Origin of the sequence: Chryseobacterium gilvum, assembly GCF_025628965.1 — a bacterium.
GTDB lineage: Bacteria > Bacteroidota > Bacteroidia > Flavobacteriales > Weeksellaceae > Chryseobacterium > Chryseobacterium gilvum.
In genome coordinates this window covers 749,727-1,427,071 of sequence record NZ_JAOTEN010000001.1, presented here as the reverse complement: position 1 = coordinate 1,427,071, position 677,345 = coordinate 749,727, and the positions used below count along the sequence as shown (strand labels likewise).

The following is a 677,345-nucleotide window of genomic DNA, read 5'->3' as shown; positions in this document are numbered from 1 at the left end:
AAATGTAAGGCTCAGTTATTTTAAAAATGCAAACAGCAGCGCAGAAGTTCTTGAAGAAAATAATTATTATCCGTTTGGGTTGAAGCATGAAGGATACAACGCAAATGGTGGAAACCCTGCGTACAAGTATCAATATAACGGTAAGGAATTGCAGGAGGAAACAGGGATGTATGATTATGGCGCAAGATTCTATATGCCCGATATTGGAAGATGGGGTGTTGTTGATCCACTAGCGGAGAAATACCGAAGATGGTCGCCATATACTTATGTGATGAATAATCCAATTAGATATATTGATCCTGATGGAAGATTTATTATTGATCCAAACGCAACAAAGGAACAACGTGCAATACTTCAAAGAGCAATTTATTTAGCTCAATCTTTAGTACAGGATGAAAAAGTACTTAAAAGCATGATGAAATGGGGACAGATGAGCCGAGAAACAATTCTTAATGATTTAGCTGACGGGAAAGGTCCAATATTGTATATTAAAGATTTGAGTAAATTAAAAGTGAGAGCTTTTGCAACTTATAAAGGAAATGGAAGAGGCAAAGGAGAATTTAATATAAACTCTAATAATCTAGATGAAATACAAAATCTTTCAGAAGGGGAAGAACAATCGAATTTACTTTTTTTAATTGCCACCTCTATATTGCATGAAGATGTCCATAAAGGTGATGATGTTGATGGAATTGATAATCCTGAAGAAGAAGGAGATAAATTTGAAGAAGAAGCGTTTGGAAGAGATGTACAAAGACGAACAGTAAGTGATATTCGATCGGAATCTTATAGCCGTTTAAAAAAGAGATTATCGGATAGCTTCATTAAAAAAAGTTTGAAAATGTTCACCGAAATCCAAAAATATGAAGAGAAAAAGAAAGATAATATAAATACTAAAAAAGATCCTAATGAAAATATCATAAAATATAAAAAATGAAAATATATTTATTAATAATTTTTTTATTAACAATAAATTGTAGTAATAAAAAAAACGATCCTATTAATGAGGATATTTCTGATCTCATTGAATTATCTTTAAATATATGCAAAGATGTCGAACAGTATTATCATTTTGAACTTAAAGAGCGTAGAAATATAAAAATATCTTTTAAAGATATTAAAAATCCTCTAACAAGAAAAATAAAATGTTATGGCATTATAGTAGATAATAAAGGTGAAATGGATGAAGATACAAATCTGATAGAAGTACTAGAATATCAAAAAACTTCTGATAAATTTTATATCTTATATAAAATTCCTAATCAAGGTGTAGTGGTTGAGACAACTATTAAATATAAATTTGGTCAATGGGAGTTGTCAGATTGTAGCGTTTTAGAACAATAAAATAAAGATAGTTCTCCTGCTGCGCAAAGTCTCCCGACTTTGAGCGGATAAATAAATAAAACCCATCGCAATTGCGATGGGTTTTGTTTTATAAAGCAGCTACATTTTTATTAAAAAAGTCTTTAAATTTTTTTGTGGTGAGCATTATGTACCTTCAAATAAACGTATATCATCAGAGACACCAATGGAAGCACCGAAGAGCATAATGTACGAACCAACTACATCTACCGCGCAGACGGAACCAAGATCAGAAAGGGATATACTTCTTTCTTCAGCAAAAACGGAACGGAGCGAACCACGATGACCGATTACCTAGATGGCTTCCAATATACGGTCAATTACCTCAATACGGCAACCTTAGAATTTGTACCGACAGCAGAAGGGTATTTTAATTTTAAAAGATAATACGTATATTTACAATTATACCGACTATTTAGGAAATGTAAGGCTCAGTTATTTTAAAAATGCAAACAGCAGCGCAGAAGTTCTTGAAGAAAATAATTATTACCCTTTTGGGTTGAAGCACCAAGGATATAATGCAGGAGGTGGAAATCCTCAATATCAGTATAAGTACAACGGAAAGGAGCTTCAAGAGACGGGGATGGTTGCAATGGACTTTCGTCATTATATGCCCGATATTGGAAGGTTTATAATTCAGGATGGACTTGCTGAAGTAATGCCCGATTGGACTCCTTATCATTTCGCATTTAATAATCCTGTTTATTTTTCCGACCCAACTGGATTGTTTGAAGAAGGAGGAAATGCTCTTGCAACTTGTCCTACCTGTCCAAACACGGCAGAGTTTAAACCATACATTGATGATAAAAACAATGTGTATGTTTATGACCCTGAAACGAAAAAAGCTGAAAAAGAATTACAAATTGAAGAAGTTACCATAACAGGAAAGAAAAAAGATAACAATACGAATGGGTACAACTTCCCGCGCTATACGTATGTTGATAATATTCTTAATAATCAATATTATGATTTAACTTCTTTGGGCTTAGAGCAAGGTATTGCTAATACAACATCTTATGTAGATAAGGCTCTTAGGACCACATCTACAGTTAATTTTACAGCTTTGAATGAATATGCTCGTCCCGCATATAGAACAACACTTTTAGGATCAGCTCTCAAAACATCAAGAGTTGCATCCACGGCAAAAGTTCTTAAAATATCAGGAAATGCTCTTGCAGGAGTAGGTGCCGTTGTGTCAATTTATCAGTATGGTTCAGGTCAAATATCTGGTACAGAGTTTACAGTAGATATGATAATGACAGGGGTAGGATTTTTGGGTCCAGTTGGTGCTGGTGTTTCCTTGATTTATTTTGGAGGAAAGGCTGTATATGAATATTCGACAGGTGAAGATTTATTTGAAAAACACACTCAATAATGAATAAAGGATTAAACTATATTATATTCCATTTTATTAAATTTCAAAGAAAAGTAGGAAATGGGGATGTCTCGACATTTACGACATCGGTATTTTTCACAATAATGATATGGATGAATATTTTAACAGTAGTAAATTATATTCTTATTAAGAATCATTATCCTACTAAAAATTATTTTATTCCAGTCATATTGTTTTGTATAGGATTATTCTTAATTATAAACAACTATATTAGGAAAAAGAAGTATGAAGATTATAATTTTCAATCCTCTTTTTTTGGGTATTTATGTTTATTAATTTATATAGGAATAAGTTTTGCATTGTTTGTGCAGAGTGTTGAATTGCTAAAATAACAATTGCTAATCTCCCCCTCTGCGCAAAGTCTGTGACTTTGAGCGGATAAACACAAAAACCCATCGCAATTGCGATGGGTTTTTGTGTTTTATAACGCAGCTACATTTTATTAAAGAAGTCTTAAAATTTTTATCGATGATTTAAAAGCCGATAAAGAAAAGCGCAATTTAAAAACGAATTATATCCGCGCAGACGGCACAAGCTCGAGGGATACACCGCTTATTTTAAGAATTTTGCAGAATGTACGACCACGACGGATTATCTGGAAGGCTCCAATACACAATCAATTACCTCAATACGGCAACCTTAGAATTTGTACCGACTGCAGAAGGGCAATTTTAAAGAAAATAGACACTATAATGTAAATGCAAATTAATTACACCATCCCACTCACTTCATCAACAAGAATTTTTACCTGATGAGGCCTTTTTTTCTTGTCAACCTCCAATCTGTTGTATAATCCGGTTTTTACAATAACCAGATTTTTGTCAGGAATCATAATGATAAACTGGCCCAGAAAACCATAAAAGAAACGGTGTTTTGTTTCAGAGTCATCATTTGCCCAGATCGACATGCAGAATGCATCATTTACAGAAGTTGGAGTCGACAGTTTTTTACAGTATTCCTTACTGATCAGCTGTTGCCCTTTCCAGTTGCCTTCCTGCATAATGAGCTGCCCGATTTTTGCAAAATCCCTGGAAGTAGCATGAATGCAGCAAAAGGCTTTCTCCATTCCGTGTTGGTCCGTACTCCATTTGGCAGGAAACTCCATACCAAGCGGTTTCCATATTTTATCAGATAAATAGTCAGCAAGTTTTTTTCCGATTGCTTTTTTGAGGGCAAGACCCAGAATTTGTGCAGCAACACTTTGATATTCATAATGTTGTCCGGGCATTTCTTTTACTTCAATACCGAATGCCTGTTCGGCAAGATCTTCTATAAAATACTGTTTTGAATTGGGCGCAAAAGGATGGCGGTATTCTTCTGCCCATTCAAATCCGGCCTGCATGGTCATGAGATGGCGAAAAGTGAGAAACTGGCCATATTTGCTCGATTTATATTCGGGAAATACAGATGAAACCAGTTGATCTTCAGACTCCAGATAGCCGTCATCAATCGCACAGCCTGTTAAAATTGCAAGAATTCCTTTGGCCATTGAAAATGAATTCATCAGTGAAGAAGAGTCATGATCTTTCCAGTAAGATTCATGCAGTAATTTGTTATTTTGAATAATCACCAAGGATGAAGCCCGCGTTTTTTTTAAATCTTTTATAAGTGTTTCAGAGAGATTTTGGGAGTTATACGCCACATCTTTTTTCCAGTGCTCCGGGTGTAAAGTAGGAACAAGGTTTGACGGAAACTTTTCTTCATCATCCGTAGAAGGTGTCAAGGGGCCTTTTTTGAGATTCAGGGCGGCAGCTTTAAAAATATATCCGTATCCTGAAAGAAAAATCAGGGCCGCAACAGCTGAAGTTCCTGCTAAGAAAGCAGGCAAAAATTTTTTCATTAAGATAAATTTTTAACACGTAATGACTCCGCAATTCTTTCACTTGCCGTATCACAAAAATCCAGCCCGGAATAATCGGGGTTTAATCCTCCGATATAAGGTACCGCCATGATATAAAGATTTTCGGTAATTTGTCCGTAGCTGTTCTGGGCCTGAAAATGATCATTGATGCTCAAACCATGTACTTTAAGATAATAATTGTTGTTATATCCTTTTATCACCTGCTCATCTTTACTGATATACAGTTTCTCACCATACGCTTTATCCCGGAAAAGCAAATATCCCGAACTGATCAATTCACCGGATTTTAATCCTTCAAAAGGAACATTATTGATTTCCATGGGTTGTTGACCGATGGCATCTACGTATAACTGATAATGCTTTTCAATTTCAGTTTCACCATTTGGGCGGTAATAATATATTCCTCCAGATTCGGGATGCGGCTCCACGCGGCTTTCTTTATTGACCTGAATAAGATTGATGATTCCCGCATCGTACAATGCAATAATTTCCTGATAAGATGATTGCGGAAGCGAAGCAATAATAATAGAAATTAAAGGCATCAGTGTTTTTCTCAGACGCAGCATGTCTTCTGCAGAAAAGTGTTTTGCAGGATAATTCATTGCATAACTGAATGCGGAAAGGGTCTCTTTCCAGCTGATCGACTGCTTTCTCCTGATCGATTTTTCAGCCTCTGCAAATTCTGCCTTAAAAAGCTCGAAACTGTCTAATTCCTTTCGGATTTCCATCATTTTATCCACAAAATCTTCAATACTGAGTGTCTTAATCTGATCATGGAATCCAGGGTCTTTTTTTTGTAGAGGCAGCTTGAAGTTGATCTCAAAAACATGATCCAGGTCTACAAAACCGCCATGATTTTTTTTATATTCATAAATTTCATCAAAAGACATTGACCATTCAGGAGAATACGCATCGTCTTCCGAATGAAAACGTAGTGCCGGCAAAAAGCCACCTAAAGAAAACAGATCAATGCTGAAGTTCTTAGAATCTTCATTGAGAATATACTGCAGGCTTTTGTCTTTTTTCATCATATACGTACCGTTACGCCTGGAAATCGTTTTGATAGCATCTACAGCCGTGAGTGAAGTGCCCCTGATTGCAACCGGAAAATTGGTAGGAAAATTAAATTTTGACGGAGGATACGGAGAATCATACCATCCTTTTACCTTTTCTTCATGTTTCTTGGGCCAGAAATGACCGGTACATATAACAACCGCATCACTTTTATAGATATGTCCTTTATGATCAATAATATTGAATTTTTTTTCTTCTATCTGCTTAATATCTTCAATAGCTGTATTTTTTCTGATAATAACCTCTATTCCCGAATGTTTTGCAATACTGATGTACTTTTCAAACTGATTTTCAAGATAATTTCCCAAAAGCAGCCTTGGAATTACCTGATAAGGGTTTATTGATCCGTCTGTAATAAAATCGGGAAATTCATTTGTGGGATGTTTAAGGATGTATTCTTCGAAAGTATCTTCCAGTTCCGGCAATTCGTTGGCAGAAACATTGGCAACATGCTCGTGAGAAGAACCATGTTTTCCGTAAGGCATTCCGGCTCCTAACCGTTCGTTTTTTTCAAAAATGTAAATGATTGCCGGTCTGTATTCTGAGCGAATAATATTTTTCATCATAAATAATGCAGCCGGCCCACCTCCAACGAGAGCAACAGCACTTGGGTCGAATTTTACCATAGGTTTTATTTGGAAGTTCAATCTTCAAAAGATGTTCCGTTCTTGATTTTCCTACCGATAAATCAATGAAATAGTTATTAAGCCAAACTGACTTCTTACTATGAGAAATGTGGCATTTAATTTATATTGTTGATATTCAGTTTTTTGAAGAAAATGTATATAGGTAATTCAATATGTTTAATTTTATTTAATTAATAATTGCCTATGAGATTAATTATTAAGAAAAGTATCTGTTTTTTTAAAAATTTGTAAGTATTTTTGAAAGCTTAATATATGAAGTCTTTTTTTATATCACTTTACTATGATCTTAATCGTTGATGATAATCAGAACAATATCTATTCCCTGAAAAAATTATTAGAATCAAAAGATTTTCAGGTAGATACTGCAAATTCTGGTGAAGAAGCATTGGGAAAGGCCTTGAAAAACAGTTATGCACTTATCATTTTAGATGTTCAGATGCCCGGAATGGATGGGTTTGAAGTTGCGGAAACATTTTCGGGATACAGCAAGACTAAAGAAATACCTATTATTTTTTTATCAGCCGTCAATACCGATAAAAGATTTATTACTCGGGGATATGCTTCCGGTGGGATTGATTATGTTACGAAACCTATAGATCCTGAAATTCTGTTGCTCAAAGTAAAAACGTTTTACCATCTGCAGGAAAATAATCTTGCAATGAAAAAAACACAGCAAAGCTTAGAATTAGAAGTGAAGGGAAGACGAGAATCGCAGGTAACCATGAAATCTGAGATTGATCACTTTCATTTACTATTGGAAGCATTGCCGCAGATTGCATTTACCCTCACTAAAGATGGAGTCATCAATTTTGTAAATAACAAATGGTATCAATATTCCAATTCTGAGCATGAATTTCCTGAAACGCATCCCGATGATCACATCATTCAGGACGAGTTTGAAAGGTGCAGAAAAAAAGGGCAGGCTTTACAGCTGGAAACCAGGCTGAAAAATCTGGAATCAGGGGAGTACAGATATCATTTGCTGAGAATGTCGCCGGTGTACGAAGGTAATAATGTGAAAAACTGGGTGGGTACATTTACAGATATTGATGACCAGAAAAAAGTAGAAAAAGAAAAAGACGAATTTCTCAGCATTGCCAGTCATGAGCTGAAAACCCCTCTTACCAGCATCAAAGCATATATGCAGCTTCTGGACCGCAAGCTAAAGCTGGATAACAAAAATGCAGAATCGGTATATGTTGCAAAAGCACTTTCACAGGTAGAAAAGCTCAACAGCCTGATCTCTGATCTGCTGGATGTTTCCAAAATCGAAAACGGAAAACTGAAAATAAATAAAAAACCGGCCAACTTAGAAAATCTGATTCACAATACCATCGACATTATCCTTCAGACCAATGAAAACTCCAGTGTGAAAATAGAACGTCACATTGGGAAAATAGAACGGTTAATTCCATTTGATGAAATCAGGATTGAGCAGGTTCTGATTAATTTCCTGACCAATGCGATAAAATACTCACCGGAAAATAATCATGTGATCGTTACGACCTTTGTTGATGAAGATGAAGTAAAGGTGAGCGTTACCGATTTTGGAATCGGGATCCCGGATTTTAAACAGGACGCCGTTTTTCACAAATTTTACCGGGTCGAAGAATCTTCACTGCAGTTTCAGGGGATGGGTATCGGTTTATACATCTGTTCGGAAATCATCAAGCAGCATAACGGAACCATCGGTTTATCCAGTAAAGTAGAAGAAGGGTCTACATTTTATTTTACATTACCATTAAATTAATTTTATGCCGAAAAAAGTCATAAGAAATCTTCAGTTCGGAATCGGAATATCGGTACTTATCCTGATTGCAAGTTCAGTCGCTTCCTACTGGAGCATCCAAAACCAGATGGAACACAGAGAAAGTGTTTCTAAAAGCAGAAGATCGGTCACTGCTGTAAAAGATGTATTAATTGCACTTCTGGATGCGGAAACAGGAAACCGCGGGTTTCAGCTCACCGCAAAAGAAAACTTCCTGGAGCCTTACAATAGAAGCCTGCAAGAATATCCAAAGGCAATCCAGCGTGCAAAATCTTTGGATGTTACAGATAAAATTCAGCTGGCCCGAATAGATGCTCTGGAACAGAACGTCGGGAACAGTATAAGTAATCTTAAACAATTCGTTGAAAATAAACGGAACGGCATTCAGATGACTCAGGAGCAGATGCTTATGAGTAAAGTCTATATGGATAAATGCAGGATGATTGTGCGTGATTTTGTACAGTCAGAAGAACTTCAGCTGGATAAAAAAAGCCAGGATCTTAATAGCTCTTCCAATACTACAGTTTTGTTTATTATATTCTCATCATTGGCAGCCATTGCAGTTACAGCATTTTTTTACGTAAAACTGCGCAACGATTTGCTTCGCAGAGATAAGCTCGAAAAACAATTAAAAGCAAAAGAACTTGAGATATCCAAACGGGTAAGTGTGATTCAGCAGGTTGCGAGCAGAGTTTCAAATGGAGATTACAGCCAGAAAGTCGTTGATGAATCTAATGACGATCTCGGAGATCTGGTAGATTCTCTGAATCATATGACAGATTCGCTTAGAATTTCCTTTGAAAAAATCAATAAAAGCGATTGGCGCCAGAAAGGGCTCGCTTTGCTTAATGAAACCTTAGTGGGAAACAAATCTGTAAAACAGGTTACCCATGATTCTATAAACCAGCTTATTGAATATGGAAACTGTATCAATGGCGCTATTTATTTAAAAGACGACGAAAAATTAAGGCTCACGTATGCTTTCGGCTTAGAAAATAACATGAAGGCAAGCTTTGAGGAAGGTGAAGGGATGGTTGGCCAGATTTTCATTCAGAAAAAGCCTAAAGTATATAATGATCTTAACGAAAACGATTTTGCCGTTACTTTTGCAGGCAGCAAGGTTAAAATAAGAGCCATTTTATTGATTCCTATTATGAGCGGTCAACATGTAATAGGGGTGATCGAATTAGGTTCTGATAAAAATTTCGATCCTGAAAGATTAGATTATTTCACTGAAGGTGCCCGAAATATAGGAATTGCACTCCTTGCCGCAAAAGGCCGCGAAAAAGAGCAGCGATTGCTGGAAGAAACACAGGCTCAGGCTGAAGAACTGCAGGTGCAGCATTCCGAACTGGAAAACCTGAATACCGAGCTGGAAGGGCAGACTCAAAAGCTTCAGGCTTCGGAAGAAGAACTAAAAGTACAGCAGGAAGAACTGATGCAGACCAATACGGAGCTGGAAGAGCGTTCAAAATTACTGGAAGAAAAAAACCATCTGATTGCAGAACGGAATATGGAAATCCAGAGAAAAGCAGAAGAGTTAGCATTAAGCACCCAATACAAATCTGAATTTCTTGCCAATATGTCGCACGAATTGCGCACACCTCTCAACTCCATTTTACTTTTATCCAGATTAATGGCTGAAAATCCCGATGAAAATCTCAATGAAGACCAGATAGAATCTGCAAAAGTGATTCAAAGCTCCGGAAGCAGTTTATTGACGTTAATTGATGAGATTTTAGATCTTGCCAAAATAGAATCCGGGAAAATGACATTAGAATATCAGGATGTGGTGATTAACCATGTGGTTACGGATCTTAAAAATCTCCTGAATCCTGTCGTTAAAGAAAAAGGAATTGAATTTAATATTAATATAGACAATGATCTTGCAGAAACTATTGAGACAGACCGTCTCAGATTAGACCAGGTATTGCGGAATCTGCTTTCAAACGCGTTAAAATTCACAACAGAAGGCAGTGTAGAACTTAATATTAAAAAAGATCCTAAACATAAAAATTTTATCGTTTTCGCCGTTAAAGATACAGGAATCGGAATTCCGGAAGATAAGCAGAAAATTATCTTTGAAGCCTTTCAGCAGGCAGATGGCTCTACCCAGCGGAAGTTTGGGGGAACAGGATTGGGCTTATCGATCAGCCGTGAAATTGCCAAATTATTAGGAGGTTATCTGGAACTGAAAAGTAAAGTGAATGAAGGCAGCGAATTTAGCCTGAGTATTCCGATGCATACAGTATCGCAGACATCTCCTCAAACCGATCAAAGTCTGATTGAGGTGATAAGAGAAGATGTAAAAGAAATTAAAGAAATTATAAATTATGACGATCATGAAAGTACAGCTACAGCCGGTAATTTAGAAATTCCCGAAGATGTAGCCGATGACAGAGATCATATTACAAAAGATGACAAAGTCATTCTTATTGTTGAAGACGATACCAATTTTGCCAAAGCGCTCCTTAAATATGCACGGATGCAGAATTACAAAGGAGTGGTTGTGGTGCGCGGAGATTATGCGTTATCAGCGGCATTACAATATCATCCACTGGCAGTTCTGCTTGATGTGCAGCTTCCGGTAAAAGACGGCTGGAAGGTGATGGAAGAATTAAAATCAAACGCACAGACAAAGCTGATCCCGGTTCACATGATGTCATCTCTTCATGTGAAGAACGAAAGTATTATGAAAGGTGCTATCGATTTTATTAATAAGCCGGTTGCATTGGAGCAGATGACAGATGTATTTAAAAAAATTGAGGAAGCACTTAAAAAATCACCTCAGAAAGTTTTAATTGTGGAAGAAAACGCAAGACACGCCAGTGCATTGTCGTATTTCTTGGGCAATTTTGACATTTCTCTTTCGGTGGAAGATAACGTAGAAGACAGTGTCCGGGCTTTAAAATCAAATCTCGTCGACTGTGTTATCCTTGATATCGGTCAGGATAGACGGAACGGCTATAAAATCATAGAATCTATTAAAAGTTACGAAGGATTAGAAAATCTGCCGATCATTATTTTCACAGAACGAAACCTTTCAACTTCTGAAGAGCTGAAAATAAGGCAGTACGCAGATTCTATTGTTGTAAAAACAGCACATTCTTATCAGAGAATATTGGATGAGGTCGGTCTGTTCCTGCATTTGGTTGAAGAAAAAAATACCTCGGTTGAAAGCATCAGAAACAAGACTTTAGGGTCATTGACTGAAGTTCTGAGCGGCAAAAAAATCCTGATCACCGATGATGACGTCAGAAATATATTTTCGCTCACGAAAGCTTTAGAAAAATATAAGGTCGAAGTTGTTCTGGCCATGGATGGCAAACAGGCTTTGGAGCAGATGAATGAGCATCCGGATATTGATGTGGTCCTTATGGATATGATGATGCCGGAAATGGATGGCTACGAAAGCATTCAGGAGATCAGGAAAATCCCTAAATTCAAAAGGCTGCCGATTATTGCCGTTACGGCAAAGTCTATGATTGGCGATCGGGACAAATGTATTCAGGCAGGCGCGTCAGATTACATTACAAAACCTGTGGATATTGATCAGCTGCTGTCATTGCTGCGTGTTTGGTTATATGAAAGTTAAACAGATGAATTCTGATGAGTAAGAAAATTTTAATTGTGGATGATGATCCACGGAACATATTTGCATTAAAGCTGACATTGAAAGCCAGAGGGTACAGCATGGAGACTTCTGCCATGGCAAAAGATGCCATTCATCTTTTGGAGAATGACCCGGAAATCAATGTGGTGCTTATGGATATGATGATGCCCGAAATGGACGGATATGAAGCGATAAAAATCATACGGCAGAATCCTTCAATCAGCCATATTCCAATTATCGCAGTTACTGCGCAGGCTATGGAAGAAGACCGCCAGAAATGCCTGGACGCCGGTGCGCAGGATTATGTGAAAAAGCCGATTGATGTAGATGTATTGATAAAAGCCATAGAAAAACTGTCGTAGATGTTAGAACCCAGTATTGTAAGAGATGAAGATGTAGAAAACCTGATAAAAGATGTTTATGAGCTGTATGGGTATGATTTTTCGCTATACAGCAGAGCTTCTTTTAAACGTAGGGTCAACCGCATCTGCCTGATCGACCGTTTTACCAGTTTTGCAGAATTGCGGTATACCATCATCAGTGACCCGGAGTATCTGAAACGTTTTATCGAAGAGATTACGGTGAATGTAACCGAAATGTTCCGGGATCCTGAATTTTTTAAGACTTTAAGAGAGAAAGTATTGCCACAATTGGGAACCTATCCGCTGATCAGGATCTGGGTTGCAGGATGTTCTACAGGAGAAGAAGCGTATTCAATGGCAATCTTGCTGAAGGAGGCTAATTTATATCATAAAGCTTTAATTTATGGCACAGACATCAATCCGTCGGTTTTAGAAACTGCGAGAGCAGGTATTTTTTCGATGCAGCAGATGAAAGTGTATTCAGAAAATTATATGCTTTCCGGTGGTAAAAGAGACTTTTCAGATTACTACACTGCCAATTATGACAATGTGAAGTTTGATAAAAGCCTTAAAGAGAAACTGATTTTATCAACGCATAATCTGGTTTCAGACAGTTCTTTTAATAGTTTTCAGCTCATCATCTGCAGAAATGTGCTTATTTATTTCGATAAACCATTGCAGGAGAGAGTCTTTAAATTGTTTGATGCAAGTCTGGAGAATTTGGGATATCTCGCGTTGGGTTCTAAAGAAACCCTGCGTTTTTCAAATTTAGATAAAAGTTATTATCAGGTAGAAGATCAGAAAATCTGGAAAAAAATAGAACATCATTAACAGGCTTTAATGGAAACACATACAGATACAGAATTGGTCATCATCGGGGGGTCTGCAGGAAGTCTGCAGGTCATTATAGAAACGATTAAAAATCTGAATATTAATCTCAGTTTTCCAATCCTGATTGTCACCCATCGTAAAGCACAGTCTGCCAATATTCTTCCGTCCTTATTAAAGCAGATTTCGTCTCTTGACGTCATTGAGGTGGAAGATAAAACAGAACTGCTAAACAATACGATCTATATCGTTCCTGCAGATTACCATGTATTATTTGAAGATAAAAATATAATGTCTCTGGACAGTTCTGAAAAGATGAATTATTCCCGCCCGTCTATTGATGTAACCTTCAAATCTGCGGCAGAAATTTTCAGGGAACATCTTGTCGGGGTTTTGCTTTCAGGAGCCAATTCTGATGGGGTGGAAGGTTTAGAATATATTAAAAAAAATAACGGGCTGGTCTGGATTCAGGATCCGGAAACCGCTGAAGTAGATTATATGCCGAGACAGGCAATAGAAAAAGTCGCTTATGATTTTCTCATTACGCCGGAAAGTCTGGCCGGTAAGATCCTTCAATTAATAAAATATAAAGATTAAAAAAAGTAACCAAAATATGAACAAGAAAAGAATTTTAATTTTTGATGATGATGCAGTTATTTTAGAGGTAATAACAATCATTTTCGAAGAAGGCGGTTATGAGGTCGAAATTTCAGAAACATCACATGATATTATAGAAAAAGTAGCACAGTTCAATCCGGATATTATTCTTATGGACAACTGGATCCCGAATATAGGCGGGGTAGAAGCCACCAAACTTTTAAAAAATCATGAAGATTACAAACACATTCCTGTAATTTATATTACCGCCAATAATGACATCAATACTTTGGCAAAAAGTGCAAAAGCCGATGATTATATTGCAAAACCTTTCGATCTGGATGCTTTGGAAGAGAAAGTCGCCAAATTTTTAAAAGATTAAAATGTTATGATCCAATAAAAAACCGGGCGGTAACGTCCCGGTTTTTTTTATTATAAATGCAGCCTGCTATTTTGCCTTCATTTTTCCATTCTTAAATTGTTCACTGGCCGTCTGATAATAAGAGATGGTTTCAGAAATCAGATCATTATTTTTAAAATTCACCTCAGATAAAGACTGGTCTTTTCCAGAAACGGTAAACTGTTTCACTCTTTTCCGGTCATCAATCTGTGTAAAGAGATTGTTTCTCAATAATCCCAAAGTACGGTAGTTCCCGATAAAAGCACGCTCATCGCCGGCTTTTGTCCGGTTGATGTCTTTCCCGTAAAGACGAGTTGTATAATTCCAGCCGAGATAGCCAAATAAAGTGGGCATGAGATCAATCTGTGAAGTCAGACGGCTTATTTTCTCGGGTTTTTGCTGAGGCAGATTATAGATAATGGCCGGAATATGATGTTTAGCGATATTAATTTCCCATTTTCCTGCGCTGCTTGCACAATGATCGGCCACTATTACAAACACCGTATTTTTAAACCAAGGTTTTGTCTTCGCATTCTCAATAAATTTTCCTAAAGCATAATCGGTATATTTTACCGCACCGTTTCGTTCTCCTTGCGGAAGGTCAATTTTTCCTGAAGGGAAAGTGTACGGTTTATGATTGGAAGTGGTCATGACAAACTGAAAAAAAGGTTTGTGCTCTTTGGTGCTTCTATCAGCATATTTTATGGATTGCCTGTAAAGATCTTCATCACAGATTCCCCATGCATTTTCAAAGCTTACTTCACGGTCCGTAATCGGGAATCTCTCGGTTTTGATTTCATCAGATAAAGGATTTCCTCTGTCACGGTCAACGATATTAAATCCCTGTCCGCCAAAAAAAGTGTTCATATTATCAAAATAGCCATCTCCGCCGTAAATAAAGTATGGCTGATAATTTTTAGATTTTACAATGGTAGAAACGGAAAATAAATTTTGATTATTGGGCCTCCTTACAATACTGTTTCCCGGAGTGGGCGGTACAGAAAGCGTTAACGCTTCCATTCCGCGTACGGTTCTGGTTCCGGTTGCATACAGATTGGTAAAAAATATGCTTTGTTCAGAAAGCTGGTCATAATTGGGAGTAAGATGATCTTTGTTCCCGAAAGCCTGTAAAAAATCTGCACTGAAACTTTCAATTGCGATAAGAATAATATTGGGAGTCTGCTCATGAAGACCTGTAGTAAATCTTGAGATGTCATCGGTTTTTGCAGAAACATATTTTTGATTCTCCTGTAAAAGATCATTTTTTAAAACCGAATATGCTTCGTTCTCCGGAAGTTTGGGATAAAATGTTTCGTAATCCAGCTCGTTGGATTGAAATGCGGATATAAAAGAAAAAGCGCCGTTTTTACCCAATTCGTTATCCACCAGATTGTTGCTGAAATCGCCCTGTTTATTTTTCATCAGCAATCCCAAAACAATTGCGGTGGCCAGAACAGGGATTCCGTATGGTAAGCGGGAACGCAGGGTATTTTTATCCGAAAAGGTTTTTCTGAAGATATTGAATTTCTTAAAACCGAAAAATGTAAGAACAATTAATCCTATCAGTATAGCTGCAATAACCGGGATTGGGTACGACTGGTTGATGTTTTCAAATACTTCATACGTGTAAATAAGGTAATCTACAGCGATAAAATTAAAACGTACCCCAAATTCTTCCCAAAAAGGAATTTCCGCAAGAAGACTGAAATAAATAATAATGAAGATAAGGGTAATATAAAAATAGGTAAAGCATTTATCGAATAATGAGCCGATCCACTTTTTTGGAAAAATGATAAGATAAACCGCGTATAAAAACAAAAAAAAGCAGCCCATCGTAAGATCATACAGAAAACCTGTAATGAAAGCTCTGAAGAGATACAAAATACTGAAATCTGCGTCTTTCGAAGACCAGATTAGAAATAGAAGCCGGATTATAAATGATAAGATAAGATATAAACTTAAAATACTGAATAACGCGGAAAATCTGCCTGAAAATAATTTCTGAATAGATTTTGAATTTGTTTTTACGGTCATTGATTTATTTTACCCTGCAAATAAACCAATCAATTTAGAAGAAATTTTGAATTTTTTAAGATCAGAAGTCGATTGTAAACGTATGTTGGTTGTTCTCATAGCGATAATTTACCGCCCAGTTTTGAAATTTGCAGATTTCTTTAATAATAGCCAATCCCAGACCGCTGCCTTTATTTTCTGCAGAAAGTCTCGAAAACCGTTTAAACAAAAGATCAGAATTCAGTGCCTCAGTTCCGGAATTGGTGATTTCCATGGATATATCGGTGAGTTTTATACAAATCGAGCCATCTAAAGGAGTGTGGCGTATTGCATTGATCAGCAGATTATTGATTAAAACTTCCGTGAGGCTTTTGTTTCCGCTGATGCTGATTCCCGAATGGATATGGGAATATAATGTGATATTTTTCTGCTGAAAATGATCTTCCATCTGTTCTGTGCATTGTTTCAGCAAATGAGCAATCTGTATTTTTTCCTGATTGTTAAACTGGTTGTTATCAATCTTGGCGAGCAAAATCAGGTTTTTATTGATGCGCGAACTTCTGTTGAGCACTTTATTCATTTCTTCGACCATTTGATATTGCTCATCCGTAAGATTTTTATTCTGAAGAAGCAGGTCAAGTTTGTTTTTAAGAATCGCTAAAGGAGTCTGCAGCTCATGCGAAGCGTTTTCTGTAAATTCTTTCTGGGTGATGTATACAGAAATATTATGGTCGATAAGTTTTTCAAGAGATTGATGAAGCTCCTCAAATTCAATGATTTCCGTGTTTTCAAACTGAATGGCGTGATGAGCATTCAGGTTGAAATTTTTTAACTTTTCAAGGGTATTTCTAAAGGGTTTCCATACGGTTTCAGAGAGCCTTTTGTTTAAAAATAAAAGCCCGGAAACGATCATAAGAAAGAAAAAAAGCGTGATTGCAGAGATGGCAGCAATGGTTTCTTCAGATTCTTCGATATTGGTTTCAACGGTAAAAAGATACGGCTTCCCGTTTATGTACACTACGGTGGTAAGCGTCCTGTACCGCTCGATTTCATATTCCGGGGAAAAAAGTTTCGGCTTTTCTACAGTCGAGTAAATATCTTTTTTCAGTGGGTCTGCCGCAATTTCCCGGATACTGGTTTCAGGCTGTATTTTTTTCCACAGCAAAATGCTTTTTTTCAGTTCCCGGTCAGAAAGCTTCAGATGATTAAATTCGTAGGCTGTTTTTTGGGCAATGGTTTTGTTATGTTCGTCAAGCTCATTTTTCCAGATAGAATCGATCACGAGAAAATATACCGGAACACTGATGATCAAAATGATCAGAACATAGATGAGAAATGGCTTGGTGGTTTTATATAATAGAGGTTTCAATGAGATAATAATTTTTAAAGAAGTGGTACTAAGAAATCCATTTATAACCGGTTCCGTAAACGGTTTTTAAATAGTGGTCGCAACCTGCGTCGTACAGTTTCTTTTTCAGGTTTTTCACATGTGCATAGACAAAATCATAATTATCGAGCATATCTGCAAAATCTCCGGAAAGATGCTCTGCCAAAGTGTTTTTTGAGATCACTTTGTTTTTGTTGCCGATAAAATAAATCAGAAGGTCAAACTCTTTTTTGGTGAGGAAAATGGTGCGGCTGTTAACGGAAACAGTTTTAGCAAGAAGGTCAATTTCAAGTTCGTTTTGTGTAATAACATTAGAATTCCCGAATTGTTTCCGACGGATGATAGAATAAATTCTGGCCATCAGTTCTGAAAGATGAAAGGGCTTTGTTAAATAATCATCGGCGCCCATCTGCAATCCCATAATCTTATCATCCAGAGCATTTTTTGCTGAAACGATGATGACGCCATCCTGCTTATTTTGTTTTTTTATTTCTTCGAGAATTCTGAGGCCGTTCCCATCCGGAAGCATGAGATCCAGAACAATGCAATCATAATCAAACTGCTCAATTTTCCCGAAAGCTTCGGCAAACGTCGCGGCAAATTCACATAAGTAATGTTCCTCGGAAAGGTATGCTGCAATGCTTTCGGCAAGTTCTGTTTCGTCTTCTATGATCAGGATTTTCATCAGAATATATATTTTGAAACGTTACTTTTTTAATTCTGCTAATGTATACAATCATTCTGAAATATAAAGTTATTTTTAGTTCATAAAAAAAGACACATTTCTGTGTCTTCTACATTAAGCGATAGGTTTGATTTTTTACTTAATCCGGTTATAGATAAATTTAGTTACCAAAGCTCCAAACACGTAATATCCTACCGTCATCAGCTTTTTCTGAGTATTTTCGGCAACGGGCTCATCATTTAATCCCAATGGTTTTGGTAATGCTATGGCAGAAACACCGGCTAAAATTCCTGAGGCGATATCATGGTTGGTAGCAGTGGTGGCGTAATATAACCCGTTGCTCACAATATCTCCTACAAGAGTGGTTGCGTAAATATTATCTATTCCTGTAATATTGATAGGTGTATTATCAGTCATCTTTAATAGAGCTTCTTCGCCTACTTCATTGATATGGGGTACATTGTCGAAGTTTTTTCTGATGGTTTCGTGTAAAACATTGAGAGCGATGGCTCCGCCGAGACCGGCTAAAATTTTCTTGTACATATTATTTGATTTTGGTTAAATGTAAACGTAATGGTTTATTGATCAGTTGATTTTAAAGCCCATGCTATTAAAAGCGGCTGCATGAAAAGCCTTGCCAGTCTTTTTTGATCAGTGTCGAGGCCGAAAGCATCCTTCCGGTTTTTATATTGGGCTATATTTCCAGGGAAAACTGCGGCAAAAAAAGCTCCTACAAACTGTCCCAAAGCTTTTCTGTATTTTTTAGGTGTTGCGATAAGTGCAGTTCCTAAAGCAATCTCAGCCACTCCGGAGTAGACCACAGTATCATCTTTATCTAAAGGCACCCAATCCGGGACTTGCGCCTGAAACTCTTTTCTTGCAAAAGTAAGATGCCCTATTCCTGCAGTGATCAGCATGGTTCCTAACGCAATTCTTGATATATTTTTTGTTGTCATGCTTTATTTTATTTAATTAAGAATTGATTGATGAATCTTTTGTCTTCTGAGATTTCAGAAAATGTAGGGCTGCAAGACAAATTAATCCGACTGCTGCTGTACCTGCAATTTTTTTGGACGAAGGTAGAAGTGTTTTGCCGTCAATTTCCATATTTCCTTCTGATGGTCTCAGCACATTTCCGGACGTATCTTTTGAGTAATGGTCATCTTTTATCACCAATCCTGCCACTGATGACGATATTTTTTTGATAAGGGATGGAAATAAAGGATACAGATATTTAAAAGTAGAAGAAAACCAGTCAGGATATACAGATGCTTCTGGATTGACGGCAAGTTTTACGATAGAAGCTGCAAGCTCGCGGGGATCAAATGAAGGTGGAGGAGTTTTCAGTTCTACACCAGAGTAATTAGCAGCATGTTCTATTCCTGCAGATTTCTGAAAACCGGGATATACTGCGCAAATATGAATATCCGGAAAACCTGAAACCTCACCCTGCAAACTTTCCACCATGCCTTTTATTCCGAATTTTGAAGCAGTGTAAGCGGTTCCGAACGGAGCCGGCATGATACCACCAATAGAAATATTATTGATTAAAACCCCGTTACGCTGTCTTTTAAAAACCGGCAAAACAGCATGTACCGAATGAATATATCCCAAAAGATTAGTCTTTATCACCTGATCTATCACTTCAATAGGGGTTTCTTCAAATTTTCCAAAGGCCAAAACACCCGCGTTACTTACCCAATAATCAATACGGTTATTGAACAATAATGCTTTTTCAGCGAGTTGATATACCTGTTCTGCATCTGAAACATCAGTAGGAACCACCAAAGTTTTTACCCCATAATTTTCACAGATCTCTGAGACCTTCCGTAAGCCTTCTTCACCACGGGCAGCCAGAACAAGATGGGCGCCCTTCTCTGCAAAAGCTTCTGCGATTGCTTTTCCGACACCGCTTGAAGCTCCGGTGATAACAACGGTTTTACCTGTGAGCGGATGATGATTTTTAGACCTTTTCATGGAAAAATATGTCCAAAATTCAGACCATAATAATGATAATGTATATTTTTTGCGAAATTAAAAAATACACTTCTGTATTTGATCTATTTAAAAGCGGATTCAATTTGTAAAATTCCGGTTCGCTTTATTTCCTTAACTTTCATGAAAAATATATTATATGCAGATAGAAACCCGTACCCTGAGTATTGAGGATTATGACGAGCTGGTGGAAACGATGCGCCGTGCGTATCCCAAAATGTCAGAATATGTCTGGTCAAAAAAAAGCATTGCAAAACTGGTCAAAATTTTTCAGCCGGGACAGATCTGTATTACCGTAGACGGAAAAGTAGCAGCTGTAGCCTTATCTATCATCGTTAATTATGAAGAGTTTGATGATGAGCACACCTATAGCGATATTACCGGAAATTATACCTTTAATACGCATTCTTCCACAGGAAATGTTTTATATGGAATCGAAATTTTCGTTGATCCGCAATTTCGTGAGCTGAGACTTGGAAGAAGGCTGTACGATGCCAGAAAAGAACTGTGCGAACAGCTGAATCTGAAATCAATAGTTCTGGGTGGTAGAATACCAGATTATCACAAATATAGCAGCGATTTTTCTGCAAGAGAATACATCCGGAAAGTAAGGGATAAAGAGATTTATGATCCGGTGCTTTCTTTTCAGCTTTCCAATAATTTTTTACCGATCAGAGTGCTGAAAAAATATCTTCCAGAAGATGAGGCTTCCCGCGAAAATGCCGTCTTGATGCAGTGGAATAATATTTATTACAGCAAAAAGCCTAATACGATGCAGGATAATGTGATTCGTTTGGGATTGGTGCAATGGCAGATGCGGCATTTTAAAGATATTAATGCTTTTTATGAGCAGGTAGAGTTTTTTGTGAATGTGATGGGAGATTACAAATCGGATTTTGTATTATTTCCTGAGCTTTTTAATACGCCTTTACTTGCGCCTTTTAATAATCTTTCAGAGAGAGACAGCATGATTGAGCTGGCAAAAATCACTGAAAATATCAAGAATAAAATTTCACAGCTCGCTATCAGTTATAATGTAAATATAATTTCCGGCAGCATGCCGCTTTTTGAGAATAATGATCTGTACAATGTGAGTTACCTGCTTCACAGGGACGGGAGAATCGATGAATACCGAAAAATTCATATTACACCCAATGAAAGGAAGTATTATGGCATGAAGGGCGGCAACGAAATAAAGGTTTTTGACACCGATTGCGGAAAAATAGGGCTCGTCATCTGCTATGATGTGGAATTTCCGGAATTGCCGCGAATTTTAGCAGATCAGGGGATGAAAATTTTATTTGTTCCTTATCTTACCGATACCCAGAATGCTTATATCAGAGTTCGCCACTGTGCGGCGGCAAGAGCCATTGAAAATGAATGTTATGTCGCGATTGCAGGATGTGTGGGAAATCTTCCCGGGGTGAATAATATGGACATCCAGTTTGGGCAGGCTGCTGTTTTTACCCCTTCAGACTTTCCCTTTCCGTCTAATGCCGTAAAAGGAGAAGCAACGCCCAATACCGAAATGACGCTCATAGTAGATGTAGACCTCAATTTACTTAAAGATCTGCATTACCACGGTTCTGTACAGGTTTTAAACGACCGCCGCAAAGATCTTTACGAAACGTATTTGAAATAAATTGAGAAATAATATCATTATGTTAAATAATCATAAATAAACAAAAGCGTTTTCCGAAAGGCACAGATGTTGTAAATTTTGTAGTACACTAATCAAAAAAATGTATTATGAACAACGAAAAAACAGTATCGGTACTTAATGATCTACTGAACATTACCAATGACAGAATAGAAGGATTTTCAAAAGTTGAAGACAAAGTTTGGGATACATATTCAGGTTTAAAAAGTGATTACGACCAGATGGTTTCACAATCTCAGCAAATGAAAAGTGAACTTATAAGCCTGATCAATGAAAACGGAGGAGAAGCAGATAATACAACTTCTACCGCAGGAGCAATACACAGAGCTTGGATCGATGTTAAAAACTCTTTCACAGGAAATAAGGAAGAATCTACATTAGAAAATGTAGTTTTCGGTGAGAATGCTGCAATTGATGCTTATCAGAATGCATTAGACAGCGGAGATCTTTCTGCGGACTGCTCAAGAGTCGTTCAGGATCAGCTGCATCATCTGAAATCTTCATATGCAAAATTTGAAAATTTAGAAAACATCAAGAGTTAAATTTTTTTATTCATACTTTCAGGCCGCTTCATTAATCTGAAGCGGCTTTTTTATTGCATTTATTTCACTAAACAGGGTAATTTTTGCAGTACTGATTTTAGCAATACAATTTAATTTTATTAAAAATCTGATAATTAAGGCGATAACGCCTTAATTAATTGTACCTTAGTTGAATATTAAAACGTGAAACTGAATTTTGTTTTGCCATTCATTTCACTATTCCAACGTTGTATAAATGGCATGCAGCATTTAATTTTAGTGATTATGAATAAATCTGCATTCATTTTACCTGAAAATCAGAACGGGAAACTCGCGGAATGTTCCTCTATGCCTGTTTGCTATACAACCATACAGAATTTTTTAATTTTTCGAATAATATATGCTTTATTCAACGATCATAGTATTACGGGATGAAATTATATATCAAACATATGGTCGGTCAGAAGTGTAAAGATAAAGTGAATGAGACGCTTATCAATCTTGGTATGCCATACGTTTGTGTAGACTTGGGAATGATTGAAACTCCGGAAGACATTAATCTCGTACAAAAAAATATATTAAAAGGAAAATTACAGGATCTGGGTTTTGATTTACTGGATAGCAAAAAGCATATTCTGATCGAAAACATAAAAAGTGCTGTGATCCAGATGGTTCACCAGTACGGAGGCCAACATAAAGAAAAACATTCAGATTATCTGAGCAGAAATTTGGGATATGACTACACCTATATGTCAAACACCTTTTCACAGCAAAAAAAGATGACACTGCAGCAGTTTATTATTCTTCAGAAAGTTGAAAAAATTAAAGAGCTGCTTTTATATGATGAGTTAAACCTTGCCGAAATTGCTGTCAAATTAAACTACAGCAGCGTGGCGCATCTTTCAAACCAATTCAAAAAAAATACAGGATTTTCACCTTCTGATTATAAAAAAATGAATCTTAAAAGGAAAGAAAACTTAGAAAATCTGTAAGTAATTTAAAGTCAGTTGTAATGAAAACACTTCACCTTTTTAAATACAATGATGCCATTCATTGGGAAAAACCATCTTTCAGTGAAGAATCAAAGCTTGATTCTTTGAATGATTTTATGATGATGGATCTGCTGAATGTAGAAATTGTCTATGAACTCCTGATTGATGTGGAGGATGATTTTATCCTGGAAAACCATATGCAGAGTGAGCTTTCTGAACTTTGCGATAAGGCAAAAGAAACCGTTGAGCATTATTTTATTACAGCAGAAAACGGCTTTAATATTATTTAGACTCAAATTGAAACAAAAAATTAAATCATCACAAAACAAAAGTATTGCAATAATATAACCCAAACTAAGAAGAATGTATGTATATTGCCGGATCAATCATATAATTTCAGCTTCTTACGGTAACATTGATACAGCAACACGGGATTTCCCGATATTCAATAATGAACTTCAAAACCTTAAATTTAATCAATCCTATTGTTCGCGCCGCGACCGAAACAGGATATTCTAGACCAACTGATATGCAGAGTATGGCCATTCCGCAGATCCTTTTGGGAAAAGATATTATGGGATTTGCCGAAAAAGGAAAAGAAAAGCTGGCCGCTTTTACCATGCCCGTTCTTCAGCTGCTGAAAAAAAATAATCCGGATCATAATGAAGTCCGGGCTCTGATTTTAACTTCTTCCGGAGACTCAGCCATCCAGATTGAAGAAAATTTTAAAATCTATAGCAAATACCTTCCTTTGTCACAGCTTTCTGTCTTCGAAGGGATTTTAAACGGAACCCATTTAGCCGCCCTCAGAAAAAGGCTTGATGTACTGATAATTACACCGGGAAAGCTACTGGAACTCGATCAGGTACGATATATTGACCTTTCAAAGGTAGAAATTCTGGTTTTGGATGAAACAGAAATGATGATGGAAAAGATTTCTCAGGCTGATCTGAAAAAAATCATCGGTAAGCTTCCTCAGAAAAGACAAAATATAATGTTTGCCGGGAAAATGTCTGACGAAATTAAAAAAATGGCTTCTGCAATTTTAAATAATCCCTTAGAAGTGACTGCGGTAAGAAAGCCATCCGTAATTCAGGATACGTAAATCGGCTTAGAAAATAATAACGAAAGACTATACGTCTTAAAATAAATGTTCAATACAGTATTGAGCTCAGCAATAAACAATAATTTAATACCATTACAATGCAAGAAGGCACAGTAAAATTTTTTAACGAAACAAAAGGTTTCGGATTTATTTCTCCATCAAACGGTGGACCGGACATATTTGTACATTCCACAGGATTGGAATCAAGAACAATTCGTGAAAACGATAAAGTAACTTTTGAAGTACAAAAAGGTGAAAAAGGACTAAATGCAGTCAATGTAAAATTAGTATAACTTTCATCTATTTAACTATAAAGCCTCTTATGAGGCTTTTTTTATGCGGTAAATTTTGTGCACATAATTTATTATATTGGAATATCAGAACGCCACAACATCACATTCCCATCTTTTTAAATGAAGATCCTGTCAAAATCGGTTTTTATACTGTTAATATATCCTTTTTTCTAATAAATTTCTCACAAATATGATTAGAGTCATAAGATTTCTAGCCGTACTGTGACTATTTTTATAAAACCAAAATATTAAAATATGAAATTTATTGTTACATCGATCCTTGTACTAGGATTATTAACGGTTGGCTGCAAAAAAGATACGCAGAACCAAACAACTACCAATCAGGACTCTCTATCCGGTGCAGATTCCATGACCACACCTATGGAAAACAATTCTATGGACAGCACTTCAATGTCTTCACCATCTACCTCTGGAGATTCACTGTCAACAGGTACCAATTCCGGTACAACAGGAAACTCATCAAATGATGGAAACTCCGGATCAGCTACAGGATCTTCAGGAAACACATCCAATGGAAACACAGGAAATTCAGGTAGAAACTCCGGGTCGACTACAGGATCTTCGTCTGACAGAAATTCTGGCAGATCGTCATCTACAACACCTGAATCTTCGGGCAGAAATTCAAGTGCAACCACAGGATCTACTTCTACGGAATCTACCGGAAGATAATTGCTCTTGTTAAAGTAATAGAATCTATATAAAATTGTATTACGCTTAGATTTATCACTAATAATTATTAGTACTCGCTCCATTTTATTGTTGTCATTCTGCAGGTGATAACTTTAAAGTTATTTAGCGTATGAAATTCATTCACATTTGAATGGACAAGGAAATCATATGCCTAAAAAAATACCATATTAAACCAAAATTACAAAACCAGTTACCGCTGATACTAGTTAAGGTGGTTAACAATCAACCAAATATTAATATCAAAAATTTCAGGTCATGAATAATAGAAATTCAAACAGCAACAACAGAAGCTCAAGAGGAAATTCTTCTAATGATGCCAAATCAACACTTGAAGAAATTTACCAGTTAGGATACGACCACGGTTTTAGCGATGCAACGCAGGATGAAGATTATGATGATGATTTCTCAGATTATGAGGATGAATATGATGATTTTCTAGATTCTTATGATGACGACGATGATTACAATGACGACGATTATGATGATGATGAAGACTATGATGATGACGATGATAATGACAACAGAGGAAGAGGTTCTAGAGGAAATGGCAGCCAACAGAGAGATAATCAGGGAAGATTCACTTCAGACGGCAGAAGTTCCCGTGGTTCATCAGGTTCAGGATCAGGAAGATCAGGTTCCGGCGGCGGAAGAGGTTCAGTTCAGGGATCCTCATCTTCAGGACGTGGCGGTAACGCATCTTCAGGCAGAGGAAGATCCGGAGGAAATTCCGGTTCGGGATCAGGAAGATCAGGCGGCGGAAATTCCGGAAGATCCGGTAATTCAAACAGCGGCAGATCGTCTTCCGGTAACGGAGGAGGAGGTTCCAGAGGCTCAAATTCCGGTTCAGGATCAGGGTCAGGAAATTCAAGAAGAGGTTTTGCTTCAATGAGTAAAGCCGAGCGTACAAGAATTGCAAGAATGGGAGGTCAGGCTTCACATGGCGGCGGAAGATCTTCTGGTTCGGGAAGATCAGGATTCGGCGGCAGACGTAATAATTCATAATTTTTTACAGATTACCTCTTTATCATAAAGAGGTAATCTTTTAATACAATTGTTAAAATCATATTATGGCAACTAAAACAACAGAAACGAGTACCGCTGCCTCTACGGAAGCAGTGACAGATAAAAAACTAACGGTAGGCAACGCAAAAGTTGACGAGAACGAAATGAAACACTCTTCTCTGCATAAATTTTTTGTAGATGCGCTCAAAGATATTTATTATGCGGAAGATGCCATTATAACGGCATTAGAAAAAATGCAGGAAGCGGCAACTACCGAAGAACTAAAAGATGCTTTTGAAGATCATCAACTGCAGACAAAAAAACACATCAGCCGATTGGAAAAAGTTTTTAAATCGATCAATGAAGAGCCTGAAAGAAAAAAATGTGAAGCCATTGAAGGCATCATCAAAGAAGGCGAAGAAATTATCAAAACAACTAAAGAAGGTTCTATGACCAGAGATGCAGCACTTATCATTGCCGCGCAGAAAGTGGAGCATTATGAGATTGCAACCTATGGCGGTCTTGCACAGTTGGCCATCACCATGGGACACGATAAAGCTGCAGACCTGCTTGAAAGAACTCTGCAGGAGGAAGAAGAAACAGATCATAATCTTACCGATATTGCTGAAACATTCATCAATTTTGACGCAGAACAGGAAGATTAAAAACCATCAAATAAGCCATACAGCAATTTGTATGGCTTATTTTTCAAATAAATTTATAAGAAAGGAATAACGAGTAATACGATCACTAAAATTAAACCGTAATGGAACAAAAAGATAAATATGCACTAGTAACCGGGGCTACAAGTGGAATAGGGTATGAATTGGCTAAACTATTGGCAAAAGATGGTTACAATCTGGCAATCGTAGGAAGAAACCATGACACCCTGGAAAAAAAATCAGCTGAATTTAAATCCTACGGAATCAAAGTAATCTGTTTTGCTAAAAATCTTTTTCATCAGGATGATGTATACTCTTTATATGCGGATCTGAAATTGAACAATATCAGTCCGGAAATCTTAATAAATGATGCAGGACAAGGAGTATACGGAAAATTTCAGGATACCGACATCAATAAAGAAGTCGATATTATCAATCTGAATATCCTGTCTGTGATTATTCTAACAAAATTGTTTTTAAAAGACAGGCTCTCGAAAGGATCGGGGAAAATATTGAATCTCGCTTCCATCGCCAGCAAATCTCCGGGGCCGTGGCATTCTGTATATCACGGAACCAAAGCCTTTATTTTATCATGGTCCGAGGCAATTCGGGAAGAGCTGAAAGATTCAGGGATTTCAGTAACGGCGCTTTTACCGGGACCTACCGACACCGATTTTTTTAATAAAGCCAATATGAACCAGAGTAAAATTCTTGAAGATAAAAACAATCTTGCTTCTCCGGAAGAAGTAGCAAAAGATGGGTATGATGCCATGATGAGCGGAACCGATAAAGTAGTTTCAGGAATAAAAAATAAACTGATGGTTGCGTTTACCAATATTTCGAAAGACAGCAATACGGCTCATATGATGAGCGAAATGCAGAAGCCTGTTTCAGAAGAATAAACGAACGTACTTCTCACAGAATATAATCTTTTAAAAATAATTGATGAAAAAATATGCAATACAAGTCCTTCAATGGGTGCCGGAAAATAAACAGGGATCAGAAAATGATGCATTCGCAGTTAGAGATTTTGATTCTGTAGAATCTGCAAAACAGTCTTTTGAAAGATATGCGCAAAAGCTTCTGCAGATCAATGAATGGAATGTAATGGCAGGTAAAAACCCTACAGAATTTTATCTGGTTTCTGCGAAGAATACAGAAAGTTCATTATTTGCGAAAGAAAATGATTTTGTTAAAATTAAAATGCCTGCACCGAAAAATAAAATAGGACATGGATACGACTGGGTGATCATCAATAAACTAATAAAATCCACTGAATCTGAATTACAATATTTTCTGATACAGATGAAGCCTCACTCATGTCCGGAAAGTGCAAGTGGAAAAACAGCTCATTTTTATACCGATAAAGCGACCAATACATTCATTATCGCCCAGAAAGGCACAAAAATACAGATGAGCGTACATGGAAGAAATGAAATTCCAAATACAGAAAATATAGGTCTAATTAGCAGATTGAGAAACATGTTTGTAGGAATGGGAGGTATTTTCGGAGGCAGCAAGATACAATGGGAGGCTTTTGCGGAAGAATTCATAAAATAGAAATTACAAAACTAAATATAAACAACAATTTAATTACAAAATAATGGATATGAAAAATACTCCGTCGGAAAAAAACGAAAAACTGGATCAGCTTGATCAGTTTAAAACCGACAATCATAATGAAAAAATGACCACCAATCAGGGGTTAAAGGTAAATAACAATCAAGATTCCCTTAAAACGGATGAAAGAGGTGCAACCTTGTTGGAAGATTTTATTCTAAGGGAAAAAATCACACAGTTTGACCATGAAAGAATTCCTGAGCGCGTGGTTCATGCAAGAGGATCCGGTGCACATGGTGTTTTTAAGCTTACCAAAAGCATGGGCCAATTTACCAAAGCCGGCTTTCTAAATGAAGTAGGCAAAGAAACTCCAGTTTTCGTACGGTTTTCTACCGTTGCAGGAAGTAGAGGAAGTACAGATTTGGCGAGAGACGTAAGAGGTTTTTCGGTTAAATTTTATACAGAAGAGGGCAATTACGACTTGGTAGCGAATAATATTCCTGTATTTTTCATCCAGGATGCGATTAAATTTCCGGATCTTGTGCATGCCGTAAAACCGGAAGCAGATCACGAAATTCCTCAGGCTTCTTCGGCACACGATACATTCTGGGATTTTATTTCTTTAATGCCCGAAAGTATGCACATGATTATGTGGTTGATGAGTGACAGGGCAATCCCTAGAAGCTATAGAATGATGGAAGGATTCGGTGTGCATTCTTTTAAATTTATCAATGATGAAGGTAAGGTACATTTTGTAAAATTCCATTTTAAGCCAAAATTAGGAGTACATTCTGTAGCTTGGAACGAAGCGCAGAAAATCTCCGGAGTAGATCCGGATTTTCACAGAAGAGACCTTTGGGATGCCATTGATAATGGCGCGTTTCCGGAATGGGATTTCGGAGTACAGTTAGTTCCCGAAGAAAATGAGTTTGATTTTGATTTTGATCTTCTTGATGCAACAAAGATTATTCCTGAAGAAGTTGTACCGGTTGAGATCATCGGAACACTGACTTTAAACAGAAATCCGGACAACTTTTTTGCAGAAACAGAGCAGGTTGCTTTTCATCCCGGCCATATTGTTCCGGGTATCGATTTCAGCAATGATCCTCTTTTGCAGGGAAGATTGTTCTCGTATACAGACACGCAGCTTTCAAGACTGGGTTCACCCAATTTCCATGAAATCCCAATCAACAAATCTTTAAATACGGTTCATAATAACAATCGTGACGGTCATATGAGACAGCAAATCGCGAAAGGAAAAGTAAACTACGAGCCGAATTCCATAGGAGGAGGGTGCCCTTTTCAGGCTATGATGAAAGAAGGCGGATTTACTTCTCATAGCGAAAGGATAAGCGGGTCAAAAATACGCGCCAGAAGCCAGAGCTTTGTAGATCATTATTCTCAGGCTAAAATGTTTTTTAACAGCCAGGCTGCCCATGAAAAGACCCATCTGGAAAATGCCCTGGTTTTTGAATTGTCAAAAGTGAAAACCACATCGATCCGTGAAAGAATGGTAGGACAGTTAGCGTTTATCGACATGACCCTTGCTGAAAATGTTGCCGGGAAACTAGGGGTAAAAGTGACCCGTCTTGAGATGCCGAATCAAAGTATTCCTGCAGATGCAGATCCTTCGACGCTTCAAAGTGAAGAAAGAGAGCCTAAAACGCAGGTTTCTGAAGCTTTAAGCATGAAAAATACCGTTAAAGATACCATCGAAAGCCGAATTATCGGATTTATCATGGCAAACGGCGCAGCATCTGAAAATACGCTTTCATTAAAAAATATATTGGAAAGTGAAGGAGCAGTTGTACAAATTATCTCCAATGACGTTGCACCTTTTACATCAGATAACGGAAATGCCATAGTGCCTCATCATTCAATTACTAGTACTGCCAGTGTTTGTTTTGATGCGTTATATATCTGTCCGGGAGAAGAGTCAATACAAGAATTTGTAAAACCTGGTAACAAGCATATTGTGGTAGACTTTATTAACGAAGCATATAAACATTGTAAGGCAGTTTATTTTGGAGAAGGTACTGATGAGATTTACAATGCTACTTTAGTGAGCACCGGAAAACATGATGATCCTGCGATTATTACAGCAGAAAAACCAGATGCGGATGATTTATTTATAAAAGCAATTGCCGGTCACCGTGTTTGGGAATTTGAGAAAGAAAGAAATATGATGGCATAAAATTAGTTCATTTATAATTACACCATTTACACTAAAATATAATATTATGAAAGCAGCAGTTTTTCACGCGCCGGGCAACATTACGTGCGATACCGTAGACGACCCGAAAATTGAAGATTCAAACGACATTATCTTGAAAATCACCTCTACCGCTATTTGTGGGAGTGATCTTCACATCTATTCAGGAGGCATTCCTCAAGCCCGGCCTATGGTGATGGGGCATGAGTTTATGGGGATTGTAGAAGAAGTAGGAAAAAATATTGGGCATTTAAAAGTGGGAGACAGAGTCGTGGTTCCGTTTCCTGTTGCTTGCGGAAGCTGTTTTTTCTGTCAGCACGATCTTCCTACTGCATGTGAGCATTCCAATGAAGAAAACTATGGTCCGGAAGGCGGAATTTTAACGGAGAAAGGAGGCGGGTTATTCGGATATACCGATCTGTATGGAGGGTATAATGGCGGACAGGCACAATACGTGAGAGTTCCGTACGCAAATTTTGGACCCAGAAAAGTAGCAGATTCTTTAACCGATGAGCAGGTTTTATTCCTTACAGATATATTTCCTACAGGATATACAGGTGTAATGTGGGCAGATCTGAAAGGTGGCGAAACCGTTGCTATTTTCGGAGCAGGACCGGTAGGTTCGATGGCGGTAAAAAGCGCGATGCTTTACAATGCCAAAAAAATAATTGTGATTGATACCTTACAATATCGTTTAGACCAGATTAAAAGGCTCACAGGATGCGAAACCATTCTATGGAATGACGCTGATGAAACGGTACAGCAAATCAGAGAGATGACCGACGGAAGAGGAGCCGATGTCTGTATTGACGCAGTAGGTTTTGAACCTGAAAGAAATTTCTTAGACAGGGCAAAAGCAGTAGTCAATTTTGAAAAAGGTTCCATAAAAGTATTTGAAGCCTGTATGAGTGCGGTAAGACGGGGCGGTTTTGTTTCAATTCTGGGCGTATATCCTGTCAATTATGACAATTTTAAAGTAGGGCAGCTTTTTGATAAAGGAATTACCATAAAAGCGGGACAGGCGCCGGTACATCCCATTATCGACACCCTTATGAACTATGTGGAAACCGGCCAGGTAAAACTGGATGATATTATTACACACCGTCTTTCTTTGGATGAAGTATCAAAAGGATACGAAATCTTCGATAAAAAAGAAGATGGCTGTGTGAAAGTGGTCTTAGACCCTTGGAAATAAATCACATGATCGTTTTAACAACATTAATAATTTCATCATGGAATTTCAAAAAAACGTATTGAATTATATCAGCGAATCATTGATCAACTCAAATGAGACCATTGCTGTCGCTGAAAGTGTGACTTCAGGATTGCTGCAGCTTGCTTTTTCACAGATGCCGAATGCATCTATGTTTTATAAGGGGGGTGTTACTGCTTATTCTTTATCACAAAAAGTGAAACTGCTGAATATTAATCAGGAAGATGCTGAAGAATGTGACTGCGTTTCTCCGGATATTGCAGAAGCAATGGCGCTGAACGTCGCTCAGTTATTTGATACCGATTGGTCAATTGCTACCACTGGATACTGTACGCCTGTAAGACATTCTGTTTACAGCGTGTATGCCTATTTTTCGGTGGCCTACAAAGGTGAAATTATTTTGTCGAAAAAACTTGAAGTGCATCCAAAAACAAAGGCTTTTAATGCGCAGTTATATTACACGGAATTTATTCTCGGGTGTTTCAAAAGCGAACTGAACAGCCTTTTAATTTTGAATAATTAATATATTGCAAAGAAAATCCCGACACCAGTGCCGGGATTTTTTAATTCAATAAAACTGATAAAAATTATTTGGCCTTGCTGTTTAATGCAGTATCTGCAAGCTTGGTCAATAGTTTATCACAGTTTTTTTCTTCTTTTAGAGTCTCCAGAAAATTGCTCAGGCATCTTTTTTCGTTCAGAACTTTTGCGAATGCAGCAAGCGTCCCATAAGTAGCGATTTCATAATGCTCTACTTTCTGTGATGCGGCAATAATTCCTGCATCGCGTACAGGTCCTGCTTTGGTTTCTTCCATAATGCTTTTTCCTTCCTCTAAAATCCCCTGCATTGCATCACATTTTTTGGCTTCAGCCTTTAATCCCATAGATTTGAAACAGTCTTCAAGCCTTGTCACCTGTACTTTAGTTTCTTCTAGGTGTGTTGCAATTGCTTTTTTCAATTCCGGATGCGTTGCATTTTTTTCCATTTTAGGAAGTGCTTTTGTCAATGCTTTTTCAGCCCAGTAAATATCTTTAAGAGAATCTTCAAATAAATCTTTCAGATCTTTTGCCGCGTCTTTTTTAGCCGGGATTTTTGCAGTATCCTTTACTGTAGTCTTTGGAGCCGCTTTTTGAGCTGCTTTTGGAGCTACTTTAGCAGCCGTTTTTTTTGTTGTAGTGGTTTTAGTTGCCATAATATTTTTTTAGTGATTTATTTTTGTTAAACCTTGTACTTCAATTATAAGACCAAAATCATAATCAACATTATTTAAAATAATATTCCTTTTAAATTACCGTAAATCCGGTATTGGCAAAAAATTTGTTCTGTATGAGAAAAATCAAACAGTTATGAATAATAAGATAAAAATTGCCTTAGCGGTGATCGCAGGAGGAACGCTGGTTCTACTGAACCGTAAAAGAAGAAGCAGAAGCCCTAAAAAAGAAATTTTTACTGCGCCGGATGGAAATACCTACAAAGAAAATCAGGTGTACAGAGCATCAGATGGAACCATGTTTAGAAATGGGAAAGAAATTCATGCGGATAAATTTCATTTCGAAGGAGATGCCCATCAGGAAACACTTCATAAAAATGATCGTGTGAATACACCGAAAAATTATGACGCAAGACCAAAGAATGTCGAGTATCATCAACGTGGAATAAGACATAAATAAATCTATTTTTATGATTATACACATAAGCATTCAGGGAAATATTGAAGTACATTCACCATTATGAACGAAAATATATTGGGTATTGTAGCCGGAATTTTAACCTCTGTATCGATGATCCCTCAATTGGTAAAAGTAATTAAAGAAAAAAATGTGAAAGATCTGTCCTGGATTATGATTTTAATTCTGATTTCGGGTTTATCACTTTGGGTTTGGTACGGAATTTTAAAAAACGAGCTGCCCATTATTCTCTCTAACGCTTTTGCTGTTTTGGTAAATCTGTCTCTATTGATATGTTATATTGCATTCAGGAAAAAATCATAGAATTGAATTTTATTAAAGAAAAAAGCTTGAGAAATTTCTCAAGCTTTTTCTGATTTATTTCAAACTGAATTTTACTTTTGTCTTTATGGCATCAGAAGAATTTCCGATTAACGCTTCAAAATCTCCGGGTTCTGCGACCCATTGATGCTGCTCCGGATCGAAATAACTTAAAGCCGATCTGTCAATCGTGATCTGAACTGTTTTTTGCTCACCGGGATTAAGAAATACTTTCTCAAAGCCTTTCAGCTCTTTTGCAGGACGAGGCAGTGAAGATTTCAAGTCACTGATATACAATTGTACGACTTCAGCTCCGGCTCTTTTTCCGGTGTTTTTTACATTTACCGTAAAGGTAATTTTATCATCCTGTCCGATTACTGTTTTATCAGCATTTGCTTTTCCAAACTCAAAAGTTGTATAACTTAAACCGTGGCCAAAACTGAACAAAGGTTTTATCTTTTTGGTATCATGCCATCGGTACCCAACAAAAATTCCTTCGTTGTAGGAAATATTGATAGGATTTTTCTGGTCTTTTCCTTTTCCGGCAGCCAGCTCTTGTTTATTTCCCGGATATTCTCCTAATTGATGGGCAGAATTATCTTCCAGCTTTACGGGAAATGTGAAAGGCAGTTTTCCGGACGGATTGGTATCACCCGCTAAAATTGATGCAATAGAATTCCCGGCTTCCGAACCTAAATACCAAGCTTGCACAATGGTCGGAACTTCTTTGATCCACGGCATCGCAACGGCGTTTCCTGAAATCAGAACAACAGCAAAATTTTTATTGGCTTTTGCAAGAGCAGCAATCAACTGATCCTGATTGTAGGGGAGTCCGTAGCTTTTTCTGTCGTTTCCTTCACTGTCCTGAAAGTCAGATTTATTTAATCCTCCCACAAAAATAACATAATCAGATTTTTTTGCCAGTTCTACCGCTTCATTCAGTAATTCAGCTTCAGAACGCGGGTCTTTAAGATCCTGACCGGATTTTACTCCGTTATATTCGCCGCCAATATCTCCTACATAACCTCTTGCAAACTGTACATCGGCCTCCTTCCCGAATCTGCTTTTAATTCCGTCCAAAGGCAGGGTCTCATATTTTACTTTCAATGAAGAAGAGCCACCTCCCACAGTCATAATTTTAATGGCATTTTCTCCGATTACCGCAATTTTTTTTGCTTTATTGATGTCAACAGGTAGAATATTCCCTTGATTTTTTAATAATACAATTCCTTCTTCACCGATTTCTTTGGCGATCTTTCTATGCTCTTCTGAAGCAATATTACCAAACGGTTTTTTAGGATTCATCGTAGTTTTATAAGCCAAGTTCAAAAGTCTTGTTACTTTATCGTCCAGCTCCTGTGTTCCTTTTTTTCCTTCTTTTATTAAGTTTAAATACGGTTGGGCAAGATAATAATTGTCATAAGCATTTTTTGTTCCTGCAGACAATCCGTTTGTCCAGCTTCCGAATTCCAGATCCAGACCGTTTTTGATAGCCTGTTCCGTGTTATTTACCGCGCCCCAGTCAGAAACTACAACGCCTTTATAATTCCATTCCTTTTTAAGGATGTCATTTAAAAGATACTGGTTCTGGCTTGAGTACTGGTTCTTATACATGTCATAAGCTCCCATAATCGTCCACGAATCTCCTTCTGTTACTGCTGCTTTGAATGCGGGAAGGTAAATTTCGTAAAGCGCTCTGTCATCTACAATGACATTACTGGTGTTACGAAACATTTCCTGGTTATTTAGTGCATAATGTTTTACGCTTGTCGCTACACCATTAGACTGAACTCCTTTGATGTAGGGAACGACCATTTTTGAGGTTAAGAATGGGTCTTCACCCATGTATTCAAAATTTCTCCCGTTCAGTGGAGTTCTGTAAATATTGACTCCCGGTCCCAGAAGTATGTCTTTTTTTCTGTATCGTGCTTCTTCTCCCAAAGCTTTGCCGTAATTCCAGGACATTTGTTTATTCCATGTAGCAGATAAAGCGGTTAACGCAGGATAGGCGATGATGGAATCATTCGTCCATCCGGCTTGGTTCCATTCATCCCAAAGTACTTCCGGACGTACGCCATGAGGACCGTCTGTCGTCCAGAATTCGGGAATTCCCAATCTCGGAACACCGGGCGAACTGAACTTTGACTGTGCATGTAACATCGCTACCTTTTCCTCAAGTGTCATTCTCGAAAGTGCATCCTGAACTTTTTGCGCAACAGGTTTCGACTCATCCAGATATACAGGAACGCTGATATTTTGGGCCAGTGTATAAGCAGAGATACAGGTAAATACACTTATAATGGCAGTTTTCTTTAGCATAAAAACTCTTTTATTGATTAAAAACAAAAGTACAGAAAATTTTTATTATCTCATATTGAGATAATAGTTTGTTAAAGAACAATATTTTATATTTAAGCTTTCCTATTTTACTAAAAATCTGTTATCTGTTAAAATTGCCATTTTTTAATTTTATATTCTCTTTTAAAAAGTCAAAAAAAATCCTCAATTTTGCACCCCTTTCTATAACCCAAACATTCATGAAACTTTGTATAGCCGAAAAACCCAGTGTAGCCAGAGATATTGCCAAAGTCTTGGGCGCGAATACACCTAAACAGGGCTATATGGAAGGGAACGGCTATTGTGTAACCTGGACATTCGGACATCTTTGTACCTTGAAAGAACCCCATGATTACGGTCCGCAATACAAATCATGGAATTTGTTTCTGCTGCCGATTATTCCAAAAAATTTCGGCATCAAGTTAATTCCGAATAAAGGCGTTGAAAATCAGTTTAAAGTCATTGAAAAACTGGTCGCCGAATGTGATGAAGTCATCAATTGCGGCGATGCGGGACAGGAGGGAGAGCTTATTCAGCGGTGGGTTTTACAAAAAGCAAAATGCGATAAACCCGTGCAGCGGCTTTGGATTTCTTCCCTTACCGAAGAAGCGATTAGAGAAGGTTTTGAAAAATTAAAACCTGCAGAAGATTATAAAAATCTGTATCTCGCAGGAAATGCAAGAGCGATAGGTGACTGGCTGCTAGGAATTAATGCAACACGGCTTTTCACGAAAAAATTTGGCGGAAACAAAGCGGTTTTATCCATTGGAAGAGTACAGACTCCGACCTTGGCCATGCTGGTTCATCGGCAGAAAGAAATTGATGCGTTCAGTACCGAAGAATACTGGGAACTGAAAACCAAATACCGGGATGTCATTTTTAATGCTGCTATCGACCGCCTAAAAACACTGGACCGCGCAGAAAAAGGTCTGGAATATCTTAAAATCAATCTTTTCGAGATTGTTTCTTTCGAAATTAAAGAAGGGAAAGAAAAAAATCCGAGACTCTTTGATCTTACCGCACTTCAGGTGGAAGCCAATAAAAAATACGGCTATTCTGCAGAGAATACTTTAAAATACATTCAAAGTCTTTATGAGAAAAAACACGTGACGTACCCACGTGTTGATACGACGTATTTATCAGAAAGCTTATATCCGAAAATTGAAGGGATCCTCAGAAATATGACTTTTTATCAGGAATGGACTGCCTCGTTATTGCAGCAGGCAATTCCAAAATCCAAAGCGGTTTTTGATGATGCAAAAGTAACCGATCACCACGCAATTATTCCCACCGAAGTTCCGCCAACACAAAATTTGAGCCGGGAAGAAAAGCTGATTTATGATTTGGTGGCAAAACGATTTATTTCGGTTTTTTATCCCGAATGTAAAATTTCAAACACCTTGGTGGAAGCGAAAGTGGGAACCATCCCTTTTAAAACCAGCGGGAAACAGATTCTGGAACCGGGTTGGAGAGCAGTCTACGCAAAAGATGCAAAAGAGCCGACAGAAAAAGACAAAGAAGAAGAGCAGATGATTCCTGAATTTAAAGTGGGAGAATCCGGACCGCATGAGCCAAAAATTCACCAGGGAAAAACTTCACCGCCAAAACCTTATACCGAAGCTACATTGCTTCGCGCCATGGAAACTGCAGGTAAACAAGTGGATGACGAAGAGTTGCGTGAAATGTTGAAAAATAACGGTATTGGAAGACCTTCAACCCGTGCGAATATTATTGAAACGCTGTTCAAAAGAAAATATATTGAACGGAAAAAGAAAAATTTAGTAGCGACCTCAACCGGGATTCAGCTGATTGATACCATTGAAGATGAAGTTTTAAAAAGCCCGGAACTTACGGGAGAATGGGAGCTGAAGCTTCGTAAAATTGAAAGCGGCGAATATGAAGCCAATCAGTTTAAGGATGAATTGATTCAAATGATCCGGGAACTGACCAAAAAAGTGGTTGACGGAAAAGCAAAAGTTTTCACCCTACACGAGGGAAAAGAAGAAGCCAAAGAAAAGAAAAAGCGAGAACCGGCAGTAAAAAAAGAACTGCAAACCTGGGACGAAACGCAGTGCCCGAAATGCAGACAGCATCATTTGATTAAAGGAAAAACCGCAGTAGGATGCAGTGATTACAAAAACTGCGGCTTTAAGATTCCTTTTGAAATATTCGGCAAGAAACTGTCTGAAAAACAGCTTTTAGATGTAGTAGTAAAGGGAAAAACTTCAAAATTAAAAGGGTTCACCACACATCCTGAAAACGTAAGCGAAGGAATAGTCTCATTATCTTCAGAGTTTATGATAACATTAATTAGTAATTCGTAGTTCGTAATTGGTAATTCGTAATTTTTACTCTAAGTACTATTTCAAATACAATCTCATTCTCGCTTCGTATTCAGGTTTTGTTTTTAAGAGTTTCCATATTTTTTTGTCGTCCGGATTGCTCAGTCGGTAAAAAATAATTTTATCAGCAGAATATTTGAAATAAGGATGATTTTTCAACCATTCTTCAGGCGCATCTACCAAAGTGTATTTCTGAACTTTGGAATTATCCAGCGGAGCAATATCCAACAATTTCTGCATCAGTTCTTTATCAATATTATACGTGTCTAAAATTTGGTTTTTAGTCATAAAGCCGCCCAATTTTTTTCGGAACCCAATCATCGAACCTGCACTTTTCTCATCCAGACCAAATTCCAATAGCTGTTTAAAGGTAATAGAATTCAGATCTGTTTTAGAGAAATCGGTTTTTTCCTGTTTCATTTCCGGTTTTTTATCATCAGAACTTTTCGTCATTGTGGCCGCGGTTAGTCTGATGTAAGGTTTCAATTCTTCAAACTTTTCTGCTGAAATCACAAAGCAATTTTTTACATCTTCGAGAGTTTTAAAACTGCCTTTCAGGTTTCTGTCACGATAATTAATAATAACACTCGCTTGCTTCTCAGAAAATCCTAATGCTTTCCAGCCTTCCAGATCTAAAGTATTAGGATCGAAAGGCGAGATCTGGGTTTTCTTTTTGCTGTATTTGGCTGTATAGCTGTTAAAATCAGCCGGAGTTTTTGAAGGTAATTGTAGATATGGCTCCAGTTTTTGGTAATTTTCATCATTGATGATGAAACATTCTTTAAACTTCTCTTTGCTGACGAAAGTTCCGCCGAGAAAACTTTTATATTTTAAAATGGCTGCAGCCTGCTTTTCGCTGAAGCCCATTTGCTGCCAATCGTTTTGTGAAAGAAGATCCGGATTGAATTTATTTGAAACGTGTACTGTTTTTTTCTCAAAATTTTTAGAATTGAAATTGCCGGATTTTGCCTCTTTATTGGTTTCGGGTAAAAGAATAAACTGCTGAAGCTGCATAAATTTTTCAGGAGAAACAGCATAACATTTTTTAAACTGTTCTTTTGAGAGAAATTTCCCGCCTACTACTTTTTTATAGTTAAGAATAGTCGCAACCTGCTTTTCGGAGAAACCCAGTTTCTGCCATTGGTTCTGATCAAGTTCATTGGGATCAAATTCTGAAAGAATTTCTTTCGGAAGGCTTTCTGATATGAAGGTTACTTCCGGAAAAGCATCCTCTTTATGATCAGAATATTTTTTAAACCCGAAAAGAGAGAGCAGCAGCAAACCTAAAAAAGCCAGCTTTTGATAATAATTTTTTTTCATCATTTTGTAAAATTAAAAATAAAATTTAATTATAAAAATGATTTATGGTAAAAATTAAGCTGGATAATTTATGCTAATTTGGATGTGATAAAAAAGCCTCCGAAGAGGCTTTATATTATTGTTTGGTAAAAACAAGGTTTTCCGTATCCGGAAGATAAACCTTTGTATCGGGGTTACCGGGACAGGTATTTTCGGAGAGAAGCGAACCGTTAGGATAATACGACCAGGTAATCTGGGTGCTGTTGATTTTTACATTTAGTATTATTTTCTTCATTCTTTATATTTCGATTTGCGCTCATTCCAGAGTTTTACAAGATCTTCTGCATATCTTCCTTTTATGGGGTATGCTTTTCCGTTTTTTGTTTTATAATATTCTTTAGGAAATCTCCATTCTAACTGCTGTTCAGATAAGTCTGTAGGATAATCATAAGTCAATGATTTGTCAAAAGATATAGGAATTGGTTTTATTTCAGTATTCTTATAATGGTTTTCCATATAAGCATCAACAGGAGTCGCCCATCTTCCATCTGTAGTTTTATATACTGGAAAAAAATCATCTTTAATTAAATCACCACAAAATTCTCCTACAAAAACTAATATATCAACATAATTGTTAAAATCATACTCATACTTAGAGCTATGATCATAAGCATCAAAAATCATTATGGGTTTATTATAGTGCCCTATGAGTTGTTGGTCAATTTTATAAACAGCTCTATATTTAATATCCATAATCTCATCACAATACAAAGTAGTATCCACAGATACATCTATTTTTTTCCCAACAAATGCATATATTTTGGATGGTTTTTTTTGATTACATATTGTCCTAGATAGGCAGGGTATGGGTTGCGGTTCTAGAATAATCTCTTTACATTGTAGTAAATCTGAAACAGAGTATTTTTCAGAATAATAGAGTCTATCAAATCTAAAAAATATTGAATCACTTTTTCTTGCAGTTATTGTAAAATAACCATTATCATTACTAGTGGCTACTAATTTTTTTTCGTCATATATTTTATTCCTTCTTGCATAATTATTAGAATCTAATTTTGCAAGTTTATTAATTGTGTCATTGATAACGATTGAAGCGCTTAGACGCGCGTTGGGAGGCTGTTTAACAAATCCTTCGATTTTTATTTTTTGACCCTGTAATAAATAAAACGAGAAACAAAACAAAGTAAGTATAAATATTTTCTTCATCATTATGTTTTAGCTAAAAGTCTCCGAAGAGGCTTTAATGTTATTGTTTGGTAAAAACAAGGTTTTCCGTATCCGGAAGGTAAACTTTCGTATCGGGGTTACCGGGACAGGTGTCTTCGGAGAGAAGCGAACCGTTAGGATAATACGACCAGGTAATCTGGGTACTGTTGATCTTCTTCAAGGTGATTCTTCCCCAGCCAACTCCACAATGGGTGCCTTCATAATACAGGGAAATACTGTGATTGTCATTTTCATTGGTTACTACACTTGTAATTTTATTTAATACAGGATCATTAGGATCAGGAATCTGGTTATCCTGAAGAATGGCTCCTGTGGCTATCTTTTTTATGGTATACTTTACATGAAGTACATCCTGATAGTATTTTCTTATTCCAGAAGTATTTATTAGTAAATGATCTTCTTTAGTAATATATAGGGTAATTTTGTTTCCCTGATAAGTGGCTTTAAACGTACCGATATAAGGCGCTAAACGGTTATCCAGATCCTTCATATATGCATAATTTGGAGCACCTTTGAAAAAAGTATTCAACGGGTAAACCTGCTGTGCTTTGCATGCTGTTAAGCTCAGGGCAAAAGTTAATAATGATAGTATTTTTTTCATAACTGTTTTTTTAAATTAAGGGCAAGGGGTTTCTACAGGTTTTCCGTCAGCTCCGAGTGTTACATTATACACCGTTCCGTCTTTGTCGATTCTCTGGAGGGTCATTTTGCTTTTATCGATATTCATATCATCCAGAGCATTAAAAAAGACTTCTTCCAGCCCTTTAAAGCTCATAAAATTTCCGTTCTGGGAAGAATATCCGGGTTTCGGTCTTAGATTTAATTCAAACTTTTCATAATCATCTTTCAAAGCGTCTAGCTGTGCTTTGGTATAGTTTCTGTCGCTCACTGCTTTGGCTTCGTCTAAGGTACCATTAAATCTTATAAGATAGTTAATATACAGATATCCATCCGGGCATCCGCCGGCACAGACTTCCGTAGCCACCATCTGTCCAAAAGATACATCAACTGCGGTACCGGTAGGTTGGTTGGCAATTAGCCTGAAAAGCTGGTAAATATCTCCAGGAGAATGTATTTTAACACCTTTTGGAGGATGGTTATGGCTATAGGATGCGTATCCTGTCGTATTACCAAGTTTGACACTGTTCTCGTCACCCTGTATAATTGGCCCGGGTGTTCCATCGGGCGCAGTCATGAAAGCTTCCTCACCTTCTGATTTCGATTTGTTGTACAGACTTTCTATTTTAGTATTTGCATCCGGGTTTTCAAGCATTGTCTTTGTTTTCTCACAAGGCGTTTCCGGATCTGTAATAATCACTCCTGCTCCTTCTACATTACAATCCGGCGACAAGTTAGGGATCTTTCCTGTTGTCGTTGTTTTGTGAACATTGGGATTGGGATAATGCACATCGTTACAATGGTCATACCATTCTAATGTATTGCCGTGATTGTCCAGGATAATGTCGGTACAGTCTCCGGGAACATTACTGAAAGGAACGGTATTATTGTTACTTCCGCCTTCTTCCCAGTTATACCATCCTCCGTTTGGTGGAGGAAGATCAATAGGATTAATTCCGCCTCCTTCTGAAGTATTGTTCCCACCGGGAACTCCTGTTGCAGGAGAACAATTTCCTAAACCGTCATTATAATTCACCGTAGAAATTGCTTTTCCGTCTAAACCGTATGAACTGATGCTTCCCGTAAAATGCTGGAAATCTACGGTAGTTCCGTCCTGTGGATCGTATTCAATAATTTCCGCTGTTACCGGGATTCCGTCCGCTTGCTTTACTTCCAGATTGTACACCGCGTCTCCGGAATTCAGGTTCTCTATTTTGAAGACGTAATATGTTTCACCTTCATTCACTGTTTCTACAATAGTGGAAATCTCTATAACACCTACGGTAAGATCTTTCCCGGTAAGGGAAGCTTCACTCAGAGGCACCTGAAGATCTGCTCTTCCGGATTGCTGATGGATGAATTGTTCAACATTCGGGATGTCTTTCAGCTTGACCATCCTGAATCTGGAAGCGTTGGGATTTTGCAGGGTGTTGTTTTCAGGAAAAAGATCATTCCTGCAGGAATACAGCGACAGCAATACTGCCAACATCAGGCAAAGCCTGGGTATTAATTTTTTGATCATTTGTGTTGTTTAAAAAGTTAAAGATATAAATTTCCTGCAAATATAAAATAAAAAAATAAATAACGCATGTATGCGTTTATTATTTTATTGATCATCTCTCACTTTTGTAAAGTGAACAATGTTAGAAATGCTGATTTAATAAGAATTTTCGGTGATCAACTGAAAAAGTTGAGAATTGAGAAAAAAATGTCTCAAGAGGAATTAGCAAATTCCTCAGATATTCCGATTTCGCAGATTGGCAGAATTGAAAGAGGGGAAATTAATACGACTTTAAGTACTATCTACGCCATTTCCCAAGCATTGGAAGTAAACATCAAAGAGCTTTTCGATTTTACAATTGAGAAAAGTTAAAATAATAAAATAGAATTATACTATTCAATATCCTTTTCCACCAAAGAATCTTTCAGTTTCAGCAGTTCTGCTTTCACAAATTCTAAACGATCAATGAGAGAAATGGTTTCAGAAATTTTGGAATTGGTTGTCAACGCAATTCGGGCTCCGTCAAGTGTATAGCCTTTTTCTTTCACCAGATGATAGATGATTTTCAGGTTTTTGATGTCTTCAGGAGTGAAATAGCGGTTGCCTTTCTTGTTTTTTTTAGGTTTGATGATCGGGAATTCCTGCTCCCAATATCGTATCAGTGAAGCGTTTACATCGAATGCTCTGGCAACTTCTCCTATCGAATAATACAGTTTGTCGGGTAAATTTGTCTTCATTGTTACAGATCCTGAAAATTCAAAGATAAATATTTTTTAAACTACTTCGCAAATTGTAAATTGTACACCGTAAATCGTAGAGAATGAAAAATTGGCGCAATATAGGTCTTATTGGTTTGGTTTTGGCAGTAGTAAGCTGCAAACCAGCAAATGATTACCGTATGTTTTATGAAAATACAGAACCTAAATTAATTTCAGATCAGTTTAGTTTTACAGAAGGACCCGCAGCTGATCTTTCTGGCAATGTGTACTTTACAGACCAGCCGAATGATAAAATTTATTTTTGGGATTGGAAAGCCGATAAGATATCCATGTTTTTAGATAAAACGGGCCGCGCGAACGGAACGTATTTCGATCAAAACGATCATTTAATTACGTGTTCTGATAATGAAGGCGAAATCTGGAAAATTTCTAAAGATAAATCTGTAGAAGTGTTATCGAACGGGTTTGAAGGGAAAAGATTAAACGGACCGAATGATCTCTGGCTGGACGCCGATGGAGGTATTTATTTTACCGATCCGCTCTACAAAAGAGACTATTGGGAAAATTTTAAAGTTGAAATCCCAGAGAAAAATCTGTATTACAGAAATAAAAACGGCAAAATTTCAAAACTCGAAACTTTTACGCAACCCAACGGAATTATCGGAAGCACCCAGCTGAAAAAACTGTATGTTTCTGATATTGATGCCGGAAAAACGTATGTCTACGATATTTTAGGGGAAGGAAAACTTTCTGCAAAGAAACTCTTTTGCGAAATGGGTTCAGACGGGATGACGCTGGATAAACAAGGGAATCTGTATCTTACAGGCGATGGCGTAATCGTTTTTAACCGTAAAGGCGAAAAAATCCATCACATCAAAATTCCTGAAAAATGGACGGGAAATATCACTTTTGGCGGAGAAAAAAACAATATTTTATTTATTACCGCTTCAAAATCGGTGTATACTTTGCCAACAAAAACGAGAGGAATTAAATAGATTTTAACCATTAAGATGTTGTAAGTTATTAAGAATAGTAAGAAGCTTCCTATAAAATAGGATAATCTTAACGAAACTTAAAATCTAAAATATCTTAATGGTTAAATTTAATAAGCAACCTCCATTTTTACTTTCTTGCCTTTCAGCTTTTCCGTGCTCAGCTTTTTTAGCAGTTCTTTTACTTTACTTCGGGAAACCGCCACATAAGAAGTGGTATCTTTCACTTCGATGAGGCCTACATCTTCTTTCTGTAATTCCCCCTTTTTCAGCAAATAACCTACGATATCTACTTTATTGACTTTATCTTTTTTTCCGGCACTGATGTAAACCGTCTGGAAAGGTGAATTTGCAGGAACCTTACTGAATTCTTTTACAGATTCTTCAGCGGTATCTTTTTTAATGAAAGGAAATTTTTCATCTTCCGTCATCACCAAATAGGCAAAACCTTTCGCATTCATTCTCGCAGTTCGCCCGTTTCGGTGGATAAAGGCGTCTTCTGTTGTCGGTAACTGATAATGAACAATCGACTCCACTTCCGGAACATCCAAACCACGCGCCGCCAAATCTGTGGTGATCAAAACTCTCGCCGTATCATTTCTGAATTTCAGCAGAGCACGTTCTCTCTCATCCTGTTCCATTCCGCCGTGGAAGGTTTCCCTGTCGATGCCTTTATCAAGCAGCAAATCTGCGATACGGTCAACGGTTTCCCGGTGATTACAGAAAATCAAAGTCCTTTTATTGCCAATCTTGCAGATCAGATGAAATAAAGTATCCAGCTTTTCCTCGGATGTGGTCATTACTTTTCGTAGCTGAATATCGGGTTTGTTTTCGCCCAACTTTAGAAAGTCGATGATTTTCTCATTTTTCAATCCTGTAAACTTAGGGATTTCGTCCATGGCTGTAGCAGAAGTCAGGATTCTCTGATAGAGATTGTACATATTCTCAATAATGTATTCCATATCGTCATGGAAACCAAATTCCAGTGCTTTATCAAATTCATCCAGCACCAGGTTTCTGATGGTTTTCACGTCAAGATTATTGTTTCTCAGGTGATAGGCAATTCTGCCCGGAGTTCCGATTAAAACGGCAGGAGATTCTTTTAAATTATTGATTTCAATCTTTTTATCGTGGCCGCCGTAGCATACGGAAACCTTAAAATCAGTCCCCATCGATTTAAAAACCTGCTCAATCTGCAGAGCCAGTTCTCTGGCCGGAACCAAAATTAAAGCCTGAATTCCTGTAGCGTCTTTCTTTAAATTTCTGAGCACAGGAAATAAAAAAGCAAGCGTTTTCCCCGATCCCGTAGGCGAAAGAAGAACAACATCGGTATTATTTTCCGTGATGGTGTAAGTAGATTTCTGCATCTGATTCATATCCTGAATCTGCAGTTTTTGATAGATAGATTCCAATTCCATGGTGCAAAGGTAAGGGAAAAGTATTTTTATTGAAATTTTAAATTAATTTAAAGAACTTTGTCAGGAAATATCACCTAAAAATGTAAACCATGACGCCACAAAAAAGACAATTGATGCAGGATAGCTTCAGCCGTTCAGAAACATTGCAATTCTATAAAGCAGAACTTCTGGAGGTAGAAACTGATTTTGTTTCTATAAAAATCCCAAAAATGGAACTGATGACGAGAAAAGCAGGAATGTTCAACGGGGCGATGATCGCTTCTCTGGTAGATGTTTCTTCGGGCTATGCGGCAGTAAGCCATTATGAACAAGACTGCTATGTCGTTACGGTTGAGCTAAAGGTAAATTATCTGCGTCCTGCAATGGGAGATGCTTTGGTGTCAAAATCTTTCGTCGTAAAAGGCGGAAGCAAGATCAGCGTAATAAGAACTGAAATTTATACAATACATGACGGTAACGATTCCGAAAGCCATGTAGCGACCTCATTGGTGACCATGATGAAAATAAAGTAAAGATATGCATGTATTCATCAAAGTTGAAACAATGATCTGCAGCGTATTTGGAATGAGTTTTGTTCAGCATTCAGACAACATTAAAATTTAAATTATGAACTTAATTATCCGATTATTGATTACAGCGGTAGTTGCTTTTTTACTCACTAAAATTTTACCGGGTGTAGAATTTGCCAGTTTCGGGACCGCTATCGTGTTTGCGATTGTTTTAGCTGTATTGAATCTGATTGTAAAGCCTATTCTAAACCTTTTGGGATTACCGCTTACGATTATTACTTTAGGACTGTTCGCTTTGGTTATCAATGCTGCTATTATTCTCATTGCAGATTATTTTATCGATGGAATGACGGTAAACGGTTTTTGGTGGGCTTTTATTTTCAGTATTGCACTTACCGTGGTAACCTCACTGGCTAATTCTATGTTTGCAGACGCAGATTAATTCACACTATTTAAATAAACATCCATCGCCGGTTTCTTACCGGCGATTTTTTATTGGCTTACGAAAAATATACATCTTGATGCTTTCGTTCAATTTTAAATATTAACTTTGGAATCTTTGAAATTAATCATGAATCAAATACATCAAGTAATGATTTGTAAGTGTTTAATATACTATTAAAATCAATATCAACATATGAAACTTAAGTACAGTCTGCTGGCTTTGGCAGCTCCGCTTTTAATGAATGCACAACAACTTATGACGCCTGAGATTCTCTGGACTTTGAAAAAAGTAGGAGTACAGGCCGTTTCGCCAGATCAGTCCTCACTTATCTATAAAGTAGGGCAGGTTGATTTAAAAACTGAGAAAACAAAAAGTGAAAACTATTTTTTAAATGTTCTTAATAATCAGTCTTCAAAAATAGATTTTGGTAAAAAAGCCATCATTCAGTGGGATAAAAACGGCATCTATGCGCAGGAAGGCGATAAAATCTATCTTTCAAAAGATAACGGATCCACATGGGCAGAATTTTACACCATTGGCGAAGCAGACAATATTGTCATTTCTCCGGATGGTAAAAAAATAGCCTTCAGCAAGCAGGTTCTGGTGGAAAAAGTGATGGGGAAAGATAAATATTCCGACACTCCGAAAACCACAGCACAAGTCTATACAGATCTGAATCACAGGCATTGGGATTATTTTAATGAAGGAAAGTACAATCATGTTTTTATAGTTAATATTTCAGAAAAAGTAAATTCAGCCAAAGATTTACTGGAAGGAAAAATGTGGGATTCACCGCAGAGGCCTTTCGGTGGAGCTGAAGATTTCATCTGGAGCCCGGATTCTTTACAGCTTTTATATGTTACAAAACCGAAAAGCGGGAAAGAATATTCTACAAGCACCAACACAGATATCTTTGCCTACGATTTGGCTTCAGGCAACACAAAAAACATAACGGAAACCAATAAAGGGTACGATGTAAACCCAAAATTCAGCCCGGACGGAAAATCTCTGATCTGGCAAAGTATGGCAAGAGACGGCTATGAAGCAGATAAAAATGATATCAAAATTTTAGACTGGAAATCAGGAAAAATATCAAATCTTACCAGCAATTGGGATGAAAGCGTTTCGGGAGACGTTTTCTGGGGCGGAGATTCAAAAACAATCTATTTTACAGCAGCGTTTAAAGGAACGAAACAACTGTTTTCTTTAGATACTAAAAATGCAAAAGTGCAGCAGGTTACAAGAGGCGATTTTGATGTGAATGAAATTTTTGCAGATCAGAAAAGCTCACTTTTAGTAGGAAGAACAGACATCAACCACGCCACAGAACTATTTTCTGTAAACCTGAAGAACGGTGAGATGAAGCAGATTACCGATGCCAATAAAGATATGTATTCTAAATTGGCACAAGGGAAATCTGAATTAAAAATGGTTAAAACCACAGACGGAAAAGAAATGGGAGTGTGGTTTCACTATCCGCCAAACTTTGACCCGAATAAAAAATATCCGACTTTAGTATATTGTCAGGGAGGTCCGCAATCTGCTTTAACACAATTTTTCAGCACACGATGGAATTTTGCTTTGATGGCTGCAAACGGATATATTGTTGTAGCGCCAAACCGTCGCGGAATGCCGGGTTGGGGAACAAAATGGAACGAAGATATTTCTAAAGACTGGGGCGGTCAGCCGATGAAAGATTATCTTTCAGCAACCGATTTTGCGAAAACATTACCGTATGTAGACGGAGACCGAGTAGCGGCTGTCGGAGCAAGTTATGGCGGTTACAGTGTATTTATGTTAGCCGGGATTCACAACAACCGATTTAAAACATTTATCGCTCACGACGGATTATTTGATATGAAATCCTGGTATCTGACTACGGAAGAACTGTGGTTTGCCAACTGGGATTTAGGTTCACCTTGGGAAAAACCGCTTCCAAAAGCATATACAGATTTTAACCCGAGCAATTTTGTGGATAAATGGAACAAGCCAATCATGATTGTGCAAGGTGGAATAGATTTCCGGGTGCCTTACGAACAAGGCCAGGAAGCTTTTCAGGCTGCAAAATTAAGAGGTTTAAAATCAAAATTAGTCTATTTCCCGAATGAAAACCATTGGGTTCTTCATCCTCAGAACGGACTGGTTTGGCAAAGAGAATTTTTCGACTGGCTGAAAGAAACGTTATAATTAAGAATTAAAATAATTTGATATTTTCAAAAATATCAATAGGAGCGGGCTTTAGCCCGCTTTTTGCTTTTGTCACTTTGATGAGTAACGCCGTTGCGGACGAAAAATATAAACTTATTTTATTGAAAAATCTTTGCGAACTTTGTGTTAAAACAAATCTAGCACTAATCTAATTACAATTAAAATGCAAAACAGAATTTCATCCTTTCCGCCAATCATCGATGAAAATTCCAGGATTTTGATTTTAGGTTCTATTCCCGGCGTAAAATCTTTGGAAAAACAGCAATATTACGGCCACCCGCAAAATAAATTCTGGAAAATTATTTTTGAACTTGTTAATGAGAAGTTTACAGAAGATTATGCAGAAAAAATTAATATTTTAAAAAAGCATACCATTGCACTGTGGGACGTTATCGATTCGTGCGAGAGAAAAGGAAGTTTAGATTCTGAAATTAAAAATGAAGAAGCCAATCAGATAAAAGAATTGTTAGAAGAATATCCAAACATCAAAGCGATTTTTTGTAATGGCGGCAAATCGTATAAAAATCTGCTGAAAATTGTAGGCAAAAATTATAAAATTCCTATATTTTCGCTACCGTCAACAAGCCCGCTTCACACAATTTCTTTTGAAAAAAAATTGGAAGAGTGGAAGAAAATTTTAGAATATATTTAAATTTAGTATTTCATTTGAAAAAGATATATTTGTGATCACAAATGTTCAAAAAAATGAAAAAAAATCTTTTAGCTTTATTTTGTTATTTCTCTATATTCTGTTTCTCACAGGAATATCATTTTGATTATAAATGTTACGACAGTGAGACACAACTCGAAGGAGCCTATAAAGGTAACAAAAGGACCAATATCATTTATTTCAATTCAGAAAATAAAGATGTAATGGCTTATGATTACTTTTTTTCACAACAACCAACAAGAAGTTTTTGGCTTTATGATTTTAAAACTAATAATTTTTTGTCATATTTAATTAGTCATGATAGCAAATTTTCAAGTTTAAATTTTATTCAAAAGATTCCAATAAAAATCTACCCAGACGAAAAAAAAATAGAACGAATAGATGTTGAAAAATTAAAAGAAAATGTATACTTAATCAGCACGTACCCTTCTGAGAAAAGCAAAAAATCAAATCTTGAATTGAAGATTATAATCGAAAAAAGTAATTTTTCAATGCCGAGAATCAGATTTGTGGATTTAACTCCTAATATTCATTCTAAAATTTATGATGCGCTCTTATCAAGGTTAGACTCTCCAAAATATAGATTAGTTGATGTAATAATAGATAATAAAAAAGGTGTAATTATGCATGATGATCTTTCAAAATGCGAAAAAATAAATTTAAAATTTTTGGCAGAACAAATCCCTAATAAATAGAAATTAAACTTAATATTTGTTTGATTTTGATAAGAAAAAAGCGACTAAATAGTCGCTATAATTAATATTTGTATTTTAAAATCTATTTCTCTACCGCGTAAACCTCCTCATATGGTTGTATCAATACCCATCCGTTTCCGGAAAATTTCATTTGGAATTCTTCACCACTGCCTCTTCCCATTAAACTTTTAAAAGAAACATTGGTTTTCAGCTCAGGTTGCAGATTTCCCGACCATGCAACCGTAGCGTTCGGATCAGTAAAAACCGGGCTGTCCGGAGTAACCAATAAAGTTAACGGATCTCCATGCGTCGTTATTGCAATATGCCCTGTTCCGGAAAGTCTGATTTGGAATAATCCGCCGGACATCATTCCTGCAATACTTTTCAGCATCGTGATGTCACTTTTTATACTTTGCTCATGAGCCAGAACATCATTTCCGTTTACACATACTGCTTCATTATTCAAATACAGAATTCTGACTTTTTTCCCGGAATCTGCAACATAAAGTTTTCCTGTACCTTCAGCTTTCATCAGCTTGGTTCCTTCGCCACTGATTGCTTTTTTAAGAAGATTTCCAAGTCCGCCGGAAAGCATGCCCTGTCTTTCAAAATTAATATTTCCTACATATCCGACCATACTTCCGGCTTTGGTCCAGACCGCCTGATTGTTAAGGTTGATTTCTAAAAGCTGAGGTTTCTCCAGCTCAAAATAATCTCTTTCCTGCGGATTTTCTTTCGTTTCATTGACAAAAGATTCTAAAGAATATTTACTCATAAGTGTATTATCTAAGACTCCAAAATACTGCTTTTTGAGGAATATTTATACTAAATAAAAAAAATAATTGCTTTTAACAACCTGTAGGAAGCACTTCTGAAATTAAGACTTGACAAAGGGGGGTGTAATGTTGTATATTTGCACTCCTGAAAATTACATCCGTGATTTTTATATAATTTTTAAACCGTAATTTAAAAAATGAAGACATCCGATTTTAATTTTGATCTCCCAGAAGAATTATTGGCAGAACATCCGTCTGAGCACAGAGACGAAGCAAGATTAATGGTTCTTGACAGAAAAACACAGACCATTGAGCACAAATTGTTTAAAGATGTTGTGGATTATTTTGATGAGAAAGATCTTTTCATATTCAATAATACTAAAGTTTTCCCGGCCCGTCTTTACGGAAATAAGGAGAAAACCGGTGCCAAAATTGAGGTTTTCCTTCTTAGAGAGCTTGATAAAGAAACCCGTGTTTGGGATGTTTTGGTAGATCCTGCAAGAAAAATAAGAATCGGGAACAAATTATTTTTTACTGAAGACGAATCTTTGGTTGCAGAAGTAATTGATAACACTACCTCAAGAGGAAGAACTTTACGGTTCTTATTTGACGGTTCTTACGAAGAATTCAGAACCAAATTGAAAGAATTAGGAGAAACTCCGCTTCCAAAATATATCAAAAGAGACGTAGAGCCGGAAGATGCAGAAAGATATCAAACCATTTATGCTAAAGTGGAAGGAGCGGTTGCTGCACCTACTGCAGGTTTGCACTTTTCAAGACATTTGATGAAGAGACTGGAAATCAAAGGGATTGATTTTGCAGAAGTTACCCTTCACGTTGGTTTGGGAACTTTTAACCCGATTGAAGTGGAAGACCTTTCAAAGCACAAAATGGAATCTGAAGAGATCATTATCGACGAAAAAAATGCCGAGATCATCAACAGAGCGGTGCAGGAAAACAGAAGAGTCTGCGCAGTAGGAACAACGACCATGAGAGCAATTGAAACGTCAGTTTCTTCAAACAGAAAGATTTCTGCGTTCCAGGGATGGACGAATAAATTTATTTACCCGCCTCACGATTTTGGAGTTGCCAACACGATGATTACGAACTTCCACACGCCAAAATCTACACTATTAATGATGATTGCCGCGTTTGCAGGAAAAGAATTTATCATGCATGCCTACGAAGAAGCCGTGAAAGAAAAGTATAAATTCTATTCTTACGGTGACGCTATGCTGATCATTTAATAAGATATAAGGTAAAAGGATGCAGGTACAAGTTGCCTGCAACCTTCAACCTGACATCTACAAACTTACAAATGAAAGACATCCGTACTTTATCACTCGATCAGCTGAAAGACTATTTTGGGACTTTAGGAGAAAAACCGTTTCGTGCGAAACAGGTTTATGATTGGCTGTGGAGCAAAAACCTCCATTCGATTGAGGAAATGACCAATCTTTCGAAACAGCTTAGGGATAAAATTTCAGAAGAATATACCATCAATCCTGTTTCTGTAGATCAGCTTCAGAAAAGCAGCGACGGAACTATTAAGAACGGGGTAAAACTTCATGATGGCCTTTTGGTAGAATCTGTTTTGATTCCTACCGAAACCAGAACCACCGCCTGTGTTTCTTCGCAGGTAGGATGCTCTTTAAATTGCGAATTCTGCGCAACGGCAAGACTGAAAAGAATGCGGAATCTGGAAGTGGCCGAAATCGTAGATCAGGTTGCCTTGATTGACAGCCAAAGCAAAATGTATTTCAATAGACCGTTGACCAACATTGTTTTTATGGGAATGGGCGAGCCGATGATGAATTATAAAAATGTAGTGGAAGCGATTAGAAAAATTACACAACCGGAAGGTTTGGGGATGTCACCCAGAAGAATTACCGTTTCTACATCAGGAATTCCAAAGATGATCAAAATGTTGGCAGATGATGAGTTACGTGTAAAACTGGCTTTGTCTTTACATTCAGCCATTGAATCCAAACGCAATGAAATTATGCCTTTTTCGGATAAATTTCCGCTTACGGATATTATGGACGCTCTTCAGTACTGGTACAAAAAAACCGGTTCTGTGGTTACTTTTGAATATTGTGTCTGGAAGGGGATTAATGACGGGGATGAAGATATCAAAGCATTAATAAAATTCTGTAAGCAGATTCCTTCTAAAGTCAATCTTATTCAGTACAATCCCATTGGAGATGGAAAATATGATCAATGCAATAAGAAAGCGGAGGAAAACTACGTTCGTCAACTTGAAAATGCAGGAATTACCGTCATGATCAGAAAAAGCCGTGGCGGAGATATTGACGCAGCTTGCGGTCAGTTGGCCAACAAAACAACGGCCTGATTTTTAACAATCAATTTACAAAAGTAGTATTTTTGTAGGATGAATAAGATCATTCTGCTTTTTGTTATTTTCTTTTTTCAAACCGCTTTTTCTCAGCAGGCGGAAATCTTCAAGCTCAAAAAATATAAAAGTGCAGTTCTCAATGATTCTGTTCAGGAAACTTCCGGACTTAATTTTTTTGACGGAAAACTGTACACTTTCAATGACAGCGGAAATCCTGCGGAATTGTTTGAAATTGACAAAAATTCAGGAAAGATTCTCCATGTTTTAAAAATAAATGCCGAGAATAAAGACTGGGAGGCTTTAGCAAATGACGGAGAAAATTTCTATATCGGAGATTTTGGAAATAATGCGGGAACTCGAAAAGATTTAAAAATTTATAAAATTCCTTTTCAAAATCATCGTCTGCAGAACGATCTAATAAAAGTAATCACATTTCATTATCCCGATCAGAAAGATTTCGTTTCAAAAAATATTTCCACAGATTTTGATTTGGAATCAATGGTCTATCTTAATGGAAAAATCCATATTTTCACTAAAGAATGGGCTTCAAAAGCTACCACCCATTACACCATAAATCCTGATGATTTTGAAAATCAGGAGGCCGTAAAAATAGAATCCTATAAAACCGGCTTTGTCGTTACCGATGCTTACTATTACGGTAAGAAGCTCTATATAGTTGGATATACCAAAAAAACTGAAGTATTTTTAGATATTTTCAGCGAAACACAACCGGGAATTTTTTTCAGCAAAAATCCAAGACATTATTATTTAGGAAGTGCGATTTCTGTAGGGCAGATCGAGGGAATCGCGGTGGACGAAAACGGAGTGTATATTTCCGGGGAAAAATTTAATTCTCCAATAAAGAAAACGCAGCCGTATTTTTATTTTATTCCTAAAGATAAACTCAAATTTTAATTATTATTAAAAAAATTGACATAAAAAAATTATCTTTGTGAGAATTATTAATACTCATCCATCATTCTCAGATAGTGGCCAATATTGTAGAAGAAATCAAGCAACCAATCAATGAGGAAATGAAACTTTTCGAGCAGAAGTTTTATGAATCTATGCACAGCAAGGTTGCCTTACTTGATAAAGTTACCCGTTTTATTGTGACCACGAAAGGAAAACAGATGCGTCCGATGTTTGTTTTTCTTTGTGCAAAACTCATTGGAAATGTTAATGAAAAAACGTATCGCGGAGCATCCATGATCGAGCTGATTCATACGGCCACCTTAGTTCATGATGATGTGGTAGATGAAAGTTTTAAAAGACGTAATTTTTTCTCGATCAATGCTTTATGGAAAAATAAAATTGCGGTTTTAGTAGGAGACTTTTTACTTTCAAAAGCCGTATTGCTTTCCACAGACCATAAAGATTATGATTTACTTTCTGTAATTTCCAGAACCATCAGAGAAATGTCTGAAGGCGAGCTTCTACAGCTTGAAAAAGCCAGAAAACTGGATATCACCGAAGAAGTATATTACGAAATCATTCGCCAGAAAACCGCTACGCTCATTGCTGCCTGTTGTGAAATAGGCGCTTTATCAAACGGCGCAGATGAGATTTTAGCCAAGAAAATGCAGGATTTCGGTACCTACACAGGAATGGCTTTCCAGATTAAAGATGATTTATTCGATTACTTAAGTTCAAATGTTATCGGAAAGCCTGTCGGGATTGACATTAAAGAAAAGAAAATGACTCTGCCGCTGATTCACAGTTTAAAAATAGCCGATGAGAAAAAAAGGAGTTATTTCTTTAATACCATCAAGCGTTACAATAATGATCAAAAAAGGGTAAAAGAACTGATCGCTTTTGTCAAAACTTCCGGTGGATTAGAATATGCGATTACCAAGATGAAAGATTTCCAGCAGAAAGCAAAAAACATCCTTGATGAATTTCCGGATTCTGAGGTAAAAAGATCATTGCATATGATGCTTGACTATGTCATCGAAAGAAAATTTTAATTAAATAATTTTCACCGTCACGATGATCACCGCTAAAACAATACAAAATAAAGCGATTAAAAATAAATAATCCGCAATATTCTCAAACTTATTTCCCTGCTTTTCATTCTTCGACCGTATGGCTAAAAAAGAAAAAAAGCAGCTAAACGTAAAAAACAGGCAGGCAATTCCTGCAAACTCATCAAGATGAGTACTCTGACTGATCTTTGAGATTTTCAAAGACGTAATAATTACCAGTGAAAAGCCCAGAAGATTGCTCGACGCATTGAGAATATGGGATGATTTCTTGTTCATATTCCTACAAATTTATTCAAAATAAATCACAATTCTTTTATTATCAAATTTTTAAAAATTATTATCTAAAATTAAAATTAATTTAAAAATTGTATATTAGCAAAATACATCGAAAACTAAATTTTTTTATATTTGGCTATGCAGACAACCTATATCGAAACACAGCAGATTTCCTTTCAAGACTTTAAAAATCAGATACTTGAAGATTATCAATTAGGCAGGATTTCCCGCGAAATGTCTTACTTGGGCAGGAGAGAAGTTCTTACAGGAAAAGCAAAATTCGGGATTTTTGGGGATGGTAAAGAGCTTCCTCAGCTGGCAATGGCAAAAGTATTTAAAAATGGTGATTTCCGTTCCGGATACTACAGAGATCAGACTTTTGCACTGGCTGTAAATGCTTTGTCGGTTGAAAGTTTCTTCGCACAGCTCTATGCTGACACAAGTGTAGAAAGAGAGCCCGCTTCTGCAGGAAGACAGATGAATGGCCACTTTGCCACAAGAAGCTTAAATGAAGACGGAAGCTGGAAAGATCTGATGGCTCAGAAAAACATTTCTTCAGACATTTCTCCGACTGCCGGACAAATGCCGAGATTATTGGGTTTAGCACAGGCTTCAAAAATATATAAATCGGTAACATTCGAAGGCTCTGAAAAGTTTTCAAACCAAGGTAACGAAATCGCATTCGGTACCATTGGTGATGCTTCTACTGCAGAAGGCCATTTCTGGGAAACTTTGAATGCGGCTTGTGCATTACAGGTTCCGATGATTGTTTCGATCTGGGATGATGGTTACGGAATTTCCGTTCCTACCATGAAACAGAGAGCAAAAGCAGATATTTCCGAAATGTTAAGCGGTTTCCAAAGAAAAGAAGGGGAAAATCAGGGTTGTGAGATTATTCAGGTAAAAGCATGGGATTATCCGGCTTTATTGGATGCTTATGCAAGAGCAGAGCATTTTGCCAGAACAGAATCTGTTCCGGTTGTAGTACATGTGATTGAAGTTACGCAACCACAAGGTCACTCTACTTCAGGGTCTCACGAAAGATACAAAAATGAAGAGCGTTTATCGTGGGAAGCAGATTTTGACGGATTAATCAAGTTCCGAGAATGGATCTTAAATTATTCCATAGAAATTGAAGGCAATGAAGAAATTATTGGAACGGTTGAAGAATTAGACGCAATCGATGAAGAAGCGAAGAAAAAAGTAAAAACAGGACAGAAACTGGCGTGGGAAAATTACCAAAAAACGCTTACTGAATTAGCATTTTCCGTATTGCCTTTGGTTGAAAATCTTAAAGCCCAGAATGCTGAAATTGAAACCTATATCAACCAATATACTAAATTGGTCTCTAAAGCGAAGAAAGACGTTTTCCATTTGGTAAGAAAATCTTTATTGGCTACAAGAGGAACCCAGTCTGCAGAAAGAAATCAGTTGATGCAGAAATATAACGAGATTTTTGAGGTTGAAAAAGACCATTATTCTTCTCATTTATATTCTCAGTCTCAGTGGAAAGCTGAAAACGTAAAAGAAATCAAGCCCGTTTATTCCGACAGTTCAGAAGATGTTGACGGAAGAGTAGTGGTGAGAAATAATTTTGATAAAATATTCGAAAAATATCCTCAAACGCTTGTTTTTGGTGAAGATGCCGGAAATATCGGTGATGTTAACCAAGGATTGGAGGGAATGCAGGAGAAATATGGCGAAGTTCGCGTTGCTGATACAGGAATCCGTGAAGCGACCATTCTTGGTCAGGGAATCGGAATGGCAATGAGAGGTTTGCGTCCAATTGCTGAAATTCAGTATTTAGATTATATTTTGTATTGTTTACAGGGAATGAGCGATGATTTGGCGACGGTTCAGTACAGAACAAAAGGCGGTCAAAAAGCTCCGGTAATCATCAGAACAAGAGGTCACAGACTGGAAGGAGTTTGGCATTCAGGTTCGCCAATGGCAGGAATTCTGAACCTTTCAAAAGGGATTTTGGTATTGGTGCCGAGAAACTTAACAAAAGCGGCCGGATTCTACAACACCATGCTTCAAAGCGATGATCCTGCAGTGATTGTGGAATGTTTAAACGGATACCGATTAAAAGAAAAACAACCCGATAATATCGGAGAATTTACAGTTCCTGTAGGGAAAATTGAAGTAACGAAAGAAGGTAAAGATGTTACTCTGGTTACATACGGCTCAACCTGGAGAATTGTAATGGAAGCTGCGGAAGAGCTGGAAAAAGTAGGAATTTCTGCGGAAGTGATTGATGTTCAGTCATTAATTCCATTCGATTTAACCCATGAGATTGCTGAAAGCGTGAAAAAAACCAACCGACTGGTCGTAATTGACGAAGATGTACAAGGCGGAACTTCAGCGTTTATTCTTCAGCAGATTTTAGAAAAACAAAAAGCGTTCAGATACTTAGATTCCGATCCTTTAACGATTGCTGCAAACGATCACAGACCTGCATACGCAAGTGATGGAGATTATTTCAGCAAACCATCTGCAGATGATATGGTGGAAAGAATTTATGCACTATTCAATGAATCCAATCCTCAGAAATATCCTGCGATCTATTAATTGAGATTTTAAATAAATTTGAAACCGCTTTCTTATAGGGAGCGGTTTTATTTTAACTGAATCCTGATGTCATATTTAATTTTACAAAAATATTTATGTTTAAAATAATTTTCACCTTTATTCTTGTAGCTTTAACTTCTACAACGTATTATTCTCAAAATATTAATCTTGATGAATATGAAATATACGTTGGTGATTCCTTAATTGCTAAATCAGATTTTATGAAATTTAGTAAAGATTTGAGTGAGGAAAAACTAAAAAAACTTGAGTTTAAACCCATCACAAATGGAGTTAAAAAAGCCTTTTATTTAAATGGAAAGATATATTCCAACGGAAAAATTGAAAATCTAAAAGAAAATGGGTTTTGGGAATACTGGTATTCAAACGGAAATAAAGCAAGGGAAGGTAATTTTTTGAATGGAAAACCAGATGGAATCCATAAATATTGGTACGAAAATGGAAATCTTAGAGGAATAGGAAGTTGGAAAAACGGAGTTTATGATGGGAAATGGGAAATGTATAATGAAAATGGTTCAGAAAAAACACTTCAGACTTACAAAGATGGAAAACTGGTTCAATAAATACTAAAAGTTATCGTAAAAAAACAGCCTCAAATATTGAGGCTATTTTTATTTAATTACAAACCAATATTCTTACTCGGTTTCAGTTGTTTTCTAATGCTTTTAGGAATAGCATTTTTGTGAACTAAAATCGCTGTTGATTTATATTCTACATAAGGTTTGGTCACATACAGGTATCCATCAAAATCATTGGTTACACCCCAGGAATTTTTCACCATATAATATTCTTTTCCGGTTTGATCTTTTGCCAGTCCTACGATGTGCATTCCGTGATCGTCGGTGGTAGAAAGGTTATTTAATGCCTGTTGACGCATATCTTCCGTGATCGTTTTATCTTTTTTCGGCTGAGAAAATAAATCTTTTTTAACGTCATCATTCATTTGATTCAGATCTACATCCGGAACATAGGCAACACCGTTTTTATACGAAAAGTAAGGCTCCGAAACATCGGTTGCCCATCCTACAGAATATCCTTTATCAACAGCATAATCAATTATGCTTACTATATTCTTAACAGGTACATTCCAGTCAGAATCGTGGCTCCAGTTATCAGGAATGGGCACGACAAACTTTTGGTAATACGGGTAATCTTTATACGAAGACAGTTCTACATAATCTTGCGCATCAATACCTACCACTTCTTTGGCAAATGTTTTCGGGGTATAAGATTTTCCTTCATACGTAAAATTAGCAGGAACTTTTCCCAGATATTCATCCAAAATAGCATCGACAGAAGCCATCCAGTAATCGGTAAGTTTACTTTTTGCAGCCGCCTGAACCAGACTGTCCAAAACAGGTTTTAATTTCCCCTGCATTTCAGAAAAATTATTGAGTGTCTGACCCGTTTTTAAGCCAGTATATACTTCCTGAGGAACTGCACCGTACTTGGTGTACATATTGATTACATCATGCAATTCTCCGCCATCGCCCCAACTGATGGCGCCGTTATTCAAAACATATAGTTTTGCTTTGTCATGGTAAGAGTTTCTAGCAGTGAAAATTTCTGCCAGATCAACAGGTTTTTTTCCCATTCTCTGCATTTCAGATTCCAGGAAAGAATTCCCGGAATAACTCCAGCAAGTTCCTGAAGAGCCTTGGTTTTTCACCGAAGTTACACCTACATCCTTTATGGTCGTAAACTGAAAATTAGCATTTTGAGATTGGTTGTTTTTTAATTTATTGATGAGGTCATCCTGAGCAAACATCATACTTCCTGCACATAAAACAAAAAGTATCGATGCAAATTTTTTATTTTTCATTGTAATATAATTCTGATTAAGTAGTCGGAAATGATCGGCGTACGTTACAAAATGAATAATTAAAAAAAGATTAAAACTTTTAGCTGTCGTAATTTTTTAGGTTATTTTTAGAAAATTTTTAAATGCTTCCAACCATCTTGAAACTTCCCGCATCTATAAGAGTATAATCCTGACTATGGAAAAAGAATTATTATTGCAATGCCTACAAAAAGATCGAAATGCCCAGCGGAAGGTATATGAAAAAATGGCGAGAAAATTACATATAGTCTGCAAACGCTATGTGAATAATGATGAAGATATAGAAGAAGTTTTGGCCGATTCTTTTTACAGGATTTTCACAAAACTGGATCAGCTGAAAGATCACGAAATTTTCGAAGCGTGGGCGAGAAAAATAACCGTTAATGAATGTCTGCAGAAATTAAGAAGTATGAAAGCGCTGAATATTTCTATTGAAGAAGATTGGGTAGAGTCTAAAGGGATCCCTACAGACAGCATTTCATTTGAAAAAGATATTTTAAAGCTGCTTAATTTTCTTCCTGAAGGCTGCAGAACTATTTTCAATCTGTTTGCCATTGAAGGGTATCCTCACAAAGAAATTGCCGCGATGCTTTCGATAACTGAAGGGACTTCAAAATCTCAACTCAATTTCGCAAGAAAAAAACTGCAAGAACTTCTGGTAAATCACAACATTTAAACTTTTTACATAATGGAAAATAATCACGATATAGATAAAAAATTCAATGATGCTTCTCAATCTGCAGAAGAACCTGCGACTTTTCCGGCTTTTGATCAAGTTTGGGCAAGAGTAGAAGAGAAGTTAGACAAAAAAGTAGATAAAAACAGAACAATTCCTTTTTGGTTTCCGTACGGAATTGCTGCAAGTTTAATGATTGGTTTGGGAGCCTTTTATTTTGTTAATAAAAAAGAAGTTGTTGATATTTCAAAACCTAATCTGGTAAAGAATAATATTTCATCTGAAGTGAATCATGTGGGAAAAATAAACAACTCTGTAAAACCTAATATTGAAAAGGAAATTGCCGTTGTACATCCTAAAAAAGTAAACGAATCTTTAGTTTATTCAAATAGGGTACCTGAACCTTTAAAAGGAAAAATTATTTATATTCCGCTGCCAAGAAACTACGCAGTTGCAAGTGAACCAAACGATATGGAACCCGATTATGATGGAGTTTTAGACAAGGATGATACACCTCAAGATGTTAAAGAAGTTGTAGTATTGGGTTATAATAAATCTTATGAACGAGCTAGTAGCACATCTTCATCATCAACGGTAAGCGGACATCTTTTAGCAAATAATTCCAAATCTGACGCAATAAATTCTTTACGAGGAGTAGCTTCGGGATTAAAAGTGGATTCCGGTTTTGATGCTTTGGATACTTCCAAAATTGTTATAAGAGGAGTACGTTCATTGAGTACAGATTCAGCACCATTATTTGTTATTGATGGAACTGTAGCAGGAAAAAACAGTAAGGTATTAAATGCCATAGATCCTAAAAAAATTAAAGACGTAAAAATACTTAAAGATTTTGAGGCGACATCACTTTATGGCAGTCAAGCTGTAAACGGGGTTGTTTTGGTTACTACGAAAGGCTTATCAAAATTAGAAAAACACAAAATTAAAAAAGTAGCATCCGAAAAGGTTGAAGAATTAATAATTAAACCAAAAGAAGAAGGAGAAAAAGAACTTCCGAAAGCAGGATTACTGACAGCTGGGGAAGTGAATGATTTTTCAAAATGGGATTATTGGAAAGATATTGCAATTCCGACACTTGACCAATATAAAAATACATGGAAATTTTTTCCTGATAGAAGAGTTTCAGTACAGTTAGTCAATAAAAACAGAAAACCTGTGATTGGTGAAAAAGTAACGTTGTTAAACGACAAAAAAGAAGTGATTTGGGAATCTGTTTCTGATAATTTAGGAAATGCAGAATTATGGATCAATCCGCTGAATGAAAAAATGTCAACATCAGGAAAATTTCATCTAATTGATAATTCAGGACAAATCATAAGCACGAACACCAGAGAATTTAAGGATGGACAGAATATTATCATTTTAGATAAGCCATGTCTTACAAAAAGAGCTTTAGACATTGCTTTTGTGGTAGATGCGACCGGGTCTATGGACGACGAGATTTCTTATCTGCAGTCTGAGCTTCTAGATGTTCTGAAAAATGTGGAAAGTCAGTTAAAAAATACAGACATCCGTTATGGTTCGGTATTTTACAGAGATCAAGGTGATGAATATGTAACCCGAAAATTTGACTTTTCCGACAAAGCAGAAAGTTTAATCAACTTTATTAAAAAACAAGATGCCGGTGGAGGTGGAGACACACCGGAAGCGGTTGTTGAAGCATTGCAGGTTTCCATTGATGAACTAAAATGGAGCCGTGAAAATTCAACGAAAATCATGTTTGTGATTTTGGACGCACCGCCCCATCAATCAGAAGAAAATATCAAGAAATTATTTGAAAAAATAAAACAGGCAGCAAAAAAAGGAATTACCATTATTCCTGTGGCGGCAAGTGATACCGACAAGCAAACCGAATATCTGATGAGAACTTTTGCTCTGCTAACCAACGGAACCTATACGTTTCTTACCAATGACAGTGGAATCGGGAACGATCACATAAAACCGACGATTGATTCTTATGAAGTGGAAAAACTGAATAATCTTTTGTTAAGATTAATTCTTCAGAGAGCAACACTTTCGCTATGTAATGATGGAATTTCAAACGATCATCTCAATAAAAAACTAGAAACTGAAATTGATAATCAATTGGATTCTAAAATTACGGTTTTTCCGAATCCTACAAAAGGGCTGATCAATATTAAAACCATAAAAATGATCGATGAGCTTTTTATTTATGATCTTGCCGGAAAAATTATTATGAAAAAAGAAAAATTAACGAATCAAAAAATCATTGATATAACGGCTTATCCTCAAAGTATTTATCTCCTAAGAATAAGATGTGGCGATCAATGGGAAACATTTAAGGTGATTAAAAATTAAGAGATAAAAAGAAATTTCTCAGGAGATTTCTTTTTTTTCTCTATTTTTAGAAATATTATTACAAATGAAGAAAATTTATTGCTTGTTACTGTTTTTTGCAATTCAGTCTTTGTTTTCGCAGAATTCTCAGCTCTATTATTCAGGAAGATTTTTTAATGAAAAGAAAAAGCCTCAGAACTTCCTGAAGGTATATAACAAAAACTCCGGTGTTTATGAGCTTACAGATGAAAAAGGATTTGCCATTCTAGCTGCCAAAAACTATGATACGTTGGTTTGGAATAACGGAAAAAATATTTTAGTGGTTTCTGGGGTAAGAGAACTAAAATCTATTTTGAAAAGTGAGATTGAAGAAGACCATGTAAAAAATATTTACACTAATGATTATGACAGTATAATCGCAGATCCAACTACAGATCGTTTTAGTATTGAAAAATACGATACAGTCAAAAAAAATTCAGATCGTTATTTTTCTTCGGTCAGAAAACTCAAGCTCAAAAAAAATGCTTTATACAAAATAAAAGCTCAGCCTAAAAAATATCTCACTTTCAACGGGAGTTTCACCAGTTCGTTTGATATAAAAAGCAGAAACCGGCTTCCTGCTCTTCAAAACAGTTATGTACAGGGAAGGGCAGAAAGTGGATCTTTAGTATGGAGAGGCCCGGAAACCGATGAAATATTCAGTTTCGGACCGGATATCTCTACTTTAAAATTTGATAATCAGCCATATGAATACGATCAGAACGGCAGATTGGTGAATTTCTCAAACGGACGAAGTCCCGCAAATGCTTATGATAACCAACTATTTAAAACTACCGTTGGCTACAGCAATTATCTTACGATAAATGCGGCTATTAAAAAAAATAATGAAGATCAGTTTCGTCTTTCCTTAGACTTTGGCCAGCAGAAAGATCAGACCTATTTCATAGACCAATATGAAATTCTGAATACAGTCAAGGTAAAAATAAATGCTAAAATATTACAGTTTTCAGTAAATGGCGGTTTCAATAATGAACAAAATAAAGCTACAAATACCAACCGAACCGGGCTTTTCAATCGGGCTTATCAGAATTCGATGCTTACGCCGGTTTCGTTTTCAAATATACAGAATGCATATTTAGGAAATGGTTCTCAACGCAGGTACAGTCGGTTTGCAGATAATCCTGGGTTTTTGCTGGATCAGGATCAAAAATATAATTATTATGACAGCAGACGACAGTTCAATTTTGATTTGGGAAGAAAATGGGATGATTTTAAATTTAATGTAAGCCAGTCCTACGATCATGAAAATTTTTCAAATACAGATCAGTACAAATTTTCAACATATGGCTTTGAAAATGGTTTTATCAATAAAAGGACTCAAAAAAACCAGCTGTTTAACTTAAATATTTTGATGTTTTATGAGTTGGGAGATTATGATTTTAAAAATATTTTCAGCTTAAATCATATTTTAAATGACCGAATGGTAAATGTAAATCACAGCGCAGGCAGAAATTATGTTTATCAGAGAACAGCACAGGATTATATTTTTGATTATAAAATGGAAATCGAAGATTACCACGATTTTCGGATAGGAGTAAATCTTGGAAATTCATTTTATGTTTCGAATACCTCGCTTGAAAATATATACTGGCTCCCAAAAGCCAATGCTTATTTCACTTTTTTAGATCTGTTTGGCTGGTACGGCACAGAACTACAGTTATTAGGAGCATACACCCATCTCAGCGCAGAACCTGAAATTACAAAGTCATATTCTCCTTTTACCACAACACTATTTTCAGCACAGAATGCTTATCAGTATATTCCGCTGAAAGAAGTGGAAAGCTTTAAAAATCTTTCAAATATCAATATTAAAGAATGGAAAACAGGCTTTAAATTCAATTACAATTATAAAATAAGCCTTACTGCAGAGTACTTCAACAGAAGAATATTCGATGATGTATTTCCTGTTTTTGAAGGGAATAATCTGCTTCTGAAAAATCTTGCCGATCATACGTACAGCGGTTACGAACTTAATTTCAATTATGATAAGATCCGTTTGGGATATGACTTTAGAATCAGTAATAAAGCATCTTTTTTTAAATATAAAGATATTGTAGGCAGACTACATTCCGGGAATAACGATCTTAAAATATCAGGATTTAATGATATTTATAAAACTTTATCAGAGGGTCAGGTTATAGGTGCAGTGATGGGAAGTTATTATGAAAGAGATGCTTCCGGAAAGTTAATCATTGATGAAGCTGGATATCCTGAAAAAGCTGCAGGTTTAAAAATTATTGCAGACCCGACACCGGATTTTGTAATGAAGTTCACACACAGTCTTAACTATAAAATGTTTTCTTTAGATATCAGTTGGGAATGGAAAAAAGGCGGTCAGATTTGGAATGGGACTCAGGCTGCGCTAGATTATTACGGACGTTCTCAGACTTCCGGTGATCAGAGAAATATTAAAAACTATGTTTTTGAAGGCATGAATTCTAATGGAAATATCAATCAGACCCCAGTAGATTTCTATAATCCTAGCCAGACAGTCACAGAAAACCGATGGTCGAGGTACGGATATTTGGGAGTGGCGGAAGATTATGTGCAAAACTCTGATTATATAAAAATCAATGATATTTCTTTAACGGCAAAATTCAATCTCGGAGATTTTCAGAGAGCTTTGGGGGTAACTTTATATGTCAGTAACATTTTTCTTTGGCAGGCAAATAATGGTGCAGATTCTAATCAGAATTTCTATGATTTTGACAACAGCAGAGGCCTTGATTTTTTTAATCTGCCATCTTTCAAAACTTTTGGTTGTTCAGTTTCTTTTAAATTTTAAATGATGAAGTCTACAATTTTTGCTTACCTGTTCAGTTGTATTTTTATGTTTTCAAATATTGTTTTGAAAGCACAGAATCAGTTCAAAGATTATGAAAAAGAAAAAACCTATATACAGACCAACCATGTATTTTACAAACCTGGCGAGGAAATGTATTTTAAGATATATGTTATTCAGGGAAAAAATAATTTGCCTGCCAATCTTAGTAAAGTGGTGAATTTTGAATTGATTGACCCAAGTGGAAGTATAATAAATAAATCTAAATATGTTATAAAAAACGGTTGCGCTGAAGGTTATATATATTTTGATAATGATATGAAGGGAGGGATTTACAAAATAAAAGCGTATACCAACTGGATGCTGAACGAAGACGGTAAAAATGCTTTTGAAAAAGAAATTACGCTGCAAAAAAATGTTTCTCCGAGAATTTTAATGAAACTTGATTTTCCTAAAAAAGGATATGGAGGAGGAGATGAAGTGTTGGCAGACTTTTCTGTGCGAAGCCTGAATAATTTGCCAATTCCTTTTTACGAAGCAGATTTTACCGTAATGCACGACGGAGAAAAAATCTCGGAAGGTAAATTAATTACCGATAAAGAAGGGAAATATCTGTTGACATTTAAACTGCCTCAGGTTTTAAAATCTTCGGATGCTTTACTCAATATTAAACTCAATTTTGATGGATTTACAGAATCTATTTCGAGAAATATCCCGATTGTGCTTAATCGTGTTGATTTGAAATTCATGCCGGAAGGCGGAACTTTCATCACCGGGATCGAACAGAATGTTGCTTTTAAAGCTATAGATGAATTTGAAAAGCCTGTTGATATTACTTTAGCTGTTTTTAATCATAAAGATGAAAAAATTACTGAAATTTCAGCTTATAACTTTGGCATGGGAAGCTTTTACATCACTCCGAAAAATGATGAAACTTATTACGCTAAAATTTTAAAACCGGAAAATATCAATTCTGTTTATAACTTTCCCTCTGCCAAAAATAATGGAATTGTTTTAAATCTGAAAAAAGAAAAGCAGAACATTATTTTAAAAATACATTCAGCGAAAGATAAAACAGTTTTGATTACAGGCAGCTTCCGTGAAAAAGAAATTTACCGCAAATCAGTTGTGCTGAATCAGGGTTTAAATCAATTTGAAATTACTGAAACAGATCTTCCGATCGGCATCTGCAGATTTACGGTTTCAGAAAATGATATTCCAATTGCTGAGCGTGTTGTTTTTGCTAATGAAAATAAGCAGATGAATATCAAAATAACACCCTCTAAAAAACATTACCTACCTAGAGAAAAGGTGATGGTTAATATAGAAACAAATGATGAAAACGGGAAACCGATTCCCGCAAATCTCGCAGTAAGTGTTATAGATGATAAATTGTGGACGTATGCAGATGATAGGCAAAATCATATTATTTCCTGGCTTTTGATGGATTCTGAATTGAGAGGTAAAATCGAAAGGCCGCAGTTTTATTTTGATAAAAAAGAAGAAAAAGCGCAGAAAAGTTTAGACTTAGTTATGCTTACCAACGGGTACCGGTATTTTGAAATGATCCATGAAACTGTGAAAAATGGTAAATACAAATATCTTCCCGAAAAGAAAAACCCGATTTATGGAATTGTGGAAGATGAGAACAATAAGCCTGTAAAAGCTGAAGTTTACCTGGTAGAGGGAGATTCTAAAATCCTGAAGCAGGCAACAGCTGAAAATGGACTGTTTTACTTTTCAGATCTAAATCGCCAGTATTCTTATAGAATTGTGGCAAAATCTTTACAGCCGAAGCAGAAAATTACCTTGAGAATTTTGTCTTTTAAATTAAATATCAATCCTTTAGCAAAACAATCTTTAACTAATATCGATCTAGAAGAAATTGTAAAAGAAGCTGAAATTAAAGAAAAACCAAAACCTGTGACTCAGGGAATCCAGAATATAATTAAAAATCAACCATATGTCACTAGCAAAGCAGATACAATCAGTAAAGAAAAAAATATTGAAGAAGTTGTTGTTTTAGGGTATAGTTCAGTGACCAAAGCAAAATCTACCTCATCTGTGACAACTATTGAAGCCGGAATTTTAGAAAACAAATCCAATGTTTCAGTTTTAAATACACTACAGGGTCAGGCAGCAGGAATTGTTATTAATTCTTCTTCCGGCTCTCCCGGTGCAGCTAATAATCTGTTAGTCAGAGGTACATCTTCAATATCTTCTAATTCAGAGCCACTGTATGTAGTTGACGGTTACATCTCAAATTCTTCAGAATTCAGAAAGCTCAATTCAAATAATGTTGAAAGTGTAGTTATTCTAAAAGATGCCGCTGCGACTTCCATTTACGGAAACCGAGCCGCTAATGGAGCAGTAATTATCAATTCAAAGAAAGACCGATATTCTAGACTAAAAATTGATATAACTCCGAAATCATATTATGCAGTTTTATCTGTAAATCGCGACAGTTTGGTTACTTATTCCTACACAAAAAACTTTTCGTACCCAAAATATGAATCTACAAATACCGCTTACCGTCACGATTACAGAGAAACACTATATTGGAATCCTGTAGTAGAAACGGATAAGGAAGGAAAAGCTACAGTAGAATTTTATAATTCGGATGCCAATACAGCCTTCAGAATCATTACCGAAGGAATTTCTTCAACCGGATTGACAGGACACGACGAAACTGCTTATTCAGCACAAAGTTTAATTTCTGTTGATGCGAAAATTCCACAGTACTTGACAAGAACAGATCAAATGCTGATTCCTGTGGTGATTAAAAACAATTCTTCCGAAACCAGGAAAATGGTCCTGAATGTGATGGTTCCGAATCATGTAAGACTCATGGAATTTGACAGCCTAATAACTTTAAAGCCCCTGGAATCAGGAAAACTTTTTGTAAAAATACAAACCGATTATGTGACCGCTTCCAATATCCAGTTTACTGTAAAATCGAATGATTTCCGTGAAACGGTGATTTTACCCTTTAATGTTGAGGAAAAGGGATTTCCGTATCATTTTTCATTGATAAACAATAAATCAGAAAGCCTGAATATTTATATCCCGGAGTATATTAATGGCAGTTTCTTCGCTTCATATTATGTGTATGAAAATTCTGCATTACAGATGTTTGAAGATTTAGAAAGACTAAAAAGAGAGCCTTACGGATGTTTTGAACAGCTTTCATCAACAGTTTATCCAAATATTTTTATTATGGATTATTTGAAGTCTGTCAAAAAAATTGATGCGGGTACAGAAAATTCAGTGATCAGAAATATGAAAAAAGGATATCAAAGAATGCTTAGCTATAAAAACAAAGACGGTGGATTTGGGTATTTCAGCGATACTGAATCTGATGTTTCACTATCGGCTTTTGCCCTACTAGAGTTTAAAGATCTGAAAAAATATGTGAATGTAGAGCCGAAAATAATTCAAGATCTCACTTCTTTTATACTCTCAAAGAAAAATTCAAACGGGCAGTTTGAGGTAAGAAGAAACTTCGAAATTAAAAAACCATACACAGATTACGCGTGGGCAAGAAACATGTATGTTTTATATGCATTATCTAAAGCCGGTTTTAAACAGGAGATCGAAGATTCGTATAAAATTAATCTGAATAGAGCTTTAGCTAAAAAAGATTCTTATCACCTTACTTTAATGGCCAATGTATCTGCAGATCTGGGTAAAAAAGATGATTATAAATTATTAATAGACTTTTTAAATCAACAGTATGAAACAAAAAATATAAGAGCAGAAACAACTTTTACGGGTTCCGGAGGGAAATCTGCCAATGCAGAAACGCTTTCACTGTATATAATGGCCCTGCAAAAAGATGAAAAAGTTAATCAATTAAAAATAGCTCAAGTTGCAGATGAATTAATCAATTATAACGGTTATTACGGCTTCGGATCTACACAGGCAACTGCATTGGCTTTGGAAGCTTTGTCCGGTTTTTTTGGCAGAAATGGAATGCTTTACGGAACAGAAAAACCAAACATTAAAGTAAACGGATCAGAAATTATGCCCAATAACAGTTTTGCATCAGCTTTCAAGCCGGGAGAAAACGAAATCAAAGTTGATTATATAACTAAAAAAGGATTGCCCTACAAATTAGATTATCATTATTATACATTGCAGGTTCCTGAAAGCCAAAATATTCCTGTTATACTGGATACAAAGCTGAAATCGGAAATTTCAAAAGTAGGACAGACTAACAGATTGACTGTTACGGTCAAAAATACAATTAACGGGCAGTTGCCGATGGTAACGGCAAAAATCGGGATTCCTGCAGGGTTTACTTTACAGAATGCTTTGTTAAAAGATATTTTGGATAAGAAATTAATTTCTTATTATGAAATTTTTGACAATTATCTGGTTTTATATTGGGAACATTTTGATGCCAATGAAACAAAAATTATTAATCTCGATTTAAAAGTAGAATTTTCAGGAGAATATACAGGAAGGTCGAGCAATGTTTACTTGTACTATATGCCGGAATTGAAATTTTGGAATCAAGGAATCTCAGCTAAAATTGAACCTTAATTCAAAAGTGGAATATTAGCATAATTAATTTTCAATTATTATTGAAAGTTCAAAAAATATGATTATATTTGTAATAGAAATTCAAACAAATACATGAAACTTTCAGAAGCTAAAGAAAAATATATTCAGACTTGGGGCACTTTTGCAACCAGTTGGGGAATTAATCGTACCATGGCGCAGGTTCATGCTTTATTGCTGGCAAACGGGAAACCACTTTCTACGGATGAAGTAATGGAACTGCTGGAAATTTCCAGAGGGAACGCCAATATGAATCTTAGAGCTCTGATGGATTGGGGAATTGTGAAAAAAGAATTCGTAAAAGGAGACCGGAAAGAGTATTTCACCGCCGAAAAAGATGTCTGGTTTTTATTTAAGCAAATCACAAAAGAGCGCAGAAAAAGAGAAATCGAACCTGTCGTTGCATTTCTGGAAGAATTGAAAAATATTGAAGATAATAATTCTGAAGAAGCCAAAGAATTTATTAAATTAATGGATGACTTCAGCAATGTTACCAGCAAAATCAATAATATTATGGATCTCGCAATAAAGAGTGATGACCATTGGCTGGTCGGAAAGATTACCAATTTATTAAAATAGAAAGGATGCCAAATCCTTTTTTATTTCAAATAAACTTTCAAAAATTACTGAAAATATAATAATTATGAAAAACTTAATCATTCACCTGTTTTTAATTTTTTATTTCGGAAGAAAGAATAAAAAAATGAACTTTTAAAACATATTGCTATGAAACCGCTTAAAAATCACACCCTTATTTACGATAATGATTGCCCTATGTGCAATTTATATTCAAAAGGTTTTATAAAATCCGGTATGCTGGATGAAAACGGAAGAGAAGCATTCACAGAATTATCATGTAAAAATAAAAATCTGATTGACTTTAATCGTGCGAAAAACGAAATTGCGTTAGTTGATCATAATCAAAATACCGTAATTTACGGTTTAGACAGTTTGCTTGCTATTATCGGCAATTCATTTCCGTTGTTGGAAAAAATTGCGAGAATACAACCGTTGTATTGGTTTTCCAGAAAGTTATATTCTTTTGTCTCTTACAACAGAAAACAGATCATCCCCTCAGAAAACACAGATTATTCCTGCACTCCTGATTTTAACTTAAAATATAGGTTGGCTTATATCGCATTTGTGATACTATTTTCCTCTTTAATAGGATATGCAAGTAAAGAAAAATCAGAGTTGTTTAGCGGATTAGACGTTATATGGCTTCCTGTATTTTATATCGTTCTGATCTTTTGGCAGCTTTTATTTTTACAGTCGTCTTCAAAAGAAAATATTTGGGATTATCTGGGAAATATGATGACCGTTTCATTGATAGGGTCTTTGCTTTTCTTTCCTGTTTTAATAATTGATACGCATTCTTTTCCGGGCTCTATTTATTGTGGAATTGTAGCAACGATCATGCTTCTGGAACATGTCAGAAGATGTACAATATTAAATTTGTCTGTCTTTCATACGATCAGCTGGCTTGTGTTTATTGGAATATATGTAATAATATGTATGTACTATGTCTGAAATCCATCTCGAAACAATCATCAAAGCTGATAGTCACAAAGTTTTCGACTTAGCCAGAGACATCGATCTTCATCAGAAATCAACTTTTAAAACAGGAGAAACAGCAATTGCAGGGCGAACAGAAGGTTTGATTGAATTAAACGAAACCGTAACCTGGAGAGCCAAACATTTAGGAGTTTACCAAACCCATACTTCTAAAATCATCAGCATGAAAAAACCTTACGAATTCACAGATATCATGCTGAGAGGAACTTTTAAAGCATTGAAGCATCAACATGTTTTTAAACAGGATGGCGAAAATACAATCATGACCGATATATTTGAATTTGAATCTCCTTTCGGATTCATCGGAAAACTTTTTAACTATTTTTTCCTAAAGAATTATCTTACCAAATTTCTGTCAACCAGAAACGAATTGATTAAACAGACCGCCGAAAATGCAAATTCGGGTGTGGTACGATATATGCAATAGATGTCTTAAACCTGTATGATTTCAATGCATACACTAAAGTAAACATTATGAAAAAGTTTTTTATATCAGCAATGGTCTTAATCGGATTTTCAGTAAGTATGAATGCCCAGAAAAGACCTCCTGCGCCGCCGCACCCGTCAAAAAGTGAGTTGGTAAACAGCAAATCCCGTGAGTTGGCGAAAAGATATCAGGCTGAAAAAAAAATGATCATGAATCATCCTGTAGCCACTCAAAAAATGAAAAATGAGCAGCTGAAAGCTTTAAATATAAGGTACCAGAATGAAAAGCGTCTGTTAAGAGCCGGAAAATAAATAAAAGCTATAAAAAGAAATCAGAAATGATTATAAAGAGAATACTTTGGTGTTCTCTTTTTTTGTTTTTCCATATAAAGTCTATCTCCGTTCATGCACCAGATGAATGAAAGAAACATTAAACATCCAATATTTTTGCTTAAATTCGCATAAAAATTTTAAGCTAATGAATTACGATATTATTGTCATCGGAAGTGGTCCCGGTGGATATGTTACAGCAATCAGAGCAGCACAGTTGGGGTTTAAAACCGCAATTATCGAAAAAGAAAACTTAGGAGGGATTTGTCTTAATTGGGGATGTATCCCAACCAAAGCTTTATTGAAGTCGGCTCAGGTATTTCATTATATCAATCATGCTGAAGATTATGGTTTAAACAAAGTGGAAGCAGGCTTTGAATTTCCAAACGTAATTCAGAGAAGCCGCGGCGTTGCCAATAAAATGAGCAAAGGCATTGAATTCCTGATGAAGAAAAACAAAATCGATGTGATTCTGGGAACCGCTAAAATTTTAAAAGACAAAAAAGTATCTGTTACCGATAAAGAAGGTAAAGTTACCGAATATACAGGAAGCAATATCATTATTGCAACCGGAGCCCGTTCCAGAGAATTGCCGAATTTACCACAGGATGGTAAAAAAGTAATCGGATACAGACAGGCTTTATCACTTCCGGAGCAGCCAAAATCTATGATCGTAGTAGGTTCCGGTGCAATTGGGGTAGAATTTGCCGACTTCTATAATACGATGGGAACAAAAGTAACCGTTGTAGAGTTTTTACCGAATATCGTTCCTGTAGAAGATGAAGAAATTTCTAAACATCTTGAAAAATCACTTAAAAAATCAGGAATTGACATTATGACCAATGCTTCAGTAGAAAGCGTTGATACCAGTGGAAACGGAGTAAAAGCTACCGTAAAGACGACAAAAGGAAACATCACGCTTGAAACTGATATTTTATTGTCTGCGGTTGGTATTGCTGCCAATATCGAAAACATCGGCCTTGAAGAAGTGGGAATCCAGACTGATAAAGGAAGGGTGTTGGTAAATGAATGGTACGAAACTTCGGTTCCGGGCTATTTTGCAATCGGAGATATTATCCCGACGCAGGCTTTGGCGCATGTTGCTTCCGCAGAAGGAATCACTTGTGTCGAAAAAATCAAAGGAATGCATGTTGAGAAAATCGACTATGGTAATATTCCTGGTTGTACATATTGTCATCCGGAAGTAGCTTCTGTAGGCCTTACCGAAAAGCAGGCAAAAGAAAAAGGATACGAAATCAAAGTGGGGAAATTCCCTCTTTCTGCAAGCGGAAAAGCTACGGCAAACGGAAATACAGATGGTTTCATCAAAGTGATTTTCGATGCCAAATATGGGGAATGGTTGGGTTGTCACATGATTGGTGAAGGCGTTACCGATATGGTTGCTGAAGCAGTAGTTGCGAGAAAATTAGAGACTACAGGTCACGAAATTATCAAATCAATCCACCCGCATCCAACAGTTTCCGAAGCGATTATGGAAGCTGCAGCAGCTGCATATGGAGAAGTGATCCATATCTAAAAAGATAAATATAGGTTAAAAAAGCCACAGATTATTCTGTGGCTTTTTTATGGATTTAAGAAAAATTATAGAAGTATTAAAATAATTTTAAAATCTGATATTTCTAAAAATTAACCCCTTTTTTACAACCTCTTTTCTTAATTTTATTCCATGAATACTGAAAAAACTGGTCTGGTCTTATCGGGTGGCGGAACCAAAGGAATTGCGCATGCAGGAGTCCTGAAATTTCTGGACGAAAAAAACATCAATATCGACGTTTTATCCTGTTGCAGTGCAGGCTCAATCGTTGGATGTTTACATGCGGTCGGCAAAAAGCCCGAAGAGATTTTAGATTTTTTCCAGTCGGTGTATTTTTTCAACTGGAAGCATTTTGCTTTTAACCAGCCGGGTTTGGTTTCGTCCGTTATTTTTGCCAATTACCTGAAACCTGTTTTTCAGGATATGAAAATCGGAGATTTGGATAAAGAAGTAAAAATCGTCGCTACAGAGCTCGTTTCAGGAACCGAAAAAATATTTGACAAAGATTTTAAAGTTATTGATGCCATCATTGCGTCATGCTCAATCCCCGGAATTACAACGCCTTACATTGTAGGAGACGAAATGTATTGTGACGGTGGAGTGCTTAATAATTTTCCTGCAGATCTCATCATTAACGATTGTGATACTCTGATCGGAGTTTTTGTTTCACCGCCGAGCGATATTAAAATCAATGATTTAAAAACCATTAAAGCGATTGTTTCCCGATCATACGATTTGCTTTCTTACAGGGTAGAAAAGACAAAATTTGAGCATTGCGACTGGTTTATTCCGCTTCAGGATTTATCCGGTTTTGGTACTTTTGAAAGAAAAAAAGACCGTATGCAGCAAATCTATACTATAGGTTATGAGACTGCCAAAAATAGTTTTGAAAGCGTACAGAACATTTTTATAAAAGATCATATTGATTGTCTGTGACTTATATTATTTTTGAAAAATATTTTAGTTTTTTCATTTATTTAAATATTTTATAATGTACATTTGTATAGCAAAAGGAAATTATCCTTTGTGATTACAAATGAAACCAACAAATTTCAAAATTTTTCTCCTAAAAGTATCAGAAATTGTTTTCACGATTTTTAATACGTCTCCTCCTTCACTTTCTTAGTTTTCCGAAGATTCATCTGCATGACTCTACCTTATTTTAAAATAGGGCTGTAAGTCATTTCCTATATTTTAACTAAACTTTAAACAAACTATGGAACTTACATTTCAAGGCTGGATGATTCCGGCTGTCATTGCACTGTTGTGCTTACTTTTTTATAAACTTATATTACGCGTCTTCTTTGGGCTGGTTATTGTGCCGGAAGACAGAATTGGCCTCGTTACCAAAAAATTTGTATTGGTAGGAAAACAGGAACTTCCGGAAGGAAGAATTATCGCTACAAATGGTGAAGCGGGTTTTCAGGCGCAGACTTTAGCTCCGGGAATTTATTTTGGCAAATGGATTTGGCAATATACGATTCAGTTTCAGCCGTTTACCGTGATTCCTACGGGCAAATTGGGGCTTATTCTGGCAAAAGACGGTACAGAATTGGAAACAGGACGTATTTTAGCAAGAAAAATTGCCTGCGATTCTTTTCAGGATGCAGAAGCGTTTCTTAGAAACGGTGGACGAAAAGGACGGCAAACTGCCATTATTGCTCCGGGTTCTTACAGAATTAATACTTTATTGTTTGATGTTGAACTCACCGAAATGACTCAGATTCCGGATAATGCGGTAGGAGTGATTACCACAATGGAAGGAAACCCTTTGGAAGAAGGCCAGATTGCCGGTAAAATTATAGAATCGCATAATAAATTTCAGGATGTAGATACTTTTTTGAACAACGGAGGTTATAAAGGGCTTCAGGAGCAGGTAATTTTGGCGGGTTCTTATTTCTTAAACCCGTGGTTTACAAAAGTTGAAATGGTGCACATGACAGAAATCCCGATTGGCCACGTCGGAGTAATTATCAGTTATGTAGGCGCAGAAGGTAAAGATTTGAGCGGTATCGATTTTAAACACGGAAATATAGTTGAAAAAGGTCATAAAGGAGTTTGGTCTGAGCCGATCGGTCCCGGAAAATATCCTATTAATCCTTATATTATGAAAGTTGAATTGGTTCCCACAACGAATTTAGTATTAAACTGGGCTTATGAAAGAAGCGAATCCCATCAATTAGATAAAAATCTTTCTACGATAACCGTAAGAAGTAAAGACGGTTTCCCTTTCAATCTTGATGTTTCCCAGATTATTCATATTCCGACCTATGAAGCGCCGAAAGTGATTGCCCGTTTTGGAAATATGATCAACCTGGTAAGCCAGGTTTTAGAACCTACGATTGGAAACTATTTCAGAAATTCTGCTCAGGACAGCGATGTGATTGCCTTTTTGGGTACCCGTAAAGAAAGACAGCAATCTGCAAAAGAACATATCAGCAGCGTTTTAGATCAATATAATGTAAATGCGGTTGATACTTTGATTGGAGCTATTGTTCCTCCGGAAAGCCTTATGAAAACACTGACTGACCGAAAACTGGCAGAAGAGCAAAAAATTACCTACGAAACTGAAATGTTGGCGCAGGAAACCCGACAAAGCTTAGAGAAAGAAACGGCAGTTGCCGATATGCAGAAAGAAATTGTAAAAGCAGATCAGGGGGTTTGGATTGCCGAACGCGTTGCTGATGCCTCGGTTAAAAAGGCAACAGGTGATGCCAATTCTGTACGTCTGCAGGCCAATGCGGAAGGTGACAGACTAAAATTACTGGCAACCGGTGAAGCAGAAAAAACAAGACTTTTAGCGAAAGCAGAATCCGAAAAGATAGAATTACTGGCCAAAGCAAATGCGGAACAGATTTCTTTAACGGGTAATGCCGAAGCCGAAAAAATTCTGGCAATCGGTAAATCGAATGCAGAATCTTATAAATTATCTGTAGAAGCAATGGGCGGGAATAATTTCACCCAGTTAAAAATCATGGAAAATATAGCTTCTCAGAATGTGAAAATAATGCCGGATATTCTCATTGGCGGAAATGGAGATGCTGCGAATGGCGGCATCAGCGGATTATTAGGTTTACAGCTTCTTGAGCAGGTTCAAAAGAGAAATCAAGAAGGTAAAGGAATGCTAATTGATAGAACTGAAACTCCGAAACAGGAAAGTTAATATTAAAAAGCTCTCATTTTTATGGGAGCTTTTTTTATAATAATATAAATTAATTTTTAACAATTTGTGCATCTTGTTTTACAATGGTGTCACCTGCATCGTTAATGACTACTAAGGTATAAGGAGACTTGTTTTTGGAACTCGTAAGGTAATTTCTCCAGATCTGATAAAGATATCCATTGTTGTTGAATTCATAATAATAATTTCCACCGCTGCCATCCTGAACAATTTCTCCGTCACTGATGATCATGCTTGGTTTCGATGTTATTTTTGAATTGGCTGCCCAGGATTGATACAGATATTTACCGTTCGGCTGCACATCAATTTTTATTTTGAATTTCTTTGTTTTTACAATGATGGTTTTCGGTACTTTCTGAAAAATACTTTTCTCTACCGGATGTACATCTTTATTTTCAGACTCATAGGCTGAAACCGTTGAAAACTGCGCAATGCAGAATGCGCCTAACAAGATTTTTTTGATCATATTACTATTTTTGTTGTGTAAGATGATCAAAAATGAAGCCAATTAGAGATGAGATTCTGTCTGTGTATAGCTGGCAAAAGCTTCTTCCAGACTGTTGAATTTCCCTTTAAATTCATCAATAGGGCAGTCCTGCAAAATGTTTCCTTTATGAATAAGAATCACGCGTGTACACAGAGCTTCAACTTCCTGCATGATATGTGTAGAAAGCAATACCGTTTTTTCTTTCCCGATTTCTTTAATGACATTCCTGATTTCGATAATCTGATTCGGATCAAGGCCATTGGTCGGTTCATCAAGAATCAAAAAATCCGGCTGATGAATGATGGCTTGTGCAAGACCGACTCTCTGTTTGTATCCTTTTGATAACTGGCTTATTTTTTTAGATTTTTCCGGCGTGATTCCAACCAGTTCTATCACTTCATCCACTCTTTTTTCAGAAATTTGATGGATATTGGCTACAAACTGCAGGTATTCCTTCACGTACATTTCCAGATACAAAGGATTGTTTTCCGGCAAAAATCCGATGTTTTTCTTACTTTCAATTTCATTCTCGGTAATATCGTTCCCATTAAAAATAATTGTGCCATCATCAATTTTCAAAGCACCTACAATAGATTTCATCAGGGTAGATTTTCCTGCGCCATTTGGCCCGAGAAGGCCAATGATTTCATTCTTATCGATGGTGATATTTATATTCTGAAGTGCTGTTTGTTCAGCAAATTTCTTAGTGATATTTTTTATGTGAAGAGACATAGGGATGAGAATTTTTACAAAAATAAAAATAAAAAACTCATTCCTGAGGAATGAGCTGCGTTATATTTTAAAAACGAATTATTTTTTTGATTTTTTAGCCTTTGTTGGTGCAGGATTTGTAGCGGGCTGTGTATAATTGGATGTATTCGTGGTTGGTGTGGTCATATTTGCCTTAGCTGAAGGCTTATTATAAAATGCAGCTTTTGATGTACCCAATCCAAAAATCTTATCTACCTGTTTTTTATTCAGAAACTGAGATTTCCCAACATACTTTCTGTTTTTATTGATATATTGAATAAACTGCACGGTAGGCTGTCCGTAATTTTTTTCATAATGAAGCTCAATAATATCATTTGGAAGTTCCAGAGTCACATTTCCGGTAGGCTCATCAATAAATCCGTCGGTAATCAATTTATAAAGGCCCTGTACATCAGCATTTACATCCTGAAAAGAAAAAGACCTGAATGTGTTCAGATTACTGGTATTAATATCCTGATAATTGATCGTATATTTATTTTCTTTTTTATAAAGACCTACAGAGTTTTCTTTTCCGATTTCTACTAAAGTTTCATTTTTCAAAACCTTGATCTGCGAGAAAACTGACATCCCGAATAGGCAGGTAAAGAGTAGAATTATTTTTTTCATGTAATTTATATTTTAGATCTGATGATTGATATTGCTAAGTTAGAAGATTATGTGATACGCCACAATTTTTATGTCGCAAAAATAATGTTTTTTTTTAATATTAAATTTTTAACCGGGAAAACAGTATTCGATTCATAACATTTATAAATTCAATGAAATCGTACTTAAAAACTATATTTTAATATGAATGTTGAGATTATTTATTTTTTTTAATAAAAGAATTATAATTTTTAAATAAAATATTCCTGAAATTATCTAATATGATAAATAAAATTGTATCCGTATCCAAATTATGTTATCAAGTGATCCGTAAATAGTAAGGAGTAATATTGATCTGGATGCTGAGTAATTACAGTAAAACAGATATTCTTGAAATAAAAATAAAACCGACACAGAATGTATATTCAGATGTCGGTTGTGTGACCTCGACAGGATTCAAACCTGTAACCTTCTGAGCCGTAATCAGATGCGCTATTCAGTTGCGCCACGAGGCCTTTTTAAAGGTTTGCAAATATAATACTTTTTTGCGTTCTTTGAAAGATGAAAATGAAATTTTTATTTTTTATCACACTTTTAAGCATGATCGCCTGCAACCAGGAATCCAAAAAAAATGCTGCAGATTTTATTGCGCTTTCTGAAAGGCTTCAATATCAGGAAAGTAATGAAGGATTGAAACTAAAATCAGGAAAGTTCAGCTATGATTTCAGGGCAAATCAGCTGCCTTTTAAAAGAGCGGTATTTTTAAATGCGAGCTTATTAGGATACGTTTCAGAAATAAAAGCTGAAAATGCTGTTGCCGGAGTAGCCAGTCCGGAATATATTTATTCAGAAAAAATTCATAATCTCATTAAGCAAGGGAAAATTCAAAATGTAGGAAACGAACAGAAATATGATGTTGAAAAGATTATTTCCATGAAGCCGGATGTTATTTTTACCAATTATATAGCCAGTTTTGAAAACACGTATCAACTTCTAAAGACCAACGGGATTCAGGTTGTTTTCCTTGATGAATATATGGAGCAGAAACCGCTGGAAAAAACAGCTTATATAAAGATTTTCGGAAAACTTTTCGGAAAAGTTGAAACGGCAAAAAAACGATACCGGGACATTGAAAAAAATTATAATCAGCTTAAGAAACTGGCGCTAAAAGCGACTGCAAGACCCAAGGTTTTAGCCAACGAAATGTATGGTGATGTGTGGTATTTGCCGGGTGGTAAAACCTTTACTGCCCATTATATTTCCGACGCCAATGCAGAATATATCCTGAAAAATAATACTGCCGAAAATGCTGTTACCATGAGTTTTGAAGAGGTGTATGCACAATCCGGAACTGTACAATACTGGATCAACGCAGGAAACCATACCTCAAAAAAAGAATTGCTCGGTATTAACCCTTTTTATGCAAAACTTGAAGTTTTTAATAAAGGTAAAATTTATGCAGTAACGGCAAAAGAAAAAGGAAAGTCCAATGATTTTTTTGAAAGCGGAGTGGTGCGTGCAGATTTGGTTCTTAAAGATTATATCAGAATTTTCCATCCGGAAATTTTGCAGAACGATCCGCTTACCTATATGAAAGAAATACAATAGTCAGACTATTTTACTACTTTTGCACTAGTTTTTATCATATGTGGAAGAAAATAAAACAGCTTATTTTTATCGTTCTCGTGCTGAACGTTCTGTTTATCATTTGGGGAAGATTTTTTAATCCGCCCATTACCATTACCCAGATCGGTGGCCTTTTCGAATACGGAAAGCTGCAAAGAGATTACATTTCTTATGATGAGATGGGCAACAATGTAAAAAAAGCGGTGATTGCCTCGGAAGATCAGAAATTTTTTATTCATAACGGCTTCGATTACAAAGCGATTGAAAAAGCTATGAAGCATAACGAAAAAGGGAAAAAAGTGAGAGGCGGAAGCACCATTTCTCAGCAAACCGCAAAAAATATTTTCCTTTGGCAGGGAAGGAGCTGGCTGAGAAAAGGCTTGGAAGCGATGTATACCTTTATCATAGAAAAAGTCTGGAGCAAAGATATTATTCTTGAAAGATATCTTAATTCTATTGAAATGGGAAGGGGCGTTTTCGGGGTAGAAGCGGCTTCACAGTACTATTTCGGAAAACCTTCAAAAGATTTAAATACTTCAGAAGCAGCCTGGATTGCTACAGTTTTACCCAACCCAAAAAAATATGATCCTAAAAACCCTTCTTCCTATTTAAGAAAGAAACATAACTGGATTATGAGACAAATGAAAAATGTAAGTTTGAAATAGTATCTTTGTACGAATGAAACTTCTCAGTTCTAGTACAAAAAATTTTGAATCTGTTCTTAAAAAATATTTTTCTTTTAAGAATGAAACCCTTTCTCTGGAACCATTGGCGGAATTTCTGGAAAGCATCAAAAAGGCAGATTTTACTTCAGTTTTGAATTGTTTTAAAGCAAATCCTGATCTTAAAGACAATTTCAGATACTACATTCATAATATTTTTAAAGGAAGACCTTTCAATTTATCGCTCACTGAAGCCAATATTTTATCTGAAAATGCGTTTTTTCCGGAGCTGAAAAAAAGAATTCTTAATAAAATTTTACCTCCTGTAGAAAATGAAAATACCATTTGGTACCTGATTGACAACATCAGTTTCAGGCCAAAAAAAGATCTGGAATATCTTCATAATCTCCCGGAAAATGAAGTAGATGAGTTTCTTTATATGTTGGAGGTTGATAATTTCATCCAAAAAAAAGAGGTTAAAAAGGAGCTTATTTTTTCCATGAATATCCTTTCCTGGAGAGTTACGGGAATGGCACTGGAAGTGGAAGTTGTAAGAATGGCACCGGAATACAAGAATTTTGACAATCCTTTTATTGCGCTGCAGAATGAGCTGGAAGCCTTAGCGGAAGATTTTAAAACACATCCGGAAATTCAGCTGCATTCCAAAGACAGCCGGTATAAGCAGATTAAAATTTATATTGAGCAGTGTCAGGATTTTGTAAATATCGCATTCAAAAATTCTTCGAAATATGGTATTTCCGGCAAGATCAATCAGTCTCTCTTAAAAATCCGCCAGCAAAACCAGAGAATTTTTGAAATTGTGCAACTTTTGGTGATTGATCGTGACCAAGATATCATCATTAAATCCAAACAGCTTATTTTCAATGTTTTAAGCTATAAATCTCATAAAAACAACATTGCAGAACTTTTTAACGACAGTACAAGACTGCTCTCACATCTTATTACCAATCATACGGCAGAAACAGGTACCCATTACATTACTTCAAGTAAAAAAGAATATATAAAAATGTTCTATAAAGCCAGTGGCGGCGGTATTATTGTAGGGGCGCTGTGCGTTTTGAAAATGTTGTATGGCTTTATGCCCGGAAGTGATTTTTTTCATGCATTTTTATATGCTCTCAACTATGCGATGGGATTTATCATGATTTACCTGATGAGCTTCACTCTGGCCACAAAACAGCCTGCAATGACGGCTGCAACGATGACGAAAGTTTTATCTGAACAGGGGAATACAAAAAGAAATAATACCGAGTTTGCAGATCTGGTTTCCAAATTATTCCGGAGCCAGTTTATTGCTTTTGTGGGGAATGTTTTGCTTTCATTTCCGATCGCTTTAATTATCATGTATGGTCTGGATGTGTTTTTTACCCAAAATCTGGCCGTTGAAAAATCTGATAAGCTGCTCAAAGATTTAGATCCTTTTCAGTCTAAAGCCATATTACATGCATGTATCGCGGGGTTTTATCTATTTATTTCCGGGATTATTTCGGGAACCATCGGGAACAACTCCGTATTTTTTCAGATTCCGGACCGGATTGCTAAAAACATGGGTATAAAAAGGGTTTTCGGTGCAAAATTTGCGAAAAGCCTTTCAAAATACTATGCCAAAAACTGGGCGGGGATTATCTCCAATTTCTGGTTCGGGGTTTTCTTGGGAGCCACCGCACCTATTGGTTTATTTTTCGGGTTAGATCTGGATATTCGACACATCACTTTTGCAGCGGGTAATTTTGCCATCGGTCTGTACGGAAAAGATTTTTCGGTAGGTTCTTACACATTCTGGATCTCTTTTCTCACCGTATTTATGATCGGGTTTTTCAATTTCATCGTAAGTTTCGGGCTGTCAATGTTTTTGGCATTCCGGTCACGAAAGCTGAATTTCGGAGAGGTAAGCGAAATTTACCGGGAAATTTTCAGCTATTTTATGCGTCATCCTTTAAAGTTTTTTCTTCCGATCCGTTCACGATTTGATGAGAAAACAAATAATATGATGCAGAATACAATGCTTACAAAATCTGAAGATCAATAAAATTTTCGGCACCGAAATGATCCTGAAACTTCTTTAAATAAACGCTTCTGCGCAAATTGAAATCATTTTTCAGTAAGGGTGAATTGATCTTAATAAGCACTGTTTTATGGTCAATATTAACGCTTTCAATTTCGTTAAATAAGCTTTCATCAAGATATTCTTCGAGAAAATCTTTAATTTCAAAAGCCAATAGTTTATCTTCAAAACCATAAATTTTTGCGAAAGATTTTACAAGTTCTGATGATTGAAATTCACGTTTTTTCCCTTTTTTCATAGCTCAGATTTCAAAGATAATACTTTCTTCATTGATTTTTTTTACAACATTTTCTGTACGTTCCCTATGCGTATCCGTAATAAAAATCTGCCCGAAATTTTCCTGGTTTACCAGTTTGATCAGCTGGGCAACTCTGGTGTCATCCAACTTATCAAATATGTCATCTAATAAAAGAACAGGAGTTTTTCCCGTAAGCTCTTTGATGAGGCTCATCTGTGCCAGTTTCAGCGAGATCAGGAATGATTTTTGCTGGCCTTGTGAACCGATTTTTTTGATCAAAACCGCATTCATTTCAAAAAGCAGATCGTCTTTATGAATACCTTTTGAGGTATAGGTTAACATCCGGTCTCTTTCAAGATGATCTTCCAAAAGCTGATCAAATGTATTTTCAAGCAGATGCGATTCATAAATAACCGAAACAGTCTCTTTGCCGCCGGAAATCATCTGATAAAAATTCTGAACGATAGGATTCAGTTTTTCGACAAACTCTTTTCGTTTTTCATAAATTTTGGTTCCGGATTTTGTGATGGGTTCGTCATAGATTTCCAGGGAATCTCTATCCCAGATTCTGTTTTTAGCAAAATATTTCAACAGTGCATTTCTCTGTTGAATCGTTTTTTGATATTGAATAAGATCAAAAAGATATGCGGAATCGGTCTGGGAAATCATAGAGTCCAGGAATTTTCTCCTGCTCTCCCCGGAATCCGAAATCAGGTTAGAATCATAAGGCGAAATCATTACACTCGGCAAATATCCTATATGATCCGCTAAGCGGTCGTAGCTTTTATCATTTTTTTTAATGATTTTTTTAGCTTCTCTCGGCTGAAGAACTTTGATAATATCTTCACGGTCATCATTTTGAATTCCGGCTTCAATTGTAAAAAAATCTTCTTCACTTTTGATGTTATTAAGATCAGTATTTCCCAAAAAGCTTTTTCCTACCGACAGATAATGAAGAGCATCGAGAATATTGGTTTTTCCTGCACCGTTATTGCCCACAAAACAATTGATCTGCGGTGAAAAATCAAATTTTTTCTCAGAATGATTTTTAAAGTTTAGCAGAGAAAGGGTTTTAATAATCATTTTTCAAAAATACTCAATATTACTAAGAATAAAAAAGGAAGCGCAGAGCAGGTTTCCACTCCGAAGGAAAAATAAGCATCATTTCTGCTGTTTTCAGAAAAATAAATGAACAGGAAAGAAATTATACCGGCTAAAAAAAATGAAAAGGAATAATAAATACTCAGATATGCTGCAGATAAAAGAATGCTTAAAAAGATAAGCAGATAGGCAGTATATTTGGTATTCTGAACCCCAATAAGCTTTGGAAAAGTGTGAATGGTATCACTTTTCATATCACGAATATCGAAAGGCAGAACCAAGGCCGTAATAAAAAAAAAGCTGATCAGAAAAACAGGAACACTAAAAGTTGGTAGAGTGAGCCAACAATTGACCAATGCCCAAACTAAACCTACATAAAATACCTTTAGTAAAGGTATTTTTCTGATATAAGTTTCCAGAAAAAAACTATTGTACAGCAGGCCCAAAACGACAATAATAAACCATTTTATCAGTCGTATTTCATTATGATTTAAAATAATTAAAATAGCAGAAACAATTCCGGCAAATACATTCAAAATCAAGATTTTGTAAAAATGTTTCGTGTTTTGATATTTGGTGTACAAATAGCCACTGAAATAAGTAATAAATATCAGAACTACAGAGGGGAAACGGAATGTATTTTGCTCAAACATGAAAAATATTGCGAAAAATGTTCCCATCAGAGATACATACAACTGAGTGTCTATAAGATATTTTTTCAGTACATTTAAGAAATTCATTGATCAAAAATAACATATATGAAAAGATTTTCCAAGGTTTTATTCCTTTTCCTTCTAATGCTGAGCTTTTCGTTAGCTTTTTCACAAAACTATTATGACCAGCAATGGAAAAAAATAGAAGAAAACGGTAAAAAAGGAACATATAAATCAAATCTTCCGATTGTTTTGGATATTCAGAACCAGGCTATGAAAGAAAATAACGCCGTTCAGCTGATCAGAGCTCTGAAAGCGGAATTCAGTATTGTCAATCAAACCACTGACGATGATAAAAATGATGCAGCCTCTCAGTTTTTTACAAAGCTCCAGAATGCCGGAAAAAAATTGAAAGGAGATGATCAGTTGGCATACAAAGTAGTATTGTCAGGCTTTTTGTTTGATTATTACAACGAGCATTCCTGGGAAATCAATGGAAGAACCAATATCAATTCGCAGGATATTTCGCAGATTGAATCCTGGAGCAAGCTTGATTTTAAAAATTACCTGTCTAAAACCTTTAAAGATCTTGATGAGCAGAAGAATGAGTTAAAGAAAATCTCATTATCAAAATATAAAGACGTTTTTTCCAATATAAAAGATTTGTCTTATTTTCCGGCTTTATGGGATTGGTACTCTTTAAAAAAAATAAATTATTTGTCGGATAATGGCTTGTTTACGAAAAATGAACAAATAGAAAACAGGAAGGTAATAAATAGTGTTTTTGATGAACTGATCGCCCAAAATACAGGAAATCCCAAGCTTTATTTTATGCACCAGAAACTGACAGAGAATTGTAATTTCAATTCCTGTAAAGATAAACTAGTACAGCTTCAGAATGTAGTAAAAACAAATACGGAAGGAGATTATAAAGTGCTCATCATGGAAGATATCATGAATGAGCTGGTTTCAGATAAAAAAGAAAAGGAAGCTCTCGCTGTCGCAGCTGAAGCTAAAAATCAATATCCGACATCACCTTTTTTAGAAAATATTAAAAATAAAGAAAACCAGATCACTAATCCGTATCTGAATCTTAAATACGAAGCGCAGACGCAGAGCAATCTGCCTATTCATCTGGTAGCCGAATATAAAAATGTGACTGATTTTTCTGTGAATATTTATGAAGTGCAAGAAGATTACGCAGCTTTCATACAATACAAGCAGAACCCTTACGGGAAAATGTATTCTGCCATTAAGAAAAAGCTTGTCAGAAAAGAAACTTATTCTTTGCAAGATCCTAAAGATTATCAAAGCCATAAGACATCCCTGGAAATCAAACCTCTTTCTTCAGGGATCTATCTTGCAGAATATGTCGTAGCAGGATCTGATCAAAATGACGATTCTGAAAAGAATTTTTATTTTTTGGTGTCTGATAACAGAATTATTTACCAAAATAAAACAGACAGAAATCAGCTTCGTAACGAATTAAAACTCGTGAACAGTGAAAACGGGAAATCAATTGCTAATGAAAATATCACTTTTTACGAATTGGTACAGAATAAAACGTTAAACAAATTAACGGCAAAAACCAACGATAAAGGGTTTTTTAAATTACCTTCCACGCAAAATAATGACTATTACAGAACGTTCCTTATTCATCAGCCGAAAAACAATGATTTTCAGCTATTGCAGGTATATGGAAATAATAACTATTCTGAAGAATATAATCCTAACCAGCAAACAAAAACCAAAGCTCAGATTTTCACCGATCGTGCCATTTACCGACCGGGACAAACCGTTTATTTCAAAGTGATCAATACCAAAATTGATAAAGAGATTGAATCTGTAGTTTCCGCGCTAAAACAGAAAATAACGTTACAGGATGCAAACGGACAAGAAGTAAGTTTCCAGAATTTTTCAACCAATGAGTTCGGATCTTATCACGGCAGTTTTGTTCTCCCAAAGGGAAAATTAAACGGGGTATTCTATCTTAAAACCGATGGTGCTCAAGGGTATAAAAATATCAGGGTCGAAGAATATAAACGTCCAAAATTTGAAGTCACTTTTGAACCCGTAAAAGAAGAATATAAATACGGTCAAACCATTGAATTAAAAGGGAAAGCCATGATGTTTTCCGGAGTTGCTTTGAGCAATACAACGGTGAATTATGAGATTAAGATACAAAATATCCGCTGGAGGTATTTCAGCTGGTATCCGCAAAATGGCGACAATGAAAATTCTATTTTAGGAGAAGCAAAAACCAATGAAAAAGGAGAATTTGTTATTCGTCTGGACCTTAAAAAAGATGAAAAATTAGAAGGAATTCAGATTGATAATTATGCGGTTAACGCTTCAGTGACAGACATCAACGGCGAAACACAAACGGCCGATACCAATCTTAAAGTAGCTTCTGTTTCCCATTACATTAATGCAGCGGAAGTTAAAGACATGTTTTCAGATGAAAATGTAAAAATAAAGGTGGAGACCAAAAATTATAACGAGCAGAATCTTAAAAAATCGTATCAGGTTACTTTATCAAAACGGCAAGCGCCCGACAGGATTTTCAGAGATAATTTTAAAACTGAAATTCAGAACCAGCCGAAATTTTCTAAAGACGAATTTATCAAAAGGTTTCCGCATGATTTCTATGATAAAGATGAAGAGTTAAATAACCGAAAAATTTCATTAGTCATTCTTAACAATGTAAAAAGAAATGAAGAATCTCTTGATCTCGGAAAACTGGAAGCCGGTGATTATCAGTTGGAATTATTTAACATTGAAGGAAAAGACACCATAAAAACATCTCAGAATTTCAGCATCTGGGATAAAAAATATTTGAAACCGGAACAAAAAACTTTTCTTACCGTTTTAGAACCTGAAAATGAATTTGTAAGAGGTGAAAAGGCGAAAATTTATGCCTATTCAGCGATTCCCAATGCTTTTGCAAATGTTTTTGTGCAGGACGGTTCCGGAAAAACAGTTTCTGAAGTGCATCAGTTTAAAAACGGTGTTTTAGAATACACCGTTGATATTCCAAAAGATAAAAAAGTTTCAAATCTCAATGTTCAGTTTCAGGTTGTCGCCTTTAATGATGTGCAGACTCAGTCAGTTAATGTAAAAATTAAAGATACTGAACAGCCTTTAAAAATTGAAACGGTAACGTTCAGAGACAAACTTGAACCCAATGTAAAAGAAAAATGGACGATAAAAGTTTTAGGAAATGACAAAGAAAAAATCAATGCAGAGGTTTTGGCCAATATGTACGATATGTCTTTGGATCAGTTTGCTATAAATTCTTTTCACTGGCTATCGCTGTACAATACCTTTTCAATGGTTACTTCATACGACTTGAGAGAAAACCTTGAGCAGAAATATTACCAGAAAAGGATGAGATATTACAATGGGCAATATGTGGAAGTTCCGCAGTTCAATTGGTTTGATGGCGAGATGGTACGTATTACAACCATGTTACAAGGAAAAGCAGCTGGAGTTTTGGTTGATAATGCTGTTCCTGAGCCTGTTTCAGCACCAAAAGAAGAAAAAAGTGTTGATGAGATAGTAGTTAGAGGATACAGAACAAAATCAGTATCAAGAAAAACCAGTGCAAATGTGGTTGAAGAGTTAGAGGATAATGCTATAGATATTGTAGGCTCAAAAGAATCTCTTGACAAAATCCCGGTCCGCCAAAACCTCAACGAAACCGCGTTTTTCTATCCCGACCTGAAAACCGACGCCGAAGGAAATGTAAACTTCGAATTTACTTCTCCGGAAGCATTGACAAAATGGAAACTCATGTTTTTGGCTCATGCAAAAGACGCAAGAACAGCAACACTGGAAAAAGAAGTGATAACACAGAAAGAATTTTCAGTGACGCCTAATTATCCTAGGTTTTTAAGAGAAGGCGATGAATTAAACCTGCAGTCAAAACTCTCCAACCTCACAAGCAAAAAACTAAGCGGCTCTGCCAATCTTCAGATATTAGATGCGTTTACCAACGAAGATATTTCTTCAAAATTTGGTTTAAATGCAAGTACGCAAAATTTTGATTTAAATGAAAGCGGAAATTCCGCATTGACATGGAAAATAAAAGTTCCGGATAATGTTTCATCCATCATTTTAAAAGTGGTGGCAAAAGCCGGCCAGTATTCTGATGGCGAGCAAAAAGCAGTGGCAGTCTTACCCAACAGAATGTTAGTAACCGATGTGGTTCCTGTTTTTGTGAAAGAAGGCGAAACAAAGACTTTCGAAATTGAAAACCTTAAAAATGTAAATTCAACAACCATTTTTAATGTTTCAAATACTTTAGAACTGACGACCAACCCGATTTGGGAAATCATGTTTGCGCTTCCAAGCCTGAAAAATGATCAGAACAATTCTGCCGATGTCATCTTCAATAAATGGTTTGCTGATGTTCTGGCTTCTGAAATTTTTAGGGCAAATCCAAAATTAAAAACCGTTTTTGAAGAATATCAGAGCAAAGGATTATTACAATCAAATCTTGAAAAAAACCAGGAATTAAAACAGTTGTTACTAGAAGAAACGCCCTGGGTTTTAGAAAGCAAAAACGGAGAAGAGCAAATGCAGAAACTGGCCTTGCTTTTTGATGCCAATACGATGAAAAATTCGATCAGTCAGGATTGGGACGATTTCAAAAAACTGCAGAATCCGGATGGAGGTTTCTCCTGGTATCAAGGATATCCAAGCTCATACGGAACGTCTTTATATATTCTGAAAAACTTAGGCAAAATCAATGTTTGGCTGAAAGAGAATGTGAAAGAGTATCAAAATTCAGAGCAGGATGCACTGGTTGCCAATTTGGTAAAATACGTTGATAACGAGATCAATCAATATTGGGACGTTAAAAAAGAAAATGTCTGGACCAACTGGACCTTAGATTATCTTGATACCCGTAATTACTGGGAAAAACAATATCCGTTAAAGGGCAAAGGAGCCACGCTGAAATCTTTGGTAAAACAAAAAGTAAAAACAGTAAAAATAACCGATTTTACTTTCTTCGGATTACATCGTGCCGCTTTGTTAATGAATGATTACGGCTTAAAAGATACTTCAGATATACTGATGAATTACCTGAAAGAAACTTCCGTAGATTCTAAAACACAAGGCGTGTACTGGAAGCAAAACCTTGATGATTGGGGCTGGTTTGGTTCCAAAGTCGTGAATCAGGCGGGAGCGTTGGAAGCTTTCAACAGATTAAAACCGAACGATCAGAAATTCATAGAAGACATAAAAATCTGGCTGATTACCCAAAAAGAAGTCAATTCCTGGGGAAGCTCAAGAGGAACTGCGGAAGTCATTTTTACGATTTTAAATTCCGGTAAATCTTGGACCACTCCGGAATCTGAAGTAGTAAACATTGTTTGGGGTGAAAAAACACTAAAACCCGAAACACAGGCAACCGGATATGTAAAATCTTCCCTAAAATCTGATATGATAGATAAAAAACTGGGTACTGTTACGATCACAAAACCAGGTGCAGGAATTGTTCAGGGAGGATTATTCTGGCAATATTACGAAGATCTGGATAAAATAAAATCTTCTGAAAACTACATTTTCATATCAAAAGAACTGTATAAAAAAATTAAAACTGTAAATGGGGAAGAGTTACAGAAAATTTCTCCGGAAACCCCTTTAAAAATTGGTGATAAAGTAACGGTAAGAATGATTTTAAATACCGACCGCGCGATGGAATTTATTCATCTTAAAGATATGCGAGCGGCAGGATTTGAGCCGGTTGATGTACTTTCGGGATATCAGTGGAAAAACAGTTTAGGCTATTACCAATCGACAAAAGACGCGTCCACCAATTTTTATATCGAATATCTGCCGAAAGGGAAATATGTATTTGAATATGATTTTGTAGCCAATGCATCAGGAAAATTCTCAAACGGGATCACGACCATGCAGAATTATTATGCACCGCAAATGAATGCGCATACGAAAGGAACGAATGTAATAATAAGTGAGTAAATATTTGTGAATTTGTAAAGTTACAAACCTAACAGGTTTTTAAAACCTGTTAGGTTTTTTGTTAAGTAAAAATGAATACAAATTTTATCAGATTTTATAATAATTCACACTTGCAGTTAAAAGAACATTCAACTCAGCCGAAAAAATAATATATTTGTTTCTATACAAATTAATACCCTATGGAAAACGTATTTGAAGCAAAAGACGCTCAGAATTATATCAACAGAATTAATAATCTGGTGGAAGATACCCATGGTTTATGGGGCAGAATGACCGTAGATCAGATGTTGGCGCATTGCTGTATAACCTACGAAATGGTATACGAACCGGAAAAACATAAAAAACCGGGCACGATTGCAAAATTCATCCTCAAAAATTTTGTGAAACATAAAGTAGTGGGAGAAAAAGCGTATCCCAGAGATTCACCTACCGCTCCGCAATTTGTCGTTGAAGGAAGAAGGAATTTTAATGAAGAGAAAAAAAGGCTGATCGGTTTTATCCAGAAAACCCAGCAATTAGGATCTGCCGCATTTGATGGCAAAGAATCTTTTTCTTTTGGAAAACTTACTTCAAATGAATGGAACAATATGTTTGCAAAGCATCTTAACCACCATTTGTCTCAATTTGGGGTCTAAAATATTCAACACATAACACAACCACACTTATGACGAAAAAAATTGTATTACTCTTTATCTTTATTTCCGGCTTTGCATTTTCGCAGATGCCGAATATTGCTGATGTTTGGCTGAATAACAGCAAACCTTATACAGGAACGATCGGGAATGATCATCAGACGATTAAGCTTAAAATCAATATTTCTGAACAGAATAAAAAAAATGATCAGGAATATTTTGTTTCAGGATATTCACTGGTTGATAATACGTATTCCAAATACGAAGGAAAGCTAAAAATCACCCGATACAAAGACGGCAAGAAAAACGGAGCCGTATATGGAGAATACGAACTTGCGGAAGAAAACAAAGGAAAACATTCAGGAATATTCACCGGAAGATTCATCTACACGTTCAAATGGAATAAGAAATCTGAAAAAATTGAAAGTCAATACATAGATCTGATCGGTAACTGGAAAAGTTATGACGGAACTTTGGATTTTAAAACCCGGCTAAAAAACCTTTAAAATGCTAAGAAAAATACTTGCAGTAGTCTGTGGAATCATATCTGGTTCATTGTTGGTAGGACTCATCGAGCAGATCAATCATCGGCTGTATCCTTTTCCGAAAGGATTCCATCAGGATGACATGGTGGCTTTTAAAGAATATATTTCAGCTCTTCCCGTAACAGGATTGTTAATGGTGATTTTAGGATATGCTTTAGGCGCTGTAGCTGCAGGTTTTATTTCAACTAAAATTGCAAAAAGTGGTAAAAAAACATACGCATTAATCTGTGGAGGCATATTTTTATTATTTACCATCTATAATATGATTGTTTTACCTACACCTGTTTGGTTTTGGTTTTTAGGGATTGCAGTTTGGGGATTGGTTTTAGTAGGGTATCAATTGGCTTTACAAAAAAATAATATAAGATAGAAGAAATAATTAATCAGCTCGTTTAAAGAAAAATATATGAAACTAGGAGTATTCTCAGTCAGCCTGAGTGTAAAAGATTTACAGAAATCTAAAGAATTTTATGAAAAATTAGGCTTCAGCACAATGGGCGGAAATGCAGATAGCAATTATCTGATCATGAAAAACGAGACCACAATCATCGGGCTTTTTCAGGCCATGTTTGAAGGGAATATGCTTACCTTCAATCCGGGATGGGACGAAAACGCACAAAATTTGGAATCGTTTGATGATGTACGCGAAATCCAGAGAAGATTAATGGAAAATCATATCGAACTGGAGAAAAAGGCCGATGAAAACACTTCCGGACCTGAACACATTTTCCTGAAAGATCCCGACGGAAATATGATCCTGATTGATCAGCACAGGTAATTAATTAAAAATTAAAAATTAAAAATTAAAAATTAAAATATTATATCAATAATAAACACAAAACTTTAAATTAAAAAAATATGGCAACAGTAAATGTCTACTTAACTTTTAACGGAAACTGCAAAGAAGCTTTTGATTTTTACAAATCGGTTTTTGGAGGCGAATATCCTTACATCGGAACTTTCGGAGAAATGCCCCCGATGGACGGGAAAGAAATTTCTGAAGAAGATAAAAACAAAATCATGCATGTTTCACTTCCCATCTCAAAAGAAACCATGCTCATGGGAAGCGATACCGGCGGAGATTGGGCTTCAAAAATAACAATGGGAAATAATTTTTCAGTTTCGATCAATGCAGATTCGAGAGAAGAAGCAGATAAACTGTTTGACGGATTATCACAGGGCGGTCATATTACGATGGCTCTGGAAGATACATTCTGGGGAGCCTATTTCGGGATGTTTACAGATAAATTCGGGATCAACTGGATGGTAAATTATGATGACCCTTCAAAAATGCAGCATTCTTAATCCTTAAGATCTATCTAAGTACGAAACCGGCAAAATATTTTGTCGGTTTTCTTATTTTTATAAACTTATTGGATTAATGTTTAAAAACTAAATATCTTGTTATTATTGATAAAAATTATTAGTTTTGTTATTTACGATAGATAATCGTGATATATAATTATTTATGAAGCATATTTCAAAAAAAATATTTTATTCCTTTTTTATTTTGAGCATTACCTTCTGTTTTTCTCAGGAAAGTGATCTTGGAACTTGGTACATGTATTTCGGGAACAACAAAATCAATAAAAAATGGAATCTTCATAACGAAATTCAGTATCGCAACTTTAATGCGGCAGGAGATTTAGAACAGCTTCTGATCCGTACCGGGATTGGATATGACCTCACAGAAAATAATAATAACATTTTATTAGGTTACGGTTTTATTTTAAGCAAACCTTACAGAAACGGGATTAAAACTGAAAATACAGAGCATCGTATTTTTCAGCAGTATATCACAAAACAGAAATTCGGAAGGCTATATCTGCAGCACCGTTACAGACTGGAAGAGCGTTTTTTAGAGGATGATTTCAGGATGAGGTTTCGTTATTTTTTAGGATTCAATATTCCGGTCAATCATAAAGAAATGATCCCCAAAACATGGTACGGTTCGTTTTACAACGAGGTTTTTCTTCACTTCAATTCACCGGTTTTCGACAGAAACAGGATTTACGGGGCTTTAGGATATGTAATCAGTCCAAATCTTAAGATAGAATTAGGATATATGAATCAGATTCAGGAAAACAGAAACCGGGGTCAGATTCAGGTAGGGTTTTATAATACAATTCCGCTTAATAATAAAGATTGAAAAATGATCTGTACAATGTAAAATAAACCGAAAAAACAAAAATATGATTCATAATTATGTTATTATATCCATTGCAGTCTTGCTGTCTGTAATGATCCTTGTGATGATAGGGCAAAAACTGAAAGTAGCCTATCCTATATTTCTGGTTATTGCGGGATTATTGATAAGCCTGATTCCGGGAATGCCGCATATTGAGATAGAGCCAGACCTGGTTTTCCTGATCTTCTTACCGCCGATTTTATTTGAAGCCGCATGGTTTACTTCTTGGCAGGATTTTCATAAGTGGCGGAAACAGATTTTTTCAATGGCGTTCGGATTGGTATTTCTCACCTCTGTTGTGGTGGCATATCTTTCCTCATCCATTATTCCGGGACTTACAGTTGCGATGGGATTTTTGTTGGGAGGTGTCAATTCTCCGCCCGATGCGGTTGCGGCAACTTCTGTTTTAAAACACATGAAAATTCCGAAAAAAATAACCAGTATTCTGGAAGGGGAAAGTCTGATCAATGACGCGTCCAGTTTAATTGTATTTAAATTTGCTTTGGCGGCCGTCATTTCCGGGCAGTTTGTTTTCCGCGATGCCGTTCAGGATTTCTTCATGATGGCAGTCGGCGGAATTGCCATAGGAATCGGTGTAGGATTTTTGTTTGGAGCCTTATTAAGGAAAATTCCTTCCAATTCAAACATTGATACCATCATTACGATTATTGTACCATATATCATGTACGTGGGTGCAGAACATTTTCATTTTTCGGGTGTTTTGGCAGTAGTTTCGGGAGGATTATTGATGTCGTACAATTCACACTGTTATTTAAGCCATACCTCCAGAATACAGTCCGGAAACGTCTGGAGCGTTCTTATCTTTTTAATGAACACCATTATTTTTATCCTGATCGGTTTAGAATTGCCGATTGTCGTTGCTGCGATGAAAGAATATACGATCTCAGAAGGGATTTTTTACAGTGTTGTTATTGGCGGAGCGATTATTCTGACAAGAATTTTATACAGTTATGCTTTAGTATATTTCCCGAGACTGTGCTCAAAAGAAATCCGTTTAAAAATCCCTAAACCAGATTGGAGAGAACCTTTTATCATCAGTTTTGCGGCCATGAGAGGCGTGGTTTCTTTGGCTGCGGCACTTTCAATTCCTGCTTTTTTACCAAACGGAGACGCATTTCCGCATCGGAATATTATTTTATTTGTAACGTTTGTTATCATTTTAATTACTTTGGTAGGGCAGGGTTTGATGCTTTCTCCCATTTTAAGATTATTAAAGATTAATGATGCAGGAAGCGAACTTCCCGAAGAGAAACAGGAAGTCATTCTTATGAAAAAGCTGAAAGAAGCAGCATTGCAGAAATTAAACAGCGATTTTTCGGAGCTTGCAGAAACAAATAGCTTGGTACAGCATCAGAAGCATAGATTGGAAAATGAAATGATGATGATGGCAGATAAAGCGCAGTGTATGGCTTCTGCAGGAGATTATGTAACGGCAATGAATGAGAATAAAGAGGTGATGAGACAGATTATTCAGGCGCAGAGAAATGAACTTCATCATATGAAAAGGGAAAAAGTCTTTGACGATCATGTGATGAGAACCATAGAAATGCAGCTTGACTTTGATGAAGCTAAAATTACAGGCTTTTCGCACGGTTAATTTTATTTTAAATAAGAGTACTATGTGATCAACCTTTCAACGAAATTAGTAAAGAGCAATAAAATTTGCTATTTTTGAAAAATATTTTAGAAACAGAAAATGAAAAACAAAATATTAGTAGGTTTTACAGCGCTTGTATTATTAATGTCTTGTAAAAATGACGAAAAAATACTGAATTCTCTTGCAGATTACAACAATTCTATGGTTGCGGAAGGATATCATTTCGGAGATAAAATTGATCTTCCAAAAGAGGTCACCGATAATGCAGAGAGTATTGTAATCAGCTTTGGAGATAAAGAGACCTCAAGTCTTGTTGTTGATCCGAAATATTTTACATTGGGTGATAACGCGGTAACATTCACAATTAAAACCAAAAGCGGCGAAGCGCTCACTCAGGATGCGACAATTAATGTCTTTGCCAAAAACCCTGAAGCAAACTTATCTTATAATTTGGTTGCAGAATATCCTCACGACCCGAACAGTTTTACGGAAGGCTTTTATATGGAAGGTAATATGGTATATGAAAGCATAGGACAGGAAGGTGCTTCCAAATTCATGAAATATGAGCTGGGAAAAGAAGCGGTAACAAAAGAAGCAAAACAGCCGGATACGGTTTTTTCAGAAGGCATATCCAGTCTTGGGAATAAAATTTATCAGCTTACTTATAAAAATAAAAAAGGATTTATTTATGATAAAAATTCTTTTGAAATGATTGGCGAATTTCCTTACCCCAATGTCATCGGTGAAGGATGGGGAATGACCACTGATGGTAAAAACCTTATCGTTTCAGACGGTACGAAAAATCTCTACTTCCTCAATGCACAGGATCCTTCAAAAGTTGTGAAATATATTTCTGTAGCAGGAAACAAAGAAGTCTATGACCAGCTGAATGAACTGGAATTCCATCAGGGATTTATCTACTCCAATGTGTGGCACAAACCGGTTATTCTTAAAATAAACCCTGCAAACGGAGAAGTGGTGGGCAAATTTGATTTTACAAAAATCGCTGAACCTTTCACCAATGCTAACAGCGAAAATGTCTTAAACGGAATCGCCTTTAAAGGAGACAATATGATCATCACCGGAAAAAACTGGCCGAAAATCTATGAAGTTTCGATTAAATAGTTAAAATTCCGGACGATATCTGTCAGAACAAAAAAAGTATGTAAATTGGTAGCGTTCCGAGAAGAGCGCTATCATTCGTAAAAAACTGTATTTGAAATTATTACATCTCTTATTCATCTTCATTTTCTGTGCGACTTCCGCGCAGAAAATTCTGCCGTTTGATACGTTACAGCTCAAAGAAGTGAAAGATATGGCGGTAGATGATTATGGGAATTTCTATATCTACAAAAACAAAGATTTCACATTTACTAAATATGATTCTCTGGGAAAACAGCTCGGTCAGATGATGTTTACGGTTCCTTTTAAAGTTCAGAACGTACAGAATCCTTTAAGTATCGCTTTTTTTTCTGAGAATGCGCAGGAAATGAAATTTGTGGATCAAAATCTGAATGAAATTCAGAAAATTGATTTTAAACAGAAATTCAGCTTTATCAAATATGCATATGCTGAAGATCTGCAGCAGATCTGGCTTATGGATGAAAGTGCAAAACGCCTTCTTCAGTATAATTTCAGGAATGATACCACCATCAATGCGTATCCTTTTAATGAAAATTTTGACGATATCGTTGATCTTCTGGTATATGAGAATAAAGTATATATTTTAACAAAAACTCAATGCAGGGTCTTCAGCCTCAAATTTGAAAAGCTTTTTGAGGCTCCTGTAGAAAACGGAAAACGGTTCAGAAGAGAAAATGAGGAAATATTAATAATTACTGATAGTTCTATTTTCAAGTATATTCCCGAGAAGGAACTTACAAAAGTATTTGAAGATCCCGATGCGCAGATTGTGGATAAAAATTCACTCGCATATTTTGAAATCAAAGGCAACAAACTATATCTTTATACCCTCGAAAACAGAAAAGAATTAACAGAGCAGCCGAAAGAGAAGCCTGAAAATAAATTTGAGGAAAAATCTGCCGCGGAACAGCAGGACAGATCCAGCCAGCAGATTGAAAATCAGACAAAAACGGGTAGTCAGAATCGTGATCTACAGATCTCTGAACCGGAAAATCAATAAGTGTTTTGCGAAAGATTAAGAAGTTAAGATAATATTAAATACAATATATGCATATTGCAGTTACAGGAAATATCGGCGCGGGAAAAACTACTTTAACAACGATGCTCGCCAAACATTACGGTTGGGACGCTCATTTTGAAGATGTAGATCATAATCCTTATCTGGAAGATTTCTACGCAGATATGAGCAAATGGAGTTTTGCCCTGCAGATCTATTTTCTGGGAAGCCGTTTCCGACAGGTAAAAGAGATCCGTGAAAGTGGTAAAAGTGTAATTCAGGATCGTACGATATATGAAGATGCCCATATTTTTGCGGAAAACCTGAATGACATGAATCTTCTTTCTGACCGTGATTTTAAAAATTACTCTTCACTGTTTGATCTGATGAAAACTTTTGTTTCGGCACCGGATTTGCTTATTTATCTAAAATCTGACGTTCCGAATCTGGTTAAGAAGATTTATAAAAGAGGAAGAGAATATGAAGCGACCATCAGCATAGAATATCTCTCAAAGCTGAACCAGAAATACGAAAAATGGATTTCAAACTATACAGAAGGCAAACTTCTGATTATTGAAGTAGATGATCTTGATTTCGTGGAAAAGCCGGAGGATTTCGGGTTTATTCTTGAAAAAATAGAGACAGAGTTGAATGGTCTGTTTTAGACGTCTTTAAAATTAAATATTAAAATAATGTTGGTAAAGGTTTTACATCACGGAAGCTGTTCCAAATCCAATGCTGTATTAGAGTATCTGGATGAAAACGGAGTGCCTTTTGAAATTATCAATATTATTGAAGATCCTTTAAGTGAGCTGGAAATAAAGACGATTTTAAAAAAGCTGAATCAGGAAGTTTCCCATATCATCAGAAAATCTGAAAAGTTATATCTGGAAAAATATGCAGGTAAAGATTTTTCAGAAGAAGAATGGATTAAGATTCTGGCTGAAAACCCTTCGCTGATACAAAGACCCATTTTAATAAAAGGTTCCGTAGCGATGATTGGAAGACCGGTGGAAAATGTAAAATTCTTTATTGAAAAATAATCACCTTCAGTAATAAACGTTATTAATAAACTAAAAAAGTCAGCCGTAAAGCTGACTTTTTGATTTATAGTAAGATCACTTCTTCAATTTTCGCGACCTGCTGGTAAATGTTTATTACCTGATCTGCATCCAAAACAAACGCGTTGATATTGCACGCTGTATATTTGCCGTTTTTGCTTTCACGGTTTCCAAGGGTAAATTTTATTCCGTCAAAAACCCGGTAAATTTCCGTAAGTTTCGCCTGATCTGTAGGGATGATAAATTTAAAAAGATAATCTTCCGGAAAATCATGATTATTTTCCAGTTTTTCCTTTAGAGATTTGTAAAATTCTTCGGGACTCGCATGTTCATTTCCTTGTAATATATCCATTCTAACTTAATTATAGTTAAATATAACGAAAATTAATTTATTTTCCAAAAGCTCCCAACAGTGACGCTGAATTTTGTTTTTCATGATCTTCAATGATATTGAACAAGCCATTGACAATCTGTTCGGAAGCAAGCATGCTTAAACTTCCTGCATTTGCATTTGAGTTATTTCCTCCTAATAAATTCCCTAAAATATTGCTTCCTGACAATGCTGTGTTGATGGTTTTTACAATTCCGTATTTATTGAGTTCCTGCTCAACTCTGGGTGCGATTGCCGTAATTAGCTGCTGTGATGTTTTTTCTTTCAGAATAAGGGTGGCTGTACCTTTTTCTCCCTGAATAATACGGGTGACATCTTGTGCATTGAGACTGTTAACCGCATTTTCAAGAATGGGTTTTGCAATATTTACGGTATATACAGCTGCATCGGCAATATATTCTCTTTCTTTAGCTACCAGTGAAGGCGCTATTTTTTCCAGAGTGGAATTAATATCACGTAATTCTTTTGGCAAAGCCTGATCTACAAGATTATTCTGAAGAAAAGCCTGCTTATTTCCATAAATATTTACTCCCTTGTTGATCCCTCCCAGCAACACTCTTTTGATTACTGCCAAACCAAGATCTGAAGTTGCTAGAGTAGTACAGGAATGTAAAGAAGTGTTGATGATTGTACCGGTGCCGAAAATAATGGCGGCGGCAAGAATATATTTTTTCATTCTAATTTTTTTAATACTTGTCAAATTTTGAACCAAAGTTACAATTATTCTGTATTTGCATTATAAAGCGTACCTATGATTCAGTTCAGATATAAAATCTTAGTTTGAGATAATAATCAGGGTTACGATACGGAATGTTAAGTTTTGGTAATAAATTTCTTAAAATTGGGTTAATATAAAATACAGATTATTTAAAATAAATATAATTTATGCGGTGAGACATGGTTAAATTTATATTTTATGTAATAAATATCGTAAACAAATGCATTGATAATAAAATTTTTAAGATAATTTAACATGACTTGATTTTTTTCATATTTTTGAGTAATGTCTTTTTTTGAGAATTAGGATTAACAAAGATTAATTATAATCTAAATACAAGATAAAATAAACTATATGAAACAAAGTAATGTAAAGTATTCATGTCTTATTGCAGTTCTCTACTTTGGGATGAACGTCAGTGGACAGACTGCTCCTAATGACACGCTCCCGAAAGAGCAGAAAATTGAGGAGGTTGTATTGATAGGGTACGGATCCCAAAAAAAAGAGAATGTTACAGGAAGTATCGGAACCATTAGTGCTAAAGATCTTGCCGATAAGCCGAATGCAAATCCTATAAGCTCGATTCAAGGTAAATTATCAGGTGTGCAAATCTTAAATTCTGGCGCTCCTGGAGGGTCTCCTAGAGTAGATATTAGAGGAGTTAGTTCCTTAACTGGAAAAACGGTTTTTATCGTTGATGGGATGATCACTGATGACATTTCTTTTCTGAATCCTCAAGATATTGAATCTATGAGTGTTTTGAAAGATCCTTCGAGTTTAGCAATTTTTGGAGCCAGAGCTTCCAATGGAGCGGTAATTATTAAAACGAAAATGGGGAGAGGGAAAAAACCTGTTTTCAGTTTTAATTCTTATTTAGGTTTTAAAAAGGTTACCAATATTCCTGAAATGGCAAATTCTGATCAGTATATAGAACTATATAATGAGAAGTTAAGAAACGAAGGAAATACTGATCCCACAAAATTCTTGAGCAGAGCAAATTTTCCTGCTGATACCAATTGGTTTAAGGAAATTTTCAGAACAAGCATTATTAATGCCAATGATTTTTCGGCAGCGGGTAATGCAGGGAAGCTTAATTATTATTTAAGTGTTGGAAATTTACAGGATGAGGGCAATCTTGCAGCAGGAAGAGGAATTAACTCTGGAAGCGGATTCAACAGATTAAACACGAAAGTTAATTTAACGTATAAAATAAATGACAATATTACGGTAGGAGATAACTTTTCATTTTCCAAAATGAGAACAGATATAGCACAAAATCCTTTATTGGATGCCTATACCGCACCCCCAATATTCTCCGTAATGAACCCGGGTACTGGTGGTTATCAGTTTTTCAATGGTTATTCTATTCCTAATCCAAGGGCAAAACTGGATTTATTCCGTTCCCAAACAAGACAGGAAAGATTGCTCAATAATGTTTGGGGAGAATATAAATTCTTAAAAGATTTTGCTTTAAGAGTAAGCTATACATCAGATAATATCAATACCAATAAATACGAATTCACTCCAACTTTGGATTATCAGCCACAACCTGGTGTTTCAAAATTAGTCACAAGAGATTCTAGAGATAGAAATTATGTTTGGGATAATACTTTGACATGGAAAAGAAACTTTGGAAATCATAATTTTGAAGTATTGGCAGGTTTTTCGAGAACAAGAAATTCATACTCTGAAACATATGCACAATCTCAAAATGTTTTTTATAATGGAACCAATGAGTCTTTAAGCATATCAAATGGAACTGATATTCTTATTTATAATGATGATCGAGATGCTTTAGGCTTGAACCAAGATCAATATCGTATTGAGTCATTCTTTGGAAGAGTAAATTATGATTATAAAGGAAAATATCTTTTAAATGCTTCGATACGTAGAGATGGAAGTTCACAGATTTCCACAGACAGATATAAAACTTTTCCTGCAGTAAGCGCAGGTTGGGTGATATCTAAAGAAGATTTTATGAGTGAACAGAATCTGTTTAATTTGTTAAAATTAAGAGCAAGTTATGGTGAATTAGGAAATCCTAATGTATCAAGAAGATTTACACTTAACAGAACAATCATCGAAGGAGGTGCATATTATGGAAATACAGGAAGTCCTGCGGCAACAATTGACCAGATAATTGACCCCACAATTGGGTGGGAAACCACGTCAGGAGGTGATTTAGGTTTGGAAATGGCGCTATTAAATAACAAATTGAAAATTGATGCTGCCTATTTCAGTAAAGATTCTAAAGATGTTGTCTATGGTGTATTTCAGGGTGCAATTTCCGGTGCAAGTAACTGGCGTGATTATACAACAAATGCTTATTCATTTAACAATAAAGGTTTTGAAGTATCTATAAACTATAACACAAAAATAAATGACAATGTAGGAATTGGTGTATATGGTAATTATACAGGATTAAAAAATAAGATTACATCAGTGTACGGAGGATCTTATTTGGAGGCTGGTGCAAGTTTATTCGGTAATAATATTATTAGATTACAGGAAGGTCAAGCTGTAGGATCATACTATGGTTATCAAGTTGTCGGAGTGTTCCAAAACCAAGCAGACGTTACAGCTTCAGCAATTCAGAATCAAGCAAGACCGGGAGCATTCAAGTTTGCAGATTTAGATGGTAATGGAATTATTGATACAAGAGATAAAACGTTTTTAGGAAGCCCGATTCCTAAAGGGACTTACGGTTTCGGGGTTAATATGAATATCTATGACTTCGATTTTGCAATTGATTTTCAAGGAGTATTTGGCAATAAAATTTATAATTATAACCGTGAGCAGAGATTCGGAAACGAGAATTGGGATTTAGATTTCTATAATAATAGATGGACTGGTGCCGGTACATCAAATTCTTACTCAATGGTTACCAATGATCAAGCTATTATATTACCAAGCAGTTTCTATGTCGAAGATGGGAGTTATATCAGAATTAGAAATGTACAAATTGGATATAATTTACCTAAAGTATTTTCAGATGCATTATCTATAACAAAATTGAGATTGTACGTGAGTGCACAGAATCCCTGGACCAGCTTTAAATATAAAGGATTTTCTCCAGAAATTATGAATACAGATAGAGTACAGATGGGAGTCGATCAGAATATTTATCCTATATCTGCAATCTATACTTTCGGTATGAATTTAACATTTTAAATAAACAATTATGAAAAAAATATTTTTATCCATCGCATTGGTTTCTCTTTTAGCTAGTTGCAAAGATGAATATTTAGATATAAAAGAAGAAGGTGAAGTAGAAGCAACAGCATTTTTCCAAACGCAGGATGATGCATTACAAGCAACAAGTGCTATCTACAGTTTTCTAAGAAGTTGGGAAAATTCTGCATTTCCCTATCAGTTCGTGTTTGGAGTTCCTGCAGATGATGTTTTGAAAGGATCGAATCCTGGTGATGCTTCCTTTATCAATGTATATGATAATTTTACATATACAGTAAGTGATGATGGAATTCGTGGATATTGGATCGGACAATGGCAGGCTGTTAACAGAGCAAATCAAGTGATTACCAATGTTCCCAATATTAATATGGATGCAACTTTGAAAAATAGATTGGTTGCTGAAGCAAGAATGCTGAGAGCTTATTTTTACTTTAATTTGGTAAGAATTTACGGAGGTGTACCAATTTTTGATGGTGTTCAGCAAAATTATAATATTCCTAGAAACTCAGTTGATGAGGTGTATAACTTCATTATTTCTGATCTTACAAGTGCGGCGGCAGTCCTTCCTCAGACGTATTCAGCAGGAGATTTAGGAAGAGTAACTAAAGGTGCTGCTTTAGGATTATTATCAAAAGTATATCTTTATAAAAAAGACTGGCAAAAAGCGTATGATACTTCCAATCAGGTAATCTCTATGGGATATGCTTTAGATCCAAACTTTAATCACTTATTCAGACCGGCAGGAGAGTTTGGACCTGAATCGGTTTTTGAAGTAAACTGTCAGTGCTCGGCTCAGTTTGGTGGAAGTCAATATGCTGAAGTTCAAGGTGTTAGAAATCAATATGGATGGGGATTTTTTACACCTTCAAATTCACTTGAAGCGGCTTTCGAACCAGGAGATATCAGAAAAGAACTTACAATCCTTAGAAATGGGGAAACTACTCCGGAAGGAGATGTAATTGCAATGGGAGATCCACAATCTGTTACCACCTTTAATCAAAAAGTATATGTACCATCTGCATTGAATAATAATGCATGTGGATACGGGTCAATTCAAAATATCCGAATATTAAGATTTGCAGAAATATTATTGATTAATGCAGAAGCAGCCAATGAACTAGGAAATACAGGAACAGCAATTACAAATCTCAACAAAGTAAGAACGAGAGCTGGTTTAGCGGGAACTACTGCATCTGCTCAAGGAGCATTGCGTACTGCAATATGGCAGGAAAGAAGAGTTGAGCTTGCTTTGGAAGGAGATCGTTTTGTTGATTTGGTCAGAACAGGTCAGGCTGCAACGGTTTTAGCATCCTACGGTTTTAAAGCAGGAAAAAACGAATTGTTTCCAATTCCTTTAGATGCAATGAATCAAAGTAATGGTCTTTTTGTACAAAATCCTGGTTACTAATTATTATAAAGTGTAGAGGAGAATGAAAGTTCTCCTCTTCTTTTAATATTTATTTAAATTCATATAATGAAGAGGATATTACTATCAACCACTTTGGTCTCAATATTTACATTTTCCTGCACAAATACTCAGAATGCAAATCACAAAATCTTAAAATCTCAGTCATTACAAAGGAATATTACCGATGAGCAGCTTATGGACCAGGTCCAGAAGGATGCTTTAAAATATTTCTGGGATTACGCAGAACCCAATTCAATGTTGGGACGTGAACGTTATCACGAAGATAATATCTATCCCGATAATGATAAACACGTTGTTACAACTGGTGGTTCAGGCTTTGGGTTAGCAACGATTTTAGTAGGTGTGGAAAGAGGTTTTGTGCCAAAAAAAGAAGCAGTAAAAAGATTAAATACCATCATGGATTTTCTCAAAAAATCTGACCGCTTTCATGGAGCTTGGTCGCACTGGATCAACGGACAAACAGGAAAAACCGTTCCTTTTGGGAAAAAAGACAACGGCGGAGACCTGGTTGAAACCGCATTCTTAACTTCAGGGATTTTGATGGTCCGCGAATATTTCAAAAACGGAAATACTGAAGAGAAAATGCTGGCAAAAAAATGCGATGAACTTTGGAAAGGAATCCAATGGAATTGGTATACAAAAGGGGGTGAAAAAGTACTTTACTGGCATTGGTCACCCGAATATCAGTGGGAAATGAATTTTCCGCTGCAAGGCTATAATGAATGTTTAATCACCTACATTCTAGCCGCTTCATCACCCACGTATTCAATTGATGCAGAGACTTATTATAAAGGGTGGACAAGAAATGGCACTTACCTTTCAAATAAGGAAAAATACGGACTTCCCCTGTACGTAAAGCATAACGGCGCAGAAGAATATGGCGGCCCGCTGTTCTGGGCTCATTATTCATACATCGGTTTAGATCCTACGAATTTATCAGATAAATTTATCAAAAATTACTTTGATTTAAATAAAAATCAGGTTTTGATCGATTACAAATACTGCGTTGAAAATCCAAAACAATGGAAAGGGTACGGATCAAATTATTGGGGATTAACCGCCAGTTATTCAAGAAACCAAGACGGAAGTGTAGGATATGATGCTCATTTTCCACAAAATGATCGTGGTGTGATCACTCCGACTGCTGCATTGAGCAGTTTTCCATACACCCCAAAAGAATCTATGGATTTCCTGAGATTTATATACATGCAAAAGCCGGAATTCATAGGCTCTGCAGGGCCTTACGATGCAACTTCGATTAATTATAACAATTGGACGACCCCAAGATATTTAGCAATCGATCAGGGAACTATTGCTCCCATGATCGAAAATTACAGGACAGGATTTTTGTGGAAATTATTTATGAATGCCCCTGAAATCCGGCAAGGATTAAAGAAATTAAATTTTACGTCTGAAAAATATGATATTAAATAATTTTTAGGAGCTTAATCCCGCTTTCCGCACTCGCTATTTTGTTTTGTTTCGGGGTGGCGGCAAAGCCGCCGCCCCGAAACAAAACAAAATGAGCTCAAACAAATGCTGCAATCGGGGCTAAACAATCACAGCGTAAAACCTGTCAAAGATCTAAAATAGAAATAAAACCAATAAAAAAAAACGGTAGCCTTTTTAATAAAAATAAATTCAAAAGACTGTAGTCAAAATTAAAATATTACATGAAATTAAAACTAAAATACCTTCCCATACTACTTTTGCCACTTTCAATAAGTTTACATGCTCAGGAAATCAGGGCAGAATTCAATAAAGAAGTTAAAAGGCAGGAAAAAATATCTTATATTCTCGATTATCCGCAAAACGCGAAAGGAAATATTCCTTTGATTATATTTTTACATGGTTCAGGTGAGAGGGGCACGAATCTGGAAATTGTAAAAGCACACAGTCCGTTCACATACAAAAATCTCATCAAAGAATCTGTAGCGATTTTGGCTCCACAATGCCCCGAAAATAAGTGGTGGGACACAGAAACCGTGTACAATTTAATTAAAGAAATTCAGTCAAAATATAAAATTGATGCTTCCAGAATTTACCTTACCGGTTTATCAATGGGAGGTTGGGGAACTTTAAAGCTGGCAATGGAGCATCCTGAAATGTTTGCTGCCGTAGTTTCAGTATGCGCGCCGACAGATAGGGTCATGTACGCAAATATCGATCAGTACAAAAATCTCAACATGAAAATTTTTCATGGCGGAATGGATGATGTCGTGTTGCCGGAAAATGCCCTGAACTTCTATCAGGCTCTTCATCCCGTAAATCCTACTGCAGAACTGACTATTTTCCCGAATGACAATCACAATTCCTGGGATTCAGCCTATTCAAACCCAAAATTATATGAATGGATGCTGTCAAAAAGAAAAGAAAAATAATGCATTAAAAATATGATTACCTCGCAATTTTAATAAAAAATAAATTAAGAAGACAGATGTATAAATCGGAATTCTAAAACCATAAAAAATGAAGATATAATGAGTAAAAAGTTAATTGTAATTGCAACTTTAGCCATTGCGCCTTTCTTTTCGGCACAGGAAATGATAACAAAACCCGTTCAGTCATATCAGACGGTACAATATAAGGCAAAGAAAAAAGCTTTTGTAGATAATCTTTTGTCCAAAATGACTTTAGATGAAAAAATCGGACAGTTGAATTTACCGAGTTCAGGAGATTTTACCACAGGTTTGGCACAGAATTCTGATATCGGGAAAAAGATTGAGCAAGGCTTAGTCGGTGGATTATTCAATATAAAAGGCGCTGACAAAATCAGAGCCGTTCAAAAAGTAGCAGTTGAAAAAAGCCGACTGAAAATCCCGTTGATTTTCGGGATGGATGTCATTCACGGGTATGAAACCACATTCCCGATTCCATTAGGTTTGGCGGCTTCATGGGATATGAATCTGGTTCAGCAATCCGCAAGAGTAGCAGCAAAAGAAGCAGCTTCTGATGGGATCAACTGGACTTTTTCTCCAATGGTTGATATCTCTCGCGAACCAAGATGGGGAAGAGTCTCTGAAGGTTCCGGAGAAGACCCATATTTAGGCAGTGAAATCGCTAAAAATATGGTGTATGGTTATCAGGGAAAAGATTTATCGCAGGGAAATACAATACTTGCTTGTGTAAAACACTTTGCCTTATACGGAGCAGGAGAAGCGGGGAGAGATTACAACACGGTTGATATGAGCCATATCAGAATGTTCAATGAATATTTTCCGCCTTACAAAGCAGCTGTTGATGCAGGAGTAGCTTCAGTAATGGCTTCTTTTAATGAAGTAGACGGAGTTCCGGCAACCGGGAACAGATGGCTTCAGACAGAGGTTTTAAGAAATAAATGGAATTTTAAAGGTTTTGTTGTGACTGATTATACAGGAATCAACGAGATGGTCGACCACGGAATGGGAGATCTTCAGCAGGTTTCTGCTTTAGCGTTGAAAGCCGGAGTTGATATGGATATGGTGGGTGAAGGTTTTTTAACAACATTAAAAAAATCGTTATCAGAAGGAAAAATCTCACAGGCTGAGATTGATAGGGCAGCTGAAAGGATTTTGGAAGCCAAATACGATTTAGGTTTATTTGATGACCCTTACAAATATGGTGATGCAAAATTAGCGGCAAAAGAGGTTTACAATTTGGAAAACCGCACGATAGCAAGAAATGCTGCAGCCCAGTCAATGGTGTTGATGAAAAACGAAAACCAGGTGCTGCCTTTGAAAAAATCCGGAACGGTTGCCGTAATCGGGCCATTGGTAAACAATTCTTTAAATATGGCAGGAACTTGGAGCGTCGCTGCTCAGCATGATAAAGGAGTCAATTTAATGCAGGGTTTGCAGGCAAATTACGGGAAAGATGTAAAATTCATTTCTGCTAAAGGTGCCAATATTGATTATGATGCAAAACTAGAAGACATTTACGCGGCACACGGTAAAAAAACCGACAGGGATAACCGTTCAAAAGAAATGCTGTTAAAAGAAGCGGTTGAGACAGCAAATAAAGCAGATGTAATTGTTCTGGCCATCGGAGAATCTGCGGAAATGAGCGGAGAATCTTCCTCAAGAACACAAATTACCATTCCGCAGTCGCAAATTGATTTGTTAAATGAATTAAAAAAGACAGGAAAACCAATTGCAGTCGTTCTTTTCACAGGCCGCCCTTTAGCCTTGACGAATATGAAAGAGATTCCAGATGCTATTCTTAATGTTTGGTTTGCAGGTTCTGAAGCCGGAAATGCAATTTCCGATGTTCTTTTCGGAAAAGTAAATCCTTCCGGTAAACTGCCGATGACGTTCCCGAGAAGTTTAGGACAGGTGCCTATTTATTATAATGCTAAAAATACCGGTCGGCCATTAGATCAAAAATTGGTTGATAAGTGTGAATATCAGAGATTCCGTTCCAATTATATGGATGAATGCAATACGCCGTTATACCCGTTTGGCTACGGATTGAGCTATACAAAATTCAATTATTCGGATATTACGGTTTCTAATCCGAATCCAAAAGGCAATCAAACCATTCAGGCTTCTGTAACTGTGACAAATTCTGGAAATTATGACGGAGCAGAAGTTGTTCAGTTGTACATCAGAGATTGGGTAGGAAGTATTACAAGACCCGTTAAAGAATTGAAAGGGTTTCAGAAGGTAATGCTCAAAAAAGGAGAATCCAAAAAAATCACCTTCGATATTACCCCTGAAAATCTCAAATTTTACAACGGAGATTTAAAATATGATTGGGAATCCGGAGAATTTGACATTATGATCGGAACCAATTCTGAAGAGGTAAAACATTCAAAAATAAATTGGACAAAATAAATGTAAAAGCCATTCGAAAGAGTGGCTTTTGTATTGTTAATAAATCATGAACTGGAAATTTGCCTATTCTTAGGATTATCAATATTTTTGTATATCTAAAAAGTAAAAATGAATTCCTACAAAAATCCATTGGAAGAGCGTTACTCCAGTGAAGAAATGTTATTTAACTTCTCACATAATAACAAATTCCGTACTTGGAGACAGCTTTGGATCGCTTTGGCTGAGATCGAAAAAGATTTGGGCCTTGACATTACAGACGAGCAAATCGCTGAATTAAAAGCCAACGCTGAACACATCGATTACGATAAAGCCGCAGAATACGAGAAAAAATTCCGTCATGATGTAATGGCTCACGTTCATACTTATGGAGATGTAGCGCCTTCAGCAAAAGGAATTATTCACTTAGGAGCAACTTCAGCGTTTGTAGGAGATAATACCGATTTAATTCAGATCCGTGACGGGCTTTTAATTTTAAAGAAAAAGCTGGTCAACGTAATGAAAAATATTTCAGATTTTGCGATTCAGTACAAAGATTTACCAACATTAGGCTTTACCCATTTCCAGCCGGCTCAGTTAACGACCGTTGGAAAAAGAGCGACGCTTTGGTTGCAAAGTTTAGTTCTTGATATCGAAGAGCTTGATTTCTTCCTGGAAACCCTGCGTTTCAGAGGTGTAAAAGGAACAACAGGAACTGCTGCGAGTTTCCTTGAGCTTTTTAATGGTGATTATTCTAAAGTAAAGCATTTAGATAAAGAATTGTCAAAAAGATTCGGATTCGAAAAAGTATTCGGAGTTTCCGGACAAACGTACGACAGGAAAATTGATGCAAAAGTGGTCGCTTTATTAGGAAATATCGCTCAGTCTGCCCATAAATTCACCAATGATTTGCGTCTGCTTCAAAACCTTAAGGAAATTGAAGAGCCATTCGAAAAAAACCAGATCGGTTCATCGGCAATGGCCTACAAACGAAACCCAATGCGCAGCGAAAGAATCGGAGCATTGGCAAAATATGTAATGTCTTTGACGACGAGTTCTGCAATGGTCGCTTCAACGCAATGGTTTGAAAGAACGTTGGATGATTCTGCAAATAAAAGATTGACGATTCCTCAGGCTTTTTTAGCAGTTGATGCCATTCTTTTGATTTGGAACAATATCATGAACGGAATCGTGGTATATCCAAACAGAATCAATAAACATATTATGGAAGAACTTCCTTTTATGGCGACAGAATACATCATCATGGAAGAAGTAAAAGCAGGGGGTGACCGTCAGGAAATCCACGAGGTAATCAGGGTTCATTCAATGGAAGCCTCTAAAAAAGTAAAAGAAGAGGGGAAAGAAAATGATCTAATCGAAAGAATTTTAAATGATCATTCTTTAAAATTGGATAAATCAAAATTAAAAGAAGTCTTGGATCCTAAAAATTTTATCGGTTTTGCCCCGATCCAGACGGAAGAATTTATTGCCAATGAAGTTCAACCGATTTTGGATGAAAATAAAGATCTGATAGGTTTGGAGGCTGATCTTAAAGTATAATTGATATGCAGTCTTCTCCGGCTGCATATTTTATTTTTAACCAAGCCAGAACAATCTATGAAAAAAATGTTTTTAGCTATTTTATTAATGCCAATACTTTCTTTTTCTCAGGGAAAAGAGGTTTTAAAGTATTTCATATCAAAAGATTCGTTGATTGGGGTTGAAAATCAAGACGGTAAAATCATCATTCCTGCGCAGTTTAATGTATTCTCCGATTTGATGGATGGTGAAATCATAAAAGAGCAAACTATTTATTTTGATGGAACTAAGGAAAATGAGGCAGAAGAAAAAAATGTTTGGGGATATGTTTACGACAGAAATGGAAACTTTCTTTACAGACCTTTTGCATATGACAATGGTGCAGATTATTTTTCAGAAGGAGTAAGAAGATTTGTAAAACACGGAAAAGTCGGTTTTGTGGATAGAAACGGAACAATTGTAATTAAACCTGAACATGATTTTGTCTCCCTGTTTAATTATGGTTATGCCGCTTTTTGTGACGGTTGTGATTGGGAGAAAACAGAAGATGAGCACAAAGCAATCGTTGGCGGAACTTGGAGTGTAATGAATTTCAAAGGTGAGGTTGTTAAACCAATATCAAAATCCGAAAATACAGTAGAAATTAACGGTCAGTATTATCCGTATCCATTCAAATACAATGAAAAAGAGAAGAATATTCTTCTCTTTTTCGAAAAACAAAATAAAAAGCTTTCCGACATTTATTATGTGAATGTTTACAATAAGCTATCTGAAAATCAAAAGAAATTATTTTTTGAAATTGTAGAAAGACCAAAAGGGAATTTCTCATATTATCAGATTAACACATATGATTATAGGAAGGTGGAAGCAGGATTATTTCATCGTTTTAAGTTCTTAGTGTCAGAAGATGGTAAGACCGTGGAAGCTATGGACTATGATAATAAAAAAGTTTCTTTTGAAAAATGGCTGAGAAAAGAAATACATGAAGCTGAAAATTATCAGAAAGAATATCCGGATAATCCAAACAAATTAAGTAAATAAGTCTAATAATATTTAATATCTGACATCTAATGTCTCAAAACAAAAGAATTTTCGTAGAAAAAAGAGGAATTTTCGATGTAGAAAGTCCAAATATTTTTGATGAAGTAAAAGCGGTGGTTCCGTCGGTCAAAAATGTGAAAGTGTACAATGTGTACGATATTTTCAACTTGAACGATGGTGAGTTCGAAAACGTAGTCAACAGCACTTTCGTAGATCCGGTTACGGATATTTTGCATGAAGAAAATCCTGCGGAATCAATCCATTTTGCGATGGAATTTTTACCGGGACAATATGATCAGCGCGCCGATTCTGCACAGCAATGTATCGCATTACTCACTGGAAATGAGCAATCTAAAGTAAGAAGCGGAAAACTAATCGAATTTGAGGATGTTTCCGAACCTGATTTAATTAAAATCAAAGATCTTTTGATCAACAAGGTTGAATCTCAGGAAAAAAATCTGTCAATTTTAGATATTCCTGCAGAAGAAACGCCGTCAAGGGTTATTGTTCATGAAAATTTTATCAGTTTTAATGATGCTCAGCTTGAAGAATTTTTTAACAATTACGGTTTTGCATTAGGTTTGGATGATTTAAAATTCATTCAGGAATATTTTAAAACTGAACAGAGAAATCCTACAGAAACGGAACTTAAAGTTTTAGACACGTATTGGAGTGACCACTGCCGCCACACAACATTTGAAACAGAATTGTCAGATATTGAGTTTGAAGGGTCGTTTAAACATATATTGGAAACTATTTTCAATGATTATATCGAAAAAAGAAAATTCTTAGGCCGCGAATTAAAACCAATTTCCTTAATGGATTTGGCAACCGTTTGCGGAAGATACTTCCATAAAACAGGCAATCTGGAGAATCTGGTGGTTTCTGATGAAATCAATGCGTGTACCATCCAGATTGAAGCCGAATATGATGGTAAAAAAGAACCGTGGTATTTGTTATTTAAAAACGAAACACACAATCACCCGACAGAAATTGAGCCTTTTGGAGGCGCCTCAACTTGTCTAGGCGGAGCAATCAGAGATCCATTGTCCGGACGTTCTTACGTTTTCCAGGCCATGAGATTGACAGGAGCTGCAGATGTTTTGGAACCGGTTGATCAAACGTTGCCGGGAAAATTACCTCAAAAAACCATTACAAAACAGGCCGCGAACGGATATTCTTCTTACGGTAACCAAATCGGTTTGGCAACTACGATGGTTTCTGAAATCTACGATGAAGGTTATAAAGCAAAAAGAATGGAAGTCGGTTTCGTTACCGGTGCGGTTCCCGTGGATTGGGTAAGACGTGAAAAACCATCAAATGGCGATTCTATCATCATTCTGGGTGGTGCAACGGGTCGTGACGGAGTGGGAGGAGCAAGCGGAAGTTCAAAAGAACAGGATGAAACTTCGATCCACACCATGAGCTCGGAAGTGCAGAAAGGAAATGCCGTCGAAGAGCGCAAAATCCAGAGGCTGTTCAGAAATCCTGAAGTGACGAGACTGATCAAAAAATCAAATGACTTCGGAGCGGGAGGTGTTTCTGTAGCTATTGGTGAAATCGCCGATTCTCTGGAAGTTAATCTAGATGTTTTACCATTAAAATATGAAGGCTTAAACGGAACCGAGCTTGCTATTTCTGAATCTCAGGAAAGAATGGCCGTTGTGGTTGAGCCGAAAGATAAAGAGCAATTTATCAGCTTCTGTGAAGCTGAAAATATTGTCGCTGTTGAGGTGGCAAAAGTAACAGATTCGGGAAGAATGCAGATGTTTTGGAAAGGCGACAAGATTGTTGATCTTTCAAGGGAATTTTTGGATACGAACGGCTGTTCTAAAAGCCAGGAAGTTAAGATTACGCACCTTAACGAGTTAAAAGAAGAATCAAAATTGTTTAATGAAGAAAATTTCCTGAAAATTTTGAGCGATAAAAATGTCGCTTCTCAAAAAGGGCTGCTTGAAATGTTTGATTCTTCTATCGGTGCAACTACGGTTGCAATGCCTTTAGGCGGAAAGTATCAGCAGACTTTGATGGAAGGAAGCGCTCAGACTCTGCCCATTTTAGGTGCAACAAATATTGAAACGGTTTCACTGGCGAGCTGGGGTTTTGATGCGGAAATTTCTAAGCAAAATTCATTGCTGGGAGCTTCTTATGCAGTCGTTGAAAGTGTCGCAAAAATCGTTGCAATGGGAGGCGATTACAAAAATATCAGATTAAGTTTTCAGGAATATTTTGAAAAATTGGGTCAGAACCCTGAGAAATGGGGCAAACCTTTAGCGTCTTTATTGGGAGCGTACGATGCTCAGATCAATCTTGGTTTAGCCGCCATCGGAGGAAAAGATTCAATGAGTGGAACGTATCAGGATCTGAATGTTCCTCCAACATTGATTTCTTTTGCATGTGCAAACGGAGAAAAGAAGAATGTAATCTCACCGGAATTTAAAAACGAAGGAAATAAAATCTATTTCTTCAATCATCTTGCTCAGGAAAACGGACTTCCGGATTATGATACATTAAAGAAAATGTATGAATATATTTTTGAGCATATCAAAGCCGGAAAAATTGTTTCTGTCAAAACCATCAAGGAAGGCGGGATTGCGGTAGCCTTAGCTAAAATGAGTTTTGGAAACAGATTGGGTGCCGTAATTACAGTGGATGAAAAAGTCTTATTATCAAAAAATATTGGCAGTTTAATTATAGAATCAACAGATGAATTGAATTTTAATGGCATTCAATTAATTGGTGAAGTTAAAAATTCAAATACTTTGAAAATCAATAATTTAGATTTTAGTATCGAAAAATTGATTGAAGCCAATACAAAAACCTTTAATGCTCTTTTTCCTACTGTAGAAAAAGAAAAAATCACAGTTGATTTGGATGAAAAATTAAAGTCAATTAAACCAAGAAAAATTAGTATTAAAAAACATGGTATCGCTCAACCCAATGTTTTTGCCCCTGTTTTTCCGGGCACCAATTGTGAGTATGATATCATAAATGCGTTTAGGAAAGAAGGTGCAAATGTGAGCAGTTTACCTTTGATCAATATCAATCATCAGTTATTGGATGAAAGCATTGATGCGTGGGTTGAAAAAATTAATGAATCTCAAATTTTGGCTTTTTCCGGAGGTTTCTCTGCAGGTGATGAGCCGGATGGTTCTGCAAAATTTATCGTTAACGTACTGAAAAACGAAAAGATGAAAAACGCCGTTCATGAATTGCTTGAAAGAGACGGAATGATCATCGGGATTTGTAACGGTTTTCAGGCGTTAATAAAATCCGGATTACTGCCGTATGGAAGAATTAAAGATTTGGATGAAAATTCTCCGACTCTGGCCCACAATGCGATTAGAAGACATATTTCTCAAATGGTGAATGTAAAGGTTCTTAATGACGAATCTCCTTGGCTGAAAGGGATGAAAGATCAGGTCTTTACCATCCCTATTTCTCACGGAGAAGGTCGTTTCATGGCTTCGAAGGAAGAAATTCAGAAACTGTACGAAAACGGCCAGATTGCCACACAATATTTAGACGTAGAAGGAAACATTGCCCACGGAATGCCGTTCAATCCTAATAATTCATTATTCGGAATTGAAGGAATTACAAGCCCTTGTGGAAAAATCTACGGTAGAATGGGACATCCTGAACGTTTTGCAGAGGGTTTGATGAAAAATATTCCGACTGCGAATTATCACAATATCTTTAAAAATGGAGTGGAATATTTTAAATAAAATTTGGACATTGGCTTAAATCTCAAACTTAACGGGTTTTTAAAACCCGTTAGGTTTCAATAAAACGAATTGTAATAATTTTTGCATTAGCAAATATATTTCCAATACACAGAAATTCCCACCACTATAGAAGCAATTGCCATCAAAACTACCGCACCTGCCGAAATATCTTTAATAAAACCTATTCTTTTATCGAATTCAGGCTGTATGATATCGCATATTTTTTCGATTGCTGTGTTGAAAATCTCAGCCGCTAAAACGCCAAAAGAAACCATCAGAATCAAAAGTGCATCCACAGTGGTAACCTTCAAGTAAAAAATTAAGAAAATATTGACCGCAAATGCCAAAAGCTCAATCTGGAAGTTCCTTTCAGATTTCAACATCCAGAAAATACCCCGGAAAGCATGTAGGAAACTTTTATGAATGGCAGGTTTACGCATTTTTAAAAATAGATATATGCAAAGATAACTTATTAATAATTTCAGAAAAAACAAATTCTTTTGATGGTTGTTAATAACTCTGAGTATTATTCTTTTCTATCTGTTTTGTATTTGTTATATTTGTAAAAACTTATTTTAAATCTATGAAATTTATTATTTCAAGTGGTGAACTTCAGAAAGCATTGCAAACTGTAAGTGGCGTAATATCAAGTTCTCAATCTAGACCTATCTTAGAAAACTATCTTTTTGAGTTAAACGAAAACAATCTTACCATTACCGCATCTGACGGCGAAACTACATTGATGACTTCCCTGGATGTAAAATCTGATGATTCGGGAAGATTTGCAGTTCCTGCCAAAATTTTTCAGGATTTTATAAAAACATATGGCGAACAGCCTCTGACTTTGGCAGTAAAAGACAATGCGGAAGGTACAGGAAGCCAGCTTGAGATTTTAGATGAAAAAGATAATTTTGCAGTAGCACTGGATAATGCAGATGATTACCCGGAAATACCGGAATTTGACGCGGCACAAAGCGTAACAATGCCTGCAGGCGTTTTGTCTGAAGCACTCACAAATACTCTTTTTGCGACAAGCAACGATTCTCTGCGCCCTGTAATGACAGGAGTTCTTTTCCAGTTTGGAGAATTGGAAACAAACTTTGTCTCTACCGATTCTCACAGATTGGTGGTGTATAAAAGAACAGACCTGATAAATCCTGAACCTATGGAATTTATCATGCCTAAAAAACCTCTGAATATCTTTAAAAATATATTGGCAAGTTCAAATGAAGACATTACGATAGACTTCAATGAGAACATGGCCAAATTCACTTTTGGAAAACACATCTGGATCTGTAGGCTGATTGACGGAAAATACCCGAATTATACAGCCGTAATTCCTAAAGAAAATCCTAATGTTTTGACCATCAACAGAAACCTTTTGTTGGGTGCCATCAAAAGAGCCTCAATCATGTCAAATAAATCTACCAATCAGGTAAGATTTAAATTGTCTGCAAACATTCTTCACCTTCACGCAGAAGATACTGAATATGCAAACAAAGCAGATATGCAGATTCCTTGTGATTACAACGGAGAGGATATCAATATCGGCTTCAGTTCTAAATTTTTAACGGAAATGCTGAGCATTCTCGGAGCAGACGATATCACCATGAAAATGTCTCAACCCAACAGACCTGGAATCATCGAACCTTTAGACGGGCTTGAAGAAAACGAGAATATACTGATGTTATCTATGCCGGTGATCGGATTGTAATTTTCATCATATACATATTATAAAGGCTGATTTTTTCAGCCTTTTTGTTTTATAATCAATCACCGAAAACAAGAATGATTTTTAGTGAAACTGATAAATATAGGCCATAGATTAATCTATGGTCTTCTATTTGCAATTGTACGGTATCAGTTAACTTTAAAAATAAGGATATGATAGAAAAATTCATAGAAGCAATAATGCAGAGATTTCACAGATGTACCATTTTCAGGGGATTGGAAAGATTTAAGTTTTAATTTAAATTATAATCGGTTCTAATGTTATGGTGTGATACAATTTTATCACAACTTGCTTTGTGATCACGTAGATTGTTTAAGAAATGACAATAATAAATTTGAATTGTCATGAGATATAAATTTCTTTATTTATCAAAAAAACACGACATTTGTAAGCGAAAAATTCAGATTAAAATTTTTAAAGAAAGTGTACCCATTAGTGGGGCATCATCTTAAAATAACAGATAGAATACGAATGAAAATATCAAACAACTGGCTTCAAGATTATATAAAAACAGAACTGAAATCCGAAAAGATAGGAGAATTTCTTACAGATATCGGTCTTGAAGTTGAAGGAATTGAGAAATTTGAAAGCATACAGGGAAGTCTTGAAGGGATTGTAGTAAGCAAAGTGTTGACCTGTGAAAAACATCCCAATGCTGATAAACTGAAGAAAACAACAGTTGATGTAGGCAACGGTAAAATTTTACATATCGTTTGCGGAGCCCCGAATGTGGAAGCCGGACAAACGGTGCCCGTTGCAACCGTAGGAACCAGAATCTATGATAAAACCGGCAACTTTTTTCAGATCAAAGAAGCGAAAATCAGAGGAGAAGTTTCGCAAGGGATGATCTGCGCAGAAGATGAGCTTGGTCTCAGTGATGATCACGGTGGAATTATGGTTTTGGATGAAGCAAAATATGAAGTTGGAAGTAATTTCTCAGAATATTTTGAATTGGTAAATGATGATGTATTTGAAATCGGATTGACGCCCAACCGTACAGATGCAATGTCTCACTATGGCGTTGCAAGAGATCTTCATGCTTATTTATCAACCAATCAGCAAAAATCCCAGTTTGAAAAAATTTCTCCTGTTTCTATAGAATGTGAAGGTAAAAATAATTTTACATTAGAAATTGAAGATGCCGAACTTACCCCAAGATATATCGGAGCCGTAATTGAAAATGTAAACGTTGCAGAATCTCCGTCTTGGCTTAAAGACAGGTTAAAAGCAATCGGATTGGCTCCGATTAACAATGTAGTTGACTGTACCAATTACATTCTTCATGGTTTGGGACAGCCTTTACACGCTTTTGATGCGGACAAGATTGCAGATCAGAAAATAAAGGTAGGAACAGTAAAGGAAGGGACAAAATTTACCACTTTAGACGGTGTTGAAAGAACCCTGAAAGGTTCTGAAATTATCATTAAAGATGGAAAAGATAATCCGATGTGTATTGCCGGAGTTTTCGGTGGTGCTGAATCGGGAGTTTCCGGTGAAACCAAAACCATTTTCCTGGAAAGCGCATATTTTAACCCCGTTGCGATCCGTAAAGCCGCAAAATCCCACGGTTTAAATACCGATGCTTCCTTCAGATTTGAAAGAGGGGTAGATCCGCATATGACAAAAACAGCGATTACTCATGCCATCAAGTTAATCCTGGAACTGACCGGAGGAAATCTGGCAGGAGAATTACTGGAAGAATATCCTAAAAAAATTGAAGATCATTATGTGATCATCAGATTCTCAAAAATAGAGCAGATTTTAGGAACAAAAATCCATAGAGAAAAAGTAAAAGAGATTTTAAAAGCACTTGAAATTCAGGTTTTAAATGAGATTCAGAACGGTTATGAAATCTCCGTGCCTTCATATAGAGCAGATGTTACCCGCGAAATCGATGTGATTGAAGAAATCCTCAGGATCTATGGATATAATAAAATTGATGCTCCTCAAAAATTTTCTTTCACGCCGGTAAAACTTGATTCAAATGATCAGGATGAGTTGGAAAACAGTTGGGCAAGATCCTTACAGAGCTTAGGCTTCAACGAAGTCATGAATAATTCCCTTACTTCAGTAAAAGATGAAACGGATGCGGTAAAATTACTTAATCCTTTAAGCAATGATCTGGCTTTCATGAGAAAATCCCTTATGGAAGGGCTTCTGCAGAATGCGGTTTATAATATCAACAGAAAAAATCAGGATATTAAATTTTTCGAATTTGGAAAAATTTATCATAAAAGTCCGGCAGGCTCAGAAAAAAAATATGCGGAACGGAAACAGCTGGCGATTTTAGTAACCGGAAGAAATGTCTCTGAAAACTGGCTGCAGCCAAAATCAGCTACAAGTTTTTATGATTTAAAAGCTTACGTGAAAGTGCTTTTGCAAAAATTAGGAATAGATTACAAAGAAACGGCAATATCTGATGAACGATTTTCTGATGCTTTGGCGTTTGAAGCAGCAGGAAAAATCTTGGTGAAACTAGGAAAAGCAGCTCCTCAAATGTTAAAGGATTTCGATATCGATCAGGATTGCTTTTATGCAGAAATAGAACTGGAACTTGCGCAGTTGTTGCGTGTAAAGAACGAACTGAAGTTTAAAGACATTCCGAAATTTAATAAAATCAGAAGAGATCTAGCGCTTCTTATCGATAAAAATATTACCTATCAGGAATTATATCAGACGGCAAAAAAGAATAAATCTCCATTTATTAAAACCATCAACCTGTTTGATGTTTATGAAGGTAAAAACCTTCCGGAAGGTAAAAAATCTTATGCGATGAGCTTTGAATTGTTAAATGAGGAAAAAACACTCGAAGAGAAAGAAATTTCTGAAGTGATGGATTCTTTAATTAAATCATTCCAAAAAGAATTCAACGCAGAACTACGATCATAATGATTTGAAAAAATAAATAAGAAACGGGCTTTAGCCCGTTTTTTTATGCGATATATTGATATAAACAGCTTCATTAATTTTGGAAACCCTTCCAGCGTTTTAAAACGCTGGAAGGGTTGATCAATTCTCAATATATAAAACTGTCAAAAGTTATCAAGAGTTCAGTGAATTGCGTCTTTAGAATTTATAATATTATCATAAATTAATTATGAGTATCCTTTGGATAGGATAATTTCCGTAAATTTGAGTAAATCAAAAGAAATAATGAAAAATCTTTTTTTAAGTATATGTACTGTCGCTTTTTTGGCGTCATGCGGAACGATGGCAAATTCAACATCTAAAGTTGGAAAATCTCAACCTTCAATTGCGGCTACCAAATGGGTTTTGGCAGATAACGTAAAGGGAAAAACCCCGACTCTGAATATTGATGGAGCAAAAGTAAACGGAAATGCAGGTTGCAACAGCTATTTCGGAACATTATCGACAGATGCAGCTGCAGGTACATTTACCGCTTCTCAGATGGGATCTACCAAAATGGCCTGTGAAAATATGAGTGTTGAACAAAATTTTATGAGTATGATGCAGAAAGCCAACAAATATGTAGTTTCAGGCAATACTTTAGAATTATATCAGGATAATCTGTTATTATTGAAATTTAATAAAGCAGAATAAAAAAAGGAACTCAGATCTGAGTTCCTTTTTTTTATGAGTAATAAGTATTGATTATTCTTCCTCTTCTTCGTCATATTTTGCCAGCTCTTCATCACACCATTTGAATGCAGCTTCTACAACCTTTGTAGCCTCATCTGCCATGGTTTCTTCATCATCGCCTTCCAGATCATCCAGCCATTCAACTTCTTCTTCCTCAACATTCAGGATGAATCTTGGATATTCTGTATGTACTACAAATAAATCTTCAGGAAATTCCGAATTGTCTGCTAATAAAAACTTTGGTAATTTCATTTTTTTAATGTTTAAACTTTCTCAAAGATAAATAAAATTATTGATATTTATTCTTGTCGATTTTAATTTTTTGTAAAACTTTATGAGGGGTAAGTGTTGTTTTTTTTAGCGTATCTCCGGGTTTTTCGGTAAAATCAATATGAGGATTTACCGTACTGATAAGTTCCGCAATCTGCACATTTTCAAGATTTTCGATATCGTCTGTATAAAACAGGAGCGGTACTTTTTCCAGATTTTCTGAATGAAGGTAGCGTTCGATTTCTTTCCTGTTTTCAAGATAGAATCCTCTCGACATCCATGTAAAAGTCATTCCTGTCACGATGCTTAAAGCTCCCATAATGTAAGTCTTGATTCCGAATAGACGAAACAGTTTTTTAAAAAAAACCAGCCAGACCGGAAAACTGAAAGGAGCAAGCAATCTGTAATCTATTGCGTCTATCCAATAAAAATATTGCACAAAATAAGTGCATATAATGCCAGTAATTCCGATCGTGATCATGTATACTTCGGATTCTGAGAGCGTAAATCTGGTAAAAAGAAAAATGATCAGCAAAATATTCAGAACTCCAACGCTGTAAATTCCGTAGTTGATCATTCCGCCTCCGGGATTTGAAATGTGTACAAAAGGGTTAAAACTTGTCGCCAATCCTGAAAATAATTCCGGAAGGAGTGTTGATGTTGGTTTCAATCCTATTTCGAGAGACTGCTGAATATAGTTTTCATTAAAATAATCAATAAATAATAGCTTATAAGCAATTATATATACACAGGCTGCTGCAGCCGAATACATAAAAATCGGACCATATTTTTTCCTGAAAGAAAGCAATCCGAATAATCCTGTTCCGGCTACTAAAAACAAGGCGCTGTATCGGATATTATATAACAAAATTAAAATAATTGATATATAGAAAAGAGCTTTCCGGTAATTCAGCTGGCCTTCAATCGTTCGATGAGAAACATACAGAAGAATCAAAACAAAAGGCAGTGTGAATGCTTCGCTTAAGGTGGATGAAAAAATACTGACAAAACTAAATAATGAACATGCGATTACGGTTTCTTTTAGGTAAAAATCTTTTTTCCAGGCGTAAAAAATGATGAAAAGCAAAGAGGAAATTCCTACAATTTTGCTCCCCCAAAATTCATCAGATCCAAAAAAGGTAAAAAATTTTATGCTTAAAGGGTATCCTAAAGGCGTAATGGTATTATCAATCGTAGGGAAAACTTTCGCAAATCGTAAAAATCGTATAGAATCTGGCGTGACTCTTCCTTTTTCATTAAGTAAAAAACGCAAAATGGTCATCAATACAGTAATGATGACCAAACTAATCTGAATGTATTTTTCTTTAATTTTCATTGGTTGCAAATGAAGAGCAGCCAAATTTATAACTTATAATTCAAAATGGATAGCAAAGATTATTTTAAAAACATTTTTGACACTTTTTCAGCCTTTTTGCTTTCTGAATAATCATAGAAACCTTCTCCTGATTTCACTCCTAATTTTCCTGCCATAACCATATTTACCAGTAATGGGTTTGGAGCGTATTTCGGGTTTTTGAAACCGTCGTACATAACATTTAAAATGGCTAAACAAACATCAAGACCAATAAAATCTGCCAGTTGCAGCGGTCCCATCGGATGTGCCATCCCGAGTTTCATTACGGTATCAATTTCTTCTACACCTGCAACGCCGTTATATAATGTTTCGATTGATTCATTGATCATCGGCATTAAGATTCTGTTGGCCACAAAACCCGGATAATCATTTACTTCGACAGGTACTTTACCCAGGGTTTTACTCATTTCATAAATAGAATCAAAGGTTTCTTTAGAAGTAGAGTAGCCTTTGATGATCTCAACAAGTTTCATAATCGGAACCGGATTCATAAAATGCATCCCGATCACTTTATCTGCTCTTTTGGTGGCCGCCGCGATTTTTGTAATCGAAATTGAAGAAGTATTGGTAGATAAAATGCAGTTTTCGGGCGCAAATTCGTCCATCTGGGCAAATATTTTCAGCTTCAGGTCCTGATTTTCCGTAGCCGCTTCCACCACAAGATCAGCATCGGTCACGGCATCCTGCAATGCCGTAAACGTTTTAATATTTCCTAATGTTTCTGTTTTTTGTTCTTCTGAAAGGTTTCCCTTTGCAATTATTCTGTCAAGATTGGTGGTAATGGTTTTTAATCCTTTATCGAGTGCATCCTGCGATACATCTACCAGATTTACACGAAAACCGCTTTGTGCGAATGTATGTGCAATCCCGTTTCCCATGGTTCCTGCTCCGATAACTACAATGTTTTTGATCATTTTTTCTTTATTTTTTATAAATCGTTAAATTTTGTGACAGATCAGCTTTTTTAATGATTTCTCCCTCAAAACCTACAAACCCGTCTCTGTTTTTCTTTCTGTTGTTGTTTTGGGTATCTATAACTGACTGTAAGCCTTTCATAAAGCTGGCTTTTCTGGTTTTTGAAAGAGGATCAATTCCTATGTACAAACGAAATTCTCCTTCTCTTCCTAAACCGTTCTGTCTGAGTATTTCAAGTGTTTTCAGTTTGTTTTTTTTCTGGAACTGGCTTACATAATTCATTACCGGATCTGTAGAAGGCGTTCCGCAGCAAATACTTCCATAACTGACCTGTAAATAGTTTTCATTTTTCTGCGAAAAAAAGAATGTAAAGCTTAAAATGCTGACTATTATTAATAATTTTTTCATTTTTAATTTGTTTTAAATGATTACTATCAAAGGACAAATAATATGCCCCATTGAAATTCCATTTTATGAGGGTTAAAAATAAGCTTTAAAATTTACTTATTAAAATCATCCCAAACTGCTTTAGAAATATCAGAAATCATTTTACAGTTTACCGCGTCAGATTCCATAGAATTGCTTACAAATACAGCGATCGCGTAATGTTTTCCATTGGGTAAAGTAACGATTGCGATTTCATTTTCAGCACCTGTTAAACCGGCATCGTTTTTTCCTGAAGCTCCCGTTTTTCGTGCGACAGGAGTTCCTTTTGGAAGCTGTTCAATTAATTTATTCAGCCCGGTTGATGTAGACAGCATGACCTTCATCAGATAATCAGTAGATTTTTTCGATAAAAGTTTTCCTTCAAAGAATTTTTTCAGGACATCAACAGCCGAAAGCACCGTACAGTAGTTTTCATATTGTACACTCCAGTCATTATGCATGGCTGCTTCATTGTATTTTATCTGAAATCCTTTTACGCCTTTGGAATCCATAAATTTCTGAACCGTTTGTGGCCCTCCCAATAATTTTAGCATTATATCGCAGCCGTTATTGTCACTTCTTGCAACGGTCATTTCCAGGATTTCGTTCAGCGGAACTTCTACATTTCCGTTAGGATATTTTTCGCGGAGCGGCGACCATGTATTTTCTAATAAATTAGACTGGTCCAGTAAAATTTTCTGATCCAGAGACAATTTCCCCTGATCAACAAAATCTAAAACTGCCGCCGCAATATGAAATTTGAAGACACTTTGCATCGGAAGTTTTTTATCGGCGTTTTTATTATAAGTAAAACCATTTTCAAAGCCTAAAACAGAGATGCCCACAGTAGCTTTTTTGTCTTTGATTATGACATTGATCTTTTGTTCCAGAGCAGATTGTTGTGCAATCATCAATGTTGAGATCAAAAGAAAAAACAAGCTTATTTTTTTCATAATATTTAATTTAAAAAAGTCCCTTTTAGAAGCTAAAAGGGACTTGCAATTTAATATATTTTAAGTTTAATTTAAAAAAATATGTTTATCTCATATTGCTGAATCCTACCACCATTGCGCCTAAAATGGCGATAATGTAAATGGCAAACAGAACAATTGTAAGGATTCCTATAAACTTATAATGTGATTTCAGATATTCAAATGCTTTAGTAAGTGCTGCCTGATTATTGTTGCGCAAAGCAGATTTCATATTTGAAGAAAATTTGTATAAATAATTGATAGGGAAAAAATAAAAAGCCGCCAATGCAAGGTAAATCAGTGAAAATAAAATACCGCCACCCATCGGCATCATGCTGTTGTAGGAACTCATTGAGGCTCCTAAAGTCATCATAAGCAGAGCGGCAAGAATCATAAAGCCTATTCCGATATAGCCCAATATGGCTAAAAATGTAGTCCATTTTGCTGCTTCTATAAGAAAAGTTTTTGCAGCGCTGTCGATCCTTAATTCATCAAATTGCTCAAAAGGAGATTGTGTTTCCATAATAGTTATTATTTTTCTGAAAAATACTTAAAATTATCTGAACTGTACTTAAAATTTTTAATTAACTTCAAAATAATTAATGTTGAGGCCGTCATTTTCAAAATAGAGCCTTATTTTATTTTCAGCTTTTTTGAGGGTAAGTTCTTTTGTGGTAATGGTTTTCCAGTTTTCATTTCCTCCGGTGGAAGGCAGTGAAATAGTGGCTAACTGCTTTCCGGAAGCGTCCTCAATCCGTATTTTTGAATCATTGCTGCTTGCATATCGAATGCTCACGCTATATTGTTTTTCTGCTTTTGAAGAGATTGTATATTGTAGCCATTCTCCGGTTTCCGTTTTTCCGACATAATACTGATTACTGATTTTATCATTACACGGATAAATATCCACTCCGTCGTTTCTCATCTGGTTCCCGGAATTCCACTCAGATCTTTTAGCCTGGTCACTCACCCAAAGATTAACGAAATCTTTATCATAATAAGCAGAATTCATCCTTCCCAAATCATATTCCGAAGCAAAAATTCTTCCCGGAACCTGATGACTTTTAAATGGTTTGGTTGAATTTTCCATGGTCTGTCTGAACATCGCATCAATAATATCATTCTTAATTTCAACATTGCTGAATGCATAGTTATCTGCGATTTTCATTAAAGTCTTTGTCGCAAATTCTTTTGATGGTTTTTCACCGCCGTTTTTCCAATAATCTAACAGTTTTTGATATTCGGGAGTTATTTTTACATTGGTAATTCCGGCGATGTTATCAATCTTTTTCATAGGCCAGAACGCATATCCGATATTATGCTTATCTAATAGCTGAATGAGTTCTGTAAACCACACATTGGAATTTTCTCCGGTTTCTCCCAGCCAGATCGGAGTATTGTATTTCTGTCTTAAATCTAAAGCAAATTTTAGGGTTTCATCATTATTATAGTTCCAGTATTTATGGAAGCTGAACACCATATTGTTGTCCCAAAGTGATGTTAAACCGTTGTAGTTATTTCCCCAACCGTTCCCTTCAATGATGATGATATGCTTTTTATCAACCGCACGAATGGCTTCTGTAATGTCTTTCTGCAATTTCCAGAGCGGGGCATTTGACATTTCGTCGGTACCGTTTTTGTTTTGTCCGGTAAAGTTGATGTTGGGTTCATTAATGAGATCATAACCACCAATCCAGACTTCATTTTTGTACTTTTCGGCCAGTTTTTTCCAAAGTGCGATGGTCTTTTTCTGATTTTCTTCACTTTCCCAAAGTGACGGTTTTGATTTATCATTGTCAGAAATATTGACATCATTTCCTTGTCCGCCCGGAGCTGCATGAAGGTCTAAAATCAAATACATTTTATTGTCTGCACACCATTTCAGCAGATCATCAGTCATTCCAAAGCCTTCTTCAAGCCATGTGTTTTGCCCTTTTACTGGCTCTTTTTCGATGGGTAATGTATATAAATTGTAATGCATCGGAAGTCTTATTGAGTTGAATCCCGCTTTTTTCAAGAAATCTATATCCTGTTTTGTAATACCATTTTTTAAGTAGGCTTTATAAAATGCATTCATCCCCTCTTGGCCGACCAATTCTGCAATTTTTTCTTTAATTTTATATTGCGGGCCCGCAAAATCTGCAGTTTTCAGCATATATCCTTCCTGCAGCATCCATCCGCCTAATCCTAAACCTCTTAACTGAATATTTTCGCCTTTATCGTTTACAATTTTTTGACCTTGCGTTTTGAGTAATTGTGATGTCCCAAATTGAGACAATAAAAGTGCGGATATAATGATAGCTTTTTTCATAGTTGTTGGTTTACAAATGTTAGGAGATTATTTAGAAATTTATTTTAGATAATCACAAATATATTTAAAAATAATTGAATGGAAATTAAAATAATAATGAAAAGGATTAAATTTTGATGAGCAATTTTTTCAATCTAATTTAAAAGAAGATTAAGTTTTGGCTAAAGCCATTTGATTTGTGTTAAATAAAAAAACGGGCTAAAGCCCGTTTATATAGATGTTTAAAAAATATAAAAGTATATTGTTGTGTATTAAAAACTAAGAAATCAGTTTCATAATCTCCAATGCTACTTTTAATGCTTCCGTTCCGTCTTCCAGAGAAACTTCTACATTTTTATGTTCCATAATCGCATCGGCAAAAGAATTCAGCTCATCCAAGATTGCATTATTCGGCTGTATATTTGGATATTCAAATAAAATCTGGTTTTTTTCACCATCTGCATTTTCAATGATCATATCAAATGGAGTAGGGTTTTCAGGCGCATCTTGCATTCGGATAACCTCCGCTTTTTTCTCTAAAAAATCAACAGATATATAAGCGTCTTTCTGGAAAAAACGGCTTTTTCGCATGGCCTTCATAGAAATCCTTGAGGTCGTAAGATTGGCAACACATCCGTTTTCAAATTCAATTCTGGCATTGGTAATGTCCGGAGTTTTGCTGACTACACAAACGCCGCTTGCGTGAATTTTTTTCACTTTTGATTTTACTACACTCAACAAAATATCCAGATCATGAATCATTAAGTCTAAAACCACAGAAACATCTGTTCCACGGGGATTGAATTCAGCCAAACGGTGAATTTCTATAAACATCGGATTCTGAATATAATCTTTAGCCCCGATAAATGCAGGATTGTATCTCTCAACATGACCTACCTGAGCTTTGATCCCATATTCACGGCATTTGTACAGAATTTCTTCAGCCTGCTCCAGAGTCTGAGTAACCGGTTTTTCAATAAAAAAATGCAGCCCTTTATTGATTGCCTTCAAAGCATAATCGTAGTGATAAAGCGTAGGCGTTACAATATCCAGCATATCGATTTTGTCCATCAGATCATCCAGGTTTTCAAAAAAAGGATATCCGAATTCAGCTTCTAGTTTTTTCCCGTTTTCAATATCTTTATCGTGGAAACCGACTAAATCATATTTATCCGACTGATTAAGAAGCTTCAGATGTATTTTTCCTAAATGTCCGGCGCCTACCAAACCTGCTTTTAACATAGCTTTTAATTTTTGTAAAGATAGTAATTTTAGGGATTAGGATGCAGATGATCGGTTTAGGTTGATAGGTAATGATTGTTTTCCTATTTTTGTAAAAACTCAATACAACGCTATATAAATGCAGGATTCTTTCGCACATAAAGGAAAAAGAAAAATTTTGGTTGAATATCTCCGCCATAAAATCGGTATTTCTGATGAAAATGTACTTGCAGCCATCAATGAAGTTCCCAGACACGTTTTCATCGAAAGCATTTTTGAAGATTTTGCGTATGAAGACCGTGCTTTTCCGATCTTATCCCATCAAACCATTTCGCATCCATCTACTGTTGCTGAACAGTCAGAATTGCTCCAGCTGAAGCCGGGTGAAAAAGTATTGGAAATAGGAACAGGCTGCGGTTATCAGACGGCTGTTTTATTAGCAATGAAAGGTCTGGTGTACACGATAGAGAGACAAAAAGATCTGTTTGATTTTTCTAAAAAAAAGTTCAGAGAGCTTCACCTGCATCCGAAGTTTCAGAGTTTTGGAGATGGTTTTGCGGGGCTTCCTACCTTTGCGCCATTCGATAAGATCATTGTGACGTGCGGAGCGTCTGTATTGCCTACAGAATTATTAAAACAGCTGAAAGTGGGCGGTAAAATGGTGATTCCTCTCGGACTTACTGACGAACAGGTCTTATACAGATTCACGAAAATTTCACTTACGGAAATCGAAAAAGAAGAGTTTGGGGCCTATAAATTTGTTCCCATGCTGAATAATACGAGTAAATAATAATGATACATCCTGATATTGTAAACTATAATTCGGTTGTACCCGAATCACAACGTGAAATTTGCATGGTTCTTTCTTCGGTAATCGATCGTGAATTAAATAATGCTGAAAACAAAATCTGGCATTCGCATCCGGTCTGGTTTCTGGAAGGAAACCCCGTTGTAGGATACAGCATACAGAAAAAAGGAATCCGCCTGATGTTTTGGAGCGGAAAATCATTCGGCGAACCAAAACTCAATATTGAAGGAGCAAAGTTTAAAGATGCTTCTGTATTTTTCAATAACATAAAAGAATTTAATGAAGATGATCTCAAACGATGGCTCATAAAATCACATGAAATACAATGGGATTATAAAAATATCGTAAAACGTAAAGGCGAATTGATCAGGTTAAAGTAAAAGATCTCATGTCTTCTTGAATGTATTATATAAAAAAATCTATAAAATTTAAAAGTTACCTTCAGCTTGGAATCATTTTTGACATCGTTTAAAAACACTAAACAGAATTATTATGATACAGGAAGACAATAACTCTTATGAGCAGGAAAAAAACTTGGAAGAGATGGATTACAGCCCGAGTGAAGATATTTTTAACAGAGAAAAGCATATTCCGCTAGATGGTGATGGAAATCCTATTATCAATGCCAATCATGTGAATGATGGAATGCCTTACGGATTGGATATACCCGGAGCAGAAGATGATGATAATTTTGAGCAGATTACCAATCAGCTTCCGGATGAAGAAAATGATTTTTACAGCGAAAGTGATAATGAAGACGATCATGAGGAAGAAAATGATGACATCATCACCTAACAACAATTTAAAGTATAAAGCTGTCTCTTGCGAGATGGCTTTTTTTATGTGAATATAATATTAATTATTGATAAAAAAATATTTATGATTACTTTATTTGTAATAAAAAAATGGTAATTTTAACAAGGCTTTAACAAAAGTCAATTATGATCAGGATTATAATTTAATGCCAAATCTTTATGAAAAAAAATCTATCTGTTATCATATTATTCATTGCCACCTATCTATTTGGGCAGGCTCCGCTTCAGGTAAAGGTGAAAGATGCTTCGGGGAATGAAAATTTTCATGTTTCGTGTACCAATGATCTGGATGCAAATGGCTGTAAGCTGCTTCATGTAGAATACCCTACAATTAAAGAGACCAATACGTATGCCGTAACATCCGAAGTATACAATCCTGCGATTCCTTTAAATCAGGGGACTGCGCTGAATGCCAATTTTGATGATCTTTTTGCCGTAAAACTGGATCTTCCGTTTTCATTCTGCTTTTTCAGTCAGAATTTTAATTCATTGGTTGTAGGTTCAAACGGGATGGTAACTTTTGATGCCAGTCAACTAGGAAATATCAATTACCCTAATGTTTTTTGGCAAAACCCAAATGTAAATTTGCCCAAAAATTCAATTTTCGGGGTGTATCACGATTTGGTGTTTTCCACATCAGATGCTTCAGAAATTTATTATTCTACCATAGGAACGGCACCATACAGAAAATTTGTGGTCAATTTCTATGAAGGCAGGGTGGCCGGCTGTACAGACCGCTCTTCTTCACAGATTGTTTTGCATGAAACAACCAATATTGTAGAAGTCTTCGTAGAGAAAAAACTGACTCCCTGTGCAACCAGGAAGTTTGAGAATGCGCTCATCGGAATTATGAATAACGACGGAACTTTAGGATATTCTCCTGCTGCAAGAAATACAGGAAACTGGGAGGCGCTGCAGGAAGCCTACCGTTTCAGTCCCACCGGAAATACCATTTTGCCTGAAGTAACATGGTCAAATTCTGCAGCACAGGTTATAGCCACCGGAGTTCAGACCAATGTCTGTCCTACACAAAACGAAACCTATACGGCAACTGTAAAATTCAATGCGTGCGGAAACAGTTTTCTTACCTTCACCGATGATTTTATTATCGATTTTGATGCTTCCTATCCGGTCGCAAAAAATTACAGTCAGAATTTTTGTGGAAACACTCCTGTGAACATAGATCTTAACAGTTTTAAACCCAATCTGACTTCACAGAATCCCGCCAATTTTAATTTTACATTCCATTCTACACTTCAGGATGCACAGTCAGGCCAGAATGCATTGTCTACAACCTACATTCTTAATGCCAATGCGATATTGTATGTAAGAATTCAGAACCCTTCGGTTCCCGGATGTTTCAGAGTAGCCGTTCTTACCCTTAATTTTCTCAGTAAAAACCTGCTAAAAAATCTAGTTGAAGTTTGTGATACCAATAATAACGGGGTAGAAAACGGATATGATTTAACCCTGCTTAATTCTCAGATTCTTCCGGCAGGAACGACCGGGATTTCGTATCATCAGACTCAGAATAATGCGCAAAACAATACGAATCCTATTCTTACAACCAATATTACAGGTTCTGCACAAATATGGGTAAGAGTTCAGGATGCAGCATGCACCTATGTATTGGGGCCACTTACACTTCAGTTAAAGCCGGGTGTCAATGCCAATTCACCAATCAATTATCAATATACGGTCTGTGATATCAACGCAGATAATTCAGAACCGTTTGATTACAGTCTCACTTTGGGGCCTTTAATTTCTACTCAGCCGGGCGCTACTTTTGTTGCGTATAACACCTATGCAGAAGCTTTTAGTGGGGTAGGAGCTAATTTAAGTACCATAAAAAAAGGAATTTATCAGATATTTGTACGGGTAGAAATTCCGGGTGGATGTTTTACGGTGGTTCAGGTGAATATGGACGTAACCTTTACAGAAATTAAAGTCAATGAAAAAAATGAATACATTTGCTTTAACGGAACCGATGATATCAGCTTCAATCTACAGGCACTTTCTACTAATATGCTGGTTCAGCCAGCTTCCGTGCCTGTTGTAGAATTTTATGCATCTTATGCAGACGCGTCATTCGGGATAAATCCTATTTCGCCCAATCAGACTGTAACCACCAATGGTGATTTGGTTACCACAACCTATTACGTACGTTTCGAACAGTCTGATGATTGCTATACAATTAGAGCATTAAATGTTCACCTGGTTCATCCTGTAATTGTAGCTTCTAATTTCAGTATTTGTGATTTTAATAATGATAATACGGAAAATGTTGCTTTAACCCCATTTACGGGAGCGATCATTGGGACTCAGAATGCAACAGTATTGTTTTATCAGACCCTCGCTAATGCACAGTCAGGAACCAATCCTATTACAAATGCAACAATAACAGGAAATAATCAGATTTTCGCTAAAATAACCTCGTACAATTGTGTGCAGATTTATCCGGTCAGCTTTTCGTTGAGTTCAACTCCGGCAGTTAATGCGACGGTGAATGTAGCACTAAACAATATCTGTGACAATAATAATGACGGGATCGAAATCTACAATCTTACCTTATCCCAACCTCAGATCTACAGTGGATCTTCCGCTGTAACGTTTACTTATTATACTTCTTATGATGCGGCGGCTCATACTTTTTCAGGACAGATTACAGATCCTGCACAGTTTCCGGTACAGGGCAATGCGACGGTATATGTAAAAGTACAATCGAACAGCGGCGAGTGTTTTTCTGCGTCTCAATTGAATATTCAAATGACATTTTTGCCACCTGTTGTGTTACAAAATGCAGTTTTAAATACTTGTGACGAAGATTTTAATCTGAGTGAGACATTCCAGCTGAATGATGCGGTTTCGCAGATGTTTATACCGGCTCAGAATACCTATTCACTATCCGGGATCACTATTTCGTATTATCTTACAGCCGCAGAAGCCAATGCAGGTGTTCCGTCGACTCAAATAGGAAATACGATAACGACCAATGTCTCAACGGTACAGGTTTGGGCAAGATTCCAGGCCAATTCTACAGGATGTTTCTCTGTGGCACCTATTCAGCTGAACACTTATTTTCCTCCGAAAGCCATCAATTCTACCATTATGGTTTGCGATAATAATCTTGATGGAAGCTATGAAGTCAACCTGTTGAATTTTACCAATCTGTATGTAGATATTCCGAATCCGATGAATACATTCAGTTTTTATCTTACCCAACAGGATGCGCAGAATAATGTGAATGCCATTCCCAATCCGCAGAATTTTATGGCGCAGCCATTTCCGGCTCAGATTTGGGTTAAAATTCAGAATATTCCCGGGTGTGACGATATTGCGACGATCAGCTTTATTTTAGGGGATAAAGTAGTGCTTCAGAATGCAGGTCCTTTTAATTTGAATGATGTCTGCGACACGGGTAATAACGGGATTGAAAATGTCGATTTAACCCAGTTTCAGCAGCAAATCTATACCGGAAGCGGTACAACCTTTACATATTATCCGAGTTTGGCAGATCTGAATGCGGGAACCAATGCGATTTCCAATCCGGGCAGTTATCAGTTTAATCAGAACTTAGGATCCAATACGATTTATGTAAAAGTAAATGCTCAGGGATTCTGCCCTGAAATGGCAACGATAAAAATTACCCTGAAAAAAGTGCCGATGTTTGATATTCCTACGCAGTATTTCTGTCCGGACGGTAATTTCAAATATACATTACAGGTTCAGGGATTCAATATTACATCGTATATCTGGACCAATCCTTCCGGACAAGTAGTTTCCACCACCGATACTGTTACAGGTATTGCAGTAGGAACCTATTCAGTAACGGTAACGGCAGATAACGGATGTTCTTACACCACCACTTTTGAAGCAAAACATTACGATGTTCCGGTCATCAAGGAGCTCATAGCCAGCGGAAACAGCTATACCGTTATCGCTACAGGTTCGCAGCCTATCGTCTATTCTATAGACGGCGTAACTTGGCAGTCCGGAAATGTGTTCTACAATCTGCCTACAGGAATTACCACTTTCTATGTGCGATATCTTGAAGGAACGTGTATCATCAAACAGGATGGTGTTATCCTGGATATTAAAAACGCTATTACACCCAACGGAGATGGCAAAAATGACCGATGGATCATCAGAAACCTTCATGTATTCGGAAATAAAATGACTAATGTAAAAGTGTTTGACCGTTATCAGTATTTGATTTTTGAGCAAAACACCAATACGCAGATCGATTGGGACGGTACTATTGCAGGACGGCCAATCCCGACTTCCAGTTACTGGTACGTCATCACACTTCCGGATGGAAGAACATTTACCGGTTGGGTACTTGTCAAAAACAATAATTAACAGTGTAATAAAAAACTCTTCAGCCTCATTGATTTTTCAGTGAGGCTTTTTATCATCTGAAAACAACAATAATGATGGACTGTATTTCTGCGAGTAAAGCAGTCGGCGTATTTTTTACCATTTTGTTGCATTGTATTTTCTAATTTGAATATCTTTAAAACTTCGAAATATAGAATGTAAACACAACATTAAACGAAATATGACTTTCCAGGAACAGATACAACAGGGGATTCCCGCAGAATTACCAAAGCCGAAACCATACGAAACCCAGATCAACCACGCTCCGAAACGCAAAGAAATTTTAACGGATGAAGAGAAAAAATTAGCCTTAAAAAATGCGTTGCGCTATTTTGATCCGAAATTCCATGCAGAATTGCTGCCCGAATTTAAGGAAGAACTGGAAATGTACGGCAGAATTTACATGTATCGTTTCCGTCCGGATTACGAAATGAAAGCACGGCCGATCTCAGAATACCCCGGAAAATCTGAACAGGCAAAAGCCATTATGTTGATGATTCAGAATAACCTGGATTATGCAGTGGCGCAACATCCCCACGAACTGATCACCTACGGTGGAAATGGAGGCGTATTCTCCAACTGGGCGCAATATCTTCTCACCATGGAATACCTGTCGGAAATGACCGACGAACAGACTTTAACCATGTATTCCGGGCATCCGATGGGATTGTTCCCGTCTCATAAAGACGCGCCGAGAGTCGTGGTTACCAACGGAATGGTGATCCCCAATTATTCTAAACCCGATGATTGGGAAAAATTCAATGCGTTGGGCGTCTCGCAGTACGGGCAAATGACGGCGGGAAGCTACATGTATATTGGTCCGCAGGGAATTGTACACGGAACTACGATTACGGTTTTAAATGCGTTTAGAAAAATTAATAAAGAGCCAAAAGGCGGCTTGTTTGTGACTTCCGGATTGGGCGGAATGTCCGGAGCGCAGCCCAAAGCAGGAAATATAGCAGGTTGCGTTACCGTCTGCGCAGAAGTGAATCCGAAAATTACTAAAATCCGCCATGAGCAGAAATGGGTCAATGAAATTCATGAAAACCTGGACGAGTTAGTTGCAAGAGTCAGAAAAGCGCAGGAAAATCAGGAAACGGTTTCGCTGGCGTATCTCGGAAATATCGTTGAGGTTTGGGAAAAATTTGATCAGGAAAATGTAAGAATCGATATCGGTTCAGACCAGACTTCGCTTCACAATCCTTGGGCGGGAGGCTATTATCCTGCCGGACAAAGCTTTGAAGAATCCAACAGAATGATGGCAGAACAGCCTGAACTGTTCAGGGAAAAAGTACAGGAAACCTTAAGAAGGCATGCTGCAGCGATCAATACACATACTGAAAAAGGAACGTATTTCTTCGATTACGGAAACGCCTTTTTATTGGAAGCTTCCAGAGCCGGAGCCGATGTGATGTCTGATCATCCGACGTTGGGAAGAGAATTCAAATTCCCTTCGTATGTTCAGGATATTATGGGGCCGATGTGTTTTGATTACGGTTTCGGGCCGTTCCGTTGGGTATGCGCGAGCGGAAATCCGGAAGATCTGCAGAAAACCGATGAAATCGCGTGTCAGGTTTTGGAAGAAATGATTAAAACCTCTCCTGAAGAAATCCAGCAGCAGATGAAAGACAATATCCAGTGGATCAAAGGGGCACAGGAAAATCAACTGGTGGTGGGTTCACAGGCAAGAATCCTATACGCCGATGCAGAAGGAAGAATGAAAATCGCTGAATCATTCAACAAAGCTATTCAAAACGGGGAAATCGGGCCTGTTGTTTTAGGAAGGGATCATCATGATGTTTCGGGGACCGATTCTCCGTACCGGGAAACTTCCAATATTTATGACGGTTCAAGATTTACCGCAGATATGGCGATTCAGAATGTGATTGGGGATAGTTTCCGTGGGGCAACCTGGGTTTCTATTCACAACGGCGGCGGTGTCGGTTGGGGAGAAGTGATCAACGGTGGTTTCGGGATGTTATTGGACGGAAGCGACGATGCCGACAGAAGATTAAAATCAATGCTGTTCTGGGATGTCAACAACGGAATTTCCAGACGAAGTTGGGCCAGAAATGAGGGAGCTGTTTTCGCCATTAAAAGAGCCATGGAAGCCGAACCGAATTTGAAGGTGACATTGCCGAATTTTGTGGATGAGGGTTTGTTTTAAACTGCATGAAAGAATTCAAAATAAAATCTTCTCTATTTTCTTCAATGCAATTATTTGATGAGAATGGAGAACTTGTTGGCGAACTTTTTTTTAATTTGATTTCAGGTTTTAAAGAAAAAATAAAAATTAATCAAGACGTTTTTAAAATAAAAAATGTTCATTTTCTGGGAACCGATATAGAAATTGTTGATCAGAACGATAAGTTACTAATAGAATCAGATATTTTACAAAGCATATTGATTTATTATGGAAGTTCTAAAGAGATTTACACATATGAAAATGCAGGCTGGTTTAATAATAAAATGAGTGTATTCAGAAAGTCGGAATTAGTCATCACCATAAATAAAAAAGGAATTTTTAAAACTCAATATGAAATAAAAGTGGCAGACGGTTTCAAAAATTATTTAGTGATTTTAACCTTTTTAAATTTCTACATTAGGATTTTATCGAATGATTAATAAAATATTTGTCGCTGTTTTCGCCATTAAAGAGCCATGGAAGCTGAGCCGAATTTGAAAGTGACGTTGCCGAATTTTGTGGACGAAAGTTTGTTTTAAAACTTTTTAGATATGAGAAAAACCTGCTATGAGGCAGGTTTTTCTATATCAAAAAAAAATTGTAAATAACTTTATTTTAAACTCCATCTACTACTCCTACTTTTACCAACATTTTTAACATATTTTAGTTTGCTTAAAAAGTTAAAGGTTACACTTGCCCTTGAAAATGATAATAATGTTTTTACTTCTTCATTAGTTGCATTTCTATGTTTTTTAAGATATAAAAAAAGATTTACATGTTTTTCAGAATTTGCAGCTTGCCTAAAAGGCTTTGACACGTCTAACCATATATCTCCAACCGAAGTCGTTGTTATATAAATACCATTATTATTGCCCTTCAATTCTATGTATTTCTTCATTTCATTCCTATTTAATGATTTTGAAATTTCAATCCAGGGATCTTTATACTTTTTTTTCAAATCTTTTTCAGCTTCTAAAACATCTATATATCCAACATTACAAAGTTTATTAATTAAATATAAGTCTGTTATACTGCAATCATCTATATATTTCTGAGTTAAAATAAAAACCGGAATTTTAATATATTCTGCTGGCATTTTTACTTCAATATTGGAAAGATTTTCAGTCCAAATAGGAAAATCTCTTCCATATTTTAAAGAATTTAAGCTTATTCGTAATACTCCCATTCCGGCCCTGTCAACTAATTGAAAAGCCATTAACAACTTTGCTAAGGATTTGTTTCTATGTCGTGGTTCATGATAGGAAATATTTTCTTCTGTAACGCCACCATAAAATTTTCCAGGATTAGAAATAATTAATTCATCCCCTTTATGATTAATACTAATCATACCATCAATTGAATAGTCCCTGTGTACAATAGAATTAAGAAAAGCTTCGTGAAATGCTTGTGGGTCTAAAGGTGTTAATTCGTATTCTTGTTCATTATATGTGATTTTTCCTACTTTATTACATGTGTCAAAGTAATCTTTGGCTATTTTTATATTATTCCATATACAATCATTCCAGACATCATTAATTTTTAGTTGTCCACTATTTGTTCTCCAAGAAAAACGAAACTCATAATTGCCTAAGTATTTTTCGATTTCTAATACCTGACCAAGAAATAATAATCCTGAATAGTTCAAAATTCCATTTCTAGTAGCACCAATACTTTCTAAAAATGCTTCATTAGTGAGAGTATCTACTTGAATTTTTCTTCTAGTACAAAAATCTGCTTTAGCCTCTTGTACAGCTTTATCGTTTAGAATATGTAGTGGATTTTCTAAATTTATTTCTTGGCTACTCCAATCATAAGTTTGAAGATTTGTTACAAGCTCTTGAATTTGATAAGGTTCTGCCGGTACACTTGATTTGCCTTCTCTGATATATACTTTACCAGATGATGTGCTTACTATTGTATGAGTAATATTAGGGATGGTTATAATTAAATAGTTTTTTTCTTTAAATTTGAAATATTCTAAAGTAATATTTATTTTAGGTTTTAATCTTCCATTCAATCTTTCTTTGGCAATATCTAAATCAATTATTTCAAATCCATTTAGTTGCTCTATATATTTTAAATTTTTAATATCACTATCATCTTTAACTCCGATAATTATTCTTCCTCCTTTTTTATTTGCAAATGCACAAATTTCATCAGATAAATCCTTTGCATTAAATAATGCATTTGCATCTTTATAATTCTTAAATTCTAATGTTTCTGATTCAAAACTTTCAGAAGGTGTACTTTCTAAATAATGAAATAGTTCGAAAAGATTTATCATAGTATTTTATATATTGTATTTAAAAGTAGGTTTGAATTATGTGTTAATTTAAAATTGTAACTGGCAAATATATAAAACTGATATTATTTTAATTTAAGTATTTCTACTGACTATTGTAAAAAACGACAATTCACCCACTGTTGCAAGTATCTTGCTCGTACCCATAATTTAGCTTTAGACATGAGTTTGAAGCTCGTACTAGCGGATTATGATGCAGAAATATTCATTTAGAAATTCACAAACAACCTTTAAACAAACCACCGGAAACCTCCGTTTATTTAAAACAACCCTATGTGTGACTTCCAGAGTACTCCGGAAGTCTCCTGCAAGTTGTGGGAAACCTCCGGAGGTTTTCTTTGGTTTAAAACAACCCTGTTTGTAACTTCTAAACAACTATGGAAGTCTTCCGCAAGTCGCGGGAAATCTTCGGAGGACTTCTTTGGTTCCAAACAGATTGCGGGAAACCAAAGAAGTTTTTGATATATAATTATAACATTATATAAGAAATTCAGGAAATTTTGATTCTAAAGTTTCTCTTTCTTCTAATTTGATGTCTAAGTTGTTTTTAATTGCGATAGTTTCTTTATATTCCATCGCCTCAGGTTCTGAAGTAAACTCCGCCAAAAATCCCAGTTCTTTAATTTTATTTTCAATTTCTTCAAGAGTAACATTGAAAAATTCTTTTCTAAAATTAAAAAGATTTAGTGCTTTTTCTGCAAAAGCTTTATGAAGTTCATATTCTAACGTTCTTGCTTCATCACTATAAATTAAAGCATGAATATCAAACCTAAAAGGAACAGAAGCGTCTCCTAATTCTTTTATCCTATCCATTGGTTCCAGTCTTCTTGTCATACCAATTTTAAATACATTTTCTCCAAATGACCCAATATTTGAAATTATATAAACGTGACCCCTTTTAGTTTGTTGAGCCATAGATAAAGCCCTTTCCTTTTTTAACCTCGCTTCTTCAAGTTCTTTTTCTAATTCTATTATTTTATTTTGTAATTCTTCAGGATTGCCGTTTTTCTCATTAAAATCTTTTTTAACTTTTTCTAATATTTTAAGATAATAGGCTTCTTCTTTTTCAGCGTCTTTTTGGGCTTTTTCATATTCGCGCCTAGCTTTTTCATCTTCTCTTAATTCCTCTTGTAATGCTCTTAATTCTTCTTTTTCTTGTTGTTTTTTTGCTTGATATTCGTATTCTAAAACAAGTTCCTTCATCTTCAAGTCGAAATAACTTTTGGATATTTCGACTGTTTGACCTTCTCCAAGCTTATTTAATGTAATAAAACCTTTCTTTAATCTTTCTTTTATTTGGTTTACGTTATTCCATTTTACCTTTGCAATCAGCGAATCAGCTTCGCCATTAAAAGCACGTAATATTAATTTTATAAATTTAGTAGTTGATGCTTTACCCTTTGTTAGACTTCCATCAATAGTCCAATTTGTATTACATACTGCTGCAGTTCCTTCTTTAATCATTAATTTTTGAATTGCAATAATTTTGTTTTGCTCTTCTCTAAAATTGTCTGATTTTTCGAAATCATAAATAGGTTCATAAACACCAAATTCAGATAGCTCTAAATTATTTTCAAAAATTGAGATATCATTTTTTAACTTTTCATAAGTTTCACGAGCCTTTATATATTTTTCATTTAACTCTTGAAATTCTACTGTCTGTTTCTCTATTTGTGAAGAAATAATTGTTTTTTCATCTTCTAAATTTTGTATTGAAGAATATTTCTCTAATGCTTTTTCTTTCTCTATTTTAGATTTAGTACAGTTTTCTAAATCAGAGTTTAATTTTTCTATTGTATTTAATTCTTTCTTTTTTAAAAAATCAAAAATTCCCATAGTTTTAAGTTTAATTGGTTATATATATACTGTAATGTCCAAATATAAACAATCTAAACAAGATTATTTTACGGTTTCTCATAATAGAAAATCATAATCAAATAAGAATATTATCGCGAAAACCTTTTACTTTTTAGTTACACAAACTGATAGTAATATCATCGTTATTTTTGTTCCAACTAAAGAATTTTTGGGCGGTAGAACACTTTTGCACACATAAAAACAGTCAGGAGTAAAAATCTTTGCAAGCTTTTTGTTTAAAAAAAATAAGAATAACCTGCGAATTATAATTTTTTCTATATTTGAATTCAATTCATTAATCAAAAAACGCAAACAGATGAAAATTACACTCACTAAGCTGAGCACTAAAGATCTTGCGACTTTAGCTCAGAGAATTATTACCAACAATCAATCAGGAAAATATCCTGTAATTACCAATCATCCGCTTACGGTTACTTTGCAGAACGCTTACAACCAATATGACCAGGTCTACACCAAACAAATCTACAGCGGAAAAGGAGAGGATGTCGCCGCCGCAGATGCCGAAAGAGACCTCGCGTACCGAAACCTGAAATCTTTCCTGAACGGATATCGCAAACTGGTTTCGGTACCCAATTACCAGTTTGCGGAAGATTTATACAGCGTATTTAAAACGTTTGGGTTAGATCTGGATCGCATAAGTTATTCTTCACAAACGGCACAGATGAAAAAGTTAATTGAAGAATTACAAACTCCCGAAAACGCACAGAAGATAACGCTTCTTTCCTTAGATGCCGCTTTTGCAGATATGAAAACCAAGCACGAAGCGTTTGAAATACAGTTTGCAGATCAGGCAGAAGCCAATGCAGACCTCCGACAGATGACGAGTGCAAGTGCGATCCGCAAAGATCTTGAGAAAATATTAAAATCCTATTTCGGACTGATCACCGCCATGAAGGATGTTCCGGGTTGGGAACTGTTTTACAGCGACACCAACGAGCTGGTGAAAGCTGCCAAAAACTCGGAGATCAAAACGAAGAATATTGAAAAACCATCTTAGATGATGAGATGGCACAGCAGATTGCTGAGTTGTATACTTTATTATTTAATCAAAATATAGAAAAAAACCTTTGAAAAATCAAAGGTTTTTATTATTTAGAGTAAAATTAATTCTTCACTGCTTTAATCGCTGCTTCATAATTTGGTTCGTGACCGATATCATCTACCTGCTCTTCATAAATAATCTTTCCGGAAGGATCGATCACGACAACTGCTCTGCTTAACAGTCCTTTCATTACAGAATCTGTAAGCTCAACCCCATACGTTGTTCCAAAATCTGAACGGAAATCTGAAAGCATCACTACATTTTTTATTCCTTCTGCACCACAAAACCGCTTCTGTGCAAAAGGTAAATCTTTGGAAATACACAACACTACTGTATTGGGAATATTTCCTGCATCTTCATTGAAATGATGTACGGAAGCAGAACAGACTCCGGTATCAACACTCGGGAAAATATTAAGAATTACAAACTTTCCTTTGTAAGCCTCTAAAGTCTGGTCTTTCATTGAAACATCTGTAAGGGTAAATTGGGGGGCAGGCTGATTGACTGAAGGTAATTTAGCATAGGTGTGTACTGGTTTTCCTCCCATCAAAACCGTATTGGCTGTTTTGGAATTTTGAGAAAAAGCAAATACGGAAAAGCACAGGAATGCACTGAAAATTAATTTTGAAAACATAATTTTTATTTTTTAAGTTGGCTTTAAAAGCTGAAAAATATTTAGACAAAATTATCTTTTTTTTCACTACCAAAGATTAAATTTAATTCAAACACCCGCAAATAGAGCAAATCTATGGCCTTACTATTTTAAAAGTCAATCTTAAACTCTAACTTTATTCTTTCAAATCTAAAATTATTAAAAAACAACAGGTATGAGCGCAGCAGATACAAGATCATTTCAGGAAATATTTAAAAGCGAAAGCGAAATTCCGGAAGAGTTTAAAATTCCCGAAATTCACCAGAAGGTGTATCTTTTAAACGGCGAACTGGTAGAATGGCATGGAGACGTTACCGAAATCTATTCACCGGTATGCATCCGTACCGAAAACGGCCTGGAACGGAAACTGTTGGGAAGCATCCCGAATATCGGACAAGAAGAAGCCATGAACGTATTGGAAGCTTCTGTAAAAGCCTATGACAACGGGTTGGGAGAATGGCCCACAATGTCTGTAGAAGGCCGCATCCAGTGCATGCAGAAATTTGTGTATTTAATGATTAAAGAGCGTGATCTTATCATTAAGCTCCTCATGTGGGAAATCGGGAAAACCCTGCCGGATTCTACCAAAGAGTTTGACCGTACCGTAGATTATATCAACCAGACTATTGATGCCCTGAAAGACCTAGACCGTGAATCTTCCCGTTTTCAGGAAGCGGAAGGGACTATTGCACAAATCAGGAGAGCGCCGCTCGGCGTAGTGTTAAGCATGGGTCCGTTCAATTATCCTTTAAATGAAATCTTTACAACCCTCATTCCTGCTTTGATCATGGGAAATACCATTCTCTTTAAACTTCCCAAGCATGGCGTTTTAGCACACTATCCTTTACTAAATGCCTTCAAAGAAGCTTTCCCAAAAGGAACCGTAAACACACTGTATGGTAAAGGTGCAGAAATCATCACGCCCATCATGGAAAGCGGAAAAGTGAATGTTTTAGCCTTTATAGGGTCCAGTAAAGTCGCCAACGGACTGAAAAAGCTGCATCCTAAAGTGAACCGTTTACGGGCAATTTTAAGTTTAGATGCCAAAAACGCAGCCATCGTTACCAAAAATGCCAATCTGGATGTTGCCGTAAGCGAGTGTATTCTGGGCGCGCTTTCATTTAACGGACAACGCTGTACTGCCCTGAAGCTGATCTTTGTGCAGAAAGACGTGGCAGAAGAATTTACCCGAAAACTAACGGCAGCAGTTTCTGCAATGAAGCCCGGTCTTCCGTGGGAGAAAGACGTTAAAATCACCCCGCTTCCTGAAGTGAATAAACCGCCATATCTTCGGGAATGTATTGATGATGCTCTGACAAAAGGTGCAAAAGTGTTAAATGAAAATGGTGGTTACAATGAGAAATCATTTGTATTTCCGGCCGTAGTATATCCCGTAAACAGCGAGATGAAGCTGTATCATGAAGAGCAGTTCGGGCCGGTTATTCCGGTGGTTCCTTTTGATAGCATTGATGAGCCGATCGATTATCAGGTAAATGCTTCGCACGGAATGCAGGTCAGCATTTTCAGTGAAGACGCCCTGGAAGTTTCAAAACTAATCGATCCTTTTGTCAATCTGGTGAGCCGTGTCAACATCAACTGTCAGTCGCAGCGTGGCCCCGATGTTTTCCCCTTTACCGGAAGAAAAGACAGCGCGGAAGGTACACTGTCGGTTTTTGATGCACTTCGTTCGTTTTCGATCCGTTCGCTGGTTGCCGCAAAATTAACGGAATCTAATAAGATGCTTCTCAATACGATTGTAAGAGATCATGACTCTAATTTTCTGAGTACAGATTATTTATTTTAAGCTTAGAATTTTAACATACAACCTGCCCTGTAGCAGGTTTTTTTATGACTTTTCTTTTCATTTTAAAGATTGTAATCAGATAAATAAAAAAAATATATAACATTTTTTTCACAAACTCTTCAAAGCATATTACGATGACTTCAGAAGAAAAAGAATTTATCGGCCAGATTGAAAATTTTTTGGGTTTTTGGGGATTTCGGCGGGCTGAAAGCCCGCCGAAATCCCCAAAAAATTTACTCCCAGTAAAAAGCAGGAAATTCTCGTATGATAGAATACAGGTCTCTCCATTCAAAATAATCCGGACTGGTACTGCTCACATTTGTATAACCGCGTTCTCTGAACAGTTTTTTGGTGCGCGTCACATGAAAATACTGCGAAACTACGATGATGCTTTTATATTGCAGTTGCCGATGAAATTTTAACGTATTGATAACGGTTGCTTCCGTAATTGTCAACAACAATAACCGAGTCGGGAATCTGTTTGCGGATTAAAAATTCTTTCATTGTATCTCCTTCGTAAAACCCTTCTTTGCCGAGGCCTCCACTTACCAGAATCATTTTTACACGGCGTTTTGTATAAAGATCTATTCCCGCTTCCAGACGTTTTTCAAGTCTTCGGGATAAGGTTCCGTCTTCATTTACTTTACTTCCCAGAATAACTGCTATATCGGCTTTTCGGCCGTTATCATGCATCCCGTCAATAATAATGTAGAGTGAATGAATGATAAACCATATAAAAATAAATGCAGTGAGGGTCTTAAATACAGTAAAGCTGGTTTTCATGATAAATAGAATAAGACAAAATTAAAATATAATTATTTAAAAAAAGTAAATTCCGTTTTCAATCGTCTCCTTTAAAAAGTCCGTTAAAATATAACGGCGAATTGTATATTTGAAGCTTATACCTCACTTAAAATGATCTATCTAATTATTATTGCCGCAATTATCATTGTACTGACCTATTTTGTAACCTCACAGCCGGTTTTTGGCGCGGCACCTACCGGAAGACGTTTGGAAAGAATCCTGCAATCGAAAAATTATAAAAAAGGCCAATTTCAGAATTTAAGTGATACCCCGTCTCTCGCCGAAGGATATAGTATGCCGAAAGTAATGTACAATTTCTTATTCGGCAAAAAAGATCCGGATCTGAAACCGCATCACCGCGTTCCTGCTTTTCACACCGATTTAAAAAATATTGCTAAAGATCAGGATGTGTATATCTGGTTGGGCCATTCATCTTATTTTATGCAGATAGATGGTGTTTCGTTTCTGATAGATCCGGTGTTAAGCCAATACGGCTCACCGTTCCCGTTTTTTAATAAAGCTTTTGAAGGCTCAGATATTTTTAAACCTGAAGATATTCCTTCTATTGATTATCTGGTTATTACCCATGATCATTATGATCATTTGGATTATCCTACCGTGAAAGCTATTAAAGATAAGATCCAAAAAGTTATTGTACCATTGGGAGTGGGTGCACATTTTGAGAAATGGGGCTATCCGGAAGATCAGCTTTTAGAAGAAGAATGGGGAAGTACGCTCCATCTTAAAAATGATATCAAAATTACGTTTACGCCGGCAAGACATTTTTCGGGCAGAAAATTCAGCAGAAATACCACGCTTTGGACTTCCTATGTGCTGAAAACACCTTCCAAAACTATATTTTTAGGAGGAGACAGCGGTTATGACAATCATTTTAAAATGATTGGTGAAGAGTACGGTCCGTTTGATTATGCCATTCTGGAAAACGGACAATATAACGAAGCCTGGAAGTATATTCACACATTACCGGAAGATTTTATTAAAGTTAGTCATGATATTTGGGCAAAAAATATCATTCCGGTGCATTCAGGGAAATTTGCATTAGCACTTCATGCCTGGAATGAGCCATTGGAAAAGGTTACAGCCCTTGCCAAAGAAAATAATCTTAATCTCCTCACCCCGAGAATTGGTGAAGTTTTAGATTTAAATGCTTCTGATCAACATTTTACCAAATGGTGGAGCACATAATTACTCGTGCCATATTCCTCTGTATCTTTTGGGATGGTTTTCAAGCTGTTGTCTTACAAAATCACATTCCGGATCGATCATAAGATCTTTTTCTTCGGCATACCGCACAAGTTCATCTAGAAGCATTTTTGCATAACCGTGTCCTTCAAGGCCTTCATCAATTTTGGTGTAATATACATTTAGGAGCCTGCCGTCGATCTCAATAGACATGTAGCCTGCTTTTTTTCCGTCAATGATCATCTGCAATTCATCCTGATAAGGCGATATTTGAAAGTTTACATTTTCCATAATAGTGTGCTGTATTTAATTAAAAAGAATTGCTGTTCTTCACTTAAAATTACAAATTATTAAGGAATATCAGGAATTAAATTTATTTGAATATAAATACTTTAATAAATTATTTTAACTAAAATTGTGATTTGATTAGTATTATTCTGGCATTTTAATTGTTATATATTTTAAAGTTAATTTAAAAATGAAATAAAATGAAAAAAATATTCACAACCATAATGTTGGTAGGATCTTTCAGTTTGAGCTTTGCGCAGTCAGATTATTATAATGATTATAGAAAAAGCATAAACGATGTCAACTGGCAAACTGTAATTACAGATCTGGTTTTATCAAACACTCAGGCTAATGAGATCAACACACTGAACAACAGATATACCGATTACAATTCCTGGAATAGAGTATATGCCAATAATCCCGATGGATGGAGAACAGAACGTTATGCTGAAATGGAAAGAATCTTAGGACGGGATAAATATACCAAGTTTAAAAACAAATATTATAAAGGCCAAAATCCTGTCGCTGTGTACAACAGAAATAAAAACAACGACAAAAGATATAAGCACATGGAGAAAAAAGCGAAGATGCATTCTAATAAAGGAAAGAGCCACAAGCATTAATTTATCAATAAATTTTATTCAAAAAGAGATGATTGGTCGAAAGATCAGTCATTTTTGTTTTTTTATGTTAAGTTATGATGATACATTTGCGCCTTCAAACCTTCTTTAACAGAATTGAATGTATAGTAAATGAAAAGTCTTCATCCAAAAAATCAATTTATTGCTACTGTGTTGGCTTTCGCCGTAATCCCGATGTCGGGTTTGGCAACCGATACTTATCTTCCTTCCATGCCGAGTATGGCAAAAGACCTCCGGCTTCCGGAAAGCAGCATTCAGCTGACTTTGTCCATTTTTCTTATCAGTTACGGGCTGTCACAGTTTTTTGCGGGTAGTGTAGTAGACGCTTTCGGAAGGTACAAAGTTTCCATTATTTCGCTGGCTTTATTTGTGGTTTCGTTCATCATCACCGCAACTACAAAGGACATTATGCTTATTTACGCCATGCGTGTATTACAGGGTACTTTATCGGGTTTTGCCGTTGTTTCCAAGCGTGCTTTTTTTGTAGATGTGTATGAAGGGGAAAAAAGGAAGCATTATCTAAGTATCATGACCATAGTCTGGTCTGTAGGGCCTATTATTGCGCCATTCATAGGAGGATATTTACAGAAAATGTTTGGATGGCAGTCTAATTTTTATTTATTGGCAGCATACAGTTTCATTGTTTTAATCCTGGAATTAATTTTTTCAGGCGAAACTTTAAAGGTAAAAAGCAAATTTCAATTCAGTTTTTTAATTAATGAATATACTCTCATGTTCAAAACCAAAGATTTTTTCTACGGAATGATCATGTGCGGGATAAGCTATGCCGTTGTGATTTTCTTCAATCTTTGCGGTGCTTTTATTATTGAGCACAAAATGGGATATTCTGAAGTAACTGCAGGATACGTTTCTCTGATCTTGGGATTTGCCTGGATGACGGGTGGTTTTTTAGGTAAGGCTTTGATCAGAAAAGCTTTTTTGCCTAAAATAAGATATGCTAATTTTCTTCAGGTCATTTTAATTATACTGATGTTTTTAGGTTCTTATGTGGTGAGCAACATCTACAGTCTGGTGATTTTCGCCTTTGCCATTCATGTAACTGCAGGATTTATATTTAACAATTACTTTTCATACTGTATCGGCAGATTTCCCAATTCTGCAGGGATTGCAGGAGGCTTAACGGGAGGTGTCGCTTTTATGATTACTTCCGCTATCAGTTACAGTATCGTAGCTTTAATCAAACCTGAAATCCAGTTAGAAGTTGCGGAAGGATATTTTATTTTGGGAATTTTAGGACTGCTTGTTTTGAGCATTGTAAAATTTAGAAAAGCACATATTTAGATAATTAGAAATTAGAAATTAGTTTTTTGATAGACTTCAGATTGGCTTTAGCCAAAACTTAAAGTATAAACTTTTAATAATTCTTTGATTAGATTCTTCATTTCAGAATGATAAACATTTGTATGTTCTACTGTGTTTTGTGTGAAAATATTTGTGTCATTCATGTTTAATAAAATAAAAAAGCTCCTTACTAAAGGAGCTTTTCATTATATTAAATCAGAAATTAAATTCCGTCAATAATTTCGTTTAAAACCGTACTTGGTCTCATGGCTTCGTACGTTTTATAAGTGTCGGTTTTATAATAACCGTCAATATTCTGCGGTTTACCTTGAGCCCCAATTAATTCTGAATTGATAACCTCCTCATTTTCATGCATCGCTTCCGCAACCGGAGCAAACTGAGCCGCCAATTCGGAATCGGCAGTCTGATTAGCCAACGCTTCCGCCCAATACATCGCCAAGTAAAAATGAGAACCTCTGTTGTCAATTTGTCCCACTTTTCTTGCCGGAGATTTGTCCGTTGCTAAGAATTTAGCGTTTGCCTCATCCAATGCATCTGCTAAAACTTGCGCTTTTGTATTCCCCTGAGTTTGTGCCAAATGCTCTAAAGAAGCCTGTAAAGCCAAAAATTCACCTAAAGAATCCCATCTCAGATAACCTTCTTCCAAGAATTGCTCTACGTGTTTCGGGGCCGAACCTCCTGCTCCGGTTTCAAATAATCCGCCGCCATTCATTAGAGGAACGATAGATAGCATTTTTGCTGAAGTTCCCAGTTCAAGAATCGGGAAAAGATCAGTCAAATAATCTCTTAAAACATTTCCTGAAACAGAAATAGTATCTTTTCCTTCTCTTGCTCTTTTTAGCGTTTCCGTCATGGCATCTTTTACATCAAGAATTTTGATATCCAATCCGTTGGTATCATGATCAGCAAGATATTTTTCAACCTTTTTGATCATTTCCCTGTCGTGCGCTCTTCCTTTATCCAGCCAGAAAATAGCAGGTGTATCGGATAATCTCGCCCTGTTCACCGCTAATTTTACCCAGTCCTGAATCGGAGCATCTTTTGTCTGACACATTCTGAAAATATCATTCTTCTCCACTTTTTGGGAAAGAAGAACGTTTCCTGTTTCGTCCTGAACCTCAATTGTTCCTTCAGCCGTAGCCTGGAAAGTTTTATCATGAGACCCGTATTCCTCAGCTTTCTGCGCCATTAATCCCACGTTCGGAACAGAACCCATAGTGGTAGGATCCAGTTTTCCGTTTGCTTTCATATCATCAATGACAGACTGATAAAAACCTGCATACGAACGGTCCGGAATGATACAGATCGTATCTTCTTCTTTTCCGTCTTTGTTCCACATTTTACCTCCGCCTCGTACCAAAGCGGCCATAGAAGCATCAACGATAATGTCTGATGGTACATGGAAATTTGTAATTCCTTTATCAGAATTGACCATAGCTACTCTTGGCCCGTTTGCCAATGCTGCTTCAATATCCCCTTTGATATTGGCTTCCTGAACGTTCCCTTTTATTTTGTCAAATAAATCGGCAAGACCGTTATTTGGATTGACATCTAATTCATTAAAAGTCTCAGCATATTTAGTGAAAACTTCTTTAAAATACGTTTCAACAATTGCTCCGAAAACGATAGGATCAGAGATCTTCATCATGGTTGCCTTAAGGTGAGCGGAAAGAAGCACATTTTTACTTTTAGCCTCATCAATCGCCTGCTGAACGAAAGATTTCAGCGCATTCAGATTCATTACAGAAGAATCAATCACTTCACCGGCCTGAAGATTGGCAAAATCTTTTAATAAAGTTTCGGCTCCGTCATTTCCTTTGAAAACGATTTTATATTTTGTCGCATTTTCAAGAGTGACAGAAGTTTCAGTTCCGTAGAAATCTCCGGTATTCATATGGGCTACGTCAGTTTTGCTGTCAGAAGCCCAGTCACCCATTTTATGAGGATTTGTTTTTGCATAGTTTTTAACGGCTTTTGGAGCGCGTCTGTCAGAATTTCCTTCTCTTAATACGGGATTTACTGCACTTCCCAAAACCTTGGCATATTTAGCTTTGATGGCTTTTTCCTCATCATTTTTTGGTTCAGCAGGATAATTTGGAATTGCAAAACCTATCGCCTGTAATTCAGCGATTGCCGCATCCAATTGGGGTGCTGAAGCAGAAATGTTCGGTAATTTGATAATATTTGCGTCAGGTTGAGTTGCCAGTTCACCCAATTGCGCCAAAGCGTCATCAGTTTTCTGATCATCTTTCAAAAACTCAGGAAAATTGGATAAAATTCTTCCTGCCAAAGAAATATCCGGAACTGCGATCTCAATGTTTGCCGGTTTTGTAAACGCCTTCACAATAGGTAAAAACGAGTGCGTTGCCAACATAGGAGCTTCATCCGTAAGGGTGTAATAGATTTTTGATTTGTCTGACATTATACTGTAATTTATTATTTGAAATTTTAAGTTCCACAAATTTAGTTAAAATTTAATTTTTTTGGATTAAACCTAAATAAGAATTTTTACTTTAAGAATTATTTAACCTTTATATCATTGAAGAGCTTTCTATTTTGATTAAATTTGAACAACTTAAAAAATAAAGTATGTCAAATATCACATTAAAAGGCAATCCGGTAAATACCATTGGGACTTTACCATCAGTAGGAACTACGATAAAAGATTTTGCACTGGTAGATTCCGGATTAAGCATCAAAACACTGGATAGTTTTGAAGGCAAGAAAAAAGTTTTCAATATTTTTCCGAGTATCGATACACCTACTTGCGCATCTTCTGCCAGAAAATTTAATGAAGAGGCTTCAAATCTTAATAATATAGTAGTGATCAATGTTTCTAAAGATCTTCCTTTTGCTCTGACAAGATTTTGTGCTGCTGAAGGGTTGAATAATGTAGAAACACTTTCAGATTTCAGAAGCAGCTTTGGTGATGATTATGAAGTAACTATTACCGATTCACCGATGAAAGGCCTTTTGAGCCGCGCTGTAATTGTAACTGATGAGAACAATAAAGTAATATATACGGAGCAGGTTTCAGAAATTGCCGACGAGCCGAATTATGAAGCAGCGCTTTCTGCATTAAAATAATTCAGGAATAAAATTTTCATAAAGCCTTGTGAATTTTTTCGCAAGGTTTTTGTTTTGAATACATATAAAAATTAATGATTCAGATCATCAGAATTTAATTCTTTTAATATTAAATTTACCCATTCAATGAAACGTTCCGGAACAGCAGATTTACCTCTTCACAACGGCAAAGTACCGCCGTGGTTATACGAGCGTATGTCTATTTTGGGACTGTCGGTTATTGAAGCTATTTTGGCAGATTACAGCAAAGATGAGGTTTTACGAAGATTGGCAGACCCTTTCTGGTTTCAAAGCTTCGGTGCAGTGATGGGAATGGATTGGCATTCTTCAGGAATTACGACTTCTGTGATGGGTGCCTTAAAACGTTCCATTAATCCCAATTCATCATCTCTCGGGTTATATATTTGTGGAGGGAAAGGTAAATTTTCCAGAGACACGCCTTCAGAATTAATCCAGATAGCCGATAAAACAGGCCTGAACGGAACAGAATTAGTAAGAGCCAGCAAACTTTCCGCAAAAGTAGATAATACCGCGATTCAGGATGGTTACCAATTGTATCTGCACAATTTTATCGTATCAGATAAAGGGAATTGGAGCGTTGTTCAGCAGGGAATGCATGAATCAGACGGAACGGCAAGACGCTATCATTGGCATTCTGAAAATCTGAAATCTTTTATTGAAGAACCTCATACAGGAATTAACGGGGTCTCAAAAGGTCATATTTTGAATCTCACAGATTCTGCAGCATCAGAAAACAGAAAAGGAATTTTAGATATTTCTCACACCGATTCTGCGGAGATTATGAGCGATTTTTCAAGGTTAATTCTTCCCAATCATCATGACGTACAAGCTTCCGATGTAGATCTGAGACGTTTAGGAGCATTGCTGTATGTAACGCGCGAACAACAGCCGCAGAACTTTGAAGATTTATTGCTTCTAGAAGGAGTCGGTCCCAGAACAATGCAGTCATTGGCTTTGGTGAGCGAAGTAATTCACGGTGCACCATCCAGATTCAAAGACCCTGCAAGATTTTCTTTTGCACATGGTGGAAAAGACGGACATCCTTTTCCGGTTCCCACCAAAGTGTATGATGAAAGCATTCAGATTCTCAGAACGGGAATCGAAAAATCAAAACTTGGAAATTCAGATAAATTAAAAACCCTGAATAAGCTTCGTCAGATCGTAGAAGCTACGGAAAAAGATTTCACTCCCAATTTTGATATTCAGCAAGTCATTGAAGAAGAACGGCAAAATTCATGGCGTTTCGGCGGGAAAACTGTTTTCGGAGATGCGAAGAAGCCTGCAAATCCAAAACCGATTCAGCTTTCTTTATTTTAATTTAATTTTTGGTGAATCTTACACTACTGAATATTTTTTTTCATCAGTTCCAATAAAAATTTTAATTTTAGCAGTTCAAAAAAACATTGACTGATGACCAATCCATCTTTAGAAATCTGCTACGATTTTCCTTTTTTTCTTGATGAAGAGCTGGAAGAAATTTTTAAGGCACATGAAAAAGTTTTTTTTCAGAAAGGCGAGCTTATTCTGAAAGAAGGAAATACGGCAAATGAATATTATATCCTGGAAAACGGTCTGTCAAGATCATATGTAAATGATTTTAACGGAAACGAAGTCACCACGCATTTTTTTGCCAGGAATGAGATCATTATCGATGTTTCTTCATTGTTTCAGAGAATTCCCACCCAGGAAAATATTGTCTGCATCACAGACTGCGAATGCTGGAAGTTTGATTTTGAAGTTTTTCAGGAATTATTCCACAAAATCCCGAATTTACGAGAATGGGGAAGAGCATGGATGTCGCAGCAGCTTTTTATATACAAACAACGTTCTACGGAGATGTTTACGCTTTCTGCAACCAGACGTTACCTTAATCTGTTGGAACAAAAACCGCAGGTCATACAGTTTGCCCCCTTGAAGCAGATTGCTTCTTATCTGGGCGTTACAGATACTTCACTTAGCAGAATCCGCAAAGAATTGGTTTCGCATCCGAAAAAAAATTAAATCTTGCCTTATGGCAAGTTGGTTTTTTCAACAACGTTGTAATTTTGGTTAAAAGTTTAACATTAAAAATTACATCATGAAAATCAAGCAAATTTATGTCAATCTCCCGGTTAAAGATATTCAGAAAACAAAAGAATTCTGGACAAAAATCGGATTCTCTGTTAATGATCAGGTTTCTGACGAAAAAGCGGTGTGCATAGCGCTGAATGATGATATTCAAATCATGTTTTTAACCGAGGAATATTTCCAGACTTTTTCCGAAAGGCCGGTTCCGAAAGGGGATACCACACAGGTTTTGGTGGCAATCAGCTTAAACAGCCGTGAAGAAGTAGATCAGGTAGTGAACGCCGCTGTCGAAAACGGAGCGTATCAACATGAAGAAGCGCAGGATCATGGCTGGATGTATCAGAATTCTTTCTGGGATATCAACGGACATGGATGGAATGTAATCCATGCAGACATTTCTCAATTTCCTACGGAATAAATTTCTCAATTTCAGACTCTTCAGAAGCAATTTTTAAAAGTAAAATTGCTGTTCAACCCCGTTAAATCCAAATTTATGAAAAACGATATTGAAATTATAAGAATTCAGGCAACCAGCACCTACAAAGTAATACTCATGAATATTGATGGGATTACCAATGAAGAAGCAATGGTTTTTCCTAATAATGAAGCCAATTGCATGAACTGGGTTCTCGGCCACATCATCTATATCAGAAATGCCTTCTTACAAATTTTAGACGAACATTCAGTTTGGGACAGTGAAAAGTTTTCCGGCTATAACCGAGGAGAAATTCCTTTGCAAAGACAGCATGAGTTTGCGACATTCGAAGAACTTAAAACGTATTTAAAAGATTCTCAGGAAAAATTAGAATCAAAGCTCAGCAGTATAGAAAGCTTCAGTCCCGAACGTCTTAAAGATATTGCAACACTTTCTTTTCATGAAGCGTATCACAGCGGCCAGCTCGGATATCTCAGAAGGATTCTCGGTAAGTCCGGCGCGATAAAATAAAAATTTCTAAAAACTACTTCAAATATAACATCAAATGGATATACCGAAATCAAAAAAATTAGACATTATCATTCCGGCTTTCAGAGGGCATAGCCAAAGCTTTATCATGGCACTTGAAGGCATTTCTGAAGAAGATGCACTGAAAAGAATTGAAGGCAGAACCAATCATATTATCTGGATGGTCGGTAACTTTCTCGATATGCGCTATGCTTTAGGAAATATACTCGGACTGGATGAAGAATTTCAATATAAAGACTTTTTCTTTCAGGGAAAAGCTCTGGATGAAAATATGACTTATCCTTCTCTTAAACAGCTTAAAGATTCTTTTCATACAATTTCACCTTTGGTCTATCAAAAGTTACTGGAAATCTCAGATGAAGAATTGGATAAAGCTTTTCCAATGGGGATGAATATTGATTTTTTTCCTGAAAACGTGCTGAATTTTATAGGAATGTGCATCGGGCGTGAAGATTATTTATGCGGGCAAATAGGCTTAATGCGAAGAATTTTGGGATATGAAGGAATGAAGTATGATTTCGATGAAAACATAAAATACTGATCTATGAGCCTCACTGAAAAAGGATATCAATCGGCAAACGGAATTCAGTTCTATTACGAAATGTATGGTTCCGGAAAATCGTTAGTTTTAATTCATGGTGGCGGAAGCTCTTTTTCATTTGATTATAAAGAAATTATTCCAAGACTGGAAAGCAAGTTTCAGTTAATCGGAATTGATCTTCAAAACCATGGTTTAACCGCACATCGCGATATTCCCGAAACTTTCGAGCAGGATGCAGATGATGTTGCCGCGGTCCTGAAACAGTTAAAAATTAAAAAAGCTTCTTTCTGGGGTTTCAGCAACGGTGGAAATACGGTGATGCAGATCGCTCATCGCCATCCGGAAATAGTAAATCAGCTGATTGTGGCATCTGCATTTTACAAAAGAAGCGGAATAATAGACGGTTTCTTTGGAAATATGATGCAAGCTGATTTACAATCAATGCCGGAAATGCTTAAAAATAATTTTTTACAGCTGAATCCAGACATTTCAAAGCTTGAAAACATGTTTGAAAAAGACTGTACAAGAATGCAGACTTTCAAAGACTGGGATGAGAAAATTTTAACTTCCATCAAGGCTAAGACATTGTTCATTTCAGGTGATCAGGATGTGATGAAGCCAGAACATGCCGCAGAAATGTGGCGATGGGTCAAGGATGCCCGATTGATGATTTTACCGGCAACACATGGTTCGTATATGATGGCAGATTTTAATGGAAATGTAGACAAAAACCTGATTGATACGACTGTAAATACGGTAGAGAAGTTTTTAGACTAAGATGAAGCGCATATAGAGTTCTAATAATGCTGAGTTAAACGACCGTGCAAACTAAAACTATTCTCAATCATTTCAAAAAGTCTTTGCATTCTTGCGTTAAAAAGGTGAGATTATTATGCAAAAACCTCCTTATAATAAAAAACAAACTTAAAAATAAATATCATGGCAAAATTAAATTCATATTTAAATTTTGATGGTAAAGCGGAAGAAGCTTTTACCTTTTACAAATCTGTTTTCGGTGGAGAATTTCTGGGTGAAATCCACAAAATGGGAAATGCTCCCGGAACCGAAAATCTATCTGAAGAAGAGAAAAACAGAGTGATGCATATCGCATTGCCAATAGGAAACGACCTTTTAATGGCTTCAGACATTGTGCCGAGTTTCGGGCAAAACTTAACGGTTGGGAACAATAATTATGTTTCGATTTTCCCCGAATCCCGTGAAGAAGCAGATCAATTGTTTAAAGGCCTTTCAGAAGGAGGAAATATCGAAATGCCACTTGAAGACCAGTTCTGGGGAGATTACTTTGGCAGCTTTCAGGATAAATACGGGATTCACTGGATGATCAATTATAACGAGCAATACACTAAATAGTCTTATATTTAATGACACTGCAATTATAACTATACACACAAATATAATTAAGATGGAACCAATAACAATAAATAGTACGATTTCAGCACCGGTACAAAAAGTATGGGATTATTTCAATACTCCGGATCATATTACGAAGTGGAATTTCGCGCATGAATCATGGCAATGTCCGTCATCAGAAAATGATCTTCGGGCAGGCGGAAAATTCAAAACCAGAATGGAAGCCAAAGATGGGAGCTTCGGATTTGACTTTGAAGGAATATATGATGAAGTAATCCCGGGAGAAAAAATAAAATATCATCTTGAAGATGGAAGAAACGTAGAAATACAGTTTCAAAAAATAGATGGCGATACGACAAAAGTAATCCAGATTTTTGATCCTGAACAGCAGAATCCTATAGAAATGCAGCGCGACGGATGGTATGCTATTTTAAATAATTTTCAAAAGTACGTAGAGAACAACTGATAATTTTCTGAGCATGATCAATCTGATTATAATGGCAAAATGTTTACGTTCCGTTAACCCTGATCATCATGTTGAAAAAAATGACTTTTTGGAAGGAACTATTGCAATGCCCGCAAGAAGAGCGCTAAGAAAAGAAAAAATAGATTCTTTGGACAAGCTTTCAGCATATTCTGAAAAAGAAATTTCAAACCTCCACGGTTTCGGAAAAAACACCATGTTAAAATTGAAAAAATATATGGAAGAACATCATGTATTTTTTGACCACGACGGTATTTAATTTGAAAAAAACTCAATAATTTACAGAACAGAATTCCTTAATTTAGTGATTTTGCTCAAACTAATTTTCTAAAAAATTTTAAAATGAATAATGATATTTTCCCCTGTCTCTGGTATAATGATGACGGCAAACAGTCTGCAGAATTTTACTGCAAAATATTTGGAGGAGCCATTACGGCAGATACGCCCGTAGTTTTAAATATTGATCTTTTCGGCCAGAAATTTATGCTTCTCAATGGCGGTCCGTATTTTGAAAAAAATGCTTCGGTTTCATTCATGGTGATGTGCGAGACTGAAGAAGAAATACAGAATTACTGGGATCAGCTGGAAAGTGGAGGTGTTGCATTAATGCCGCTCGACTCTTATCCATGGAGCAAAAAATATGGTTGGATCCGAGATAAATTTGGCGTTACGTGGCAGTTGAATTTAAATGAAAATATAGGAAATCAGAAAATCATTCCTACTTTAATGTTTATTCACGATAATAACGGAAAAGCGATGGAAGCCATGGAACTGTATACAAAAATATTTCCCGGGTCAAAAATAGGAAACGTGTTAAAATATGGTGATGGTGTAGGAGAAGAAAACCACGAAATTCCGGAAAATATTCAGCATGCTCATTTTGAAATCAGCGGTTATTCTCTGTTTTGTATGGATAATTCTTATGATCATCAGTTTGATTTTAATGAAGCGATTTCTATGGTGGTCATGACCAATGATCAGGAAGAAACAGACCGGTTATGGAATTCTCTTACTTCTGACGGAGGTACTGAAAGCAGATGTGGCTGGCTGAAAGACAAATTCGGATTCAGTTGGCAGATTGTCCCTAAAAAACTGATTCAGCTGATGAGCGATCCTGATCAGGAAAAAGCTCAGAAAGTCGTTCAGGCTATGATGAAGATGCAGAAAATTGTCATTGCAGATTTAGAAGAAGCGTATTCTTCTTAATAGTTGCGGCGTACTGTTTGATGTGAATGATAAAAAATTGCTTATGAAAACACAGAACAGGTCAAAGTCTTTATCCAAGGTTCCTGCGGATGGGTTATATCCGGAAATTATCCGTAAAAATTATACGGGAAGCTACAAACTTCTCAATAAAAAAGCAGTCATTACAGGAGGAGACAGCGGCATCGGACAGGCGGTTGCAGTACATTTTGCCAGGGAAGGTGCAGATATTGCCATCATTTATAAAGAAAGTGACAAAGATGCCAGAGAAACTCAAAAACTGGTTCAAAAGGAAGGGCGGGAATGTATTCTTCTGAAAGGAGATATCTCTAAAAAGAATTTTCGTGCAAAATGTCTGGATCTAATACAGAAAAAATGGAAAAATCTTGATATTCTGGTAAACAATGCAGGAATTCAGTTTCCGGAAAGTGAGGTAGAAAAAATTTCAGACGAGCAGATCAGCAGAACGTTTAATGTCAATATCATATCTATGATTTCTCTCACGAGAGATTGTCTTGCATTCATGAAAAAGGGTTCCAGAATTATCTGTACCACATCAGTTACCGCATACCGTGGAAGTGAACACCTTATTGATTATTCTGCTACAAAAGGCGCAATTGCTACATTTGTACGTTCTATGGCTACCAATCTTGCTGAGAAAAAAATATTAGTGAACGGAATTGCTCCGGGACCGATCTGGACTCCTTTGGTAAAGGAAACATTCGACGATATTGCGAGTTTCGGGAAAGATACTCCGTTAAAAAGAGCCGGTCAACCTTCAGAAGTTGCACCTGCGTATGTTTTTCTGGCATCAGAAGATTCAAGCTATATTACGGGAGAAATTATTCATATCAACGGCGGAGATTTTGTCGGAGGATAAAAATAATACATTATTCATTTAAACTTAATTTAAAACTATGGAAACTTTAATATTCGAATTTCAAATCAATGCAACCCCTGAAAAAGTATGGTCGGTGCTTTGGGATGATACCACTTATCGGCAATGGACTTCCGCTTTCACCGATGGCTCATTTTATCAGGGAACGCTCGAAGAAAAAAGTATGGTAAAATTTCTTGATCCCAAAAACAACGGAATGTACAGCCGCATTCTGAAAAACATCCCTAATAAAGAAATCACCTTCCTTCATTTAGGCGAAATTTATGATGGCGTAGAAGTACCTCAGGAATGGGGAGATGCGACAGAGTCTTATTTCCTCCAAGAAACAGAAGACGGCACCTTATTGAGATCTGAGATTAAAACGTCAGAAGAATTCAAAGGGTTTTTCGAAGAACACTTCCCAAAAGCACTGCAGAATGTTAAAAATTTGGCTGAAAACCAACTTTAAAAAGAATATAAACCTGAATCCTATACTTTGGCGCAGATTGTGACATGCTTAAAGAACCACTAAAATCACTATTATGGAAACTTTATCGTACGAAATCGTAATCAATGCACCAAAACAGAAAATCTGGGATATTCTATGGGGAGAAAAAACATACCGGGAGTGGACTCAGTTTTTCGGCGGAGGTTCTGTAATGAAGTCTGACTGGAAAGTGAACGGAAAAACCTATTTTCTGGATGAAAACGGAGACGGTATGGTTTCTACGATTGATTCTCTAGAAGAACCAGATCATATAATTTTTAAACATCTTGGAATTATAAATGATGGAATTGAAGATACCCAAAGCAAAAAAATATCTGAATGGAACGGTGCTTATGAAAAATATATTCTGATTGATCTTAAAGGTAAAACTAAGCTTCATGCAGAAGTCCAGACTGAAAAAGAATTCAGGGATTTGATGAATGAAGGTTTTGAAAAAGGCCTTGAAATCATTAAAAATCTTGCAGAACAACCATGAAATTATTAGTAATTTTATTTACAGCATTCATTCTAGCATTATTAGGTATGTATATCTTTCAAAATGACTGGAATTTTCTTTTTTCGGGAAACTTCGGGATGGCCGTTTTTTTGTTCTTTGTGGGTTTTTCACACTTTAAATTTCAAAAAGGCATGACGATGATGATTCCGGATTTTATTCCGGGAAAGTTATTTTGGGTTTATTTTACGGGCATTGCAGAAATTGTAGCGGGAATCGGTTTACTGTTTCCTTCAATCCGTGAATTAACAGCCGTTTTGCTGATCATTTTTTATATTTTGGTTTTTATTGCCAATATTCATTCATCTCAGAAAAAGATCAATATTTTCAAGGCAGATTATACCGGTCCCGGAATGCGTTACTTATACAGAGAAAGAATTCCGATGCAGATTATATTAATCTTATGGACGTGGTTTTTTGGAATTTATTTACAGTAAAAGATTAAAGTTAAATATATAAAACGGTAAGTGTTCGCTTTCCGTTTTTTTTTAATATCATTGATTAAAATACGGTTGTTAAAAGGAAATTGCCGTGTCAAAAAAAATCTTTACATTTCATTAAAGTAAAACAAAACATACAATCGTCATAGCAATATGGAGATTGCCGAAAAAATAACAATGCCACAAAAAGAAAAAGAGAGCATCATTTCGCAAACCGTATCCAACTACGGTGGAAAACTGATGTCTTTTATTCGCCCGAAAGTAAAAAACACGGAAGATGCCGAAGATATCCTGCAGGAAGTATGGTATCAGTTCAGCAGCATTACCAATCTGTCGGAAATTGTGAACGTCGGTGGATGGCTTTACCGCGTTACCGCCAATAAAATCACCGATAAATACCGGAAAAAGAAAACAGAAAACCTGGAAGATTTTGTATATGAAGATGAAGACGGCGAGTTTTCCATTAAAGATATTCTGCTGATGGATGACAGCGCAGGTCCGGAAGTAAAAATGTTTCAGGACGAGATCTGGAAAAAACTTTTTGAAGCGCTGGAAGAACTTCCCGAAAAACAAAAGCTGGTGTATATGGAAAACGAACTGAACGATAAGACATTGCAGCAAATCGCAGATGAGCAGGGCGAAAATATAAAAACCATTATCAGTAGAAAAAACTATGCAGTAAAGCATCTGCGAAACAGATTAAGAAAATTATACGAAGACTTAAATAATTAGAAAAAAATATCATGAATAATAAATATAAAAAAAGTTGGGCTCTTTTATTTTTATGTCCGCCATTGATTCTTTTAGCGGTTGCTCTGATTGTCATGTGGCTTTGGAACTCTATTCTTCCCGATGTGTTGAGTGTAAAAGCAATTACGTATTGGCAAGCCATGGGAATACTGGTTTTAAGTAAAATTCTTTTTGGCGGCTTTCACGGAAAGTTTGGCCAGGGAATGCGTGATATGAAAGAAAAGCATCTGAAGCATAAAATGGAAGCCATGTCACCGGAAGAAAAAGAAAAATTTAAAGAAATCTGGAGACAGAAATGTTCAGGTGGTTTTTTTAACAGAAATAACGAATAATTTAAAATTTTTAAAGAAGTAGTAAAGTAAAAATTAAAATTCGTTCGTCTATCATAAAAAGAAGTAGTAAAATTTAAAATTTAAGAAATGAAAAATTCAGTATTAAAAGGAGCTTTAGGGGCATTAGTTGTTGCAGGAATTGCAATGATTGCTAAAAAAGCAATCGGAAGAAAAAGATTTGTAAAAGGTATTTTTAATGAATACGGGATCAAAGAGCGGTCGCCTTTCGGATTGGCAGATAAAATCAGGGAAATGGATGAAGAGCAATACCAGGAAATGAAAGGAAAGTTCAAGAAGGAATTCGCTTCAAGATGCCGTAAAAAAAATCATATGCACGAAGCATAATATCATCTTTAATTAAATTAACATTGTTTAAAACCGGCGCGGGAAGCTTTGCTTCCCGCGCCGGTTTTTTATATTTCAATCACAAAACATCTTCACTACAACTTATGACTAAAGTGGGCAACTTTTGATATTTATTTAATATTTTTGTTTTTCAAATTGTAGATCGGGTGAAAGATTACTATTATTTTCTTGGGATTGCGCATGATGCTTCAGAAGAAGACATCAAAAAAGCATACAGAAAACTTTCATTAAAATACCATCCCGACAAAAATGAAAATGATGACTTTTTTGCCGATCGTTTCCGGGAAATCCAGGAAGCGTATGAAACGTTAAGTGATAAAGGAAGAAGGATATCGTATGATCAGAATCTGGAAAGCCATCAGAAAAGCTTCCGGTATACAGTTCCGCCATCCATTAAAAATTTTACCGCCAATAAAATTCACGCGAAAAAAGGAGAGGAAATCATCATTAACTGGCAGACCCAGAATGCGGATATTGTAAAAGTTATGCCTTTCGGGCTTGAAAAAGCGTATGGAGAAAGGGTTTTTAAAATTACAGAATTTAAAAACGGAAAATTTCAGCTTTTGCTGCATGCCACCAATTCGCTTTTACATAAAACGGCGGTTCAGGGAATCACGATTACCGAAGTTTTTGAAACAGACTCCGAAAAACTAAGAGATCAGGCCGAAGAGCTTTTCAGGTCACAGCCGAGAACAGCAATAAACCGAAGAGGCCAGCCTAAGATAATCATGCTGATGTGGGGCATTGTTATTTTAGCGATTGCGCTTTATTTTTTAATAAAAACGTTGGGCGGTTAAGCCAGTTTTTTTCTTCCTGGGCATTTTTTGCACCTTTTTCCTTTCTTAAACTTCTTACAGCAGGATTTTTTTTCACAGAACATTTCTTCATTTTTAAAAGAAAATGCCGGAGCCAATGGCGGTACTTTAAATGGAATGATGATATTCATGCTGCAAATATATTAATTTAGAATAAATATAATTAATAAAATTCTGAAAATAAATAAGCCCGGTTTTTACCATTGCTACTTTGCGTAAAAAAGCGTAATTTTACCCATCCTTTTTTACAAACAAAATCTAATTACAAAAATGAATACAGAACAGTTTGTGAGCCGTCACATTTCCCTGAATGAAGCCGATAAAATGGCGATGTTGGAAAAAGTGGGCGTTTCAAGTATCGAAGAATTAATTTCTCAAACCATCCCCGCATCTATCCGTTTAGATAAAGACCTTGAAATTTCAGAACCGCTTTCAGAATATGAAATGCTGAATCATTCGAAAGAATTGGCTTCCAAAAATGCCGATTTTACGAATTACATCGGTTTTGGATATCATAACACCCTTTTGCCTTCGGCAATTCAGAGAAATATCTTTGAAAATCCAAGTTGGTACACCGCCTATACTCCTTACCAGGCTGAGATTGCTCAGGGAAGACTGGAGGCGCTGCTCAATTATCAGACTGTCGTGTGCGATTTGACAGGTTTTACCCTGGCCAATGCTTCATTGCTGGATGAATCTACGGCGGCTGCAGAAGCCATGCACATGTTCTTCAACAACAGAACGAAAGATCAGAAAAAATCGGGGGCGAATAAATTCTTTATCTCAGATTTGGTATTGCCACAAACCGTTTCAGTGCTGAAAACCAAAGCGGAAGGCCTTGAGATCGAAATCGTAATCGGCGATCACGCAACACATCAGCTGGATGAGTCATATTACGGGGTGTTATTGCAGTATCCGGGGAAAAACGGAATTGTTTTAGACTATACAGAGAATATTACAGAATATAAAAAATTAGATTTACAGGTGGTTCTTGCCTGTGATCCGATGGCTTTGGTAAAGCTGAAATCTCCTGCGGAAATGGGAGCTGACTGTGCGGTGGGAACTTCCCAGCGATTCGGTATTCCGATGGGATACGGAGGTCCTCACGCAGCGTTTTTCGCTTGTAAGGACGATTATAAAAGAGATATTCCGGGAAGAATCATCGGGGTTTCCCAGGATTTTTACGGAAAACGCGCCCTGAGAATGGCTTTACAGACCAGAGAGCAGCACATCAAAAGAGAAAGGGCGACTTCAAATATATGTACCGCTCAGGTTCTTTTAGCCGTAATGGCCGGAATGTACGCGGTATATCACGGTCCGAAAGGATTAAACTACATTGCCGATCAGATCCATTTTAAAGCCAATGCACTGAAAAACGGACTGAAAGCGTTAGGATACCAAACCGTGGAAGAACCGATTTTCGATACGGTGAAAATCACCATGAGTGAAGATGAGAAAGGTAGACTGATGCGAATGCTGCAGGATCATAAGATCAACCTTAACTATTTTACGGAAGGCGTGGTAAGTATCGCGATCAACGAAAGCACAACTTTGGAAAAACTGAACGAATTAATGGCTTCATTTGCCCAGTTCAGCGATAAGCAGAGCTTTAAATTAGAAATTAAAGAAGAATACAGCATCCCTCAGGAATTATTGAGAAAAGACGAAATCCTTACCGAGGAAGTATTCAACAAATACCACACGGAGACCGAACTGATGCGTTACATCAAGCGTCTCGAAAGAAAAGATTTATCACTGACGCATTCTATGATCTCCTTAGGATCTTGTACCATGAAGCTGAATGCGGCAACCCAAATGCTGCCACTTTCATGGGGCGAGTGGGGAAGTGTGCATCCGTTTGTACCGATTAATCAGGCGGCAGGATATCAGGAAATGATCGTGGAGCTGGAGAAAGACCTTTCGGAAATTACCGGTTTTGCAGGGACTTCTTTACAGCCGAATTCCGGAGCGCAGGGAGAATATGCAGGATTAATGGTGATCAGGGAATACCATATCTCAAGAGGTGAAGGCCACAGAAATGTAGTGCTGATTCCTCAGTCTGCCCACGGAACCAACCCGGCTTCCGCAGCGATGGCAGGAATGAAAATCGTTGTCGTGAAAAATCTGGAAAGCGGAGAAATCGATTTTGAAGATTTTAAAGCGAAAGCAGAGCAGCATTCTGAAAACCTTTCCTGTGTGATGATCACGTATCCGTCAACATATGGATTCTTCGATGCCAACATTAAAGAAATTACGCAGATGGTTCATGACCATGGCGGACAAGTATACATGGATGGCGCTAATATGAACGCGCAGGTAGGATATACAAGTCCAGGTAACATCGGGGCAGACGTTTGTCACCTGAATCTTCATAAAACATTCGCGATTCCTCACGGTGGCGGTGGTCCCGGAGTAGGGCCGATCTGTGTAGCGAAACATCTGGTTCCGTTCTTGCCGACCAATGCCAATATTAAAATCGGGTCTAAGGAAGCGATTGAAGGGATTTCTGCTGCACCGTATGGTTCAGGGTTAATCTTAAATATCTCTTACGCGTACATCAAAATGCTGGGAACTTCAGGATTGAAAAAAGCAACGGAGCATGCGATCTTAAATGCCAATTATTTAAAAGAAATTTTAGCCGAGCATTTCCCGATCTTATATTCCAACACAGAAGGGAGAGTGGCGCACGAATGTATCGTAGATTTCCGTCAGTTCAAATCATTAGGAATTGAAGTTGCGGATATCGCAAAAAGATTAATGGACTACGGTTTTCATGCACCGACGGTTTCTTTCCCGGTTGCAGGAACGCTGATGATCGAGCCAACAGAATCTGAAAGCAAAGCTGAAATCGACCGTTTTGCGGAAGCGTTGATCGCGATCAAGCAGGAAATTGACGAGATTGCCAACGGAGAAGCAGATGCTACAAACAATGTTTTGAAAAATGCTCCGCATACCGAGCAGGTGGTGATTTCTGATTCGTGGGACAAACCCTACAGCAGAGAAAAAGCGGCATATCCGTTACATTGGGTAAGAGACCACAAATTCTTCGCAACCGTTTCAAGAGTAGACGAAGCGTACGGAGACCGAAACCTGGTGTGTACATGTGAGCCGATTGAAGCGTATATGTAAATAACACTTAAAGATACTCAACAAAAAATCCCTCTCAGTATTGAGAGGGATTTTTTGTTGAGTATTAAAGATGTTTGTGCATTAATGAAACTTCGCTTTGAAGTACTATTTAATTCTATTTAATAATCTGTAATAAACTATGTTTCCATTCCCATCATCTAATGTCATGATTAAACGGCCTTTTTTAAAAAAATCATTGACGTCGGTTGCAAATAAATTTACTCCCCATAGTTCTTGATAGTTTTTAATACCTTTATTATCAATAGTTAGAAATTGTCCGTCTAATTGATAGCTTGGGGTTTTTTCTGCAGGTAAACTTGCAAATATCTCTTTTAAATCCTTTGATGAATAATCTGCATCTTCATCAGACATCATTGAATATACTTTACCATTATTGTAAAATGCAAACCACTGAAACTTTTGAGGCCATGGGTTAGATTTATTAAATTCTTCTTCATTTGGAAGTTCTACTTTTTTCCAGAATCCCAATAGTTCATCGAGTTTTGGAGGTCCACCTGCTTCAGATCCTTTTTCCTGCCCGAAAACCGTGAAGGAAAGGAAGGCCAATAGAAACACGATAGTATTTTTTAAGGTCATATTGAATTATCTTTTTTATTATTTATTTTAATTTTTTTTTAAGGAGATCTAAATGCATAAATCAAAATTATATTCCCTAAAAGTAAACAAATATCACCAACAAAACAATGAGTAATTCAAACTCAAATCTAGGGCAAATCTGAATTTTAAAATAAAATCTTATTGACATCAGATAAAGCAAATCCCTCTCAGTACTGAGAGGGATGTTTTTGATGTATAGGATTCAGACCGGATTGGCAGGCGGGAGTTCCGGTAGGCCGCTTGGCGTATCATAAATAAGGTAATCGTTGTATTTCGCTTCGTTGGTTTCATAGAAAATATCCTGGCCGATGCCTGCGTATTTGATGAGCAGCTGATACAGGGTATTGAGTGCTTCGATACGGCCTTCTGTGGCGACATCGCGGTCAGAAATACCCTGAGCCTGTGCATCGATGGCGGTATCAAAAGTATTGCGCTGCGAGATCAGGGTATTGATCTTGTCTGCGGTAAGGCCTTCATCTGCAAGTTGGGCAAGGTATTTAACAGCCGTAAGGCTCATGATTTTGGCGACGCGCACGATCTCGGCATCGCTTTGCTGACTGATCAGGGCATTGCCGAACTCCTTGTATTTGGCACTTTGCAGTCCGAAAACATTTTCGGCCATATTAAAAATACTGCGCATGGTTTTTTCAAGCGCGCTTCGGGCGGCATCTTTCTGTTCGGTAAGGTTTATTTTTATGGCTTCCAGCTGTTCATCGTTCGGGAAGCTGTCTACCGTGTTTCGTGCGTTGGTCAGTTCGTTTCTTTTATCCGTATTGTAGCCCCGGTCTGTAAATTCGGTGAGGTCTCTGTCGATCAGATTGATCAGTTCATCTGCTTTTTGTTTCAGAACGGCATCTGCCAGTTTGAAGTCGCGGGTCACCTGATTTTTTTTCATAATGCAATGGTTTTTTGTGTTTAAAATGAGTTTAAAAGTCTGTTGTATCTTATCTGTTCATAATAATGATCTTTCAGAAGCGGATGTAAAGCATTGAAATAGAGCAAATTGTACTTGATTGCCTTCACGGAGTGGTTGATTGCTTCAACGGAGTGGTTGATTGCTTCAACGGAATGGTTGATTGCCGTAACGGAATGCTTAAACGTCTTCACGGAGTGGTTGATGCGCTCAACGGAATGCCTGAATGCTGTTTCTAAGCGGTTAAGGCAGTTACCCAACTACTTTGAGGGTCATACGGAGTGCTTTACCGTCTTTGCGATCTGTTTTGTAACGTTGAATGGAATGCCTGATTGGGATTTGTAGGAAACGTATGCATGCACTGCGGGTGTGTTGTAGAGATCATCATTTTGTTTTTTCTTCAACAAATATAAAAATATTTTTGAATTTTAGGGGATTGGGGTGTTTTTTAATGGGGAAACCTCGCGGAGGGCGAAGTTTTGTTTATTAATTGATTTATTCTGCTACACGAAAGGATTCGTATATGAGCGGTATTAGCTATAATTTCTATAATCTACTTTATACCTTTCTTTTTTTGCAATATAATTTGTCTGATTTTTCCTTTCTATAAATCTTAAACCTTTATACTGAATAAGATTACAAATTATTGTATTAATTAAATTACATAAAGAATTAAAATTTTTGTATTCATCATTTGTAGTTGTAGTGATTTGCCCTTCGTGAATAGCTATATTTCTTAGAATAGGGAATAGTAGGTTCACATCATCACTTTTTTCTATTTCAGCATAGTCTAATAATAAATCAATTTTATTATCTGTTTTCCCTTTTGTATTTAAATTATTGATTTTACTTTTAAATATTTCAAACTCTTTATTTGAAATTTGATCTTCAAAAACCTCTTTAAATTTTTGGATTAATTTTAGTTTGGAAGATTTGAACAATTCATTGTCTATTACAAAATTATTAGTAAGCGAAATGAGTTTCGAATTAATTAAATTATATGACAACTTTTCAATTGCAATTAACAAGATAAAAAAACCACTTTCAATATTTACTTTCTTTGATTGGTTAATTAGATATACCACCTCGCTTAAATTAATCAATTTATCCAAATAAAGATATGTTGGAAATGTGTCTATGTAGTCTTGCAAAAGATTTTTATGTCTAAAATGAACATCATATATTGGCAAAAATTCATTTTGATATATTTCTGTCAAATTTTCTAAAGAATATTGTTTGGTAATATATTGATAATGATCCCTGGTTAATGATTCTGTTCTAATGATAATATTATTCCCAGCAATATAGGAGAGGAAAAATTTTATTGATAATCGCACAATTTTATAAACACTATAAGGTAAAAGATTTTCACCAAAGAATTTAAGCACTATAGAGTTGGAATCTTCTGTATTTTCAATTAATCCAATGTTAAAATTATAAAATCGTTTTCTTTTTAAATTAAAATATTGAAAATTAACTTCAGTATTATCAAGTTGGAAAGATAGGGTACTTGAATTATCAATTCCAAACATTATTCTTTCTCTCTTGATTGTAGAAGATTTATTGAATTTTAAATTTAGACCTTCTACTATTATTGAGTTTATATAAAGAGCACCAGGTTTAATATTAGTTTCACAAAAAATATATTCAGAATAATGATCTAAACAAATAAATGTGAATTCGAAACTTGGAAAAGTTGATGATTTTAGATACATATTATGAAATACCATTTTACTACCGTATTTTGAAATTGCATGTATTTCAAATGATCCTTCCTCTAGTTCGCTATTTAATTGATTAAAATATAATTGATCGTTTTCAAAATCATGATTTTTATTTATTATATAGCAATCAACTAAAACAAGTCCATTATCAGTTCTCAACTTTGGATAATCTAAATTAATTACTAAGTTTGAATTAAGATCTAATCTTGCTTCGGAAATTTTTTCCATTTCTTCCAGTTTCTATAAAATTACAATTAAGAAAAAAGGTATTGGCTAGTGAGAACTAGAAAAACATGAAGTTAATAAGAACAAGCGTAGCAAATACTTTTCAATTTTTCACTTTTCACAGCAGATGTTAATATAATCTTATATGCAGTTTTCATTTTCTATTTATTCTATCTTCTATTTGTTTAATAATGTTTCCAAATTCTTTGTGTTGTGATAAAAAAAGAACTAATGTAGTAAATGAAGCTATTATTTGTGTTAATACAACTGCTTTTGCAATTATCGTGTTTGGCTTTATTTCACTAGAATTATTCATTATAAAAGTAGTTAAAGAATAAAAGAAAAAGTCAAGGAAAATCTCAAATTTATTTCCTTTTGTTACATTCAAAAAATTAGAGCTGTTATTATCATTTATAATCCAATAATTAGTAGAAAATAAAATTGAAATTAAAAAAATAAACTTCAAAACTTCTGAAATTAAATGATATTTTGGTTTCTCTTCATTCACTACATAAATTTTCTCGAAAAATTCAATTATTAAAGACATTACAGACATTAATATAAAATAATAAAAAAATGCTAAATAGAGATAAAACTCAAAGTTTGATAAAGTTCCTAAAGATTTATATAGCAAATACATCAAAATAGGGAGTATTAATGTTACGACTGTTGCTTTTGATTTTTCTAATTTTTTTTTCAAGGCGATGTGATTTAAATTACTTAAAAACTTTCGGATAGTGCATTGCATAAATCCAAACTAATTATGCTAAAATAATTAAATATAAAATCAAAGCCAATTTTATTTCAAACTCAAATGAAAAAAAGTAAAATTTTTCAACGACTGTATCAAGCCGTCATGCAACTCAAAATGGTATTTTAAAACGATAGCAGTTACAGGAGATTTCTTAATATTCTGCTAAGAAAATGTTTCTTTATTTTAGTATTTACAAAACAAAAAAAGTCGAACCCGAAGGTCCGACGACAATATATTAAAATTAAACATGAATAAAGGTAAGGATCAGTCATACAACTGATCGGTACTCATATCTGCTGGATTGCAGATTATATTAGTTGTTTTCTCTTTTTACCGTTGCGATGTAAGATGAAACTAAAACTGCGCATGTTGCGATTCCGACGATTGTGATCATATTATTAAATTTTTAATTATTTGGTTTATTGTTGTGAATTCTATAATGCAAAAATACACGTTTTATTGAGACGGTCAAATTAAATATATATGATGTATATCAGGGTTTTATACACGTTTAGTTCATATTTACACTAGTTTTTGATTTGATTATTTGCCGTAGGATTTCAAAAATGATCGACAGATACATTATTCTATTCGTAAAAAATTATCAATTTGTTAATGTTTTCATATTTCCTGTTTAAGATTTGACAATGGCAAAATATATTTCATGAATCTTAAAAAGCAAAAAAGCACCAATCTTCTTGATGCTTTTTTCATTTAAAAAATTCCCGGTGAGAGACTTTTAATATAGTTTCTGATCGTTTTCGCAGTAGAAACTGGTGCGTTTGCTGTGACCGGTTTCTTTCTTCAAAATTTCTTCGCCACATTTCGGACAGTTTTTCTGATGGTAGATTTGCCAGTTTCGTTTCAGCACATTGGCTTTTTTCCATTTCTTAAAGTCAAAACTGTAGTTTCTTGCTTCGTCAATCAGTTCATCCAGTTTTTTTGCCGGTATATTTCCGATCACACTTTCAGGATGCATACCGATCCGGAACAGCGCTTCATTTTTAATGATGTTGCCGACACCCGAAAAAAGATCCTGATCCATCAATGCATCACAAACCATCATCTTCGGTAGTTTTTTTAGTTTTTCCCCGGTTTTTTCAGGTTTCCATTTGTCGCTCATGACATCGGCTTCCCAATCTATTGTCAATAAAAATTCAGGATCTACAAGCTTTACGGAACAGGTGTAAAAATACATTCCTCCATTTTTAAAAGTAAGTGACAACCGAAGGTTTTTATGCATATCTTTTCTTTCTTCCAGGCTGTACGATCCAAACATCAGCAAATGTATTCTGATGCTGATGTTTTCAAAAACCAGGTAGGTCTGCTTTCCGAACGTTCTGATCTCCAGTAATTTTTTTCCTTTTATTTCAGCAGTATCGGTAATGATATTGCCGCCGACTTCCAACACTTTTTCACCCTCAAATTTTTGCAGGTCTTCTTTCATTAATACGATGGTAGGTCCTTCAGGCATAGTATAATTTTCTTTATCATCCTCAAATATTATTCCTTTCCCTGAGGATTGTATTTTTTAATCTGGAAATGTAAAAAGTTGGAATAAAAAAGAGCGATGTATCGGTTAAAACTAAAATTTGAATTAATTTTGAAAAATGATGCATGTAAATCAGATTTTCACCAATCAGCGAACAGGAAATAACCCGCATACCAAAGCCTCACGTACAGATTTCCAGAGAGATTTTGACCGGATTATCTTTTCTTCTGCATTCCGGAGGCTGCAGAATAAAACCCAGGTTTTCCCGCTTCCCGGAAGCGTTTTTGTGCATAACCGGTTGACGCATTCTCTTGAAGTTTCTTCTGTAGGAAGAAGCCTGGGAAGCATTATTGGTGAGTTTATTGCTGAAAATTATCAAAGTGACCTCACAGAGGATTCCAAAACTTTCTATCTGCATAATTTAGGAAATGTCATTGCTGCGGCGTGCCTTTGCCACGATGTCGGAAATCCTGCATTCGGACATTCCGGTGAAGATGCCATTGCAAGCTATTTTGAAAAAAACGAAAACGAAATCAAATCTAAATTCTCGGAAAAAGAATGGGCCGATCTGATTAACTTTGAAGGAAATGCCAATGCGATCCGCGTTTTAGCCCATAAACAGCAGGGGAAAGATGACGGCGGATCCCAGCTTACCTTTGCCACATTGGCCAGTATCGCCAAATATCCGTGTGAAGCTATCGCGAAGCAAAAAGGAATTCTCCACAGAAAAAAATTCGGTTTTTTTCAGAATGAAAAAGAGGTGTTTCTCGAGATCGCAAATGCCACCGGAATGATTTCCGAAAGCAGTGATCCCCATATATTTAAAAGGCATCCTTTCGTCTGGCTGGTAGAAGCCGCAGATGATATCTGCTATAATATTATTGATATGGAAGACGCGCACCGGTTGGGAATCGTATCTACAGCCGACTGTGAAAATCTGTTTTTTGAGCTCGTACAATCAGAATCCAGTGATATTAAAAGGGTAAAAGACAAGCTTTCTGCCATTTCCAATGATAATGAAAGGATTTCCTATTTGCGGGCTAAAGTCATTAATGCTCTGATCAACAAGGCTCTAGAAATTTACCGGCAGAATTTTGAGAAAATACTGGCAGGAACTCTGGATAAGGCGCTCCTGGATATTTATAAATCTGAAAATAAAACGCTGCAGGACATCGAAAGTTTTTCCATCGAAAAAATTTATAATCACAGAGCCGTGGTAGAAATTGAAAATGCAGGCTATAATGTCATGTATGAATTGCTGGATCATTTTATTCCGTCTATTCTGAAACCCGGCAACAAAATACGTTCCTATGATAAAATGGCTCTGAAGCTGCTGCCGAAACAGTTTGTTTATGATAACGGAAGCGATTACCAGAAAGTGTTGGGCGTGATAGATTTTGTCTCAGGAATGACCGATAATTTTGCCACCGATCTCTACCGGAAAATAAAGGGAATTGATATCGGGATGACGATGTAAATTTTGCATTTTATTTTACGGGATCATTATAAATATGTATCTTATCCGCAATTAATAAAAACCATATGATTTATTTAGGTATTCTAGTCTTTTTCGGACTTATAACATTATTCGCCTCTTTTTTTACGGTAAAGCAGGAATCTGCGGCGGTTGTAGAACGATTGGGTAAATTTTTAAAAGTGAGCCACGCCGGTCTTCATTTGAAACTCCCGTTTCTGGATCAGATTTCCAAGCGCCTGAATCTCAGGATTCAACAGCTGGATGTGATTATCGATACCAAAACGCTGGACAACGTTTTTATTAAAATGAAAGTTTCCGTTCAGTATCAGGTGATCCGTGAAAATGTGAAAGACGCCTATTACCGTTTGGAAAATCCTGAAAATCAGATTACTTCTTATGTGTTTGATGTTGTACGTGCAGAAGTTCCTAAAACAAAATTGGATGATGTTTTCGTGAGAAAAGATGATATTGCTGTGGCTGTAAAAAGTGAACTTCAAGAAGCAATGCAAAGTTATGGTTATGATATTATTAAGGCTTTAGTAACTGATATTGATCCTGATGAGCAGGTGAAGCATGCGATGAACAGGATCAATGCCGCAGAACGGGAAAAAACTGCTGCAGAGTACGAATCTGAAGCTCAAAGAATAAGAATTGTTGCGGTTGCAAAAGCTGAGGCTGAATCTAAAAAGCTACAAGGACAGGGGATTGCCGATCAGAGAAGAGAGATTGCAAAAGGTCTTGAAGAATCTGTGAAAATGCTAAATGCTGCAGGAATCAATGCACAAGAAGCTTCGGCATTAATTGTAGTGACGCAGCATTATGATACTTTACATTCCATCGGAGCCAATAACAGAAGTAATTTGGTATTATTGCCTAATTCGCCACAAGCGGCAAGCTCTATGCTGAATGAACTGGTTGTTTCTATGGCTGCAACGCAGAAAATGGATGAAGCCAATAAAGCACAATTACCGGAACCCCCGAAAAATCATCAGCATTAAAATAAAAAAAACCTTTCAAGACTGAAAGGTTTTTTATTCTTCAATTTTAGGCTGATTGACTTTAAACTTCTGTTTGCCGATCAGTAATTCAAAAAACAGTTTGAAATCTGATCTTAGTGACCAGAGCGGATATTTAAATGTAGCCGGTTTGTTTCTTTCAATAAAAGCATGACTCAGCCACGCAAAGCCGTACCCAAGGATAGGAATATACCATAAGAATCGTTCTTTACCAGAATAAATCACATATCCGATTATGATAAAAACAAACAGAATCCCGAGAAAATGGAAAATACGCGTCCCTAATTTCCGGTGTTCATTGAGATAAAAAGCATAAAATTCCTTATAAGTTTGTATTTTTTCAGACATGGCAATTGTTTTAACACGTAAATCATACAATAATTTAGCCATTTAAAATAAGTGAATAAAAAAGAGCATGATCGTTATGATGATGCTCTTGTTATTGTATAGATATAAATTTTAACTTTTTCTCAGCTTGCTGTTTCTATAGCCGTAGCAGAAATAAATAACCAAACCTACCGCAAACCATAATCCGAAGTAAAACCAGTTTTCGTGGCTCATTCCGGTAAGCAAATATAAGCAGGAGCTTAAACCGATCAACGGAATTAAAGACAGATTTTTAATGAAAGTTAAAACACATAATCCTAAATTAATGATTATAAAAAAGAATATTGAAGCCCGGAATTCTCCTTCATCAGGATCTTTCCAATCCATTAAATTATTAAAAAAAGCGGGCTGGAAATAATAAAACACGACCAGTGAACCGATAAAAATGACAGGGAAAATAATCTTCCCGTTGATATACGGAAGGTGAAACCTGCCTTTGATCTTTTCTTTAGCCGGAAGCAGCAAAACACCAGCACAAACCAGCACAAAAGCGAAAATAGTTCCGATGCTGGTAAAATCAAGGATAAAACTTTTATCGGTAAATAAAATCGGGATTCCCACTACAATCCCGGTAACTACCGTTGCAAAAGATGGTGTTTTATATTTAGGATGCACTTTCTGGAATTTCTGAGGCATCAATCCATCGCGGCTCATCGCGTACCAGATTCTGGGCTGTCCCATCTGGAAAACCAGCAAAACGGTGGTAATTGCCACAATCGCCACAAACGAAACAATAAGCTCCATCCAGGCTACATTGGCATTTCCTTTTTCAAATATGAAAGAAAGCGGATCACCTACACCGTCAAATTTTCTGTAATCAACCATTCCTGTTAATACTAATGTCAATGCAATATAAATCACGGTACAAAGTACAAGGGAAATGATCATTCCTTTCGGTAAGGTCTTTTGAGGGTCTTTGGTTTCTTCGGAAAGTACGCTTAATGCATCAAAACCGATGTATGCAAAAAACACCCCGGAAACTGCACTCATTACCCCGGCAAATCCGTTAGGCATAAATGAAGTAACTCCGGTTTCAGGATTCAGCGGTGTCCAGTTATCGGTATTAATGTATGCAAAACCCACTAAAATGACAAGAACAATGGCGGCTAATTTTAGAATAACCAATGCATTATTAAAGTTTTTACTTTCTTTTAAACCTACGTAACAAAGCCATGTGATTAATCCGTTAATCACCAAGGCGGGAATATCCACAATAAATTTCAGATTTCCCATCAATGGGGCCGATTTCCAGGCGTTGATTAGCTCTTTATTTTCAGAACCGCTCATGAAGGCTTTTTTGGCTTCGGTATAGCTGCAGGTGAGGAAATCAGGAATATGCATTCCCAGACGTTCAAGAAAGCTGGTAAAATAATCTGACCATGAAAATGCCACATAAATGTTACCGAAAGAATATTCCATAATCAGCGCCCATCCAATAACCCATGCAATCAGTTCTCCGAAACTAGCGTACGCGTAGGTATATGCAGAGCCGGCGGTAGGTATTCTGCTGGCAAATTCTGCGTAGCATAATGCCGTAAAACCGCAGGCAAAACCACAGATTAAATATAATAAAATAACACCGGGACCCCCTCGGAAAACCGCCTCTCCCAAACTGCTGAAACTTCCTGCTCCGATAATAGCGGCAATACCAAAAAATACGATATCCCAAACCCCTAAAACCCTTAAAAGATGAGTAGATGTATCTGTTTCTGAATAGTTTTTCCTTCTGAAAAGTTGGTTCATTCGATGTTTTATTTGGATTGAAAAAAACAAATGTAATTATTTCTGAGAAATAATTAAGATTTTCTTAATATTTCTTCTCGTAAAAGTTAATAAGTAATAAAAAGTAATCCCCATTTTAACAATGTGTTAAAACGCTTGTATATGCAATATCTTTTCAATATTTTCGTTGATAATTTGTGGATAACTATTATCTTAAATGTAAAGCTTTTTGCTCTTATAGAAAGCTTGTAATTTTAAAATTTGATCATTAATGAAATCAAAAAAAATACTCTTAGCGGCTGCTGTTTTCTATTTCGGCATCTCCGAAGCACAACAGTCACAGTACTTTACCCAAAAAGAAAATTACAGATTTACGTTAGCTGAAAATCTTTATCAAACCAAGATATACAATGCTTCTCAATACGAGTACGCAAGGCAATATTTTTACAATCAGAATCTGTCGCAGTCAAAAAAAGAAGCCGCACAGTTTTTTGATAACGTCATAGGGGTTATTTTACAGAAAAACCATGCAGAAGAAGGTCTTACGGCTTTTATTAAAGAATATCCGAACTCTGCGTATTTTGCTCAGGCAAATCTTCCGTTGGCGGATTATTATTTAGCCAAAAAAGATTTCAATAAAGCGCTGGAAACCTTAAAAAATGTCAATCAGTACCAATTGACGAGAGAAGAAAACACACAGTACATTCTGAAACTGGGGTATGCTAAATTCATGACCGGAGATTCTAAAGGGGCGATTGATGCTTTGGAAGAAGCTTATAAAACGGTAGATGAATCCGAAAAAGGGGATGTCGCATATATGTTGGGACATTTATATTATGCCAATAAGCAGAATGACAAGGCTTTCCAGTATTTTGATTCGGTAAAAGACCAGCCAAAATTTTCAAAACTGGTGCGTCCTTATTATGTTCAGATGTATTATAATGACAAAGATTATGACAAAGCCATTTCCGAAGGCACTGCATTGCTGAATGAAGATGTTTCTGATGCTTACAAAGCAGAAGTGCATAAAATCATCGGGGAAAGTTATTTCATGAAAAATGATTACGAATCGGCATATCCACATTTAAAAGAATATCTGGCTGTACAGCAAAACCCTTCAGAAAATGATCTGTATGAAATGGGATTTGTGGCGGCACAGCTTAAAAAATACGACGAAGCAGTTTCCTATTACAACCAGTTGTTAAACAGCAATTCGGCATTGGCTCAGAATGCGTATTATCAGCTTGGAAATGCTTATTTGGCGGTTAATAAAAAGCAGGAAGCACTTTCAGCGTTCCGGTCTTCGTATCAGATGGATTACGATCAGAATGTAAAACAGCTCGCTCACGAACAATATGCAAAATTAGGCTACGATATCGGAAACCCGTTTGAAAGCCCTACAACGGTAATTCAGAACTATATTACAGCAAATCCGAACGGTGCTAAAACAGCAGAAATGAGATCGCTCCTGGTAAAATCGTATCTTTATTCAGGAAATTTTAAAGAAACGCTGAACGCAATCGATAAATTACCCAATTCAACCCCGGAAACGGATAAAGTAGACCAGGAAGTTTCGTATCTATTGGGAACGGAAGAATTTAACAAGGGGAATTTTGATGAAGCGGAAAAATATTTTTTACGAAGCTTAGAATTTAATATCAATAAAGAATTTAACAGCAGAGCACTGTATTGGCTAGGCCAGGTGTATTATCAGAAAGGAAATTACCCTTCGGCGATCGTACGCTACGAAAAACTGCTGAATGAAACGTTCCCTGAGAAACAACAGCTGCCGTACGATTTGGGATATGCGTATTTTAAATCTAAAAAGTTTGATCAGGCACAGACGTATTTCAAACAATATCTTACCAATCCGAAAACAGAATTTAAAAATGATGCAGAACTTCGTTTAGCAGATATTTATTATGCAAATAATGAGCTGAACGAAGCGATTGAAATCTATGATAAAAATGAAGAATCAACTGATTATACTTTGTATCAAAAGGCTTTGGCTTTAGGTTTTAAAGGTGATCAGGTGGCAAAAATCAATAATTTAAAATCACTGATTTCAAAATATCCCGCATCAGAATATATTGATGATGCGCAATACGAAATCGGATCAGCGTATGCTGCCGAAGATGATTTTGCCAACTCCAATGATTTTTTTGGAAAAGTAATCCGATCTTCTTCAGATAAAGATTTAGTGGCGAATGCGTCCATCTTCAGAGCGCAGAATTATATTGATCAGAATCAGGGTGATAAAGCTTTAGCTGAATTAAAATCTCTTGGCGAGCAATACAAAAATACAGCGTATGCCGAGAAAATTGTTCAGGCTGCAAAACCTCTTTTCACGAAAAACGGTGATGTTTCAGGATATGCGGAGTTTGCCCGAAGCATCGGCGTAAATATTGACGCATCGGAAATCGATGAGATCAATTTATCTACCGGGAAACAGTATTTTGCGAAGAAGGATTACAGAAATGCCATTTCTTATTATGAAAAGTACTTAATGCAAAACCCGACAGGCGAAAGTCTGTACCAGGCGAAATATGAATTGGGGGAAAGCTATTATCAAACCAATAATGCAACGAAAGCACTGCTGGTTTTACAGGAAGTTGCCGATGTTCAGAACGATTATCAGGATGATGCACAAACCCGTCTCGTTCAGATCTACCTGGCGCAGGATAATACTGCCGAAGCTAAAAAATATTTGGAAAGCATCAGAAATTCTTCAGACGTAAACATCCGGAATTACGCCAATGTAGAGCTGATGAAAATATACGCAGCAGAAAATAATTTTTCTGAGGCTGAGAAATTAGCAGATGCTGTGATTTCAAATACTAAAAACTCGGCTGCAGTTATTGAAACGGCAAAAGTGATAAAGGCAAGAAGCTTAATGAATTCCGGGAAAGATAAAGATGCCCAAACTGCGTATGCTGCCCTTGAAAAATCTTCGAACACCGAAGTGGCGGCTGAAGCTTTGTATGCAAAAGCATTCTATCAGAACAAAGGGAAAGCCTTTAAATCTTCCAACGAAACCATATTCAAATTAGCCAATAATTATGCTTCTGAAGATTACTGGGGCGCAAAAGCGCTCGTTCTGATGGCGAAAAATTACATTGGTTTAAAAGATAATTATCAGGCAAGTTATACCTGCGACCAGATCATTGCCAATTATGCAGATTTCCCTGAAATCGTGGCAGAAGCAAAAGAGGTTAAAAAACAGATTAAAAAATAAAAATGTACTCATGTATAATGTAAAGTAGTAATGATTTTCAAGTACATCAATCTATTTTACATTAATACTTAAATACAAAGAATAATGAGCAAAAAAATCCAACTATTATCCATATTATTTTTAGGAATCTCTTCTGTGGCATTTTCTCAGATTAAAGAAGAAAAACTGATTCTTAATAAAAAAAGAGAACCGGAAGTAAAGAAAATAGAGAAGAAAAAAACTTCTGTGGAAGTCATTAAAAACTACCCGCCGGAAGAAAAATCTCAAAATCCTGTACAGTACGATATTACAGACGTTCCTGCCGTTTCAGATTTTAAAACGTCTACCATTCAGAGTGAAGATGTTGCCCCAAAACTGACGGCTGCTGTTCAAAACAATTATGTACAGTTCGGAATGGGGAATTACGGAAAAATTTTAGGAGACCTGAATATTTCAAAAACGCTTCAGAATAAAATTGAAGTGGGTGCAGATGCACATATGATTTCTACACAGGGCCTGAAAAAAGAATATGCTTGGGATTCTAAACAAAGTGCTACCACTTTGGGCGCTTTTCTAAATTCTTACGGAGATAAAGGGAAATTTAATTTAAATGCTGAATATGGCTTAAACAGCTATAATTATTATGGTATTTATGCCTTGGAACTGGGAGATGTTGATCTCGATCAAAGGGTAAATCAATTTAAAGTCAATGGCTATTATGATTTTTATTCTAATGAAATCTTAAACGATGTAAGGGTGAAATCTTCCTTTTTAAAAGATCATTTTGATGCGCAGGAAAATCAGGGCTCTATATTGGCGAATTTTTCAAAACACGCTGTAGAACTATCAAAAAGCGGTATTGTAATGAATGCAGATTTGGGAGTGGATCTAGAAACGGTACAAACCGATTTTATGATCAGAGATCAGAATTCTGCCAGCTTTTTTAACACCAATCTGGCTCCGAAGCTTACGTTTGCGAAAGGGGAGTCTTATTTGATGGTGGGTTCTTCGTTTACTTTTCTGAATGCTAAAAATTCTAATTTGGTCATGGCAGAACAGATGAAAAGCAATACAACGTATTGGTTTCCAAAAGCTGAGTTTCAGGTAGCTGCCGCAAAAGAATTTAAATTTTATGGTGGAGTAGACGGTGGTTTAAAACTGAATACATACAGTGATCTGCTGCAGGAAAACCCGTTTTTGGTTTCTGATCAGATGCTGAAACCCACAGAAACCAAATATCATTTTTATATAGGATTGAGAGGGGATATTGATGAAACTTTCAAATATGATGTTTCCGCAGGATACGGAAAAATGAAAGATATTATGTTCTTTAAAGCCAATGATCTTTTTGACAACAATTTTACATTGAACCGTTCTGCTTATAATTTTGCCAATACTTTTTCTGCCGTTTATGATGACGGAAATGTGAGTGATATCAAAGGAAGTCTGCAGTATTTTCCGTTGGAAAATTTAGTTTTGGACGGCGAAATCAATTTTATGAGATATGATCTTGAAAATTATAACCATATTTATAATGTTCCTTTGCTCACCGGAAGCATTGGTGCAAAATATACCATGCTGGAGAAAAAACTGTCATTAGGCTTTAAAGGAATCTTCGCAAGTGACAGAACCACAAATTCTTATACGATTGAAGGTGTGGCTAATCCTACCATGATGTACCAGTCTACGGAAGACACCGATGATAAAGTTGGAGGGTATGCAGATTTAAACTTGTCTGCAGAGTATAAAGTTCACAAAAATTTCAGTATTTTCGCACTCGGAAATAATCTTCTGAGCTCAAAATATCAAACCTACAAAGGCTATAAAGTTCTTGGCGCGCAGATTTTGGGTGGTGTGAAGATTACTTTTTAAAAAATGAGTAGTAAGTAAATTTAAAATTACGCATTACTTATAAAAAAATGGCTTCGTAGTTCAACTGGATAGAATAACGGATTTCGGCTCCGTCGGTTGGGGGTTCGAATCCCTCCGAGGTCACTGTAAGGGAAAATCACTGATAAAAGTGGTTTTCCTTTTTTTATGAAATACGGTTAATTGACAAGATAAAAACTGTGCGATTAATGGAAGCATTCGAAAAGCTGTTTCTTGAAATCTAGTTTTTAAGCAAAAACTGAACACACTGGGGTTTTCTTAATATATCAACTGTTCAATATTTCCCAATTTTAGATAAGATATAATAATTCCAATATAATTTTTGTTTCATGGTCACCAATATAAAGGAGTGCTGGAATCAAAAATTTAATACTTAATTAATGCTGAGGTGATCTATATAAAAAGAGAATCTGATAGTTTCGCAGGCAATTACAAACTATTAAAAAACATTAATTAATCATGATTCAAAGACAACAATTTCTTGGGTGGATGTTTATGCTCACTGTAACAGCCATTGGATGCCAGAATAATGACATTGCTTCAACTTCAATGGACGAAGAGCTTTCGTCAAAACCTAACGTTAATAAAGCGGCTACGGACGTAAGTGTCAATGCTTATGTGGATACAAGCACCTACATCAATTCCGGCTTTAATTTTTTAAACCCTACTCAGATCGATAAAAACCGGCAGGCTATAGGCGGAAATGCCTACACCGAGGTTTACGGATTCAATATTCCGGAAGAAAACAGAGTACGAGGGATCCGTTGGAATACCGATGATGAAACGACATCGATCTGGAGACCTCAAGGGATTGCAGGATTTACCAGAAACGGCATTCGTTATCTTTTAGTAAGCTGGTATGCGAAAGATGATGCTGAATATAAAGGTTCCCGTATTACTTTGATTGACATCAGTCCGAGCTCAAGTACTTATCTTACCTATCGTCACATCCTGCTGGTGCAGCCTGATATTCCTGCGAATACTACAACCTATTCACAATATGGCTCTTATGCCCCATTAAACGTACATGCCGGTGGAATTGCTTATTTTAAAGGTAAAATATATCTCAGCAGCACAAACTTGGGTGTTCGGGTATTTGATTTGGATAAAATGATTGAAGTAAGTACGGGTGATACTACCAATGATAAATGTGGTAAAGATGCCAATGGTAATTTATATGCTTTCAATTATCGGTACATATTACCTCAAATAGGGTATCAGAAAATTAATAATGCCAATCCTTTTTCTACTATTCAGGTTAATAGTGAAGGAACTCAGTTCTGGACCGGACAATATTATCCGGGCAGTGCCGATGCTTCCATTGTCCCACAGGTTTTTGGTTTTCCTGTCGACACGAATGGGACACTTCAAAATACAGGAATTGTCGCGGTAACGCCAAAAAATAGTCTTTTTACAGATAATCATGCTCACGGAATACAGGGAATATTCAGAAAAGGGAACAGAACCTGGCTTTCATGTACCGGATCTCCAAGCAATTCTTATGGCTCAAATGCAAGATTAGCCCGTTATACCGATGGAGCCGATGATACTGTACGTTATCGATGGCCGTATGGAGCCGAATCCCTGTACTATGAATCTCAATATGGTTATCTGTGGAGCTTGACGGAATTTGAACCTAATGCAGGAGCACAGAATGGAAGCCAGGTCAATCGCTGTATTTTTGCAGTTGATTTTTCTAAATATGAATAGTATACATTTTAGAGATCATAATATAAAAAGGCTGTCTTAAAAGAGAGCCTTTTTATTTATGACAAAGAATTTCAATGATCAGGAAGGAAAATTCCCAATCTTTTTGCAGTAGCATATTTGCATTTTATTAATAAAATACTGTGAAATTTATTCAATAAAATATTGACTATTGAAAATTACTATATGGAACATTCTTTTAAATCGGAAAAAAAATATTAATTTGGAAAAAATAAAGCCACGTCAGTTTGTATCTTTGTTTAATTACAATTAAATTTAGGTGAATTACCTTTGTATCCTATGAAAATTTCTAAAAAAATCAATGCGGTCAGAAGGTCTGTCATGCAAAATCTTACTAAAAATATTGGGAAATCACATTCGACAATAGGTAATAAAGAAGATTTGGTCATCAGAAAAGTATTAATTACTAGACCAAACCACCGGTTGGGAAATCTTTTGCTCATTACGCCTTTGGTTAATGAAATTCACCGTCTTTTTCCAGATAGTAAGGTTGATCTTTTTGTAAAAGGTGGAGCGTCACCTACGATTTTTAAAAACTTTAAAAATGTTGACAGAATTATACAGCTTCCTAAAAAACCTTTCAGTAATTTATTTCAATATCTGAGAGGCTGGGCTTTATTGAAGACGAGAAAATATGATCTCGTTATCAACTCAACTTCAGGGTCTTCATCAGGCAAATTATCTACATCATTCGCACGTTCCGGGTACAAGGTTTTCAGTGATTTTGACGAAGAATTAAATGCAAAATATTCTGATTACAGGCACATGTCCAAAAATACGATCTACAACCTCCGGGATTATTTATCAAAACTGGGGTTTGACGATATTACAGCAGGCATTTCTGATTTAGATCTTAAACTGGATCCCAGTGAAATTGGGGCAGGTAAAGAAAAATTAAACAATCTGGTTCAGAATGACAGAGATACGATCTGTCTTTATACCAACGCAACAGGAGAAAAGTGCTATTCTGAAGATTGGTGGCAAAAATTTTATGAGCAATTAAAAATAAATTTTCCGGATTACAATATTATTGAGCTGTTACCGGTAGAAAACACCTCAAAGCTCAATTTTAAGATTCCTCATTTTTACAGTAAAGATATTCGTGAAATGGGCGGTTTTCTTAAAAATGTAAGCCTTTTCATTGCTGCAGATAATGGCGTTATGCATTTGGCAAGCGCTTCTGGGGCTCCTACCATTGGTCTGTTTTCTGTGAGTGATCAGGATATGTATGCGCCTTATAATGGCGAGAGTTTTTCGGTAAATACCAATCATACCGATCAGGATCATATGATGCAGTTGATTCATGGGATTTTAGATAAAAGATAATTCACAAGTTAAATAGATTAAAATGAAGGTGTTTGTCGCAAAAGAATTTTCTCAGTATCATGAAGAAATCATTCAGACTTTAAAACAATTTAAAAATAGCGGGACTTTAATAGGCGATGGTCACAGAAATATCATCAAGTTCTTCAAAATTAATGACAGGATCGTTAATTTTAAGTCATTCAAGCAGCATAATATAATCAACAGACACGTTTATAAATTTTACCGGAAATCTAAGGCGAGAAGGTCTTTTGAATATGCCCAGCTTCTTCTGGACAAGAATTTTTATACGCCTGCTCCGATTGCGTACGTTGAAAATCATGATTTTATAGGCTTAACATCGAGTTATTACATCAGTGAGCAGCTCGAAGATTCTCTTACGCTCAATGAAATAATCCATAATCCAGATTTTCCTGAAAGAACAGAAATTATTAAGGGATATGCTGCGTTAATCTATAATTTACATGAAAATGGGATTTATTTCATCGATAATGCTGCAGGAAATTTTCTGATCAGAAAAGAAAACGGGATCTATCGGTTTTATATTGTTGATTTAAACAGGATGAGTTTTTATGATCATATTGATATCGATAAAAGGCTCAAAAATTTCGCAAGATTCACACAGAATAAAGAAATCATGAGTAGTATTAGTGAAGAATATGCCGCACTGTCAGGATTGTCACCAGAATACTGTCTAAAGAAAATAAGTGATGCATCAAATAAAATGCTTCTTAAAAGAAAGGTGAAAAAAGTTTTAAAATTTTATAAATACTTCATCAAAATTTAAATTTATCCAACAATTCATATTTCAAATAAATACATTGAATACAGGCATTAAAGTATATAAATTTCAGAAATTAAAAATAAAACGATCATTACATGAAGTCAATTCTTGAATACTTGAATAAGATTGATACCGAATTATTTCTTGCAATTAACGGAAAACACAATGCTTTCTTTGATTTGATCATGTATTGGGCGAGTGATAAATTATTTTGGATTCCGTTTTATGCCCTATTGCTGATCCTATTAATCAGAATATATAAGAGATTTACCATTTTTATTCTGGTTGCAATTACAGTTACTATTACTTTGTGTGACCAGACCGCTTCCGGAATTTTGAAAAATCTGGTGAAGCGGTATCGGCCTTCTCACGAACCGGATTTAGCTCCACTGATTCATTTAAGCAAAGCAGGTGCAGGTGGAGATTATGGTTTTGTCTCTTCTCACAGTGCCAATGCATTTGGGCTTTTAACATTTCTTTTCTTCTTACTGCCTGCAAAGTATAATGGGCTGAAAATCGTTTTGCTTTTCTGGGCTTTACTGGTATCTTACAGCAGGATCTACAATGGTGTGCATTATCCGTTTGATATTATCGGCGGTGCTTTAGTGGGTATTATATATGGCAGTCTTATCTGGATTATATTTAAGGCAATATTTAAAAATAAAACATTCAAAACTGAGTAGAGCTTTTCAGTAATTCGCTTTGATTAATTGTATTGAGTGAAATTAAGGTATTATACGTTCGGTTCCGTATGGTACAAAACCAGGTATTCCCATGCATTCAGACTTAAAATGGTAGTGTCAGAAACAATCTGCTGCTTTGAAGTAAATACATTGGTGTAGATTCCCGTATCGAATGAGGTATCTAACTGTACAATAATCGATTCTTTACTGAAATTTACTACGGTGATCACTTTATCTCCTTTCATTTCCCTTACAAACGAAATGACCTGATCCATTTTATCATTCATGATCCTTACCATTTCGCCGCCGTAGCTTCCGTTCCAGAGTGCCTGGTTTTGATGTTTCAGATTAAAAAGCGTGGTGTAGAGTTCTTCATTTTCATGGAACTTCCAGTCGATGGGGTCTTTTTCAAAAAACTGGAGCGAACGGTCAAGTCCTGCTTCCTGGCCGCTGTAGACGAGCGGTATCCCATCCATCATAACGGTGAAAACGGTAGCGGCTTTCAAAGCATCACCAAAATTACTTTGCGGAGTGCCTTCCCAGGAATTTTTATCGTGATTGTCGATAAAATTCATACGAATGCCTTCTTTCGGAAAGATAGATACATGTTCTGCAATATAAGCTTCGCTCAGGTTTTTTACGCTGGTGTTATTTGTAGCAATCAGATGAAGAATATTCCATAGCGTCCAGTTATACGTAGCATCAAAAGCTTTACGGTGAAGCTCCTTATCTTCCGCCTCGGCCAACATGAAAACCGGTTTGAGGGTGGCCAGTTCAGCTCTTACATTTTCCCAGAAATCAATCGGCACAAAGCTCGCGATATCACAGCGGTACCCGTCAATATCAAATTCCTTTACCCAAAATTTCATGGCTTCGGTCATGTATTTCCGCAGTTCCGGATGCCGGTAATTCAATTCAATAATATCATCATAATCTCTCCACCGGGTCGATTGAAACGTGTCTTTTCTTGATTTCATATACCATTCCGGATGTTGGGTTACCATATCATTGTCCCAGCTGGTGTGATTGGCCACCCAGTCGAGAATCACGTACATTCCTTCCTGATGGATGGCCTCAACGAGACTTCTGAAATCTTCTTCGGTCCCAAATTCCGGGTTAATGCTCCAGTAATCTTTTACAGAATAATAACTTCCCAATGTCCCTTTGCGGTGCAGGATTCCGATGGGCTGTACCGGCATGAGCCAGATAATATCAATTCCCATTTTTTTGAGCCTTGGAAGCTGTTTTTTCACTGCCTGGAAAGAGCCTTCTTCGGAAAACTGACGAACGTTCAGTTCATAAAGTGTAGCGTTTTTTACCCAGTCGGGATTTGTGATTTCTACGTATTTCTTTGGAAGATATTGACTTTCAGCTTTTTGTTTCATAGGTTTTGTTAAATGTATTCGGTACCGTATATTGAGAGATAGTAAGAAATAAATGTACCATTAATTTAAATTATATTGTTTTTTAAGTTTTTTCTTACGCTTGGTCATTAAGGTTTAATTTTTGTAGAAACAAAAAACACACATCAACGCATTATTAATATTAATATAATAATATGATTCCGAAAAAAATACATTACTGCTGGTTTGGAAGGCAGCCGAAAAATGAATTGGCACAACACTGCATTGCTTCCTGGAAAAGAATTCATCCTGATTTTGAAATCATCGAATGGAACGAAGATAATGCTCCGCTGGAGGATAATAATTATGTAAAAGAAGCCTTCGAACAGAAAAAGTGGGCATTCGTTTCCGATTATGTTCGGTCAAAAGTGATGTTGGAGCACGGCGGAATTTATATGGACACCGACATGGAACTTAAAATGCCTCTCGATGAATTTCTTGATGAAAAAGCGGTGTGCGGATTTGAAGTGAAAGGCGTCCCTTATTCTGCATTCTGGATGGCAGAACCGCATCATCAACTGTCGAAGGATTTTGTATCCTATTACGAGCAGCAGCCGGGTTTCGTAGAACGCATCAATACCGATATTTTTTCTGAAATGCTTGAAAAAGAATATGGTGCAGACCGGTATAGTGACACCATTCAGAAATTGAAGCATGAGGTAACGCTGTATCCTTCTGTTTACTTTTCTCAGGATTTGCCGAAAAATTATGTCAGCCACCATTTTACCGGATCCTGGTTTGGCGGTGATGAGGAGAATACGCACAAAAAGATGGTGAATATTTATGGGCTTTTAGAGCGCCTCGTAAACGCACCCGACGCGGCAAAAGCAGTTGAAAGTATCATTAATAAGCACAAAATCATTGATGTGAATCAGATTCTGGATCTGATTTCTAAAGAAAGCATCAGTCGGTATATGAAAAATGCTGAATAGCACAACAAGAACTTAAAAAAGCTGAATTGAAATATCAATTCAGCTTTTTTTTTACAGTCGGTAAGAGGCTCCTAAAAAGTAGTGTTTTTCTGCAGTATGCTGTAATCCGTAATTTAATCCTGCATCAATTTTGAAATCTTTGGCAACTTCCACCTGAACGGCGGCATTGATAAAATTAGAGAATTGATGGGCTTTAAAATCATAGGTATAATAGGTTTCCGCGATTCCGTCAACACTTTTCAATAGGGGATGACTGATGGTCAGTGTCTGCAGGAATTCCGTATGCATGGCTTGCCCGTCTTTGTCTTTCAGCCGGTCTGCTTCCACCTGAAATCCCAGCTTCCATTCTCCCGGCAGTTTATAGTACATGGGAACAATGAGGCCTCCTTCAAAACGGCTTTCGTCATCATACTGAGAAGTCGGGAATTTGACATAAGGAATGACTGCCAATGCAAAATTTCCCTTATCATTTCCCAGTATATTCTGTTTAATTCGCAGGGTGATATCCCCAAATCCTTCAGAAGTCGTTTTCGTTCCGGTATCCAGTTCTTTTTCCTCCTGTCTTCCGTACGTCTGGAAACCGATCTGTATAGAAGTGCTGTGGGCGATCCCGATTTTAAGGTTGCCCTGATTGATCAATAGCGTATTGTTTTGCTGTGTTTCGGTAGTTTCCCGCACCAATCTTACCAGATCGGTTTCATACTGAAAATGTCCTGCATCTACGGTTATCGGAGATTCGGTGACATCGGGACGGTCGGTTTCCATTTCCTTCATGTCCTCTTTGGGAACCGGGTGGAATAATGAATAGTGTTTTGGCTGTATTTCCTGCGCGCTGTATCGGGAAGACAGCAGGAGGGTGCAGATGATCATTGCGGTATGGGTAAAGTTCCTGTTCATAGTTTCGTTGATGATGAGTTTATTAATAGTGCTGTTTAAAGATATATATAAGTGGAAGATTCTCAAGAATTATGCCTTTTCCGATGGCTTTGGAATACATGACGTTACTTTTATCTTACTTTAATTTTTAAAAGCAAAAAATAAATTAAATTATCACACAGTTTTGATGTATATAAATATTACAATGCGTACATTTAATATCTAGTATAATTATTCTAAATAAAAAGAGCCTATGAAATAAAACTTTTAAAAAGACTTCAACTCCAATGCATTAAGATTTACAGCTATAGAGAGCTGGAGAATTGATGACATTCATTGAGGTGATCATTATAAAAACTAAACTAAACCACCATGAATCACGAACTATTAATACATTTCCTCAGACAGTATGGGGAAATATCAGACGTTGAGAAAAAAATCATCGAACACTATTTCATTCCGTTAAAAGCTAAGAAAAAGGAAGTGCTGATTGAAAAAAATGCTCCTTGTAATAAACTCTTTTTTGTAAACAGCGGGTTTTTACGTGCTTTCTATATCAATGAAAAAGGAAAAGAAATCACCCGTATGATAGCCTGGGAAAATAGATTCTTAACCAATCTGGGAAGCTTCAAAAACTTTACAGAAAATAATGAAACTATAGACTGTATTAAAGATGCAGAGCTCCTATATATTAAAAGAGAAGATTTTGATACCGTAATTCATTCATCACTCAATCTTAAAAGCATATACGCCGATCTTTTGGAAGAATACAATACCGCATCCATCAAGCGGTTTGAAGTATTGAGTACTTATACAATAGAACAGAAATTAGCCCATCTGAAACAAGATTTCCCCAATTTACTCAAAGCATTGAACGACGGCTTACTGGCATCGTTTTTAGGTATGAACCGGGAAACATATGTCAGGAATAAAAATGCCCTGTGATTTTTAAAATCATTTAATTTTAAGGTTTATGTAAAATGTGACATAAATCACATATATTTAATAATTCTTTATATAATTTAGCATAAAACTAATAACCATGAAACAAATTATAATATTTGTTATCACATTCATTTTTGTATATACGAATGCACAAACACGTGCAACCCGATTTTTTTATGATTTAACTTATAAAACAGACAGCCTTAAAAATATTAAAATTCTGACGGTTCTGGATGTGACAGACCAAAAATCAATCTATAGAGATTATCTGGTCGTTTCGCAGGATTCAATTATTCAGCAGCAGATCGATCAATCAAGAAAATCCGGGATCAGAGTAGATATGAATCAGATCATACAACTTCCTAAGTTTACCTATAAGGTGATAAAACCATATCCTATTAAAGAAATCATATTTTCTAATAAAATCCTGCAAGATGAAATCAATTATCATGAAATGCCCAAGCTGGATTGGAAAATAAAAGCGGAAAAGAAAAAAATCGACAGTTATGAAACCCAGAAAGCAACGGTTTTGTATGGCGGCAGAGAATGGACGGCATGGTTTGCTCCGGAAATTCCTTTTCAGGACGGGCCTTATAAATTCAATGGGTTACCCGGTTTGATTGTGCAGATTGCAGATAAAGAAAACCTATATTCTTGGAAGCTGAGTGGGGTTAAGAAAATCACAAACTTCAACGAATACAGCTTTCTGGACAGTAAGCCCAAAAGCAATGATCTGTCTAATGTTTCGGTAAGTAAAGAAAAATTTATTAAGGTGTATGATGATTATAAGGCAAATCCTTTGGGAAGCTTGAAGGGGAAATTATCAAAAGAGCAGCTTGAAAATAAAATGCCTGATGGTAGAACTGTTGCAGAAGCTTTTAAAGGGGAAGAATATAAAATAATTAAATTATTAAACGATAAAGTGAATAATATCGAACTAAAACCATAATCTGTATCGCTTTGTGTGGATTAAAAACTGTTCAAGGAATTTTTAACTAATAACTATGACAATCATGAAAAACAGAACAAAATCAATCTTTGCTATGTCTGCTGTATTGATGTTATCAATCTCTTTATTCTCATTTTCAAACGCCAGAAATACTTCTGATGCTAAAAATGTAGAGGTTATTGAAAACAGCGAATTTACAGATTTGACAGCAGGTACGTCTGTAGATGGTAGCTTTATCTTAGCTTGGAGTTCTGATATCTCAGGAATTCTTGCTTGGGATAGCGGCCCTTCAACACCGGCTCCAACGAATCCTAAACCAAAACCGGTTACTAAGTAATTAGTTTTAAGGTACTCAATCAGAGGCTGTCTCAATCATTACAGCCTCTTTTTTTATTTTAAAAATTGAAAAGACAGCAGATTCACCTCATGTTGTCTTTATCAAAATAACCAGAAACTATCTTCAGATCATTTTTAATATGAAATATATGCACGTGAAAAGAATTCAAAACCTGCTGATCCTGTTATTTTTTATTCATATCGCTATTTCAGTTTTTATCAATATCAATTCGTTTACGTATTTAAAGCTTAATCACAGAGATAAGAATCTCAACAGCATGGGGAAATTTTATATTGACCGGCTGCAGAAAATAAATCCACCGTATCCTGTAAAAGTTTATGCCAATTATTCCGGAACCATCAGAGGCTATGCCTATTATTCACCCAATATCAGAAATATCAAGCATGTGTATGAATTTTATAACGGCACCCAAAAAATAAACGGATTAATGAAAACCTATGAATCTGATCTCAAATTCAACACCATGCTGATAAACCTTACCGATATTATCAGCAACAAAAGCATCAGAGAAGAAATTGCAAAATCACTTTATAACAATGTGACGTATGATACGGATATTAAAGAATTAAACATTAAGCTGAAGGTTAAAAAATTTACCTCTTTAAAAGAATATCAGTCTGTAGGGAGAAGAGATACGGTAAAAGTTTTTGAAGCATATAAAATTGTAAGTCATGAATAAGCTGAGATCATTCATATTCGGATATGAAGTGCAAAAAAACCATGCGGTTCTTTTCAGCAACCTGATTTTGCTCGTCGCCCTCATTAATATTTTGTCGCTGTTACCGGATGTTTTCACCATTTTTTCTAAAAGCGGAATCATAAGCCCAAAAATCAACGCTTTATTTGTAGACAACAGGTTCCTTACCATTACCAATCTTACCAACGGTATCGAAAAGCTGGGTCTCAGTTACAACAATGCATTTATGATCATCATTCTGGTGTATATTGTTTCTATTTTTTTAAGCCTCTTACATTACTTCCGGGTGGTTTTCGCAATCATGATCATCCTACTTCACACCATATTGCTCAACTCATCATATCTGTTTTCTTACGGAGCAGATTTTATGTTGGGTTTTCTTTTATACTGCAATTTATTTTTCTCCATAGCTTCCAGTGAAAGCAAAGCGAGCGGCAGCATCTTTTCATTTACATTGAGACTGATGCAGATGCAGCTGTGCATCATTTATTTTTTCGGAGGTTTCGGTAAATACATCGGTTTCGATTGGTACAACGGAAATGCCATGTGGATGGCTTTTAACCATTATATGAATGAAGATCTGCTGAATTTTTTAGCCGATAAAATTCCGGCGACGGGATTTGTGATCCTCTCCATCGGAATTATGTTTTTGGAAATTTCCTATCCTTTTTTAATCTTTAATCAAAGAATCAGAAAACTGATCATGATTTTGATATTATCTTTACACATCGGGATTGGGGTGATGATTGGCCTGTATACCTTTGCGGTTGCCATGATTGTTTTCAATCTGATTGCTTTTTATCCGGATCAGCTGGCTCGAATGCTGAATTTTCAAAAAAAATTAAAACGTTATGGTATTAGAAATTAATAATGTAAGCTATCAGAAAAATAAAAAAGAAATCCTGAGTCATATTAATTTTTCTGTCGATAAAGGAATTTATGCGGTATTAGGATCCAATGGTGCAGGAAAAAGTACTTTATTAAAAGTTATCTCTACTTTACTGGCTCCTACAGAAGGTGCTGTGACTTTTCATCAGAAACCGGTTAAAAATAATAAGCAGTATTTGGCTGCAATGAGTTATATGCCCCAAAATGTCGGGTTAATAAAAGAGTTTGATATTGTAGATAACCTTCATTATTTCGGTTTGCTGAAAGGATGCAAAGACAGCGAACTAAAAATCAAAATTTCTGAAATTATTACTGATTTTGATCTTGATGCCGTTAAAAATATGACGGCATATAATCTTTCAGGCGGGGTGATCCAGAGAATCGGGATTGCTTTATCGCTGCTCAATGCTCCTGCCGTATTGCTTTTAGACGAACCTTTTAATAGCCTGGACAGTTCCGAAAGAAACAGGCTCTATTCCATACTCAGGAAAATTTCTGAAAATACCACTGTTATTATTTCTACCCATTTAATTGCTGAAATAGAAAATGCAGCCGATGAATTTATATTGATGAAAGACGGTGCGGTCACTTTCAAAGGCAATAAGCATGAATGTATTGACGGATATATGAAAAGTCCTGACCGTATCCGGGAAAAGAATGAAGACCTAGATAAGACGGTTTTTGAAGAAGCCGTTGAATATTATACAAAATACTGGTAGAAAAATGAAAGAAGTACTGAGTCTCAGTTTTTTATATGCCAAATACCATATTAAGAAAAAGAACTTTTTAATATACATCATCATCCTTCTTATACTGGGGTTTTTACTAATCCCGAATGAAAAAGCAGCGTATGTAACATTTTACATCGGCAACATATCCGTGTACCCGAATACATTCTGGATCGGGAATATGGGAGCGGTTTTTTCAAACATCATCATCTCGGTAGTATTGTTTTTTGTCATTCTTGGCGAAAGACAACAGGAAATGATCAGCAATCGGTATTGTTTTGAAGAAACTTCAGTTTTCGGCTTTTTTTTAAAAAACAGGTATAAAATCATTGCTTTATTTTTTATTTCGATCCTATTTCTGTTCATTCTCAATGCTTCTCTGATTGCTTCCAATTATACTTACGGGATCAATATTATTGCATACCTGCAGTCTTTAGTATATTTTTCGGTCCCTTTTTTATTTTTTATTTCTTTTTGGGTTTATTTTTTAGAGTTTTACCTTGTCAGAAAAACCTATAAAATTCTTCTTTTTTTTATCACATTTCTGGTCATCCTCTTCAACGACCGGTTTTTTAATATCACAGGACTGAATGAGCTTTATCTCTACATCCGGAAAATTGCAGATACCCAAAATTATTTTGCCATAGGATATCTTAAAAAAGCAAACAGAATTAAAGTATTGACCCTGCAATCGTACAATCCCCCTTTATTTCTTCACATCAAGGTGATCTGGATTTTAATGACCTGCGCTTTAATCTACGCTGCGTCCAGGATAAAAAATTACGGTTCGTATCTGGTTTTTGATCAGACCGTTGAGAATATATCTGCGAAGATGGTCGCTTCAAAAAAAATGGCGACCCGTTTCCTGGAGCATGCAGTTCCTCTACAACTTAGTTTTATGACTCTGATCAGGAAAGATGTTATGCAGCTCAGTAAAGCATATACGCAGAAAAGGATAGCACTCCTCGTGTTTTTATGGCTGATTCTGTTTGTAACTCCTATGGAAAGTGTCCAGAAATTTGTATTGCCTGCTTTGATGGTAATCATTGTGTATCTCAACAGAGATTTTATTTCCAAGCTGTACAGTCACGATCTTGGCTATTGCGTAGCGTTGTCTCCATTCAGAAAAGAGCAGTTGTATATGTCACAGATCACAGTTATTTTTTTACTGTACTTTTGGGCGGTCATACCGTATCTGATCAAATTAAATAGTATTTCAGGATTATTGGTGATTATTAACATATTGTTGATGAGCATACTGCAGGTATTGTCGATCCATGGGATGAAAAAAAGCCTGCTGGTTAATATTGTTTTGATTATACTTTTTACAAGCTATATGACAGGAAAACCGATTCTTAATATTTTAAATTTTTGAAATAAACAATACAGGTAGAATATGGGAAAGCTGGCTGATTGATTCAGAAGCTGATTCCGACAAAATTCCGTTAAAATCATCTTTGCGAACGGGTAATTTTAAATAATGTATATTTTTTTATTAATTTTTTTACCGATGTTAGGCTAGAATGGTCTGAAAGCATATATTTGCAACCTAAATTTTTATACACATGAAAGAACTTATTGAAAAAATCAACGCAGAATTTGAGGCGTTCGCTAGTGAGGCAAATCAGCAATCAGAAAAAGGAAACAAGGCAGCAGGAACCAGAGCTCGTAAATCAGCTTTAGAATTGAGCAAATTGTTCAAAGAATTCAGAAAAGTTTCTGTTGAAGAATCCAAAAAATAATTATCATCCCTGTCGGTTCGACGGGGATTTTTTTTACGGCTGTTGATCTTTAAGCAATTTCCGTATTTCAGCAAGTTTATGTTCTTTTATAATGTAGGTTTTAGTAATTTGATTGTTCAGATGCATACTAAAATTCATATTCACTCCTGACTTTTCCCAATATTGATTAGGCTTGGGTCCAAACTCAGAGAATACCGGAAAAAAATTAGCAAATGATAAAATATTTCTAAATGCTGATTTGGTGATGTTCGGTTTATTTCCAAAATCGTCTATCACCTTCAACTTAAATAATCGCTTTCCTAAAGTTGTTCCAGAAAGAGTTTCGCAAAAAGTCCCAAAAATAAGTACGCAAAGTATTGAAAAAAGTAAGCTGACAATAATAAGCTCATGAAAACCATAACGAAATATGAGGAAGAAAGGAATTAGGTCAATTGTTTTTGCATATAATCGTTCTCTTTCATTTCGCTTGTGGGTAGGATTATAGGGTAAAATATATTCAAATTCTTCATAGATGCGTTCACCTTCCACATCGAAATTTCGGGTTGGTCTGTGAATCTTTTTCTTAACTTTTAATTCTGATATTTTCATTACAGGTAATTGTAGCGGACGACTCCGGAGTCTATAGCATTAATTTTTTAGCGGAAGAATCCAAGTCTTGAACTTTTGTTTCTTTTATTTTGACGCCGTCGAATCTTCGATTTTAAGACAAAAGAAATCACAGAATCATACTCAGCTGAATTCTTTTTCTTGCTTCATCCACTTCCGTCACTTTTACCTGTACGTGTTGATGCAGTTTTACCACTTCATTCACATCTGATACAAAACCTCCTTTGAGCTGCGAAATATGCACCAGTCCGCTTTCTTTGATTCCGAGGTCTACAAAACATCCGAATGCCGTGATATTGTTCACGATTCCGGGAAGGACCATTCCGATCTGCAGGTTTTTAATGCTTTTGACATTCGGGTCAAACTCAAAAACTTTAGCGGCTTTCCGGGGATCCAGTCCGGGTTTTTCCAGTTCTTTCAGAAGATCTCGGATTCCTAACATCCCCATGGTTTCGTTGGTGTATTTTTCAGGATTGATCTGTGCTATTTTCTCTTTATTGGCAATCAGCTCAGTGGTTTTTATGCCTAAATCTTTCGCCATTTTTTCGATAATTCCATACGCTTCCGGGTGAACGGCAGATTGATCTAATGGATTTTTCCCGTTTATAATTCTTACAAATGCGGCGGCCTGCTGAAAAGCTTTTTCGCCTAGTCTCGGGACTTTTTTCAGTTGCTTCCGGTCTTCAAAAGCGCCGTTTTCGGCACGGTAATTCACAATATTTTCTGCCATTTTTTCCCCGATCCCGGAAACGTAGCTTAACAGCGATTTGCTTGCGGTATTGAGATTGATCCCGACGGAATTCACGCATTTCATTACGGTTGAATCCAGTTCGTTTTTCAGCAGAGCCTGGTCTACATCGTGTTGGTATTGCCCAACCCCGATCGATTTGGCATCAATTTTCACGAGTTCCGCCAGAGGATCGGCCAGCCTTCGACCGATAGAAACCGCACCACGAACGGTCACATCATATCTGGGAAATTCATCCCTTGCAATTTTACTGGCAGAGTAGACCGAGGCGCCGGCTTCCGAAACCACAAACACCTGCAGCGGCTTGTCGAAGGCGATTTTCTTGATAAAAAATTCCGTTTCACGGCTTGCGGTCCCGTTGCCGATCGAGATGGCCTGGATCTGATAGGCATTCACCATCGAGCGGATTTTCTTCATCGCCATTCCGGTTTCATTCTGCGGCGCGTGCGGATAAATGGTTTCATTGTGGAGCAGGTCTCCCTTTTCATCGAGGCAGACTACTTTACAGCCACTTTTAAATCCGGGATCAATGGCTAAAATCCGTTTTTCGCCCAAAGGCGGCGCAAGAAGCAACTGGCTGAGGTTTTCCGAAAAAATCTCAATGGCTTTCAGGTCTGCCTTTTGTTTGGCTTCCTGCAGCGTTTCGTTGGAGATGGCGGGTTCCAGCAACCGTTTATAGCTGTCTTTAATGGCTAAAGCAATCTGTGCCGCACTTTCCCGGTTGGAGTTGATAACGGCCTGTTCGATCAAGGTTAATGCTTCCTCTTTATCCACGGCAATTTGGGTTTTCACAAAACCTTCGCTTTCGGCACGGAGCATCGCCAGAAGACGGTGCGAAGGAATCCGGTTCAGGCTTTCTTCCCATTCAAAATACTGGGAGAATTTCTGTGCGCCTTCCTCATCTTTTTTAGCTTTCACTACTTTCGAAGTGACTACGGCTTTACGCTGAAACAGGCGGCGCAGGTTTTGACGGATGTACCTGTTTTCATTGATCCATTCTGCGATGATATCTCTTGCGCCCTGCAATGCTTCCTCTTCAGACATCACCTGATCGGTAAGGTATTTGGAAGCGACAGAAGACAGGTCATTCGGCTTTTGGCTCATGATGATTTTGGCGAGCGGTTCCAGGCCTTTTTCCTTGGCGGCATCCGCTTTGGTTTTCCTGCGTTTTTTAAAAGGCAGGTAAAGGTCTTCAAGTTCCTGAAGGTCAAAGCTCTTTTCAATGCTGTGCTGAAGTTCGGGGGTTAACGCACCCTGTTCTTCGATCGATTTCAGAATGCTTTCTTTGCGCTTGGTAAGGTCATCATACTGTTGGCTAAGCTTGGCAATCTGCTCGATCTGAACTTCATCCAGGTTGCCCGTCGCATCTTTCCGGTAGCGCGAGATAAAGGGGATGGTGCAGTCTTCGGACAGCAATTTGACCGTAGCAGTAATACTTCTGTCGGATATATGGAGTTGTTTCTGAATAAATTGAATCGCGTTCATGAAGGGTTTTTGAAAGTGCTAAAATACTGACTTTTTTGAAAGATCCCATAAGCGGTCATATTCAATACATGGTTTTTATGGATTATTTTTATGAAAATTATATCATCATATTCAAAAATTAGTTAATTTTATCCTGTTTTCAATGAAACATCAATGACATTCCATTAAAAAAACACTGATGAAAACAAAATTAAATCGGGACATCCCGAAAGATCCGCTGATAGAAGCTGTTCTCATGCTTCTTTCAGAAATTTTAGAAACCCTGAAGCAAACGCACGGGCACGACGCGCTGTATTATGACAGTGCAGATGTCAAGCGGCTGCTCAATATCAGCGACAGTACGCTGAGCCGTATCAGGAAATCCCAGAGTATTCCCTGTGTCAGGATTGGCAAGAAGTTATTTTACCCGAAATCATTTTTCAACCAGGCCTTCAAAAAATGAAGGCTTTTTTCATGGAATGAGATCCTGAAATAAAAAATAGGTCATTTCCCGGCATTTCTTCGGATATGATGCTGCACAGGTTCGGAAAAAGATCCCATTTTCCGAAGGAAACCCCAACAAAACCCCTGCAGGTCCCGAATGCAGGTCCCGGAAATCCCGTCAATACCCGTCATTTTTAGTCAAACCCGGTCATTCTTTTCACCGATGATCCGGTGATGGGTTTTCTGTTTTACCTTCGTCTCATTAACTTTAAAAAAAAGTGATATGGCAAGAATTACAAAAGGGATCCTTGGCGGATTCTCAGGAAAAGTAGGAACCATCGTGGGCGCCAACTGGCGCGGACAGGACATCATCAGAAGTACACCCAAACCCAGCAGCAGGCCGCCCAGCGAAAAACAACAGCTGCAGCAGAACAAGTTTAAGCTGGTGATCAGCTTTCTGCAGCCTCTGAACAGCATTCAGAAAAGATATTTCGGATCGGGGAGCGGTTCAAAATCCAGGGTCAATATGGCGGTATCGTATACGCTCAATGAAGCCCTGCAGGTCGTAGGCGATCTCCCGCAATTGGTGTACAACAAAGTGCTCATTACCAGAGGTGATCTTGCAGGATTCCAGAATGTCACGGCGACTGCGCAGGCTGCACAGGCCATCGTCCTGAACTGGGAAGACAATTTCGTACAGGGAAATGCGAACGCTACCGATAAGGTCAATGCGGTCTGCTATTGTGAAGAGCTCGGCACCTTCGAGGTATTTGAATCGTTAGGAGACCGAAGCTTCTTAACGGCAGCGTTCACCCTGCCGACGTACTATTCCGGAAAAGCAGTCCAGGTTTGGGCCTATTTCAACAATACGGCAGAAACCCTCGCCTGCAACAGTCCGTATCTCGGGACGTTGACGGTTCTTTAATTTGGATCTCCACCGGTGGTGGAGATTTTTATTTTTATATAGATATTAGCCATACTATATAGTTAACAAACTAATAATTTTAAAATAATTAATTATATATCATCATGCTTATAATATTTGCAAATCGATCAAATTTAAATACCTTTAAAGCTTTAATTAAGAATTACAAATGTCAGAAGAACAAAGACGTCAGTTGCAACAGCAGCTTTGGAATATTGCCAATACATTGAGAGGAAAAATGGACGCCGATGAATTCCGGGATTATATTTTAGGATTTATTTTCTATAAATATCTATCCGAGAAGATTCATTTTACAGCCAACAAAATTTTATTAGATTCTGGAGAAGATCTGGATTATAATGACGTTGATGAAAATACTGTAGAAGGAAAAGAAATCGTTCAGGCAATTTATGAAGAAGTGGTTGAAGATTTAGGCTATTTCTTAAAGCCGTCAGAACTTTTTAGTAACATTGCTAAAAAAGGTCATCAAAAAGAAGAAGGAAAATCTAATTTTATCCTTGCAGAACTTTCAAAGATTCTTACTAATATTGAGCAGTCCACTTTAGGTACTGAGAGTGAAGACGATTTTGATAATCTTTTTGAAGACTTGGATTTAACATCTTCCAAATTAGGAAAAACTGAGGACGAGAAAAATACTCTTATTTCCAAAGTGTTGTATCATCTGGATGATATAGATTTCAATCTTTCTGATACCAATGCCGATGTTTTAGGAGACGCTTACGAATATCTCATTTCACAATTTGCCAGTGGTGCAGGTAAAAAAGCAGGGGAATTTTACACACCTCAACAAGTTTCTACCATTTTGGCTAGAATCGTTACCAGCAGAAAGTCCCAGTTGAGATCCGTATATGACCCAACTTGCGGAAGTGGTTCTTTGCTCCTTCGTGTTGCCCGCGAAGCAAAAGTAAGTGATTTCTACGGTCAGGAAATGAACCGAACCACTTACAACTTAGCGCGGATGAATATGATTCTACACGGAGTCAATTACAGTAATTTTGATATCAAGCAGGAAGATACTCTTGAAAAACCTCAACACCTTGATAAAACGTTTGATGCTATTGTTGCCAATCCTCCCTTTTCTGCGAATTGGAGTAGCAATGAACTTTTATTGTTAGATGAGCGTTTTTCACAATATGGAAAATTAGCTCCGGCTTCCAAAGCTGATTTTGCTTTTATCCAGCATATGATCCATCATTTGGATGAGAACGGAATTATGGCAGTGGTAATGCCTCACGGAGTTTTGTTCCGTGGTGCAGCAGAATTGGTTATTCGTAAATATCTTATTAAAGAGAAAAATTATCTGGATGCTGTAATCGGGTTACCAGCCAATATTTTCTTTGGTACAAGCATTCCTACTTGTATATTGGTTTTCAAGAAATGTCGAGAACAAGATGAGGATGTTCTCTTTGTTGATGCAAGCAAAGAATTTGAAAAGCAAAAAAATCAAAATGTGTTGCTTCCAAAACATATCAATAAAATTGTTGATATGTACCAGGAAAGAAAAACGGAAGATAAATTCTCTCATCTCGCTACCTTGCAGGAGATTGCAGACAATGATTACAACCTGAATATCCCTCGTTATGTAGATACTTTTGAGGAAGAAGAAGAAATCGACATTCAGGCGGTAATGGCAGAAATCAGAGTTTTGGAAGCCAAACGTATGGAACTTGACAGTCAAATTGACATTTATTTAAAAGAATTAGGATTAGTAAGTTAAATTTTTTTTTTGACTTTAGAATATCCTTAATTTTTATAGCAGTAACAATAAATTATCAAGATGACAGAAAAAAATAAAAGTATCAGAAATTTCCCAAATTTGCGATTTCCTGGGTTTTATGGAGAGTGGGAGATGAAAAAAATTGGCGAAGTTGCGGAAATCAAAACCGGAAACAAAGACACTCAAAATAAAGTCGAAAATGGAATTTATCCATTTTTTGTTAGGTCAAACAGTGTTGAAAAAATAAACAGTTATTCGTATGATGGTGAAGCAATTTTGACTTCTGGTGATGGAGTTGGAGTTGGGAAAAATTTTCATTATATAAATGGGCGATTTGATTTTCATCAAAGAGTTTATTCGATTAGAAATTTTAAGGAAGGATTTGACGGGAAATATATATACAGTATTTTTTCTGAAAAATTTTACGATAGAGTAATGCGTTTAAGTGCAAAAAACTCTGTTGATTCTGTTAGAATGAGTATGATTTCAGAAATGAAACTTTCATTTCCTATGTTGAGTGAGCAACAAAAAATTGCTTCATTTTTATCATTTATAAATGAGAGAATCATAACCCAAAAGAAAATAATTGACAACTTAGAATTATTATTCAAAGGTGTAATTTATAAACTTTTTACTCAAAAACTAAGATTAAAAAATGAACAAAATTTAGATTTTTCGAAGTGGAAAATAAAATTAGGAAACGAAGTCTTTAAGAGTGTGACAAACAAGAATCATAATTCTGATTTACCAATTCTTGCTATTACTCAAGAATACGGTGCAATACCAAGAGACCTAATAGACTACAAAGTTTCAGTAACTGAAAAAAGTGTTGAAAGTTATAAAATAGTTGAAATAGGTGATTTTATCATTAGCCTTAGAAGTTTTCAAGGAGGTATCGAATATTCTAATTATGAGGGTATATGTAGTCCGGCTTACATTATATTGAAAAATAAAATACCAATAAACTCTCAGTTTTATAAATATTTTCTAAAATCAGAATCTTATATCAAGTTGTTAAATAAAAAACTTGAAGGAATAAGAGATGGTAAGATGATAAGTTATGCATATTTCTCTGAAATTGAATTACCGTTTCCTTCATTGGAAGAACAGAATAAAATAGCAAACTTTTTTTCTTCCATCGAAGAAAAAATAGAAACGGAAAAGAAAATTTTAGCTCAATACGAAACTCAAAAGAAATACCTTTTGGTCAATCTTTTTGCTTAAAAAACCTTGACAAGGCTATGTTTTAGACGAATAAATTGGCAAGTAAATACTTTTTTTGATTTTCGTAATTTGTTAATAATTCATTTTCTAAAGTGAGTTTTTCATCAAAAAGCTTTAAAAAATTTGCAATTTTATTTTGAATATCAATATTAGGTAAATTTACTTTTATTCTTGAGAAGTTTTCATAAAACAAGTAATCTCTAACCCCGCCTTCAACATTTCTTAAAACATCTTTTTTAAATAAATCAGTTTTAAGATATTGAAATAGAAATTCATCATTTACCTCCTCTGTAGTTTTAAAGCACACATACAAAGAACTTATAATAATATTTTCTAAATTTCTATTGTAACCAATTGATCCAACATTTATTCTAGCTGGATTATATGCAAAAGTTTTTTTATCTATAATTTTATATAAAGATATATCATAACCTCTTTCATCACTATCGATACCTTCAAATTGTACGGATTGTTTTACAAATCCTTTTTTATTATTTATAGAATAAACAGGCAATTTAAGATTTTTCTTATTTTTCTTGTTGACTACATAAGTTAAATCTCCAAGTCGTTTAAAATTATAATTGTCTATATAAGAAAATCCCTTATTAAACAATCTTGTAGATATAATTTTCTTAGTTATTTGTAAATCCTCAATTATTTTCTTTTGGGTTATGATTCTCTCATTTATAAATGATAAAAATGAAGCAATTTTTTGTTGCTCACTCAACATAGGAAATGAAAGTTTCATTTCTGAAATCATACTCATTCTAACAGAATCAACAGAGTTTTTTGCACTTAAACGCATTACTCTATCGTAAAATTTTTCAGAAAAAATACTGTATATATATTTCCCGTCAAATCCTTCCTTAAAATTTCTAATCGAATAAACTCTTTGATGAAAATCAAATCGCCCATTTATATAATGAAAATTTTTCCCAACTCCAACTCCATCACCAGAAGTCAAAATTGCTTCACCATCATACGAATAACTGTTTATTTTTTCAACACTGTTTGACCTAACAAAAAATGGATAAATTCCATTTTCGACTTTATTTTGAGTGTCTTTGTTTCCGGTTTTGATTTCCGCAACTTCGCCAATTTTTTTCATCTCCCACTCTCCATAAAACCCAGGAAATCGCAAATTTGGGAAATTCAGATTTTTCATCCTCTTTAAATAGATTAGAGAGAATATTTACCATCAATTTAATCTGCGGAAGATAATTTGCAAAGGCTCTATCTTTAAGATTTTAATCTTAAAATCAGAAGAAAATTATGACGACACAAAAAACATTTGCTCAAATCGTAGAAATATGGAAAAAAGACAAACAACTTTATGTGAAAAAATCAAGTTTTTCGGCTTACGTGCTTTTGCTGGAGAACCATTTGCTACCCAAATTTGCAGAAGTAAATAGCATAGAAGAAGAGGAAGTTCAGCAATTTGTTTTTCAAAAATTGGAACAGGGATTGAGCCAGAAAAGCATCAAAGATGTGCTTATCGTTTTGAAAATGGTAATGAAATTTGGGGCAAAATATAAATGGATTCAATACACGCCATTCGATATTCAATATCCAACCGTTAGGGAAAATCAAAGTATTGAAGTTCTGACCAGAACTCATCAGAAAAAAGTGATGAATTATATTCAAGAGCATTTTACATTCCGGAATCTGGGGGTTTATATTTGTCTTTGTTCTGGAATGCGGATTGGCGAAATTTGCGCACTCACTTGGGAAGATATTGATACGGATAACGGGATTATCAACATCAGAAAAACCATTCAGCGAATCTACATTATCGAAGATGGCAAACGCAGAACAGAATTGCTTCTCGATACACCAAAAACCAAGAACTCAATACGTGAAGTTCCAATGAGTAGAGACCTTTTGCGAATGTTGAAGCCTTTTAAAAAGATTGTGAATCCTTTGTTTTTTGTCTTGACAAATGATGCTAAACCAACTGAGCCAAGAACTTACCGGAGCTATTATAAAAATCTGATGAAACAACTGGAAATCCCGGAAATTAAATTCCACGGATTGCGTCATAGTTTTGCAACCCGATGCATTGAAAGCAAATGTGATTATAAAACGGTGAGTGTCCTGCTGGGTCATTCCAATATCAGTACAACATTGAATCTTTATGTGCATCCAAATCTAGAACAGAAGAAAAAAGCAATAGATCAAATGTTTAAAGCACTTAAATAGTTTTAGTTATGATATTTTTTGTTAGATTTGATAAAACTATTAACAACATTGTCAGAGTTTGAAACTCTGACAATGTTTTTTAACCATAAAACTTGTAAACGCAAAAATGTCCAGCCAGCCCGAATATATTCTTGAACAGAAATTAGTAGAACAATTACAGCATTTAGGTCATAAGCCAGTCAGGATTTGCAATGAAGCAGATTTGATTATCAACCTAAAAACTCAGCTCGAAATTCATAATAAAAAACAATTTTCCAATAAAGAATTTGAAAAGATTCTAAATCATCTTGCCAAAGGGAATGTTTTTGAGAAAGCTAAAATATTGCGTGACCGATTTCAGTTTACTAAAGATGATGGAACTTCGGAATGGATAGAATTCATCAATCAGGAAAGCTGGTGTCAGAATCAATTCCAAGTCACAAATCAAATTGCTCAGGAAGGAGATTATAAAAACCGTTACGATGTCACGATTCTAATCAACGGTTTGCCTTTGGTTCAGATAGAGCTCAAACGCCGTGGTTTGGAAATGAAAGAGGCTTTCAACCAAATCAACCGCTATCATCATCAGTCATTTAATTCGGGAAAAGGTTTATTCAATTACGTTCAGTTATTTGTTATAAGTAATGGTGTCAATACAAAGTATTATTCCAATAACGCCAAGCAGAGTTTTAAACAAACTTTCTTCTGGTCAGACGAACACAATAATAATATCACACAACTTGAAGATTTTGCACAGGCATTTTTAGAGCCTTGTCACATTGCCAAGATGATTACGAAATATATTGTACTGAATCAAACCTATAAAATTTTAATGGTTCTTCGACCGTACCAATATTATGCGGTAGAAAAAATTGTTGAAAGGGTTAGAAATACCGATAACAATGGATTTATTTGGCATACAACAGGCTCAGGGAAAACATTAACTTCTTTCAAAGCAAGTCAGATTTTGAAAGAAATTCCTAAAGTGGAAAAAGTTGTTTTTGTGGTAGACAGGAAAGATTTGGATTATCAAACGCAAAAAGAATTTGATGCTTTTGAAAAAGACAGCGTAGATGCTACGGAAAATACGGCACATCTCGTAAAGCAACTTTCTGATAATACAAAACTAATTGTTACAACCTTACAAAAGCTAAATACTGCCATTACCAAAGAAAAACACGGCAAAAAAATAGATAGACTAAAAGACAAAAAAGTCGTATTCATTTTTGATGAATGCCACAGAAGTCAGTTCGGAGAAACGCATCAAAATATTAAGAAATATTTCGAAAAAGCGCAAATGATTGGCTTTACCGGAACGCCAATTTCGGAAGTGAATTCGGTTGGAAAAATAAATGGAATTTCTGCCACTACAAATATGCTTTTCAAAGAATGTCTGCATAAATACGTGATTACAGATGCTATTAGAGATGAAAATGTTTTGAAATTCTCTGTAGAATATGTCGGCAGATACAAAGAAAAGGAAGGTAGTAATACTTATATAGATATGGAAGTTGAAGCTATTGATACTCAAGAATTACTAGCAAGTCCAAAGCGTCTGGAGAAAATCACCGATTACATTATAACCGAACACGATAGAAAAACCCATCAGAAAACATTCAATGCAATGTTTTGTGTGAGTAGCATAGATGTTTTGCAGAAATATTATGACCTTTTCCAAAAGAAAAAAGAAGAGGGAAAACACAATCTGAAAATTGCAACCATATTCAGTTATGGAACTAATGAAGAGAATAATGATGCAGACGGAAATTATCAGGAAGAAGATGTTTTGTCGATGGTTGCGGAGCCACCTGCAAAATATGGTGATTCACATAGCAGGACTGTTTTAGATCGATATATTGGTCATTATAACGAAATGTTCGGAACCAATTTTTCTACGAAAGACAGCCAGAATTTTTATAATTATTACAATGACATTGCGAAAAGAGTCAGAAACAAAGAAGTTGATTTGATTATTGTAGTCAATATGTTTTTGACAGGATTTGACAGTCCTCAATTGAATACTTTATTTGTAGATAAAAACCTGAAATACCACGGATTGATTCAGGCGTTTTCCAGAACCAACAGAATTATCGGAGAGAAAAAATCGCAAGGAAATATCGTTTGTTTTCGCAATTTAAAATCTGCCACAGATGATGCAGTGACTTTATTTTCTAATAAAGAAGCTATACAGGAAATAATCATCCAACCCATTGAAGATTATATTGAACTTTTCAAAAATTCTTTAGAAAAACTGAAACTAGTTGCACCCGAAATTCAAAGTGTTGACTTTTATCAAACCGAACAAGAAAAGTTTGAATTTGTTACAGCCTTCCGCGAATTGATGCGTATTCTGAATGTCTTAAAATCATTTACAGATTTTGATTTTGACCAATTGGAGATGACAGAATTTGAATTTGATGGATATAAAAGTAAGTATCTTGATATCTGGACTGCAACACATCCTAAAATTCCAGGAGATGGAAAAGTTAGCATTTTAGATGATGTTGATTTTGAATTAGAGCTCATCCACCGTGATGAAATCAATGTGAGCTATATACTTTCACTATTAGCAAATATCGCAGATATAAAAGGAATGAAACGAGAAGCGAAAATAAAAGAAATTCGTGAAATCCTATCCGGCGACGCCCAATTAAGAAGCAAAAAAGAACTGATTGAAAAATTCATAGACGAGAACTTGCCACATATTCCCGACGGCGATGCTGTAAGTGATGAATTTGATAATTTCTGGAACAAAGAAAGAACTGATGCCTTCGAAAAAATTGCCGAAGAAGAATCCCTGAACAAAGAAAAATTCCAAGAAACGATTGACAGCTTTCTTTTCACTTCCAAAATACCCAAAATGAGTGATGCCTTAAAACTCTTAGAAATAAAACCAAAACTTACAGAACGAAATAATATTGGAAAAAGAATTATCCAAAAAGTTCAGGATTTTGTGGAGGTTTTCATTGATGGGGTGGCATCGTAATGATTTATTCTTATAATATATAAATTTTTTTATAACACGCCACGTTCTGTCGCTTTCCCATAGTACCTTTCCAACACGTAACAATCTCTTAAAATAAAAATTTGTGGTATCTGTTAAAAAAAGTTAAATTCGCGCCATAAAACAATAACCGTCATTCATTTGTAAAAACACAGATATGAAAAAACACATTCTCAGTGCGCTGCTTGTATGCAGCACTGCCTTCGTTTCTGCACAAGAAGTACTTTGGCAGAAAGATATTTCTTCCTCCACGCAGGATTTCCTCTCGCAGGTGACTACCACCATTGACCAGCAGTACCTTATTACCGGCAGCTCGATTCAATCTAAAAAGCTCTCTTCAGAAAGCAAGCAAAACAGCGGCTACGATTTCCATGTCGTAAAGCTCAATCAGCAGGGTGAAGAAGCCTGGGAAAAGTATTTCTCGGGCCAGAACCATGATTTTCTTTCGGCTACGGTAGCCACGCAGGAAGGCGGGTTTCTTTTGGCAGGAACTTCGTTTTCCGGGAAATCATTCGATAAAAAAGAAGACTCCAAAGGCGGCTCAGATGCATGGCTCATCAGGCTGAATGAATTCGGGGACGAAATATGGCAGAAAACGCTCGGAAGCACTTCCGATGAAGAATCGAAAGCCGTCATCCAGACCACGGATTTAGGATTTATGGTAGCGGGAAATGTTCAGAGCTCAGCAAAAGGCTACGGCTCGAAAGATGTATGGATCACGAAATTAGATAAAAACGGGAAAGAAACCTCCCAACTGATCATAGGCGGAAAAGGGATGGATGAGGTGGAAAAGATGATTCCCACCAGAGACGGCGGCGCGTTACTCGGCATTTATTCCAGAAGCGGAGCTTCTGATATGAGCAATAAGCAATCAGTGATGAGCAATACCTATTCGAGTGCAAAAGGAGGGTCATCAGATATTACCAATTACCCATTACCCATTACTTATCCAAAAAAATCTGAAAACTTCGGGGAAGGCGATTACTGGATCATCAAGCTCAGTAAAGACGGCAAAGTGGAATGGGAAAAGAACTATGGCGGAAAAGGCGATGACCATTTAAGAACACTGGCTTTAACAACAAGTGGTTACGTTATTGGCGGAGAATCCAGATCGGAGAGATCAGGCAATAAAACCGTGGGAATTGAAGAAGGGACCGATGTATGGCTGATTGCATTAAACGAAAGAGGCGAAGAATTATGGCAGAAATCCTACAGCTTTAAAAACCGGGATGTATTGATGGGAATGAACGTAGTGAAAACCGGAGATGAAAAAAGCTCAAAAGGAATTCTTCTGGGCGGCTACACGCAGGCGGAAGGAAGGATAGAAACGGATGATGAAACGTTCTGGATGCTGTACCTGGATGAGAACGGGAATGAGCAGTGGCGCAAGCATGTGAAGGGAGAGAAAAGACAGAAGGAGGAGCGGTTATCGGATCTGAAACTCAACCGTGACGGCTCGATTATCTTAGCCGGAACCAGCGCCGAGGAACTCGGAAAAGAAAACTGGAAGATCGTCAAGCTGGGTGATGAACAGCTGAATCAATTAATCGAAAAGCAGGATATCAGAATCTACCCGAATCCTGTATCTGATTACTGTTATGTAGAGATCGGGTTTGACTTCAAGGAAGCGGATATTACCATGTATGATATGGGCGGAAGACAGCTGCAGAGTTTAAAAACAAAGAATAAGGTCACCAAGATCAACACGCAGAACCTGATTCAGGGTGCTTATCTCATCACCATAAAAACAGACTCCAACAAGACCGCAAATGCGAAAATAATTAAGAAATAGAACGCCGATGAAGAAATATATTTACCTTACGGGTCTAATGGCCTGTAATTTTTACATGAGCCAATCCGCCGCTGACACCTATCAGAAAATTGTTCCGCAGGCTCCGGAAGTAAGTGCTTTATTAAAGAATTTTGAAAATCCGGTTTCCCTCAATTCAGGAAATCCGGATATCTCAGTCCCTATTTATACCATACAAAATGGCGATCTTGTCTATGATATCAGGTTATCCTATAACTACAGCGGGATTGCCGTTAATGAAAAATCGCCATGGATAGGTTTAGGCTGGTCCTTATCGACTCCCTCATTGATAAGAACGGTGAGGCAGTTTCCTGATGACGCGCCGGGAGGGTTTTTCTACGAAACACAATATACGGTCCCGATTGCCGCTGATATTATGCATAAAATAGACCAGGGAACACTTCCTGAAAGTGCGGCGTATGATTTAGACTACAGATACAGAAGTGGCGCTATAGATCTGGAATCGGATGATTATAAAGTAATATTACCCGATGGCCAAACATTGTCATTCATGGTCAATCAGGAAAGAAGTGCCGAAAATCCGGTGGGGCAGTTTGTGCAATTTCCTGATTCGGATTATAAAATTAATTATAATACTACTTCAGGAAAATGGACCATTACCAGCCCGACAGGATTTCAATATATTTATAAAGTCGGGAATACTTTGCATTTTTCTCACACCTATACCTACGGAGGAATATCCATCGGAACCGAGCCGACAGCACAGCAGCCAACGTATGCTCAGACATGGATCCTGGAAAAAATGATCAGCCCTCAGAATAACGAACTGAATTTTGAGTATGATGAAGGGAGTTTTTATGATACCTGTGAATTGGCAGGACAATCAAAAACGGTAGAAACATATGATTCTGATGATCCCAGAGGTACGGTATACACCAGCTTTTCCAGAACAAAAGGGTATACCTATCAGATCAAAAGGATTTACGGAACCTTTGGAGAAGTTAAGTTTAATACATCCAGCCGTCTTGATGACAGTACGACTAAAAAACTGGAATCGGTTGACATCAAAGACAGCTACGGAAGAAATGTGAATACCATCGGTTTTCAGTATGAGTATATGACTTCTCTGCCACCAACAACGCCTATTTATTCATGCAACCACATGGAAGACAGCGGTAATATCACGAAACGACTGATGCTTAAAAAAGTTTGGTTTGGGGATATTAATCTGCACAATGCGTATCAGTTTAATTATAACAGCCAGTTGCTTCCGCACCGGTTTTCTTACGCCAGAGACTGGTGGGGATATTATAATGGCAAAACGACGAATGCAGGTTTGACACCGAGCATCGATGTTGTTCTGGAAGAGGAAAATGACAGAAACGTCAATCCGGAATTTGCCAAAGCGGGTCAGCTGGAAGAAATTATTTTGCCGACGGGAGGGAAAACCAGGTTCTATTCGGAAAGCAATAAGGGGATTTATTTTGAGCATGATGTTAAAAGAACCTATAGAATACATGATATCATCCCCTATGTATTAGCCAACAAATATTTTTCAACCTCAGAAAACCCGGCACAGCAGACCAATAAAACGTACAATATTCCCCTGAATATTGATTTTAGTAAATTGCCTAACACCAACCGTATTAGATTTGAACTGAACACCAGTACGACAAAATGTATTTATCCTGATTTGACTTTACCGACCAACGGAAGCTGTTCAATTTATTATAAAATCTTAAATGCCAATAATGTAGAGCTGGTCTCACAGAAACTATTCACCAACGCTACGAAAGTCATTGAAATACCATATGACCAGCTTACCGCCACCAATACCATTCAGGTACAGTTGTATGCCGGAAATCAGAATACACCGAACAGCCAGCTTTTTAATTATAATGCTGATGAAGCGACGATGGAGGTTAAATGGAAAGAAATTGATCCGAACCTGGCAAGAAATACGGCGTATGGCGTAGAAGTACCTTTTGGAGGATTACGCGTTAAAAGAATTGAAAACTATAATGAAAATAATGCATTGGTTCTGGCAAGAGAGTATAACTACAAAAATGAAAACGGGGTAGAGTCTGGAATCACGAATTTTGAGCTTGATTTCCTTCAGCAGATTCCCAATAAAAACTTTATCAACTCTCAAAGCAGGTTTCCCCTGCAGACCGGAAGCGGCAGAATGATTTCTTACACGGCGGCGAAGGAAGATAAAGTGAATATATCTACCAATCAAAAGATCACGATCAATTCGGTATTTGAAAATAAGACCATATTAGGAGATTATTCGGGATCATGCTTCTATAATAATATGGAAGGCAATTTTTTAGGAGCTTCTTCTTCTCTTCCATGCTTTGAATATCCTAAAAACGGGAAAACCCTGCTGAATAATCTCGGAAACAGACAGGAAGAATCTTATGAGTATTATGTCGAAGATGGAAATACCATTAAACCTAAGATCGTGTATGGTATCGATTATGACCTTATTTTTAAGCCTAAAAATATACTAGATTTTGTCATCCTGGGAACAGGGTATCCTTTCGATACCTATTATTACAAATTCCAGAATTTTGATGAGAACGGGGATTTTATCAAAACGACGACAGAGCATTTGGGGAATCAGGATATGGTATCAACGACAAAAACCTTCACCTCATCAAACAATCACCACCAGTTGACGAAACAGACCACCACAACAGATGGTGTCATCAATGAGACGTCTTACAGCTATGCCCACGAAAAAGGAAACCCACTTTTGATCAGTAAAAACATGATTGGCATTCCGTTGGAGACGACCTCTACGCAAACGGTGAATGGAGTTGCCAAAACACTTTCAAAAACAGAAACGGTGTATCCTACTTCGATTCCTACGAGTCAGGCCGGGAACTCAGTCTTACCATTATCCGTAAAATCGTACGACATCCCGAACAATACTTTTTCTACGGAAGTGACTTTTAATCAGTATGATGACAAAGGAAACCTTCAGCAGTATACGACCAAAGAAGGAACACCCGTTTCTATTGTCTGGGGCTATAACAGCACACAGCCTATTGCAAAAGTAGAAGGCATGACGTATGCACAGCTGGTCAGTTCAGGATTAATTTCACCCATTGTTTCGGCATCGGATAATGATGCCTCAAACCCGAATAATGAAGGAGCTTTGATTACGGCTTTAGATACCTTCAGAAATTCGGCAGCACTGCAAAATGCTAAAGTGACTACACTGACCTATGATCCGCTGATTGGGGTCACCACGATTACTTCCTCACAAGGCATCAGAGAGACCTATAAATATGACAGCGCCAACAGGCTTGAAAAGGTATCCGATCAGGAAGGGCAGCCATTGAAGGACATTTTTTACAATTACAAACACTAGCACACGATGAAGAAAATAATAATTCCGATTGGCATCCTGCTGACCTCAGGATCTGCCTACGCACAAACAACATTACCAAGCAGTACCGAAAACTATGTGTATACCAAAGTTCATCTGACGGATCCTTCAGAACCGGTACAAAAACAGGTGGAAACCGTTCAGTATTTCGACGGCTTGGGAAGACCGAAACAGGTAGTGAACGTCAAAGCTTCCCCTTTAGGAAAAGATATAGTTATGCATATGGAATATGATGGTTTCGGAAGGCAGGTGAAAGAATATCTCCCGGTTCCCCAATCCTCCACTTTGAATGGAGCCATTATTCCTTCGCCGCTGGGAAATTCTTCCGCGGTGTACGGATCTGAGAAAATATATGCTGAAAAAGTACTTGAAAACACGCCTTTGAACCGGATCCAACAGCAGATCCAGGTGGGGACAGACTGGGCGAATAAACCCGTGAACTTCAGCTATGAAGCCAATACGGCGCAGGATATGGTAAGAAATTACCAGACCACCACCACATGGGATGCGGCCAATACCGTGTTTGTCTCCTCAGTACAGACTTCTGCTTATTTTCAGGCTGCCAAACTCTACAAAAACAGCGTGACCGATGAAGACGGGAATACAACCATAGAATTTACCAACGGAAGAGGACAGACGGTACTGATCCGGAAGGTGATCAGCGCCACCGAAAATGCAGATACTTATTATGTGTATAATGAGTATAACCAGCTTTCGTATGTAATCCCGCCTCTGGCTTCAGTCTCGGGATCTACACTGCAGGCTGCACTGGACGATTTGTGTTACCAGTACCGCTATGACAGCAAATACAGGTTGGTAGAAAAGAAGCTTCCCGGAAAAGGCTGGGAGTCTATGGTCTATGATAAGGCAGACCGATTGGTCTTAACGCAGGATGCCAATATGAAAGCCCAGAATCAGTGGCTGATGACCAAATATGATCAATTCGGCAGAGTGGCTGTTACCGGAATCGTCAGTTCCGGGGGAAACGGGGCAGCCTGGCAAAATATAGTGAATGATCTCGTCATTACCGAGTCCAGGGATGCTGCCGGATTTACAAAAAACGGGATGAATATTTATTATTCAAACACCTATTTTACGGCGAATATCAGTACGGTTCTCAGTGTCAATTATTACGATACGTACCCGGCTTATGCTTTTAATCCCACTTTCCCGGCTACGATATTCGGGAAGCCGATACTGACCGACAATCCTTCGTCCACAGGAAAAAGCACAAAAGACCTTCCGGTGATGACCCTGGTGAAAAACATCGAAGACGATAACTGGACGAAAACCTACAGCTATTACGACCGCAAAGGAAGGCCGATCGGGAATTACTCGATCAATCATCTGGGAGGTTACACCCGAACAGAGACCGAGCTTGATTTTGCAGGTACCCCTAAACAGACGAAAACGTACCATAAACGTTTAAGCACCGATACGGAAAAGATCATCACCGAGAGCTTCGAATATGATGCGCAGAACAGGCTGCTTGTCCACAAACATAAGGTAGACAATAATGCTGAAGAGATTTTGGCTCAGAACGAATACAACGAGCTCTCGCAGCTGAAAACCAAGAAAGTGGGCGGAACCAATGCAGCAACGCCATTACAGACGGTAGATTACGCTTACAATATCCGAGGCTGGATGACAAGAATTAACGATCCATCCAACCTGAACGGGAAGCTCTTCGGGTATGAGATGAAATATCAAAACCCGGTCAATACTTCTCTTTCTACCGGGAAGTACAACGGCAATATTGCCGAGATCGACTGGAAAACTTCTGTAGATGGAGTAGACAGAAGGTATTCTTACCAGTATGATGGCTTAAACAGATTGAAAAAAGGGTTATATTCCGAGCCGGGAACTTCGGTTCCTGAAAACGGTTTCTTTAATGAAGAAATGAGCTATGATCTGAACGGAAATATCACTACACTCCAAAGAAAAACCAAAGGAATGGTGGGAGCAGAGCAGATTGATAATTTGATCTATGACTATTTTGGAACCAACAAGCTAAAATCCGTCACCGATAATTCCCAGAATTATCTGGGTTATCCCGATATTTCAGGGAATACAATTTCCTATGATGACAACGGCAATATGAAAGATCAGCTGGATAAAGGGATTTTGAATATCGATTATAACTATTTAAACCTTCCTGACCAGACTACTTTTAACAGCACCTATATCCCGCGATCGCAGGATATAAATAATTATGTAAAAACACGTTATTTATACAAAGCCGATGGCGTAAAGCTTAAAAAGGTTTATTCTTTTGCCGCTGCACGAACCCGTCTTGAAACCATTAAAATAACGGAATATCTGGACGGTTTCCAGTATGAGAAATCATTTATAGGCAGCAATGTAGACAACAGCCGGATCTTAAAATTTGTACCAACTTCGGAAGGCTATTATAATTTTGAAAATAATAAGTATATTTACAACTATACCGATCATTTGGGAAATGTAAGGTTGAGCTATTTCAGCAATGGCACAAGCGCAGAAGTTCTTGAAGAAAACAATTATTATCCTTTTGGGCTGAAACACCAAGGGTATAATGAATTAAATGGGAATTCTGCGTATAAGTATCAATATAATGGCAAGGAATTGCAGGAGACAGGCATGTATGATTATGGAGCAAGATTCTATATGCCCGATATTGGAAGATGGGGTGTTTTAGATCCGCTTGCAGAGAAAATGAGAAGGCACAGTGTATATAATTATGCTTTTAATAATCCAATTAGATTTATTGATCCGGATGGTAGGGATCCAATCGATTACGTGAATGAAAATGGAAAAAAAATTGGTACTGATGGAACCACAGATCCAGGAGTTTTGATGATTTCAAACAAAACAGATCTTGATGCAATAAAAGCAGCAGAAAAAAATGGGCGGCATGTGGGCATAGGTGATTTGAGCGAATTTAATACTAATATGATAGTTCCAACTGATTTAGATTTAAATGAATCTCTTAATGTAATAGCTAGAGGAAAAGCAAACGGAGGGCTGAAGGAAGAATCCTCCATAGTAGATCAAAGAGGCATAATATTTAGAGGAGAAACAGGACCTTTGCCAACCGTAGGTGCAGATGGTATGGCTTCAGCGCCTGCTGAATTACCGACGCCATTATTATCGTCAGGAAATTCACAGACAAGCATACATCTACATCCGGCAGGAATATTTGAAGCAAAGGGTATACCGTATCCTTTTAATGCTTTAGTTCCAACCGTGGGAACTGATACTAGTGCCTTTAAACAATTTCCCACTAATATTATTGTAGGACCACTTGGAAAAGGAACTAATTCTAATATAACAAGAAATTTAGATGGAACTTATAATGATAGCCGATCCATAGGAGCAGCTATTTATAATTCTAATGGTACATTTAGAATGCAATTGACTGTTCCAGTAATAAAAAATATATTAAAAAGAAATGGAAAATAATAAATTTAATAAAATATTTATAGTAGCATTTATACTAATGCAAAGTTTGTTTTATGCTCAATGCAAAAAAGCGAATCTATTAATTATGATTGATGAAAACCCATCCTTAACAATTAGTGATTTTTATATAGGTTCTTCACTTGAAGAAAATATAAAAGTCAAATATTCTGTTGGTTCAATTGATTTAAATGATGATATTTATACAAAGCTAATGAATAATCAATCTGAAAATATTAATTTAAGTTTTGAAGCAATTCTTCCGAACAAACCTTTTGCTTCCAAATATATAGTAAGTGTGCCGAAAACTTTTTTTAATCAAGATTATATTATTGTAAACATTTTTAATTTATATCATAAAAAATATCGAAAGAAATATTTAAAATTAGTTAAAAACAATAAAGAATACTATGTTGTTTTAGAAACTCCAAATTCGATGAAATTTGATTAGCTCATGCTTTTCTCAAAAGATACATTGTATTAACATATAATATATGAATCATTATTCGGATACAAAAAAACCTCACAAATTGCGAGGTTTTTTTGTTTTATAAAGAGCCGCATTTTATTAAAGAAATTTTCAAATTTTTTAATATTGAACATTTTGTGGATGATCATAAAGTCGGTGCTTTATCTTCTTTGTCAAATGGCTGAAATCTTTCACGTATTATTCTCAGAATTATTTTGGATATCTAAGGAAACGTAATTTCCTACGATATCAATGGAAATATGATCAACCAGATTGATAAAGGGATTCTGAATATTGATTACAATTTTCTCAATCTTCCTAAAAAGCTGACCTTCAACCAAGCCTATATCATCAGAAACAGTAACGGAACCACAGAAGAACGTAATGTAAGAACCAACTACAGTTACCGCGCAGACGGAACCAAGCTCAGAAAAGCGTACACTTCTTATTTTAAGAATCAAACAGAGCGTACGACCACGACCGATTATCTAGACGGTTTTCAGTATACGGTGAATTACCTGAATGCGGCAATGTTAGAATTTATACCAACTGCAGAAGGGTATTTTAATTTTAAAGATAATACGTATATTTACAACTACACCGATCATTTAGGAAATGTAAGGCTGAGCTATTTTAATAATGGCACAAGCGCAGAAGTTCTTGAAGAAAATAATTATTATCCGTTTGGGTTAAAGCATCAAGGATACAATGCAAATGGAGGAAATCCTGCGTACAAATACCAATACAATGGAAAGGAATTGCAGGAGGAGACAGGGATGTATGATTATGGAGCAAGATTCTATATGCCGGATATTGGGAGATGGGGAGTAATTGATCCGCTAGCGGAGAAATACAGAAGATGGTCACCATATAATTATGTAATGAATAATACGATTAGATTTATTGATCCGGATGGAAGACAACCTGAATGGATAGTTGGAAAAGATGGAAAAGCAGTAACATATAAACAAAATAAAGACGGGTCATTAATATGGAGTAAGAATGCAACTGCCGATACTAAAAGAATTGGTGATGAAATGGCTAAAACAAAAACAGGCTTATCTAGACTTAATAAAATGCGAGATGCGAAACATGGTGTAGAAATAGAAATTAATAAAACCGCAAAGGATGCTGGAAACTGGGCAGAAACTACACATCCTAAAAAACTTGGGAGAAATGAAAAAACAGGTGAAGTAACTTCTAATTATGCTAAGATAGAATTTTTTGAAGCTAGAATAGAAAAGAGAATGGAAGAGCATAAAGCCGCACCTGAAGGGACAAAGTTTATAGGAGCAAATTATAATGAACTATATGATTTATGGACAAATGAAGGCATGAGTGCAGTATTAGGTTCTATTGGTGTTCATGAGGGAAATCATGCAACGGATCCTGCTAATCTTAAATTGTTAGGAGAAAATATTGCTAAAGGGAAAAATAACGATTTAGAGAAAGGACCGGACGCTGAAGAGGGTAAGCATCTCAAAGAATTAAATGAAAAAAAACAAAAAAATGAAACGAATTAACCTATTTTGCTTATTTTTTATCTTTATATCAACAACTTTTTTTTCTCAATACATTGATGATTCTAAGGTTAAAGTTTATAAAAAGGATATTATTAAATTTTTAATTCAAAAAAAAGAATTTTCAAGTACTACTGATATTGTAGATATACCAAATATGATATATATCCGAGAAATTTATTCTAATCCGAAAAATATATCAATCTATCAAATCTCAACGACATCAGCTCATTCTTTTAAATATTTTTCAATAGTAAAGGGTAAGAATATTTTTTTATTTAATAGTATAGATTTGAATGAAGATTTTGACTTGATAATTAATAAATTAGAGAATACTGATTTATCAAAAAGAGAACTTTTTAAAATATTGAAAGAAGGATCTTTAATTTATGATTATAATAGGAAAATTAAACAAAATAAAGAAGATATTTAAGCTGTGATTAATAAAAAACTCGCAAAATGCGAGGTTTTTTATTATAGTGCAACTACATTATATTAGAAATATTTAAATTTTGGTGGTAAGCATTTTATCAATGATTTAAAGACGGTGTAAATAACAATGTCATAGCTGAAAACCAAGAAAGTAGGCGGAACCAATGCAGCAACACCATTGCAGACGGTAGATTACGCCTACAACATCCGCGGCTGGATGACAAGAATTAACGATCCATCCAACCTGAATGGGAAACTTTTCGGGTACGAGATGAAATACCAGAACCCGGTCAATACCTCGCTTTCCAGCGGGAAGTACAACGGCAATATTGCCGAGATCGACTGGCAAACCTCGCAGGACGGTGTTTTGAAAAGATATTCTTACCAGTATGATCCGCTCAACAGATTGAAAAAAGGGCTGTATTCCGAGCCAGGAGCCTTCGTTCCCGAAAACGGCTTCTTTAACGAAGAGATGAGCTATGATCTGAACGGAAATATTACTGCCCTTAAAAGAAAAGCCAAAGGAGTCGCGGGAGCGGAGCAGATCGACAATCTTACCTATGAATATTTAGGAACCAACAGATTAAAATCGGTGACCGATGATTCCCAGAATTATCTGGGCTATCCGGATATCACAGGAAATACAATTGATTATGACGTCAACGGCAATATGATCAATCACCTTGATAAAGGGACTTTAAATATCAATTATAACGTATTGAATCTTCCTAAAAAACTCACCTTCAACCAGTCATATATTTACCGGAATACTTCTTCAGGAACCAGTGAAACCCGCAATGTGACTACGCAGTATCTGTACCGAGCCGATGGAGTAAAGCTTAGCAAAGCATATACGTATGGGGTATCTAAAAACCAGTCGGAAAGAAGTACAATAACTGATTATCTGGAGGGTTTCCAATATGAAGGCACTGGTGTTTCCACTTCACTGATCACAAGGATTCTTAAATTTGTGCCGACTTCGGAAGGCTATTATAATTTTGAAAATAATACATATATTTACAACTACACTGATCATTTGGGAAATGTACGGGTAAGTTATTTTAAAAATCAAAGTGGCAGCGCAGAAGTTCTTGAAGAGAATAATTATTATCCGTTTGGGTTGAAGCATTATGCTTATAATTCAGGCTATGGAAATGCTTCGTACAAATATGGGTACAATGGGAAGGAATTGCAGGAAGAAACAGGGATGTATGATTACGGCGCAAGATTTTATATGCCCGATATTGGAAGATGGGGTGTCGTAGATCCACTGGCGGAGAAGATGAGAAGATGGTCGCCATATAACTACGTATTTAACGATCCTATAAACATAATAGACCCTGATGGAAAAGATGGGATAAGAGTTGCAAATAAAGAAAACAAAACTATTACTATCAGAGCTAATTATTATGTACAAACAGAAAAGAGTACTTATACTAATATAAATAAACAACAAGTTACAGTAAATGGTTATTCTCCAAAGCAAGTTGAAAGAATGAACAAAGATATTAACAAATATTTGAATGATTTAGGAAGCAAAGTTTCTGAGGGAGAATACGCTGGGTATACAATAAAATATGATTTACAATTTAAAGAAGGAGGTAATTTAGAGAATATTGAAAAATTAGCAAGTAATGATAAACAAGATGGTTTTTCTATAGGTAATTCATTAAGAAATGGTAATGGTACAAGTGATCCTGTATATTTTAAAAAAAATGAAAATGAGGAAGATGGTATGTATTCAGTTAATGGAGGAATCACTGAAGATCGTAAAAATATAATAATGAATACAGAAGAAGGAGATAAACAAATAAATAAAATCCACGAAATTTTTCATACTCTTGGAATGTCCCATCCAAAGGGAAAAGGTGGAGAAGATGGTATTATGAAATATCCGCCAAAAAAGCCAAGTCAGAGTGATATTAATTTTATTGGAAATGGATCTTTTTTGCCACTGGTTGAAGAAAAAAATAGTAAATAAAATGAAACAGTTATTTTCTTTGTTAATATTATTAATGAATATACAATGTAGTTCACAAGTACTAAGATGTGATACTATAACGAAAAAGAACATTTATTATGTTGGATTTGAAATTAAATCAAAAAAAACTTACCCTGTAAAAATGATAGGGGTTTTTGAGAATTATGATTTAACTAATTTCAACAAGAAAGATGTAGGCTCATTTATAAGTAGCTTTTATAGTAAAGGTATATATAGTCCGTACCTAATAAAAGGATATAAAAAAATGTTATCTGAATGTATGGATTCTTCACAAACTAATTCCTTTGAAAATAAAAACAACTCTTTTATATCTGATGTTACTCAAAGGTTTGAAAGTATTTCTCCTACAGATGAAATTACATTAAATACAGGAGAAAAAGTAGTGTTAAAAGTCTTTAATATTAGTGGAGTATTCTTTCGAGTAGATAAAACTAACCAGGGAATCTTTACAAACTCAATGGAATGGGATATTAATGATATTTCCGAAATAAATGAAGTATATGTCCCTTTTGATAATCTTCATATAAGCGATTATATAAAGAAATAAAAGAAAGCCACTGCAAAAGAAGTGGCTTATGATTATGGAGCAAGATTCTACATACCGGATAATGGCAATATTGCTGAGATCGACTGGAGAACATCTGTGGATGGAGTAAACAGAAGGTATTCTTACCAGTATGATGGCTTAAACAGATTGAAAAAAGGACTCTATTCAGAGCCGGGAACTTCGGTTCCTGAAAACGGTTTCTTTAATGAAGAAATGAGCTATGATCTGAACGGAAACATTACTGCCCTTCAAAGAAAAGCAAAAGGAGTCGCGGGAGCGGAGCAGATCGATAACCTTTTCTATGATTATCTGGGAACCAACTGGCTGAAATCGGTGACGGATGATTCCGGTAATTATTCCGGATTATCACACTGCCTTTAACAACACTTATATTAAGCGTTTGCAAAAAATTATCATTATTTGAAAACAGGTAAATCTCAATATGTTAGAAAGTGCTGGATTGATTGGTAATAGTGCATATTGACATGCTGTTGCTAATATGGGAAGATTAAGTTATCACTTTTTATAATAATATTTATTACGTCGAGTTCTGTCGCATTACCATATTAGCTTTGTAAAGTTATATGATACATTATATTAAATCTCATTAATGATATTATAATATACGTTAAAAAAGTTAAATTAGCAAACAATAAATTAATAACCTAACATGAAAAAACACTTTCTCAGTGCACTGCTTCTGTGCAGCGCTGCCTTCGTTTCTGCACAAGAAGTGCTTTGGCAGAAAGATATTTCTTCCTCCACGCAGGATTTTCTCTCGCAGGTGACCACCACCATCGATCAGCAATATTTAATTACCGGCAGCTCCATTCAATCCAAAAAACTTTCCTCAGAAAGCAAACAAAATACAGGTTATGATTTCCATGTCGTAAAGCTTAACCAACAGGGTGAAGAAGTCTGGGAAAAATATTTCTCGGGCCAGAACCATGATTTTCTTTCAGCAACGGTAGCGACGCAGGAAGGCGGTTTTCTTTTGGCGGGAACCTCGTTTTCCGGGAAATCATTGGATAAAAAAGAAGACTCCAAAGGAGGATCGGATGCATGGCTGATCAGGCTGAATGAATTCGGGGACGAACTGTGGCAGAAAACTTTGGGAAGCGTTTCCGATGAAGAAGCCAAAGCGGTAATTCAGACCACGGATTTAGGATTTATGGTAGCGGGAAATGTTCTGAACTCCTCAAAAGGCTACGGTTCGAAAGATGTGTGGATTACAAAACTCGATAAAAACGGGAAAGAAACCTCCCAACTGATCATAGGCGGAAAAGGGATGGACGAGGTAGAGAAAATGATTCCCACCAGAGACGGCGGCGCTTTACTCGGCATTTATTCAAGAAGTAATGTCGGAGGTTCTAAGAAAACCGAAAACTTCGGGGAAGGCGATTACTGGATCATCAAGCTCAGTAAAGACGGCAAAGTGGAATGGGAAAAGAACTATGGCGGAAAAGGCGATGACCATTTGAGGACACTGGCTTTAACGACAACCGGTTATGTCATTGGCGGAGAATCCAGATCAGAAAGATCAGGCAATAAAACCGTGGGAATCGAAGAAGGGACGGATGTGTGGCTGATTGCATTAAACGAGAGAGGAGAAGAATTATGGCAGAAATCCTACAGCTTTAAAAACCGGGATGTCTTGATGGGAATGAACGTAGTAAAAACCGGAGATGAAAAAAGCTCAAAAGGTATATTGTTAGGCGGCTACACGCAGGCGGAAGGAAGAATGGAAGCGGATGATGAAACGTTCTGGATGCTGTACCTGGATGAGAACGGCAATGAGCAGTGGCGCAAGCATGTGAAGGGAGAGAAAAGGCAGAAGGAGGAGCGGCTATCGGATCTGAAACTCAACCGGGACGGCTCGATTATTCTGGCCGGAACCAGCGCCGAGGAACTGGGAAAGGAAAACTGGAAGATCGTCAAGCTGGGTGATGAACAGCTGAACCAATTAATCGAAAAGCAGGACATCAGGATCTATCCAAACCCTGTATCTGATTACTGTTATGTAGAGATCGGGTTTGACTTCAAGGAAGCGGATATTATCGTCTACGATATGGGTGGAAGACAGCTGCAGAGTTTAAAAACCAAGAATAAAGTGACGAAGATCAATACCCAGAACCTGATTCAGGGCGCTTATCTTATCACTATAAAAACCGATTCCAACAAGACCGCAAATGCGAAAATCATTAAAAAATAAAACTCAGATGAAGAATAACATATTATTTATTTTATTGCTAATAGCAGCATCTATTACAAAGGCACAATCCTCATCGGGAGATGTTGAAAAAAGCTACGTAGGAAATATCAATGAAATGTTTCCCGCAGCTCCGACTTCAAATAATTTGATGAAGTTTGAAGAAGTACCGGTAAGTTATTACACAGGAATTCCCGATATAAGTTTACCGCTGGTTAATATTTCCACCACCAATAAAAATGTTACTGTTAGCGTACAGCTTAAATATCATCCCCTGAATGCCAAACCGGATGATAAATCCGGAGAAACAGGATTGGGTTGGAGCTTAATAGCGGGGGGAACTATTTCAAGAACGGTCAGAGGTGGGGGACCCGACGAGAAAAGCAGACTCATTGGATTCTCAAACCCTCCTAAAGTTAAATATGGAATTTACAATAAAGCATCAAATCCTACTTACAAAATCATAAACAATGATTACTCTTTTAACTATAATGATTATACTTTTGATACCGGAATTGGGAAGTTCGATACTGAATATGATCTTTATCAATATAACTTCATGGGCCAATCCGGTCGATTTTATGTTGTGAAAAATGCGGACGGTACGTATACAGTTGAAAAGTTAGATAAAAACAATTTGAAAATATCATGTGCTGAAGACAGTACGACCGGGGCAATAAAATCATTTACCATCATCGATGATAAAGGAATCCAATATTTATTTGATGCCATGGAAAAATCTCAAAAAAGCATCGCCAATATAAAAATAGGGATGACAACCGGTACGGGTAATATAATTCCAGACACGGAAATTGCAGATTATTTTACATCATTTCATTTAGTAAAAATCAATGATCAGAATAATACCAATTTGGTGGAATTTAAATATGATCTTTCATCATGGGTGAAGTTTTATGATGTACCAACCACTACTACAAGACTGGCAGGAAATGTCAATTACACCAATTATACAGGAGCTACAGGGCAATTACAGAGTCCGGACGGAAGTATACCTGGAGCTATTGAAGTACAGAATATATACAATATATCGTTAACCCGTTTACTGACCAGTATTGAGGTGAAAGGAAAAGGAACAGTATATCTAAATTATGAACAGGGAAGACAGGATTCAAATTATAATGAATCTGTCAATTTATACAAGTTAAAGTCTGTTCAGACCAATTATATCGGTCAGACGCCATCGTCATATACGGATAAATATATCATGGATTATGATTATTCGAATGTGAATTATGAAAACACTAATGGTACTACACAACTGCTAAAGAAGCTATTGCTGAAAAAAATTACAAAAATAGCTCCAAACAGTCAAAATTCTGAATATCTTTTAGACTATAATATCAATGCATCTGTATTGAAAAAAGATGATTGGGGATATTATACATCGACATCAGGATTGAGTTTAGACAATGCAATTACTACAGATGTTATCAAATCAATAACGTATCCTACAAAAGGCAAGTCTGTTTTTACCTTTGATGAAAATGAATACAGTTATCATCCTACGGAAAGCGTTGCTATGACACCGGTAACGGGATATACCATGAACAATGACTATGAGGCATATATTAATTTCTCTCAATTTCATCCCACAGATAAACAAGAATTTTTTAATATTCAGTCAGCCCAATCAGTAAACCTTCAGATGTTATTGGGAAATTTAATATACTTTAACTGGAAACTCAGAATATTCAAGAAAAACGCAGATAATACATTTTCTCCTGCTGTATATGAATTTCAATATTCAGCACAAACGTGTAATAAAGTGCAGCCGCCTGCATGTATGGTTAATAATCCAAATCCTGACGGTTCTATAATATCAGAATTTAATACAAGCGTTTATTTACAACCTGGAATCTATTATGCCTCGTTAAGCGGTGACTATGGTCCATCAAATCCTGCCCCGACTAATGATACGTTTGTAGCACGCACGACAGAAACTACATACGTAGACGTTAAGATTTCTAAAGGAGGAGGTCTAAGAATCAAAGATTTAGTATATCTAGAAAATCCATCTTCAACTATCTTTTCAAAAAAATACACCTACGACTATTCTAATCTTGATGATCCTTTAAGAACAAGTGGAGCTCTGGTATTTCCGAAGCCGATTTTTAAGCTTTCTGAAAGCTATGCGTATAGAAATAAGCTTAATAATGCCACCATGATGTACAGTGCAGATTTTGACATCACTACTGATTACAATATTCTCCCTGTACAAAAAACACAAGGCGCAGATGTAGGATATAAATATGTTACTGTCAAGCAAATTGATAATGATAATCATGAAAAAGGCAGAACAGAATATACATTTAGATCACCGATCGATTATCCAAATGAAGCCCTAATTTTAATTCAGCTTCCACCTCTTCCTATTCCTAATCAGGATTATTTAAGAGGTCAGCTTGTATCTGAAAAAAAATACGATTCAGATAATCAGCTTTTATCAGAAACTACAACAGATTATGTAAGTTCAGAATACGAAAAAGTTGACGGAGTAAAACTAAAGGATTTATATTCAAATAATATGGTTGCTGAACTTTTTTCCTTCGGCAGTTGTCAGTCCTTAATTAGCCAAGTTGGTGGCAGCTGTGCGTTGACAACGCCTTATAAAAATTTTGAAAAATTTGGTGTTACATTACCTGCACAAAAAATAGAAAAATCTTATTTCTATAAAAATGGTATACAAAGTTCGGTCATAATCACTACGAATAATCTATATAATACCAGAGATTATCCGATGTCAATAACCCAGCTTTTTCCGGACGGAAATTCAAGTGTCACAAACTACAAATATGCACACGAAAAGTCAAATACGAGATTAATTAATGCCAATATGATTGGGATTCCACTTGAAACAGAAGTTAAAAAGAATAGCCAAACACTTTCTAAAGTTGAAACACTTTATAATAACGTCAGCGATCTATTTCCAAGTTCGGTATTATCTTTTGATCTTCAGAATAGCACTCCGTCTACAGAAATCACGTATGATTTATATGACAGTAAGGGGAATTTACAGCAGTATACCACAAAAGACGGCATTCCTGTTTCAATTGTCTGGGGTTATAATTCTACCCAACCTATTGCAAAGATTGTTGGAGTAGAATATTCTCAGATCAATAGTTTATTAACAGCCATTATTACTGCATCAGATGTTGACGCTTCTATTCCTGCCAATGAACCTGATTTATTAACTGCTTTAGACACATTCAGAAAGAATTCTGCTCTGTCAAATTACCAGATTACCACTTATACCTATGATCCCCTGATCGGGGTTACAAGCATTACCCCTCCATCAGGAATCCGTGAAGTATATCTGTATGATCCAGCCAACCGATTAAAAGAGATCCGCGAGAATGATGCTTCCGGAAAACTGCTGAAAGAATTCAAGTATAATTACAAAAACTAACACGACCATGAAAAAAATATTCATCCCCATCAGTACGCTTTTAGTCGCAGGTCTTGTGCATGCGCAGCTAACCCCGACGGAAAATTATGTCTATTCTAAAACGTATTTATCCGATCCTTCACTTCTCAATCCCAAAACTTTGGAAACTGTTCAGTATTTTGACGGCTTAGGAAGACCGAAACAGTTGGTGAACGTCAAAGCTTCACCCCTGGGAAAAGATGTGGTGACGCACATTGAATATGACGGCTTCGGAAGACAGGTCAAAGATTATCTTCCCATTCCTCAGTCTTCTACACTGAATGGAGCCATTGTTTCTTCCCCCTTGGGAAATGCTTCTTCTGTATATGGATCTGAAAAGATCTATGCTGACAAGCTTCTGGAAAACTCTCCTTTAGACAGGGTCCTGGAGCAGAAACAGGTGGGCAACGACTGGAACAACAAGCCTGTAAAGTTTGAGTATGCTGCAAATAGTGAGGGAGAAGTTAAAAAATACGTAACTACCACAACGTGGGTAAATGGCGCGACTTCTTCGGTGTTGAGCATGGCTTCGGACAGCAATTCCGAGAACGGAAACTATAAAGCTTCCCGGTTGTATAAAACCACGGTCACCGATGAAGACGGCAATAAGACTATTGAGTTCAAAAACGGACAGGGACAGGTCATTCTGGTGAGAAAAGCACTTTCTGCCACAGACAATGCAGACACCTATTATGTGTATAATGAATATAACCAACTGGCGTTTGTAATACCACCTTTAGCCTCCGTATCGGCTTCTATCGATGGGGCGTTACTCAATAACCTTTGTTACCAGTACCGATATGATGGCAGAAACCGACTGGTTGAAAAGAAGCTTCCTGGCAAAAGTTGGGAATATATGGTGTATGATAAGCAAGATCGTGTAGTGGCTACAAGAGATGCCAATCTTGAATCTAAAGGTCAATGGCTGTTTACCAAGTATGATCAATTTGGCCGCGTTGCTTTTACGGGAATAAGTACAGGAGGAGGAAGATCAGCAGAACAAGTGGACGTGGAAACCTTTGGAAGCAACAACGTTCCCAGAATCTCGTCAACTTCATTTACGTTAGATGGAATGGATGTTCACTATCGGGGCTTTCTGGCCTATCCTGCAGAAACAAAATATGTAAAGCTGCTTAGCGTCAACTATTACGATACTTATGCTCCTTATAATTTTAATCCTGCTTTTCCTACAACAGTGTTCAATATCCCCGTTATAACCGATAATATTACAGGAACCAGTATTAATACCAAAGGTCTTCCTGTAATGAACTTTATAAAAAATATTGAAGATGATAACTGGACTAAGAACTATATTTGGTACGACCGTAAAGGAAGAGCAATTGCGACTCATTCAATCAATCATTTAGGAGGCTATACCAAAACAGAATCTTTGCTTGATTTTTCAGGAACTCCACAGCAGGTCATTACTAAGCATAAAAGACTTAGCTCGGATACCGAAAAAATGATCAGCGAAAATTTTGAATATGATGCGCAGAACAGGCTGCTTGTTCACAAACATAAGGTAGACAATAATGCGGAAGAGATTTTGGTTCAGAATGAATACAACGAGCTGTCGCAGCTGAAAACCAAGAAAGTAGGCGGAACCGTTTTGGGAAGCGGTCTTCAGTTGGTAGATTATACATATAATATTCGCGGATGGATGACGAAAATTAATGACCCTACTAATTTAGGAAACGATCTGTTTGGATACAAGATCAATTATAATCAGGTAGAAGGTCTCTCGATTCCCAATTCTGATTTTCCTGATCTTGAGGTAAAACCTAAATATAATGGTAATATTTCAGAAATAACCTGGAAAACATCAGTTGAAGAAAACGATCCCTTAAAACGTTATGGATATGCTTATGACCCACTTAACAGGCTTTCCGGAGGATTTTATCAGAAAGAAGGAAGCGAAGCTGCCAAAGAATATTTTGAAAAGCTGGATTATGACCTGAATGGCAATATTTCAAGACTAAGAAGATCAGAAAGCGTTTTACCGGGAGGTACAACAGCAATGTTGATTGATAACCTGAGATACGATTATTTGGGAAACAGGCTGATAAAAGTAACTGAAGAACAGATTGGTAACAGCAAAGGATATCCGTATTTTGCAGTTCCGACTGAGATGTTGTATGATGATAATGGAAATATGACACGTCATAAAGATAAAGGCTTAGAAACCATATTGTATAATTATTTAAACCTACCTGACAGATTAGCGGGACCTTCGGGAAAGAATCAAAAAATTTACAATTATCTGTACCGTGCAGACGGGACAAAGGTTTCAAAAGGCTATAGCCGCGGAGCAGAAAACTGGACAACGGAGTACCTTGATGGATTCCAGTATAGTTTTTATACCGGACCTACACCTCCGGTTTCGATTTCGGATTTGAAATTTGTTCCTACGTCAGAGGGATATTATGATTTTGAAAATAATTCATATATTTACAATTATACTGATCATTTAGGGAATGTGAGACTGAGTTATGCGGATACCAATAAGGATGGAATTATCCAGCCGAGACAGTATAACGTACAGGAATGTGACGGACCTCTAGACCCGATGAATCCGCCAAACTGTACAGATCACTGGAAACCCGGAGAGATTGTAGCTGTGAATAATTATTATCCTTTTGGTTTATTACATAATTATACAGCCACCACTCAGAATCCGTATCAATATAAGTACAACGGCAAAGAGTTGCAGGAGACAGGAATGTATGATTATGGCGCAAGATTCTATATGCCGGATATTGGAAGATGGGGTGTTGTGGATCCACTAGCGGAGAAAATGAGAAGGTGGTCACCTTATAACTATGTAATGAATAACCCGATTAGATTTATTGATCCTGACGGTAGAGCTGTAATGGATCCAGGAGATAAATTTAAAAATCTACGGGCGGCAGCTTCTGACTTCGGAAAACAATATAATGGATTATCTATTAATTATAATGTTGAACTTCGTACAATGTTCTATCAGGCAACAGATAAAAGCGGAGAAACTTATTATAGCTATTCTGTACCTGAAACAGGCTCACAAGGTATGACAAGTAATGTAAGCCCAAGCGAAGTTGCAGATGTTTCAAAGTTAGGTGAAATCGTAGCTGATGGACATTTGCATGCGGGAGATGTTGATGTTATAAAAATTGACGGAAGGGATTACAGTTCAGCAAATAAATTTTCAGATCGAGATATTGATACTTATGAAAATGATTTAGTTGATGGAAGTGGTAAAAAGGAAGATAATGGTTTTGGTAAACCAGTTATAGGTTATGTTGGAACTGGAGATGGTGGAATGAGAGAGTTTATTCCAGGTGTTAGTGATAATTCAAATTCTGGGAAAAAAGATGCAGGTGGTGTACCTATAAAAAAGTATGACATTCCATTTGACACAAGTTTACCTTCAGATCCTGCCTCTGGAAGTTTGAGATTAAATAAAATACCACCTACCAATATGCCCAATGTATTACCTAAAGGATTTGATCCTGAGCAACCTAAAAGATATTGATAATGACAAGAAAAATATTAATAATTCTGTTTTTTTTACCGTTATGTTTATTAGCACAACAGGTCAAAAAAGAGAAATGTAAAGATAAGAATAGAAGTATCAATCAGCTTCCTTGTAAAATTACTGAACGTTACGGTATAGATATGATGCCTGATGAAAAAGCAATAATTAAGTATGTTGATCTTCTCATTAAAAAAGATTTATTAGATCCTGAAAAGGTTAAACCTTATCAGATTAGTTTAATAGCAGATAATAAAGTTTGGCATATTGTTTTGAAAAGCTATAATTGTCGAAATTGTAATATCTATATTAATGTCAACAAAAATACAGGTGAAGTATTAAATTACTATAAATCTGAAGATTAAAGCTATAACAAAATCCTTGCAAATGCCAGGATTTTGTTTCTTATAAAGAACAGGAAAAGATTTACTGGATATTTTTCTTACAATTGATGAAAAGGTATTAATGCAGTGAAAAAGCCAAAAAGAATATTCATAATGATATTTTAAAATGGCTTTTAGATAAAGGATTAACAGGTTTTGAAGCATACAAAATAATATTAGAACTACCGGTTGTTTACGGTGTAAAAGCTGAGAATGCAAATGTTCCGAACTGGTGCTTTTTGATTTCGGAAAAAATGCATAATTACGACTGTATTGGCTGTAAATGTTACCTTGGACAGTAAATTAATTGATGGATTTTTTTTGTTACCTGTAAAGGAATTTGCTCAAACAAATTTCCTGGATTATTTTTGAAGGCTCTGAAATATACCAGCGCTCCAGAATTAAAGATCATGAAATTGAGGAAAACATCAATCTTCTCATGAATCAATTTAAAATACTTAAACAAAATTGCGGTTGCTACCGTCCCTTTTCTGATAAATATAAGTATACAGATTGATTTCTGAAATAATTTAAAGCGACATCCTTTGTCGCATTCGTTATTTAATTTAGCTTCACAATAATAAAAAAAATGGAAGTAGAAAATTATAAGGAAAAGATAGACGCGTTAGAAAAAGATCTATTCGTTAGTACGGTTTTATCCTATGAATCTCAGCTGGCAAATCACTTTGAAGGATGTATGGATATTTTTTTTGAAGGTTTGAATAAAATATTTGTTAAAAAAGAGCCCACTGATGAAGAAAAAGCTATAGACTTTTCACAGGCTATGCAGAAAGAGGTAGAAGAATGCTATGCTGTCACCGATCATTTAAAAGAGATTTTCAAAAACTTTCACTATGCTATTGATGAGGTAAATGAAAAGATTTATTTCAGGAGCAGTTGTATTTTAAAAATCTTTTCAAACTACCTTGTGCATGAAAATAGGTTAGACTTTGATAAAGACGATGAACTTTTTGATTTTCTATATTATTTTTATTATTCAGATGAGACAGAATATAAGGAAGTATCAAAGGATATTCTTGTAAAATTTTTACTCAATCTGTTTCATTATATCATATATCGGGATTTTTTAAAACTGACGCGTTTTTTTAATCGTGACTTTTTAATTGCTCCTAATGATAACCATATCCCGATGAGGATTGCGTTACTGGATTCTCTGAACCTTATCAATGATCTTAATAATAATGTCCCCAACAAAGAAGATGTTTACAGAATTGTTCACGCCATTGTAGGTGGAAACGAGGATAACGTAAAAAAATATTGCCTATCATTAATCGGGAAGAACAGCCTGTCTCAAAAGCAAATTACTCGAAAACATAAAGAGTTTGCACAAAAATATATTCATGAAAAGAAATTATAAATAAATTAAAACAGACCCCAACTGTACCCCGAGCGTACCCCTAAATAGTAAAATAGAGTAAACATATTTTAAACCTTTGTATTGTGAAACAAATAAAATCACAATACAATGGAAACTATCAATTTTATCGGCGTAGAACCCGAGAACCTCATCAATGAAATCGTAAGCAAAGTAAAAGACTCGCTGCTTATAGATTTAGCAAAAACCTTTAGAGAAAACGAACCGAAACGTTATCTTTCTGCAGACGACATATGCGAGCGTTTCGGTGTGTCAAAACCTACCATTCACGAATGGCGCAGACGGGGAATCTTAAAATCATACAAGCTCGGTTCCCGCGTTTATTACAGGCTGGATGAAATAGAAAATGCAATGATTGTTAACGATTAAATTTTCTGTTATGCCAATTTTCAACAATCACCAACACATCATTATTTATCAATTAGATGAGGTTAAAAAAACCTTTCGACAGTATAAGAAACTAACTGAAGGAAAGAATTTTCTGTCCGAACTGATCCGAATCGAAAAGAATAACGGTTATAACTCCTTTACCGGACTGAGTAACCTGTTAAGAATACGCAATACCACCAATTGGTCAAAATGTACCGTTTTAGGGCTTCGAGCTACTGGAATTACCAATTTTTATTACACTAATTTACTCATGAAATTAGGTAATGCTTTATGTATTGTCTGTTATGAATTAAACGAAAAGGAAATGGAGATTAGGATTTTCCCCCGATTTTATCAGTGCCCTAAACGTGATCTGCATATACGGATAAATGAGATAATCACCAATTACCGGAAATGATGAAAAAGGAATGCAGAACCATATTTCTCAAGGCGTTCAACCTTACAAACAGCAAAATATTTTCTCTTTACAAGGATAAGAATTATGGTAACAGACTTTGTAAAAATTAACTATACGGATAGAAATTATGAACTTCCCACCGATAAAACCGATTTTGCGATTTCCGTGAATAATGAAACGGGAGAAACCGACGATAAAAAAACGGGAGAATATTTTGGGATGCAGATCATAAAATATCCGTCAGAACGGATTATTGTAAAAGGGAGTGTTCACAAGTTTTTTAACCGTACCGATTTTAACGGAAATGATTTTGATATGAAAAACCTTTCCTCTGCACTGCAAGACATTGAAACAGAGATGGGCTTAAAACCGGAGCATTGCCGACTCGAAAATATTGAAATAGGAGTAAATATTCAACTGCCATTCGATCCGAATAAAATATTACAAAATTTACTGTTCCATCGATCGGTAGAATTTAATAAGACCATTTCCGGCTCTTTTTATTACCAGTCTGCCAAAACAGAATATATTATTAAAATTTATAACAAAACGGCGCAGTATGAAAAGAAATTAAAGAAAATAGCTCAGAGTGTGAACATGCAAAATGAGAGTAAGCGGGAGGAAATAAATTATTTGAAATCAACCATAGAGCAGCTACTAAAGCCCAATACATTGCGATTTGAAATAAAATTCTTAAAAATGAATGTACCCAATGACTTAGGAATTATTTATCTCTCAGATGTTGTAAAACCTGAAATGGTTGAACCTCTTAAAAATCTTTTATTAAGGGAGTTTCAGGAAGTGTATTTCTACGATCACACAACGGATGAAAGTAAAATGAAAATCCCTGAAATCGAAAAGCTCAAAGATTACCGGAATCCTAATTACTGGGTGAACCTCAATAAAAAAGATAAATATTATCATAAAAACAGATTTGAGAAAATGACATTAAAATACTCTCAGAATTTGAAGCAGAAAATAGCAGAAATAATGAGCAAAAAAATAGAAAGTTAACCGCAAAAAGCTTAGACTTTTTTACCGATAATTTCTGTGAAAATAGAAAACAGAAGTTTGGACTTTTTTACCATTCAGATATAGGGTAAAAAAGTCTAGAACTATCCTCTAAAGTAATGATAAAATGAAAAGGAAGAATTTACATAAAAACATGCTTCAAAAACAGAGTCAAAAACGGGTAGTTAAATGATGATTTCTTGGAACATGAAATGAATAGTTTATATCAAAATTTTGGAAAAGATATAGAGACGTTTTCAAATCCTCAATTTTCAGATTTTGAAATTGAAAGTTTTGATTTAGAATTTGATTTTAATTTTGAAATTACTGCGATCTTTCATATGTACTTGATTTTAAATTAATGGATATATCGGAGTTTAAGGAAAGACTTGTTTGAGAAGCCTAATTTTGATTTTTGAACTGTCGTATTATAATTTGTTTATCAATGAATAAAACTTATTACAAAGGAAATAAACACATTTTGACAAATGTTGTTTTCGGACATATTTTAAAAACGGTTTAATGCATTATAAATAAAGGGATTATAGCAAAAATAGTTTGAAATACATGGAAAGTTCCTTAATAATTTAGGTTATTAATTTGAGTTGAAAATAGAATGAAAATTTTATAGCGTTCAATAAATTTAACAAATCAATGCATAGGCAAGAACAAAGGCAAGTAGAGCAGATGCAGAATACTAACAATAAATTAAATCAACATTATGGGAAGATGGAGCAACAGTCCCGGTGAGGTAGAGAGTTTGAAAAGCATAACTATTTCTGATTTAAAAAAACTGGGTTACTTAAAACCTAATGCAAGGGTCAATCAAAATATTTACTGGATTAATCAAAACGATGAAAGGACAGGTTCGATCAATGTTATTATAGATACCACCGAAACAGAAGGCGTTATAATCTTTGATTATACTTTCGGGGAATCTCAGAAAATAAATTACACAGTCCGGTTGATTACCCGGTCTTCCAACTTAGGAAATGGTTTACTATGGTTTTTTGTTTGTCCCAGCACAATGAAGGTTTGCCGGAAATTACATTTAAATGATTGCTATTTTCTGCATAGAACAGCTTTTAATGATGTTTACTATGAAAAACAATTACAGTCTAAGAAATGGAGGAGATGGGAAAAAACATTTGGTTCTTAATAAATCAAATGAGGATTTTACTATTAATTATGAAATAACACTTTTTCCTCTGGATAATCTCCAAATTGGACAGTATTTTAGTTTTTATGATTTTCCCTTTCATGTAAATGAGGTAAAATATTATTTAGATGGTAAAGAATTTAAAAAAATTGATAATCATTTTACAGAAATTGTTTTTAAAGGTAATTATATCAATTTTTCATTTAACAGCAGCAACAAGAAGGATTTTGGCTACCTTACACCTGCTGAAGAAATGTCAGTAAGCTTAGTTAAATATAAGAATGAACTTTACTCTATCAATACGAAAAAATATAAAAAGCATCCTTTTAAAGATTTACATTCCATACTAAAGGAAAATTAGTAACATAAAGAAAGAGACATTTGACATTGGTAATGTATAAAATGTTTGGTGTTCTTCATTAAAGAGAATTAATAATAAAAAATCAATAAAAATTAATGTAAAAAAAGAGCAGCTATCTGCTTGCTCTTTTAATTTTAACAAAGCCACAATAGAAAACGGAATACTTCGATAACTTCCAGTATGAGAACAACGTCCTTCAGTTTTTGGCGAATGAAGAAGGCTATTATGATTTCGCACAAAACCGTTATATTTACAATTACAAAGATCATTTAGGAAATGAAGCAAGCTAATTAGCAATAGCACAAGCGTAAAAATTATTGAAGTGAATGATGATTATCCTTTTGGATTAAACTAGATAATTACAATTCTTACAGGAACTCTTTATATAACTATAAGTCGATATAACCGAATTGTTATTTTAACAAACTTTATCATTTCCCCACTCACTCACGGCATCATATTTTCTTATTTCATCCTATAATAACACCAAAAAAAAATAATAATATGTCAAAGAAAATTGCCATTTTAGCCACCAATGGATTTGAAGAAAGCGAATTACAATCTCCGAAAGAACATTTAGAACAGCAGGGTTGGACGGCCCACATCATCAGTCCGGAATCCGGAACGATTAAAGCATGGGCAGAAAAAGACTGGGGAAAAGAATATGACGTTGACAGAACCCTGGATGAAGCTTCTGCTTCTGAGTACGATGCATTGGTTTTGCCGGGAGGCGTTATCAATCCGGATCAGCTGAGAACCAATGAAAAAGCATTAAGTTTTGTGAAAGATTTTTTTCAGCAGCATAAACCGGTTGCAGCCATCTGTCACGGCCCGCAAATCCTGATCAGTGCTGAAGCGGTGCAGGGAAGGAAAATGACTTCTGTGAATTCTATCAGCATCGATCTAAAAAATGCGGGAGCGCAGTGGGAAGACAGTGAAGTCGTTGTTGATAAAGGTCTTGTAACAAGCCGTACTCCAAAAGATCTACCGGCTTTTAATGCCAAAATGGTTGAAGAAATCAATGAAGGTAAACATCAGGAGCAAACGCTTTAATAACGTGTTTGAAATATAAAAAGACCTGGACATCATCCAGGTCTTTTTTTTAAAGTCAATTATTTTAAAGATTATTGCAATATCTAAATCGACTCATTTATATTTCAGATTGAGTTTATATTCTTAAAAACCCGCCTTCTTATAGGGCTTACATCCAGTAATGAGTTGTATATTTCGCCAATTTACTCATTATGAATTTGTTAATTATAAAACTTCATGATGGTTAATTCATTAAAAATCATTAATTTTGCACCCGTAAAAATCATTCATGCAAAACATTAGAAATATTGCGATCATCGCACACGTTGACCACGGTAAAACGACTTTAGTTGATAAAATCATTCACGCTACCAACATTTTTAGAGAAAATCAGGAAAGCGGAGAATTAATTATGGATAACAACGATCTTGAAAGAGAGAGAGGGATTACCATTTTGTCTAAAAATATTTCTGTTACATATAAAGACGTAAAAATCAATGTGATCGACACTCCTGGTCACGCCGATTTCGGTGGGGAAGTAGAGAGGGTTCTTAAAATGGCAGATGGTGTAGTTTTGTTAGTAGATGCTTTCGAAGGACCTATGCCACAAACAAGATTCGTACTTCAGAAAGCGCTGGAATTAGGATTAAGACCTTTGGTGGTGATCAATAAAGTTGATAAGCCAAACTGTCGTCCGGAAGAAGTTCACGATCAGGTATTCGATTTGTTCTTTAATCTTGAAGCGAGTGAAGAACAGCTGGATTTCCCTACATTCTACGGTTCATCTAAACAAGGTTGGTTCAATACTTCTTTAGAGCAGACCGATAATATTTTCCCACTATTAGACGGGATTATACAATATGTTCCGGAACCTAAAGTGGAAGAAGGTAACCTTCAGATGCAGATTGTTTCTCTTGATTTTTCTTCTTTCCTAGGAAGAATTGCCATCGGAAAAGTAATCAGAGGGGAGATTAAAGAATCCATGTGGATCGGTCTTGCTCAGGCAGACGGTAAAATTTTAAAAGGAAAAGTAAAAGAACTATACGTTTTTGAAGGTTTAGGAAAGAAAAAAGTAACCGAAGTGAAAGCAGGAGACATCTGTGCTGTAGTAGGTTTTGATGCGTTCCAGATCGGTGATTCGTTCGTAGATCTTGAAAACCCTGAACCATTGCCAAGAACAGCAATTGACGAGCCTACATTAAACATGACGTTCTCGATCAACAATTCACCTTTCTTCGGAAAAGATGGTAAATATGTAACTTCCAATCACCTGAAAGAAAGATTAACGAAAGAATTAGAGAAAAACTTAGCATTACGCGTAGAGCAGACTGATGATGCAAATACATTCTTAGTTTTCGGTAGAGGGATTCTTCACTTATCGGTTCTAATTGAGACCATGAGAAGAGAAGGATACGAAATGACGATTGGTCAGCCACAGGTAATCCTGAGAGAAATCGACGGTGAAAAATGTGAGCCTTACGAATCTCTGGTGGTAGACGTTCCTGAAGAATATGCTTCAAGAGTAATCGATTTAGCGACTCAAAGAAAAGGTGACCTTCACATCATGGAAACCAAAGGCGAAATGCAACACATGGAATTCGAAATTCCTTCAAGAGGTTTGATCGGATTGCGTTCTCAGATGTTGACAGCGACAGCCGGTGAAGCGATTATGGCACATCGTTTTACAGAATATAAGCCTTTCAAAGGAGCCATCCCTGGAAGAAGCAACGGTGTTTTGATCAGCAAAACACAAGGTCCGGCTACAGAATATTCTATTGCAAAATTACAGGACAGAGGGAAGTTTTATGTTGATCCGGGCGAGGAAATTTATGCAGGAATGGTAATCGGTGAGCAAAACAAACCGGGTGATTTGGTCGTAAATATCGTTGAAGCAAAACAGTTGAACAACATGCGTGCTTCAGGAAAAGATAAAGATACCGGTGTTGCGCCAAAAATCTTATTCTCTTTGGAAGAATGTATGGAATATATTCAGGCTGATGAGGCTATTGAAGTAACACCAAACTTCATCCGTATGAGAAAGAAAATCCTTTCTGAAGAAGAAAGAAAAAGAATGGAAAGAGGGGCGAAAGCATAATCTCATATTCTTACATATATTTAAAGCCTCGATTGTTCGGGGCTTTTTTATATTTAATTTACTAATTTAGCTTAAAGAAAATATAAAGGTTATGACAATTACTAAAGAAAAACTCCATAAACAAATTGATGAATTTCCAGATGAAATCAGTATTGATGAGGTAATTGAAAGATTAATAATGATAGAAAAACTGGAAATTAGAAAAAAAGAATCTAAAGATAATGATACCATTTCTGAAGAAGAGCTTAAAAATGAAATGGAAAAATGGTTCAAATAAAATGGCTGGAATCAGCAAAGACTGATTTAAAAGAAATATACGATTTCATCAGTTTGGACTCCAAAAAATATGCAAGATTTCAGATTGAAAAAATTCAAAATAAAACGGAAATTTTGAAGAATGGAAATATTGTAGGTAAAAAAGTTTCTGAAATTGATGATGAGAAAATAAGGGAAATCTTTGAAGGAAATTACAGAATAATATACCGCGTAGTATCAGTAAACGAAATTCATATCCTTTTAATACACCACGGTGCAAAAAAATTATTGCATACAATAAAGTAATTCTAATAAATTGAATCATGAGCAGATTCAAAAAAGTTAATTTAAATTCTAAACGTCATTAATATATCAATAGGAGAGGACTTTAGTCCGCTTTCAGTATTCAAATCAAATTTGGCTTTAGCCAAAATAAAAATACTACAAAATTTCATTACGCACTTCGCTGAGTGAAATGCTTTCCGAACTTAAAAGCAGTTAGTAGTTAAAACCTTTGTTACTTTGCGTTAAAATATTTTTTAAACATGTACTCATAAATAATTCATTTTATTATTGTAATTTTTCAAAAATAATTAAATGTAGTTCTGTAAACTATGAAAGTGACTAAGTTAAAATTAATATTCTTATTAGGGATTGTTGCGTCTTGCAGCAGCACAAAATCTGTAACAAACAGTACAAAGCCCGAAAAAAATCAAAATACATTCAAATCTGTTAAAGCCAAGGGAAAAGATTCTGTTACCGTTACAACCATTGCAACACCTGTAACTGACGAAAACTTTAAAGTTGAGCTTCCCGTAGTTAACCGGGAATTCCGCGGCGCATGGATTGCAAGTGTTGCCAATATCAACTGGCCTTCCAGAAATAATCTTTCCGTAGAACAGCAAAAAGCAGAAGCCATCAATATGCTGAATATGCTGCAGGAAAACAACTTCAATGCAGTAATTTTTCAGGCACGTCCTTCTGCAGATGCTTTATACACGAGCGAACTGGAACCATGGTCCTATTTTTTAACCGGAAAGACAGGAGAACCTCCTTATCCGAATTACGATCCGTTGAAGTTTTGGATCGAAGAATCCCACAAACGCGGGATGGAGCTGCATGTTTGGTTGAATCCATATCGGGCACATCATTCAAACGGTGGCGCAGTTAATGATCTGTCGATGGTCAATAAGCTTTCCGACCTGGTCGTTCGTCTCAAAAACGGGATGTACTGGTTTGATCCTGCAAATCCGAAAACACAGGGGCATGTTTCCAATGTGGTGAAAGATCTGGTTAAACGTTATGATCTCGATGCCATTCATTTTGATGATTATTTTTATCCGTACGCAACCTATAACAAAGGCGCAGATTTCCCGGATACTGCAAGTTGGAACAGTTACTTAAACAATGGCGGAACTTTATCCAGAGCCGATTGGCGAAGAGATAATGTGAATAAATTTGTAGAAAGAATGTACAAAGAAATTCATGCGGAAAAAAGCTACGTACGTTTGGGAATCAGCCCGTTCGGAATCTGGAAACCGGGATATCCGGAAGGCATTGTAGGCTCTTCTCAATATGATGAATTGTATGCAGATGCAAAATTATGGCTCAACAACGGCTGGGTAGATTATTTTTCGCCACAATTATACTGGCCGATTGATTCGAAAGGACAAAGCTTTGAAAAATTATTAAACTGGTGGAAATCTGAAAACACCATGAACCGCCATTTGTGGCCCGGTTTGAATACGGTTGAAGTGAAATCTCCTGATCGTCCTGAAGAAATTAAAAATCAGATCGAACTTTCCAGAGAAATTTTAGGAAGAAATGCAGGAGAAATCCATTGGAGTATTGCCGGATTGACGAAAAATTCAGATATGCTTCCTACCTTGAAAAACGGTCCTTATAAAGAGAAAGCATTGGTCCCGAAAAGTTCTTGGATCAAAACGCAGCCTTTAGAAAAACCGACTTTGTTTACCAACGATAACGGAAGCTTTATACAAACCAGCTGGAGCTCAAAGAAAATCGGTGATGTTTTTCAATGGGTGCTTTTTACCCAATACAACGGAGTCTGGGAAACTGAAATCCTTACACGGGAAAACCTGTCCAGAGACATCCCCAAATCTAAAAACGGAAAAACCCTCACCGCGATTGCTATAAAATCGGTCGACCGTCTCGGGAATGAAAGCGATTATATGGCAAAACCAGTAAATAATCTATAAGCAAACATTTGATATTATTAATCAAAATATACATCCAAAATGTAAAGTCAGTTCTTGATCGGAACTGGCTTTTTTATTTTAGACTAACTATAAATTAAGTGCTTAAATAAATGAAAAACAATACGTTATATTATGTAATTTAATATAATTAAGAAATGGAGTTTCTCGGAATCATTTTTGCATCATCCCTGTCATCACAATAAATTTATAATTATGAATACCAACAGACTTTCACCCAGGCTGGAACAGGCACTAAGTGACCAGATGAATACAGAAGATTTACAATCACGCGTTTATTTCTCTTACGGAATTTGGGCTGCTGATAAAGGCTATGGTGGAATTTCGAATTTTCTTTTTCGTCACGCTCAGGAAGAAAGAGACCATGCTGTGAAATTTATGCAGTATGTGCTTAACCGCGGAGGAAAACCCAAAGTTACCGCGCTTCCTTCACCCGGAGATGAGCCAAGAAGTCTTACAGAATGTTTTGATCTTGTTTTCAAACATGAAGTAGATAATACGACCGCCATATATAATTTGGTTAATATCGCATTTGAAGAAAAAGATTGGGCTTCATGGAATTTTCTGCAGTGGTTTGTAAAAGAACAGATAGAGGAAGAGACATTTGCAATGAACCTGATTGACAAATTAAAAATTGCAGGAGGCGACAGAGCAAGTGACGAATCTCTTTTCACGCTTGATAAAACACTGGAAACGCAGCCCGATGATGCCGATTTGGCTCAGGATGCTACAGGAGCGAATCCCTAAAACGCACTAACAATAAAAATAAAGTCTGCCAATCTCCGGCAGACTTTTTTATTATGAAACTCACCCTAAAATCACTATCTTTGCACACCTCTAATTTATAGGCGTACAGTCAAAAGACGATTGCCAAAATTAGATAAATTATGAAACCGAAAGGTTGCATCACTTAATAATTAAATAAAAATTTCGTTATGAAATGTGGAATCGTAGGCTTACCGAATGTAGGTAAATCAACACTTTTTAACTGTTTAAGCAATGCCAAAGCTCAGTCAGCAAATTATCCGTTCTGTACCATCGAGCCCAATTTAGGGACCGTTTCCGTACCGGATCAGCGATTGTTTGAGCTGGAAAAGCTGGTAAATCCGGAGCGTGTTTTACCTGCTGTTGTGGAAATTGTAGATATTGCAGGCCTTGTGAAAGGAGCAAGCAAAGGTGAAGGCCTTGGAAACCAGTTTCTGGCCAATATCAGAGAGTGTGAAGCGATTATTCATGTTTTGAGATGTTTTGAAAACGGAAATATTATTCACGTGGAAGGAACAGTTGATCCGATGCGTGATAAAGAAATTATCGATATCGAGCTCCAGTTAAAAGATCTGGAAACAGTAGGAAAAGCAGTAGAGAAAGCAAAAAAGTTTATCAAATCCGGCAAGAAAGAGGATATTTTGACCTACGAAACATTGCATAAACTTGAGAAGTTTATTGAGGACGGAAAAAATGCAAGAGAATTTCCGATGGATGATTTTGCGAAATCAATCATCAGTGATGTTCAGCTTTTGACCAATAAACCGGTTCTTTACGTTTGTAACGTAGATGAAAATTCTATAAAAAACGGAAATGAATGGATTGCCAGAATTGAAGAAATGGCGAAAAAAGAAAATGCTGAGGTTGTGGTTTTAGCCGCTCAGATCGAAGCAGATATCAACGAACTGGAAACTTTTGAAGAAAGAGAGATTTTTCTTGAAGAATTAGGCTTAACTGAACCCGGAGTAAACCGTCTGATCAGAAAAGCATATGATTTGCTGAAACTTCAAACCTACTTTACAGCTGGAGTAAAAGAAGTGAGAGCCTGGACGATTGGACAAGGATGGACCGCTCCTCAAGCAGCCGGAGTGATTCACACTGATTTTGAAAAAGGGTTTATCCGTGCGGAAGTAATCAAATACAACGATTATGTGAACTACGGAACAGAAGCCAAAGTAAAGGAAGCCGGAAAGCTTTCGGTAGAAGGTAAAGAATACATCGTGCAGGATGGTGATATTATGCACTTCAGATTTAATGTTTAAAAATATTAAAAGTTAGTTATATAGTATTTTTAAAACGCTTCCATGCATTTGGGGGCGTTTTTGTTTATATTTATAAAAAATTTTCAATGACATATTCTGCGTTTTTAATGTTTATCTTATTTTTGGGGTCCTGCTCAAAAACTCAGGAAGAAAATTGTTTTATAGAAAAGGATAATACCATTTACAAAGAAGAAAAACCATTTACAGCTCAGCAGATTCTTACAAATAAACCAGAATATCTTGAGGTAATAAGTTTGAAAAACTTTAGACCTTTCAAGCAGGATAGTACCGAAAATGAAAATAATTTTCAGGATGAAAAATTAGCTGAAATTAAATGGCGACGGGAAAAAGAAGAATATAAAAATTTTAGAGAGAAATTTTATAATCAGTTTTCATGCTCTAATAAACAGCGTATCGGAAATACTGAGTATTGTTTAGGGAAAAATAATCTGGGCTTTTGGTTGTTGAAAATTGACAATCATAAAGCGGACGCCTATTTTTTAGGGTTAAGTTTTAGCCATTATTATCTTAATAAAATCCAGACCAAGCCCATTATCAATAATGGTTTTTTAGAACTTGAAGGAAGCTTGGTAAAGATCATACAGGTTGGAGGTCTTCCGGGTTACGAAGATTACTCAGCTATTGAAGATGGAAAATTATTTAAAATCAAATTAGACGATTTAATCAAAGATTCTGACAATGATGGCTATAACGATATCTTTGAAAACAGTTTTGGCTTGAATACTGATAATAAAGATACAGACGGTGACGGAACTGATGATTTTAATGATATGAATCCTCTGTTTACATCTGAAAAAAATAAATTCAGTGAATTATATCTGCAGCTATTGCCTACCTATGCAACGGACTCTGATTTTAAAAAAAAGCATTATTATTTTGAAGTTTTTAAAAGTGATTGCGCTTATTTTCATGAAATAAATCCTAACGAATACAGAGTTTTATTTTCTCAGGAAAATCAAAATAAGCAGACGGACTATTTGAAAGTTACTGATGTATTTAGATTCGGAATCTCTAAAATCAAGAAAAATAAAAACAATCCTAAACAATTTTTCATTACCGAATGGGGAAGCAGTTCTGTAACTGATTATTCTGCTGAATATAAAAACGATAAATGGGTTTTAACAATGGTAGGAGGATCTGTTATTTAAGTTTGTCATAATTTGCTATATTTGATTTATACAAATTTCATCATGGAAAAGATAGCCCACACTTCTTTGGAAGAATTTTACGGCGAGATGGCAGAAAGACTGGGGAAAGATCTGGAAAGCATTTTTCCGAAAGGACTTCATAAAGATATTGGCCATTTCAATGTTTTTGATATTGCGCAAACACTTGCAACGATGAAGAAAACTTCTGAAATGCCCTACAACAGGAGAAAATATTACAAGATAAGTTTGATCAGAGGAAAAAACAGGGCAGAATATGCAGATAAGGTAATCTCAATCAAAAAAAATGCACTGTTGTTTGCAACCCCGAAAGTTCCATATCATTACATACCGGAAGATGCAGATCAATCCGGAAGTTTTTGTGTTTTTACCGATGATTTTTTCAATAAAAACCAATCTCAGAATATTTTAGAAGATCTACCTCTCTTTCAACCGGGCGCAGTTCCCGTTTTTGAAATTGAAGATGATTTGGCAGATGAAATTGAAAAAGTGTTTTCAAAAATAAAAAAAGAAATCGCTTCTGATTATATCTTTAAATATGATCTTATCAGAAATTATGTCTTTGAGCTGATTCATTACGGGCAAAAATTGCAGCCTGCTGCCAAAACCTCAACATCTCAAAACGCTTCATTACGCGTGGTTTCTTTATTTATAGAATTGCTGGAAAGACAATTTCCTATTGAATCGCCGGATCAGAGAATTCAGTTAAAAGTGGCCAAAGATTATGCGGAAAGACTGGCAATTCATGTGAATTATCTTAATAAAAACCTAAAGGAAAATACCGGAAAAACAACGACCGAATGTATTGCAGACCGGATTGTTCAGGAAGCTAAAATACTTTTAAAGCAAACCAAATGGAATGTTTCTGAAATATCCTACGCATTGGGATTTGAGGAAATTGCCCACTTTTCCAATTTTTTTAAACGGAAAACTTCTTTTACCCCCTTAGAATTCCGTTCATGATTTGAAATGTGCAAATTTCAGATTGTTTGAAGCAAATATAAAAAACGTAAAATAACAGAACTTTGTCTCAATAAAAAATCTAAAAAAATGGATCACAAAACAAAAGTTGCACTTATTACAGGCGGAAGCCGCGGATTGGGAAGAAACTCAGCATTAAAAATTGCCGGAAAAGGCCTTGATGTCATCATTACCTATCACAGCAATAAAGAGGAAGCTGAGAATGTAGTAAATGAAATAAAAGCGATGGGAAGAAAAGCCCTTGCTTTACAATTAGATACAAGAGATGTAAAAAGCTTTGACCGTTTTGTTAAAAATGTCTCGGATCATTTACAAGAAAATACAGGAAGTCCAAACATTGATTATCTGATCAATAATGCAGGAACTGCGCTCTATTCTCCTATTACAGAAACTACCGAAGATCAGGTGGATGAAATGTTTAATATTCATTTTAAAGGAGTTTTCTTTTTGACCCAGAAATTTTTGCCTTTCATGAATAACGGGGGCGGAATTATCAATATCTCTTCAGGATTAGCCAGATTTGCGCTACCCGGATCTTCTGTTTACGGTTCTATGAAAGCGGGTGTTGAAATGCTGACGAAATATATGGCGAAAGAACTGGGATCAAGAAAAATTAAGGTGAATGTGGTGGCTCCGGGAGCGATAGAAACCGATTTTGGCGGCGGCAGAACAAGGGATGATGAAAACATCAATGCGATGATTGCCGGTAATACGGCTTTGGGAAGAGCCGGTTTGCCGGATGATATTGGTGGAGTAGTCGCTTTTCTGTGTACTGAAGATGCAGGATGGATCAATGCACAGAGAATTGAAGCATCGGGCGGAATGTTTTTTTAGTCATTAACCGATATTTAAATACTTTAGCAGATGGAGCCGCTTTTTTATGCTCAATCTGCTAAATATTTAACATTATACTTTTGATAAAAGATCAATAGCCTTTTTTAAGGTTTCTGTTTTCTTGGCAAAGCATAACCGGATAACGTGATCATTATTTTTATTTTTATAAAAAGAGGAGAAAGGAACCGTTGCCACTTTATGTTTAATCGTCAGTTCTGTAGCAAAATCGATATCATTCTGATCAGAAATCTGATTATATTTCACGGCCTGAAAATATGTTCCTTCACAATCCAGAAGTTCAAAAGAAGTGGAGGCTAAACCATTTCTCAGGAAATCTCTTTTTTCCTGAAAAAACTGATTCAGTTTTTTGTAATGGTCATCGTTTTTCATGTATTCTGCCAATGCGAGCTGAATAGGAGTGTTGACACAGAAAACATTAAACTGGTGTACTTTCCGAAATTCTTCTGTTAAAGCTTTTGGAGCTGCGCAATACCCGATTTTCCAGCCCGTAACGTGAAAAAGCTTCCCGAATGAAGCGACTAAGAGGCTTCTCTCTTTCAGTTCCGGATATTTGCAGATACTGAGATGCTGTTTTCCGTCAAAAATGATATTTTCATACACTTCGTCGCTCAGAATGAGGATAGAAGTATCTTTTACAATAGAAATAAGCTCCTGAATATCATTTTCTTTTAAAATCTTGCCGGAAGGATTGTTGGGATTATTCAGGATAATCATTTTTGTTTTTTCTGAAACCAGCTTCTTTACTTCATTCCAATCGATTTCGTAATCGGGAGCTTTCATTTCGAAACGTTTTACAATTCCTCCAAAAAGCTCTACAGTAGGTTCGTAGCAGTCATATGCAGGCTCAAAAATAATCACTTCATCATCTTTTTTGATAAAGGTGGCAATGGTCGTGAAAATAGCCTGTGTTCCGCCGGAAGTAATGGTGATTTCAGAATCCGGATGATAAATTGTATGATGGCTGTTTTCTATTTTTCTGGCGATTTCTTCTTTTAGCCCCATCATTCCACCTAAAGGTGCATATTGATTAAATCCTTTTTTGATAAAATGATCTGCAAAATTGAGCAGCTCAGAATCTGCCATAAAATCCGGAAATCCCTGGGATAAATTGATCGCTTCATGCTCATTGGCCAGTTGCGTCATTTGGCTGAAAATGGTAGTTCCTATATTTGAAAGTTTTGAAAAAGGCAGCTGTATCATATAATAGAAAAATTATAAACTCTAATGTACAGCATTTTTTTTGGATGAGTACTTTTAAAATACAAAAACCGCCCTAAAAAGGACGGTCTTTATATTAAATATAATATAAAATGTGTTTACCTTATTGTTTAATGAGGTTAATCATTTTTCTTTCAGAAGAATTGTAGATTAATACTCTGTACACACCGATAGTAAGATCTGAAATATTCATCTCGATAGAATTTTTTCCTTTTACGAATTTTTCTGAGCTTGTTACCGTTTTCACCTTTTTCCCGAAAGTATCCAGAATTTCTACGGTAAGTGCTGTATTTTGGTTTAAAACAAAATCTAAAGTAGAAGTGTCTGAAGAAGGATTTGGAGAAAGTTTCATATCCGGTCCAAACACGGATGCTGCAGCAGCGTCGCCACTATCACCGTAAAAGCCGTCTCCTTTGTCCTCCTCATGATCGTTAACGGCTACGCTAAAGTTACATGCAGTTCCGTATTCTTCATCAGGATTTTCAGTACGATTCTGGTTTGCTATAAATTGGAAATTTCGGATCAGATTAGTAGGCTGTGTTAATACAAAGGATACTGTAATGCCTCTGTATTCTCCTGCCTGCAAAAGAATGTTTTTCAATTTAGCATTATTAATGTCAGTTACCCGCAGTTCGTGTTTTTCCCAGTCTGAAATTTCTAATCCTTCTGCGGAAGATCCGCTTTGCACCCATTTATCAAACAATGTTTTATCTAATGTTAAAATAACATCTCCCAACTGGCTGAATGATACATCGGTCTGTGATAAATCTCTGATTCTGAAATCAAATAATCCGTCTTCACTGGTACTGTTGCTGAAAAATATAGTTCCTGAACCTCTGTAAAAAACGCCGCCGCCAGTTAAATTAACAAAAGTAGAATTTCGGGTAACGATATTGTTGTTGCTTCGTACGTTATCACTGAAACTAAAGGAAGCAGAGGAAGTACGCTCGTCATACATAGGATCGTTCGTATCTACGACTCTTGCCAGGAAGCAGATTTGAGGATGATTTGTTAATAAATTTAAATTAAAAGCCGAAGGTGTCCATAAAGTATTTACAATATATTCTTCGCCTGGTTGTAACGGAGGGATTATGAACCCTCCTTGGTCGTATGTCGTATCTTGCGTAATATTAATTCCATTCCCGATATGCGAACTTTGACTTGGTGGGGTAACATTGGGTGTGGGATATGGTTTTGTAATCTGACCACCACTGGTAAAATTGTTATAAACAGGATTATTATTTTGGTCTAAACTAGTTTGAAGATTTACAGTTGTACTTCCATTCCATGCTACAGGCCAAGGTTCTCCACCAGTTGTACCAATTGTCCAATATAATCTCACACGAGATTCATTACTTGCAGAAACTCCGATATTTCTCACTCTGAATCTCACCAAATTATTGTGTCCGCTTGCATTATCTACATTTTCAGCGACCAGGTTTCCGGTTACAGAATTTGCATCGGTAGCTCTGTTCCAAATATCATTACTTTGCCAAACCTGCCAGTTGCTTCCCGGATCGTAAGGTTCTGCGCCGATATCGGTGTTGTTATCAAAAGCTGCCAAATCATAGGTGCCGTCACATGGAGACGGAGTAGATTGTACCGGACCAATAATGACATTGTCGATATAAACAAGCTCTGAATAATTTCCGGAAATATTTGAAGGACTTTTTAATCTTAATACAACTCTATCATAAATACCTGCCTCGTCACCGATTATTTTAAAAGAATTGCCATAATTTCCCCAAGGTGTGGAACCTGTATTTTTAGGAATATTAAATTCACTGATGAGCTTTTCAAATGATGTACCCTGTCTTACCAAATACACCTGTAATGTATTTCTTCCATTTGGTTCGTTAAGATAGATGCCCCCTAAAGCCGCGAGGCAGATTTTGTATACTCCGCTGCCAAGAGTTCCTGTTGTGAAACTGCCAATTGCTCTGCTGTCACTTATTCCTAATATCGGTGTATTACTTTGGAAAATGCTTATTGATCTGTTTCCATGATTGGCGCTTATGCCCGGTGAAAACTGGGAATAGGTACAGGTAGGTGTGTTTTGATAAATCCTGGCCGTATTTAAAGGATAACTTGCCTGATCTGCAGGATTAATTGATGTCCAAAAATCTGCATACCCTTGCCCTATATAAAAAGAGCCCGGATTATTTGGGGCACACAAAGCCGGGCCATCTTCAAAGCTAGGATTTTTTACAAGGTTTTGGGCATTGATCGACATTCCCATGATGGCGGTCATCAGTAAGGAAAAAGTTAGATTGTTTCTCATAGTATAGTTTTTTATGATTGATACTACAAGAATACTCAGATACAGAAAACAAATCAACGATCAATGTATAAGTGTCGCTGTTTTCTGAGTAAGTGTTTTCTATTGCAGATATTTTATTTTCTCCATAAATTCATTTTTTTTCCGGACCGAGATATCCAGGACAGAATGATCCATCATAATGATTTGTCCGCCTTTCCCTTTGATGTATTCACGGATGTAATTGAGGTTGATAAGATGCTTGTGGTGAATCCTGAAAAAATTATGGTAGCTGAGAGATTCTTCAAACTCATGAAGTGTTTTAGATACCGTAATTTTGGTTTTATCGGAAAGATAAAAAGTAGTATAGTTAGAATCTGCCTCGCAACGGATAATATTTTCTATGTCAATCAGCCGGAACCCCTGTAAAGTAGGTAAGCTTATTTTATTATGAATCGGAGCATGTACTGGGTTTTTATTTTTTTTAATATTTTCCAGAGCTTTGTTGACGGCGCTTATAAAATCAATTTTGTTAATGGGTTTTAAGATATAATCTGTTGCGGCATTTTTAATGGCCTGAATGGCAAAATTTTCAAAAGCGGTTATAAAAATAATTTGTGATGCGATGGTTTTAAATTTTGATAACAGGTCAAACGCATTGCCGTCTGTAAGCTGTACATCCAGAAAAATAATATCCGGGCTGTTTTTTGTAAGGTAAACATACGCATCCTCCACACTTCTTCCCTGAAAAGTAATGTGCAGATCCGGAAACTCATTTTGCAGCAGAAGAGCGACGTAATCTCTTCCGTCTTGTTCGTCATCAATGATACAGGCTTGTATTTGTTTTTTCATAAGGCGTCATATAAAGTTTAATCTGGGTTCCTGATCGTTGCTGTCTTTCAGAAAGGTTATGAATTTCTAAAATGATATCTGTTTCAAATAACTGCCTGAAAGTTTCAATTCTTTTCCGTGAAAGTTTCACCCCGAATGAATGATCTTTTTGGATACGGTCGTTTTCATTTTGAATCCCGATCCCGTTATCTTCAATGCAAATGCAAAGTGAAGTGTCTTCAACATCAAATGAAATTTTAATATTTCCTTTCCTGTCTTTCAGATTGGCAATACCGTGTTTTATGGCATTTTCTACGAATGGCTGTATCAGTAAGGAAGGAATTAGCCATTCAGGATTTACGGCTTTTGAGATTACAATTTCGTAATCAAACTGATCTTTTAGCCGCAGTTTTTCCATATTCAGGTATAAAGAAAGGTATTCTACTTCTTCATTTACTGGCATGAAGGTTTTTTCAGAGTAATGCAGTGTTTTTCTGATCATCTGGGAAAAAACGTCGAGGTAATTTTCTGTTTCGGGATAATCTTTTTTATACAATAAATATTGAATGGAATTGAGACAATTATAGATAAAATGAGGATTGATCTGTGCCTTTATAGCTTGTAGCTCCAGTTCGGCAATTTTTTTATCGTAGAAAAGATTTTTTAGCTTTTTATTTCGTTTTTTTTGAAAATAATAGGTGAGGAAAGCCAGGATAACGACGATGCTTAAAATGATCAAGAGTACCGTAAACCACCACGTCTGCCAATATTTCGGTTTAATCTCAAAAGGTATTTCTGTTGAGGTATAAGATTGTTTACCGTTATATCCCAACCCGAAGACTTTAAAAACATATTTTCCGGGTGGTAAAGCATTTAAGATAATTTTCGAAGAGTTGCTGATCTGCCATTTTTCGTTAAGGCCCTCAATTTTATATCGATAGCTTATTTTTCCCAATGATGCATAATCCGGGAAACTGAGACTGAAAACAAGATCATTATCGAGCGATTGAATGACGGGTTTTTTGCTGAAGTCATACAGTATTTTTCCGCCAATAGTGATGCTGTTGAGAATTACTTTTTTATGAATAACCTTTTGCTGCATCAGCAGTTTTCTGACAGATAAAATGCCCAATCCTTTAGACGTTGCGATATAAATGGTGTCTTTTTTAATCACGCATCCCGAAACCCTGTTACCGGGAAGCCCGTCAATCTTTGTAAAATTGTTAAGATGTACCGTATTTCCCGTATATTCAATTCTGCACAGCCCGGAATTGGTACTTGCCCAAAATGTATTTTCATTTTCAATATCGATTCTCTTAACCTGATTGCTGGGTAAGCTTTCGTGCTCTGTAATGTGTTTTATTACTTTCCGGTTATTAAAAATGACGATGCCGTTGAGATTGGTTGCACCGATATACACATTTGATTTTAGTTTTTTAATATCTTTAAAATAATAGCCTTCTAGAAAAAGTTTTTTCTTTTTTGTGGCGATGCTGAAGGTATAAAGATTCTTAAAATCGCCCACAAACAGGCTGTCTTTGGAAAAAGGTAAAGCGGTGTATACTCTTTCATTTTTTAAAAAATCGGTATAGAGATCCTTTTTAAAATCATATACGGTTAAACCTTCTGAAGAACATATAAAAATAGAAGAATCTGTAAACGGCAGAAGATTTTTCAGATTGTAGGTCCCTAAAAATTTCTTTTTTCTCGTAAGAATATCGTATTGATAGACATTTTGTACCAACCCGAAAAACACTTTTTTATCAGTCGCAAATATATTGCTGTTTTCGTTTTTTTTGTTTTTCTCAAAAACAATATCGGTTATTTTGTTTGCACAGAAGATTCCACCTATGGCTTCGTTATAGCCTAAAAAGACAGCTTTGCTGTTGCCGGAAATAGCAGTTATAGAAGCAGAATTATTTTTGATGGGCAGAGTAATGTAATTTCTGAAAAATTTTTCGGTAATAAAGAATATGCCGTTATTTCTGGTAGAAAACCAAACGTTGTTATCAGTATCTACAAGAATATCATTAATAATATAATCTTGTAAGATCTTTTTCGGAGCCTGAAGCTTTTTACCGGAACTGAGTGCCTCATCAAAGTAAAAAACGCCGCCGTTTTTAGAATAGATCCAGAGTTTATTATTTTTATCAATAAGAACCCGGTGAATCTCATCTTCAAGGTGAATGGTCTGCTTTTTCTTTAGTCGAAGTTGATCTTTATATTCATAAATGTTCAGCTCTTTATGCTGAATTCTGATCAGAAAATTATCTTTCTTCCAGAGGCTTCCGGGCAGTGAAATATTGCTTCCGTATTCTTTTTTATTTCGGATGTCATACACCACGATTCTTCCTGTTTTTTCATCAGAAAGATACAGCATATCTGTACGGAAGTCGTATGAAGTCGGAATAAGTTTGTTATCGGGATCATTCCCGGAATACTTTATATACAACGGAATTTCTGTTACTTTTTCATCTTTAAATACATATAATTTTTTAGGATTATTGTTGTTGCACAAAATGACAGAATCTTGATAGGTATTAATAAAAGGATTGTGCTCAAATCTGATTTTTTTAAGCTCCCTATTGATATCGGAATTGATCACTACATTATTTTTCAGATAAGCAAAATCATTTAAAAAGGGCATGATAAAAACTTCGCCGCCAGATAAAGGCTCACAGGACAGGATATCGATATTCTTTAACCCCTCTTTTTTATTATATTGCCGGAACTCTTTCCCGTCAAACCTGAATAGGCCGTTATCGCTTCCAATCCAGATAAATCCGTTCTTATCTTCATTCATCTCATAGGTATAAGAACTGTTCAGCCCGTCTTCTTCACTGTAATTAATCAGCCCTGGAATCTGGGAAGCACATAAAGAGGATAAAAACAGTACGGCAAGAAGAAAAATTTTCAATATTTATTTGGTTGGTGATCGTGTAAATATAAAAAGATCAATAGTAAATATTACAATAAATAATGATAAATTTGACTAAAATCAATCGAAAAGATGAAAGAAGTTTTTATCCAATTTCGTACTTTTGTATGTTTGCTGAAATAATCTATGTCACAAGAAATAAACCCTGTATATTCCGAAGATAACATCAGAACCCTCGATTGGCAGGAGCATATCCGTTTGCGTCCCGGTATGTATATCGGGAAGCTGGGCGATGGCTCATCTGCGGATGATGGGATCTATATTTTGCTTAAAGAAATTCTGGATAACTCCATTGATGAGTTCAGGATGAAATCTGGCAAAAGAATTGAAATAAAAGTAGACGACGGCAAAGTTACAATTCGTGATTTTGGACGTGGGATTCCGTTGGGAAAAGTAGTAGATGCGGTCTCAAAAATGAATACCGGAGGGAAGTACGACAGCAAAGCTTTCAAAAAATCTGTTGGTCTCAACGGGGTCGGAACCAAAGCGGTGAACGCACTTTCAGCCTATTTCCGGGTACGCTCTTTCCGGGACGGAAAAATGAAGATGGCCGAGTTTTCCAGAGGGATCATTACAGAAAATCACGACGAAAAAGAAACTTCTGACAGAAACGGGACCGAAATTTCCTTTATCCCGGATGCAGATATTTTTCTTCACTTTAAATACAGAAAAGAGTACATCGAGAGGATGCTCCGAAATTATTCTTACCTGAACCCGGGATTAAAAATACTTTTCAACGGGGAAACATTCTATTCTGAAAACGGGCTTAAAGATTTACTGGAAGAAGAACTGGAAAGCGATGTATTGTATCCCATCATTCACCTGAGAGATCACGATATTGAACTGGCCATTACCCACACCGACAAATCGCAGACAGAGACTTATTTTTCTTTCGTAAACGGACAGAATACCACACAGGGCGGAACGCACCTTAATGCATTCCGTGAGGCGTATGTAAAAACAATACGTGAGTTTTTTAATAAGAATTTTGATGCATCCGATGTCAGAAAATCAATTGTTGCAGCCATTTCCATCAATGTTGAAGAGCCTGTTTTTGAATCTCAGACGAAAACAAAGCTCGGTTCCAATGATATTGGCCCGAATGGTCCTACCGTAAGAATTTTTATCATTGATTTTCTTAAAAGCAAATTAGACAACTTTTTACATAAAAATCCAGAAATTGCTGAAGCGATCCAACGGAAAATATTAATCTCGGAGCGCGAAAGGAAAGAACTTTCCGGAATTCAGAAACTGGCAAGAGAACGGGCAAAAAAAGTATCTCTTCACAATAAAAAACTTCGGGACTGCAGACAGCATTATAATGACCAGAAAGCCGAACGAAAAGCTGAAACCCAGATTTTTATTACCGAAGGAGATTCTGCATCAGGATCAATCACAAAATCCAGGGATGTAGAAACGCAGGCTGTTTTTTCTTTAAAGGGGAAACCGCTAAACTGCTATGGCCTCACAAAAAAAATCGTCTACGAAAATGAAGAATTCAACCTTCTTCAGGCGGCGCTGAATATCGAAGAAAGCCTTGAAGATTTAAGATACAATCAGGTAATTATCGCTACGGATGCCGATGTAGACGGGATGCACATTCGTCTTCTGATGATCACGTTTTTTCTTCAGTTTTTCCCTGACGTAATTAAAAACGGACATCTTTACATCCTTCAGACTCCTTTATTCAGGGTAAGAAATAAAAAGGAAACACGATATTGCTATTCTGAAGCTGAAAGAATAAAAGCACTCAATGAATTAGGAAAAAACCCCGAAATTACCCGGTTCAAAGGTCTGGGAGAGATTTCTCCGGACGAATTTAAAAACTTCATAGGGAAAGATATCCGCCTGGAACCGGTAGTTCTTGGGAAAGATCAAACCATAGAACAGCTCCTGGAATTCTATATGGGTAAAAATACCCCGGACCGACAGATTTTTATCCTCGAAAATCTGGTGGTAGAAGATGCAGACATCGATAAAAAAGAAATGCTGAATGAGATAGAATATTAACACAAAAACACAAATAATGAGACTTAGCAACCGAAACAAGAAACCTGTTTATAACTTTATTAATACCCTGCTTATTATGTTTTTGATCGGCGGTATTACAATCTTCACTTTAGAACAGTACAAATTGCACATTTTGGATGGAGGAGAATATATATTCATTTTTGTTCCCCTGATCTTATTATCTGTTTTTTATCTCACGGGAAGACAGATTTTTGAATATGACAGTGATGGAGAGGCTTTGCATTTCAGGAATTCTAACATAATTCCTTTTTTGAGTAAAAATTTAAGTGACGAATTTCCCAAGTATAAGCTGATCAGTTATGAGGTAATCAGTATATTGTTTATAAAAAGGCTTTACATTACCATTACCAGCAAAAACAGCGGGACAGCCATGCTGAAATATGAAATTTCTTATTTGACAAAAAAACAGACTAACGATTTAAAATTTTCTCTGAGTAAAGTAATAAAAGCAACAAAGAGTAAAGACAGCAATAAAGAATGATAGAAGAAAACGCTCACGAAGGCGAAAGCTTAAAAAAAGTTTCAGGACTCTATAAAGACTGGTTTTTAGATTACGCGTCTTATGTAATCTTAGATCGTGCGATTCCGTCGGTGTATGACGGTTTGAAGCCCGTTCAGCGGAGAATCATGCATTCTATGCGTGAACTGGAAGACGGCAGGTATAACAAAGTTGCCAATATCGTAGGAAATACGATGAAATATCATCCTCACGGAGACGCATCCATCACCGATGCCATGGTGGGAATTGGGCAGCGGGAGCTTTTGATCGACACTCAGGGAAACTGGGGCAATATTTATACAGGAGATTCTGCTGCTGCGGCGAGATATATTGAAGCCAGGCTTACCGCTTTTGCACTGGAAGTAGTTTTTAATCCTAAAACGACAGTCTGGGCAAAGTCGTATGACGGCAGAAATAATGAGCCGGTAGATCTTCCCGTAAAATTCCCGCTGCTTTTGGCACAGGGCGTGGAAGGAATCGGAGTCGGGCTTTCTACAAAGATCCTCCCGCATAATTTTAATGAACTGATCAATGCATCTGTCGCGCATTTAAAAGGTAAAAAGTTTGAGCTTTTCCCGGATTTTCTTACGGCAGGTTTTCTGGATGTTTCAGAATACAATGACGGGCAAAGAGGCGGGAAAGTAAGAGCCAGAGCCAAAATTTCTCAGGTCGATAAGCATACGTTGATGATCTCTGAGCTTCCTTTTTCTAAAAATACGGGCGATCTTATTGATTCTATCATTAAAGCCAATGAGAAAGGGAAAATTAAAATTAAAAAAATCGAAGATAACACTTCAGATAAAGTTGAAATCCTCATCTATCTTCATAACGAAGTTTCTCCGGACAAGACTATTGATGCTTTATACGCATTCACCGACTGTCAGGTAACCATTTCTCCTAATGCATGTGTAATTGTTGGTGATAAACCCATGTTCCTGAATGTTTCCGAAATTTTAAGAATGAATACCGATCATACGGTTTCACTTTTAAAGAGAGAGCTGGAAATAGAATTAAACGAATTGCAGGAAAGCTGGCATTTTTCTTCCCTTGAAAGGATTTTCATCGAAAACAGAATTTATCATGATATTGAAGAGGTAAAAAGCTGGGAAGAAGTGTTAGAAACTATAGCAGAAGGGCTGAAACCTCATACAGCACATCTTTTAAGAGCTGTTACGGAAGAGGATATTTTGAAACTTACAGAAATCAGGATCAAAAGAATTTCAAGATTCGATTTAGATAAATTTAAAGAAAATATTGCATCCCTTGAAGGAAAAATAGAGCAGGTAAAGCATCATTTAAATAATCTGATTGCATATGCCATTGATTATTACCTGAATATCCAGAAAAAATACGGAAAGGGGAGAGAAAGAAAAACCGAACTCAGGATTTTTGATACCATCGACGCCACAAAAGTGGCCGTTGCTAACGAAAAATTCTATGCTAATTTTGAAGAGGGCTTTGTAGGTACTTCACTTAAAAAAGATCAGTATCTGTTTGACTGTTCGGATATTGATGATATTATCACATTCCGGAAAGACGGAAGCATGAAAGTCGTAAAAGTAGAAGCCAAAACCTTCATTGGAAAAGACATTCTGCATGTTGCGATCTGGAAGAAAAACGACAAACGTACGGTCTACAATATGATCTATCGTGAAGGAACACAGGGACCGTATTATATGAAACGGTTTTCGGTAACGGGCGTAACCAGAAATACAGATTATCATCTCGCTTCTGAAGCGAAAGGTTCCGAAATGCTGTATTTCTCAGCCAATCCTAACGGTGAGGCGGAAGTAGTCACCGTACTTTTAAAACCCAACCCAAGAATCAGAAAAAATAAAATGGAAATCGATTTTTCTGAAATAGGAATTAAAGGGCGCGATTCTAAAGGAAATCTGGTTACCAAATATGCGGTGAAAAAAGTAGACATGAAAGAAGAAGGGGTTTCTACTTTAGCCCCAAGAAAAATATGGTTTGATGATACCGTAAGAAGACTGAATGCAGATGCAAGAGGAACATTACTCGGAAGCTTTAAAGGCGATGACAAGATTATAACGGTCAATTCGCAGGGTGAAGCAAAATTAGTGAGCTTTGATCTTGGGAACCGTTTTGACGACGAATATATTATTCTGGAGAAATGGAGGCCCGATCAGCCGATTACCTGCATCTATTACGACGGAGAAAAAGAAATCTATTTTATTAAACGTTTTCTGCTGGAAAATACGCCCAATATCCAAACCTTTATGCCTTCCGAGCATCCAAAATCATTTGTGGAACGAATTATCATTTCAAACGGTTCTACAGCAGAAATTATTTTTGCAAAAGACAAAGGAAAAGAGCGTGATCCCGAAACAGTACATATTGATGAATTTATCGCAGTAAAAGGCATTAAAGCAATCGGAAACCAGTTCACAAAATTTAAAGTAAAAAATATTAACATTACGATTCCCGAACCGGAGGAAGAAGAGGAGGAAGCCTATGAAGAGCCGGAAACTAGCGACACGACTGACGATGATGGAGGAACCATTGGTGACCTTTTTGAAGGAGAACAATAACAATTAAAAGAAAATATGAATATAATAGTCATCATTATTATCGCGGTTACCTGTATTATCAGTTATTTTGCTTTGAATAACAGCGCGGTATTTGAAAAATATAAGTTTAATGTTGGTGCAATAAACAACCGGAAAGAATACATACGGCTGATCAGTTCCGGGTTTCTGCACGCGGATTTTATGCATTTGTTTTTTAATATGTTTTCGCTGTACATGTTTCAGGCCGCAGTGATGGAATTTTTTGGCGGTGTCGGTTTTATTGTGATCTATTTCGGATCAATGATTCTGGGGAATTTATTCAGCCTATTGATCTATAAAAACCAACCTTGGTACTCGGCAATTGGTGCTTCCGGGGCTGTTTCAGGAATTATTTTTGCCGCCATTGCAATGGTTCCCAACGGAATCAGTGTCAATTTTTTGCCGGGATGGCTTTTCGGAACCCTGTATTTCGGTTATTCTGTTTATATGATGCTGAATCCTAAGCAATGGGATAATCTGGGACACGCCGCACATTTGGGAGGAGCTTTTTTTGGGTTGGTGTATTCCATAACGATGCATCCGCAGGAAGCCATGAGCAATATCTTATTTTTAGGAATCATGTCGGTTCCGCTTTTATATCTGGCGTACGAAATATTTGTAAGAAAAAGAATCGGGTAGTAAAACCTTACTTTTAATTAATTTTTAAAAACCAATGAATGCATCAGAGTTAAACAATTTTATCGTTATACTTATTTATGGCTCATTGGTTTTACTGTCTTTACTAAAACTGGCAAATCCGTTACAAGTAAATAAAAAAGCCAATCTCTGGTTTGGTATTTTTCTTTTTTTATGGTCGACTTTTTGGCTAGACGAAGTCTTATCCTTGATCACTCATCATTCTATTGAAGTTAATTCAATATTATGGGTTGGGTTTATTCAGTTTTTAACTCCCATTGTCTTTTATTTTAGTGTATTATTTTATACAAATCCTACTTTTAGATTTAAGATTTCGCATCTTAGAGTTTTGATACTTCCTGTTATTTTTTTAACGATCCTTTTATTAATCAAGGCAGGATATCATCAGTTGCATTACGTAATTATAAGTTTAATTCTTTTCCAGGCTCTGTTTTACAGCGGACTTTCGTATTTTACCATTAGAAAACATCAGAGAAAAATCCAACAATTTGCTGCAAATACGGAGGGAATTAATCTTAATTGGCTTGAATATATCATCCTTATTATCCTTATTGTAAGCATTCTTTATGTCATTTATAATTTGGCATACAATGCCAATTCATTAAACTTTTTCATCAATATGATTTTTCTTTCGGTTATTTATTTTGTTGCCTATAATTCTATGAAGCAAAAAGAGATTTATCCTGTAGAAGAAAAACAGCGTGAAGAATTAATTTCTATCAGCAATTCGGAAACGGAAGAAATTAAAAGAAAATTAATTTCTGATGAAGACTTATTAAGGATTAAAACTCAGTTGGAAAAATTGATGGAAGCACAAAAGCCATATCTTGACAGCGAATTGAATCTGATCAAGCTTTCAAAAGAGCTTTCTGTTTCTACCCATCATTTGTCTTATGTAATTAATACGGGATTTCGGAAAAACTTTTTTCAATACATCAATGAATACAGAATTGATTATGCTAAAAAGCTCTTAAAAGACAACAGCAATAATAAACTTTCCATTCTAGGTATTGCTTACGAGTCCGGATTCAATTCAAAAACATCTTTCAATACAACATTTAAAAAATTTACTGATCAAACCCCTTCTGAGTTTAAAAATAGTTCAGATTTATAAGTTTTATCTTTTTGTATTTTTAAGTAATTGATTGTAAGAAGGTTATACGTTTTCACTTTGTCTGATTGAAATGGGTGCATTCAGATAATCTGGAACATTCAAGCGCTCTTCCTGAGATAATTTTGCGCCATAAAGTTTTACTATGGATACCAAAGAATCATACGCCGTTGTCACAGGAGCAAGTCAGGGATTAGGAAAATCATTTGCTGAAAGTCTTGCCAGAAAGAAAATGAATGTTATTCTAATCAGTCTTCCCAATCAGCATTTAAAAGAAGTAAGTGAAGAAATTGCCGAAAATTTTAATGTAAAAACACATTATTACGAAGTTGATCTTTCCGTACACGAAAATGTTTTAAAACTAACAAGCTTGCTGAATCGGTCTTTTAAAATTCATATTTTGATTAATAATGCAGGTTTAGGCGGAACCAAAAAATTTTCTGAGGCAACATCGAGCTACATCAATACTATTCTTCAGGTCAATGTGATGGCAACTTCTTTAATGACCCATCAATTATTGCCCAATTTATTACAGCAGCCTCAATCTTATATTTTGAATGTTTCAAGTATGGCAGCGTTTTCTCCGATAGGTTTTAAAACGGTTTATCCGGCTTCCAAAACTTTTATCCATTCATTTTCCCGGGGTTTACATGAGGAATTAAGGGGTACCAATGTATTTGTAAGTGTTGTAAATCCCGGAGCAATGAAGACCAATAATGATGTTTCTAGGAGAATTGAAAAGCAGGGATTTTTAGGAAAATTGACGCTTCTTGATCCTGATAAAGTTGCCAGCTATTGCATTGATCAGCTTTTTAAAAAAGATTCTGTGATTATGGTCAATCCCGTAAGCTGGTTTGTCATGAAAATTTTACCGGTATGGATCAAATTACCTCTAATGACGAATGCCATAAAAAAAGAAATAGAAGGATGAAAAAAGTTTTTGTGACCGGAATTACAGGGCTTTTAGGAAATAATACTGTTATAAAATTAGTAGAAAATGGTTATTTTGTTATTGCTTTGGTGCGCAAAAAAGGCGTATGTTTTTTTAAAGAGAATGAAAGCCTTACCCTAGTTGAAGGCGATTTATTTTCGGATCTATCAAAGCATCTTAAAGATGTAGATTATGTCATTCATATTGCTGCAGAAACCCGTCAAAATCTGCTTTTATATAGAGATTATCAAAGAATTAACTGTGAAGCAACCATTCATTTATTCTGTGAATCTGTTAAGGCAAATGTTCAGAAATTCCTATTTATAAGTTCTGCAAATACCTTAGGATTTGGGAGTTTTGAAGAATTGGGAAATGAAAAGAATGACCAAAAATATCCGTTTACTCATTCTTTTTATGCTAAAAGTAAATCAGAAGCGGAAAATTTTCTTTTGCATCAGAAAAAGAACACAAAAGTTATTATTTTAAACCCTGCCTTTATGATCGGAAATCATGATTACAAACCCAGCTCGGGGAAAATTATCTTTTGGGTTTGGAAGAAAAATATGGTTTTCTATCCGAAAGGCGGAAAAAATTTCGTTAATGTAGAAGATGTCGCAACCGGAATTGTATGTGCTCTGAAGAAAGGAAAAAAGGGTGAAAAATATCTATTGGCCAATGAAAATTTAACCTACAGGGATTTTTTTACGAAAGTGAATACGGTAACTGATCAACAACCTATTATGATCCCAATTCCTGATTTTATATTACAGTTTCTTGGTTTTTTGGGAGACTTTTTAAGGTTCTGTAGAATTAAAACGAATCTAAGTTCAGTTAATATGAAGGCTTTATTAATCAATAATTATTATTCTAATCAAAAGTCAATTGATGAATTGGGAATCCAATACCAACCGATAGAAAAGGCTATAGAAGATGCTGTTAACTTCTTTAAAAACAGATAATTATTTTACCCCGAAAATAAACCGGTCATTTTCCGAAATATCTTTTACGAGATGTGCTTTCGACATCGTTTCTGTATATAATGCTAATGTTTCCGGGCCTAACTTCTGATTGATTTCCAAAAACAAAAAACCATCTTTATGTAAATGATCAGAGACGTCTTCAGCAATTTTCCGATAAAAGATCAAAGCATCTGAAGTAGGGGAGAAAAGCGCCATTTGGGGCTCAAATTCTTTTACTGAATCTGCAATTTCTATTTCTTCCTCAATGCCAATATAGGGCGGATTTGAAATAATGACATCATAGTTTTCATTCAAATCAAAATTCAGATAATCTGCGTGAATAAAGTTAATTTCAAGTTGATGAAAATCTGCATTTTTTCTGGCAACTTCCAAAGCTTGTTCAGAAAAGTCGATAGACGAAATTTCGGCATCCGAAAATTTTTTTTTCAAAACCAAAGGAATAATGCCGCTGCCTGTACCAATATCTAAAATTTTTAAACTCTTGCCATCCTGTTTTGAATTTTGAATGGTGTGAATGGCCATTTCAAGCAATTCTTCCGTTTCCGGCCGTGGAATTAAAACATGTTCATTGACGAAAAAAGTCATTCCGTAAAATTCAGTTTCGCCTAAAATATATTGATAGGGTTTACCTGTTGCAAGCTCGGAAACTATTTTCTTTAACTGTTTTTCATCATCATATGAGATTTCCTGATCAGCATATCTTCTCTGATCAAATTTGTTAAAATTTAATATTTTTTCACTACATATTGAACTTAAAAAATCACTTTCAGAATCGGTATACCATTCGGAAAGTTCGGTTTTAAAATAATTCTTATATTCTGAAATGGTCATTATCTCGTAAAAACAAGTTTTGTATCAGTAGATCTTCCTTCGTCAATTCTATAACCTTCATAATGGAAAGCTTTTACATCGTTAAGCGTTTTAGCATTGTTTTGTGCACAGAATCTTACCATCAAACCTCTCGCGTGTTTGGTATACACCACAATGGTGGTTAGTTTGCCTTCTCTCAATTCATAAAACTCAAAATCAATCACTTTATGGTTGAGTTTTTTGCGGTCAACCACTTTTCCATATTCGTTACTCGCCAGATTGAGCAGGATTTCATTTTTTTTCATTTCAGAACTTAGCTGTTCTGTTACTTTTTCTTGCCAGAATTCGTAAAGGTTTTTATATTGTTCAAACTCAAAATGACGCCCCATTTCCAACCTGTACAGCATGATCCTGTCAGAAGGTTTCAGCAAACCGTATAACCCGGAAAGTATCCTGTGATTTTTCTGCAGATAACTTACTGCATTTTTATCTAATGTTTTTGCATCAAGCCCACGATAAACTTCTCCCGTGAAAGCAAACAAGGCAGGAGCAGATTCTTTGGTAACAGGCTTTGCTTTCCATTTTTGATTTCTTTCCCAATTTTCATCGGCGAGTTTTGTAGAAATTTCCATCAGCTCAGAAAGATATTTCGGAGATTTATGTTTTAAATGTGACTGTATCAATGCAGCATCTTCAATGAATCTGGGCGTTGTACTTCTCAACAGGTCGGTTGAGTAGTCCACATTCATTAATTTTGCGGGTGAAGTAATGATTTTCATAATTAAAAAAAGGATACGTGTTTAAGATCAATAAAATTCATCAGCATTAATGAAACAAAATCATATATAAAATGACAGATGATCAGGATTTTAATATTTGAATACTTTTTGTAGAATGCAGCAAAAACGATCCCGATAAAGAAAGGCACCGCAACCTGGCCGATGGTACCATACGTCATATGCAGAATGGCAAACAGTAAAGACGAAATTACAATTCCTAAAACCGGGCTGTTATAAATTTTTTCTATTCTCGGCTGAATATATGCCCTCATTAGTAATTCTTCAACAACACCCGCCGTAAAACACGTAAAAATAATGAGAAAATAATTGTGTTTAAAAATAGACTGAAGCTGTACAAGCTTACCACTGATCTTTTCCTGAGTCAGGGTCATAATAAGAGCATTCAGCAAAGCGCCTCCTGCTGTAGATATGATATATAACGCAACGATTGATGCGATATAAAATCCGGCAGAATATTTTTTATCTTCCCACAAGAAAAAAGAGCGGTTTTCAATAAAAAAATTATAGATAAAAATAAGTCCTAAAACCATCCATAGTGCCAATCTGTTGTAGAAAAAAAGATCTGCGGTCAGGGTTTTATCATTAAAAAATAAATTAATTACAGGAACCGAATACAGCATTACCATTGCGAGAAACCCAAAAGCAAGTACAATTCCCAAAGCGTATCTTCCGTTCACACTCATCATAAATCCTTCGCTAAATGATCCCTTTTCCTTGTCTGATCACTTCAGGTTCACCCGAGGTGAGGTCCACAATGGTTGATGCAATATTATCGCCGTATCCTGAATCGATAACAATATCGACAAGATGATCATACTTTTCTGCAATAAGCTCCGGATCGGTAGAATATTCTATGATCTCGTCATCGTCTTTTATGGATGTTGATGCGATGGGATGTCCCAGTTTTTCGACAATAAGCTGCGGAATAGGGTGATCCGGTACCCGAATTCCAATGGTTTTATGGTTTTTGTAGGCTAAAGGAAGTCCTTTGCTGGCTTCAAGTATAAAAGTGAAAGGTCCAGGAAGGTGACTCTTTAAAAATCTGAAAACCGAAGTGTCTACAGGTCTTGTGAAATCTGATAGATGACTGAGATCATTACAGATGATGGAAAACTGTGCTTTATCCAGTTTTTGCTTTTTGATCTGTGCCAGTTTTTCCATGGCTTTGATATCAAAAATATTACATCCTAATGCATATACGGTATCAGACGGATAAATAATTAATCCGCCGTTATTCAAAGTTTTAATTACTTCATTGATAAGGTTTTCCTGAGGATTTTCAGGATAAATTCTTATTATTTTTGCCATAAAACAAAGATACAAATTTTTACAATATTGTGCTGAAGCGCTTTATTTAAAAGAAAAAATTGCTTTTTTGAAAAAATTTCGTATATTTGCAATCCAATATCGCGGGGTAGAGCAGTAGGTAGCTCGTCGGGCTCATAACCCGGAGGTCGCACGTTCGAGTCGTGTCCCCGCTACTAAGAAACACTTTCAGTAAGTGTTTAAAGATACATCGCGGGATGGAGCAGTAGGTAGCTCGTCGGGCTCATAACCCGAAGGTCATCGGTTCGAGTCCGGTTCCCGCTACTAATTAACGTTTTCGGTAGACGTTTAAAATATACCGCGGGGTAGAGCAGTAGGTAGCTCGTCGGGCTCATAACCCGGAGGTCGCACGTTCGAGTCGTGTCCCCGCTACCAACAGGAGAGTCAGAAATGGTTCTCCTTTTTTATTTCTAAGATTCTTTAAAATAATTTTGAGATAAAACTAAAAAATCCCGCTTCATAGAAGCGGGATTTTATTAATATGATTAAAATATTAATTCGCTAAAGTATCAAAATTCTGAAGTTTAAAATCATCGGATTTTAACTGGTCAAAATAAGACATTTTGTTGTTTCCTTTCATTTTCTTAACCGCACCGGCTGCAGAAACGAAATCTTTATCGATTTTCGTAGCGATTTCCGTAGGTTTGAAATCTTTTTTGAATGTTTCATCTTCCACGCCCAAATATCCGTTTTTTCTTGTCAGATACGTGATGTAATTATCATAAATCCCTAATGTATTTCTGAAATACTGCGTATGGTAATTCATACATTTGGAAGCTTTTTTAGGTTTTACCACAATACAGTTGGCCATATTTCCTTTATAAAGCTCAAATTCTGCAGATAATGCATCATATTCTTTTTTAAGGGCCGCTTTACCGTTGGTAAGAATCGTTTCGTCGCCTTGTGAAGTGCTTATTTTCTGTAAATGCTGTACCACCAATGGTACTGTCTTTTCAATTTTTGATTTTGCTTCTGTAACCGAGCCGAATACTGAAGATGTCTGCGCAGAAGTCACATTAAAAATAAGGAGTAATAGTACAACCAGTAAATTATATCTTTTCATGAGAAATTTTTAAAGCACTAAAATAAATATATTTTCCCGGTTTTTACAAGTTCATTTTAATTTTATTTAATAAATAGTAATAAGTTTTAAGAATATGTTTCTAAATTACAATATTCTGTAATGATTATTGAGACATAAAGTACACTTATTTCAAAATATAATATATTGCAAATAAATTTATTGTTCTGATTATCAGTATACTAAATATTTTAAACACGTATCACTAAAAAAATAGTTGTCTGATCAGAATTTATTTCTACATTTGTATAACTAATTAATTAGTGATAATAAAGATAAGTTTAGCATACTCAAAAATAAAGATATGAAAATTCAGACGTTGACAAAAGCAGAAGAACAGGTGATGCAGTATATATGGAAGCTTGAAAAAGGATTTCTGAAAGATGTTCTTGATCTTTTTCCCGAACCTAAACCTCACACCAATACCGTTTCTACTATTTTGAAAGTATTGAAAGACAAACTATTTGTAGATTATCATGTGTACGGAAGACAGCATGAGTATTTTCCATTGGTTTCCAAAGAGCAGTATTCCGGAAAAACAATGAACAGCCTTGTAAAAAATTATTTTAAAGGTTCTTATAAAAATGCCGTTTCTTTTTTGGTTGAAAAAAACGAAATGACCGTTGAAGATCTTGAAATGCTGCTCAACGAACTTAAAAACAAAGATTAGCATGGAAGCACTGATTTTATATTTCGGAAAAGTTATTTTGGGTTCCGGTGTAATGTTTTTGTACTATCGGTTGTCTTTAAAAGACAAGACCTTTCATCATTACAACAGGTTTTATCTTCTCGGTGCAATGGCGGTTTCTTTATTGCTGCCCTTGATCAAAGTAGAAGATTTTACGATGAATGTAAGCAATGATGTCTATGTATTGATCAGTAAACTACAGAATTTTAATTCAGATAAAAATATAAGCAATGACTACATTTATTTTAGAATTATTTTTTCAGCTTTGGGATTGGTTTCTTTCTATCTTTTAACAAAGCTTGTCTACGGGATTTTTAAAATCCGGCAGTTTAAAAATCAGTTCCAGAAAGAAAGTTTTGACGGGATCAATTTTTATCATACCGATCTTACTGAAGCCCCTTTTTCTTACTTTAAAAATCTCTTCTGGAAAGATACGATCCTACTGCATTCAGACATCGGAAAACAGATTTTAAAGCATGAGATGGTACACATTGAGCAAAAACACTCTTTTGATAAAATTTTCATGGAAATAATCACTTCTGTGTTTTGGTTCAACCCGTTTTTCTATTTAATTAAAAAAGAAATCAGTTTAATTCATGAATATCTGGCTGATAAAAAAGCCGTTAAACAATCGGACACGAAAGCATTTGCGCAAATGCTTTTAGCAAGCCACTTTTCCGGAAACCAGTTGCCCGCGACCAGTCCGTTTCTCAGTTCAAACCTTAAAAAAAGACTTAAAATGTTACAAAAACCTAAAACCAAATTCGGCTATGCGCGAAGAATATTTGCCTTACCGGTTTTATTTACCGTTGCGTTTGCATACTTGGTAAATGCAAAAAATAAAGAGATCAAAGCAACTAATCTTGAAATTGAAAAAGCGGTTTCTCAGATTAAAAAAGACACCTTGAGACCCGATCACAACATGGATAGAGAAAAACCACAAGCTCCTGTATTTCGCAAAAAATCTGAAGACCATAAGCAATTGTCTGATCTTGGAAACAAGCTCCAGGAAAAAAGCAAAGCGTTAAAAGAACTAAAACCGGAAAGCAAAGAATTCCAGGAAAAGATAGATGAGATCAATGCACTTTCTCAGGAGATTGGTAAAATTGCAAGCTCTGAAGACTTCAAATCATCCATGAAAATGAAAATCAATGGAAAAGATATGAAGCTGGACGAATATTTTAATTCAGACGACTGGAAAAGCCATGTAAAAGAGCTCAAAAATATGAAAGTTGAAATTCCGGAATTACCCGAAATGGAATTTGAATTTCCTGATGTTCCGCTTCCTCCGAATGCACCGACCGAACCTTATGCGCCGAATGTGAAAATATATAAATTCCGCGGAAATGCAGATTCAAAATGGGATCCTGAAATAGAATATGCAGCACCGTTTAAGAGATCAGAAAATGCCAAAGAATCTGCAAAAATGGCTAAGAAAAGAGCAGAAATCGACAGAAAAAGATCTAAACTTAATGAAAAAAGAGCCAAGCTTGAAGGCGAAAGGGCAAAGCTTGAAGCTGAAAGACGTGCTTTAGAAGGAAACAACCGCCGGGTTTATATTTACAAAAATACATTTGGAAATATCCCCAACGATAAAAGATTGAAGATCAATACCAATTATATTCGCAGTACTATTAAAGATCCTATTATTATTGGAAGAGATTTCAAAACGATCGATACCGATTCTGATCATCTTAAAATCTACATCAACGGAAAAGAAGTGACAAAAAAAGAGATGGATGCCTTGAATCCGGATTCGATTAAAAATGTCAATGTCAACAAGAATAAAAACAACGGTGTTTCTTCAGGCGAGATTAAAATCGAAACAAAATAATATTCATCAGCTTTGTCAGAATTTTTGGCAAAGCTTTATTTTAAAAATACTATGAAAAACAAAATTTTATTTTTTTTGCTGATCAGTTTTTTTGCCGGTGCGCAGACCAACCGATTTTTCTATGAATATAAGTACATTCCGGATTCTACCGATAAAGCCGATGTAAAAAAGGAAATGATGCTTTTGGATATCGACAAAAGCGGGTCTCAATATTACAGCCGTGATAAATTTGTGGCAGATTCTACCGCAAAAGCAGATCTGGAAAAACAGCTGAAATCGAGTCCCGGAAACATCAGTGTCAACAGAAGAGAAAGGCCTGGACAGGTTTCGTTCAGGGTCACGAAACAATATCCTGATTTTAAAACATTCCTATTCAGAAATATTTCTACCGATCAGTATAAAATAAGTGAAGACAAAAAACCGGAATGGAAAATTCTTCCCGACAAAGAGAAAATCGGTGAATACAATGCTCAAAAAGCTACCACCAGTTTTGGAGGAAGACAATGGACGGCGTGGTTCAGCACAGAAATTCCTTTTCAGGACGGCCCGTATAAATTTTACGGTTTACCGGGATTAATTGTAAAAATTGAAGATGCTTCAGGATCACATTCGATGACACTGATCGGCAATAAAACTGTTCAGACTTCCGTCCCGGGTAAAGAAACCCAGCTTCCTGAAAATATACAGATCATCGGAATGGGCGGAAAAGAGGTCGAAGTGACGAAAGATCAGTTTAAAAAAGCATGGAAAGCCTATGCAAATGATCCTTCGAAAAATATGCGTGAAATGATGATGAAGAATGGGGGAGATTCTAATACCAAAATGGTCTTTAAAATGAAAACCGCAGATGGAAAAGAGCTTTCAGATCCCAATCAGGTTTTCAGAGAAATGGAAAAAAGAACCAAAGAAGCGCTGAAAAAGAATAACAATCCTATAGAGCCGGATCTTCTGAATTAGGATGTATTTCAGATAATTTGATTGGTAAGGCTAAAAAAACCCTTCCAGCGTTTTAAACGCTGGAAGGGTTATAAAAATTGAAGCCGTAAAGCGAGGAAATTTCTTCGCTTTACTTATTTTTTACCGGTCAACCATTGATTTTGGAGTTTCTGTTCTGCCGCTGTAGGATTGGCTTTGAATTCAAGGGTTTCGATGGTCATTTTATCAAGTATCGCTTTTCCTTTAAGATCAATTTTATCGGTTTTATCACCGTTTTTCCGTAAAATCGTAACCGTTACGTTTTGTCCGTCTTTAATGGTTTTGGTATAATTAATAAACTCCTGGACATTTTGGATGTTAATTGTTTTTCCGTCTAGTGCCAGAATTTCGTCTGTGATTTTAAAACCGACACTTTTTGCAAAAGGCGATAGCGCTGAGTTTTCATCAAAAACAAACGTATTGTTTTTATCATTATATCCGGTTTGGTTAGGATCTTTGATAAACCAGAATAAAGGTGGAGTATCCTGAGATTTCAGTTCTACACCTACCTGATTCAGGTATTCTGCATATGGAGTCGGTTGGTTTCCGGCAATATATTTATTATAAAAATCTTTCACTTGCGGAAATCCCGTTACCGTTACCAGCTCGTCAATCAGCTTGTCATCTTTAAATGGTTTATTTTCCCCGAATCTCTGCGACAGTTTTCTGATCATGTCACGGTATTCCATTTCGCCGCCGGATAATTTTCTCAGCTCAATATCCAGACACATGGTTAACAGCGTTCCTTTTTCATATACGTTTCTGTACTGATCTTTATATTCATCAAGCAGTACATTTTTACTCATTACCGTAAATGGCATTGTATCGTTGTAATTCTTGGAATTGGTGATTTTTTCGTTGATTCTTTTCAGGAATTCATCTTTAGTAATCAGCCCTTCCTGAATTTGAAATAAATTGGCAAAATATTCTGTTCCGCCTTCATACATCCAGAGATGCTGAGACATTTTAGGATCTGCATAATCGAAATAATGAATTTCCTCAGAATGGGTTTTCAGCGGATTCACGGTATGGAAAAACTCGTGGGAAACTACATCTGTAATAGATTTGTCGATGGCATCTTTCGGCATCATTTCCGGTAAAACGACACTGGTGGATTCATGGTGTTCCAATGCTCCGAAACCTTTGATCTGCGGCTCTCCCGTTCCTGAAAGATACAGGAGAATCGCATATTTTTTATTGGTATTCATATCTCCCAAAAATTTCTTTTGGGCGATGACCATTTTTTCCAAATTATCTTTAAAATCTGCCGCTTTATATTTTCCCGTGGGAGAATACACTCCTAAAACCAGATCCATTCCGCCTGCATTGAAAGTGATGTAATCCGGTTTTGTATACATCATCGGAGAATCGGTCAGCTTGGCATAATTGGCTAAGATATAGGTGTCGGTTGATTCAGATTTATCCTGATCTACCAAAGCGGTCGTTCCGTAAAAGTCATTGGGTTTCTGAATAACCAACTGATAAGGAACATCCTGCATATCATCAATATAGCCTACAAAACCGTGCGTATTGATAAGATAGATTTTGCCTTCTTCAATATCGGTTCCGGAAGGTGAAAATACAGCTTTATGCTTTTCGGTATTCATCTCATCATCGAAACTATCATTTACGAGATAGGTGATTTTGCTTAACGCCTGCGCATTTTTAAGTGAATAGGTATTATCATTTGTTTTGGTGAAAGCCAGTTCTTTTCCTTTGTTATCTAAAAATTTTATTCCTTCCACAAATCTTCCGTAATCATCTACAGAATAGGTTCCCGGAACTGTTTTCGGAAAATGGAATTTTACATCTTTGGATTTCATTTTCGGAAATTCCATAGTCACCGCAATCTGGTCGTTTTTTACGTTCACCAGATCAATATTGGTTTTAATCGACTGTGCATTGATGAAAGCTGCGGCAAGAATTCCTAAACTAAGTGCTGTTTTTTTCATTAGGTTTATTTTATAATAAGTAGTTGAGAGAAAACGGGTTTTGTTACAGACATCTAAAATATTATGATATTTTATCAATACTTAACAAAAAGGCAAACTCATATCTGAAGTTTGCCTTTACTATTACTGTATCTTTTTGTATTGGATATAATAATTCTTATTCCACTCGACAGGAGTATTATTTTTCAATTTCAGGGTCTGCCAGTTTTCTTTGGGAGTAATTGTTTGGTCTCCTAATCTTACAGGAAGCATCAAATTTTTAATACCATTTACATATCGGTATTTTAATTCTTCTCCATTTTGGGAATACTCTAAAACAGGAATTTTTATCGTTCTAAGATACTGGTTGAAAACACTTGAAAAGTCAATTCCTGATCTTTCTGAAATATATTTTTCAATCTGGTCTGTAGTTATGGTTTGATGATAAAAATCTTTATTCAAACCTCTTAAGATTTGTCTGAATTTTTCATCATTATTAATCACCTGCCGTATTGTGTGAATCATATTTGCACCTTTAGGATACATATCGCCACTTCCTTCGTTCCTTACACCGTATTTGCCTATAATGGGAATATCGTTACTGATATTGTTCCGGATTCCTATAGCGTAGATATCAGCAGATTTTTTATCCATGAAATTTTCTGTAAAAAGCACCTCGGAATACATGGTGAAACCTTCGTGTACCCACATATCTGCCTGATCTTTTGCCGTAATATTGTTGGCAAACCATTCGTGTCCACTTTCATGAATGATAATATAATCCCAGTTTAAGCCCACTCCAGTTTCTGACAAGTCACTTCCAAGATAGCCGTTTTTATAACCATTTCCGTAAGCGACACTACTTTGATGTTCCATCCCTAAGTAAGGAGCATCTACCAGCTTATAAGAGTCTTCATAGAAAGGATACGGCCCAAACCAGTATTCGAAAGCTTTCAGCATGGGTTTTACCTGTTGAAACTGTTTTTTTGCTTTTTCTAGATTATAATCAATCACCCAGTAATCAAGATCAAGTTTTCCTTTTTCGCCAGAGTAGGAATCTTTAAAATTCACGTATTTTCCAATGTTTGGAATGATAGAATAAGCGTTGATCGGGTTTTTCACTTCCCAGGTAAAAATATTTTTACCGTTTTCGGATTTTTTATCAATAAGTCTTCCGTTTCCTACTCCTGTCAGATCAATTGGAGTAATGATTTTCATCACAACGCCATTATCCGGCTCATCGCTCCAGAGGTCTTTTACCGGAAGCCAGACAGAAGCACCGATGCCTTCATCTGCAACACTCATCCATGGATTTCCGTTCTTATCTTCGGTAAAAACCCAGCCGCCGTCCCACGGCGCATTCTTGGCAATGACGGGGTTTCCGGAATAGGTGATATCAATCGTATATTTTTCTCCTTTTTTAAAATTTTTATCTGAGGCGATAAAAATGAAGTCTCCTTCCTGTTTCGCCGTTTTTTTTACCGGAAAACTGCATTCAATTTTGCCGGCTTTCATAGGTTGCTGCAGATCAATCTGGAAAACGGGATTGCTGATATCTTTTGTAATTTCAAAGCTGATTGTATTGTTTCCTTTAATGCTTTTCTGCTTAAAATCAGGCTCTACAGACAATTCGTACTTTTTAACGTCCCAAAAATTCCGGAATTTTGTATTAGAGCCTTTTAAAGTATCCTGCTTGGTAAAAGCCTGTCCGAAAACAAGCCCGGAAACCAATAAAAGGGGAAAAGAAATTTTCTTCATGGGTGTACAATTAATACGTTCAAAAATAGAAAATTTAATATCAATAATTTATCCTTGCAGAAAATATATTTTCCAAAAGCAAAAACTCATATAAACCCATAACACGGAAAAGACGATGTGAACAATGGTTTCAAAAACTTTTCCTTTCCATAATTTTGAAGAATATCCTACAAACTGAATGATTAAACGGACGGTCCAGAATAGGGCAAATCCCAGGATTATTTTTTTCCCAAGTGACGTATTGATTAAATCATAGGATGAGGTGAGACAAAGCAGACCCATCAAAAATACCGTTAAAGCAATGAAAAATGTATGAACTTTCATAATCTGCCGGTTAATGAGACTCAATGTCTCAAATTCTTGCTTCCATTTAAAATAGGTTGGGAAAATAAGGTGTATAAATGCCAAAACCATTAATAGAATACCGATTATCGTTAAGTGAATTTCCATATTTTCAGTATTAATTTGAACCGATAAAAACCGACATAAAGGGCGTGAATTTTATTTCTTCACATTTCGAAAAACCCGCATTCTTAAAAGCATTTTGCCAGACAGCCCGAGAGAAAAAGTGGGTGAATCCTACAGAAAAAGCCAGGAAATTTGGAAAATCGCGCAAATGTTCTACCATAATCACTTTTCCGTCTGATTTGCAAACCCGATGACATTCTTTTAAAAACTGAATTTTTTCTTCATGAGATCTTATTTCATGGACTGCAGAAAGAAGAAAAATAAGATCTGCAGAATAGTCATTCAAAGGGATTAAATCTGAGTTGATCTGCTTTGTATTTGGGTACACCATACTCACTTTTCTGGCTCTGATAATGGCAGGTTCGGTATGTCTTTCAGCATTATAAAAATCAAAAACCTTAAGGTCTGCGTTTGGAAAATGATTTTTAATGATAAAACTTGTTTCGTCAAATCCTGCATTAATATTAATAATCTGCTTAACTTTTGAAGAGTCAATTGCACATTTTTCCAACCAATGAAAATTATAATAGCCGGAAAAATCATAAACATATGCAGAGACCATTAAAGGCATTACCAATCCGTACAAAAATGAAATAACGATGATCCAAAATAGAATATCCGACCAGCCAAAGATTTGATGAATGATGATTATTAAAATTAAAATCCCGATTCCGATCACATAGAAATGCCGGTTAAAGCTTAAAATGTTTAAAACCCCCTGAAATTTTTTTCTTTTTATTTCCATGATTCTGTTTTTCCTTTTTTCCAGTAATACGGAATGTTTTTAATGATAAAAGCATTGGCCAAAACCGGGTTTGTTAACGGTAGTGTGTTTAGAAAACCAAACTGATAACTGATAATTTCCAAAGGTTGGGGAATCCAGTTTTGTCTTACACCTTCAATGATAAGCACTTCTTTTTTTTCCTGATCATAAGTAAATGTAAAAGGTAAAGGTCCCGCAAATCTTCTTGCTTCTTTCCAGTCTGCAAACGGAGAATTTCCGGGCAGAGAAATGTGATTTTCAGTTTTGCTAAAAATAACTTTAAATTTTGATTGAAGGGATTCTATTTCTTTATTGTTTTCCTTTTCCGTTTGCCTGATGTCGGTCGTGGTATAATTGTAATGGGTAAAAAGATTTCCTATTATTTCCATTTTCTTTGTATCCGTTTCAGATTTAAGAATGTATAATCCCCTCCGTTTTTTTCCGACGCTATTGGTGTACCGCACAAAAATACGGTAGCCGATCAGAAAAAAATCATTTCCCATCCATTTTGGAAAACCTTTCGGACGCAGGTCTTTTGTCTGAACCATGGCAACTGCAATAAAAGCCCATTGATCCTGAAACGTATCCAGTTCCAGACATTCCGGGATAAGCTGTTGTAATTCTTCTTTAGGGACAGCAAATGTCAAAACCAACGAACTTTCAAAAAATGCTTCAACGGCAAAAGGATGACTTTTCAGGTATTTCAGCATGGCTTTTTAATTTTTGGGTTCAAATAAAATTCATTACCATAAATAATCAGAATAAATAAGAAAGCAAATAAAGCGTTATATCTTCCCCAAAGCAATAAATCGGGAACTAAAATAAATTCCAGAATATTCATTACAGCAATAACAATAATTTGGGTGATGGTATTGAGCTTGGTATGAACCCGGCTCAAAATCCATAATGCCATCACGACTTCTGAAATACCGATCATAACGGTTAAACTCCTTGAATGCTCAAAACTTACAATTCTTGAAACAATCTCTTGATGACGGGGAACAAGATTGAGAACTTTACAGAACAATCCGTTAATTATCCAGACTGCAGCAATACAATACGTAATAAGTTGATGCGTTATTTTCATACCCTGAAGTTTTATGATACAAATGTAGATAAAACTTTTTGAACTTTCAGTAATTATTGAAAATAAAATTAAAATAATTTTATTGCTATAATCAGCGGTAAAATTATTTTAAATATAAATTAATTTATTGAACAGTAGGAAGGCTGTTTTCTCGTTTTTGTACCTTTTTATAAGTATACGCACACATTAGAATGCTGAACTCGTATAAAACCAGTAGCGGCATTGCGGCCATCACCATACTCAAAACATCGGCAGGAGTAATAATAGCGGCTACGACCATAATTAAAACTATGGCGTGCTTACGGTATTTTTTCATGAATTGAGGGTTTAATATCCCAATGCTGGTAAGAAAATAAATGAGCACAGGAAAAAGAAACACGATTCCCATTCCCAAAACCACCTGCAAGAATAAAGTGGTATAATCACTTAAATCGTATAAAGGAACAATAATATCTGAGATTTTAAAAATAACCCCAAAATTAACGGCGAAAGGAAGGATTAAAAAATATCCGCATAAAACTCCGGTCATAAAAAGAATCCAGACAGAATTGATAATAAAAATAGAGTTTTTTCTTTCATTAGGGTGTAAAGCCGGGCTTATAAAACGCCACAATTCCCAAACGATATATGGGAATCCCGCCACAATACCTCCGAAGATTGAAACCGCCATCATCACATTAAACTGCTGATATAATCTCTGAACTCTTACCGGGAATTCTTTGGGAAGATGGATGCTATCTTCACCCAGAATCATTCTCGAAAAATGATTTACGATTCTGAACGTAGGAAAGTCGCTTCTTGTAGGACCGAAAAATATATGATCCATAATCCAGTTGATGTTGTATCCTATACAAACCGCTGCGACCACAATAGCAATAATAGAACGGATCAGATGACCTCTTAATTCTCCAATATGCCCAAAAAAAGACATTTCTTTACCTTCGCTCACAGAATATTTTTTTATGTTTCAAATTTAGCAAATATTTACGGATTCCGGTTGAATTCTTAATTCTTAAGGTTATTTTAATTAATTCCTTCATCTAAAAGGGTATGAAGATCAATAATCCCGAAATATTGTCCGTTTTCCGTCACAATAAGCTGGCCTATATTATTGTCTTTTAAAACCTTCATCGCTTCTTTTGCCAAAGCGGTTTTTTCAATAGTTTTAGGATGTACAGACATAATATCTTTTGCGGAAACCTTTGTAATATCTTCTCCGTTCAGCAGCATTCTTCTTAAGTCTCCGTCAGTAATCACGCCAATAATATCCTCTTGATTCGTGACAACGGTAATTCCGTGGCTGGATGCGCTGATTGAGATGATGACATCACGTATCGAAGATTCTTCGGTTACCTGAGGTTTTTGTGAAGAAACAAACTGTTCCACGCGGGCGGTTAAATTTTTTCCCAAACTTCCGCCGGGATGAAATTTTGCAAAATCATATTCCTTAAAATCATTTAGTTCCATCAGACAAATTGCCAAAGCATCTCCTAAAGCCATCTGCAAAGTGGTAGAACTCGTAGGAGCCAGTTTATTCGGGCAGGCTTCAAGATCAACATGGGTATTAAGAACAATGTCAGAAAATTCCGCAAGCTTACTTTTTGTATTTCCCGTCATTCCTATAAGAGCGGAAGAATATTCTTTTAGATAACTGACAAGATTAACAATTTCCGGAGAATTTCCCGAGTTGGATATGCACAAAACAACATCCTGTTTCTGAATAACACCCAAATCCCCGTGAATCGCTTCTGAAGCATGAAGGAACTGAGAAGGTGTACCTGTAGAATTGAGTGTGGCAACGATTTTATTACCTACGTGTGCAGATTTCCCTATTCCTACAATTATCAGTTTCCCTTCTGCTCCGTGGATGATTTCTACTGCTTTTACAAAATCTTCATTAATTCTGGCTTTTAATTTTTCCAGTTCAGCGATTTCTATGGCTAATGTACTTTTAGCGATGGAGATAATGTTTGATGTATCCATTTTATAATGACGATTTCTATCCAAAATATCCCGAATCAAAACAACACTTGTAAAAAAAATGTAAAGCCGGTTTATGGATAATAAATCCTAATGCTTTTATTTTAAACAAAAAAGTTATAACTTTGGGTAAGATGCAAATTTAGCAATACAAAATTAGATGAGCGCAAAAAAAGCCAATTTATCAGGCGAATTAAAAAAATATTTCGGATTTTCAACTTTTAAAGGACATCAGGAGGAAATCATAGAAAAACTTTTAGACGGAAAAGATATTTTCGTTTTAATGCCTACAGGAGGCGGCAAATCTCTTTGTTATCAACTTCCGGCTCTTATTTCAGAAGGTACAGCCATCGTGGTTTCACCTTTGATTGCACTGATGAAAAACCAGGTTGATGCTGTAAATGGGTTATCCTCTGAAGATGGAGTAGCCCATGTTTTGAATTCATCACTCAACAAAACTCAGACCAAACAGGTTTTTGATGATATTAAGAGCGGAAAAACCAAACTTTTATACGTCGCTCCGGAATCGTTGATTAAGGAAGATTATCTTGAATTTTTTAAAGAAGTAAAAATTTCTTTCTTTGCCATTGATGAGGCGCATTGTATTTCAGAATGGGGACATGATTTCCGTCCGGAATACAGAAATTTAAAATTTATCATCGATAAAATTGCAGACGTCCCTGTCATTGCGCTTACTGCGACGGCTACCCCGAAAGTTCAGGATGATATTCAGAAAACACTTGGGATGACCGATGCATTGGTTTTTAAAGAAAGTTTCAACCGTGCAAATCTTTTTTATGAAGTATGCCCAAAAGTGAATGTCGATAAGGAAATCGTAAAATTTATCAATAAACATAAGGGGAAATCAGGCATCGTTTATTGCCTCAGCCGAAGAAAAGTCGAAGAATTTTCTCAGCTTCTTCAGGTCAACGGAATCAATGCGCTTCCTTATCACGCAGGGTTAGACCAAAAAGTGAGAGTAACCAATCAGGATAAATTCCTGATGGAAGAAGCAGACGTTATTGTAGCTACTATTGCGTTCGGGATGGGAATTGATAAACCGGATGTACGTTTTGTGATTCACTATGATTTTCCTAAATCCCTGGAAAGCTATTATCAGGAAACGGGTCGGGCTGGAAGAGATGGGGGAGAAGGGCACTGTTTGGCTTTCTATGATCCGAAAGATATTGAAAAATTAGAAAAATTCTTAGCTCAAAAACCTGTTTCCGAAAGAGAAATAGGCCTTCAGCTCTTAAATGAAGTGGTGGGATATGCTGAAACTTCGATGAGCAGGAGACAATATATTCTATATTATTTCGGAGAAACTTTTGATCCGGTTCACGGTGACGGAGCCAATATGTGCGATAATTCGTCTAACCCTCCGAAATTAAAAGATGCTACTAAAGACCTTAAGAAAGTGTTGGAGCTGATCAGCGATACTACAGAAAAGTTTAAATCCAAAGATCTTATTTCCGTCATTGCAGGCAAAGAAAACGCCGTTACGAAATCCTACAAGTTGGAGCAGAGCCCATTTTTTGGTTTTGGAAAAGACGAAAAAGACAATTACTGGAAAACCATTCTCAGACAGGCAACCGTGCAGAATTTCCTGCAAAAAGATATTGAAACGTATGGCGTTTTAAAAATATCACCAAAAGGACAGCAGGTTCTGGACGGGCATTATAAAGAATCTTTTTTAATTGCCGAAGACCGCGAATTTGACCTTTCACAGACTAAAGCAGACAGTGATCAGGTTCAGATGCAGGCAAGCGGTGGGCTTGACCAAAATTTATTTATCCAACTCAAAGATCTAAGGAAAAAGGTTGCTAAAAAACACGGCATTCCGCCGTATGCGGTTTTTATGGATCCAAGTCTGGAAGATATGACCGTACAATATCCTATCACTGTAGAAGAAATTACAAAAATCTACGGAGTCGGCGAAGGAAAAGCCAAAAAATACGGTAAAGAATTCGCAGATTTTATCAGCAAATATGTAGAAGACAATCAGATAGAACGCACTCAGGATATGGTATTGAAAAATGTGGCTAATAAATCAAGCCATAAAGTTTTCATTATTCAGAGTACCGATAAGAAAATTGATCTCGAAGATATTGCAAGGGCCAAAAATCTTTCGATGAACGATTTGTTAAAAGAAATGGAACGTATTGTCTATCAGGGAACTAAATTAAACATCGATTATTATATCGAAGATAATTTTGATGAAGATATCGTAGATGGTTTTATGGAGTTTATGAATGAATCTGAAAGCGACAGCATGAAAGTCTTACTTGATGAATTTGGTGATGAGCTTTCTGATGAAGAAGTAAGAATGTTGAGAATTAAATTCATCAGTGATGTAGCTAATTAAAAATACAGCCTTACCCGATTTCAGAGTAAGGTTTTTTATTATGAAAAAAATTTCAGTCATGTTTATTCTGCCCGATCTTGAAATGGGAGGCGCAGAAAGAATTGTTACCACCATTGCCAATCATCTGTCAAGAGATCGGTTTGAGCCCCAGATTTTGCTTTTGCGGAAACAGGGAGGCTATCTGAATTTGCTTAAAAAAGATATCGAAATCATTGATATCAATACCGAAAGAATCAGACATTCTTTAAAACCGATTCTCAAAGAAATCTACCGCAGAAAACCCGATATCGTATTTTCGGGATTTGGAGAAGTCAATGCCTATCTGTCACTCTTTATCAAGCTTTTTCCGAAAACAAAATTTATTGCAAGGGAAACGAATGTCGTTTCCCAACACGTAACAAAAAAAGAAATCAAATTTTTCTACAGTTTTTATAACAATTATCAACAGATTATTGCACAGAGTGACGATATGATGACCGATCTGATTAATAATTTCAGTGTAAAGAGACACAAAATTATTAAGATCAATAATCCGGTTGACTTTGATTTTATTGAGCAGAAACTGTTACATTCAAAAAAACCGGAAAGCTTCAAGTATAATTATAAAAATGTAGTAGCCATCGGGAATTTATCAGCAAGAAAGGGTTTTGACAACCTGCTTAAAGTTTTTTCGAGGTTAAAAAACGAAAACATTATTCTCCATATAATAGGCGACGGGAAAGACCGTGAAATCCTGCTCCAGATGAAAGATTTTTTAGGCTTAAAAAACGTTGTATTTCATGGCAGACAGGAAAATCCGTATCAGTTTTTAAAGCATGCGGATCTTTTTATACTATCTTCAAGGTATGAAGGTTTTCCGAATGTTTTATTGGAAGCCGGAGCTTGCGGTACCTATTCTTTAGCCAACAACTGTCCCGGAGGAATCAGCGAAATTATACAAAATGATATCAATGGTGAAATCGGCAATATCGAAAATCCGGAAGATTTTTCACAGAAAATCCTGAAAATCCTTCAGCAGAATTATGATAAAGAATGGATCAAAAATTCTATTAAAACAAGATTCTCAAAGGAAATCATCTTAAATAAATACGAAAAAGTTTTACTGGACCTGATGAAAAAGTAAGCGTGTAAATTTTGATATTTACTTACATTTGGGCTTTTAAATTTAAATAAGCATCAATGAATAAAATCCAAAAGTTGGGATGTGTCTGCGAAAAGCCTGAGTTAAGCCATACAGATTACAGAACTTCAAATATAGGCACTGATAAAACCAATGGGAGAATGGCCGAAGTAAGCATTTTACAGTGTAAACTTTGTCAGAGAATATGGCTTAAATATCTTGTTGAATCTGAAAGCTTTACAAAATCAGGAAGATGGTACAAAGGCATTATTGCTAAGAAATACGTTGCAGGAATGAAACCTGAAAATGCTGTTGAATATCTGGAAAATCTTGACTGGTACATCTACGGCGGATCTTATCTTGAAAGTACAGGAATGTTCGGACAGGGAAAGCTGAATGTAGATTTGTAGCATTTTCATAGAACGGAAAATTTGATAAATCTCACTTTCTCACGTGGTAATTTATCAGTAAATTTGTAATCGTTATCATACCGCTAATAATAAATTATAAAAATAAAATGAGTCAATTCGATGTTACCGTAATCGGTTCTGGTCCTGGAGGTTATGTGGCCGCAATCCGTGCGTCACAGTTAGGTTTCAAAACAGCTATTATTGAAAAATATCCGACTTTGGGAGGAACTTGCCTTAATGTGGGATGTATTCCTTCAAAGGCACTTTTAGACAGTTCTGAACATTTTGAAAATGCAAAACACAATTTCGCAGGTCACGGAATCATTATCAATGAGCCTCAAGCAGATATTACCAGAATGATCGAACGTAAAAATGAGGTCATCAAACAAAATACAGACGGGATCAGTTATCTGATGAACAAAAACAAAATCACTGTTTTTGAAGGAATCGGAAGCTTTGAATCTGCCACTCAGGTTAAAATCACAAAAAATGATGGTTCTACAGAGATGATAGAATCTAAATATACCATTATCGCAACAGGTTCAAAACCTTCATCGCTCCCTTTTATCTCCTTAGACAAGGAACGGGTGATTACTTCTACGGAAGCTTTAAACCTGAAAGAAATTCCTAAGCATCTTGTGGTGATCGGTGGTGGTGTGATTGGTCTGGAATTAGGCTCCGTATACTTAAGATTAGGCGCTCAGGTTACCGTGGTTGAATTTATGGATAAAATTATTCCTGGGATGGATGGAGCTTTAAGTAAAGAACTTCTTAAAGTATTAAAGAAACAGGGTATGAAATTTATGCTTTCTACAGCGGTTTCAGCGGTGGAAAGAAACGGAGATTATGTAAAAATTACCGCAAAAGACAAAAAAGGCGAAGAAGTAACCGTTGAAGGAGATTACTGTTTGGTATCTGTCGGAAGAAAGCCTTTTACAGACGGTCTTGGCCTTGAAAAAGCAGGCGTTGAACTGGATGAAAGAGGAAAAGTAAAAGTAAATGATCATTTACAGACTAATGTTTCCAATATCTATGCAATTGGTGATGTGATCAAAGGAGCAATGTTGGCGCACAAAGCAGAGGAAGAAGGCGTTTTCGTGGCAGAAACTTTAGCAGGACAAAAACCTCATATCAATTATAACCTGATTCCGGGAGTAGTCTATACATGGCCGGAAGTTGCGGGAGTTGGTAAAACTGAAGAACAATTAAAAGAGGACGGTGTTTCTTATAAGGTAGGATCTTTCCCGATGAGAGCATTAGGGAGAAGCCGTGCAAGCGGTGATGTTGACGGTCTGGTAAAAATCATTGCAGATGAAAAAACCGATGAGGTTTTAGGAGTGCATATTATCGGAGCCAGAGCGGCAGATTTAATTGCTGAAGGCGTAATTGCCATGGAATTCCGTGCAAGTGCTGAAGATATCGCAAGAAGTTCCCATGCGCATCCTACGTACGCGGAAGCCATTAAAGAAGCGGCATTAGATGCTACAGGAAAAAGACCGATTCATATGTAATTTTCAAATTATATGTAAAATACTAGAGAGAAGCAGTTTTGCTTCTCTTTTTTTGGCATATATTTAGGATGAAAAATAATTACGATAAAATTAAAAACATGAAAAAAATATGGATCGGTTTTGCTTTTTGTGCAGGTTTTTTTTCTTTTGCGCAAGAAGCAGGAAAAGCAGGAGAGCTTCTAAAGAATGAAGCCAATAAAACAGAAATGCAGAAGCAGAGAAATCAGATTCCGGGAAATAAAAACGGAAATCCTAATTCAGGTTTTCGCAATCCCAATCAAAACAGGAATACCCAAAATAGGCAGAAGCCAGCCAATCCCATTTATAATTGGGATCAAAATTACCAATACGGATATGCCGAAGTATTTCTGAGAATTCCGGAGCAGGGCTATTACACCGTTGAAGTGGGAGATCAGATGATATCCAATTCTTCGGGTAAATACCGTTTTTTTGATCTGATTCCCGGGCTTATTCCTATTTCAATCTATGATAACGGCTATTTGCTGTATCGAACAAGAGTTAATGTAAGGAACAATTCAAGGTTGGTTTTAGATTTTTTTACAAATGAAGGTCTGTATTTATTGGGAACATCCCCTTTACAGAATAATTACGGAGATGTCTGGAATGATCTCTGGAATTCACCGTATAGTGGAAATTCCGGACAATGGGGACCGTCAAACGGGAATAATCAGGGAAATTATGGAAACATCATGAATAATGCTACATTCAGTTCTTTTCTCAATGTCATAAAAAACACCAAGTTTGATGAAGAACGGGTTTCTGTCATCAAACAGCAGTTAAACACAAACAGAATCACTTCCGAACAGGTAAAAGCTCTTATGAAAGTTTTAAGCTTTGACGAAAACAGATTAGAAGTCGCAAAATTTGCTTACACGAGATGTACAGACCAGAATAATTATTTTATCATTTATCCTGCTTTTCAGTTTGAAAGTTCTGCAAAAGAATTAAGGGACTACATTTCAAGGAATTAAATAAAGCATTAATTATTACAATTAAGTATTTTAAATTCTTAAAATCAATTATTCTAATTGAAGAGCTGATGTCTTAATTTTAAATCTCAACCTTATTCCGTACCTTTGACCCTTAAATTGATCATTCATGCAACTCGGAAAAACCCAGACTTTAAAGATTTCAGAAAAAAACAATTCAGGATTAATGCTGTCAGACGAATCTGGTGAAACGGCGTTTTTATCAAAAGTTTTTGTTCATGAGGAAAAAGAAATCGGAGATGAGATTGATGTTTTTGTGTATCAGGATGATCATAAATTAAAGGCTACTACAGAAATTCCATTAGCGGAAGTTGGAGAATTTGCAGTAATGAGCTGTGTACAAAGTCTTCCCAGCGGCGCATTTATGGATTGGGGAATCATCAAAGACCTTTTCATTCCTTATAAACAGCAGAAAACCAAAATTATTGAAGGTAAAAGATATTTGGTGTATTTATATGTAGATGAAATTCTAAATCTGATCACCGGAACCACAAAATTCAAAAGAAATCCTCAATATGAAGATTTACCGCTTCAAAAAGGAGATAAGGTAGATCTGATTATCATGAATGAAAGTGAACTCGGCTGGAATGTAGTGGTCAATAAAAAATACATCGGACTGATTTATACTTCTGACGTGTACAAAAAACTATATCCTTTGTCTGAAGAGGAAGGTTTTATTAAGGCCATCCGTGAGGATGGGAAAATAGATGTTTCATTACAGCCGGAAGGTTTTGAAAATATTGATGAGTTTAAGCAAAAAATCCTCAACAAGCTGGAAGAAAATTTTGGTTTGCTGCACTTGTCAGATCAGTCTTCACCGGATGAGATCAGAGATGAACTGCAAATGAGTAAAAAGAATTTCAAAAAGGCTTTGGGCGGTTTGTATAAGGATAAAATTGTTGAAATCCTGGAGGATAAGATAAAACTGGTTTAAAAAAATACAGCCACAAATTGCTGGTTTAAGAGTCTGAATTGTTCAGGCTCTTTTTTTTATGATTATAATCATATAGAGAATTTTAATTATTTTGTTTAACAATTTTGTCAAATCACACAATTCGTATATATTTGCACAAATTTGTTTAACAAAAATGTCAAATCAAACCAAGAAAGATCAGACTCAGGAATTAATAAAAGAAACGGCAAAAAATTTATTCTTTGTAAAAGGAAAATTTGATGCTACTACACAAGAAATTGCAGATGCAGCGGGAGTTAACAGAACATTGATTAATTATTATTTTAGATCAAGAGATAATCTCATCCAGATTATTTTTGATGAAGCGCACCGAGTGGAAAAAGAAAAATCTGAAATTATCATGACTTCAGATCTTCCGTTTAAAGATAAAATATCTCAGTTTATTGAAGGAAGTTTATCGACAAGCCTTCAGTACCCTTATCTTGAAACCTACATCGTTTCTCAGATCAATAAAGGAAGCTGTCATAAGAAAGACGTAGAAGAAGAAGATCTTAAAAAACTGTATGAGGATATTGAAAAAGAAATGCAGCAGGGGAATATTGAAAAGATGGCACCCGTTCAGTTTGTGCTGAATATGGTATCGCTACTTGTTTTTCCGAGCGCGGTACGTCCGCTGTTTTTGGAAAACCTCATGATTACGGATGCAGAGTTCGATGTAATCATCTCAGAAAGAAAAGATATCATTCTAAATATGCTTTTTAAGAAATAATTAAGTTTTGTTAAAGTAATTATTCAATTGAATCGTTATTTAAGAATAAGACATCAGAATCAACTATTAAAAAAATAAACGAAGTAACAAATTATGGATAGAAAACGTATAACTGCAAAAAAGCTAAAAATTGGGATAGCTGCCGCATTTATGATTTCCGGGTTTTTACAGGCGCAGCAAAGTTTTACAGTCGAGCAGACTTTAGACTATGCCGTTGCTAACAACGTCAATGTAAAAAAGGCGAGAATAGACCAGGAAATAGCATCTCAGAAAGTGAAGGAAACTACTGGAATCGGGCTTCCTCAGATTGACGGACAAGCAAAATATAATTATTATCTTAAAACACCTGTAATGTTGATTGACGCGAGTGTATTTAATCCAAGCGTTCCTGCAGGTACCATCCAAGAATTTCCACAAGGACTAAAGCACAATACAAATGCGGGAGTCACATTGACACAAATTCTTTTTAATGGTTCATATCTGGTTGGTTTAAAATCCGCAAAGGCATACAAAGAAACTGCAGCTTTAACTAAAGAAAAAACAGAAATAACTGTAAAAGAAGGGATTATGATGGCTTATGCAGCGGTCATTGTTACAGATGAAAACATTAACACCTTGGAAGAAAACATAAAAGTTGCTGAAAAAACGTTAAATGACACCAGAGAGACCTATAGAGTAGGATTGACTGAAGAGCAGAACGTAGAGCAATTGGAATACAGTTACAAAAATCTACAAACCAACAGAGATAATCTGGTTAGAACAAGAACGAAACTTCTGATGACCCTTAAATATCTAATGGGCTATCCTTTAGACCAGAATCTCGAACTTGCTACAACAATTGATGAAATGGTTGAAAAGAATCAGGTTTTGGTCGATCAGAATGCAAATATAGATCTCAGCAATCATATTGATATCAGATTAAGAAACAATGCCTTAAAGGTTTCAGAACTGCAGCTGAGATATCAGAAATCGAAATCATTACCATCATTGTCAGGTGTTGCAAATTATGGTATTAATACTGGAAGTAACCAGTTTAATGTTTTTGACACTAAAACAAGATGGTTTGATTCGTCTATCTTAGGGTTGCAGTTGGATATTCCAATTTTCAGCGGTTTGCAGAGACATTGGCAAACCCAGCAAGCCAAGCTAGACGTGCAAAAGGCCCAACTGGATAAAGAAGATACGGAAAGAAGCATTAAAAGAGATTATTACGAAAGATCTGTAGAGTACAACAATGCTTTTGAAAGTTATAAAACCGCACAGGAGCTCATAAAACTGTCTACAAATATCTATCGTAAAGAACAGATAAAATTCAAGGAAGGTTTGGGAAGCAGCTTTGACCTGCAAAACAGCGAATCTCAATTATACAATTCTCAATCACAGCTTTATGAATCTGCAATTAATTTAATTCAGACCAAAGTAGCGCTTGATAAATCAAAAGGAGAGCTCTAATGATAATGAAATTTCATTCTAATTTCTGACCTTTTAAAACCATTCAAATAAAAATAATATTCCACATGAAAAAAATATTTCTTCCTCTAGCATTACTACTTACCCTTGCAGCCTGCAAAAAAGAAGGTGCTACTCAAGATAAAACTCTAGAAGCTCTTATTAAAACCAAAGATGTAAAAGGGCTGCAAGCATATAAAGACCGCCAGAAAGCAAAAATGGACAGTCTGAACAATATCATGTCTGAGGTTGATAAAAACCTTACGGCATTAGGAGTAAGCGAAACTGTAGGATACGTTTCCGTACAAAAATTACAGCTGAATTCTTTTGCACACAATGTAGAAATACAAGGAAGTGTCACCACAGATCAGGATGTGAATGTACAGTCCCAGTTCAACGGTACACTAACGTTGTATGTAAAAGAAGGACAAAGAGTAAACAAAGGCCAGGTTATAGGCAGAATTGCAGACGGAGGGCTTAATGATCAGCACAAGCAGGCTTTGATTCAGGTTTCTGCCTCCAATGCACAGCTTCAGCAGGTAAAATCTCAGGCTAATTTGTCAAGAATCACTTTTGAAAAGCAAAGTGCCCTTTGGAAACAAAAAATAGGTTCAGAATTCCAGTATCTTCAGGCAAAAACCAATTACGAATCTGCTCAGAAACAAATCGCTGCTGCCCAAAGCCAGGTTGCCGCTACCCAAAAAGCCGCAGATGCGATAAGAGCAAATTTGGTGAAAACTACTATTGTTGCTCCGTTCAGCGGGGTAATCGATAAAGTAATTACCCAAAACGGGCAAGCTGTTTCCGCAGGACCGGCAACTGATATTGTTAAGCTGATCAGCCTTGGCGTAATGCGTGTGGAAGCCAAAGTTCCTGAAACGTATTTGGCAAAAGTAAAACCAGGTACAGGTGTGGAAATCAATTTCCCGGCGCTTAATAAATCGGTAAAATCAACCATAAGATTGGTTGGAAACTACATTGATCCGGCTACGAGAACTTTCCTTATCCAGATTCCTGTTTCAAATGAAGGAGGCTACATAAAACCCAATTTATTAGCTCAGATAAAAATTCAGGATTATGTAAATCCTTCTGCATTACAGATTCCGTCTCAATATATATATGAAGATGCTGCCCATAAAAGCTATGTTTTTGTCGCAACAAACATTAAAGGAGAAAATGCAGTGGCCAAAAAAGTTTATGTGGAAACCGGAGAAAAGTCTGAAAATACAGTGGAAGTTACAAGAGGTCTGAAAGCTGGAGATACAGTTATTACGGACGGTTCTAAAAATCTTACTGAAGGACAGAAAATTAAAATTTCTTAAAATAAACTCATTAATATAAATAAACAATTATGGGCGAAAATAAGCACCACGAAAAAGAATCTTTCTTTTCTAGCTGGGCGGTAGACAATAGAACCACAGTATATGTACTTACTTTTATCATTGTAATTCTCGGGATCTTTGCCTATACTTCTATGCCAAGAGAAAGCTTTCCGGAAGTGGTAGAAAATAAGATATATATTTCTTCGGTGTACCCGGGAAACTCAGCAGAAGATGTTGAAAAACTCATCACTAAAGAGCTTGAAGATAAATTTAAAAACGTTTCCGGAGTCGATAAAGTAACTTCAAACTCATTCCAGGATTACTGTCTGATTACGGTAGAATTTAACGAGTCTGTGGCTTTAGCTGAAGCGAAGCAAAGAATTAAAGATAAAGTAGATGAAGCAAAAGGAGATCAGGACTGGCCTACAGTAGACTCCGGCTCAAAAGTGGAACCCAGCGTTTTTGATCTCAATATTTCTGAGGAAATGCCGATCTTAAATGTAAATTTAAAAGGGAATTATCCAAAATTTACGCTGAGACAATATGCAGATGATATCAAAGACGATCTTGAAGATATTCCTGAAGTAAAGGAAGCAACAGTTTTGGGAGTAGATGATAATGAGGTGGAAGTTGCTTTGGACATCTTTAAAATGAATGCCGCAGGAGTGAGCTTCGATCAGGTGATCAGTGCGATTAAAAATGAAAACATTACCATTTCCGGGGGAAATCTGATTACCGAAGGAAACCGTGAAAATGTAAGAATCAAAGGGCAGATTTCAGATCCTGCAGATGTAAATAATTTCGTTGTAAAGCCGGGTGTAAAAATCATGGATATTGCAAAAGTGGAATTCAAGGAAAAAGAAAAAACCACTTATGCAAGAGAATCCGGAGAAGATGTAGTCATGATCAACCTTAAAAAAAGATCAGGAACCAACATGATTGCAGCCATCGAGCAGGCAAAGGAAAAAATTAAAAAAGCACATGAAACGTATATTCCGAAAGATATTGATATCTCCTTAACTTCTGACCAGTCTACGGATGTGGAGCATCAGGTAAATGAATTGGCAAACCACATTTTGATCGGTATTCTTCTGGTAATGTGTGTGCTAAGTTTCTCAATGGGGCTTAAAAATGCACTGTTCGTAGGCACGGCTATTCCACTTTCCATGTTGATCGCCTTTGCAATATTAAATGCTTTTGGAGTTACGCTAAATACCATGGTGCTGTTTGCGATGGTAATGGGACTGGGAATGCTCGTAGACGACGGTATTGTGGTTGTAGATAACGTGTATGCAAACATGGAAAAAGGCTACAAACGACGGGAAGCCTCAAAATTTGGGATCGGGGAGATTGCTTTTCCTGTGATTACGTCTACTTTGACCACAGTCTGTGCCTTCTTACCGATGTTGATGTGGCCGGGAATTATGGGTAAATTCATGAGATATTTTCCGATTACGATTTCCGTTACATTATTAGCTTCCTTATTTGTAGCATTGATTATTAATGCTTCCATGACAGCGGGAGGTATGACATTAGATAATAAAAATCTTTCAGGTTCACAGGCGAAAAAATACACGCTGATCTTTGCCATTCTGGCTGTAGTTTTTGGAACACTAAGATTAATTACAGGGATTGAATTCTTCCTGGCAATTGTAACACTTTCTGTATTGGCAATTGCTGCGATATGGCTGTACAAAGGGTTCTTTCATGACAGAATTGAACATTTCCAGTATACTTTCTTCCCGAATCTCGCTAAAAGGTATCAGAAATTCTTAAGAAATCTATTACAGGGTAAAAAACCAAGATATTGGTTCTTAGGTGTTATCGGAGTTCTTATATTCTCATTCTTCCTGTATGGTGTGATGATGGGAATTGGCCGTTCAAAAGTGCTTTTCTTCCCGGAAAATACGCCTAAGCAGGTGATCGTATATATGGAATATCCTCAAGGAACGGATATTGGCAAAACAAATACGGCTACGAAACAGGTGGAAGCAAGAATTATAAATACTTTAAAGCAATACCAAGACAAAAAAACCGGGAAAAACTTCCTGGTAGAATCGATGGTAACCCAGGTCGGAAAAGGAGCGATCAATCCGCAGGTTGATGCCGGTTCTGAAGCGGATACGCCATTTAAATCAAAAACTACAATCACTTTTGTGGAATTTGCAAAACGTCAAGGTGTGGATACCGGTGAAGTGATGGAGCAAGTCAGAAAAGCCATTCCTAACATTCCGGGATTTACATTTACAGTAGAAAAGGATGCAAATGGTCCGCCGGTTGGTTATCCTGTTTCTATTGAGCTGAAAGGGGATGATTATGATCAATTGCTTACAGAAGCGAATAATATGATCACTTATATCAACAAACAGGGGATTTCGGGAATCGAAAAACTGCAGTCTGATATTAATAAAGAAAGCCCGGAGCTGATTATTGATATTGACAGAGAAGCAGCAGGAAATATGGGAGTTTCCACGGCTTACACGGGAATTACACTTCGTAGAGCGTTATTCGGACAGGATATTTCTACCTTTAAAGATATTAAAGATGATTACGATATCTCCGTAAGATTACAGCAGGACCAGAGAAGAAACACAAGTTTGCTGTTTAATCAGCCGATCACTCTGCAAGGGCAAAGCGGCCCAATCCTGGTTCCGATGTCTACGTTCTCAACCATGAAAGAGGAAAATACGTTCAATAAAATCAAGAGAAAGGATAATACAAGAACCATCATGGTATATTCAAATATACTGAAAGGGTATAATGCAAATGATATTGTTCAGAAAATTCAAACGTCCCTGAAAAATTATAAGACTCCGGAAGGAATCACCTATAGTTTTGGCGGTGAGCAGGAAGAGCAAGGCAAAAATATGAATTTCCTTCTGTTTGCATTGTTCCTGGCAATGGCTTTGGTAACATCCATTATTGTATTCCAGTTCAACTCGCTTTCCAAAACGCTGATCATCATGACTACGATTTTCTTGAGTTTTGCCGGAGTATTCTTAGGATTGTCGATTTTCGGAATGGATTTCGTTATTCTGATGACCATGATGGGAATCATATCATTAGCCGGGGTTGTAGTGAAGAATGGTATCGTATTGATGGATTTCTTTGTTCTCAAACTCGATGAACTGGTACATAAAAAAGGGGTTGAAACTCATGATGACCTCGAACTTGAAGAAGTGAAAGAGGTAATCATTGAATCCGGAAAAGAACGTTTGAGACCGGTATTATTGACCGCAACCACAGCCATCTTAGGTTTGATTCCGTTAGCGATTGGTTTAAACTTCGATATATTTTCTTTCCTTACGACCCTGAATCCTCATTTTTCTTTAGGAGGTGACAACGTAATGTTCTGGGGACCATTGGCTTGGACGATTATTTTCGGACTGTCCTTTGCAACATTCCTTACTTTGATTATTGTTCCGGTAATGTTCTACATTATTTCTAAACGTAAAATCAACAGAAGAAGGAAATTTGTCTTAAAACACGCGCATGATGCAGAAAATGAAGCTGAAGAGCAGGAAAGACTGAAAAAAATGTATCCTCAGGAATTTGAAGAATACCACAAAAAAAATGATGATAACTTAGGTTTGGAATCATAAATTATAACTACCAATATTAATCTTAAAGCGCATCATTTACTGATGCGCTTTTTATTTAAAACATAGTATAATTGCAATAAAAAAAACTTCTGAAATTTCAGAAGCCTTTTATAATTATTATCTGGTGAGAATTAATCTTTCATCGCTTCACCCGATTTTCTGTAAATAAAACTTCCATAGATATGTCTTCTTGCAAAACGGCTTGGCGAATCAGAATTCACCATTTTGATATACGTATTTCGGGGAACTCCGATATATTCATACATTTTTCCGTTTAAATGCTGCACTTTCAATACCGCTTTTTCAAGATAAAAATCCTGAATATTTGATTTTGTAATCGTTTCCGTATATTCTTCTTTATATTTTTCCTGTGTCTCCGGATTTATACTTACTAAAAAGTGATACGCCTCAATTACAGATTTGCTTTTTTCTTCCGCTTCAAGTTTCCCTGCTTCATCATTTACAAATTTATCAGGATGCGAATCTTTCATCGTATTTCTGTAAATCGTTTTTAATTCCTGTAACGTAACTGTTTTATCTACTCCAAGAAGCTTTCTGTGCTCTCCAATTCTTTTCATATATGAATCCTTATTTCGGGGTGCAAAATTAGGCAATTAAATCAAAAAATCATAACGTATTCATTATTAATTTATTCCAATCTTAAAATTATAATAGTAATTTAATATAGTCATTATTTTTCATTAATAATGATTGATTATAAATTAATCGATTTCTGCCTGGTAAATATGTGTAAGTTTGGCACTTTTAATAAAATTTTCCACAGACGTTTTTTCAGTAGCTTCCTTGTTGGTAAGCTCAATAAAATAGGTGAGTGAAGCAGAAATTCTGCGGTCTTTTGAAATCATTTTAAATCTTTTTATTTTCGGGTCCGAACCCAAAAAACTGACCTCAGAAACTTTAATACTTACATTATTCACATCAAAGCCTGCACGCGGATCTTTTTGAAGCTTTAGAAATCTTTTCTGGGTTTTGTCGGTGCTTTCATCCATAAATTTCTGCATCTGAAAATCTGTTAAAAGCTGAGGAAATACCAATCCCTCCTTTAATATAAGTTCGGTTATGGCATCGGATTTTTCGTAATAAAAAGTTTTATTGATAAACTGAACTTCAGTATCTGTAGCGACAATATTTCCATCAAATCTTTTATAATTTTTCTTTTTATAATTTTTGAAATGTTCGATAGCCTGCTGATCTTTCATGCTCAGTTTATCTTTAATCTGGGCACTCAATCCTGCAGAAAATAAAATGCATAAAAGCAATATATAAGGTGATTTCATTGGGTTGTGATTCATTTATTTCATGAGTAAGTCTTTCAAAGCGGTTTTCAGATCCGGAAATTCAAACTGGAAACCTGTACTTAAAATTTTTTCTGCTGAAGCGCGTGATCCTTCCAATAATGCATTGGCCAGTTCTCCGAAAATCATTTTCAGCACAAACGCCGGAACATTGGGCATGAAATAGGGTTTTTTCAATACTTCTGCCATTAATTTGGTTAAATGTTCATTCGTAGTATGCTGTGGTGAAGATGCATTAAAAGCACCATCCATTTCATGATTTTTTAAAGCAAATTCATAGATAGAGCAAATATCGCGGATATGAATCCAGGGCATGTATTGTTTCCCGCTCCCGATTGGTGATCCGATTCCCATTTTTACGGGGGCTGCCATTTTAGGTAATGCTCCTTCTTTTTCAGCCAAAACGATCGCTGTTCTGATCTTTACGGCACGTTCCGCAAGATGTTCAGTTTTAAACTCATCCGCAGATTTCTCCCAAAGAATAACCACTTCACTTAGAAAGTCATCTCCCGGACTGTCGTCTTCCTTAAAAATCTTTTCTGAAGTTTTGGTCCCGTAAAAATTAATTCCTGAAGCTGAAATAAAAGATTTCAGGCAAATGTTTTTCTTTTTGAGGGTATTTAAAATCAGTTTTGCAGAATCTACGCGGCTTGAGATCAGTTCTTTCTTCCTTTCGTCAGTCCATCTTTTTTCAGAAATATTGGCACCGGCTAAATGAATGATATGGCTTACATTTTCAAACGCATTTTCATCAATAGTTCCTTCTTTTATATTCCATTCATATTCATTTTCATGCTTTTTTTTACGGGTCAGAAACCGTATTGTATATTCTTTTTCGATCTTTTTTGCTAATTCTTTTGCGACAGCGCCACCTGCACCGGTAATGAGAACGATTTCTTTCATAATCTGTTGTATATAATTCCGGATTAATTTTTAACAATTAAAATAAAATCCTCCTCTAAAAGCTTATAGCCGTGATCGTAAACAAATCTATATTCCGAACCGTTTTTATAAACTTTAATATGAGTAAAATAATTAAAATCAAAACCTAAGCCATCAAGTTTAGATTTTGCGGTTTTCGTTTTCCCATCTCCATTTATTTCGCTCAGGATTCGGTAGTTTTTGCGCAGCTTATTGTTGATATTGCGCATGAGATTATTAGAATCTTTGTTCTGTTTATTGTTGTAGGCATTTCGGCAGGCATCGTTACAGAATTTTTTATCTGATCTTCCGATGATCTTATCGCCGCATTCGAGACAGTTCATAATTTATTTTTCATTTGATGTTCATGTTTTTTTCGCAGTAGTGTTTTCCATCTTTTGTGAGAAGGATAGCTTCTGTTTTTGGTCATATTATTAAAAACCAAAGCCGTTAAAAGTAAAATAATACAGCCGGATAAAACGGGGGAAAGTACATAACTGTATCCAAGTTCAGGTATTTTCCCTGTTGAGCTTACCGCAATCAACGCGGTGGCTCCGCCTGGAGGATGCAGCGTTTTGGTGTATTGCATAAGCACTATCGAAAAAGCCACTGCCAAAGGTGCGGAAAGCCAGATAATATCAGGAACTATTTTATAGATGGTAACTCCCACCAATGCCGAAATCACGTGTCCGCCGATTAAATTCCTCGGTTGCGCAAGCGGACTCTGAATGGCTCCGTAAATCAAAACACTTGACGCGCCGAATGAGCCGATCAGAAAAACATTTTCAGCTTCCAGCAAATAATGCGACTGTATAAAAGCAATCATCCCGATTCCGAAAAAAGCGCCCATAAAACTCCAGAAATGCTCTTTGTAATCTATAAGCGTTTCCTTATAAATTACATACTTTGATATTCTGAATGTTCTTTTAATCGTTTTCTTCACAATGATCTGATTATTTTGAATCTAAATATATGAAAAATATTCGCTTGCAAACGACTACAAATGTATTTAAATAGTTTTCTACCGATTCCGGTTATAAGAATTAACAATCTTTGCAGCAGAGATTTGAGAAAACAGTGAGCGTCTCTTATCTAAAATATTAATCTTAAAAAATAAAAGTTATGTCACTAAGAAACAAAGTAACACTTATTGGTCACACCGGAAAGGAAATAGAAATGACCACCTTTGAAAACGGAAATGCAAAAGCATCCGTATCATTGGCAACAAGCGATCATTACACCAATGCAAAAGGGGAAAAGGTAGAAGAAACGCAATGGCACAATCTCATTGCTTTCGGAAAAACAGCGGAAATTTTCCAGAAATATGTTCCGAAAGGGAAAGAAATTGCCATTGAAGGTAAGCTTACCTACAGATCGTATGATGATAAAGATGGGATCAAAAGATATATTACCGAAATTAAAGTAGACGAGATCCTGCTTTTGGGAGGGAAATAAATGGCAACACTTTAAAAGCACAAATGATGAAAATGAAAGTTTTAAAAGTGAGAATTGCAGAAGAATTCCTGCAAAACGATCAGAAAATAATTGATGAATTTTTAGATCAGCATCATATTCTGAAAACAGAAACCGCATTTGTTCAGGATGAAAGTTTCTGGTCTGTTATTTTTTATTATGAAGAACATCAGCCAAATAGTTCTAAAACAGTGGTGAAAGATTCCAAGACAGTTAAGTATGCTGCTGAAGACGAATCATTAAATAATGATGAAATTCAAATACTCGATGCATTGAAAATCTGGCGTTCTGAAAAAGCAAAAGAACAAAATCTTCCGACGTATTTCATCGCCACCAATAAAGAGCTGACTTCCGTTGCCAAATATAAACCGGCCAGAAAGGAAGAATTGCTGGACATCAAAGGTTTTGGAAAACATAAAATCGAAAATTACGGTGAAGAGATTTTAGAGATTTTAGAAAGTATCTGATTTTTCAGAAAGCACAAATGATGAAACCAAATTGCCCGGAAAATTTCCCGGGCATTTTTATGGGTTTAAAAGTCTTTTCAATTCCTTATTTTTGCACTGAGATCATTTATTAATCATCAATTATCATTTATCATAATGAAGCCAAGCTTAGCAAAAGGAACCAGAGATTTTACCTCACTGGAAGTTTCGAGAAGAAAATACATCATCAATATATTACAAAAGAATTTTGAATTATTCGGATTTCAGCCATTAGAAACGCCAAGTTTTGAAAACCTTTCCACTTTAACCGGAAAGTATGGTGAAGAAGGAGACCGCCTGATTTTTAAAATCTTAAATTCAAGCATCAATGAAGCCAAAGATGAGAAAAAAACTCAGATGCAGAATGATTTTCAAAGAGCTTTAGATAAGCCTTTCAGCTCCGAAAATATTACCGATAAGGCTCTTCGTTACGATCTTACAGTTCCTTTTGCAAGATTTGTTGCCATGAACCACGGAAAGCTTACTTTCCCGTACAAACGCTATCAGATTCAGCCAGTCTGGAGAGCAGACCGACCGCAAAAAGGAAGATTCAGAGAGTTTTACCAATGTGATGCAGATGTTGTAGGAAGTGAAAGCCTTTGGCAAGAGATAGATTTGGTGCAGCTGTATTTAAAATCTTTTGCTGACCTCAAATTATCGGTGACGATTCATATGAATAACCGTAAAATACTTTCCGGTTTGGCAGAATACGCGGGAATCACCGATCAGCTGATCGATTTTACCGTTGCTTTGGACAAATTAGACAAAATAGGAAAAGATGGAGTGGTGAAGGAACTGTTGGATAAAAATATTTCAGAAGAATCAATCAGTAAATTAGATTTTTTATTCAATCAGTCAGATGACGCTTTGGAAAACCTTCTGCAGCTGAAAGAAAAATTTGCAGGGAATGAAACCGGTCTGAAAGGTGTAGAAGAATTGGAATTTGTTTTAACCCAATCCGTCAATCTGGGAGTTGATATTCAGAATCTAGTGTTTGACATTACTTTAGCACGAGGTTTAGATTATTACACCGGAGCCATTTTTGAGGTAAAAGCAGATGAAGCGCAGATGGGTTCTATCGGCGGCGGCGGAAGATATGATAACCTTACGGAAGTTTTTGGAGTAAAAAATATTCCGGGAATCGGAATTTCTTTTGGTTTAGACAGAATTTATCTCGTCATGGAAGAATTAAATCTCTTTCCTGAAGATGCCGCTTCTAATGTTGAATATTTATTTGCCAACTTCGGCGGTGAAGAAACCATAGAAGCTTTAAAATTAATAGTTCGACTACGAGAAAAAGGAATTTCTGCCGAGCTTTATCCTGAAAGCTCAAAAATCAATAAGCAATTTATCTACGCCGAAAAGAAAGGAATTAAAAATCTTGTTTTCTTAGGTGAAGAAGAAATAAAAAATGGTACGGTCACTTTAAAAAATTTAGAGGCAGGTGAACAGAAAACGGTTTCTTTAGAAGAGTTTTTAAATACATAATTATGAAAAAAATTATAATATTCGCACTTTTTGCATCCTTATCGGTACATGCTCAATATGATGTAGTGCCTGAAATTCCAAAGCAGGATCTCAGTAAAGAAAGTGATCAGGTGGTACTTTCGGAAATTACCGTTTTTCCTGAACATATTTTTAAATGGAATATCAAATCGCTCACCATAAGCGAATCTGATCAATTGAAAAGTATTCCTAAGGAAATTTCAAATTTTAAAAATCTTGAGTTTTTTATGCTTACAGGAGGTCATAAAATCACAGATTTTCCTAAAGAATTTGCTTCATTGAACCAGCTAAAAAAGCTTGCCCTGCACAACATGCTTACCGTTAAAGTGTCTCCTGTAATTTTTAATTTGAAATCACTGGAAGATTTAGAATATGCTCAGTACAGCTATTTTGAATTTCCGGAAGATATCGGGAAGCTGAAAACATTAAAAAGACTTGCTATGTCAAGAGGCTTAGATATCAGAAGCTTGAAAAGTGCAGAAGGAAAACCTGGTAGAAATCTTCCGTCTTCTATAAAGAAACTGGAAAATTTACAAACTTTATCGCTCAGTGGTAACCTGATGTCTGAACTTCCCGAAGAAATAGGCTCTCTTACCAATATTGATGATTGCTGGTTATCACATAATCTTCTCATAACTTTACCTAACGGATTTTCTAAACTGCAAAAATTAAAAACCCTGCATCTTAATAATAATGCGTTTACCATTTTTCCGGCAGCATTATATAAATTGGTAAACTTGAAGCGTATTGATATATACAAAAATCAGATAAGTACAATTCCTGCAGGAATCGGAGGTATGACAAGTCTCACTGGTCTTTTTATGAATGAAAACCAACTCACAAATGAAGGTTTAAGCCAATTTTATAACCTGGGAAATCTTGAGGTTTTGGATATTCGTAAAAATAAAATTACTTCTTTCCCACCGGGATTGGAAAAAATGAAAAAGCTGAGAGTAATGTATATCACTGGAAATAATATCTCATCCCAAGAAGTGCTGCGTGCACAGACTCTTTTACCGACTACAAAATTTATTACCCAGGAAATGCCATGAAAAATTATTTAGAAATCAATAAAAATTCCTGGAACGCCAGAGTTGAGCCCCATGTTAAATCAGATTTTTACTTTGTAGACGAATTTATACAGGGAAGAACTTCTCTGAATTCTATCGAACTTGAACTTTTAGGGGATATAAAGGGCAAAAGCATTTTGCATTTGCAGTGTCATTTTGGCCAGGATTCTATTTCTTTATCAAGACTTGGCGGAAAAGTTACCGGAGTTGATTTCTCAGATAAAGCAATAGATACGGCCAGAAGTCTGGCAAAACAATGTGAAACAGACACAGAATTTATTTGTTCAGATGTTTATGAGCTTCCTGCTGTTCTAGACCAGAAATTTGATATTGTTTTTACAAGTTACGGAACAATCGGGTGGTTACCGGATCTTGAAAAGTGGGCAAGTGTAGTAAGCCATTTTTTAAAACCTGACGGTCAGTTTGTAATGGCAGAATTTCATCCTGTAATCTGGATGTATGATGATGATTTTAACCATATTGTTTACAATTATTTTAATAAAAAAACAATCATTGAAACGCTGGAAGGAACCTATGCAGATTTTTCGGCGGACATTACTCAGGAATATGTATCATGGAATCACCCTTTATCGGATGTTCTGCAAAACCTGATCCATAAAAATTTGGTCATACAAAAATTTCAGGAGTTTGATTGGTCGCCTTATCCCTGTTTTAAACACATAGAAGAGTGTGAAAAAGGAAAATGGAGAATCACAAAATTCGGGGATAAAATACCTATGGTTTACGCCATTAAAGCAAAAAAAAGTCATCTGTTATGATGACTTTTTTGTAATATGAATGTTAAAATAATGTTCTAAATATTAGAAGGAGAATCTTCTGTTTTCGCTTTAACTTCCTCAAATTTATTCTGAGCTTGAGACGCTACATCAGTTGCTTTGTCTTTAAGATCATTTCCCCATCTGTTAAGATTATCTTTTGCAGTGTTAATCTTGTCTTTTACTACCTGCTGCTGTTCAGGTGTTGATTTTTTGTATTTCCAATATGCCAAAGCACCTAATCCTAATAAGGCTAATAAGCCATTTGTTTTATTTCCCATGATTTTTTATTTTAAAGTGATATAAAATTTGTTATACCAACTGTTATGTAAAATACGTGCCAAAAAAATTTTCGGGATTATAAAATATTGTTAAATTTTAATCAAATGTTTTAAAATTTTCTCCGTCAAAGCTTGCAAAAACCATGGTAGGATAGGAATCCTGATGGTAAATATTTCCGTCCTGATCAATCGCTATCGCACCTGCGAAACCATCAATCTCTTTTAATTCGTTGAAAGTTTTTTCAAAAGCCTTTTTCAGGTCCATTCCATCAGTGACTCTTGTGACAATTTTTGCTGCGGTTGCATTACTTACAATATCTTCGCCCACTCCGGTGCAGCTTACCGCACAAAATTTATTGGCATAATTTCCTGCTACTGTTGCAGAATCGGATATTCTGCCTGGAATTTCGAAACCTTTTCCTCCTGTAGACGTTGCGGCTGCTAATTTTCCCTCTTTATCAAATGCGACACATCCTACAGTTCCTTTTCCGCCGTTTTTCAGTTTTTCTTCATACTCTTTTCTTCTCTGTGGGATTTCTGTTGAGAAATTTTCAAAGCCATGTTCTGTTGCATAATTTTTCGCACCTATTCCTCCCAACACTTTATCATCCTCTTTCATCAGTTCTTTTGCCACAAAAACAGGGTTCTTCACATTTTCAATATTGATTACGCCACTCATTTTCTGGCTGCTACCATTCATGATCGCTGCACTCATGCGAATGATTCCGTCGCTTTGAATCTGAGATCCCGTTCCCGCGTTGTATAATTCGTCATCTTCCAATAGTGATACGGCATAAGCCACTGTATCAAAAGCAGAATGAGACTGTAAATAGGCAAATGCTTTCTGAGCGATATTTTTTAATGAATTCTGTTTGGCAATCTTTATATCATGGCTTTGCCCGCTTTCAGAGAAAAAACCTCCGTGTATAATAATTTTCATGAATTTTGATTTTAATGTTTAAATATAAAAAAAGTGAAGCAATCTTCACTTTTATCAATTTTATATCTGAGGTATAGGATTATACTGCGAATTTTCTATGGTCAACTTTCGGGTAGTGAGATCATAATGATCATTCATTGACATTACGTGTACCGTAAGATTATCTATTGATATAGGTTCACCCAGGTTGATATTTGTAAGATTGGTATCTTTGATAAACCTTCCGTCAACAATGATTACAAGCCCTGAACCTACCGCAGTCATGGTATCGTTGTAAATAAAAAGCCCGGTATCTTCTCCCAAACCGATTCCTAAAGTTCTGGGATTATTAACAACCGCCTGAAAAAGACGCCCGATTCTTCCTCTCTGTACAAAATGGGTATCGACAATCACATTATCGATTAACCCTAAACCTTGTGTGGTTTTTATCTCGCCTTTTAATAATGCTTCAGAACTGCTTCCCTGGTAAATCATATTTTCCGAAGCTGCTGCAGCTCCCGCCGAAGTCCCGGAATAGATAAAATCCTGCTCAAGATATTTAAGTAAAATAGTGTCATGAAATCTTGTTCCGCCTAAAATAGAAGTAAGCCTTAACTGGTCTCCGCCGGTAAACATGACCACGTCTGCAGCATTGGCTCTCGCTACGATGGCATCAGAATTTGCTTCTTCCCGGTTATGAATATCAAGAATATTTACATTTTTGGCGCCTAAAAACTCAAAAGCTTTTTTATATTCTGCCCCTACAATATCGGGAATCTGAGATGCAGTGGTAATCACCTCAATGGTTGAGTTTTCTTTATTTTTAGATTCGGTAATAATTTTTCTTAAAATGCCTCTCTCAAAAAAATTAAGATTTTTTTCAACATTTTGATCGTAATCGGTTTCGGAGAAACTCCCTTTATTTACAGCTCCACCGATAATAATTAATTTTCCAACAGGTTTCATAGCCTGCAAAGTTAAAAAATATTTAATTGTTTACGAAAATATCCTTCGTTTTTTAAACAAAATGTAACGGTTTTTATCATTTCTTATTTTTAAAATATTTTAATAAAAGTTTCGTAGTCATGTTTTTTTTTAAGGTTTTAGATTATCTTTGATCTAAAAGATATTTTTATTAATATACAAAGAGACGATTATACTATGAAAATTGAGAAGATACAAGCATTAAGAGGACCGAATATTTGGAGCATAAGAAGAAAAAAACTCATACAAATGCGTTTGGATCTTGAAGAGATGGAAAATTTCCCGACCAATAAAATTGACGGTTTCAGAGAAAGGCTAGAAATTCTGTTGCCATCTTTAATTACACACAGATGTTCCGAAGGTACTCGTGGCGGATTTTTTCACCGCGTAGAAACCGGAACCTGGCTGGGTCATGTCATCGAACATATCGCCCTCGAAATACAGACTTTGGCAGGTATGGAAACCGGTTTTGGCAGAACCCGAGAAACCCGTACTCCGGGAGTTTATAATGTAGTATTTGATTATATTGAAGAAAATGCAGGTATTTACGCTGCTGAACAGGCTGTAGAAATTGCATTAGCCTTAACGGAAGGAAGAGAGTATGACATTAATACCTGTATTCAGAATCTTAAAGAAATCAGGGAACGTGTACGTTTGGGGCCTTCTACCGGAAGTATTGTTGAAGAAGCGGTTTCCAGAAAAATCCCCTGGATCAGGTTAGGAAGCAATTCTCTTGTACAGTTGGGATATGGCGTCAATCAGCAGAGATTTCAGGCAACGATTACCGGTAAAACCAGTTCTATTGCGGTAGATATTGCCTGTAATAAAGAGCTTACCAAAAGAATGCTGCACAGTGCTGCAATCCCCGTTCCTACCGGTGAATTGGTTACCAACGAAGAAGAGCTTCAAAATGTTATCAGAAAAATCGGGTATCCGGTTGTGATCAAACCTCTTGACGGTAATCATGGGAAAGGCTCATCAATCAATGTCAATGATTGGGAGGCTTCTCTATCGGGTCTGGAACATGCTCAGAAATATTCGGCTAAAGTAATTGTTGAAAAGTACATTACGGGGTATGATTTCAGAGTCTTGGTCATTAATAATAAAATGGTTGCTGCGGCAAGAAGAGTTCCTGCCCATGTAATAGGCGACGGTGAGCATAATATTCAGCAGTTGATCAACAAAGAAAATAAAGATCCCAGAAGAGGGTATGGTCATGAAAATGTGCTGACTGAAATCGCTGTAGACAAAGATACTTTGGAACTGCTCGAAAAACTGCATTATACTTTAGAAACCGTACCACAGAAAGGAGAAGTTGTTTACCTTAAATCGACTGCCAATCTTTCAACCGGCGGAACTTCCATTGACGTGACCGATATGGTACATCCGGAAAACATTACGATGGCGGAGAGAATTTCTAAAATCATTGGATTGGATGTCTGCGGAATCGACATTATGGCAGAAAATCTTACCCAGCCGTTAAAAGAAAGCGGTGGCGCGATTATCGAAGTAAATGCTGCTCCGGGTTTCAGAATGCACCTTGCCCCAAGTGAAGGACTTCCGAGAAATGTTGCGGCCCCGGTTGTAGACATGCTGTATCCGCAGGGAAAACCTTTTACCATACCCATTATTGCTGTTACGGGAACAAACGGAAAAACCACCACGACAAGATTAATTTCACATATTGTAAAAAATAACGGGTACAGAGTTGGTTTTACCACCTCGGACGGAATTTACATCCACAATACCATGCTGACTAAAGGAGATACAACCGGTCCTATTTCAGCAGAATTTATATTAAAGGATCCTACAGTAGAATTTGCGGTCTTGGAAACAGCAAGAGGCGGAATTTTGCGTTCCGGGTTAGGATTTTCGCAATGCGATATCGGGGTTTTGACCAATATTAAAGAAGATCATTTAGGTTTAAACGATATTCATAACCTGAAAGATCTTACCAAAGTGAAAAGAGTAGTTCTGGACGCGGTTAAGAAAAACGGATGGAGTGTAATGAATGCTGAAGATGAGTATTCGATGAGAATCATCAATGACTTGCCGAGCAATGTTGCGATTTTCAGTCTTGATGAAAACAACGAATACATCAAAAAATTTGCAAAAGAAGGCAAAACAACCTGTGTGTACGAAGAAGGTTTTGTAACCATTAAAAAAGGAGACTGGAAAATCAGGATCGGAAAGGCTAAAGATTTCCCGATTACGATGGAAGGAAAAGCAAAATTTATGATTGCCAATGTATTGGCGGCAAGTTTAGCCTGTTATCTTCACGGATTTGGGATTGAAGATATTTCAAATTCTTTGCGAACATTTATTCCAAGTGCACAGCTTACGCCGGGAAGACTGAATATTTTTAAATTTAAAAACTTTAAGGTATTAATTGATTTTGCCCATAATCCTGCAGGATATGAAGCGATTGAAGATTATCTTAAAAATGTAGAATCTACCAAAAAGATAGGAATTATTTCAGGAGTGGGAGACCGGAGAGACGAAGACATCAAACTTTGCGGGAAAATCGCCGGAAGAATGTTTGATTACATCATTATCCGAAACGAGAAACACCTTCGCGGAAGAAAAGAAGAAGAAATTAATGGTCTGATTATCGACGGGATTCACCAGGCGGGAAGAGACGTAAGTTATGAAATTATCCCTAAAGAGATTGAAGCATTGAAACACGCAATGAGCATGGCTGAGGAAGGTACCTTCATTACGGCGCTAAGTGATGTAATATCGAATGCGATCGACCTGGTTCAGGAATATCAGGCAAAAGAATTGCAGGAAGATGTAAACAAACTCAATTAATTATAAACTTTGTATAAATAAAAATCTCCGATAATTTCGGAGATTTTTTTATGTTCTTTTCCAGCTGTATTCTAATTTTTGCATGCTTCTCAGATAGGGAATGAGTATCAAGATTTCCAGCCTCAGATTAAAATGGGGTGTTGTAAAAAAGGGAATGATTACCATCACGGAAATACAGACTAAAAAACCTACAAATGCATCAATAATCCCGGCTTTCGGTCCCCAATCTTTTTCAAACCATAAACCATACGATACCGCACCTTTATAGAGATAAAGAATACAGGTGAAAATTCCTGTTGGGGTATAAACATCTTCAGTTTTTAAACCATATATCGAAAGATTAATAGTATTTAAATAGAAACCAAATGCTAAGAAAAGAATACTTACAAATGCAGCAAAAAAGAAAATCCAGATAAAAACTTTTATCCATAACGGTAACAGTTTCCGTCTTCGTTTTAGAGGCTTGTTCTGTAAATCGAATGCCTCAAAAGGTGATTGTTCTTCCATAAAATTTAATCAACAAAGAAAGCGTTAGAACTGCCGATCCAGATTGCGTCTTTTTTATTAAAATCTACATTTACCATCGCGGCTTTAGTCATCCTTCCCAGATTTTCCAGTAAAATTGGGCGATCATCCTGATCCCGCCAAATATACAACAGACGAATCTCCGCTTTAGAAAATTCACCATTGATGTCTTCAAAAACAGGTTCGTAGTTTACTTTTCGCTGTAAAATATAATTTTCCTTATCTTCAATTGCATCGGTAATTTCACGGGTGGGGTTCAGATTTACACCACTTCCGGCGAAAGAAAATAAAGGTTTGAGTACAAAGTTGTCAAGATTCTCACCCTCCGGAAATTCGTGCAGAAAATAGCTTTTCGGAACATATTGGTGCTCAAGCATTGGTAGAAGGAACTTAGAAATTTTAAAAAACCAGTTGGGATGTGTGACCCATTCTGCGTCTATCTCATCACGAAAGTCGAACTCTACCTGTAAATCCGGAATGCGGTCTAACTCATCAAAAATAACACGGTTATAAATTCTTTTAATCTCGGTCATTTTCCCATTGTTATCGTAATATAATTTTTTGCCTTCTTTTTTTACTTTTGTAAGACAAACCGTTTTTATGCCTAATAATTTTTCGGTCAGCACAAAATCAATGGCTGTTTTCTGCTTTTCGGGATAAATCTCAAGAAGAATGACATTTTCAGGATTTTCTTTGCCTATAATTAAGTCTTTCATGTAAACTTCAAATTGCTCCTTTGGCATTTTATTCCTGATATCATTTAAAAAAGGATAGACATCACAAAACGTGTCTTCAAAGGTTTTCTGAAAAGCATACAAAGACGGAAACGCCTGAAGCTCTATTAGTTGAGGCTCTATTTCTCCGTTTTCATTTTTACAGATTCCAAAATCAATCGTGAAAAAATGGGGTTGTTTGGTATCGTTAGGAACTTTGCAATTTTGAGGGACTGCTTTTTCCAGAGTATCTTCAGGTAAGGCTTTGATCTGATCTATGATACTTTCACTGGCATCCATCAGTTTATTTTTAAAATCCATAGAAAGAAACATGGGGCTTTCAGAAATCCTGAAGGCCGCATCTATGCCGCTTTTTTCTTTTAAAATCTGTTTAAACTGCTCATATTTTTCCTGGGAAAATTCCTGATTAAACTGTTTTCTGTATTTTGGAATCATAATTCTTTTTCTTTTGTGATTTAAAAAATCGAGCAATAATGCCCGATTTTCTTATAATAGTTTAGTTATTTGCTGTTAAGCGATTGCCTCAACGGTGTTCAAAATGTTTTTTTTTACAAATCTGAGAAACCTGGGTAGAATTTGTGACTGGGTAAGTAAAATTTTATCTTCATCATTCATCCTGTCTAATGTTTCAAGATATTTTTCCATTCCGAAATTTTCAATCATCGCATCTTTGTTTTTATCGTCTTTCAGGTTTTCAATCATTCCTTCAGGATTAGCTTCCGGATGAAACTGTGTACCGAAAATCTCATCAGAAAAACGCACTGCCATTACTGCTCGTTCAAGATTGATATGAGGTCGGAATTTTTCAATAGCGACGATTTCCATTCCCAATTCTCTAAAACGATCATGATCTGGCTCTATAAACTGATATGCTCTGGAATCTACTGCATAGAAAGGATTCGGAAGATTTTTAAATAAAAATTCATTTTCGCCTTCTTCAGTTTTATGCACAGGCATGACGCCGAAAGAATATGATTTTCTTTTGCAGATATTGCCCAGGTTCCAATGAATGCTTGCCAACTGGAAAGAATGACAGATTAAAAAAAGATATTTTTTCTTTTCGTTTTCTTTATTGAACTGATATATCGAATCTAAAAAATCAGCAAATTTCTGCTCCCATTCATATCCTTCTCTGTGAGGATTTCCGGGACCGCCCGAAGAGATGAAAATATCAAAGTTATCTATAGCCGGAATTTCATTTTTATATCTTACATCAAATATTTCGATGCTGATGTTTTCTTCAGACTGTTGACGGAATGCTTCAGAAATTTCTTTAATATTCTTAAATCCCTGATTGATATGATTGTTATTCATATCCAGTAAAGCAATTCTCAGATCATTCATATCTTCTTATTTTCTGCAAATTTATTAAAAATTTATGGAGCAAACTCACCATGGGTAATTCCGTATTCTGTTTCAGAAATCATATAATCTACGACTTTCTTCAAATCTCCGGTTTCTTCGTATACTTTTAACTGCCGGTCTGCGCCGGTTCCGTTTTCAAGAATTGTCCATGCATATTCCACTTCTTTTCTGCAGCCCAGTTCGTCTACGACATCATCGATAAATTCCAGCAATTCTTTTAATAAATCTGCATACGGTACAGATTCTTCTTTTCCAAAATCAATCAGCTGTGAATGTATTCCATCTCTTGAGGCGCGCCATTTGTTTTCATTTAAGAGCAGCCTTCTGTAGCTTCTGAAACTTAAATTCTGCTGATGAAGCTTATATATTTTCGCAACCAGACTCTGCATAATAGCAGCAAGGCAAACTGTTTCATCAATTCTTAGCGGCATATCACAGATCCTGAATTCGATAGTGGGGTAGAATGGATGCACCCGCAGATCCCACCAGATTTTTTTGGCATTGTCAATTGTACCTGTTTTTACCAGGAGATCTACATAGCTGTCAAATTCTGCCAGTGAATTAAAATAACTCGGAATCCCGGTTCGTGGAAATTTTACAAAAATCTCCTGCCTGTATGATCTGAACCCTGTTTTTCTTCCGATCCAGAAAGGTGAGTTAACAGACAAGGCATAAACATGGGGTAAAAAATAGCGCATTACATTTTGTATTCTTACGCCTTCTTCACGATTTGGGATGCCAATATGAACGTGCAGCCCGAAAATAAGATTTCCACGCGCTACATCACCCATATCATCTACAATTTTATTGTAACGTTCACCGTTGGTGATGGTATTGTGTTCCCAGTTTGAAAAAGGGTGCGTTCCGCCTCCGGAAACACGAAGTCCTTGTTCATGAGCGGTATTGATAAGATGTCTTCTCAAATTGGTGAGTTCAGCTTTTGCTTCCTGGATATTCTGACAGATGCCGGTTTCCATTTCAATCATAGATTCGTGCATTTCGTGTTTTAAGTTTTCACTCAGAACCGCTTTGCCGCCTTCAATAATTTTAGAGACATGGGAAACAAGATCTCTGCTTTCCAAATCGATGATCTGATACTCTTCTTCAATACCGATAGTAAATTGATGCATTTTTTTTCAGTGTTTTTGTTTTGGTTTATTTTACTGAATCTTTTACAAAAGTTCCCCAGGAAATATTCTGTTTTCCAGGTACATATTCTTTTGCTTTTTCGATGGCTAATTTTGCAGAATGCTCGACGATCCACGCGAAGTTTTCTTCACCTACGGAGTTTCTGTCTGCATCCGGTGCAGGATTACAAAAATCGATCGCGTAAGGAATCCCGTCTCTTACGGCAAATTCTACCGTATTGAAATCGTATCCTAAAGCTTCATTCATCTTGATGGTGTAGTCATGAATCACTTTCAATAGTTTTTCTAAATCTTCTCCAGCTGTTTGATGGGTAGTCGCATATCTCAAATGATGCGGATTTCTCGGCTCATACGGCATAATATGCACGTATTTTTTACCTAAACAGTAAACCCTGTAATAATCCTGAAAAACAATTTCTTCCTGAACCATCATCACAAGCTGTTCTGTTTCAGCCAGCTTTTCCCAAAGGTCTTCAGGGCTTTCTACTCTGTAAACGCTTTTCCAGCCGCCACCGTCGTGAGGTTTCATATAAGCAGGGAAACCCACATAATTAAAAATATAATCCCAATCGTGAGGAAATTTCAGATTTCTGAATGAAGTTTCTGAAGTATCGGTAGGTCTTTCGGAAGAAGGTAATAAAACGGTATTGGGAAGAGGGATTCCCAGTTTTGACATCAGTGCATTATTGAAAAACTTTTCATCTGCGCTCCACCAAAAAGGGTTATTGATCACATAAGTCCCGTTCAAAGCGGCGTTTTTAAGATATGCTCTGTAAAAAGGAACGTCCTGTGAAATTCTGTCAATAATTACTGCGTAGCCATAATCTGCACCCTGCTCCAATTTATCGATACTTACCGCTTCAGCTACAATTTCTCCTTTTCCCAGCTCATTTACCTTATCAATAAATGCCCATGGAAAGGTATCTTCCATACCGAATAAAATTCCTACTTTTTTTGCCATAATTTTTGTTTTTAATATTTTTATAATGATTTAATTTTATGAAAAGAATGTTGCTATAAAATCCGAAAATGCCATTCGCCAAAGCGGCCAGTCATGATTGATCCATCTTTTTTCATCATACCAGAAATCAATACCTTTTGATCTCAGAATGTCTGCCATTTCTATATTTTTGTCTCTGCAGATATCTTCGTCTGAAGTGCTGAGAACGATATGCATATGTTTATACTTCCAGGCTTCATCATTTTTTACGAATTCTCTCGGGCAGTTAAAATAAACCAGCTCATCAGAATATCCATCCATAAAATTTCTGATGCTGAAGGCTCCGGAAAGCGAAAATAAATGCGAAACAACATCCGGAAACCTAAATGCAAAATTAGCCGCATGATATCCTCCGAAGCTTGCTCCTGCAACCGCAACGCGATGGGTATTATGAAGCTTTTGAATGTACGGCACAAATTCCTGAATCAGAAACTGTACGTATAGTTCGTAATTTTTTATTCTCTGTTGAGGAGATATTTTTTCATCATAAAAACTCCATGCATCAATTGTCTGGATATTGTATAATTTAACTTTTCCCTGGTCTACAAATGAACTGATGCTGCTGTTGAGATGAAAGTCGTTATTCTGAGTATACTGTCCCTGAGAAGTGGGAAACATGATGATCGGATATCCGTAATGTCCTGTTACTTCTACTTTAAGACTTGTTCCTAATATATGTGAATAATAATCGGTATGTTCTATATTCGGCATGTATTGTATTTTTTGGATTTTAGTTTTTTATCAATCTGAAATTAAGTAAGATTAACCGGCCTAATAATATAAAGCCAGTTAATTCAGGTCTTATGATGTCGGTTTTTCTTGGGGTGGAATAATATTGAGAAGCTGCGCATGAATTTTTTCTGCTGCCCGATCCAGTCTTTCAACAATCGTGTCAGAATCTTTCGATTTATAAACGATTCCCACATGATAGTCAATCGGAATAAATTTCACGACTTCATCACACTGAAACTGCTCATAATCAGGATTTTTATCTTTAATCAGCGCAACAATCAGTCCGGAATAATATCCGGTAGGTTTTGAAACTTCATAATTTTTTGAACGGAGAAGAGCATCTTCAATTCTTGCCCATTCTCTCCAGATATTGATATTGCTGGAAGCTTCCACCAAATCAGGAATATGTGCGCCGCCTACTCTGGAAGAGGTTTCAAGGAAATACCATTTTCCGTCTTCCTTTCCACGGATAAACTCTGTATGAGTGGCACCGTTCAGCAAACCAAAGTTCAGCAACACTTTTGCATTGGCTGCATCCAGTGCTTTAAATTCTTCGGAATAGCGGCCTAAAGTTTTGGTTCTGAACACCCCTCCTTCGTGCGATACCTGCATAGGAGGCGCAAGATATTTTGAAGCAGAAGTGAATACAATTTCTTTATTAAAAGTAAGGCTGTCTACATGATACACATCTCCGGGTTTGAAGCTTTCGAGAAGAAATAAATGGCGTTCTTCACCCAGATTTTCCAGTGCTTCCCAGAGTTCTTCTTTATTTTTTAGCTTTTTAATTCCGGATGCCGAAGCTTCCGAACGTGGTTTTAAAACCCATGGAGCAGGAATTTTATCGGTGAAATTTTCAACTTCTTTATTATTGAAAACGGCAGTAAATTCCGGTACATTTATTCCTGAATCCTTTGCCTTTTGGCGCATTGCCAGTTTATCTCTGAAATAACGGTGTGTTGTCTGACCCATTCCCGGAATGCGGAAGGTCTCTCTGATTAAGGCTGCTTTTTCAACATCATAATCATCCAAAGCTATCACGGCATCTATTTTCCGGGTTTTCATTAGATGAGAAAATCCCTGCACAAGATGATCAAGATTCCATACGGAAGGTTTCATTTCGGGCATGTAAAAAACCTCATCGATGGCTTCCCAGGGCCAGTTTTTTTCTTTAAGGTTTTCAGAAGTTATTAAAATTATTTTATTGCCGAGTTTCTTCATCTCGTCCATAAAATCATAACCTTTGTAATAGCACGAAATGCATACAATAGTTTTCTCCTCCATATAATGTTCTTTTAATTTTGATGAATATTCAAAAATAAAACCGATTTTTTATTGATTTTTTATTGTTAAAAATCGAGAATCGATGAGTATTTGTAAAATTCTTACTCAATTATACAGAGAAATTTTGAATTAAACTAATTTTTAGTGATAATTTTCAATTAAATCGGCCAATAACTGTACGCCAAATCCCGTTGCCGCTTTTTCTTTAGCATATCCTACATTTCCGAATGCTACACCGGCAATATCCAGATGCGCCCAATTTGGGTGGCCTTCAATAAATTCTTCGAGAAATTTTGCCGCGATAATGCAGTCTCCGATAGGTTTCATGGAGATGTTTTTAAAGTCTGCGACGTCAGATTTAAAATCTTCTTTCCAGATATCCCATAAAGGAAGATTCCATAATCGTTGATTAGTTTTGTCTCCGGTTTTAATTAGTAGGTTTTTCAATGTGTCATTATTAGAAAACATAGCGCCACAAGTATCTCCGAACATTCGTACGGAACTTCCCGTCAAAGTAGCCAGATCAATAAGTACATCGGTTTTGTAATTTTTAGCCATATAAGAAAGTCCGTCTGCCAAAGTCATTCTTCCTTCCGCATCGGTATTGAGCACTTCGATGGTTTTTCCATTATAGGCGGTAATGACGTCACTTGGTAAATATGCGTTTTCAGAAACAGCATTGTCTGTAACAGGTAAAATTGCGGTGATGTTAACAGGCAGCTTCATCTGTGATGCATAGATGAGCGCTCCGATTACAGCCGTTGCGCCTCCCATATCAGATTTCATATAATGCATATTGTCTGAAGGTTTGATAGAAATTCCCCCGGTATCAAATAAAACGCATTTACCTACCAATCCGAAAGTTTTGGCATTTTTGACGGTGGTTTTGTATTCCAAAATGGTAAAAGCTGCATCATATGCGCTTCCCTGATTCACGGCAAGAAAGGCTCCTAAACCCAGTTCTTCACATTTTTTCCTGTTAAAAACGGTGTACTTTAACTGATTTTTTTTGGCTATATTTTTAAGGTATTGGTTGAAGATCTCGGGTCTTTTAAGATTTGCCGGCTTATTCAGCCAATCCTGACAAGCGGTTTGTCCTTCACATAAAGCGTCGGTTCTTAAGCTGACCGCGTCTAGTTTTTTCTGGCTTAGATTGCCAAAATGAATTTCAAAATCTTCGTTCCAGAGAATATGGTTTTTTTCAAACGGATATTCATAGGTTCCCAGATAAAGACCTTTTAAAAATTCTTCAAACTGTTTTTCATTGATAAGATCTGCCAGTAATAATGTAGGGACAGCCTGTAAATTGTTTTTATGAATCTGTGAAAATTTTACGGCAATCTGCTGAAATTCAAAATTCTGGATGGTATTCTTCCCAAGACCGATGAAATACGTAACGGTTTCTTCTGTGATACTAATGAAAATTTCATATTTCTTTCCGGTAAAGAAAAGGGAAATGTTTTTGTGATATTTTTTGCTGTTTTTATTCCAGGATTCTTCCGTGAACAATTCGAAAACCTGTTTGTATGTTTTATTCTTTTTATTAAGTAGCGTCATGATATGTTTTTATTCTGTATGTTATCCTGATGCGGGGTTACCTCAACAGGGTTTTCTGTATTATTGTAAAAAAGCCATTCTATAGCCCTCGGAAATTCCTGCGACCAATAAAATTCATTATGTGAACCTTCCGGGTTTATATTGGTTCTGAACTCAAAATCAAAAAGGTTTTTCTTTTCCCACTTTCTCAGATAGTTTTCAAAAATTTTCATTCTTTTTACCATTTTTGAACCTTCTTTTTCGCCACCGTATAAATAAATTTTTGTTTTAAAGGGAACCCTGAAAGGCATCATCGGAAAATTATTATCAGGTTCTACCCAAAGTGATGGTGAAAAGATAAGCAGTTTTGAATACACTTCCGGATAAAGAAATCCGCTGTAAATGCTGATTAAAGCGCCCAGAGAACTTCCCCCGATTCCTGTGTTGTCGCGGTCTTTTTTGGTGCGGTAATGCTCATCAACAAATGGTTTTAAAGTATCGGTGATAAACCGGATGTATTTTTTGCCTTCAGAACCGTTCGCAATATTGTCATTATCAAAAATGTATTCTTTAATTCTTTCTTCACTTCCGTGTTCTACAGCAATTACAATGACATCTCCACGGCCGTATTCTGCTAAAATGGAAAGTTTTTTGTCGATTTCCCAGTTTCCGTATGCACTTCCTTCATTAAAAAGATTTTGAGCGTCCTGAAGATACAAAACGGGGTATTTTTTATCAGACACATAATAATCATACGGAAGCAATGCCCATATTTTACGGTGCCTATCAAGCTGCGGAATATAAAATTCTTCAGAAATGATCTCTGCAATAGGGAAAAACTCATCTTTAAAGGGTCCCCAGTTTAATCTCCATTTTTCAACCGTATTGTACGCGGTACCAAGAGCACGAAGTGCTTTTTTATTGGGGGTAATGCTTCCATATTGATCGAGCTCTACATTTTCCCATCCTCCTTTTGTAAATTTATATTCAATTTCTTCCGTGAGCAGGTCATCGCTGATGTCTATTTCATAATTGTTGGGATCGTTTTGTGTAAGCTGAAAATCAAAGTCTTTAGGATTCCATGAATTAAAATTTCCGGTTATAAATACAGGTCTTTCATCTGCCTCATCCGTATAGAGTGTAAACTTCATATTTGTGCTTAGAATATATTTAATAATTTAACGGATAAAAGTATAAAAAATATTTCTATATCAGTTATTTAAAATTAATAAAAAACACTCTTCGCAAAAGGAAAAATTCATATATTTGATAGTCATCGTCTGAGACAATTGTTTGGTGTTTTAACTTTAATGATTGTTATTGTGAGATTGATCAGTTTAAAACCATTATGATGAATTTAGTAAAGACCTACACACTTTTCACAGATCATGATGTTTACCTGTTCAGAGAAGGAAAACATTATAAATTATACGAAAAGTTTGGCGCACATTCCGTAGAAAAGGATGGGATTAAAGGCGTTTATTTTTCCGTGTGGGCTCCTAATGCCAAAAAAGTTTCTGTGATCGGAAACTTTAATAATTGGAATCATAAAGACCATATTTTATTCCCAAGATGGGACGGTTCAGGGATTTGGGAAGGTTTTATCCCGGGTCTGACTTGGGGTACGCTTTACAAATATGCGATTGAAAATTTAGGCAAAATTTTAGAAAAAAGTGATCCGTATGCGGTAAGTTGGGAGCAGAATCTTCAGGCTGCATCCCTGGTTTCTACAACATGGTACGAATGGAAGGATGAAAGCTGGATGGATAGCCGCGGAGAGAAAAACAGTCTTGATGCACCGCTTTCAGTCTACGAAATGCATTTAGGTTCCTGGCTCAGAGATTCTTTAAACCCGGATAAATTTCTGAATTACAGAGAAATAGCAGAAAAACTGATTCCCTATATTAAAGAAATGGGATTTACGCATGTAGAATTCATGCCGGTGATGGAATATCCTTATGATCCGAGTTGGGGATATCAGATTACAGGATTTTTTGCAGCCACTTCACGGTTTGGCGCCCCGCAGGATTTAATGTTTTTAATTAATGAACTGCATAAAAACGATATCGGAGTTATTTTAGACTGGGTCCCTTCTCATTTCCCCGGAGATGCAAACGGGCTTCACCGTTTCGATGGAAGCTTTCTTTATGAACATGAAGATCCTAGAAAAGGGTTTCATCCCGACTGGAAATCCTATATTTTTAATTACGGCAGAAATGAAGTGAAATCTTTCCTGATTTCGAACGCCATGTTTTGGTTAGACCGTTATCACGCAGACGGTCTGCGTGTAGATGCGGTTACCTCGATGCTTCATCTGGATTATTCAAGAAATGAAGGCGAATGGGAACCGAATATTTACGGGGAAAATGTAAATCTGGAGGCAAAAACTTTTTTACAGGAATTTAATACGGCCGTTTATAAAGAATTCGGCAATACTATCATCACGATTGCCGAAGAGAGTTCAGACTTTCCGAAGCTTACAAAACCTGTTCATGATGGTGGAGTGGGATTTGGAATGAAATGGATGATGGGATGGATGCATGATACGTTGGCATATTTTAAAGAAGAGCCCGAAAACAGAAAGTATTTCCATCATAAAATTACTTTTTCATCCATGTATATGTATAATGAAAATTATATGATGCCGCTGTCACATGATGAAGTTGTACACGGAAAAGCAAGCCTGATTTATAAAATGAAGGGCGACGAATGGCAGAAATTTGCCAATCTCCGTACTTTATTTATGTACATGTTTACCCATCCCGGAGCCAAACTTCTGTTTATGGGAGACGAATTCGGGCAGACCGGCGAGTGGAACTTCAAACAGAGTTTAGACTGGTATTTGCTTGATTTTCCGGTGCACAAAGGTTTGCAGAATCTGGTAAAAGATCTTAATTATTTATATAAATCTGAGACCGCGCTATACGAAAATCAGTTTAATCATTATGGTTTTGAATGGGTGGAAGCCAACGATGAGACCCATTCTGTTTTTACATATCTAAGAAAAGGGAAAAAAAGAGATGATGTGCTTATGGTTGTTTTGAATATGACTCCCAATGTTTTTGATTATAAAATAGGGGTCAATCTGGCAACACACTGGGAAATAATTTTCAACTCTGATGACGAAAAATATGGCGGAAGCGGAGTAGAGGCAGATCTTTTCAAAGAAGAGCATGAGGAATGGATGAACCGGCCAAAATCGATCTCTATAAAGCTGCCTCCATTGGCAGGAATTGTTTTAAGAATGACGAAAGACAAAAAGTATAAATTACAGCGAATAAAACAGCATAAAAATAAATAATGACAATATATCACCTCAGTACAGAATGTTATCCTATCGCAAAAGTAGGCGGTTTGGCAGATGTTGTGGGAGCATTGCCAAAGTATCAGAACAAAATAGAAGGCGTTGATGCAAAAGTCGTGATGCCTTGGTACAATAAGCCTTTTATTTACGAGCACAATTTTGAAGTGGTTTTCGACGGTTTTATACATCAGGGTCAGAATATGCTGCAGGTTCAGGTTATAAAAGAAAAAACAGATGTTCTGGGATTTGAATTGTATATGGTGAAGATTCCCGGATTGTTAGACCGCGAAAATCCTTATGGTTATCAGGATGAAAACTTCCAGTTTCTGGCTTTTCAGCATGGTGTTTTACACTGGCTGACTGCGATGCAGATTCGTCCGGATGTACTGCATTGTCATGATTACCATACAGGACTGGTTCCTTTTATGGTGGAGCACTGTCCCGAATTCAGTTTTTTAAAAGGCGTTAAAACAATAGGGACCATCCATAACGGAGAATATCAGGGAATGATGCAGTGGGATATGATTCAGTACATGCCTGCTTTCGATCATTATAAATGGGGATTGCTGGATTGGAATGGTTTCATTAATCCTTTAGCCTGTATGATCAAATGTTCACACGCTTTTACAACAGTTTCAGAAGGGTATCTGGAAGAGCTTTTCATCAGCTTTAAAGGTCTTGAAAGTCTCGTACGGGAAGAGTTTTCGAAAGCTTACGGAATTATTAACGGAATTGACAATGATGTCTGGAACCCGGAAACAGATTCTATGCTCGATTACAATTACAGCATCAAAAACGTGCTTAAAATCAAAAAGAAAAATAAGGAGAAGCTTTGTAAAGAGTATGATTTAAACCCAGATTTGCCTTTATTCGCATTTATCGGAAGGTTTGCTACAGAAAAAGGCGCAGATTTACTTCCTGATGTAGTGTGGAGAAGTATTAAACAAACGTATGGCGCGCTCAACATCATTATTCTCGGATCCGGAAACGCTTATATCGAAAATAAACTTCAGGAACTGAATTATGTATATGCCAATTTTGCATCAGATATAGGATATAAAGAATATCTTTCGCATAAAATTTACGCTTCGGCAGATTTTTTGTTGATGCCTTCACGCGTAGAACCTTGCGGGCTGAATCAGATGTATGCCATGAGATACGGAACTGTACCTGTCGTGAGCTATACAGGCGGTTTGAAAGATACTGTAAAAGATATCTCGACAGGAGGTTCAGGATTAAATTTTACCTATCCCGGAGTAGATGACATTATTCACGCGATAACAAGAGGGATTGATATTTATAATCAGCAAAAAATAATGAATGATCTCATTCTTTCTAATATGAAATTTGATTTTGCATGGGAAAAGTCTGCAGAAAAATATATAAACTTATACAAAAAATAAAAACCACAAATAATTTATGAATCGCAATGTTATTTCCATTGTTTTGGGAGGAGGTAGAGGAACCAGGCTTTTTCCGTTAACGTACACAAGGTCTAAGCCCGCAGTTCCGATTGCCGGAAAATACAGATTGGTCGATATTCCGATTTCAAACTGTTTAAATTCAGGATTAAATAAAATTTTAGTCCTTACCCAGTTTAATTCTGCCTCTCTAAATTCACACATCAAAAACTCGTATCATTTTGATATTTTCAGCAATGGATTTGTGGATATTTTGGCGGCAGAGCAAAATGTTGAAAATGAAAGCTGGTATCAGGGAACCGCAGATGCGGTCCGTCAGTCAATGAAGCACCTTGAAAAATACGATTATGAATATATTCTTATTCTTTCCGGGGATCAGCTTTACCAGATGGATTTTCGTGAAATGATGGATTATCATATTAAAAACGGAGGGGATGTTACGATTGCTACTATCCCTGTTAACGCAAAAGACGCGACAGGATTCGGAATATTAAAATCTGATGATGAAGGCAATATTACTTCTTTTGTTGAAAAACCGGGATATGATGCTTTAAATGATTTAAAATCTGAAGTTTCAGAAGTTAATAAAAGCTTAGGAAAAGAATATTTAGCTTCCATGGGAATTTATATTTTCTCAAAAAGCATCCTGAAAAAAATGTTCGACGATGGTGCAGGTGACGATTTTGGAAAAGATATCATACCGAATTCCATTGGGAAATATACCACATTAAGTTATCAGTATGAAGGATATTGGACGGATATTGGAACGATAGAATCGTTCTACGAAGCCAATCTGGATCTTTGTCAGGATTTCCCTCAGTTTAACTTATTTTCATCTTCACCCATTTTCACGAGAGCCAGAATGCTTCCGCCGTCAAAAGTCAACGGTTCGTATGTAAGCAAAGCTGTTTTCGGGGACGGATGTATTATCTTGGCTGATAAAATTGAAAATTCTGTGATCGGAAACCGTACAAGAATTGATAAAGGAAGTACCATTGTCAATTCCTACATCATGGGAGCAGATTTTTATCAGAATACGGCAGAAATCGTCAACAATGACAGAAACGGCTATCCCAACATGGGAATCGGGAAGTACTGCTATATTGAGAAAGCGATTTTAGATAAAAACTGTTTTATCGGTGATAACGTAAGGATTATCGGTGGGAAACATCTGGAAGACGGAGATTACGGAACCTATTCTGTTCAGGATGGAATTGTCGTTGTGAAAAAAGGCGCCGTCATGCTGCCCGGAACCCACATCGGATAGTATTTAAAATAACATACAACTGAGTGATCAAGATATTGGTCACTTTTTTTATTTGTATTACTTTTGTGCCATGCGTTTTTTTAAAATCATAGCTGTAATTATTGTTTTGCTGGTGGGAGCTTATGCCGCTTCCATGTATTATTTTGTAGAAGACAGTAAAAATTTTAAGATTGAAAAAGAAATAGATTATCCTTTGGATAAAGTTTTTAACCAGTTCAATAATTTGCAGAATTTTACACGCTGGAACAATTATTTTTCAAGCTCTAAAACCATTGTTATCGATTATTACACGCCGTACGAAGGAACAGGAAGCGCTATTAGCTATACAGATCCTAAAAATGACAATAACGGTGAGATGTTTATCCGGTATCAGAACCCGAATAAAACATTACGATATCAGCTTTTTGAAGACGAGAACGAAAACCCTACGATGGTTGACATTAAGTTTAAGCCGCTTTCTGCCAATAAAACAAAAATAACATGGTTTGTTTACACCCCGAAATTATCTGTATTGGAAAGGGCTCAGAATTTTTGGACCGAAGATAAATTTGCTGAAAATATAGATAATAGCATGCTTAATCTCAGAAATGTCTTGGGCAATAAAGTACAAAAAGACAATCAGCTCGCTTCTATCAAATATGACAGCCTCATGGTGGAAAATGAAGAGGAAAAAATGATTCTGGGGGTAAATGTAAGCAGTTCCAATAAAAAAGATGCTTTGTACAGGAATATTGTGATGAATTATAATAAAGTGTACAACTTTGTAACAATGGATATGGGCAAAAAAAATGATGAAATAGGATATCCCGTTTTAATTACCGATGCCGATAATTTTAAAGATAAAGAAGTTTCTTATTTTTTTGGGATTCCATTGTCGAAAAAAACAGGGATTACAGATAATAATTTCAGTTTCAGGTCCGTGAATCCTACCCAGAATTACATCATCTATTACAAAGGTTCTTATGAAGGCAGAATAAAGGCAGTTCAGCAGCTTATTCAGAAAGCTAAAAAAGACGAAATGCGCTATGGTGATCTGTATCAGACATTTATTGAAGCCCCTGTTCAGGGTCAGAATGTAAATGTAAAGCTTTCATTGTCAGTTTATAAATAAATTTTAATCAAATATTTCCTTTATATTTTTTTTAATAGTTCAGGACGGTCCAAAGTCGGTTTTTTTTATTAAATTTGGGGATTAATAAGACTAACAAAATTTAATAACAGATAAACTGTAATAATGGACAGATTTTCATTCCTAAACGCAGCTCATTCTCAGTTAATTGAGGATTTATACCAACAATATTTAAAATTTCCGGATTCTTTAGAGCCATCATGGAAAGCCTTTTTTCAAGGCTTTGATTTTGCTTTGGAAAACTACGGCGATGATGATAATGTACAGTATATTCAGGCAGCGTCAAATTCTGCGCCTGCAGTACAGCAAATTTCTCAGGCAGCAGCAAACGGAGAAGTTCCGGAACATATCAAAAAAGAGTTCAAAGTAGTTAATTTAATTGAAGCATACAGAACAAGAGGGCATTTGTTTACCAAAACAAACCCTGTGCGAGAAAGAAGACATTATTCACCCACTTTAGATATTGAAAACTTCGGTTTAGACAAGTCAGATTTAAATACAAAATTCAACTGTGCTGCAGAAACAGGGATGAAAGGTCCTGCAACATTACAGGATCTGATTACGCATCTGGAAAACATCTACTGTGATTCTATCGGTGTAGAATACATGCACATTACAAATGTTGAAGAAAAAGACTACATTAAGCAATGGCTTCAGGTGAATGAAAATCACCCGAATCTTTCCGCCAACGAAAAAACCGAGATTTTACTGAAATTAAACCAGGCGGTAGCTTTTGAAAACTATCTGCATACAAAATTTGTAGGTCAGAAAAGATTTTCACTGGAAGGTGGAGAATCTTTAATCCCGGCTTTAGATCAGCTGATCTCAAGATCTTCTCAGTTAGGTGTTGATGAGGTGGTTTTAGGGATGGCCCACAGAGGAAGATTAAATGTGTTGTCAAATATTTTCGGAAAGTCGTATAAGCAGATCTTCTCAGAATTTGAAGGAAAAGAATTTGAAGAAGATGTCTTCTCAGGAGATGTAAAATATCATTTAGGTTCATCAAAAAAAATAAAAACCGCTTCAGGAGAAGAGGTAGCGATTAATCTAACCCCGAATCCTTCTCATTTGGAAACGGTTGCCGCTTTGGTAGAAGGAATCTGCCGTGCAAAGGTAGATGATAAATATACCGGCGATTATTCTAAAATTTTACCGATTATTATTCATGGTGACGGTGCAATTGCCGGACAGGGAATTGTGTATGAAGTAGCGCAGATGATGAATCTGGAGGGTTATAAAACCGGAGGAACCGTTCATATTGTCGTGAATAATCAGGTTTCATTCACAACCAATTATGCAGATGCAAGATCTTCAACTTATTGTACAGATATCGCGAAAGTAACAGAGTCTCCTGTAATGCACATCAATGCAGATGATGCCGAAGCAGTAGTACATGCGATTCATTTTGCAGCTGATTTCAGGGCTAAATTCGGTAAAGATGTTTACATAGATCTTTTAGGATATAGAAAATATGGTCATAACGAAGGAGATGAACCTCGATTTACACAGCCCAATTTATATAAAGCTATTTCAAAACATCAGAATCCGAGAGAGATCTATAAAGATAAACTGATTCAGGAAAATGTAGTTTCTGATGAAGTGCTGAAAAAGATGGAAACCGATTTTAAATCTTTATTGGATAAAGATTTTGATGCTTCTAAAGAGATTGAAAGAAACGCGATGGATCTGTTTATGTCTGAAGACTGGACGAATTATCCTATTGCAAAAAGAGGAGCTGTTCAGGCTTCCGTAGATACAAAATATGATTTGGCAAAGCTGAAAGAACTGGCAATAAAAATGTCAACGCTACCTGCAGAGAAAAAATTTATCAATAAAATTACCCGCCTTTTCGAAAACAGGATCAAAGCCATTGAAGGCAATTCTTTAGATTGGGCATTAGGTGAATGGTTGGCGTATGCTACTTTGCTTACAGAAGGCCACAACATCAGAATTTCCGGGGAAGATGTAGAAAGAGGCACATTCTCTCACAGACATGCCGTAATAAAAACGGAAGATACGGAAGAAGAATATGTTCCTTTAAAACAAGTTTCTGATACAAGATTCGACGTGTTCAATTCACACCTTTCAGAGTACGGAGTTCTAGGATTTGATTACGGTTACGCAATGGCTTCTCCTAATACTTTAACGATCTGGGAAGCACAGTTCGGAGATTTCGTTAACGGAGCACAGATTATTGTTGACCAGTATTTGGCGGCAGCAGAAGAAAAATGGAAAATTCAGAATGGTTTAATCATGTTATTGCCTCACGGTTCGGAAGGACAGGGTGCAGAACACTCTTCCGCAAGACTGGAAAGATTTTTAACCTTGTGCGCCAACGAAAATATGGTCGTAGCAAACATCACATCTCCGGCCAACTATTTCCATTTGCTGAGAAGACAGTTGAAATGGGCATTTAGAAAACCATTGATTGTCATGAGTCCGAAATCCCTGTTAAGACATCCGAAAGTGGTTTCGCCTTTGGAAGATTTTGCGACAGGAAGTTTCCAGCCGATTTTGGATGATGCGACGGCAGATCCTAAAAAAGTTGAAAAACTGGTATTGTGTTCAGGGAAATTGTACTTTGAATTGTTGGCAAAGAAAGAAGAGCTTAATTGTGAAAATATCGCTTTGGTAAGGTTTGAGCAGTTATATCCTCTTCAGACGGATGCTATCGAAGCTATTTTTGCCAAATATGAAAATAAAAAATCAATTGTTTGGGCTCAGGAAGAACCGGAAAATATGGGAGCGTGGTCTTACATTCTGAGAAATTTCAGAGCTACGGGAATTGAAGTTGTTTCTCCGGTACCAAGTGGTGCACCGGCTCCGGGAAGTCATAAAATGTTTGAAAAAAACCAAAATTCTGTTATCAACAGGGTTTTTGACAGAGATGATGCTCCTGCAAAAAGACCGGTTACGGCATAATAAAATTAATAATCAATTAAAAAAATAAAAAATACTCATATGTCAATTTTAGAAATGAAAGTTCCTTCACCGGGAGAATCAATTACAGAAGTTGAAATTGCAACTTGGCTTGTAAAAGATGGTGATTATGTAGAAAAAGATCAACCTATCGCTGAAGTAGATTCAGATAAAGCAACTCTTGAATTGCCTGCCGAACAAAGCGGAATTATCACTTTAAAAGCTGAAGAAGGTGATGTGGTACAAGTAGGACAGGTGGTTTGTTTAATTGATATGGATGCGGCAAAGCCTGAAGGTGCTGCGGCTCCTGTTGCTGCAGAAGCTCCAAAAAAAGAAGAAGCGCCTAAAGCTGCTGAACCTGTAAAAACAGAAACTCCAAAACCTGCTGAAAAGCCGGCTGCCCCTCAATCGTACGCAACAGGAGCTCCTTCTCCTGCGGCGAAGAAAATCCTTGACGAAAAAGGGATTGATGCTGCTCAGGTTTCAGGACAGGGTAGAGATGGAAGAATTACCAAATCAGATGCCGAACTGGCTGCTGTTCCTGCAATGGGAGGAAATTCATTCACGGCTACAGGAGCAAGGTCTACCACAACTACAAAACTTTCTGTTCTTAGAAGAAAAATTGCTCAGAGACTGGTTTCTGTAAAAAATGAAACAGCGATGCTGACTACTTTCAATGAGGTTGACATGTCTGAAATCTTTAGATTAAGAAAACAATATAAAGATGAATTTGCTCAGAAGCATGGAGTAGGACTTGGTTTCATGTCTTTCTTTACAAAAGCGGTTACCAGAGCATTGCAAATGTATCCTGATGTAAATGCATCTATTGACGGAGATTTTAAAATTAATTATGATTTTTGTGATATTTCGATTGCGGTTTCCGGTCCTAAAGGATTGATGGTTCCTGTATTGAGAAACGCAGAAAATATGTCTTTCAAAGGGATTGAAGCCAATATCAAAGATTTGGCAACCAAAGTAAGAGACGGAAAAATTACCGTTGACGAAATGACAGGAGGTACATTTACCATTACCAATGGAGGTACTTTCGGGTCAATGATGTCTACACCGATTATTAATCCCCCTCAATCTGCAATTCTGGGAATGCATAATATCATCCAGAGACCGGTTGCGGTTGACGGACAGGTCGTTATACGTCCGATGATGTACGTTGCAATGTCTTATGACCACAGAATTATCGATGGAAAAGAGTCTGTAGGCTTCTTGGTAGCAGTAAAAGAAGGAATTGACAATCCTGTTGGGATTTTAATGGGAGGCGATGAAAAAAGAGGATTAGAGTTATAATAAATCATACCGATCTATATTTACAATCTCGCCTTTTTAAAAAAAGGCGAGATTTTTGTTTAGATAATAAAAAAACGAATACAATGTTTTCAAAAGTTACTTCAAATATAAAAGTTTCGGTAATTCCTGAATACGACATTAAAAACAGTTATCCATCAGAAAACCGTTTTGTTTTTAAATATAATATTGTGATTGAAAATGAAGGAGGATTCCCCATTAAAATTTTAAAAAGAAAATGGCTGATTTTTGATGTTGGGTTTGGCTTTACAGAAGTGGTAGGAGACGGTGTTATCGGTTTAACGCCGGAAATTAACCCCGATGATCACTTTACGTATTTTTCTAATGTAATGCTTCGTTCCGGAGTGGGAAATATGAGTGGAAAATATCTTGTGAGAAATGAAGAAACACAGGATAATTTTGAAGTTGATATTCCTAAATTTAATTTGCTTTCAGAGATTTTAAGCAACTAAAGTCTATTACAGTTTTTTTAATTTAGATTCAAAATACTGCATAACTTCATCATTCGTAGTGATGAATAATTTTTCAAAAGCCAGTAAAGAAATTCTGGCGCACGCTTCCGCATCATCTCCCGCTCTGTGATGATTAAACTTAATCTGATGATATTCCGCAAGATGTTTTAACCCATATCTGGGTAAATAATTCCAGGATTTTTTAGCCAGCTGAATGCTGCACAGATAATTTAGTTTCGGTTTAAACATTCCGTAATGATCAAGACAGCTTCTTAAAACTCCTGCATCAAAACTCGCATTATGGGCGATCATCAAAGTTCCGTACATCATTTCCTCTACTTCATACCAAATATCATCAAACGTAGGAGAATCTTTCACATCATGCGGTAAAATTCCGTGAACATCAATATTTCTCTGACTAAAATAGGGAAAGCTGGGAGGTTTAATCAGCCATGTTTTTGTGGCAACTACCTCAGAATTTTCTACAATGCAAATACCCAGCTCACAGGCCGAGTTTCTCTCGTAGGTTGCAGTTTCAAAATCAATGGCACAAAAATCCATGTTTCAATAGTGAATTATAAAATTAACTTAAAATTTTATCATTACATAAAATGTTTGAAAATCAACCATTTCGTCTGATAATAGGTTTTAATCTGTTTTTTCTGTCGGAGCTTTAATGTTCCCGGGATTTGCATATAGAATCCGTAATGCGCTCTGAGAACGGCCCAGAAATGCGAAAAACCATACTTATAGGCAAAATAAAATGCAGCAAGACCATCTAAAATCATCCTTGCAATAATAACCCAGAATATACTTGAAAAAGGCAGGTTTTTCAGCAGCATCAAAAGGTTATTGCGGATGTTCAGATAGGTTTTCTGAGGGCTTTGTTTGTTTAAAGTTCCACCGCCTACATGATAAACGGTTGATTTCCCGGTGTAATAAATTTTCCGTCCCGAATTTTTCAGTCTCCAGCACAGATCTATTTCTTCCTGATGCGCAAAAAATCTCGCATCAAAACCATCCTGATTCCAGAAATCTCTTGAGCGAATAAATAAACAACATCCTGAAGCCCAGAAAACTTCTGTTTCATCATCATATTGGCCATTGTCTTCTTCGGTATTGTCAAAAATACGGCCTCTGCAGTAGGGATAGCCCAAGTTATCAATCAGTCCTCCCGCTGCACCCGCAAACTCAAAATATTTCTTATTGCTGTATGAACGTATTTTCGGCTGAATGGCAGCGATTTCGGGATCTTTTTCAAAGAGGTGTAAAATAGGTTCAATCCATCCATCCGTAACTTCTACATCCGAATTTAAAAGACAGTAATACTCTGCGTCGATTTTCTTTAAGCCTTCATTATAGCCTCCTGCAAAGCCATAGTTTTTATTATTTTTTATAATGTTAACATCAGGAAAATTCAGTTGTAAAAAAGAAACGGAGTCATCCGTTGACAGATTATCAATGACATACACTTCAGCACTTTGAGAATAATCCGTCACACTGGGAAGAAATTTTTCTAACCAGCTTTTTCCGTTCCAGTTGAGAATGACAATGGCTAATTTTTCCGGCATGACTGCTATAGTTTTTCAGAATCAAAATTTTTGATAGAACTCTGATATTTCCATTTTCTGTGAGACCAAAGATAATTGTCGGGGCGCTTTTTGATGGTATTTTCCAGCAGCTGATGAAATTTTTTCACCACCTCATTGTTGACAAACTTTTCACCTTCAGGCATTATTCGATGATAATTGATCTGATAAAGACCGCGTTTTACTTTCTGCATTTCACAGTAAATAAAAGCCAGATCCATTCTTGTAGCCAGTTTATCATACCCGATAAAAGCAGGCGTTCTTTGATTAAGAAACTCCAGACCATAATTGACATGCGCCACATGCGGAGTCTGGTCTGCCACGAACAGATATATAGAATCTCCGTCATTTTTGCTTCTGAAAATATTGAGAATCACTTCATTGGCTTCTAAAGCTTCATTTCCGAATTTACTTCTTACTTTTTTCATCTGATTCTCCCAAAAACTGCTGTTTACTTTTCTGTAAACAGGGTGGCAGTTTTTTTGCGGAACAATCGTTGCCAAAGCATTCATCCATTCCCAATTAAAAACATGGCCAGCCAAAAGAATAATATTTTTCCCTTCTTTTTTTGCATCATGAAATACCTGCTGATTGATATGCTGCATCCTTACTCTGGTCTCTCTTTCAGACATGGTAAATGATTTTACCGTTTCAGCGAGATAATCTGAGAAATTTAAATAAAATTTCTTTCTGATTTCTGCAATTTCATGGTCCGTTTTGTCGGGAAATGAGTTTTTAATATTCTGGGTAATGATTTTTTTTCTGTATCCTACTACATAATGGTTTAAATAGAAAATAATATCCGAAAAAATATATAATATTTTCAGCGGCATCTTTGATATAAAGTAAAGTATTTTAATCAGAAAGTTCATAAAGTAGGCAAATTTAGTAAAAAAAAATTATGGTTTCATTTTTGATGATCATAAGTATTATTTTTTTAATTTTAAAGTATGAAAAAGTTGTCAAAAAATATTGTACTATTAGTTTCATTATCGTTCGGATCTCTTGTTTTTGCACAGGCTCAATCTACGATAAATACTTCTGATAATGCAGCAAATCAGGAAGCTTTGAAAAAAGCAGCACTTGAAGAAAAGGCAAAATTGCCTAAACCTTATGATCCCAAAGCGGATGCAGAGAAAGATATTGAAAAATTGGTGGCTCGAGCCGGAAAGGAAAATAAAAATGTTATGATTCAAGCCGGCGGAAACTGGTGCATCTGGTGTCTGCGTTTTAATCAATATGTGCAAACCACTCCGGAATTGAAAAAACTGGTCAATGAAAATTATCTTTATTACCATTTAAATTATTCCCCGGATAATAAAAATGAAAAAGTTTTTGCGAAATATGACAATCCTGGAGATAAATTCGGATATCCTGTATTTATCATTCTTGACAAAGACGGTAAAGTGCTGCATGTACAGCAAAGCGATGTTTTAGAGGAAGGAAAAGGCTACAGCCTTGAAAAAGTAAAAGCTTTTTTTAATACATGGACGACAAAATCATAGAAAAAACCGAGAACATTCTCGGTTTTTTTTATAAAAGTTTTTTAATCCACTTCTTTTTATTCTCTGAGTAGGGTGGATATTTCAGATCCGGCTCTCCCCAAGTTGCTTTGTCAAGAACTGCTTTTTGGTGCGAAAAAGTTTCGAAACCGAATTTTCCGTGATAATTCCCCATCCCGGAATTCCCAACACCCCCAAACGGAAGATTATCATTTCCCAGGTGCATAATTACGTCATTGATGCAACCTCCGCCAAAAGACAATTTATTGATAAACATTTCTTTTTCTTCTTCTTTATCAGTAAACAGATAGGCTGACAAAGGTTTTTCAAGTTCCAGAATATCATTCAGAGCCTGGTGAAAATTGATGAATGAGATAACCGGTAAAATAGGGCCGAAAATTTCTTCCTGCATTATGTGATCTTCCCAACTAATGTTATGCAGAATGGTCGGCTCTATAAATCTTTTTTCTTCATTAAAATTTCCCCCTGCATATATTTTATCGTGATCAATCAGCCTGGTTAGTCTGTTGAAATTTCTTTGATTGATGATTTGAGTATACTGTTCAGAATCAGGTTCGTATTTAAACTCAGAAATATATTTTTTCAATAATTCCAAAAACTGTTCTCTTACCGTTTCTTCAACCAAAATATAATCCGGTGCTACACAGGTTTGTCCGGCATTTAAAAATTTTCCCCAGACAATTCTTTTAGTGGCAATTTCCAGATTTGCATCTTTTGTGACAATAACGGGTGATTTTCCGCCTAATTCCAGTGTAACGGGAGTGAGATGTTCCGCTGCAGCTTTGTAGACAATCTGGCCTACTTTTGTGCTTCCCGTAAAAAATATTTTATCAAACTTCAGTTTCAGGATTTCAGTTGTTTCCTCAATTCCGCCTTCAACAACATGAATGTATTCCGGAGGGAAGTTTTCGTTAATGATTTTTGCCATCGCTTTCATCGCATTTTCGGCGATCTCACTTGGTTTGAGGATACAGCAGTTTCCTGCTGCTATAGCGGCGATAAGAGGCGATAATGAAAGCTGGTAAGGATAATTCCAGGCTCCGATTACCAGTGTGCAGCCAAGAGGCTCAGAAAAAATTTTACTGCTTCCGATCTGATTGGCTAGATTGGTCTTTACTTTTTTAGGCTTAGAAAGAGAATTGAGATTTTTAAGGTAATAATCAATATCCTTTAAGATAAAAGAAATCTCAGTAGTATAGGTCTCAAATTCAGATTTCCCAAAATCCAGATGGATGGCTTCATAAAGCATCTTCTCATGATCTGCTATTACTGTGCGCAATTTCTCCAAGTACATTTTTCTGAATTTTACATTTTTGGTTTTTTGCGTCTTAAAAAATTCTCTCTGGGCAGAGATCAGATCTGTATAATTCATTTTTTCTATTTTTTTCTGATAGTGATATATTCTAAAAAATATGCCAAAGTATAGATAAAAAAAACCACTCCGTAAAGAGTGGTTTAATATTTTAAGAAAAATTTTGTTCTTATGCTTCTTCAGAAGATGTTTCTTCTTCTACTTTAGCTTTTGGAGCCGGTTTTGGAGCTGGAGCAGCTGGTGGAGCATCAGAAACAATATCAAATTCAAAGTTATATTCCACATTTCTGTGTAATCTGATGATTGAAGTTACTTTACCAGTTCTTTTGATCGTGTTTCCAGGAATTTTGATATATTTCTTATCTACTTCAACACCTGCCTTAGAAAGCGCTGCAGAAAGATCTGCATTGTTGATAGATCCGAATAATTTATCACCAGAACCTACTTTTGCAGGAATCGTGATAGAAGTTTTCTTCAACTGCTCAACTTTAGCGTTTGCAGCAGCAACTAATTTAGCTTCTTCTTCTTTTCTAGCTTCCAAAGTAGCTTCAAGAGTAGCTTTGTTTTTAGGAGTTGCCAAAAGAGCGATCCCTTGAGGTAATAAGAAGTTTCTTGCGTACCCAGGCTTTACATTTACTGTATCAAATTCAAGACCTAAATTTTCTACGTCTTTTTTAAGGATAATTTCCATTGTTGTTGTCCGTTTTTAGTTTTAGAGAAAAGAGGAAAGAAAGAAGATGAAAGACATTGTCTCAGAAATTTTTTCTTTTCTTTAGTCTAAAAATCGTTAGAATTAATTATTTATTCAGCAACTTAAAAAAAGAGAAAAAGACCGGAATCTTTTCTCTTTTCTCTTGTCTTTTTTGTCTTATTTTAATAAGTCAGCTACATAAGGCATCATTGCAAGGTGTCTTGCTCTTTTGATTGCCGAAGAAACTTTTCTTTGATATTTTAAAGAAGTACCGGTGTATCTTCTTGGTAAAATCTTACCTTGCTCGTTTACAAATTGTAATAAGAAATCAGCATCTTTATAATCTACGTGCTTGATTCCGAATTTTTTGAATCTACAATATTTCTTTTCAGATTTTGTATTGATATCAAGCGGAGTAAGGAATTTTACTTCAGATTCACCTCCAGCTGAGGCTTGTTTAGCCATATCATCTATTGCCATGTCTTTGTCTTTTTTTAAATTTGGGTTAGTAATTAAGCTCTTGAAGCTTTAAGTTTAGTTCTTCTAGTTACGGCGTACTCTACAGCATGCTTGTCTAGTTTTGTAGTAAGGTAACGAATTACTCTTTCGTCACGTTTGAATGCCAATTCAAGATCAGCTACTACAGTTCCTTCACCTTTAAACTCGATTAAAGTGTAGAATCCATTCTTTTTAAGTTGAATAGGATAAGCCAGTTTCTTTAATCCCCAATTTTCTTTAGTGACAATTTCACAGTTCTTTTCTTTGATAAGATCTTCAAATTTTTTCACTGCTTCCTCCACCTGAGCATCAGATAGAACGGGAGTTAAAATGAAAACAGTTTCGTAATTGTTCATAATGTTAAATGAATTTGTTAATTATTTCGAGGTGCAAAAATATGGATTTTATTTATAATACACAATAAACACGGCAGCGATATTGTAAAATTTGAATTATTTTGTTTAAACTTATTCATCTTTTCTGATTTCCTTTAAAAAATTCACTTTTAAAACATCATACAAAGAATGTCTGCTTACCAGAAGCGAGATTAGTGAAGAGATCATTCCTGCCAACATGAGGTGGAATATCAGTGAATGCCGGTCGGTCATTTCCAGTACAATAATCGCAGAAGTAAACGGCGCTCTTGTAATACCGGTCAGAAAAGCGACCATTCCCGCCAGAATCACGACATTGGTTTCATTCGGGCTCAGGTGAATCATCCCTGAAATCACAGAACCGACACTCGCTCCTGCAGTAAGCGCGGGTGCGAAAATTCCGCCTGCGCCGCCTGATGTGAAAGATAGGGCAGGACCCAACATTCTGAGAAGAGGGACGTACCAATTCTCGTTTTTATTTTCCGTAAACAGCACTCGTTCCATAATATGTTTTCCGGATCCGAGAATTTCTTTACTTATAAAAAAAGAAATACTTGCAATGAATAATGCACATATAATCAGGAAAATAACATTAGAGCGGTCCGTTTTGAGTTTTCTCTTTTTCCAGTCGGAAATTTTTAGCATAATGACAGAAAGCTGGCTTGCAAAAACACCAGCTACTCCTGCAACCAGAATAATTGGAAACATTACCATCAAACTAACGTCATTGGTTTTCGGATAACCAAGATAAAGATAAGACCCCGCCAAAGTCTGGGCCGTTAAACCAGCAATAATGACAGCGGTAAAAAGTGCTGTCTTAAAATAATTGATGTGTGTTTTCGAGAGTTCTTCCACAGCAAATACAATTCCTCCGAGTGGAGTGTTGAAAGCGGCGGCAAGACCGGCTGCAGCTCCTGTCATAATCATATTTTTCTTGGATATTTTAGGCCACCACTCAGGAAGATATTCGTTCACTTTTCTGAAAATGGAACCTGCAATCTGAATGGTGGGCCCTTCACGACCGACTGCACCGCCACCCATTACTAAAACGACGGATGAAATAATTTTAAAAACAATAATCTTTAAACTTAAAAGGCTCCTGATCTTGGTATGCTCTTTAGGATTTGCCAATTCTACCGCTGCCATCACCTGTGGAATTCCGCTGCCTTTCGCGTTAGGAGCAAATTCTTTTACCAGCCACCAGGAAAGTACGAAGCCAATAGGCGCCATGATAAAAATAGTCCAGTCATGCCATTTCATGATGAATTCTAATAGTTCTTCTCCCCACGAAAAGATTTTAGCATACATCACCGCGAAAAAACCGGTAATTACTGAGCCTATCCAAAACGGTATTGCCTGGAGCAGATTATGTTTCAGGCGTTCGTTCCGGATATTGTCAAAAGATTTCTTGATGCTTCTGCGGAAAAGGTTGAAAATTTTGAACATATCTCAAATTTCGGTTTTTTTTTGTTAAAATGAAAATTTAAGTTTAAATCTCATTTAAAAATTCCGAAATCTGCAAAAGCCGAGGTAATGATAGTTTTTTAGGTAAACCGAAACTTAGAACATTATTTTTGACTTCAAGTTGGAAATCTTTATCGGGAAATGATTTTAAAAGCTGTCTTGTGGATTTATTTAAGAATTTTTTGGTTTCTGTTTCATTTTTACATAAAACATAGAAAGTTTTGCTAAAGTCTCGGTCATTTTTAAAGTCAATATCGAAATTTTTAAAAATCTCAGTGATTTTATCCGAAAAGGTTTCTTTTCTTATTACTATATCTCCAAAATCTTCACCCAGTTCTTTTAATCCCCACACTTTTAAATATTCTTTCGAGGTTGAACCATATTTGCTGTTGTAACGCACAATTCTGGTTATAATGTAAAGATAAAATGAACTACTTTCACTTTGAACCAGATAACTAATGTGAGGGATAAAATCTTGATTTTCTACAATTGGTTTGAACCTAGATAGTGGGGTATCTTTAACATCAATAATTGAAATCTTATATATTTCACACAACCTGTCATAGACTTTGAAAATTTGTACTTTCTGCTCTTCAGTAAACCTAAATAATTTATTTCTGTTTATTTCTTTAAAGTTAAAGTTCATCTGTATAATTTAAAAATTAATGAGATGTAAATCTAAATAAAAACCTCCGAAAAATTTCCGGAGGCTATATATTAATAAGTTAAGTATTTTACACTTCTGTATTCATATCCCAGTTCTGAAGGTAATCGTGTACATGTTTCAGGAACATCCCTCCAAGAGAACCGTCTACTACTCTGTGATCGTAAGAGTGAGACATAAACATCAATTGGCGAATCGCAATTACATCCCCGTCTTTGGTTTCAAGAACTGCCGGTTTTTTCACGATGGCTCCGATCGCCAGAATAGCAACCTGCGGTTGTGGAATAATAGGAGTTCCCATTAGATTTCCGAAACTTCCTACGTTTGAGATCGTGTATGTTGCTCCCTGAGTATCTTCTGGTCTTAGTTTTTTATTTCTGGCTCTGTATGCCAAATCATTTATTGCTTTTGCCAGACCGGAAAGAGATAGCTGATCAGCATTTTTAATTACGGGAACAATAAGATTTCCATCCGGTAAAGCGGTCGCCATACCGATATTGATATTTTTCTTCTTAATAATGTTATCTCCGTTTATGGAAACATTAATCATGGGATAATCCTGAATTGCTTTTACAATTGCCTTTACAAAAATCGGCATGAACGTCAGTTTCTCACCTTCCCGTTTTTCGAAAAGATCTTTATGTTTATTTCTCCATTTTACAACATTGGTAACATCTGTTTCGATGAAAGAAGTTACGTGAGGAGCCGTCTGTTTTGCCTTCACCATATTTTCAGCGATGATTTTTCTCATTCTGTCCATAGGAATGATTTCGTCACCTGCAGCGGCAGAAATGGTAGCCGCCGGAGCAGAAGCAGCCGCCGGTTGTGGAGCAGATACGGCTTGTTGTACAGGAGCAGCTTGCTGTTGCGTTGATTGTTGAGGCTGGTTTCCTCTGTTGGCAACGTGTGCCAAGATATCTTCTTTGGTAATTCTTCCTTCCAAACCGCTTCCTTTGATGGTTTTCAGTTCAGATTCAGAAATGTTTTCCTGTTGTGCGATTGATTTTACAAGAGGTGATAAATAGAGGTCTCCTGAAAATTCTACATGAGATGTTGCAGTCTGCGCCAAAGGTTCTTCAATTGCTTTGATGGTATCTGCATCCGGAGCTGAAACTTCAGTTTTGGTTTCCTCCGCATTACTGTTTCCGCCTTCTCCCTGAATTTCTAAAATGGCAATGGCTTCACCTACTTTAGCAACTTCATCTTTCTGCTTAAGGATTTTTACAATTTTTCCCGAAACAGGCGTCGGAACGTCCGAATCTACCTTGTCTGTTGCAATTTCTACTACCGAATCATCTTCTTTTACCTGATCACCTTCATTAAACAACCAAGTGATAACAGTAGCTTCCATCACACCTTCACCCATGGAAGGAAGCAATAATTTGTATTCTGCCATTTTCTAATTTTAGATTTTGACAAATATATAAAAAAAATCGGTTTTTTTAGGGAATAGATAATGTTAGAAAAATTCTATATAGATGTTTTCGCCTACATTAAGCCCGAAAAGGGTTTTGGCCCCGTTCTTTTTGCTGCCTTTGTAAATGGTGAGCTCGAGTTGTTGGATGTCATTGAAAATAGCTGCAGACTGCCCGTGATATTCGGTTTCCCGCTCCCAATCGGAAACCACTTCTGTATGGCTGGAATAGATTTTTGAAAGACTTAGGTTCCTGAATTTGATGGTAAAATTTTCAGAACCTTTTCCTACAGTTTCAAAAAAATCTTTACTGATATTTGATATTATATTTCCGAAATTATCAATATACATGACTTCACCAATAATCATTTTTTCAGCTTCGTTATACACCGGTTTTGGAAATAAAAGCTGCTTGGTGGTTTTGATTTTCCTTCCGATCACTTCCGGAAGCCCGCCGTTTGCCAAATGTACCGCTACAGGTACAAATACATCAGTAGAAGTAAAATGAACAATATCATCAAATCTGTTATTTAAGGTAATTTCATAGACGGCTTCAGGTTTGATATCAAAAAAAATCAGGCTCAAAAGACCATTATCAGCAGCGAGAAAATAAGACCCGTCTGATTTGTACAGGATATTTTTCCTGGATTTGTGAAAAAAACTGTCAACAGAAATGATGTGTATGCTTCCTTTCGGGAAATACCGGTATGCATTTCTCACGATGTAAGAAGTCTGGATAAGATTATAAGCCTGAATATCATGGGTGATATCAATAGTCTGAACTTCAGGGTTCAGCGAAAGTATTTTTCCTTTCATCGCCGAGACTCTGTAATCTAAACGTCCGAAATCTGAGGTAAGGGTTATAATCGACATTAGAATAAAATGTATGGAATTGCAAATTTATCTAAAATAAAAGAAAAGGTATAAATTTTGTGGATAAGAATTTTAGATAAATCTAAAAAAAAACCTTTACATTTAAAATCTAAAATAAATATTTGCATGTTTGAATTAACATATGATTTAGAAGGTATTGATTCAAAAAACTTCTACGGAGTTAATAACCAATATTTCAATTTAATAAAATCCAGCTTTCCAACCATAAAAATCACCGGGAGAGACCACCATATTTTCGCAATGGGTAATCAGGAAGCTCTTGATATCTTTAAACTCAAGCTGGATGATATCGTCAGTTTTATTTCAAAAAATAATTCTATTGCCCTTAAAGATGTAGAGAATATTCTTAATATAAAAGATGAAAACGAAAAACAACTCGTTTTTGATCAGGATATCATTGTAAAAGGAGTCAACGGAAAAATTATAAAAGCTAAAACCACCAATCTTAAAAAGCTCGTTAAAGAAACCGAAAAGAAAGACATGGTTTTTGCAATAGGACCGGCCGGAACAGGAAAAACCTATACCAGTGTAGCTTTGGCAGCAAAAGCTCTAAGAGATAAGGAAGTTAAGAGAATTGTTCTAACACGTCCTGCTGTGGAAGCCGGTGAGAGTCTCGGCTTTTTACCGGGAGACCTCAAAGAGAAGCTGGATCCTTACTTGCAACCCTTATATGATGCGCTCCGTGATATGATCCCGCATGAAAAGCTAGAAGGTTTTATGGAGAAAAAGGTAATCGAAGTTGCACCTTTGGCCTTTATGAGAGGAAGAACGCTGGATGATGCCTTTGTGATCCTGGATGAAGCACAGAATACGACTCATGCACAGATGAAAATGTTTCTGACAAGGATGGGAATGAATGCCAAATTTATCATTACCGGAGACCCCACACAAATTGATTTGCCTCCAAAACAGCATTCCGGGCTAAAAGAAGCAATGCGAATTCTAAAAGAGGTAAAAGAGATAGGATTTGTATATCTTACGGAAGAAGATGTGGTGAGACATCCGGTGGTGAAGAAAATCATCCTTGCTTATAACGAGGAAGACAAACGAAATCAAGGGTAATTTCGAAATTTATAAAATTATTTTGCAGTTCTATAAAAAGTGATATATTTGGCACGGAAAAATTTTTAACTTTTTATATTATGAAAAAACTTTTATTAGTGGGAACTTTAGCTCTTTTGGGAGCAAACGTAAGTGCGCAGGAAACAAGATTTGGTGTGAAAGCAGGCTACTCCATGTCTACCATTAAAGTAGATGAAGATCAGGATGATCTGGAAGAGAGAAATACAGATCCTTCTCACACGTTTTATGTAGGAGGACTTGTTGAGCACAAATTCAATGATAATTTTGGGATTCAGGGGGAATTATTATATTCACCACTCGGAGGAAAAGAAGACTATAACGCAAGTGAAGATCAGGTTTATTTCAGAGAAAAATCAAAACTAACTTTCGGAACGCTTTTGATTCCGGTTTCTGCAAAGTATTTTATCAGTGAAAACTTCTCAGTTTCTTTAGGAGCAAGTTTTGGTTTAATTCTTTCTGCAAAACAGAAAACTGTGATTGATGCAGGAATAGGAATTCCAGGTCTGGAACTTGAAGGAGATGATGAAGTAGATATTAAAGATGAAGTAAATACCTTGAATATTGCACCTTTCTTAGGGGCAGAATTTGCTTTAGAGAACGGATTATTTTTTGATGCAAGATATAACTACGGTATTTCTGACCTTTCTAAAAGTGAAGGTAAAGTAACGAACAGCTTTTTACAAGTTGGTGTAGGTTTCAAATTCGGAGGTAATTAAAAGAATATTCTAAACAAATACATAAGCAGGGCATAACGTCCTGCTTTTTTTGTGATTGCATTTTTCTTATTATAAATCAGAAAAAATATTTAAAATAAAGCGATATCCTTATACAGTTGAAGAATTGTAATTTTTTTTTTAATACTATTAATAATAAATATTTAAATCTTATCAATGTTTTTTTTATTAAAAAAAGCTAATATTCATGCCTGATATTAATCACATTAACAAATTTTAATATTATGATGTGCTGCTATAAATTTGCACCCATAAAATTAATAAACTTATACTATCATGAAAAAATTATTAGTAGCAAGTGCCGTAGCACTTTTCGGATTATCAAATGCTCAGATTGCTAAAGGAACTGTTTATGTTTCAGGACAGGTAAACTATTCTCAGTTAGAAGACAATAATGATGATTCTAAAGTAGAAAGCTTCAGAATCCTTCCAACTGTAGGATTTTTTGTAGCTCCGAATTTAGCTATCGGTACCGGGATTGGATATCAAAGTGATAAATTTACTACGACTACTACAAATGTATTCGGTCCTTCAACTAATGTTTCAACTTCTGAAGATACACAATCTGCATTCGTTGTAAGTCCTTTCGTAAGAAAATACTGGACTTTAGGAGATAAATTATATTTCTTCGGACAGCTTGAAGTTCCAATGGAATTTGGTAAATTTAAATCTGAAGGAACTTCTACTACCACAACAGGAAGCACTGTAACAACAGCTTCAACCTCTACTGAAACCAATTATACTGCTATAGGAGTAAATGTTAAGCCAGGTTTAGATTATTTCTTAAATAAAAACTGGACTATCGAAGCGACTATCGGTGAATTCGGTTACAACACTGCTAAATTAGATGTTGATGGTGCTGAAAACGTAAACAACTTCAACTTCGGATTGAACTTATCTTCAGTTACTATCGGTGTAAAATATGTTTTCGCTAAGTAATTAGTCAATACAGTAATAAACAAAAATCCTAAGAGTTTACTCTTAGGATTTTTTATATAACACTATAAAAAAAGCAGCAGAATTTGTTCTGCTGCTTTTTTTATTTTAATAGAAAATAAAACTATTCCCGCAAACTATTTCCCCTGCATTCCGCCCATTCCCGGCATATTCGGCATTTTGCTCATCATTTGCATCATCTGTTTTCCCTGAGGTCCCTGCATCATTTTCATCATTTTTCCCATCTGGTCAAACTGCTTCATCAGTTGATTTACATCTTCTATCTTTCTTCCGGCACCTTTGGCAATTCTATTTTTTCTCTGGGTATTGATAATTGAGGGTCTTCTTCTTTCGTCCGGAGTCATAGAATAGATAATAGCTTCAATATGTTTAAAAGCATCATCGCTGATCTCCACATCTTTAATGGCTTTTCCCACTCCCGGAATCATTCCCATCAAATCTTTCATATTACCCATTTTCTTAATCTGGTTGATCTGTTTTAAGAAATCATCAAAGCCAAACTCATTTTTAGCAATTTTTTTGTGAAGTTTTTTCGCTTCCTCTTCATCAAACTGTTCCTGCGCTCTTTCCACCAAAGAAACAACATCTCCCATTCCTAAAATCCTGTCTGCCATTCTTTCAGGGTAGAAAAGATCAAGGGCTTCCATTTTTTCTCCGGTAGAGATAAATTTAATAGGTTTTTCAACCACAGAACGAATCGTTAAGGCAGCTCCACCACGGGTATCACCGTCTAATTTGGTTAACACAACCCCGTCAAAATTCAAAGCTTCATTGAAGGCTTTTGCCGTGTTTACAGCATCCTGACCCGTCATTGCATCTACAACGAATAACGTTTCATTAGGCTTGATAAAATAATGAACAGATTTGATCTCATTCATCATCTGCTCGTCAATCGCAAGACGACCGGCCGTATCCACAATCACCACATCGTGGCCGTTTTGTTTTGCAAAGCTGATCCCGTTTTCTGCGATGGTAGAAGGATTCGTTGCACCTTCCTCTGTATATACGGAAACTCCGATCTGTTGTCCGAGAACTTTTAACTGCTCAATCGCAGCGGGACGATATACGTCACATGCAACCAATAAAGGTTTTTTGGTTCTTTTGGTTTTTAAATAATGAGCAAGCTTTCCTGAAAAAGTGGTTTTACCTGATCCCTGAAGACCGGCAATTAAAATAACACTCGGTTTCCCTGAAAGATTAATACCTTCCTGAGAACCTCCCATTAAATCTACCAGCTCATCATGAACAATTTTGGTCATCAATTGTCCCGGAGTAAGAGAAGTAAGAACGTTTTCGCCTAAAGCTTTATCCTGAACTCTTTTGGTAAGATCTTTAGCTACTTTATAATTTACGTCGGCATCCACCAATGCTCTTCGGATTTCCTTTACGGTTTCCGCAACGTTGATTTCGGTGATTTTTCCACGACCCGAAAGATTATGAAGTGCTTTGTCTAATTTATCCTGTAAACTGTTGAACATATTGATTATAAATTATAGTGTGCAAAAATAAGGAATTTTTAATAATTAAGCAGATATAGTCTTCCGGATTTATTTTGAATATCAATTATAATTCTATTTTTGCAAAATGAATTGGGTTGATCACTGCATTGTCGTTTTTTTAATTGTATTCTTAAATAGTATTGTTTACCTTATTTTTAAAAAATTTCTATATGGTAAGCAGGATTCGGGAATAAAGTTTCTTACTGTTAATATAGCAAAAGATATTGTCTGGCTGGCTGTATCGTTGGTGATCATTGATAAGACAAAAAATAATTTTCTTTTTCTGATAATTTGCTTTATCATTGCTTCTGTGCTTATATACGCATCTGTAATAAGAAAGATTAACAAATCCTGATTTTTTTGATGATAAAAATCAATTTTTAATATTGGTAAAGTTTAATAAAATCAATATATTTGCACACGATTAAAAAAGAGATATGAACAGAAAAGTTTCTTCATTATTTTTCGCATTTTTATTTGTGTTTATCAGTAGTTTTGCTGCTGCACAGCATGAATCTGAAGGGGAAAAATCAGCTGAAAAAGTAGAGCATAAAGGGGAAGAAAAGCCTTTCAATGCTACTAAAATGATCATGGAACACATTGGTGATTCTAACGAATGGCATTTATGGACTACTAAAGATGAAAAAGGTGAAGAGCATCATACTTCTATTCCGTTGCCTATCATTATTAAAGACAATGCAGGATGGCACACTTTCTTATCTAAAGATATCGCTCACGGCCACGAACATGAAGGGTATACTTTGCACGACGGACAGGTAGTTTCTACAACGGGAGTACAAAAAGCAACTCTTTTTGCGATAATCTCAGGAAAACAAAAATCAAACGAAGTTTTCTTTGATATGTCTATTACCAAGAATGCTGCTTCTATGTTTTTATCGGTTATTTTTATGATGATAATTTTCATGGGCATGGCAAGGAATTATAAAAAATCTCAGCTGCCAAAAGGAGCAGGGAAATTATTAGAGCCTGTAATTGTATTTATCAGAGACGAAGTGGCTATTCCAAACATCGGTTCTGTAAAATATAAAAGATATATGCCGTATTTATTAACCGCATTTTTCTTTATCTGGTTCAATAACCTTTTCGGATTGATCCCTTTCTTTCCAGGAGGGTCAAACCTTACCGGGAATATCGCAATCACAGCAGTATTGGCAATTATTACTTTATTGATAACATTATTCAGTGCCAATAAAGATTACTGGAAACACATCTTTATGCCGCCAGTTCCGATTTTATTGTACCCGATTATGGTACCAATTGAAATTATCGGGATCTTCACTAAGCCTTTTGCTTTAATGATGCGACTTTTCGCCAATATCACGGCAGGTCACATTATGATCCTGGCAATTATCTCTTTGATCTTTATTTTTAAATCACCATTTTTAGGATTTGCATCTGTACCTTTAGCATTATTTGTTTCTGTATTGGAACTTTTAGTAGCAGCATTACAGGCATATATATTTACCGTATTGTCAGCATTGTTTATCGGTATCGCAGTGGCAGAACACGACCACGATCATGCACACAATGATGATGACAGTGTAGGTCACGACACAATGGTAGCTTAATTAAACGAAAAATAATTTTAACTAAATATTTATTTATTATGGACATCACAACTGGAGCAGGATTAATTTACGTAGGAATCGGTTTGGCAGTATTAGGAGTAGGTCTTGGTATTGGTAAAATCGGTGGGCACGCTATGGATGCTATCGCTAGACAACCGGAACAAGCTGGTAAGATTCAAGGAGCAATGCTTATTGCTGCAGGTCTTATTGAAGGTGCTGGTCTTATCGCGATCATCTTTGGTGCTTTCATCAAGTAATTATCCTCAGAAAAAACATTCTTAGCAGTGAAGCGGTTGGCTGCTGCTAAGGATTTTTAAAAGAGATCCATAAATTATTACATTAAAAAAAGAATTACAGATATGGGAATTATAGAACCTGGAATTGGACTTTTGTTTTGGATGACGCTTACTTTTGTTATCCTGTTGTTTATCCTTGCTAAATTTGCCTGGAAACCAATTGTAAATGCAGTAAATGACAGAGAGGCTTCTATTGTTGATGCCTTGAATCAAGCTAAATTGGCGAAAAAAGAAATGGAAGATCTTAAATCTGATAACGAAAGAATTATCCGTGAAGCTAAAATCGAAAGAGATTCTATCCTTAAAGAAGCAAGAGAAATTAAAGACAGAATTGTAGGTGAAGCGAAAGATGTTGCAAAAGCGGAAGGAGATAAAATGATCGAAGCGGCGAAGCAAACCATCAATGCAGAAAAGAATGCTGCAATGTCTGATATCAGAACTCAAATTGGGGCTCTTTCTGTAAATATTGCAGAATCAATCTTGCAGAAAAATCTTGAGAACACAGAAGCTCAGAATGAGTTGGTTCAGAATTATTTAAACAAATCAAATCTTAACTAAGAATGCTTACATCTAAAGTAGCTAAAAGATACGCACAAGGTTTACTGGATTTTACAAACGAATCCGGACAAACCGCTGCTGTATTTTCTGAAATGAAGGATGTTACGAAACTCATGTCCGAGTCTGAAGATTTGAACAAGTTTTTTAAGACCCCTTACATTGATGCAAAAAAGAAAGCAGAAGTAGCCAAAGAAATTTTTAAAGGCTTTTCACCGGTTTCTCAGAATTTGGTTACTTTAGTGATCAGACAGGGCCGTGAAAGCCATCTGAGAAATATCGCACAGGAGTTTATCAATAAAGTGGAAGATATTAACGGAGTTCAGAGAATTACACTTACCACGGCGACCCAGCTTTCAAAAGACAATATTGATCAGATTTTAAGATCTACCGATTTGGTGAAAGCCAATTCCAATTTTGATCTTAAAATGAATATCAATCCAGAAATTTTGGGAGGCTATATTTTAAGAGTAGGTGATCAGCAGATCGATGCATCTGTAAAATCTAAGCTTAATAATATCAAAAAAGATTTTCATTTAAACTAACACTATTTAGATGAAGAAAATTTTATTTAGTTTTATGCTTATTGTTTCCTGTTTAGCTTTTGGTCAAGATGTTAAGATGAAAAAGGGTATTGTAACTATTGATGATAAAGAATGGGCTAAATATGATGGTTGTGGTTTTTTAGATGCAGACTGTTCAATTCAGAAAAATGATAGTGAAATTGCAATTGTTCTTCATAAGGTTAATGATATTGCTAAAAGCGATCGATATAATCAAAAAGGAGATTTTTCATGGGGTGAAGTTAAATTTCTAGGAACCAATTTATCTTATGATGTAAAAGAAACTTGCAAATCTACTATTAAAGCTCTTTATAAAGCAGGTGTATTTAATGAAGATGGAAGTTTCAATATGGATAAAGTTAATAGACTTGTTGAGAAATATGGTTTACCATATTCAAAACAATATTATCAGAATAATCCTACTCAAACAGTTATTATTCAAGACACAAGACCCACAAGCGGTGTTAATATCAGTATAGGAAGATAAAAATTTTTTAAAAAGAAAAAACAACCATATAATGGCAGAAATAAATCCGGCAGAAGTATCTGCGATCTTAAAACAACAGTTGGCCAACTTCGACACTCAATCAAACGTTGAGGAAGTAGGTACAGTTTTAACCATCGGTGATGGTATTGCTCGTGTATACGGGTTAGAAAATGTACAGTACGGTGAGTTGGTAAAATTTGCTAGCGATGTAGAAGGTATCGTACTTAACCTGGAAGAAGACAACGTAGGGGTCGCTCTTTTAGGAGAAAGTAAATTGGTAAGAGAAGGAGATACAGTAAGAAGAACAAACAGAATCTCTTCTATTAAAGTAGGAGAAGGCATGTTGGGTAGAGTAGTGGATACGCTTGGTAACCCAATCGACGGTAAAGGTCCTATTGAAGGTGAGCTTTATGAAATGCCATTGGAAAGAAAAGCTCCCGGAGTAATCTACAGACAACCGGTAACTGAACCTTTACAGACGGGTATTGTTGCAATCGACTCTATGATTCCTGTAGGAAGAGGGCAAAGAGAGCTGATCATTGGTGACAGACAAACAGGTAAAACTACTGTTGCAATTGATACGATCATCAACCAAAAAGAATTTTATGATGCTGGTCAGCCAGTATATTGTATATATGTTGCGATCGGACAAAAAGCGTCTACCGTAGCACAAATCGTTAAAACACTTTCTGATAAAGGCGCTTTAGCATACACCGTAATTGTTGCTGCAAATGCTTCAGATCCGGTTCCGATGCAGGTGTACTCTGCAATGGCAGGTGCTTCTATCGGTGAGTTCTTCAGAGACACAGGTAGACCGGCATTGATCATCTATGACGATTTATCTAAACAGGCGGTTGCATACCGTGAGCTTTCCCTATTGTTGAGAAGACCACCGGGACGTGAAGCTTATCCTGGAGACGTTTTCTATCTTCACTCAAGATTGTTGGAAAGAGCGGCAAAAGTAATCGCTGATGATACCATTGCAAGCCAGATGAATGATTTACCGGAGTCACTAAGACCTATAGTAAAAGGAGGAGGTTCATTAACGGCACTTCCGATTATTGAAACTCAGGCAGGTGACGTTTCTGCGTATATCCCGACCAACGTAATCTCTATTACAGACGGACAGATCTTCTTGGAGTCTGACTTGTTTAACTCAGGGGTTCGTCCTGCAATCAACGTAGGGATCTCAGTATCAAGAGTTGGAGGGAATGCTCAGATCAAATCTATGAAAAAAGTTTCTGGTACTCTTAAATTAGACCAGGCTCAGTATAAAGAATTGGAAGCGTTTGCTAAATTCGGTTCAGACCTTGATGCTTCTACTTTAGCGGTAATCTCTAAGGGGGAAAGAAACGTTGAGCTTCTAAAGCAGCCGGTAAACTCTCCGCTTCCTGTAGACAGCCAGGTTGCAATGATTTACGCAGGTACGGAAAACTTAATGAGAAACGTTCCTATTAAAAAAGTAAAAGAATTCCAGGTTGAATATATTGCTTTCTTAAGATCTAAGCACCCGGAAACAATGGCTGCAATCAAAGCAGGTAAAATCGATAACGATATTACAGGTGTTCTTAAGCAGGCTGCTAATGATTTAGCTTCAAAATATAACTAAAATTAGTTGATGATTGTTGGTTGATAGTTGACAGAATTTTCTAAAACTAGCAACCAACAACCGACAACCAACAACTAACCTAATATGGCAAACTTAAAAGAAATACGAGGAAGAATCAGTTCAATTTCATCTACGATGCAAATTACCCGTGCTATGAAAATGGTTTCCGCTGCGAAACTGAAGAAAGCACAGGATGCCATCGTAATGTTGAGACCGTATTCTGAAAAATTGCAGGAAATCATCCAGAATGTAAATTCAAGCTCAGATCCTGATCAGGTTTCTATTTATGCTCAGAAAAGAGAAGTTAAAAGAGTGCTTTTTATTGCGGTAACTTCTAACAGAGGTTTGGCAGGAGCATTCAATTCAAATATTGTAAAAGAACTGAATATTCAGTTTCAAAATAACGCGCAATACGAAATAGAAGTTCTTACCATTGGTAAAAAAGCCTACGACGCAGTGAGAAGAAACCGTACGGTATTTTCAAATGAAAGCAGCGTTTTTGATAAACTGAGCTTTGATGTGGTTTCTAATGTTACGGAATCTGTAATGACGAGCTTCAAAGAAGGAAAGTTTGATGAAGTTTATTTAATTTACAATAAGTTTATCAATGCGGCTACTCAGGACGTTACTACAGAGCAGCTTCTTCCTATTTCCATGATTGAAAATGATGCTGCTGAAACTCAGGTTGAAACAGATTATATCTTTGAACCGGACAGAAATGAAATTTTGGATAATTTGATTCCTAAATCAATCAAAACCCAGGTTTTCAAAGCGGTTTTAGATTCCGTAGCTTCCGAGCATGGTGCGAGAATGACCGCAATGCACAAAGCAACAGACAATGCACAGGAATTGAAAAATGACTTGGTAATTTTCTATAATAAAGCAAGACAGGCAGCCATTACAAACGAAATCTTAGAAATCGTTTCCGGAGCGGAAGCCTTGAAAAATTCATAAAAAAAATAAAAATATTTTTAAGCATCGATATATTCGGTGCTTTTTTTGTTAGTTTTATTTTGTATATCTTTGTATCATAAATTATAATCTTCTAAATGGACTCTGACATAGTCAGGCTTTTATTAGCCTTGTTTCTTGTTTTATTAAATGGCTTTTTCGTAGCCGCAGAATTTTCAATTGTTAAAGTTCGTTATTCACAAATTCAGATCAAAGCTGCTGAAGGTAATTCTATGGCCAAACAGGCAGAACACATCATTAAGCATCTTGATGAGTATCTCTCTGCAACTCAGCTTGGTATTACGTTGGCTTCCCTTGCATTAGGTTGGGTAGGTGAAAGTGCGCTGCATCATATAGTGCAAAATATTTTCAGCTCGTTGAGTATTGATCTTGCTGAAACTACCATTACAACAATTTCCGTAGTCACCAGTTTTGTTTTGATTACCGTAATGCATATTGTGTTCGGAGAATTAATTCCGAAATCCATTGCTATCCGAAAGTCTGAAGCAACAACAATGGCTACTGCAGTGCCTTTAAGAGTATTTTATACCGTTTTCAAACCTTTTATCTGGTTAATGAATCTGATGTCAAATACTTTTTTAAGACTGATAAAAATTCACCCGGCTTCCGAGCAGGAAATTCATTCCACAGAAGAGCTCCAGCTTTTGGTTAAACAAAGTGCAGACAGTGGGGAAATCGAGGAAGAGAATTATGAAATTATCAAAAATGCATTCGATTTCACAGACCATTCTGCAAAGCAGATCATGGTTCCGAGGCAAAATATTACATCAATTGATTTTGCTGAAGATCTCAGCGAGATTATCAACAAAATAATGGATAGCGGATATTCGCGTATTCCTGTGTATGAAAACTCTATTGATAATATTATCGGTGTTTTTTACACCAAAGAAATCATAAGAGAATTCGTTAAAAGAAAAGGGGTATTGAGCCACGAAGATCTCCGGGAGTTGATGCGTGAATCATTCTTCGTTGTTGGAAGCAAGAAAATTTCAGATTTACTGAAGATTTTCCAGCAGAAAAAACAGCATTTAGCTATTGTTATTGACGAATTTGGCGGTACGGAAGGAATTATTACGTTAGAAGATATTTTGGAAGAACTGGTAGGGGAAATTCAGGATGAAGAAGATGATGAAGAAAAACTGGTTGATAAAGTAGGAGATAATATCTATTGGGTAAAAGCTACTCAGCCTTTGGACGAGATCAACGAATCGCTGCCCAAAAAACTTACTGTTTCAGAGGAAAGCGAATACAATACTTTAGCGGGATTTATTCTGCATGCTTTAGCAGATATTCCTGAAGAAAACCAGGAATTTGACTTGGAAAATTACCATTTCAAGATCTTAAAGATGAATAATAAAAGCGTTGAGATGGTGGAACTGACTTACCATGAACCCAACATCGTTGACGATATTTTAGACAAACTTGGAGAAGATTAAATTTTTTTACAATGATTTTTTATAATACCATAAAAGATTACGAAAATCCGAAACGTCAATATGAAGAAGATGTGCTTGTTTTGGATGAAACGGATGAAGTCTACAAATTAATTTTGCACAATGACGACATTCATACTTTTGATGATGTCATAGAAGCCCTAATTGAGATTTGTAAACATGATTTGATACAGGCAGAACAATGTACCATGTTGGTACACTATAAAGGGAAATGCACGGTGAAAACAGGTTCCATGGATTTGCTGAAACCCATGCACGAAAAGTTGCTAGCAAGAAGCCTTACCAGCGAAATCGTATAATAAAACTCTAACAATTGTTAGAGTTTTTTGTTTATTTATAGATGAAATTTCATTTTATTTGTCATATATTAAATAAAATCTTCTTTTTTAAAATATCTTTATTATTTTAGCCATAAATTTGATTTGAACAAGTATGAAATTAAAAATTAATTCTTTGATTGTGGGCTGTCTGTTATCTTACACCAGTGTTCTTGCACAGCAGTCCCCTTTAGAAAGTTCCGCACAGAAATGGATTACCGAAAATTCCAGGAGCCTGAAAATCCCGAATTATACTACTTTACAGCTTAGTTTTGTAAAAAAAGGAAATTCCGGAGAAACACTTCGTTTTCAACAGATGATGAAAGGCGTTCCTGTATTTAGCTCTGAAATAATTGTACATTTTAACAAATCCGGAAATATCTCATACACTTCATCAGAAAATTTGAAGAATAACATACGGGAGATTAATACTTTGCCCGCATTTCCGGCTTCAGAAGCTTTACAAAAAGCGCATATTGCTGCAAAATCGAGTGGTAAAATTATGTATGAAGAAAATAAGCTGTTCGTTTATCTTACAGATTCCGGAGAAACCAAGCTTGTTTTCAGAGTAATAACCAATTCTTTTGATCATCCGGGAGAGTGGGAAACCATTGTTGATGCTCAAAGTGGGGAAATCATCAGTGTAAAAGATATCTCAGTATATCATCATTCCGATAGTGAAGACCCGAAAGTTAAAAAAAGTAAGGAAAATGCAAAGACCGTTTTAGGAACGGGTTCTGGTTATATTTACCAGCCGGATCCGCTTTCAAAAATGCAGGTTGCCTACGCAGGACAATATGTAGATGGAAGCGACGCTACCAATGCAAGCCTTGACGCGGCAAGATCTTTAGTGACCATTCCCGAACTGGAATTCGCTGCAGGAGTTTATAAGCTAAAGGGAACATATGTTGAAATTCAGGAACTGGAATCTCCAGCTACAGGACTTTTTACTCAGGCATCCAATCAGTTTCTCTTTAACAGAAATGATCAGGGATTTGAAGCAGTAAATGCCTACTGGCATCTTGATAATAATCTTCGCTACATTAATCTCACGTTAGGCATTCCGTGTATTCCTGGTCAAAACAACGGGGTTTTAAGGTTTGATCCCCACGGTTTAAGCGGACAAGACAATTCACATTATATTCCTTCCAATGACACGTTAGCATTTGGAGAAGGAGGTGTAGATGATGCGGAAGACGCAGATGTAATTATTCATGAGTTAGGTCATGGAATTCACGATTGGCTTACAAACGGCAATGCTTCTCAATCTCAAGGTTTGGGAGAAGGTTCAGGTGATTATTGGGCGCAGTCGTACAGCAGAAGCTTAAACCAATGGCCTTCTTCGGCAGCCGCTTATCACTGGATGTTCAGCTGGGACGGGCATAACCCTTTCTGGGCGGGAAGAACGACTAATTATGCTGCTGTTTATCCATCAGGAATTACAGGTACAATCCATACCGATGGACAAATATGGGCTTCAGCATTAATGAGAATCTATACGCAGATCGGTAAAGAAAAAACAGACAGGGCTTTCCTTGAAGGTTTAGCGTTAACAGGATCAAGTACCAATCAGCAAAATGCAGCTATTGCTGTAAGACAGGCTGCCATAGACATGTTGGGACAGTTTGGGTATACCTGTAATGATATTGATATTATTACGCAGGAATTTACTTCAACCGGATATGTTTTACCGACATACAATTGCCTGTTAAGCGTAACCGATACAGAAAAAAAGGATGTTATCTCAGTATATCCGAATCCAGTTTCAGATTATTTAAATGTCTCTCTCAAATTTAGTAAAGATGAAAAAGCACAGATCTTTAATATGGAAGGCAGAATGGTCTTAGAAACAACACTTGGAAAAGACAGGAAACAAATTAATGTTTCAGGTTTGCAGACGGGAGATTATATTTTGACCATAAAAGGAATGAATATTTCCAGCAAATTTATCAAAAAATAAAATTTTTTAGAATCCGGTGTCACAGCACCGGTTTTTTTTTGAAATATAAATTCATAAGGATTATTTTATTTGCATTCATGTAAAATAGTATATTTGTGGAAACTATATTAGAATGCTTGTAATAGGAATTGCCGGAGGTACAGGATCGGGCAAAACTACGGTTGTTGATAAGATTATCCAGCAGCTCGATATTGAAGGAATGAATATTCTTTCTCAGGATAATTATTATCACGATAATCATAATCTTACCCTTACAGAAAGAGAAGCGCTGAATTATGACCATCCCAAATCAATCGATTTTGAGCTGATGCTGAAGCATGTAAAAGCATTGAAAAACAATGAATCTATAGAGCAGCCTTTATACAGTTTTGTAACCCATTCCAGAACCGGCGATCACGTAACAGTGGAACCTAAAAACGTTTTGGTAGTAGAAGGTATTTTAGTGCTCACCAATAAAGAACTGCTGAAAGAATTTGATCTGAAAGTCTTTGTACACGCAGATTCTGACGAAAGATTAATCAGGAGGATCAGAAGAGATACTCAGGAAAGAGGAAGAGATCTGAGTGAAGTTTTACATCGCTATCAAACCACTTTGAAGCCGATGCATCAGGAATTTATTGAACCTTCGAAAAATGAAGCCGACCTTATTATTCCCAATATGAGGCAAAATTCGGTCGCAATCGATTTTTTAACCACTGTGATTAAAAACTCATTGAGAAAACATTAAAAAAAATGGCAGAAAAAGAACTTATTAAAGAGATTAAACCTAAATCGGAAATTGTTAAATTTCTTCAGAATTATGTTCTGAACAAATATGTCATTGCCATCTGTCTCTTTTTGGTTTGGATGATTTTCTTTGACAAAACATCTTTTCTGGTAATTAATGAGCTGAACGGTGAGATCAGCAAATATGAAGACCAGCTTCAGTATTATAAATCAGAATACGAAAAGAACGATAAATTTTACAAAAAACTCATGAATAATAAGTCTGAAAAAGAAAAATATGCCAGAGAAAATTATTTCATGAAAAAACCGAATGAAGAAATTTTTATTCTGGTTGTAGACAGTACCAAGATTGCTAAAAAGTAAAATTTAGCGTTATTCTAATTTCTTTATCACAAATTATCTAAGATCATGTCAAATACCAATACATTTTCCGAGTGGGAAAATTTAGTTAAAAAACAACTGAAAACAGAAGATATTTACACCGTTCTGAATAAAGAAAATCTGGAAGGAATTGATGTGAAACCCTATTATGATCTTATTGAAACACCTTTGACAAACCTTCCGAAAGTAGAAGAAAGTACTCATTTGGTAGCGACTTATCATGAAACTCTGGAAGAGGATGTTTTTGCGTTTCTTCTTAATGAGAATGTAGAAAATCTTTCTGAAAAAACTATTTTCATCAACAATAAAGATCTCGCAGAGCATATACGTCCGGAAGATCAGGATCAGTATTTTTCATTAATTGATGTGTTTGATGAGCACAATGCTTTGATTGATGATCAGCTTGTAAAAGAATTACTGGCAAAAAACTTTAAAAGAAATATCTGTATTAATATTGCACTTCACCAAAACGCAGGTTCATCAATTGTTCAGCAGTTGGGAATTGCTTTGGCTAAGGCGAAAGAACTAACAGAAGCGTTCGGACCGGAAATTTTAAATAAACTGATTTTCAGATTGGCTGTCGGAGGAAATTATTTTTTTGAAATTGCTAAAATTAGAGCTTTTAAGCTTATTTACAATCAGTTTTCAAAGGAATACGGCTACGACGACATTCCTTATATTTTTGCGGAGACTTCGTTAAGAAACAAATCGGTTTCAGACAGTGAAAATAACCTGATACGATCTACCTTGGAGCTCGCTGCCGCAATGATTGGTGGTTCAGATGCCGTATTCAGCAATAATTATCAGATTAATAATAATACGGACAATTCTGAAGAAATTTCTTTCAAACAGCAAATCGTTCTTGCGTACGAAAGCATTATCAATGTTTTTGAGGATGCCTCTAACGGAAGTTATTATATTGAAGACATTACCCGACAGATTGCAGAAAAATCATGGGGTTTCTTTATTGAAATCGAAGAAAACGGAGGATATCTCGAAATGCTGAAGCAAGGAATTATTCAGAGAAAAATTTATAATCAGGCAGTTGAAGAGCAAAAATGGGTAGAAGAAGGAAAAATAAAACTGATCGGTGTTAATCTTTATCCAAAATTAGAAGCAAAAAAAACGGTGTCGGAAATGTACAGTGACCAAAATATAAAACCCGTTCGTTGGGCCGAAATGTTTGAATAATGAAAGAGAAAATTATAGATTTATTAGAATATACCTATCATTTTAATAAAGAAATGATCCGGATTATTTTAGAAAATGGTCAGAATTTAGATCATAATGTTATCAATTTGATCAATCATACTTTAAATGCCCAACAGATCTGGAATTCAAGAATTTTAAATGAAAAATCGTTCGAAGTCTGGCAAATCAATCCTTTGGAAGATCTGGAAAAAATCAACAAATTGAATTTTGAAAAAAGTGTTGATATTGCCGAAAACCTCGATTTTGAACAAAGAATTCAGTACAAAAATTCAAAAGGAATTGTTTTTGAAAACAGTATTTTCGAGATGCTTTTTCATGCTGTCAATCATTCCACCTATCATAGAGCGCAAATCAATTCTTTACTGAAACAGAGCGGATTAGAACCTTTGCTGACCGATTATATTTTCTATAAAAGATAATTTTTTATTCATTGATCTGTGTTCAAAACAATTTTAAGCAAAGAAATTCAGAATTATATCAATGCAAATCTACAGTCTGACTTGCATGCTCTGCTGTTAAAAAAATCTCCTTTTCCGGAAGTTTCAATGCAGGAAATCGTGCAGCAGATCAAAGGAAAGCAGGTTGCCCAAAAAAAATTCCCGTTTTTATTAAAAGAAGGAATCATCTTTCCGCCACAGCTCAGTCTTGAGCAGTCTTCTTCAGAAAAAACAGCCATGTATAAATCAGGAATTCTAAAAGGTGAAAAAATCGTTGATCTTACAAGCGGTTTCGGGATCGATGCCTACTATATTTCTAAAAATTTCCAACATACTTTTTTGGTTGAACAAAATACAGATTTATTAGAGATCGTTGCGCACAACTGGTCTGTCTTAGATAAAAAAGCTGATTTTATTAATCAGAAACTGGAAGATTTTCTGGCCCGAAATAAAGAGCATTTTGATTGGGCCTATGTAGATCCTGCACGAAGAGATACTCATAAAAATAAAGTTTTTCTCTTGGAAGATCTCTCGCCGAATATCATTGAAATTCAGGAAAAGCTGCTTTCTATTGCTGATAAAGCTGCGATTAAACTTTCTCCTTTAATTGATCTTAAATACTTGGTTTCCGTTCTTCCTCAAATTTCCGGTATTGATATCATTGCCGTAAAAAATGATGTGAAAGAAATTCTGGTTTTTTTATCCAGACAGAGTTCTGAATCTATAAACTGCCGCTGTATCAACCTTGAAAGTGCAGAATCTGACTTTAATTTTCAGTTTGGAGATGAAGAAAATGCATACTCAGAGTTTTCTGAACCTGAAAAGTTCATTTATATTCCAAATAATACCCTTTTAAAAGCAGGCGTTTTTAATCTCATTTCAGAAAAATTTAATATTAAAAAGCTGCATCCGAATACTCATATTTATACGTCAGATCAGCAAATAGAAAACTTTCCGGGAAGAATTATTGAGATGGAAGGTATTGATGGTAAGCAAATTAGAAAGAAAGAGCCCTATAATATCATCTCCAAAAATTACCCTTTAAAACCGGAAGAGATTAAAAAAAAATACGGGATAAAAGATGGCGGAAACAAGTATCTTATTTTTACACAATCCCTGAAAGGTAAAATTATTTTAAAATCAGTATAAAAATGTTGCCGAAAAATGCAATATTTCTTACTTTTGAGCAATTAAAATTTAGGCATGAAATCGCCATGCTTATGAATATAAATAATTTGGAAGTAAGCGATTTTTTGTGATCTTAAAAAATAATAGTTAGATATGAAAAAATTAATGATATGTTTAGCCGTTGCATCAATAGCTGTAAGCTGTAAAAAAATACAGGCTGGTGGAAATAAGCAAGTTATAAAGCTGGAAGAAGGAGTAGAACGTTATTCTGATGATGAGCAGACCAGCGGGAAAGAAGAAGATCTTGCGGTGGAGCATAAAGGTGATGATCATGCGATGCCTTTAAAAGCGGAATCTCCGAAAGCCGACAGTATTGCTGCAAAAAATGCTGATTCTATCACGACACGACACTAATTGATTCAAAAATATAATACAAATCCTGCTTTTCCGGCAGGATTTTTTACGTGTAAAAGTTTTTATGTAAATTATCTTCTTTTGTTTCTTCGGCAAAACTATTTTTTTTAATTTTAGCCAAATTAAATTTAATAATGCAAGAGACCTTAAATTACATCTCAGAAAACAAACAGCGTTTCGTGGATGAATTGTTTGAACTGCTGAAAATAGCATCCATTTCTGCCGATCCCGCGTATAAAAATGAAGTTTTAAAATGTGCAGATGCCGTTGCAGGATATCTTAAAAATGCGGGCGCAGACAATGTAGAAGTTTGCCAGACAAAAGGATATCCTATTGTTTTCGGTGAAAAATTGATAAACAGTGATTTACCCACTATTTTAGTATACGGACATTACGATGTTCAGCCACCTGATCCGTTGGAGCTGTGGAAAAAACCTCCTTTTGAACCTTATATTGAAAAAACTGAACTTCATCCTGAAGGAGCAATCTTTGCCAGAGGTTCCGCTGATGACAAAGGCCAGTTTTTTATGCAGCTGAAAGCGTTTGAAGCTATGATGAGAACCAATACACTTCCTTGCAATGTTAAATTTATTTTTGAGGGTGAAGAAGAGATAGGGTCTGTAAGCTTGGGAGATTGGGTGAAGGAGAACACAGAAAAACTGTCTTGTGACTGTATTTTAATTTCCGATACGCATATTTACAGCAATGAGCAGCCTACGGTAACGACAGGTTTGAGAGGCTTAAGCTATGTAGAAGTGGAAGTAGAAGGCCCAAACAGAGATCTGCATTCCGGCTTGTATGGCGGTGCTGTTCCTAACCCGATCCATGTACTTTCAAGAATGATTGCTAAATTAATTGATGAAGACGGGCAGATTACCATTGATGGATTCTACGATAATGTAGAAGATGTTTCTGATAGTGACCGAGCAGATATGAATAAACTGAAAGATAATCCTGAAGAATTTAAAAAATCAATCGGGTTAAATGATGTGGAAGGTGAAGCGGGATATACCACTTTAGAAAGAACCTCCATCCGGCCGACTTTAGACTGCAACGGAATTTGGGGTGGCTACACAGGTGAAGGCGCAAAAACAGTGATCCCTTCCAAAGCTTCTGCGAAAATTTCAATGCGTTTGGTGCCGTATCAAACCCCGGAAGAGATTACTGAAAAATTCACTACATATTTTGAAAAAATCGCTCCTGCGAATGTACGGGTAAAAGTTACTCCGCACCACGGCGGAATGCCTTATGTTTTGCCAACCGACACAAAAGAATTTCTGGCCGCAAAAAAAGCGATGGAAACCGCTTTCGGGAAAGAAGTTTTACCATACAGAGGAGGAGGAAGTATTCCTATCACATCGATGTTTGAACAGGTGTTGGGAGCCAAATCAGTACTGATGGGATTCGGCTTAGATTCTGATGCCATCCATTCGCCGAATGAACATTACGGTTTGTTTAATTTCTATAAAGGAATTGAAAGCATCCCTTTATTTTTTGAAAACTATTCTAAATAATAAAATTAATCCTTAGAGCAATTTCTAAGGATTTTTTATTTTAACACGATTAATATTTGTTATTATTATACTTTTTTATATTTTTGAATAAAATTAAAAAATTTATGAGAAAAATTTTACTTCCTTTATTATTAGGATTCTGCATGGCAAATGCACAAACAATAGCGACAGAGAATTTTACTTCTCTAACAACAGGGAATCTTTCGACCGATGTTACTGGAACTACTGCAGGACAAGGTGGCTATTATGCTTACGGTGGTGCAGCGAGTGACTATCAAATTGCAACAATTGATGCAGCACACGGAAATTCATTAAAACTTACCAGCGGAAATGGATACAGTGCTACAGCAAATACATTTAATAGATTTGCATTTAAAAGTATTACTGCAACAGCACTTTTAACAAATGATATTTTAAGAGGCACACTTGAAATTTACACCGGCCCAGCGACAGGAGCTGGGAAAATTCAGGCAGTATTGTATGATGCAACATCGGGAATTGTAGGGATAAACTATGATTATGCTACCAAAAAAATAAGTGGTATGGGAAGATTAACACTTGTATCAACAGGAGTTTCATCATTCTACACTATCGGTTTAGGTACAGCAACATATCCTGCAAATACTTGGGTTTCTGTATCATTCACATATAATAAAACTACTGGAGCTTATTCTTGGACGTATCCTGAAGGGACTTACAGTTTTACAAATGCTAGTTATTCTTTAAACCCGGGATTAACACCTACTGAATATGATTTTGTATCCGTTACAAGTACTGGAAATACTGTAGCAAATCAAGCGGCAATTGATAATGTTAATTTGCAATTTACAAATGCAGCTACTTTAGCTACAAGTGATATTAAAGCTGTAAAAAACGCAAGCATTAGCATCTATCCAAACCCAACAAACGATTTCATCAATATCAAATCTGATTCAAAAATCAGCAATATTGAAGTTTTTGATGTGGCGGGTAGAAAAATGGATATAAAAGCTGATAACAATAAAGTTGATGTAAGAAACCTTACTTCCGGAAGTTATATGATCACTTTTGAAAATAGAGAAGGAAAAACAACTGAGAAATTCATCAAAAAATAATTTACTGATAAATCTTAGTACGTAAAACGCTCCTAATTGGAGCGTTTTTATTATTTTAGAGCAAAAATTAATGAAAGACAAGGTAGCTTATATTACAGGCGGAACCAAAGGAATCGGTTTCGGGATCGCTGAAATTTTACTAAAAAATGGAGTTTCCGTTGCATTTTCAGGAAGAAAAAAAGAAGATGTGGAAAAAGCCGAAAAAGATCTTCAGCAATATTCAGATAATGTCCTGGGAATTGTTTCTGATGTCAGAAGTCTTGAAAGTGAAGAAAAGGCGGTACAAACCACAATAGACAGATTCGGTAAATTAAATTTTGTGATTGCCAACGCGGGATTAGGTGTTTTCAAGCCGGTAGATGAATTAACCTCTGAAGAATGGAATTCCATGATTGAGACCAATCTTACAGGAGTTTTTCACACCCTGAAAGCTACAGTTCCCGAATTAAAGAAAACAGAAGGATATTACATTACCATTTCCAGTTTGGCAGGAACCAATTTTTTTGAAAACGGAGCAGGTTATAATGCGTCAAAATTCGGGGTGGTAGGCTTTACACAGGCTGTAATGATTGATTTAAGAAAATATAACATTAAATCGACCGTCATCATGCCGGGTTCAGTCGCTACACATTTCAATGGAAATATCCCTTCTGAAAAAGACAGCTGGAAAATTCAGCCTGAAGATATGGGAAATCTTGTCTTGGATATTTTAAAAATGAATCCCAGAGTTTTACCAAGTAAGATCGAATTTAGAGCTACAAAACCTAAGAGCTGAAAACATATAATGCGCTGAATAATAATTAAATAAGTATTATGCATGCATAATATATTTTTTATTTATATTTACCATTCCTTAACAAATAAAATACTTCATGAATTTGCAGTTCAGAAGTGAAAAAAAAATATATAATTAGATATGAAAATATTAGTTTGTATCAGTAGTGTTCCGGATACTACTTCCAAAATTAATTTTACAGCAGATAAATCTGCATTCGACAAAAACGGAATCCAATGGGTGATTAATCCTCTGGACGAATTTGCCTTAACAAAAGCAGTTAAATTGCAGGAATCACAGGGAGCAACTGTTACTGTAATGAATGTAGGTGATGCTACTACAGAACCTGTCATCAGAAAAGCATTGGCAATCGGAGCAAACGATGCAGTAAGAGTAAACCTTGATCCTAAAGACAGCTTCTCTACCGCTAAGGAAATTGCTTCTGTCGCTCAGAACGGAGGATATGATTTAGTGCTTTGTGGAAAAGAATCTATTGATTATAACGGAGGTTCTGTTCCGGGAATGGTCGCTCAGCTTTTAAATCAGCCTTTTGTGAATGCATCTGTAGGTTTAGAAGTAAATGGCAGTGAAGCTACGGCAGTAAGAGAAATTGAAGGTGGAAAAGAAACGATTTCCGTAAAACTTCCGGCAGTAATTGCAGGACAAAAAGGTTTGGTAGATGAGAAAGATCTGATCATTCCAAACATGAGAGGAATTATGTCTGCAAGAACAAAGCCTTTGCAGGTTGTAGAGCCTTCTTCTTCTGAAGTAAAAGTTGAGGGAGTTTCGTATGACAGTGTTCCGCCAAGAGCAGCCGTAAAAATGGTCTCTCCGGATAATTTAGATGAGCTGGTAAGACTTCTTCACGAAGAGGCAAAGGTTATTTAATCTTTAATCATTAAATTTTTTAATCTTAAATTAATTTTAAAATGGCAGTATTCGTATACGCAGAAAATATAAACGGAGTTTACAAAAAAGCGGCTTTTGAAGCAGTTTCCTTCGCTAAAGCAGTTGCAGATCTTGCTGGAGATACTGTAACGGCGATCTCGGTAAACCCAACAGATTCCTCAGATTTATTGTATAAATATGGGGCAACCAACGTCATCAATATCAAAGACGAAGGTCTTAAAAATTTCTCGGCAAAAGCTTATGCTCAGGCTGTAAGTGAAGTTGTTAACGGAAATATTATCGTATTTCCTCATACTACGGACGCATCATCAGTAGCTCCTATGTTGGCCGTGATGAACAATTTCTCTTTAATTACTAATGTTTTGGAAGCGCCGGAAAGCATTTCACCGTTTCAGGTAAAAAGAAAAGCATTTTCTGGAAAAGGTTTTATGCATGCAAAAGCTGAAGGCACAGGAGTGATCATTACCGTTTCTCAAAATGCTTTCGGGGTTAAAGAAAATACAGTTTCCGGTTCTGAAGAAGTTAAAAATCTTTCAGTGGCCAATGAAGATACTAAAGTAATCTCTCATGAGCAGAGTTCAGGAAAGTTAGACCTTAAAGAAGCTGAAGTGGTAGTGTCTGCAGGGAGAGGGATGAAAGGCCCGGAAAACTGGGGCATGGTTGAAGATTTAGCCAACGTTTTGGGAGCTGCAACAGCCTGCTCAAAACCGGTTTCCGATATTGGATGGAGACCTCATACAGAGCACGTAGGACAAACAGGTAAAGCAATCGCACCTAATCTCTACATTGCTATTGGTATTTCAGGAGCTATTCAGCATTTGGCAGGGGTAAACTCTTCTAAAACGATTGTTGTGATCAATAATGATGCGGAAGCACCATTCTTCAAATCGGCTGATTATGGCGTAGTGGGAGATGCATTTCAGATTTTGCCTGCATTGACAGAAAAAATTAAAGCCATCAAAGGATAAAATTTAAAATTAAAGGTTAATTTTTTTGTATGTCATTAATTGATCATTCAATGTATTGCAAACAAAATTTTGAACTTTAATAACAACATTATACAGTAAAAGCTCGGCTTTCCGGGCTTTTACTTTTGTGCAAAAAAGTAAAACCTACAATAAAAAATTAATTTATATTTGTAGTTATGGATTATAGACAGCTAATTATTCGCGGAATATCGTACAGCCAAACCCAGTCGGGAGCGTACGCTTTATTATTAGAACATGAAGAGACTCACATTAAATTACCTGTTGTCATAGGAAATTTTGAAGCACAATCCATCTCATTAGGTTTAGAAAAAGATATTCATCCGCCGCGTCCGCTTACACACGACTTATTTACAAAATTTATAGTTTCTGCGCAGTATGAATTGGTCTCCGTGATCATTTATCAGATCGTAGACGGAGTTTTCTTCTCAAACATCAATTTTAAAAATAAACTGACGGAAGAGGAAATGATTTTAGACGCCAGAACATCAGATGCGGTGGCAATGGCTGTACGATTTGATGCGCCTATATTTACAACACAGCAGGTTCTTAACGAAGCCGGAATTCTTCTTGAGCTGGAAGATACCGCAAAAGATGAAGAAATCTTTTCGGAAACCGTACAGGATGAAGACAGTTTAAAGTCAGTATCCATGGAAGAGCTGCAGAAATTACTGGAAGATGCTGTAAAGGAAGAAGATTTTGATACCGCGCTTGAAATTCAGGAAGAGATCAAAAGAAGAAAAAAGAAAATCGACTAAAAAAACACAATGAATTTAAAATTACGATTGACCGTCCTTAGCTTTCTGCAGTTTTTTGTATGGGGAGCATGGCTTATTACTTTCGCCAATTATTGGTTCGGAACAATGCATTGGGGTGGAGAGGAGTTTGGGCTTGTATTCACGACACTCGGGATTTCATCTATCATTATGCCTGCAGTTACAGGAATCATTGCAGACCGATGGATGAACGCCGAAAAACTATACGGAATTCTACATATAGGATATGCCATTACTTTGCTGTATTTACCTCAAGTAGATAATCCTACTACTTTTTTCTGGATCATGCTGATTGCGATGTTCTTTTACATGCCTACTATTTCGCTTTCCAATTCAATTGCGTATTATATTCTTAAAAATAATAATTTCGATGTGGTAAAAGTCTTCCCTCCAATACGGGTTTGGGGAACTTTAGGCTTTATTGCGGCCATGTGGATTACAAATTTAACGGATAATAAAGCTTCCGCAAATCAATTTTATATTGCAGCAGCTTTTGCGGTCATCCTTGCCATATATGCATTTACGTTACCTGCATGTAAACCGCAAAGCCTTATCCCGAAAGATGCATCAGTTTCAGAAAAATTAGGATTAAACGCATTCAAACTTTTCGGGAATTATAAACTTGCTTTATTTTTTGTCTTTTCAATGTTTTTGGGAGCTGCATTACAGCTGACGAATATGTATGGAGACGTTTTCTTATCAGATTTCGGTAAAAATCCTGCATATGCTGAGAGTTTTGTGGTGAAGCGATCTACCTTAATCATGTCTATATCTCAGTTTTCAGAAACGGCATTTATTCTTGCCATCCCGTTTTTCTTAAAAAGATTCGGAATAAAAAATGTAATGCTGATCTCCATGTTTGCATGGGTTTTACGGTTCGCATTTTTTGCATATGGCGATCCTTACGGATTCGGATTAGGATTAATCATTCTTTCATGTATTGTGTACGGAATGGCATTTGATTTTTTTAATGTTTCAGGATCCCTTTTTGTAGAAACCACTACAGATTATAAGATACGTTCTTCCGCACAAGGTCTATTCATGATGATGACCAACGGTTTTGGGGCAATAATAGGAAGTTTCGGCAGCGGCTGGATTATTTCTAATTTATTTACCTTAGCAAACGGCGATAAAATGTGGCATGAGATATGGTTGCTTTTTGCAGGATATGCTCTTGTTATTACCATTTTATTTGCTCTATTCTTTAAGCATAAGCACAATCCGGAAGAATTGGAAAATGTAAAACATTAATTATTTAGTTTTATCAATATAAAATTGCACTTTTGAAAAAAAGCTGCAATTTTTTTTATTTTCAGGCAACCATTTGAATACTTACTCGTCTTAGTAATAGAAACTGATACATGGATATTTTAGAAAAGAATTTCATTTTGGCTAAAAAGCAGGATCGGAAGGCTCAGAAAGCCCTTTACGATTTGTTTTCTGCAAAAATGCTGGCGGTCGCCCATTCTTATACCAATAATATTCATGATGCGGAAGATATTTTATTGAATGCTTTCATGAAATGCTTTACCAAAATTAATGAATGCAGAGAATGGAAAAGTTTTCCGTTTTGGCTCAGGAAAATCGTTGTCAATGATTCGATAAGTTTTGTCAGGAAAAACAGCAATATTCTCTATGCAGATGTAGAAGTTGCAGATGAGTTTGCAGATGATGATCTTGATGAAAATATGCCTGAAATCCATCTGGAGGATATTTTTTCACACATGCCTTCAGGATATAAAATGATTTTTAACCTCTATGTATTTGAAGAGAAAAAGCATCACGAGATTGCGGAAATTCTCAATATCTCGGAAGGGACAAGTAAAAGTCAACTGAATAAAGCTAAAAAATGGCTGACACATTATTTACAAACGAAAAAAGATGAAAAAAGAAATATTGAAACAACTAAGATCTGATTATAATAAGCTGGAAATAAAGCCTTCTGAAGAGCTGTGGTCAAAAATAGAATCCGGTCTCGAATCGCAAACTGATATTGCGCCTCAGAAGACTTCTTTTCGATGGTGGAAATATGCAGCAGCTGTTGCTTTTCTGATCTTTATGATTCCGTTTTATTATTATGAAAACCATCCCGCAGATAAAAAAACCAGCTATAAAAAAACCGTTCAGGATCATGTTGCACCCTCTCAATGGACAGCTAAAAAATTGGATGTTCAAAATGTACAGATTTCAGAAGCAACCGAAAAAATAGCAGTGGAAAAAAGTCCTGATGCTACAAAAGAAAATGCATCATTAACTATTCCTTCAGAAAAGATCAAAAACGATCTCCCTGTTATTGTAAAAAGGGATGAACAGATTAAAAATGAAGATATTTCTAAAAATGACATTACTAAAACCATCATTCCACAAATTTCGTTAGCTGAACATAAAAAGGTGAATTATACCAATGCCGATCAGCTTTTAATGGGAAGGGAACTGGAAAAGACACGGGAAGAAAATAATACGGACCAGATGAAATTCGGCACGCTTGACATGTCCAAAATAAAAATTAAAAGGCCGGGTTCTTTAAAAATACTGGGTTTCACCATCTATTCAGATTCTTTAGAAACCAGATAATCTCAACAAAATGTAATCTTTACTGTTCTGAAATACAGAACAGGAAGTACAATAATGCCTAAAATAAATCTCTATATGAAAACAAAAATTGCATCATTTGCCGCCATTCTTTTTTTTACCTGCGCATTTTCTCAGGAAAAAACCGTCATCGATTCTCAAATGAAAATATATGCTAAAAAAATCGACAGCATTGTAATTTCAGAAAAATCTAAAATGAATAATGAGCTGGATGCCGTAGACCAGGATTTTAAACAAAAAAAGATTTCTTCGGACGAAAAGCAGAAGCAGAGAGCAGAAATTGCTACAAAATACGAACAGAGCATTAATGAAAAAGTAGAGCTTCAAAAAACAGATCTTGAAAATGCAACCAAAGAAATTGTAAAAAATTCTGTGCTGGGAAAAACTTCTGGTCTTGATCAGATTGTTTTTTCACAGAATAATGCTTTGCTCAGCTTCAAAGATTCCAAAACCAATAAAAAAGATCTTCTGAAAACTTTTGATCTCAATCTCGCGGTTGGATTTATTGATCTCACAAAATCTGCTTCCTCACTGGCAATAGGCAACCGAGATTCAGAGATAAAATTTGGCAAATCTACGTCAACGGTTGTAGAGTTCAGATTTACAAGACAATTGGGTGCTCTTACGTCGCCCGTATTTTACCGTTTCGGATTTGGCTATAGAGGGGATACTTTTGTGCCCGATCATTCTAGAGTTTTTAATTATGACAACAATCAATTGTTTCTTACCGACTTTACAGCAGGAAATTTGAAAAAATCAAGATTTCTAAATCATTACATTATGGTTCCGTTAGATTTTGTCTTTGTGTTAAATCCAAAATATACCATAGAAAATAATGAAAAGATGCTGGATAATACCAAAGGGAATTTAAGATTATCAGCAGGAATTTATGGGGGAGTACGGGTAATGAGCCAGAATCAGATTATTTATAAAAATATGGATGATCACAGAGTGAGCTATAAAGAAAATATCCCGGATGTTGCCAACAATTTTCTTTTTGGAGGAAAGCTTTCATTAGGATATGGAGCATTTAATATTTTTGTGAAAAAAGATTTTACCCCGAATTTCAATGATAATATTAAAATGAACAACAAATACGGTTTTCAGATTGGTCTCGAATTATTATATGTAAATTTTTAATTGCATAACTAAAATTGATTCTCAGTATTGATTTATCAAATTTTATATGCTATTAATCATAAACGTTATTGTTTATATCTAAATCATTGATTTTAAAACACACGCTTTATAAGTGTGTTTTTTTTTGTAATTTGGCATTTTAAGAAAGATGAAAAATATTCAGATCGTTGGATTCATTTTAGTAGTAATAGGAAGTTTTCTTCCGCTGGTTCATGTTCCTGTAATCGGGAATTGGAACTACTGGAAAATAGATTATTATCTTGCGGGTGCGTGCTGGTTTTTCTCGGTTTGTACCCTCTTTTCCATTCTGAATAACAGACAGAACCTTGTAAAGATTTTCGGAATTTTACTGCTGATATTATTTGCATTTACTTTATTTGCCGTTAAATATAAATCACTCAGCTATTTTAGTTTTTTACCGTTCAGATCATGGACAGAAGCAATAGCGGGAACCATAAAGCTAAAATGGGGATGGTTTGTAGAATTTGCGGGAGCTTTGATGCTGATAATTGCTAAAAAGAAGGCCATATGAAACTATATATATTTTTCTTAATTATTGTATTTGGCAATGTATTTCTGGCAAAATCTCAGGAAAACACATTTCTTTCGCCAGATCAGCCCCCAAAATGCAAAAATATACAAGAAGGCAAATTTCTAAAAGTGGGAGAATCTTCCAAAACGTGGTATATGACGATTAAAAACGGAGTTTTGAAAGAATATTACAATAACGGAAAAGATTACGTAAAAGCAAAGCTCGATTTTACCGATGACTGCCATTATAAAACCATAATCACCGGAAAAACAGAAGGTATAAATTTGATTAGGACAGGAGATGTTCTGATCAACGAAATTACAGAGACTGATCACAACCGTGTAAGAATCGTTACAAAGTTTTATAACAAGACAAGTGAAGTCGTTTTAGAAAAAATTGAATAAATAATTATAATTAAAATATAAAAACAATAAAAATCTATATATGAAAGAAGTATTCATAGTTTCTGCAGTAAGAACGCCAATGGGAAGTTTTATGGGAAGTTTATCTACAGTTCCTGCCACAAAATTAGGAGCGGTTGCCGTAAAAGGGGCATTAGATAAAATCAGCCTTGATCCTAAAAACGTTCAGGAAATCTATATGGGAAATGTTTTGCAGGCAGGTGAGGGACAGGCTCCGGCGCGTCAGGTTGCTTTGGGAGCTGGCCTTTCAAACGAAACACCGTCTACAACGATCAATAAAGTTTGTGCTTCAGGAATGAAAGCGGTAACAATGGCTGCACAAGCCATTAAAGCAGGTGATGCAGATGTAATTGTGGCGGGAGGTATGGAAAATATGTCCTCAGTTCCGCATTATTACAATGCAAGAAATGCAACAAAATTAGGTGATGTGAAAATGCAGGATGGAATGGTTTTAGACGGCCTTACGGACGTATACAACAAAGTTCATATGGGAGTATGTGCAGAAAAATGTGCATCAGATTACAGCTTTACAAGAGAAGATCAGGACCAGTTTGCGATAGAATCTTACAAGAGATCGGCAAAAGCATGGAGCGAAGGTAAATTTACTGAAGAAGTCGTTCCGGTTTCAATTCCGCAGAGAAAAGGAGACCCTATCATTTTCGCTGAAGATGAAGAATATAAAGCGGTAAATTTTGACAGGCTTCCTACACTTCCTACGGTTTTCAAAAAAGAAGAAGGAACAGTAACAGCAGCTAATGCCTCTACACTAAATGACGGTGCTTCCGCTTTAGTTTTGGTTTCAAAAGAAAAAATGGAAGAATTGGGACTGAAGCCTTTAGCCAAGATCATTTCTTATGCTGATGCAGCTCAGGAGCCGGAAAACTTTACAACAGCACCTTCAAAGGCTTTGCCAATCGCTCTTAAAAAAGCAGGTTTAGCACTTACCGATATCGATTTCTTCGAATTTAACGAAGCGTTTGCGGTAGTTGGTCTGGCAAATAATAAAATCTTAGGACTTGATGCAGCTAAAGTAAATGTAAATGGGGGAGCAGTAGCGCTTGGACATCCTCTAGGAAGTTCAGGATCAAGAATTATTGTTACTTTAATTAATGTTTTAAAACAAAATAACGGTAAATATGGTGCTGCAGCAATCTGTAATGGTGGCGGTGGCGCTTCTGCTATTGTAATTGAAAACATGTAAAATTAAAGATTTTCTATATTTAAAAACCAAAAACATCACCGTTTTTGGTTTTTTCATTTAATGAGAAATAAATTTTTGATTTAAGCAGTAAAGTAACAATTTGGAAATCTGAATTAAATCTTCATGAATAATTAAAAATAACAAACAAAAAACAACTGAACATTCAGCGGTTTTTCTATTTTTGTGCAACTAACTCATTGAAAATGTCTGAAACTGAAATTCAACCATCGCAGAATATCAAGAACAATCCGAAGATTATGAAAGCCTGGGCGGTTTATGACTGGGCAAACTCAGTATATTCTTTAGTGATCACGTCTGCAATATTCCCAATTTATTATACTATTCTTACGACTGCCTATAACAAAAAAGAATTTGTGGCATCTGCAGGTGAAGTACAGGAAATCCCGGTAAGGAATCTGATCAAAATATTTGGCGAAGCCTACGAGCCGGATGCAGTTTTGAGTTTCTCCTATGCGATTTCGTTCTTTCTGGTTGTGCTCTTATCGCCGTTTTTATCTTCCCTTGCAGATACTATTGGAAACAAAAAATCTTTTTTACAGTTTTTCTGTTATTTAGGCGCGACTTCCTGTATGGGATTGGCGATGTTTACCGGGATGGAAAATGTATTTTTAGGATTGCTTTTCAGTATTACCGCCAGTGTCGGATTTTGGGGGAGTCTGGTGTTTTATAATTCATTTTTACCCGATATTGCCACGCCCGAAAAGCAGGATTCGCTGTCTGCAAAAGGATATATTTATGGTTATATAGGATCTGTAGTATTACTGATTATCTGTTTAGTTTTAATTCAGATGGTTGCTAAAGGCCCAGAACAGACCAAAATTTATATCAGAATCAGTTTTTTACTTACCGGAGCATGGTGGTTTGGATTTTCACAATATACCTTCAAGCACTTACCACAATTTGGTGATGTGAAAGATAAACTTCCGAAAGATCTGGTTCTTTTAAACTATAAAAATATATTTAAAAAACATGCGGAACAGGGAGGCTTTTTTGAAGTTCTGAAAGATAATATCAGTTTCTATAAAGATATAGCAAAAGAAAGTTTCAGAGAGCTTTTCAGGGTGGGTAATAAGCTTTTCTCAGACAAGAATTTAAAATTTTTCCTTTCAAGTTTCTTTTTTTACAGTGTCGGGATGCAGACTATTTTTTTAATGGCTGTACCTTTTGGCAGTACCGTAATTTTTCCGAAGGAAGTCGATAAATATAAGCTGATAATTACCATTTTGGTAATTCAGATCATTGCGATTTTTGGCGCTTTCTTATTTTCAAAATTATCAAAAAAAATCGGGAATAAGAATGTAATCACCATTGCAGTTATCATCTGGATCATCTGTTGTCTATCTGCTTATTCATTAGATAAAGAAAATCCTAATCTTCAGCTTCAGTTTTATGGTTTGGCAGGTCTTATCGGTTTGGTGATGGGAGGTTTGCAGGCCATGTCAAGATCTACTTATTCAAAGCTGTTGCCGGAAAATTCTATGGAGAATACCACGTATTTCAGCTTCTATGATGTTCTTGAAAAAATTGCAATCATTTGTGGGATGCTTATATTCAGTGTTTTTATTCAGAAGTTTGGCAATATGCAGTATGCCTTCATCAGTATGTCTCTCTTCTTTGCCGTTGGAGCAATCCTGATCAGGTTTTTGAAAACTAAATTCTAAAATAATTTCATTAAATAATTAATAAAAAAGCCTGAATATTTCAGGCTTTTTTATTAATTCAAATACATTTTGAAGTTATTTTTCAAAATTTAGGATATAATTTTTTATTTTTGCTAAAATAAAACAGAAATAGGCGTGTATTTTGTATACAGTTACTTTAAATTATTTAACTTTGCATAAAGATTGACACACAAATGACAAATCCTCTTTTTTACGCTAAAATAATCCTCTTCGGTGAGTACGGAATGATAGAAGATTCTCAGGGTCTTGTCGTTCCTTACAGCTTCTATAAAGGCACACTGAAGTTTTCCGACTCAGATTCTGAATTCGAGAAAAAATCCAACAGCCATTTGCAGAAATATTCAGATTTTCTGCAAGAATTAATGCTTCCGGAAAATTTCAGATTAGACGTAAAAAGATTTAAATACGATATCTCAAACGGACTTTTTTTCGACTCAAATATACCTCAAGGCTACGGCGTGGGAAGCTCAGGAGCTTTAGTAGCGGCTATTTTTGAAAAATACTGTTTTACAAAACATGATCCTGAAAACATCTCAAAAGAAAACCTTAAAAATATAAAAGCCGTTTTTGGTGAGATGGAAAGCTATTTTCATGGAAAAAGTTCAGGCATGGATCCTCTGATCTGTTATATGAATCTTCCGATTCTGATCGAAAACAAAGAAAATTTAGATAAAGTTTCTATCCCCAACGGAGAAAAAGGAAAAGGAGCTATTTTTCTTATCGACTCCGGAATTACCGGAGAAACAGGACCCATGATTCAGATCTTTTTTGAGAAAATGAAAGCTGAAGGATTCCGTAAAACCATGAAAGAAGAATTCATTCGCTATAACAATGCGTGTATTGAGGCTTTCCTTAAAAAAGACATGACCCCGTTTTTCAGAAATTTAAAAAAGCTTTCTCACTGGGCTTATGAACATTTCCGCCCGATGATTCCCGAAAGCATATTTAATATCTGGAAAAAAGGACTTGATTCTAATGCGTATTATCTTAAACTTTGTGGAAGCGGAGGTGGCGGTTACATTTTAGGCTTTACAAAAGATTATGAAAAAGCAGAAAAAATGCTTGAAGGTTTTCATAAAGAAGTAATCTACAGATTTTAATATCGCTGGAATGAATTCTGAAAAAGAGACTTTCCAACAGAAAAATTTTGTTTCTAAATCTCTGTTTTACAGATTTTCACAATTCGTCGGTTTTTTATTAGGAGCAAGGTTTTTTGTCGCAGCACTTCTTACTTTTGCCCTTTATGTTTCTACTTTCTTTCTGTTTAATCAGGATGAAAATTTCAGGAATTTCGTTTTTGATTTTAAAGTTCACGGCATTATTTTCTGTACCGTATTATCCATACTTGCCGGTGGGATTATCAATCAGTTTTATGATTTTGAAAAAGATCATATTGTAAAACCATTCAGAACAAGAATCCAGAGTTTTATAAAGCAGAAATATTTTCTATATGCTTATCTGTTGCTTACTGTTATTTCTCTGGCAGTTGCCTGTCTGATTTCCTACAGGGTTTTTATCTTTTTTGTTATTTACCAGTTTTTTATGTGGTTTTACAGCCATAAGCTGAGCCGGATTTTAATACTGAACAACCTTACGTTCATAAGCCTTACTTTGTATCCGTTTTTCGGGATGATGGTATATTATGAAACTTTTTCAAAGGAAGTTTTATTAATGGCCATTTTTTTATTTTTAATTCTTTTGTGTATTGATATCGTAAAAGACACGCTTACAAAAAGTGTAGACAAAGCTTTTGGTTATGATACTATACCCAATTCATTTGATTATAAAACTTCTCAGTGGATTATTGTTTTTCTGATGCTTTTGACTATGGCTGTATCAATGAAACTGATTTCAAAAACGGGAATTTCGGGGTTTATGTCATTTTATTTTTCATCAGGTCTTTTTGTATTCATTTTATGTATTTATTATACTCTTGATTATACCAAAAAAAGTAAACTTATTGCCATCAATATTTTAAGAATATGGGTGTTTATTGGGATCATCTCCATGCTTCTGAATGGAATTGTAGGTAAATTGTAGCAAATATATTTTAAAAGCATTCAGGTAATTCTTACCTTTACACGATTAAATTTAATAAAAAAGGATGCCCATTTTCAACGATACTCAAGTTGCATTTGCCGATAAAACAGATGCACAGTTAAAAAAAGCATACTGGATGTTTAAGATGATTGAACAGCCTGCTTTAACCAATCTCGGAACTTCCGTACTTAATTTCAGTGTTCACCACAATTTTCCTTTTGTGAACGGAATTGTAAAAAATACTTTATTCGAACAGTTTGTAGGCGGGGAAACCCGTGAAGAAAGCATGAAGGCGGTACAACAGCTTTTCAGAAGAGGCGTTGGAAGTATTTTCGATTATTCTATTGAAGGTAAAGAAGACGAAGCTACATTTGATGCTGTTTGTCAGGAAATTAAAGATATTATTAAATTTTCTGTAGGAAATGCGGCTATACCTTTTATCGTTTTTAAACCCACCGCTTTTGGAAGAATTGATCTGTATGAAGCGGTAGGAAAAAATATTGAACTGACTTCAAGCCAAAAAGAAGAATGGGCAAGAGTCGTGAAAAGATTTGATGAAGTCTGTAAACTTTGTCACGAAAACAGCAAAAAAGTAATGATCGATGCCGAAGAAACCTGGATGCAGGATGCTGCAGATCAGCTTTGTGAGCAGATGATGGAAAAATACAATCAGGAAACTCCTATTGTCTGGAATACCATTCAGATGTACAGAACCGGCCGTCTTGAATATATGGAAGAGCATCTTCATAGAGCAAAAGAAAAGAATTACTTTATCGGATATAAAATTGTTCGTGGAGCTTATATGGAAAAAGAACGCGCAAGAGCAGCAGAAAAAGGATATCAAGATCCGATTCAGCCCAATAAAGATGCTTCAGACAAAAACTACAATGCAGGAATAGATTTTATCATGAATCATTTAGATAAAGTTTCAGGATTTTTCGGGACCCATAATGAAACTTCATCTGAGCTGGTAATGGATAAGATGAGAGCAAAATTTCTTGAAAATAACGATCCCCATATTTATTTCGGACAGCTCTATGGGATGAGTGATAATATTACCTTTTATCTGTCTGATAAAGGATATAACGCCACCAAATATCTTCCTTACGGGCCTGTAAAAGATGTTGTACCGTATCTCACGAGAAGAGCCAGAGAAAATACTTCGGTTGCCGGACAGACCGGGAGAGAGTTGGGATTAATTCAAAAAGAACTTGACCGTAGAAAAAGAAAATAATTTCTTAATATAAAACTCCGATTTTACGGAGTTTTTTTTATCTCTTTAAATTATCTAAATTATTTATTAGTTTCATGATACAATAATTTAGATAATAATTCTACAATATTTGAAATTTTATTTTGATAATTCAATAATATTTTTTTAAATTCGTTGAACACTTAAAAATTTAATATGAATAAAAAATTATTTTTTGCTATCATTTTATCGGCAAACTTTACCATGGCTCAAACCTACAGCAATGGAGGATTAAGCACCGGTGCAACAGCGAATGTAGGAACAGCTGCTCCTACAGGATATACCTGGTCTGAAGCTCAGAACAATACAGGAAACACTACAGAATCAAATACCACTGCAGGACTTGGCGGATTGTTTATCAGTGCGACTTCAAACTTGTTTTTAGCAGATGATTTTACAATACCTCCGGGAGCGTCATGGCAAATTTCATCAATTGACTTTTTTGCGTATCAGACTGGGTATGCAGGAGTAACCAATCCTTTTACAACAGCAAGAGTTAATATTTACAGCTCAGATCCTTCTGTTGCAGGTGCAGTAAGCGTTTTCGGAGATGATACGACGAATCGGTATGCTTCAGGCGCAGATTCTAATATGTACAGAATTTTTAACAGTGCGGTACCTTCTACAGTTAGCCCTCCGGGAACAACCAGAAAAATATGGAGAGTAAGAGCAAACACTGTTGTTTCTTTAAATCCGGGAACCTATTGGATAAAATACCAACTGCAGAATGCAACACCGGCAAATGGTGGATTTTTACCTCCGGTAACCATTCCGGGAACGAGAGGGCTTGCTACTTTTAATGCAAAACAATACAATGCGGTTGTTCCAACTACATGGACCTCATTAATTGACGATGGAAATCCAACAACAGCTCCTGATTACACTGTTGATATGCCTTTTATTATTACATTCACTTCAACAAGCTTAGGAACTGATGAGGTAATGCAATATGATAACAGAATCCAGGTTTATCCTAATCCTGTAAAAGAAACATTTAAAATCAGCAATCCTGAGAAAATTAAAATCAGCACGGTAGATATTATGGATGCTTCGGGGAAACTGGTAAGAACAATGAAAGGTGCAGACGAATATCAGGTTTCAGATCTTCCGAAAGGAAATTATATTTTAGTCATAAAAAGTGATGGGTTAACTAAAATCACAAAACTTTTAAAACAGTAATTTTTTTCTTCTTCAAAATTTATTTTTGCCTGATCAATTTTTTGATCAGGTTTTTTATGGCTCAAAACTTTCAAATGTACCGTTCTCGTAGAAAAAAACAATTCTTTTTATTTTATGATTTTGATTTTCAGAAGATGGGTTTAAAGCAAAATTATTTAAATGCTCTAATGGCTGAGAATCGGATATTTTCTGATTTTCAATATTGGGTTTGGTTATATTAGATTCTGGAGAATTATTTTTTCTAGTTTCTTCTTTTGCTTCTTCCATTCCAAAATCTTCATCCGTATTCATCATCGTGAAAAGATCAGGAATTGAGGTCGGTTTTGTTTTTTCTTCAATATTTTCAATCTCTTCGCTTTCATGCGGAAGTTCAGACTTTAACATTTCTCCTTCACCGTTTACCAACCAATCCCATAAAATTTCCGGGAACCGAGATTTTATTTTTATAATAAATTCTAAAGACGGTTTATTTCTTCCAGAAGTTATATGTGAAACAGAAGAGCGTTGCACATCAATTTCATCTGCAAATTCTGAAGCAGTAAAACCGGAGTACCCGATCACTTTTGCGATTCTTTCATTGAGACTCATAATAAAAAATTCTATTTACAAATGTAAAAATAAAATTTAAATTGTCGATATACAAATGTCAAGTAATTTTCACAATCAATATACAAAAGTAAATTAAAATAATGCTTTGATAGACAGATGTTTATATTCCAATAAATGCAGATATTATTATCATTGTTGTAATGCAGTTTTGGTCTTTACATACTACCAATATGACATAAAATAATACTATAGGGTAGAGTAGAATTCAAGTATCTGTATAATAGTGGGTTATGTTTATAATATAAACTACTTTGAGAATTAGCCCTCAATTTAATTAAATAATTAACCTAACATTTATTTTTTTAAGTAATTTACATTTGTTTACTATTCAAAAAAGAATTAGGTTTTGCACAATATACGCGTTTAATATAATAACACTCATTTACAGTTTTTTACACAATTAGACACTTAAAGTATAGTTATTAAATAAGTTTAATTAAGATTTATAATCAACTGAAAAACAGTTAAATAATAGTTTTAGATTATTAATTTATCAATCCACAATTTTATCAACAGACATTATGACAAAGCGCTGTGTTTAACGATTTTACAACTGTTAATTAACAATTTGTTCTATAAAATTGATTATTTTTGACTCTTGTAAATTATACATACATGAATTTTGAAAAGAATTATCAACAAAACCCAAATTTCCCAAACCGTTATATTTCTCCGGAAAAATTATTTTTTTACCTACAGAGAAATCTGAGCAGTTACATTCAGGAAATTGGAAAGTCGTATTTAGAGAAACCTATTTATAAATTAAGAATAGGAACAGGAAATATTAAAATTCTGGCTTGGTCACAAATGCACGGAAACGAATCCAATGCCACGCATGCAATGCTCGATTTTATGACAACGATTAATCGTTTGCCGGAAATTAAAAATGAGTTATTTAGCAGGATTAGCTTAGATTTTATTTTTATGTTAAATCCTGACGGGTCAGAAAAATGGACAAGGCTCAATGCTTCTCAGATAGATTTAAACAGGGATTTTCATAATGAAGCCAGTAAAGAGATAAAACTTCTTAAAAATCTTGCGGCCGCTATAAAATACGATTATGCACTTAATTTACATGAGCAGCGTACCATTTTTACAACCGACGGTATACATCCGGCTACACTTTCCTTTTTGGCACCTTCAGAGAGTGAAGAACGCACTATTACAGAAAACAGGAAAAAATGTATGGCTGTCATTGCTGATGTTTACAATCATTTAAAAGAATTAATCCCCAATCAGATCGGAAGATATACCGATGAGTTTTATCCCACTTCTACCGGAGATAATTTTATTAAAGCAGGGATGCCGACTATTTTATTTGAAGGCGGACATTTTATTAACGATTATAAAAGAACGGAAACCAGAAAATATTATACAATTGCTTTATATTATGCTCTTGAGGCTATGAGTAAGTTGAATTCTGATATTGACGGATGGGAAACATATTTTGAAATTCCGGAAAATCAGGAAACGCATTACGATATCATTTACAGGAATGTAAAACTAAATACGGATCACGAATGCATTTTGGATATTGCTGTACAATACCGAGAAGTAATTGAAGAAGGAAAAGATGAAATTTCATTCATTCCTTTTGTAATGGAAGCAGGAGATGTCAAAAAGAAAAAGGGCTGGTTAGAGATTGACTGTACAGGAAAAAAATACATCAGCGACTCTAAATATCCTAAGCTGGATGCAGAAGTTAATTTTAAGATAGAAGAATAAAAAAAGCGAAACCATTGGTTTCGCTTTTTTTTGATATTGTAATTATTTATTTAACCACTTTGATTCCGTTGGCTACGAATCTGATTTCTTCTTTAGGCTGAGTGATGGCATCGATTTCCGACTGTGGCTTTTTAGCATCTTCAGCATAATGTTTCTGCTCATCTACAGAAATCACTTTTCTTTCGGCAGTACCTTCCAAAACTACGTTTTTACCTTTCAATGCGGTAGGAACGAAGAATCCGTAATCTTTCATTTTTACGAAAAACTGGGAATTGTCTTCAGTCTGAATGGTTAACCAACATCCTTTTTTATCACAAACGTCAGTCACTTTTCCTTTGATCGCTACGTTTTCAACTTTTTTATTGTCTTTTTTCAGTTTTTTTCCGAGCTTTTCTACACTGATTGCTTTAGATTCTGCTGATGCCGGAACCGGCGAACCATAGGTATCACCAACAATAGCTTTTCCTGCTGGTGGACCCGTCATTTTCGTTTCCTGTGAAAATGCCAAAGTCGAAAGACTTACTGATAATAAAAGTAAAATGGTCTTTAATTTCATTTTTTAATATTTTTTTCAAAATTAATGATAATATTTGAATTGAGATTTAATAATACATAATAAAATAGTAGACTTACTGCCTAAAACAAAATTCAGCAATCAACAGGTTATTTATTTATATTTGAGAGAATAATTTTGATATGCACAAAAAACTAAAACTCTGGGACGCCACCATGTTGGTCATGGGATCAATGATCGGAAGCGGAATTTTTATTGTAAGCGCCGATATGATGCGGAATCTCGGTTCAGGATATTGGATGATCGTCGTATGGATCATCACCGGAATCATGACGGTTGCAGCAGCCATAAGTTATGGTGAGCTTTCTGCATTATTCCCTAAAGCAGGCGGACAATACACCTATCTTACCGAAATCTTCGGTAAAAGAATGGGTTTTTTATACGGATGGGGATTATTTACGGTCATCCAAACCGGAACGATCGCCGCGGTAGCCATGGCATTTGGCAAATTTACAGCGTATCTTTTTCCGGCTTTAAATAATGCGGACCCGCTTTTTCAGAGCGGAGAATTCCAGATCACCTGGATTCAGATTTTAGCCATTGCAGTTATCCTTTTGCTTACCTATATCAATACAAGAGGCGTTGAAAGCGGCAAACTGCTGCAGAATGTTTTTACAGGATCAAAAATTCTGGCATTATTGGGTCTTATTGCTGCAGGTTTTATCTTGGTAGATGTTTCTCATCTGGCAGAAAATTTTAATCTTAATTATGAATCATTTAATAATATTGATAAAGATGCAAACGGTAATTTTCTGAAAACAGGTTGGGAATCCATCGGTGGCATGACTTTAATGGGTGGTATCGCGGCCGCAATGGTAGGTTCTGTTTTTAGCTCTGTAGCATGGGAGAGTGTTACTTTTATGTCCGGTGAAATAGAAAACCCGAAGAAAAATGTAGTGAAGGCAATGATTTTGGGAACTTCGGCAGTCATGATTTTATATATTGCCGTCAACTTTGTCTACTTAAATGCGTTAGACCGCGAGTCTATTGCATTTGCAGCCAATGATAGAGTTGCCGTCGCGGCTTCTCAGAATATCTTCGGAAGTGCGGGTACAGTTATTATTGCAGTTTTGGTTATGGTTTCAACCTTCGGATGTGATAATGGTTTGATTCTGGCCGGAGCGAGAGTGTTCCAGACCATGGCAAAAGACGGACTGTTCTTTACATCTGCTGTTAAAAACAACAAAAATGACGTTCCTTCCAATGCGTTATGGATGCAGGGAATCTGGGCTTCCGTATTATGTCTCAGCGGACAGTATGGGAATCTTTTAGATATGATTTCCTTTGTTATTGTTCTATTTTATATGATTACCGTTTTCGGAGTGATTTATTTAAGAATAAAACAGCCCGACCTCGAAAGGCCTTACAAAACATGGCTCTATCCTGTAACACCAATTATTTATTTACTGATTGGAACTGTTTTCTGTGTTCTGCTTTTAATTTACAAGCAGCAATACACTTGGCCGGGATTTTTGATCGTATTGCTCGGACTTCCCGTTTACTATTTCATCAATCGTAAAAATACAGATTCATAATTTTTTTTTAAGAAGCTTATTCCCGCTTTCCGCTGTATCTTTTTCGCCATCCTTTTTTAGGCCACAGCAGAAAAAGGATGCCGCTGCAATCGGGGCTAAGAAATACCCGTTTTATTTTTAAATTTCTATGCCGAATTATTCCCGAAAATGAGTAATTTGGTATTTCATTTGAAATGACACCACCAAAATATAAATAGAAAAGATTCTATGGATACACCCAATTACAGAATGCCTTTCGTGCCGTCTATCCTGATGTCTGAAGGCGGAAGTATTGATACCTGCGACACGGGAGAAAGTATTGCCCATAATATTATGCTCCTGATAACAACTAAAAAAGGGGAAAACAGATACGACGAGAATTACGGAAACGATGTCTGGAACCTGGAATTTGACAACGGCGTTACCTCTGCGGTCTGGGAAAATGTTTTCATTAAAAGCCTCAAAAGACAGATTCAGGAATTTGAACCCCGCATTATTCAGCCTCAAATAGATGCCCATATAGAATTTGTAGAGCATTCTTATGACACCAAAGAGCATACGGAAGTTAAAAAAAAAGTGAAAATAGCCATCAATGCCAAACTGGAAGAAACCGGGGAGCGTTTTAGTTTTTCCACGGAGTTATTTTTAAGTCCGATGTCTATTGATTAATAATTATTGCCATCACATATATGAATATAGATCAGAATATTTACTCCAAAGAATCAGTAAAAGCAAGAATGCTGCAGAATGCGACCAAAGTATGGGGTCTCAAAAGCCCGCAGTCACTCGATCCGTTTGTGAAGCTTTTGATTGATGCTTTCAGCACAGAAATTTTTAAAGCCAATAACGAAATTCAGACTGTCAATGCCAGAATTTTAGAAAAACTGGCCAAACTTCTTACTCCGTCGATTTACACTCATCCTGTTCCTGCACACGCCGTTGCTTTTATATCACCATATGAATCATCGGAAATACTTTTGGAACATACCGAATTTTTCTTCCGGAAACAGATGAATTCAACCATAAAATCTGAATCTGACAAGCAGCTGAATATTCCTTTTACGCCTGTTGGAAGTATAAGAACAAATAAAATACAGACTTCGGTAATGTTTGTGGGAAACACCTGTTACAGTATTGATGACCGGCTGAATAAAATCCCGGTTGCCAGATTTCAGGGGAGGCCGGAAGATTACAGAAAGGTGACGATCGGAATTGATGTTTCGCAGTACAATAAAGAAAACTTCCCTAAATATCTGAGCTTATTCTGTTCTAATCCTGCGTTTGAACATTTGGATTTTGTTTATAAGCTGCTGCCATTTATTACCGTTACCTCCAATAAAATTCCTTTATTGGTAAGAGGTGGATTAACGTATCTTAAAAAAGAACAGGCAGAAGGGTATGAGCAGATTTTTCATGAGCAGTCTATTCAGACAAAAATTATAGACGATATCAAGAGCATTTATAATCAAAAGTTTATTGAGATTACCGGTCTTTCAAAAGATTTGTTTTCGGAAACCGGAAAATTACCCTTAGAGTTAGACTTTTTAAATGGTAGAGAAGAAATAGAAAAATACCTCAGCGAGAAAAAATACCTGTGGCTTACATTTGAGTTTCCGCCCCAGTTTTCTGCCGAAATTTTAGACAACTTCACTTTTGTGCTTAACGCATTTCCCATTTATAACAGAGGCTGGAAAAAAACCGAATACAGTCTGGATATCATGGGAAATAATATCCCTTTAACAACAGAGGAAGGAGAACATTTCCTGTATGTAGATGAAGTGCAGGATGGCGACGGAAGAAAATATACAGAAATCCCTTTCACCCCTTCAGATCAGCTTAAAAAGGGTTTATATACCGTAAGAAAGGGCGGAATGGAACGATTTAACAACCGAAATGCAGTAGATATGATTTCTAATGTTCTGGAATTGACCCGGGACGAGATCGCCGCTTTCTCTTTATTAAACCGCGATAATGTAAAAGGAATGCTCAGCGAAATGTCTGACAAAATGAAATCGATGGTGCAGAAAGTGAATAATGCGAAAAGAAATATCAAACAGGAACTCAATTATGTCATTATGGAGCCTGTAGAAAAAACAGATCATACCTATGCTTCTTTCTGGATCACTCATTGCACGTTTGCCAATCATATGCGCCCCGGAACCGAACTGGCTAATCAGTTAAGATCCCAGACGATGGTTTTGCTTACGGAAACCATCGGTGGTGCTGAAGAACAGAAAGGGACCGACAGCATTCAGGCGTATAAATATGCTTTAACGACCAGAGACAAGATTATTTCCCTTGAAGATGTCAAAAGCTATTGCCGAATGATTCTCAAAGATGAGTTGAAAGAAGTTCGCGTAAAAAGAGGAACCATGATCAGCAATAAGCCGAAGGAAGGGTTTATCAGAACCGTTGAAGTGGAAATCATTCCGCAGAACTACAGCTTTTACGGAAGGGCGTACTGGGAAAATATGTCGAATGTACTCCGGAACCAGATTATTTCAAAAGCCATTGACGGGATAGAATATATGGTGAAGATCAGTAATGAAGATATAGATTTTTTTGAAAATTGATCTTAAAGGATAAATAAGAATTCCGGAAAACTTTGAATAATCAAAGTTTTCTGGAATTTTGATTAAATAATCTCATCCATAAGAATGACTTCTCTGCTTTTCAGTAAAGGTATAATTTGATCCACCACTGTACTTTTGTAATGCTCTGAATTGCGGTGAAATTCTATCGCCGATTGATTTTCATATCCTTCAAATAAGATCAATGTATTTTTATCGGTTTGGCTCTGATGAACTTTATAGAATGAATTTCCTTGTTCTTCAGAACTTTTTTGAGCAGTTTCTTTTAAAATTGTTAATACTGCATCCAATTTCCCTTCCTGTACTTCCCATTTGGCGCACACGTAAATTGCTTTTTCACTCATTTTTATAGGTTTAAATTAAGAATTTTTAGATTCTAAAAGGGCAACCATTTTTTCACCAACCCCTTTTGCGGAAGCCGGGTTTTGTCCGGTTACCAGATTTCCGTCAGCAATGCTGTTTGCAGACCAGGCTTCCGCAGCATGAAAAACAGCACCCTGTTCTGTCAAAGCACTTTGCAGATCAAAAGGAACGTCGGCTCTTGCATAGTTGTCTTCTTCTTCAGAGGTGAAAGAAGCAATATTCTTACCATTCACAAGATATGTTCCGTCACTTAATTGTACATTTAACAGTGATACAGGACCGTGACAGACCGCTCCTACAATACCATTTCTTTCGTAAACTTCAGCAATTACTCTTTTTAATTCAGCATTTTCAGGCATGTCTACCATAGGAGCCAAACCACCGGGAATGAATACGGCGTCATAATGCTGCACATCAAGTTCAGACAGTTTTGGAGCTTTGTGCATATCTTCCCAGCCTTTTCCTGTGAGGAATTTTAAATTATCAGGATCAGCTGCTAAGTTCAAAGCGTCTAAAAATGGTGATTCACCCGTTAAACTTGCAAAGTCAATGTGATAACCTGCGTTTTCAAACTCTGCGTAAGGATGTGCTACTTCCGGTAAGAAAGTTCCTGTTCGTCTGTTGTTTGGCCCGATTGAATTGGCATTGGATACAATGATTAATACTTTTGCTTTCATATGTAAATTTTTGATTAAATTTCTTTAGCAAATGTATGGTAGCTTCAAGGCAAAAGAGAAGGAGCCGGGTCACAGAAAAAGGGTGACCGAAATCACATTCTTTATTCTAACATGTCATTGAAATATTTAAATTAACTATTTGGTATTTGAATAAAGCCGGCTCAATGTTTCCCTGCTTACTCCGAGATATTCTGCAATATATTTTTTGGGAATCTGAAGCATGAGATCAGGATATAATTTTGAAAATTCTTCGTATCGCTGTTGTGGGGTGCTTGATAATAAAAGTCGTATTCTCTGTTGCAAAGCAACATATCCGTTTGTCAGTTTTACCCGGAAAAAGTGCTCCATTTTATGAAATTCTGAAGAAAGTTTTTCTCTTCCTTCCAGAGTAAGACAGAGAACCTCACCATCTGCGAGGCATTCAACAAACATGGTAGCGTACGTTTGTGTAAAGAAACCTGTATAATCTGTCATCCACCAGTTTTTTTTCGCAAACTGTACAATATGCTCTTTTCCATTTTCATCCAGATAAAAAACTTTGTAAATGCCTTTTAAAACCAAATATTCAAATTTTACTTCATCCCCTTCATGAAGCAGGAACTGATTTTTACGGACATTCTTTAAAGTAAAAAATGTTTTAATAACTTCAAATTCCTCATCTGTTATAGGACTTATTTCTTCAATATGTTGCCGTAATCTGTTCATAAATATTGATTATTACGCTGTAAATGTAATTAAAATTGATGAGGTTAAGTAAGCCTGATCGAATAGATTTGGATTAAAAATATATAGTCTATTGTTAAAATATGACATGATTTTACCTCATTAAATTCCATAAAATTCCGTAATTTTGCACAGCGTGATTTTCATGTAAGATCACCCCAAATTATGAGTAAATCAACAGAATATATAGAAGTTTACGGAGCGAGGGAACATAATCTTAAAAACATTAATGTCAAAATACCACGCAATGAACTGGTGGTCATTACCGGGCTTTCCGGAAGCGGAAAATCATCACTGGCTTTTGATACAATTTTCGCTGAAGGACAAAGACGTTATATTGAGACTTTTTCTGCCTATGCAAGACAGTTTTTAGGCGGTCTGGAGCGTCCCGATGTCGATAAAATAGAAGGCCTTTCTCCCGTTATTGCGATTGAGCAGAAAACCACCAATAAAAACCCGCGTTCTACCGTAGGAACTGTTACAGAGTTGTACGATTACCTTCGTTTGCTGTATGCAAGAGTTTCAGACGCGTATTCTCAGACTACAGGAAAAAAACTGGTAAGTTATACGGAAGATCAGATTCTGGATACCATCAAAGAAAACTATAAAGGCGAAAAACTCATGTTGATGGCTCCGGTTGTACGTTCGAGAAAAGGTCATTATCATGAGCTTTTTATTCAGATGGCAAAAAAAGGATACGGACAGGCGAGAATCGATGGCGAGCTGCAGGATATTGAATATGACTTAAAGCTTGACCGCTACAAAACCCACGACATCGACATTGTAATCGATCGCTGGATCATCGGGGAAAGCGCATCTGAAGCCAGGATGGAAAAATCGCTGAGAACCGCGATGGAGTTGGGAGAAGGGCTGATCGGAATTCAGAAACTGGGCAGTACAGAAATCGAATATTTTTCTAAAAACCTGATGGATGCAGAAACAGGACATTCATTGGCATTGCCGGAACCCAATACTTTTTCCTTTAACTCCCCTAAAGGCAGCTGTCCGGATTGTAAAGGGTTGGGAATGATTAAAAAAATCAATACCGATCATTTTGTTGAAAACCCGAAATTATCTATTAATCAGGGAGGTTTATTGCCTCTGGAAGATATTAAATCCAACAAATGGATCTTATCCCAGATCAAAAATATTCTTGAAATTTTTGGATTAGACTTTTCGACGCCTTTTAAAGATATTCCTTCGGAAGCCTTAGATTATATCTATAACGGCTGCAACAAAGAATTTAATAAAGACCTGAAATACGCAGGAATTACCAAGAAAATAAAAATCAGCTTTGATGGTTTGGTCCCTTTTATGGAAGAAATGATCGAAGAAAGAGAATCTTATGAAGCGATTTTGCTGGAAAGGCATTTTACTACCGAAGAAACCTGCCCGCAATGTAAAGGCGCGCGTCTTCAGCCATCCAGTTTAAGTTTTAAAATTGATGGTAAAAATATCGCAGAAGTCAACGGATTAAGTTTATCTGATCTGAAAGAATGGCTGCATGATATTAAAGACAAATTTTCTGAAAAAAATTCGATTATTGCGTACGAAATTTTAAAGGAAATTGAAACAAGGCTTCAGTTTTTGCTGGATGTAGGTTTAGATTATTTAAGCTTAAGCCGAAGTTCAAAAACACTTTCCGGAGGAGAATCCCAGAGAATTCGTCTGGCAACTCAGATTGGCTCCCAATTGGTGAATGTTCTGTATATCTTAGATGAACCCAGTATCGGGCTTCATCAAAGAGACAACGAGAGATTAATCAAATCATTAAAAAACCTTCGGGATATCGGTAACTCTGTGATCGTGGTAGAACATGATAAAGATATGATTCTTGAAGCTGATGAAGTCCTGGATATTGGTCCGAGAGCCGGAAAATTCGGAGGAGAAATTCTTTGGCAGGGAAAACCGCAGGATCTTTTAAAAGCCGATACCATTACGGCAGATTATATCACCGGAAAAAGAAAGATCGAAATTCCGAAAGAAAGAAGAGCAGGTAACGGTAAAAATATATTATTGAAAGGCGCAACAGGAAATAACCTAAAAAATGTAACGCTTGATATTCCGTTAGGAAAATTGGTAGTCGTTTCAGGAATTTCAGGAAGCGGAAAATCGTCTCTAATCAACGGAACGCTTTACCCGATTCTTAACAGGCACTTTTACAGAGCTGTACAAGAGCCGCTTCCGTACAAAAAAATAGAAGGTCTAGATAATATAGATAAAATCGTAGATGTAGATCAGACTCCGATTGGGAGAACGCCCCGTTCAAATCCTGCCACATACACCGGAATGTTTACCGATATCAGGAATTTATTTTCGGAATTGCCGGAAAGTAAAATCCGTGGCTACAAACCGGGAAGATTCTCTTTCAATGTAAAAGGCGGAAGATGCGAAACTTGTCAGGGAGGCGGTTTAAAAGTGATTGAGATGAACTTTTTACCGGACGTTTATGTACACTGTGAAACCTGCAACGGAAAAAGATTTAACAGAGAAACACTGGAAGTTCGTTATAAAGGAAAATCGATTTCCGATGTATTGGATATGACGATTGATGAAGCGGTAGATTTCTTCCAGCCGATTCCTAAGATTTTTGCCAGGGTAAAAACATTGCAGGATGTCGGTTTAGGATATATCACGATGGGACAACAGTCGACTACACTTTCAGGAGGTGAAGCACAGCGTATCAAACTTGCAACAGAATTGGCAAAGAGACAAACGGGAAATACATTGTATATTCTTGATGAACCCACAACCGGGCTTCACTTTGAAGATGTGAAAATCCTGATGGATGCCATTAATAAACTCGTAGAACTGGGCAATTCATTTATCATCATTGAACATAATATGGATGTGATCAAATTGGCTGATCATATTATTGACGTGGGACCGGAAGGAGGAAAGCATGGCGGACAAATCGTTGCACAGGGAACTCCCGAAGAAATCGTGAAATCGAAGAAAAGTTTGACAGGGAAATTTTTGAAGAAAGAACTTATGTAAAAATGTTCTGATAAATTCTAATCGCTATTATAAGGCTAAACTGCAGAGTTTTAGCCTTTTTTTATGACCTTAAATCAATTCCAATGTTAAATTTTCAATTATTTTTTGAATTTAAATATCTGTAAATCAATATTTTAAATTTAATGTTAACTCAATGTTAACTCAATGTGAAATTCGTATGAATTATTTTTTATATCTTTGAATTAGAATCAAGAAAAATTTAATAATTAATTTAAAATCAAAGACATATGAAAAATAAAATCCAAATATTTGTTGCTTCTGTTTTCGCATTGGGATTAACTGCATTAGCAGGAAATGTAAAAGCGCAGATCACTTCAAACAATACGATCCAGGAGGTTCAGCTGAATAAGAATGATGCATTTAACGAAATCAGAAATCTTTTAATGGATAATTTTGATTTTACCAATTCAGAATATAAACAAGGAATTGTAAATTCTGAAGTGAAATTTGACGTGGCAGAAAACGGAAAAATCGTGAATGTACGTTCAAAAGGAGACTGCAAAAATGTAAGTAAGGAAATTGAAAATGTTTTAAGCCACTTACAATACAAAATAAATCCTGCGAGATTGAATGAAAAAATGATTGCATCTACCTATGTGATGCCCGTAAGAGTTGATATCAACAACAGATAAGATATTTTAAATCTTTTTTTTCTAAAGTCATACAGATTATTGTATGGCTTTTTTTGTGGAAAATAATAATAAAAAATTTGAAAATTCGTTATATACAATACAAATCATTAAAACAAATCATATGAAAAATTTGAAGAAGCTCACAAAAACAGAACTAAAATCTGTGTATGGAGGGCAGCCAAAAAAGTATTGCGTATACTGTGAAAGATTAAACAAAACAGTCTGCAGCGAGGTTCCCATCTCGCAATGCCCTTAAAAATAAAGCCGCTTGATTAAGCGGTTTTTTTATACGTTTTTCTGTACAATTAAGCATCAGATCCGTTAAAAAATGTATACATTTGAGGTTAAATAATCCTTGTGAATCCTATTTTAGACGTTGTTATCCGTTCACTTTGCGTGTACCTTTTTATGGTAGCGGCAATTCGTCTGTTCGGCAAAAACCAGTTGTCTCAGCTCAATGCAGGAGATGTGGTTTTGCTTCTCTTGATTTCTAATGCTGTACAAAATGCAATGGTAGGTCCGGATACTTCTCTGCAGGGCGGGATTATTGCTGCATTGGTGCTTTTCGTTGCCAATTTTGTTGTAAAAAGATTAATGTTTTCCAGTCGGTCTTTCTCCAGTTTTATGGAGGCAGATCCGGTTATTTTAATAAAAGACGGGGTGGTAGATCATGTTGCTTTAAGAAAAGTAAAAATCACGCTCGATGAGCTGGATGAAGCGATCAGGGAACACGGTGTAGAAACGATAAATAATGTAAAATTATCTATTTTGGAAGTTGACGGAAACATCAGCGTAGTTTCGGAAGACCAAAAAGACAAGCAGACTCATTATTCCAGGATTAAAAGAAAAAACAAAAGAAAATACTTTTAAAAAATGAATTACGAAATAAGGGAAATGCTTCCTAGAGACGAAACCAGGGTCCTTGAAATTTTTCAGCAGGGAATTGACAGCGGTATTGCAACTTTCGATACAGAACTGCCCAATATAGAAGCATGGAATTCCAGCTATCTGAATGACTGCCGTTGGGTAATGGAAAATGAAAATGATGAGGTTGTAGGATGGTGCGCCCTGAAACCGGTAAGCAAAAGAGAATGCTTTAGCGGAGTTGCCGAAGTAAGTATTTATTTCGATCATCAATATCTTGGGAAAGGTTTAGGCTCCGTATTGATGAAGAAACTGATTTTAGATAGTGAAATGCACGGATTCTGGACTTTACAGTCAAATATTTTTCCGGAAAATGAAGCTTCTATTAAATTTCACCAGAAAAACGGGTTCAGAATGGTAGGAACGAGGCAAAAAGTAGGTCGGCTCAATGGAGAATGGAAGGATCTTGTCATGCTGGAGAGAAGAAGTAAAACAGTAGGTTTTTAAACGGTAAAGCCAATTTTTTGGCACTATGATTGTTTAGATTCTGCATATTACAATACATAAAATATGAAAACAATCGTTAAAATTACAGCAATATTATTGATTATTGCTACCGTAGCATCTTGTGTTGCACCTCCCAGACCGCCACGACCTCCACGTCCGCCGATGCATCGTTAAAATAATAAACTCCTTTAAAAATAGCTTTAGAGGAGTTTTTTAATATCAAAATCTTGTTTTTTTCGGATTAAGGAAAGTATTGAAGATCATGACTCCTTCCCCAAATTTTTTTTCTACCCGTTCACTGATGTTCACAAGTTCACTTTCTACAAATTCAAACCTCTTTTCATCATTATCGAAAATTAAAAGGAGATTATAGTTTTTACCATCCTCAATGTAATCACTGTGCACTTCAGAGAGCATGTATTGGTTAACATCTATAAGGTTTTCAGCCATCATGATAAGGTTCTCATCAACATAATTTTCCCATTCATCAATATTATTTTTCGTGCAATGGAAAGTAATACTTAATACACTCATATTTTATATGTTTTTAAGATTATTTGAGTAAATATTTCAACAAAAATCGGTAAAAATTTCGTAAATTAGCACGTTATTAAATATACAAAATCAATAGTTTTCAGTCGTTTTTTTAAAAGTCTGATTATCATTACAATAAAAGTTATATATGCAAAAAGAAGGAGAGAGATTGATTCCTATCAACATTGTTGACGAAATGAAATCATCTTATATTGATTATTCAATGTCTGTAATTGTTTCCAGAGCATTACCGGATGTAAGAGATGGTTTGAAACCTGTTCATAGAAGAGTACTTTATGGTATGTATGGATTAGGTGTTTTTTCAAATAGAAAGTATTTAAAATCTGCAAGAATTGTCGGGGATGTTTTAGGTAAATATCACCCACACGGAGATTCTTCTGTATATGATGCAATGGTAAGAATGGCCCAACCTTGGAGTTTACGGTATCCGCAGGTAGACGGGCAGGGTAACTTCGGTTCTATGGATGGCGATCCGCCTGCAGCAATGCGTTATACCGAAGCAAGACTAAAGAAAATTTCAGACGAAATTTTATCTGACCTTGATAAAGAAACGGTAGACTTTCAAAATAACTTTGACGACAGCTTAACGGAACCTACCGTGATGCCTACAAAAATTCCAAATCTTCTGGTAAACGGTACTTCCGGAATTGCAGTTGGGATGGCAACCAATATGGCTCCTCATAATTTGTCTGAAGCGGTAGATGCCATCACGGCGTATATTGACAACAGAGAAATTACCATTGATGAACTGATGCAGCATATCGTTGCTCCTGATTTTCCTACGGGAGGAATTATTTACGGATATGACGGAGTAAGAGACGCTTTCCATACAGGAAGAGGAAGAGTGGTTTTGAGAGCGAAAGTAAGTTTCGAAGAAGTTCACAATAGAAATGCAATCATCATCACAGAAATTCCTTTCCAGGTAAATAAGGCAGAAATGATTGCTAGAACTGCGGAGTTGGTTAAGGATGAAAAAATCCCTGGAATTTACGAAATCAGAGATGAATCTGACAGAAATGGCCTTCGAATCGTTTATGAATTAAAAAATGATGCTATTCCTAATGTAGTCCTGAATTTATTATATAAATATACATCACTTCAAACCTCTTTCAGTGTTAATAATATTGCGCTAGTTCACGGAAGACCGGAACAGCTGAACCTTAAAGATCTTATTCATCATTTTGTTGAGCACAGACACGTGGTGATCGTAAGAAGAACCGAATACGAGTTGAGAAAAGCCAGAGAAAGAGCACACATTCTTGAAGGGTTTATGAAAGTGATCGGTACTCAGGAATCTTTGGATAAGGCGATTGCAATTATCCGTCACAGCGCCAATCCGCAAGCGGCAAAAGAAGGTATTATCCAGGAGTTTGATCTTTCAGAAATTCAGGCTCAGGCAATTCTGGATCTTCGTTTGGCCCGTCTTACAGGAATGGAGCTCGACAAAATCCGTGATGAGTATGAGGCTATCATGAAAGAAATTAATAATTTAGAAGATATTTTAGCCAATGAGCCAAGAAAATTCCAGATTATTAAGGATGAATTGGCAGAAGTGAAAGAAAAATATGGTGACGAAAGAAGAACCGAGATCGATTACTCAGGAGGTGAGATGTCTATCGAAGATATTATCCCGAATGAAGCAGTGGTTCTTACTATTTCTCATGCAGGATATGTAAAGAGAACGTTGCTTTCAGAATATAAAATTCAGAGCAGAGGAGGTGTGGGAAATAAGGCAGCAACCACAAGAGATTCAGATTTCTTAGAATATATTGTTTCTGCAACCAATCACCAGTATATGCTGTTCTTTACCGAAAAAGGTAAATGTTATTGGTTACGGGTATTTGAGATTCCTGAAGGTTCAAAAACCGCAAAAGGAAGAGCGGTACAAAACCTGATCAATATCGAGCCGGATGATAAGATTAAAGCGTATATCAGAACCAACGATTTGAAAGATATAGACTATATCAACCAAATGAGCGTTGTTATGATTACTAAGAACGGTACGATCAAGAAAACTTCTCTGGAAGCGTATTCTAGACCTAGAATCAATGGTATTAATGCCATTGAGATCAGGGAGAATGATCAGCTTTTAAGCGCTTATCTTACCAATGGTGATTCGCAGATTATGATTGCCACGAAAAACGGTAAATGTATTCGTTTCCCGGAAGAAAAAGTAAGGGAAGTAGGGCGTGGATCTATCGGTGTGCGCGGAATTACAATGGACGAAAATGATGAAGTAATCGGGATGATCGTCGTAAATGATGTAGAACGCGAAACCGTTCTTGTTGTATCTGAAAAAGGATATGGAAAGAGAACCGCTGTAGAAGATTACAGAATTACCAACAGAGGCGGAAAAGGAGTGATTACTTTAAATATCACTGAAAAAACAGGAAACCTTATTGCGATTCAGAATGTAACCGATGAAGACGGATTGATGATCATCAACAAATCTGGTGTAGCCATCAGAATGAATATGGATGAAATGCGAGTAATGGGTAGAAATACACAGGGTGTGAAAATGATCAATCTCAAAAAGAATGACGAAATTGCAGCCATCGCAAAAGTGGAAATGGATAAAGATGTAGTAGAAGAAATTGATGAAGAAGTGGATGCAGAAGAATCAGTTAACCTGAATATCACCGGAGACGATACTTTAACAGAAAATAATACTGAAAATGAAAATCCTGCAGATGAAGCAGGAGATTCCGGATCGGAAGAATAATTAATATAAATTTAAAATTGTTACTATGAAAAAGCTAATTTTAGGTATATCTATCGTAGCGTCAGCATTTGTTTTCGGACAGAAGCAAGATGCAAATGCTCAGATACAGGCTTCTAATAAAGCAGCAATGGATGCTTACAACGCAAAAAACTATGCTGTTGCAGCGCCGAAGTTTTTAGAAGTGTATAATTTATTAAAAACAAGCGGTCAGGACGATAAGGTCTACATGTATTATGCAGGTTTAAATTATGCATTAGCCAATAATGTAGATGAAGCGATCAAGATCTACACAGAATTGATCAATTCAGGTTATACCGGTGTGCAGACCAACTATACGGCAAAAGATAATAAAACGGGCCAGGTTTCCGCATACGACAAAAATACCTGGGAACTTTTGAAAAGCAAATCTGCTAAAGATTATTCAGATTTTAAATCCGAGCAGACAAAAAGCATAGAACCCGAACTGTATGAAAATTTATCTGCATTACTTATTAATGCTAAGAAAAACGATGAAGCCTTAGCAATTATTGAAAAAGGATTAGCTAAATATCCAAACAATGCTAAATTAAAAGAATATCAAGGATCAGCTTTGTATGCTTCAGGAAATACTGACAAATTCATGGCTAATTTGAAAGAGCAGTTGACAAAAAATCCTAATGATGCTACCAATTGGTATAATTTAGGGGTTTTACAGTCAAAAAATCCTGCGACTGAAGCTGATGCTATTGCTTCATTCCAAAAATCAATCAGTCTCGTTGCTAATGATCCTAAGCTGTTAAATAATGCTTATCAAAATTTAGTATATACCACTATCGGTGATGATGCAAAAGCAGTTGAGAGCATTAATGCGATAAGAAAATCAAATCCTGATGAAGCTACCAAATTAATCGAAGCCAGAAGAGAGCGATTTAATAAAGCATTGCCTTTAGCTGAGAAATGGTACCAGTCTAATCCTGAAAATATTGACGCTGTTTCTATGCTGAGAGAAATCTATGGAATTACTAAAAATCAGCCAAAGATGAATGAAATGAAAGCGAAAGAAGCTGAACTTCAAGCCAAACAGCCAAAATAATTTTTAATTAAATAGTAAAAAAAAACCGGAACAAAATGTTTCGGTTTTTTTATGCAAAAACGTTTTTACATTAATCGAAATAAAAGCTCAGCTGTAAACCTTTAAAATTTCATCGTATTTTGCAGTACAAACCTTACAATTCAATCTTAAAATTCTCTGTAATTCCTTATCTTTGGGGAAAATTTTTACAGGATGATCGAGTGGAAAACCGTTAAAGAATACAAAGATATAACGTATAAAAAATGTAATGGTGTAGCAAGGATTGCATTCAACAGACCAGAAGTACGGAATGCTTTCAGGCCCAAAACAACTTCAGAACTATACGATGCATTTTATGACGCTTACGAAGATTCTTCAATAGGTGTCGTTTTACTTTCCGGAGAAGGGCCAAGTTCTAAAGATGGAGGTTGGGCTTTCTGCAGCGGCGGAGACCAGAAAGCAAGAGGCCATCAAGGCTACGTAGGAGACGACGGAAGACACCGTTTAAATATTTTAGAAGTTCAGCGTTTAATCCGTTTTATGCCGAAAGCAGTAATTGCGGTAGTTCCGGGATGGGCAGTTGGCGGAGGACATTCACTTCATGTTGTTTGTGATCTGACTTTAGCCAGTAAAGAACATGCGATCTTTAAGCAGACTGATGCAGACGTTACAAGCTTTGACGGAGGATATGGTTCTGCTTATTTGGCTAAAATGGTCGGACAGAAAAAAGCACGTGAAATTTTCTTTTTAGGAAGAAACTATTCTGCTCAGGAAGCTCTGGAGATGGGAATGGTGAATGCCGTAATTCCTCACGACGAGCTGGAAGATACTGCATACGAATGGGCTCAGGAAATCTTAGCAAAATCTCCTACCTCTATCAGAATGCTGAAATTTGCCATGAATTTAACTGATGACGGAATGGTGGGTCAACAGATTTTCGCAGGGGAAGCAACCCGTTTAGCCTATATGACCGAAGAAGCGAAAGAAGGCAGAAACGCGTTTCTTGAAAAAAGAAAGCCTGATTTCGGAAAAGATCAATGGATATCTTAAAAATATAATTGGTCGTTAACGATCATTATCAATTATAAATATGAAAGATTGGATAAAAGCCGCAAGGCTGAGAACTTTACCGCTTTCCCTGAGCGGAATCATTATGGGATCTTTTATTGCCAAATGGAGACTTTGGGGAGAAGGTGGAATATGGGACTGGAGAATTTTTGCTTTGGCTATTTTAGTGACGCTTTTATACCAGATTTTATCCAATTACGCCAATGATTACGGTGATGGGATAAAAGGTACCGATGCAATAAGAGCCACCGAAGCAGAAGCCAGAGCAGTGGCATCAGGAAAAATCTCTGCAAAGCAAATGAGAAATGCCGTGATTGTATTTGCAGCACTGTCTTTACTTGCTACTGTTATGCTTTTATACGTTGCTTTTGTGCCAAATTATATGAAAGAATTTTATATTTTCATAGGATTAGGCGCAGCAAGCATTTTAGCGGCAATTGGATATACCGTTGGTAAAAAACCTTACGGATATATGGGATTGGGAGATCTTTTTGTCTTTATTTTCTTTGGATTGGTTTCGGTTTGCGGAAGTTATTTTCTATTTACAAAATCGTTCAACTGGGATATATTACTCCCCGGAACTGCGGTGGGAATGATGAGCATGGCCGTTCTTAACCTCAATAATATGAGAGATATTGAAAGCGACAGATTATCCGGCAAGAAAAGCTTTGCCTTGCGGATAGGTTTCAGAAATGCAATGATTTATGAAATGGTTTTACTGCAGTTTCCATTAATTCTGATTCTTATATTTCTGGGAGTTAACGGTTTTATACAAACCCAGAAGTACTACGTTTTTATTGTCATGATTCTTCTGATTCCGTTTTCCAAAGTCAGAAGAAAAATCATGGAGGTAAAAGAACCGAGACAGCTCGACCCGTTTCTGAAACAGGTGGGAATTCTCACTCTCATGATGGCGGTAATGACGGCAATCGGGCTCAATTTTTTCAGTTAAGTTCAAATGAATACTCTGTATAAAATTTTTTCGTGGTTATCCGTTATTTCACTGATAATCTTTGTTTTGCTTTTAGTAACAGAATTATTCAACGGATTGTTGGTATCAGAACTTGATATATTGCCTATAATTTTAGGAATAGTATTGCTGATCAATTCCATAATTTCAGGATCCATTATAAGAAAAAAAATAAAACCTAACAAAACTATTTTAATTATCCAGATTTTAATAATCACTTTTTGTTTATACTTGGTATATTATTTTAATTTCGGAGCAGTAAAAATTGATTAAATAATAAATAAATTAAAAATGAAAATACAATACTTAGGACAAAACTGTTTTTTGTTTACCTATAAAGACAAAACCATTTTGTGTGACCCTTTTTACAATTACAAAAAAGCGGAATCAGGGTTTAATATATCGGCTCAGAAAATCGATTATATTCTATTGACCCACGCACACGGTGATCATATTGCAGACGTAGAAGAAGTTTTGCAACATTATCCTGAAGCAACAATCATCGGCCAGCCTGAAATCTGTACTTACTTCAAAAATGCAAAAAATAAAGATGATGTTAATTTGGGAGGATCGGCAAAAATTGATGATCTTAAAATTTCAATGGTTCCGGCTCATCATACGAGTTCCTTTCCTGACGGAAGTTATGGCGGAGTTCCTGTAGGATATATTTTCAGGCTTCCTGAAGGCAAAAATGTTTATTTAGCGGGAGATACAGGAGTAATGGCAGATATGCAGTTATTTCCGCAGTTATACGGAAATTTAGATTTATCCATCCTGCCGATTGGTGGACATTACACGATGTGCTCAAGAAAGGCGGCTTTTGCAGCTTCAGAATTATTGAAGACGCCAAAAGTAATCGGATGCCATTTTGATACTTTCCCAGCTATTGAGATTGATCATGAAACTGCAGTGAAGAATTTTGGTGATAAAAATGTAGAACTGATTCTTCCAAAACTGGGTGAAAGCTTCGATATATAACAAAAAAATTAAGAGATTAAGTAATTTCAAAATCATCTTAATCTCTTAATTTATAAATAAAAAAAATGGCAAGCTACCTACATCACACCGCTACGACCAATTACCTTTGCTGCGTTCCCACCCTGGAGGGTTCTTAGGAGCTGGTTGTGTAGGACTTGCCGCTGCAAATATAGGAATTAATTATAAATTTGAAAATAATATGACAGAAAAATCATCATGAAAACCCTTTATTGAAGCTAAACATCTGAAATTTAGCGCAATATTTTTCTTGATTTTTTCTAAGATTAAAAAATATGACTAAAAGTCCCGTTACGTTAGGAATCATACTATTTGGAGTTACCATGCTGATTTTCTTTATAGTATACTATTTTTTCTCAGGAATTACTTATTTTGAAACTTCTCTGAAGGTGAATGCTTTTGTTTTACCGGTTTTATATGCTTTAACCGCATTTTGGTCAGTAAAATCGTATTGGAATCATCATCGAATGAGTTTTAAAGATGCCTTTAAAAGAGCATTTGTACCCATGTTTACAGGTGGTTTTTTATCGGTAATCAGTATTTTTTCCTTTTTAAATTTTGTAGATACAGATGCAAAGAAACTTCTTAATTATCAATATGTTGAAAGACAAAGAGCTGAATTGGATTCTGAATATTCAAAGGCAAAAAAAATGCTGAAAGCGCAGGAAGATATTGATGATCTCGACAAAAAATACAAAGAAAGGGTACAGAGTTTTGCTCCCGAAAGAATAAAAGGAAAAGATATGTTGACAGCAAGTCATTTTTCAGGATATTTTGCCGCAATACTTATATTTTACTTAGTTTTGTCACTATTTTTCGGAGCGTTTTTCAGAACCAGAACCAGCCAACAATAATTTTTTTATACAGATTAAATGAATTTATCCATAGTTATTCCGTTACTTAATGAAGAAGAATCTTTAGAAGAGCTTTTCACCAGAATAGATCACGTCTGCAAAACCAACGGCTTATCGTACGAAGTTTGGTTTATCGATGATGGAAGTACAGACCTTTCGTGGAGTATTATTGAAAATTTAAAAGTACAGCACCCACAGATTCACGGAATAAAATTTTCCAGGAATTATGGAAAATCACAAGCGCTGCACGCTGCTTTTGAACGAGTAAACGGTGATGTAATTATCACGATGGATGCTGATTTACAGGATTTTCCGGAAGAAATTCCTGAACTCTACAAAATGGTGACAGAGGATCAGTACGACATTGTTTCCGGATGGAAAAAGAAACGTTTTGATAACGTAATGACCAAAAATATCCCTTCAAAACTCTTTAATGCAGCGGCAAGAAAAGTTTCAGGAGTTTATCTTCATGATTTTAATTGTGGTCTCAAAGCCTATAAAAAACAGGTTGTAAAGTCCATCGATGTGTATGGAGATATGCACCGTTATATTCCTGTTTTAGCGGCTAATGCGGGTTTCAGAAAAATTACTGAAAAGGAAGTTCCGCATCAGGCAAGACCGTACGGAACCTCAAAATTCGGTACCGAAAGATTTGTGAGAGGATTTTTAGATTTGGTAACCCTTTGGTTTGTAAGCCGTTTCGGAGGAAGACCGATGCATTTTTTCGGAGCGGTGGGAACTTTAATGTTCATCATCGGGTTTTTATCGGCACTTTGGCTCGGAGTTTCAAAATTAATTGATGTCGCAAGAGGGATTTACGGACATTTAATTACCAATAACCCCTGGTTTTTCATTGCTTTAACGATGATGTTGATGGGAACTTTGCTTTTCATCGCAGGGTTTTTAGGCGAAATGATCATCAGAACCAACAGAGAGCATAAAAATTATAATATTGACGAAGTGATTTAACATGAAAAAAATATTTTTTTTAGTGCCGTTTTTAGCGGTTATTTCCTGCGGTAAAATTTCTCCGAAAGGCAACATTGAAAAAAAAGATATTGATATTGAAGATTTTTCAAATGTAGATTTGGAAGGTAAGTTCCGGGTGTTTTACGCAAGAGGCCCTAAAAATTTTGTAGAACTGGAAACCTATCCCAATGTTGCTGATAATCTTGATATTGATGTAGATGATAAAACACTTTCCATCAAAGAAAACAGAGGTACAAAAGGAGTAGATTTTTATAATGTAACGATTTATTCCAAATACAACCTTGAAAAAGTGTCGCTCGCAGATTCTGTAGAGATGAATATTTCTAGCGAAATAAAAACCGATAATTTTAAACTGAACTTAAAAAACAACGCTACTTTCATGGGTTCCTTAAATACGAGAAGAGCCGAAATAGAAATGCTGAACAGGAGCCGCGCCAATTTTTTAGGTGAAACCAAAGATGCTGTTATCAAAATCTCAGATACGGCAAGTCTGATCGCACCGTACTGGAAGATTGTTAATCTAAACATAGATTCTAAGAACGGCAATTATGCAGAAGTCAATGTAAAAGATACTTTGAAAGGAACTGTTAAAAATACTGCGAAGTTTTTATATTATAACGATCCGATTCGCGTGTTTAAAATGGATAAGACGACCAAAGTTGAGAATAAAAGACTGGAATAAATTACGGTAAGGAAAAAATCCCTAATTTAGAATTAAATTATAAACGATAAAAGCTACAAAATATAATATGACAACATTAGAAAAAGCAAAACTTTGGCTCACCGCTACCTTTGATAAAGAAACCGTAGATGCTGTTCAATTATTAATTGAGGGCAATTCTCCCGACCTGGAAGATTCTTTTTACAGATCCCTGGAATTCGGAACCGGGGGAATGCGCGGAATTATGGGTGTCGGAACAAATCGTTTAAATAAATATACATTAGGTCAGGCAACACAAGGACTTGCAAATTATATGCTTCAGCAATTTGCAGGGGAAGAAATTAAAGTTGCAATTGCTTATGATGTAAGAAATAACTCCAGAGAATTTGGAAAATTGGTCGCCGATGTATTAACGGCAAACGGAATCAAAGTCCTTCTTTTTAAAAATCACAGACCAACTCCTGAATTGTCTTTCACGGTTCGCGATAAAAAATGCAACGGGGGAATCGTATTGACCGCATCTCACAATCCGCCAGAATACAACGGTTATAAGGTGTACTGGAATGATGGTGCGCAAATTGTGCCGCCACATGACGAAGCCATCATCAATGAAGTGTATTCCGTAAAATTTGAAGATATTAAATTTGAAGGAAATGATGATTTGATCGAATGGATCGGGGAGGAGCAGGATGATATTTACATTGATGCCTGTATAGAAAATTCATCATATCAGAACGTTGGGAAAGAAAATTTAAATATTGTTTTTACCTCAATTCACGGGACAACGTATGCCACAGTTCCCGGAGCTCTGGAAAAAGCAGGCTTTAAAAAAATAGACCTTGTAAAAGAGCAGATGATCCCAAGCGGAAATTTCCCGACGGTAGATTCTCCGAATCCGGAAGAGCCTGCAGCTCTGGAAATGGCAATAGACCTTGCCAAAATCACCAATGCAGACATTGTTATCGGAACAGATCCCGATGGAGACAGACTGGGAATTGCCGTAAGAAACCTGGAAGGTGAAATCCAGTTGCTGAACGGTAACCAGTGCAATACCATCCTTACCTACTATATTTTAGATCAGTGGAAAAAGAAAGGAAAAATCACCGGGAAAGAATTCATTGGTTCTACCATCGTTACTTCAGATATTTTCTTTGATATTGCTGAAAAATTCGGGGTTGACTGTAAAGTTGGGTTAACCGGTTTTAAATGGATCGGAAAAATGATCCGTGATTTTGAAGGACAGGAAAAGTTTGTTTGCGGAGGCGAAGAAAGTTTCGGATTTATGACGGGAGATTTTGTACGGGATAAAGATTCTTGCGGAAGTATCATTTTAGCATGCGAAATCGCAGCGTGGTGCAAAGCCAATGGAAAAACGATGTATGAATACCTGATCGAAATTTACCAGGAAACCGGAATGTATTATGAAGGTTTGGTAAATTTAGTAAGAAAAGGACGTGACGGAGCCGAAGAAATTCAGAATATGATGAAAAATTTCCGCGAAAATCCTCCGAAGCAACTCGCCGGTTCTTTTGTGGAAGAAGTAAAAGATTTTAAAGAGCAGACCAATTTTGTGGTGTCTGAAAATAAAAAGCACGTAATGGATGAAATTCCAAAGTCTAACGTACTGATTTACTATACTCAGGACGGTACAAAAGTGTGCGTAAGACCTTCAGGAACAGAGCCGAAAATCAAATTCTACATTTCTGTAAAACAATCATTACACTCAAAAGAAGATTTCGAATCTACTTTAACAGCTCTGGAAGAAAAAATAGAAGAAGTAAGAAAAGATTTAAATCTGGATTAAGTTCTAAAATGAGAATTTTAGCCATTCTAATTCTGTCTGTTTTTCTTTTTGCGTGTCATCAAAAAGAATCTGTAATTCTTGAGCGGAAATCAGCAAATGACACCATCGCAGAAACACCGTTAAAAGACGATTTGTATAAGCCTGCAGATACAGCCTGCTCTTCTGAAAACAAACCGGAAGATTATATCAGATCTCTTCAATGGTATCAAGCAAAAACAGAAAAAGAAATTGCTAAAAATACTCCTGAGCAGAATGACAAAATATACGAAGAGTATCTGGAAATCCGCAATAAATATATACATTGTCTGAGCAGTCAGCTTGGAGATGTTCTGGATAACTATGTCAATTATTATAATCCTGAAAATGAGCAGCTACAGCTTCCCGAAAGTGTAAGAAAGCTGAGTAATGAATTGAAGAAAGGAAGTCTTGAATTTAGAGAAGTAGGAGAAGGCTACACAGAAATCTGGTCTGAGCCGGATCATTATTACTCTATTTTCGGGAACAAAGTAACACCGGATTATAATCTGTATATTCTTCAGCTCTCGAAAGAAAGTGAAAAATTGTATTCTGCAGATGCGGGTTTGGCAATTTCATGGAAAGAATTGGGCGAAAGAACAGTGTTTTGGGAAAACTTTATTAAGAAATATCCCGATAGCTTTTTAATTTCCAGAGCGAAAGAACTATACCATAATTATTTGTACGATTATTTGTTTGGAATGGATAATACTCCTACTTACGAACATTCAGACGGAACAATTTATTCTGAAAACAGGGAAGAATTTAACAGGATTATTAAAAAATATCCAAATTCTGATGTTGCTAAAAAGTCTAAAGAATTGATGAATCTCTTTGACGCAAAAATTCCTGAAGAAGAAATTCGGAAAAGAATAAATATTGACAGAAAATATTAAATAAACTTAAAGAAAATAAAGTGAAAGTTTCAAAATTAGCGGCGAACCTCATCGGTTCTGAAATTGTGAAAATTGGCAATGAAGTCAATGATTTAAAGGCACAGGGAGCAGAAATTGCCAATCTCACCATTGGTGATCTGAATTCTGATCTGTATCCAATACCTGTGAAGCTGAAGGAAGAGATTCAGAAAGCGTATCAGATTAATCTTACCAATTATCCGCCCGCAAACGGACTTTTATCTTTAAGGAAATCGGTTTCTAATGACCTCAAAAAAAGATGTAATCTTGAATACGATGTCAATGATATTTTAATCACAGCAGGATCAAGGCCATTAATTTATGCAGTGTATAAAGTAATCGTTGATGCAGGAGATAAAGTTATTTATCCTACCCCTTCCTGGAACAACAATCACTACACCTATCTTACTTCTGCGGAGGCAGTTGAAGTAAAAACCACTCCGGAAAACAATTTTCTGCCTACAGCTGCTGATCTAAGGCCATTTGTAGAAGGAGCCGTTTTGCTTTCCCTGTGTTCTCCTTTAAATCCTACGGGAACGATGTTTACGGAAAACCAGTTGAGAGAAATCTGTGAATTGGTGCTTAAAGAAAACAAAAGAAGAGGAGCAGATGAAAAACCTTTATATTTAATGTATGACCAGATTTACTCTAATCTTACATTCGGTTCAAAACATGTAGACCCCGTTTCACTTTTCCCTGAAATGAAAGAATATACCATTTACATTGATGGAATCTCCAAATGTTTGGCGGCAACGGGAGTACGCGTCGGATGGGGGTTTGGCCCTTCTCATATTATGGATAAAATGAAAGCCCTTCTTACCCACGTCGGAGCTTGGGCGCCAAAACCGGAACAGGAGGCCACAGCAAAATTTTATGAAAATTATGATCAGGTAAACGATTTCGTAGAAGAATTTAAAGGAAGGCTTGAAGCCAGCCTGAAAGTGCTTCACCACGGGATTCAGGATTTAAAAAATAAAGGTTTGAAGGTAGAAAGTATCGAACCGATGGGCGCCATGTATTTAACGATCAAGTTGGATTACATTGGGAAAACAAAACCGGACGGCGGTTTAATAGAGAATTCGTCAGATTTGGTATTCTATTTAATCAGTGATGCGGGTGTTGCTTTAGTCCCTTTTTCAGCATTTGGAGAGGCCAAATCCGAACCTTGGTTCAGAGCTTCTGTAGGAGGTCTGGAAATCAGTGAAATTGAAGTAATGCTGCCAAAATTGGAGAACGCTTTAAATCATTTAAAATAAGATTCTTTTATGAAAATCATCGCCGTTATTCCTGCCCGTTATGAAGCCAGCCGTTTTCCCGGAAAACTGATGCAGCTCTTAGGAGAAAAAACTGTGATTACAACAACGTATCAGAATGTTGTAGAAACCGGTTTGTTCGATGAAGTTTTTGTAGCCACAGATTCTGAAATTATTTTTAATGAAATTGAAGCACATGGCGGAAAAGCAGTGATGACCGGTCAGCACGAAACAGGAAGTGACCGTATCGCAGAAGCTGTTCAGAATATCGATTGTGATATCGTTATTAATGTTCAGGGTGATGAGCCGTTTTTAAAACTTGAACCGCTGAAACAGCTTATTGAAGTTTTTACACAAGACCACAATCAGGAAATTTCTCTGGCCTCTTTAAAAATAAAACTCACAGAAAAAGAGGAAATCAAAAACCCGAATAATGTAAAAGTAATTACCGATAATAATGGTTTCGCCCTGTATTTCAGCCGTTCTGTTATTCCTTTTCACCGTGAGATTTCATATGGTGTGAATTATTTTAAGCACATCGGCGTATATGCCTTCAGAAAACACGCTTTGCTTCAGTTTTCAACGCTCGAGATGAAGCCGCTGGAAATATCAGAAAAAATAGAATGCATCCGTTATCTGGAATACGGGATGAAGATAAAACTGATAGAAACCAACTTTATTGGTGTAGGAATCGATACTCCGGAAGATTTAGAAAAAGCAAGGAAATTAATTTGAAAATTATTGTATTAGATAATTTGAAAATTATGTTATCGTTTCATTTTCAGACTTTCAAATTAAAAAAGCCCTATATTTGAATTATAAATTGATTGAATGAAGAAATTACTTTTAGTTTTCGTCCTGATCTTTTCACAATGGTCTTTTGCTCAGACCGCTAAAGAAATTATCGATAAAAATATCGAACTGTCGGGTGGATTAACCAATTGGAAGCTCTTAAATTCAGTTTTTCTTCAGGGGAAAGTAATTTTAGGGGTAAAAGATGAGTATCCGATTAAAATTTACCAGCAGCGTCCCAATCTTACCAAAACAGTGCTTACCATAAACAATAAGGAAACTGCGATTGAAGGATATGACGGAACCAAAGGTTACGCGATGAATTATGCCACCAATAAAATTCAGGAATACCCAAGTTATACTGCAGAAAGCTTTGATAATGATTTTATTGACTGGGAAAATAAAGGGTTTGATGCCAAATATCTAGGCAAAGAAAAAATAGGGGATATCTATTGTCATAAAGTACAGCTGACAAAAAATGTGAATAAAAATTACTACTATTTTGATACAAAAACCTACATGCTTCTTAAAGAAATAAAGAAAGATGAAACACTGCTGTATTCTGACTATAAAAAAGTAGGAAGTCTCTTAATGCCTTTCAGAATAGAATCTTCGAGTGTAAAAAAAGACGGCGATTTTGTCATGCTTCTGAACAAAGTAGAGATTAATAAAGCATTTCCTTCCAACACATTTAAATTTTAATAAATAACCGCAGCATCGCTGCCAATAAATAAGTATAATATGAATAAGATTTTTCTGGTATTGCTTTCTTTTGTTGCATTTCTGCAAAGCTGCACCAATCAAAAAAGTGAAATGTCTAAAAATAAAACCAACGAACTGATGGGAAAAACAATTTACGACTACAAAGTGGAGAGTCTTGATGGAAAAGAAATCAATTTTGCCGATTTCAAAGGCAAGAAAATACTGATTGTAAACACGGCTTCAGAATGTGGTTTCACACCTCAATATGCAGATCTGGAGAAGTTGTCAAATGAATACAAGGATAAACTGGTTGTCGTAGGATTTCCGGCAAACAATTTTGGCGGTCAGGAACCGGGAACTAATGTTGAGATCGGCGCTTTCTGCCAGAAAAATTACGGCGTTACCTTTCCGTTGGCAGCAAAAGTTTCCGTAAAAGGAGATGATACCGCACCTATTTTTAAATATCTGACTGAAAAGGAATTAAACGGAGTGAAAAACACAACGATTCTATGGAATTTTACTAAATTTTTAGTAGACGAAAACGGAAAACTGGTTGATAGTTTTATTAGTACTACAAAGCCTACAGATCAGGCAATTACAAAATATTTACAATAAAAAATTATAATATTTTTTCAGTCCGGCTTTCTATAATTCTGAGTAAGCCGGGCTGAATGATTTTTATTGGTTTAATCATTACCCTTCTCCGCAAAACTGAAAATATTCCCAAGTTTTATACTTGAATATCCGTTGCTTTTTATTTTGGAAGAATTGATCATCGCTTTGGCCAAAACGGATGTAGGCAATGGTTTTTGGCTTTCCAGAAGTCCTAATTTGTTGGCAAATTTAATAATTCTGCTTCCCAGAACTTCTCCGGTTCTTTCAGAATCTTTTCTTTCCAGCATTCCGGGTTTAAAAATGGTAATTTTGTTGAAATGCAGCTGTTTTACAGCTTCTTCCAGTTCACCTTTCATCTTAGAATAGAAAATTTTAGACTTTGGATCTGCTCCGTAGGCGGAAACCAAAACATAATCTTCCACATTATTTTCTTTGGCAGCTTTTGCAAATTCATACTGATACCCGAAATCTACTTTACGCTGTGCTTCTTTGCTTCCCGCAGTTTTTAAAGTAGTTCCGAGACAGGAAAAAACGACATCGCCTTTTACAGAATTTTTCCAATCTTCCGGTTTTTCAAAATCTATGACATGAGTTTTCAGTTTTTCATCCTGAATATCAACAGGTTTTCTTACAAAAACATGAATTTCCTCAAAATCCTGATCATGTAATAATTGGTGTATCAAATCTTTTCCGGTAGCACCTGTTGCGCCTATAACCAAAGCTTTCATAATAAGTAGTTTATTGTAATGATTTTTTCTTTCTTAAATTTACTACATTTGGCATTAATATCAATCATTATTATCACGATTCATGGATGCCAACGAAGTTTTAGAGTATTGTCTCGCAAAAAAAGGGGTTACGGAAAGCTTTCCTTTTGATAACGAAACACTTGTCATGAAAGTAGGGCCAAAAATGTTTTTATTGATGGCCTTGGAAAAACAGCCTCTTTCGATCAATGTGAAAACTGATCCGGAATGGAGTGCAGAATTGCGTGAACAACATCCTCAAATCACAGGCGCTTTTCATATGAATAAAACCCACTGGAATTCTGTAATGACAGACGGTTTGAAACGTGATTTGATTTTTAAACTGATTGACCAGTCATATGATTTGGTATTTCAATCGCTGACGAAAAAAGCGAAGGAGGAAATTGAAATTTCTTAAAATATTTATTGCGCATTATAATTAAATTATTTGTATCAATTTCTTAATTATAATCATTGTAATTAATTGATTCAAAAATACTTAACATAATAAATTTGTTTAAAATATGTGGTATTTACTATTGTAGATATCATACTTTATGTTTTTCTTTGGAGTGTTGAAACAAAATGCGCAAGAAAGTTTAAACACAAATTTTAATTAAAAATTTATTACATTATGAAAAATTTAAAGAAATTATCTAGAAATGAGCTTAAAACTGTAACAGCAGGCCAGGTTTGGATTGCAGAAACTAGGTGTGGCTTAACTGCTACAACTACTCAAGATTGGACTCCGCAACAAGCAGCTGAATGGCGTGATAGGGTGGAAGCAATTAACTGTCCTACACCGACTTATAGTGGTCCATCTAATAATCTTGCTGCTAATTAATCGAATTTATGCACTTATGGTAGAAACTGTTATACTATAAGTGCAATTTTTATTATGAAAATCTTTTTTATATATTACAATAAAAAATTACTTCAGCTATTTATTCTACTTAATAGTTTTCTGTCTTATGCTCAATATGATACTTTGCGTGGAGAGTTTACTTATGAGTTAAAAGGTAGATTTGATAAGCGGACTGATTATAGACATAAAGAACTTTTCGCATTACTGGTAGGGAATAAATGTGCATTTTTTGCAAGTAGTAATTCTCTTAAAAGAGATTCATTATTAGATAGATCTAGAATAACAACAAATAATCCTGATGGAAGCATAACTCTTGGCATTAAAAATGGAGTGCAAATTCCAGAAACAAACTTATATTTTACTATCATTCAATCCAACGAAAATATACAGTTTTTCGACTATGCCGGAATGTCATTACTTACCTATAAAGAGCCTGTAATCAAAAACTGGAAGCTTGTGGATGAAACGAAAGTGATTAACACCATTACTTGTAAAAAAGCCGAAGTTACCTTTAAAGGAAGAAACTGGATCGCATGGTACTCCCCAGAAATTCCTTTTCCGTATGGCCCGATGAAATTTAGTGGTTTACCGGGATTGATTATAAAAATAACGGATGATAAGGGTGACTTTGATTTTGAGCTGGTAAAATCTGTGCCTCAATCCAAACTCAAAGGCAAACTCGTTATGATTAAGAAAAGCAGATACACCGAAGCGATAGAAACAACACAGACAAAGCTGAAACAGGCGGTAAGGAACGCTGATGCCAATGCGGCGGCTGTACTCGCAAGCTATGGAACCACAATTATTAAAGGACAGGAAATGCTGAGACAGCGGGAAAAAGAAAAAGAAGAAAACAAAAAATATGAAAATCCTTTAGAATTGGAAAACTAGTTGGTCATTATAATTTTCTTCTAAAATAAAAAATTCTCCGTCAGTACCTTATCTTCATCAAGTCTCTCTATTAATTTTTCCAAACCTTCAAATTTAATTTCCTCGTGTAGAAAATCCCTGAACTTTACGGTTATCTTTTCATCATAAATATCTCCTTCAAAATCAAGAATATATACTTCGACCGTTAAGTTTTCTCCGTTAACAGTTGGGTTTGTACCAATGCTTAACATTCCCTTATATTGTTGGCCTTTAACAAAAACTTCAACAATATAAGCGCCTTTTTTAGGTAAAAGTTTAATCGAATCCGTTTCTATATTCGCGGTAGGATAGCCAATTGTTCTGCCTAATTTTCTACCATGAACGACCGCTCCGGAAACAGAGTAGGAATATCCCAACATTTCGTTGGCTTCCTTTATATTTCCTTTGAGAAGAGCATTGCGGATTTTTGTCGAACTGATATTATTTTCGTGAATATTTATCGCCTCCATTTGTTGAACCTCAAAATGCAGTTCTTTTGATAATTTTTCGAGAAGCTCAAAATTTCCACTTTTATTTTTTCCGAAAGAGTGGTCATATCCCACAATCAGATGCTTTACATGTAATTTATCAATTAAAATCTGCTTTACAAATTCATCTCCGGTAAGGTTTCTGAATTCTTCATCAAATTCCTGGAGAAATAAATTTTTTATACCGTATTTATCAAGTAAGCTGGTTTTTTCTTCCAGAGTGTTAAGAAGCTTCAGATCTTCATTGGGGTTAAAAACAAATCTCGGATGCGGCCAGAACGTAAGAATCGCTGTTTCCAGGTCATGCTCAGATCCCAGTTTTTTTAATTCATCAATAATGCTTTTATGACCAAGATGTACCCCGTCAAACATCCCTAAAGAAAATGCTAACGGTTTTTGAGAAAAATATTCATTAAAATTTTTGAAAACTTTCAAACGGAAAAATTTTGACTGCAAATATAAACATAATGTAGCAATCTGTCAATACGGCAATCTTTTCATAATTACAACCACTTTTATTGAAAATGGATGAGGCGGTATTGTTGTCATATTCTCAAAAAGTATGATAAAAATCTTTTTTTTAGCAATTGCGAGTTTGTTAAGATTCATTATATTTGCACCAAGAAAAAATTTAGCAATGGCAAACCAAATTAAAGGAAAAATTTCTCAAATTATTGGTCCTGTAATCGACGTAGTTTTTAATAATGTGGAAGCAATTCCCAGTATTTATGATGCATTGGAGATTATCAAAGGGAACGGTGAAAAAGTAGTCTTAGAAGTAGAGCAGCATATAGGTGAAGATACCGTAAGATGTATCGCAATGGATGCTACAGATGGTCTTCAAAGAGGGCAGGAAGTAATCGGGTACGGAAACCCTATTATGATGCCAATCGGAGATGCTGTAAACGGGAGACTATTCAACGTTGTTGGGGATGCTATCGACGGACTTCAAAATATTTCTAAGGAAGGTGGTCTTCCTATTCACAGACCAGCTCCGAAATTTGATCAGCTATCAACTTCTGCAGAAGTTTTATTTACGGGGATTAAAGTAATCGACTTGGTTGAGCCTTACGCAAAAGGAGGTAAAATCGGTTTGTTCGGTGGTGCCGGTGTTGGTAAAACAGTATTGATCCAGGAGTTGATTAACAATATTGCAAAAGGACACGGTGGTCTTTCTGTTTTTGCCGGTGTAGGGGAAAGAACGAGAGAAGGGAATGACCTTTTGAGAGAGATGCTTGAATCTGGTATTATCAAATATGGTGATGATTTTATGCATTCTATGGAAAATGGAGGATGGGATCTTTCTAAAGTAGATTTAGAAGTGATGAAAGATTCTAAAGCAGCTTTCGTTTTCGGACAAATGAATGAGCCACCTGGAGCAAGAGCGAGAGTAGCACTTTCTGGTCTTACCTTAGCTGAATATTACAGAGATGGTGGAGAAACAGGACAAGGTAGAGACGTACTGTTCTTTGTAGATAACATTTTCCGTTTTACGCAGGCTGGTTCCGAAGTATCTGCACTTCTTGGCCGTATGCCTTCTGCGGTAGGTTATCAACCGACATTGGCTTCTGAAATGGGAGCGATGCAGGAAAGAATTACTTCCACTAAAAATGGTTCAATTACCTCAGTACAGGCGGTTTACGTACCTGCGGATGATTTAACTGACCCGGCTCCTGCAACCACATTTGCCCACTTGGATGCAACAACCGTATTAGATAGAAAAATTGCTTCATTAGGTATTTATCCGGCTGTAGATCCATTGGCTTCTACATCTAGAATCCTGGCTCCGGAAATCATCGGTGAAGAACATTATAACTGTGCTCAGAGAGTAAAAGAAATTCTTCAGAGATACAAAGCGCTTCAGGATATCATCGCTATTCTTGGGATGGAAGAACTTTCAGAAGAAGATAAATCTGTGGTGTACCGTGCCAGAAAAGTACAGAGATTCTTGTCTCAGCCTTTCCACGTAGCAGAGCAGTTTACAGGTATTCCGGGATCTTTGGTAGATATTAAAGATACCATTAAAGGATTTAACATGATTATGGATGGTGAACTGGATCACTTACCTGAAGCAGCGTTCAACCTTAAAGGTACCATTGAAGAGGCAATCGAAGCCGGACAAAAAATGTTGGCAGATAACGCATAATAAATTAATTAGACACAAGATGTCAGATTCTAGACATGAGACTTTTATGTCTGAAATCTGAATTCTGAAATCTTTAAATCTAAATTAAAAATGAATATAAAAATTTTAACACCAGAACACGTAGTTTTTGAAGGAGAGGTAAATTCTATATTGTTGCCGGGTAAAAACGGTGAATTTCATATCATGAAAAATCACGCAGGAATCGTTTCTTCATTAGTAGGCGGAAAAGTGAAATTATTCACCAATTCTATCAACGATAGTTTTGCCAAAAATTTTACAAAAGAAAACGATAAAGACTCTGTTTTTTCTTATGCTATTAAAAGCGGTGTTATAGAATTTAATCACGATAAAGGGATTATCCTTTGCGAATAATTAAATGGAAAGCTAAATATATTTTTCAAAAAGTGTAACCTGGTTACACTTTTTTTATGTTTTGTAAAACCTGACTGTATGAAGAAAGGCATCATCATAGTATTAACGCTATTTTGCATTTTTTTTAATGCCCAAACTATAAAAGTAAAACGGGGGATTGTAACTTTAGACAATATTCATGTCGCAAAGATTGCTAATAAATCCAGTCAATATACTTTTATGGATTTAAAAGAAACTCCGATTTTTACAATAGAATTTGTGGATAAAAGCGTAGTAGATTCAGTAAGAGACAGTTATATAAAAATAAATAGAGTATATAACAGAGAAAAAACTTTAGACTTGGATTACATATCCCCATCGGTATTTTCCGGTGATGAAAAATCTGCAGTGTATACCTGTGTGAAGGCTCTAAAGATTATAGATGAAAGAGGGATCAATATCAAAAACCTGGATGAACTTTTTACAAATATGCCTAAACGTAAGCTCGACAATAAGACAAAAGAAGCTTATACGATCCGTTCAAAAATAGATAAACTGAATCTTGAAGTCAATCATGTAGGAGAAATTTTGAGCAACGGAATTCCTGTCGGTTATTTTACCAATCTGCCTCCGAGTTTTGGTTCCGATGAAAGAATTACAGATAAAACTTTTATTGATATAGAAATCTATGATGCTAAAAGTAAATATATCGGGAAATATATAACAACTACAAAACAGATCAAAACTGCCGGTGGAAAAACGTTCACATTATACAGGGAAATATCCGGTAAGGCATCAATTTTAAAATTTCCCACCTATAAAGCAATTGCAGAACGTATGGCTATTTTAGACCCAAACTTTATTAAAGTCAAAGAGAAAATAATTGTAGGCGACGTAGTGAAAGATGGGATTGAAAAAGATAAAAAGTAGCTCTCGAAAAAGTTATTGGAGACGGGCTTTAGCCCGTTTAATAAAAATCAGGTTCAATTGGCTTTAGCCAAATTTATATTCTATAAACTTAGAACCACCCCGTTTTCTTTTAATTGCTGCATCGGCTTTGAAAACCAGAACAGTTCAAAATCTTCAGAAATTTCCTCGAATTGTGATTTAAGTTGCTGAAGAGTAACCCGTTTTGGATTTTCAAATGTATTTTCCTGAATAACTTTTATAAGCCATTCTGCTTTTTCCTGTTCAAGATCGACGGTAACTACATTTGTTTTTAAATGAAACGTAATTCTTGTGTACGCCCATGAGTTTTGTTTTTTTGCTTTTATGTAATTCTCAGCGATTACGTTTTTATCTAAGAAAATAATTTTTGAGTTTCCTTTAAAAACAAAATTTTCACTTTCCAGAAGGCAATCATGAATATAATCGGGATGAATGGTTGTTTTTGGAATTTTAAACTCAAACCAGTCCTGTAACGGAATTTCAAAATTAATTCCGTGCATGTAATTAAAAAGCGATTTTTTTAATCCGAAACTAAATTGACCATGATCAATCCCGGTTCTGTCTGTAAAATCGATGTCATTATTGGCAAATAAAATTTCCTGTTTGAGTGGTGTTACTCCAAATTCTTCAGGATTCAAACCGACAGGTGAGTGCGCTGTCATCGCAAACTGATGCCAGAAAGCGCTTTGTAAAATCCCCATTTCGAATAACTGTCGCACCATTTCCAGAGAATCTACTGTTTCCTGAATGGTCTGAGTAGGATAGCCGTACATTAAATAAGCATGAATCATGACTCCGGCTTCAGTAAAATTTCTTGTCACTTGTGCCACCTGTTCTACAGAAATTCCTTTGTCAATTAATTGCAGCAGTCGGTCGCTTGCTACTTCCAAGCCTCCGGAAACAGCAATGCAGCCTGAAAGTTTCAGTAAAAAGCACAAATCGCGGGTAAAACTTTTTTCAAACCGAATATTTGTCCACCAGGTTACCACAAGATTTCTTCTTAAAATTTCCAGGGCAACTTCTCTCATCAAAGCGGGTGGTGCGGCTTCATCTACAAAGTGAAAGCCCGTTTCACCGGTTGTTGCAATAAGTTCTTCCATTCTGTCGACCAGAATCTTCGCTGAGATAGGCTCGTAAATTTTAATGTAATCTAACGAAATATCGCAAAAAGTACATTTTCCCCAGTAACAACCGTGGGCCATGGTCAGTTTATTCCATCTTCCGTCGCTCCATAAACTGTGCATGGGATTGGCTATTTCAATCACAGAAATATATTGATCTAGCTGTAAATCAGAATAATCCGGTGTTCCGATTTGCGTTTGTTTATAATCGTGTTGTGTTGAATTATTTTTGTAAGTAACTCTTCCGTTTTCAAGTAAGAAAGTTCTTTTAAATTGAGATTCCTGATAGGGTTGAGAACTAAATACATATTTATAAAGCAATTCAATCGGCAGTTCGCCATCGTCTAATGTAATAAAATCAAAGAATTCAAAAACTCGGGGATCTTTAATTTCCCTAAGCTCGGTATTGGGAAATCCGCCACCCATTGCAATTTTAATATGGGGATAATTTTTTTTGATATATTGCGCAGATCGGAATGCTGAATACAAATTTCCCGGAAACGGAATCGAAAAGCACACCAATTTCGGCTGAACAGATTCTAGCTTTTCCTTGAGAATTTTCAATGTAATATCATCAATATAGGTATAATGGTCATTCAGTTTTAGATATAATTCGTCAAAGGAATTGGCACTTTTGCCCAATCTTTCAGCATATCTGCTAAAACCAAAATCAGCATCGATATGTTCAACAATATAATCAGATAAATCTTCTAAGTATAAAGTAGCCAGATGTTTAGCCTTATCCTGCAATCCCATATTTCCGAAGGCAAATTCCATATCATCCAATTGGTTGAACCGGGAAGCTTCCGGTAAAAAATTCATGGAACAGATCTGTCGTGCCAATGTAGGTGTTTTACCCTGTAGGAAATGAATGACCTGATCTATGGTTTTAATATATTCATTTCTGAGTGCAAAAATTCTCTGGGAATTCTGAGATGCAGCTTCATGATCAATCTCCTTTTCAAATATATTTGTAATGCCTTCTTTGGAAAATAACTCTGCAATCACCTCAATTCCCAAATCGATCTGAAAGCATGAAATAGCTTTAGTATTGAGGAAACCTTTGATATACGCAGTCGCGGGATAAGGCGTATTGAGCTGCGTAAAAGGGGGTGTAATGAGAAGAAGATCTTTCAAAAGTTATTTTTTACAAAGTTATTGTAAATCTTAGATTTTTTCAGAAATTAATTTTGAAAAAAAACCGCTAGAGATTTCTAACGGTTTTATACTATTTAGGTGAAATCAAATTACATTTGTTTGTATTCGATATTCATTTGTTTTTCGATCTCTCTGTAATGTCCTGAAGTTAATTTGTCATGAATAGCTTCAAAGGCTGCAAGGGTCTCATTAATTTCGGCATCTGTATGTGAAGCGGTAGGAATCAGTCTTAATAAAATCATTCCTTTCGGAATCACCGGGTACACAACTACTGATGTAAAAACCCCGTAATTTTCTCTTAAATCTTTAGCTAAAAGAGTAGCCTCGATCGTAGTTCCTTCAATGAAAACAGGAGTTACACAAGTATTTGTATTTCCCAGGTTAAAGCCTTTTTCTTTGAGTCCATTTTGAAGCTTATATACATTTTCCCACAATTTATCTTTAATTTCAGGACGTGTTCTTAATAATTCCAATCTCTTTAAACCTCCGATTACCATTGGCATTGTTAAAGATTTGGCAAAAATCTGGGAACGAAGATTGTATTTTAAAAATCGGATGATCGTTTCATCTCCGGAAAGAAATGCTCCGAAACCAGCCATTGATTTGGCAAATGTTGAGAAATAAACATCGATCTGATCTTGACAACCCTGTTCTTCGCCTGCTCCGGCTCCGGTTTTACCCAAAGTTCCGAAACCATGTGCATCGTCTACCAAAAGCCTGAAATTAAATTTTGATTTTAATTCGCAGATTTCTTTCAGTTTGCCCTGCATTCCTCTCATTCCAAAAACCCCTTCGGTGATCACTAAAATTCCGCCTCCGTTTTCTTCTGCCACTTTAGTCGCTCTTGCCAGGTTTTTTTCTAAACTCGCAATATCATTATGTTTGAAAGTAAAACTTTTTCCCATGTGAAGCCGTACTCCGTCAACAATACAAGCATGAGAATCTGCATCGTATACAATCACGTCATGTCTTGTCACCAATGCATCGATACAAGAAACCATTCCTTGATATCCGAAGTTTAATAAGTAGGCAGCATCTTTTTGAGTAAATTCAGCCAATTCCTTTTCCAATTGCTGATGTTGTGCAGTTTCGCCGGACATTGCTCTTGCGCCCATCGGATAAAACATTCCAAATTCTGCAGCAGCTTTTGCATCTGCTTCCAAAACTTCCGGATGATTACAAAGCCCAAGATAATCATTGGCGCTCCAAAAAATAACTTCCTTACCTTGAAAAATCATTCTGGGACCAATAGGGCCTTCAAGCTTAGGAAATACAAAATAACCTTCGGCGTAATCTGCAAACTGACCTAAAGGACCAGGATTTTGCTTTATTCTTTCAAAAATATCTACCATTATTTATATTCAATATTTATATGAGTTATAAGGCACAAAGTTAATTAATTTTAGGTTAATAAAAAAGCCTTTCGTATTTCACAAAAGGCTTTATATATGATAGAAATCAGTTTTCTATTTTATGTATTCTGTCTTGAAAACTTCATCATAGTTGTGCACACAATTGTTGATAAAGCCTTGTTGAGCCATCCATTCGTCGCTGTAGACTTTAGTAATATATCTTGAGCCATGATCAGGATAAATAAGTACGACAAAATCATTTTCTGTCAATTCGTGAGATTGTGCATATTGTATTAATGCCTGTGTAACCGCACCTGTTGTGTAGCCACCCATAATAGCTTCTTTTAAAGCGATTTCACGGGTTCTGTAAGCAGACATCTCATCGTTTACTCTTATAAATTCATCTACTTTGTCAAAGAGAAGTGCAGAGGGAATTAGATTTTTCCCCATCCCCTCAATTTGATAAGGATGCACATCTTCTTTATGAATTTCTCCGGTTTCGTGATAGCTTTTTAGAATAGATCCGTCTGCGTCTACGCCAATGATTTTAATATTGGGATTTTTTTCTTTTAAAAATTTTGCAGATCCGGATAATGTTCCACCGGTTCCGGTGCAGGCAAAAAGATGGGTAATTTTACCTTCGGTCTGTTCCCAAATCTCAGGACCTGTTGTCTGATAATGAGCATCAATATTCAGTTCATTAAAATACTGATTGATATAAACAGAATTAGGAGTTTCGGCAGCAATTCTTTTTGCTACCTCATAGTATGATTTCGGATCATTCGCAGGTACATTCGCAGGACATATATATACAGTAGCACCGAGAGCTTTCAGGTAAGCAATTTTTTCTGCTTTCGTTTTATCACTTACCGCAAGAATACATTTATACCCTTTAATGATGCACACCATTGCCAGTGAAAAACCTGTATTTCCGGATGTAGTTTCCACCACTACCGAATCTTCTTTTAATAAACCTTTTTTCTCAGCGTTTTCAATAATATGAAGAGCGATTCTGTCTTTCGTGGAATGTCCAGGATTATATGATTCTAACTTGGCATAAACTTTAGCTGGAATCTCTTTAGTAACCGTATTTAGCCGTACTAAAGGGGTCTTTCCGATTAAGCCAAGAATATTATCGTAAACATTACTCATTATTTATTATTTTTCAATAAAAATCTGACCGCAAAAATACAAAAAAATAAATAATTTCTAAACTTTTACAGAATTATAAGCTTTCAAACTAAAATTATCTGTTTCTGATTTGCATTTATTGCTCCGAAACGCTGACAAAAAGTGCGCCAGTTTTTTTAAATTTTGTTAAAATCAATACAGAATGAAGTAAAAACCTTATTTTCGCATAATTGATTTTATACTATGAAAAACTGGACTTTTAGGCAATGGAACACCATTTTGGGATGGGTGATTTTCGTCATTGCTTTTTTCACTTATCTATCGACTGTAGAACCCAATTTTAGTTTTTGGGATTGCGGAGAATATATCTCTTCTGCCGTAAAATTAGAAGTTACCCACGCTCCAGGCGCTGCATTATTTCAGATTGTAGGAGCAGTGGCAGCAATATTTGCGATGGGAAATGGTGAAAATTATTCAATTGTTATTAATGCAATGTCTGCATTATTCAGCGCTTTGACAATTTTGTTTCTGTTTTGGACGATTACGCATTTCGTAAGAAGGCTGCTGAATAAAGATTTTGAAGAAGTGACAAAACACCAGGAAATTGCAATTTTATTTGCAGGGGTAATTGGAGCTTTATGTTTTACTTTCTCAGATTCGTTTTGGTTTTCAGCGGTAGAAGGAGAAGTGTATTCCATGGCATCTTTGTTTATTGCCCTTCTGGTCTGGCTGATTACAAAATGGGAAAATGAGTATCTTGAAAAGGATAATGAAAGATGGATTATTTTGATTTTCTTTATTTTAGGGCTTTCTGTAGGCGTTCACATGATGTGCATGTTGGCAATTCCTGCTGTTTGTCTGGTATATTACGCAAGAAGATATCAGTTTACCTGGAAAAGTTTTCTGTGGGCCAATGTGATTACATTAGGGATATTGATTATTGTTTTTAAAATTATTTTCCCGCTCATCATGTCATTGTTCGGGAAATTAGAAATATTCTTTGTGAATGGTTTGGGACTTCCTTTCCATTCCGGAACCATCGCTGGATTTGTGATTATGGTAACCTTGTGTTACATAATCATAAAATATGCAAGAAAGGTAAAGAGAAATATATATCAGACGGTCGCTTTATCGGTTGTATATATGATTATCGGTTTTTCTTGCTGGATGGTGATTCCGATCAGAGCCAATGCGAATCCTCCGATGAACCTTAATGATCCGGATACGGCAATTGGAATGCTTGATTATTATAACAGAGAGCAATACGGAGACTGGCCAACCATTTATGGACAGAATTACACGGCTTTCTTGGATAATGATGGGATCCAGAAAAATGAAGACGGGAGTTTTAAAACTGAAAAAACCGGGGAAATTTATGAAAAAGACGAAAAAACAGGAACCTACAGAAAAACAGGAGACCGTTTTAATTATGTTTTCAATAAATCTCATGTGAGTTTGATGCCGAGGATGTTTAATGAAGATAAAGATGTCATGGCCAACTACATTTCTATGTACGGAGCTCCAGATTTTACTTTTAATTATAGCAACGAAGATTTGGCGGACAATCCGGAAGCAAAATCTATTTTCAATGACCTGAGAACAAAATATGAAGATAAAACTATTACTGCGCAGGATTATCTTAAAGTAAAACCTTATAATCTTATTACGGTGCAGAAGCCTTCTTTTGCGCAGAATATGGATTATTTTATTACATTCCAAAACAAATATTACTTTATCAGATATCTGATGTGGAATTTTGTAGGAAGACAGAATGATCTGGAAGGAAGCAGCGAAGACACCAAAGGAAACTGGATTTCCGGAATTTCTTTCATCGATAATTCATTATTGGCCAATCAGGATACGATGCCTGCAAAATTCAGAAATGAAAGTACAGTCGCGTTTTTCTTTTTACCATTATTGCTGGGAATTATTGGATGTTATTTTCAGTTTATGAGAGATTTCGGAAGATTCTATGCGATTTTATCCTTATTTATATTGACCAGTGTAGGAATCGTTTTCTACACGGGGATGAAACCTTTTGAGCCGAGAGAAAGAGATTATGCAATGGTTGGATCTTTTTATGCTTTTGCCATCTGGATTGGTCTCGGAGCAGGGGCAATTCTCTGGTACTTACAGTCTAAGATAAAATCAAATGCAGCCAATTTAGCTTTCGGCGTTATTTTGTTAGGGGTTCCTTTTATGATGGGATTCCAGAATTATAACGTTCACGACAGAAGTGACCGATATACAGCGTATGATTATGCATATTCGGTTTTAAAATCTTTGCCGAAAGAAGATATTTTATTTGTTTATGGGGATAATGATACGTATCCGGTTTGGGCAATGCAGGAAACCGAAAGGTTCCGGGATGATGTGAAGGTGGTTAATTTTACCCTTCTTTCAACACCATGGAATATCGATCAGGTTAAAAGAAAAACATACAATGCAAATCCGATTCCGAGTCAGCTTACTCATGAAGACTATAGAGACGGAGTAAATGACCAGATTTATCTGATGAAAAAAGACGACTGGCAAAACATTTTTTCAAATTTAAAGGAATCCGGTGCTCCCGATACGGCGATGAGAGAATTTCAGAAATATCTCGTTCAGGATTCAATGACTTTGAAAGAAGCAGTTAATTTCCTTAAATCTAAATCTCCTGAAAAAGATGAAATTTTAAAAATGATTTTCGGAGATGAGCGGTTTGAGAAATATAATTTCCTTCCGGTTTCAAAATTTATTTTACCGGTAAATAAAAACAACGCTTTAAAAGCAGGAATTATCAACGCTTCAGACTTACCCAATACGGCAAACCAGATTATGATTGATTATAAGAGCAGTACACTATATAAAAATAATCTGATGATGTTTGATATTCTGGCAAATTTTGACTGGAAACGTCCGATCAACTTTTCTTCAGGAGGGGTATATGACAGTGAGAATGTTTTCTTTCTGGATGATTATCTTCAGTTTGACGGGTTCAGCTACAGATTAATTCCTGTTCATTCACCTAGAACCGATGATGGAGAAATGGGTAGAGTGGATGCCAATTCATTGTATAACGTGGTGAAAAACTTCAGATGGGGTAATTTTAAAAACCTGAATGCGCATTTTGATGAAACCGCAACATCCAATATCATTAGCTACAGAAGTTCTGCAAGCCGTGCTGCTGCAGCTTTAGCATTATCTGGTCAAAAAGGGAAGGCAATCGAATTGCTTGATCTGGCTGCAAAAGAAATTCCGGCAGAAAAATATAACGATCCACGTTCTTTAAGCTCAATGGTGTACGGATATATTGTTGCAGGACAGGAGCAAAAAGGTTTAAAACTGGCTGAAGTTCTTAAAAAAGGAATTTTCGAGGAGTATGATTATTATTTAACGTTAAACAGGCAGGATCAAAGATTTGTAGGAAGAGAAATGAAGTCGAAGCCGATGGAGTATTCTCTTGTTGTAACGGCTGTTACCGATGCTTACACCAAAATAGGTCAAAAAGATAAAGCGTATGCCTATCTCGTAAAATCGATAGAGCCGATTGATAAAAAATTTAATGTCTTTATTAAAGACCTTCAGCAGATGGGCAAAGAAAAAGCCGCTACAGAATCTGAAAATGTGCAGAGAATTACACCATTCTACCAATATTTATTTGATATTATGGAACCATTTGACTCTACATATTCGAAGGAAAAAGAAGATCAGATAACAACAGCCATTATCAAGGCAACACAATAATAGATATTTATAAAGCGGAACTTCGGTTCCGCTTTTTTATTGTTGATTGTAAAACATTTTAGAATTATATTTGTGCGGTTAAAAGAACACAATGACTCTACTTAAAAATAAAAACCTTCCCATTTACGCAGTTATTTTTGCAATCATTGCAAAGCTGTATTTTTTGCTGACCCATCACATTCAGGAAGACGCTTTTATTACGTGGAGAGTTGCTCAGAATTTATTGGATTATGGCGTTATCGGTTTTAACGGTAATACAAAGATCTCTGCTTCCACCACCCATTTGTATGTTTTTGTTTCTTATTTTTTCAACCTGATCTTCGGGAAAGACAATTTTATTGAGCCGCTTCTTATATTCAATACAATACTTTTTACCATTGGAAGCTTATTCTTATCCCATATCCTGTTTAAAAATAACTGGCATAAAGCAATTTTTATTTTTTTGTTCGGAATTTTACCCCCTTCTATCAAAATTTCCATACTCGGAATGGAATATGGGATTTTATTCTTTTTAGAGATGGCTTTATTATATTATGGCTTCCAAAAAGAGAAAAAATGGGCATTGATCATCTTACCGGTTCTTATTTTATTTACCAGGATTGATACGGTTATTTTCCTGGGAATTATTTTTTTAGTTGATATTTTTTGGAATAAAAAAATAAAATGGAGCTTCGTTTTAGGGGGTATTTTGGGTATTGCATTATCTGTAGCATTCAACTGGTTTTATTTTGGCGAATGGGTCAATAATACGATTGTTGCTAAAAAATTACGCTATGACAATCATTTCACGCTGCAGCAGGATTTTGATTATTTCAGGCTCAATTATGGTAATTTTTGGGGAATGGTAAAGCTTCCGGGAGATTTTAATCCTTTTATGATCTTAATAGCTTTGTTTGAACTGGCCTGTTTTATTTATCTGATCCGACAGCGTGAAAAAAGAAATTATTTTTTATGGATTATTTTCCTTTTTGCGTGGACGAAACAATTGGTTTTTCTATCGCAAAAAAGCCTTTTCGACTGGTATTACTGGGTTCCGCAAATTCTGCTATTTGTTCCTGTCATCATTTTTGTTCTGGAGCAGAAAGTAAAACGTAATCTTTGGCTGAGCCTTTTAATTATATTCTACATTCTCCCGATGTTGGCCTTTCAGACCGTACATTCCATTGCAACAGGAAATGGTGAGTGGAACTACAGAAGATCAATAGGATTATTTCTGGACGTGTATGAAAAAGATAAAAAACAATGGATTTTATTGGAACCTGCAGGATACATCCCATATTTTTCCGGTCTGAAAACGATTGATGAAGTAGGATTGGTCGATAAGCAAATTCAGACCGAAATCAGGAAAGACAAGCCTCACTACTGGATCAATACCGTTAAAAAAAGAAAGCCAAAATATCTGCTTTCGTACAATAATTTATTTGAAGATCAAGATTCAGCGTATTATAAAGATCATTATAAACTGCTTAAAGAATTCCGGATAAAAGACCATTTAAAAAGTGACAATAAAATTCTTGAGAAAATCTATAAGCTGAAACCTTCCGGAAGTGATTATAATCTCTACGAAAAAATTAGAAATTAGTATTTAGAAATTAATATACAATCTCTAAAATCTCTAATTTTAAATCCTAAATCCTAAATCCTAAATCCTAATTAAAATGAAATACTGTGCTTTTCTCCGTGGTGTCAATGTAAAAGGAACTAATATGAAAATGGCTGAAGTCTGCGAGGTTTTCAGTAATGCGGGTATGGAAAATGTAAGTTCTGTGTTAGCTTCAGGAAATATTATTTTTTCATCGAATCAAAATGCTGAAGCGTTAAAAATCATTCTGGAAAAAGCCATGTCGGAACATTTTAATTATGAAGCTTTTTTATTCATCAAATCTAAAGAAGAAGTTGAACGTTTTTGGAATTCAAATCCCTTTGATAAGAATGAAAACCTGCATATCTATGCTTTTGTCGGTCACAATGAAGTTGAAACGGTTTTGATGAAAGAATTTGAAAATGCGGCAAAAACCGAAGGCGAAGAAGCGAAAATTGTAAATGGAATTTTTTATTGGCAGGTCCCGAAAGGAAATACATTGGACTCTACATTTGGTAAAATCCTGGGAAGAAAGAATCTGAAAGATCAGTTCACCAGCAGAAATAGTAATACATTTGAGAAAATTTTAAAAAAGATAAATTCTTAGCAATTTCAAAATACAGTGAGTTACATGCATTAAATCCTAAGGGTTAAATAATTTCGCTTTTCCGAACTTTATAAGTATTTTTACTGAACTTATTAATTCAGATAAAATGATTCAGTATTTAGACAACATACACCACAAAGATTCAAAAAACTTTTTCCTCATTGCCGGTCCGTGCATTATTGAAGGGGAAGATATGGCATTAAGAATTGCAGAAAAAGTAATTGAGCTGACTGATCAATATAATATTCCTTACATTTTCAAAGGAAGCTTCAAAAAAGCCAACAGAAGCAGGGTAGATTCTTTTACAACCATCGGGGAAGAAAAATCGCTCGAAATTCTTAAAAAAGTAGGGGAGACGTTTAATATTCCCACCACGACAGATATTCATGAAAATGATCATGCAGCTTTAGCAGCTCAGTATGTAGATGTTTTGCAGATTCCTGCATTTTTGGTTCGCCAGACAGATCTTCTGATCGCCGCAGCCAAAACCGGAAAATGTGTATCTTTAAAAAAAGGACAGTTTCTGTCTCCGGAATCCATGAAATTTGCCGTACAAAAAGTAACAGATTCCGACAATCAAAAAGTCGCGATCATTGAAAGAGGAAATTCTTTCGGATATACAGATTTGGTTGTCGATTACCGCGGAATTCCTACCATGAGAGAATATGCACCGGTTATTCTGGATGTTACGCATTCCTTACAACAGCCTAATCAAAGTTCGGGAGTCACAGGAGGAAGACCGGATTTGATTGAAACAATAGCAAAAGCGGGAATTGCAGTCGGTGCAGACGGAATTTTCATTGAGACGCATCCAACTCCGGAAACCGCTTTATCTGACGGAGCAAACATGCTGCGCCTGGATTTATTGGAAGATTTGCTGCAAAAACTGACAAGAGTGAGAGAATCCATTTTGTAGTTGTTAAAAAATACTTAAATTTAGCATTCTAAAACATTTCGTTTGAAAAAATTAGTTTTACCATTGAGCCTTATGGTTCCCATGTTAGTATTTTCACAGACCAAAAAGAGAGATACAACAAGAACAACCGATATTGAGGAAGTCGTTTTCCAGAAAAAAGTAGTAGGAAGTACTACCGATCTTTCCACCGTTAAAATATCTGCCAAAGATGCTCAGAATGTGGCGAGTATTTCCGGGGGAATCGAAGGGATCATCAAAACGCTGCCTTCCGTAAACTCCAATACCGAGTTGTCTTCACAATACATGGTGCGTGGTGGAAACTATGATGAAAACCTTATTTACATTAATGATATTGAGATTTACAGGCCTTTTTTGATCAGAAATTCGCAGCAGGAAGGGTTAAGCATTATTAATCCGGATATGGTTTCTACAGTCAATTTTTCTGCAGGAGGGTTTGAACCGAGATACGGTGATAAAATGTCTTCGGCATTGAATATTTATTACCGCGAACCGGAAAAATTTGAAGTTTCCGGTGAGGCAAGTTTAATCGGAGGAAGATTAACGACAGGTTTGGCTTCAAAAAATAAAAAATTAACCGCTTTATTTTCAGGAAGGTATAGAAATACCAATTTGGTGCTGAATACTTTAAATGAAGACACCGATTTCAATCCGGTATACTATGATTTTCAGACATATTTGAATTATCATGTAAGCGAAAAATTCACCATGTCATTTATAGGATATTATTCTAAAAATGATTACGAAATGGTCCCGAAAGAGAGAAGTGTAGACTTCGGATCGGTACAGAGGCCCATCAATCTTACCGTATTTTATAATGGTAAAGAAGATGACAAGTACAAAAATATGATGGGTACTTTTTCAATGAATTATAAACCGTCTGATAAATGGAGATTTACATTAGACAGTTTTGCCTATCAAAACCGCGAAAGAGAATATTATTCTATTGCTTCAAGCTATATTTTACAGACATTTGACCCGATTACGGGCGACCCGATTACGTCTTATGATGTAGGCGGACAAATAGAGCACGCCAGAAATGACCTTTTAGTGAAAACCTACGGAACCCAGTTCAGAACCCGTTTTTCACCTAATGTGAATACGGCTATTGAAGTCGGGTTTAAATTTGAAAAAGAAAATCTGAGCGATCTTACTAATGAATGGAAGCTGGTAGATTCTTCCGGCTACAGCACTCCAAGACCTTTGGATGACCCAAGATTTCCGGATGCTTCAGATTTAGATTTATACTATAGTATTTCAGGGAAAAATCATATAGAACCGACAAGACTATCGGCTTATGCTCAATATTCACAGAAATTTTTCTGGGGATCTAGCAAAGTTTTCGTTAACGCCGGTGCACGAGTGTCACACTGGAGCTTCAACGACGAAACCATATTTTCGCCAAGAGCACAGTTTGCCATAAAACCGGATTGGAATACCGATATGCTGTTCAGACTTTCGGGAGGAGTGTATTATCAGGCTCCTTTTTATAAGGAAATTAAAGATTTAGATGGTAACTTTAATCCGAATATTAAATCTCAGCGTTCCATACAGGCAATTTTGGCGAATGATTTTGAATTTGAGTTTGACGACAGACCATTTAAATTAACGACAGAACTGTATTATAAGAAAATGGATAACCTGATTCCTTATTACATGGATAATGTGAGAATCCGCTATTCCGGGAAAAATAATGCTTCAGGATACGCTTACGGAATCGATACCAGATTATTCGGTGAGTTTGTTCCGGGAGTAGATTCGTGGCTTTCTGCAAGTTATGCGAGAGTATATGAAAATATTGATGGGAGAGGAGATATTCCGAGACCCACAGATCAGAGATTCAGATTTGCCATGTTTTATCAGGATTATATGCCGAAATTTCCATCGATGCGGGTTAACTTAACTTTGACCTATGCAATGGGATTACCGAATGGTGCGCCTGTTTTTACAGACCCTTATCAGTACCAGAAAACTTTGCCTTCGTATAAAAGAGTAGACATCGGGCTTTCAAAAGTCTTTATCGACCGAAAAGACAACAAAAAAACGTATGGTTTCTGGGGTAATTTTGATGAGCTGATTTTAGGGGTACAGGTTTTTAACGCTTTTAATATCAACAATACCGTTTCTAATCAGTGGATTACCGATGCCAATACCAATCTGATGTATCCTGTTCCGGTACGTTTGACGGGTAGGTTTTTTAACGTAAAACTTGAATTTAAAATTAAATAAATATAGACTCCTGATTTTTTTTCAGGAGTTTTTTATTTGATTATTTTTGAATACATTCGCAATTCATTCCCGAATTAAAATGAAAAAATATATCGCACTTTTATTTTCTGTAATTATGGTAGTTGTTTTGCAGTCTCAGTCAAAACAGAATACCCAACTGACAAAATTATATCAGAATTATATTCAGTTAAAATCTTCTCTAGCGTCTGATGATCGTAAAAAAACATCAATGGCGGCAGGAGAATTTCTAAAAACAGCTTCAACAGTACATGTCAAATCAATTGATGATAAAACACTGAATTCACTAAAATCTGATGCCAAAATTATTGAACAGGCAAAAAATATCGAGACTCAAAGAAAAGCATTTTTTACAATGTCTGATATTATGATCGGTTTAGCAAAGGAAAATAAAATGTCTGATCAGACAATATTCGTACAGTATTGTCCGATGGCCAAAGGAAGCTGGCTGAGCAACGAAAAACAAATCGTTAATCCTTATTATGGAAAATCAATGGTATCTTGTGGAAATGTAAAATCTGAGATTAAGTAAGCTTTTTAAAGGTAAAACTTAAATTAGAATATTTAATCAATAAAAAAACGGAGCCTGAAAAAATCAAACTCCGTTTTGTAAGTGTATCAATTTAATTATTTACCTAAATAAGATTTCAAAATCTTACTTCTGGTATTGTGTTTCAATCTTTTGATGGCTTTTTCTTTAATCTGACGCACTCTCTCTCTTGTAAGATCGAAAGTTTCACCGATTTCTTCCAAGGTCATCGGATGTTTTCCGTTTAGTCCGAAATATAATCTTACTAAATCTGCCTCTCTCGGTGTCAATGTATTCAGCGCTCTTTCAATTTCAATCTGAAGAGATTCCAGCATCAGGTCTTTATCCGGGCTTGGAGATTCTCCTGAACGCAAAACATCATATAAATTAGAATCTTCACCTTCTACCAACGGTGCATCCATCGACAGGTGTCTTCCGGAGTTTTTCATGGATTCTTTGATGTCTTCCTCGCTCATGTCAAGAACTTCAGCCAATTCTTCCGGAGAAGGGGGTCTTTCGTTTTCCTGCTCAAGGTGAGCGTATGCTTTATTGATTTTATTGATCGAACCAATTTTATTCAATGGCAATCTTACAATTCTCGACTGCTCTGCCAAAGCCTGTAAAATCGATTGACGGATCCACCAAACGGCGTAAGAGATAAATTTAAAACCTCTTGTTTCATCGTATCTTTTTGCAGCTTTCATCAATCCTAAATTTCCTTCATTAATTAAATCGGGAAGCGAAAGGCCTTGATTTTGGTACTGTTTAGAAACTGAAACTACGAAACGAAGGTTGGCTTTGATTAATTTTTCCAGTGCGGCTCTGTCTCCTGCGCGGATTCTCTGTGCCAAATCTACTTCTTCGTCTGCAGTGATCAATTCTACTTTACCGATTTCCTGCAAATACTTGTCTAATGAAGCAGTTTCCCTGTTGGTTACCTGCTTGGTTATTTTTAATTGTCTCATTTATTTTATTCTCAACAATAGAGTTACTGTATATTATACGTTTGAAATCGTAAAAAGGTTACACCGTTTTTAATTATTTTTTATTGAATTAAAATTACATTGGAAAATAAGTTGTACATTATCTGCGCTCAATGAGGATAAAAAAAAGTGAAGCCAAAGACCTCACTTTATATTTGATACAATTATAATTATTTAAAATAAATCATTCAACACTTTTGCCAGTCTTAGACCGCCGTATAGCAGCTGTCTTTCCATGGTGTCATTAAATTTATACTGGTATTCGTACGATAGTTTTGAACCTTCCGGAGTTTGCGCATAAATTTTATTGGCAATTAAATGAGAATCATACAGCCAGTTTTCTAACGTTCCGGACTGAATTTGTGCTACTTCTTCTTTAGATTTAATGTCAAGAAGTTTTGCATATTCTGTGTAACTGTATTTTTGTGAATCTACTAATTTACCATCCCAAACTGAATGTAAATTTGTTTTATCTCCAAAATAAGTCACATTAATCTTATTTCCTCCTAAATCTTCAGATCTTCCTGTATGCAATGGCTGGGTAAGATCTCCCACCATATGAATCAGGAATATTAAAGCGATTTTACGGTCTTTTTCAGCGGTTTTTTCATCTTTGATCTGTGCAGATAATGTTTTGATCTGACTGTAAAGATTAGGTCCTGCCTGTGCTTTCAGGTTTTGTTCAAATGCTTTGAAGTCGGTTTGAGGATCAATATTTACGTAATGCCATGCAGAAGCCTGCTTCCAGGTTCCGGTGGTATCAGATTTAATAAAATCCGGCCAGTTTGCCCAATACGCAAGACGTTCCTGTCCCATCATTTTTCTGATTTCTCTTTTTGCTTTCCCACTCAGATGATTTTCAGCAATTTCTGCAATAATTCTGTGTCCCGTCAATCCCCAAGCGTAAGAATATAAAGAGCTTGTAATACACAGTACAAGTGAGATTTTAGAATAAATACTTTTCATTTTTTAATTATAAAGTTCAGTGTGCAAAGATAAGTTACCCATTTCGAACTCAGATTAAAATAACAGGTTTTCTTGGTGGAATCATTGTTAAATAAAATTAACCTTTTATCAATTTGCATCAATAAAATATTATTGATGCTATTTTTGAGTTTTAATTTTTTTAATTATGAAATAATTAGTAATTTGGAGTGTTTAAAGACAGAAACGGTAGCGATACTTTTTCAAAATATAGAGATTTAATCTTTACAAAACCACACCACAACAGAGTATGTATGACAATAGCATTATAAACATGCATTATAACAAACTGCAGACAGATTTTAAAGCTGAAGCAGTGGCCGTTAATCTTTTAAAATATCACCGAGCGGTAAGCAATATATTTATTGAGCGAATCGGGATTAATGACAGAGCGTATCTTAAAGACATAAAAAGTATTACCAGTCATTATCTGGGTTTTGATGAGGAAGTTTTTACCATACAGACTTACCGTGAAGGTATTTATGATTATTTACCCGAAGGCCTTTTTCATCCGCCGTCTCTCAATACTTCAAGAAAAAACATTGAGAATGTTGTTCGGGAAATCCGGAAGCAGAAAAGGGTAGAAGATGATGCCAGAAAGTTTTTCACTCCTTTTGAGCTTGAAATATTTTTTACTGAAATCAGTGCGTTACTTAAAGAATTTGATTTTGATCTGGCCAGTGATACTGATTCTTTACTGGAGATTTTCGGTGAATTATGGCCCATAATTAAAATGCTCGATCAGAAAAATGCATATATTTTTATCTACATTTTACCGTTTTTTCATCATATCCGAGGAGACAAAAAGTGGTTTGAGCAGTGCATGACAGCTTTTCTGGAAGTTCCTGTAAACATTACTTTTACGCCAAATATCATCGACAGGATTGAAGAAAATAATGATTCTATGCTTTTAGGAAATTCCAGATTGGGCGTTACGTATATTCCGAGCGGAAAACATATGGATGGTGAAAGAAACTGGATCGTGAATATAGGGCCCATTCCTTATGATGACGTGAAAAAATATATACCGGGAAATCCTTTCAGAAAAGTTCTTCAGGCGCTGTATGATTATTGTTTGCCGGTTACCGTAGAGGTGATCGAAAATTTTATTACCGAGAAAATGGAATATTCTTTTACGATCGAAGACAATGGAAAAAACAGCAACAGGCTAGGTTTTTCAACATTTCTCTAGAATATTTTATTATATTTACAATCATCAACACAATCAATATTAATAAAAGAAATACATGGAAGTTTCTTCAATAAAAGGTATATTTTTCAGATATATTTTTGTGCCTTTACTCGCCGTAATCATGATGGCAATTCTGGGTGTAATCAGACGCAATAAGCCTGCTATAAAAATCAGAGTAATTATTGTCTATGTGCTTTTATGCAGTCTGTGCCTTGCAATTCCTGGGTTTTTCGGTTTTTCCGGTAATTTATTTAATCCTTACTGGTATTTGATTTCGATGATCATCTATTTGCTTTTTGGGATCATTCATGTCAATTTACTGCATACTTATTTCAGAAAGCACATACAGTCATTATCGCTAAGCATTTTGTTCGAATCTGTATTATCAGTGACGTGCGCATTGGTAGGAGCGTATCTTTTTGTATTAATATTTGGATGGATCAGCAGCGGAATGGGATATCCTGTGATGTCTGCAACCAGTATTCTTATATTTTTTGTACCGCTGGTTTTTCATTATTGCTATGTGCAGTTTATCAGTATTCCTGTTGATATTTATAAGACATGGAGATATTCTCCGGATCAGAAACCGCCGGATTTTGAAGGCGCAGATTTTGATAGGTTAATGGTACTGAATGTTGAACTCAGCAAAAATCTGGAAGATGCCAACAGATTCAGGATTAAAGCGAAAACACTTCCTACAGGAGTTACCTTCGGTGATTGGTTTTATCGTGTTGTGGATGATTACAATCACAAAAACCCGAAATCTGTCATTCATCTGACGGATATGGATAGTGAAGCTTATTACTGGATATTTTATACGAAAAAATCGTTTTTCAGCTTTAGAAAATATATCGATTTCAATGAAGATATCAGTACCAATAATATTTCAGAAAACGAAGTGGTCATCTGTAAAAGGGTGATTCAGCATGAGGAAGAAGGAAGAAGAAAATTACAGTCACAAATCTAAAAAGTACTACAATGATACAGCCGATCAAACATTTTGCGATCAACTGGGTAGATGGAATGAAAGTTTCACAAAAACACCTTAATGATCAGGACAATTTTTTAATCGATACCATAAGAGATGCAAATTCTCTCGCGATAACCACTTACAATTACGGATTGCTGCCGTTGTCGAACGAATTTACAGACAAAACCATTTTTGATGTTCACAATACTGCGACCAATGATGTACAGCTGATTATTAAAAATTGCAGCGCAGTAACTTTAGCGGGATACAGAATTGAGCTGAAAGACCGGAGAGTGAGTGTAAAATCGTTGGCTAAATCTCTGAATATCGATGAAAATCAGATTGATGGAGAATATTATATTTTAATTTCTGTTAATCCATTTGATAAAGTGGCTTTCGGAGATATCGATCCGGAAGAGATCCCACCGCGGCATCCCAATGCTCAGGCAAATTATCATATCGAATTGTTACCGGTTACCTCTTTAAACAGCAGCTATTCCGGAGGGAATTATTTAGTAGTAGGAAAAGTAGATTTCAAAGGAAATATTGCTCAGGTCAATTCTACTTTTATTCCGCCTTGTGCATCAGTTCAAAGCCATCCTGCATTACTGGATTATTATAACGGATATGCAAAATCTATAGGAAATTTGCAGCAGTATGCTTTTAAGATTATTCAGAAAGCGGCCCATAAAAATCAAAATACGGCGTTGGCACAAAATGTAAAATCATTGTGTACCGTGATGGTAGATACGTTCGGAGATTTGTATTTTCAGTTCAGAAATATTATTCCGTATCAACCGCCTGTTTTTCTGATAGAATCTTTTGCCAAACTGGCATTGAAATTATACAACGCCACACAGGTTTTGGTACCTGCAGAACTGGAGGAGATGTTGAATTACAGTTTAGAATGGAGCGAAATAGCACCTCATACCTTATTAAACCAACTTTCTACCGTTGCAGAAACCAATTATGACCATCATAATTCCGGAGAGCCGTTGCTGTATATTCAGCAGATGCTCAGAAGTCTGGAAACTATTTTTTCTAAATTAAGCGAGCTGGATTATATCGGACAGAGAAGAGAAAACATTATCGTAAACGAACAGGAAGTTTCTTCCAATACCAACCCAAAAAGAGGGTGGAGTGTATTAGATTAAATGTATTGAAAAGCAGGAATTATTTCCTGCTTTTATTTTTTTACTAAAATTTTCTCGGTTGCTTTTTTACTCAGGACGTCCTTTTTTCCTGCAATTTCAATGGTAACCGATCTGTCGAAATCTTCAATTTTAATGATTTTGATTTTGGTATTCAGAAGCAGGTTTCTTTCTGTAAGGTAATTTAAAAAAGCATCATCAGAAAGCGTGACCGATGCAAAAATAACGGTTTCACCAACTTTACAGGTGCTTAATTTCTGCAAATCCTGGGAAATAATATTGCCGTCTTTATCGGGAATAGGTTCACCATGAGGATCAAATTTTGGATAGTCTAAAATTTCATCCATTTTATCAAAAAACACTTGTGAATGCACATGTTCCAGCTGTTCTGCAATTTCATGCACATTTTCCCAGCCGAAATTCATTTTTTTTACCAAAAACATTTCGGTAAGCCTGTGTTTACGGACAACCAAAGCGGCTTCACGTTTTCCCTGATCCGTGATTTTTAATGGTTTGTATGTTTCGTAAATGACCCAGCTTTTATCGGCAAACTTTTTCATCATATTGTTTACACTCGGCATTTTTACGTTCAGAAATTTGCTAAGCTCATTGATGGTCACTTTTCCTTCATGGTCAACTAAATGAAACAAAGCTTTCAGATAATTCTCTTCTGTTAATGTTGTTTTCAAAATGTTAGATGATTTTCATTACAAATCTAACAAAATAAATTGAAAAGCGAAGTCTTGTTATTTTAACTTTTTTTAATTTAGCGTCATGAAATTTTCTTTTAAAAATGACTATTCTGAAGGATGCCATCCCAATATTTTAGAAGCATTGGTACGGTACAATCTCATTCAGCAACCGGGATACAGTGAAGATGAATATTCTTTAAAAGCCAAAAAGCTAATTAAAGAAAAAATAAAAAATGATACTTCTGAAATTTATTTTATTTCCGGTGGAACGCAGGCGAATCTGATCGTTATTTCATCCATTTTGAAACCATATCAGTGTGTAATTTCTGCATCGACAGGGCATATTCTGAACAATGAAACCGGAGCCATTGAAGCAACCGGACATAAAATTCTGAGCATAGAAACGGAGAACGGAAAACTTACACCTGAAGATATAGTGCCGGTTTTGGAAAATCACACAAATATCCCTCATCAGGTAATGCCGAAGTTGGTCTATATTTCAAATTCGACCGAATTGGGAACCATTTATCATAAAAATGAGCTGGAAAAACTTTCCCGGTTTTGCAAAGAAAATAAACTATACCTGTTTATGGACGGGGCGAGATTGGGTCATGCATTAACATCGGAAATCAATGATGTATCTCTGGAAGACATCGCAAAACTGACAGATATTTTTTATCTCGGCGGCACCAAAAACGGAGCGTTACTGGGTGAAGCGGTTATTATTAATAACACGAATCTACAGGAAGATTTTGCCTTCAATATCAAACAAAAAGGAGCACTTCTGGCAAAAGGCAGGGTATTAGGAATTCAGTTTTTAGAATTGATGCAGAATGATCTGTATTTCAAACTTTCAGAAAATGCCAATCTGCAGGCGATGAAAATAAAAAAAGCTTTGCAGAAAAAGAATGTTGAATTTTTGTCAGAGACTTTTACCAATCAGATTTTTCCTATTCTGGACCACCAACTTATTGATCTTTTAGCTGAAAAATTTGAATTTTATATCTGGAAAAAGATCGATCATCATTCATCAGCTGTTCGGCTTATTACGTCATGGAATACCGATGATCAGGCGACAGACAGTTTTATAGAAATTATTGATAATCAATTATAAATACAAAAAATGCAATCTGAAAAATGATTGCATTTTTTGTTTTAATTAAAATAATTCTTTTATTGCAAAGCTTTTGAAACCAAAGCACAATCGGCTTTACTGAGTTTTTGATCTTCTTTATAAGAAATTTTCTTCTCATCTGCATATCTCATCTGTCCGTTATCATCTTTTTGGTCTCCGATGCCTTCCAGAAGAATTCCATCTTTCTGAAGGAAGTACAGGTCTCTTTTGCTTTTCGATCCTTCAGAAGAAAATTCGTAGGTCAATTTTAAGGTGTCACCGGATTTTAATCCCGCTAAATCGCCGTACGAACTGTCTTTTTCACTGTTCTTATATTTCATTTTTCCGGTAACCGTGCCTAAATTATCATCGATACTTACAAAAACGCTGTCTTTTCCGGTTACACCAAGATAGCAATAGGATTTTGAACCTAATGTGTCGACATTGGTTTCTGTATCTGTTATTGTAGAATCCGTATTTGTAACGGGTGCTGCAGTTTCAGTTTTTTTAGTACAGTTCATTAAAATTAATGATAACGAACTAATTACAATATATTTTCTCATAATACCTGAAGTTTTCTATTGCTAATTTACTCATCATATTTTAAAACAAAGTAAATCTTTTAATAAATATTATATTATGAATGCATCTTAAACAGAATAAAACGGATTCCTAATCGCTGAGAATCGTACATATCTATTATGATAAGATCTATCAGTAATGTTAGAAAGTAAGAAGCAACTATCACTCTTTACACACTATTATAAAAGTCCTATAATTTATATTATGTTAAATAGGATATGTTTTATGTTTTGGGATTATTCCTGATATGTTTAATTATAAGCACGTTAGACAATGATTTTTATAATCGTAAATCAAATATAATAATCTGACCATAATTATAATATGGCGTGATTTTAGTTAATTATTCTATCTGTGACATCTCAAAATTACTTACATAGTTTATGAAAAAATTCAATACCATTATTTTGAAAATTTTAAAATGGACAGGAATTACCATCGTTTCAGTTCTTTTCCTCATGTTTATTATTCCGATCCTTTTTCCGGGAACAATTTCTGAACAGGTTAAGATTTTTGCCAATAAACGTCTTGCTGGGAAACTCGATTATAAAAAAACGCATCTTACATTTTTCAGGCATTTTCCTTCACTTACCGTTTCTGTAGATGATGTATTGCTAAAAGGTTCAAAACCTTTTCAAAATGATACTTTACTGGCAGCCAAAGAAGTTGCAGCAGGAATTAATCTTAAAAACCTGATTTTTGACGGGGATATAAAAATCGATGAAATTTATGTGACCAACGCATACGCCAACGTTTTCGTAAACAGCAAAGGTCAGGCAAATTATAACGTGTATGTTGCTAAACCTTCTGAAAAACCAAAAGATACCACCGCATCAGGAACTTCTATAAAGCTGGATCTGATTAAATTTAAAGATTGTCACATCAAATATAATGATCATGCTGCAAGAGTTTCTGTAGACGCAAAAGGATTAAATTATACAGGAAAAGGCGGTCTCAGTGAAGATATTTTTGATCTTAAAACCGACCTGGACATTGATAAATTAGATTTCAGCCTGAACAGGGTGTATTATGCGCAGCAAAAAACACTGCATGCCGATCTTATTACGAGAATTAATACCAATGCATTGACTTTTGTTCTCCGAAAAAATGAGTTGAGAATCAATAAATTACCTTTAAAATTCACAGGAGATTTAAGCATTTTAAAAGATGGATACAATCTTAATATTGAAGCTGCATCAGAAAAAACGACTATTCGGGATATGATTTCCGTGCTGCCTCCTCAATATCTGAAATGGGCAGATGATACCAAAATTGAAGGAAAAAGCGATTTATTCTTCAGTCTGAAAGGCAGATTCAGCGAGTCTGAAAATCGTAAACCCAGATTAAAGGCGAGATTGTTTGTACAGGACGGTTTTGTTTCCAGCGGAAAAGCACCGGTTCCTATGAATCATCTGAATATGGATCTTAATGTAGATCTTCCGTCTTTAGATACTGAACAGCTTATGATCGATTTGAAAAAATTAAGCTTCGATCTGGGCCCGAATAACAGTTTCCGGGCTGTTGTCAAAACAAAAGGTTTGGATGAAATGCAGATTAATGCAGATATTAAAGGTGCTGTCAATCTTCAGACATTACAGCAGGCTCTTGGATTAAAAGATATTGAGGTACGCGGATTGATGGATACCAATATAAGATCAAATGGTATTTTCAGTTTGGATAAAAAACTGTTTCCAAAGACCAAAGGATATCTCAATCTTAAAAATGGTTGGCTAAAAACAAAATATTACCCCAACCCTATCAAAAATATAAGTATCGTTGCCAATATCAATAATACAGACGGAACTTTTAAGAGTCTTGGTGTAAAATTAGATCCTTTTAAATTTGATTTTGAAGAAAATCCTGTTTTTGTGAATGCAGATTTGCAGAATTTTGAAGATCTTTTATATAAAGTAAAAGCAAAAGGGGTATTGAACGTAGGAAGGATTTACAAAGTTTTTGCCAAAAAAGGATTAGATATCAGCGGACTCATTATGGCAGATCTTTCCCTGAACGGACGCCAAAGTTATGCAACAACCGGCCAATACAGTAAACTTGATAATAAAGGAACACTTATTTTAAAAAACATCAAAGCGACTACAGAATATTTACCGAAGTCATTCTATATTAACGAAGGCCAATTTCAGTTTGAAAACGAAAAAATGTGGTTCAGAAAGTTTTTTGCCACGTATGGAAAATCAGATTTTGCTTTAAACGGATATCTTCTCAATACCATCAATTATTTTATCGAAAGAAAAGGAACTCTCCATGGTAAATTTGTGCTGAATTCCAGATATATTCTGGTGGATGAATTTATGGCTTTAAAAAATGGTGATAATACAGATCAGTCACTGGACGTGGAATATGCTAAAGTAGAAAACCCGAAAAGCAGCGGTGTGGTGATTATCCCCAAAAACTTAGATGTTTCTTTGCAGGCCAATGCACAAAAGGTTTCATTTAAAGGTTTAAATTTAAATCACCTGAAAGGTTTGGCATCGGTTAATAAAGGTCAGGTTTATCTTAAAAATACATCTTTTGACATTATCGGAAGCCGAATGAATATTGATGCGCGATATCAGGATGAGTCTCCGCTTACCGCCAATTATGATGTTGCTTTAAAGGTTCAGGACTTTGATGTTCAGCGTGCATACAAAGAAATTGACATGGTGCGCGAAATGGCAACGGCTGCAAAAGATGTTAAAGGTATTGTATCCGTAGACTACAAATTAAAAGGTGATTTTGATAAAAATATGGCACCCATTTATCCTTCTCTGGAAGGTGGCGGAATTGTCAATCTTCGGGATGTAGAAGTGAAAAACTTAAAAATGCTTTCGGCTGTTGGTGACAATATCGGAGCCAATGCGTTTGATAATCCTGATATGAAAGGCGTGAATATAGAAACACATATCAAAAATAATTTGATCCATGTTGATAAATTTACTTTTAAAGTTTCCGTTTTAAGGCCTTCAATCAGTGGAACGACAAGCTTTAACGGACTTCTCGACTTATTAGTCAGAGTGGGGCTTCCTCCCGGTGGATGGATTGGCTTCCCGATTGTTGTAACCGGAACACATGAAAAACCCAAAATTAAAATCTTCAGCAAAACCGGACAGGGAATTATTGATGCTCTGTATAACAAAAAAACAAATAAAGTCATCCGTCAGGAACGGAGAGCCGCTAAAAAAACCAGAAGACAGCAGCGAAAAGATCAGAAAGCTCAGACAGAAAAAGCGAAAAATGCTGAAAAGCAGATTGATAAAAATCTTAAGGAAAAATAAAAAAAAGACTGTCAATACCGACAGTATTTTTCAGTCTACCCTTTTTGAACTCATTTTAGTCATTTAAAAAAGATTTTCTGAATTCTAAAGGCGAAACCTCTGTTTTTGCTTTGAATAGTTTACTGAAAGACTGCGAATGCTCAAAGCCAAGTTCATAGGCAATTTCACTTACCGATAAACTCGTGGTAGAAAGCTTTTCTTTGGCCTTTTCGATCAGCTTTCCATGAATATGCTGCTGTGTGGTTTGTCCGGTAAGCGATTTGAGTAAGCTTCCTAAATAATTGGTTGAAATATTCATGGCTTTGGCAATATCATTTGCGGTAGGCAAACCTTTATTCAGGATGGTTTCGCTGTCAAAATATTCATCAAGATAATTTTCCAGCTGAGTCAGAATCTGGTGATTGCTCTTTTTTCTGGTAATAAACTGCCTCTGATAAAACCGTTCACAATAATTCAGCAACACTTCAATCTGGGAAATGATAATATTCTGGGTAAACTGATCGATCCCGGAGCGATATTCCTGTTCGATATTTTTAAAGAGCCCGATTAGAATTTCCTCTTCTTTCTCAGAAAGAAATAGCGCTTCATTCACATCATAGCCGAAAAATTTGTAATTCTGAATGGTTTTTGCCAAAGGAGTATTCCAGATAAAATCCGGATGAAAAGCCAGGATAAAACCAGATGGTTTTACTTCCGGTTTGATGATATTCAGCCGTACCAATTGTCTTGGTGCAATAAAAGAAACCAAACCTTCGTCAAAATCATATTCACTCTGCCCATAATAGAATTTGCCGTGAATATATCTTTTTAATCCGATAAAATACAGATTCTGAATCCAGCTGATTTCCGGCTCTTCGATTTGATATTCTACCCGGCTGTAGTCTACCACACTGATCAGTGGATGCTGTGGTTTTGGCAATCCGGCAAGTGTATGAAACTCTGATAAGGTATCTATTGTATATAATTTTCTGTTTTTCATAAGTTTAGAAACAGGCAACAGCATTTTGCTGTTGCCTGTACAAATTTAATAATCTGTAGATATACTGATGTTTTTAAAGTCAGAAATTTCACTTTGAAGGGCATTGAGTTTATTTCCGGCAATTTCAAATGCATCAGAGCCTAAAACCAAATGTACCGGCGGATTTTCCATTTCGGCAATTTCAATCATTGCCAAAGCTGCCTTTTCCGGATCTCCTGGTTGGTTTCCGTTAATATCATTTTCGTGAGCGGTTTGAAGCTGTCGTGCAAGAGTATAAGAATCAATTTCATTTTTCGGAACACGCAGCGAGCCGCCTGTCAGGAAATTGGTCCGGAAATATCCGGGATAAACCACTGTTGCATGAATCCCAAATTCTTTACTTTCAGCAGCCAAAGCTTCTGTAAAACCTACCACTGCAAATTTTGTCGCGCAGTAAATTCCCCATCCTGCAAAATCGCCGGTAAGGCCACCGATAGAAGCAATATTGATGATCAAACCGCTCTTTTGAGATCGTAAATGCGGCATTGTTTTTCTGATTACATTCAGAGAACCGAAAACATTGACGTCAAAATTCTGACGGCTTTCCAGATCAGTGAGTTCTTCAAGCGTTCCCAATTGGCCATATCCTGCATTATTCACTACAACATCTATTCTGCCAAATTTTTCAATGGTCTGGGAGATCGATTTTGCTACGCTTTCTTCCTCAGTAAGATGAGTTTCAAGGGGAAGAAATGTATTGGTTTCTCCACTGATCGTGTTTAAAAGATCTGAGATATTTCTTGAAGTAGCTGCTACAGAATGTCCTTCTGCCAGTAATCTTTTTACTAATGTTAAGCCTAAACCTTTTGAAGCTCCTGTCACGAACCATACTTTTTTTGTGTCCATTTTAATTGTTTTTAATTAATACTATTTAACAATGCAAAGTTGAACAATCCGATAAGCATATTTGTAATCTTATCATTGATGTTTGTAGCCAAAACAATGGTATTTATTATTAAAATGTTTATTTTTGATTCTGATGATTAAAAATTATAAAAGATGAACGGTATGATTCAAAAAATTTCTCTTATGCTGTTGTTGCTCGCAAATCTCAGCTTTGCCCAGAATCTTAACAAAGATAATGCGGAACATATTCAGAAAATAATTAAGCTTTTCCGGGAGAAAAACAGTAATGAGATTTCAAAAATAATCCGCTATCCTTTACGCAGAGAATATCCTGTTCCTCCTGTCAAAAACCGTCAGGATTTTGTTCGCAGATTTGATACTTTATTTGATAAAACGTTTGTTGATATCATTTCCAAATCAAATGTAAATGACTGGTCAGAAGTTGGCTGGAGAGGTATTATGCTGAATCAGGGAGACATGTGGATTGATGGTGACGGAAATATTATTGCCGTAAATTATCAAAGCCAGTTTGAAAAAAACCAGCGTGAAAAGTACATTTTTGACGATAAAGTAAAGCTTCATTCTTCTTTAAAAACTTTTGAAGAGCCTGTGTATAGATTCAAAACAAAAAATTATCTCATCAGAATCGACAGGCTGCGCAATGGCAAATACCGGTATGCTTGCTGGAAAAACAGTCAAAGTGAATCTTCAAAACCGGATCTTATCCTCAGTAACGGCGATATACAGTTTGAAGGGAGCGGTGGAAATCATGCCGTCAATTTTAAAAATGAAAACTACAGGTATAGCATTTACCGAAATATCATCGGTGAAAAAAATACGCCGGAAATAGAACTGGAAATTAAAAAAGATAATAATATAATCTTAACCGAACACGGAATCTTATTGGAAAATAACTAAATCAATTCGGCAGAAACTTCTGCAGATTTCAAATCATATTCTGTTTCCCACTGTTCCAGCAAATGAAGAATCGGTAAAAGGGCCAAACCTTTTTCGGTAAGGCAATACTCTACTTTCGGAGGCAATTCTTTGAATTCCTGTCTGTTAACGAGTCCGTCTTCTTCCATTTCCCGCAATTGATCTGTGAGAACCTTTCTGGAAATCACCTCTATTCTTGCAGCGATCTCCCCAAAACGCAGTGTACGGTTTTTAATAACCATTACAATAATGGGCTTCCATTTGCTTCCCAGTGCAGACATCGCTTTTCCCAACGAGCAGTTGCACTCCATCATTTTTCTTTGTCTCATAATTGTTACTTTTAAGTTACCATTATACGTTACAGCAAAGTTACCAGTTTTTTTCAATAAAAGACACAAAAATGAACTATTATTAGTTACTTTGTGTAACAATTAGTTTTTTAAAAATTAAAAATTATTCAGGATATGAATGTAGAAACATTATTTACCCCATTCAGCTATAAAAATTTCCAGCTCAAAAACAGAATTGTAATGGCTCCCATGACAAGAGCGCAGTCTGATAACGGAGTTCCAACGCAGAAAATTGTAGAATATTACGGAAGAAGAGCAGATTCTGAAGTAGGTCTCATTTTATCTGAAGGCACTGTTATCAACAGGCCTGCCTCAAAAAACATGCAGAATATTCCAGATTTTTATGGGACCGAAGCATTAAAAGGCTGGAAAAATGTTATTGATAATGTGCATCATCATGGCGGGAAAATGGGTCCGCAAATATGGCATGTTGGTGATACCAGAAGTTCAGATGATTATCCTCTGACTCCCATGGAAAAAGCATCCGAAATGACTGTAGAAGATATTCAGGACACCATTGCCCAGTTTGCCGCATCTGCAAAATCAGCGAAAGATCTTGGATTTGACTGTGTGGAAATTCACGGCGCACACGGATATCTTGTTGATCAGTTTTTCTGGCCGGTTACCAATACCAGAACTGATGAATACGGTGGTAAAACCATCAAAGAAAGAAACAGGTTTGCGGTAGAGGTGATCAAAGCAATCAGAGCCGCGGTAGGAGAAGATTTTACCATTATCATTCGCCTTTCTCAATGGAAACAGCAGGATTATACAACCAGAATTGCTGCCACACCTCAGGAAATGGAAGAATGGCTTTTACCTTTGAAAGAAGCCGGAATTGATATTTTTCATTGTTCGCAACGCCGTTTCTGGGAACCAGAATTTGAAGGTTCGGATCTTAATTTTGCGGGATGGGCAAAGAAAATTACAGGGCAGCCCACTATAACCGTAGGTTCAGTAGGTCTCAGTGATGATTTTATGGGTGCCTTTGCAGGAAAAAGTTCAGAAAAGGCTGATCTTTCAGAATTAATAAGAAGACTTGAAAGACAGGAATTTGACCTGGTTGCTGTAGGCCGTGCTCTGTTAAGCGATCCTCAATGGGTTAAAAAAATAAAAGAAGGAAAAACCAATGAAATTTCAGATTTTTCACCGGAAAGTTTGGGCATTTTATATTAGCCTATTTATCTCACAAATTAAGCAGTTTCTTTCCGGAGAAGCTGCTTTTTTGATGAAATGAAATCTGAATTATATTTTATATCACTTTAAAATTTGTTGTAATTATTAAAATTATGTTCTTTTGTATCATCGAACTTTCATCATCATGAAAAAATCAGAATCTACCCGTCTCAATATTTTGCAGAAAGCATTTAATCTGATCTATACAAAAGGTTACCAGACTACAAGCGTTGACGAGATTATTGCAACCACTCAGGTAACTAAAGGTGCCTTTTATTATCATTTTAAAACCAAGGATGAAATGGGTTTGGCCATTATTAACGAACTTTTACAGCCTGCATTTGCTTCTTCTTTTATTGCCCCGCTTCAGAATTCAGATGATGCGTTAGATACGATTTACAACATGATGCATGAAATTTTGATGAATAATGAAATTCTTAAAGTTGAATATGGATGCCCCGCTTCTAATCTTACTCAGGAAATGGCTCCCTGGAACCATACTTTTACCACTACGTTAAATAAACTTTCAAAAGAGTGGGAAAACGCATTGATTGCAGCCATAGAAAAAAGCAAGAAAAATGGTAAGATCAAATGGGATGTCAATGCAAAAGAAATCGCTGTTTTTATCATATCGGGATATTGGGGAATCAGAAATTTAGGAAAACTGGAAAATAATACTTCGATTTATCTTGTTTATTTAAAGCAGCTTAAAACATATTTTGATTCCTTGAAATAATTTTTTTATTTAAAAACATACTAATTAGTATGTTTTGTTTATTTTTGTTACATCAAATTAGATCATGATGTATCAAACGCTTACTTTTTTGCATTCAACTTTTCGATGGTTGGTTTTATTAAGCCTGATTTATTCTTTGTACAGATCCTGGAACGGATTGTACAAAGCAAAAGGATTTACAAAAACTGATGATTCTGTACGACATTGGACTGCTACAATTGCACATATTCAGTTGGTTTTAGGAATAACTTTATATTCTCAAAGCCCGATTATCAAATATTTCTGGAACAATTTTGATATTGCCAGACAAAACTTTGACTTGCTTTTCTTCGGATTGATCCATATTTTTTTAATGCTGCTTTCCATTGTAATCATTACGGTCGGTTCGGCCTTAGCCAAAAGGAAAATAGAAAACAGGGAAAAATTCAGGATTATGTTTATTTATTTTTTAATCGCGTTGGTCATTATTTTTATTGCTATTCCATGCCATTTTCACCATTTGCTAACAGACCTTATTTCAGATAATTATGATTGATTTATTAAAAACAAAAGTGGGCAGATTACGGATAATTGCTATTCTTGAAGGGATTTCACTGCTAATTTTAGTGGGGATTGCGGTTCCAATGAAGTATGCTCTCGGCAACACTTCCCTTGTAAAAACGATGGGTCCTGTTCATGGTGGTTTATTTCTTCTTTTCTTATTTAACACTTTAAGTGTCGGTGTAGAGCAGAAATGGAAGTTTAAAGAAACCACATGGAAAGTCCTTCTGGCTTGCATGATTCCTTTCGGAAGTTTTTATGTGGATAGAAAAATTTTGAGTAAAATATGAAAAATATACTGATTTTTGTAGGTATTATACTTACGCTATACATCATATACAAAGTTTATACATTTCAGACTTTAGATGATGGTTTGGATCAAAAGATTAAAAAAGGAGCGGTTATTTTAGATGTCCGCACTGAGAAAGAATTTGCGACTGGCCATATAGACGGTTCTGTAAACATCTCTTTAGGAACCATCCGGGAAAGATATACCGAATTGGATCCTGATAAAACGTATATTACTGTCTGTTCGCATGGTTTGCGCAGTGTAAAAGTAGAGCATATTCTTAAAGAAAAAGGCTTTAAAAAAGTATACAATGGCGGAGCCTGGGTAGATCTTCAAAAAAATATTGAAAAGAAATAATTTGGTTAGGTTTTTGAATATTCATCAACACCAATTTTACTCTTTTGAAATTAATCACATTTACCAACAAAGGCATTTACTGTCCGCAGGGAAAATTCTACATAGATCCGTGGCGACCGGTAGATTATGCCGTTATCACACATGGTCACGCCGATCATGCACGATGGGGAATGAAAAAATATCTCTGTCATCATTTTACCAAACCCATCTTACACCAGAGAATTTCTCCCGATATCGAATGTCAGACTTTACAATACGGCGAAGTTTTAGATATTAACGGAGTAAGGCTTTCCATGCATCCTGCAGGTCATATTATTGGTTCGGCGCAGATCCGGCTAGAATATAAAGGTTATGTAAGTGTTGTTTCCGGTGATTATAAAGTGCAGGATGACGGTTTGAGTACGCCTTTTGAACTGGTAAAATGCAATGAATTTGTTACAGAAAGTACTTTCGGGCTTCCAATTTATAACTGGCTCGAAGTTCCTGATCTGAATAAAAAATTGCAAAACTGGGTCTTAAGAAACCAGGAAAATCAAAAAACTTCAGTTTTTATCGGGTATTCTTTAGGAAAAGCACAGAGAGTGATGAAAGCAGTTGAAGGAATGGGGAAAATCCATGTACACTACTCTATCGGGAAACTTAATAAAGCATTTGAAGAAGTCGGGATCGTACTTCCCGAATATGAAGTTCCTGATTTCAGAGAAAATATAAAACACGTTCAGGGAGATATTGTAATTGTTCCTCCAGCACTTTTAGACAGTAATGTAATTAAAAAAATACCGGATGCTGCGACAGCAATCTGTTCGGGCTGGATGCAGGTTCGCGGCGCCAGAAGATGGCGGAGTGCCGATGCGGGTTTCCCGATGAGCGACCACGCCGACTGGAAAGGCCTTTTACAGGCAATCAAAGCCACAGAAGCAGAGATCGTTCACGTTACGCATGGCCAAACCGAAGTTTTTTCAAAATATTTAAATGAAATCGGCATAAAATCTGACGTGGTAGAAACTTTATACGGCGACGATGATGAAGAAGTTATTGAAAAAGAAACCATTCAAAATCCTGAGTTATGAGGCATTTTGCAGATTTAATCAACGCGCTGGAAAGCACCAATAAAACCAATGCAAGAATTGATGCGATCATCGATTATCTTGAGCGCGCTCCGGATGAAGATAAAGTATGGTTTATCGCATTGTTTACAGGCAAAAGGCCAAAAAGAAATGTAAATACCAATTACATGAAAGAATGGGCGTTGGAAATCACTCAATTGCCTTTCTGGCTCTTTCAGGAAAGTTACTCTTCAGTAGGAGATTTGGGAGAAACTATTTCATTAATTCTTCCTCCTCCCGCTGAGAATATTGAAAAAACACTCTCCGAATGGATGAACGAAATCATCGGACTTAAAACAAAAACAGATGCCGAAAAAAAAGAATTCGTCCTTAATTCATGGAATGGGCTAGATTATACTGAACGGTTGATTTTTAATAAGTTATTGGGCGGAAGCTTCAGAATCGGAGTTTCCGGGAAGACATTGATTAATTCCTTAACTAAATTTTCAGGCCAGGAAACCAGTACATTAATGCACAGTTTAATGGGAAAATGGCAGCCGGAAGAAGTTTCATTTAAAGAACTGATTTCTGCTGAAAATATCAATCCCGATAATTCCAAACCCTACCCTTTTTGCCTTGCTTACCCTTTAGAAAAAGATCTTGAAGAATTGGGTGCTCCGGATGAGTGGATGATCGAATACAAATGGGACGGAATCCGTGGTCAGATCATCCGCAGAAATGATGAAGTTTTTATCTGGTCCCGAGGTGAAGAATTGGTGACGGAGCAGTTTCCGGAAATTGAGGAGACCGTAAAAGCCATGAAAGGCAACTTCGTACTGGATGGAGAAATACTTGCGGTAAAAGAGGGCAATGTGCTTAATTTTAATGAATTACAAAAAAGACTAAACCGGAAAACATTAACCAAAAAAATGCTCTCCGAAATACCCATTGAGGTGTTCTGTTATGATTTGCTGGAACTGGAGGGAAATGATTTAAGAGAAAAACCAATCTCAGCAAGAAGGGCAATGCTCGAAGAATTATTGTTAAACGAAGCACCCGAAAAGATCAAAATTTCTCAGATTATTGAGTTTGAAAGTTGGGATCAGTTAGATCTGATACGGGAAAATTCCAGGGAAATCAACAGTGAAGGTTTAATGCTGAAACAAAAAGAATCACATTATCATTCCGGAAGAAAAAAAGGGGATTGGTGGAAATGGAAAATCAGCCCTTTAACGATTGATGCCGTGCTTATTTATGCCCAAAAAGGAAGCGGGAGACGAAGCGCTTATTACACAGACTACAGTTTTGCCGTGAAAAGCGGTGATAAATTGGTTACAATCGCGAAAGCTTATTCCGGATTGACCGATAAAGAAATCATGGAAGTCAGCAAGTTTGTGAATAAAAATGCCATTGAAAAATTCGGGCCGGTCCGTACCGTAAAACCGGAACTGGTTTTTGAGATTGCATTCGAAGGAATCGGCTTCAGCAACCGGCACAAAAGTGGTGTCGCACTACGTTTCCCCAGAATTCTAAGATGGCGAAAAGATAAAACGGTAAATGATATTGATGATATTGAAGAAATCAAAAAACTGATACAGTAATTTAATAAATATAACCGCAAAAGCCACAAAAGCTGATATTCAAAATGATTCTGCTGAAAGATCAAAAAGTTTAGAACAACACTTTTAAAACTTTAAAAGGTAAAGAGCATAAAAATTTTTGACTTTCGTGGTTTAAAAAACTACAATTTGAGCAATTACGAAAATACCGAAGGTTTTAAGATCATTCAGAACTGGATGATGGAAAAAGGCAATGCTCCATTTAATTTTCAGGTAGAAACCTGGAGAAAATTCGGAAATGGATACAGTGGAATGGTGATTGCTCCTACAGGTTTCGGAAAGACATTTTCGGTTTTTTTAGCATTAATTTCAGATTTTTTAACCCATCCTGAAAAATATAAAAAAGGACTGAAAATGATTTGGATCACCCCTCTCCGATCCCTTTCAAAAGATATTGCCAAAGCCATGCAGGAAGCCATTGACGAAATCGGTTTAGATTGGGCAGTTGGTGTTCGAAACGGAGATACAGATCCGAAAGTACGTCAACAGCAGGTTAAAAATATGCCCGAAATTCTTGTGGTAACCCCCGAAAGCTTACATTTATTACTCGGACAAAAAAATCATCAGCGGTTTTTCAATACTTTGCATTGTGTAGCTGTTGATGAATGGCATGAATTGTTAGGCTCAAAACGTGGTGTGATGGTAGAATTAGGCATCTCTCAGTTGGTACAATACGTTCCTAAAATTAAAATATGGGGAATTACGGCAACGATTGGTAATCTTGATGAAGCGCAGGATGTTTTAATTCCTTATGCATTCAAAAAAACAAAAATAACCGCCAAAGAGCACAAGAAAATTGATATTATTCCTGTTTTTCCGGATGAAGTAGAGATTTTACCTTGGGCAGGACATTTAGGAAATAAACTGGCGGATAAAGTGGTTCCTATTATTTTAGAATCAAAATCGACCATTGTTTTTACCAATACCCGAAGCCAAAGCGAAATGTGGTACCAGCTTTTATTGAATGCTTATCCGGATTTTGCAGGACAAATCGCAATTCATCACAGTTCAATTGATGCGCATCTAAGAATCTGGATCGAAGAAAACCTAAGCAACGGAAAATTAAAAGCAGTGGTTTCTACATCGTCACTGGATTTGGGAATAGATTTTAAACCCGTTGATACCGTTATTCAGATCGGTTCTGCAAAAGGCGTTGCAAGATTTCTGCAGCGGGCAGGAAGAAGCGGCCACTCCCCTTTTGAGACTTCTAAGATATTCTGTGTCCCTACCCATTCTTTAGAGCTTATTGAAGTAGCTGCCATGAAGGAAGCCGTCAAGCAGAAAGTAATCGAACCCCGCGAACCGCAGGTTTTATGTTTCGATGTTTTGGTGCAGTTTCTCATGACTTTAGCGATCGGAGATGGTTTTTATCCTGATGAAACATATAAAAGAATTAAACAGGTTTATACCTTTCAAGAAATTACCGATGAAGAATGGAAAAGCATTTTAGATTTTCTTACTATCGGCGGAAGCGCGTTGAAAAGCTACGAAGAATATCATAAAGTGGTCATCATGGACGATGGCCTTTTCAAAGTTACCTCAAGAAAAATCTCTATGCTTCACCGCATGAATATGGGGGCAATTGTAAGCGACGCAATGCTGAAAGTGAAGTTTATTTCCGGTGGTTACATCGGGATGGTGGAAGAATATTTTATTTCGAGACTGAAAAAAGAAGAAAAATTTATTTTGGCAGGACGGGTTTTAGAAGTAGCGATGATCAAAGATATGACAGTATATGTAAGAATGTCGAAAGGTAAAGCGATGGCTCCGAGTTATTTGGGGGGAAGACTGCCATTGAGTTCAAATCTGGGGCATTTTCTGAGAGAAAAACTTTCCGGGGCATTAAATCCTAAAGCTTCTGAAAAAGAACTGAAATTTTTACATCCGTTATTAGCAAAGCAGGCAGAACGTTCCCACATCCCGAAAGATGATGAATTTTTAGTGGAACTGATCAAAAACCGCGAAGGGTATCACTTATTTATGTATCCCTTTGAAGGAAGACTGGTGCATGAAGTGATGGCGGCTCTGATTGCCTACAGAATCTCAAAACTGGCCCCGATTTCTTTTTCTATGGCCATGAACGATTACGGATTTGAATTATTCAGTGATAAGGAAATTCCTTTGAATGAAGAAAATTTAGAAAAAATTCTGAGCAGGGAAAATCTGATGACCGATGTTATTTCCAGCATCAATTCTGCCGAAATGGCCCGTAGAAAATTCCGGGATATTGCGGTGATCTCCGGAATGGTTATTCAGAATTTTCCGGGACAGCAACGATCCAATAAATCACTGCAAAGCTCAGCAGGACTTATTTTTAAAGTATTGGAAGATTACGATCCGCATCATTTCCTGGTAAGACAGGCTTATACTGAAGTGTTTAACATGCAGCTGCAGGAACAGCGTTTGGTAGAAGCATTTAAAAGGATCGAAAAATCAAAAATTATCCTGAAATTTGCTAAAACCTTTACACCTTTAAGCTTCCCGATTAAAGTAGACAGCCTTCGGCAGACCTTATCGAGTGAGAATCTTGATGCAAGAATCCAGCGGCTGATCAAGCAATCGGGAAGAAATATAAAAGATTGATTTTTTGGTAAACTGAGATTTAAATTATGAAAATTGCTACGAAAAGCATTACGATACAAAAAGAAAATTTTATTCTGACCAATCAGCGCGCTGCGTTCTGGGAAAAAGAAAAAGCACTCATTTTGTCTGATCTTCATATAGGAAAGACTGCACATTTTCGTAAAAACGGGATTGCTCTTGCGAGCCAGGTGATGAAAAGTGACCTGGATCGGTTATCGGTTTTAATTGAATATTTTAAGCCGGAAAAATTCATTATTGTCGGGGACCTTCTTCATGCAGGAAACAATTCTGATGTGGATGAATTTTGCCGGTGGAAAAATCAATACCCGGAAATAAAGTTTTGTCTTGTAGAAGGCAATCATGACCGTATCTCTGAAAAATTAGAAAAAAAATTATGCCTTGATTTCAGGGCTGAAATGTTAGAATTGCACAATATCCTTTTTGTGCATGACACAGAAAAATCGAATCCTAAGTTCCAGGTTACAGGTCACATTCATCCTGGTTTTGTAATTAATTCTGCAATTAAGAAAATAAAGCTACCATGTTTTGTGTATACTAAAGAACAGCTTCTCCTTCCGGCTTTCAGCGAGTTTACCGGGCTGGATATTAAAAATATCCCGAAAAACGGAAAATTCTATGTGTTTACCGAGTCCGAAATTCATGAGATCTGATCACAACTCATCAAACCATTTATAAATATCTGTTCTTGACGGGATATTCAGTTTTTTTCTGATCCTGTTTTTCCTGTTCTGAATTGCTTTTGGTGTCACGTAGGTGAAAGTTGCGATTTCTTTGGTTGTAAAATTCAGTTTCAGATAAATGCAGAAAATAAGCTCAGAATTCTGAAGATGGGTTTGTATGGCTGATAATTTTTCAAAAAATTCAGGATACAGCGTTTTATACCGATTTAAAAGACGGGGCGAATTTTCTTTAGCCAGTTTTAAAATTTCATTTTCAGCTTGAGTCTCATGATCTTTCTCAGCAGATGGAGAATTATTTTTCTGCAACGGTTTTTTGACGAAGTCCTGAAGTTCTTTATTTTTTGAATGCACAGTCGGTTTTTTATATATAAAATTGTTATTTATCTGTCAAATATATTATATTTTATGGCTGACTTTTTATGATTGAAATCAATTGGAAGACGGAATTTATTATTACGGTAAAGACTTTTTAGGATTGTACACTGCTTAAAGTTAGAAATCTGCAAAATTTTTTAGGCATGTGGTATCGGTGTGGTATTACATTAATTTACTTTTAACAAAATTTATTTTTTCTTTACATGTTGTTAAAAAAAACTAATCCATATGGCTTTAACTGACTGTTGGCCATACCTTATCTAATTCAGAGTCTATGATTATTGAAAATCTTTTGCTTTCTTACGGAGGAGATTATAAGAAATTTGAAACGAATGAAATCATATTTAAAGAAGGAGATTCTCCGGCTTATTATTTCCAGATCGCAAGTGGAAAAGTGAAAATTAATAATCAGAATGAAAAAGGGAAAGAATTTATCCAGGGCATCCTACATGAAGGCCACAGTATTGCACAAGCCGCCCTGTTTATTAATAAAACCTACCCGGTAAACGCTGTCGCCATTGAAAACTGCGATATTATAAGGCTGTCCAGACAAAATTATCTGGAGCTTCTCAAAGAAAATCCTGAGTTTTACGACAGAATTATCTTATCACTTTCTGAGGATATGCATTACAGATATCTGATGATGCAGAGCATGTCTTTTCAAAACCCCGAAAGCCGGCTTAAAACCATTATGGATTATTTGAAGGATCAGTACACAGACCATTCTCGCTTTTCATTTCAGATTCCGTATACAAGACAACAGCTGGCTTCTTTAACGGGCCTTAGTGTAGAAACGGTCATCAGAGTAATAAAAAATATGGAAAAAAATGATGTTTTGAAAATACAGAACAGAAAAATACTGTATTGATTCTTTCCAGATCACAGTATTCTTCTGTTCTACACTCTCGTATGATGCTTATCTTTAATTCTGATGATGCATCATTTTTTAACCGAGCTCACATCTTCTTTTTTCGGCTCGTCGTCTTCTTCAATGTCGCATCTGCATGAAGTAACACTTAACATACAAATGGCCATAAGCATAAGGGTAGTTTTCATAGGATATATTAAATGGTTTGGTGTAAATTGGGGTTTTTCAGCATATTGAGATTATGATCTCAAGAATAATAAATAATTATTCTGCTTTCTGAGGAAATTTCAGATATTTTTCAATATAATGTATGTCTTTTTTATCCTTTATAGAAAGATAAAACATCGTCTGAAGAGGTTCTCTGACACCGATATCTTCAAAAGAATCAAATTGTGCAATCTGCACTTTAATGTATTCAATTTTGATATCCTTTAAAATAATGAATAATAAATAAATATTTTCCGTAATTTCTTTTGCATACACAATTGAACCTTCTTCAAACTGATTTACATTTTTTACGACTCTGATAAAATTGTCAGATTTAAGCGATCTTAATATTTTCTGATAGTTCATTGGTTACTTTTTTCGTAATCAATTCAGCTTCAGTTTCTTTATTTTTCTAAATATAATATATTGATCATTTCTGATTTTTATTTGGAAAACAAGTGCTGTTTGGGAAATAAAATGTCATTGATACATCAATAATATTTATTTACATAGAAAAACGAATGAAGCTGAAATGTGAATAAATTGATTATTCAAATATAGCCTACGACTGCCAAAACTATTTATGACTAGGATCATAAGTTTTTTTCAGTACAAAATCCTTCTGTTTATAATCTGGAGCAGATTATCATTCGCCATTTTTTTTATAGTTCGGATCACGGTTTCGACACGAAGCCCGGTAAGATCTGCAATCTGTTGTCTGGTAAGTTCTACCGGAAATGAAAATGAATCTTCACAGTCCTGAAAACTTTTAAGATATTCCATTAATCCATAGAGCCGTTTCGCCGGGTTTTGAGAAGCAAGGCTTTTCATCATAATTACCTTGTAGTAAAGCCGCTGTGAGAGGCACGCATTCATCTGCACTGAGATGGAAGGGTGAATTCTGAGCAGCTCGGCAAAATTTTTTCTCGGGAGCTTTAAAATAATGCATGGTTCTAAGCAGACCGCATTAATGGGATATTTTTTTTGTATAAACATCGAAAAATCTCCAAAGCTTTGCCCGTCACCTAAAATATTCTGAATAAATTCTTTTCCGTCTTCATCATAATTATTTTCCTTTACTTTTCCGGAAATAATCTGATAATAATAGAGCGGAGATTCTTCCTCTTTAAAAATAATTTCTTTTTTCTGGTAGGTTTTGGTTTCGGCTCCGAAAGATCTCAGAATTTCTTCATCAATCTTCATACAGCTGATTATCTTCATGGCGTAATTTATTTAATATTCATGGTAAAAAACAGTATAAATATACAAAATAAGATTTTTACACCTATTTTTTTAAGATTCCTCATGTTGTACGGATAAAATTATTTAAATTGCTGATATTCAATTTGTATTTATTTTACCTTACAATATATTTCATATAATGTTTTATGTATTAAACATCTGAAACATTTTTGGTTAGATTTTTGAAGTGAAAATAAAATACAGATATTGATCTGTAAATTATAAGAAGAGTAATGGCTCTTTATTTACAAAACCACCAAAATATTAATTATTATGTCAACAGAAAATCTTTCTCACGTAGAAGCGATCAAAAAAATCAAAGAACTTTCAGAAAAAGCCGGTATATGTATGTTTTGTACTGATCTGGAAACCTTACCTATCAACTCTCGTCCGATGGGTCTACAGGAAACAGACGATTCCGGGAATCTTTGGTTTATCAGCAGCGATACCAGCAATAAAAATTTTGAAATCAAGGAAGACAAAAGGGTTCAGTTGTATTTTATGAACAACAGCGATTCAGAATATCTTTCTGTATACGGAGAGGCTTCTATCTACAAAGATAAATCTACCATTGAAGATAAATGGTCTGCAATGGCCAATGCATGGTTTGACGGTAAAGATGACCCCAATGTTTCTATTATTCGTGTAGAACCAAAAGAAACGTACTATTGGGATACGAAAGCAGGTAAATTGGTAAGTCTGTTAAGCTTCGTTGCAGCAGCTGTAACAGGAAATAAAACCGATAATTCCGACGGCGTTGAAGGAATAGCCACCATTTAATTTCAAATAGTATAAAAAGATAACCATGCCTTAAAACTCTGCATCACTATGATTTTCGAAGATAAACCGCATACCGTTTTACAGGAAGTAAGCAATATGCCACAGGAACGTTTTAAACTGATCACCAGTATTATTAATTTCAGCGGTGACCGGTCTTTTATTCTGAGCTCTCTGCAAAAGATTAAAAACAGTACGCTATGCGAGATTAAAAGGAATACGATTGATAAATTTATTAATGAATATATTCATTTTGACGGTTTCGTAGAAAATGATTCTCACCTTCTTCATACGGATGGTTATCAGCACACGTCTCAATATGCCAAAAAATCTTACGAAAAAGTGTTGAAAGAGCAGGAATATCTAAACAAACTTATTACTATACTGAATATCGATTGATATTCAGTATAGTTTTATTATTAGTTAATCAACGATAAAGTTTTTCCTGGCCAGCTCTTTCCGTACCCTGCTTAGACTTTCGGGTGTGATTCCCAAATAGGAAGCAATCATCCACTGCGGGACCCTTGCCATCAGATCAGGATACCGTTTGGTAAATTTCATGTATCTTTCTTCGGCGGTTTCCCCCAATAACGAATTGATTCTGTCCTGCAGGCTTTTTACGTGTTTCTGGAGTACGAGATCATTTTTCTCAATGCTGTTCGGAAATTCTTCCAGCAGTTTATTAAAAAAATCGCGGGGAAGCACAGAGATTTCAGATTCTTCTATAGTTTCGATGAAATAATTTGATTTTTCATTAAAATAAAGACTGCTTCTGTCTCCAATCAGCCAATTCTCTGGGGCAAACTGGATGATGTGTTCTTTACCGTTTTTATCAATCGAAAACATCCTCAAAAGGCCTTTTTCAACAAAATACGTATTTCGACAGACTTCACCTTGCTGTAAAAGGAATACTCCTTTCGGAACTTTTTTTATTTCGTACTGTACATTACAAAGGCTTAGCTTTTCTACCGGAACTTCCAGCACCTTTGCCAGATAAGTATTCATATTGCTCATGACAAAATCTGGCTTAGAGTGATATCCTGATGTGATGCATTATTGACTGCTTTTCCGTTTTCTATAACGATCAGCTGCGGGCTTTCATGTCTTATCGCTAAATCTTCTGCAATTTTATTAGAAATATTTCTGTGTGCAAGGAGGTCTAAAAAATAAAGATCCGCACCAAACTCTTCAGCCTGCTCTATCTCTTTTTCAAAATTTTTAAGAACGGTTTTACTGATAAAACAGCTTGTAGAATGCTTAAATATGGCTATTTTTTTCTCAAAAGACATTGCAATTGCCTTTTCCAGATCTTGTTCGGATTGTATCGGCTTCCAAAAAGATTTTAACTGATTCTCTCCTTGTTTTCCTCCAAATATGTTGTCAAAAAAACTCATACATTAAATTGTTTAAGGTGATGATTAAGGTGTTTATATTCTAAAAATCCCCAATCTTCCGGTGTCATCACGCCGAAAAGAGCATGATTCCCGGGAAGGTCATTATTTTTATACGTTTCCAGGTATTCTTTCAGTGTGATCTGAAGATTTTTTTCAGCCTCATGAAAGTCACATTCAAAATTAACAATTACTTTCTTAAAAGTAGGCATATTATGAGGAATTCCGTTGTTGAAAATTTGTATTTCCTTTTTCGTTGCAATTCCGACCGCTTTTAACAGGAAGTGAAGCTTCGGCAGTTCTATTTTGCGCAGAGGAATCTGTAAAATTAGATGACAATGATGCAGCATCTGTGCAGCATTCATCTTTCCCCATTTAGGTGTGGAATCTTCCGAGAGGGCAGAAATCCTATTCAGAATCTCTTCATAATATATAGTGTGATGAAGGCTCTTTTTTACCAACCCTGTTCGTTTTTAAGAGTTTCAATATGGGCAAAATGGTGATGGCAATGCCAAGAATAGAGCGCTACATAATATCTGAGATTATTATCTTTTTCTTTTTCCGGATGGTGAAATGTTCTTTCAAATTGTTTGTTGGTAAGAGATTTTAGGATGACGTACCATCTTTGGTGGATTCCTTTAATCATTCTCATCGCGGGTTTTACGGGCATATTGATGCTGTCCTGCAATTCTGCCCATTTTGCCTCATCGTAAGGCTTTATCGTCGGGTTTTCTTCGGTAAGAGCCAGCTTAAACCTGATAAAACTGTTGGCATGGCTGTCAGCAAGATGATGAATGACCTGTCTTACCGTCCATCCTCCTTCTCTGTACGGTGTATCCAGCTGATCATCAGAAAAATCTTCAATGAGATTTTTAAGCTTTTCGGGGAAATTTTTAATAACTTTTATATGCTTGTCGAGTTCAATATCACTGATGTTATCAGGTTCCTGAAATTGTCCGATAGGAAATCTTTTGTAATCTGTAATGTCCATATTTTTATAATGATATTTAATAAATTAGTTTTAATATTAATTTTACTAATACCCATGCAAATCAATATCTCCGGTTCTTTGCAGAGTCACCTTCTTCCCCATTTTTTTCTGAATCACTCTGAAATGCTGCAATTCGTCATCTGTCAAGATATTGATGGCGGTTCCTTTTTCACCGGCGCGGCCTGTTCTTCCGATACGGTGAATATAATCTAAAGGTGAACGGGGCAACTCATAATTGATAACACAAGGCAGAGATTCGATGTGAATACCGCGACCGATCAAGTCTGTTGCAACCAGAATCTGAGCACCATTCACTTTAAATTCTTCTAAATTATTTCTTCGGGCGCCCTGCGATTTCTGACTGTGAATAGCTACTGCTTTAATTTTATTTTTTTTCAGTTTTTCCACGAGATTATCTGCAGATCTTGTCGATGAAACAAAGATCAATGCTTTTTCAACTTTTTTTTCTTTGATTAAATAACGAAGAAAAGGCCCTTTGTTTTCCGGAGTGACATGATATGCCAATTGCTCAATATTCTCAATTTCAACTTCTTCTTTCTTGATTTCGATCATTACCGGATGTATGGATAAGCGTTCTTTCATCTCAGAAACTTTATCATCCAGTGTGGCAGAAAACAATGTAGTCTGCTTCGCAGCAGGCATCATCGCAAAAAGTTTATTCATTTCTTCACCGAAACCTAATTGAAACATTTTGTCTGCTTCATCAATTACCAAATGCTGAATTCCCGAAATACTCAACGCGTTATGATCAATCAGATCTAATAAGCGGCCGGGAGTAGCAATAAGAACTTCTACACCAAACATCCCCTTCATCTGTGGATTGATGGAAACACCACCATAAACAGCCATTGTGCGGATTTCTCTTTTCAGATTTTCTGTAAAAGCCCTGAAAACTTCATCAATCTGAATCGCAAGTTCACGTGTAGGAACCAATATTAAAACCTGAACATTCCGGTCTTTTTTAACCTCCGAATGCTGCAGTTTCTCCAAGATCGGCATTACAAAACAAGCCGTCTTTCCGGAGCCGGTCTGCGCAATTGCCATAAGATCTTTGCCCTGTAAAATAACGGGAATTGCCTGTTCCTGAATGGGAAACGGTTTTAAATAACCCAGCTTTTTAACAGATTGAATAATATTGTGGGATAATCCTGAAGACTCAAATGACATACCTATTTGTTTGCTGCAAATATAAGCTAATTGCAGACTTGTTTTCTATCCTATTCTAATTGAAAATCGATACTTTAAAATGCCGTTTTGTCCGATAATTAAATTTTGGACGCTTTTTTGACAAATGTTTTAAGATAAATTTATTTAAAACATTCTATGATGTTGTCAAAAATCACCATTAAAAATAGATAATAATGGCAACTCATAATCTTAAATAACAACAACAGCGATATGAAAAAAGCGTTAATTATAGTTGATGTACAGAATGATTTTTGTGAAGGCGGAGCTTTGGCGGTTCCTGGAGCAAACGATATCATTCCTTATATTAATCTTCTTATGGAAGAGAATGAGTATGACCAGATTGTACTCACCCAAGACTGGCATCCTGCCAATCATAAAAGTTTTGCCAGCAATAATGGAAAAAAAGTCGGTGAAAGCATCATTTTAAATGGTGTTCCGCAGTTTATGTGGCCAGATCATTGCGTGGAAGGAACTTTCGGGGCAGAATTTCACAAAGATTTAAACCGGGAGAAAGTGACCCATATTGTACAGAAAGGTAAAAATCCGGAAATTGACAGCTACAGCGGTTTTCAGGACAATAATCACTTTATGAAAACCGGTCTGGATGATTTCTTAAAGTATCACGATATTCAGCTTGTTGAGATTGTTGGTTTAGCTATGGATTACTGTGTGAAGTTTACCTGCACCGATGCGGTTGACAACGGATACATCACCTGTCTTCATTTTAACGGCACGCGCGCTGTGAATGTAAAACCTGATAATGACAGAGATGCGATCTTTGAGATGATTCAGAAAGGGGTAACGGTTTTAGGATAATGAAAAGTATATTCAGAAAAAGTATTGATAAATTTATTATTGAAGAAATCGCCTCAATATTACAGAATCATTCTATTCCTTACGAAATTATTGATAATGAAAAAGATTTTGACCCTAGTTTCATCTCCAATCCGGGTAAAATCGAATACCAGATTTTAATTTCCCGGGATGATTTTGATATCGCTGATCAATTGATTTCTGATTATTTTACACATGAAGTAACAATTCCGGAAGGATATTATTTATTGGAATATTCAGATGAAGAACTGATGGAAATTATACTCAAAAAAGACGAATGGAATGAATTTGACTATCAGGCTGCGAAAAATATCTTACAAAACCGAGGGAAAGTTATCAGTCAAGAAGAGATCGTAATGATGAATAAAAAACGGCTGGAAACATTGCAAGATGGGTATGAAAATCCAAAAGAAGTTGAATCGTATATCATCACAGGATATATATTCGCAGTAATCGGATGTCTCGTATCATTACTTTGGGGAATGCTGATCTTTGTAAGCTATGCAATTGCATTAGCAATTATCAAGCTTAAGAAACAGCTTCCTAATGGTGAAAGGGTGTATTATTTCAATGAGAAAGACAGAAAGCACGGCAAAAGAATATTAGTATTGAGTATATTATTTACCGTTTTCTGGTTGGCAATTTATATCATCAAGGAAAGTTAGTTTATCTTCAGATAATATTTGACGAAGTATTAATTAATCATAAAAAAAGACGCAGAGTAAATCTACTGCGTCTTTTTTTATTTTAATTAGCTCGAAAAGCGACAATTAAAGCATCTTTAAGTTATTCACTTCCAAGTCGGTAAGGATTCTCCAGTGTCCTCTTTTGATATTTTTCTTTGTAAGCCCTGCAAACATCACTCTGTCCAGCGCTTCTACTTCATAGCCCAATCTTTGGAAAATTCTTCTGATCACACGATTCCAACCGATGTGTATTTCGATCCCTATTTCATTTCTTGGCTTCCCTTCGATAAAAGAAATCTGATCTACGGTAGCAACACCTTCTTCCAGACGGATTCCTTCTACAATAAGTTTCATGTCTTCATTGGTCAGCTTTTTATCCAGCGTTACATGATAAATTTTCTTCGCATCAAAAGACGGGTGCGTCAGCTTTTTGGTCATATGTCCGTCATTGGTCAGAAGAATAACGCCGGTTGTGGACCGGTCTAATCTTCCTACAGGAAAAACTCTGTATGGCGAAGCATTAGCAACCAGATCCATCACCGTTTTTCTGGCTTTGTCATCTTTCGTTGTAGAGATATATCCTTTTGGTTTGTTTAAAAGTACGTAAACGGGCTTTTCAGGAGTAATATTTTGTCCGTCAAAAACTACTTTATCTGTTTTCTGAACCTGATATCCCATTTCGTTTACTACTTTGCCATTCACTTCTACCAAGCCCTGAGTAATCAGTTCATCGGCTTCTCTCCTGCTGCAAATCCCGGAATTGGCTATGTATTTATTAAGACGGATCGTATCTTTGTGGACGTCTTTTTCTACCTTCTTAAACCTTCTTTTCTGTACAAAAGATCTTGCTCTGTCATCATCCCTATCGCTTCCGGTTCCCGGTTTTCTACCGTATTTTAAGCTGCCTCTTTCATATTTTCCTCTTGTATTCGATTCGTTTGCACCTCTTTTAAAGTTGGTTTTCGAAAAAGATTTTCTTTCTTCACTCTGATTGGTGATGTAAGGTTTTTTTTCAGATTTCGAATCATTTTGACCTTCAAAATCTCTTTCGCCACTTCTTGAATCAGATTTTTGAAAAGGTCTTGAGCTATTAACGGTTCTTTCACCACTTTTCGAAAACGGTTTTTTGAAAGATTTTGATTCTGAAGAGCTTCCAGATTTCGGAGCGCGAGAACTTCCTGAGTTTCTTGTTGAAGATCTTGGTTTTTTAGGTCTTCCTGAATTATTATTGTCTCTGCTCATTCTAAATATTTTTGCAAAGATACTAATTTAGTTACGAGTTGAAAATTTAGAATCATAACTTTGTCGTATAGTTTATGATTAATCTTAAATAATTCTGGATATGATAACCCTACTCAATGATGATTTTTCTGCATTGAATGAGTTCCTGACTGAAAAATCATTCAGTAAAATTTTTATTCTGGTGGATGAAAACACCCATGATTACTGTCTTCCCATAGTATTGGGAAATTTGCAGACTGAAATCCCCATGGAAATTCTGGAAGTAGAAGCGGGAGAAGAAATGAAGAATATTCAGACCGCCAATCATTTATGGGAAATCCTGACCGAGATGAAAGCTGACAGAAAGGCACTTCTGATCAATCTTGGCGGAGGTGTGATTACCGATATGGGAGGTTTCGTGGCATCAACTTATAAACGCGGAATCCGGTTTATCAACATTCCCACTACCCTTTTATCAATGTGCGATGCTTCAATCGGTGGAAAAACCGGGATCGATCTGATGCACTATAAAAATATGGTGGGTACGTTCTGCTTTCCGGAACAGATTTTTGTTTTTACTGATTTTTTAAAAACACTTCCTTATAAAGAACTCAGGAGCGGCTTTGCAGAAATGCTGAAACACGGTCTGATTGCAGATCAATTACATTGGGAAGAGCTGATAAAGATTCATAAGATAGATGCGGAATCGGTTTTTCCTTATATAAAAGCGTCAATGGACATTAAAGAGGAAATTGTAAAAGTAGACTGTTATGAAAAGAATGTGAGAAAAACTCTGAATTTCGGACATACGATCGGTCATGCAATAGAAAGTTTATTTTTAGAAAAAGAGAATCCTGTTCTTCATGGGGAAGCGGTAGCAATAGGCATGATTTGTGAGACCTATCTTTCATACCTTGAAAATTTAATTTCTGAAGAAGACTGCCAAAAGGTCATTGATGGGATCCGCAAATATTATCCGGATGTGGATATCAGTGATTTCACAAACAGCAGCATAATCAATTTATTATTGAATGATAAGAAAAACACAGATAACAGGATCAATTTTTCACTGCTTTCGGGGGTAGGAACTTCTGTATTTGATCATGAATGTATGACAGAAAATATTACTGCCACATTAGATTTTTATAGAAAACTGTCCGATTTTTAAAATTAACAAAAATTAAAACGTATTTAATTTAAACTATTGTTTAATTATTTAAGTTATTGTAAATCAGAATATTGAATCTTAATTTTTTACAAATTTTCATTTTTTAAAATATGACTTTTGTCATAATAAACATTTTTGGCAAACAATTTGAAATAGACTGTTTGTCAAATTGAAAGGTTTGACGAACCATTTAAAATTAGAAATAGTAAATATTAAAAATTTAAGTTATGAAAAAGTTAATTTTAGGACTAGCGGTTACAGCGGGTTCATTAGCATTCGCTCAGACAACGACTACAACGACAACGACTACAAGATCAACATCTTCATCAGATGTAAGATTTGGTATTAAAGCAGGAATGAACGTTTCTTCACTATCTAAAGACGAAGGATTGGAAGATCAAGGATCTAAAGTAGGTTTTAATGCAGGTGTTTTCGCAACAATTCCTGTAGCAGAATCTTTCAGCATTCAGCCGGAATTATTATATTCTCAATATGGTGATAAGTATGACTATGTTGTAGCAGGAAACAGATATTCTTATGCAAACCACTTTGATTATATTACAGTACCTGTAATGTTTCAATATAACTTCATTCCAAGTTTCTATGTAGAAGCAGGTCCAGAATTTGGTTTCATGGTTAGCGCTAAAAACAAAGCTAAAAACGAAACTAATAATGATGTATTGGCAGAATCTGATAACTATAAAGATAACTTCAACACATTCAATGTTGGTATCGGTTTAGGAGCAGGTTATTACTTTACAGATAACATCGGTATTACAGCAAGATATGTTGCAGGACTTACAGATGTTGCTAAAGACAGACCAAACGGAGCTGATGCAATCAGAAACAATGTGTTCCAAGTAGGTTTAGCTTATAAATTCTAATAAGAACTCCACACCTTATAAAAAAGTCAGGCTTCATTTGAAGCCTGACTTTTTTTTTATTGATCAATAAATAATTGTTTTTAATTGAACAATTCTATTTCTTCACCCTTTTCAACAGGATATTGCTCGGTAAAACAACCGAAACAATGGTTAGAAGACCCTAAAATTTCTTTGAGGTTTTCTGTACTCAAAAACTCCAGAGAATCTACTCCCAGATAAATTCTTAATTCTTCTGTGGTCATATTAGCAGAAATCAAGTCATCTTTTGACGGTGTATCGATTCCTAAATAACAAGGTGCAATAATTGGCGGAGAAACACTTCTGAAGTGAATTTCTTTTACACCCGCTTCTTTTAAGATTTTAACCAATCTTTTTGAGGTCGTTCCACGAACAATTGAATCATCAATGATCACTACTCTTTTGCCTTTAATTTCAGAAATAATAGGATTCAGTTTCAGATTCACTACTCTTTCTCTCATTTCCTGAGTGGGTACAATAAAACTTCTTCCGATATATCTGTTTTTAATGAGAACCGGACGGAAAGGGATTCCCGAAGCTTTTGAAAAACCAATCGCAGCCGGTACTCCCGAATCAGGAACTCCAATCACAAGATCTGCCTCTACAGGAGCCTGTTCCCAGATTTTTTCGCCTGATTTTTCACGGATTTCATATACATTGATATTTTCCAAAGTAGAATCCGGCCTTGCAAAATAGATATATTCAAATGAGCAGATTCTTTGTTTGCCTCTCTCTTCATTCACCATGTACGAATGCAGCTTTCCGGGTTCGTTTTCATTGGTATAAATAATTTCTCCCGGCAAAATATCGCGCACGTACTGTGCGCCGACTGCATCTAAAGCTACCGATTCTGAAGCGGCAACATACGTTTTTTCATCAACCGCACCCAAAACCAATGGCCGAATTCCGTTAAAGTCCCTGAATGCGAAAAACTTATTTCTGGTCATTCCGACTACAGAATATGCGCCTTCAATTTTTTCCATCGTCGCCTTAATAGCACCACGGAGCCCTAAGTCAAGATTCTTCTGAATTAATCTTAAAATAACCTCAGAATCGGAAGTTGCCCGAAACACCACGCCTTCGGCTTCCAATTCGTTTTTTAATTCTCTCGCATTGGTTAAATTACCATTGTGCGCGATAGAAAGTATAATCTGATCGTATTCGTTTTTCGCGAAAAAAGGCTGAAAATTGTATTTCTTTTTATCTCCTGCAGTGGTATAACGGGTATGTCCGATCGCAGAATTTCCCATAAAAGCTTCAGGTTCCTGAATATCTTTATAAACATCCAAAACCAACCCTTCATCTTTCATATTGGTAATTTTACCGTCTTTTAAAACCGAAATACCGCAAGCTTCCTGGCCTCTGTGCTGTAAGGCAAAAAGCCCGAACTGGGAAAGAGAAAACGTATCCAGATCATGATCAGAATACATCCCAAAGATACCGCACTCCTCATTGGGCGCATCCAGCCGCTCCTCTTCCTGTGTACGGAAAAGATTTCTTCCGTAGGTCTGAGTCTCAAACTGTTTTAAATATTCACTTTTATGAAGGTCTGAACTTTCCATTTTTTTACTCTAGATTTATAGTAACCGATTTAATTAGATGAAAAATTAAATATTATGTTAAATACACAATATAATATTTAATTTCAAATCTAATTTTATTTGTGAAGCACGTTTTTAAGACGGGTATAAATTTCTACATATGCTTCAGTAACTTCTCCAAGATCCCTTCTGAATCTGTCTTTATCCAGTTTTTTCATGGTGTCTTTGTCCCAAAGCCTGCAGGTATCGGGAGAGATTTCGTCTGCTAAAATAATTTCACCGTCTGCCGTTTTTCCCAATTCGATTTTAAAATCTACTAAGATGATATTCATTTTATCAAAAAGATCAATAAGAATTTCGTTGATATCAGAAGTCAGTCTATACATTTCATCCAGTTCTTCATACGTTGCAGCGCCTAAGAAAACAGCGTGGTGATCATTGATAAGCGGATCTCCCAACTCGTCTTTTTTATAACAGATATCAAAAATGGTAACCGGCGATTTGATGCCTTCTTCAACGCCTAATCTTTGAGCCATGCTTCCTGCAGAATAGTTTCTTACCACCATTTCCAGAGGGATAATCGATACTTTTTTTACCAGCTGCTCTCTTTCGTCAAGCTGTTTGATGAAATGAGTTCTGATTCCTTTTTCATTTAAATATTCAAAGATTAAGGTAGTAATGGCGTTATTCATCTCTCCTTTCAGATCTACAGACCCTCTTTTCTGAGCATTAAATGCGGTAGCATCGTCCTTGAAACGAACGACTACTTCCTCAGGATGATCAGTGGCAAATACCTGTTTTGCTTTGCCTTCGTACAACATTTCTTTCTTTTGACTCATAATTTTACTTTTTTTAAAAGGAATCCGTATTTCTACAATTTCCGATTTTTAATTAGATTTATATTATTTTACTTTATTAAAATACCTGTTAAAACGGCCATTCCAAAACTCAAGAGTGTGCCGATCAATACATATTCCGTCAGCTTTCGCTGTTTTGCCTGTGCCAAATCACTGAATCTGAACACGGATTTTGCGGCCACCATAAATCCTACTCCTTCCCAATGATTGACCATAATGAAGGTGAATACCAATAAACGCTCTAAAATACCAATATATTTTCCTGCACTGGATAAAGATTCAGTCTGGATCGTACTTGCGGTTTCCGGAACCGGCGTCCAGGAAGACAATAACAGCTTTATAAAAATGGAAGCCGGTGTGGTTAAAAACACTGCTGCCACAGTAATTTTTAAAATTTCCTGATTTTTCAGAAAGTCAAAACTAAATTCATTACAATACAAAGAAATCCCGGCAATGACCAAAACGTGCAGAAACTGGTCTATAAAAAACCAGTTTTTCTTATTTTTTAGGGTTTGAAAACTCAGCTTTGCCGCGTCAATCATAAAGTGCGAAATACCTACTAAAGCTGCAGCCCACCAAAGCTGAAGATCCCAAAGAAATATAAAGCTCAGCAACACATGAATAAGTACGTGAAGATAAAGATAACGGCTTTTCAGTTTTTTACTTTCTTTATCTGCAACCCAGGAATTTGGCTGAAGAATAAAATCTCCGAGTAAATGTGCCAATATGAGTTGAATAAAAATCATGCTAGAGTTCTGATATTTTTTTTCTGAAATATTGATTGGTTTCTACGATAAGGTCATAATTTGCCCGTTTGATTCTCTGACTTACAGATGACTGCGAGATCAGGAATTTTTTTGCCAATTCTTCCTGGGTTATTTCCTGATTCATGATCATCTCATGAATAATTTCAGAAGTGGCAACCGTCCATTTATCAAAATCTTTTGACGACCATTTTAACAGGATATTCAAATCTCTGTCTACAGATTCGCTGGTTGTTTTGACAGAAACCGTATGTCCGTCACTTTTCAGATGATTCAGTAATCTTCCGGAATTCACGTATGCAGTTCCGTTAGATTCCGTAATTTTTTCGGAATAGAAATTTTCTTCTCCTATGCCGATCGCAATTCTTACATCTAAATTTTCCTGACTTTTAATAAGTGATTTTATGGCTAAGAAACGCCAGAATACGTCATCGATATTGCATTTGAGCTGAAATTCGTCTCCGCGGTAGATTTCCCACGTTTGTGGTGAGCTTCCCCATTTGGCGAGAAGATCCTTGAGTCTGGTAATCCAAACCTCTGTTTCTGTACGCTGCGAATTTATAATATCACCGGTAATGACCGCTATCATTTTGCAAATATAAGCATTAAAACTTATAAATAAAAGTATAAAACAGCTTCCCTTTATCGTTTTTTACAATGATTATTATGAATAATTCATCATACAAAAAATGTCATTCTGTAAAAATCCAAACCTGCTGTATACAAGCAATTCAGATTCATTCAGAATGACAAATATTAGATTGTAGTTTTTTACTTTTTTATAAACTGATACGACTGATGGTCAAGTTTCAGTATATACATTCCTTTCTGCAAATCCTGAACAGAAATTGCGCTTTTTGTTTTAAAAGGATTTTTCTCAGTTCGTATTAATTTTCCTGATGCATCTATGATCTGTGCAGACTCAATATTTTCTGCTTTCCCCTGCACAAAGATATTTTCTGCCACAGGATTCGGATAAATCTTTAAATTATGACTTGCTGTTGCCGTAAAATCTGAAGTTGAAAGTGTCCCTAAGCTTTGACAGTAATTGATTGCATAAGTATCCCATTCGGTGATCGTAAATGCAGTTGTCGGTTGGGTAACAGTGTTCTTTCTGTACAATGAAACATTTGATAAAATGGAAGAGTTTGATTGTCCGCTCACTCCTATCGCATCTACAGTTGATGATTTATAACGCAGTTCCAGATAGTTGCTTCCGGAATAAGTCATTTGAGGTGCCGCAGTTACAAATTTTGCCTGACCAATGGTATAGCATGAGAAATTAGCATCCGGATTAATGATAACAAAGGTTTCATCATTTTGTACAACACCTTCCAATTCATAAGGATCAACAAAGTAATAACTGCTGCCGCTGAAAAACTGTATGGATAGTCGATAATCACTTAAATTAACAGGATGACCGGTTTTGTTGGTTACTTCTATGGCTTTATTGTTGGCTGTACCTTCCAGATATTTGGTAACAATTAAATCTTTAGCATAAACATCTGAAGCCAGAGTGGTCGTAGAAACTATATTGCTGTCCGGAGAAAGTAGATAACCATTATCATAAGCTTTTACTGTAAACTGATATGCAGTAGAAGGAGTAAGATGGTCAATACTGATTGATGTACCTTTTGTAGCAGCGACTAAAACGCCGTTCTGGTAGATTTTGTAACCAATTACATCTGTGCTTGTACTTGGAGACCAGCTTAACGTTGTAAAAAAAGCGCTGTTCTGAGTTACGGTTAAATTTAAAGGTGTCTGTGGAGCCGTTGTATCTGCAGATTGTCCCCATATTGCGTTGATCCATGAAGGATTATCAATAAAAGGATTCCTGTTTTTCTGAATAATGTATACTGCATTATTTCTATCAATTTCTTTTTGCGAAACCGGATCCAATGTATTCCATTGAAGAAGCATAGCGATATAAGCAGGATCAAACGATCTTTCTTCTGTTCCGTCTAAAGGATTGGTATCGGATGCGGGATTGGTATTATTATTAAAATTAAAAGTCCCTAATTTTCCTTCGTACCGTACCGCAAAATACAATAATGATCTTGCCACGTCACCTTTAAACTCATTAATGGGCTCATAAACACGCCCTGTATAAGTAGAACCCGGGATTGCGCTGTTTCCAATTCTTGAAGTATTGGAAAACGTATAATACGTAGTGGTTCCTGCAATTCCATAAGGATAATTACTTCTCAGTTGATTGATTCTTGCATCCGTAGGAACTACATAAAACAAATCTGAATACATAGGATAATTGCTGTAGAAAGTACTCTGCGGCATCATATGTTCCCTGTTCCAGCCCAATCCTTCTGCCGATGCACTTCCGATGATATTGGCGGTGGTATATTCGTAAGAATCCGGCCCGGAAGGAATTTCAGAATACATATCGAGCAATATCGTGGTATTCGTTACATCGTGGTCATAATATCGGTCTAGATCTGTCTGGTTATAAAAGTTGGTAAGATCACCATAATGCCAGTTGATATTTTTTGCAGAAATTATATCATGCAACTTAGATTTCAAGGCATACCCTGTTAATCCTGCTGCTGTAACATAATATCCTGCAGGAGCCTGAGCAAATGCAAGTGATGTTAAAAAAAATATCGGGAGTAAAAGTTTTTTCATTATAAAAAAAATAGGTTGCTAAAATAATCAAATATTGGTTAAAATTGATTACATTTATGTTAAATTTAAAGGTATAAATTTTTGATAATTAAAACATTAAGCCTTTTAAAGCATGTTTTTAAGAAATTTTTTTAGTATTTCGGCAATTTAAGTATCTTTGGCAACTAACTTTATGTATATGAACACAGAAACGATTAACAACATTAAAATGATCGCGGAAACAGCAAGGGATTTTGCTGAGAAAAATATCAGACCAAATATTATGGAATGGGATGAAAGTCAGACTTTTCCAAAGGATTTATTTCACCAGTTAGGCGAGATGGGTTTCATGGGAATTGTTATTCCTGAGCAATATGGAGGTTCTGGATTGGGCTATCATGAGTATGTTGCTATTCTGGACGAAATTTCTCAGGTAGATCCTTCGATCGGACTTTCTGTAGCAGCTCATAATTCACTTTGTACCAATCATATCTATGAATTTGGAAATGAAGAGCAAAGAAACAAATGGCTTCCTCAACTCGCGTCAGGAAAAGTAATCGGAGCTTGGGGATTGACAGAACATAACACCGGTTCAGATAGCGGAGGTATGTCTACTACAGCCGTAAAAGATGGAGATGAATGGGTTATTAACGGCGCTAAAAACTTTATTACTCACGCAATTTCAGGAGATATCGCGGTTGTGATGACCAGAACAGGTGAAAAAGGAGCAAAAAACAATTCAACCGCTTTCGTATTAGAAAAAGGAATGGCTGGTTTTACTTCGGGTAAAAAAGAAAATAAACTGGGAATGCGTGCTTCTGAAACTGCAGAATTAATTTTTGACAATGTACGGGTTCCGGATTCTTATCGTTTAGGAGAAGTTGGTGAAGGTTTCAAGCAGGCTATGAAAATTCTGGATGGAGGGAGAATTTCTATCGCAGCTTTAAGTTTAGGAACTGCAAGAGGCGCTTATAAAGCGGCTTTAAAATATGCAAAAGAAAGACACCAGTTCGGCAAATCTATTGCAAGCTTCCAGGCTATTAATTTTATGCTTGCCGATATGGCAACAGAAATTGATGCTTCTGAATTATTGATCCAAAGAGCTTCTACTCTTAAAAATGCCAAACAAAAAATGACCAGAGAAGGAGCGATGGCAAAATTGTACGCTTCTGAAGCTTGTGTAAGGATTTCAAACAATGCAGTACAGATTTTTGGAGGATACGGATATACAAAAGATTTCCCGGCGGAAAAATTCTACAGAGATTCTAAGCTTTGTACAATTGGTGAAGGGACATCAGAAATCCAGAGATTGGTAATCGGAAGAGATATAACACAATAATTTTTAACTTTAAATAAATTACACAATGATGAAACAAGCCCTTTTAGGTGAATTTCTGCATGAGGCAGAGAGTACCAGAAAACTTTTAAAAGCAATTCCCGACAGTGCTTTAAACTGGAAACCGTCTGAGAAAAGCTGGACGACTGCAGAATTAGCATCGCATATTGCAGAAGTTTACAATTGGTATGATGGTACTTTTAATCAGGATATCTTCGATATGGGTGAATACCAATATGACAAAGGAGATATTACAAAAGCTGAAAATATTGTTGCAAAATTCGAAGAAAATTTTGCAAAAGCGCATCAGGCAATGGAAGTTTCTGATGAAAGCACCTATTTTAATGAGTGGAGAATGGAAGCTCAAGGGAATTCCCTTTTTCCTCCTATGCCAAAAATACAGGTAATTCGCAGCTTTTTATACAATCATTTATATCACCACAGAGGTGAGTTGATCATTTATCTGAGATCTACAGGAAATTCGGTTCCGGGAATATACGGACCGACTGCAGATGATAAAATGTAATAAAGACATATTAAAATTAATATTCAATAGCATACGTAAATTACGTATGCTATTTTTTTTCAAAAATCCAATTCAGCATTATTCAATGTATAACATAATTATTTAAACGGATCGTCTAAAAATATCTTAAAAAATTTTGTTTTTCATTATAAAAAATTTATTAGCTTTGATATTCCACAATCAAAAAATTTAATATGAAGAAACAATTATGTATGATTGGGATGCTATTCATAACCGGCATCACTTTCGCTCAGACTGATCGTTTATGGTCTGAAGGTTCAAAAAAATCAACCTCAGAAATCTTTGAGAATAAAACCACTATTCTTAATCCTAAAATCTACCAATTGGATATTAACGGATTAAAAAATGCTTTGGCGAGAGCTCCCAAAAGGCTTGGAAGTCATGAAAAATCTGAAGTGATTATTTCTTTTCCCAATTCCGAAGGAAAAATGGAAAATTTTAAAGTGAGTGAAAACTCAAACTTTGATCCACAACTTGCCGCAAAGTATCCGGACATTAAATCGTATGTTGGACAAGGGCTTGAAAACCCGGATTCTACAGTTTATTTCAGTGTTTCTCCTTTAGGATTGTCATCCATGGAAATTTATGGAGATAAATCTGCTGTTTTTATTGAGCCTTATACAAAAGATTTGTCCACCTATGTGATTTACAGAAAGTCAGATAAAAAAGACAATCTCAACAAATTTGAATGTACTGTAATTGATGTTGCACAAAAAGGAGTTTCCGGAACTTCAGGTCTCACGGCAAGGCCCAATGCCGATGATGCCAAACTCAGAACGTTCAGGCTTGCGCTTTCCAGTACAGGAGAATACACCACTTATTTTGGCGGAACAAAGGCCAATGCTTTAGCCGCAATGAATAATACCATGACCCGTGTAAACGGAGTTTTTGAGAAAGATTTTTCAGCAAGAATGGTTCTTATTGCCAATAATGATGCCGTAATCTATACCAGTGCCTCTTCAGATCCTTATTCTGCTGCGGCGCAGATGAACAATTGGAATTCTCAGCTACAATCTACTTTGACCTCGGTAATCGGGGAGGCAAATTACGATATCGGTCACTTGTTCGGGGCTTCCGGCGGCGGCGGAAATGCAGGCTGCATTGGCTGTGTCTGCACAAACGGTTCTAAAGGAAGCGGATATACATCTCCTGCAGATGCAATTCCTTCCGGGGATAATTTTGATATTGATTATGTTGCCCACGAAATGGGGCATCAGTTTGGCGGGAATCACACGTTTTCATATGCCAATGAAGGAACAGGAGCCAATATGGAACCCGGTTCCGGATCTACAATTATGGGATATGCAGGAATCACAAGTCAGGATATACAACCCCATTCAGACGCTTTTTTCCATGCGATAAGCGTTCAGCAGATTACCAATAATATTAAAGCTAAAACCTGTCCGGTAAGCACTTCTACCGGCAACTCAATTCCTACAGCCAATGCAGGATTAGATTATACCATCCCGAAAGGAACCCCGTTTATGCTTACAGGAGCAGGAACTGATGCCAACGGAGATTCTTTAACTTACATCTGGGAACAGATGGATAACGCATCTTCTTCTCAGACAGGAGCAAGCTCTGCAGCAAGTGCTACAAAAGCTTCCGGCCCCACTTTCAGATCATGGACTCCGCAAACGACACCGGTACGATATTTCCCGAGAATGGCATCTGTATTGACAGGCGCCACCACAACAGCAGGTTCAGAAATTACCGTCGAAGCCTTATCTAATGTTGCAAGAACTTTAAATTTCAGGTTTACCGTTCGTGATAACAGAGCCGGAGGTTCAGGAAATAATTCTGATGATGCTGTAATTACTGTGAATTCTACAGCAGGGCCTTTCAGTGTAAGTTCACAAAATTCAGCTACAACCTATACCGGAGGAACTTCTCAGACCGTAACCTGGAATGTAGCAGGAACTACCGCAAACGGTGTCAATACTGCAAACGTAGATATTCTTTGGTCTACCAACTCAGGAACAACATGGACTACTCTATTGGCTGGAACTCCAAATGACGGAACTCAAGCTGTCACGATTCCGAATGCATCTACTACAACCGGAAGAATTATGGTAAAAGGTTCCAATCATATTTTCTTCGATGTCAACAATGCAAATATTACCGTAAACGCGGGATCAGGAAGCGGAGACGTAATTGCCCCTACTGCTCCTACTCTTGCGGCTTCAGGAACAACTTCTACAACGACAAACCTTTCTTGGAGCGGTGCTACAGATGCAGTGGGCGTTACCGATTATGAAGTTTACCAGGGTTCTTCATTAATCGGGTCTACAGCTTCTACTACGTATACTGTGACAAGTTTAACACCATCAACCACGTACAGCTTCACCGTTAAGGCAAAAGATGCCGCAGGAAATGTTTCACCTTCAAGCAATACGGTAAGTGTTACAACTTTGGGAGGAAGTACGGTTACATATTGTTCTGCAGCTGCTACGAATACTGCAGATGAAAGAATCGGAAATGTAAAATTCGGAACGATTAACAATACTTCTACAGGAACTGCAGGATATGAAAACTTTACTTCTGTTTCTACCAACGTTACCGCGGGAAGTGCTTATTCGGTTTCCATAACGCCAGTCTGGACTTCAACAGTATACAATGAAGCATACGCAGTTTATATTGACTATAACAAAGACGGAGACTTTACAGACAGTGGAGAATTAGCCTGGTCAAAAACAGGGTCTACAACAACTCCGGTAACAGGGAGCATTACGATTCCTTCGGCTACAGCTCCGGGAACGACAAGGATGAGAGTAATGATGCAGTATAATTCTGTACCGTCATCTTCATGTGGTTCTTACACGTACGGACAGGTTGAAGACTATACCTTAAATATAATTTCATCAGGAAGAGGTGAAACAACGGGCATAAAAGATCTGTTTACCGATATAAAATTATATCCAAATCCGGCAAAAGATGTTTTAAATATTTCCAATACTGCTTCAGAGGAGTATAAAATATTTGATATGGCAGGAAAACTCATTAATTCCGGTAAGCTTAACCGCGGATCTGTGAATGTAAGCAATCTTACCAAAGGAGCGTATATGATCCAGGTCGGAGAAGTTTCTAAGAGATTTATAAAAAATTAATAATTAACAACATTCAAATAAGGCTGCCTGGAAACGGGCAGCTTTTTAATTTTATAACTTTGATGATCATGTAAAATAAGTTCATTGGTAAACACTTTATTTTAAACATAATCATAAGACACGATGAAAAACCCAAAAACTAATTCCTGATTTCTAATTCCTAATTTTTTATATTTGCTTTAAAATAAATATTCATGGATAAAATTGACAGCCTGAACCAAGTAGCAGAATTCCACACCACTTTTAAAGCCCCTATTTTAGACAGTCCACAAATTCCTTCGCAGGAAAGATGCAATCTTAGGGTTGAGTTATTACAGGAGGAGCTTAACGAACTGAAACATGCCATTGAAGATAAAAATTTAATTGAAATTGCTGATGCGCTTTGTGATCTGCAGTATGTTTTAAGCGGTGCCGTACTCGAATTTGGTCTTGGCCATAAGTTTGTAGAACTCTTCAACGAAGTTCAGCGTTCCAATATGTCAAAAGCTTGTGATAATGAAGAACAGGCAACAGAAACCGTAGAATTTTACAAAGAAAAAGACGTTGAATCTTTTTATGAAAAATCCGGTGAAAAATTCAATGTATATCGAAAAGCAGACCATAAAGTATTGAAAAACAAGTATTATTCTCCCGCAGATTTAAAAACCATAATTGAAAAATAAGATGAAAAAATTAATTACCCGGATTATTGCTGTTTCAGCAATGATTTTTATAGCCCAACAATTCAAAGCACAAAAAGTGATTGTCAACCGCGAAGTGGAAACTACCAATGACGGGAAAATGCTTTTAGGACATCAGACCAAAGATCAGTTTATCAAAGCTCCCTATGCAGACTGGTACGTAAAAGAACACGATGAATATGTTTTAGATCAAAAAGCAATCGCCGAACTAAGAAAACAAAAAATAAATTCTTATAATATCATCGTTTTTCTGGGAACCTGGTGCGAAGACAGCCACAGAGATTTTCCGAGATTGATGAAAATATTGGAAGAAGTAAAATTTCCTGACAGCAAATTGACCATGATTGCAGTTAACCGAAAAAAAGAATCTCCTACCGGTGATGAAGTACGGTACAATGTCCAGAAAGTCCCTACCATTATTGTTGAAAAGTATGGCAAGGAAATTGGAAGAATGATAGAAATGCCTTCAACAGGATATGTTGAGAGAGACCTCGTTGAAATTTTAAAGAAAAATGACAGCTCGGTCATCAAGGAAATATTTAAAAAATAAATTTGAAAAATTTAAGAGTAATACTATCTTTTGCAGCCGGCGTAATCGTCATGCTGGTTTTGTTCTTCAGTTTCAGGTCATGCTTTAACCTTGCAGAGAAAACAGAACAGTCTGATTATTATATTTTGACCAACCAGATTGCCAAAATGAATAAAATGGTGGTTCTGGAACAGAATATTTCATCAATGCAGAAAACAAAAATGGCTTATACAGTGCTCGGAAATGAAGTTTCCAGCAACAGCATTATCACCTACACCAAAACCAACGCGCAGGTTTCTTATGATCTGAATAAAATGAAGCTGGAAGTTGATTCCATTAATAAAAAACTAATCATAAAAGATTTGCCTGATGCGGATATCAGAATTACCCCCAGTGTTGAGATTCAGTCTCTTGACGACTCTTTCTTTAACAGAATCTCTGAAAAAGACATTAAAAATGTGACTCAAAAAGCAAAACAGACTGCTGTAAAAACGATTGACCAGAGTAAGCTTAGAAATGAAGGACGTAAACAATTAATGGAAAATCTGAATACGATTTTCGTTTTGGCAAAGGCTTTGAACTATAAAATTGAAGATAAAACCGGAGAACTCGGTATTCTAAAACTATAAATTTCTGTTATGAGCAAAAACAACGATAATAAAAAAACAGAATCTGCCAATTCCGCAGAGACCAAAAAGCAGAATGAAGATTTTCGTGGTCTTCCTGCAGCTTCTGAAAAATCAAATCCGCCGGACATTAATAAAGAAGATGTTAAAAAATCTTCGGAAGAAAATAAATCAGGAAAAACAGATAATACTAAGTGAAAGCTTAGTATTTTTTTTTATTAAAACGTAATTAATTCGACTTTACCCTTTACAATTACATTTTATATAAAAATAAAAAGCAATTATCTGCAATAATCACTATTCCATTTTTTAAAGAGATAAAAAATGCGTATTTTTGCAACTTAAAATTTCTTAGTAAAGCAATGATAAAAATTACACTTCCAGACCAAAGCGTCAAAGAATTTGAAGGAGAAGTTACTCCTTTAGATGTGGCAAAATCTATAAGCGAAGGATTGGCTAGAAATACCATTTCCGCAGTTGTAAACGGCACACAAGTCGAGATTACCACACCTATTACTACAGATTCTACGGTACAGCTTTTAACATGGAATGATGATTTAGGAAAAAAAGCTTTCTGGCATTCTTCTGCACACCTTTTGGCACAGGCTATTCTGGAATTTTATCCGAATGCTAAGCTTACCATTGGTCCGGCCATCGAAAGCGGATTTTATTATGATGTAGATTTTGGCGATGAGAGTTTATCCGAAAAAGATTTTGAAAAAATTGAAAAGAAAGTTTTAGAGAATGCCAAAAAAGCTTCTACATTCTCATTATATCCTGTTTCTAAAGAAGAGGCATTAAAAACATATGCCGATAATCCTTACAAAGTTGAGCTGATCTCAAATCTTAATGATGGAGAAATCACTTTTGTAACACATGATAATTTCACAGATCTTTGCCGTGGAGGCCACATTCCCAATACCGGAATTGTAAAAGCCGTTAAAATTTTAAATGCTGCAGGAGCATATTGGAGAGGAAATGAAAATAATCCCCAACTTACGAGAGTGTATGGTATTTCTTTCCCAAAACAAAAAGAGCTTACAGAGTATCTGGAAAGATTAGAAGAAGCCAAAAGAAGAGATCACAGAAAACTTGGAAAAGAATTAGGGATTTTTGCTTTTTCTGAAAAAGTAGGTGCAGGTTTACCGCTTTGGCTGCCAAAAGGGACTGCTTTAAGAAAAAAACTTGAAAATTTCCTTACCGCTGCACAGAAAAAAGGCGGATATGAATTTGTAATGACGCCCCATATCGGTGCTAAAGAATTATATGTAACTTCAGGGCACTGGGATAAATACGGTGCAGACAGTTTCCAGCCGATTAAAACCCCAAATGAAGGGGAAGAATTCATGCTGAAACCGATGAATTGCCCTCATCACTGCGAAATTTATAAAACGTCACAATGGAGTTATAGAGATTTGCCGAAACGATATGCAGAATTCGGAACTGTTTACAGATATGAGCAATCGGGAGAGCTTCATGGCTTGACAAGAGTTCGCGGGTTTACTCAGGATGACGCCCACCTTTTCTGTACTCCGGATCAGCTGATGGATGAGTTTAAAAAAACCATTGACCTTGTTCTTTACGTATTTGGTTCATTAGGTTTTGCAGATTTTACCGCTCAGATTTCGTTAAGAGATCCTGAAAATAAAGAAAAATATATCGGTTCTGATGAGAATTGGGAAAAAGCTGAAAACGCAATCGTTACCGCTGCCAAAGAAAAAGGATTGAATACGATCACAGAATATGGAGAGGCTGCTTTCTATGGGCCTAAATTAGACTTTATGGTGAAGGACGCTTTGGGAAGAAAATGGCAGTTAGGTACCATTCAGGTAGACTATAACTTGCCGGAAAGATTCGATCTTACCTACATCGGAAACGATAATGAAAAGCACAGACCGATCATGATTCACAGAGCGCCGTTTGGCTCTATGGAACGTTTTATTGCTATCTTATTAGAAAATACTGCAGGAGATTTCCCATTATGGCTAAGTCCTGATCAGTTTACCATATTGCCGATCAGCGAAAAATATGTAGATTATGCTAAAAAAGTTTCACAATTTTTAGAAAATCACGATATTAGCGGATTAATAGATGACAGAAATGAAAAAACGGGTAAAAAAATCCGGGATGCAGAATTAAAAAAGATACCATTCATGCTGGTTGTAGGAGAAAATGAAGAGCGGGATGGCACAATTTCTGTACGCAGAAGAGGAGAAGGAGATCTTGGAGTGATGAATATGGAAGATTTTGTTTCCTATTTCAAAGAAGCTTCAAAAATATAGAAAATAAGATTCTAAAATCTAAAATATAAGGATTATTTGATTATAGCTTTTATGATTTTAGTTTTTTACATTAAATAGTTATTAACCAATAAAATTATAATACAATAGCACAACGATTTAACAACAGAGGCCCACAAAGACGTCCACCTCAGGAGGACTTACATATGATAAACGACAAGATCCGTGTACGGGAACTTCGTTTAGTAGGCGATAACGTAGAACCGGGAATTTTTCCTATTGACAAGGCAAGACAAATTGCCAAAGAACAGGAACTAGACTTGGTAGTAATTTCAGATAAAGCTGAACCATTCATTGCAAGAATATTAGACTACAAAAAGTTTTTATACGAGCAAAAGAAAAAAACAAAAGAACTTAAAGCAAAACAGATCAAAGTAGTGGTTAAAGAGATCCGTTTCGGACCTCAAACTGATGAACATGATTATGACTTTAAAAAGAAGCATGCCGAAAAGTTCTTGGAAGAAGGCTCGAAATTGAAAACTTACGTATTTTTTAAAGGACGTTCTATTATCTTTAAAGATCAGGGTGAAATTTTACTTTTGAAACTGGCTCAGGAACTGGAACATGTAGGAAAGGTAGATCAGCTTCCTAAACTGGAAGGCAAAAGAATGATTATGATGATGAGTCCTAAAAAACCAGCTAAATAATTCGATAAAAATCCTATTTGGATTAGACTATACAAACCTCAAAAGTATTTTTGAGGTTTTTTTTATTATTAAATAATTATAAATTTATCATAAGGTAAGATTTTGAATATACTTATATACTACTTTTGTTATAAGAATAAGGAATTGCTTATTTAATTAAATTATTAAAACAAATAAAAAACTATGAGTACACTTACTTTAAAAGACGGAACCGAAATTTATTACAAAGACTGGGGAAAAGGTCAACCCATATTTTTTCACCACGGATGGCCCTTGTCCAGCGATGACTGGGATGCACAAATGATATTCTTCTCACAGCAGGGTTTCCGGGTGATTGCCCATGACAGAAGAGGCCACGGAAGATCTTCCCAGACTGCAGAAGGTCACAATATGGATACCTATGCTTCAGACGTTGCAGAATTGGTAACCGCTTTAGATCTGAAAGATGTTATTCACGTAGGTCATTCTACCGGAGGTGGTGAAGTAATCAGATACGTTGCACAACATAGTAAAGGAAGAGCTTCAAAAGCAGTATTAATAAGCGCGGTAACACCGATTATGGTGAAAACCGATCATAATCCGAATGGAGTTCCGTTGTCTGTCTTTGACGAAATCCGTCATTATACTGCAACACAAAGACCGCAGTATTTTGTAGATTTTTCATCTGCATTTTACGGTTACAACAGAGAAGGCGCCAAGGAATCTGAGGGAATTCGCAGAAACTGGTGGAGACAAGGAATGATGGGTGCCATCAATGCACATTATGAGTGCATTAAAGCTTTTTCGGAAACAGATTTTACTGAAGATTTAAAAAATACAGATGTGCCTGTTTTAGTGATGCATGGTGAAGATGATCAGATTGTTCCTTATGAAATTACCGGAGTGGTTGCCGCCAAATTGGTTAAAAACGGAAAATTGATCACTTATCCCGGTTTCCCTCACGGAATGCCAACCACTGAAGCGGAGACGATCAATAAAGATCTTTTGGAATTTTTTAAATCTTAAGTATTTAAACATAAACATTACTGCAGGCAATTTCCTGCAGTTTTTTTATGGATTAACCTTTGAATTGATAAGAATATATTTTCCTTTCACATCTCATATATTTTGTGTAATTTTGCACACTATTATTCCTGAGCAGCTCAGGATCTGAACAAGATATTGATAACAAATACATAAAAAAGCAAAACATGCCAAAATTAAAAACGAAATCAGGTGCTAAAAAGCGTTTTGCTCTTACCGGTTCTGGTAAGATCAAAAGAAAAAATGCTTATAAAAGTCACATCTTAACAAAAAAGGAAACGAAGCAAAAGAGAAATCTTACTACGACTTCTTATGTTGCTAAGGTGGACGAAAAAAGTGTTAAACGTCAATTAGCCATTAAGTAGTTTTTATAATCCAATATTCGGTTTATAAGAATAACAATTCAAAATTTTAACCCTGAAATGGTGCAGCTAAGTGCAATGAAAAAGGTTGCCGCACATTTCAAAAAAACAATTAAATTATGCCAAGATCAGTAAATGCCGTAGCTTCTAGAGCTCGCAGAAAAAAATTAATGAAGCAAGCTAAAGGTTTTTTCGGTAGAAGAAAAAACGTTTGGACTGTTGCTAAAAACGCGGTACAAAAAGCAATGCAATATGCTTACCGTGGAAGAAAAGAGAAAAAGAGAAACTTCAGATCACTTTGGATCATGCGTATCAATGCAGGAGCCAGAGAGCACGGAATGTCTTACTCTCAGTTTATGGGAGCTCTTAAAAAGAACAACATTGAGCTTAACAGAAAAGTTTTAGCTGATTTAGCGATGAACTATCCTGAAGCTTTTAAAGCTGTTGTAGATCAAGTAAAATAATGTAAATTTTTTTGTTATCAATATAATAAATCCCGAGTTTTTTTGCTTGGGATTTTTTTATTATCTACATTTGCTGCACATTAATTATGTAAATAAAATTTAAATAAAAAGTGAAAAAAACGATCATTCTTCTTCTTTCTTTAGTAGCACTCAATGCACAGGCTCAAAGCTTTATTCAGGCATATCAAAACAGAGCCAACCAGGTTTCTCAAACAGATATTACTGCCAATTTACAGGCTTTTGGTAATCTCGGCGTTAAAACTACAGGTTCTGTTGCCAATGCCAATGCTCTAACCTGGATAAAAAATAAATATCTCTCTTACGGATATTCTGTAAGCCAGATGGTAGAAGATCCTTTCACGGTAGGAAGTTCAAATTCAAAAAACCTGATTGTTACCAAAACCGGTACATTATATCCCAATAAATATGTGATTATCTGCGGACACTTTGACAGTATCGTAGGTCCGGGAGTAAGTGATAATGGGAGCGGAACTTCGATTATTCTGGAAGCCGCAAGAATTCTGAAAGATGTTCCTACGGAATATTCTATCAAATTCATCCATTTTTCCGGAGAAGAACAAGGCTTATACGGAAGTACGCATTATGTAAATACCATAGCTTACCAAAGTAATGTAAGACAACTGGATATTAAACTGGTTTTTAATATTGATCAGGTTGGAGGGAAAATAGGTAATAACAATGACACCATTTATTGTGATGAAGATCAAAGTACTCCACTAAGTAACAATGCCGCTTCACAAGCTGTTACTCAGGAACTGGCGACTTGCACGACCCTTTATTCACCTCTTCAGACCGATATAGATCCTGCGTATGCATCTGATTATATTCCTTTTGAGGATAAAGGAGAAGTTATTACAGGTTTTTATGAATACATCAGAAGTAATAATGAGCATACCGTAAATGATACTTTTGCGAATGTAGACCCTGTATACGTTTATAATGTAGGAAAAGCAGCAGTAGGCGCACTTCAGCATTTTGCAGTGGCATCGACTTCGCTTTTAGGAGTTGAGGAAAACGCATTGCATAAACTGGAGTCTGTACAGATATATCCTAATCCTGCAAAAGATGTACTGCATATTGAGTTACCGAAGGAAATTGCCAATTTTAGTTTTGAGATTACTGATTTATCAGGAAGAAGCCTGATTAAAGAAACCAATAAAACCATTATCAATACCAGCAGTCTTGAAAACGGAGCTTATCTTGCTATTTTAAAATCGAGCGATCAAACCGCAGTACGGAAGATTATGATAAAGAAATAAAAAAAGCCCTGTAAAATACAGGGCTTTTTTTAATCTCTTATTTTCTATTTCTATAGTAAACTTTCATAAAAATTCATCAGCTGCTGAGCAATGGGCTCATCATTGAATTTTTGAACAAATGAAAAACCTTTTTCAGCACGTCTTTTTCTTTCCGCTTCATTTTCCCAGAGATATTTTATTTTTGACCGTATATCCAGATGATTTTGCGGATCAATGTATACCGAATCTTTTCCGCCGGCTTCCGGTAGACAGCTTGTATTGCTTGTAACCGCAACCGTTTTTGAAAATAAAGCTTCAATCACCGGGATTCCAAAACCTTCAAAAAAACTTGGATAGACAAAGATATCGGCCAGTTTATAAATAACGGCTAATTCATCCATCGAAACTCCCTCCAGAAAGTGAATCTGTTTTTCTAATTTATTATTCCTGATGTATTGCTCTATTTTGGCGAAATATTTTGTTTTTCGGCCGACAACGACTAAAGGAATTTCAGTTTTGTCAATCGCTTTTACAATATTTAAAAGATTTTTTCTTTCTTCGACGGTTCCTACATTTAAAATAAATCTGTCAGGAAGATTAAACTTTTCTTTTGTTTTCTGAATAAAATCGGCGGTCTGCTCTTCTTTGAAAGCATGATGACAGCCCTGATAAATGACTTCGATTTTATTTTCAGGAATTTTTAAGTAATGTGTAATATCTTTTTTCGTCTGCTCAGAAATAGCAATAATTTTATCGGCAGTTTGTGCGGCTTTTTTAAATTTCCAGAAATGTATCTTTCGGTCAAAAAAAGAATAATACTGCGGAAACCTCAAAAAAATAAGATCATGGATCGTAACTACTTTTTTAATTGAGCCTGTACTCCATTTTAAGGGTAATTCACCCGATAATCCGTGGAAAATATCCACATTTTCTCTCTGGGCATCCTTCCCCATTGTAAACTGTCGGGAAAATTTTCCTTTTGAAGTTTCAATAAAATAAACCTGGGAATTTTCCAAGATCGAGTTTCCTCTTTCGGACTTATTTTTATTCAGTAAAATATATTCATTTTCCGGAAAATATTCAACGAGAATTCTTACCAAATCCCTCGAATAGTTTCCAAGTCCGGAAGCATTATGAAAAAAACGTTTGGCATCAAAGGCGATCTTCATGCTCAGGTTTTATGATATTTTGTGTAAGCTGCTTTCTCTTCCAATGTTCGGATTTATCACTGTACAGAAAAAATTTACCTAATTTATATTTAAACTGCATACATTGATCATAATGGGGTTTCATAAACCGATGCGGAATATCAGGATTTTCCTGAAGGCATTCTTTGATAGAATCCGTATAAACAGTAGGTCCTGTTGTTTTGTGAACGTTATGCGGATACGGATTTTTTTTAATATTATCCAAGACATTCTCTAAAGTCCTTTGAAGAAAAGGATGTCCGGCTTCATACACCAAACCCCACTGTACATAATAGGTTGGAGGAATTTCATCCGTTACAAGCGCTGAATCATCTTCCCGGATAAATTCACGTAGAGGCTTAATTAATCCGCTGTCAATATCCAGATAAATACCTCCTTTTTTATACAGAATAGCATAACGGAAAAAATCTGCTTTGGCAGCTCCAATCGTTAAGCGGTTATAGGATTTTATATATTCAGGAGGAAATTCTTCTTTTAAAAATGCCTGAATTCTTTCATCATCATAAAAATGATATTCGTATTCAGGGTTTTTTTTTCGCATTCTGCTGATATGAAACCTCGTAAGCCAAGGCAGCTTATCATTTTTAAACGTCTGGAATATTTGTTTGGGAATGGCCATCAGTTTTATTTAAACAGCGACGTTGTTTTCTCTTAATGCATCATTCAAAGATGTTTTTTTATCTGTAGACTCTTTTCTCTGGCCTATAATCAAGGCACATGGAACCTGAAATTCTCCGGCAGGATATTGTTTGGTATAACTTCCCGGAATAACAACTGAACGCGCAGGAACTCGACCTTTGATTTCTACAGGCTGATCTCCGGTTACGTCAATAATTTTTGTGGATGCCGTTAAAACAACATTCGCTCCCAAAACCGCTTCTTTCTCAACATGAACGCCCTCTACAACAATACATCTTGACCCGATAAAGCAATCGTCTTCAATGATAACAGGTGCAGCCTGTAAAGGTTCTAAAACACCTCCAATTCCTACGCCGCCGCTCAGGTGAACATTTTTACCGATTTGCGCGCAGCTTCCTACTGTTGCCCAAGTATCAACCATGGTTCCGGAATCTACGTACGCTCCAATGTTAACGTATGAAGGCATTAAAATAACTCCTGAAGCTATAAAAGAACCTTCTCTTGCAATAGCATGGGGTACAACACGAACTCCTTTTTCAGCATAGTTTCTTTTTAAAGGAATTTTATCATGAAACTCAAACGGTCCTACTTCAATCGTTTCCATAGTCTGGATCGGAAAATACATGACAACCGCTTTTTTTACCCATTCATTCACTTTCCATCCATTTTCTGCGGGCTCAGCAACACGTAATTCTCCTGAATCTAAAAGTGAAACCACTTCTCTGATCGCGGCTTTACTGTCTTCGTTTTGTAATAATTCTCGGTGATCCCAAATGTTTTCAATAGTATGTTGTAAAGACATGTTTTCGTTTTAATCGTTAATAATTATACGGCCAAATATACAAAAAAGTTCAGCAAACCTTATTTTACTTAGCACTCTATATCGGATAATGTAGTCAGTTATTTAAAGAATCCGTTGTGCATGAAGATACGTCTTATTCCAGTATTTCTCATTAAGTGAAGATATAATCACACCTTTTGTAGTAGAAGCATGGATGAATCTGATCTCACCATCATTTTCTATTTGAAAGACAATTCCTACATGGGAAACACGGCTTCCTCCTGAAGTAGCGAAAAATAAAAGATCACCGGGCTTTACTTCTTCTACATCAATGCTTTTCCCTGCATTGGCCTGATCTGCAGACCTTCTGGGTAAAACCAGATCATTTTCCTGAAAAACTTTTACGGTAAATCCTGAGCAGTCAAAGCCTGAAGAAGTATTGCCACCGAATTTATAGGGAGCACCTAAATAGTGTTCCGCATCTTTTAAAATATTTTTTACAGGGCCTGAAATTTTACCATCAAATTTTGAATCTAATTTTCTGAGGTTTTCCGCTTTGATATTTATTGTAGATGAAGATTTTTGTGTTGAGACTTTTTTTGCGCTTCCACATGAAATAATGACAAAGAACAAAATAATACATGACGAAATTCTACCTGCAACAGAAAATTTCTTGTTAATAAAATTATGCGTAAAAGCTTTTGTAATCATAATTACAGAATTGAATTACAAATATATAATTTTTTTGATGAATATACATAAACTATACTACAACTATATATTAATTATAATATAATAATATAAAAATAGTTTTATATTTGTAAAATAATCGGTCAAATGGCGACATACGAAAGTTTCTTAAAAATAAATGGATCTGTAGGAGATCTGGTATTCTACACTTTGAATGGTAAAAATATAGTCCGAAAGAAAAGCGGCTTTAATAAATCTGCTTTTAAAAAAAATCCTGCGTATGAAAAAGTACGTCAGAACAGCTCTGAATTTGGCCACTGTTCAAAAATTGGAAAGTTGATACGGCAATCTATTAAGAATTTCATTATATACGCCGAAGATCCCCTACTCTATCAAAAGTTTGCAAAACTGATGACTGAAATTAAGGATCTGGATTTTATTTCTGAACGTGGCAAAAGAACCGTGAAAAATGGGATAGATACCGAAAAAGGGAAATCAGCTTTAAGAAATTTCTGCTTTGGAAAAATAGACAATATTTCTGTTAGTACAAAAGTTGTTTTGAATTTATGGGATAACAGTTTATTTTTAAGTGAAGCTATGACAGATGAAATTGTCATCACGACGATAAAAATTGATTTCGATCGGTATTCTACGGAAACTTATGAGCAGATCATCCAAATGGAAAAGCAAAAGAATGAACTGGTTTTTACCAAATGCTTTACCGATGATCATTCTATACTTCATTTTATCACTCTGAAGAAAGACGGCGAAATTATACAAATGGGATTTGCATAATGCATAAAAAAACCTGCAAATTTTACGTTGCAGGTCTTAGTTTTATAAAAATTTTGTATTATTTATTTTTCATTCCGGTCCACGTTCCGGTTCTTGTAGGAGCAGGAACTGCATTCGTCCAGCTTCCATCGCCTTTTTTATCAGCCAAGGTTCCTGTAAACTGACCATCCGAAGGTAAACCAAGATCAGCAGTAAGCTGTCCTGAAGCATCTAATCTTCCTGAAATATTGTAGTTTTCATTATTAACATCAGAATGCATTGTTCCTGTAACTTTACCATCATTTGCAACCACAAAATTCCAAGCTCCTTTATCTGTCCCTGAATACGTTCCGGACCAGGTTCCGATATAATCATAAATGGTGTCATCATCTGAGCTGCATCCAATTAATGAAAAAGTAGTTAGCAAAAGTAAAAAAAGTTTCTTCATAGCTTTTAATATGGTTTGACAAAGTTTTTATTCCTGTGGAGAATACGGGGATCGAACCCGTCACCTTTAGACTGCCAGTCTAACGCTCTAGCCAGATGAGCTAATTCCCCCATTATTGGTAATCCTCAGCAAATATAATGTTTTATAGGTATTAACAAAATAAAAATTTATCATTTTGAAACAAATTTTTAAGAATATATTAAAAAACGTATGCTGAGCAAGCATACGTTTTTAATAATTCCATTAAATGATGTTTACTTCCAGCCTCCTCCTAAAGCCTGATATAAATCTACGGCCGCTTTCATTTTACTGTATTGCGCATTAGAAATATTGAGTTCTGCATTGAGAGAGCTTACATTGGCATTCAAGACTTCAAGATAATTTGCCATCCCATAATTGACCAGTTCCTGAGAGTATTCCACCGAATTTTTGTAGGCATTCAATTCTTTCGTTTTAAGATCAATAAAAGAATCCTGCACAGAAAATATTCTGATTGCATCAGACACTTCTTTTCCGGCGGTGAGAACCGCTTTTCTAAAATTAAGATAAGCCGTTTCCTGATTGGCCAGACTTACTTCATAATTAGTCCTGATCTGTCTTTTATTCAGAATCGGTTGTGCCAATCCTCCTACCACACTTGCAAATAATGAATTGATGCTGAATAAATGATCAATATCAAGCGACTGAATACCACCGTTTCCGGTAATTCTCAATGTAGGATAAAATTGCGCTTTTGCAGAATTAGTGAGCTCAAAAGCATTCATCAGATTATATTCTGCCTGCATTACATCGGGCCGGTTGGCCAATAACTGAGCCGGATATCCCAGCTTTAGATCTATCGGAATCTGCTGGTTTTCTAATGTTGATCTTTCAATCGCATGAGAAGGTTCTCCCATCAGTAAACTCATCGTATTTTCAAGAAGCTGGATCTGAGTATCAATGTCAATCAGTAAAGATTGTGCGTTATATACAAGTGCTTCACTTTGCTGAACAGCAACTTCCGTAAGTGTACCTGCACCTTTTAACGCTTTGGTGGTTTCCAGATTTTTCTTTCGGATGTCAATTGTTTCCTGGATAATCCTTTTTTGGTCATCAAATGTTAACAGCTGATAATAAGAAGATGCTACAGATGCCACCAAATCACTTTTCACTGCTTTATGGGCGGCAACGGTTCCTAAATAATTGGCAAGCTGGGCTTTCTGCTGGGACTTTAATTTTCCCCATAAATCAGGTTCCCAACCGATACTTGCTGTTACATCAAGCTGATTGATGTAGCGTCTTGATCCGAACAGCTGTCCGGTTTGCGTATTTAAAGACTGCGTTTGAAAAGTATATCCAGGTCCTACAGTAAGCGTAGGTTGGTAAGCTGCTCTGCTTTGTTTCAGATAAGCCTCTGCAGAAGTAATGCTCTGAAGCGCAATTCTGATGTCTAAATTATTATTTAGCGCTGTAGTAATATGCTTCTGGAGAATAGGGTCTGTGAATATTTCTTTCCAGGAGACATTGGCAATATTGGCCGTGTCCTGCGGAAGCATATCGGTACGGAAAAGTTTTTCGTCTACAACCTGGTTTGGCCTTTCATATTCTTTTCTTACCATACAGGATGATAAAATCGCCAGTGTGCATACTGAAAATACGGTTCCTTTAATTATAATTGATAATTTCTTCATTATTTAAAATCTTAAAGATTCCTATTCGGCTAAATTGATGTCTTCTTGTTTCAGGGGTTTTACTTTTTCCTGCAAAGTCTGGAAAATCACATACAAAACCGGAATGACAAATACACCCAAAATAGTACCTATTAACAAGCCTATTGCGGCTCCTGTTGCGATTGATCTGTTACCGACCGCTCCGATTCCGCTGGCTAAAACCAATGGTAGAAGCCCGAAAATAAAGGCTAAAGAAGTCATTAAAATAGGTCTTAACCTTGCTTTTGCAGCGTTAATGGCGGATGTCGCGATACTTTCCCCGTGATGACGCCGCTGAACAGCGAATTCTACAATCAAAATGGCATTTTTAGCCAAAAGACCTACCAACATGATCAGTGCAATCTGGAAGTAAATATTATTTTCCAGACCCATGATTTTCTGTCCGAAATATGCTCCCATTACCCCAAGCGGAAGTGAAATGACTACAACCAGAGGCAAAATATAACTTTCATACTGAGCAGAAAGGATAAAATATACAAATACCAGACTTAAGGCAAAAATAAGCAAGGTTTGAGATCCTGAATTCAGTTCTTCTCTTGTCAACCCTGTAAATTCAACATCATAGTTCTGGTTCAGGGATTCTTTTGCCACTTGCTGCACCGCTGTGATTGCATCTCCCGAACTGTAACCCGGAGAGTTGGCTCCTGTTAATTTTACGGAAGTAAATAAGTTATACCTGCTCACCGACTGCGGTCCGTATGCTTTGGTAAGTGTGACAAATTGTGAAATCGGGGACATTACACCAGAACCGGTTTTTACGTATAATTCATTAAGATTATCAATATTCTGTCTGGATTCCGGGAGTGCCTGAACCATAACCCTGAACTGTTTTCCGTATTTTGTAAAATCGGCTGTATAAACCCCTCCAATATATCCCTGCATGGTACTCAAAATATCTGAAACCGAAACTCCGAGCTGCTTTGCAAGAGGAACATTGATTTCCATTTGATATTGCGGATATTTGGTATTGAATGAAGTCTGCGCAAACTCAATTTCTGGTCTTTCCATCAATTTTCCAATGAAACCTTGTGCTACATTGTCAAAATCTGCGTAATCACCGCCGGATTTATCCAATAAAACCATTTCAAAACCTGCACTGTTACCAAATCCCGGAACACTCGGTGGCTGAAAAAACACAATTTTGGCATCGGGAACTTTTGCTGAAATTCCAAACAGTTTTTTGGTAATATCTTCAGACGTCAAACCGTCTTTTTTTCTATCTTCAAACGGTTTCAGCTTTACAAAAGCTAGACCGTTGTTGCTTCCATTTCCTGATAAAAACCCTCTACCGGTAGAAATCGTTACATTCTGAATTCCAGGGATCTTCAAAGCATTTGCCTGAAGTGTTTTCAGGGCATTATATGTTCTTTCCATGGAGGCTCCCGGAGGAAGCTGTACATCGGTAAAAATAATACCACGGTCTTCGGTGGGCACAAAACCTTTTTTCATCGTAGAACTTGCCCAGAATAAAATACCGCCGGTAACCGCAAAAATAATAAGGGTTACCCATTTATGTTTCAGAAGGAAATTAAATCCTCTTCCATATCGTTCTGTGGTCGTTTTAAAGGCAATATTAAATTTGTAGAAAAACTTCTGAATAAAATTTTTATTCTTATAATCTTCATGATGTTCTTCATGTGGCTTTAAAAACAGTGAACATAAAACCGGGCTCAATGTCAATGCATTAATGGCAGAAATAATGATTGCAATAATTAAAGTAATCCCGAACTGCTGATAAAAAACTCCGGTTGGGCCTGTAATAAAGGTTACCGGAATAAATACTGCCGCCATCACCAAAGTAATCGAAATAATAGCACCGGTGATTTCATCCATTGCTTCAACCGTTGCTTTCTTTGCATTGGAGATGCCGTTTTCCATTTTGGCATGTACTGCCTCGACGACGACGATCGCATCATCCACTACAATACCGATGGCTAAAACCAATGCAAAAAGTGTCAGTAAGTTTAATGAATATCCAAACAGATTCAGGAAGAAAAATGCTCCTACAATAGATACGGGCACCGCAATGGCAGGAATTAAGGTAGATCTGAAATCCTGAAGGAAAATATACACTACGATAAATACAAGAATAAATGCTTCAATCAAAGTATGGATTACTTTTTCAATAGAAGCTTCCAGGAACTCGTTGGTATCAAAGTTAAAGGTGTATTTCACGCCTTCCGGAAATGTGCCTTCCGCAGATTTAAGATATGTTTTAATATTTTTAATAATTTCCTGCGCATTAGAACCCGGTGTCTGGAAAATACCCATACTGATCGACGGATAATTGCCGTTTTCACCCACTCCCGAATACGATTGGCCGGCTAATTCAACTTTTGCTACATCTTTTAACATTAAGTTTTGTCCGTTTCCTAAAGCTTTTATGACAATATTGTCATACTGCTCTTTTTCATTGAATTTTCCGACATATTTAATGATATATTCAAAAGAACTTCCGCTGTTTTGTCCTATAGAACCTGCCGCTGCTTCCCTGCTCTGTTCATTGATTGCTGCAGTTACATCATTTGGAGTGAGCTCGTATGCCGCCATTTTTGCAGGATCCAGCCAGATTCTCATAGAATAATTTTTTCCACCGAAAACATTGGCATCACCTACTCCATTTACCCTTTTCAGGTTTGGGATGACATTGATATTTAAAAAATTCTGAAGATATACATCATCCAAATCTTTATTTTCTGAATAAAAAGACATGTACATCAATGCACTGGTCTGCTGTTTCTGAGTAACTACCCCGGAACGGGTCACCTCGCTCGGAAGCAAAGGGGAAGCTCTTGTTACACGGTTCTGAACATTTACCGCAGCAATATCAGGATCAATTCCCTGCTTAAAAAACACCTGAATATTGGCAGAGCCGTCGTTTCCGGCAGAAGAAGTGATATAATCCATCCCTTCAACTCCGTTGATCTGCTCTTCCAAAGGAACCACCACACTTTTCATTACGGTTTCCGCATTGGCTCCGGTGTAGCTTGCAGATACACTTACAGTAGGCGGTGCAATATCCGGATATTGAGTTACGGGAAGAGAAATAAGCCCCAAAACCCCGAGAATTACAATAAGTATTGATATAACGGTTGATAAAACCGGTCTGTTAATAAAGTTTTTTATCATTAGAATTTCGGTTTTATAGATTGAACAAGGCTGTCAAATTTTACAGGCTGCGGTTTTATTGCTGTACCTGTTTTCAGGCCTCCGATTCCTGCAGCAACAATTTTATCACCTTTTTTAACGCCTGATTTTACAAGCGCCATATTATCAATTCTGTCGATGATATCAACTACGACATTTTTGGCGGTATCTTTTTCTACTTTATATACGTAAACAATACCCTGCTGTTCATACGTTGCACTTTCGGGAACCACCAAAACCTGATCAAAGTTTTTAGGAAACCTGATACTTCCGCTGTTTCCGTTGCTCAGAAGTTTCTGAGGGTTTGAGAATCCTACCCTAAACTGTATCGTCCCCGTTAAAGGATCAATGGAACCTGTAATGGCTTCAATTCTCCCTTTTTCTGGATAGATACTTCCGTTTGCCAATTGCAATTCTACCATCGGAAGATTTTTAATTTTTTCAGGAACAGATGCACCTTCAGATTTTTCAAGGAAGTTAAAGTATTCTTTTTCATTCATAGAAAAATAGGCAAAGATCTGTGAAGTGTCTGAAATAGTCGTTAAAGGAGTCTGATCTGTAGGCCCTACCAAACTTCCTACTTTAAGAGGCAATTTGCCAATCACCCCGGAAATTGGTGCACGGATTACAGAATAATCTATATTTGCGGCAACGCCTTTATAATCTGCAGAAGCCTGTTGTTTTGCGGCGATAGCCTGCTGCACCTGAGCTTTTGCTTTAGAAAGATTCGCCTGCGCAGTCTGCAGCTGAATATCACTGATGATATTTTTGGCAACAAGCGGTTTTAATTTATTGACTTCTACCTGTGCGGCATTTACCGAAGCCTGTGCGGCAGCAATATTTGATTCTGCAGCGCCAATTCCGGCTTTTGCAGCGGCGGCTGTTTCATTTAAGGTATTGGTTTCCAGACGGAATAACGGCTGCCCTTTGGTAACGTACTGCCCTTCATCTACCAAAACCTGGGTAATATACCCCTGAATTTTTGCTCTTACATCATTATTCACTCTGCCTTCGATACTTGCAGGAAAGGTATCGTATCCCACTATATTTTTATTTTCTACCGATACTACAGGATAGGGTTTTGGGCCATCTTGTTTCGGAGCTTCTTTTTTACAGGCAGTAAGAGAGATTGCCGCAATAGAAAACAGTATAAGCTTATTTGTCATGTTATAATTTATTAAGAGATTCTTGAATATTGATAATACTTTTATGTAAAAGAGATTGGTATACTTCCATTTTTTTTTCTTCATGATCATTATGAATTTTGCGGAAGTTTTTCAGATCATCTAACAGCTTAAGTTCGTCTTTCATTTTCTGTACTATTTTTTCAAACCTGATTTTTTTATAATCGTCATTGGCAAAAAAATAACGTTTTCTTTCATCCATTTTATTAACGTCGATAATCAGCTGAGAACTTAACAGCAATGATATGCTTGTAGAGACCGAACTTTTGCTTGCCGAGAAAACCTCGACAAATTCATCAAACGGTATTCCAATTTTTTCAAAATCAAAAATCAGATACGAATATATTTTGGAAGCCAACGGTGGAATATTAAGCATGGAGCTGTAAAACTTTACGGCATCCTGAAAAATTTTCTCATCAACTTCTATACTTTTGGTCATGCAGTAAATTTTTAACAAAAGTATAACTTAGTTCGGAACCAAACGAACAAAGATGATAGAGTTTATAAATAATTGATTTTTGAAAGCCTCAATAATAAAACGTTATGATTACATCAGCACTTTCTCAAAAGCCTTTCTCACGCCACCCTGCAAATATACTTCACCACAATACGTATAGCCTTTGGATTCAAGAATTTTCAACATGGCTGTATTATCATAATTGGTATCTACTTTTATGCTTGAAACATGTTCTGATTTTACAAAATCTTCGATATAATCAAAGAGTTTTTTTACCAGCCCCTGTCCGGCAAACTGTTCTGAAACGGCCACTCTGTGAATAACCACAAATTCTCCGTTGGTAAGCCATGCTCCTTCTATGGTGCTGTAGGCCGGTTCATCATTAAAAATCAAAGCAACATACACAGCAATGGTATCATCTATGGTTAGAACATATCCAAATTTTTTTTCAATATCACTTTCGACCGTACTGAGATTAGGATATCCATTCTGCCATTGTGAACTTCCGTCAAGCCTTCTTCTTTCGATCGATTGCTGTATGATTTTCCAGATAGCATCTCTGTCTTCTTTTTCTGCTTTTCTAAAATGTATTTCCGGTGACTTCATTACAAATAAATGATTATGATTGATTGAGTAAACTTTATCTTAAATAAATTAAGAATCTAAATTGATTATTAGAATCTACAATAAAAAACCGAAAACTAATAAGGATTAATTTTCGGTTTCGAAGTAGTAAAATTTAAAATTATGAAATAGTTTTTATTGATTCTGATTTTCCTGAAGATAAGCGTCTATAATTTCAAACGCTTTTTTTTCGTCCTGTAAATCAACCATTACTTTCAGCGACGTTGCAGTAGGCGTTGTCGTAAAAGTAAGATAATTGTTTTCTACATCGTTTGTAATCTGCGCATCTTCCAGTTTGGATTTGATCAGCTGAATTTCTGCCGGTTTATCACTTTCAAAAACTGATACTCTCGTTTGTCTTTCCATATTGTATTCATTTGAGTATTTAAATATAAGAAGATTTTTCTGAAATTACAAATCAGAATATTTTAAATTTTGTTAATATTATTTTCAATTTTATCTAACGCAATCTGAATTTCTTCCTGTGAAACATTCAAATGTGGTCTGAAACGGATAGACTGATCTCCGCACGAGAGAATAATCAATCCGTCATCATACAGAAGCTCTCTCAGATGGTTTCTCTGCTCATGCGTCGGCAAATCGATCGCACACATCAATCCTCTTCCGCGGGGATTTGAAATTTTGTCAGGATATTGCTGAGCGAGTTTTTGCAAACCTTCCAGTAAATATTCTCCAACAGTAATCGCATTCTGAAGTAGGTTTTCTTTTTCAATCACCTCCATCACCAGCTGAAAACGGAGCATATCGATAAAGTTTCCGCCGAATGTAGAATTGATTCTTGAGCTTTCTCTGAAAACATTATCCGGAACTTCATCAAATTTTTCTCTGTTGGCCAAAATTCCGCACACCTGTGTTTTTTTACCAAAAGAAATAATATCCGGAGCAATGCTGAAATGTTCGTATGCCCACATCTTGCCGGTAATTCCTATTCCTGTCTGCACTTCATCAAAAATCAGCAATACTTCATTTTCGTCACAAATTTTTCTTAATTCAACAAAAAACTCGTCTCTGAAATGGTTGTCACCTCCTTCCGCCTGAATAGGCTCGATAATGATACAGGCCACTTTATTCGGATTGGATAAAATAGCTTCTTCAATATTTAAAAGTGCAAGTCTTTCATTATTAATGGTTTCCTCAAGATTTTCTTCAGTAATCGGAAATTTCAGTTTCGGGTTGATGATTCTTGGCCAGTCAAACATCGGGAAATACTGATATTTTCTCGGGTCTGACGTATTGGTAAGGCTTAAAGTATAGCCGCTTCTTCCATGAAATGCTTGTCTGAAATGGATACAGATTCCCGCTTCAGTTGTAAGTCCTTTGGCAAAATTCTTTTTGGTTTTCCAGTCGAAGCAGGCTTTCATCGCATTTTCTACCGCTAACGCTCCTCCTTCAATAAAAAAGGCAAACTGAAGCTCTTTAGGAATTGCCACTCTTTCGAAAGTATCCACAAAATCAGCATATTCTTTAGAATATACATCGGCTAAAGTAGGCTTGTTGATCGCCATTTTTCCGAGCCATTCTGCTCTTTCAAGCAGATAAGGGTGATTGTATCCTATTGATGCAGATCCGAACATTGAAAACATATCCAGAAGGTTTTTCCCTGAAATCTGGTCATGAATCCATGAACCTTGTGAGTTTTCAATATCCATCACAAAATCGAAACCGTCTGCAAGAACGTGTTTTCCGATGGTATCTTTTACTTTATTCGTTTTATTGTCTACGATTTGTTCCATATCATTTTGGTTAAAAGACGGAGATTAAATCAAATTGCAGTATATGATTTCGTTTAACCTCTATCTTAATTTAATACATTTTATTAGAGATCAAACTTAATTCCTTGTGCTAAAGGCAATTGAGCGGTATAATTTATAGTATTGGTTTGTCTTCTCATGTAGTATTTCCATACATCTGAGCCGGATTCTCTTCCGCCCCCGGTTTCTTTTTCGCCTCCAAAAGCACCGCCGATTTCTGCTCCTGAAGTACCGATATTGACGTTTGCAATGCCACAGTCTGAACCTGCCTGAGAAAGGAAAAGCTCTGCTTCTCTCAGGTTTTGTGTCATGATCGCTGAAGATAAACCTTGAGGAACATCATTCTGAATAGCAATCGCTTCTTCAAGCGTGGTATATTTTATTAGATATAAAATTGGGGCAAAAGTCTCATGCTGTACGATTTCGAAAGAATTTTCTACTTCTGCAATACATGGCTTAACATAACAACCGGATTCGTAATTTTCACCAGATAAAACACCGCCTTCCACTACAAACTTCCCGCCTTCTTTTTTGCATTTTTCAATAGCAGCTTGATATTGATTGACTGCATCTACATCGATAAGCGGTCCTACGTGCATGTTTTCATCCAAAGGATTTCCTATTTTTAACTGTCCGTATGCTTTTACCAATCTGTTTTTTACTTCTTCATAAACGCTCTCATGAATAATCAGCCTTCTTGTTGAGGTGCATCTTTGTCCTGCCGTTCCTACGGCTCCGAAAACAGCACCAATAATTGACATATCAAGATCAGCATCTTTTGAAATGATTATGGCATTATTTCCTCCTAATTCAAGAATTGATTTCCCGAATCTTTCTGCCACTTTTGAAGATACCATTCTTCCCACCCTCGTAGAACCGGTAAAAGAAACCATGGCAATACGTTTATCATCTACCAGTTTCTGACCGATCTCATGATCTGCTACCAAAACACTTGAAACCCCTTCAGGAAGATTGTTTTCCTTCAGCACTTCAATCATGATATTTTGACAGGCAATCGCACAAAGCGGCGTTTTTTCTGATGGCTTCCAAATGGTAACATTTCCGCAAATCCAGGCAAGAGCGGTATTCCACGCCCATACTGCAACCGGGAAGTTGAAAGCGGTAATTACGCTCACAATCCCAATCGGATGATATTGCTCGTACATTCTGTGTCCCGGTCTTTCGGAATGCATGGTGTAGCCGTGAAGCTGTCTTGATAATCCTACTGCAAAATCGCAGATATCAATCATTTCCTGCACTTCACCAAGGCCTTCCTGCAAAGATTTTCCCATTTCGTAAGAAACGAGTTTTCCCAGATCATCTTTATATTCTCTTAATTTCTGTCCTAACTGACGCACGATTTCTCCCCGTTTTGGTGCGGGAATCATTCTGAATTCCTTAGATGCTTTCTGGGCAGTTTCAATCACCTGATCGTAATCACTTTCTCCCGAAGTTTTTATTCTGGCAATTAATCTCCCGTCTGAAGGCGAATAACTTTCTATTGTTTTTCCTGATGCAAAAAATTGACCTCCCTTGGAAGTCCCTTTGTTTTCATCCTTAATTCCGAGATTTTTTAAAGACTTTTCAATTCCAAAATCTTTGACTTTTTTAGACATAAATGTTACTTTTCGTTTCGCCTAAAGATAAAAATATTATATGAATCCCGAAATATAAATTTTATCCTCATTTTTATTTGGACTAATTATAAACATGCTTATCTTTGTAGCTAATAATCACAATTTCAGCAATGGAAAACTCTCAGGAAAACAATTCTAAATTTAAAAAATGGTTTAAGCGTGTAGGTTGGGCAGGATTTGCTTTTTTTACGATCAAAGGTTTGATATGGCTGGTTATCTTTTATTTCGGAGCAGATACTCTTAAAGGCTGTTTACAATAATTAAAGCAGAGAACGATCTCTGCTTTAGGGTTATAAATGTATTACTCTTTCTTTTTTCTGCCTGCTTCTATTAAACTCTGATGAAGGATATACTCAATCTGGCCGTTGACACTTCTGAATTCATCATTTGACCATTTTTCGATCAGCTTATAGGTAGATTCATCAATCCTAATGACAAATGATTTTTTACCTTTCGGCGGTTTTTCTGACCTGTTTTCAGCATTATCAATTTTCATCTGGTTGATTTTTTATAATAACAAATATTTTTTAATACTGCTTTAATCTTAAATTAATGATCGCTTTTCTTAATTATACAAAGTTCCTGCGTTTAAAATAGGCTGTGCCGCTTTTTCACCACACAGTACGACCATTAAATTGCTCACCATTGCCGCCTTTCTTTCATCATCCAGCTCAACAATATTTTCTTCAGAAAGCTTTTTCAAGGCTAAATCTACCATTCCGACCGCTCCTTCTACGATTTTGGTTCTTGCTGCAACGATGGCAGTTGCCTGTTGTCTCTGAAGCATCGCTCCTGCAATTTCTGAAGCATACGCCAAATGAGAAATCCGGGCTTCCTGAATGATGATTCCCGCTTTTGAAAGACGATCCGTAAGTTCCTGTTCCAGGATAGAATTAATTTTATCACCTCCCTCTCTTAAAGTAATAGGCGCATGATCGTCTTCTAGATTGTCATATGGGAAACTCATTGCCAAATGACGAACTGCCGCTTCGCTCTGCATTTTTACAAAATCAGAATATCGTTCAACGTCAAAAGCTGCTTTATAGGTGTCTCCCACTTTCCAGACCATTACCACTGCAATCTCAATCGGGTTTCCCATTTTATCATTCACTTTCAATGTCTGTCCCTGTAAATTTTCGGAACGCAGTGACATTTTTTGTGAAGAATACAAAGGATTAATAAAAAACAAACCGTTGTCTTTTACCGTACCTACATATTTTCCAAAGAAATTTAAAACACGTGAATGATTAGGCTGAATAATCATTAAACCTTTCATGAAAAAGAAAAATACCACGAAACATGCTGCTCCAAGAATTGTGGTTCCTATATTTTCTGCTGTAGTTCCTGTAATAAACAGATACGCAGAAGCGATAAATAATAACAGACAAATAAGTAAAGCCAGATATCCTGACATTGGTTTTAGAACTTTTTCCATAACTGTAATTTTTAAAATGATATTAATTTGATATCATAAAGATAAATAAAATTGTAAATGTTGAATTATTTATTTTAATTATTTTCACAAAAAAAGTCCTGAAAATAATTCCAGGACCTTTTATAGGTATGTAAAAGATTTATTTTTTCTTCAGTGCCGAAAATTTAAGATAAGAAACCAAAGCTAATGATAACATGGTTCCCAAGCCAATATATACCCAAGCCGGAACCGGAACCGGATCTCCCGCCGCATAAGAGTGGAGTCCGCTTAAGTAATAATTAACCCCGAAATACGTCATCACCATCGAACAGAATGCAAACATGGTCGCCACGTGAAATGCCCATCTGCTTCTCAATCCCGGAACCAGTCTCATGTGCAACACAAAAGCATATACCATGATTGAGATAAAAGCCCATGTTTCTTTCGGATCCCAGCTCCAGTATCTTCCCCAAGATTCATTGGCCCAGATTCCTCCTAAAAAGTTTCCTACCGTTAAGGCAAAAAGACCGATCGTCAATGACATTTCAGAAACGATGGCCAATTCTTTTAACGTAGAATCATTGTGCAACCTGAACATATTCTTATCTGAAATGATATAAAATACCAGTGAAATTACCGCAATGATCATCGACAAAGCAAAGAATCCGTAACTTGAAGTGATAATGGCAACATGTACAATCAGCCAATACGATTTAAGAACCGGAACCAACGGCGTAATCTGCGGATCTAAAGCAGAACCGCCATGTGCAAATCCCATCATAATCACCGCCACCATAAAACCTGCAGCAGGAATCAGTGCGTTGGAATGATTTTTAGCCCCGAATAATCTTGACGTTAATATTAAAGCTTTTGTATCTAAAGGGTAATTACTGTTACTGTTTTTTCCAAATCCGAAATAGAACATTAAACCGGCCGAAATTCCAATCCATGAGATAAAAATAATTGCTTCATACCCGTTACTCCAAGGAGCGTGGCCGGAAATATACCATCGTGCAACAAGACCTAAGAAATGACAGATATATCCCACAACACCCAGATAAATAATTCCTTTGATAATGGTGTTGAGCAGTTTTTTAGGTTTAAATAATTCTACGAATCCTAAAATCAATAATAAACCTCCGATTAATGTATAGAATATTAAAAGCTTGAAATTAAGATTCACTTCATTCATAAATACTTCAAGGTTCACTTTAGATTTGGAAGGGACTACGCTTTTGCCCCATTTCTGCTGATATTCCGAAAGTTTAATGAGTTCGGTATCTGCTTTACTCCAGTTTCCTGTTTTCTGTGCTTCCAGAGCTTCAGCAAAATAAGGTCCCATCACCTGCTGAGATTCCATATCGGGTTCCATTTTCTGATCCAGCCACGAATGCCATGTGTGATTGGGATCATTTTTTACAGGGACGATTCTCATAAACTGGCCGCTGAAAAATTCATTAAAAATCTGAACTCTTTCATTCACAGAGATGACTTCCTTATCATAATTGGTCTGATCGGCAGGTTTTTTACGAAAAGCGATGTTGTAATCGTGATCCAAGATATAATTCAGGTTTCCATTGGCATCAGCAGGAAAAAGATTCATTAGAGAGGTGTATCCTTCTTCGTTGGCTTTCGTTTTTGCCATCAGTTCATCACCGCCTTTTGATCCTATTTTGATTAACGGAACCATCGTCCAGCTCGGTGTATCTGTATTGATAGATAAAAACCACTGGTTTGCGGTAAGAGATTTTCCGTCTGTCCCTTTAAACTCGTCTTTCTTGTATAATTTTCGTAAAATATCTAAAGCTTCGGTATTGATAGGCACTATCCTTCCTTCAAAATTCTGAACCAGAAGGTACCCGAATTTATCGGCGTGTTCTTTACTGATTTTATTTCTGGCAATAATTTCGTCTGCAGAAATGGTTTTCATTTTCGTTAGAGGCGCCGCAACTGAATTCTGTGTTTTTGCACTTTCGGGAGCCGTTGCATGATTATGGCCATCTCCTTCTACATGGATATCCCTGCTTCCGTCTGTGTTGCCATGCGTTTCAATTTTCTGGGCATTTAATCCTAAACTTAAAAACAGCAATAGAATTCCTACCGCTCTCTTTTTATTGATATCCTTGAGCATTTTATTCAGTTTCCAGAAATGGGTTCCTTTCCAGAAGAAGATAATAAACATTCCTAAAAATAATAAAGTATAGCCTAAATAAGAAATATTGGTTCCCCAGAAATCATGGTTTACCGACAATACCGTTCCCATTCTGTCAGGATCGAAGCTTGCCTGGAAAAAACGGTAGCCTCCATGATTTAAAACATGATTCATATAGATTTTATAAGGAATCTGCTTGCCTTGCTCAACGATTTTCACATGACTCTCATACGCACTCGGAGAAGAGCTTCCCGGGTAGGTTTCCATTACAAAATCATCCAGCTTCAAGGCAAACGGAGTATTGTATACTTTGGGTCCAAAACCTACCATAATGTTAAGTCCGTCCATAGAAACCTGCTTATATGCATTCGGATTTCCTTTTTCCACTGACAAATCAACAACCTGTTTTGTTTTAGGGCCTTCAATTTCTACGGTCATGATATCAGGAACTGCCTGATCTTTCTTCCGGTCTCCTTCAAAAGCTAATAATTTACCTTTTTTAAGACCTTCAGGAACTACTAATTTTAATTCATTAATCGTATAAAGGCTTCTCAAAACCAAAGGCTGGAACTCGTCTTTCTTTGTAGTTCCTGTAGCTTGAGTGGCCATCGTCATGAAATTCGCATCTACAGGAGTTTTAATGAAAATCTGCCCGTTTTCTTCTTTAAATTCCACCGCACCGTCAATGGCTCTGTTAAACGTTACTAAAGTTCCGTTGATTGATTTTGTTTCGCCGGGTTTTATGTAAATATTCTGTCTTCCGGTTTGTCCGGTCGATACCAGATGAAGATATTCGTTTCCTTTGGGATCACTTATTAAACTGTCTTTTTTTCTTTGAATATAATCCAGTGTTTTTATCTTAATCTGTTTTCCGTGGAAGTCGTATGTTGCATTAAAATCTTTATGCAGCGGAGACATCAGATAAGGAACGTCTTTATAATTTAAAACATCACCTTGGTCTTCAATCTGAATTTTAAAGAAATTTTTATCCGTAACAATTTCATTAGAGGTTTCTCCTTCTCTGATATGCATGGTTCCTTCAAAACTCACATATCTCGTGATGGCTCCCCCGATAAATATAAATACAAAAGCGAGGTGAAACATTAAAACGGGCCATTTTTCTCTTCTCCAGAGACGATAACGGCCGATATTTCCTATAAAATTGATAATCAATAAGACCATGATCATTTCAAACCATTTTGCTTCGTAAATTAATGCTTTTGCAGTAGGAGTTCCGTAATCATTTTCAAGAAAAGTTGCATACGCCATCGATATTGCATAGACGAGCAACAAAACTGCCATTGTACGCGTTGAGATAAGGATATTCTGAATCTTATTCATGATTTTTTTACTAGACATGCAAAAGTAAGGATGATAAAACAAAAGGCAGATAAAAAAAGATGTTTTTTGTCATTATAAGGATGCGATGTGCTTATTTTGAATCATTCTTAATAACTTGTACTGTTGCTCAATCTCAAAGAACAACCTCAAAAAATAAGACAAAATAAGGACACGGAACCGGACATTGATTTGATGAAAAAAAATAATGAAAATATCAAAAAAACACTAAATTTGCCGGGATCGACATTATGGAAAAGAAAGTACAAAAAAAACAACCGGAAACGGCTGAAGCAAGCAAAATTCTATCAAAACCGCGCATATTTTTCGGGTTAACATTCATTGTTTTATCCGGAGTACTCGCGCTCTCCTTTATTTCTTATCTTATGAATTGGAAGGCAGATCAAAGCCAATCCGGAACTATGCTGGATAAGGAAGTAAAGTCTTCCAACATTTTTGGGAAACTGGGAGACTGGCTGGGAAATATTTTCATATTTGAAAGCATCGGAGTCGCTTCATTTATTGTAGCATTTCTTTTTATTGTATTCGGAACGATGATTCTGAAGAAAAAAATGTTTAAACCCTGGAAAACGTTCGGGCATTCTCTGTTTTTTATTTGCTGGCTTCCTATACTTTTCGGAGCGGTTACAAAAGGAAAAGGCAATGCAGGTGTTTTGAGCGGAGTTTATGGATATCAGATTATGGATTCTTTAAATTCGATTATCGGAAGTGTCGGTCTTTGGGTGGTTTTACTGGTAAGCATCGGGTTGTATTTTATTCTTGAATTTAATCTTCGTCCCAGTTCGGTAAAGGCTAAATTTGACAAAATCAACGAAAATACCATCGGCAAAGTAAAATCAATGATGCCGAATTCAAATGAAAACTTTGAAGCGGATGAAGAACTGGAAAACGAAGTTCAGGAAATGCCTTCCAACGTTACCATTACAGATCTTTCAGGAAATGACAAAGCTGAAAAACCTTTCACAACAAAGCCAGAAACTCAAAGTATCCCGGTTGTTGAAACAATTATTACACCTAATCAGACTTCTTTTGAAGAGCAGACAAAAGACTTTTCATCTGCTTTAAATATAGAATTAAATACAAAACCTATTATCCCCGCAGTGAAACCGGAAGACGCTTTTGATAACAAACCTTTAACTTCTTCTGCAGATGGAATTAAATTTAATGTGGAAGTCGCTCCGGCTGTAGAAGTTTTGGACGATTCTGAAAAGCAGTCGAATGATCTGGTTGAAAAACACGGTTTATATGATCACCGTTTAGATCTGGCGAAATTCCAGATGCCTACTTTAGATCTATTGAAAGATTACGGAAATGAAGAAATCTCAGTCAATAAAGAGGAATTAGAAGAAAATAAAAATAAAATTGTCGGTCTTCTCAAGAATTTTAATGTCGGAATTGCTGAAATTAAGGCCACAATAGGACCTACAGTGACGCTATACGAAATTGTTCCGGAAGCCGGAATCAGGGTTTCAGCAATTAAAAAACTGCAGGATGATATTGCACTAAATCTGTCTGCATTAGGAATCAGAATTATTGCACCAATGCCCGGAAAAGGAACCATCGGAATTGAAGTTCCGAGAAAAAATCCTACCATGGTTTCGATGCGTTCGGTAATCGCTTCCCAGAAATTCCAGAATACGGATATGGATCTGCCGGTTGTTTTCGGGAAAACGATCTCGAATGAAGTATTTATGGCAGATTTATCAAAAATGCCTCACTTACTCATGGCAGGATCTACAGGACAAGGAAAATCAGTCGGAATCAATGCGATTCTGACTTCCCTACTCTACAAAAAACATCCGAGCGAATTGAAATTCGTAATGGTAGATCCCAAAAAAGTGGAACTTTCATTATATTCAAAAATCGAAAGGCATTATCTGGCAAAACTTCCTGATGCAGAAGAAGCCATTATTACGGATACCAACAAAGTAATTAACACGTTGAACTCGCTTTGCGTGGAGATGGACCAGCGATATGACCTGCTTAAAAACGCATTCTGTAAAAACCTTAAAGAATACAATAAAAAATTCAGCGAAAGAAAATTAAATCCTGAAAATGGTCACCGATATTTACCGTACATCGTTTTGGTTGTAGATGAATTTGCTGATTTGATCATGACTGCCGGTAAAGAAGTTGAGCTTCCGATTGCGAGACTGGCGCAATTAGCAAGAGCCGTGGGAATTCACTTAATTGTCGCAACGCAAAGACCTTCTGTAAACGTAATTACAGGGATGATTAAAGCCAATTTCCCGGCAAGAGCGGCTTTCAGGGTAATTTCCAGTGTAGATTCCAGAACAATTTTAGATTCTCCGGGCGCAGATCAGCTGATCGGAAAAGGAGATATGCTTTACTTTAACGGAAATGAAATTTTAAGGCTTCAGTGTGCATTTATTGACACTCCTGAAGTGGAAAGACTTGCTGAGTTTATCGGCGAGCAAAAAGGATACGCTTCTGCCTTTATGCTTCCTGAATACATCAATGAAGAAGCAACCAGTACAGTCGGAGCATTTGATCCTAATGAGAAAGACGCTTTGTTTGAAGATGCGGCAAGAATTATCGTTTCTACACAGCAAGGCTCAACTTCCATGCTGCAGCGACAGTTAAAATTAGGATACAACAGAGCCGGAAGAATTATGGATCAGCTTGAAGCCAGCGGAATTGTAGGCGGCTTCAACGGTGCCAAAGCAAGAGAGGTCCTGATCAGTGATTTACATTCTTTGGAACAGTTTTTGGAAGATTTGAGAAGTTAAGATAACGTTGTAGTTACTTAACTTTTAACATCGAAAAGTGTCTAATTGATATATTAATTTAGAAAAAAATGAAGAAACTGATTTCAAAAATACTTTTAGGAAGTTTTGTAGTAGGAAGTATAACCTTTGCACAGGCTCAGAAAATTGATGCCAAAGCTAAAAAAATACTTGATGAAGTAACGGCCAATTACAAATCCAAGAAAAACACTTATTTTAAATTTTCTTTCGGTAGCGGCGTTAAAGGAACGGTAAGCAAGACAGAACCCGGAATCTATTACGCAGCAGGAGATAAATATAAGCTAAAAATCATGGAAACCCAACAGGTATTTGACGGAAGCAAAATCTACAATATCAATACGGAAGATATGGAAGTAACTGTTGCTAAACCTAACGCAAACAGCACTATGTTTTCCCCAATCAATTATTTGACTTCTTACAGAAATGACTATAATGTAGCATACAGCGGTAAAAAAACGGTAGATGGAGTGAGTGCAGATTTTATCACATTAACGCCTGTAAAGTCGAATGGATTAAAAAATATCTATATTTTCGTAGATTCTGCAAAAAAGCAGATGCTGAAACTGGAACAGCACGGAACCAATAAGGATATTGCTGTTATTTCAATTAAAGAATACAAAGAAAATCAGCAGCTGGATCCCAATATGTTTGTATTTGATAAGAACAAATTCAAGAATTATGTCATCACAGAATTATAATTCTTAATAAATAATAAATTTTGAAGTCACAAAGGAAACTTTGTGGCTTTTTGATTAATTTTGGCAAATGTTTAAAATATTAGACCGCTATATTATTAAGACCTTTTTTGGTCCGTTTTTATTTATATTCAGCGTATTGTTTTTCATTTTTATTGTAAACATCATCTGGATTCAGCTGGGTCAGTTTATGGGTAAAGGTCTGAGCTATGTTCAGATCATGAAGCTCCTCTTTTATTTAGGAGTAAGTGTGGTAAGTATGGTTTTGCCTTTAACGATATTATTGGCAAGTATTATGTCGTTCGGCGAATTTGGAGAACGGTACGAACTTGCTGCCATGAAAGCTGCCGGAATTTCCTTGACCAGAGTTATGATGCCGCTTTTAGGTGTTACTACAGTTTTAGCCATACTCCTCTATTTTTTCTCCAATAATATCATTCCAGATTTTCAGAAAAAAGCAAAAAATATGCTTTTTAACATCGCCCAGACAAAACCTGCGCTTAATTTTACTCCGGGCCAGTTTATTGATCAGATTCCCGGGTATATGGTAAAATTTGATAAAATTGAAGGGGAAGAAGGACGTAATCTCGAAGGAATTTTCATTCATAAAAAAGCAAGCACATTTGAGAATCAGCAGTCTATTGTCGCACAAAAAGGCAAATTCGTAACCCCTGCCAACAAAAATTACCTTCAGCTGGTTTTGTATAACGGATATGTTTTTGAAGACAGTTATGCCGGAAAATCTGATAATGTCCGTACCAAACAGCCCGATCAGGCGATTAAATTTGATACTTTAATTTCGCATTTTGATATCAGTGAAATCATCAATAAAGCCATTGAGCAGGAACGCATTACAGACGATTACCGCTTTCAGACTTTCACTGAACTTAATGCAACGATTAATAAGACCAAAAAAGAAAACAATAAAATGTTTGCCAATATAACGAATGATGTGATCTCACAAACGAGCTCAGTCATTTCTTATATGGATAAAAACAAAATAAAAGCGCCGGTAAAATCCCAGTTTAAAATAGACACTTTAAAAAGTAATAAAAGACTGGAAATGATTTACAATGCCTACAACCGTTTAGAAAACATAAAGACCAGTCTTGAAACAAAGAAAACCGAACTTGATCCCAATGTAAAGTATTTCAGTAAAGTGGTTATTTATCAGCAGAGAATAGTATCGTATTCTTTTACCTGCATCATTTTCTTTATGATCGGTGCGAGTTTGGGATCCATTATCAGAAAAGGAGGAATGGGCGTTCCGGTGATTATCGCAATTGTAATTTTTATTATTTTTTATGTAATTAATGTAGGGTTTGAAAACGTAGCCTGGTCTGGAAAAATGAATCCTTATCTCGCGGCTTGGCTTCCGAATATCATTCTTTTCCCGTTTGGGGTATTAATGACATATAAAGCATTAACCGACTCTCAGTTATTCGACTCTGAAAAATATAAAGCATTCCTGAAACCTATTACACAAAGGTTTACTAAAAGTAAAGAACATCAAAGATATCAATAAAAAGATCCGGAAAAATTCCGGATCTTTTGTGTTTGGAATAGAAGATTAAATTCTATAATGATTTTTCACTATATTTATTTCTATTAAAAGAACTCTATGAAAAATTTAATATTCATCATGTTACTTCTCGCAGGTGTTTTTTGCCAGGCACAAAAACAAGATATTAAAACATATATCAAAACAGAAAGCATCGGCGGAAAACTAGATTTTTCGAAAGCGGTTGACAAGGAATATTCTACTTCGCTCATCCGTTTCGGGGATACGATGTACAGTAAAAAAGATTTTACGATATTGCTTTGGGGAGCAAAAGTAAACGCTTTGGGAATTAATTCTTTAGACGAAACCTTCAGACTATGGGAAGAAATCAATCAACGCGCTTTAACTGAACCGGAGAAAAAAGCTTTAAAAACAGGTTTCGAGGCAAAATTTTAATAGTCAATTGGGTTTTCATGAAAATAAATATTGCAATCATCAGCTTATTTTTTGTGTTTTCGTGCAAAAAAGAAAACAGCAGAACTGAACATTCGTATTCTAAAGATTCTTTAATTTCTGTAAGAACTAAAGGTAATGTCATTACAGATACAATCGGCTCTGAAGAAGATGTTAAGGAAGAATATATCCTGTTGCGTACTTTAATGGAAGCCAAAAAACTCGATTCTTCAAGCTTTGATTATGAATGTGAAGAAAGAATAGGAACAGTTGTTTTTTATTCTGAAAGAGGCAATCTGAAAGTAATACAGCATTCTTATGGAGAAAACAGCCATTTTTCAGCGGTCGAAAACTATTTTATCCGTAATAATAAACCTTTTTTTATTTTTAATCAGGAAACGGTCTGGAATTTTGATGGCGGCACTCCGGAAAAGCCTGAAACAAAAGATAACATCAAAGAATATCGATATTACTACATTAATGGCAGACTAGAATTTTGCTGTAATAAAGAATATTCTATCCGTTCGAGTTCTGAGTCAAATCCAAAACCCGAAGATATTCCTGCTGTTGAAAGCAAAAACTGTTCAGACACAGAATTGCAGAAAACCTTTCAATTACTGATGAAAAATAAAACGAAAAAGGGACAAATTAAATGTTTATAATAAAAAAAGAGGTTTCGTGTGAAACCCCTTTTATATATTTAATATCTGAAATTATACTTTCATAATTTCAGCTTCTTTTACTTTAAGAAGATCATCACAAAGCTTTACATGCTTATCCGTAAGCTCCTGAATATCGGCTTCAACACCTTTGATCGCATCTTCAGAAACCCCTTCAAGCCTTTTTAATTCTTTGATTCCGTCCTGTCTTGCGTTTCTTACGACAATTTTAGTCTGTTCGGTTTCAGATTTTGCCTGTTTTGCAAGATCCCTTCTTCTTTCTTCTGTTAACGGCGGTACGTTCAGAATAATATTTTCACCGTTATTAGAAGGCGCAAAACCTAGATTTGAATTGATAATTGCTTTTTCGATGGCTCCGATTGCCGTTCTGTCCCAAGGCTGGATAGAAATCGTCATCGCATCCAAAACAGAAACATTCGCTACCTGATTGATCGGCGTCGTAGCTCCGTAATATTCTACCATTACATCCTGAACCATTGATGTAGAAGCCCGTCCTGCTCTGATTTTCTGAAACGCGTGCTCTAAATGTTTGATTGCAGCCTGCATATCCTGTTGTACGGATTCTACAATAAGATCTAATTCTTCCATTATGTATTTAAAATTTGATAGGTTACACATTTGTTAAAAAACAATAAGCAATTGATAATAGCAATTGTATTGGCTTTTTATATTTGTTTTTAAATATTGACTAAAGTACCCACACTTTCTCCCTGTACGATTTTCACCAAATTACCGTCTTTATTCATATCAAAAACGATGATCGGCAATTTATTTTCATGGCTTAATGTGAAAGCGGTCATATCCATCACTTTAAGATTTTTCTCAAAAACTTCGTCAAAAGAAAGGGAATTGTATTTTACTGCATTTGCATTCTTTTCAGGATCGCTGTCGTAGATTCCGTCAACCCGTGTTCCTTTTAGAATAACTTCAGCATCAATTTCGATGGCTCTTAACGTTGCCGCAGTATCCGTAGTAAAATAAGGGTTTCCTGTACCGGCTCCGAAAATGACCACTCTACCCTTTTCAAGATGTCTTACTGCTCTTCTTTTAATAAAAGGTTCGGCCACTTTATCCATCTCAATGGCAGACTGTAACCTCGTTCTGATTCCCGCATCTTCCAAAGCTCCCTGAAGCGCCATTCCGTTGATTACGGTAGCAAGCATTCCCATATAATCACCCTGCACTCTGTCCATTCCTTTTGCAGCTCCTGCCACACCGCGGAAAATATTTCCTCCTCCGATTACAATAGCCATTTCACAGCCCAGATCAACGACTTTTTTTATTTCCTGAGCATATTCTATCAGTCTTTCGGTATCGATACCGTATTGCCTGTTCCCCATCAATGCTTCACCACTCAGTTTAAGAAGGATTCTTTTATATTTCATCTTTAAATTTATAACAGTTTTTGAAAATTATTTTCCTTAAAAAATAACTTTGCAAATATAATCATTAAAAATATTGAAAAAAGAAAAATATTTAATTGTAAATAATGCGGGAAATATTTTGATAAGTACGAAAAAGGATTATTTTTGCATTAATTAAATACTGATTTGAAGAAAGTTCTAATTTTTTCATTATTTCTATCGGGAATTGTTTCGTTTGCACAAACCGGAACAAATGTTTACCCATTTCTGAATATCCCGGTTTCCGCAAGACAGGCTGCTTTAGGAGGAGATGCGATTACCATACGAGATTATGACGTGTCATTTGCAATTGCCAATCCTGCTTTGCTGAACAAGGATTCCGACAAGCAGCTGTCTGTAAACGCCACTGCTTATTTGGCAGACTCCAAGTATGGAACCATTGCTTTTGCCAAAGATCTGGATAACGGACATATGGTGACTGTGAATGCACGATATATGAACTATGGAAATATTCCGAGAACAGATGAAAGTGGTTTTGAAATGGGAGAATTTTCTGCTTCAGACGTTGCCGTCGGAGGCGGTTATGCTTTTCAGTTTGAAGAAGACTGGACCATTGGTGGAGGAATCAACTTTATCACATCAAAAATTGACACCTATACTTCTTCCGCGTTATCGGGAAATGCCGGAATCACGTATCATAATAAGAAAAATAAAGAAGTCGCTTCTCTCGTTTTCAGAAATTTTGGCTATCAGTTCAAATCATTTAACGGCGTAAGAGAAAACCTTCCTTTCAGAATAGACCTGGGTTATACTAAAATTTTAAACTCTTTTCCTCTTGCTGTTACGATTACTGCGCATGATTTGCAGAAACTCGATATTTCTTCAGAATATAACCTGGATGGTCAGGAAGTGAATATTGGAAGAAAAATTGCAGACCATTTTTCTATCGGTGCAGAACTTTTCCCGGAAAAAAGCTTTAATATAAGATTAGGCTATAATGCAAAAAGAGGAAGTGAGCTGGCTGTAACCGATCAAAGAAATTTCTCAGGGATTTCTGCAGGTTTTGGCCTGAAAATTTCCAAATTCCGTATAGATTATGCTCATGTAAGGTATCATAACTCTTCAAATGTAAATCAAATAGGTATTTCTGTAGATCTCAGCAGTCACAGAGGTGAGTGATATTTGTAAATCAACTGAAACGAATGATTTTGATTTTTGGTTTTCAGAAAATTTAAAGAAATTTGCGTTATGAAAAAACCAGTGATTGCTATAGACGGATATTCTTCTACCGGAAAAAGTTCCATATCAAAAATTATCGCACAAAAATTAGGAATCGTTCATTTGGATACCGGCGCTCTATATCGCGGCATCACATGGTTTGCCTTACAAAACTGTTTAGACGATCATGATAATATCGATTTGCAACTGCTTTTTTCATCATTTTCTATGATCGAACTTGAATTTAAAAATGTTGAAAGCGAATTGGTTCTTTATCTTAATCATATCAACATCTCGAAAGAAATACGCACCAACGAAGTTTCGGAAAATGTAAGTCTTATAGCCAAACAAAAGGAAGTGAGAGATTTTCTTTTGGAATCACAGCGAAATCTGGCTGAAAAAGGCGGAATCATTATGGATGGAAGAGATATAGGAACAGTCGTTTTGCCTAATGCAGATTTTAAATTTTTTCTTACAGCAAGTATTGATGAAAGATCAAAAAGAAGGTATCATGAACTTATAAGCCTTGGAATTGAAGCAGATTTACAGCAAGTAAAAGATAATCTTATTGCAAGAGACCGTATTGACAGCGAAAGAGAAATTGCTCCGCTTCGTAAAGCTGATGATGCTACGGTGATTAATAACACTGATCTTACAAAGAAAGAAACGATAGAAATGATTCTATCTTATGTTAAAAACTTTTAACATTTTTTAAGTTTTGATGTCTTCGTTTGGTATATTAATTGTAATATCTATCTTATAAATCTAGTAATACTAACTATTAAAAAAAACGAAAATGTCTAGAAAAGAAAACAATACAGCGGGTATTTTGGCAGGTCTTTTAGCAGGTGCTGCAGCAGGGGTTATTTTAGGAATGCTTTATGCTCCTGAAGAAGGAAAAGAAACAAGAAAAAAAATTAAGACAAAAGCCAACGATCTGAAAGAAGAGGCGAAAAACAAATATGGTGAAGTGTCTGAAAAAGTAAAAGATCAGTACGGAAACATATCTTCAACTTTCAAAGAAACTGCGAGCTCTGTAGTACATACCGTAAAAGATGGTTATGATAAATACAAAGATCAGATTGTATCAAAAACCAATGACATTGTAAAAGATGTAGAATCAGGCTTGAACGATCTAAAAGGATCAGACCTGAATGACTTAAAATAATATTTTATTTTATTATATATAGAAGGAACTTTGACCATTAAAGTTCCTTTTTTTGTAACTTTAAAAAAAAACGATGATAGAAACTATAAAAGAATACGCATCCAAAAGGATAGACCTGCTTAAGATCGAAGCAACAGAGAAAGCTTCTATTTCAGCTGGTGTTGTTACTTATCTTATCGTATCGCTTGTTGCTTTTGCTTTTTTTATTATTTTATTTAATTTTGGAGTAGCATTCTATATCGGCAAGGCTTTAGGAGAGACTTCATATGGTTTCCTGATCGTTGCCGGATTTTATTTGCTCATTATGATTATCATTATGGTTTTCAAAAAACGTATTATAAATATGATTGCAGATAAAGTAATAGAATTTTTAAATCACTAAGCCATGGGTAGAAAATACGACAGTCTTGCAGAGCTGAAAAGAAAGAAAAATCTTTTAAAAAGCGAAATTAAAGAATTGGAATCTCTTCTGACCTTTAAAAATACAAAAGAAAGCCTTAGTGCATTTACCAATGGCCTTTCTGATCAATATCTTCAGGAAAAAGTAGATGAAGACGGCGAAGAAACTACCGTTCTTAGAAAAGATGTGATTGCAAAACAGCTTACTTCTGAAGTTAAAGATATGTTTATCAGTAAAAATGCTGCAATGGGATTAGCCAGTTCAGCTTTATCAGGCGGCGCTTTAGACAATATGATAAAACTGGCTGTTACTGCTTTAATTGCCAATTATGCCAAAAAAAATCTGACCAGCTCAAGCTGGAAAAAGAAATTAATAGGTGCAGCATTAATCTATCTTGCCCCTTATGCATTAAAGTTTGTGCGTAAAAAACTTGAAAATTATCAAAAAACAAAAAGCGTTTCCAGTATGGAACAATTGATATAAATTGCCTAAAATCAGCAGCTGAAGTTGACATTATCGCTTATTCAGTTGCTGATTTTATATTTTATTTTGAAAACAGCTGCCCTAAAATAATTCCCGCTGCCATTGAAACATTCAGGCTCTCTGTAGATTGTGATTTTCCAAATCTGGGGATACTTATTTTTTGATGAAGTAAATTTTCGGTTTCCGGGCGAATTCCGTTTCCTTCATTTCCTAAGATGAGATTCATCTTTCCTGGTTTTTTAAAACTATAAATATTTTCTCCTTCCATATCCGTTCCCACATTGGTGTTTTCGGTTTCAGAGAGATATCGGCACAAATCGGTGTATATGATATTTACTCTTAAAAAAGAGCCCATACTTGCCTGAATTACTTTCGGATTATAAGCATCTACGGTATCTTCGCTGCAAATGATCTGCTCAATTCCGAACCAGTCTGCCAATCGGATCATCGTTCCCAAATTACCCGGATCCTGGATTCCGTCTAAAACCAATTGCAGGTTTTTATCTTGTAAATTTTTCGCTTCCGGGAGATGACATACTGCTAAAGAATCTTTCGGATGTTGTAAAAAACTGATTCTTTTTAATTCATTTTCAGAGATCAGAGTTACTGGAACATCCGGAAAATGTATTTTTTCAGGATCTGTAGAAAATATTTCTTTAATTTTATAGTTAGAATTGGGAAGTTCACGGAGTATTTTATTCCCTTCAACCAAAAACAAATTGTATTTTTGCCTGAACTTCTTTTTATCTAAAGACTGTAAAATTTTTATTGTATGAGCTGTAAGCATTTTAAGAATTCTCCTCAAAAATATTATAAAATTCTATCATTTGCAACATGTGTCGGTTTCCTTTATGCGTGCAGTACCACAAAAAAAGTTCCTGACGGAGAATATCTTCTTACCAAAAACAATTTTAAGTTTGAAGATAAAAAACAATTTTTTGATGAAGAGCTGAAAACATATGCCCAACAGAAGCCCAATAAAAAGCAGCTTCTTTTCATGCCTTTAAGTCTCTGGTTTTATAATGCTGCAGATCCTAAATATGACACTGTTCTTAATGAATATATGACCTACCCGAGTGAAATGAGAAATCAGAAGCTCAGAGATTCGCTTTTTATTAAATATGATATGAAAAGCAGCGTCGGAAAAAGCCTTTTTATGGACAGGTTGTTTCACAGTTGGGGAACTCCGCCGGTAATCCTGGATCAGACACGAACTGAAAAAGGAGCATTGTCCATTAAAAAAAGACTGACGTACCGTGGTTTCTGGGACGGAGAGGTAAAATTTAATCATGACCTTGATTCCACTGCCAAAAAAGCGGCTGTGACCTATTTTATTACTCACAATACGCCCACTTTTATAAAAGATTACTACTATAATATTCCGGATCCGGGGATAAAAGGATTATATCAACAAAAAATCCACGAAACATTTGTTCGTTCCAAGCAAATACTTGATCAGACTGCTTTGGAAAAAGAAGTTGCAAGAATTAACGAATTAATGCGTGAAAACGGGTATTACCGGTTCAACAATGCCAATGATGAAGTATATTTTGTTGCAGATTCATTGAAAGACCGGAAACAGGTTCCCGTAACGCTGGAGATTCATAAAGATTCTGTAGACAGCCCTTACAAAGTGGCCACCATCGGAAATATTGATGTTGCCATTGTTGACCAGGCATCAGATTTTCCTAAAAAAACCAAAACAGACAGTCTCAGGAGAATACGTTTTCACAAAGTCCATGAAAAACAGTATAAATCAAATGCGCTTTGGAGAGCTATTATTGAAGACAATAAATCAGTGTATGATCAGAAAAAATTAGACCTTACCAAAAGAAATATTCTGGCGATGAACAATTTCAGCATTCTCAAAGCCAAAGATTCTTTACGGCAAGGCGGAGGAATTGCACCAAACGACAGTATTGTAGATGTTTTATATATCCTGAAGCCACTTCCGAAGTATGAAGTAAAAGTAGGTACTGATATTAATTATTCTCAGTTGCTGAACTTAGGAGTATCTCCCTCGATTGATCTTACGACCAGAAATATTTTTCACGGTGCAGAAAACTTATCGACCAGTTTATCTGGAACTTTCGGGTCTATCAGAAACCCTAAAAATTTAGATAAAAGAATTCTGGCGTATGAAATATCTGCACAGGCTTCATTAAGCTTTCCGCGACTGCTGTTGCCATTTAATTATTATAAGCTCATTCCAAAAAGGTACACTCCTACTTCATCGATTGTTTTGGGAGCTTCTATACAGAATAATATCGGTTTGGGAAGAGTCAATTTCAATACGGGTCTTAATTATTTTGCAAATGTGAATGACCAGGTTTCGCACAGACTTACCCTTTTTAATACCCAGCTCAGTTTAACAAAAAACAAGGAAAGTTATTACGATTATTTTATCAACGACGGGATCATCAGAGATCAGGTATTCTCAGATTATTTTGATTTTAATCCTGCAGTGCAGCAATTAAACCTTACCGGACAGCTTTCAAATGATCAGGTTTCCGCCATTATCATCAATGATCAGAATTACAGAAACACGCTAACTCCCGAAGAATTAAACAATCTGAACAGTTTTACGCAATCATTGATCAATAAAGACCGGCAGACTCAGGATGTTATCATCTCTTCCATGATCTATAATTTTGTATATAACGAAATTGGTAAAAAAGACTACGAAAATCCTTTCTACTTTAACGGAAAAATAGAAGTTGCAGGGAATATATTAAGTGCATTTAACCAAAAAAGAGATGAAAATATAGGCGTTCTTACCAATCCGCAGCGAACAATTTTTGGGATTCCGTATGCGCAGTTTGTCAAGTTTGATTTTGATGTCAGAAAATATTTTAAATTTAACGGAAACCAGACTTTAGCGCTCCGTCAGTTTATAGGATTGGGGATTCCGTACGGAAATTCTTCCACTATGCCTTTTGCAAGATCTTATTTTAACGGAGGTTCCAATGATATCCGTGCATGGATCGCTTTCGGAGGTTTAGGACCTGCAGATTCTCAGATCGACGAACGGGTGAGAACGTATGTAATGGGAAATGTAAAACTTACGACCAATATTGAGTACAGACTTCCCTTCAGTGAAATGTATGAAGGAGCGATTTTTACTGATATCGGAAATATCTGGAGCCTGAAAGACAATGGGTTTAATGATCAGTTTAAATTCAGCCAGTTTCTGCGACAGGTCGGTATCGGTAGCGGTTTTGGATTAAGAGTGAATGTCGCTTACATCACGTTAAGATTAGACTTTGCCTATAAAATTTATGATCCCAATAAACCGGAAGGAGACCGATGGAGATTTAATCACATCAAACCGCTTAAACCTACGTTGAACATTGCTTTCGGGTATCCTTTTTAATCAGGAGAAATTCCCAGCATAAAGTAAAGTACGGCAACAACTCTCGCCAGTATTTCTCTGGATTGGTTTCTGTAGTAGCTTTCTGGTTTTGAAACATCCTGCGCATCAAAACCCAGTGCATTCATTGTATTATTTCGGGCAAAAAATAAAGCACGCAAGTTATGGAAACCCTGTGAAACGATAATCACATTCTTTTTCTTATAAACATCCTTGCAGCGCAGAATACTTGTATAGGTATTAAATCCTTTCGGATCTTCTATGATAATATCTTCCGGGACACCTTCCTGATAAACCAGATAATTTTTCATGGCAGCGGGCTCATTGTAGCCTTTGCTCTTTTCGCCGCTCACAATTATTTTTTTGATTTTGCCATGATGATACAGCAACGCGGTTGCGTCCATTCTTTTGGTAAAATAAGGGTTGGAAACCCCGGACTGCATTCTGGGTGAAGTTCCTAAAACAAGAGCAACCTCGCGCGGTGGTATTTTTGAAATTTTTGTGTACGTTCTTCCATTCGTAAGGCTGAAAACCCAAATATTAGAAAGGCATATCAGTAGAACGCCAATTTCTATTGACGCAAAAAAAAGCCTGCCTATATTTCTTATTATTTTCAATTAAAAATCAAAGTTAAGTTTTATTTTTTTACTTTTAGCGATTGACATGCATGCTAAAATTCTACCCTGTGCTTCCTCCTTTTCAGTAAGATATTCATTTTCCAGCAATTCTACCTCTCCTTCCTCCAAAACGCATTCGCAGCTCCCGCAAATACCAGATTTACATGAATACGGAACGGAAAAATTCTGGATTAATAACTGCTGGAGAATCTTTTCTCTGTTATCTGGAAGTTGGGTATTATACTGTTTTCCCAGCATTTTAAAATCAACATGAACATTTTCCAATAACGGAAATTCTTTTTCTACCGGATAAATATCATCATTGAATTCTTCAAAAAGTTCAAAATGGATATTCTTTTTTCTGATGCCATGGTGATAACATGCGTTTGCCAAATCCCTGATCATTTCTCCTTTTCCGCAGATCAAAACCTCGTCTACGGCGTCCCAAATGGTTGATTCTTCATCGGTATCATCCAGATGAAGGATCTGATTGATAATTAAATTTAATTTTTTAGCATCCAGTCTCCCGTAAAAAAGCTGGTGATTAATCTTTTCCTGTGAATAAAAATAAAAAATCTGAAGCCTGTTGCTGTATTTTTTAGCAAGTTGATCAAGTACATCTCTGTATACGAGTTCCTGAGAATCCCTGTTTCCGAAAAATAAAAACAGTCTCGTTCTCGGCTCATGATATAAAATATTTTTGAAATGACTGATAATGGGTGTAATTCCTATTCCCGCAGCAAAACCCACAATTGTGCGGAATTCACTGGGCTTTGAAGCCAAGGTAAATCTTCCGGCCGGCTCGCTTACCGATAAAACATCTCCTTCCTGATAGTTTTTATACAGTTGTGAGGTGGCTCCATCCGGAGTTTTAATCTTAATCCCCAAAACTATTTTTTCTTCATATGGCGCAGAAGTCATCGAATAATCATTGATTATTTCGTTACCGAACGCTTCAAATTTTAAACTCACATACTGCCCTGCTTCAAATTTAAAATGACCTTTAAGATGTTCCGGAATTTCAAACTCCAGAGAAAAAGTATTTTTGGTCAGGTCTTGCTTTTTAGTTATTTTTAACCGGTGAAACTGTGTTAGTTTTCCTTTATAGATTTGTTGTTCCATACTTCAAGTCAAAAATAGATAAAAAATAATTATGACAAAGATAATTTTATCAGCCCTTTTCGTTTCTATACTTTTCAGCTGCAAGAAAGAAAATCAACAAACCGATCAGAAAAACAGTTCTTCAGATTCAGTACAAATTTCTGATAAAAAACCATCACAAACTGATAAAATCAGCTTAAAAGAGATTACTCAGTCTGCCCTTACGGAAAATCTGGCAAAAAATAATGACACGTTGTATGTTACCAATTTTTTTGCAACCTGGTGTGGACCGTGCATGATGGAAATTCCTCATTTTAAAAATGAAATGGAAGAATTAAAAGGGAAACCGGTAAAATTTACATTCGTCAATATTTTCAATAAGCCGGAATGGAACGACGAAGTTCCAAAATTTGCAAGCCAGAGCGGTTTAGGAAACCATATTGTTTTACTGGATGATGCTAAACTTGATGCTTCATTTTTTACCCAGTTTAAAATCTGGAAAGGAAACGGAATTCCTTTCACCTACTTTAGAAAAGGTAATAAAACAGAAGAATCTGAAGGTTCTGTAAGCGCAGAAATGTTGAAGGAAAAAATAAATGGTTTTCTTAAGTAAAAGATTGGAAACTATAAACCTTATAATGATGTTGCCGGATCAATTTGAGTTCCCGAAAAAGTAATCGAATAGATGTCAAATAAATTTAAAACCCTGTGCTTTGTTCTGTTAGTCGCTATTATTTCTGCAGTAATGATCAATCTGAATACAGGGTTTTTAGATTTGAATATACAGGATTTTTTAAGTAAATCTATTAATAATCAGATTGCGGAAATTCGCATTAATCGGGTTCTGGTAATGCTTTTAGCAGGGATTTCTATTCCCACTTCAGGATTTCTGATGCAGGAATATTTTCAGAATCCTCTTGCGGGACCCGATATTTTAGGGATTACATCGGTCGCAAGCCTTTCTGTTGCTTTTTATATTTTCTTTTCACAGCATCTTATTCTTCCGGAATTTCTTCAGAACAGTTTTCTCAGTTTATCGTCTGTTGCGGGAAGTGTAATGCTGATGTTGGTTTTACTTTCGGTTTCCAATAAATTTCAGGATCAATCTTATCTCATTATTTTCGGGTTTTTGATTTCTGCTTTGGCAGGAGCCATAGTTTCTCTTCTTCAGTTTTATGCAGAGAATCAAAGCCTGAAAAACTATATCTTATGGTCTTTTGGCGCCAATAATATGGTTTCGGGAAACCAGATCGGAATATTGTCGGTATTGGTATTGTTTGGATTAGTTATGAGTTTTAAAAGCATTAAACCGCTGATAGGAAATTCCCTCGGAACTTCTTATGCCCAAAGTTTAGGGGTGAATCTGCAGCGCCTGAAGCTTCTCATTATAGTAGCATCTTCCATATTATCTGCATCAATAACTGCTTTTTTGGGTCCTATTTTGTTCATTGGAATTATTGTACCGCATTTTTGCAGGCTTATTTACAATCCTGCAAAACTATGGCAGCAATGGATTTTAAATATGTTTTTGGGAATGCTGATAATGATTTCATTTTCTATTATTGCAGAAAAAACTCAGATTCCGTTGAATGTAATCAGCTCTGTTTTTGGAATCCCTGTAATTTTGGTGATGCTTTTAAAGCAGAATAAAGTTTAATAATAGAATTTTAAATAGTAACGCGTAAAACTTACTGAAATTTCATAGAATGTATTTACAAATTAAACAATCAAATGTAGGCTACAACCGAGCCTTAATTTCAAATGCTGATGCAGTTTTGAAATTGGGAGAAGTTTGCCTGCTGATTGGTAATAACGGGGTTGGAAAAACGACTCTAATAAAATCCATTCTTCATCAGATTCCACTCCTAAATGGTGAGATTTTAATTAATGATAAAAATGTAAAAAATTTTTCGGTCAAAGAAATCGCAGAACATATTGCCGTCGTTTTTTCAAAATCTGTTGTTCCGCAGAATTATACGGTAGAAGATTTAATTTCTCTCGGAAAATATATTTACTATCCTTTTTATTTTGAGCTTAAAAAAGAAGACCGCAAAGAAGTTGCTGATATTATTGAAGAATTGAATTTAGCCCAGTATACACATACACTCCTCAAAAACCTTTCAGACGGAAATCTTCAAAAAGCATTTATTGGAAGAGCTTTAACGCAAAATTCACCGGTTATCATTCTTGACGAACCAACAACGCATCTTGATGAACAAAACAAGCTGATCATTCTTAAAACGCTTCGTAATTTAGCACAAAAGCAAAATAAACTGATTATATTCTCTTCTCATGACTGGAGATTGGCTAAAGAATTTGCCGATCAGATGTGGTATATCAAAGACAGCCAATTGCATTCGGGAATTGTGGAGGATGTATTGTTGCAACATGATGAATTAACGAATGCAGCACTGTTTGAAATCAATAAAGATTTTGTTGCACCAAAAATTTCTGCACCATCCGTACAGAAAGAAATGCTGTATTCTCTGCTTCAGAAAAATTTCCGGAAAGATCTTTCATTTCTAAACTTTCAGTATCAAAACACGTCATGGCTTGTTTCTTCTCAAAATGATCATCAACAATGCGAATCATTTGAAGAAATCATTCAATTCATTAAAAAAAATCATTAATCCTTCTAATATTTTACATTATTCATATACTATGCATGCATAGTATTATGCTTGTCATACAATTTAATTGATTGATTATCAATTCTTTGATGAATTTTAAGATGAATTAATACTATGCATGCATAATATTTACTAAATTTGATAAAACGATAAGAACATCTATGATGGATAATAACAGAGAAAAAACGGAAAATGTTGATCTAATTTTAAAGCAGACTTGGCTGGCTGTTTCTAAAATGTATACAGAACTTGCCCAAGAACATGATTCTACAGCGGTTCAGGCTTTAACATTACTTAAAATAGATCCTAAAGAAGGCACCAGAAGCACCAATCTTGGTCCCAAAATGGCCATAGAACCGACTTCATTAACGAGAATCATCAAGTTACTGGAAGACAACGGATACATCTATAAAGAAAAAACAACCACCGATAAAAGAGAAGTGATCATTAAGCTCACGGATAAAGGTTTGAATTCCAGAAATATCTCTAAAGAAGTTGTGGTGAATTTTAACAGGAAAGTGATGGAAAAGATTGCTCCTGAAAAATTAGAGACATTCAAAGAAGTGATGATTGAAATCATGAAAATTGCCACCGATATCAATAACAGAAAATAATTCTCTGATATAAAAACCAATAATAAAATAAATATAATCTAATGAAAAGAAGAATCAAACATATTACAGTTCTTGGTTCAGGGATCATGGGAAGCGGTATTGCAGCACACTTTGCAAACATTGGCGTCGAAGTTTCGCTGTTGGATATTGTACCTTTTGAGCTTTCTGAAGCTGAACAGAAAAAAGGTTTGACCAAAGATGATAAAGCGGTACGAAACAGAATCGCTTCTGAAAACTTTGAAAAGCTTAAGAAAGCAAGTCCGGCTCTACTCTATTCTCCGAAATTCGCAGAGAGAATCAAAATCGGAAATTTTGATGATGATTTGCCAAATATAAAAAACACAGACTGGATTATTGAAGTCGTTGTTGAAAGACTTGACATCAAAAAATCCGTCTACGAAAAAATCGAACAGTTCAGAAAACCGGGAACGTTAATTTCTTCCAACACATCTGGAATTCCCATTCATTTCTTAACTGAAGGCAGAAGCGAAGATTTCAGACATTATTTTGCAGGAACGCATTTTTTTAATCCTGTACGTTATCTTCCTCTTTTGGAGATTATTCCGACCAGTGATACCCTTCCTGAGGTGATTGATTTTTACATGGCTTACGGTGCAAAATTCTTGGGCAAAACAACCGTTTTAGCAAAAGATACTCCAGCTTTTATTGCCAACAGGATCGGAGTTTTTTCGATGATGGATCTGCTTCATAATGTTCAGAAATTAGGCTTAACCGTTTCTGAAGTTGATAAATTGACTGGCCCTGTAATAGGCCGTCCGAAATCTGCAACGTTCAGAACCGCTGATGTCGTAGGTTTGGATACTTTAGTGATGGTTGCCAACGGAGTTCGTCAAAGCGGTGCCGAAGCTAATGATTTCAATGATGTTTTTACACTTCCTGGTTACATCCAGAAGATGGTTGACAATAAATGGCTGGGTTCAAAAACCGAGCAGGGTTTCTATAAAAAAGTAAAAAGTGCCGAAGGCAAATCAGAAATTCACAGCTTAAATTTAGATACCTTAGAATATGAAATGCAGGGAAAATCTTCTTTCCCAACTTTAGAATTAACTAAAAATATCGACAAGCCTATTGACCGATTTAAAATCTTAATTGGCGGAAAAGATAAAGCCGGAGAACTATACAGAAAATCTTTAGGCGCATTATTCTCTTACGTTTCGCACAAAGTTCCCGAAATTTCTGATGAAGTATACAAGATCGACGATGCGATGAGAGCGGGTTTCGGTTGGGAAAACGGCCCATTTGAAATCTGGGATGCAGTTGGTGTCCAAAAAGGTATCGAATTGGCTAAAGACGCCGGTTATGAAGTTTCAGACTGGGTTAAAAATGTAGAAAATTTCTATAAAGTTAATAATGAAGGACAAAGTATTTATGTTGATAAAAACTCAGGAGAATACAACAAAATTCCGGGTCAGGATGCTTTCATTATTTTAGATAATATCAGAAAAAGCAAAACACTTTGGAGTAATTCCGGAGCTTCGATTGAAGACCTTGGTGACGGAATTATCAATTTTGAAATCCGTTCTAAAATGAACTCATTGGGAGGTGAAGTTCTGGATGGATTGAACAGGGCCATTGATTTAGCTGAAAAAGAATATGACGGTTTAGTCATCGGAAACCAGGGCACAAATTTCTCTGTCGGAGCCAATTTAGCAATGATCTTAATGATGGCAATTGAGCAGGATTGGGATGATTTGAATATGGCAATCGCTTATTTTCAAAAATCGATGATGAGAGTGCGTTATTCTTCAATTCCTGTGGTGGTTGCTCCGCACGGAATGACACTTGGTGGCGGCTGTGAAATGACCATGCATGCAGACCGAGTGGTTGCAGCAGCAGAAACATACATCGGATTGGTAGAAACCGGAGTCGGTGTAATTCCCGGTGGTGGCGGAACGAAAGAACTGACCTTAAGAACGTCAAGAGAATTCCACAGCGATGATGTTAAAAACAACAGGCTTCGTGAAGCATTCATGAATATTGCAATGGGTAAAGTAGCAACTTCAGCATATGAAGCCTACGACATGGGAATCTTAGAAAAAGGAAAAGACATTGTTGCCGTTGATAAAAGAACTCAGATCATGACTGCTAAAATGTTGGCTAAAAGTTTAGCAGAACACGGTTATACTCAACCTATCGAGCAAAAAGTAAAAGTTTTGGGTAAAGATGCATTAGGAATGTTCTATGTCGGAACCGACCAAATGTTGACAGGAAATTTCATCTCTGCACACGACAAGAAAATTGCCGATAAATTAGCAAATGTAATGGTCGGAGGAAATCTTTCTGAACCCACGATTGTTACTGAACAATATTTACTGAATCTTGAAAGAGAGACCTTCTTACAGCTTTGTGGGGAGAGAAAAACTTTAGAGAGAATTCAGTATATGTTACAAAAGGGTAAACCTTTGAGAAATTAATAAAGAGCTCCGTAGGAGCGAACTGTTAATAACAGAATAATTTTAAAAAGCATTGAGCCTCGTAGAGGCGACCTGATAATAGATTTATGGCTAATACATACACCAAATTTATATTCAAATTGTTTTTGCAGTTAAAGGAAGACAAAATCTAATTTCAAAAGAAAATAGAGATGAATTGCATAAGTTTATTACAGGTATTGTTTCTAACCGAAATCAAAAGTTATTCGCTGTTTTTGCAATGCCGGATCATGTACACATTCTTGTAAGCATGAGTCCAACGGTTTCAATTTCAGATTTAGTAAGAGATATTAAAGCAGGTTCATCAAGATTCATTAATGAAAAAGGATGGATAAATGGAAAATTCAACTGGCAAGAAGGATATGGGGCATTTTCATACTCTAGGAGCAGTGTAGACTCTGTTGTGAAATATATTTTAAACCAAGAAGAACACCATAAAAGGAAAACATTTAAAGAAGAATATTTAGATTTTATGATAAAATTTGAAATTGAATATGATCCTAAATATATATTTGAATGGATTGAAGATTAACAGGTCGCTCCTACGGAGCTCCACAATTCGCAAACAATAAAAGCTATGAACAGTTTTACCTCTACGAGGCAAAAAATTAATTAGATAAAAATATGAAAACAGCATACATAATAAAAGGGTTCAGAACTGCCGTTGGAAAAGCGCCAAAAGGAAGTTTAAGATTCACAAGACCCGATGTAATGGCGGCAACCGTAATTGAAAAATTAATGGCTGAACTTCCGCAATTAGACAAAAACAGAATTGACGATCTTATCGTTGGAAATGCAATGCCGGAAGCTGAGCAGGGCTTGAATGTTGCCCGTCTCATCTCTTTAATGGGATTAAATACAGACAAAGTTCCCGGAGTTACCGTCAACAGATATTGTGCGTCAGGAAGTGAAGCGATCGCGATTGCTTCAGCCAAAATTCAGGCAGGAATGGCCGACTGTATCATTGCAGGAGGCACAGAATCAATGTCTTATATTCCGATGGGTGGTTATAAACCGGTTCCTGAAACTGAAATTGCAAAAACCAACCCTGATTATTATTGGGGAATGGGTTATACCGCAGAAGAGGTGGCAAAACAATACAATATCACCAGAGAAGAACAGGATCAGTTCGCCTTTGAATCTCATATGAAAGCCTTAAAAGCCAATCAGGAAGGTAAATTTGCTAATCAGATCGTTCCGATTCCTGTGGAATATAATTTTTTAGATGAAAACCAGAAAATGAAGACCAAAAAGTTTGACTTTTCAGTGGATGAAGGGCCAAGAATAGATACGTCTTTAGAAGGTTTGGCTAAATTAAAACCTGTCTTCGCCAACGGAGGAAGCGTAACAGCAGGAAACTCTTCTCAAATGAGTGACGGAGCCGCTTTCGTCATGGTGATGAGTGAAGAAATGGTGAAAGAATTGGGCCTTGAACCAGAAGCAAGATTAGTCGCTTATGCAGCAGCCGGACTGGAACCGAGAATTATGGGAATGGGGCCGATTTACGCTATTCCAAAAGCCTTAAAACAAGCCGGTTTAGAATTAAAAGATATTGAATTAATCGAATTAAACGAAGCGTTTGCCTCACAATCAGTTGCCATCAAAAAAGAATTAGACTTAAATACTGAAATTTTAAATGTAAATGGCGGCGCAATCGCTCTTGGCCATCCTCTTGGATGTACCGGAACAAAATTAACTGTTCAGCTGCTTGACGAGATGAGAAAACGCGGAAACAAATACGGAATGGTTTCTATGTGCGTGGGAACAGGACAAGGTGCAGCTTCAATTTTTGAATTGTTATAATAGAATAAAAACTAAACCTTGAAGGTTTTAAGAACCTTCAGGGTTTCCTTAATAAAAAAATAAAGTATTAAATGGGAAATATAGTAAAAGGTGGTGAATTCCTTATCAAAGAAATTCCTGCAAACGAAATTTTCAGTCTTGAAGAACTGAGCGAAGAACAAAAAATGCTTCGTGATTCTGCGAAAGAATTCATAGACAGAGAAGTAGTTCCGCAGCATGATCGTTTCGAGAAAAAGGATTATGCATTGACCGAAGAAATCATGCGCAAATTGGGCGAAATGGGACTTTTGGGAATTACCGTTCCTGAAGAATACGGAGGCCTCGGAATGGGATTTGTAAGTACCATGTTGGCTTGCGATTATGTTTCAGGTGGAAACGGCTCATTGGCAACAGCGTACGGAGCGCATACCGGAATCGGAACGCTTCCTACTCTTCTTTACGGTAGTGAAGAATTAAAAAAGAAATATCTTCCGGATTTAGCGACGGGAACAAAATTCGGAGCATACTGCTTAACTGAACCAGATGCGGGTTCTGATGCCAATTCAGGGAAAACAAGAGCAAAGTTATCTGAAGATGGGAAACATTATATCATCAACGGACAAAAAATGTGGATTTCAAATGCAGGTTTTGCAGATACTTTCACGTTGTTTGCGAAAATTGATGATGATAAAAACATTACAGGTTTTGTAATCAACAGTTCAGAATTGGAAGATCCTAAAAGCTTAACTTTCGGCGAAGAAGAGCATAAATTGGGGATTCGTTCGTCTTCTACGCGTCAGGTTTTCTTCAATGATATGAAAATTCCTGTTGAAAATATGCTGGGTGAAAGAAACAACGGATTCAAAATCGCTTTAAATGCATTGAATGTCGGCAGAATTAAATTGGCTGCAGCAAATCTTGACGGCCAGAGAAGAATTTTAAACCACTCAATTCAATACTCAAACGAAAGAAAGCAGTTTGGCGTTTCGATCTCCACTTTTGGAGCGATCAGAAAGAAAATAGCAGAAATGTCAACCGGAGTTTTTGTAAGTGAAGCCGGTTCTTACCGCTTAGCGAAAAATGTTGAGGATAAAATTGAAGAATTAATTACCAGCGGGATGAATCACCAACAGGCTGAGCTGAAAGGGGTTGAAGAATTTGCTGTTGAAGCCTCTATTCTTAAAGTTTTTGTTTCGGATCTTACTCAAAATACGGCTGATGAAGGAATCCAGATCTATGGCGGAATGGGGTTCTCAGAAGACACTCCAATGGAGTCTGCATGGAGAGATGCCAGAATCGGGAGAATCTACGAAGGAACCAACGAAATAAACCGTCTTTTGGCAGTAGGAATGCTAATCAAAAAAGCGATGAAAGGCGAGCTTGACCTACTTTCTCCGGCGATGGCCATCAGTAAAGAATTAATGGGAATCCCTTCATTTGAAGTTCCAGATTATTCTGAATTTATGAGTGAAGAAAAAGCAATTATTGCCAATCTTAAGAAAGTTTTCTTAATGGTTTCCGGGGCCGCGCTTCAAAAATACATGATGGATATTGAGAAACAACAGCATTTATTGCTAAATGCTTCAGAGATACTTAATCAGATCTACATGGCAGAATCTGCAGTTTTAAGAGCTGAAAAACACTTCTCTGCTGATTCTGTGGAAGCGGCAATGGCTCAGTTAAACCTTTATAAGGCAATTGAAAAAATCATTTCCGCTGCAAAAGAGGGAATTGTTTCTTTTGCGGAAGGTGATGAGCAGAGAATGATGCTTTCAGGATTAAGAAGATTTACAAAATATACTAATAATCCGAATGTCGTAGCGTTAACTGAAAAAGTGGCCGCACATTATATCGCAAAAGGACATTATTAATACTTACTAATAAAGAATAATGATTCAGTGCATTACATTGAATAAAAAACTTCATTAATCGCGGCATCGAAGATGCCGCGATTTTTTTGAAATTTAAAAATCTTAAAAATAATGGCAAAAATAAATTTGTTTTTTTGCTGCGTTTTATATTTTTGTAGTCTATTACTCAATAATGACAAAAGAAGAACTTTTACATAAAGCCATAAAGATTGCTGATAAAGCGCACAGAGGTCAGAAAGACAAATACCATGCTCCGTACATTGCACACGTGATGCGGGTAATGGAATACGGAAAAACAATGGATGAGAAAATTGTGGGAGTGTTGCATGATGTAGTAGAAGACCATCCTGAAGAATTCAGTATTGATTATTTGCGTACAGAAGGCTTTCCGGAATATATTCTTTTTGCCATCAATTGTCTTACGAAATATGATCCTGAGGAAGTATACGATGATTTTGTAAAGCGTACAGAACGTTCTTCTCTTGCGGTTGCGGTAAAACTTAATGACCTGCGTGATAATATGGACCTGAGAAGAGTCAACCGTGAGCTGACTTCAAAAGATATTGCAAGATTTAATAAATATCTGAAAGCATACCGGTACTTATCAGATAAATATTAATCTGCGCCCGGGAAATGATAGCTTTTGGTTTCATTATTTTTAGTACCGTCAATATTGATATTAAGCGCCAAATAAATAAAATGCAGGTTTTTATTTCCTGCTGCTTCAAATTCCCTTTGCCATAGATAACCACCGACCATCCCAAAGTTTTCATCGATTTGATACCCTAAACCCCCGTAAACTCTGTTTCTGGCAAAAGTCGGTTTATTAGGGCTTACAAAAAAAACTTCGTCATATACATTGGTAAACAGTGTTCCGGGTTTTACACTTTTGGCATTTAAAGGCACTGTGATATTCAGCCTGTAGCGATAGCGCATCCTTTCAGAGCTTTTTTCGCTTTTAGGCTCATAAAACCAGCTTTTTTCAGCACGAAACCGGTTTTCAAATTTTACGATTCCTTTTTTAAAATCGATAACATCTTGCAGCCATACTCTGAATTCTTCCTTGCTTAAGCTGTGGTTTTTATAGGTAACATATCTTCCCAACCCTACAAAAGGCTTATGATTTTTTGTGAGATTGTATCCTAAACCCCCTTTTAATTCATAATAATCGGGATAGGTATAATCTTCATTTCCGCGAAGCTGGCCTTCTGCATAGAGAAAAAATTTGGGATGAAACTTATAGTTAACAGTCAGTGCATTAAAGCTGGAAATATGTTCCTGGGCATTTACAATAGTTATTGTAAAAAACAGATTTAAACTTAAAAAAAGTTTCATACCAAATTTTTTTTGCAAAAATAAAGGATTTAATATTCTCGTAATATTAAGTTTACTTAACATTAATATTGTAAGAAAACCCAATATGGAACCACCGTTGCGGCATTTCAATGCCAAAAGTTTCCGTGTATACCGTATCGGTTATGTTATTGACTAAAATATATACGGTTAGATCTTTATTATTATAGCTGAGTTTTTCATCCAGAAGATGATAACTTCCAAGATTAATGCGTTCATTGTATCTGTACACCAATTCATTAGAGAAATATCTTAAGAATTTTGTCTGAAGTTTTCCAACTAATTGATGTTTTAGGTTATCAAGTGCATAGCGTGAATTCAAATCATTCAATCCTTTAAGCTTATTATCGAGGTAAGTATATCCTACTGTATATTTCATCCAATCGAAAATCTGATGCCCTATTTCTGCTTCAATACCTTTTATTTCCTTATCACCAATGTTTCGGGAATACCAAACCGGATCCTGCAAAGAGTTTTTCACCCAATCGATCGCATCTGTAGAGCCTCTGTAAAATCCGCTGACTTTCGCCAAAATATTTTTATTCTGAAACTGATACCCTACCTCTGCATAAACCGCGCTCTCAGGAAGAAGGTCAGGATTGCCCTGTTCTGTTTTACTGGTATAATACAGGTCTGTAAAAGTTGGAACCCGGTGTACTTTCGAAATATTTCCGTAAATCTTATTATTTTCAAAGAATGTATACCCTAAATCTAATCCCGGATAGAAAAAATTTCCTTCATTAGAATAATTGGCCCATGACGCACCCGGAGTAATATTCAGTTTCTGATCAAAAAAGGAAAAATGATGTTCAAAGAAAACCTGTGAAACGAAACGTTCTCGGTGTCCGAGATTATTACTTGCTAAAAATTCTTTCCTCAGTTCGAGACCCAAACCTGTCGTTCCAAGGCCGGAAGTGTAGCTAGAGTTTACTTCTCCCCCTACATTATTCCCGATATGCATATTTCTGTAAATTTCCGGCTTTTCTCTGTTAAAAAGATACATATCCTGCCCTCTTCGCCAGTATATATTCGAATTAAGCTTAAATTTTCCAAAAGTTTGCTGGTGCGCGAGACTGATGATTGAAGCCTGAAGCTCTTCATATTGTTCCGTGGCTTTAGGGGAAGAATAAAAACCGTTGGCTCCAAATTTTTTCTCTGAAATTCCTGCCTGAAGTCTGATATTCCCGTTTCTGATTTTCAACTGGTTTTGATAAAATATATTGTTGATTTTAAAATCTGTATTGTAGCGGTATCCTTGCGAAGCATTCGAATTTGCCTGTAAAAGATTAGAAAATTTTTCGTTCCCAAAATTGGCATTCATTCCTAAACCATACGATTCATAATCACCCGCTTCTGCCTTTATTTTTACTCTTTTCCCAGGGTTGGCTTTAGTAATGATATTGATTGCCCCTGCATAAGCATTTTGTCCAAATCTGCGTGCAGCAGGGCCTTTTATGATTTCAATACGTTCTACATCATCCAGATCCACCGGAATATTGAGAGAGTTATGCCCCGTCTGCGAATCATTCATCCTGATTCCGTTTAAAAGCAGCAGAACCTGCTCAAAAGAACTCCCCCGGAAACCAACGTCACTCTGAACACCATTGGCTCCCCTTCTACGGATATCCATCCCCGGAATTTGCTGAAGAATTTCGTCAATACTGGTTGCCGGAGAATTCTGAATATCGTTTTTTGTAATTACAGTAATATTCTGATTGACATTTTTGTAGGGGGTGACAATAAATTTGCCCTGAAACTGAATGGAATCTATTTCTGCCGTATTTTCCTGTGCTTTTGTGATGAGCAAAGCACCGAGAAAAAGAACACTTCCTAATTTTTTAATCATATTTAATTGTTTATTTTCATGTTTTTAAGAGAGATCAAAATTACACGAGATCATTAAATATTAAAAATGATTATTATCATAAAAAAAAGACACAGAATCTGTGTCTTTTTTAGAGGAAACATGGGAATATTTTATCTTTTGTTCATCAAATATGTAATAAAATGTTGAAAAAATGTTCTCATATCATTACTTTTTGGTTAACGCAATTTACAACTTTTTTAGACGAAAGCAAATTAAAAAGTGTTAAAATCGTCGAATTTTAGTTAATAAACATAACATAATTTTCATTATGTTGATATTTAAGATGTTAAATTCAATACCGTCTAAAAATAAGTATGCAAAAGTGAGTTATCTTCCACCATTCAATCGAAAAAGACAAAAGGTTATTTTCAATTTTCATCAATTTTAAAATCATATTCTACATAAAGCTGTATTAATTTACTCAAAAATTACAATTAAAAATTCGTATTTTTGTTAGTCTTAATTTTACTATGGCATCAACTACAGAAATAGATATAAAAAAGCAGGTATTTGTTAAAAACGCACATCTTAACAACCTGAAACACATCGATGTATTAATTCCTAAAAATAAACTAATTGTCATTACAGGAGTTTCCGGAAGCGGAAAATCTTCACTGGCGTTTGATACGATTTATGCGGAGGGACAAAGGAGATATGTTGAGAGTTTAAGCTCTTATGCGCGTCAGTTTTTAGGTAAGCTTGAAAAACCTAAGGTGGATGATATTAAAGGCCTGGCTCCTTCGATTGCGATACAGCAGAAGGTTATCTCTTCCAATCCGCGCTCGACAGTAGGAACATCTACGGAGATTTATGATTACATGAAACTGCTCTTCGCAAGAATCGGGAAAACTTTTTCTCCGGTATCGGGTGAAGAAGTGAAGAAAGATTCGGTTTCGGATGTTATTGATTTTATTAAATCTTCCAAAAAAGATGCGTCATTTTTATTGACTGCGCCTTTGGAATACGATGCTGATCAATTTACCGAAAACCTGAATGTTTTAAAGCTAGCAGGTTTTACACGTCTTGAAATTAACGGGAATGTAGCCGGAATCGAAGATCTGGAAAGTTTTGGTTTCGTTCCTGAAAAAGGAATGGCTATCAATCTTGTGATTGACCGGTTTTCTTATGAAGAGGATGAAAGTTTTCTTCAGAGATTGGCAGATTCTATCCAGATGGCTTTTTATGAAGGAAGAGGATATTGTTCTTTAAAAAATACAGAGACCGGAAAAATCAAGGATTTCTCAAACAAATTTGAGCTTGACGGAATTGAGTTTTATGAGCCGAACGTCCATTTTTTCAGCTTTAATAATCCTTATGGAGCCTGTCCTACCTGTGAAGGGTACGGAAAAGTAATCGGTATAGACGAAGATCTGGTAATCCCGAATAAAACGCTTTCTATATTTGAAGACGCCGTTGCTTCATGGAAGGGCGAAAGCATGAGCGAATGGAAAAAAGATTTCATTAAAAAAGCGAAAGATTTCCCTATTCACAAACCTTATCATCAGCTAACCAAAGAACAGAAAAATTACTTGTGGAAAGGTGACGGTAAAAGCACCTTCCCTTCTTTAAATAATTTCTTCAAAATGCTTGAAGAAAATTTATATAAAATCCAGTATCGAGTGATGCTTTCGAGGTATCGCGGCAAGACATTATGCCCTACCTGTGAAGGATTGAGGCTGCGTGAAGAAACCAGCTGGGTAAAAATTGACGGGTATAATATCCAGTCGATGATCGAGCTTCCGTTAGACGAGCTTTTTCCTTTGATCAACAGCCTGAAAATTTCTGAGCACGACCGGGAAATTGCCAAAAGACTGCTTTATGAAATCACAACCCGAATTGAGTTTCTATTAAAAGTCGGATTAGGGTATTTAACCCTTAACAGAACCTCAAATACCCTTTCCGGAGGGGAAAGCCAGAGAATTAACCTGGCTACAAGCTTAGGAAGCTCCTTGGTAGGATCTATTTATATTTTAGATGAGCCATCGATTGGCCTTCACTCCAGAGATACTGAAAATTTAATTCAGGTTTTAAAAAATCTGCGCGATCTCGGCAATACGGTTATTGTCGTAGAACATGATGAAGATGTAATGAGAGCGGCAGATTATATTATTGATATTGGTCCGGAAGCAGGATATCTTGGTGGTGAACTTGTTTTCGCGGGTGATTACAAAGCACTGAAAAATGCAGATACGCTTACTTCGAAGTATCTTACAGGGAAACTGGAAATAAAAGTTCCTGAGAAGCGCAGAAAAGGCAAAGAATGGATTTACATTAAAGGCGCAAGATCCAATAATCTTAAAAATGTGGATGTTGACATCCCTTTAGAAAGCCTGGTTGTAATTTCCGGGATTTCGGGAAGCGGAAAGTCTACCTTAATGAAAGAAATCCTGACAAATGATATTCAGATCCAGCTGGGAATGGGCGGTAAAAAAGGCGATTACGATTCTGTTGAATTCCCAAAAAAACTGATCAAGCACATCGAGCTGATTGACCAAAATCCTATCGGAAAATCTTCAAGATCAAATCCCGTCACTTATCTGAAGGCGTACGATGATATCAGAGATCTTTTTTCTAAACAGAAAATGTCTAAAATGATGGGCTACAAGCCTAAACATTTTTCATTCAATGTAGATGGCGGAAGATGCGATGAATGTAAAGGAGAAGGCGTCATCAATGTTTCTATGCAGTTTATGGCAGATATTGAGCTGGAATGCGAAACCTGCAAAGGAACACGTTTTAAAAACGAAATTCTGGAAGTAAGATTTGATGAAAAAAACATCTCTGATATCCTTCATATGACCGTAGATGAGGCGCTGGAGTTTTTTAAAGAAAATAAGGAAGATAAAATTGTAACTAAACTTACTCCGCTGCAGGAAGTGGGATTGGGATATCTGCAATTGGGTCAAAGCTCTTCCACCCTTTCCGGTGGGGAAGCGCAAAGGGTAAAACTGGCTTCATTTCTCGTAAAAGGTGTAACGACAGACAAAACCTTATTTGTTTTTGACGAACCTTCAACCGGACTGCATTTTCATGATATTCAGAAGTTATTAAAATCTCTGCAGGCTTTAATCGAGTTGGGACATTCTGTGATTGTTATTGAACATCAGCCGGATATTATGAAAAGCGCAGATTATATTATAGATATCGGTCCGGAAGCCGGAAAATACGGCGGAGAAATTGTGTTTGCAGGAACTCCGGAAGATTTGTCTAAAAATAAAAAATCTCACACCGCGAAATATATTGCTGAGAAGCTTATATAAAATATATCATTTAATATTGATAATCCTGTGTCTATGAGCTTTTCCCCATTCTTGAATATGACGTAGAACAGGCTCTAAAGTTTTGCCGTACTCTGTCATTTCATATTCGACGGTTACAGGAACTGTAGGAATTGCGGTTCTGGAAACTAAACCATTGCACTCTAAATGTTTAAGTTCTGAACTTAACATTTTAGGGGTTATTCTTCCTATATCATGCAATAAATCTTTAAATCTTTTTTTTCCGCTACAAAGACTAAACAAAATAGAAAATTTCCATTTTCCTCCTATTATTTCTAAAGCGTCCATCACTGGCTGTATTTGTAATTTATTTTCATTCATAATATGTTTATTTATAAGGAGTTATACAAAAGTATATTAATATACAAAAGATAAACTTATTTCAAAAGTAGAATATTATATTCAATTTTGTGCTATCATTAATTATAAATTCAAATTATGAAGAAAAAAAGATTTTCAACAAATGACAGTGCGATGCTTTTAATAGATCACCAAGTTGGAACTATTAAACTAGCACGTAACATTAACCATGAAGAAATTATCCGGAATACTCGTGCATTGGCTCGTACAGCAATTGAGACGGATATGTCTCTCATACTTACTTCTAGCCAAGAAGATCATTTTCAGGGTTTGCTTATTACCGATATTCAAGAGATTGCTCCTACTGCTTATGCGAACAGGATAAGGAGACCAGGAGTTGTAGACGCATGGCTGTATCAGCCTTTCAAGGAAGCAATAGAAAAGACAGGCAAAAAACGTCTTATCATGGCAGGACTTACTAATGATGTTTGTATTGTATATCCTGCCATGAGTGCAGTAGAAGATGGCTATGAAGTACAAGTGGTTGTAGATGCAGGCGGTTCTCCTACTACCCTTGCGGATGAAACAGCGTTGAGAAGAATGGAAAATGCAGGAGTAGTTCTTACCAGCACCAATCAATTAATGGCAGAATTAGCCATGGATTGGGCATCAGAAACAGGAAGCAAAATACAAGATATTATGTATAATGAAATTCTAAAACAGTTAATAGAATAAATAATATTGAATAAAGATTGTGAATGGTATAACTTTAATTCAAATAATTATAAGTTTAATGAAATCTTTATCATTGAATTCAATAATTTTCAGATCATAACATTAAATTCATACAGTATATAAAAAATATGCCTATATTTATAATGTAATACAATTAAAGGTGACCACAATTTTTGCTTTTTTCAGATTTGAACTGGCAATTAAATTTATAAAAATTTAAGCACAGCATCGTCGGCTGTGCTTTTTGTTGTTGTTTAATTAAAAAAAATGAGACCCTATCTACTGAATCCGCTTCTAAAGGGCGGATTCTTTTATGACTGGATTTTGCAAACGATTACTTGGTAAAAAACATTCCGAAATGCCATAGAATTCCTGAAGTGTCAATCAGGAAACACTCTTTTCCCCAATCCATTGTTTTAATAGGTAAAAGCTTTATATTATCGTATTTCTCAGCAAGATTCAATGATAAAAGATATTCCCAAAACTCATCTACATTTTCCACTTCAATAAATAACATGGTGTTTTCCACCCATTCTTTAGCATAATAATCCTGAAGATAAAATGCCGTATTCTGCATTTTAAATACAGAAAAATTATTTTCGAGGACCACTTCCTCAAATCCGAGGTCTCTGTAAAATGCTCTGCTTACTTCAAAATCTTTAGTGCCGATAAACGGACGGATTGATTTTATATTCTGATTCATGGTTTTAATTTTTTCCAGATATCAATGGTCATTTCAAATTTGATTTCGTTGCCATGCTTTCCGACTTCTATCCAGCCGGATTTTCTGTAAAATTGTTCAGCTCGCGTATCCGGAGCAGTTCCGAGCCAAACTTTTTCTGCGGTTTTTGAAAAATACCAATCCATCATGATGTCATGTAATCTTCTACCAATTCCTTTCTTTTCAAAATCCGGATGTACAAAAAGCGCCCATATATTATTTTCTTTCAAATCTACAATAGAAAACCCTACGATCTGCTGATTAATTTCGCAAACCCAGCCTTGTCCGCGTACCGTAAGAAATTCTTTACAATCCTGATCTGTAACTAAATTTGGATCTGATAACCGATTTTCTTTTACTGCATTTCTTACGGTCTGTATCTGCGGAATGTCTCCTGTTTCAGCTTTGCGAATGATCATATTCGGTGATATAAATTTAAAACCTACAAGAACAACTTATAGGTTTTTAGTGTTTATTTTTTGTCAACTATAATTCTCTCTTTCCTGTTGGCCAGTTCCCATGCAGTAGCAAAAACAAGCTGAGCTCTTTTCTGCAACAGTACAAAATTGATTTTTTCTACATCATCGGTAGGTTTATGGTAATCTTCATGAATGCCGTCAAAGAAAAACGCTACCGGAATATTATTTTTAGCGAAATTATAGTGGTCTGATCTGTAATATAACCTTTCAGGATCATTGGGATCATCATATTTGTAATTAAGCTCCAGGTTGTTGGTCATTTTGTTGGCGGCTTCATTGATCACTTTCAATTCCGAACTCAACATTTCGGAACCAATTACGTATACATAATTCTTTCCTCGGTTTTCAGGATCATCACGGCCGATCATATCTATATTTAAATCTACCACGGTATTAGCCAATGGGAAAACAGGATTGTCACTGTAAAATTCAGAACCGAAAAGGCCATGCTCTTCTCCTGTAACATGCAAGAATAATATGGATCTCTTAGGACCGTTTCCTGCTTTTTTTGCACTTTGAAAAGCTTTTGCGATTTCCATAACACCTACTGTTCCACTGCCATCATCATCGGCTCCGTTATAAACTACGCCGTTTCTGGTTCCCACATGATCATAATGAGCAGAAATCACAATGATTTCTTCAGGTTTTTCAGAACCTTCTATAAACGCTAAAATATTTTCAGAATCCGGTAAATTTCCGCCGCCTCTTTTTTGCATGTAATCTGCAGGAACTTTTTGATAATAAGAGCCCAAAACTTTTGGATAAGAAATTCCCAGGTTTTTGTAAAAATTAACCATATAGGCTCCTGCTTTCTTCTGACCCGGGCTTCCCGTGTCTCTTCCAGCCATCTCATCTGATGCGATAATATACAGATTTTTCTTTAAATCTTCAGCAGTAATGTTTTGATATGCAGATTGAAAAGCCTTGTCATTTCTAGTAGAAACTGAAGGTGAACTTATTGCTTTTTCTTGGTTATTTGTTGTTACTTTTGAAGTTCCGCAGCTTGTAAGAAGAGCTATAGAAAACAGAGGTATCAAAATTTTTTTCATTCGTAAATTATTTGTTTAAAAATAATAAAAATAATTTAAATTCATATCAGATTCTATTTTTTTATATATTTGATAAATACTATGGGAAAAAATTACGGATTTAATGATTTTACTTTTTTTACTGAAATGTCTGAACTTGCAATAAGGCACAACAGTTTTGATCTGTCTCTCGGGCTGCCCGATTTTGAGATTGATCCCCGTTTGAAATATTATCTAAAAGAATCTGCAGACATCATCAGTCACAGCTATGAATCGCTTTCCGGAAGCCCTCTGCTGATCGATAACATTTTGAAATTCAATGCAAAAAGAAAACATTCAGTTGTTATCAAAAAAGAAGAAGTCAATATCGTACCGTGTTCTACATTTGCTTTATATACATCATTGAAATCTGTATTAGAGCCCAATGATGAAGTGATCGTTATTCAACCCTCTTACTATACTTATGCTCCTTCTATAGTGATGAATGGAGGTACTCCTGTATATTATGATCTTGATAATGATTTTACAATAAACTGGGAAAAGCTCAAAAATTTAATTTCGGTGAAAACAAAAGCCATCATTATCAATTCACCACAAAACCCGACAGGAAAAACATGGTCGGCTTATGAATGGGACTTGCTGTACCAGCTGATTAAACATCAGGAAATTTACCTGATCTCGGAAGAAATTTATGATATTTACTGTTATGATGAGATTCAACACTATAGTGCATTTTTACATCCCGAACTAAAGAAAAGAACATTTTCTATTTTCTCATTTGGCAAAATGTTTCATGCGACAGGATGGAAAGTAAGCTATGTTCTGGCTTCGGAAGAATTACTACAGGATTTCAGGCGTTATCAGCAGTATATTTCATACAGTTCAAACGCGCCCTGTCAATATGCGATTGCAAGATATCTGGAGGTTTTTGATCCTTCTGAAAATCAAAAGCTTATGCAGAAAAAGAGAGACATTTTTAATACACTTATACAAGACACCCCTTTGGAGGTTGAGCAAAAAGCTGAAGGGAGTTTTTTTCAGCTGGTAAATTTTAGAAGTCTCTCTAAAACAATGACTGATGTTGAATTTTCAAAATGGCTTACCGTTGAGAAAAAGGTTTCATGTTTGCCATTATCTGCATTTTATACCTCAAAAGGTGATTCTGATTATATTCGGTTCAGCTTTGCTAAAAACGATGATGTTATTATCCAGGCTTTGGAATATTTAAAGAAAAATTTATAATTTTTAAGTCTCATAATAAAAAAACACCACAAATTGTGGTGTTTTCTGTTGACATGCATTCAATTGCTATAGTGAAAGAATTCTCACATCGATTCTTCTGTTTTTTGCCATACATTCATCGGTGTCATTGGCTGCACAAACAGGATATTGAGAACCGTAGCCTTCAGCTTCTATCCGGTCGCCGGCTATTCCCATCTCCAATAATTTAAGTTTTACGGTCTGCGCTCTCAGATTTGACAGTTTCTGGTTGCTCTCTTCACTTCCTGTATTATCTGTATAACCTCCAAGTTTTATTTTTAAACCAGGATAAGCATTTAATATTTCTACTAAATTGGTTAATTGATTTTCAGAACCGGCCTTTAAATCACTTGAGCCGGATTCAAAATAAAGATTTTCAATCGTGTACCAATTATTAGGATCTAAAAGATTCTTATTGTTATTTTTAACGTCATTATACAGCATAAAAATACGGCTCTGATCTCCTAAAGAAATTATTTTTCCGTTTTTCAGTTTGACTTCCTGAATGTTTCCGGTGTTGTAGACGAAGTCTCCGTTTTCATTCAGCTGGCCCATAATGGCTGCAGGAACAATCACATTATTTGCAGAAGCAACATTTTGATTGGCAGAATGACTTGCTGACATTCCGGTTAAGCTTTCAATTTTTGCTTTTCTTTCCGCTTCGATTTTATCTTTGTGCAAAACTGCTAAAGTAGGTGCAATCACCAACGAAACGATAGACATCAGCTTAATTAAAATATTCATCGAAGGTCCCGAAGTATCTTTAAAAGGATCTCCCACCGTATCACCGGTTACCGAAGCTTTATGAGGCTCTGAACCTTTATAATAAATTTCACCATTAATTTTTGCACCCTTTTCGAATGATTTTTTAGCATTATCCCAAGCTCCGCCCGCATTGTTCTGGAACATTCCCATTAAAACACCACAAACGGTCGCACCGGCTAAAAATCCGCCCAATACTTCCGGACCGAAAATAAAGCCAATTAAAAGCGGTGAAATAATAGCAATTGCTCCGGGTAGCATCATCTTTTTGATAGAAGCATCAGTAGAAATGGCTACACATTTTTCGTATTCAGGTTCCGCTTTTCCTTCCAGAATACCCGGAATTTCACGGAACTGTCTTCTTACCTCTTCTACCATCGCCATGGCAGCCTGTCCTACCGCTTTAATGGCCAATGAAGAAAATATAAACGGAATCATCCCACCTACAAAAAGCCCTGCAAGTACATCAGCTCTGTAAATATCAATCCCGTCAATCCCTGCGATTCCTACAAATGCTGCAAAAAGTGCTAAAGCCGTTAAAGCTGCAGATGCGATGGCAAAACCTTTTCCTGTTGCTGCTGTTGTATTTCCTACCGCATCCAGAATATCTGTTTTTTCACGCACTTCTTTTGGCAGATCACTCATTTCTGCAATACCTCCTGCATTATCTGCAATCGGTCCGAATGCATCAATGGCTAACTGCATTGCGGTTGTTGCCATCATTCCTGCGGCAGCAATAGCAACTCCGTACAATCCCGCGCAAAGATAAGAACCGTAGATACCACCTGCTAAAACAATGATCGGTAAAAATGTTGATTCCATACCGACGGAAAGTCCGCCAATAATGTTTGTAGCATGCCCTGTTGAAGACTGTTTTACAATGCTTGAAACCGGTCTTTTCCCCATTGCAGTGTAATATTCTGTAATAATACTCATTAAAGTACCCACCACTAAGCCGACCATGATGGCTCCAAAAACTCCCATTTTTGTAAATTCGTGGCCTCTTAAAACCATTTTCTCAGGCAATAAATAGGTCACTAAAAAATAAGAAGCTACTGCTGTAATCACAATACTTCCCCAGTTTCCAAGATTGAGCGCATTCTGTACGCTGGAAGTGGATGAATCTTCATTGTCATTTATTTTAACAAATAAAGTTCCTATCATCGAAAAAATGATTCCCGTTCCTGCAATCAACATGGGTAAAAGTATAGGAGCAAATCCTCCGAATGCATCATCGGACATCGTTTCTCTTCCCAGAACCATCGTTGCTAAAACCGTTGCCACATAAGACCCGAACAAATCGGCGCCCATTCCGGCAACATCTCCTACATTATCTCCCACGTTATCAGCAATCGTTGCAGGATTTCTGGGATCATCTTCAGGAATCCCCGCTTCTACTTTCCCTACCAAATCTGCTCCCACATCGGCAGCTTTTGTATATATTCCGCCTCCTACTCTTGCAAATAAGGCGATAGATTCTGCACCCAGAGAAAACCCGGTAAGGATTTCTATGGTTCTTTCCATTTCATGAGAATCTACCGGTGCATCGGGAGCAAAAATCTGTTTGATGATTAAATACAATGATCCCAATCCTAAAACGGCTAATCCGGCAACTCCCATTCCCATTACAGAACCTCCTGCAAAAGAAACTTTCAGTGCTTTTGAAAGAGAAGTTTTTGCCGCTTCTGCGGTTCTTACATTGGCTTTTGTGGCAATTTTCATCCCGATAAATCCTGCAAGAGCCGAAAACACAGCACCAATGACAAATGCAATACTGATGCTCCAGTGAGAATTTGAATTGGTGGTTCCCATTACTGCTAAAAGTATGGCAACAATGACGACAAAATAGGTAAGAATTTTGTATTCGGCTTTAAGAAAAGCCATGGCTCCGTCAGCGATGTGCCCGCTGATTACTTTCATCCGTTCATTGCCTGCATTTTGTTTGGTGACCCAATTGCTTTGCAAAAATGTGTAGAGCAATGCGATGACACCAAAAATCGGCACTAACATAAATAAGTTCATAGTTTAATATTTTTTGGTAATAGATTATTAAATATAATAAATAATTCTTATGATAAATTCAAAAAATATAATAAATATGATAAAGTGGTATTTTTGAGTTCTGAATTGTAATATAAACACAAAAAAAGAGCAAATGATTATTTGCTCTTCTGTTTATATTTTTAGAAATATTACCCTCCAAATTTACTGGCGTAATCATTTTGGGATGCTATAATTACTTTTCTTGCATGATCTGCTCCGTAAACTTCCTGAATTCTGCATTTTGCAGGCTCATCCGGAAGATTTTTATAGGTTAAGAAGTAATGCATCAATCTTTTTATTTCCGCTTCAGGAAGCTCGGTAATGTCTCTGAAATGTCCGAACGCATGGTCACTTACCATTACAGCAACGATTTTATCATCTGCTTCGCCACCATCAATCATTTTAAAGCCGCCAATAGGAATGGCTTCCATCAACAAACCACCGGAATGAATATTGTGTGAACTTAAAACGCAGATATCCAAAGGGTCGTGATCTCCCATCGTAACATCATCTGCGCCGCTTTCTACCGCCAGCTTCATAACTTCGTCATTACAATACGTTCTCGGAACAAAACCATAGAGTGCAGGAATAATATTTGAGAATTTTTGAGGCCTGTCTACCTTTAAATATCCTGTCTGTTTATCAATTTCGTATTTTATGGTATCTGAAGGAACTATTTCTACGAAAACATTAACAACATTTGGCGCATCTTCTCCTGCAGAAATCCCATGCCACGGATGTGCTTTAAAATTTGGAATCATTATTTATATTATTTTTTTTTATGTTATGCTAAAAGGATAATCTCTCTTCTTAAATCCTCAATGGTTGCTCCTATAAAATCTGTATCATTCATATAATTCATAATAAAGACGGTTTTAAAATCGTCAAGATCAGAATTGTTGTTTAAACTTTCATACGTTTTATGAAGCATGTCGATGATGGCATTTTTAGAATCTACAATATTCTGCCAAGAGTTTTTGGTGATATAAAGCTGCTGAGAAGAATTATAATCAAATTCTTCGTTAATTGTTTTTTCAGTTAAAAAGACAAATTCATGTGCCGCCAAATCTTTATCAAATTTCAGAATCAGGTTTGAAGGTTTTATCCTTTCCAGAAAAAGGGTCATCCTTTCATAAGAATGGGTTTTGTTTTCTGAATTGGATTTTACGGAAAGCAATTTGATTTCCTGATTTTTTAATTTGATGTACGTATATACAAACTGTCTCAGCAAAACCAAAAATGGAATTGCGATGAGTAAAGCGAATGCATACGGCAGATATTCTGAAAAATTGATCATAAATTGAGGTTGCAAAATTACTAATATTTTCTGAATTTAAAGCTTGAAATCTTAGTCATTGAATATGGGATGATTTCATTATAATACTAATATTCTCAGAAGCTTTAAAGAAACTTTTTAAGAATGTTATTTTCAACAAACTGGTAAGGCTGAAGAACCGCACCGAAACTTTTAAAAAAAACTTCAATCCCGCGAATGTTGCTTCCCATAAAATTAAAGGAACTCTCATGGATATTATTTTTAAGAATCATGTCAATTAAAAATGAAGGTCCGTTCTGTTCTTTATATTTTTTTTTATTGATCAATCCGAGTAAATATAATTGATCGTTATCTGCGATGAGAACAGCAAGATTGATCAGCTTTTGATCCAAAAATGCTCCGCAAAATCTAATTTTTTTTTCTTTATCAAGAAAATAGATATATTCTTTAAATTTTTTATAATCTGCTTCTTTAGAAAGCCCTTTAAAGTTATTTTCAATAAATGTAATCAGCTCTTCATTTAGTATTAATTCTTTATAATCTAATTGCTGAGCGCATTTGACAGTAGATTTTCTACCTTTAAAATAATGCTTTCTTAAATCCTGATAAGCACAGACCGGGATCACATAATTTTTTCGGGTTTGAATATCATCTGAAAAAGTGTTTATATGATTGAATGCATAATTAAAAATTATAAAATTGCGTTTCAGATATTTCAAAAAAAGATCGTTAATCTGTACATTATCTTTACCGGAGAAAATGCCCAGCTGCTGACAAAAAAGAGGCATAAAAACGAAACTGATTCTTAATTTTTTTTTAACCGGAACCGGCATTACCGCTTGATAATCTTCATATACCAACAATTCCCAATGCTCAGAAAGATGGTCTAAAATTTCTTTCCGGGCATATACGTTCTTCTGTTCAGACTGCTCTACACAGTTTGTATATTTCTCAAAATCGATGTCCCTATATTTCAGTCTTCTGATCATAATATTCCTTCGTCTGCAAAACTTATATATGAATTCTGAGTAATAATCAGGTGATCTAAAAGCTGAATATTTAAAAGAGCTCCTGCTTCTTTTATTTTTTTAGTAATATCGATATCTTCTTTACTGGGTTTAAGATTTCCGGAAGGATGATTGTGAGAAATTATAATTCCGGTTGAAAAATGCTCTAAAGCCGTTTTAAAAAGTATTCTGATATCTACAATAGATTGATTGATCCCACCTTGCGTTAATTGTGCAATATGAATCACTTTGTTGCTCTGATTCAGAAACAATGCCCAGAATTCTTCTGTTCTCAGATCTGAAAGGTGAAATTTTAAAATATCATACGCATCTCTACTGCCGGAAATCTGAGGTTTCTCAGGAATTTCCTGGTTTGCCCTTCTTTTTCCTATTTCTAACGCTGTAGCAATGGATATTGCTTTTACTTCTCCAACTCCTTTAAATTTTGTCAAATCTTTAACGGTCAACAAGCTCAGCTGATTCCAGCTGTGATTTACAGAAGCTAAAATTTTCCTGGCCAATTCTACCGCTGTTTCGTCTTTGCTCCCACTTCCCATAATGATGGCCAACAATTCTGAATCCGAAAGCGAATTTTTACCTTTCAGTAAAAACTTTTCTCTGGGCCTGTCGTCTTCTGCTAAAAATTTTATAGACATTTTAAATAATAAATTACAGATTAATAAAACGCATATAAAATTATTGGCTGCTTTGAAATATCTATATATTTTGCAGTCTGCCTGAAAGCATTAGCCGAAAGCATGGGACAGCCAAAACTTAAACATGCAGAAAATTCCGATTCTTGATCTGTAATGCAAGGATATGAGTGAAGAACGATTGCCCGTGACATTGCATTGCTGTTGGAAGAATCCAGACCCTGCAAACGGTATGCTTTACCAAATTTCCCCATATAGCTTTCCCGGATTTCATATTTTCCCAATGATGACTGATGAGAACCATCAATATTGCTGAATCTCAATATATTGGAGCTGGCAATTACCGATCCTTCGCCATGAGCGACAATGGCTTTCTGCAAAATCCTGTTGTTTTTGAGATCATATACAAAATAACGGTAATGACCGGAATATGCTTTAAAATTGATAAAAATCGCAAGATCCTGGTTATAGTTTTTATTTTTTAAAAAATTTTTAATTTCAGAAACCTTTGATACAGGTAAAACAGCGGTGTTTTCCTGCGAAGTCATTTTAGAACAGGAAAAAAGAAAAAATAAAAAGAAAAAAAGTGGTTTCATCATCTGCAAATATTTATTCGATGATCATTCCATCTTTCATCACCAGTTTACGATCTGTGATCTCCGCTAAATTCGGATTGTGGGTAACAATAACGAAAGTCTGATTGTATTTATCTCTTAAATCAAAGAAAAGCCTGTGAAGGTCATCCGCATTTTTAGAATCCAGATTTCCGGTCGGCTCATCGGCATAAATGATTTTAGGGGAATTGATCAACGCTCTTGCCACGGCAACTCGCTGTGCTTCGCCACCGGAGAGCTGATTGGGTTTATGATGAAGCCTCTGCTCAATCTTCAGATCTTCGAACAGCGCATATGCTTTTTCAATGGCCTCTTTTTCGTTGGCACCGGCAATTTTCGTAGGAATAAGAACATTTTCCAAAGCTGTAAATTCCGGAAGCAGCTGGTGAAACTGAAACACAAAACCGATATTCTGGTTTCTGAATTTTGAGATTTGCTTGTCATTCATATTAATGAACGATTCGCCCGCCAAAGTAATTTCTGTATTATAGTTTTTAGGCTGTGTTGGCGTATCCAAAGTGCCTAAAATCTGTAAAAGGGTAGATTTTCCCGCACCGGATTCACCGACAATTGAGATCACTTCTCCAGCTTTGATGTGAAGATTCACCCCTTTTAAAACTTCCAGATTTCCATACGATTTATGAATATTACTTGCTTTAATCATGCTTCAAAAATAGTGATTTGATTTTAAAACTCAGATTTTTTACGGTGTATATTTTAGATTATTATAAGCACAATACTTACGGTTTTCTGATGATAATTCTAAATGTTGTGCCTTTTCCGATCTCGGTCTGTGAAATTTTAATATCTCCGTTATGATATTCCTGCACGACTCTTTTGGCAAGTGACAGACCTAATCCCCAACCTCTTTTTTTAGTAGAATAACCAGGTTTAAAAGCATTTTGCGCCTGATACTTTGTCATTCCGCTGCCGTTATCTTTTACTTCAACCAATATATTTTTATTTCTTTCAAAAACAGACATCTGCAATGTACCCTGCCCTTTCATGGCATCCACAGCATTTTTAATTAAGTTCTCAATCACCCAGCTCATCAGAATCCTGTTGTGCGGTACTAAAATCGAATAAGTTGGAAGGTGTAATGTGAAATTAATTTTCCCGGAGATCCTTGTTTTCAGATAATCATAATTTTCGCGGATGGTTTCGTTAAAATCGGTGTCATTCAATTCGGGGACAGAACCGATTTTGGAAAACCGTTCAGAGATAGTCCGTAATCGTTCGATGTCTTTTTCAATTTCGTGCACCCCATCGGAATCAGGATTTTCAAGTTTCATAATTTCCATCCAGCCCATCATTGAAGAGAGGGGGGTTCCGATTTGGTGTGCTGTTTCTTTCGCCAATCCTGCCCAAAGATAGCCTTCATCCGTTTTTTTAACGGTTCTTAGAAACCAGAATGAGAATAAAAAGTAACATAATACGAAGAAACCCAACAAAAAAGGAAAATATTGTAAATTATTTAGCATTCTAGAATTGTCATAGTATACAAACTGATTATTTCCACTTTGAACTTTGATTTCTATAGGAGGATATTTTTTCCCCATTTTTTTTGCTAACTCAACAATATCATACGAATTATCTCCAACTTCCTTAGACAAATGTTTATATTCAATAATTTGATTATGTTCATCTAAAATAATGACAGGAATAGTGGTATTTGAGCTGTATATGGTAAGAAGTAGCTCCTGAACTTCAAGACTGGGAGTAACATCCTGCTGAAACTTTATTGCTTTGACTAAAATATCAACTCTTTTTACTTCTTCCTTTCTTAAATAATTGACTACCAATGTTGATGCAATAACGATTGCAACAACAACTAAAGTCATCAGTGAAAAGATAAACCAATTGTTGAATCTGGAAAATATGGATCTTTTTTTCAATTTATTTACTTTAAAACATTTAAAATCTTCTGTAATTCTGTGCTTCCGCTCCCTTCATAATTATTGATGATGGCAGAAAATACATATTTTTTTCCGTCTTTCGAAGTATGATATCCTGCGTACGATTTTGTGTCTCTCATGGTTCCGCTTTTCATTTTCATAGCATTATCCTGCGTGGGGAAACCTTCATAAAAAGTTTCAAACCAAGCCTGCTTTTTAGCATACAGCAATGCTTGAACTTCTGCTTTCGCGGAAACGTAATTTTGTGGCGAAAGCCCGCTTCCATCGGCAAAATTGATCATATTCTGATTAATTCCTTTTGATTTCCAGAATGCTCTTAAAAATTCGACTCCGCTTTTGAAACTTGGATTTCCATTTTTCTCTTTTCCTAATGTTTTGATGAAAGTTTCTCCGTATAAGTTGATGCTTTTTCTTAAAAACCAATACACTATTTTATCTAAAGTCGGAGATTGATAGGTTAAAATATTTTTATTATCCGAGATATTCAACGCTTTTTTCCCTTCCAATTCAATATGGGAACTGGTAATCACTTTACCTGAAAAACCAATACCGGATTCTGACAGCCATTTTTGAACTTCAACACCCAACTGTAATGGTGGATTCGGTACAGAACCTGAAACGGTGGTCACTTTTCCGGAAGGTAAGCTTCCGTTGATTAAAGCAACGTCAGAATATGGAGCTGTAAAAATCAGGCTCTGATCAGAATTTCCTGCCGCTTTTAGGTCACTTAACCATTGTACGCCTTCCAGAGGATAAGAAAAACTTTTAAATTCTGTTCCGCTGATATTGACGTCAAACTGATTTTCACGCCAGTTTATTCCCCATACTCCGGCTCCGTAATAATTTCCCAAATCATCCCATGGCCAACCTCCGGGAATCGTCTGATGATCAAAATAGGAATCATCAATAATCAAATCACCGGAAATTTTTGTAATCCCTGATTTCTTAAGGGCATCCAATAATTTTTGCTTAAAATTTTCAGGTTTATAATTTTCGTAACGCCAGCTCCCCAAAGTGGGATCTCCGTTGGAAGTAATAAAGAGATTTCCATTTAAAATGCCTCCGGAAACTGTCCCGGAATAGCTTGAAGTTGTAGTATAGGTGTAATTTTTGCCTAATGTTTCCAACGCTGCCGCTGCGGTGAATATTTTTTGTGTTGAAGCGGTAGAAAGACCTTTATTTCCCTGGTATTCGTAAATCAAATTTCCATTTTCATCTGCGACATACATTGAAAGAGTGGATGATATTGCAGCGGGAGAATTCATCAGGTTTTTAGCTGCTTCATCTAATTTCTGGGCAATATTCTGGGCAAAAATAATTTGTGATGAAAATGCAAGTATGGCAAATGTTTTTTTCATTTTAGTTTAATAAAAAAGATAATTTAAGAAAGCGTACTTCCTGCTTCTACTTCGTAAGGCTCTTTTCCTTTTTCAAAAATCCTGGTCAATTCGCTTCCTTCTACGGTAATTTTATCGCCAATTCTTCTAATCCAGCTGCCTTCACGAAGACCGATCACTTTCGTGTCATTTTGAGTTAAAAATTCTTTAATCCTGGTTTCTCTGGTTTCCCCGTTGTGTTTTAAATCTGGATTGGGATCCAAATAATGCGGATTAATATTAAAAGGCACCAAACCCATACAATCAAAACTCGGCGGATATACAATCGGCATATCATTGGTGGTTTTCATATTCTGCCCACCGATATTGCTTCCTGCACTACATCCTAGATACGGTTTTCCATTTTCTATATTTTGTTTTAAAACAGACATCAGATTTTCTTCGTGTAGTGTTTTAACCAATAAAAATGTATTTCCGCCTCCTGTAAAATATCCTTTTGCATTTTCTATGGCTTGAGCTTTATCTTCGAATTCATGTAATCCTTTTACTTTTATATTGACCGTTTCAAAAAACAAAGCTGCTTTTTGAGTATATTCTGCATGAGAAATTCCACCGGGTCTTGCAAACGGGATAAAAATTATTTCATCAATTCCCTTATATAATTCAACCAATTCATCTTTTAAATATGCTAAATATTGTCCGCCAAAAAGCGTCGATGTTGAAGCTAGTATAATATTCATTATTCAGTTATACGTAAATTATTTATTTATTTTCTTCCCGAAAAAATCTGTTTCACCTTTTAAATGATGTATTATTTTTTCAATATTTTTTTGGGTGCCCAAGTCAGTTTTGAGGTTACTGATATATCGGATAAGCTCATTTCTCCTTGAAGGAACCAGCTTTTTAAAATTCTTTAACGCTTCCGGATTTTCTTTTATTGCTTTATCCAAATCCGGATGAATGGAAATATTTCTTTCAGCATCATCATATTCTACTGAAAGATCAAGAATTTCACCAATTCTTTTTGGTGAATCTTTTAACATTTTCATATTAATGTATAGTCTCCATTCTCCAAGATATTTCATCAGATTTTGCCTGAATGGCTGATCATTGACAAACCCTTTTACAGGTATCGGACTCTTATTTTTCCCTGATTTCTCAAAGATATCGTTCAGCGTTTTTTCAGGTAAAAAAACGAAAGGATTAATTCCGATAATCTCAAGCCGGGCCTTGAAACGATTTTCTTTCATAATAACAAAGTTACATTTTTTAGGCTTTATAAGTACATGGATGAACCTATTTGAGGAGAATTCATATGCGGATCTCCATTCACAATTACAAAGTAATCGTTATCTTTGCGGTTATTAAATCTAATCAAACAAAAATGAAATTTTTTATTGACACTGCTAATCTACAGCAAATTAAAGAAGCAAAGGATCTTGGAATTCTTGATGGAGTCACCACTAATCCCTCATTAATGGCAAAAGAAGGAATTCGGGGAGATGAAGCGATCAAAAACCATTATAAAGCCATCTGCGACATTGTAGACGGAGACATTTCTGCTGAGGTACTTTCTACAACATATGAAGAAATGATTAAGGAAGGTGACGAATTGGCTGCCATTCATCCGAATATCGTAGTGAAAATACCGATGATTAAAGACGGGATCAAAGCATTAAAATATTTTTCTGATAAAGGGATCAAGACCAACTGTACTTTGATTTTCTCTGCAGGACAGGCTCTTCTGGCTGCAAAAGCAGGGGCAACGTATGTTTCTCCATTTTTAGGCAGACTGGATGATATTTCTACGGACGGGCTTAATCTCATTCAGGAAATCAGGTTGATTTTTGACAATTATATGTACGAAACAGAAATTCTTGCAGCTTCTATCCGTCACTCAATGCATATTATCGACTGCGCAAAAATTGGTGCCGATGTTATTACGTCTCCGCTTCCTCCAATTTTGAGCTTATTGAAACACCCTTTAACCGAAAGTGGTTTGGCTCAGTTTGTTGCAGATTCTCAGAAATTAGCATAAAAATGAATCTCATAAAATTTACGGCGCGGAAACTTTGTTTCCGCGCCGTAAATCTTTAGTTTTTAATATTTTTTACAACCATACAAGGATTTCCAACGGCTACAACATTGTCAGGAATATTTTTCGTGACGACACTCCCCGCTCCGATTACCGAATTATTCCCAATGGAAATTCCGGGTAAAACCACCACATTCCCACCGAACCATACATTGTTTCCGACATTTATCGGATGCGCATATTCTAAACCTGCATTTCTCTGTTCAACATCTAGCGGATGTCCTGCTGTATAAAAACTGCAATTAGGGCCAATAAAAACATGGTCACCGAATTTCACTGTTGCACAATCTAAAATAATAAGATTATGATTTGCATAAAAATTTTCACCCAGCTCAATATTATATCCGTAATCACACCAGAAATTAGGTTCAATAATCAGATTTTCCTTAGAATTTTTAATGATTTTTTTAATTAAATCTTTTCTTTTCTCGATATCTGAATTTTTGAGCTGATTGTATTCCAGACATAAATCTTTGCACATCATCCTTTCACTCAACAGTTCGGGATCGAAGTTAGCATCGTATAAAAGCCCGTTTTGGCATTTTTCTTTTTCGGTCATATTTTTAGATTGTGGTATATTTTAGATTTCATTATACTCTTTCGAGAATTACAATACTGGAATTTAAGTTTTTAAATTTATATAATTAACGTTTGACTTTTACTCATAAAAAAACCTCCCGAAAAGAGAGGTTTATTTATTCAATTCAGAAAACTTACAGTAACAACGTTAAAGGGTTTTCTAAATAGGTTTTTAAAGTCTGTAGGAACTGAGCTCCGGTAGCACCGTCTACCACTCTGTGGTCGCATGCCAATGAAAGCTTCATTATATTTCCAACAACGATTTGCCCGTCTTTTACAATTGGTTTTTCAATAATCGCACCTACCGAGAGAATGGCAGAATTGGGCTGATTAATAATACTTGTAAAGGTTTCAATTCCAAACATTCCTAAATTTGAGATAGAGAATGTAGAACCTTCCATTTCGTTTGCTTTAAGGCCTTTTGATTTTGCTCTTCCGGCCATGTCTTTCACAGCAGCAGAAATCTGGGTATAATTCATCTGATCTGTATTCTTCAGCACCGGAACCACAAGTCCGTCAGGAATCGCAACCGCTACTCCAACATTGATGTTTCCTCTGTGAATAATTTTATCTCCTGCCCAGCTGGAATTCACCTGTGGATGTTTTCTTAAAGCCACTGCAGTTGCCTTAATAATCATGTCATTAAAGGAAATTTTAGTATCGGGTAATGTATTGATTTCTTTTCTTGCCACAATCGCTTTATCCATGTTGATTTCCACCATAAGATAATAATGCGGTGCAGTAAATTTACTTTCGGCAAGTCGTTTGGCAATGATATTTCTAACCTGAGAATTCGGCGTTTCCGTATCTTCTCCCTGTACAAAACTCAATGCAACCTGAGCTGCAGGTGTTTTTTCGGAAGGAGCAGATTCAGCGGTTTTTGCAGAAGGCTGATAATTTTCGATATCTTTTTTAACAATTCTTCCATTTTCTCCTGATCCCTGAAGACTGTTAATGTCAACGCCTTTTTCCTCAGCCATTTTTTTAGCTAAAGGAGAAATTGCCACTCTGTCGGTAGAAGAGTTTTCAGCTTGCGCAACCGGTTTTTCTAATGTTTTTGTCTCAGATTTTTCTTCAGCAGGTTTTTCTGTTGGCTGTGATGCAGGCTTTGCATTTCCGATAGCAGAAACATCCGTTCCTTCCGGGCCAATCATGGCCAATACAGAATCTACAGGTGCAGCTTCACCTTCTCCAACTCCTTGCTTTAAAAGAACACCGTTGAATTCGGATTCAAAATCCTGAACGGCTTTATCGGTTTCGATCTCTGCAAGAAGATCACCTTCTTTTACAGGATCTCCTACATTTTTATGCCATTTCGCGACTTTACCTTCCGTCATTGTATCAGAAAGACGAGGCATGGTAATCACTTCAACGCCGGAAGGAACTTCTGATGAAGCTTGCTCAGCCTGAGCTGATTCATTTTCAGTTTGTGGTTCTTCCTGTTTTTTATCTTCAGAAGTATTTTCGGCTTTAGGAGCATTCCCTCCTTTTAAAGCAGATATATCTTCACCTTCATTACCGATAATTGCCAATACAGAATCTACTTCAGCCGCAGAACCTTCTTCAACTCCTACATATAGAAGTGTTCCTTCTATTTCAGATTCGAAATCCTGAACTGCTTTATCGGTTTCAATTTCAGCTAATATATCGCCTTCTTTTACTTTATCGCCTACTTTTTTATGCCATTTTGCCACTTTACCTTCCGTCATCGTATCGGAAAGACGTGGCATTGTAATTACTTCTGCCATAATTTATATTGATTGAGATCTGAGATTTAAGATTTGATATTTCGGAAATTCAAATTTCAAATTTCAAATGAATTGTTATTTTTAATTTTCTAATTGATCTAAGAAAGGATAGTTTTCCTGAGAGTATACATATTCATATACTTTATCTGCAGTTGGGTACGGAGAATTTTCCATAAATTCAATGCATTCTTCCACAAAATCTCTTGATTTATTGTCAGTTGCTTCGAGCTCTTCTTCTGTTGCCCAATTATTCTCTAAGATTCTCGCTTTGATCAACTCAATAGGATCATCTTTTTTATGAATCGCAACTTCATCTTTAGATCTGTACGGCTCTGCATCAGACATCGAGTGACCTCTGAAACGGTAAGTTCTTGCTTCAATGAAAGTAGGCCCGTCTCCTCTTCTTGCTCGCTCAATCGCTTCGTAAGCAGCTTCTGCCACTTTTTCAGGATCCATCGCATCGATTGCAAGACAAGGCATTTCGTATCCTAATCCTAATTTATAAATATCTTCGTGATTGGCAGTTCTTTTCACAGAAGTTCCCATTGCGTACTGATTGTTTTCAACCACAAATACTACCGGAAGCTTCCAGTTCATCGCCATATTGAATGTTTCATGAAGCGAGCCCTGTCTTGCGGCACCGTCTCCGAAGAAACAGATATTCACGGCTTTTCTGTCAAAAAACTTGTCTGCAAAAGCAATACCTGCTCCTAATGGAATCTGACCTCCAACAATACCATGACCTCCGTAAAAACGGTGTTCTTTACTGAAAATGTGCATAGAACCGCCCATTCCGCCCGAAGTTCCGGTTGCTTTACCGCAAAGTTCTGCCATGATTCTCTTCGGGTCTACTCCCATCGCCATTGGATGGATATGACATCTGTATGCTGTGATCATACTGTCCTTACTTAAATCCATTGCATGCGTAAAACCAGCCGGAATTGCTTCCTGACCGTTGTACAAATGTAAAAAACCTCTGATTTTTTGTTTTAGATATAGAGAACGGCATTTGTCTTCAAACCTTCTCCACATGGTCATATCTTCATACCATTTAAGGTACACCTCTTTAGAAAATTCTTTCATGTGTTAGCTTCTTGCTTATTTATGATGAAATAGTGAAGCAAAATTATAAAAAAACTTTGTTTTTATGGTATAGATATCAATTGTTTTTTTGGTTATAGTGTTATATTTACATCACAAACTTATCTATGGAAGAAAAAAACACTTCGTTTTTATATGCTGCTTCAAGAATCATTTCAGATTTTTTTAATCCTTTGGTTTCCTTATTTATTTATTTCGTGTATCTGAGCATTCAGAAATACTCTTTTGAAGAATCTGTTAACCGCTTTTTACCTATCCTTTTAATTACGATCCTTCCCGTAATATTTTGGATAATATGGAATGTAAAAACCGGCCGCTATACCAATATGGATGTTTCAAACCGGGTACAGCGGAAAAGCCTGTACATCTTTATAGCTATCTGCATCGTATCTTATCTTGGTTTCTATTATATCCGCAACGGAGCGGTAGACTTTGTGATGCTTTTTATTCTGGTGCTTCTGTTTGCATTGCAAATCAGCAATTTATATATCAAAAGCTCAATGCATACTGCCTTCAATGTATTTGTGGCGGCGTTGTTTTTTGCATTTGAGATGAAGGTGGGTTTTATCTGGCTTGCAGTAGCTGCCTTGGTAGGTTTAACGAGAATCATCCTTAAAAGACATACGGTAAAAGAAGTATTTATGGGGGCAGGAATCGCCTTTATGATTTCTTTTATTTATCTTTATTGCGATATGCAACTTCAACAACATTAAGAATTGTTATGAAAATAAGCCATCTTACTTCAGCTGAAGAAAATCTGATGAAACTTTTCTGGACGCTTCAGTCTTTTTATTTAAAAGACGTCATGGAAAAACACACTGAGCCAAAACCCCATCAGAATACTGTATCTACCTACTTAAAAATTTTAGTGGAAAAAGGATATCTGTCCACAATAAGAGAGGGCAGAATTTTTAAGTATACCGTTTTAGTTCCTATTGATGAATACAAGAAATTTTTATTGAACGAGCTTTGTGAGCAGTTTTTTAATCAATCCGGAAGAGAATTGGCCGCATTCTTACTGAAAGAAAGTTTAATCTCTCAGGATGACATAAAAACATATTTTGATGTTCCTATCAATACCAAGCCAAAAAAAGTTAAAAAGCCGAAGTTAGAATATGCTGAAGAAATTTTGAACCCGAAAAAAGGGAAAGGCAGAAAAAAGAAGAAGAAAAAAGAATAATACTATTTTTTTTACTTTAAAACGAAGACATAAAAAAAGCGGCTAAAAGCCGCTTCTGTTTTTTACCAACGACTTCCGCCGCCTCCGTTACCTCCACGGTTGTTGTTGTTTCCGTAACCGCCACCGCTGTTACCTCCACCACTACGGTTGTTACCATAACTTCCACCTCCGCTTCTGTTATTATCAAAGCTTCTTCTTGGTTTTTCTTCTCTTGGCTTAGCCTCAGACACGTTAAGAATTTTACCGTTAAGTTCTTTTTGGTTAAGAGCCTCAATTGCTTGAGCTCCTTCTTCGTCTCCCATTTCTACGAAACCGAAACCTCTAGAACGACCAGTTTCTCTGTCTGTAACAATTTTAGCAGATGATACATCGCCAAATTCTGCGAATAAATCGTGCAACTCATATTCTTTAGTTGCGTAATTGATGTTTGAAACAAAAATGTTCATTTTAAAAAAAAAATTAAAAATTAATATAAATTTTGGTATATAAGAAAAACAACATAATAATGAACATAATATTGATTCCAAATATAAACGCTTGCAAGATACAATTAAAATGTACAAATCAAAACATTTTTATAATTATTTTAACATAATATAAAACTCATCAGCTAACAAGAGCATAAAAACATGTAAATCAATTACTTATAACACATATTAACAGCAAATAATATATTTATTTTAAAGAAATATTTTTAAATTGCAGATAGAAATTAGTCAATTATCATGAAAACTCACACGACCAATTATATCAATACATTCATCGAAATTTCAGAAGACTGCCCGGTTGACAAAGCACAGATTCCGCCGGAAAAAAAAGAAAAAACAACCGCACAGTTACAATTTGAGAAAATTATTGAAAATCCTTATCAATACACATCAGATGACATTCTATTTGAATGGTATTGTATAAAAAATGCAATACCTGAGCAAAAAAAAGGTGAAACAAGGGAGACTTTTTTCTCAAAAGGCCAACCTTGTTTACGTTCATCGCCGTTAGCAAAAAGATACGGTTTCGGTATTCACCATAATGAAAAAGGAAAGATTGCCATTTATCCTGTTGAAAGTATTGAATATCAAAATTTCATTAAAGACAATTCAATACAAAAAGTAAAAGCCATGCGGTCGAAAAGAATGTGATTGAGAAAATAAATCGAGCGGTTCAGATTTGAAAATCATATTCCCTTGATCATCCTGCATTTTAAGGTTAAATTTGTCCTGAAATTTTAAAACAATGAATTATCATACCAGAAAATGGGTAAAACCTGAAGATCTAAATCCAAATCAATCCCTGTTCGGAGGAAAACTGTTGCAATGGATTGATGAGGAAGCCGCATTATATGCTGTTATCCAACTGGAAAACAAAAAAGTAGTCACCAAATTTATTTCCGAGATTAATTTTGTAAGTTCTGCAAAACAGGGAGATATCATCGAGATCGGAATCGAAGTTTCTGCTTTTGGTTCTACTTCGCTCACTTTAAAATGCGATGTAAGAAATAAAATGACCCACCAAACCATCATTACAGTTGATAAGATTGTAATGGTGAATTTGGATGAAAACGGAAACCCGGTTCCTCACGGGAAAACCCAGGTAGAATTTGTAAAAGACAGACTTAACAGTCAATTATGAAAATTTTCATCAAAAATATGGTTTGCGGAAGATGTATTACCGCCGTAGAAAGTATTTTTAACGAGTTTAAGATCAAAATTAAATCACTCAGCCTTGGCGAAGTGGAAACTGAATTTGAAATTTCGGAAGAAGATTTACATTCCATTGAAAAAAAATTGTTGGAAACAGGGTTTGAAAGAATAAAAGATTCTGCACATCAACTCATTGAAAAAATTAAAAACCTGATTATAATAAAAATCAGCGATCTTGATGTTGATGAGAATTTCATTCTGTCTGAATTTTTAAGCGCAAAGCTTCACAAAGAATACAGTGCGCTTTCAAAAGCATTTTCACAAAACGAAAACACCACATTAGAACAGTTCTTTATCCTTCAAAAAATTGAAAAAGTAAAAGAGCTTCTTTTGTATAATGAATTTACTTTAACCGAAATTGCAGGAAAATTAGGCTACAAAAGTGTTCAGCATTTATCATCACAATTCCGGAACAGTACGGGCTTCACTCCTACTGAATTTAAAAAACTGAAAATTCACATCAGAAAACCCTTAGATCTTGTTTGAAGATTTTAGGGTTTTAATATCATCAATTTCAAACTCCAATACGCTTCAACGCCCCCTTTAAAAAACTCAAACAAAATTCTGTAAACATTATCCTTAAATCTATAACAGCATTCCAGATTCATTTTTGGAAATTTGCAGTATAATTAAAGGATCATGCAAAAACATTATACAATTCTGGGAATGACCTGCTCCGGCTGTCAGAAAAAAATTTCAGAAAAGCTCAATACTCTTAAAGGGATTAATGCCGAAATTGACCTTGAAAATGATTCGGCAACAATAACTTCCGAACAGTCTATCGATATTGCAGTTTTAAACCAAGCTTTAGCAGAAATTGGAAATTATCAGCTCGAAGATCCTGATAATGCCGAGAAAACTTTTATTAAGCCACAAGACAGAATTTCACCATCTTCCGTTTATTATTGCCCGATGGAATGTGAGGGTGATAAAGTATACTTCCAGCAGGGGAAAAGATGCCCGGTTTGCAATATGTTTTTAGTTCCTATTGAGGAAAAACTTGCCAAAGATCCAAATTTTAAACCCACTTTTTCTTCAACCAATCTTCCTGAAAATTTTAAAGATAATATCGGAAAATATTACTGTCCAATGTTCTGTGAGGGTGATGTAATCTATAATGAAAAAGTCGATTGCCCGGTTTGTCATATGCATCTGGAAGAGATTACAGAAGATTTGGTAAAAAATTCAACTGCTCATTCACACGATCATTCTCATCCGCATCATTATGAAGCTCCGAAAGTAACAGATGAAATGGCGGGAAAGTATTACTGTCCAATGTTTTGTGAAGGAGACAAAACGTATGACAGCAATGTTGGCTGTCCAGTCTGCGGAATGGATCTGGTAAAACACCCCGAAAAGAAAATCGCAAAATACACTTGTCCGATGCATCCGGAAATCATCCGTAACGAGCCGGGAGATTGCCCGATCTGTGGAATGGATCTCGTGAGAATGCCTGAAAAAGATGATCATGAAGAAGATGAAACTTACCACATTTTAAAACTAAAATTCCTTATTTCACTCGCATTTACCATTCCTGTTTTTATTCTTTCCATGGGAGGCATGTTGGTGAATTTTCCGTTTTCCCATCAGATTCAGGGCATTATTGAACTGGTTTTAACACTTCCTGTTCTGTTGTATTCCGGTTGGTTTTTGATGAAAAGAGGCTGGATCTCGTTCAAAACATGGAATTTAAATATGTTCAGCTTAATTGTTTTGGGCGTTTTCGCTGCATTTATTTTCAGTATTGTGGCACTGATTTTTCCGGATCTTATTCCGCATGAGATTCGCAGCGGTCACCATGAGGCACCACTCTATTTTGAAGCAGTCTGCGTGATTTTAACGCTTGTGATTTTAGGACAGCTCATGGAAGCTGCTGCACATAAAAAGACAGGAAATGCGATCAGAGCATTAATGAACCTTTCGCCCGATGAAGCGAATCTGATCATTAACGGCGTGGAAAAAAAGGTTCTTCTTTCACAAGTTAAGATCGGAGACTTATTAAAAGTAAAACCAGGTGAAAAAATTCCTGTTGACGGAACAATAACAGAAGGAAGTTCTGTAGTTGATGAAAGCATGATTACGGGAGAACCTGTCCCTGTAGAGAAGAATGTGAATGATAAAGTCACATCCGGAACCATCAACGGAAACCGGGTTTTCATGATGAAAGCTGAAAAAGTTGGTGATGAAACATTGCTTTCCAAAATTATAAAAATGGTCAATGAGGCCAGCCGAAGCAAAGCTCCGATTCAGAAACTGACGGATAAAATGGCTAAAATTTTTGTCCCGGCTGTTATTCTGATTGCTGTTCTGACTTTCATTTTATGGCAGATTTTTGGCCCCGAAAACCAGAAAATCCTGTTTGCTTTTGTGAATGCTGTTGCGGTTTTAATAGTGGCTTGTCCGTGTGCTTTAGGTTTGGCAACACCAATGTCTTTGATGGTAGGAATCGGAAAAGGGGCAAAAAACGGAATCCTGATTAAAAATGCCGACGCATTAGAACAAATGAATAAGGTCAACGTTCTCATAACGGATAAAACAGGAACTTTGACCGAAGGAAAACCATCTGTGCAACATATCGAAACGATGAATAATGAAGAAAATTTAATTTTAAAATTAGCCTATTCGCTCAATCTGGATTCAGAACATCCCCTGTCAAATGCTGTTATTAAAAAAGCAAAAGATAAAGATATTTCCTCTGAAAAAATAACTCAGTTTGAAAATATTTCAGGGAAAGGCGTAACAGGAATTATCAACGGAAAAACAATTTATCTTGGAAATGAAAGTCTGTTGATTTCAAATCAAATTTTAATTCCGGAACAAGTAAGACAAAAAGCTTTAGAAATTCAGTCAAAAGCCCATACCATTTCCTATGTTGCTCAGGATGATGAAGTTTTAGGCTTTATCAGTTTTACCGATCAGATTAAAGAAAGTTCTAAAAAAGCCGTTCAGCAGTTGATTGATGAAGGTATTGATATCATCATGATGACCGGCGACAATGAGCACACTGCAAAAGCAGTTGCAGACGCACTTGGCATTCAGCATTTCAAAGCAAATTGTCTTCCCGAGGACAAATTAAATGAAGTCAAAAGGCTTCAGCAGCAAGGAAAAATCGTCGCGATGACCGGCGACGGAATCAATGACTCTCCTGCTTTAGCACAAGCCAATATTGGCATTGCAATGGGAACCGGAACTGATATCGCCATCGAAAGTGCTGAAATTACCTTATTGAAAGGAGATCTTTTAGGGGTTGCAAAAGCAAAATTATTAAGTGAGAAACTTTTAAAGAATATTAAAGAAAATCTGTTTTTTGCTTTTATTTATAATGTTCTGGGAATTCCGCTCGCGGCAGGATTATTGTATCCGTTTTTTGGAATTCTCCTGTCTCCGATGATTGCGGCAGCAGCGATGAGTTTCAGTTCATTGTCGGTAATTCTGAATTCATTACGATTGAACACGGTAGATTTAAATATAAAATAAAATTATGAAAAAAGAAAATCTTTATATCGGATGCTCAGGTTTTTACAACAACGACTGGAAGGGATCATTGTATCCTGAAGATGCGAAAAGTAAAGATTTTCTTACCTTATATTCTCAGGAGTTCAACTCGGTTGAGATTAATTCTACATTTTACAGAAAACCTACTGCTAAAACATTGTTGAAATGGGTGGATGAAACGCCTGATGATTTCAAATTCTTTATTAAAATCCCGAAAACCATTTCGCACGAAAAGCGCCTGAAAGATTGCAAAGAGGAAATCTCAGAATTCTGTGTACACATCCATTCTCATTTAGAAAAAAAGCTTGCAGGGTTTTTATATCAGTTTCCGCCATCATTTAAAAATACGCCGGAAAATATTGATCTAATCCTTAAAAATATTGATTTCAATTATGTAAATGTCATCGAATTCCGCCACGAATCCTGGTGGAATAATGAAATATATACGGTATTAAAAGAACATCATATCGTTTTTTCAGGAGTGAGCTTTCCGGGTAATCTGCCCGAAGATGTTATTGATCAGCATCCTGAAATCTTATATTACAGGCTTCACGGAAAACCGGTACTCTATAAATCTGAATACAGTGAAGAATTCTTAATAAACTTGTCAGATAAAATTGAAAGCTCAAAGAAAAAAACAGCATTTGTTTTCTTTAATAATACTTGGGGTACTGCAGCGATTAAAAACGGATTATATTTAAAAAATATATCAGAAAATAATCTTACGAAGTAGATGCAAATTGGCTTGGAATTTGTTACTTTTGAAAATTAGAATTTAACATTTTTTAACATTTAATTCCACCTCATTTTTATGAAAAAAACTTTTGCGGGAAAGTCTGTATATACAGCTTTTCTAGGGGTGTTTGCTGTGATCGGCACAACATCATTTCTCTTTACAGGATGTAATCAGAAAACAAACGGGAACTCTTCTGAAAAGATAATCTTAAAAGTTCCCCCCGTCGCAAAGCAAGTTTTACAAACCCATGAAAATATTTCCGGAAAAAGAGTTATTTATCTTACATTCGATGACGGCCCCAATCGTGGCACTGAAAACCTCTTGAAAATACTGCACCAAAGAAATGTTTGTGCGACGGCATTCATCGTTGGTCAACATGCGTATGGAAGTAAAAAACAGCGGGATGATCTGGAACTGCTTAGAAATGACAATCTTATAGAATTAGCCAATCACAGCTATACTCATGCTCATAACAAATACACGGACTTTTATAAAAACCCGGCAATGGTTATTCATGATTTTGATATGGCGGAAGACAGCCTGAAACTTAAAGACAAAATAGCAAGAACACCCGGAAGAAATATCTGGAGGCTTCACCAAATAACAAGTACTGACATCAAAGCTTCAGCAGATGCTGCAAATCAATTACAAAGTGCAGGATACCAAGTCGTGGGTTGGGATCTTGAGTGGAAACCTACAGATAACATGGATCTGAAAGGAAATCATCAGGCGATGCTTAAAAAGGTGGACAGCATATTTTTTAATGATCTCGAAAAAACATCAAGGCATCTGGTTTTTCTTACACACGATCAATATTTAGCGGATGAGCGTTCCAGCAATGAACTTAGCCTATTTATTGAAAAACTGCAGAAGACAAACCGGTTTATTTTTAAGAAAATATCAGAATATCCTACTGTAAATGAGATAATGAATTAATTAAAAGACTTCAACTTAAAGGTTTAATTTTGGGATTAATTATGTAAGTTGAAGTCTTTTTATCTGTATCTAAAGAGGAGCTCCCTCATCTCCATCCTTTTTATATTCGGATATATTTTTAAACTGATTATAAGAGATCGTTAAACTGTTCAGCTGATCAGAAATAATTTTATGGCAGTCCGGAGAAAGATTCCCATCATCTAAGGCTTTTTGATAGGCTTCCATCGCTGCTTTTTCACCGAATACTACATTTTCCAGAGTTGATTCTTCAATATTTCCGAGCGTAAAAGAATTTTTTACATCAATCCAGGTTCTGTGTAAAGAGCCTGCAACAGTTGGCGTATCATTAGGATTTCCGCCATGCATATTAATTAAATCTATAAGCTCTACTTTCATCAGCTTAGACTGAGAAATCATGCGTTCATATTCTTTTTTAATTTCAGGATATTTTTCCCAGATTTTCCCTTCCACTTTTTCAAATCCCGCGATTCTGTCATTGGTGATTTGCAACAGGTCATTCAGTACTGTTACGGTTTTATCATTTTCCATATTATTATTTTTTGGTGATGAATATTCTACAATAACTATGCCCGTGGAATTCAGAATGTATTTATGCTAATTGCCGTAATACCTTTTTTAGGTAATGAAAAGCCCGCTTTTTTTAAATTGATAAACTTTTAAAGGAACATTCGTTTTTTATATTCAAATTTCAGAAATTTGCAAGTATGAGCATTCATGAAAATTACCATCATATAAAAAGCCAGCTTCCTTCTCATGTAGAGTTGGTAGCGGTCTCGAAAACGCATCCGGTTTCAGCCATTCAGGAAGTCTATGAACTTGGGCAAAGAGTTTTTGGAGAAAATAAAGTTCAGGAATTAACTGAAAAACAAGCGCTTCTGCCCAAAAACATTCAGTGGCATCTGATCGGCCATTTACAAACCAATAAAGTAAAATATATTGCAGCGTTTATCGATACAATACAAAGTGTAGATTCTGAAAAATTATTATCGGAAATCAATAAAGAAGCCCAAAAACACAGCCGTAAAATAAAAGTTCTGTTGCAGGTAAAAATCGCTGAGGAAGACAGTAAATTCGGTTTGCGTGCAGATGAGGCGAAAGCTTTATTTTTAAAATACACATCAGATGAATTTCCTAATATTGAAATCACCGGATTGATGGGAATGGCCACTTTTACAGATGACAAAAGCCAGGTTAGAAGAGAATTTTTAGTTTTAAAAAATCTTTTTGATGATTTAAATACAATTCGGAAGCTTACCACATTATCAATGGGAATGAGTGATGATTTTCCGGTTGCCATAGAATGTGGCGCCAATTCTGTCCGGGTAGGTTCGGCGATTTTCGGACACCGGGATTATTCAAAAATACCGTAATTAGGAATGGTTTTTGATGCAAATGAAGCAAAAATTACCTAAATTTGCAACTATGCAAAAAATCCTTATCGTTGAAGACGAAAAAGCAATCTCCGGAGTACTTCACAGTATTCTTTCGGATGAACTTTCAGATTATGAATTTGTAATTGCCGATGATGGCCTGGAAGGTTATAAACTGATTGAAAAAGAAGACTTTGCTTTAATTATTTCAGACATCAAAATGCCAAAGCTTTCCGGAACCGAGCTGTTGAAACAAAGTCTGGCCTTAAAGCCTGAATCTACGTTCATCATGATTTCCGGGCACGCGGATATTGATTCTGCAGTGGCCTGTCTGCGAGACGGAGCATACGATTTTATTTCTAAGCCAATTGATATCAACCGATTGATTACGAGCGTTAAAAATGCCTTGGCTAAAGAAACACTTAAGAAAGAAAATAAAAATCTTCAGACTGAAAATAAAACCCTGAAAAGAAAAGTCAGTAAAAAATACCAGATGATTGGTGAATCGGCTGCCTTGAAAAAAATTCAGGATATGATTGAAAAAGTATCCGTTTCTGATGCAAGGGTTTTGATTACAGGACCAAATGGTGCGGGTAAAGAATTGGTAGCGCATGCGATTCATAATTTAAGTGAAAGAGCGAGAGGACCGATGATTGAGGTTAACTGTGCTGCAATCCCTTCCGAATTGATAGAATCTGAACTTTTCGGGCACGTAAAAGGTTCTTTTACCGGTGCCATCAAAGACAAGCAGGGAAAATTTGAACAGGCAAACGGCGGTACTATTTTCCTGGACGAGATTGGGGACATGAGCCTTATCGCACAAGCAAAAGTGTTGAGAGCATTGCAGGAAAGTAAAGTTTCTCCTGTAGGAAGTGATAAAGAGATAAAGGTTGATGTAAGAGTATTGGCTGCAACCAATAAAAATATGCAGAAAGAAATTGAAGAAGGGAAATTCAGAGAAGATTTGTATCACAGGCTTTCTGTAATTGAAATCTACGTTCCGCCATTGGATGACCGAAAAGAAGATATCAGTCTTTTGGTAGATCATTTTTCAGGTTTAATTGCTGACGAACACGGTACTGCTGTGAAAAAATTTGATGATAAGGCGATCGCTGCATTAAAAGCACTTTCCTGGACAGGGAATATCCGCGAACTGAGAAATGTGGTGGAAAGATTAATTATCCTTGGAGGAAATTCTGTTTCTGAAGAAGATGTTGCAAATTTTGTAAGAAAATAATTTAATTATTAACTAAAATAAATTATAAAAAATTTGTAGTCCTGTTACTGCAAATTTTTTTTTGAACGGTTATGAACTTTTTACATAAAAACTATACTAAAGAAGCTCTTACTCTGGCTCTACCCGTCATGCTTACGCAGGTGGGCCAGGTTTCTGTAAATTTATTTGATAATATTATTGTCGGAAGGCTTTTAGGAGCAGATGCTTTGGCTTCCGTATCATTAGGAAACGCGGTATTTTTCTCAATTTTCGTGTTGGCATTGGGCTTTTCATTTGCAATACCGCCGTTGGTTTCCGAAGCCCATTCTCAGAATGATCATCAGAAAATCAATTCGGTATTCAGTCATGGATTTGTGATCAACATGTCAGTGGGAATTATTCTGATGGCGCTTCTCTTATTTGGGATGCCATTGCTCTATCGTTCCGGACAGCCGGTAAAAATAATCCCGGATACGGTAGATTTTTTGACCATTATGGCTGTCAGCATTGTTCCTTTCATGGCATTTCAAACCTTACGGGAAGTTTCGGAAGGATTGTCCTATACGATCGGAGTAACAAAAGCGACCATTCTTGCCAATATTATTAATATTATCCTGAATTATGTCTTTATCAAAGGCCTTTGGATATTTCCTGAAATGGGAGTAAAAGGTTCTGCACTTGCAAGTTTGATTTCCAGAATTATCATGGTTGTTTTTCTTTATACCGTTTTGTTAAAAGAAAAGAAAACAAGACGGTACATTAAAGATTTTTCACTCAAAATACAGGTTTTTTCTAAAAATATGTTCGAAAGAATGATCCGTTTGGGTTTCCCGACCGCATTACAAATGTTTTTTGAGGTAACCGCTTTTGCAGGAGCCGCTTTTATCTGCGGGCTCATTTCTGCGCACGATATTGCATCGCATCAGATCGCATTAAGCATGGCTTCATTTACATTCAATCTCTGCATCGGCTTTAGTGTGGCTTCCACCGTTATGATCGGCAGAAAACTGGGCGAACAGAATTTTGTGGAATTAAGGAAAGTGGGAATTAATAATCTTAAAATCGCATTTATTTTTATGGCCATCTGTGGTTTGATTTTTATCTTAGGCAGAAACATCCTTCCAACATTTTTTACCAAACCTGAGGAAATCGAAGTGATTCATTTAGCTTCAAAACTAATGATTATTGCGGCATTATTTCAATTATCAGACGGAATCCAGGTTACTGCTTTAGGCACTTTAAGAGGTTTGCAGGATGTAAAAATTCCTTCGGTATATACCTTTATTGCCTATTGGGTTTTCACTATTCCTTTAGGGTATTTTCTCTGCGTTACCATGAAAATGGGCGCGTTTGGAATGTGGATCGCTTTAGGATTGGGATTAACAGCTTCTGCTTGTATGTTGGTCATCAGGTTTTTAAACCTTTCAACAAAAAGAATTAAACAAAACGCATAACATGGAAAATAGTATGCTTAAGATAGTGGATACTGATGATATTCATGCACTTCAAAATATTGCAAAACAAACTTTCTTTGAAACTTTTGCGCCTCATAATACGGCAGAAAATACAGAAAAATATATGCGTGAAAGTTTTACCGTTGAAAAACTGATGGTAGAAATTGAAAATCCAAATTCTGTATTTTATTTTGCTATGCTGGAAAATGAGGTTATCGGATATTTAAAAATCAATAGCAGGAACGCCCAGACTGAACTGAAAGACAGAAATGCCCTCGAAATCGAAAGAATATACGTTTCAAAAGATTTTCACGGGAAAAATATAGGGCAGGTTCTTTATGATAAAGCGATTGAAATTGCCAAAGAAAAAAATATGGATTTTATCTGGCTTGGCGTCTGGGAAAAGAACCCGAGAGCGATACAGTTTTATAAAAAGAATGGCTTTAAAGAGTTTGACCAGCATGTATTTCAATTCGGAGATGAAGAGCAGACGGATATTATGATGAAATTTGAATTGAAGTAAATTAAATAAAAAAAAGCAGTAAAAATTTACTACTTTCATTATTATATTGTGCTTACCACTCCGAAGCTCTTTTTCGTTTTTCGATCATTCCGTCAACTGAGATTCTGCCGGAACCGATTGCCATAATCAGCAAATAAATAGACAGATACAACAGGCTGATTTCTCTTTTATCAAAGGTATCTCCTCCATGTACAAAAAAAGCGGCAACAAACATCGTAAACATCAGAAAGCCGACTGCAATTCTTGTAAACAGCCCCAAAATAAGGAAAATAGAACATACAAATTCTGCAAAAACCGTAAGTGCCAATGAAATCTGCGGTCCCAATCCAAGAAAGTCAAAAAATTTTATATCTCCGCCTTCTAGTAGCATCTGAAGCTTTGGAAAACCATGAGAAAGCATTGCAAATCCTACAAATAATCGTACAATGAATAAAGAAACATCAGTAAAAACCGGATGGGTTTTTGAGTTTATATAGCTCATGGATTGAAAATTTAGATTAAAGATAATAAAATCTTTTAATACAACGATGATTCTCGGAGAATAGTCTATCGATACCCGAAATTTTTCAGATCACGGTCATTCTTGCGCCAGTCTTTTTTTACTTTTACAAAAAGATTCAGGTGGATTTTTTTTGAAAAAAACTTTTCCAAATCTATTCTTGCTTCGGTACCTACTTTTTTGATGGCTTCTCCTTTATGGCCGATTATGATACCTTTCTGAGTGTCTCTCTCCACATAAATGATAGAATCGATAAAAATAATACCCTCTTTTTCTTTAAACATTTCGGTAACGACTTCTACAGAATAAGGTATTTCTTTATCATAATTTAAAAGAATTTTCTCACGGATCGCTTCATTGACAAAAAAACGTTCCGGCTTGTCAGTATACATATCCTTGTCGTAATAGGCCGGATTTTCCGGAAGCATTGATTTCAGTTTCGGTAAAATAATATCCGTGTTGAACGCATTTAATGCAGAAATCGGAAGAATTTCAGCTTTTGGAATTCTGGTATGCCATTCTTCAACCAGCTTTTCAAGGCCTTCCTGATTGGTCTGGTCGACTTTGTTCAGTAATAATAAAACCGGAACCGGAATTTTATTCAGTTTATCAATTAAAAATTCTGAAGGTTCTGCTTTATCGGTTACATCTACAATAAATAAAAATACATCGGCATCCTGTAAAGAATCTTTTACAAAATCCATCATTTTTTCCTGTAAACCGTATTTCGGGTCTAAAACTCCTGGAGTGTCTGAAAAAACAATCTGGAGATCTTCTTCATTATAAATCCCAAAAATTCTATGTCGTGTCGTTTGAGCCTTCTGCGTTACAATAGCCAGTTTTTCTCCCATCAATTGATTGAGAAGGGTAGATTTTCCTGCGTTTGGCTTTCCGACAATATTTACAAATCCTGCTTTATGCATATAAAAAAATTAAGTCACTTGAGTACAATCTGCAAAGTTAGTAAAACAATATTGGTCTGCGGATACTATTGAACAGAGATGTTAAAAAAAGTACAATTCAAACGTTATTTAAACAACAGATTCATAAATTTAGTGCTTACAATCTTTTAACAATGGTTAAAAATCCTCAACTTTGCAGAATAAATATGGATCAATGAATTGGGTGATTTTAATTATTGCAGGATTGTTTGAGGTTGGTTTTGCCTCATGTTTAGGAAAGGTAAAGCAGACTTCCGGAAGTGAGATGTATTATTGGTTTGCCGGGTTTTTGATTTGTTTAACCATTAGTATGCTTTTACTCATTAAGGCAACACAAACTTTACCGATAGGAACCGCTTATGCAGTCTGGACAGGAATTGGGGCAGTAGGGACTGTTCTGATGGGAATTTTGGTTTTTAAAGATCCTGTAAGTTTCTGGAAAATATTTTTTATTTCTACTTTAATTGGCTCTGTTATTGGTTTGAAAGCAGTATCGAATTAGATTAATTCTTATATTTGTGAAAAATTATATATGCGAAAAACTTTATTCCTTTTATTGACAAGCGGTTTATTAGCTGCTCAAAACCCTGAACTTTTTAATAATAACTGGTATATTTCGCAGATTGTCATCGGTAGCCAAACGTTTACAAGTCCAATGATGCAGGTTCCTATTGGCCAATCTACTTTTACAAATATCGGATCTCCCTCATTTAATTCGGCGTATTATAACACGGCAACGTCAAGTATTATTTATTCGACCTTAACTGACAGTTTTATCAGATATGGAGGTGGTTGTACACTAGCAATGTATAATGGTACAAATGCTTCAGCAGCTCAGGCTTTTGATCAGCAAAACTGCGATTTCTTCTTAAATAACGCTTCAGGTGTTGCTTTTAATTATCAGATTATTAATAACGGCAGTTCAAAAACATTGATTATTACCAATAACAATACCGGAAACAAAGTATATTATAACAACTTTTTCTTAAATACAAAAGAATCTGATTCTGTTAAAAAATTGGTGTCAGTTTATCCAAATCCTGTAAAAGAACTTTTAACGATTGAAAATATTGAGAAAAATCTTGCTGTTAAAATCTACGATCTTTCAGGAAAACTGATCCTTGAAAAAAAGAGTGATAACAAAAAGATAATACTTGAAACAGGAATCCTTCAAAAAGGTCAATATATTTTAGTAGTAGAAAAACACCAACCTTATATTTTTATTAAAGAATAGGCTTAAAAAACCGCCTTCAATCATGAAGGCGGTTTCTTTTATTTTTTATAAACAACCGGTAAAATCTCATTCCGGTTCAAGCCATATTTTAAAATTTCTGCATCCGAAAACTGTTGAGAATAGAAATTGGGATCAACCTCAAAACCAACTTTTCGGAGACGGTCGAAATAATCCATTCCGTACCAGCGAACATGGTCATACTGCCCAAAATGTTTCTGCCGTTCTTTCGGATCTTTGATGGTAAAATCTTCATACGTTTTCTCCAGAGAATTTTTCATCGGCACCTGAATAATTCCCCAACCGCCGGGTTTTAAAACACGGTATAACTCGCTCATCGCTTTAGTATCATTTTCTATATGCTCTAAAACATGATTGCAGAAAATGATATCAAAACTCTCTGTTGCAAAAGGAAGATCCAGAATATCTGCTTTGATATCAACAATAGGCGAATACAAATCGGCAGAAATATAATCCAGATTTTTCATCCTTTTAAATTTCCTCAAAAATTCCTGTTCAGGAGCAATATGAAGAACTTTATAATTTTTAATGAAAAAATCGGTTTCGTTTTGAAGATAAAGCCACATTTGACGGTGCCTTTCCAGACTCAAAGTTCCGGGAGACAAAGCGTTTTCCCGTTGTTTCCCATATCCGTAAGGAAGAAATTTACGGTATGACCTTCCATCAATAGGATCATAGAAATGATCTCCTTTGTAGAGCTGATAGATCATAGGCCTTGCCCAAATGCTCATTTTAATGAGTATCGGACGCGGTATTTTGTTTAATAAAAACTTGGTGACCTGCTTCATTAAAAATCCATTTGAAATGGTTTTTCCTCATCACTTTCTATTCCCAAAGCTTCATAAATATATTTAAAAGTAGAAAGCAGAACAGGTTTTCCGTTGATGACAGCCACATCGTGCTCAAAATGTGCAGAAGGCTGATTATCTAATGTGGTAACCGTCCATCCGTCATTATGGAATTTTACTTTTTCAGTTCCCATATTGACCATTGGTTCGATTGCGATGGTTAATCCATCTTTAATGACTTTACCACTTCCCTGTCTCCCATAATTGGGAACCTGCGGATCTTCATGCATTGTTCTTCCCACACCGTGTCCTACCAATTCTTTTACCACACCATATCCTTCTTTTTCACAATGAGACTGGATTGCGTACGAAATATCCCCTATCCTCTTTCCTCTCACACATTGTGCAACTCCTTTGTAAAGCGATTCTTTAGTAACTCGAAGCAGCTTTTTAATTTCAGGTTTTACTTCTCCGATTTCAAATGTATAGGCGTGATCTCCTACAAAACCATTTAAAAAAGCTCCGCAATCTACAGAAAGAATGTCTCCTTCTTTGATCTCATCTTTATTGGGGAAACCGTGAACAACCTGATTGTTTGGTGAAATACAAAGTGAGTTGGGAAACCCGCCATATCCTAAAAATGCGGGTTCTGCGCCATGATCTTTAATAAAATCGTGGGCTAATTTATCTAAATATAAAGTATTGATTCCCGGCTTTATTTCTTTAGCCAACATTCCTAATGTTCTGGAAACCAGTTGAGCACTTTCTCTCATGAGACGAAGCTCGTCTATTGTTTTTAATTGAATCATTAATTTTTAATTAGGATGTAGGAATTAGGAATTAGGATTAATTGATTCATATATGATTTTTGGTTCTAACTTCTAATTTCTAATTATTTTTACCAGAAAAGACCTTTTTTCTTTTCTTTCTTAAGTTTTGAATAGGGTAAAACTTCTTTTCCTTCTACACGAAACTCTATTCTTTCGTTAATAATATTATAAATTTCTCCCCATCCTGGAAATCCGCCTAAATTTCTGTCATCTATAAACCAGTCTGCATCGAGTTTTCGGGATTGCTTTTCGGGATCAAATATTTCACCTTCAAAACTGGAATTGATGGCGTAAAATTCTACGCCGTTATTTTTACAAAACTCTACGGCTTCATCTAAAGTTTTGCCATGTCTGTAAGTCCAGAGTATTAATCTGAAACCTTGGGATTGTAATTTTTTAAGGGTTTCAAAAGCAAAAATTTTTGGTTTTCCTATTGCGGGATATGCGTCATCTACAACAGTTCCGTCGAAATCTACAGCAATTTTTTTATTATTTAACATTTTTGTGTTGTTTTTAGAACTGCAAAGATAATAAATAAAAGAGTGCCGAAAAACATTCGGCACTCTTCATTATAATTTAAAGTTAAATCTGAAATAATTTAATGTTTCACCCAGCTGAACTGAAACTGCAGATCCGGGGTAGAAACCCGGTCTGTAATTTTCTGTAATCTCACCGGTAACTTCATTAAATATTCCTGTGCTTTTTCTGCTTTTTCTGTAAGACCCGTAAAATGCTCGATTTTCCATTCGTCTAAGAGATCTTTCATAATATTGATATAATCCTGACCGGTATAGACCATACATCTTTGTGCCGCATCCGAAAAATGCCCCCAAAGCTCACCCGCTTTCTGGCCAGACTGTCTCATTAAATGTGCAGGCATCACGATCTTTTTACGCATCATATCTTCGAAGGCCAAAATCATTTCTGAAGGGTCCATCTCAAGAATTTTTGCTACAAAATGTTTATAGGCTTTTGCATGCCTTGCTTCATCTGCAGCAATTACAGCACACATTTTTGCCAGTTTTGTATTCCCTGACTGTTTAGCTAACGTACCTACTCTTCTATGAGAAATATTGGTCGCGGTTTCCTGAAAACTGGTATATATAAAGTTTCTGTAAGGATCCATGCTGGTTCCTAAATCGAAACCGTCACTGATCAGATATTGCGTTGTAATCTCAACCTCTCTCATATTCACTCTGCCGCACAGATATAAATATTTGCCGAGCAAATCTCCATGGCGGTTTTCTTCACCTGTCCAAGAACGTACCCAATTTGCCCAACCTACTTTTTGTTCCTGATCAACACCATCTACACCCATTAACCATGATTCATAAGAAGGTAAAGCCTCTTCTGTAATGCAGTCACCAATTAAAGTTACAAACAGGTCATAAGGCATTTCACGGGCAAAAGTCTGGATCTCATCAAGGTCATATTTGAAATCGTCACTGGAAGGATCCGGTAAATAATCTGAAGGCTGCCATATTTTTTCAATAGGCGTCAGAAATTTCTCAAGAAAAGTACCTACTTCCTTTTCCAAAATACCCATTACTTCTTTTCTTACGAGCTTATTATACATTCTAAATACATTTAAGAATTACAAAGATAAGTTTTATTTATTATTTGGAGCATAATATTATATGTCTGTCATACTATGTGTGGCATAAATTACTATGAAATGCCACAATTTTCTATACAAACGGCATTTATTTTACATTATTATTTCATTTTAGCTAACCAATATATCTCCTGTCATAACAGCGGGAATTTCCACGCCCATCACATGAAGAATGGTGGGTGCCATATCGCCCAGTTTTCCGGGTTTTAAATTCCATTCGTGCTCCTTGTCCATTACAATCAGCGGAACAAGATTGGTTGAGTGTTGCGTATTTGGCGAGCCGTCCGGATTAATCATTACATCAGAATTTCCGTGATCGGCAAGAATGAATACCGCATATCCGTGCTCAAAAGCCATGGTTGCTACTTTTTCAATACACTGATCTACCGTTTCGGCAGCTTTTACAGCAGCTTCAAAAACCCCGGTATGACCTACCATATCTGTATTGGCAAAATTTAGACAAATAAAATCTGCCGTCTCGTTCTGTAATTCCGGAAGTATCGCGTTCGTAATTTCATATGCAGACATTTCCGGTTTCAGATCATAAGTGGGGACATCTTTCGGACTTGGGCAAAGCAATCTTTTCTCTCCATGAAACTCTTCTTCACGGCCTCCGGAAAAGAAGAACGTTACATGAGGGTATTTTTCTGTCTCTGCAATTCTGATCTGCGTTTTGCCGTTTCGTTCCAGAATTTCACCCATGGTTTCTCTTAACACTTCTTCATCAAAAACCACCTTTACATTCTGGTAAGTTTTGTCATAATTGGTTAAAGTCACATAATGAAGATTGAGTTTCCGCATAAAATATTCCGGCATATCATGCTGACTTAAAACTTCAGTAATTTCCCTTCCCCGGTCTGTACGGAAATTGAAACAGATGACAACATCATTATCCACAATTTTCCCGACAGGCACTTCGTTTCCGATCTGGGTTTCTTTAATAAGAATGATCGGTTTTATAAATTCATCGGTAACATTGTTGTTGTAAGAATTCTGAATTGCGGCTGCAGCATCAGCTGTTCTCAGCCCAATCCCACTGATCATCGCATCATATGCAATCTTTACACGTTCCCATCGTCTGTCTCTGTCCATCGCGTAATATCTTCCGGTGATGGTTGCCAGTTTTCCGGTCGTAGATTTCATATGATCCTGAAGTTCCTGTATAAATTCTAATCCCGAATGCGGATCACAGTCTCTGCCGTCTGTAAAGGCATGAACATATACATTTTCGTTCAGTCCAAAATCTTTGGCAGCCGAAAGGAGACCTTTCAGGTGATTGATATGAGAATGCACACCACCATTGGAAACTAATCCTATAAAATGGACGTTTTTATTTTCTCTTTTAGCATAATCAAAAGCATCCTGAATCACTTTTTCGTGACCCAAAGTACCATTTTCAACCGCCATATTTAGTTTTACCAGATTCTGATAGACTACTCTCCCCGCTCCCAGATTCATATGCCCTACTTCAGAATTTCCCATTTGTCCCAAAGGAAGCCCTACAGCAAGGCCGCTCGCTTCCAGAGTGGTATGAGGATATTTTTGATAACAGCTATCTATAAAAGGGGTATTTGCCTGATCTAATGCAGAAACATTCGGATTTGTTCCCAATCCCCATCCGTCAAGAATGGCCAGTATTGCTTTTTTCGACATTATAATTTATTTTTTAACTAACAAATTTATCGAATTTAATGTAAATGTAAGAATTTGAAACGTTCAAATTTGATTTAAAATAGCGCCATATTACAGGTCACGCTCCATTTTCAAATGATTACATTAAAATAATTATTTTTAATTTTGCAGTATGGATTTACGAGATCAACTTAAAAACCTTTTTCCTGAGCATGATGAACAAGATTTTCAAATGCCTGAAGAACAGTTCAGACAAAAAGAACCCCTGGTTTGCAAGTTTGAGAAAAAGGGCAGAAACGGAAAACCCGTGACGATTGTTGAAGGCTGGGAAGGAAGTGAAGACGAGCTGAAAAAAATTTCAAAGAAAATAAAAACCACACTCGGAATCGGTGGTTCTGAAAAAGATGGCACGATCATCATACAGGGAGATAACCGAGATAAAATCATGAATATCCTTAAAGAAATGGGGTTTAAGACCAAGAGAGTCGGCGGATAATCAAAAATAAATCTGCGTGTCCGGCAACATTATTTTTAATTTCTCCAAAGTTGACTGAGAGATTGGGTTTCCGTTTAAAATAAGTGTTTTCAGATTTCTCAATTCCTTAAACTCTTTCGGAAGATCCGTAATTCTGTTGTTGGCGAGATTGATACTGGTTATATTTTTAAGACTTTTAACTTTGGGATTGATTTTTGTGATCATATTATCACTCACATTCAGAAATTCCAGCTTTTCTGAACGCAAAACTCTTTCAGGAATTTCAATGATCCTGTTTTTCTGTAATTCAAGATACTTTAATTTTTTTGGCAGCTTGATTTTTCCTAAATCGTTGATCTGATTAGATGAAAGATTCAGGTATTGCAGATTTTTAATTGCATCTAAATGCTCCGATACAAAGCTAATCTGATTTCCCTGAAGATTGATTTCTTCCAAAGAGGGAATTTTAAGCAACGCTTCCGGAAAAACATTCAGGTTATTGGCATCAAAATGAACAGATCTGAGCTTTTGAAGCTGAGCAACATTAGGATTGATGTCTGTAAGGCTGTTCAGGTTCATTGAAAAGGACGTTAGATTTTTGAGTGCACCAATTTCGTCGGGGATATATTTTATTCCGTTTTCATTAACGTTTAAAATTTCCAGCTGAATTAATGAAAAAAGCTCCTGATCCATTTTTTCAAGGTGGTTCCCCATAATATTCAGGAAAAACAACGATTTCATTTTTTTAAGATCCGGAGGAAGATTAAAAAGTCCTTTTTCTCTGAAGCTCATGCTGTAGACCGGCTCTTTACTTCTAAGCGCAGATTCCATATCGGTAAATGTAGGATATTTTACGGGATCAATCTGTGCATTCATGTAATGCATGGAAAGAACGGCAATAATGATTATTAATTTTTTCATATCATAAAAAAGCCACCGGCAAAGAAAATGCCGGCAGCAAAGAAAGAAAATTAGTAATTATTTTTTAAGAACCTTCACTGTTTTCTGGAAGCCATCGGCTTCTATATTCACAACTAAGACTCTTGAAGCCTGAAGCTGAGGCGTAAAATCGAGTTCTACCAAAGAATTTGAACCTGTAAATTTCTTTTTGTAAACGATTTTACCATCCATACTGTACGCAGTAACTTCAAGGTTTTTAAGTGCTTTAGGAGCATTTATTTTTACAATTCCTGAAGTAGGATTCGGCGCAACGGTCACTTCAGTTTCCGTTACCTGTTCGCTGGTTCCTAAAGAAGTTTCTATACCGAGATTACTTTTAAGAGCTACAACGATGGTCGCAGATTTCCCTCGGTAATCAATTGTATTTCCGGTTGCATCTACATCGGTCAAAATCGTTGCATCCGGATGCTGAATAGAGAAGAACCCGAATTTATGATCCGGCGTGAAGGTCAATCCGGTAGGTTCTGATCCTGCAGGCATTGAAGAGAAAAGTCTTACTTTAGGATTGGCCTCGGTATGGTCCGGAGCAACTACCCAGATATAGTTTTTTCCGCCATCCTGAAGTACCCAAAGATTTCCTAATTCATCAAATGTAAGATTATCGTTTCCATCACCCCAAGATTCGGTTTTTATACCTTGTGCAGTGTTGAAAGAATACTGAGTGGTTAATCCTCCTACAAAAACCTCAACCTGAGAAGCGGTTGTTCCGTTATCCTGCATACGGTACACTTTATTCAATCCTTTTGCTGTAAAATAAATTTTTCCATCCAGCGGACTGATTTCCACATCTTCAATCCCGTTGAATGACGTTCCGCCAAGAGACTGCGCTAATGTCGCCGTGTTATTTTGATCTGCTTTTAATTTATTCGGAATCTGAATCCAAACTGCAGTCGTTGTCACAGGATTTCCGTTTGATAATCCCTGATCCAGTTTTAATACATATAAATTTCCTGAAGAAAGATTATTCGGCGTATCCATCACATATTTGTATACCATATTGGTTCCTCCGTCTTCTCCGTAATAGGCTACTGTTCCCGCATTATTGACCACTACATTTTCGTGGTTCATAATTCCCATCTGCCAAAGTTTTCCTTTGCTTCCGTCTGTATTTAAAGAAGATACAGAAGCCGTTGCAGGATCAATTTCTACCAACCAACCATAATCTTTGTATCCGTCTGCATTGGTATCATTACCTGTTACAGATTCTTCTGCGGTAACGATGGTTCCCCATGGTGTAACGCCACCGGAACAGTTTCTGATGGTCTGTACCAAGCTTGTGGATGAAAAACTAACGGCTCTTGATTTTGTAAGCTGCCAAAGTTTTGTAGTCGTATTATAATTAATTTCGGCCATCGTTACGCCGCCCGGATTGGTTTCGTGGTTTACAGAAAGATAACCGTTGGTGCTGCTTGCATTTTTAGGTACATATCCTGTAAAGTCATTTTGTCCGCCAACAAGTCCGCCACCTTCAGTATAGCTGTCACCTTCTTTTAGAATCAGCTGATATTTGTGTTCAGTAGGGATGATCAGCTTCGAAGTCTGCGATGTAGGAACAATAGATGTAAAACAGCTGATGTGAAGCGGATTACAGGTTGTAACCGGAGGTGTTACCGTTGTCGTATTTTTCAGGTAGGCATCAATTCTAAGATCAGAACTTGCTGCGCCCCTGTTGTGAAGTTCGATAGAAATTCTGTTATTTCCCTGTACGAATTTTGACTTCGGAATGGTAAAAATATTGTAAGTGCTTTCAGCGGCTCCGTCAATGGTAGTGCTTGACAAAGTATTAAAATCAATAACGCCTGTAGGCATATTATCTCTTACGACTTCTTCACCATTCAGGTAAACAACGATACCGTCATCTCTCATCACGCCAAGTTCCATTGTTGTGCTGAGATCTGCTAAATTTACCGTGAAATCTTTGGCAAAATACGCAGTCATCAAACCTGAATTAATGGTGGTCGTTACCGGATCTCCATATCCTAATGGTGCGTTTCCGGCAGACCATGTAGAAATGTCAAAATTGGCATCTTTCCACTGATCAGCCAATGCTACATTGGTGTCTTTGTACTTCCACGACGAACCCTGTGCGAAAATCGTAGTCTGTGCCTGAAACAATGAACCGGTCATGATGACAAGCGCTGCAACTGATAGTAATTTTTTCTTCATTTTTTTTTACTTTTTATTAACAATGCAAAACTATTTTATTCGTTCCAGCTCTTTATTAATAAGGTTTTAAATAAAAGCAGATGTATGTTAAGAAATCAAAAACTGTATATTAACTTTTTAACGGTATGTTAATTTTTAGTCTTACTGATGTCAGTGAGTGAATGAAGAAATGCGATGATCTGCTGTATTTCCGTTTTGGTAAGATTCAGTTTGTCGGGCGGTAATGTCTGATTGCTGATCTTGAGTTGTATTCCTTCTGCACCGCCTTCATTATAAAACTCCAGAACTTCTTCTAAGGTATTGAATGCGCCGTTATGGAAATACGGTTTTGTTAAGGCAATATTTCTTACTGTCATGGTTTTAAAAGAATTTTCATAAATCCATGACTTTTCTTTTTCCACTCTGTTATCCAGTCTTCCTTTGTCAGAATCTATTTCTCTTGGAGCTACTTGCAGAGGGTTTTTGGTCACTCCCAAAACTTCTGATTCATTTTCATTATAAAATGGCGGAACCAGACCGGAAAAATGAGGAGCAAAATGACAGGTGGCGCAATTAGCTTTGCCCATAAACAGATTAAACCCTTTTTTAGCCTCATCAGAAATCTCTTTTTCATTTCTCATAAAGCGGTCAAAATCACTTTCAAAAGAATAGAGTGACGCAACATATGAACTTAATGCTTTAGAAAAGCTCAGTTTGCTGATCTCCGAATCTTTAAAAGCTTTTTTAAAGGCGCTCTTATATTCCGGGTTTTTTTTCAGTTTTTTAATGATGCTTTCATAACTTGTGTTAAATTCTTCTGCATTATAAATCACATGTTCTGCCTGCTGCTCCAGATAATAGGCACGCATATCGTAAAAAAATCTTTTGGCAAAAACGGCATTATATAACGAGGGTGAATTTCTGAGCACCGTTTTGCCTTCTACATTACTGAGGGATTTAGCTTTCAGATCGGTAAAAGCATTTCCGGGTAAATGACAGGATGCGCAGCTCATGGCTCCGTTGGCACTTAAACTTTCGTCATAAAAAATTTTCTTTCCGAGATTCTGCAGATCAATATTATCTTCCGAAGCTTTCAGCATGGTAAAAAAATAAGGATCAAGAAAATCACTGCTGAAAAAGTTTTTATTACTGACATTCCACCCTGAAAACTCTTTCAGGTCATCGCTTCTTCCGTCCCAGTTTCCTAATTCTTCATATAAGGGCTGAATGATTTTTTTATAGAATTCAATTCTGTCAAATGTTTCAAAGTTTTTATTTCCGGCCAGGTATAAAATACCATTTTGCAATATTTGATCAGCCTTATCGGTGTTGAAATTTTTAAAATAATCATCACTTTTAATATAATTTTTCATTCCTGATAAAGCGTGAGATGATTCTTCAGCAATATTCAGTGAACCCGGAGTATCAAAACCCGTCACGCCCAAAGTATATATCCTTATTAATTCTATACGAAGCGGCAATGTCTTGTTGTTGCCTTTGCTTAACCCGTTTTTAACTGAGCTTAAATAAAATTTGTTGTAATTATTGTACAGAAAATCTGTAATGGCTACAATCTTGTCTCTTTGCTCAAAGGCTTCTTCAGAAAAAATAAGCTCATCAAGAACCTGCAATCCTTCCGGTGGCAAAGTGTAGGCAGAGGTTCCCGCTGCTTCAATTCTGAATAAAGGCGCTGCATTCAGATGGGTTTTAGAAAATTCGGGATAATGATAGGCAATATAAAATTCAAGTTCTTTATACGAATTTCTGCTATTTCTGAGTGAAAGCTGTAACTGTTCTGAAGAAATTTTCTCATCACGGAAAAGATATGCGTCAGATCTTAATTGTTCGAGCTGAGTTTTAAAATTTCTTAATCCCTGATTGATATACGTGTTTTCGGTTTCCGAACCCCGATCCACAGAATTGAATGACATTACCGCAATCCCCATTAATAAAACAACAATAAGTAATGAATACGATCTCATAGATTTTTATCCGCAAAAGTATCTTCTTCACATTACCACAGCTTTAACGCTGAATTAAGTTTTGTTTATATTTTTATCAGTAAATTTTCACTAATTTTAAAATTCAAATAAATAAACCTTTATGCTCAATAAACTTGCTGCTTCAGAGCTTGTCCTGAATGATGACGGAAGTGTATATCACCTGAACCTTTTACCGGAAGATATTGCCGATAAAATAATTCTGGTAGGCGACCCCGACAGAGTTCCCAAGGTCTCCCAATATTTTGACACTGTAGAAATTAAAAAAAATAAAAGGGAATTTTACACCCATACCGGAACGCTGCGTGGGGAGCGAATTTCTGTAATGTCTACCGGGATCGGGACAGAAAATATTGATATTGTGATGAACGAGCTTGATGCCCTTGTCAATATTGATCTTAAAAATAAAGAGTTTAAAACGGGACACCATTCTTTAGAATTGTTCAGAATGGGAACCTGTGGAAGCGTAAACCCGGATGTACAGGTAGACAATATGCTGGTTACCCAAAATGTAGTGGGTTTTGACGGATTAATGCATTTTTATCAGGATCATAATTTTGAGAACGAATTTTCTAAGAATTTTTCAGAGAAATTTCCTTACGAAAAGATCAAACCTATGCTATATTTTTCAGAATGGTCAGAAACATTGGGTGAAGTTTTCAAAGACGCAAAATATCATGGAAATACCGCCACTTTTCCGGGTTTTTATGCTCCACAAGGAAGAGAACTCCGTTTGAAAGCTCTTGATGACCAGTTTCTTGAAACTTTAAATGATCTTGGAATTACCAATTTTGAAATGGAAACTTCTGCTATTTATGCTTTCTCTAAACTTTTAGGGCATAAAGCCATTACGGTAAATAACGTGATTGCCAACCGAAGACGCGGAGAATTCTCTGCTGATCATCATCATTCTGAAAAGAAATTGATTGAATGGGTTCTGGAAAGAATTATCAAATAAAGAGAAAGGATTTCAAATACGAAATCCTTTTTTTTTAAAACTCATTAATTGTGACATAAAAATGCCCGGAAAACAAACTTGCATTCCCGTTTGAAATATTAGTAAGATTTATTGTCATATTTGATGTGGAAGTCATTCTCGGATTATTAATTCCAAATTCTAAAATACCGGCAAAATCATTTGCCGGAGAAACTAGAATTGTAGCACGGGTAGAATTAGGCTGAAAACCTGCAGGAATAGTAAAATTGACAGTTGCTGTACGTCCGGATTGAAGATTATTGATCGATACGCTTGGCCAGACTTCAAAACTGATCTGATTTTTGTGCAGGCTTCCTTTGTCTCCTAATTTATACTGACCATTTACATCTATTTTCGCAGAAATATTGGGAGTACTTGTCCCGATCCCTACATTTGCAACAGTATTGCCTAAAATTATCGCATTTGCTTGTGAAGTACTTGCACCATAACCAATTGCTGTTGAATTTTGCCCGGCTGCATTAGCGGCTGTTCCTAAGGCTGTTGAATTTTGACCATTCGTCTGTGCATTGTTTCCTAACGCCGTTTCATTATTAGAATTTGTTTTTGCGGTATAACCTAAAGCTAAAGATTGAAAACCTGCGGCACTAGAATTAGATCCAACAGCGATACTTTCATTATTATTTGCAGCTGCATTTGTACCTATTGCTACCCCATTTTGAAAAGATGTAGTTCCGGTTCCGAAAAGAACAGAACCATTTGTACCTAATCGGCCGGCAATGGTATTATTAATTTTAAAAACTAAATCATCATAAGTGGAAGTTCCAAGCGATAAAGCTGTTGATGCACCAGAAGAAGTACCGGGATTTGTGGCATTTGTATTCCAAGCTGTTGCAGCATTTATTCCTGCGCCGGATGAAGAAATAAAATTCCATTGGGAATTATTCCAGTAATAAAGTCCAGCCGGAGTAAGCCCCCCTGTTCCGTCAACCCAAATTAAAAGGCCTGTTGCAGGAGATACTATTGTTGCTGTATCAGTAGCTGAGGTTATAGCCACACTGGGTAATAATAAGCCTTTATTAGAACTTTTGAGATGTAATATTGATGAATCATGAGGCGTAGTTGTACCTATCCCAACCTGAGCTAATAAACTATTTGGTTTAAGAGATAAAAAGATTAAAACAGAAAGTACTAATATTCTTTTCATTATCTATTGTTTTGCTCACAATTTAATAAAAAATTATACATAAACAATAATACTATAAAAATTTTAATATATAATTGTTTATTTGATAAATACAAAAAATTCGATTTTTAAACTTTATGATAAATTTAACTTGAAATTGTTTTTTTAGGAATAGTTCTTGATCATACTCTTTTAACTAACACTAAAACAACAAAATATTATGGACAATCAAGATTATAACAAAGCAGAAAAAGCAGTAAATAATACTGAAGATTCATTGAGAAATACCGCCAATGATGCAAAGTGGAAGGTAAGTGATTTAGCCGACAAAGCAAGAGATTATATCAAGGAAAGACGTGATAATGATCAGGAAGCAACTCAGGAAGATTGGCTAGACAGAGTAAAAGCAAATGCTTCGGATACCTGGGAAAATATTAAAGACGGAGCAAATGATGCATGGGAAAAAACAAAAGATGCTGCTGAAGACGTAAAAGCAGAATGGAACAAGAAAACGAATTAGAAATTCAGTCTTATAAATATATTCAATAAAACAGAGCTTTTTTATAAAGGCTCTGTTTTTTTATTATGCTGTAAACGCAATTATTGTTACATTTGTATATCATTAAACATTAAAAAATTATGTCATACGGTTTACTTAAAGGGAAGAAGGGAATTATTTTTGGAGCCCTTAATGAACAGTCTATTGCATGGAAAGTTGCTGAAAGATGCCATGAAGAAGGTGCTGAGTTTATATTATCAAACGCTCCTATTGCTTTAAGAATGGGAGAATTAAACGGTTTAGCAGAAAAAACAGGTTCTGAGGTGATTGGCGCAGATGCAACTTCCATTGAAGACCTTGAAAAACTTTTTGATGCAGCGGTAGCAAAATTCGGGAAAATAGATTTCATTCTTCACTCAATAGGAATGTCCGTAAATGTGAGAAAAGGAAAGCATTATACCGATATGAACTATGACTGGCTGGAAAAAGGCTGGGATATTTCGGCGGTATCTTTTCATAAAGTAATGCGTGTGGCTTGGGAAAAAGACTGTATGAATGAATGGGGAAGTATTTTAGCATTGTCTTATATCGCAGCTCAGAGGACCTTCCCTGATTATAATGATATGGCAGATAATAAAGCCTATCTTGAAAGCATTGCAAGATCATTCGGAAATTATTGGGGCACCAAAAAAGTACGTGTCAATACCGTTTCCCAGTCGCCAACCGTTACCACTGCAGGAAGCGGGGTAAAAGGTTTCGGAGGTTTCCTGGGATATGCCGAAGATATGTCTCCTCTTGGTAACGCAACAGCGCTTGAATGTGCAGATTACTGTGTTACTTTATTTTCTGATCTTACCAAAAAAGTTACCATGCAGAACTTATTCCATGACGGAGGTTTCAGCAGCTCAGGAGTAACCCAGAAGGTAATTGAGAAATACGATATATAAAGATAAATTTTATCAGAATACAAGCCGAAACACAGTGTTTCGGCTTTTTTGTTTAAAAGTAAAATAACATTAAGTCATATTCATCATTACTGTTAATTAATGCATCAACAAATCTTTTTAAGATATTTTCTGTTTATCTAAAAACCTCTATATTGAAAAGCGTTTCATAATATATAAATAAAACAAATCGGCGGCACCTACGGTGCCGCCGATCCTAATAAAAATGTTAATATGAAGTCTATAAAATTACGGTTTGTATAGAATGGGCGGGTGCAGAAAGTTTTGCAGCCATTCCTTCGATCCAGAGATGCGTATCAATGTCATTGTCTGAATCATTCATAATCACTGTAACCAGCTGTCCGTTTTCATTCATGAAAGTAGTCGAGGTTAATGCGGCCCTGTTGGATGAGCTTCCGATTCTTTGCGCGTTGGGCTTAACGAATTTTGAAACGTGCCCCACATAATAATATTCATAGGTATAATGCACTTCTCCGGTTTTGGTATCCGCGATAATAGGCGCAAAACAAAAGTTTCCAACGTGGTTTGGTCCGCCGGTTTCGTCTAGAAGCACGTTCCAGTCGGTCCATAAAGCGGTTCCTTTATTGAAATCGTTGATCATATTTCTTCCGTACAGTTCGCCTATGCTTACATCATAAATCTTTGAAAAATCGAACTGCTCTTTACTGCCTTCCGTAAAAGCCAGAAACTTATCCGGAAAAGCTCTTTGTGTTTCTGATAAATTATCAAAAAGCTGTGTTTTATTATTCCATGTTTCGTACCAGTGATAGGCGATTCCGGAAGTGTATTTCGAAGTTTCGGGATCGCTCAATGTTGTGGTTGCTCTCTGGTACATCAAATCCCGGTTATGATCCCAGATCATCACTTTTTTATCTTTAAAGCCGTTTTTCCAAAGGGTTGGTCCAAGATTATTTTTAAGAAAACCGCCTTCTTCTTCCGCAGTATAAATACATGATTCCCACGTTTGCGTCGCCATCGGTTCGTTCTGAACGGTCAACCCCCAAACATTGATACCTCTTTTTTCGTATTCTTTAATGAATTTTACATAATACTCTGCCCAGGTTTGATAATATTGATTTTCTAATCTCCCCCCTTTCAGCAGGCTTTTATTCGATTTCATCCAGGCGGGCGGACTCCACGGAGAAAAATAAAATGTAAAATTATTCCCGATAGCTTTTTGAGCCTCTTTTATCATCGGAATCTTATACTTTTCATCATGCGCTACATTGAACGATTTTAATGAAGTGTCGTTTTCAGATATATAAGTATAAGAATCACTGGAGAAATCACACGAATTCATATTGGTGCGAACAACAGTATATCCCAACCCGTTTTTTCCGTAATATGCCTCAATAATTTCTTTCTGCTTATTCTTTGGGAGCTTATACAAAGTTTCCGCGGCGGCATCTGTAATGGCTCCGCCGATTCCGATTAATTTTTGATACTTAAAGTCGGGGTCTACAAAAACACAGGCATCGGTTTCTTTTGGCTGATCCATTTTTTCAAATTTTACCGCTCCTTTATCAACCATTTTTTCGTTGGTTTTAGCCTGCGTAAAAATGACTTTTGCTGTTTTTCCCGCATTTTTTTTCCAGTAATTCTGAGCATTGGCATTGAAAAACGCTCCCAATACAAAACAGCTTACTATTAATTTCTTCATAATTCTCTCTAAATTTTTGAGCAAAAAGCTCGCTTCATTATTTATTGTTATAAACCCTTACGTAATCGATGTAGTATTTCTGAGGAAAAACCGTATCATCAATTCCTTCTTTTCCACCCCAGAAACCACCGACTGCTAAATTTAAAATGATAAAATATGGCTGGTCAAAAGGCCAGGTCTCATATGTTTTTTCTTTATTTTCGTACGTGAAAAATTTTTGATCGTCGATATAAAAATCAATTTTTTCAGGCGTCCAGTCGGCTTTGTATATGTGAAATTTTTCACTGGCGTCTTTCACAAACAGCGTATCGGTTTTTTGTGTACCGATGACATGATTATACTTTTTGGTATGAACCGATGCATGGATATAGCCCTGATTATAACCAACATGCTCCATAATATCAAGCTCTCCGTCATAGGGCCATTTTTTCATATTTTCGCTCATCATCCAGATTGCGGGCCAGGTTCCGCGGCCTTTCGGAAGTTTTGCTCTGACCTCAACCGTACCATATTGAAAAGAAAACTTGCCTTTCGTCAAAAGTCTTGCAGATGTATATTTATTGTTTTCCCAGTTTTCTTTTCTGGCTTCAATTATCAGGTTTCCGTTTTCGGTTCTTGCATTTTCCAAACGGTTTTTGGTGTAAAACTGGGCTTCCTCGTTTCCGTAACCGCCACCTCCGACATCGTAATTCCATTTTGTAGCATCAGGTAAACCTTTTCCGTTGAATTCATCACTCCAGATTAATTTTCTGTTGGAATCCGGTTTGTTTGAAACACAACTTAAAAGAGAAAAAACTAAAGTTCCTCCGATGATTAAATTGAAAACATATTGAATTCTACTCTTCATAAATGGATTTTTTTTGTTTACATATAATCTCATTACTGCTTTAAACAAATCACAAATAAATAATTTATAAATTTGGTTAAAACCCAATGCCCTTTACCTCTAAAAGCGGGCTAAAGCCCGCTCCTATTGATACAAAAATGATTATTTTGACCAATTAATTCTTTTGGTCTGAACATCCTGGGAATTGGTTCCGACCATAATATCAAATTCTCCGGCTTCCCAATCAAAATTTAACTGATCGTCATAAAACTTTAAATCTTGAGGAGTCAGCGTAAAGTTTAGCGTTTTACTTTCTCCTTTTTTGATCATTACTTTCTGAAATCCTTTCAGTTCCTTGACAGGCCTTACTACTTTTCCTACAAGATCTCTGATGTACAGCTGCGCTACTTCTTCCCCATCATATTTTCCGGTGTTGGTAATATTTACGCTGATATTTAAGGTTTGATTTCCTTTGAGATTTGTCGAACTTACATTCATATCAGAATATTTGAATTGAGTATAGCTTAAACCGTAGCCAAAAGGAAATTTGGGATCATTATCTAGATCGATGTACGCCGAAACGTAATTTCTGTCTGTATTATTTTTCGCTGGCCTTCCCGTGTTGTAATGATTGTAATAAACAGGAATCTGGCCTTCTGTTCTTGGGAAAGTCATCGGCAGTTTTCCACCCGGGTTTACCGTTCCGAAAAGAACATCCGCGATGGAATTTCCGGCCTCCGTTCCCAGCCACCAAGTGTAGACAATCGTAGGAATATTGTCTGCCGCCCAATCAAAAACCAAAGGTCGTCCCGCATTGATCATCAAAACAATCGGCTTTCCGGTTTTTGCAATTTCTTTCAATAAATCTTCCTGTACTCCCGTAAAATGCAGGTTGCTTCTGCTTTTCGCCTCACCGCTCATTGCAGAACCTTCCCCTAAAGTCATAATAACAACATCTGCTTTTTTTGCAGTTTCCACTGCGTCAGCAAACATTGATCTGTCCTGATCATCAACATTGGCACCCTTTGCATACAATAAAGCAGAGCTTTTTTCCAGCTGATTTTTGATTCCGTCAAACTGAGTGACGATCCTTTGATTATCATCTTTAAAAGCAACCGACCAGAAACCGTGATTGGCAACAGTTTCTTTTCCGAACGGGCCGATTAAAGCAATCGTTTTTGTAGATCTTGAGAGTGGAAGGATATTCTTTTGATTTTTTAATAAGACAATGCTTTTTGAACCAAATTCTCTTCCGAATTTTCTGTTTTCCTGATTGTTTAACTGCTCTGTCTGTCTTTTTTCGTTACTAAATCGGTAAGGATCATCAAATAATCCCATTTCAAATTTTTTAATAAGAATTCTTCTTGCTGCATCATCAATTAGTTTAGCATCAACTTTTCCTTCTTTCACCAAAGCCGGAAGTTCAGTCATGTAAGCGCGGCTTTCCATATCCATATCGCTTCCTGCGTTAATGGCTTTTTCGGCGGCTTCTTTATTGTCTTTTGCATACCCGTGAGAAACCATTTCGCCAATGCTTCCCCAGTCTGAAACTACAAAACCTTTATAGTTCCATTTTCCTTTTAGTAAATCTCTTAAAATATAATGGTTTGCGGTTGCAGGAATTCCGTTAATATCGTTAAAAGAATTCATAAAAGTGGCAACTCCGGCTTCTGCAGCCGCTTTGAAAGGTGGGAGATAGGTTTCGTTCAACTGTCTTACACTCATATCAACCGAATTATAATCTCTTCCGCCCACTCCGGCTCCGTACGCGGCAAAATGTTTTGCACAGGCCATAATTGCGTCGAGATTTCCCAAACCTTTTCCCTGAAACCCCTTGATTCTTGCCAAACCAATTCGGGTCCCCAAATACGTATCTTCGCCCGAACCTTCCATGACTCTTCCCCATCTCGGATCTCTTGCTATGTCGACCATGGGTGCGAAAGTCCAGTGAATTCCGTATGCGGAAGCTTCCGTTGCGGCAATTCTTTCAGATTTTTCTATTAAACTTAAATCCCAGCTTGCAGCCTGACCAAGATTCACCGGAAATGTCGTTCTGTATCCGTGAATTACATCCTGCCCGAATAATAAAGGGATTTTTAATCTTGATTGTAAGGCTAATTCCTGAAATTTTCTGGTTTCATCGGCTCCCGCTACATTCAGCATGGAACCGACTTTCCCTTTTTTAATTTCATCTAAAACTGTTGCCGAATTGGAATTCTGAGGACCGGTAGCATATTCAAAACCGCTGTATTGAACCAGCTGTCCTACTTTTTCTTCCAACGTCATTTTAGACAATAGTTCGGTAACTTTCTGATCGATTGTCTTTTGTCCGCATACATTGATTCCAAATGCCGTAAACAATAGTAAGAGAGAAATTTTCTTCATTATTTTATTTTAAAAAATATAAGTCGCTGTTGAATTTCCCGAAATAGTGACAGGTGCTGTTTTTTGATTATACTTAATATTAAAAGCTTTATTCCCTGAATTGCCGTTCTGTACAATTAAAACCGTTTTCCCTGCCGGAGTTTTAAAGGCTACCGTTGAGAGATTATCTGCTTCTGTAGAAGCAATTCTCTGAGAATTTACAGGAACGAATTTGGATGCGTGAGCAATGATATAATAGGCAACATTTTTTTCATAGCCAGAAGCTCCCGTAACTGTAATTGCCCCTTTACATTGTGTACAGCCCCCTGTTGTATGAGGCCCGAAAGAAGCGTCGTTTGCCACATTCCATTCTAATGCGGTTTTGCTCCAGTTTCTCATGGATCCGATGATGACATTTGTCACATGCCAGTCTAAATCTCCTGAAAAGGTTCCTACAGAGCTGGTCCATTGTTCTGTAAAATAAACGTTCTTATTAGGAAATAAATTATGAACAGTACTTAAAGCTGAAATATCACCTGCATAAAGATGAAACGCAGATCCGTCCACATAAGGATTTGCGGCTGTATCATTTAAAATACTTATGGGATAAACAACATTGTCACAATTATGATCATACGCAATAATCTTTGTGCTCAGATTAGCAGCCTGAAAAGCCGGCCCCAAATAGGTTTTAATAAAAGTCGCCTGATTGGCCGCTGTCATATACATACTTGGATTATTCCCGGGATGTAACGGCTCGTTTTGGGGAGTGATGGCATCAATTCTGATTCCCTGCGACTGCATTGCCTGAATATATTTTACAAAATACTGTGCATATGTCCCGTAATATTCTGTTTTTAAACTTCCTCCGATGCTGTTTACGTTGTCTTTCATCCATACAGGAGCTGTCCAAGGTGTGGCCAAAATCTTGATATTCGGATTAATGATCAAAATATCTTTCAGCATCTGAACCAAAGCCTGGTCTTTCGTTAAACTGAATTGTGAAAGTGCAGGATCGGTCTGTCCGGAAGGCATATCGTTATAGGTAAAAACCTCACTGTTAAGATCTGAAGCTCCGATGCTGATTCTAAGATAGCTTACTCCTATTCCTGAGCTGCTGAAAAGATCATTCAGTAATTCCTGTTTTTTAGAAGCCGACAGCTGATTAATCACGGCAACGCTTCCTCCTGTTAACGTATATCCAAAACCGTCAACGGTTTGGTAAACTTGTGAACCATCAATGTCGATGGTTGTACCTGTAGATGGAGAAGATGAAAAATAAGCTGTGCTTTGCTGCTGAAGCTTGACGGATTGGTCTCCTTTGGTTAACCAGACTTCTACCGGATCTCCGGAAGTATTTCCGCCGCCGGTAGCCGGATTTTCGTTACCAGTAATATCAGAAGAAGCACTGCTGCATGCAAAAAAAGAAAGAAGTGCTACACCGCAAAGTGCAGCACCTCTAAAGAAACTATATGAATATTGTAATGTCATAGTAATAGTTATGTGCAAAGATTAAATTATTGCATTCTTCTGAATTCTACTTTATCAATGCTTAAACTGTTGACAGTTCCTCCTCCACATTTAATTTCCAGATATACTGTTCCTGTCGTTGTTGCGGTGTAGACCCCTCCGTTTTTAGAACCATTACATCCAACTGATGATACTTTTCCTTTGAATTTGCCGGTTCCGCAACCATCCCATGTATTGATATTTCTGTAGATCGTCCCACTGATATCCTGACCGTTTACTGGAGCTGTATTCAAAACATATACTTCAAACCAAGTATTGATCAGTGGAGTATCGGAAGACGCTACTAAGTCGATTGAATATTTTTGTCCTGCCACTACATTCACAGCCTGGTAAATTCCCTGCTGATTACTTCCGCTTGCTACAATTGTAGCTTTTTTGTTAGCAATAACCCACTGTGCACCAGATGCACTGATGTTATGGATCGTCCATTTTGCAGCTTCAGCAGGAGTATCGAATCTTCCACCCTGTACCATATTTCCGGAAATAGGATCTGATGTCGGAACGACAACCGTTTCGCTTGCAGTTCCAGCTACAACACCACCAATACCAATTGCCTGGTGCTGAATAACATACGTACCTGCATCAGGAAGAAAAAGGTTTTGTTCGCCTTTTCCGTTATTGAAACCGTCATCATCAATATTCCAGCTTGAATTAAGATAATTACTATAGTTCCTTTTTAGTAGATAATGATTTTCTGAAGTTTTGGTAATTTTAAATGATGCATCTATTGGTCCTTGATCAATACCGTTTCCTTCAACCGTATCTGGTGTACAGCTGGCCAACAGGAAAACTGAAGAAGCTAGTACAAGACTTTTATTGATATATTTATTTATCATAATTTTTAATATTTAATTAATAACCAGGATTTTGTTTAAGTATAGTTCCTGTAAGTTCTGTGTACGGAATAGGCATGATTTCATTTTTTCCGGCAATGAATCCTTTCGAAGCAAGTTTTGTAGAAGCTTCTCCCCATCTTACCAAATCAAAAAATCTATGTCCTTCACCTGCAAGCTCTCTTCTTCTTTCATCTTTCACCGCTTGAAGGGAAACGGGTACAGATGCCAATCCTACTCTTGCTCTCACTGCATCTAACAAGGCCTGTGCTCTAGAACCTACACCATTAAGCGCTTCTGCTTCCATCAAATACGTATCTGCTAATCTTAAAACAATATAATTTTGTCGATAATTAAGTTCAGTTACCCCTAAAGTGGATTTTTTATCTGAAGTTGGCATAAACTTATTAAGAAAATAACCTGTATCCTTATAAGCCGGTGCATAATCCGCTTTACCTTGCGCTTTTAATGCATTCATATTCAGAACGGTAGCATTTACACGAGGATCGTTTTGTATAAAATTAAATAGATCCGTGGTAATCGTATTAAAGGCCCAACCTGATACTACATCCGGCGCATTATTCGCAGGATTTGTCTGGCTAATTCTGTTATAAGATCTTGGTGCAGTCATCACACAAATAGAATTTCCTTCATCTTTGCCCTGTCCCCAAAAAGCCCAATCAGATTTTCCTTGGTCACTGTGAGATGCTTCAATAATAGATTCTGAAGTAAACTCATACGGGTCTGCGTTTCCACTTGGTGCGGCTCCTGCTTTCCAGAGATCATTATAATTTGCAACTAGCTTATATCCGTATTGACTGGTTCCGCCAGGAGCTCCATTTACATCTGCAAATTGTGCAGCAGCTTCAGCCTTTTTATTTTCGTATAAATATACTTTACCTAAAAGCGCTTTTGCTGAACCCTTGGTAAATCTTCCATTCTGATCTCCACTTACCGTCATCGGAAGAAAAGGCAAAGCTTCGTTTAAATCTTTTTCTATTTGAGCATACACCTGTGCAGGTGCCACTTGCGGAACATTATAAAAATCGTCTGTCGCTTCAAAGGGTTTTAGAATAAGAGGAATATTTCCGAAAACTCTTAACAAATCAAAATAATACAGTGCCCGAAGAGTTTTGGCCTCTGCAATATAACGTTGCTTCAAATTTTCATCCATCGATGCCTTCGGAGCATTTTGGATAAGATCATTTGCTCTTGCAATACCCTGATAATAATCTTTCCAGTAACTTGCAGGCATTGTAACTGAGTTAATCTGAAAACTAGATGCGCCTTGAATACCAGCTCCATCTGTAGCACTACCACCTCCTGCATAAAAATCATCTGAAGCTGCATTGAAAAAAGTTACCATATTTTCAAACCCGCCTGCATATTTTCTCATTACGTCATATGTTCCCACAAGACCAAAAAAACATTCCTGCTCATTTCTGAAAAAGTTTTCTCCGGCAAATGCTCCTTTGTACTCTTTTTCTTCTAAATTGTCGTTATTACAAGCAACATTAAGAGTAGATACACTCACTAAAAATGAAGCTGCTATTGATATTTTTAAAATTTTATTTTTCATTATATTAAGATTAGAAAGTTATATTAGCTCCCAACATAAAAGTTCTTGCCTGCGGATAAAATGCTCTGTCTATACCAAAAGAATCTCCTGCTGCAATTTCAGGGTCGTACCCTGTATATTTTGTGAAAGTAAATAGGTTTTCGGCAGTTACATAAAACCTAAGCTTGCTCACCCCGAAGTTTTGTGTAGTATCTTGCGGAAGTGTGTAGCCTAACTGGACCAATTTAATTCGGAAATAATCTCCTTTTTGCAGATACCAATCAGACAGTCTCGAATAATTTTTGTTTACATCTGCTCTTGTTAATCTTGGATTTTCATTAGTAGAGCCTTCTCCGGTCCATCGGTCTAAAATTTTGGTTTGATAATTGGCATCCAGCATATCTAATCTTCTTAGCCCCTGGAAAATTTTGTGTCCAGCAGCACCTTGTCCGAATACCATAAAATCCCAATTTTTATAACTTAGATTTAAAGTAGCTCCAAAATTATATTTAGGAATTGAGCTTCCCAGATTTACTCTATCTAAATCATCGATTACACCATCACCATTAGAGTCTGCCCAAATAAAATCTCCAGGTTTTGCATTTGTTTGCAGTAATTGTCCATTAGAATTTACATAAGCATCAATCTGTGCCTGATTTTGGAAAACCCCTAAAGTTTTAAAGCCGTAGAAAGAGTTATAAGCATCACCTACTACAATTCTCTGTATCGTTCCCATAGATTGGAAACCTGCCCCATCCAGATATTTTGTTCCTTGCTCAAGCGATAAAACTTCATTTTTATTATAAGCAAAATTAGTATTTACAGAAACCGTGAAATCATTCCAATTTTTTTTGTAGCCTAATTCTACTTCAATCCCTTTATTGCTCATATCTCCAATATTGGCTATATAAGATCCAGTAACTCCCACATAACCTGGAATTTGAACAGGTCGAAGAATGTCTGATGTTTTTTTATCATACACATCAACCGTTAAAGTAATATTATTAAAAAGTCGTAAATCTGCCGCAATATTGGTTTGTGTGGTAGTTTCCCATTTTAGATCTTTATTTTCCAGACCACGTTGTAGATATCCAATTATTGCGCCTCCAGATCCGCTGGTATAATTAGCGTCGGAAACATAGAATTTAGAGAATTTGTAAGCATCAATACCATCATTTCCTAAAGTTCCGTAACCTCCACGAAATTTTAAATTATTAATAATATTATTTTCCGGCCAGAAATTTTCCTTATCCACATTCCATCCTAGAGAGAATGATGGAAATATTCCCCAATGATGATTTGCCCCAAACAATGACGAACCATCATACCTTAAGGTACCTGTAAATAAGTATTTGTTTTTAAAATCGTAAATTAAACGTCCGAAATAAGAAGCTTTATTCCATTCCTGATTATCCCATGCTGAGGAAGTTTGGTTGGCCAAAGGAACATCAAAATTGAAAGAAGCATCTTCATAACTGCTAATAGGGAGACCTTTATGTGTAACGCTTTGCCCAAATCCAATGTTATAATCATAATAGCCTGTTCCCAAAAGCACATTAAAATTGTGATTTCCAAACTTATTTTGGTAATTCAATGTGTTTTCAAAACTCCATTCAAATTTGGTTTGAGTAGTACGGCTAAGACTGTTTAAAAGTAAATTGCTGTATGTAGAACTTAAATAGTACAGTGGCGTGAAATTTTGGCTTCCCCAATACGCTTTTTTTCCATTTAATGAAGTTTTAAATGTAAAATGATCTAAAAATTTCACTTCCGCAAAAACATTGCCAATAAAGTCGTCCGACCAGTTCTTGTTGCCTAATTGTGTATATCTAAATGCTCTTGGATTAGACATTTCCTGGTTTACATATGGTGAAATTCCGTAAGGGTTTCCGTTTTCATCTCTTATGATATTCGGATCTGTATATAAACTAGGATTTACCTGCGACCAATCTGTCACAACAACAGGAGTGGTAGGATCCAAATTCACCGCAGAACTTAAAGGCCCACCAAATTCGCCGTTTGCATTAATCCCCTGATTTTTTTGATTAGTATACGCAAAAGTCTGACCCACAGTCAACCAGTCAGTTACCTTATGTGTCGAGTTGAAACGTCCTGTTAATCTTTTATAATAAGAAATATCACTCATTACGATACCCGTCTGATCATAATACCCAAATGAAGCAAAATAAATAGATTTTTCATTTCCGCCTTGTATACTGACCTCGTGGTTCTGTCTTTCACCAGTTCCGAAAATTTCATCCTGCCAGTCAGTACCTTTTCCAAAAGATGCCGGATTTTGGAATCTTACAGCCTGTCCGTCATTTGCAAAACCTTCATTAATCACTGTCGCATATTGTGTGGCATCTAGGAGATCCAGTTTTCTTGCAGCGTTACTTACCCCGAAGAAACCATTGTATGATAAACTAAGTTTTCCTTTTTTACCTTTTTTAGTGGTTACCAAGATAACCCCTCTTGCAGCAGAAACTCCATAGATAGCAGAAGAAGCTCCATCTTTTAATACTTCAATACTTTCAATATCACTTTGACTGAGCCATCCAATACCATCCACTACGATACCATCAACCACCCAAAGCGGATCGTTATTTGAAGAATAACTGGTAACACCTCTTACACGAATCGTTGCTGATGCTCCAGGTTGTCCGGAATTAGAAATCACATTGACACCTGCAGCTCTACCCTGCAGAACCTGTTCTGGTTTTCCGGTCGGAATGTTCTCAATGTCGCTTGCTTTAATACTGGAAATAGCACCTGTGACATTACTCTTTTTTTGAGTACCATATCCAATCATCACTACTTCTTCAATTTTCTGTTCTTTCTGAATTGTGTCTGTAGTGGAGGTTTGAGCTTTAAAACTGGCAGTGAAATATAACACTGCTATCGCTCCTAAACTTGTAGATATTCTTACATTCATATACAGTTAGTTTTTTTTAATTCTCATTTTGAGACAATAAAAATATATTTTTTTTTAAATAATTAACATAATATTAATAAATATTTTAATTTTTCTTTTATTTTTGGGGCTTCAAAGCACTAAATTTATTCCAAAAAAACGTTAAAAAAGCAATTTTTTACTAAAATTAATCCCCAAAATGAGTACCCGATCGTCGAATATTTCACTTCCGCTTAAACTTACGTTTCTTATTTTTTCGATGGTCCTTAATTGCATGGGTATTGTAATACTTCAATTATCCAATGCAAAAATCGGATATGACAAACTTGGTTTCTTAGAATCCTTTAAGGATTTACCCATTGCTTTTATCTCTCTGTTTGCGGTGCATTTTATCAGCAAAACAGGAACTAAAAAAGCACTGATCTTTGCATTGGGCATTGTTGCGGTTTGTTCATCTATCTTACCTTTTGTAGAGTATTTCTGGTTTTTCAAACTGTGGTTTGCGATTATAGGGACGTGTTTTGCAATAGGCAAAATTTGTGTTTACGGAATCATCCGTAACAATATTACGGATGAGAAATCGCTTGCAAAAACAATGAATCGAGTTGAAGCTTCTTTTATGATCGGGATTTTCGTGGTGAATGTCGGTTTTGGAAGTCTGATCTCCAGTGAATATTCTGAGTACTGGAAATTCGGTTTTATATCGATTTCCTTAATCTCACTGTTTACTATTTTCTTATTGCTGAAAACGCCAGTGATTGAGGAAAATAAAACTTTGGCAAGAGGGATTTTATTTAATTTGTCATCATTCAAAACAGCTCCGGTTTTCCTATTTTTCTCCGTTATATTTTTTATTGTTTTTACGGAACAAAGCTTCAATTCATGGTTGCCGTCTTTTTATAAAAACCATCTGAGAGTCAATTCATTTTTTGCCATCCAGGCTTCATCGTTGCTGGCATTTTTCTCTTACATTGGAAGAATGATCACTTCAAATATTATTCACAGATTTTCGCTGAAAAGATATTATTTATCATGTCTTATAATGATTATGACGCTGCTTGGTATTATCTCTGTCTTACAATACTTCCTGGCGGATAATTCTAATATTCTTCTGTTTCTCTTTCCGTTAATCGGTTTATTTTTGTCACCGCTCTACCCTGTTATTAATTCACGGATGATTACAAAAATTGATAAACAGAAAATAAACACCTTCACCTCGGTAATTGTTATATTTTCTTCACTGGGAAGTTCGGTAAGCTCAATATTAATGTCGTTATTATTTGAAAATCAATTACTTAATTTTTACTCCATATATATATTATTGGCTGTTTTTATTTTATTTATTTTAAGTTTATTTTATTTTAAACAGGATACCTTAAAATTTTAAAAATAATTTTATTTTTACGGGCATGAAAACGGACAGCTCAAAAAATATAGAAACCCTAAAACAGCTCATTGAGGAAAAAGATTTTATCCCAAATCTTTCTGTAGACTGTACTATTTTTGGTTTTCATGACGGTATTTTAAAAGTCTTGCTTCTTAAGTATCATGACCTCGATATGTGGTCTCTTCCCGGAGGTTTTGTTTTTATTGATGAAGATCTCCGTGAAGCGGCTTCAAGGGTTTTGTATGAGAGAACCCATCTTAAAGGCCTCTTTCTGGAGCAGTTTCATACTTTCGGGAGACTCAATCGTACCGAAAATAACGTTCATCAGATCTTAATCAACAATAAAGGCCTTGATATCCCAAAAGACCACTGGATTCTACAGCGATTCATCACGGTAGGATATTGCAGCCTTATTGATTTTTCATTAACCAACACCTTTCCTGATGCCTTTAACGAAACCTGCGATTGGTTTGAGGTCGGGAAACTTCCCCAAATGGCATTTGACCATGAAAGAATCATTGCCGAAGGACTGGAATATTTACGTAAAAACATTGACACTCAGGTGGCTGCAAGTAATCTTCTGCCGGAAAAATTTACCATGAAAGACCTTCAGGTTTTATATGAGACCATTTTAGGTGAAAAATTCAGAAGAAATAATTTTCAGCGTAAGATACTCAGTATGAATTCTCTCGAAAGACTTGAAAAGCTGTACGACGGTTCTGCCAATAAAGCGCCGTACCTGTATCGCTTTATTAAAGATTAGCGTACATTTCTCTGAAAAAATTTCCCAGAGCTCCCGAAAAGTATTATTTTTAGAAAAAATATATTAATGTCATATTATCCTCTTACAAGCATCCCAGATTATTACGGAATTGATGCCTTACTTACCGAAGAACACAAGCTTATTCGCCAGTCAATAAGAGACTGGGTAGAAAGTTTTGTAATGCCGAATATCGATCAGGCTGCACAAGATCATACAGATTTACCGGGTTTAATGAAAGAACTTGGGAAAATAGGCGCTTTGGGTCCTTATATTCCTGAAGAATACGGTGGTTCCGGTTTGGATCAGATTTCATACGGATTAATTATGCAGGAGCTGGAAAGAGGAGATTCTGCAGTGCGTTCAGCTGCTTCTGTACAGAGCTCACTGGTGATGTTCCCGATCAATGAATTCGGTTCCGAAGAGCAAAAAAAGAAATATTTGCCTCAACTGGCTTCCGGAGAGATGATAGGTTCTTTTGGTTTGACAGAGCCTAATCATGGTTCAGACCCAAGTTCTATGGAAACGTATTTTAAAGATATGGGCGATCATTATCTGTTAAACGGGGCTAAAATGTGGATTACGAATTCTCCACTTTGCGACATCGCCGTTATTTGGGCAAAAAATGAAGACGGAAAAGTACAGGGATTAATCGTTGAAAGAGGTATGGAAGGCTTTACAACGCCGGAAACACATAATAAATGGAGCTTAAGGGCTTCAAAGACCGGTGAATTGGTATTCAATAACGTGAAAGTACCGAAAGAAAATCTACTTCCTGGAGTTACGGGATTAAAGGGTCCTTTATCTTGCCTGAATTCGGCACGATACGGTATTTCGTGGGGTGTAATCGGTGCGGCAATTGATTGCTACTGTACCGCAGTTCAGTATTCTAAAGAAAGAAGACAGTTTGGAAAACCAATCGGTTCATTTCAGTTACAACAGAAAAAATTAGCTGAATTCTTAACGGAAATCACGAAAGCTCAATTGCTTTGCTTACAGTTGGGTAATCTTAAAAATGCCCATGCTGCAACACCGGCTCAAATTTCTATGGCGAAAAGAAATAATGTAAAAATGGCTATTGATATTGCAAGAGAATCCAGACAGATTCTTGGCGGAATGGGAATCATGGGTGAATTCCCAATGATGAGGCATGCTGCTAATCTTGAATCGGTGATTACGTATGAAGGTACTCATGATGTGCATCTTCTCATTACAGGATTGGATATTACGGGATTCAACGCTTTTTAAGAAACATATAAAATAAAAAAAGTCTGATCATATAGGGGTCAGACTTTTTTAATGGATTAAATCGTACTTTAAAAACCGTAAGATTTTATATTTTCTGTAAAAGGAACATCAGGATTGAGGATTTCCAGGATCAGGCTTTGTATTGAAGTCATTGCATCATCTAAATTTCCTTTTTCAAACTGTAAAGCGGCAATTCCTTTTTTTGCTTCTGCAAAACTCCAGATTCCCGTTTCTACAGGATATCCCCAAAACTCAGGTAAATTTTCTACCACATATTGATAGATGCACAACTGCATAGCCTGTTTTCTGTCGTTACTGTGAAAGTAGTCAGATTTGTTATTTTCATCCAGCTTGATGACAAGATTTTTGGTTTTTGCAGATTTGTAATCAATAATTCTTACCGTTCCGTTCAGACGGTCTATTCTGTCGATAAATCCCATGAAAGAAATTTTATCGGTTTTGTTATCATTTAGATAAAAATCGACTTGGTCAAACCGTCGTTCGATATCAATTATTTCAAGAGTATTTCCTTGCTTGGTCAGTTCAAGATCATATTTCAGAATGGCTTCGATAACTTTTTTTGCAATGGCTTTATGAATAAAGTTCATCCCCTTATCATAAAATTCCGGCTGATGTTTTAGCTTTGCTATTGCCAGATTGATATATTCATCTATTCGTTTAATTGAATTTTCTAAATCACTATTTTTAAGTATCTTACCAATTAAGTTCTCATAGATTTCTTGAAGGGTAAAATGAACCAGGTTTCCATAATTTCTTACTGATAATTCTTCTTCAATTTCATCAGCTTCCGAAGTATTCAGAATTTTAGATAAATAAAAATCCACAGGATTGTATAGATAGCTTGTAAGGTGCGAAGCAGAAACTTTTGATTTCCATTTCTGCAGTTGCTCCATTACAATTTCCGTTTTTATAAATTCAATGGGTTTTGTAACTATCGGTTCAGAAGTATTTTCAACAATCAGATGTTCAATTGTATGGGAACTTTCCATCTCAATCTGGGTAATAAATCTGCTTTTCTCTCCGGTATTAACGCCCGAACTTAATGCATTGAACAATAAATGTACATTTTCAGCATCCTGAATAAGCCGATAAAAATGATACGCATAAATACTGTCATTTTCCAGAAAAGTGTGAAGATCAAAATGTTTTCTGATGTCAAATGGAATATAGGTATTCTGTGAGTTTCCTAGAGGTAGTTTCCCTTCATTGACAGAAAGCATAATGACATTCTCAAAATTGAGGAGACGCGTTTCCAAAAGGCCCATTACCTGCAATCCTCTTAAGGGTTCTCCCTGAAAATCAATACTTTCTGAATTGATATGCTGATTGATAAGAATCTCTAACGTTTCTATCTGAACATCAAAAGCATAGGGCGTAATCTGATTTTTTATAATTTTAAAGGCATTCTCGAAATGAGATACGTTTTCGTACTGTATATCATCCAGTTCCAGCCATTTTATTTTCTGGCAATACGCAGTAAGAGCATCCAGAAAATGGAAACCGGATTCTGTTTTGTGAAGAAGATTAAAGTAAGACAAATCATGCAATAATTCTGTAACCAAGTTTTTTGAAATATAAACAATGTTTTTTTCTTCAATCTGCGCTTTAAAATGATTGATGATATCTTCATCTTCAGCAGTTTTTGGAAGCTCTTCAAGAATCGGAAAAATATCTCTGTAATAATAAGACGATTTGTTTTTTTCCAGTTGTTTCTGTAAATAAAAAAGCTGTTTGACCGCATTGGAGAAAGAAAGGTTTTTCAATGGAAAACCCATGGTGATATTCAGGTTTTCAATATCATGCATCACATCCAGACTTGCAGGAAGAAGGTTTTCATCGAGTAAAACTACGGCGGTATTGGTAAATGTTTTATTATTGATATCCTTAAAAATATCAGGCAAAATTTTAGTCTGCGTTACATTCCCCGAAACCTCATAAATCTTAATCTTTTTGGGTTGGTTAAAATCATTTTCGATCCAGTTGAATGCACGGCTGTCATTAAATTCTTTCCACAGTTTATGATTTCTGAGAAATTTGCCGGCTTCCTGCCTTTCATCATCAAAATAATAATGGTCTGCCTGGAAAAAGCATTGCGCTTTATCCCACTGCAAGAGATTTCTTACCAGTTTTTCTTCTACTGGCGTAAAGGCGTTAAATCCGCAGAAGACGAAATTTTCGGAGGTATTCTTAGCAAATTCTGTGATTTTGTTTTTTGCTGCTTCCGTAATCATGCCCGAAGTGGCAAAATTTCTTTCTTTAAGCTTCTTTTTTAAAAAAGGAAGAAAGATATTCATATTTCTCCAGAAGTTGAGAAATTTTTTCCGGGGTACTTCTTCTTCATCTCCCAAATCCTGCGCCCATTCTTTAATCCGCTCTTCATCAAACATATACTGTAAAACGGCCTCATCATTTTCAGAGAATTTCAATATATCATCCCAGTCTTTCTGGAGCGTAGGAAACCATTTCAGAAATTCGGCAAAGTCATCATTCGGAATAAGAGGTAAGGTTTTATACACATCAAAAGCGAACAGCCATAATGCGATTCCCTGGATTAGCTGTTGATCTACAATATTGATAATCAGCTCTTCTATTGTATAGAAATTGGGAAGAAAACCGGAATAGTTTTTTTCTTCAAGAATTTGTCTTATAAAAACGATGGGCCTTTTACCCGGCAAGACAATGGTATAGCCTGACAAATCTGAATTTTGTGAAAGCAGCTCATCTACAATTTTGGCAAGAAACTTCAAGATTTCTGATAATTTTTAAGTTTCTCTAATTCTTCTGTAATTAAAATATTGTACTGGTTTTGCTTTTCCTTATTCATTCCGTGATCTGTTTCCCGGTCATAAGAAACCTGAAAATTTCTGTACTCTTCCGAAATTTTATTGTAAATATCCTTAAAATATTTTTTGTAGTCTGCATTGGTAATTACTTTTTCAGCTACTTCTTTACGGAGTTTTCTGGCATGCAATTCTGCAATATCAAAGTGTTTTTGCTCGTGAAGCAGGATATAATCGTTTATCCTTTTATCATCCTTCCAGGATTTATCTTCGTTAAAAATGGTTTCAAATTCAATTTTTACAGGCGCCTTCATATCGCTGGAAGTCAATACGGAATATTCCCAGCCGCAATGCGTGTAGGCAACCACATTGGAGCCATTCATATTATTGGTTTTGCTTTTAAAGTTAGCCCATGTAAGTTTCAGATCACTTTTCCAGATAATCTTCTGACCCCACACCGCATTTGAAATTAAAAAAAGAGTTAAAAAAATTCCTTTCATTATTATTCTACTACAATGGTTTTGGTGATCCAACTGTTATTTCCGGTCCAGAATCTGAATGTGTAATTTCCTTTTTTCTGCGGACTGAAATTGAGCTGACTGGCAGCTGAAAAGGGCGCAGAAGCACAATTTCCGTTAGTATGATACTGGTAAGAAGTCACATCTCTCGAAAACTCACCCGAATATATATAATCATATCCGTAAAACCCTTCACAATGAGAAGGATACGTGGAGTACGTACGAATGCTCTGAACTCCGAAAACAGACATCGTATCATTTACAATCTGTACACTGTCTATTTTTATTCTATCGGCAGACTGAATGGTATCGTAATCATCATCTTTACAGGATCCCAGAGAAATCCCTACAAAAACAGCTGATACACCCAAATATAAAAACGTTTTCATTTATGATAAAAATTTATAATTATTAAACGTTAAAAATCAAAATTTAGTACTTTTTATTACTCAATTAAGAATTAAAATTGCCTTTAGATAAATATACTACTTTTTTGGTTTCAAAAAAATCTTCTTCAAAATAATTTTTAAGACTAAATATTTCGCATTTCAGCCCTGCAAGCTCTTCTGCAAGCTCTCCACCTTTCAGGTAAAGAACGCCATTATGTTTTGTATTAAACTGTTCTTTTTCAAATTTCCCTTTCAGCCAACGTAAAAATTCCGGCATCTGTGTAACGGCACGGCTTACTACAAAATGAAATTTTTCTTTTATTTTCTCTGCCCTTCCATGTATGGCTGTAACATTTTTCAATCCTATTCCGGACGCAACTTCATTCACCACCGTAATTTTTTTACCAATAGAATCTATAAGGGTAAACTGCACTTCCGGAAATAAAATTGCCAGAGGAATCCCCGGAAATCCGCCACCGGTTCCGATATCAAGAACTTTGGTTTTCGGAGCAAATGCCATTACCTTTGCAATGCCTAAAGAATGGAGAATATGCTTTTCATAAAGGGATTCCATATCCTTGCGCGAGATCACATTGATCTTTTCGTTCCATTCGTTGTAAAGATTTTCAAGCTGGATAAACTGCGTAATCTGCGTTTCTGAAAGATCAGGGAAATATTTCTGAATTAAAGCTATTGACATGGTAAGTAATTATAAACGCAAAAATAAGTTTTTTTAATGGTTTATGGAATTACACAATAAAGTTGAGCATTGCATTTTATAAACAATAATAACGCTATTTTAACAGATTAAACTTTTATATATATATTTGTTAAAATACAAAAGAACTACATGAATAAACTTTCAGAGAGAGTACAAAGATTAGGATACTCACAGACTTTCGTCATGTCAAATAAAGCCAGAGAGATGAAAGCCAGTGGAATAGACGTTATAAGCTTAACGCTTGGCGAGCCGGATTTTGACGTTCCAAACAATATAAAACAGGCCGCTTTTGATGCCATCAACGATAATTACAGCCACTACTCTCCTGTTCCGGGATTTTTGGAACTTCGTGAAGCAATTTCTTATAAACTGAAAAGAGATAATAATCTAGATTATAAAGCATCGCAAATATGCGTTTCGAACGGTGCAAAACAGGCCATCTTAAATGTATTGGCCTCAATAATCAATGACGGAGATGAAGTTTTGCTTCCCGCACCTTTTTGGGTAAGCTACGATGAGATGGTAAAAATGATGGGCGGAAATTCTACCTTGCTTCCAACTTCTTATGTAACCGATTTTAAAATCACGGCAGAACAGCTGGAACAGGCAATTACAGATAAGACCAAAGCCATTCTTTTCAGTTCGCCCTGCAATCCTTCCGGCGGATATTATACGTATGATGAATTGAAATCCCTGGCAAAAGTAATTGCCAAATATCCTCACGTAACCGTAATTTCCGATGAGATCTATGAATACATCAATTATGAAACAAATACCACTTCAATAGCACAGTTTCCAGAAATATACGAGCAAACTGCGGTCATTAACGGAATGTCAAAAGCTTTTGCGATGACAGGCTGGAGAATTGGTTATTCAGCCTGTCCGGAATGGCTGGCTAAAGCCTGTGAAAAAATTCAGGGGCAAATGACAAGCGGTGCGAATACCGTGGCGCAGAGAGCTTCCATCACTGCTTTAAAAACGGATCCGTCTGAATACAGATACATGATTGATGCCTTTGAAGAAAGAAGAAATCTGATGTATGAGCTGATTAAGGAAATCCCAGGATTTAAAGTTCTTTTGCCGAAAGCTGCATTTTACTTTTTCCCGGATATTTCTTTTTATATCGGGAAAACTTTGAATGGAACCGAAATAAAAGATGCTGATGATTTTGCCATGTACATTCTGGAAAATGCTCACGTAGGCTGTGTAGGCGGAGTATCGTTCGGCAGCCCGGAATGTATCCGCTTTTCATATGCCGCTTCAGAAGAAGATTTAAGGGAAGCGATGAAGAGAATAAAAGAATTACTGACAACGTCTAAATAAATTAGAAGTTCTTCCCCAGGGAAGAACTTTCTTTTACAATTTTATTAGCATGATAAACATCCTTATACCTATAAGTCTGGAGGAATAATAATGTAACATTCTTCATTAATAGCGATACAAACGTCAGCATCGGGACAATAATATTTTCCGGGAGGACATTTTGAAGTAGTTGCCGCACCTTTAATCGCCTTCAGCTCTTTTCTTGAGAGACTTTTTAAATTTTTCATAATAATTGGATTTGATTGTGATATAAAATTTTAAATTTCTATATGTTCAAAGTTAATGAAATAAATATTTTAAATTTAAATTAATTCTATATTTTCAATAAGTAATAAAAAACAATTATAGATTTTATTAATTGGAAAGTATTTTCTTGATAGACAAATTAATTATATATTTGCATCATAAATAAAACAAAAAAATAAAAAATATGTCTTTAGTAGGAAAAAAATTCCCAAACGTAACGATTGACGCAATGTCTGAAATGGGTGATGATCTTAGAATCAACATTTTTGAAGAAACTACAAAAAATCAACAAAAAGTGCTTTTATTCTGGTATCCGAAAGATTTTACTTTTGTTTGCCCGACTGAGCTTCACGCTTTTCAGGAAGCTTTAGGAGAATTTGAAAAAAGAAACACTAAAGTTATCGGTGCTTCTTGCGACACCAACGAAGTGCATTTTGCATGGTTGAATGTTTCAAAAGATAACGGAGGTATTGAAGGAGTAACGTATCCATTATTAGCTGATACACACAGACAACTGGCTAATTTGCTGGATATTGTAGATCAGGATCTTGAGTTTGATGAAGAAGGAAACGAATATTTTACAGGTTCAAATGTTACATACAGAGCAACTTATCTTATTGACGAGACCGGAAAAGTATTCCACGAGTCTGTAAATGATATGCCGCTTGGAAGAAATGTGAAAGAATATTTACGATTAATTGATGCGTATACACACGTTCAGAAACACGGAGAAGTTTGCCCTGCAAACTGGGAAGAAGGAAAAGACGCGATGAAAGCTGACCGAAATTCTACCGCTGAGTATTTATCAAAAAACTAAAGTTTTAATATATCAATGTAGCAATTTAACAGTATAACAATTTTAAGACTCTTTTTCAATTGTTAGATTGGTAAATTATTAAATTACTACATTGTTAAATTTGGAAAATTTAACTTATGTACACAGAATTAACAGACGATACGCTGCAGAATATTGTAAGCGAAAATGAAAAAGTAGTGGTACAGTACGGAGCAACATGGTGCGGAAACTGCAGAATTATGAAGCCAAAATTCAAAAAGCTGGCCTCTGAAAATGATGAGATTCCGTTTTTGTATGTAGACGCAGAAAAACTTCCTGAAAGCAGAAAACTGGCTAAAGTTGATAATCTGCCTACATTCGCTATTTTTAAAAATGGAGAATTGGTGAATCAGGTACAATCGAACCAGGCAGAAAGTTTAATTAACCTTTTTAATGAATTATCATGAAGCTTCCTGTAATAAGACAGTTTTATCAAAACCAGACCCCCGAAAATCTTGAAAAAACACTGGAAGTTTTAGAAAGCTTCAGCGAATTCAGAGGAACGAGTGAAGAAGACTTAAACGTTGCCGGTGAATTGATTACCAATATCTGCGGCGCTTTGGAAGTTCATGCCAACGTACAAAACGGAATGAGTGAAAAAGATGCTTTAAATTCTTTTGCCCAGAAGGTTTTAGGATCTATTGATAAATAATTACTTTAAAAAGTAAAGATTAAGAATTGATATAAAGAGAGATGATTCTCAAAAAAAAATCCTGATGTAAAAATCAGGATTTTTTAATTTATATATGAATTTGAATTTTGTAATTCATAATTTATAATTCGTAATTTATTAGCTTCTTCTGTTTAAGATGCTCAAAATATACCAGAACAACAGCATTATCGAAGCAAAAAGCTGCAAAGAAGCTCCTACATACTGATTGGTAGTATAAGAATCTTTAAGCTTGCTTGTTTGATATAAAATGCTTGCTGAAGCCAAAATTACCATTCCCACGGAAAACCAAAGACCAAGATTAAACCCGAAAAGCATTCCGCCAACGATCAAACCCAGTGCAATAAAACCTCCGATTACAATGATATTTCTTAAAAATGAAAAATCTCTTTTTGAAGTAAAGGCCACTGCAGATATCCCTGCAAACATGGCAGTGGTAAGCGTTGCCGCCTGAAAAATAACCTGCCCTCCCGATTGTAATATGGCAATGTAGATTAAAGGAAGAAAAATCATAGCTTCAAGCACGACATAAAATCCCAAGCCAAAATACTGTGTTGCCCTGCTCTGAGACAAAGACCATTTGGACGCTAAAAATGAAGCCAGCCAGAAAACACCGATAATTAATAACCACGCATATTTCTGAACAAACATCATATAAATTAATTCTGCCGGTACAATTTTCAGCAGAACTGTTTCCACTCCTATAAAAGCTAATATTGCAAAGGCGACGTGTGCATATGTTTTTTTGTAAAAATTTGCTTTTTCAACCTCGGTAGATTGCGCAACTATAACATTTGAAATCATAATTATATTTTTATAAAATTTTAATAATTTATTTTGTTTTTTTAAACGGTTTTATACCAAGAATTTTGCCATCATTTTCAAAAACTACTGTAATCACTTCTTTAGGATCAACTGCTTTATCATCTGCATACTTATATTGAATCATGGGATATGTATTGCCATCCAACAGCGGCTTATACCCCATTTTTATGATCTCCATTTTTCTGGTGGTGTTAATTTCTGTACCGAGCTTCGTATAAACGGCATCCGTAACGACTTTTTTCGCATTATCAGAAAGTAAGCTTTCCATTCTTTTGCGGTCAGAAGATTTTAAGGCAGCGACAAACTGTGAAAATCTCCCGTTATACAATTCGATCTGTTTTTTATTGAGATCCAGAGGTGTGTCTGTTTTTCTGTTGTTTTCAACTTTCAGATCTACAACTTCCTGCGAATAAAAAAGCTGTACAGATAAAAGGGATATTATTAAAAATATTTTGGTCATTGTAATGATTTAATTGTTAATTTATGAATGAAGATACGAAGAATAATCAGATCACCTCCAAAAACTTCATGGTATCAATATTATCTGCATACGTATCTAATCCCGGATTCTGTGCTTCTCCGAAACTGACAGAATTAAAATTCAGCTCTTTTTTAGCAACAATACACTGAATGTCTTTTTCATTTTCTTCGATAAAATCTTCAACGTCATCCAAAGAAGAGTATCTGCTGAAATGAATTACAGATAACGGACTAAACAATTTCTCATCTTCTTTCAGCATAACAAAATTATTATCCCAAAACTGATCCTGATTCAAAAGATAAACAGCACGGTTATAATCGTAATTATTAGCGTATTTATTATGGTTTATAATTTCTTTAAAGTCTATAAAGCTTTCAAAAATCCTGTCGATTACAAAATCTTCAGGGATAAAAAGACGAGTGACATTTCTGCATCCCAATCCGAAATACATAAAAATATCTTTTGCCAGAAGTTTGAGCTCCTCTTCAGTCTCGTCACCTTTTAAAACCGCGACAGAAGTACGGTTTTTCCTGATGATGCTCAGATGATTTTTAAAATAATATTCCAGGTATCTTGCGGTATTGTTACTTCCGGTTGCAATTACCGCATCATAATTTTCCAGTCTTTCAATAAACTCAAAATCCACATTCTGATCTGAAAATTTTTTCCATTTATTCAATAAAAACGGAATCATGCGTTTATCCTTGGAAGATAGTTTAATCACCGGTATATGATTGCTCAAAACAACAGAAATCACATCGTGAAAACCTACCAGAGGAATATTTCCGGCCAAAATAAGCCCTACTCTTTTTGAAGTCTTTGATATAGAATAGGAACTCATCCATTTTTTGATCGACGGTCCTGTTAATAAATCAGACCATTGCTGTAGTGCAAATTTCTGGTTTTCAAGGGTAAACCATGGGTTCTCAATTTCCGATCTTTTCAAAACTGATTCAAATTCGTAATCATCTTCGTTAAAATCGTCTTCATTTTTAGATAAAAATGTATTTATATAGTTACTTAATTCAATAAGTCCTAAAACTTGCTTTTCCGTATTCATAATTACTGTAAAATTGGGGAATATTTTGTAATTTTGTGCAAATTTAAAAAAAATTAGCGATGGCTATTAAAATAACTGATGAATGCATCAATTGCGGCGCCTGCGAACCAGAGTGTCCGAATAATGCAATATATGAAGGAGCAGTCGACTGGAAAGCTTCAGAAGGTACCGAACTGAAAGGTACTGTGACATTACCATCGGGATTAACGGTAAATGCAGATTCGCCACAGGAGCCCGTAAGTGATGATGTCTACTTCATTGTTACAGATAAATGTACAGAATGCAAGGGATTCCATGAAGAGCCGCAGTGCGCCGCAGTTTGCCCTGTAGACTGCTGTGTTCCGGATGAAGATCATGTTGAATCTGAAGAAGCACTGCTTCATAAAAAAGCATTTTTACACGGTGAATAAAAAACGCCGTCTCAAATAGTATGAGACGGCGTTTTTATTGATTATATTTAGACATCAATTAAAAACAGCAGATCATAAAATCGGCAAAATCTTTCAATAAAAACAAAAAGTAAAATTATGAGCAAAAAGCACAATTTCAGCGCAGGACCATGTATCTTACCTCAGGAAGTATTCGAAAAATCGGCACAGGCTATTTTAGACTTTAACGGGATTGGTTTATCGCTTCTTGAGATCTCGCACAGAAGCAAAGATTTTGTCGCGGTAATGGATGAAGCTCGTGCAATTGTAAAAAGACTGATGAACCTGGGTGACGATTATGAAGTTCTCTATTTAGGAGGAGGTGCAAGTCTGCAATTCGCAATGGTTCCTTACAATTTAATGAAAGTAGGCGGAAAAGCAGCTTATACCGATACCGGAACGTGGGCTGCAGGAGCAATTAAAGAAGCAAAAAAAGTAGGAACAGTAGATGTTGTAGGATCTTCAAAAGAAAAAAACTATTCTTTTATCCCTAAAGATTATACAGTAGGTTCAGAGTATGATTATTTTCACTGTACCTCAAACAATACGATCTATGGAACTCAGATGAAATCTTTCCCTGAAGTGGATACCGTAATGGTTTGCGATATGAGTTCGGATATATTCTCCAGACAGCTGGATTTCTCAAAATTCGATTTGATCTACGCCGGAGCTCAAAAAAATATGGGACCTGCAGGAGTGACTTTAGTGGTTATTAAAAAAGAAATTTTAGGCAAGACCGGAAGAGAAAACATGTTTTCTATCTTAGATTACGCTGAGCATATTTCTAAAGAATCAATGTATAATACGCCTCCTGTTTTTCCGGTATACGCATCCCTGTTAACACTGCAATATTTAGAAAACAATGGTGGTATTGCTGCTGCTGAAGCCCGAAACGAAGCAAAGGCAAAATTGCTGTATGATGAGATCGACAGCAATCCTTTATTTGAAAGTTTCTGTGAAAAGGAAGACCGTTCGTTAATGAATGTTTCTTTTAAATTAATGGACGACAGCAAAAAAGAAGAATTTGACGCCGCATGGAAAGCCGCGGGGATCAGCGGGCTGAATGGCCACAGAAGTCTCGGAGGCTACAGAGCCAGTCTTTACAATGCTTTGCCTATAGAAAGCGTACAAGTTTTGGTAGACGTAATGAAGTCAATAAAATAACTTAATTTAGGCAACACAAAAAAATTAAAGGTTAAAAGCTTTCAGATAAAAGATAACAGACGAAATAAGTCTATAATCTATGGTCTGAGATCCAATATCTAAAAAGTAATATGAAAGTCTTAGCAAACGACGGAATTTCCAAAGCAGGAGAACTGGCTCTAAAAGAAGCAGGGATCGAACTTCTCGATAACAGAGTTTCCCAGGATCATGTTATTGGTTTTATCAACGAAAACAATGTAGATGTTCTTCTGGTTAGAAGTGCGACCAAAGTAAGAAAAGATCTGATTGACGCTTGTCCAAGCCTTAAAATAATCGGAAGAGGCGGCATCGGGATGGATAATATCGATGTAGAATATGCTATAGAAAAAGGATTGTATGTGATCAATACGCCTACTGCATCATCAAGATCGGTCGCAGAACTGGTTTTTGCCCATTTCTTTTCATTGGCAAGATTCCTTCATGAATCCAACAGGATGATGCCTTTAGAAGGCGATACCCATTTTGACGCGATGAAGAAATCATTCAGTAAAGCGTATGAACTTTCAGGAAAAACATTAGGTGTTATAGGGTTTGGGAGCATCGGGCAGGAAGTGGTGAAAATAGGGATTTCACTGGGGATGAAAATCAAAGTATTGACCAGAAAGCCAAAAACAAAAACTGTTACTTTAAACTTTTTTAACGGGCAGTCAGTTGATTTTGAGATCACCTCTACCAATGATTCTGAAGCATTTTTCAAAGACACCGATTTTATAAGCATCAATACGCCTAAAACAAATGAATACATCATTGATACCCCTCAGTTTGAACTCATGAAAGAAGGCGTTTATATTGTCAATACTGCAAGAGGAGGCGTTATCAACGAAGTTACGCTGCTTGATTATATCGATTATGGCAGGATTGCAGGAGCTGCGCTTGATGTTTTCGAAAACGAACCTACTCCCGAACTGATTTTATTAATGAATCCGAGCCTGTCTCTCACTCCGCATCTTGGAGGAAATACAATAGATGCGCAGGAAAAAATCGGGGTCGAGCTTGCAGAGCAGATTATCGAAATTATAAAGAAACTATAAATAATATATGCCAGTTTTTAAACCTTTCCGTGGGATAAGACCTCATAAAGATCATGAAGCCACCTTTCCTACTCATCCGATCGACAATTTTACTCAGGCAGAAATCGCTGAGAAAGCACAGGTAGAAAATACATACATGAATATGATCAAGCCGTATGTAGTGAGCAAATCCAAAGATGTCGACCGGAATCTGAGGAAAATACGTTCTACTTTTGAGGAACTCCTGGAAGAAAAAATTCTTGTTCAGGACAGCTCTGCTTATTATCTCTACGAACAGATTTATCCTAATAAACAGGTATTCAGGGGATTGTTGGGCCTTACAAGCATTGAAGATTTCCTGGCAGGAAAAATAAAAAGGCATGAAAGCACCATTCCGCAAAAAAAAGAAAAGCTGGCGCATTATCTTGATAAAGTAAATATCCAGGCAGAACCTGTTTTGCTTACTTATCCTGCCAATTCTAAAATAGAATTGCTGATGAATCATGAAGAAAAAAATGTTCCGATTTTCAATCATATAGATTCTATCGGAATCCGTCATAAAATCTGGAGAATAGACAACCGATTAAAGCTTCAGCAATTTAAAGAAGTGATTGATCAGATTGATTCCTTCTACATTGCAGACGGCCATCACAGAATCGGTTCTACGGCGCTTCATGCAAAGCACCTTAAAGAAAAAAATAAAAAGCACAACGGTACGGAAGCCTATAACTTTGTGTACAGTTTCATCGTTTCCAATCAGTCAATTAAAATTCATGATTATAACAGAATTATAAGCGACATTGGTGATCTTTCAACAGATGAGTTTTTAAAGAAACTTGAAAAGTATTTTCTGATTCATGAAAAGGGAGAAACCCCTTATTATCCGTCACAGAAATTCCATTTATCGATTTATATCGATGGAAAGTTCTATTCGCTTCACGTAAAGCATGACCTACGATCACAGGAGATGTCTCTGGATAATCTTGATCATCATCTTCTGGATAAATATATTATTAAAGATATCCTTCAGATTAAAGATTCAGACAGTTCAGACAAGATCAGTTATGTAAAAGGGATGTCAAACATTGAAGGAATTAAAATTCTGAAAGAAAAAGTAGACAAAGGTGAAGGAAAAGTAGGTTTTGGGATTTATCCGGTAAGTTTTAATGATATGATTAAAATTTCTGATTTGAAACTTCGCATGCCTCCAAAATGTACTTTTATAGAGCCAAAACTGATCACTGCATTATTAATGTACGATATGAAACCTTAATTAGCTTTTTTTCTTTATTTTTATGCACCGAAAAGAAAAAGGTCAGTAAAAATGAAAAAAATCTTACTCATCATACTTCCACTCTTTTTGAGTGGATTTTTATTTTCTCAAAAAAAGCTAGTCAAAAAACCGAAACCGGTTCCGAAGTTTAACTATTACGATGAGTTCAAAAAGATTTCGGATGAGGTTTTTTTGCACGGCACCGCTTACGATAATCTGGGTGAACTGACCAAAGGAATTGGCCCGCGTTTCAGCGCAACACCGGGCTATACCAAAGCCACGGAATGGGCAGAAAAAAACCTTAAAGAAGCAGGGGCAGAAAACATCTGGAAGCAGGAAGTCCGGGTTCCGGTCTGGATCAGGGGAAAAGAATCTTTACAGATCAAAGCCGGAAACGGCGACTGGAAAAATATCCGTATGCTTTCATTTGGAAATTCTGAAGGAACGGGAGGTAAAGATCTTACCGCAGATATTTTACTGGTAAATGATGTTCAGGAACTGGTAAACCTTACTACAACGCAGGTAAAAGATAAAATCATTTTCGTTAATTATCCCATTGATCCTACGATCGTAAGCACGGTAGATTCTTATTTAATTGCCGCCAAATCAAAACTTCTTTCGGCATCGGTAATCGGTAAAAAAGGGGCAAAAGGCTTGATTATTAGATCACTCACCACAGCAACCGACGATGTTCCTCATGCTAAACAGGTATATTATGAACCGGATGACAAGGTTAAAATTCCTGCGCTCACCATCGGTGTACAGTCGGCCAACGAACTGGAAAAATTATTGAAAACCCAGACCGTAAAGGCAAAAATCAATATGACGGCCGAATCTAAAGGGGAAACCATTAATTATAATGTAATTGGGGAAATTCCCGGAAAAAAAGATAATAAGATCATCGTTCTCGGTGCACAGCTTGATTCCTGGGATTTTGCAGAAGGCGCTCATGATGATGGTTCCGGGGTTGTGCAGTGTATGGAAGTTTTAAGAACATTTAAAGCGTTGAGCTATAGTAACAATCATACGATACGGGTGGTTTTATATGCCAATAGTGAAAATGGCGGACAAGGAAGGGAAACGTATGCCGCTTATGTCAAAAAGAAAGAAGAAAAACATATTTTCGCACTGGGAAGCGATTCCGGAGGATATTCACCACGTGGTTTTTCATTAGATATGTCGCCTCAGAGACGCAGATTGATTTTCCCCTGGAAAGAATATTTCCTTCCGTACGGCATTTATGATTTTGACCAAACTTATGCGATTCAGGATATTTCCCCCCTTAAAAGATTAGATATTCCGTTGGCAGAGATGGTGGTTGATACCCAAAGATATTTTGATTATCACCACTCCGAAAAAGACACTTTTGATAAAGTCAATAAAAGAGAATTGCTTCTGGGTGCCACTACAATGACACAGCTTATTTTCATGATCGATAAAAACTGGTAATATGAAGAAAATTTTAAGCGCAGGAATTATATTGTGTGGTCTTACCGTTTTTGGGCAGACTAAAGAAGACTCTGTACAGTTCAGCAAAATCTCAACAGAGATTTTAAATAAAGGAAAAGCATACACTGATTTACGTGAACTTACCAAAAATATCGGCCATCGCTTAAGCGGTTCACAGGCGTATGAAAAATCTGTACAGTGGGCTGCGAAGAAGCTCAGTGAAGCGGGCGCAGATAAAGTCTGGCTTCAGGAAGTAATGATTCCGGTTTGGGAACGGGGAAAAGAATCTTTACAGATCAAAACTGCCGCCGGAAAATGGAAAACCCTGAAAATGCTTTCTTTGGGAAACTCTGAAGGTACAGGCGGAAAAGATCTGTCCGGAGAGATTATTATGGTAAGATCTTTCGCAGAATACGATACACTTACTCCGGATCAGGTAAAAGATAAAATTGTTTTTTTCAACTACCCTTTCAGTCAGTCGTATGTTCAAACTTTTAAAGCATACGGTGAGGCTTCTGCATACCGGTCGACTGCTGCTTCTTTAACCGCAAAGAAAGGCGGTAAATTTGCCATCGTGAGATCTCTGTCTTCAGCATTGGATGATACTCCGCATACAGGAGCGATGCGTTACAAGGATGATGCCGCAAAAATTCCGGCGGTTGCCATAGGAAATACCACTGCTGATGAACTTCAAAATCTTTTACAATCTCAAAAAGTCACGGCTAAACTGAATTCCCATTGCGGGATGAAAGGTGAAAAGCTTTCCCATTCTGTGATTGGCGAAATTACAGGGAAGAAAGACCAAAGTGTTATTGTTGTTGGCGGACATTTAGATTCGTGGGACGTCGGTGAAGGTGCCCATGATGACGGAACCGGTATTGTTCAGAGCATTGAAGTTTTGCGGACATTTAAAAATTTAGGTATTCAAAACAATCATACTATTCGTGTAGTTTGTTTTGCCAACGAAGAGAATGGTGTAAAAGGCGGACAACAATACGGCAAAACCACCAAAGAAAATGGAGAAAAACACCTGTTTGCCTTAGAATCTGATGCGGGAGGATTTTCACCGAGAGGTGTTGCTCTGGAAATGGATAAAGCTAAAATCGCACAGATTAAAACTTGGGCACCTTTGTTTTTACCGTATGGCGCCTATGATTTTGAAGGCAGGTATTCCGGGACGGATGTTTACCCGCTACGTGACATGGGTGTTCCGGCTGCAGAACTTGTTCCCGACTCGCAAAGGTATTTCGACATTCATCATACGGAAGAAGATAGGTTTGAAAAGGTCAACCGCCGCGAATTATTGCTGGGCGCAACCGTGATGACGCAGATGATTTATATGGTTGATAAAAATTGGTAATCAATATAAAAACCTCCGAATTGGAGGTTTATTGTAGTTTATGAAAAGGCTTTTGTTTTTATTGTTGGATTAATACCAATATCTTCAAGCAATGACTGAGAAAATGATTGACATTATAATTCAAGTAAAATCAATATAAGTTTTCAATTTTCATTTTTGCACTTTCCAATAGTAATTTAGCAGCATTCCAAAAATCTTTTTTTGCTTCATCATTTTTATCTTTCTCTGAAATACATTCAAGATGATATTCTTTTTTAAAGTTATTCTGAAAAGTTGTAATGGTAGTAAATTGCCCATCAATACAGGTTGTTCTTATTGAATCTTTACCTAAAATATAAATAGGTTCTTTTATATTTAAAATATTTTGGGATATTTTGTTATAGTCTTCCGCAGAAATTCTTCGGATGAAATAATTATTTTTGTCCTGAAAGGTTACCCTCACTTTGCCTTTTTTATTATTTTTTAAAGGTTCAAGTTTTATATTAATTTCGCTCCCAATAATAATTGCATCAGAGCTTTTAAGTTCAATACGATCTAATTTTTGTGATAAAAATAAGTTTATGAGTAATAATGTTATTATTACAAAGATATTTTTCATATTACTGTTTTGTTAGTACAATATTTGTGGGTAATGGCTGTGGAAAGGGATTGGTATCATAATATTGACACGAAGAATCAATTATATCTGTTGTATCCACAAACTTCCAATTTAGTTGAGTGAAATTCGTATTAACAAAGTTTATGTAAATATCACCCGTTATTCCACATATGTCAGAGTCAAAATAATATAATTTATATCTTACAGTAGGTTGTGTAATAAATCGTAATCCTTTTATTTTAGTATTATCATCTGGTAAAATAGTGTTATCATACAAGATAAGTCCTGCTGAATTTAATACTTTAAATTTTCCAACAAGTAGATCTTCATAATAAGGATTGTTTGGATCATAATTCTGATATTTTTTAATTCTTTTAAAAGAAATATAAATTGTCTTATTATCCCATACTCCACTCCACGTGCCTTCGTATGGAACTAATTCATTGTTTATATCTTTAATATAAGCATTATCAGGTACATCTGTATAAGTATTAAGAGGATAAATTTGTGCACAACTCAAAAATATTGAGTGAAGTGTTATAAGTATAATAAATTTTTTCATCATTTTTAATTGCATGGTATTGGTACTACATTATTATTAGCATCTAAGCTTAGTTCGTTTGCTTTTCCTGTAACTTTATCAACTTTGTATAATTGTATTCCATTAATTTGGACTTTTTCTTTTAAAAATCGAATAAATACTTTTTCCAGTTTAGATTGATTAAAAGTATTATCATCATTTTGAATTTTTTTTAACTGTGTTAAATACCATTCCATCCAATTATCCAAAGTAGTTGAAGTATATCCAAAATTAGTTGAATATCCTGTATATTTCAAAATATAATTTCCTTCAGAAGTAATTACCATAGCATAAGCATCTCCAATATTTCCACTTTGATCAGCGTTGGATACACAACTGGTTAAAAAAGTTGCCAAGTCGGCGGGAGAAAATATTTTAGTTGCCCCCTCTCTATTAGTATGAGAATGTATAAATCCAAAATACTGATTTCCATCAGGAAGTCTCACATTATGAGTACCGAGCGTATTTTCCATAGGTGGATATTGTGTTCCTGTAACTCCGGCAGGGGGATAACCTGCGGCATAACCCATCTCATGATCATAAGCAAAAACTTCAGGTTTATCTATAGCTGTTACTTTTTCTTTAAACTTTGCTGTTGCAAAGTTTTCTTTTATTTTTTCGCACGGATCATGTGTAGAAGCGATTATAACTCCCGCCCCTTCTCCGCTACAATCCGGTGACAAGTTAGGGATTTCTCCTGTTGTCGTTGTTTTATGAACATTAGGATTGGGATAATAGTTATTGTTACAGTGGTCATACCAACCTTGTGTATTGCCGTGGCTGTCCAGGATAATGTCAGTACAGTCTCCGGGAACATTACTGAAAGGAACGGTATTATTGTTACTTCCGCCTTCTCCCCAGTTATACCATCCTCCATTCGGTGGGGGAAGATCAATGGGATTAATTCCACCTCCTTCCGAAGTATTGTTTCCACCCGGAACTCCCGTTGCAGGAGAACAGTTTGCCAAGCCGTCATTATAATTTACTGTAGAAATTGCTTTTCCGTCTAAACCGTATGAACTGATGCTTCCCGTAAAATGCTGAAAGTCTACGGTGGTTCCATCTTGCGGGTCATACTCAATAATTTCCGCTGTTACCGGGATTCCGTCCACTTGCTTTACTTCCAGATTGTACACCGCATCACCGGAATTCAGGTTCTCTACTTTGAAGACGTAATATCCTTCATTCCCGTTAACTGTTTCTACAATAGTGGAAGTTTCTATAATCCCAATGGTAAGATCTTTCCCGGTAAGGGAAACTTCACTCAGAGGAACCTGAAGATCTGCTCTTCCGGATTGCTGGTGGATGAATTGTTCAATATTCGGGATGTCTTTCAGTTTAACCATCCTGAATCTGGAAGCATTGGGATTTTGCAAATTGTTATTTTCAGGAAGAAGGTCGTTCCTGCAGGAAAAAAGCGACAGCATCACTGCTACGATCAGGCAGAGCCTGGAAAATAAATTTTTCTTCATACAAATGTGTTTGTGTTTGAGGGTTAAAGATATCAATTTTTCTTCAATCATCATGGGTTGATGATGATTTTTCAAAACTACCATTTATTTTGCATCGACATCATAAGAATTTTTATATTTTTGATAAAAATTCTTATCACATGAGTATAGGTTCTAAAGTAAGGCAATACAGGGAAGCAAAAAGATGGTCACAGGAAGATCTGGCGGTACGTCTTGATACGACACAGACGACGATTTCTAATATCGAATCTGATAAAAACATCCCGAATTCTTTATTGCTGAACAAAATTGCAAAAGAACTTGAAGTAGATATTAATGATTTATTGATGGATTCATCTAATAATATTATGACTAATAATGAATTCAGTGATCATGCAGTAGCCGCAGTTAATCAATACAATCCTATATTTAATATCCAATCTCCTGAACTGATTGAAAGCATCCTGAAAAATCAGGATCAGATTACCAAGCTTATTGAGTCTCAGAATAAGCTGATCGAAAGCTTATTAAAGAAGGGATAAATTCATCGGGACTTCGGATGGCCTCCCTCTGTTCTGGTTCGCCCTGTCGGAATTTACGACGGTAAAAAACAGTTCAGAGCTGTGCGGGAATAAAAAGGAGACAAAATATAATATTATAAGAAAAATCATTTTACTAAAACTACCTCTTTCAGGTAGTTTTTGTTTTATAAAATTATAGTACCACATCCGATTTATATCAGTAATTTTGCACGCAATTATCATTAAGAATGAAAACATTATTTTATTATTTAAAACCTCATAAATGGCTGCTTATTTTATCATTGGTTTTAGCCACCATCAATCAGGTATTTTCTCTATTCAGTCCTGCCATTACAGGGAATATTCTGGATCAGCTGGTGACACATCCCAATTTTTTTGATAAAGAAAAATCAGTACCTAGAAATTTAGACCAATATCTATACGGAACCGATGTGTATCACGGCGTATTTTATTTTTTGGCCCTATTAATCGGAACCGCAATGGTCAGCAGAATTGCCAAAGCATTTCAGGATTATGTCGTGAATGTGATTACCCAGAAATTTGGTGCCCATATTTTTACCGACGGACTGCAGCATTCTATGGCACTTCCCTATCAGGAATTTGAAGACCAGAGAAGCGGGGAAACGCTTTCTATCTTAACCAAAGTGCGGGAAGACTCGGTGAAATTCATCACCAATTTCATCAATATATTTTTCGGGATTCTGGTGAGCATCATTTTCGTTTCTGTATATGCGATCCGTTTGCATTGGTCTATTATGCCGGTGTATGTGGTGGGGATTTTCCTGATTGCGTTTGTAACCAATCTGCTGAGCAAAAGAATTAAAAATATCCAGAAAACCATTGTTACAGAAACCACCGGTTTAGCAGGAAGCACCACCGAAAGCTTACGGAACATAGAAATCGTAAAAAGCCTGGGATTGACCAAACAGGAAGTGAAACGGCTGAATAACAATACCTATAAAATTTTAGGATTAGAACTTAAAAAGGTAAAAAGCATCCGTTCTTTAAGCTTTATTCAGGGGACATTGGTGAATTTTCTGCAGCAGCTGATTACCCTTACTTTGCTGTTTTTAATTTTTAGAAATATTGTGACACCGGGACAGTACTTGTCACTCATGTTTTACGGGTTTTTCATTTTCGGGCCTATGCAGGAAATTGGGAATATCATTATCTCATACCGTGAAGCTGAAGCATCACTGCACAATTTTGACAGCTTAATGAAAAAACCGATAGAACAAAAACCAACTACTCCGAAACAGATCGGAGCGATTGAAAAACTGGCGTTTCAAAGTGTTTCTTTCAAACATCAGAGTGCGTCTTATAAAGCGCTGAATGATATTTCATTTGAAGTAAAAAATGGGGAAACCATTGCATTCGTTGGTCCGAGCGGATCAGGGAAAAGTACTTTGGTAAAACTATTGGTAGGACTGTACCGCCCGAAAGAAGGATCTATTTTTTATAACAGCATCAACGGAAATGAATTTGATTTTGATGAACTCAGAAACCAGATCGGTTTTGTGACCCAGGATACGCAGCTTTTTGCGGGTACCATTAAAGAAAACCTTCTCTTTGTGAATCCAAATGCGACAGAAGAGGATTTACAATTAGCTTTAAAAAAATCGAGCAGTACGGCTCTGATCGAAAGAGCTGAAAAAGGAATCGACACGGTAATTGGCGAAGGCGGATTAAAGCTGAGCGGTGGTGAAAAACAAAGAATTGCGATCGCAAGAGCTTTGCTCAGAAAACCTCATTTACTGATTTTTGATGAAGCAACTTCTGCGTTAGACAGTATCACGGAAGAAGAAATCACCTCTACGATTAAAGAGATTTCTGAAGAAAAAGAACAGATTACCGTATTGATCGCCCACCGATTAAGCACCATCATGCATGCAGACCGAATTTATGTGTTGGAAAAAGGAAACGTTATAGAAACGGGCTCACACGACAATCTATTAATGCTGAAAGGATTGTATTACGCGATGTGGCGTCAACAGATCGGGGAAAGAAAAGTGGTAAAAGCACAGATTTAATTGAACTAAAAGCCTTCTGAGAAGGCTTTTTATATTTTATCAAGAATTTTTTTAGGCAGAACTTTCATAAGTTTAGATTTAGACTCTTTTTCAAGAATCACAAGCTTCCAGGTTTTCCTGTCTTTAGAAACTGCACAGGCAGTCATATTGGCATTAACTAGGTAAGTATCTTCATTTTTTGAATACTGAACCCTAGACTTTCCGTACTTTTTTGTGATGGCTCCTTCTATTTTCTTTTTCATATTGTCATCCAGAGAACTGACATCACATTTCAGCTTCGTATAATAAGTAATGATCGAAAAATATTCACCATTGATAAATTCCGGTTTTTCAACAGATCCGAATTGTAGATCCTGAATCTCAATCTTCATAAATGGATTGTTGTAGGTCATAGTCAGAATTTGAATCATCTGGTCTTTTGGCACAACAGTGAAAAATTTAGGGTAGATACAATTGACCGCCTGATCTATCTTTTTAGATTTGATACTGTTTACAAAATACGTCAGCGTTTTTTTAATTGCCACTTCGTCTGTATTGACTTTGGTCTGGCTGTGTGCAAAAAGACAGAGAAACAGCGATGCAAATACGAGGAGTTTTATTTTCATAATGGATATAAGTTATAAAAAGCCGCCTCTTACGAGGCGGCTTTCAAATATATGCAAAATTTAATTACTTGATCTTTACAAGCTCAACATCAAATACCAACCATGCATTTGGAGGGATTACCCCACCTGCACCGTTTGCTCCGTAACCCATTGCCGGCGGAATTAATAACGTAGCGGTTTCACCCTCTTTCAATAATAAAATTCCTTCGTCCCAACCTTTAATTACTCTTCCCATTCCGATAGGAATTTCAATGGGCTCATTTCTTTTAAATGAAGAATCAAATTCAGAACCGTCTACCAATCTTCCTGCATAATGTACAGAAACATTATCGCCTGCTTTAGGAGTTTTTCCGTCAGCTGCTGTTTTGGTAATTTTATAGTACAGTCCAGATTCTGTTTTTTGCATTCCGGCCTTAAGGTTTTCTACCAGCTTTTCCTGATTTGCCTTAAAATCTTCTTCTTTCTTCTTTCGGTCTGCCTCTTCTTTCGCTAAATATGCCTTATTATTTTCAGCGATTTTTGCTTTTCCCTCTGTAAAAGTTTTTGCAGCATCATAATTTTTGTACTCATCTCCTTTGCTGAAAACCGAAACTTTCTCAAGAACAATATCTGTTTTAGGTTTATCTTGAGCACCTTTTTCAACATTTGATATTGCATCAATCACATCATTACCTTTTATCACTTCTCCAAAAATAGTATGTTTTCCGTCTAACCAAGGCGTAGCAACTTCTGTAATGAAAAACTGAGAACCGTTAGAGTTAGGCCCTGAATTTGCCATTGATAAAATTCCTTTTCCTGTATGTTTAAGGTCGTTTTTCTCGTCCTCAAACTTATATCCGGGATCTCCCATTCCTGTTCCCTGAGGATCGCCCCCCTGAATCATGAAATCTTTAATCACTCTGTGAAAGATGGTCCCGTCATAGAAAGGAACTCCTTTTGCCTTTGCCTTGTTATCAATTTTACCTTCTGCAAGACCAACAAAGTTAGCCACAGTTACCGGTGATTTTTTGTCTTCAAACTTTACAATAAGGTTTCCTTTTGTGGTTTGCAGATTAGCATAAAGTCCGTCTTTAAGCCCTTCGTAAGTTTCTTTGTCTACGTTCATTTTTTTATAAATTGGTGTACAACTTAGCAGCGAAGCACTTGCCGCCGCAAGAATTATATTTTTGTTAAACAATTTCATTTTATAGAACTTTTAATTTTATAATTAAAGGAATATCATTATCTATTTTATTTTCATCCCCGTAGGTTCCGTATGCGAGTGATGAAGGTACAAGCAAAGTGACTTCTTCACCGTCTTTCATATACCGCAACGCATTTTCTACAGCTTTCAGCTCATCAAAATGCCCGAACCTTGCATTGTTTCTTGCAACAGGCTGATCATAAATTTTTGTCTGGTCAAAATCATACAGCTCGTAACTGTAAGAAATTAAAGACTCATTCTGTCTGCGTGGTCTTTGGTCAAACCCTTCTGCATTCGTCCAGTAATTCAGCTGTGTAGGATAAAATTTAATATTTTGTCCGGTGATCCAGTCCTGAATCTGCTGTCTTTCCAGCGTATTTAGATTTTTCATCCGGTTTTTTGAAATATCAAGATCATTCTGGCTCAGAACACCTCCTACCGGCGGATGTACTTCCGGAGCTTTCCTGTTGCACCCCAACATGGCCAAAACTGATAAAAAAAGTATTTTTTTCATAAAACTTTTGCGAAAATACGGATTTCATCGGATATAAAAAATAAAAAGAGCCAGGAAAATCCCGGCTCTCTATAATTTATTGACTTGAAAACTAAGCAGTTTCCAAAACGTCTTTCTCGACCAATACTCTCCACCCGAAAGTATCTTCTGAAAGGTTATTCTGAAGGCTTACCAAATCATTTTTAAGTGTTGCTGCGAAACTTTCTTCATTAGAAAGTACAGGAAGCTGTAATTTTTCACCTTTGTATCCTAAAGCCTGAAATACGGTAGTCACCACTGCGGTTCCTACTCCCCAAACTTCTTTCAGGGTTCCGTTTTTCTGAGCTTCTACGACTGCTTTTACTGCAACCGGCTCTACTTTTACCTCGATCCCTCTTTTCTGGGCAAGCTTAATAAAGCTGTCTCTTGTTACTCCATCTAGGATTTTTTCAGAAGTTGGCGGTGTATAGATTGTATCGTTTATTCTTACAAAAACATTCATGGTTCCGCTTTCTTCAAAATATTCGTGAGTGGCATCATCTGTCCAGATAATCTGCTCATATCCTTCTTCCATTGCCAATTGGGTAGGATAGAAAGACGCTGCATAGTTTCCGGCTGCTTTAGCAGAACCTACTCCACCGCTTGCCGCTCTGGAATAGTGATCAGATATTTTCACAGAAACAGGCTCGGTATAATAACTTCTCGCCGGAGTTGCTACAATAGCAAACATATATTTTTCAGAAACCCTTGCTTTCAGGACTTCTTCTGTAGCAAAAATCAACGGTCTTATATATAATGACATGCCATCTCCTTGAGGAATCCATGCTCTGTCGATATCTACCAACGCTTTTAAGCCATCCAAGAACATTTCTTCGGTTACTTCCGGCATTGCAAGACGCTTTGCAGATTTATTGATACGTTCAAAATTCTTTTCAGGCCTGAAAAGGAAAACCTGTCCGTCCTTGTCTTTATAGGCTTTCATACCTTCAAAACAAGCCTGTCCGTAGTTTATACCCATCATCGCTGGTGTAAACTGTAGCGGACCATAAGGAACCAACTTTACTTCTCCCCATTTTCCGTCTTCATATTCACATATAATCATATGATCTACAAATGTATTTCCGAAAGAAAAATTATGCGGGTCAAAAGAAGCAATTCTAGAGTTTTCTGTTTTTTGAATTATCATTTCTTAAAATTTTTATGATGTTCTACAAATTTAACATAATTTTCCAAATATAAAAATTTTACGTTAAATTTGAAAAAAAATACTTTGAAAAGAGAGATCAGGACTACAAATGATGGTAGTAAAACGCTATATATCAATGATTTAAACGAAAATTATCATTCACACCATGGTGCATTACAGGAAGCCGAACATGTCTTTATTAAAAATGGATTAAATTTAATTAATAATTACGAAATTAACATTTTAGAACTCGGTTTTGGAACAGGTTTAAATGTTTTGGTAACAATTAATGAATATTTAAAAACTGACAAAAATCATATCATCAATTATTTTACCTTGGAAAAATATCCAATTAATGAATCTGAAATCGAAAATTTAGACTATTCGGGATTATTTGATGACAAAAAATTCACAGAAATATATCAGAAAATTCATACTTCCGAATGGGAAAAATCTATTGAAATAGTTGAAGGATTTAATCTTCATAAAATACAATGTGATTTTTTTGACTTGAAAAATCTTGATTTACCTGCCATCAACCTTGTATATTACGATTGCTTCGGCGCAAGAGTACAGCCTGATCTTTGGGAAAAACCTTTGTTTGAGATGGTTTATGATAAAATGTCTGTAAACGGACTGTTAACAACATATTCTTCAAAAGGCAGTGTGAGGAGAATTTTACAGGAGCTCAATTTTAAAGTTGAAAAAAAACAAGGGCCTCCCGGAAAGAGGGAAATGATTAATGCCATAAAATTATAACGCTTACCTTCATTGACCTTATTAGTGGCTAATATTTTTTAAATTAGCAATACCAAATATATAATATGATAAATAAGATCAACGTAAGAGTATATGCATGTGCTGTGAAAGATCAAAAAGTTTTAACCTTATATGAAGAGTATGCGGGACAGCCTTTACTTAAGTTTCCCGGTGGCGGCTTAGAATTTGGGGAAGGTTTGAAGGATTGCCTTCACCGCGAGTTTGATGAAGAGCTCAATGTAAAAATTGAAATTACAGAACATCTTTATACCCAGGAAGATTTTCTGGTTTCCCGTTTCCGGGAAAATGAGCAGCTGCTTACTATATATTATATGGTAAAAATTATAAATGAAGAAGATTTCCTGATTCTTGATCCCTGTATTGAAAGAACAGAATGGCTTCCGATTGATACAGAAATCAACCCTTTTACCTTACCTGTTGACAGGATTGTATTTGACAGGTTAAAACGAAAATTCCTGTAAATTATCTACAGGAATTTTTATTATTTTGAAACTTTAAAATCTTTTGCTCCGGGATAAGGCTGCAGATAGCCGGAATTCCAGTTAGACTGAAGCAGAGATTCTAAAAACTCATCGGTTCTATTTTTGTGAGGGTTATACTGATCTTTGAGATCAATATCTGCCATTTTCCCTTTTACATTCCACCAGAAAGCGCTCCATCCTCCTCTTAATTCTTTAATGATTTCATATACGTTTTTACCTGTAGCACGATTCATTAATTTGGCAAAAACCTGACCTTCTGTAGTCGTTAAATCCCGCAGCTGTTTTTCATATTGATCAGCAAGCATATTCTGACGGTCTTTTACATATCTTCTTTTTGCACTGGTATCAAGATTTGTCATTTCTTTCTCAATATCCCGGTACTGCTGCAGAGCCGTTAAAAATAAAGGATATACCCTGTATAATTTTTTATTGAGAAAAAAGTAATAATTTTTATCCAGCTGATTATTAAAGCGGGGTTTGTTCAGTAAAACAAGCTCATCCATTACGACGACTGTTTCGCCATTGATTTCATAGATCTTCGCTTTCTGACGCTCATCATAATAAAATTTATTCCCAAACTCATCTGTTTTCAGAGCATCCTGCGGATATTGGCTTAAAGGTTTTGCAATGACAGAATCATTTTGCTGACCAAAAAAACAAGCACTAAAAAAGAACAGAAAAAGAAAGATAATTTTATGAAATTTCATTATTTTTACACCTATTACAACAAAACTTACTAACAAAAATCATTCCCTTTATATGAAATTTGAGAAGAATTCTTTGAAATTTTTAGAAACATATTTAAATACTTCATCGCCCACCGGTTACGAGCATAAAGGCCAAAAAATATGGATGGATTATATTACTCCGTTTGTAGATAAAGTAGAAGTGGATCATTACGGAACCTGCTATGGAATTATCAATCCTGAAGCGGAGTTTAAAGTGGTTATTGAAGCTCACGCCGATGAAATTTCATGGTATGTAAATTATATTACGGATGACGGATTGATCTACGTAATCCGTAACGGGGGTTCAGATCAGACGATCGCACCTTCTAAAATCGTGCATATACATGGAGAAAAAGGGATTGTAAAAGGAGTTTTCGGATGGCCTGCAATTCATACAAGAGGAGCCAATCAGGACGAGCCGACTCCGAAAATTGACAATATATTTATAGACTGTGGTGCTATTACCAAACAGGAGGTAGAAGACTTAGGAATTTTTGTAGGATGCATGATCACTTATCCTGATGAATTTTTTCAAATGAATGACCGCTATTTTGTGTGCAGAGCATTAGACAACCGCATCGGCGGATTTATGATTGCAGAAGTGGCAAGACTTCTCAAAGAAAATAAAAAAACACTTCCGTTCGGTCTTTATATTACCAATTCTGTACAGGAGGAAGTAGGTTTGTATGGTGCAGATATGATTGCGGATACCATAAAACCAAATATCGCCATCGTAACAGACGTTACGCATGACACTTCCACACCTATGATTGAGAAGAAAAAAGAAGGAGACCAGAAATGCGGAAACGGACCTGTAGTTTTCTTCGCACCAAGCGTTCACCACACCATCAGAGAACTTATAATGGATGCTGCGAAAAGTAACGAAATACCTTTCCAGAGAGCTGCCGCAAGCAGAGCAACAGGAACAGATACCGATGCCTTTGCCCATTCTAACGGTGGAGTTCCGAGTGCTTTAGTTTCTCTGCCATTACGTTATATGCATACCACAGTAGAAATGGTTTCCAAGGAAGATGTAAAAAATGTAATCCGGTTGATCTATGAAACGCTACTGAAGATCACCCCGGAAATGAAATTGAAATATCATTAATTTAGGATGTTAGATGTTAGATTTTGGTTTAAAATTAATGGCTGAATTCTAATATCTAATTTCTGACTTCTAATATTTAAGTAAAGTAAAAATGAAAACTAAGCTCATCGCTCCTTCCCTTTTATCTGCAGACTTCGGGAACCTGCAAAGAGATATTGAAATGCTGAATACTTCACAGGCAGACTGGCTGCATGTAGATGTAATGGATGGAAGATTCGTACCCAATATTTCTTTTGGTTTTCCGGTGATGAAAACGATTCAGCAACATGCAAAAAAGTTTGTAGATGTACACTTAATGATTGTAGAACCTGAAAAGTATGTTGAAGAATTCATAGAGTACGGTGCAGATTTGGTTTCTGTACATTACGAAACCTGTACACATCTACACAGAACTATAAATCTGATCCAAAGTAAAGGGGCAAAAGCAGGAATTGTATTGAATCCCGCCACTCCTGTGTTAATGCTTGAAGATATTATTGCGGATGTCGATCTGGTATTGTTAATGAGCGTAAACCCCGGATTCGGAGGTCAGAAATTTATTGAAAACACTTATAAGAAAATCGCTGAAACAAAAGATTTAATCATCAGTAACAATTCTACAGCACTTATTGAAATTGACGGTGGAGTAAATCTAGACAATGCTGCTAAACTTTTTGAAGCGGGAGCAGATGTTTTGGTGGCAGGAAATGCAGTATTCTCTGCAGAAAGTCCCGAAAAGATGATTGAACTTTTAAAAGTATAAAAAAAAGGCAACTGAATCAGTTGCCTTTCACATATAAAATGTTTTAACATACATGGTTATTAGTTCCTTTATTAATTGAAAATCGGTAGCTTCCATTTAACGCTGTAAAGATGTCACTATTTAATGAAAAAACCATCCGTAAAAATACGGAATTTTAAATTATTTTTAATTAATGTTAAAAATATTGAATTATGATTCTATAATACTCATTAATGATAAGCAATAATCGATTAACAAGCTGACTGGCAAAAGTTAGATGATAAAAAACGAAAAGCTCCGGAATATACCGGAGCTTTTATATACTATGGATTTTTAATTTAAAAAATCTCTCTTCCTGAAAAGTGGAACTGTGCTTCAATTAAAGCATTTTCATCAGAATCTGAACCATGCACTGCATTTTCACCGATGCTTCTTGCAAACATTTTTCTGATTGTACCTTCCGCTGCTTCAGCAGGATTTGTAGATCCGATTAATGTTCTGAAGTTTTCCACCGCATTATCTTTTTCTAAAACTGCAGCCACGATTGGTCCTGAACTCATGAATTCCACCAATTCTCCATAAAATGGTCTTTCAGCGTGTACTTCATAAAATTTTTTAGCATCAGCAACAGTAAGCTGAGTAAGTTTTAAAGCTTTGATTTTGAAACCTCCTTCAGAAATTTTCCCCAAAATTGCACCGATATGTCCGTCAGCAACTGCATCTGGCTTTATCATTGTGAACGTAATGTTAGACATATTTTTTAATTTTTAATGGCGCAAAATTACAAAAAAAAATGATGATTCCGTTTTTAATTTTTTTTAACAAAAAAATAACTTTTATTAACGATTTATACATCTTCCTTTGGCACATCGTTTGTTATTAATATTAACGATTCTCATGTTTAATTTGAGTTTTCATGGTTATTAGTTTTTACCCAGCTCCGGCTGGGTTTTGTTTTATATGGAAATACAAAACTATATTCTAAACCAATGATTGTATAAGGCGTTTCCCGTCATCGACATATACCTGTAAATAAAAGCGTAAAGCTTACTTTTAGTTTTGGAAATTTTCCTCCGCCTCTTCCATTAGCTTTATGTAGGTAGAATATCTTGAATATTGAATTTCGCCGGTTTCCAAAGATTCAAGAACGGCACATTTGGGCTCATTGATATGCATACAGTTGTGAAATTTACATTCTTCCCTTTTTTTAAATATTTCAGGAAAATAATGCTGCACTTCTTCTTTTTGAATATCAATCATGGCAAATTCACGTACACCGGGTGTATCGATCACATTGCCCCCGAAATGCCAGAAATGCATCTGTGCAAAAGTAGTGGTATGTTTTCCTTTAAGATGAGTGTCAGAAATTTCTGAAGTACGAAGATTAAGATCAGGCTGTAATGCGTTGACTAATGTAGATTTTCCGCATCCCGAATGTCCGAAAAATACAGACGTCTGATTGATAAGAAGATGCTGAAGATCTTCCAGATTGAGTTTAGAATACGATGAGATTTCTAAACTATCATAACCAATTTGCTGATATAAAAACTGGATATCTTTTACGATTTCTATTTCTTCATCATTCAATACATCCATTTTATTGAAAAGAATCAGCGGTTTGATATTGTATGCTTCACAACACGCCAGAAAACGGTCAAGAAAGCCAAAAGATGTTTCAGGATGTTTTAAAGTAAAAATAAAACAAGCCAGATCAATATTGGATGCAATAATATGGGCTTCTTTGGATAAATTGACTGACTTTCGGATCAGGTAATTTTTTCGTGGCTCTATTTTGGTAATCCACGCAATATCGTCCTGTTCCAGCTGAAATTCCACAAAATCACCTACGGCAAGCGGATTGGTGAGTCTTGTTTTGATCAGTTTAAACTTACCCCGGATTCTGGCTTCGAAAATCCTTTCCGTTTCCAATTCCAAAACCTGATACCAGCTACCTGTAGATTTAATTACTTTTCCTTTCATACGTAGAGCGCAAAGATAAGAATTTCGGGGTAAGAAAATTTATCCGAGTATTTTAATTCCGGCTTTTATCTGTTAATCATAATCCCATTTTGCACATCAATAGATTCTTCATGGATAGCCTTGAATATTTTCTCAATAAAATCACGTGACATTCCGGTTTCGGTGGCTTTTTGCACTGCATATTCCGTAATCGTTCTCCATCTTTCCGGCTGAAAGATCGCGATATCATTTTCCTTTTTAAGTGTTCCTATTTTTTCAGAAATTTTCATTCTTTGCGAGAGCAATTCAATCAGCTGAAAATCAATATCAGAAATTAAAGTCCGGTGTCTTCCCATTTCACCTTCAAATCCTGCCAATCCGGAATTTCTGACCTTTAAATTTAAAATTAATTCCGCCAGAACTTCGGGAGTAATCTGCTGTGCCGCATCGCTCCAAGCTTCATCAGGATTGCTGTGTGTTTCTATTATCGCTCCTTGATACCCCACATTTAAAGCTTCCTGTGTGATAGCCGCTAAACCTGTTCTGTTCCCACAGATATGTGAAGGATCAATAAGCATCGGAATATCCGGAAATTCACTTTTAAAGTCTAATGCGATTTGCCAGTTTGGGTTGTTTCGGTATTTTGTTTTCTGATAGGTTGAGAATCCGCGGTGAATTACGCCCAGATTATTAATATTCTGCCCAAGAAGCCTTTCCAGCGCACCGATCCACAATGCGAGATCAGGATTTACAGGATTTTTAACCAATACTGTTTTTGAAGTGCCTTTTAGAGCTTCAGCGATTTCCTGAACGGTAAAAGGATTTACCGTTGATCTCGCTCCAATCCAAAGAATATCGACATCTGCTTCCAATGCGGCATCCACATGATGTGCATTTGCAACTTCAGTGGCGGTTTTGAATCCGTATTCTTCTTTCACTTTTTTCAGCCAGTTGAGCCCGATTACTCCTACTCCTTCAAATCCGTTTGGTTTGGTACGCGGTTTCCAGATACCGGCACGGAATATAGGAACATTCGCATGGGTTTCTCTGATTCGCCTTGCCGTTTCCAACATCTGCGCTTCACTTTCTGCACTGCATGGTCCTGCAATCATCATAGGCTGTGAAAACTCTTTTATCCAGTCGTTTTTTATATCTTTTAGGTTCATTATAATCTTGTGTTTATATTGTTATCATAGAATCAGAATGATATTATATTCTCATGATAATTCTTTAAAAATTAGTAGTATGTAGGGATAAGAAATTAAAGATGGTTTATTAATCTTTATTTTTTTGGAGAAGAATTTTAGCAGTTCCGGAATAACTGATCATATATGTAGTGATTCTTCTTATAAGTCCATAGAAAAGCCATATCTCTGCTGAGATTTTCGGCAGGTGTAAAAGACCAATATGGTATGAATAATTTTCGCACGTATGATGGTATTTTTAGGGCTTTCTTAAACTTAATTCGACAAATATATAAAATTATGTCAGGTCAAACTTCATCAAATCATCAAGATCTTTTAATAAAGGATTGATTTCAATAAATTTTTCAAAAATTTTCTTTTTGGTCATCACCTCAATTTTGAGATTTTCATGATCTTTTTTATAAGAAATCCCGATTGTATGATTATTAACTTTATGTTTAAAATGATTGAAAAATGCTGTACTTATTTTATCAAACTCTACTTTAGCAGAATCTGAAGGATACAGAACCTGGATATTTTTTTCATCAATCTTAATTAATCTGAAAGTCTTAATCGCATTAAATACAAATGGATCTTTGGCCTGCAGCTGTTTTAATAATATATTCCATTCGGTCTGAAGATCTGTCTCCGTAAAATGGTGTTCGGGAAGATGTTGCTGACTGACCACCGCAGTTTCCTGCTCATCTTCTTTATCTTCTTTATTTAAAAAAGAACTGATGCTGAAGCCTGAAGAAATTTTCTTTCCTGACAAAGGCTTGGAAGCTTTGATAACTTCGGCTTCCTGCTGTATTTTCTCAATTGTTTGGGGATTTTCAACAGCAGTGGGTTCAGATTTTGGTACAGCAGCTTTTTCAGGAATTTTTACTTCCTGCTTTTCATGAAGAAAAGGTGCTAATATTATAAACTTTTTTTTTTAGCAGCATCTGCGGAAGCAGAAAGTGATGAGAGTTGCATTAGAGCAATTTCTACGGTAAGACGCGGATTCTTAGAGTTTTTATAATTGATATCTGCATGATTACAGATCTCAATGGCATCAATCAGCTGTTGCGCGTTCCATTTTTTTGCCTGATCTATAAATTTTGCTTTCGTTTGCTCCCCTACCTCAATCAAATCGATCGTTGACGGATTCTGGGCCATCATCAAATCTCTGAAATGATTTCCGAGACCGGCAATAAATATGTGTGAGTCAAACCCCTTTTTCACGATATCATTGAAACCGGATAAAACTGCAGGGATGTTATTCTCTTTTGCTGAATCTACGATAGCAAGATAATGATCGTAATCTAAAATATTAAGAACTTCTGCCGCTTTTGCAAGTGTTATATTCTTCTGAGAAAAGGTAGAGAGCCTGTCAAAAATAGACAATGCGTCTCGCAATGCTCCATCAGCTTTCTGAGCAATCAGGTATAATGCGTCATCTTCATATTGTATATTTTCTTTCTCGGCAATTGTCTTTAAATGATCCTGAATATCCAGAATGGTTATTCTTTTAAAATCATAAATCTGACAGCGTGATAAGATGGTAGGAATTATCTTGTGTTTCTCTGTGGTTGCAAGAATAAAAATTGCGTGAGCAGGCGGTTCTTCTAAGGTTTTAAGAAAAGCGTTAAAGGCTGCTGAAGACAACATATGAACCTCATCAATGATGTACACTTTATATTTACCGACTTGCGGAGCAAAGCGCACCTGGTCAATCAGCTCACGGATATCATCTACCGAATTGTTGGAAGCTGCATCCAGCTCATAAATATTGTAAGCAAAACCATCTTCTGATACGGAACCGTCTTTTTCATTGATCTTTCTCGCCAGAATTCTTGCACAGGTAGTTTTACCTACTCCACGAGGTCCGCAGAAAAGCAGAGCCTGCGCCAACTGATTTTCTCCAATTGCATGTTCTAAAGTATCTGTTATATGAGATTGCCCTACAACGGTATCAAACTGTTGGGGGCGATATTTTCTTGCAGATACGATGAAATTTTCCATTGCTCAAAAGTAAGGAATATAGTTTAAATTTAAAAATTTAAACTTTTAATTTATCTGATAAAATCGCAGATTATTTAAAGAATTATTTTTGATATGCATAATCAATAATTCCTTCAATGGCTTCTTCGATTTTTTTTCGGCCTTCGTCGGTTTTAAGATTCAGCCCACAAAAAGTGGTGCCGTTATGACCCGTATATAAGTTTAAATGATAAATTCCCGCTACCAATAACGCGGTAATTGCCCTGTATTCTTCTGATCTCTCGCCAAAATGGGGATCTGTAATATTTTTAAACAAAAGTTCTCCTACTTCTTCCCTCTGATCGACCAGTTTCTTTAGAATCGGCCTGCTCTCTGAAAGTTCCCAGACAATGATTTTCTGCAATTCTTTATTTTTTCTCAGGCTTTCAAACTGGTTCAGAAGTGCTGATTTTGACATCTGTTTCCCTCCGTCTGACATATCCATCTCCGGATCATGGTTATATTGGCTCCAATAATCCTGAGATCTTATATATTCATCAATCAATTTATCTGTGCTGCCAAAATATTCGTAAATTAATTTTTTATCAAATCCTGCCACTGCAGCAATTTTGCTGACCATCAATCCCGAATATCCCTTTGTTTTAATAATTTTACCTACCGCATTCAGCAGCTTTTGCTTAGTTTTTTCTTTGTCCCGAATAGGTCCTTGTACTACTTTTCTAGGCATCTTTATTATTTTATTTTGCAATATGCAATTTTTTATTAATATCTTAAAATATATCGCTTCATTTAACGTAATATTATACTAATTCTAATATCCAAATCGATAACTCATAAAATCACGATCATAATATGCGCTTTTGAGCATTAAGATTCTACGCTTTTTCAAAACAAAAATAAAAATTTCTCAATAAATGAGAAAAATCCCGGTTCTGAGATATTATTTATTACACCTACGAGGTTTCTGAGCATTTGGATTTACGGACAATGAAAAAATTATTTCTGATGGGATAAAAATTAGTTTTTATAAAATATTGTACATAAGATATTTTGGACTAAAGTTTGTATATGATCAAACATTCAACAAAAATAGTATATTTGTATACCAATTTAACTTATGAATTTTAGCTTTATTAAAAATTTCATCGATCTCTTGGAAGAATTTGATCTGAAAAATACCAATTCATTTTATCCTTCAACGGTAGAAGGATTTAAAATGTGGATTTTCGATGAAGAGCTGCGCAAAAAAGATCAGACGGAAATCATTGCAGAATGGGAAGGAAAAGAAAAAGGCAGATCTGCTGAAAGTGCTATTAATACTTTACTGGTACAGCTGAACCGATATGCAAAGTTATATTCAAAATCTGCCATTGCAGATTCTGAATTTTCTACACAGGAAGATTTTATCTATCTCATTACCCTCAGATCTCATGGAGCAATGTCTAAAATGGATCTGATCAAAAAAAACATTCATGAAAAACCTGTAGGGATTCTTATTATCAACCGGCTTTTAAAACAAGGCTGGATACAGCAGGTAGATTCTTCAGAAGATAAAAGAGTAAAATTAATTTCCATCACTCCAAAAGGCATCGACACTCTGGAGAATCAAATGACAAAAATTCGTCAGGCAACACAAATCGTAGCCGGCAATCTTACCTATACAGAAAAAATGGATCTGATAAGAATTCTTAATAAGCTGGAAAAGTTTCACAATCCAATATATACTAAGAACATAAAGCCGAAAGACCTCATCGACACTGTTCATCAGGAGTTTTTATTTGATAAAAAACGATCATGAAAAAAATAGCAATCATAGGATCAGGTTTTTCAGGACTATCGGCGGCGGCATATGCGGCGAAAAAAAATCATGAGGTACATCTTTTTGAGAAGAATGACAGTTTGGGAGGAAGAGCGAGAAAATTTACCACAGAAAAAGGATATGTTTTTGACATGGGCCCTAGCTGGTATTGGATGCCCGATATTATTGAATCTTTTTTTGCAGATTTTGGAAAGAAAACGTCAGACTTTTTTACACTTGTCCCTTTAGATCCTCAGTTTGAGATGGTTTTTTCGGACGGAGTTATGGGAATACCTCACGATTACAACGAAATGAAACTGCTTTTTGAACAAACTGAAAAGGGGGCCGGAAAGAAGCTGGATGAATTTATGGAAGATGCACAGTATAAATATGAAGTCGGGATGAAAGATTTCGTAAATAAACCCTGTCACTCGTGGCTTGAATTTGTTTCTCCGAAAATTGCCAAAAGCGCATTGAAACTGGATCTGTTATCTAACTTTCATAGTTTTGTAAGAAAATATTTTTCAGATCCAAAACTGATTATGCTGATGGAATTTCCTGTAATTTTCCTGGGTGCGGCGCCTAAAGATATTCCTGCTTTATACAGTCTCATGAATTATGGAGGATACAAGCTGGGAACTTGGTATCCGATGGGCGGATTTTCAAAAGTAATCGATGCGATGGCAGAAGTTGCAAAAAATGAAGGCGTGAAAATTTATCTTAATTCAACTATAGATTCCATAAAAATAACTGATAAAAAAGCGACCGCGCTTTCAGTAAACGGAAAAGAAATTTCATTTGACACAGTGATCGCTTCATCTGACTATCATCATACTGAAAGCACCCTGATTCCTGAAAAGTACCGCAATTACAGTGAAGATTACTGGAAAAAAAGAACTTTTGCGCCGTCTTGTCTTATTTATTATTTAGGATTTAAAGAAAAGATTCCTAATCTGAAACATCATACGCTTTTTTTCGAAAACGATCTTGACCTCCATACCGCAGAAATCTATGATGATAAAAAATGGCCTACAAAACCGCTGTTTTATGTCTGCTGTCCTTCGAAAACCGATAAAAACGTTGCTCCGGAAGGATGTGAAAATGTTTTTCTCCTGATGCCGGTAGCGACCGGGCTTGAAGATACCGAAGAAATGAGAGAACTGTATTTTGATCAAATGATTAAAAGACTTGAAAAACATACCCAAACTTCTGATCTTTTATCTACATTAGACTATAAAAAAAGCTACTGTATTAAAGATTTCAAAGAAGATTATAATGCATATGAAGGAAACGCGTACGGATTGGCGAATACGCTTGCCCAAACTGCTGTTTTAAAGCCTTCATTAAAAAATAAAAAAATTAATAATCTCTTTTACACCGGGCAACTGACTGTTCCGGGACCAGGAGTTCCTCCTTCAATTATTTCAGGAAAAATAGCGGCCCACGAAGCTACCAAATAAATAAAACGAATATGAAAAAATCATTTGACGACCTTTCGTATAAAATCAGTAAGCAGACTACAAAGCAGTACAGCACCAGTTTTTCGTTAGGAATTCTCGCACTTTCGCCTAAAATAAGAAATTCGATCTATGCCATTTACGGATATGTACGTCTCGCAGATGAAATCGTAGATAGCTTTCATGGGTATGACCGTGCTACCCTGCTTTCCCGGTTTCGTGAACAGACCAATCAGGCTTTAGAAGAAAAAATATCACTAAATCCTATATTACAGGCATTTCAGGAGACTATTCATCAATACCAGATTGATTTTCAGCTGATTTATCAGTTTCTCAACAGTATGGAAATGGACCTTCACGATATTGATTATGATTCTGAGCTTTATAAAGAATATATCCTCGGCTCTGCAGAAGTAGTGGGATTGATGTGTCTTCAGATTTTTGTAGACGGCAATAAAGAACAGTATAAAATTCTGAGACCATCTGCGATGAAGCTGGGCTCAGCATTTCAGAAGGTTAATTTTTTGAGAGATATGAAAGATGATTATCAGATTCTGGGACGTACTTATTTTCCGAATGTTGACATTTCTTACTTTGATAATTCCGTAAAAGCACATATTGAAAAAGACATTCAGGATGAATTTAAAGAAGCTTTGGAAGGTATTAAAAAACTGCCAAATTCAGCGAGATTCGGAGTATATTTGGCATATCGGTATTATATCTCATTATTTAGAAAAATAAAAAGAACTCCTGCCAAAAAAATAATCAACCAGAGAATCAGGATTTCAAACGGAAGAAAATTCTCCCTTATGATGAGCAGTTATCTGCAATATAAAATATCTTATTTATAGATTAAATTATTTAAAAAGTAACAATGGTACATCAGCTAAAACGTGAGCAGCAGCTAAATTGCGATATTGAAACCGCATGGAAATTCTTTTCATCAGCACATAATCTCTCGAAGATTACGCCGAAAGACATGAATTTTATTGTAAGAACTGATCTTAAAGATGACGAAATTTACCAAGGGATGATTATTGATTATTACGTATCGCCTCTGCTCGGAATAAAAATGGATTGGCAAACGGAAATTACCCAGGTTGATCATCATAAAAATTTTATTGATTTCCAGAAAAAAGGCCCATACAAGTTATGGAACCATTTTCATGAGTTTATTCCAAATGAAAAAGGGGTTCTCATCAGAGACATTGTAGATTATGAGCTTCCTATGGGTTTTTTAGGTGAAATAGCGCATACGGTATTTGTGAAAAAAAAACTGGAGCATATTTTCAGCTACCGGTTTAAGGTTTTAGAAGAAATGTTTAATCAGAAAAAAAATCAGTTATGAATTTCCTGATTGTATTGGCTACATTTTTTATCATGGAAGGCATTACCTGGATGGTTCACAAATATATCATGCATGGTTTTTTGTGGAGCCTTCACCGCGATCATCACGATCACAGTAACGACGGGCATATGGAGCGGAATGACTATTTCTTTGCCATTTTTGCCATCCCGACCATTGCAATGATGTATTACGGCACCATCAATCATTTCAATATTTATTTCTATATTGCCATCGGAATCACCGTATACGGAATGGCTTATTTTTTTGTACATGACATATTCATCCATCAGCGGTTTAAATTACTTAGGGATACCCAGAATCCTTATTTGCTTGCGATCAGAAGAGCGCACAAGCAACACCACAAACATACCGGTAGAGAACAGGGAGAATGTTTTGGGTTTTTATGGGTTCCGGTAAAATATTTTAAGATGTATTTCAACAAAAAGAGGACATAGAAAATGGAACATTATACCTACTTATTGATTAACTTTTTTACGGTTATTATATGTTTCATATTTTCCTTTCATCATAAAATTAAATTCAGCAGGCATTTTGCGGCTTTTGTTCTGTGTTCGGTATTGGTTGCAACGGTTTTTATTATATGGGACGCATGGTTCACAAAAATCGGGGTTTGGTGGTTTAATGATCAATATCTTGTCGGAATTAAAATTTTTCAGCTTCCTATTGAAGAACTGATGTTTTTTATTTGTATCCCTTTCGCATGTGTATTCACTTATTTCTGCTTAAATAAATTTTTTAATTTTGACTGGAATCCGCTTCCTGAAAAAATTTTTGTAATCGGTTTTATCCTTATCCTGGTCGTTCTGGCTTTTATTTACTGCGATTTTATTTACCCATTTATCACATTTGTCGTAACAGCATTAAGCCTTTTTGCTTTATCTTTTATCTTAAAAGTACAATGGATCGGAAAAGCCTCTGTGATTTATCTTATTCTAATGCCCGGTTTTATAGCCGTCAACGGAATTCTAACAGGCACCGGTTTAGATGCTCCTATCGTGAATTATAACCCCGCAAGAATCATCGGATTCAGAATTTTTACGATTCCTGTGGAAGATACCATTTATGGTTATACACTCATACTTTGGAATCTGTACTTTTTTCAAAAGTTTAAAAAGAAAGTCAGAAATTATGATATAAATAAAATGTCATCGCTTCCTGAGTAATTTCAATTCAAAAACATTTTTAAAGACTTTATAAAAACACAAAACGTTGAAAAAAAACTTAAAAAAACCTTAAAATTAAATTTTCCATATTTTTTTCATTACTAATAATCAACACATTACAAATTAGTGTGTTTTTTTTATTTAAAAAATTTCACCGTAATAAATGCAAGGCATAGAATTTGTAAAATATGTTACACCACATTATTATTATGTTAAATACAACATCACAAAATATTATGAAAGTAACAGATCTAAAAATCAAAAATCTGGTAGAATATAACAATCAGATTTTTACTATTACAGAGATTTTCCAAAATGAAAAAGAAAACTATTTTGTGAAGATCGAGAATGACGATCACAGTTTTTCTGTACCTGCAGATTCTATCGAACCGATTAAAATTAATGAAGACTGGCTAGAAAAATTCGGTTTCCTTAAAACCTATACTTCTGACCACAGAATACGTTATGAAAGACCAGAACCATTCATTAAATATGATATTGATCTGAGTTCTAAGAAAATTGTTGAAGGATTAAAAATTTATGGAAATTCCATAAAATGTAAATATATCCATGAGTTTCAGAATATATTCTCTTGTTTATTTGGGAAAGAAACCGGTATTAAAAATTCATTTACAAATAAGGCTTTGTCCTGATTTACAAGACCAATTCAAATTATATATATTCAAATTATTAGAAAAATCCCCAGCTTATGTTGGGGATTTTTATTGAAATATTATCTGTAGCTTTTCTAAGTAATTCTTTTGGCGATGCTTGCCTGAATCCAATGTTCTCTTTTACAATTGATGCATTTTTCTGCAGGCCCCGGGTTTTTAAACTCTGTATATCCACAAAAAGTACATGAGTAGTGATCTGCTTTGTCAATATACGTTAAGGGATATTCCAGAGAATGCAGCATAATCGGCAATCCGTACTTTACATTTTCATCTTCATGATAAAAAACGCTTATTTCTCCCGAAACTTCTTCGATAGCCCAATTAATCTGCCCAAGATGTGAAATGCCTTTTCCTCTTAACTCAGCAAAAAATTCGTCGCTTCCAAGATTTTCCTTTTTAAAATTATCTATAGCAAAAATTCCGTCTTCGATCAGACAGATGGCTTTTCCTTCCAGCAGGTTTTCTATTTTCTTAAATCTGCCTATACTGTGCGTGAGTAAACTGTAGAGTAAGATAATAATGATAAAGACAACCATGGAAGATACTACGCCAACTTCTTTATAAAACATCGGGTCACCCGCTGCTGAACCCAAACCGATGATCACCACCAGTTCAAAAACCGACAACTGCTTCACCCCTCTTTTTCCTAAAACTCTTAATGCAATGATGATGGTAAGAAACATGATCATTGTACGCAAGACAATTTCCAGTAAAAACCCCCAATCTTCCGTTCCCAGAAACAATTCTTTCCAGCTGAAATCTAATAAAAATGTTAAAATCATAGTTTACTTTTTGTGGTATGTTCAAAAAATAAGCCATGTTTTTGGGCTAAATATATTCATCAAAGTTTATGTTGGTAAATAAATGAAGAATGACCCTGTTAGTGAACAATTACTACTCAAAATAAAAACTGCACTCGATAAAGTGCAGTTTTTTTAAATTAAGAGGCATCTGCAATGCAGATATCCTAGGTTTTATTTGGTTGCTTTTACATCAATTCCAATTTCTATGTCTTTGCTGATCATCCATTCGGCAGGATCTGCTTCCGTAGTTCCGAATTTAATCCCCCAATCGGCGCGGTTTACAGTGAATTTAGCTTTTACCGCTGCCGTATTATCAGCAATATCTACTTTTGCAGGAAAACTGACATTCAGCGTTTTCCCCTGTAAGGTAAGATTTCCGCTTACTGTTTTATTAGCTCCTTCAACTGCATCTTTTGTACCCGCCGCCAAATCTGAAATTTTTGTAATTTTAAATTCTGCCGTAGGATATTTTTCTACATTAAAAAAGTCTTCATTTTTAAGATGCCCTTCTAAATCAGTGTATTTTTTATCTTTTTCAGTAACAGAAGCCGGATCTACTTTGATAGATTTCATATCTATTACAAATTCTCCGGAGCTTAGTTGGTTTTCAGCCAAAGATAATTTCCCGGAAGAAATAGAAAGTGTACCCCATCTCGGTGCAAAACCACCTTTGTGAAACGCTTTCCAGTTTACTTTTGATGCAGCGGTATCCACTGTAAAAATATCTCCTTTCTGTTCAGCTACTTTTTGTTCCTGAGCGGTAGATGTCGCATCTGTCTTTTTATCATTACAAGATGCCAAAAGCAAACCGATACCCGCCAAAGCAATTACACTAATTTTTTTCATTTTTTTAAAGTTTAATATTTATATTAATAGAGAATGTTGTTTAGATGATGAAACAGTACTCTGTATCCGTTTTCAAATTTCCGACAAATAAAAGAACTTTACATTATCATAGATCAATAAGTGAGAATTATTTTCAGTGTCAAGTATTTTTTCCGGGTCTTACGATCATTCTCAGCGGCTGATCTTTTGTGGTGTAGGAATACAGCCAGTTTAAAAATGTCGTTACTTTATTTCTCAGATTAATAAGCGACATGAGATGAATAAAAATCCAGATCAGCCAGGCTATAAAACCGTTAAAATGCTTCACGGGTCCGTTCAGGTCTGCAACAGCGCGGTTTCTGCTGATAATCGCCATCGATCCTTTATCATTATAAATAAAAGGACGTAATTTATTTCCTTTTTCAGCAGCCATAAGGTTTTTTGAAAGATTTTCCGCCTGCTGAATGGCTACCTGTGCCAACTGTGGATGACCTTCAGGGAAAGCAGGATCTGTAATCATGATGCATGTATCACCAATAGCGTAGATATTTTCTGTTCCGATAATCTTATTGTATGCATCTACAATAAGCCGTTTTCCTCTTCCATAATATTCTTCAGGAATTCCTTTAAAAACCTGTGCCGTAACTCCCGCCGTCCAGATCAGGTTTTCGGTCGCTATTGTTGTTCCGTCTGCAAGATAAACGGTATTATTGGTATAATCTTTCACAATCTGGCCAAGCCTGATAATAACGCCCATCTCTTTTAGCGATTTGCCTGCATATTCCTGCGAAGATTTGCTCATCGGTGCAAGTACGGTGTTTAAACCGTCGATCAGGTAAATGTCAAGATGAATGTCTTTTAATTCCGGATAATCTTTAAAGAGGATATTTTTTCTCAGCTCACTGAGCATTCCTGCGATTTCAACTCCGGTAGGACCGCCACCTGCGACTACAAATGTGGTGAGCTTTTTCTTTTCATTTAAATCTGAAATTTGTGAAGCCCTTTCCAGACGCTCCAGAATTGTATTTCTCAGATTAATGGCATCTGAAATGGTTTTCATCGGTAATGCATTTTTCCGGACATTCTCGTTTCCGAAATAATTACTTACCGTTCCGGTTGCAATGATGAGTTTAGAATACCTTAGTTCACCATTATCAAGAATAATTTTGTTTTCCCCGGGAATAATCTCCTGCAGCTCCCCCATCCTGAAAGAAAAACCTGAATATTTTCTAAAAAATTTCCTAAAAGGATAACTGATGTTGGAAACATCCAAAAATCCGGTGGCAACCTGATACAGCAGTGGCGGAAAAAAATTGTAATTATTTTTGTCTACCAGTGTAATTTTTGCTTTATAATCTGACTTTAATAATCTCTTTGCAATTTCTATCCCTGCAAAACCGCCACCTATAATGACAATACTATTTTCATTTTCCATTTGTAATAGTTTTGGAGTTTATGGTTTATGTATTTCTTTTAAAACTGTTGCTAATTTTGACAATCCTTCATTAAGAATTTCTCTGGGACATGCAATATTGATTCTCAGGAAACCTTCGCCGGCAGAGCCGTACATTGTTCCCGGATTGATCCGGATATTCCCTTTTTCAAATAATAATTTGGCCAAATCTTCGGAAGGTAAAGAAAGAAAGCTACAATCAAGCCAGACCAGGTAAGTCGCCTGTAAAGGTGTAATTTTTATTTGTGGTATGTGTGCCTCACAAAAGCTTTTAAGAAATTGATAATTATTGTAAAGATAAATTTTAAGCTGTTCCAGCCAGTCTTCGCCATTTGTATACGCCGCGATCAAAGCATCGACCGCAACAGAATTAGGATAGTTCGTTTCCTGGGTATCGAGTGTTTTTTGAATTCTTTTTAAACTGCTCTGATCTTCACAGATGACGTAAGAAATGGGCAGACCCGATATATTGAATGTTTTACAGGGAGATCCGCAGGTTGCAGAAATGATATCATATTTTTGGGCAACCGCTGCGAAAGGAATATGCTGATTACCGTCAAAAACCAGATCGGCATGTATTTCATCGGAGATAACCATAACCTGATTTCTGGAACAGATTTCAGCAAGCTTTTCAAGCTCCTGCAAAGTCCAGGCTCTGCCGATAGGATTATGGGGATTGCTAAGCAATAATAAAGTGGTTTTAGGATCAGAAGCGAGACGTTCAAGATCTTCAAAATCCATACGATAATTTCCGTTTTCGCAGATCAAAAGATTTTCTATAATATCATACCCGCAATTTTCTGCTAGTTTAAAAAAATGATTGTAAACAGGTGGCTGCAAAATAATATGTTCTCCGGGTTGTACAAATGTTCTCACCAGTGCGGAAAGCGAAACAATCATTCCAGGAACCGGAATAAGCCATTCTTTTTTAATGGTAAAATGGTGATAATTTTGCCACCAACTGATAATAGACTCATAAAATTGATCCGGAATAATGCTGTACCCGAAAATACCGTGTTCAACTTTATCTGAAAGAGTCCGCAAGATTTCAGGAGCCGTTTTGAAATCCATATCGGCAACCCACATCGGCAGGACTTCATCGTTTTCTGAATGATCCCATTTTACTGAGTTAGTTCCTCTCCTATTTATAATTTCGTCAAAATTATATTTCATTTCCATGCATCGGCTATTTTGTATCGAGGTATTTTTTCAGATCAGAAATTGATTTTATTTTCAATTGATCCGATTGTTTTTTCCGCATCATCAATGCATAAGAATTATTAAAACCTAAAGGTTTCAGCCATTGGATGCCATATTTTTTTTTAAACTCAGAATTGACATATTCATACGTTTTTTCAGGGCTTTGAGAAACATTTTTAACGGTTTTCGGTGAGGGTTGCAACAATACCAGAAGTCCGGTCCCGGTGTATTCCGGATAAAAGTCTATAGCATCATTCATTAAGGCATCAAAGCAGATTTTGGTACCTCCTAAACCTGTTTTTGTTTCTACTTTATAATCAGTGTACCCTTCGATTAATTTTTTATAAATCTCGGCCAAAATATACTGTTCGCCGAAAATTTTAGACCCTATTCTGACAGTTCCTGAATTTCCGTTCCGGGGATTTTTGTACAAGTTATTTTTAATTAAAAAAGCTTTTGCAATGCTCTCAGGAGTTTGGTGGAGATCATCAGATTTATAATTCAGATCAGTCATAATCGAATCATTGAATTTGCCGGCTAATCTATTGAGAGTGTTTTCCAGGCTGGGAAATTTTTTCAACGTTTCTGTTTTTATAATTGGGGCTGCAAAATAAGGAGGAAATATTTTCTGATCATCATTGAGAACATACAAATTAAATGTTTTAATTCTTCCGTCGGTAGAATATCCGCTGATTACATCCAGCTCATTTTCGTAAGCAGCTTTATACATGACCGCATCATTTACCACTTTAGGGTTTATATTCAACTTGTAAACGGAACGCAAACCGAGATCACCATCCTGTCTTCCCATAAACTCAGGCGTAAAACCTGCTCTTAAAGTATTTTTAGAGATTTTTTCTTTGATGAGATAAATTCCTCCAAGAACTATCATAATCGCCGGAATAATATATTTCAGACTGCTCAATCCCCGAAAACCAGATTTTTGAAGAAATCCGATGGCCTGATCTAACAATATCGCCAACAATGCTGCAGGAATGGCTCCGGCTAAAATCATATTGGAATTGTTTAATGAAATTCCGCCAAAAATAAACTCTCCCAATCCTCCTGCCGCGACAAACGAAGCCAGTGTTGCAATGCCTACATTAATCACGGCCGCCGTTCTGATTCCTGCAATAATATAAGGCATTGCCAAAGGAAGTTCTACTTTAAAAAGAAGCTGCGCAGGATTCATTCCCATTGCTTTTGCCGACTCGATCACTGCAGGATTTACTTCCGTAATTCCGGTGTAGGTATTTCTGATGATGGGTAAAAGCGCATAAATAAGCAAGGCGACAATAGCGGGAGTGGCTCCAATTCCGAAAGCCGGGATCATAAAACCGAGCAAAGCAATGCTTGGAATCGTCTGTAAAATACCTGCAAAACCTAAAACCGGAGGCGAAAGATTTCTTTTTCGGGCTATCAGAATTCCTAAAGGCAAGCCGACCAAAATTGCCAATGCCAATGACAAAAATGTAAGGCCCAGATGTTGTGTAATCTGGATGAATAATTTTTCGTGCTGTTCAACCACAAATTGCCAGAAACCCTGCTGTTTCATACTGCCTGCATTTTTCTGTATTCATTAAAAGCATTAACGATTTTCTCGTACTGAAATATGCTTTTCTGATCTGCACTCAATTTTTGTAGAGCGCTCCAGACATCCGTTTTTTCCTTAAAATTGAATTTTTCATATTCTTCGGTAAGATCTATATGAATATCTTTAAGAAGAGTTACTTTGTATTCTAATAACAAACGGTTTTCCGCGAAAAAACCTCTGACAAAATCATTTTTAGGATGATAGAGCATTTCTTTGGGGGTGCCCATCTGAATGATTTTTCCATGGTTCATCAAACCAATTTTATGACCCAGTTCGAATGCTTCCTGCACATCGTGCGTCACTAGGATAATAGTTTTACTTTTCAGCTCTTCGAAAGATTTAAATTCTGTATGAATATCTGCTTTCGTAATGTTGTCTAATGCTCCGAAAGGCTCATCCATTAATAAAATAGGAGCATCTGCAATTAAAGCTCTTGCAATTCCCACACGCTGCTGTTGTCCGCCACTGAGCTCGCTTGGAAAGCGGGAAAGCAGTTCCTCAGAAAGATGAAGTTTATGCAACAGCTCTGTGGTTCTGTGTTCTGTTTTTTTTCTGTCCCATTGTAAGAGTTCAGGAACGACAGCAATATTTTGTTTCACCGTATAATGCGGAAATAAACCGGAATTCTGCATCACGAAACCAATGTTCATCCGGAGCTGTTCTATTTTCTGATCACGAATATTTTTGCCGTTAATCAGGATCTGTCCGGAATCTGCTTCTATTAAACGATTGATCATCTTTAAGGTTGTCGTTTTTCCGCAACCGCTTGTTCCCAAAAGCACCAAAATTTCCTGATCATTGGCCTGAAAAGAAATATGGTCAACTGCAGGTTTTCCGTTAAAATTCTTCGATACTGATTCTACTGTAATCATCCATGAAATTATTTGGCAAGCCTGATTCCTGTAAACTGCCATTGTAGAGAGGTCTGAAAGAAATTACGATAGGTATTTCTGCTGTGACCGGCCGGTGTTGCTTCAGAAGCACCACGAAGCACCATTTGATTTACCATAAATTTCCCATTATATTCTCCTACTGCTCCTGCTTCTTTTTTAAAACCGGGATATGGCAAATACGCAGAATTGGTCCATTCCCACCGTTTTCCCCAATTAAAATGTTCAGATGCCACTTCCCATTCTGCTTCCGTAGGCAAACGCATCCCTTTCCAGGCGGCAAATGCGGATGCTTCAAAGAAATTGATATGACAAACCGGTGTGTTTAGATCTAATTCTGTCAAGCCGTTCAATGTATAATGCATCCATTGCATATCAATAGAATGCCAATATAAAGGTGACTTTGCTTTATTTTGCTGTACCCATTCCCAACCTTCGGCGTGCCAAAACCTGAAATCAGAATATCCTCCGGCTTCTATAAACTGCAAATATTCTGCGTTGGAGACCAATTGATCTGCAATTTCAAATTCGTTGAGGTATACTTTATGTCTTCCCAATTCATTATCAAAACAAAAACCTTCGCCATGATACCCAATTTCGTACACGCCTTCATCAAAATGGATCATCTGTGTATTTTCTGAAGGTATTTTTAAGGATGACTTTTCTCTGTTGTAAGCCGGAAAAAGCGGATTATGGCCTAAAATGTATTTAATATCCGTCATTAATAATTCCTGATGCTGCTGCTCATGATTAAGACCTAATTCCAATAATGATTCTACCTTTTCCGTCATGTGGTCACTCTCAAGAAATGTCTTCATCTGCTGATCTACATATTCACGGTATTTGTATACATCTGCAACGGAAGGACGGCTTAAATTTCCCCTATCAGTACGAATTACACGTGCTCCGATAGTTTCATAATAGCTATTAAACACAAAGTTATATTGAGAATCAAAAACCTGGTAACCAGGTACATTAGGCTGCAGAATGAAGGTCTCAAAAAACCATGTCGTATGACCCAAATGCCATTTTGGCGGACTTACATCTACAATGGGCTGAACCACATAATCTTCGATTTCCAGCGGCGCACATATTTCTACCGAATGTTGTCTTATATTTGTGTATTTTCTAAGCAAATCTGTTGTTGTCATTGGTCCCGTCATAACTTTAGCTTTAATTATTTTACTTCTAAAACACTATCTACAAACCAGCCTTTAGAATCTTTGATTTCTCCTACAACCTTAAAACCTGATTTTTCAACCAGTTCTTTAATCATTTTATCTGAGAATTTCTGAGAAACTTCCATATCAATCAGTTCGTTTTCGGCAAAATAGATCTTATCATTCCCTATCATTACTTCCTGGCTTATAAGGCTTACCAGATAACTTCTGCAGGCTCCACTTACGGGATCGTAGGTTTGATAATGCTGGAAGTTTTGGATATTAAAATTAGCGCCAAGATCCCTGTTTATTCTGGTAAGCAGGTTAAGATTAAATGAGGCCGTGATTCCTGTTATGTCATTATAAGCATTTAAAATGGTGTGAGGATTTTTCATCAAATCAAAGCCAATCAAGACCATATCTCTTTTTGAAAGGTTGTTTTGTAGTGCTGCACAAAAACTTTCAGCTTCTTCCCAATTCATATTTCCGATATTTCCGCCTAAAAATAAAACTACTTTTCTCTTGGAAGACAGTGATGACGCCTTATCAAGCATTTCAAAGTATTCTCCTTCAAGGCATATAACTTCTAATTCCGGCAGTTTATTTTTTAATTTATCATTTAATACTGAAAGAATATTTCCTGAAATATCAATAGGCATATACGTAAAATCTGTGCCTTTTTCAACAAGATATTCTAATAAATAAGAAGATTTCATGGCATCACCCGCTCCCAGCTCAATAAGATCAAAAGATTCATCCGGAATTAAAAGATCAGAAAGTTCTTTGGTTTTATTCTTAAAAATATCAAGCTCACATTTGGTAAGATAATATTCCGGCATGGCCATAATTTCCTGAAATATACGGTCTCCTGCTTTATCGTAAAAGTATTTTGAAGATAATTTTTTGGGTGAATTTCTCAAACCATTCATCACATCTGAGCGAAAGTTTGCTAAACTCTGTTGATTAATTTCTGTGTGAGAATTGGTGTCTAACTGTACATTCATACTAATATTTTCTGTGGTTATGAGTTCTATACAACTATCTTGCCGCGACGGATCATGATGTGCACATCTGCAGTTTCAGCAAAATAAATATACACTTAATTTATAATTCACCGATTTTTTCTCCTGAAAATTTTTATGAAAAGTACGATCCGTGATTTACATACAACATTCGTCATTTTGCAAACATGACTTTCTGTATTTGTACAGAATATTGCAATATAAAAATCAACAATATGAATATGAATCAGGTAAAATTAGGAAATCAGGGTTTAACTGTACCCAATCTGGGTCTCGGCTGTATGGGAATGACCGGTTTTGACGATACAGATATCTACGGACGCGCAGACGAAAAAGAAGCCATTGCCACCATTCACCGTTCGCTGGAATTGGGTGGTAATTTTCTGGATACTGCTGATCTTTACGGCCCATTCAAAAATGAGCAGCTTATCGCAAAAGCTATGGAAACTAAAAGGGATGAATACATTATCGCCACAAAATTCGGGTGGGAAATTGATGACAATGATAAAGTAACATGGGCCATTAACGGAAGCAAAGATTATGTGAAAAAATCAGTGGAACGGTCTTTAAAAAATTTAAAAACAGATTACATTGATCTCTATTACATGCACCGTCTCGATAAAAATGTGCCGATTGAAGAAACTGTCGGCGCCATGAGCGATCTGGTAAAAGAAGGAAAAGTAAAATACATCGGCCTATCCGAAGTGTCTTCTGAAACCGTAAAAAGAGCGCATCAAGTGCATCACATAACGGCTGTACAAAGTGAATATTCATTGTTTGAGCGAACTGCCGAAGAACGTGGTGTGCTAAAAACCCTTCAGGAACTGGGAATTGGTTTTGTGGCGTATTCTCCTTTAGGACGCGGCTTTTTATCCGGGCAGATCCGTACCATGGATGACTTACCGGAAAATGATTTCAGAAGATCTATCCCTCGTTTTCAAAAACAGTATTTTCATAAAAATATAGAACTGGTACAAGCGATAGAAAAAATAGCGGAAGAAAAAGATATTACCTCTACCCAACTTGCTCTGGCGTGGATCATCAGCAAAGGAATCTTACCCATTCCCGGGACGAAGAGAATAAAATATCTTGAACAGAATATTGCGGCAGGTAAAATAAAGCTTAGCAACGATGATCTCATAAAACTGGAAAGTATTGTACCTTTGGGAACCGATACAGGTGCGCCTTACGACGAGTTCAGTATGGGCCTTTTAGATTATTAAACTTACAATTATGAACACCATACCGTCTATTTCTGCGTTTCACCGGTTGCTGTCATTGCCGGAACCTAAACATCCTCTGGTGAGCGTGATTAATCTATCTGAAAGTATTTTTCTGGATAATACAGTCTGGAAGGGTTTTACCAACAGATTTTATTGTATTGCCCTGAAAAGAAATGCCACCGGCAAAATAAAATACGGACAGCAGCATTATGATTACGACAAAGGTGTTCTAAGCTTTACAGCACCCAATCAGGTTCAGTATCTGGATGTACATAATATGGAATGCGGTGACGGTTATCTGCTGATTTTTCATGAAGATTTTCTGCTGAAACATCCTATGGCGGGGTTGATTTCTACGTTTGGATTTTTCTCATATTCGGTAAATGAAGCGCTGCATCTTTCTGAGGATGAAGAAAATAACCTTATCGAAATTTTATTTAAAATTGATAAAGAATGTCAACATATTGACCGGCATACCCAGGAAATCATTCTATCACAGATTGAGCTGCTGCTTAACTATTCTAACCGTTTTTATGAAAGGCAATTTTTTACCCGCAAAAATAACAACCATCAGTTGCTTACCCGGTTTGAGCATTTTCTGAATGAATATTTCAGGGATGAAAAATCTGCACGGGAAGGTCTTCTAACGGTTCATACCATTGCAGAAGCCATGAATCTTTCACCCAATTATCTGAGTGATCTTCTGAGAATTCATACCGGCCAAAATACACAGCAGCATATTCATGAGAAACTGATTGCAAAAGCTAAAGAAAAGTTATCATCGACACAGCTCTCGGTAAGTGAAATTGCATATACATTAGGATTTGAACACGCCCAGTCGTTCAGCACGCTTTTTAAGAAGAAAACGAAAATGGCACCGCTGGAATTCAGATCAAAATTCGGTCTGAACAATTAATAACCAATCCTTTCATTAGCAGAAAGGATTTTTAGTTTTAAACTAAGAATATTCGAATTAATGATGGGATAATGTTTTTTTAATATCCTCTAATGTAATATTGCCGTAATTGATATTGGTAATGACACTTCCCAGATAATTTTTCAGTATAATATTTGAGGTGCACTGATCTGAAAAGAAAGGGACAATAATTATTTTTTTTGAAACTATATTTTTTACGAACCTGAGATCGTTTTTAAGGTCAATTTTTATATTAAAATCATCTGCGACAATACATTGTAAATATCTTAGAATCGTTGATTTATAAAGAAATAAATTAAACATGATAAATTATATTAGACATTCAGCATTGAATGCTGTATAATTGATACTCATCTAAAAATATGCCACGATCCGGAGATAAATGACAATCATTTATTTTATTCTTATTAAAATTGATTTTCGATGAAAATGGCACAATTTATTCTATGACTGTAAGATAACCCAAAAATTATCTCATCATGACCTACAAAGAAGCATTACAGCATAAAAAAGAATCTTTAGACAACGCAGACGAATCAGTTCTCAGGCTATATCACGTCATTATTACCCCGACTGATACTGAGAAAAGTCATCAACACATTGAAGATTTTATAAAAGATCCTGAAAATTTTAGTGATGAAAGCTGTAAAAAATATTCATCTGAAGATGATTTTCAGGTAGTCAGTTTTAAAAAGGAAAATGAGTAAGCCACTACAGAATATTAATTCGGGCTATCAAAATTCTTTAATACTAAACTGAAATTTTATTAATACATTTATCCTATTAAATAATAAAAATTATGGCAGACAGAGCATTTACAAAAGCAGACTTTAAACAAGGGGAAAGCGGATATTTTGGAGTAGAATATAAAAAAAGCGATATCGGAGAAGGATCTAATCTACGGGTGGAAAGAAAAATGGAAAATGGTGACTATGAAACAGTACAGGCAGAAATCAAAAGATTTGAAGACGGCATTTTTATCTGTTGGAGCGAACCTTTTGACGGCAGGCTTATTTTTGAAATGTAATCAATCTTAAGACATAATGATGAAAAGGCCGATTTAGATAGTAAATCGGCCTTTTCATTTAAAAATAGATTTTGCGGTCTTTAATTTTAAGAATATTTTGTCGCTCAAGTGTTTTGATCGTGCGTATAGCGGTTTCTACACAAATTCCCGTGCATGAGGCAAGCTGTTGCCGTGTGAGCGGAACCAAAAAAGAATATGCCCTTTTTTCCTGCTGACTGTTTTTCAGATGAGACAAAAGTCCTAAAAGCCTGTCCGCCGGTTTGGGAGAAGAATTTCTGTGAAGGGTTGTATACTGATTGTGAAGATGGTAAGAAAGGCCTTTACACACATTAAAATACAATTGCGGAGATGCTTCAAGGAGCTTAAGAAAATTATTTTTATGAAGCCGGAGAATTGTACATTCTGTAAGTGCTTCAGCATCCATAGGATATAACTGTCCGGAAAAAATAAAAGATTCTGCAAAGCTTTCCCCATCGGAAACAATACTGAGTATAAATTCTTTGCCTTCCTCATTATAGGCATTTAGCTTTAATTGTCCCGTTATGATCTGATAATAAAAATGAGGAGAATCTCCTTCCTGGAATATATATTCCCCAGATTTATAGGTAATACACTCCGCTCCTGCGGAGTATAAATGGTTCTGTTGGATAACCATAATTTTGTTTTTTGGTTCTTTTTAAATGATATGCATTTTCTGAAAGAATGCATGTGTAACTTCTTACGATGTTTCATAAGAATTCTATTTCATTAACAGGTATTTGTTGAATAGCTGTTTTTTACTACATTCGTAGTGTTCCTGTGTACTAGCTAATTTTTTCTTAAGGATACTGAGTGTACATTCAGCAGTTTAGATTATTCAGAAAACCCATGAATAATAGAATTTAAGTGTAATACTTCATAATAATTAAATGTGATGGTATTCAAATATACAACAGTTCAAAAAAATCAGGGTATGATTTGAATCATAAATCATTGATAATCTATGTATTTAACATTATTTAAGAAAATTAAGAGATTTTAAAAAGTTTTTTTTTACACAAAATAATTTATACATTCGCAGTATGTTAATTGATATAGATTTATTGATTTCTTACGGTGCCGTTATAGATGAAACCCCATCTATCGAAACCATTTTTGAGGAAGGGGAAACCCCGAAATATTATTACCAGATTGTAGATGGCAGAGTAAAGCTCAATCATGTAGATGAAGACGGTAAAGAATTGATTCAAAGTATTTTAACTACAGGCCAAAGTGTTTGTGAGCTTTTACTGTTTATTGATGAGAAATATCCCGTAAACGCAGTAACCCTGTCTGAAACCAAACTTCTCAGGATTCCGAAAATTAATTTCTTCAGGCTCATTAATGAAAACCCCGATATTTCCCAGGATATCAATAAATTTTTATCTGAAAGGCTTTACCAGAAATTTATTATGATGCAGAATAATGCTTCACTCAATCCTGAAGTAAGGCTTACCGGAATTTTAAAATATTTCAAAAGTTTCAGCAATGATCAGTCTGCATTTTCTTTTGAGGTACTTCTCACCAGAAAACAACTGGCTTCTATCACAGGTTTACGTATAGAAACAGTAATCAGGACCATAAAAAAGATGGAAGCCCAAAATATTGTTGAAATAGAGAACCGTAAAATTTTCTACTGATTTAGCTTTTAGTTCCTATTTATTTTTTATAACTAATTTTTCGGAAATAAAAATATACCACAGCGTTCTGCTTATGGCAAGATTTGTGTAAGATTTTCAATCATAACATATTTTTTATATGTAAAATGAAATATTTCTTACTTTAATCTAAATCTAAAACTATGAGCAGAGACGGAATGACCAAAAGCTTCTGGGAAAATGAAACATCTAAAGAGATTATCAATACCGAAAATGTCGGAGATTACGATCATATTATCGTCGGAGCAGGAATCACAGGCGTTACGCTTGTAAAAGAGCTGCAAAACCGCGGTTATAAATGCCTTATCGTTGATAAAGAAAACCCCGGATTTTGCACTACAGGCGGGACAACCGCACATATTAATAACTTTTTCGATTCTTCGTACGATGAGATCATCAGTGATTTTGGAGAAGATGCCGCCAAGAATTTAGCACAGGCTGCAAAAGATACCCTGCAATATATCAAGAAAAACATACTGCAATATCATATCTCATGCGATTATGACGAATGCAGCTTTTATCTTTTCAGCGCAGAAGAAAAACAGAACAAAAAGCTGGATGATATTTTCGGAGCCCTAAAAAAAGTGAATATTGATACCATACAGACTTTCGAAATTCCGTTTACACTGCCATTCCAAAAAGCAATTGAAATTAAAGGACAGGCGCAGTTTCATCCGCTGCGCTATATCAACCGACTTTTAAAAGAATATCAAAAAAACAGCGGAGAAATCCTGACCGGTACTCTGGTAAAAGAATTTGAGAATAAGGATGGGAAAGTAACTATAAAAACGGATGACGGGAAAATAATTACCGGGAAAAATTTAATCTGGGCCACTCACATTCCGCCGGGAGCAAACCGTTTCAGCATTTTGGTAGCGCCTTACAGGTCCTATGCATTAACGGCAAAGCTAGACAATCCTGTTCATAAAATGGCGCAGACTGCAGATTTATACGATCCTTATCACTATATAAGATATCACAAATCAAACGGAGAATATTTTCTTATTGCCGGAGGTTTTGATCATAAAACCGGTGATGAAAAAGCAACAGATTCAGTTTTTGAAGATCTTGAAGAATATGTGAACACTCATTTTAAGTATAAGGAAATCGTTGCAAAGTGGTCATCCCAATATTATATTCCGGCGGATGGTTTACCGTATATCGGTAAAATGCCGGGAGAAGACAATATTTATATTTCCACAGGCTACAATGGTAACGGAATGACTTTCGGTTCGATGGCTTCTCTTATTATCCCGGATCTTATTGATGGTAAAGAGACTGAAATTTCAAAGCTTTTGTCCCCATCACGGATAAAACCTGCTGCAAGTGCAAAAAATGTAATTACCGAAGGTTTTAACGCATCTGTACATTTTGTAAAAGATAAATTTTCTTCAGAAAAAATTGAAGAGCTCAATACCATCAAAAACGGAGAAGGAAAAATCATTAAACATGACGGCAAAACATTTGCTGCGTATCGTGACCATACTTCTGAGCTTCATCTTTTGAATCCGGTGTGTCCGCACATGGGATGTAATGTAGTCTGGAATCCTGCAGAAGTCTCATGGGACTGCCCTTGTCACGGATCAAGATTTGACATTGACGGTACTCTTCTCAATGGCCCTGCTCTTTCTGATTTAAAGGAATTTGACAGCTCGGAACATTAATTCTTAATTAAATAAATCAATCGGTACCACAAAGGCAAACATTGGTCTTATACTTGTATTTTTGATACTCAAACCACAAAAATCATATTATGGAAGCTAAAACAAAAACTTCAAAACCAACTGATGTAAAAACAACCGGTGCAAAAACAACTACCAAAACGCCGGCTAAGAAAAACGCCGCGAAAGATCTGATGGATCTGTTTGAAGATTCTCTAAAAGATATTTATTGGGCAGAAAAAGCATTGTCAAAAGCATTGCCGAAAATGCAGAAAAATGCTACTGATGTAAAGCTGCAGTCGGCAATTGAAAATCATATTGTAGAAACAGAAGAACATATTGTAAGGCTGGAACAGTGTTTTGAAGCGTTAGGTAAAAAAGCACAGGCAAAAAAATGTGATGCTATGCAGGGATTGCTGGATGAAGGTAAAAGCATTATGGAAGAGACAGAGCCGGGTGCGGTGAGAGATTCAGGAATTGTTGCCGCGGCTCAAAAAGTAGAACATTACGAAATTGCTACTTACGGAACTCTTGCTGCCTTTGCCAAAGTTCTTCAACAAGAAGAATGTATGAATCTACTGCTCACTACGTTGAATGAAGAAAAAAATTGTAACGAACTGCTTACCAAACTTGCCGACACGAATATCAATTCGCAGGCTGTTGAAGCATAATGTACTTAAAAAAAAGATCTGATTGATTATCAGATCTTTTTTTTTCAATTATTTAAAAACTTTATTTTACTTCTTCATTACGTTTCTTGTTTTTGTTATTCTTGTTTGTCATTTTTATTGTTCTGTTTTCCAAATCAATAATGCATCCATCTGTTAAGATATGCACTTTCAGATTTTCGGCAAAAACAGGCTCCCCTTTTTCAACATTTTTTACATTGGTTTTTCCTAAATCTTCCGCACTGATTACCGTTGCCATTCCGGAACCTATACAAGTTGCCAAAGATCCGTTTTTCACCAGTAAAGCAGTGTCTTCTCCCAATCCCAGTCCCCAAACTTCCTGATTGAGAATAACAGCATGGGCAAGCCTCCCGAATCTTCCACGATGTACAAAATGAGTATCTACAATGCATTTGGAAATCAATCCAAATCCTTTTTTCAGTTCAATATCATATCCTACCATTGCTTCAGCATTCAATGCTTCGCTGATCATAATCTCTGGAATGCACATCGCTCCTGCACTTGTTCCTGCAATGGTGAAATCTTCGTCATGAAGATATTTATTTTTTAACACATCAATAAAAGATCTGTTAACAGAATTATACAGTCTTTCCTGGTCACCACCCGAAAAAAATACAGTTTTTGCATTTTTAATTCTTTCAATATCATCCTCCTGTGAAGGATTTTCTTTAGTAAAATGGATAAACCCGAAATTTTTGTACCCGATTTCGTTAAAAGTATTACGATAATCTTCCTCTAAACTTTCCGGTTCAGCGCTCGCAGAGGTGATCACTTCAATACGGTCTTTTTTATCCTTCACTAGGTCTTTTAAAATTTCATTAGAAGAAAAATCATGATTTACCGTTTGCATTTCAGACTTATTTTCAGCCTTATCTTCTTTACCGCCAATAATAATTAAACTGCCTTTTGGAATCATAGAATTACATTTGATTTACATTCTTTTTTCAAAAATAATCAATATTCAGTGATTAAAATATGGTTTGAATCACATTTGTAAATTTATTCTCAGAAGCCTGCTGATCGACATTTACGTGAAAAACATTTTTTTTGATAATTAAATTTTTCCTGGTTATTTGGCTTCATAATTGTAGCTTCTTATTGTAAACTGCAGTATCCGATTCTGCATTACTATTGAAAATCACAATACTTTGATATGCAAAAGTATTATACAACCCAGCAAAAATAATAAATATGGAAACCACAGAAGAACCGGAATTTCGCGGCGGTCAGGGTCAGGTTTTGGATCCGGAAACGTACCGGGATTCGATTGGGACGATGGAGCAGTCCGGGAAGAGGAAATGGGTGTTTCCCAGAAAACCGAAAGGGAAATACACCAATTACCGGAATATTGTAGCCTATACCCTCTTAATTTTTTATTTTGCGCTCCCTTTTTTGACCTTTAACGGAAATCCCATGCTTTTGCTGAACGTTATCGACCGGCAGTTTTTCCTGTTCGGGCAGCCGTTTTATCCGCAGGATTTCTTTATCCTTACTCTGGGAGCCATCGTTTCACTCATCTGCATCATTATTTTCACCATCGCTTTCGGGAGGATCTTCTGTGGATGGATCTGTCCGCAGACCATATTCCTGGAAAACGTATTCCGGAAAATTGAATACGCCATCGAAGGAGACCGCAATAAACAAATGAAGCTTGACCGGCAGGAATGGAACACCGAGAAAATCTGGAAAAGAAGCCTCAAATGGTCCATCTACGTGATCCTTTCTTTAATCATCACCCATTTTATGTTTATGTATATTGTGGGCTACAAAGAAGTGTTCAGGATTGTTCTGGAAGGGCCTTTTGCGCATCCTACCAATTTTATCGTCATGATCCTTCTTGCCGCGGCGTTTTATTTCGTATTCGCCTGGTTCCGGGAGCAGGTCTGTACCCTGGTTTGTCCGTATGGAAGATTGCAGGGGGTTTTGATCGACAAGGAAACCATCAATGTTTTTTATGATTTTAAAAGAGGCGAAAACCGATCGAAATGGAGAAAAGGCGAAGACCGGAAAGCCGCCGGAAAAGGCGACTGTATCGACTGTTACCAATGTGTGGTGGTTTGCCCCACAGGAATCGATATCCGGGACGGGCAACAACTGGAGTGCGTCAACTGCACCGCCTGTATTGATGCCTGTGATGAAGTCATGGTAAAAGTAGGGCTTCCGAAAGGGCTCATCCGATATGCTTCTGAAAATGAAATAGAAAACCAGGTTCCGACGAGATTCACCACCCGGATGAAAAGCTTTCTTGTTGTGCTCGTTGCGCTTCAGCTATTTTTAGGATATCTTTTGTACAGCCGCGGCGAGATGGAAGCCAAATTTATAAAACCTGCGGGAAGCACGTTTTTCCTGAGAGAAAATAAAATTACCAATACCTACAACTACACGTTTTTAAATAAAAGCAACGAAAAGAAAATCGTAACGGTAAAAGTAATAGAGCCTTCTCACGGGGAAATCAGCTACAGCGGATCAAGTAAAATCATCGTAGAACGCGATAAAATTACCAAAGGGACCCTCAACATCAGCTTCCCGGAAAGTGAAATGAAATTATCGAAACAGAATATCACCATCGGCGTATACGACACCAAAGGAAATCTCATCGACTCCTATAAAACCTATTTTGAAGGACCGTTTAAACTGCAATTTTAATTCGTTACTACAAAGTAAAATACAAAAAAAAAGAGTTTAAAAGACAATAAGAATATTCTTATTATCTTTTAAACTCTTTTACGTTAATGAGCAATTAATTATTGGTTATTGCAAATCAAAATAAGAGCTGTACTTACTTTGCTGAATTTTTTGCAAAAACTGATCATAATCAGGATATTTAAGGCCTGTTGCTACATCAATGCAAAATTTTCCGGGTTCTGGCTTTTGCTTAAATCTGATGTAATCAAAACTTTGATTATCCACTTCATTAAGAAAATGCTTAACCTCCTGAACAATCCCTCTCCCTTTCTTGTCATAGTTTGATTTGGCTGACGGAAGATCGTTTAAAATAAATTTTATACGTTCCATATTATTATTGATTGGTGTTTTGCTAAAGTACATATAATCAATAATTTAAATTATGATTCAAATCATAAATAATTTATTTGATTATATCGGATAATAAAACAGCAATAATTACGCCAATTGTTGATTTTCTCTACTATATGGTTTAATATAAGCGGATAATTTGTCATAATATATCTATTACTTATTGATCACTTTATGCGCTTGATCATATTTATATCTTTATTTATATGCTATTTTTGATCTTAAGTCAAATAAGTATTGAACATGATCATCTTTATTTCAATAATTTATAAACTTTACTGAGAATAAGACCTCAGATTTTCACCATCACATTTAATCGAAATTAATAGAAAAAAATTACTATGCAGTATTTATTATGTTTCAGTCATTTGCCCTGGAATTTTGTGTATCAGCGACCTCAGCATTTATTAAGCAGGTTCGGCAAAAGATATGAAATCTTTTATTTTGAAGAACCACGCGAAGGAGAAGCCGATCAGTATGAAATCATTTCTCAGGATGGGATTTCTCTCGTTCATATTACTTTAAGCCATCAGCAGGAAAACCGAAACGCAAGACTTCAAAAAATCATTGATGAAATTTTAAAAAGCAACAACATTGAGAACTATTTGTGTTGGTATTATACTCCTATGGCGCTGGAATATACTTCACAGCTTTCGCCGGAATATACCATCTACGATTCTATGGATGAGTTATCTGCATTTCGTTTTGCGCCGCCACAATTATTAGATCTCGAAAACGATCTTTTTAAAAAAGCGGATATTGTTTTCACGGGAGGCCACACTTTATATCAGGCAAAAAAGAACCGTCACCACAACATTCACCCCTTTCCCAGCAGCATAGACAAGAGCCATTTTATGGCGGCAAGAAAGATTACCACAGATCCTGAAGACCAGAAGGATATTCCCTTCCCGAGATTCGGCTTTTATGGAGTAATCGATGAAAGATTTGATATAGAACTGCTCCGAGAAGTGGCTATCAAAAAACCAGAGTGGCAATTTATAATGATCGGGCCTGTTGTTAAAATCAATCCGGCCGATCTTCCTGCTTCAGATAACATTCATTATCTGGGTCCGAAGAGCTATTCAGATCTGCCAAAATACATCAGTCACTGGGATATTGCACTTGTGCTCTTTGCCCTGAATGAATCTACAGAGTTTATCAGTCCTACGAAAACCCCGGAATATCTCGCAGCCGGACTGCCTGTAATTTCTACCCCCATTAAAGATGTCGTAAACCCTTACGGTGTTTCAAACCTGGTGCATATTGCGGATAATGCAGATACATTTATAAAGCTTGCAGAGCAGGAGCTCTCCACAAATTGCCGGAAAGACTGGCTTTCAAAAGTAGATCGTTTTCTTGAGAATGATTCCTGGGACAATACTTTTGAAAAGATGAATACCCTTATCAATAATCTTAAAAACTAAATCTATGTATGACTTTTTAATTGTTGGCTGCGGTTTCGCAGGATCTGTATTGGCGGAAAGACTTGCCAGCGCAGGAAAAAAAATTCTTATCGTAGATAAAAGAGATCATATTGCAGGAAATGCTTATGACTATTATAATGAAGACGGTATTTTGGTTCATAAATACGGGCCGCATATTTTTCACACCAATTCTGAAGAGGTTTTTAAATATCTCAGCAGATTTACCGATTGGCGCCCCTATGAACACAGGGTTTTAGGAAGTGCAGACGGACAGCTGGTTCCGATTCCTATTAATCTGACCACCATTAATAAACTCTACGGGAAAAATTTAACTTCCGATGAGGTGAAAGATTTTCTTGCCTCTAAAGCTGAAGTGAGAAATCCTGTGCTTACTTCTGAAGATGTAGTGCTGAATACGGTCGGAAAAGAGTTGTATGAAAAATTTTTCCGCGGATATACTAAAAAGCAATGGGATCTTGACCCTTCTGAGCTTGATGCATCAGTGACTTCTCGGGTACCAACCAGAACGAATACTGATGACCGTTATTTTACCGATACTTTTCAGGCGATGCCAAAGCATGGCTACACCGAAATGTTCAGAAAGATGCTTTCGCACAAAAACATCAGTATTATGCTGAATACCGATTACAGAGATATCATAGAAATTATTCCGCATCAGAATCTGATTTACACCGGGCCAATCGATTCCTATTTTGATTTTTGTTTTGGAAAATTGCCGTACCGTTCGATCAATTTTAAATTTGAAACTTTAAATCAAGAAGTATATCAATGCACAGGAACTATTAATTATCCTACTTCAAACCTGTATACCCGAATTACAGAATTTAAATACCTTACAGGACAGGCCCATCAGAAAACAACGATCGTTTACGAATATCCCACCGCAGAAGGAGATCCATACTATCCTATTCCCCGAAGAGAAAATCAGGAAATCTACAATCTGTATAAAAAATTAGCAGATCAAACTCCCAATGTTTATTTTACCGGAAGACTCGGAACCTATAAATATTATAATATGGATCAGGTTGTGGCACAGTCGCTTACTTTATTTAAAAAAATCACAATGCAGGCAATGAGCGATGTACAGTAATGATTATCATCCGTTAAACAGCAATCCTTTCAGCTCTTTTCTGATGGGTGGTTTTGAATGTGCAGATCATCAGAATGCTTTTGGGGAACGCATTGATCTTATAGCCTTAACCGGACATGACAGAATGCTTGAAGGCGATTATGAAATGCTCGCCGATATCCAGATTAAAACGGTGCGTGAAGGAATACGGTGGAGTTTTGTGGAAAAAGTACCTTATCAATATAATTGGAAGCATGTTGAAGAGATGATTCTTGCCGCTCAGAAAACAGGGATTCATATTATCTGGGATATTTGCCACTTTGGCTTTCCGGATGACCTTACGCCTTTGCATCCTATGTTCCCGCGCAGATTTGCGCATCTTTGTGCCGCTTTTGTCAAACTGTACAGATCATTAATTCCGAACGGAGATCTTATTATCACTCCGATTAATGAAGTAAGTTTTTTATCTTGGCTTGGAGGCGATGCACGGGGAACGGTTCCGTATTGTGTAAATCAGGGATGGGAAGTAAAATACTGCATGATGAAAGCCTATATCGAAGGAGTAGAAATGATGAAGGAACTTGATCCTACGGTAAGAATTATGGTGACAGAACCTCTGATTAACATCACTTCGAATTTTTATTCTGATGATCTTACAAAACTCGATGCCCTTGCGAAACATCATGAACAATTTCAGGTTGCAGATATTCTAAGTGGAAGAATGTGTCCCGAATTACGTGGAAAGGAAGAATATCTGGATATGGTGGGAGTTAATTTTTATTACAGCAATCAGTGGATATATCCTTCCCATGAGCATATTCCGTGGCGTGAAGAACCGCCGCACCTTTTATGGCGGCCTTTACACTCGTTGATTGAGGAAGTATTTCTAAGATATGGAAGGCCTATCGTTATTTCAGAAACGAGCCATCCCGGTGAAGACCGATCAAAATGGCTTGAAATGATAGGAAACGAATGTGCAGAGATTTTAAAAAACGGTTTGCCAGTATGGGGTTGCTGCATTTATCCTATTATTGACCGGCCAGATTGGGATTTTCCTGAACAATGGCATCACAGCGGTTTATGGGATATCTTTGATTTACAGACTCTTGAACGGGAAATTCATATGGAAAGTCTGCAAACATTAATTGATATAAATGAGAAATTATATATCAATAAAAAAGACCATACAATACTGTCACTCTAAAAACAGAAAATAATTTACATAAATATTATATTTTTTTAAAAAGAACTTTTGAAATCAAATAATTTTACTTACTTTTGCAGAACATTATCGTTCAAACGGTAATAATTTTTTTTCATCATTTGTGTTTTTAGCCTTCTTAATTGAAGGCTTTTTTTATTTTATTGATTATGAGTACTTTATAATTAAATAATCTCAACATTTAATCATATTTTAGTAATCCGTCACATAGCAACTGCCATTGATTTTTTGACATTTTTAGGATTGCACGTGAACCAATTAAAATTTGTTTTACCTTTTTAGCAAAAGAAGTATTAAAATTGGGTGTTTCGTTCCTGCCATGTACTGATGTCCTTATTGTATTTTTTTCTTTATCAATGATAAATGTTGTAGAAGCCAGAGCAGAGAAAAAGTGCTCAATCTCAGCATTTCTTGCATTTTGCGGATGTTTGGATGGTCTGCATTCAATCAGAACTTTTTGATATTTTTCAGTATTAACTTCTATTACATCCGTTATTATTACCCAATGGTATTCATCTTCCTTTTCGGCATATGAAGGTGAAAGATTAATTCTAATATAATTCCCGATTTTTGGAGATGATTCAATAATTTCAGCGTTTTGATTGCACAGCTTAAACTCGGCTGAGCCATCACCGGCATAATATTGCCACTGATTGACAGCTAATAATCTTCTTTTTACAATTTTAAATTTTTCATCTGTTTCCTGAGGTGACTGCAGTTGCAGTATACTTTCGGTATCATGGAAGCCTCCCCTCTTCTGCCTGGGAACTCCGGAAATTTCTTTCGCTTTCATAGTAATTGTTGTGATTCTTGGTGTGATGATTTTGCCTTTGCGGCTCTCTGAATGTTTCAGAATTTTGGTATAGTTTTATTATGGGGTTTCGTTATGAGGCATATCTACAGGTTTAGATTCCGGTGAACCTTTTTCGCGGAGCCAGATTGATAATAATACAATTGATGCAACAGCAAGAAATTCACTTTGCCAGTTCTGAAGAGATTCAAACCAGAATCTTGAATTTGTAAAATATTCCTGAGCTGTAGAAACAGAAAGTTTCTTCGCCATCTGTTCGGTGTTATATTCTTTAAGGCTGCCATAAAAATGCAGTATGAAACTGATCAGAAAAAGAATTCCAAAAGCCAATGAAAGAGAATGCTGATAGATCTTAAGCCATATTCCCCCTTTCCGAACCGGCCATGGCGCATTTTTGTGAGGAACAGGATCTTTATCTACCTCTTCTTCACCGTCCAAAGATTTTGATTCGCTGGAGCCTTTTTGTCTGAGTTTAACGGTGAGAATAATGTACAGCATCATCTGCAGAAATTCACTTTCCCAGTTTTCAAATGTGGCCTGAATAAAATGACCGCTGTGAAAATATTCACCCACCGTTAATGCGGTCTGCCCTTCTTCTGCCAGTTCTTTATTTTCGGTACTCATTCCTGTGAAAAATTGACCTGTAAGACAGGCAGCCATTAAAAGCAATACAACAATGCTGAGACTGTTTCGGTAAAAAAAACTCTTTTTTGACATGTATAATTTTAGATTATATTAAATCATAATGATTTATAATTACAATATTGATAAAAAAAAGTGAGAAAAACTATAATCGACTGATGATTTTTAGATTAATTAAAAAATAATTAATGAATTATGACTTAATAGTAGGATCCATTTGCCTTTGTTTTTAAGAAATGTATCACTTAATAAACCTTTTAAAATAAATAAAAATCTATCCATTAACAATAATTCCCCCATTTGGATGCAATACCTGACCCGTCATCTGCGCAGCAGCATCACTTGCAAGAAACAAAAAACTGGTAGCAATTTCCTCTGTGGAAGCATTTCTTTCAAAAGGTGGTTTGCTGAGATCTTCTTCTTCTTCCCCAAAAGTTTTCTCTGTAAGCGGAGTGGCTACAGGTCCCGGTGCAACAGCATTTACTCGAATTCCTTTTGGCTTTGACTGCAGTGCGAGAGACCGGGTAAAAGAAACGATAGCGCCTTTGGTCGCCGCATAATCAATAAGTTCTTCATGCCCTTGATATGCTACTGCAGAAGTAGTATTAATAATAGAGCTCCCTTTTTTTAGATAAGGAAATACGGCTTTGGTAAGTAAAATCATTCCTATGATATTAGAATCAAAAGTAAGCCTGATGTTATCTTCTTCCATATTTTCTATATTATCACATGGAAATTGAGTACCGGCATTATTGATCAATATATCTATCGTACCAAATTCTTTTACAACATTTAAAACGGTATGCTCACAAAATTCACTGTCGGCAAGATTTCCGGAAAAAATTATCGCCTTCCTTCCCATTGCTACAATTTCTTTCTGTACTTTTCTTGCATCATCATCGTCATTATGATAAACAATAGCAATGTCTGCACCCTCTTTTGCAAAAAGTAAAGCTACCGCTTTTCCTATACCGCTGTTTGCGCCTGTGATGAGGACAGATTTTCCTTGTAATAATACATTCATAAATTTTTGATTAGATTGGTGAAAAAATGTACCGGAAATTCTTCAAAATTTATTCCGAAGATAACAACCGGTCTATTTCTCCCTGATAACATCCTAAGATAAACTCACTGTAATACATTTGTGCATTAACAGCTTTCGTCCTGGGATGCAGAGACATTTTTTTTGAAAAGATGATTTCATTTTTGTAACTGAAAGCGAAGTAGGCAAAAATCTGATAATCAGATTCTTCAACTGGCGTTGCATATCCTGTAACTCCTATTGACCAGTCGGTTTTAAATAATCGGGCTATATTCAGAGCAAGATCTTCTGCAATTTCCATTGAGACGCAATTGCATCGTTCCGCTTTTTCCTGATCGATACGTAAAAGATTTACTTTCTCATCCAGTGTATAGACAGTAATTCCGCCTTTGAAAAATTGAGAAGCATCTTTCATCTGTGAAAAAGAAAACTGCAGGAAACCTGATGTTACACTTTCTGCCATAGACACGGTTTCACCCGCATTGATTAATGATTCGCTTATAAACTTCAGCACATTTTCTTGAAACTCCATATTCAGTTTGATTTAAATAAGCATTGATAATGCTTCCCTAATTTATTTTAAAAAACATAAAGATCATATGCGTATAATCATATTAAGTAAGTAGCATACTGATTAATTTTTATATCACGCAAACGATTTCTTAATAAAAGATCTTCCGATTTTGTATTTTAACAATGTTTTCTTTTTCCATTTTTTTAACAGCACGGATAACGGTTTCTATTCTTAACCCTGTGAGCGATGCCATCTGTTGCCGTGTAAAAGGAATCTGGTAAGAATAGGGTTGTTCAGTATCATAGTACTGTTTCAGGCAATCCATAAGGCCTCTCAGTTTACTGACAGGATTGGCTTCAGACAGGCTGTTGAGCATTTTATACCGATAGTACATCCGGTCTGCTGTAAAGGAATACAAATCATACAGTAATTTCGGATGATGATCTATCATCTCATAAAATTTATTTTTATCCAGCTTTAAAATCCTGCAATCTTCCATTGTGACCGCATTTAGCGGATAATATTTTTCTGAAAAAAGAAAGGTTTCGCCTATGCAGTGTCCTGCAGAAGGAAGGCTGTGAATAAATTCTTTACCATCTTCATGATAATTGTTAAGTTTTACCCTGCCTTTTTTAATCTGAAAATAGTTTTTGGGGGGGCTGTTTTCTTCAAATAAAAATTCATCTGCATAATAATCAATTTCGTCCGCTCCATATTGTAACAGTAAATCTTCATTAATAACCATAAAATAAAAAGCAGTTTGTCTTGATAAGTTTTCTGAAAAAAGCAATATGAAAATTGTGGGCCATAATAGCTGTGAATTATAAAATCCAAATTTACAGAATCACCAACGGTTTTAGTATGATTTGAATCATAGAAAAAAGCCGTCATCCATCATCATTGCTCATTTTTAAAGAATTCTGTAAGAATCAGGAAAAAATATTTTTTATGAATAAATGCAGTAAAATATACTTTTTTGCAATATGATTATGAGCATAAAATGTCTCTGCATAATGTAATATTTTTGTGAATCGTTTAATACGATTTTTCATCATTTTGTGTTTTATAGCCTTCTCTTCATGAAGGCTATTTTGCTTTAATAGGATTTACATATATTCGTCCCCTCTTCAAATTCTCATCTAGAGCCATATCAATAAATTTAGTCCAAAATCATTAAATGATACTTGTAATTAGGATATCAGATTATTCATATTATAAATCAGAGCTATAAAAAAATAATGTATTTATAATTATTAATTGGTAAATTTAATTACTAATTTTACATGCAAATAAATCGTAATAATGGAAAAAGAAAACTTCATCACAGAAGAAAAGATATTTGAACTGTATGGTGACTACATTCTGAATCATGGGGAGAGACCAAAAAATGTCTATCGTTTTACAAAAGATAATGAGTTTGAAGAAAGAGATTTTTATCATTATTTCTCAAGTTTTGAACAGATAGAAAAACAGATGCTTGACAGCCTTTTCAGAAAATCTGTCGAGCTCGCTGCTGAAATCAACAATACCGAAGATATAACGCCCAAAGAGAAACTTCTGAATGTTTATTTTATATTTTTTGAAAATCTTACCATGAACAGATCGTTGGTCCTAATGATATTGGGAAATGATAAAATACATTCTGCAAAAATTTCGGCACCGCTTAAAGAAACGTATAAAAATTATATCAGAACGCTAGATTTTAAGGATTGGGAAATTATTAATAAAGCTAAAACCGATATAAGAAATTTTCACGAAAAATCAAGGGAAGAAATTTTTTGGGCACATCTGGTTTCCTCCATAGAGTTTTGGAAGAAAGATACTTCACCTTCTTTTGAAAAAACAGATATCTTTATTGAAAAAACACTCGATACCGGTTTTGAGCTGATGGATAATGAGCCTTTGAGAAAAATGGCAGATCTCGGAAAATTTTTATGGAAAGAAAAATTCAGAAAAAGCTAAATGAAAACATTAGATAAGATACCGACAGGAAAGTTGGAAAGAACAGGAAGCCTTCTGAAAGCGGGAGCAAAAGTAGGTGTCAATTACATCAAATATTACGGTAACAAAATTACAAAAGATAAAAATGAAGATGATGCAAGAAAAACTTTGAATGAAGATAACGCAGCCGACATTTATGATTCCCTTAAGGAGCTGAAAGGTTCTGCCCTTAAAGTGGCGCAAATGCTGAGCATGGAAAAAAATATTCTTCCGCAGGCGTATGTCGAGAAATTTTCACTGTCGCAGTTTTCTGTACCTCCTCTATCAGGAGCATTGGTGAAAAAAACATTCAGAAAATATTTTGGAAAAAATCCTGAAGAAATTTTTGACGCATTTTCAGCAGAATCTGTAAATGCAGCGAGCATCGGGCAGGTTCATAAAGCCAAAAAAGAGGGAAAAAACCTTGCGGTAAAAATTCAGTATCCCGGTGTAAGAGAAAGCATTTCCAGTGATTTGAAACTGGTAAAACCCATTGCCATGAAGATGTTTAATATCAGAAAAGAAGGCTCAGAATCGTATTTTCAGGAAGTTGAAAACAAACTATTTGAAGAAACAGATTATAATCTGGAACTGCAGAGAAGCCAGCATTTTTCAAAAGAATGCAAACATCTTCCCAATATTCTTTTCCCGGAATATTATCCTGAATTTTCCTGTGAAAAGATTATCACGATGGATTGGATGTCCGGAAAACATTTCTCGGAATTTATTCAGCAAAAAAATTCTCAGGAACAGCTCAACAAAATAGGACAAACGCTTTGGGACTTTTATATGTACCAGATGCATATCCTGAAACAGGTACATGCAGATCCGCATCCGGGAAATTTCTTAGTATCAGAAAATCTCAATTTACTTGCTATCGATTTTGGATGTATTAAAGAAATTCCTGCCGATTTTTATATCCCTTATTTTGAGCTGGCAAAAAAAGAAAACCTAAATAATCCTGAAATTTTCAAAGAAAAGCTCTATCAGCTGGAAATTCTTCGTGATGATGATTCTCCTAAAGAGAGTGCATTTTTTACCCAGCTTTTTTATGAGTTGCTGGAATTATTTACAAGGCCTTTCAACAGTGAAAAATTTGATTTTTCGGACGAAGGATTTTTTCAGGAAATCGCAGATCTCGGGCAACGATATGCAAAACTGAGTGATATGAAAGGAATGAACGCAAACCGCGGTTCTAAACATTTTATATACCTGAACCGCACTTTTTTTGGTCTGTACAATATGATGCATGATTTAAAGTCTAAAGACACCATTATTAATAATTATAAAAACTTTATCCTGTAAATGCCTTCAGAATTGCCTTCAAAAATCTGTGAAGTCTGTAAACTTCCCTTCAACTGGCGAAAAAAATGGAGAAAAAACTGGAACGAAGTAAGATACTGCAGTGAAAAGTGCCGTAGAAATAAGAAAACGGAATCATCTGATAAACATTAGTACAATGCCTAACCAATAAAATCATGTCTAAAAAATTTGATCTCGCACAAACAGACCGGATTATAGAAATGGCTTGGGAAGACCGTACTCCTTTCGAAGCTATTGAATTTCAGTTTGGCATTAAGGAATCTGAAGTCATTGAAATTATGCGTGCAGAACTTAAATCTTCAACATTCCGGCTTTGGAGAAAAAGGGTCAATTCCGGGGTTAGCCAGAAACATCTCAAAAAAAGAAATCCTGAGATCGACAGGTTTAAATGTACAAGACAGAAAACGATAAGCCTTAATAAAATTTCAAAAAGATAAATGATCTTCCATTAAACAAAACATCTATGAAAAATATCGTTATCATCGGTTGCGGACAAGGTATTGGTTTGGCTGCAGCGAAAATATTGTCAGAGAATCATCACGTTATCGGAATTTCCAGAAGCCATCATCCTGAAACAGATATTTTGGATATCGAATTTCATAAAGCCGATATTTTAAGTAAAAATTTAGATGAAATTACTTTCCCAGATGTGATCGACGGACTGATTTATGCTCCCGGAAGCATTAATCTGAAGCCTTTCAGCAGGCTAAGTTCTGATGATTTTAAAAATGATTTTGAAATTAATGTATTGGGAGCTGTAAAATGCATTCAGAAGCTTCTTCCAAATCTGAAAAAATCGGAAAGCGCATCTGTCGTTTTGTTCAGTTCAGTAGCAGCAAAACTGGGGATGCCCTTCCACGCATCTGTATCGGCAAGTAAAAGCGCAGTGGAAGGATTAACAAAAAGTCTTGCAGCAGAACTGTCTGTTCAAAAAATAAGAGTGAATGCCATTGCCCCCTCTTTAACCGATACCCATCTTGCCAATCAATTGCTATCTACTCCGGAAAAGCGTGAAGCTTCCGGAAAAAGGCATCCTTTGCAGAGAATCGGCAGTGCAGAAGAGATGGCGGGAATGGCTGCGTTTCTTTTATCAGATGGGTCATCATGGATTACTGGACAAATTATAGGAATTGATGGAGGAATGGGAAATATAAAGCTTTGACTTATAAAAACTAAAAGTATATCTTTACCCAAAATTACACCATGCAAACTGACTTTATCATCGACCTGCTTCTGCAGGTGAAAGCTTTTGAAAATTCTGATGCTTACAAGCCCAACTGTAAAGTAGATGACTTCCGTATGTGGCTGAATGACAGAAAGTATGTAGAAGAAAGCCCGACTAAACTCTTTAAAAATGAAAATCTGGAAGTCTCGTTTACCGAAAATGAAATCTGCAAACAGATACTTTTATTAGGAAGATTTTCGAAGCTTTTGATCAGAAAAGGCCTTGGCCAATTTCCTGATCTTGCCAATGAAGAATTTACCTATCTGTATCGCCTTAAAGATGAGCCTCATCTTACAAAAATTCAATTGATTGAGAAAAACGGCCATGAAAAGCAAACCGGGACACAAATTATCAAAAGATTGCTGGAAGCTGAACTACTGGTAGAAAAGAATGATGTAGATGACAAGCGGAGCAAAAGACTGAATCTTACCCAAAAAGGGGAAAAAATGTTCCGGGAATCTGTACAGAATGTGAATATGACCTCTAAAATTCTCTCAGGTAAACTGACAGAAAAAGAGAAGAGTGACCTTCTTAGCATACTAAAAAAGCTTAATGAATTTCACGCACATTTATATACTGAATATAGAACTTCAGATATATATAAAATCAGTGATATTTTCGGATAATGCTGTTAATTTACTTTCTCCGGAAGCAATAAATTATCTATTTTTATCAGAAGCTCATCCAGATCAAAAGGTTTTGGCACAAAACCATCTGCTCCTGCAGTAATGGCAATGTGGTCTCCATCTACACTTGCCGATAAAACGATTACCGGAAGATGGCTTATTCTTTCGTTTATTCTTATTGCCTTTAAAACCTGATCACCCGACATAATGGGCATCCATAAATCCAATAGGATAAGATCAGGCGGATTATTGATAATTTCTTTAATAAGATTGGTACTGTTGATTTCTGTAATCACTGTATATCCTTCTGACTCTAATAGCATCTGAAGCACATCAAGAATACCCTGGTCATCATCACAGACCATTATTTTTTTATTCTCCATTTTTATCATCTTTCATTATAGGTAAAGTAAAACTAAAGGTCGATCCTTTATCAATTTCACTTTCTACCCAGAGTGTCCCGCTGTGACTTGCAACGATTTCATGACTTATATACAAACCGATTCCGAGACCTGGAAATTTCTGCTGTATATTTCTTGCACGGAAAAAGCGGTCAAATATTCTTGCCTGATCCTGAGAACTGATTCCCATTCCGTAATCTGTTACTGAAATTTTCACATAAGTTCCTACTCTGCTGATATAAATATCTATATTGGCAGAACCAGGAGAATATTTTATAGCATTTGATATCAAGTTTGTAACAACCTGAGAAATCTGAAGTTCATCACCTAAGACTACAGCTTGAGACTCTCCGGAAATGTTAATTCTATAATCCGGTGTTGTAATAGTTAAATTTTCTACAACATCTTTTATTACTTTATCAATATTGAAAGGCTCATTATGCAATTCTATATTTCCTGATTGTATTTTTGAGGTATCCAGAAGCTCTGTAATAAGATTATTTAGGCGGTCTACATAAACGCCGACCTTATCTAAAGTAGCCAGATATTTTTCACTCGATTGTTCGGGAGGCATTCTCTGCAGAAGCTGCACAAGACCTTTTATCGTCGTAAGCGGTGTTTTTAGCTCATGGCTTGCTATGGAAAGAAAATCATCTTTCCGGCGGTCTATTTCTCTTTTTTCAGTAATATCTTCAATGGCCAGTAAGATTCTGTCTTTAAACTGACCTTCAAACTCAATACGATAAGCGTTGAGCAGCATTATTTTTTTACCGATATGCGGAAAATCATGCTCTACCTCAAAATCTATGACGGGGTTATTGGTGGGCAATATTTTAATAAGAAGTTCTTTAAGAGCATCAATATCCCACTGATGGTTTCCTAATTCAAAAAGTAAAGTTCCCACCGTTTCTTCGGAAGTCACTTTAAAAGAATTGAGAAAATGACTGTTTGCACTTAGAACCGTAAAATTGGCATCAAGTACAAGTAAACTTTCACGTACGGTTTGTATGATACTTGACAGAAAAATCTGATTTTCGCGCAATTCTTTGGTGCGCTCCATAATTTTTTTTTCTACTGATGCTTTTTCTTCTCGTAATTCGTGTTCGGCTTTTTTCCGGGCAGTAATATCATTTTGTACTCCTATAAAAAGCGTAATATTTCCGTCACTGTCTTTTACGGGTGAAATATAAAGCTCATTCCAGAAAAGATCCCCGTTTTTTTTGTAGTTTCTTATTTCTACTCTGCACTCCTTACCATTTTTGATGCCTTCCTTCAGCAATTCTCTTTCTGGCTGATTTCTGTCGTGCAGCTGTAAAAAACGACAGTTATGACCTATAATCTGATCATGACGGTAACCGGTGATGGTTTCAAATGCTTTATTACAATATATGATAGGATTATCACGTTGAGTATTATCTGTAATGATAATACCTGATCTTGCCGAATTAAGCGCTTGAAGATAAATATCTACATTATGGCCGAGCCGATTATTTATCTCTTCATTAGGATTTTGTGATGTTTTCAATTATACGTTTTTTATTGTCATAATTCTACATAATCCGAAATAATGACGTTTTATAAATCTAGTATTTCAGACAATTTGTGTAACCAAATATTATGCCCATCATTAGAATCAGCGGGTGATTTTAATTTTATATGAATTATTCCTAATTAATTCAATCAGAATAAATAATTTATTATGCATGCAAATTTATTAATCCTTATCAAATATTCATACAAAAAATACATTTTTTATGGAAATAATATCCCAATAGCTGCCAATAATGGAGTAAACCTAAATTATTCTTAAATCAGATAATTTTAAATTTTTCATTTTATAGTGAATAAAATTTTCACTGTAGGATTTTTTTTGGTAAGTTCGCCTCAGAGGAATAATGATTATCTCTATAATTACTAATTTAAACGTATGAAAAAAAAATTATCAATTGCATTATTAAGTGTGACCCTTTCCTTCACTTCTTGTGCAACGATTTTTACAGGAACGAAGGACTCCATTTCTTTTAATTCTCAGCCTGAAGGTGCAAAAGTAATGCATAAAGGTATAGAAAAATGCACGACTCCCTGTACTGCAGACATTCAAAGATCCTTAAGCAAGCAGATGATCACTTTTGAGAAAGAAGGTTATAAAAGTGAAGAAGTGAAACTGGTAAAAAACTTTAATGCTGTTTCTTTACTTAATATTCTTCTTGGAGGGGTAATCGGAATAGGAATTGATGCCGCAACAGGATCTTTAACAAAATATTCTCCAAAGTCTTATACCGTAGAATTAGAAGCTAAGTAAAGTATAAATTTCTAAAAATTTATTTCAAAAAAAAAAGGAAAACTATAATAGTTTTCCTTTTTTTTAATGATTCAATAATCAGTTAAGAATTATTTTGCTTCAAAGAATACTCTTCTGTTGGCTCTGTTTTTCCATTCAGGACATTTTGTAGCCGGCTCACATTCAGGATATTTAAGGTCTTTCTCACCTCTTCCTTCTGCTGAAAGTTTTGAAGAATCTACTCCGTTCTTAATTAAATAATTTTTTACCGAACTTGCTCTTTTTTCAGATAACTTTTGGTTATACTCATCTGTGGCTCTCGTATCGGTAGCTCCAATTACTTTATAAGATCCGTTAGAAGAATTGATGTAATTTACCGCATTGTTCAGAATAGGTGTGTTTGAAGGTAAAATCCTGTCAGAATTCAGATCAAATTCAATTCCGTCCAATTGAGTATCGGTAGAAGTTACAGTACCAGAAGAAGTTACTGCAGCTGTCGTTGTAGGGCATCCGTTGTTTTCTACAGGTCCCGGAACCGTTACACATTTGTCGTAAAGATCGATAACACCGTCTAAATCTACATCCAGAGCAACTCCTGCTCCGTCAACTCTCGCTCCTGCAGGAGTATCAAGTTGTCTGTCCCAATCGTCACAAACTCCGTCATTATCTGCATCACCACTTTTACATACAGTGATATCTTCATTTTTAGATGCCAAAACATCCATTTTGTAATAGATTTCCTGCAATGGGTCATGCCACATCAGGTGAGATTCGTGTTTTCCTAGTTTTAATGATAATCCTAGAGTAGCGTTGAAGAAGTTGTCAGAAACCTGGTCTTCTCTCTTGTTGATATCGCTGTATTGAGCTCCGCCACCATCAAACTGATCGTCAGTAGTTACAATATACATTACTCTACCTTCGATATCTAATCTTCTGTTGATTTTATATTTCAAACCTGCTCCTGCCTGTCCAAAAAATGAATTTAATTTAAATGGTTTGATTTCAGTCATGAGCCGTTGTCCAAATTCATCCTTCTGATAAGCTTTGTAAGCAATCGTACCAATCCCTGCATATCCGTGTAATGCCCATCTGAAAGGAGATTTATTGTCTACTCTTCTCAATAAGTTTGAGAAATTGATGTCCCCTAAAATGGAAATCGCATCGTATTGCGTTCTGGCTCCTACCTGCTGATTTACAGAAGCATTAGTAGGTGCAGAATCTTTGGTATTAAACCATCCCTGTCTTGTTTCCCCTCTGTCATACTGAAGATTGATTCCGAAAGCATGGGTAATCGCTTTATCAATACTTACATAAGCAGAGTATCCTACTAGATCCTTACCATTTCCATTTCCATTTTTAATAGACGTTAAATCTGCGGACTGTACCAAAGGGACACCGGCTCCGAATGAAACCGCCCAGTCGTTGAATCTTTTAGATTGTTGTGTAAATGGCGATACATTGGCAGATCCTGATGAAAATGTATTTGGATATTCTCCACTTGTTACCTTAAGGCTGTCTTGTGCCATTAACGAAGCCGGTACGGATAGCGCTAATGATAAAATTGCTAAACTTAGTTTCATACTTTTTATTTATTAATAGTTATAATTATTGATTTGTAATATGCTTTGTTTTTTATGATGAATTTAAAACAAAGAATATCGAAATGCTCTTAACAAAACATTCCTGTAGATGCAGTCTTACTAACAAGTAACGTACCAAAAATTAAATTATAAGTAAAAATAATATAATATTTTTAAAAATTATATTATATAAATGATTTATAACGCTGATAAATAGAGAATAAATAAAATATGGTAGTATTGAAAATTAAGTATTCTAGATTAGCGAAAAGTAAAATTGTAAATGATCTATATTAAAAATGATTAATTATGAAATGGGTATCGATGATGATATGGTATCAGTTTTGTAACTACAATATCAAGATTTTGTTTAGTCATAATAGTATTAAATTTTATCAGGGTAAACATATTCTCCCCAAATTCTAATCCACAACATTTATGAAAATATTTTTAACCGGTGCGACAGGTTATATCGGCAAAAGGCTTTTGATTCAACTTCTCAGTGAAGGTTATGAAGTTATATGTTCTGTGAGGGATAAGAAAAGGTTTAATACTACTTTATACCGGAATTATGAAAACAAGCTCAGCGTCATAGAACACGATTATAGTGATTCTGCGACGCTTACCCCTGTTGATAAGGACATCAATATCGCTTTTTATTTGATTCATTCAATGTCTTCCAATGCGGATTTCAGTAAAGCTGAAAAAATATCTGCCGATAATTTTGCCCGTACTATCGAGAAAACACACTGCAAACAGGTTATCTATCTCACTGGTATTGTTAACGAAGATCAACTTTCAAAACACCTTCAATCCAGAAAAGATGTAGAGGAAGAATTGAAATCTGACCTTTATTCTCTCACAGTCTTGCGTGCCGGAATTATTATTGGTTCCGGTTCCGCCTCATTTGAAATCATTCGGGATCTTGTGGAAAAGCTTCCGGTAATGGTGGCTCCAAAATGGCTTAAAACACTTTGCCAGCCAATCGCCATCAGAAATGTAATCGAACTTCTGATGGGTGTGATGGGAAAAGCTTTTACATATGATAAACATTTTGATATTGCTGGTCCCGATGTGCTTACTTATAAGGAAATGCTGCTAATTTTTGCTGAAGAAAGAAAATTAAAAAGAACAATATTCTCGGTTCCTTTTTTAAGCCCGAAACTTTCTTCGTACTGGCTGTATTTTATCACTTCAACGTCCTATGTTTTGGCCAAAAACCTAGTTGACAGCATGAAAATTAATGTCGTGGCAGAAGATAGCCATCTCGCAGAAAAACTTAATGTGCACTTGCTAAATTACAGGGAGAGCCTTAAACTGAGTTTTGATAAAATAGAGCAAAATGACGTACTTTCAACATGGTATGACTCTTTTGGTAATTATAGATATACCAAAAATGTATGGAATTTTTTGGAAGTTCCCACAATGGGAGTCTTTAAAGATAAAAAAGTACGTGACATTAAAGATGAGAAAAAAACACTGGATAAAATATTCGGAATTGGCGGAAAAAATGGGTGGTATTATGCCAATTATTTGTGGATCCTCAGAGGAAGCATCGATAAACTTTTTGGTGGTGTGGGATTAAAAAGGGGCCGTAAAAATTCACAATCGCTGAACGCAGGAGACAGTGTTGATTTCTGGAGGGTTCTGTATGCAAGCAGAGAAGATAAAAGACTGCTTCTTTTTGCTGAAATGAAGGTTCCCGGAGAAGCGTGGCTCGATTTTAAAATTGAAAACGGAAAGCTTATCCAGGAAGCTACTTTCAGACCCGTAGGGATTTTAGGAAGACTCTACTGGTATTCCGTTCTCCCTTTTCACGGCTATATATTTAACGGAATGATCAAAAAACTGGTTGATGATCGTGAGTTTTAGAAGAATTTATGACTATATATATTATTAGTATTTTACTTTAGATTACTTTATTCATCTTTAATGTAATAATTAATCTTTTATACAACGTACTTGTTGACCACCACTATTGAAAGCACCACCAACACCTCTTTCAACCCCGGTAGATCCAGTTTGAAGAAATCTTGTAACAATTGCACCTGTTATATTTGTAGATGTTTTAATAGAGGAAGAACTCCCTCTACCATTATAAGTGCCATTATTCGCTCTCTGCCCGGATAAAATATAACTGAATCCTGAGCTGTTTGTACTTGGAGAGCCTCCCATGGTGTACCCCACTTCTGCAAGTTTTAACCCAACAGTCCCTGTAGTTCTAGGTGCTGCTATCTGTTGCTCTGCAACACTCATTCCCAATGTATTTTCAAGATACATTAATTCACAATCACTCGGGACATGCCACCCTGAAGGGCAAACCCCCTGTGCGCGCTCTGTTGTAGAACCATTCATAGCAGCACTCCACTGGTACAGCCTGCCTTCATTGGCCGCAGGTTCACTTGCAGCATTATTGTAATATCCGCTCCAACCAGTGTCCGTATTTGCAACATAAGCTCCCAGATTGCTGTTTACGACATCCATATTGTATCTTGCCCAACACTGGCCGCCTATTTCTACCAAAGCACGGGTATTCGTAGTTGCCCCAAAACCAACACCAAGCGTGGAACTTGTCGCATTACTCCAGTCATATTCAATACCTGAAGACGTAGAAGGATCATCATTAAGCGTAGCTCCTAAAACGGATGAGCACTTTGTAAATGAAATAGTACTGCAGAGACAAGTAGCATTAGCAGGAATATCCACTACACAACCCTCCAGCGCTTCAAGAACAACATTCTGCTGGGCGTTTAGGGTTGCATTCCCAATTCCAAACATTAAAAACAAGAAACAGGTAAAATTTTTCATACATTATTTATTAAATTCCGTCCCCGGTAATAGTTGCCGTAGTCGTATCTTTTTTAATTACTCCTACCGCCGAATATAATGTACGGGTTTTCAACCCTCTTGCGGTCTGAAGAGTTACTCCACTACCTGCTAAAGTTACCTGCCCAGCTCCTAACTGAATAACCACACAATGGAAACCTGCGGGTAAAGTACTCGGGATGGTAACCGTAACAGCCGAACCAGAATTCACATATACAAATCCACCTTCATCAGAAGCCAAAAGCGTATATGCAGCAGTAGCGGTCGTAACCGGAGTATTGATTTTTGCATAGGTCACCGCATTGTCGGCAATATCTGCAGTGGCAATGGTAGCGTCTAATATTTCTGCGGTAGTCACTGCATTGGCTGCAATCTGCGGAGAAGCGGCTGTACCTGTAAGATCACCGGCAAGCCTTACAATACCATTTGCAGCCGTAGTTGCATCCGCAACCGAAATGACCGGGGTTGTTGTTCCTGTAGTGACAGAAATCGGGGCAGTGCCTGTAACACTGGTTACTGTACCTGCTCCTGTGCCGGTTTTATTCCACTGGGCATTATACCAGATATATTCTCCTGTAGAAAAAGGAGCCGTGGCAGAAGTGTTATAAACAACCATGCCATCCTGTGCACCATCTGTTCCCGGAAGCCCGAAAACGGATATACTCCCTCCTGTTAAGGTGCTGAGATTCACCCTGGGAATCAGCAGACCCTTATTGGTCGCGGTAAGATCTAATAAAGATGTGTTTTTGGGACTGGTTGTCCCAATTCCCACCTGCGCCTGGATTAAACTTCCAGAGATGAGGGCTATCGTTAATAAAATATTTTTCATACAATTTGAGTTTATCATGTTATGATTAAAATAACTTAGTAAAAGTATTGTTTATTAAAAGCCGTTACAATTATTTCAGCGCAAACAAATGATATTTACAGTATTTATCATAAGAAACTTTGTATTATCATATATAGATGTTTAAATAATCAATTGATTCAAATTTTTATAGATGCGAAGCGAACATCATTTAGTAGTATTACTTTATATATACTTCTACTACCTGCTTACCTTACCAAGCAATAATTACTCAATAAAATTGGAGTATTGATGATTGCTCCATTGGTTGCAGGTGCTAAACTATTGGTTTGGTTCAGTCCCCAACCATATAACTTGCCATCAGATGCTAAAGCCAATACGCCATACGCACCCGCTTTGATGGCTACAATATTGCTTAATACCCCGGTTCCGCCAACGCCTTTTACCTGCACAGGTGCATTTCTTTGAGAGGTAGAACCATCGCCATTTTGTCCATTATCCCCATTTCCCCATGTATATACTGTTCCGTCACTTCTCAAGGCTACAAAACCAATCTGATAATTGTCTATCTGGACAATATTTGTAAGAAATCCTACACCTCCTACTCCTTTCACCTGTACAGGAGTTGTCTGATTCACATTGGCTGCTGTATTTTGCCCTAAGCCTCCTGAATTATCATTACCCCATGCCCAAACGGTGCCATCATTTTTCACCGCAACGGTAACAAATGTGTGGGAAGTGATATCTTTTACATTGGTTAAAAAACCAACCCCACCAACTCCAACTACCTGTATTGGTGTATTGCTATTGGTAGTGGTTCCGTTCCCTAAAGCCGCATATACATTACTTCCCCAGCAATACGCAGTACCGTCATTTTTCACTCCACAGGTGTGGGTTGCATTAACATTGCGGTTTTCCGCCACTGTAGATACATCTATTATACCGGTTAAAAAACCGGTACCACCCACCCCAACGGTCTGTACTGGAGCAAAACGGGTAGTTACCGTACCGTCACCAAGCTGACCTGCGTTGTTATACCCCCATCCGAATACCGCACCATCACTTCCACGAATAGCAAAATTACTGTTGGCTCCGGATTCTATCTTAAACATTCCTGTTAAAAATCCTGTGCCACCTGCACCTAAGACCTTAATAGGCGGATAAGAAGTTGCAGGTGTATTGGCTGCGTTCTGTCCCAGCATCCCGAAATTATTATTGGTACCGGATGCCCAAACCTGACCATCCTGCCCTAGATATAAACTGGTACGCCCTCCCTGGTCTACAGCGATCGCATCATACGTGGGAGTAAATACACTGGTTTTAAAAGTACTGTATTGAGGAGTCCCGTTATTATCAACAAACTGAAGCATATTGCCTGAAAAATCAGCAGCTCCTAACTGGCCTTCATTATTTCTTCCTTGTGTAGACACTTCTCCTGTGCTGCATATTGCATGACTGGTAGAAAAAGCATTCTGATCATTTCCAATAGTAAAATTATCCGCAACATCATCCCCATATACTAAAGCGCCACATTCCGGAACTGAAAATACCACAGGCATATTTGTAGTACCTGTATAGGTTCCTGAAAGGGTATAAATGACAGTTCCTGTGCCTGTATAGCTTCCAGCAGCACGAGTAAGCGTAAGACCGCTTAAGGTTTGTGAAGTTGCCCCATATGCTGTCCCGTCTCCACTGTAATAGGGTACAGTATAACTTCCTGTGTAGGTTTGACCGTTTTGAAGGTAACCGGCAGGACTTTGAATTCTTACTGCATTTGCGCAGTCTCCGGAAAATGTATCATCTATATTTAGGGAAAGAGCAGAAGAGTTAAGACATCCTGACCATGCACTATTCTGGTATCCTTTTATACAATTTACAGAAAGATCAAAGATAAGCATCCCGTTAACAGGGGTTGCAATTGCAGCGGTACTAGCAACCCGGGGAATCACTAATGCTTTATTGGTGCTCTCCAGCTCCAGCATTGCACTAGGCTGGGTTACATTTGCATTATCTCCAATCTTTACCTGTGCCGTTGAAATGCCCCCAGAAAGGAAGGTCATAAACAGCATTATATATATCTTGTTTTTTTTCATTTTATTTGTTGTTATTAATTAATTTTGGTTACAGAAGTTGGTCAATTGTGTAGGATACTGATAATTAGTAGCCGTATTCGGGGCAAAAGTATTAGTACTTGCATCTCCCCAACCATATATGACCCCATTATTATCTACTGCGCCTGCATTTGCATCAATCCCTCCATAAATATGTTTTATATTTGTTAGAAACCCTACTCCACCAACACCACGTACTTGAGTAGGGGCAAGATAATCAGTAAAATTTGAGCCTAAGGCAAGAGAATTATTATAATTTCCTCCCCATGCCCAAACAGTACCATCACTTTTAAGTGCGATAAACCCTTGCGTTACCCCCACTAATTCTATTATATTTGTTAAAAAACCAACACCGGCAGGACCTTTTAACTGTATAGGGCTTGTAACCTGTGTTATCGTAAGGCTGTTTTGTCCCAATTCACCATCAGAATTATCTCCCCATGCCCATACCGTACCATCTTTTTTCAGTGCAGCTGAAGTAGCTCTGGAATTATCAAAACTTACGGCTACTTTTTCAACGTTAGAAAGCCTTCCACTGCCGTTAGGGCTTACCACAAATGAGGGTATTGCATTTACATCGTCATCTATCAGGCTATTTCCTAAATTTCCCCAACGGTTATTTCCCCAACATAGTGCATATCCGTTATACGTTACTGCACAGGTATGAAACCTTTCATCACCAACTATGCCGACAAGATTACCCGTACCAAATCCCCCACTTGAAACAACATTCCTAATATTGGTAAGATTGCTTATTCCGTCAATTCCTTTTACCTGGGTAGGAGCATATCGATCCACGGTAGTGCCATCTCCTAATGTACCGGCAACCAGAGAATTATATCCCCAACTCCATACCGATCCATCATTTTTTATAGCAAAAAAATTGTCAATTCCTGCTTTTATGGTTACTATATCCGTTAGAAAACCCACTCCACCTGGTCCTTTAACCTGCAATGGAACATTACTTTGACTCGGGGTATTACTGGTGTTTTGTCCTAAAAGCCCTCGTGTATTATTAGACCCGGTGACCCATACCGTACCGTCAGATTTTAAAATGGCTGTTGATTTGGAGGTCGTCGCTACACCTACAGCCGGTGATGAGGCTGAGAACCCAACCATTGTTGCCGGTACTGTAGCCCCACTTGCCGTATCTGTGGTGCTACCGTTTCCAAGTTCACCATTCAAACCTCTTCCCTGAGATTGCACCGTCCCTGTCGGGCAAACCACATGCATATGTGCGAAATCGTACTGTGATGAAAACAATGCAACCTTGTCATTATTAGCAAAAGCGAGGTTATTTCCGCCATTGCCACCATTGCCCAGTAAACATCCTGACCATGCATTTCCTGAATACACCTTAAAGCATTGAGAAGATATGTCGTAGATCATCATACCATTTATAGGCGTGACTATGGAAGCTGTAGTAGGAACTCTGGTAATCAATAAACTTTTATTCGTGCTTTCAAGCTCCAGTAGCGAGCTTGTACCTACAGTTGTAGGATTATCCCCCATTTTCACCTGGGCATGCGACGCAAATCCCATGCATATCATCATCGCAAGCGTATATATTTTTTTCATTCTATCTGTTTTTATTTGATACTGTTATAAGAACTACGGATTTACTGTGCGGGCAAAAGAACAGCTTGGAGTTGTGCTGAGACCATAGGTATTTATACCGCTTATCGTAGGTGTACCGGAAGCTGTTAATGTAATGGTCTGACTGCCTGTACCCGGAAACGTTCCTGTGGCGGAGAAAGAAACACCATTAATAATTGCCTGTACAGAATAGCTGCCTACAGAAGTCACATTTGCCGTTACGGTATGAGTAACACCCGATACAGGAACACCCACCTGCATTGTGCCGGTATCTGTTCCGGAGCAATTCCAGGAAGAAACTGCCGCAGAGCCTC

The 677,345-nt window shown here is 36.2% G+C and carries 628 protein-coding genes, 6 tRNA genes, 1 other RNA gene and 1 pseudogene (1 of these 636 only partly in view); 392 read left to right on the top strand and 244 right to left on the bottom strand.

The window, feature by feature from the left end; all coding sequences use genetic code 11:
• The 3 genes from N0B16_RS06585 to N0B16_RS14150 form a co-directional block, all read left to right on the top strand.
• A partial coding sequence (locus N0B16_RS06585) for an RHS repeat-associated core domain-containing protein (RefSeq protein ID WP_303647420.1) occupies positions 1 to 937 on the top strand: 937 nt, incomplete at its 5' end.
• Positions 934 to 1,344 (top strand): hypothetical protein, encoded by a 411-nt coding sequence (locus N0B16_RS06580; protein ID WP_262989939.1) that lies wholly within the window; start codon positions 934 to 936, stop codon positions 1,342 to 1,344. The genes N0B16_RS06585 and N0B16_RS06580, both read left to right, overlap by 4 nt.
• Positions 1,345 to 1,708: 364 nt before the next feature.
• The gene (locus N0B16_RS14150; protein WP_368407544.1) at positions 1,709 to 2,737 is read left to right on the top strand and encodes an RHS repeat domain-containing protein; all 1,029 of its coding nucleotides are present in this window, start codon (positions 1,709 to 1,711) and stop codon (positions 2,735 to 2,737) included.
• Between the two features lie 730 nt (positions 2,738 to 3,467).
• Here N0B16_RS14150 and N0B16_RS06570 read toward each other — a convergent pair.
• Together N0B16_RS06570 and N0B16_RS06565 are read right to left on the bottom strand one after the other, a co-directional pair.
• Entirely contained in the window at positions 3,468 to 4,598 is a 1,131-nt protein-coding gene (locus N0B16_RS06570) for a serine hydrolase domain-containing protein (RefSeq protein WP_262989938.1), read from the bottom strand.
• Entirely contained in the window at positions 4,598 to 6,319 is a 1,722-nt protein-coding gene (locus tag N0B16_RS06565) for an FAD/NAD(P)-binding protein (protein WP_262989937.1), read from the bottom strand. Before N0B16_RS06565 ends, N0B16_RS06570 begins: the two co-directional genes overlap by 1 nt.
• A 301-nt stretch (positions 6,320 to 6,620) precedes the next feature.
• Here N0B16_RS06565 and N0B16_RS06560 point away from each other — a divergent pair, with 301 nt between their 5' ends.
• Genes N0B16_RS06560 through N0B16_RS06535 form a run of 6 tightly spaced genes read left to right on the top strand, consistent with a single transcriptional unit; the run spans position 6,621 to position 13,890 of the window.
• Entirely contained in the window at positions 6,621 to 8,090 is a 1,470-nt protein-coding gene (locus N0B16_RS06560; RefSeq protein ID WP_262989936.1) for a hybrid sensor histidine kinase/response regulator, read from the top strand.
• 4 nt (positions 8,091 to 8,094) lie between these two features.
• Positions 8,095 to 11,703 (top strand): response regulator, encoded by a 3,609-nt coding sequence (locus N0B16_RS06555; RefSeq protein WP_262989935.1) that lies wholly within the window; start codon positions 8,095 to 8,097, stop codon positions 11,701 to 11,703.
• 14 nt (positions 11,704 to 11,717) lie between these two features.
• Entirely contained in the window at positions 11,718 to 12,083 is a 366-nt protein-coding gene (locus N0B16_RS06550) for a response regulator (RefSeq protein WP_262989934.1), read from the top strand.
• Positions 12,084 to 12,914 (top strand): CheR family methyltransferase, encoded by an 831-nt coding sequence (locus N0B16_RS06545; protein ID WP_262989933.1) that lies wholly within the window; start codon positions 12,084 to 12,086, stop codon positions 12,912 to 12,914.
• 9 nt (positions 12,915 to 12,923) lie between these two features.
• Positions 12,924 to 13,508, top strand: a complete 585-nt coding sequence (locus N0B16_RS06540; protein WP_262989932.1) for a chemotaxis protein CheB — start codon at positions 12,924 to 12,926, stop codon at positions 13,506 to 13,508.
• 16 nt (positions 13,509 to 13,524) lie between these two features.
• Entirely contained in the window at positions 13,525 to 13,890 is a 366-nt protein-coding gene (locus tag N0B16_RS06535; RefSeq protein WP_262989931.1) for a response regulator, read from the top strand.
• Positions 13,891 to 13,956: 66 nt separating this feature from the next.
• Here N0B16_RS06535 and N0B16_RS06530 read toward each other — a convergent pair whose 3' ends face one another.
• The 6 genes from N0B16_RS06530 to N0B16_RS06505 form a co-directional block, all read right to left on the bottom strand.
• Positions 13,957 to 15,942: an LTA synthase family protein gene (locus tag N0B16_RS06530; protein ID WP_262989930.1), complete on the bottom strand. Its 1,986-nt coding sequence runs from the start codon at positions 15,940 to 15,942 to the stop codon at positions 13,957 to 13,959.
• Between the two features lie 61 nt (positions 15,943 to 16,003).
• A complete protein-coding gene (locus N0B16_RS06525; protein WP_262989929.1) occupies positions 16,004 to 17,290 on the bottom strand; it encodes a sensor histidine kinase in 1,287 nt (428 codons plus the stop codon).
• A gap of 28 nt (positions 17,291 to 17,318) precedes the next feature.
• Positions 17,319 to 17,993 carry a response regulator transcription factor gene (locus tag N0B16_RS06520; protein WP_262989928.1) on the bottom strand — a complete coding sequence of 225 codons (675 nt, stop codon included), beginning with the start codon at positions 17,991 to 17,993 and terminating at the stop codon, positions 17,319 to 17,321.
• A 135-nt stretch (positions 17,994 to 18,128) separates the two neighbouring features.
• Positions 18,129 to 18,536, bottom strand: a complete 408-nt coding sequence (locus N0B16_RS06515) for a hypothetical protein (RefSeq protein WP_262989927.1) — start codon at positions 18,534 to 18,536, stop codon at positions 18,129 to 18,131.
• A 35-nt stretch (positions 18,537 to 18,571) separates the two neighbouring features.
• Complete coding sequence (locus N0B16_RS06510; protein WP_262989926.1) at positions 18,572 to 18,949, bottom strand: DoxX family protein; 378 nt, start codon at positions 18,947 to 18,949, stop codon at positions 18,572 to 18,574.
• 16 nt (positions 18,950 to 18,965) lie between these two features.
• Entirely contained in the window at positions 18,966 to 19,970 is a 1,005-nt protein-coding gene (locus N0B16_RS06505) for an SDR family oxidoreductase (RefSeq protein WP_262989925.1), read from the bottom strand.
• Positions 19,971 to 20,127: 157 nt separating this feature from the next.
• Between N0B16_RS06505 and N0B16_RS06500 the strand changes: the two genes are divergently transcribed.
• From N0B16_RS06500 to N0B16_RS06435, 14 genes are all read left to right on the top strand, one after another.
• Positions 20,128 to 21,630, top strand: a complete 1,503-nt coding sequence (locus tag N0B16_RS06500; protein ID WP_262989923.1) for a carbon-nitrogen hydrolase family protein — start codon at positions 20,128 to 20,130, stop codon at positions 21,628 to 21,630.
• Between the two features lie 107 nt (positions 21,631 to 21,737).
• On the top strand, positions 21,738 to 22,190 hold the full coding sequence (locus tag N0B16_RS06495) for a PA2169 family four-helix-bundle protein (RefSeq protein WP_262989922.1): 453 nt from the start codon (positions 21,738 to 21,740) through the stop codon (positions 22,188 to 22,190).
• 410 nt (positions 22,191 to 22,600) lie between these two features.
• The gene (locus N0B16_RS06490) at positions 22,601 to 23,161 is read left to right on the top strand and encodes a helix-turn-helix domain-containing protein (RefSeq protein ID WP_262989920.1); all 561 of its coding nucleotides are present in this window, start codon (positions 22,601 to 22,603) and stop codon (positions 23,159 to 23,161) included.
• A 20-nt stretch (positions 23,162 to 23,181) separates the two neighbouring features.
• On the top strand, positions 23,182 to 23,451 hold the full coding sequence (locus N0B16_RS06485; RefSeq protein ID WP_262989919.1) for a heme oxygenase: 270 nt from the start codon (positions 23,182 to 23,184) through the stop codon (positions 23,449 to 23,451).
• Positions 23,452 to 23,612: 161 nt separating this feature from the next.
• Positions 23,613 to 24,266, top strand: coding sequence for a DEAD/DEAH box helicase (locus N0B16_RS06480; RefSeq protein WP_262989918.1), 654 nt, complete (start codon positions 23,613 to 23,615; stop codon positions 24,264 to 24,266).
• A 98-nt stretch (positions 24,267 to 24,364) separates the two neighbouring features.
• The gene (locus tag N0B16_RS06475; RefSeq protein ID WP_262989917.1) at positions 24,365 to 24,559 is read left to right on the top strand and encodes a cold-shock protein; all 195 of its coding nucleotides are present in this window, start codon (positions 24,365 to 24,367) and stop codon (positions 24,557 to 24,559) included.
• Between the two features lie 255 nt (positions 24,560 to 24,814).
• The gene (locus tag N0B16_RS06470) at positions 24,815 to 25,249 is read left to right on the top strand and encodes a hypothetical protein (protein WP_262989916.1); all 435 of its coding nucleotides are present in this window, start codon (positions 24,815 to 24,817) and stop codon (positions 25,247 to 25,249) included.
• A 276-nt stretch (positions 25,250 to 25,525) separates the two neighbouring features.
• Positions 25,526 to 26,272: a stress-induced protein gene (locus tag N0B16_RS06465; protein WP_262989915.1), complete on the top strand. Its 747-nt coding sequence runs from the start codon at positions 25,526 to 25,528 to the stop codon at positions 26,270 to 26,272.
• Between the two features lie 65 nt (positions 26,273 to 26,337).
• Positions 26,338 to 26,937, top strand: coding sequence for a YciE/YciF ferroxidase family protein (locus N0B16_RS06460; protein ID WP_262989914.1), 600 nt, complete (start codon positions 26,338 to 26,340; stop codon positions 26,935 to 26,937).
• A gap of 101 nt (positions 26,938 to 27,038) precedes the next feature.
• On the top strand, positions 27,039 to 27,836 hold the full coding sequence (locus N0B16_RS06455; RefSeq protein WP_262989913.1) for an SDR family NAD(P)-dependent oxidoreductase: 798 nt from the start codon (positions 27,039 to 27,041) through the stop codon (positions 27,834 to 27,836).
• Positions 27,837 to 27,879: 43 nt separating this feature from the next.
• The gene (locus N0B16_RS06450) at positions 27,880 to 28,494 is read left to right on the top strand and encodes a hypothetical protein (protein WP_262989912.1); all 615 of its coding nucleotides are present in this window, start codon (positions 27,880 to 27,882) and stop codon (positions 28,492 to 28,494) included.
• 43 nt (positions 28,495 to 28,537) lie between these two features.
• Complete coding sequence (locus N0B16_RS06445) at positions 28,538 to 30,688, top strand: catalase (RefSeq protein ID WP_262989911.1); 2,151 nt, start codon at positions 28,538 to 28,540, stop codon at positions 30,686 to 30,688.
• 46 nt (positions 30,689 to 30,734) lie between these two features.
• Entirely contained in the window at positions 30,735 to 31,901 is a 1,167-nt protein-coding gene (locus tag N0B16_RS06440) for a zinc-dependent alcohol dehydrogenase (RefSeq protein ID WP_262989910.1), read from the top strand.
• Positions 31,902 to 31,938: 37 nt separating this feature from the next.
• Positions 31,939 to 32,442 carry a CinA family protein gene (locus tag N0B16_RS06435; RefSeq protein ID WP_262989909.1) on the top strand — a complete coding sequence of 168 codons (504 nt, stop codon included), beginning with the start codon at positions 31,939 to 31,941 and terminating at the stop codon, positions 32,440 to 32,442.
• 64 nt (positions 32,443 to 32,506) lie between these two features.
• On the opposite strand, the gene N0B16_RS06430 is transcribed toward N0B16_RS06435, so the two are convergent.
• Positions 32,507 to 33,112, bottom strand: coding sequence for a YciE/YciF ferroxidase family protein (locus N0B16_RS06430; RefSeq protein ID WP_262989908.1), 606 nt, complete (start codon positions 33,110 to 33,112; stop codon positions 32,507 to 32,509).
• 154 nt (positions 33,113 to 33,266) lie between these two features.
• On the opposite strand from N0B16_RS06430, the gene N0B16_RS06425 reads away from it, so the two are divergent.
• Complete coding sequence (locus N0B16_RS06425) at positions 33,267 to 33,590, top strand: hypothetical protein (protein ID WP_262989907.1); 324 nt, start codon at positions 33,267 to 33,269, stop codon at positions 33,588 to 33,590.
• Between the two features lie 60 nt (positions 33,591 to 33,650).
• Positions 33,651 to 33,911: a SemiSWEET transporter gene (locus tag N0B16_RS06420; protein ID WP_262989906.1), complete on the top strand. Its 261-nt coding sequence runs from the start codon at positions 33,651 to 33,653 to the stop codon at positions 33,909 to 33,911.
• A gap of 54 nt (positions 33,912 to 33,965) precedes the next feature.
• On the opposite strand, the gene N0B16_RS06415 is transcribed toward N0B16_RS06420, so the two are convergent.
• Entirely contained in the window at positions 33,966 to 36,227 is a 2,262-nt protein-coding gene (locus tag N0B16_RS06415; protein WP_262989905.1) for a glycoside hydrolase family 3 C-terminal domain-containing protein, read from the bottom strand.
• A 218-nt stretch (positions 36,228 to 36,445) separates the two neighbouring features.
• Between N0B16_RS06415 and N0B16_RS06410 the strand changes: the two genes are divergently transcribed.
• On the top strand, positions 36,446 to 38,569 hold the full coding sequence (locus N0B16_RS06410; protein WP_262989904.1) for a type IA DNA topoisomerase: 2,124 nt from the start codon (positions 36,446 to 36,448) through the stop codon (positions 38,567 to 38,569).
• 36 nt (positions 38,570 to 38,605) lie between these two features.
• Here N0B16_RS06410 and N0B16_RS06405 read toward each other — a convergent pair whose 3' ends face one another.
• The 5 genes from N0B16_RS06405 to N0B16_RS06385 all read right to left on the bottom strand — a co-directional run bounded on the left by N0B16_RS06405 (position 38,606) and on the right by N0B16_RS06385 (position 43,271).
• Positions 38,606 to 39,910: a helix-hairpin-helix domain-containing protein gene (locus tag N0B16_RS06405; RefSeq protein WP_262989903.1), complete on the bottom strand. Its 1,305-nt coding sequence runs from the start codon at positions 39,908 to 39,910 to the stop codon at positions 38,606 to 38,608.
• A 112-nt stretch (positions 39,911 to 40,022) separates the two neighbouring features.
• The gene (locus tag N0B16_RS06400; protein ID WP_262989902.1) at positions 40,023 to 40,181 is read right to left on the bottom strand and encodes a hypothetical protein; all 159 of its coding nucleotides are present in this window, start codon (positions 40,179 to 40,181) and stop codon (positions 40,023 to 40,025) included.
• Complete coding sequence (locus N0B16_RS06395; RefSeq protein ID WP_262989901.1) at positions 40,178 to 41,113, bottom strand: hypothetical protein; 936 nt, start codon at positions 41,111 to 41,113, stop codon at positions 40,178 to 40,180. Before N0B16_RS06395 ends, N0B16_RS06400 begins: the two co-directional genes overlap by 4 nt.
• 37 nt (positions 41,114 to 41,150) lie before the next feature.
• Entirely contained in the window at positions 41,151 to 41,732 is a 582-nt protein-coding gene (locus tag N0B16_RS06390) for a DUF6705 family protein (RefSeq protein WP_262989900.1), read from the bottom strand.
• Positions 41,733 to 41,747: 15 nt separating this feature from the next.
• Positions 41,748 to 43,271 (bottom strand): hypothetical protein, encoded by a 1,524-nt coding sequence (locus tag N0B16_RS06385; protein ID WP_262989899.1) that lies wholly within the window; start codon positions 43,269 to 43,271, stop codon positions 41,748 to 41,750.
• A gap of 66 nt (positions 43,272 to 43,337) precedes the next feature.
• On the opposite strand from N0B16_RS06385, the gene N0B16_RS06380 reads away from it, so the two are divergent.
• Complete coding sequence (locus N0B16_RS06380) at positions 43,338 to 43,622, top strand: helix-turn-helix domain-containing protein (RefSeq protein ID WP_262989898.1); 285 nt, start codon at positions 43,338 to 43,340, stop codon at positions 43,620 to 43,622.
• 20 nt (positions 43,623 to 43,642) lie between these two features.
• Here the strand turns inward: N0B16_RS06380 and N0B16_RS06375 are convergent, their stop codons facing one another.
• Complete coding sequence (locus N0B16_RS06375; RefSeq protein WP_262989897.1) at positions 43,643 to 43,987, bottom strand: MerR family transcriptional regulator; 345 nt, start codon at positions 43,985 to 43,987, stop codon at positions 43,643 to 43,645.
• An 83-nt stretch (positions 43,988 to 44,070) separates the two neighbouring features.
• Between N0B16_RS06375 and N0B16_RS06370 the strand changes: the two genes are divergently transcribed.
• A complete protein-coding gene (locus N0B16_RS06370) occupies positions 44,071 to 44,964 on the top strand; it encodes an SMP-30/gluconolactonase/LRE family protein (protein ID WP_262989896.1) in 894 nt (297 codons plus the stop codon).
• Positions 44,965 to 45,071: 107 nt separating this feature from the next.
• On the opposite strand, the gene N0B16_RS06365 is transcribed toward N0B16_RS06370, so the two are convergent.
• Complete coding sequence (locus N0B16_RS06365) at positions 45,072 to 46,379, bottom strand: DEAD/DEAH box helicase (RefSeq protein WP_262989895.1); 1,308 nt, start codon at positions 46,377 to 46,379, stop codon at positions 45,072 to 45,074.
• A gap of 89 nt (positions 46,380 to 46,468) precedes the next feature.
• On the opposite strand from N0B16_RS06365, the gene N0B16_RS06360 reads away from it, so the two are divergent.
• The 5 genes from N0B16_RS06360 (at position 46,469) to N0B16_RS06340 (ending at position 50,906) form a co-directional block, all read left to right on the top strand.
• On the top strand, positions 46,469 to 46,891 hold the full coding sequence (locus N0B16_RS06360) for a PaaI family thioesterase (RefSeq protein WP_262989894.1): 423 nt from the start codon (positions 46,469 to 46,471) through the stop codon (positions 46,889 to 46,891).
• Positions 46,892 to 46,985: 94 nt separating this feature from the next.
• A complete protein-coding gene (locus tag N0B16_RS06355) occupies positions 46,986 to 47,330 on the top strand; it encodes a phage holin family protein (protein ID WP_262989893.1) in 345 nt (114 codons plus the stop codon).
• 195 nt (positions 47,331 to 47,525) lie between these two features.
• Positions 47,526 to 49,520: a S9 family peptidase gene (locus N0B16_RS06350; protein ID WP_262989892.1), complete on the top strand. Its 1,995-nt coding sequence runs from the start codon at positions 47,526 to 47,528 to the stop codon at positions 49,518 to 49,520.
• 184 nt (positions 49,521 to 49,704) lie between these two features.
• The gene (locus N0B16_RS06345; RefSeq protein WP_262989891.1) at positions 49,705 to 50,193 is read left to right on the top strand and encodes a DNA-deoxyinosine glycosylase; all 489 of its coding nucleotides are present in this window, start codon (positions 49,705 to 49,707) and stop codon (positions 50,191 to 50,193) included.
• A 53-nt stretch (positions 50,194 to 50,246) separates the two neighbouring features.
• Positions 50,247 to 50,906 (top strand): hypothetical protein, encoded by a 660-nt coding sequence (locus tag N0B16_RS06340; protein ID WP_262989890.1) that lies wholly within the window; start codon positions 50,247 to 50,249, stop codon positions 50,904 to 50,906.
• An 82-nt stretch (positions 50,907 to 50,988) separates the two neighbouring features.
• On the opposite strand, the gene N0B16_RS06335 is transcribed toward N0B16_RS06340, so the two are convergent.
• On the bottom strand, positions 50,989 to 51,681 hold the full coding sequence (locus N0B16_RS06335; RefSeq protein ID WP_262989889.1) for an AIM24 family protein: 693 nt from the start codon (positions 51,679 to 51,681) through the stop codon (positions 50,989 to 50,991).
• A gap of 198 nt (positions 51,682 to 51,879) precedes the next feature.
• On the opposite strand from N0B16_RS06335, the gene queA reads away from it, so the two are divergent.
• The 4 genes from queA to N0B16_RS06315 all read left to right on the top strand — a co-directional run bounded on the left by queA (position 51,880) and on the right by N0B16_RS06315 (position 56,005).
• The gene (queA, locus tag N0B16_RS06330; protein WP_262989888.1) at positions 51,880 to 52,929 is read left to right on the top strand and encodes a tRNA preQ1(34) S-adenosylmethionine ribosyltransferase-isomerase QueA; all 1,050 of its coding nucleotides are present in this window, start codon (positions 51,880 to 51,882) and stop codon (positions 52,927 to 52,929) included.
• 71 nt (positions 52,930 to 53,000) lie between these two features.
• A complete protein-coding gene (gene rlmN / locus N0B16_RS06325; protein ID WP_262989887.1) occupies positions 53,001 to 54,035 on the top strand; it encodes a dual-specificity RNA methyltransferase RlmN in 1,035 nt (344 codons plus the stop codon).
• 39 nt (positions 54,036 to 54,074) lie between these two features.
• On the top strand, positions 54,075 to 54,953 hold the full coding sequence (locus tag N0B16_RS06320; RefSeq protein ID WP_262989886.1) for a hypothetical protein: 879 nt from the start codon (positions 54,075 to 54,077) through the stop codon (positions 54,951 to 54,953).
• Between the two features lie 74 nt (positions 54,954 to 55,027).
• Complete coding sequence (locus tag N0B16_RS06315) at positions 55,028 to 56,005, top strand: polyprenyl synthetase family protein (RefSeq protein WP_262989884.1); 978 nt, start codon at positions 55,028 to 55,030, stop codon at positions 56,003 to 56,005.
• Here N0B16_RS06315 and N0B16_RS06310 read toward each other — a convergent pair whose 3' ends face one another.
• Positions 56,006 to 56,299: a hypothetical protein gene (locus N0B16_RS06310; protein WP_262989883.1), complete on the bottom strand. Its 294-nt coding sequence runs from the start codon at positions 56,297 to 56,299 to the stop codon at positions 56,006 to 56,008.
• Positions 56,300 to 56,437: 138 nt separating this feature from the next.
• Here N0B16_RS06310 and N0B16_RS06305 point away from each other — a divergent pair, with 138 nt between their 5' ends.
• Both N0B16_RS06305 and N0B16_RS06300 read left to right on the top strand, forming a co-directional pair.
• Complete coding sequence (locus N0B16_RS06305) at positions 56,438 to 58,870, top strand: alpha-ketoacid dehydrogenase subunit alpha/beta (RefSeq protein WP_262989882.1); 2,433 nt, start codon at positions 56,438 to 56,440, stop codon at positions 58,868 to 58,870.
• Positions 58,871 to 58,965: 95 nt separating this feature from the next.
• Positions 58,966 to 59,451 carry a toxin-antitoxin system YwqK family antitoxin gene (locus tag N0B16_RS06300; RefSeq protein WP_262989880.1) on the top strand — a complete coding sequence of 162 codons (486 nt, stop codon included), beginning with the start codon at positions 58,966 to 58,968 and terminating at the stop codon, positions 59,449 to 59,451.
• Between the two features lie 56 nt (positions 59,452 to 59,507).
• On the opposite strand, the gene N0B16_RS06295 is transcribed toward N0B16_RS06300, so the two are convergent.
• On the bottom strand, positions 59,508 to 60,710 hold the full coding sequence (locus N0B16_RS06295) for a C1 family peptidase (RefSeq protein ID WP_262989879.1): 1,203 nt from the start codon (positions 60,708 to 60,710) through the stop codon (positions 59,508 to 59,510).
• A 175-nt stretch (positions 60,711 to 60,885) separates the two neighbouring features.
• Here N0B16_RS06295 and N0B16_RS06290 point away from each other — a divergent pair, with 175 nt between their 5' ends.
• The 11 genes from N0B16_RS06290 (at position 60,886) to N0B16_RS06240 (ending at position 78,174) form a co-directional block, all read left to right on the top strand.
• Positions 60,886 to 61,404 (top strand): RNA polymerase sigma factor, encoded by a 519-nt coding sequence (locus tag N0B16_RS06290; RefSeq protein ID WP_262989878.1) that lies wholly within the window; start codon positions 60,886 to 60,888, stop codon positions 61,402 to 61,404.
• A 12-nt stretch (positions 61,405 to 61,416) separates the two neighbouring features.
• Positions 61,417 to 63,741: a VWA domain-containing protein gene (locus N0B16_RS06285; RefSeq protein ID WP_262989877.1), complete on the top strand. Its 2,325-nt coding sequence runs from the start codon at positions 61,417 to 61,419 to the stop codon at positions 63,739 to 63,741.
• Positions 63,742 to 63,805: 64 nt separating this feature from the next.
• Positions 63,806 to 66,565 (top strand): hypothetical protein, encoded by a 2,760-nt coding sequence (locus N0B16_RS06280; protein ID WP_262989876.1) that lies wholly within the window; start codon positions 63,806 to 63,808, stop codon positions 66,563 to 66,565.
• A 45-nt stretch (positions 66,566 to 66,610) separates the two neighbouring features.
• Complete coding sequence (locus tag N0B16_RS06275) at positions 66,611 to 71,107, top strand: TonB-dependent receptor plug domain-containing protein (RefSeq protein WP_262989875.1); 4,497 nt, start codon at positions 66,611 to 66,613, stop codon at positions 71,105 to 71,107.
• 93 nt (positions 71,108 to 71,200) lie between these two features.
• Positions 71,201 to 71,704 (top strand): GbsR/MarR family transcriptional regulator, encoded by a 504-nt coding sequence (locus N0B16_RS06270; protein WP_262989874.1) that lies wholly within the window; start codon positions 71,201 to 71,203, stop codon positions 71,702 to 71,704.
• A gap of 147 nt (positions 71,705 to 71,851) precedes the next feature.
• Positions 71,852 to 72,655: a DCC1-like thiol-disulfide oxidoreductase family protein gene (locus N0B16_RS06265; RefSeq protein WP_262989873.1), complete on the top strand. Its 804-nt coding sequence runs from the start codon at positions 71,852 to 71,854 to the stop codon at positions 72,653 to 72,655.
• Positions 72,648 to 73,127, top strand: coding sequence for an SRPBCC family protein (locus tag N0B16_RS06260; protein WP_262989872.1), 480 nt, complete (start codon positions 72,648 to 72,650; stop codon positions 73,125 to 73,127). The genes N0B16_RS06265 and N0B16_RS06260 overlap by 8 nt, the downstream gene beginning before the upstream one ends.
• A gap of 47 nt (positions 73,128 to 73,174) precedes the next feature.
• The gene (locus tag N0B16_RS06255; protein ID WP_262989871.1) at positions 73,175 to 73,438 is read left to right on the top strand and encodes a hypothetical protein; all 264 of its coding nucleotides are present in this window, start codon (positions 73,175 to 73,177) and stop codon (positions 73,436 to 73,438) included.
• A 166-nt stretch (positions 73,439 to 73,604) separates the two neighbouring features.
• Positions 73,605 to 74,993 carry a dihydrolipoyl dehydrogenase gene (gene lpdA / locus N0B16_RS06250; RefSeq protein ID WP_262989870.1) on the top strand — a complete coding sequence of 463 codons (1,389 nt, stop codon included), beginning with the start codon at positions 73,605 to 73,607 and terminating at the stop codon, positions 74,991 to 74,993.
• A gap of 150 nt (positions 74,994 to 75,143) precedes the next feature.
• Entirely contained in the window at positions 75,144 to 75,947 is an 804-nt protein-coding gene (locus N0B16_RS06245; protein WP_262989869.1) for a patatin-like phospholipase family protein, read from the top strand.
• A gap of 280 nt (positions 75,948 to 76,227) precedes the next feature.
• Positions 76,228 to 78,174: an SPFH domain-containing protein gene (locus tag N0B16_RS06240; RefSeq protein WP_262989868.1), complete on the top strand. Its 1,947-nt coding sequence runs from the start codon at positions 76,228 to 76,230 to the stop codon at positions 78,172 to 78,174.
• 49 nt (positions 78,175 to 78,223) lie between these two features.
• On the opposite strand, the gene N0B16_RS06235 is transcribed toward N0B16_RS06240, so the two are convergent.
• The 4 genes from N0B16_RS06235 to N0B16_RS06220 all read right to left on the bottom strand — a co-directional run bounded on the left by N0B16_RS06235 (position 78,224) and on the right by N0B16_RS06220 (position 80,550).
• Positions 78,224 to 78,658, bottom strand: a complete 435-nt coding sequence (locus N0B16_RS06235) for a hypothetical protein (RefSeq protein ID WP_262989867.1) — start codon at positions 78,656 to 78,658, stop codon at positions 78,224 to 78,226.
• A 42-nt stretch (positions 78,659 to 78,700) separates the two neighbouring features.
• Complete coding sequence (locus tag N0B16_RS06230) at positions 78,701 to 79,411, bottom strand: ABC transporter ATP-binding protein (RefSeq protein ID WP_262989866.1); 711 nt, start codon at positions 79,409 to 79,411, stop codon at positions 78,701 to 78,703.
• Positions 79,412 to 79,489: 78 nt separating this feature from the next.
• Positions 79,490 to 80,056, bottom strand: coding sequence for a hypothetical protein (locus tag N0B16_RS06225; protein ID WP_262989865.1), 567 nt, complete (start codon positions 80,054 to 80,056; stop codon positions 79,490 to 79,492).
• A gap of 420 nt (positions 80,057 to 80,476) precedes the next feature.
• Positions 80,477 to 80,550, bottom strand: a tRNA-Arg gene (locus tag N0B16_RS06220).
• Between the two features lie 52 nt (positions 80,551 to 80,602).
• On the opposite strand from N0B16_RS06220, the gene N0B16_RS06215 reads away from it, so the two are divergent.
• Genes N0B16_RS06215 through N0B16_RS06205 form a run of 3 tightly spaced genes read left to right on the top strand, consistent with a single transcriptional unit; the run spans position 80,603 to position 84,373 of the window.
• Positions 80,603 to 81,643, top strand: a complete 1,041-nt coding sequence (locus N0B16_RS06215; RefSeq protein ID WP_262989864.1) for an ABC transporter substrate-binding protein — start codon at positions 80,603 to 80,605, stop codon at positions 81,641 to 81,643.
• A 38-nt stretch (positions 81,644 to 81,681) separates the two neighbouring features.
• Complete coding sequence (gene mtgA, locus N0B16_RS06210; protein ID WP_262989863.1) at positions 81,682 to 82,326, top strand: monofunctional biosynthetic peptidoglycan transglycosylase; 645 nt, start codon at positions 81,682 to 81,684, stop codon at positions 82,324 to 82,326.
• Positions 82,327 to 82,339: 13 nt separating this feature from the next.
• Positions 82,340 to 84,373 carry a transporter-like protein gene (locus N0B16_RS06205; RefSeq protein ID WP_262989862.1) on the top strand — a complete coding sequence of 678 codons (2,034 nt, stop codon included), beginning with the start codon at positions 82,340 to 82,342 and terminating at the stop codon, positions 84,371 to 84,373.
• Here the strand turns inward: N0B16_RS06205 and N0B16_RS06200 are convergent.
• Genes N0B16_RS06200 through N0B16_RS06190 form a run of 3 tightly spaced genes read right to left on the bottom strand, consistent with a single transcriptional unit; the run spans position 84,351 to position 86,488 of the window.
• The gene (locus N0B16_RS06200; RefSeq protein ID WP_262989861.1) at positions 84,351 to 84,647 is read right to left on the bottom strand and encodes a hypothetical protein; all 297 of its coding nucleotides are present in this window, start codon (positions 84,645 to 84,647) and stop codon (positions 84,351 to 84,353) included. The two genes, N0B16_RS06205 and N0B16_RS06200, sit on opposite strands and share 23 nt — an antisense overlap.
• 3 nt (positions 84,648 to 84,650) lie before the next feature.
• Positions 84,651 to 85,730, bottom strand: coding sequence for a DNA replication/repair protein RecF (gene recF / locus N0B16_RS06195; protein ID WP_262989860.1), 1,080 nt, complete (start codon positions 85,728 to 85,730; stop codon positions 84,651 to 84,653).
• The gene (locus tag N0B16_RS06190; RefSeq protein ID WP_262989859.1) at positions 85,727 to 86,488 is read right to left on the bottom strand and encodes a UbiA prenyltransferase family protein; all 762 of its coding nucleotides are present in this window, start codon (positions 86,486 to 86,488) and stop codon (positions 85,727 to 85,729) included. The genes recF and N0B16_RS06190 overlap by 4 nt, the downstream gene beginning before the upstream one ends.
• An 18-nt stretch (positions 86,489 to 86,506) precedes the next feature.
• Here N0B16_RS06190 and N0B16_RS06185 point away from each other — a divergent pair, with 18 nt between their 5' ends.
• The 12 genes from N0B16_RS06185 (at position 86,507) to N0B16_RS06130 (ending at position 100,555) form a co-directional block, all read left to right on the top strand.
• On the top strand, positions 86,507 to 92,389 hold the full coding sequence (locus N0B16_RS06185; RefSeq protein WP_262989858.1) for an alpha-2-macroglobulin family protein: 5,883 nt from the start codon (positions 86,507 to 86,509) through the stop codon (positions 92,387 to 92,389).
• A 179-nt stretch (positions 92,390 to 92,568) separates the two neighbouring features.
• Positions 92,569 to 93,024 (top strand): DUF1569 domain-containing protein, encoded by a 456-nt coding sequence (locus N0B16_RS06180; protein ID WP_262989857.1) that lies wholly within the window; start codon positions 92,569 to 92,571, stop codon positions 93,022 to 93,024.
• Positions 93,025 to 93,053: 29 nt separating this feature from the next.
• Positions 93,054 to 93,527, top strand: coding sequence for a hypothetical protein (locus N0B16_RS06175; protein WP_262989856.1), 474 nt, complete (start codon positions 93,054 to 93,056; stop codon positions 93,525 to 93,527).
• 1 nt (position 93,528) lies between these two features.
• Entirely contained in the window at positions 93,529 to 93,936 is a 408-nt protein-coding gene (locus tag N0B16_RS06170) for a hypothetical protein (RefSeq protein ID WP_262989855.1), read from the top strand.
• Positions 93,937 to 93,972: 36 nt separating this feature from the next.
• Positions 93,973 to 94,344, top strand: a complete 372-nt coding sequence (locus N0B16_RS06165; RefSeq protein WP_262989854.1) for a VOC family protein — start codon at positions 93,973 to 93,975, stop codon at positions 94,342 to 94,344.
• A gap of 80 nt (positions 94,345 to 94,424) precedes the next feature.
• A complete protein-coding gene (locus tag N0B16_RS06160; protein WP_262989853.1) occupies positions 94,425 to 94,871 on the top strand; it encodes a VOC family protein in 447 nt (148 codons plus the stop codon).
• 163 nt (positions 94,872 to 95,034) lie between these two features.
• Complete coding sequence (locus tag N0B16_RS06155; RefSeq protein ID WP_262989852.1) at positions 95,035 to 95,715, top strand: DUF2490 domain-containing protein; 681 nt, start codon at positions 95,035 to 95,037, stop codon at positions 95,713 to 95,715.
• A 43-nt stretch (positions 95,716 to 95,758) separates the two neighbouring features.
• Positions 95,759 to 97,372: a Na+/H+ antiporter gene (locus tag N0B16_RS06150; RefSeq protein WP_262989851.1), complete on the top strand. Its 1,614-nt coding sequence runs from the start codon at positions 95,759 to 95,761 to the stop codon at positions 97,370 to 97,372.
• Positions 97,373 to 97,471: 99 nt separating this feature from the next.
• Complete coding sequence (locus tag N0B16_RS06145) at positions 97,472 to 98,497, top strand: glutaminyl-peptide cyclotransferase (protein ID WP_262989850.1); 1,026 nt, start codon at positions 97,472 to 97,474, stop codon at positions 98,495 to 98,497.
• 91 nt (positions 98,498 to 98,588) lie between these two features.
• A complete protein-coding gene (locus N0B16_RS06140; RefSeq protein WP_262989849.1) occupies positions 98,589 to 99,515 on the top strand; it encodes a hypothetical protein in 927 nt (308 codons plus the stop codon).
• Positions 99,516 to 99,562: 47 nt separating this feature from the next.
• Positions 99,563 to 100,177 (top strand): deoxynucleoside kinase, encoded by a 615-nt coding sequence (locus N0B16_RS06135; protein ID WP_262989848.1) that lies wholly within the window; start codon positions 99,563 to 99,565, stop codon positions 100,175 to 100,177.
• A 27-nt stretch (positions 100,178 to 100,204) separates the two neighbouring features.
• Positions 100,205 to 100,555: an ArsC/Spx/MgsR family protein gene (locus N0B16_RS06130; protein WP_262989847.1), complete on the top strand. Its 351-nt coding sequence runs from the start codon at positions 100,205 to 100,207 to the stop codon at positions 100,553 to 100,555.
• Between the two features lie 64 nt (positions 100,556 to 100,619).
• On the opposite strand, the gene N0B16_RS06125 is transcribed toward N0B16_RS06130, so the two are convergent.
• Both N0B16_RS06125 and N0B16_RS06120 read right to left on the bottom strand, forming a co-directional pair.
• A complete protein-coding gene (locus tag N0B16_RS06125; RefSeq protein WP_262989846.1) occupies positions 100,620 to 100,925 on the bottom strand; it encodes a DUF493 family protein in 306 nt (101 codons plus the stop codon).
• A 37-nt stretch (positions 100,926 to 100,962) separates the two neighbouring features.
• Positions 100,963 to 101,640: a DUF4197 family protein gene (locus N0B16_RS06120; RefSeq protein WP_262989845.1), complete on the bottom strand. Its 678-nt coding sequence runs from the start codon at positions 101,638 to 101,640 to the stop codon at positions 100,963 to 100,965.
• 396 nt (positions 101,641 to 102,036) lie between these two features.
• On the opposite strand from N0B16_RS06120, the gene N0B16_RS06115 reads away from it, so the two are divergent.
• From N0B16_RS06115 to N0B16_RS06080, 8 genes are all read left to right on the top strand, one after another.
• Complete coding sequence (locus tag N0B16_RS06115; protein ID WP_262989844.1) at positions 102,037 to 104,853, top strand: SusC/RagA family TonB-linked outer membrane protein; 2,817 nt, start codon at positions 102,037 to 102,039, stop codon at positions 104,851 to 104,853.
• A 10-nt stretch (positions 104,854 to 104,863) separates the two neighbouring features.
• On the top strand, positions 104,864 to 106,282 hold the full coding sequence (locus N0B16_RS06110; protein WP_262989843.1) for a RagB/SusD family nutrient uptake outer membrane protein: 1,419 nt from the start codon (positions 104,864 to 104,866) through the stop codon (positions 106,280 to 106,282).
• A 66-nt stretch (positions 106,283 to 106,348) separates the two neighbouring features.
• Entirely contained in the window at positions 106,349 to 107,737 is a 1,389-nt protein-coding gene (locus tag N0B16_RS06105) for a glucoamylase family protein (protein ID WP_262989842.1), read from the top strand.
• Positions 107,738 to 107,976: 239 nt separating this feature from the next.
• Positions 107,977 to 108,684, top strand: a complete 708-nt coding sequence (locus N0B16_RS06100; RefSeq protein WP_262989841.1) for a carboxylesterase family protein — start codon at positions 107,977 to 107,979, stop codon at positions 108,682 to 108,684.
• A 99-nt stretch (positions 108,685 to 108,783) separates the two neighbouring features.
• The gene (bglX, locus tag N0B16_RS06095) at positions 108,784 to 111,114 is read left to right on the top strand and encodes a beta-glucosidase BglX (protein WP_262989840.1); all 2,331 of its coding nucleotides are present in this window, start codon (positions 108,784 to 108,786) and stop codon (positions 111,112 to 111,114) included.
• Positions 111,115 to 111,222: 108 nt separating this feature from the next.
• A complete protein-coding gene (purB, locus tag N0B16_RS06090; protein ID WP_262989839.1) occupies positions 111,223 to 112,650 on the top strand; it encodes an adenylosuccinate lyase in 1,428 nt (475 codons plus the stop codon).
• 66 nt (positions 112,651 to 112,716) lie between these two features.
• The gene (locus N0B16_RS06085; protein ID WP_262989838.1) at positions 112,717 to 113,670 is read left to right on the top strand and encodes a WG repeat-containing protein; all 954 of its coding nucleotides are present in this window, start codon (positions 112,717 to 112,719) and stop codon (positions 113,668 to 113,670) included.
• Between the two features lie 29 nt (positions 113,671 to 113,699).
• Positions 113,700 to 117,395, top strand: a complete 3,696-nt coding sequence (locus N0B16_RS06080) for a phosphoribosylformylglycinamidine synthase (protein ID WP_262989837.1) — start codon at positions 113,700 to 113,702, stop codon at positions 117,393 to 117,395.
• An 86-nt stretch (positions 117,396 to 117,481) separates the two neighbouring features.
• Here N0B16_RS06080 and N0B16_RS06075 read toward each other — a convergent pair whose 3' ends face one another.
• Positions 117,482 to 117,835, bottom strand: coding sequence for a diacylglycerol kinase family protein (locus N0B16_RS06075; RefSeq protein ID WP_262989836.1), 354 nt, complete (start codon positions 117,833 to 117,835; stop codon positions 117,482 to 117,484).
• A gap of 143 nt (positions 117,836 to 117,978) precedes the next feature.
• Between N0B16_RS06075 and dnaN the strand changes: the two genes are divergently transcribed.
• From dnaN to N0B16_RS06060, 3 genes are all read left to right on the top strand, one after another.
• The gene (dnaN, locus tag N0B16_RS06070) at positions 117,979 to 119,109 is read left to right on the top strand and encodes a DNA polymerase III subunit beta (protein ID WP_262989835.1); all 1,131 of its coding nucleotides are present in this window, start codon (positions 117,979 to 117,981) and stop codon (positions 119,107 to 119,109) included.
• Between the two features lie 489 nt (positions 119,110 to 119,598).
• On the top strand, positions 119,599 to 122,016 hold the full coding sequence (pheT, locus tag N0B16_RS06065) for a phenylalanine--tRNA ligase subunit beta (RefSeq protein WP_262989834.1): 2,418 nt from the start codon (positions 119,599 to 119,601) through the stop codon (positions 122,014 to 122,016).
• A gap of 264 nt (positions 122,017 to 122,280) precedes the next feature.
• The gene (locus N0B16_RS06060) at positions 122,281 to 122,688 is read left to right on the top strand and encodes an META domain-containing protein (RefSeq protein WP_262989833.1); all 408 of its coding nucleotides are present in this window, start codon (positions 122,281 to 122,283) and stop codon (positions 122,686 to 122,688) included.
• A 51-nt stretch (positions 122,689 to 122,739) separates the two neighbouring features.
• Here the strand turns inward: N0B16_RS06060 and N0B16_RS06055 are convergent, their stop codons facing one another.
• The 8 genes from N0B16_RS06055 to N0B16_RS06020 all read right to left on the bottom strand — a co-directional run bounded on the left by N0B16_RS06055 (position 122,740) and on the right by N0B16_RS06020 (position 130,216).
• Positions 122,740 to 122,979 carry a DUF8828 family protein gene (locus N0B16_RS06055; RefSeq protein ID WP_007845674.1) on the bottom strand — a complete coding sequence of 80 codons (240 nt, stop codon included), beginning with the start codon at positions 122,977 to 122,979 and terminating at the stop codon, positions 122,740 to 122,742.
• A 37-nt stretch (positions 122,980 to 123,016) separates the two neighbouring features.
• Entirely contained in the window at positions 123,017 to 124,333 is a 1,317-nt protein-coding gene (locus N0B16_RS06050) for a hypothetical protein (protein WP_262989832.1), read from the bottom strand.
• Positions 124,334 to 124,392: 59 nt separating this feature from the next.
• Positions 124,393 to 125,283, bottom strand: coding sequence for a 3-hydroxybutyryl-CoA dehydrogenase (locus N0B16_RS06045; protein WP_262989984.1), 891 nt, complete (start codon positions 125,281 to 125,283; stop codon positions 124,393 to 124,395).
• Between the two features lie 10 nt (positions 125,284 to 125,293).
• A complete protein-coding gene (locus tag N0B16_RS06040; RefSeq protein ID WP_262989831.1) occupies positions 125,294 to 125,695 on the bottom strand; it encodes a hypothetical protein in 402 nt (133 codons plus the stop codon).
• Positions 125,696 to 125,787: 92 nt separating this feature from the next.
• Positions 125,788 to 126,666 carry a CGA/CIA family class A beta-lactamase gene (gene bla-A, locus N0B16_RS06035; RefSeq protein ID WP_262989830.1) on the bottom strand — a complete coding sequence of 293 codons (879 nt, stop codon included), beginning with the start codon at positions 126,664 to 126,666 and terminating at the stop codon, positions 125,788 to 125,790.
• 85 nt (positions 126,667 to 126,751) lie between these two features.
• Positions 126,752 to 127,207: a DUF5362 family protein gene (locus N0B16_RS06030; protein WP_262989829.1), complete on the bottom strand. Its 456-nt coding sequence runs from the start codon at positions 127,205 to 127,207 to the stop codon at positions 126,752 to 126,754.
• 57 nt (positions 127,208 to 127,264) lie between these two features.
• Positions 127,265 to 128,995, bottom strand: a complete 1,731-nt coding sequence (locus N0B16_RS06025; RefSeq protein WP_262989828.1) for a cellulase family glycosylhydrolase — start codon at positions 128,993 to 128,995, stop codon at positions 127,265 to 127,267.
• A 258-nt stretch (positions 128,996 to 129,253) separates the two neighbouring features.
• Positions 129,254 to 130,216, bottom strand: coding sequence for a Gfo/Idh/MocA family protein (locus tag N0B16_RS06020; RefSeq protein ID WP_262989827.1), 963 nt, complete (start codon positions 130,214 to 130,216; stop codon positions 129,254 to 129,256).
• A gap of 118 nt (positions 130,217 to 130,334) precedes the next feature.
• Here N0B16_RS06020 and N0B16_RS06015 point away from each other — a divergent pair, with 118 nt between their 5' ends.
• From N0B16_RS06015 to N0B16_RS05990, 6 genes are all read left to right on the top strand, one after another.
• A complete protein-coding gene (locus tag N0B16_RS06015; RefSeq protein WP_262989825.1) occupies positions 130,335 to 130,985 on the top strand; it encodes a protein-L-isoaspartate(D-aspartate) O-methyltransferase in 651 nt (216 codons plus the stop codon).
• 2 nt (positions 130,986 to 130,987) lie between these two features.
• Positions 130,988 to 131,383 carry a DUF1801 domain-containing protein gene (locus N0B16_RS06010; protein WP_262989824.1) on the top strand — a complete coding sequence of 132 codons (396 nt, stop codon included), beginning with the start codon at positions 130,988 to 130,990 and terminating at the stop codon, positions 131,381 to 131,383.
• A gap of 112 nt (positions 131,384 to 131,495) precedes the next feature.
• On the top strand, positions 131,496 to 131,798 hold the full coding sequence (locus N0B16_RS06005; protein ID WP_262989823.1) for a hypothetical protein: 303 nt from the start codon (positions 131,496 to 131,498) through the stop codon (positions 131,796 to 131,798).
• 179 nt (positions 131,799 to 131,977) lie between these two features.
• A complete protein-coding gene (locus tag N0B16_RS06000) occupies positions 131,978 to 136,177 on the top strand; it encodes an FIDD domain-containing protein (protein WP_262989822.1) in 4,200 nt (1,399 codons plus the stop codon).
• A 199-nt stretch (positions 136,178 to 136,376) separates the two neighbouring features.
• A complete protein-coding gene (gene hutU, locus N0B16_RS05995; RefSeq protein WP_262989821.1) occupies positions 136,377 to 138,362 on the top strand; it encodes a urocanate hydratase in 1,986 nt (661 codons plus the stop codon).
• Between the two features lie 5 nt (positions 138,363 to 138,367).
• Positions 138,368 to 138,820: a hypothetical protein gene (locus N0B16_RS05990; RefSeq protein ID WP_262989820.1), complete on the top strand. Its 453-nt coding sequence runs from the start codon at positions 138,368 to 138,370 to the stop codon at positions 138,818 to 138,820.
• Between the two features lie 170 nt (positions 138,821 to 138,990).
• Here N0B16_RS05990 and N0B16_RS05985 read toward each other — a convergent pair whose 3' ends face one another.
• Positions 138,991 to 140,664 (bottom strand): RNA/DNA-binding domain-containing protein, encoded by a 1,674-nt coding sequence (locus tag N0B16_RS05985; RefSeq protein ID WP_262989819.1) that lies wholly within the window; start codon positions 140,662 to 140,664, stop codon positions 138,991 to 138,993.
• Positions 140,665 to 140,955: 291 nt separating this feature from the next.
• Here N0B16_RS05985 and N0B16_RS05980 point away from each other — a divergent pair, with 291 nt between their 5' ends.
• Positions 140,956 to 141,144 (top strand): hypothetical protein, encoded by a 189-nt coding sequence (locus N0B16_RS05980; protein ID WP_262989818.1) that lies wholly within the window; start codon positions 140,956 to 140,958, stop codon positions 141,142 to 141,144.
• Positions 141,145 to 141,159: 15 nt separating this feature from the next.
• Here the strand turns inward: N0B16_RS05980 and N0B16_RS05975 are convergent, their stop codons facing one another.
• Positions 141,160 to 142,518 carry an SNIPE associated domain-containing protein gene (locus N0B16_RS05975; RefSeq protein WP_262989817.1) on the bottom strand — a complete coding sequence of 453 codons (1,359 nt, stop codon included), beginning with the start codon at positions 142,516 to 142,518 and terminating at the stop codon, positions 141,160 to 141,162.
• A 337-nt stretch (positions 142,519 to 142,855) separates the two neighbouring features.
• Here N0B16_RS05975 and N0B16_RS05970 point away from each other — a divergent pair, with 337 nt between their 5' ends.
• Complete coding sequence (locus N0B16_RS05970) at positions 142,856 to 143,557, top strand: DUF6261 family protein (RefSeq protein ID WP_262989816.1); 702 nt, start codon at positions 142,856 to 142,858, stop codon at positions 143,555 to 143,557.
• A gap of 106 nt (positions 143,558 to 143,663) precedes the next feature.
• On the opposite strand, the gene tpx (N0B16_RS05965) is transcribed toward N0B16_RS05970, so the two are convergent.
• Complete coding sequence (gene tpx, locus N0B16_RS05965) at positions 143,664 to 144,236, bottom strand: thiol peroxidase (RefSeq protein ID WP_262989815.1); 573 nt, start codon at positions 144,234 to 144,236, stop codon at positions 143,664 to 143,666.
• A 193-nt stretch (positions 144,237 to 144,429) separates the two neighbouring features.
• Here tpx (N0B16_RS05965) and N0B16_RS05960 point away from each other — a divergent pair, with 193 nt between their 5' ends.
• Positions 144,430 to 146,058 (top strand): NADP-dependent glyceraldehyde-3-phosphate dehydrogenase, encoded by a 1,629-nt coding sequence (locus N0B16_RS05960; protein ID WP_262989814.1) that lies wholly within the window; start codon positions 144,430 to 144,432, stop codon positions 146,056 to 146,058.
• A 393-nt stretch (positions 146,059 to 146,451) separates the two neighbouring features.
• Here the strand turns inward: N0B16_RS05960 and N0B16_RS05955 are convergent, their stop codons facing one another.
• Positions 146,452 to 146,841, bottom strand: coding sequence for a YdcF family protein (locus tag N0B16_RS05955; protein ID WP_262989813.1), 390 nt, complete (start codon positions 146,839 to 146,841; stop codon positions 146,452 to 146,454).
• Positions 146,842 to 146,973: 132 nt separating this feature from the next.
• Between N0B16_RS05955 and N0B16_RS05950 the strand changes: the two genes are divergently transcribed.
• Positions 146,974 to 148,068: an MBL fold metallo-hydrolase gene (locus N0B16_RS05950; protein WP_262989812.1), complete on the top strand. Its 1,095-nt coding sequence runs from the start codon at positions 146,974 to 146,976 to the stop codon at positions 148,066 to 148,068.
• Here the strand turns inward: N0B16_RS05950 and N0B16_RS05945 are convergent, their stop codons facing one another.
• The gene (locus tag N0B16_RS05945) at positions 148,069 to 148,356 is read right to left on the bottom strand and encodes a GNAT family N-acetyltransferase (RefSeq protein ID WP_262989811.1); all 288 of its coding nucleotides are present in this window, start codon (positions 148,354 to 148,356) and stop codon (positions 148,069 to 148,071) included.
• Positions 148,357 to 148,553: 197 nt separating this feature from the next.
• On the opposite strand from N0B16_RS05945, the gene N0B16_RS05940 reads away from it, so the two are divergent.
• Positions 148,554 to 148,976 (top strand): hypothetical protein, encoded by a 423-nt coding sequence (locus N0B16_RS05940; protein WP_262989810.1) that lies wholly within the window; start codon positions 148,554 to 148,556, stop codon positions 148,974 to 148,976.
• A 129-nt stretch (positions 148,977 to 149,105) separates the two neighbouring features.
• On the top strand, positions 149,106 to 150,296 hold the full coding sequence (locus N0B16_RS05935; protein ID WP_262989809.1) for an MFS transporter: 1,191 nt from the start codon (positions 149,106 to 149,108) through the stop codon (positions 150,294 to 150,296).
• 223 nt (positions 150,297 to 150,519) lie between these two features.
• On the opposite strand, the gene N0B16_RS05930 is transcribed toward N0B16_RS05935, so the two are convergent.
• Positions 150,520 to 152,739 (bottom strand): NADP-dependent isocitrate dehydrogenase, encoded by a 2,220-nt coding sequence (locus N0B16_RS05930; RefSeq protein WP_262989808.1) that lies wholly within the window; start codon positions 152,737 to 152,739, stop codon positions 150,520 to 150,522.
• Positions 152,740 to 152,906: 167 nt separating this feature from the next.
• Between N0B16_RS05930 and tpx (N0B16_RS05925) the strand changes: the two genes are divergently transcribed.
• The 20 genes from tpx (N0B16_RS05925) (at position 152,907) to gcvP (ending at position 167,765) form a co-directional block, all read left to right on the top strand.
• Positions 152,907 to 153,404: a thiol peroxidase gene (gene tpx, locus N0B16_RS05925; RefSeq protein WP_262989807.1), complete on the top strand. Its 498-nt coding sequence runs from the start codon at positions 152,907 to 152,909 to the stop codon at positions 153,402 to 153,404.
• Between the two features lie 126 nt (positions 153,405 to 153,530).
• Positions 153,531 to 154,742: a DUF763 domain-containing protein gene (locus N0B16_RS05920; protein WP_262989806.1), complete on the top strand. Its 1,212-nt coding sequence runs from the start codon at positions 153,531 to 153,533 to the stop codon at positions 154,740 to 154,742.
• A 93-nt stretch (positions 154,743 to 154,835) separates the two neighbouring features.
• Positions 154,836 to 155,426 carry a Crp/Fnr family transcriptional regulator gene (locus tag N0B16_RS05915; RefSeq protein WP_262989805.1) on the top strand — a complete coding sequence of 197 codons (591 nt, stop codon included), beginning with the start codon at positions 154,836 to 154,838 and terminating at the stop codon, positions 155,424 to 155,426.
• A 76-nt stretch (positions 155,427 to 155,502) separates the two neighbouring features.
• Positions 155,503 to 155,910: a VOC family protein gene (locus N0B16_RS05910; RefSeq protein WP_262989804.1), complete on the top strand. Its 408-nt coding sequence runs from the start codon at positions 155,503 to 155,505 to the stop codon at positions 155,908 to 155,910.
• 75 nt (positions 155,911 to 155,985) lie between these two features.
• Positions 155,986 to 156,438, top strand: a complete 453-nt coding sequence (locus N0B16_RS05905) for a DinB family protein (protein ID WP_262989803.1) — start codon at positions 155,986 to 155,988, stop codon at positions 156,436 to 156,438.
• Positions 156,439 to 156,472: 34 nt separating this feature from the next.
• The gene (locus N0B16_RS05900; RefSeq protein ID WP_262989802.1) at positions 156,473 to 156,997 is read left to right on the top strand and encodes a DinB family protein; all 525 of its coding nucleotides are present in this window, start codon (positions 156,473 to 156,475) and stop codon (positions 156,995 to 156,997) included.
• Positions 156,998 to 157,000: 3 nt separating this feature from the next.
• Positions 157,001 to 157,774, top strand: a complete 774-nt coding sequence (locus N0B16_RS05895) for an alpha/beta fold hydrolase (RefSeq protein WP_262989801.1) — start codon at positions 157,001 to 157,003, stop codon at positions 157,772 to 157,774.
• 162 nt (positions 157,775 to 157,936) lie between these two features.
• Positions 157,937 to 158,368, top strand: coding sequence for a VOC family protein (locus N0B16_RS05890; protein ID WP_262989800.1), 432 nt, complete (start codon positions 157,937 to 157,939; stop codon positions 158,366 to 158,368).
• A 52-nt stretch (positions 158,369 to 158,420) separates the two neighbouring features.
• Positions 158,421 to 158,834 carry an SRPBCC family protein gene (locus N0B16_RS05885; protein ID WP_262989799.1) on the top strand — a complete coding sequence of 138 codons (414 nt, stop codon included), beginning with the start codon at positions 158,421 to 158,423 and terminating at the stop codon, positions 158,832 to 158,834.
• A gap of 31 nt (positions 158,835 to 158,865) precedes the next feature.
• Complete coding sequence (locus tag N0B16_RS05880) at positions 158,866 to 159,111, top strand: helix-hairpin-helix domain-containing protein (RefSeq protein ID WP_262989798.1); 246 nt, start codon at positions 158,866 to 158,868, stop codon at positions 159,109 to 159,111.
• Positions 159,112 to 159,194: 83 nt separating this feature from the next.
• Positions 159,195 to 160,058 (top strand): VOC family protein, encoded by an 864-nt coding sequence (locus N0B16_RS05875; RefSeq protein WP_262989797.1) that lies wholly within the window; start codon positions 159,195 to 159,197, stop codon positions 160,056 to 160,058.
• Between the two features lie 43 nt (positions 160,059 to 160,101).
• Positions 160,102 to 160,935, top strand: a complete 834-nt coding sequence (locus N0B16_RS05870; protein WP_262989796.1) for an SDR family oxidoreductase — start codon at positions 160,102 to 160,104, stop codon at positions 160,933 to 160,935.
• Positions 160,936 to 160,972: 37 nt separating this feature from the next.
• Entirely contained in the window at positions 160,973 to 161,401 is a 429-nt protein-coding gene (locus N0B16_RS05865) for an SRPBCC family protein (RefSeq protein ID WP_262989795.1), read from the top strand.
• Positions 161,402 to 161,474: 73 nt separating this feature from the next.
• The gene (locus N0B16_RS05860; RefSeq protein ID WP_262989794.1) at positions 161,475 to 161,915 is read left to right on the top strand and encodes an SRPBCC family protein; all 441 of its coding nucleotides are present in this window, start codon (positions 161,475 to 161,477) and stop codon (positions 161,913 to 161,915) included.
• Entirely contained in the window at positions 161,912 to 162,370 is a 459-nt protein-coding gene (locus tag N0B16_RS05855) for a DoxX family protein (RefSeq protein ID WP_262989793.1), read from the top strand. The genes N0B16_RS05860 and N0B16_RS05855 overlap by 4 nt, the downstream gene beginning before the upstream one ends.
• Positions 162,371 to 162,550: 180 nt before the next feature.
• Positions 162,551 to 163,105, top strand: coding sequence for an RNA polymerase sigma factor (locus tag N0B16_RS05850; RefSeq protein ID WP_262989792.1), 555 nt, complete (start codon positions 162,551 to 162,553; stop codon positions 163,103 to 163,105).
• A gap of 11 nt (positions 163,106 to 163,116) precedes the next feature.
• Positions 163,117 to 163,455, top strand: coding sequence for a hypothetical protein (locus N0B16_RS05845; protein WP_262989791.1), 339 nt, complete (start codon positions 163,117 to 163,119; stop codon positions 163,453 to 163,455).
• 87 nt (positions 163,456 to 163,542) lie between these two features.
• On the top strand, positions 163,543 to 163,800 hold the full coding sequence (locus tag N0B16_RS05840) for a hypothetical protein (protein WP_262989790.1): 258 nt from the start codon (positions 163,543 to 163,545) through the stop codon (positions 163,798 to 163,800).
• Positions 163,801 to 163,967: 167 nt separating this feature from the next.
• A complete protein-coding gene (locus tag N0B16_RS05835; protein ID WP_262989789.1) occupies positions 163,968 to 164,618 on the top strand; it encodes a J domain-containing protein in 651 nt (216 codons plus the stop codon).
• Between the two features lie 288 nt (positions 164,619 to 164,906).
• The gene (gcvP, locus tag N0B16_RS05830) at positions 164,907 to 167,765 is read left to right on the top strand and encodes an aminomethyl-transferring glycine dehydrogenase (RefSeq protein ID WP_262989788.1); all 2,859 of its coding nucleotides are present in this window, start codon (positions 164,907 to 164,909) and stop codon (positions 167,763 to 167,765) included.
• A 105-nt stretch (positions 167,766 to 167,870) separates the two neighbouring features.
• On the opposite strand, the gene N0B16_RS05825 is transcribed toward gcvP, so the two are convergent.
• The 5 genes from N0B16_RS05825 to N0B16_RS05805 form a co-directional block, all read right to left on the bottom strand.
• Positions 167,871 to 168,341, bottom strand: coding sequence for a hypothetical protein (locus N0B16_RS05825; protein WP_262989787.1), 471 nt, complete (start codon positions 168,339 to 168,341; stop codon positions 167,871 to 167,873).
• Between the two features lie 244 nt (positions 168,342 to 168,585).
• The gene (locus N0B16_RS05820) at positions 168,586 to 169,278 is read right to left on the bottom strand and encodes a hypothetical protein (RefSeq protein WP_262989786.1); all 693 of its coding nucleotides are present in this window, start codon (positions 169,276 to 169,278) and stop codon (positions 168,586 to 168,588) included.
• Between the two features lie 551 nt (positions 169,279 to 169,829).
• Complete coding sequence (locus tag N0B16_RS05815; protein WP_262989785.1) at positions 169,830 to 171,248, bottom strand: hypothetical protein; 1,419 nt, start codon at positions 171,246 to 171,248, stop codon at positions 169,830 to 169,832.
• A gap of 151 nt (positions 171,249 to 171,399) precedes the next feature.
• Positions 171,400 to 171,945, bottom strand: a complete 546-nt coding sequence (locus N0B16_RS05810; RefSeq protein WP_262989784.1) for a hypothetical protein — start codon at positions 171,943 to 171,945, stop codon at positions 171,400 to 171,402.
• Between the two features lie 793 nt (positions 171,946 to 172,738).
• Positions 172,739 to 173,473 carry a DNA-formamidopyrimidine glycosylase family protein gene (locus N0B16_RS05805; RefSeq protein WP_262989782.1) on the bottom strand — a complete coding sequence of 245 codons (735 nt, stop codon included), beginning with the start codon at positions 173,471 to 173,473 and terminating at the stop codon, positions 172,739 to 172,741.
• A 139-nt stretch (positions 173,474 to 173,612) separates the two neighbouring features.
• Here N0B16_RS05805 and N0B16_RS05800 point away from each other — a divergent pair, with 139 nt between their 5' ends.
• Together N0B16_RS05800 and N0B16_RS05795 are read left to right on the top strand one after the other, a co-directional pair.
• The gene (locus tag N0B16_RS05800) at positions 173,613 to 174,968 is read left to right on the top strand and encodes a deoxyguanosinetriphosphate triphosphohydrolase (protein ID WP_262989983.1); all 1,356 of its coding nucleotides are present in this window, start codon (positions 173,613 to 173,615) and stop codon (positions 174,966 to 174,968) included.
• A gap of 65 nt (positions 174,969 to 175,033) precedes the next feature.
• Entirely contained in the window at positions 175,034 to 175,966 is a 933-nt protein-coding gene (locus N0B16_RS05795; RefSeq protein ID WP_262989781.1) for an SPFH domain-containing protein, read from the top strand.
• Positions 175,967 to 175,999: 33 nt separating this feature from the next.
• Here N0B16_RS05795 and N0B16_RS05790 read toward each other — a convergent pair whose 3' ends face one another.
• Positions 176,000 to 176,332 (bottom strand): Mpo1-like protein, encoded by a 333-nt coding sequence (locus N0B16_RS05790; protein ID WP_262989780.1) that lies wholly within the window; start codon positions 176,330 to 176,332, stop codon positions 176,000 to 176,002.
• A 111-nt stretch (positions 176,333 to 176,443) separates the two neighbouring features.
• Positions 176,444 to 178,114: an APC family permease gene (locus N0B16_RS05785; protein WP_262989779.1), complete on the bottom strand. Its 1,671-nt coding sequence runs from the start codon at positions 178,112 to 178,114 to the stop codon at positions 176,444 to 176,446.
• 250 nt (positions 178,115 to 178,364) lie between these two features.
• Here N0B16_RS05785 and N0B16_RS05780 point away from each other — a divergent pair, with 250 nt between their 5' ends.
• The 7 genes from N0B16_RS05780 (at position 178,365) to N0B16_RS05750 (ending at position 187,715) form a co-directional block, all read left to right on the top strand.
• On the top strand, positions 178,365 to 181,328 hold the full coding sequence (locus tag N0B16_RS05780; protein WP_262989778.1) for a tetratricopeptide repeat protein: 2,964 nt from the start codon (positions 178,365 to 178,367) through the stop codon (positions 181,326 to 181,328).
• An 84-nt stretch (positions 181,329 to 181,412) separates the two neighbouring features.
• A complete protein-coding gene (locus N0B16_RS05775) occupies positions 181,413 to 183,179 on the top strand; it encodes a TonB-dependent receptor (RefSeq protein WP_262989777.1) in 1,767 nt (588 codons plus the stop codon).
• Between the two features lie 49 nt (positions 183,180 to 183,228).
• Positions 183,229 to 183,302: transfer RNA gene (locus N0B16_RS05770), tRNA-Arg, on the top strand.
• A gap of 354 nt (positions 183,303 to 183,656) precedes the next feature.
• Positions 183,657 to 184,907, top strand: coding sequence for a hypothetical protein (locus tag N0B16_RS05765; protein ID WP_262989776.1), 1,251 nt, complete (start codon positions 183,657 to 183,659; stop codon positions 184,905 to 184,907).
• Between the two features lie 297 nt (positions 184,908 to 185,204).
• A complete protein-coding gene (locus N0B16_RS05760) occupies positions 185,205 to 186,251 on the top strand; it encodes a glycosyltransferase family 9 protein (RefSeq protein WP_262989775.1) in 1,047 nt (348 codons plus the stop codon).
• A 22-nt stretch (positions 186,252 to 186,273) separates the two neighbouring features.
• Complete coding sequence (locus tag N0B16_RS05755; RefSeq protein WP_262989774.1) at positions 186,274 to 187,035, top strand: lipopolysaccharide kinase InaA family protein; 762 nt, start codon at positions 186,274 to 186,276, stop codon at positions 187,033 to 187,035.
• Between the two features lie 92 nt (positions 187,036 to 187,127).
• Entirely contained in the window at positions 187,128 to 187,715 is a 588-nt protein-coding gene (locus N0B16_RS05750; protein WP_262989773.1) for a phosphatase PAP2 family protein, read from the top strand.
• A 50-nt stretch (positions 187,716 to 187,765) separates the two neighbouring features.
• Here N0B16_RS05750 and N0B16_RS05745 read toward each other — a convergent pair whose 3' ends face one another.
• Positions 187,766 to 189,100 carry an alpha-amylase family glycosyl hydrolase gene (locus N0B16_RS05745; RefSeq protein ID WP_262989772.1) on the bottom strand — a complete coding sequence of 445 codons (1,335 nt, stop codon included), beginning with the start codon at positions 189,098 to 189,100 and terminating at the stop codon, positions 187,766 to 187,768.
• Between the two features lie 173 nt (positions 189,101 to 189,273).
• On the opposite strand from N0B16_RS05745, the gene N0B16_RS05740 reads away from it, so the two are divergent.
• Positions 189,274 to 190,050, top strand: coding sequence for a glycosyltransferase family 32 protein (locus tag N0B16_RS05740; RefSeq protein ID WP_262989771.1), 777 nt, complete (start codon positions 189,274 to 189,276; stop codon positions 190,048 to 190,050).
• 51 nt (positions 190,051 to 190,101) lie between these two features.
• Here N0B16_RS05740 and N0B16_RS05735 read toward each other — a convergent pair whose 3' ends face one another.
• Positions 190,102 to 190,947 carry a transporter gene (locus N0B16_RS05735; RefSeq protein ID WP_262989770.1) on the bottom strand — a complete coding sequence of 282 codons (846 nt, stop codon included), beginning with the start codon at positions 190,945 to 190,947 and terminating at the stop codon, positions 190,102 to 190,104.
• Between the two features lie 351 nt (positions 190,948 to 191,298).
• On the opposite strand from N0B16_RS05735, the gene N0B16_RS05730 reads away from it, so the two are divergent.
• The 8 genes from N0B16_RS05730 (at position 191,299) to N0B16_RS05695 (ending at position 197,233) form a co-directional block, all read left to right on the top strand.
• On the top strand, positions 191,299 to 191,871 hold the full coding sequence (locus N0B16_RS05730) for a Crp/Fnr family transcriptional regulator (RefSeq protein WP_262989769.1): 573 nt from the start codon (positions 191,299 to 191,301) through the stop codon (positions 191,869 to 191,871).
• A gap of 97 nt (positions 191,872 to 191,968) precedes the next feature.
• The gene (locus N0B16_RS05725) at positions 191,969 to 192,820 is read left to right on the top strand and encodes a GLPGLI family protein (RefSeq protein WP_262989768.1); all 852 of its coding nucleotides are present in this window, start codon (positions 191,969 to 191,971) and stop codon (positions 192,818 to 192,820) included.
• A gap of 64 nt (positions 192,821 to 192,884) precedes the next feature.
• On the top strand, positions 192,885 to 193,157 hold the full coding sequence (locus N0B16_RS05720; protein ID WP_262989767.1) for a hypothetical protein: 273 nt from the start codon (positions 192,885 to 192,887) through the stop codon (positions 193,155 to 193,157).
• Positions 193,158 to 193,311: 154 nt separating this feature from the next.
• Positions 193,312 to 193,857: a hypothetical protein gene (locus tag N0B16_RS05715; protein WP_262989766.1), complete on the top strand. Its 546-nt coding sequence runs from the start codon at positions 193,312 to 193,314 to the stop codon at positions 193,855 to 193,857.
• Positions 193,850 to 194,743, top strand: a complete 894-nt coding sequence (locus N0B16_RS05710; RefSeq protein WP_262989765.1) for an HTTM domain-containing protein — start codon at positions 193,850 to 193,852, stop codon at positions 194,741 to 194,743. Before N0B16_RS05715 ends, N0B16_RS05710 begins: the two co-directional genes overlap by 8 nt.
• Positions 194,727 to 195,482, top strand: a complete 756-nt coding sequence (locus N0B16_RS05705) for an ABC transporter ATP-binding protein (protein WP_262989764.1) — start codon at positions 194,727 to 194,729, stop codon at positions 195,480 to 195,482. Before N0B16_RS05710 ends, N0B16_RS05705 begins: the two co-directional genes overlap by 17 nt.
• 4 nt (positions 195,483 to 195,486) lie before the next feature.
• Positions 195,487 to 196,866, top strand: coding sequence for a hypothetical protein (locus tag N0B16_RS05700; protein WP_262989763.1), 1,380 nt, complete (start codon positions 195,487 to 195,489; stop codon positions 196,864 to 196,866).
• 190 nt (positions 196,867 to 197,056) lie between these two features.
• Entirely contained in the window at positions 197,057 to 197,233 is a 177-nt protein-coding gene (locus N0B16_RS05695; RefSeq protein WP_262989762.1) for a BF3379 family histone-like protein, read from the top strand.
• 33 nt (positions 197,234 to 197,266) lie between these two features.
• Here the strand turns inward: N0B16_RS05695 and N0B16_RS05690 are convergent, their stop codons facing one another.
• A complete protein-coding gene (locus N0B16_RS05690; RefSeq protein ID WP_262989761.1) occupies positions 197,267 to 197,821 on the bottom strand; it encodes an RDD family protein in 555 nt (184 codons plus the stop codon).
• 127 nt (positions 197,822 to 197,948) lie between these two features.
• Positions 197,949 to 200,072 (bottom strand): Tex family protein, encoded by a 2,124-nt coding sequence (locus N0B16_RS05685; RefSeq protein WP_262989760.1) that lies wholly within the window; start codon positions 200,070 to 200,072, stop codon positions 197,949 to 197,951.
• A gap of 178 nt (positions 200,073 to 200,250) precedes the next feature.
• On the opposite strand from N0B16_RS05685, the gene N0B16_RS05680 reads away from it, so the two are divergent.
• The 4 genes from N0B16_RS05680 (at position 200,251) to N0B16_RS05665 (ending at position 204,382) form a co-directional block, all read left to right on the top strand.
• A complete protein-coding gene (locus N0B16_RS05680) occupies positions 200,251 to 200,514 on the top strand; it encodes a helix-turn-helix domain-containing protein (protein ID WP_262989759.1) in 264 nt (87 codons plus the stop codon).
• 264 nt (positions 200,515 to 200,778) lie between these two features.
• The gene (locus N0B16_RS05675; RefSeq protein ID WP_262989758.1) at positions 200,779 to 201,420 is read left to right on the top strand and encodes a DUF6266 family protein; all 642 of its coding nucleotides are present in this window, start codon (positions 200,779 to 200,781) and stop codon (positions 201,418 to 201,420) included.
• Between the two features lie 169 nt (positions 201,421 to 201,589).
• Positions 201,590 to 203,158 carry a type I restriction-modification system subunit M gene (locus N0B16_RS05670; protein WP_262989757.1) on the top strand — a complete coding sequence of 523 codons (1,569 nt, stop codon included), beginning with the start codon at positions 201,590 to 201,592 and terminating at the stop codon, positions 203,156 to 203,158.
• Positions 203,159 to 203,218: 60 nt separating this feature from the next.
• Entirely contained in the window at positions 203,219 to 204,382 is a 1,164-nt protein-coding gene (locus tag N0B16_RS05665; protein WP_262989756.1) for a restriction endonuclease subunit S, read from the top strand.
• A gap of 22 nt (positions 204,383 to 204,404) precedes the next feature.
• Here N0B16_RS05665 and N0B16_RS05660 read toward each other — a convergent pair whose 3' ends face one another.
• Positions 204,405 to 205,547, bottom strand: a complete 1,143-nt coding sequence (locus tag N0B16_RS05660; RefSeq protein ID WP_262989755.1) for a restriction endonuclease subunit S — start codon at positions 205,545 to 205,547, stop codon at positions 204,405 to 204,407.
• Positions 205,548 to 205,654: 107 nt separating this feature from the next.
• On the opposite strand from N0B16_RS05660, the gene N0B16_RS05655 reads away from it, so the two are divergent.
• The 29 genes from N0B16_RS05655 to N0B16_RS05515 all read left to right on the top strand — a co-directional run bounded on the left by N0B16_RS05655 (position 205,655) and on the right by N0B16_RS05515 (position 248,050).
• Complete coding sequence (locus tag N0B16_RS05655; RefSeq protein WP_262989754.1) at positions 205,655 to 206,581, top strand: tyrosine-type recombinase/integrase; 927 nt, start codon at positions 205,655 to 205,657, stop codon at positions 206,579 to 206,581.
• 106 nt (positions 206,582 to 206,687) lie between these two features.
• The gene (locus N0B16_RS05650) at positions 206,688 to 209,546 is read left to right on the top strand and encodes a type I restriction endonuclease subunit R (protein ID WP_262989753.1); all 2,859 of its coding nucleotides are present in this window, start codon (positions 206,688 to 206,690) and stop codon (positions 209,544 to 209,546) included.
• Positions 209,547 to 209,721: 175 nt separating this feature from the next.
• The gene (locus N0B16_RS05645) at positions 209,722 to 211,356 is read left to right on the top strand and encodes a T9SS type A sorting domain-containing protein (RefSeq protein ID WP_262989752.1); all 1,635 of its coding nucleotides are present in this window, start codon (positions 209,722 to 209,724) and stop codon (positions 211,354 to 211,356) included.
• Positions 211,357 to 211,363: 7 nt separating this feature from the next.
• Positions 211,364 to 214,714, top strand: coding sequence for a hypothetical protein (locus tag N0B16_RS05640; protein WP_262989751.1), 3,351 nt, complete (start codon positions 211,364 to 211,366; stop codon positions 214,712 to 214,714).
• 6 nt (positions 214,715 to 214,720) lie between these two features.
• Positions 214,721 to 218,173: a DUF6443 domain-containing protein gene (locus N0B16_RS05635; protein ID WP_262989750.1), complete on the top strand. Its 3,453-nt coding sequence runs from the start codon at positions 214,721 to 214,723 to the stop codon at positions 218,171 to 218,173.
• A complete protein-coding gene (locus N0B16_RS05630) occupies positions 218,163 to 218,621 on the top strand; it encodes a hypothetical protein (RefSeq protein ID WP_262989749.1) in 459 nt (152 codons plus the stop codon). The genes N0B16_RS05635 and N0B16_RS05630 overlap by 11 nt, the downstream gene beginning before the upstream one ends.
• Positions 218,622 to 218,899: 278 nt before the next feature.
• Complete coding sequence (locus N0B16_RS14145) at positions 218,900 to 220,162, top strand: RHS repeat domain-containing protein (RefSeq protein WP_368407542.1); 1,263 nt, start codon at positions 218,900 to 218,902, stop codon at positions 220,160 to 220,162.
• Complete coding sequence (locus tag N0B16_RS05620; RefSeq protein WP_262989748.1) at positions 220,131 to 220,592, top strand: hypothetical protein; 462 nt, start codon at positions 220,131 to 220,133, stop codon at positions 220,590 to 220,592. Before N0B16_RS14145 ends, N0B16_RS05620 begins: the two co-directional genes overlap by 32 nt.
• Before the next feature lie 177 nt (positions 220,593 to 220,769).
• A complete protein-coding gene (locus tag N0B16_RS05615; protein ID WP_262989747.1) occupies positions 220,770 to 222,572 on the top strand; it encodes an RHS repeat domain-containing protein in 1,803 nt (600 codons plus the stop codon).
• 1 nt (position 222,573) lies between these two features.
• On the top strand, positions 222,574 to 223,140 hold the full coding sequence (locus N0B16_RS05610; protein WP_262989746.1) for a hypothetical protein: 567 nt from the start codon (positions 222,574 to 222,576) through the stop codon (positions 223,138 to 223,140).
• A 21-nt stretch (positions 223,141 to 223,161) separates the two neighbouring features.
• Complete coding sequence (locus N0B16_RS05605; protein WP_262989745.1) at positions 223,162 to 223,521, top strand: hypothetical protein; 360 nt, start codon at positions 223,162 to 223,164, stop codon at positions 223,519 to 223,521.
• Positions 223,522 to 223,810: 289 nt separating this feature from the next.
• A complete protein-coding gene (locus N0B16_RS05600) occupies positions 223,811 to 225,352 on the top strand; it encodes a T9SS type A sorting domain-containing protein (RefSeq protein ID WP_262989744.1) in 1,542 nt (513 codons plus the stop codon).
• 7 nt (positions 225,353 to 225,359) lie between these two features.
• Positions 225,360 to 228,776, top strand: coding sequence for a hypothetical protein (locus N0B16_RS05595; RefSeq protein WP_262989743.1), 3,417 nt, complete (start codon positions 225,360 to 225,362; stop codon positions 228,774 to 228,776).
• A gap of 7 nt (positions 228,777 to 228,783) precedes the next feature.
• Positions 228,784 to 232,305 (top strand): DUF6443 domain-containing protein, encoded by a 3,522-nt coding sequence (locus tag N0B16_RS05590; RefSeq protein ID WP_262989742.1) that lies wholly within the window; start codon positions 228,784 to 228,786, stop codon positions 232,303 to 232,305.
• A gap of 2 nt (positions 232,306 to 232,307) precedes the next feature.
• Positions 232,308 to 232,670, top strand: coding sequence for a hypothetical protein (locus N0B16_RS05585; RefSeq protein WP_262989741.1), 363 nt, complete (start codon positions 232,308 to 232,310; stop codon positions 232,668 to 232,670).
• 607 nt (positions 232,671 to 233,277) lie between these two features.
• Positions 233,278 to 234,066 carry a hypothetical protein gene (locus tag N0B16_RS05580; RefSeq protein WP_262989740.1) on the top strand — a complete coding sequence of 263 codons (789 nt, stop codon included), beginning with the start codon at positions 233,278 to 233,280 and terminating at the stop codon, positions 234,064 to 234,066.
• 108 nt (positions 234,067 to 234,174) lie between these two features.
• Entirely contained in the window at positions 234,175 to 234,453 is a 279-nt protein-coding gene (locus tag N0B16_RS05575) for a helix-turn-helix transcriptional regulator (RefSeq protein WP_262989739.1), read from the top strand.
• A gap of 502 nt (positions 234,454 to 234,955) precedes the next feature.
• A complete protein-coding gene (locus tag N0B16_RS05570; protein WP_262989738.1) occupies positions 234,956 to 235,885 on the top strand; it encodes a hypothetical protein in 930 nt (309 codons plus the stop codon).
• A 1,052-nt stretch (positions 235,886 to 236,937) separates the two neighbouring features.
• Positions 236,938 to 237,402 carry a hypothetical protein gene (locus N0B16_RS05565; protein WP_262989737.1) on the top strand — a complete coding sequence of 155 codons (465 nt, stop codon included), beginning with the start codon at positions 236,938 to 236,940 and terminating at the stop codon, positions 237,400 to 237,402.
• Between the two features lie 504 nt (positions 237,403 to 237,906).
• The gene (locus N0B16_RS05560; protein ID WP_262989736.1) at positions 237,907 to 238,455 is read left to right on the top strand and encodes a type 1 glutamine amidotransferase domain-containing protein; all 549 of its coding nucleotides are present in this window, start codon (positions 237,907 to 237,909) and stop codon (positions 238,453 to 238,455) included.
• A 268-nt stretch (positions 238,456 to 238,723) separates the two neighbouring features.
• Positions 238,724 to 240,529: a translational GTPase TypA gene (gene typA / locus N0B16_RS05555; RefSeq protein WP_262989735.1), complete on the top strand. Its 1,806-nt coding sequence runs from the start codon at positions 238,724 to 238,726 to the stop codon at positions 240,527 to 240,529.
• A 91-nt stretch (positions 240,530 to 240,620) separates the two neighbouring features.
• A complete protein-coding gene (locus N0B16_RS05550) occupies positions 240,621 to 240,806 on the top strand; it encodes a hypothetical protein (RefSeq protein WP_262989734.1) in 186 nt (61 codons plus the stop codon).
• Positions 240,794 to 241,090, top strand: coding sequence for a type II toxin-antitoxin system RelE/ParE family toxin (locus N0B16_RS05545; RefSeq protein ID WP_262989733.1), 297 nt, complete (start codon positions 240,794 to 240,796; stop codon positions 241,088 to 241,090). The genes N0B16_RS05550 and N0B16_RS05545 overlap by 13 nt, the downstream gene beginning before the upstream one ends.
• A gap of 308 nt (positions 241,091 to 241,398) precedes the next feature.
• Positions 241,399 to 243,003, top strand: coding sequence for a glycoside hydrolase family 10-like protein (locus N0B16_RS05540; RefSeq protein ID WP_262989732.1), 1,605 nt, complete (start codon positions 241,399 to 241,401; stop codon positions 243,001 to 243,003).
• Positions 243,004 to 243,216: 213 nt separating this feature from the next.
• Positions 243,217 to 243,768 carry a ferritin gene (locus N0B16_RS05535; protein ID WP_262989731.1) on the top strand — a complete coding sequence of 184 codons (552 nt, stop codon included), beginning with the start codon at positions 243,217 to 243,219 and terminating at the stop codon, positions 243,766 to 243,768.
• A gap of 188 nt (positions 243,769 to 243,956) precedes the next feature.
• Positions 243,957 to 245,048 carry a redox-regulated ATPase YchF gene (gene ychF, locus N0B16_RS05530; protein WP_262989730.1) on the top strand — a complete coding sequence of 364 codons (1,092 nt, stop codon included), beginning with the start codon at positions 243,957 to 243,959 and terminating at the stop codon, positions 245,046 to 245,048.
• Between the two features lie 86 nt (positions 245,049 to 245,134).
• Positions 245,135 to 246,217 carry a hypothetical protein gene (locus tag N0B16_RS05525; RefSeq protein ID WP_262989729.1) on the top strand — a complete coding sequence of 361 codons (1,083 nt, stop codon included), beginning with the start codon at positions 245,135 to 245,137 and terminating at the stop codon, positions 246,215 to 246,217.
• A 42-nt stretch (positions 246,218 to 246,259) separates the two neighbouring features.
• Positions 246,260 to 247,198 carry a helix-turn-helix domain-containing protein gene (locus N0B16_RS05520; protein WP_262989728.1) on the top strand — a complete coding sequence of 313 codons (939 nt, stop codon included), beginning with the start codon at positions 246,260 to 246,262 and terminating at the stop codon, positions 247,196 to 247,198.
• A gap of 87 nt (positions 247,199 to 247,285) precedes the next feature.
• Positions 247,286 to 248,050 carry an SDR family NAD(P)-dependent oxidoreductase gene (locus tag N0B16_RS05515; protein WP_262989727.1) on the top strand — a complete coding sequence of 255 codons (765 nt, stop codon included), beginning with the start codon at positions 247,286 to 247,288 and terminating at the stop codon, positions 248,048 to 248,050.
• 72 nt (positions 248,051 to 248,122) lie between these two features.
• On the opposite strand, the gene N0B16_RS05510 is transcribed toward N0B16_RS05515, so the two are convergent.
• The 4 genes from N0B16_RS05510 to N0B16_RS05495 form a co-directional block, all read right to left on the bottom strand.
• Complete coding sequence (locus tag N0B16_RS05510; RefSeq protein ID WP_262989726.1) at positions 248,123 to 249,271, bottom strand: methionine aminotransferase; 1,149 nt, start codon at positions 249,269 to 249,271, stop codon at positions 248,123 to 248,125.
• A gap of 121 nt (positions 249,272 to 249,392) precedes the next feature.
• Entirely contained in the window at positions 249,393 to 251,570 is a 2,178-nt protein-coding gene (locus N0B16_RS05505; RefSeq protein ID WP_262989725.1) for a T9SS type A sorting domain-containing protein, read from the bottom strand.
• 99 nt (positions 251,571 to 251,669) lie between these two features.
• Entirely contained in the window at positions 251,670 to 252,398 is a 729-nt protein-coding gene (locus N0B16_RS05500) for a LytR/AlgR family response regulator transcription factor (RefSeq protein WP_262989724.1), read from the bottom strand.
• Positions 252,367 to 255,294: a sensor histidine kinase gene (locus N0B16_RS05495; protein ID WP_262989723.1), complete on the bottom strand. Its 2,928-nt coding sequence runs from the start codon at positions 255,292 to 255,294 to the stop codon at positions 252,367 to 252,369. Before N0B16_RS05495 ends, N0B16_RS05500 begins: the two co-directional genes overlap by 32 nt.
• A gap of 147 nt (positions 255,295 to 255,441) precedes the next feature.
• On the opposite strand from N0B16_RS05495, the gene N0B16_RS05490 reads away from it, so the two are divergent.
• The 7 genes from N0B16_RS05490 to N0B16_RS05460 all read left to right on the top strand — a co-directional run bounded on the left by N0B16_RS05490 (position 255,442) and on the right by N0B16_RS05460 (position 264,073).
• Complete coding sequence (locus N0B16_RS05490; RefSeq protein WP_262989722.1) at positions 255,442 to 257,325, top strand: DNA topoisomerase IV subunit B; 1,884 nt, start codon at positions 255,442 to 255,444, stop codon at positions 257,323 to 257,325.
• Positions 257,326 to 257,341: 16 nt separating this feature from the next.
• On the top strand, positions 257,342 to 257,827 hold the full coding sequence (locus tag N0B16_RS05485) for a hypothetical protein (protein WP_262989721.1): 486 nt from the start codon (positions 257,342 to 257,344) through the stop codon (positions 257,825 to 257,827).
• Positions 257,824 to 260,397 (top strand): DNA gyrase/topoisomerase IV subunit A, encoded by a 2,574-nt coding sequence (locus N0B16_RS05480; protein WP_303647417.1) that lies wholly within the window; start codon positions 257,824 to 257,826, stop codon positions 260,395 to 260,397. Before N0B16_RS05485 ends, N0B16_RS05480 begins: the two co-directional genes overlap by 4 nt.
• 15 nt (positions 260,398 to 260,412) lie before the next feature.
• Positions 260,413 to 261,054 carry a rhomboid family intramembrane serine protease gene (locus N0B16_RS05475; RefSeq protein WP_262989720.1) on the top strand — a complete coding sequence of 214 codons (642 nt, stop codon included), beginning with the start codon at positions 260,413 to 260,415 and terminating at the stop codon, positions 261,052 to 261,054.
• A gap of 34 nt (positions 261,055 to 261,088) precedes the next feature.
• Positions 261,089 to 262,186 (top strand): helix-turn-helix domain-containing protein, encoded by a 1,098-nt coding sequence (locus N0B16_RS05470; RefSeq protein WP_262989719.1) that lies wholly within the window; start codon positions 261,089 to 261,091, stop codon positions 262,184 to 262,186.
• Positions 262,187 to 262,328: 142 nt separating this feature from the next.
• Positions 262,329 to 263,114, top strand: coding sequence for an SDR family NAD(P)-dependent oxidoreductase (locus N0B16_RS05465; RefSeq protein WP_262989718.1), 786 nt, complete (start codon positions 262,329 to 262,331; stop codon positions 263,112 to 263,114).
• Positions 263,060 to 264,073: an NAD-dependent epimerase/dehydratase family protein gene (locus N0B16_RS05460; RefSeq protein WP_262989717.1), complete on the top strand. Its 1,014-nt coding sequence runs from the start codon at positions 263,060 to 263,062 to the stop codon at positions 264,071 to 264,073. The genes N0B16_RS05465 and N0B16_RS05460 overlap by 55 nt, the downstream gene beginning before the upstream one ends.
• Here N0B16_RS05460 and prmC read toward each other — a convergent pair whose 3' ends face one another.
• Genes prmC through N0B16_RS05440 form a run of 4 tightly spaced genes read right to left on the bottom strand, consistent with a single transcriptional unit; the run spans position 264,074 to position 267,012 of the window.
• Positions 264,074 to 264,925: a peptide chain release factor N(5)-glutamine methyltransferase gene (prmC, locus tag N0B16_RS05455; RefSeq protein ID WP_262989716.1), complete on the bottom strand. Its 852-nt coding sequence runs from the start codon at positions 264,923 to 264,925 to the stop codon at positions 264,074 to 264,076.
• Positions 264,925 to 265,683 (bottom strand): peroxide stress protein YaaA, encoded by a 759-nt coding sequence (gene yaaA / locus N0B16_RS05450; protein WP_262989715.1) that lies wholly within the window; start codon positions 265,681 to 265,683, stop codon positions 264,925 to 264,927. The genes prmC and yaaA overlap by 1 nt, the downstream gene beginning before the upstream one ends.
• A gap of 2 nt (positions 265,684 to 265,685) precedes the next feature.
• On the bottom strand, positions 265,686 to 266,390 hold the full coding sequence (locus tag N0B16_RS05445; protein ID WP_262989714.1) for a CPBP family intramembrane glutamic endopeptidase: 705 nt from the start codon (positions 266,388 to 266,390) through the stop codon (positions 265,686 to 265,688).
• A 10-nt stretch (positions 266,391 to 266,400) separates the two neighbouring features.
• Positions 266,401 to 267,012, bottom strand: coding sequence for an L-threonylcarbamoyladenylate synthase (locus N0B16_RS05440; protein WP_262989713.1), 612 nt, complete (start codon positions 267,010 to 267,012; stop codon positions 266,401 to 266,403).
• Between the two features lie 100 nt (positions 267,013 to 267,112).
• Between N0B16_RS05440 and N0B16_RS05435 the strand changes: the two genes are divergently transcribed.
• From N0B16_RS05435 to N0B16_RS05425, 3 genes are all read left to right on the top strand, one after another.
• Positions 267,113 to 267,185 (top strand) — tRNA-Met (locus N0B16_RS05435).
• A 36-nt stretch (positions 267,186 to 267,221) separates the two neighbouring features.
• A tRNA-Met gene (locus N0B16_RS05430) sits at positions 267,222 to 267,294 on the top strand.
• A 35-nt stretch (positions 267,295 to 267,329) separates the two neighbouring features.
• A tRNA-Met gene (locus N0B16_RS05425) sits at positions 267,330 to 267,405 on the top strand.
• Positions 267,406 to 267,523: 118 nt separating this feature from the next.
• Here the strand turns inward: N0B16_RS05425 and N0B16_RS05420 are convergent.
• The gene (locus N0B16_RS05420; RefSeq protein WP_262989712.1) at positions 267,524 to 268,093 is read right to left on the bottom strand and encodes a hypothetical protein; all 570 of its coding nucleotides are present in this window, start codon (positions 268,091 to 268,093) and stop codon (positions 267,524 to 267,526) included.
• Positions 268,094 to 268,415: 322 nt separating this feature from the next.
• On the opposite strand from N0B16_RS05420, the gene N0B16_RS05415 reads away from it, so the two are divergent.
• The 3 genes from N0B16_RS05415 to N0B16_RS05405 are packed head-to-tail and all read left to right on the top strand — an operon-like array spanning position 268,416 to position 271,590.
• Complete coding sequence (locus tag N0B16_RS05415) at positions 268,416 to 268,781, top strand: BlaI/MecI/CopY family transcriptional regulator (RefSeq protein WP_262989711.1); 366 nt, start codon at positions 268,416 to 268,418, stop codon at positions 268,779 to 268,781.
• A gap of 1 nt (position 268,782) precedes the next feature.
• Positions 268,783 to 270,633, top strand: coding sequence for a M56 family metallopeptidase (locus N0B16_RS05410; RefSeq protein WP_262989710.1), 1,851 nt, complete (start codon positions 268,783 to 268,785; stop codon positions 270,631 to 270,633).
• A 51-nt stretch (positions 270,634 to 270,684) separates the two neighbouring features.
• Positions 270,685 to 271,590: a GLPGLI family protein gene (locus N0B16_RS05405; protein ID WP_262989709.1), complete on the top strand. Its 906-nt coding sequence runs from the start codon at positions 270,685 to 270,687 to the stop codon at positions 271,588 to 271,590.
• Between the two features lie 113 nt (positions 271,591 to 271,703).
• Here N0B16_RS05405 and N0B16_RS05400 read toward each other — a convergent pair whose 3' ends face one another.
• From N0B16_RS05400 to N0B16_RS05365, 8 genes are all read right to left on the bottom strand, one after another.
• Positions 271,704 to 273,560: a M61 family metallopeptidase gene (locus N0B16_RS05400; protein ID WP_262989708.1), complete on the bottom strand. Its 1,857-nt coding sequence runs from the start codon at positions 273,558 to 273,560 to the stop codon at positions 271,704 to 271,706.
• A gap of 123 nt (positions 273,561 to 273,683) precedes the next feature.
• A complete protein-coding gene (locus N0B16_RS05395; RefSeq protein WP_262989707.1) occupies positions 273,684 to 275,297 on the bottom strand; it encodes a M1 family metallopeptidase in 1,614 nt (537 codons plus the stop codon).
• A 48-nt stretch (positions 275,298 to 275,345) separates the two neighbouring features.
• Positions 275,346 to 275,747 (bottom strand): hypothetical protein, encoded by a 402-nt coding sequence (locus tag N0B16_RS05390; protein ID WP_262989706.1) that lies wholly within the window; start codon positions 275,745 to 275,747, stop codon positions 275,346 to 275,348.
• 10 nt (positions 275,748 to 275,757) lie between these two features.
• The gene (locus tag N0B16_RS05385; protein ID WP_262989705.1) at positions 275,758 to 276,510 is read right to left on the bottom strand and encodes a class I SAM-dependent methyltransferase; all 753 of its coding nucleotides are present in this window, start codon (positions 276,508 to 276,510) and stop codon (positions 275,758 to 275,760) included.
• The gene (locus N0B16_RS05380; protein ID WP_262989704.1) at positions 276,501 to 277,238 is read right to left on the bottom strand and encodes a DUF2071 domain-containing protein; all 738 of its coding nucleotides are present in this window, start codon (positions 277,236 to 277,238) and stop codon (positions 276,501 to 276,503) included. Before N0B16_RS05380 ends, N0B16_RS05385 begins: the two co-directional genes overlap by 10 nt.
• Positions 277,232 to 277,615, bottom strand: a complete 384-nt coding sequence (locus N0B16_RS05375) for a DoxX-like family protein (RefSeq protein ID WP_262989703.1) — start codon at positions 277,613 to 277,615, stop codon at positions 277,232 to 277,234. Before N0B16_RS05375 ends, N0B16_RS05380 begins: the two co-directional genes overlap by 7 nt.
• Positions 277,616 to 277,739: 124 nt before the next feature.
• Positions 277,740 to 278,564, bottom strand: a complete 825-nt coding sequence (tatC, locus tag N0B16_RS05370) for a twin-arginine translocase subunit TatC (RefSeq protein ID WP_262989702.1) — start codon at positions 278,562 to 278,564, stop codon at positions 277,740 to 277,742.
• A 74-nt stretch (positions 278,565 to 278,638) separates the two neighbouring features.
• A complete protein-coding gene (locus tag N0B16_RS05365) occupies positions 278,639 to 279,598 on the bottom strand; it encodes a KpsF/GutQ family sugar-phosphate isomerase (RefSeq protein WP_262989701.1) in 960 nt (319 codons plus the stop codon).
• A gap of 157 nt (positions 279,599 to 279,755) precedes the next feature.
• Here N0B16_RS05365 and recQ point away from each other — a divergent pair, with 157 nt between their 5' ends.
• The 10 genes from recQ (at position 279,756) to N0B16_RS05315 (ending at position 294,066) form a co-directional block, all read left to right on the top strand.
• Positions 279,756 to 281,960 carry a DNA helicase RecQ gene (recQ, locus tag N0B16_RS05360; protein ID WP_262989700.1) on the top strand — a complete coding sequence of 735 codons (2,205 nt, stop codon included), beginning with the start codon at positions 279,756 to 279,758 and terminating at the stop codon, positions 281,958 to 281,960.
• Between the two features lie 40 nt (positions 281,961 to 282,000).
• On the top strand, positions 282,001 to 283,083 hold the full coding sequence (locus N0B16_RS05355; protein WP_262989699.1) for a glycosyltransferase: 1,083 nt from the start codon (positions 282,001 to 282,003) through the stop codon (positions 283,081 to 283,083).
• A 56-nt stretch (positions 283,084 to 283,139) separates the two neighbouring features.
• Positions 283,140 to 283,490 carry a hypothetical protein gene (locus N0B16_RS05350; RefSeq protein WP_262989698.1) on the top strand — a complete coding sequence of 117 codons (351 nt, stop codon included), beginning with the start codon at positions 283,140 to 283,142 and terminating at the stop codon, positions 283,488 to 283,490.
• A gap of 107 nt (positions 283,491 to 283,597) precedes the next feature.
• Positions 283,598 to 285,001 carry a dihydrolipoyl dehydrogenase gene (gene lpdA / locus N0B16_RS05345; RefSeq protein ID WP_262989697.1) on the top strand — a complete coding sequence of 468 codons (1,404 nt, stop codon included), beginning with the start codon at positions 283,598 to 283,600 and terminating at the stop codon, positions 284,999 to 285,001.
• Positions 285,002 to 285,099: 98 nt separating this feature from the next.
• On the top strand, positions 285,100 to 285,993 hold the full coding sequence (locus N0B16_RS05340; protein WP_262989696.1) for a proline and serine-rich protein 1 family protein: 894 nt from the start codon (positions 285,100 to 285,102) through the stop codon (positions 285,991 to 285,993).
• Positions 285,994 to 286,120: 127 nt separating this feature from the next.
• Positions 286,121 to 286,945, top strand: a complete 825-nt coding sequence (locus tag N0B16_RS05335; RefSeq protein WP_262989695.1) for a CvfB family protein — start codon at positions 286,121 to 286,123, stop codon at positions 286,943 to 286,945.
• A gap of 154 nt (positions 286,946 to 287,099) precedes the next feature.
• Entirely contained in the window at positions 287,100 to 287,693 is a 594-nt protein-coding gene (locus N0B16_RS05330) for a TetR/AcrR family transcriptional regulator (RefSeq protein ID WP_262989694.1), read from the top strand.
• A gap of 93 nt (positions 287,694 to 287,786) precedes the next feature.
• Positions 287,787 to 289,145, top strand: a complete 1,359-nt coding sequence (locus N0B16_RS05325) for a TolC family protein (protein WP_262989693.1) — start codon at positions 287,787 to 287,789, stop codon at positions 289,143 to 289,145.
• Positions 289,146 to 289,210: 65 nt separating this feature from the next.
• The gene (locus tag N0B16_RS05320) at positions 289,211 to 290,464 is read left to right on the top strand and encodes an efflux RND transporter periplasmic adaptor subunit (protein WP_262989692.1); all 1,254 of its coding nucleotides are present in this window, start codon (positions 289,211 to 289,213) and stop codon (positions 290,462 to 290,464) included.
• Positions 290,465 to 290,493: 29 nt separating this feature from the next.
• Positions 290,494 to 294,066 carry an efflux RND transporter permease subunit gene (locus tag N0B16_RS05315; RefSeq protein ID WP_262989691.1) on the top strand — a complete coding sequence of 1,191 codons (3,573 nt, stop codon included), beginning with the start codon at positions 290,494 to 290,496 and terminating at the stop codon, positions 294,064 to 294,066.
• A 131-nt stretch (positions 294,067 to 294,197) separates the two neighbouring features.
• Here the strand turns inward: N0B16_RS05315 and N0B16_RS05310 are convergent, their stop codons facing one another.
• The 5 genes from N0B16_RS05310 to N0B16_RS05290 all read right to left on the bottom strand — a co-directional run bounded on the left by N0B16_RS05310 (position 294,198) and on the right by N0B16_RS05290 (position 297,246).
• Positions 294,198 to 294,644 carry a KTSC domain-containing protein gene (locus tag N0B16_RS05310; RefSeq protein ID WP_262989690.1) on the bottom strand — a complete coding sequence of 149 codons (447 nt, stop codon included), beginning with the start codon at positions 294,642 to 294,644 and terminating at the stop codon, positions 294,198 to 294,200.
• 144 nt (positions 294,645 to 294,788) lie between these two features.
• On the bottom strand, positions 294,789 to 295,364 hold the full coding sequence (locus N0B16_RS05305) for a hypothetical protein (protein WP_262989689.1): 576 nt from the start codon (positions 295,362 to 295,364) through the stop codon (positions 294,789 to 294,791).
• A 15-nt stretch (positions 295,365 to 295,379) separates the two neighbouring features.
• Positions 295,380 to 296,285 carry a TIGR01777 family oxidoreductase gene (locus N0B16_RS05300; RefSeq protein WP_262989688.1) on the bottom strand — a complete coding sequence of 302 codons (906 nt, stop codon included), beginning with the start codon at positions 296,283 to 296,285 and terminating at the stop codon, positions 295,380 to 295,382.
• A gap of 23 nt (positions 296,286 to 296,308) precedes the next feature.
• Complete coding sequence (locus tag N0B16_RS05295) at positions 296,309 to 296,647, bottom strand: hypothetical protein (protein ID WP_262989687.1); 339 nt, start codon at positions 296,645 to 296,647, stop codon at positions 296,309 to 296,311.
• On the bottom strand, positions 296,644 to 297,246 hold the full coding sequence (locus N0B16_RS05290) for an HPP family protein (protein ID WP_262989686.1): 603 nt from the start codon (positions 297,244 to 297,246) through the stop codon (positions 296,644 to 296,646). The genes N0B16_RS05295 and N0B16_RS05290 overlap by 4 nt, the downstream gene beginning before the upstream one ends.
• A gap of 179 nt (positions 297,247 to 297,425) precedes the next feature.
• Here N0B16_RS05290 and N0B16_RS05285 point away from each other — a divergent pair, with 179 nt between their 5' ends.
• From N0B16_RS05285 to N0B16_RS05265, 5 genes are all read left to right on the top strand, one after another.
• Positions 297,426 to 297,758 (top strand): single-stranded DNA-binding protein, encoded by a 333-nt coding sequence (locus tag N0B16_RS05285; protein WP_262989685.1) that lies wholly within the window; start codon positions 297,426 to 297,428, stop codon positions 297,756 to 297,758.
• A gap of 32 nt (positions 297,759 to 297,790) precedes the next feature.
• The gene (locus N0B16_RS05280) at positions 297,791 to 298,243 is read left to right on the top strand and encodes an HRDC domain-containing protein (protein ID WP_262989684.1); all 453 of its coding nucleotides are present in this window, start codon (positions 297,791 to 297,793) and stop codon (positions 298,241 to 298,243) included.
• A gap of 135 nt (positions 298,244 to 298,378) precedes the next feature.
• The gene (gene hisS / locus N0B16_RS05275; protein ID WP_262989683.1) at positions 298,379 to 299,749 is read left to right on the top strand and encodes a histidine--tRNA ligase; all 1,371 of its coding nucleotides are present in this window, start codon (positions 298,379 to 298,381) and stop codon (positions 299,747 to 299,749) included.
• 2 nt (positions 299,750 to 299,751) lie between these two features.
• Positions 299,752 to 300,819, top strand: a complete 1,068-nt coding sequence (locus N0B16_RS05270; protein WP_262989682.1) for a leucine-rich repeat domain-containing protein — start codon at positions 299,752 to 299,754, stop codon at positions 300,817 to 300,819.
• Positions 300,816 to 301,616, top strand: a complete 801-nt coding sequence (locus N0B16_RS05265; RefSeq protein WP_262989681.1) for a class I SAM-dependent methyltransferase — start codon at positions 300,816 to 300,818, stop codon at positions 301,614 to 301,616. Before N0B16_RS05270 ends, N0B16_RS05265 begins: the two co-directional genes overlap by 4 nt.
• A 35-nt stretch (positions 301,617 to 301,651) precedes the next feature.
• Here the strand turns inward: N0B16_RS05265 and N0B16_RS05260 are convergent, their stop codons facing one another.
• The 3 genes from N0B16_RS05260 to N0B16_RS05250 form a co-directional block, all read right to left on the bottom strand.
• The gene (locus N0B16_RS05260) at positions 301,652 to 301,894 is read right to left on the bottom strand and encodes a YtxH domain-containing protein (RefSeq protein ID WP_262989680.1); all 243 of its coding nucleotides are present in this window, start codon (positions 301,892 to 301,894) and stop codon (positions 301,652 to 301,654) included.
• Between the two features lie 97 nt (positions 301,895 to 301,991).
• The gene (locus N0B16_RS05255) at positions 301,992 to 302,834 is read right to left on the bottom strand and encodes an isoaspartyl peptidase/L-asparaginase (protein WP_262989679.1); all 843 of its coding nucleotides are present in this window, start codon (positions 302,832 to 302,834) and stop codon (positions 301,992 to 301,994) included.
• Between the two features lie 60 nt (positions 302,835 to 302,894).
• Positions 302,895 to 303,779, bottom strand: a complete 885-nt coding sequence (locus N0B16_RS05250; protein ID WP_262989678.1) for a cyanophycinase — start codon at positions 303,777 to 303,779, stop codon at positions 302,895 to 302,897.
• A 195-nt stretch (positions 303,780 to 303,974) separates the two neighbouring features.
• Between N0B16_RS05250 and cphA the strand changes: the two genes are divergently transcribed.
• Positions 303,975 to 306,608, top strand: coding sequence for a cyanophycin synthetase (gene cphA, locus N0B16_RS05245; protein WP_262989677.1), 2,634 nt, complete (start codon positions 303,975 to 303,977; stop codon positions 306,606 to 306,608).
• Positions 306,609 to 306,656: 48 nt separating this feature from the next.
• Here the strand turns inward: cphA and N0B16_RS05240 are convergent, their stop codons facing one another.
• The 9 genes from N0B16_RS05240 to N0B16_RS05200 all read right to left on the bottom strand — a co-directional run bounded on the left by N0B16_RS05240 (position 306,657) and on the right by N0B16_RS05200 (position 316,080).
• Entirely contained in the window at positions 306,657 to 307,115 is a 459-nt protein-coding gene (locus N0B16_RS05240) for a hypothetical protein (protein ID WP_262989676.1), read from the bottom strand.
• Positions 307,116 to 307,120: 5 nt separating this feature from the next.
• A complete protein-coding gene (locus N0B16_RS05235; RefSeq protein ID WP_262989675.1) occupies positions 307,121 to 308,302 on the bottom strand; it encodes a hypothetical protein in 1,182 nt (393 codons plus the stop codon).
• Between the two features lie 75 nt (positions 308,303 to 308,377).
• Positions 308,378 to 309,211, bottom strand: coding sequence for a type 1 glutamine amidotransferase (locus tag N0B16_RS05230; protein WP_262989674.1), 834 nt, complete (start codon positions 309,209 to 309,211; stop codon positions 308,378 to 308,380).
• Positions 309,212 to 309,243: 32 nt separating this feature from the next.
• Positions 309,244 to 310,362: a carboxylate-amine ligase gene (locus N0B16_RS05225; RefSeq protein WP_262989673.1), complete on the bottom strand. Its 1,119-nt coding sequence runs from the start codon at positions 310,360 to 310,362 to the stop codon at positions 309,244 to 309,246.
• A 25-nt stretch (positions 310,363 to 310,387) separates the two neighbouring features.
• Complete coding sequence (locus N0B16_RS05220) at positions 310,388 to 311,341, bottom strand: ATP-grasp domain-containing protein (RefSeq protein ID WP_262989672.1); 954 nt, start codon at positions 311,339 to 311,341, stop codon at positions 310,388 to 310,390.
• A gap of 36 nt (positions 311,342 to 311,377) precedes the next feature.
• Complete coding sequence (locus N0B16_RS05215) at positions 311,378 to 312,091, bottom strand: alpha/beta hydrolase-fold protein (protein WP_262989671.1); 714 nt, start codon at positions 312,089 to 312,091, stop codon at positions 311,378 to 311,380.
• 90 nt (positions 312,092 to 312,181) lie between these two features.
• Positions 312,182 to 313,393, bottom strand: coding sequence for an ATP-grasp domain-containing protein (locus N0B16_RS05210; RefSeq protein WP_262989670.1), 1,212 nt, complete (start codon positions 313,391 to 313,393; stop codon positions 312,182 to 312,184).
• A gap of 141 nt (positions 313,394 to 313,534) precedes the next feature.
• Positions 313,535 to 314,950 (bottom strand): M17 family metallopeptidase, encoded by a 1,416-nt coding sequence (locus N0B16_RS05205; RefSeq protein WP_262989669.1) that lies wholly within the window; start codon positions 314,948 to 314,950, stop codon positions 313,535 to 313,537.
• The gene (locus N0B16_RS05200; RefSeq protein WP_262989668.1) at positions 314,947 to 316,080 is read right to left on the bottom strand and encodes an alpha/beta hydrolase-fold protein; all 1,134 of its coding nucleotides are present in this window, start codon (positions 316,078 to 316,080) and stop codon (positions 314,947 to 314,949) included. The genes N0B16_RS05205 and N0B16_RS05200 overlap by 4 nt, the downstream gene beginning before the upstream one ends.
• Before the next feature lie 200 nt (positions 316,081 to 316,280).
• Here N0B16_RS05200 and glgB point away from each other — a divergent pair, with 200 nt between their 5' ends.
• From glgB to apaG, 7 genes are all read left to right on the top strand, one after another.
• The gene (gene glgB / locus N0B16_RS05195; protein WP_262989980.1) at positions 316,281 to 318,230 is read left to right on the top strand and encodes a 1,4-alpha-glucan branching protein GlgB; all 1,950 of its coding nucleotides are present in this window, start codon (positions 316,281 to 316,283) and stop codon (positions 318,228 to 318,230) included.
• Positions 318,230 to 319,636, top strand: a complete 1,407-nt coding sequence (locus N0B16_RS05190; protein ID WP_262989667.1) for a glycogen synthase — start codon at positions 318,230 to 318,232, stop codon at positions 319,634 to 319,636. Before glgB ends, N0B16_RS05190 begins: the two co-directional genes overlap by 1 nt.
• 16 nt (positions 319,637 to 319,652) lie before the next feature.
• The gene (locus N0B16_RS05185; RefSeq protein WP_262989666.1) at positions 319,653 to 320,921 is read left to right on the top strand and encodes a glucose-1-phosphate adenylyltransferase; all 1,269 of its coding nucleotides are present in this window, start codon (positions 319,653 to 319,655) and stop codon (positions 320,919 to 320,921) included.
• A gap of 70 nt (positions 320,922 to 320,991) precedes the next feature.
• Positions 320,992 to 322,032: an SRPBCC family protein gene (locus N0B16_RS05180; protein ID WP_262989665.1), complete on the top strand. Its 1,041-nt coding sequence runs from the start codon at positions 320,992 to 320,994 to the stop codon at positions 322,030 to 322,032.
• Between the two features lie 123 nt (positions 322,033 to 322,155).
• Complete coding sequence (locus N0B16_RS05175) at positions 322,156 to 324,972, top strand: 2-oxoglutarate dehydrogenase E1 component (protein ID WP_262989664.1); 2,817 nt, start codon at positions 322,156 to 322,158, stop codon at positions 324,970 to 324,972.
• A 39-nt stretch (positions 324,973 to 325,011) separates the two neighbouring features.
• Positions 325,012 to 326,271 (top strand): 2-oxoglutarate dehydrogenase complex dihydrolipoyllysine-residue succinyltransferase, encoded by a 1,260-nt coding sequence (gene odhB / locus N0B16_RS05170; protein ID WP_262989663.1) that lies wholly within the window; start codon positions 325,012 to 325,014, stop codon positions 326,269 to 326,271.
• Positions 326,272 to 326,354: 83 nt separating this feature from the next.
• Positions 326,355 to 326,741: a Co2+/Mg2+ efflux facilitator ApaG/CorD gene (gene apaG, locus N0B16_RS05165; protein WP_262989662.1), complete on the top strand. Its 387-nt coding sequence runs from the start codon at positions 326,355 to 326,357 to the stop codon at positions 326,739 to 326,741.
• Positions 326,742 to 326,747: 6 nt separating this feature from the next.
• Here apaG and N0B16_RS05160 read toward each other — a convergent pair whose 3' ends face one another.
• The 3 genes from N0B16_RS05160 to N0B16_RS05150 are packed head-to-tail and all read right to left on the bottom strand — an operon-like array spanning position 326,748 to position 329,202.
• The gene (locus N0B16_RS05160; protein WP_262989661.1) at positions 326,748 to 327,302 is read right to left on the bottom strand and encodes a 3'-5' exonuclease; all 555 of its coding nucleotides are present in this window, start codon (positions 327,300 to 327,302) and stop codon (positions 326,748 to 326,750) included.
• Between the two features lie 41 nt (positions 327,303 to 327,343).
• Entirely contained in the window at positions 327,344 to 328,312 is a 969-nt protein-coding gene (locus tag N0B16_RS05155; protein WP_262989660.1) for a glycosyltransferase family 2 protein, read from the bottom strand.
• A gap of 5 nt (positions 328,313 to 328,317) precedes the next feature.
• On the bottom strand, positions 328,318 to 329,202 hold the full coding sequence (locus tag N0B16_RS05150; RefSeq protein WP_262989659.1) for a lysophospholipid acyltransferase family protein: 885 nt from the start codon (positions 329,200 to 329,202) through the stop codon (positions 328,318 to 328,320).
• Positions 329,203 to 329,280: 78 nt separating this feature from the next.
• On the opposite strand from N0B16_RS05150, the gene N0B16_RS05145 reads away from it, so the two are divergent.
• Entirely contained in the window at positions 329,281 to 329,835 is a 555-nt protein-coding gene (locus tag N0B16_RS05145; RefSeq protein ID WP_262989658.1) for a thioredoxin family protein, read from the top strand.
• 28 nt (positions 329,836 to 329,863) lie between these two features.
• Here the strand turns inward: N0B16_RS05145 and N0B16_RS05140 are convergent, their stop codons facing one another.
• From N0B16_RS05140 to N0B16_RS05105, 8 genes are all read right to left on the bottom strand, one after another.
• A complete protein-coding gene (locus N0B16_RS05140) occupies positions 329,864 to 331,225 on the bottom strand; it encodes an aldehyde dehydrogenase (protein WP_262989657.1) in 1,362 nt (453 codons plus the stop codon).
• A 109-nt stretch (positions 331,226 to 331,334) separates the two neighbouring features.
• Entirely contained in the window at positions 331,335 to 331,856 is a 522-nt protein-coding gene (gene rplI, locus N0B16_RS05135; RefSeq protein WP_262989656.1) for a 50S ribosomal protein L9, read from the bottom strand.
• Between the two features lie 177 nt (positions 331,857 to 332,033).
• Complete coding sequence (rpsR, locus tag N0B16_RS05130) at positions 332,034 to 332,336, bottom strand: 30S ribosomal protein S18 (protein ID WP_262989655.1); 303 nt, start codon at positions 332,334 to 332,336, stop codon at positions 332,034 to 332,036.
• A 32-nt stretch (positions 332,337 to 332,368) separates the two neighbouring features.
• Positions 332,369 to 332,710 carry a 30S ribosomal protein S6 gene (rpsF, locus tag N0B16_RS05125; protein ID WP_262989654.1) on the bottom strand — a complete coding sequence of 114 codons (342 nt, stop codon included), beginning with the start codon at positions 332,708 to 332,710 and terminating at the stop codon, positions 332,369 to 332,371.
• Between the two features lie 111 nt (positions 332,711 to 332,821).
• Positions 332,822 to 334,174, bottom strand: a complete 1,353-nt coding sequence (locus N0B16_RS05120; RefSeq protein ID WP_262989653.1) for a chloride channel protein — start codon at positions 334,172 to 334,174, stop codon at positions 332,822 to 332,824.
• A 43-nt stretch (positions 334,175 to 334,217) separates the two neighbouring features.
• Positions 334,218 to 334,838, bottom strand: a complete 621-nt coding sequence (locus N0B16_RS05115; protein WP_262989652.1) for a hypothetical protein — start codon at positions 334,836 to 334,838, stop codon at positions 334,218 to 334,220.
• A gap of 88 nt (positions 334,839 to 334,926) precedes the next feature.
• A complete protein-coding gene (locus N0B16_RS05110) occupies positions 334,927 to 336,252 on the bottom strand; it encodes a dihydrolipoamide acetyltransferase family protein (protein WP_262989651.1) in 1,326 nt (441 codons plus the stop codon).
• 63 nt (positions 336,253 to 336,315) lie between these two features.
• Complete coding sequence (locus N0B16_RS05105; RefSeq protein WP_262989650.1) at positions 336,316 to 337,143, bottom strand: SAM hydrolase/SAM-dependent halogenase family protein; 828 nt, start codon at positions 337,141 to 337,143, stop codon at positions 336,316 to 336,318.
• Positions 337,144 to 337,269: 126 nt separating this feature from the next.
• Here N0B16_RS05105 and N0B16_RS05100 point away from each other — a divergent pair, with 126 nt between their 5' ends.
• From N0B16_RS05100 to N0B16_RS05090, 3 genes are all read left to right on the top strand, one after another.
• Positions 337,270 to 338,226, top strand: coding sequence for a PhoH family protein (locus N0B16_RS05100; RefSeq protein ID WP_262989649.1), 957 nt, complete (start codon positions 337,270 to 337,272; stop codon positions 338,224 to 338,226).
• A gap of 80 nt (positions 338,227 to 338,306) precedes the next feature.
• Entirely contained in the window at positions 338,307 to 338,963 is a 657-nt protein-coding gene (locus N0B16_RS05095; RefSeq protein ID WP_262989648.1) for a porin family protein, read from the top strand.
• A gap of 294 nt (positions 338,964 to 339,257) precedes the next feature.
• Complete coding sequence (locus tag N0B16_RS05090) at positions 339,258 to 339,920, top strand: outer membrane beta-barrel protein (protein ID WP_262989647.1); 663 nt, start codon at positions 339,258 to 339,260, stop codon at positions 339,918 to 339,920.
• A 134-nt stretch (positions 339,921 to 340,054) separates the two neighbouring features.
• Here the strand turns inward: N0B16_RS05090 and ffh are convergent, their stop codons facing one another.
• Positions 340,055 to 341,416 carry a signal recognition particle protein gene (ffh, locus tag N0B16_RS05085; protein ID WP_262989646.1) on the bottom strand — a complete coding sequence of 454 codons (1,362 nt, stop codon included), beginning with the start codon at positions 341,414 to 341,416 and terminating at the stop codon, positions 340,055 to 340,057.
• Between the two features lie 458 nt (positions 341,417 to 341,874).
• On the opposite strand from ffh, the gene atpB reads away from it, so the two are divergent.
• From atpB to N0B16_RS04915, 34 genes are all read left to right on the top strand, one after another.
• Positions 341,875 to 343,026, top strand: a complete 1,152-nt coding sequence (gene atpB / locus N0B16_RS05080; protein WP_262989645.1) for a F0F1 ATP synthase subunit A — start codon at positions 341,875 to 341,877, stop codon at positions 343,024 to 343,026.
• 38 nt (positions 343,027 to 343,064) lie between these two features.
• Positions 343,065 to 343,283 (top strand): ATP synthase F0 subunit C, encoded by a 219-nt coding sequence (locus tag N0B16_RS05075; protein WP_034711425.1) that lies wholly within the window; start codon positions 343,065 to 343,067, stop codon positions 343,281 to 343,283.
• Positions 343,284 to 343,385: 102 nt separating this feature from the next.
• The gene (locus tag N0B16_RS05070; protein WP_262989644.1) at positions 343,386 to 343,880 is read left to right on the top strand and encodes a F0F1 ATP synthase subunit B; all 495 of its coding nucleotides are present in this window, start codon (positions 343,386 to 343,388) and stop codon (positions 343,878 to 343,880) included.
• A 2-nt stretch (positions 343,881 to 343,882) separates the two neighbouring features.
• Positions 343,883 to 344,422, top strand: coding sequence for an ATP synthase F1 subunit delta (gene atpH, locus N0B16_RS05065; protein WP_262989643.1), 540 nt, complete (start codon positions 343,883 to 343,885; stop codon positions 344,420 to 344,422).
• Positions 344,423 to 344,432: 10 nt separating this feature from the next.
• On the top strand, positions 344,433 to 344,927 hold the full coding sequence (locus N0B16_RS05060; protein WP_262989642.1) for a hypothetical protein: 495 nt from the start codon (positions 344,433 to 344,435) through the stop codon (positions 344,925 to 344,927).
• Between the two features lie 31 nt (positions 344,928 to 344,958).
• On the top strand, positions 344,959 to 346,536 hold the full coding sequence (gene atpA / locus N0B16_RS05055) for a F0F1 ATP synthase subunit alpha (protein ID WP_262989641.1): 1,578 nt from the start codon (positions 344,959 to 344,961) through the stop codon (positions 346,534 to 346,536).
• An 84-nt stretch (positions 346,537 to 346,620) separates the two neighbouring features.
• Positions 346,621 to 347,490, top strand: coding sequence for an ATP synthase F1 subunit gamma (gene atpG, locus N0B16_RS05050; RefSeq protein WP_262989640.1), 870 nt, complete (start codon positions 346,621 to 346,623; stop codon positions 347,488 to 347,490).
• A 95-nt stretch (positions 347,491 to 347,585) separates the two neighbouring features.
• Positions 347,586 to 348,944: a hemolysin family protein gene (locus tag N0B16_RS05045; protein WP_262989639.1), complete on the top strand. Its 1,359-nt coding sequence runs from the start codon at positions 347,586 to 347,588 to the stop codon at positions 348,942 to 348,944.
• An 11-nt stretch (positions 348,945 to 348,955) separates the two neighbouring features.
• Entirely contained in the window at positions 348,956 to 349,261 is a 306-nt protein-coding gene (locus N0B16_RS05040; protein ID WP_262989638.1) for an ATP-dependent Clp protease adaptor ClpS, read from the top strand.
• A 133-nt stretch (positions 349,262 to 349,394) separates the two neighbouring features.
• Positions 349,395 to 351,239, top strand: coding sequence for a T9SS type A sorting domain-containing protein (locus N0B16_RS05035; protein WP_262989637.1), 1,845 nt, complete (start codon positions 349,395 to 349,397; stop codon positions 351,237 to 351,239).
• A gap of 112 nt (positions 351,240 to 351,351) precedes the next feature.
• Positions 351,352 to 351,966, top strand: coding sequence for a uridine kinase (gene udk, locus N0B16_RS05030; RefSeq protein ID WP_262989636.1), 615 nt, complete (start codon positions 351,352 to 351,354; stop codon positions 351,964 to 351,966).
• A 5-nt stretch (positions 351,967 to 351,971) separates the two neighbouring features.
• On the top strand, positions 351,972 to 352,328 hold the full coding sequence (locus tag N0B16_RS05025; RefSeq protein WP_262989635.1) for an FtsB family cell division protein: 357 nt from the start codon (positions 351,972 to 351,974) through the stop codon (positions 352,326 to 352,328).
• A 45-nt stretch (positions 352,329 to 352,373) separates the two neighbouring features.
• Positions 352,374 to 353,537, top strand: coding sequence for a methylmalonyl-CoA mutase family protein (locus tag N0B16_RS05020; protein ID WP_262989634.1), 1,164 nt, complete (start codon positions 352,374 to 352,376; stop codon positions 353,535 to 353,537).
• A complete protein-coding gene (locus N0B16_RS05015) occupies positions 353,537 to 353,977 on the top strand; it encodes a DinB family protein (RefSeq protein ID WP_262989633.1) in 441 nt (146 codons plus the stop codon). Before N0B16_RS05020 ends, N0B16_RS05015 begins: the two co-directional genes overlap by 1 nt.
• Positions 353,978 to 353,995: 18 nt before the next feature.
• Positions 353,996 to 355,144 carry a class I SAM-dependent methyltransferase gene (locus N0B16_RS05010; RefSeq protein ID WP_262989632.1) on the top strand — a complete coding sequence of 383 codons (1,149 nt, stop codon included), beginning with the start codon at positions 353,996 to 353,998 and terminating at the stop codon, positions 355,142 to 355,144.
• Positions 355,145 to 355,276: 132 nt separating this feature from the next.
• On the top strand, positions 355,277 to 355,537 hold the full coding sequence (locus N0B16_RS05005) for a hypothetical protein (protein WP_262989631.1): 261 nt from the start codon (positions 355,277 to 355,279) through the stop codon (positions 355,535 to 355,537).
• Positions 355,538 to 355,671: 134 nt separating this feature from the next.
• A complete protein-coding gene (locus tag N0B16_RS05000) occupies positions 355,672 to 357,051 on the top strand; it encodes a dipeptidase (RefSeq protein ID WP_262989630.1) in 1,380 nt (459 codons plus the stop codon).
• 104 nt (positions 357,052 to 357,155) lie between these two features.
• On the top strand, positions 357,156 to 358,145 hold the full coding sequence (locus N0B16_RS04995; protein WP_262989629.1) for a T9SS type A sorting domain-containing protein: 990 nt from the start codon (positions 357,156 to 357,158) through the stop codon (positions 358,143 to 358,145).
• A 70-nt stretch (positions 358,146 to 358,215) separates the two neighbouring features.
• Positions 358,216 to 358,920: an SDR family oxidoreductase gene (locus N0B16_RS04990; RefSeq protein ID WP_262989628.1), complete on the top strand. Its 705-nt coding sequence runs from the start codon at positions 358,216 to 358,218 to the stop codon at positions 358,918 to 358,920.
• A gap of 141 nt (positions 358,921 to 359,061) precedes the next feature.
• Positions 359,062 to 359,808: an electron transfer flavoprotein subunit beta/FixA family protein gene (locus tag N0B16_RS04985; RefSeq protein WP_262989627.1), complete on the top strand. Its 747-nt coding sequence runs from the start codon at positions 359,062 to 359,064 to the stop codon at positions 359,806 to 359,808.
• 41 nt (positions 359,809 to 359,849) lie between these two features.
• The gene (locus tag N0B16_RS04980) at positions 359,850 to 360,797 is read left to right on the top strand and encodes an electron transfer flavoprotein subunit alpha/FixB family protein (protein WP_262989626.1); all 948 of its coding nucleotides are present in this window, start codon (positions 359,850 to 359,852) and stop codon (positions 360,795 to 360,797) included.
• 176 nt (positions 360,798 to 360,973) lie between these two features.
• On the top strand, positions 360,974 to 361,573 hold the full coding sequence (locus N0B16_RS04975) for a bifunctional nuclease family protein (protein WP_262989625.1): 600 nt from the start codon (positions 360,974 to 360,976) through the stop codon (positions 361,571 to 361,573).
• A 9-nt stretch (positions 361,574 to 361,582) separates the two neighbouring features.
• Positions 361,583 to 362,842: a nucleoside permease gene (locus tag N0B16_RS04970; protein ID WP_262989624.1), complete on the top strand. Its 1,260-nt coding sequence runs from the start codon at positions 361,583 to 361,585 to the stop codon at positions 362,840 to 362,842.
• Between the two features lie 110 nt (positions 362,843 to 362,952).
• Complete coding sequence (locus N0B16_RS04965; protein ID WP_262989623.1) at positions 362,953 to 363,507, top strand: RNA polymerase sigma factor; 555 nt, start codon at positions 362,953 to 362,955, stop codon at positions 363,505 to 363,507.
• The gene (locus N0B16_RS04960; protein WP_262989622.1) at positions 363,473 to 364,165 is read left to right on the top strand and encodes a hypothetical protein; all 693 of its coding nucleotides are present in this window, start codon (positions 363,473 to 363,475) and stop codon (positions 364,163 to 364,165) included. The genes N0B16_RS04965 and N0B16_RS04960 overlap by 35 nt, the downstream gene beginning before the upstream one ends.
• Before the next feature lie 75 nt (positions 364,166 to 364,240).
• Positions 364,241 to 365,323 carry a hypothetical protein gene (locus N0B16_RS04955; RefSeq protein ID WP_262989621.1) on the top strand — a complete coding sequence of 361 codons (1,083 nt, stop codon included), beginning with the start codon at positions 364,241 to 364,243 and terminating at the stop codon, positions 365,321 to 365,323.
• A gap of 148 nt (positions 365,324 to 365,471) precedes the next feature.
• Positions 365,472 to 365,855 (top strand): hypothetical protein, encoded by a 384-nt coding sequence (locus N0B16_RS04950; RefSeq protein ID WP_262989620.1) that lies wholly within the window; start codon positions 365,472 to 365,474, stop codon positions 365,853 to 365,855.
• Positions 365,852 to 366,259 (top strand): hypothetical protein, encoded by a 408-nt coding sequence (locus tag N0B16_RS04945; protein ID WP_262989619.1) that lies wholly within the window; start codon positions 365,852 to 365,854, stop codon positions 366,257 to 366,259. Before N0B16_RS04950 ends, N0B16_RS04945 begins: the two co-directional genes overlap by 4 nt.
• A gap of 40 nt (positions 366,260 to 366,299) precedes the next feature.
• Positions 366,300 to 367,478, top strand: coding sequence for an acetyl-CoA C-acyltransferase (locus N0B16_RS04940; protein WP_262989618.1), 1,179 nt, complete (start codon positions 366,300 to 366,302; stop codon positions 367,476 to 367,478).
• Between the two features lie 203 nt (positions 367,479 to 367,681).
• Positions 367,682 to 369,160: an MFS transporter gene (locus N0B16_RS04935; RefSeq protein WP_262989617.1), complete on the top strand. Its 1,479-nt coding sequence runs from the start codon at positions 367,682 to 367,684 to the stop codon at positions 369,158 to 369,160.
• A gap of 194 nt (positions 369,161 to 369,354) precedes the next feature.
• Entirely contained in the window at positions 369,355 to 370,281 is a 927-nt protein-coding gene (locus N0B16_RS04930) for a mevalonate kinase family protein (protein WP_262989616.1), read from the top strand.
• Between the two features lie 10 nt (positions 370,282 to 370,291).
• On the top strand, positions 370,292 to 371,221 hold the full coding sequence (locus N0B16_RS04925) for a UbiA family prenyltransferase (RefSeq protein WP_262989615.1): 930 nt from the start codon (positions 370,292 to 370,294) through the stop codon (positions 371,219 to 371,221).
• A gap of 64 nt (positions 371,222 to 371,285) precedes the next feature.
• Positions 371,286 to 372,455 (top strand): proline dehydrogenase family protein, encoded by a 1,170-nt coding sequence (locus tag N0B16_RS04920; RefSeq protein ID WP_262989614.1) that lies wholly within the window; start codon positions 371,286 to 371,288, stop codon positions 372,453 to 372,455.
• Positions 372,456 to 372,629: 174 nt separating this feature from the next.
• Positions 372,630 to 373,652, top strand: a complete 1,023-nt coding sequence (locus N0B16_RS04915; protein WP_262989613.1) for a T9SS type A sorting domain-containing protein — start codon at positions 372,630 to 372,632, stop codon at positions 373,650 to 373,652.
• 54 nt (positions 373,653 to 373,706) lie between these two features.
• On the opposite strand, the gene N0B16_RS04910 is transcribed toward N0B16_RS04915, so the two are convergent.
• Positions 373,707 to 374,240 (bottom strand): helix-turn-helix domain-containing protein, encoded by a 534-nt coding sequence (locus N0B16_RS04910; protein WP_262989612.1) that lies wholly within the window; start codon positions 374,238 to 374,240, stop codon positions 373,707 to 373,709.
• Positions 374,241 to 374,876: 636 nt separating this feature from the next.
• On the opposite strand from N0B16_RS04910, the gene N0B16_RS04905 reads away from it, so the two are divergent.
• A complete protein-coding gene (locus N0B16_RS04905; protein ID WP_262989611.1) occupies positions 374,877 to 375,986 on the top strand; it encodes a M14 family zinc carboxypeptidase in 1,110 nt (369 codons plus the stop codon).
• A gap of 46 nt (positions 375,987 to 376,032) precedes the next feature.
• On the opposite strand, the gene N0B16_RS04900 is transcribed toward N0B16_RS04905, so the two are convergent.
• Complete coding sequence (locus N0B16_RS04900) at positions 376,033 to 376,542, bottom strand: DUF4920 domain-containing protein (protein ID WP_262989610.1); 510 nt, start codon at positions 376,540 to 376,542, stop codon at positions 376,033 to 376,035.
• 140 nt (positions 376,543 to 376,682) lie between these two features.
• Between N0B16_RS04900 and N0B16_RS04895 the strand changes: the two genes are divergently transcribed.
• From N0B16_RS04895 to N0B16_RS04885, 3 genes are all read left to right on the top strand, one after another.
• Entirely contained in the window at positions 376,683 to 378,095 is a 1,413-nt protein-coding gene (locus tag N0B16_RS04895) for an APC family permease (RefSeq protein WP_262989609.1), read from the top strand.
• A gap of 207 nt (positions 378,096 to 378,302) precedes the next feature.
• A complete protein-coding gene (locus N0B16_RS04890) occupies positions 378,303 to 378,743 on the top strand; it encodes a GPW/gp25 family protein (protein WP_262989608.1) in 441 nt (146 codons plus the stop codon).
• Between the two features lie 20 nt (positions 378,744 to 378,763).
• Positions 378,764 to 380,647, top strand: a complete 1,884-nt coding sequence (locus tag N0B16_RS04885) for a type VI secretion system baseplate subunit TssF (protein WP_262989607.1) — start codon at positions 378,764 to 378,766, stop codon at positions 380,645 to 380,647.
• A 62-nt stretch (positions 380,648 to 380,709) separates the two neighbouring features.
• On the opposite strand, the gene N0B16_RS04880 is transcribed toward N0B16_RS04885, so the two are convergent.
• The 3 genes from N0B16_RS04880 to N0B16_RS04870 all read right to left on the bottom strand — a co-directional run bounded on the left by N0B16_RS04880 (position 380,710) and on the right by N0B16_RS04870 (position 382,410).
• The gene (locus N0B16_RS04880; protein ID WP_262989606.1) at positions 380,710 to 381,009 is read right to left on the bottom strand and encodes a putative quinol monooxygenase; all 300 of its coding nucleotides are present in this window, start codon (positions 381,007 to 381,009) and stop codon (positions 380,710 to 380,712) included.
• 15 nt (positions 381,010 to 381,024) lie between these two features.
• On the bottom strand, positions 381,025 to 381,705 hold the full coding sequence (locus N0B16_RS04875) for a type 1 glutamine amidotransferase domain-containing protein (protein WP_262989605.1): 681 nt from the start codon (positions 381,703 to 381,705) through the stop codon (positions 381,025 to 381,027).
• A 135-nt stretch (positions 381,706 to 381,840) separates the two neighbouring features.
• The gene (locus N0B16_RS04870; protein WP_262989604.1) at positions 381,841 to 382,410 is read right to left on the bottom strand and encodes a Crp/Fnr family transcriptional regulator; all 570 of its coding nucleotides are present in this window, start codon (positions 382,408 to 382,410) and stop codon (positions 381,841 to 381,843) included.
• 183 nt (positions 382,411 to 382,593) lie between these two features.
• Between N0B16_RS04870 and uvrA (N0B16_RS04865) the strand changes: the two genes are divergently transcribed.
• From uvrA (N0B16_RS04865) to N0B16_RS04845, 5 genes are all read left to right on the top strand, one after another.
• Positions 382,594 to 385,425: an excinuclease ABC subunit UvrA gene (gene uvrA, locus N0B16_RS04865; protein WP_262989603.1), complete on the top strand. Its 2,832-nt coding sequence runs from the start codon at positions 382,594 to 382,596 to the stop codon at positions 385,423 to 385,425.
• Positions 385,426 to 385,673: 248 nt separating this feature from the next.
• Positions 385,674 to 386,078, top strand: a complete 405-nt coding sequence (locus N0B16_RS04860; RefSeq protein ID WP_262989602.1) for a hypothetical protein — start codon at positions 385,674 to 385,676, stop codon at positions 386,076 to 386,078.
• A gap of 121 nt (positions 386,079 to 386,199) precedes the next feature.
• A complete protein-coding gene (locus tag N0B16_RS04855) occupies positions 386,200 to 386,334 on the top strand; it encodes a bacteriocin-like protein (RefSeq protein WP_262989601.1) in 135 nt (44 codons plus the stop codon).
• 101 nt (positions 386,335 to 386,435) lie between these two features.
• Positions 386,436 to 386,948, top strand: coding sequence for a DUF421 domain-containing protein (locus tag N0B16_RS04850; protein WP_262989600.1), 513 nt, complete (start codon positions 386,436 to 386,438; stop codon positions 386,946 to 386,948).
• A 3-nt stretch (positions 386,949 to 386,951) separates the two neighbouring features.
• A complete protein-coding gene (locus N0B16_RS04845) occupies positions 386,952 to 387,449 on the top strand; it encodes a GNAT family N-acetyltransferase (protein WP_262989599.1) in 498 nt (165 codons plus the stop codon).
• A 219-nt stretch (positions 387,450 to 387,668) separates the two neighbouring features.
• Here N0B16_RS04845 and N0B16_RS04840 read toward each other — a convergent pair whose 3' ends face one another.
• A complete protein-coding gene (locus tag N0B16_RS04840) occupies positions 387,669 to 387,983 on the bottom strand; it encodes a DUF4286 family protein (RefSeq protein ID WP_262989598.1) in 315 nt (104 codons plus the stop codon).
• A gap of 148 nt (positions 387,984 to 388,131) precedes the next feature.
• On the opposite strand from N0B16_RS04840, the gene gyrA reads away from it, so the two are divergent.
• The 5 genes from gyrA (at position 388,132) to N0B16_RS04815 (ending at position 394,793) form a co-directional block, all read left to right on the top strand.
• Positions 388,132 to 390,726: a DNA gyrase subunit A gene (gene gyrA, locus N0B16_RS04835; RefSeq protein ID WP_262989597.1), complete on the top strand. Its 2,595-nt coding sequence runs from the start codon at positions 388,132 to 388,134 to the stop codon at positions 390,724 to 390,726.
• 25 nt (positions 390,727 to 390,751) lie between these two features.
• On the top strand, positions 390,752 to 391,798 hold the full coding sequence (locus tag N0B16_RS04830) for a tetratricopeptide repeat protein (protein ID WP_262989596.1): 1,047 nt from the start codon (positions 390,752 to 390,754) through the stop codon (positions 391,796 to 391,798).
• Between the two features lie 192 nt (positions 391,799 to 391,990).
• Complete coding sequence (locus N0B16_RS04825) at positions 391,991 to 392,827, top strand: 1,4-dihydroxy-2-naphthoyl-CoA synthase (protein WP_262989595.1); 837 nt, start codon at positions 391,991 to 391,993, stop codon at positions 392,825 to 392,827.
• Positions 392,828 to 392,867: 40 nt separating this feature from the next.
• On the top strand, positions 392,868 to 393,797 hold the full coding sequence (menA, locus tag N0B16_RS04820) for a 1,4-dihydroxy-2-naphthoate octaprenyltransferase (RefSeq protein ID WP_262989594.1): 930 nt from the start codon (positions 392,868 to 392,870) through the stop codon (positions 393,795 to 393,797).
• Between the two features lie 309 nt (positions 393,798 to 394,106).
• Entirely contained in the window at positions 394,107 to 394,793 is a 687-nt protein-coding gene (locus N0B16_RS04815; protein ID WP_262989593.1) for a metal-dependent hydrolase, read from the top strand.
• A gap of 63 nt (positions 394,794 to 394,856) precedes the next feature.
• On the opposite strand, the gene ffs is transcribed toward N0B16_RS04815, so the two are convergent.
• An RNA gene (gene ffs / locus N0B16_RS04810) (signal recognition particle sRNA small type) lies at positions 394,857 to 394,954 on the bottom strand.
• Between the two features lie 132 nt (positions 394,955 to 395,086).
• Here ffs and N0B16_RS04805 point away from each other — a divergent pair.
• The 9 genes from N0B16_RS04805 (at position 395,087) to N0B16_RS04765 (ending at position 403,411) form a co-directional block, all read left to right on the top strand.
• Entirely contained in the window at positions 395,087 to 395,665 is a 579-nt protein-coding gene (locus N0B16_RS04805; protein ID WP_262989592.1) for a DUF4199 domain-containing protein, read from the top strand.
• Between the two features lie 18 nt (positions 395,666 to 395,683).
• Positions 395,684 to 396,634, top strand: a complete 951-nt coding sequence (locus tag N0B16_RS04800) for a glycosyltransferase family 2 protein (protein ID WP_262989591.1) — start codon at positions 395,684 to 395,686, stop codon at positions 396,632 to 396,634.
• A 1-nt stretch (position 396,635) separates the two neighbouring features.
• The gene (locus tag N0B16_RS04795; protein WP_262989590.1) at positions 396,636 to 397,337 is read left to right on the top strand and encodes a GIN domain-containing protein; all 702 of its coding nucleotides are present in this window, start codon (positions 396,636 to 396,638) and stop codon (positions 397,335 to 397,337) included.
• 67 nt (positions 397,338 to 397,404) lie between these two features.
• On the top strand, positions 397,405 to 399,120 hold the full coding sequence (locus N0B16_RS04790; protein ID WP_262989589.1) for a phospho-sugar mutase: 1,716 nt from the start codon (positions 397,405 to 397,407) through the stop codon (positions 399,118 to 399,120).
• 8 nt (positions 399,121 to 399,128) lie between these two features.
• Positions 399,129 to 400,031, top strand: coding sequence for a hypothetical protein (locus N0B16_RS04785; protein ID WP_262989588.1), 903 nt, complete (start codon positions 399,129 to 399,131; stop codon positions 400,029 to 400,031).
• Between the two features lie 20 nt (positions 400,032 to 400,051).
• Positions 400,052 to 401,305 carry a pyridoxal phosphate-dependent aminotransferase gene (locus N0B16_RS04780; protein ID WP_262989587.1) on the top strand — a complete coding sequence of 418 codons (1,254 nt, stop codon included), beginning with the start codon at positions 400,052 to 400,054 and terminating at the stop codon, positions 401,303 to 401,305.
• 9 nt (positions 401,306 to 401,314) lie between these two features.
• A complete protein-coding gene (kdsB, locus tag N0B16_RS04775) occupies positions 401,315 to 402,037 on the top strand; it encodes a 3-deoxy-manno-octulosonate cytidylyltransferase (RefSeq protein ID WP_262989586.1) in 723 nt (240 codons plus the stop codon).
• A 96-nt stretch (positions 402,038 to 402,133) separates the two neighbouring features.
• The gene (locus N0B16_RS04770; protein ID WP_262989585.1) at positions 402,134 to 402,796 is read left to right on the top strand and encodes a LolA-like protein; all 663 of its coding nucleotides are present in this window, start codon (positions 402,134 to 402,136) and stop codon (positions 402,794 to 402,796) included.
• Between the two features lie 39 nt (positions 402,797 to 402,835).
• Positions 402,836 to 403,411, top strand: coding sequence for a glutathione peroxidase (locus N0B16_RS04765; RefSeq protein WP_262989584.1), 576 nt, complete (start codon positions 402,836 to 402,838; stop codon positions 403,409 to 403,411).
• A gap of 71 nt (positions 403,412 to 403,482) precedes the next feature.
• Here N0B16_RS04765 and N0B16_RS04760 read toward each other — a convergent pair whose 3' ends face one another.
• Complete coding sequence (locus tag N0B16_RS04760) at positions 403,483 to 404,139, bottom strand: NAD(P)H-binding protein (protein ID WP_262989583.1); 657 nt, start codon at positions 404,137 to 404,139, stop codon at positions 403,483 to 403,485.
• Positions 404,140 to 404,221: 82 nt separating this feature from the next.
• On the opposite strand from N0B16_RS04760, the gene N0B16_RS04755 reads away from it, so the two are divergent.
• From N0B16_RS04755 to N0B16_RS04745, 3 genes are all read left to right on the top strand, one after another.
• Positions 404,222 to 404,575, top strand: a complete 354-nt coding sequence (locus tag N0B16_RS04755) for an MmcQ/YjbR family DNA-binding protein (protein ID WP_262989582.1) — start codon at positions 404,222 to 404,224, stop codon at positions 404,573 to 404,575.
• A 216-nt stretch (positions 404,576 to 404,791) separates the two neighbouring features.
• Positions 404,792 to 405,001, top strand: a complete 210-nt coding sequence (locus tag N0B16_RS04750; protein ID WP_262989581.1) for a bacteriocin-like protein — start codon at positions 404,792 to 404,794, stop codon at positions 404,999 to 405,001.
• A gap of 54 nt (positions 405,002 to 405,055) precedes the next feature.
• Positions 405,056 to 405,913: a GLPGLI family protein gene (locus N0B16_RS04745; RefSeq protein ID WP_262989580.1), complete on the top strand. Its 858-nt coding sequence runs from the start codon at positions 405,056 to 405,058 to the stop codon at positions 405,911 to 405,913.
• A gap of 20 nt (positions 405,914 to 405,933) precedes the next feature.
• Here the strand turns inward: N0B16_RS04745 and N0B16_RS04740 are convergent, their stop codons facing one another.
• On the bottom strand, positions 405,934 to 406,854 hold the full coding sequence (locus N0B16_RS04740) for a bifunctional riboflavin kinase/FAD synthetase (RefSeq protein WP_262989579.1): 921 nt from the start codon (positions 406,852 to 406,854) through the stop codon (positions 405,934 to 405,936).
• 202 nt (positions 406,855 to 407,056) lie between these two features.
• Between N0B16_RS04740 and atpD the strand changes: the two genes are divergently transcribed.
• From atpD to N0B16_RS04725, 3 genes are all read left to right on the top strand, one after another.
• Positions 407,057 to 408,565 (top strand): F0F1 ATP synthase subunit beta, encoded by a 1,509-nt coding sequence (atpD, locus tag N0B16_RS04735; protein ID WP_262989578.1) that lies wholly within the window; start codon positions 407,057 to 407,059, stop codon positions 408,563 to 408,565.
• 90 nt (positions 408,566 to 408,655) lie between these two features.
• Positions 408,656 to 408,937, top strand: a complete 282-nt coding sequence (locus N0B16_RS04730; protein WP_262989577.1) for a FoF1 ATP synthase subunit delta/epsilon — start codon at positions 408,656 to 408,658, stop codon at positions 408,935 to 408,937.
• A 78-nt stretch (positions 408,938 to 409,015) separates the two neighbouring features.
• A complete protein-coding gene (locus tag N0B16_RS04725) occupies positions 409,016 to 409,846 on the top strand; it encodes a hypothetical protein (protein WP_262989576.1) in 831 nt (276 codons plus the stop codon).
• An 80-nt stretch (positions 409,847 to 409,926) separates the two neighbouring features.
• Here the strand turns inward: N0B16_RS04725 and N0B16_RS04720 are convergent, their stop codons facing one another.
• The 3 genes from N0B16_RS04720 to N0B16_RS04710 all read right to left on the bottom strand — a co-directional run bounded on the left by N0B16_RS04720 (position 409,927) and on the right by N0B16_RS04710 (position 414,647).
• On the bottom strand, positions 409,927 to 412,122 hold the full coding sequence (locus N0B16_RS04720; protein ID WP_262989575.1) for a B12-binding domain-containing radical SAM protein: 2,196 nt from the start codon (positions 412,120 to 412,122) through the stop codon (positions 409,927 to 409,929).
• Between the two features lie 110 nt (positions 412,123 to 412,232).
• Complete coding sequence (locus N0B16_RS04715; protein ID WP_262989574.1) at positions 412,233 to 413,495, bottom strand: aminotransferase class I/II-fold pyridoxal phosphate-dependent enzyme; 1,263 nt, start codon at positions 413,493 to 413,495, stop codon at positions 412,233 to 412,235.
• Positions 413,496 to 413,609: 114 nt separating this feature from the next.
• Positions 413,610 to 414,647, bottom strand: coding sequence for a PLP-dependent cysteine synthase family protein (locus N0B16_RS04710; RefSeq protein ID WP_262989573.1), 1,038 nt, complete (start codon positions 414,645 to 414,647; stop codon positions 413,610 to 413,612).
• A gap of 222 nt (positions 414,648 to 414,869) precedes the next feature.
• On the opposite strand from N0B16_RS04710, the gene N0B16_RS04705 reads away from it, so the two are divergent.
• The 6 genes from N0B16_RS04705 to N0B16_RS04680 all read left to right on the top strand — a co-directional run bounded on the left by N0B16_RS04705 (position 414,870) and on the right by N0B16_RS04680 (position 424,257).
• Positions 414,870 to 418,355 carry a glycosyltransferase family 117 protein gene (locus N0B16_RS04705; RefSeq protein ID WP_262989572.1) on the top strand — a complete coding sequence of 1,162 codons (3,486 nt, stop codon included), beginning with the start codon at positions 414,870 to 414,872 and terminating at the stop codon, positions 418,353 to 418,355.
• A gap of 91 nt (positions 418,356 to 418,446) precedes the next feature.
• On the top strand, positions 418,447 to 419,937 hold the full coding sequence (locus tag N0B16_RS04700; protein WP_262989571.1) for a DUF8728 domain-containing protein: 1,491 nt from the start codon (positions 418,447 to 418,449) through the stop codon (positions 419,935 to 419,937).
• Positions 419,938 to 420,013: 76 nt separating this feature from the next.
• The gene (locus N0B16_RS04695) at positions 420,014 to 420,544 is read left to right on the top strand and encodes a DUF1697 domain-containing protein (protein WP_262989570.1); all 531 of its coding nucleotides are present in this window, start codon (positions 420,014 to 420,016) and stop codon (positions 420,542 to 420,544) included.
• 106 nt (positions 420,545 to 420,650) lie between these two features.
• Complete coding sequence (gene kdsA, locus N0B16_RS04690) at positions 420,651 to 421,460, top strand: 3-deoxy-8-phosphooctulonate synthase (RefSeq protein WP_262989569.1); 810 nt, start codon at positions 420,651 to 420,653, stop codon at positions 421,458 to 421,460.
• A gap of 42 nt (positions 421,461 to 421,502) precedes the next feature.
• Complete coding sequence (locus N0B16_RS04685; protein WP_262989568.1) at positions 421,503 to 423,707, top strand: TonB-dependent receptor plug domain-containing protein; 2,205 nt, start codon at positions 421,503 to 421,505, stop codon at positions 423,705 to 423,707.
• Positions 423,708 to 423,786: 79 nt separating this feature from the next.
• Complete coding sequence (locus N0B16_RS04680; protein ID WP_262989567.1) at positions 423,787 to 424,257, top strand: DUF3347 domain-containing protein; 471 nt, start codon at positions 423,787 to 423,789, stop codon at positions 424,255 to 424,257.
• Positions 424,258 to 424,352: 95 nt separating this feature from the next.
• Here N0B16_RS04680 and N0B16_RS04675 read toward each other — a convergent pair whose 3' ends face one another.
• Complete coding sequence (locus N0B16_RS04675; protein WP_027385416.1) at positions 424,353 to 425,219, bottom strand: sigma-70 family RNA polymerase sigma factor; 867 nt, start codon at positions 425,217 to 425,219, stop codon at positions 424,353 to 424,355.
• Between the two features lie 192 nt (positions 425,220 to 425,411).
• On the bottom strand, positions 425,412 to 426,203 hold the full coding sequence (locus tag N0B16_RS04670) for a S1/P1 nuclease (protein WP_262989566.1): 792 nt from the start codon (positions 426,201 to 426,203) through the stop codon (positions 425,412 to 425,414).
• A gap of 292 nt (positions 426,204 to 426,495) precedes the next feature.
• On the opposite strand from N0B16_RS04670, the gene N0B16_RS04665 reads away from it, so the two are divergent.
• From N0B16_RS04665 to N0B16_RS04655, 3 genes are read left to right on the top strand one after another with little or no spacing between them, the layout of a single operon-like run.
• A complete protein-coding gene (locus tag N0B16_RS04665; protein WP_262989565.1) occupies positions 426,496 to 427,413 on the top strand; it encodes a hypothetical protein in 918 nt (305 codons plus the stop codon).
• A 55-nt stretch (positions 427,414 to 427,468) separates the two neighbouring features.
• Entirely contained in the window at positions 427,469 to 428,380 is a 912-nt protein-coding gene (locus N0B16_RS04660) for a TssN family type VI secretion system protein (protein ID WP_262989564.1), read from the top strand.
• Positions 428,381 to 428,391: 11 nt separating this feature from the next.
• A complete protein-coding gene (locus tag N0B16_RS04655; protein ID WP_262989563.1) occupies positions 428,392 to 429,537 on the top strand; it encodes a hypothetical protein in 1,146 nt (381 codons plus the stop codon).
• Between the two features lie 32 nt (positions 429,538 to 429,569).
• Here N0B16_RS04655 and N0B16_RS04650 read toward each other — a convergent pair whose 3' ends face one another.
• Positions 429,570 to 430,223, bottom strand: coding sequence for a metal-dependent transcriptional regulator (locus N0B16_RS04650; protein WP_262989562.1), 654 nt, complete (start codon positions 430,221 to 430,223; stop codon positions 429,570 to 429,572).
• An 85-nt stretch (positions 430,224 to 430,308) separates the two neighbouring features.
• Here N0B16_RS04650 and N0B16_RS04645 point away from each other — a divergent pair, with 85 nt between their 5' ends.
• Positions 430,309 to 431,340 carry a threonine aldolase family protein gene (locus tag N0B16_RS04645; RefSeq protein ID WP_262989561.1) on the top strand — a complete coding sequence of 344 codons (1,032 nt, stop codon included), beginning with the start codon at positions 430,309 to 430,311 and terminating at the stop codon, positions 431,338 to 431,340.
• 59 nt (positions 431,341 to 431,399) lie between these two features.
• Here the strand turns inward: N0B16_RS04645 and N0B16_RS04640 are convergent, their stop codons facing one another.
• Positions 431,400 to 431,861, bottom strand: a complete 462-nt coding sequence (locus tag N0B16_RS04640; protein WP_262989560.1) for a hypothetical protein — start codon at positions 431,859 to 431,861, stop codon at positions 431,400 to 431,402.
• A 444-nt stretch (positions 431,862 to 432,305) separates the two neighbouring features.
• On the opposite strand from N0B16_RS04640, the gene N0B16_RS04635 reads away from it, so the two are divergent.
• Positions 432,306 to 435,197, top strand: a complete 2,892-nt coding sequence (locus tag N0B16_RS04635) for an AsmA-like C-terminal region-containing protein (protein ID WP_262989559.1) — start codon at positions 432,306 to 432,308, stop codon at positions 435,195 to 435,197.
• A gap of 55 nt (positions 435,198 to 435,252) precedes the next feature.
• Here N0B16_RS04635 and N0B16_RS04630 read toward each other — a convergent pair whose 3' ends face one another.
• Positions 435,253 to 436,176 carry a helix-turn-helix domain-containing protein gene (locus N0B16_RS04630; RefSeq protein WP_262989558.1) on the bottom strand — a complete coding sequence of 308 codons (924 nt, stop codon included), beginning with the start codon at positions 436,174 to 436,176 and terminating at the stop codon, positions 435,253 to 435,255.
• A gap of 45 nt (positions 436,177 to 436,221) precedes the next feature.
• Complete coding sequence (locus N0B16_RS04625) at positions 436,222 to 437,061, bottom strand: SDR family NAD(P)-dependent oxidoreductase (protein WP_262989557.1); 840 nt, start codon at positions 437,059 to 437,061, stop codon at positions 436,222 to 436,224.
• Between the two features lie 162 nt (positions 437,062 to 437,223).
• Here N0B16_RS04625 and N0B16_RS04620 point away from each other — a divergent pair, with 162 nt between their 5' ends.
• The gene (locus tag N0B16_RS04620; RefSeq protein WP_262989556.1) at positions 437,224 to 437,979 is read left to right on the top strand and encodes a hypothetical protein; all 756 of its coding nucleotides are present in this window, start codon (positions 437,224 to 437,226) and stop codon (positions 437,977 to 437,979) included.
• On the opposite strand, the gene N0B16_RS04615 is transcribed toward N0B16_RS04620, so the two are convergent.
• The gene (locus N0B16_RS04615; protein WP_262989555.1) at positions 437,976 to 438,326 is read right to left on the bottom strand and encodes a winged helix-turn-helix transcriptional regulator; all 351 of its coding nucleotides are present in this window, start codon (positions 438,324 to 438,326) and stop codon (positions 437,976 to 437,978) included. The two genes, N0B16_RS04620 and N0B16_RS04615, sit on opposite strands and share 4 nt — an antisense overlap.
• Positions 438,327 to 438,461: 135 nt before the next feature.
• On the opposite strand from N0B16_RS04615, the gene N0B16_RS04610 reads away from it, so the two are divergent.
• The 9 genes from N0B16_RS04610 to pdeM all read left to right on the top strand — a co-directional run bounded on the left by N0B16_RS04610 (position 438,462) and on the right by pdeM (position 447,364).
• Positions 438,462 to 439,523 carry an NADH:flavin oxidoreductase gene (locus N0B16_RS04610; RefSeq protein ID WP_262989554.1) on the top strand — a complete coding sequence of 354 codons (1,062 nt, stop codon included), beginning with the start codon at positions 438,462 to 438,464 and terminating at the stop codon, positions 439,521 to 439,523.
• A gap of 145 nt (positions 439,524 to 439,668) precedes the next feature.
• Positions 439,669 to 440,259 (top strand): TetR/AcrR family transcriptional regulator, encoded by a 591-nt coding sequence (locus tag N0B16_RS04605; RefSeq protein ID WP_262989553.1) that lies wholly within the window; start codon positions 439,669 to 439,671, stop codon positions 440,257 to 440,259.
• 64 nt (positions 440,260 to 440,323) lie between these two features.
• Positions 440,324 to 440,794: a hypothetical protein gene (locus tag N0B16_RS04600; protein ID WP_262989552.1), complete on the top strand. Its 471-nt coding sequence runs from the start codon at positions 440,324 to 440,326 to the stop codon at positions 440,792 to 440,794.
• A gap of 16 nt (positions 440,795 to 440,810) precedes the next feature.
• On the top strand, positions 440,811 to 441,089 hold the full coding sequence (locus N0B16_RS04595; protein ID WP_262989551.1) for a DUF3817 domain-containing protein: 279 nt from the start codon (positions 440,811 to 440,813) through the stop codon (positions 441,087 to 441,089).
• A complete protein-coding gene (locus N0B16_RS04590; protein ID WP_262989550.1) occupies positions 441,086 to 441,445 on the top strand; it encodes a rhodanese-like domain-containing protein in 360 nt (119 codons plus the stop codon). The genes N0B16_RS04595 and N0B16_RS04590 overlap by 4 nt, the downstream gene beginning before the upstream one ends.
• A gap of 44 nt (positions 441,446 to 441,489) precedes the next feature.
• Entirely contained in the window at positions 441,490 to 442,515 is a 1,026-nt protein-coding gene (locus N0B16_RS04585) for a ligase-associated DNA damage response exonuclease (RefSeq protein WP_262989549.1), read from the top strand.
• Positions 442,512 to 444,092, top strand: a complete 1,581-nt coding sequence (locus N0B16_RS04580) for an ATP-dependent DNA ligase (protein WP_262989548.1) — start codon at positions 442,512 to 442,514, stop codon at positions 444,090 to 444,092. Before N0B16_RS04585 ends, N0B16_RS04580 begins: the two co-directional genes overlap by 4 nt.
• Before the next feature lie 147 nt (positions 444,093 to 444,239).
• A complete protein-coding gene (locus tag N0B16_RS04575; protein ID WP_262989547.1) occupies positions 444,240 to 446,693 on the top strand; it encodes a ligase-associated DNA damage response DEXH box helicase in 2,454 nt (817 codons plus the stop codon).
• Positions 446,694 to 446,719: 26 nt separating this feature from the next.
• A complete protein-coding gene (gene pdeM, locus N0B16_RS04570) occupies positions 446,720 to 447,364 on the top strand; it encodes a ligase-associated DNA damage response endonuclease PdeM (protein ID WP_262989546.1) in 645 nt (214 codons plus the stop codon).
• Here pdeM and N0B16_RS04565 read toward each other — a convergent pair whose 3' ends face one another.
• Positions 447,365 to 447,745, bottom strand: a complete 381-nt coding sequence (locus N0B16_RS04565) for a helix-turn-helix transcriptional regulator (RefSeq protein ID WP_262989545.1) — start codon at positions 447,743 to 447,745, stop codon at positions 447,365 to 447,367.
• 298 nt (positions 447,746 to 448,043) lie between these two features.
• On the opposite strand from N0B16_RS04565, the gene N0B16_RS04560 reads away from it, so the two are divergent.
• Entirely contained in the window at positions 448,044 to 448,637 is a 594-nt protein-coding gene (locus N0B16_RS04560; protein ID WP_262989544.1) for a Crp/Fnr family transcriptional regulator, read from the top strand.
• A 264-nt stretch (positions 448,638 to 448,901) separates the two neighbouring features.
• Here the strand turns inward: N0B16_RS04560 and N0B16_RS04555 are convergent, their stop codons facing one another.
• Both N0B16_RS04555 and N0B16_RS04550 read right to left on the bottom strand, forming a co-directional pair.
• Positions 448,902 to 449,210, bottom strand: a complete 309-nt coding sequence (locus N0B16_RS04555) for a hypothetical protein (RefSeq protein ID WP_262989543.1) — start codon at positions 449,208 to 449,210, stop codon at positions 448,902 to 448,904.
• A gap of 240 nt (positions 449,211 to 449,450) precedes the next feature.
• Entirely contained in the window at positions 449,451 to 450,065 is a 615-nt protein-coding gene (locus N0B16_RS04550; protein WP_262989542.1) for a Crp/Fnr family transcriptional regulator, read from the bottom strand.
• 294 nt (positions 450,066 to 450,359) lie between these two features.
• On the opposite strand from N0B16_RS04550, the gene N0B16_RS04545 reads away from it, so the two are divergent.
• Both N0B16_RS04545 and N0B16_RS04540 read left to right on the top strand, forming a co-directional pair.
• Positions 450,360 to 450,866 carry a pyridoxamine 5'-phosphate oxidase family protein gene (locus N0B16_RS04545; RefSeq protein ID WP_262989541.1) on the top strand — a complete coding sequence of 169 codons (507 nt, stop codon included), beginning with the start codon at positions 450,360 to 450,362 and terminating at the stop codon, positions 450,864 to 450,866.
• A 48-nt stretch (positions 450,867 to 450,914) separates the two neighbouring features.
• Complete coding sequence (locus N0B16_RS04540) at positions 450,915 to 451,262, top strand: hypothetical protein (protein ID WP_262989540.1); 348 nt, start codon at positions 450,915 to 450,917, stop codon at positions 451,260 to 451,262.
• A 24-nt stretch (positions 451,263 to 451,286) separates the two neighbouring features.
• On the opposite strand, the gene N0B16_RS04535 is transcribed toward N0B16_RS04540, so the two are convergent.
• From N0B16_RS04535 to N0B16_RS04515, 5 genes are read right to left on the bottom strand one after another with little or no spacing between them, the layout of a single operon-like run.
• Positions 451,287 to 451,877 carry a Crp/Fnr family transcriptional regulator gene (locus N0B16_RS04535; protein ID WP_262989539.1) on the bottom strand — a complete coding sequence of 197 codons (591 nt, stop codon included), beginning with the start codon at positions 451,875 to 451,877 and terminating at the stop codon, positions 451,287 to 451,289.
• The gene (gene ytxJ / locus N0B16_RS04530; RefSeq protein WP_262989538.1) at positions 451,874 to 452,257 is read right to left on the bottom strand and encodes a bacillithiol system redox-active protein YtxJ; all 384 of its coding nucleotides are present in this window, start codon (positions 452,255 to 452,257) and stop codon (positions 451,874 to 451,876) included. Before ytxJ ends, N0B16_RS04535 begins: the two co-directional genes overlap by 4 nt.
• Positions 452,254 to 452,715 carry a DUF1569 domain-containing protein gene (locus tag N0B16_RS04525; RefSeq protein WP_262989537.1) on the bottom strand — a complete coding sequence of 154 codons (462 nt, stop codon included), beginning with the start codon at positions 452,713 to 452,715 and terminating at the stop codon, positions 452,254 to 452,256. The genes ytxJ and N0B16_RS04525 overlap by 4 nt, the downstream gene beginning before the upstream one ends.
• Positions 452,709 to 453,245: a YfiT family bacillithiol transferase gene (locus N0B16_RS04520; RefSeq protein ID WP_262989536.1), complete on the bottom strand. Its 537-nt coding sequence runs from the start codon at positions 453,243 to 453,245 to the stop codon at positions 452,709 to 452,711. The genes N0B16_RS04525 and N0B16_RS04520 overlap by 7 nt, the downstream gene beginning before the upstream one ends.
• A 45-nt stretch (positions 453,246 to 453,290) precedes the next feature.
• Positions 453,291 to 454,433, bottom strand: a complete 1,143-nt coding sequence (locus N0B16_RS04515; RefSeq protein WP_262989535.1) for a DEAD/DEAH box helicase — start codon at positions 454,431 to 454,433, stop codon at positions 453,291 to 453,293.
• Between the two features lie 231 nt (positions 454,434 to 454,664).
• On the opposite strand from N0B16_RS04515, the gene pncA reads away from it, so the two are divergent.
• Both pncA and N0B16_RS04505 read left to right on the top strand, forming a co-directional pair.
• The gene (pncA, locus tag N0B16_RS04510) at positions 454,665 to 455,270 is read left to right on the top strand and encodes a bifunctional nicotinamidase/pyrazinamidase (protein WP_262989534.1); all 606 of its coding nucleotides are present in this window, start codon (positions 454,665 to 454,667) and stop codon (positions 455,268 to 455,270) included.
• Positions 455,270 to 455,953, top strand: a complete 684-nt coding sequence (locus N0B16_RS04505) for a hypothetical protein (RefSeq protein ID WP_262989533.1) — start codon at positions 455,270 to 455,272, stop codon at positions 455,951 to 455,953. The genes pncA and N0B16_RS04505 overlap by 1 nt, the downstream gene beginning before the upstream one ends.
• 105 nt (positions 455,954 to 456,058) lie before the next feature.
• On the opposite strand, the gene N0B16_RS04500 is transcribed toward N0B16_RS04505, so the two are convergent.
• Complete coding sequence (locus N0B16_RS04500) at positions 456,059 to 456,973, bottom strand: pseudouridine synthase (protein ID WP_368407548.1); 915 nt, start codon at positions 456,971 to 456,973, stop codon at positions 456,059 to 456,061.
• 343 nt (positions 456,974 to 457,316) lie between these two features.
• Here N0B16_RS04500 and aroB point away from each other — a divergent pair, with 343 nt between their 5' ends.
• The gene (aroB, locus tag N0B16_RS04495; protein WP_262989531.1) at positions 457,317 to 458,363 is read left to right on the top strand and encodes a 3-dehydroquinate synthase; all 1,047 of its coding nucleotides are present in this window, start codon (positions 457,317 to 457,319) and stop codon (positions 458,361 to 458,363) included.
• 227 nt (positions 458,364 to 458,590) lie between these two features.
• Entirely contained in the window at positions 458,591 to 459,247 is a 657-nt protein-coding gene (locus N0B16_RS04490; protein ID WP_262989530.1) for a porin family protein, read from the top strand.
• 80 nt (positions 459,248 to 459,327) lie between these two features.
• On the opposite strand, the gene purF is transcribed toward N0B16_RS04490, so the two are convergent.
• The 5 genes from purF to N0B16_RS04465 form a co-directional block, all read right to left on the bottom strand.
• A complete protein-coding gene (gene purF / locus N0B16_RS04485) occupies positions 459,328 to 460,827 on the bottom strand; it encodes an amidophosphoribosyltransferase (RefSeq protein ID WP_262989529.1) in 1,500 nt (499 codons plus the stop codon).
• Between the two features lie 95 nt (positions 460,828 to 460,922).
• Positions 460,923 to 461,645, bottom strand: a complete 723-nt coding sequence (purC, locus tag N0B16_RS04480) for a phosphoribosylaminoimidazolesuccinocarboxamide synthase (RefSeq protein WP_262989528.1) — start codon at positions 461,643 to 461,645, stop codon at positions 460,923 to 460,925.
• A gap of 68 nt (positions 461,646 to 461,713) precedes the next feature.
• Positions 461,714 to 462,409, bottom strand: coding sequence for a DUF3307 domain-containing protein (locus tag N0B16_RS04475; protein WP_262989527.1), 696 nt, complete (start codon positions 462,407 to 462,409; stop codon positions 461,714 to 461,716).
• Between the two features lies 1 nt (position 462,410).
• Positions 462,411 to 463,016, bottom strand: a complete 606-nt coding sequence (locus N0B16_RS04470) for a SatD family protein (RefSeq protein ID WP_262989526.1) — start codon at positions 463,014 to 463,016, stop codon at positions 462,411 to 462,413.
• 182 nt (positions 463,017 to 463,198) lie between these two features.
• Positions 463,199 to 465,064, bottom strand: coding sequence for an endonuclease (locus N0B16_RS04465; RefSeq protein ID WP_262989525.1), 1,866 nt, complete (start codon positions 465,062 to 465,064; stop codon positions 463,199 to 463,201).
• Between the two features lie 178 nt (positions 465,065 to 465,242).
• Between N0B16_RS04465 and N0B16_RS04460 the strand changes: the two genes are divergently transcribed.
• The 13 genes from N0B16_RS04460 to N0B16_RS04400 all read left to right on the top strand — a co-directional run bounded on the left by N0B16_RS04460 (position 465,243) and on the right by N0B16_RS04400 (position 477,944).
• On the top strand, positions 465,243 to 466,382 hold the full coding sequence (locus N0B16_RS04460; protein WP_262989524.1) for an acyl-CoA dehydrogenase family protein: 1,140 nt from the start codon (positions 465,243 to 465,245) through the stop codon (positions 466,380 to 466,382).
• A 25-nt stretch (positions 466,383 to 466,407) separates the two neighbouring features.
• On the top strand, positions 466,408 to 466,905 hold the full coding sequence (locus N0B16_RS04455) for a DinB family protein (protein ID WP_262989523.1): 498 nt from the start codon (positions 466,408 to 466,410) through the stop codon (positions 466,903 to 466,905).
• Positions 466,906 to 467,099: 194 nt separating this feature from the next.
• On the top strand, positions 467,100 to 470,033 hold the full coding sequence (locus N0B16_RS04450; protein WP_262989522.1) for a zinc-dependent metalloprotease: 2,934 nt from the start codon (positions 467,100 to 467,102) through the stop codon (positions 470,031 to 470,033).
• A 194-nt stretch (positions 470,034 to 470,227) separates the two neighbouring features.
• Entirely contained in the window at positions 470,228 to 470,695 is a 468-nt protein-coding gene (locus N0B16_RS04445) for a pyrophosphohydrolase domain-containing protein (protein WP_262989521.1), read from the top strand.
• Position 470,696: 1 nt separating this feature from the next.
• Positions 470,697 to 471,263 (top strand): TlpA family protein disulfide reductase, encoded by a 567-nt coding sequence (locus N0B16_RS04440; RefSeq protein WP_262989520.1) that lies wholly within the window; start codon positions 470,697 to 470,699, stop codon positions 471,261 to 471,263.
• A 2-nt stretch (positions 471,264 to 471,265) separates the two neighbouring features.
• On the top strand, positions 471,266 to 471,871 hold the full coding sequence (locus N0B16_RS04435) for a DUF4230 domain-containing protein (RefSeq protein WP_262989519.1): 606 nt from the start codon (positions 471,266 to 471,268) through the stop codon (positions 471,869 to 471,871).
• A gap of 9 nt (positions 471,872 to 471,880) precedes the next feature.
• Positions 471,881 to 472,066, top strand: coding sequence for a hypothetical protein (locus N0B16_RS04430; protein WP_262989518.1), 186 nt, complete (start codon positions 471,881 to 471,883; stop codon positions 472,064 to 472,066).
• Positions 472,067 to 472,230: 164 nt separating this feature from the next.
• Positions 472,231 to 474,150, top strand: coding sequence for a threonine--tRNA ligase (thrS, locus tag N0B16_RS04425; RefSeq protein ID WP_262989517.1), 1,920 nt, complete (start codon positions 472,231 to 472,233; stop codon positions 474,148 to 474,150).
• Between the two features lie 164 nt (positions 474,151 to 474,314).
• Positions 474,315 to 474,815: a translation initiation factor IF-3 gene (infC, locus tag N0B16_RS04420; protein ID WP_115596428.1), complete on the top strand. Its 501-nt coding sequence runs from the start codon at positions 474,315 to 474,317 to the stop codon at positions 474,813 to 474,815.
• Between the two features lie 183 nt (positions 474,816 to 474,998).
• Positions 474,999 to 475,820 (top strand): alpha/beta fold hydrolase, encoded by an 822-nt coding sequence (locus tag N0B16_RS04415; protein ID WP_262989516.1) that lies wholly within the window; start codon positions 474,999 to 475,001, stop codon positions 475,818 to 475,820.
• A gap of 185 nt (positions 475,821 to 476,005) precedes the next feature.
• Positions 476,006 to 476,203 carry a 50S ribosomal protein L35 gene (rpmI, locus tag N0B16_RS04410; RefSeq protein WP_027385360.1) on the top strand — a complete coding sequence of 66 codons (198 nt, stop codon included), beginning with the start codon at positions 476,006 to 476,008 and terminating at the stop codon, positions 476,201 to 476,203.
• Between the two features lie 116 nt (positions 476,204 to 476,319).
• Positions 476,320 to 476,664 (top strand): 50S ribosomal protein L20, encoded by a 345-nt coding sequence (gene rplT / locus N0B16_RS04405; protein WP_047444038.1) that lies wholly within the window; start codon positions 476,320 to 476,322, stop codon positions 476,662 to 476,664.
• Positions 476,665 to 476,774: 110 nt separating this feature from the next.
• On the top strand, positions 476,775 to 477,944 hold the full coding sequence (locus tag N0B16_RS04400) for a M28 family peptidase (protein WP_262989515.1): 1,170 nt from the start codon (positions 476,775 to 476,777) through the stop codon (positions 477,942 to 477,944).
• A gap of 50 nt (positions 477,945 to 477,994) precedes the next feature.
• On the opposite strand, the gene N0B16_RS04395 is transcribed toward N0B16_RS04400, so the two are convergent.
• The 4 genes from N0B16_RS04395 to N0B16_RS04380 form a co-directional block, all read right to left on the bottom strand.
• Positions 477,995 to 479,092: a glycosyltransferase family 4 protein gene (locus N0B16_RS04395; protein ID WP_262989513.1), complete on the bottom strand. Its 1,098-nt coding sequence runs from the start codon at positions 479,090 to 479,092 to the stop codon at positions 477,995 to 477,997.
• A complete protein-coding gene (locus N0B16_RS04390) occupies positions 479,076 to 479,750 on the bottom strand; it encodes a glycosyltransferase family 32 protein (RefSeq protein ID WP_262989512.1) in 675 nt (224 codons plus the stop codon). Before N0B16_RS04390 ends, N0B16_RS04395 begins: the two co-directional genes overlap by 17 nt.
• Before the next feature lie 9 nt (positions 479,751 to 479,759).
• Positions 479,760 to 480,572, bottom strand: coding sequence for a 2,3,4,5-tetrahydropyridine-2,6-dicarboxylate N-succinyltransferase (locus N0B16_RS04385; RefSeq protein ID WP_262989511.1), 813 nt, complete (start codon positions 480,570 to 480,572; stop codon positions 479,760 to 479,762).
• 102 nt (positions 480,573 to 480,674) lie between these two features.
• Complete coding sequence (locus tag N0B16_RS04380; protein WP_262989510.1) at positions 480,675 to 481,262, bottom strand: C40 family peptidase; 588 nt, start codon at positions 481,260 to 481,262, stop codon at positions 480,675 to 480,677.
• A 126-nt stretch (positions 481,263 to 481,388) separates the two neighbouring features.
• On the opposite strand from N0B16_RS04380, the gene N0B16_RS04375 reads away from it, so the two are divergent.
• Positions 481,389 to 482,036, top strand: a complete 648-nt coding sequence (locus N0B16_RS04375; protein WP_262989509.1) for a hypothetical protein — start codon at positions 481,389 to 481,391, stop codon at positions 482,034 to 482,036.
• A 58-nt stretch (positions 482,037 to 482,094) separates the two neighbouring features.
• Here the strand turns inward: N0B16_RS04375 and N0B16_RS04370 are convergent, their stop codons facing one another.
• From N0B16_RS04370 to amaB, 10 genes are all read right to left on the bottom strand, one after another.
• Positions 482,095 to 482,463, bottom strand: a complete 369-nt coding sequence (locus N0B16_RS04370) for a hypothetical protein (RefSeq protein WP_262989508.1) — start codon at positions 482,461 to 482,463, stop codon at positions 482,095 to 482,097.
• Between the two features lie 36 nt (positions 482,464 to 482,499).
• Positions 482,500 to 482,573: transfer RNA gene (locus N0B16_RS04365), tRNA-Ala, on the bottom strand.
• 144 nt (positions 482,574 to 482,717) lie between these two features.
• Positions 482,718 to 484,133: an efflux transporter outer membrane subunit gene (locus N0B16_RS04360; RefSeq protein ID WP_262989507.1), complete on the bottom strand. Its 1,416-nt coding sequence runs from the start codon at positions 484,131 to 484,133 to the stop codon at positions 482,718 to 482,720.
• 21 nt (positions 484,134 to 484,154) lie between these two features.
• Positions 484,155 to 487,301, bottom strand: coding sequence for an efflux RND transporter permease subunit (locus N0B16_RS04355; RefSeq protein WP_262989506.1), 3,147 nt, complete (start codon positions 487,299 to 487,301; stop codon positions 484,155 to 484,157).
• Complete coding sequence (locus N0B16_RS04350; protein ID WP_262989505.1) at positions 487,301 to 488,485, bottom strand: efflux RND transporter periplasmic adaptor subunit; 1,185 nt, start codon at positions 488,483 to 488,485, stop codon at positions 487,301 to 487,303. The genes N0B16_RS04355 and N0B16_RS04350 overlap by 1 nt, the downstream gene beginning before the upstream one ends.
• Before the next feature lies 1 nt (position 488,486).
• Complete coding sequence (locus N0B16_RS04345; RefSeq protein WP_262989504.1) at positions 488,487 to 488,942, bottom strand: transcriptional regulator; 456 nt, start codon at positions 488,940 to 488,942, stop codon at positions 488,487 to 488,489.
• Positions 488,943 to 489,050: 108 nt separating this feature from the next.
• A complete protein-coding gene (locus N0B16_RS04340; RefSeq protein ID WP_262989503.1) occupies positions 489,051 to 489,566 on the bottom strand; it encodes a GNAT family N-acetyltransferase in 516 nt (171 codons plus the stop codon).
• Positions 489,567 to 489,719: 153 nt separating this feature from the next.
• Positions 489,720 to 489,950 (bottom strand): DUF2007 domain-containing protein, encoded by a 231-nt coding sequence (locus tag N0B16_RS04335; RefSeq protein WP_262989502.1) that lies wholly within the window; start codon positions 489,948 to 489,950, stop codon positions 489,720 to 489,722.
• Positions 489,951 to 490,012: 62 nt separating this feature from the next.
• Positions 490,013 to 491,338, bottom strand: coding sequence for an L-lysine 6-transaminase (gene lat, locus N0B16_RS04330; RefSeq protein ID WP_262989501.1), 1,326 nt, complete (start codon positions 491,336 to 491,338; stop codon positions 490,013 to 490,015).
• 83 nt (positions 491,339 to 491,421) lie between these two features.
• Positions 491,422 to 492,972 carry an L-piperidine-6-carboxylate dehydrogenase gene (gene amaB, locus N0B16_RS04325; protein WP_262989500.1) on the bottom strand — a complete coding sequence of 517 codons (1,551 nt, stop codon included), beginning with the start codon at positions 492,970 to 492,972 and terminating at the stop codon, positions 491,422 to 491,424.
• Between the two features lie 131 nt (positions 492,973 to 493,103).
• Between amaB and N0B16_RS04320 the strand changes: the two genes are divergently transcribed.
• Positions 493,104 to 493,253 (top strand): hypothetical protein, encoded by a 150-nt coding sequence (locus N0B16_RS04320; protein ID WP_262989499.1) that lies wholly within the window; start codon positions 493,104 to 493,106, stop codon positions 493,251 to 493,253.
• Between the two features lie 41 nt (positions 493,254 to 493,294).
• Here the strand turns inward: N0B16_RS04320 and N0B16_RS04315 are convergent, their stop codons facing one another.
• The 3 genes from N0B16_RS04315 to N0B16_RS04305 form a co-directional block, all read right to left on the bottom strand.
• Positions 493,295 to 493,489, bottom strand: coding sequence for a type II toxin-antitoxin system antitoxin (locus N0B16_RS04315; protein WP_262989498.1), 195 nt, complete (start codon positions 493,487 to 493,489; stop codon positions 493,295 to 493,297).
• 69 nt (positions 493,490 to 493,558) lie between these two features.
• Complete coding sequence (locus N0B16_RS04310; RefSeq protein ID WP_262989497.1) at positions 493,559 to 494,428, bottom strand: SPFH domain-containing protein; 870 nt, start codon at positions 494,426 to 494,428, stop codon at positions 493,559 to 493,561.
• Positions 494,429 to 494,567: 139 nt separating this feature from the next.
• Positions 494,568 to 497,900: a cytochrome c biogenesis protein CcsA gene (locus N0B16_RS04305; RefSeq protein ID WP_262989496.1), complete on the bottom strand. Its 3,333-nt coding sequence runs from the start codon at positions 497,898 to 497,900 to the stop codon at positions 494,568 to 494,570.
• Between the two features lie 248 nt (positions 497,901 to 498,148).
• On the opposite strand from N0B16_RS04305, the gene N0B16_RS04300 reads away from it, so the two are divergent.
• The 5 genes from N0B16_RS04300 (at position 498,149) to N0B16_RS04280 (ending at position 503,997) form a co-directional block, all read left to right on the top strand.
• The gene (locus tag N0B16_RS04300; RefSeq protein ID WP_262989495.1) at positions 498,149 to 500,668 is read left to right on the top strand and encodes an FtsK/SpoIIIE family DNA translocase; all 2,520 of its coding nucleotides are present in this window, start codon (positions 498,149 to 498,151) and stop codon (positions 500,666 to 500,668) included.
• Positions 500,669 to 500,736: 68 nt separating this feature from the next.
• Positions 500,737 to 501,384, top strand: coding sequence for an outer membrane lipoprotein periplasmic chaperone LolA1 (gene lolA1 / locus N0B16_RS04295; RefSeq protein WP_262989494.1), 648 nt, complete (start codon positions 500,737 to 500,739; stop codon positions 501,382 to 501,384).
• Positions 501,385 to 501,451: 67 nt separating this feature from the next.
• Positions 501,452 to 502,906: an LptF/LptG family permease gene (locus N0B16_RS04290; RefSeq protein WP_262989493.1), complete on the top strand. Its 1,455-nt coding sequence runs from the start codon at positions 501,452 to 501,454 to the stop codon at positions 502,904 to 502,906.
• A 96-nt stretch (positions 502,907 to 503,002) separates the two neighbouring features.
• Complete coding sequence (locus N0B16_RS04285) at positions 503,003 to 503,338, top strand: hypothetical protein (RefSeq protein ID WP_262989492.1); 336 nt, start codon at positions 503,003 to 503,005, stop codon at positions 503,336 to 503,338.
• 17 nt (positions 503,339 to 503,355) lie between these two features.
• Complete coding sequence (locus N0B16_RS04280; RefSeq protein ID WP_262989491.1) at positions 503,356 to 503,997, top strand: hypothetical protein; 642 nt, start codon at positions 503,356 to 503,358, stop codon at positions 503,995 to 503,997.
• 51 nt (positions 503,998 to 504,048) lie between these two features.
• On the opposite strand, the gene frr is transcribed toward N0B16_RS04280, so the two are convergent.
• Both frr and pyrH read right to left on the bottom strand, forming a co-directional pair.
• Positions 504,049 to 504,603, bottom strand: a complete 555-nt coding sequence (frr, locus tag N0B16_RS04275) for a ribosome recycling factor (RefSeq protein ID WP_262989490.1) — start codon at positions 504,601 to 504,603, stop codon at positions 504,049 to 504,051.
• 89 nt (positions 504,604 to 504,692) lie between these two features.
• Complete coding sequence (pyrH, locus tag N0B16_RS04270; RefSeq protein ID WP_262989489.1) at positions 504,693 to 505,400, bottom strand: UMP kinase; 708 nt, start codon at positions 505,398 to 505,400, stop codon at positions 504,693 to 504,695.
• Positions 505,401 to 505,565: 165 nt separating this feature from the next.
• Here pyrH and porQ point away from each other — a divergent pair, with 165 nt between their 5' ends.
• From porQ to N0B16_RS04245, 5 genes are all read left to right on the top strand, one after another.
• On the top strand, positions 505,566 to 506,558 hold the full coding sequence (porQ, locus tag N0B16_RS04265; protein WP_262989488.1) for a type IX secretion system protein PorQ: 993 nt from the start codon (positions 505,566 to 505,568) through the stop codon (positions 506,556 to 506,558).
• Between the two features lie 69 nt (positions 506,559 to 506,627).
• Entirely contained in the window at positions 506,628 to 507,302 is a 675-nt protein-coding gene (gene cmk, locus N0B16_RS04260) for a (d)CMP kinase (RefSeq protein WP_262989487.1), read from the top strand.
• Between the two features lie 91 nt (positions 507,303 to 507,393).
• Positions 507,394 to 507,765: a YtxH domain-containing protein gene (locus tag N0B16_RS04255; RefSeq protein ID WP_262989486.1), complete on the top strand. Its 372-nt coding sequence runs from the start codon at positions 507,394 to 507,396 to the stop codon at positions 507,763 to 507,765.
• 73 nt (positions 507,766 to 507,838) lie between these two features.
• The gene (locus tag N0B16_RS04250; protein WP_262989485.1) at positions 507,839 to 508,147 is read left to right on the top strand and encodes a phage holin family protein; all 309 of its coding nucleotides are present in this window, start codon (positions 507,839 to 507,841) and stop codon (positions 508,145 to 508,147) included.
• A 3-nt stretch (positions 508,148 to 508,150) separates the two neighbouring features.
• Positions 508,151 to 508,648 (top strand): phosphoribosyl-ATP pyrophosphatase, encoded by a 498-nt coding sequence (locus N0B16_RS04245; protein WP_262989484.1) that lies wholly within the window; start codon positions 508,151 to 508,153, stop codon positions 508,646 to 508,648.
• A 61-nt stretch (positions 508,649 to 508,709) separates the two neighbouring features.
• Here N0B16_RS04245 and N0B16_RS04240 read toward each other — a convergent pair whose 3' ends face one another.
• Positions 508,710 to 509,435, bottom strand: coding sequence for a TrmH family RNA methyltransferase (locus tag N0B16_RS04240; RefSeq protein WP_262989483.1), 726 nt, complete (start codon positions 509,433 to 509,435; stop codon positions 508,710 to 508,712).
• Here N0B16_RS04240 and tamL point away from each other — a divergent pair.
• Positions 509,421 to 512,021, top strand: coding sequence for a translocation and assembly module lipoprotein TamL (gene tamL, locus N0B16_RS04235; RefSeq protein ID WP_262989482.1), 2,601 nt, complete (start codon positions 509,421 to 509,423; stop codon positions 512,019 to 512,021). The genes N0B16_RS04240 and tamL overlap by 15 nt on opposite strands.
• Here tamL and N0B16_RS04230 read toward each other — a convergent pair.
• Positions 512,018 to 512,626: a SanA/YdcF family protein gene (locus N0B16_RS04230; RefSeq protein WP_438265266.1), complete on the bottom strand. Its 609-nt coding sequence runs from the start codon at positions 512,624 to 512,626 to the stop codon at positions 512,018 to 512,020. The genes tamL and N0B16_RS04230 overlap by 4 nt on opposite strands.
• 9 nt (positions 512,627 to 512,635) lie before the next feature.
• Complete coding sequence (locus N0B16_RS04225) at positions 512,636 to 513,757, bottom strand: ferredoxin--NADP reductase (RefSeq protein ID WP_262989480.1); 1,122 nt, start codon at positions 513,755 to 513,757, stop codon at positions 512,636 to 512,638.
• A 31-nt stretch (positions 513,758 to 513,788) separates the two neighbouring features.
• Between N0B16_RS04225 and N0B16_RS04220 the strand changes: the two genes are divergently transcribed.
• The 9 genes and pseudogenes from N0B16_RS04220 to N0B16_RS04180 all read left to right on the top strand — a co-directional run bounded on the left by N0B16_RS04220 (position 513,789) and on the right by N0B16_RS04180 (position 523,705).
• Entirely contained in the window at positions 513,789 to 514,349 is a 561-nt protein-coding gene (locus tag N0B16_RS04220; protein WP_262989479.1) for a TlpA family protein disulfide reductase, read from the top strand.
• A gap of 72 nt (positions 514,350 to 514,421) precedes the next feature.
• Positions 514,422 to 515,393, top strand: a complete 972-nt coding sequence (locus tag N0B16_RS04215; protein ID WP_262989478.1) for a FecCD family ABC transporter permease — start codon at positions 514,422 to 514,424, stop codon at positions 515,391 to 515,393.
• Positions 515,394 to 515,442: 49 nt separating this feature from the next.
• Positions 515,443 to 516,366, top strand: coding sequence for an ABC transporter ATP-binding protein (locus tag N0B16_RS04210; RefSeq protein ID WP_262989477.1), 924 nt, complete (start codon positions 515,443 to 515,445; stop codon positions 516,364 to 516,366).
• 164 nt (positions 516,367 to 516,530) lie between these two features.
• The gene (locus N0B16_RS04205) at positions 516,531 to 516,980 is read left to right on the top strand and encodes a MarR family winged helix-turn-helix transcriptional regulator (protein ID WP_262989979.1); all 450 of its coding nucleotides are present in this window, start codon (positions 516,531 to 516,533) and stop codon (positions 516,978 to 516,980) included.
• 41 nt (positions 516,981 to 517,021) lie between these two features.
• Positions 517,022 to 519,415: a 3-hydroxyacyl-CoA dehydrogenase/enoyl-CoA hydratase family protein gene (locus N0B16_RS04200; protein WP_262989476.1), complete on the top strand. Its 2,394-nt coding sequence runs from the start codon at positions 517,022 to 517,024 to the stop codon at positions 519,413 to 519,415.
• Positions 519,416 to 519,501: 86 nt separating this feature from the next.
• Positions 519,502 to 519,965 (top strand): annotated as a pseudogene (tnpA, locus tag N0B16_RS04195) (IS200/IS605 family transposase).
• A gap of 92 nt (positions 519,966 to 520,057) precedes the next feature.
• On the top strand, positions 520,058 to 521,236 hold the full coding sequence (locus N0B16_RS04190) for a thiolase family protein (RefSeq protein WP_262989475.1): 1,179 nt from the start codon (positions 520,058 to 520,060) through the stop codon (positions 521,234 to 521,236).
• 71 nt (positions 521,237 to 521,307) lie between these two features.
• The gene (locus N0B16_RS04185; RefSeq protein WP_262989474.1) at positions 521,308 to 523,086 is read left to right on the top strand and encodes an acyl-CoA dehydrogenase FadE; all 1,779 of its coding nucleotides are present in this window, start codon (positions 521,308 to 521,310) and stop codon (positions 523,084 to 523,086) included.
• Between the two features lie 172 nt (positions 523,087 to 523,258).
• Positions 523,259 to 523,705, top strand: a complete 447-nt coding sequence (locus tag N0B16_RS04180) for a phosphohydrolase (RefSeq protein WP_262989473.1) — start codon at positions 523,259 to 523,261, stop codon at positions 523,703 to 523,705.
• Here the strand turns inward: N0B16_RS04180 and N0B16_RS04175 are convergent.
• Positions 523,702 to 524,421, bottom strand: coding sequence for a DUF2490 domain-containing protein (locus tag N0B16_RS04175; protein WP_262989472.1), 720 nt, complete (start codon positions 524,419 to 524,421; stop codon positions 523,702 to 523,704). The genes N0B16_RS04180 and N0B16_RS04175 overlap by 4 nt on opposite strands.
• A 52-nt stretch (positions 524,422 to 524,473) precedes the next feature.
• A complete protein-coding gene (locus N0B16_RS04170; RefSeq protein WP_262989471.1) occupies positions 524,474 to 526,285 on the bottom strand; it encodes a TonB-dependent receptor plug domain-containing protein in 1,812 nt (603 codons plus the stop codon).
• Between the two features lie 491 nt (positions 526,286 to 526,776).
• On the opposite strand from N0B16_RS04170, the gene uvrA (N0B16_RS04165) reads away from it, so the two are divergent.
• Positions 526,777 to 529,566 carry an excinuclease ABC subunit UvrA gene (uvrA, locus tag N0B16_RS04165; protein WP_262989470.1) on the top strand — a complete coding sequence of 930 codons (2,790 nt, stop codon included), beginning with the start codon at positions 526,777 to 526,779 and terminating at the stop codon, positions 529,564 to 529,566.
• 6 nt (positions 529,567 to 529,572) lie between these two features.
• On the opposite strand, the gene N0B16_RS04160 is transcribed toward uvrA (N0B16_RS04165), so the two are convergent.
• On the bottom strand, positions 529,573 to 529,905 hold the full coding sequence (locus N0B16_RS04160) for a winged helix-turn-helix transcriptional regulator (RefSeq protein ID WP_262989469.1): 333 nt from the start codon (positions 529,903 to 529,905) through the stop codon (positions 529,573 to 529,575).
• A gap of 117 nt (positions 529,906 to 530,022) precedes the next feature.
• Between N0B16_RS04160 and N0B16_RS04155 the strand changes: the two genes are divergently transcribed.
• The gene (locus N0B16_RS04155; RefSeq protein ID WP_368407540.1) at positions 530,023 to 530,619 is read left to right on the top strand and encodes an isochorismatase family protein; all 597 of its coding nucleotides are present in this window, start codon (positions 530,023 to 530,025) and stop codon (positions 530,617 to 530,619) included.
• A gap of 334 nt (positions 530,620 to 530,953) precedes the next feature.
• On the opposite strand, the gene N0B16_RS04150 is transcribed toward N0B16_RS04155, so the two are convergent.
• Genes N0B16_RS04150 through N0B16_RS04140 form a run of 3 tightly spaced genes read right to left on the bottom strand, consistent with a single transcriptional unit; the run spans position 530,954 to position 532,868 of the window.
• Complete coding sequence (locus N0B16_RS04150) at positions 530,954 to 531,322, bottom strand: VOC family protein (protein WP_262989468.1); 369 nt, start codon at positions 531,320 to 531,322, stop codon at positions 530,954 to 530,956.
• Positions 531,319 to 531,759 carry a GNAT family N-acetyltransferase gene (locus N0B16_RS04145; protein ID WP_262989467.1) on the bottom strand — a complete coding sequence of 147 codons (441 nt, stop codon included), beginning with the start codon at positions 531,757 to 531,759 and terminating at the stop codon, positions 531,319 to 531,321. The genes N0B16_RS04150 and N0B16_RS04145 overlap by 4 nt, the downstream gene beginning before the upstream one ends.
• A gap of 53 nt (positions 531,760 to 531,812) precedes the next feature.
• The gene (locus N0B16_RS04140) at positions 531,813 to 532,868 is read right to left on the bottom strand and encodes a M28 family metallopeptidase (protein ID WP_262989466.1); all 1,056 of its coding nucleotides are present in this window, start codon (positions 532,866 to 532,868) and stop codon (positions 531,813 to 531,815) included.
• 81 nt (positions 532,869 to 532,949) lie between these two features.
• Between N0B16_RS04140 and N0B16_RS04135 the strand changes: the two genes are divergently transcribed.
• Complete coding sequence (locus tag N0B16_RS04135; RefSeq protein ID WP_262989465.1) at positions 532,950 to 534,089, top strand: aminotransferase class I/II-fold pyridoxal phosphate-dependent enzyme; 1,140 nt, start codon at positions 532,950 to 532,952, stop codon at positions 534,087 to 534,089.
• Between the two features lie 66 nt (positions 534,090 to 534,155).
• Here the strand turns inward: N0B16_RS04135 and N0B16_RS04130 are convergent, their stop codons facing one another.
• From N0B16_RS04130 to N0B16_RS04080, 11 genes are all read right to left on the bottom strand, one after another.
• Positions 534,156 to 536,891, bottom strand: a complete 2,736-nt coding sequence (locus tag N0B16_RS04130) for a sodium-translocating pyrophosphatase (protein WP_262989464.1) — start codon at positions 536,889 to 536,891, stop codon at positions 534,156 to 534,158.
• A gap of 170 nt (positions 536,892 to 537,061) precedes the next feature.
• Positions 537,062 to 537,673: an inorganic pyrophosphatase gene (locus tag N0B16_RS04125; protein ID WP_262989463.1), complete on the bottom strand. Its 612-nt coding sequence runs from the start codon at positions 537,671 to 537,673 to the stop codon at positions 537,062 to 537,064.
• 23 nt (positions 537,674 to 537,696) lie between these two features.
• Positions 537,697 to 538,209 (bottom strand): DUF7935 family protein, encoded by a 513-nt coding sequence (locus tag N0B16_RS04120; RefSeq protein WP_262989462.1) that lies wholly within the window; start codon positions 538,207 to 538,209, stop codon positions 537,697 to 537,699.
• Between the two features lie 104 nt (positions 538,210 to 538,313).
• A complete protein-coding gene (locus tag N0B16_RS04115; protein WP_262989461.1) occupies positions 538,314 to 539,177 on the bottom strand; it encodes a hypothetical protein in 864 nt (287 codons plus the stop codon).
• Positions 539,174 to 539,851 (bottom strand): RadC family protein, encoded by a 678-nt coding sequence (gene radC / locus N0B16_RS04110; protein WP_262989460.1) that lies wholly within the window; start codon positions 539,849 to 539,851, stop codon positions 539,174 to 539,176. Before radC ends, N0B16_RS04115 begins: the two co-directional genes overlap by 4 nt.
• Positions 539,852 to 539,871: 20 nt before the next feature.
• On the bottom strand, positions 539,872 to 540,447 hold the full coding sequence (locus tag N0B16_RS04105) for a murein L,D-transpeptidase catalytic domain-containing protein (RefSeq protein ID WP_262989459.1): 576 nt from the start codon (positions 540,445 to 540,447) through the stop codon (positions 539,872 to 539,874).
• A 10-nt stretch (positions 540,448 to 540,457) separates the two neighbouring features.
• Positions 540,458 to 541,126, bottom strand: coding sequence for an ABC transporter ATP-binding protein (locus N0B16_RS04100; protein WP_262989458.1), 669 nt, complete (start codon positions 541,124 to 541,126; stop codon positions 540,458 to 540,460).
• 76 nt (positions 541,127 to 541,202) lie between these two features.
• The gene (locus N0B16_RS04095; RefSeq protein WP_262989457.1) at positions 541,203 to 542,303 is read right to left on the bottom strand and encodes a sensor histidine kinase; all 1,101 of its coding nucleotides are present in this window, start codon (positions 542,301 to 542,303) and stop codon (positions 541,203 to 541,205) included.
• A 59-nt stretch (positions 542,304 to 542,362) separates the two neighbouring features.
• On the bottom strand, positions 542,363 to 543,736 hold the full coding sequence (gene dacB, locus N0B16_RS04090) for a D-alanyl-D-alanine carboxypeptidase/D-alanyl-D-alanine endopeptidase (protein WP_262989456.1): 1,374 nt from the start codon (positions 543,734 to 543,736) through the stop codon (positions 542,363 to 542,365).
• Between the two features lie 23 nt (positions 543,737 to 543,759).
• A complete protein-coding gene (gene pepE / locus N0B16_RS04085; RefSeq protein ID WP_262989455.1) occupies positions 543,760 to 544,455 on the bottom strand; it encodes a dipeptidase PepE in 696 nt (231 codons plus the stop codon).
• Positions 544,456 to 544,473: 18 nt separating this feature from the next.
• Entirely contained in the window at positions 544,474 to 544,965 is a 492-nt protein-coding gene (locus tag N0B16_RS04080; RefSeq protein WP_262989454.1) for a YdeI/OmpD-associated family protein, read from the bottom strand.
• A 134-nt stretch (positions 544,966 to 545,099) separates the two neighbouring features.
• Here N0B16_RS04080 and fsa point away from each other — a divergent pair, with 134 nt between their 5' ends.
• Positions 545,100 to 545,753, top strand: coding sequence for a fructose-6-phosphate aldolase (gene fsa / locus N0B16_RS04075; protein ID WP_262989453.1), 654 nt, complete (start codon positions 545,100 to 545,102; stop codon positions 545,751 to 545,753).
• Positions 545,754 to 545,808: 55 nt separating this feature from the next.
• On the opposite strand, the gene N0B16_RS04070 is transcribed toward fsa, so the two are convergent.
• From N0B16_RS04070 to pdhA, 3 genes are all read right to left on the bottom strand, one after another.
• Positions 545,809 to 546,369, bottom strand: a complete 561-nt coding sequence (locus N0B16_RS04070; RefSeq protein WP_262989452.1) for a sugar O-acetyltransferase — start codon at positions 546,367 to 546,369, stop codon at positions 545,809 to 545,811.
• Between the two features lie 154 nt (positions 546,370 to 546,523).
• The gene (locus N0B16_RS04065; protein ID WP_262989451.1) at positions 546,524 to 548,137 is read right to left on the bottom strand and encodes a dihydrolipoamide acetyltransferase family protein; all 1,614 of its coding nucleotides are present in this window, start codon (positions 548,135 to 548,137) and stop codon (positions 546,524 to 546,526) included.
• An 81-nt stretch (positions 548,138 to 548,218) separates the two neighbouring features.
• Positions 548,219 to 549,220 (bottom strand): pyruvate dehydrogenase (acetyl-transferring) E1 component subunit alpha, encoded by a 1,002-nt coding sequence (gene pdhA, locus N0B16_RS04060; RefSeq protein WP_262989450.1) that lies wholly within the window; start codon positions 549,218 to 549,220, stop codon positions 548,219 to 548,221.
• 125 nt (positions 549,221 to 549,345) lie between these two features.
• Here pdhA and N0B16_RS04055 point away from each other — a divergent pair, with 125 nt between their 5' ends.
• Positions 549,346 to 549,951, top strand: coding sequence for a phosphatase PAP2 family protein (locus N0B16_RS04055; RefSeq protein ID WP_262989449.1), 606 nt, complete (start codon positions 549,346 to 549,348; stop codon positions 549,949 to 549,951).
• Between the two features lie 8 nt (positions 549,952 to 549,959).
• Positions 549,960 to 550,418 carry a BlaI/MecI/CopY family transcriptional regulator gene (locus N0B16_RS04050; protein ID WP_262989448.1) on the top strand — a complete coding sequence of 153 codons (459 nt, stop codon included), beginning with the start codon at positions 549,960 to 549,962 and terminating at the stop codon, positions 550,416 to 550,418.
• A gap of 62 nt (positions 550,419 to 550,480) precedes the next feature.
• Here N0B16_RS04050 and rbp read toward each other — a convergent pair whose 3' ends face one another.
• Positions 550,481 to 550,864 (bottom strand): RNA-binding regulator, encoded by a 384-nt coding sequence (rbp, locus tag N0B16_RS04045; RefSeq protein ID WP_262989447.1) that lies wholly within the window; start codon positions 550,862 to 550,864, stop codon positions 550,481 to 550,483.
• Positions 550,865 to 551,143: 279 nt separating this feature from the next.
• Between rbp and N0B16_RS04040 the strand changes: the two genes are divergently transcribed.
• The 6 genes from N0B16_RS04040 (at position 551,144) to N0B16_RS04015 (ending at position 557,285) form a co-directional block, all read left to right on the top strand.
• Positions 551,144 to 551,557, top strand: a complete 414-nt coding sequence (locus N0B16_RS04040) for a DUF6157 family protein (protein ID WP_262989446.1) — start codon at positions 551,144 to 551,146, stop codon at positions 551,555 to 551,557.
• Between the two features lie 94 nt (positions 551,558 to 551,651).
• Positions 551,652 to 552,047 (top strand): acyl-CoA thioesterase, encoded by a 396-nt coding sequence (locus tag N0B16_RS04035; protein ID WP_262989445.1) that lies wholly within the window; start codon positions 551,652 to 551,654, stop codon positions 552,045 to 552,047.
• Complete coding sequence (locus N0B16_RS04030; RefSeq protein ID WP_262989444.1) at positions 552,044 to 552,604, top strand: helix-turn-helix domain-containing protein; 561 nt, start codon at positions 552,044 to 552,046, stop codon at positions 552,602 to 552,604. Before N0B16_RS04035 ends, N0B16_RS04030 begins: the two co-directional genes overlap by 4 nt.
• Before the next feature lie 153 nt (positions 552,605 to 552,757).
• Positions 552,758 to 555,595, top strand: coding sequence for a heavy metal translocating P-type ATPase (locus N0B16_RS04025; RefSeq protein WP_262989443.1), 2,838 nt, complete (start codon positions 552,758 to 552,760; stop codon positions 555,593 to 555,595).
• Between the two features lie 4 nt (positions 555,596 to 555,599).
• The gene (locus N0B16_RS04020; RefSeq protein ID WP_262989442.1) at positions 555,600 to 556,346 is read left to right on the top strand and encodes a DUF72 domain-containing protein; all 747 of its coding nucleotides are present in this window, start codon (positions 555,600 to 555,602) and stop codon (positions 556,344 to 556,346) included.
• 78 nt (positions 556,347 to 556,424) lie between these two features.
• Positions 556,425 to 557,285 carry a polysaccharide deacetylase family protein gene (locus N0B16_RS04015; RefSeq protein ID WP_262989441.1) on the top strand — a complete coding sequence of 287 codons (861 nt, stop codon included), beginning with the start codon at positions 556,425 to 556,427 and terminating at the stop codon, positions 557,283 to 557,285.
• Positions 557,286 to 557,354: 69 nt separating this feature from the next.
• Here the strand turns inward: N0B16_RS04015 and N0B16_RS04010 are convergent, their stop codons facing one another.
• The gene (locus N0B16_RS04010; RefSeq protein WP_262989439.1) at positions 557,355 to 557,834 is read right to left on the bottom strand and encodes a ferritin-like domain-containing protein; all 480 of its coding nucleotides are present in this window, start codon (positions 557,832 to 557,834) and stop codon (positions 557,355 to 557,357) included.
• 176 nt (positions 557,835 to 558,010) lie between these two features.
• Between N0B16_RS04010 and N0B16_RS04005 the strand changes: the two genes are divergently transcribed.
• From N0B16_RS04005 to N0B16_RS03990, 4 genes are all read left to right on the top strand, one after another.
• Positions 558,011 to 558,676 carry a YggS family pyridoxal phosphate-dependent enzyme gene (locus N0B16_RS04005; protein WP_262989438.1) on the top strand — a complete coding sequence of 222 codons (666 nt, stop codon included), beginning with the start codon at positions 558,011 to 558,013 and terminating at the stop codon, positions 558,674 to 558,676.
• A gap of 52 nt (positions 558,677 to 558,728) precedes the next feature.
• Positions 558,729 to 559,913: a sigma-54-dependent transcriptional regulator gene (locus N0B16_RS04000; protein WP_262989437.1), complete on the top strand. Its 1,185-nt coding sequence runs from the start codon at positions 558,729 to 558,731 to the stop codon at positions 559,911 to 559,913.
• A 71-nt stretch (positions 559,914 to 559,984) separates the two neighbouring features.
• Entirely contained in the window at positions 559,985 to 561,346 is a 1,362-nt protein-coding gene (locus tag N0B16_RS03995) for an MATE family efflux transporter (protein WP_262989436.1), read from the top strand.
• Between the two features lies 1 nt (position 561,347).
• Positions 561,348 to 561,869: a GNAT family N-acetyltransferase gene (locus N0B16_RS03990; protein WP_262989435.1), complete on the top strand. Its 522-nt coding sequence runs from the start codon at positions 561,348 to 561,350 to the stop codon at positions 561,867 to 561,869.
• 52 nt (positions 561,870 to 561,921) lie between these two features.
• Here N0B16_RS03990 and N0B16_RS03985 read toward each other — a convergent pair whose 3' ends face one another.
• Both N0B16_RS03985 and era read right to left on the bottom strand, forming a co-directional pair.
• On the bottom strand, positions 561,922 to 562,350 hold the full coding sequence (locus N0B16_RS03985; protein WP_262989434.1) for a DoxX family protein: 429 nt from the start codon (positions 562,348 to 562,350) through the stop codon (positions 561,922 to 561,924).
• A 65-nt stretch (positions 562,351 to 562,415) separates the two neighbouring features.
• Entirely contained in the window at positions 562,416 to 563,291 is an 876-nt protein-coding gene (gene era / locus N0B16_RS03980; RefSeq protein ID WP_262989433.1) for a GTPase Era, read from the bottom strand.
• A 193-nt stretch (positions 563,292 to 563,484) separates the two neighbouring features.
• On the opposite strand from era, the gene N0B16_RS03975 reads away from it, so the two are divergent.
• Positions 563,485 to 563,811: a DMT family transporter gene (locus N0B16_RS03975; RefSeq protein WP_262989432.1), complete on the top strand. Its 327-nt coding sequence runs from the start codon at positions 563,485 to 563,487 to the stop codon at positions 563,809 to 563,811.
• Positions 563,812 to 563,841: 30 nt separating this feature from the next.
• Entirely contained in the window at positions 563,842 to 564,543 is a 702-nt protein-coding gene (locus N0B16_RS03970) for a T9SS type A sorting domain-containing protein (RefSeq protein ID WP_262989431.1), read from the top strand.
• A gap of 38 nt (positions 564,544 to 564,581) precedes the next feature.
• Here N0B16_RS03970 and N0B16_RS03965 read toward each other — a convergent pair whose 3' ends face one another.
• The 5 genes from N0B16_RS03965 to gpmI form a co-directional block, all read right to left on the bottom strand.
• The gene (locus N0B16_RS03965) at positions 564,582 to 565,349 is read right to left on the bottom strand and encodes a class I SAM-dependent methyltransferase (protein ID WP_262989430.1); all 768 of its coding nucleotides are present in this window, start codon (positions 565,347 to 565,349) and stop codon (positions 564,582 to 564,584) included.
• The gene (gene map, locus N0B16_RS03960; protein ID WP_262989429.1) at positions 565,349 to 566,158 is read right to left on the bottom strand and encodes a type I methionyl aminopeptidase; all 810 of its coding nucleotides are present in this window, start codon (positions 566,156 to 566,158) and stop codon (positions 565,349 to 565,351) included. The genes N0B16_RS03965 and map overlap by 1 nt, the downstream gene beginning before the upstream one ends.
• A gap of 89 nt (positions 566,159 to 566,247) precedes the next feature.
• Entirely contained in the window at positions 566,248 to 566,679 is a 432-nt protein-coding gene (locus N0B16_RS03955) for a BT0820 family HAD-type phosphatase (RefSeq protein WP_262989428.1), read from the bottom strand.
• A 98-nt stretch (positions 566,680 to 566,777) separates the two neighbouring features.
• On the bottom strand, positions 566,778 to 567,755 hold the full coding sequence (locus N0B16_RS03950) for an acyl-ACP desaturase (RefSeq protein WP_262989427.1): 978 nt from the start codon (positions 567,753 to 567,755) through the stop codon (positions 566,778 to 566,780).
• Between the two features lie 150 nt (positions 567,756 to 567,905).
• Positions 567,906 to 569,447 carry a 2,3-bisphosphoglycerate-independent phosphoglycerate mutase gene (gene gpmI, locus N0B16_RS03945; protein WP_262989426.1) on the bottom strand — a complete coding sequence of 514 codons (1,542 nt, stop codon included), beginning with the start codon at positions 569,445 to 569,447 and terminating at the stop codon, positions 567,906 to 567,908.
• 151 nt (positions 569,448 to 569,598) lie between these two features.
• Here gpmI and N0B16_RS03940 point away from each other — a divergent pair, with 151 nt between their 5' ends.
• A complete protein-coding gene (locus tag N0B16_RS03940; protein WP_262989425.1) occupies positions 569,599 to 569,922 on the top strand; it encodes a translation initiation factor in 324 nt (107 codons plus the stop codon).
• Here the strand turns inward: N0B16_RS03940 and N0B16_RS03935 are convergent, their stop codons facing one another.
• From N0B16_RS03935 to N0B16_RS03925, 3 genes are all read right to left on the bottom strand, one after another.
• Complete coding sequence (locus N0B16_RS03935) at positions 569,923 to 570,822, bottom strand: leucine-rich repeat domain-containing protein (protein WP_262989424.1); 900 nt, start codon at positions 570,820 to 570,822, stop codon at positions 569,923 to 569,925.
• A 57-nt stretch (positions 570,823 to 570,879) separates the two neighbouring features.
• Complete coding sequence (locus N0B16_RS03930; protein WP_262989423.1) at positions 570,880 to 573,027, bottom strand: alkaline phosphatase PhoX; 2,148 nt, start codon at positions 573,025 to 573,027, stop codon at positions 570,880 to 570,882.
• A 128-nt stretch (positions 573,028 to 573,155) separates the two neighbouring features.
• Positions 573,156 to 574,988: a cytochrome-c peroxidase gene (locus N0B16_RS03925; RefSeq protein WP_262989422.1), complete on the bottom strand. Its 1,833-nt coding sequence runs from the start codon at positions 574,986 to 574,988 to the stop codon at positions 573,156 to 573,158.
• A 121-nt stretch (positions 574,989 to 575,109) separates the two neighbouring features.
• Here N0B16_RS03925 and N0B16_RS03920 point away from each other — a divergent pair, with 121 nt between their 5' ends.
• Positions 575,110 to 575,964: a nucleoside phosphorylase gene (locus N0B16_RS03920; protein ID WP_262989421.1), complete on the top strand. Its 855-nt coding sequence runs from the start codon at positions 575,110 to 575,112 to the stop codon at positions 575,962 to 575,964.
• 34 nt (positions 575,965 to 575,998) lie between these two features.
• On the opposite strand, the gene N0B16_RS03915 is transcribed toward N0B16_RS03920, so the two are convergent.
• Positions 575,999 to 577,147: a phage tail-like protein gene (locus N0B16_RS03915; RefSeq protein ID WP_262989420.1), complete on the bottom strand. Its 1,149-nt coding sequence runs from the start codon at positions 577,145 to 577,147 to the stop codon at positions 575,999 to 576,001.
• A gap of 199 nt (positions 577,148 to 577,346) precedes the next feature.
• Between N0B16_RS03915 and N0B16_RS03910 the strand changes: the two genes are divergently transcribed.
• Together N0B16_RS03910 and N0B16_RS03905 are read left to right on the top strand one after the other, a co-directional pair.
• Positions 577,347 to 577,646: a hypothetical protein gene (locus N0B16_RS03910; protein ID WP_262989419.1), complete on the top strand. Its 300-nt coding sequence runs from the start codon at positions 577,347 to 577,349 to the stop codon at positions 577,644 to 577,646.
• Positions 577,647 to 577,765: 119 nt separating this feature from the next.
• A complete protein-coding gene (locus N0B16_RS03905) occupies positions 577,766 to 578,572 on the top strand; it encodes an enoyl-ACP reductase FabI (protein ID WP_262989418.1) in 807 nt (268 codons plus the stop codon).
• 238 nt (positions 578,573 to 578,810) lie between these two features.
• On the opposite strand, the gene N0B16_RS03900 is transcribed toward N0B16_RS03905, so the two are convergent.
• From N0B16_RS03900 to N0B16_RS03870, 7 genes are all read right to left on the bottom strand, one after another.
• Entirely contained in the window at positions 578,811 to 580,250 is a 1,440-nt protein-coding gene (locus N0B16_RS03900) for a glycoside hydrolase family 30 protein (RefSeq protein WP_262989417.1), read from the bottom strand.
• A 37-nt stretch (positions 580,251 to 580,287) separates the two neighbouring features.
• Positions 580,288 to 581,097: a glycoside hydrolase family 16 protein gene (locus N0B16_RS03895; RefSeq protein WP_262989416.1), complete on the bottom strand. Its 810-nt coding sequence runs from the start codon at positions 581,095 to 581,097 to the stop codon at positions 580,288 to 580,290.
• A 141-nt stretch (positions 581,098 to 581,238) separates the two neighbouring features.
• On the bottom strand, positions 581,239 to 583,461 hold the full coding sequence (gene bglX, locus N0B16_RS03890; protein WP_262989414.1) for a beta-glucosidase BglX: 2,223 nt from the start codon (positions 583,459 to 583,461) through the stop codon (positions 581,239 to 581,241).
• A gap of 9 nt (positions 583,462 to 583,470) precedes the next feature.
• Complete coding sequence (locus N0B16_RS03885; protein WP_262989413.1) at positions 583,471 to 584,931, bottom strand: glycoside hydrolase family 30 protein; 1,461 nt, start codon at positions 584,929 to 584,931, stop codon at positions 583,471 to 583,473.
• Between the two features lie 26 nt (positions 584,932 to 584,957).
• A complete protein-coding gene (locus tag N0B16_RS03880) occupies positions 584,958 to 585,806 on the bottom strand; it encodes a hypothetical protein (protein WP_262989412.1) in 849 nt (282 codons plus the stop codon).
• A gap of 16 nt (positions 585,807 to 585,822) precedes the next feature.
• Positions 585,823 to 587,382 (bottom strand): RagB/SusD family nutrient uptake outer membrane protein, encoded by a 1,560-nt coding sequence (locus tag N0B16_RS03875; RefSeq protein WP_262989411.1) that lies wholly within the window; start codon positions 587,380 to 587,382, stop codon positions 585,823 to 585,825.
• A gap of 10 nt (positions 587,383 to 587,392) precedes the next feature.
• Positions 587,393 to 590,293: a SusC/RagA family TonB-linked outer membrane protein gene (locus N0B16_RS03870; protein WP_262989410.1), complete on the bottom strand. Its 2,901-nt coding sequence runs from the start codon at positions 590,291 to 590,293 to the stop codon at positions 587,393 to 587,395.
• A gap of 253 nt (positions 590,294 to 590,546) precedes the next feature.
• On the opposite strand from N0B16_RS03870, the gene N0B16_RS03865 reads away from it, so the two are divergent.
• The 3 genes from N0B16_RS03865 to N0B16_RS03855 all read left to right on the top strand — a co-directional run bounded on the left by N0B16_RS03865 (position 590,547) and on the right by N0B16_RS03855 (position 593,667).
• Complete coding sequence (locus N0B16_RS03865; RefSeq protein WP_262989409.1) at positions 590,547 to 591,659, top strand: MFS transporter; 1,113 nt, start codon at positions 590,547 to 590,549, stop codon at positions 591,657 to 591,659.
• 22 nt (positions 591,660 to 591,681) lie between these two features.
• Positions 591,682 to 592,422 (top strand): NUDIX hydrolase, encoded by a 741-nt coding sequence (locus tag N0B16_RS03860; RefSeq protein WP_262989408.1) that lies wholly within the window; start codon positions 591,682 to 591,684, stop codon positions 592,420 to 592,422.
• Between the two features lie 66 nt (positions 592,423 to 592,488).
• Positions 592,489 to 593,667 carry an acyl-CoA dehydrogenase family protein gene (locus N0B16_RS03855; RefSeq protein WP_262989407.1) on the top strand — a complete coding sequence of 393 codons (1,179 nt, stop codon included), beginning with the start codon at positions 592,489 to 592,491 and terminating at the stop codon, positions 593,665 to 593,667.
• Positions 593,668 to 593,735: 68 nt separating this feature from the next.
• Here N0B16_RS03855 and N0B16_RS03850 read toward each other — a convergent pair whose 3' ends face one another.
• The 4 genes from N0B16_RS03850 to rsmG all read right to left on the bottom strand — a co-directional run bounded on the left by N0B16_RS03850 (position 593,736) and on the right by rsmG (position 598,075).
• On the bottom strand, positions 593,736 to 596,435 hold the full coding sequence (locus N0B16_RS03850; protein WP_262989406.1) for a PD-(D/E)XK nuclease family protein: 2,700 nt from the start codon (positions 596,433 to 596,435) through the stop codon (positions 593,736 to 593,738).
• A complete protein-coding gene (locus N0B16_RS03845) occupies positions 596,432 to 596,968 on the bottom strand; it encodes a DUF922 domain-containing protein (protein WP_262989405.1) in 537 nt (178 codons plus the stop codon). Before N0B16_RS03845 ends, N0B16_RS03850 begins: the two co-directional genes overlap by 4 nt.
• Positions 596,969 to 596,970: 2 nt before the next feature.
• Positions 596,971 to 597,375, bottom strand: a complete 405-nt coding sequence (locus N0B16_RS03840) for a hypothetical protein (protein ID WP_262989404.1) — start codon at positions 597,373 to 597,375, stop codon at positions 596,971 to 596,973.
• A gap of 64 nt (positions 597,376 to 597,439) precedes the next feature.
• The gene (rsmG, locus tag N0B16_RS03835; protein WP_262989403.1) at positions 597,440 to 598,075 is read right to left on the bottom strand and encodes a 16S rRNA (guanine(527)-N(7))-methyltransferase RsmG; all 636 of its coding nucleotides are present in this window, start codon (positions 598,073 to 598,075) and stop codon (positions 597,440 to 597,442) included.
• A 150-nt stretch (positions 598,076 to 598,225) separates the two neighbouring features.
• Between rsmG and N0B16_RS03830 the strand changes: the two genes are divergently transcribed.
• Positions 598,226 to 599,419 carry a pyridoxal phosphate-dependent aminotransferase gene (locus N0B16_RS03830; RefSeq protein ID WP_262989402.1) on the top strand — a complete coding sequence of 398 codons (1,194 nt, stop codon included), beginning with the start codon at positions 598,226 to 598,228 and terminating at the stop codon, positions 599,417 to 599,419.
• A 68-nt stretch (positions 599,420 to 599,487) separates the two neighbouring features.
• On the opposite strand, the gene N0B16_RS03825 is transcribed toward N0B16_RS03830, so the two are convergent.
• A complete protein-coding gene (locus N0B16_RS03825) occupies positions 599,488 to 599,646 on the bottom strand; it encodes a bacteriocin-like protein (RefSeq protein WP_262989401.1) in 159 nt (52 codons plus the stop codon).
• 203 nt (positions 599,647 to 599,849) lie between these two features.
• On the opposite strand from N0B16_RS03825, the gene N0B16_RS03820 reads away from it, so the two are divergent.
• The 3 genes from N0B16_RS03820 (at position 599,850) to N0B16_RS03810 (ending at position 601,152) form a co-directional block, all read left to right on the top strand.
• Positions 599,850 to 600,482, top strand: a complete 633-nt coding sequence (locus tag N0B16_RS03820) for a peroxiredoxin (RefSeq protein WP_262989400.1) — start codon at positions 599,850 to 599,852, stop codon at positions 600,480 to 600,482.
• 116 nt (positions 600,483 to 600,598) lie between these two features.
• Positions 600,599 to 600,907 (top strand): thioredoxin family protein, encoded by a 309-nt coding sequence (locus N0B16_RS03815; RefSeq protein ID WP_262989399.1) that lies wholly within the window; start codon positions 600,599 to 600,601, stop codon positions 600,905 to 600,907.
• Positions 600,904 to 601,152, top strand: coding sequence for a DUF6952 family protein (locus N0B16_RS03810; protein WP_027375263.1), 249 nt, complete (start codon positions 600,904 to 600,906; stop codon positions 601,150 to 601,152). The genes N0B16_RS03815 and N0B16_RS03810 overlap by 4 nt, the downstream gene beginning before the upstream one ends.
• Before the next feature lie 138 nt (positions 601,153 to 601,290).
• Here the strand turns inward: N0B16_RS03810 and N0B16_RS03805 are convergent, their stop codons facing one another.
• From N0B16_RS03805 to N0B16_RS03795, 3 genes are read right to left on the bottom strand one after another with little or no spacing between them, the layout of a single operon-like run.
• The gene (locus N0B16_RS03805) at positions 601,291 to 601,974 is read right to left on the bottom strand and encodes a Bax inhibitor-1/YccA family protein (protein WP_262989398.1); all 684 of its coding nucleotides are present in this window, start codon (positions 601,972 to 601,974) and stop codon (positions 601,291 to 601,293) included.
• Positions 601,975 to 602,002: 28 nt separating this feature from the next.
• Positions 602,003 to 602,455 (bottom strand): peptidylprolyl isomerase, encoded by a 453-nt coding sequence (locus N0B16_RS03800; protein ID WP_262989397.1) that lies wholly within the window; start codon positions 602,453 to 602,455, stop codon positions 602,003 to 602,005.
• Positions 602,456 to 602,501: 46 nt separating this feature from the next.
• Positions 602,502 to 603,536, bottom strand: coding sequence for an acyl-CoA reductase (locus N0B16_RS03795; protein WP_262989396.1), 1,035 nt, complete (start codon positions 603,534 to 603,536; stop codon positions 602,502 to 602,504).
• Between the two features lie 59 nt (positions 603,537 to 603,595).
• Here N0B16_RS03795 and N0B16_RS03790 point away from each other — a divergent pair, with 59 nt between their 5' ends.
• From N0B16_RS03790 to N0B16_RS03765, 6 genes are all read left to right on the top strand, one after another.
• Positions 603,596 to 603,946, top strand: a complete 351-nt coding sequence (locus tag N0B16_RS03790) for a 4Fe-4S binding protein (RefSeq protein ID WP_262989395.1) — start codon at positions 603,596 to 603,598, stop codon at positions 603,944 to 603,946.
• 117 nt (positions 603,947 to 604,063) lie between these two features.
• Positions 604,064 to 605,128, top strand: coding sequence for a 3-phosphoserine/phosphohydroxythreonine transaminase (gene serC, locus N0B16_RS03785; protein WP_262989394.1), 1,065 nt, complete (start codon positions 604,064 to 604,066; stop codon positions 605,126 to 605,128).
• A 110-nt stretch (positions 605,129 to 605,238) separates the two neighbouring features.
• Entirely contained in the window at positions 605,239 to 606,198 is a 960-nt protein-coding gene (locus N0B16_RS03780) for a D-2-hydroxyacid dehydrogenase (RefSeq protein ID WP_262989393.1), read from the top strand.
• A 7-nt stretch (positions 606,199 to 606,205) separates the two neighbouring features.
• Entirely contained in the window at positions 606,206 to 607,450 is a 1,245-nt protein-coding gene (locus N0B16_RS03775; protein WP_262989392.1) for a DUF1015 domain-containing protein, read from the top strand.
• A gap of 51 nt (positions 607,451 to 607,501) precedes the next feature.
• Positions 607,502 to 608,899, top strand: a complete 1,398-nt coding sequence (locus N0B16_RS03770) for a M28 family peptidase (protein ID WP_262989391.1) — start codon at positions 607,502 to 607,504, stop codon at positions 608,897 to 608,899.
• 1 nt (position 608,900) lies between these two features.
• The gene (locus tag N0B16_RS03765) at positions 608,901 to 610,259 is read left to right on the top strand and encodes a M28 family peptidase (RefSeq protein WP_262989390.1); all 1,359 of its coding nucleotides are present in this window, start codon (positions 608,901 to 608,903) and stop codon (positions 610,257 to 610,259) included.
• Between the two features lie 130 nt (positions 610,260 to 610,389).
• Here N0B16_RS03765 and N0B16_RS03760 read toward each other — a convergent pair whose 3' ends face one another.
• From N0B16_RS03760 to N0B16_RS03750, 3 genes are read right to left on the bottom strand one after another with little or no spacing between them, the layout of a single operon-like run.
• Positions 610,390 to 610,857, bottom strand: a complete 468-nt coding sequence (locus tag N0B16_RS03760; RefSeq protein WP_262989389.1) for a hypothetical protein — start codon at positions 610,855 to 610,857, stop codon at positions 610,390 to 610,392.
• Between the two features lies 1 nt (position 610,858).
• Positions 610,859 to 611,422 carry a DUF6705 family protein gene (locus N0B16_RS03755; RefSeq protein WP_262989388.1) on the bottom strand — a complete coding sequence of 188 codons (564 nt, stop codon included), beginning with the start codon at positions 611,420 to 611,422 and terminating at the stop codon, positions 610,859 to 610,861.
• A gap of 2 nt (positions 611,423 to 611,424) precedes the next feature.
• A complete protein-coding gene (locus N0B16_RS03750) occupies positions 611,425 to 612,909 on the bottom strand; it encodes a hypothetical protein (RefSeq protein WP_262989387.1) in 1,485 nt (494 codons plus the stop codon).
• A gap of 140 nt (positions 612,910 to 613,049) precedes the next feature.
• Between N0B16_RS03750 and N0B16_RS03745 the strand changes: the two genes are divergently transcribed.
• Positions 613,050 to 613,430 carry a helix-turn-helix domain-containing protein gene (locus N0B16_RS03745; RefSeq protein WP_262989386.1) on the top strand — a complete coding sequence of 127 codons (381 nt, stop codon included), beginning with the start codon at positions 613,050 to 613,052 and terminating at the stop codon, positions 613,428 to 613,430.
• Positions 613,431 to 613,657: 227 nt separating this feature from the next.
• Positions 613,658 to 615,460 carry an ABC transporter ATP-binding protein gene (locus tag N0B16_RS03740; protein WP_262989385.1) on the top strand — a complete coding sequence of 601 codons (1,803 nt, stop codon included), beginning with the start codon at positions 613,658 to 613,660 and terminating at the stop codon, positions 615,458 to 615,460.
• A gap of 29 nt (positions 615,461 to 615,489) precedes the next feature.
• Here N0B16_RS03740 and N0B16_RS03735 read toward each other — a convergent pair whose 3' ends face one another.
• The 4 genes from N0B16_RS03735 to N0B16_RS03720 all read right to left on the bottom strand — a co-directional run bounded on the left by N0B16_RS03735 (position 615,490) and on the right by N0B16_RS03720 (position 618,927).
• Positions 615,490 to 616,065 carry a hypothetical protein gene (locus N0B16_RS03735; protein ID WP_262989384.1) on the bottom strand — a complete coding sequence of 192 codons (576 nt, stop codon included), beginning with the start codon at positions 616,063 to 616,065 and terminating at the stop codon, positions 615,490 to 615,492.
• Between the two features lie 64 nt (positions 616,066 to 616,129).
• On the bottom strand, positions 616,130 to 617,170 hold the full coding sequence (locus N0B16_RS03730) for a peptidylprolyl isomerase (RefSeq protein WP_262989383.1): 1,041 nt from the start codon (positions 617,168 to 617,170) through the stop codon (positions 616,130 to 616,132).
• A 79-nt stretch (positions 617,171 to 617,249) separates the two neighbouring features.
• A complete protein-coding gene (locus N0B16_RS03725) occupies positions 617,250 to 617,762 on the bottom strand; it encodes an FKBP-type peptidyl-prolyl cis-trans isomerase (RefSeq protein WP_262989382.1) in 513 nt (170 codons plus the stop codon).
• Between the two features lie 91 nt (positions 617,763 to 617,853).
• Positions 617,854 to 618,927, bottom strand: coding sequence for a branched-chain amino acid aminotransferase (locus N0B16_RS03720; protein ID WP_262989381.1), 1,074 nt, complete (start codon positions 618,925 to 618,927; stop codon positions 617,854 to 617,856).
• 84 nt (positions 618,928 to 619,011) lie between these two features.
• Here N0B16_RS03720 and mnmC2 point away from each other — a divergent pair, with 84 nt between their 5' ends.
• Both mnmC2 and N0B16_RS03710 read left to right on the top strand, forming a co-directional pair.
• Complete coding sequence (gene mnmC2, locus N0B16_RS03715) at positions 619,012 to 619,686, top strand: tRNA (5-methylaminomethyl-2-thiouridine)(34)-methyltransferase MnmC2 (RefSeq protein WP_262989976.1); 675 nt, start codon at positions 619,012 to 619,014, stop codon at positions 619,684 to 619,686.
• A gap of 65 nt (positions 619,687 to 619,751) precedes the next feature.
• Entirely contained in the window at positions 619,752 to 620,168 is a 417-nt protein-coding gene (locus N0B16_RS03710; RefSeq protein WP_262989380.1) for an NUDIX domain-containing protein, read from the top strand.
• A 20-nt stretch (positions 620,169 to 620,188) separates the two neighbouring features.
• Here the strand turns inward: N0B16_RS03710 and N0B16_RS03705 are convergent, their stop codons facing one another.
• Positions 620,189 to 620,896 (bottom strand): DUF4294 domain-containing protein, encoded by a 708-nt coding sequence (locus N0B16_RS03705; protein WP_262989379.1) that lies wholly within the window; start codon positions 620,894 to 620,896, stop codon positions 620,189 to 620,191.
• A 52-nt stretch (positions 620,897 to 620,948) separates the two neighbouring features.
• Here N0B16_RS03705 and N0B16_RS03700 point away from each other — a divergent pair, with 52 nt between their 5' ends.
• Both N0B16_RS03700 and rpe read left to right on the top strand, forming a co-directional pair.
• Positions 620,949 to 622,025: a M42 family metallopeptidase gene (locus N0B16_RS03700; RefSeq protein ID WP_262989378.1), complete on the top strand. Its 1,077-nt coding sequence runs from the start codon at positions 620,949 to 620,951 to the stop codon at positions 622,023 to 622,025.
• A gap of 91 nt (positions 622,026 to 622,116) precedes the next feature.
• Positions 622,117 to 622,767: a ribulose-phosphate 3-epimerase gene (gene rpe, locus N0B16_RS03695; protein ID WP_262989377.1), complete on the top strand. Its 651-nt coding sequence runs from the start codon at positions 622,117 to 622,119 to the stop codon at positions 622,765 to 622,767.
• Between the two features lie 317 nt (positions 622,768 to 623,084).
• Here the strand turns inward: rpe and N0B16_RS03690 are convergent, their stop codons facing one another.
• The 6 genes from N0B16_RS03690 to N0B16_RS03665 all read right to left on the bottom strand — a co-directional run bounded on the left by N0B16_RS03690 (position 623,085) and on the right by N0B16_RS03665 (position 628,599).
• Positions 623,085 to 623,501 carry a nucleoside-diphosphate kinase gene (locus tag N0B16_RS03690; RefSeq protein WP_262989376.1) on the bottom strand — a complete coding sequence of 139 codons (417 nt, stop codon included), beginning with the start codon at positions 623,499 to 623,501 and terminating at the stop codon, positions 623,085 to 623,087.
• A 298-nt stretch (positions 623,502 to 623,799) separates the two neighbouring features.
• Entirely contained in the window at positions 623,800 to 624,726 is a 927-nt protein-coding gene (rsgA, locus tag N0B16_RS03685) for a ribosome small subunit-dependent GTPase A (RefSeq protein ID WP_262989375.1), read from the bottom strand.
• Between the two features lie 65 nt (positions 624,727 to 624,791).
• On the bottom strand, positions 624,792 to 625,871 hold the full coding sequence (locus tag N0B16_RS03680; RefSeq protein ID WP_262989374.1) for a chorismate mutase: 1,080 nt from the start codon (positions 625,869 to 625,871) through the stop codon (positions 624,792 to 624,794).
• A 316-nt stretch (positions 625,872 to 626,187) separates the two neighbouring features.
• Positions 626,188 to 626,661: a DUF8439 domain-containing protein gene (locus N0B16_RS03675; RefSeq protein ID WP_262989373.1), complete on the bottom strand. Its 474-nt coding sequence runs from the start codon at positions 626,659 to 626,661 to the stop codon at positions 626,188 to 626,190.
• Between the two features lie 146 nt (positions 626,662 to 626,807).
• Complete coding sequence (dnaX, locus tag N0B16_RS03670) at positions 626,808 to 627,893, bottom strand: DNA polymerase III subunit gamma/tau (protein ID WP_262989372.1); 1,086 nt, start codon at positions 627,891 to 627,893, stop codon at positions 626,808 to 626,810.
• Positions 627,894 to 627,975: 82 nt separating this feature from the next.
• Complete coding sequence (locus tag N0B16_RS03665; protein WP_262989371.1) at positions 627,976 to 628,599, bottom strand: TetR/AcrR family transcriptional regulator; 624 nt, start codon at positions 628,597 to 628,599, stop codon at positions 627,976 to 627,978.
• A 390-nt stretch (positions 628,600 to 628,989) separates the two neighbouring features.
• Between N0B16_RS03665 and N0B16_RS03660 the strand changes: the two genes are divergently transcribed.
• The 7 genes from N0B16_RS03660 (at position 628,990) to N0B16_RS03630 (ending at position 634,312) form a co-directional block, all read left to right on the top strand.
• Positions 628,990 to 629,670: a MarR family winged helix-turn-helix transcriptional regulator gene (locus N0B16_RS03660; protein WP_262989370.1), complete on the top strand. Its 681-nt coding sequence runs from the start codon at positions 628,990 to 628,992 to the stop codon at positions 629,668 to 629,670.
• Positions 629,667 to 631,130: a bifunctional phytoene desaturase/3,4-desaturase gene (gene crtID, locus N0B16_RS03655; protein ID WP_262989369.1), complete on the top strand. Its 1,464-nt coding sequence runs from the start codon at positions 629,667 to 629,669 to the stop codon at positions 631,128 to 631,130. Before N0B16_RS03660 ends, crtID begins: the two co-directional genes overlap by 4 nt.
• Before the next feature lie 11 nt (positions 631,131 to 631,141).
• Positions 631,142 to 631,978 carry a phytoene/squalene synthase family protein gene (locus tag N0B16_RS03650; RefSeq protein ID WP_262989368.1) on the top strand — a complete coding sequence of 279 codons (837 nt, stop codon included), beginning with the start codon at positions 631,142 to 631,144 and terminating at the stop codon, positions 631,976 to 631,978.
• Positions 631,979 to 632,001: 23 nt separating this feature from the next.
• A complete protein-coding gene (locus N0B16_RS03645) occupies positions 632,002 to 632,475 on the top strand; it encodes an SRPBCC family protein (protein ID WP_262989367.1) in 474 nt (157 codons plus the stop codon).
• Positions 632,472 to 632,930, top strand: coding sequence for a sterol desaturase family protein (locus tag N0B16_RS03640; protein WP_262989366.1), 459 nt, complete (start codon positions 632,472 to 632,474; stop codon positions 632,928 to 632,930). The genes N0B16_RS03645 and N0B16_RS03640 overlap by 4 nt, the downstream gene beginning before the upstream one ends.
• 3 nt (positions 632,931 to 632,933) lie before the next feature.
• Positions 632,934 to 633,659: a lycopene cyclase domain-containing protein gene (locus N0B16_RS03635; RefSeq protein ID WP_262989365.1), complete on the top strand. Its 726-nt coding sequence runs from the start codon at positions 632,934 to 632,936 to the stop codon at positions 633,657 to 633,659.
• Positions 633,660 to 633,895: 236 nt separating this feature from the next.
• A complete protein-coding gene (locus N0B16_RS03630; RefSeq protein WP_262989364.1) occupies positions 633,896 to 634,312 on the top strand; it encodes a hypothetical protein in 417 nt (138 codons plus the stop codon).
• Positions 634,313 to 634,407: 95 nt separating this feature from the next.
• On the opposite strand, the gene N0B16_RS03625 is transcribed toward N0B16_RS03630, so the two are convergent.
• The 8 genes from N0B16_RS03625 to N0B16_RS03590 all read right to left on the bottom strand — a co-directional run bounded on the left by N0B16_RS03625 (position 634,408) and on the right by N0B16_RS03590 (position 643,262).
• Entirely contained in the window at positions 634,408 to 635,115 is a 708-nt protein-coding gene (locus tag N0B16_RS03625) for a DUF421 domain-containing protein (protein WP_262989363.1), read from the bottom strand.
• A 192-nt stretch (positions 635,116 to 635,307) separates the two neighbouring features.
• Positions 635,308 to 635,982: a YceI family protein gene (locus N0B16_RS03620; RefSeq protein ID WP_262989362.1), complete on the bottom strand. Its 675-nt coding sequence runs from the start codon at positions 635,980 to 635,982 to the stop codon at positions 635,308 to 635,310.
• A 139-nt stretch (positions 635,983 to 636,121) separates the two neighbouring features.
• Complete coding sequence (locus N0B16_RS03615; protein ID WP_262989361.1) at positions 636,122 to 637,396, bottom strand: NAD(P)/FAD-dependent oxidoreductase; 1,275 nt, start codon at positions 637,394 to 637,396, stop codon at positions 636,122 to 636,124.
• A gap of 18 nt (positions 637,397 to 637,414) precedes the next feature.
• Positions 637,415 to 638,593: a MalY/PatB family protein gene (locus N0B16_RS03610; protein ID WP_262989360.1), complete on the bottom strand. Its 1,179-nt coding sequence runs from the start codon at positions 638,591 to 638,593 to the stop codon at positions 637,415 to 637,417.
• A gap of 7 nt (positions 638,594 to 638,600) precedes the next feature.
• Positions 638,601 to 640,169, bottom strand: a complete 1,569-nt coding sequence (locus N0B16_RS03605; protein WP_262989359.1) for an ABC transporter permease/substrate-binding protein — start codon at positions 640,167 to 640,169, stop codon at positions 638,601 to 638,603.
• Positions 640,166 to 641,080 carry an ABC transporter ATP-binding protein gene (locus N0B16_RS03600; protein ID WP_262989358.1) on the bottom strand — a complete coding sequence of 305 codons (915 nt, stop codon included), beginning with the start codon at positions 641,078 to 641,080 and terminating at the stop codon, positions 640,166 to 640,168. The genes N0B16_RS03605 and N0B16_RS03600 overlap by 4 nt, the downstream gene beginning before the upstream one ends.
• Before the next feature lie 8 nt (positions 641,081 to 641,088).
• Positions 641,089 to 642,261: an ergothioneine biosynthesis protein EgtB gene (egtB, locus tag N0B16_RS03595; protein ID WP_262989357.1), complete on the bottom strand. Its 1,173-nt coding sequence runs from the start codon at positions 642,259 to 642,261 to the stop codon at positions 641,089 to 641,091.
• A 14-nt stretch (positions 642,262 to 642,275) separates the two neighbouring features.
• Complete coding sequence (locus N0B16_RS03590; RefSeq protein WP_262989356.1) at positions 642,276 to 643,262, bottom strand: L-histidine N(alpha)-methyltransferase; 987 nt, start codon at positions 643,260 to 643,262, stop codon at positions 642,276 to 642,278.
• Between the two features lie 233 nt (positions 643,263 to 643,495).
• On the opposite strand from N0B16_RS03590, the gene N0B16_RS03585 reads away from it, so the two are divergent.
• Entirely contained in the window at positions 643,496 to 644,503 is a 1,008-nt protein-coding gene (locus N0B16_RS03585; RefSeq protein ID WP_262989355.1) for an aldo/keto reductase, read from the top strand.
• Positions 644,504 to 644,513: 10 nt separating this feature from the next.
• Positions 644,514 to 645,419, top strand: coding sequence for a helix-turn-helix domain-containing protein (locus N0B16_RS03580; RefSeq protein ID WP_262989354.1), 906 nt, complete (start codon positions 644,514 to 644,516; stop codon positions 645,417 to 645,419).
• 57 nt (positions 645,420 to 645,476) lie between these two features.
• Here N0B16_RS03580 and N0B16_RS03575 read toward each other — a convergent pair whose 3' ends face one another.
• Positions 645,477 to 645,743 carry a hypothetical protein gene (locus N0B16_RS03575; protein WP_262989353.1) on the bottom strand — a complete coding sequence of 89 codons (267 nt, stop codon included), beginning with the start codon at positions 645,741 to 645,743 and terminating at the stop codon, positions 645,477 to 645,479.
• 176 nt (positions 645,744 to 645,919) lie between these two features.
• On the opposite strand from N0B16_RS03575, the gene N0B16_RS03570 reads away from it, so the two are divergent.
• Together N0B16_RS03570 and N0B16_RS03565 are read left to right on the top strand one after the other, a co-directional pair.
• Positions 645,920 to 646,147 (top strand): hypothetical protein, encoded by a 228-nt coding sequence (locus N0B16_RS03570; RefSeq protein WP_262989352.1) that lies wholly within the window; start codon positions 645,920 to 645,922, stop codon positions 646,145 to 646,147.
• 92 nt (positions 646,148 to 646,239) lie between these two features.
• On the top strand, positions 646,240 to 646,467 hold the full coding sequence (locus tag N0B16_RS03565) for a glutathione synthase (protein ID WP_262989351.1): 228 nt from the start codon (positions 646,240 to 646,242) through the stop codon (positions 646,465 to 646,467).
• Positions 646,468 to 646,525: 58 nt separating this feature from the next.
• On the opposite strand, the gene N0B16_RS03560 is transcribed toward N0B16_RS03565, so the two are convergent.
• Positions 646,526 to 647,122: a Crp/Fnr family transcriptional regulator gene (locus N0B16_RS03560; protein ID WP_262989350.1), complete on the bottom strand. Its 597-nt coding sequence runs from the start codon at positions 647,120 to 647,122 to the stop codon at positions 646,526 to 646,528.
• A gap of 406 nt (positions 647,123 to 647,528) precedes the next feature.
• Between N0B16_RS03560 and N0B16_RS03555 the strand changes: the two genes are divergently transcribed.
• The 3 genes from N0B16_RS03555 (at position 647,529) to N0B16_RS03545 (ending at position 650,475) form a co-directional block, all read left to right on the top strand.
• Positions 647,529 to 648,125, top strand: a complete 597-nt coding sequence (locus N0B16_RS03555) for a Crp/Fnr family transcriptional regulator (RefSeq protein WP_262989349.1) — start codon at positions 647,529 to 647,531, stop codon at positions 648,123 to 648,125.
• Between the two features lie 161 nt (positions 648,126 to 648,286).
• Entirely contained in the window at positions 648,287 to 649,807 is a 1,521-nt protein-coding gene (locus tag N0B16_RS03550) for an FAD-dependent oxidoreductase (RefSeq protein WP_262989348.1), read from the top strand.
• An 89-nt stretch (positions 649,808 to 649,896) separates the two neighbouring features.
• Positions 649,897 to 650,475, top strand: coding sequence for a YciE/YciF ferroxidase family protein (locus N0B16_RS03545; protein ID WP_262989347.1), 579 nt, complete (start codon positions 649,897 to 649,899; stop codon positions 650,473 to 650,475).
• A 61-nt stretch (positions 650,476 to 650,536) separates the two neighbouring features.
• On the opposite strand, the gene N0B16_RS03540 is transcribed toward N0B16_RS03545, so the two are convergent.
• Positions 650,537 to 651,409: a cyanophycinase gene (locus N0B16_RS03540; protein WP_262989346.1), complete on the bottom strand. Its 873-nt coding sequence runs from the start codon at positions 651,407 to 651,409 to the stop codon at positions 650,537 to 650,539.
• Between the two features lie 275 nt (positions 651,410 to 651,684).
• Between N0B16_RS03540 and ccoG the strand changes: the two genes are divergently transcribed.
• The gene (ccoG, locus tag N0B16_RS03535) at positions 651,685 to 653,139 is read left to right on the top strand and encodes a cytochrome c oxidase accessory protein CcoG (protein ID WP_262989345.1); all 1,455 of its coding nucleotides are present in this window, start codon (positions 651,685 to 651,687) and stop codon (positions 653,137 to 653,139) included.
• A 105-nt stretch (positions 653,140 to 653,244) separates the two neighbouring features.
• Here the strand turns inward: ccoG and N0B16_RS03530 are convergent, their stop codons facing one another.
• On the bottom strand, positions 653,245 to 653,508 hold the full coding sequence (locus N0B16_RS03530; RefSeq protein ID WP_262989344.1) for a hypothetical protein: 264 nt from the start codon (positions 653,506 to 653,508) through the stop codon (positions 653,245 to 653,247).
• A 362-nt stretch (positions 653,509 to 653,870) separates the two neighbouring features.
• On the opposite strand from N0B16_RS03530, the gene N0B16_RS03525 reads away from it, so the two are divergent.
• The 3 genes from N0B16_RS03525 to N0B16_RS03515 are packed head-to-tail and all read left to right on the top strand — an operon-like array spanning position 653,871 to position 657,247.
• Entirely contained in the window at positions 653,871 to 654,953 is a 1,083-nt protein-coding gene (locus N0B16_RS03525) for a glycosyltransferase (protein WP_262989343.1), read from the top strand.
• Positions 654,954 to 654,957: 4 nt separating this feature from the next.
• Complete coding sequence (gene glf, locus N0B16_RS03520) at positions 654,958 to 656,064, top strand: UDP-galactopyranose mutase (protein WP_262989342.1); 1,107 nt, start codon at positions 654,958 to 654,960, stop codon at positions 656,062 to 656,064.
• A complete protein-coding gene (locus N0B16_RS03515) occupies positions 656,054 to 657,247 on the top strand; it encodes a hypothetical protein (RefSeq protein ID WP_262989341.1) in 1,194 nt (397 codons plus the stop codon). Before glf ends, N0B16_RS03515 begins: the two co-directional genes overlap by 11 nt.
• 199 nt (positions 657,248 to 657,446) lie before the next feature.
• Here N0B16_RS03515 and N0B16_RS03510 read toward each other — a convergent pair whose 3' ends face one another.
• The 5 genes from N0B16_RS03510 to N0B16_RS03490 all read right to left on the bottom strand — a co-directional run bounded on the left by N0B16_RS03510 (position 657,447) and on the right by N0B16_RS03490 (position 661,064).
• Positions 657,447 to 658,058 carry a hypothetical protein gene (locus N0B16_RS03510; RefSeq protein WP_262989340.1) on the bottom strand — a complete coding sequence of 204 codons (612 nt, stop codon included), beginning with the start codon at positions 658,056 to 658,058 and terminating at the stop codon, positions 657,447 to 657,449.
• Positions 658,059 to 658,136: 78 nt separating this feature from the next.
• Complete coding sequence (locus tag N0B16_RS03505; RefSeq protein WP_262989339.1) at positions 658,137 to 658,793, bottom strand: DUF6766 family protein; 657 nt, start codon at positions 658,791 to 658,793, stop codon at positions 658,137 to 658,139.
• A gap of 199 nt (positions 658,794 to 658,992) precedes the next feature.
• On the bottom strand, positions 658,993 to 659,742 hold the full coding sequence (locus N0B16_RS03500; protein ID WP_262989338.1) for an SDR family oxidoreductase: 750 nt from the start codon (positions 659,740 to 659,742) through the stop codon (positions 658,993 to 658,995).
• Between the two features lie 49 nt (positions 659,743 to 659,791).
• Entirely contained in the window at positions 659,792 to 660,292 is a 501-nt protein-coding gene (locus N0B16_RS03495; RefSeq protein WP_262989337.1) for a CinA family protein, read from the bottom strand.
• A 130-nt stretch (positions 660,293 to 660,422) separates the two neighbouring features.
• Positions 660,423 to 661,064, bottom strand: a complete 642-nt coding sequence (locus N0B16_RS03490; RefSeq protein ID WP_262989336.1) for a Crp/Fnr family transcriptional regulator — start codon at positions 661,062 to 661,064, stop codon at positions 660,423 to 660,425.
• A 512-nt stretch (positions 661,065 to 661,576) separates the two neighbouring features.
• Here N0B16_RS03490 and N0B16_RS03485 point away from each other — a divergent pair.
• From N0B16_RS03485 to N0B16_RS03460, 6 genes are read left to right on the top strand one after another with little or no spacing between them, the layout of a single operon-like run.
• Positions 661,577 to 662,236, top strand: a complete 660-nt coding sequence (locus tag N0B16_RS03485; RefSeq protein WP_262989335.1) for a TetR family transcriptional regulator C-terminal domain-containing protein — start codon at positions 661,577 to 661,579, stop codon at positions 662,234 to 662,236.
• Positions 662,237 to 663,559 carry an ABC1 kinase family protein gene (locus N0B16_RS03480; protein WP_262989334.1) on the top strand — a complete coding sequence of 441 codons (1,323 nt, stop codon included), beginning with the start codon at positions 662,237 to 662,239 and terminating at the stop codon, positions 663,557 to 663,559.
• Positions 663,560 to 663,709 (top strand): DUF2256 domain-containing protein, encoded by a 150-nt coding sequence (locus tag N0B16_RS03475; RefSeq protein ID WP_262989333.1) that lies wholly within the window; start codon positions 663,560 to 663,562, stop codon positions 663,707 to 663,709.
• Between the two features lie 23 nt (positions 663,710 to 663,732).
• On the top strand, positions 663,733 to 664,014 hold the full coding sequence (locus tag N0B16_RS03470; protein ID WP_262989332.1) for a TIGR03643 family protein: 282 nt from the start codon (positions 663,733 to 663,735) through the stop codon (positions 664,012 to 664,014).
• Between the two features lie 26 nt (positions 664,015 to 664,040).
• Positions 664,041 to 664,739: an SDR family NAD(P)-dependent oxidoreductase gene (locus N0B16_RS03465; protein WP_262989331.1), complete on the top strand. Its 699-nt coding sequence runs from the start codon at positions 664,041 to 664,043 to the stop codon at positions 664,737 to 664,739.
• Between the two features lie 41 nt (positions 664,740 to 664,780).
• Positions 664,781 to 665,428 (top strand): MarR family winged helix-turn-helix transcriptional regulator, encoded by a 648-nt coding sequence (locus tag N0B16_RS03460; RefSeq protein WP_262989330.1) that lies wholly within the window; start codon positions 664,781 to 664,783, stop codon positions 665,426 to 665,428.
• Positions 665,429 to 665,433: 5 nt separating this feature from the next.
• Here the strand turns inward: N0B16_RS03460 and N0B16_RS03455 are convergent, their stop codons facing one another.
• Together N0B16_RS03455 and N0B16_RS03450 are read right to left on the bottom strand one after the other, a co-directional pair.
• The gene (locus N0B16_RS03455) at positions 665,434 to 665,811 is read right to left on the bottom strand and encodes a response regulator (protein WP_262989329.1); all 378 of its coding nucleotides are present in this window, start codon (positions 665,809 to 665,811) and stop codon (positions 665,434 to 665,436) included.
• Positions 665,801 to 667,354, bottom strand: a complete 1,554-nt coding sequence (locus N0B16_RS03450) for a PAS domain-containing sensor histidine kinase (protein ID WP_262989328.1) — start codon at positions 667,352 to 667,354, stop codon at positions 665,801 to 665,803. The genes N0B16_RS03455 and N0B16_RS03450 overlap by 11 nt, the downstream gene beginning before the upstream one ends.
• A 402-nt stretch (positions 667,355 to 667,756) precedes the next feature.
• On the opposite strand from N0B16_RS03450, the gene N0B16_RS03445 reads away from it, so the two are divergent.
• Complete coding sequence (locus N0B16_RS03445) at positions 667,757 to 668,131, top strand: PEGA domain-containing protein (protein WP_262989327.1); 375 nt, start codon at positions 667,757 to 667,759, stop codon at positions 668,129 to 668,131.
• An 89-nt stretch (positions 668,132 to 668,220) separates the two neighbouring features.
• Here N0B16_RS03445 and N0B16_RS03440 read toward each other — a convergent pair whose 3' ends face one another.
• Positions 668,221 to 669,690, bottom strand: a complete 1,470-nt coding sequence (locus tag N0B16_RS03440) for an OmpA family protein (RefSeq protein WP_262989326.1) — start codon at positions 669,688 to 669,690, stop codon at positions 668,221 to 668,223.
• Positions 669,691 to 670,128: 438 nt separating this feature from the next.
• Here N0B16_RS03440 and N0B16_RS03435 point away from each other — a divergent pair, with 438 nt between their 5' ends.
• Entirely contained in the window at positions 670,129 to 671,562 is a 1,434-nt protein-coding gene (locus tag N0B16_RS03435; RefSeq protein ID WP_262989325.1) for an SDR family oxidoreductase, read from the top strand.
• 69 nt (positions 671,563 to 671,631) lie between these two features.
• Here the strand turns inward: N0B16_RS03435 and N0B16_RS03430 are convergent, their stop codons facing one another.
• From N0B16_RS03430 to N0B16_RS03410, 5 genes are all read right to left on the bottom strand, one after another.
• The gene (locus N0B16_RS03430; RefSeq protein ID WP_262989324.1) at positions 671,632 to 672,498 is read right to left on the bottom strand and encodes an FISUMP domain-containing protein; all 867 of its coding nucleotides are present in this window, start codon (positions 672,496 to 672,498) and stop codon (positions 671,632 to 671,634) included.
• A 10-nt stretch (positions 672,499 to 672,508) separates the two neighbouring features.
• The gene (locus N0B16_RS03425) at positions 672,509 to 673,345 is read right to left on the bottom strand and encodes a phage tail-like protein (RefSeq protein WP_262989323.1); all 837 of its coding nucleotides are present in this window, start codon (positions 673,343 to 673,345) and stop codon (positions 672,509 to 672,511) included.
• A 227-nt stretch (positions 673,346 to 673,572) separates the two neighbouring features.
• Entirely contained in the window at positions 673,573 to 675,384 is a 1,812-nt protein-coding gene (locus tag N0B16_RS03420; protein ID WP_262989322.1) for an RCC1 domain-containing protein, read from the bottom strand.
• Positions 675,385 to 675,435: 51 nt separating this feature from the next.
• Entirely contained in the window at positions 675,436 to 677,013 is a 1,578-nt protein-coding gene (locus N0B16_RS03415) for an RCC1 domain-containing protein (protein WP_262989321.1), read from the bottom strand.
• 33 nt (positions 677,014 to 677,046) lie between these two features.
• A protein-coding gene (locus N0B16_RS03410) for a phage tail-like protein (protein WP_262989320.1) crosses the window boundary here: on the bottom strand, positions 677,047 to 677,345 show its 3' portion. 295 nt of this gene lie beyond the right edge of the window; only the last 299 of its 594 coding nucleotides appear in the window; its start codon lies beyond the right edge, outside the window — the gene reads right to left on this strand; it ends in the stop codon at positions 677,047 to 677,049.

Bases quoted from the DNA above. Each gene is read 5' to 3' on its own strand.
- N0B16_RS04550 (WP_262989542.1), bottom strand. From the start codon at position 450,065: ATGAAGATAATCAGCTGTATGAAGATTGATGAAGAAATTCTGAGATCT.
- N0B16_RS06100 (WP_262989841.1), top strand. From the start codon at position 107,977: ATGAAATTAAAACTAAAATACCTTCCCATACTACTTTTGCCACTTTCA.
- N0B16_RS05540 (WP_262989732.1), top strand. From the start codon at position 241,399: ATGAAAGTGACTAAGTTAAAATTAATATTCTTATTAGGGATTGTTGCG.
- N0B16_RS04335 (WP_262989502.1), bottom strand. From the start codon at position 489,950: ATGGAAAGACAAACGAGAGTATCAGTTTTTGAAAGTGATAAACCGGCA.
- crtID (WP_262989369.1), top strand. From the start codon at position 629,667: ATGAAAAAAATAGCAATCATAGGATCAGGTTTTTCAGGACTATCGGCG.
- N0B16_RS04255 (WP_262989486.1), top strand. From the start codon at position 507,394: ATGTCTAGAAAAGAAAACAATACAGCGGGTATTTTGGCAGGTCTTTTA.
- N0B16_RS03970 (WP_262989431.1), top strand. From the start codon at position 563,842: ATGCGAAAAACTTTATTCCTTTTATTGACAAGCGGTTTATTAGCTGCT.
- N0B16_RS03475 (WP_262989333.1), top strand. From the start codon at position 663,560: ATGCCTTCAGAATTGCCTTCAAAAATCTGTGAAGTCTGTAAACTTCCC.
- N0B16_RS04785 (WP_262989588.1), top strand. From the start codon at position 399,129: ATGAGAATTTTAGCCATTCTAATTCTGTCTGTTTTTCTTTTTGCGTGT.
- N0B16_RS05485 (WP_262989721.1), top strand. From the start codon at position 257,342: ATGAGACTTAGCAACCGAAACAAGAAACCTGTTTATAACTTTATTAAT.
- N0B16_RS06105 (WP_262989842.1), top strand. From the start codon at position 106,349: ATGAAGAGGATATTACTATCAACCACTTTGGTCTCAATATTTACATTT.
- N0B16_RS05025 (WP_262989635.1), top strand. From the start codon at position 351,972: ATGGCAGAAAAAGAACTTATTAAAGAGATTAAACCTAAATCGGAAATT.
- N0B16_RS04930 (WP_262989616.1), top strand. From the start codon at position 369,355: ATGACAAATCCTCTTTTTTACGCTAAAATAATCCTCTTCGGTGAGTAC.
- N0B16_RS03510 (WP_262989340.1), bottom strand. From the start codon at position 658,058: ATGAAAGCGAAAGAAATTTCCGGAGTTCCCAGGCAGAAGAGGGGAGGC.
- ffh (WP_262989646.1), bottom strand. From the start codon at position 341,416: ATGTTCAACAGTTTACAGGATAAATTAGACAAAGCACTTCATAATCTT.
- N0B16_RS04020 (WP_262989442.1), top strand. From the start codon at position 555,600: ATGAAAAAAGAAAATCTTTATATCGGATGCTCAGGTTTTTACAACAAC.
- N0B16_RS06350 (WP_262989892.1), top strand. From the start codon at position 47,526: ATGAAACTTAAGTACAGTCTGCTGGCTTTGGCAGCTCCGCTTTTAATG.
- pepE (WP_262989455.1), bottom strand. From the start codon at position 544,455: ATGAATATTATACTAGCTTCAACATCGACGCTTTTTGGCGGACAATAT.
- rpe (WP_262989377.1), top strand. From the start codon at position 622,117: ATGAAAACTAAGCTCATCGCTCCTTCCCTTTTATCTGCAGACTTCGGG.
- N0B16_RS04160 (WP_262989469.1), bottom strand. From the start codon at position 529,905: ATGAATGAAAATAAATTACAAATACAGCCAGTGATGGACGCTTTAGAA.
- N0B16_RS06240 (WP_262989868.1), top strand. From the start codon at position 76,228: ATGGAACTTACATTTCAAGGCTGGATGATTCCGGCTGTCATTGCACTG.
- N0B16_RS06460 (WP_262989914.1), top strand. From the start codon at position 26,338: ATGGCAACTAAAACAACAGAAACGAGTACCGCTGCCTCTACGGAAGCA.
- N0B16_RS06120 (WP_262989845.1), bottom strand. From the start codon at position 101,640: ATGAAAAAATATATTCTTGCCGCCGCCATTATTTTCGGCACCGGTACA.
- N0B16_RS06275 (WP_262989875.1), top strand. From the start codon at position 66,611: ATGTTTTCAAATATTGTTTTGAAAGCACAGAATCAGTTCAAAGATTAT.
- N0B16_RS06270 (WP_262989874.1), top strand. From the start codon at position 71,201: ATGAAACTTTCAGAAGCTAAAGAAAAATATATTCAGACTTGGGGCACT.
- N0B16_RS03440 (WP_262989326.1), bottom strand. From the start codon at position 669,690: ATGAAACTAAGTTTAGCAATTTTATCATTAGCGCTATCCGTACCGGCT.
- N0B16_RS04700 (WP_262989571.1), top strand. From the start codon at position 418,447: ATGACTCTACTTAAAAATAAAAACCTTCCCATTTACGCAGTTATTTTT.
- N0B16_RS06205 (WP_262989862.1), top strand. From the start codon at position 82,340: ATGAAACTTCTCAGTTCTAGTACAAAAAATTTTGAATCTGTTCTTAAA.
- N0B16_RS05280 (WP_262989684.1), top strand. From the start codon at position 297,791: ATGAAAGTTTTAAAAGTGAGAATTGCAGAAGAATTCCTGCAAAACGAT.
- N0B16_RS04990 (WP_262989628.1), top strand. From the start codon at position 358,216: ATGAAAGACAAGGTAGCTTATATTACAGGCGGAACCAAAGGAATCGGT.
- N0B16_RS04095 (WP_262989457.1), bottom strand. From the start codon at position 542,303: ATGACTTTAGTTGTTGTTGCAATCGTTATTGCATCAACATTGGTAGTC.
- N0B16_RS05200 (WP_262989668.1), bottom strand. From the start codon at position 316,080: ATGAAGTTTACACTCTATACGGATGAGGCAGATGAAAGACCTGTATTT.
- N0B16_RS04390 (WP_262989512.1), bottom strand. From the start codon at position 479,750: ATGGCCATTCCCAAACAAATATTCCAGACGTTTAAAAATGATAAGCTG.
- N0B16_RS04005 (WP_262989438.1), top strand. From the start codon at position 558,011: ATGAGCATTCATGAAAATTACCATCATATAAAAAGCCAGCTTCCTTCT.
- N0B16_RS03700 (WP_262989378.1), top strand. From the start codon at position 620,949: ATGAAATTTGAGAAGAATTCTTTGAAATTTTTAGAAACATATTTAAAT.
- N0B16_RS05570 (WP_262989738.1), top strand. From the start codon at position 234,956: ATGGTAACAGACTTTGTAAAAATTAACTATACGGATAGAAATTATGAA.
- N0B16_RS03775 (WP_262989392.1), top strand. From the start codon at position 606,206: ATGCCAGTTTTTAAACCTTTCCGTGGGATAAGACCTCATAAAGATCAT.
- N0B16_RS05670 (WP_262989757.1), top strand. From the start codon at position 201,590: ATGTCAGAAGAACAAAGACGTCAGTTGCAACAGCAGCTTTGGAATATT.
- N0B16_RS05175 (WP_262989664.1), top strand. From the start codon at position 322,156: ATGGACAGATTTTCATTCCTAAACGCAGCTCATTCTCAGTTAATTGAG.
- N0B16_RS05060 (WP_262989642.1), top strand. From the start codon at position 344,433: ATGAAGAAAATTTTATTTAGTTTTATGCTTATTGTTTCCTGTTTAGCT.
- N0B16_RS03820 (WP_262989400.1), top strand. From the start codon at position 599,850: ATGTCTTTAGTAGGAAAAAAATTCCCAAACGTAACGATTGACGCAATG.
- N0B16_RS03415 (WP_262989321.1), bottom strand. From the start codon at position 677,013: ATGAAAAAAATATATACGCTTGCGATGATGATATGCATGGGATTTGCG.
- N0B16_RS05395 (WP_262989707.1), bottom strand. From the start codon at position 275,297: ATGAAGAAAATTTCTTTTCCCCTTTTATTGGTTTCCGGGCTTGTTTTC.
- N0B16_RS03420 (WP_262989322.1), bottom strand. From the start codon at position 675,384: ATGACCTTCCTTTCTGGGGGCATTTCAACGGCACAGGTAAAGATTGGA.
- N0B16_RS05655 (WP_262989754.1), top strand. From the start codon at position 205,655: ATGACGACACAAAAAACATTTGCTCAAATCGTAGAAATATGGAAAAAA.
- N0B16_RS06490 (WP_262989920.1), top strand. From the start codon at position 22,601: ATGAAATTATATATCAAACATATGGTCGGTCAGAAGTGTAAAGATAAA.
- bglX (WP_262989414.1), bottom strand. From the start codon at position 583,461: ATGAAGAAAATTTCTCTCTTACTATTGTTTACGGCATTTGGAATCAAT.
- N0B16_RS04515 (WP_262989535.1), bottom strand. From the start codon at position 454,433: ATGTCATTTGAGTCTTCAGGATTATCCCACAATATTATTCAATCTGTT.
- N0B16_RS05145 (WP_262989658.1), top strand. From the start codon at position 329,281: ATGAAAAAGTTGTCAAAAAATATTGTACTATTAGTTTCATTATCGTTC.
- N0B16_RS05630 (WP_262989749.1), top strand. From the start codon at position 218,163: ATGGAAAATAATAAATTTAATAAAATATTTATAGTAGCATTTATACTA.
- N0B16_RS03590 (WP_262989356.1), bottom strand. From the start codon at position 643,262: ATGAATGTACAGTTAGACACCAATTCTCACACAGAAATTAATCAACAG.
- N0B16_RS04200 (WP_262989476.1), top strand. From the start codon at position 517,022: ATGAAAAGAAGAATCAAACATATTACAGTTCTTGGTTCAGGGATCATG.
- N0B16_RS04305 (WP_262989496.1), bottom strand. From the start codon at position 497,900: ATGAATAAGATTCAGAATATCCTTATCTCAACGCGTACAATGGCAGTT.
- N0B16_RS03585 (WP_262989355.1), top strand. From the start codon at position 643,496: ATGAATATGAATCAGGTAAAATTAGGAAATCAGGGTTTAACTGTACCC.
- N0B16_RS05870 (WP_262989796.1), top strand. From the start codon at position 160,102: ATGAAAACACAGAACAGGTCAAAGTCTTTATCCAAGGTTCCTGCGGAT.
- N0B16_RS05420 (WP_262989712.1), bottom strand. From the start codon at position 268,093: ATGAAAAGATATAATTTACTGGTTGTACTATTACTCCTTATTTTTAAT.
- N0B16_RS05725 (WP_262989768.1), top strand. From the start codon at position 191,969: ATGAAACAAATTATAATATTTGTTATCACATTCATTTTTGTATATACG.
- N0B16_RS03865 (WP_262989409.1), top strand. From the start codon at position 590,547: ATGGGTATTGTAATACTTCAATTATCCAATGCAAAAATCGGATATGAC.
- N0B16_RS04750 (WP_262989581.1), top strand. From the start codon at position 404,792: ATGAAAAATTTAAAGAAATTATCTAGAAATGAGCTTAAAACTGTAACA.
- purB (WP_262989839.1), top strand. From the start codon at position 111,223: ATGAATTCCTACAAAAATCCATTGGAAGAGCGTTACTCCAGTGAAGAA.
- N0B16_RS06010 (WP_262989824.1), top strand. From the start codon at position 130,988: ATGATACATCCTGATATTGTAAACTATAATTCGGTTGTACCCGAATCA.
- ytxJ (WP_262989538.1), bottom strand. From the start codon at position 452,257: ATGAGTTTTTTTGACAACATATTTGGAGGAAAACAAGGAGAGAATCAG.
- N0B16_RS04115 (WP_262989461.1), bottom strand. From the start codon at position 539,177: ATGATCAGAAGACTGAAATATAGGGACATCGATTTTGAGAAATATACA.
- N0B16_RS04890 (WP_262989608.1), top strand. From the start codon at position 378,303: ATGGATACACCCAATTACAGAATGCCTTTCGTGCCGTCTATCCTGATG.
- N0B16_RS04070 (WP_262989452.1), bottom strand. From the start codon at position 546,369: ATGACCGAAAAAGAAAAATGCCAAAACGGGCTTTTATACGATGCTAAC.
- N0B16_RS06420 (WP_262989906.1), top strand. From the start codon at position 33,651: ATGAACGAAAATATATTGGGTATTGTAGCCGGAATTTTAACCTCTGTA.
- rsgA (WP_262989375.1), bottom strand. From the start codon at position 624,726: ATGAAAGGAAAAGTAATTAAATCTACAGGTAGCTGGTATCAGGTTTTG.
- N0B16_RS03435 (WP_262989325.1), top strand. From the start codon at position 670,129: ATGAAAATATTTTTAACCGGTGCGACAGGTTATATCGGCAAAAGGCTT.
- N0B16_RS04860 (WP_262989602.1), top strand. From the start codon at position 385,674: ATGAAAAATAAAATCCAAATATTTGTTGCTTCTGTTTTCGCATTGGGA.
- N0B16_RS04730 (WP_262989577.1), top strand. From the start codon at position 408,656: ATGAATATAAAAATTTTAACACCAGAACACGTAGTTTTTGAAGGAGAG.
- N0B16_RS05905 (WP_262989803.1), top strand. From the start codon at position 155,986: ATGAAAAACGATATTGAAATTATAAGAATTCAGGCAACCAGCACCTAC.
- N0B16_RS06345 (WP_262989891.1), top strand. From the start codon at position 49,705: ATGCAAAACAGAATTTCATCCTTTCCGCCAATCATCGATGAAAATTCC.
- N0B16_RS06040 (WP_262989831.1), bottom strand. From the start codon at position 125,695: ATGAAAAAATTATTAATAATAGTCAGCATTTTAAGCTTTACATTCTTT.
- N0B16_RS05520 (WP_262989728.1), top strand. From the start codon at position 246,260: ATGGAAAAGATAGCCCACACTTCTTTGGAAGAATTTTACGGCGAGATG.
- N0B16_RS04725 (WP_262989576.1), top strand. From the start codon at position 409,016: ATGAAGAAAGGCATCATCATAGTATTAACGCTATTTTGCATTTTTTTT.
- N0B16_RS06395 (WP_262989901.1), bottom strand. From the start codon at position 41,113: ATGATGAAGAAAATATTTATACTTACTTTGTTTTGTTTCTCGTTTTAT.
- N0B16_RS06360 (WP_262989894.1), top strand. From the start codon at position 46,469: ATGACGCCACAAAAAAGACAATTGATGCAGGATAGCTTCAGCCGTTCA.
- N0B16_RS05620 (WP_262989748.1), top strand. From the start codon at position 220,131: ATGAAAAAAAACAAAAAAATGAAACGAATTAACCTATTTTGCTTATTT.
- rlmN (WP_262989887.1), top strand. From the start codon at position 53,001: ATGAAAGACATCCGTACTTTATCACTCGATCAGCTGAAAGACTATTTT.
- N0B16_RS03500 (WP_262989338.1), bottom strand. From the start codon at position 659,742: ATGAATGTATTATTACAAGGAAAATCTGTCCTCATCACAGGCGCAAAC.
- N0B16_RS06190 (WP_262989859.1), bottom strand. From the start codon at position 86,488: ATGAATTTCTTAAATGTACTGAAAAAATATCTTATAGACACTCAGTTG.
- hutU (WP_262989821.1), top strand. From the start codon at position 136,377: ATGACTTTCCAGGAACAGATACAACAGGGGATTCCCGCAGAATTACCA.
- bglX (WP_262989840.1), top strand. From the start codon at position 108,784: ATGAGTAAAAAGTTAATTGTAATTGCAACTTTAGCCATTGCGCCTTTC.
- N0B16_RS04105 (WP_262989459.1), bottom strand. From the start codon at position 540,447: ATGATGAAACCACTTTTTTTCTTTTTATTTTTTCTTTTTTCCTGTTCT.
- ccoG (WP_262989345.1), top strand. From the start codon at position 651,685: ATGGAAACCACAGAAGAACCGGAATTTCGCGGCGGTCAGGGTCAGGTT.
- N0B16_RS04825 (WP_262989595.1), top strand. From the start codon at position 391,991: ATGATCGAGTGGAAAACCGTTAAAGAATACAAAGATATAACGTATAAA.
- N0B16_RS03610 (WP_262989360.1), bottom strand. From the start codon at position 638,593: ATGGAAATGAAATATAATTTTGACGAAATTATAAATAGGAGAGGAACT.
- N0B16_RS05755 (WP_262989774.1), top strand. From the start codon at position 186,274: ATGAAGGTGTTTGTCGCAAAAGAATTTTCTCAGTATCATGAAGAAATC.
- N0B16_RS03900 (WP_262989417.1), bottom strand. From the start codon at position 580,250: ATGAAGAAATTAATAGTAAGCTGTTTTGTATTGGGAGCGTTTTTCAAT.
- N0B16_RS03445 (WP_262989327.1), top strand. From the start codon at position 667,757: ATGAAAAAAAAATTATCAATTGCATTATTAAGTGTGACCCTTTCCTTC.
- N0B16_RS03845 (WP_262989405.1), bottom strand. From the start codon at position 596,968: ATGAAAGGAATTTTTTTAACTCTTTTTTTAATTTCAAATGCGGTGTGG.
- N0B16_RS03640 (WP_262989366.1), top strand. From the start codon at position 632,472: ATGAATTTCCTGATTGTATTGGCTACATTTTTTATCATGGAAGGCATT.
- N0B16_RS03720 (WP_262989381.1), bottom strand. From the start codon at position 618,927: ATGATAATTCAAAAAACAGAAAACTCTAGAATTGCTTCTTTTGACCCG.
- N0B16_RS05600 (WP_262989744.1), top strand. From the start codon at position 223,811: ATGAAAAAACACTTTCTCAGTGCACTGCTTCTGTGCAGCGCTGCCTTC.
- N0B16_RS06435 (WP_262989909.1), top strand. From the start codon at position 31,939: ATGGAATTTCAAAAAAACGTATTGAATTATATCAGCGAATCATTGATC.
- N0B16_RS05310 (WP_262989690.1), bottom strand. From the start codon at position 294,644: ATGAAAAGAATTGGAGAGCACAGAAAGCTTCTTGGAGTAGATAAAACA.
- N0B16_RS03995 (WP_262989436.1), top strand. From the start codon at position 559,985: ATGAACTTTTTACATAAAAACTATACTAAAGAAGCTCTTACTCTGGCT.
- N0B16_RS05685 (WP_262989760.1), bottom strand. From the start codon at position 200,072: ATGAACGCGATTCAATTTATTCAGAAACAACTCCATATATCCGACAGA.
- N0B16_RS06295 (WP_262989879.1), bottom strand. From the start codon at position 60,710: ATGAAAAATAAAAAATTTGCATCGATACTTTTTGTTTTATGTGCAGGA.
- N0B16_RS03825 (WP_262989401.1), bottom strand. From the start codon at position 599,646: ATGAAAAATTTAAAAAGTCTCTCAAGAAAAGAGCTGAAGGCGATTAAA.
- N0B16_RS05720 (WP_262989767.1), top strand. From the start codon at position 192,885: ATGAAAAACAGAACAAAATCAATCTTTGCTATGTCTGCTGTATTGATG.
- N0B16_RS05385 (WP_262989705.1), bottom strand. From the start codon at position 276,510: ATGGAAATAAAAAGAAAAAAATTTCAGGGGGTTTTAAACATTTTAAGC.
- N0B16_RS04385 (WP_262989511.1), bottom strand. From the start codon at position 480,572: ATGTCTTTACAACATACTATTGAAAACATTTGGGATCACCGAGAATTA.
- N0B16_RS03630 (WP_262989364.1), top strand. From the start codon at position 633,896: ATGAAAGTAACAGATCTAAAAATCAAAAATCTGGTAGAATATAACAAT.
- N0B16_RS04290 (WP_262989493.1), top strand. From the start codon at position 501,452: ATGTTTAAAATATTAGACCGCTATATTATTAAGACCTTTTTTGGTCCG.
- cmk (WP_262989487.1), top strand. From the start codon at position 506,628: ATGAAAAAACCAGTGATTGCTATAGACGGATATTCTTCTACCGGAAAA.
- N0B16_RS04000 (WP_262989437.1), top strand. From the start codon at position 558,729: ATGCAAAAAATCCTTATCGTTGAAGACGAAAAAGCAATCTCCGGAGTA.
- N0B16_RS05500 (WP_262989724.1), bottom strand. From the start codon at position 252,398: ATGAAAAAACAAATACAAGCCTGTATCATTGATGACGAACAAGACGGA.
- N0B16_RS03625 (WP_262989363.1), bottom strand. From the start codon at position 635,115: ATGATTTTAACATTTTTATTAGATTTCAGCTGGAAAGAATTGTTTCTG.
- N0B16_RS03755 (WP_262989388.1), bottom strand. From the start codon at position 611,422: ATGATGAAAAAATTTATTATACTTATAACACTTCACTCAATATTTTTG.
- N0B16_RS05040 (WP_262989638.1), top strand. From the start codon at position 348,956: ATGATTTTTTATAATACCATAAAAGATTACGAAAATCCGAAACGTCAA.
- N0B16_RS05900 (WP_262989802.1), top strand. From the start codon at position 156,473: ATGGATATACCGAAATCAAAAAAATTAGACATTATCATTCCGGCTTTC.
- rpsF (WP_262989654.1), bottom strand. From the start codon at position 332,710: ATGAACAATTACGAAACTGTTTTCATTTTAACTCCCGTTCTATCTGAT.
- N0B16_RS03425 (WP_262989323.1), bottom strand. From the start codon at position 673,345: ATGAAAAATATTTTATTAACGATAGCCCTCATCTCTGGAAGTTTAATC.
- N0B16_RS06055 (WP_007845674.1), bottom strand. From the start codon at position 122,979: ATGAAATTACCAAAGTTTTTATTAGCAGACAATTCGGAATTTCCTGAA.
- lolA1 (WP_262989494.1), top strand. From the start codon at position 500,737: ATGAAGAAACTGATTTCAAAAATACTTTTAGGAAGTTTTGTAGTAGGA.
- N0B16_RS04210 (WP_262989477.1), top strand. From the start codon at position 515,443: ATGTATTTACAAATTAAACAATCAAATGTAGGCTACAACCGAGCCTTA.
- N0B16_RS05560 (WP_262989736.1), top strand. From the start codon at position 237,907: ATGTCAAAGAAAATTGCCATTTTAGCCACCAATGGATTTGAAGAAAGC.
- N0B16_RS03605 (WP_262989359.1), bottom strand. From the start codon at position 640,169: ATGAAACAGCAGGGTTTCTGGCAATTTGTGGTTGAACAGCACGAAAAA.
- N0B16_RS05460 (WP_262989717.1), top strand. From the start codon at position 263,060: ATGGATCAAATTACCTCTAATGACGAATGCCATAAAAAAAGAAATAGA.
- N0B16_RS05855 (WP_262989793.1), top strand. From the start codon at position 161,912: ATGAAATTATTAGTAATTTTATTTACAGCATTCATTCTAGCATTATTA.
- N0B16_RS06570 (WP_262989938.1), bottom strand. From the start codon at position 4,598: ATGAAAAAATTTTTGCCTGCTTTCTTAGCAGGAACTTCAGCTGTTGCG.
- gyrA (WP_262989597.1), top strand. From the start codon at position 388,132: ATGCAAAAAGAAGGAGAGAGATTGATTCCTATCAACATTGTTGACGAA.
- N0B16_RS05650 (WP_262989753.1), top strand. From the start codon at position 206,688: ATGTCCAGCCAGCCCGAATATATTCTTGAACAGAAATTAGTAGAACAA.
- amaB (WP_262989500.1), bottom strand. From the start codon at position 492,972: ATGTCTAAAAAAGTCAAAGATTTTGGAATTGAAAAGTCTTTAAAAAAT.
- N0B16_RS04450 (WP_262989522.1), top strand. From the start codon at position 467,100: ATGAAGAAACAATTATGTATGATTGGGATGCTATTCATAACCGGCATC.
- N0B16_RS06200 (WP_262989861.1), bottom strand. From the start codon at position 84,647: ATGAAAAAAGGGAAAAAACGTGAATTTCAATCATCAGAACTTGTAAAA.
- glgB (WP_262989980.1), top strand. From the start codon at position 316,281: ATGAATTTAGTAAAGACCTACACACTTTTCACAGATCATGATGTTTAC.
- rsmG (WP_262989403.1), bottom strand. From the start codon at position 598,075: ATGTCAATAGCTTTAATTCAGAAATATTTCCCTGATCTTTCAGAAACG.
- N0B16_RS06300 (WP_262989880.1), top strand. From the start codon at position 58,966: ATGTTTAAAATAATTTTCACCTTTATTCTTGTAGCTTTAACTTCTACA.
- N0B16_RS06020 (WP_262989827.1), bottom strand. From the start codon at position 130,216: ATGTTAAAAGCAGGTTTGGTAGGCGCCGGACATTTAGGAAAAATACAT.
- N0B16_RS05880 (WP_262989798.1), top strand. From the start codon at position 158,866: ATGGCAAAATGTTTACGTTCCGTTAACCCTGATCATCATGTTGAAAAA.
- N0B16_RS04980 (WP_262989626.1), top strand. From the start codon at position 359,850: ATGGCAGTATTCGTATACGCAGAAAATATAAACGGAGTTTACAAAAAA.
- N0B16_RS05785 (WP_262989779.1), bottom strand. From the start codon at position 178,114: ATGAACCAACTTTTCAGAAGGAAAAACTATTCAGAAACAGATACATCT.
- N0B16_RS03790 (WP_262989395.1), top strand. From the start codon at position 603,596: ATGGCTATTAAAATAACTGATGAATGCATCAATTGCGGCGCCTGCGAA.
- N0B16_RS03460 (WP_262989330.1), top strand. From the start codon at position 664,781: ATGCAAACTGACTTTATCATCGACCTGCTTCTGCAGGTGAAAGCTTTT.
- N0B16_RS04065 (WP_262989451.1), bottom strand. From the start codon at position 548,137: ATGGCAGAAGTAATTACAATGCCACGTCTTTCCGATACGATGACGGAA.
- N0B16_RS04150 (WP_262989468.1), bottom strand. From the start codon at position 531,322: ATGAATCAGAATATAAAATCAATCCGTCCGTTTATCGGCACTAAAGAT.
- N0B16_RS05415 (WP_262989711.1), top strand. From the start codon at position 268,416: ATGAAAATTCAGACGTTGACAAAAGCAGAAGAACAGGTGATGCAGTAT.
- N0B16_RS04880 (WP_262989606.1), bottom strand. From the start codon at position 381,009: ATGAGTGAAAAAGCAATTTACGTGTGCGCCAAATGGGAAGTACAGGAA.
- N0B16_RS04240 (WP_262989483.1), bottom strand. From the start codon at position 509,435: ATGCTTACAGCTCATACAATAAAAATTTTACAGTCTTTAGATAAAAAG.
- N0B16_RS03870 (WP_262989410.1), bottom strand. From the start codon at position 590,293: ATGAATGTAAGAATATCTACAAGTTTAGGAGCGATAGCAGTGTTATAT.
- N0B16_RS05980 (WP_262989818.1), top strand. From the start codon at position 140,956: ATGTGTGACTTCCAGAGTACTCCGGAAGTCTCCTGCAAGTTGTGGGAA.
- dnaX (WP_262989372.1), bottom strand. From the start codon at position 627,893: ATGGAAAATTTCATCGTATCTGCAAGAAAATATCGCCCCCAACAGTTT.
- N0B16_RS04905 (WP_262989611.1), top strand. From the start codon at position 374,877: ATGAATTTTGAAAAGAATTATCAACAAAACCCAAATTTCCCAAACCGT.
- N0B16_RS03515 (WP_262989341.1), top strand. From the start codon at position 656,054: ATGTACAGTAATGATTATCATCCGTTAAACAGCAATCCTTTCAGCTCT.
- N0B16_RS03545 (WP_262989347.1), top strand. From the start codon at position 649,897: ATGGAAGCTAAAACAAAAACTTCAAAACCAACTGATGTAAAAACAACC.
- N0B16_RS04025 (WP_262989443.1), top strand. From the start codon at position 552,758: ATGCAAAAACATTATACAATTCTGGGAATGACCTGCTCCGGCTGTCAG.
- N0B16_RS05325 (WP_262989693.1), top strand. From the start codon at position 287,787: ATGGATAGAAAACGTATAACTGCAAAAAAGCTAAAAATTGGGATAGCT.
- N0B16_RS04540 (WP_262989540.1), top strand. From the start codon at position 450,915: ATGATTTTCGAAGATAAACCGCATACCGTTTTACAGGAAGTAAGCAAT.
- atpB (WP_262989645.1), top strand. From the start codon at position 341,875: ATGAACAGAAAAGTTTCTTCATTATTTTTCGCATTTTTATTTGTGTTT.
- N0B16_RS06565 (WP_262989937.1), bottom strand. From the start codon at position 6,319: ATGGTAAAATTCGACCCAAGTGCTGTTGCTCTCGTTGGAGGTGGGCCG.
- N0B16_RS04645 (WP_262989561.1), top strand. From the start codon at position 430,309: ATGAAATTTTCTTTTAAAAATGACTATTCTGAAGGATGCCATCCCAAT.
- N0B16_RS03780 (WP_262989393.1), top strand. From the start codon at position 605,239: ATGAAAGTCTTAGCAAACGACGGAATTTCCAAAGCAGGAGAACTGGCT.
- N0B16_RS06550 (WP_262989934.1), top strand. From the start codon at position 11,718: ATGAGTAAGAAAATTTTAATTGTGGATGATGATCCACGGAACATATTT.
- N0B16_RS05895 (WP_262989801.1), top strand. From the start codon at position 157,001: ATGAGCCTCACTGAAAAAGGATATCAATCGGCAAACGGAATTCAGTTC.
- N0B16_RS04280 (WP_262989491.1), top strand. From the start codon at position 503,356: ATGAAAATAAATATTGCAATCATCAGCTTATTTTTTGTGTTTTCGTGC.
- N0B16_RS05035 (WP_262989637.1), top strand. From the start codon at position 349,395: ATGAAATTAAAAATTAATTCTTTGATTGTGGGCTGTCTGTTATCTTAC.
- queA (WP_262989888.1), top strand. From the start codon at position 51,880: ATGAAGACATCCGATTTTAATTTTGATCTCCCAGAAGAATTATTGGCA.
- N0B16_RS04845 (WP_262989599.1), top strand. From the start codon at position 386,952: ATGAATTACGAAATAAGGGAAATGCTTCCTAGAGACGAAACCAGGGTC.
- N0B16_RS06500 (WP_262989923.1), top strand. From the start codon at position 20,128: ATGCAGATAGAAACCCGTACCCTGAGTATTGAGGATTATGACGAGCTG.
- N0B16_RS05935 (WP_262989809.1), top strand. From the start codon at position 149,106: ATGAAAAGTCTTCATCCAAAAAATCAATTTATTGCTACTGTGTTGGCT.
- N0B16_RS04225 (WP_262989480.1), bottom strand. From the start codon at position 513,757: ATGGAACAACAAATCTATAAAGGAAAACTAACACAGTTTCACCGGTTA.
- N0B16_RS04705 (WP_262989572.1), top strand. From the start codon at position 414,870: ATGAAAAACTGGACTTTTAGGCAATGGAACACCATTTTGGGATGGGTG.
- egtB (WP_262989357.1), bottom strand. From the start codon at position 642,261: ATGACGGGACCAATGACAACAACAGATTTGCTTAGAAAATACACAAAT.
- N0B16_RS05210 (WP_262989670.1), bottom strand. From the start codon at position 313,393: ATGGAGGAGAAAACTATTGTATGCATTTCGTGCTATTACAAAGGTTAT.
- N0B16_RS04055 (WP_262989449.1), top strand. From the start codon at position 549,346: ATGGAAGAAAAAAACACTTCGTTTTTATATGCTGCTTCAAGAATCATT.
- N0B16_RS04665 (WP_262989565.1), top strand. From the start codon at position 426,496: ATGCATTATAACAAACTGCAGACAGATTTTAAAGCTGAAGCAGTGGCC.
- N0B16_RS03580 (WP_262989354.1), top strand. From the start codon at position 644,514: ATGAACACCATACCGTCTATTTCTGCGTTTCACCGGTTGCTGTCATTG.
- N0B16_RS04100 (WP_262989458.1), bottom strand. From the start codon at position 541,126: ATGATTAAAGCAAGTAATATTCATAAATCGTATGGAAATCTGGAAGTT.
- N0B16_RS04375 (WP_262989509.1), top strand. From the start codon at position 481,389: ATGGCGACATACGAAAGTTTCTTAAAAATAAATGGATCTGTAGGAGAT.
- N0B16_RS03955 (WP_262989428.1), bottom strand. From the start codon at position 566,679: ATGTTAAATAATAAAAAAATTGCTGTAGATTTCGACGGAACTGTTGTA.
- N0B16_RS04925 (WP_262989615.1), top strand. From the start codon at position 370,292: ATGAATTCTGAAAAAGAGACTTTCCAACAGAAAAATTTTGTTTCTAAA.
- N0B16_RS05820 (WP_262989786.1), bottom strand. From the start codon at position 169,278: ATGAAAAAAAATCAGGTGACCCGCGACTTCAAACTGGCAGATGCCGTT.
- N0B16_RS05235 (WP_262989675.1), bottom strand. From the start codon at position 308,302: ATGATTCCAAAATACAGAAAACAGTTTAATCAGGAATTTTCCCAGGAA.
- N0B16_RS03740 (WP_262989385.1), top strand. From the start codon at position 613,658: ATGAAAACATTATTTTATTATTTAAAACCTCATAAATGGCTGCTTATT.
- N0B16_RS04910 (WP_262989612.1), bottom strand. From the start codon at position 374,240: ATGAGTCTCAATGAAAGAATCGCAAAAGTGATCGGGTACTCCGGTTTT.
- menA (WP_262989594.1), top strand. From the start codon at position 392,868: ATGAAAGATTGGATAAAAGCCGCAAGGCTGAGAACTTTACCGCTTTCC.
- N0B16_RS03745 (WP_262989386.1), top strand. From the start codon at position 613,050: ATGAGTATAGGTTCTAAAGTAAGGCAATACAGGGAAGCAAAAAGATGG.
- N0B16_RS06475 (WP_262989917.1), top strand. From the start codon at position 24,365: ATGCAAGAAGGCACAGTAAAATTTTTTAACGAAACAAAAGGTTTCGGA.
- N0B16_RS03455 (WP_262989329.1), bottom strand. From the start codon at position 665,811: ATGGAGAATAAAAAAATAATGGTCTGTGATGATGACCAGGGTATTCTT.
- N0B16_RS05800 (WP_262989983.1), top strand. From the start codon at position 173,613: ATGCATGTAAATCAGATTTTCACCAATCAGCGAACAGGAAATAACCCG.
- N0B16_RS05775 (WP_262989777.1), top strand. From the start codon at position 181,413: ATGAGCAAAAAAATCCAACTATTATCCATATTATTTTTAGGAATCTCT.
- N0B16_RS05580 (WP_262989740.1), top strand. From the start codon at position 233,278: ATGGAAGTAGAAAATTATAAGGAAAAGATAGACGCGTTAGAAAAAGAT.
- N0B16_RS03480 (WP_262989334.1), top strand. From the start codon at position 662,237: ATGAAAACATTAGATAAGATACCGACAGGAAAGTTGGAAAGAACAGGA.
- N0B16_RS05155 (WP_262989660.1), bottom strand. From the start codon at position 328,312: ATGCCGGAAAAATTAGCCATTGTCATTCTCAACTGGAACGGAAAAAGC.
- N0B16_RS05730 (WP_262989769.1), top strand. From the start codon at position 191,299: ATGAATCACGAACTATTAATACATTTCCTCAGACAGTATGGGGAAATA.
- N0B16_RS03885 (WP_262989413.1), bottom strand. From the start codon at position 584,931: ATGACATTACAATATTCATATAGTTTCTTTAGAGGTGCTGCACTTTGC.
- frr (WP_262989490.1), bottom strand. From the start codon at position 504,603: ATGGAAGAATTAGATCTTATTGTAGAATCCGTACAACAGGATATGCAG.
- N0B16_RS05335 (WP_262989695.1), top strand. From the start codon at position 286,121: ATGCAACTCGGAAAAACCCAGACTTTAAAGATTTCAGAAAAAAACAAT.
- N0B16_RS05365 (WP_262989701.1), bottom strand. From the start codon at position 279,598: ATGGATACATCAAACATTATCTCCATCGCTAAAAGTACATTAGCCATA.
- N0B16_RS05160 (WP_262989661.1), bottom strand. From the start codon at position 327,302: ATGGATTTTTGTGCCATTGATTTTGAAACTGCAACCTACGAGAGAAAC.
- N0B16_RS05215 (WP_262989671.1), bottom strand. From the start codon at position 312,091: ATGCCGAATATAGAACATACCGATTATTATTCACATATATTAGGAACA.
- N0B16_RS05990 (WP_262989820.1), top strand. From the start codon at position 138,368: ATGAAAGAATTCAAAATAAAATCTTCTCTATTTTCTTCAATGCAATTA.
- rpsR (WP_262989655.1), bottom strand. From the start codon at position 332,336: ATGGCAATAGATGATATGGCTAAACAAGCCTCAGCTGGAGGTGAATCT.
- N0B16_RS05205 (WP_262989669.1), bottom strand. From the start codon at position 314,950: ATGACGCTACTTAATAAAAAGAATAAAACATACAAACAGGTTTTCGAA.
- N0B16_RS03910 (WP_262989419.1), top strand. From the start codon at position 577,347: ATGGACAATCAAGATTATAACAAAGCAGAAAAAGCAGTAAATAATACT.
- N0B16_RS05110 (WP_262989651.1), bottom strand. From the start codon at position 336,252: ATGGCAGAATACAAATTATTGCTTCCTTCCATGGGTGAAGGTGTGATG.
- N0B16_RS05610 (WP_262989746.1), top strand. From the start codon at position 222,574: ATGAAACAGTTATTTTCTTTGTTAATATTATTAATGAATATACAATGT.
- N0B16_RS06235 (WP_262989867.1), bottom strand. From the start codon at position 78,658: ATGATCAAAAAAATCTTGTTAGGCGCATTCTGCATTGCGCAGTTTTCA.
- N0B16_RS06150 (WP_262989851.1), top strand. From the start codon at position 95,759: ATGATTCATAATTATGTTATTATATCCATTGCAGTCTTGCTGTCTGTA.
- N0B16_RS05440 (WP_262989713.1), bottom strand. From the start codon at position 267,012: ATGGCAAAAATAATAAGAATTTATCCTGAAAATCCTCAGGAAAACCTT.
- N0B16_RS04985 (WP_262989627.1), top strand. From the start codon at position 359,062: ATGAAAATATTAGTTTGTATCAGTAGTGTTCCGGATACTACTTCCAAA.
- N0B16_RS06375 (WP_262989897.1), bottom strand. From the start codon at position 43,987: ATGAAGACAAATTTACCCGACAAACTGTATTATTCGATAGGAGAAGTT.
- N0B16_RS04300 (WP_262989495.1), top strand. From the start codon at position 498,149: ATGGAAAAGAAAGTACAAAAAAAACAACCGGAAACGGCTGAAGCAAGC.
- N0B16_RS04620 (WP_262989556.1), top strand. From the start codon at position 437,224: ATGATTCAAAAAATTTCTCTTATGCTGTTGTTGCTCGCAAATCTCAGC.
- N0B16_RS04710 (WP_262989573.1), bottom strand. From the start codon at position 414,647: ATGAGTAATGTTTACGATAATATTCTTGGCTTAATCGGAAAGACCCCT.
- N0B16_RS04440 (WP_262989520.1), top strand. From the start codon at position 470,697: ATGAAAAAATTAATTACCCGGATTATTGCTGTTTCAGCAATGATTTTT.
- N0B16_RS05490 (WP_262989722.1), top strand. From the start codon at position 255,442: ATGTCACAAGAAATAAACCCTGTATATTCCGAAGATAACATCAGAACC.
- N0B16_RS05635 (WP_262989750.1), top strand. From the start codon at position 214,721: ATGAAGAAAATAATAATTCCGATTGGCATCCTGCTGACCTCAGGATCT.
- N0B16_RS03990 (WP_262989435.1), top strand. From the start codon at position 561,348: ATGGAAAATAGTATGCTTAAGATAGTGGATACTGATGATATTCATGCA.
- N0B16_RS05260 (WP_262989680.1), bottom strand. From the start codon at position 301,894: ATGGGAAATAAAACAAATGGCTTATTAGCCTTATTAGGATTAGGTGCT.
- atpA (WP_262989641.1), top strand. From the start codon at position 344,959: ATGGCAGAAATAAATCCGGCAGAAGTATCTGCGATCTTAAAACAACAG.
- N0B16_RS05875 (WP_262989797.1), top strand. From the start codon at position 159,195: ATGAATAATGATATTTTCCCCTGTCTCTGGTATAATGATGACGGCAAA.
- N0B16_RS06560 (WP_262989936.1), top strand. From the start codon at position 6,621: ATGATCTTAATCGTTGATGATAATCAGAACAATATCTATTCCCTGAAA.
- N0B16_RS05565 (WP_262989737.1), top strand. From the start codon at position 236,938: ATGATTGCTATTTTCTGCATAGAACAGCTTTTAATGATGTTTACTATG.
- N0B16_RS04360 (WP_262989507.1), bottom strand. From the start codon at position 484,133: ATGAAGAAATTATCAATTATAATTAAAGGAACCGTATTTTCAGTATGC.
- N0B16_RS06440 (WP_262989910.1), top strand. From the start codon at position 30,735: ATGAAAGCAGCAGTTTTTCACGCGCCGGGCAACATTACGTGCGATACC.
- N0B16_RS05950 (WP_262989812.1), top strand. From the start codon at position 146,974: ATGATCTATCTAATTATTATTGCCGCAATTATCATTGTACTGACCTAT.
- bla-A (WP_262989830.1), bottom strand. From the start codon at position 126,666: ATGAAAAAAATAAGCTTGTTTTTTCTTTTGATCTCAACATTGATGATT.
- N0B16_RS06125 (WP_262989846.1), bottom strand. From the start codon at position 100,925: ATGGATATATTACAAGGAAATGAACATGCGAGTCCCGAAGAATTTTAC.
- N0B16_RS04615 (WP_262989555.1), bottom strand. From the start codon at position 438,326: ATGAGACAAAGAAAAATGATGGAGTGCAACTGCTCGTTGGGAAAAGCG.
- N0B16_RS04715 (WP_262989574.1), bottom strand. From the start codon at position 413,495: ATGGTAGATATTTTTGAAAGAATAAAGCAAAATCCTGGTCCTTTAGGT.
- N0B16_RS04900 (WP_262989610.1), bottom strand. From the start codon at position 376,542: ATGAAATTAAAGACCATTTTACTTTTATTATCAGTAAGTCTTTCGACT.
- N0B16_RS05355 (WP_262989699.1), top strand. From the start codon at position 282,001: ATGAAAAAAATTTCAGTCATGTTTATTCTGCCCGATCTTGAAATGGGA.
- N0B16_RS03830 (WP_262989402.1), top strand. From the start codon at position 598,226: ATGAATAAACTTTCAGAGAGAGTACAAAGATTAGGATACTCACAGACT.
- N0B16_RS05265 (WP_262989681.1), top strand. From the start codon at position 300,816: ATGAAAAATTATTTAGAAATCAATAAAAATTCCTGGAACGCCAGAGTT.
- N0B16_RS06155 (WP_262989852.1), top strand. From the start codon at position 95,035: ATGAAGCATATTTCAAAAAAAATATTTTATTCCTTTTTTATTTTGAGC.
- N0B16_RS05795 (WP_262989781.1), top strand. From the start codon at position 175,034: ATGATTTATTTAGGTATTCTAGTCTTTTTCGGACTTATAACATTATTC.
- N0B16_RS03680 (WP_262989374.1), bottom strand. From the start codon at position 625,871: ATGAACCTAAAAGATATAAAAAACGACTGGATAAAAGAGTTTTCACAG.
- purC (WP_262989528.1), bottom strand. From the start codon at position 461,645: ATGAGTCAAAAGAAAGAAATGTTGTACGAAGGCAAAGCAAAACAGGTA.
- N0B16_RS05240 (WP_262989676.1), bottom strand. From the start codon at position 307,115: ATGGAAGAACAATCACCTTTTGAGGCATTCGATTTACAGAACAAGCCT.
- N0B16_RS05405 (WP_262989709.1), top strand. From the start codon at position 270,685: ATGAAAAACAAAATTTTATTTTTTTTGCTGATCAGTTTTTTTGCCGGT.
- yaaA (WP_262989715.1), bottom strand. From the start codon at position 265,683: ATGAAAATCATTACTTCACCCGCAAAATTAATGAATGTGGACTACTCA.
- N0B16_RS05375 (WP_262989703.1), bottom strand. From the start codon at position 277,615: ATGAAAATAACGCATCAACTTATTACGTATTGTATTGCTGCAGTCTGG.
- N0B16_RS05675 (WP_262989758.1), top strand. From the start codon at position 200,779: ATGGCAAGAATTACAAAAGGGATCCTTGGCGGATTCTCAGGAAAAGTA.
- N0B16_RS05535 (WP_262989731.1), top strand. From the start codon at position 243,217: ATGAATACCAACAGACTTTCACCCAGGCTGGAACAGGCACTAAGTGAC.
- N0B16_RS03880 (WP_262989412.1), bottom strand. From the start codon at position 585,806: ATGATAAATAAATATATCAATAAAAGTCTTGTACTAGCTTCTTCAGTT.
- N0B16_RS05250 (WP_262989678.1), bottom strand. From the start codon at position 303,779: ATGAAACCTGTTGGAAAATTAATTATTATCGGTGGAGCTGTAAATAAA.
- atpD (WP_262989578.1), top strand. From the start codon at position 407,057: ATGGCAAACCAAATTAAAGGAAAAATTTCTCAAATTATTGGTCCTGTA.
- N0B16_RS04895 (WP_262989609.1), top strand. From the start codon at position 376,683: ATGCACAAAAAACTAAAACTCTGGGACGCCACCATGTTGGTCATGGGA.
- N0B16_RS04190 (WP_262989475.1), top strand. From the start codon at position 520,058: ATGAAAACAGCATACATAATAAAAGGGTTCAGAACTGCCGTTGGAAAA.
- N0B16_RS03815 (WP_262989399.1), top strand. From the start codon at position 600,599: ATGTACACAGAATTAACAGACGATACGCTGCAGAATATTGTAAGCGAA.
- N0B16_RS05845 (WP_262989791.1), top strand. From the start codon at position 163,117: ATGAATAATAAATATAAAAAAAGTTGGGCTCTTTTATTTTTATGTCCG.
- tpx (WP_262989807.1), top strand. From the start codon at position 152,907: ATGTCAAATATCACATTAAAAGGCAATCCGGTAAATACCATTGGGACT.
- N0B16_RS06305 (WP_262989882.1), top strand. From the start codon at position 56,438: ATGCAGACAACCTATATCGAAACACAGCAGATTTCCTTTCAAGACTTT.
- N0B16_RS03540 (WP_262989346.1), bottom strand. From the start codon at position 651,409: ATGATTCCAAAAGGCAGTTTAATTATTATTGGCGGTAAAGAAGATAAG.
- N0B16_RS05710 (WP_262989765.1), top strand. From the start codon at position 193,850: ATGAATAAGCTGAGATCATTCATATTCGGATATGAAGTGCAAAAAAAC.
- N0B16_RS05760 (WP_262989775.1), top strand. From the start codon at position 185,205: ATGAAAATTTCTAAAAAAATCAATGCGGTCAGAAGGTCTGTCATGCAA.
- hisS (WP_262989683.1), top strand. From the start codon at position 298,379: ATGAAGCCAAGCTTAGCAAAAGGAACCAGAGATTTTACCTCACTGGAA.
- N0B16_RS06260 (WP_262989872.1), top strand. From the start codon at position 72,648: ATGTCTGAAATCCATCTCGAAACAATCATCAAAGCTGATAGTCACAAA.
- N0B16_RS04475 (WP_262989527.1), bottom strand. From the start codon at position 462,409: ATGATTTTTATTCAACTCATATTGGCACATTTACTCGGAGATTTTATT.
- N0B16_RS05000 (WP_262989630.1), top strand. From the start codon at position 355,672: ATGCAAGAGACCTTAAATTACATCTCAGAAAACAAACAGCGTTTCGTG.
- N0B16_RS04805 (WP_262989592.1), top strand. From the start codon at position 395,087: ATGACTAAAAGTCCCGTTACGTTAGGAATCATACTATTTGGAGTTACC.
- N0B16_RS04745 (WP_262989580.1), top strand. From the start codon at position 405,056: ATGAAAATCTTTTTTATATATTACAATAAAAAATTACTTCAGCTATTT.
- N0B16_RS05120 (WP_262989653.1), bottom strand. From the start codon at position 334,174: ATGTTCAAAATTTTCAACCTTTTCCGCAGAAGCATCAAGAAATCTTTT.
- N0B16_RS06400 (WP_262989902.1), bottom strand. From the start codon at position 40,181: ATGAAGAAAATAATACTAAATGTAAAAATCAACAGCACCCAGATTACC.
- N0B16_RS05790 (WP_262989780.1), bottom strand. From the start codon at position 176,332: ATGTCTGAAAAAATACAAACTTATAAGGAATTTTATGCTTTTTATCTC.
- N0B16_RS03770 (WP_262989391.1), top strand. From the start codon at position 607,502: ATGAAAAAAATCTTACTCATCATACTTCCACTCTTTTTGAGTGGATTT.
- tamL (WP_262989482.1), top strand. From the start codon at position 509,421: ATGAGCTGTAAGCATTTTAAGAATTCTCCTCAAAAATATTATAAAATT.
- N0B16_RS04640 (WP_262989560.1), bottom strand. From the start codon at position 431,861: ATGAACTGTACTAAAAAAACTGAAACTGCAGCACCCGTTACAAATACG.
- N0B16_RS04015 (WP_262989441.1), top strand. From the start codon at position 556,425: ATGAAAAAAACTTTTGCGGGAAAGTCTGTATATACAGCTTTTCTAGGG.
- N0B16_RS04415 (WP_262989516.1), top strand. From the start codon at position 474,999: ATGAGTACACTTACTTTAAAAGACGGAACCGAAATTTATTACAAAGAC.
- N0B16_RS04830 (WP_262989596.1), top strand. From the start codon at position 390,752: ATGAAAAAGCTAATTTTAGGTATATCTATCGTAGCGTCAGCATTTGTT.
- N0B16_RS04245 (WP_262989484.1), top strand. From the start codon at position 508,151: ATGGGTAGAAAATACGACAGTCTTGCAGAGCTGAAAAGAAAGAAAAAT.
- N0B16_RS05400 (WP_262989708.1), bottom strand. From the start codon at position 273,560: ATGAAAAAAACAGCACTTAGTTTAGGAATTCTTGCCGCAGCTTTCATC.
- N0B16_RS04125 (WP_262989463.1), bottom strand. From the start codon at position 537,673: ATGATTCCAAATTTTAAAGCACATCCGTGGCATGGGATTTCTGCAGGA.
- aroB (WP_262989531.1), top strand. From the start codon at position 457,317: ATGATAACCCTACTCAATGATGATTTTTCTGCATTGAATGAGTTCCTG.
- N0B16_RS06470 (WP_262989916.1), top strand. From the start codon at position 24,815: ATGAAATTTATTGTTACATCGATCCTTGTACTAGGATTATTAACGGTT.
- N0B16_RS06310 (WP_262989883.1), bottom strand. From the start codon at position 56,299: ATGAACAAGAAATCATCCCATATTCTCAATGCGTCGAGCAATCTTCTG.
- N0B16_RS03570 (WP_262989352.1), top strand. From the start codon at position 645,920: ATGACCTACAAAGAAGCATTACAGCATAAAAAAGAATCTTTAGACAAC.
- N0B16_RS04625 (WP_262989557.1), bottom strand. From the start codon at position 437,061: ATGGACACAAAAAAAGTATGGTTCGTGACAGGAGCTTCAAAAGGTTTA.
- dnaN (WP_262989835.1), top strand. From the start codon at position 117,979: ATGAAATTTATTATTTCAAGTGGTGAACTTCAGAAAGCATTGCAAACT.
- N0B16_RS03935 (WP_262989424.1), bottom strand. From the start codon at position 570,822: ATGAAAAAATTAATAATCATTATTGCCGTTCTTTCCATGCATTACATG.
- N0B16_RS05585 (WP_262989741.1), top strand. From the start codon at position 232,308: ATGACAAGAAAAATATTAATAATTCTGTTTTTTTTACCGTTATGTTTA.
- N0B16_RS05985 (WP_262989819.1), bottom strand. From the start codon at position 140,664: ATGATAAATCTTTTCGAACTATTTCATTATTTAGAAAGTACACCTTCT.
- kdsA (WP_262989569.1), top strand. From the start codon at position 420,651: ATGATTCAGTATTTAGACAACATACACCACAAAGATTCAAAAAACTTT.
- N0B16_RS03860 (WP_262989408.1), top strand. From the start codon at position 591,682: ATGAAAACGGACAGCTCAAAAAATATAGAAACCCTAAAACAGCTCATT.
- N0B16_RS04140 (WP_262989466.1), bottom strand. From the start codon at position 532,868: ATGAAAAAAATTTTGATACCTCTGTTTTCTATAGCTCTTCTTACAAGC.
- N0B16_RS05300 (WP_262989688.1), bottom strand. From the start codon at position 296,285: ATGAAAGAAATCGTTCTCATTACCGGTGCAGGTGGCGCTGTCGCAAAA.
- N0B16_RS03505 (WP_262989339.1), bottom strand. From the start codon at position 658,793: ATGTCAAAAAAGAGTTTTTTTTACCGAAACAGTCTCAGCATTGTTGTA.
- N0B16_RS03950 (WP_262989427.1), bottom strand. From the start codon at position 567,755: ATGTATAATAAGCTCGTAAGAAAAGAAGTAATGGGTATTTTGGAAAAG.
- atpH (WP_262989643.1), top strand. From the start codon at position 343,883: ATGCTTACATCTAAAGTAGCTAAAAGATACGCACAAGGTTTACTGGAT.
- N0B16_RS03495 (WP_262989337.1), bottom strand. From the start codon at position 660,292: ATGGAGTTTCAAGAAAATGTGCTGAAGTTTATAAGCGAATCATTAATC.
- N0B16_RS04345 (WP_262989504.1), bottom strand. From the start codon at position 488,942: ATGACCAAAAGTATAGAAGTTGATGAGAAAATTTTTCAGGATGCCGTA.
- uvrA (WP_262989603.1), top strand. From the start codon at position 382,594: ATGAGTAAATCAACAGAATATATAGAAGTTTACGGAGCGAGGGAACAT.
- N0B16_RS06365 (WP_262989895.1), bottom strand. From the start codon at position 46,379: ATGGAATTGGAATCTATCTATCAAAAACTGCAGATTCAGGATATGAAT.
- lat (WP_262989501.1), bottom strand. From the start codon at position 491,338: ATGGAACAAATCGTAGACAATAAAACGAATAAAGTAAAAGATACCATC.
- N0B16_RS03925 (WP_262989422.1), bottom strand. From the start codon at position 574,988: ATGAGATCGTATTCATTACTTATTGTTGTTTTATTAATGGGGATTGCG.
- N0B16_RS04040 (WP_262989446.1), top strand. From the start codon at position 551,144: ATGAAAACTCACACGACCAATTATATCAATACATTCATCGAAATTTCA.
- N0B16_RS06520 (WP_262989928.1), bottom strand. From the start codon at position 17,993: ATGAAAATCCTGATCATAGAAGACGAAACAGAACTTGCCGAAAGCATT.
- N0B16_RS06145 (WP_262989850.1), top strand. From the start codon at position 97,472: ATGAAAAACAAAATATTAGTAGGTTTTACAGCGCTTGTATTATTAATG.
- N0B16_RS04600 (WP_262989552.1), top strand. From the start codon at position 440,324: ATGATGTATCAAACGCTTACTTTTTTGCATTCAACTTTTCGATGGTTG.
- N0B16_RS04875 (WP_262989605.1), bottom strand. From the start codon at position 381,705: ATGAAAGCAAAAGTATTAATCATTGTATCCAATGCCAATTCAATCGGG.
- N0B16_RS03660 (WP_262989370.1), top strand. From the start codon at position 628,990: ATGAATTTTAGCTTTATTAAAAATTTCATCGATCTCTTGGAAGAATTT.
- N0B16_RS05695 (WP_262989762.1), top strand. From the start codon at position 197,057: ATGAAAGAACTTATTGAAAAAATCAACGCAGAATTTGAGGCGTTCGCT.
- N0B16_RS06185 (WP_262989858.1), top strand. From the start codon at position 86,507: ATGAAAAGATTTTCCAAGGTTTTATTCCTTTTCCTTCTAATGCTGAGC.
- N0B16_RS06530 (WP_262989930.1), bottom strand. From the start codon at position 15,942: ATGACCGTAAAAACAAATTCAAAATCTATTCAGAAATTATTTTCAGGC.
- N0B16_RS05910 (WP_262989804.1), top strand. From the start codon at position 155,503: ATGAAAATCAAGCAAATTTATGTCAATCTCCCGGTTAAAGATATTCAG.
- N0B16_RS05765 (WP_262989776.1), top strand. From the start codon at position 183,657: ATGATTCAAAGACAACAATTTCTTGGGTGGATGTTTATGCTCACTGTA.
- N0B16_RS04915 (WP_262989613.1), top strand. From the start codon at position 372,630: ATGAATAAAAAATTATTTTTTGCTATCATTTTATCGGCAAACTTTACC.
- N0B16_RS06430 (WP_262989908.1), bottom strand. From the start codon at position 33,112: ATGGCAACTAAAACCACTACAACAAAAAAAACGGCTGCTAAAGTAGCT.
- N0B16_RS03465 (WP_262989331.1), top strand. From the start codon at position 664,041: ATGAAAAATATCGTTATCATCGGTTGCGGACAAGGTATTGGTTTGGCT.
- N0B16_RS03915 (WP_262989420.1), bottom strand. From the start codon at position 577,147: ATGAAAAGAATATTAGTACTTTCTGTTTTAATCTTTTTATCTCTTAAA.
- N0B16_RS03840 (WP_262989404.1), bottom strand. From the start codon at position 597,375: ATGAAAACGTTTTTATATTTGGGTGTATCAGCTGTTTTTGTAGGGATT.
- N0B16_RS05150 (WP_262989659.1), bottom strand. From the start codon at position 329,202: ATGAACTTTCTGATTAAAATACTTTACTTTATATCAAAGATGCCGCTG.
- N0B16_RS05740 (WP_262989771.1), top strand. From the start codon at position 189,274: ATGATTCCGAAAAAAATACATTACTGCTGGTTTGGAAGGCAGCCGAAA.
- N0B16_RS03560 (WP_262989350.1), bottom strand. From the start codon at position 647,122: ATGGTTATCCAACAGAACCATTTATACTCCGCAGGAGCGGAGTGTATT.
- lpdA (WP_262989870.1), top strand. From the start codon at position 73,605: ATGAATTACGATATTATTGTCATCGGAAGTGGTCCCGGTGGATATGTT.
- N0B16_RS05850 (WP_262989792.1), top strand. From the start codon at position 162,551: ATGCCACAAAAAGAAAAAGAGAGCATCATTTCGCAAACCGTATCCAAC.
- N0B16_RS05230 (WP_262989674.1), bottom strand. From the start codon at position 309,211: ATGAATGATCTGAGAATTGCTTTACTGGATATGAATAACAATCATATC.
- N0B16_RS05295 (WP_262989687.1), bottom strand. From the start codon at position 296,647: ATGAACTGTCTCGAATGCGGCGATAAGATCATCGGAAGATCAGATAAA.
- N0B16_RS06415 (WP_262989905.1), bottom strand. From the start codon at position 36,227: ATGCTAAAGAAAACTGCCATTATAAGTGTATTTACCTGTATCTCTGCT.
- N0B16_RS05020 (WP_262989634.1), top strand. From the start codon at position 352,374: ATGTCAAATACCAATACATTTTCCGAGTGGGAAAATTTAGTTAAAAAA.
- glf (WP_262989342.1), top strand. From the start codon at position 654,958: ATGTATGACTTTTTAATTGTTGGCTGCGGTTTCGCAGGATCTGTATTG.
- N0B16_RS04790 (WP_262989589.1), top strand. From the start codon at position 397,405: ATGACAACATTAGAAAAAGCAAAACTTTGGCTCACCGCTACCTTTGAT.
- N0B16_RS04965 (WP_262989623.1), top strand. From the start codon at position 362,953: ATGGATATTTTAGAAAAGAATTTCATTTTGGCTAAAAAGCAGGATCGG.
- N0B16_RS03930 (WP_262989423.1), bottom strand. From the start codon at position 573,027: ATGAAGAAAAAATTACTATCAGTTGCAGCGCTTGTCATCATGACCGGT.
- N0B16_RS05105 (WP_262989650.1), bottom strand. From the start codon at position 337,143: ATGTCGATTATAACCCTTACCTCAGATTTCGGACGTTTAGATTACAGA.
- N0B16_RS06580 (WP_262989939.1), top strand. From the start codon at position 934: ATGAAAATATATTTATTAATAATTTTTTTATTAACAATAAATTGTAGT.
- N0B16_RS05480 (WP_303647417.1), top strand. From the start codon at position 257,824: ATGATAGAAGAAAACGCTCACGAAGGCGAAAGCTTAAAAAAAGTTTCA.
- N0B16_RS04155 (WP_368407540.1), top strand. From the start codon at position 530,023: ATGAAGAAAAAAAGATTTTCAACAAATGACAGTGCGATGCTTTTAATA.
- pdeM (WP_262989546.1), top strand. From the start codon at position 446,720: ATGAAAATTGCTACGAAAAGCATTACGATACAAAAAGAAAATTTTATT.
- N0B16_RS04430 (WP_262989518.1), top strand. From the start codon at position 471,881: ATGAGCAAAAACAACGATAATAAAAAAACAGAATCTGCCAATTCCGCA.
- N0B16_RS04470 (WP_262989526.1), bottom strand. From the start codon at position 463,016: ATGATAGCGGTCATTACCGGTGATATTATAAATTCGCAGCGTACAGAA.
- N0B16_RS03710 (WP_262989380.1), top strand. From the start codon at position 619,752: ATGATAAATAAGATCAACGTAAGAGTATATGCATGTGCTGTGAAAGAT.
- N0B16_RS05525 (WP_262989729.1), top strand. From the start codon at position 245,135: ATGACATATTCTGCGTTTTTAATGTTTATCTTATTTTTGGGGTCCTGC.
- N0B16_RS04800 (WP_262989591.1), top strand. From the start codon at position 395,684: ATGAATTTATCCATAGTTATTCCGTTACTTAATGAAGAAGAATCTTTA.
- N0B16_RS05180 (WP_262989665.1), top strand. From the start codon at position 320,992: ATGCGTTTTTTTAAAATCATAGCTGTAATTATTGTTTTGCTGGTGGGA.
- N0B16_RS03765 (WP_262989390.1), top strand. From the start codon at position 608,901: ATGAAGAAAATTTTAAGCGCAGGAATTATATTGTGTGGTCTTACCGTT.
- N0B16_RS05185 (WP_262989666.1), top strand. From the start codon at position 319,653: ATGAATCGCAATGTTATTTCCATTGTTTTGGGAGGAGGTAGAGGAACC.
- N0B16_RS05045 (WP_262989639.1), top strand. From the start codon at position 347,586: ATGGACTCTGACATAGTCAGGCTTTTATTAGCCTTGTTTCTTGTTTTA.
- N0B16_RS05645 (WP_262989752.1), top strand. From the start codon at position 209,722: ATGAAAAAACACATTCTCAGTGCGCTGCTTGTATGCAGCACTGCCTTC.
- N0B16_RS14145 (WP_368407542.1), top strand. From the start codon at position 218,900: ATGATCAACCAGATTGATAAAGGGATTCTGAATATTGATTACAATTTT.
- N0B16_RS03555 (WP_262989349.1), top strand. From the start codon at position 647,529: ATGTTAATTGATATAGATTTATTGATTTCTTACGGTGCCGTTATAGAT.
- N0B16_RS05095 (WP_262989648.1), top strand. From the start codon at position 338,307: ATGAAAAAACTTTTATTAGTGGGAACTTTAGCTCTTTTGGGAGCAAAC.
- N0B16_RS04205 (WP_262989979.1), top strand. From the start codon at position 516,531: ATGGATAATAACAGAGAAAAAACGGAAAATGTTGATCTAATTTTAAAG.
- N0B16_RS04955 (WP_262989621.1), top strand. From the start codon at position 364,241: ATGAAAACAAAAATTGCATCATTTGCCGCCATTCTTTTTTTTACCTGC.
- N0B16_RS03725 (WP_262989382.1), bottom strand. From the start codon at position 617,762: ATGAAAAAAATACTTTTTTTATCAGTTTTGGCCATGTTGGGGTGCAAC.
- N0B16_RS05220 (WP_262989672.1), bottom strand. From the start codon at position 311,341: ATGGCAAAAAAAGTAGGAATTTTATTCGGTATGGAAGATACCTTTCCA.
- N0B16_RS05285 (WP_262989685.1), top strand. From the start codon at position 297,426: ATGTCACTAAGAAACAAAGTAACACTTATTGGTCACACCGGAAAGGAA.
- N0B16_RS05735 (WP_262989770.1), bottom strand. From the start codon at position 190,947: ATGAACAGGAACTTTACCCATACCGCAATGATCATCTGCACCCTCCTG.
- mtgA (WP_262989863.1), top strand. From the start codon at position 81,682: ATGTGGAAGAAAATAAAACAGCTTATTTTTATCGTTCTCGTGCTGAAC.
- N0B16_RS04675 (WP_027385416.1), bottom strand. From the start codon at position 425,219: ATGAGACAATTAAAAATAACCAAGCAGGTAACCAACAGGGAAACTGCT.
- N0B16_RS05970 (WP_262989816.1), top strand. From the start codon at position 142,856: ATGAAAATTACACTCACTAAGCTGAGCACTAAAGATCTTGCGACTTTA.
- N0B16_RS04370 (WP_262989508.1), bottom strand. From the start codon at position 482,463: ATGAAGAAACTTTTTTTACTTTTGCTAACTACTTTTTCATTAATTGGA.
- N0B16_RS05780 (WP_262989778.1), top strand. From the start codon at position 178,365: ATGAAATCAAAAAAAATACTCTTAGCGGCTGCTGTTTTCTATTTCGGC.
- N0B16_RS06320 (WP_262989886.1), top strand. From the start codon at position 54,075: ATGAATAAGATCATTCTGCTTTTTGTTATTTTCTTTTTTCAAACCGCT.
- N0B16_RS04630 (WP_262989558.1), bottom strand. From the start codon at position 436,176: ATGAAAAACAGAAAATTATATACAATAGATACCTTATCAGAGTTTCAT.
- N0B16_RS04120 (WP_262989462.1), bottom strand. From the start codon at position 538,209: ATGATCAATTTTTCAGAATATCTGCCGTATGCATTCGCTTTACTCATC.
- N0B16_RS05750 (WP_262989773.1), top strand. From the start codon at position 187,128: ATGAAGTCAATTCTTGAATACTTGAATAAGATTGATACCGAATTATTT.
- N0B16_RS05690 (WP_262989761.1), bottom strand. From the start codon at position 197,821: ATGAAAATATCAGAATTAAAAGTTAAGAAAAAGATTCACAGACCAACC.
- N0B16_RS03705 (WP_262989379.1), bottom strand. From the start codon at position 620,896: ATGAAATTTCATAAAATTATCTTTCTTTTTCTGTTCTTTTTTAGTGCT.
- udk (WP_262989636.1), top strand. From the start codon at position 351,352: ATGCTTGTAATAGGAATTGCCGGAGGTACAGGATCGGGCAAAACTACG.
- N0B16_RS05705 (WP_262989764.1), top strand. From the start codon at position 194,727: ATGGTATTAGAAATTAATAATGTAAGCTATCAGAAAAATAAAAAAGAA.
- N0B16_RS06165 (WP_262989854.1), top strand. From the start codon at position 93,973: ATGAAACTAGGAGTATTCTCAGTCAGCCTGAGTGTAAAAGATTTACAG.
- N0B16_RS04560 (WP_262989544.1), top strand. From the start codon at position 448,044: ATGATTATTGAAAATCTTTTGCTTTCTTACGGAGGAGATTATAAGAAA.
- N0B16_RS03430 (WP_262989324.1), bottom strand. From the start codon at position 672,498: ATGAAAAATTTTACCTGTTTCTTGTTTTTAATGTTTGGAATTGGGAAT.
- N0B16_RS05410 (WP_262989710.1), top strand. From the start codon at position 268,783: ATGGAAGCACTGATTTTATATTTCGGAAAAGTTATTTTGGGTTCCGGT.
- N0B16_RS06255 (WP_262989871.1), top strand. From the start codon at position 73,175: ATGAAAAAGTTTTTTATATCAGCAATGGTCTTAATCGGATTTTCAGTA.
- N0B16_RS06110 (WP_262989843.1), top strand. From the start codon at position 104,864: ATGAAAAAAATATTTTTATCCATCGCATTGGTTTCTCTTTTAGCTAGT.
- N0B16_RS05515 (WP_262989727.1), top strand. From the start codon at position 247,286: ATGGATCACAAAACAAAAGTTGCACTTATTACAGGCGGAAGCCGCGGA.
- N0B16_RS04695 (WP_262989570.1), top strand. From the start codon at position 420,014: ATGAAATACTGTGCTTTTCTCCGTGGTGTCAATGTAAAAGGAACTAAT.
- gcvP (WP_262989788.1), top strand. From the start codon at position 164,907: ATGAATACAGAACAGTTTGTGAGCCGTCACATTTCCCTGAATGAAGCC.
- N0B16_RS04920 (WP_262989614.1), top strand. From the start codon at position 371,286: ATGCCCATTTTCAACGATACTCAAGTTGCATTTGCCGATAAAACAGAT.
- N0B16_RS06085 (WP_262989838.1), top strand. From the start codon at position 112,717: ATGTTTTTAGCTATTTTATTAATGCCAATACTTTCTTTTTCTCAGGGA.
- rplI (WP_262989656.1), bottom strand. From the start codon at position 331,856: ATGGAAATTATCCTTAAAAAAGACGTAGAAAATTTAGGTCTTGAATTT.
- N0B16_RS05640 (WP_262989751.1), top strand. From the start codon at position 211,364: ATGAAGAAATATATTTACCTTACGGGTCTAATGGCCTGTAATTTTTAC.
- lpdA (WP_262989697.1), top strand. From the start codon at position 283,598: ATGAGTCAATTCGATGTTACCGTAATCGGTTCTGGTCCTGGAGGTTAT.
- typA (WP_262989735.1), top strand. From the start codon at position 238,724: ATGCAAAACATTAGAAATATTGCGATCATCGCACACGTTGACCACGGT.
- N0B16_RS04050 (WP_262989448.1), top strand. From the start codon at position 549,960: ATGAAAATAAGCCATCTTACTTCAGCTGAAGAAAATCTGATGAAACTT.
- N0B16_RS05660 (WP_262989755.1), bottom strand. From the start codon at position 205,547: ATGAAAAATCTGAATTTCCCAAATTTGCGATTTCCTGGGTTTTATGGA.
- N0B16_RS06005 (WP_262989823.1), top strand. From the start codon at position 131,496: ATGATACAGGAAGACAATAACTCTTATGAGCAGGAAAAAAACTTGGAA.
- N0B16_RS04215 (WP_262989478.1), top strand. From the start codon at position 514,422: ATGTCAAATAAATTTAAAACCCTGTGCTTTGTTCTGTTAGTCGCTATT.
- fsa (WP_262989453.1), top strand. From the start codon at position 545,100: ATGAAATTTTTTATTGACACTGCTAATCTACAGCAAATTAAAGAAGCA.
- N0B16_RS03920 (WP_262989421.1), top strand. From the start codon at position 575,110: ATGCTCAATAAACTTGCTGCTTCAGAGCTTGTCCTGAATGATGACGGA.
- N0B16_RS05100 (WP_262989649.1), top strand. From the start codon at position 337,270: ATGTTTGAATTAACATATGATTTAGAAGGTATTGATTCAAAAAACTTC.
- N0B16_RS03975 (WP_262989432.1), top strand. From the start codon at position 563,485: ATGAATTGGGTGATTTTAATTATTGCAGGATTGTTTGAGGTTGGTTTT.
- N0B16_RS03620 (WP_262989362.1), bottom strand. From the start codon at position 635,982: ATGAAAAAAATTAGTGTAATTGCTTTGGCGGGTATCGGTTTGCTTTTG.
- rpmI (WP_027385360.1), top strand. From the start codon at position 476,006: ATGCCAAAATTAAAAACGAAATCAGGTGCTAAAAAGCGTTTTGCTCTT.
- N0B16_RS03735 (WP_262989384.1), bottom strand. From the start codon at position 616,065: ATGAAAATAAAACTCCTCGTATTTGCATCGCTGTTTCTCTGTCTTTTT.
- rbp (WP_262989447.1), bottom strand. From the start codon at position 550,864: ATGAACATTTTTGTTTCAAACATCAATTACGCAACTAAAGAATATGAG.
- N0B16_RS05975 (WP_262989817.1), bottom strand. From the start codon at position 142,518: ATGGGAATTTTTGATTTTTTAAAAAAGAAAGAATTAAATACAATAGAA.
- N0B16_RS05390 (WP_262989706.1), bottom strand. From the start codon at position 275,747: ATGGAAATTCACTTAACGATAATCGGTATTCTATTAATGGTTTTGGCA.
- thrS (WP_262989517.1), top strand. From the start codon at position 472,231: ATGATAAAAATTACACTTCCAGACCAAAGCGTCAAAGAATTTGAAGGA.
- N0B16_RS03565 (WP_262989351.1), top strand. From the start codon at position 646,240: ATGGCAGACAGAGCATTTACAAAAGCAGACTTTAAACAAGGGGAAAGC.
- N0B16_RS06015 (WP_262989825.1), top strand. From the start codon at position 130,335: ATGCAGGATTCTTTCGCACATAAAGGAAAAAGAAAAATTTTGGTTGAA.
- N0B16_RS05320 (WP_262989692.1), top strand. From the start codon at position 289,211: ATGAAAAAAATATTTCTTCCTCTAGCATTACTACTTACCCTTGCAGCC.
- N0B16_RS06280 (WP_262989876.1), top strand. From the start codon at position 63,806: ATGAAGAAAATTTATTGCTTGTTACTGTTTTTTGCAATTCAGTCTTTG.
- N0B16_RS03855 (WP_262989407.1), top strand. From the start codon at position 592,489: ATGTCATATTATCCTCTTACAAGCATCCCAGATTATTACGGAATTGAT.
- N0B16_RS05550 (WP_262989734.1), top strand. From the start codon at position 240,621: ATGACAATTACTAAAGAAAAACTCCATAAACAAATTGATGAATTTCCA.
- N0B16_RS06075 (WP_262989836.1), bottom strand. From the start codon at position 117,835: ATGCGTAAACCTGCCATTCATAAAAGTTTCCTACATGCTTTCCGGGGT.
- N0B16_RS03550 (WP_262989348.1), top strand. From the start codon at position 648,287: ATGAGCAGAGACGGAATGACCAAAAGCTTCTGGGAAAATGAAACATCT.
- N0B16_RS06515 (WP_262989927.1), bottom strand. From the start codon at position 18,536: ATGTACAAGAAAATTTTAGCCGGTCTCGGCGGAGCCATCGCTCTCAAT.
- N0B16_RS05470 (WP_262989719.1), top strand. From the start codon at position 261,089: ATGAATGCATCAGAGTTAAACAATTTTATCGTTATACTTATTTATGGC.
- N0B16_RS04490 (WP_262989530.1), top strand. From the start codon at position 458,591: ATGAAAAAGTTAATTTTAGGACTAGCGGTTACAGCGGGTTCATTAGCA.
- N0B16_RS06230 (WP_262989866.1), bottom strand. From the start codon at position 79,411: ATGTCTCTTCACATAAAAAATATCACTAAGAAATTTGCTGAACAAACA.
- N0B16_RS05805 (WP_262989782.1), bottom strand. From the start codon at position 173,473: ATGCCTGAAGGACCTACCATCGTATTAATGAAAGAAGACCTGCAAAAA.
- N0B16_RS06555 (WP_262989935.1), top strand. From the start codon at position 8,095: ATGCCGAAAAAAGTCATAAGAAATCTTCAGTTCGGAATCGGAATATCG.
- N0B16_RS06535 (WP_262989931.1), top strand. From the start codon at position 13,525: ATGAACAAGAAAAGAATTTTAATTTTTGATGATGATGCAGTTATTTTA.
- N0B16_RS04580 (WP_262989548.1), top strand. From the start codon at position 442,512: ATGAGGCATTTTGCAGATTTAATCAACGCGCTGGAAAGCACCAATAAA.
- N0B16_RS04760 (WP_262989583.1), bottom strand. From the start codon at position 404,139: ATGAAAGCTTTGGTTATAGGCGCAACAGGTGCTACCGGAAAAGATTTG.
- N0B16_RS04340 (WP_262989503.1), bottom strand. From the start codon at position 489,566: ATGAAGTCACCGGAAATACATTTTAGAAAAGCAGAAAAAGAAGACAGA.
- N0B16_RS04315 (WP_262989498.1), bottom strand. From the start codon at position 493,489: ATGAAAATTGATAATGCTGAAAACAGGTCAGAAAAACCGCCGAAAGGT.
- era (WP_262989433.1), bottom strand. From the start codon at position 563,291: ATGCATAAAGCAGGATTTGTAAATATTGTCGGAAAGCCAAACGCAGGA.
- N0B16_RS05190 (WP_262989667.1), top strand. From the start codon at position 318,230: ATGACAATATATCACCTCAGTACAGAATGTTATCCTATCGCAAAAGTA.
- N0B16_RS05945 (WP_262989811.1), bottom strand. From the start codon at position 148,356: ATGGAAAATGTAAACTTTCAAATATCGCCTTATCAGGATGAATTGCAG.
- N0B16_RS05955 (WP_262989813.1), bottom strand. From the start codon at position 146,841: ATGAAAACCAGCTTTACTGTATTTAAGACCCTCACTGCATTTATTTTT.
- apaG (WP_262989662.1), top strand. From the start codon at position 326,355: ATGTTTTCAAAAGTTACTTCAAATATAAAAGTTTCGGTAATTCCTGAA.
- purF (WP_262989529.1), bottom strand. From the start codon at position 460,827: ATGGAAAGTTCAGACCTTCATAAAAGTGAATATTTAAAACAGTTTGAG.
- N0B16_RS03665 (WP_262989371.1), bottom strand. From the start codon at position 628,599: ATGCCTAGAAAAGTAGTACAAGGACCTATTCGGGACAAAGAAAAAACT.
- N0B16_RS03875 (WP_262989411.1), bottom strand. From the start codon at position 587,382: ATGAAAAATAAAATTTTAAAAATATCAATAGCAGCTTCATTTTTAGTG.
- N0B16_RS06445 (WP_262989911.1), top strand. From the start codon at position 28,538: ATGGATATGAAAAATACTCCGTCGGAAAAAAACGAAAAACTGGATCAG.
- N0B16_RS05475 (WP_262989720.1), top strand. From the start codon at position 260,413: ATGAATATAATAGTCATCATTATTATCGCGGTTACCTGTATTATCAGT.
- N0B16_RS05330 (WP_262989694.1), top strand. From the start codon at position 287,100: ATGTCAAATCAAACCAAGAAAGATCAGACTCAGGAATTAATAAAAGAA.
- N0B16_RS05090 (WP_262989647.1), top strand. From the start codon at position 339,258: ATGAAAAAATTATTAGTAGCAAGTGCCGTAGCACTTTTCGGATTATCA.
- N0B16_RS03690 (WP_262989376.1), bottom strand. From the start codon at position 623,501: ATGTCTAACATTACGTTCACAATGATAAAGCCAGATGCAGTTGCTGAC.
- N0B16_RS04455 (WP_262989523.1), top strand. From the start codon at position 466,408: ATGATGAAACAAGCCCTTTTAGGTGAATTTCTGCATGAGGCAGAGAGT.
- N0B16_RS05865 (WP_262989795.1), top strand. From the start codon at position 160,973: ATGGAAACTTTAATATTCGAATTTCAAATCAATGCAACCCCTGAAAAA.
- N0B16_RS03650 (WP_262989368.1), top strand. From the start codon at position 631,142: ATGAAAAAATCATTTGACGACCTTTCGTATAAAATCAGTAAGCAGACT.
- N0B16_RS04180 (WP_262989473.1), top strand. From the start codon at position 523,259: ATGACAAAAGAAGAACTTTTACATAAAGCCATAAAGATTGCTGATAAA.
- N0B16_RS05445 (WP_262989714.1), bottom strand. From the start codon at position 266,390: ATGATGAGTGTGAACGGAAGATACGCTTTGGGAATTGTACTTGCTTTT.
- N0B16_RS05140 (WP_262989657.1), bottom strand. From the start codon at position 331,225: ATGAATTATACAGATCTGATCTCTGCCCAGAGAGAATTTTTTAAGACG.
- N0B16_RS06160 (WP_262989853.1), top strand. From the start codon at position 94,425: ATGGCAACAGTAAATGTCTACTTAACTTTTAACGGAAACTGCAAAGAA.
- N0B16_RS05380 (WP_262989704.1), bottom strand. From the start codon at position 277,238: ATGCTGAAATACCTGAAAAGTCATCCTTTTGCCGTTGAAGCATTTTTT.
- N0B16_RS06290 (WP_262989878.1), top strand. From the start codon at position 60,886: ATGGAAAAAGAATTATTATTGCAATGCCTACAAAAAGATCGAAATGCC.
- gpmI (WP_262989426.1), bottom strand. From the start codon at position 569,447: ATGTCGAAAAAAGCAATACTGGCCATTCTTGACGGATGGGGATTGGGA.
- N0B16_RS04995 (WP_262989629.1), top strand. From the start codon at position 357,156: ATGAGAAAAATTTTACTTCCTTTATTATTAGGATTCTGCATGGCAAAT.
- N0B16_RS04755 (WP_262989582.1), top strand. From the start codon at position 404,222: ATGGATGCCAACGAAGTTTTAGAGTATTGTCTCGCAAAAAAAGGGGTT.
- N0B16_RS05255 (WP_262989679.1), bottom strand. From the start codon at position 302,834: ATGAAAATTATTATACACGGAGGTTTTTTCTCTGAAAGCGGGCAAAGC.
- N0B16_RS04815 (WP_262989593.1), top strand. From the start codon at position 394,107: ATGAAAATACAATACTTAGGACAAAACTGTTTTTTGTTTACCTATAAA.
- N0B16_RS06130 (WP_262989847.1), top strand. From the start codon at position 100,205: ATGTTGGTAAAGGTTTTACATCACGGAAGCTGTTCCAAATCCAATGCT.
- N0B16_RS05545 (WP_262989733.1), top strand. From the start codon at position 240,794: ATGGTTCAAATAAAATGGCTGGAATCAGCAAAGACTGATTTAAAAGAA.
- N0B16_RS06340 (WP_262989890.1), top strand. From the start codon at position 50,247: ATGAAAAAAAATCTTTTAGCTTTATTTTGTTATTTCTCTATATTCTGT.
- N0B16_RS03635 (WP_262989365.1), top strand. From the start codon at position 632,934: ATGGAACATTATACCTACTTATTGATTAACTTTTTTACGGTTATTATA.
- N0B16_RS05305 (WP_262989689.1), bottom strand. From the start codon at position 295,364: ATGAAATCACCTTATATATTGCTTTTATGCATTTTATTTTCTGCAGGA.
- N0B16_RS06355 (WP_262989893.1), top strand. From the start codon at position 46,986: ATGAACTTAATTATCCGATTATTGATTACAGCGGTAGTTGCTTTTTTA.
- N0B16_RS04185 (WP_262989474.1), top strand. From the start codon at position 521,308: ATGGGAAATATAGTAAAAGGTGGTGAATTCCTTATCAAAGAAATTCCT.
- N0B16_RS05890 (WP_262989800.1), top strand. From the start codon at position 157,937: ATGGCAAAATTAAATTCATATTTAAATTTTGATGGTAAAGCGGAAGAA.
- N0B16_RS04145 (WP_262989467.1), bottom strand. From the start codon at position 531,759: ATGATCATTCGCAAAGCTGAAACAGGAGACATTCCGCAGATACAGACC.
- N0B16_RS06215 (WP_262989864.1), top strand. From the start codon at position 80,603: ATGAAATTTTTATTTTTTATCACACTTTTAAGCATGATCGCCTGCAAC.
- N0B16_RS04605 (WP_262989553.1), top strand. From the start codon at position 439,669: ATGAAAAAATCAGAATCTACCCGTCTCAATATTTTGCAGAAAGCATTT.
- N0B16_RS03805 (WP_262989398.1), bottom strand. From the start codon at position 601,974: ATGATTTCAAATGTTATAGTTGCGCAATCTACCGAGGTTGAAAAAGCA.
- N0B16_RS06080 (WP_262989837.1), top strand. From the start codon at position 113,700: ATGTCTCAAAACAAAAGAATTTTCGTAGAAAAAAGAGGAATTTTCGAT.
- N0B16_RS05225 (WP_262989673.1), bottom strand. From the start codon at position 310,362: ATGCATCAATTTACTATCGGTATTGAAGAAGAGTATCAGATCATCGAT.
- N0B16_RS04590 (WP_262989550.1), top strand. From the start codon at position 441,086: ATGAAAAATATACTGATTTTTGTAGGTATTATACTTACGCTATACATC.
- N0B16_RS06410 (WP_262989904.1), top strand. From the start codon at position 36,446: ATGAAACTTTGTATAGCCGAAAAACCCAGTGTAGCCAGAGATATTGCC.
- N0B16_RS05015 (WP_262989633.1), top strand. From the start codon at position 353,537: ATGAAAGAGAAAATTATAGATTTATTAGAATATACCTATCATTTTAAT.
- N0B16_RS03470 (WP_262989332.1), top strand. From the start codon at position 663,733: ATGTCTAAAAAATTTGATCTCGCACAAACAGACCGGATTATAGAAATG.
- N0B16_RS04250 (WP_262989485.1), top strand. From the start codon at position 507,839: ATGATAGAAACTATAAAAGAATACGCATCCAAAAGGATAGACCTGCTT.
- ychF (WP_262989730.1), top strand. From the start codon at position 243,957: ATGAAATGTGGAATCGTAGGCTTACCGAATGTAGGTAAATCAACACTT.
- N0B16_RS05745 (WP_262989772.1), bottom strand. From the start codon at position 189,100: ATGAAACAAAAAGCTGAAAGTCAATATCTTCCAAAGAAATACGTAGAA.
- serC (WP_262989394.1), top strand. From the start codon at position 604,064: ATGAGCAAAAAGCACAATTTCAGCGCAGGACCATGTATCTTACCTCAG.
- N0B16_RS04520 (WP_262989536.1), bottom strand. From the start codon at position 453,245: ATGGACATTACAGATTACAAAAGATTTCCTATCGGACAATTTCAGGAA.
- N0B16_RS04320 (WP_262989499.1), top strand. From the start codon at position 493,104: ATGGAAAACTCTCAGGAAAACAATTCTAAATTTAAAAAATGGTTTAAG.
- N0B16_RS05940 (WP_262989810.1), top strand. From the start codon at position 148,554: ATGAAAAAAATATTCACAACCATAATGTTGGTAGGATCTTTCAGTTTG.
- N0B16_RS03485 (WP_262989335.1), top strand. From the start codon at position 661,577: ATGGAAAAAGAAAACTTCATCACAGAAGAAAAGATATTTGAACTGTAT.
- N0B16_RS05860 (WP_262989794.1), top strand. From the start codon at position 161,475: ATGGAAACTTTATCGTACGAAATCGTAATCAATGCACCAAAACAGAAA.
- N0B16_RS05595 (WP_262989743.1), top strand. From the start codon at position 225,360: ATGAAGAATAACATATTATTTATTTTATTGCTAATAGCAGCATCTATT.
- N0B16_RS03985 (WP_262989434.1), bottom strand. From the start codon at position 562,350: ATGAGCTATATAAACTCAAAAACCCATCCGGTTTTTACTGATGTTTCT.
- N0B16_RS04855 (WP_262989601.1), top strand. From the start codon at position 386,200: ATGAAAAATTTGAAGAAGCTCACAAAAACAGAACTAAAATCTGTGTAT.
- N0B16_RS06335 (WP_262989889.1), bottom strand. From the start codon at position 51,681: ATGAGTAAATATTCTTTAGAATCTTTTGTCAATGAAACGAAAGAAAAT.
- N0B16_RS06175 (WP_262989856.1), top strand. From the start codon at position 93,054: ATGACGAAAAAAATTGTATTACTCTTTATCTTTATTTCCGGCTTTGCA.
- N0B16_RS04505 (WP_262989533.1), top strand. From the start codon at position 455,270: ATGAAAAGTATATTCAGAAAAAGTATTGATAAATTTATTATTGAAGAA.
- kdsB (WP_262989586.1), top strand. From the start codon at position 401,315: ATGAAAATCATCGCCGTTATTCCTGCCCGTTATGAAGCCAGCCGTTTT.
- N0B16_RS04310 (WP_262989497.1), bottom strand. From the start codon at position 494,428: ATGGAAAAAGTTCTAAAACCAATGTCAGGATATCTGGCTTTACTTATT.
- cphA (WP_262989677.1), top strand. From the start codon at position 303,975: ATGAAAATTGAGAAGATACAAGCATTAAGAGGACCGAATATTTGGAGC.
- N0B16_RS06370 (WP_262989896.1), top strand. From the start codon at position 44,071: ATGAAAAATTGGCGCAATATAGGTCTTATTGGTTTGGTTTTGGCAGTA.
- N0B16_RS04130 (WP_262989464.1), bottom strand. From the start codon at position 536,891: ATGAACTTATTTATGTTAGTGCCGATTTTTGGTGTCATCGCATTGCTC.
- N0B16_RS06030 (WP_262989829.1), bottom strand. From the start codon at position 127,207: ATGGAAACACAATCTCCTTTTGAGCAATTTGATGAATTAAGGATCGAC.
- N0B16_RS06170 (WP_262989855.1), top strand. From the start codon at position 93,529: ATGCTAAGAAAAATACTTGCAGTAGTCTGTGGAATCATATCTGGTTCA.
- N0B16_RS05075 (WP_034711425.1), top strand. From the start codon at position 343,065: ATGGACATCACAACTGGAGCAGGATTAATTTACGTAGGAATCGGTTTG.
- N0B16_RS04010 (WP_262989439.1), bottom strand. From the start codon at position 557,834: ATGGAAAATGATAAAACCGTAACAGTACTGAATGACCTGTTGCAAATC.
- tpx (WP_262989815.1), bottom strand. From the start codon at position 144,236: ATGTTTTCAAAATTAATTTTCAGTGCATTCCTGTGCTTTTCCGTATTT.
- N0B16_RS05270 (WP_262989682.1), top strand. From the start codon at position 299,752: ATGAAAAAAATTATAATATTCGCACTTTTTGCATCCTTATCGGTACAT.
- N0B16_RS06180 (WP_262989857.1), top strand. From the start codon at position 92,569: ATGGAAAACGTATTTGAAGCAAAAGACGCTCAGAATTATATCAACAGA.
- N0B16_RS04285 (WP_262989492.1), top strand. From the start codon at position 503,003: ATGAAAAATTTAATATTCATCATGTTACTTCTCGCAGGTGTTTTTTGC.
- N0B16_RS04975 (WP_262989625.1), top strand. From the start codon at position 360,974: ATGGATTATAGACAGCTAATTATTCGCGGAATATCGTACAGCCAAACC.
- N0B16_RS03575 (WP_262989353.1), bottom strand. From the start codon at position 645,743: ATGTTTAATTTATTTCTTTATAAATCAACGATTCTAAGATATTTACAA.
- N0B16_RS05840 (WP_262989790.1), top strand. From the start codon at position 163,543: ATGAAAAATTCAGTATTAAAAGGAGCTTTAGGGGCATTAGTTGTTGCA.
- N0B16_RS03730 (WP_262989383.1), bottom strand. From the start codon at position 617,170: ATGAACGTAGACAAAGAAACTTACGAAGGGCTTAAAGACGGACTTTAT.
- N0B16_RS04940 (WP_262989618.1), top strand. From the start codon at position 366,300: ATGAAAGAAGTATTCATAGTTTCTGCAGTAAGAACGCCAATGGGAAGT.
- N0B16_RS06405 (WP_262989903.1), bottom strand. From the start codon at position 39,910: ATGATGAAAAAAAATTATTATCAAAAGCTGGCTTTTTTAGGTTTGCTG.
- N0B16_RS06540 (WP_262989932.1), top strand. From the start codon at position 12,924: ATGGAAACACATACAGATACAGAATTGGTCATCATCGGGGGGTCTGCA.
- N0B16_RS06495 (WP_262989922.1), top strand. From the start codon at position 21,738: ATGAACAACGAAAAAACAGTATCGGTACTTAATGATCTACTGAACATT.
- N0B16_RS04840 (WP_262989598.1), bottom strand. From the start codon at position 387,983: ATGAGTGTATTAAGTATTACTTTCCATTGCACGAAAAATAATATTGAT.
- N0B16_RS05575 (WP_262989739.1), top strand. From the start codon at position 234,175: ATGGAAACTATCAATTTTATCGGCGTAGAACCCGAGAACCTCATCAAT.
- N0B16_RS04950 (WP_262989620.1), top strand. From the start codon at position 365,472: ATGAAAAATATTCAGATCGTTGGATTCATTTTAGTAGTAATAGGAAGT.
- N0B16_RS06060 (WP_262989833.1), top strand. From the start codon at position 122,281: ATGAAAAATCTTTTTTTAAGTATATGTACTGTCGCTTTTTTGGCGTCA.
- pheT (WP_262989834.1), top strand. From the start codon at position 119,599: ATGAAAATATCAAACAACTGGCTTCAAGATTATATAAAAACAGAACTG.
- N0B16_RS06485 (WP_262989919.1), top strand. From the start codon at position 23,182: ATGAAAACACTTCACCTTTTTAAATACAATGATGCCATTCATTGGGAA.
- N0B16_RS04535 (WP_262989539.1), bottom strand. From the start codon at position 451,877: ATGAGCAATATGAATACTTATCTGGCAAAGGTGCTGGAAGTTCCGGTA.
- N0B16_RS04080 (WP_262989454.1), bottom strand. From the start codon at position 544,965: ATGAAAGAAAATCGTTTCAAGGCCCGGCTTGAGATTATCGGAATTAAT.
- N0B16_RS04795 (WP_262989590.1), top strand. From the start codon at position 396,636: ATGAAAAAAATATTTTTTTTAGTGCCGTTTTTAGCGGTTATTTCCTGC.
- N0B16_RS06285 (WP_262989877.1), top strand. From the start codon at position 61,417: ATGGAAAATAATCACGATATAGATAAAAAATTCAATGATGCTTCTCAA.
- dacB (WP_262989456.1), bottom strand. From the start codon at position 543,736: ATGAAAAAAACATTTGCCATACTTGCATTTTCATCACAAATTATTTTT.
- N0B16_RS06505 (WP_262989925.1), bottom strand. From the start codon at position 19,970: ATGAAAAGGTCTAAAAATCATCATCCGCTCACAGGTAAAACCGTTGTT.
- N0B16_RS05005 (WP_262989631.1), top strand. From the start codon at position 355,277: ATGAAAAAATTAATGATATGTTTAGCCGTTGCATCAATAGCTGTAAGC.
- N0B16_RS06450 (WP_262989912.1), top strand. From the start codon at position 27,880: ATGAAAAAATATGCAATACAAGTCCTTCAATGGGTGCCGGAAAATAAA.
- N0B16_RS06225 (WP_262989865.1), bottom strand. From the start codon at position 80,056: ATGAAAAAAATAATTCTACTCTTTACCTGCCTATTCGGGATGTCAGTT.
- N0B16_RS04445 (WP_262989521.1), top strand. From the start codon at position 470,228: ATGGATAAAATTGACAGCCTGAACCAAGTAGCAGAATTCCACACCACT.
- N0B16_RS05680 (WP_262989759.1), top strand. From the start codon at position 200,251: ATGAAAACAAAATTAAATCGGGACATCCCGAAAGATCCGCTGATAGAA.
- N0B16_RS04030 (WP_262989444.1), top strand. From the start codon at position 552,044: ATGAAAATTTTCATCAAAAATATGGTTTGCGGAAGATGTATTACCGCC.
- N0B16_RS04770 (WP_262989585.1), top strand. From the start codon at position 402,134: ATGAAGAAATTACTTTTAGTTTTCGTCCTGATCTTTTCACAATGGTCT.
- N0B16_RS05815 (WP_262989785.1), bottom strand. From the start codon at position 171,248: ATGGAAAAAATTTCCGAAGCAAGATTAGATCTTAATTCAAACTTAGTA.
- uvrA (WP_262989470.1), top strand. From the start codon at position 526,777: ATGGCATCAACTACAGAAATAGATATAAAAAAGCAGGTATTTGTTAAA.
- N0B16_RS04885 (WP_262989607.1), top strand. From the start codon at position 378,764: ATGAATATAGATCAGAATATTTACTCCAAAGAATCAGTAAAAGCAAGA.
- N0B16_RS03760 (WP_262989389.1), bottom strand. From the start codon at position 610,857: ATGAAAAATATCTTTGTAATAATAACATTATTACTCATAAACTTATTT.
- N0B16_RS03965 (WP_262989430.1), bottom strand. From the start codon at position 565,349: ATGAAGCAGGTCACCAAGTTTTTATTAAACAAAATACCGCGTCCGATA.
- N0B16_RS06135 (WP_262989848.1), top strand. From the start codon at position 99,563: ATGCATATTGCAGTTACAGGAAATATCGGCGCGGGAAAAACTACTTTA.
- N0B16_RS04680 (WP_262989567.1), top strand. From the start codon at position 423,787: ATGAAAAAATATATCGCACTTTTATTTTCTGTAATTATGGTAGTTGTT.
- pyrH (WP_262989489.1), bottom strand. From the start codon at position 505,400: ATGAAATATAAAAGAATCCTTCTTAAACTGAGTGGTGAAGCATTGATG.
- N0B16_RS05510 (WP_262989726.1), bottom strand. From the start codon at position 249,271: ATGATACAGCTGCCTTTTTCAAAACTTTCAAATATAGGAACTACCATT.
- N0B16_RS03530 (WP_262989344.1), bottom strand. From the start codon at position 653,508: ATGGAACGTATAAAATTTATTTTAAACGATCTTCCGTCAGCCAAATCA.
- N0B16_RS04350 (WP_262989505.1), bottom strand. From the start codon at position 488,485: ATGACAAATAAGCTTATACTGTTTTCTATTGCGGCAATCTCTCTTACT.
- recF (WP_262989860.1), bottom strand. From the start codon at position 85,730: ATGATTATTAAAACCCTTTCTCTGCTAAACTTTAAAAATCATTCTGAG.
- N0B16_RS05885 (WP_262989799.1), top strand. From the start codon at position 158,421: ATGGAACCAATAACAATAAATAGTACGATTTCAGCACCGGTACAAAAA.
- N0B16_RS06390 (WP_262989900.1), bottom strand. From the start codon at position 41,732: ATGAAAAAAATACTATCATTATTAACTTTTGCCCTGAGCTTAACAGCA.
- N0B16_RS04660 (WP_262989564.1), top strand. From the start codon at position 427,469: ATGGAAGTTTCTTCAATAAAAGGTATATTTTTCAGATATATTTTTGTG.
- N0B16_RS04170 (WP_262989471.1), bottom strand. From the start codon at position 526,285: ATGATTAAAAAATTAGGAAGTGTTCTTTTTCTCGGTGCTTTGCTCATC.
- N0B16_RS05350 (WP_262989698.1), top strand. From the start codon at position 283,140: ATGAATAAAATCCAAAAGTTGGGATGTGTCTGCGAAAAGCCTGAGTTA.
- radC (WP_262989460.1), bottom strand. From the start codon at position 539,851: ATGTCTATAAAATTTTTAGCAGAAGACGACAGGCCCAGAGAAAAGTTT.
- N0B16_RS06245 (WP_262989869.1), top strand. From the start codon at position 75,144: ATGAATACTGAAAAAACTGGTCTGGTCTTATCGGGTGGCGGAACCAAA.
- N0B16_RS06465 (WP_262989915.1), top strand. From the start codon at position 25,526: ATGAATAATAGAAATTCAAACAGCAACAACAGAAGCTCAAGAGGAAAT.
- N0B16_RS03645 (WP_262989367.1), top strand. From the start codon at position 632,002: ATGGTACATCAGCTAAAACGTGAGCAGCAGCTAAATTGCGATATTGAA.
- N0B16_RS05915 (WP_262989805.1), top strand. From the start codon at position 154,836: ATGACCAATCCATCTTTAGAAATCTGCTACGATTTTCCTTTTTTTCTT.
- N0B16_RS03940 (WP_262989425.1), top strand. From the start codon at position 569,599: ATGGATTTACGAGATCAACTTAAAAACCTTTTTCCTGAGCATGATGAA.
- N0B16_RS06545 (WP_262989933.1), top strand. From the start codon at position 12,084: ATGTTAGAACCCAGTATTGTAAGAGATGAAGATGTAGAAAACCTGATA.
- N0B16_RS03905 (WP_262989418.1), top strand. From the start codon at position 577,766: ATGTCATACGGTTTACTTAAAGGGAAGAAGGGAATTATTTTTGGAGCC.
- N0B16_RS04460 (WP_262989524.1), top strand. From the start codon at position 465,243: ATGAACACAGAAACGATTAACAACATTAAAATGATCGCGGAAACAGCA.
- N0B16_RS06385 (WP_262989899.1), bottom strand. From the start codon at position 43,271: ATGATCAAAAAATTAATACCCAGGCTTTGCCTGATGTTGGCAGTATTG.
- N0B16_RS05115 (WP_262989652.1), bottom strand. From the start codon at position 334,838: ATGAACTTTAACTTTAAAGAAATAAACAGAAATAAATTATTTAGGTTT.
- N0B16_RS04035 (WP_262989445.1), top strand. From the start codon at position 551,652: ATGAATTATCATACCAGAAAATGGGTAAAACCTGAAGATCTAAATCCA.
- N0B16_RS06115 (WP_262989844.1), top strand. From the start codon at position 102,037: ATGAAACAAAGTAATGTAAAGTATTCATGTCTTATTGCAGTTCTCTAC.
- N0B16_RS04870 (WP_262989604.1), bottom strand. From the start codon at position 382,410: ATGAACAGATTACGGCAACATATTGAAGAAATAAGTCCTATAACAGAT.
- N0B16_RS05920 (WP_262989806.1), top strand. From the start codon at position 153,531: ATGAAACGTTCCGGAACAGCAGATTTACCTCTTCACAACGGCAAAGTA.
- N0B16_RS06480 (WP_262989918.1), top strand. From the start codon at position 23,613: ATGAACTTCAAAACCTTAAATTTAATCAATCCTATTGTTCGCGCCGCG.
- N0B16_RS06050 (WP_262989832.1), bottom strand. From the start codon at position 124,333: ATGAAAATTAAAGAAAAATACATTCAGATTAGTTTGGTCATCATTACT.
- atpG (WP_262989640.1), top strand. From the start codon at position 346,621: ATGGCAAACTTAAAAGAAATACGAGGAAGAATCAGTTCAATTTCATCT.
- N0B16_RS04175 (WP_262989472.1), bottom strand. From the start codon at position 524,421: ATGAAACTTTTTTTAAGTTTAAATCTGTTTTTTACAATAACTATTGTA.
- N0B16_RS04355 (WP_262989506.1), bottom strand. From the start codon at position 487,301: ATGATAAAAAACTTTATTAACAGACCGGTTTTATCAACCGTTATATCA.
- N0B16_RS05930 (WP_262989808.1), bottom strand. From the start codon at position 152,739: ATGTCAGACAAATCAAAAATCTATTACACCCTTACGGATGAAGCTCCT.
- N0B16_RS04945 (WP_262989619.1), top strand. From the start codon at position 365,852: ATGAAACTATATATATTTTTCTTAATTATTGTATTTGGCAATGTATTT.
- N0B16_RS03600 (WP_262989358.1), bottom strand. From the start codon at position 641,080: ATGATTACAGTAGAATCAGTATCGAAGAATTTTAACGGAAAACCTGCA.
- N0B16_RS04960 (WP_262989622.1), top strand. From the start codon at position 363,473: ATGAAAAAAGAAATATTGAAACAACTAAGATCTGATTATAATAAGCTG.
- N0B16_RS04465 (WP_262989525.1), bottom strand. From the start codon at position 465,064: ATGAAAAAACTTTTACTCCCGATATTTTTTTTAACATCACTTGCATTT.
- N0B16_RS04545 (WP_262989541.1), top strand. From the start codon at position 450,360: ATGTCAACAGAAAATCTTTCTCACGTAGAAGCGATCAAAAAAATCAAA.
- N0B16_RS04935 (WP_262989617.1), top strand. From the start codon at position 367,682: ATGTCTGAAACTGAAATTCAACCATCGCAGAATATCAAGAACAATCCG.
- N0B16_RS05315 (WP_262989691.1), top strand. From the start codon at position 290,494: ATGGGCGAAAATAAGCACCACGAAAAAGAATCTTTCTTTTCTAGCTGG.
- N0B16_RS06000 (WP_262989822.1), top strand. From the start codon at position 131,978: ATGAAAAAAAATCTATCTGTTATCATATTATTCATTGCCACCTATCTA.
- N0B16_RS04970 (WP_262989624.1), top strand. From the start codon at position 361,583: ATGAATTTAAAATTACGATTGACCGTCCTTAGCTTTCTGCAGTTTTTT.
- N0B16_RS06380 (WP_262989898.1), top strand. From the start codon at position 43,338: ATGTATGCGTTTATTATTTTATTGATCATCTCTCACTTTTGTAAAGTG.
- pdhA (WP_262989450.1), bottom strand. From the start codon at position 549,220: ATGAAAGAATTTTCTAAAGAGGTGTACCTTAAATGGTATGAAGATATG.
- N0B16_RS03615 (WP_262989361.1), bottom strand. From the start codon at position 637,396: ATGGAAAATGAAAATAGTATTGTCATTATAGGTGGCGGTTTTGCAGGG.
- pncA (WP_262989534.1), top strand. From the start codon at position 454,665: ATGAAAAAAGCGTTAATTATAGTTGATGTACAGAATGATTTTTGTGAA.
- N0B16_RS03895 (WP_262989416.1), bottom strand. From the start codon at position 581,097: ATGAAGAGTAGAATTCAATATGTTTTCAATTTAATCATCGGAGGAACT.
- N0B16_RS04765 (WP_262989584.1), top strand. From the start codon at position 402,836: ATGAATAAGATTTTTCTGGTATTGCTTTCTTTTGTTGCATTTCTGCAA.
- N0B16_RS06455 (WP_262989913.1), top strand. From the start codon at position 27,039: ATGGAACAAAAAGATAAATATGCACTAGTAACCGGGGCTACAAGTGGA.
- N0B16_RS05590 (WP_262989742.1), top strand. From the start codon at position 228,784: ATGAAAAAAATATTCATCCCCATCAGTACGCTTTTAGTCGCAGGTCTT.
- N0B16_RS04555 (WP_262989543.1), bottom strand. From the start codon at position 449,210: ATGAACTATCAGAAAATATTAAGATCGCTTAAATCTGACAATTTTATC.
- N0B16_RS04380 (WP_262989510.1), bottom strand. From the start codon at position 481,262: ATGATTACAAAAGCTTTTACGCATAATTTTATTAACAAGAAATTTTCT.
- N0B16_RS03810 (WP_027375263.1), top strand. From the start codon at position 600,904: ATGAAGCTTCCTGTAATAAGACAGTTTTATCAAAACCAGACCCCCGAA.
- odhB (WP_262989663.1), top strand. From the start codon at position 325,012: ATGTCAATTTTAGAAATGAAAGTTCCTTCACCGGGAGAATCAATTACA.
- N0B16_RS04135 (WP_262989465.1), top strand. From the start codon at position 532,950: ATGGGAAAAAATTACGGATTTAATGATTTTACTTTTTTTACTGAAATG.
- N0B16_RS05340 (WP_262989696.1), top strand. From the start codon at position 285,100: ATGAAAAAAATATGGATCGGTTTTGCTTTTTGTGCAGGTTTTTTTTCT.
- N0B16_RS05960 (WP_262989814.1), top strand. From the start codon at position 144,430: ATGAGCGCAGCAGATACAAGATCATTTCAGGAAATATTTAAAAGCGAA.
- N0B16_RS06510 (WP_262989926.1), bottom strand. From the start codon at position 18,949: ATGACAACAAAAAATATATCAAGAATTGCGTTAGGAACCATGCTGATC.
- N0B16_RS04395 (WP_262989513.1), bottom strand. From the start codon at position 479,092: ATGAAGATCGCCTTTGATGCCAAACGTTTTTTTCATAATGCTTCCGGA.
- N0B16_RS04610 (WP_262989554.1), top strand. From the start codon at position 438,462: ATGAATGTAGAAACATTATTTACCCCATTCAGCTATAAAAATTTCCAG.
- N0B16_RS06425 (WP_262989907.1), top strand. From the start codon at position 33,267: ATGAATAATAAGATAAAAATTGCCTTAGCGGTGATCGCAGGAGGAACG.
- N0B16_RS04670 (WP_262989566.1), bottom strand. From the start codon at position 426,203: ATGAAAAGTATTTATTCTAAAATCTCACTTGTACTGTGTATTACAAGC.
- N0B16_RS05505 (WP_262989725.1), bottom strand. From the start codon at position 251,570: ATGAGAAACAATCTAACTTTTTCCTTACTGATGACCGCCATCATGGGA.
- N0B16_RS04635 (WP_262989559.1), top strand. From the start codon at position 432,306: ATGAAAAAATTCAATACCATTATTTTGAAAATTTTAAAATGGACAGGA.
- N0B16_RS05665 (WP_262989756.1), top strand. From the start codon at position 203,219: ATGACAGAAAAAAATAAAAGTATCAGAAATTTCCCAAATTTGCGATTT.
- N0B16_RS06025 (WP_262989828.1), bottom strand. From the start codon at position 128,995: ATGAAAAAAGCTATCATTATATCCGCACTTTTATTGTCTCAATTTGGG.
- N0B16_RS06265 (WP_262989873.1), top strand. From the start codon at position 71,852: ATGAAACCGCTTAAAAATCACACCCTTATTTACGATAATGATTGCCCT.
- prmC (WP_262989716.1), bottom strand. From the start codon at position 264,925: ATGACCATTTCAGAATATAAGAATTATTTTAAAACCGAACTTTCCGAA.
- N0B16_RS05465 (WP_262989718.1), top strand. From the start codon at position 262,329: ATGGATACCAAAGAATCATACGCCGTTGTCACAGGAGCAAGTCAGGGA.
- N0B16_RS03800 (WP_262989397.1), bottom strand. From the start codon at position 602,455: ATGACCAAAATATTTTTAATAATATCCCTTTTATCTGTACAGCTTTTT.
- N0B16_RS03795 (WP_262989396.1), bottom strand. From the start codon at position 603,536: ATGAATACGGAAAAGCAAGTTTTAGGACTTATTGAATTAAGTAACTAT.
- N0B16_RS05070 (WP_262989644.1), top strand. From the start codon at position 343,386: ATGGGAATTATAGAACCTGGAATTGGACTTTTGTTTTGGATGACGCTT.
- map (WP_262989429.1), bottom strand. From the start codon at position 566,158: ATGATTCAATTAAAAACAATAGACGAGCTTCGTCTCATGAGAGAAAGT.
- N0B16_RS04220 (WP_262989479.1), top strand. From the start codon at position 513,789: ATGACAAAGATAATTTTATCAGCCCTTTTCGTTTCTATACTTTTCAGC.
- N0B16_RS05700 (WP_262989763.1), top strand. From the start codon at position 195,487: ATGAAAGAAGTACTGAGTCTCAGTTTTTTATATGCCAAATACCATATT.
- infC (WP_115596428.1), top strand. From the start codon at position 474,315: ATGATAAACGACAAGATCCGTGTACGGGAACTTCGTTTAGTAGGCGAT.
- rplT (WP_047444038.1), top strand. From the start codon at position 476,320: ATGCCAAGATCAGTAAATGCCGTAGCTTCTAGAGCTCGCAGAAAAAAA.
- N0B16_RS03750 (WP_262989387.1), bottom strand. From the start codon at position 612,909: ATGAAGAAAAATTTATTTTCCAGGCTCTGCCTGATCGTAGCAGTGATG.
- N0B16_RS04655 (WP_262989563.1), top strand. From the start codon at position 428,392: ATGATACAGCCGATCAAACATTTTGCGATCAACTGGGTAGATGGAATG.
- recQ (WP_262989700.1), top strand. From the start codon at position 279,756: ATGAGCGCAAAAAAAGCCAATTTATCAGGCGAATTAAAAAAATATTTC.
- N0B16_RS03525 (WP_262989343.1), top strand. From the start codon at position 653,871: ATGCAGTATTTATTATGTTTCAGTCATTTGCCCTGGAATTTTGTGTAT.